This is a genomic window from Flavobacterium panici (assembly GCF_024499525.1).
Taxonomy (GTDB): Bacteria; Bacteroidota; Bacteroidia; order Flavobacteriales; family Flavobacteriaceae; genus Flavobacterium; species Flavobacterium panici.
Genome location: NZ_CP100437.1, coordinates 2306859 through 3229604, shown reverse-complemented (window position 1 = coordinate 3229604; position 922746 = coordinate 2306859). Strand labels below are relative to the sequence as shown.

Sequence of the window (922746 nt, the reverse complement as noted above, 5' to 3'; positions counted from 1 at the left end):
AAGTGCTATTCGTGCTTTTGACTATGCAACCCTAATCGACGATGAGTTTTTAGGTGCATTTATGGAAAAGGCAAAAGCTTACGAGCGTCTTAAAAAGTACAATGAAGCTATCGAAAGCTACAATCGTACAATTGAATTAGACGATGCGACTTCATATGCTTTACTTCGTATTGGTAAATGTTATGAAAAATTAGGAAATGCTGTAAAAGCGCTTCAATATTACAACCAGACTGTTCACGAAGATCCGCTTTTAGATAAAGGCTGGATTGCGATTACAGATTTTCATGTTCGCCAAAAGAATTTTCAAAAAGCCTTATTTTTTGTCAATAAAGCATTAGCAATCGACAATCAAAATCGTTTGTATTGGAAACGTTATGCAACGATCAATAAACAAATGAACTTTTTTGAAGAAGCTGAATTTGGATACAGAAAAGCAGTTGAATTTGGAGATTATGCTCTTGATACCTGGTTATATTGGGTTGATATTCTTCAATTTTTAGGAGAATTTGAAAGTGCTATTCAAACCTTGCTTCAGGCTTCAGAATATTTTCCGGAAGAAAACGAAATCGAATATCGTTTGGCAGGATTGTATTTTATGATTCAGGACAATACAAAAGCAAAATTCCATTTAAGTAATGGATTGCGTTTGAACTTTGATAATTATATTCTTATCGAAGATTTATTTCCGGTAGTTTGGACAAAAAAAACAGTTAGAAATTATATCGAAAAACACAGAAAATAATAATGATTGATATTTTAAAAAGGCGTTTTGGCTTATTGGGCCGTAATATTAGTTACTCATTTTCAAAAGGTTATTTTACAGAAAAATTTAATGATGAAATTTTCGTCGGCAACAGCTATGAAAACTTCGACATTTCTGAGATCAGCCATTTTACAGGATTATTAAAAAACAATCCGGATTTGAAAGGTTTAAACGTTACAATTCCTTATAAAGAACAGGTAATTCCTTTTTTAGATAAACTATCAAAAAAAGCAGCTTTAATTGGTGCTGTAAATACTATTAAGTTTACCAAAAACGGAAAGCTAAAAGGTTACAACACCGATTATTATGGCTTTAAAAAATCATTAAAACCTTTATTAGAACCGCATCATAAAAAGGCATTAATCCTTGGTACCGGCGGTGCTTCAAAAGGTGTAGCTTTTGCACTGGATGAACTGGGTATTCTTTATACTTTTGTTTCCAGAGAAGCAAAAGAAAATATCATTGATTACAACTTGATTAATGCTACTACTTTTGACAATTATCAAATTATAATCAATTGCACACCAGTTGGTACAAGTCCTAACATAGAAGCTTGTCCTGACCTTCCTTATGAGTTTTTTACAGAAAAACACATTGCATACGATTTGATTTATAATCCTGCCGAAACTCAATTTCTTAAAAATGCCAAAGAAAGAGGTGCCGTAATTAAAAACGGATATGATATGCTTATATTTCAGGCAGAGAAAGCCTGGAAAATCTGGAACAAATAAAAAAACTTGGAATGTAGGAAATTAAAGTAATTTTTGTAAATTAGTCTACTCATTTGTAGATAGTTATGAAAAAATCAATACTTTACTTCTGCATTTTATTTTTTATTTCACTTGCTTCTACAGCACAGGAATCTCAAAACACAAATGAGACCGCAAGTAGTGTATATACAGAAGCCCGATATCATTATTATTTAAAAACGATTTTACTTTTTAATGAATATTTAGATACTGATTCCGGTTCGTTTAATACAACACAGCTCCGATTTTTACATCCTATTGCCAATAAGGCCTGGAATTTAAGAGTTGATCTTCCATTGATTTCTACTAATACTTCTTCTATAAATAAAACCGGAATTGGAGATATAGGTGTCGGAATCAGCTATATTCCTTACTTAGAACATAAAAATGGCGGAGTTGCTTTTCGTGCTCGGGTTATATCAAACTCGGCCGTTGATCCTGCTTTGGGATCAGGAAAATGGGTTGTTGCTCCTGCTGTTTTCTATGGAAAATACCTGGTCATGAATAAATTTTTATGGATAAGTTCCTTAGAAAACCAATCCAGTTTTGCAGGATCAGACAACAGAAGCGATATCAATACGACATCTTTTGAAAATTACTTTATGTATATTTTTGGAAAAAACTGGTTTGCTGCCGATGCCGCTTTTAGATATAATAACACAAATAAAGGGTTTCCAAATAATGCTTTTGTAGAATTTGGCCGAAAAATAACGGCAAATGATATGACATATATCCATCCGAGCGTTGGTTTTGGAAATCATAAATCTTATAATTGGGGAATTGAAGTTGGAATGCTGATTTTATTTTAATCAGAAATCGACAAAAGTTTCTGTTTAAAATCATTAGTTTAACTTCAATCTTCTAAAAATAATGGGAAATTGAAATTTTTATTTCCTTCAAACAATTTATAAAAATTAACATATCAAAGGTGTAAATGATAGTAAAGAATAAGAATTTCATCGTAAAATACAGCATAAACAAACGATTTATTTTGTAGTTAGAAACACCTTTACTATCTTTCGCTCTGTTTAAAGTAAAAACCTTATACATTTAAAATGTTAGAAGAAAAGAATGATAACCTGCAAGATGCAGACGGAAAGTTAGGAATCGATATTAGTGATTCTACACAAGATGATACAGTTGAAGCTGCAGAACCTGAAACCGTAACTGATAATCCTGTTTCAAGCCCTGAAAATGAAGTTGAAGAAACAGCAGAAATTGAAGAAACTGATCATCAAAGTGCATTAGATGCCATAACAAATTCAAACGCCGAAGAAAGTGAAGATGAAACGCTAAAAGAGCGTCATGATATTCCTATGAAGGATTATGATACTTTTTCTTTGGATGCACTGGTAGACGAGCTTAAAAAATTGGTTAATATAGACAAAACAATGTCTGTAAAAGATCATATTGAGGAAATCAAAAAATCATTTTTACTGCAATACAACCATCTTATAGAAGAAAAAAGAGAAGAATTTAATGCTTCAAAAGAAGATCCAAATGAAGAATTTGAATATCATTCTCCTCTAAAATCTAAGTTTGATGAATATTATAATATTTTTAGAGAGAAAAGAAATGCTCACTTTAAACATTTACAAACTAATCTAAAATCTAATTTAGAAAACAGACTTGCAATAGTTGAGGAATTAAAGGAACTTATAAATCCGCAGGCCAATATAAAAGACACTCTTAAGCATTTTAATGATTTGAGAGAAAGATGGAAAAATGCCGGAGCAATTCCAAAAGACAAATACAATCACGTTTGGAACAATTACCACTTTCATGTAGAAAATTTTTATGATTATCTGCATTTAGATCGTGAAGCACGTGATTTAGATTTTAAACACAATTTAGAACAAAAACAAAAAATCATTGCAAGAGTTGAAGAGCTTGTAAATGAAACCGACATAAGTAAAGCGTTTCGTGAATTGCAGGATTTACACAGACTTTGGAAAGAAGATATTGGTCCTGTTTCTAAAGAACACCGTGATTCTATCTGGAATAAATTTAGCGAACTGACGAAAAAAATTCACGATAAAAGAGAAGTTTTATTCGAAAGCCAAAGAGCAAACGAACAGCAAAATCTTGAAGCTAAAAAAGAAATTATTTCTAAAATCGAGGTTTTAGGAACTGAAAAAGTAAACTCGCACTCGCAATGGCTTGTTCAGATTCAAAAAGTAGAAGCTTTAAGAAATGAGTTTTTCGCTGCAGGTAAAGTTCCTTCTGAAGTAAATGAAGAAACCTGGGCCGCATTTAAAATAGCTGTTAGAAATTTCAATGCCTTTAAAAATTCATTTTATAAGGACATCAAGAAAGATCAAAACGACAATTTAAATAAAAAAATGGCTCTTGTAGCTAAAGCCAAAGAATTGCAGGAAAGCACAGATTTTGGTTCTACTACTCCCATCATGAAGCAAATTCAGGAAGAATGGAAACAGATTGGTCATGTTCCTAAGAAATATTCAGATAAAATCTGGAAAGAATTTAAAGATGCGTGCAACCATTATTTTGATAAATTAAAAGAACACAAATCAGAAGAAAATGCTGATGAGGTTGCTGCATTTGACAACAAAAAAGCTTATTTGGATATTTTGAGAGCTTACCAGTTAACTGGTGATCACAAAACAGATCTTGATGCTATAAAACAACATATTGAAATCTGGAAAGGTTACGGAAAAGTACCTTTTTCAAGACGTCATATTGAAGGGAAATTCAATAAAATTTTAGATGCTCTTTTTGAGAAACTAAGTTTAAGCAAAAAAGAATCTGAAATGATGCGTTTCTCTAATAGAATTGATTCGTTATCAGACAGTAACGATACAAGAAAATTAGATAATGAAAAGATTTTCATTATGCGTAAAATTGAAGAAGTTCAAAATGAAATTTTCCAGTTAGAAAATAACATCCAGTTCTTTACCAATACTAAAAATGCTAAAAAAGAGAATTCAATTGTTACGGAAGTACGTAAAAACATTGCTATTCACAAAGAAAGCCTTGAAGTATGGAAAGATAAATTGAAACAATTAAGAAACTTAAATCAGCCGGAATAATTGTCAGGTTGAGCGAAGTCGAAACCATTTAAATATAAAAGGTGTAATGAAATTCATTGCACCTTTTTTTTGTGTTTATTTTTGCGCTCATTTTTTAACGCAAAGACCGCAAAGATTTTTTTTATTAAGGAATGTTTAAAAACATAAGTTCGCAAAGCTGTTGTCAAGACAAAGCTTTGCGAACTTTATACAATGGTGTAAAAACAAAAACTTTGCAAACTTTGCGCAAATCCTTAGCGTTATTTTTTTAACGCAAAGACCGCAAAGATTTTTTTATTAAGGAATGTTTGAAAACATAAGTTCGCAAAGCCGTTGTCAAGACAAAACTTTGCGAACTTTATACAATGGTGTAAAAACAAAAACTTTGCAAACTTTGCGCAAATCCTTAGCGTTCTTTGCGTTAAAACTCCACAATTCAACTTTCAACAAAACCTAAAACTTAACATTCTCATTAAATTTCGTAAAACTATTCTGCAAAATATTGATTATATTTGAGTTACCACTATTACTGGCAATCAAACAAATAACATTTAATACTAATTTTTAAATAAGAAGAACATGAAATTTACAAGAAAAGCAAATGCCAACTGGCAAGGAACCGGCATGGAAGGAAAAGGAACAATAAGTACACAAAGTACAACATTAGATAACGCACAATTGTCTTTTAAAACAAGATTTGCAGACGGAGTTGGAACAAACCCTGAAGAATTAGTTGCAGCGGCGCATTCTGGCTGTTTTACAATGCAGTTAAGCTTTTTACTTAACGAAGGCGGTTTCACTGCAGATGATTTGTCTACAGAAGCTACAGTAACTTTTGAAGACGGAACGATAACTTTAATTCATTTAGATTTAAAAGGAAAAGTGCCATCAATATCTGCAGAAGAGTTTGAAAAAACGGCTGCGAAAGCAAAAGAAATCTGCCCAATTTCAAAACTTTTAAATACGACTATAACTTTATCAGTAACATTGGTGAGTTAATTTATTTTCTAAGCATAAAAAAAACCATCCCGTTTTACAGGATGGTTTTTTTATATAATAAAATGACTAATATTAGTTCATTGTTGCTTTTAAAGCTTTTGCTTCAGCAGTCATTTCTAATGCTTTATAAACTCCTAATAATGTTTTAGCAACATCTTCGTTTTTAGGATCTAATTCATTTGCTTTTTTAAGGTAAGGAATTACACCTTTAAAAACGCCTTCTCTTTGTGCTTTTAAAACGTCGTAACGTTTCATATCTTTTGCAGAAGTACCCAATTTATTCATTTCGTCAATGATTGGTTTTTCAGCTTCTAATTTTAATGCAGCAAGGTTAAGGTATGCATTAGTATAGTTTGGATTGATTTCGATAGCTTTTAAATAGTATTTCTCAGCGTCAGCTTCATTCTTAGAATTTGCACTTAATACTCCTAAGTTAAATACTAAATCAGCATTGTTTGGATCTTTTTGCAAAGCTTCTCCAACTAATTTTTTATACTGATCGTAATCTTTTGTTTCAAGGTATAAGTTAGCTTCTGTAAGAATCAAAGAGCTGTCATCCGGATTTGTTTTTCTAGCGTCAGCAATTGCTTTTTTAGCATCTTCGATTTTTCCTTTTTGAACTAAAATCAATGCTAAGTTTTTGTAGATTTCTCCTCTTTTTGAAGGAATAGCTTCTGTTTTAGGTTTTTCGTGAGTTCCTAATTTTATAGCTAAATCTCTTTCTTTAGCATTAGCAAAGTTATCTTCATTGTTATTCGCTTTGTTTGTAGCTAAATATAAAGTTCCTTTACCAGAATAATTTAATTTTTTCAACTCTTCATACATTGGAAGCGCTGTATCAAAATCCTGTGCGTTTACTGCTGTAGATGCTGCATAGTAAAGATTGATAGTATCTTTTTTATCTAACTGGTAAGCATCATATAATTTTTTAGCACCGTCAGAATGTTTGTTTGCCTGAGTATCAGCGATCGCTGAGTTAATCAACAAACCTTTGATATTTGTAATCGAAGCCGCTGCCTGAGTTGAATATTTCTGTTTTCCAGATGTATTTTCAACATCAATCAATTTTTTATAGCTGTCAGCCGCTGCAGTTAAGTTTTTACTTTCTTCAACTTTTTTAGTTGCAAGGTCCAAATAAGCATTTCCTTGTACAAAATAATATTGAGCCTGCTCCGTATCTTTTGCATTTACTATAGAGTTTTCAGCATCTTTTAGCTGCGCAAGTGCTCCTTGTGCATCACCGCTTTTCAATGCTTTTTCAGCATTTTTAATCTGATCTTTTTGAGCAAATGTAGCTACAGAAATCAGTAATGCTGACGCTAGTATAACATATTTACTTTTCATAATGTTCAATTTGTATATTTAATTTAATTTTCTTGTGGTTTTATTTCTATTCTTCCGATTCTTCTTCTTCAGAGTCATCGTCGTCTTCCACTACATCATCAGCGTCATCGTCGTCGTCGTCAGCAGTTCCATCATCTTCAAGAACTTCATCCAGATCCGGCTTAACTCTTTCAATTGCAGATTCAACAACATTACCATCTTCATCTACAATAACTTCTTCTACATCATCTTTCATAACTTTTGTAACAGCAGCGATAGAATCTTTTCCTTTTAGGTTAATCAATCTAACACCTTGAGTAGCACGTCCCATAACACGTAAATCCTCAATTGCCATTCTAATTGTTAATCCGGACTTGTTGATGATCATTAAATCATCAGAATCTGTAACGGCATTAATCGAAATTAATTTTCCTGTTTTCTCCGTGATATTTAGCGTTTTCACCCCTTTACCTCCACGGTTTGTAATTCTGTACACATCTTCTCCATCGTCGTCAACTAATTTGGTACGTTTTCCGTATCCGTTTTCAGTTACCACTAATATTTGAGAATCAGCAACATCATTTTTAGCTACAGTAACCATACCAATTACTTCATCAGTATCATCTTTTAAAGAAATTCCACGAACTCCGGAAGCTGTTCTTCCCATCGGACGTGTTTTGGTTTCTTCAAAACGAACCAATTTACCAGACTTAACTGCCAGGATAATTTGGCTTTCACCGTCAGTTAATTTAGCTTCAAGTAATTCATCACCTTCCTTAATTGTAATAGCGGCAACTCCATTTACACGAGGCTTAGAATATTTCTCTAAAGAAGTTTTCTTAACCTGTCCTTGTTTCGTAACCATTACAAGGTTATGCGTATTGATATAATCTTTGTCTTTTAAGTCTTGTGTACAAATGAAAGCTTTTACTTTATCGTCGCTTTCAATATTCACTAAGTTTTGAATTGCTCTACCTTTAGCGGTTTTACTTCCTTCCGGAATTTCGTAAACACGCATCCAGAAACATTTTCCTTTTTGGGTAAAGAACATCATATATTGGTGGTTGGTTGCAACGAACATATGTTCAAGGAAATCCTGATCTCTTGTTCCTGCGCTTTTTTGACCAACTCCGCCTCTATTTTGAGTTTTATATTCTGTTAAGTTGGTACGTTTGATATAACCTGCATGCGAAATTGTAATAACCACATTTTCATCAGCAATCAAATCTTCGATACTTACATCTCCACCAGAATATTCAATAGTAGAACGACGTTCGTCTCCGTATTTCTCACGAATTTCTTCAAGTTCTTCCTTAATTAAGTTAGTTCTTAAATTAACATCTGCTAATAAAGCTTTTAAGTGCTCGATTAATTTCATTAATTCCTCAAACTCAGCTCTTAATTTATCTTGCTCCAGACCTGTTAACTGACGTAAACGCATCTCAACAATAGCTCGGGCCTGAATGTCTGACAAACTGAATCTTTCAATTAATTTTTCACGCGCTTCTTCTGTGTTTTTAGAACCTCTGATGATCGCAATTACTTCATCAATATTATCAGAAGCAATAATTAATCCTTCTAAGATATGTGCTCTTTCTTCAGCTTTACGTAATTCAAATTGAGTTCTACGAACTACAACATCATGACGGTGCTCAATAAAGTAGTGAATCATATCTTTTAGATTCAACATTTGAGGACGTCCTTTTACAAGTGCAATATTATTTACACTAAAAGAAGATTGTAATGATGTGAATTTATATAAGGTATTTAATACTACGTTTGGTGTAGCATCACGTTTCAGGATATAAACGATACGCATACCGTTTCTATCAGACTCGTCACGAATATTTGCAATACCTTCAATTTTTTTATCATTAACTAAATCAGCCGTACGTTTGATCATCTCGGCTTTGTTAACCTGATATGGAATTTCGGTAACAATAATACATTCTCTTCCATCAACTTCTTCAAAACCAACTTTGGCACGCATAACAATACGTCCTCTACCAGTTTTAAAAGCTTCGCGAACGCCTTCATAACCATATATTACACCACCGGTTGGAAAATCCGGAGCTTTAATATGTGTCATTAATTCGTCAACTTCGATATCATTATTATCAAGGTACGCTAATGTACCGTTAATAACTTCTGTTAAATTGTGCGGCGGCATATTAGTCGCCATACCTACTGCAATACCTGTTGCTCCATTTACTAATAAGGTAGGAACTCTTGTAGGCATTACTTTTGGCTCATATAAAGTATCGTCAAAGTTTAATTGAAAGTCAACTGTTTCTTTTTCGATGTCTGCCATAATATCCTCAGATATTTTACGCATTCTCGCCTCAGTATAACGCATTGCTGCCGGACTGTCACCATCAACAGAACCAAAGTTACCCTGACCGTCAACTAATAAATATCGCATACTCCATTCCTGAGCCATACGAACCATTGCATCATAAACAGAGGTATCACCGTGTGGGTGATACTTACCTAAAACCTCCCCTACAATTCTCGCAGATTTTTTGTGGGCAGATCTTGAAGTTACACCTAAATCATACATTCCGTAAAGAACTCTTCGATGCACTGGTTTCAAGCCATCTCTAACATCAGGAAGTGCTCTCGATACAATTACTGACATCGAATAATCGATGTAAGCTGATTTCATTTCATCTTCAATGTTAATAGGAATTAACTTTTCTCCTTCAGACATAAGTTGTTATGTTTTAATAATTACATTAGTTTCAAAGCGTGCCAAGATACGTTTTTTTAAAATTTTTTCAGCTATTTCCTTACACTTATTTAAATGATTTATTAACAACTTTATTTTAGGTTTTAGTTAATAAATTAAGCGTTTTTTAACGCTTTTATTGTTATTTTTTTTGTCAATTAGCTGACAGTAGTTCTCGATGGGTATGGTTTTTGTTTTTCAAACTGTAATTCATTAAATTTACAATACCAATTATATATTATGGATGATAATTTTTCACCAAGAGTAAAAGATGTTATTACATACAGTAAGGAAGAAGCCCTTCGTTTAGGACACGACTTTATTGGTACTGAGCATCTAATGCTGGGCATTTTAAGAGATGGTAACGGAAAAGCTATTCATATACTTAATAACCTAGCAGTCGATCTAGACCATTTACGCAGGAAGGTAGAAATACTGAGTCCAGCCAACCAGAGCGTTGAGATAAATGCCGAAAAGAAAAACCTTCATCTGACCCGACAGGCCGAAAGGGCATTGAAGACCACTTTTCTTGAAGCTAAAGTATTTCAAAGTTCGTCGATTAGCACAGCTCACTTGCTTTTATGCATCTTACGAAACGAAAACGATCCAACAACCAAGCTATTGAATAAGCTAAAAATAGATTATGACATAGCTAAAGAACAATATTTAAACATGACGCCAAACGAAGAAGAATTCTTAGAAAACTTGCCAAGAAACGAATCGTACAATGACGATTCAGGACAAGATGACAGTCTAAAGGAAAGTAGTTTTAATAATCCAGCCAATAAGTCAAACAAAAAATCTAAAACGCCTGTTTTAGATAATTTTGGGAGAGATTTAACAGAAATGGCTGAAGAAGGAAAACTAGATCCTGTTGTAGGACGCGAAAAAGAAATTGAACGTGTTTCACAAATTTTAAGCCGAAGAAAAAAGAACAATCCGCTTCTTATTGGAGAGCCCGGAGTTGGTAAATCTGCTATTGCAGAAGGACTTGCTTTGCGTATTATCCAGAAGAAAGTATCCCGTATTCTTTTTCACAAACGTGTTGTAACATTGGATTTGGCAAGTTTAGTTGCCGGAACAAAATACAGAGGCCAGTTTGAAGAAAGAATGAAAGCCGTAATGAACGAGCTGGAGAAAAACGATGACATTATTCTTTTTATTGATGAAATCCACACTATTGTAGGAGCTGGAGGAGCAACAGGCTCACTTGATGCTTCAAATATGTTCAAACCTGCATTAGCAAGAGGAGAAATACAATGTATTGGTGCTACAACTCTTGATGAGTACAGACAATATATTGAAAAAGATGGTGCTTTAGAAAGACGTTTCCAAAAAGTAATTGTTGAACCAACTTCTGTTGAAGAAACAATCGCGATTTTGAACAACGTAAAAGACAAATACGAAGACCACCACAACGTTACTTATACACAGGAAGCAATTGAAGCTTGTGTGAAATTAACAAACAGATATATGTCTGAGCGTTTCTTACCGGACAAAGCTATTGACGCTATGGACGAAGCCGGATCTCGTGTTCACATTACTAATATTGATGTTCCAAAACAAATTTTGGATTTAGAACGTCAGTTAGAAGAAGTTCGCGAAATGAAAAACATGGTAGTTAAGAAACAAAAATATGAAGAAGCTGCCAAACTTCGCGATGATGAAAAACGCATTGAAAAAGATCTAGCCGTTGCTCAGGAACAATGGGAAGAAGATTCTAAAAACAACAGAATTGAAGTTACAGAAGATAATGTAGCCGATGTTGTTTCTATGATGACCGGAATTCCTGTTAACAGAATCGCACAGACAGAAAGCAACAAATTAGCACAATTACCTCAATTAATTCAAAATAAAGTAATTGGTCAAAATGAAGCTGTTCTTAAAATTGCACGTTCTATTCAACGTAACAGAGCCGGACTTAAAGATCCTAATAAACCAATTGGTTCATTTATTTTCTTAGGTCAGACCGGAGTTGGTAAAACACAATTAGCAAAAGTTTTAGCAAAAGAATTATTCGATTCTGAAGATGCGTTAGTTCGTATTGACATGAGCGAATACATGGAAAAATTTGCAATTTCTCGTTTAGTTGGAGCGCCTCCGGGATACGTAGGTTACGAAGAAGGTGGACAATTAACGGAGAAAGTTCGTAGAAAACCATATTGCGTTGTACTTTTAGATGAGATCGAAAAAGCGCATCCAGATGTGTTTAATATGATGTTACAAGTTTTAGATGACGGATATTTAACAGATAGTTTAGGTCGTAAAATTGACTTTAAAAACACTATTATTATCATGACATCTAACGTTGGAGCCCGTCAGTTAAAAGACTTCGGACAAGGTGTTGGATTCGGAACTGCTGCAAAAGTAGCTCAGGCCGATGAAAACTCAAAAAGCATTATCGAAAATGCATTGAAAAAAACCTTTGCTCCTGAATTCTTAAACAGAATTGACGACGTAATTGTATTCAACAGTTTAGAAAAAGGAGATATCGATTTGATTATCGAAATCGAATTGAAAAAACTTTATTCTCGTATTGCTGAACTTGGTTACAAATTAAGCTTAACAGACAAAGCCAAAGCATTTATTGCTGAAAAAGGTTTTGATAAGCAATTTGGGGCAAGACCGCTTAAAAGAGCAATTCAAAAATATGTTGAAGATTTGTTAGCAGAAGAAATCATTACTTCGAAAATACATTCAGGCGATGAAATCATGATGGATTTGAAAGAAGATTCACAAGAACTTTCGGTAGAAATTCACAAAGCCGAAGAGCCGACAAATCAATAAATTACTTAAAATTCATAACAAAAATAATCCACCCGTTACGTTTTCATAACTTAACGGGTATTTTTTTTGGATAATTTACTATCTTTAGTAAAAGCAAATAGCTATTTTTGAATTTAAATTCTATAATTAAAAAACAAAGTATGCTTCAAAACAAAGTCATTTTAGGCAGCGAAGAATGGTGCGCATTTCCAGAACTTGGAATCCCGACAATTAAGGCTCGTGTCGATTCTGGTGCCAAAACTTCGGCAATGCACGCTATCAACATAGCTCCTTTTATAAAAAATGATGCTAATTGGGTTAAGTTTGACATTAATCCGATTCAAAATAATATTAAAACCATCATTCATTGCGAAGCTCCGCTTGTTGATAAAAGAATTGTAAAAAGTTCAAGCGGTTTTAGAGAACACCGTTATGTAATTCAGACCAATATTAGAATTGGCGATTCAAAATGGCCAATCGAAATGACTTTGACCAATCGTGATTCGATGGGTTTCCGTATGCTTTTAGGACGCGAAGCCATGAGCGGACGTGTATTGGTTGATCCGGAAGAAAAATACTTACTTGGTCAACCTACAAGTGAAGCTTTAAAAGAATTATATCAAAACTCAGAAAAAGCAAGTTCTGGTTTACGAATTGGTCTTTTAGCCAGTAATCCGGAATTATACAGTAATAAAAGAATCATGGAAGCGGGCGAAATGCGCGGCCATGAAATGCATTTTTTGAACATCAAAGAATGTTACATGAAACTCGATGCCAAAACTCCGGAGATTCATTACAGAGGCGGAAAAATCTTAAATCAGTTTGATGCCATAATTCCCCGAATTAGACCAAGTATAACTTTTTACGGCTGTGCCTTAACACGTCAGTTTGAAGCATTGAAAGTTTTCGTTTTAAATTCAGCTACAGCCATAACACAATCAAGAGATAAATTATATTCACTGCAATTGCTTTTAAACAGCGGTATTGATATCCCAACAACTGGTTTTGCCAATTCTCCGCTGGATACAGACGATTTAATTAAGATGGTTGGAGGTTCTCCTCTAATTGTCAAATTATTAGAAGGAACGCAGGGAAAAGGTGTTGTTTTAGCCGAAACCAAAAAAGCGGCAGAAAGTGTTATCAATGCTTTTAAAAGTTTAAATGCAAATATCTTAGTTCAGGAATTCATCAAAGAAGCAAACGGAAAAGATATTCGCTGTTTTGTAATTGACGGAAAGGTGGTTGCTGCGATTCAGCGTGAAGCAATGCCGGGCGAATTTAGAGCAAATATTCACCTTGGCGGAACAGCATCTGTAATCAAAGTAACTTCCGAAGAGAAAAAGATCGCGATTAAGGCCGCAAAAGCCATGGATTTAAAAGTAGCTGGTGTGGATATTATTCGTTCTTCAAAAGGGCCATTATTATTGGAGGTAAACTCTTCTCCAGGTCTTGAAGGAATCGAAGGCGCAACAAATAAAGATATTGCCGGAGAAATGATCAAAGCAATTGAAAAGAATTTTAAATTGAGTTAAGTTCATTTAAACTTAATTCCGAATAAATAATTTAGCAGCTTTGTCAAAGTTTTAAAACTTTGACAAAGTTTTTTTTTAACTTTAAAATAAAAAACATGCTTTTTCCCTATTTAGATATCATATTAAGAAGCGTTGCCGTCTATTTTTTCATGACAATTGCCTTACGCGTTTTTGGTAAAAAAGAACTTTCGCAATTAAATACGGCAGATATAATTCTGATTTTGCTAATTAGTAATTCCGTTCAAAATGCAATGGTTGGGCCAGACACAAGTCTTTCGGGAGGTTTAATTGCTGCATTAGTTTTATTTATAATCAATTTTATCATTAAAAAATTGACGCGCAAATACAAGGTTTTTGGCGAACTTTTATTAGACAAACCCGAAGTATTAATTCATGATGGAAAGCTCGATTTTAAAGCTTTAAGTAAATTAGATATTTCTGACGAAGAATTAAAGGAAGCCATGAGAGAACATGGAATCGAATTTTTTAAAAATGTAAAGCTTGCAATGTTAGAAATTGACGGAACGATCAGTATAATTTCTGAAGATCAGGAAAAATTAAAACAAACGCATTATAAACGTAAGCACAATCACAAAAGTCTTCAAAATTTTAATTAAAGAGAAACAAAAAACTTTATTTCTTATTTTTTAAAAGGGATTTTTGATTTACCATAAAATGATAAAAGTAAATCCTCATCCGCAAACCTCCCATCCAAATCATATCTCATAGGTGTTTTTACCAATAGTGTACTAAAGTTTCCTTCTACATCAATGTAAATCTTTTTCATATAATATCTTTCAGAAGAAATAAGACAGTCATTTATAGCAAATAACATTTTTTTTCGGGAAGACTTTTGAATCCCCATCATATCACTAACCTTAGCTATTACTAAAATAGTATCATTTCTTTCAACTGTATAATATTTTAATTTATCTGTATTTATGCCTTTCAAAGATTTACTGACCGACTCTTTTATAAAACAGGAAATTACATCCGATTCTTCATTTGGATTGCTTGTCACTTTCTTTTGATCTACTTTTAAGCGAATTCTTCTTATATCATCGTCGCCTTTACAAGAGAAAAGCAAAAAAAATACCAATAAGAAAAGCGGTGAAAGCTTATTGTTTTTAAAGATATGTATCAATTGGGATTAGCAGTTTTAAAAACTCATTTCAATCTATTTCAATACTTTAGAAAATGAGTTTACATGTTTAATAATCCTGCAAATATCAATTTACAAAATATTAAAAATGACTGCTAAAAATTATAAAAACACCATTTACAGACATATTTCCATTTACAATTAAACGAAACAAAAAAAGCCGATTTCAATTGAAATCGGCTTTTTTATTATGTAGACAAAATGCGATTTACATCTCACATTTTCGTTCAATCATTTTACGAAATAAACAAACTTAGTATAAAATAAACCAAACCTGCTAATATTGCTGAAATTGGAATTGTTAGAATCCAAGCCCAAACTAAACTTACGGTAACTCCCCAGCGAACTGCAGAAACACGTTTTGTTAATCCAACACCAATAATAGATCCTGTAATGGTATGTGTTGTACTTACCGGAATTTTTAAATGTTCTGTAAAATAAAGCGTTAAGGCTCCGGCAGTTTCAGCAGCAACTCCTTCAAATGAACTTACTTTTGTGATTTTAGAACCCATTGTTTTTACAATTTTCCATCCACCACTTAAAGTTCCCGCTGCAATTGCAGAATAACAAGCTAACGGAATCCATCCCGGCATTACTCCTTTTATTCCCAAATCATCATTTGGCAGTACAACTTTTAACCATGAATCCATATGAACTCCAGGATTTGTATTGATATAAACCGCTACAGCTGCAGCGATAATACCCATTACTTTTTGAGAATCATTTCCTCCGTGACCTAAACTAAAAGCAGCAGAAGATAATAACTGCATTTTTTTCAAACCAGCATCAGCCTGATGAAGATTTAAACTGCTAAATATCAAACAAAATGCACTTACAGTTAAAATAATAAAGGCTACTAAAAACCATTTAATATTATGAGGATCAAAAGCTACACTCCAAAAATGAGAATCAAAACGAGGTTTTCCGTGCTCTTTAATTTCTTCGTAAGGAACCATTTGTGTATAGACAAACCAAATAGTTGCAATCATTAAAACTACAGTAAATACTTTAGGCCAAATACTTTTACGAGAAGCATTTAATAACCAAATTGAAATTAAATACGATGCCAAAGCTCCTAATAAAGGCGCTAAAACAATAAAAGCAATAATAATAAGAACTCCAGAAGGCATTCCGCCATCTTTTCCGGCCTTATACCAGCTTACAATTTCATACCAGTAGTGTGTTGTTCCGTCCTCAACATAACCAGAAAAACCATGAACTGCAATAGCGTGCGCAACCGCTGCTCCTGCAAAACCTCCAATTAATGTATGAGAAGAACTTGAAGGAATCCCTAACCACCAAGTCAATAAATTCCAGCAAATTGCCGCAATAACCCCGGCAAGAATTACAACCAGGTTAATTTCCATTGTGTGCGCTGTTTTTGCAACAGTATCTGCAACACCAAATCCGAAAACCCAATAAGCTAAAAAGTTAAAAAATGCTGCCCAAAGAACGGCCTGAAAAGGCGTTAAAACCTTTGTAGCAACAACAGTCGCTATAGCATTTGCCGCATCATGAAAACCATTGATGTAATCAAAAATTAAGGCTAATACTATAATTAATATAAGTAGCGTCATAAAATTATAACTTCAGAATGAAAGATTGAATTAAGAATGTTTTACAGAAATAGATTCTAGTATGTTCGCAACACTCTTACATTTGTCTGTTGCTGATTCTAAAACAGATAACACCTCTTTATATTTAATGATATTTTTAGCGTCTGTTTCGTTTTCAAAAATTTCAAAAACTGCTTTGTTATATACATTATCAGATTTGTTTTCCAGTTTATTAATTCTGGCACAAGCATCTTTAATGATTTTAAAATTCTTTAAATTTCTTAACTCTTTTACAGCACTGTCAATGTTTTGACAAGCCTCAAGGTTAATTTCTGTCATTCTTCTGATAGATTTTGTAATCTTATCAACCTGATACAATCTCATACGGCTTGCTGCACCATGAAGGTAATCAGCAACGTTATCAATAGAAGTAATTAATGTATGGATATCCTCTCTGTCAAATGGAGTGATAAAGTTTCTGCTTAATTCCAAGTTGGTCTGACGTGTAATGTCCTCTCCTCTTTGTTCTAATTCGTCAATCTTTTGAAAAAGAATTTCTCTTTCTTTCAATGGAAGGTTTACCGCTTCGTGTAAATTAGAAGCTAATTCAATTAAATTGCTTGAAGCCTCTTCAAAAAGTGGAAAGAATTTTTTGTCTTTCGGCACTAAAAATTGGAAAATACTGTTTATTGACATTTTTATATTTTTGATAGTGCAAAATTACTTCAATAATATTTTACAATGTTAAGCCATTGTTAACAAATCGTTTTCTATTTGGAAACTCTCTAGGAACGAAACTGTGTTTTCAATATCATAATGTAAGATTCTATCTTCCTTAACCAACGGTACAACTTCTCTATAACTGCTTAAAAACATTTCGATGAAATCACTTGATTTTAAAGGTTCTCTATAAGCAACTGCCTGAGAAGCATTCAACAATTCAATCGCTAAAATACGCACTAAATTATCTAAAACCCGTAAGGCTTTCGTCGCTCCGTTTGCTCCCATGCTCACATGATCTTCTTGTCCGTTGCTCGAAACAATGCTGTCAACACTAGCCGGAGTCGCTAATTGTTTGTTTTGACTGGCAATACTTGCGGCAGTATATTGTGGAATCATGAAACCAGAATTTAATCCCGGATTGTCAACTAAAAATGCCGGAAGATTACGTAAACCGGAAATTAACTGATACGTTCTTCTTTCAGAAATACTTCCTAGTTCTGCCAAAGCAATTGCCATAAAATCTAAAGCTAATGCCAAAGGCTGTCCGTGGAAATTTCCTCCCGAAATAATCTGATCGGCTTCAATAAATATATTTGGATTATCAGTAACCGAATTTATTTCGGTCTTAAATACTTTTCTAACATAATCAATCGCATCTTTTGAAGCGCCGTGAACCTGTGGCATACAACGGAAAGAATACGGATCCTGAACGTGTTTCTTTTCCTGAGCGATAATTTCGCTTCCGTCTAAAAATTCAGTAATACGCTGAGCCGTTACAATTTGTCCTTTATGCGGACGTATATAATGTATCAATTCATTAAATGGTTCAATTCTACCATCAAAACCTTCTAAAGAAATAGTTCCAATTAAATCTGCCAAATAAGAATATTTATACGCTTTAATTAAAATATGAGCTCCATAAGCACTCATAAACTGCGTTCCGTTTAATAAAGCCAAACCTTCTTTTGACTGCAAAACAATTGGTTCCCAGTTAAAATGTTTTAAAACTTCGGCAGAAGCCACTTTTTTTCCTTCAAAATAAACTTCTCCTTCTCCTAATAAAGGTAAAGACAAATGTGCCAGCGGCGCTAAATCTCCAGAAGCTCCAAGTGAACCTTGCGTATAAATTACCGGTAAAATATCATTATTGTAAAAGTCAACCAAACGATTTAAAGTAATCAGTTGTACTCCAGAATGTCCATAGCTTAAAGATTGAATTTTAAGCAAAAGCATCATTTTTACAATTTCTGCCGGAACTTCCTCACCAGTTCCGCAAGCGTGAGATTTAACTAAGTTTTCCTGAAGTTTTGATAAATTTTCATTAGAGATTTTTACACTATATAAAGATCCAAAACCAGTATTGATTCCGTAAATTGGTGTCGTAAGTGATGCCATTTTTTTATCTAAATAATCACGGCATTTTTGAACATTTACTTTAGCTTCCTCAGATAACTCAAGCGCTTTATCATTTACTAAAATTTCCTGTAAAGTTTCAAGCGTAATAGTTTCAGTACTTATATAATGAATATCTCTCATGACATTTTTAAATTTAAGGTGTCAAAATTCAACAAATCAATATTAAAAAGCAACATTTTATCACAATAATTAAAATTTCGACAGAGCCCAATCTTTACTTTTATTTATTTAGCAATAGTAAAATGTAGATAATCATGGTCTTTTGCTCCTTTTTTCAGTAAAAATATCGTCGGGGAAGTATCTGTATTTCCATTTTAAATTATCAGAAATATATTAAAACGCTAACTTAACATCTTTAATTTTAACAAATGCTCAATATTGAAATCTAAGGATTTAAATTATTAAAATATTCGCAAAAAGGCTTTCAAAATTTTTAACTCGTATAAAAATCTGTACTTTTGAAAAATCAAAAATGAAAAGTAACAGCGCAAAATATCAATCTACAATGACAACTCAAACAGGAGTTGCAATTGCTGCTACAACAATTTCTACTACAACAACTACTACCCCTTAGGGGTATACATTTTTACATATAATCCAGATTATCTATACTTTTTTCGCAAAAGAAGAAAGGTATTGGATACATAAAAAACATTTACAAAAAAAATAGTCACAGTTTTCAGTTTCAGTTCACAGTTAATAACCTTTGAACCTTTGTTACTCAAAAGCTTTGCACCTTATTAAAAAATATCAAAATGAAAGTATTAAAATTTGGCGGAACTTCGGTTGCCAATGCTCAAAATATAAAACTCGTTCTCGAAATTGTTAACCAAAAAGCGAAGCAGGATAAATTAGTAGTTGTAGTTTCTGCACTTAGTAAAGTAACTGATTTATTGCAATTAGCAGCAGCAAAAGCAGCAGCAAACGACGAAAGCTTTAGAGATATCGTTGCCGAAATCGAGAAAAAACACCTTGACACACTTAAAGAACTTATTCCGGTAAGCGAGCAAAGCAGTTTGTTGAGCCATGTAAAAAGAATCATAAACCACTTAGAAACTTTATTAGACGGTTGTTTCCTTTTAGGCGAATTATCGCCAAGAACTGCAGATACTATTTTAAGTTTTGGAGAATTACTTTCGTCATATATCATCGCACAGGCTTTTCAGCAAGCAGAAAAAGATGCGGTTTACAAAGACAGCCGCGAGTTAATTAAAACAAATGCTGATTTTGGAAAAGCAGCCGTAAACTTCGAAATTTCAAATCAATTGATTCAGGAATATTTTGCTTCGAATCAATCAAAAATCAATATTCTTCCTGGATTTATTGCGCAGACTTTAGACGGAATTACTTCGACTTTAGGACGCGGCGGATCTGATTATACTGCGGCGATTATTGCCGGAGCAATCGATGCAGAACAACTGGAAATCTGGACTGACGTAAACGGAATGTTTACTGCAAACCCAAAGATCGTAAAACAAGCACAGCCAATTGCGAATATTTCGTATCAGGAAGCGATGGAATTGTCGCATTTTGGTGCCAAAGTTTTATATCCGCCAACAATTCAGCCCGTTTTAAGAAAAAACATTCCAATTCTGATCAAAAATACTTTTGAACCGGAAGCCGAAGGAACTTTAATTTCTGATCATGTTCAATCTAAAGACACAGTTGTAAAAGGAATCAGCCATATCGATAATATTTCACTGTTGACACTTGAAGGTCCGGGAATGATTGGAGTTGCAGGTTCATCAAGACGTTTGTTTGAAGTATTGTCTCAGGAAAAAATCAACGTAATTTTTATTACTCAGGCTTCTTCTGAACACTCTATTTGTATAGGAATTTTAAATTCTGATGCTGATAATGCCGAAGCTGCAATTAACAGAGCTTTTGAAATCGAAATTGCACAAAACAAAATCGATCCTTGTTATGTAGAAAAAGACCTTTGCATTATTGCTTTGGTTGGTGAAAACATGAAAAATCACCAAGGTTTAAGCGGAAGAATGTTTAGCACTTTAGGAAAAAACAACGTAAACATTCGTGCAATCGCGCAAGGTGCTTCTGAAAGAAATATCTCGACTGTAATTAACGAAAGAGACGTTAAAAAAGCACTGAATACTTTACACGAAAATTTCTTCGAAGAAAATACAAAACAGCTCAACCTGTTTGTAATGGGCGTTGGAAACGTGGGAGAAAAATTCATCGAACAAATTCACAATCAAAGAAAGTTTTTAAAAGACAATTTAAAGATTAATGTTCGCGTAATCGCTTTATCAAATTCAAGAAAAATGCTTTTTGATGAAGACGGAATTTCATTAAAAGACTGGAAATCGACTTTAGACAAAGCTGAAGCAGCTATTCCTACAGAATTCATCGCACGTGCCAGAGAATTGAATTTACGTAACAGTATTTTTGTTGATATTACAGCAAATGCAGGCGTTTCTGAAATGTATGAAAAGTTCTTAAAAGAAAGTATTGCGGTTGTAACTTGTAATAAAATTGCCTGTTCATCTGCATACGACAATTACAAAAAACTAAAAAGTTTATCTCGCCAATACAACGCTCCTTTCTTGTTTGAAACGAATGTTGGTGCGGGATTACCAATTATAGATACCGTAAAAAACCTTATAGCATCTGGTGATAAAGTGCATAAAATTCAGGCGGTTTTATCTGGAAGTCTGAACTTCATTTTCAACAATTTCGATAAAAACAATTCTTTCCATGATGTGGTTAAAGAAGCCGGAGTTCAGGGTTTCACAGAACCGGATCCAAAAATTGACTTAAGCGGAATCGACGTGGCGCGTAAAATCCTGATTCTAATTCGCGAAAGCGGTTACGAAATGGATATTGACGCCATTGCAAACGAATCATTTTTACCCGCAGAATGTTTAGCAACAACAAATAACGAAGACTTTTTTGCTTCGTTAATCAAACACGCTTCTCATTTTGAAGATCTTTACGAAGATGCTTTTATCAGAGATTCACGATTGAAATATGTAGCAAAATTCGAAAACGGAAAAGCAAGCGTTGGTCTGCAATTCATCCCAAAAGATCATCCTTTCTATAACTTAGAAGGAAAAGACAATATCGTATTGTTCTACACAGATCGTTACGTAGATCAGCCTTTATTGATCAAAGGCGCAGGTGCCGGAGCAGCTGTTACAGCATCAGGAATTTTTGCAGACGTTATTCGTATTGGAAATGTATAGTATTAGCCGCTAAGGCACTAAGACGCTAAGTTTTTAAGTTTTTATTCTTTGAGACTTAGCGCAAAAAATAAAAAATCTTTGCGTCTTTGCGCCTTCGTGGCAAAAACCAAAGCCTTAAAAATAAAACTTTGTGACTTTGTGCCTTCGTGGCAAAAACCAAAAAAATGAAAGAAATTAAACTATTTTGCCCGGCAACTATCGCAAACCTTTCGTGCGGATTTGACGTATTGGGACTTTGCTTAGACAATGCGGGCGATGAAATGATTGTTCGAAAAGTCGATCAAAAAGGAGTTCGAATCACTAAAATTGTGGGTGCCGATTTGCCTTTGGAAACCGAGAAAAACGTTTCCGGAGTTGCGGCTTTGGCAATGCTTGACACTTTAGACGAACTGGATTTTGGATTCGAAATCGAAATTTATAAAAACATAAAAGCCGGAAGCGGAATCGGAAGCAGTGCCGCAAGTTCTGCCGGAGCGGTTTTCGGAATAAATGAATTATTAGGAAGACCTTATTCTCGTAAAGATTTGGTTCAGTTTGCGATGCAGGGCGAGAAATTAGCCAGCGGAAACGCACATGCCGACAACGTTGCTCCTGCCCTTTTAGGCGGATTTACTTTGGTAAGAAGTTATGCTCCGCTTGATATTATCAGAATTGACAGCCCGGAAGAATTATTCGCAACGGTTGTTCACCCACAAATTGAATTAAAAACTTCTGATGCACGTTCGGTATTAAAACAAAATGTTTCCCTGAAAAGCGCCATTATGCAATGGGGAAATGTGGGCGGACTTATCGCGGGTCTTTACACAAAAGATTACGATTTAATTGGACGTTCACTTCATGATGAAATCGTAGAACCTTTAAGAAGCGTTTTGATTCCGGGATTTGATTTAATCAAACAAACCGCTCTTGAAAACGGTGCTTTAGGTTCTGGAATTTCAGGTTCTGGTCCATCAATTTTTGCTTTAAGCAGAGGAAAAAACACCGCCGACCAAATCGCAAAAGCCATGAGCGACGTTTACGAAAAAATGAATTTACCGTATGAAATTCACGTTTCGAAGATAAACCCTGATGGAGTTCGCATTTTGTAAAATGTGAAATGTATTTAGTAAAAAGTACAAAGCAAAAAGAATTAAATATTTAAGACAAAGTTTTGTCAGGCTGAGCGAAGTCGAAGCCCACGCAAAGTATAAACACAAAGCATAACCGTCCAGTTTGTCATTTCGACTGAAAGGAGAAATCGCACTACTATGTCGACAACGTATAGACACAAAACATAACCATAAAGTTTGTCATTTCGACTGAAAGGAGAAATCTCCACAAGAAGCTCGACAAAGATTTGACTCTCATTGCGGAGTTACTTGCGGAGATTTCTCCTCCGTCGAAATGACAAGAAAACCGAACATAACTATTGGAATTTGGAATTTAAAAATTGGAATTTACTCTCCAAATAATCTAAAATCTAAAATCTAAAATCTAAAATATCAAAATGAAATACTACAGTTTAAACCATAATGCCCCAAAAGTTTCTTTCCAAGAAGCTGTTATACAAGGATTAGCAACTGATAAAGGATTATATTTCCCAGAAAATATTACGGCTTTAGATCCGTCATTTTTTGATAAAATCGAAAGTTTAAGTAATGAAGAAATTGCTTTTGAAGCGATAAAACAATTTGTTGGCGATGAAATCCCAGCTTCAACATTAAAAGAAATTATTGCTGATACTTTAGTTTTTGATTTTCCGGTTGTGAAAGTCGAAAACGGAATCTATTCATTAGAATTATTTCACGGTCCTACAATGGCATTCAAAGACGTTGGAGCGCGTTTTATGTCACGTTGTCTGGGATATTTCAATAAAGACAAAAAAGACGCTAAAAACACTGTTTTAGTTGCCACTTCGGGAGATACAGGCGGAGCCGTTGCCAGCGGATTTTTAGGTGTTGACGGCGTTGATGTTGTCATTTTATATCCGTCAGGAAAAGTGAGCGATATTCAGGAAAAACAATTGACGACTTTAGGACAAAATATTAAAGCGCTTGAAGTTGACGGTGTTTTTGATGATTGCCAGGATATGGTAAAAAAAGCATTTTTAGATGAAACTTTAGCGCATAAAAACCTGACTTCGGCGAACTCAATTAATATTGCGCGCTGGTTACCGCAAATGTTTTATTTCTTCTTTGCTTACAAAGCTTTGAAAAGCCAAAATAAACCTTTAGTTTTCTCTTGCCCAAGCGGAAACTTCGGAAATATCTGCGCCGGAATTATGGCAAAGAAATTAGGTTTACCAATTGAACATTTTGTAGCGTCTACAAACGTAAACGACACGGTGCCAAGATTTTTAGAAAACGGAAAATACGACCCGAAACCATCTAAAGCAACAATTTCTAACGCAATGGATGTTGGAAACCCAAGTAACTTTATTAGAATTCAGGAATTGTACAATAATGACTTAAAAGCTTTCGAAAAAGATTTTTCTTCTTATAGTTATACTGATGAAGAAACGCTTGAAGCTCTAAAGAAAATTTATAACACAGATGGTTATATCGCAGAACCACACGGTGCTGTTGGTTATTTAGGTTTGAAAAAAGAACTGAAAAAACACCCTAACGCAATTGGTATTTTCTTAGAAACGGCGCATCCTATTAAGTTTTTAGATGTTGTTGAGCCTGCTTTAGGAATTACACTTCCGATTCCTGCTCAAATTGAGAGTGTTATTAATGAGGAGAAAGTTAGTGTGAAGATTAGGACTTATGAGGAGTTGAAGGCTTTTTTAGGGTAATCAATTTCTATCACCATAAAGAAAACGACTGGAATTTTATTTCAGTCGTTTTCTTTTTTAAGTCAATATTTATTATCCAAAACATTCTTTAGATTTGTTTTCTTCCAAAAAATAATTATTCAATATCAAGTTTAAAAATCTAGTAAGAAAAAACCATATATTTGAAAAGTAAGAAAACATAATAGACCTTCGATTATCTATCTATTTTAGGTTTATCTGCGAAAGTTTATTTTGCCTATAAATGAGTTATGTAATATTTTATGATAAGTAAGACTGTTGAAATTAATTCTGGAAAAAATATTATTGACATAGCATATGATGGTTTTGTATTATGTCTAAGAATTTCTAAAACTATTATTGCTGATTTTTATGATGACAGTTTAGGAACTATGGGGCGTTATTTTGTTCTAAATTCTGATTATGACAGAGATAAATACATTAAAAATCTAAATGATGTATTAATTGATGGAACTGATGAAATTATTCTAGAAAAAATTATTGACTTTTTAAATTTATTTAATTCAGGTATCTATTGTGTTTATACCGGTGAGTTGAACTTAGATTATTACAAAATTCGTTATGATTATTCTAATTTAGAAGGTGCTTTTTATAATTATAATTACACTGTTGATTTTCGCAATCTAATGTTTACACAACCTTCTACAAGCATTTCAAGAGAAAGAGTCGATTATTATAAGGGGCTAATTAAATCTGGTTACAAACCAAGAGTCCTAATTATTGGCCACAATAATTTAGAGGGTATTTCTGGTGATTATATTAATACTGAATTTATACTTGATGGACACCACAAACTATTAGCATATTCTGAATTACGTGTTCCCTGCAATTACGTTCGCATTGAAAAAGAAAGTATGGAAGATGAAATTTATAAAAAAAATCTTTTCAATTCATATTCATATTTTCTAAATGAAGAGCTAAAAGCTGAAATTATTGGTAATAATCCAAAAATGCACATTGAAAATTCTGAGGAATCTGTAAAATATAATATTGAGTTTGATAATTATTTAAGAACATTTCAAAAATACATTTCTGGAGATGTTTACAAATTAATATTTAAATCTATTAATTCACTTAATAATGAAGAGAAAAAATGGGGATTGAGTAAATTAAGAATTATTGAAAAAAAAGATTTTTCAAAAGAAAAATTAATACTATGGAATGTAATCAATGAACACCTTTCTCTTTCATATCGTGAAATAAAATCTAAAGAAGAATTTAATTATTTTGTTTTGGAAACTTTTGGAAGATCATTAGATGAAATTGAGAAAGACATCACATAACATCAACTACCCAACGCTAGCGCGAGCGTCTCGCTCATGAACAAGACCAATTGAAATGGACACAAGCGAGACGCCCCCTGCTAGCGCGAGCGTCTCGCTCGTGAACACAAAGAAATTCAAAAAACAATTGGAACGTTCACGAGCGAGACGCTCGCGCTAGCAAAGGAAGTATATTTAAATAGAGAAAAGCAAAATATAATACTTTTAAGTTATGGAAGTATTTTTTCACAAACATATGATTTATATAAACCAACAAATAAACGTGAAGCTCTTGAAACCGCAAAAAAAACATTAAAGAGAATTTTTAATTAATTTTCCCCCGCTAGTGCGAGCGTCCTACTCATACACACAAAAAAATTCAAAAACCAATTGGACGCTCACGAAAGGGACACTTGCGCTAGCAAGGTAAAAACAAGAAAAAGAAACGAATAATTGAATGACGAAAAATCCAAAATATTACTTATTAAAAAAGAATCTTTTCCTATTAGGGTTATTGACATTAGTATTAAATGACTTCTATCTTAAATATACTTTTTCAAATTTTGTAACGGGTAAATTATCTGACTTTGCTGGTCTTTTTATTTTTCCTTACTTCATTTCAATTTTTTTCGAAAAAAATGCGAGCAAAATTTATCTTCTAATTTCTGTAATTTTTACTTTATGGAAATTTGAAATATCGCAACCATTTATTGAGTGGATTTCGAATTTTACAAATTTAGCTTTTTACAGAACAGTTGATTTAACCGACTTAGTTGCATTAATAATTCTGCCATTTTCCTATCTTTATTTCAAAAGAAAAACAACCGAAATAGAAGAAAAAACCAATAATATTCTTAATTCTGTTATTGGATTTTTGTGTATGTTGATTTTTGTGGCTGATTCAAGTCCTAGACAATCCATTAATTTAAAAAACCTCTCAAGTAGAGAATATAAAATTTCTTTAAATAAAGATTCAATATTTCAACAATCCGATTTTAGAGGTGAATATGACATAAATCGGGATGATAGTTTATTTACATTTTGTTTTCAAATACCAGAATATAATGCACAAGTTACCGCAGTAACAACAATTCTAAAGACAAGCGACAATATGACGACGATTAAACTCGACACTATAACAGAAATTGAAGTCTATGGCAAATTATTTATTGGAATTAAACAAAGTGATATTAATAATTGTAAAAAATTAAAACCTGAAGATTTAGAAAAATACTTTCAATTAAATTGCATTAATCATTTAACTTCAAACAAGGAATCAATAGATAGACCATATTATGTTTATTATTCAAATGATTATAAATAAAGAATGATTAGTGTCAATAACCTGCTAGCGCGAGCGTCCCGCTCGTGAACACAAAGAAATTCAAAAACCAATTGGAATGGGCACGAGCGGGACGCTCGCGCTAGCGATGCAATAAATCTCTGAATCATTACTTTCAAGTACAAATTCAATTAATTATTTTAGGAATTATTTCTGATTTCCTTTACTAGTTTGATATGTAAAACTTTTTTCCTTAAACTCAGAAATTTCATCTTTTAATTTTTTACTGGCATTGTGAATTAATTCATTCTGCAATTTCATTATAGATAATAAATCGTTGATAGCGTTCAAATTTTCTAATTGCATCATGACTATCTGTTCAAGATTTGCTTTCGTGTATGCTTTCATAAATAATATATTAAATTTCAATACAAATTTATATCAAATTATAATATTTTACAATATATTTTTATATTATAATTTAACACCCTGAAATAAAACTATCAATAGGTAATAATTTTATATATTAAATAGTATTATAAAAAATTATTCATAGCTAATATTCAAATGAATAGAATCAAAGAAGTCTTAAAAGAACAAGGAAGAACACAAACTTGGCTAGCCGAAAAAATTGAAAAGAGTTATGTAGTAGTAACAAATTACTGCAATAATAATTCTCAGCCAAGTATTGAAATTCTAAGAAAAATTGCTGAAGTATTAGATGTGGATGTTAGAGAATTATTAGTTCCAACAAAATAAATTAAAATTACTTCTATAAAAAATCAATTGCCTCCAGCTTTAGCTGGAGGTTTTGTTTTACACAATAAAAGGCTTTAGCCAAAAAACACAAAAGATTAGGCTAAAGCCTTTTTCTAACATAACTTTGTTCCTACAGCTAAAGCTGTAAGCAATTCAATTTTTTTCCAGTTAAAACTGGAAACTATTTATATTTATAATACAATCCGCATAACATGATTACAAAAGCATTACTCGAAGACATTCCAGCATTAACAGCCTTAATAAATTCAGCATACAGAGGAGAAACTTCTAAAAAAGGCTGGACAACCGAAGCCCATTTACTAGAAGGAAAAAGAACCGATGAACAGGAAATGACACAAATTTTTCTTGATCCAAAAAATACAATTCTGAAATTTACGGAGAATGACAAAATTATTGGTTCGGTTTTATTGGTAGAAAAAGGGCATCAATTGTATTTAGGAATGTTGACCGTTTCGCCAGAACTTCAAAATAGCGGAATCGGGAAAAAGCTTTTGGCTGAAGCCGAAATTCATGCTAAAACTCTTGGCTTGTCTGGCATTATTATGACGGTTATTTCGGTTCGTGAAGAACTTATTGCGTGGTACAAACGTCACGGTTATGTTGATACAGGCGAAAGAGAACCATTCCCTCAAAGCGAAATTCATATTACAGTTTCAGAAGAACCTTTGGAGTTTATATTTTTAGAGAAAAAGATTTAAGTTTTTTTTTGCCACGAAGGCACAAAGACACTAAGTTTTTTCTTTTTTACCATATAAGTGATATAAGTTCATTTAAAAGAAGATTAAATATGAATCTTAGATACTTTGAAATCTTATAAAATATTCAATAAATGAAAATAAGTCTTTTCTCTAAAAAAGATAGTAAACCCTCTATTTGGAGTGGCGGATTGACATATGAATATATGATATATCCAAAAACAGCAAACTATACTGATAGAGATTTTGTATTCAGAATAAGCAGTGCTACAATAGAGAAAGTGCCTTCAGAGTTTACCAAATTTAAGGGCTATTACAGATATTTGGTTATGCTTGATAACTGCTTAGATATTGAGGTAAACAAAGAAAAGAAAGTGTATGAGAAGTATGAAATCATAGAATTTAATTCGGATGATGAAGTGACTTCTTATACAAATGGTATGGATTTTAACTGGATGATTTCTGAAAAAATTTCCCGTCATAAACTGGAAATAACAAATAGTAATCAAATTTGTAATGCTCAAGTAATTATTTTATTTACTTTACATACTACATCTATTAAAATTAATGAGAAGTCCTATTATCTGGAACCTTATGATTTATTAGTGATTGAAAATCAAGAAAAGGAAAATATATTGCTTCATTTTTCTAATGAATGCCTGCTTGGAATATTGGATTTTTAATAGAAGTTGTTTTGCCACGAAGGCACGAGGACAAAAAGTTTTTTTTTAAATCTTGTAAAGTCGCAAAGTTTCCATACAGTTTGTCATTTCGACGAAGGAGACCCGAGCGACAGCGAATAGGCGAAGCAAATCTCCGCGAGAAGCTCTACAAAGATTGGATTCTCGTTGTGGAGTTACTTACGAAGATTTCTCCTTCGTCGAAATGACAAGATTGGGGATTAATCTGCGTGAAACAAAAATCATTTTTAATCCTTTTATCCCGATAGCTATTGGGAGCAAAATCGAAGATTTTTAAGACAAAGTTTCCATACAGTTTGTCATTTCGACGAAGGAGAAATCTCCGCGAGAAGCTCTACAAAGATTGTATTCTCTTTACGGAGTTACTTACGAAGATTTCTCCTTCGTCGAAATGACAAGATTGGGGATTAATCTGCGTGAAAAAAAATCATTTTAATCCTTTTAATCTGTGGCTAAAAAACTTATGTTAGACGCACTGCAGTGCGTCTCTACGAAAACCTTTGAACCTTTGTCTCTCTGTACCTCTGCTTCTTAAACCTAAGAAACGCTCCTCTTAATCTTGGACAAAAATTCATGCGAAACCCCTAAATACGATGAAAGATTTTTGTTATTAATGGTCTGTACTTTTTGCGGATAACGATCTTTAAAATCTAAATAACGCTGTTTTGAAGTTTTATTTAAAACATCTAAAAGTCTTTGCTGAATAGCCACATTGGCGCGCTCAATCATTAAAACATGAAACTGAATAAGCTTGGGAACTTCTGCAAACAATTGCGCTTTTTGGACTTTATTTATGACCAAAATTTCGCTGTCTTCTATGGCTTTAATATTGTAAGTCGTTGGCTTTTGGTGATAGAAACTTTCCAGATCACACATCCATTCATTTTCGAAGGAAAAGAAAATTACGGTTTCCGTTCCGTTTTCGTTTAAGATGTAAGTTTTAAATGAACCTTTTAAAATAAACCCCTCATAACTATTATTCGAATCCTGGATTTGAAGAAACTGATTTTTTTTAAGTTTAATAAGTTCAGCTTTTGAAACAATAATATTCCATTCTTCATCTGTGAGCGGGATCTTTCGCTCAATGTTTTTTCTTAGTAGGTTGTACATGCTTGTGGTTTTTGTTGGAAATAAATTTGTTTTTTCAATCCATTCTTTATTAGGGGTTTAAAAAATGTAATCGATTACGTAAATGTACACTATTTATGCATTTTTGTAAATTAACAACTGTTAAAAAAACGAATTTCATAGATTTTTTTGTAAAAGTTTGAACTTGTTCAACTTTTTTCCTGCAAATTATAGTCAGATTTGTGCTGTTAAACTTTTATAAATAACCAAACTTAAATTATGAAATTACAATCAACACTCTCCATGTTTTTACTAACATTGGCTTTAGGATTTACGGCATGTAATTCTGAAGAAATTGCTTCACCAAACACAGAAGCAAGTATCGAAACAACAATTCAGTCAGGTACGACGAATTTAACCGCAAAAATTGGAAACTGTTCTGAAGTTCCGGGCTGGGCTTCTCAAAACGGAAATACAACAGGCGGCGGTTCTTCGGCTGAAACTACTGTTACAACTTACGCTCAATTAAAAGCCGCTATTGAGAACACTTCTGTAAAAGTGATCAAAGTTTCCGGAACAATTACAGTTACTACACGATTATCATTTCAGGATCAAACTGGTAAAACCATTTATGGTACGAGTGGTGCAAAACTGGTTTCGACAAATCAGACTAAAGATGCTTCTGGTATTATTAACATTAAAAGATGTAAAAATCTAATCATCAGAAATCTTATTTTTGAAGGCCCAGGAGCTTACGATACTGATGGCTGGGACAACGCAATTCTGGATGAATGTACCAATGTTTGGGTAGATCACTGCGAATTTAGAGATGGTGTTGATGGAAACTTCGACATTAAAAACAAATCCGATTATATTTCGGTTACGTATTCTAAATTCCATTATCTAAAACCGCCAAAAGCTGGAGGTTCCGGAGGATCAGATGATCATAGGTATTCAAACTTAATTGGTTCAAGCGATGGTGCTACTGCAGATCGCGGCAAATTGAGAATTACTTTTGCAAGATGCTGGTGGGCTCCAGGATGTAAAGAAAGAATGCCAAGAGTTCGTTTTGGAAAAGTGCATTTGGTAAACAATTTCTTTAACAGTACGGTAAGTAATAAATGCATCGCTGCAGGTTTTGAAGCTGATCTTCGTGTAGAAAGCAACGTTTTTGAAGGTGTAAAAACGCCTATCGATTTAATGAGCGGCTATACGGCTGTTACGGCAACTGATAACGTTTTTACCAATACAACCGGAAATCAAGCCGGAAGCGGTACTGCTTTTACTCCGCCATATTCTATTGTAAAACTTAATAAAACTGCTGTTAAAGCTGATATTTCGGCAAATGCAGGAGCAACTTTAGGCGGCAATATCTGCGGATCGTTTTAATTGAATTAGAATAAAAGTAAGTTAGTTTTTAGTTAGAACCACGGATTGCAGGGATGCAGTTCGTGGTTTTTTATTTTTTTTCTACCACGAAGGCGCAAAGGCGCAAAGATTAAATGTAGAGGCGCACAGCAGTGCGTCTAACACAAAGTATGGACAATTGGGGCGTAGACGCACTGCTGTGCGCCTCTACAGAAAACCTTTGTAACTTTGAACCTCTACACCTTTGATCCTTTCCTTAAAGCACCAACTCTTCAAACAATCTCTGAATCGTTTTCTCCAAATCCTGACACAAACCTGGATGCGGTCTTGAAGTTTGGATTGCTGAACTTCTAATTGCCGTTAACCAACGAAAACGTTCCGGAATCTCAAATTCAGCGATTGGACCGCCGTCTTTGGCTCCTTTTGCTATTTTTTCTAATGAAGTCAGATTGCATTCTAATTGTTCGATATCAAAATCGTTTGATAGTGCTTCAATTTTTTCTTTATTTAAATGAAAAAGTACTTTTATAAATTTGGCTTTTTTGCAAAACAAAATGATTCCGATATTCAGGAATTCTTCGCGTTCTACCCTTGGCACAACACGAATCACAGCATATTCGTATAAGTGATTATCTTGCATTTTGAGCCTGATTTACAAATATTTCTGAATTCTCTAATCTTGTCTTTAAAAACTGTAAATAAACATTTCGCAAGTTTTCCGGTGTTTCGTCTGCATCTTCCCACTGAAGCCAGTTTAACGGAATTGTATTTACAATTTCTTCTAAAATTTCAGGCGTTAAAATCGCTTTAAATTCAGCGTCAACTTCTTTTAAAAGAGAAGCTTGCGGCAGTAAAACGTGATCTTTTATCAATGCAAACGGACTTTTGGCATGCTGTTCCCAATTGTTCCAGGAATGATGAAAATACAAACATGCCCCGTGATCAATCAGCCATAATTCTTTATGCCAGATTAGCATATTGGTATTTTTGAAAGTTCGGTCTACGTTTGTAATATAAGCGTCAAGCCAGACAATCTGCGAAGCTAATTTCGCATCGACAGTCGTTACAACAGGATCAAAAGTAATCGCGCCTGATAAAAAATGAAGTGCCAGATTTAATCCTTGGCTTCCTTGCAGTAAATCCTGAATTTCTTCGTCGGCTTCGGTTCTTCCAAAGGCTTCGTCGAGATTTGCGAATACTAATTCTGGTAATTGTAGTTTTAAGGCTTTTGCTATTTGTCCGCCTACTAATTCGGCTATAAGGGCTTTTACGCCGTGTCCGGCACCCCTAAATTTTAATACGTATTTAAAATCGTCATCGGCTTCTGCCAAAGCGGGTAAAGATCCGCCTTCGCGCAGCGGCGTTATATAACGCATGACGTTTACCGTTCTGAGATCGAAGTTGTTTTTCATAGTTACAAACTTACTAAGGTTTTTGCCACGAAGACACAAAGACACAAAGTTTTTTAATCTCGCAAAGACGCAGAGTCGCAAAGTTTTTGTTCACGCTATATTCCCAATCTTGTCATTTCGAGGAACGAGAAATCTCCACAAGAAGCTCTACAAAGATTGGATTCTCGTTGAGGAGTTACTTGTGGAGATTTCTCGTTCCTCGAAATGACAAACTGTATGGAAACTTTACCTAAAAACTTTGCGACTTTGCAACCTTTAAAAAGCAAAGCACCTTAAAAAACTTAGCGCCCTTTGCGAAAAACCTTTGCGCCCTTTGCGTTAAAATTACTTTTCTAAACTCAAAAAAGCTTTCCCTAAATTCTTGATTATATCTGAGGCTATGAAAGATTCATAACCAGTTTTGGGTAAAGCAATATCTGCTGTTAATCCATGAAGATAGACTCCGAATTTTGAGGCGTATTTGGGTTCGTAGCCTTGTGTGAGAAGACTTGTGAGGATTCCGGTTAAGGTATCGCCGCTTCCTGCGGTTGCCAAGGCTGCGTTTCCGGTTGTGTTTTCGTAGACAGAATTTCTGTTTATAGTGAATGTTGGTGCGCCTTTCATGACTACGATAACTTTATACTTTTCTGAAAAGGCAATTGTTTTTTGAAATTTTTCAGATTCTGAATTCCATTTTCCAATCAAGCGTTCTAATTCTTTTGGATGCGGTGTTAGAATCGTGTCTTCGGGAACTAATTCCAGCCAGGATAAATTTTCAGAAATAATATTTAAAGCATCGGCATCTAGAACTAAAGGCGCTTTGTTGACTCTTAAAAATTCAAATAAGGCTTTTTGTGTTCCGAGTTCCTTCCCTATTCCGGGGCCAATTCCAACTGCTTGCGGAATTAATGGTAAATGAATATTGGTAATAAAATTGGTATTTTCATCAGTAACCGTCATTACTTCTGGAATGGAGATTTGCAGGATTTGATAACCGCATTTTGGTATAAAAGTCGTTACAAGTCCGCAGCCGGATTTTAAACATGCTTTTGAGGCTAAAACGCCTGCTCCTATTTTTCCGTAACTTCCGGCAATAATCACAGCGTGACCCTGAATTCCTTTGTGTGTATGAGGATTTACGGGTTTGTATATTTTTAAGATTTCTTCTTTTGTGATTAAATATGGAGATTTCATTTGATGGCTTTTGTTGGTGCATTTATTTTTAAACACATAGAATCATAGCTTTTCTTTGTGGTTAAAGGCGTTTCACTTGTTTTTAACAAACATAGCTGATTGTGAAGCTTGACTTTATAAAAGATGATTCGTTACTGTTTATTATGATTAAAGTTACATAAAAAATCGAAAACACGAATGTTTATTGTTTCCCTTAAGTCCTAGCCCTGATAGCAGCGGCATCTCCCGATTTAGAAAAACAAGGCTCTTTAGCCGTAGTTTTTGTTTATCGGGAATATAGCGGATAGCAGGAAATTGCTCCTAATTATTGCGAAATTTATAATTTAAGGCATTCAAATTAGATATTTTTTGAATAGATTTGCAGAACAATTTTATAAAACAACACAATGAAAAATACTGCGCTTACGCACATACATGAGAGTTTGGGAGCGAAAATGCTGCCTTTTGCGGGTTACAACATGCCTATTACATATGAAGGTGTAAATGCTGAACATGAAACGGTTCGCAATAGTGTGGGCGTTTTTGACGTTTCGCATATGGGTGAATTTTTGTTAACGGGACCAAATGCTTTGGCTTTGATTCAAAAAGTGACTTCAAATGATGCTTCGACTTTAACTATTGGTAGAGCGCAATATTCTTGTCTGCCAAATAACGAAGGCGGAATTGTAGACGATTTGATTGTTTATAAAATGAAAGAAGAAGAGTATTTACTTGTTGTAAATGCTTCGAATATTGAAAAAGACTGGAGCTGGATTTCATCTTACAATGATTTGGGAGTTGAAATGAAAAACCTTTCTGATGATTATTCATTATTGGCAATTCAGGGACCAAAAGCGGTTGAGGCTATGCAGGCTCTATCTTCTATAGATTTATCTGCCATTGCTTATTACCATTTTGAAGTAGCAGATTTTGCCGGTTTTAATGATGTAATTATTTCTGCAACTGGTTATACAGGTTCGGGAGGATTTGAAATTTACTGCAAAAATGCTGATGCTGAAGCTATTTGGAACAAGGTTTTTGAAGCTGGTGCAGCTTTTGGAATCAAACCTATTGGTCTTGCAGCTCGTGATACTTTACGTCTTGAAATGGGATTCTGCCTTTACGGAAATGATATTAATGATACTACTTCTCCGCTTGAAGCCGGTTTAGGATGGATCACAAAATTCAATAAAGATTTTACTAATTCTGAAGCTCTTAAAAAGCAAAAAGAAGCTGGTGTTACCAGAAAATTAGTTGCTTTTGAAATGCAGGAACGTGCGGTGCCAAGACATGATTACGAGATTGTAGATGATTCTGGAGCTGTAATTGGAATTGTAACTTCTGGAACAATGTCTCCTTCTATGAATAAAGGAATTGGTTTAGGATATGTTACGGTTTCAAACAGTGCTGTTGACAGTGATATTTTTATTAGAATTAGAAAAAATGATGTTCTTGCAAAAGTGGTAAAATTGCCTTTTTACAAGAAATAATTAAAGTTATAAATATTGTAAGATGCATTACTATAATGGTAATGCATTTTTTTTTGCCGCATATTAAATGATTGCTGGGATTAATCCTTTAGAATCATTTAATCTGCGGCATTTTATTTCTTATTTATATGTAAGATTTTTTAGAAAAAATGTAAACCGTTTTCGAAAAATTACCGTAACTTTAATATAGAATGTTGAGATTTCACCTATGAACAAAATTTTGCCGCTATTTTTACTGTTTACTTCTTTCCTATTTAGTCAAAATAGCGCCCAGACATGCGAAATACTGAACAAAATAAATGCTGTTATTCAAACAGAACATTTACGTCCAAAACCAGTCGATGACAGTTTATCTGTTTTTGTTTTTGATAATCTTATCAATGAATTAGATCCTTCCCGTAATATCTTCTTTAAAAGTGAATACGATCAAATGGCAGCAGAATATCGTTTAAATCTGGACGATTTAATTTTAAGCAATGATTGTACTTTTTTAACTGATATTACCGCCAAATATATTAATGGATTGATTAGAACTAAAGAGGTTCTTGAAAAAATTCAGACAACTGCATTTGATTACACTAAGAAAGATACCATTCGATTCTACAAAAAGTCATTTCCTTTTTATTTAAAAAAAGAGGATTTAGAGAAAGTATGGCGTAAAAAACTGCGTTATCAAATTCTGGATGATATTGCTGAAACCAGCGATAATCTGGATTCTATAAAAGCAAATTTTGCTTCTATTGAAGCTAAATCCAGAAATCTGATTGTGTCGAATGAAATTTGCCGTATCAGCACGCTTTTAGAAACTAAAACGAAACAAGACGAGAATCTTTATAATTTCTTCTGTACTTATTTTGATCCGCATACGGCTTATTTTAGCGACGATTCTAAATCTAGTTTTGTGGCTTCCTTATCAAAAGAGCATTTATCATTGGGAATGACGGTGAATCTTAATGAAAAAAATGAGATTATAGTTCACGAAATAGATCCAAATGGTCCGGCGTATCAAACGGGACAGATTAAAAAAGGCGATCAGATTATTTCGGTTTCCAATCATAAAGAAACACTTCAGGTTTCCTGTTCTTCGTTAGAATCTATTTCTACCATGATTTTATCTGAAGCGAATAAAACTCTTACGCTTACGCTGAAAAGAAACTCAGGCAAAAATTTTGATGTTTTTATCGAAAAACAAGTCATGAAAGACGAAGAAAATTCGGTTTTCAGCTTTATAATTGGTAAGGAAAGTAAAATTGGATATATAAAAATTCCAAGTTTTTATGCTGATTTAGACGGAAACAGCAGAAAAGGTTGTGCCGATGATGTGGCCAGAGAAGTTATTAAACTGGAAAGAGATAATATTAAAGGTTTAGTGATTGATTTGATTGATAATGGCGGCGGTTCTATGGAAGAAGCGATAAAACTAGCCGGAATGTTTATTGATTATGGACCAATTTCGGTCGTTATAGATCATACTAAAGAGAAATCAGTTATTAATGATCCTTATAAAGGCATGATTTACAGAGGTCCAATTGTGATTTTGGTGAATAGCAATACGGCTTCTGCAAGTGAATTTTTCTCTTCGATTATGCAGGATTACAATCGAGCGCTTTTGTTAGGAAGCAATACGCTTGGAAAAGCTACAATGCAGACGATTCTTTCGCTTGACGAAAATAAAAATACTGATTTTCTAAAAATTACAATTAATAAATTTTACAGGGTTACGGGAAAAAGCCATCAATATATTGGGGTTACGCCAGATGTTGTTCTTCCTGAATTTTATGAAGATGTTTATCAAAAAGAAAGTGATTTTCCTACTGCGATGAAAAACGATAGTATTGAACCGTTTTTAAAATTCAGACCGTATGTAAAACGTGCTTTAATTGATAAACTGGCCAAAAACAGTTCTTTAAGACTGGCCGATAATTTTTATTTTAATGATATTAAAAAAATCAATCTAAAAATAGATCAATTGATCAATACACCAAAAGCAGAAATCCCGATGACTTTGGATGCGGTTTTTAATCAAAAGAAAGTCGTAAATTCTCTTTGGACAGAGATCAATACTTTTAATGACGAAAATAATCCGCTGGATGTTTATAATTCTTCTGTAAATCAGTTTTTATTGGGCGCTTATCCTAATGATAAAACGATTAATCAATACCAGATGGATAATTTAAAAACAAATCCATACCTCAACGAAGCGGTGAATATTATTAATGACTTTAATTTTTCGAAATAGGGAGTTTTAGATTTTAGATTTTAGATTTTATCCCTTTGTCAAAGTTTTCAACTTTGACAAAGCTTACTCCGATAAAGCTTTGCGACCTTTATAAATTATTTATAAAAGACCTTTTTCTAAACTTTGCGTAAAACCTTTGCGAACTTTGCGTTAAATTTATCCACAAAAAAGAATAGAATTGATTTTGGATAAATAAGGAATAACCTTTATTTTTGCATCACAAAACTAAAAATTAGAAATGGGAAGAGCGTTCGAATTTAGAAAAGGAAGAAAAATGAAACGTTGGTCTGCAATGGCCAAAACATTTACCAGAATTGGTAAAGACATCGTTATGGCTGTTAAAGAAGGCGGTCCTAACCCTGACGCCAATTCTAGATTAAGAGCTGTTATACAAAACGCAAAAGCGGCCAACATGCCAAAAGATAATGTTGAGCGCGCGATTAAAAATGCCAGCAATAAAGATACTGCCAACTATAAAGAAATTTTATTTGAAGGATATGCTCCTCACGGAATTGCGATTTTGATTGAAACTGCATCTGATAACAATAACAGAACGGTAGCAAACATTAGAAGTTATTTCAACAAATGCAACGGTACAATGGGAACTCAGGGTTCTGTTGAGTTTATGTTTGATCATACTTGTAATTTCAGAATTGCAAATACTGGTCTTGATGCTGAGGAATTAGAGCTTGAATTAATTGATTTTGGTGCAGAGGAAGTTTTTGAAGATGAAGACGGAATCTTGATCTATGCTCCTTTTGGAAGTTTTGGTGCTTTACAAAAAGAATTAGAAAACAGAGGTTTAGAAATTTTATCTTCTGGTTTTGAACGTATTCCTCAAATCACAAAAGAATTAACTGAGGCTCAAATCGCTGACGTTGAAAAACTAATTGAAAAAATTGAAGAAGATGATGACGTAATGAACGTTTATCATACGATGAAAGAAGAATAATTTTTTCTTTTTATAAAATTTTTAAAAGCTCTGATTTTTTCAGGGCTTTTTTGTTTTTGTTAAAATTGATGCAGAAGAAAGCAAAATATTATAAAAAGTAAAATAAACTATTATATTTGTCGCAATCAGATCATAATTCCTTAAAACAAAAACAAACATGCAAACATCAAAATACACAAGATTTGCCGTAATTATTTTGGTAATCTTATTTGTAGTGCTTAGTGTAATAAGCTAATAAAAAATCAAAAAGCCTTCTGAAATTCAGAAGGCTTTCTTTTTTAGAAAAATATAAAATTACTTTTTTGGTGTGTTTGATACTTTGATTAAATATGTTCCTTCTGGCAAATCACCAATATTAGAAGCGTTTGCTCCTATTATTTTTTGTCCCTGAGAAAAAACCTCAACACTTTTACCACTTTTAGTAGTTTCGGCAGAAGCAGCCACAGCGGCAGCTGGAAGCTTTACAGGTGCAGGAGCCGCTTTTTTCTCTGTATTTGAAACTGGCACTGGCGGAGCCGCAACTGTTTTAGCCGGTTTTGAACTGTTATAGGATTCCATAACCTGCTCGTCTGTCATAGCAACTGTATACAATTTAATATCGTCGATATCGGCATTGATGCTTGTTGCTGTATTTAATTTTCCGATGTTCAAAATATAACCTTTGGTTGAACGCGCGATTCCCTCAGTATATTTTAGTAATTCACCATTACGATAAATTTTTGAACTATTACCATCATAAGTAATACTGTACATGTACCAGATATCTTTTAAAAGCGGTGCAGAAACAACCACATCATTTCCTGGTCCCCATCCCGCAAGATTTGTTTCAGAATTACCTCCGGCTGCCGCTTGCTGCGTTAATCCGAAATACTGACCATTTGCTGCAGTACCATAACCTAAAACATGATTAACGGCATTTATTGCATTAAATTTAACCCAAACCGATATTGTTCTTGGTTTATTTCCCTGCGGAAGATCGCCTACTACAGCCTGATAAGCTTTATTAGAAAGTCGCAAAGCTCCTTTAGGGGCACCCATTCTGTCATTTACAAAAACAGGAGTACCTAAAAAGGAAATGGTATTATCTGCGCTGCTTAAATTTCCACTGAAATTAAATTCCTGAACGGGATTTTGTGCATTAGAATTTAAAAAACTTACAAACATTAAAGTGAGTAATATTTTTTTCATAGGTATATACATTTTTTACTGGATGATATCTTTTTATAATGATTTATTTGACAGCAAATTTGATCATTCGAATTTTACAATTACAAATTTTTAAATATTTTATTTATAAATTTTGTTAAAACTATAATTTTAATTCAGCATAAACAAACAAATCCTACATACAGATACAGAATTCTCACAAAATATAAAAATTTATAGTTATAAAGGGCTAAAAAAAAGCCTTCTGAATCCAAAAGGCTGTTTCCTAATTCCAAAAAATCTAATTGCTACTAAACAATATTTAAAAACTAACTAACTATTTAAAAAAATTAATTGATGGCCTTATTTTGATGTTATTTTTTTTGACGGAGCATTTGAAATCTTTAATAAATAGGTTCCTTCTGGAAGATCATTTATAGTCATAGAATTATTTCCTACTACCTTTTGTCCTTGCGAATACACTTCAATATTTTTCCCTCCGACATTTACATCTTTACTCACAATTATATTACCTGAAGTAGTTTTTGCTGTTTTAGATTTTACAGTGCCTTTTGTTTTAGGAGCTGCTGCAGCTTCTGCGACTACGATTAAAGGTTTAGAGCTGTTATAAGATTCCGAAACCTGTTCATCTGTCAAAGCCACATCATAGATCTTTAAATCGTCTACATCTGCGTTTATTCCAACTGATGTGTTTATTTCGCCTAATCTAAAAATAGTTCCTTTTGTAGAGCGTTTTAAGCCGTTTATGTATTTTAGTAATTCTCCGTTGCGGTAAATTTTAGAAACCGTCCCATCAAAGGTTACGGTATATTGATACCAAACTCCTTTTGCTAATGGAGTTGAGACAATTACATCATTTGCTGCGCCCCAGCCCGCTAAACTTAAATCTGAATTAGAAGAAACTGTCGACTGCTGCAGTAAACCAAAATACTGAGCATTGTAAGCTGAACCATAACCCCAGATATAATTTGCTGATGCTATATCATTAAATTTAACCCAAATACTCACTGTTCTCGCTTTATTGCCTTGTGGCAGATCATCAACCACAGCTTCAAGCGCTTTATTATTTAATCTTTGAGCATTTCCTGCAATTCCTGATCTATCGGGTACAAACTCATCTGACCCCATGAAAGAAATTGTGTTAGATTCATTATTTAAAGTCCCATTGAAATTAAACTCCTGAATTGGAATTTGAGCAGTCGCATTCAAATAACTTACAAACATTACTGAGAGTAGAAATTTTTTCATAATAGCAGAATTTAGGGTTATAAATAAAGTGAGTCATTTATACACAGCTAAGCTATACTATTATGCTTTTCGTCGAAAATTTTTTCGTTAACCTACCTAAATAATCGTTAAAATAACCAAAACTGATGATTTTGTCGACAAAATTAGTTTTAATTATACTATTGAAGTAATTCTTAAAATTATAAATTAACCTCAATTTCAATTAAAATATCTTACGTATAAATACGGTTTTCTCAAACAAACCAAAATAATTAACATTTCTAAAAATTTAAGCTTTTAAAAACAATAGTAACCCTTTTATCGAATTTCTTAATTACTTAAAAGTCAGCATAAAAAAACTCCATTCGCAAAACGAATGGAGTTTAATATTTTTAGAAAAATAGTAATCTATTTTACGAATTCAATTTTTTGGGTTTCTTCTTCATTAACGCTGTCAAAGAATCCTTGTTCGTTCATCCAGTCATCGCTAAATACTTTACTCATATAACGTGAACCGTGGTCAGGGAAGATTGCAATAATATTGCTGTCTTTTGTAAATTCACCTTCTTCTGCATATTGTTTAATTGCCTGCATTACTGCTCCGGATGTATATCCAACAAATAAACCTTCTTTACGAGTGATTTCTCTTGCAGAGTGAGCACTTTCTTCATCGGTAACTTTCATGAATTTATCGATGATATCAAAATCTGTTGCCGAAGGAATTAAGTTTTTACCTAAACCTTCAATACGATACGGGTAAATTTCTTTGTTATCAAATTCTCTTGTTTCGTGGTATTTTTTCAATACTGATCCAAAAGCATCTACTCCTAAGATTCTAATATTCGGATTTTGCTCTTTTAAGAATTTTGCTGTTCCGGAAATTGTTCCTCCGGTTCCGCTGCAAGCAACAAGATGTGTGATTTGTCCTTTTGTTTGTTCCCAGATTTCGGGACCTGTAGTGTTGTAATGGGCATCAATATTTAGCTGATTGAAATATTGATTGATATAAACTGAACCCTTTGTTTCTTCGTGTAATCGTTTTGCTACATTGTAGTATGATCTTTCATCATCTGCAGATACGTGAGCCGGACAAACATAAACTTTTGCGCCTAAGCTTCTCAGCATGTCAATTTTATCTTTGGATGATTTTGAACTCACGGCCAAAATACAATTGTAGCCTTTTATAATGCTTACCATGGCTAAACTAAAACCTGTATTCCCTGATGTAGTTTCAATTATGGTATCGCCGGGTGATAATATTCCTTTTCTTTCGGCTTCTTCAATAATATATAACGCTATTCTATCTTTTGAGGAATGACCTGGATTAAAAGCTTCTACCTTTGCGTAGAAATTTCCTTCTAACTCTTCGGTGATTTTATTTAGTTTAATAAGCGGGGTATTACCTATTAACTCTAAAACATTATTATAAGCGTTTATTTCTTCTTTCATAAAAAAATAGTTAATCGAAAGTGTTTTTTAAGCACCTTGATAGGTTGCAAATTTAACAAAAAAAATCTAATTAGCTTTTAATTTTTTCTAAATCTAATAAAAAAGTAAATTCTTTTGCTAAGTCTTTTAAAGCCTCAAAACGTCCTGAAGCCCCGCCATGTCCCGCGTCCATATTAGTATCTAAAAACAATTGATTATCATTTGTTTTTAAAACTCTTAATTTAGCCACCCATTTCGCTGGCTCCCAATATTGTACCTGAGAATCATGCAATCCTGTCGATACATACATATTAGGATATTTTTGTGCTTTTACATTGTCATAAGGTGAATACGACAACATATAATCGTAATATTTTTTATTGTTTGGGTTTCCCCATTCGTCATATTCTCCTGTTGTAAGCGGAATGCTGTCATCCAGCATTGTTGTAACAACATCTACAAAAGGTACCTGCGCTATAACTCCGTTATATAATTCTGGTGCTTCATTTACGATTACACCCATTAAAAGTCCTCCTGCAGATCCACCTTCAGCATAAAGATGTTCTGGTGACGTATATTTCTCGTCTATTACAAATTTAGAGCAATCGATGAAATCTGTAAAGGTATTTTTCTTTTTTAACAGTTTTCCGTCCTCATACCATTGTCTTCCCAAGTCTTCTCCTCCTCTAATGTGTGCAATTGCATAAACAAAACCGCGATCTAATAACGAAAGTCTTGTTGAAGAAAAATAAGTATCCATCGTAATTCCGTATGAACCGTACGCATACAGCAATAACGGGTTTTTACCATTTTTATTCAATCCTTTTTTATAAATCATAGAAATTGGCACTTTTACACCATCTCTTGCTGTTGCCCAAACGCGTTCTTCGACATAATTTTCTTTGTCAAATTTTCCGCCTAAAACCTGTTGTTCTTTTAGAATTTCTTTGGTTTTAGTCTTCATATTAAAATCAATTACAGATGACGGCGTAGCAAGCGATTGATAGCTGTAACGCAGAATATCAGTATCAAAATCAATATTTGTTGTAGTAAAAGCATTGTAAGTTTCGCTTCCAAAAGGCAGGTAATAATCTGGTTCACCATTCCATGGCATAATTCGAATATGATTTAAACCATTCGAGCGTTCTTCTACAACTAAATAGTTTTTAAAGATCTCAATATCTTCTAATAAAACATCTTCTCTATGCGGAATTACATCAACCCAGTTTTTTTTGCCTGTTTTATTTTCAGGCGTTTTCATTAGCTTGAAATTCGTTGCTTTATCTTTATTTGTTAAGATATAAAATGAATCTTCATAATGAGAAATGCTGTATTCTAAACCACGAACACGAGGCTGAAATACTTCAAATTCTCCATCCGGATTATCTGAATTCAGTATTCTGTATTCTGTCGTTAAAGTACTCGATGAACCAATTACAATATATTTCCTTGATTTTTCTTTACTTACCGAAACATTAAAAGTATCATCTGTTTCATCATAAACTAAAACATCTTTTTTAGAATCTGTATTTAATTTATGTCTAAAGATCTTATCAGATCTTAAAGTAACTTCGTCTTGTTTGGTATAGAAAATGGTTTTATTATCATTTGCCCAAACAGAAGCTCCCGTTGCATTTTCGATTTTATCTGATAAAATTTCTCCTGTTTCAAGATTCTTGATCTGGATGGTATAAATTCTTCTTCCCACGATATCAGTTCCAAAACTGGCAAATTTATTATCAGGACTTATACTTAACCCCCCCAGTTTAAAATATGCGTGGCCTACAGCTAGTTCGTTACAGTTGAACAGAATTTCTTCTTCTGCCGAAAGGCTTCCTTTTTTTCGGGCAAAAATTGGATAATCTTTTCCTGTTTCAAAACGTGTAATATAAAAATATCCGTTATAGAAATAAGGAACTGATGAATCATCTTCTTTAATTCTGCCTTTCATTTCTTCATACAAAGATTCCTGAAAATCTTTAGTATGAGAGGTCACTTTCTGATAATATTCGTTTTCTTTATTCAGGTAATCAATAACTTCCGGATTTTCTCTGTCATTCAGCCAAAAATAATTATCGATTCGGGTTTCTTTGTGTTTTTTTAATGTTTTTGGAACTTCCTTGGCTTTTGGAGCCTGTATATTTTCTTGCATTGATTGAGCATTTGTTTTTAAATACGAAGGAGCAAAAGTAGTACAAACACAACAGAACAAAATTAATTTTTTCATAAAATATTCCATTGATTTAATACAGCAATATACTAATTTTGTATGAAATAATTTAAAAATCAACAAAAAATGGATTTAATGGGAATGATGGGTAAACTTAAAGAAACCCAGCAAAAAATTGAAGATACAAAAAAACGCCTTGATACTGTTTTAATTGACGAACAAAGCGCCGACGGATTATTAAAAATTACAATTACTGCCAATAGAAAAATAAAATCAATCTCTGTTGATGATTCTCTTTTAGAAGATAAAGAACAACTGGAAGATTATTTAATTGTAACACTAAATAAAGCTATCGAAAGAGCAACAAGCGTTAACGAAAGTGAACTTGACGCTGTCGCAAAAATGGATATGCCGATGATTCCGGGAATGGATAATTTGTTTAAATAAAGTGACAAAGGTTCAGAGTTGCAAAGGGACAAAGGTTTTTCTTATTGTAACTTTAAAAAAAACGCACTATAAAAATAGTGCGTCTTTTTTTAACCTTTGTCCCTCTGAACCTTTGCAACTTTGAACCTCTTTCCTAAATCTTCGAAAACATCTCCAAAACATACGTATGCATTACCTCCTTATAATCTAAATGAGTAACGATTCTTAGTTTGTTGCGTCCTAAGGAACTTATTAAAATATTCTTTTGTTTTAATTTTTCGATCAAAAGCTGGTCGCTGTAACCTTCAGCTAGTGAAAAAATCAAAATATTTGTTTCTACAGGTTCTACAGATGCAATCCAGGATTTTGTGCTTAAAATTGCTCCAATTTCTTTTGCTCTGCGGTGATCTTCTGCTAAACGTTCGATATTATTCGCCAATGCATATAATCCCGCTGCGGCTAAATAACCAACCTGACGCATTCCTCCGCCTAATATTTTTCTGATTCTTAATGCTCGGTGAATATCTGCTTTGGTTCCCAATAAAACAGAACCAATTGGTGCGCCTAAACCTTTTGATAAACAAACCGAAATAGTATCGAAAATAGCTCCAAATTCTTTCGGGTTTTGTCTTTTTGCAACCAATGCATTCCAAATTCTAGCTCCATCTAAATGGAATTTCAAATTATTAGCATCACAGACTTTTTTTATTTCTCTTAAATCTTCTAATTCGTAACAAGCTCCGCCGCCTTTATTCGTTGTGTTTTCAACACAAACTAAACTCGTTAACGGACTATGATAAAATTCGGGATCATTGATTGCGGCTGCCACTTGTGCCGCATTTATCATTCCGCGGTCTCCGTCTAATAAAGAGCAGGAAACTCCGCTGTTAAAAGAAACTCCGCCGCCTTCATAATTATAAACGTGAGCATATTTATCGGCAATTAATTGTTCTCCGGGTTGTGTATGCAGTTTAATTGCGGTTTGATTCGCCATAGTTCCCGACGGAAAAAAAAGTCCAGCTTCCATACCAAAAAATTCGGCTATTCTTGTCTCTAATTCGATAACCGTAGGATCTTGTTTGTATACGTCGTCGCCAACCTGAGCGTTAAACATATACTGCAGCATCTCATAAGAAGGCTTGGTAATGGTATCGCTAATTAAATTTATTTCCATATAAAAACTATATCTATTTTGGACAGCAAAATTACGTATTACTGTTTGTTATTAATCCCAAGTTTTAATAAATTTTAACTTGTGAATTACTTAGAACCAAATTAACGTAATATTTATAAAAAACATATAAAACTAGCATTAATAATTTCAAAAGCTGTTTACATATTTTATAGAATGCAAAAAGAGCTTTCCGATAAACCGAAAAACTCTTTCAAAATTATATTTGTAAAATTAATTTCTTCCTGCCATAACCCCTCCGTCAATATCCCACACGGCTCCGGTAACCCAGGAAGCTTCATCAGAAAGTAAAAAACTGATTGTTCTAGCAATATCCTCAGGTTTTCCAACACGTCCAATTGGATGAAAACTATTAAAACCCATTAATGTTTCTTCAATCTTGCTTTCTTCAATAAATGATCCATAAATTGGTGTAACTACAACTGCCGGAGAAACAGCGTTTACACGAATATTAAAATCAGCTAATTCCATTGCTAAATGCTGTGTCAAACTATGCAATCCAGCTTTTGCCATTGAATAAGCCGAAGACGGAGTCGCTTTTATAGCTTGTTTTGCCCACATTGATCCAATGTTTACAATTGATCCTCTGCCGTTTTCTTTCATTATATTAACTGCAGACTGCGTTATAAAGAAAAAGCTTTTATTGAAATTGTGGTAAATATCAAAATCCTGTTTCGTGTGCTCTAAAAATGGTTTCGGACTAAAATATCCTGCCGCGTTTACTAAGTATTTTAAATTCGGAATAAGCGTTTTTAGTGAAACTGAAAAATTTTCAACATCAGTTTCATTCAATAAATCGACACCAATTGTTTTTATATCTCCTAAAGATTGTAATTCCTGTCTTGTAGTTTCCAAATTTTTATCGGCTCTGCCTACAATTATTACTTCAATATTTTTTTGTAACAATAAGACTGCTGTGGCTTTTCCCATTCCGGTTGTTCCGCCTAATATTAATGCTTGTGATTTCATCATTTTGTAGTTTAAAATTAACAAGGCAAAATTCCTTCGAATTGTTTATTTAAAATGGTAAAATCGAGACAACAAATGGTATTTTACGGAAGTATAGAAGATTGAAATTCCTTTGGCGTAATTCCGGTCGCTTTTTTAAAGTATTTCGTAAAATAAGTAGGCTGATCGAATCCTAAATCATAAGCGATTTCCTGAATAGAGAATTTCCCGTTTGCCAATCTTCTTTTTGCTTCTAATATTTTAATTGAAATGATAATATTTGCTGGTGTATTACCTAAATACTGCTTTACAACACTCGTCAGTTTTTTGTTATTTGTATGCAGTAAATCACTGTAGAAATCAATATTAGAAAAAGATTGTTTGTTTTTATAGACTTCTTTTTTAAACAAATAAGCCAGTTTAAAATCAGAATTTAGATTAAAATCAATCTTTGTCTCTTTACTTTTCAGTCTTTCAATTAGAAAAAGTAAACTTGTAAAAACAGAATAAACTTCTTCTCTCATAAAAATATCATTTGCCTGTATTTCTTCTTCAATAACTTTGCTAAAAACAGAAAAACGTTCAGTTTCAGTTTCTGAAAGCTCTAAATAAGGCTTTCCAATTTCGTTAAAGACTGATAATGAAAAACGCTCCAGAAATTCAGGATTAAATTGAGAAATAAAATAATCATTAAAGTGAAACAGAATTCCTTCGTTTACAGAATCTGGACAGAAATAATGGATTTGATTGGTATTGATAAAGAAAATTGTATTTTCAGGATGATCGATAATTTCGTAATCAACATAATGTCTTCCCGGAGTTTTAAACCAAATAACTTGATAAAAACTATGTCTGTGCGGTATTGAAGCGTGATCCAGGTTTTTTAGTAAATATGGCTTTGCATCGTTTATTTCAAAATGCAATTTCGAAAAATCATTTTTATGCAGATCGTATTTACTTATATTATCCATAAACTATTTTCTGAAGCTATTATTTGCCCTTTTTATTACTGTTAAAATTAATGCTGTATTCTAAAAACTAAATCTTATTTTTGTATAACGAAATTACGCATTAGTTTTTTGAATAAACTAACGTAATATCGACAAAAAACAAATAAAACTACTTATTAATTTATGACAACAGCCGAACAAGTAAAAGGTATTGTGGAGCGCCTTGGTGCGTTGAGGAGGTATCTTTGACGTTGATGCCAAGCTAATCGAAATTGCAAACGAAGAAGAAAAAACTTTTGCGCCTGATTTTTGGAATAATGCCAAAGAAGCAGAAAACATCGTAAAAAATCTTCGAAACAAGAAAAAATGGATTGAGGATTATGACAAAGCTGTAACACTTACAGATGAATTACAGCTTGCTTATGATTTTTATAAAGAAGGAGAACTTTCTGCAGATGAATTAGACGAACAATATGATACTGCACAAAGTCATATAGAAAACATCGAATTCAAAAACATGCTTTCTGACGAGGGCGACAGTTTAAGTGCTGTTGTTCAAATTACTGCCGGTGCCGGCGGAACTGAAAGCTGCGACTGGGCAGGAATGCTTATGCGTATGTACATGATGTGGGGCGAAAGTTATGGCTATAAAATAAAAGAACTTAACTTTCAGGAAGGTGAGGTTGCCGGAATAAAAACGGTAACTTTAGAATTTGAAGGTGATTATTCTTTTGGATATTTAAAAGGAGAAAATGGTGTTCACCGTTTGGTTAGAATCTCTCCTTTTGATAGTAATGCCAAACGTCATACTTCGTTTGTATCTGTGTATGTTTATCCGCTTGTTGATGATAGTATCGAAATTGACATTAATCCTGCCGATATCGAAATTACAACATCGCGCTCAAGTGGTGCCGGAGGGCAGAACGTAAATAAGGTTGAAACGAAAGTACAATTAGTTCACAAACCAACCGGAATCCAGATTCAGTGTTCTGAAACAAGATCACAGCAAGATAACAGACAGCGTGCCATGCAAATGCTTCGTTCTCAATTGTATGAAATTGAGTTGAAAAAACAACAAGCACAGCGTGCTGATATTGAAGCCGGAAAAATGAAAATCGAATGGGGTTCGCAGATTCGTAATTACGTAATGCAGCCTTATAAATTAGTAAAAGACGTTCGTACAGGTTACGAAACCAGCGATGTCGACGGCGTAATGAATGGTAATATCGACCCTTTCCTAAAAGCATTTTTAATGATGATGGGACAGAAAGAAGAAGAATAGTATTCAGTGTTCAGATTTATAGTGTTCAGTCGCAGTTTGCAGTCACAGTAAACTTGAAACCTGAAACTTTAAACTTTAAAACTAAAAAAGTTATGATAAAATGGGCAGATGTAATTCATTTTACAAATAAAGGAAATCCGGCTCCGGAAAAAAGAGTGGAGAAAACGGAAGAAGAATGGAAACAGCTTTTATCTCCGGAAGAATATCAGGTAACGCGTTTAAAAGGAACTGAAAGATCTTTCAGCTCTGAATTATGCAGTTTATTTGATCCCGGAATTTACGAGTGTAAATGCTGCGGAACGGTTCTTTTTGATGCAAACGAAAAATTTGAGTCAGGAACTGGCTGGCCATCTTTCACTCAGCCAATTAAAGAAAATGCAATTGGGTATCATGCTGACAAATCATACGGAATGATTCGTGTTGAAGTTGTCTGCAATGTGTGCGATGCGCACTTAGGGCACGTTTTTCCAGACGGACCAGAACCAAGCGGTTTACGATACTGCATTAACGCAGTTTCACTCTCGAAAATTAAAGAATAAATCAAAAAAGCGATTCCTTTTAAGTGAATCGCTTTTTTTTTAATACCCACAAAGAGAAACAATTAACAAAAGAAATGTAGGCTGCTACTTACCAATTAAATAATTTATTTTTTATTGAAAAAAACTAAGATTATTCACCCAAAAACTGAACAGCGACAAACCCCGACATTAAAAAACTTGCAAAAAATTAATAGTTAAAATGTTAATTTTGTAATATTTAGACTTCTATTTTAAATAATTATTAAGAAACATAAAAATTTTATTAGGTAATTAAAATCTATTTTATTTTATTTGACGAAAATTAACCCTAAGTCGAATAAAATTTGTCAATGAGATCGTATTCAATTCAAGAAATTAATGAAGTAATTAATGGTGTAATTTACGGCACTACTTCACAGAGCGTTACCGCAACAGAGCAATTAGAAAAAGCTACAACTTCAGAAATTTCTTTTATAGGAAATAAAAAATATGAAAAGTACTGGTCGACCTCAAATGCTTCAATTGCTGTCGTAAACGAAGACATTTCTATTGAACCTGGAGAAAATCGCGCTTTTATTAAAGTAAAAAATGCAGATTTAGCCATGTCGCAGATTTTGGCCCTTTTTGCTCCGCCTACTCCAATTTTTCATAATAATATCCATAAAACAGCTACTATAGACGAAACAGCAATTATTGGCGAAGGTGCTAAAATTGGTGCTGGCTGTTATATTGGACCAAAAGTTGAAATTGGTGCCAATGCAGTAATTTATCCAAACGTTACTATTCTGGATGAATGTACTATTGGAAAAAACACTATTATTTGGTCTGGAACAGTTGTTCGTGAACGTTGTCACATCGGAAGCGATTGTATTATTCATCCAAATGCAACAATTGGTGCTGACGGTTTTGGATTTCGCCCTTGTTCTGAAAAAGGCTTGGTAAAAATCCCGCAAATTGGAAATGTAATCATTGGAAACGGTGTTGAAATTGGAGCAAATTCTTGCGTTGACCGCGGAAAATTCAGTTCAACAATTCTTGGAGACGGTTGTAAAATTGACAATTTAGTTCAAATTGGACATAACAGTAAATTAGGCCGATTCTGTATTATGGCTGGAAACAGCGGTTTAGCAGGTTCTGTAACTTTAGGAAATGGTGTTATTATTGGCGGAAGTGCTTCTATAAAAGACCATACCACTATTGGCGACGGAGCTGTAATTGGAGCCGGATCTGGTGTTACCGGAGACGTTCCTGCAGGAAAAACAATGTTAGGTTATCCGGCTGTTGAGGCTCGTGATGCCTTAAAACAATGGGCAATGCTAAAACGAATGGTTTGCGCTCCTAAAAAATAATTATACTTTGTTTTATATAAAAAAACATCCGCTGCAACGGATGTTTTTTGTTTTTATAAAGCTTCACATTCAAAGCCAATCACTTTCATTAAAAAAATCACCTTTTCGATAATATCATCTTTACATTCAAATCTTAGAATATTATCGCAATCCTCAAGATCAAAATTCCATTTTGAGTTAGGAAATAACTGATTTAGTTTTGGTGCAACCTTTTCCACTTTCGAAATATTATCAACATTTGTTTTGAATACAAAAATCATAACTAATGGTTTTGGATTTTACTTAAAATTTTAGAATCAATGTAAAAAGTACCAAACGGAATCACGCAGGCTAAAAGCACTTTCCATGTTGTGTCTTTAAATTTCCAGCTCTGCTCTACTCCAACGCTCAATGTATTAAAAATAAAAAGCAGAAATAAAGCACCATGAACTGTTCCCACTGGTCTTGTTAAAAATGGCATTTCAAAAATATATTTCATCGGCATTGCTATAAAAAGCAAAATCAAAAGCGAAGTTCCTTCCAGAAATCCTATAATTCGTAATCTTCCGGTATTTGTGTTCAGTAAATTTTTCATAATTATCTAAAATAAGGTCGGTTTGCAAGAGGTGAAAATGGCCACGGAATGGCAATAAAAATGATTAATAAAGCAATAGAAAACCACATTAGCATGGTTCTGAATTTTTGATCATCAGAAAGTTTTCTTTTGGCTAAAGCCGAACCAATTGTAATAAAAACTATTGCGATTAACATTAAAGCAATGTGAATAATTCCGAAGAACGAAGCATCTAAATTTTGAACCGCTTCTTTAAAATTCTTCCAGAAATATTTCACAATCGGGCTTTGCACATAAACTAATATTCCAAAAATAAGCTGAATATGAGCAATTGTAGCCGTCCAATGCCGGATGAGGTTATCTTTCCTGGTAAAAGGAAGTTTTTGAGAATAACCTTTGTAAGCTGTATAAATAGAATATAACAAGCTTACCAATACGAGCCATCTTATAAAGGAATGGCATACTAAAAGAGTTTGATACATTGTTTTTTGATTAAGACAATGCAAATATATTTAAAAACATACTAAGTAGTATGTTTTTGAAAAATAATTTTATTTCAGGCCGTTTAAATAAACTTTAAGTTCCTTTAAATAAACAAGATAGGAAGAATTATCATTTTGAAGTTTTCCGAAATTTCGTATTCCCCAATAGCCTGATAAGATAAAAAAAGCAACTTGTTCGCCCACTACATCTTTGCGAATCAAACCTGATTCTTTCCCTTTTTCTATTGAATTTATAATTTTCTTTTTCCATAAATCGACCAATTCGGCCAAAGCTTCACTAAATCTATTATTCCACGGCGTCATTTCCTGTGTAAGATTTCCAACCGGACAGCCATATTTTACCTGCAAAAAAGGATCTTCGAGCAATAAATACGAAATCATATTATAAAAATCCTCAACTGGATTTTGAGAAGCTTCAGTTGGTTTTATAAAATTTTCCTGCATAGTCGGTTTTAGAATTTCTTCTATAATCGCAATTCCCATTTCATCTTTAGTTTTAAAATGGTAATAAAAAGCGCCTTTTGTAACTTGAGTTGTAGCAATAATTTCATCAATACTTGTGGTTTGATAACCTTTGGTATAGATTAATTCAAATGCTTTATGGAGAATCGTAAGTCGGGTATTTGCAGCTTTAGACATAAAAAATACTAGTTAGTATGAAAAAGCAAATTAAAGAAAAATAATTGGTGTAATTAGTTTTAACACATAGAAACATAGATTAAGTTCGCTTAAAAAGGCGTTTCACTTGTTTAAACAAACATAGTATCAGCTATGTGTTAGAAACTAGTTTCTTTTTTACTTCCTTCTTTAAACTATAAATCCTATCTCTATGTGTTTAAATAAAAAAAAGGATAACATAAACTTTTTCTTAATTCACAAAGCAATCGGTTTATTTCAATGGATTTTGTAAATTAGCCAACACTATTTTGTAAAATCAATATTATATCATGGATTTAAACTTCAATAAAAACGAAGATCACAATAAACTATTACTTTCAGACTTAAAACAAAAATTTGCCAAAGTAAAACTAGGCGGAGGCGAAAAACGAATCGAAAAACTACATGCCGAAGGAAAAATGACGGCTCGTGAGCGTATCGCTTATTTATTAGATGAAAATTCAGAAAATATTGAAATTGGCGGTTTTGCCGGAGAAGGAATGTACGCTGAACACGGCGGATGCCCTTCTGGCGGAGTTGTTATTAAAATAGGATATATAAAAGGCAAACAATGTATTGTTGTTGCCAATGATGCGACGGTAAAAGCTGGTGCCTGGTTCCCTATTACAGGCAAAAAAAACCTCCGTGCACAGGAAATTGCAATGGAAAACAGACTTCCTATTATTTATTTAGTAGACAGCGCCGGAGTTTATCTGCCAATGCAGGATGAAATTTTTCCTGACAAAGAACATTTCGGACGTATTTTTAGAAACAACGCCCAAATGAGCAGTATGGGAATAACACAAATCGCTGCTGTTATGGGAAGCTGCGTTGCCGGAGGTGCTTATCTGCCAATTATGAGCGACGAAGCTTTAATTGTGGATAAAACAGGCAGTATTTTCCTTGCCGGAAGTTATTTGGTTAAAGCTGCAATTGGCGAAACTATTGATAATGAAACTTTAGGCGGAGCAACAACACATTGCGAAATTTCTGGAGTGACTGATTATAAAGCCAAAGATGATAAAGATGCTTTAGATAAAATCAAAAATATAGTCGATAAAATTGGTGATTTTGATAAAGCCGGATACAGCCGAATCAAAGCCGAAAAACCTGCTTTAGATCCAAAAGACATTTACGGAATTTTACCAAAAGCCCGAAACGAACAATACGATATGATGGAAATCATCAATCGTTTGGTCGATAATTCAGAATTTGAGGCTTATAAAGACGGTTACGGTCAATCGTTAATTACCGGTTATGCCAGAATCGATGGCTGGGCAGTTGGTATTGTAGCCAATCAACGTAAAGTAGTAAAAACCAAAAAAGGCGAAATGCAGTTTGGCGGTGTAATTTATTCTGACAGCGCCGATAAAGCAACCCGTTTTATTGCCAACTGTAATCAAAAGAAAATTCCGTTAGTATTTTTGCAAGACGTTACCGGATTTATGGTAGGTTCAAAATCAGAACATGGCGGAATTATTAAAGACGGCGCCAAAATGGTAAATGCTGTAAGTAATTCGGTTGTACCAAAATTTACTGTAATCGTAGGAAATTCTTATGGGGCAGGAAATTATGCTATGTGCGGAAAAGCCTATGACCCAAGATTAATATTTGCGTGGCCAAGTGCAGAACTTGCTGTTATGGGCGGAACGCAGGCTGCCAAAGTTTTAGCACAAATCGAAGCTTCTTCGCTTAAAGCAAAAGGAGAAGTTGTCGATGAAGCCAAAGAAACGGAACTTTTCAACAAAATAAAAGCACGTTACGACGAGCAGACTTCGCCTTATTATGCCGCATCAAGATTATGGACAGATGCAATTATCGATCCACTGGATACCCGCAAATGGATCTCAATGGGAATCGAAGCTGCCAACCACGCTCCTATTCAAAAACCATTTAATCTGGGCGTAATTCAGGTTTAATATTCCACAATTACAGATAACGTGTTAAATAAATAGTAAAAAACTTATTTTCAGATACTTAAATTAAATATATCATTAAAAATTAGTAACTTTATATATATAATTTTAATTACGTAGTATCATGGAAAATGTCAAAAGCTTAAATAAGTGGGCAAATGCCCATACTTATTTACCAGTAGATTTAGTACGTATAATATTGGGTGTTTTTTTATTTATGAAAGGCGTTTCTTTTGTAACAAACGTTCAGTATTTACATGATTTAATATCTCCAATTGATCGGTTCGGAGGCGGAATGTTTCTTCTGCATTATATCGCGCCGGCACACATGATTGGAGGTATAATGATTGTTTTTGGGCTACTTACCCGCTGGGCAATTGCAGCTCAATTACCAATACTATTTGGAGCCGTTCTCGTAAATTTTATGGGACACATGCATTCTGAAAGCTTAATTCTTGCAATTGTAGTTTTACTCATTTGCATCTTCTTCTTATTCTACGGAGGAGGAAAACACTCTGCCGACTATTATTTTAAAATGCAGCAATAAAAATATTTTATCCTCAACTATTAAAAGTTGAGGATAAAATAATAAAGCTATTTTTAAGAAGTAATTAGCACTTAAAATTTCATTTATTGTGTTTTATGAACTAAATTCGCCACCATGAATTGCATTCGTAAAACCATACTTTTTGTATCACTTTTGATCATAGGACTTTTTGCCGCTCAGGCAAACGAACTTCCTGTGCAAAAAGCGGAAACTCAAAAAACGGATACCAATTTCTCTAAAGAAACTGCAGATTCATCAGCATTTATTCAGCCTCAGGGAAGTTATCACTTTGCGGCAAATATTAAGACAGATCATCTCGCGTCAATTAAATGGTTTGATTCCTTACTTATAGTTGTTCCACAGCATAAAGTAATAAAATCAGCCTTTAACTTTACAAACCCATTTCCTGCACAGAGCAAAAAAATCTCATTAATGCTCTACGCCTTCCATTTTTTCTGGTAATTAAACTTTGAAATTTTAATCCGGAGAAGCAATTCTTCATCAGCAATTAAACCGTTTCTATCCCGAAACTGTTTACTATTTCATATTATTTACCAAATTTTAAAAAAGAAACATGGAAACAAGTGTAACCATAATTGGTATTGTGATTGCGGTCATAGTAGCCATTCCTATATATTTTTCAGCACGATCGAGCAAAGCAAACAAAACAAAAATTTTAGACATCAAGAAGAAATTCAATCCAAACAATCCTCAGGAATTTGATTTGACTGAATCTCAAAGCAATAAAACGTTAACGATCGATCAAAAAAACAGAAAATTTATTTTGATGAATTTCAATCCAAATCAACAAGAATCAACTTATGTCGATTTGAAAAGTGTTTCATCTTGCAAATTAGTTTTAACTACAGAAGGAAACTCAGATACAATTGTAAAAATTGATTATGAATTTCAGGATAGAGAAACTTCAAAAAAAATTACAATTCCATTCTATGATTTTGATGATGACCGCATCAAACAAATAAGCGCCTATCAGGATCATATGTTTGCGAAAAAATGGCTTAAAATCATTCAGGATTCTATTTAGTGTTAGTTATTTAATTCAGTAGAAAGAGGCTCTTTATGAGTCTCTTTTTTTTGTCTCATACATGATATTTGTCATTTTATGTCTGTGGTTCAAACAGTAATTTTGATATAAACTAAATCCGTCTTTATGAAAATTTCATTGACCCAGAAATACAATGTACCTGGCCCAAGATACACGAGTTATCCTACGGTTCCTTATTGGAATGAGACCGCTTTCACAGTCGAAGAATGGAAAACATCTTTTCAAAAAGCATTTGCCGAAAGCAATTCAAAAATTGGAATTAGTCTCTATATTCATCTTCCTTTTTGCGAAAGTATGTGCACCTTTTGCGGATGCAACAAACGAATTACTAAAAATCATTCTGTCGAAGAAAAATACATTCAGGCTCTTTTAAAAGAATGGAGTTTGTATTGTAAACAACTGCCCGAAAAACCTTTTATTAAAGAAATACATTTAGGCGGAGGAACGCCTACTTTTTTTTCAACCAACAATTTAGAACATCTTATTAATGGTATTTTTAGTTTTGCTAATAAAGCTGAAAATCATGAATTTAGTTTTGAAGGACATCCTAATAATACAACTTATGAACAGCTTAAAAAATTATATGATTTAGGCTTTCGCCGAGTGAGTTTTGGTGTTCAGGATTATTCCGAAAAAGTACAGAAAGCCATTAATCGAATTCAGCCTTTTCATAATGTGGCAAAAGTTACTTTTTGGGCAAAAGAAATTGGTTATAAATCTATCGGGCACGATATTATATTCGGTTTACCTTTTCAAACTTTAGATGATGTTGTTGATACGGTTGAGAAAACAAATTCCTTAAAACCAGACCGATTAGCATTTTACAGTTATGCTCACGTACCGTGGATTAAAGGAAATGGTCAACGCGGATTCAACGATGAAAATCTTCCAAAAGATGCCGAAAAGAGACAGCTTTATGAAACAGGTAAACAATTACTTTCTGTAAATGGTTATCATGAAATTGGTATGGATCATTTTGCTTTATCTTCAGACAGTCTATTTCATGCTGCCCACAACAAAAAAATGCATCGAAATTTTATGGGCTACAGTGCTTCAAAAACACAACTTATGATTGGTTTAGGTGTTTCTTCGATTAGTGACAGCTGGTACGGATTTGCTCAAAACACTAAAAATCTGGAAGATTATTATCAGTTATTAGAATGGGATCAGCTTCCGGTTGTAAAAGGTCATATTTTAACTGATGAAGACCTTATCATCAGAAAACATATTCTGAATTTAACCTGTGAACTTGAAACTTCCTGGAATAATGATTCATTATATTTTAAAGAATTGCCACAAGTTTTAATGGCTTTAAAAGAAATAGAAAACGATCAGTTAATTGTAATTGAAGAAAACAGAATCAAAATTACTGAAGTCGGAAGACCATTTGTTCGCAACATCTGTATGGCTTTTGATTTACATTTAAAAAGAAAGTCACCTGAAACGAACTTGTTTTCGATGACAATTTAATGACAATTAGGAGTTCCCTGAACAAACAAACTCATATTTGAAGGAGATAAATAGGGAATTCCTAAACCTAAACCTCTTAAAATAAATAATACTCCAATTATAACAGCAACATAAGGAATTGCTTTTTGAATTTTATTTCGAAACGGTAATTTTAATAATGAATTGACGTAAACTACAACTGTCATTAACGGAATTGTTCCTAGTCCGTACAATAACATATATAAAACTCCAAAACCGGCGCTCTGCATGGCAATTGCTCCAAACAGAGCCACATATACCATTCCGCATGGCAAGAATCCGTTTAACAAACCAATTGTAAAAAGAGATTTGTAGCTTTTCTTTTTAAACTGACTTCCTAAACTTGATTTTATATTGGAAATTACTCTATAAACGGGTTTTGAAAAATTGTATTTAGCGAATACTTTTTCGGGTATCAGAACAATTAAAATCATGGCAATCCCAATAAAGATTGACATTCTTTGCTGTATTCCTGCTAAAAAAAAACCTCTTCCCAGTAACCCGAAGATTAAACCAATTGTTGAGTAAGCGGTTAATCTTCCTAAATGATACGTGATGATCTGTGCTATTTTTTTAGCTTCATTTTGATGGTCAACAGGAAGCATCATAGCAATTGGCCCGCACATGCCAACGCAATGCAAGCTGCTGATAAGACCTAATATGAATGCTGAAAATAACATTTTTTATTTATTTTTTGTTGTCAAATTTTCGGTTATCATGTGTCCCTACGGGACACTTTTTTATGAAATTTTATATTTTTTCTACCAATCAGTTGTTCCTAACGGAACATATCTCGTAAAATTTTATATATGTAAAATACCTTTAGTCCCTACGGGACATTTACATATTATCGATATGTTTTTTTCTACCGATATGTTGCTCCTAACGGAGCAGATCTTATTGAAATTAATTATCAATAATTTCCTTTGGCAGCATATTATTGAAACATATCTCGTAGAGATAAAATATCGGTAAAAAAGAAATGCTCTATTATTCCTATTGTTCCGTAGGAACTAAACATTTTGCCCAAAAGCTAAATCAATATTAACTTATAGTCCCTACGGGACATTTTACATTATCTATATGCTTTATTTCTCCCCATATGTTGCTCCTAACGGAGCATGTTTTTTATTATATAACTAATAATCTATTTTATAAATCATTTATTATTACCGATGAGTTGTTCCTAACTGGAGATATCTCGTAGAGATAAAATATCGGTAGAAAAGAAATAGTCGAGTACTTCTATTGTCCCGTAGGGACTAAACTTTCTACAAAAAAGACTAAATCACTTTACGTAGATAACTTCTTTCGTCAGGTATTTTTCCCCTTCATACTGCCATTCCATATTAACATCCCAACGACCTTTGATTAGTTTTTTATGCGGAATTACTATTGAAGAATTAGTCAAAGCGATTTCAGTATTAAAATCAAACTTTTTGTTTGAAGGTCGGTACAATAAAATATTTCCTTTTATTTTATCACTTTCAAAAGTGGCAGGAAAAGTAACTTTTACACCATCTTCTTCAAACTTTACTGAAGGTTTATGCTGTAAATCGTGTGCATTTTGAATTCTTGCCATTTCTTCCTGAAAATGCGTGTCATGTTTGTAATATTCTTCTACAACCAAATCATTATCGTATTTACTATTTGATTGTACTTCAAAAACAAAATATAATATGAAAGTCATAAACAATGCAAATGCAATGACAATTCCGGTTCCCCAATTAATTTTCATGATAGTATATTTTTAATTAAAACTTCGCGGCCCTAAGAAATTTGTAGTGGTAGTTTCGAGCAGTTCCTTGCCGTTATACACACCAATTTTTACATTCGTCTTATCACTTTCCAGTAAAACTTCATCTATTTCGATAAATAAAGTTCCTTGCGAAATAGCTTCTTTTGCCACTTTAAAATGCTCTTTCCCTACATTGTTAATTTTACCTTTCTGATCGATTAATTCAAAATGAATATCATTGTAATCTTTCATGGTTTTATTGACAATTTTATAGGTATAAACATTACTTATTTTATCTCCTTTATGTTGAAAAAGCTGCCCGGGTAAACGTAGAATAACGGCCTGAACATCAGTTCTTAAAAATAACATTCCAACAAAAATACCCATCAAAATAAAAAGAACCGCACTGTAACCTTTCATTCTGGCAGTAAATTTAAAAGGTTCTTTTTTAACGATTTCATCTTCTGATGCGTAACGAATAAGACCTTTTGGCAATCCTACACTTTCCATTATATGATCGCATTCGTCAATACATGCGGTGCAGTTTGTACATTCTAACTGAGTTCCGTTTCTAATGTCAATTCCCATTGGGCATACATGAACACATTGAAGGCAGTCAATACAATCTCCTTTTCCGGTTAAAGCTCTGTCTTCTTTTTTATTGAACTTTGCCCTTCCTGCTTCTTTTTCTCCTCTCACAAAATCGTACGCAACGTTTATAGATTTATTATCTAAAAGAACGCCTTGCAGTCTTCCGTACGGACAGGCAATTATACAAACCTGTTCGCGGAACCAGACAAAAACAAAGTAAAAAACTCCGGTAAAAATAAGTAGTGCAATAAAATTACTCGCCTGCTGAATTGGGCCTTGCTCGACCATTAATAGTAAAGAGTCACTTCCCACTAAATAAGCCAGAAAAATATTTGCAATTCCAAAAGAGATTAAAAAGAAAATCGTCCATTTAGTCAATCTTTTTTTGATTTTTTCAGCATTCCATTCCTGTCTTGCCAAGCGGGATTGTGAACCGCGGTCGCCGTCAATCCAATATTCGATTCGTCGAAAAACCATTTCAAGAAAAATGGTCTGCGGACAAATCCATCCGCAAAATATTCGGCCAAAAACAACGGTAAATAAAAGTATAAAAACAACGCCAATAAGCATTGAAATTACAAAGAGGTAAAAATCCTGCGGCCAAAAAGGGAAGCCGAAGATATTAAAACGACGTTCAATGATATTGAACATCATAAACTGGTTTCCGTTTACTTTTATAAACGGATTTACTATCAAAATTGCCAATAAAACATAACTAACAATTTTACGGTAATCATAAAATTTACCAGACGGTTTCTTTGGAAAAATAAATTTCCTTTTACCACCTTCATCTATTGTTCCAATGGTATCTCTAAAAGCTTCGTCTGGTAAATTTGACATGATATTCTAATTATTTTTTAACTGCTGTGGTATCTTTTTTTGTAGCTGCTGCATCTGTTTTAGGAGCACTTTCGTCTACCCAAACATCTCCTTCCGGCGCTTTTGGATCTTTTGGATTTGATCCTTGCAGTGATAAAATATAACTCGCCACTTTTTGAATTTCTTTTGGTTTCATACCATTTGTTTTCCAGGAAACCATTCCTTTTCCATCACGTCCACCGTTGGTAATGGTATGAAATACATTTTTAATACCTCCACCTAAAATCCAATGATCATCTGTTAAGTTAGGTCCAATTTGTCCTCCTGCATCTGCTCTGTGACAAGCCGCACAATTCATTGCGAAAATTTCTTTTCCTGCAGCTAAACTTGCATCATCTGTCAACAGAACAACCGTTTTTTCATCCATTAAATCCGGAGCGGTTTTTAAGTATTCTTCGACATCAATTTTAGCTTGTGCCATTTCTTTTTTAAGTTCCATTTCCTGATCATCGGCTCCTAAAACATCGTAACGGACTACATAGATTACTCCAAAAATGATACAGATATAGAATAAGTAAACCCACCATGGCGGTAAATTATTATCAAGCTCTTTGATTCCGTCATAATCATGATCCATCAATAAATCAGCTTCTTTAGACATTGGTTCTGTCTTAGTAAGCTTATGCATTAATTCTTTGAACCAAGTACTTTCCTGAAGACTTAAACTATTTTCGTAATCTAATTTTGCTTTTTCTTCTGGCGACAATAGTTGATACATTACCTTATTTACAGCAGTAAGTGTAACTTCGATAGCAATTAAAATAAACAGAAAAACAAGTAAAAAGACAGATACCATTGGGTATTTTATAAAAGCAGGTCTGTCGCCTGAATCTATACAATATTCCATCAAAGCGAATACGATGAAGAAAATCATCGGTACTCTAACATATACTGGGAAAAACTTTTTCATTTTTATCTATCTTTTGAGATTATAACTTGCCCTTCTTCTAAAGGTATATTACTCATTTCCTGAATTTTATCTTTTTTATAAGAGAACACCCAAATGCCTAATCCTACGAAAAAGAAAAAGAAAATCAAGAGGGAAAGTATCGGGTAAATTTCTACACCCGATATCGTTTCCATATTGTGTTTTATTTGTTCAAACATAATGCTGTTATTTAGTTTCTTTTACTTTAATATCAGTACCAAGTCTTTGTATATAAGCAATCAAAGCGACAATTTCTCTTTCATTCATAGGAATGAATTTTTCACCTGTTGCAGCTGCTTTTTCACGGCTTTTTTCATAACTTTTTACAAAGTCAGGATCATTTTCTAAACTTTTCTCAATTTTAACCGCCTGATCTCTTAAAGTTTTTTGTGCGTTTGCAACTTCTTCTGCCGAATAAGGAACTCCAAGTGAAATCATGACGTTCATTTTCTTTTGAGTCAATGAAATATCTAAAGGTTTATTATCAAATAACCATTTATAACCCGGCATAATTGATCCTGCAGATGTACTTTGCGGATTCCACATGTGGTTAAAGTGCCAGTTATCATTGTATTTACCTCCTACTCTTAACAAATCCGGACCTGTACGTTTTGATCCCCATAAGAATGGATGATCGTAAACAAATTCTCCAGCTTTTGACTGAGGTCCATAACGTTCCACTTCACTTCTAAACGGACGAACTGATTGTGAGTGACAGCCTACGCAGCCTTCTCTGATGTATAAATCACGTCCTTCAAGTTCTAACGGTGTATATGGTTTTACACTTGAAATAGTTGGAATATTAGATTTCACCATAATTGTTGGTACGATCTGAATAACTCCTCCAATTAAAATAGCAATTGTAGCTAAAATGGTTAACTGAATTGGTTTTCTTTCTAACCATGAATGGAATCTTTCGCCACTTAATCTATTACTGCTGATTTTTTGTAACGCCGGAGCTTGTGCTAATTCATCTTCGATTGTTTCACCAGCTCTAACTGTCATGATAATGTTGTAAACCAATGTCAGCATTCCTATTAGGTACAAACTACCTCCAATTGCTCTCATCCAATACATTGGCATAATTGCAGTTACTGTTTCAAGGAAGTTACCGTAAGTTAAAGTTCCGTCTGGATTAAATTGTTTCCACATTGATGCTTGTTGAAAACCAGCCACATATAACGGAATTGTATATACAATAATACCAAGAGTACCAATCCAGAAATGGAAGTTTGCTAATTTCTTAGAGAATAATGCTGTTTTTGTCATTCGTGGAATCAACCAGTAAATAATAGCAAATGACATAAATCCGTTCCATGCTAAAGCACCTACGTGTACGTGTGCTACGATCCAGTCTGTATAATGCGCAATAGCATTTACATTTTTCAGCGATAACATTGGTCCTTCAAAAGTCGCCATTCCATAACCTGTAATGGCTACTACGAAGAATTTTAAAACTGGTTCTTCACGAACTTTATCCCACGCACCTCTTAATGTTAAAAGTCCGTTGATCATACCTCCCCAAGATGGAGCAATAAGCATTACAGAAAATGCAACACCTAAATTTTGGGCCCAGTTTGGTAATGCTGAATATAGTAAGTGGTGAGGCCCTGCCCAGATATAGATAAAAATTAATGACCAAAAGTGAATAATAGATAATCTATAAGAGTAAATAGGGCGATTTGCAATTTTAGGAACGAAGTAATACATCAATCCTAAAAATGGTGTGGTTAAGAAAAATGCAACCGCATTATGTCCGTACCACCATTGTACTAATGCATCCTGTACACCTGCGTATACAGAGTAACTTTTTAATCCTGAAACAGGAATTTCGATATTATTGAAAATATGCAATACAGCAACCGTTACAAATGTTGCCAGATAAAACCAAATTGCTACATATAAATGACGCTCTCTACGACGCAGCATGGTTCCTATCATGTTAATCCCCATTACAACCCAAATTAACGCTATAGCAATATCAATAGGCCATTCAAGTTCTGCATATTCCTTTGAAGAAGTATATCCTAATGGTAATGTTATGGCTGCGGCGACAATGATTAACTGCCAGCCCCAAAAATGCAGATTACTTAAAAAGTCACTAAACATTCTGGCTTTTAGCAATCTTTGCATTGAATAATACATACCTGCAAAAAAAGCATTCCCAACAAAGGCGAAAATAACGGCGTTTGTGTGTAAAGGCCTTAAACGACCATAACTAAGCCATGAAATCCCATCTGTAATATTGGGAAAAAGGTACATAACCGCTAAGGTCAGTCCCACTAACATACCCACAACTCCAAAAAGAATGGTGGCGTAAATGAATTTTTTTACAATTTTGTTGTCGTAATAAAACTGTTCCATTTCCATAATTTATACTTGTTTTTCTTCGATTGGTGAATTATTATTTGGGGAAATAATTTTGGTCTCGTCATCAAAAAGGATTCTGACCGAGGGCGTATAATCGTCATCATATTGTCCGGATTTGACAGCAACGATAAAGGCAATAAAGAAACAGACTGCCACGAAAATACTTACTGAAATTAAAAGATAAATAACACTCATACCGTAAATTTATGTTAACAAAATTACTAGGTCAGTGGCGTTTAAAATATGATAATTATCATGCTTATAGAAGAATGTTAAAATTAAGTAAAATAATCTTACAAATTACGTAAAATCAATTTAAATTCTTACAACTGAAGTAATTAGACATAAAAGTAACGAAGCTTACAATCGTAATTGTACTTAAAGGCATAATGATTGCCGCAACAATAGGAAGCAAATTTCCCGTAACAGCAAACGTAAGACCTACGATATTATATAGAAGTGACAGGCCAAAACTCATTTTAATAATCAGGATCGATTTATGAGAAAGTTTTAAGAAATAGTTTAATCTTGAAAATTCACCTGCATCGAGAATTGCATCGCAGGCCGGAGAAAATACATTTACGTTTTCGGATACAGAAACTCCAATATTACTTTGCGCCAAGGCTCCGGCATCATTTAAACCATCTCCAACCATCATAACATTCTTTCCTGTTTCCTGCAGTTTTTTAATAAAGTCTAATTTCTGTTCTGGTTTTTGATTAAAAACGAGTTCGGTATTTTTAGGTAAAATGGCTTCCAGATTTTCTCTTTCGCCATCATTATCTCCAGAAAGCACTTTTATATTATAGTCTTTACTAAGTGTTGCAAACAATTTTTCAAGTCCTTCACGATATTGATTTTGGAAAACAAATTTTCCGTAATAGATATTGTCTATTCTAATATGAAGCGAGGTTCTTTCTATTTCTGAGGATTCTAAAATTGAGCTTTCAACAAATGATGAAGACCCTATTTTCACTTCTTTTTCTTCGGCGAAAGCCAAAATTCCTTTCCCAGTAATTTCCTGAAAATCATCAATTTTAACTCTGTCATATTCTGGTAAAAAGTCATATAACATCCTGCTTAAAGGATGATTTGAACCTCGAAGCACATTTTTTATTAATTGTAAATTTTCATCAGAAAAATCAATTCCTTCGTATAGAATATTAGACTTTTTATTAGTCGTAATCGTTCCAGTTTTATCAAAAACAATAGTATCAACTTTAGCCAATTGTTCGATTACTAAGGCGTTTTTAAGATACATTTTTTGTTTACCCATTATTCTGAGAATGTTTCCAAAAGTAAACGGGGCCGTTAACGCAAGTGCACAAGGACATGCCACAATTAATACTGCGGTAAAAACATTAAAAGCAGTATTGGCATCGATAAATATCCAGTAACCAAATCCTGCAAAGGCAATTAACAATAAAATTGGCGTAAAATAACGGCTTAAAGCATCTGTAATCGTTTTGTGTTTTTGTTCTACTTTTTTCTGAAAAATTTCGTTACTCCATAATTGTGTCAGATAACTTTGTGAAACAGAATGCAGTACTTCCATTTCGATTACTTTTCCAATTTGTTTTCCGCCGGCGAATATTTTATCTCCTGATTTTTTTGTGATTGGAACAGCTTCTCCGGTTACGAAACTATAATCAATTTCGGCTTTTTCGCTCATTAAAATTCCATCGACGGGAATTAATTCCTGATTTCGAATCAATAATCTGTTTCCTTTTAAAACATCATAAATAGGAACACTTTCTTCTGAAAAATCAGCATTTATTCTGGTTACCGCAATTGGGAAATAAGATTTAAAATCTCTTTCGAAACTTAAAAAACTATAGGTTTTGGTTTGAAACATTTTACCCAACAGCATAAAGAAAACTAAACTGGCCAAACTGTCAAAAAATCCTGGTCCGTGATCCATCAACATATCATAACTGCTGCGAATGAACATTACAATAATTCCCAAAGCAATAGGAATATCAATGTTTAACATTCTGGTTCTTATACTATGATAAGCTGAAACGTAATAACCGCTTGCTGAATAGAAAAAACTTGGTAATGCTAAAAGAAAAATTAAAATCCTGAAAAACGGTTTATAGCTATCTAACCAGAATTCTTTGATTTCGAAATATTCAGGAAAGGAAAGCAGCATAATGTTTCCGAAGCAGAAAAAGGCAACGCCTACTTTATAAGTTAAACTTCTGTCTACTTTATTTTTGCCTGTTTCGTAATTTTCTAAGCTAATATAGGGTTCGTAACCTATTGAACTTAATAAGTATACAATTGATTTTAGGGAAACGGTTTCTGAATTGAAGGTGATCCGAACCTTTTTTTCTGGGAAATTAACTTGTGAAGCGCTGATTCCGGGTTGTAGACGATTTAGGTTTTCGAGAATCCAGATACAGGAACTGCAGTGAATATGAGGAATATTTAATGAAACTATTAAAGTATTTGCTTCCTGAAATTCGAGAACTTTAGCTAAAATTGCTTCGTTGTCTAAAAAGTCGTACTTGCCCTGAATGTCCTGTGGAGTAGCACCAGGTGATTTTTCGAAATCATAATAGCAGGTTAAATCATTTTGACTAAAAATTTCGTAAACTGTTTTACAACCAGTACAACAAAACTTTTTTTCATCAAAATTGATTTCTTCATTTTTAGGAATAGTCAGCCCGCAATGAAAACAACTCTGCTCGCTCATAATTTGTTTTTTAATTTGCAAAATTCAAAAAAGGCAGTGACTATAACTATGACATTTATCATGTTATAACGAAATCTAATCCTAAAGTAATGAAATAATTTGTCAAATTGAAATAATACCTTTTTCTACGCATTTTTAAACGTAAAAGTACTTTTAAACCGCAGGAATTGGTTAATTTTGCTCCAAATTACTCCTGCTATGAATAAATGTGATCAATGTATTGTTCGTCAGCTTTCTTCTCTAAAAGCCCTAAATAAAGATGAAGTTATAAAATTAGCTAATAGCAAAACTACTTATACGATTAAAAAAGGCGAAGCTATTTTTGAAGAGGGCGATGTTACAAATGGCGTTTTCTGCGTTAAGGACGGAGTTGGAAAGCTTTCAAAATTGAGTGCCAACGGAAAAGATCAAATTGTTAAGCTTGTAAAATCCGGAGAACTTTTAGGACAGCGTTCCATGATTAGCAATGAACCTGCAAATTTATCTGCAAAAGCTATTGCTGATATGGAAGTTTGTTTTATTCCGAAATCTGAAATTATACATTTCTTTAATAACAATAATCAGTTTTCTTTGAATTTGATGCAGTCTGTATGCGAGGATTTGAAAGAATCTGAAAATGATAAAATTGCTTTGGTTCAAAAAACGGTCAAACAGCGTTTGGCAGAAACTTTATTGCATTTACATAATGAGTTTGGAGAAAATGAAGATAAAACCCTAAAAGTACAGCTTACCAGAGAAGAACTTGCCGGAATAATAGGAACGGCAACTGAAAGCTGCATCCGCTTATTATCTGACTTTAATAAACTGGAATTAATTGAATTAGTAGGTAAAAAAATAATGCTTAAAAATGTAAAGGCATTAAAACGAATGGCCGAATAAATTACTGTTTTTTAGCTTCGTTCCAAAAAACATTCATTTCTGCCAGAGTCATATCCATTAAAGGTTTTCCTAATTCACCTGCTTTACTTTCCAGATATTGAAAACGCTTGATAAATTTTTTATTTGTGCGTTCTAAAGCATCTTCCGGGTTAACATTTAAAAATCTGGCATAGTTTATCATCGAGAATAAAACATCTCCAAATTCTGCTTCGATTTTATCCTGATCACCGGCTTGAACTTCAACCTGTAATTCGTCTAGTTCTTCCTGAACTTTATCCCAAACCTGGTGCGGTTCTTCCCAGTCAAAACCTACACCTTTTACTTTATCCTGAATTCGGCTTGCTTTTACTAATGCGGGCAAACTTCTTGGAACTCCTTCTAAAACAGATTTTTTGCCTTCTTTAAGCTTTAGTTTTTCCCAATTTTGTTTTACTTCTTCTTCATCTTTTACAACCGTATCAGAATAAATATGAGGATGACGATGAATTAATTTATCACAGATTTCGTTGCAGACATCTGCAATATCAAAATCATTGGTTTCTGAACCTATTTTAGCATAAAAAACAATATGCAGCAGTAAGTCTCCGAGTTCTTTTTTTACTTCGTTTAAATCGTTGTCTAAAATGGCATCGCCTAATTCGTAGGTTTCTTCAATCGTTAAATGTCTTAATGTCTGCAATGTCTGTTTTTTATCCCACGGACATTGTTCACGAAGTTGATCCATGATAATTAATAATCTTTCGAAGGCTTTGAGTTGAAGTTCTTTGCTCATTTTTTTATTTTAAGATACCAAAATTAAAACAATTTGCGAATTAAATGACTCTTTCATAAACTAAAAAGAAGGCAAAATACCTTCTTTTTATTTAGATTGACTCTTTAATTTTTCTGCCGTTTAATTCCTGAACGTTCCTAAAATTATTCAATGGCATTATCTTTTTTAAATCTGTTATCATTTTAATAGAAACTTCTATTGGAGTTTTAAAAATAAACCATTGTACACTTTCTGTACAAGGCGGTGTTGTCAATGAACCCGTATAAGTGTAAAAAGATCTATTTTGAGGAAGAACTTTATTGATATTAAAATCGTTGTTAACTTTTACAGTATCGTTGGCTTTTTTAGGCAGATACTTATCAAGAAATTCAAAAGTTTCATTGCTTTTCTTGTCTTCTTGTGCCATAATAGAAACTACGGCAAATTTTCCGTCTTTATTTTTATGAACCATGTGAATTTCTAACGGATATCGCACACCTTTTATAGTATGTTCTGCTGATTCATGAAAATGAAATTGTTTTAATTCGTATTGATCTCCATTGATTACAATATAATCTCCAGGTTCAAAATCAAATTGAATAGTATGCCCATTATTGACAACATCGTGAATTTTTCTTTTTTGATTGTAATGAAAATCAATAGGTTTTATTGTTTTATCTTTTTCTGTTTCTACAATATCAATTGGAGATTGTGTTTTTCCTCCGCAATCATTCTGATCGATTTCTGACCAATGATCTGGCCCTGCTTCACCTTCGTACTCCCAATGTTTCTTGTTGTGTTCGGTTTTTGTTGTATCTGATGAAGTTACAGATTGTTCTGTTTCTTTTGATTTGTTATTGCAGGCTGTCGCTAATACTAAAACTGCTATTACGGCAAAATTTTTCATTTCCTTTTTCATTTTTCCTATCATTTAAAATTTAGTTTCAAAGCCAAAAAAACAATTTCAAAACAACTGCGAGAACAATGCATTCATGTATAAACACACAAACAATCAAATGCAATTTACGTCATTATTGAATATTATTTTTCTTACAAAATTATGTTTTAAAACTTAAATAGCAACTAATTTTAAATAAAAAATCCCGTTAAGAAATATCTTAGCGGGATCAATGTATTTGAATTCAGAAAAAATTATTTTTCTTCTTTTTTAGCTTTTGGCTTTTTAGCAGCTGGTGCTTTTTTTGGTTTTTCTTCAACAGCCGGGGTTTCTTCCGGAGCTTCAGCAGCAGCTGGAGCTAAATCAGTAACTAAACCTTTAGCCTGAAGTGTGTTGTACCAGTTTAATACTTTTTTAATATCTGAAGGATAAACTCTTTCTTCATCATAATCCGGTAAAATTTCTTTAAAGTAAGCAGCTAAAGTTGCATTATCTTCTTTGTGAGAAATCGCCTGACCTTTGTTTTCTTTAGCAGCAATTTTTTGCATTACTTCAGTCAATGGTTTTTCTCCTTCGTGTGTATAAATTGAAATTTCTGATAGTAAGCTTACATTACTTTTTAAGTTTACTGTAATTTTTTTTCCGTCTAATAATGATTCTGCCACAAAACCTGTACGAGTCTGCACTTTCAATACATATAAACCTGGTTTCCCAGAAATGGCTAAAATTTTGTCTAAATTCATGTTTATTAAAATTAGTATTAAGAATTTTTGTCTTTTTATTAATGTTCTAAATTTTTAGAACTTTTTATCTTCCTTTCTTTGCCGCTGCAAATTTCATTCTGTACTCCTGAAAAGTCTTGCCTTCGGTGATGTTTTTTAATTTCTTTTGAATCAAACGCTTTTTTAAAGAAGATATTTTATCCGTAAATAAAATGCCTTCGATATGATCGTATTCGTGTTGAATAACTCTCGCAATTAAACCGTCAAAAACTTCTGTTTTCATTACGAAATCTTCTTCGCAATATTCAATCGTAACAGTTGGTTTTCTGTAAACATCCTCGCGAACATCCGGAATACTCAAACAGCCTTCATTAAAACTCCACTCTTCACCTTCTTCTTTAACGATTTTAGCATTGATAAAAGTTTTTTTGAAACCTTCTAAGTCTTTCTGTTCATTTTCTGGTAAATCCTCATCGTCGCTAAAAGGAGTTGTATCAATAACAAATATACGTATAGGAAGTCCAACCTGCGGTGCAGCAAGTCCCACTCCTAAAGCATTATACATGGTTTCATACATGTTTGCTATTGTCTCTTTTAAGTTTGGATAATCTGGCGTAACTGCCGTTCCTACTTTTCTTAAAACAGGATCACCATATCCTACAATTGGTAAAATCATTTGTAATTATTTAATGTTTTATCTAATGAAAACCCTATATTAAGGTTAACATATTTCAGCTGGCAAAAATAGTAAAAAATACTCAACGATTAGCTGTAAAGCCACATTATAACAATTTTTTATATGCTTTGGAAAACTCCGCTATAATTATGCCAAAATATTTCGTACAATTCTTAACTTTGCTAGTAAACCTCACGATATGTTTGATCGAATCTCGAAATTTACCAACAGTACTTCCTTTTTAAATGCATCAAAAGTTACTATTGCTTCGGTTGTACCTGTTGTAATTTTGAATTTTTTGGGGCATTTTGAAATAGGTTTTACTATCGCCCTTGGTGCTTTTTACACCTATCCAAGTGATATTCCGAGTTCATTAAGCCACAAAATCAAAGGTTTAATTGTTGCTTCTTTAATTGTTTCGGGTGTAAATTTATTAGTAAATCTTGCTTATCCCTTTCCTCTTTTATTTTATCCTTTTTTAGGATTTTTATTATTTTTATGTTCGATGATTTCGGTTTACGGACAGCGTGCTACTTTGGTTTCGTTTTCTGCTTTATTGTCGATTTCTTTATCATTTGGGCATTTGCATACGGGCTGGGAAGCTTTGCAATATTCAGGATTTATTTTTACAGGAGGAATTTTATATCTTATAGTTTCACTGGTTTTTCATTTTGTACAGCCTTATAAATATGTAGAATTACAAATTGCCGAGGGTATAAAACTGACTGCAAAGTATTTAAAATTAAGAGGTGATTTATGGAGCCCCGCTGCAGATCGTCAAAAGATCATAGAAAAACAATTAGCAATACAAGTTGATCTTAATTTGATTCATGAGGATTTACGTAAAATGCTGATTGGAAATCAAAATGCATCTGCAACTACAACGCAGAATCGAAAAATGCTTTTGGTGTTTATCACTTTGGTTGAAATTCAGGAATTGGCGCTTTACACGTCATTTGATCACAGTAAACTTCATGAAAAGTTTGCCAAACATCCTGAAGTGCTTCGTACGTATCAAAATGTTGCTTATAAACTGGCTTCTACTCTTAAAAAGCTTTCAAAAAACGTACATCATATTGCGGTTTATGTAGATAAAAATGATTTAAAAAACGAATTAGATGCGCTTGAATTTGCCATTTTTGATTACGAAAAAACTTTAGGCAAAGAAGAAGCTGCAGAAGGTGTCTTGATGCTGACCAATATGCTCAAGTATGCCAAAAATCAGGTTGGGAAAATTAAAATTATTCAGCGTGCTTTCTCGCTGGCAATGCAGTCTTACAAGTTGAAAGATAAGGACAAGGAATTAGAAAAATTCTTAACACCGCAATATTATCCTATAAGAACCCTTATTGAAAATTTCAGTTATTCTTCGTCCATATTCAGGCATTCGCTTCGATTAACGATTACGATTTTAATTGGTTTTATAATCGGGAAATTTCTGCCGTTTCAAAACGTATACTGGATTTTATTGACGATTGTAGTAATCATGCGTCCCGGTTATGGTTTAACAAAAGAGCGTTCTTATAACAGAATCTTCGGAACTATTTTAGGAGGTCTTCTCGCTTTTGGAATTGTTTCTGTAATTCAAAATCATGTTGCTTTGAGTATTTTCTCGATTGTGTGTATGCTTTTGGGAATTTCGTTTACACAGATCAATTATAAAATCAGCGCGACATTTGTAACGATGTATGTGGTTTTTATTTACGGAATTTTAACGCCGAATGTGGTTGAAGTTATTCAGTTTAGAATATTAGATTCACTTGCGGGAGCAACTTTAGCTTTTATTGCCAATCAGTTTTTATGGCCGGCGTGGGAATTTATTAATACGCCAATTCATATTGAAAATTCGATACGCGCAAATCGAAATTATCTTAAAGAAATTGCCGATTTCTATAATAAAAAAGGTGAAATACCAACGTCTTACAGATTGTCCAGAAAGAATGCCTTTGTTGAAATAGGAAATTTAATGACTTCTTTTCAACGTATGATGCAGGAACCAAAATCGAAGCAGAAAACAATGCCACTGGTTAATAAACTGGTGGTTTTAAATCATTCGCTTTTATCTGCTTTAGCTTCGTTATCGACTTATATTCAATCGCATCAAACAACATCGGCATCAGAATCTTTCAACTATATTATAAAAACCATTTTACAAAATCTGGAACATTCGATTTCTATTTTAAGAAACGAAACCATTATAACAGATACTTTTTTTGATAAAGAAGATGTGACTTTACAATTTGAAGAACTGAAACGTAAAAACTTTACCCGTCTTGCAACCGACGATGAACTGGATAAAGAAACACGTCAGGCTAAAATGCAGGAAGCTTCGATGGTTATTGAACAATTGATCTGGATGAGTAATCTTGCAGAGAAAATTTTAAAAATAACGAAAGAATTAAAAGCGGTAAACAACGATTAATTATAATTTATACCAATAAAAAATGAGGTTGTCTCTACTTTTGAGACAGCTTTTTTACTATAATTATTTTGTTTGTTTTTAATGACTTAATTGATCACTTTTTGATATCCTATTTATCATTCCATAGGAATGTTTCGTAGGTAGAAAAAGATAAAAATCAGTCACATTTGCATTCCGTAGGAACGTTTGATAGGTCAGGTTAAAAAAACAATTCAAAAATCAAACGTTTCTACGGAACGTAATGTATTAACAATATAATTTTCTACCAATGAAATGTTCCTACGGAACAAGGAAGTATGTAAAATAAAAAAGAAGCTGTCTCAAAAGTTGAGACAGCTTCTTTTTTATTTTAACCGAAGTTTTATTTAATTTTTAAAACTTCTGCTGTATGTTTTCTCATTTCTGCTAAAAGCTCTGGTTTATCATTCAGCGTTTTACCATAAGATGGAATCATTGTTTTCATTTTAGCTTCCCATTCCGGTGTTTTAATTTGGTTTGTAAAACATCTGCTGATTAAATCAACCATAATGGCAACTGCAGTTGATGCTCCCGGAGAAGCTCCTAATAATACTGCTAAAGTTCCGTCGTGTGTTGTAATAACTTCAGTTCCAAACTCCAAAACTCCACCGCCATTTTCACCTTTTTTAATTACCTGCACACGCTGGCCTGCTTTTTCTAATTTCCAGTCTTTAGAACGTGCACTTGGCAAATATTCACGTAGTGCTTTCATTCTGTCTTTTGGAGACTGACGAACCTGTTCGATTAGATATTTTGTTAGTGGAATATTATGAAATCCGGCAGAAAGCATCGGAATTAAATTGTTTGCTTTTATTGATAATGGTAAATCTAAATAAGATCCATTTTTAAGGAAACGTGTTGAGAATCCGGCAAATGGTCCAAAAAGAAGTGCTTTTTCGCCATCAATTACACGTGTATCAATATGCGGAACAGACATTGGAGGTGCACCTACGCTTGCTTTTCCGTACACTTTTGCCTGATGTTTTGCAATAACTTCCGGGTTTGTACATTTTAACCATTGACCACTTACAGGGAAACCTCCGTAACCATTACCTTCAGGAACATCTGCTTTTTCTAATAATGGTAATGAACCGCCGCCCGCTCCAATAAATACGAATTGGGTATAAGCTTTTCTTTTTTGACCTGTAGATAAATCTGTGATTTTAATTCTCCAAGATTTATCCTCACGCTGTCTTAGTTTTTTAACCTCGTGATTAAAATATAAAGTTACCCCGTCTAATTTTTCAAGATAATTAAACATGCTTCTGGTTAAGGCTCCGAAGTTAACATCGGTACCAATTTCCATGTGGGTTGCGGCTAATTTTTCTCCTTCTTCTCTGCCTTCCATTACAAGAGGCATCCATTCTTTCAACTGATTAAAATCAGTACTAAATGTCATTTCAGCAAAAATAGGATTGCTTTGAAGTGCTTCGAATCTCTTTTTAAGATATTCAACATTTTTATCTCCCCAAACAAAACTCATATGAGGAACACTTTTAATAAAATTTTCTGGAGAAGGAACTTTATTTTCCTGTACTAAATACGACCAGAACTGGCGTGAAATTTCAAAAGATTCTGCTATGCTGATTGCTTTTTTGGGATCGATACTTCCATCTGCTTTTTCTGGAGTATAATTTAATTCGCAAAAGGCAGAGTGTCCGGTTCCTGCATTATTCCAGGCATCCGAGCTTTCGGCAGCTGCCACATCTAATCTTTCGTAAATTTCAATTTTTATATCGGGCTGCAGCTCTTTTAAAATTAATCCAAGAGTTGCACTCATAATTCCAGCTCCAATAAGCACTACTTCACTATTGGAACGTATTGTATTGTCAGGCATAACAGTAATTTGTTTTAAAATGCAAAGGTACTTTTTTCAATCGCAAAAAAAAACTAATTTTTACATGATAAAAGTTAGGAAATTATAAATTTTTCTAAAAATGGAAATTTAATCAGAAATAAACTTAAAAACGCTTAGACGAAAGATAATCCTGAAGCATAATAGTTGCCGAAATTTCATCGATAAGGCCTTTATTTTGGCGTTGCTTTTTACTAAGTCCGCTGTCGATCATGGTTTGAAATGCCATTTTTGAAGTAAAACGTTCATCTCCACGAATGATTTTCATTTCCGGAAAAATATTCGAAAAATGGGTTACAAAACCATTAATAATAGATGCACTTTCTGATGGCTGACCGTTCATTTGTTTTGGTTCGCCAATTAAAACTGCTTCTACTTTTTCTTTAGCAAAATAATCTTTTAGAAAATCAACTAAAGTATGAGTAGGAATCGTAGTTAAACCCGATGCAATAATCTGCATTTCGTCTGTAACAGCAATTCCGGTGCGTTTTTGTCCGTAGTCTATGGAAAGGATTCTTGGCATTTTTTGAAATTTTTATAAAAGATAGAAAAATAAAATTTGGTGTTTAATTCACGCAAACATTTCAGTAATAAAAGACATTATTTTTCATATTTTGAAATCGTTTTTTCTAGTATTTCGTCCATTTCCTCAAATGTAACAAACTTCGCAGTCCCATTTTCTATCTTAGCAATTGTAGCTTCTAATTTTCTTTTATTTTTATGAAATTCCTCATCTTCAATAATTACATTTATTTCATCAGACGAAAAAGTTCTTAAAAATTGAAATAATTTTTCTTTAGCTTCTGGTTTTACTTGCAATCTTATTACTTCCATAAATATTTAAATCATTTTACAAAGATAATTTAATATCAATTATAAAAAGACATTATGTTTCTTCAAAACCAAAAGGCCCGCCTTGAAAACTCAAAACGGACCCGAACCTAAATATTTAAAACTAAAATTATTCTCTTTTATCGGTTAAATAATCTTCCAAAAAAACCTCTGTGCTCCTCTTCTTCTCCTTCTTGTTCTTCTTCATAATGAGCAAACTTTGCCTGATTTTTTTCGTGATCGTAAATTAACTCCTTTATATATTCAACATATGATTTCTTTTTTTCTTCTAAAAAACCTATCAAATATTTCTCGCTAAACTCTACGCCGCTTGCCGCTTCAATTTGAAGTAACTTTTTATACAATGGTTCAATATGCATCGCAATTACTTCTTGCGGAACAGCTTGTCTTCTTCCAAAATAATTTACAATAACTCCATTTTCATCTCTTGCAATATCAAAATCTGTAATAACCCAATAATACCTTCCTGATTTTGCTAAATTTTTTACGATTGCATGAAAGTTTTTTCCGTTTTTAAGATTTTCCCAAAGCACTTTAAAAATAACTTTTGGCATATCGGGATGGCGAATAATATTATGCGGCTGCCCCATTAATTCATAATCTTCGTAACCACAAACATCAACAAAAACTTCATTGGCATATTCAATAATACCAAAGGCATTTGTTTTGCTCATAATTACCTGCGTTTTATCCCATGTAACTTCTTTATCGATTACTGTGACTGGAGTTTTAAGTTGATTTTCCTGATTCATGTCTAGTAGATTTTTTATGTTTTGGATTGGATTTTTAATGCTGATTTCTCAGAATTAATCCGGCAAAAGTAGCTGGAAGAAAAAGCAAAGAATCTGACATTTGTCATATTTTGATATAAAAAAAACTTTTAAAGGCGAATTATTAAAATCGAAACTATATTGAGAAACGTAATTTATCAAATTAAAAACAAAAAGTTATATTTATAACACTTTCAACTCCGTTTACTTTTTTGCTTTTCCGTAAATACGTTATCTTTGCCAAAAATTTAAACTATGAATTCTTTACAGACTATAATTGAACAAGCTTGGGAAAACAGAGCTTTATTACAAGAACAAACTACAACTGACGCTATTAGAGAAGTTATCGAATTAGTTGATGCAGGAAAATTACGTGTTGCTGAACCTGTTGGTGACGCTTGGCAGGTAAACGAATGGGTTAAGAAAGCGGTTGTAATGTATTTCCCAATTCAAAAAATGGAAACATGGCAATCTGGTATTTTCGAATATCACGATAAAATGTTGCTGAAAAAAGGTTATGCTGAAAAAGGAATTCGTGTAGTACCAAATGCTGTAGCACGTTACGGAGCTTATATTTCAAGCGGAGTAATTTTAATGCCAAGTTATGTAAATATTGGTGCTTATGTAGACGAAGGAACTATGGTTGACACTTGGGCAACTGTTGGAAGCTGTGCGCAAATTGGTAAAAACGTTCACTTAAGCGGTGGTGTTGGTATTGGAGGCGTTTTAGAACCATTACAAGCTGCTCCGGTAATTATTGAAGACGGTGCTTTTATTGGTTCTCGTTGTATTGTTGTAGAAGGTGTTCACGTTGGTAAAGAAGCTGTTCTTGGTGCTAACGTTTGTTTGACTGCTTCAACAAAAATTATTGACGTTACAGGCGATGAACCAGTTGAAATGAAAGGTTTTGTTCCTGCACGTTCTGTTGTAATTCCTGGAAGTTATACTAAAAAATTCGCTGCTGGTGAATTTCAGGTTCCATGTGCTTTAATTATTGGTACTCGTAAACCATCTACAGATTTGAAAACTTCATTAAATAATGCACTTCGCGAATACGACGTTGCGGTATAATTTATAAAGAACAAATAAATTAAAAAATCCAAATTCCAATTGATTATGATTGGAATTTGGATTTTTTTTGCTTCAATTTGTAACCAATTAAAAGATTCCCTTTTTAGATGAAGATACTTGTTATTCAACAAAAAATGATTGGAGACGTTTTAGTCAGCAGTATTATTTGCAATAATCTGCGTACTGCTTATCCAGATGCTCAAATAGATTATTTGGTTTATGCTTCGACAACTCCGGTTTTAGAAGGCAATTCAAGTATTGACAACATCATTTTATTTGAAGAAAAACATCGAAAAAGTAAAAAAGAATTATTGAAACTTGGTTTTCAAATTCGAAATGAAAAATACGATCTGGTTATTGATGCCTATTCAAAATTAGAAAGCTGGATTTTAGTATTTTTAAGCAACGCCAAAAGAAAAATCTCTTATAAAAAACCCGGAAGAAATTTTCTTTATACCGATAATGTTCCTTTCGCCCCTTTTCCTAAAACTAATTTAGGTTTAGCAATTGAAAGAAGACTTTCATTAATAGGACCTTTAGATTTAAAAATTCACATAGATCCAATCCCGAAGTTATTTGTTTCTGAAAAAGAAAATCAGGAAGCTTTAGCCGTTTTTGAAAAACATAATGTTCGCAAAGACAGAAAAACGGTAATGATCAGTCTTTTAGGAAGCGAGAAATTAAAAACGTATCCGCTGGAATTCATGTCGAAAGTAGTGGATTATATTGCAGATAATGCTGATGTAAACATTCTTTTTAATTATTTCCCCAAGCAGATTGAAGATGCAAAAACGGTTTTTAACGCCTGTAAACCTTCGACTCAGGAAAAGATATATTTTGATTTATTAGGCGGCGACTTACGTTCGTTTATTGCGATTATGAATCAATGTGATTTGATTATAGGAAACGACGGCGGCGCCATAAATATGGCAAAAGCTTTGGAAAAACCTTCGTTCATCATTTTTTCTCCTTGGATTGAAAAGAAAATCTGGGCTACGTTTGAAGATGAAATTCACCATTTATCTGTGCATTTGAAAGATTATCGTTCTGATTTATTTGAGCAGAAATCTGAAAAAATGCTTAAAAAAGAAGCTTTGTCTTTGTATCAGGAATTTAAACCTGAATTTTTTAAAGACAAAATTGAATCATTTCTAGAAAAAAATATCCTCTAAAAATGATTTCGTCTCCAAAACAACTTTTATCGGCTTTATTGATAACTTATAATGAAGAATCCAACATACGTGAAGTTCTTGATAATTTGGCTTTTGCCGATGAAATAATTGTCGTTGATTCTTTTAGTACCGACAAAACTTTCGAAATTGCATCGACTTACAAAAATGTAAAAATTGTTCAGCGTGCTTTTGATAATTTTGCGATTCAGCGAAACTATACAATAGATTTAGCTACAAATTCATGGATTCTTTTTATCGATGCCGACGAGCGAATAAGTCCGGAATTGCAGCGAGAAATTATTAGTGAAATAAATCAGCCAAAAAGTGCTTCTGCTTATTTTTTTCGTAGAGATTTTATCTTCGAAAACAAGAAACTGTACTTTAGCGGCTGGCAGAATGATAAAATTATTCGTCTTTTTAGAAAAGAAGATGCACGTTATAATAACAATAAAATTGTGCACGAAAAACTAATTGTAAAAGGAGAAACTAAAAAATTAAAGCACAAACTAACACACCATTCTTATTCTAATTACGAAAATTATAAACAAAAAATGATTTTTTACGGGCAGTTAAAAGCGCAGGAAGAGTTAATAAAAAACACTAACCCTAACTTTTTTCATTTCTATATTAGACCTGTTTATCAGTTTTTAAACCAATACTTATTGAGACTCGGATTTTTGGACGGAAGAAAGGGAATTATTATCTGTTACTTAAATGCTTTGAGTGTTTCGGTACGTTTTCAGGAACTTAAAAAAATCCAGAAACAAATTAAGATTTCTTCCAGAATTTAAGTTTCTTTTTCAATCTTTTCTTTCTTGCAAATTCTTCCTGAAAAGTAGAAGTTGCCTGCCACATTTTTTCAAAAATTTCAGTTTCTGATTTATCCGTATAGAATTTAGAATATTCATTACTCATTACAGCAATCATTTCTTTTTTAGGCGTTAAACGGCTAAAATTGTTCATACGTTGTTCAAAGCTCATATTCTCGTGAAAATTCATTCGGTTTAAATCGACCAAAAAGAAACTATAAATGTTGTTTTCGTTTTTTCTAATTAATGTATTTCCCGGTGAATGATCCAGAAACTCTACTCCTTTTTCATGAAGATCAAAAGTGAATTTTGTAAACTGTCTTAAAATGTTATCATTATCAGGATATTCAGGAATTTCTACCAATTCTCTATAAGTCAGCTCTGTAATTAAATGTTCACTGGCATAGTAGCTGTCTTTTAAACCTACTAAATTAAAATTTTCAAGAAATGCAATTGGTTCTGGAGTTCCAATTCCTTTTTCTAATAAAATCGTAGCATATTCAAACGAACGTCTGGCTTTTGACTTTCTAAAATATCGGTAAGCAATTTTGTTAACTATATTCGGAATTTTAAATGATTTGATATTGATTTTTTTTCCCTCTAAATCAAACAATTTTATCTTATTACGATCTCCGTTTCCAAAAAGTTCGCCAGATGAGCCAAACGATTTGATGGTATTCAGAATTGCCGGAGTGTTATTTTCGAAAGAAGGATTTACTTTAAAATTCATCAGTAGTTTTTTATAAGGGGACAAAAATACGGATACGATTTAAGACTTCAAATTATTATTGTACTTTCGTAAAAAAGAAAATAATGTCCTCAAAAAGTATCTTTCTAGAAACGCACAATATCAACAACAGAGCATCGGGTTTAGGAACTTTTAATTATGAATTAATTAAAGGATTATCTACGTTAGATTTTAATAATTACGAACTAACGCTGAATAGTGCTAAACCTGAACTTTTAAAAGACGAATTTAAGGATAAATTTAAATACCATAAATACAGCAGTCTTTCAAGACATCCGTTGTTTAGAATTCGAAAAAAATACGATTTATGGCATTCTGTAAATCAAAACATTAAAGTTGAACCTTTTCACAAAATAAATTATCTGCTTACTGTTCACGATATTCATTTTGTTGAAGAAGTTTCAAACGATAAAAGCCCTAAATTAAAGAAGCTTTTTGCAGAAAAACTAGAAAGATCTACTGCGATTACTTATATCTCAGAATTTGCAAAGAAACATACACACGAACATTTTAATGTGCCAAATGTTCCTGAATATGTGATTTATAACGGAAACCCAATTTCAACACTTTTAGATACTTCTGCTTTTGTTTCAAATGTTCCTGTTGATAAGCCTTTCTTTTATTGCATTGGAGATTTTATTGAGCGAAAGAATTACAGTTCGATCATTAATATGATGAAATTCATAAAAGATTTTAATTTAATTATTTCAGGAAATAACGATAAAAAATACGGTGAAGAAATCAAAAAACTCATTTCTGATAATAATTTAGAAAATCAGGTTTTTTTAACCGGAAAAGTGTCTGATGAAGGAAAACAGTTTTATATGAAAAACTGTACGGCATTTCTTTTTCCGTCAATTCGCGAAGGTTTTGGACTTCCGCCAATTGAAGCGATGAGTTTTGGTAAACCGGTATTTTTATCTGATAAAACTTCGCTGCCTGAAATTGGAGGCGATGTCTCTAATTATTGGAACAATTTTGATCCTGAATACATGAAAGATATTCTTTTTAACGGATTAAACAATTTTGACAATAATAAAACCGAAATAGAAAATCAACTTAAAAAAAGAGCCGCAAGTTTCGATTGGAAAGTTGCAGCTTCTGAATATTTTAATGTTTATAAAGAGATTTTAAAATAAATTCTATTTATTTAAATGTTTAAACCACTGCCCGACGTTTTTTTTCCAAATGAAAAAATCTGAAGGCAGAACTTTAAAAAAGTCCAGGTTGTTTTTAATTTCATTAAAAGTTGAACCTTTAACAAATGCCAGTTTTTTCCATTTTTCCGGTTCCATATAAAAGAAGTTTCGCATGCTTTTATAGTTGCATTCGTTTACAGTTTCCCATTTATTTAGGAATTCTTCTTTATTGATATCCGTATCATGTCCCCAATTGTTAAACTTCATTTCCAGTTCTTCTTTTGTTCTGGATATGCATTCGTGTAAAATTGGGCCTTTAAAATAAATGATTCTTTTACGGGTTTGTCGTCCTATTTTATAACTAGGATAGTTTGTAGCCACCATAATTTTGGTCGGCTTTTTAACATACAATACTCCTTTATCCAATCTTTTATATAGGTTTATAAGGCATGGAGAAATCTGAACCTGATTTTTTTCTGGATTATCCAGAAAATGATTTTTTGACTTTAAAAATTTTACAAATCCTTTAAAATCTAAAAAATATTCATCAGCATCTAATTGAATGAGCCAGTTGCCTATACCCATTTTATCGGCAAGAATTTTTCGTTCCAAAACTTCACACTGCATGCTGGTAAGTTCCGGATGATAAAAATTATCTTCAAGTATTTCTATTTTAGAATCGACATCAATCGACCTTAACCATTGAAAAAAATCGTCTTCTATAACAAAAGATTCTCCTTTCCAGGTCTTTCTTTCCTTATCAATTGCTAAAAAAATTGAGTCAGATTCTTTATATACTTGTGGAATAGCAATTTTAAGCAATTCATAATCATACGACACTAAAAATCCGACCTGAATTTTTTTCATTTATTTAAATTTGTTAGGGGCAAAGATAAAAACATTCCGAAATTATCTACGAAATTTGCTTTCGAATTTTTAAGATAATTTTAACTTAAACATTATCTTTGCCTTATAAAACAAAAACCATGCAAATTCTTCAATTTCCTGAAATTTCTGTGATAATTCCTGTGTTTAATGCAGCTTCATTTTTGCACGAAAGCATTGAAAGTATCTTAAGTCAAACATTCTCAGATTTTGAACTTATCATATTAAACGATAAATCTACTGATGAAAGTTTAGAAATAATTAAAAAATTTCAAGCTAAAGATAATCGAATAATTATTATAGACAAAGAACAGAATGTTGGACCTGCAAACCTTAGGAATGAAGGTATTAACGCTGCAAAAGGTACTTATATTGCCTTAATGGATGCTGATGATATTGCTTTGCCAACCCGTTTTGAAAAACAAATTGAAGTATTAAAAAACAATCCGGAAATTGGAGTCTGCGGAACATGGTTTACTTTTTTTGGATCAAAAAAAGATAAAATCATAAAGCATAACACAAATCCAGATGCTATCAAAGTATCTTTTTTACACAGTTGTAACATTGGGAATCCAACTGTAATGTTTAAGAAAGAAGTTTTAGGAGATTTAAAATTCGATAATGATTATGTCCCTGTTGAGGATTATGATTTATGGAGTCGATTATTGGCTAAAACTAACTTTTATAATATTCCTGAATCTCTATTAAATTACAGACAGCACAATAATAACATCAGTAAAACAAAAATTGATAATGTAAACCGATCTGTAAAAAGAGTAAAAGTAAATCAATTGGCTTCGCTTGAAATTAATCCTGCCGATCCAAAAATTGATTTTTACCTAAATGCTGTTTCGTTTAAAAAAGGTCTTTCTCCAGAAGAAATTATACAAACTATTGATGCTTCAAAATTCCTGCTTTCGCAAAATGAAAAGTTAGGATATTTTAATCATGAGATTTTTCAAAAGCATATCACTAAAAATTTAATCCGCATTGTTCGAAATGCAGGTTCTTATAACCTTTCATTGTATAAACATTTGAAAAATAACGAAAGTTCATTATTCCAAAAAATAAACTTCGTTGATAAAGTACTTCTTTATTTTAAATCGTTAACCGGGAAGTAATAATTAAATGTTTGTTTTAATATATCGCCACAGATATTTCATTTTTAATGACAAGCTGGCTTTATCTAAAAATTCATTTATAGCATTTTGATGATCTTGGCTATTTTTAAATTCTTTGTTTTTACGCAATTTCAAAGCCTCAAAAGCCGAAGCTTTTAGCAAAGTTCCTAAAACTCTTTTAATGTTTTGTGTTCTGGATTGTGGAATATGGTCAAATATCTCTTTTAAATTCAGATAAGAGGAATAACGCTGTAGGAATGGCGTCTGCAAAGAATAAATTCCTCCTGAATGCCATCTGTAAACTGCGCCTTGAAAATTCAGAAAAGCTCCTTTTCCGTTACAAAGAGCCAAAGCATAAAGTGTATTATCTTTACTGTATTGGAACTTTTTATAATCTAAAGGATCAACCGCATCTTTTCTGAAAACGCTCGTTAAAGTATAAGTACAATACGGCTTAAAAATAGTATTAAAATCAATTGTATATACGGCTGGCAAAGTGTTGTTAAAATCGTTTGGTATTAATTCAGTTTCTTTTTTAGTATAAAAATCAGTCCAGGTAATTACATACTCTGAATTGTTTTCTAAAAAATCAACTTGTTTTTGCAGTTTTAATTCATCAATCCAATAATCGTCTCCTTCACACAATGCCATGTATTTTCCTTGTGCTTTTGGAAAGGTAAAATCACTCCAAATATTAACCTCTTTTTTAGAATACTGATTTTCTTTCTGTAAAATTGGTTTTATTATTAAAGGATATTTTGCAGCAAAATCATTAATTACAGATGCAGTATTATCTGTAGAAGCATCATCATGCACGATTATTTCAAATGGAAATGTAGTTTTTTGAATTAAAAAGCCATTTAGCGTTTCACCTATAAAACTTTCATGATTAAATGTGGTGCAAATAATGCTTACTAAAGGATTTGTATTATTATTCCAACTTGAAATGATATCATTTTGATCTCTCATATTTTAATTTATTCACTAAACAAAACCTAGTATTATAGCTATCATTGTTTTATGATTTACAAAAATCTAAGTCTTTAGTAAGGATTTTTAAAACTCCATTTTTTTAGCTGGAACACCAAAAACAGTAGTATTTTCTTTTACATTTTTAATAACAAGGCTGGCAGCGCCAACTGTTGCGCCTTTTCGAACGATTATATTAGGCAAAACTGTAGATCGTGTATTTAAGCATACTTCTTCTTCTAAAACAGTATAACCTCCGGTAAAACTATAGGCATTTATATGGCACCATTTACCAATTTTAGAATCATGCCCAATGGCTACAAATCCCTGAATTGTTACAAAATCATCAAGTACACAGTCATTGCTTATGTTAGAATACATGAATATAATTATACCGTTACCTAATTTTACGTTTGATGTAAAAACTACCGTTGGATGAATCAAATTAATAAACTGACCTCCTTTTGATAAAATTATTTCGACATAATGTTTTTTCCATTTCAGATCTCCAAGTGCGCAAACAAATACATCATTATCCTGAATTTCATAATTTTCTACTGATGAAATGATTGCAGGGTAATTTTCAAAACCGTCTAAAGCATCTAATTTATCATCTAAGAAACCTTTTATAGTATATTCAGTATTATAGCCCGAACATTGTCTTGCAAGCCCACATACCTCACGGCCGTATCCTCTTGCTCCTATTATGATTAAATTTTTCATCTTTAAATTATTAAGTTACAAGCAGCCCAGGAATATCCTACGCCAAATCCTGCCAATATTAAATTCTTGGATTGTATTAATTTCCCTTGCTTTTGAGCTTCATATAAAGCAATCGGAATTGTTGATGAAACTGTGTTTCCACACTCTTCCATAGCAATAAAGAACTTTTCTTCGGGAATTTTTATTTTCTTTCTCAGGTGATTAAGCATGTATTTATTTGCCTGATGAAAGATATATAAATCGATATCTTCTTTGGCTAAATTCGATTTCTCTAAAATAGCTTCCGTAAGTTTCGGAACAAATTCTCCTGTAAAATTGAAAATTTCTGCACCGTTCATGTACAGGTTTTTATCATTTCGAACGTTTCCATATTCATCGTGAATATCTTCATTTTCATTAGAAACCGGAAAACGCATTCCGCCTTGTTTTACAATTAAGTTTTCTGCCCCTTTTCCATCTGTTCCAAAAATAAATTTACCAAGAGAACAAAATCCTTCTTCGCTTGATATTAATGTTGCGGCAGCGGCGTCTCCAAAAATAGTTTTGTTACTTTTATCTTTATGATGAATAAATTTAGAATAGGTTTCGGAGGTAATCAGCAAAACATTTTTTGCCATTTCACCAGCTATTAAACCTTTTGCTAAGCTTAATCCATAAACAAATCCTGAACATCCAAGGTTAAAATCTAAAGCTCCTATTGAAGTATTTAGTCCTAATTTATCCTGAATAATACAAGCCGTTGTAGGCAAGAAATAGTCAGGACTTTGAGTACAAAACAATAAGTAATCAATAGTCGATTTGTCGATATTGTGTTCTGCAAATAATCGTTCTGCAGCTTTTACTGCCATATCAGATGAAAATTCATCTTTTGCGCTTATGTGTCTTGAATTGATTCCGGTTTTAGAACTGATTTTTTCAATATCCCATTCCGGAAATTCTTTATTTATTAAATCATTCGACAGAACTTCTTCTGGAAGATAATAAGATATGGCTTTTATATTAGCTTTCATTTTCCAGGAATTTTAAATATTGTTTTTGAAAATGATGTACTCGTTCTTCTTCATCAGATAGTTTTCCTGATAAATTGGTATGTCTTACGCCTTGCTGAACAAGCTGGCAAACCGTTTTATCTTCATCAAAAACTTCTCTGTTAAAACCAATTAAAGATTCTTCAAAAGCCTTAATTACAATCGGTGTTTTTTCAGAATCAGCTGTAGCGGTTGTAAAAACGTAACTTGTAAATTTTGTACTGTCTGGTGTAATTGGCTCGATTAAAGAATAATTAAACGAAATACCGTGTGTACTTGATATCAGCAAATTAGGAAAAATCAGTATATGTTTGTAACCTTCTATATCGTAGCTTCTTGGTGAATAATGGGTATTGATTTTTTTATATCCGCCTTTATCTTTTACGATATTTAAATCACTGGTCCAACTTGAATTATTTTTATCAAAAGCAAAATCTAATCCCGAAGGTTCTAATTTAGCAAGAGTTTCAGCATGAACTAAACCAACGTGATAACTTTCAAGCGTATTTTCGACAATCACTTTCCAGTTTGCATTTATTTCCATAGAATTAACATCAATTCTATTTCCTAAACTTAATGACATTGTCTTTAATTCATCATAAAATACGCCTATAAAATCTTCTAAAGGTGCAATGTCTTCATCTAAAGAAACAAAACATAAATCTCCGCAAAATGAAATTTTAAATTCCTTTAATTTCATTTCACAAAGTTCTTCTTTAGAAAATTTTTTAAATAAAGGCTTTTTCGGGATTCCGCTCGGAATTCCGTTTTTATCATACGCCCATCCATGATAAGGACAAACCAAAGGTCTATTTCCAGATGCTTCTTGCTGAATTATGGAAAAACGGTGCGAACAAACGTTTAAAAATGATTTAATTTCACCTCTCACATTTTGAACCACAACCGGTGTGCCTGCAATTTTTAAAGCAATGAAATCATTATCATTTAAAAAATCTGATCTGAATCCCACAAAATGCCACACTTTTTTAAAAAGCATATTGTTTTCTTGGCCAAAAACAGCGTCATCATAATAATGAAAAGCAGGTATGTTTGAATTCATAATTTTTATTTTAATGTGAATCCGCCATCAATAATTAAGTCAGAACCTGTCATCCATTTACTCACATCACTTAATAAATACATAACCAGTCCGGCAACATCTGATGGTTCTCCATATCCCAGCGGATATTCTAATTCAGCTTTTTTTAATTCTTCTTCAGAAGCTGCATCACTTGCCTGTTCTGTCATTGCTGTTTTAACAATTCCCGGACAAATGCTATTTGATCTAATTCCCTGCGGAGCCAGCTCTGTAGCCAATACTTTAGAAAAAGATATTAAGGCGGCTTTTGATGCTGCATACATAGCAGTTCCACCCACGCCTAGTTTTGATGAAATTGATGATATAAAAACAAGAGATGCTTTTTTATTCAGCAATTTCTTTTTGATTAATTTTTGACTTAGAATAACATTACTGTCAAAGTTTACAGAAAAAACAGCATCTATTTTACTTTCGTTCAAAAATTTAACTGGCAGATATTCTACAATACCAGCATTAAAAATAACGCCGTCATAAGGTAAACTTTGCGCAATTAATTCATCAATATCTGCAGCATTAGAAAGGTCAACAGCCTGCATTTTGTGTCCGCTTCCGCTTAACAATGAAATGGTTTCCTGCAGTTTTTCTACATTTCTTCCAACTATAGTAACAGTTGCTCCTAATTTTGAAGCCGAAATTGCAATTTCTCTTCCAATTCCCTGAGATGCGCCTGTAACTAATATATTTTTATCTTGTAATGTAATCATTCTATAATTCGATTAAATCCAGAACCTCTATTTTACAATTTTCAACAAACACAGTTCCCCATGATAATCCCACACCAAAACCGCACATTAATAAATTAGAAGACTTATTTTCTATTTTATCTTTTAATTCTGAAACTATGGTTAATGGAATTGTCGCTGAAGAAGTGTTTCCAAAATGCTGTAATGAATACGGAACTTTTTCAACTGGAAGTTTTAACTTTTTGGCAATCATTTTATTCATCATCAAATTTGCCTGATGAAAAATAAAATAATCTATTTTTTCTTTATCAATCGCGTATTTTTCCAATAACTTATTTACGGTTTTAGGCCCTTGCGAAATTCCAAAGCCAAAAACGTCCATACCATCAAGAACCAAATCGCATGAATTACGACTAATTCCTTCTTCAATAATTTTTATTTCTAAAGAATCAGCGTTTATTCTGTTTCTTGATCCTCCATCGGGTACAATTATGGTTTTATAACCTGAACCATCTGTTCCTAAATCAAAAAGGAAGTTTCCTGAATTTTCAAGTTCAAATGCAGTTGCGCTTCCGGCATCTCCAAAAAGCGGCAATGTACTTTTATCCTTATCTGAAACAATTTTACTAATTGTATCTCCCGCCAAAAGCAAACCTTTTTTTAAACCTGTTGCTTTCATCATTCCGGCAATAATAGACATACCATATACATATCCTGAACATCCTAGCGGAACATCAAAAGCAATACAATTGGTAGATAAACCTAATCTGTCCTGAAGAATAGCAGCAGAAACTGGCAAAATATAATCGCCTGTTTGTGAAACAAAAACCAGAATTTCGATTTCGTCTTTCTGCCAGTTTAAATCTTTAATTAATTTTTCAGCAGATTCACAGCATAAATCAGACGTACAAATTTCTTTTGCAGCAATGCGTCGTTCTTCAACTCCTGTTACATCTATAAATTTTTGAATTTCTTCCTTGGTCAATATATCCAAGTCAATATTGCGTTCCTTATTTTTAGGAACACAGCAAGAAATACCTTTTATTACAATATCATTTATTGAAAAAACGGCCATTTAATTATCCTTTATTTTTAATTATTTCGAAGATATCATTTAATGAATCTGAAGATTTAATATCATCTCCCGTTAACTTCACAGAATATTCCTCATCAGCCATTGCAATTAATGATAAAGCTGTCAATGAGTTCCACTCATCTAAATCTCTAAAAACAGTTTCCTGTGTAATTAAAGCCGCATCTGTATCATCTAAAATATCTGCAAAATTTTTCAAAAAAGCGTTGATTTCCATAGTAATCCTATAATTTATTTTTGTTTATTCTTTAATGTTGATTTTCGAAAACATCAAAAAGCATTCCTATAATTTCACAAAAACTATTTAAAACCTTGTTTGTCAAGCACGTTAATAACGTGTTTAACTACCGTCAATGTTATAATAGTTATTAATGTCAAAAATTAAGGTTTCTTTTCCTAATTTTACCCCGCAAATATAACAATAGTTTATCCGTAATGATAAATTAAACTCATTAAATCCATAATTAAATGATTCCTGTAACCAAAACTTTTTTGCCCCCGCAAGAAGAATATAATTCTTATGTAAAACGTGCATGGGATAAAGTTTGGCTAACAAATAGAGGCGAACTTACTTTAGAATTAGAAGATAAGCTTAAAAATCTTCTTGGCGTTTCTAATTTGATAATTACTAATAACGGTACAATTCCTATTCAAATTGCCTTAAAACTTTTTGGAGAAGGCGGTGAAATCATTACAACACCATTTTCATATGTTGCCACATCTGCGGCAATTGTATGGGAAAACTGCAAACCTGTATTTGTAGATATCAATCCGGATTATTTAACAATTGACGAAACCAAAATTGAAGCTGCAATAACAACAAAAACAACTGCCATATTAGCAACCCACGTTTTTGGAAATCCGTGTGATGTTATTGCCATCGAAAATATTGCAAAAAAACACAATCTAAAAGTTATTTATGATGCTGCACATTGTTTTGGAGTTAAATTCAACAATCAGTCTGTATTTAATTTTGGTGATGTAAGCACTTGTAGTTTTCACGCAACTAAATTATTTCACACAGGAGAAGGCGGTGCCATGTTTTGCAACGATCCAGCTCTTTTTTATCAGCTTTATTACAGTCATAATTTTGGTCATAATGGTCCTTTAGCTTTTCATGGTTTAGGAATAAATGCTAAAATTTCTGAACTGCAGTCAGCAATGGGTCTGGCGGTACTTCCATATATGGATCATATTATTTCTGAAAGAAAAAAAGTGGTTGATTTCTATAATAACAATTTAAATTTCAATACTGTAAAAACTTTAAAAATAAGAGAAAACACAGAATGGAATTATAGTTATTATCCTGTAATTTTAGATTCTGAAGAAACTTTATTAAGAGTTTTGGAAGCTTTAGCAAATGACAATATAATTCCCCGCCGTTATTTTTATCCTTCTTTGAATACTATAGAATATACAAAAGGACAAAAAATGCCTGTTTCTGAATCTATCGCATCAAGAATTTTATGTTTACCACTTTATGTGGGAATTTCTGAAGCAGATTTAAAAAATATAACTCAAATTATAAATACACAAACATCGTAATACAGAGCATTATTCTGTTATTATTAAAATATTTAGGTCATGAATCAAGATATAAATACTGAAGTTCACAATGCTTATGAAGTGATTAAAGAAGGCGGCATTATTCTTTACCCTACAGATACTGTTTGGGGAATAGGTTGTGATGCTACTAATCCTGAGGCTGTTACCAAAATCTACAAACTAAAACAACGTGCCGAAACACAAAGCATGATTGTTTTAATGAATGGAGAAAAAATGATTTACAACGTTTTTAAAAACGTTCCTGAAGTGGCCTGGCAGATTATGGATTTATCTGAAAAACCAACGACTTTAATTTTAGACGAAGCCAGAAACGTTGCCCACAATATTATTGCAGCCGATAAATCACTCGGAATAAGATTGGTAAAAGAACCTTTTTGTTTCAAATTAATGGAAAGAATGAAAAAACCATTGGTTTCGACTTCTGCAAATATTTCAGGACAGCCTACTCCTATCTCTTTTAAAGACATTAATCCCGAAATTATTAAAGGTGTTGATTATGTAGTAAAACTAAATCAGGATAAAATTGCCGGGAAACCATCGACAATTATCAAATTAACAAACGACTCGCAGGTAAAAGTTATTCGTAAGTAATTTTAGATTTTAGAGTAGATTTTAGATTTTAGATTTTTTGAATAAAGAACTCAGAACCTTAGCAACTAAGTAAAGGGCTTCGACTTCGCTCAGCCTGACAGGTCTATAATGTCATCTTGAGCGAAGTCGAAGGATATTTCAATTAGAACTTAGAATCTTAGTACCTCAGAGCCTTAGAAAACTTTGTCCCTTTGTAACTCTGAACCTTTGTAACTCTGAACCTTTGCACCTAAAAACTAAACAACTTTTAAACTCTCAATCAACCAATCAATATCTTCTTTTGTATTATAATGACTGAACGAAATTCGGAGATTTGGTAATTTTAAATCATCCTCCGAGAGCATTTCTTTTAAAACATGTGAAGGCTTTATACTTCCGGACTGGCAGGCACTTCCTCTTGAAACTGCAATTCCTTTCATATCTAAACTAAATAAAAGCATTGAAGTTTTATCTGAAGAAAAAGGTAACGTGATATTGATGATATTATAAAAATCATCTTTTTTTCCGTTAATTCTAAAACCAGGAAAATTAAGTTCCAATTCTTCTATAAGATATTTTTTAAGGTCATAAATATGATTTCTTTCTGCCTCTAAATTTTCATAAGAAAGAGACAAAGCCTTTGCCATTCCTGCAATTTGATGTACAGCTTCTGTTCCGGCACGAAGGCCTTTTTCTTGTTCTCCGCCAAAAATCAACGGCTGCAAACCAGAATTTTTTCGGATAAAAGCAAATCCAACGCCTTTTGGTCCATGGAATTTATGCGCACTTGCCAGAATAAAATCTACAGGAATTTTTTGAAGATCGATTTCTGTTTTTCCAACCGACTGAACGGTGTCTGAATGAAATAAAGCATTATATTGTTTGCAAATAACTCCCACTCTATCCAAATTTAAAACAGTTCCAGTTTCGTTGTTTACGTGCATTAAACTAACAATGGTTTTCTTTTCATCAGAAAGCAAATTAGAAAGATGCGTTAAATCAATACTTCCGTCTTGATTAACATTTACATAATCTACCTGAATATTGTAATCTGACTGCAATGCCAAAACGCTGTACAAAACAGCATGATGTTCAATTTTTGTAGTTATGATACGCTCTACTTTTAAATCTTCAACTGCCGATCTCAAAATCCAGTTATTTGCTTCTGTTCCGCCAGAAGTAAAAATAATTTCCTGCGCAGAACAGTTTAAATGTTTGGCAATACTTTTTCTTGAAAGTTCTAAAACTGTTTTAGCATTTCGTCCAAAACTATGCGTAGAAGACGGGTTACCAAAATCTTCTGCCATAATTTTAGTCATTTCCTGAATTACTTCAGGTCGCATAGCAGTTGTTGAGGCGTTATCGAGGTATACTTTTTTCATTGATGCAAAGTTATGAAATATCAATTGTCTAATCTAAAAGTTCATTTGCCAAATTTTTCACTATTTTTGACCCAAATAAAATTACGATGAAAAAATATGTAAGCCTTTTAATATTGGCTCTTTTGTTAAACGGATGCGACGACGGCGATTTAACTGTAGATACAATTAATTTTGAAGATATTCAGACTTCGGCAAAATGTCCTAATTCAAGTACTGACGAGACTGCGCCAACTCTAATTTATAAATTAAAAACTCAGGAAGCATTAATACTTCAGCTGCCGGCAAACAGTATTAAAAACGATGCTACACCAGATGGTGATCCGCTTATTTACGATATAAATAATTCAACTTATCGTGTACTTTACAGAGCTTATGACGGTAAAGTTGCAGTTGATAATATTTGCGGTACAATACCGCCAAGAACACCAAATGTAACAGAAGAATGGCAGGCTACAGCAGGTATAATTGAAATTACATCATCACAAGTTACAGGAGATAAAAGCCAAACTGACGGAAGTACAAGAATTACAGGTTACAATCATCAAATTGTTTTTAGAAATATTACTTTCTTAAAACCTGCAGGCCCTCAAACAGAAGAAGAATTTGTTTTTGGAAATTACACAACTTCACCAGATCCGCTATATTTGACTTTTACAACTCCGGCATTACAATGTACAGATAAGAAACAAGTTTATAATTTTAATCCAACTTCTTTTATGCAGGTTAATAATCTGGACCAGACACTTATTAAACAAGTAGTAGGTACAAGATCTGCAGCAATAACAGCAGCAGCAAACAATATAAATTATACTACTTTTAAATCTAATACAGGGACTTTAACCAGCTCGTACTTTTGTATAACCCCGGCACCTTCAGCACCAGCTATAAGCACAGTATGGAATAGCGTAGCAGATAACAAAGGTATTGTTGAAGTTACAACAACAGCAACAGGAACAACAAGTATTGTTTACAAGCATACTATTACCATAAAAAATGTTACTCTTAAAAAAGGAAACAGCAGCTTTTATTTAGCAGATAATTTTGTTCTTGGCACAATAACTGATCCTCCAGTAACAGCACCAACGTCCAAAAAATAGCAAAAAAATATTCTTACAAAAAACGTCTGTTTTTTAATCCGGTTTTTTATTAAATCAGATTCAAAAAACAGACGTTTTTTTATGCTTAAAAATAAAGAATTTTAAGTCTTAAAAATTCTTTTATTTATTGTTTTGGCGAATATAAACTTCAGTCGCACCTAAGCCATATTTTTGATAATTGGCATCCTGAAAATCAATTCCGTCATAACGGCCTAATAAAAAATCAAGTTCGGCTTTTAAAATTCCTTCACCGACACCGTGAATAAAAACGATTTTTGGAATGCGGTTTTTAATCGCAAATTCAATATGTCTTTTTGCCGTTTCTGTCTGAAGCGTCAGGATATCATAATTTGACATTCCACGTTTATTTGGAACCAGTTTTTCAATGTGCAAATCAAATTCTGGAGCCGCAATTTCGCGCTTATCTTTCTTTTCCTTAACAAAACTTCGTGGTTTTGGCTCAGCTTTTTCTTTTGAAACTTCTTCTAAATCAATTCTTTTAATAGAATTCATTAAATTACTGGAATCCTGAATTTTAAGCAATTCATTGACAAAAAATGTCATCATAAATCCATCCTCAGTTTCTATTAAAACTTCTTTATTTTTAACCGAAACCACTGTTCCGTTTATTGCTTCGTCTAATACCGAAACTTTATCTCCTTTAGTCAACATCCTGCTCCTCTTTTTCTTGATTTTTACTCGGCGTTTTTGCGCTTAACTGCATCATTCCATACATAAAAACAGCAATTGCAATTACCATTATATAGATATTTTTATCATCAGAAACCTGCTCATATAATGCAACTGAAATGGCAAGAATCATAATTAAAATTTTAAAAGCTTTCATTTTCTAAAGTTTAAGAATCCAAAAGTATAAAACTTTAAAATAGAAGTTTCTTTCTTCTGAAATGTTATCGAATATTTTTTTGTAAAATTGTAAAAAAATACGCTGTGAATTTAGAGAAATATATGATCCCCTGCCTCTTCAAAAAACTCTTTGGAGTTGAGTGCCTGGGCTGCGGTTTTCAGCGCTCTTTATTCTTACTTTTTCAAGGCGAGTTTTCGGCCGCTTTTAAGATGTATCCGGCCATCTACACTACCCTTTTATTTTTAATTTTACTGGCTTTATATTTTTTGGATAAATCCAGAAACTATCAAAAAATTATCTGGAAAGCTGCCGGAATAAATATCATTTTTATGTGTCTGGGTTATTACTACAAACACTTTTATCTTTGATATTTTAGGCCTGTTTTATTTCTTAACCTGATTTAAAATATCATTCATCATCTCGATTTGAACTTTCTGAATTTCGATTAATTCCTGTTGCTGGTGCATAATTAAATGATCAATTTTATCGTGAATCATTCTTATTTCTAATTCAGATTTCAGGTTAATCATATAATCTTTTTTGGCACGGTTTCTATCTTTTTCTTCCTGACGGTTTTGGCTCATCATAATTACCGGTGCCTGAAGTGCGGCTATACAGGATAAAATCAAATTCAATAAAATAAACGGATACGGATCAAAACCTTTATCCAGTAAAAAATAAACATTGGAACCAATCCAGATAACAATAAAAGCTATAAACGAAATAATAAAAGTCCAGCTTCCGCCAAAGTCTGCCACTTTATCGGCTATTTTTTGACCGAAACTTCTTTTTTCATCTTCATCTTCAACAATACTTACAATTGATTTATCTTCTTTTAAAGAAGAAATAACACTTTTTTCAAGATCTGAAAGTGTTCCAATTTCAGTCGATAAATAATTAGAAATATATTTTTGACGGTATTCATTCAATTCCTGAACCGAAATAGAGTCATCATCACAAAATGAAGGATGATCTTTTAAAATAAGGCCTAAAATGGGATCGTGGATAGAATTACCGGAAATTTTCTCACTTTCGGGAAAAGAAATATCAGAAATCGAACTTTTAAAAGTTGAATTATTTTTCATTTTTGTAGATTTTATCCGCTAATTTACACAATTAACTTCTTAAGAATCATATAAAACAGAAGCATTTATTAATCTTTTATTTATCACAAATACAATTCTGAAAGCAAAATTTCTTTCGTTAAATCGTATCCTTATTTACAAAAAACACCTTACTTTTAACGTTTTAAAATATCCACTCAATTTTACTATTGTGACTAAAGACAATATCATACAAAATATTAAGGCTTTAAAAAGCCATTCTAATATAAACTACGGTATCAAAACCAAAACTGAAGATTTTACCGAGAAGCTTTTTTACACTCTTTTTGATTCAAATGCTGCTCTTGACGAAAGTATCGATGAACTTGAAATCCGCTTTAAAGAAATAGCCGTTTTAGCCTGCAAAAAACCTCAAAATTTATGCGAATCAATCTGGGACAGATTTGTAGCAAAACTTCCGGGCGTTTTAGAAAAATTAAATCAGGATGCCGAATATATTCTTGAAAATGATCCCGCATCAAACAGCATCGATGAAGTTTATTTAGCCTATCCGGGATTTTATGCGATTGCAATTTACAGATTAAGCCATGAATTGTATCAGTTAGATTTATTGCTGTTTTCAAGATTAATGAGCGAATATGCGCATAGAATTACCGGAACTGATATTCACGCCGGTGCCGATATTGCTTCGCCATTTTTTATAGATCACGCCACAGGAATTGTTATTGGTGAAACCAGCGTTATTAAAAAACATGTTAAGATTTATCAGGGTGTTACTCTGGGAGCTTTGAGCGTAAGCAAAGACATGAAAAATGCAAAAAGACATCCAACCGTTGAAGCAAATGTGTGCATTTATGCCAATGCAACGATTTTGGGAGGCGAAACCATCATAGGGAAAAACAGTATTATTGGCGGTAATTCATGGATTACGAAATCAATTCCCGAAGATTCGATTGTACTGAATACCACCACAACAGAAGTTAAAATAAAAGAAAAAAAATAAAATGGGTCCACAGAAGTTACTAAACCTAATTGGAAATACTCCATTAATGGAAACCGTCAATTTGGTTAAGAATAAAAATGTTAAGCTTTTACTGAAACTGGAAGGAAATAATCCTGGCGGAAGTGTAAAAGACAGAGCAGCATATAACATGATTGCTGCAGCGCTTGAAAGAGGAGAAATTAAAAAAGGAGATAAATTAATTGAAGCAACAAGCGGCAATACCGGAATTGCTCTTGCAATGATTGCTCAATTGTTTCAAATAGAGATAGAATTAATTTTACCGGAAGATTCTACAAAAGAAAGAACCCAAACCATGCGTGCGTATGGCGCTACGGTTATTTTAACGCCTGCTGAAGAAGGAATTATTGGCTCAAGGGATTATGCCGACAAAAAAGTGGCTGAAGGCGGTTATATCATGCTAAATCAGTTTGCAAATGATGACAACTGGAAAGCGCATTATAAAACTACTGGTCCTGAAATCTGGAATGATACTGATGGAACTGTGACGCATTTTGTTTCGGCAATGGGAACTACAGGAACTATCATTGGAACTTCTACTTATTTAAAAGAAAAAAATCCTGCTGTTCAAATTATTGGTGCACAGCCAAGCGACGGTTCTCAAATTCCGGGAATTCGTAAATGGCCTCAGGAATATTTACCTAAAATTTTTGATGCTTCAAAAGTAGATACTGTTATAGATGTCAGCGAAGAAGAAGCACGAGAAATGACTAAAAGATTAGCGCTTGAAGAAGGTGTTTTCGCCGGAATGAGCAGCGGCGGCTCTGTTGCCGTAGCTTTAAAACTCGCAGAACAATTAGAATCTGGGGTTATAGTTGCCGTTATCTGCGATCGCGGTGATAGATATTTGTCTTCGGATTTATTTGATTAAAAAGAGGGACAAAGCGACAAAGGTTCAAAGGAACAAAGGCTCATCTGAGCTAGTTTTATAAACTTGTTACAAGCCTTTATAACTGCCCTAAAGACGCACTGCTGTGCGCCTCTACAGAAAACCTTTGTGCCTTTGTACCTATGAACCTTTGTAACTTAAAAAGAAAATGAACTACAGAAAACTAGGAAAAACAAACTTTAATATATCTGAAATCTCACTTGGAACCTGGCAGGTTGGAGGAAAATGGGGTTCAGGATTTAACGATAAAACTGCTGATGAACTGATCAACACAGCAATTGACAACGGCGTAAATTTTATTGATACTGCCGATGTTTATGAAAACGGATTAAGCGAAACTGCTGTTGGAAGAGTGGTTCGTTCGCGTTCTGAACGTATTTACGTAGCAACAAAATGCGGACGTCAGATTAATCCGCATGTGAATGATGGGTATCAGCCAAAAGTGCTTCAGAAATTTGTTGAAGACAGCCTTAAAAGAACCGGATTAGAAACTTTAGATTTGATTCAGCTGCATTGTCCGCCAACGGAAGTGTATTACCGACCTGAAATTTTCGAAATGTTTGATCGTTTGAAAGATCAGGGCAAAATTTTGAATTTAGGCGTGAGTGTAGAAAAAGTTGAAGAAGCTTTAAAAGCAATCGAATATTCGAATGTAACGACAGTTCAGATTATTTTCAATTTATTTCGTCAGCGTCCGTCACAATTATTTTTCTCCGAAGCTCAAAAGAAAGATATCGGGATCATTGCGAGAGTTCCTCTTGCAAGCGGACTTTTAACGGGTAAATTTGATGCAAAAACCACTTTTGACGCACAAGATCATAGGAATTTCAACAGAAACGGAGATGCATTTGATAAAGGCGAAACTTTTTCAGGAATCGATTATGATTTAGGTTTAAAAGCTGTTGAAGAATTAAAAGCCTTGTTTCCGGAAACAGCAAACCTTGCTCCTATTGCTTTGCAATGGATTTTGAGTTTTAACGAAATTAGCTGTATTATTCCCGGAGCTTCAAAAGAAAGTCATGTGCTGTCTAATTTATCAGTGTATGATTTACCAAAATTAAGTTCGGAGAAAATTTCGGAAATGAATAAAATTTACGAAAAGTATATAAAACAAGATGTACATCATCTTTGGTAGAAGATTCATCAACAATTCCCAAAAAAAACTAAAGCAGAAAAAGATTTACATTTAATTTTTTTCTACTTTAAGTTTAAATTTTGTCTTATTTTATTATTTTACAATCTTTTAGTAGCTGTGTTTTAAGCCTAAAACTTTCTTCTTTGCATGAAAATCAAAACCATGAAGAAAATTAGCTTAATTACCCTTATGATTTGTTTAAGTTTTACTGCATGTGATTCAGACAGTGAAATTAAACTTCAAGATTCTTTAAACACGCAAAAAAAAGAATCATTAAAAAATGAAGAATCTACACAAGATGAAGATTCTAAAAATTTAGAAAAATTGTATGATGAAATTATTGCACTTTCAGACAGCAATTCTGCTTGCTCTGGAGAGTGGGATTTTATTGCAATAGGGAAAAAACCTTGCGGAGGGCCGGAAAAATATATTCCTTATTCTCTAAAAATTGATAGGAGTGAATTTTTAGCAAAAGTCAATTCCTATGCTATACAACAAGAAATATTTAATACAAAATGGAATATTACTTCCACTTGTGATGTTGCACGCAGACCTTTAGCTGCCGCTTGTGTTGATGGAAAAGCAACATTACTTTATGAAGAAGATAGAAATATAGAAAAACAAGATTTACAAAAATTACATGATGAGATTATTGCACTTTCAACCAACAATGCATCATGTTTTGGAGATTGGGATTATACTGCAATAGGATCAAAACCTTGCGGAGGTCCAGAAAAATACATTCCTTATTATGTAAATATCGATAGAACTGATTTTTTTAATAAAGTCAATATCTATAAAGCAAAACAAATGGAATTTAACCATAAGTGGAAAGTTAATTCAACTTGTGACGTTGTTGCTGAACCAGTATCTGCCACTTGTATTAATGGAAAAGGAATTTTACTATATGAAGCTGAAAGAACTAAAGAAAAACAAGATTTAGAAAAATTGTATAATGAGATTATTGTGCTTTCTGACATCAATAAGCCATGTACAGGAGATTGGGATTTTACTGCAATAGGTTCAAAAGCTTGCGGAGGGCCTGAAAAATACATTCCTTATTCTTTAAAAATTAACACTACAGATTTTTTGGCTAAAGTGAATTACTATACTATAATGCAGGAATCATTTAACCATAAGTGGAAGGTTATTTCATTTTGCGATATTCCAAATAGACCAAAATCAGTTGAGTGTGTTAATGGAAAAGCAACATTAATGTATAATTAATTTAGAAATAAAACTTTAAGTTCTGGATTTTTTATAAAGTTCAGAGCTTAAGGTTTATTTTTCATATTTACGCAACCTTTTTAAAAAGTAAACATCTTCATAATAAAATTCACCAAACTCATAACCATGAAAAATATAAGTTTTTATCTAAAAGTTGTATGTCTATTAATTCTTTCCCGCGAAAGGGATGATGAAGAATTAATGGATGAACAAATAAAAAATTAAGTTCAAAGAAAAAACTCAAAACCTTAGAATCTCAGAAACTTAGAATCTTAGATCTCAAACTCAATCTTAAACTCAGCACCTTTATTTTTGCCTTCACTTATGGCAGTTAATCGGCCTTTATTTTTTTCGATAATTTTTTTGCATAAATAAAGTCCGATTCCGGTTGAGGATTCATTAGCAGTTCCTAAACGGCTCATTTTGGTGAATTTTTTAAATAATTCCTCCATCTGATGTTTATCAAAACCAATTCCTCTGTCTGCAACAGTAATAACAAGATTTGAGTTTTCTTTATAAATTCTGACTTTAATATCACTGTCAAAATACGAAAACTTAATAGCGTTACTAATTAAATTTACCAAAACCTGAACCAGCAAACCTTCATCAATCCAAAGTTTAGCTTCGTCAATTTCAACACTTAAGTTTAAGACTATATTTTTATCTATTAATCGCTGTTCAACCTGTTCATTGATAAAAGGAAGAATATTTTCAAAATAAATAGTTTTGGTTTCCTGATTTACTTTTAAAACCTGATCTTGTTCTTTTAATAATTTAATGAAGTTTTCGATGTATCGGAATTGCAAATTAGTCGACTCACAAATTAAATCTGCCAGATGTTTAACCGATTCAGAGGGATTTTCACTTAAGATTAATTTTGCCAGACCTTGAGGATTTCCTGCAAAGTTTTTTAAATCGTGTGAAAGCATGTAAATTAAATCCTGCTTTTCATTTATAAAACTTTCAGCCTCATAAATCGATTCCTGAATATTGCACATTAAAAGTCCGGCTTCATCAGTATATTCTGTCGGGAGAATGGATAATCTTCTTTTATTTCTATAATCATCTAATGATCGTGAAGCAATAGAAATAGGTCTTATTAGCTGTTTTAAGACTAAAAGAGTTACAACGGTTGCCAATAATGTCATTATTAATGAAAAAATCAGAATCGATGTGGGTGAAATAGTCTGTTCGAAAAAAAGAACAAAAAATAAAATTCCAATTAATGGAATATGTATTCCTATAAAAGCGACAAATAAAAATTTTAACGCATAACTTTTTTTCAAAAAGCTAATTTGTGAAAGATTATGATACAACTTCATAAAAACATAACAAAACTATTGATAATATATTGTAGCTTGGGGCTGAATATCAGGAACAAAGTTAACTTTTAAAGTTTATTAAACTAGTAAATTACACAATTTGATAAAATATTTTGAAAATAAAATTTGTAAAAGTTTACAAACCCTTATTTTTGCGCTATGGGAAGAAAAAATACAGACAAAGTTGTCTTTCATCAAATTCAGGTTCTTGATGCCGGAGCAAAGGGAGTCTCAGTAGCAAAAGCTCCTGACGGAAAAGTAATCTTTATTCCGAATGTCGTTCCTGGCGATGTTGTTGATGTACAAACATTCAAAAAAAGAAAAGCATACTACGAAGGAAAAGCCGTGAAATTTCACGAATTATCAGAACATCGTATTGATCCAATCTGTGATCATTTTGGTGTTTGCGGCGGATGTAAATGGCAAAACATGAAATACAGCCAGCAGTTGTATTACAAACAAAACGAGGTAAAAAATCATTTACAGCGTATTGGAAAAGTTGAATTACCGGAATTTGAAACTATTTTGGGTTCAGATAAACAGTTTTTCTACAGAAATAAAATGGAATTTTCGTTTTCTAACAGCCGTTGGTTAACTGAAAAAGAAATTGGAAGTACAGAAGATTTAGGAAACAGAAATGCTTTAGGATTTCATATTCCGAAAATGTGGGATAAAATTCTTGACATCGAAAAATGTCATTTACAAGAAGATCCTTCAAACGCTATCAGAAATGAAATCAGAGAATTTGCAAACGAGCATAATTTAGCCTTTTTTAATCCGAGAGAACATTCAGGGTTATTAAGAACTTTAATGATTCGTACCGCTTCAACTGGCGAAATCATGGTTTTGATTCAGTTTTTTGAAGATGATAAAGCAAACCGCGAATTGGTTTTAGATCATTTATACGAAAAATTCCCGCAGATTACCTCTTTACAATATGTGGTAAATGCGAAACAAAACGATACAATTTACGATCAGGATATTAAACTTTATAAAGGAAGAGATTATATCCTGGAAGAAATGGAAGGTTTAAAATTTAGCATCAACGCTAAATCTTTCTACCAGACTAACTCAGATCAGGCTTACGAATTATACAAAATAACGCGTGATTATGCCGGATTAACAGGAGAAGAAACTGTTTATGATTTATATACAGGAACAGGAACTATTGCCCAGTTCGTTTCTAAAAAAGCCAAAAAAGTAATTGGTGTAGAGAGTGTTCCAGAAGCAATTTTAGACGCTAAAGCAAATGCAGAACGCAATAATATTACGAATTGTGAGTTTTTTGTTGGAGACATGAAAGTGGTATTCAACGAAGCTTTTATTGCTCAGCACGGAAAACCTGATGTTATTATTACAGACCCGCCTAGAGATGGAATGCATGCTGCTGTAATTGATCAGATTTTAAAAATTGCTCCGAAAAAAGTAGTTTATGTAAGTTGTAACTCTGCAACACAAGCACGTGATTTAGCCTTAATGGACGAAAAATACAAAGTTACCCGCGTACGTCCGGTTGATATGTTCCCGCAGACGCATCATGTTGAAAATGTTGTACTTTTAGAACTTCGATAATTATAAAACGCTAGATGAAAAAAATAATTTCTCTTTTATTAGTCTTTACATTTGGTTTATCCAGCTGTGAAAAAGATGATATCTGCGACGCAAATACACCTACTACTCCAAGATTAGTAATTAAATTTTACAGCAGTGCAGATCCGTCTACACCAAGAAGTGTTACCAATTTAAGAGTTGTTGGTATTGGCCCGGGCGCTGATCCTAACGGAATTGTTTTTAATGAAAACGGTACATCTGCAACAAAATATCTGGCAAACGGAAATACGATTTCTATACCGCTAAAAATAGATGAAGATATCACTGGTTATAAATTTATATTAGATTCTGATGATCCAAATCCGGATGTCACAAACAGCGATATAATAACATTTAACTATACACGTCAAACTTCATATGTATCGAGAGCTTGTGGTTTTAAAACCATTTTTTTGCTTAACGAGCAAACTACTGAATTACCTAATAATTCTGGCTATATACGTACAGATGATCCTGATACTGGAGATGGCGTTTGGATGAAGACTTTAAATTTAAAAACCCGTAACATTGAACTGGAAAATGAAACACACCTTGAAATATTATTTTAGTCTTTGTTTCGTTTTTGTAATGCTTTTGGGACATGCTCAGGAAATAAAAGATTCGACAGCAACAAAACCAATAGTTACCGAAAAACCAAAACCAAAAACTAAAACAGCAAAACCTGTGGTTCAGGAAGTTAAGGCAGACACTATTCTTCCGCCCAAAACAGATCGTTACGGTTTGCGTGTGGGGGTTGATTTGTACAAATTAACCAGAGGTTTTTATGATAAGGATTATAAAGGTGTAGAATTTACCGGTGACTGGCGTTTAACAAAAAGATACTATCTAGCTGCCGAATTGGGTTTTGAAGACAAAACTACAGATGACGACAGATTAAACTCTACAGCGACAGGAACGTATATCAAAGGAGGTTTTGATTACAATTTGTATGACAACTGGCTTGATATGGAAAACCTTATTACTATTGGTTTACGAGGCGGTTTCAGCTCTTTCAGCCAAGACTTAAACAGTTATAAAATTTACAACTCAAATCCGTATTGGGGAGAAAAACCTTCAATTGAAGCAAATCAAAAAAACAGCGGTTTAAGTGCTGCTTGGCTTGAAGTTGCAGGAGGAATTAAAGCAGAAGTTTTCGATAATTTATTCGTAGGTTTTGGCGTTCAGTTAAAACTTTTAGTGATGAACAACAAACCTTCGGGCTTTGACAACCTTTATATTCCGGGTTTCAACAGAACTTATGACGGAAGTTTTGGTGTAGGTTTTAACTATACCGTTTCTTATTTCATTCCTATTTACAAGAAAAAGGTAATCGTGCCTGAAATTCAAAAACAAGCTCCTAAAAAGAAATAATTTCACAAAAAATAAAAGCCACGAATTCGTGGCTTTTTTTATATACTTATTTTAATCTAAGACAACTGAAATTCAACAGCCGCTTTTGCGTGTATCAATGTTGTATCAAAAATAGGAACCGATAAATCTCCTTCTTTTATTACCAAAGGAATTTCGGTACATCCTAAAATAATTCCTTCTGCACCGTTTTGAATCAGTTCGTTTGCAATTTCTATATAACGCTTTTTCATTTCATCGGTTACAATTCCTCTTCCTAGTTCTTCAAAAATAGTATAATGAATAAAATCTTTATCATTTTCGCTGGCAGGAATTATGGCTTCGATACCTTGAGCAGCCAGTTTATCTTTAAAAAAGTCCAGTTCCATTGTAAACTTAGTCCCCAATAAACCAACCTTTTTTAATTGTTGTTTTTGAATTTCAACCGCAGTTTCAACCGCAATATGAATAACAGGCAAATCGATCGCTTCCTGAAGTTTATCTGCAATTAAATGCATGGTATTGGCACATAAAATAATAGCTTCTGCCCCACCCGATTTTAAAAATTCACAGCCTTTAAAAAGCATCTTAAAAGTTGAATCCCAATCGTTATTGTCGTTATTTCTTTTTATATCAGCATAATTAAAAGAATAAACCAAACATTCAGAGAAGTTTAACCCTCCCAGCTTTTCGTTAATTCCCAGATTTATAAGTTTGTAATAATCTGTAGTCGAAACCCAGCTTATACCGCCAATAAGTCCAATTTTCCTCATATTGCTGATTTTAAAAATTTATCCAATAACTCTAATTCCTTTTATAAAAATCCATTTCATAAAAAGTTTTTCGCCGTCTTTAGTTTTCACAGCCTGAAATTTAGGCGCAATAATAGTTGCCGCAACAAACGATGTCATCGGAATCCAGATTCCGGTTAATCCCGTGTATTCTGCAATTATAAATCTTCCTAAAATAAACAGAATCGCGAAACTTCCTAATTGATATAGAAACGCTCTTACTTGTAGTTTTGTCATTTTTTTCTTTTTTGAGGTTCAGAGTTACAAAGGTTCAAAGGGACAAAGTTTTTAAACCTCTGCTCCTTTGAACCTTTGTCCCTTTGTTACTATTCAGAAACCTGAAATTTCGTTCTCTTACTTCCTTCGTACATTTCGTATTTTACTAAACGTGCTTCAAGGCTTCCGTTAAAAAGTTTGATTTTTCTTGATGGTTTTAATCCAACAAATTTTAAAGCTTCAAGATTTGCAGTAATAAACCAGGCATTTGTTCCCGGATAATTTTTCTTTAAAGTATCGCCTATGTTTTTGTAGAATTCTTCCATATGAATATCTAAACGCTCATCATACGGCGGATTAAATACAATATGAAGCTTTCCTTCAACCGCTTTTTCACTGTCAAAAAAGTTATTATCTTCAATCGTTACGTAATCTTCCAGATTTGCATTTCTGATGTTATCTTTAGCTTTGCTTACCGCACTTGGCGCTTTATCAAAACCTTTTATAGTGTAATGAAATTCTTTTGTTTTCTTCATCAAACTGTTTACAATCTGATCAAATAAATCATTGTCCCAATCTTTCCATTTTTCAAATGCAAACTCTTTACGATTAATATTTGCCGGAATATTACAGGCAATCATCGCCGCTTCGGCAAGAAAAGTTCCAGAACCGCACATTGGATCTAAAAAGTGACTTTGTCCTTCCCAGCCTGATAATAATAAAATTCCAGCTGCCAAAACCTCGTTTATAGGCGCAATATTCGTTGCCGTTCTATAACCACGCTGGTGCAGCGAATTCCCTGAAGTATCTAACGCAACCGAAACCTGATCTTTATCAATATGAACATTGATTCTCAAATCCGGATATTGTTTATCAATACTTGGTCTTTGTCCCGTTCTTTCTCTAAACTGATCAACAATTGCATCTTTACATTTTTGAGAAACAAACTCAGAATGGTTAAAATAAGTCGAATGCACCGTAGCATCAATCACAAAAGTTTGGTTGGCATTCAATAATTTAGACCAGTTTATTCCCGAAATTCCTTTATATAATGCCTGTTCATTATTAGCTCTAAAAGAGTAAATAGGTTTTAGAACTTTTAGTGCCGTTCTAAGCGATAAATTAGCTTTGTACATAAAACCTTTATCTCCTTTAAAACTCACCATTCGCACTCCTTTTTCAACATCCTGAGCCCCAAGCGTACGTAATTCCTGTTCTAATATCTCCTCAAAGCCAAAAAAACATTTGGCTATCATTCTAAAATTTTCTTCCATCTTTATTTTTGTATTAAAAAACAACTCCAATCGCAGACAGATGCCAACGTTTATTTAGGTATCCTCGCGAAATAGTTATTTTTCGGCAAAAATACACTAAATTTGCGGTACTTTATATTAATTGAAATAGAATAAATGTCTGACGCACCCAACTCATCAACACCAAATCAGGATAGAAATACCGAAAACTGGTTTACATCATGGTTTGATACTCCATATTATCACATCCTGTACAAGGATAGAAACTATAGAGAAGCTCAGATTTTTATGGACAATTTAACGCATTATCTAAATCTTCCCGAAAAAGCAAAAGTGCTTGATTTAGCCTGCGGAAAAGGACGTCATTCTATTTACCTGAATCAATTAGGGTTTAATGTTTTAGGTGCTGATTTATCTGAAAACAGCATTGCAGAGGCCAACAAAAACAGTAACGAACATCTTCATTTTAAAGTGCACGATATGCGCGAACCTTTTGAAGAAAAATTCGATGCTATTTTTAACCTTTTTACAAGTTTTGGTTACTTCGAAAGTGACGATGACAACTTAACAACGCTTAAAGCCATCAAAGAAAGTTTATCTGAATATGGATTTGCCGTTATAGATTTTATGAACGTAAATCAGGTAATTGAAACTTTGGTTCCTCAAGAAGTAAAAACCGTTGACGGAATAGATTTTCACATCAAAAGATATGTTGAAGACGGTCATATTTTTAAAGAAATTGATTTTGAAGACCAAGGCAGAAAATTTCATTTTACCGAAAAAGTAAAAGCCCTGACTTTAAAAGATTTTCAGGATTTAATGGATGAAGCCGGAATTTATCTTTTAGATATTTTTGGAGATTACAAACTCAAAAAATTCCATAAAACTGAAAGCGAAAGATTAATCATGATTTTTAAATAGCTTTAATCGTTTAACTGTTAATTTGTTTAATTGCCTGAACAAATTGACCAAAAAAAACCGATTAAACGATTAAACAAAAACCCGATTAAACAAAAATGAATTATCTACTACCCTTATTTTCTGTACTTTTAGGATATAGTGTGGCTTTGTTTTTAAAACCAACCAACAAAACCAATTTAAAACTACTGCTCGCATTTAGCGGTTCATTTTTGTTATCGTTAACCGTAATGCATCTGCTGCCAGAAGTTTACAGTTCTCACAATCATAAAATTGGTTTGTTTATAATGGTCGGGATTCTGTTTCAGATCGTTTTGGAATTTTTCTCCAAAGGAGCAGAACACGGACACGTTCACGGCCACGCAAAAATGTCTCAAATTCCCTGGCTTTTATTTATAAGCCTTTGTATTCATGCCTTTTTAGAAGGTTTTCCGGTAAGTCATCATCATGATTTAGCCGTAGGAATTGCGATTCATCATTTGCCAATTGCCGTGATTTTAACGACATTTTTCATCAATGCCGATTTAAACAAAAAAGCCATTTTTGCTTTCATGCTGACTTTTGCCATCATGACGCCGCTTGGAACCGTTGCATCTGAATATCTCCCAATATTAAACGATTATTATACCGAAATAACTGCAATTGTAATTGGTATTTTATTCCATATTTCGTCAACCATAATTTTTGAAAGCAGCGAAGGACATAAATTTAATGTTGCCAAAGTTTCCATGATTGTTTTGGGGATTTTATTGGCATTCTTTTTATAATCAGGGCGTGTCAGTATTTAAGAAAAGGCCCAATCAACTTTGCGTTCATTGGGCCTTTTCTTAAATACTGCCGGGCTATCCGCGCTACTTCGGTAGCCAGCTCCTATCCCTCACGCGAAATGAAGTTTCAAGTTTCAGGTTTCAAGTTTACAATATCAGAATTCACAATTAACCATTAACAATTCATAATTAATTTCCCGTTCTCTTTTTCTCATCCTGATTTCCAAAAGCGCGCTCTTTTATGTTGATTTTTTTGTTTCCAAAATTATAAACCACAGAAAAACGAACGAACCTGTTACTCTCATTTTGGCTATAAACTTGTTTTACACCATTTACAACCGAAGCAAAATCTTTTAAATAAGACGTATTAAAAATATCATTTGCCAAAAACGCAATCTGCATTGTTTTATTAAACAAATCTTGTTTAAAACCAATATCAAAACTCGATACATAACCAACTTTATACAAACCACTTTCAAAAAGCGAACTATAACTAAAATCAATTTGCAGTTTTGTTGTTTTACCTAAAATAAAAGTATTATTTGTCGAAAAATCAATTTGTAAACTATTTGACGGGGTGGCATTAATGTCTTTAATAAATTCTGTTTTTGCACCTAAAAAATACAATGAATTTTCACTTGACCACCATTCTGCAAAATTCGCCGAATAACTTTCTCCAATGCCATAATTTAAGTTCTTAAAATAATTCTCACGCGTTACAATTTGTGTATTTGTTTCGGGATTTGAAGTAAACAAAACTCCGTAACCATTTGTAATTACATTTACAAAAACACTTGTTCTTAAAACTTCTTTATACGAATGAGCAAATTCAAAATTATCACTAAATGAAGGTCTTAAAAACGGATTTCCTTCAGAATAACTATTACTGTTAATATAAACCTTAAACGGATTTAATAAATCAAAACGAGGTCTGTTGATTCTTTTTCCATAATTTAAACTAAAAGTATTGTTTTCATTTTTCTTGTACGAAGCGTAAACTGTTGGAAATAATTTCAAATAATTATTTACTGTTTCCTGATTCATGGTTTCAGAAAATCCGTTTGTCTGTGTATTTTCTAATCTTAAACCCATTTGAAAATTCCATTTTTCACCCATTTTCTTATCTCCATTAATATAAACTGCCTGATTATTTTCAGTATACTTAAATCGGTTGGATTGCGCTGGATCTAATTCTGGAGTTCCGGTAATTGTATTATAATAAAGCACATTACTTATACTATTTGTAAAACTCATTTTGGCACCGTAAGATAAATTTAAAGCCTGAAGCGGATGTTCCATATCGGCCTTAAAACTCCAGTTGTCAATATCCTGATTCGAGATATTTTGTCCCGATTGATTTACATCTACAAAAGTCATATCCGGTGTATAATTATTAGCAATAAAACTTCTGTCGAACTTTGAATTGTAATTGAAATAATCCACATCAAAAGATAACTTTCTATTCAAAGAATCTAATTTAGTGATCAAATGCGCATTATAAGTTTGATTTCCAGAACCTTTATCTGTATAACTATCATTCAGCGTAATATTGTCTAATTGATTTTGAGTATTATACTTTTCAATTCTAATATCCGATCCAAAATCCGGATTATTTCTATCATTCAAAAACTGAAAACCAACAGTTGTACGTTCTGAAAAATCATAGTCTAAAGCCAATTTTCCAGAAAGATTTTCATTTTTTACTTTCGTTTCACTTTTCATAACTGAAAGACCATCGGGAAAATACATTTCTAAAGATTCATCTGCATTTTTGTAACCTGTTTTTCCATTAACGCTCGCAGAAAATCTGAATTTATTTTTGTTGTAATAGAAATTATCCCTCAAAGTGTAAATTCCGTATTTATTTTGGTCGTAAGAAACTGTTGTTGTGTTTTTCCAGGAATCACGCATTCCTTTTTTCATAATAATATTGATTAATCCTCCAGCTCCTTCTGCTTCATATTTTGCCGGCGGGTTACTTATAATTTCAATATTTTTAATATCATTTGCCGAAATAGATTTCAAAAAATTATTCAATTCCTCGCCTGCCAATTCAATCATTCTTCCGTCAATCATAACTCTGGAAGTTCCTTTTCCTAAAATCGTAATCATGTCATTTTTTACCACAACTCCAGGGGCAGTGTTAATAGCACTTAAAGCGTCGCTGCCAACTGTTGTTACATTGTTTTCAAGATTGTAAACCAATCGATCTGTTTTTTGTTCCACAGTTTTCTTTTTCGATTGAATAACAACTTCTACTAAATTAGTGGTACTTTCTTTCAAAATAATTATTCCTAAATCAGTATCCTTTTCAATTACAATTTCTTTTTCATAATCTGTAAATCCCAAAAGATTGATTCCTATTTTATAAGATCCTTTTTTAAGATTGAACTCAAAATTTCCATCTTGTTTCGTTGTCGTTCCGTCAATAATTTTTCCTTCTGAATTTAAGATGGAAACATCTGCCCATTCTAATGAAGTTGTTTCGCTGCTTATGTTTCCTTTCAATTTAAATGATGCTTGTGCTAAACAAAATAAAGGCAATAGTAAAAAGATAAGGAGATTTGCTTTTTTCATGATTTCTAATTTTTAAACTTGTTTCGATTAATTTGAAGCAAAGTTGCCTTAGAAAATCTCCATACGCGACCGACAAAAAAAAGTCGAACCAATTTCTAATCCGGAAATTGGTTCGACTTTATTAAGTACGAAGTACGACTTTTTACAAACTACTTATTATGAAGCGTTTCGGTAAGCTGTAGGCGTTAAATTTGTATATTTTTTGAAAGAAGTATTAAACGAAGATTTAGAGTTAAAACCAACTTCGTATAGAATTTCCAGAACGGTAAGCTGACTTTTAGACTCATCTTTTAGTATCTGCATCGCTTTTTGAATGCGATATTCGTTCACAAAATCAAAAAAATGCTGATCCATTTGGTGATTAATCAAAATTGATAAATCCCGAACCGGAATATCAATTTGGTTTGCCAATTCCTGAATGGTAAGCGACGGATCAAGAAATGGTTCTTTCTCGGTCATATATTGTTTCAAAGTTCTTATTTGAGTGTTGATCAAATCGTTTTGAGCATTTATCAGTTCTGGTTTTTCCTCAACTTTTGGCAGAATGTCTTTGGTCAGTTTCAGTTTTGAATTAACACCTCTAAAAAGTTCAGGATGATTTAAAGCTTTCATTATAAACCAACAAGTGATGCATAAAGCTATCGTTCCAACAAGAACATTTGCCCACAGAAATATTTCACTGAAACCACTGTAACGCAATAAATTTTTTAATGCTACAATAATATGTGCCGTTAGAAATACGCATGTAATTTGAAAAAGCCATTTGTAAGTCGCTGTGCTTGCATTTGCATAATTTTCTAAATAGATTTCTCTGTACTTTTTCACAATCAAAAAGACAGATACAATATAAAATACATATTGACATTCTACTAAAATCTGAATAAAGTAAATCTCCGGCATTAAATTAAGTCCCGAAGCGAAAGTATCTTTGTCTACATCTACACTTAGATAAATTCTCGGAATAAAAACTAAATTGACAATTACAAAAGGTAATAAATGAACTAAATGTTTCCATTTTAACCTAAAATCTGAATAACAGACAGCCAACACAAAAAGATAAAATAAAGGCATTTCAAACAAACAGGTTGTCGATCTAAAAATCTCAAAATTTAGCTCTCTGCGAGTAGTCGTCTCAATAAAAAAGCCGCTAAGATCTACCGCAGAAAAAATAAAAAACCAGGCAAATAAGCGATTAGCCAATTTATTCTCGGTCTTGACCGTAAATAAAAAAAAGGCGAGCAGTAAAGACACAAAAACCGAGATTCTGCCAATCCCTTGTAATAAATCTAATTTATCCATTTAATTTTTCATTATTTAACAAATATAATATTTTAGTTCTTTTAACAAGTTTTATAAAGTGGTTTGATCTAAAACAAAATCACCTGAAAAAGTTTTTAAAACTTAGCGACTTTGCTTTCTAATTTTTCCCTATTTGCCATAAAAAAGTTTAATTTTGGAGGATAACTATTTCGACAAAAAATGACCTTTACAAAAACAACCGAACAATCTTCAAAATACGAACATTTAGAGAAAATGTCAGTTCACGAACTGCTGACTAACATTAATAACGAAGATAAAACTGTTCCTAATGCTGTAGAAAAAGCAATACCGCAAATTGAAGCTTTGGTAGCGCAAGTTGTTACTAAACTAAAATTAGGGGGTAAAATATTTTATATTGGCGCAGGAACATCTGGACGTTTAGGCGTTGTTGATGCTTCTGAATGTCCTCCTACTTTTGGAGTTCCGTTTGATTTGGTTAACGGAATTATTGCCGGCGGCGACACTGCAATTCGCCGTGCAGTAGAAAATGCCGAAGACAACGCTACACAAGCTTGGATTGATTTACAAGCACATAATATTGGTGCAAATGATGTCGTAATAGGAATTGCAGCTTCTGGAACTACTCCGTATGTAATTGGCGGTTTAGAAACTTGTAATCAAAATAATATTTTAACGGGCTGTATTACAAATAATGCAGGAAGTCCGTTAGCGCTGACAGCAAAATTCCCAGTTGAAGTTGTAGTTGGACCAGAATTTGTTACCGGAAGTTCGAGAATGAAAGCCGGAACTGCTCAGAAATTGGTTTTAAACATGATTTCGACAGCAGCGATGATCCAGCTTGGAAAAGTAAAGGGAAACAAAATGGTCGATATGCAGTTGAGTAACATTAAGCTAGTTGATCGAGGCGTAAAAATGATTATGGGAGAAATTCCGGTTTCGTATGAAGAGGCTTCTGAATTATTGAAGAAATATGGCAGCGTAAGGAATGCTGTTGATAATTATAAAGCTTAATTACTGTAGAATTTTAACGCAAAGATCGCAAAGGTTTTTTCGCAAAATTCGCGAAGTTTAAATAAATATAAAGAAGGCTGAGTTCGCAAAGATAAGATCTCAAAGTTTTTAACTTGAAACTAAAAAAACTTGAAACCTGAAACAAAAAAAAGATTGAAACAAAACAAATGAGTACAAACAAACAATTATTAGGAAAAGGAATTAAGTATTTAACAGGTGCTCTGCCTTTGATGTTTCTTGGGCCAACGTTGATTTATAATGCTTTTATGAATCAGCATACTAATTGGCATTATTTAGTTCTTGGAATTGGGATTGTGGCTTGTTTGAGTTCTATGCTTTTGATTTTTTTAGGACTGAGAATCATTATGAAAGCTTTGTTTAATGACTAAGTTTTCCATTCTAAATTCTTTTCAATGGATATAGAAAAAGATCTTCAATGGATACATCAAGAAATTGATAAAATAAAAAATCCTAAAACAATTAAGAAAATAAAGAGCCTTCTTGAATCGATTAATTATTCAATGGTGAGTTCTTCTGATTCTTACAATTTAGACATAGAAAATTCTCTTAGAAGTATTAAAGAAGGAAATATCTATACTGAAAATCAAGCTAAAGAAATAATATTTTCAAAGAATTATAATACAATATAAAAAAATGGAAGAAATAATCCACATTCAAAAAACATTCGAGAAAGTTATTTATATCGATAAAAAAATAAACAATCGGGAGTTTGAAGATTGTGTTTTTAAAAACTGCGATTTTTCGAACAGTAATTTTAATTCTAATAGTTTTTTAGATTGTGAATTTATTGATTGTAATCTGTCCATGACAAGTTTGGCAGGAACAAGTTTAAAAAATGTAACTTTCAAAAACTGTAAACTTCTGGGAATTGCTTTTCACGAATGTGATGATTTTTTATTTCAGGTTCATTTTGAAGAATGTACGCTGGATTATGCTATATTTTCAAACAAAAAAATGCCAAAAACTAAGTTTATAAATTCGTCTCTTCGTGAAGTAACTTTTGTTGGAACAAACCTAACAAGTTCTGTTTTTGATGATTGTAATTTAGATGGTGCCATTTTTAATGAAACACAATTGGCGGCAGTTGATTTTAGAACTGCTTACAATTATAAAATCGATCCTGAATTTAATGCGATGCGAAAAGCACAATTTTCGACTCAGGGAATTGTGGGGCTTTTAGATAAATATGATATTAAAATTGTATAATTTTTCGCCACAAATTCACAAATTATTTTGGCGTAAAAACTAAAATGATTCTTGAATTCGTCGCGAAAAAAACAAATAATTCCAGCTTATGAAAATTGATGAATCTTATTTAGAAAGCGTTAAAAAGCAGTTTTTGTATTATAAAATGCTTGGCGAAAAAGCAATTGAGCAATTAGAACAAGATCAGCTTTTTGTTTCTGTCAATGAAGATACCAACAGCATTGCAACAATTATAAAACATATTTCGGGCAATATGCTTTCGCGATGGACAGATTTTTTAACCTCTGATGGCGAAAAAGAATGGAGAAATCGTGACTCTGAATTTGAAAATGATTTACAGTCTAAAGAAGAAGTTCTGGAAATTTGGAACAAAGGTTGGAATTGTTTAGAAAATGCTTTGAACAGTTTAAAACCTGAGCAGCTTTCAGATATTATTTATATAAGAAACGAAGGTCACACTGTTATTGAAGCCATAAACCGACAACTGGCACATTATCCGTATCATGTTGGTCAGATTGTTTTTTATGCCAAACAATTAAAAAAGAGTTCTTGGGAAAGCCTATCAATTCCGAAGAATAAATCAGCAAATTATAATGCCGAAAAGTTTGCTAAAGAAAAAGAAATCAAGAACTTTACTGATGATGAATTAAAAAGATTGAAATGATCGAATATCATGCTAACATGGGAGGATTTTGGTACTGGATTTTAATTAAATTCGGCAGAACAAAATTATCTGATGAGCAAGCTGAAAAAAACAGAAGACGAAATTTATTTTTTCTTTTTTTCCTAAATATCATTTTTGTCTCGATTGGAATACTATTTTTAATTGATCCGAAATTTTTCTAGCCCTGATGGAAGCGGCATCCTTTTGTGGTCTCGTTTGTTTAACGAGACCACAAAAGATATAGCTGACAGCAGGATTAGCTCCTAAAAAAACAACTTATTTAAAATGAAAAAAATACTATTCTTATTTCCGGTACTGGCTTTGGTATCATGTTATAACGCCGAACACAATTGTAAAGATTTTAAAAACGGAAAATTCAAATTTGAGTTTGAAGTAAACGGTGTTAAAAAAACCACTTTTTTTGAACGTAAAGACAGCATCGAAATTGAAACTTTTGACGGAAAAACCGATACCGCTACAATACGCTGGGTAAGCGACTGCGAATATGTTTTGCAAAAGAAACATCCAAAAAATATGGCCGAGGAAAAGGCAATCAGTATGAAAATTCTAACGACTGCGAAAGATTCTTATACGTTTGAATTTGGAATGGTAGGTTCTGAAGAAAAACAACGCGGTAAGGTTTTCAAAGTTGAATAATAAAATTAAAGTCCCACAATTGGGGCTTTTTTTATGCCGCAAAGGCACTAACACGCAAAGTTTTTATTCTATTATGCAAAAAACTTTGTCCCTCTGTATCTTTTTCTCTTTGTAACTCAAAATTTAAAGGTGTTTCTTTTACATTTCTATTTTAAATAGTATTTTAGAACTCTAATCTAACCAAATGAAAAATACCATTTCGCAGAGAGTTGCTGACTTTCTAAAAAACTATCCGCCTTTTAATTTTCTACATTCGAAAGATCTGGAAAAACTTTCAGAACAGATTTCTATTGTCTATAAAGATAAAGACGCCGTTATTTTTGCGGAAAACGATCAAACACATGATTCTTTTTATGTGGTTCACAAAGGTGCAGTTGCGCTAAAGAAAAGTACAAAAAACACAGTTCTGGATATGTGTGACGAAGGTGATATATTTGGATTGCGTCCGCTTTTGGCACAGGAAAATTATATTATGGAAGCTGTGGCACATGAAGAAAGCATTTTATACGCTATTCCAATCGCTGTTTTTAAACCTTATGCATTAGAAAATAGAAATGTTGGTAATTTCCTGATCGAAAGTTATGCTTCGAATACCCGAAATCCGTATTCAGATATTCATAAAGATAAATTATACGGCGATGACGATTTATTAAATGAAAATCGCCATTCTAGCAATGATTCATTTGATTTAGCGCCAATTAAATATTCAAAAAAAATTGTGACCTGCAGTCCCTCAACAACAGTTAAGGAGATTGCCAGGATTATGAATAAGAAAAAAGTAGGCGCTATATTAATTGTAGATGAAATGCTCCCTATTGGTATTTTAACGGATAAAGATCTTCGAAATAAAATTGTTACAGGAGATTTTCCTATAACAACAACTGCCGAAACCATAATGACGAAACCCGTTATTACGTATCCTAAAAAAATGACCGTTACTGAGGCGCAAATGGCAATGATGAAAAGCAGTATCAGCCATTTATGTCTTACCAAAGATGGAACTGTTAATACCAAAGCAGTTGGGATTTTATCTAAACATGATGTAATGGTAGCTTTAGGAAATAATCCTGCCGTTTTAATTAAAGCTTTAAAAAGAGCTAAAAAAACGAAGGAAATAAAACCTATCAGAAACCGAATTATGCAATTGCTTCAGCGATATTTAGATCAAAACATTCCAATGACTTTGATTGCTAAAATCATAACAGAGCTAAATGAAGCCTGCACTACACGTGTTATCGAAATTTGTTTAGAAAAAATGAGCAGTCCGCCACCGGTTAAATTTGCATGGCTGGCGCTGGGAAGTCAGGGCCGAGGCGAACAAATGCTGCACACCGATCAGGATAATGCTATTGTTTATGAAAATGTAAATGACGTTTTTAGGGATGAAACACGAATCTATTTTTTAAAATTTGCTGGACTTGTCAATAAAGGACTTTTTGATATTGGCTACGATTACTGTCCTGCCGAAATGATGGCTTCAAATCCAAAATGGTGCATGAGTCTGGATGAATGGAAAAATCAGGTGCATCATTGGATTACTAATCCTGGGAAAAATGAAGTTTTACTTTCTTTTATTTTCTTTGATTACAGTAGAACTTATGGCGACGCTGAAATAGTAAGTCAACTGTCAGATTCCATTTTTGAAAATGTAAAAGCAAATCCTATTTTTTATATGCATTTGGTAAGCGGTGCTCTGCAAAGTCCATCTCCTACTGGTTTTTTTAGACAATTTTTAGTTGAACAAGACGGTGCAAACAAAGACAATTTTGACATTAAAAGAAGAGCATTAATGCCTCTAACTGATGCTGCGCGTGTTTTAATTTTATCTCATTCTGTGAAATCGATCAGTAATACTGCAGAACGTTTTGAGAAGTTAGCAGAATTGGAACCAAATAATAGAGAATTATATTTATCGTGTTCTTATTCGTTTAAAGCTTTATTGAAATTTAGAACGAAGCAAGGACTTTTACATCACGATTCGGGGCAGTTTATTGCTTTGGAATCTCTATCAAAAATGGAAAAGATTAAACTGAAACGTACTTTTAAAACGATTAAAGAACTTCAGGAACTTATTTCGGTACGTTTTAATATTTCAAATTTGGTATAGCGATGGGTTTATTTAATTTTTGGAAAAAGGAAGAAAATCTATTCGATGAAAGTATCACAATCGAAGAAACCCGTTTTGTTGTTCTGGATACTGAAACGACGGGATTCGATTATGAAAATGATCGTATTTTATGTATTGGCGCTCTGGTTCTTCAAAACGGAGTGATCTCGGTTCAAAATAGTTTTGAAATTTATCTTCAACAGGATCATTATGATAAATCCACAGCTCAAATTCATGGTATTTTAAAAGACTTACTTATTAAGCGTCCGTCTGAATTAGAAGCTTTAGAACAATTTTTATCTTTTCTTGGAGATTCAATTATCGTTGCGCATCATACCATTTTTGATGTTACAATGATTAATAAAGCGCTGGAAAGAAATAATTTACCTCAACTTACTAACAAAACTTTAGACACAGCTTATTTATACAAAAGAACTTTAATTAAATCGCATTTGTTTGAACGAAAAGATCATTACACTCTTGATGATCTTGCAGATAAGTTTGATATTTCGAAAAAAGATCGTCATACGGCTTTGGGCGATGCTTATATTACTGCTATTTCATTTTTAAAAATTGTAAAGAAATTGAGAGAGAAGAAAGAGGTTAATTTGAATTCTCTATTTAAATAGAAAAGGTTTGAATACATTTCAAACCTTTTCTATTTATTTGTCTATAAATAAACGATAGGGAAATACATTTGAAGATCTGTTTTTAAGATTTTTCATAAAACTGTCGCATAAATAATCCCATTCAATGGTGCACCTCCAGGCTATGTAGGTTATGAAGAAGGCGGATTATTGGTTAACAAAATAAGACAGAAACCATATTCTATTGTTTTATTTGATGAAATTGAAAAAGCACATCCTTCTGTTTTTGATGTTTTCCTGCAGATTATGGATGAAGGAAAACTACATGATCGTTTGGGAAAAGAAGGTGATTTCTCGAATGCTATTATTCTTTTTACTTCAAATATTGGTGCAGATCATATTGTGAGCACATTTAATAATGGTGAAATTCCAACGTCAACTTCCTTAATGGAAATTATGGGGAATTATTTCAGACCTGAATTTTTAGGAAGATTAACAGAGATTGTACCTTTTGCGCCTATCAGTAAAGAAAATGCATTAAAGATATTTGAAATTCATCTCAAAAAAGAGTTTATGGATTTATTGAAAAACATCAATATTCAAGTTGAAATTCCTATTGAAGCTAAACTTTATCTTGCCGAAAGCGGATATAATGCTAAATATGGAGCAAGACCAATAAAAAGCATTATTAGAAGTCATTTAAGAAGACCTTTGGCTAAAAAGATAATTTCCGGAGAAGTCAAAGATGGTGATACTATTTCTGTTAGCATTGAAAATAATGAAGTAAAATGGATTAAAAAAGAAGATCTTTATCCTCTTTAAAATTAGATTTACAAGCATAAAAAAACGCTAAGAAATCAAATTCTTAGCGTTTTCATTTTTTAGTCTAAAACCAAACCAATCTGACCATCGTCATCTAATTCTGTTTCTACAGGATCATCTTCTGATACTTCTGGTTTTTCAGGGATTTCTTCGACTGGCTCTTCGTAAGGAAGCGGGTCTAATAAATTAACCTGTTTTAGTTTATCTGTAGTTAATTGATTTCCTAAAGCTTTGAAACCTTTTACAGCTATAAAGTCTTCAACATCAATATGTAAATCTTCTTTTTGAACTCCTTTTACTTTCGCAAAAACCAATTGTGCCACCGGACGATAATCTGTTGAGACAATTTCTAATTGCGAATTTGGATGGTCTGTAATAAAGCTTTCTTCTTTACCTTCATTTTCAACAAGGAAACGTTTTAAGAAATAACGCTCTTTTTCTCCATCATAATAAATAGCAGAAATTGGTTTTTTAGGTTTCCATTTTTCCAAAATAATCATATCTTCCTCAAAATGAGTTGACAATTCCGGAATAATGACTTTTAGTTTACCTGTCTGGCTTATAACTAAAATTTTATCGCTTGGCTTAAATTCACCTAACAATTCACCTCTTGCATCAACATTTAAACGCTTTACAGTATCATCAAACCAAACTTTTCTTGGCAGTAAAGTCGAGATTCCTTTTTCTTTTAATTCGATTTTCTTGATTGGATATTTCGTAACCAAATTTCCTTTTGATGCACGGCCTTTAATCGCCAGTTTAGCAAAATCAATATCGAATTTTAGTTTTTTGATTGTTCCTACCTGACGCAATAATATCGTTACAACCTCAGCTTCTCCGTTTGGATTATGTGAAAAATAAACAACCTGAGATCCGTTTGTTCCGTTTGTTAAATCATAAGCTTTATCACGCGTTACTCCGCTAACGTTGAAACGTTTTATATATGAAGGTCCTGATTTACCGTCACGGTACATCATGTTATAAATAGTACGTTTATCACTCTTATCAAAAACGGCAACATGTATGATATCTTTTCCTATAAAGGTTTTGGCATCTACTTTTGTTATCATCAATGTTCCGTCTCGTAAAAACACAATTACATCATCAATATCAGAACAATCGCCAACATATTCGTCTTTCTTTAAGCTGGTTCCTACGAAACCTTCTTCGCGGTTTACGTACAATTTTGTATTACGTAAAACTACTTTTGTAGCCTCTACATTATCAAAAACACGAAGTTCTGTCTGACGTTCACGGCCTTTTCCGTATTTCTCTTTTAATTTGGTGAAATAGGCAATTGCAAAATCTGTTAAATGCTCCAGATTATGCTCTACTTCTTTCATTTCGTCTTCTAACTTCGCGATAAAATCATCGGCTTTGTCAGAGTCAAAACGAGTAATACGAATCATTGGAATTTGAGTCAGACGTTGTAAATCATCGTCGTTAATTTCTCTAACGAATGATTTTTTGAAAGGTTCAAATCGGTCGTATAAATATTTATAAAGTGATTCTCTGTCAGAATACAATTTGAAATCAATGTACATTTCTTCACGAATGAAGATTTTCTCCAAAGTAGAAAAATGCCATTTATTTTTTAATTCTTCTAACTGAATCTCTAATTCCTGACGAAGTAAATCAACTGTTCTGTGTGTTGAAATTTTCAACATTTCAGAAACTCCAATAAACAATGGTTTGTTGTCTTCAATAACGCATCCTAAAGGCGCAACAGAGGTTTCGCAGGCTGTAAAAGCAAACAAAGCATCGATTGTTTTATCTGGTGAAACACCCGGAAAAAGGTGAATTAAAATCTCAACATCCGCAGCGGTATTGTCTTCAATTTTCTTTATTTTGATTTTACCTTTATCATTGGCTTTCAAAATACTGTCAATTAAAGTCGATGTATTAGTAGAAAACGGAATCTGCGTAATCACCAAAGTATTTTTATCTAATTGCGAAATTTTAGCACGCACACGCACACGTCCGCCGCGAAGTCCATCATTATAATTGGAAACATCGGCAATACCTGCGGTCATAAAATCAGGATAGAGCGTAAAGGCTTTTCCTTTTAAAATTTTAATCGAAGCATCAATTAATTCATTGAAATTATGAGGCAAAACTTTTGTCGAAAGTCCAACTGCAATACCTTCTGCTCCCTGTGCTAAAAGCAATGGGAATTTTACCGGAAGATTATTTGGTTCAGCACGACGTCCGTCATACGAAACACCCCAATCTGTAATTTTAGGAGAATATAAAACTTCTAACGCAAATTTAGATAAACGTGCCTCAATATAACGCGAAGCTGCAGCTCCATCGCCCGTTAAAATATTTCCCCAGTTTCCCTGGCAGTCAATTAATAAATCTTTTTGACCAATTTGTACCATTGCGTCACCAATACTTGCATCTCCGTGTGGGTGATACTGCATCGTGTGTCCAACAACATTGGCAACTTTGTTATAACGACCATCATCCAGCTCTTTTAAAGAGTGCATAATACGACGCTGCACCGGTTTAAATCCGTCCTCGATAGCAGGAACTGCACGTTCCAGAATTACGTATGAAGCGTAATCCAGAAACCAGTCTTTGTACATTCCGGTTACTTTGGTAATAACGTCTTCTCCTTCTTCTTCCTGATTTTCGTAAAAATGCTGTCCTTCAAAATGTTTAGCATCTACGTTGATAATCTCATCGTCATCTCCATCCTGATTGTCATCTGTCAGGTTTTCATCTTGATTATTCTCGTCGTCGTTAGGAATTATGTTATCGTCTTCTTCGTCTTTCATTTATTTATATTCGAAATTATAAATTTGTATTTTTTTATTCTGAAAAATTTGATTGTCTAATTAAATCAAAATTAGCTTATTATTAATTTGAATAGTATTTATCCAGAATAGTATTTTTTAAAATATATGGTTTTAATTCTTCGTAGCTAAGAAAAATATGTGGTTCTCCACCCGCAAAACCTACTAATTCATATGGAGCATAAGAAAATGTAATTCCTGTTGGCAAAATATAAAAAGTATTAGCAAATGGTATTGTAGATGGCACCGCATCACCATAATCTGATCTTATTTTATTTTCATAAAACTCAATAAAATTTTCATCCTTTGTGTCCAGAATTTGAGTTATTTCTATTTTTTTTCCCGTACTTACTTCATAATTATCATATGATGTATGATATAAACCGTGTACTCCACCCATATAATGGTACCAGTAACCAGAAACTACATAAATATTTGAATCAATAAAAATGGGTGAACTAGTATATAGGGTTTCTGACTTATAATTATCATCATCACTTACTGACTTTTTAATGCCAAAATTATGTTTCCATTTTTTATGATCTTTTATAGTCAGTGAATCTGTATACAAATACTTTAAATTAGAACTCAAAGCTTCAAAACTCTTATCATTTGATAAAATTTCTCCAAAGAAAATATAATCCCTTGACGGCGTATAATCTCTTGCATTACCTTTTTTATAAGCTTCTCTAGTATCAAATAATGTATAATCTATTTTATCATAGCACTTATAAGATGGGAATTTTTTACTGGGATAAATTTTATACATTTTTTTGTTGTAGATACATTCTATAAACATTTCTTCAGTAGCTAAATTGTATAATTTAAGAGTGCAAATGGTTTTATCACTATCATTACTATCATAATATCCTTTTCCCGTATAGAAATTATCTTTGTTATTTTTTATAAGCCCGAAACCAAAAACTTGCTCTTCCCCATCAATATAAAGATCACCTGATTTCCAATATCCACCATATTCTTCAGTCAATTTATTAGAAATATGAATTTGAATTTTTTTATCACCATCAAGTGTTCCTTCAAAAGAATAAATAAAAGGAGCTTCTATTTTTAAAGTATCACCACCAATTACTATTGAATCTTCTGAAATTTTATAAATTAAACTATCATTACTTTCTTCAATTTCAACTTCATTAACTTTATTTGCAACAATGAGTTCTTTCTTATCTTCCTTTTTATTAGACTGGCACGAAACAAGTAATAAAATCAATAAAACAAAAAGATATTTTTTCATTAACGAAATTAAGTTAGTAATCATTAAAATTTATTTTAAACTTCCTCCAATTCATCAATCTCCACCTTCAAATTCTTGATAATAAACTCTTGTCTGTCTGGTGTATTTTTACCCATATAGAAAGATAACAACTGCTCAATCGAAGTGTGTTTATCCATCATAACCGGATCAAGGCGAATTGTATCTCCAATAAAGTTTTTAAACTCATCTGGTGAAATCTCTCCTAAACCTTTAAATCGGGTGATTTCTGGTTTTGGTTTTAGTTTTTCGATCGCATCTTTTCTTTCTTCTTCAGAATAACAATAAATCGTTTCTTTTTTGTTTCTAACCCTGAAAAGCGGTGTTTGTAAAATATACAAATGCCCTTCTTTTATTAACTCAGGAAAAAACTGCAAAAAGAATGTAATCAAAAGCAAGCGAATGTGCATTCCGTCGACATCGGCATCGGTTGCAATTACAATGTTGTTGTAACGTAATTTTTCTAATCCGTCTTCGATATCTAATGCTGCTTGCAATAAGTTGAATTCTTCGTTTTCATACACGATTTTTTTTGTCATTCCGTATGAATTCAAAGGCTTACCACGCAAACTGAAAACCGCTTGTGTATTTACGTCGCGTGACTTTGTAATCGATCCGGAAGCCGAATCTCCCTCGGTAATAAAAAGCGTACTTTCTAAGTTTCTTGGGTTTTTGGTATCTGGAAGATGCGCACGGCAGTCTCTTAATTTTTTATTGTGAAGATTGGCTTTTTTAGCACGATCTGTCGCCAATTTTCTAATTCCTGATAATTCTTTTCTTTCGCGTTCTGCCTGAAGAATTTTGCGCAACAAAGCTTCTGCAGTCGGCGGATTTTTATGCAGGTAATTATCTAATTTGGTTTTGATAAAATCGTTTACGAAAGTACGAACAGAAACTGCTGGTGTTCCATCATCAGAACCCATATCTGTAGAACCTAATTTTGTTTTTGTCTGAGACTCAAAAACCGGTTCCATTACTTTAATACTAATCGCACTTACAATCGATTTTCGAACATCTGATGCTTCGAAATTCTTGTTGTAAAACTCACGAATCGTTTTTACAACAGCTTCACGGTACGCCGCTAAGTGCGTTCCTCCCTGAGTTGTATTCTGACCGTTCACAAAAGAGTGATATTCTTCGCTGTACTGCGTTTTACTATGTGTTAACGCAACTTCGATATCATGATCTTTTAAGTGGATAATTGGATATTCTAAATCTTCTTCGCTGATTGTTTCTTCTAATAAATCACGAAGTCCGTTTTCTGAATAATATTTTTCTCCATTAAAAATAATAGTCAAACCATTGTTTAAGTAACAATAGTTTTTAACCATTTTGATAACGTATTCTAAACGGAATTTATAGTTTTTGAAAATCGTTTCGTCTGGTGTAAAAGTTACTTTGGTTCCTTTTCGCTTTGTGGTTTCGATTATGTCTTCTTCAAGAACTAAATTTCCGGCAGAAAACTCTGCTCCTTTTTGTTTATCATCACGAACAGATTCTACACGAAAATAATTAGAAAGCGCATTTACCGCTTTTGTTCCGACACCGTTCAAACCAACTGATTTCTGGAAAGCTTTAGAATCGTACTTTCCACCTGTATTCATTTTCGAAACTACATCGACAACTTTTCCTAACGGAATTCCACGTCCGTAATCACGAACTGAAACCGTTTTATCTTTTATCGTTACTTCAATAGTTTTTCCGGAGCCCATAACGAACTCATCGATACAGTTATCTAAAACCTCTTTTAAAAGAATATAAATACCATCATCTGGAGAAGAACCGTCTCCCAATTTTCCGATATACATTCCCGGACGCATACGGATATGTTCTTTCCAATCGAGTGATCGGATATTATCTTCGGTATATTGATTTTGCTCTAGCATAAGGTGAATTGGATTTTTGGCTAATGTACCATTTATCGGCAAAAAATGAAAGCGTATTTCTTTTTTGTTACGAATAATAACAGGTTTTAAATCTATTTAAATTGATTTTAAAAAAATATGACCGTTAAAAATATAAAAAATCAGCTATGAAACAAAAAAATACTATTTGATTCCGAGTACTTCCTTTGCCAAAGCAATCATTTCGGGCGTTCCGGTATTTTTGTTTTTTTCGTCAGAAAGTTTAACTACTCCCTGCCAATGTGTATTATCGGGTTTCGTTTCTGTTAATTTTATCACCATATTCATGGCTGGAAGTCCAACATCGTTAGTGAAATTTGTTCCAATTCCGAATGACATTTTGATTTTGTCCTGACAAAAGTCGACTATCGTTTTTACTTTTTCAAAATTTAAAGAATCTGAAAAAACAATGGCTTTCGATTTTGGATCAATTCCCATTTTGGTATAATGCGTAATTACTTTTTTGGCAAATTCAATTGGATCGCCGCTGTCATGTCGAACGCCGTCAAAAAGTTTGGAGTATTTTTTATCAAATTGATTGAAAAATATTTCTGTAGTATAAGTGTCTGTTAAGGCAATTCCGAGATCACCGCCGTAAACCTGTGTCCAATGTTCCAGACTTATAGAATTGGCCATTTTAAAGCCGTATTGTGCTGCATGAAACATAAACCATTCGTGTGCATGCGTGCCTAAAGGACGTTTGTTATTGACCATAGCAAAATGTACATTGCTGGTTCCTATAAAACTTTGCCCGCCAAAAGTTCGTAAAGTTTCATTTACCAAATTATGGACATCATAAGAATGGCGGCGTCTTGTGCCAAACTCTAAAATAGATACGCCCAGTTTATTGTAATTATCGATTTTATCTTTCGTGAGATTTTTAATAGCTTCATCATTTAAGCGGATTAAATGATTTGACTTATAAAAAAGTTCTGAAATTAAAGCCATTAATGGAACTTCCCATAAAATAGTCCGATACCAAAAACCTTCAACTGTAACTTTAATTTCTGATCCTTCCTGGCTAATCTGTACTTCTGACGGATCGAAACTATATCCCTGCAGAAAGTCTAAATAAGTGGGATCAAGATAAGGGCAGTAATGTGAGAGATAATTTTTTTCTTCTTTAGTTAAACGAAGATCTGCCAATGCATCTACAGAACGACGAAGTAAATCTGCAAAACCAGCCGGAAATTTATGTTTTCCTCTATTAATAAATCCGTATCGAACCTTTGCCTTTGGAAAAAGTCTTATTACAGCATGCTGCATTGTAAATTTATAGAAATCATTGTCTAAGATCGATTTCAAAAAAGTTGTCTCCATATCGCATTAATTCAATTCCTGAATTGCTAAGATACGGCAATTCAACAAAAGAAGAAAATCTGCCAATAAACAATGTTGACTTTATTTTGGAATAACTTTAAAAGAAACAATACTATTTGTGTTTACAAAAACTGTAACGTATTCACCAATATTATTGTCATAGGGAATTTGAAATTCTAAACCGCCTCTTTTTTCTTTTGCGTTTTTAATCAAAACGGGCTGATTCCTTTTATTTAAATAAAGAACCTGATCTGATTTTTTTACATTTTTAATTTCAACATCAATTTTATCTCCGTATTTAGCTTCGATAATTCCGGTAGTTGGAGATTTAATTTTAAAATCGTTCTCGATTGTTTTATTATAAATTAAAGGTCCGTTAAGAAATGCATCTTTATCTAATTTATCTCCCAAATAAGAACCGGAATCAGGGAAATGCTTAGCGAAGAAATAGTCCGGGTCTGTATCAAAGTAAACTGATGAAAAATCATTTACCATTCTGCCTTTGCTATTATCAAAATAACCTTGTCCCCAAGTCACATCGATCAAACGCCATTTTCTGTCAATTAAAACAATATTCCATGCATGATTTGAAGAAGTATTTTTTCGACCAATATCTCTTAATGAAATTTTAGAATCTCCTCTGATTATTTCAGATTTTAATCCTGTTAATTCTGCTAAATGCTGGTATAAAGCCGTAAACCCTTCGCAGACAGCTTTCTTCGAACTAAAGGCTTTTTGCCATAATCTGTCATTTAGTTCTTTAATTTTGCGTTGTTTTTCGGCTTCGGTAGAATAACTAAATCCCTGTGTTCTCGGCGGATTCAAAAAGGCATTGTAATCATATCTTATGTTGAAGGCAATCCAGCTGTAAATTGCTCGTGCCTTGTCATAATCAGAATTGAAGTCTTCTTCAATTCTTTCCGCTAATTTTTCTGTGGTTGCAAAACTTTTTGGATATTTTGCAACGATTTTATCTACTTCACTAATTTTTTGTGCGAAAGTATAATTCAAAAAAATACTATTCAACAAAAGGAATATAAGGGCAATCTTTTTTTGTGGCATTTAAAAATTTGATTTGATAATATCTTTCAATTCTTTATCTAACTCAACGTTAGAAATTTTATTTTCTTGTAAATCAAAATTCGCGCCAAATGCTGGTAATGAAAAAGTTCCTTTAATTTCAGCTCCGTATCTTGGCAAAGCATTTCGCGCAATTTCTAAAACGGAAGCGCCTCCTCTTGATCCAGGCGAAGTTGCTAGTAATAACATTGGTTTTTGCTGAAAAACTTCTTTCTTAATCCTGGAACTCCAATCGAATAAATTTTTGAATGCTGATGAATAATTATTATTATTCTCGGCAAGAGAAACTACTAAAATATCTGCGCTGGCAAGTTTCGCAAGAAATGCTTTTGCAAGTTCGTGCTGTCCTACTTCTTTTTCAAGATCAACACTAAATAATGGCATTGCGTAATCGTTTAAATCTAAAACTTCGACATCAGCATTTTCGAATAAACCTGCTGCGTAAGCGGCTAATTTTTTATTGATCGAATGCTGACTGTTACTTCCTCCAAAGGCGATAATTTTCATGGTTTTTCTTTTTGTAATTTTTCTTCTATTGGTTCTTTTTTTGTCTCGTCGATTTCGTAAATTTCTTTTGCTATTTCTACCGAGTACTCATTTGGATAAATTTTACCTCCGTAAGATTTTGCGTATACTTTGGTAAATTCTGCTCCAAAATACAGAATAATTGCCGAATAATAAACCCAAACTAAAATAATTATCACAGATCCTGCAGCACCGTAAACAGAGGCCACTGTTGAACTTCCTAAATAAAAACCGATGGCAAATTTACCAATCATAAAAAGTACAGCTGTAACTCCAGATCCTATAAAAGCATCTTTCCATTTGATTTTTCCGTCTGGTAATGTTCTAAAAATAATAGCAAAAAGAGTGGTAATACTTGCCAGTACAATAACTATATTCACTATATAAAATAAATAAACTGTACTCTCTGGAAAATAAACTTTTAAACGTGAACTAAGTAAGTCTAAAGTTGTACTTATAAAAAGACTGACCAGCATTAAAAAACCAACTGAGGCAATCATTGAGAATGACATTAAGCGGTTTTGAATAAATTTCTTAATTCCTTTATCTGGTTTTGCACGTAATCCCCAAATAAAATTAATCGAACTTTGTATTTCAGCAAAAACTCCTGACGCCCCAATTAATAGCATTATGATTCCAAATACAGTTGCAAAAACATTATCGCCAGATAATTGTACATTTTTAATAGCTTCCTGAATTTGACTTGCTGCGCCGTTACCTACCAAACCATTAATTTGTCCGTACAATTCTCCCGTTACAGCTTCTTCTCCAAAAAAGAAACCACAAATTGTAATAATAATAATTAATAAAGGCGGCAATGCAAATATGGTATAGTATGCAAGTGCCGCACTAAGTTTAATGGCATTATCATCGTTAAATTCTAAAAACGTGTTTTTTAATAGAAACCATGTCTTGGAGAATATATTTTTGATTTTCATTTTCTGATTTTTTGATATTCTCTCAAATTTACGCAATAATGAAAAATTTTTGATTCTTGATTTTTAACCAGATTTTATATTTTTTCCATGTTAATTATCTCGAATCTTATCATATTCCTGATCAGTTCCTATTTTTTTTATTTTCAGAATATTTTTAAATTCACGTCGTGTTGGTTTTATCAAATATGAAGTTGAATCTAACATTTTGCCTTTAATCAAAGTAACTGAATCAAGCTTAGTTAAATCGTCACGTAAATAAATATGCTTAATTTTCAGTATATTTTTTTCTAAAGCTATGGTTTTTATATCCCAAAATATCGAATCTCTTGTACTTAAAACTAACTGCCCATCAATGCGTTTTGCTTTTTGATTAAGCGAAAACCTAAAAATGGTATCAATACTTTTTTCTACCATTTCTATGGAATCTCCTTTAAAATAAAAATCAAATTTTTCCTTTGTTTCTTTATCTATCAATTGATCATTGACAACCTCATACTTCTGTTTTAAAGAGTCTAAAAAGTATTTATGAAATCTATATTTATAAAAATACTCCCTTAAAATTCTGTCTTCTTCAATTCTAATGTAAGTAGAATCGTTATTCATATATAATCCTTTAAATTTAGATGGAAATCCTCTTAATTCAGAATCATTAATAGGTTGTGGATTTTCAAAGTAAAAAGTCAAACAACCATCACAAACTTCTACTGCTTCCGCATCTGCTTTTTTACAAGAACTTAAAACAGTTATTAAAGCGAATATTAAAATTAGCTTTTTCATATCCAGTTTTATTTATAATGACAAAAAATCCCTTTATCATAAACTGTCCACAAACTTGCTTTTTGATTTGCCGCTTTTAAAGCATTATTTGCCCAGGTATTGCAAGTATAAAAAAGACTGTAACTTCCTTTTGCTTCATAAAAAGCATCTTTTTTTCCATAACTGTGACCTTCTATCCATTCTGGATGAATTGGATCGCTGAAACTATCCGAAATATAATTAACCAGACTTTGATAATTTTCTTTTGAAATCAAAATGCGTTTGCAATCCTCACCTTCTCTCAATTGTTTAAAAAATGTAGTATGCATTGCCGATGAACTGATTCCGAATGCGGCTTTGCAGGCTGTACTTGCTTTTAAATCTGACCACTCCGGCGTATCTAAATAAAAACCTTTGTCGCCCCAGCCAAAAGCAATAAAGTTCATTAATGAATCTTTTGATTGTGTTTGGTTAAACTGAATCTCGTTTCGCCAATCTTTGATTTCATTTTTTATGGGAACGACAATATCCGTATGAACTCCGTTTGAAAGAATGTAAATAGGAACGGCATTTTGCTCTTCGACCTGAGCGACATCTGAATTAACGGTAATTTTAGAAATCAGATAAACAGATAATACATAAAGGACAAGAAAACTAAAGATTCCGATAAATGTCCATTTTAAAATTTTGAAAGTTTTTTTTAGCATTTTGATTAGTTTATTTTAGATTAGTAATTGGTAATTTTTCTGTAACCAATTTTTGAGCCAAAAATTTTGTTTGCTGTAAATTGCTTGCGAAATGGCACGCGGATTTTACTGATTCGCTTTCGCGAAAGCGCGGATTTACACGGATTTTTTTATTCTCCTTTTTGTCAGGCTGAGCGAAGTCGAAGCCCGCAAAGATTGGCAATACTTTGTGGAGCTTCTTGCGTGGGCTTCGACTTCGCTCAGCCTGACACTAGAGAGTTCAAGTTTTAAAGCATAAAAAAACTGCTGAATTCCTCCAGCAGTTTTAGTCTATTCTCTATAATCTATTCTATCTTCTTTAAAAAAAATTAAACGTTAAAACGGAAATGCATTACATCACCATCTTTTACAACATATTCTTTTCCTTCAACTTTAAATTTCCCAGCTTCTTTTGCTTTTGCTTCAGAACCGTATTGAACGTAATCTTCGTATGAAATAACTTCGGCACGGATGAAACCTTTTTCGAAATCAGTATGGATAACTCCTGCTGCTTGCGGCGCAGTTGCTCCAATATTGATTGTCCAAGCACGAACTTCTTTTACACCAGCTGTAAAATAAGTCTGTTGTTTTAATAATTTGTAAGCCGCACGAATTAAAACTGACGCTCCCGGCTCTGTTAATCCCATATCTTCAAGGAAAACCTGACGCTCTTCGTAGCTTTCTAATTCTGTAATATCAGCTTCCGCTCCTACTGAAAGAATGATAACTTCTGCATCTTCATCTTTTACTAATTCACGAACCTGGTCAACATATTTATTTCCGTTTACAGCAGAACTTTCGTCAACATTACAAACATATAAAACTGGTTTTGCAGTAATTAATTGAAAAGATTCCATTAGAACTTCTTCGTCATTACCTTGAGGAGTAATTGTACGCGCAGATTTAGCTTGTAATAATGCTTCTCTAATTCTGTCTAAAAGTGCCTTTTCAGTTTGCGCTTCTTTATTTCCTGTTTTTGCAGCACGATTTACTTTTTCTAAACGTTTTTCAACTGTTTCTAAATCTTTTAACTGCAATTCGATATCGATCGTTTCTTTATCACGAATTGGATTTACGTTTCCGTCAACGTGAACAATATTGTCATTATCAAAACAACGTAAAACGTGAATGATAGCATTACACTCTCTAATGTTTCCTAAAAACTGGTTTCCAAGACCTTCACCTTTACTTGCTCCTTTTACCAAACCTGCAATATCTACGATATCTACAGTTGCCATTTGTACGCGTTCTGGTTTTACTAATTCTTCTAATTTGTTAATTCTCGGATCCGGAACGTTTACAACACCAATATTAGGTTCGATTGTACAAAACGGAAAGTTTGCACTCTGCGCTTTTGCATTAGATAAACAATTAAATAATGTTGATTTTCCAACATTTGGTAATCCTACAATTCCTGCTTTCATCTGTTGTTTCTATTTATTTTATTGGGCTTTGAATTTATCAAAGTCCCACCATTAACTCTCTATTTTAATGGATTATGATTTACGTGAGTTTTTTTGTTTCTGCCAAAATGATATTTTTTGGCTTTAAAATTTTGCAAATATAAGATTTAATACCTCGTAAGCGAAGTAAAAATGTGCATTAATATAATTTTAGGGTAATTCTTAAAAATTTTTAAACTTATTATTAAGTTTTTGTTAAAAAATATTACTTTTATAAAAGTAATCAACAAAAAACCAAACAAAAAACCAACAACATGAAAAAGATTGCATTATTTTTATTACTGCTGAATTCAGCGTTTCTTTTTGCTCAAAAAGAAGTCTCGGGCGTCGTTAAGGATAAAACCGGAACACCGCTTCCCGGTGTTAATATTGTAGAAAAAGGAACTTCGAATGGTGTTTCTACTGATTTTGAAGGTGGTTATAAAATCAAAGTTAAAGAAGGCGCTACTCTTGTTTTTAGCTATGTAGGCTTTGGAACAGTCGAAAAATCAGCTTCGGGCGATAAAGTAGATGTAACTTTAGACGAAAGCGGCGGACAGGTTTTGAGCGATGTAGTCGTAACAGGTTCCAGAAGTACTAAAAGAACTGTTGTAAATTCTGCCGTTCCTATTGATGTTATTAATGTAAAAGACGTTACAACCCAAAGTGGAAAAATTGAAATCAATCAGTTACTGCAATATGTTGCTCCATCTTTTAATGCCAATAAACAATCTGGATCTGATGGTGCCGACCACGTCGATCCGGCTTCTTTAAGAGGTATGGGACCAGACCAGACTTTGGTTTTAATTAACGGAAAAAGAAGACACCAATCGTCTTTAATCAATTTATTTGGAACAAGAGGACGTGGAAATACAGGAACTGACTTAAATGCAATTCCGGCTGCTTCTATTAAAAGAATTGAAATTTTGCGTGACGGTGCTTCTGCCCAATACGGTTCTGATGCCATTGCCGGAGTTATCAATATTATTACAAATGATAATGTAAATGAACTTACAGGATCTGTAACTTATGGTGTTTTTAATACGCATGCAAAAGGTGATTTCCTTCCTGGAACGCCAAACACAAAAGGATACCGATTAGATAAAGACGGAAACGGAAATTCATACGGAAAAGATCAGGATTTTGACGGAGGTTCTGTTAGAGTTGCGGCGAATTATGGTGTTGCATTAGGAACTAAAGGCGGATATGCAAACTTTACTGGTGAATTTATAAATAAAAATAAAACTTTAAGACCTGCTTATGATTTTAGAAAAGGTTTTGGTGATGCCGAAATGCAAGGGGTAAATTTGTTTGCCAATTTTGCTGTTCCAATTGCTGACAAAACGGAGTTTTATGCTTTTGGAGGAAGTAATTTTAGAAATACAGATGCGTATGCTTTTACCAGAAATGATGGAGAAAGAGTTGTAGAGTCTGTTTATCCGGGTGGTTATACGCCTAGAATTACATCAAAAATTAATGATAATTCAATCGCTGCAGGAATTAAGACTGAATCTGGCGGAGGATGGAAATTTGATTTGAGTAATACTTTCGGAAAAAATAAATTCCAGTATGACATTAAAGGAACTATAAATGCTTCTCTTGAAGAAAAATCTCCACACGAGTTTGACGCGGGAGGACATAGTTTGCTTCAAAACACTACCAATTTTGATATTTCTAAAAATTACGATAGTGTTCTTAGCGGTTTCAACATCGCTTTTGGAACTGAATTTAGAGTAGAGAAATTTGAAATTTTTGCTGGAGAAGAAGGTTCTTACACTACTTATGACACTAATGGAGTGCCAATTACAGATCCAACAACTCAAAGTGCCCCAATTGATCCTATTTCAGGGAATCCTAGACCGGGAAGTTCTCAAGGTTTTCCAGGTTACAGTCCTGCAAATGAAGTTAACGAAAGCCGCACGAACTTCTCTTTGTATGCTGATGGAGAGTTAGACGTAACTAAAGCTTTTATGGTAAACGCAGCGGTTCGTTTTGAAAATTACAGCGATTTTGGAAGTACTGTAAACGGAAAATTAGCCTCGAGATTAAAACTTGGTGATCATTTTAACTTAAGAGGTTCTGTGAGTACTGGTTTCCGTGCGCCTTCTTTAGCTCAAATTTATTATAACTTACGTTTTACCAACTTTAATGCAAGCGGAGCAACGGAGGTTTTACTGGCACCAAATGACAGTGAAATTACAAGAGCTTTTGGAATTGGTAAATTAAACGAAGAAAAAGCCGAAAATGCTTCTTTAGGTTTCACAGCTTCTTTTGGAGATTTTACTGCAACGGTTGATGGTTATTATATTAAAGTAAAAGATCGTATTGTGCTTACCGGATATTTTGACGCAAGTGCTTTAAATCTTGGAGTTTCTGAAGCGCAGTTTTTTGCTAACGGAGTTGATACAAGTACACACGGTCTGGATTTAGTTTTATCATGGAAAAAAACGTATGATTTTGGAACTTTTGGAGCAACATTAGTTGGAAACATCAACGATATGAAAATTGACAAAGTGAAAAATGGCGATTTAGATGAAGCTACTTTCTTCGGAAAACGCGAGAAAGCATTCTTATTAGCTTCTGCACCAGACAATAAATTTGGTTTAAACTTAAATTATTCAAAAAGTAAGTTTGATGCAGGTTTAGCTTTTACTCGTTTCAGCAAAGTGGTTTTGGTTGATTATGCTGATGAAGATGATGTTTACAACCCAAGATTAGTTACCGATTTAACGGTAGGATATCAAGTGACTAAAAGCTTAAAATTAAGCCTTGGAAGCAACAACTTGTTTAATGTTTATCCAACAAAACAAGACGAACAAGGAAATACTGAAGCTGGTGGATATTGGGATGCTGTACAAATGGGTTTCAGCGGAGCTTATTACTATGCAAGGCTTGGGTTTAATTTCTAAAAGAAAAAAGGGCTTCGACTTCGCTCAGCCTGACAATACTAAAAACAAAAAATCCTGAACAATAGTTCAGGATTTTTTTATACTAATAAAAATAAACTACTAACAGCTCACTCTTTACTCTTTACTCTTTACTCTTTACTCTTTACTCTCTCACAATTTATAATCCAAAGAAGTAATAATTGCCTTTTCTTCATCAGTTGCAACAAATCCTGAAATATCCCAGTAATTGGTCAATATTTTATTTCTTTTATTAAAAAGTGATTTCTCTTTAAAAACATCACTTTCTTTATACGTAAAATTTTGTCTGTTGAAATTTGTCGTAATAAAACTATTGCGAACCTGAATTTTCTTTACCTGGTCTTTCAAAATAAGATTATAAGCTATTTCTTCATTTGAACTCAATAAATAATAATTCTCCCCGTCTACCCTATAATCAACATTAATAAATGATCTTGTAATATTTTTAGAATTCACATCGGCCTTTTCTTCAAGTTTATCAAGATTCTGCGGTGTAATATCGATTTTAAACTCAATAATCAGCTTCTTTTCAGGATCATAAACAATCTCAAAGTTGTCAATAGCCTCTTTTGCTTTATCCAGAGGCGTAATATACATTACATAATAATCCTTATTTTTAGCATGACCTCGGATAATAAAATCATATTCTTTTTTCGCTTTTGGATCTAAAAGCGGATCAAAATATTTAAAATCATTATAATTTTTCATGATATTATTCAAATCATAACCTCTTAAATCTGCGCTTACATCTGTTTCCAGCAAGCCATAAGATCTGTTTTGCTCTACCAAAAGCGTTGTCGAAGGACTTCCTGAAAATTGAAAATTAACCAATCCGTCATTAAAATAAGAATATTTATTATCAAGCATAAAAAACTCTCTCACATACACTTTTAGTCTGTAAGATGATGCCAGTTTTTTTGATGAATTATCTACAAGTTTTTGAAGTACTTTTTGTGGAGACTGCTTAGAAAGAACAATTTCATCTAGTTTGTTGTTATTACTTTTTAGATAAACAATAAATTTTTGATCTCCGTTTAATGATGTCCAGCGTACCGTTAGAGTTTCATAATTGGTTTCTGATACCTGTACATTAGAACCGCCGGTAAGCATAAAAGTAACTTTACCTTCTTTATTGCTGGATAATATTTGTTTTGTTTTTAGAATAACAACTGTGGCATTTTCAATAGGAAGCTGTGTTTCTATATCTTTTACTACAATAGAATATTGTTCTTCCTGCGAAAAAACTGTCAAACTAAATAAAACAAAAAATAAAAGTATGATTTTCCTCATATGCTTATTAAATTTTCACCTAAAGTATTAAATTTTTATTAAAAAAATAAGCACTAAAATATAAAATATTATAAACCAACGCAATAACTTTTTAACATTCCGAATAAAGCAAAAAAAAATCCCGAGTTTGAGCTCGGGACTTTTAATATCTATATTACAAAGATTATTCATCTCCATGTAAAAACGCTTGTCTATTCAACAAGGTTTCTTCATCTTCTACGTGATTATCATCCGGCACACAACAGTCAACAGGACAAACAGCAGCGCATTGAGGTTCATCATGAAAACCTTTACATTCTGTACATTTTCCGGGAACGATATAATAAATCTCATCAGAAATAGGAGTTTGTGCATCATCAGCATCAACCTCAGTTCCATCAGGTAAAATAACAGTTCCTTTTAGACTTGTTCCGTCTTTATATCTCCAATCATCTGCTCCTTCATATATTGCTGTATTTGGGCATTCTGGTTCGCAAGCCCCACAGTTTATGCATTCGTCAGTTATAATAATTGCCATCTTTTTATTTTTCTTAAAGTTAAAATTCTAAAGTCTTAAAGTAAAATAAAGTACATCAAAGACATTTCTCCCTTTTGACTTTAAGACTTTTGACTTTCGACTTAATTATGCTTATTTTTGTGCAAAATTACAATCAAAACAATTCATAAACAAACATTATGACATTAGAAACAAAAAAAAGTGTTTTTGTTGAATTAGGAAAATTTCTAAGTCAGTTTTCAGAAGAACATTCTGTACAAAAATCTGACGTTTTATATAACGATATCTTTTTTGATGATTTCGAAAAACTAATCCATTTATCACAATCTCATAATGGCTGGTACACGCCTGAACAAGTATATTTTGCAATAAAATCCTGGGCAGATGCTTTGACAGAAGAAAACCTAAACAAATGGATTTCTCAATATTCTTCCGAATTTGCTCAAAATGACAAAAAAGAAAAAACAGTTGCTTTAATCTTGGCCGGAAATATTCCGCTTGTTGGTTTTCATGATTTTCTGTCTGTTTTAATTACCGGAAATAAAGCATTAGTAAAAACATCTTCAAACGATCAGCATTTATTGCCATTTTTAGCAAAGTATTTAATTGCTGTTGATGAAAATTTAAAAGATAAAATCACTTTCGTGGATGGAAAACTGGAAAATTTTGATACTGTAATTGCCACCGGAAGTAACAATACTGCCCGTTATTTTGAATATTATTTTAAAGATAAACCTTCCATCATTCGAAAAAACAGAAATTCGGCTGCTGTTTTAAACGGAAAAGAAACACACGAAGAATTAGAAGCTCTTGGTGAAGATATTTTTAGATATTTTGGTTTAGGATGCCGAAATGTATCTAAACTTTTTGTTCCGAAAGGGTATTCATTTGATGCTTTTTTTCAGGCTATTTTTAAATATCAGGATGTTATTCATTACGAGAAATACGCAAATAATTACGATTACAACAAAGCTGTTTTCTTAATGAGTAATTTCAAATTATTAGATAACGGATTTTTGACTTTAAAAGAAGATTCGAGCTACGCCTCGCCTATTTCGAGCGTTTTCTATGAATATTATGAAAATCTCGAAGATTTAAAATCGCGTCTGGAAACCGATGCAGAGCAAATTCAATGCATTGTAAGCAGCGATTTAACAGAAAATAGTGTTGCATTTGGTCAAACCCAAAATCCTCAATTGTGGGATTATGCAGATAACGTTGATACTATAACGTTTTTGTTAACAACAAAGTAAAAAAATGTTTAATTATTTCGAATTATTTATCGCTTTTTCAGCTCCTATTGCCGAAATTTGCGTTTTTAAAATTTCGACTATTAACAACAACCATGAAAAAACACAACTACAGCGCAGGACCAAGTATTTTACCTCAGGAAGTTTTTGAGAAGGCATCAAAAGCAATTTTAAATTTTAATGATTCAGGATTATCAATTCTTGAAATCTCGCACCGAAGCAAAGATTTTGTTGCTGTTATGGATGAAGCTCGTTCGCTGGCTTTAGAATTATTAGGACTTGAAGGAAAAGGATATCAGGCTTTGTTTTTACAAGGTGGTGCAAGTACTGCATTCTTGATGGCTCCTTATAACTTATTGAAAGAAAACGGAAAAGCAGCTTATTTAGATTCAGGAACGTGGGCAACTGCGGCTATTAAAGAAGCAAAACTTTTTGGAGAAACTATTGTTGTAGCTTCTTCAAAAGATGATAATTATACACATATTCCAAAAGGTTACGAAATACCAGCTGATGCAGATTATTTTCACTGTACAAGTAACAATACCATCTTTGGAACTCAAATGCAGGAATTCCCGTCGACTAATATTCCAGTAGTTTGCGATATGAGTTCTGATATTTTTTCTCGTCAATTAGACTACTCTAAGTTTGATTTAATTTATGCCGGAGCTCAAAAAAATATGGGACCTGCAGGAACTACTCTTGTTGTAGTTAAAGAAGAAATTTTAGGTAAAAATGGAAGAACAATTCCTAGTATGTTAGATTATGCTAAACATATCAAAGCAGAAAGTATGTACAATACACCACCTGTTTTTTCTGTATATGTTTCATTATTGACTTTACAATGGATTAAAGAAAAAGGCGGAATCGCTGCTGTTGAAAAATTAAACAACGCAAAAGCAGATTTACTTTATGCTGAAATCGACAGAAACCCATTATTTAAAGGTGCTGCTGCGGTAGAAGATCGTTCTAAAATGAATGTTACTTTCTTATTAAACAACCCGGATCATACAGAAACTTTTGATGCTTTATGGAAAGCTGCAAATATTTCTGGATTGCCAGGACACCGTTCTGTGGGTGGTTACAGAGCTTCTATTTACAACGCTATGCCTATCGAAAGTGTTCAGGTTTTAGTTGATGTAATGAAAGCTTTAGAGTCTAAAGTTTAGTTCTCAGTCCCAGTTTACAATACCAAAAAGAAAAACCCAATATACTTGGTTCATCGATTAGACAATTAAACGATGAACCAAATAAACAAAATATCACACAATGAAAGTATTAGCAAATGACGGAATTTCTAAAAGTGGAATTCTAGCCTTAGAAAAAGGTGGATTTGAAGTTATAACTACAAAAGTAGCTCAGGAACAAGTAGCTAACTTTATCAATGAAAATAATGTAGACGTAATTTTAGTGCGCAGTGCCACTAAAGTTCGTAAAGATATTATCGACGCTTGTCCTGGTATCAAAATCATCGGTCGCGGTGGTGTTGGTATGGATAATATCGATGTTGATTATGCTAAAAGCAAAGGAATTCATGTAATTAATACTCCGGCTTCATCTTCAGAATCTGTTGCTGAATTGGTATTTGGACACTTATTTTCTGGTGTTCGTTTTTTACATGACTCAAACAGAAATATGCCTCTTGAAGGAGATTCAAACTTTGACGGTTTGAAAAAAGCATACGCAAACGGAGTTGAATTAAGAGGGAAAACTTTAGGAATTGTTGGTATTGGTCGTATCGGACAAGCTACTGCAAAAATGGCTCTTGGTTTAGGAATGAAAGTTATCGCTGCAGATAGTTTTATTCCTCAGGTAGATGTAAAAGTGGAATTTTTCGACGGACAGTCTATTACAACTACAATTGTTTCTCAATCTTTAGAATCTTTATTTAAAGAGTCTGATTTTATTACATTACACGTTCCTGCTCAGGATGGTTACATCATTGGAGAAAAAGAATTTGAACTTTTGAAAGACGGAGTTGGAATCGTAAACTGTGCACGTGGAGGTGTTATTGATGAAGTAGCTTTAGTAAAAGCTTTAGATTCTGGAAAAGTTGCTTTTGCAGGTTTAGACGTTTTCGAAAGCGAACCAAAACCAGAAATGACAATTTTAATGCACCCAAAAATTTCATTGACGCCGCACATTGGAGCTGCAACTGGAGAAGCACAAGACAGAATTGGTACAGAATTAGCTTCACAAATTATTACTTTGTTAAGCTAGTAATTAAAAAATAAACTATCTTTAAAGGGATTTACTACTAATTTGTAGTAAATCCCTTTCTTTTTTATTAGTTTTGGCGTGTAATTTAAACTCTAAATATTATGTTTGAACAATTAACCCAATTAGTACAACAATACGGAGGCGATGCTGTTGTAAACAACAATGCTGTCCCAAATGAGCATAACGAAGCCGTAATAAACGAAACAAGCAATTCTATTTTTGAAGGCTTAAAAAAGATTGCTTCAGAAGGCGGAGGTGAACAATTAGCTAGTTTATTTAATGGAAACTCTCCTATCGATAATTCAAATCCTGTCGTACAGCAAATCTCGCAGCAATTGTCTGGAAGTTTGGGAGAAAAATTTGGCTTAAGCAGCGCTGATTCATCTGGTGTAGCTTCAAACTTAATTCCGCAGATTTTAGGTTCATTAGTAAATAAAGCAAAAGATCCAAACGACAGCAGTTTTCAAATTTCGGATATTATCAATTCAATCTCAGGAAACAGCGGACAAGCATCTGGAATCATGGATACCATTTCAAAATACGGAACTCAATTTGGCCTTGACCAAAACAACGACGGAAAACTAGACGTTCAAGATGTACTTGTAGTTACCAAAAGCAAAGGTGGTATCGCCGGGTTTATTGGGAAGTTGTTTGGAAGCAAATAGTAAGGCACAAAGGTTCAAAGTAACAAAGGTTCAAAGACCTTAAGAAAAATTCTAAAAACTGATTACAAAATTGTAATCAGTTTTTATTTTTTATAAGTAAGAAGTTAAACCTTTGTTACTTTGAACCTTTGCCTCTGTGAACCTTAAAAAAAATTCGTAACTTTAGGGTTATGAAAAAGTGTATTTCCATATTAATTATAGCACTAACAATAATTGCTTGTTCTACAACTTCAAAGAATATTGCAAGTGCAGACACTACTGCTTCAAACAAAAAAATAAGTGATACCGTTAGAATTGCAAACGATTCTCTGGAATATGAAGTAATCATTATCGATAATGGTTTTAGCACCTGGCTGGCGTCAAGAGCTTATCCTAGAAATTACCATTCATTAGCCTATCTTGAAAACAAAAATAATTTGTACGTAACCGAATGGAACAGCAGAGTTTTACAGCCGCAGCGTTATAGCCCTGACTTATATGAAATGTCGATTAATTACCGTCCTGACATTCATTACGGATACGAAGTAAACTATCTAATTTACAATTACATGATTTATTTTCAAAATACTTACAAACAAAAACTTTGGGGGTATGTTCCTTCAAGATAATTACTATATTTGTAATCATTACAAATAGCAATGAATAAATTAAAAGAACGCTGGGGAATCTCCTCAAATCTACAAGCCATTATAATACTTACCGTTTTTGCCATCACAGGATCGGCTTCTGCCTGGCTGTCTAAACCATTTTGCGTTTGGCTGGGAATAACCAAAGAAGATTTTGGAGGATGGTTTACCTTAATTCGACTGCTTATAATTTTCCCAATTTATCAGGTTTTACTAGTCGCAATAGGAACTGTGTTTGGGCAGTTTAGATTCTTTTGGAACTTCGAAAAGAAAATGCTCAAAAACATGGGATTAGGATTTTTATTCAAAAACTAAATTTATTCTCTTACTCTCTCACTCGAAAAGAAATAAGTATAAATCCAAGTCAATGTAAAAGAAGGAATGATATCCGTAAACGGAATTACTTCTTCAATAAAAGTTAAAACGCTGGCAAACTTTCCTACTCTGCCTTTATACATTCTGGTCATAATTATAGCCGCGATTGGCGCCCAAATTACATCTGAAAATTCACCAAGAAGCGGAATCGAAAAAGAAATCATACCAATTCCGTCCAAAATTAAACCAATAATTAATTTTGACATTCTATTGTCGTCTACAACTTTTAGGTCTTGCATTTTAAGTTTGATTTGAGTTTGTTCCGAAATTAAAAATAATTCATCAAATTCATTTTATTTGAATATTAAAATTTAATTTCAAAATTTCCACCTTTTAATTATTTCTAGTTACTGCAAATAACGCACCAAAATCTCCATCAGTTTGAATCCAGTTTTGTGATGGTAGATATGCACGGGATACAAATCCGTCAAGGTAAAGTGCATTTTTACAACCTAAAGTTTTAAAATAATTCGCAAAATCATAGAAATTGACCTCTTTCTTAGACAACACAAAAACTACATTTCCATTCGGCAAAATGCCTACTCCATTCCTAATATTTAGATTTTTTGATCCTTCTTTAAAAGCAGTATGAATCTGACCATCAATAACTAACATTGGACCAGATTGCGTAGCAAATTCTATTTCTTTATTATTTCTGAAATTTTCTGTCGTACAAATTACCGCCGTTTTTTTAGTCGTAATATAAAATACGCCATTCGGTTTTAAATAAAAATTTCCGTCAGCTTTTAGGGTATCCAAAGGAGATAACACTTTTTGCTTTTCAATATAAAGTCCTTGAGGAGAACGATCTGCCTTGTACATTCCTGCATTCATGGCAAAATCTAATTTAAGTTTTTTTGAAGCAGTATAGAGTTTAAGATTCTCGATACTTTCAAACCGTTTTCCTTTTTCGTCTTTCCAAAACAATCTTAAATACTGCTGTTTAACATCAACTTTATAAGTCAAAAATAAATCATCAGAATATTGCCCTGCACTAACAAAAACAGCAGCAAGTCCAAATATAAATACAAACAGAACTATTTTTAATCTCATTTTTCAAATATTGAATTATTAAAAGTAAACGTAAAATTACTTCATAAAATTCTGTTACAACACATTTTTATATCGATAGATTCTTCGTTTCTTTGTAAAAACAGTTTCACTAAATGATACACGCAAAAAACATACATAAATTCTACGACAAACTTGAAGTTTTAAAAGGAGTTGATTTACATATTAAGAAAGGCGAAATTGTTTCGATTGTTGGAGCTTCCGGTGCCGGAAAAACAACTTTACTTCAAATTCTGGGAACTTTAGACACACCCGAAAGAAACTCAGAATCATCATTAACCATTAATGGTGAAAATATTTTGAAACTGCAGGATATTGAAAATGATAATTCAAAAGAAGAAAAAACATTTAAAATAGTAACCTGGTCAGGCTCAATTTATATTATATTACTAGCAGTTTTTTTATTGTTTTTTAGGACTAAAATCTTAGATGAAACATTACGATCAGCAACAATTAGCATCTTGTGTTTACCAATACTTTTAATGTTTATTTACTACAACAGGTATTTTAAAAAGAAAAGCAAACAGGACAAAATACTATCTGAATTTAGAAATTTAAACTTGGGATTTATTTTCCAGTTTCACCAATTATTACCAGAGTTCACAGCTTTAGAAAACGTTTGTATTCCTGCATTCATGGCCAATAAACCAAAAGCACAAACCGAAAAAGAAGCTAAAAAAATATTGGAATATCTAGGTTTATCGCACAGAATTCATCACAAACCAAACGAACTTTCGGGCGGAGAACAACAGCGTGTTGCCGTTGCAAGAGCCTTAATCAACAAACCCGACGTGATTTTTGCCGATGAACCGTCAGGAAATCTCGATACACATTCTGCCGAAAATTTACATCAATTGTTTTTCAAGCTTCGCGATGAATTCGGACAGACTTTTGTAATTGTAACCCACAACGAAGAATTAGCCAATATGGCCGACAGAAAATTAGTTATGGTCGACGGTCAAATTAGTAATTAATATTTATAGGAGCTATTTCCTGCTGTCCGCTATATTCCCGATAAACAAAAACTACGGCTAAAAAGCCTTGTTTTTCTAAATCGGGAGATGCCGCTCCCATCAGGGCTAGGACACTCGAATAAACAAGAACATTTCATTTCAAATGAATCAAAAAGAACTCAAAGAATTTCTCGACGAAAAAGTCATTCAATATAACAATCAGGATTTTATCGAAAGTGATCCTGTGCAGATTCCGCATTTGTTTTCTCAAAAAGAAGATATCGAAATTGCAGGATTCTTAAGCGCATCAATCGCTTGGGGAAATCGTAAAATGATTATCAAGAATTCGCATAAAATGATGGAATTAATGGGCAATACGCCTTATGATTTCGTCATGTCGCATTCCGAAGATAATTTAGCTGACTTAGAAAACTTCGTTCACCGAACTTTCAACGGAAAAGATTTCGGCGGATTCATTAAAGGTTTACAGCACATTTACAAAAACCACAACGGACTAGAAGCTGTTTTTGCCAAAAATCAGGAAAAAGACAGTCTGCAGAAAAGCATAAGCGAGTTCAAAAAGATCTTTTTCGAAATCGATCATTTACCACGAACTCAAAAACATATTTCAGATCCGCTGAATAATTCTGCCGCAAAACGCATCAATATGTATTTACGCTGGATGGTTCGTCAAGATACAAAAGGCGTCGATTTAGGAATTTGGAAAACTATTTCTCCATCTGTATTATCTTGTCCGCTTGATGTACATTCCGGAAATGTTGCACGCAAACTTGGAATTCTTTCGCGAAAGCAAAATGATGCAAAAGCTCTATTAGAATTAGATACACAACTTCGTAAAATGGACGCTGCAGATCCTGTAAAATACGATTTTGCTTTATTTGGTTTAGGCGTTTTTGAAGGTTTTTAAGCTTTAAAGTTATACATTTTATTTAAGGTTTCCTGCTGTCAGGCTGAGCGAAGTCGAAGCCCTCATTCCAATTGGAACGCTCTTCGACTTCGCTCAGAGTGACAAACAAAGCAACAAAACGTTATCTAAAATTACAAAATCAACAAAAAACCATCATTTTAACGTACATTTGCACAAAATTTAATGCAAATGAGCACTTTCGAAAAATTCAATCTCCCAAAATCATTACAAAAAGCTGTTGACGAATTAGGCTTTGTTACGCCTACTCCTATTCAGGAAAAATCTTTCTCTGTAATCATGTCTGGACGCGATATGATGGGAATTGCGCAAACCGGAACCGGTAAAACATTTGCCTATTTACTGCCTCTTTTAAAGCTTTATAAATTCACCAATACCAATACTCCAAAAATTGTTGTACTTGTTCCAACCCGTGAATTAGTTGTTCAGGTTGTTGAAGAAGTGGAGAAATTAACCGCATATATGTCGGTTAAAACACTTGGTATTTATGGAGGAGTAAACATCAATACACAAAAAAAAGCCGTTTACGAAGGCGTCGATATTTTAGTTGGAACTCCGGGTCGTACAATGGATTTAGCGCTTGACGCTGTTGTTCGTTTTGATGAAACTCAAAAATTAGTAATTGACGAATTTGACGAAATGCTGAATCTTGGTTTCAGACCACAGCTGACTTCACTTTTAGCGATGATGAAAACCAAACGTCAAAATATATTATTCTCTGCAACAATGACAGATGAAGTTGATGATATATTAAATGATTATTTTGATTTTCCGGAAGAAGTAACGCTTGCAGCATCAGGAACACCGCTTGAAAAAATTACTCAGGTTACATACAACGTTCCAAACTTCAATACAAAAGTAAATCTGCTGAAACATTTATTGCAAAACGACGAAAGCATGGATCGTGTTTTGGTTTTCGTAAACAATAAAAAGATTTCGGATATGTTGCACACACGCATTGAAGAAGATTTTGAAGGACAATTTGGAGTAATTCACTCGAATAAATCTCAAAACTATCGTTTGAGCACAATGGCCGAATTTCAGGAAGGAAATCTTCGCGGATTAATTACAACTGATATTATGGCGAGAGGTTTGGATATTTCTAATATCTCGCACGTAATTAACTTTGAACTTCCGGAAGAACCAGAATTATACATGCACAGAATTGGTCGTACAGGACGTGCAGATGCAACTGGAACAGCGATTAGTTTTGTAACTCCAAGAGAAGAGGAATTTAAAATTGAAGTCGAAGTTTTAATGAATCAGGAACTTGATATCACTGATTTTCCTGAAGAAGTCGAAGTTTCAACAAAATTAATTGAGCCTGAAAAAGACAAACAGCCTATTAAGTTTTTAATGAAAAAAGTAAAACTTGAAGGAGAAGGAGCTTTTCATGAAAAATCTAAAAAGAACAAAAAAGTCAATTTAGGAGGCCCTTCAAAAACAAAAAAGAAAACCCACGGTTCTGTCAATCGAAATATGTTAAAAACGAGAGATAAGAAGAGGAAAGACAACAATAAATAAATTTTTAGATTCTAAGGTTCTAAGTTACTAAGATTCTAAGTTTTTTTTTTAAAATTAAAAAGGCTCAATAATACAAGTATTATTGAGCCTTTTATCTTAGTGTCTTAGCATCTTAGAACCTTAGCAACTTAGATTAAATTTTCGTAAAAACCAGCCCTACAGGCGAACACAATTGAATTCGTTTTCCTGTATCTGTAATTTTTCCTGTTGCGATATCTCTTTTAAAAATAACAATGTCATTTGTGTACTGATGACCAACTAAAAGGTAATTTCCTGTTGGGTCAATAGAAAAATCTCTTGGGCCTTTTCCTAAAGTACTTTGCTGTTCTACTAATTCAATACTTCCATTTTTAAGGATTTTATATACTGAAATTGCATTAGCATCTACACGATCAGAAACATATAAAAAGTTTCCGTCAGGTGAGATTTTTATGGCTGCTGCGCCAGTTCCGCCTTTAAAGCCTTTTGGTAAAATGCTGGTTTCGGCAATTACTTTTAAACTTCCTGCTTTATCGTAGCTAAAAGTTGTCAGCGTACCATCTAATTCCTGAACTAAATAAACAAATTTTCCATCTTTGCTAAAAGTCAAATGTCTTGGACCGCTTCCTGGTTTAACGTCAACACTTCCTTTTAAAGTCAGGATTTCATTTTTAGACGCAGAATTATATTTGTAAATAAATACTTTATCTAAACCTAAATCATTAGAAAGTACAAACTTTTTATCTGGAGAAAAAACCACCATGTGCACATGCGCTTTTTCCTGACGCGCCGCGTTTGGTCCTTTTCCTTCGTGCTGAATCAATTGCTGTACTTCAGAAATACTTCCATCTGTATTCTTTTTATAAACTACTATATTTCCGCCTGAATAATTGGCAACAATTACATTTTTATCATCATTTATCAAGTGGCAAGGATCTGCTCCCAACGCATCATTTTTATTCAAAAAATTAATTTTTCCAGATGCAGAATCATATCCAAATGCACTTACCGTACTTTGTGTCCCGTTCTCGTTTACTGCATAAATAAATTTATTATCTGCCGAAACCGATAAATAACTCGGACTCACTACATTTTCTGAAGAGCTTTTAAGTTTAAACTCGCCCGAATTTGCATCAAATTCATAAACATAAATTCCGTTACTCTGGCATGTATTCGTATAAGTTCCAACTAAAAGGTTAAATTTATTTTGAGCTTTTGCAGTGGTTAATGCGAAAGCTGAAAATAATATTAGAGATATTTTTTTCATAGTTTGTTTTTTTGAATACGCTAAAATACGCAATAATATCTTTCAGATCATTACAAATAAAACCAGAAAAGTTACATTTTTGAAAAAGGATTTTCACCATATAAGTGATATAAGTTCATTTTAGAACACTTAAATATTTTTTACTTATAATCTCTTACATGAACTTATATGGTTCAACCAAAAAATTTGTATTTTTGACCAGCATCTTCGTGAAAAATAAAAGTAGCGAAGTAAATCGAAGCCAGAATGCACTTTAAACATCCCGAAATTCTATACTTTCTTTTTTTATTGATTGTTCCAATTTTGGTTCACTTATTTCAATTACGAAGATTTAAAACTTCTTATTTTACCAATGTTCGTTTCCTAAAAGAACTGGCAATTCAGACTCGTAAAAGCTCGAAAATCAAAAAAAGATTATTGCTTGCCACTCGTCTTTTATTGCTTACGTGCGCTATTATTGCCTTTGCACAGCCTTTTTTTGAGGCTAAAGACAGTAAAAATGCTTCAAACGAAATGTATATTATTTTAGACAATTCGTTTAGTATGCAGGCAAAAGGCAAAAAAGGAGAATTGCTAAAACGTACCGTTCAGGAATTACTGGAAAATACGCCCGAAACGGCTCAATTTTCGTTGCTGACAAATACCGAAAATTACTGGAATACCGATATAAAATCATCCAAAACTGCTTTACAGAATTTAAAATACAGCGCAACACCTTTTGAACTTTCGTCGATTATGGCAAAAGTAAAAGCGCATAAATCGGCACATAAAAAAGATATTGTCATTATTTCTGATGCCGTTGGTTTAACTGAAAACGATATTAAAAACATTGATTCTAAAGAAAAACCTTATTTCATAATTCCGGAAGCCGAGCAAAAAAATAACGTTTCAATTGACAGCGTTTACATTAATCAGACTTTAGAGAATTTCTACGAAATAAGTGTAAATTTATCAGGTTACGGAGAAGATTTTAAACCAATTTCGACCGCTTTATACAATCAAAACAAACTGATTGCCAAAACAATTATCAATTTTGATGCGAAGAAAAAGAAAATCAACTTCACGATTCCAAAAGAAGCTTTTCACGGATATGTTTCTATAGAAGACAACGGTTTAACGTATGATAACAAATTGTTTTTCAGCATTTCTAAAAACAAAAAAACAAACGTAATTAGTATTGGCGAACCTGAAAAAAGTAATTTCTTATCGAGAATTTATACTTCTGCCGAATTCAATTATAATAATTACTCTATTAGTTCTTTAGATTATAATAGTTTAGAAAAACAAAATACAATAATCTTAAACGAATTAGTTGAAATTCCACAGGCTTTGCAAACGACTTTGAAAGCGTTTGTTTCTAAAGGCGGAAATTTAGTTGTGATTCCTTCTGAAAAAAGTTCGATTTCAAATTTAAATTCTTTTTTAGGGAATTTCGGAAAAGTGCAGTTTAACAATCTTAAAACAGAAAGTAAACTCATTACCAAAATTAATTTTGATCATCCTTTGTTTTCGGGAGTTTTTGAGAATAAAATCACAAATTTTCAATATCCAAAAACAAACAGTTCATTTGATATTTCAAGTCCATATCCTGCGGTTTTATCTTATGAAGATCAAAGTACATTTGTAACAGCAATTCAAAATCCTACGGCTGGAATTACAATATTTTCGGCACCAATAAATGCAGTAAATTCAAACTTTCAGCAATCACCTTTAATTGTTCCGTTGTTTTATAAAATGGCGCAGAACAATCAAAAAACGGGTGTAAATGCTTTAACAATTGGAAATAATCAACCTTATTTTGTTGATGTTTTATTGACAAAAGATGCAATTCTGGAAGTAAAAGGAACAGAAGATTCATTTATTCCGATTCAGCAGATTTTGAATAATAAAGTCAAACTAACTTTTAATGATTTCCCGGAAACAGCTGGAAATTACAGCATTTTTGACAAAAAAGAATGGGTTGAAAATTTGAGTTTCAATTACAAAAGAACCGAAAGTGATTTGAGTCAGGTAAATACAAATGTTGTTTCTGATTTTAAAACCGCCGATACGATTTCGACCATTTTTAACACCTTACAAACTGAGCGAACTGACAGCCAAATTTGGAAATGGTTTGTTATCTTTGCACTGTTATTTTTAGCATTAGAAATGGCGGTTATAAAATTTGTGAAGTAATTTTTTCACCATTAAGACATTAAGAATATTAAGTTTTTCCTTTATTAACTTCATTTCTTAATGGTTCAGAAAATTAAGTTTTAATGTTTTAAAATAATTTCATTCTTTCAATTAAAATAAATTTCTCTACATATGAAAATAATCATCAAAAGCGCCAAAATTATCGACTCAAAAAGTCCGTTTCATAACCAGACCGTTGATCTTTTAATTGCAGATGGTTTAATTGAAAAAATAGGAGTTTCTCTTCCAAATGATAATGCTGAAACAGTAAGATTCGACGATCTTCATGTTTCTCAAGGATGGTTTGACAGCAGCGTTTCTCTTGGAGAACCTGGCTACGAAGACAGAGAAACTATTGCAAACGGATTAAATGTTGCAGCAAAAAGCGGCTTTACAGCAATTGCGTTACAGCCAAACTCCTTCCCGATTATTGACAATCAGTCTCAAGTCAATTTTGTAAAAAATAAAGCAAATGGTTTTGCTACAGAAATTTTCCCAATTGGCGCTTTAACAAAAGCCAGCGAAGGAAAAGATATGGCCGAACTTTATGACATGAAAAAAGCCGGAGCAATAGCTTTTGGAGATTATAACAAAAGTATTGACAATGCTAATTTGTTAAAAATTGCTTTGCAATATGTTCAGGATTTTGATGGTTTGGTAATTACTTATTCGCAAGATCCAAACCTAAAAGGAAACGGCGTTGCCAATGAAGGAATCGTTTCGACAAGATTAGGTTTGAAAGGAATTCCAAATCTAGCCGAAGAACTTCAAATATCAAGAAACTTATTCTTATTGGAATATACTGGTGGAAAACTTCATATTCCGACGATTTCCACAGCGAAATCGGTTCAATTAATTAGAGAAGCTAAAGCAAAAGGTTTAAATGTTACGACAAGTGTTTCTGTACATCATTTGGTTTTAACAGATGAAAAACTAGACGATTTTGACACGCGTTTTAAAGTGACTCCGCCATTACGCACTGAAGTTGACAGACAGGCTTTACTAAACGGAATTGCCGACGGAACTATCGATACCATTACATCAGACCATAATCCGATTGATATTGAATTCAAGAAAATGGAATTTGATACGGCAAAAAACGGAACAATAGGGCTTGAAAGTGCTTTTGGCGCATTATTAACGGTTTTACCGCTAGAAACTGTGATTGCAAAACTAACTTCAGGAAGAACTGTTTTTGGTCTTGAAAACAACACAATCGAAGAAGGCGCAAAAGCAAACTTTACTTTCTTTACTCCGGAAGGAAAATCAACTTTTACGAAAGAAAATATTCTTTCAAAATCTAAAAATTCTGCTTTTTTAGGAACTGAACTTAAAGGTTCTGTGTACGGAATTTTAAATCAAAATCAACTTGTTACAAAATAATACAATGAACAATTCAATCGAAGAAGGAAAATCAATTGCCATTACCAGTTACATTTTAATTATTGGCGTTTTGATAGCAATGTCTATGAATTCTGAAAATAAAAATAGTTTTGCGTCTTTTCATATTCGTCAGGCTTTAGGTTTATCGCTGACATTTATTTCTTTTGGGGCTATAATCAGTAATTTTGACAGCTTTTTTATCACTTTCCCAATGTGGATTTGTATTTCAATTCTTTGGACATATGGAATCTTCACTGCTATTCAAGGCCAAATGAAACCGATTCCTTTAGTTGGAAATGTATTTCAAAAATGGTTTAAATCTATAGGTTAGGGAAATTCCGAATTTTTGAAATCCAAAAAAAAAATCCGTTGAAATCAGCGTTTTCGCTTTAGCGAATCTGTTTTATCAGCGTATAAATTTTGAACACGGATGACGCAGATTTGCAAGCAAAAACGCGGATAAAAAACAGATTTTTCATAATAACATCATCCACAAACTTTGCAAAAGTTAAAAACTGAAAACTGAGACTGCGACTGAAAACTAACAATTCACAATTAAAAAAATGAATCTATCTTTAGAATATAAAATACAAGAGCCAAAAGTAATTTTAGATAAAAATCCGTTATTGCTTTTATTACATGGATACGGCAGTAACGAAGCTGATTTATTTTCTTTTGCTTCTGAACTTCCTGATAATTATTACATTATTTCGGCCAGAGCACCTTATGATTTGCAATATGGCGCTTATGCTTGGTACGCCATCAATTTTGATGCAGATCAAAATAAATTTTCTGATAACGAACAAGCTAAAACTTCGAGAGACGTAATTGCTTCTTTTATTGATGAATTAGTTGCTAATTATCCAATAGATGCCAATAACGTAACTTTAATTGGATTTAGTCAGGGATCTATTTTGAGTTATTCTGCTGCACTTTCGTATCCTGAAAAAATTCAGAGAGTTGTGGCAATGAGTGGTTATTTTAATGAAGAAATCATTAAAGAAGGTTTTGAGAAAAACGACTTTAAAAACTTAAAAATATTCGCTTCACACGGAACTGTAGATCAGGTTATTCCAATTGAATGGGCGAGAAAAACCCCAGCAATTTTAGAAAAACTAAATATTCCGGTTACTTACAAAGAATATCCTGTTGGACACGGAGTTGCTCCTCAGAATTTCTTTGATTTTAAGAATTGGCTGGCTTTGTAAGTTTACAGTGTTCAGTCGCAGTTTTCAGTCTTGGTCTGTCAATTGCAATCTGAAAACTTTGTCAAAGTTTCAAACTTTGACAAAGTTCTAAGCTGTAAACTGCGACTGAAAACTGTAAACTTTATTCTCCTGTATAAATAATCTTCCCGGCTTTTTTCAAGACATATCCTTTCCACGGAATTAATTGATAATCATCTTTATTCCAAGAATCTCCTTCAGATTTTCTTTCTAAAATGATGGATTCTTTTTGAGTATCCAGAAAAAGCTCTGCTTTGTTTCCTTCAAAAATTACGTAGGCAGCGGTTGTATACGTTTTACCTGTTTCTTCTGTATGCGACAGTTTTGTTCCTTCAAAAACTCTAATACATTCTTTTTTAAGCGTTGACCAAGTATAGCCGGCTGAACCTTTACATCCGTGTTCATCAGAATCTCCTCCAACTAATTTCTTTTCCTGTGGTTCTTTTACAACAGTATTTTCCTGAGAAACTTTTTTAGCACAGGAAAATCCCGCAATTGCAATAATCGTTAACAAAAACATCTTTTTCATAATCCTATCTATTTTATTGGGTCAAAAAAAATAGGATTATAAAATCCTATTTTTGATATAACCAAGTTTGATTTACTTCAAAGGTAATATTATCATCGTTATCAACAAAGTATTTTAACAAGACTTCTCCCCATAATTCTCCATTACTGTAATCTGCAATGATCCAGCGATGGTTTAAAATTTTTACTTTATTGATGATAAATTTATTTGGACCTATTTGATCTTGTCCTGTGTATGGGTTTCCTTTTGGATTTGCATTGAAATCTAAAAGTTTTTCGGTTACAACCGGGATTAGTTTTTCAAATAAAATTACTTTTCCGCCAGAAGCACTATTGTCAAAATAGTTTTGTGCATTTTCGTTATGTTCTAAAGAAAAATAATCTGCATCGGCTAATTTAGCTGACACTAAATTAATACTGTCTCTTAGCTTTTTAGTTGTTTTCTCATATCTTTCTTCACCAAATTGCACTTCTCGGCTGTAAAACATATAAGTAAAAACATTCATTAATATCGCAAGGATAAAAAGGTAAAGCATTAAGGATTTTTTCATTTTGTGGTATAATTAAATTGTAATTTCTAAATTATCATAGGCCAGATAAACGTTTTCAGGAAGTTGTTTCTGTACTTCTTCGTGAAAGCCTAAAACGTGGCTAATGTGTGTTAAATAAGCTTTTTCAGGTTTTACCAAATTGATAAAATCAAGCGCTTCATGTAAGTTAAAATGAGTATCGTGAGGTTCAACACGCAAAGCATTTACAACCAAAACTTTTAAACCTTTAAGTTTATCAACTTCAGTTTGTTCGATTGTTTTGACATCAGTTAGGTAAGCAAAATCATCGATTCTATATCCAAAAACTTGTAAATCACCATGCATGGCATTTATTGGAATTGCAATTTTATCTCCAGCTGCAAAAGGTTCGTTGTTTTTGACTTCAATAGTTTTTACACTTGGAGCGCCCGGATATTTATTTACGGTTTCAAAAACATAATCAAAACGGCGTCTTAAATTATCAAGCACGCGTTTATGTCCGTAAATAGGAATTTCGCCTTGTCTGAAATTATACGGACGAATATCATCTAAACCGGCAGTATGATCTGCGTGTTCGTGCGTGAATAAAATAGCGTCGAGTTTACGACATCCACAGGAAAGCATCTGCTGTCTGAAATCAGGGCCGCAATCGATTACAAATGAATGCTCGTCCCATGTAATCCAGATGGATACACGGAGCCTTTTGTCCTTAGCATCAGTGCTTTTACAAACGGGATGATCGATTCCGATAATCGGAATACCTTGAGAAGTACCAGTACCTAAAAAATAGACCTTCAATTGAACTTAATTTTTTTACAAAAATAGGATTATTTCTCTTTCATTAGAACCCTAATTTACTAACTTTGTAACAAATCTATTTAAAATAAAATGGGTACAGAAATAAAACTCAAAGGTGACAAGGTCATCGAACAGATTCCTTCTATAAAAGACAAAGCTTTACGCATTAATTTAAACGAGAATATTTACGGAACATTTGCTGAAATTGGCGCTGGACAAGAAACAGTTAGACATTTTTTCAGATCCGGAGGTTCTTCTGGAACGATTGCAAAAGCGATGTCGGCTTATGATAAAGATTTTAGTGATGCTGTTTACGGGATTGAAAGTGACGGAAGATACGTTACCGAAAACAGACTTAAAAAAATGCTTACGTTTGAAGGAGAATTGATCGAAGAACGTTTGAGCAGAGAAAAACACCCCAATAAACTTTTCTTCAGCTACGCTAATACAGTAGCAACAATAGATTTTGCCAAACAGTTTAAAGGACACGGCTGGGTTGGAATTCGATACCAGATTGAACCAGACGAGGCATATAACGAAATTATTCTTCATATTCGTTTTAAAGAAACTGATGCCAGATTACAACAAGAAACACTCGGGATTTTAGGTGTAAATTTAATTTACGGTGCTTTCTATAAATATAATGACCCAAAACGTTTACTGCGCTATTTATACGATCACTTAGATAAAGATCAATTAGAAATCGATACAATCAATTTTTCGGGACCTCGTTTTGCTGATGTTGACAATCGTTTGATGAGTTTACAATTGGTTAAAAACGGAATGACGGATGCCGTAATGTTTAATCCGGAAGGAAAAAATGTTTTACCGGCTGCTGTTTTATACAAAAAAAATCTTCTTGCTTTTAGAGGAAGTTTCCGTCCGGTTACAAATGTGAATCTTGACATGTACGAGAAATCATTAAAAATGTTTCTCGGGGAAAATAAAGTAGATAAGGACAACACATTAGTGGTTTTTGAAATTACACTTTCGAATTTACGTTCGGATGGTGAGATTGATGAGCGTGATTTTATGGACAGAGCCGAATTACTTTGTTCGCTTGGTCAAACGGTTATGATTTCAAATTTCCAGGAGTATTATAAAGTTGTGGAGTATTTTTCTAATTATACCAAAGCCCGTATGGGATTAGCAATGGGTGTAAATAACCTTGTTGATATTTTTGATGAGAAATACTATCGTCATTTAAGTGGTGGAATTCTGGAAGCTTTCGGTAAATTATTCTACCGTGATATGAAAGTATTCTTGTACCCAATGTTAGGAGATAATGGTGAAGTTATTACTTCTGACAACCTAAAAGTTCATCCGAGAATGAAGGAATTGTACAAATTCTTTAAATTCAACGGTAAAGTTGTTGACATTAAAGATTACAACCCAAACATATTAAATGTGTTCTCTCGCGAAGTACTAAAAATGATTGGTCAAGGAAAAACCGGCTGGGAACCAATGCTTCCGTCTGGAGTTGCCGAAATTATAAAAGAACATCATCTTTTTGGATATCATCCACAGAAAGAACTAGAGCAAAAAGCTTAATATAAAAAGTCCCTTAATTTGGGACTTTTTTTGTCTACTGAATGTTTTTTTTAACGCAAAGTACGCTAAGGTTTTTTATATGATAGACTGCATTTTTGCATGCTCAAAGTTCGCAAAGCTTTGTACTGACCAAGCTTTGTGAACTTTGCTTTTTTATAAAACCTACATATAAATAAAACTTAGCGCACTTTGCGTAAAAACTTAGCGTGCTTTGCGTAAAATCTTAGCGTGCTTTGCGTTAAAATTACACACAAAACAACCTGAAACTTGAAACCTCAAACCTGAAACAAAAATTTACTTCAAAATCTGTGCTGCGTGTTCTTTTGTTTTTACATTTTCGATTACTTCTTCGATGATTCCTTTTTCGTTGATTACAAAAGTGGTTCTGTGAATTCCGTCATATTCTCTTCCCATGAACTTTTTTGGTCCCCAAACTCCAAAAGCATTTATTACTGATTTATCTTCATCGGCAATTAATGGAAATGGTAATTCGTATTTTTCTTTGAATTTGGTTTGTGCCTTTTGACTATCAGCACTTACTCCAAGAAGCTCATAATTATTTGCCTGAAAACGGTGAAAATTATCTCTTAAATCACAAGCTTCGGCTGTACAACCCGGCGTACTTGCTTTTGGATAAAAGAAAACTACTAATTTTTTTCCGGCATAATCTGCCAGCTTATGTGTTTTTCCGTCTTGGTCTGTTCCTGAAAAGTTTGGTGCTTTATCTCCGGCTTTTAATGTTGTCATATCTTTTTATTTTAGATTTCAGATTGTTGATTTTAGATTTTAAAACAAAGATAACTCATAAGTTATAATTCGCTATTTTTACACTTTAAAATTACGGAAATGAATAAAGAAGCTCGCGTACAATTTGTTATAAATACGTTAAAAGAACTCTACCCTACTATACCTGTCCCGCTTGATCACAAAGACCCTTATACTTTATTAATCGCTGTTTTACTTTCTGCTCAATGTACAGATGTTCGCGTAAATCAGATTACGCCGCTTTTGTTTGCAAAAGCAGATAATCCGTATGATATGGTGAAGATGTCTGTGGAAGAAATTAAGGAAATTATTCGTCCGTGTGGTTTATCACCAATGAAATCAAAGGGAATTCATGGTTTGTCTGAAATTTTGATTGAAAAATATAATGGTGAAGTTCCGCAGAGTTTTGAAGCGCTTGAATCTTTGCCGGCTGTTGGACATAAAACGGCAAGTGTTGTTATGTCTCAGGCTTTTGGAGTTCCGGCTTTTCCGGTTGACACACATATTCACAGACTAATGTACAGATGGAATCTTTCGAATGGAAAAAATGTGGCTCAGACTGAAAAGGATGCTAAAAGATTATTTCCGAGAGATACATGGAATGATCTGCATTTACAGATTATTTGGTACGGACGTGAATATTCGCCCGCTAGAGGCTGGAGTTTAGAGAAAGATATTATTACGAGAACAATTGGTAAAAAATCTATAATAGAAGAAGCTGCTAAAAAGAAAGTTTAGCAGCTTCTTTTTTATTTTACATACTGCTTTTTAGAGCATTGTATTCGTTTGTCATATCAAGCGATCGATATACTCCCAAAAGTGTTTTTGTAGCTTCTGGATTTTTTGGTTCGATAATAAGTGCTTGTTTTAGATACGGGATTGCACTGCGGGCAATATCATCTTTTTTAGCATTTAGCTTGTCATATTTTTGCATTTCAGACGGTGACGTTCCTAAAGAAGCTATTTCATCGGCTAAATCTTTTTTGACCTGCAGTTTCAAATACGCCATATTTATATAGGCATCCAGGTAATTAGGGTTAAGTTCCAATACATAATTATAAACTGCTTCGGCTTTAGGATAATCTTTTTTCTCCAAATAAGCATAAGCTAAATTACTGTTAACCTCTATTTTTTTTGAAGGAACTAACTCGTTTCTTGGTTTTTCATAAAACCCTTGTTCTATAGCTGATTCTCTGGCTTTTGTAGAAACAAAAAAATCTTCTTCTTTTGTTTTCTTGTTTGTAGCATAATACATCATCCTCTTTCCGGAAAAATTTATTTTCTTTAAGATTTCATAATATTTTACTGCCGACTCGTAATCTTTAGCATTTATAGAAGATGCTGCAGCGTTAAATAAGTTCAATGTGTCTTTTTTATCAAACAAATAAACTTTATAACTTTTCTCTGCACTTTCTTTGAATTTTCCAGCATTAAAATCGGTCATTGCACCATTAACAAGAGTAGATTTCATAGCTTTTAAAGCTGCATTTGCTTTAACTGTAAATTTAAACTTTCCTGATTCGTTTTCATACAAAAATACATCCTGATAAGCTTGTGAGGCCAATGTAAAATTATTAGCTGCATCTATATTTTTTCCAGCTAAATCCTTATATACATTTCCTTTTAAAAAATAATAATCAGATTTGGCTTCATCTGATGCGTTAAGAATAAGATATTCTGTTTTGTTTAAAATCGCCAATGCTTCCTCGCTTTTTCCTTTATCGTATAAAGACTGCGCTTCTTTTATTTGATCATTTTGAGCAAATGCTGCGACATTTATCAATAACAGGATTGATAACATCTTTAGGTTCGTTTTCATATTTCGGTTGGGTTTTGGTTGTTAAAATAGATTTAGTTTTTTGAATGAATTTTGCTGCAAAACTGATAGTAGAGCACTTCAGCCTGCGTTTAAATGAAAAAATAAGATTTAGAGATCAAAATTGCCATAAGTCTCTTAATTTAATTTCTCAAAAAAATCAAATTTCTTAGTAAAGAACTAAGGCGTATAACAAACAAAATGAAATAAGGGAGAGTAGTTTTTTTTCATAGGTTTTTGGTTATTGGTTGGACAAATTAGGGTGATTGAAATGTTTTAATACGAAAAATTCTTATGTTTTTATGAAATAATAATTATTTTTTAACTAAAATAAAATTAATTATTGAATAAAGAAATATTTTGACTAAAAATATTGAATTTTAACAAAAACATAATTTTAAATCAAAATCATATTTAAGGGTAAAAATGAAGAATTAATAAGTGATTGGAAAAATCTGTTCAGGAAAAACACGCAGTTGAATTTATCATAATAAAGTAAAATTCAGGATTTAAGACAAAAAAAAACTCACTATCTGTATTTGCATACAAATAGTGAGCTTTCAACCAAAACGACCATTTGGTTTTTCTTTCGAAATAAACATCCGACCAAAGCAGCGGGCTGTTTAATTAGCTATAATCTCAAAATTTTTATCTTCAATTTTCACAACCGTTAAGGCTTGTGAATAACTTAGTAAAAAAGAAATTACTTCTTTTTTAGGTTTCAAATCTTTAGAAGCTAACGCTTTTTTTGAGTAAATTTTCGCCATACTGTGTAAATGTTTTATAATAGTATAACGGGCTAATATTCAAAATAGTATTAGTTGGTTAAAATAATTTGATGTTTGTCAATTATTTTTCTCAAATTCATAAGCGCATAACGCATTCTTCCCAATGCAGTATTGATACTTACATCTGTTAATTCTGATATTTCTTTGAAACTCATATCCTGATACATTCTCATTACCAGTACTTCTTTCTGATCTTCAGGAAGTTCTTCGATTAACCTTTTTAAGTCAACCTCAACTTGATCTACAATCATTCTGCTTTCAACATTTAATGAATCGTCAGACATGATAGAGAAGATTGAGAACTCTTCGGTTTCTCTGTACATTGGCATTTTTTTGGTTTTGCGAAAGTGGTCCACAATTAAGTTATGTGAAATACGCATTACCCATGGAAGAAATTTACCTTCTTCGTTATAGGAATTACTTTTTAAGGTTTTGATTACTTTAATAAAAGTATCTTGAAAAATATCATTTGAAATGTCTCTATCAGCAATCTTAGAATATATAAATCCATATATTTTAGATTCGTGCCTTTTTATTAATGTTGCAAGAGCAGCTTCACTGCCTTCAACATAATTTTTTACTAATAGAGCGTCTGGAATTTGCAGATCAGCCATAATACTACTTTTTTAGTTTTAATAATTTGGAGTAATTTTTCTAAAAAGTAATTTTATTTTATAGGCGTGATCTTTTTGAGTTATGTTAATTATTGTGACCAAATTTAACAAATATTTATTTTAAAAAGCAAACAAAAACAATAATAATTAACATTAAATCGTTAAGTTTTTTGCTGCAGAGACCATTTTTGATAAAAATAGTTAAAAAAATGCGGTTCAAAACGATTTAAAAAACAAATGTAAATAACTTACAATTAAATATTTAAGCTATTTACACCTGCTTTTTGAGTAAAATTTAATTCTATATTTTTTTATTGATAAACACGTACGTAATCGACGTAATATTTTTGAGGAAGTACAGAATCATCCACTTCAGGACCTCCAAAATTGCCTCCAATGGCTAAATTTACAATAATATAAAATGGTTTATCAAAGGGCCATGTATCTTCATTTTTAACTTCAGGATTGAAAGTATAAACTAAAGTCGAATCCACAAAAAAGGCGATTTTATCTTTATCCCATTCAATGGCATATACATGATAACCTTCTTCAATATTTGGAAATTCAGTTCTTTTGGTATTAATCGTATTTCCGTGGCTGTCCTGCGTATGAAGGGTTGTATAAACCATATGCGGATCTCTTCCTATATATTCTAAAATATCAATTTCTCCTGTTTTAGGCCATTTAACTTCATCAATATTGGCGCCTAACATCCAGAAAGCAGGCCACAAACCGTGTCCAACAGGAAGTTTTGCCCTTGCTTCGATTCGGCCGTATTGAAATTGTTTTTTTCCTTTGGTTGTGATTTTTGTCGAGGTATATTTTTCTCCTTCTTTTCTGGCTTCAATAACTAAATTTCCATCTTTGAATTCGTGGTTGGTTTTAGTATAGATTTGTCTTTCATTGTTTCCGTAACCGCACAAATTCGGACAGCCGTCCCCAAGTTCGAAATTCCAGACTTTTTCATTTAATTTTTTAGTATTGAAATTTTCTTCCCAGACCAGTTTCCTCTTTGTTTCCTGCGCGTATGAAAAACTGCAGATTAACAATAGTAAAATTATTTTATTCATAGTATAATTTTAAAATTAAGAAGGCCAGCCGAAGCTGACCTTCTAGAATTACTAATTAATTAACTCATATTCTATTGATAAATTCTCACGTAATCAATCTCCATAGAAGACTGTGTGAAAGCACCATCAATATTACCGCCTAGATTACCTCCCATTGCTACATTTAATATTAAGAAAAAGTCGCTGTTAAAAGGTAATGAACCATCATTTGGAACTGAATGAAGTAAATCATCATCTACATAAGTTTTTACTGATGCAGGGCTCCATACTAATTTATAAACATGGAATTCTGTTGAAACGTTGGTGTATGTTTTTGATGCTGTATTACCATTTCCACCTGAATGTCCAGGATAATGAAGCGTACTCAAAATCACATTTTGATTGTTACCCACATGTTCCATAATGTCTATTTCTCCACAGGCCGGCCAAGGTTTTGTAGCATAATTTTGTCCAAGCATCCAGATTGCAGGCCAAGTTCCTGCTCCGCTTGGAAGTTTAGCTTTAACCTCAACTTTTCCGTATGTAAAAGCAAATTTAGCATCTGATTTTAATCTGGCTGATGAATAATCTGCACCTCCAGAAGCTTCTTTTTTAGCTGTAATAACTAAATTACCACCTTGTACTTTTACGTTTGTTGCTGCGTTGGTATAATTTTGTTTTTCATTATTTCCCCAGCCGTTATCTCCTCTTCCTAAATCATAATTCCATTTTGTTGCATCTGGCGCTCCATCAGTATTGAACTCGTCAGACCAAACCAGATTTGTATAATCTGTTGTTGGATTTTGATTAGGTTTTGTGGTAGTAAAAATATGATACCAAGCTAATGCAGGATTTCCTCCCATTACGGCTCTTACAACCATTCTGTTTGCTGTGATTGACAAGATTTCGTATGAACTCTGACCAATATAGTACCCCATAAATCCACCGTCAGAGAAGTTCAGCATTGTTCCTCTTGTTTGTGTTGCATGATTTGGATTTTTGGTCACTACAGATTCTGATGGGCTTAATGAAACTGTTTTAACACCACTTGTATTATAAGTTAAACAAGCATCATCTGGTCCACTTCCTCCTCCTACGCTTGCAAAAGCTGCGTTAAAGAATGTTGCTCCGCCGTTGTTTAATTCAAATTTCAATTGATCTCCGTCTTTTGAGAAAGTCAATTCGTTTTCGTATAAACAGCTGCTTGCCGGCGATGCTGCTTTTTCAAATGGTCCTGCCATATAGTAGTTTGCATAGTAGTTTTTAGTCGCATCGGCATCGTTTTGACCAACTCCTAAGTGTCCTGCTTCTGAAGCTGACCAGTACCATTTTTTAGATGAACCACCTGTTAAGAACGCTACGGCTTCATCATCACTAAAGTTACTTAATACTGTAACATCTAGTGTTGTGTTTGATGCTACACCGCCTCTTCCGTTTGCAATTACTGTAACAGTATAGGTATTTACGCCTGTTTTTGTAAAACGTTTTGTAAAAATACCACTTGGAGAAGTTTCAGATGTTCCATCGCTAAAAACATATTTAAACGAAACAGCATTATCTGCTTTTGCAGTCAATTTTACCGTTCCTGATCCGTCTCCGTTTGGAGCATCAGCAGTTTTTCCTATAATTTCAGCTGTTACCTGAATATTAGAGGGCGCCGCCAAATCGCCAAAAGCAAAATCATCTTTTTGACAACTTATTGCTAACAGCAGAGCAAAAAGTAATACGAAGTATTTATTATATTTTTTCATTTTGTTATTTTTTATAAAATGTAAATTCATTTTAATCGATTAATAAGGTTCATTTTTTATTTATGAAAATAAACGTTATCAATATATATGGTATGACTTCCGGTTGGTGTTCCAGAATAAATAAGCTGTGCAATATGAGCTCTGGTTGTTAATCCTGTAAAATCACTTAAAGGAATATCCAGACTTACCCATTGTCCTTGTGCCGGAGCGGTAAATTTAAGTTCGTGTTCTTTATCATCTCCTCCTCCATTGTAAACTCCATTAGCTCCAAAATCAACTAATTTGATTCTGAATTCTGTAAAATCTGAAGACCAAACATCTACGTGGAAATGTGTCATTCCGGTTGCATCAATTGTTGTAACTGGCTCGATACCCACAAAATTTAAATCTGAGTATTTTTTAACTGCATTTCCTGCAACAGCTGTTTCTTCTAATGTTGCTGCAGACCAATCTGTACGCCATGTTTGAATGGCAATATTTGAATATGCATCACTAAATAATGAAATAACATTTGCTGCCGGTACAGCTGGCGTTGGTGCTGCTGTGCTTAATGTTTCGACGTCTTTATAGAAATAAATATTATCTATAAATACAGTTCCTCCAGCCCAAGGGGTTCCCACAAATTTCAATTGGAAAATATCTGCTACTGTTAATCCCTGACTTGTAAATGCCGAAATTGGAATATCAATACTTGTCCACTGATTTGCAGTAAGATCTTTTACAACTGGTTTTTCTCCATTTGTTTTACTAATTAATGAAGTTTCGATTTTTTGTAAATCTGCTGTCCAAACATCCATGTGAATGTAATCCATTCCAGAAACATCAACTGTAACATTATCTGCTAAAGCAATTCCCTGGTAGCTTAATTTGATATAGTTCAACATTTTGTCGCCATTCAAATCAAATTCTGTCCAGCTGCTTCCTTGTCCTGCTTGTCCCCAATCTGGGAAATAGTTTGTTCCGGCAACATTAGTGTATTTAGAACCGTAAATAGAAATTACATTTCCTGCTGCTCTGTTTGGCGGCGTTGGTGCCGAAGTTGTTGGATTAAGAACTAATTTTGCTTCAAATTCCTGAGATTTTTCAGTTGTTTTAATTGCAGCACTTTTTGAAACTACACGAATTGTGTAAACTCCAGCTTGCTGATACGTATATGAAACTGATTCTCCGTTATTAGCCGAAATTGGATCTGGTTTTCCTGCTTCTCCAAAATAAACATCATAAAACAAGGCAAAATCTGCTGTTGCTTTTACGGTTACTTTTTTAGAAACTGATAAATCGTTTGTTATTACCACTACTAAATTTTCCGGAGCTTTAAACGAAACTAAAACCTCTTGTGTTACTTCAGTCTTTTTTCCTGTAATTCCCATTGCAATAATTTTGCTTTGGTAAGTTCCTTCTTTATAAACGTGTGTTACGGTTCCTCCAGAAGGAAAATAATCAGATTCTGGCGATCCGTCTCCGTAATTTATTTTGTATTGTGTTACTCCTTCTCCTTTTGGTAAAAAAGTTACTTTACCGGAGTTATCCTGAGTTACAGTGGTCAAAGCAGATATGTTTGAGGGTGCGCTTACACCTTCTAAATCAATATTGCTGTCATCGCTTGAACAGCTAAAGAATAGCGCTAAAACGACAAGACTTAATATATAATGTAATTTTTTCATAATAGTATTTTTTAATATCCAGGATTTTGCGACCAGTTACCGTTTGCGAATTGAATTTCTTCGATTGGAAGTGGAAATAATTCATTCTTATTAGCTTTAAATCCAGGAATTGTTCCAACAGCTTTGCCAGTTCTTACTAAATCAAAGAAACGATGTCCTTCTCCAAAAAGTTCTACTCTTCTTTCTGCCCAGATAAAATCTGTAAGAGCAGCTCCAGAAGCCGTTACGTTATGGTTATTATCTCCAAATGCACGCGCTCTAACAAGGTTTAAATATGTTCTTGCTTTTGCGTCATCAATTGCACCTCTGTTGTAAGCTTCTGCAGCCATTAAAAGAACGTCTGCATAACGAATTGATCTGTAATTATTTGGATTTGTTAAATTCAAATCTCCCTGTGCATTTGAGCTTCTTTTTCTTGGAATATATTTTCTGTTGAAGAAACCTGTATCTTCATTTCCTTTTCCATAGCTAACTCCTTTTCCGTTATCATAATTAGCATTTGCAGCAGCAAAAGCAGCGATGTCTAAAATAGCTACATCTTTACGTCTGTCTCCAACTTCAAATGCATCAGCGCTTTCCTGAGTTGGTATATTAAAACTAAATCCTGAAGAGAAAAGTGGTCCTGAAAAATTTCTTACACCGCTAAAACCTACAGCTACGTTACCTTCACTACATTGTAAACATCCAAATCCAGCTCCTTCAATGTCTGTATATTGTACTTCAAAAACAGATTCTGCTCCGTTTTCTCCGTCCATTTCAAATATTGAATTATAATCTGTTACTAAAGAATATTTTCCTGAAGTAATTACAGATTCAAGTACCGTTGCTGCCTGCGTAAATTTATTTTGATATAAATAAGCTTTTCCTAATAATGCCTGAGCAGCAGTTTTAGTGGCACGCCCTTTTTGAGAAGCATTTGGTGCTAAATTAGCCGATGCGAAAATTAAATCAGCTTCAATCGAAGCATACACTTCCTGAACTGATGAACGCGGTATCTTTTTTTCATCTCCAAGTTTAAATCTCGCATCGCCCTTCATTGGTATACCGCCAAACCATTTCACTAATTCAAACTGGTAATATGCTCTAAGAAAACGCGCTTCGGCAATAACTTGGGTTTTCTCGGGAAAATCGGTTTTATCTTGAAATTCAAGAATATAATTAGCTCTTTGAACTCCTGCAAACATCCAGTTCCAGATATCTCTTAAGTTACTGTTTACCGGCGTATGAATCATATCATCAATTTGCTGCCATCCAATAACATCTGTTGGACTTTCTCCTCCTGCTAATGTATTATCTGAAGCAATTTCTCCCAATATAACATTTGCATATGAAGATTGAAGCAAATCGTAAGTAGCAACCAAAGCCTGATCGTAATCTGATTTTGAATTAAAATAGTTTTCAGAATCGATAGAATATTCTGGTTTAGGGTCTACAAACTCATCCGAACAAGAAATACACAAGGTCGAAAACAGAGTAAGAGATATAACGGTTGTAAATAAATATTTTTTCATTTTAATTGAAATTAAAAATTAATGTTTAAACCCATTAAATAGGTTCTTGGAGTAGGATAAAATCCATAATCAATTCCACCTCCAATTGGCGCACCATTTGAAGCTCCCGGATCGTAACCTTGGTATTTAGTAAATGTGTATAAATTATTTACTCCTGCATAAAGTCTTAATTTTGTGATTCCTGCTTTTTGAGCAACACTTGGATTAAGAGAATATCCTAACTGAACATTTTGAATTCTAAGGTATGAAGCATCTTCTACAAAATAATTAGAAAAAACATTGTTTGATGTTGCACCTGTTGTAACTCTTGGTGTTGAATTTGTAGATCCTTCACCTGTCCATCTGTCTAAAACATAATCTATACGATTTGCATCAGAAAGTGTTCTTTCATAGTTACGAACCATATCATTTCCTACAGATGCAAAAGTGTAAACTGCAAAATCAACGTTTTTATAGTTTAATTGAAGATTGAATCCCATTGTTGCAGCAGGAATTGGATCACCAATATTGGTTTTATCTTTTGTATCAATTACACCGTCTCCATTTACATCAACAAAGCGAAGATCTCCCGGCGCTGCATTTGCTCCTAAAGCTAATTGTGATGGGTGAGCATCAACTTCTGCCTGATTTTGAAAAATACCATCGGTTTTATATCCATAGAAATATCCCATTGGTTTTCCTATTTCCATTCGTGCAGGTGCAGGCTGTCCAACACCAAATCCTCCGGCTTCCAAAAAGCCAGTTCCGTTATTTACTTCCAGAACTTTATTTTTAATAAACGTAACGTTATAAGCTACATTCATTGAAAAAGAATCTGAGAAATTTTCTTTGTAATCAATAGCAAATTCGAAACCTGAATTTTTTACTGATCCTGCGTTTATAGTTGGAGAACCAGATCCCGGAGCACCTGTACCATTAATACCTGAAACAGGAATATTTCCAATTAATAAATCTTTTCTTGTATCACTAAAATAATCTGCTACAATAGAAACTTTGTCATTTAATATTCTCATATCCAAACCAACATCAAGCTTTCTAGCTTCTTCCCATTTTACATCCGGATTTGGAACTGCCCCTGTGGCTACACCGTTTACAAGAGTGCCATCAAAAACATAAGTTGCTTCTCCGCTCAAAGTACCTAAATATCTATAATCTCCAATTTGGTCATTTCCTAAAGTTCCGTAGCTTCCTCTTAATTTTAAGAAATTAATGAATTTAGGAGTTCCAAAGAAATCTTCTTTAGAAACAATCCAACCTCCTGTAACTGATGGAAAATAACCTACTTTATTCCCTGGTCCAAATTTGGTAGAAGCATCACGTCTAATCATACCAGATACTAAGTATTTCTCTTTATAATCATACTGCAGCCTTGCAAAATAAGATAATCTGCGTTGATCATAAACATAAGAGCTGTTTGTTAAAGTTGCTGAAACTCCTTTTGTTAAAGAAATATCGGCAAATTCCCAAGAATTATTAGGAACATCAAAACCAGTAGCAGAAAGACCATTTCCCCATGTTTTGAAAATTGTTGTACCAATTGTTCCTGTTATATTATGAGCATCTGCGATTTTTGTAACATAAGTACCAAAAAGGTCAAAAGAGTAATCGTTGTCATTAACAGCACCTTGAGTTACAGAACTTCTTTGTACATCAAAAACTTTTCCTCCATAACTTATTAGCGGAGCAAATGTTTTTGATTCGCTGTTTGAAGTATTAAAACCAATTGAACCTGTCAATGTAAATCCTTTAAAAATTTTGTAGTCTAATCCAAAATTTCCGTTTAATTTTTTATAATTATAATCGTTGTATGTATTTGCAATTTGTGCAAGCGGGTTGATAATTTCATTACCTAATCCTGTTGTATTTGGCACAAGAGTAAAATTGCCGTTTGCATCTTTAGGACTCAATGTTGCAGGAACATTCAGTGCATTAAATAATACAGAACCAAGACCGTTTTCATTTAATGTTTTTCTTGTAAAATAAGTATATATAACGTTTGACTTAAGTTTAATTTTACTGCTAAGATCTGCTCCTAAAGCAAGTCTTGCCGTATTTTTCAAGAAACCAGATTTGTCTCCTCCCACAATTCCTTCCTGATCTAAATGTGATCCACTAATAGAATACGTGATTTTATCTGAACCTCCGGAAATACTCAAATCATTATTGACAATTGGAGCCATTTGAAAAACTTCATCCTGCCAGTCAGTACCTTTTCCTAATCCGCTTACGTTTGGATAAGGAAGCGGTTTACCTCCATTAGCATAACTTTCGTTTAATAAAAGTGCATACTCCGTAGCATTTAAAGTTGGAAGTTTTCTTGATGTTTCCTGAAATCCAACAGAGCTATTAAAAGATACTTTTGTTTGAGTATTCTTTTTACCTGTTTTGGTTGTAATTAAAATAATACCGTTTGCCCCAATTGTTCCATAAATAGCTGCCTGAGCATCTTTTAAAACTGTTATGGATTCAATATCATTAGGATTTAACAGACCAAAATCCCCAACATATCCGTCAATAATAGCAGTTGGCGCATTTTGTCCGTTTGTAGCAATACCACGAATACGAATATCCAATGGCGCTCCTGGTGCTCCAGACTGGGTTGTTACATTCACACCCGTAACGGTGCCTTGCAGAGCTTGTTCAATTCTCGTTGGTCGAATAAGATCAATTGTTTTACTGTCTACTACAGAAACTGATCCCGTAACCTCTCTCTTCTTTTGAGTACCATAACCAATGACAACTACTTCATCAAGTGATTTTGCATCCTCAATTAACTTTACAGTTATTTTAGTTCCAGAAACTGCAACTTCTTGCGTTTTGTAACCTATATAACTGAAAATAACTGCAGATCCTTTTGGAACTCCGGTTAATTTAAAAGATCCGTCAAAATCAGTGGTTGTGCTTTGAGACGAACTTTTAACTTTTACATTAACGCCAGGCAATGACAAACCTGAGCCATCTACTACCGTTCCGGTTACATCAATAGATTGCGCAAACGCAAATGATGTACACAGTGATAGTACAATTAGTAATAATTTAGATTTCATAATTAGTTAGTTTTTATTGAAAGCTAAATTTATCTGTTCCCTTTATGAAAACGATAAAATTAACCTCAACAAAAAACATACATCATAAAAAAATATAGTCTTAATTTAGGATATCACAAAATAAACCGCTCTGTAGCTATAATTTGTGAATGTTAATTTCTTTAACATTTGCATTGCGATTTCCCAACAAAAGCATAATGTTGTGGTAATGTATAGTTTTTTTAAGCCGATTTTTGAATTCCTATACAGCCAGAATATATTCAACTAAACCGATTTCGTGCTGCAAATCCATTTTCTTTCGCAAACGATACCTTTTTATTTCAACACTTCGAACCGAAATATTAAACATTGGAGCTATTTCTTTTGAGGAAAGATTCAATCGAAGATAAGCACATAAACGAAGGTCGTTTGGTGTTAAGGCCGGATGCATTTGTTTTATCCTTTTTAGGAAATCTTTATCGGCACTATCAAAGGCTTCTTTAAAAATTTTCCACGAATCTTCCTCTGTAATGTTTTTGTTTATCGTACTAATTACAGATTTGATATTTGAACTGTCATTTTGAGATGTTTTCTTTAAATCTTCTTTAATAAAAGCCAGCAATTCATTTTTACTGTTTAAACTCATCGTCGAAACCGCCAGTTCACGGTTTTTATTATCAACATCCTGCGAAAGCTGTTCGTTTCGAAGCTTCATTAATTGTTGTTCGTTTTCAAGCTCCTGAATCTCCAGTAAAAGATTATTTTCTTCAATAAGCTTTTCTTTTTGCTTTTGGTAGTAATTTCGGTACGCTTTATTGATAAAATAAGCCATTGCCAAAATCAAAAGAAAATAAACGAAACAGGCTAAATTGGTCAAATACCAAGGTTTTAAAACTACAAATGTGTATACCGCAGTATTCTGCAGAATTGTATTGGCATATTTTGCCCTAACTCTAAAAGTATACTTCCCTGGTGAAAGGTTTTTAAAATTCACGGTCGCCTTTGTACTCCACTCGCTCCAGTCATCCTGAAAACCTTCTAATAAATATTGATATTCAGAATTGATATATTTATTGTATTCCGGAACAGTATAATTAAGTGTAATGTTATTTTCATCAGAATCAAAACTACCTTCACTTTGAATACCTACATTTTTAAACGTTTCGTTTTGTTTGTTTATCAATATATCGGTAATAAAAACATCGTAGTTTTTAAAACTTAAATCATCGATATTTAAGGTATAATAACCATCTGTTGTACCTATTAAATACGTTGATTTTGAAATTTGAGTGATATTTTCATAACCCAGCATCGAATTGGTTAAAGAGGACGGAATAGGAATTATATTCTGCTTTAATTGATTGCTCAATTTACTGGCAGAGAAATAATGAATGTAGTTTTTAGAAAATAACCAGATTTTATTTGAATGGTCTACAATTAATTTGCCTGATGTATATTCGTCTTTTTCAAAAATCGAACTTAAAACGGTATCTTTTTCAAACTGTCTCGTTTGAGGGTTTAATTTGAAAATTCCGCCTTTGTAAGCATAATAAATCGAATTATTAAAAGTCGTTAAACTCGCATTTATTCCTTTTTGCGGAGACTTGTAAGTATAAAAATCATGCGTTTGCAAAAGAGATTTACCAAGTTTTAATCTAAAAATCCCTTTGTATTCATGACTTATGTAAACATCCAGATTTTTTGTAATTTCAAAATATCTGGATGAATAATCAAATCCCTGAATTTTGTTTTTAAAAATCCACTGATTATTTACTTTCTCTAAAACCGAAAGTCCGTAATAATTTCCCTGAATTAATTGGTTTCTATTTGCTGGAGAAGGCTCAAACTTCCAGGTTCCGGAACCCAAAAATATACTTCTCGCCGAGTCATTTGCAATTATAAAAGTCCCCGAATCGTGTCCGCAAAAAAGTGTATTATCATAAGTAAACAATGACCAAACCTGACCTTTTGTTCCGTTTATAAATTTAAATTCAGCATTACTCTGCGTTGGTTTGCAAAACAATCCCTGATTTGTTCCAATGTAAAGCATTCCGTTAAAAACCGCAGAGGCATAAACGGTTCCTAAAACCCCAGTATCATCAGTAAAACTGTGTACCGGCGACTGAATATTAATACAATTAATTCCGTTATCCAGTCCAACCCATAAATTTTGGTCTTTATCTTCAAAAAGTGACAAAGCCGTATTATTGCTTAAACCTTTACTTTGTGTAAGGTGATATTTTAATTTTCCGTTATTTGATAAAATAAAAACTCCATTTGAAACCGTTCCTAAAGCAAAACTCCCGTCCTGAAGACGCTGGCTGCTGTAAACGAAACTCGATTTTAATTCTGCATCGACATCTGTTGCAACTCTGGTTAGGGAATTCCCTGTCAGTTTATAAATTCCGTCGAGCTGCGTTTGAATCAACAAACCATCATCTGTCGTAAAAACATTCGCAATTGTAAATTTCTTTAAAATCGGATTATCTGAAACTAATTTTGCTCTTCCGCTTTCAATTTCAAAAAGCCCTTCTTTAATCGTTTGAAAATAAATAGCATTTTTTGCAGAAAATGACTTTATAACACCATTTTTTGGTGCGATAATATTAAAACTTCTGGTTTTAGTATCGTAAATATAAATTCGGTTTAAGGATTGAAACAGAATCCATTGATCGTATTTTAAGATATTCCAAAATTGTTCATCGTCTAAAATTTTAGTTTTAATTTTATCGCTGAGTGATGTGTATTTCAGTTTGCCATTTTCATTTCTGGTCCAATAACCAAAATTCATGTAACTGCCTGTATATATTTTATTTGCAATCACTTTTACAGATCGAATAATAGTTTCATTGGGTCCCGGATATAATTGCCAGCTGGTTCCGTTATATTCTAAAAGTCCATCATTATTAGCAAAATACAAATAATTTTCATCGTCCTGCGAAATCATCCAGCTCTGATTTCCAGCTCCGTAAACAGATGAAGAATATTTAACAATTGGCGGAAGTTCCTGCGCAAAAAGCAAGAAATTCAATAAAAATAATAAGGTAGTTAGTTTAGTTTTCAAATTTGGTCAGGATATTAAATAGTACTAAAACAGTTCTAAAATAGCACATTTTAGAGTGAAACAATAATTTTTAGTAAAATAAAATCTTTACAAATAATCCTCGGTTTTTACCAGAGGAAAACAATTGTTATAATACTTTGCGTCCCAGCGGTTGAAACCGCTGGCAATATTTCCAAACAATTTCTCAAACATATTCAAATATAGCCCGTGGTTTCAACCACGGGAAACGGATTGTGATGATATACTTTGCGTCCAGCGGTTGAAACCGCTGGTTATGTTTCAACAATTTCTCAAACATATTCAAATATAGCCCGTGGTTTCAACCACGGGAAACGGATTGTAACAAATACAAAATTTCCCAACTTCTCTATTACACAAATTCCTCAAAACAAACATGGTAATTCTGTTAAGATTTGGAACAATATCCTTAACAAAACTCTATTCAAAATTGATTACTTTTGTAAAAATTGACTTTTTTTATGCAAATTGATCTTTCTACACTCGACCCAAAGCAAAATATTATAATAAAAGGCGCACAAGTACATAACTTAAAAAATGTAGATGTTGCCATTCCGAGAAATAAACTTGTTGTAATTACAGGACTTTCAGGATCAGGGAAATCAAGTTTAGCTTTTGATACTTTATACGCCGAAGGACAGCGCCGTTATGTTGAGAGTTTATCATCATACGCACGTCAGTTTTTGGGACGTTTAGACAAACCAAAAGTAGAATACATAAAAGGGATTGCGCCTGCAATTGCCATTGAGCAGAAAGTAAATACAACAAATGCTCGTTCGACTGTTGGAACTTCTACAGAAATCTACGATTATATTAAACTTTTATTTGCCAGAATTGGAAGAACTTATTCTCCGGTTTCTGGTCAGGAAGTCAAAAAAAATACCGTTACAGATGTTGTTTCTGATGTAAAAACACTCGAAATCGACAGCCGCTGGCTTTTGCTTGCTCCTATTCATTTAGAAGAAGGCCGTTTACTTGAAGACAAACTTAAAGTACTTTTACAACAAGGTTTTGCCCGTATTTTAGTCGATAACGAAATGGTTCGTTTAGATGAATTTACACCAACAGAACTGCATAAACTGGACAATAAAGACATTTTATTAATTATTGACCGTATTGTAGTTAAGGAAGAGGAAGAATTTTATAATCGTCTTTCTGATGCCGTACAAACTGCATTTTTTGAAGGAAAAGGAATTTGCTACCTTCAAGAAGTTGGTTCAGAAAAAAGGTTTTCTTATTCTAACAATTTCGAATTAGACGGAATTACATTTTTAGAACCAAACGTACATTTATTCAGTTTTAATAATCCTTACGGAGCTTGTCCGGTTTGTGAAGGTTACGGAAATATTATTGGAATCGATGCTGATCTGGTTGTACCGAATACTTCTTTATCCGTTTTTCAAAGTGCCATTTATCCTTGGCGCGGCGAAAGCATGAGCTGGTATAAAGATGAATTGGTAAAACACGCTTATAAATTTGATTTCCCAATTCATAAACCTTATTTTGAACTTTCAGAAGATCAAAAAGATTTAATCTGGAAAGGAAATCAATATTTTCAGGGTCTGAATGATTTCTTTAAAGAACTTGAAGAAAAAAATTATAAAATACAAAACCGTGTTATGCTTTCGCGTTACCGCGGAAAAACAAAATGCCACGCCTGTCGTGGAAAACGCTTACGCGAAGAAGCTTCATACGTTAAAATCAACGGGAAAACGGTTTCAGATTTAGTCGATCTTCCAATTAAGCATTTAGTTACTTTCTTTAAAAATATTGAGCTGAATGTTTACGAACAGCAAATTGCCAAACGCTTGATGATTGAAATCAATAATCGTCTGTCATTTTTGACAGAAGTTGGTTTAGATTATCTAACATTAAACCGAAATTCGGCTACACTTTCCGGAGGAGAATCACAGCGTATAAATCTTGCTACTTCATTAGGGAGCAGTTTGGTTGGTTCAATGTATATTCTAGATGAGCCAAGTATTGGTCTGCATCCAAAAGATTCAGAGCGATTGATTAAGGTTTTGCTTTCTCTTCGTGATTTAGGAAATACTGTTATTGTAGTAGAACACGACGAAGATATCATGAAAGCTGCCGATATGATTATTGATATTGGCCCGGAAGCGGGAACTTTTGGAGGAAAACTAGTTGCACAGGGAACTTATGCAGAGATTTTAAAATCAGATTCGCTTACTTCGAAATACCTGAATGGCGATTTAGAAATTTCGGTTCCAAAGAAAAGACGAAAATTCAAAAATCATATTGATATTATTGGCGCCAGAGAAAATAACCTTAAAAACATTAATGTTACTTTTCCTTTGGATGTCTTAACGGTTGTAACAGGAGTTTCCGGAAGTGGAAAAAGTACGCTGATTAAGAAAATTTTATTTCCTGCCATGCAGAAAAAGCTGGAAAATGCTGCTGAAAAAGCGGGGCAATTCAGTGAAATTTCAGGTTCTTTTTCTCAGATTAAACATATTGAATATGTGGACCAAAACCCTATTGGAAGAAGTTCAAGATCAAACCCTGTAACGTATATAAAAGCATATGATGATATTCGTGATTTATATGCAAAAGAAAAATTATCGAAAATAAGAGGATATCAGGCCAAACATTTTTCTTTTAATGTTGATGGAGGCCGCTGTGAAACTTGTAAAGGAGAAGGCTCTATAAACGTTGAAATGGTCTTTATGGCCGATGTTTCGTTGCCTTGTGAAACCTGCGGTGGAAAACGATTTAAAAAAGAGATTCTTGAAGTTACTTTTGATAATCAAAACATCAACGATGTGCTTACTATGACGATTGATGATGCAATCGCTTTTTTCGAAAAAAACAAGCAGACTAAAATCACGCAAAAACTACAGCCGCTGCAAGATGTTGGTTTAGGATATGTTCAGTTAGGACAATCTTCTTCTACTCTTTCTGGTGGTGAAGCACAACGCATTAAGTTAGCTTCATTTTTAGTGAAAGGTGCAACAAAAGATAAAGCACTATTTGTTTTTGATGAACCTACAACAGGGCTTCATTTTCATGATATTAAAAAATTATTAGCTTCATTTGATGCTTTAATCGAAAAAGGACATTCGATAATTGTAATTGAACACAATTTAGATTTAATAAAGTGTGCCGACTGGATTATTGATTTAGGTCCTGAAGGCGGTGAAAATGGAGGACATTTATTAGCCACAGGAACACCCGAAGATGTTGTTAAAATAAAAGAATCAGTTACAGGAATTTATTTAAAAGATAAATTATAAACGGAACTATTATAAAAAAAGTTAGCCCTAAATTACAATCTTAATAAATGTAATTTAGGGCTAAACTATTTTAGACTGAAATATTTTATGCTACTAAGCATTTTTCTTCAAAAGGAAAACCATCTTCGTCAATGGCAACTAATACCTTTTTTTGTTTGGAAGCCTCTAATGTTAAATATAGCCAAGCAAATGACCATAATCCGAGGGTTAAACAAAAAATCATGAAATTTAAACTGTGGTTAACTACTTTTCCTCCTTTAGAAAGAACCGCAAAAAGTAATTCATCATTTCTCTCTTCTAGTGTAAATCCATTATGAACTTTGTTCGATATCATATTGGAAAACACCTGTACACTTTGTTCCTGACTTAGCTTATTGCTTTTCATAATCATTTGTTGGGTTTGTCTGCATGTGATACTTAAATTTAATAATTTTGGATAGCTATTTAATTTAAAAAAACATTAAGACACCACTTTTACTGGCCTTATGTAAATATTTCTCATACTGTCAATGAAAGAGATGTAATAAAAATCTACATAAAATTAATTGTAATAAATTGAAAAACAAAATAAATTGGGTGATTTTTTTAAGATTTCCTTCACAATTTCAAGATGTTATATAAAAAAGTATCTTTTATTTTCGATAATGAAAAAATAATACCCTTAAATAATGAAGTTAGGAATTAAGCTATATAAGAATAATGAAAGTTGTTAAATCTTTATCCCAATTTTTCTGAAAATATTATCAATAACCTTATTAATATCCGGAGAGATATTAAATTTATAATTTAGATAAACATATAGAATTGTTACCAAAATTGATTTTAAGGCAATGCTGATAAGCTGGTAAAATGGAAATTCCCAAAAATAGAAAACTAAAAACAATACAAACGTAAGCAGCATTGAAGAAAGCGTTTCTTTTGTAAAAGGATATAAATGAAGTTTCTTGACAACAAAAAGCAGTTTAGCCAAACTGTATAATGTGATGGACAATAAAGTGGCAAAAGCTGACCCAAAAATTCCAAAAATTGGAATGAAGATCATATTTAAAACTACAGTCAACACAACCAGCATTAATCCTAAATACAATACCATTCGGTAATATTTAGTATTAAAAATAATCGCATTGTTGTTTCCTAAAATCAAATCGAAATATTTAGACAAACCAATCATAAATACAACTGCAATTCCGCCGCTGTATTCTTTTGGAACTAATTCGTACAATTGATTAATATTTACAAATATGCAGAGCATTACAAAACCACCCACAATCTGCAGATTAATAGAAGTCTTTTTATAAAGATCATTCAATTCGTCATGCTTATTTTCATGCATTAATTTTGCCGTAATGGGATATACAATCTGGTGCATCGCACGACTCGGAACTGAAATTACCAAAGCAATATAAGTTGCTACAGAATAGAAGGCAATATTTTCAATCTGCATATATTGATTTAATATCATTTTATCTCCATCCAAAAGCAAATTTGCCACGCTTCCGGATAAAATAATATAAAAAGTATATACTAATATATCTTTTGTATTGGTTGGTATTGTAAATTGAAAAGTTGGTTTCTGAATACTAAATGCATATAACATGGTGATCAGGAACGCCAGAAAATATAAAATTGCTGTTGCGTACACAAAACCTTCTACACTAAGCCAATTATAATAAACACCTATTAATAGAAATAATGAAAATAATCGCAAGCCTACTTCCTTGACAAAGTTTCCAAAAACGGAATGCATATTTACTCTAAGCCAGGCATAAAAAATTTCAAAATAGGCCATGCACAATCCTATAAATGGAATTAACCAGATGTAACTTTTTACAATTGCATTCTTTTTTGAAACAAAAAATAAAATCTCATCATAAAAAACAAGTCCAATCAACAAAAGTGGAATTATTAATAGCAGAGGAAACAAAACTGTAAAGGATAAAAAACGGGATTTTTCTTCATCAGTTTGATATTGCGAATAAAATTTAACCAAGGTATTTTGCATCCCAATCGCAAACAAAGGCATAATCACATTGGCACAAGACGTTACATAATTAGTTAAACCATAAAAAGTCGCGCCCAGAAAAACAGGATATAAATAGAGTGTATTAATGGCTCCAATTCCAAAGCCAATGTATGTTATTATAGTGTTTTTAAAAGACTGGTTTAAGACAATACCCATTTTTTGATTGCAGAGTTTAGATTGTAGAGTTTAGATTTTTGATTTTCTGCTCTCCTTTTGTTTTTGAAATTGTTATTAATTGATCAATTGTACTAATTGCTTAGTAAGGTTTTTTCGTGAATATTGCTGTAAACCAACACCATTAGCTTGTAATTTTCCTTCTAAAAATTGATTATAAAAGTCCAAAATTACACTTTTTAGCTTCGCTTTTTCTGAATAATCAAAAAATACGCCTGTATTAGTTTCTTTTATAATATCTGCAAAATCAGAACCTTGCGGCCCAATAGCAATAATTGGACGATTGGAGACCATATATTCAAACAATTTCCCCGGAATAATACTTTTAGTATCTTCAGAATTTATTTCGATTAAAAGTAAAACCTGAGACTTTTTTTGATGGGCAATAGCTTCAATATGCGAAACATATCCTAATAGGTTCAAATAATCTTTTAACTTAAATTCTTGGACAGAATCTAAAACTTCCTGACTTACGGCACCAATTAATTTAATTTCTAAATGGGTTTTAAAATCCGGAATTTCCTGAAGTAATTCAACCAGACATTCCCATAAAAATTTTGGATTTCTGTCTGATAAAAATGATCCAATATGAGCAAGAGTAAACTTAGTATCTAATATTTGTTTTTCTACGTTCTCAATGTCGTAACCGTTTGTAATTACTGAAATTGGCTTATTCGTAATCGCCTGAAACTCGGCTTTTGTAGTTTTGCTTGTTACAATTATAGTATCAGCAGAGTTAAGAACTTTATGTTCTAAACTTTTATGTTTTTTTGCAGCATAACTGGATAAACGCAACGCTTTATGATAACCAATCGTTGTCCACGGATCACGAAAATCTGCAAACCATTTTACATTTAGTTTTTCTTTTAATTCTAAACCAATTAAATGCAAACTGTGCGGCGGTCCCGACGTTACGATTGTATCAATATTATTTTCTTTGATGTATTTTTCAAGATAAGAAACAGAAGGTTTTACCCAAAAAACTCTCGCATCCGGAATAAATAGATTGCCACGTACCCAAAGAAAAGCTTTATCTAAAAAGGTCTGCTTTTTTTTATGTGGAAAAATTCCTGAACTGATTTTCTTGGTTTTGTTCTTTGAGAAAACAGAAGCTAACTGATAAGGTTCCCAAATTTTATTTTTAAGAACAATTACTTTATCGGATATTTCGCTTACCAAGCCTTCGTCAACAATTGGATAAGTTGGATTTTCTGGAACGTAAACAATAGGCTGAACACCAAAGTCTGGCAGATATTTTACAAATTTCAGCCAGCGCTGTACTCCCGGTCCACCAGCTGGAGGAAAGTAATAGGTTATAATTAAGAGCTTTTTTTGTTCCAAGGAAAATCTTTTATTATTTTAAAGTGCAAAGTTAAAGTTTATTTCAAAGCTAATTTCTTGTATACTTTATATACAATATAAATTAAAAGTAAACAGTTTAAGAAAATCCAAAAATTATAAAAACCCCAGACAATTTTATATTCAGTTTTCATACTTGAAAAACTAAAATATTCTCCTTGACTTTCATTGTAAAAGTCATCATAACCCATCATATAAATTCCGCAAAAAATAAATACGAATAAATCAAAAACGGCAAAGACAACTATTTTTAGAATTTTTGAAATTAGCATCTAAAAATTAGACTTTAAATTCACTCTTATTTGTATTATGTTTTTTTCGCTCAAAATAAATCCCCCCAATTAAAAGTGCAAACATTGCAATTGAACTTATAAGGTTAATTGTACCACCTGTTTTAATAACCTGCGGTTCAAACTTAAATTCTATAGTATGTTTTCCGCCCGGAATTTCCATAGCTCTTAAAACATAATCAACTGGAAAATGATCTGTCAATTTTCCATCTATATATGCATTCCAGCCATTTTTATAATAGATTTCAGAGAAAACAGCTAAACCATCCTTTCCATTATCTGATTGATATTTAATATAGTTTGGCTTGTATTGAACTACTTTTATTGTTCCGGTTGTATCCCATTGTTTTTTCATTCGGGCATTTTGGAATTTACTTTCATGCTCATGAACGTTAAAAACAGCCACTTTTTTAGTATCGATATGATCTAATGCTTTCATTACATCATCTGGTTTATTTACAAGCTTAACAGTCTCTACAAACCAAGCATTTCCATTTGCATCAGGGTTAACTGCCGGTATAGGTGCACCTGTACTATCTGCCTGAATTACATACTTAACATTTAACATATTAAGCACTTCAAGATTCATGTTTTTTGATTTATTACCAATTTGGTAATCAAACAATTGCTGCATTCTTCTTGGTTTTGCAGCGTGATATCCTCCAATAGAATGGTGAAAATAAGAAGCTGTCGCGCTCGACATATTTCCATCTATATCAAAAACTCTGTAATGCGTTGTATCTTCTAAAATTTTAGCATCTGCGGCTGTTTCCTGAAAAGGAGCTGCAATTTGAACCGGGCTCACAAAATCTTTTGCCGAAACGTATTTTTTGTCAACAAAAAACAAATCAAAAATCATTAAAAGAGCAACGATAACTAGAGTTGTTGTCTGCGAAAATTTGTTTTTAATAAACAGCCATAAAGTTCCAAATGTTACTATGATAAAAAATCCTGAACGCAGCAAATCTGCAGAATATAAAGACTTTCTATCTTCTATTAAAACATCAACAAATTCTTGTCCGTACATCTGAAGGAAATAGTTGTCACTGCTTCCTGAAAAATGGAAGAAACCTTTAGCAATTACCAAAATTAAAATAACTCCCAATCCAAAAACTCCAGTTTGAACAAGCGCTTTTTGCTGTAATTTAGGTTCGTCTTTTGCTTTAAAAAAAGATTGGATTCCCATTACTGCTAAAACTGGCATACATAACTCTAAGATTACCTGAATAGATGATACAGCTCTAAACTTATCATACATTGGCACATAATCAATAAAGAAATCTGTTAATAGTGAGAAATTTTTTCCCCAGGAAAGTATCAATGAAAATAATGCTCCTGAAAGAAAAACATATTTAATTTTTCGGTCATCAATAAATAAAGCTAAGACTGCCAAAAAGAATACTACAATTCCAATATACGCCGGAGCAGCAACAATTGGCTGATCTCCCCAATAAGTTGGCATTGCTGATACAAAACCTTCTGCCTTAGAAGGTTCTACATTATGATCAGTCATAAAGGTATACATACTGCTGTCTTTACCTATATTTTCATGATTGGAACCTCCAAAAAGTCTTGGAGCAATTAAATTGAAACTTTCAGCAATTCCGTAACTGTATTCCGTAATATATTCGCGGCTTAAAGCGTTTTCATTTTCTTTTTTAGTTCCGTCAGGATTAAAAGTTAATTCGCTGTTGCTTCGTGTACTAAACTTAGCATATTCACTTGTCGCTAATAAATTTCCTGCATTAGCACCAATTGCAAAAATTCCGGCTACAGCCAAAGTTCCAATGGCAATTAAAAGCGGTTTATATTCTTTCTCTTTTATAAAAGTAAAAGCAAAATAACCTGAAAGTATCAATAAGAAAATCAATAAATAATAGGTCATCTGAAAGTGGTTCGCATTAACTTCTAATGCAACCGCAAACATGGTGAGTAATCCTCCCCAAATGTATTTTTTCTGAAAAACGAGTATAAATCCGGCAATAACCAATGGCATATAAGCAATTGCATGTGCTTTTGCATTATGTCCAACACCAAGAATGATAATTAAATAAGTAGAAAAACCAAACGCAATTGCGCCTATAAAAGCTTTTAAAGGATCTGTTTTTAAAACTAATAACAAACCGTAAAACCCTAAAAAGTATAGAAATAAATAATCAGCCGGACGTGGTAAAAAACGTAAAACATCATCTATTTTACCCACAAAATCATTAGGATAATTTGCACCTAACTGATAAGTCGGCATTCCGCCAAAAGCAGAGTTTGTCCAGTAAGGTTCTGTATGTTCTGCTGCTCTAAAATCATTTTGCTCTTTGGCCATTCCGGTGTATTGAGCAATATCTGACTGGAAAATTTGTTTTCCCTGCAGAACAGGATAAAAGTAAATTAAGGAAACAAGAATAAAGCCCAGGATTACAAGGGCGTGCGGATAGAATTTATTTACTATTTTCAATTTTGGCTGGTTTGGTTAAATGATGAATCCTAATACTACAAGGATACAAACTTAATCTATTTCTTCGTAATCAACATAATCGCCTACCTTTTTGGTTTCGCGAGGCTTTTTAGCATTAGCAGTATTAATGATTATTTCGTCATTATTGTTATTACGAGTTTGCTGCCAGGAATTATCCTGACTATATTGTTGTTGTCTCTGAAAATTTTCTCCTGCTTTCTCTACCGCTTTTTTAACCAATACCGGCAAAAAGATTCGGGCCAAAAATTTAAAAATATAATAAAACGCAATAATCCACATTATCGTTTTAAACAAATTTGTAAAAGATGCTTCTTGCATGATCATATAATTTTTTTCCAAAATTAGTAAATCCGTTGTTTAAAATTAAAATATCAATCTTAAATAAATAATAAAATATAGTACATTTGAAATGCGTTATAGCTTTTAATCAAAAAATACATTTATGTTGAAAATTAAAAACTTACTCTTTGCGTTTCTTTTTTTAGTACCACAATTTTTCTTCGCACAATATACTGATGTGATTAATTCGAACCGTCCGGGAGAAACAATGTCAGCTTATGCGGTTGGAAAATCAGTAATTCAGGGCGAGATTGGGGTTTATGGCATTAAAGAAAAACACGACTTATTAGATTATGACGCTACCGGTTTTGGTACCGATTTAACCGTTAGATATGGTGCTTTTTTAGAACAGCTTGAATTTATTTTAGATGTTCAGTATCAAATGGAAAACTTTGACACTCCGTACACCAGTTATAAAAAAAACAACTTCAGACAGACCGTTTTAGGAGCTAAATACCTGATTTACGATCCTTATAAAAACTATAAAAAAGAAGCTAATATTTATAGTTACAAAGCGAATCACAGTTTTCAATGGCGTGAATTAATTCCGGCTGTTTCTATTTTTGCCGGAGCGAATTTTGTTGGTGCTGATAATCCGTATTATTTTTCTCCAAATGGAGATATTTCTCCTAAAATTGCTTTAGTAACTCAAAACTTATTTGGCGGCGGAAGATGGGTTTTTGTAACCAATATTATTGCAGATTATATTGGAACAGATTATCCAAGTTATGGTTATGTTTTAACCTTAACACACGGATTTAATGACAAATGGTCTGGATTTGTTGAAAATCAAGGATATAAAAGTGATTTCTATAGCGATGCCATTGTGCGCGGTGGTGCTGCATACCTTTTATCTTCAAATATGCAGGTTGATGCTTCTATAAGTACTAATTTCAAAAACACGCCTTCAATTTTATATGGAGGAGTGGGTTTCTCCTGGAGATATGACGGATGGTACAAGGAAAAACAAATTGCCAATAAGAACAAAGAGAAAGCAAAGAAAAACTCTGATAATAAAGAAGAAAAAGTAGATTATCAGGAAAAAGAAAGAAAACGTAAAGCTAAATACGAATAAATTTAATAATCAAACCTTTAAAAAAGGAGTTAATACGACCTTAATGATTACAATCAAAGAAGCCAAAACTAAAAAAGAACTAACCGAATATATAAAATTTCCGTTCTCACTTTATAAAGATAATCCTTATTGGATTCCTCCTATTATTGCTGATGAATTAGAGTCTTTTGATAAAACTAAAAATCCTGCGTTTGATAATGCAGAAGCTTATTTTTATCTGGCTTACAAAGACAATGAAATTGTTGGACGAATTACGGCTATTATAAACTGGGCAGAAGTAAATAATCAGCATAAAAGAAAAGTTCGTTTTGGATGGTTTGATGTTATTGATGATATCGAGGTAACTAAAGCGCTTCTTGAAAAAGTTTATGAATTAGGCAGAAAACATAACTTAGAACATGCCGAAGGCCCAATGGGGTTTTCTAACCTGGATAAAGTTGGGGTTCTTACGGAAGGTTATGACCAAATGGGAACCATGATTACCTGGTACAATAACCCTTATTATGTTACTCATTTTGAACAATTAGGTTTTCAAATTGAGAAAGAATATATCGAAAGTATTTTCCCTTTTTCAAATGTAAAGCCTGAATTTTTCCTGAAAGCTCAGGAATTAATCAAAAAGCGTTACGGGCTTAGAGCATTAACTTTCACTAAAACAAAAGACATAATGCCGCACGTGGATAAAATGTTTGATTTGTTTAATGAATCTTATGCTAAACTGGCTTCTTTCGTGGCTATTTCAGATGTTCAAAAAGAATATTTTAAAAAGAAATACATTAGCTTTATCAATCCGGAGTACATCAAGTTTGTAGTAGATAAAGAGGATAATTTAATTGCTTTTAGTATTGTAATGCCAAGTTTTTCAGAAGCATTACAAAAAGCTAAAGGAAAACTTTTTCCGTTTGGTTTTCTCCATCTTTTAAAGGCAAGAAAGAAAAGTAAAGATGTTGTTTTTTATCTTATCGGAGTTCATCCTGATTACCAAAACAAAGGCGTTACAGCTATTATTTTTGATGAATATTTTAAAACTTTTTCTGAAAAAGGAATTCAAAATTGCATCAGAACTCCTGAATTAGCCGAAAATACAGCAATTCATTTACTTTGGAAAAACTTTGATCCGAAAATTCACTGTCAGAGAAAGACTTATTTGAAGTATTTATAAGTTTTCAGTCGCAGTTTTCAGTTTTCATAAATGAAAAAACTCAGTATAATATTGGCGTTATTAATTTCACTTTCATTTACAAAAGATGACAGCGATATTTTATATCAAAATTATGTTAGAGCAATAAATAACGGCGGTACTTTTCAATTTTTCTTGGTAGTTAAGATAAAAAATCTGAATACTAATAAAGTTAGAGAAATCTGCACTAAAGCCAATTTTCTGCAAGGAGCAATACATAGAGAATATAATATTGACTATGATGAAAGAGGAATAATTAAAGCCTATCAAACCGCTATAAAAAACAAGAATAGGTATTTTGAATTCAAGAATGACAGCGCAATAGCAAACCTTGGAATTGAAGATTATTCTGAAAATGATTTGAAGAAATTGCAATCAAGAATTAATTTTAATTTGCTAACTCAAAAAATTAAGAAGAATCAAAAATGGTCTTCATATCTTGATCATAAAGAATTAAAAATGTATGCACATGCTTTATTTAATCTGGGAATATTAACTGGCGAAAATAGTTGTTTTGGAGGTACGTTGATTTATGTAAGTCCAAAGAGCAATTAACTTTTTAAAATAAAACATAAAAAAAATCCATTCGCCCCCAAAACGAATGGATTTTTTACTTTAATAACAATTCATTAATCCACTTTGCAATCTATTTTTGTCAGCGTATTTTTCTGATCAAATTTTAGTTTTGTTTTATCTTTAAATGATACTTTGTCATTAGCTTGTACAACATCTCCGTACCCTTCAATAAGAGTTCCGTCTTTTTGTAAAAAAACAACTTCTCGTACTGATGAAGTCCCTTCAGAATTAAAAGTGTAATCGGCAACTATAGTGTCGCCTTTCATATTGCCAATCAGTGTTCCTTCATTTTTATCTTTTCCTACCAGGTTATAGCTTAATTTTCCATTTACTTCCTGATGTGAGTTTACATTAAAACTAAGTTCAATTACGCTTCCATTTGCTCTCCATGCATAACATTGATCTCCTGCTGGTTCTACAATTTCAGCCTCTTTTGGCGGGCTTGGTGTAATTTGTACTGGCTCTGTAGTAGTCGTTTCTTTTTTACAGGAAATAAGAACTGTCAAAATAAGGGTTGCTATTGCTAATACTTTTTTCATAATGCTGAGTTTTTTATTTTGTGATTTATGAATTAAAGTTACTTTAAATAAAAAAAATCCATTCGTATAACAAATGGATTTTTTTACATAATTTCCACTTAAGGAAATCTATTTTTAAATTAATTACGAAACGTCAACTGTTGTACGTTCTGCAATTTCTTTATAAGTTCCGTTAACTAATTTCTCACGAATCGCTTCAAAAGCAGTTAATGTTTCTTCAATATCAGATAAAGTATGAGAAGCTGTCGGGATCATTCTTAACAAAATAATTCCTTTTGGAATAACCGGATAAACAACAATAGAAAGGAAAATACCGTAGTTTTCTCTTAAATCGTTTACCATTACCATTGCTTCAGGAATACTTCCTTCTAAGTAAACCGGAGTAATACAAGTGTTAGTATCTCCAATATTGAATCCTTTTTCTTTAAGACCGCTTTGTAATGCATTTACATTTTCCCAAAGTTTATCTTTAATAGAAGATGAATTACGCAATAATTCTAAACGCTTCAAAGAACCAATTGTCTGGATCATTGGCAATGCTTTTGCAAACATTTGCGAACGTAAGTTGTATTTTAAGTAATCAATAACTGTTTTATCTGCAGCTACAAAAGCTCCAATATTTGCCATTGATTTTGCAAAAGTCGAGAAGTAAACATCAATATCGTCCTGAACTCCCTGCTCCTCACCTGCTCCGGCGCCTGTTTTACCAAGTGTACCAAAACCGTGTGCATCATCAACTAACAAACGGAAATTGTATTTTTGCTTCATAGCAACAATTTCTTTCAGTTTGCCCTGCTGTCCGCGCATTCCAAAAACACCTTCGGTAATAAATAAAATACCTCCGCCAGTTTCTTCGGCCATTTTAGTAGCACGCTGCAGGTTTTTCTCCATACTTTCAAGATCATTGTGTTTGTAAGTAAAACGTTTACCCATGTGCAAACGAACACCATCAATAATACAAGCATGTGAATCTACATCATAAACAATAATATCATTTTTTGTAACCAAGGCATCAATAATAGATACCATTCCCTGATAACCAAAATTCAATAAATAAGCAGATTCTTTCATAACGAAAGAAGCCAGTTCATTTTCTAATTGCTCATGATAAGTTGTGTGTCCAGACATCATACGAGCTCCCATAGGGTATGCAGCGCCATATTGAGCCGCAGCATCCGTATCTGCTTTACGAACTTCTGGATGATTAGCTAATCCTAAATAATCATTTAAACTCCAGTTTAAAATATTTTTTCCATGAAACGTCATTCTAGGACCCAACTCTCCTTCTAACTTTGGGAAAACGTAATAACCTTCTGCCTGAGAAGCCCATTTTCCTAAAGGTCCTTTATTGTCCTGAATTCTTTCGAATAAATCTTTTACCATAAATATATTTTGAAGTAATAATTTTATTTATACAGGTCGCAAAAATAATGATTATTATTCTAAAATGGAGTTGAGCATTTGTTTTTATTAAAAAAATATCAAAATATTAATTTACAAAAAATTTACACATACTTAAAGAATTGAATTTAAAACAGTTAACTGTAATAAAAGTGTACACAATAATTTAATATAAAGGTTTTATTAGTAAGTATTTCATGACTTTTATCATGATAAAAGACAAAATAGTCTTTTATTTTTACTCCTGATTTAAAACTAAATAAAACCAAAACCTTATGAAAAAGAAAAATGACATTTCGATTAAAATGAACATGTTGTTATGCTTACTTTTTACGATTTTATTAGGAAGTTGTAAAAAAGAAGAATCAGTAAATTATACTGATATAATGACCGAAGGAGAAATGAATGCTGAACTTACAGCCCCTCCAATGGTACCGAAACCTGTTGGAAACAGAACTGCCATGAAACTCAAATTAAACATGGAAATCAAAGAGCAGGAAGGCACAATGACTGATGGTGTAAAATATACGTATTGGACATTTGGAGGCTCTGTACCGGGAAGTTTCATTAGAACGCGTGTGGGTGATGAAGTAGAATTTCATTTAAAAAACCATCCGGATAATAAACTGCCGCATAATATTGATTTACATGCTGTAACCGGACCAGGCGGCGGAGCGACTTCTTCGCTTGTTGCTCCCGGACATGAAAAAGTGTTCAGCTTTAAGGTGATCAATCCGGGACTGTATGTATATCATTGTGCAACAGCTCCTGTTGGAATGCACATTGCAAATGGTATGTATGGTTTGATATTGGTTGAACCAGAAGGCGGACTCCCTCCTGTTGACAAGGAATATTATGTGATGCAGGGTGATTTTTATACGCAGGGCGAATATGGCGCAAAAGGCCTGCAGCCATTTGACATGAATAAAGCCGTAAAAGAAACACCTGATTATGTTGTATTTAATGGAAAAGTAGGTTCGCTTACAAACGGAAATGAGTTAACAGCAAAAGTGGGAGAAACGGTGCGCTTATTTGTGGGGAACGGCGGTCCAAACTTAGTATCGTCTTTTCACGTTATTGGAGAAATATTTGATCACGTTCATGTCGAAGGCGGGACTGTAATTAATAAAAACGTTCAAACAACTTTGATTCCGGCCGGAGGCGCTGCAATTGTCGATTTTAAGGTAGAAACTCCGGGAACTTTTATTCTGGTTGACCATTCTATTTTTAGAGCGTTTAATAAAGGAGCTTTAGGAATGTTGAAAGTAGAAGGAAAAGAGAATAAAAACATTTATTCTGGAACGATTCAGGAAGGAATTTATCTGCCAGAAGGCGGAACTATTCAAAAAATGCCTGAAAATGCAACTGCAAAAACTGCAACACCTAAACGAACTGCCGAAGAGAGAATAAAAATTGGAAAACAAATTTTTGGTACCACTTGTTTCGCTTGTCACCAATCTGAAGGGCAGGGAATTCCAAACACCTTTCCTCCTCTTGCAAAATCAGATTATTTAAATGCTGATTCTAAACGTGCAATTAAAACAATTTTACACGGTTTAACCGGAGAAGTAAGCGTAAACGGAAAAAAATACAACAATGTAATGCCGGCTCAAAATTTATCTGATGATGAAATAGCTAATGTGCTTACGTATATCTATAACAGCTGGGGAAATAATAAAACAGAAGTTACTCCGGAAATGGTAAAAGCACTGCGATAACAATCAAAAATAAAGCATGAAAAAATTTATTTTCATTCTTACCTTTTTCCTGATGTTTACAGGCGTAACAATAGCGCAGGAAATTGGAATGGCTCTGATAAAAGAGGGACGTTTTGTTCCTCTTTACGGAGCCTCATCTAAAAAACCCGTGTTTGTAAACTCTTTTTATTTAGACATTTATCCTGTTAGCAATGCCGATTTTTTGAATTTCATCAAAAAAAATCCAACATATAGTAAATCGAAAATCAAGGGAATTTTTGCCGATAAAACATATCTGTCTTACTGGAAAAATGATTTTGATTTTGGCAGTTCAAAACCAAATTCGCCAGTTACAGCCGTTTCTTGGTTTGCTGCAAAAAAATACTGTGAGTGTCAGGGAAAACGTTTACCCACAATGGATGAATGGGAATATGCAGCGATGGCCGATGCAAAAACAGTAGATGCCAGAACCAAAAAGGAATTCAACAATTACATTTTATCGTGGTATGAAAAGTCGAAAACGTATGAAAATGAAGTGGGAAAAACGTTTAAAAATTATTGGGGAGTTTACGATATGCATGGTTTGGTTTGGGAATGGACTTCTGACTTTAACAGCATTTTTTTATCCGGAGAATCTAGAAAAGATAAAAGCAGCGACAAGAATTTATTCTGCGGAAGCGCATCCGTAAACGCATCCGATTTAATGGATTATGCGGCATTTATGCGCTACGCTTTCAGAGGAAGTCTTAAAGTGCAATACTCAACCCGAAATCTTGGTTTTAGATGCGCCAGTTCAACAAAACAAAAAAGTCAATCTTTAAATTAATTTCAATGAAAAAAACAATAATTGCGGTTTTCATTCTTCTGTTTTCTTTGCAGAGCTGTAAAGAAAATAAAAAAGATACTGCAGTAACAAAAAAGGAAATAACTGATTTATCCATCTATAATCTTCCTTCAAAATGGACAACTCAAAACGGAAATGATATTGAATTAAAAAGCCTGAGAGGAAATGTGCTGGTTATGGTAATGATTTACACAAGCTGTAAAGCCGCCTGCCCCAGATTAGTTGCAGACATGCGAGATATTGAAGCAAAACTCAATAAAAACATCAAACAAAATGTAAAACTTATTTTAGTAAGTATTGATCCTAAAACAGATACGCCCGAAAGATTAAAAACTTTTGCAATTGCTAATAAAATGAATCAGGAACCGTGGCTTTTTCTTCGTTCATCTGAAGAAAACACACGCGAATTTGCAGCAGTTTTAGCTGTCAATTATAAACAAATATCTCCCGTAGATTTTTCGCATTCTAATATTATAAGCGTTTTTAATCCCGAAGGAGAATTAGTTTTTCAGCAGGAAGGTTTAGGTGTAAACAATGAAAAAACAATTGAAACTATAAATAAAGAAGCAGAGAAGATTTAAAATTTTGAATAGGTTGATTAGTGAAAAAACAAGGGAAGATTTTAGGAATGGATCGACTCTTGTTTTTTGTTTATAGCAGATGCCGTAATCAATATTAATCCTAAAACAAGCAACAAACTAAAACCAAATATACTTTGATAATAACCTAGAATTGTTCCTTTATTGAAAAGGAAAAATCCTCCTTGTAAAAACAATAAAACTTCTGTCCCAACATATCCAAAAATAAAACATTTCACTCCTCTTTTTAAAGATAAAGAATCACCTGAAAGCATTTTATTCTGAAGTAATATTCCAAATACAAATCCAGTAATAATTCCTAAACTGGTTAAATGAATAAATCCAATTACAAAATTCCTGACTTGGTGTGAAATTGTTTCAATATTTGGGAAGATAATCAGCAATTCAATTCCTATTTTAAAAAATAAAGAGCATAATGCTAAACCGTAAAACTTTTTAGCCTCTTTATTTAAATTAGCTTTAAAATCGCTTATTTGAGGTTGGAGCATTTTATAGAAATAAATAAAAGTCGTTAGCTGCAATACAACTCCAAAAGTATTTATCCAGCTTAAAACATTGCTCTCAACAAACCAGCGTATGGGAAATGAAACCGTTAAAATTGTTGAAACAATCAAAATAATATAGAATTTTCTAAAGGCGGTTTCTTCAATTTTATGCTGAAATTGTTTTAAAAACAAAGCTAAAACCGCCAATAAAAACCAACCGTTAAACTGAAAATGCAGAAAAAATTGAATCGCAATTTGATAAAAGGCGCTTTGTTTTCCTAATGTACTTACTGCCGGACCCAAACACCAAACTCCTAAAGTGGAAAAAACCATAAATAAAACAGAAGCACTTAAAAGTCTTTGTGAAGACGTTTTTTGTTTTGGAAGATCTTTCCAAATTAATCGGCAGAAAAGATAACTCAGCAAAATGTGCATTGTCGAAAATGCAATAGAAAACAGTCCATAACCCTGAAGAGGAAAAGCAAGCATCATTCCTGTTACAGAAAGTTCTGTTAACCAAAACAATCTGTTATATACAGGTTTCCGGCTTTTTTCTTTCGGAATAAAAAAATGAATTACCAAGACATAAATAATCATGTAAACCCAGCCCAGCATAGCAGCATGAGAATGCGCATGAAGTATAAAACTGTAGTTTATAAAATCTAAAGGAAAAAGAAACATAAACCGCATTAATAACCCAAATGCGCAGGCTATTAAAAAATTAAAGAAACAACAGATTATCCAGGTTTTTCGGAAATTCATAACGCATATTTTTTTAAACACATAGAAACATAGATTTTACAAGCTTAAAAAGGCATTTCATTTGCATAAACAAACATAGCTATGTGTAAAAATCTAGATTTTTTAAATTCTCTTTTTATAATTCTTCTAAAACCTATGTTTCTATGTGTTTAATATTTTTGAGCTCTAATAAAAAACACCGATAATGCTCCATAACTGGAATTTATCAGTGTTTTTCTCTAGTTAAAATTATAGTTAAGCAAATTCCTCTTCCAGCGCAACCGCTTTTGGAAACAAAATATTATTCTCTAAATGAATGTGTTTATGTAAATCTTCTTCAAACTCATTAAGCATTGCATAAGTCACTTTATAAGTTGTACATGCATCAGCCGGAGGTGTATAATTATTAGTCAGCTCAGCAATTTCTCTAAAACGATCGCCTTCATTTTCATGTTCATGCATCATCATGGCAATTGGATTTGAAACCGTTCCGAAAGAAGGCTGCGATAAAACTCCGTTAGCCTCTTTCGTTTTTACCATTCTTTTTACAAAAGGAAATAAAACCAGCTCTTCCTTTTTCATGTGCTGCGCTAATTCTCCTGCACATCCAATAAACAATTCATTTATTTTAAATAATTCAGGATGATTTGAACCATGAACACTGCATAATTTATCTAGAAAACTCAGCAAAACTTGTGTTTTATCTTCCACATAACGGTGATGCGTTTTTTCTATATAATCAACTAATAAATCTAAAGGCCAGGAATTAAAATCGATTCCGCTTTTATTTTCGGACTGCAAAACATCATAAATACTTTGAAGCAGCGCATCAGAATTAATTTCTTCCTTTTCACAAACTTCAGAAACGGTTCTGTTTCCTTTACAGCAAAAATCTATTTTATATTTAGAAAATACAGCCGCAGTTCTATAATCCTGAGCCACAAATGACCCGATTGTTTTGTTTTTTAAATTTTCCATTTTTCGTAAAAATTAATATTAATATATTTCTATTTTTAATAAAAGACAAAATTATCTTTTATTAGTTTTAAAAAAAACTCCAAACCAATCAGGCTTAGAGTTTTATGATTTATTCTACAATTAATACACCTTTCATCATAGCCACGTGACCAGGAAAAGTACATAAAAAGTTATATGTTCCTTTTTTATCAATTGTAAATTCGATAGTATCTTCTTCACCCCCGCCCAATAATTTTGTGTGGGCAACGATTGAAGCTTTTTCAGATGTCGGAATATAATCTGTAGCTTTTGCTTCGATCGCTTTTGCAGCAAAAGCACTTTCATCTGTTCCTTGCTGTAAAATTACCAAGTTATGTCCCATTGCTTCTTTTGGAATTTTACCAACGTGTTTTAAAGTAAGTTTAATAGGTTTTCCGGCAACTGCTTTTAGTTCGGTTTTATTGAACTGCATTTGGTCATTTCCTTCAATAACCAAAACGTTTTCAACACCTGCTTCGGGTTTTACACCTTCATCTGATGTTGTTTCATTTATTTCTGTAGATTCATCGGCAGGAGCTGCTTCTTTCTTTCCGCAAGAAGTTAGTGCTAAAAATCCCATTAGCATTACCATCGAAATTGTGACTTTTTTATTCATTACTGTATATTTAAATTATAATATTTATTCGGTTTTATTGAAGATTTTTAAATAATAATCTCCAGCATTTACACCAAGTGCCAGCTCCTCTAAAGTGGTATTAGTAAGCATTGCCAAAAGCAGTTCGCGTATTTTTTTAAATTGATTGTGTACCGGACAAGGATGAATTTCAGAACATTCTTTCAGGCCAATTCCGCAGCCTTTATAAATGGTATTTCCGTCAATCGCATCCACAATCTGAATTAATTTTATCGACTTTAATGCTTCTTTCGAAACCTCAAAACCTCCTCCTACTCCTTTTGCCGAATAAATGATTCCGTTTTTGGTTAAAATCTGCATAATCTTGGCAGTAAATGGTTCCGGCGAATCAATTTCTTTGGCAACATCTTTTATTCCAACCCTAATTCCTTCTGAAGATTTGGTTGCTATAAAAATAGAAGCCCTGATTCCGTACTCACACGCTTTTGAAAACATACACTGATTAATTAATTCCTTACAAATGTATTCAAATTCACTATAAAAGATAAATTTATCTTTAATTAATTTTTATAACAGAAACCTTATTTATAACCAAAATAATTAACACGGTCAAAAACACTTATTCACCAACAAATTCACCTAAAAACGAATTTTAATTTTAACTTTGATTGTACTTAATTTCTAATATCTAAAAAATGCCAGCAAGCAACGTAAGAGAATTAAAATTAGCTGTTCTTATTGACGCGGATAATGTGCCCTACAGTAATGTAAAAGGGATGATGGAAGAAATTGCAAAGTTTGGAACCCCTACAACGAAACGAATTTATGCGGACTGGACAAAGCCAAATGCAAACGGATGGAAAGCAGTTTTACTGGAGCATGCCATTACGCCTATTCAGCAATATAGTTATACGGTTGGGAAAAATTCTTCAGATTCGGCATTGATTATCGATGCAATGGATTTGCTTTATTCGGGAAAATTAGATGGTTTTTGTATTGTGTCCAGCGACAGCGATTTTACCCGTCTGGCGATTAGACTTCGAGAATCTGGCATGAAAGTAATTGGCATTGGTGAAAAGAAAACCCCAAGTTCTTTTATCGTTGCCTGCGACAGGTTTATTTATATTGAGGTTTTGGACGGCGCTATCCAAAAGAAAAAACCAAAAGCAACCGCAGCAGACACCAAAAAACCTGTAGAAAAACCTACCGAAAAAGCACTTCACAAAGTCGACAAACAAACCATTGATCTTATCGAAGCTACAATTGAAGATATTGAAGATGATGACGGCTGGGCATTTCTTGGTGATGTGGGCAATTTGATTGTAAAGAAAAAACCAGAATTTGACCCAAGGAATTATGGTTATTCTAAGCTTACGCCAATGTTGAAATCATTAACGGATATTTTGGAAATTGACGAAAGAGAATCGGATAAAAAAGGCATTAAACACGTCTATGTTCGATTACGGTACAACTAATTAAATTATTACCTTATTACTATTATTATTTAAACATGAGAAAAAAATTCTTTATTTACGGATTCTTATTGTTTCTAATTGTTATTGCAATTTATCATTACACGGGTCGAGGTTATCTACTCGTTTTTATTATCCCAATTTTATTAATTATTGGAGCTTATAATGCTTCTCAAAAAAAACATGCCATTTTAAGGAACTTTCCGGTTTTGGGTTATTTCAGGTATTTATTTGAAATGATTGCTCCGGAAATTCAGCAGTATTTCATCGAAAGATCTACAGATGGAAAACCTTTCTCCAGAAACCAGCGTTCTCTAGTTTATCAAAGAGCCAAAAATATTGATTCGAGTACGCCTTTTGGAACTCAGCAAAACTTAAATACGGAAACTTATGAAGGTATAAAACATTCTATTTTTCCGGCAAAAGTAAATGAAGAATTACCGCGTGTTTTAGTTGGCGGAAAAGATTGTAAACAACCTTATTTGGCTTCTTTATTTAATGTTTCGGCAATGAGTTTTGGTTCATTAAGCGAAAATGCCGTTCGTGCCATAAATATTGGTGCTAAAAAAGGAAACTTTTATCAAAATACAGGTGAAGGTGGTTTAACTGAATTTCATCTTGCAGGCGGCGGAGATATCACTTGGCAAATTGGAACCGGATATTTTGGATGCCGTGATGCTGAAGGAAATTTTAGCCCTGAAAAATTCTCGGAAAAAGCCAATCTCCCGAATGTAAAAATGATTGAAATTAAGCTTTCGCAAGGCGCAAAACCAGGACATGGAGGTGTGCTTCCGGCGGCAAAAAATACAGAGCAAATTGCTAAAATTAGAGGTGTTGAGCCGCATACTATGATTCTTTCTCCTCCGGGACACCATGCTTTCTCTGATTCTAAAGGGCTTTTGCATTTTGTGAAACAATTACGTGATTTATCAAATGGAAAACCTATTGGTTTTAAATTATGTATTGGAAACACGGCAGAATTTGAAGCAATATGTCACGAAATGATCGCCGAAGATATTTACCCTGATTTCATTACGGTTGATGGTGCCGAAGGTGGAACCGGAGCTGCTCCGTTAGAATTTGCAGATGGCGTAGGAATGCCTTTTGAACCGGCTTTGATTTTCGTAAACAAAACATTAATTGGTTTAAATATTCGCGACAAAATACGCATTATAGGAAGCGGAAAAATTATTTCTGGATATTCTATTTTGCACGCCGTTGCTTTAGGCGCAGATATGTGTAACAGTGCACGTGGTTTCATGTTCTCTTTGGGATGTATTCAGGCTTTACGCTGCCATAATAATGAATGCCCAACGGGAGTTGCGACTCAAAACAAAATGCTGATGAAAGGTTTGGTTGTAACCGATAAATCAGATCGTGTTTATCATTTTCATAAAAACACACTTCATTCTGCAAACGAGCTTTTGGCCGCGGCCGGAAAAACATCTTTTGCAGATGTAGATATCAATATCTTTATGCGTGGTGATGAATTTACAAATCTATCAGAATTGTATTTCCCTGATAATTTGACAAACGTTACGAAACGTAATTAAAACAAAAAGCCTCTTTGAGTTTTCAAAGAGGCTTTTTTAATTTTAAGAAGTTTATTTCTTCCCTTTCATATTTTGAGAAAAGAATTCAATAGCGCGTCCTTTTAATTTATCAAGAGGAAGTTTATTACTTTCGAATTCGTAGAAATTAAGATATCCGTCATTTTTAAAACATAAAGCATAACCATTATATCTTTTACTTTCTTTGGTTATTTTGTACGATATTGCCTTAACGTCTCCAATAGTATTTTCTACTTTAAACTTTTGCAGATTAGCGCTGTTTTTTAAGGTTTTAAAACTTGGTTCTATTTCTGCTTTAGATTCAAAATCGTGAATAAAAACATTGAGATTATCCGGCGATTTAAATGCCATTCGCAAGGAATCATCGTGTTTGTTTTGAAGATAAAAATCCTTTGGTATTTTTATCTGCGTATCTAATGCAATGTATATCAAGGAATCTTTTTGCATTTTTTGAAGACCATAATTATCTTTTTGCAAAGCCGATAAACTGTCTAAACTTTCATAACTAGAATACAATATCGCATTAGACATTTTCCTTTGCATTTCCTGGTGCTGTCTAAAATTCTCTTTCATCGCTTCCTGAGAATTTCGGAAACTTTCCATTACAGGATCATTTTCATAACGAGGCTTGTTCATATTGGAGCAAGTATACAAAAGCCTTCCGCCCAAAATTATAACCGATAAAACACTTAATACGGTTCGCCAGGTTGATCTGTCATCCATGATTATTTCAGGTCTTTTTCAGTCAAAATAATATCATTTACCAGATTTCCTTTAGCATCCTGATATAGATATTTTATTGTCGTAATGTTATAACGTTGTATAGAACCTAAAATAGTTTTTAAATCACTGCTTCTTAAAATACTTTCTTTCATTAAAACCTTTGCTCCTTCTCCTTTAAGCAATTCAGAATATTTTTTTGGCACTTCAATTTTATAAACCAGTTCATTTTTATCGCTAATTTCAATTTTTATGATTTTTGTTCCGTCTTCATTAACAATTGGCATATTTTGGTTCATTATGGCCAGCATTTGCTGCATTTCTGGATTCATGCCAGAACTTGAAAGTTCTTTTCTGTCTACAGCAGGAGTGTTATTTTTGCTTAAAATTTTATTTAACTCCTTTTCATCCACTTTCAATTCAGCAAGTATGGTACTGTTATTGGCCAAAAAGAACATTTCAAACGTTACTCCTTCTCTAATTAGTTCCATTGAGGCTCTATCACTTTTCAGCATTTCACCAAGTAAAGCCGGGAACATTTGATTGTAAATAGATTTACTGGATTCGTTTTGTTCCAGATTAGTATCAATTCTTATTTCAACTTTATTTTCATTTAAAAAAGCTTTTGCACTTGCGCTGCTGATAATATCATTATGAAAAAGTGCACTCGAATTATTAAACGTATTAACGTATTCCTGAATTTTTTGCTTGGTATTTTTACAGCTTACTAAAAACAAAGCAATAGCGATTGTGCATGAGATTTGGGTAATTTTTTTGATCATAGTTTTATAGGTTTTATTAGGTAGACTTTTAGACAAACATAATTTAATGTTAGAATTAATCCAACAAAAATTATTATTCTTAACGAAAAGAAAATAGCCTCTCTGATTTACAAAGAGGCTATTTTCAATACTTTAATTTTAACTTAAAGTTTGGCTGTTTCCTTATTTCCTTCTGCAGTTCCTTCTAAAACCGCTAATTCTTCTTTATCAACTGTTCTTTTAGCTAAAATAATATTATTATAGGCCAAAAAGTAAACATCAAATTTTACACCTTCGCCTATTAACTCTGTAGAGATTTGATCATTTTTAATCATTTCTTTTAGCAAATCCGGAAATGAATCGGCTGCAGCCTGCTTATTGGCTTCATCACCTTCTAAGTTGGTTTCAATTCTAATTTCAATTTTATTATCATTTAAAAATGCTTTCGCAGAAGTACTGGTAATCCCGTTACCTTTTATGGAAGATGAGTTGTTGTAGGTACTTACATGTTCCTGAATTTTTTGCTTGGTATTTTTACAACTTACCAGCAATAATGCAATTGCAAAAGCAAATGCGATTTGGGTAATTTTTTTCATAATTTTTTAGGTTTTTGGTTTATTTTTAACTCAAACATAATGAAATTATAACACAAAAACAAAACGAAGTCGCAAAACTTTAAAATGTAACTATTTAACTACAAATAGGTTATCGCGACGAAAGAATGAAAAGAATTAACTTAATAACTAAAAAAAATCCTCTTTAAAATTGTTTAAAGAGGATTTGATAAATGTTATAATCTGAATATTATTTTAGTAATTCAGCCAAAGATTCTTTGTTGATTATTTGTTTTACAAAAACGGTATTATCATCGGCTAAAAAATAAGCATCAAACTGAATACCTTCTTCAACCAGTTCTTTAGGAATTTGATCTTTATTGATCATTTCTTTCAACTGTTTTGGAAACGATGATTCTGCTTTTGTTTTATTCGCTGCGTTTTGCTCTAAATTAGTTTCAAACCGTAATTCGATTTTATCATCATTAATATAACCTCTTGCCGTTGTAAGCGTAACATCTTCAGCCTTAAAATTTGCGGCTGTACTGTTATAAGTCGTTACATATTCCTGAAGTTTTTGTTTTGCGTTTTTACAGCTTAGAAGCATAAAAACCATCATAACTGCACACAAAATCTGGCTTACTTTCCTAATCATAATCTAAAGTTTTTATTTCAATTTTTGAAGTCTTAAAAGTGCTTCAAGATAGTAATAATCTGCGTAATTTATAGAACAGTCAATTTCGCTTCCGGCAGGTTTATGACCTGTTGAGTGCAATAAAAATGCTGAATTAACATCGTGGCTTTGGTAATTATCTGAAAGCGACACAATCATTTTTTTAGATTTTGTCAAATATTCGTTTTTCAGCGTTTTATCTTTTGTATAAGAACTCAATTCTAAAAGTGCAGAAGAAACAATTGCTGCCGCCGATGCATCTCTTGGAGCATTTGGAATGTCCGGTGCATTAAAATCCCAATATGGGACTAAATCTTCTGTTGTTAATTTATCCAGATAAACACGAGCTAGTTTATGTGCAAAATCAAGGAATTTAGGATCTTTTGTTTCTCTGTAAGTCATTGTAAAACCATAAATTGCCCAAGCCTGACCACGTGCCCACATACTGTCATCACTGTATCCCTGAGCCGTTCTTCCTTTTATTTTCTTGCCGGTTTCATAATCATAAATAATAACGTGATAAGAAGTATTATCTGGTCTGAAATGATTTGCCATTGTTGTTTCGGCATGTTTTACTGCGATATCATACAGCTTTTTATTTCCGCCGTTTTTAGAAGCCCAAAACAACAATTCTAAATTCATCATATTATCGATGATGGTATTGTGTCCGCCCATTTTATTATGAGGCCAAGATTGAATTGTTCCTACTTTTGGATTAAAAAGTGTTGCCAGAGTATCGGCTGTCTTTAGAATGATTTCTTTGTATGCTGCGTTTTTAGTCAATCTGTATCCGTTCCCGAAACTATTAAAAATCTGAAAACCTAAATCGTGATCGGCAGCTTTACTAACCGACAAAGGCGTTAAAAAGCGACTAAATTTATCGGCTTCTTTTTCCCATTTCTTATCTTTTGTTGCTTCGTATAAAAACCACAATTCTCCAGGCCAGAATCCGCTTGTCCAGTCTTTGTAATTTACAAATTTCCAGTCTTTGCTCCCATTCGGAACCGTTCTTGGCGAAGTCCCGTCATCCGGAATCACTTTTAAAGTTTTTGAAGCCTGCTCTGCACAATACTCCAATTGTTTTTTAACGTTAAACGAATTGTCTTTTTGAGAATAACCCTGATTTCCAAGAAGAAATAAAGCTGTAATCAGAGCGAAAAATTTTGCATTCATGTGGTTATTTTTAAATAGATAGTTTTTAGAACTGATAAATTTATGAAATAAAGTAAACTTATTTTAGTCTTTGTATTTTTCGTTCCCTAAAAATGTACTTTTTTGTCATTGCGAGGAACGAAGCAATTGCACTAAGCTGGACGTAATGGCACGCAGATGACGCTGGTTTAAACAGATTTATTTTTGCTATATGATTGTCATTGCGAGGAACGAAGCAACCGCATTATCAAAAGCTGAAAACTGGACGTAATGGCACGCAGATGACGCAGATTTAAACAGATTTATTTATAATCTTGTCATTCCGAGGAACGAGGAATCGCACAAGAAACTCCACAACAGCAAGTCTCCAATCTTTGTCGATTCTCTAGTGCGATTCCTCGTTCCTCGGAATGACAAACTTCATGGTTACTGTACTTTTACGCATCGCAAGTCAATCAATAAAAATAAATCTGTTTAAATCTGCGTCATCTGCGTGCCATTAAATCCAGCTTTTTAAGATTTGATCTATATTTGCTCCCAACCAAAACCTGCCTAAACTTTGAAAAAATCCAGAATACAATATTTCATTTTATTTTTCTGCACTATTATTCTCGGAATCCTTTCAAGAAAAATCCACTTTATTCCTTTATGGATTGGCGATGCTCTTTATGCGGTTATGATTTATTTTTTGGTTAGAATATTTCTTCCGGCTAAAAGAGCTTTTATAGTTGCTTTATTTTCTTTTTTACTATGTTACTGCATTGAGTTTTTACAACTTTATCAGGCAGAATGGATTATTGAACTTCGAAAAACACTTTTTGGAAGATATGTTTTAGGACAAGGTTTTCTTTGGTCAGATATTTTAGCTTATACTTTCGGAATCACTGTCGTTTTTATTCTCGAAAAAATAACTCTGAATCGTATTAATCAAAAGTCTGTGTGATTTTTTCGATATTTAAACTGTTTGCCATTGCCATAAATATTTGATAATACGCTCCTTTATTATCGTACAATTCGTCGTGTGTTCCTTTTTCGACGCATCTTCCTTTTTCTAAAACAATAATATTTGAGGCGTCGATAATTTGAGAAATACTATGCGATATTATAATTACAGTTCTGTCTTTTTTAATGGCATCTAAAGACTTTTTAATTTGTTCTGTAGCAATTGCATCAAGACTCGCAGTTGGTTCATCCAGAAAAATTATAGGCGGGTTTTTCAGAAAAAGTCTTGCAATAGCAATTCGCTGCTGCTGTCCGCCGGAAAGCAAATGCGCATCAGAATCGTAGCCTTTTGGCAATTGAATAATTTGTTCGTGAATGTAGGCTTGCTTTGCCGCTTCGATAATTTCAGATTTCGAAGCTTCGGGATTTCCGTATAAAATATTCTCTCCAATTGTGCCTTTAAAAATGTGATTTTTTTGAAGAACCAAACCAATATTTTTACGCAGAAAATCGGTGTCATAATCCACTAAATCAATTCCGTCTAAAAAGATTTGTCCGGATGAAGGCAGATAAAATTTATCCAGTAAATTAATAATCGTGCTTTTTCCGGCTCCGCTTAATCCAACCAAAGCAGTCGTTTCATTCGGTTTAACCGTAAAATTAATATCGTAAAGTGCCTGAGTTCCGTTTGGATAAACAAAATCTACATTTTTTACTTCAATTAATCCGGTAATTTTTTCCGGCATATAAGTTCCACTGGTTTCTATTTCCTGTTCTGATTCTAAAATATCAAAAAATCCTTCGGAATAAATTAAAGCATCATTTACTTCATCATAAATTCGGTGCAATTGTCGAATTGGCGACGAAACATTATTAAATAACATAATGTGAAACATAATTGCACCAATTGTCATTTGATTATTTAAAACAAAATAAGCGGTTAAAATAATGATAATCACGACTCCTATTTGTTCAACGAAACTTTTAATACTTTCAAAAATAAAACTGGTTTTTCTGGTTGCCAGCTGGTTTTCGGTCATTTCATATTGAATTTTTTCATGACGATCAGCTTCAGTCGATTCGCGAACGAAAGATTTAATAACGGTTATGGATTCAATTAAACTAATGATTCCGTTGTTTTTGGTTTCTCGATAATTGCGCATTCTTCGTCTAAAACCACTCAACTTTGTGGCTTGCAATTGGCTGATATAAAAGTAAATCGGGATAATACATAAACTTACCAAACCCACATAAACATTGGCATAAAACATAATAACCAAGGCCACAAAAGCATTAGCAAACAGTGGCAAAATATCTATAAAAAAGTTTTGAACCAATCGTGTTAAACTGCTTATACCGAGATCAATTCTTGTTTGGAGTTTTCCGCTTTCATTTTCATCAGAAGTATAAAACTCCATTCTGTAACTTAGAATTTTTTCTACAATTGTCTGGGAAATATCGCGGGTTATAAAAATTCGGAGTTTTTCTCCGTAGAATTTTTGGCCGAATTGTACAATTGAGTTTACTAATTCTTTAGTAAGCAGCACGATACTTATTATCTCTAATAAATGAAATCCCTTTGATAAAGGTTCGTGCGCCACCATTAAATTATTGATGGCATCAACTGTATATTTTAATATTACAGCATTTACCTGTGCTGCAAACGAGCCTAAAAAGGTAAGCAGTAAAGTGGCAATTACCATTTTTTTGTACGGTTTTACAAATGGCATTATTTTTTTATACAGTACAGATAATTGCATTTATTTTTATTTTTAGGTAACTATCAAATATAAGAATTCTAAATTTGTGTTTAAAATAGTCTTACTTTTAAATATACAAAATATGAAACTGGTTTTCGCTTCCAATAATTTAAATAAAATCAAGGAAATTCAAAGTATTCTAAACGGATCTATTCAATTATTGAGCTTAGAAGATATTGGATGTCATGAAGAAATTCCTGAAACTGCTGATACTATTGAAGGCAATGCGATTTTAAAAGCCAATTATGTAACCGAAAAATATGGTTATGATTGTTTTGCTGATGATACAGGTTTAGAGGTGAAAGCTTTAAACGGTGAACCGGGCGTTTATTCTGCAAGATACGCGGGAGAACAAAAAAATGCCGATGATAATATGAATAAGCTTTTAGAGGCTTTAAAAAACGAAGAAAACCGCAGCGCACAGTTCAAGACCGTTATTGCTTTAAATTTAGAAGGAAAGCAGCATCTTTTTACGGGTTTGGCAAAAGGAAATATTACTTTGACCAAAGCCGGAAATCATGGTTTTGGATATGATCCGGTTTTTCAGCCGGAGAATTATAAGGAGACTTTTGCTGAATTATCTTCAGAAATTAAAAATAAAATCAGTCATCGCGCAAAGGCAACTGAGCAACTTATTGATTTCCTGAACTCAAGAAAATAATTGTTTGAAATACAACATTTTATTGGGCAAAATTGATATTTCACGACGTATTTTTTTTGGTTTCTTTGAAAAATGATTTTACCTCAAACATAACTTTTTGATAATCAAATCATAACAAATCTATAAATCTTAAAATAGCATTAGTTTATCTGAATAATTAACAGTAATTTTGCACCCTATTTTAAAAACACATATGAATAAATTTGAACAATTAGGATTGAATGAATCGTTACTGAAGGCGATTTTAGATCTAGGATTTGAAAATCCGTCAGAGGTACAGGAAAAGGCGATTCCCCTATTATTGGAAAAAGACACAGATATGGTTGCGTTGGCTCAGACAGGGACAGGGAAAACGGCAGCTTTCGGTTTTCCGCTAATTCAAAAAATTGATGCTGACAATAGAAACACACAAGCATTAGTTTTATCGCCAACACGAGAACTTTGTTTACAGATTACCAACGAACTTAAAAACTACTCAAAATACGAAAAAGGTATTAATGTGGTAGCAGTTTACGGCGGGGCTAGTATTACAGAGCAAGCCAGAGAGATTAAAAGAGGCGCACAAATTATTGTGGCTACTCCGGGGAGAATGCAAGACATGATTAACAGAGGTTTAGTAAACATTAAAAATATAGATTACTGTATTCTTGATGAAGCTGATGAGATGTTAAACATGGGATTCTATGAAGACATCGTATCTATTTTATCAGATACTCCAGATCAAAAAAGTACATGGTTGTTCTCTGCAACTATGCCGCAAGAGGTTGCCAGAATTGCAAAACAATTCATGAGCGAACCGGTTGAAATTACTGTTGGTACTAAGAACTCTGGTTCTGCAACAGTTTCTCACGAATTTTACTTAGTAAATGCACGTGACCGTTACGAAGCTTTAAAACGTTTAGCCGATGCAAATCCAGATATTTTTTCTGTAGTTTTCTGTCGTACTAAAAGAGATACACAAGCTGTAGCTGAAAAATTAATTGAAGATGGATATAGCGCTGCTGCGTTGCACGGAGATTTATCTCAGGCTCAACGTGATGGTGTAATGAAATCTTTCCGTGGAAGACAAATTCAGATGCTTGTTGCTACTGACGTTGCTGCACGTGGTATTGACGTTGATAACGTAACACACGTTGTAAACTACCAATTACCTGATGAAATCGAAACGTACAACCACCGTTCTGGTCGTACTGGTAGAGCTGGAAAATTAGGAACTTCAATTGTAATTGTTACAAAAAGTGAGTTGCGTAAAATTTCTTCTATCGAGAGAATCATCAAACAAAAATTCGAAGAAAAAACTATTCCGTCTGGAATCGAAATCTGCGAAATTCAATTATTACACTTAGCTAATAAAATTAAAGATACTGAGGTTGATCACGAAATTGACAACTATTTACCAGCTATTAACAATGTTCTTGAAGGTTTATCTAAAGAAGAATTGATTAAGAAAATGGTTTCGGTAGAATTTAACCGTTTCATTGCTTACTACAAAAAGAATAGAGATATCTCTACTCAATCTTCTGGAGAAAGACGCGAAAGAAACGATTCTGAGCCAAGAGAATTCAATAACAACGGAGCAGTTCGTTATTTTGTAAATATCGGTTCCAGAGATAATTTCGACTGGATGTCTCTTAAAGATTACTTGAAAGAAACATTAGACTTAGGTCGTGATGACGTTTTCAAAGTGGATGTAAAAGAAGGTTTCTCTTTCTTTAATACTGATCCTGAGCATACTGATAAAGTAATGGATATTTTAAACAACGTTCAGTTAGAAGGACGTCGTATTAATGTTGAAATTTCTAAAAATGACGGCGGAGGAAGACGTGACCACAACAACCGTGGCGGCGGACGTAGTTCTGGCGGACCAAGAAGAGAAGGATCTGGAGGTTTCGGCCCAAGACGTGAAGGTTCAGGCGGCGGCGGATTTAGAAGCGACAGAAACTCTGTTCCAAGAGAAGGTGGTTTCAGAAGCGACAGAAATTCATCTGCTCCAAAAAGAGAAGGTGGTTTTAGAAGTTCTGCTCCAAGAAACGAAGGTGGTTCTGACAGAGCTCCAAGACGTTCTGAAAGTTTTGGTGATTCACCAAGACCAAGAAGACCAAGAAGAGATTAATTCTTTTATATCTTAATAAAAAATCCCAAATTCCAGACATAATTGGAATTTGGGATTTTTTTTACATTAATAATATTAACCCGTTGGGCATAATTAATTTTAACACATAGAAACATAGATTTAGCATTCGCAAAAAAGGCGTTTCACTTATCTAAAACAAACATAGAGAGCTATGTGTTAGAAACAAGTTTCTTTTTATATTCTTTTACACACATAAAACCTATGTTTCTATGTGTTAAATGTTTTTACAGGTAAATCTTAATCTCTATAAATGAGTTTTGTAATTCAGAAACAATGTAATTTAATCTTCCTTTTCTCTTTTTATTTAAACACAAAAAAGCAGCACTGGCGACTTTGTTAATTTTCTGATAATTATATTCAAAGACTGCGAAATATTTAATCTCTATTTACTACTTTTAGTGCTTTAAATCAGGATATGAAATATTTCGCAGCTTTCTTTTTTTTACTATTCTCTGCCATAAGTTTTGCACAAGATGTCGAATCTACAACTCCGCAAAGAGTTTCAGGTTACATTATAAACGATGATAGTAAACAGCCTCTTTCAAATGTAAATATCATTAATACCAATAAAGTACGCGGCGCAAAATCTGATGCAAAAGGGTATTTTGAAATTGATGTACAGCCAAATGATACAATTCATTTCTCTCTTTTAGGATTTCAATCTCTTAGAATTAGAGTAACAAATGACTGGATAAAAAATAAAGTAACTCGAATTCAGCTTACTGAAAAAGCAATTGCTCTTGAAGAAGTTGTTATTGCTCCATTTAATTTGACTGGTTATCTTGAAATTGATTCGAAGTTAATACCAACCAAAGAAAATTACCGTTATAGTATTTCGGGCCTTACACAAGGTTATGAGGCGGGTGAATATTCTCCAAATGCTTTTGGAAAAGTATTGGGTTCTATTTTTAATCCGGCCGATATGCTTTATAATTTCTTCGGAAAAAACAGTCGGGAGCTTAAAAAACTCAAGGACATGAAAAAAGACGATACGATTAGAAATCTTTTAGAAACTAAATACGATCGTGAAACTATTGCCGTTTTATTAGGAATCAGCAAAGATGAAATTCCTGAAATCATGCATCGCTGCAACTATTCTGATGCTTTTATTCAGTCTGCAAATGACTTACAGATTTTAGATGCCATAAGCGGCTGCTACGAACAATATAAAGTATTAAAAAGGAATTAAAATTTCCCTTTTACAAAAACATACGAATCCTCAATTTTTAAAATTGGGGATTTTTTTATGCCCTATGATTTTTTAAAAAGCTATATTTACTATAACAAAACAGTAAAACAAATAAAATCAATACATTATGGCAAAAGGTCAAGATGCTAAAAAAACAGCAAAAAAAGAACCGTTAAAAACGGCTAAAGAAAAAAAAGAAGAAAAGAGAGAGAAGAAAAATTCTCCTAAAAGAGATTAATTAGTTTTCAGTCGCAGTCGCAGTTTTCAGTCTCTAAGGAAACTGAAAACTGTGACTAAAAACTGAGAACTTTATTTAACCGGAATATTTGAAAGAATTTCTAATACAAATTTCCAATATTTTTGAGCAGATGAAATACTGGCTCTTTCGTCTGGAGAGTGTGCTCCGTGAATTGTTGGTCCAAAAGAAATCATATCCATATCTGGATAATTTGTTCCTAAAATTCCACATTCTAAACCAGCGTGGCAAGCTACAACTTTAGGCTGTTCTCCATTTTGTTTTTCGTAGATCTCTTTTAAAACTTCTAATATTTCTGAATTTACGTTTGGAGTCCATCCTGGATAAGAACCAGAAAGTTCAACTTCACATCCCACTAATTCAAAAGCTGAACGTAGAGAATTAGCTAAATCAAATTTTGAAGATTCTACTGAAGAACGTGTTAAACATCCAACCAAAATTTCTCCGTCTTTTACAACAACGCGAGCAATATTGTTTGAAGTTTCAACCAAATCAGCCATATCAGCGCTCATTTTGTAAACCCCGTTTTGTGCTGCATAAATCGCTCTGACAATTCCTTCCTGAACACCTAAATCCATTATTTTTTCAGGCAAATCACCTTTTACAATTTCGATAGATAGGTTTGGTTCCGTTGTTTTGTATTCTGCTTTGATGTCAGCAATAATTTCCTGCATATCATAAACATACGCTTCATCAAACATTTGAGAAATAATTACTTTCGCAACACTTTCTCTCGGAATTGCATTTCTAAGACTTCCTCCGTTAATTTCAGAAACCTGTAATCCAAAGTTTTCAAAACCATCAAATAATAAACGGTTCATTATTTTATTGGCATTTCCTAAACCTTTATGAATATCCATTCCAGAATGACCTCCATTTAAGCCTTTTACGGTAATAGTATATCCAACAGAGCTTTCTGGAACTTCTTCTTCATTATAACCTCTTGTAGCCGTTACATCGATCCCGCCAGCGCATCCTATATCAATTTCGTCATCTTCTTCCGTATCCAGATTCAATAAAATCTGCCCTTGAAGAATTCCGCCTTTTAAATTTAAAGCACCAGTCATTCCGGTTTCTTCATCAATTGTAAACAGAGCTTCGATTGCAGGATGAGGAATATCTTTGCTTTCTAAAATTGCCATAATTGTAGCCACTCCTAACCCATTGTCTGCACCAAGCGTTGTACCGCGAGCGCGAACCCAGTCACCATCAACATACATATCAATTCCTTGCGTATCAAAATCAAAAACAGTGTCAGCATTTTTTTGGTGCACCATATCTAAGTGACCCTGCATTACAATGGCTTTGCGGTTTTCCATTCCCGGAGTTGCCGGTTTTCTGATGATTACATTTCTGATTTCGTCTTCAAAAGTTTCTAAACCTAAGCTGTTTCCAAAGTTTTTCATAAACTCGATTACACGCTCTTCTTTCTTTGACGGACGCGGAACGGCGTTTAAATCTGCAAATTTGTTCCAAAGTGCTTTTGGTTCCAGATTTCTTATTTCCTGACTCATTATATTTTGTTTGAAGTTTAACAATTAAGAGCTTCAAAGTTACAAAGTTTAAATGCTTTTTTCGCCACTAATTCCACGAATTAGCACAAATTATAATGGCTCTAAAGTTGAATAGTATGAATACTCTTTAAAGAGGATATTTCGAGGGATTTAATGAAGTATTAAAAACAGACATAACATATACTGTTTTCACATTCTCATCTATAAAATAAAAGATAATAAACGGGAATTTCTTAGTGGGAAGACCTCGATAATCTTTGTATCTGATTTCAAAAAAAGGATTTTCCGATAATGTATCTAAATGTTCATCAATCACTTGATAAAAATATTCACCTAAACCATTTTGCTTAGACTCATAATAATCAATAGCTTCTTGTATATCTACAAGTGCTCTTGGCTCAATAACAATATTAAAAATCATTTCTTTGATTTCAAACGTAATTGTTTTTTGGCTTCGTTCCAAGGAAGAAAATCATCTGCTTTTGAAGTTGATCTTCTTTCATCTAATAAATTTTTCATTTCTTCGGTTACAGAAAATTCATTAATTACGGTTTCATAATTGAATTTTTCTATCAACTGCATAAAGAATGACAATTCATTATCAGGAATATTTAAAGTGATTCGTGTCATTTTCCTTGTTATTGAGTAACAAATTTACAAAAAAGAAAACGAACTAGTATTTTAATTATTATTTTTAACCCAAAAGTAAAACCGTGACACGAAAATATATCCTTCCTCTATTTCTTTTAGTTCAGATTATCTTTTTAAAAATCCTTCCGTTTTATCCTGATTTTGTAGAAGGTCTTTACAGCAATAATTTATACATCAGAATTTCGCATTTCTCACGAATACTTTTGGGCAAAATTTCATTTTCTGTCGGTGATTGTATTTACGCAGTTTTAATTTTATCTATGATAAGCTGGTTTTGGAGAATACGAAAAACATGGAAAACAGACTGGAAAGATCATCTTTTAAAAATCACAGGTAAAATTTCTGTTTTTTACTTTTTCTTTCATCTTCTTTGGGCTTTCAATTATTATCGTAAACCTCTTTTCGAAAAAATGGAAATCAAAAGAGAATATACTGATGCTGATTTATTGGCCTTTACAAAAAGATTGATTGTTAAAACGAATGAAGTTCAGTTTAAAATCACAAAAAATAAAGATGAAAAAATCAATTTTCCCTATTCTCAGGAAGAGGTTTTTAAGATGAATCTTAACGGATATAATAATTTAGCCCTGGAACATCCTTATTTTAAATATGAGACTTTAAGCGTAAAAAAATCGTTGTTTAGTGTACCTTTAACTTATATGGGATTTGGCGGTTATTTGAATCCGTTTACAAATGAGGCGCAGGTGAATGATTTATTACCGATGTATTCTTTTCCGCTTACAGCTTCTCATGAAATGGCACATCAAATAGGTTTTGCAAGTGAAAACGAATGTAATTTTATAGGCGTTTTGGCAACTGTAAAAAATGGCAATTTATATTATCAATATTCAGGATATAGTTTTGCATTGCGTTATTGCCTTGGAATCTGGAAGTTTAAAAACGAGAAAATCTTTGAGATTTTAAAGAAACAAGTAAATCCGGGGATTTTAAAAAACTATCAGGAAAGTCAGGATTTTTGGAAACAATATGATACTTTTATTGATGAAGGTTTTCATTTTATATATGATAGTTTCTTAAAATCAAACAATCAAAAAGATGGAATAGAAAGCTATAGCAAGTTTATCGATTTGATGATTAATTATTATAAAGGAAAAGAATTTTAGTTTTTGCCACAGATTACACAGATTTAAAGGATTTTTATTTTAGATTAAAAATAAAATAGGATTATAAATCCTTTTTAATCCTTTAATCTGTGGCAAAAAAATAAAAATCATTGTAACAAAATAGATTTCAACACTACTAATACTTTTATGAGCGAAAATCTAGAACAGTCATTTGTTGCGCAATTGCAGGCAAATCAGAATATAATCCACAAAATTTGTAGATTGTATACTGCCGGCGAAGATGCTCATAAAGATTTGTTTCAGGAAATCACTATTCAGCTCTGGAAAGCGTATCCGAAATTTAGAGGCGACAGTAAATTTTCGACCTGGACGTATCGTGTCGCTTTAAATACAGCCATTACCTTATACCGCAAAACCAAAAGAACCATATCTACCGTAGATTATGAGAGTCATCAGCATTTTGTAAAAGATGTAGATTACAACTACGAAGAGGAAGAACAGATTAAATTGATGTATAAAGCTGTTTATCAGCTTAACGACATCGAAAAAGCATTAGTTTTTATGTATTTAGAAGACAAAGATTATCAGGAAATAGCCGAAACCTTAGGAATCAGCGAAGTGAATGCGCGCGTGAAAATGAACAGAATTAAAGGGAAACTTAAAAAAATACTAAATCCTTAAAAATTATTATGAAAGAACTGGATTTACTAAAAAAAGACTGGCAGAAGAACTCTGATTCTTTTGAACAAATTTCTGAAAAAGAAATCTATAAAATGATTCACAAAAAGTCATCTTCAATTGTGAAATGGATTTTGATTATCAGTATTTTGGAGATTTCGTTTTGGACTTTTTCAAACTTATTTATCAATACCGATGATGTTTTACGAAAAATAAACCATCCGGAAATTGTGGTTACGCTTGAATACTTAACTTATTTGAATTATTTAGTTGGATTGGTTTTTGTATTTATTTTCTATAAAAACTACACTACAATTTCTACAACTGTTGCCACAAAATCTTTAATGAGTGCCATTTTAAGAACCAGAAAAACGGTTCAGTATTATGTTTGGTATAACTTAGGAATGATTGTAATTACATCCATTTTAAGCTTCTTTATTGCTTTTGTTTACAATCCTGATATGGCTTTTTTAAGAGAAAAACTTGCCATAGATGGAAAAGCAATGTTTGCTACAATTGGAATATTAACCTTAGTAATATTAGGTTTCTTTGGATTGTTCTGGTGTTTTTACAGATTGCTATACGGAACTTTACTACGCAGATTGTATGTGAATTATAAGGAGCTGAAGAAAATTGATTTTTAAGATGCTAAGGTTTTAAGTTGCTATCCCGATAGCTATCGGGACTAAGTTTTTTTTAAAACTTGAAACCTGAAACCTGAAACTTGAAACAAAAAAATCTAAAATCTAAAATCAGAAATCTAAAATTCCTAATACTCCCACTGTCTCAATCTATTTAGTTCTTCCTGTGCTTTGATTTCTTCAGCTGGAATAACTTTTAGGAAAGATGGATGCTGCTCGATAGCATATTCTACTTTTTCTACGATTTCTTCGATTGTATCGTTTTCATAATCAATTTCAAGAGGTTCTTTGATGATGAAAGACTGAAGGATATTTTTCTTTTTCATACGAAGTCCTTTTTTATCAAAAGAACGACGGAAACCATCGATAACAATAGGAATTACGATAGGTTTATGCTGTTTGATTATGTGTGCTGTTCCTTTACGAACTGGTTTAAAAGATTTTGTTGTTCCTTGCGGAAAGGTAATAACCCAGCCGTCTTCAAGGGCAATACGGATATTTTCGGTATCGTTTGGATTTACGTCACGTTTTTCGGTTACGTCAACGCCTTTTGCACGCCAAGTTCTTTCTACGGTAATTGCGCCAACATAAGCTAAAATTCTTGGCAGTAATCCGGCCTGCATCGTTTCTTTTGCAGCCACGTAGTAAATATTCATTTTTGGCTGCCACAAATAACCTATGTTCTTAATAGTATCTTGACGTCCGCTTAAACTTGCGTTAAACACATGAAACATTGCCACAACATCGGCAAAATAAGTTTGGTGATTGGATATAAACAAAACGTTTCTGTCTGGAAGTGTTTTAATAATTTCAGATCCTTCAATCTGTAATTCATTAAAACCTCTATATCTTCTATGAGTCATGGCTCCCAAAATACGGATTAACCATTTCTTGATGAATAATATATGCCCAAAAGGATTTCGTTTAAACAATCCCATAACGTTGTTTTGTATTTTTTAGGTTAAGTCGCAAACATACAAAAATTATTCTTTTAGCAATACTAATATACAATTTACGAAATAAATCTATATACCTATGATTATCAAAACGTTAAATTAAAGTTATTATGATTTTTCTGAAAAAGTAAATTTTAGAACATCTCTCAATTCGCTTAAAATCATTGCGGTTGCCCCCCAAACAATATGATTTTGAATATTAAATGCCGGAACCAAAATATCATTTCCATAAGAAGTTGATAATTTGCTTTCGATTATAATTTCATCGTCTAAAAAAACAGATAACGGCAGTTCGAGAACATCGGCTACTTCTCGGGCATCTGGATAAAATACAAGTTCTTCTTTGGCAATTCCCAGATATGGATGCACCAAAAAGTTACTTGGCGGAATATACATAGGTGTAAAATGCTTTATGATTTCGATTTTCTCGGGATTGACACCAATTTCTTCACTGGTTTCTCGTAAGGCTGTTTCCTTATAATCGTGATCTGTAAGTTCATATTTTCCGCCTGGAAATGCGATTTGCGATGAATGAACACCATTGTATGCATTTCTAACAATTAAAATTAAATGTGTTTTTCCGTTTTTGGGATAAAACAACATCATAACTGCAGCAATTCTTGGATTTTTTGCGTCAATATCTAAATTTTTCAACGCCTGAATGCGCTCTAGAGGCGCCATTTTTGCGTGTGATGATTCTGCCGGAAGTTCAACTGGAATTAAATTAGGAACATATTGCAAAAAATCTTGAAAATCCATATTCAAAGTTTATTTTTGTACTTTCAAATTAAAATATAAATATACTCTAGAAAATGCGGTTCTACAAGTTTTCTAAAACAAAGCCATAAAAATGTACAGCAGAGAAGAATCACAAAGAATAAAAAGGGAATTTTGGGTTGCTTTTGCAGAAAAGTATCCAAGAAAATGGGTTCTTTATGATACCAAAATAAAAGATTTCTCTTTTAAATTTTATGTAGACAATAAAAAAGCGCAGGTTTTAATTGATATTGAACATCGCAGCGACGAAAAACGAAATGCGTATTTTGAAAAGATTGAAGCTTTAAAAAACATCCTTGAAGAGGAATTTATTAAAGACTTGGTTTTCGAAAAAAACTACACTTTAGAAAGTGGTAAAACGATTAGCAGAATTTGGGTTGAAAAACCTGGAGTAGGTTTTAGCAATCGCAATAACTGGGATGCTATTTTTGATTTCTTCAACGAAAACATGCATGCTCTGGAAATGTTTTATCTGGAATATGATGAGTTTATTAAGGATATTGAAGTTTAGAGGAAAGTTGCTAAGGTTCTGAGATACTAAGTTTTTTTATATAGCGAACCCGGCAGATTTTAAAATCTGCCGGGTTCGCTATATAGTACATTACTTAAAAATTTATACCGTAAAAATATTATAAACGATAATATGATCATCATAGTTTATATAAAGCTGTTTACGATTATCTTGTTTTTTACGTGTAATAATAGAAAGCTTGCATTCTCGTCCATCATTATCTTTACACATAAAAGAATACACAATATCGGTATCGTTTTCCTCTCGTTCGATGTAATCCAGAATACTAAAAAGCTGTATTTCCTGAGAATAAACTACAATCCTGTGTTTATCAGTATCTAAAACTACAGAGAGATTAACCAAATCAAGATCTGACCACTGTCCCCACTTTCCTTTTTCATTTTTTTCTAAAACACTAAATCCCGACGTTTTAAAATGATACGATTGACTCTGAACTTGTTGTAATCCAAAAGCCAGAAACAATGCTATTATATAAGTGCGAATAGAATTCATAAAATATTTCTTGCAGGTAATTAAAACTCAAATGTAGCTTTTTCTTCGCGAGCAGCTTTAAAATCGGCCATCATTTGTTGAACAATTTGTTCTACAGGCAAAATTTCATGAATAAGTCCGGCAATTTGTCCTATTTCAAGTTCACCTTCTTCCAGATCACCTTCAAACATTCCTTTTTTAGCTCTTGCTCTTCCTAAAAGTTCTATCAAATCTTCTTTTGAAGGGCATTTTTCATACAAAGCCTGAACATCATTATAAAATTTATTCTTAACCAATCGAACCGGAGCTAATTCTTTCAAAGTCAATTGAGTATCTCCTTCTTTTATATTAACTATCGTTTCTTTAAAATTATTGTGGGCAGAAGATTCTATCGATGCCGCAAAACGACTTCCAACCTGTACACCATCAGCACCTAAAATCATTGTCGCAAGCATTCCTCTTCCGGTTGCAATTCCGCCCGCGGCAATAAGAGGAATTTGTATTTTTTCTTTAACCATTGGTATCAAAGTTAAAGTAGTCGTTTCGTCACGTCCGTTATGTCCGCCAGCTTCAAAGCCTTCGGCAACAATGGCATCTACGCCTGCTTCTTGAGCTTTTAATGCAAAAACACTGCTGCTAACAACATGTACAACGGTTATTCCTTTTTCTTTTAAAAATGAAGTCCAGGTTTTAGGATTTCCTGCCGAGGTAAAAACGATTTTCACGTCTTCTTCAACCACGATATTCATGATCTCTTCAATATTAGGATATAACATCGGAATATTAACTCCAAACGGTTTATCAGTTGCTTTTTTGCATTTCTGAATATGTTCTCTTAAAACCTCAGGATACATTGAACCTGCTCCAATTAAACCTAAACCTCCGGCATTACTTACTGCCGATGCTAATTTATAACCACTGTTCCAAATCATTCCTCCTTGAATAATTGGGTATTTTATATTGAAAAGCTGTGTAATTCTGTTCATTAAAACTATTATTGTTTTATTATTTTTCCTGTTTTTTGTAAACCTCCAGATTTAAAAGTATAAAAATACAGTCCGCTGGTTAAGCTTTCTACAGAAAGAACCGGATTTTGATTTGTTATTTGTTTTTCAATCAGCTTTTGTCCCAAAATGGAATAAATAGACACAGAAGCCGTTTCATCTGCAAACAAAAAAGAAATATTAGATTTTGTCGGATTTGGATAAACTGAAAAATTTGATGAAGACTGAAAAACATCTACACTTAAAGTCGATCCAAAATTAGGGATTCCATAACCATAATTATTATCCGGAGTTGTATAGCGATCTGCAGATTCAATAATCATTTGTCTAATTTCCTGATTTGTTTTTGATGGAAATGCCTGCCAAAGACAAGCAACCATTCCTGCCATAATAGGACATGAAAAAGAAGTTCCATTTGCCGTACCAATCCCTCCAGTCGTGTTTGCAACAACAGCTGCAACACCTTGCGCCATTACATCTGGTTTTATACGATTGTCAAAACTTGGCCCGATAGAACTAGAAGCAGCTTTAACTTTTATAGAATTTACAGAACCAATTGTAAGAACAGAAATACCGTCTCCAGGCGATCCAACATGATTTTCAACTTGGTTTCCTTCATTTCCGGCAGATGCCAAAACGATAATTCCTTTACTAAAAGCAATTTCGGCGCCTTTTGTTATAAAGTTTGTCGTGCCATTCATATCGCTGTAAGTGTGGCTGTAATTGGCATTATCAAAACCAAAATACCCTAATGAAGTGGTAATAATATCAACTCCGTAAGCATCAGCTTGTTCTGCGGCTTCAACCCAATACGATTCTTCAACCGGATTTTCAGAAGCATCATTTTCTGTTATAAATAAATAATAAGAGGCATCTGGAGCTGTTCCTACCAAAGAATTCTCTTTGTAACCGCCCATTGTAGATAATACTAAAGTTCCGTGATCGTCGCCGGTATAAAAATTCGTACTTCTGTTGACATAATCATAACCTCCTAAAATTAAATTATTATCTCGTAATCGTTTAAAAGGTTCTGCTGTGTTTACACCAGGATATCCGGCATCCAGAACAGCAATTATTTTTCCGGAACCTGTATAATTTTGCTGATGCAAAACCTGACCGTTAAGCATTTGAATTTGATTTGCAGAATTTCCGTAAGCAAAATCAATCGTCGTTTCCAGCTTATTTTTTACCGCTGCAATATTATTTTGAGAAACTTTTTTCGAAGTTACATTTAATGTCTTATTGGCAAAAACTACTTTATCAACATACGAAAGCAGCTTTAAAGCCGTAATATTAGTTTGAGTTCCTCTAACATGAAGTGCATTTAACCATTTTGACTGTGCCAAAACTGTTATTCCTGTACTCGCTTTTATCTGATCTACGTAAGTAATTTCCAGAGGTGCATCTGTAATATTTAAAGCAATATTTTGTGTTGTACGACGATCTAATGATCTCTGCGAAAGAGTCAACGATGGATTATTGAAAAAATCCTGTGAATTTGGTTTTCCGTTAAAATATACCCAGGCATCTTCTTCCTGAGAAAACATTAAAGTCGAAAACAATAGTAAAAGAAAAGTAAAGTTCTGTTTCATATATACTCTTTTAAAAGGAAATCCTTCGTAAAAAAGTATAAAGCTAAGAAATTACTCCCGAACCAACTAATTCATTCTCTAAATACCAGGCAACAAACTGACCTTCTGTTATGGCAGATTGTGGTTCTTCAAAAGAAACATACATTCCGTCTTCAAATTGATGAAGTGTCGCTTTTTGCAAGGGCTGACGGTAACGAATTCTCGCCATAACTTCCATTGTTTCACCTGTTTTTAACTTCATATCTTCACGAACCCAGTGTACTTCAGATTCTCCAACAAACAAAGCTTTTTTAAACAATCCAGGATGATTGCTGGTTAAACCGGTATAAATGGTATTAGTTTCAACATCTGTAGCGATTACAAATAACGGATCTGTAGTCCCGCCAACATTTAATCCTTTTCTTTGACCAACAGTAAAATAATGTGCACCTTGGTGTTTACCCATAATTTTTCCCATTGTTGGAAGATAATCCAGTTTTTGAGCTTCAATTTTTAGATTTTCTTCTAAAGATAATGCAGCCGGTTTTTCAAAATTATAGATTGGATCATTTTTATCAATCTGAACAATTGTACCTTCTTTTGGCTGTAATTTTTGTTGTAAAAACTCCGGTAAACGAACTTTTCCAATAAAACAAAGTCCTTGCGAATCTTTCTTTTCAGCAGTCACTAATTCCATTTCAGCAGCAATTTCGCGAACTTCAGGTTTTGTCAGCGCACCAATTGGGAACAATGCTTTAGACAATTGATCTTGTGATAACTGACATAAAAAATAAGATTGATCTTTGTTCACATCATTTCCGGCAATCAATTGATAAACCGTTTTTCCGTCAACTTCAATTTCGCTTTTTTGGCAGTAATGTCCAGTCGCAACATAATCGGCACCAAGACTTAGTGCGATTTTCATAAAAACATCAAATTTGATTTCGCGGTTACAAAGCACGTCAGGATTTGGAGTTCGTCCTTTTTCGTATTCGTTGAACATATAATCAACGATTTTTTCTTTGTATTCCTCGCTTAAATCAACAGTTTGAAACGGTATTCCAAGTTTTTCAGCCACTAATAAAGCATCATTACTATCTTCTAACCAAGGACATTCGTTAGAAATAGTAACCGAGTCATCATGCCAATTTTTCATAAAAAGCCCAATAACTTCGTATCCTTGCTGCTGCAATAAATAAGCGGCAACACTAGAATCTACTCCACCAGAAAGACCAACAACTACACGTTTCATTTTAAAATCTTTAATTTTACAAGGGTGCAAAGATACGCCATATTTTATATAATCTGACTCCTTTCAATTAGTTTATATAATCCCGTGGTAGATAAAACTTATGGTTTAAATACTTACTTTTAATATTCAATACAATTGTCATGAAAAAATACATTTACAGCCTGTTTTTCTTATTCATTTTCATGTCTTTAAGTGCACAAAGATATTCTTCATCATTAGCTGATTATGAAGCATATAAAGCATTTAAAGGAAAACCTTTATCTGATAAATTCTCCAATATCGAATCGGTAAAAGTGGTTTATGATTTACGAAAACAAAAAATGTATTATTTCAACAGTACATTGATTCCGCTGCATTATGATTTTGTAACGAATTATCTGCATTACAATTATGATTTACAAATTTTTAATAATGAGAATTACAGCAACACTTTAAAAGACAGGGATTTTTTATTGGGAAATCTCAATCATATCAAAGGAACTGACAAATGGATTTTTGAACTCGCCGCTTCAGATCATATGCCAATTGAACAAATCGAACGTTTTTTCTATTTGGTTAAAAAGTCAACTTTTATTGGAGAAAATCTAAAATTCTATTTGAATAATCCTGAGCAAATGGAATGGTTTCGTTTAGAAAAATTTAAAATTCCGTGTGTAAAATCAGATTATATTTTTAATGAAATAAAATATCAGGAAGTCGTTTCAGGAAATAACATTGGCATTTTAAAACAATACAAAATCAAAGAGCTGGATAAAGTAAAACCAAATCCTGATGAAATTATAGTTTTAGACGGAACACCGGATATTTTACCTAATGTAAGAGGAATTATTGTGAACGAATTGCAGACGCCGCTAAGTCATTTAGTACTGCTGGGAAAAAACAGAAAGATTCCAATTATGGCCTACACATTGGCTTTAAAAGATGAAAACATTAAAAGATTACTTTCTAAAAAAGTAGAATTAAAAATTCAGGTTGATACTTTTTTTATAAAAGAGACTGATAAAAAAATTGTCATCAAAACGAATTCTAAAAAGAAAAAACTAATCATTGACAATAGCGTTACTGATTTAGTTGATTTGTCTAAAATCTCAAAAAAAGGAGTTAATTATATTGGTTCGAAAGCACAAAACATGTCGTATTTGATTGCAATTTCAAAAGAAATTCCATTTAAAGTTCCGGAAAATGCTCATGCCATTCCGTTTTATTTTTATACCAAACACATTCACAAAGAATCGATTTCTCCTTTAATACAAGAACTTTTGAATTCTACAAAGAAAGATTCAACGGTTTGGGTAAATCAGCAATTGAAAAAAATTCGTGATGCCATTAAAAAAGAACCTGTCGATCCTGAATTAATTTCGAAATTGAATCTGACTTTTAAAGATGCAAAATTTAAAAATTTCCGATTTCGTTCCTCAACAAATGCAGAAGATTTAGACGATTTTAACGGAGCAGGATTATATGATTCTAAAACCGGAATTCTTGGAGACAGCATTAAAACTTTCGAAAAAGCAATTAAGCAAGTTTGGGCAAGTGTATGGAATGAAGCTTCATACAACGAAAGAGAACTTTTTGGAATCGACCAACAGAATATTGCAATGGGTGTTTTAGTGCATCGTTCTTTTCCTGATGAATTGGCAAATGGAGTTGTAATTACGAAAAACATTTTCAGAGAAGATTTTCCCGGAATTACGGTAAATGTTCAAAAAGGAGAAAACTCGGTTGTAAAACCAGAAAAAGGAGAAATCTGCGAGCAGTTTGTAGCGTATCATTTAAACTCAGGAACTGACGATGAGGATTTTGACGTCGATTATACTTCAAACTCAAATCTCAACAATAACGAGCCTTTATTAAGCCGAAAAGAAATGAGCCGACTTTTTCTTGTGAGCAGTAAAATTGAAGAAAAAATGTATCGCTATTGGCGAAAAAACCTCTTTCATCCTGTAGATATAGAATTTAAAATCGTTGGCGAAAATCGGGATTTATATATTAAACAGGTTCGTCCATTTAATAATTAGTAGAATACTAAAAGATCAATTTCGTTAGTTACTGTATTGACCAAAACAATCTTGAAATCAAAATCCTGAATATTAATTTTTTCCTGAACTGCTTTACGGATAGTTCCATTTTCTAAAGAAAAATCACCAGCAAATGCAATTTTAACATCAACAGTATTCAGATATTTTGAAGCTTTTCTATTTACTATGATCGAAGCAACAACATAGAAACCAATGATTATGATTTGAAAAAACAAGAGTATTTCTATTTTTTCAAAAGGATACATAATATCTAAAATAGAAAGTGTGATCGTGGCAAAAAGAAAGATGATCGCGTTTACCGTAAACGATTGTGTCCTAAATCTTAGAATGGAAAAAATGGCAAATAAACCAAATCCAATTCCAACTCCTATTTCAATTTTCGTGAATAAATAGCAAAGCGAAAAAGTACACAAACCCACAATAACCATCAAAGGATTTATAGTTTCGTTATCTTTTCTATTGGAGAAAAAATACAAAACCAAAATCGAAAAAAACAATAAAAAGAATCTTCCAGCAAGTTCGTTTAAATCCATTGAATCAAAATATTAGCTCAATCAAATTTAAACATTTGAACAAAAAATCAGCCACGAATTCACGATTTTATTTTGAATAAAAAAGGTTTGCCACGAATTACACAAATTTCCACGAATTTTAATTTAACTAAGAAAGCAAAAAATTAATTCGTGAAAATTCGTGTAATTCGTGGCAAAAAAAATGCCCGCACAAGCGGGCCATTAATACTATTCGTTTTTAGGTTTTGAATTGGCTTTATAAGCACTTTTTGGATCGCTCATATTAACTTCTTTGGTCAATTTACCTTTCGTGTAAAACTGCCACATTCCGGCTTTTTTCCCTTTTACAAATTTTCCTTTAGAAGCTACAACTCCATCTGAATCATAAAAAACAGCATCGCCTTCATACTCATTATTTTTAAATACAGACTGTTCCTGAATGGTTCCGTTTTGCCCTATTTTTTTATAATTCCCTTCTTTTAAACCGTTCACATAAGTCATTTCTTCAGCAACTTGGGAATTCGGATAATAAACCGTTCTTAAACCGTGTAGTTTCCCTTTTTTATAGATTTCAGAAGTCATCAAAATCTTAGAAGCTTTGTGATAATATTTCCACTCACCTTCTCTATCCTTTCCAATTTCTTTTCCTTCACTTACTATATTTTTATTCTGATCATAAAAAATAGTATATGAGCTTCCATCATTAGCCGTAAAATCGCGTGTTGCAATTACATCGCCTTTTTTAGTATCATCAAAAAACTTAAAAATTCCGGTTTCTTTTCCGTGGTTGAAAGTTCCTTCATATCGCGGACGTTTTGATTCGTAAACACCTTTCCAAACACCATCTTTCTTTCCGTTAGCATCTAATTTATTAAACTCAGTCTGGGCATTTACAAAGAAAACATTTAGCAATAGCAGCCCAATTATTATTTTTTTAGAAATCATCTTGTATTCAATTTTTAACTTAAACGAAAATTAGTTTCATAAAGTATGTTTTGTCATTCTCAAAGTTAAAATTTTCATTTGTTATTTGAAAAGGAAACACACTCTTTAAAATAAAAAATCCCGATTAGATCGGGATTTTTAAAATTTATTTCTTTTTATTCTGAGTCTTTTTTGCTGCCTCTTGCTGCTCCATTACATCTTGAAGACGTTGTTGAAACTTGCTTGGCTTTTTAGGCTCTTTCAATTTATTTTCCTGAATTTGAGCGTGAATTTTCTCGCTGTCAACAATGTAATTTTTAATTACAAACATAATTCCAATAGTAATTAAGTTCGAGATAAAGTTGTATAAACTTAAACCTGCACCATAACTATTGAAGAAAATTAACATCATTAATGGCGAAACATAAATCATGATTTTCATCATTTTTGCCATATCCGGCATACCTTCTTGCTGAGGCGCAGCCATTTGCTGATCTCCAGAAGTCATTTTCATGTAGAAGAAAATTGCAATTGCTGCCAAAATTGGGAACAAACTGATATGGTCTCCGTATAATGGAATATGGAAAGGTAATTTTACAACCGAGTCAAAAGATGATAAATCGTCTGCCCAAAGGAAGCTTTTTTGTCTTAACTCAAAAGCTGATGGGAAGAATTGAAACGATGCATACATAAACGGAAGCTGAATCAATGCCGGAATACATCCTGCCATTGGGTTTACTCCTGCTTTGTTGTACAGTTTCATTGTTTCCTGTTGTTTCTTCATTGGGTCTTTTTTGTATTTTTCACCCAACTCATTAATATCCGGACGTAAAACTTTCATTTTAGCCTGTGATAAAAACGACTTATATGTAATTGGCGACATAGCCAATTTGATAATAATAGTAAAAATGATAATCGCAATTCCGTAAGCAATATAAGAGCTTAAGAATCCAAATAATGGCACAAAAATCCATTTATTGATCCATCCAAAAATTCCCCATCCTAACGGAATAATTTTTTGGAATTCTTTATCATAAGATTTCAATACTTTATAATCAGCCGGACCAAAGTATAAGTTCATCTTATAATCGATTTCTCCGTTAGAGAAAGCCAATGGAACTGTTGCTTTAAACTGTTTTGTAAAAAGAGTATCCACTTTTTCGTCCTTAACTAAATTCTCAGAAACTAAATCAGCTTTCTCAAAAGCAGTATTTGTTTGAAGAATTGTAGCAAAAAAGTGTTGTTTAAATGCAATATAATCTACTTTTTCAGGTGTTTCTTCTTTGTGATCTCCCTGACCTACATAACTTTCTTTTCCATCTGCATAGTTATAGTAAATTTCAGCATAACGATTCTCGTAAGAAACACTTTTTTCATTTCTGTATGTTTTTAAATCCCAAGCCAAGTTTAATGGTTTAGATGAATTTAAAACTCTGTTCAATCCTTGAGAACGAACATCAAAACCAATTAAATAATCGTTTGGTTTTAATACATATTTATACTCTAAAAATTCATTAGCTCCAGCTTTTAAACGCATTGTTAAAATTTGGTCTGCACCATTTTTTGTCAATGTTGGTTCAAAAAACAAATCTTTAGAATTTAAAGTTCTGTTATCTGTAGTTTGTAATTGAATATTTAAGTTAGAATTGTTATCCTTAATTAATTCAACTAATTGTCCTGAACCTTTTTTAAATTTTTCGAATTCTTTTAGCGTTGCTTCAACTATATAACCACCTTTATTAGCGATTTTAAGTTTAATCTTCTCGTTTTCGATAGTTGTAAAAGAGTCTTTTGCAGAAGGAAGCGTAGCAGAATATGCAAATCCGCCTAAAGTTTTTTGCAATTGTGCTAACTGAACTGTATCGCCTGGTGTAGCCGCAGCAACTGGTGCAGCAATAGTTTTAGCTTTATCGGCTTTTGCCTGAGCTTCTTGTTTAGCTACTAATTCTTTCTTGGCTTTTTCAGCAGCAATTTCTTTATCAGAAGGCTGATTTTGGTACATAATCCAAATCAGGATTCCGAATATCAATACAAAACCAATGATTGAATTAAGGTCAAATTTTTTTTCTTCCATTATTTATTTAAAAAAGTTATCCGTCAGAAGTTATTAGTTATGATTATAGCTTAAAAGTTACAACCTCTTAGAATATTAATTATTATTTTTTATGCGCATTTACCGCAGCAGCTACAAAATTCACAAAAATTGGGTGTGGGTTTGCTACTGTACTTTTGTATTCAGGGTGGTATTGTACACCAATAAAGAACGGGTGGTTTTCAAGTTCTACAATCTCTACTAATCCAGTATCAGGATTAACTCCAGAAGCTTTTAAACCCGCTTTTTGCAATTCATCTGCGTATTTATTATTGTACTCATAACGGTGGCGGTGACGCTCTGAAATGGTTGTTTCACCATAAATTCTGTGTGCCAGCGTATTTGGTTTAATATTACATTTCCAAGCTCCTAAACGCATCGTTCCACCTTTATCTGTAACATTTTTTTGCTCTTCCATTAAACTCACAACCGGATGAGGCGTTTTCTCGTTCATCTCAGTAGAATTGGCTTCCGTGTAACCTAAAATATTTCTAGAATATTCGATAACAGACATCTGCATTCCTAAACAAATTCCAAAAAACGGAATGTTATTTTCACGTGCATAACGAACTGCTTCAATTTTTCCTTCAATACCTCTTTCTCCAAATCCAGGAGCAACTAAAACTCCGTCAAGAACACTTAATTTCTCTGCAACATTATCAATATTGATGTGTTCTGAATGAATAGAAATTACATTTACTTTAGTTTCATTTGCAGCACCTGCATGAATAAATGCCTCTAAAATAGATTTGTAACAATCCTGCATTTCTACATATTTTCCAATCAAGCCAATATTTACGGTTTGTTTTGGATTTTTTAATCTGCGTAAAAAAGTATTCCATGTTTTTAAATCCGGAGATGCTTTTTTAGGCAAATCTAATTTTTTCAAAGCCACAACATCTAATCCTTCTTCAAGCATTAAATTTGGAACTTCGTATATCGTTGAAGCGTCGATTGACTGAATAACTGCTTCTTTTTTAACGTTACAAAACAAAGCCAGTTTTTGACGTAATTCCTGAGACAATTCGTGCTCAGTTCTACAAACTAAAATATCAGCTTTGATTCCGCTTTCCATCAAAGTTTTTACTGAGTGCTGTGTTGGTTTTGTTTTCAACTCACCCGCAGCAGCCAAATAAGGAACTAATGTTAAATGAATAACGATTCCGTTATTTTCTCCTAATTCCCAAACTAACTGACGAACAGACTCAATATAAGGTAATGATTCAATATCACCTACAGTTCCTCCAATTTCAGTAATTACAATATCATAATCGCCAGATTTACCCAGCAATTGCATTCTGTCTTTAATTTCGTTTGTAATATGAGGAACAACCTGAACTGTTTTTCCTAAAAATTCCCCTCTTCTTTCTTTTTCAATAACCGAAAGATAAACTCTTCCTGTTGTAACGTTATTTGCCTGAGAAGTAGGAACGTTCAAAAAACGCTCATAATGACCTAAATCTAAATCTGTTTCGGCACCATCATCTGTTACATAACATTCTCCGTGCTCATACGGGTTCAATGTTCCCGGATCCACATTAATATACGGATCAAATTTTTGAATAGTTGTACGGTATCCTCTTCCTTGTAACAATTTTGCTAAAGATGCTGCAATGATCCCTTTTCCTAATGAAGAAGTCACACCGCCTGTAACAAAAATATATTTTGTTTGATTCATTCTGTTGTTGTTTGTAAGTAGTTGTGTAAAAAACTTGGCAAAAGTACAAATTTAATTAGATAATTTATCAATTCCAGAATGAGATAATTTGCAAATTTTTAAACAGATTGATTACTTGGTTTTGTAATCGATAATTTTAAGCTTTTATTAGCAGTATTTTTAAGAAATATCTTTAAAATGGGTTTGATACTGTTACTCAATAATGTCAAAAATCAATTATTTTAAGTCTTTCACCTGAGCACTATCCTTAATTATTTTTTCAGATTTGATTACTGAATCACGATGGCGTTTTATATCTGCTCTAATAGCTTCTACCTGACTTTGAGATACTTTATCTTTCACATAATCAGATTTAACAGCAAAAAAGATAGAAAAATATATCATTAAAGGAATAAAAATCAATCCTATTCCTAACCCTAATCCTATTTTTGCAAGTTTGGCTGAAACATTTGCTCTTTTTGCTCGTGATAAACCAATCACTCCAAAAATTATTGCGAGAACAGCCAATACTATATAAGCTATTTTAAAAGCTAAATGTGGTACAAAAACAAAAATAAGTGCCAATACAGACAGTATTATCGCATATCTGCCGTGGCTTTCTCCCGGTTTTGATTGTTGGGAATTGTTTTCCATTACTAGGTCTTTAATATTTACTGTAAAAATATAAAAACACTAAAAAGAAGTTAACACACTGAAACAAAGTTACTAACAATTAAAACAGTCTTTTTTTGACTATTCCTTTTGGATAAAATCAATTAATCTGTTTAAAATTATTTTAATTTATATCTTAAATTATCAAAGAAACGCTCAATCAATCTTCGGTCTTCAGTAATAATTTCTGCCGTTCCTTTTGCTTCGGCATGGAAATTCAATTCTACACCATAATTTGTTTTTAACCCAAATGGCAAATCAATATCTACAAGATAGGAATTAATTTTATTTTGATTATCAGATAATGTCTGCTGATTTGTTGCAAGCGATATTCTTTTTACTTTTCCTTTTATCGATCCGTATTCATTATAAGGATAATTATTGAGTTTTATGATAACGCTTTGACCAATTTTAACTTTTCCAGAACCATTTTCAGGTAAGTTTACCTGACCAATAATTTGATTATTATCAGGTATTATTTTAAACAATTCTTGTCCTGATTGTATGTAATCGTTATTTTTAATGAAGTTTAAGAAATCAATTTTGCCATCTATTGGAGCAACAAAAACATACATTCGTTCCCACTTTTTTATATTATCAAGTAAATCATAATAATTATTAAACATATTGATTATTAATTCTCTTTCCTTCATAGCCTTTTCAATAGCAATAACTTCCGATTTATTCTGAGCTTCCTTTATTTGATAATTTGTATTATTAATTTCTTTATCAATAGCATTATAATCAAGTTCGCTATTTGCTTTTGCAATTATTGAATGCTCAATATCTGCTTTAGAAGTTACATTTTTAGAATATAATGTGGAATCCTTTTTAAAAAGGCTTTGAGAAGTTTGATACTTAATTTTTTGATTTTGAAAATCGTTTTTTAATTGAATAAATTTATTTGTATGTAATTCTAATAACTTCTCATTTATTTGTTTTTGAAATTCATACGGTTGTTGAACTGTGTAGTCAAGATACTGGTACAAAGAATTTAAGAAGTTAAAATACTTATTATTTATTTCTCCTAGTGATAAATTTTCTGGAAATAAATTACGGTTTTCTTTATAATTGACCTTATGTATATTTATTTTATGAAGAATAATGTTCAATAATTGAACGTCTTTTAAATTTGCTTCATTTTTTATATACGCAATATATTCGCCCGTTTTTACAACGGCATTAGATTTATCTTGTAATAAAATAATATTTCCGGCTGTTGAAGCTATTAATTTAACTGGTGCTTGTTTTGTATTTATAACGATCTGACCTGATAATATTGAAGGGTATTTTATGAGCCAGCCGAATAAAAGCAGCAACAAAACTAACCCAATAGCTACTGCAGTAATTATAGTACCAAATTTGGTTGGCATTTTTTCAATTATCGAAGCAACTTCTTCAGTTCTATTTTCATTAAGCGTTTTATGAAATCCCTTATTAGCCATTTACAGTATCTCCTATTTGTGTTTTTACTAATTGATAATAATGTCCGTTTTCTCTTGTCATCAGCATATCATGATTTCCAATTTCTGTAATAAAGCCATTTTTTAAAACTATAATTTGGTCTGCTTTACGAATTGTACTTAATCTGTGTGCTACTACAATTACCGTTTTATCTTTAAAAATTTCTTCAAGCGCCATTACAATTTTTTGTTCATTTATAACATCTAAAGAATTGGTTGCTTCATCAAAAAACAAATAATCCGGATCTTTATATAATGCTCTGGCAATTAAAACACGCTGTTTTTGTCCACCACTCAAACCTCTTCCGTTTTCTCCCATCATAGTTTGATACCCTTTTGGCATAGCTTCTATTTCAGAGGCAATATTAGCAGCAGTTACCGCTTTTTTTAATCTTTCATAATCAATATTTTCATCATCTAAGACAATGTTATTTTGAATTGTATCGCTAAAAATTTTACCATCCTGCATAACCGCACCACAGCTTTCACGCCATTGCTTTAAATTAATATTCTGAATATTTAAATTCCCCATAGCTAATTCCCCATGAGTAGGTGTATATAATCTTAAAATAAGTTTTAATAAAGTGGTCTTTCCACTTCCGCTATCACCAACGATTGCTGTAACTTTTCCTTCGGGAATCATTAATGAAATATTACTTAAAATATAATCCCCATTACGACTGTATCGAAAACTAACATTTCGCAAAAACAAACTTTTATTTTCGGGAAGTTTAATACTATTGTTAGTATCATTTTCTTCTTCATTTTCAAGTTCGTGTATTTCATTTAGTCTTAAAAAACTGATTTTAGCATATTGACCTGATTGTATGAAAGAAATAAACTGCATAATTGGACCATTTAACATTCCAATTATAAATTGAGTAGAGATCATAACTCCAAATGTTATATCTCCTTTTATAACTGCTTTTGCACAATAAAAAGTAATAATTAAATTAGTTAGCTGATTAATAAATTGAGCCCCTAGATTTAGTGTATTTGTAATACGCAATATTTTTTGATCAACTTTAAACAACTGAACTTGTAAAGCTTCCCATTTCCACCTTTTTTGCTTTTCATAATTATTGATTTTGATATCCTGAATACTTCCAATAGTTTCGACCCAATAGCTTTGATTTTTAGTATGTATATCAAAATATTCCCAATCTAATTTTTTTCTAAACTGTAGGAAAAATAAAACCCAGCCAATAAATAATATACTTCCTATTACATAAATCAAACATAAAATTGGACTATAAATAAAGAGGATAATTCCGAATATGAAAAAGGTAAGAATAGAGAACAAAAAATTAAGTGAATTGTTCATTATAAAATCACGAATACGTTCATGATCCTGCGCTCTTTGTAAAATATCTCCAATTAGTTTATTTTCAAAAAATGTGATTGGTAATTTCATTAATTTAATGAGATAGTCTGAAATTAATGAAATATTGATTCTTGAAGTAAGATGAAGCAAAATCCAATCGCGAATCATATTACTTAAAAGTATACTCACAATAATGGTAATATTCGCAATTAAAACAAGATCAATAAAATCTAAATCGTTGGTTTGAATCCCAACATCAATAACTGCTTTTGAGATAAATGGCAAAAATGCCTGCAAAAGTGTAACGATTAGCATTACTACAAACAGGTTTATAAAACTCTTTTTGTATGGTGTAAAATAACCTAAGAAATTTTCGAATGTTTTGCGACGTTCTAATTTATCATTTATCGAACGTTGTTTAAAATCAGCCATTGGCTCTATGGCTAAAACTGCTCCAGTTTTAGATTCTTTTAACAACTATCTTTAAAATTTTCATGAGAGTATTTTAATAAGCCTTTTGCGGGATCTGATACAAATACCTGCGTATGAGTTATTTTATAAACTACTATAAAATGATTATCCTGCCAATGTATAATACAAGGCAATGGAATAGTTTTTAAAGTATTAAAATCTATTTTAATACTTTTAGTTCTTAAACTAATAGCTTCACAAGCATCGCTAAGATCTAGAAAACTTACGCCTTCACGTGTAATACCGCATAAATCACGTAAAAAAGGCAGGCTATAAAACCTGCCATAATACTTTGCTATTATTTTTATACAAGAAGGGCCACAGTCTTTGGCATCGAGCTGATACTCGTGAGGAAAATTGAACATTATTTTTTTGTAGATTTCAATTAAATTTATTCTAAAATCATTTTTTATGTGAGGGATACATACTGTCCATAACCTTCTTAGGCATAACATCTTTTAGTCTTTTTCTATATAAAAATGTATTCGGATCTTCCCACCATCTCGTGAGATTAGCTCTTAAATGAAAATTATAAATAAGTAACTCTTCATATCTTCTCTTGTAGATCATTTGCTCAATTCGAAGAAAAGCTTTATCATCGATTCTATATTCTCTATAATTAACACCATAAGAGGCACTCCACATAAATTCAGAAGCACTTTGATCTAAAACATAACTTTCTTTTAATTGATTTATTCCTGATCTAGCATCATCTTTAAAATGATTTTCGAATCCTATAATATTTAACTCTTCATCCATCACTCTAAATAAACTATCAATTTTATTTTTATAATCTACTTTTAGAAATTTTTTATCATAATCAATTTCATCAGAAGATATAAGTGAAATTAAACTAAGAGTATCTGTAAATGACTCTGGTAAACCAATATCTTTTTTTAGTTCTGATATTTTATCTATTGATTTAATATCAGGATTTGTTTTTTTACAAGCCACAAAAAAAAACATTATCATAATTGTATAAAAATTCCTCATGTTTTACTATTTTAGACCTAACTTTTTCAATTCTTCTTTTGCTTGTTCTGGTGTTACAGTTCTTCCATAAATAAATGCTTGAGCTTCAAAATACCTTCTATCTTGGAGCCCTCCATCAACTTTATTAAGATAAGAGTTTTCCATAATTTTATTTGCAGCTGCAACACCTCCCGATTTCATTGCTTCAAGAACTTGATGTGTTAAAGTTCTGTTTTCATTACTCCCAGGACCACCATTATAAGTCATATCAACTAGAGCAAAATACTGGCTTCTGTTAAATTGCCCTGTTAAATCCATATTTTCCATTTTCTGATTTAAAGCATTTTCCGCTGATATAACATCTTGTGCCAAAAAAGTAACAGCTTGATCAAAAGTTATTGATTTTGGATCAGTCGATTTTATAGCTCCATCGTGCAATTTATGTCCAAACCCAATAGTAGTATGTTTGGCTTTATTACTATCTAAATCATAAACGTTCAAAGATAAATTCTCATATAAAGCTATTTCATACAAGCCCTCCGCATTCAATTTCATAGTTGGTTGAAACATATTACCGTAATTATGTTCTTTTTTTATTGGGTCATAATCAACAATAGATTTATGAACCATCTCAGAAAATTTAATTTTAGTAAGAGTGTCCAGAACTTCTGTTTTTGTAAAAGTTGTTAACACCGCTTTTGTACCATTTATAGCTCCTCCCTGCCCGCTACTAGTACTGTTAATATGAAGTATCCCATTATCATAAACTACTCCTTGTGGAATTGTACTTGGTCCTTTGTAATTATTAACTACAGGAACTTCATTTAAAACTATGCCTGGCAGGTTGTTATTATTTATTTCTCTTCCACCAGCACTAACTTCTCTATTGAGAAAATCATACATTTGATTATTTGTAACATTTCCATTGTTAGCATTTAAAAAACCTAAATAACGACTAATGGCAGTAGGATCGTTTGTTGTTCTACTTCCATCAGAATTTAATATCCATCCACCATTATTGTAATTATAGTTATAACTAGAATTAGAACTAAAATTAGATGTCGATGAATTTAAATTATTTATTCCTAAAGTATTACCGGTATAAAAAGGCGATCCCGGATAACTACTTTCTCCAGCACCTGTTATGGAACCACTACCATAAACACCGCCTCCTACAGCATTTGCTCCTCCAAACCCACCGTAATTACTTCCAGTAAAACTTGTGTTGAATGGATTTGTACTAAGAGCTGGACCAGCTCCCCCACCAAGACCAGAACCTGCTGTGCCTCCTCCGCCAGAACCTCCAATAATTTCTCTCATTCCATCTCTTTCCAACATTCCTGCGATATCAGAAAATTTAATTTTTTTAGTAGCTTTCATAAGTTTAAAAGTTTTATAGTAGTAAATTACATTTAAATAATATTTAATTAATATTATTTATATTGTTAAAAAAAATTATCAATCATAATTTAATTTTATTGTTTTAGCATGAAGACCCAGTTTTATTCTACCAAAAATCAGCTCTTCGAATTCCGAATAATTCTTGTGTAATTCATTAGCCTCAAAATTTTGTTTTAGTTCATCTAGTAGTTCTCTAATCGTTTTCGATATTTTTAGAATATCTAAAATGAGTATATCTAATAAATCAACATACAATAGTGAAAATCTATTTTGGTCACATTCTGGAACTATTAAAGTTGTAATAAACGCAGTCGATTCTTCAAGTTCAATAACTTCCCCTTCTTTTTTTACTTTTTGCTTTTCAATAAAAGAACTCCAATTATACTTGCTTTCAATTTTCTGATAATCATTATCTCTTATTACTTTTTTATTATAAATTCCAATAGTGTCTTGAAATAAATCTTGAAAATAAAAGCTAGCTTTACAATCACGTGCGTATAAATAATCCTTAGAAAGTAAAAGAAAATCTTTTTTAAGTATCGTATTTATTTTTGAATTAAATATTTCAAAATCTATAAATTGGCTTTTGCTTAAATTAAAATTTCCTAATTCTTTTTTGAGATCTCGTTTGAAATCGAAATTTAATGAGGTTATAGACTCTCTTTCAACTTTTATACTCTTATTTATTAGACAATTGTATCTTTTAACCAAACACACTTCATCTAAACCATCTAAATTATAATAGTTCTTAAAAAGCGGCAATTTGTTCTTTTTAAATAAATCAATTATTCTATAATAGTACTCAGGATAATCTTGTCGAAGTCGATTAGCCATTTGTTTACAAACAAAATCATTTCGCTTATAACTTCCCAATAAATGTAAATAATGCTTTTCATAAGGAACTCTTCCAAAATCACCAAAACCTTTATATTGATTGTCTCCAATTGTTTCCGGCAAAAGAACATTTACTTTTTTATTTTGTTTCTTTGCCAAACAGTAAAAAAGATATTGTTCAAAAAAAATATTGAAATTTGAAACATTTATTTTAGAAAGATGCAATATATTTTTTCCCACAAAATCAAAAGATTTTGATGCATATTCTTTAAAGAACGAAATATCATTACCTCCAAATATTCCTGCATTATAAGCTAAAATTGGGTTTTTAGATTTTCTCTCCTCTCGAATTTCATCTGGGAAGAAGTTTAATGCAGATTCTAAAGAGATCATTATTTTTTCATAATAATCTGTAGCTGCTTCCATATTTTGGGCAATTAAGTTTCCCGATAGTAAAGTATCTTCGAACTTTTTCCAAATAAATACATCTCCATCCACATGCAAAAAAGGTTTTTCTTGTTGTGAATAAGCCATTATTTTAGGTAAAGCCCAAAGCTGAGGATGATAAATGTTTAAAGAATCAAGATTACATTCAACATCAGTATAAGGAAGCTGCAAAGTATCAATCAACATCTTTGCAGAAACACTATCGCTATAGAGAATTAATTCTGGATAATATTGTTTTAATTGTAAACAACTCAACGACCAGGACATTAAGTTATATTCAGGAGAAAGCCAGCCCGAATTTGAGGTTAATAAGCTTGATTTATTACATGTCCATGCGCTTTGAATTATCCTCATGATTTATTACTTATGCTTATCGCAATGTAATAACATGTTTTTTAAAAAGAATCCACGATACGTCTAAAAAACAACAGAATAAGGTTTATTTGAAAAACAAAAAAATAAATACTTAAATTAAGGCTTTGAATATTGCTTTTTAATATTCCGAATCAACTCTTCCAGTCCATTTAATTTCAGCTCATAAATAAGCTGCAACTGCTGTCCTAATTCTCCTTTTGGAAAACCTTTATTATGATACCAAACCACATAATATTCAGGTAAATCAATTAAAAAACGTCCTTCGTATTTCCCGAAAGGCATTTTGGTATGCGCTAATTTTATAAGAAGTTTTTTGTCTTGTTCCATTTTTTTTAAAGAAAAAGAAGCAAGAGGAAAGAAAATATAGACTCATTCTTTCTTCTTGCTTCTAATTGCTTACAAAGCTATTATTATTTTTATTCTTTTGCCACAGATTAAAAGGATTAAAATGATTTTTTTTCGCCACGAATTACACGAATTATCACGAATTTAATTTGTGGAAATTTGTGTGATTGCTTCCTGTTCGCTATCGCTCGAGTCATGGCAAAAAACAGAATAATAAAATCTGTGAAAATCTTTTTAATCTGTGGCAAACTAATCTCATTTTATTAAACTTAGAACCTCAGCATCTTACCAACTTAGAATCTTAATAGTGCCATCTCACAAAAGCTTCCATTGCAGCATAAGTTGCTAAACCTAATTGCTGATATAAAGCTGCTGTTTCGCTGTTTCTGTCTTCGGCTCTCTGCCAGAACTCTCTGGCATCTGTTCCCTGAAAAACAACTCCATCTTTTTGAGACTGGTGTTTGAAGATTCCGTGGCGTTTTGCCAAAACCTGATCCGGGCTCATCGGTACTGCCATTTCAACTTCGTCAATTCCCCATTCCTGCCAAGCGCCTCTGTATAACCATAACCAGCAGTCGTTCATAAATGGTTTTGGTTTTAAAGCTTTTACAGCTTCAAAAATCGCATCCAGACAAACTTTATGCGTTCCGTGCGGATCTGCTAAATCTCCTGCAGCATATATTTGGTGTGGTTTGATTTTTTCGATCAAATCCATTGTCAATTGAATATCCTCTTGTCCAATTGGTTTCTTTTCAATAGTTCCGGTTTCATAGAACGGAAGTTCCATAAAATGAATCTGATCATCCGTTAATCCCACAAAATGACTTGTCGCTCTTGCTTCTCCTTTTCTGATTAAACCTTTAATATATCTTACCTCTGGAATATCAATTTCACTGTTCTTTTTATTTTCTAAAAACGTTTGTGCTTTTTTATAGATGTTGTCTGCTTCTTCGCTTTTAATGTTGAATTTTTCATTGTAATCAATCACGAATCTTGCAAAACGTAACGCTTCATCATCCGCGACAGCGATATTTCCTGACGTTTGGTAAGCAACATGTACCTCATGTCCCTGCTCCTGCAGACGCATAAAAGTTCCTCCCATACTGATAATGTCATCATCCGGATGCGGGCTGAAAATCAATACACGTTTTTTAGCCGGTTCTGCTCTTTCAGGTCGATTGGTGTCTTCCGCATTTGGTTTTCCTCCAGGCCAGCCTGTGATCGTATTTTGAAGTTTGTTGAATATTTTAATGTTGATATCGTAAGCTGGGCCTGAATCTGCCAATAAATCGCTCATTCCGTTTTCGATATAATCAGCATCGGTAAGCATTAAAATTGGTTTTTTAAGATCAAGTGCTAAACCTAAAACTGCTTTTCTGGTTAGTTTATCTGTCCAAACGATTTTTTCTACCAGCCACGGTTTGTTGATTCTTATTAATTTTGAAGAAGCTTCTTTATCTAAAATAAAAACTGCGTCGTCATGTTCCTGTAAAAATGAAGCCGGAACTCGGTTTGTAACTTCATCTTCAACAGATCTTTTTACGATGTTTGCTTTTCCTTCTCCCCAAGCCAGTAAAATAACTCTTTTGGCTTCCATGATTTTTTTAACTCCAAGTGTAATGGCTGTTCTTGGTGTATTGTTTAATCCGAAGAAATCTTTACTTGCGGCAACTCTTGTAATATGATCCAGTGCCACTAATCTTGTTTTTGAGTTTTGAAGTGAACCCGATTCGTTAAAACCAATATGTCCGTTTCCTCCAATTCCCAGAATCTGCAAATCGATTCCACCCAAAGCTTCAATTTTTGCTTCGTATTCGTGGCAGTAATCTGCGATTTGTTCTTTTGTTAAAAGTCCGTCTGGAACGTGGGCGTTTTCAGGTAAAATATCAACGTGGTCAAACAAAAGTTCTTTCATGAAACGAACGTAGCTGTTGATTGAGTTGGGTTCCATTGGATAATACTCATCCAGATTGAAACTGATTACGTTTTTAAAACTCAATCCTTCTTCTTTGTGTAGACGCACTAATTCAGCATAAAGTCCTTTTGGAGAAGAACCTGTCGCTAAACCTAAAATACAAGGCTTGTTTTCTTTTTGTTTTGACTGGATTAAAGCTGCAATTTCCTGTGCAACGGCTTTTGAAGCTTCACCTGAATTTTCAAAAACAACGGTGTTGATGTTTTCGAAGCGCTTTTCAAAACCGGTTGCTTTGTCTATTTTACTTTTTAACATGATATAGTTTTTTTTTATTCTTCGGATTTATGTATCGGCTTTAAGCCTGAAAATTTTATTTTACATCGCAAAAACGCAAGCCAAAACATTGCTAAAACAATAGCAATCAATACCATATAAAGATAAAACCTTTATAAATGGAATACAACAAAATTTAAATTATTGATATAGGGCAGAATTTGGAATATCATTTTTATCTCACTTAGAGATTCCAAATAATATTAAAAAGTGATTCTCGTTTTCACTTTTGACATTGCATTATTTTTGCATAAATATGCGTATTTTTTGCAAGACAAAGATACTTCATATTATATTTAAGAACCAATATTTGATATGAATATTTTGTTAATTTTTTTAATTATGAGAATTGCATAAAAAAAACCGTCAATATTGACGGCTTTTAGAATATATCGTAAAAAAAATTATTTCCAATTAAAGGTTACATTTTTTTCAATTTCGGAACTTAGGCTTAAAAACACCGGACAAGTCATTGCGGCACGTTCTAAGATGATTTTACTCTTATCATCGGCGTTGCTTTTTAGTTCAAAAACAACTTCGATTGCTCCAATTCTTCTTGGTTCTGCATTCATAATTTTAGTTACTTCGGCAGTTGAACCAGCTAAATCTACGTTTAAATCACGGGCTTTAATTCCCATAATGGTAAACATGCAGCTTGCTAAAGCATTTGCAACTGTATCTGTTGGAGAAAAAGCTTCGCCTTTTCCGTTATTATCCAGCGGTGCATCAGAAATGATTTCACTTCCAGATTGTATATGTATTGAACTTGTTCTTAAATCGCCTAAGTAGGTTACTTTTGATGTCATTAATTTGCTTCTTTTAAAGTTAAGTCTGAATCGTAATATAATATGTAGACACCTTTATTTGCGTGTCCGCCATCTTCTTTTTTATAAAATTGAAATTTATTATCCACTTGCTGTGTCGTCATTAAATCTGCCGTTTCCTGATAGGTTTTACCCTGAACCAAACGCATCATAGTATCAAAAGTCACATCAAAACCTCTGGTTGCATACGTATTAGGATAAACTTTATTTTTCAACTTGTAATCTTTCTTAAAGATTGAAACTGCCTGATCGTCGCTGTCACGTGTTACAGACGGATACATTAATTTCAGTTTTACCAGGTTATCAAAACTAATTTCGTCTGTATCAAGCGTACTGTTTGGCTCTAAAATTACCAATTGCACCTGACATGATTTTTGAGCATCAGTCAACGCTTTGATTACTGTTTTAATCATAGCAGTATTTCCCGTTTCCATTACAACATAGTTCATTCGGGTTGGCAGTAATAAGCTTTTTAAATTAGCAGCATCTAAACCTCCCGCTTCTGTTAAAGCCGCAAAAACAACTCCTTTTTGATTTTGTTTAATATAACTAATAACTGATTCTTTTTTCTTATCTACAACAGCTACAATGTTTCCGTTTTTAGCCCTCATATAATCGAAAATTGCACTTCGAACCACATCGTTTGATGGTATTGTCTGATACAAATTATCGATAGGATTTGCCACGTCTTTTGATAGTGGCGAAATAACAGGAACATTATATAAACGTAATGAATTTGCTGTAGACTCAGCATTGTTTTGGTAAAACGGCCCTACAACAGCATCTGCTTCCTGTAATTTATTTTGTGCAATTAAACTCGAAATATTCGATGTTGTTTTTGTTTCCTGCGAATCATAAATAGCAACATCAATTGGTAATTTCAATGTTCTGGCTGAATCTATCGCCATCATTGCTCCTGAATAAAAATCCAGTGTCATGTTTAAAAATTTATCTGTTTTTAAACGTGCTGCCGTTCCGGTTGTATCACTTTGTAATTTAGCCAGGTTAAAAGGAAGTAATAAAACTACTTTCTTGCGTTCGTTTTGACCTCTTTTTTTAGTTAGTTCTACAATTTCAGGATCTGCAGAAACGGTTTCAGATTTTACTTTATCTACAATCTTAATTCCGCCTCCAGTGCTTTCAACTGGTTTTTCAGCTGGTTTTTCGATCGCTTTTTCAACTGGTTTTTCTACAGAAGTTTGTACAGGTTTTTCAGCTGGCTGTACTTGTGCAACAATTGGAGCCGGAGCAACATATCCTGTTGGAACTTTTAAAACCATTCCTTCTTTTACACCTTCCGAAAGTGATGGATTTAAAGCTGTTAATTCTTCTTGGGTTAAGTGAAAAACTCTTCCTAAACTATAAAATGTTTCTTTTGGTTTTACCTGATATTCCATATAAGAAACTGCTTTTTTAGATTCTGCAGGTTTCTTCGTTTCTTCCGGTTTTGCAGCTGTAGCAACAGGCGCTGCAACTTCTGTTTTTGGCGCAGTTCCTTTAATTGTCAATCGATATCCAACTGGTAAACTTGTTACAATTTCAGGGTTTTTCTTTTCTAATTCTTCTATTGAAATTCCGTATTGTTTGGCAATTCCAAATTTAGTTTCTTTTGGCTGAACATCGTGATAAACATATTTTTCAGCTCCTTTTTGTTTTTTATCCGAAGTTGCTGCAGCTTTTGATGCAGAGCCTTTTCCAGGAATTGTCAATGTCTGTCCCGGCTGTAAACCATCGGTAATTAAAAAAGGATTTGCTGCTTTTAAAGCTTCATCACTAATGCCATATTTTTTTTCAAGACCAAACAGTGTTTCTTTCGGCTGTACTTCGTGCGTAGTCGCTTTTCCATTACTGCTAGATTTTACCGCAGCTGTTTCTTTTTTGTCTGCATTTTTATTTGACGCTGCCGGAATCAGCAAAACCGTATTTGGTTTCACGCCATTACGCGCATCCGGATTTAATTCATAAATATCAAAAGGCGTAACCTTAAATTTTTGAGCAATTTGGTTAACCGTTTCTCCACTTGAAACTGTGTATTTCACCACTTTTCCTTGTGAAAAAGCAGAACAGGTTACAAAAAAAACAAGTAAAAATAATGTTGAATAATATTTCATAATAAAGGCTAAAACAATTTAATTTTTAATTCAAAAACAAGATACTAATTTCTCGTATACAAGATTCACGCCACTTGTCGATTCTTCCAAAAAATTATCGAAGATCGATTTCTAACTTAGCAATAATAACGTTCTTATATAACTCATTTTCCTCTTTTTTCTTGCATTGGTACAGAAGTTCTTCCATGTTTTGGAACTTATCTGAATAAACATAATAAGAAAGGCTGTTTATATTAAAGAAAAAACTAGCGTTAAAATCGCCCGAATCAATAAGTTGCATAATTAGCTTATCTCGCTGCGGCGCGTCTGTAAATATACCCAAAACTAAGTAATAGCCGTTTGAAACTTCTTTAAGATTATCATAAACTTCAATCTTTATATTTTTTTCATTTTTAAACGGATTTTCTTTTAGTTCCCGTTTCATTTCTTCCAGCGAAACTGCTTTTGAAGTTTCTGCAGAACCTGATTTTTTAATCGCTTCATCCTGATATTTTTTCAGTTTAACCAAAGCCAGTTTGTCGTCAAATTTTCTGGCTTCCATACTGTAATAAGAAGCTTTGCTGATATGACGTTTTACCTCAATTTGTTTTTGAGTATCGAGCGAATCAATTTTAGAAATTAGCAATTGATTTTTCGCATCGCCCTGCTCCTGCTCAATTTTGTAACGTTTAATTTCCTCTAAAGAAAGTCTTTGCTGAATCGAAGTAACATTTTTATTTTTTTCGCTTTCGCGGATTTTCTTCTTGTATTCCTGATTTTCTTCAACGGCGATTTTCTCTACTTTATTCATTAAGCCGGCATATGCTTTTCGGTTTTCTGCCAGTTCTTTTTTTAATTGAGATGATAATTCGCTTGTTTTTCCGATGCTTTCATATGATTGTTTTTCCAGACGTTTTGATTCATCGACATTTAAAACATCCATTCGTTTTAATTCGACCAGATCATTGTTCATCGTGTTTACCAACGAATCTAACTTTGCCATTAAAATATCCTGAACATTTTTATTGGCTTCTAAAACCAAACGCAGTTTTTCAACTGAATTTTCTTTTGAACCGTTCATATCATTCAAATTAACTTTCAAATCGTTAATTTTTATAATCTTCTGATTCATTTCTTTTTGAATAACCAATCTGTCTTTTAAATCATCAATTTCAACGGTTTTGGCTTTCGTTTTTTCGACTACAACTTGTTTCTCGGCAAGAGCCAGCATTAATTCCTCGCTTTCGTTGGCTGGTTTTATTTCTTTTGTATTGATAGCTAATTTATTGCCAACAATTAATCCGTTTATGATTTCCGGATTTTGAGATTCCAGCTGATCGATTGTAATTCCGTATTTTTTAGAAATCGAAAATTTAGTTTCCTTTGGTTCAACCACATGGAAAACAGTTTCCTGATTAATCACGCGAACTTTTCCGTCTAAAGTTTTTCGTTTGTTTGGAATGGCAATTGTCTGTCCAATCTGCAATCCGTTTTGCAATAATTCTTTGTTTAGATTTTCTAAATCCTGAACCGAGACATTATACTGCCTGGCAATGCTGAATAAAGATTCTTTCGCCACAACAAGATGTGTTGTTTTTGAAGGAGCTGTAATTTCTGTTTTTGGAAGATTTGAAGCACTTTGCGGAATAATTAATTCCTGTCCAACCTGAAGTCCGCTTGCAAGAATTGGATTTGCATTTTGAATAGCTTCTACAGAAACATTGTATTTTTTAGATAAACCGTACAGTGTTTCTTTTTCGCCAACAACATGAGTAATTTGCTGTTCTTGATTTATTTTTTGTGGAGAATGAACGGGAATCTTAATAATTTGGTTGTCCTTGATTCCGTTTTGCGATTCGGGGTTGAGTTTATAAATCTCGTCTACAGAAACCTTATACTTTTGGGCAATGAAATAAGCAGTTTCCCCTTTTTGAATTTTGTGCTCAATAATTGAATCTTGCGCAGCTATTTTGTTAAAAGACAAAATAAACACAAGAGAAATCGTTAAAAGTTCTCTCATAAATAGTAGGTTATAAAAAATTAAGGCCTTACAAATGTAAGACCTTAATTTTAAAAACAATACTATTCCCACTCAATTGTTGCAGGTGGTTTTGAACTTATATCGTAAACTACACGATTCACGCCTTTTACCTTGTTGATAATGTCGTTTGACACTTTCATCAAGAAATCGTAAGGTAAATGAACCCAGTCAGCAGTCATACCGTCTGTTGATTCTACTGCTCTAAGCGCTACTACTTTTTCGTAAGTACGCTCATCGCCCATAACTCCAACACTGTTTACCGGAAGCAAAATTGCTCCAGCCTGCCAAACTTTGTCGTATAATCCCCAAGATTTTAATCCTTCAATAAAAACAGAATCAACATCTTGTAAAATTTGTACTTTTTCTGGAGTAATATCTCCTAAAATTCTAATTGACAATCCTGGACCTGGGAAAGGGTGTCTTCCTAATAATTCAGGATCTATTCCTAAAGTAGCTCCAACTCTTCTAACTTCATCTTTGAAAAGCATTCTAAGCGGTTCTACAATTTTTAATTTCATATAATCTGGTAATCCACCAACGTTGTGGTGCGATTTAATTGTTGCAGATGGTCCTTTTACCGAAACAGATTCAATCACGTCTGGGTAAATTGTTCCTTGTGCTAACCATTTTACGTCTTCTATTAAATGTGATTCATCATCAAAAACTTCGATAAATACACGTCCGATAGTTTTACGTTTGGTTTCAGGATCACTGATTCCGGCAAGTTCAGAAAGAAAACGATCTCCGGCGTCTACACCTTTTACGTTTAATCCCATTCCTTTGTATTGATCTAATACATTTTGGAATTCATTTTTACGAAGTAATCCGTTGTTTACGAAAATACAGTAAAGGTTTTTACCAATTGCCTGGTTTAATAAAACCGCAGCTACTGTAGAATCTACTCCGCCTGATAATCCTAAAACTACTTTATCATTTCCTAATTTCTCTTTTAATTCTCCCACCATTTCTTCTACGAAAGCATTTGGTGTAAAGTTTTGAGGAACTTCGGCAATTTTAACTAAAAAGTTCTCCAGCATTTTTGATCCGTCTGTAGAATGGAAAACTTCTGGATGATATTGAATTCCGTACGTTGTTTCGCCTTCAATTTTATAAGCGGCAAATTCTACGTCGTGTGTGCTTGCTAATTTCACAGCATTTGTTGGAAGTTTTTTTACGCTATCGCTGTGGCTCATCCAAACCTGACTGTTTTCTGAAACTCCTTCAAAGAAAACTTCATTATCTTTTATATAAGATAAATTCGCTCTACCGTATTCTCTAGTATTAGAAGCTGCAACTTCACCTCCACTAAAATGAGCTAAATATTGCGCTCCGTAACAAACGGCAAGCATTGGAAGTTTACCTCTAATTTGAGATAAATCAGGATGCGGGGCATCTTCTGCGCGAACAGAAAAAGGGCTTCCGCCTAAAATTACTGCTTTGTAAGCTGATAAATCACTAGGAAAGTGATTGTAAGGAAAAATTTCGCAGAATATATTTAATTCGCGAACTCTACGCGCAATAAGCTGTGTATATTGCGATCCGAAATCTAAAATAAGTACGTTGTGTTGCATGCGCAAAAATACTTTTTATATTCGAAATTGAAAAATCGGAACAATGAAAAAATTATATTTTTTTTATTGTTCCGATTTTTTAGGTGTAAAGGTTCAGAGATACAAAGGTTCAGAGGTTTCTCTAAGTTAATTCTAAAGTTTTTTTCTTTGTCCCTTTGAACCTTTGCAACTCTGAACCTCAAAAAAGAGAAATCCAACCCCAAAGAAATATCGTATCTACGATAAAAACCCATATTTATGAAATCAAAATCAATTGCTCTTATCCTTTTATTGTCTCTGTTTTTAACTTCTTGCAATGCTGTAGATGATTTATTAAGTTTTACTATTTCAAACGAAGCATCGATTAAAATTAAAAGTACATCGCCGCTTAATTTACCAACAGAAATTATTACTCCGGATGTTACAACTAATTCTTCGGCTGAATTTCAAAACAATAAAACCAAAGCTAGTTTGGTAAAAGATGTAAAAATCAGATCGCTTAAACTTTCTATTTCTGATCCTTCTGATAAAACTTTTACATTTTTAAAATCGATACACTTATATATTTCAACATCAAATTCTGAAGAAATAGAACTGGCGTATCAGGATAATATCAATTCATCAAGCAATACGATTGATTTAATTTGTACCGATAAAAGACTGGATCAATATATAAAAGCCGACACCTATAAAATTAGGACACAAGTTACACTTAAAGAAACGCTTACGAAAGATGTAACGGTGAAAGCGGATATGAAATTTAGAGTTACGGCAGATCCGTTTTAGCCTAAGATTCTGAGGTTCTAAGCTTTTTCTTAGAGTATTAATATAATGGCTTCATATTAAAAAAATAAGGTTCTAAAATGCTGATAAAAAACTTAGCATCTTAGAACCTTAGTATCTAAAAAAAATCACTCTTTCGTAACGATAATCGTTGCTCTAAATCCTGCTGCAAGATTGTTCCAATAATCATTTGTAACTAACTGGCCTTTGTCGTCGTAAACTCGGATTTCTGCTGTATTTCCGCCCAAAGAACCAATATTTAGAGCTTCAAAATCTAATTTATTAAAACCTTGGGTTAGGTTTATTTTTACATCTTTATAGCCAGAATCTAAAAGTATCTGGTCTTTAATCACTACATCATTTGATGAAACTCTGACCAAATCGCCGTCGATTGCACCAAAATCACGAAATTTAACAATAAAGTATTCCGATTTGGTTTTAAAATCTCCAAGGGAAATATTTGCTTTTACCAATGTACCGCGGCCTTCTAATAATCCTGCATCTTTTAAAGCTTTATTTAAATCTTTTTCCATCTTTGCCACATATTGATCGCCTGGATTCGCAAAATCATTTTCTGTTGACATGGTAAATTTACTTTTCTCTGCGCCAACCTGAAGCTGCGATTTTGGAGTTATACTTGTATTATCAAAAACATTTGGCGTTTTAATACTGGGCATATCGGCAGTTTCTGCTTGTGGATCTTTGACTTGCGGAATTGGTGTTTTTTTCTTTGCGCTAAACTTAGGTGCCGGAATTGGCTTGAATTTTGTTCCAAATTCAGTTTGTGCTGAAACAGTTACAGCAGTAAAAAACAGTATAAAAAATAAGATATGCTTCATTGAAAAGTGGTTATCGAATTGGCTTTATATTTTTTTATTAGCATTCAAGTCTAGCATCGCAAAAATAGCATAAATAAGTTTGGCGCGACAACTTTAAGACTATTATAACAATATATTAGGCTAATTTTTGGAATCAAAAAACCTGCCAAAAATTTTAAAATAAAATCTCAATTACAAAATTCCAAATTCCAAATGGATCTTGATTATGCGTTAATTTTTTCTTTAAACCTACACATCACTTTGATAGTTAACAACTTATTCTTAACTTCAAGATCTCATTTTATTTTATCTTAAAATTTTATAAAGATGGATTATATCGACTATTATAAAACCTTAGATGTTACAAAATCAGCAACTGAAGCTGAGATTAAAAAAGCATATCGAAAACTGGCCAGAAAATATCATCCTGATTTGAATCCGAATGATAAAGAAGCGGAGAAAAAATTCAAGGAAATCAACGAAGCTAATGAAGTTTTAAGCAATCCTGAAAATCGTAAAAAATACGATAAATACGGAAAAGACTGGAAACATGCCGACGAGTTTGAAAAAGCGGGTTACGATCCAAATCAACAGCAATATTCGAGACAACAACAGCAAGGTAATCAAGACTTTTCTGGTTTTGGCGGAGGTGATTTTTCGGGAAGTGATTTCTCAGATTTCTTTAATTCTATGTACGGTTCTGGGCGAAGCAGCCGAGGTCAGTCTAAATATAGAGGACAGGATTTTAATGCCGAACTGCAATTAGATTTGGCTTCTGCTTATACTACACACAAACAAAGTTTGACTGTAAATGGTAAAAATATCCGTATTACAATTCCGGCCGGAGTCGAAAATGGTCAGGTTATCAAAATTCCCGGACATGGCGGCGCGGGTGTAAATGGAGGACCAAACGGTGATTTGTATATTACCTTTATTATTGAAAACAATTCTGATTTTAAAAGAGAAGGAAATAATTTATATTCTAATGTTGATCTGGATCTTTATACTGCAATTTTAGGTGGAGAAATTAATATCAAGACTTTTGACGGAAAGGTAAAAATTAAAGTTCCTGCCGAAACTCAAACCGGAACAAAGGTCAAATTAAAAGGAAAAGGTTTTCCTGTTTATAAAAAGGAAAATCAATTTGGAGATTTATTTGTGACGTATAACTTAAAAGTTCCGACCCAATTATCTGAAAAAGAAAAAGAATTGTTTGCAGAATTATCTAAACTTAGAAATCATGAGTAACAAGAACTTAATCCAAATAAAACAGTTTTGTATTTATCACGAAATTGAAAATACTTTTATTACTGAGCTTCATAATTATGGTTTGGTAGAAATTATTATTGAAGAAAATGATGAATATCTGCAGCCGGAACAACTGCCTTCCATAGAAAAAATGATTCGCATGCATTATGATCTGAATATTAATTTGGAAGGAATTGATGCTATTTATCATTTGCTGAATAAAATTGAAACTTTACAGCAGCATTTGACAAATACACAGAACAAACTCCGAATTTACGAAGAAAATCAAGCAGAATAAACCGTAAATCTCTCTTTTTAAATATCACAAAAAAGAATGATTTTCGGTGTGATTTCAACTCAATATAATTCTTTTTGACGGTCATATTTCCTAAATTGCAACGCATTAATTAACCTGAATTTGTTTTTAAAACGAAACAAAACAATTCAAAAAACCTCATAAAATGAAAAGAGAAAATATCTTAACAGGATCGCCGTGGGAAGACAAAATGGGATACTGCCGCGCTGTAAGAATTGGCAATATCGTTGAAGTTTCGGGAACTGTGGCAATTGTTGACGGCGACAAAGTTAAAGCCGACGATGCTTATGCACAGACCTATAATATAATTGAACGTGTTGAAAAAGTTTTAGAAGACTTAAACGTTGGAATTAAAGACGTTATCAGAACTCGTATTTTCACTACTAATGTTGATACTTTTGAAGAAGTTGCCAGAGCACATTCTGCTTTTTTTAAAGATGTAAAACCAACAACAGGTTTTTATGAAATCAGTAAATTAGTTGCTCCTGAATATTTAGTTGAAATTGAATTTACAGCTGTTATACAGTAAATAGTTTTTTGCCACGAATTACACGAATTTCCACTAATTATTTTTGGTTTGTTTCAAATTAAAACATATTAATTCGTGAAAATTCGTGAAATTCGTGGCAACAAAAACATCACAAAAAATTAATGACTTCCCAACCTTCAAAACAAATCCTGCTTTCCATTCCTAAATGGATTATTATTTGTGCTTTAATTGGCATATTTTCGGGATCTGCATCTGCATTTTTTCTTGTTTCTTTAGAATGGGTTACACAATATAGAATTCAACACGAGTGGATTATCTGGCTTTTACCTTTAGGCGGATTTTTAGTTGGTTCGAGTTATTATTATTGGGGCGAATCTGTAGTAAAAGGCAATAATTTATTGCTTGAAGAATACGAAAAACCTAAAAAAGTCATTCCGTTTAAAATGGCACCTTTGGTTCTTTTAGGAACTTTATTGACCCATTTATTTGGAGGTTCAGCCGGACGTGAAGGCACAGCCGTACAAATGGGCGGCGCAATTGCCGATCAATTCACCAAAATTTTCAAACTCGATAACTCTGAGCGCAGGATTTTAATTATTCTGGGAATCAGTGCCGGTTTTGCTTCTGTTTTTGGAACTCCTTTGGCAGGTGCTATTTTTGCTTTAGAAGTTTTGTATTTCAGTAAAATCAATTTTAAAAGTATTGTACTTTCATTTTTAGTCGCTTATGCCGCTTATTTTACAGTAGAATTTTGGGAAATAAAACATACCCATTATAGCATTCCAATTGTTTCTGAACTTAGTTTTAGCACTATATTTTACACCATATTAGTGGGACTTCTTTCTGGCTTTGCTGCCTTATTATTTTCACGAAGCACACATTTTTGGGGTTCTCTATTTTCCAAAAACATAAAATATCCGCCGCTTCGGCCAGTTATTGGCGGAATTATTTTAGCAATCGCCATTGCAGGTTTAGGATTTACCAAATTCTCCGGACTTGGAGTTCCCGTAATTGTCGATTCATTTTCAAACCAGAGTGAATGGTATGATTTCCTTCTTAAAATTTTATTTACCGGATTTACTTTGGGCGCAGGTTTTAAAGGCGGAGAAGTAACGCCATTATTCTTCGTTGGTGCAACTTTAGGAAGCGCATTATCCTTATTTATCCCGATGCCAATTGCACTTTTAGCCGGAATTGGTTTCGTTGCCGTTTTCTCCGGCGCAACCCACACTCCTATCGCCTGCACCATTATGGGATTAGAATTATTCGGCATCGAATCCGGAATTTTTATTGCTATAGGATGTACAATAGCCTATTTTTCATCAGGTTCTGTTGGTATTTACAAATCACAAATTATAAAAGGTGCGAAGTATAAATTGTACCAAAGATTTAAAGCGAAAGAATTAGAGCATTTGTAAAATAAATTCCAATTTTTAAATTCCAAATTCCAATTAATACGAAACTCTCTTTCCAAAAATAAAAAATCCGCCTAAATCAGCGTTTTCGCGAAAGCGAATTCGTATCATCCGTGTGCCAATTCCACGCACAGAAAAATGAATATTTCCAACAAATTAAAATCCGCTAAAATCAGCGTTTTCGCGAAAGCGAATCCGTGCCATCTGTGTGCCAATTCTACACACAAAATTTAAATTCCAAAATATATAATCCGCAGCAAAAATATTTTCAGCATTACATTAAAAAAATGTAAATTCGCACACTATGAAAATACAAGATATTCAGGCAATTCAATTATTGCTTGCTGCTCCAAAGAAAATTGTAATAATTCCTCACAGAGGACCAGATGGCGACGCTATGGGTTCTACTCTAGCTTTATACCATTTTTTATTAAAAAACAATCACCAGCCAACCGTGATTGCACCAAACGATTTTCCTGATTTTCTTGCCTGGCTTCCGGGTTCAGAAACGGTAAAAATCTTTGAAAAAGATACTGAAAACTGTACCAAAATATTAGAAGAAGCCGAGCTGATTTTCACGCTCGATTTTAATGCTTTTCACCGCACTGGCGAAATGGAACATACTTTAGCCAAGCTGACTGCTCCGTTTATTATGATCGACCATCATGAAAAACCGCATGATTATGCTGCTTATATGTATTCTGATACTTCATACGGCTCAACTTGCGAAATGGTTTACAACTTTATTACCTTTTTAAACAAAAAAGAAGATATTGACAAAACCATTGCAACTTGTATTTATACCGGAATTTTAACTGATTCTGGTTCATTTCGTTTTCCGGGAACAACAGGAAACACACACCGAATTATTGCAGAATTAATAGATTTAGGTGTTGAAAACACTCAAATTCCGGTTTTACTATACGATAACAGTTCGTACAGCCGTTTGCAATTATTAGGACGTGCGCTTCAGAATATGAAAGTTTTTGAAGAACATAAAACTTCTTATACTACTCTTACTCAGGAAGAATTAGATTCTTTTCATTATGTAAAAGGCGATACTGAAGGAATTGTTAATTACGGATTAAGCATTAAAGGAATTGTTTTTACGGCTATCTTTATCGAAAATAGAGACGAAAAAATAATCAAAATCTCTTTCCGTTCACAAGGAGGATTTGATGTAAACCAGTTTGCCCGCGACCACTTTAACGGCGGAGGCCACGTAAACGCTGCCGGCGGAAGATCTGATGTTACAATGAAAGAAACCGTTAAAAAGTTTGAGGATTTAGTAACTAAACTAAAATTATAAACCAATATGAACTACTTAAAACTTAGCATTTACTCACTGCTTTTTGCAGTTTTATTGGTGGGATGTAAACACCATGAAGAAGCGCGAAGACCCATTTCGAGAGCTTCGGGTACTTTTATGAAAAAATCGGCTGACAGAAATAAAAAGTTAGTGGCAAGCGAAGAAGAAGTTATCAAGAAAATCATTAAAAGCAATCCGAAAGTAAAATATTACGCTACTAAAAAAGGATACTGGTTCTCTTATGATGAAAAAAGTGCTACCGAAACTGCAACTCCAAAAAAAGGAGATATCGCTTACTTCAATTTAGAAGTTAAAAATATCGATGGTACGCTTATTTATTCAGAATCTGATCTTGGCCCACAGACTTATTATGTAGACAAACAAGATATTATGATGGGATTACGTGATGGAATCAAATACATGAAAAAGAACGAAACAGTTACATTTTTGTTTCCATCTCATATAGCATACGGATACCACGGAGACAATAAAAAAATTGGACCTAATGAATCCCTAATTTGTACTGTTACGCTTCGTAATTTTGTTCCGGATCCGGCACAAGCCACTTCTGCTCCGGCGGCGGGTACAGGTGCTGCCACCGCACCAGTAAAAACCCCAAAACCTGCAGCTGTAAAACCAGCCGCAACAACTAAAAAAGATACAATAAACCCATAAAAAACATTTTAAAAAATGAAAAAAAGTATTTTATTATTACTATTAGCCGTAAGCTCATTGTATTCATGTAAAGACGACCACAGTAATTTACCAGATGGTTTATATGCTGATATCGAAACGAATAAAGGACATATCATTGTTGAATTAGATTACAAAAAAGCCCCAATAACGGTTGCAAACTTTGTAACATTGGCAGAAGGTAAAAATGAATTTGTAACAGATGAGAAATTAAAAAACAAACCATTTTTTGACGGTTTAAAATTCCACAGAGTTATTGAAGATTTCATGATTCAGTCTGGAGATCCGCTAGGAACAGGTTCTGGAGATACAGGGTATAAATTTAAGGATGAATTCTCAGATTTAAAATTCGACAAAGCCGGTGTTTTAGCAATGGCAAACAACGGACCTGGAACAAACAGCAGCCAGTTTTTTATTACGCATGTTGAAACGCCTTGGTTAGACAATAAACATACAATTTTTGGACACGTTGTTGAAAAAGGACAAGAAGTAGTAAATAAAGTAGTTCAGGGAGATAATATCGTTGCTGTAACTATTATCAGAAATGGTGAAGCAGCTAAGAAATTTGATGCTGTAAAAGTATTCCACGATTATTTTGCTAATATCGCTAAAGAACAAAGCAAATACGCTGGAGCTCAAAAAGAAAAAGTAGATTTTTATGCTTCTATAAGACCAAAAGCAACTAAAACTTCAACTGGTTTAGAATATGTTATTACTGAAAAAGGTTCAGGTAAAAAACCTGCAATTGGAACTCAGGTTTACATTCACTACGCTGGTTTCCTTGAAAACGGAACTTTATTTGATTCAAGTATTGAAGAAGTAAATAAAACTTTCGGAAAATTTGATGCGGCAAGAGCAGAACAACACGGATATCAGCCAATTCCTTTTCAGGCAGGAAAAAAAGATGGTTTAATTCCTGGATTTATTGAAGGAATCGAAAAACTTTCTTTTGGAGATAAAGCAGTTCTTTTTATTCCATCTCATTTAGCTTATGGAGCAACTGGAGCTGGAGGAGTTATTCCGCCAAATGCAAATATTATTTTTGAAGTTCAATTATTAGAAAAACCATAATTATTTTTATAATTAAATTCTTATAATTAGTTTTACAGACTTAAATTAAAAAACACAATGAAATTTAAATTTCTATTTTTATTCTGTCTGGCTGTATTAAACATTCAGGCACAAGCAAAAAAAACTACTACGAAAGCAAAACCAAAAACGGCTAAAACAGCTGTTGCGGCAAATCCAGCTGAAGGTATTTTTGCTACAATTTCAACAACAAAAGGAGATATTGTTCTTTCATTAGAATATGTAAAAGCTCCCGTTACAGTGGCTAACTTTATTTCTTTGGCAGAAGGAAAAAATCCTTTTGTAAAAGTAGAAAAGCTTAAAGGAAAGCCATTTTATGATGGTTTGAAATTCCACAGAGTTATTGCAGATTTTATGATTCAGGGTGGTGATCCGGACGGAAATGGTTCTGGAGGCCCGGGATACTCTTTTAAAGATGAATTTGTCAGCGATTTAAAATTTGAAAAAGGCGGTGTTTTAGCAATGGCCAATTCTGGTCCTGCAACAAACGGAAGCCAGTTTTTTATCACACATAAAGATACACCTTGGTTAAACGGAAAACATACTATTTTTGGTCATGTAGTTTCTGGAATGGACGTTGTAAATAAAATTGCTCAGAATGATGTGATGACAAAAATTACAATTACCCGCAAAGGTGCCGCAGCTAAAAAATTTGATGCTGTAAAAGTTTTTAGTGATAATGAAAAAAACCAAGAAGCTGATAAAGCGGAAGAAGCTAAAAAACTAGAAATCTTAAAAGCACAATCTCAAAAAGTTGCTGCCGAAAAAGCTGCTTATTTTACAGCTACAAAAGCTAAAGCAACTACAACTGCATCTGGTTTAAAATATGTAGTTACTAAAAACGGAACGGGTGTAAAAGGTGCTGAAGGTTCTAATATCTTTTTTCATTATGCAGGATATTTTGAAGACGGAAATCTTTTTGACAGCAGTATAACTGATGTAGCTAAAGCATACGGAAAATACGATGCAAACAGAGACGCTCAAGGCGGATATAAAGCTTTTCCTTTTACTGTTGGTAAAAAAGACGGTATGATTCCTGGTTTCATCGAAGCGCTTGATTTGATGACAGATGGAGAAAAAGCAATTTTCTTCCTTCCTGCAAATTTAGCTTACGGAGCGCAAGGTGCCGGAGGAGTTATTCCACCAAACGCTACTTTGGTTTTTGAAATTGAAACGTATCAAAATCAGCCTAAATAAGGATTTTAAATTCTTTTTAAAACATAATATAGCCATCAAAATTTAGTTTTTGGTGGCTTTTTCATTTTCTTAAATTCTGTCAAATCTTTAAAATTGAATTCAATAACACGTAATCAATATGCACATTGATAACGTTTGTATAGATTTTCTATTAATTCTTAAACAAAATAACTTACCTTTGCCAGCTTGAATTTTTTAAAATAAACGATCAAAATGTCACAAAATAACGTATTAAAGGGAGTATTTTTAGTTGCTTTAGGAGCTACAACTTACGGAATGTTAGCCACTTTTGTAAAAATGGCTTATTCTGAAGGATATACAACTGCCGAAGTAACAACCTCTCAATTTGTACTTGGAATAATTGGTATTTTGATTATCAACGCTCTTCAAAAAGTAAAAAATAAAGAAAAAGTAGTAAAAGCTACTTCAAAGAATATATTTCATTTAATGCTTGCCGGTACTTCTTTAGGAATGACAAGTTTGTTCTATTATCTGGCTGTTAAATTTATTCCCGTTTCTATTGGTATCGTTTTATTAATGCAGACCGTTTGGATGGGAGTTTTACTTGAAATGATTTTAGAAAAAAAATTACCCTCTAAACAAAAAGTTATAGCCGTTTTTATTGTCTTAATAGGAACCGTTTTGGCAACTAATATTATCCATAATGATATTGCTCTAGACTGGCGCGGAATTGTTTGGGGAGTTTTGGCCGCAGCTTCGTTTACAACCACAATGTTTACAGCAAATCGTGTAGCTACAGGAATTTCTTCTGCTCAGCGTAGTTTATATATGCTTCTTGGCGGTGCTGTAATTGTATTTACTTTTGGATTTTTTACCCAGGTTACCCCTTTCAATCTGGCAATTTTCCTGAAATGGGGAATTGTTTTATCATTATTCGGAACCATAATTCCGCCTCTTTTAATGAATTTAGGTTTTCCGTTAACCGGAATTGGTTTAGGAAGTATCGTTTCTGCATTAGAACTTCCGGTTTCAGTAATGATGGCTTATGTACTTTTAAATGAAAAAGTGATTTTTACACAATGGGTTGGAATTGTTCTTATCATTCTGGCAATCATTATTATGAATGTAAATTTCAAACGCAAAATATAAGGCTTTTTAACATCTTATTAAAAAAAGCTGTCTTGTAATGTAATAAGTGTTAATTTTTTTATAATTTCGTTATAAATAATTAATTATCATGAACTTACCCTGGCACTTATATTTAATGGCGATACTTTATATACTTGCCGGATTTAATCATTTTCGAAAACCCGGAATGTACATTAAAATCATTCCTCCATTTTTTAAAAACCCTCAAATACTCAATACTTTAAGCGGAATCGCAGAAATTTTATTGGGGATTTTATTAATGTTCTCTCTTACTACGCAATATGCTGCATGGGGAATTATTGCATTATTGATTGCAATATTCCCTGCCAATTTATATATGTTTCAAAATAAAAAAGCGAGTTTTGGTTTACCAAAATGGATTTTATTTGTACGTTTGTCCTTACAAATTGTTTTGATAGTTTGGGCATTCCAATATACCCTATAACAATCAAATCTATTAATCTTAAATTATTTTATTATGAAAAAATTGTTTGCAGAGTTTTTCGGAACTTATTGGCTGGTTTTTGGAGGTTGTGGAAGTGCCATTTTTGCTGCCGGTTATCCTGAATTAGGAATTGGGTTTGCAGGGGTTGCTTTAGCATTTGGTTTAACTGTTTTGACAATGGCTTACGCTGTTGGACATATTTCGGGCGGACATTTTAATCCGGCTGTTTCATTTGGTTTATGGGCTGGCGGAAGATTTCCTGCCAAAGATCTTATTCCTTACATAATTGCGCAATGTATTGGTGCAATTGCTGCTGCGGGAACATTATATACAATTGCATCAGGAAAAGCAGGATTTATAATCGATAATACTAAAGCCGGAGCTTTTGCATCAAATGGTTTTGGGGCATTTTCTCCAGATGGATATTCATTACAGGCTGCTTTTATTGCTGAATTTGTATTGACTTTATTTTTCTTATTGATCATTTTAGGAAGTACTGATAAATGTGCAAACACTAACTTCTGCGGAATTGCAATTGGTTTAGGATTAACTTTAATTCACTTAATAAGTATTCCAATTACAAATACTTCTGTAAATCCTGCAAGATCATTATCTCAGGCAATTTTTGCGGGCGGAGAACCGCTTTCGCAGGTCTGGCTGTTTTGGGTCGCGCCAATTTTAGGTGCTGTTGCAGCAGGATTTATTTATAAGCTCCTTTTACAGAAAAACGAAGAAGATCACACTAACTAACAATCAACTTATCCTAATCATGAGTTTTATATATTTTTTAATTATTGGTGCAATTTCAGGATGGCTTGCGGGTCAAATCTGGAAAGGTGCTGGTTTTGGTTTAATTGGTAATATCATTGTTGGAATCCTTGGCGGTATATTTGGAGGATGGCTTGCAGCTAAGCTTGGTATTGGCGGCGGCGGACTTTTATGGCAGATTTTAATTGCTGTTGGAGGTGCATGGATTTTACTATTTATTATTAGTTTGATTAAAAAAGCATAAAAATTTTAACCAATTATAAAATTTAAAGAGAAAATCAGATATATTTATATTTGGTTTTCTCTTTTTCTTTAGATAAAATCGAAAAAAGAAAGCTTCATTTCAACTCAAATCTAATTGGTTATGAACGAAATTATTTCTTATTTCAGCACTATTCCGTCTTCACACCGGAGTCTTATCTTAATTGGCGGGATTACACTTTTTTGGGTAATAGAAAATACTTTCCCTTTGTTTCAAATGCAATATAGAAAATGGCATCATGCGGGAATCAACATCTTTTTTACCATCACCACTATTATTGTCAACTTTATTCTGGCTTTTATTTTAATAAAAACGGCCAGCTGGACCACTGAAAATAATTTCGGGATTTTACAATGGCTTCCTCAAATCCCTATTTGGCTTTATACTATTATTGGTCTGCTTTTATTAGATTTAATTGGCGCTTATTTAGTTCATTTTGTAGAACATAAAATTAAGTTTTTATGGCGTTTTCATATAATTCACCATACCGATACCTGGATTGATACCACAACGGCAAACAGGCATCATCCGGGAGAGAGTATAATTCGTTTTGTGTTTACAACACTTGGTGTATTGATTGTAGGAAGCCCAATGTGGATGGTATTTTTATATCAGTCTTTATCTGTTATATTCTCACAATTTAATCATGCCAATATTTCGCTGCCAAATAAACTGGATTTATTCTTAAGTTATTTTATAGTTTCTCCCAATATGCATAAAGTGCATCATCATTATGTACTGCCTTATACTGATAGCAATTATGGAAATATTTTTTCTGTCTGGGACAGGCTTTTCGGTACTTATACCTATTTACCAAAAGATCAATTAATTTACGGCGTAGATACTCATATGCTTGCCGAAGAAAACAACCAATTGAAAAATTTATTGCAAATTCCGTTTCAGAAAACAAGATCTGCAAAAAACACTAAAAATCAATAAAAAAAATATACCTGGGCGTACCAACTAATTATTTTTTTTATTAATATTGATATATAAAATGAAAATCAATCTATTAATCATTAACCCTCTATTTTGAATTAATTTTCACGAGATGAAAAAGAGTAACCGCAAAGAATTGAATTGGGAACAAACGGAAAGACTTGTTTCGTTAGCCTTAGAAGAAAGAAATCCATTTGAAATCATAAAAAAAGAGTTTGGATTGGAAGAAAAAGAAGTTCTTGAAATAATGAAGAAGAAAATGCCTCTTGAAAAATTTGAGATGTGGAAAAAGAAGGCTATAGCGAATAAACCTAAACCAAAGCCTATTAAAATTGATGATTTTGACGAAGACTTGGATGGTAAATATTATATTAAAAATAAATTTGACTAAGATTTAAAACTCCTGTAAAAGCAGGAGTTTTTTTTTATTTATAACTTTTTACAATGATTTTGTAACTATTTTGTAATTTTCTAGTCTGATAGGTATAACTAAACATAAACAAATGAAAAAAATACTTTACACTTTAGCTCTTGCAGTAACGCTTTGGAGCTGTAAAACAGGAAGTTCTTCAGTTTCTGAAAAAAATGTCGTAGACGTTAACATCAATCTTGTTGATGTAAAAGACGATAAAGTTTTGGTAACTGTAACGCCTCCTGCAATTAAAACAGATGAAATTATCTACAGTATTCCAAAAACAGTTCCAGGAACTTATTCTACTGATAACTATGGAAAATACTCAGAAGATTTTAAAGCTTATGATGCTAAAGGAAATGCATTAACTGTAACCAGACTTGGCGATAATTCATGGTCGATTGCTAATGCTAAAACGCTTAAAAAAATTACTTATTTAGTTAATGATACTTTTGACACTGAAAAAGGTACCGGATTTGGTAATGATGATGTTTTCTCACCTGCAGGAACAAACATCAAAGCCGGAGAAAATTTCTTAGTAAATACACATGGTTTTGTTGGGTATTTCAAAGACAAACTAGAAATTCCGTACAAAGTTACCATTACACATCCTGAAACACTTTGGGGAGCAACTTCAATGACTGATGAAGATGCAAGCAAAACAAGCGATGTTTTTACAACGACTCGTTATGCTGTATTAGTTGAAAATCCAATTATGTATTCTAAACCAGATTACACTACTTTCAACGTTAACGGAATGGATATTTTAATTGCTGTTTATTCTCCAACTGGAAAATTTACTGCAGAAAGTATTACTCCTGAAATGAAAACAATGATGACAGCTCAGAAAAACTTTTTAGGTAAAGTAAATGCTAATAAAAAGTATACAGTATTATTGTATTTATCAAGCATGGCAAAAGACGATGCACACGGATTTGGAGCTTTAGAACACCCAACTGCTACTACAGTTGTACTTCCTGAATCTATGCCAAAAGAAAGATTGGTAGAATCAATGAAAGATGTTGTTTCTCATGAGTTTTTCCACATTGTAACTCCATTGACAGTTCACTCAAAAGAAATCCAATATTTTGATTATAATGACCCAAAAATGTCTGAGCATTTATGGATGTACGAAGGTGTAACAGAATATTTTGCAAATCTTTTCCAAATCAACCAGGGTTTAATTAACGAAGGAGAATTCTATACTAGAATTGCAGATAAAATTGAGCAGGCAAAAAAATTAGATGATACAATGTCATTTACTAAAATGAGTGCTAATGTTTTAGAACAACCCTATAAAGATCAATACTTAAACGTGTACCAAAAAGGGGCGCTGATTGGAATGTGTATTGATATTATCATTAGAGAAAAAAGCAACGGTGAAAGAGGAATTCTTGATTTAATGCATAAATTATCAACTGAATATGGTGTTGAAAAACCATTCAACGATAATGAATTATTTGCTAAAATCACACAATTGACTTATCCTGAAGTTGGGGATTTCTTAAACAAATATGTAGCGGGAACAACTCCAATTCCTTACGATTTTTATTTGGCTAAAGTTGGTGTAACAAAAGCAATGGAGAAAAAAACCGGAGCTGTTTTCTTAAAAGGACAAACACCTTATATCAAAATTGATAAGCAGACAAAAGAAATCGCAGTTCGTCCTGATGTTGAACTAAACGATTTCTTCAAAAACTTAAACTTAAAAGGTGGCGATATTATTTTAGCAGTAAATAACAAAGCTTATTCTTTAGAGAACATTTACGAACTTATTGGTGCAAGTGAAAACTGGAAAGAAAATGATCCAATTACTTTAAAAATAAAACGTGATGGTAAAGAAGAAACTATAAAGGGAACTGTAAAATTACCATTTGAAGAAACTGAAACTTTTAAAGCAACTGATGCTTCAAAAGAGAAACTTAAAAATGCATGGTTAAAAGGATAATTTCTTTTAAACCCATAAAAAAACCGACAATCGCTTGTCGGTTTTTTTTGTGATTATTTGTTCCGTTTGTCAGACTGAGCGAAGTCGAAGTCCCGCAAGTCAAATCTGCACTGTTGATGGGCTTCGACTTCGCTCAGCCTGACAATATTGTATCTCACCTTTGCCAAAGTTTAAAACTTTGGCAAAGGTTTTTAAAAGCCTAATTATTTCTTAACCGGAAACTTCCAGGCAAACTCATCTTTATCATTGATAATTGCACCAATTTCAAATTTTACAACCTCATCAAATTCCGTTTGAAGAATAAACCAATTGTCTTCGTTGAAGTAATTTTCGAAAGTATCAAAAGTTTCCTGAGTATATTTTGTAATTCCTTTTGCAGCAAAATCTTTCTTTACATCAGCAATTTTTCTTCCGATTATTTTAAATCCGAAAACTTCCAAATCATTGCTTGACGCTACTAAATAGCCTAATTTAAGTTCTTCTTCTTCATAAAATGTCAATCTGATTTTGTGTGCATTGTATACAAAAATCACATTGTCATCTTCATCTTTATAGTTTTTATCAGGTTTTCCTAAAACAGCTGTAACATCATTCTGCTTCATTCCAAAAAGCAGTTTATCAATTCCTGATTTTAAATTTATTTTCATATTGATTGTCTTTATTTGAAGTGCAAATTTCGTGAAGTTTTTTGTTGTTCTGCCACGAATTGCACAAATTTTCTTGAATTTAATTTTGTTCTCTTGTCTGGCTGAGCTATCCTTTCTGTCAGGCTGAGCGAAGTTGAAGCCCTTTTACGTTTATTTTTTTGCCACGAATTTCACAAATTTTCACGAATTAAATTTTATTCTCTAGTAAGTCTGAGTCCCCGTTTCTGTCAGGCTGAGCGAAGTCGAAGCCCTTTTTCGTCGTAAAAGCCCTTCGACTTCGCTCAGGGTGACATTAAATTAAATAAACATCAGTGTAAACCCGTTTCACCAGTAAAATCCGTGGCCCATCTTAATTTTGATAATTCTTTTTATTCGGTTTTGCACTCATGTAAAAAGTAACTTTACCACCATTAATAACATCTGCATGTTTCAGGAAAGGTCTTGAAATTTCTTTTCCATTCAGCAAAACTTTACTCACAAATACATTTTTATCCGATTGATTTACGGTTTCAACTTCAAAGTTTTTTCCGTTTTCTAAATTAAAAACAGCTTTTTTAACCAGCGGACTTCCCAATGCATATTCATCAGAACCCGGAGCAACTGGATAAAATCCTAAACTGCTGAAAATATACCAGGCACTCATTTGTCCAAAATCATCATTTCCTCCTAAACCATCTGCCCCGTTTCGGTACATTTTTTTAAGAATCATTCTGATTTTATCTTGTGATTTCCAAGGCGAATCTGTCCAGTTGTATAAATAAACTACGTGATGTGAAGGTTCGTTTCCGTGAACATAATTTCCAATAATTCCATCTCTTGTAATATCTTCTGTGTTTTCAAAATATTTATCCGGTAAATGCATATTAAACAATGAATCTAAACGAACTTTAAACTTTTCATTTCCACCCATCATTTTAATCATATCGGCAGGATCTTGCGGAACGTATAAACTATAATTCCATGAATTTCCTTCGATAAAACCCTGTCCGTGTGTATCAAGCGGATCAAATTCTTTTTTGAAAGTTCCGTCGTTTAATTTAGGACGCATAAAACCTGTTTTTTCATCATAAACATTTTTATAATTCTTCGATCTTTCGATGAATTCATTATAGATATCTGTTTTTCCTAATTTCTTCGCTGCCTGTGCAATCGCCCAGTCATCATAAGCATATTCTAAAGTTTTCGAAACCGAAGCACCATTTTTATCTTCAGGTACATAACCTTTTTTCATATAAAATTCTAAGCCATCATAGTAAGGCACTTTTGCAGTATTAACACAAGCCTGAAGCGCTTTTTCTGCATCAAAACTAGTATTCCCTTTTACAATTGCATCTGCCACAACAGAAACAGAATGATATCCAATCATGCACCAGTTTTCATTCGCATAATGCGACCATATCGGAAGCATTTTATGCACACTTTGGTCTGAATGCGCCAGCATTGAACTTACCATATCCGAGTTTCTTTTCGGCTGCACAATGTTGAATAACGGGTGCAAAGCTCTATACGTATCCCAAAGCGAATAACTGGTATAATTTGTAAAGTTTTCGGCTTTATGAACATTCATATCCAAACCTTTGTAATTTCGATCTAAGTCCATGTATTCTGTTGGTCCTAAAAAGGCGTGATACATTGCGGTATAAAAATTAACCAAATCTTCTTTTTGAATGGTTTCAACCTGAACTTTATTTAGTTCTTTATTCCAAACTTCCTGACTTTGTTTTTTAACACGTTCAAAATCCCAATCCGGAATTTCTTTCTTCATATTTTCTAATGCGCCTGCTGAACTTACAGGCGATAAAGCCATTTTAATTTTGATTTTTTCGCCTTCGTTTGTATCAAAATCAAAGAACAATTTCATGTTTTGTCCTGCCATTTCAGGGAAATTTTTCGTTTGATCGAATCTTCCCCAAAAACCTCTGTAAACACTTTTTTCCTGAGCGGCCTGTCCGTAACTTTTAATTGGTTTACTAAAAGACATAGCAAAATAAACAGTTCTTGTTCTCGCCCAGCCATTTGTCTGACGATATCCTGTAATTAAAGTATCGTTTTCTACTCGTACAAAAGTCCAGACATTCTTTTTATCGTAATTGTAAATTCCAGAAGTTAAATCAAGAATAATATGGGCTTCATCTGATTTTGGAAAAGTATATTGATGCATTCCTACTCTTGTTGTTGCAGTCAATTCGGCCTTAATATTATGATCTTCCAGAAGTACGCTGTAATAAGCAGGTTCTGCTTTTTCTGTTGAATGTGAAAATACCGATCTGTAGCCTGACAAAGGTTTTGAAGCAACGCCGGGATTCAATTGCAGTTTTCCTGTTGTTGGCATAATTAGAAAATCTCCTAAATCAGAATGACCTGTTCCACTAAAATGGGTGTGGCTGAAACCTACAATTGTTTTGTCTTCATATTGATATCCTGCGCAATATTTATAAACTTCACCATTATATTTTCCGTTTAAGCTGTACGCAATGGTATCGGTTTCCGGGCTTAACTGCACGCTTCCAAATGGTACTGTTGCTCCCGGATAGGTATGCCCCATTTTTGCTGTTCCAATCATTGGATCAACATATTGAATCAAATTTTTAAGGTTGTTTTCTTTTTTCTGAGCATTTGTATTTGCTGTAAAAGCAAACATAAAAGTTCCAAATGCAACAATAAAAGCAGGTTTTTGTAAAATATTCATTGGGTAATTTTCTGTAATTGTTTCGTTCAGAAAATTACGATAATTTATACTTTTAAAAAATTTAAATTTAAAATATAAATATAACAACCGAGCCTAGTGGCTGTTTTTATATTGTCCATTCTTTTAAACTGGATTAAAATCCAGCCCTACAATATGAATCGAGCCTAGCGGCTCTTTATAATGATTATGTTCAATTGGTTCGGTCTATGAAAATCCAATAGTTTTTTCCAAAAAAAATCTTTTTAAAACAATGGATTTCTAATTCATTTAAAATTATACCCAATAAACAAGAGTTCCGAAGGAACGGTTTATATTGTAGAGCCGGATTTTAATCCGGTTTAAAAATGAATCGAGCCTAGCGTTTTTTTTAAAGCTTACGCTTTAGACTTTCTTTTACCTCGTCAAACCATTCGTTTCTTAGAATGCTTAAAACGATAGAATCACGACGAACATTTCCGTCTCGTGTTGGCATGTTGCTTCTTAAAACACCTTCTACTTTACAGCCGATGCTTTTCATTGCGGCGATGCTTCTTTCGTTATTATTATCGGCACGAAATTCTACTCGCTCCATTCCAAGGGTTTCAAAAGCTAATTGAAGTAATAAAAATTTGCAGTGTTTGTTTAGTCCGGTTCCTCTAAAAGCTGATCCGTACCAAGTATAACCTAATTGTAAAGTTTTAAAATCAAGTTTGATATCATAAAAACGCGTTGAACCGGCGTATTTTTGAGATTTTTTATCAAAAACAATAAAAGGAAATTCTTTTTTATCTTCTCTTTCTTTTATTGCCAATTGTATGTAGTTGATCAAATTGTCTTTTCCTTCAGCACCAACTAAAGAATATTTCCAGGTTTCTGGTTCGTTGAGGGAAATTTCCAGTAAATTTTCTACATCTGATTCCTGAATAGGACGTAATAAAACGAAGTCGTCTTCTAAAATTATATTATCTGTGAAGCTGAAATTTGAAGTTTGGTTCATTGGTTTATTTCGATTAGTTAAATATTTCCAGACATTCTTTGAGTAAAAATGTAGTCCCTACGGGACAATGTGAAACCTGTAAATACGTCATATCTACCGATATTTAATCTCTACGAGATATTTACTTATAATATCTTACTCCGCTAGGAGTATAATATCGGTAGAAAAATAATACCTCCCAAGAAAAATGTTCCGTAGGAACTATACATTTACAATTATTTATGAAATATTCACAAAAAACTACTCACTCATTTCATCATAACGCTCCGGAACCTGCGGATCGTAAAGCGGACATTTGAATTCTGCCATCAAATCTACTAATTGATTCATGGTTTTTCCTTCGGTTCCATAACAATCAATTTTAATACTTTGCGGAGTGGTAATAACCTGAAACGCTCCTTTTCCTGCATTATTTTTCCAACTGTTTTCATCAACTCTTTCCCATTTTGAAAAAACAGAATTAATACGATTGATAATTACCTCAACAGGCAGTTTTTCAAGGCCGTCAACTTCTTCTTTTTCAACAAGAGCTTCGTAAACCTCATGATGGTTCAGGTAAATTTCGTCTAAGTATCTCCAAAAAAGCAGTTCGTACATAATACTGGCGTTTTATAAATTGTAGAGACGCACAGCAGTGCGTCTTTCGTAATGTTAGACGTACTGCTGTGCGTCTCTACTAAAATTCAGGTGCTAAAAAAACCTTTGCAACTCTGAACCTTTGATTCTTTGTATCTCAAAAAAAAATTAATATTCGAATGTTCCGTATTCGCTGGTGATCGTTAGTTTTTTAGCATCGGCTGCTTCTACTCTACCTACGATTTGCGCATAAACATTGAATGATTTTGAAATCTCGATAATATCCTGTGCAATGTTTTCAGGAACATAAAGTTCCATACGGTGACCGCAGTTGAAAACCTGATACATTTCTTTCCAATCCGTTTTTGATTGTTCCTGAATTAACCTGAACAATGGCGGAACCGGAAATAAATTATCTTTTATAATGTGTAAATTTTGAACGAAATGTAAAATTTTAGTCTGCGCGCCTCCGCTGCAATGCACCATTCCGTGAATTTCTTTTGGAGTGTATTTATCTAAAATTTTCTTGATAATTGGTGCGTAAGTTCTTGTTGGGGAAAGTACCAATTGACCTGCGTTTATTGGACTGTTTTCAACTTCATCAGTTAAATTAACCTGACCAGAATAAATTAATTCTTCCGGAACAGCAGCATCGTAACTTTCAGGATATTTTTTAGCCAGATATTTTCCGAAAACGTCATGACGTGCAGAAGTTAATCCGTTACTTCCCATTCCTCCGTTATATCCTTTTTCGTAAGTTGCCTGTCCAAAAGAAGCCAAACCAACAATTACGTCTCCAGCTTTAATTTTAGCATTGTCTACCACATCTGCACGTTTCATGCGAGCTGTAACAGTTGAGTCAACAATGATGGTACGAACAACATCTCCAACATCGGCAGTTTCGCCTCCAGTTGAATGAATCGTTACGCCAAAAGATTTTAGTTCGTTGATTAATTCTTCGGTTCCGTTGATGATTGCAGAAATAACATCAGCCGGTATTAAGTTTTTATTTCTTCCAATGGTTGAAGAAAGTAAAATATTATCGGTTGCCCCAACACATAATAAATCGTCAATATTCATGATTAAAGCATCCTGAGCAATTCCTTTCCAAACCGAAAGATCTCCGGTTTCTTTCCAATACATATAAGCCAAAGATGATTTTGTACCCGCTCCGTCGGCATGCATGATTAAGCAGTGGTCGTTGTCCTGAGTCAAATAATCTGGGACAATTTTACAGAATGCCTGCGGAAATAAACCTTTGTCAATATTTTTTATAGCGTTATGTACGTCTTCTTTTGATGCCGAAACACCTCTTTGTGCATATCTTTTGCTAGAATCTGAACTCATGAAAATTAGTTTGTGTTGATGTGGTGCAAAGATAATCCCTTTTTTTAATTCTTTAGGTATTCAGGTATATAGGATTCAAAAAAAGTTTTGCCACGAATTACACGAATTTTCACGAATCTTTTTTTCTTAAAAAACAAAAATCATCCTTGTAGGATGATTTTTGAAAAATAAAATTCGTGAAAATTCGTGTAATTCGTGGCGAAAAAAATTATTTAGTAAACAATAATTCTCTGTATTTTGTTAATGTCCAGCTTTCGTCATCAACTAATAATTCTAATTTATCACAGTGATTACGTATGTCTTCAAAATATGGTTTTACAGTATTGCAATATGCTTCGGCCATTTTTTGACCATCTGTTAACTGATTTGCTTTTTTTCTTTCATTGGTCATGGCCAAAACTTTAGAATTGATTCCTTCAATATGACCAGAAATTTCTTTGATCAAAGTGATTTGTTCTTTTGCAATAGTTTCAAATTCTTTCCCGAAGATTTCTTTTAAACCTTTTACATTTTCAATTAATGTATTTTGGTAACGAATTGCTGTTGGAATCACGTGATTTCTGGCAATATCTCCTAAAACCCTTCCTTCAATCTGGATTTTTTTAGTGTATTCTTCTAATTCAATTTCGTAACGTGCTTCGGCTTCAACGTGATTAAAGATTCCCAATTCAGCAAATAAATCTAAAGCTTGTTTAGAAACTTTAGCTTTTATCGCTTCCGGAGTTGTTTTAAAGTTGCTCAAACCTCTTTTTGCCGCTTCTTTTTCCCAAGCTTCGCTGTAACCGTCGCCTTCAAAAAGAATTTTTTTAGATTGTTTGATGTATTCTCTTAAAACATTAAAAATAGCATCGTCCTTTTTCATGTCTTTTGACTCGATCAGGTTCTCTACTTCATTTTTAAAATCTATTAATTGTTTTGCTACAATTGCATTTAAAGTTGTCATTGCGTTTGAACAGTTTGAATTTGAACCAACGGCTCTAAACTCAAATTTATTTCCTGTAAAGGCAAAAGGCGAAGTTCTGTTTCTGTCTGTATTATCTAATAATACATCTGGAATTTTACCAACTACGTTTAATTTTAAATCTGTTTTTTCCTCTGGAGAAAGTTTTCCTGTTGTTACGCTTTCTAATTCAGATAATACTTTTGTTAACTGCGCTCCAATAAAAACAGACATAATTGCCGGCGGTGCTTCGTTTGCTCCTAATCTATGATCGTTACTTGCTGTTGCAATTGATGCACGAAGCAAAGTTTCATTATCATTTACTGCTTTTATAGTATTAATGAAGAAAGTTAAAAACTGTAAATTGCTCATTGGCGTTTTACTCGGACTCAATAAGTTAACTCCGGTATCTGTTGCCAACGACCAGTTGTTGTGTTTTCCTGAACCGTTTACTCCTTTAAATGGTTTTTCGTGAAATAATACTTTAAAGTCATGACGCTCTGCTACTCTCTGCATTACATCCATTAATAAAGAGTTGTGGTCTACGGCAAGATTTGTTTCTTCAAAAATCGGTGCCAACTCAAACTGATTTGGTGCTACTTCGTTATGACGCGTTTTTACTGGAATTCCCAATAACATACATTCCTGCTCTAAATCTCTCATATAAGTAAGAGCACGAGTTGGAATAGACCCGAAATAATGATCATCTAACTGCTGTCCTTTTGCAGATGTATGTCCTAATAATGTTCTTCCCGTCATTACTAAGTCAGGGCGTGAGTTTGCCAAAGCTTTATCGATTAGGAAATATTCCTGCTCCCATCCTAAAGTTGCGGTTACTTTTTTTACGTTTTTATCAAAGTATTTACAAACTTCTGTAGCCGCTTCGTCAATTGCAGATAACGCTCTTAATAAAGGTATTTTATTATCTAAGGCTTCACCAGTATACGCGATAAAAACGGTTGGGATACATAAAGTTGTACCATATATAAAGGCTGGCGAAGTCGGGTCCCAGGCTGTATATCCTCTTGCTTCAAATGTGTTTCTGATTCCGCCGTTAGGAAAACTTGACGCATCTGGTTCTTGCTGTACTAATTGCGCTCCGCCAAATTTCTCTACAGGGTCACTTCCGTCATATGATGTTTCAAAAAAAGCATCATGTTTTTCTGCAGTAGTTCCCGTTAATGGCTGAAACCAGTGTGTATAATGTGTAACACCTTTTGCCAATGCCCATTCTTTCATTCCCATGGCGATATAATCTGCCAGTTTACGTTCTATTTTCGTTCCGTGTTGAATGGCATCTCTTACTCCTTTTAAAGCATCTGAAGTTAAAAACTGCTTCATTGCTTTCTCATTAAACACATTTGATCCAAAAAGATTCGATTTCTTATCAATTTCTTCAAAGTGTACCGGCTTTCTTGTAGAAGCTTCTTGTAAAGCTTGGAAACGTAATGTTGACATGTATATAATTTTAAAATTCGTAATAATTTTCACTAAAAAAATGAGCAACAAATATAAACAATAAAAGCCCCTTTTTTAAACTTATAATTGAGAATTTTATAAGCAGAATTTTCAACGTATGAAGCCTTTTTTAAAGAATAGTGATTATGTTGTAAAGAAATATAACAAAAAAGCTCAGTATTATTCATTAAATAAACATTTTTTCATAATTTCTTAACCCTAAAATTCAAAAAGTTACCCTTATTTTTACGAATTTATTTTTTTTAAGTATTTAAAATTGCTTTTTTTAGAATATACCCCTATCAAAATTGCGCTTCTCAAAAAAATTATACTTCGCCCAACAAAATAGCCCCCTAATTTTTAGGACTAAAAAAATAAATCTATATTTGACCCAGCGAAAAAACAAAAAAAATAAATTTATATTATTATGGCTAAAATTAAGTTAGAGTACATTTGGTTAGATGGATACGAACCAACTCAAAATCTTAGAAGTAAAACTAAAGTTGAAGAACACGAAAATTTCAAAGGAACATTAGAAGAACTTGGAAATTGGTCATTTGATGGTTCGTCAACAAAACAAGCTGAAGGTGGTTCATCTGACTGTTTGTTAGTTCCTGTTGCAATTTATCCAGATCCAACTCGTATTAACGGATATTTAGTAATGTCTGAAGTTATGTACGCTGATGGAACTCCACACCCTTCTAACGGTAGAGCTACTATTGATGATGAGGATGATGATTTCTGGTTTGGATTCGAACAAGAATATTTCATCATGGATACTAAAACTTTATTGCCATTAGGTTTCCCTGTTGGAGGTTATCCTGCTCCACAAGGTATGTACTACTGCTCTGTAGGTGGAAAAAACACTCACGGAAGAAAATTAGTAGAAGAACATGCTGATTTATGTATCGCTGCCGGAATTAACTTTGAAGGTATTAACCAAGAGGTTGCCTGCGGACAATGGGAATTCCAATTATTCGCTAAAGGTGCTAAAAAAGCCGGAGACGAAATTTGGGTTGCTCGTTACTTATTAGATCGTTTGACTGAGAAATATGGTTACTATATTGAGTATCACCCAAAACCTCTGGGAGATACTGACTGGAATGGTTCTGGAATGCACGCTAACTTCTCTAACGAGGTGTTAAGAACATGTGGAGACCAAGCTACTTACGAAAGAATTTGTGAGGCTTTCCGTCCTGTTACTGCTGAGCACATCGCGGTTTACGGAGCTTACAATGACCAACGTTTAACTGGTAAACACGAAACTGCTTCTATTCACGATTTCTCTTATGGAGTTTCAGACAGAGGATGTTCTATCAGAATTCCTTTAATGACTGTTCAAAAAGGATGGAAAGGTTGGTTAGAAGACAGAAGACCAGCTTCAAACGGAGATCCATACAAAATTGCTGCAAGAATTATCAAAACTGTTAAATCAGCGCTATAATTCAAAGCTTAGAATATATTCTAAAAGTGCCATCGTAATTGTTGGCACTTTTTTTTGTCATTGCGAGGAACGAAGCAGCCGCACTAAGAAAAAGTAAGCTTGTGTAATGGCACGCAGATGACGCTGGTTTAAACGGATTTTTTTATTATTTCTAAAAAACAACGTACAAACGCAATCTTGTCATTCCGAGGAACGAGGAATCTCCACAAGTAGCTCTACAAAGATTGGCGATTCTCAAGGCGGAGTTTCTTACGAAGATTCCTCGTTCATCGGAATGACAAGATTGCGCTAAACTTTGTCAAAGTTTAAAACTTTGACAAAGTTTTAACAAACCACAACTGTCAGTTCGAGCGAAGTCGAGAACCTTCTCACCTTTTACATCAAACATCTCACAAAATTGCTTAATTTTAAAAGTACCTTTCTTATAAATAATTTTTAATTTAAACTTCAAAACTTATCTTTGTAATTCATTTAAAAAAACCATCATGATAGTCTGGACTCTCTTTTTACTGGCCGTAATTTTTATTCTTGCTTTAGATTTAGGTGTATTCAATAAAACACCACATATTATCAGCACCAAAGAAGCCAGTAAATGGACCTTGATTTGGGTTACTTTATCTTTTTTATTTTCAGGTGTTATCTATTGGCTTTACACTACAGATTATATTGCAAATCCCGACGGTTTAAAGCCTGCCGTGGCTTCGATGAAGTTTATTACAGGTTATTTAATCGAATTATCTTTAAGTGTTGATAACATATTTGTAATTGCAATTATTTTTGCTTCATTTAAAATTCCGCAAAAGTACCAGCACCGCGTTTTATTCTGGGGAATTCTGGGCGCGATTATTTTCCGTGGTTTAATGATTTTCTTCGGCGTTATGCTGATTAATAAATTTACCTGGACAACTTATGTTTTTGGAGGATTCTTAGTATTTACTGCTATAAAAATGTTGTTTTCTGGAGAAGATGAAGATTTTAATCCTAAAGATTCTTTTGTATACAAAACTTTAGGAAAAATTATTCCGATTACGTCTCACATGGAGCATGAGAAATTTTTTATTTTAACCGAAAAAGGAAAAAAGGCTGCAACACCACTTTTCGTTGCTTTGATTGTAATTGAAGTTATGGACGTTTTATTTGCTGTTGACAGCGTTCCGGCGATTTTAGCCATTACTTCTGATCCGTTTTTAGTATTTAGTTCTAATATTTTTGCCATTTTAGGTTTACGTTCTATGTATTTCTTCCTGGCAAATATGCTGGCAAAATTCAGTTTCTTAGAATACAGCTTAGTTGCTATTTTAGCTTTCGTAGGTTTAAAAATGCTTCTTCACGAATGGATTCACGTTCCAGAATGGGCTTCATTAGGATTTATTGCGCTTTCACTTTTAGTTGGAATTTTGGTTTCACTTAAATTCGGAAAAGAAAAAGAACTTACTGATTCTGATTTGTAATATCATTTCAAAATATACTTATAAGAAGAGAAAATCGTAATGATTTTCTCTTTTATATTTTTAAAAGATAATTTATTTCACAAAAACAGTAAATTTTAATAATAATCTTATGTTTTTATTTATAATTATAAGAAAATAAACATAAACAAGTACATTTATAGAATTATTAATTTAATTCTAATTTATGAAACAAAATTATCTTTATTTATTTATTTTATTATTTTTCAGCTCAATAGCAATAGGACAAAAGGTCATACTTACACCACTTGTTGTCAATAATAAAAGTGTAATTAGTACAAGCCCTATAAATCTTGAATCAGTAGACAGATCTACTGTTTCATTATCAGTAAAAATAGAATCACCAGTACCTGTAGGCAGTGAAGGCACTCTAAGTATTTTATATACAAAAGATTCAGCAATCACACCAATTGTAACTGAAGGTGGCTTTGAAAGAGTAACAAACTTTATCGGAGGAAATACAGCCACAATAAGCTTTGTAATCAATTTAACTCTAAGTAATTTCAATACTACCGGAGGATACATATTAGCACAGTACAAAAGCAATTCAGGTATAGTTTATAAAAGCAACAATGTTTCTGTTATAAAAAATGGCAGTACTACAACGCCTCCAGTAACTCCTCCAGTAACACCACCTGATCCAAATTTCAAAAACACTATATGTTGTGATCAGGTAATTAGATACGGAGACAGACCTGCTCCAATATTAGGTTCTACTCTTGCCCCTAATAAAGTTTCTGTTTCATGGCTTAAAATTGACAATAGTCAGTTTCCTAACAAAACCTATACTGGTACTAACTATTCAAACGATAAAATTAATATCCTAATTCCTGATTATTTAACAGAAAACGCAACTTTCAAGAGAAGGCTTGGTAGTGACTTTCCTTTTAATGACAGTAACGCTATAAATATCAGAATTGTTCCTACGCCAATACTCAATGAAATTATAATTGATGGAGGTAAAGATGCAAATGGTTTTGTTGAAATCGTAGACTCAAACCCAAAACAAATATATAGTGACAGAGCATCTGCAAGGGTAAATCTAAATATTCTCGAAAATCCAAATCATATCCCACAATCTAGAGGAGATAGTTTTGATGCTATAGAACGTTATGAATGGCAATATGCAAAAACAAATCAAAATGATGATTTTACAAATAAAAATTGGATTACAATTGAAAACGGTAACTCTGCAACTTTAGAATATGCAGTTTTAAAAAACATCCCAAACCTAGAAGACAATTATCTAGTTATTAGAAGAATTGCTTTTTATAAAGGAATAAGCAATGCTAGTAATGTTATAAAAGTTATCCCTAGAACTCTAAAAAACAATAATGTAATATGTTGTGATCAGGTTTTAGCTATGGATACTACTTTAAAACAAATTGAGAATCCATCTACAATAAGCGGCTCGATAGCAGCTATTGAAAACATACCAAATGCTCAAATTATAAGCACTACTTACCAATGGCAGAGTCAGGCAATTAAAAATACAAGACCTAATCAATATAGCGCTTGGTCAAATATTGCCGGAGCAACATCAAAAGATTATCTTCCAGCACCATTACAATTTGTTATTGGAACCAGAGGAGACTTAGTTGTAGAAACTACTTATAACTACAGAAGGATCGCAACAATTAACTATACAATTAATAATACTGGAAATTACACCTCAAAGTCATATAGTAATGAAACTAATTTACAAGCAGGAAGAACATACGGCACTCCAACGTTAATTGCATATCCAAATCCGGCGTCTTCTGTTATATATGTAGAAAATAAGTCTACCGACTATCTTTTATCTAGTACAAAAATCTCTGTAGCAAATGTAACGGGAACAACTGTAAGTGTGAATTTTTCCGTTATAAATGAAAACCTAATAAGTATAGATGTTTCAAATTTAGTTATTGGAACCTATTTTATAAACATTGAAAATCCAACGGGAGGAGTAAGAGGTCGAGGTAATACCTCACAATTGACATTTATAAAAAGAAACTAATATATCTAACAATATAAAAAAAGGAAATCATTGCTGATTTCCTTTTTTTATATTGTTATTTTACTTTAATTCTTTAACATTCTTATCATTAATATTGTATTTCTTAATAACTGCATTGTAATCTGAATAATCTGCCTTATTTACGCTTTTATTTGTACCTAGGAAATCTCCTGGCACAATTACAATTCTAAATACTTGATTTAATCTATAACTACTGTTAACACCATCCAAATCATATCCATCCATAAATATATCAATATAATCTCGTGAAAACTGAAAAGTATAAGTAAAATCTAATCCTCTATCATCTGTGAAATATGTTTCTGGAAGTAATTTCCAAATTCTATTTCCATTTGTTTCCACTCCTGCTGATCTATAAACCAATATAACATCCGAAGCATACTGAGAAGGATTAGGAACTGATTTACTATAATCATTTTCCGAAGTAAAAGAAACATTTGGAACATCAAAAACTCCACTTATTGTATCATAATCTACATCATCATCATTGTTTGAACAACCCGTAAATGCAAACAACCCAACAACTGCGAATAACGTAAGTATCTTTTTCATAATATATATTTTTTTTAAAGTTTATAAAAGCATTCCAAAAACCAAACCAAAAATTTTGTTAAACCGGTTTTGAAATGAAATTTTATATTATTTTTTCACAACAACCTGATTCTTAAACAAGATCTTGCTAAAAAATAATACATGGTAAGGTAGTGAATTTTCCCAATATTCCCAAGTATGTGCACCCGGACGTTCGGTATAATCGTGTTCTACCTTATTATAAACTAATCGGCGGTGTAATTCTCTGTTTGGTTCGATGAGAAAATCATCAACTCCGCAGTCAATAATTAGAGGTAATTTGTTTGCTTTTATTTTATCCAGCATTCCCATAACGGCGTGCTGCGCGTATAATTCAGAATTATCACTTCTGTCTCCAAAAACAGGCTGCATTAATTTTATCACTTGCGCCGAAGATTCTCGGTTAAGCATTGTACTCATATCTACTGCTCCACTCATGCTTCCGGCAGCGCAAAATAAATCAGGATGTCTGGCAGAAAGATATAAAGCTCCGTGTCCGCCCATCGAAAGTCCGGTAATAACCCTTCCGGTTCTGTTGTTAATTGTTCGATAGGTATTATCTACTTTTTGAATTACTTCCTGTGTAATAAAAGTTTCAAACTGGCTTTCTTTATTTACGGGGCTGTCGAGATAAAAACTAAATGTTTCTCCTTCGGGCATTACGATGATTAAATTATATTGATCAGATAAACTCTGAACCAGTTTTTTATTTGGAGTATTTTTTAACCAGTCACTAAAATGTCCGTATGCTCCATGCAGTAAATACATTACCGGAAACGCGGTTTTACTTTTTGCATACGAATTTGGTAAAACTACAGCCGCCTTATAGGTTTTGCTCATAGCGGTACTTGCAATTTGTAAAGTATCTACTTTTGCTGCGTATGACATTGACGAAACACACAGAAAAACAAAGAATACTAAAATTTTAAGGTTTTTCATTTTGATAGTTTTTTTTGATTAAAGGAGTGTAAATATACCTTTTTTCTGAACAAACTAAATGAAAAATCCGACCAGCTTTTGACTAGTCGGATCTAATATTTTTGTCACTCCCGATAGCTATCGGGATAAAATGATTCTATGGATTATTTTCTTTGAAAAATTGGTTTGCCACGAATTGCACGAATTTCCACGAATTAAATTAATCTTATTTTTTTTGTAATTCACGGCAACTAAAAAAATCATTTTAATCTGTGTAATCTGTGGCAAGAAACATATAAAGATTGATTTGCCACTAATTACACGAATTTCCACGAATTTTATTTTTCAATTTGGCTTATAACGGATCCTAAAATCTTTTTAATCCTTTTAATCGGTGGCAAAAAATATCAAACATTCTTCACAAACTAATTCGTGGAAATTCGTGCAATTGCTTCGCCTGTTCGCTGTCGCTCGAGTCGTGGCTTAAAAAAAATCATTTTAATCTTTATAATCTGTGGCAAAAAACACAAAACTATTAACTAATAATAATCTTGTGTTCGTGACGGTATTGCGATGCGCTTTTACCTGTATATTGTTTAAATGATTTACTAAAGTGGCTGAAATTATTAAAACCGCTTTCGTAACAAACCTCATTTATACTTATTGGTTTTTCGGCCAAAAGTTTAGAGGCGTGCACCAATCTGTATTCGTTTACAAACTCTGTAAAAGTTTTGTTTGAAATCTTTTTAAAATATCTACAGAAAGAAGGAGTTGTCATGCTCACCAAATTCGAAACTTCGTCTATAGCGATAGACTGCTGAAAATTATCTTTAACAAAATTAAAAACCACATTCATACGATCATTATCCTGCGTTTGCAGTTCCATTGCAAAACCATCTGCGTTTAGCATTGTATATTCTTCAGACGAATCTAATTCATCCAGAATACTTAAAAGCGAAAGCAAACGTTCAAACGGAAGTTGGTCTTCCATTGCTTCGATTTTTTTTCCAATATGTTTTTTAGTTTCTCCGCCAAAAGCGATTCCGCCTTTAGACTGGCTTAAAACATTTTGAATTTTTCTCATTTCCGGTACTCCAAAAAAGCCATTTCCTAAAAATTCAGGTTTAATATGAATGACTGTTTCGTTTACGTTTCCCGTTTGTTCATTCGTAAAGCCGCAATGCGGCAAATTAGACCCTATCAAAATCAAACTACCATTTGTATAATAGGAAACATGGCTTCCTATTTGTCTTTTTCCTGCCCCGCCATTTATATAAACCAACTCAATCTCTGGATGATAATGCCATAAATGAGCTTTGCTATTGGTCTTTTCGGCGTGTTTAGTGTAGGTAAAAGAACTTCCGTATGAGTTAGTTATCACTTCAAGAGCTGGGGCAATTGTTTTCATGATAATTTCTTTAAAAAATAATAGCAAATTTAACAAAAACACCTAAAATAATTTAAATTTTAACCTATAACGGTTTCGTAAATGAGGATTTTTCATTAAAACAACAAAAAGATAATGTAACAAATTATCGCCAAAACGTCTTTTTTTAAACAACCCATATTTTTATTCCAGATTTTTTTAAGATTTCTTATTTATTCGACCTTTTTTATAGACATTCATAATTTATGTAAGAATATTGGAAGTTTTTCAAAACGTTAACATTTAGAAAACATTGAAAAATAACAACGTAATTAACTAAAACACCTAAAATAATTCAAATTTTAACCTATAACGGTTTCGTAAATGAGAATATAGCACATAAATTGGAAAATAGAGTTGATATTATTTTCGCATAGCTGGAGTAATTTTACATCAGAGAATTAGAGATAATAATTTTTAAAAACAAATACTATGAATAAGATAAAATTAAGTTTAGTGTGTGCGGTGCTTTTATCAGGAATTAGCACTTATGCGATTGATGGAAATGAGGACTTTAATCTTCATGTATTGAAAAACGGAAAAACGATCACTTTTGGTCTTAACCAAACTCAGAAAGCAAAATTAGCTATATACGATACAGATGGTACTTTATTGTATTCTGAAAATGCTTCTGGTAAAGACGGAATTTTAAGAACTTTTAGCTTACAAGATTTCCCTGACGGAGTTTACTTCTTAGAAGTTGAAGACAATGCAAAAAAAGTTAGATATGAAATTAATGTAAATAACGAAATCGCTACTTTATCTTCAAAAGCAATTTCATCTGTTTACAAAATAGTTTCAGACAAAAATACTAGCGTAGCAGTACGCTAAAAAACTTATACTTTTCTCATAAGTATAAACTAAGGTTAGATAGTTAGTAAAGTTAAAAACGTAAGTTTTAAAAACAGCTCTTTGTGGTTATTGGGCTGTTTTTTTTTGCTCTAAACTTTCGATATTAGATTTTAGATTGCAGATTTTAGAGTTTAGATTTTTATTGTGATTATATTGCGTTCCCCGTGGTTAAAATCACGGGCTATGTTTCCAATTCTTTCTGTACAAAAAATCTACATATTCACCACATCCTAAAAATTCATCGCAAATTTAAATATAGCGTGTGGTTTCAACCACGGGAACATATAGTTGATATTGTATTGTGGTTACATTACGTTAAACGTGGTTAAAACCACTGGCTATGTTTTCAATTGTTTCTGTACAAGAAATATACATATTCTCCACATCCTAAAAATTAATCCCAAATTTAAATATAGCCCGTGGTTTCAACCACGGGAACATATAGTTGATATTGTATTGTGGCTTCATTACGTTCCCCGTGGTTAAAACCACGGGATATGTTTCCAATTGTTTCTGTACAAGAAATATACATATTCTCCACATCCTAAAAATTAATCCCAAATTTAAATATAACCCGTGCTTTCAACCACGGGAACATACAGTTGATATTGTATTGTGGCTTCATTACGTTCCCCGTGGTTAAAACCACGGGCTATGTTTTCAATTGTTTCTGTACAAGAAATATACATATTCTCCACATCCTAAAAATTAATCCCAATTTAAATATAGCCCGTGGTTTCAACCACGGGAACATATAGTTGATATTGTATTGTGGTTACATTACGTTAAACGTGGTTAAAACCACGGGCTATGTTTCCAATTGTTTCTGTAAAAGAAATCTACATATTCTCCACATCCTAAAAATTAATCCCAAATTTAAAATATAGCCCGTGGTTTCAACCACGGGAACGCATAGTTGATATTGTATTGTGGCTTCATTACATTCCCCGTGGTTTCAGCCCCAGGAACACAAAATCCATAATGCAGATTTTAGAGTTTAGATTTTTTGCGCAAGTTTTGAAAAAAACTCAGAACCTTAGTATCTCAGAATCTCAGCATCTTTAAAAAAAACCTTTGTCTATTTGCCTCTTTGAACCTCTGCACCTTTTCCCAAAATCTTTGAAAAATAATAGCTGAATTAACGAAAACGATAAAAATAATTCAAATTTTAACCTATAACGGTTTCGTAAATGAGAATACAGCATCGAAATTGGAAAATAGAGTTGATATAAAACATATATATCTAAAGTAATTTTACATCAGAGAATTAGAGATAATAACATCAAAAACAAATACCATGAAAAAGAATTTAAAATTGAGTTTAGTATGTGCTGTACTTTTATCAGGATTAAGTACTTATGCAATTGACGGAAACAACGCTTTTAATCTACACGTATTAAGAGCTAACGGAAAACTAATCACTTTTGCTTTAAACCAAACTCAAAAAGCAAGTATTAGTATATATGACAAAAACAATAATTTAATTTATTCTGAAAACGCTTCTGGAAAAGACGGAATCCTGAGAACTTTTAGTTTAGAAGAATTTCCAACCGGAACTTACTTTTTAGAAATCGAAGACAACTTCAAGAAAGCAAGACACGAAATCACAGTTACAAGTGAAAAAACAGTTTTGTCTACAAAATCAATTAATTAAGCAGATTTCTGCAAAAAATATAGTGTGCCCCAAATACACTTAAAAATTTATACTCGCATACAGTATAAAAATGAGGTTAGATAGTTAGTAAAGTTAGAAAACGTAAGTTTTAAAACAGCTCTTTGTGGTTATTGAGCTGTTTTTTTTTGCTCTTTACTTTTTGGTAAAACCTACTTTTACAAATTCCCTTTTTAAGAGTTGGTTTATTATTAAAATGTAAGAAAAACGTAAAATCAAATATTTAGAAAAAAGTTGAAAAATAATAACCGAATTAACAAAAACGATATAAATAATTCAAACTTTAACCTATAACGGTTTCGTAAATGAGAATACAGCATCGAAATTGGAAAACAGAGTTGTTAAAAAAACTGGATTTCTGTAATACTTTTACATCAGAGAATTAAACTAATAATTTAAAACTAACAGTTATGAAAAAGATTTTAAAATTGAGTTTAGTATGTGCAGTACTTTTTACAGGAAGTACATATGCAATTGATGGAAATGAAGACTTTAATCTTCATGTAATAAAAGCTAACGGAAAGCTGATCACATTTGCGATCAACAAATTGCAAAAAGCAACCCTGGCAATTTATGACAAAGACGGAAATCTAATTTATTCTGAAACTGCTTCAGGTAAAGATGGAATATTAAGAACTTTTAGCTTAGAAGAATTTCCAGAAGGAACTTACTTTTTAGAAGCAGAAGACAATGTGAAAAAAGTTAGACACGAAATTACAATTACAGACGATACAACTGTATTATCTGCAAAAGCAGTTTCATCTGTTTATAAAACAGTTTCAGAAAAAAATACACGCGTAGCAGTGCGCTAAAAAAGGTATACTTATTGTAAGTATAAAAAATAGGTTAGATAGTTAGTAAAGTTAAAAAACGTAAGTTTTAGAAACAGCTCTTTGTGGTTATTGAGCTGTTTTTTTATGTTAAATTTTTCGGTTTTTGAAAAAATTGAAATTTTTTGAAAAATTATTCTTAATAATTGTATGTGTCTGGTTTTTATAGCATTAAAAAAATTCATTTTTTTAAAACCGCAAGCCCCCGTATTTACGTACATAGCGTAGACAAAACACAGAAATAGTTTTAATTCAGCATTTTAAGTATTAAAAAACATGATTTTTTTGCGGAAAATTAAATTTGTATTTGTAGTTTTGGACGTTCCACATTTAGTAATAAAACTTTAAAAAAACATGACAAAATTTACCAAAACCGGTCTTGTTGCAGCCTTCTTTTTTGCAACTCTTTTTTCTTACGCCATTGATGGAAAAGGCGATTACATTTTAAACATTCAAACTGGAAACGGAAAAGTAGTTAGCTTTACTTTAGACACCTTTGAAAAATCATCTTTTTCTATCTATGACGAAAATCACAATTTACTTTATGCGGGAGATTCTGCAGCAAACAAATTAGAAGTTTCGAAAACAATAAGTTTAGAAGGTTTACCAGCCGGAACTTATGTATTAGAAGTTAAAGCAAACGAAAAAGTTGCTAAACACGAAATTAAGGTTGTTGCAAAAAAGGCAAAAACTGTTAAGTTAGACGAATCTGTGAACCATAGTCCAGGATTTCGTCGTTAAACCACTTTTTTTGCCCCACAAAAAAAATGAAAGCAGCTCTATAAGATGGAGCTGCTTTTTTTTATTTATGTTTATAACGTTATGATGGATTAAAATCCATCCCTACAATATGTTTCGTTCCTTCGGAACTCTTTCTAAAACTCTATAAAAAATAACCCCAATATTGTCATTTCGACGAAGGAGAAATCTGCGCAAGTAACTCGACAATGTTAATCTTATGCTGGTAAAGACGGAATCTTAAGAACTTTTATAGAATTTTATTGTTCACTTTTTATGGGAACAATTATTTTAAAAATTGTACTTCCAGATATTTAGTACAACGATCCTTCATGTCATCGTAACAATCTATCAAAATTGCCGAGCCTCCATTTTCTACAATATCATGAATCATTTTAAACTTCATTTCGGTAACTTCTGCCCCAACTCCCATAAGATCAAATGCTATTATTTTTGACTTTGATAATGCAGCATATACATGCAAAAGTTTATTTTCTTTAAAAGGAAGGTTTTTGACTTTTGTTTTTTTAGTAACACCTTCAAATTCATAAATTTTTCTGGCAAATTGATTGTTTAAATCTGCATTTTTTTTGAGATATTCTCCAACAGTCGTTGGATAAAAATTATATCGAAAAAATGATTCCTGAAAATGTTCCATAAATAATATTTTTTCATGAACTATAACATTTTCATGGTCAGTCTTGCCACAAAATATATCTTTAATGACTTTCAATTTTTCCTGAAAATAAATGTAACTCAATAAGTTCACAAGTATCATTTCACCTTCATATAAAACAAAAGGCGGTATATAAAAAGTATCTGTTTTTATACCTTTATTTTCTAATATTACTTTCAACAATTAGATAGTTTTAAAATGAGAAAAGCACCTGCAGCGGCAGATGCTTTTTATTTCTGTTCAATTACTATTTCTCTTTTAGCAATTTCTCTAAATATTCTATTTTTGCTTTTTCTGACTGAAGCAAACGTTCGTAAAGATTTTTATTTTCTTCTACTGTTTCCATTAACTTATCTAACGGATTGAAAGTGCAATGATTATTATTTCCAAAGTGACTATTATGTACTGCTTCGTTAAAACTATTGAAATAATTAATTGCGGCTTCGTCTGAAAAATTCTTAATTGCTTCAACTGTTACACCAAGTGCTTTTGCAACTTCAATAAGTTTTTCTTCATCAATCGTTTCGCTATTTTCTATAGCCGAAATCGCTTGTTGGTTAGTTCCTAAAGCTTGCGCCAAAGCTTCCTGTTTCATATCACGAAGTTCACGAATACGGCTTATTTTTCGCCCTATATGATTTGGTTTTGTTAGTGTGCTCATAATTCAAAGATAATAATAAAGTGTCAAAATCGATAAAATGTAAAAAACAGATTTTCTTCTGTACAATACGGCAAAAAATGATTTGCTACAGAACAATCAATTTCTTTCTTCGCCGAATCAAACAAAAGTACAATTTTTCTTATAATAAATTATAAAAGCCAAATTGTATAATTATCTAACACAACTAAATATACGCCTTATGGAAACAAATGAAATTGAAATTGTAAAAAACCTAAAAAGATTAACTTCCCTGCATTTCCGAACTCTAAAACCTGCCAATAACGAATCTAAAACTTATATCGCTCAATTTGAAGTTTTAAATTATCTTGAATTAGGCTGCGTTATTACCGATATGCTAAAATTATGCATTCTCGCACTCGATCACGATATGCATAATGTTCCCGAAAAGAAAAATCAAGCTATTAATGTGAGTTTAATTTTAGAAACTGTTTTGCAAATGTTTCCTTTAAGTGAAATGGAGTTTTTGAGTTGTGTTGGGGAGATTGTTGGGGAATGATCTTCTGCTGATTTTTTCTAGCGCGGCAAATGGATTTTGATTATGGAATTTCTTTGTCATGATGGATTAAAATCCATCGTTACAATATGTTTCGTTCCTTCGGAACTTTTTATAGAAGTTCTTTAACCACAATATTGTTATTTCGACCGAAGGGAGAAATCGCACTAGTAATTCTGCAAAGATTGGCGATTTGCATTGTCGAGATTCTAGTGCGATTTCTCCCTTCGGTCGAAATGACAAACTTCATGGAATTTTATTGTTTTGCTGCTACAAGCAATATGGATTTTTATTACGGAATTTCTTTGTCATGATGGATTAAAATCCATCCCTACAATATGCTTCGTTCCTTCGGAACTCTTTATAGAATTTTATAAAAAATAACCCCAATATTGTCATTTCGACCGAAGGGAGAAATCGCACTAGTAATTCTGCAAAGATTAGCGACTTGCATTGTCGAGCTTCTAGTGCGATTTCTCCTCCGTCGAAATGACAAACGGTAAAGATTTACAAGATAAAAACAGAAAAATTATTATAAAAAATCCTATTATTGTAAATCAATAAATGAGAATAAAAGATGCTGAAAAGTTATAAAACAAGAAATTATAAAAATGAAAAATAAAATTTTAATTATTTTATTGCTTTGCTTTATCAGCTGTAAAATGGATAATCGTAAACCTGCAGAAGTAAGAAAAATAAAGAAATCAACAGACACCGTTTTTTTTAATGAACAAGGTGATACGATAGAAACACAAACTGCTTATCTTAAAAATAACTATAAATTAATTATTTTTCCAGCTATAGATAAAAATGAAAAAGTAATTAATTTTAGACTTATAAATGGTAAAAAAGATAATACCTATTTATTAGTTGATACTTTCATAGAAAATTATCGGCCTTATTATGAAGGAGTTGATTTTAAAAATTATTTTGCTTTACATAGCAACGGAGGCGGAACAAGCAATTTCTATTTCTGGTTGTATGATAAAGAAACCGGCAATGAGGTTTTAAATGGTATCACTGGGGATTTTGATTTAAAAAATGAACTGATTTTGTATACAGATGAAGATCATGAAGATAATATATTCATTTATGATGTAAATACGAAAGTAAAAACGTTGATAAATCTGCCATACGAACTTATGGATAAACAAAAATGTACAAAATACAACAATTCACCTAAAACCCTTTATATAAGACGAGTTACTAATGAGTATTACTATTTAGCATTCGAAATTTGTAAACCCTTATTAGTAGAATTTAAAGTTAAGAAATCGAAATAATAATTCTACTGCCTTGAGCTGAAGCCTTAACATAATTAATTCTACTTCATTCAAATATCTTCTGTTGATTTTCTTGCGTGGGCAAATGGATTTTGATTACGTAATTTCTTTTCATGATGGATTAAAATCCATCTCTACAATATGTTTCGTTCCTTCGGAACTTTTTTATAGAATTCTTTAAAAAATATCATTCATTAATTTAAACTCTTTTTTGATATTAGTTTTAATATTAAAATTAGTTTCAATTGAATCAATTTTAGTTTCCTTTAATTCATTATTCTTTAATTCATACTTTATCAAAACATACTTATATTTTTCTACAGAAATTCCATCATCACTTACTTTTGGTGTGCTTGAAACGATAAATTCAATTTTGTCAGCTTGTTCCTTAACCCAGACAAAAGTTAAAGAAGTTCGCAAATCATTTGTGATAACTTCCTTATTTTTTAAGTTTATTATACTGAGTGACAAACTATTATTATTAGCTAAAACAGGTAAAAACAGAATGCTGTCTTTTAATATTGTATGGCCGTATAATTTATATTTTTTTGATTTAATTACTGAAACTCCGTTTAATGGAAAAACATTATCATCATAATCAAAGTATCTGAATCTTAGTGTATCTTTTTTAAAATTGACTTTATTTAATTTGTAATCTAAAGTTATAAAACCATTAGTATCTTTTGTAATAGTCAAATAATCCTTTTCCTTTCTATTCAAATTATTTTTACCACAGGATATAAATAATAAACATACTATTACTATAATTAAATTTTTCATCATTATCAGGTAATTTTTACTTTGATTTTATATTTCCTTTTAATAATTTTTCTAAAGTTTCTAATAACCAATTCTCATCTGCTCTTTGAAGAGCTTTATTTCTTATAATCTGTTCTTTAATTAAGCTCACAAATTCTTTATCATTAAATTCTTCAATTGCTTCTAAAATTAAACTTCCAGATTCATCTATTTCTAGAAGTTCGCTTTTTAAAATTTCCCTAATATTTTCTTCTTTTCGTTTTGCTAATCCTACAATGGCTTCAAATCTCGTAATTTTATCTTCATCACTTACTCTTTCCCACAAAGCATCTCTAATTGTTGTGTTATTGGTTTCAATTTGAGTTCCAATTCCAAACGTTGCCCAATTTCTAATATCAGAATCTTTGTCTTTAGTCAATTCAATCAAAGTTTCAATAGGTTTCATTTTATCAATCGAAAGAAGCGCATAAACCAAACTATATCGCACATTTACACTTCTATGATTTTTATAATCACAAATTATATTGATTTGGTTCTCTGTAAGATTGTCATTATTATGTCCAATTCCATAAAGTATCGAACTAATAATATTTTTATCAGTTTCTGCTTTTAGCAAATCAAAATACCTTTTTAAAATTTCTTTTGAATGTAATCTCGGATATCCAAATTGAGCTAAGATATTTATACCAATTATTTTTTCTCTAACAATTTCTGATTTAGTAAGTTCAATACTTTTTTCAAAAACACCTCCTTGCTTTCGTTTTCTTAATTCACTAATAAATTTCCAATAATTTCTATTTGATTTATTATTCAAAAGTCGTTCAAATAGTTTTTCGGTAGAATAATTGATTAAGGTCATTCTAGTTCTTTTTATTCAATAAGCAATAAAAGTAACTACTATTAAATAAAAAACCGCATTAGTAAAGTAAACTAAATGCGGTTTTTTTATTTATCTGATTTTAAATTTTACATATTCCTTCTATATTGCCCACCCACTTCAAACAACGCCGAAGTAATCTGCCCTAAAGAACAAACCTTTGTAGCTTCCATTAAATGATCGAATAAATTTTCGTTTTTAATAGCCGCTTGCTGTAAATTATTTAAATGCTCATTAACTTTAGCTTCGTGAAATTGATGCAAGTTATCCAACATTGTAATTTGGTATTGTTTTTCTTCTTCGGTTGCACGAATGACTTCTGCCGGAATTACTGTTGGTGAACCTTTTGAACTCAGAAAAGTATTTACACCCACAATTGGGAAATCGCCGTTGTGTTTCAAAGTTTCGTAATACAAACTTTCTTCCTGAATTTTAGATCTTTGGTACATGGTTTCCATTGCGCCAAGAACTCCGCCGCGTTCTGTAATTCTGTCGAACTCTTGTAAAACTGCAGCTTCAACTAAATCAGTTAATTCTTCGATAATGAATGAACCCTGAATTGGGTTTTCGTTTTTTGCTAAACCTAATTCTTTATTAATAATCAACTGAATCGCCATTGCTCTACGAACTGATTCTTCTGTAGGCGTTGTAATCGCTTCGTCGTAAGCATTGGTGTGTAATGAATTACAGTTATCATAAATAGCGTACAAAGCCTGTAAAGTTGTTCTAATATCATTAAAATCAATTTCCTGTGCGTGTAACGAACGCCCCGAAGTCTGAATATGATATTTTAGCATTTGTGCTCTTTCGTTGGCTCCGTATTTGTTTTTCATGGCTTTTGCCCAAATCTTACGTGCCACACGACCAATAACCGAATATTCTGGATCAACTCCGTTGGAGAAGAAGAATGATAAATTTGGTCCAAAATCGTTGATGCTCATTCCGCGGCTCAAATAATATTCCACGTAAGTGAAACCATTTGAAAGCGTAAACGCCAATTGCGTAATTGGGTTTGCTCCCGCCTCGGCAATATGATATCCTGAAATCGAAACCGAATAGAAATTACGAACGTTTTTAGTAATAAAATATTCCTGAACGTCGCCCATTAATCGCAGAGCAAATTCGGTTGAAAAAATACACGTATTCTGCGCCTGATCTTCTTTTAAAATATCGGCCTGAACCGTTCCACGAACTTGTGATAAAGTTTTGACTTTTATTTCGTTATAAACATCCAAAGGTAAAACCTGATCTCCGGTAACGCCCAAAAGCATTAATCCTAAACCATTGTTTCCTTCTGGTAAATCGCCTTGGTATTTTGGTCTTTCAATACCTTTTCCAACATATATTTTGTTGATTTTAGCTTCAACTTCTTTTTCTAATTCATTGGCTTTAATGTACAATTCGCATTGCTGATCGATTGCCGCATTCATAAAAAAGCCTAAAAGCATTGGCGCAGGCCCATTTATAGTCATACTTACAGATGTCAAAGCATGAACCAAATCGAAACCTGAATAGAGTTTTTTTGCATCATCTAAACAGCAAATCGAAACTCCCGCATTTCCAATTTTTCCGTAAATATCCGGACGCAAATCTGGATCATTTCCGTATAAAGTTACACTGTCAAAAGCCGTCGAAAGTCGTTTTGCCGGCAATCCCGCACTTACATAATGAAAACGTTTATTGGTTCTTTCTGGTCCGCCCTCGCCCGCAAACATTCTCGACGGATCTTCGCCTTCACGTTTAAACGGATATAATCCAGAAGCAAAAGGAAATTCGCCAGGAACATTTTCCTGTAAATTCCAACGCAGGATATCGCCCCACGCTTCATATTTAGGTAAAGCAATTTTCGGGATTTGTAAATGCGATAAACTTTCAGAATGCGTTGCAATCTTGATTTCTTTATCACGAACTTTAAACGAGTAAACCGGATTTTTATATTTGGCTACTTTTTCATCCCAATTCAGAATAATTTCCCAATTGTACGGATCTAAATCCATTTTTACTTTATCAAACTGATTTAGTAAAAGATTTAAAAAGATTCTGTTTTCATCATGTTGCTGCGCTGCGCTTGGTAAAACAGTCGAATCATCGATTCCTGCTTTATTAATTTGAGGAACTTTTCCAGAAACCGATTCTATAGTTTTGAAAATTCCGTATAATTTCTGCGCTACTTTTTGCTGCGAAAGTGCGATTTCATCATAAGATCTGTTATTTTCTGCAATTTCAGATAAATAACGTGTTCTGTGAGGCGGAATCACGAAGATTTTTTCGCTCATTTCTTTAGTAATCTCAAAAGTCGATTTCAATTCAGAATTCGTTTTTTCGACCACTTTATCCATAATCGCTTTGTAAAGAGTGTTCATTCCCGGATCGTTAAACTGTGAAGCAATCGTTCCGAAAACTGGCATTTCATCAGGATTTTTATCCCATAAATTATGATTGCGCTGATATTGTTTTTTTACATCGCGTAAAGCATCAAGTGCACCTCTTTTATCAAATTTGTTTAAAGCCACTAAATCGGCAAAATCAAGCATGTCGATTTTTTCCAATTGTGTTGCCGCTCCAAATTCTGGTGTCATTACATATAAGGATACATCAGAATGATCCATAATCTCAGTATCAGACTGACCAATTCCCGAAGTTTCCAGAATGATCAAATCATATTTTGCGGCTTTCAAAACCTGAATCGCCTCGGCTACATATTTAGATAAGGCCAAATTCGACTGACGAGTCGCCAGCGAACGCATATATACACGAGGATTATTAATGGCATTCATGCGGATTCTGTCTCCTAAAAGTGCTCCTCCAGTTTTTCTCTTAGAAGGATCGACAGAAATTAACCCGATTGTTTTTTCAGGGAAATCAATTAAAAAACGACGAACTAATTCGTCAACCAAAGAAGATTTTCCGGCACCACCAGTTCCTGTAATTCCTAAAACCGGAATTATAGAATTGGTATTACTTTCGTGAATTTTATCAAAAACAGGTTTTGCTATTTCAGGGAAATTCTCGGCTGCAGAAATTAAACGTGCAATTGCCGTGGGAACTTTATTTTCGATATGATCGATTTCTCCGTTTAATTTATCTCCAATAGGAAAATCAGACTGCTGTACCAAATCATTAATCATTCCCTGAAGCCCTAACGAACGGCCGTCATCTGGCGCGTAAATTCGGGTAATTCCATATTCATGTAATTCAGAAATTTCACTTGGCAGGATCACTCCGCCTCCGCCGCCAAAAATTTTAATGTGCCCCGCTCCTTTTTCATGAAGCAAGTCATACATATATTTAAAGTATTCGTTGTGTCCGCCTTGGTAAGATGTCATCGCAATGGCATTGGCATCTTCCTGGATTGCTGTATTCACCACTTCCTCTACACTTCTGTCATGCCCAAGGTGAATTACCTCAACTCCTGTTGACTGAATTATACGACGCATTATGTTTATTGCTGCATCATGGCCGTCAAAAAGCGAAGCAGCGGTTACAATTCTTACTTTATTTTTAGGAATATATGGTATTTGTTGTTCCATTTTATGAATATGATAATTTAAAGGGAGCAATTTACAAAATATTTTAATATTTGATGGCGATCAAACCTTTATGTTTTTAAAAAATATATCGATTTCGTTAATAACTAGGGTAACAAACAGGCTAACCCGCTGATTTATACTATATAAACCTGTAACATGGCAATCTTGCAAAATCTAAATGTAATAAAGCAACTCATTATCAATAACCTAAAGTAATTTAGCAGTGTAGAAAAGGCCCCAAATTTTTACCCAGAACTTTCGAATCTAAGTAGTAACGTAAAAATTGAAATGAAAATGAAAACAACATATCCAGTAAGCATAATTTTAGCTCTTAGTTTCACTATATTATCTTTTGGAAAGCATAATAATAGTAATACCAGAGAAAACATAAGTTTGAATAAATCTTATCTAAATAACAATTCAGATACAAAAGTTGACAGTGAAGTATTGACTGATTTCTTTAAAAGGTATTCTGATCTAAAAAAATATCAAAACGAGGTGGTTTCCTTGTACAAAACAAGATCTTACGGATCAATTTGGTTTGAAGATGACAAAATCAACGAGTTTGGAAAAACCTTGTATGAGAAATTAAATGATACTTATGAGGAAGGTTTAATTTTTGAACTTCCTTATAAATATGAAATTGATCAAATTTTCAAAAAAGGATCAAACGATAAACCATCAAAAGCAGACTCTGATATGCTTTTAACTTCTTCATACATTATATATATGAACCGTGTGTATGTTGGTTTAGATGCCGAAACTGCTAAAAAAACAGGATGGCTTCTTCCAAAAAAAGAAATATCTTATGATACTTTGTTAGATTCTCTAATGACTCAACCTACTTTATTAGAGAAAAATGACGAACTTCTTTTTAACCAATATTATAAATTGCAAGATGCTCTTAAAAAATACAGAGAAATAGAAAAAGCCGGTGTGTGGAAACCTATTGTTGCCGAATCTCCTTATAAAGATCTTAGACCTGACGCCAATACACCTACAATTGGACAAGTAAGAACGAGATTATTTATTTTGGGTGATTTAGATCATGACTCTAAAAGTAATTTTTATGATCGTGAATTAATGGATGGTGTGATGAAATATAAACTTAGAAATGGGTTTAAACCAAATTACATTTTATCTGCAGATCATATTAAAGAAATGAACATTCCGTTAAAAGACAAGATTAATACCTTGATGGTCAATATGGAAAGATGCCGTTGGATTTCTCCAAAAATGCTAAAAGACAAAGAATATATTATTGTAAATATTCCTTCTTTTGAATTAGTATATGTGAAAAACGGAAAACCGGAACTTACTTCTAAAGTTTTTGTGGGATCTGCGGTAACTAAAACAACTATATTTAACGGAAATATTGATAAAATTGTTTTCAGCCCGTACTGGACAGTTCCTCAAAGTATTGTCGATAACGAATTGAAAATGAAAATGGCTGCCGATCCTAATTATCTAACGGAAAAAAATATGGAGATAGTTAATGGTCAGGTAAGACAAAAACCAGGTCCTAACAACTCTCTTGGATTAGTGAAATTTATTTTCCCAAATCCTGAAGATATTTACATGCACGATACTCCTGCAAAATCATTATTTGATTTTGAAAGAAGAACTTTCAGCCACGGTTGTATTAACGTAAACAAAGCAAAAGAGCTAGCTATTGCCATGCTTAAAGATTATCCGGAATGGACAACAGAAAAAATCAATAAAGCAATGGAAGGAAAAACGGAAAGTACATTTAAACTGCCAAATAAAGTGCCTATTTACATCACTTATTTTACTTCATGGGTACATGATTCCGGAGAAATAAGTTTTTATCAGGATGTTTATGAAAAAGATTCAGAATTAAATAATTTCTTATTTCCAGTTGATGGTGTAGCTTCAAACTAAATAGCAATTATAAATAAAATAAAATCGGGAATTCATTGAAGTGAATTCCCGATTTTCTATTTTTAAAAATAGCCTAACTTATTAATCTTAAAACTTTTAAGTCTAAAAATATTTTGATTTCTGTCGCAACTTTGCAGTGTAATATTACCACTAATATTAATTACAAAATCAATTTATCATGAAAACAGAAAATATCGATGGATTAACACTATTTGAAATAAATTTATTAATTCAGCAAGGAGCAAAATTTGTAATGTTTCCTAATATGATGAGCAAATCTAAAAGTTCAACTATTTATTTTGTTCGTCCTGAAGAAAAAACTTTTAAGTATGCCATAAAACATTTTTTTAAGAATATAGCAAATTGCTGGCATACAATACCTTTTAGACCACTTTATCTTTCTAAATCTTTATTTTATTTAGCAATTGGCGGTCAAAATTACACTCACGCAGTACTGGCAGATTTAAAAACTATTAATCCTGTCTACAACCCAAACCTATACTGCTTACAATACGTTTAAACTGCCTTTTTTGTCCCTAAAAAACTTAGTTATATAATTTGTAACGGTAAACCAAATCCTATCCAGACACTCAGGCAAACCCTACTAAGCTTGAAAAAAATGTCTTTTAGTAATTCGTTTATCAAAACAAAAATTAAATCATCTTATAAATTTTATGAGGTGATTTTTTTTAAAATAGAACCTTTGAAAATTTCCTGATTTTCTAAATAAATAAAACGATATATAGATTTTGTTTGAAATAATGCCTTCATTTTTGTCTTAATATACTATTTTAAAATCATCTTGAGGCTTATATCGTGATAGATTAAATAGAGATTTGCAGATTCCAAATCATCCATTTATAAATGAAAAAATACGTTTTAATTTTTAGTTTTATTATAGTAGCTTTACTTATTTCATGCAATAAATTCACAACTCAAGACGGGATTACATCTGATGGAATCAGCAATCCTAAACCACCAAAAGCTATAGGACCCCCACGTATATTATTTATAGGAAATAGCCAAATAGAATATTTTGTAAGTGCTCCTACGCTGTTTCAGGAATTGTGTAATTTTAATAATAAACATATAAATGTGCAGCAATTGGTAACAATGGGAGTTTCGCTAGATAAAGTTTATTATACTAATAAAACAGAAGCGAATCAAATTTTTTCTAATAGAGATAAGGATGGTAATTACTATGATTTTGTTGTGCTTCAGGAAGCGACACCAATTGCATTAACAGATCTTGAAAAGTATAGATCAAATTTAAAATTAATTGTAGAAAAAATACATAAAAATAGTCCGGATGTTGCCATATATGTCTATCAAAATATGTCTCCATTACCATATACAAATCCAGAATATGATGATTATTATAAAGAATTACAAAAAAATGCCGTTTTAGCTGCCGCTTATATTAAAAATGCAGGTTTATTGAGGGTTGGCGATGCTGTTAAAGATGCTTATGAAGGTAAAAGCGGTTATAAATATTTAAGTAATAATAAAGATAATCTTCGTTATGGTAAAAATATACTTCACTTTACAAACGATGGAGGATTTTTACAGGCAGTTTTACTATACTCTGCTATATTTAATAAAACACCAATTATTCCTAAAAAACTTATTTTAAGCACTGGAACTGGAGATAAGGACAATATGAGAAAACAAGAAGTAGATAAAGTAATCAGTAATCCAGAGGCCTTAGAAGAAATAGCTTTTAATAATCGTTAAATCTTAAAAACAAAAAATCATCTTATAGTTTATAAGGTGATTTTTTTATTTTGTTTCATCTGAAAATTAATATCTTTCAGAAAATTAACCTAATCAACAAATTATCCTTTATTACTATGAATGACGATTACCAACCTCAAAAAAATTGGTGGGACAGAAACTGGAAATGGTTTGTACCAACAGGATGTTTAGGTCTTTTAGTTCTTTTTGCTTTATTCATTGGCGGAATATTTTTTGGAGTAACATCGATGATGAAAGATTCTGATGCTTTTAAAGAATCGATGACTGCTGTACAGCACAATAAAATTGTAATCGAAAAATTAGGAAACCCAATTGAAACTGACGGAATGATGTCTGGAAGTATAAGCACAAGCAACGATACCGGAAATTGTGATTTACAAATCCCGATAAAAGGTCCAAAAGGAAAAGCTACTTTATTTGTTGTTGCTACAAAAAGAGGAAAATGGAAATACGATCAATTGTCTGTTTATATCGAAAAAACAAAAGAAGAGATTGATTTATTGAAGAAATAGATTTTTTAAGTTTCTAAGAATCTAAGTTGCTGAGATGCTAAGTTTTTTTACTATTTGATTTTGTATTAAATTAAAATATTACGAATGTTAATAATTAAACAAAATGTTACGTGCCGTTAAATAAATTGTGGCTTTATTTTTGAATATGTAGTATTTTTGAACCTTAATAAACCCCAATAAATGAAAAAGATTTTTTTATTAGTCGTTACATTTTCCCTAACGTCATGTGCGCAGGTACAGCAGACTCTAAATCAACTACCGCAAATATCTTCTCAGATTCCGGGAGTTGGCGGTGTTGATATCGCTTCTGGACTAAAAGAAGCCCTCAACAAAGGAATTACGCAACAAGTAAGTAAATTAACCGCAGTAGATGGTTTTTATAAAAATGAAGCCGTAAAAATTTTAATGCCCGAAGAATTACAAAAAATAGACGCTACATTACGTAAAATTGGTCTTGGCTCGCTGGCCGATGAAGGAATTAAAGTTTTAAACCGTGCAGCCGAAGATGCTGTAAAAGAAGCAACACCTATATTTGTTTCGGCAGTTAAAAATATGTCGTTTACCGATGCTAAAAATATCTTATTAGGAAACGATAGTGCCGCAACTAGTTATTTACAAGGAACTACAACAACAGCTTTATACGGAAAATTTAATCCGGTAATTAAAAGCTCTTTTGAAAAAGTAGGTGCCGATGTTGTCTGGACAAAAATCATCAACAAATACAATACTATTCCGTTAGTGAAAAAAGTAAATCCTGATTTAACTGACTATACAACTAATCAGGCACTGGCAGGAGTTTTTAAAATGATTGCTGTAGAAGAAAAAGATATCCGTAATAATATCAGTGCAAGAACAACACCTTTATTAAAAAGCGTTTTTGCAATGCAGGACGGAAAATAATTTTTTAAAGTTCAATCCCGATAGCTATCGGCACAAAGTTACAAAGGTACAAAGCAGCTTTTGTCACTTTGAACCTTTGCAACTTTGTTACTAACCAAAATAAACCAAATGCAAAAAATAACCATTCTGATTCATTGCAAAGACCAAAAAAACATCATTGCATCAGTAACTACTTTTATTGCAAAAGTGGAAGGAAATATTACTTACATCGACCAGCATGTTGATGTGGAACAAAATGTATTTTTTATGCGATTGGAATGTGAATTTACCAATCCGAAAGTTACAATTGAATCCTTAAAAGAAGAATTTAATAAAACTCTCGCTGTCGATTTTAAAATGTCATGGGATTTGTACAATCAGGAACAAAAACCAAAAATGGCATTGTTTGTTTCTAAATATGATCATTGTTTATTTGATATTTTAGGAAGATACAGCGCAGAAGAATTAAATATTGAAATTCCGGTTATTATAAGCAATCATAACGATTTACGATCTGTTGCAGAACGTTTTGATATTCCGTTTCACTGTGTTCCTTTTACAAAAGACAACAAAGAAGAAGGTGAAGCAAAACAAATTGAGCTTTTAAAAAGATATGATATCGATTTTATTGTTTTAGCGCGCTACATGCAGATTATTACTCCAAAATTAATTTCACTTTACGAAAATAGGATTATCAATATTCACCATTCATTTTTACCGGCTTTTCCGGGTGCAAAACCCTATCATTCGGCATTTAAACGCGGGGTAAAAATTATTGGTGCAACAAGCCATTATGTTACCGAAGAATTAGATGAAGGTCCAATTATCGAACAGGATATTGCCAGGGTTTCTCACATTCACTCTGTTGAAGATTTTATCATGAAAGGGCGAGACTTGGAACGTATTGTTTTGGCAAGAGCTATAAAGTTACATTCTGAACATAAAACAATGGTTTATAGTAACAAGACTGTGGTGTTTTCATAAGTTTTTTTAACGAAAAGAGCGCAAAGTTTTTTCGCAAAGAGCGCAAAAGATTTGTATTGAAGTTTTACAAATATATTTGGAGATCGCAAAGCCCACGGATTTAACGGATAAAACGGGTTTTCACTGGTTTGTTTTTTTAAACTTTGAACCAAATAATAACCCGATGGGATTTTAAAATCCCATCGGGTTATTTTGTACATATAAAACTGGACTAAAGTCCAGCCCTACAATATGGATCGAGCCAAAGGCTCTTTTTATAGTTCCGAAGGAACAAATTATATTGTAGAGCTGGACTTCAGTCCAGTTTACAAAGGTTTTGTGCATAGATTTTTGCCCACGGATTTAACGGATAAAACAGATTTTCACTGGTTTGTTTTATTAAATTTTTAAACCAAATAATAACCCGATGGGATTTTAAAATCCCATCGGGTTATTTTGTACATATAAAACTGGACTGAAGTCCAGCCCTACAATATGAATCGAGCCAAAGGCTATTTTTATAGTTCCGAAGGAACAAATTATATTGTAGAGCTGGACTTCAGCCCAGTTTACAAAGGTTTTGTGCATAGATTTTTGCTCACGGATTTAACATATGAGACAGGTTTTCGCGGGTTTGTTTTTTAACCTTTGAACCAAATAATAACGCGATGGGATTTTAAAATCCCATCGCGTTATTATGTACATATAAAACTGGACTAAAGTCCAGCCCTACAATATGGATCGAGCCAAAGGCTATTTTTATAGTTCCGAAGGAACAAATTATATTTTAGAGCTGGACTTCAGTCCAGTTTGAATAAAGAATATTTGAAATTATGGAAATCAAATTCATGTCGATATAAAATAAAAAACCCGACAGGTTTTTAAAACCTGTCGGGTTTACTTTTAAATTCTAATTAAGATTCAGAACCTTTGTCCCTTTGAACCTCTGATTGTTTTAACCTTATCTAACCACAATTGACAATCTCGGATCATCAAAAGTATTTACTTCATCCATTGTTAAACCTAGTGCGTTTGCAACACCTTCTCCGTATGCAGGATCAGCTTTGTAGCAGTTTCTGATGTGACGAATCTGGATAAATTTTTGAGCACCTCCAACTTGTGCAGCGGTATTTTTAAACAACAATTGTTTTTTCTCCGGAGTTAGTAAGTTGAATAATAATCCTGGCTGTGTGAAATAATCGTTATCGTCATCTCTAAAATTATGTGCCCATGCATCACCATGAAGTTTTAATGGTGGTTCTTTAAATTCTGGCTGTTCCTGCATTTCACCAAAACTATTTGGTTCATAATGTTTTTTAGATCCATTATTTCCGTCAACACGCATTGCTCCGTCTCTATGGAAAGTATTGTATGGGCATCTTGCTGAATTTACCGGAATTTGGAAGTTGTTTACTCCTAAACGGTATCTGTGTGCATCTCCGTAAGAAAACAAACGGGCTTGCAGCATTTTATCTGGTGAGAAGCTAATTCCCGGAACAACATGCGCCGGATTAAATGCAGCCTGTTCTACTTCTGCAAAATAATTTTCAGGGTTTTTGTTTAATTCGAATTCTCCAACTGGAATCAATGGGAAATCTTTTTTCAACCAAACTTTTGTCAAATCAAACGGATGAAAACGATAATTTTCAGCTTGTTCTTCGGTCATGATTTGAACGAATAATTTCCATTTTGGGAAGTTTCCTTCTTCAATAGCATCAAATAAATCTCTTTGGTGGCTTTCTCGGTCTCCTCCTACTAATTTAGCTGCTTCTTCATCAGAAAGGTTATCAATTCCCTGTTGTGTTACAAAATGAAATTTCACGTAATGTCTTTCATTTTGTTTGTTAATAAAACTAAATGTATGACTACCAAATCCGTGCATGTGTCTATAAGAGCTTGGAATTCCTCTGTCACTCATTACAATTGTAACTTGGTGTAAAGCTTCTGGCAATAATGTCCAAAAATCCCAATTGTTATCAGCACTTCTTAGGTTGGTTTTTGGGTCACGTTTTACGGCATGGTTTAGATCAGGAAATTTCATTGGATCTCTAAAAAAGAATACCGGAGTATTGTTTCCAACTAAATCCCAGTTTCCTTCATTTGTATAAAATTTCAAAGCAAAACCACGAATATCTCTTTCGGCATCAGCAGCACCTCTTTCCCCTGCAACAGTAGAAAAACGAGCAAACATTTCTGTTTTTTTACCAATTTCCGAAAACAAATCGGCTCTTGTGTATTTTGTAATATCGTGAGTTACCGTAAAAGTTCCGTAAGCGCCAGATCCTTTTGCATGCATACGACGTTCCGGGATTACCTCTCGATCAAAATGTGCCATTTTTTCTAAGAACCAAAAATCTTGTAATAAAACGGGGCCTCGCGGACCTGCTGTTTGGATATTTTGGTTGTCTGGAACTGGAGTTCCTGTAGCAGTTGTTAATTTTTTGTTTGATTCCATATCGCTGATTTTTAATATTTTATCAAATATACAAACTAATCCCTACGATATTCATAAACAAAATTGATTGTTATTATATTTTAATAATCAAAAATTATTTAACGCTGCAGAAAGCTCAAAAAAGGGTTTTGACAAATCTTAACTTATGGTCAACAAAGTAATAACAAAACCTTAACAGCATAAGATTGATATATGTCGGACATTTGTAATGTAATAAACTGGTTATTTATTATTTTGGTTTTGGTTAGTTAAATGATGCCGGCGTCTTCGAGATGCCGGCATTCTTTTTTTCATTAAATTCCAAAAAAAAATTCCAAATTCCAATTTAAGCTAGTTTGCATTTTGGAATTTGGAATTTGAAAAATATTGTAATTTTAAATTTAGACATTAACTTATATTCAACAAAGTAATAACAAGACCTTAACAGCATAATATTGATATATGTCGGATCTTTGTAATGTAATAAACTGGTTATTTATTATTTTGGTTTTGGTTAGTTAAATGATGCCGGCGTCTTGGAGATGCCGGCATTATTTTTTGTGTAAAGTTTGTTTCAGATTGTTTTGCTTTGAGTATAATTTTTAACGCAAAGAACGCTAAGTTTTTTTCGCAAAGTTTCGCAAAGGCTTGTATATTTCTTGAATTAAAGTTTTTTTTAAGTTCTCAAAGCTTTAAAAAAAAAAGAGAAAGGTATACTCTTTGAGAACTTAAAAAAAACTTTATAAAACTGCAGATAATTTCTTTGTGTACTTTGCGAAAAAAACTTAGCGTTCTTTGCGTTAAACCCCACGTTCCAACAACTTGAAACCTGAAACCTGAAACAAAAGAAAACTAATTCTTCAATCTTTCGTGTAGTAATTTAAAATAAGGGAAAGCCTTTAATAACCGGCTGCCGTGCCAGGAGAACATTTCGCCGTCGACGAAAATGTTTTTGGCGTGATGTGTAAACCTTCCTATTTCAAAGGCATCTTCTTCTTTAAAAGGGTACGGTTCTGAGGAAAGAAAAACGATATCAGGATCGCCTTCTAAACGCATTTTTTTAAGTTCGATTTCAGGATAACGTCCTTTATCTGCGTAAATGTTTTTAAAATGATTCAGTTTTAATAACTCATTTATATAAGTATCTTTTCCTGCCACCATATAAGGATTTTTCCAAATAAAATAAGCCGCTTTCTTTTCTGGAATATCCTGAATATATTTTTTGAAATCGCTCAAGGCGAAAGTCATTTTATCATTCCACTTTTGAGACTCAGTTCTACAGTTGAATAATTGTCCGAAATCTGAAATCATCTGGAAATTATCTTCTATAGAAACGATATTCGTAACCCAAACCGGACATATTTCCTTTAATTGTTTTACGATTTCTTCTGTGTTTTCTTCTTTATTACAAATAATAATATCAGGCTGTAATAATTTTATTTTTTCGAAATGGATTTTCTTCGTTCCGCCAACAATCTTCTTTGTAGATTTTAAATGATACGGATGCACACAAAACTTTGTTATCCCGATTATTTTATCTTCTAAACCTAAATCATAAAGCAATTCTGTTTGAGAAGGAACTAGCGAAATAATACGCTTTGGAGCTGTCTCAAAAAAATGTAAAGTGCCAAGCTGGTCTTTAATTTGTTTCATGTTTTTTTTGTTTCAGGTTTCAGGTTGTTGGTGTGTGTATTTTAACGCAAAGTGCGCTAAGTTTTTTTCGCAAAGGTTGCAAAGGTTTGTATTTTCGTTGAAGTAAGGTTTTTTTTAAGTTCTCAAAGCTTAAAGCAAAAAAACTTATACACTTTTGCTTAGAGAACTTAAAAAAACTTTTACAAAATCCAGCTAATTTCTTTGTGCACTTAGCGAAAAAAACTTAGCGCACTTTGCGTTAAAATTATGTTCAAACTAAACTTTAAACCTGAAACTTTAAACGAATAATTTCTGCCATTTCTTTTTGAACTGATAAAGCTTCTTCCCTAGCCTTTTCTGCAAAGTCTGTTCCTTTTGAGGCGTAGATAATCGCTCTTGCCGAGTTTACCAGTAATCCTATTTTATCGTTCATTCCGTATTTGCATACTTCAGATAAACTTCCGCCTTGAGCGCCAATTCCGGGAACTAGTAAAAAGCTGTCCGGAACAATTTTTCTGATATCGGCAAAATATTCGGCTTTTGTAGCGCCAACCACATACATTAAGTTATGGCTGTTTTTCCATGTTTTAGAAGTTTCTAAAACTTGTTTGTATAATTCTGTTCCGTTTGTGTTTAAAGTCTGAAAATCGAAAGCACCTTCGTTTGAAGTTAAGGCTAACATAATGGTATGTTTATTTTCGAAGGCAAGAAAAGGCTCAACAGAATCTTTTCCCATATAAGGTGCAACGGTTACACTGTCAAAATTTAAATCTTCAAAAAAAGCTTTGGCATACATACTCGACGTATTTCCAATATCGCCGCGTTTTGCATCGGCAATCGTAAAAATATCAGGATAATTTTCGTTGATATAATTGATTGTTTTTTGCAGGGACATCCATCCTTTTATTCCATATGCTTCAAAGAAAGCGGTATTTGGTTTGTAGCCAACAGTTAAATCGTGAGTTGCATCGATTATCGCTTTATTAAATTCAAAAATCGGATCTTCTGTTTCTAATAAATGTGATGGAATTTTAGCTAAATCAGGATCTAAGCCTACGCATAAAAATGATTTTTTTTGAAGAATTTGTTCGTGTAGTTGTTGTGTAGTCATATTGTTTTTTTAGTTCTTTTTCAAAGATTTTATTCTTTTTAGAAAGTATGCAAAAATAAAAAAAGCCACTCAATTAAGAATGGCTTTTTGGTTTTATATTCAATAGGGATTATAAATTACCTAAGTAAACAATTTCTGTTCTTCTGTTTTCGGCTCTTCCTAATGCGGTTTTATTTGTTTTAACCGGTTTTGAAGCTCCGTAACCTTTAGAAGTTAAATTAGCAGGATTCACTCCTTTTTCAATTAAAAGATCCATTACGGCTTTTGCTCTTGCTTCAGATAATTTCTGGTTTGCTTTTGCATTCCCTACATTATCTGTATGTCCGTTAATTGCAAATTTAGCATTTGGATAATTCTTCAAAATTTCTTTGATTGCATCAAGTCTTCCAGAAGTTTCTCCCATTTTAGCACCATCCAGAGTTGCTTTTCCAGTATTAAAGAAAATAGATTTCGCTTCCACTTTTAATTGTGCTAAAGTTTCTTTGGTTACTTTAGGACAACCTTTATTATCAGCTGGCCCGGCTACAAGCGGACAATCGTCTTCTTTGTCTAAAACACCGTCTTTATCAGCATCAAGATCTGGACAACCTTTGTTTACTGCTAATCCAGCAACATTTGGACACGCATCATCTTTATCTAAAACGCCGTCTCCATCTGTATCTGGCCATGGACATCCTTTGTTTTCTACCGGACCTGCAATTGCCGGACAGGCATCAACATTATCTAATAAAGTATCTCCATCAGAATCTTTCCACGGACATCCTTTGTTTTCTTTTGGACCTTTTACATCCGGGCAGGCATCGTCTTTATCAAAAACTTTATCGCCATCTGTATCTGGCCACGGGCATCCATTATTTTCTTTAGGGCCTGCTACTTTTTTACAGGCATCTTCTTTATCAATAATTCCGTCTCCGTCTGTATCTTTAAATTGTTTTTCGTAAACCGGAATTTTCATCCCAATATGAAAATCTGCTCCTTTTGATTCTTTTGAAACTAAATTGCTTAAAATAGAACCAGAACCTATAAAGAAAACTCCTGTACGCAAACCTGTACCAACCTGCATACCGCTATATTGCATATACGTTACCGGAACATAAAAACTAAACCATCTGCTTTCGTAACGAGGCGTTAATGTTACTCTGTCTGCAATTCCGTATGAATTTATTTTATTGGCAGAAACCATGCTGATATCTCCGTTAAGGTTCAAATAGAATTTATTGTACATGTTCCAGTCAGCATCAGCGTGAATAGCTGTTGGCAAATTTGTCTTTACTCCTTTTGAAGTTGAAACTTTAGTATAATGATCGTTTAAAAAATCGTATAAATTGTCTGCATCATCAATCATTTGCTGCGTTACAATACCATTTACATTATACGTATCCAGTTTAGAATTTTTGTAGTTGATTGATCCAATATCTGTAACCGATAATCCGAAACGTAATTTGTATTTATTTAAATCACGAAAATTATTATCTGCAGGTTTTGCGTTTCTTAAATCATATTGATCGTAATCTGGTCTCCATTCGTAAACCAATCCAAAATCAAAACCAAATCCGCGTGAGGCAGAATCAAAATCATAATCTTCGTTATTTTCCCAATCCTGGCTTCCTCCTACTGTAATTTCTCCGCTTGATTGTAATACTCCCAATTTCGGATTTGCTGTGTTCTCTACATACCTTACACTTACATCTTTTCCCTGAACATAAGCATTTGCTCCGCCTTGTAAATATTTAGCAGTTAAACCTCCTTTTAAAAAGTGTTGATTGTTTTGATATAAAACGGCCGCATATGAAATTCCTAATTCTCCCCATGCATTTGAAGATCCGTTAGGATTTCCTAAATTGAAATTAAAGTCGCTTGCTTCGTCTAAACCATCTTTTACCTGATCTACTAAATATCCGTTGATTTTCTTGGCATTTGTTATTGATCTTGCTCTTGTAAATACTGCAATTGTGTGTTTTGGAGCAATATTAAACATGAATGACGGTCCCATAACATCTACATTTACTAATGCATTATTGGCATTTTTTGGAAACATTTTAGACTCGCTGTCAAAATCATAACCTTTTTTATAAGTATCAAAAACTTTAACTCCGTACAAATCATTTTGCACAGATCCGCTAACAGAAAATATATTAATGTCTGTTTTAAAACGCGAATCGGCTATAGAAGCCGGATTAAAAAGAACACTTTGTACACCCGCATAATTATCCTGAAAATAACCTAAATAAGATTGTGCTTTTGCTGATACGGAAGTAATTAAAATAAATAAAATGAGTAACTGTTTTTTCATTAATCAGGGGTTTTAGTTTTAGTTGGCGGCAAAACTACAATTTTGAAATCATTAATATGTTATGAAAACATTGAATTCATGTAACATCTTTTGCTAATTATGTAAGATGCGCCAGACTCTTCCTTTTTATTTTTGAATTGAACCCAAAAAACAACAATTATGACTCCACATATCGGAATATCAAGTGCAAACTTAAAAAAGAGCTCTACTATATTAGCTACAATTTTATCAAACGAAATGACGCTTTACGTAAAAACGAGAAAGTTTCACTGGAATATTTCCGGAAATAGTTTTATGGAACTGCATAAGTTGTTTGAAGAGCAATACCGAATTTTAGAAGCGCAGATTGACGAGGTTGCAGAAAGAATCAGTCAGCTTGGCGAAAAAACAATTGGTACAATGAAGGAATTTATCGAAAATTCGACTCTTAAAGAATCTCCAAAAGAATATACTTCGCAAAAACATATGCTGGAAGAACTTTTAGAAAACCACGAACAATTGGTTACAGAATTTAGAGATTATATCCCGGTTTTTGAAAATGAAACAAAAGATGCCGGATCTGCTGATTTTGTTACGGGACTATTACAAGAACACGAAAAAATGGCTTGGGTTTTACGTCGTTATCAGGCGTAAATAAAGGCAAAATGTGAATTATGCAACGATCATCGAAATTCTTGTAACACAATTTTTATTGAGAAACTGCAATTTTACATTGTAATAATAAAAAACAAACACGATCATGAATACTACAGAAATAAAAGGAAATTGGAATGAGTTAAAAGGAAAACTAAAGCAAAAATATGCTGAGTTGACAGATGATGATTTAATTTATGCTGAGGGAAAAGAAGATGAATTGTATGGAAAACTTCAGCAAAAATTAGGTAAAACTAAAGAAGAATTTCATCAAATTCTGTCAGATTTGTAAACCTTCTGGCTCAATCAGGAAATACCGTCTAGTAATTAAATGTATTAGGCGGTATTTTTTTGAAACTTTTAGCGAGTATTATTACTGTTTATCGATTTTTAAAAAACATTAAACGCGGTAACCCCAAATAATTTATTTATCTTTAACCAAATTTTTTACAAAAATGAAGCTATTTATAAAGTTCGACATAAATACCATCTGTTCACTTTATCTAAAACAAAACCTGGAACAACAAAATATTAATTTTACCAGTTTAGGATTTGGCGAGATCGAGATTGACGACAATCTTGATGCTGATGCACTCGAAACTTTAAAAAATAATTTGACCCCGCACGGTTTTGAAGTTGTTGAAAATCAGAAAAGTGTTTTAGTACAGAAAATAAAAGATGCTATAATTGAACTTGTTTTTATGGAAGACAGTAACAATTATAAAAGTTCTGTATTTTTGGCAGAAAAACTAAACCATAGTTATGGTTATTTATCCAATGTTTTTTCAGAAGTTACTTATTCGTCTATCGAAAACTTCATCATTTTACAAAAAATTGAAAGAGCAAAACAATTGATTATTATTAATGAAATGAGTTTGACAGAAATTGCTTTTTTGTTAAATTACTCCAGCGTTGCGCATTTAAGCACGCAGTTTAAAAATACGACTGGAATTACACCATCGGCATTTCAAAGAATAATTAAAAAACGAAGAGAAAATTTAAAATAAAAAACCAAATACCATACTAAAATGCAAAAAAACGCATTAAATATTTTACTGGCGGATGATGACGAAGATGATCGTCTTTTTTTTAAGGATGCTTTTGAAGAAATCAAGATACAAACTAACGTAGAGTTTGTTCATGATGGAATGCAGTTAATGGAGCATTTAATGGACCAAGATAACAAACTGCCGGACATTTTGTTTCTGGATTTAAATATGCCAAAAAAAACTGGTAAAGAGTGTTTGATTGAAATTAAAAAAACAGAACATCTTAAAAATATAATTATTGCAATCTATTCGACTTCATCTTCTGAAGAAGATATAGAAGATACTTTTATTCAGGGTGCCAATATTTATATCAAAAAGCCAAGCGATTTTAATACGCTGAAAAAAATAATTAATGAAGTCGTGACCGTAAACTGGCACTATCATACCTCTGGGTTAAATCGTGATAATTTCTTGCTGCGACTAAAATAAAAGTATACCAATGAAATGGATACCAAATTTTAATTCTTCAAACTCTTTGAGAGTTATTTTTGTAATCGCAGTTTTCATTCTGTTATTTCTTTCTTCTATTGCTTATAAACATAATCAGGACTTGAACGAATCAAGTAAACTGGTTATGCATACCTACGAAATAAACATTCAGTTAGAAAGATTAATGTCGGCAATTAAGGACGCCGAAACCGGACAAAGAGGTTATATTATTACCCGAAATGCCCGTTTTTTAACTCCTTATATTTATTCTCGCGATAAGGTAAACACTTCATTTATTACTTTAAAAAAATTAACTGCTGATAATCCCGTTCAGCAGGCAAATCTTCGAAGGTTATTTAAACTCATTATTCAGCGTTTTGTTTCTTTCGAAAATTGTTTAAAATACAGCGATCCCAAAACATATGATAAACGAAGACTCGACAATCATATGTTTGGGGGACGAATCCTGATGGAAAACATTCGTTTTAAAGTAGACGAAATGAACGACATCGAGAAAACGTATTTAAAAAACAGACTTAAAATCTATGATGACGAAATTTCTTTAAGTCCTCTTTTCTCTATTTCCCTTTTTTTAACGGCTTTATTTTTTATCCTTTTGGCTTTTAGACAAATCAGCAAGGATTTCCAGCGTTTAAAAGTTTTCAATAAAAGACTTTTAATTTCAAACGGATTAATATCGGAGTCAGAAACTATTGGAAAATTCAGTACCTGGCAGTGGGATTTAGATAGTAATAAAATAGATTATTCAGACAATCAATATCGGTTATTGGGTTATGATCCGGGAGCATTTGTACCTGTAAAAGAAACTTTTTTAGATTTTGTACATCCTGATGACAAAGAAAATGTTTCGAATTCTATTGAAGGAATTTTAAAAAACAGACAGCTTCCGTTTGTGTATTATAAAGTACTGCTTCCAAGCCATGAAGTGAGATATTTTAAATCTACAGGAAAATTATTGACGGATCAGCAGGGAAGTAAAATTTTACTGGGAATTAATTTTGATATTACTGATGAGCATTTGCTAAACATCGAATTGCAGGAACGTAATAAAGAATTAGAAAAAAGTAATAAGGAACTTGCTTCATTTAACCACGTGGCGAGTCATGATTTACAGGAACCGCTGCGAAAAATCCAGACTTTTATTTCTAGGGTTTCTGATGCTGATAAAGCAGTAATGTCACAAAGTGCAAGAGATTATATTGAGAAAATTGAAGTTTCGGCAAAAAGAATGCGTGTTTTAATTGATGATTTACTTTTATTTTCAAGAACTAATACGACTAAAAAAGAATTTATAAAAACGAACTTAGAGGAATTACTTGAAAACGCCGAATCTGAACTAACAGAAATTATTGAAGAAAAAAGCGCGGTTATTGTTTCAAATAAACTTCCTAAACTTGCCGTGATTCCGTATCAAATAGAACAGCTTTTTATTAACCTTATTGGAAATTCTTTAAAATACAGCAGACCAAATGTTATACCTTCTATAACTATTGAAAGCTCCAGAGTAAATGCTGAAGATTATCCGAAACTGGATCAAAATATTAAAAAATTCCACAAAATAACTTTTACAGATAACGGAATGGGATTTGATCCTCAGTTTAAAGAAACGATCTTTATTTTGTTTCAGCGTTTACATTCAAAAACAGATTATCCCGGAACCGGAATTGGTTTGGCGATTTGTAAGAAAATCGTAGAGAACCATAAAGGATTTATTATGGCCGAAAGTGAGCCGAATAAAGGTTCTGTTTTTACCATATTTCTTCCTGACTAAGTCGTCAACACCCTAAAACACTACATATTAAACGTTATATAAATTCTTTATGGGAATTATATAACGTTTCTTTTTTATGCTGTAAAGCAAAACGTTGTATTCGTTAGCATCTTTGTAATGTAATACTTTAAGAAGTAATAATGAAAAAAATCCAAGTACTAAAAGCAGCATTTTTTACGGTACTAATTTTATTGATTATGATTTGTGCTTCATCATGCAAAAAAAATAATTCGATAGAAAATACATTAAAAAAAAATGAAGCTTTTACAAAAAACGAGGAGGAAGAAACAATAGCCTTTTTTTTTATTGAAACGGCAAATGTTGGAAAAACAATTATTTCAAAAAGTCAAATTGCACAACAAAAAAGTTCAGACAATTCAATAGTGGTTTTAGGTAAAAATATCGAAAGACATCAAAATCAACTGCTGCAGGAAATAACAGAATTAGCAAATAAAAAGCTCATTATAATTTCTGAAATAAATGCAACACACAGAAGAGATACTTATGAATTAATTACCGCAAATCCTAGGGATTTCAACAGAGTGTATTTAAACTCTATGAAAGAATGCCTGGAACAGCAAATTAAGTTATTAGAAACCGTTTCGAAAGAAACTAACGATAAAATAATTTTAAAATTAGTATTAAAGTATTTGCCTGAACAATTTGATCTCTTGAGGGAAACCGAAAGAATCAGCAACAAAAAAAATTAAAAGAGAATTATTTAAAAGCCCGGATTACTAACTAAATTATTTTATTATGAAAATGCAAACAAATTTTTTATGCGCCTTAACCCTTTTTATCTCAGCTTCATTTGGAATGCTGCACGCTCAGGACAATAATGTAAACACAGAGTTTGGTGTAAAAGGAGGATTCAACATGTCGAATTTAATATCTGATGGTGACAACGAACCTACTGATGAAAATGTTCTATACGGTTTTAATGCCGGTGTATATGCTACATTACCAATTTCAGATTTCGTAGCTATTCAGCCAGAGATTTTATTTACAACAAAGGGTTCTGAATTTGAATACAACAATGCTTTTGCATCAGGAAACGCTAAATTCAAATTAAACTATATCGAAGTTCCTCTTTTAGTAAGAGTTAACATTACTAAAAACTTTAATGTACATGCCGGTGGATATGCATCATATCTGGTAAGCTCTAAAGTTACAGGAAACGGAGATTTTGATTTTGACGAAGATGTAGACACAGACGATTTAAACAAATTTGATGCGGGTATCGCTGCAGGTGTTGGAGTAGATTTTAACCCAATAAGCATCGGATTACGTTACAATTATGGTCTTACAACTGTTGGAAAAGAAAGAACTGTTGCCGGAACAACGTATACGTTCCCAGACGCAAAAAACAGCAATTTAACCTTATACCTTTCATATAAGTTAAATTAAACAATTATTACTAACCCATTAAATAAACAACCATGTCAAATTTATTATATACCGTAGCAGTAATACTTATTATTCTGTGGGCTCTTGGGTTCTTTGTATACAGTTTTGGAAGTATCATCCATATTTTATTAGTAATCGCCATTATTGCCATTTTACTAAGACTTATCAAAGGCCGAGAGATTTAAAATTAATCAACATTAAATAAATATATTAATCTATTAAAATCAATATTATGAAAGCATCTAGCACAATTTTAGGAATCGTAGGAGCTGCAGCAGCAGGAGCATTATTAGGAGTATTATTTGCACCGGACAAAGGTTCAAATACCAGAAAAAAAATCAAAGATAAATCGAAAGATTACGGAGATAATATCAAAACTAAATTTGATGGTATTGTAAGCACAATCACTTCAAACGGTAAAGACATCATCGAGGAAGGAAAAGCAAAATTCAACCAGGTAAAAGATGATTTCAATACAGTTAAAGATGAAGCTAAAACTGTAAAATCAAACTATTAATATAAGTGATTTTTTCAAACCATAAATACCAACATCATGGAACCAAATGCAACAACAAACCAGGACTTTAATCTATATGAAAAAGCTGAAAATTATACAAAAACGAGTTTAGAATTATTAAAACTCAAAACAATAAATTCAGTCGCCGATGGTGTTTCATCATTAGCATCAAAGATAGCGGTAGGTGTTGTTGTTGCATTTTTTACGTTGTTCCTTAATGTTGGTTTAAGTTTATGGATTGGGAAAGAACTTGGGGAATATTATTTTGGCTTTTTTATCATGGCACTTTTCTATTTAATAGTGGCCATTGTACTGCACAAATCGCATCACAGACTGATAAAAACCCCAATTGGTAACTCGATTATTTCGAGTATTTTAAAAGAAAAATAAACTGATTTAAAACAATTAATATTAAAAAAGACTATTATGGAGCCTATTTACACTATTGATGAATTAAATCAGAGAATTAAATTATTAGAAGATCGTCAGGATACAGAATGGTGCGCCATTAAAGACCATATCGAAGATATTAAAGAGAATTTAAAACCTATTAACCTCATTCGAAATACGGTCGAGGAAATCAACGAAACTGTTGGTTTTAAAAGCCACCTGGCACAATCTGCCATAAGCATCGGAATTGGATATCTTGCTAAAAGATTTATTGTAGGCAAAGGCGATTCAGTTTTTAAAGGAATTTTGGGCTCAATCGTACAGCTTGTGGTAACTAATCTGGTTTCAAAACCAAGCGAATCTTCACATGATACTTCTGAAGATGAAGAAGAAGAATCATCACAATACGAACCATCTAGAGAGTAATTGTTAAACTTAAATTTTAAACATTATGGAAAAGTTAAGTCATATAGTATTAAAAAACGGTGTATACATGTACTCTAATCTATATAAATGTTTTGAATACACACGAGTATTTTTTGGTATATAACTCGTTTATACGTTTTTGCTATTACAAACGGTTAAACAGTTAGTACTTTATTATATTTTTAAGGTTCTGAAGTTCTAAGTTGCTAAGATTCTAAGATTTTAGTTTCTAAGTAATATAGTTCTCAACCAAACAAAAAGAGATTGTTTCACAATAGTGAAACAATCTCTTTTTCATTTAAAAAAAGCTTAGAAACTTAGCATCTCAGCAACTTAGTTATAATTTTGATAAATTGGCAGTTTCAAACCAACGTACACATTCGCAGCTTTAGAATTGTCCGAAAACAAATTCGAAATCAAAGATCCTGAACCAATAAATAACGGGCCGGCTCTAAAACCAGTTCCTATTTGCGTTCCGCTGTATTCCATGTAAGTTATTGGAATATAAAAACTGAATTGTCTGGTTTCGTATCTCGGTGTAAATGTAACCGAATTAGCAATGGCAGTTCCGTTGATTTTTTTAGCATCGACTAAGCTAAAATCGCTGCTTAAATTCAAATAAAACTTATTATCGATATTCCAGTCAAAGTTGGTGTGCAATGCCGTTGGTAAATTTGCTTTTACCCCTTTTCTCGATGAGATTTTGGTATAATAAGTATCAAAAAACTTGAAAACATCGTCTGCATTGTCAATGTCATCCTGAGTAACATTTCCGGTTAAATCATAAGTGTTTTCAATAAGATTTTTATAATTAAGTTTGCCAATATCTGTTACAGCTACAGCAGCTTTAAGCTTATATCTGTTTCCTATACAAGTATGGCAATTGGTGCGGTATTCATAAGTAAAACCCAAATCAAGCCCTACACCTGCCGAAGCCAAATCAAACTCAGGATCTTTTCCGTTTTCATAATCATAGCTTGCGGCCGTTTTCAAAGTTCCCGTTGAAGTATAGGAACTCAAAGCCGGATCTGCATCATTTTTATTAAAGCCAACACTCAAATTATTTCCGTTGATATAACCGTTCACTCCTGCCATTAAATATTTGATGGTAATCCCAGCTTTAAGAAAATGTACATCATGATCTAACAAAATTGTTCCGTAACTGGCTCCAATTTCTGCCCACGAATTATTGACACCATTAGGATTTCCTCCTGATATTAAAAAACTGTTTGACGCATCAATATCTTTATTTACCTCATCAACAAGCTGTCCGTTTACATCAACCAGATTGGTAATGCTTCGTACGCGCGTAAAAACGCCAATACTGTGCTGCTCATTAATATTCATCATAAAAGAAGGGCCTAGAATATCAACATTAAAATTCCCCCTGTTATTCGATTTGAATTTCTTTTTTGCATCTGTATCGAGATCGTAACCGCCGTCAAATATTTCGGCAAAATTAACCCCGTACAAATCATTTTGTGCCGTTGCACTTGCCGAAGCAATCGTAACATCGGCTTTGTATTTAGAATCTACAATTGCCGACGGATTAAATAATACTCCCTGAATTCCGGCATAATTATCGTCCCTAAATCCGAAATAGGATTGGCTCCGGGCATAAAAAAAGCTTCCAAAGAAGCAAAATAATAGTAAAGTTCTCTTCATAAATTGGTTATAATTGGTTGATTAGTAACGCAAATATGAAATAAAAAATGACAAAATAAAATTTTTTGGAAGTTTCTAAGGCTCTAAGATGCTAAGGTTCTAAGTTTCTCAGAAAACCTTTATAATTAGAGAAGATAGATTCGTAAAAAAGGGACAAAGATTAAAAGGTGCAGAGGGACAAAGTTTTTAAAAACAAAAAAGCCGAACAAATGTTCGGCTTAATATTTTACGTCAGAAAAAAACCTCTGAACCTTTGTAACTATGTATCTTTGAACCTAAGAAGTTTACGTTAGTAAACTTCTGAAGCTTCTTTCAATTTCTCCATATTGTTTACTAATTGTAACTCGGCAACAATTTTTTGGATATCACCATTCATGATGTTTCCTAGATCGTAAAGCGTTAAACCAACTCTATGATCGGTTACACGACCTTGAGCGTAGTTGTACGTACGAATCTTAGCCGAACGGTCACCAGAACTTACCTGAGAACTACGTTTTGTAGCATCTTCTTCTTGTTTTTTGGCTAATTCCATTTCGTATAAACGAGAACGTAATACAATTAAGGCTTTATCTTTATTTTTATGCTGCGATTTCTGATCCTGACATTGCGCCACTAATCCGGTTGGAATGTGCGTTAAACGTACAGCCGATTTCGTAGTATTTACAGATTGTCCTCCAGGTCCAGACGAACAGAAGAAATCTACACGAACATCGTTCATATCAATTTGAACATCAAACTCTTCTGCTTCCGGTAAAACCATAACAGTTGCTGCCGATGTATGCACACGACCTTGTGTTTCTGTCTGCGGAACACGCTGTACACGGTGAACACCAGCTTCAAACTTTAAAGTTCCGTAAACATCTTCTCCCGAAACCTCAAAAATAACCTCTTTGAAACCTCCAGAAGTTCCTTCGTTCATATCAACAACCGAAGTTCTCCAGCCCATGCCTTCGCAATATTTAGTATACATTCTAAATAAATCCCCTGCAAAAATACTAGCTTCGTCCCCACCCGTTCCGGCGCGAATCTCAACCATTACATTTTTAGCATCTTCAGGATCTTTAGGAATCAACATAAATTTGATTTCCTCCTCTAGCTGCGGCAAGCGCTCTTTTGCTTCGTCAAGTTGCATTTTGGCCATTTCAACCATATCAGCATCGCTTCCGTCAGCAATAATTTCGTTTGCTTCGTCAATATTTGCTAAAACAAGAATGTATTCTTCTCTCTTTTCAACCAGTGCTTTTATGCTTTTATATTCCTGGTTAAGCTGCACATAACGTTTTTGATCAGCAATAACATCCGGCTGAATAATCAAATCCGAAATCTCATCAAAACGCTGCTTTACATATTGAAGTCTATCTAACATTTTCTAATTCCTTTTATTGGACTGCAAAATTACAAAATTTTTGTGGAAAATTCTAGTGTTGATTTTTTGGGAATTTTGAGGGTGGTTTTGGGAGAAATTTTAGTAGAATTATGAGTTTTTTTGGAGCTGTTTCCTGCTATCCGTTACAATCTTTTGTGCCGAACCCCGGCACAAAAGGATTTTCACTTCTATCAGGGCTAAGAAAATTGGTTTTAAAAGAAGATTTACGGGTTTCCGTAAAATGATTGAATTTAAAGAGGTTACTTTTATCAAAAAAAATATCTAAAATTAAAAATTACATCATTATGAAATTACTCTTATACTTCCCGCTTCTTATTTTAATTTTTAGCTGTAATCAAAAAGAGCAAAATGGAACTAATTTAACAATAGAAACTAAAGCTGCAGAAATGACAGAAAAGAAAGAGATAACTTTAAAGAATTTCTCTTATGAAGATATTGCTCGATATACAATGGCTTCTATTATGGGACAACCATCGAAAATAATTAAAGTGAGAAAAAAGGACAAATTATATTTTGTGTCTTACATCAGAAAATCTGATCATCAGAAATTTGATTACAAGATAAAATTTGACGGAAACAAAATTCTTTGGGCAAATTTAGATGGAAGATGGAGAGATTCAAAATACGATGAAAAAATAACTTTTGTTGAAAAAGATAACAAAATTAATATAATTCAAACCTTTGATGATAATTCTCAAGATATTCAAGAATATGGAAAAGGAGACTAAATCAGGTGTTTTTACTTGATGATAAAATTAAATTTTATGCGATATTTGTTTTTAAAATATATTTAGTTTTTAATATCTTCATATTATTGAACACATCAAAAGAGGAAATTATATAGTACAAACTTTAAACAAATGTAATTATGGAAGAACAGTACATTATCCCAGGAAGTATTATTTTGGTTTCATTTTTAACTCTTTTGATATTCCTTGGAATCTGGCTTTTCGGTAAACTATTATATAAACGATATAGCATTGAAGATCTATACCTTCGTGAATTATTAAAAAGTCTTGATTATAGTTTAGCCAATAATAGAAATGATTGGAATAGACTTTTAAATACATTGTCAAATTATTTAGGAGACTTACTTGAAAAACGAAATAATTTTTGGAATAGTTATGGTCAAATGGCGATATGCATATTCATTATCGGTATAATTGCTATTTTACTTTTGACAAAAACTATAACTCCTGAAGCTGGTCTTCCAATTCTATCTGCAGTATCTGGTTTTGCAATTGCTAATAAAAATGGAGCAAACAACAATAAAACAAATGATAATTTCCCTAATGGTTAATTATTACTCTATTTTACCCTAAAATAGGTTTACATTTAATAAAAAATTACAGTAGATATATTTTCAATCCAATAATGAGAATATGATATTTATTCATATTGAAAAGTTCAATTATAAATTATGACTTCTACACAAATTCAATCAATTGGAAATTTCCTAGCGTATTACAAAACTGATTTGAATTATATTAAAAGGTTTCAATATTTTAAATTAAATCCAAATGTTGCTTCGGAATACATAAAAAAAGATATTGGAAGTTTTTATTCTTTTTTAATTGAATTTAGGGTTGTTAGAAATTTCAAAAGTGGAAGTGTGGATAAATTGCTTGAAGAAACATTGGTATGGATTAATTCAAAAAATTCAAATGATGTAGATTTATTTGCTGAAAGATTGGCACAAAGTAATTTAACTCGTGGAAAGGTAACGACATCAATGGCCTCAAAAATTTTATTTCTAAACAATCCGTGGGAAATTATCCCAATGGATAGATTAGCAAGAAAGACGCTAAATCAAAAGGAAAACAATTACTCAATTTACAACAAAAACCTTATTCAATTTCAAGAATATAACGAACATATTTTTGAAAAATGTTTAGATCATATCAGACCATTAATAACATTAATACATAATGATTTTAGTAATTTAGATAAACTGGATATCATTTGTAAAAACAGAATCACAGATAAATTATTATGGACAATGGGTAATAATAAGATTTTTTAATTTTTAAAACATATCACAACGTCGATTATGTTCACTGCTTTCCTAAGTGTTCCTCATAAAAGCTATACAAAGTAGGGAGACTTAAAATGCTTGAAAAGAATACAAAAAAGAAAAAGCAAATAAACTCAAAAAAAATTATGAAAAAAGGAACGCACGGAAAGGATGAGAAAACATTTGAAGAATTGAGTTATTCTGACCAAGCAAAGACTTTAAATGCACAAATTCAAATTATTGAAAAAGGTTTAAATGCACATTTTAGAAAAGGGAATGATCAAAATAAAAATATTGTTTCTTCTAAGGAAAAATATATTAAACAATTAATGAAATTAATTAACAATTTAGATAAACCTTTCTCTAAATAGAATTGAACTTTAAATCTACCTAAATTAAGAAATATAAAGAATGAGATTAGCAATTATTATTGAAGGAACGCAAAATTCAGGAAAAACTTCCACAATTAAAGAATTGATTAAACTATTTGGCTTTAAAAACTTAAAGCAAATGAAGGCTGGATGGCAACAAATATTTTTGAATCCAATTTTTAAAAGTTTGAGAATAGTTTTTTACTGTATACCAGCCTCTCCTTCAGAAACTGATATTCCTTTAAGCAAAAGATTTGAAGAATGGCAACACTTACCGGAAATGTTAATATTAGCAGAGCAAGTCGGTGGTCAACATCATGGAAGCACAATGGCTTTTCTAAATGCAAATCATTATCATATTAAAGTTTTTTCAATAAACAATTCCAATGGTGTTAATCATTGGGAAAGATTTGATAATTTAACTAAAAATGTCAAATTATCAAAAAGAGCATACGACATCACAGATTTTATAAAAAGTTTTCTAAAAACTAATTCGATTGTATAAAATTAGTAATTTAGTATAAAGTCAGAGACTTTGAGAAGTTTTCGTTTTCAAACAAATTATAGTAAAAATGGTGCAAAGCCTGAAACATTTGGAGTAACGAGATTTGCCATCTATTCTATACTTTTAAGACATTATGCAAATATCAAAAAAAAATGAAATCCGATAGCTCGGATTTACAATCCGTGCCCACAACAATAAGACACAACAAAAAACATCAAAAATAAAAGCTACAAAAATCATGTAGCTTTTTTTATTACAAAAGCACAAACTAACCCGATAGCGCGGATTTGCAATCCATGCCCACAACAATAAGACACAACAATAAGACACAACAAAAAACATCAAAAATAAAAGCTACAAAATCATGTAGCTTTTTTTATTACAAAAGCACAAACTAATCTTTGTGGGCACGGATTACAAATCCGCGCTATCGGATTGGCGATTTTGCATGTAGAATTTCTTGTGTGATTCTTCGTTCCTCAGAATGACAAAACTTTGCGTTTATTCACAACAGTAAGACACAATACAAATCAGCAAAAACAAAAAGCTACAAAATCATGTAGCTTTTTTATATTTACAAACAGAACAAACCAATCTTTGCGGGCACGGATTACAAATCCGCGCTAGTGGACATATACAAACCTTTACGAGAAAAAATCACTCCATATTCCCTAAAATTTAATTACAATTCATGCGAAATTCAACAAAAATCCTACTTGCTATTCTCCTTTTTATTATAGGAATCGGAACAAATATTGTTACCTCAGGAATGAACAATACAATAATTTCATTAATAAGCTTTATGACTTATGTTTTAAGTTTCAGTTATATCATTTATATAGCAACAAAAAAAAATAAATAATAACCTTAACCCGATCGCGCAGATATATCTCTACAATTCGTCCAGCCCCGATAGCGCGGATTTGTAATCCGTGCCCACAACAATAAGACACAACAAAAAACATCAAAAATAAAAGCTACAAAATCATGTAGCTTTTTTTATTACAAAAGCACAAACTAATCTTTGTGGGCACGGATTACAAATCCGCGCTATCGGACGGATTATAGAAAATTTATACTGTATCAGTCTGCAAATAAATCTTATGCAAATCATCTAATAACTCCATTTCTTCTTCTGGCAAAAGCTGTAATGCAATTTCAAGTAAAGTCAATACATTAATATCTGTTTCTTTATGAAAAACGGCTAAACTTCGGGCTTCTTTATTCATTAGAACAATACTGGCTTTAAGCAAATCTGAAACTATTAGATTTAATTCGTTATAAGAAGAAACTCTTAACGGTATTGTAAATGAACTGTCTTCTTTATACTCTTGTTTTAGTTTGGTGAAATAATTTCTTTTATTCATTAATTCCGATATTTTATCTTCACTTTGCGTTTTCATATATTATAAGATTTGATTTACAATTTTAAACAAATATATAAAAAATCAGCGACATACAACCGACTGTTTACATTCACTTAAAAACAATCGATTACTTGTAATTTCATTTCTATGAAAAGAGAAAGAAAAAGTGAAATTCCAGAAGTTGTAAAAGAACTGGGAATCAAGATAAAAGATGTAATTCAAGAAAAAAAATTCAAGCAAAGAGAGGTGGCTCATGATGCTGAAATGGATGTAGAAAGTTTAAGAAAATACATTAAAGGTTCTCAAGAAATGAAAATAAGCACTATGTTTAAAATAGCACAAGCTTTAAAAATTCATCCAAGCGAATTAATTAAGGATTTGTAATCTTATATTTATTTATATGAAGAATGTAGTTTACCTCATATTTTTTGTGATTTTTAGCGGCTGTAACAGTAACACTCCAAAGGATTTAACAAAAAAACCTGAACCAACAGAATTAATTGGAGAATGGAAGCTTGATTTAGCAAGTTACAATGCAATGATGCATTATGGTTATAAATGCAATGACGTTAGGTTAACATTAAATGAAGATGGAAGTTTTGAGACCGAAAATTTTCCTAATGTAATTAATAAAGTAACTAAGGAACAATATGCAGACTGTCAATCTATTGATGGAGAATGGAGTATCGAAAAAAGATTTTCTAAAGAGAAATGGGCTGTGCTTTTAAAATTTGATAAATATCAAATTTATGGAGGAAACAACTTAATTCTTTTTGAAGTATTAATGGAAAATAAAAAACTTATTTTAAGGCACTCCTTTTTAGATTACAAAGATTTAAATTCAGAGGAAAGACTGCAATTTTTTAAAATAGAAAATCAAAATTCATCACGCTAGCAGGTTAAAAACATTCCGTAAGAAAAATCTATATTTACAACGCAAATTTATAGGAAGATGAAAATACATACCACCAACTATTTTGATACTTTTATAGAAACAGCAGAAGACAGCAAAGTTTCTCACGGAACAAAACCACCAAGCAAAGACAAAAAAACAATTGCAGAAATGCAATACGAACTAATTAGCAAAAATCCGTATAAATACACCTCAGATGATGTTCTTTTTCAGGTATTTGCAGATCGGAATGATTTAACAAAAAGTGAATACGAAAAAGCCAGAGAAGATTTTTTTTCTAAGGGACAAGCTTGTTTTCGCGCTTCACCTCTCTCAAAAACATATGGTTTTGGAATTCATAATGACCATAATGGAAAAATAGCCATTTTTGGAATGGAAACAGATGAATACCTAAAGTTTTTAAAAGATCCCAAAATCAAAAAAGTAAAAGCCATGAAATCTGCTCGATGATTTCTCGCGCTGGGCGATCATTTTGTTCTAAACGCGATCTAAATACACAAAATAATTTACAAAGTGAGGCTTTTTTACACTTATTCAAGGATTCTAATTAGAATCCTTTTTTATTTTCCAAAAATTAAAAACGTCGTGCTGCCAGTAAACATTACGTTGTCTTATTTGTAATACAAACTTTACATAATTTTTTAAAAATATTTACAAAATATAGTTTTTTTCTTATTTTTTATTATTAAACTTGCAAATGTCTAATTCGCAAAAGTTTTAGATAAGTATTAACTAAATAACCAAAATATGAGAAAAAAAGCTAAGAATGCAGCAAGATTAATTGTCATTTTTATGATTTTGGCCACTTGCACAAAGTGTCAGAAAGATGATGATGTAGGACAGACAAATGATACGCTCTTTTGTCTGCAAAAAGATGGTTTAAAAACTATGAAGCCGAAGGAACTAATTACGAATTATTTCAAAATTTAGACTACGACTGGAATAATGCAGAAATTACAAAATCAGAAGACGGGACAAAAACAATTATAGTTCCCATTAACGAAATCAAAAAAGACCCGACAGAAAATTGGGAGCAAAAACTGTATATTTATAAGCTAGGCGAAAATAATTACCAAGCACTGCTCTTTGAAATTTATCCTGACAGCAAAAATACAGATCCTGAAAGTTCATCGATCGACAGCGGAATTTTTACAGGTTATATAGCCGCCTGGGATTTAAAAAAAGGTTTTGTAAAAGCCGCTTTGTTTGAAAATGGTAAAGTTGCACAAAATGGTAGTATAAAGGTATATTCTAAAAATAAGGCAATAACAGGTAAAGCACCATCGAACCAAGCTAATTGTCCCGCAGGAATAGAATGCGATACAGATGGCAGCGGTGACACAGGAACAGAATTAAAAGAAGTTGTTGTAAACAATAACTATCAAAACCCATCAGGATATGTTATAATATACAATAATGGAGGCGGAGGATATACTGGTGACACTAGTCCCGGTGGGTATACAAATCATGGAACTGGTACCAGTAGTGGAACTGAAAACACACAGGATACGAATAATGCCACGACTAACCCTTGTGATAAAATTAAAACACTAATGGCAAATCCTAATTTTATTGTCAAATTAGAAGAACTAGGTAAAAAAACAAATTTAAAAGTTGAATCAGGTTATTCACAAAGTAAAAACGGTCCTTTTACTCCGCTGATAGTTTTACTAAGTACTGATGGTGCTGACAAAATGAAATTAATTCCTACACCTGATATGGTTGGATATGTGCATACTCACCTTAATGATTACGATTCTGGACTAGTAAACGCAGATGGTGAACCTTTAATTAGAAAACCTCTAAGAATATTTTCACCTGTTGATATTGGAGCTTTTCTGCAATTAGTAAAAAATGCACAAAATAATAATATTCCAATAGACAATGTATATGGTGCAATGGTTTCTAGTGACGGTACTTATCAATTAAGATTTACCGGAGATCCGAATCAAATCAATATAAATTTTGATTGGGATGCAACAAGCATGGAAAAAGATTATATGACTTATCTAGAAAAAGGAAACAAAGAAGTAAATTTTTTAAGGTTTTTAAATGACAAATGTTATATAAAAGGTATTGAGTTATATAAGATTAATAAAGATAAAACAAGTACAAAAAAAACATTGGATACAAAAAAAACAGTAATAAACATAAATTGTTAAAATATGAAAACGATAATAATATTAAGCTTAATGATAGTATCATTATCATGTAAAGCACAACAAATTGTACCGTTAGAAAAGGCAATTGAATATAGAGATTCTGATATTGAAATCCCTGATGGAACTTACCTTAAGGATGTAAATGGTTTGCTTAATAAATACTTAGGAATTTGGAAAGGAACCTATAATAATAAAAATTACGTCTTTATAATAACGAAAACTAAAAAAGATTTTTTAGAAATTTCGAAAGATAAATTATTAGTTCGTTATTTAATAACTACACCAACAGGTTCAATTCTGGAAGATACAAGAAATTTACCTGATACGAATCCTTTAGTGATAGAAGGAGATTACATTAGTAAATCTAAAGGATATTATACATTAAATTATTTCGGTCAAAATTCAAAATGTGGTCAGTCTGGAGTTGTTTTTATCTCTACTGCCAAAGACAACAAACAAATGAAATTATCTTTATCTCCCAATCAGGGTTTTATTAATAACAAATGTTCTAAAATCGCAGACCAAATATTGCCTACTACATCAATGAATCTAACCAAACAGTAGTTTATTACAAAAATTCCTCAAGTTTAAAAACTTGAGGAATTTAAATATGATAAAAAATTCCACGAATTAATAATGCAAGAAAATGAAAAAAATATTTTTACTATTCCTTGTACTACTATGTCAAAATAATTTTTCACAAAATACCGATATAGAACGATTATATAAAATCTCAGTTTGTGGAAGACCTCAAACTATAACATTTATTGAATATAAAAACGGTATTGTAGAAGGCTTTCTGGAAACCACACTTTCAAGAAAGTTGTTTATAAAAGAAAAAGAAATTGTAAAAAAGAAAAGTTTTGATACTGCATTGGTAAAAAAAATAATGACCGATTTAAAAAACGCAGGAATTGAAACTTTAAAAAAATGCGATGACGATGAAGATTGTGCTTCTATAGGATTTCTTGACAGCGCTCATTTATACTTTACAATTCAAATAGATACAGTAAGTAAAGAATTTGGTTTTGATGCAATTTACCCAGCGTCTCAAACTAACGGAAAATTAGAAAAAATTGAATTAAGAAGAAAAGCCCAGTTTTTGGTAACAATTATTGACAAAGAAATAAACTTAGAAAAACAATTTTCAGATTTAATTGATAGTCTTCAAAGCGGGACGTATTGCTATTTTTCCAGAAATTCAATAATATGTATTAAACATCAATAAATCCCAATTCTTAGATAAGCTTTTATAAAAAAACTGCGTAAGTGTTTCTGATCTTGCGTAGTTTTCATTTATATAAATTGAGAATTTCCTGAATTACAAGATGAACTTATTCTTTCAAAATCACGCCACAACACATTCCATATTCTTTTCTTCCATTATCTGCATATCAATTATTTTTTGAGCGATAGTTCCTCTTTCAAATAAGCGAATAAATTTAAAAACGGCACTAACAAAATATCCGGGATTTGAAACTAATCGGGCGATTTCTGTTATTCTTTCATCTCTTAACTTTATACAGGCTTCTATTTCGTTTTCTGGAACGGCCACAAATTCATTGGCAAATTTCCATGCTCCGTTTCTTGCTTCTTCCATACTGAAATCAATAAAGAAATTATCTATTTTTCCTGTATATTTTAGTATCCAAGTAAGCGTTGGCCAAATTTTAATTAAACATTTTTCGACACCGCCAACTAAATTGCTAAGTATAAAGTTTATTTGGTCAAAATCATGTTTTAAATCTGCAATATCTTCTACTGTGCTGACTTGGGCTGAGGCAATTCCTAAATCAAGGTTTACGTGTGCATTGATTCCCAGTAATAAATGCTGCAGAACTATTGGCCAGAATTTTTCGGCTTGTTCAAAGGCAAATCCCCAGCATTCTGATGGTTTTTCTTTGGCCTGATATTGATAGTAAGCTTTCAAATATCGATTAGCAAAAATAACATCCAGTTTTTCCATTCGTTCGCCATTTTGAAAAGAACCTGTAGCGATGCCTTGTTTAACTCTTAGAGTAACTTCACGATACAGAATAGCAAATAAACCTATATTGCTTTGATCAATCTTTGATTTTTCTATTATTTCATCTAAAAACTGAATTACTTCGTCAATAGTATTTGCTTGTTTCATAATCGTTTAATGTTGGTTATTAGTCAAATTGAGAGCAACGAATATAATTATTTTAATCTTTCAATGCTTATTTTTTGAAGTAATTATCTTATTATTTTTAATGCAAAAAAATATCCCAAAAGAAAACTCTTTTGGGATGTTACTAACTTAAATGAAAACAATATTATGCCTCTACTTCTACCTTTAAAATTTCTAATTTTAAATTCCCTTTTTTAGCCGGCCATTCTATAAGATCTCCTACTTTGTAGCCAACCATTGCAATACCTTCATCAGAAAGAACTGAGATTTTGTTTTTACTTACTTTTACTTTTTCGGGACCAACCAGAAGAATTGTTTTTTCTTCATTATTGGTGTGGTCTTTATAAGTTATTTTTCGGTTTATGGAAACAATATCTTCCGGCAGATTTTTTCTCAATACCTGAGATGCATTTTTTAACTGTCCAAGTAACAACTCTTCTTCCTGAGGCGTTACTTTTTTTCGTCTTATGTGATCTTTAATTAAATCGTATGTTCCTGTGGTTAATATAATATTGTGTGACATGACTTTCTTGTTTGCTTCATTTCCATACAGTATGATATACAACTCTTCACTGAATATCATAAGGCTTTCAGTGATATCATATCCTAAAAAAATTGAAGATTAATAAATAAACTATAATATAGAAGTTCCCTGCCTAGAGTTGCGACAGGGCAAAATGAATAAACTCTTTTGAACTTTTTAAGAAAGTATCATCATGCAAATACAATAATGTGCACATCAGGCACATTAAACAGCTGTTTACTAAATATGAATTTGCAGTTATCATTTTATAATTATAATTGTTCTGCAAGATACATTTTATTTCTTACAAAAAACAATAAAAAAACAACACCAAATTACTTTTATAAAAAACATAAATTTCATAAAAAATGCTTTACGGTTTTTCCGTAAAACAATTGTAAATAAATAGGTTATTTTTAACAAATAGATTTATTATACATTTTAGCCTGTTACTATTTTATTTTAAAAAAACCTTAAAAACACAATTAAAACCACTTACATTTTTTATGGTTTAACAGCTAGATTTTATAATAAATACTTCAAAAAATTTCCTAAACAAATTAATTTGAAAAATTATGAAAAAAATGAAAAACCAATTATTTGGTAAATCAATGCTGTTTGCTTTTGCAATTTCAGCCCTGTTTTTATTTCAAAATTGTTCTGATGAAAATCCTGATTCGAACAGTACAGAAAGCGCATTAAAAGATTCCCCTGTTGTTGATAAACTTATTGAAATGGGGTTCGCAAAAGAAAGAATTACAGAATATGAAAATTTCTATTTGGTTGAGGGCGATTTAATGTTTTCTAAAGACATAAAATCTTATTCAAAAAGTATTACTGACAGACATGCACATACCAACAATTTGGTTTCACAAACCAATGTTACTTCTATGACAGTTTATGTAGCCCCATCAATTCCAACTGGCGGAGCCGACGACTGGAGAGCTGCCATTAACAATGCTATTAACGACTTGAATACTATTTCTGGATCTAAAGTTAATTTTGAAATTTCTACAAGTCCTTCATCTGATATAATTATTCAGAGTGACGGGAATCAATTGGCTGACAATGTTATAGCAAGTGCGGGTTTCCCAACAAATAACCAGCCTTATAATCAGGTTATTATAAATCTAGATTTTTTAAGCAATGTTACGGTTACCGAAAGTAGTAAACGCTACAATATTGTACACGAACTGGGTCATTGTATAGGTTTACGACACACAAACTGGGATATTAGAGGTGAAACGGCAGGAACTGTTGGTGCAAACCTGATACCGAATACGCCAAATCAGGATCCAAATTCTGTAATGAACGGCGGAACTGCCAATTACGAATGGAGCGGGTTTTCAACTTACGATTTAATAGCCATCAAATACTTGTACCCAGAGCCTGTAATTTTACCTCAAATAACGGCATCTGGTCCAAGTTATCTGTCATCTGGAATCAGTTTATTTACATGGACATATACAGGAAATTTAGCAAATGCCGATTTAGACAGTATTATTTGGTGGTACTCAAAAGTAAATGGCGCTGGAGCTCCTTATGGCATTGGCTGGGGTGCAACCGGCTATTTTATGGCTGTTGCCGATACTTTTTATTCTGACCCGGGATTACAAACTTCTAATTTTATAATCTATTATACCATACGAGATACAAGCGGCAATCTTTATAGAAGCCCTGACTACAACATTATGAAAAAAGGAAAATTTAAACTAGAAGGTTCACTATAATACAAAAGCGCAAATGTCTCTGACTTTGCGCTTTTTTGTTCTTTGGAATTTGATACTTTGTTGTGTGAATAAATATATTTAATAGATTTATAAACAAATTAAAGCAATCTAAATGAAGCCAAAACCGTTTTACATTTATAGAGCATTCTTTATCATTTTTATTTCAGCCTGCTTTTTGTGGATGATAAGAAAAGATGCATTCAAAGAAAGAGCCACTTATATTGGTTATCGTGACAAAGACTTAGAAAAACAAATAGGCACTTCTTTAGAAGAATATTTAAAAACCAAATCGATGATTACATTGCAGTTTAACGGAAGTGAAAAATACGATAATAGTATTTTGAATCGCTTTCAACTGGAAATTCAAAAAATAAAAAAAGCAGAAAATTCCAATAAAGGCATTCATTTAATATTTAGCAAAAAAACTACTTATGAAAATGTGATTCGTTCTTTTCAGATTTGTAAAATAGAAGATTGCCCAACATATATACCAGATGGATATGACTTTTGGGTTTTTCCATATTATAAAAAGATCAATTAAAAAACTAAATAAATCTTTCTATAATAATAGAAATTAATAAGTCTTCTTGGGTATAATAATGTATACTAAAAAAAACGTGTTAAGTTCTTTATATTCAAAAAACAATAAAATCAGCTTAAAATGGAAAATTTCGACTGGACATCCTTCACCAAAAAAATAGCAATTAAGGCTAAACTCAGCGACATTTATAATGCCTGGACAATTGCAGATGAATTAGAAAAATGGTTTCTCGAAAAAGTATCTTTCTTTGATGCAAACCAAGAACCAATCAGCAAAGATAAAAACGCTGCAGAAGGCACAACTTACGATTGGCTTTGGTATTTGTATAAAGATTCCATGAAAGGAAAAATTACTGCTGCCAATGGAAAAGACTATTTACAATTTACTTTTGAAGGAACTTGTCTCGTAGATATAAAACTAACCGAAACTGATGGTTATACAGTGGTTGAACTTCGTCAGCATAATATTGCTACAGATGATTATTCTAAACAATATATCAGACTTGGCTGTTCAAATGGCTGGGGTTTTTACTTGGTTAATCTTAAATCAGTTTACGAAGGCGGTTTAGATTTACGCAACAAAGATGAAAATTTGAATCCCATGATTAACAATTAGAAACAACAATCAGTATATCAAACATCTACCTAATAAAAACAACCTGAAATCTGGACTTTTAAAGACATAAAATTTGGACTTTACAGCAAAATAAGCTGTTCGTTTTAATCTGAACTTTGCAGTATTAAAACTTAAAAAAATGACAAATTCAGAAAAAGACAAAACAGTTTTGGTTACAGGCGGTTCAGGCTTTATTGCCGTTCATTGTATTTTAAAATTATTGAAAGAAGGCTATTCGGTAAAAACAACGCTTCGTTCCTTAAATAGACAAGACGAAGTAAAACAAATGCTTAAAGTGGGCGGTATTAGCACATTTGAGAATCTTTCATTTATTCAGGCTGATCTTTCAAGCGACAAAAATTGGAATGAAGCAGTAAAAGGCTGCGAGTTTGTACTACATGTTGCCTCTCCTACTCCGGCGATTCAGTTTACACACGAAGACGAATTAATTAATCCGGCCAAAGATGGTGTTGTAAGAGTCCTGAAAGCTTCAAGAGATGCCAATGTAAAACGAGTAGTTTTGACTTCTGCTTTCGGCGCAGTGGGCATGGGACATAAAAACCGTAAAACGCCATATACTGAAGAAGACTGGACAAACATTGACAGTAATATTCACGCTTATCAAAAATCAAAAACCATTGCAGAACAAACCGCTTGGGAGTTTATAAAAAATGAAGGCGGAAATCTGGAACTTTCGGCAGTAAATCCGGTTGGTGTCATGGGGCCATTATTAGGTACAGATTATTCGCATTCCCATCAAATGATTAAACAAATGCTGGAAGGCGACATTAAAGCCTGCCCAAAAATCAGTTCTTGTTACATCGATGTACGCGATGTTGCCGATTTGCATTTACTAGCAATGACAGATCCTAAAGCAAATGGCGAACGCTTTTTAGCCACTACAGGAAATGTTTTATCCATGCTTGATGTCGCTAAAATTCTTAAAAACAAATTAGGCAATGAAGCTGATAAAGTTCCAACAAAAGAGCTGCCTAACTGGGTTTTAAAAGCTAGCGCATTAAAAAAACCATCGTTAAAAATGCTGGTTACTTTACTGGGACAATACATGCAGGCCAGCGGAGAAAAAGCAAAAAAAACATTAAATTGGTCTCCTCGTTCGAATGAAGAAGCAATTTTGGCAACTGCCGAAAGTTTATTGAAATTAGGTCTAATCAAAAAATAAAAAGATGAAAGTAATCATAACAGGAGCCACAGGAATGGTTGGCGAAGGTGTTTTATTTGAGTGTTTAGAAAACGAAAATGTAAAAGAAGTACTGATCGTAAATAGAAAACATTACGATCTCGATCATTCTAAATTAAAAGAACTTCTTGTACCTGACTTTTACAATTAGAAAATTTCTCTGAACAATTAAAAGGTTATGACGCCTGTTTTTACTGTGCAGGAATTAGTTCTGTCGGCAAAAAAGAAGAAGAGTTTACCCGAATTACTTATGATACAACACTTGCTTTTACAGACCAATTATTACAGTTGAATCCTGATATGATTTTCATTTTTGTTTCCGGTAACAGAACAGACAGTTCTGAAAAAGGAAAAGTAATGTGGGCCAGAGTTAAAGGCAAAACAGAAAATGCCCTGATGAAATTATATGGCAAAAATCAATATAATTTTCGTCCGGCGATCATGAAAGGAACTAAAGGACAGGCAAATGTAAAAACAATCTACAAAATATTAGGGCCGATAATTGCACCATTTTTTCCGCAAAAAACATTGACACTTCAACAAGTAGGGCGCGCTATGATTCATGCGGTTTCTAAAGGATATCCAAAACAAATTCTAGAAGTAGATGATATTGATCAATTAGCAAAACAATAAAAATTCTGAAAAATGAAAGAAACTGCTATATCTGCCTGTTATGTAAGTCCTTCACTTAATAATGAGCAATTTGTTCCTGAGCATTGCTTTATGTATTTAGTTTCGGGTTCGATGCTGGCTTACGACGGAAGTAAAGAATACAAAATTAAACCCGGAGATTTTGGTATTGCAAGAAGAAATCATTTAGCAAAATATACCAAACAACCTGATAATGGTGAGTTTAAAAAAATCTACATTTTGTTTGAACAGGATTTTTTAAAAGAGTTTAATGAAAAATATCAATTTAAAGTCGAAAGTGAGAAACCGACAAATGGTATTATAGCATTAACTAAAAATGCATTAACTAAAAATTTCATTCAGTCGCTTACTCCTTATTTCAACGAAAAGGGCACAATTGATGATCAGTTTTTGAATGTAAAACGCACCGAATTACTGCTTGTACTATTAAAAGTTAATCCTGAACTGGCCAATATTTTGTTTGATTTTGGCAGTCCCGAAAAAATAGACCTTGAAGCTTTTATGATTCAAAATTTCAGGTTTAATGTAAGCATAGAACGCTTTGCTTACTTAACAGGACGCAGTTTGTCGGCTTTTAAAAGAGATTTCGAAAAAATATTTAATGCTACTCCAAGTCATTGGCTGGTTCAAAAACGACTTGAAGAAGCGTATCATTTAATTGATAAAAAGAACAAAAGGCCGTCTGACATTTATCTTGACTTAGGTTTTGAGAACTTTTCCCATTTTTCGTTTGCATTCAAAAAACTGTTTGGACATTCGCCAACACAGTTTATTGAAACGAAGAAGAATGGCAATTAAAATTGAAGATTTTATGTTTGTAAACGCACCATTTTATTTTGGTGCATAACGGTTGTGGTCGTACGATTTTCTCTCTGAGATATATTGTATAATAAGATTCTTTTTTTGATCGTCAGTTAAATTCTGAGTGTAATTTTTGGCCACAACAATCTCAAGTCTGTTTAATTCATCCGCAGATAAATTTTCAAAATAAGAAAGTACTTGTTCCTTGTTTTCAAGCTCGTTAATATCAATATACGGAACTAGCTCCGGCCCCGCAGCGACTGTTTCCTTTTTCTTGAAAAAATTTGTTTTTTCTACTTTTTCAGGTTCTTTTTGAGATGAAACTTTAGCTTTAGTAAGGTTCACATTTTCATTTATTTCAACTTTTAACGTCGAAGATAATTCAGCATAATTCATTTGAGAAGTCTCTTTCAAAATATAACCTAAAACTGCAGCCACAATTGCTTTTGGCAAAAATATAATGATGTCACTGTCGATGACAGAAACTGCCTGCAACGCAGAACCAACTCCAAGTATAATAAGCGAAAAACCTAAAATCATGAAAAGATCTTTCAGAATAACATCAATTTTTCTGATACGGTTTCCTAATAAAATAGTAACCACTATCATTACAATATTAGAGAGAATCAGCAATATTGCACTCGAAATAGAGGTCGAAGCAAAAGAAGCTAATGAATTAAAACCTTGTTCTTCTTGTGCGAAATATATCGGTATTGAACTGAATAAAACTGAACCTAAAGAATAAATAGGTATTGCCAGGAAAACTAAAGATATAATTATTAATGAATCGGCCTTGCCATACTTAAGCACTCTATTTAAAAAAAGTTTAAAAACCAGTAGTATTCCAAACCAAACCGCAGCACTAAAAACTGCAAAACCATTTGCTAAAAAACCATGAAACCAGGTTTTGTCTACATAAAAAAATTGTTTGTAAATGGCAAATACAATTATTAAGGCAGCATAGATATAGGCAATTAATGCGGTAGTGTTATAAATTTTTGGTAAACTGGTTTCTTGGGTAGAGTTACTCATAAAGTTGGCAGGTTTCTGAAGTGGTTATTTGGGAGTTAAATTTTATTTTGATCAAAAATATATAAATTTAATTAGAAATCATTAGAAGATTTTTTTCGGTTCACAGAAGCTTCTCTTTCGTAAATATAATCTGAATCTATTATATCAGATTAGCATTTTTAATCGTATTTTCGTTTAACTAAAAATACCATTTAACGTACTCCCAAATAAAAATGAAAACTTATTTTGTTGACTCTTTTACCAATGAAAAATTTAAAGGAAATCCAGCTGCGGTTTGTCTTCCCGATACAGAATTAGATGCAGAAAGTATGCAAAATATTGCAACCGAAATTGGTTTTTCGGAAACTGCTTTTATAAAACTAATAAAAGACAATACATATAGTATTAGATTTTTTAGTCCGAAAACAGAAATTCCGTTATGCGGACATGCAACATTGGCTTCGTCTAAAATTCTTTTCAGCACCACTGCATTAAACAGTATAAAATTTATCAACTGCGATAATGTTGAATTGAATATTGAAAAAGAAGCGAATAAAATCAAAATGCAATTTCCTGTTTATGACACAGAACAAACAGAAGTTCCTCAAAAACTTCTTGAAGCTCTTGGAATTTCTGAAACTGTCGAAAAAAGGTACAGCCCCAACAACAAAATAATTTTACTCGAGATTGAAAGCGCTAAAGAACTGGCAAATTTAAAACCAGATTTCTCAGCCCTGATAAACTCACATACCGGAATAAACGGTGTGCTTGTAACTGCTGTTTCAGACAACGAAAATTTTGATTTTCATTACCGATATTTTTGGCCTTGGGCTGGAACTAATGAAGATCCTGTAACTGGTGGAATTCAAACTTTTTTGACAAAATATTGGGCCATAAAACTCAATAAAACAAAATTGAACGCTTACCAGTCTTCTCAAAGAACCGGGACTATGAGTACAGAACTTTTACAAGACAAGGTTTATATTCTTGGAGAAGCGGTAATTGTTTTAGAAGGTGAATTTATTTTATAAATCTTAAAAAAACTATGAAAGCATTAATTATTACTTTATTTTTAATTTGCAGTATCACTTTATCTGCCCAATCAAATCAATTTGCGGGCGATTATTCCCGTTCACTTTCTGAAGAAGGAAAACATATAATTGAATATAAACTGACCTTAAATCAAGATGGTACATTTGTATTTCATTCGTATTCTAAACTTCAAGGCGGAACTCCGCCGGAGGAAAATAAATACGGGAAAGGAAAATGGAGCGTAAAGGACAATATGATTACTTTTTCTGCCAATAAAAAAGAAGACTTTGATGAAAAATATACTTTAGATTTTAATAATTCTACAGCCAGGTTTGTAGCTAAAAATCCCAGAGATAAAAGTGATAAAGTCGTGAAAACGAAACTTCAATTTTTAGAATCAGAAATTAATTGGATGAGAAGAATTGATGTTTTTAGAATTTAGATATTCTTAAAAATAGCCAGATGAGATTGCTTCGTTCCTCGCAATGACAAAACTCTGCGTCTTAGCGAGAACCACGTAACAGCACAAAAACTTAGGATCTTAATATCTTAGAACTTTAGTAACTCTTTTTGTTGGTTTTATACCTAAATATGACGGACTTACGACATTTTTTTTGTAGTTACTTTCTTAATTATCTACTTTCAGGTATTCAAAAGAAATAATTACAAAAATTAACTAAAGCTCCATATTATGAAAACTACAAAAATGGTATTACTTTTTATCATAATAATCTCATTTGGTGCCTGTAAAAAGGACGCAAAGGGAGAAAAAGATAATTATACAACTGTAAAGAAAAGTGCTGCAGATTCTGAGTGTTTAGCTCCTGCTAATTGGTTTACGATCGTAAACAATACGCGCCAAACTCCTCCACCAAATGAAGGACCAACAAGCGTATTTGCTAACAATGCAACAGTAACAAACTGCGACTTTCATCAATGGTCATGGCAAAAATTTCTTTGGCTGACTAATGAGGTTAACGGACAACCGCAATTCATTACTAATCTGATTCAGGTGAATGCCGCAGGTCAGAGATTAGATCCAAGTAACGGGATTGTTTTAACGGATACTGCTCAGGCAAGTGGTAGTACTGATATCTTAAAAACGCCAAATTATCCATCGGGTGTTCCTAAATCGACTACGGTGTATTATTCTATATTTATGGACAAACTTATGTATGGAACTATGCTAAAATATGGTCCAATAGCAAAAAGTGACCCAACTAAAGTAAAAGATATAGCTTTTCCTGTAGGTTCATTAGAACTTAAAACTTCTTGGATTGATGCAAGCGTTCTTAAAGATCCTTCTTCTTATTTTGTTACTCAAGGAGTAATAAATGGAGTAAAAACAAAAGTAGCTCTTTTGGGGATGCACGTAGTGGGAATTGTAGAAAATCATCCTGAATTTGTGTGGGCTACTTTTGAACACGAAAATCTTGCACCTGCTTACGATTGGTCAAAAGCTACGCCAACAACAGATGCGCCGGTGACGAGTACAGTTGATTACCCATTTTTTAATAAAGCGAGTACGGCAACGGTTACCAATATAACCTCAGGAAACGGAATTTATACGGATGTTTTTTCTGTTTACAAATATGGTGTTCCTGTAGAAAAAGCAATGAAAGGCACTCATAATGTTCAGCTTTTTATGCAAACCAGTCAAAATGGTTCACAAAACTTAAATAATATTCGTACTATTAATCAAAGCGTTAAAACACAGCTAAAAGGTATCTGGAACAATTATTTTTACAATGGTTCATTATGGATAAATACCGCAGGATACAATAGTACTCCGGCACAAGCGGCTTTATTAGATTCGTTGAGTTATGATCTTTCAAATTCTGCTCCTGGAAAATTAACCAGAGGTTCGGTTTCAGCTTACAATATTACTATGGAAACTTATGTTCAGGTAGGTTTTAATCCAACATCAATACACGGGAATTCGGTATCTAATCTTGTTAATTGTTTCTCTTGTCACAACACATATTATAAATCAAATGTTTCTCCTCTTTTTATAAGTCATGTATTTACAGGATATGTAGGGGATCTACAAGGGTTAAACAGAAAACAAATCAAAGACGAACATGTTAAAGACATTGTTAAACAATTCAATTTGCGTCTAAAATTAAGAACTAAACAATAAGCCGATTTACTTTTAAATCTAATCAATATAAAAACCACAAGCTTCTGTTTGTGGTTTTTATGCTTTATTGATGAATCATAATATTAAAAATTCTATTCGATTTTTTAAATTATAGTGTGCAGATTTTGCTCAAATCTCTTTTAAATCTGCGTGAAACAAAAAACCTTTGCGAGTTTGCAACTTTGTAACTTTGCCTCTTTAAATTTCAATACCACTTTTTAAATTCCTAATTTCGCTTTCGAATAAGAAAGAGAGAAATGAAGGTATGTATTGCTGAGAAACCAAGTGTAGCACGTGAAATCGCATCTGTTTTGGGCGCCAATACCAAACACGATGGATATTATGAAGGCAACGGTTATGCCGTAACCTACACTTTTGGGCATTTATGTACTTTAAAAGAACCTAACGATTACAAACCGCACTGGAAAAGCTGGGATTTAAATAACTTACCAATGCTTCCCGAAAAATTTGAAACCAAAGTTGTTCAGAATTCGGGAATTCAAAAGCAGTTTAAGATTATAAAATCACTTTTCGATAAAGCCGAATTAGTCATAAACTGCGGGGATGCCGGACAGGAAGGAGAATTAATCCAGCGCTGGGTGATGAACGAAGCGCATTATAAAGGCGAAATAAAACGCTTGTGGATTTCATCCCTAACAACCGAAGCTATAAAAGAAGGTTTTGACAACTTAAAACCATCTGAAAACTACGATAATTTATTCTACGCCGGATTTTCAAGAGCGATTGGCGACTGGCTTCTGGGAATGAATGCTACACGTTTGTATACCGTAAAACATGGCGGTTACAAACAAGTTTTGTCTATTGGACGTGTGCAAACGCCAACTTTGGCAATGGTGGTTGACCGATTTAAAGAAATCGAAAACTTTAAACCTCAGCCCTATTGGGAATTGCAAACTTTATACAGAGAAACTCTTTTTAGTTATGAAGAAGGACGTTTTCTGAAAAAAGAAGATGGAGAAATTCTGGCTGAAAAAGTCAAAGAAAGTGATTTCGAAATTGTTTCTGTCGATAAAAAAAACGGAAATGAATACGCACCAAAACTGTTTGACTTAACGGGTTTACAAGTTTATTGCAATCAAAAATTTGGATTTTCAGCAGAAGAAACGCTTAAAATCGCACAGACATTATACGAGCAAAAAGCGATTACATATCCCAGAGTTGATACCACTTTCCTTCCGGGCGATATTTATCCAAAAGTGCCGGGAATTCTGCAAAAACTAACGCATTATGCGCATTTAACAGAGCCACTTTTAGGAAAGAAAATTAAAAAATCGCCAAAGGTTTTCAACGATAAAAAAGTAACTGATCACCACGCTATTATTCCAACAGGAATCGAAATTAACCTGCCGTACAATCAGCAGCAGGTTTATGATATAATTGTAAAACGTTTTATTGCCGTTTTTTATGATGATTGTCTCGTTGCCAACACAACGGTTATTGGAAAAGCTGCCGATGTTACTTTTAAAGCTACAGGAAAAGAAATCCTGAAAAAGGGTTTCCGTGTTGTTTTTGAAGATCCAAATGCGAAAGAAAAAGAACCCGATTTATTACCGAGTTTTGTTGTGGGTGAAAAAGGTCCGCATGAACCTTCTTTCCTTCAAAAAGAAACCAAACCGCCCAATCATTTTACCGAGGCAACTTTACTGCGCGCCATGGAAACCGCAGGAAAACAAGTCGACGACGAAGATTTACGCGAATTGATGAAAGAAAACGGAATTGGCCGTCCGTCAACACGCGCAAATATTATCGAAACGCTTTTCAAACGTCAGTATATTGTCCGAAATAAAAAACAGGTTTTGCCTACAACAACCGGAATTCAGTTGATTGATACGATTCAGAATGAATTGATCAAATCGGCTGAGCTTACAGGTTCTTGGGAAAAACAGTTAAAAGATATTGAAAAAGGAACTTTTACCGCTGCTGCTTTTATTAGAAACATGAAACGTATGGTTGAAGCTTTGGTTACCGAAGTTCGAAGCGAAACAAGACACGCTAATATTTCGCATGCTGCAACGATTCAAAAACCAACTGCAAAACCAGAGAAAAAGAAAACCGACGGAATTTTGGCAGAAACTTGTCCGAAGTGTCAGAAAGGAAATCTAATAAAAGGGAAATCGGCTTTTGGATGCAGTGAATATAAAGCGGGCTGTGATTTTGTGCTGCCTTATGTTTTTTTAGATAAAAAAATTACCGAAAGTCAGTATCTAAGGTTGGTTCAAAAAGGTTCAACCGTAAACATAAAAGGTTTTAAAACCGAGTCTGGAACTGTTGAAGGTTTAATTCGTTTTGAAGAAAATTACAAGCTTAAATTAGAACCGAAAAAAACCGAAGCGAAAAAGACAAAACAAGAAACATCAGATTCTTTAATGTGTCCAAAATGTAAAAAAGGAACCATCTTAAAAGGAAAAACGGCTTACGGCTGCGCTGAATATAAATCGGGTTGTGATTTTAAAGTCACTTTTGATGAAGTCCGTGCCAAACTAAAAGATCAAAAACCAACGAAAGAACTGGTGTATTCGATTTTAGAAGAAAGCGTTTAGTTTTTTTTGCCACAGATTAAAGGGATTAAAAAGATTTTTTTTCTACTGTGTGTTTTTTTTGCCACTAATTACACGAATTTTCACGAATTTATTTTTCACGCAGATTCTGCAGATTAAGCAGATGAGCTCAGATTTATTTAATTCAGAATCAAAATTAAATCTGCCTAAATCTGCAGAATCTGCGTGAAAAAAAATCATTTTAATCCCTTTAATCTGTGGCAAAACATTTCCAGTTTTTTCAAAAATTAATTCGTGAAAATTAGTGAAATTCGTGGCAACAATTTTTTTCATACTTTAGTGCTTCCATTTAACATCAAAAATCATAAATATGTTTCAGAAAATTACTCTTTTAGCGCTTGTATTAGCTGTTGTTTCTTGCCAGAAAAAGGAATCAGTTGAAAAAGATAAAATCAAAATCGCCGACTGGCTTATCGGAAACTGGGAAAATACTTCTCCAGACGGTGTTTTAACGGAAAACTGGGAAAAACTAAACGACAGTACTTTCAACGCTTATTCTTATTATAAAAAAGGAAAAGATACTTTACATTTTGAAACTATTGTTTTGGCTCAAAAAGGTGAAACCCTAACCTATTTCGCAACCGTAAAAGGACAAAATGAAGATAAAGCCGTAGCTTTTCCATCAACTGCAGAATCTGATAAACAATTGGTTTTTGAAAACGCAAAACACGATTATCCTCAAAAAATCACGTATACAAAAGGTGCAAATAATACTTTAACTGCTGAGATTTCAGGAAAATTGAATGGAAAAGTGAGTTCTGAGAAGTTTGTAATGACGAAGAAATAATTTAATAAAACAGAAAATAAATTATATCCAGAATTTGTGCGAGAATTAAAAAACTTCCTCCAATAATTCTGAAACTATAAAGTCCTAAATGAAAAAATACTTTATTTTGTTTTTAGTTTTGTTTTTCATTCTCAGTTGCAGTAATAAAACTCAAAATACAATTGAAAATATTTTCGATAATTTTTCATTTAATACTACATTATCAAATAGTTCTGAAATAATTATCAAAGTTTATGACTCGACTATAACACACAATCGATCTGGAAATCTTGAATCTCTTGTTCCATTAAAAGAATGTAAAACAAAAACCAATCAGCAAATTCAAGATTTCAAAAATATTTTCGAAAATGCTGAAAAAACTGGTTATTGCTGCTGTCCAGTAAGTAGTTATTCTATTCTTTTTTTAAACAAAAAAGATACTCTTGATCTTTTCTATGTTGATACTCTTGAATTTAAAAATAAGGTAAGAATCTTTGAAGGAAGTTTTCAATATTCATACATCATTGAAAAACAAAAGTGGGAAAATTATCTTAGCGAGATAGAAAATTAAAATGTCTAATTTTAATTAACCAGATTTATAAAGTTGAAGTTTTTACTAATTTTAGATGCATTTTTCCTTGAAATTTTAATTCAAAAAAAGAACCGGAGGTTCGATAAATTTTGTAGAGCTGGACTTCAGTCCAGTTTACAAATCAACCAGCAAAAAAACCTACTCATTCTCCCCGATCTTATTCACCATAAAAATCATCAGAATACCTAAAAGCGCCATAATTAAAAACGCCCATTTCATACTCAGATATTCAGAGATAAAACCCACCATTGGCGGAACTAGTAAAAATCCAAGATAACCAATAGTAGATATAGAAGTTAAGGCAGAACCGCTGCTGAGTTTTGAAGATCTTCCCGCAATGCTAAACACTAGCGGAACCACGCAGGAAACCCCAAATCCTATTAAAACATAACCAAAAATAGTTGGGTAAGCATATGGCAGAATAAAACAAAGAGCAAAACCAACAGTGATTAAAATACCGCTGTAAAGCAGGATTTTTTTAGTTCCAAATTTCATTACACCATAATCGCCAAATATACGTCCTAAAGTTACCGCAGTCGCAAAAAATACAAATGCTGCACTGGTTAATTTTGGAGAAGCCTTTAGTATATTTTCAAAATAAATTCCGCTCCAGTCGTACATCGTATTTTCGCAAGCCATTGATACAAAACAAATTAAGGCAAACTTGACAAGATTTTTTTCCGGCATCGAAAAGAACTTCTTTTTAACCGGTACAGGCTCATTATGAATACTAAGAGGATAAAAACAAGCCGTAAGAGCGAGCATAAAAACACTTACTCCTAATAAATGATGTGATGGTGCAACATGCTGTGTAACCATCACATAACCCAAACCAGCTCCCGAAAAAACAGCAATACTCCAAACCGCATGAAAACGGGTTATGATCGATTTTGGATATAGTTTCTGCACTTCAAGAGATTGTGCATTAATCGATAAATTGAAAATATTACGGGAAGCTCCAAAAATTAAAAGTATAATAACCAGCTGCCATACAAAAGCGGCTAGACCCGGTAAAGACAGCACGATATTAAACATAATCGCTCCTAAAAGCATAATATAACGGCTGCTGTATTTATTTAATAACTTTCCTGTAAACGGCATTGTAAGCATTAATCCAATTGGAAACGCAAATAAAACAGCTCCAAACTCTGCTTCGCTTAAATGCAATTGCGCTTGTATGTGCGGAATTCTAGATACCCAGGAAGAATAGCCAAATCCGGAAAGGAAAAAAAACACTGTATTTGCTATACGGAATCCTCGAGGTGTATTTTGTATTTTTTTGAAGAAAGGTAAAATCATGAAGTCTGTTTTTCAGATTGCAAAAATAAAGCTTTTAAAGAGAATTATTGTTCATTTTACATTTAATAAAAGCCTGCAAATTTCACTTTTATTCCTTCCATTTTCTCTTATTCAATGTTTATATTTTTTTCAAAAATAGATTTCTAACATTAAATTTTAAATATATTTTCTTTAAAAGTCCCGTATTTGTTGGTAAAGAGATTAAAATTTCTAAATTTGTGTTGTTTTTATTTATTCTAAATAATAAAAAATATCCAAAAAAAGAAATCCAATGAATTATTCAAATGTCAGCTTTAAACAGATCCTTACCAAAATCTGTTTGTTGCTATTCTTCAGCTGTAATGTATTTGCACAGCAAAACTTAGGTAAAATTAAAGGAGTAATAACTACATCTGACGGAGAACTTGCCGTTGGGGTTAATATCATCCTTAAAAATTCAAAATATAGCACAATTACTAATGAAGATGGTGCTTTTGAATTTAACCGCATAAAACCAAATACTTACACACTGCAAGTTTCGCTGACTGGATATGAAACACTAGAAAAACAAATAAGTGTAACTGCTAATGAAACAACTTCTCTTAATTTAAAATTGACTGTTTCTAACAAACAATTAAAGGAAGTTATCATTACCGGTAACCGAGGAAAAGCTTTTCCTAAGCAAAGTACCTATGTATCGAAGCTTCCACTTAAAAACATTGAAAATCCGCAGGTTTACAACATCGTTTCATCTGAATTGATGAAAGAACAAGCGATTACCAATTATGAAGATGCTTTGAAAAACGTTCCCGGAATTCAAAAATTATGGGAATCTACAGGGCGTGGCGGCGATGGAGGTTCTTATTATTCGCTTCGTGGTTTTGAAGTTCAGGCTAATATCGTTAACGGATTACCGGGCTTAACAAGCGGAACATTAGATCCTGCCAATATTGAACGCATTGAAGTTATTAAAGGACCGTCTGGAACTTTATTCGGGAGTAGTTTGGTTAGTTACGGCGGACTTATTAATACGGTTACCAAAAAACCTTACGAAGGTTTTGGAGGTGAAGTTTCCTATCTTGTTGGAAACTTTGGTCTAAACAGAGCTACGGCAGATATCAATACACCGCTGGATGATAATAAAAACATTTTATTTAGAGTTAATTCTTCTTTTCAAACAGAAAACAGTTTTCAGGATGCCGGTTTTCGAACTTCTTATTTTATAGCTCCAACTTTATCTTATAAAGTAAATGAAAGACTTTCTTTTTTATTGAATACAGAATTTATGCAGGAAGAAAAAACAACGCCGTCAATGCTGTTTTTAGGAAGGGATGCCCCTCTGCAATTTGCTAATCTAGCCGACTTAAATTACAATACCAATTTATCATTTTACAGTGATGACTTATCAATAAAAAATCCAAGATTCAATTTGCAGGCTCATATGAATTATAAAATTTCATCTAAATGGAGCTCACAAACTGTATTTTCAAGAGGAAATTCTAAATCAAACGGCTATTACTCCTATATTTATGATAATGAAGATGGAAACAGGGATTTTGGCTTATGGATTACTAAAGAAAAATCACAGACCTCAACCACAGATATTCAGCAGAATTTTATAGGCGATTTTAAAATTGGCTCTATGAGAAACCGTATTGTAATTGGTTTTGATTATTTTAAAAGAGATGTAATTTTTGCAGGTACTGGTTATGCAAAACTTTATAATCTTACAGCACAAGGCGAAGTGAGACAATTTGATGATCTTAATCCAAATTACCTAACTGTAGAATCTGTAGATAAAGCTTTAGCTGCAGAAGCTGGACCTGATTATCACTCTAAAGACGCGACTTATAGTACTTACGTATCTGATGTATTAAACATCACTCCTACTTTACTGGCAATGGCAAGTTTAAGAGTTGATTATTTTGATACTGAAGGAAATGTTAAAACAGCCGATGACAATTATAATCAAACGGCTTTATCCCCAAAATTTGGACTTGTTTATCAGCCTATTAAAGATCATTTATCTGTATTTGCCAATTATATGAACGGTTTTAGAAATATCGCTCCGTCTGCAATATATGATAATGACGGCAATTTTATCAGATCTCAAACTTTTGAGCCTGAACACGCTAATCAATTAGAAACTGGAATAAAAACGGATTTATTTTCAGATAAATTAACTGCAACTGCAAGTTTTTATCTTATTAATGTTGCCAATTTAGTGACAAGTAACCCAATGTACAGCGCACAAGGCGGTGAAGCAAGAAGCAAAGGTTTTGAATTTGATTTGAACGCTGCACCTGTAAAAGGTTTAAGTATTATTGCCGGATACAGTTATAATGACAGTAAAATTACAAAAGGAGATCAAGGAAATGTTTGGTTGGATCAAGGGCAAAGACCTTTTTGGGCCGGACCAAAAAATTTAGTAAATCTTTGGGCAAGTTATAAATTTAATGAAGGTTTATTAGAAAATTTCGGTCTAGGTTTTGGTGGAAATTATGCCAGCGATAATGCTATTTTGGATAGTTCTGTAACTGGGAAATTTGTTTTACCGGCATATACAGTTATAAACGGATCTGTTTTTTACAATTCAAATAAATTTCGCGTAAGCTTCAATGTGAATAATATTGCAAACAAAGATTATTTCAACGGAGGCTGGTCAACATTGAACCCGCAAAAACCAAGAAATATTGTAGCGAGTTTTGCTTATAAATTCTAAAAGATTATCAAGTGCAGCTTAAGCTTTGTCGGGCTGAGCGAAGTCGAACCCCCTTGTGCTTTAAAGCCCTTCGACTTCGCTCAGGGTGACAGTTCAATTTCATTCTAGTTAAATATCAAAAAAGGGATTAATTTTTATTAGTCCCTTTTTCTTTATTTTAAAAACTTGCAGCATTATTTTACTATATTATTAATAATTAATCTAAATAAGCATTGTGTAACAAATATTAAACAGTACATTTGTGACACAAAATAATAACCCATAAATCCAAAATTCTGAGTGTTTATCAGGATTTTTTCAATATTAATTTTAAATCTTATTATCATGAAATCAAAAACTTTTAAATTTGCATTTTTAATGCTTTTTGCTGCGCCTCAACTTTTTGCTCACGCACTTTGGATCGAAACTAAAGCAACCGGAACTAAAGGAAAAGCACAGGAAATTTCAATTTATTTTGGAGAATTTTCAGAAAATGATATTACAAAAGCAGACAAATGGTTTTCTGATTTAAAAGATTTTACTTTGGTATTGGTTTCTCCGTCAAAAAAAGAAACAAAACTTACTTCAAAAGCTTTAGATAATAAATATCAGGCGTTTTTTACTCCAGATGAAGACGGAGTTTATACAATCGTAATGCAGCATACAGTAAAAGATGTTTACGGTACAATGAAATTAGATTACAACTCAAGCGCAACTGTAGTTGTTGGAAACAAAACTGCAGGAAACAGCATTGCATCTAACACAAATAAAATTGCTGTTTTCTCAGAAAATGCAGATGCTGCCAAAAAAGATACTAAAATTACCGGAGTTGCATCTTATGATGGGGCTATAGCTAAAGAAACTAAAATTAAAGTAATTGCTCCAAACGGATGGGAAAAAGAATTATGGACAAATGAAAAAGGTGAATTTTCTTTTACACCAATCTGGTCAGGAAATTACATGGTAGAATATGCCCATACTGAAAAAGCTGCCGGAGACCATAACGGTAAAAAATACGATGAAATCTGGAAAATGGCTACTTACCTAATTACAGTTAAATAATTTTCAAAACTTTTTTAGATTTTAATTTTCGATTAAACCTTGCTCTTTTGGGCAAGGTTTTTTTGTTTTATATAATATCGTATCATAAACAATTAAAGTTACAAAAGCAAAATCTTAAGGCAATCTTAAGATAAAACTAATACAACTTTAAGCAAGATAATCATCTCATAATTTTTTGTTAAGGTGTTGTCAGTTCTATATTTGCACTCGATAATTTTTATTGAATCTAAATAAATACCATGAAACATAATTTAATTACATTCTTAGCCTTACTATGCTTTGCTTCTTCTTATAGCCAAAACTATACAAGTACAGAAAACAGTACAGCAGCCGATACTGTAAAAAACAAAAAAGGAGAAATCCTTAATGAAGTATTAATCACGGCAAATAAACCTAAAAAGCCAGTTGAAGCAGCACGTTCAGGTATTAAAGTAATGGACTTGCCACAAAGCGTTCAGGTTATTGGCAGTGAAGTAATCGAACAACAACAAGCAATTAGATTAAGTGAAGTAGTAAAAAACCTTAATGGTGTTTATGTAGGATCTGCTCGTGGTGGTGCGCAGGAATCATTCTTTTCAAGAGGATATGATATGAGTGCTAACAATATGTTCAAAAATGGTTTTAGATATAATGCCGGTTCTATACCTGAAGTTTCTTCTTTAGAAAAAGTTGAATTTTTAAAAGGAGGTTCAGCCTTATTGTATGGAAATGTTGCTCCTGGCGGAATCATGAATTTAGTTACCAAAACGCCAAAATTTACAAGCGGTGGAGAAGTTTCTATGCAAATGGGGAGTTACTCTTATTATAAACCATCTGTTGACTTTTACGGACCTTTAAATAAATCTATTGCTTACAGATTTACAGGATCTTATGAAAATTCAGAAAGTTTTAGGGATTTTGTAAAGAACGAACGTATTTATATAAACCCTTCTTTCCTATTTCATCTTTCAGATAAAACCCAAATTACATTACAAGGAGATTATCTAAGTGCTGACTGGACTCCGGATTTTGGAACTGGAATTTACGGAAAAACAATTTTAGACTTACCTCGTAACGAATTCTTCGGAGCACTTTGGTCTACTGCAAATACTAAATCTTCCAGCGCTTCTTTATTATTTAATCATGATTTTAATAAAAATTGGAAATTAAATTTTAATTCTTCTTACCAATCTTACAGAAGAACACAAACTTCTACAGCCCAATTAAGTACAATTGATGCAAATGGAAACTGGAAACGTGGTTTAACAAAAGCGGATGCTGCCGAACAAATATTTGGAGACCAATTAAGTTTACAGGGAAATTTTAATACCGGAAGCATTAAACATCAAATATTTACAGGAGTGGATTATGAAAATTCTCTTGCACCTAGTTATACTTTTGGATTTTATGCTCCTGGAAAACCTGCAGACCTTTTAACAACAGAAGCTACGGCTATAAATTTATATACTTATGATTATAGCACCCAAAGTACTGTTATTCCTTATCCAACAAGAACTACACAATTAACCAATACAGAAACACAGCGTTTTGGAGCTTATTTTCAAGATTTAGTTTCGGTTAATCAATACATTAAAGTTCTGGCAGGATTACGTTGGTCGTGGCAGCAAAGTGAAGCTACCACTACAAAAGAAGTGATTGAGAAAAAGAATAATGTAAATGTCATTACAACTGCTTACGAAGATGCAATACCTGTAACTGGTGCAAAAACTATAAGCAAAGCTTTTTCGCCTAAAGCAGGATTGGTCGTACAGCCAACTAAAGATTTATCGTTGTTTGCGAGTTACTCAAACTCCTTTACTCCAAACACAGGAACTACAGTAGATGCAAAACCATTAGATCCATCTATTATAGATCAATATGAAGTTGGTGTGAAAAAAGATTTTTTTAGAGGTCTTTTGACTACTAACGTAACACTATATCAAATTAGCAATAATAATTTAGCACAAACAGCTCAATATTTATCAGACGGTGTTACACAAAACGTTAATACTAATCTAAAAGAATTAGTTGGAGCTACAAAAGGAAAAGGAGTCGAAATAGATATTACTGCGACACCTGTAGAAGGTTTGAACATTATGGCTGGTTATAGTTTTAACGAAACCAAAGTATCTAAATCATCTGGTACAAGCGGAAGCCTTGTTGTTGGAGATGTTTTAGCAAGAACTCCAAAAAACACTGCTAATTTGAGTTTTTTCTACAAATTGCCTAGCGGTTTATTAAAAGGAGTAACTTTTGGAGCGATTGGAAATTATGTTGGAGATCGTACAGGAGGCTGGAATGATGATTATTTATGGACAGAAAACACACCCTCAACCAATCCAAAAACATATACGGTAACAATTAGAGATCGTGATATTCCTTTGGAAGGTTATGTTACTGTAGATGCTTCTCTTGGGTATGAATGGAAAAAATTCTCCATCTTATGCAGATTATCAAATATAACAAACGAATTGAATTATACCGTTCACGAAAATTATAGTGTGAACCCTATCGCACCAAGACAAGTAATGACAAGTTTACGTTATAAATTCTAAAATTTTGAATTAGATTTTTCCCATTCAGCATTTTCTGATTATTAGAAATTAGAATGTTTTTGGAAACTTTAAACCTCATCTTGCAAAAGGTGAGGTTTTTTGTTTTGTTAAAAAATGTATCTCTTTTTATAAGTACTTTTGTTTGTATAAAACATAAAATCCAAATATGTCTGATTCTACAAAAAACCAATTAAAGAAAAGTTTAGGTCTAAGTTTTAATATTGCCGTTTTAATTGGAGGAACAATTGGAGTTGGGATTTTACGCACGCCAGGCTCGATTGCAGATTTATTAAATAATTACTGGCTTATTCTTGCATCTTGGCTTTTTGGCGGTTTGTATATTTTATTTGGCGCTAATTCGTATGCAGAACTTGCAACGATGTTACCAAAAGCCGGAGGATCTTATAATTATATCAAAAGAGCTTTTGGTGAATATGCAGGATTTTTATCAGGCTGGTTTGATTATATTACAAATGCTATTCCGCCTGCATTTTACTGTATTGTAATCAGCGAATATATGATTATTTTGTTTCCTGCTCTTGCTGATTATTCAACAGTAATGGCAATTTCCTTATTAGCTGCTTTTGTATTGATTCATTTGAGCGGTGTAAAAAACGGAAGCGTAATTCAGCAGATTACAAGTTTTGTGAAAGTAATTTGTTTTGTAGCTTTGGTTGTAGCATGTTTTATGTATTCCGGCGTTGAAATTGCTCCAATTAAAACAGATAATTCGTTTTTTCAAATCGGACTTTTATTCGGATTCTTTAAATCATTACAACTTATTATAGGAACTTATAATGGCTGGAATGCGGCTTGCTTTTTTGCGGAAGAAAATGACGATCCTGGTAAAAATATTCCGAAATCATTATACAGCGGTGTTTTACTTGTTGTTGCCATTTATGTTTTGGTAAATGCGGCCTTTTTTCATGTTTTACCAATTGAAACTTTAGCCAAATCAAATCTTGCTGCCGCCGATGTTGCTAAAATTCTATTTGGAGAAAACGGTGCTATTATCGTTACGGTAATTTCTATATTTTCTTTAATAAGTATTTTGAATGCTTTTATGATGATTCCGCCAAGAATTCTTTACGGATTAAGCCGTGACGGATTTTTTATCGAAAAGGGAACTACTGTAAATAAAGGCGGAACGCCAATTGTGGCGCTTTTAGTATCATCACTTTTCAGCTTATTGCTAATTATTTTTGTCGGTTCTTTTGAAGTTTTGTTCGGATTCGCCGCTTTTATCTCCATTATTGTTTGGGGATTGGCTTATTTTTCACTTTTAAAACTAAGAACTTCTGAGCCAGATTTACCAAGACCTTATCGTTCATTTTGGTATCCGTGGACTACAATAATTGCTATTATTGCTTCGATTGCTTTATTAATCGGATTTATTTACAGCGACCCAAAAAGCTTTATTGTTATTTTGGGAATTACTATAGTTTCTTATCCTTTGTTTTTGGTTATCAAGAAGAAAAAGTAAATATTGCGCATAAAAAAACCTAACAGGTTTTATCCCGAGTCTTCGGGACTGTTAGGTTTAATCATTTATCTTCTTGCCTTAAAATAGTCTTCAAAGGCATTACAACCAAAAGCTAACCTGTCATAATCATATTCATAATTTAATTCCAAATCCTTATAGTATCTATTTTTATTCCAAAGAAAAGTTTCATAATTTTTCTTTGGTTTATTATAATCATCCGGATATTTATGAGCTAATTTATTTGCCTCACACCTAGCCATCATACTTAGACACAAAGCTTTAAACTTAGCTGTTTTAGCATTTTTATACGCCTGTGTATAATATTTTTTTGCCAGATTGCATTCATAATATTCATTGTTATCTTCAATAGGAAAATCTCTAATATCTGTTGTTTCTCCTTGTCCGTAACGTCTCATTTGCCAAAGGCTTCCATAAATACTCATGTTATAGTAGCAGTTGGCAACCAAAAAATTATAATAGTCTTTATTTTTCTCTGCAGGACTTGAAGCTTGTTTTAAATACCAAATTAATTTTTGAGTTATTGCATATTTATCAAACCTAAATATTTTTTTTTGCACAACAAATTCTGGCGTGTATTTTAAAACAAGAAAAGGGTCTTTTAATCTATTGTCACAATTTTCTTTTTCCCACAAACAATCAGAATAATTAATTTCTCTATATGATTTGTTATCATTTTTTTCAAAATAAAACAAAGCCTGTTCTAATTTATTCTGACGAATGTATTTTGTGCCTATTAAATCGTAAAGTCTTGGAATTTCTTTTTTAATAAAACTATGTTTCCAAACAGAAAATTTATCTGAATCTTTTTCACTTTTTACAGTTTCATCAATTATGGTTTGAACTTGTTCCGGAGAATAAAAAACATTGATATAAGTAAAATAGTCCGAATAATAATCTGTGTAGTAACCAACTTTTGCCTTTGAGCTTTTCCAATAAGCGAAATTATAATAATTATAATTATCTGGATTTTCCTCTAATTTCGAATATAGAAATGAAGCATCAATTCGATTTCCTTTAAATTCTAATTCTCTTCCAATAGCAAATAAAAATTTCTTGTGGTTTTTATTTTTTAGCAAAATAGGTTTAACATCATTCAGAATAACTGCTTTTTCATTTTTTTGATTTGCTGTTAATGCCAAAGCTTTAATAATCTCAATCTGATTATAAAGTGAATCTTTTTTAGGTATGTTTTTCTCTAATTGTGAAATTTGATTTAAACAACCCTGATTATCCTTTGTTACAAATGACAAATAAGCTTTACAAGTTTCCCAAAAAATAGGATTTTGTACTTTTTTTAAATTAAGGTTCTTGATAAAATCCAATACTTCACCAGCATAAATTCGGTCGCTTTCTACACGTTTCATAATTTCCTTGACCGAATTCTTTTCATTTTCATCATAAGATACTATCGATGGGTTAAAAAGAGAATAATAAGGTGTAAAAACCCAGTCTTCAATTTTATTGACTTCTCTTAATAGCAAAAATGAAAGTCCATCCAATTCAGGATTGTATTTATAAACCTGTTTTAGATAATCAAGCGAACGGTCTGCTTTTTTTATTCCACCAAGTAAATAAACATTTGCTTTTTCCTTATTTGTTTTAGCGTATTTTAAAACTTCTTCAATGGGAATTTGTGAATTAAATGCAGATGAAACTACAAAACGCTTATCCGGTGCATTTGCAAAAACCTGCGAGGCATAAAAACTAGCAACAGCTTTGTCTGGTTCTGCAAATGTTCTGAAATACAAACTCCAATATTTTAATATATTATCTTGTTTTTGAGTTTCGAAAACCTTAGCATATAAAGTTCTGATTTTTGGAAAATCTCCATTGTAATATGCTAATCGTATGGCTAAAAAAGTATATCGTTGTTTAAGGTTTTTGTTTTTAATTGAATTTGAAACCAAAATTGCCTCATCAATACATTTTGTTCTGTTTTCAACCTTTAATGATGCAGGATTATGCTCCCAAAGATTCTCATTAAAAATATTAAAAACTTCGCATTTTTTGGCAAATTTCAAATAATTGACAGCGTCAATATCTTTGATTTTATAAAGGTAACGAAGCATTTCATTTGTACTTTTATCTGTAATATCTTCTAAAGTAAAATCAAACAAAACCTCTTTTATCGATTCCAGAGAAACTTTGTTTCTGCAATATTGCATCCAAAGTTTTTCATTTGCATCCATTTTTATTATTCCATCTGCAAACTTTTGATTTGGACCAAAAGAGTCTGAAGAATAATCAAAACCAGAATACCAGTAATAGTTGAAGTTTTCCGGATTAAAAAACGAAAAACGAACATCTTCGCCATAAGGATAAAATCCGCAGGCAAAAATAGCATTACTTGCTAAAATTAGTATAAAAACCAGAAAGTGCTTCATCGTTGTATTTGCTTAATTGTTCTTCGTCTAAATGAAATAATGTTACAGTTGTTTCAGGATCAAAAACAACATTTTTCTTGATAATTTCAATGGCTTGGTTTATTTGTTCGGGAGTCAATACTTCATATTTAATTTTATCCCCTATTCTCAAATAAAAATCGCCTGCAAGCTGATCTTTTGTCACTTCATACCACAATGGTTTTATTTTTTTTAATGATTCAAAAATTTCCTTTTGATTGTCATAAATTACTTTTGAGAATTTATTATTCTGATACACCTGCATCCAGGAATAATTGGGCAATGCAATATCGAGATGCAACGGATATTTTTTTTCTTTATTAAGGTAAAGACCTAATTCCTTAAGGTCCAGAATAGAATTTTTAGAATGATTTTCCAGCGGGTTTACTAAGTTATAACACATCAAAGTTGCTTTGTCGACCGGCGGAATTCCCATTTTTTCAGGATATTTATAAGGATACAATCGTAATGTACAACTTATTTGCTTTTTAGAAATCGCTTTTAATTTCTTCAAAAAATAGAAGTAATTGTCTTTTGTTTTTAAAGTCCAGTCGCAATCCATTTGAAATTCAGTAACAGTATTAGCCTTCTCAAAATTCTCTTTTGTGTATTTATTTATAAGAAAGTTTACATTATCTGCCAAAGTATCCATTCTTTTTTCATTGGTGTTTTTAAAGACTTCGTTTTTTATATATACAGTAGGAACAATAGTTAGTATTTGTTCTCCATAATAGCGTAAAGATGTTTTTGAAATAGGAAAATCTCCATAATTTTCATCATGATCTACTTCAAAAAATTTGACATATAGCTTATTAACTTGTAAATCGCGCATTCTTGCCTTTTCATTGTCGGATAACTGCCAAGAATTACTTTTCCAGTAATAAAAAGATTTTTCAACGTTTTCTACTTTATTAGAACAGCCCAAAAAAAGAGAGGAAATAAACACAAACAACACGATTTTTTTCATTCAGAAGAGAGATTTTATTTTAATAGAAATCGTATTAAAATTATATCATTTTTGAGATATAAAATTTAAAAAATAAAAATATTTTTTAGCTAAAAACAAAATATTTTACAAATAAGAAACCCGACAGATTTTAAAAAAATCTATCGGGTTTTTATAATAAGAAAGAAATTCTGGTTTTTATTTCAAACCAGCTAAACTCTGCTCGATTGTAGCAATTTTTGCTAAAGCATCGGCTTGTTTTTGTTTCTCTATATTTAAAACTTTTTCAGGAGCTCCGTTTACGAATTTTTCGTTTGAAAGTTTTGCTTCAACAGATTTCAGGAATCCTTTTGTATAATTCAATTCTTCTGTCAGTTTTGCGATTTCAGCTTCAACATCAATATTTCCGGTAATTGGAATGAAATACTCATTTGATTTTACACGGAAAGATAACGCACCGTCAACTTTCGCAGAAACATATTCGAAAGCAGAAACGTTTCCTAATTTTGTTACGATTGAATCAAAATGCGTCGTTAGATTTTCGCTGTTGATTGCTTTTAATTCGATCGTATCTTTAAATGGAATATTTTTGTCTTTTCTGATAGTTCTAATTCCAGAAATTACTTCTGTAATATTATCAAAATCAGAAATTAAATCAGCATTAAACGGTTTTAATTCTGGCCAAGTCGAAATAATTAAAGCTTCTTCCGGAGTTCTGTCAGCAATTAACTGCCAGATTTCTTCCGTTAAGAAAGGCATAAATGGGTGAAGTAATTTTAAATTACTTTCTAACATTTCGATTGCTTTATCAAACGTTGCTTTATCAATTGGCTGTTGATATGCTGGTTTGATCATTTCTAAGAACCAAGAACAGAAATCATCCCAAACTAATTTATAGATTGCCATAAGAGAATCTGAAATTCTGTATTTCTCAAAATTATCTTCAATGTCAACTAAAGTCTGCTGTAATTTCGCTTCGTACCATTCGATTGCTACTTTTGATGATTCCGGCTGCGGAATTGTTTCTGAAACTTCCCATCCTTTGATTAATTTGAAGGCATTCCAGATTTTATTTGTAAACGATTTTCCCTGAAGACATAATTCTTCATCAAACATAATGTCATTTCCTGCAGAAGCGCTTAAAAGCAATCCTACACGAACACCATCAGCTCCGAATTTATCGATCAAATCTAAAGGATCAGGAGAATTTCCTAATGATTTAGACATTTTACGACGTTGTTTATCACGTACTAAACCAGTCAAATATACATTTGTAAAAGGTTTTTCACCTGCATATTCGTAACCTGCAATAATCATTCTGGCAACCCAGAAAAATAAAATATCCGGACCTGTAACCAAGTCGTTTGTTGGGTAATAATATTTATAATCTGCACTTTCAGGATCCATTATTCCGCCAAAAACTGACATTGGCCATAACCAGGAAGAAAACCAAGTATCTAAGGCATCAACATCCTGTGTTAGGTTATTGATTGTTAATTGTTGATTGTTAGTTTTTTCTTGTGCTAATTTTAAAGCGTCTTCAATGTTTTCTGCAACTACGAAATCTTCTTTTCCGTCTCCGTAATAATAAGCGGGAATTTGTTGTCCCCACCACAATTGACGAGAAATATTCCAATCGCGAATGTTGTTTAACCAATGCGCATAAGTGTTTTCAAAACGTTTTGGATGTAATTTAATATCTCCTGTTTCTAAAACTGATTTAATGGCAGGTTTTACCAATTCTTCCATTTTCAAAAACCATTGATCTGATAATCTTGGTTCGATTACGGCTTTTGTTCTTTCAGATGTTCCTACTTTATTTAAGTGGATTTCGGTTTTTGCCAAAGCTCCAATTTCTTCCAGTTCTTTTGCAATTTCAGTACGAACTACAAAACGATCTTTTCCTTGATAATGTAATCCGAAGCTATTTAATGTAGCATCTTCATTAAAAATATCAACGATTTCAAGATTGTGTTTTTCACCTAATGTTTTATCGTTCATGTCGTGCGCAGGAGTTACTTTTAAACATCCTGTTCCAAATTCTACATCTACATACTCATCTTCAATAATTGGAATTACACGGCCGCAAATAGGAACGATGGCGCTTTTACCTTTTAAATGTGTAAAACGCTCGTCGTTTGGATTGATACAAATTGCAGTATCTCCAAAAATTGTTTCCGGACGAGTTGTGGCAATGGTCAAAAATTCCTCAGTTCCTTCGATTTTATATTTTAAGAAAAATAATTTTCCTTGTTGTTCTTCGTAAATAACTTCTTCATCAGATAAAGTCGTTTTTGCTTCCGGATCCCAGTTTACCATTCTATATCCTCTATAGATCAAACCTTTGTTGTATAAATCAACAAAAGAACGAATTACGGATGCAGACATATCTGGATCCATCGTAAATTTAGTACGTTCCCAATCGCATGAAGCTCCAAGTTTTTTAAGCTGATCTAAAATTACACCCCCATATTTATCTGTCCATTCCCAAGCATGTTTTAGGAATTCTTCACGAGTTAAATCATTTTTATTGATTCCTTCTGCTTTTAATTTAGCCACAACTTTTGCTTCAGTTGCAATAGAAGCGTGATCCGTTCCCGGAACCCAGCAGGCATTGAAACCTTTTAAACGTGCTCTACGAATTAAAACATCCTGAATAGTATTATTCAACATATGTCCCATATGCAAGACACCAGTGACGTTTGGAGGCGGAATTACAATAGTATACGGCGTTCTATGATCTGGTTCTGAATGAAAATAGTTGTTTTTCATCCAGTAATCATACCATTTGTTCTCAATCGTCTTAGCGTCAAATTGTGCTGGAATTGTCATTTAAATAGGTTGTTTTAATCGTTAATTCGTTTAATCGTCAATTTGTTTATTTATTCAATCTTTCCGAGTGGTTCGGTTAACCGATTAAACTGTTAAACAAATAAACTAAAAACTTTGGTTCAATTTTTGTAATTGTAATTGACAGCAAAAGTAAATAATTAAGTACACTATAAAAAGCGAATTAATAATTTGTGTGTTAATTAAAAGAATGTATATTTACTTACAACTTAAAAATAATTTCAAGATGAAAAATGTTGCCTCTTTTATTGCAGTCGTATTGTTTAGCGCAATAGGTTATGCACAAAATGGCCCAAAAATTGAATTTGCAGCCCCGGACAATACAATTGATTATGGAAAAATTTCTAAGACTGATAATGGAGTTCGCTCCTTTGAGTTTACTAACACCGGCGATGCACCGCTTTTAATTATTGGTGCAGAATCGACAGTTAGTTCTATAGTTGTTACAAAACCTGCAGCAGCTGTAATGCCTGGTAAAAAAGGAAAAATTGATGTTAAATATAACATGGCTGCTGGCCCAATTCGTAAAACAATTACGGTTGAAACCAATGCTGTAAACTATCCTGATGGCCGCGTTGCCTTAAAAATTAAAGGCGAAGTTTTATAACAAAAATAAAATCTAATAAATAGTAAAAGCCGTTTCTTAAATTTAGAAACGGCTTTTTTTATGATGAATTAAAGTCACTTTTTGATGATTTTGTCATTTCGACGAAGGAGAAATCTCCGCAAGTAACTCCGCAACGAGTATCCAATCTTTGTCGAGCTTCTCGTGGAGATTTCTCCTTCGTCGAAATGACAATATTGTGGCTATTTTTCTGTTTTCACAGCACATTCAGCTGCATCAAATTTATATTTTACACGATCAAAATCAATTGGCTGGTCTTTTACTAAGTAAGTAACTCCCATTGTAGTCTGCATTGTTCCGTTTCCTAAAATAAGCTGTTTGTCTTTCTTTAAAAAAGCCATTGGGTTTTTAAATGTTTTGTCTTTAGTTGCTAAATCCTTAAAAGTATAATCAGCAAATAAAGTATCTCCATGAAATTCTCCTTTAATTTCACCCGTTCTTACGGTTGAAGGCGCAACTTTCATAATCATATTTCCACTTAATTTTCCGCTTTTTAAAGTGTTAAGTTTTAGTTGAAGAGTATCTTTTTCATATATGGCCTGATAACACTCCGTTTTTACAACTATTTCAGATTCAGCTTTTGCTGCTTCAGCTTGTTTTTGTTTTTCTTCATTTTTACAGCTTTGAAATCCAATGCAGATAAATACCAGACAAGGTAAAACTAGGTTTTTCATATTTCAATATTTTGTTTCAAGGTTATTTTATAAAATTAAATAAAAAAGAAGCCAAAATAAAGGCTTCTCAATTAAATTATTTGTTTTCACAGAATTTATAAATTCTTAATCACAAATTCAGATCTTCTATTTAATTCATGTTCTTCTTCAGAGCATGCATCATCGGTTTTACATTTTATAATTGGCACCGATTCTCCGTAGCCTTTAGCAGAAACCCTTTTGGCATCAATTCCGGATTGTATGATAAATTCTCTGGTCGAATTGGCTCTCTTTTGAGATAAATTTTCATTGAATTTTGCATTTCCACGAGAATCTGTATGCGAACCAATTTCGATTACCATTCCCGGATATTTATTCATCAGTGCTACAACTCTTCCTAAAACAACTTTTGATTCTTTACGAATGTACCACATATTGTAATCGAAATAAATTGGATCTGTTTTAATAATTAAACGATCTTTATCTCTTACAACATCTTTTTCCTGCTCTAAAATTTGTTTTACTTTTTCGTTCTTTTTGATTTCTGCGGCAGCGATTTCAGCTTCTTTAGCTTTTTTCTCTTTCTGCTTTAATTCTACAGCGGCAAGAACTTCTTTTTTCTTGTTTTCTTCCTCTATAACAATTTCCTGCTGTCTTTTCTTTTCGGCATTTTCTTTTTCTTCGAGTTTGATTTTTTCCAAAGATTTTAATGCTAAAGAAGCGTCATTTTCTTTATCTCTGATATTATCTAAAGTTACCGTTTTAGATTCATTTGTATATTTTTCTTTAAAAGCCGAAACTTTATAAGAAGCTTCACATGGAGCTCTAAAACTAAACTTTCCATCTGCAGAAGTTGTTGCTGTATTCAGGGTTTTATTATTTGAATCCTGCAGTATTACGGTTGCATTTTCTAAAACCAATTTAGTGTCAATATCTGTAATAATACCTGTAATTAACTGATGACAATCTTCAACAATTAAATCTTTAGTTTCTTTAAATTGATAAATATCGTCACCGCCCTTTCCTCCTTCTCTATTTGATGCAAAATATCCTTCTTTGGTTTCCGAATCTATATTGAATGCAAAATCGTCTAAATTTGAGTTTAATGGAAGCCCGATATTTATTGGTTTTGAATATTCATTTCCGTTTATTTCAGAAACAAAAACATCCAAAGATCCGTAACCTAAATGCCCGTCAGAAGAAAAGTAAAGTTTATTATCTGCGGAAGCAAAAGGAAATTGTTCTCTTTTATTTGTATTAATTTCGGGACCTAAATTCTTTGGAGTATCAAATGCACCTTTGTTTATGTTTACCGAATAAATATCAAAAGAACCTATTGAACCCGGCATATCTGAAGCAAAATACAATACTTTTTCATCAGCACTAAGCGCAGGATGTTCTACTGAATAATTTGGACTATTAAAAGGTAACGATGTTATATTTGTCCATTTTCCTCCGACTAATTCTGCCTTGAAAATTTGAAGGTTTGAAATTTTCTTTTCGTCTTTCTTTTTCTTTCCGTTTTTAGAATTATTCCTTGTAAAGTAAATAGTTTTACCATCTTTTGTAAAAATGGCATTTGACTCATGCATTCCGGTTTTTAATTCCTTTGCAAAATAATGCGTAATAGAATCTGCTGCATTAATATTTTTTAGCGGAACTGTAACCAGATTTAAATAGGTTTCGCCATCCCATTTAAATTTTTTATCGAATATTCCCGGTTTTAACTTAACTCCTGCAAAAACTAGGTTGTCTTTATATTTAACTGCTCCAAACTCAGAATTTGGTGTATTTATTGGAAGATTTTTAATTTCAAATCTTTTTCCAATTGCCGAAACATTTTCTAGAGTTTTTACGTCTTTTTCGTAATTTACTGCATCTTCGGGATTTGATGATTTTGAATAATATTCTTTTAAAACAGTATTTGCATCATTGTATGCATTTGTAGCTTTTAGAGTTTGTGCGTATCTAAAATAATATTCCCTGTCTAAATTGTCATTATAATTTTGAATCAAAAGACGATAATAGCGCTGTGCTTTTACTAAATCATTTGTATAATAATAAGAATCGGCAAGGTTTTTTATTACTTCCTGAGATGGTTTTTCTTCGGCTAATTTTTCATATAAAACAATAGCTTCGCTGTAGTAAGTTCTATCAAAAAATTTCTTTGCTCTAATCAATTCCTGATCCTGAGCGTTTATAAACTGTATTGAAAATACGAATATAATAACGAGTAGTTTTTTCATATTTTTCATTTTAGAAGAATCTTGGTGATTTATCAAATCCTTTACCTAATAAATCCAAATCAAAAAGCAGCATAATTTCATGTGTTCCCGAATTAAACTGACCTAAATTGGTAAGTGTATAATCGTATGCATAACCAACTCTTAAAGTAGGGGTTACATTAAAATTAAACAAAGCACTTACCGAATCGTCAATTCTATAAGCCGCACCAAGTTCAAATTTTTCATTATACAAAACATTGGCTGTTAAATCTATTGAAATTGGTGCTCCTTTTACAAATTTTGTCATAAATGCAGGTTTCACTTTCCACATATCATTTACCTGGAAAACATATCCAGCGGTTAGGAAAGTGTGAATGTTTTCAGCTCCAAAAGCATTCACTCCCGATTTGTCTTCAATATATTTTGTCCTCAATAAGTTAGGAACCGAAAGTCCGACATATAGATTATCTCTAAAATAATAAGCTCCTACTCCAATGTTTGGTTTAGTAGCATTTATGTTTTCGGCGAAAGCCATATCTGTTGCAGGATCATTAAACTTAAATCCATTGAAATTGGTTTGCATTGATGATAGTCCAGCTTTAAGACCAAGAGAGAGCTTATTTTTTCCTCCTAACTTTAAAACGTATGCAAAATCAGCATAAATATTGTTTTCTTTTTTAGCACCATCACCAATATCATCTGATATAAAGGAGAGTCCGGCTTCGACTTTATCAGATATCGCCGTGTGACCAAAAAAGGTAAAAGTTTTTGGCGCGCCAACTGCGCCAACCCATTGTGTTCTGTACAATCCACCAAAATTCATCATAGCAGGAACTCCAGTTGCATATGCCGGATTCACCACACTCATGTTGTACATATAATGTGTGTATTCAGGATCCTGCTGCGCAGAAACTGATGTTATATAGAAGAAGAAAGTTATATAGAGTATTATTTTTTTCATTTGAAATTTATATTAAAAATTATCGATTTAAATAAAGACGCCCTTGTTGAGGAGGTCTATTGTCTTTATTAAAATAGAGAATGTAAAAATATACTCCGTTTGGTGCTATTCCGCCGCCAATTCCACTTTGTTCGTAATTTATTCCATCCCAAGCCGGCTTATTTTTAAAGCCTTTATACATTCCGTTTCCATATCTGTTAAAAATTTCCAGTGAATAATTTGGGTATAAAAAATCGATGTCCGGAATAGTGAAAGTGTCGTTAATTCCGTCTCCGTTTGGAGAAAATCCATCGGGAACAAAAAATGTATATTCTGGAGAATCACAAACTATTAATGAAACCGTAACGGCAATATTTTCTTGTGAAACACAATTTTGTGTCGGCGAAAAATCAAACCCATAATAAGTTGCTTTATCTACTAAAGGAGTTGAAGCCGAAAGCAAGTTTCCATTATTTGGTGCGTCATACCAAACAACAGTTGAAGGTGATCCAGTATTATTTGATAAATCAAGAATTGTTGGATTGTCTAAGCCACAAAAGTTTTGCCCGTCCTGGTTTAAAGTTGGCGCTGGTATATCATTTATTGTTACAGTAATTTGCGTTGCAGGAGATACACAACCAGCAGCAGAAGTTTCCTTAACAAAATAATCTTCAGATTTTAAAACATATGTATTTGGAAGAGGTGTAACTTCGGTCGCAGAAATATACCATTTATATTGAGCTCCCTGAGGCTGCAAATTTGCAATAGTGGCTTGATCTCTTTTACAAAATTCCTGATTGTTTACTGATGGCGCAGCCGGAATTGGATTTAATATAAAAGTACCTGATATTCCCGTTACGTCACTTTCACAAGTGGTGATATTGTTCTTTATTTTAATAATAGAAATTATTGTTGAACCAGAACTTACAAGCAAGCTTGACGGAATAATAAAACTAGCACTCCCGTCTACTGGATTTAAAACAATCGTTTCTACATTAGAAATATTACTTCCCGAAAGTTTATAAGACAAAGTAACGTCTGTCAAAGTCTGAAAACCAGAGACGTTTACTTTTACTTCTTCACCAAAACATACATTTTGAATCTGCAATCTTAAAAGTGATCCATTTGGCAGAGGATTAATGAGAATCTCACCTGATAAATTGGCTGCATTAACGCATTGTGAAACTACATGTGTAATTGCTGTAATGGTTACAATAGAGGTACCACTTCTTGAGTTAAATATTTCCGGTACAACGAAGGTTGCATTTCCTCCTGATACAGTAATTCTAGCAACTTGTGAAGATACATTTGTTGCTCCTGATAGTTTATACACTATATCATAATCTCCATCTGCCAGTTTAACAGCATTTGAAATCTGGATTACAGCATCTTGATTTTGGCAAGTTACTGCGGGGCTAATTACTGCTCCAGATAAATCTGGATTGGGATAAATAATTAAATCATCAAACAAATTATTTATAACGTTTTGACATGCTCGAGCGCTGTTAGTAGGATAAATTGCTAAAATAGTAATTCTAAAAGTTCCAACTTTTTTAAAATTTTCTGAGTCAATAGGAAACGTAAGAACTCCATTTACGAAATTTGCGGCAATCTTTACATATCCTAAACGACCAGAAATATTGTATTCAACAAAATAACTACCGTTAGGAATATTTGCAAGTCCTTTTGTTATTGTTCCATTATAAGTGGCTGTTGGGATTTCTGTTTCACATATATCCGAATTAACTTCTAGAATCGCTCCCGTAAAATCAAGCTTATTCTCAAGGCGTATAAGTACTGTAGTTTGATCATCTGCACATATTGGATTTGTTGATGGAACGACATAATTGAAACCATATGTTCCTTCTCCTAGTGTATTATAAATATTTTCAACATTAACGTTGTGGTCCCCTTTAAAAGTTAATTCATTAGTTCTTCCCTCTATCCAGTTTCCTCCAGTATCATACCCAGAAATCAGACTATATAAATCGAAATTTGTATAAGCAGATAAACCATCACTTGCACATAAAATTAAAGCCGACGTCGCTTGCCCAGAATCTGGTGCTCTAAAAACAGTTACTATAGCTGTTGATGACATTGCTGGACAAGTCCCTATTGCAGGCATTGTATATGTAAAATAAAAAGTTCCTTCTAGATTTTCAACATTTACAGAAGATCCAAAAACATTCTCATTTGTAGTATCGTTGTGCCACTGCCCATTAAACTGCGGACTTACATCAACTCCGTTAAACGCTTGAAAAAGATTAAAATTAACTACAGAACTACAGACAGAAACATTTGGTGAAGTAACCCCGGAATAACCTCCTATAGTTACTGTAACGGTTGCCGAATTATCAACACAACCAGTATTTCCTGTAACTGTATAAGTATAACGATATATACCACTTGCTCTAATCACCTGAGCATTTAAAATTCCCGTAACTAAATTTAATCCACCTGAAGAATTATCATCAGTCCAAACTCCTCCTGTAACAGGAGATCCGCCTAGTAGTGAGAATAAATTTATTGTTTTGCTGCTGGGATTGGGAATATCACAAACTGTTAAACTTGCGTCATTCCCTGCACATTGAGCATTTACTATTTGAGGTAAAAATGATAAAAAAACAAAAAATAAAATTATACGTAAGAAATCATTGTATTTTTTGGCCATAAACTGCTATTTTTTGATAAACTTAATAAATTATTAATGTTTGTTAAACAAAAAAGTAGTTTTAACACTTATTTTTTCACAAAATTCAAACAATTTTAAAAATCATTAATGAAACAAAACTTTTTAATCTAAAAAATTTAAAGAATCATAATCCATAATTTACAACTCATCTTCGAGTTTAAATCTAAACTTCAAAATCAAGCTGTTACGCTCTACTTCGAGATTAATCCATTTATCTTCTTCTGACTTTAAAAGCTGGTTAATTTGCTGCAACGAATATTTATAAGGCCGTTCACCATTTATGGAGGTTATAATATCTCCTTTTTGCAATCCGCATTTTTCTGCTGCAGATTGTTTTCTAATATTGACAATCTCATAAACGGGTTTCAAAGAAAATTTATATCTAAAATTTCCCCCGTTATTTTGGTTTGGTTCTCCTTCATTTAGTGATGCAGCAACCTTTACAGTTTCCAAATGAACAGTTTCCTGAACCCATTGCAGTCCATTGTGCTGGATTGTAATTCCACTTTTATTATAAGTAAAAGGATCTTTAAACTTGTGATTTTTTTTAAGGTACAACTTTTTATCTGCATAATCTAAAACTACTGTAAAACGCTTTAAGATTTCTCCGCCAACAGAACCAATACGGTCCGGAACCATCTTTACATTTTTAATAGATGTCGAATCTGGAAAAGCTACAATTGGTTTCTTAAATTCAAATTCATCAATTATAAATTTTTGAATTCTTGCACGATGCCCTTCAATATCTCCACTAAAACCTTTTCCCAGAAAATCAGGAAAATTTCTCTTCGGGAGTTTTATTATATTGTTTTCAAAAATCCAAAAAGCATCACTATTACCAATATCAATTAATAATTTTGCCGGAATTTCTTCATCGTCTACAACTGCAGTTGTGTAAATATAAGGCTTAGATTTTTCAATTGTAATAGGTATTGCTTTAAATTTTTTATCTAATTTTTTTCTAATAGATTCATTATTTGAATGCACAATAATTTTTCGCTTTTCATAATTGACTTCTACAATATTATTTTTAAAGAATTTATGACCAATAATTCCATTTACCGGAATACCAATATGTGACGAAAGATTAAAACTTTGATCTAAAATCACAAACAGCATATGATTATCAGATCTTAATCCGTGTGTTTCAAAAGTATTTTTTGTCGATTTAAGTCCTTCAATTTCACTCTCAGATCCTAATCCTCTAAGTCTGATTTTTTCGACGTTATTAAATTTAACCTCCTGCATTTCATCCATACTGAATAAAATAGTTTCTTCGACACCAGAATCTAACAAGAAATTCAGCTCGATTCCGTTTACTTTAATTGGAATAAAAATGAGGTTATTTATCAATTTAAAAGGAATTACAGCCTTTTGTTTGTTATTTTGGATAATAAAACTATCCTGAGATTTTACACAAAAAGGTAACAATAACCCAAAAAACAACACTATATATTTTTTCATTGACAATATTTTATTATAAAATTAGTAAATATATTTATTATTGTTAGATTTTTATAAGTCTATGCATTGTTTACGTTAAATTCGAAAAAAAAATGCATTTTTGCACTTCAATAAAAAATCTCATGCCAACAATTTCAAGCAAAGGCAGAAACATGCCCGAATCACCGATACGCAAGCTTGCTCCTTATGCAGATTTAGCAAAGCAAAAAGGACACAAAGTGTATCACTTAAACATTGGTCAACCGGATATCAAGACACCCGAAGTGGCCATCGAGGCGGTAAAAAATATTGATTTAAGTATTATAGAATACAGTCCGTCAGCCGGATATGAAAGCTACAGAAAAAAATTAGCAAAATTTTACCAACGCCAAAATGTAAATGTTAACTCAGAAGACATCATTGTTACAACTGGTGGCTCTGAAGCCCTTTTATTTGCACTGGCCACAATTACAGACCCTGGAGATGAAATCATTATTCCAGAGCCTTTTTATGCTAATTATCACGCGTTTGCCTCTTCTACAAGTGCAACGGTAATTCCTCTTGTTTCGACTATCGAAACGGCATTTGCTTTGCCAAGTATTGAAGAAGTCGAAAAGTTGATTACACCAAAAACAAAAGCAATTTTAATCTGTAATCCGGGTAATCCAACCGGATATTTATATTCAGAAACTGAAATTAAACAATTAGCAGGTTTAATTAAAAAATACGATTTATACTTAATTGCTGACGAAGTATATCGTGAGTTTTTGTATGATGGAGATGATGTACACTATTCAGTTATGAATTTAGAAGATGTACAACAAAACGTAATCATGGTCGATTCAGTTTCAAAACGCTACAGTATGTGCGGCGCGAGAATTGGATGTTTGATTACTAAAAATAAGGAAGTACTGGCAACAGTAATGAAATTTGCTCAGGCGCGTTTAAGTCCGCCAACAATTGAGCAGATTGCATGCGAAGCCGCAATTGATACGCCTCAAAGTTATTTTGACGAAGTAATTGGAGAATATAAAGAGCGTCGAGACACTTTAATTTCAGAATTAAATAAAATTAAAGGTGTAGTTGTAACTAAACCAAAAGGTGCCTTTTACTGTATTGCTGAGTTACCTATTGCAGATTCTGATGATTTTGCTCAATGGCTTCTAGAAAGTTATGACTTAAATGGCGAAACAGTTATGATTGCTCCTGCAAAAGGATTTTATTCAACTCCTGGAATGGGATTAAATCAGGTTCGTATTGCATATGTTTTGAATAAGAAAGACTTAGTAACTGCTGTAAATATTTTAAAAGAAGCACTTTTGGCATACAACAGCAAATAAAAGACAAACTAAACTTAAACTTTCAAAAGACAATATCCATTCGTGTTATTGTCTTTTGTATTTTAAGGAGTCACACAATTAGACCATTTTTAAATTATATCCAAAAAGGATCAATTAAATAGTAAAAACGATAGAAAAGGTTTCCCATTTATTAATTATCTTTACCCCCTTAAAAAGATATACCCATTATAATAGTAGTTTTTAATGATAAATAACGAAGATTTTTTAGACGAAATAGGTGACAGTCATTTCAGCAGTAATGCAAAAAACCCTTTAAGAGCGGACGCATTTGACATAACTGATGAAGAAAAAATAGAAAAAATTAAAAAAGATGTTGAAAACATTCTGCAAACGCTGGGAATGGATTTGACAGACGACAGCATAAAAGGTACTCCAAACCGAGTAGCCAAAATGTTTGTAAAAGAGATTTTTGGTGGTTTAAACCCTGCAAAACAGCCAAAAGCTTCAACTTTTGACAATAATTACAAATACGGTGAAATGTTAGTAGAAAAAAACATTACTGTTTATTCTACCTGCGAACACCATTTACTGCCAATTATAGGGCGTGCTCACGTTGCTTATATTTCAAGTGGAAGAGTTATTGGTTTATCAAAAATGAACCGTATTGTTGAATATTATGCTAAAAGACCTCAGGTTCAGGAGCGTTTAACAATGCAGATTGTTCAGGAACTTCAAAAAGCTTTAGGTACAGAAGATGTTGCGTGCGTTATTGATGCGAAACACCTTTGTGTGAACTCAAGAGGAATTAAAGATATTGAAAGCAGTACAGTAACTTCTGAATTTGGCGGAAAATTCAAAGATCCTCAAACTAAAAGAGAGTTTTTGGATTACATTAAATTAGATACTCAGTTCTAATTTTTTACGATATTTCTATTATATTTATGGTCTAGCCCTGATGGAAGCGGCATTGTTTTATGGTCTCGTCTTTACGAGATAAAAGATACAGCAGACAGCAGGAATAGCTCCTAAAAAATCAACTAAAAAAATATGCCACTATATAGCAGTCAACCCCTAAAAATATACAATTCCCTTTCGGGTGAAAAAGAAAATTTCAAACCAATCCATGAAGGAAATGTTGGAATGTATGTTTGCGGACCAACGGTTTATAGCAATGTGCATTTAGGAAACGTAAGGACTTTTATGTCTTTTGACGTGATTTTCAGGTACTTTTTACATCTGGATTACAAAGTTCGTTATGTTCGAAATATTACCGATGTTGGCCATATTGTAGATGATGTTGATGAAGGTGAAGATAAAATTGCTAAAAAAGCACGTTTAGAGCAGCTAGAGCCTATGGAAGTTGTTCAGCGTTATACGGTTGACTTTCATGACATTTTAAAAGCCTTCAACTTTTTACCGCCAAGTATTGAGCCAACTGCAACCGGACATATTATTGAGCAAATCGAAATTATCAAAAAAATAATTGATACCGGAATTGGTTATGTTGCCAATGGATCAGTTTATTTTGATGTTGTAAAATATAACGAAACCAATAATTACGGAGTTTTAAGCGGCAGAAATATCGAAGATATGCTTGCTAACACCCGTGATCTTGATGGACAATCGGACAAAAGAAATCCGCAGGATTTTGCACTTTGGAAAAAAGCTGAACCAGAACATATTATGAGATGGCCTTCTCCCTGGAGCGATGGTTTTCCAGGCTGGCACTTAGAATGTACTGCAATGAGTACTAAATATTTAGGGAATCATTTTGATATTCACGGCGGTGGAATGGATTTAAAATTCCCGCATCACGAATGTGAAATTGCTCAAAATGAAGCTTGCACAGGACAATCGCCGGTAAATTACTGGATGCACGCCAACATGCTTACTCTTAACGGAAAGAAAATGGCAAAATCTACCGGAAATAATATTTTACCGGGAGAGATTCTAAGCGGTGATAATACTATTTTAAGCAAAGCTTTTTCTGCTTCTGTAACTAGATTTTTTATGCTACAGGCACATTACAGAAGTATTTTAGATTTCTCTGATGACGCGATTACAGCTGCCGAAAAAGGATATAAAAGATTAATAGAAGCTCTTGAAGCATTACCGACAATAAAAACCAGTTCATCAAGTTCTATTGATTTTGCCGCATGGAAACATGCTTGTTATGACGCAATGAACGACGATTTTAACACGCCAATTTTAATTGCGCAGTTATTTGAAGGCGTTCGTTATATCAATTTATTGAAAGAAGGAAAAGAAACCATTTCTGCTGAAGATTTAAAATTATTTTCAACAGCAATTAATGCTTTTGTTTTTGATGTTTTAGGTTTAAGCGATGAGAAAGCAGCAGACAGCAATAACGATAAATTAGAAGGTGTTGTAAACATGCTTATCGGAATGAGAAATCAAGCGAGAGCCGATAAAAATTTCGCTCTTTCAGATCAAATTCGCGATCAGTTAATTGCTTTAGGAATTCAGCTAAAAGACGGTAAAGAAGGAACTTCTTTTAGTATTTAATAAAAAGAAGTATTCAGTGTTCAGTATTTAGTGTTCAGATTTGCACTTTACCTTAAACTGATCACTAAATACTGAACACTGATTACTAATAAAATATGTTTTCAAAAATTCTGATATATCCGTTTGTAATACTGGTGCGCTTTTATCAAACTGCGATTTCACCTTTTACACCCGCTTCATGCAGGTTTGAACCAACATGTTCGACTTATATGATTCAGGCATTGCAAATGCACGGATTATTTTACGGAGGATATTTAGGAATGAAACGAATTTTAAGCTGTCATCCTTGGGGAAGAACTGGTTATGATCCCGTTCCTGAGAAGAAATGTTCACATAAACATTAACTTTTTATAAAGACTTGCTCCACATTTAATATTTATTTTTACAACATATAAAAAAACATTACACTATATGACACAGCCTTTAAACATCGTTTGGAATCCTTCAGAAGGAATAGATTTAGGATTTTTTATGATTCGTTATTACAGTTTAATGTTCGTAATCGCTTTTGGTTTAGGATGGTTCCTAATGAAAAAGATTTTCGAACGCGAACATGAATCGTTAGACAAATTAGACTCATTATTTGTCTGGACTGTTTTAGCAACGTTAATTGGAGCTCGTTTAGGTCATGTTTTCTTTTATGATTGGGAATATTTTAGAAATCATTTACTTGAAATATTTTTACCAATTAAAGAAAATGAACATGAAACACTATTAGGTTTTATTAAAGGCTGGGAATTTACAGGTTTTCAAGGTTTAGCGAGCCATGGTGCTGCAATTGCTATTATTGTTGCCATGTATTATTACAGCAAAATGATTTTAAAACGTCCGTTATTATGGATTTTAGATCGAGTTGTAATTCCAGTTGCAAGCGGTGCTATTTTTGTTCGCTTAGGGAATTTTTTCAATTCTGAGATTATTGGACATGAAACTACATCGGCTTTTGGAATCCGTTTTTTACATGATAAATTCAGCAAGGCAGAAGCAGTAAATGCAACTCAAATCGCCAATCCAAAAGAAGCTTATAATGCAATAGCGACAGATCCCAAATTTGCTGATTTATTGGCGCAGGTTCCTGCAAAACATCCAACTCAATTATACGAAGGATTTTGCTACATTTTTGTATTTGCTGCTTTATATTTCTTGTATTGGAAAACCAATGCCAGACTTAAAACAGGATATTTATTTGGATTATTTTTAGTTCTTTTATTTGCTGTACGTTTTGTCGTTGAATTTGTAAAAGAAAGTCAGGGAGGTATCGAAAAAGAATTAGGTTTATTCTCAACCGGGCAATGGTTAAGTATTCCTTTTATTATAATTGGTCTTTTCTTTATTATTAGAGCGCAAAGAAATCCTTTAGCGACTTCTTAATAATTAAATAAGAACCTTAAAATATAAAAGTCCAGTATTTAGAAATACTGGACTTTTTTTTTATAGTGGATATGAAATTCCAAATTCTATATTTTTAGTATTGTAACCTGCATTCTTACTACTCAATCCTGCATTAGAAACGTGCCGTAATTCAGGACGAATATCAAATTGGATCTTCTGTATCCTAAAAGAAAAACCAAGTGCTAAAACATCTGCAAAAGCAAAACCTTTAGACATTCTTTCGGTTTCCGTATCTGTTATCATTGGACCTACACTTCCCAAAACATAAAAGGAGCAATTTTTATTGATTGGTTTCCGAATTAAAAAACCAAGATTCAGTACATACTCACGAACATCTTTTAACTGCGTATATCTATCTCTTTTCTCTTGATAATCCGGAGTTTCAGGCTTCACAAAATAAAAATTCAACAATTGATGTTTGGCATAATTTATTTCGGGCTGAACCAAAATTTCATATTGAAAATGTTTTGTCTCTTTCAATTTATAATATAACTGCGCTTTATAAAAGTGATTTTCAAAAGTGTAATCTTTATTATTGAATTCACTTCCAAAACCATAATTAAAACCAATTGAGAATCGCGAGTTATCTTCTTGCGCAGTAATTCTTAATACGCTAAAAAGCAATAAACATAAAAGTAATTTTCTACCCATAAATCATTTTAAAGTTCATTAAATATAATACAAAAAAAAGATCCAGCTTTCACCGGATCTTTTTAATATAGTTAAAGCAATTAATTATGCTTTGTTATGCTTGTCTTCGATTGTGTGTTTATCAGCAGAAGAAATCGAGTCAACCAATACTGGTGTAGCAATAAATAATGATGAATAAGTTCCCACAATAATACCAATTAACATGGCAAAGATAAACCCTCTGATTGATTCTCCACCAAAGATAAACATCGTTAATAATACAATGATCATCATTAATGAAGTATTCAATGTTCTAGATAATGTAGTGTTAATAGAAGCGTTTACGATATCTTCGAAAGTACCTTTACGGTTTCCGATGATAAATTCTCTAATTCTATCAAATACAATTACAGTATCGTTCATAGAGTAACCAATTACGGTAAGAATCGCAGCAATAAAGTGCTGGTCCATTTCCATGTGGAATGGCATGAATTTATAACATAAAGAGTAAATTCCTAATACGAAGATTACGTCATGCGCAACAGCTGCAATCGCACCTAATGAATACTGCCATTTACGGAAAGAGATCATTAAGTATAAGAAAATAACTGCCATTGCTCCAAGAACTGCCCAGTATGAGTTAGTTTTAATATCTTCAGAGATAGAAGCTCCAACTTTAGAAGCTTGTAATACTCCAACTTTTTTACCGTCAAAAGAGTTGATGAATTTATCGTAAGTTGTATTTGGGAAATATTTAATTAATCCTTTATATAACTTTTGGTTTACTTCTTCATCGATAGCAACACCATCTTCTTTAATTTTGTATTTAGTTGTGATTTTCAACTGATCATCATCACCTAAAATTTTAGCTTCAACCGGAGTTCCAAAAGCAGCAGATAATTCATCTGAAACTACTGTTGCATCAATTGGTTTTTCAAATTTAACCTGGAAAGTTCTTCCTCCAACAAAATCAACACCTTCATCTAATCCGTTAACGAAGAAGATAGAAATTAAACTTACAACTACTACAATTGAAGAGAAGATATAAGTGAATTTTTTGATTTTAATAAAGTCAAAGTGGAAATTAGTAAACCAGTTTTTAGTAATGTTTGTAGAGAAAGTTAAATCCCCTTTTCCAGCAATGTTTCTGTCAATGAAAATTCTAGCAATAAAGATAGAAGTAAACAATGAAGTTACGATACCAATAAGTAATGTTAAAGCAAAACCTTTGATTGGTCCTGTTCCAAAGATAAATAAGATCGCTCCAGTTAAAACGTGAGTAACGTTTGCATCAATAATAGAACGCATTGCACCGTGCCATCCGTAAGATGCAGCTACAGCTTCAGATAATGATTTACCTTCACGTAATTCCTCTTTTGCTCTTTCATATATAATAATGTTGGCATCTACCGCAGTACCTAATGTTAATACGATACCTGCAATACCTGGTAATGTTAATACAAAACCAAAACTTGCCATAATTCCGAATAAGAAAAGTAAGTTCAATAATAAAGCAAGGTTTGCATACCATCCAGCTTTACCATAATAGAATACCATCCAAACACAAACTAATAAGAATCCTAATACAGATGAAATTGTTCCTGCATCAATTGCAGCCTGACCTAAAGATGGTCCAACAACAGTAGATTGAATAATGTCTGCAGAAGCTGGTAATTTACCTGCATTTAATACGTTAGCTAAATCTTTAGTTTCAGCAACATCAAAAGAACCTGTAATTTCAGATCTTCCTCCAGCAATAGGACCACTTGTAACACCTGGTGCAGAATATACGATGTTATCTAATACAATAGCGATATAACCTTTTTGAGAGAAAGCTCTTCCTGTTAGTTCTTCCCAAACTTTAGCTCCCTGGCTGTTCATTTGCATAGAAACAGCTGGTTTACCCATTTGGTCAAAAGTATCTTTTGCATCAGTTACAACACCACCACTCATAGCTGGTACGTTATCTCTGTTACCTTTTAAAGCATATAATTCAACTGCTTCAATATCTTTAGCGCTTGCTAAATCTTTTGCTTTAGGATCTTTTACAGTTGTTGGTTTACTCCATACAAATTTTGCATAATGTTGGTCAGCAGCCAATAAAATTCTGATTTCTGGTCTTTTGAAATAAGCATTGATTGTTGCAGTATCTTTTGTAGCGAAGTATCCTAAAACCGGACCGCCGCCTTGAGTAATCATTTTGTCAAATAAAGGATTGTTTCCTTTTTTAGTATCAACTGAATCTTTAGCATCAGTTAATAAAGCATTCAATGAATCTTTAGCAACTGTTTTAGTTTCTACTTTTTTAACTTCAGTTTTCTTTAAAGCTTCGTTAGCAGCAACTAAGAAGTTACCAACTTCTTCAATTTTATAAGTTTCCCAAAACTCTAATTGAGCTTTCCCACCTAATAATTTTTTAATCCTGTCAACATCTTTAGCACCTGGAAGCTCCACTAAGATTCTTCCAGTTTCTCCTAATTTTTGGATGTTTGGTTGTGTTACACCAAATTTGTCGATACGCTCTCTTAATACTTTGTAAGCACTTTCGATAGACTCATCAACTTTTCTTTTGATTACTTTTTGAGCTTGTGCATCTGTCATTTGGAAATCAATTCCACCTTCACCTTGTAAACTTCTGTTTGCAAAGATATCTGGCGAAGCCAATTTTGTATTTCCGTTTGAGTTTGCTTCAAAAGCTTCAAAGAATTTATTTAAATAGGTCTTATTTCCTTCTAAATTTGCAGTTGCATCAGCTAATGATTTATTAAAAACCGGGTTTTTAGAATTGTTTGCTAATCCTTTTAAAACGTCTTTAACAGAGATTTGAAGAATTACGTTGATTCCTCCTTCTAAGTCAAGACCTTTATTTAATTGTTTGTTTTTTACTTCATTATAAGTGAAGTCAGTAAAACCAAGATTAAACACTTTTTCTTTACCAATAGAATCTAAATATTTTAGCTCTTTATCAGGATTATCTCCTGCAAAAGCTTTAGCCTCACTTTTGACATTATTTGCCACAAAAGTGAAAGATAATTGGTAAATACTTACCAATGCAAATAGAATTGCGAAAAATTTAATAAGTCCTTTATTCTGCATTATTACTAAAAATTAATTATGTTTTATGTTTGTTTTTGGTTTTAAATCCCCTAAAAATAAGCCCTGACATGAGTTTTTAAAACTAAAAAATCGAGATCACGAATTACTACATTTTTTTTAAATCGAGCAAATATATAATTAACGAAAACATTAACCAATTTATTTATTAATTAATCTCAAAAAAAAGACTGCAAAAGTGCAGCCTTTTTCTTTTTTTCCTGTTTTTATTATACTAAAATCGATTTTAGAGCATCATTCATGCCACGAACTGCATCTGCACTTTTGGCAAATAAAGCCTTTTCCTGGTCGTTTAAATGAATATCTACAATTTCTTCGATACCGTTTTTACCAATTATACACGGCACTCCTATACAAATATCATTTTGTCCATACTCTCCTTCTACGAAAACAGAGCATGCAATCATTTTCTTTTGATCGTTTAGGATACTATCTACTAAATAAGCCACAGAAGCTCCCGGAGCATACCATGCAGACGTTCCTAAAAGCCCTGTAAGTGTTGCACCACCTACCATTGTATCTGCAGCAACTTTTTGAAGTACTTCTTCTGAAAGGAATTGCGAAACCGGAATTCCGTTATAAGATGCTAAACGTGTTAACGGAATCATAGTAGTATCACCGTGACCTCCAATTACCATCGCCGAAATATCATTAGCAGGTTTATCTAAAGCAAGAGAAAGATACGTTCTAAAACGAGAACTATCTAAAGCTCCTCCCATACCTATAATTCTGTTTTTTGGCAATCCTGTAGCTTTCAAAGCTAAATAAGTCATAGTATCCATTGGGTTTGAAACTACAACTATTATAGTATCAGGAGAATATTTTAGTACATTTTCGGCAACTGTTTTTACAATCCCTGCATTTATACCAATTAATTCTTCCCTTGTCATTCCTGGTTTTCTCGGAATTCCTGATGTAATAACCACTACATCACTTCCGGCAGTTTTAGAATAATCGTTGGTTACACCAGATACTTTAGTATTAAAACCAGTATTTGTGGCGCATTGTGTGATATCCAACGCTTTCCCTTCGGCAAAACCTTCTTTAATATCCAACAACACTACTTCACTGGCAATTCCTCTATAAGAAATAACATCTGCACAAGTAGCTCCAACATTTCCTGCTCCTACAATGGTAACTTTCATATTTTATACTTTATCGGTTATTAATTTGTTTGTTTGTTTTATAAATGACAATTCGTTTAATCGTTTAAGTAAATTTAAACAATTAAACGAATTGAAAGTTAATTTTTATTAGGCATCGATATTTGCGTAAACTGCATTTTTCTCGATAAATTCTCTACGTGGCGGAACTTCGTCTCCCATTAACATAGAGAACACTCTATCTGCCTCTGCAAGACTATCAATCGTAACCTGACGTAATGTTCTGAAGTTTGGATCCATTGTGGTTTCCCATAATTGCTCCGCGTTCATCTCTCCAAGACCTTTATAACGCTGGATAGCTGCACTTCCTCCCATTCTGTCATTTGCCTGATCACGCTGAACATCGTTCCATGCGTATTCTTTTTTGTTTCCTTTTTTAACTAAGTATAAAGGTGGTGCTGCGATATAAACGTGACCTTCTTCAATTAGTTCTTTCATGAAACGGAAGAAGAACGTTAATATTAAGGTAGAAATGTGACTACCATCGACATCGGCATCACACATGATGATTACTTTATGATATCTTAATTTTTCAAGATTTAATGCTTTGCTGTCTTCTGCAGTTCCTACAGTAACTCCTAAAGCCGTAAATATGTTTCTAATTTCTTCGTTTTCAAATACTTTATGGTGCATCGCTTTCTCGACATTCAAAATCTTACCACGTAATGGTAAAATCGCCTGAAAGTTACGGTCACGCCCTTGTTTTGCTGTTCCACCAGCCGAATCTCCCTCGACAAGGTAAACCTCACATCTTGCAGGATCCTGCTCAGAACAATCTGAAAGTTTTCCTGGCAATCCACCGCCGCCCATAACGGTTTTACGCTGCACCATTTCACGTGCTTTTTTCGCTGCGTGACGTGCCTGAGCTGCTAAAATTACTTTTTGAATAATGATTCGGGCGTCATTTGGGTTTTCTTCCAAATAATTCTCTAACATTTCTCCAACTGCCTGAGATACCGGAGAAACTACTTCTCTGTTTCCAAGCTTTGTTTTTGTTTGTCCTTCGAATTGAGGTTCAGCAACTTTTACCGAAATAATAGCTGTTAATCCTTCACGGAAGTCATCTCCCGCAATTTCGAATTTCAATTTATCTAACATTCCAGATGCATCTGCATATTTTTTAAGGGTTCTTGTTAAACCACTTCTAAAACCTTGTAAATGCGTTCCCCCTTCGTGTGTATTAATATTATTTACATAAGAGAAAATATTCTCTGTGTAACTTGTATTATAAATTAAGGCAACCTCAACCGGGATTTCACCTTTTTCGTGATCCATGCTGATTACGTGAGAGATAATTGGCTCACGGTTTCCATCTAAATAACGAATGTATTCTTTAAGACCTTCATCAGAATGAAAAACTTCGCTTTTGAATTCGCCTTTTTCATCTACTTCTCTTTTATCCGTAAAAGTAATTGTGATTCCTTTGTTTAAGAAAGAAAGCTCACGCATACGTGCTGATAAGGTATCATAAGAGAACTCTGTAGTTTGTGTAAAGATTGTATTATCAGGATAAAAAGTCTGACGTGTACCTCTTTTTTCTGTTTCTCCGATTTGTTTTACCGGATATAATGATTTTCCTCTTTCATATTCCTGCTCGTAGATTTTTCCATCTCTAAAAACAGTCGATTTCATATGAACCGAAAGTGCGTTTACTACAGAAACCCCAACACCGTGAAGTCCTCCGGAAACTTTATAAGAATCTTTATCAAATTTACCTCCGGCACCAATTTTAGTCATTACAACCTCAAGTGCAGAAACTCCTTCTTTTTTATGTAAATCAACTGGAATACCACGTCCGTTATCCTCAACTGTAATAGAACCATCTTCATTAATTGCAACACCAATAGTATCACAATGTCCGCCCATCGCCTCATCAATAGAGTTATCAACAACTTCATAAACCAAATGATGCAGTCCTCGAACTCCTACATCTCCAATATACATGGATGGACGCATTCTTACGTGCTCCATTCCTTCTAATGCCTGAATACTATCTGCTGAATAATTGTTCTTCTTGATCTCTTCGCTCATATAATTTATTCTAAAAAATGTATTTACTGTCTAACACGCAAATATATAAAAACGCAAGGTATATACCCATAAAATTCCGACTTAAAGCACTTAAGTTATTAACACAATTGTCTTAAAAACCAAAAAATAAATCTAAAAGGCAAGTTTAAATTCCAATTTTCATAAATTCGAAATTCTAAAAATAGGAATAACATAAAAAATATCAATTTCTAAAAGTAAATAAATTCCAATTTTCTTAAATTCCAAATTCCAAACTTTACCAGCTGCATAAAAAAAACCGAAATACAAATGCATTTCGGTTTTAATGATTTAAAATTCCTTATTTAAAATTGGAATTTGGATTTTTTTTATTGGAATTTCACCTCAATTATTGTTTTTTATTAAAATCACCAGCGTAAACTGAAGTCATTTTATCTAAAGTCAGGTATTTTTTCAAAACTTTATTTACTTCATCCACTTTTAAAGCTTTTACTTTAGTTTCAAGCTGATCATAATCATCAAGAGCTATTCCGTATTGTAAATAAGTATTTACTAGCTCCATTAAGGTATTGTCTACCCCTAATCTTGTTTTTCTTTCATTTTGCCAGCTTACTAAATTTGATTTTAATTCTTCGGCTGTAAATCCATCTTTTAATGCTTTTGCAATTTCCTCTTTTGCAGCTGTTTCAACAGCATTCTTTTTAGTAGGGTTTAAAAAAGCATAATAAGTCCAGGCTGCTGCATCATTGGTAATTGGCACATCAATAAAAGAGCCCGCACCGTAACTAATACCTTCTTTTTCTCTTAACCTCATCGGAATTCTGGCGCTTAAAAAACCACCGCTTCCTAAAATTTCATTTGCCATAACAAATGCCGGATAATCTGGATTTTTTCTATCCATTTTAAAACTGATTCTGCCTAGCGCCACAGCATTTTCTTTATCTGGCGTAATAATATCTTTATCTAATTTTTGTGTTTCAAAATAAGCCGGCTGAGCAAGTTCGTATTTTGATTTAGAATTCCATTTTCCAAATGTATTTTCTAAAATCTCTCCTGTAGTTTTTGCATCTAAATCTCCTACTACACTTCCTATTCCATTATTTCCACCTAAAAAATTGGTATAGAAATCAACAATTTCAGCTTGTTTAATTTTTTTAAACGCATCAATTTGTTCCTGAATTGTTGGTGTATAAAAAATACTTCCTTTTGGATATTTAGTAGTTATTCTCGAAATTTCTGTAAAAGCAACAGCCTGCGGATCATTTAAACTAGACTCTAAATAGGTGTTATATTCGCTGATTGTTTTAGTTAATTCATTTTCGGGGAAAGTCGAATTCGCTAATAAATCTGCTAAAATTCCCATTACCTCTTTAAAGTGCTCTTTATAAGTATTAACGCTAACCGATAATGTTTGTCTAGAAAAATTAAAATTAATTGATGATTTCAATTGATCTAATTTATCCTGAATTTGCTCTTTTGTCTGCGTTTTAGTTCCTGTTTTTAGTAATTGAGCCAAGATTCCGGCAATATCACTTTTACCTGTTAAATCTTTTTCATTGCTAACCGGAAACTTAAAACTTGCCTGAACTTTTCCGCCTTTAATCTCTTTTTTGATTAATCCATATTTGATACCATTTGTCAATTTTCCTTCAACAAAATTCTGTTTTAGATTTTTAATTGATGCCTCAAAAGGCGCCGCTTCTTTCTCTAAAGCTTTTCCTTTATAATCTTTAGTAAGTGCTAACAATTGTTCATCAGTATATTCATTTGGCTTAACCCTTACCTCATCTTTAGAAGGAATAAATACGCCGACTGTTCTATTATTTGGTCTAAAATATTTCTCAGCAACTCTTTGAATATCTTCTTTTGTTAATTTCTCAACAGCATCTCTGTATAAATAACCAAGTCTGTAATCGCCTGCACCAATAATTTCGGTTAGGTTAATGGCATACGAAATCGTATTGTTTTTTACTGATTCTATTTGCTTGATAATTTTTGCCTTTGCTCTGCTTACATCCTGATCTGTGTATTTTGTAGTAGTTATTTTATCGAGCTCGCTTCTTACAATATCTTTTGTTGCATATACATCTTTATCATTAGGAACTGCAACTCCAAAATAGATAAAACTTGCGTCTCTTACCGATGGCTGCCAAAAATAAATATTGGATGCTTTTTGTGTTTCAACTAATGTTTTATACAAATAACCCGATGGATCCGCTGTTAAGATTTCTCCTAAAGCATCAATTGCGGCATAATCTTTATCTGCATAAGATACCGTATGATATAAAGCGCCAACATTTTTGCTGTCACCCGCTCTTTTAAGCTCTACATATTTTTCACCATCCTGAGCAGGCTCTATTGTGTAAGTTTTATCTAAAACTCTTTTTGGTCTCGGGATTGCTCCAAAATACTGCCCAACATATTGCAATGCTTTTTGTTCATCAAATTTACCTGCAATGATCAAGGTTGAATTATCTGGCTGATAATATTTTTCATAAAAAACGCGAAGTGTATTTGCTTTTACCCTTTCAATATCTTCTTTACTACCAATGGTGCTGTTTCCGTAATTATGCCACACATAAGCCGAAGAAAGAATTCTCTCTTGTAAAACGCCGTCAGGATTATTTTCTCCAATTTCAAACTCATTTCTAACTACAGAAAATTCTTTATCCAAATCAGTTTGTAAAATGGTAGAGTTAATCATTCTGTCAGCCTCCATTTCGATACTCCATTTCAGGTTTTCATCGCTTGACGGAAATATTTCATAATAGTTGGTTCTGTCCAACCAAGTGGTTCCATTGGCGTTTCCGCCTTTGTCTGAGAGCATCTTTTTAATATCTCCTAAATTCTTAGTGCTTTTAAAAAGCATATGCTCTAATAAATGCGCCATTCCTTTTTCGCCATAACCTTCATTTCTGGAACCAACATTGTAAACAATATTGACTACCATATTACTTTGAGAAGCATCTGGAATTAAAAGAACTTTTAATCCATTATTTAAAGAATATTCTTTGACACCTTCGACATTTGTGATATACTTGGGTGCCTCTGTTTTTTGTGCATAAACTGAGCCCAATGAAACTAATGAGCAGCATAAAATTCCACTTAGTAATAAGTTCTTCATAAATTGTGTTTAAGGGTTATTTAATTGTTCGTGGTAATCAAATATAGTATTTTTCTGAAATACGTTTTATTCTTATTAACTTACTTTTAGCAATTTACGGGAAACCACAAAAAAAAAGCCGAAACTACATCATGAATGCATTTCGGCTTTATATTTTAGTTCCAAATTGAAATTCAGAATTTGGAATTTGGATTTTTTTTATTGAAATTTTCTATATTAAACAGCAACTCCAGATTTTACACTTTCAAAATTTCCTTGTAAGTGGGCTGCATTTGCTCTTCCGCTTGGATCAAGATTTTCCTGCCATTTCGGAATCCATTTACGAACAGTTTGCGCCGCACTAACCTGCGGATAATATTTATGAAAAATAGATCTGTAATAATAGGCTTCTTTTGTTGTTGGCGTATTATACGGAAACTCTGCACTTGCACCCGCCAATTGTTCGTCTGTAACTTGTGTAGCACAATATTCAATTAATTCATCAACCCAGTTATATCCAACTCCGTCTGAAAACTGTTCTTTTTGTCTCCATAAAACTTCTTTTGGTAAATAAGGATCATTTGGAGTATCAAAAGCTTTTCTTAAAATGTATTTTTCAATTCCTTCATACGTTTTAGGCTGTTTTTCCTCGGTTTTAATTCGAATAGTAACGTCTAAAAAATCTGTATCTAAAAACGGAATTCTGGCTTCGATTCCGTTTGCCATTGTTGTTTTATCAACACGCAGTAAATCGGCCGTAAATAACTTCTGAACTCTTTCTATAGTTTCATCCTGAAATTCTTCTGTAGAAGGCGCATTTCTAAAATACAAATGCCCGCCGAAAATTTCATCGGCACCTTCACCAGAAAGAATCACTTTTACTCCTTTATCAATTATCGCTTTTGATAACAAATACATTGGAACTCCTGAACGAACCGAAATAATATCGTACGTTTCAATATGCGAAATCACTTTTTCTAAAATCGCAACACCTTCTTCAACTGTAAAATGTATTTCATGATGATCTGTTCCTAAAAATTCAGCAGCTTTTCTTGCCGAAACATTATCCGGAGCATCAGCATCTAATCCGATAGAAAAAGACGGAAGTTTTTTACCATTTTCTTTTAATAATCTAGATGCGATTGATGAAATTAAAGAGGTATCTAAACCTCCAGATAATACAACTCCAACAGGAACTTCGCTCATTAATCGTTTGCGGGTTGCTTCGATTAATGATTCACGAATTAAATCTAAATCAAGTGGCTGAGTAGCATTTTTATGATCTTCGTATTCTGGGTGATAATATTTTACAAAACCGCTTTTTGCTGTATAATAATGTCCCGGAGGAAAAGTCGAAAATGATTTACATTGATCTGCAATTGATTTCATTTCTGAAGAAAAATAAATCCTTCCTCTTTCATCTAAACCATAATACAAAGGTTTAACTCCAATTGGGTCTCTTCCTGCAATATATTTATCTCCGTCGATTATTACGAAAGCAAAATCTCCGTCTAGTTTATTACAAAAATCATATCCAAATTCTTCGTACAAATGCACAATTACTTCTGAGTCAGAATTTGTTCTAAAAGTATGATCTTTTAAAACGGTATTTTTTAATTCCTGATAATTATAAATTTCCCCGTCGTGAACCATCCAGGCTTTGTCTGTTCCCTGAATAGGCTGTTTCCCCGATTTTAAATCGATAATAGAAAGACTTTCATGACAAAGAATACTGCCATTTTCCATAATGTGCAAATCGCTTTCATCAGGACCGCGATGCGACATTCTTTCAGAAAGTGCTTTTACAAGCTGCGGGTCTTTTCCTTTACCAATAACGGCCAATAATCCAGACATACTATTCTATTTTTTTATTTTTATTCTTCTGTTTCAGACTTAAAATAAGCCGAACATTAAAAAATCATTAAAATTTCCTGTTGAAAGCAAAACTAAATATTATTTTTTGCTTTCTTACATTTTCAGTATTAAAATCTTAGGTATTTAACTTTTTTGGGGAATGCCAAATATAAAAAAAGTAAGTTAAATAATTGCCGAAATATTTTTATAAAGAACTGAAATATAGAATTTAACAATTTTAGACAAGAAAGACGTTCTTAAAGTAAGAACGTCTTTCTGCAATATATATACTAATTCTAATAATTAAACGTGTTTATGCTTTAACATAGGCATCGTCGTGAACGCTTGCCACAGCTCTACCTGAAGGATCGTTCATGTTTTTGAATGCTTCATCCCACTCTAAAGCGATTTTTGTACTACAAGCTACACTTGCTTCCTGAGGAACGCATAATGCTGCTGCATCGCTTGGGAAATGTTCTGTAAAGATGGAACGATAGTAATATTCTTCTTTTGAAGTTGGTGTTTGTAACGGGAATTTAAATCTCGCGTTTGCCAATTGTTCGTCAGAAACTTCTCTGGCTACCACTTCCTTCAAAGTATCAATCCAGCTGTATCCTACTCCATCAGAAAATTGTTCTTTTTGTCTCCATGCAACACTTTCAGGAAGCATATCTTCAAAAGCCTTACGAACAACCCATTTTTCCATTGGGTGTTCTTTGTTGATCATTTTATCTTGTGGGTTGATACGCATTGCAACATCCATAAATTCTTTATCTAAGAATGGCACACGACCTTCAATTCCCCAAGCAGCTAAACTTTTGTTAGCACGTAAACAGTCATACATATGAAGTTTACTTAATTTACGAACGTTTTCTTCGTGGAATTCTCTTGCGTTTGGCGCTTTGTGGAAATATAAATATCCTCCAAATAACTCATCTGCACCTTCACCTGAAAGCACCATTTTGATTCCCATTGATTTGATAACTCTTGCCATTAACCACATTGGAGTTGAAGCTCTTACTGTAGTTACATCATAAGTTTCTAAGTTGTAAATTACATCACGAACAGCATCTAAACCTTCCTGAATAGTGAATTTAATTTCATGGTGAATAGTTCCAATATGATCTGCTACTTTTCTTGCTGCTGCTAAATCTGGAGATCCTTCTAAACCAACAGAGAAAGAGTGTAATTGCGGATACCAGGCATCTGTAGTATCATCTGATTCAATACGTTTTTGCGCAAATTTTTTGGCTACAGCCGAAGTAATAGACGAATCTAAACCTCCTGAAAGTAAAACTCCATAAGGAACATCACTCATTAATTGTCTGTGAACTGCAGCTTCAAGCGCTTTTTTGATTTCAGGAATACTTGTTTCGTTGTCTTTAACCGCATCATAATCAACCCAGTCTCTTTTGTACCATTGTACAAATTCACCGTCTTTGCTTGATAAATAATGTCCCGGAGGAAATAATTCGATTTTTGTACAATATCCTTCTAATGCTTTTAACTCAGAAGCTACATAGAAAGTTCCGTGTTGATCCCAACCAATGTATAATGGAATAATTCCCATATGGTCACGAGCTACAAAATATTCATCTTTATCAACGTCATAAATTGCAAAACCAAAGATTCCGTTTAATTCATCAACAAAACTTACTCCTTTTTCTCTGTATAATGCTAAGATAACTTCGCAGTCACTTTCTGTTTGAAAGTTATATTTTCCTTCGAATTGTTTACGTAAATCTCTGTGATTGTAAATTTCACCATTTGCAGCCAAAACCAATTTTTTATCTTCTGTAAATAAAGGTTGTTTTCCTGAAGCTGGATCTACAATTGCCAAACGCTCATGAGAAAGAATTGCTTTATCATTACTGTAAATTCCGCTCCAGTCTGGTCCACGGTGACGAATGATTTTAGACATTTCTAATACTTGAGGTCTTAACGCTTCGGCTTTTTGCTTTAGATCAAAGGCACATACAATTCCACACATAATTTTATATTTTTAACTTTTAAATTTTATTTTGATAAGGCAAAGATGCGGTATTGGTTATAATTGAAAAACATAAATATTAATTTTAATTACAATTTAAAACCATAATTTAGTTTTTACATATAAAATGTAAAATTTTAGCATCAAAAAATACCCGAAACTTATAAATTTCAATTTTGAAGGTAAAATACGAGTAAAACGGAAGGTTTTGAAGAATTCTTTGAATTAAATTTTGAGATATTTCAGAATCGTTAAAGATATTTCAAAGCATGAACAAATTCTCGAATAGAAATATGATTTTTCACAATATTGTCATTTCGAGGAACGAGAAATCTTCGTAAGAAGCTCTACAAAGATTGACAACGTTATTATTCATATGTAGTCCCTACGGGACAATCTCAACTTATAGTTATTTTTTTCTACCGATATTTAATCTCTACGAGATATGCTCCTTTAGGAGCTAAATATCGGTAGGAAACAGAATAATTAAATGTTAAAAATTGTCCCGTAGGGACTAAACCTAAATGTCTAAATCTCAAAAACATATCTCGTAGAGATTAAATATCAGTAGAAAAAAATACACGCAAGATAAAATTGTCCCGTAGGGACTACACCCAAACGAATAAATCACAAAACACTTTCAATCGTATAATGCGTCTTATTTATTTCAAACTGAAAACCAGCCTTATTCCCCATTAAATGATTTCCTAAAGGCGATTGCGGAGAAAGCGCAATAACATTAATTCCGTCAATTGCGATTTTAGGAAGCGCCACGCTTACATATAAATAGATCCCGTTTGCTTTTACCAAACTGCCTGAAATAATGTTTTCTGTATTTTTAGAAGAATCAATTTTATCTAAAACTGCTTTTTGAGCAATAGATTCTTTAAGTTTATTGGTTAGTTTTTCCTGTTCGATATGCATCATCGACAAAGCTGTTTCGTGCTTATCGCCCGCCGAACCTTTGGCATCGTTTTTAGAATCTTCTGTCAATCCCGAAATCATGTCTTTAAAAACATCTATTCGGTCTTGGACCATTTGTAAATAATGAGAATGTATTTTTTGTTTGAAAGTCATTTTTTTAAAGGTACTGAGGTTCTGAGGTACAAAGGTGCAAAGGTTTTTCTGCTGTCGCAAAAAAATAGCCACGAATTCACGAATTTACTCCAAAAAATTCACGAACTCATGGCTAAAAAAAAGGCACTTTTTATATTTTATATACTTTTTGTCCCTTAGTGTCTTTGCATCAAATCTTCTTAAAAATCGAATTTATAATTTCCTCCCACTAAAACCTGGAAGCCCTGAACAGGATAATTCAGCCATCTTTCGTAAGCTTGGTTTCCAATATTATTTAATTTTAAGAAGAAAGTCAAACGCTCATTATATTTATATCCTAAATGCGCATTGGCATCAAAATAACTTTTTAAAGTGGTAATTACAGGATCAGTTCCAAAAGTCAGATTGGTCTGCATGTCTTTACGTTCTCCCACATAAAACACATTTAAACCTGCATACCATTGCTCTGTAATATTTACATCAAGATTTGAACTTAATTTCATTGAAGGTAAATTCCACGCTTCTAAACCATCTGTTTTATAACTGTTGAAAGTTCCGTTAATTCCAAAAGAAACACTCTTAGAAAAATCAGCTTTTAATTCTCCGTAGAAACGGAAAGTTCTGACATCATCATAAATTACACTAAACGAGTTTCCAAAACCATAATTCTGATTCGAAAAATCTTCTGTATAATCATTGCTTTTAAACAACGCTTTATCTTTTTCGTTTAAGTAAGAACCTGTTACGTTATAACTCACATTATTAGCCAGTTTTCCTTTTAAACCTGCAAAAACGGTATATTGATTACTGGTTGGTCTCATATTTAAAGTAGGAGACAAAAACGGATTTTCGGTTACAAAATCAGCATAAGAATTTTGGTTTAAACTCCCGTTAACTCCGGTATAGAAAATCATTAAATCTCCCACTAACTTATACGATGCATTTACTTTTGGATAAATATAAAATTTGTTTCCGCTGTTTTCAGAGTCCAAAGCATAAAACAAACCAGCACCTAATTCTAAAGTCCAGTCGTTTTCATTAACCACAAAACTCGGTTCAATCCCAAAGTTTGTCAAGCTGTATTTTAAAGGTTCAACATTGTCCCAGGCATAATTATGTTCGAAAGAACCGCTAACGTGATCTATAATAATATTAGTATTAATTGCCTGATCCATAACATCAACTTTAAAAGTCGGTTTTAGATAAAAACGATTTTCTGAAGAAGAAAAACTATCCGAAAAGTTCGTAAATCTAGTTGAAATTTTGCTAAAAATACCTTCCGTAAATTCAGCATTTCCGCCTATAGAAATTGTGTTATAAGAATGATTCGGATTAATTCCTCTAATCAAATCTTCCTGTGTTCCCGGCGGCAAAGTCATTCCAAAATCAGCTGGTAAACCATACCAGTTATATACTTGATTTTGATAACCTAAATCAACGCCCCAAGATACATCACGATCTTTTACACCGTAACCAATATTTAAACCTGTATCGTAAAATTCATCATTAAGGTTTACATCTTTAATTCCGCCTTGAGAAGAATGATGACGCAGCATTCCGGCTAAATAATCGTTGTTTCCTAAATCCTGAGTTACGAATAATTCAGCGTTTAATGTTCCATAATTTCCAACTCCAAGTGTTGCATAATTATTAAACAATCTCTCTTTTTTAGATTTATCCACAGCTTGCGCATTTCCTTTTGACGGCGTAAAAGTCGAAGCCACAGGAACAGACAAAATACTATATTTAATAGTTTCTTTTGGCTGATTTCCCGCATCGTCCAGCGAAGGTGTTTCTTTCACTTTAAAAGCGTCGGATATTGTTGGCGAATAAGGTTTTACTACGTTTACCGTTTCAGTTCCAATGCTTTCATTCTTCTTAACCTGCGAAAACGAAAGCTGGCAGACCAATAACACTAGTAAAACGATAATTTTATTTCGGCACTTAATTTTCATATTTATTTCTTTTAAGAGAATAGAGAAAAGAGTATAGAAAATAGACTTACACTATTTCTTAATTCTTAACCTCAATCTCTTTGTTCAGTTTCTATATTCTAAAATCTATATTCTTTGTTCTTTATTCTATTTTCTCGACCTAAGCTTCCCACTCCCCTTTAGCAACAAACTGAGCTTTTCCTCCAATATTAATATCAAACTGATTCTCAACTAATTTCCCTTTGAAGAAAATCTGAGACGGGCGCCCAATATAATCTCCCTGATAATTCGTTAATTCAAATTCAGGTTTATGGTATTTTAACAGAAAAGCCTCCAAACATGTACTTGCACTTCCTGTTGCGGCATCTTCTACCAATTGATTGTGTTCAATGCATAACATTCTGCTGAATAATTTTGAACCTTCCAGATAATAAAAATACAAGCCTCTATGATCTGTTTTACAATGATTTCTCATCCATTGATCTGCTTTATCTTTATCTAAAACTAAATTTTCTAAAGCTCTTTTACTGCTTAGTCCAACCATTACAAACGCGCTTCCGGTTGTCACTTCCTGAATTGGAAATTGATTTTCAAAATCTTCTTTTTTCAGATTACTGAATAATGTAAAATCTTCTTTAGAGAAAATATCCCAAAATTTTGGCTGTGCTGCTTTTAGCCAGATCAAATCTTCAGATTGCTGAATTTGAATAGGTCCAATCGGAACATTCAGTGTTATACTTTCAGGCGAATTATCAAATATCTTATTGATCAAAACCCACGAAGTTCCAATTATTGGATGTCCTGCAAACTGCATTTCATGAGCCGGTGTAAAAATTCTTATTTCTGCTTTATTATTTTCTCTGTCCAGTTTGGTTATAAATGTGCTTTCTGCGAAATTAATCTCGCGCGCCATTTGCTGCATTTCTTCTGAACTTAATTTCTCAGCTTCTAAAAAAACCGCCAATTGATTTCCTGCATATTTTTTATCAGCAAAAACATCAACTATATAAAAAGGTAAACTCATTGTTCTTATTTCTTTTTTGAGAAAATAGATTAAAGAATATAGAAAATAGACTTCAAATCTTTGCTTTCAATCTATTTTCTATCCTCTATATTCTATACTTCTTTTTTTCTTATTTATTAATCGACGAATTTGTTTTTGATTCTTCCGCCTTAATCGCACTTAATTCTTTTTTCGCTTCTTCAACAACATCCGGATAATCTGTAAAGTTGTTGATTACGTTATCTAAAATGTATGTTGCCTGATAGCTGTCTTTTAATCCGTAGAAGTTTTTCGCCATTAAAACCAAACCTTTTGCTCCGTAATATTTGTAAGCAGAATAGCTTTTTGCCAGTTTTTGAACCGCAGTATTCGACGCATCAAATTTTCCTTCTTTAGTTTTAAAGTAAGCATCATAATACAATGCTTCTGCCGCTAATTCTCCTTTTGAAGTTGTAGACAGTTTTGCATACGCTGCTTTCGCTTTGTCTTCATCTCCGGTTTGAATCGCCGCGCGCGCTACAATAATCTGTGCGTCGGCTTTTACGTTTGCATCAGCTTTTGGATTTGCTAAAACTTTATCTGCAGCAATAACCGAATTGTCATAATCTTTTTTGTCATAATAACATTTCATCAGGTTTGCCTGAGCAAAGTTTTTGTTCTGCGGATAATCGGCTTCACTTTCTAAACGAACTAAAACCGGAATCGCTTTATCACAATCTTTCGCTTTTAAGTAAATCTGAGCCAGTCTGTTTAACGCTTGTTCTGTAAATTCATTTCTTGGCTGGTCAATTACATATTGATAATTCTGAGTTGATTTTGTTTCAGAACCTTCCGCATAATATAATTGCGCTAAATTGAAATTAGCCTCTAAAGCGTGCAATCCAGAAGGAAATTTGCTTACATAACCCGCAAAACCTGTAATCGCTGCTTTGCTGTTATTTTGACTGTATTGTTTGTTTGCTGCATCGTAAGTATCGTTATCTAACTCAGCATCTGTAACCGAAACGAAATCTAAAGTTCGAACCCAAGTTGCGTATTCATCTACTTTTCCTGAGTCAACATAAATTAATCTTGCTGTCGAAACGGCTTCAAGTGCTTCCGGCGTTTTTGGAAATTCAGCGGCTACTTTTTTGAATTTTGCCAGCGCTTGTTCATCACGATCCGAATTGTAATAAATCAAACCTTGTTTCAAAATAGATTTTGAAGTAAAAGATCCGTTTTTGTATTCAGAAATCAACTGATCGTACGTTTTAATTGCCAAATCATTCTTTTTATCCGCCACATATGTATTTCCTAGTTCGAATAAAGCATCATCGCGATATTCTGATTTTTTATACATTTTTAGGAAGTTATTCAGTTCGTTGATTTTCTGATCATTTTTAGACATAAAACCATACGAAAGTGCTTTTTGAAACTGAGCATAATCGGCATCAACACTTTTTGCGTCCATTGCTTTTCCGTAAGCTTCATTTGCCTGAGCATATTTAGAATTTACAAAACGTGAATCTCCCAAACGTAAATACGAATCATTTAAACGTACTTTATCAGAAGGAGAATTATCGATCTGTGCCTGAAACGAGTTCGCCGCCTGATCGTATTCTTTCAGTTTAAAATACGTATAACCAATATTATAATTGATGTTTTTATATTCGTCTGTAGATTTTGCTGCGGCAAGTCCGGCAAATTGTTTGTATGTCAATAAAGCATTCTGAAAATCATCTGAAACATATTCTGTTTCTGCTTTCCAGAAAGTAGCACGTGCTGTAAATTCAGGTGTTTTTTGCTCGCTGATCGCACTTTTAAACATTTTTCCGGCTTCTGTATAATTCGATTCATTATACAATTCAACTCCTCTGTAAAAAAGTACTTTTTGGTATGCCGCTTTGTTTTCAGCACTTCTGTTTTTTTCTAATAAAGCCAAAGCTTCTTTGTAGTTTTTAGTCGAAATATAAGAGTCAACTAAAAGTTTTTCTATTTCTGCCCTGCTGGAATTGTTTGGATATTTTTTTAAGAAATCAAGTAAAATTCCCGGAACGGTTTGATAAGCGTTTCCAATATCATAACTTACTTTAGCATAATTTAAAGCGGCATCTTCCTGAATCTGTGCATTGAAATCCATTTCTGAAGCATTTTTAAACGCGTTCAAAGCTTCTTGTTTTTTACCTGTATTTAAATAACTTAAACCTAAATGGTAATAGGCATTTTGAGCTACGAAATCTTTTCCTTCAATAATTTTATTGAACTGAGAAATGGCTTTTTCGTAATTTTTCTGTTCGTAATACGCATAACCTAATTGGTAGAAATCGGTATTATTCCATTTTCCTTTTTTACCAGCGTATTGCTCTAAATACGGAATCGCTTTTTCATATTGTTTTAAGTTGAAATAACTTTCACCAATAATTTTATTCAGTTCCGATTTTTCCATTTCATTTGATTTCGCCATTGCTTTTTGGCCCAAATCAATTGCTTTTTGAAAATTTCCTAGTTTAAAATTCATATCAGCCTGATAATACGAAAGCTTTTCTTTGTATTTTTCTTCGCCCGAAACCTCATCAAAATATTTTGTTGCTTCTTTATAATCGTCGCCTTCATAGGCCATAAATCCTAAATAATATTTGGCTTGAGAACCAAATTCAGGAGAATTCACGACTTTATTAAAATACGTTGTAGATTCTTTTTTCTTTTTAGCTGTAAAATAGCTGTATCCTTTTTGGAAATTAAATTTATCCGATTCTGATTTGCTCATGTAACCTTCGTCCACTTTGTCAAACCATTGCAAAGCTTTTGGATAATTTCCCTGTTCGAAGAAATATTGTGCAACCTCGATATAAGCTTGATTTTGTTTGGTGCTTGTTGGATAATCTTCTACAAATTTTTCCATCAAAGCATCGGCATTGGGCTGATTGGTTCTAATGGCGCAATTGGCGATATAATAAGCGCAGTCTGATTTTACTTCTTCTGTTTGTGCCGTATTATTTTTTACATACTCAAAAATATGTTGTGCCGAAGCGTATTGTTTATCGTTATATAAAGCCTGTGCTTTGTCAAAATCCTTTAAATCGTAAGTATAAATAGCTGATTTTTGTGCCGAAACTATGGTCGAAGTAAGGATAATTTGGAATAAAAAGAACCAGGAAAGTCTATGCATTTTAGTTATATTTAGTATTCAAATTTATCATTTTATACCGTTTATAACGAAACGTTTCTTGAATTTATTATGAACAAACATGGAATAACAAACATTTTAGAGGTAGTTTAAAAAATTAAAATGAATCCTATAAGTTATATAAGTAATTATAAGCTAGTACCTTTTAGCAGATTAACTAAAATCAACTTATATAACTTATATGGTTTAAATTTTCATTCCTTTTTCTACAAATTTTCTTAAGAAATGATTGAAATTTATTTTGAATCCAAACGTTATCTTATTACTTTTACCATTCAAATCAATTTTATTATGTCAGAAACCGTACTATCTCTTAAAGAAGTCACTATATATCAAGAAGGAAGAAAAATTTTATCTCATATTAACTTAGATGTTCAGCATGGTGAATTCATCTACATCATTGGTAAAACAGGTTCCGGAAAAAGCAGCTTTTTAAAAACTTTGTACGCAGATTTACCTTTAACTGAAGGTGAAGCTCATATTGTTGACTTTGATTTGGCAACTTTAAAAGAAAAAGATATTCCGTATTTAAGACGTAAAATCGGGATTGTTTTCCAAGATTTTAAACTACTTCCAGACCGTTCTGTTCAGGACAACATGCTTTTTGTTCTTAAAGCAACTGGATGGACTGAAAAAGAAGCGATGGAATACAAAATCGACGAGGTTTTAGATAAAGTTGGAATGAAAGATTTCCTTAACAAAATGCCTCACCAGCTTTCTGGCGGTGAACAGCAGCGTGTTGCAATTGCAAGAGCTTTACTTAACGATCCTGAATTTATCCTTGCCGATGAACCTACAGGAAACCTTGATCCGCAGACAAGTTCTGAGGTTTTAGAAGTATTAAAAAACATTAACGCACTGGGTAAAACCGTTATCATGGCAACTCATGATTATGCTTTGTTGATGAAATTCCCTTCTAAAACATTAAAATGTGAAGACGAAAGAATCTTCGAAGTGGTTCAAAGAAGCGTATAAATCTTAAACTTTTTTTAGAATTAAAATATCCTGATAATCAAACAAGTCATTAACCGCTCTGTTTGACCAGGTTCCGTATATCTTATTTTCTAATTTTAATTGGCTTTTTTGAATCATCTCAAAAAGTAATTCTTCTTTAAAAGCAATGTTAGCAGAAGGAACTTTTTCATTCATTAATCTGTAATTTTCTTTTTGATAAGGAAAACAGAATCCTTTATTTTCATTTGAAATATAATCTTCATTTTGATCATCGTAAAGAAAGAAAGTTGAAAGACATTTTCCATCAGGCTTTAAAACTCTGTAAATTTCATTTAAATAGTTTTGAATTTCCTTTGGCTGCATATGAGTAAAAACCGAGAACAGAAAAACGGTATCAAATGAATTATCTTCATAAGGAAATTTAAAATTCTCTGCCTTTTGATTGGTTAGATTGTATAAGTCATTGTTTAAAGAAATGTGCTGAAAATTAAAATTAGAGAAATCTTTGCTGATGTTTTTTTGACACCAGTCAATTCCTTTTTTCACCACATCAAAACCTTCGTATTTTCCTTTTGTTGACAAATACTGCGTTAAGGGTACGGCAGCGCGGCCAATTCCGCAGCCAACATCTAATACAGAATGATCAGGATGAAGCGATGAGTATTCTTTTAAAAGTTCTAAATGATGTTTTCCTTGTGACAAAAAATCACCGGAACCAATAAAGATGTCTCCTTTTTTCGGCTCATATTTGTTTTTCTTTTTATTTAAAGAGTTCCAAAAATCAGCAGGGAAATAATAAATCTTACGAACAAGAAATCTTGACTTTGGAGAAATAGCATAATAAAGAGACCTTAAATTCATTTTTGATTTATTATTTTAATAAAAAACATTTCCTTTACAAATATATTTTAAAAAAGAGAATAATGCTTTCTATTTTAATTCCGGTTTATAATTACAATGTGTTTTCGCTTGTAGAAGAACTTGCTGAACAATGCCGTTTTATTGGAATTAATTTTGAAATTCTGTGTCAGGATGATGCTTCAAATTCTGTACTGAATAAAGAAAATGAGCGAATAAATGCTCTACAGCATTGTTCTTTTGTTTCTTTAGAAAAAAACATTGGATTAAGTTCTAACAGAAATCTTTTGGCATCAAAAGCACAATATCAAAATCTTCTTTTTATTGATGGCGATTCTATCGTAATCAACCCCAATTACATAGAAAACTATTTAGATAATATACCCGATTTTGATATTGTATACGGCGGCCGAATTCATCCTGAAAACATTTATTCTGAAAAACAAAAATTACGCTGGAAATACGGACGTTTAATTGAAGACAAAACCGTTTCTCAAAGAAATACTGCTTTGTATAAAACCCTCATGTTCAATAATACATTAATTAAAAAAGATTGTTTTATAAAGATAAAATTTGATTCTACTTTAATTAAATACGGACATGAAGATACACTTTTTGCTTATCAGGTAAGTCAGTCTCATTTTAAGGTAAAACATATCGAAAATGCGATTCAACATGGCGATATTGACGAGAATCTTATTTATATATCTAAAGTAAAAAACAGTTTAGAAAACCTGCTTATTCTTGATCGCAAAAAACAAATTGATTCTGATTTTTTAAAAATACTCAAGGCATATCATTTGTTGAAACGTTTTAAACTACGTTATACGGCAGGGTTATTTTTCACAACATTTAATACACTAATTTTAAAACAGCTAAACTCTAAAAGCCCTTCTTTAACGTTGCTTAATATTTACAAATTAACGTATTTGTGCAGTATAAAAACAAATTAGAAATTCTCTAATAAAGTTTTCCATTGTTTCATGACAAGATCAAGCTGATATTCTTTCATTTTTTCTTTTGATGCTGCGCCAAATTTCATTCTCAATTCTTCATTTTCCATTAAAACAGAAAGTTTTTCTACAAATAAATCTACATTCCCATCCGGGATTAAAAAGCCATTTTCATTATCTGCAATAATCGATCTCGGCCCCGAAGGACAATCATAAGAAACACTTGGTAAACCTAAAGACATTGCTTCTATCAAAACCATCGGAAATGCTTCAAATCGCGAAGTCATAACTAAAATAGAAGATTCAAGATATTTCTCTTTAATGTTTTTTACAAAACTAAAAATATTCATTGTGGAAGTTAATCCTAAATCAATGACAATGTTGTTTAAAGAATCAACTTCATCGGTATAAATATCTAAAGTCCAGTCTGGAAATTTTTGGCTTACTTTTTTCCAGATTAACAGTAATCTGTCTAAACCTTTTTCATACGAATTTCTTGCTACGGCAATAACTCGTTTGTTTTTTAAAGCTGCGAAATTTTCAGTTTTAATCCAGGAAGGATTTGGAATTATAACGGCGTTATTAATATGCCAGTGTTTTAGATTTTCGCGAGATAAAGCAACTACTATAGTATATTTTTTGGCACCAAAATCTTTGAATCGATATTTTAATTTTGAAAAGATATTTGTTTTGATTGATTGCTCTTCAATAAATTTAGAAGAATGAATCTCTAAAACAATTGGAATTTTCGTTTTAACAATCAGTGGTAAAATAAAAGCTTTCAAACCATTATCGGCAACAAGAATTACATCTGGTTTTATTGCTGTAATTTTTTGATTTAACTGCTTTTTATACGAGTTTAGAAAATGAAAAACATTTCCCTCCAAAATCATATTATGAAAGAAAATTTTAGAATTGAAATCGTAAAAAGGTGAATTTTCGTCTTCGTTTTGTGACAGAATATGAACTTCGTAACCAAAGTGTTCAATAAAATAATTGGCTTTAATGGACAAAACTCTGGCAACTCCTCCCGCATTTTTTATGTTGGGAACAATGTAAAGCAGTTTCATTTTTTAGAATTCAAGAAAGTTTCATAATCCCGAATATAATCCGTCTCTTCAAAAACATCTGAAGCCAAAACCAGGCAAACTGCGCCCGAAGAAAAGTTTTCTAACTCTCTCCAAATTCCTTTCGGGAGATACAATCCAACATTGGGTTTGTTGAGTAAATAGCTTTTTTTGTCTTTTCCGTCATTTACCGTTACTTCAAAACTTCCGCTTAAAGCAATCAAAACTTCATGCTGTTCAATATGCGAATGTCCGCCGCGAAAAGCACTGCTTGGAACATCAAAAAGATAATAAACACGTTTGAATTCAAAAGGAAGAACTCCGCTTTGAATGAATGCTAAATTTCCGCTCAAGTCTTCAACAACCGGAATTTTAAGTAATGAAATATCTTGAATTGTTGTCATATTTTTAGTGTTCCTCAAGCAAATTTAACCATTGCTGACCAATTTTTTCTAATAAAAAAGGTTCAATACTTTTTAATGCATTTTTTTTACAATGCTGATATAAACTTTCATCAACCGTAAATAAATTCATTGCTTCCGTTAGTTTGTCCCAATTTTGATTCTCGACTAAAATACCATTTTCAAAAGAAGTAATCATATCTCTTGGCCCGAAATCACAATCAAAAGAGACAACTGGAGTTTCGCAGGCTAAGGCTTCTAAAATCACATTTGGAAAACCTTCATTTTTACTGCATAAAACTAAAAATTTAGCTTTTTGTACATATTTAAACGGATTATTTTGATACCTTAAAAGATGAACATATTGGGAAACATTATTTGCTCCAATAGCTTTTTTTAGTTTTGTTTCGTCGCCATTTCCAATAATTACCAAATGAATCTGTTTTTGAGGCAGATTAGATTTGCTGTAACTTAAAATCAGTTTATCAAATTGTTTAATCTCGTTTTCATATTGGCCAATTGCGATTATGAAATCAAATTCCAGATGAATTTTTTCATCTTGCTTTTCCTTAATTTCTTCAAGATTTACCGGATTATGAATTGTAATTACATTTTGCAGTTTATGTGTACTTTCAATCAGCGTTTTCATTTCGTCTGTAATCGCCACATTCGCATAACAATGATTGTACATCAATCGTGTCAGCCATGAATTTTTTGGCATATAATGATCGATTAAAAAGCTGTGAACCGTAAAAATAGTTTTGGTATTGTATATAAATCGGGCTAAAATAAGTTCCTGTAATATTTTGGTGCGAAAGCGGAAATCTATAATAAAATCAAACTGATTTTGGTTTAAATAATCACTTAAAACCTTTAACCTTTTGACTTTATTAAAAAATCCGTTGCTTTTATTTTTAAGCAATCCTAAGTTTACCAATTTTCCGGAATAGGGAAAACTCACTTCATCTATAACAATAAGTATATCAACTTCAAATCCCTGCTTTTCAAAAAAAACAGACAAATTTGCCATTACTTTATCGCTTCCGCCTCCGCTTAAACGATAACCAATAAGAGCAATTTTCTTTTTTTTGTGAGATGATATCATTCTTGATTTCTTATTTTCGTATCAAATATATCTTTTTTAACACATAGAAACATAAAAAGTGAGTCCAATGTTTGCGGGATATTTTTTTAAGTCTTTTTTTCTTCAGCAACGAAAAATTGCTCGCAAAGACGCAAAGGCGCTAAGTTTTATAAAAAACAAAACTTAAAAATAAAAATCTTTGCGAGATTAAAAAAAAGTAAATACTCTAAAAACAATATGTACAATAATCCATTAGTAACTATTATATGCCTGTGCTATAACCATGAAAAATTTGTTTTGCAGAGTTTATTATCTGCTCTAAATCAGGATTATGCTTTTATTGAATTGATAATTGTTGATGATTTTAGTACTGATAATTCACGAGAAGTTATAAAAAACTGGATTGCAGCTTATCCTGAAATTCAATTTATTGAAAATGAAACTAATTTAGGAAGCACAAAATCCTTTAATAAAGCCCTAAAACTTGCTAAAGGCGAATATATTATTGATTTAGCGTGTGATGATATTTTATTGCCAAATTGTGTTTCGTTACAATTAAAAACTTTCGAAAAAAACAGGTTTGAAAATCTTGGGGTTGTTTACGGAAATGCTGAACTAATCAATGAAAAAGGCGATTCTTATTTTTATTTTTTCCCAGTTGATGAATCCAAAAAAACAATCGAAAAAAGAGAAACCGGAGATATTTATTTGAGTGTAATTTCGGGAGGAAATAGTATTTGCTCTGTTTCATCAATGGTTAAAAAATCGGTTTTTGATGATTTACAGGGTTATGATGAAAATCTGGCTTATGAAGATTTAGATTTATGGATTCGGGCATCACGTAAATATGATTTTGATTATATCGATGAAATTTTAATTAAAAAACGAATTACGACCACATCTTTAGGAACTCATTTTCATATCAAAAACGATTCAAGGTCCCGAAAAATCAATTATTCAACTTATTTGATTATCAAGAAAGCGATTCAATTAAACAGAACAAAACAAGAGCATAAAGCTATTTTAAAACGAATCCATTTTGAGATGTTTTTAAACTTTAAAACATCTAATTATAAGCTGCTGTCAAAATATATTCTTCTTGAAATAAAGCAGCGGTTTCGTATACTATTTAAAGGATAAAACGATGTCTAAAATAGAACGCGGATTCACACGGATTCGCTAAAGCGAAGACGCGGATTGACACGGATTTTATTTTTTAAACAGATAATAAAAAAATCGCTTTTAATCCGCGTCTTTACGAAGTAAATCCGTTTCATCCGCGTATAAAAAAGCATTTTTTAAATCGTCAAAAATTTATCTAATTCATCCTTTTCCCCTTCCCAATCTCTTGAAATGTTTTCACGAATCAGCTTTGCCGGAATTCCGCCAATTAAAATATTATTCCCCCATGAAATGTAATCTTTATTGCAAAAGGAATTGGTTGCAATAGTACAAAAATCTGGAGTTTTTGTATTTTTCATTATCGAAATTCGACTGCCGCTAAAATTATAATTCCCAATAAAAACAGGTCCCGTTTTTTTTCGTTTTTCTCCAGTATTTGTATCAATCATATCATGAAAGTTAGTATCTATGATTTGACTATCGGCGCCTAACTGCACATAATTTCCCAAGACAATTTTTTCAATGCAGATTAATTTAGCGTTTGAAGCCATTGCAGCCATATTTCCAAATTCACAATATCCGTTTTCTCCAATAAATACAAAATAATCTTTTCCAAATTGTGCATGGCCTTTAAAAACCATTTTTCCGGTAATATTTATTTCTGCTATGCCTTTGTGGCGCGTATTTATCTCATACGGCTGGCCAAAACCAATCATTCCTTTTTTGATTTTCCCTTCTATTATTATTTCACCTCGTATCGATGTAAACGTTACTTTATTATAAAAGAAAACCGGGAGCTTTTTAGCTATTTCAAAGGGAAATTTTTTAAAATTAAAGTATAGTGTTTTGGTCCAGTTTACCGAATAGTAAAACTTTAATTTATGATAAAAACTTCGGAGTTTTCTATAACTGCTTCGGATCATTTTTTACTTTTTTTTTGTTGATCAAATGACGTTAACATTTCGCTCAAATTTATCTTTTTATTTATCTTGTAAAAACTAAAACCAAAAGAAATTAAAATCATCAATGCAAACAAACCATTTTTTAAAACCTCATTTTCGATAAATCGGAATAAAAAAGAAATGATACAAATGATAAAACAAATAAAATATATTTGATAGAAATCTCTCTCGAAATAAAAATGGTACTGTTTTTGGGTTATAATTTTCAACCCAATGAAATGAAAGAAAAAATAAAGACAAAAACTTATTCCTAGACCTTCCAGTCCATAAAAATAATATCCTGAAACATTCATTAGTAAAGATAAAATATTAAAACCAACCTCTGTTTTTATAAGTATTTTAGAATCGCCTTTTGCAATTAAAATAAATCCCATTGCCCAGGAAACAGCGCGAAAAAGCATTCCTAAAATCCCAATGCAGATCATGGGTAAAATAGCTTCAAACTTTAAGGTATAAAGCAGCTTAACGATAATTGGACTGAAAGCAAGAAACAAAACAATAATAGGCGTTATAATCAAAACCGAAATAAAAGCCTGCTGCTGTACGCTTATTCTAACTTTATCATTATCAGAATTTATAGAAGCTAGTTTCGGGAAATAATCGGTACTCATAACCGTAAAAATAATTCCCACATAAGAGTTTAATAACGTAAATCCGGCGTTGTAAAATCCTACTTGTTCCAAGCCTCCGGTTTTTCCAATATAAATTTGAATTAGATAAGCTGTCAAAAGCGTTAAAACACTGCTTATGGTAAGCATAAAACCTAATTTTACAATTGATTTTCCTTCGGTTACAAAGACTTCTTTTGTAATTTCTCCTTTCTTACTTTCAACTCGTACTTTATTTGAATAATAAAAAGAAAAAATCAATGAAGTTACAGATGCAAGCAAAATGGTTGGAATTATAGCATCGATTTTAAAATAAATATAGAGCGGAATTGAAAACAATAATCCGAATAAATTTCCATAAAAATTGGCTTTCGCCAAAAACTTCAAATGTCTTAAACCTTGCAAAACAGCCAATTGTCCAGAAGATAATTGTTTGAATAAAATAGTAAGCGAAAGAAATACAAACGAATACGTTTGGCTGGAATCTCCAAAAGTCAGAATACTCAAAGCTTTTGAGAAAATTAAAGTCAGAACCATTCCTAATATTCCGGTAAAAAAAATAATTCTTTTTACAATCCGAATCGTTATCGAAACCATTCGAATATCGTCTTTATTGAAATTTTCTGAAATACTTTTGACAGCGCTGGTTTCGATTCCCAGTCCCGAAACACTGCTTAACACATTCAAAGTAGAATTTAGTAAAGCTATAATTCCCATTCCGGCCGGACCTATAAAAACGGCAATTAATTTGGTGCGGATTATTGAAATTAAAATCGAAAAAAACTGAACACCTCCAAAAAGTGAAGTTGTTTTTAAAATCTGTTGATATGATTTTTTGCTATCAGTCACGAATTAATACTGATTTAGAATTTCGATAATATAATTTACTTCCGTTTCTGTCAAAACGGGACTCATTGGCAGACTCAAAACTTCATTGTGAATCTTTTCTGTAATAGGAAATGATAAGTTGTTCCAGTCTTTAAATGCGTTTTGTTTATGCGGCGGAACCGGATAATGAATTACGGTTTGAATATTATTTTCGGTCAAATATTGCTGTAAATGCTCTCTGTTTTTAGTTCTTATAACAAATAAATGAAAAACATGATTATTCGAAGAATCCCAAAACGGCAATTTAATTTTATCATTTTTAATTTCTGCTAAATAACGTTTTGCAACTGTTCTTCGCTTTTCATTATCAGCATCTAAATTGGGTAGTTTTTCGTTTAAAAATGCAGCTTGCAATTCGTCTAATCTTGAATTTAAGCCGATATATTGATTATAATATTTTTTTTCGGAACCATAATTTCGAAGCGAAAACAGCACTTTTGCTAATTCAGGATCGTTGGTTGTAATTGCGCCGCCGTCGCCAAGACAACCTAAGTTTTTTCCTGGATAAAAGCTGTATGCTGACGCTCCTAAATGCTCTTCGACTTCGCTCAGAGTGACATCTTTATAATTTGGAATTTGGGTTTTAGAATTTTGGAATTTTGAAACTCCGTGTGATTGTGCTGCATCTTCTACAACAATAAGATTATGTTCTTCTGCAATTTCGTTTATTTTATCCATTTCGGCTAATTGTCCGTAAAGATGAACGGCTAAAATGGCTTTTGTTTTTGAAGTGATTTTTTCGGGAATTAGATCTGGATTGATGTTGTAGGTTTCTAATCTCGGTTCAACTAGAATCGGAATTAAATCTGCTTGTAAAATAGCCAAAATACTCGCAATATAAGTATTAGCAGGAACAATAACTTCATCACCTTTTTTGAGTTTTCCGAGTTCAATATAGCCTTTAAAAATCAAAACCAAAGCATCGAAACCATTGCCTACTCCAATGCAATATTTGGTTTGGCAATATTCGGCGAAAGCTTTTTCGAAGTTTTCAGTTTCTTTTCCTAAAATGTACCAGCCATTGTCTAAAACCAATTTCAGTTTCTCCTGAAAAGCGGTTTCATAAGGTTCATTAATTTTTTTTAGATCTAGAAACGGTATCATTTTATATCCAATTTATAAAAATCCTGATTGTAAACTGCACAGCCTAATTCTTCTTTCTGCTTTAAAAGACCAGAATGATAACCGGATTCATTTTGTTCATTTACAATTCCCATATCAAAAAAATGTTTTCCTTTTCGTTTGTATCGGTGGATCAAATTAATGAATAAAAAATCTAACGCCCGTGTTTCTTCTCCTTTTTTAGAAGTGGCGCCATATTGTGATTTTACTACATTTTGGGTTTCAAAAATGGTTATTCCGGCAATAATTTCATCATTTTGATAAACTGAAAATTGTTTGATGTTTTTGGGAAACCGTTCTTTTAAAAGTGCTATTTCTTCTTTTGAATGAACGGGTTTTTCATTAAACTTTTCTAATAATCTCGGTTCTAAAACTTGATTCCAAAACGATTTAAAATCTTCTTCTTCAATAATATCCAAATCTAGATTTTCAATTCTTCTAAAATGTTTTAATTTACTTTTTGAAATTTTTAGAGGTGAATTTAAATTGGCTGCCAAATTCATTTCTTTTCGTTCTAAAACTGCTCCTCTTTTAAATAAAAAAAAGTCAAGTTCCTGATTTCCTTCCGGAAAATAAAAAACGGGAATGGGTTTGTAATAAAAAGTTACAATCGCGTTTTCTTTCAAAAATAATAAAACCGAATCCAGAATTGACTCTGTTTTTTCGGCATTTAATTTAGACGAAAAAACCAATCCTCCATAAGTAAGTCCCTGATGTGAATAAATGGAGTTTTCTTTTTTATTGGCTGGCAGAATGGCTTTTAGCTTTTCTTCTTCAAAAATTAAAAGGGAAAAATCTTCAAAACGATCCTTGTGATATTCCATAAAATCACGATGAAATAAAAACGTTGCATTTTTGGCCTGAACAATAAAGTCATTCCACAATTTGTAATCGTTTTGATCGTATTTTTTTACGGTGTATTTATTCATTTTTTGGTGTGTGTTCTTTTGCCACGAATTTCACGAATTTGCACGAATTTTTCCATTGATGATTATAAAATTTGTAATGCGTAATTACTACATTCAACCAATTAATTAGTGAAAATTAGTGTAATTCGTGGCAAACAAAAAAATCTTTATTTATGTTCAAAAGCCGGAAGATACCATTTGTATTTTACCGCTAATAAACGAACTGAAATTATTACAACAGAAGTCACAAGGTACAAAACATCATCTTCTAAATTTAATTTCTTAAGTCCAAAGAATACGATACCGCCAAAAATACAGATTGTTGCATAGATTTCTCTTCTAAAAATTGTTGGAATTTCGGTACACAAAATATCCCGAATTACACCGCCAAAACAAGCTGTCATAGTTCCTAATGCCACACAAATTACTGGATGAAGACCCGTTAAAATTCCTCTCTCAAGGCCAATTAAAGTAAAAACTCCCAGACCAATGGTATCAAACAAAAACAGCGAAGTTCTAAGTTTATCAAACTTTTTTCTGAAGATGATAGCCAGAAAAAAACCTAAAATAATAACATAAACATATTGAAGATTCATCATCCAGCCCACTGGAGTTCTTCCAATTAAAACATCACGAAGCGTTCCGCCGCCTACAGCGGTGACAAAAGCAATGATAAAAACCCCAAACGGATCGAGTCTTTTATGCATTGCTGTTAATGCTCCGGACATTGCAAATGCCATTGTGCCAATAATATCTAGTAAGTGAAACATGCTTTAAGGTGCAAAAATTTAAAGGTGCAGAGATACAAAGATTAAATTAATTGCAGCTCCTCAATTTGTTATTTTTTTGTATAAATAGGGCTTCTTTTCAATAAATAGGTAATCGAATCCATCCAGCTGTCTTTTATTGCCAAAAACGGTTTACGAGTCTGCGAATATATTTTTGAAGCATTTTTATACATGTCAAAATAAACCGTGTAATAATAGTAAACCTGTGTGCTCGCCGTTGTTGTCGAAACATCGCTGGTTTTTACCTTCTTATTATTGTCGCTTACTTTTGCGTCTCCGCTGCTGTAAGTTGTGGCAGTTGTTCCAGAATTCATGGTATAGGAAACTTTTGCCGCTACAATATTATCGACTCCAAGAATTTTTTCAAGATCTTCAATTGGTGTTTCATCAATATTGTTGTGATCAATTCCAGCTTTGTGCAGTAAACTGTTTGTCGTTCTTAAATCCTGAACCGTCAGCGGAAAAATATTTGACGATTTATCAATCAGTTTATTATAAAGATCATTCTGGGCAAATTTTGCCATGTCTTCTGAGCTTTCCTGTGTATCTGAATTTAAATACGGAACCGGAAGTACTGCAATTGTATTGGGTTTTACCTCTGCAGCAGCTATAACTGCCGAATTTGAAGATGCATTATTTCCCTGACTTACATCAAAAGTCTGCGAACGGCCGCTTGCAAAATCGATTCTGGCAATTTGCGAAACATCGAGAGAAATGACCAGCGTTTCTCCGGGTAAAGAATATTCAACCGTTTTATCAGATATTTTGCTAATTGTACCTTCAATAATCTGATAATCTCTTTTAATAATTTTATCCAATTTTTTTCCGCCTTGAGCAAAACAAAAAACAGATACAAAAAACAGCAGTAATACGGCAGTTAATTTTTTAATCATCATATCATTTAGAATTTAATTTATAATCAGATTTTCCACGTCTGATAAATTTATAAAATTTAAACGGATAATTAACACTAAGAAAAACGATGAATTAACTCTTATTCAATTCATTACATATGCTGCGTATAGAAATTGTAATCTTTTAAAATTACCCTGATAAAATCGTTATTGTTTCCTGATTGATTTTTGATTCCGGTTACACCTTCAATTTTTGCAACCAGTTTATAGATAATTTCGTGATCATTTTTAGCCAGAGCACTTTGATACGTTTCCTTAATAATTCGCATATCATTATCAGATAATTTAATTACCAAAGGATAAGTCGGCACATAAGCCTCACCAATATCTTCCAGAATGGTATGGCTGATATTAATTTTATTCTTTAAAGTAATTACAGCTGTTCCGGCTGCCATATCTCCTAATCGCTGTGATTTTTTACTTGAAGCCACAGCAATTAAACCAATGATTCCGTTGAATAAACTAAAATCAATAATTCTAAAAAACCAACGAATTAGGTAATCGCCAAAACTTGCCTGATAACCATCTATTTTTACGACTTTTATTTTTACTAGTTTTTTCCCAAAGGATTGTCCTTCAAAAATACTTTCTAAAGTTAACGAGTAAATAATCAGTGGAAAAAACAACACCAAAAATATAGCTCCTCTGGACCATGAATCTAAATTTGTCATGAGCTTATCGATGTCCATCCAGTAAAAAAACACCCAAATAATAAAGAATATATAGGAAATTTTAATGCCTGCGTCAATGAAATAAGCACCTAATCGCTCGCCTACAGAGGCAGCAACAAAATTTATTTTGACATTTTGTGTTGTGTTAATAGATAATTCTGACATATTTTATATTTTAGCCCTCAATGAGAGAAGTTGCCTTTATAAAACAAAATAAAGAAAAATGGCTGGAATTTGAGCTAGCTATTTTCGGTAAAGCTAAGAAAAATCCTGACGAATTAGCTAATTTGTACATTCAATTAATGAATGATCTTTCCTATGCTCAAACTTATTACCCTAAAAGTAAGACAGTTATCTATTTAAATCATTTAGCTTCACAGATTTATCAAAAGATTTATAAAACGAAGCGAACGGAGAAAAACAGAATTGTAGAGTTTTTTAAAATAGAAGTCCCGCTTTTGCTTTTTGAATACAAAAGATATCTTTTATACGCTTTTGTACTCTTTTTTGCCACCGTTGCAATGGGAGTAGTTTCTGCACGCTATGATCCAAATTTTGTTCGGTTGATATTAGGCGACGATTATGTCAATATGACTTTAGAAAATATCAAGAAAGGAAACCCAATGGCGGTTTACGGCTCTGGATCTAACTGGGGAAGCTTTGTAGGTATTACTATGAACAATCTTTATGTTGGTGCAAAATGCTATATGTATGGAATTTTTGCAGGAATTGGAACCTTTTTTGTAGCAATGAACAATGGTATTATGCTTGGCTCATTTCAATATTTCTTTTACGAGCAAAATGTTTTCTGGAAAAGTGTACGCGGTATCTGGATTCATGGAGCAATGGAAATTTTTGGTATTGTAATTGAAACTGCTGCCGGATTTATTTTGGGTGCCTCTATCCTGTTCCCTAAAACCTATTCAAGAATAAATTCTTTTAAAATTGGTTTTAAAAACAGCTTTAAAATATTTTTAAGCACTTTCCCTTTTACCATTGGCGCAGGTTTTCTTGAAGGATTTATTACAAGATATTCTATTGATATGCCTAACTGGTTAAGCAGTTTTATAATATTATTTACTTTAGGAATAATTTCATTTTATTATTTGGTTTACCCTACTATTGTCTACAAAAAAGTGCATAAATTATCAGCCAAAACGAATTAATTAAACCAGTAATGAATAAAATTTTATTTATTTTATCTTTTTTCCTTTTCTGCAGTGTTTCGAATGCGCAGGATTCTTTGGTGACGGAAGATCCTCCAAAAATTGCTTCGATAAAATACACTGAAAAAGATATTCAAATTGATTCAGATTCAATTGAAAGCAGGACTTTTTCAAAAAATTATCAGAAAAAATATACCGATCCAGATTTTGTTTACGAACATAAAGCTCCCGAAAAAGGTCTTTGGGATCGTTTTAAAGACTGGCTTGCCAGTATTTTTAGAAGTCTGTTTTCGTTTAGCACAACCGAAGCTTCTTTAAACTTTGTAGGTATATTGATCAGGGTTATTTTGACGTTAGGAGTTATTTTGATGATTTATTTAATCGTTAAAGCAATTATCAATAAAGAAGGACAATGGATTTTTGGCAAAAATTCTAACAAAAGAACCGTTTATTACTCTGATATCGAGAAAAACATTCACCTTTTAGATTTCGAAAAACTAATCAAAGAAAGTCTAGAATCTGGCGAAAAACGTGCGGCAATTCGATACTATTATCTTTGGCTTTTAAAAATAATGGCCCAGAATAATTATATCGAATGGGATATCGAAAAAACAAATTCAGATTATTTATATGAGCTTCAAAGACCTGCTCATAGAGAAGAATTTACATACTTGTCATATCTGTACAATTACATTTGGTATGGCGAATTTGAAATTGATGAAACCACTTTCAACAAGGCACAGAGTAGATTTAAGAATGCAATAAAAACCTTTAGTTAATGAATAAGAATATAAAAATATACATTTCTGTTCTGGTTTTTATTTTTATCTTAATTCTGGTTTCAGATTATGACAAACCAAAACCTATCGACTGGCGTCCAACTTATTCTGTCAATGACAAAATCCCTTTTGGGTTATATGTTTTTGATAAAGAAATTGGCGGTATTTTAAAAAAACAAAAAATCCAAAGAATTTCAACTGTAACGCCTTATGAATTTTTAGATTCAAAATACGATGAAGATTCATTAGTGGAGACTTATTCTGTAAAAGGAACTTTTGTTAATATTTCTGTACAGAATAATATTGACGATCAGTCAATGAAAGAGATTATGTATTTCGTTTCACACGGAAACAATGCCTTTTTAAGTATGGCAAATTTCCCAAAACCTTTATTGGATAGTTTGAAGTTTGAATATACTTCAAATTTCCGTCCCACAGATAGTTCATTAGTCTGGATGGCAAATAAAAAACTGAGTCGAAAAGCATACAAATCAACAGGCGATATTGCAGATTATTTTTCTAAGATTGACACTTTAAACACCATTGTTTTAGGTTATCAGGGAAATCCAAAAAAGAAGAAAAACATCAATTTTATACAAATTCCTTATAAAAACGGAAATTTCTTTCTGCACATGCATCCTGTTGCTTTTACAAATTATAATCTGCTCAAAAAAGATCGCTATCAATATGCCGAAAATGTGCTTTCTTATATTCCAAAAGGAGACGTTTTTTGGTACACAAAATTGCAGACAGATGAAAATATTTCCGGGTCGCCCCTTCGATATATATATAGTCAGCCGGCCTTAGCATGGGCTTTTTATTTATTCCTGATTGGCATGTTGATTTTTATGATATTTAATGCCAAAAGAAAACAGAGAATTGTTCCTATTTTGCAGCCATTATCAAATTTGACAATTGATTTTACCAAAACAATTGGTAATTTGTACTATCAGGAAGGCGATCACAAGAATATAATTGATAAAAAAATCATTTATTTCTTAGAAAGAATCAGAACTGAATATTTAATCGATACCACAAAACTGGATGATGAGTTTGTTAAAAAACTGCATCATAAAACAGGTAAAGACGAAAAAGATATTCAGGAACTCGTATTTTTAATTAACGAACACCGAAATAGTTATCATGACAGCATTGAACAGGATTTAATCCGAATTAATAATGCAATCGAAAAAATTATACATTAAATAAAATACTTACAGCAGAGTTAAGATTACAATACATTTTCTAAAATCATTTTTAATCCTTTTAATCTGTTGCAAAAAAACAAAATAAACGAACTAAAAAAACACACCAAACATGGACGATATTAATACACCAGAAACAGAAATCACAAATGAAAATGTGAATTTTGAAACCAGAATAAATTTAGCACCGCTTTTAGATCACGTAAATGCGATTAAAAAAGAAATTGAAACCGTAATTGTGGGACAGCATAAAATGGTTGACCAGCTTTTGGTTGCTATTTTATCAAATGGTCACGTTTTATTAGAAGGTGTTCCCGGAGTTGCTAAAACAATTACAGCAAAATTATTGGCAAAAACATTAAACATTGGCTTTAGCCGAATTCAGTTTACACCGGATTTAATGCCATCTGATATTTTAGGAACTTCTATTTTCAATTTAAAAAGTTCTGAATTTGAATTCAAAAAAGGGCCAATCTTCTCTAATTTAATTTTAATTGACGAGATCAACCGTGCGCCGGCAAAAACTCAGGCCGCTCTTTTTGAAGTTATGGAAGAACGCCAAATTACAATTGACGGTTCCGGATATAAATTAGAAACTCCTTTTTTAGTAATTGCAACGCAAAACCCAATTGAGCAGGAAGGAACTTACCGTTTACCAGAAGCACAATTAGACCGTTTCTTGTTCAAAATCACGATCGATTATCCAAAATTAAACGAAGAAATCCTCATCATTCAGAGAGAGCATTTATTGCAGGATCACGGAAAATTAGAAGCTATCCAAACACTTCTTTCTTCTGCAGAAATAAACCAGTATCAGGCTTTAGTTAAACAAATTAGAGTAGAACAAAATCTATTGGAATATATCGCAAGAATCGTAGTAAACACACGTGAAAATGCGTTTTTATACTTAGGAGCTTCGCCTCGTGCTTCAATCGCAATTTTGAACGCTTCAAAAGGTTTCGCTGCTATTCGCGGACGCGATTTCGTTACTCCGGAAGATATTAAAGAAGCTGCAATTCCAGTTTTACAACACCGTGTTATTGTTGCTCCGGAACGTGAAATGGAAGGAATTACAAGTTCTGAAATTATCAAACAAATTATTGAAACCGTAGAGATTCCTAGATAGTTCTCTGTTCCTGCGAGGTTTTCAAAACCTCGTAGGTATTAATTATATTATTTATTCTAAGTCAAAAACACCTACAAGGTTTTGAAAACCTTGCAGGAGAACTTGAAACTTAAAACCTGAAACTATAAAAAACAGTGAAGTTTATAAAAAGTCTATATCTCAATAATTTCTTCTTCTATGTGCTTTTGGGCATTATAGCATTATTTGTCTGCGCTTTTATTTTTCCGAATTTGTACAACGCAGTTTGGTTTATTGTTTTGGTTTTGATCACTTTTTTAGGTTTGGATATTTTAATATTATATCTGGCCAAAACAGGAATTGAAGCCGAGAGAATTACACCCGAAAAGCTTTCAAACGGAGATTTAAACCCAATAAACATCAAAATCAGAAATCACTATACGTTTCCAATTTTGGTTAGGATAATTGATGAAATTCCGTTTCAATTTCAGGTTCGTAATTTTAAAATTGCAAAAAGAGTAAAAGCGTCTGAAGAAAAAGAAATTGGATATGATCTTCGTCCAACAGAACGCGGCGAATACCATTTTGGTTATTTAAATGTTTACGTTTCTTCGCCATTACGATTAATTTCAAGAAGGTTTTCTTTTGCAAAAGATCAAATGGTGCCGACTTATCCGTCTTATATTCAATTAAGAAAATACGATTTAATAGCATTTTCGAATAATTTGTATCAATACGGAATCAAGAAAATCCGCCGAATTGGTCATACCATGGAATTTGAACAAATCAAAGAATATGTTCAGGGTGATGATCTTAGAACTTTAAACTGGAAAGCCACAGCCAAGAAAAATGCGTTGATGGTGAATCAGTTTCAGGACGAAAAATCACAGTCTGTTTATTTGGCAATTGATAAAGGACGCGTTATGCAAATGCCTTTTGACGGTTTAAGTTTACTGGATTATGCAATAAATTCAACGTTAGTTTTATCAAATGTAATTCTGAAAAAACAAGATAAAGCCGGAATTTTTGCCTTTTCTAAAAAAGTAGAAAACAGAGTTTTTGCAGAAAGAAGAGGTTCGCAGATGCAAAAAATCCTTGAAACCTTATACAATATCAAAACCGACTTTTTTGAAAGCGATTACAGTCGATTGTATGTTGACATCAAGAAAAACATCAACCAAAGAAGTTTAATTATTCTTTACACAAACTTTGAAACTATGGACGGTTTACACCGCCAACTTCCCTATTTAAAAGGAATTGCGAAAAGTCATTTACTGGTTGTTGTCTTTTTTCAGAATACGGAACTAAACGCTATTATCAATAAAAAAACAGATACTATTCAGGAAGTTTACGATAAAGTAATTGCCGAAAAATTCATGTTTGAAAAACGTCTTATCGCAAACGAATTGAAGAAATACGGAATCCATTCGGTTTTAACACAGCCTGAAAATTTGACTTTAGATGCTATTAATAAGTATTTGGAGATTAAGGCTAGAGGGATTTTGTAGTTTTTGTGCTCTGTTAATTAATGGTTATATTTAAAAATATGAATTAAGTTGATTTGAATTATTGATTAGTTTTGGATATCAAATAACTTCTAAATCATTAAAAAATGAAAAAAGCAATCCTAATTGTATTCATTTTAACCAGCCTATTTTGTTCTGCACAAAAAACAGAAAACATTATCATTATAACTACTGACGGTTTTAGATGGCAGGAAGTTTTTAAAGGATTAGATTCGGCGATTGCCAATGATAAAAAATTCAATCAGGGAGACAGTACTTATATTTATAAAAAATATTCTGCTTCAGATTTTTCAGGATCACGTCAAAAAATCATGCCTTTTTTCTGGACAGAAATTGCTTCGAAAGGGCAAATTTATGGAAATCGCGATCTTGGAAGTAAAGTCGATGTTTCAAATCCGTATTGGTTTAGTTATCCTGGATATAGCGAAATCATGACTGGAAATGTTGATGTTCAGATAAATTCTAACGGTTACAAACCCAATCCAAACGTAAATGTTCTGGAATTCCTGAATAAACAATCTAAATTAAAAGCGAAAGTAGCAGCTTTTGGTGCGTGGGATGCTTTTGACCGAATTTTAAATGAGGAAAGAAGTGGTTTTCCTGTAATTTCTGCTTTTGATAATGTAGGCGGAAATAAACCTACAGCCTCTCAAAAACTACTAAACGAAATGCGAAATAATTCGTTTAAGCCTTTTCACGAAGATGAATGTCTTGATGTTTTTACGCATTATGAGGCAATGGACGAACTTAAAACCAAGAAACCAAAAGTATTATATATCTCTTACGGCGAAACCGACGAATGGGCGCATCATGGTCATTACAGATCGTATCTTGACGCAGTAAATCAGGTAGATAAATGGATTAAAGAAATCTGGGATTTTGTACAAAATGATCCACAATACAAAAACAAAACGACTATATTTATAACCGTTGATCACGGCCGCGGCGACAAAATAAAATCACAATGGACAGATCACGGAGCTGATGTTGCAGGTGCATCACAAATTTGGTTCGCCGCAATGGGACCTGAAATTGCCCCAAAAGGTGAAATCAAAACAGATTCGCAATTGTACCAAAAACAATTCGCCCAGACTTTTGCCAAAATCATGGGATACAATTTCACCACAGATCATCCTGTTGAAACTGAAGTTAAAGAACTTTTTGATAAATAGTTTTTTTTGCCACAAATTACACGAATTTTCACTAATTTATTTTGATTGAACTCAATTATAATTCGTGAAAATTCGTGTAATTCATGGCAAAAACTATAAATATTCAAAACCTTGCAGGAAGAAAAAAACTCTGTACCTTTGAGCCTTTGCAACTTTGAGACTCAAAAAAAATGAAACAAATAACTTCAGTTCAAAATCCGTTTATAAAATCGCTTGCTTTATTACAGGAAAAAGCAAAAGCCAGAAAACAAACCGGAAAATTTTTAATTGAAGGACAACGTGAAATTTCATTAGCCATAAAAGGCGGTTACGAAATTGAAACGGTTTTATTTTTACCCGATTTAGTGACCGAAAACCAAATCAATAAATTAGTTTCTTCATCGGTACAACTAATCGAAATCAACAAAGAAGTTTATCAAAAACTAGCTTATCGCGATACAACCGAAGGTATTTTGGCTGTAGCCAAAACCAAATCCTTAAAATTATCTGATTTAAAATTATCTGATAATCCATTAATTTTAGTCGCTGAATCTCTGGAAAAACCCGGAAATGTCGGCGCCGTTTTACGTACCGCGGATGCTGCAAATCTTGATGCTGTTTTAATTGCAGACCCAAAAAGCGATTTATACAACCCTAATATTGTGCGTTCCAGTGTTGGCTGTTTATTTACCAACCAAATCGCAACCGGAACAACCGAAGAAATTATTGCTTTTTTAAAAGAAAAAAAGATCAGTTTTTACTCGGCAACTTTACAAAATTCAACTTCCTATCATACCCAAAACTTCACTACTCCAACCGCTTTGGTTGTTGGTACAGAAGCGACAGGCTTAACGCAAAAATGGCGTGACGAAGCAACTCAAAACATTATTATCCCAATGCAGGGCGAAATCGACAGCATGAACGTTTCTGTAGCTGCAGCTATTTTAATTTTTGAAGCTAAAAGACAAAGAGGATTTTAGATTTTAGATTTTAGATTTTAGATTTTAGATTTTAGATTTTAGATTTTAGATTTATAAAAAATCGCTTTGCTCTTTTTTATTGGGATTTGGAATTTAAAAAATTGGAATTTATTTTCTGTCAGGCTGAGCGAAGTCGAAGCCCTTTTTTTATTCAAAAAATCTAAAATCTTAACTCTAAAATCAACAATCCATTCCCTTGCGTATGTTCTAAGTTATTCTTATTTTTAGTACTTGAACTATGCCGTTATGATAGAAATAGATATTGAAAAAGAAAACAAAGCAATTACGCACGAGTACAAGGAATTACTGCGAATTAGTTACCAGACTTTAACACCTGCCGACAAAAAATTAATTCGTAAAGCTTTTGATGTTGCTGTTGATGCTCACAAAGAACAAAGACGCAAATCTGGCGAAGCGTATATCTTTCATCCTATTGCAGTTGCGAAAATTGTTGCCTCAGAAATTGGTCTGGGAGCGACCTCTATTGCCGCGGCTTTATTACACGATGTTGTCGAAGATACTCCCATAACTGTTGAAGATATTGAGCGTTTATTTAACCCAAAAGTAGCGCAGCTTGTTGAAGGTTTAACTAAGATTTCATTAGTTCAAAAAGACTTAAATGCATCCATGCAGGCGGAGAATTTCCGCAAAATGATCCTGACCTTGAATGATGACGTGCGTGTAATTTTGATAAAATTAGCCGATCGTCTTCACAATATGCAGACTATGGATTCGATGGCAGAATATAAACAGACAAAAATTGCGTCTGAAACGCTTTATATCTACGCTCCTCTCGCCCATCGTTTAGGGCTTTATAATATCAAAACCAAATTAGAAGATTTGGGATTAAAATACACAGAACCTGCTGTATACGAAGATATTGTAAGCAAAATTAGAGAAACTAAGGAAGAACAAGATGCTTACATCAAAGATATCTCTGATGTTTTAAAGAAATCTCTTGATGCTGAAAATATAGATTATATTATAAAAGGCCGTCCGAAATCTATTTATTCGATTCGCCGTAAAATGCGCGCGCAAAACGTGAGTTTTGACGAAGTGTACGATAAATTTGCGCTTAGAATCGTTTATAAATCAGATCCGCACGATGAAAAATTCATCGCCTGGAAAATATATTCTATCGTAACCGATCATTACAGACCGAGCCCTAGCCGTTTACGTGACTGGATTTCATCTCCAAAATCTACTGGATATGAAGCACTTCACATTACTGTTATGGGGCCAAAAGGACGCTGGGTTGAAGTTCAGGTTCGAAGCGAACGTATGGATGAAATTGCCGAAAAAGGTTATGCAGCACATTACAAATATAAAAATGGCGCAAGTGAAGAAAGCGGTTTAGATGTCTGGCTGAATTTACTTCGCGAAGCTTTAGAAAATCCGGAAACAAATGCGGTAGATTTTGTAGAAGATTTTAAAATGAATTTATATTCAAAAGAAATTTTCATATTTACCCCAAAAGGAGAAATAAAATCATTGCCAAAAGGCGCAACTTCGCTGGATTTTGCTTTTAGTATTCACTCTGAAATTGGAATTAAAACAAGAGGAACCCGCGTAAACGGACGTCTTGTGCCTTTAAACCACGAATTAAAAAGCGGTGATCAGGTTGAAGTTATAACATCGGCAAACCAAAAACCTACGGTAAACTGGCTGGAATATGTAACGACTTCAAGAGCAAAAAATAAAATCAAAAACGTTCTTAACGAGAACACGAAAAAAATTGGCGAGGAAGGAAAAGAATTACTTACCCGAAAACTTAAACATTTAAAAATTACGCTTAACGAACAAGTTACAAACGAGTTAGTTAACTTTTTTAAATTAAAAACCAGTTTAGATTTATTTTATCGTGTTGGAATTGGCGCTATCGAAAATCAGCAGTTAAAAGATTACGCCGCACAAAAAGGAAATACGTTTATCAATTTCTTTAAAAATAAAATTAAAAGAAATAAAGACAACACCGCTGCCGAAGATATTCACAAACCAGTCATTAGCAGTAACTATGACATGCTGGTTTTTGGAACAGAACATGATAAACTGGATTATAAACTTTCGCAATGCTGTAACCCAATTCCGGGTGACGATGTTTTTGGTTTTGTAACGATAAACGAAGGAATTAAAGTGCATAAAAAAGATTGTCCAAACGCCATTGGAATGCAGTCTAATTACGCCTACAGAATCATGAGTGCCAAATGGATCGATTCTTCACAAGAAGAATTTAAAGCCATTATCAACATTACGGGAATGGACGTTTTAGGACTTACAAATCAATTAACGCGTGTAATTTCGAATAATATGAGCGTTAATATTCAAAGTATTTCTTTGAGTACTGATGCCGGAATTTTTCACGGTCAAATTGCTGTAATTGTTCAAAACAATACCATTTTGAAAAAAATGATCAATGCCATTAAGAAAATTGACGGCGTTGATAAAGTTACCAGAGAATATAGAACCTAGCTTTTAAAATATTTTACAAATTGAGTTATGAGTAATGAAACCCTAGAAATTCCAGAAGTTGTTTTTGATAAAAATGGAGAACTTTTAATTGTTGCTTCTCAATCTTCCTCAAAAGATGATTTCGATTTCTTTCAGGGAAAATCAGTTATTCATAACAAAAAATTAAAAACAAGATTTGCCAATTGTACAGAGTGGATTGAATTTCCATCAACTCAGGAAATGTACAAGATTTTAAACGGAATTGGCAATATTGATAATTTTCTTGCCACTTTTGACGGAGAACCTTTTGAAGGAATGACCGTTAGATTATTTAATCCGAAGACAAAATTGTGGAGCATTTACTGGGCCGATTCAAATTCGGGAACATTAGATAAACCCGTTGCAGGCTCTTTTGAAAATAAAATTGGACATTTTTTCTCTAAAGATATTTATGAAGGTAAAAATGTAATTCAGGTATTTAGATGGGATGCCCGTGACGAAAATAATCCGGTGTGGAGTCAGGCTATGTCTGATGATCAGGGAAAAACATGGGAATGGAACTGGTACATGTATATGTCAAAAACGAGCTGAAAATCTGTTATTTTTCTCCTAAATTAAAATAATTATGTTAATTAAGTCGTGTTGAACTTTGTAAAATATAATAGCGCAAAAGCCTGAATTTGGTACATTTTCTGTTATCAAATTCCAGTTTAAACGTTAAACTTTAAACCCGAAACTTTTATTCATTAAAAATAAAAAATTATCTTTGCAGGATATGACACTTATTTCAACTGACAACACTAAGAATCAAGAAATTGTAAAAAATGTTTTTACAATGTATCTTGAACAAAAAGGGCATCGCAAAACTCCTGAGCGTTATGCTATACTTCAGGAAATTTACGATAGCGAGGAACATTTTGACATAGAAAACCTATACATCAAAATGAAAAACAAAAACTACCGTGTGAGCAGGGCTACGCTTTACAACACGATCGAGTTATTGTTAGACTGCGCTTTGGTTAGAAAACATCAATTTGGACAAAATCAGGCTTACTACGAAAAATCATATTTTGATAAACAGCATGATCATATCATTATGACAGATTCTGGTGAGGTAATCGAATTTTGCGATCCAAGAATTCAAACCATCAAAAAAACTATCGAAGAGATATTTGATATTGAAATCACAAATCACTCACTTTATTTCTACGGAAACAAAAAACAGAGTTCACAGTCTTAAAATAAAGACTTTTTCAAAAAATTAAAAAAAAGAAAATTAACTACATAATCAGTAGGACAGCTTTTAATTGTCCTAACGCAAATTAAAAACAGAATGACGGTAGATTTATTACTAGGATTACAATGGGGAGATGAAGGTAAAGGAAAGATTGTTGACGTTCTTACCTCAAATTATGATATTATTGCACGTTTTCAAGGAGGACCAAATGCAGGACATACATTAGAATTTGACGGAATTAAGCACGTACTTAGAACTATTCCTTCTGGAATTTTCCATAAAGATTCAATAAATATTATCGGAAATGGTGTTGTAATTGATCCTGTAGTTTTTCAAAAAGAAATTGAAGGTTTAGAGAAATTTAACCTTGATATCAAAAAGAAATTAATCATTTCAAGAAAAGCACATTTAATTTTACCAACGCACCGTTTGCTTGACGCAGCTTCAGAAGCTTCAAAAGGAAAAGCAAAAATTGGTTCTACACTTAAAGGAATTGGCCCAACTTACATGGACAAAACAGGTAGAAACGGTTTACGTGTAGGTGATATCGAATTAGAAGATTTCAACGAACGTTACAGAGCATTGGCTGACAAGCACGAAGCTATGATTGCTTTCTATGATGTTGCGATTCAATACAATTTAGCTGAACTTGAAAAAGAGTTTTTTGAAGCTATCGAAGAATTAAAAAAATTAGATTTTATTGATAGTGAAGAATATATTCACCAGGCTCAAAAAGCAGGTAAATCTATTCTGTGCGAAGGAGCTCAGGGTTCTTTATTAGATGTTGATTTTGGAACTTATCCTTTTGTAACTTCATCAAATACTACTGCTGCCGGAGCTTGTACTGGTTTAGGAATTGCTCCTAACAAAATCAAAGAAGTTTACGGAATTTTCAAAGCTTACGTTACTCGTGTGGGCAGTGGACCTTTCCCAACTGAACTTTTTGATGAAGTTGGCGCAACAATGGCAAGAGTTGGTAACGAATTTGGATCTGTAACAGGAAGACAAAGACGCTGCGGATGGTTAGACCTTGTGGCTTTAAAATATGCTGTTCAGGTAAATGGAGTTACGCAGTTAATGATGATGAAAGGGGATGTTCTTTCTGGTTTTGAAACTTTAAAAGTTTGTACAGAATACAACTATAAAGGTCAAAACATTGCTCACTTCCCTTATAACATTGAACCAGAAAATGTTACTCCGATTTACAAAGAGTTTAAAGGATGGAAAGCAGATTTAACAGGATTGACAACTTATGATGCATTGCCAATCGAGCTAAAAGAATATATTGAGTTTATTGAGAAAGAAATCGAAGTGCCGATCAAAATTGTATCGGTTGGACCAGACAGAAAGCAAACAATAACAAAATAATACATTTAAACGCTCTGATAATCAGGGCGTTTTTTTTTATGAAACTATTTTCGAAATGAGAAAAAATCCAGAAATTGAAATTACAGAAACCAAATTATTATCTGATAATTGGTATGTATTAAACAAAGTTACTTTTAACTATAAAAAGGAAAACGAAAAAGTAGAATCGCATATTCGTGAAGTGTATGATCGCGGAAATGGTGCCGGAATATTATTATACAATAGTTCTAAAAAAACGGTTATTCTAACCAGACAATTTCGTTTACCAACTTTTCTTAACGGAAATAAAACCGGAATGATGATCGAGGTTTGCGCAGGACTTTTAGATAAAGATAATGCCGAACAAGCTATAATTCGAGAAACGGAAGAAGAAACAGGTTATCGCTTAAAAAAAGTTCAAAAAGTTATTGAAACCTACATGTCTCCAGGTTCTGTAACAGAGATTCTATATTTATTTGTGGGAGAATATGATGAAAACATGAAATTAAGCTCTGGCGGCGGACTTGATGCTGAACAGGAAAATATTGAAGTTCTGGAATATACTTTTGATGAAGCTTACGCCATGATTGAATCTGGAGAGATTACAGATGCCAAAACTATTTTATTGCTGCAGCACGCGAAGATTAAAAATTTAATTTAGATTTTTTGAGTATTTTTAAATTCTAAAAATACTCAAATGTCCAAATTCAAGATATTATTTTTTCTGTTTTTACCTTTTCTTATAATCGCACAAAATGAGAAACTGCCAGCCGAAAAATTAAAACAAGATCTTACTATTTTTAAAGATATTAGAGAAAAAGCCAATTCTGGTCTTTATAAATATCGAACAAAACAGCAAATTGACAGTATTTATTCCTGGGCATTTTCACAAATAGACAAACCTGCAACTCTGCTCGAATTTTACAAAATCATTTTAAAAATTACTGATTTTGAAGGCAGCGTACACAATGATACTACACTTCCTGATGAATTTCAGAATAAATTTTCATCAGGTAATGTATTCTTTCCATATCCTGTAAAACTCATTGAAGGAAAGTTAATCATCAATTTTCAAAACTCAGAAATTCCGTTAGGCTCAGAAATTTATAGTGTAAACAAAATTAAAGTCAATAAACTAATAAAAGACTTTTATAAATATTACACTACTGATGGCTACAATGTTTCAGGAAAATATATTGGATTAACAAGTTCGTTTGGAAAATATTTTGAAATGGAATACGGACCTCAAAAGAGTTTTTTGGTAGAATATTCGCTTCTTAACAACTCTAAAAAACTCACTAAAATAGTTTCTGCCGTATCTAATGATACCCGAAAAGAAAATTTCAAAAATCGGTTTTCACTTCCTATAGATAGTCTTCAGTTTAATAAAGCAAAAAACAAATATTCGTTTAAGATTATTTCTAAAAACACGGCCTTACTTTCTGTTCACACCTTTTCAATTGGTAAAAATGCAAAAGCGAAAGAACATTTAGCTTATAAAAAATATCTGGACAGCTGTTTTCAATATTTAAGCAAAAACAATCAAATAAATAACTTGATTGTAGATGTAAGGAACAATGGCGGCGGAAGCGACCCAAATGATATTTTGACTTTTTCTTATCTTACACAAAAGTCCTATCGCGAAAATGCTTCTGCATATGTTAGCTTTCAGGAAATTCCGTTTGCAGATTATTTCGTTTACGATGAAACCGAACCGCAAAAAAAGCTTGAAGAAAAAAATGATTTTGAAGCTGATTTAAAAGAAGAGTTTCCGAAATTAGAAAACGGAAAATACAATCAGGACGAGAAATTTAATCTTTTATTACAGCCTGATGTAAACAATTTTAAAGGACAAATTTACTTATTGATAAGTCCGAGAATTGCTTCTGCAGGATCGTTATTTGCTTCTTTGGTGACAGGAAATACAAATGCAATTGTTATTGGTGAAGAAACTATGGGCGGTTATTTTGGACATAACGGCCACACTCCTATTGAATATGAATTACCAAACACAAAGATTAAAACAAAATTTTCGATTGTAAATTTAGATCAGGATGTTCCTAAAAAAGCCAATCAGATTTTTGGAAGAGGAATTATTCCGGGTTATGAAGTCAAACAAACTTTAGAAGACTTTTTACAAAATAAGGATACACAGTTTGAATATACGTTGAAATTAATTGAATCGAAATAATATGAATATCTGGAAAGAATTTGCAAACCAAACTAATGGAATTTTTAAAGAAGGTTATTCCTGGCATTCAGATTCCGTTGAAATTGAATATGAAAACTGGAAAATTGTTTTTGATAATTATACCCTTTGGTCTGGAAAATACAGCACCGAAATGACTAGAGTAATTGTTCCGATTACTTTACAGGATAATTTTAGATTCGAAATTTATAAAGAAGGGTTTATTCGTAAAATTGAAAAATTCTTTGGGGCGCAAGACATAGAAATTGGTTATGCTGATTTTGATAAAGCCTTTACAATTAAAAGTAATAATGAATTTAAGATAAAAACATTATTAAAAAATAGTGATATAAGAAATAGTATCAGTAATCAGAAAGATGTAAACATTCAAATCTCAGATCAAAAAGGGATTTGGGAAGAGAAGCTTCCAAAAGACAAATTTGAATTATCTTATTTTAGTGATGGCGAAATTCTAGATTTAAATATCTTAAATGATTTGTTAGAACTTTTTAAACTTATCTTAAACGAAATGTTTGAAATAAATGTTATAGCTGTAAAATGAAAATCCAGCAAAGAATTTAAAGAATTGTGTAAGACATATTGACGGGTATAGTTATAATTTTATTTCTATAAAAATACGACCCTATGAAAAAGTTATATTATACAGCAAACGTACTACTTATATTAATGTTAGCCTTAGTGATTTCTTGTAAAAAAAGTGACACTGTAAAGCTGACAGATAATACAACTGATAAAAAACCTAAAAAAACAATTGAATATAAGAAACCAGAATCAGCAGTTTCTTATCAATTTAGCAATACTAAAGAATGGCTGAAAACAAATGAAGCTGACAGCAGTAAACTGGATATTGTTTATGCAGTAAACAGAACTGATAAAGCGAATTTAAAAAAGTTAGATTCAGTAGTTATTCCTGCAGATTTTAGTGGAGATTTAGTTTATTATTTACCGTTTCCACTGCATGTTGGGGCTTTAGAAGAAGTTTCGAAAATCATTATTTTCTCCTATCCTACTCAGACTTTTGCCGCTTACGAAAACGGTGAACTTGTTTATACTGGACCAACAAATATGGGAAGAAAAAAAGATCCAACACCAACCGGGTTATTTTTTACCAATTGGAAAGCAGAAAAAACAACGAGTACTTTTAATGACGAATGGGATTTAAAATGGAATTTTAATATCGAAAACAAACTTGGAGTTGGTTTTCACGAATATGAATTACCAGGTTATCCGGCATCACATTCTTGCTTGAGATTACTGGAAAAAGATGCTAAATATCTTTACAAATTTGCCGATGAATGGATTTTGAAAGACAAAGAAAATGTAAAAGTAAAAGGAACTCCGGTTGTAGTTTTTGGAAGTTATAATTTTGACGGTCCAAAACCGTGGCTGCAATTAGCCTCAGATCCAAAAGCTTTAAATATATCTGAATCTGATATTGAGAAAGAGGTAAAACCTTTTATTCAGAAGATTTTAGACAATCAAAAATTAAGAGAGGCGGAACAACAAACTACTGCTCTTTAATAAAATATTTTTTTCCTAAAAAAAAAGCAGCTTATAATTATCTATAAGCTGCTTTTTTGTTTTTAAACCAAAGGTAAAATTTTAGATAAAATAAAATTTTCATTGATGATAATTTGTCTATTTTCGTTTTATAAAATACCTAAAACAATTATCTCCCTAATTTTCACACATGAAAAAATCTTTTTTACTACTTTTTATTTTTACAACTTTTCAGAATTACTGCCAGTCAAATCAAATTTTAGACTTCAAACCGGGTTACTCACCTGAAAATATTTACAATCAAACAGTAACTAATTCTTCAGATTATGAAATGACATATTCAGGATCCGAAAAATTAATGGAAATATTAAAGAAAAACGGAACGGAAAATCCTGTCAAAATAAAGAGTTCATTTAATGTAGAAACTGTTTCTAAAACTGGTAAAATTGATAAAAACGGAAGCTTTCCTATTACCATAGAATACCTAAAATCTTCTGATAAAGATGGAAAAAGTGTAATTCCAAGTGGAACACTTTTATATGGTAATGCCACGCTTTCAAGCATGCCAAAATTGGATTCGATCGTAGGCACAGGAATGGAAGAAAATTTTAAAAAAACTATTTTTCAAATGGTTCAAAGTACTTTTAATCAATTAGCTCTGCCAGAGAAAAAATTAAAAGCAGGTGAATCTTTTTCTCAGGAAAGCCCACTTACACTTCCTATTGGCGGTATTAATATCGAAATGGTAATCACAACTACTTATAGTTTAAAAAATATTACTCCTAAATCTGCTTTTTTTGATATTGTCCAGACATATACAATGAAACTTGCTGATACTCGCTTTGAGTCGAGTGGTTCAGGAAATGGAACAGGAAAATTAGTTTATGATATACCTAATCATTTTGTAAGTGAAAATACTTTAAACATGGAATTAAATTTTAACTTAAAGCATACCGACTTTAATATCGATTTAAAATCAAAGAGCGATTACAGCCAACTTGCTAAAATCTCCAAAAAATAAACTAAAAAAGGCATAAGAATCAAACTCTTATGCCTTTTTTAATATTTGAAAAACTAAAAATTATCTAGAATAATTTGGAGCTTCTTTTGTAATTGTTACGTTATGTGGGTGGCTTTCAGTGATTCCGCTTGACGTGATTCTAACAAAACGTCCAGATTCCTGTAAAGTTGGAATATCTTTTGAACCACAGTATCCCATTCCGGCACGAAGACCTCCAATAAACTGAAGCATACTTTCGTTTAATTCACCTTTGTAAGGAACACGACCAACAATTCCTTCCGGAACTAATTTTTTAACGTCATCTTCAACATCTTGGAAATAACGATCTTTTGAACCTGTTTGCATTGCTTCAACAGAACCCATTCCACGGTATGATTTGAATTTTCTTCCTTCAAAAATAATAGTTTCACCCGGAGATTCTTTTGTTCCTGCTAATAATGAACCTAACATTACACAGTCAGCACCTGCAGCGATTGCTTTAGGAATATCTCCTGTATAACGAATTCCACCATCAGCAATTACCGGAACTCCAGTTCCTTTAATAGCAGCAGCAACTTCTAAAACTGCTGAAAATTGAGGAAAACCAACACCTGCAACGATACGTGTAGTACAGATAGAACCTGGACCAATTCCTACTTTTACACCGTCGGCACCATTTTCTACTAAATATTTAGCAGCTTCCGGCGTTGCAATGTTTCCAACCACTACATCTATTTGAGGAAATTTTGATTTAACTTCTTTCAATACATTTACAACACCTTCAGTATGTCCGTGTGCTGTATCGATAATAATTGCGTCTACTCCGGCAGCAACTAAAGCTTCAGCTCTTAGAACTGCATCTCCGGTAACGCCAATTGCAGCAGCAACTCTCAAACGACCAAAAGTATCTTTGTTTGCGATTGGTTTTTGAGTCAGTTTTGTAATATCTCTAAACGTAATTAAACCAACTAATTCGTTTTTAGCGTTTACAACTGGTAATTTTTCGATTTTATGGCCTTGTAAAACTACTTCGGCTTGTTCTAGTGAAGTTCCTTCGGCAACAGTAACTAGGTTTGTACTTGTCATTACCTCAACGATTGGTCTTGCTCCGTTTTTTTCGAAACGTAAGTCACGATTCGTAACAATTCCTTTAAGGATTCTGTTTTCGTCAACGATTGGAATACCGCCAATTCCGAATTCTCTCATGGCGTTTTTAGCGTCTGCAATAGTTGAATTCATTGGTAATGTTACCGGATCGATAATCATTCCTGCTTCAGCACGCTTTACTTTTCTAACTTTCGCAGCTTGCTGCTCGATTGTCATGTTTTTATGTAAAACTCCAATTCCGCCTTCTTGCGCCATAGCGATTGCCATTGCACTTTCGGTCACTGTATCCATAGCAGCAGATACGATTGGAACGTTTAATGTTATGTTTCTTGAAAATTTTGATTTGATACTCACTTCACGGGGAAGCACATTCGAGTAGTTAGGTACTAATAATACATCGTCGTAAGTTAAACCTTCGCCGATAATCTTGGAGTTGTGTGCTATCATGGTGCAATTTCTAGTTGAATTGCGTGCAAATATAGTGAATAAATTGCTAACTTAAATACTAACTTATTCATAAATTTATATTTACAGGAAACATCTTACGATTTAAATTCCAAATTTTTAAATTCCAAATTCCAATTAAAAACAGCGAAATAAAGGTTTCACATTCTCAGAAATTGGAATTTGGAATTTAAATAATTGGAATTTTATTTTTTATCCTGAAAAATGAAGTTGAAACCAAATTGAAACGCAAGACTATGCGCTTTTGTAACATCTTTATATTCTAAAACATTATCGAATAAAGCGTAAATATTAAATTTTCCGAGAGTTCCGGAAAGTCCTAAACCAATATTTTTATTCGAATACGGATCAAATGTATAAGTGACTTTTGCATTAAGTTTTTCAAAAATACTGCGTTGATAAAAAGCCGTTAGAGCAACGTATGGTGTTTCAGGCATTGTCATTAAAAACAATTGCGCACCAACAGCATTTAAATATCTTCTCTCGTTTTCAACTTTACAATTACACTCACCGTCGTATCTTGATTCCCCAAATGAATATTGAATGGAAGAATTAAATTTTACAGGTCGCCAAGTTGTGTATTTAGCATAAGATGTATCCCGCGGAATGGCGGCATCAAACTCATCAAAAATATTTTCCGGTTCATTTACAGCATCAAAATTTGGATTCACTCCGTCGTATCTGTAAGTTCCTTTATACCTTAAAGTCTCAATATCTTTAGTATGTTTTATAAAACCAACATCAAGAATACTGGCCGTAAGCTGCAGATTTTCCTTAATATTATAAGTGACACCGGCATCAAACCCCAAACCTAAACTTCCGTTGAGAAAAGTATTGTGTGCAATATCACTGGGAATACTTCCTTCATATTCATCTTTTGTAAATTTTCCTATGCCTGAAGTTTTAAGCTCTAAATTTGATTCGATTATTTGAGTATACAAATTTGTTCCCGTTCCTTGTCCAGTATAAATATATCCTGAGTTTTTAGTTGAAGTTGCATTGGCACCGCTTGAATAAATTTTAAATCGTCCGCCTAAAACCAGTTTTTTATTTATTTTTTTATGAAATCCGACATGAAAAACAGAAAGCACTTCGGCACGTAAATTTAAATCGGCTAAATTGAATGATTTTCCAATATGATTTTGATTTCCGTCTACGCCTAAAATGGCGAGGTCTTTTGGAAAATACATTAAAAAATCAAATTCCTGATAAGCACCAAATGAAATATACGATTGACTATCCTCGCCTCCTACTCTAAATCCGCCGGAAAAAATTTCAAGCTGTTGGTTTATCTGCGTTTTGTCATTTGCAGATGACTTATTGATAATATTTCGGACTTTGTCATTAAAATCTACGCCATTATCTGCAAATAAATCATAGGCAGAAAAACTGCTCGAACCAATATTTGCCGAAACTCCAGACAGAAGCGGCACGCCAAAATAGTATTTATAGGAAACATCGGCACCGGGATTTACAAGTAATGACTGCGGAATCGAAGTGAAATTGTACAACACTTGTTTATTTTGAGAATAACAAAAAAGCTGCAGCATCAGTATCAAAATTAAAAGTGCTTGTCTCATTTTATTTTCATATAAACGGTTGCACCTGATTTGAATTTTAAATTACCTGTAATATCTCCCGATCCAGATCCTGTTACGGTTGTTACTATAAAACCAATTTTCATGGTCTTTTTTAATAAATTCAACCGTTCTCCTTCAAAAACTTCTGTTGGATATTTTATGATATTGGAACCTCCAGTGTAGGTTGGAACAGCTAAATCAATAGTTTCTAATACTTGATTATTGGCATCTATAAACTGCAATTCAATTTCAAAAGCTCTGTTTATCGTATTTTCGATTTCGAAATTAAGTTCGGCTTTTGCTAAATTATCTGTTAAAAATTTCTTTTTAAAAATATCAAAATCTTCAACATCTGGAGGTATTTGCTGTCCCTGTCCATTATCTTCAATTTGGTCAGCAGAGACATCAAAGTAAGCGAGATTTGCTACAAAAACAGGTTCAAGTACAAAATCATCGATTTGGTCAAAGTCTAAATCACTTGAACAAGAGAGCAATAAAACTGCAGAAAAGAGTGTTATAGAGATTCTATATAAAAGATTTCGTTTCATTTTTTAATTTAATTAAAGATAAATAAAAACGCCTTTTCTTGTCAGATATTACTTATTTTACATTATTTTTTTAATGAAATTTTCCAAATAATTTAGATGCTTCATTATAAGCACTTTCAAAACTTAGAGAATTAATTGCAGATTATAATTTAATATTATTCTTTATTACTATACTTGAATTTAATACAACTTCCAGATTACCAATTTTTAATAAATCTTCAATTGTTTTTTCAATACAACTTCTAGTTAATTCCTTTACAAATAAATCTGGTGGAATTACATACAAACCTTCGAGATTATTTCCGTTCGTTTTATCATATTCTACAGTTGTTTTTAGAAATTCATAAGTCCAAACATTCATTCCATATTTCCTGCCATCAACTAACTCAACATTTATATTACAAAAATCATTATTTATCTGCCAATTATCTGGATCTACTTCTTCAAACTCTAACCAAAGTTTAAAATCACTCATAATTTCATTATTTTTTAATGAAACTTTCCAAACAATTTAGAAGCTTCATTATAAGCACTTTCAAAACTTAAAGAATTAAGTCCTGTTATTTTTTTATTGGCCGTAAAATACGAAATCAATTTTTCTGTTGGCATGTTTCCTGTCAATTTATCGGTCGCCATTGGGCAGCCTCCAAATCCCTGAATCGCACCGTCAAAACGTATGCATCCGGCTTTTGATGCCGCATCGATTTTTTCAAACCAGCTGTCTGGCGTAGTGTGCAGATGCGCTCCAAATTCGATTTCAGGATATTTCGGAATTAAATTCGAAAACAAATACGTAATAACATCTGGTGTAGAACTTCCAACTGTATCTGAAAGCGATAAAATTTTAACGCCCATTCCGGCCAGTTTTTCGGTCCATTCGGCCACAATTTCAACATTCCACGGATCTCCATAAGGATTTCCAAATCCCATGGAAAGATAGGTTACAACTTCTTTATTTTTTTTATCGGCGATTTCCAGAATTTCTTCTAAAGTAATTAAAGATTCGGCGATTGTTTTATGCGTATTACGCATCTGAAAATTTTCAGATATCGAGAAAGGAAATCCTAAATATTGAATGGCTTCATGTTCTGCAGCCTGAGCTGCGCCTTGTGTATTCGCAATTATCGAAAGTAATTTACTGGTTGTCTGCGACAAATCTAATTGTGCCAAAACTTCGGCAGTATCCTGCATTTGCGGAATTGCTTTTGGAGAAACAAAACTTCCAAAATCAATTGTATCAAACCCCACACGAAGCAACGCTTGTATATAAGTTACTTTATTTTTTGTTGGAATAAAGGTTTTGATACCCTGCATGGCATCTCGTGGACATTCGATAATCTTGATCTCTTTATTCAAAGCTTATTCTTTTGTAAAAGCTAAGTTAGGTTCTTTTTTAAAGAAATAAAAATTAACTCTTTGCGAATTATTTATTTTAATCTTATCGGGCTGTTTTTTTTACCATATAAGTTATATAAGGTCATTTAAATTTTAATGCTGGATAGTTTCTTATAAGTTAAATATAAGTGTAACTGTCTTTATTACGTTATATCGTAATAGATATTTTTATTACATAAAAACGTAATATTTTAAAATATTACCAAAAAATGTAATAATTAAATTTATTACTTATATTTGTAATAGAATTTTTATTATTTTTTAATTATATTTGATTATGACTAGTGTAATTACAGGTGACATAATTGGTTCAAGACAACAAGAATCGCAGCATTGGGTCGAAGATTTAAAAAAAATCCTGGCTCCGCTTGGTCAAACGCCCGGCGAATGGGAAGTGTACCGTGGTGACGAATTTCAAATTGAAGTTAAAAATCCGGAAGACGCTTTGTTGACTGCGATTTTGGTAAAAGCACATTTACGAACCATAAAATCTGATGCGCGAATGAGCATTGGTTTTGGAAATAAAACGCATAATGCTGCTAAAATTTCTGAAAGTAACGGAACGGCGTTTATCAATTCGGGAGAACTTTTTGAGACTTTAAAAAAGCAAAAAGTGACTTTAGCATTGCGAACAGGAGATACTGATTTTGATGAAAAAATGAACTTAATGATTCAGCTTGCTTTGACTTTTATGGATAACTGGCTGGTACAATCGTCAGAATTTGTTGCAAAAGCAATAGAAAATCCAAGCCTTTCGCAGGAAGAATTGGGACAAAAATTAGGCATTAATCAAGCTGCCGTAAGCCGAAGACAAAAGCGTGCTCAGTTTGATTTGGTTATGAATTTAGATCGTTATTTTAGAACACAAATAAAACAACTTACAGCCCCATGATTTTATTTATAAAACTGTTTCTGTCACATTTATTAGGCGATTTTATCTGGCAGCCCAATTCCTGGGTTATCGATAAAGAGAGTAAAAAACACAAAAGTATTTACTTATATATTCATGTTTTATTACATGGAGTTTTAGCCGCGATTTTGGCTTGGGAAATTAGTTTTATTCCGTATGCTGTTTTAATTGCGGTTACGCACGGTATTATCGATTTAATCAAACTCAATTTCCAGAAAGATAAAACAAAACGTACCTGGTTTATTGCAGATCAAATTGCACATATTTTGGTTTTAATAGGCGTGGTACTTTTATATCAAAACAAAGGCATTATTTATTTTTGGCAGGATAATGCATTCTGGATTTTAATTACAGGAATTTTACTGTTAACCAAACCCACTTCTATTTTAATCAAAACCATTATTTCGATCTGGGCACCCGAAAACGAAAACAGCCATCAGGATAATTCGCTGATAGCTGCCGGAAATTATATTGGTATTTTAGAACGCTTGTTTGTGTTCGGATTTATCTTAACCGGACATTTTGAAGCAATTGGATTTTTATTGGCTGCAAAATCTATTTTTAGGTTTGGAGATTTAAAAGAAGCCAAAGACCGAAAACTAACCGAATATGTTTTAATTGGTACATTAATTAGTTTCGGAATCGCCATTCTTGCCGGAATACTGGTTCAGGCACTTCTTTTACAACTGCCCTAAAACTTTTTTGTTGATTGCTTTTATTAACGCTGGCCCTTCATAAATAAAACCAGTGTATAACTGCACTAAACTTGCTCCTGCATTTAGTTTTTCGATGGCATCATCGGCAGAGTGAATTCCTCCTACTCCAATAATTGGAAATGCTTTATTGCTTTTTTCCGAAAGAAAACGAATTACTTCTGTAGAACGTTTTGTTAATGGTTTTCCAGATAAGCCTCCCATTTCTGATTGGTTTTGAGACTGAAGTCCGTCTCTGGAAATAGTTGTATTTGTTGCAATTACACCCGCAATCTGCGTAGTTTTTACAATATCAATAATATCTAATAACTGCTCATCTGTAAGGTCTGGAGCAATTTTTAATAAAATTGGTTTTACTTTTTGAGTGCTTGTTTTTTGTTTTTCGACATTTCTGTTTTGCAGCGTCTGTAATAAAGCGGTTAAAGGCTCTTTATCCTGAAGCGCTCTTAAATTTGGCGTATTTGGCGAACTTACATTTACTACAAAATAATCTACATGATCAAAAAGTGCATCAAAACAAATGATATAATCGTCAACCGCATTTTCGTTTGGTGTCACTTTATTTTTTCCGATGTTTCCGCCAATTAAAACGCCTTGATTCTTTTTCAAACGTTCAACAGCTTCCAGAACTCCGCCATTATTGAAACCCATTCTGTTAATAATCGCCTGATCTTCTTTTAAACGAAACAAACGTTTTTTAGGATTTCCTTCCTGACCAACCGGAGTTACAGTTCCAATTTCGATAAAACCAAAACCAAAATCAGAAAGTTCTTTGTACAACTTCGCATCTTTATCAAATCCCGCCGCAAGTCCCACCGGATTTTTGAATTTAATTCCAAAAACTTCTCTTTCTAAACGAGCGTCTTTTACTTCATAAATTGATCTTATAATTGCCGAAACTCCAGGTATTTTTGAAATGAATTTTACAAATGAAAAAGTAAAGTAATGCACTTCTTCCGGATCAAACCAAAAAAGTATTGGGCGAATTATCAATTTATACATAAGAGTTGTGTTGTTGTTATTTTGGCTGCAAATTTAAATATTATAGTTTAAAAAGGTACTGTTTTATAAAAAACAAATTAATAAGAGGTTGCAAGTTATAAAATGAAACAAGTTCAAGAGTTTCAATAACTATCTATGGATTATTTATTACCTAATTTTGAGATAGTTAAACAAAATATTTACTTAAGTTAAATATTGTCACCCTGAGCGTGACAAAACAGGATGTAATAAAGTGATATACGAATTATACCTATCAGCTTCGCCTATGCATCACACAAACAAAACAATTCGCATTTTAAAAATTTACTTTTTACTATTACTCTTATTTCTTGCCTTTAAATCAAAAGCGCAACAAGAAAAAGACACCACCAAACTGCTTAACTTTAGGTACGGCGATAAAGGAATTGAACTTCGTACCAATGACAATAAATTTCTTTTTCAATTGCAAAGCCGGCTTCAGTTTCGGTTTTCTACACCAAATGATACAGATCCTTTGACTTATGATGATTACAGTCAGGATAAAAAAACTACTTTCAAAATTAACCGTGCCAGATTAAAAGTGGGCGGTCATGCTTTTGAGCCTTGGTTAAATTATTATTGGGAATACGAACTCAGCCAGTCTAATTTATTAGATTTTAGAATTATGGTGGAGAAATGGAAATGGTTAAGCTTTAAAGCCGGACAATGGAAGGTTGAATTTACAAGAGAGCGTTTCATAAGCAGCGGTGAGCAGCAAACCGTTGATCGTTCTTTAATTAACCGCCCTTTTACTGTAGACAGACAAATGGGAGTTGAAGTTTACGGACATTTAAAAGGAAAAGGCATTGCCGATTTTAATTATTGGGCCGCAGCACTTACCGGAACTGGTCGGGGAAACACCTCTAACGATGATAATAATTTGATGTATTTCGGGCGGGCACAATGGAATTTTTTAGGACGATTTCTTGATTTTGAAGGAAGTGATCTGGAATTTCATGAAAAATTAACTCCAATTATTGCTTTTTCAGCTTTAACAAACCGAAGTCCTTACACCCGATTTTCACAATCTGGCGGAGGATATTTAGAAGAATATGAAGATGGTGCGCCGGGACAATACAGGGTAAATCAATGGAATTTTGAAACTGCATTTATGTATCGGGGTTTTTCCTGGCAAAGCGAAATGCATACTAAAAAAATTATCGACAAAATAAACAATGACGACGAAACCACATTAAAAGGCTACTATGTTCAGGCCGGATATTTTTTTCATAATGCTTTTGAATGGTGGCCCAAACATTTAGAAATGGCCGGACGCCATGCGGCATACAGACCTGACAATACTATTAGACAAAACCGACAAGATGAAACTACTATTGCTTTTAACTGGTTTTTTAAAGGACATAAAAACAAATTGACATCAGAAGTGACTTATTTCAGTTTTCAGGACAAAACACTTCCTCTTGAAGCAGGATGGAGATTTAGAATACAATGGGATATTTCATTGTAAAATTCTTACTTCTTTTTTAAATATAAATTTATTTTTTAATAACTTTATCTGACTTAAAATACTGAAAATGAAAAATATAAACAAAACAATAAGAAAAGCAGTAACAATATGTTTAGCCGGATCGTTTTTTTTGATTTCTATTGACAGCATAGCGCAACGTCGTGTGGGCGGTGGCGGTGGCGGCGTTCACAGACCTAGCGGAGGAACTCAAAGACCTGCTGTAAACAGACCAGCCAATCAGTCACGACCTACAGTAAACAGGCCTGCAACAACAAGACCTGGCTCTAATGGTTCAGGAACCAAAGTTACCAGACCTGCTAATACTTCAAACACAAATATTAACAGAAATAATTCTGTCAACAGAAATTCTGGTAATCGAAATTCTGGCAACATAAGCAATTCAGGTAATAGAAATACGAATATAAGCGGCAATACCCGAAACGTTGACAGAAGCAGGGACATCACAATAAATAATAACAGAAATACTGTTGTTAGACGAAATACCGTTGTGTACGCTCGTCCTCCTTATGTGTATGGCGGTTACAGATATCACGCTTACAATCCGTATTACTTTCATCCGTACAGACCATTTTATTATGGTCCGGTTTGGCATCCGTGGGGATTTTTTGTAGCGACTTTAGCAGTGACAGCAATAGTTGTAAGTGTCGAAAGTACGCAGTATCATTACGATCAGGGAGTTTGGTACGCACCTTCAAACGGAGGTTATACTGCGGTTCCTGCGCCAGTTGGAGGAACAGTAAACAATATTCCGAGTGGAGCGCAAACCATTAATACAGGAACCGTTAATAATTATTATTACGGAGGAACGTATTATGAAAAGGATGGCAATACCTATAAAGTAGTACCGCCAACAGCAGGAACGGTTGTTGACAATTTACCCGAAGGCGGTGAAGAAGTTACCATTGGCGATGTAAAATATGTTAAGTTTGGCGAAACCTACTATCAACCTGTAAAAGTTGATGGAAAAGACAAATACGAAGTAGTTTTGGTAGAAGAAGATAAATAACAAAATACAATTATTTTATTAATTCTATCAAACTAATATAACTTTAAAAGTTATTTTCATACTTTTGATTCAACTTATTGACAACCAATACAGCTCAAAAAACCATTACAATGAAAAATAAAACTTTTTGGATTTTCGCTATACTAACAATCTCCATAATTTCAATTACTTACGGTGTAACCAAATTAATTACGCCTAAACCAAAAGTAACCGAAGCGGCTTTAGATTGTCATGAAATTCCAAATACCTCAGAACCATCGGCATTTAAACCTACAATTGAAAATAAAAACAAACCCGCAGGAAAAGCTCCTGAAGGAATGGTTTGGATTCCGGGCGGCGAATTCTCCATGGGAAGTAATGTTGCAGATGAAAGTTTATGCAGTTTATCTGGCGTAACAAAAGATGCCGCTCCTATTCATCGTGTGTATGTTGACGGTTATTATATGGATAAAACCGAAGTAACAAACGAAGAATATGAAAAGTTTGTAAAAGCTACGGGATATATTACCGTTGCTGAACAAAAACCGACTAAAGAAGAATTTCCAACCGCTGCCGAAGAAGATTTAATTACTGGTTCTGTAATATTTACACCTACTCCATCAGCCGTAAATTTGAATAATTTTCTGCAATGGTGGTCTTACGTTGGCGGAACGGACTGGAAACATCCGCTTGGCCCTCAAAGTTCTATAAAAGGAAAAGAAAAATATCCTGTTGTGCATATTACTTATGAAGATGCTGCAGCCTACGCAAAATGGGCTGGAAAAAGACTTCCAACAGAAGCTGAATGGGAGTTTGCTGCCAGAGGGGGAAAAACAGGAGAAATCTACGCTTGGGGAAATACGTTGAAACCAAACGGAAAATTTCAGGCTAATATTTATCAAGGACATTTCCCGATTAAAGATGGTGATACGGGAGAAGATGGTTTTAAAGGAATTGCTCCTGTCGCACAATTTGCCCCAAATGCTTACGGATTGTATGATGTTGCAGGAAATGTATGGGAATGGACAAACGATTGGTACAGCGTTGATTATTATAAAACATTAAGCGAAAGCGGAAAAACAGCCAAAAATCCGCAAGGACCGGATGCTTATAATGATCCTAACGATCCAACTCAAATAAAAAGAGTGCACCGCGGTGGTTCTTTTTTATGTACAGATCAATATTGTACCAGATATATGGTGGGAACCAGAGGAAAGGGCGAAATTAGATCTGCTGCCAATCATCTTGGTTTTAGATGTGTAAAAAGTATTTAAAAGATAAAAACGGTTATCTCAAATACATTAGACTCAATAAATCAGGTGTCCTTACAGGACACAATCAAAATCTTAATATTCTTGCTACCAACCAAATATTCCTAACGGAATAATTTTTTTTAAATTGAAAAGGCTCATTCCGTTAGGAATGTCTGATTGGTAGAAATTCAATTTGTTGAAAGATATACGTTCCGTAGGAACGTTTGACTATTAGAACAGATAATTCAATAAAAAACAGGAGGCTGTCTACAAAAACGGTCTCTTTTTTTATTATTTTCGATACTAAAACCGCAAATTTACCTGCTAAAAAAAATGTCTATATTTGCTAAAAATAAAAAGAAATGCAACATATCATAGATCGTTTTATCAGTTATGTAACAATTGATACAGAATCAGATCCGAATTCAAAAACAACCCCAAGTACAGAAAAACAATGGAATCTTGCCAATAAATTAGTTGAAGAACTAAAAACAATTGGTTTAACAGATGTCACCATAGATGACAAGGCTTACATTATGGCAACTTTGCCAAGTAATGTGGATCATGAAGTCCCGACAATTGGGTTTGTTTCTCATTTTGATACTTCGCCAGACTTTAGCGGGGCAAATGTAAAACCACAGATTGTAGAGAATTACGACGGAAAAGATATTGTTTTGAATGCTGAAAAAAACATCGTTCTTTCTCCTAATTACTTTAAAGATTTATTACAATATAAAGGGCAGACAATCATTACAACCGACGGAACTACTTTGTTAGGCGCCGATGATAAAGCCGGAATTACCGAAATTGTTTCGGCAATGGAATACTTAATTCAGCATCCGGAAATTAAACACGGGAAAATCAGAATTGGTTTTACTCCCGACGAAGAAATTGGACGCGGTGCGCATCATTTTGATGTGGAAAAATTTGGCGCTCAATGGGCTTACACCATGGACGGAAGCCAGATTGGTGAATTAGAATATGAAAATTTTAATGCTGCCGGAGCTAAAATTACTTTTAAAGGAAAAAGCGTTCATCCTGGTTATGCAAAAGGAAAAATGATCAACTCGATGTTGATTGCAAATGAATTTATCAATGAACTTCCAAAAGGTGAAACGCCTCAGGAAACAAAAGGTTACGAAGGTTTTTTTCACGTTCATCATTTAACGGGAAGTATTGAAGAAACCGTTTTAGAATTAATTATCCGCGATCATAATAAAAGCAAATTTGAAAAACGTAAAGATTTAATTGGAAAAATTGCCAAAAAAATCAATAAGAAGTTTGCGAAACAATTTGGTGAAGATATTGTAACTACTGAAATTAGAGATCAGTATTACAATATGAAAGAAAAAGTGCTTCCGGTAAAACATATTGTTGATATTGCCGAAAAAGCAATGCGCGAATTAAACATCAAACCAATCATAAAACCTATTCGCGGCGGTACTGACGGATCTCAATTATCATATATGGGATTACCTTGTCCGAATATTTTTGCCGGCGGACATAACTTCCACGGAAAATACGAATATGTTCCAGCAGAAAGCATTCAAAAAGCAACTGATGTTATTGTAAAAATTGCTGAACTTACAGCAATTCCGGGAATTTTTGATTCAAAAGAAAAACCTAAAAGAACAAGATAATTTGGAACCAGCTTCTGAAAATAAAGGCATGTGGAAATATAGCGGTCAATGGGAAGAAGAATTACTTCTCCTTAAAGCTATTATTGACAAAACCGAACTAAAAGAAACCACAAAATGGGGTGGTCCGGTTTATGTTTATGAGAAAAAAAATGTCATTGGTTTAGGAGGTTTTAAAGATTATTTTGCGATTTGGTTTTTTAATGGTGTTTTCCTGAAAGATGAAAAAAAGAAACTTATCAATGCTCAGGAAGAGGTTACAAAATCCTTGCGTCAATGGCGTTTTGCTTCAAAAGAAGAAATAAACGAAAAAGATATTTTAGAATATATCTTAGAAGCGATTGAAAATGAAAAACAGGGAAAAATCATAAAACCTTCAAAAAAAGAAGCCATAGTTTCTGAACTTCTTAACGCAGAAATGATTAAAAACCCATCATTAAAAGAAGCGTTTGAGAAGTTTAGCCCTTATAAACAATATGAGTTTCTGGAATATATTGAAACTGCTAAACAGGAAAAAACAAAACTTTCGAGAATTGAAAAAGTGATTCCGATGATTTTGGCGAATGTTGGGTTGAATGATAAATACAGGTAATTAAATTCCAATTTTTTAAAATTCCAAATTCCAAGCTATATGAGACCTTTGTCAAAGTTTTAAACTTTGACAAAGGTTTTCGCATTTTTGTCATTGCGAGGAACGAAGCAACCACACTAACATCAACATGCGTGATAAGCATCGTGAGATTGCTTCGTTCCTCGCAATGACCACACGTTTAGCATAAACAAAAAAATCCCAAACTCCATTTGGAATTTGGGATTTAAAATATTGTAATTTAAAAAAGCTTAAGCTTTTTTATTCAAAGCAGCGCTTAATTCTAAAGAAATAGCTGAACGCTCTAATTTTAATTTTCCTGACATAGTTTCGATTACAACAGTAGTTTCTGCTAATTCAGCAATTTTACCGTGGAAACCACTTTTAGTAACTATTTTATCACCTACTTTTAGGCTGCTTTCAAATTCTTTTTCGTTTTTTGCTCTTTTTTGCTGTGGTCTGATCATGAAGAAATAGATTACCACAAACATTAATAGAAATGGCGCAAATTGAGTTAATTGTCCCATAATTTAAATTCTGTTTTTTGATTTATTATTAATATTTTATTTTTGGACTGGCTCTTCGACTTCGCTCAGAGTGACAGCTCAATTTCTTTTATTTTTACATTAACCCTCTACCAACTTTTACCATCTTTTTATTAGCGGTAAGTTCTTTTACAAGATTATCTAAAATTCCGTTGATAAAAATACTACTTTTTGGTGTAGAATACTCTTTTGCAATTTCTAAATATTCGTTAAGAGTTACTTTTACAGGAATTGAAGGGAATTTCAAAAATTCGCAAATTGCCATTTTCAAGATAATCGTATCGATTTCGGCAATCCTTTCGCTGTCCCAGTTTGGCGTTTTATCGTCGTATTCTTTTGCCAAAACAGCTTCGTTTAAAACTGTTCTTCTAAATAAATCTTTAGCAAAATCTTTATCCTCAACATCTTTATACAATTTAGGAACTCTAAAATCGTCCGGATCTTCGGTTTTAATTGCTTTTAATTGTTTAATGATATGCGTATTTACAACCGGAATATCATCAACCCAAGTCAATTTATCATCCTCTAAATACTCATATAATTTGTCATTTGGAACAATAACCTCAGCAAATAAATCAGCAATAAATTGTTTGTCCTCTTCAAAAGTATTGATATTATTGCTCATGTATTTTTTGTACAAATCGCTTGCTTTAATATCATTTAAAAGCAAAATAATATAATCGTCGTTTAATGACCAGTTGTTGATTTTACGATTTTCTAAAGCGATGCTAAGGGAATTACTTTCGGCAAGAAGCTGAAAGATTTTGTTTTTGATGAACTTTTCGTTCGGATTACGTTCTGCTGCAGTAGCAAGATGTTTTTTGCTTGACAGATGCAAGAATACTGATTCTTTTTTGCAAATTTCAATCAATGAAGAAAGCATTATAAGATATAAGTCCTGAATATTATCAATACTGTAAAAAAGAAATTTCTCTTCTTTTTCCATATTATCAGAACCGCTTTGGTGCATTGCATAAATGGATTGCATGACTTTAACGCGTATGTGTCTTCTATTTACCACCTTGTAAGAACATTTAAAAATTAGTCTGCAAAAGTATAACTTTTAAGGCATATTTTAAAATTAATTCGTAAAAAAGTCGCAGTTTTCAGTCGCAGTTTTCAGTTTAATTCAAAATTAATCTCAGTATTCAGTCTCAGTCTCAATATTCCTATAAAACTGGAAACTGCAACTGGATACTAAAAAAAATCCCAGTCTTCAGAGCAAACTGAAAACTGGGATTGAGACTGTAAACTAAAAAATTACTTCTTAGCAGCGTTTTCAATTTTTCTCGCATCAATACGATTTTGAGCAATTGTAAGTGCAGCTTTATGAGTTGTCATACCGTTTTTCACAGCATAATCGATAATTTCTAAAGTAGTATTGTAGATATTTTCGGTTTTAGCCATGATTTCAGCTTTACCATAATGCTCTAATTCAGCATAAACATTGATGATTCCACCAGCGTTGATCAAGAAATCAGGAGCATATAAAATTCCTCTTTCCTGTAATCTTGGACCGTGAACATTTTCATCAGCTAATTGGTTGTTTGCTGCTCCAGCAATAACTTTAGCTTTAATTTTGTTTACTGTATCGTCATTAATTGTTGCTCCCATTGCGCATGGCGCATAGATATCAACATCTGCTGTATATAAATCTTCACCAGTATAAATTGTCGCATTGTATTTTGAAGCAACCTGATATAATTTTTCTTCGTTAATATCAGTAATCGTTACCTGTGCTCCTTCTTTAGTTAAATACTCAACTAAAGTTTCACCCACGTGTCCAATTCCCTGAACCAAAACTTTTTTACCATCTAAAACATCAGAACCAAACTGACTTTTAGCAGCCGCTTTCATTCCTAAATAAACTCCGTAAGCTGTTACAGGAGAAGGATTTCCAGATCCCCCTCTTTCTTCAGAGATTCCAGTAACATAAGGCGTTACATCTCTTACAGTGTCCATGTCTTTAGTTTCCATTCCAACATCTTCAGCTGTAATATATCTTCCGCTTAAAGAGTGAACAAACTCACCAAACTTACGCATCAATTCAGGAGTTTTCTGCGTTTTAGCATCACCAATAATTACTGCTTTTCCACCACCAATATTCAAACCGGTAATTGCAGATTTATAAGTCATACCTCTTGAAAGACGCAAAACATCGTTTAATGCTTCCCATTCAGTATTGTAATTCCACATTCTAGTACCTCCTAAAGCTGGCCCCATAACTGAATTATGAATACCAATAATTGCTTTTAAACCTGTATCTTTGTCATTGCAAAATACAATTTGTTCGTGATCGTCAAAAGATAATTGACCAAAAACAGGATCCATTTTTTGAAGTTCCTTTCCAGTTGCGAAAGTTGCATCCATAGCGTTACTATTTAGTTGTTTAAAATTATGAATTTGTCAAAAAGACAACTCAAACATAAACAAAAAATATACATGTGCTAATTTTTTATCTTTAAAATAACAATTATACAAAATATTTATTTTGATTAGATTGCATTTTATTATACTTTTAATTAAGAATAATTCATAAAATTAAATCAAGTCAATATCGAATCTCTTAAAAAAATGAAAGAATTAAGCTATTTAAACAAATATTTCATTAAATATAAATTCAGTTTTTCCTTCGGAATTTTAATCACCATAATCGCACAAATATTCTTTTTATTTACTCCAAAGCTGGTTAGCCATTCTTTTGACGTTATCGAAAAGTTTTTAAAACTATCCGATGCCGATAAAAAATCCTCTATACTGGTTAACTTTTATCAGCAGGAATTAATTCATAACGTACTCTTAATCACGGGGAGTGCAATTGTTGGAGGATTCTTAACTTTTTTAATGCGTCAGACTTTAATCGTAATGTCGCGCCATATTGAGTTTGATTTAAAAAATGAGGTTTTTAGACAATACGAAAACCTTTCTCAAAATTTCTACAAACAAAACCGTACGGGAGATTTAATGAACAGAATTAGTGAAGACGTTTCTAAAGTTCGTATGTATGTAGGCCCGGCGGTAATGTATACTATAAACACGTTCATTCGTTTTGCCATCGTATTATTATATATGTATAATGTTTCGCCTTTGCTGACTTTATATACAATTTTACCATTGCCAATTTTGTCTTATTGTATTTTTAAACTAAGTTCAGAAATCAATAAACGAAGCACCACTTTTCAGCAGTATTTATCTAAAGTTTCGAGTTTTACTCAGGAAATATTTTCAGGAATTAGAGTTATTAAAGCTTATTCTTTAGAAAATCAGCATCAAAATAATATGGTAAATCTTTCGGATGAAAGTAAACGCAAGAGTTTAGATCTGGCTAAAGTTCAGTCGCTGTTTGGACCTTTGATGATTGCCCTTATCGGAATTAGTAATTTAGTTGTAATTTATTTTGGAGGCGTAATGTACATCAACGGCACGATTCCGAATATTGGCACAATTGCCGAATTTATTCTCTACGTAAACATGTTAACCTGGCCTGTTGCTTCTCTTGGTTGGGTTTCTTCTATGGTTCAGGAAGCAGAGGCTTCTCAAAAACGTTTAAATGAATTTTTGAAAATCGAGCCGGAAATTAAAAATAACAATCAAAATGCATCAGATATACAAGGTTCAATTGCTTTTGAAAATGTAAGCTATACGTATGAAGATACTAATATTGAAGCTTTAAAAAATGTAAGTTTCACAGTAAAAAAAGGAGAAACGCTGGCCATTTTAGGAAAAACAGGTTCTGGAAAATCTACTATTTTATCTCTAATTTCCCGTCTTTATGATGTTACCGATGGAAGAATTACAATTGATCAAAACGAAATCAGTTCTTTAAATTTAAACGATTTAAGAAACAGCATCGGAATTGTTCCTCAGGATGCTTTCTTGTTTTCGGATACCATAAAAAATAACATCAAATTCGGAAATCAAAATGCAACGGACGAAGAAGTTATTGAAGCTGCAAAAAATGCTGTAGTTCATGATAATATCATCGCATTTAACAAGCAATATGACACTATTTTAGGAGAAAGAGGAATTACGCTTTCCGGCGGACAAAAGCAGCGTGTATCGATCGCGAGGGCTATTATAAAAAATCCGGTGATTTTACTTTTTGATGATTGTTTGTCTGCAGTTGATACCGAAACTGAAGAAACAATCCTACATAATTTGTTTGAATTTTGTAAGGATAAAACTACCATAATTGTCAGTCACCGAGTGTCTTCTGCCAAAAACGCTGATAAAATCATTATTTTAGAAGATGGCGAAATCATTCAACAAGGCTCTCATAATCAATTAATAAATCAGGAAGGTTACTACGCATCGTTATATTTAAAACAACTTTCGGAAAAAGAATTACTTTAATTGTTGCGTAATAGATAAATTTTTATGATTTTTGAGTACTATTAATTACCAAAAATGATAGAACGTATTATGAGAGAAAATGACATGTTAGAAAAAGAAGAGATTTTTTCTAAAGTATTACGAGCAGGAAGAAGAACTTATTTCTTTGATGTGAGAGCTACTAAAGCTGACGATTATTATATTACGATTACCGAAAGCAAAAAGTTTACAGAAGAAGATGGTTCTTTTCACTTTAAAAAACACAAAATTTATTTATACAAAGAAGATTTTAGTGCTTTTGCCGAAATACTAGAAGAAATGACTTCATACGTTTTGAACCACAAAGGTGAAGAAGTAATCTCTGAAAGACATCAAAAAGATTTTAAAAAAGAATACGGTTCTGATAAAGCTGAAACACCAAGATCTAGCTTTACTGATATTGATTTTGACGATATTTAATCTTATATAACTTTTCTAAAAGTTCAAGTCCAATATGTGCAGCATTTTTGGACTTTTTTTATATATTTAAGTTCTCGATTTTAGATTGTAGACTGTAGATTTTAGATTTTTATATTTTGGAATTTGGAATTTAAAATTTGGAATTTAAGATTATTAAATGCAATTCAACTATTTCAAAATGAAAAAATTACTTTTCTTATTTAGTTTCATTTTTATTACGTTTTCAGCATCTGCTCAAAAAACAGAATATGAAACAAAATCAAACATTCAATATTATTCTTCAGAAATAAATAAATCCGACAGTTACATTAACGAAAGATGTGTTCTGGATATTTATTATCCAAAAAACACAAAAGGCTTTGCCACAATTGTCTGGTTTCATGGCGGAGGTTTAACGGGCGGAAATAAAGAAATTCCTGAAGCTTTAAAAAATAAAGGTTTTGCCATTATTGGTGTAAACTATAGATTATCTCCAAAAGCAAAAACGGTAAAAGCTATTGAAGATGCCGCAGCGGCTGTTGCCTGGGCATTTAATAATATCAGCAATTATGGCGGTGATTCTTCTTTAATATTTCTTTCTGGTCATTCTGCCGGAGGATATTTAGATATGATGATTGGTTTAGATAAAAAATATCTTCAGAAAGAAGGAATTGATGCGAACCGAATTGCGGGACTTATTCCGTTTAGCGGACAATGTATTACGCATTTTGAAGTTAGAAGAGAAAACGGAATCCCGGAAAAACAACCTACAATTGATGCTTTTGCGCCTTTGTATCACGTTCGCGCCGATGCTCCGCCGCTTTTATTAATTACAGGAGATCGTGAACTTGAAATGTTGGGCCGATATGAAGAAAATGCATACATGGCAAGAATGATGAAATTAGTTGGACACACGCAGACTAAACTTTACGAATTAGACGGCTACGGTCACGGAATGACTGAACCTGGTTTTCCGTTATTGGTAAACGAAGTCAACCGAATTTTAAAAGAAAAACAAACTAAGAAATAAACATATAATTCCACGGCAATGGAAACACAACTTTTAATTTTACCGGGATTAGGAAATTCCGGAGAGAAACACTGGCAGACCTTTTGGCATGAAAAATTTAAAAATTCAATTCGTTTGGTTCAGGACAATTGGGACGAACCTGTTCGCGAAGATTGGATTGCCCGTTTAAACGAAGCCGTTTCTAAATTAGAAAGTCCAACGATTTTAGTGGCGCATAGTTTGGCCGTTTCTTTAGTATTGCATTGGGCAGAAAACAATTCGAATAAAAATATTATTGGTGCTTTATTAGTCGCTCCCGCCGATGTAGATTCTCCAGAACATACTCCAGATATTATCAGGAATTTTTCTCCAATGCCGCTTTATAAATTGCCTTTTCCATCGATAGTTGTGGCAAGCGAAAATGATCCGTATGCCTTATTTGAAAGAAAACAATATTTTGCAGAAAAATGGGGAAGTGATTTTGTAAATGTTGGTGAACAAGGCCATATTAACTCTGACTCTGATTTAAGATATTGGGAAGAAGGACAAGTGATTTTAGAACAATTAATTACAAAAATAAACTCTTAATGCTTAACATTTAATATAAAATCACAGTTATGAAAATACTAGCATTATTATTTTTATCAATATTAATAGTCAGTTGCACAAATAAACCTAGAAATTTTGAAGGTATAGGAGAAATAAAATTAGGTCAAAAATTGAATTCATTAAAGCATTTCAAATCGTTTAAAAAATTAAATGAAAATGAATACCAAATTGATAGTTTTAAAATATCTCCTTCAGTTGGTTTTGTTAAAAATTTAATCATAAAAACGGAAAGCGGAGAAATTTTTGATGTAACTTTTGACAGCTCTGAATCAACAAACAATAAAGCTATAGATTCCTTAATGGAAATTTTTGGACAACATAGTATGATTCAAATTGCTGAGAACAAATCTGCTCCATTTCAAATAATTGAAAAAAGCGATGGAGATGTGGATTTTTCTAAAACAATAGACAAAAAAGATCCTAGACTTATTAATTATAGATATTTTGACATAAAAAAGTTGATCAACATTGTTGATAATGAAAGATAATATAAAAATTTAGTTATTTCTGTAAATTACCCAATCCTCAATCCATTTTCAATTTTAAAATCAGGAGCTAGTAAAATAACATCTCCCTCCTCGCCTACAGCTCCAAGAACCAGACATTCGCTCATAAATTTTCCTATTTGTTTTTTGGGGAAATTTACAACGGCCACGATTTGTCTGTTTAGTAAATCTTCTTTTTGATAGCGTTTTGTAATTTGTGCAGATGATTTTCTGATACCTATTTCGGCACCAAAATCTATTGTTAATTGAAAAGCAGGTTTTCTGGCTTCGGGAAAATCATTTACTTCGATGATAGTTCCTACACGCATATCTGTTCTTTCGAATTCGTTCCAGGTTAAATCCATTTGAAAATTGTTTTTTACAAACCTATAAATTTTGTAAGTAATACAACTAATTCTATAACCTATTTTTTTATACTAGGTTTAATTTTACTACACATGCATTAGTAACTAATTAGTAAAAATATAAAAATGGAAAATAGTGTAATAAATGCCAATCCAACTCTAAGGGATTTAGATTTTGATATTCATCAATTAAATACAGATAAATTCATTGAAACTGCAAAAAACGTAAAGCTTTATGTAAAAGATTACGGAAAAGGAAAACCAGTTATTTTAATTCACGGATGGCCGCTTTCTAACGAAATGTGGGAATATCAGGTTGAATATTTGGTTAAAAATAATTACCGAGTAATTGCTTATGACCGTCGTGGTTTTGGTAAATCGTCACAACCGTGGGAAGGATATGATTATGATACTTTAACGGATGATTTGAGCGAAATTATAAACCAGCTGGAATTAGAGAATGTAACTTTGGTTGGATTTTCTATGGGTGGCGGTGAAGTGGTTCGTTATTTTAGCAGATATCAGGGAAAAGGTGTTGCAAAAGCCGCTTTGATTTCTTCAATTATTCCTTTTTTACTAAAAACAGAAGATAATCCAGACGGACATCCAAGAGAAAAAAGTGAAACTACCGCAGCAGCAATCAAGGAAGACAGAATTGGATTTGTTGATAATTTCGGAAAGACATTTTTTGGTGTAAATATTATCAATAAACCTTTAAGTACGGCTTTATTAGAATATTACAGAATGCTTTGTTCATTCGCTTCTCCACACGCAACTTTAAAATGTGCCGAATCTTTTTCTTTTACTGATTTTAGAGACGAATTAAGTACAATAACAGTTCCAACTTTAATTATTCACGGAAATGACGATAAAATCGTTCCAATCGATTTAACGTCTAAAAAAGCTTCTGAAGCTATTGCAAATAATACATATATCGTTTACGAAGGCGCTCCGCATGGTTTGTTTTATACAGACAGAGACAAATTAAACGAAGATTTACTTGAATTTTTAAATTCATAAAAATAATATGGGCCACAGATTTCACGGATTAAACGGATTTTCACAGATTAAAATTAAATAATCAGTTTAATCCGTAAAATCTGTGGGCTAAATAAATACTGTTAAGTATACACAACAATTCTTCTTGTGCTCTTTTTTATACAGAATTTAAAGGCTATTTTTGAGTATTAATTTCTGTAAAAATGGCACGTACTCCTTCAAATATGATTCCGCTTGGGACAATTGCTCCAGAATTTTATCTAAAAGATACAAATTCGAATCACACTTATTCGTTTGAAGATTTAAAAGGTTCAAAAGGTACGCTTGTTATTTTTATGTGTAATCACTGCCCGTTTGTACTTCATGTTATTAATGAAATCGTGATGATCTCAAATGATTATCGTGTTCAGGGACTTGGTATTATTGCTATTTCAAGTAACGATATCGTGAAATATCCTCAGGATTCTCCAGAATTAATGACTGATTTTGCTTTACAGCATAAAATTGATTTCCCTTACTTATTTGATGAAACACAGGAAACAGCAAAAGCATACGATGCAGCCTGCACGCCCGATTTTTATTTATTCGATAATCAGGATAAATTGTTTTACAGAGGACAACTTGATGATTCAAGACCCGGAAACGGAATTCCGTTAAGCGGAACTGATTTAAGAAATGCAATTGATGCCTTAATTTACAACCGAACCTTGAATGAAATTCAGAAACCAAGCATTGGGTGTAATATCAAATGGAAATAAAATTTGTAAGAATCAAAAAACTTTACCTATCTTTGCAGATCATAATTAAAATCACTCATTGTGAACACTATAACAATATTTACAGTTTTTAGACCTGCGTTTTCTTGTAAGAGAAAATCGCTTTCGGCTGTATTTATTTCACATAGTAAGGCCTTTATTAATTAGGCCTCCGTCTATTTCAATTCTTCTTTCAGGCGGAGGATTTACATCGATTTAAACATTTACTTATTTGACAAAATTTAAGTTTTGGTCAGATACTTTTTTGTTTTTCAAACTAAATACTTTACACGCTTGTCTTTTTTTAAACAAGATGAGCGACAACTCGCTTTAGAAAGCATAAAAGAAGAAAAATCATTCAAATTCAATAACAATAAATTCAATATAGATATGAAACCAACACCCACTTTCTGTAAATCAGATTATCAATTTTTAAGGGAATTGATTTTAAAAAGTAAAAATTCAACAAATACTAAAGAAGCAAATCAGCTTTCGCAAGAATTAGACCGCGCTGTAATAAGCAAGGAAAGCGAACTCGACAACTCTGTTATCAGAATAAATTCTGTTGTAACAATTGAAGATGTAATAGCGAAGAAGCAAATGAAAGTTCAAATTGTTTTACCTTCATCCGCAGATATAAAGCAATCTAAAATTTCAATTCTGGCACCTTTAAGTGTTGCTATTATTGGTTTTAAAGAAAACGACGAAGTTGACTGGGAAATGCCGGCTGGTATCAAAACTTTAAAAATTATCGCGGTAGACAATACGGCTGTACATCATTCCTAACTTTTTAAACACCTCATTTTGTGAAGGTGTTTTTTTATATCTATTTGAAAACAAAAAACCTGTTCAAATTATTGAACAGGTTTTTTGTTTTTTTTCTAAATGCAAATTATAATTGCGAATGAATGTAATCTGTAATTGATGCCATTTGAGTTTCGTCCAGCTTCGCTTTTTTGCCCATTCTAACCAAAATTGGTCCCCATTCTTCTTTTGTATATTTCTTAGGATCTTTCAATTTGTGGCATTTTGCGCAATTGTTTTCATACAAATCTCTACCTGCTTCTAATTCAGGAGTTAATGCTACCGTTTTTGCAGGTTCGGGAGGAGCAGCTGCAACAGCTGGTGTTTTTTGAGTTCCGCAGGAAACTGCAAATAAAGCAAGTGCTGCAAGGATTAAAATATTTTTCATTGTCTCTGGTTTTTATAGTAAATATAAAAAAAATCCCATTCGGCTTGCGAATGGGATTGCTATTTAAAACAATACTAAATTGCTTGTAAATCCTTATTTTACGTCCATTAATTCAACGTCAAAAATCAAAGTTGCATTTGGCGGGATAACTCCTCCAGCTCCAGATGGACCGTAAGCTAAATCAGATGGAATTACAAAACGAGCTTTGTCTCCAACTTGTAATAAAGCAATACCTTCGTCCCATCCTTCGATAACTTGTCCAACTCCTAATTTAAATTCGATTGGTTTTTTACGTGGGTAAGATGAATCAAAAACTTTTCCGTTTTCTAAAGATCCTTCGTAGTGAACAGAAACTGTTTTTCCAGCTTCAGCTCTTTTACCTTCACCTTTTTGGATCATTTTATAACGTAAACCGCTTTCTGTTTTATCAAAACCAGCAGCAAGTTGTTCCATTTTTGCTTCAGATTCTGCTTTTAAAGCTGCTTCACGTTTAAGGCGAGCACCTTTTAAACCAATAAAAGCTTCAATAGCATTCCATTTTTGAGCTTCTTCTCCAACTCTGATGATTTCTAAAGTCTCTAAAGCATCACCTTGAGCAACAGCATCAACTACATCTTGTCCTTCTACAACGTGACCAAAAACACTGTGTTTTCCGTCTAACCAAGGAGTTGGAACGTGTGTGATAAAAAATTGAGAACCGTTACTTCCAGGTCCAGAATTTGCCATAGATAAAACTCCCGGACGATCGTGTTTTAAACTTGGATCAAATTCATCATCAAATTTATACCCAGGATCTCCAGTTCCAGTTCCTTTAGGACAACCACCCTGAATCATAAAATCAGGAATTACTCTGTGAAAGTTTAATCCATCATAGAATTTTTGTCCTTGAGGTTTTACTTTATTTTCCATATTTCCTTCTGCAAGAGCTACAAAATTCCCTACGGTTCCTGGTGTTAAGTCGTGTGTAAGTTTAACTAAAATCGAACCTTTGCTTGTGTTGAATTTAGCGTATATTCCGTTTTCCATGTTGTTATTTTTTAATTGAACGCAAATTTACAAATTAATTTCTTAATCAATTTGCGCTTTTTGTTTTTTAGATTTTGATTTATAAGTAAGTCCGTAAACGGTTAATGACAGTGCAGATAAAACCATACAGCCAATTGTTACAGCGTGCCATCCGCCCAGTTTCCACAATAATAATCCGTAGGCAGATCCCGCGGCAGTTCCTAAAAAGCTAAACGACATAAATACCGTATTTAGTCTGTTTCTTGCTTCTGGCAATAATGAATACACTCTGGTTTGGTTTGAAATATGAACGCCCTGGATTCCGATATCAATAAAGACAATTCCTATCGCAATTCCGATTACGCTTTCTATTGAAAAATAGAAAATCAAGAAGCTTATCAGGATTAATAAACAGCCGTAACCAACTGCAATTCTCGAATTTCCTTTATCACCGATTTTCCCAACCAAAGGTGCGGCCAAAGCTCCCGATGCACCAACAATCCCAAATAAACCAATTGTGGCACTGTTAAAATGAAACGGTTCTCCAGAAAGCAATAAAACCATTGTCGTCCAGAAAGCCCCAAACTGAGCAAAGCTGAAAACATTGATTGCTGTTGCTTCACGCAAAACCGGCTGTGTTTTTATAAGTGTAAATAAAGACTGGATTAATTGACCGTAAGTTCCCTGAAACTGAGGTTTGTTTACCGGGAATTTACTCTGAATGACAAAAAAGATTAAAAGACAAATTCCGGCTGCGATATAAAACATTGATCTCCAACCTAGAACTTCTCCAATAAAACCGCTTAAAGTTCTGGAAAGTAAAATCCCGACCAATAAACCGCTCATAATAGTTCCAATAACTTTTCCTCGCTGTTTAGGAGTGCTTAAGGAAGCTGCTAAAGGCAAAATAAGCTGCGGTACAATCGAAGTGATTCCGATTAATAAAGAAGCAATTTGTAAAATAAGAAAACTTTTTGCCGTTGCTGCAATAAGCAATGCGATTACAGAAGCAAAAGTGGTGATTAAAATCTGCTTTTTTCGTTCTAATTTATCACCAAGCGGCACCATAAAAAACAACCCAATAGCATAACCTGCTTGAGTTAAATACGTTATAGTTCCGGCGCTGGCTTCAGGAATTTTAAATTCGTTGGCAATTAAAACAATTAAAGGCTGGCAGTAATAAAGATTTGCAACTATAAGACCAGTGCAAACTGCCATAAACAGGACGTTGGTTTTAGATAAATTCATTTTGCAAAAATACCATCAATATTTATAATTAAAGTTATTTTTTTTATAAAATCTGCGTAAATCTGCGTCTTCGCGATAGCGAATCCGTTTAATCTGCGTCAATTTTTAGAACGCGGATGACGCAGATTCGCTATCGCAAAGACGCGTATATTTACTGATTTTCTTTATAATTTATTTTAAGAAATCTTCTCTTGCGGGGCTAAAAACGTCTGTAAGCATTCCGCTTTCTAAACAAACAACTCCATGAATTGCGTGAGGCGGAATATAAAAACTATCGCCTTCTTTTAATGTTTGTGTAACGCCGCTTATGGTTACATCAAATTTTCCGCTTGCGATATACGTTACCTGAGAATGATAATGTTCATGTAAAACGCCAATTCCTCCAGTTTCAAAATGAACATTTACAAGCATAACCTTATCATCAAAAGCCAGGATTTTACGCTTGATTCCTTCACCAACTACTTCCCACTCTATTTCTTCTCCTTTTATAAACTCTTTACTTGTTTTGATATTCTGCATGATTTTTAAATTTATTCTTACAAAAATAAGACTTTTTTATGATTGGATTTAAATCAATTCTTTTGAAATAAAATCAGAGCTTGTTTTAATGGACTGAAAAGAATCTCCAGCATAATTATTTTCCTGCTCAACAAAAAAGTGAATCATTCCGGATTGTTTTGCCTCTTTAAAGAAAGGTTTAAAATCAATTGATCCTGAACCAATTTCTGTATTTAAAGCCGGATTTGTTTTATCCATATCTTTTACATGCCACATTTTAAAACGGCCCGGATTTTCTTTAAATAATTTTAGCGGATCATTTCCTGAACGAACTACCCAATATAAATCTAGTTCAAAATAAACCAGGTTTTTATCGGTTTCATTTAATAAGATTTCGTAACCCGTAACGCCATCATGTTTTTGAAATTCGAAATCATGATTGTGATACGCTAATTTTAACCCTGCTTCTTTGCACATTTTTGCAGCCTGATTCAAACGCTGTGCGATCTTTTTATAATCATCGATACTTTTTCTAAAAGGTTCGTCGATCCACGGAACGGTTAAGAATTCGTTTTTTAAAATCTTTGCGGCTTCAATCGCAGCAATTAATTCCGCTGTATTTCCGTCATATAAATAACTTCCTAAATTATAATGTCCGCTAACCGCTTTTAGTTTATTATCGTCCAATATTTTTTTCAATTCAACTGGCGACAATCCCCAAAACTGATCTTTAATAGAAAAACCATACGTTTCTACATTTGTATATCCTGATGCAGCAACTTTTTCTAAAGTTTCTTTTACATTTTTCGGAAGTTCTTCACGCAATGTATACAACTGCAAACCAATTTCTTTTTTATTCATAGAAAATGCTAATGACGGTAAAGCCAAAACAGCCGTAGCAGCCAGGCTTGTGTTTATAATAAAGTTTCTTCTTGTTACCATTTTTGATCGAAATTTAGAAAAGTAAATCTACTATAAAAATTGATTCTCAAAATTATTTATAAAGTTTTGAAGTGCAATTTCTGTTTCTTCGTTTATAATTTTTCCTTCAGCATCAACTTTTCCTCGAATTCCCTGAATTAAAAGCTGTGTATTATCGTCAAATTTAGCTTCAAGGGTTTTCATAATTAATAAAAACTGTTCATGTCCCATTTCTCCAGAAGCAGAAGCGGTAATCAATCCAGCTTTTTTATCAGAAAAAATAGTAGTCGACACACACCATTCTAAAGCATTCTTTAAACTTCCGGGCAGGCTAAAAACATATTCAGGAGTACAGATTATAATTCCGTCGGCCTCCATTATTTTATTTCTGAATAAACTAATTTCTTCCGGCGGATTCTCTGTATCTAAATCTGGATTAAAATGCGGAATTTGATCTAAATCTTCAAAAATCTCAACTTCAAAATCTGATTTTATATGTTCTGAAATATATTTTAGAATTTTAAAATTGCTTGAGTTTTTTCTTGTACTGCCTGTTATGGCAACTATTTTAATTGTCTTCATTTTTATTGAATAACTGAGATATCTTTTTTCATTGAATCAGATTCCTCAGTCAGGTTATTTTTTTTAAAAAAATTGTCTAAGTCGGTTAATCTCTTTTTATTATCATATTGAATACATGAATTTAATTTTCTTTGGCAGACAGAGCACAATCGAATCGTACTTCTATCTGTTTCAGATAAACTGTTAGTACCATTCATAACACAATCAGCATTAATACAATGGTGCATTCCAAACATATGTCCAATTTCATGAGAACTCGTTTTGAGTAATCTTACTAAACATAAATCAAAATTTTCAGCAGTAAGTTTACCATCCTGAAATCTGTAAATAGAACTTACACCTACTTTATCTCTATAAGAAGCAAGTCCAAAAACATAATTCCATTCCGGTTTAGGGTATAAATCCAATTCTGAAAGTCCCATTAATGCAATTCTATTCTCCGGTTTTTCTTCTTTTAATACATCATTTAAAAGATATCCTGCTAATAATTGTTCATGACCTTCCGTAGACATTCTTCTTGCTGAATTTGGAACTATATCATTAGAAATCGGTTCTAATGTTTTTGTTTTTAATTGAAAAAAGAGTTCTAAATATTCATTAACAAGTTGAATCTGTTTCTTTTGCAGAGAATTAAAATTTCCAATCGGTTTTATGTAAATAATATTCTCCTCTTTAGTCGGAATAATATGCTTAGATCTAAAATATTGTTCAAAAGTCTGTCCATCTTCAGGATGAGAAAACAGCTAATCTCCATAAGTTGGTTTTGGTAATTTAACGTCATTAGTTTTGATATCCTTAAAATAGGACGCTTCTTCTGGAATTTGTTTTGGAGCTTCTTTTGTGGTTTCTTTAGCTTTTTCTTTGTTACAAGCGCATAATAATATAAGAATGAAGAAGGCTATTTTTTTCATTTACGTTTTGGATATAATTAAAAAACCAATTTTAAATTAATTCCTTAAAAATAAACTTTTCATCATAATCAACTTCAAATTTTTCGAGAAAATTGATGTATTCTTCTTTAAAGGTTTTCTTTTTATGATGCTCTTCTTGATTCTCTATATAGTCAGCAACTGCACTTAATTGAGATTTACTATATGAAAATGCTCCATATCCTTCCTGCCATTCAAAATGAATGTTGGTAAATTTATTTTCGTTTATCCATTTTGATGAATTTTGCTTTATGCTTTTCATCAATTCAGATATTGATTGTGCGGGTCTTATTCCGATTAAAATATGAACATGGTCTGAAACACCATTGATTGCTAAGATCTTATGATTATTGTTTTTAATAATTCCTGAAATGTATTTATATAAATCATTTTTCCAGTTTGTATGTATAGCCGCTTGTCTATATTTTACAGCAAAAACAAAATGAATGTGGATTTGGGTGTAAGTATTTGCCATGATTTTGTATAGTCCCTACGGGACATTTTTTCTTAATAATATTTTTTTCTACCAATATATTATTCCTAGCGGAATATTTTTTGATCGTTTTCAAATATATAAAAAAGAAGGAATATTCTTTCTTTTTATTTTAACAAAAATGTATAGTCCCTAACGGGACATTATGAATGTTGATCCATTTTTTTTCTACCGATATTTTATCCCTAATGGGATAATACTATTGATTTTAATTGGAATTTATTCAAATGGAATTACTCTAGAAAGTCCCGTTAGGAACATAATATCGGTAGCAATATTTTATCACACAGATTCTTTGTCCCGTAGGGACTATACATCTAGACAAAGAATAAAAATCGTTAAAAAAATTAAAACCTTATCCATAAATACTATACATCCAAAAAAAAAGTTTCGTTAAGAACAAAATATCGGTAGAAAAAATTTGCACCGACATGATTTTTTGTCCCGTAGGGACTATACCTATTACATCTTCATTTTTAACTTCGTATCTTTGCCCAAATTATTGAAGAAAAAATGAGAATTGACATTGTTACACTTTTACCTGAATTATTAAGAAGCCCTTTTGAGGCATCGATTATGAAACGTGCCATTGATAAAGGCTTGGTCGAAGTACATTTTCATAATCTTCGCGACTACAGCACTAATAAGCAAAAAAGTGTAGACGATTATCCTTTTGGCGGCGGCGCTGGAATGGTAATGACAATTCAGCCTATTGATGATTGTATTACGCATCTTAAAAGTCAGCGTGAATATGACGAAGTAATTTATATGTCTCCCGACGGTGAAACTTTAAACCAAAAAATGGCCAACAAAATGTCGATGTACGAAAACATTATCATTTTATGCGGACATTATAAAGGTGTTGACCAGCGCGTGAGAGATCATTTTATTACTAAGGAAATTTCGATTGGAGATTACGTTTTATCTGGCGGAGAATTGGGCGCATTAGTTTTGTCAGATGCATTAATTCGTTTAATCCCTGGTGTTTTAAGCGATGAAACCTCAGCGTTGACAGATAGTTTTCAGGACAATTTACTATCAGGACCAATATATACAAGACCTGCGGATTATAAAGGATGGAAAGTTCCGGAAGTTTTAATCAGCGGACATTTTGCCAAAATTGACAAATGGCGCGAAGATAAAGCCTACGAACATACAAAAAACAGACGTCCGGATTTACTTGAATAAATTCCAAATTTTTAAAATTCCAAATTCCAATTAATCAACTAGTTAAGAAATTGGAATTTGGAATTTATTTTATTTGGAATTTTATTTTTTTTAACTACATTTGCACCCGAATTAGACTAACCTCTGGCGAGATCCGTGAATGTTACTCTATTAAACTATAATAATAAAATTATCATGGCAGATTTATTAAAATTCGTTCAAACCGAATTCGTTGCTAAAAAAGATTTCCCTGAATTTGGAGCTGGAGATACTATCACAGTTTTCTACGAAATTAAAGAGGGTGAAAAAACAAGAACTCAGTTTTTTAAAGGAGTTGTTATTCAAAGAAGAGGTTCTGGTAACACAGAAACTTTCACGATTCGTAAAATGTCTGGAGCTATTGGAGTTGAGCGTATCTTCCCAGTAAACTTACCAGCTTTACAAAAAATCGAAATCAACAAAAAAGGTGCAGTTCGTAGAGCTAGAATTTTCTACTTCAGAGAACTTACTGGTAAAAAAGCTAAGATTAAAGATAAAAGAAGATAATCATTTATCAATCTGTTATAAAAAACTCGTTTCATGTTATTTGAAACGAGTTTTTTTTATGCCTTTATTTTAAGCAGTATCAAAACCGTAATTTTTTAATATCAAAATCATCGATTTAGCAATTTTACGAAATCGTATTAGCAATCTGATAATTTAAGCAATTATCAGGAAAACTAAACCGTTTTCGGACTGTTTTTATTATATTTGCTCCGCTCATTTTGAGCCAGCTCATACCTTTTACATCGCCATTCTTTGACGACACGATTATAAAAAAAAAAAAAATGACACAGAATTCAAAAATTTTTTACACCTTAACTGATGAGGCGCCTCTATTAGCGACTTATTCTTTATTACCTATTGTTCAGGCTTTTACTTCAACAGCTGGTATTGCTATTGAAACTAGAGACATCTCTTTGGCAGGAAGAATTTTATCTAATTTTCCTGAGTCTTTAACAGATGCTCAAAAAACAGTGGATGCTCTTGCTGAATTGGGTCAATTAGCAACAAAGCCAGAAGCTAACATCATCAAATTACCAAACATTTCAGCATCTGTACCACAATTAAAAGCGGCTATTGCTGAATTACAATCTCACGGTTACAACGTTCCAAATTTCCCGGAAGATCCGCAAAACGATGCTGAAAAGGAAATTAAAGCAAAATATGCAAAAGTATTAGGCTCTGCTGTAAACCCTGTTTTACGTGAAGGAAACTCTGATCGTAGAGCGCCAAGAGCCGTTAAAAACTTTGCAAAAGCAAATCCACACTCAATGGGTGCCTGGTCTGCTGATTCAAAAACTAAAGTGGCTTCTATGCCAAACGGTGATTTCTACGGAAGTGAGCAGTCACTTACTGTTGCAGAAGCAAATGATGTAAAAATCGAATTTGTTGCAAAAGACGGAACTACAACTGTTTTAAAAGCAAGCACACCGCTTAAAGCTGGAGAAATCATCGACAGTTCTGTTTTAAGTGTAAAAAAATTAAAAGCTTTTGCAGCTGATGCTATTGCAGAAGCTAAAAAAGAAGGTGTTTTACTTTCTGTGCATTTAAAAGCTACAATGATGAAAGTTTCAGATCCAATTATCTTTGGCGCTATCGTTGAAGTATATTTTGCTGATCTTTTCAAAAAATACGAAACTTTATTTGCAGAATTAAATATTGACACAAGAAATGGTTTAGGTGATATCTATGCAAAAATTGCAGGAAGACCTGAACAAGCTGAAGTTGAAGCTGACATTACGAAAGCGATCGAAAACGGACCAGCTTTAGCAATGGTTAATTCTGATAAAGGAATTACAAACTTACACGTTCCATCTGATGTTATTGTTGATGCTTCTATGCCGGCAATGATCCGTACTTCTGGACAAATGTGGAACAAAGATGGTAAGGCACAAGATACAATTGCAGTTATTCCAGACCGTTCTTATTCTGGTATTTATACAGCAACAATTGATTTCTGTAAAAAACATGGTGCTTTTGATCCTAAAACAATGGGAAGTGTTCCTAACGTTGGATTAATGGCTCAAAAAGCAGAAGAATACGGATCTCACGATAAAACTTTCCAAATACAAGGTGATGGTGTTGTTCGTGTTGTTGATGCAAACGGAACTGTTTTAATGGAACAAAACGTTGAAACAAACGATATTTTCAGAATGTGTCAGGCAAAAGATGCTCCTATTCAGGACTGGGTTAAACTAGCTGTAAACAGAGCTCGTTTATCTCACACTCCCGCTGTTTTCTGGTTAGACGAAAACAGAGCGCACGATAGAGAATTGATCGTAAAAGTTCAAAAATACCTTAAAGATTACGATACTACAAACTTAGATATCCGTATTTTAAATCCGGTTGCTGCAACTGAATTTACTTTAGACAGAATCATCAAAGGTTTAGATACTATTTCTGTAACAGGAAACGTTTTACGTGACTACCTTACAGATTTATTCCCAATTTTAGAATTAGGAACTTCTGCAAAAATGTTATCTATCGTTCCTTTAATGAACGGTGGTGGATTGTTCGAAACTGGCGCTGGAGGATCTGCTCCAAAACACGTTGAGCAATTTACAGAAGAAGGATATTTACGTTGGGATTCATTAGGAGAATTTTTAGCTCTTGGTGCTTCATTAGAGCATTTAGGACAAACTTTAAACAATTCTAAATCTATTGTTTTAGCTGAAACTCTTGACGAAGCAAACGATAAATTCTTAGCAAACGATAAATCTCCGGCTCGTAAAGTTGGACAAATTGATAACCGTGGTTCTCACTTTTACCTTGCATTTTACTGGGCTCAGGCTTTAGCTGCTCAAAATAAAGATGCAGAATTAAAAGCGATCTTTACTCCAATTGCTGCAGAATTTGAAGCAAACGAAGCTAAAATCGATGCAGAATTAATTGGTGCACAAGGAAAACCTCAAAACATTGGCGGATACTACCAGCCAACTCCTGAGTTAGTAAGCAAAGCAATGCGTCCTAGTGAAACATTCAATGCAATTATTGCAAAAATAAAATAAGAAATGCACGTTGTGTATTTTTAAAATATAGACAAAAAGGGCAGCTTTTACAGGCTGCCTTTTTTATTCTTAACTAATGTTTAACAATAGTTGGACTCTAATATTTAGTAAGAATTGCTAACTATGTAACTCAAAACCAAAACGATGATTACAAAAAAGATTAGTTTCCTTCTTATCATTATTTTTACCACACTTCATTCTTTCTCTCAGGATAAATTTACGCTAAGCGGTACAATTAAAGATTCAAAAAATAACGAAACATTAATTGGCGTCAATATTTATATTCCGGCTTTAAAAATAGGAACCACAACAAACGAATACGGATTTTATTCTATTACAGCTGCTCGCGGCGAACATCAAATCGAAATTAGCTATGTGGGTTATCAAACGATCCAGCAAACCATCACTTTAAATCAAAATACCAAAAACAATTTTTCCATCAGCGAAAGCGGCGAAGAACTTCAGGAAGTTGTCATTACAGATAATAAGAAGAAAATAAATATAAAATCTCCTGAAATGAGCGTTAACAAACTCTCCATTTCAACCATAAAAAAAATGCCTGTAGTTTTAGGTGAAGTCGATGTCTTAAAATCAATTTTATTACTTCCCGGAGTTACAAATGCAGGCGAAGGCGCTTCTGGATTTAATGTTCGCGGCGGCGGTGCAGATCAAAATTTAATTTTGCTGGATGAAGCAACAATTTTCAATTCCTCTCACGTTTTTGGTTTTTTCTCAGTTTTTAATCCCGATGCTATTAAAGATTTAAAATTGTATAAAGGCGGAATTCCGGCACGTTTTGGCGGAAGAGCTTCTTCTGTTTTAGATATTTATCAAAAAGACGGAAGCAGTAAAGATTTTCATATGAATGGTGGAATTGGTTTAGTTTCAAGCCGATTACTTTTAGAAGGTCCAATTGTAAAAGACAAAGGCTCTTTTTTAATTGGCGGAAGAGGATCTTACGCTCATTTATTTTTAAAACTTTCAGAAGACAATAAAGATAATTCTGCTTATTTCTACGACCTAAATGCGAAACTGAGTTATAAATTAAACGACAATAACAATTTATATTTATCGGGATATTTTGGCCGGGATGTTTTCAGCTTAAACAAAAGCTTTACTAATATTTACGGAAATTCAACTTTAAACCTGCGCTGGAATCATCTATATTCTGATAAATTATTCTCTAATTTATCTCTTATTTACAGCGATTATTATTACGGACTTGACTTGGATTATGTTGGCTTTAAATGGGATTCGGGAATTCAAAACTATAATATTAAATATGATTTCAAACATTATATTTCAGATAAATTCAAACTGAATTATGGTGTAAACGGTATTTACTATGAATTCAATCCGGGAACTATTATTCCAAGTAATACTTCTTCTGGAATTAATCCTGATCAATTAGATAAAAAATATGCATTTGAACCTTCGATTTATTTAGATGCCGAGAATCAGCTTTCAAAAAGAATAACGCTGGCGTATGGATTACGTTACAGTTTATTTTATCGTTTGGGTTCTTCAACCATAAATTATTACGACAATAATAGTCCGGTAGTTTTCAATTCAGATACAGAAGTTTATGAAAAAGGAGTTCCAACTTCAACAAAATATTTCGGTAAAAATAAAGTAATTCAGGATTATAATAATTTCGAACCAAGACTTTCGATATCGTATCAATTAAATGACGATCAGTCCATAAAAGCGAGTTATAATCGTATGGCGCAGTATCTTCAGTTAATTTCAAATACTTCATCTCCTACTCCGCTCGACGTCTGGATGCCAAGTGACAATTATATTAAACCGCAAATTGCAGATCAGGTTGCTTTAGGATATTTCCGAAACATTAAAGAAGGCGCTTATTCGCTGGAAGTTGAAACGTATTACAAAAAAATACAGAACAGATTGGATTATATTGACGGCGCCGATTTAATTGCCAATAATGCCATCGAACAAGTTATTCTAAACGGAAGAATGCGCGCTTATGGTTTAGAAATTATGGTTAAAAAGAATGAAGGCAAATTCAACGGCTGGGTTTCTTATACCTTATCAAAATCAGAACAGCAAACGCCTGGAAGAACTCCGGAAGAAATTGGAATCAACAATGGACAATGGTATAGTACTCCTTACGACAAAACACATAATTTGGCGATAACATCTGCTTATAATTTAAACGAAAAATGGTCTTTTGGTGCTAACTTCGCTTTGCAATCCGGGCAGCCGGTTACGTATCCAAACGCACAATATGAATATTTAGGAATTACAGTTCCAAGTTATGGCCTTCGAAATGAAAATCGTCTTCCGGCTTATCACCATTTAGATGTTTCAGCAACTTTAACACCGCGAACCAATAAAGGCCGAAACTGGAAAGGTGAATGGGTTTTCAGCATTTATAATTTATACAACCGAAGCAACGCAGCCTCAATCAACTTTAGACAAAATTCTGATACAGGTTTAAATGAAGCGGTACGATTATCAATCTTCGGAATTGTTCCGGCTGTTAGTTATAATTTCAAATTTTAAATTTCATTTCTGTAAAGAAAATAAAAAGATATAGTATGAAAAAAGCAATCGCATTAATCGTCTTATTTACATCGTTTTTCTTCACAAGCTGTGAAGATGTTGTAGATGTTGAGCTGGATACCGCGCCTCCAAAATTAGTTATCGAAGCAGCCATAAACTGGCAAAAAGGTACGACAGGAAAACAACAGGTTGTAAAATTAACAACAACTACTGGTTATTTTGAATCGGTAATTCCAACGGTTTCCGGAGCAACTATATATATTAGGAACAGTAAAAACGTGCAATTTAATTTTACCGAAGTTCCAAAAACAGGACGCTATCTCTGTAATAATTTTGCACCTGAAATTAACGAAACTTACACACTAACCATTATCAGCGGAGGGAATACCTATACAGCATCTGAAACTTTAAAATCTGTTGCACCAATAACACATATTGAACAAAATAACGAAGGCGGATTTACAGGAAAAGATATCGAAATAAGAGCTTATTTTAATGACCCCGCAGATGTAGACAATTTCTATTTATACAAATATGTGTACTCTAATAAAGTCACTTCTAATTTTTATGTTGATGAAGATAAGTTTTTTCAGGGTAATGAATTCTTTAGTGTTTCTGATGATGACGAACTCAAAGCTGGAGATGAATTAGAAATAACACATTTCGGCATTTCAAAACAATATTATAATTACATGAATATTTTGGTAAGTATTGCCGGTAGTAATGTTGGCGGGCCTTTTCAATCGCCGCCCGCAACCGTAAAAGGAAACATCATTAATACAACCGATAAAGCAAATTATCCTTTAGGCTATTTTTCGCTTAGCGAAAGTCAGACAAAAAAATTCAAAATAGAATAATAAAACATGAAAGCCAGAATTGAAACTTTAACCGAGAAAAAACTGATCGGACAACATATTGAAATGTCATTTATCGAAAACAAAACATTTCAATTGTGGAGTAATTTTATGCCAAAACGAAAGCAAATCAAAAATACCATTAACGAGAATTTATATTCACTTGAAGTGTTTTCTCACGGTCATTTTGATAACTTTGATCCAGGCAAAACATTTCAAAAATGGGCTGCTGTAGAAGTCGGAAATTATGACGAAGTTCCATTAGAAATGGAAACTTTAATTATTCCTGATGGTTTATATGCCGTTTTTATACATTACGGCCCTGCTTCAGAAGGACATAAAAGCTATCATACCATCTTTGCAGAATGGCTTCCGAATTCAAAATACACCGTTGACGACAGACCGCATTTTGCCGTTATGGACCATAAATACAAAAAAGAAGATCCAGAATCAGAAGAAGAAATCTGGATTCCCATAAAAAACAGAGATTAATCACTTGTCTATAAATTATTCTTTAAATTTTCAACTAAAAAAACATGTTAATCGAAACACTAAAAATACTTTTTAACAGGGATCTAAATAAACTCAAATTTGAAATTGAATCGTACGAATTCGAAAAACAAATTTGGGTAATTGATAAAAACATTTCTAATTCTGCCGGAAATCTAACACTTCATTTAATTGGAAACATCAATACTTATATTGGAGCCCAAATTGGAAAAACAGGATATATTCGAAATCGTCCTTTAGAGTTTTCCCTAAAAGATATTCCAAAATCAGAATTAATCGATAAAATCGAAAATACAATTATAGTTGTAAATGATGTACTGGATATTTTAACTGAAGAAGATTTAAATAAAATATATCCTGAAATCGTTTTTGAAAAAGAAATGACAACCGGATTTTTCTTAGTTCATCTTTCAACTCATTTAGCTTATCATGTTGGGCAAATAAATTATCATCGACGATTACTTGATTTCTGATTTTAGATTGCAGATTTTAGATTATTTCAAAGCTGGAAAAAATCTAAAATCTAAAATCTGCAATCTAAAATTCTAACCGTATCTTTGTAGCACATTCAAAAAAACTCACATGTCATCACATCATATAGTTCGCGACGATCAGGAACCAGCTTTAATAATTGCAAACGGAGCGGCCTGCGATCCTGAATTATTAGGACAATTGCTTGAATGGTCTCCGCTTGTTATCGTTTTAGATTCGGCAATAGAAAGAGTCATTGAACTAGGTATTAAAGTCGATGTACTTTTAGGAGATTTTGACAGAGGTTTTGATCCTGAAATTTATAAAACGTCACAATATCCACTAGAAATTGTTCACACTCCGGATCAGGATAAAACCGATTTAGAAAAAGCTTTTGATTATTTAGTTAAAAGAAAAATTCCTGCCGTAAACGTAGTTTGGGCAACCGGAAGACGTGCAGATCACACAATTACCAACTTAACGAATATTGTTCGTTACAGAGATTTACTTAAAATTGTAATTCTTGACGATCATTCAAAAATCTTTTTACTTCCAACAAAATTCGAAAAATGGTATACTGCCAAAACTCCAATTTCTTTGATTCCAATTGGTGTTGTAAATGGCATTTATTCTACCAATTTAGAATATCCTCTGCAAAATGACACCTTAACAATGGGTTACAGAACCGGAAGCAGCAATTCTGTAGCAAAAGACGGTTTGGTTACTATTAACCACACAAACGGTGATTTGTTATTAATGGAATGTTTTGATTAAAGAGCCGAAGGCTCGGTTTATATTGTAGGACCGGATTTCAATCCGGTTTACGCAAAGATGCACATTAAACAGATCATACCTACGGAATTTTTAATCCCAAAAAAGGAATGCGTACCTTTGCATCGAAATAAATCAAAATGAAAGCAGAAAACAATTCCCAAAAAGACAATTTACATCCAAGAAATCTTCATCGCTCCAGATATGATTTTGAACTTCTTATTTCAAATTGTCCCGAATTAAAAGCTTTTATTTCCATTAATAAATACGGAATTGAAACTATTGATTTCGCTAATCCAAATGCGGTAAAAACTTTAAACAAAGCTTTATTGCAAACTTATTACGATATTCAAAACTGGGATATTCCTAAAAATTATCTTTGTCCGCCAATTCCCGGCCGAGCCGATTATATTCATTACATAGCCGATTTATTAGCTGAAACAAACAACAATCAAATTACTGAAGGAAATTCTGTTTTAGGACTAGATATCGGATCGGGCTCAAATTTAATCTATCCGATATTAGGGCATTCTATTTACAACTGGAGTTTTGTTGCCACTGATATTGACAAAAAAGCAATCGAAAACTGCAGCAAAATTATCGAAGCTAATCCAAAATTAATTGACGCAATTAGCTTACAACAGCAAACTGAATCCCGATTTATCTTTAAAAACATTATAATTCCCGAAGACCGATTTACATTCACCATGTGTAATCCGCCTTTTCATGCATCGGCAGAAGAAGCCAATAAAAGTACTTCGAGAAAAGTTTCCAATCTAAATCCAAAAGAAAAAAGAAACACAAATCCAGTTTTAAATTTTGGAGGGCAAAATGCAGAATTGTGGTGCACCGGCGGTGAAATTGGTTTTGTAACACAAATGATTTACGAAAGCGCAAAATATGCTTCGCAATGTTTGTGGTTTACCACTTTGGTTTCTAAAAAAGAAAATCTTTCTTCGATTTATAAAACTTTGAAAAAAGTAAATGCTGTTGAAGTTAAAACAATTGAAATGTCGCAAGGGCAGAAAAATAGCCGTATTGTAGCGTGGAGTTTTTTGAATGATATAGAACAAAAATCTTGGAAACTTTAAGATTTTCAAAACTTAAATATTGATTTTGTTTTGTAACTTCGATGAAATTATATCATTATGAACACGCTTGAACTTAAAAATATTTTGATTTCAGAAATTGAAAAAATTGATGACGATATGTTTTTATCGGCATTAAAAACAATTTTAGATAGTCGCAAAAAATCTCCTATAAATTATTCTGAAAGATATAACGAAGATTTAAAAGTTGCTGAAGAAGATATTCAAAGTGGTAATTTTTATTCGCATAATGAAATCAAGGATAAAATTGAGCAATGGAAAAAGAAATAATTTGGTCAAAAACCGCTCAGAATCAACTTGAAAAAATTTACTTATACTTATTTAAAGAAACCAAAAACAAAAGCATTCCAAACAAAGTAATTGACGCCATATACAATTCTGTTACTATTTTAAACACAAATTGGGAAATCTATGAATTAGATGAAATGAAAATTTCTAATAATGGAAATTATCGTGCTTATGAAATTTATAGTTATAGAATAACTTACAAAATCACTCCAAAAGAAATTCACATTTTAAGAATTAGACATACAAGTCGAGATCCTAAAAAACTATAATCAAAAATTGTCTTTTTAGAATTCAAACAATTGATTTTCAGTCAAATTCTTGATTTTACATTACACTTTTGATAGTTTTGTTCTAAACTATTAAATATCAGAATCATGGCAGAATACATAGGTTATCTCGCTTCCTTTTTTATTGTTGGAGGATTTTTGCTAAAAGATCTTAAAACAATACGGCTCATAAATTTATTCGGCTGTATCTGTTTTGTAGTTTACGGTATCTTTTTAAAAGATTACAGGGATTTTAGCCAATGGCTTTTACCGATTATTATTCCAAATGCGATTTTATCATTTGTTCAAATCTATCATCTGACAGCTAAAAAAGTATAACAAGATTGTAATTATGATATTTTAAAACAAAATTCTGATACAATTCCTGTTTTCTATAATCGTAACTTTAAGTTCAAATTGAACTTATAACCATGTCAAAATTATACTCCAGATTAGCAATTCTCTTATTTTTAGTAACAAGCTGCGCTTCAACCAAAAAGGCAAAATTTGAGGATTATGTTTTTAAAACCAAAAGCGAAGAACAAAAATATGAAACCGCTTATAACAAGGCTTTAAAGCTTTGGGATATTCCGTATACCGAAGAAAATGTAAAAACAAGTTTTGGAAATGCGCATGTGATTATCGCCGGACCAAAAAACGGAAAAGATTTAGTTTTACTCCACGGAATGGATGCCAGTTCAACGATGTGGTATCCTAACATTAAATCTTTGGCTAAAAATCACCGCATTTATGCTATCGACTTTTTGATGGAACCCAACAAATCCAATTTAACCGCAAAACCACTTTCCTCAGAAGAAATTATCGTTTGGTACAACGAAATTTTCGATCATTTTAAATTAAAGAAATTCGACATCATTGGTGCTTCTCGCGGCGGTTGGATTGCAACATTATTGGCGACGCAAAAAAACAATTCTATAGATAAAATTGTACTGTTAAGTCCGGCGCAGACTTTTAAATTCATTGATAAGCCCAGAAAAACATCATCGGCTTTAATGTTAAAACTTTTTCCTAGTGAAAAGAAATTCAGCAAAACATTAAAAGCATTTTCTACACATCCAGAAAAAATTAGTCCTATCTATAACAGGCAATTTTATTTGGCTAATAAATACGCCAAATCAAATTCCAGTATGTTAAAAATGACACCATTTTCAGATAAAGAATTAGAATCAATCAATAATCCTGTTTTGGTTTTAATTGGCGATAAAGATGTTATTAATTCTGAAGAAAGTTTAGAGCGGGCTAAAAAATATCTACCTAAGAGCAAAACTACTATGGTAAAAGATGCGGGGCATTTTTTGACTATCGATCAGCCAAAAATTATTAATGATGCTGTTATTAACTTTTTAGAATAAGATTATTTGCCACGAATTGCACAAATTTCCACGAATTGATTTTGCATAATCCAATTAAATAAATTGGTAAAAATTCGTGAAATTCGTGGCAAACTTGTATCATAAAATGTAGCCCCTACGGGACAATTTGTACGGATGAATGTTTATTTTTCTACCGATATTTAATCTCTACGAGATATGTTTTAATGACAAGTTATTTATTGGAATTATCTTTTGGCTATTAAATTTGATTGAAAAAATCTCGCTTATATCTTAAAATTAATTCGAAAAAATTATCTCGTAGAGATTAAATATCGGTAGAAAAAATGATTATCATATTTTAAAATTGTCCCGTAGGGACTATACAAATCACCGGCTTTTTTATCTTTTTTATAGCATTCAAACTTTGTATCTTTACAAAACCAACTTTTCATCAGTAACAAATGAATTTCCAAGTATCTTCAGAATATAGTCCAAAAGGAGACCAGCCGCAAGCCATACAAAAACTCGCACAAGGTGTAGTTGATGGAGAAAAATACCAAACATTATTAGGAGTTACAGGATCTGGTAAAACATTTACAGTAGCAAATGTTATACAGGAAGTACAGCGTCCTACCATAGTTTTGGCACATAACAAAACTTTGGCCGCACAGCTGTATTCAGAATTCAAACAATTTTTCCCGAATAATGCGGTTGAATATTTCGTTTCTTACTACGACTATTATCAGCCAGAAGCTTTTATGCCAGTAACAGGCGTTTTTATTGAAAAAGATTTATCTATAAATGAAGAGCTTGAAAAGATGCGTTTAAGCACCACTTCTTCCCTGCTTTCAGGAAGACGCGATGTTTTGGTTGTAGCCTCAGTTTCGTGTCTATACGGTATTGGAAATCCTGTTGAATTTAAAAAGAACGTTATTGAGATCAGCAGAGATCAGGTTATTTCGAGAACTAAATTACTGCACAGTCTTGTACAAAGTTTATACGCCAGAACAGAAGCCGATTTTAATCCGGGAACTTTTAGGATTAAAGGCGATACGGTCGAAATTTATCCAAGTTATGCTGATGACGCTTACAGAGTTCATTTTTTTGGAGATGAAATTGAAGAAATAGAATCTTTTGATGCAAAGACTTCTCAGGTTATTGAAAAATTTAAAAGACTGACGATTTACCCTGCCAATATGTTTGTGACTTCGCCAGAAGTATTACAAGGTGCAATTTGGGAAATCCAGCAGGATTTGGTAAAACAAGTAGATTATTTTAAAGAAATAGGCAAGCATTTAGAAGCCAAACGATTAGAAGAAAGAACTAATTTCGATTTAGAAATGATTCGCGAATTAGGTTATTGCTCCGGAATTGAAAATTATTCGCGTTATCTTGACGGAAGACAAGCCGGAACAAGACCTTTCTGTTTATTAGATTATTTCCCAAGTGATTTTTTAATGGTTGTTGACGAAAGCCACGTTACGGTTTCACAAGTTCACGCCATGTACGGAGGCGACCGCAGCCGAAAAGAAAATCTGGTTGAATACGGTTTCCGTTTACCAGCTGCAATGGACAACAGACCTTTGAAATTTGAAGAGTTTGAAGCCTTGCAAAATCAGGTGATTTATGTGTCGGCAACTCCGGCCGATTACGAATTACAGAAATCGGACGGTATTTATGTGGAACAGATTATTCGTCCAACGGGATTATTAGATCCGGTTATTGAAGTGCGACCAAGTTTAAATCAAATTGATGATTTAATTGAAGAAATTCAGGTGCGCTGTGAATTAGACGAAAGAGTTCTGGTGACAACTTTGACTAAAAGAATGGCCGAAGAATTAGCAAAATATTTAACTAAAGTCAGCATTCGATGCCGTTACATTCATTCTGAAGTGGATACTTTAGAGCGTATCGAAATCATGCAAGATTTACGAAAAGGTATTTTTGATGTTTTAATTGGTGTAAACTTACTTCGTGAAGGTTTAGATTTACCCGAAGTTTCGCTTGTAGCAATTCTGGATGCTGATAAAGAAGGTTTTTTAAGAAATCATCGTTCTTTAACTCAAACAATTGGTCGCGCAGCAAGAAACTTAAATGGTAAAGCCATTATGTACGCCGATAAAATTACGGCGAGTATGCAAAGAACAATTGACGAAACCAATTATAGAAGAACAAAACAGATCAATTTTAATGTCGAAAATAATATAACGCCACAGGCATTAAACAAAAAAATAGAAAGTGCTTTTACCAAAAATCCTTTGGTAGAATACGAACTAGGTCATACTTTATCAGTTGCTGCAGAACCAGAAACGGCGTATATGTCTAAAGCTGATCTTGAAAAAATGATTCGCGAGAAACGAAAATCAATGGAAAAAGCAGCAAAGGAATTAGATTTTATGCAGGCCGCCAAACTGCGTGACGATATCAAAAAATTACAGGAACAATTACCTTAATTGTGTTGTTCCTGAAAAACTCTTAATAAAACTTTAGGCTCTATCATTGCATTTGGAGCCTTTTTCATTAAATCTAAAATGCGTTTTACTGCACTTGGATTTAATCCCATTTCAATTGCAATCTGCTGAATTCCTATTGCCTCTTTTTCATGTAAAATTCCATCGCAGTGCATAATCAAAGCCAATCTGTAAAACTGCTGAATGCGTTGAAATTCTGATTTTATAACTACAGGTTTTATTTCCTGATGAAATAAATCATGAAAAACATTCAAATCAATCTTTAATTCCTGAGCAACATGCCATATAAAATCATACTCTCTTTTATGCAATTGCCCGTCAACAGTAGAAAAGGCGATCAATTCTAAAAGTAAACTTTTCTTTTGTGCTTCGGTATTCATCAATTTGTTATTTTTAGCTAAAATATTGCTTTTAAATTAAAAATACAAAATCTAATGATGAGGGGATTTTTTATATTTATATTTCTTTGGATGATTTCCGGAAATGCACAAAGTACGGCTTCAAAAAACGTATCAACATTTACGATTGAAGCACCTCAGCTAAAAACTACTAAAAAAATCTGGATTTATCTTCCTGAAAATTATTCGGCTTCAGCCAAAAAATACAGCGTGATTTATATGCACGACGCTCAGAACTTATTTGATGCTAAAACCTCTTACGTAGGCGAATGGAATGTCGACGAGAAATTAGACAGTTTAAAAGCGCAGGTAATTGTTGTTGGAATTGAACACGGAAATGAAAAACGTATAGAAGAATTAACTCCTTTTAAAAACGAAAAATACGGCGGAGGAAATGCTGATAATTATTTAGAATTTATCGTAAAAACATTAAAACCGTATATTGATAAAAACTACAGAACCAAAACAAAAGCTAAGAATACAATCATTTTTGGAAGTTCACTGGGTGGTTTGGTTTCTTATTATGGAGCTTTAAAATATCCTGAAGTATTTGGCAAAGCCGGAGTTTTTTCACCTTCATTTTGGTACACAAACGACATTTTCACTTTTACTGAAAAGATACCCAAAATTAAAACAAAATTTTACTTTTTATGCGGCGATAAAGAAGATGAAAATATGGTGAAAGATATGACCAAAATGGAAAAATTATTGGACACAAAGCGTTGTTACTGTCTTCATCTGACCAAATCTAAAATTGTAAAAGGCGGCGAACATGATGAAAAATTGTGGCGGGACGGTTTTGTAAAAGCGGTTCTTTGGCTTAATTATTGAGAGAAAACATAAAAAAAATAGCACAAAAATCATGAAACTAATTTTAAGAGAATATAACCTAAAACTAAAACACACTTTCACGATTTCAAGAGAATCAATTGATTTTCAGCCTTCTTTAATTGTTGAATTGCAAAGTGATGGTTTTTCTGGTTTTGGAGAAGCAACTTCAAATCCGTATTACAAAACAACAGTTCCAATGATGATGCAGGATTTAGAAAAAATCAGAAGCATTATTGAAAGTACAAAAGATGAAACTCCAGATGTATTTTGGGCAAAAATTCATCCGTATTTAAAAGAGGATATGTTTGCACTTTGCGCTTTAGATTTGGCTTATAATGATTTGTATGCCCGTAAAAAAGGTAAAAAATTATATGAATTATGGAATTATACAACCGAAAGAAATCCGCTTACGGATTATACCATTGGAATTGCTTCAATTGAAAAAATGGTTTCAAAAATGCAGGAACTTCCCTGGCCTATTTATAAAATTAAATTAGGTACCAAAGAAGATATTGAAATCGTAAAAGAACTTAGAAAACATACCAATGCTATTTTTAGAATTGATGCCAATTGCGGCTGGGGCGTTGAGGAAACTATTAATAATGCGATTGAATTAAAAAAACTAGGTGTTGAATTTCTCGAACAGCCTATGAAAGCAGATAATTGGGAAGCGCACAAAGAAGTTTTTAAACATTCTGTTCTGCCAATTATTGCCGATGAAAGCTGTATTATTGAAGAAGATGTAGCCAAATGTCACAATCATTTTCATGGAGTAAATGTAAAATTGGTAAAATGCGGTGGATTAACTCCCGGCAAAAGAATGATTGAAGAAGCTAAAAAATTAGGACTAAAAACAATGGTGGGCTGCATGACGGAATCAACAGTTGGAATTTCTGCGATTGCTCATTTATTACCTCAGCTTGATTATGTTGATATGGATGGCGCGTTACTTTTAGCACAAGATATTGCAACTGGAGTAACCATAAAAAATGGCGCTGTGAGTTATTCTGAACTTAACGGAACTGGAGTTACACTTCTATAAAAATGATAGTAGAAAAATTTCCCGACCGTATTATTGAAATTGACCAAGAACAGTATTTGTATTTTGGCGGAACTGCTTATTTGGGATTACCAACAAACAAAAATTTTCAGGATTTGGTGGTTAAGAACATTCTTAATTGGGGAACTACTTACGGAAGTTCCAGAACGGCCAATATCAAATTAAAAGCGTACGATGAAGGAGAAAAGTTTCTGACTTCTCACATAGGTTCAGATAGTACTGTTACGGTTTCTTCAGGAATGCTGGCTGGAAAACTGGTTATAGATTTAATGAAAAAGCAGACAGATTGTTTTTTTCATTTTAATGATACGCACAATGCAATCAGCATTGAAAATAGTCTTCCTTTATTTGTTAATGACAAATTAAATGATCGTTTATTAGATTCAAAACGGGAGAAAATAACGATTCTTACTGACGGTGTTCCTACTTTTGAAACAAAGCCTGCTGATTTATCCTTTTTAAAACAAATTCCAAATCATAAAGAAGTTACTTTAATTTTGGATGAATCGCATTCTTTTGGGATTTTAGGCAAAAATGGTTCTGGAATTTATTCCTCAATTCAATATCCAGTTAAAAGAAAAATCATGGTTTCGTCTCTGGGAAAAGCTTTCGGATTAACCGGAGGAGTAATTGCCGGCGATTTTGGATTTATAAATGAAATAAAAGAAATGGAAACTTTTACAAGTGCGGCGGGAATGAACCCTGCTTTTGTACAAACCCTTTCTGATGCTGCAGAAATTTATACTTGGCAGCACATCAAACTGCTGGATAATTTAAAGTATGTGGATTCGATTTTAATCAAAAACAACAATATAAAGTTTGATAAAAATTATCCTTTGATTTATCTTTTATCAAAGGAATTAGTTGAAAAATTAAAAAACGAAAAAATTATTATTGCCAGTTTTAAATACACTAAAAATGCTGAACCGCTAAATCGAATTGTAATTACAGCCAACCATCTCAAAGAAGATTTAGATAAACTTGCTGTGGTTTTAAATTCTTAATATTATTTAAGGTTGCCACGAATTACACGAATTTACACGATTTTTTTTGCCACAGATTAAAAAAATTATGAGGATTCATAAATTGCTTAAAAAAATCATTAAAATCTTTTTAATCTGTGGCAAAACATAAAAATTAATTCGTGGCAAAAAAAAATAAATAGTCCGAATTGTTTTTAAACCGTACCTTTGCAAAAAATAAACGATGACAAATAACGATATACTTAAAAAACTTCGCGTGGCTTTGATGCTCCGTGATGACCAAATAGTTGAGATTTTAGAATTAGTAGATTTTAGAATTTCAAAATCAGAATTGGGTGCTTTTTTTAGAGCCGAAGATCATCCTAATTATATGGAATGCGGCGATCAGGTTTTAAGAAACTTCTTAAACGGATTGGTTATTCATTTAAGAGGAACGAAAGAAAATCCTAAAAACCCAACGGATGTTTTAGCAAAACATAAAGCAGAAATTCCGAAGAAAGAAACTTCTAAAGAAAGACCTGAGTTTAAAGCTGCTCCAAAAGATTCTGAAAGAGCAAGAGGCGATCAAAGTCCATCAAAGTCAGGTTCAGCAGCGGGAAAACCTAAGAAGAAAGCATTCCCAAAAGGAAATGGAAAATCATCTGTTGTAGAAAAAGTGGTTTACAAAAACGGTAAGAATAAGAAATAATCAATATTGAGATATCATTATTTCATAAAATCCCTTCAATATTCGAAGGGATTTTTTTATTACATATCATTTTATTGTAGAGACGCACAGCAGTGCGTCTACGTCTTGGGAATCCACAATGTTAAATACGTTGTGTAGACGCACTGCTGTGCGTCTCTACGATATACTTTGTCTTAAAAAATATTCTCAAAAGGAATGTTTTTGATATAATTACAAAAAAAACCTCCGAATATCTAAGGGATCTTTTATTACACATCATTGATCGTAGAGACGCACTGCTGTGCGTCTCTACGATATACTTTGTCTTAAAAAATATTCTCAAAAGGAATGTTTTTGGCATAATTTCAAAAAAAAATCCCTCCGAATATCGAAGGGATTTTCTATATAATTTGATTTCTTATTTAATTAAGAAAGAGCAGCTTTAACTTGGTCAGCAGCTTCTTGGAATTGAACAGCTGATAAAATTGGCATACCAGAATTATCAATTAATTCTTTTGCAATTTCAGCATTTGTTCCTTGTAAACGAACAATGATTGGAACTTTAATAGCGTCACCCATGTTTTTGTAAGCATCAACAACACCTTGAGCAACACGGTCACAACGAACGATTCCTCCAAAGATATTAATTAAAATAGCTTTTACGTTTGGATCTTTCAAGATAATTCTGAAAGCTGTTTCAACACGTTTTGCATCAGCAGTTCCTCCTACGTCAAGGAAGTTAGCAGGCTCAAAACCAGCATATTTAATTAAATCCATAGTTGCCATTGCAAGACCAGCTCCGTTTACCATACATCCTACAGTACCGTCAAGATCTACATAGTTCAAACCTACTTCTTTAGCTTCAACTTCGATTGGATTCTCCTCACGGATATCTCTCATTTCAGCATATTTAGCTTGTCTATATAAAGCGTTATCGTCGATATTCACTTTAGCATCAACAGCTAAGATTTTGTTATCAGATGTTTTTAAAACTGGGTTGATTTCAAACATAGAAGCATCAGAACCAATGTAAGCGTTGTATAATGCATCGATGAATTTCACCATTTCTTTAAAAGCATTTCCAGAAAGACCTAAGTTAAAGGCAATTCTTCTTGCTTGAAAACCTTGTAATCCAACAGAAGGATCGATTTCTTCAGTAAAGATTAAGTGAGGAGTGTGCTCAGCAACTTCTTCGATATCCATTCCACCTTCAGTAGAATACATGATCATGTTGCGTCCTGTACCTCTATTCAATAAAACAGAAACATAAAACTCAGAAGTTTCACTTTCACCAGGATAGTAAACATCTTCAGCAACTAAAATTTTGTTTACTTTTTTACCTTCAGGCGGAGTCTGAGGTGTGATCAATTGCATTCCGATGATTTGTTCTGCTAACTCTTCAACTTGCTGTAAGTTTTTTGCCAGCTTAACTCCACCACCTTTTCCACGACCACCTGCGTGAATTTGTGCTTTTATTACATGCCATCCTGTACCAGTTTCGGCAGTTAATTGTTTTGCAGCAGCTACAGCTTCAACCGCATTATTAGCCACAATTCCGCGTTGAGTGCGTACTCCGTAACTTGCTAAAATTTCTTTTCCTTGATATTCGTGTATGTTCATAATATAGAATTTGTCTGGTTCTGAATTTAGTTCAGAATAAAAGTCGGACAAAAGTAACAAAATACAACTTAATAGTAAAATCTTTTTCTATTAAAAAATGACACTTATAGGTATTAAACGTTTATTCTTTTTCAATGCAAAGAAATAGTTAACGAAACGATTTGTTAATATTAACTCAAAACCACTAAAACGTTTGATATTTAACAAAAACTTCACCGTATTTATTAGCCTTGAGACGATTTTTCTTAATATATTTTAATTCGGATTATCATTTTATCATTTCGCAATGGTTAATATAATAATATTATCAATTAAGAAGCCTTTTTCTAATATTACAACAAAAATGTAAGCTAAAGTATAATTTCACTACATTATGTTTAACGAAATCTTTATTTTTGTAGAAAAAATATCAAGAATGAAAGTTAAAGAACAAGGGCTTTATCTGCCTGAATTTGAACACGACAATTGTGGTGCAGGATTTATTTGTAATTTGAATGGTATTAAATCAAATGATATTATTCATAAAGCATTAGACATCTTAATTAAATTGGAACATCGTGGTGCCGTTAGTTCTGATGGAAGAACTGGAGACGGGGCGGGAATCTTATTTGATATCCCTCATGATTTTTTTAAGAAAGTTTGTGACTTTGAAATCCCGGAAACACGTGAGTATGCAGTAGGAATGGTTTTTTTACCAAAAAGCAAAAACCAGGTATCTTTTTGTATCAATGCATTTGAAGCAACTATTAAAGATCAAAACTTAAAGATCTTAGGTTGGAGAGATGTACCTGTTGACGTTGAAAATTTAGGGCAGATCGCCGCAGAAAAAGAACCAACAATTAAACAAGTTTTCGTTTCTAAAAACGGACAAGATTTAACTGAACAAGAATTTAATGCAAAACTTTTTGCAGCTAGAAAAATTGCTGAACATGCCGTAAGAGGATCAAAAACTTCTGAAAGCCACATGTTTTATTTTACTAGTTTATCGACAACTACTATAATATATAAAGGTTTATTGATGCCGGAAGACATCAGCCGTTATTATATAGATTTGAAAGATCCGGACTTGGTGACTCGTTTAGCGCTTGTACACCAGCGTTTCTCTACAAATACATTCCCATCATGGGACTTAGCTCAACCGTTTAGATACATGTGTCATAATGGTGAGATTAACACACTTCGTGGAAACGTAAGCCGTATGCGTGCTCGTGAAGAGCTTATGCAGAGCAAAGTTTTTGGCGATGATATCAAAAAATTATTCCCAATTATCTTAGAAGGAAAATCAGATTCTGCTTCTATGGATATGGTGGTAGAACTTTTATTAATGACAGGTCGTTCATTGCCAGAAGCGATGATGATGGTTGTTCCTGAAGCTTGGGAAAAACACCAGACAATGTCTCCTGAAAAAAGAGCATTCTACGAGTTTAACGCTTGTATTATGGAGCCTTGGGATGGTCCAGCTTCTATTCCGTTTACAGATGGAAATGTAATTGGAGCTTTATTAGACAGAAACGGATTGCGTCCTTCTCGTTATACATTAACACACAGTGGTTTCGTAATCATGTCATCAGAAATTGGTGTATTAGATATCGATCCGGAAGATGTAATTCAGCACGGTCGTTTAGAGCCAGGAAAAATGTTCCTGGTTGATATGAACGAAGGCCGTATTATTGAAGACGAAGAAGTTAAAAAAGCAATTGTTACAAAACGTCCGTACCAGGAATGGTTAGACGCTAACTTATTGCCTTTAGCAAAAGTTCCTTATACGAATAACCCAACTCCGGTTGAGAAATTAGATTTCCAGACAAGACAGCGTTTATTTGGTTATACAATTGAAGATTTAAAAACAATCATCAACCCAATGGGAGGACAAGGAGCTGAAGCAATCAGTTCTATGGGTAACGATACGCCTTTGGCAGTATTGTCAGAGCAGCCTCAATTGTTGTACAACTATTTCAAACAATTATTTGCTCAGGTTACTAATCCACCTTTGGATGGTATTCGTGAAGAAATCATTACAGATATTAGTTTAGCTGTTGGAGGAGATTTCAATATTTTTGAAATTGAATCTAAACAGTGTAAAAAATTAAAAATCCAAAATCCGGTTATCTCTAACGAGGATTTGGATAAAATTAGAAACATTGATCACGTAGATTTCAAATCGGCTACAATTTCTACTTTATATAAAATAGAAAAAGGAGTTAACGGTTTAGAGCGTGCACTTGAAAAATGTGTTCAGGCAACTTTCAAAGCTGTAAACGAAGGATGTAATATTATCATTCTTTCTGATAGAGGCGTAAGTGAAGAATTAGCTCCAATTCCTATGTTATTGGCTTGTTCTTACATTCACCACTCTTTGAATATTTTACAGGTTCGTTCTAAATTCGGAATCATCATTGAATCTGCAGAACCTCGTGAACCACATCATTTTGCATTATTGTTCGGATACGGTGCAAGTGCCATCAATCCTTACATGGTAAACGAAATCATTCACGATCAGGTAGCTCAAGGTTTCATTACCGGAGTAAAAGCTGATTATGCTGTTGTAAACTACAACAAAGCGATTGCAAAAGGTATCGTTAAAATCATGAACAAAATTGGTATCTCTACATTACATTCATACAGAGCTGCTCAGATTTTCGAGATTTTAGGTTTAAACAAAACATTTACTTCTAAATACTTCCCTTACACGCCATCAAGAATTGAAGGAATTGGTTTAATGGAAGTGGAAAAAGAAGTTAAAAAACGTTTCCAAAAAGCTTTCCCTAATTCAAAAGTGGCAAGTTTGCTTTCTCTTGAAATTGGAGGTATTTACAGATGGAGACGCGGTGGTGAAAAACACATGTTTAACCCAACTACTATTTCTAAATTACAACAAGCGGTTCGTTTAAACAGCCCTGAAAGTTATAAAGAATACTCAAATGCCGTTAACGAGCAAAGCTCAAACTTAATGACTATTAGAGGTTTATTTGAATTCAACAATTTGGATCCAATTTCTATTGATGAAGTAGAACCTTGGACAGAAATTGTAAAAAAATTCAAAACAGGCGCAATGTCTTATGGTTCTATCAGCCAGGAAGCACACGAGAATTTAGCGATTGCAATGAATAGAATTGGCGGAAAAAGTAATTCTGGAGAAGGTGGAGAAGATCCAAAACGTTTCCAGAAAGAAATTAATGGAGATTCCAGAAACAGTGCAATCAAACAAGTTGCTTCGGGACGTTTTGGTGTTTCGATCAACTATTTGACAAACGCTAAAGAAATCCAGATTAAAATGGCTCAGGGAGCGAAACCTGGTGAAGGTGGACAATTACCTGGAGAAAAAGTGGTGCCGTGGATTGCTGAAACCAGAAACTCTACGCCTTATGTAGGTTTGATTTCACCTCCTCCTCACCACGATATTTACTCAATTGAGGATTTATCTCAGTTGATTTACGATTTGAAAAATGCAAACCGTGAAGCGCGTGTAAACGTAAAATTAGTTTCTGAAGTTGGAGTTGGAACCATCGCTGCCGGTGTTGCCAAAGCTAAAGCTGACGTTATCTTAATTTCAGGTTATGACGGAGGAACTGGTGCTGCACCATTAACATCTTTACAACACACAGGTATTCCGTGGGAACTTGGTTTAGCTGAAGCACAGCAGACTTTGATCTTAAACGATTTAAGAAGCCGTGTAGTTTTAGAGTGTGACGGACAGTTAAAAACAGGTCGTGACGTTGCTATCGCAGCTTTATTAGGAGCTGAGGAATTTGGTTTTGCAACTGCACCGCTTGTAGCTTCTGGATGTATCATGATGAGAGCTTGTCACTTAAATACTTGCCCTGTTGGTATTGCAACTCAGGATCCTGAATTGAGAAAAAATTTCAAAGGAACTCCAGAGCACGTAATCAACTTTATGTATTTTATTGCTGAAGAGTTAAGAGAAATCATGGCGCAGTTAGGTTTCAGAACTTTAAAAGAAATGGTTGGTCAGTCACAAAAATTAAATGTGAACAAAGCGATCAAACATTACAAAGCAAATGGTTTAGATTTATCACCAATTCTATACAAACCGGAAAAAGCGAAAACACAGCCAAATCACAATACAACACAACAAGATCACCAACTTGAAAACGTATTAGATTTTGACATCATTAAAGAAGCGATTCCGTCTATTTATAGAAAAGAAAAAACAAGAGTAACATTTAAAATTAAAAATACAGACCGTTCTGTAGGCGCGATTTTGAGTAATGAAATCTCAAAAATTTATGGCGCACAAGGATTACCTGATGACACTATTTTAGTTGATTTTGAAGGTTCTGCCGGACAAAGTTTTGGAGCTTTTGCAACAAACGGATTGTCATTTAAAATTCACGGAAACTGTAATGATTACTTAGGAAAAGGTCTTTCTGGAGGAAAACTAATTGTAAAAGTCCCTCCTACTGCAACTTTCAAACCTGAAGAAAATATCATTATTGGAAACGTTGCCCTTTACGGAGCTATTACCGGAGAGGCTTATATTAATGGAATGGCCGGAGAGCGTTTCTGCGTTAGAAATTCTGGAGCAACAGCAGTTGTTGAAGGGATTGGAGATCACGGATGCGAATACATGACCGGTGGTACAGTAGTAGTTTTAGGAAAAACAGGAAGAAACTTCGCAGCTGGTATGAGCGGTGGTGTAGCTTATGTTTACGATCCAAATAAGAAATTCGACTCAACAGTTTGTAACATGGAAATGGTTGCATTCGACCCTATGGAAGAAGAAGATCTTACGAAACTAAGACGATTGATCAAAAATCATTCATTGTACACAAGCAGTCCATTAGCAAAAAGAATTTTAGCAGACTGGGAAAATCAACAAAAGCACTTCGTAAAAGTAATGCCAACTGATTACAAAAAAGCATTACAAAGAATTGCAGAAGAGAAAAAAATAGAAGAATTAATAGCTGGATAAATGATTTTAGAATTCAGATTTTAGATTTTAGATTTATTTACAATGTCTTCCTGAGCGAAGTCGAAGGATGAAATTGGAATTTGGAATTTTAAGAATTGGAATTTTTAAACATTTACATTTAATTAAAATGTCATGGGTAAAATAGGCGGATTTAAAGAATATAACAGAGCCGACGAAAGTAATTTAGCAGTAGCAGAACGTGTTTCAAACTACAACGAATTTACTATTCCGTTAGCAAAAGATAAAGTAAAAGAACAAGGTTCAAGATGTATGGATTGTGGTATTCCTTTTTGCCACAGTGGTTGTCCGTTAGGAAATTTAATTCCTGACTTCAACGACATGGTACATCAGGAAGAATGGCAGAGCGCATTAGAGATTTTACAATCAACTAATAACTTTCCGGAATTTACAGGACGCTTATGCCCTGCTCCATGCGAAAAAGCATGTGTATTAGGAATCATTAAAGATCCTGTATCAATCGAAAACATCGAGAAAAACATTGTTGAAATTGGTTTTTCAGAAGGTTGGATTAAACCTCAACCACCAAAAAAGAGAACAGGAAAAACAGTTGCTGTTATTGGTTCAGGGCCTGCGGGACTTGCAGCAGCTCAGCAATTAAACAGAGCTGGTCACACGGTTACTGTTTTTGAAAGAGACAATGCTATTGGAGGTTTATTACGTTACGGAATTCCAAATTTTAAATTAGAAAAAGGAATTATCGACAGACGTGTAGCAATTCTTGAAGCTGAAGGAATCACTTTTAAAACTGATGTAAACGTTGGTGTAAACTTTAGCGTAGCAGAATTAAACGCTTTCGATTCTATCGTTTTATGCGGAGGAGCAACAGAAAGAAGAAGTTTGCCAACTAAAGGAATCGAAAGCAAAGGCGTTGTTCAGGCAATGGATTTCCTTACACAACAAACTAAAGTTTTATACGGAGAATCAATTCCGTATCAAATTAAAGCAACTGGTAAAGATGTAATCGTTATTGGTGGTGGAGATACTGGTTCTGACTGTATTGGAACTTCAAACAGACACGGAGCAAAATCGGTAACTAACTTTGAGATTTTACCAAAACCTCCGGTTGGAAGAAGCGAGTCAACTCCTTGGCCTTTCTGGCCGTTGCAGTTAAAAACATCTTCTTCTCACGAAGAAGGATGCGACAGAAACTGGTTAATCAATACTAAAGAATTCATTTCTAACGATAAAGGTGAATTAACTGGATTAAAAACCGTTGAAGTGCAATGGAAAATGACTCCGGGTCAACGTCCAGAATTAATCGAAAAAGAAGGTTCTGAGAAAATATGGCCTTGCGATTTAGCTTTATTAGCTCTAGGATTTACAGGTCCTGAGAAAACATTAAGCGAGCAATTAGGAATTGAAACTGATTTTAGAAGCAATTACAAAGCGCATAATTATCAAACAAACGTTCCTCACATTTTCACTGCAGGTGATATGAGAAGAGGACAATCATTAATCGTGTGGGCTATTTCAGAAGGTCGAGAAGCAGCAAGAGAGGTAGATTTGTTCTTAATGGGCTCTACCAACCTGCCTACTAAAGGAAGAGGAGATTTACCGAGTTTATAAATTAAGACTCTAAGATGCTAAGGTTCTAAGATACTGAGTTTTTCTCTTAGAATTCTATTTACTCTTATTCCAATAAACAACATAACTACTAACAAACCCTTGAATTATATTCAGGGGTTTTGTTTTTTTTAGCCACAGATGCACAGATTAAAAGGATTTTTTGTTTGCCACGAATTACACGAATTTCCACAAATTTTTTATTTTCTTGCCGATTTCAATTTCAAACATAGCCCGTGGTTGAAACCACGTATTATATTTCGAGCATTTTGCGAAAAATCTACAATTAAAATTTGTGGAAATTCGTGTAATTCGTGGCAAAAAAACCTTTGTATCTTTGTATCTCTGCCCCTTTCAACCTCCTACAACGTTACAAAATTGGATAACAAACAACTTTTTGTTTAAAAACAAACAATTTGTTACAATTTGTTATTTTTCTACAAATAATTTGCAGTTAGTTAAAAGTGTAATAACTTTGCTCAAAATGATTTAAAAAATGCAAGCAAAAGATTTACTGCAGTTAGCAGACCAATTTGGAAGTCCATTATATGTTTATGATGCCGAAAAAATCCAATCTCAGTACAATAGATTAACTAAAGCTTTCTCTAAGGTAGAAAACTTAAGAGTTAATTACGCCATGAAGGCATTGTCAAACGTTGCGATTCTTCAGTTATTAAAGAACATGGGGTCTGGCTTAGACACTGTATCAATTCAGGAAGTTCAATTAGGACTTCATGCTGGCTATGAACCCGAAAGAATTTTCTTTACACCAAACGGAGTTTCTCTTGAAGAAATTGAAGAAGTTGCCGCAATGGGTGTACAAATCAATATCGATAATTTATCTATTTTAGAACAATTCGGAACAAAACATCCTCATATTCCGGTATGTATTCGTATTAATCCACACGTAATGGCGGGCGGAAATGCTAATATTTCAGTAGGACATATCGATAGTAAATTCGGGATTTCTGTTCACCAGATTCCGCATATATTGCGAATTGTTGAAAATACAAAAATGAGCATTGTTGGAATTCACATGCACACAGGATCTGATATTTTAGATATCGAAGTATTCTTGTATGCAGCTGAAATCTTGTTTGATACTGCAAAACACTTCAAAGATTTACAATTCTTAGATTTTGGAAGCGGATTCAAAGTGCCTTACAAAAAAGACGATATCGAAACCGACATCGAAGAATTAGGTAAAAAATTATCAAAAAGATTCAACTCTTTCTGTGCAGAATATGGTAGAGACTTAACCTTGATTTTCGAACCTGGAAAATTCCTTGTGAGCGAAGCAGGTTTCTTCTTAGCAAAAGTAAACGTAGTAAAACAAACAACTTCAACCGTTTTCGCCGGAATCGACAGCGGTTTCAACCACTTAATCCGTCCAATGTTTTACGGTTCACAACATTATATAGAAAACATCTCTAATCCAAAAGGAAAAGAGCGTTTTTACTCCGTTGTAGGATACATTTGCGAAACTGATACTTTTGCCAACAACCGCAGAATCTCAGAAATTACCGAAGGCGATATTCTTGCTTTCAGAAACGCCGGAGCATATTGTTTTTCAATGTCTTCAAACTACAATTCAAGATACAAACCAGCCGAAGTTCTATGGATGAACGGACAAGGAATCTTGATTCGTGCACACGAAACATTCGAAGATTTACTTAAAAATCAAATTCCGTTACCGCAAGAAGTTGCTGCAACAGTTTAAAATAAAAAAAAAGAGAATATCACCGAAGTCCCGTTTCTTATTTGAGGCGGGATTTTTTTTATTACATATTTTTATTAATTATTCCATACTGTTTTTTTAATATTCTCAAAAATGAGGTCTTAGAAAGGTAATCACATAAGAATCTAAAAATCTTCTATTTATAGAAAACATAATTTTAATTTTACAAGAAAAATATTATTTTTGAAACGACAATTTTGTAAAATAAAACTTAAATAAATTCTATGAAACAAATCTACTTATTCTATTTATTTCTTATTGCAAATGCAGTTTTGGCACAAAATACCTGGAAACCTAAATACACTTTTCAGGATAATTTTTCAACAAGCGAAGTGTTTTTCGTAACTTCAGAAAAAGGCTTTGTAGGCGGTTTTAGCAATGATGCAAAAGCTTCTCTTTATTATACTGCTGACGGAGGAACTACATGGACTGAAATCTTTAAAAAGAACAATGTAAAATTTCAATTAACAAGTCTTTTTTTCATTAACGAAAACCTCGGATGGGCAATTCAGGGTTCTGATCTGTACAAAACCGTAAACAATGGCGGCGTATGGTCAAAAATAACCATAAACTTCACCCAAAATGGGTCTTTAAAAAAACTATTCTTCAAAGACCAAAACAATGGTATATTAACAACTTCAAAAGGTATACTGGTTACTACAGATGGAGGAGCAACATGGTCATTAGAGCAATTTTTTGACAATAGCAATAATCTGTTAGTATTTGGCAATTATAGCATTGACCGTGCTACAGGTAAAGGATACGCTATTGTAAATGATAAATTCATTTATGAAACAGCAAATTACGGAATAAACTGGACTCAGGTATTTACGATGCCAGCAACAGCGATTACTCCAAAAGCATATAAGTTCACTAAAATTGACTACAGAGGTGTGGCTGTTGGTGACTATTTATACAATATTTTTGGTACAGATGAATATGACGGAACTACTTTTGTAAAAACAGATGACGTCTGGCAAAAAGTACCAAATAACTTCCTTCGTTTTAATCCGGCTGCATCATTTTCAAATGATTTATTCTTTGGTTATACCGAAGGTAAAATATATAATGCTGTAACAAAAGAGGTTTCTTATACTCTTCCTAGCGGTTTTATTTCAGATTTTAGTTTTATCGATAATGTTGGCTACGCTATTGGTGTACAGTCAATTTATAAATACGATGCAAGTGTTTTATCAACAGAAAAATTCGACTATAATAAAAACTTAATTATCAGAAATACGGATAACAAAGCAATAGTTTTTAATACTACTATTTCAGAACCGGTTTCCTATTCTATCTATGACATTTCAGGAAAATTAATCTCAAAAGAAAACAATATACTTCTGGATAATAAAACTGTAAATTTTAAAAATACCGGAGTTTATCTTGTAAAAATAACTCACAGCCAAAATGTTATAAATCGAAAAGTTTTGATAAAATAATCTATTCTTAATACGGATAATAATACCAAATCCTGTTTCTTAATTGAAGCAGGATTTTTTTATTGCAGATTTTAGAGTTTAGATTTTTAGATTTATAAACGCCTGTCAGGCTGAGCGAAGTCGAAGCCCGCACAAAGTTTATTCACAATTATACTTTTGAAAAGACTTTATTTCAAATATGAAAACCATTTATCTTCCATAGACTTTTCTAAATCAATATCATGATGATTGGCAAATAATAAAACCTGACCAAGAATATCAGCCAGTTCATTAGAGATGTTTTTTTTCAATTCCTCTTTTGTAAGGTTCCTATTCCTGCCTCTAAGCGTATATGAAAGATAATTTTGCGTTAACTCTCCTAATTCTTCTTGTAGCTTTAAAATATACCAGTCGTCGTCTCTTTTAATATTACAGTTTTTTTCATACTGATCAGATACCATTACAACTTTCTTTGTTAATTCATTTAAATCCATTCTTTTTTATTTGCATTTTATTATTAACTGATTTTCTTTTTATCTCTTCATATAAATAAAGATAATATGTTGTAAATATATGGATTCATTTTATTTATATAATTTTTTTCTTACTTTTTAAATTGTTTATTACAAATAAATTACTTAATTTTCTTACTTATTAATTTAACAGAACAATTATGAAAATAGCAGTTATTTATCCCGAAGTAATGGAGATCGCAAGATATAAAACAAAAAGAAAAGAATTTCCTCCCTTTGGAGCTCTATATATTGCGGCAGCATTAGAAGAACATCAATATAAGGTAGATATTATAAAACTTACTTCAGATAATTTAATTTATGACTTTTCAGATTATGATGCATTAGCTTTTAGTATATCATCTTCTGCAACTTTTAATATGTTTGTTGAATGTAGGTTTAAAAGCAAAATAAATAATAAAACCTTATTGATGGTTGGTGGAATACATGCAAATTTATTTCCTGAACAGACTTTAATAGATTTAAAACCTCATGTTGTAGGAATTGGAGAAGGAGAAATTACTATTATTGAAATACTAAAAGAAATTCATACCAAAAACTTTGATAAAATAGAAGGTGTATGTTTTATTAAAGATGGAAAACCGTTTAAAACGCCACCAAGAAAATTAAATAAAAATATTGATGGATTTCCTTTACCAGCTCGACATTTAATACCGCAAGACGATTTTATTATGAACAATAGAATGTCTAACACAGACATATTGATGACACATATAATGCCTGGAAGAGGATGTCCTTTTCCTTGCAGGTTTTGTGCTTCATCACAAACTCAAGTTCAATATAGGAGCGGCAACAACATAAGACACGAATTAATACATTTAATAGAAAATTATAAAATTGAAGGTTTTTCTGTAGTGGGAAATGATTTTATTTTGAATAAAGGAAATGTTCAAGACATCTGTGATTCAATAAAGGATTTAAATTTATCATGGTCTACTTTATCTAGAGTTGATAGAGTAGATCCAGACATCTTGCTCAGAATGAAAAATTCAGGTTGCTATGAATTAGACTTAGGAGTAGAAACAGGAAGTCAGAAAATTTTAGATGCAATGAAGAAAAAAATTGATGTTTCGCAAATAAAAGAATCTCTTAAAATGACTTACGAAACAGGTATAAAGAATAAAATATTTTTAATTCATGGTTTTCCTGGCGAAAATCATGAAACAACAATGGAGACTATAAATTTATTAGAAAATGTAGGACATTTAATTGATAGAATCTCTTTATTTCGTTTTGTTCCTCTTCCGGGCACTTATGTTTATAATAATCCTAATGAATATAATTTGAGAGGAACTTTAAATTCACCTAATTGGGATGGAGATTGGAGCAAATTTCATATACATCATAACCACTATCATTGGTGGGGAAGTGACAATGACTTTAAAGTGACTAACGATTCGTACGAAATGCTTAATAAGTATATTGAAAGCAAATGGCCGCCAAAATATGAAATTTAAATTCTAACCTCATGCTAAAAAAATCACTTTTATGATAAATTTAGAAAAGATCCAAACATACAATAACAACAAACATTGTTTAATAAAAACCGAGAATAATATTTTTAATGTTGTAAATAGTTTAATTGGATTGCATTCTGCAAGATTAATAACCCCATTTTCAACTTTAAACACCAGATTAGACGATTTCAATCCAGAAGAACTAATTTCTGAAACTTTCACTAAAAATAATCTAATCAAGTTACGTTGTATGAGAACTACTTTACATACAGTTAATCTTGATATGGCTCCAATTGTCCATCAATCAACAAAAAAAATAAGAAATACAATTTGTTTAGGGCTTTTAAAAAAATTGAATCTAACCAGCTCGACAGTATTATACACAGAAGAATTAATTAAGTCAATTTTACAAGAAAACGAACTGAGTTCAAAAGAAATAGAAAACCACCTCTTCATTAAAAAAAATATAAATATTAATGTTACAAGAGCTATTATTAAAAAACTTTGGGAAGATGGTATTATTTGTTATCTAAACAAAAGCACTTATTGGGGAACTGAAAAGCGCATTTATGCCTTAACCGAAAAAAGATATCCTACACTTTTTTTAGAAGGTATTTCAGAAACTGATTCTCTAAAAAAATTAATACGTATATACATAAAACAATATGGTCCGGTAACTGAACAAGATATTGTATGGTGGACAGGATTACCAGTCTCATTAATTAGAAAATCTTTAGAGCATCTAAAAAAAGAACTTTACATTATTCATATAAAAGAGATAAAATCTCCTTTTTTTTTACTAGATGAAGATTTAGAAACCCTGAAAGAAACTGAAAATCAATCGGATTTTACAAACATCAAACTATTAGCTTATGAGGATCCATTTTTAAAAGGTTATTTTGAGAGTAGGTTAAGATATGTATCCGAAAAAAATTATTCTGCATTATTTAATCCAATTGGAGAAGCAAGGTCAAGTATTATTAAAAACGGAATGATTGTTGGCTTATGGAAATGGAATAAAAAAAGTAATACTGTCGAAACAGAATTATTTGAAAAATTTTCAAAAAATGATTCCAAAATATTAGATATTGAAGTTGTTAAAACCATAAAATGTTTGTCAAAAAATGAAAAACATTAAAATAATTTCCGGCTTAAAAAAGCATCTCTCATTGCTCACACTAACGATGAAGATAAAATTTTGAAAAGCAGATACCAATTTCTATCAGAAAAAACATATTTTCATTTCATTCAAATAAAGAAAAAATTAAATACCTTTGAATTATGAGTACAGCGACAAAACCAAAACACATTGGCAGAACATTAGCCGAATCAGAGAACTTAAAGGTATGAAGCAGGAAGCGCTTGCTTATGCAATTGGATTAAGCCAGCAGACTATTTCAAGTATAGAAACAAGCGAAATTGTTGAAAAAGATAAGCTTGAAAAAATTGCAGAAGCACTTGGAGTCACTGTAGAAGCCATTGAAAATTTTTCAGAAGAAGCAGTTTTCAATTTTTTCAATAATTTTTACGACAATAGTTCCATTAGTGGTGCGCAAGGAATTAATAATTCTTGCACATTCAATCCGCTTGATAAAGTTGTTGAACTTTACGAACGTTTAGTTCAGGCTGAAAAAGACAAAAACGAATATTTAGAAAAATTACTAAAAGGAAAATAATTCCTCAACGATAAAAATTTCGAAAAAGCACAAGTATCACTACTTTGTGCTTTTTTTTAGCGTAAATAATAAACCATTATTTTAACAAGAATAAAAAAACCTACATTTCTATATGAAAAACCCATTTCTACTAATTTTAATTACTACCATCAGCTTTTATTCACAAACTAAAATCGAACTAAGAGATTTGACTTTTCAAGTTCCAAGTGAATTTACACAAGTAAAAAAAGAAAATGGAGGATTAAATTATAGTGGCTTTTATGAAAATGGAAAAATTTTTATTGATTCTACTAATGTAGAAGGATCAACGTTTATTGGATATCAGTATTATGAAAATTTGTATGCAGGTGAAGAAAGGTCAGAAAGTGTACTAAAAATGCTTAATAAAATAACTGCAGAAGACTATAAATGTGACACTTTAATAATTGAAGCCAATAAAAATTATTCACTTGCCAGATATAATGTATTCGGAAAAACATTATTTGAAGCAAAGAGCCTTGGAGAAAAAGGCTGGATTAATATTCAGCTTTTTTCGGATCCTAAAAATGACAAATCAAATTTTCAAAAAATGTTGTTCGTTCTAGGAGCTATAAAACATTCAGGTCCTTATGGTAAAGCACATCAAGAGCGAATGAATGAATCCGGAAATGCTTCAAAATTTGCAATTTTAGCACTTATCGTCTTTTTAATAATTCATTTTTTAAGAAAGCAAATAAATAAAAATAATGCATAACTAGTATTGGAAATTCTCTATATAAGAATTATATCACTGAAATTATTTACATAACTTGCATTAACAAAAACAAACAAAATGAAACCACAAATACGAATCCTACTTTATTCAATTCTATTCTTTTTATATCTTACTGCAACTTCCCCTTTATTGTTGCTGGGCGAAAAATTAAAAACAGATCCATATTTAACTTTAGGTTGTGGATTTGCCGTTCTTAATCTTATATATGCCTTTTTAGCCTTAAAATGGAAACCTTTACTAAATATATTCTTCGCTGTCGGGATTGCTGCTTTGGCTTTATTTCTGGCTCTGAAGTTTACAAACTTACATTTACTTTTAAATTACGATCCGTATCAGGTTAAAACAGCAATATTTGCTAATGCTGTATTTTCAATTATTTTTTGGGAAATTGTTTATCAGATAAAAATTAGAAGAGGATAAAAAAATATGAAAAAACTACTTTTCTTAGCACTCTTTTTATTCTTTTTCCAGACATCTTACTGCGATGTTGTTCCCGAAAACACACATTATTATGGAAAATGCGTCAAAATAATAAACATAGATGAGTTTCCGGATTATTCTTTTATTGGCTATATAAAGCAAGTATCAGGAGACCACTCTACTGAATCGTATATTATAAATTCTAAAGATTGTATTCACAAAGGATATAAATTCAACATGTTTTATATCGTGGCTGCCAAGAAAAGTTATCTTTTAAATAAAAATTTAGATACTCTGAATTGGTTAGAGGATAAAAATGTTCTGAAAGCTAATATTTCTATTGGCAGCGAGGGCGGATATACCGATAATGACGATCCTATGTCGTTTCTCGAAGAACAGTATAAAATTGTAAAACTTACCAAGACAAGAATTATATTATATAAATGCAAAGAATTATTTGAATATAGTAATGGAGAACCATTTTCGGTAAAAGAATATGCTTATGAAGAACAAAGCAAAAGCGATGTTTATCCTTTTAAAAATGATGACAGAGTAATTGAAATTTACCCAAACAGTAAAGTATTTCATTTTTTACTCGCATTGCTGGTTACAATTTTCATCGAAACTCTTGTTTTATTTCTTCTATTTAAAACCAAATACAAGAAACTAAACATAACAAATAAGCTGTTGTTAATTACAGGATTTATAACTTCATTTTCAACTTTGCCGTATGTTTGGTTTGTTTTTCCGGCCCTTATAGCATCTCGATTTCCTTATATCGCATTTAGCGAATGTTTTGCAATCATAATTGAATCAGTTATTATTTATAAGTTATTAAAAATAGATTATAAAAAAGCACTTTTAGTTTCTGTAATCTGTAATGTAATCTCATTTTCAATTGGACTGCTTATTAATTGGAATAGTGTCTATGATATTATTCTGAACTTTATAAACTCCTAAATCAATATCAAACTAAAACTATAAAAAAACTTAACCTAAATCAAAAACCTATGAAAATTACGATTCCCCTATCGGCATTATTCTTATTATTTACGGCAAATGTATTCAGCCAAACTCTAACAGATTTAAAACTAAAAGCCAAAGAAATTCCAAAAGGCTATGCACCTAACGACGGTCAGATTTGTGTTACTCCTCAGGCTTGTAATTTTTATACCGATATTGAAACCTACAGCAACATTGTTGGAACCGTAAAAAGCAAACAAATACAAAGTTTTAAAAACAGAGCAGACAGCGGTTCTATTATGTATTTTGAATTTGATCACGTATTTAAAGGCGACCGATTTCTGCAGGGTTTATTATGGGGAAAAGACGGTCAGCCAACAGATGAACATCCGGAAGAATATCTGGCAAAAGGAAAATTTCTAATCATCTGGAGTTTTCATCCTGACAGTCCCATTAAGGAAAAATCAGAAACCAAAATAGAAGCGATTTTGAATAAGATATAAAACCTAACCTGAGTTATTCTAAATGGGCAATTTTAATTGCTTTAGAGCCCGAAAATAAAAATTTATGATGCCCTAAATTTCGATTATTTTTTATCGGGAATACTTTTACAAAAAATCATTAGATTTACTTTTAAGTATTTAAAAATCAAAATCATGAAACGACATCCATCAATCGACATTGTTCGCGGAATTGTAATGATAATTATGGCTCTTGATCATGTGCGTGATTTGATGCATGTCAATTCGATCACACAAAGTCCCACCGATTTAGCGACTACTTCACCTTTATTATTTTTTACTCGTTTTATTACACATTTATGCGCACCCACTTTTGTTTTCCTGGCAGGAACTTCGGTTTATCTTTCACTTCAAAACACAAATAATTTTACCGAAACCAGACAGCTTTTATTAAAAAGAGGTCTTTGGCTCATTCTGCTTGAATTTACAATCGTCAATTTTGGATTGTTCTTCGATATTGGTTTTCACACACTTTTATTTGAAGTGATAGCTGCAATAGGTTTTGGGTTTATCGCTTTAAGTTTATTACTCAAAATCCGTTCTAAAACACTTGGAATAATAGGATTGCTGATTCTCGTCTTTCACAATCTTTTACCGCTTATTCCATTTGCAGAAAATTCAGTTATAAAAACTGTTTTAGCACCTTTTTTTAGTCCGGTTGTGTTTCCGTTTTCGGGAAGAGCTTTCATCATGGGATATCCGCCAATTCCTTGGCTTGGAATTATGCTTGTTGGTTTTGCAGCAGGAAAATTCTTTGAATTGGCAGAAGAGAAAAGGAAAAAACTATTCACAAAAATTGGTTTAAGTACTTTAGTCCTATTTACAATAATTCGCTTTATAAATATTTATGGCGACCCCGCTTTATGGACAATACAAAAAAATGCTGTTTTTACATTTTTGTCTTTTATTAATGTGACCAAATATCCGCCTTCACTCCTATTCTGTTTAGTTACTTTGGGCATTACTTTTTTACTTCTTGCTTTTGCAGATCAATTTCACAGCAAAGTTAAAAAGGTGACTTTAGTTTACGGAAAAGTACCTTTATTTTATTTTGTCATTCATTTTTATGTTATTCATATTTTAACCCTAGGCATGCTTATTATACAAGGGTTTGATTGGTCACAATTTGAATTTGCTTCTGGAACTTTCGGAAGACCTAAAAGCGTAGAAAGCGGGTTACCACTTTGGGCTATTTATTTGATTTGGATTTTTGTTGTTGGATTGCTTTACAAACCTAGTCAATGGTTTGGAAAATATAAGGCCGAAAATAATTTTTTGTGGCTGAAATATATTTAAATAATTAATGAAAAAATAATATCTTAAAGGACTTAAGAACTCAAAAAAACAACGGTAAATACGAATGGGTTCAGCAGGAATAAATCAATTCTTATTATAGATTCTAAAATATTGAAATATGAAAAACACTGTAGAAATTGCCAATCGTTTTAGAGAAACTATTTTAAACGGAACCTGGATTGCCAATACCAATTACAAACACCAGCTCGAAAATTTAGACTGGAAAATTGCTGTAACTCCAGTAAAAAACCTCAATACCATTTCAATTTTGGCGCAGCACATTCATTATTACATCAACGGAATTAATAATGTTTTTAAAGGCGGACCTCTGGATATAAAAGACAAATTTAGTTTTGACTTCCCTCCCATTACTTCGCAGGAAGACTGGCAGATTTTTTTAGATAAATTCTGGAATGCTGCCGAAGAATTTGCTTCTTTTATAGAACAAATGTCCGACGAAAAATTAGATCAGGTTTTTGTAGATGAAAAATATGGAACATATAAAAGAAATATCGAAGCCATGATTGAACATAGTTATTACCATTTAGGACAAATTGTTTTGATCAGGAAATTATTGACAGAATAAAATTAAAAAACATAAAAATGAAAACAAAACTACTAGTCTTAATAACCATTCTTTGTTTGGTAAGCTGTAAAGAATCAAATAAAATTGAAAGAGAAAATGAACCTGCAATTTATGGCGTCGAAAGTGAAGATAAAGAAATGAATGCTGCAATTGAAAAAGCCAACCAAACCTTGAATGATTTTAATATTGGATTATCAAATCCTAAAGCACAAAGTCAGGCTTTAAAAGTTGCGTTTACAGATTCAAACGGAACCGAACATATGTGGGTTGAGAATGTTGAATTTAATAATGGCAAGTATTCAGGAATTTTAAACAACGACCCGGAGTTCGTTACAGAATACAAAGCCGGTGACAAAATAGATATTGATTCTTCGAAAATTAGTGATTGGATGTATATCGAAAACGGAAAACTATTTGGTGGTTATACCATAAAAGTTTTACGAAATAGAATGACCTATGAAGAACGCAAACAATTTGATGCTGAAAGTGGTATGCAAATCGATTAAATTTAAGTAAGTATTTATTATCGATTAAAATACTTTACTTCATTTCTTATGAAAACTATTGTTCTTGCCTAGCCCCGATAGAGCCGATATCCTCGCAATGGAATGGAGAGATAAAGGCGAAAGCGGGACTAAAAGTAATTCTGAAAAACAGAGACCTCTGCTTCTAAAAAATTTAAAAAAGGCATAGTTGTTGAAAGTTAAAAAAGATATATTTACACCTTCAAAATGAATATCATGCAAAAAATTACTTTTTTATTTTCTATACTATTTTTAGCCTTTTCTTCATGCGGCGTTAAAACGACTCAAGCTTTAATAAGTGATGGTAATTACGACGGCGCAATTGATCGTGCTGTTGAAGCTTTGAGAACCAACAAAGATTCTAAAGGAAAACAAGATTATGTGTTTTTGCTTGAAGAAGCGTATGCAAAGGCAAAAGACAGAGATTTACGCGATCTTGATATGATGTCTAAAGAAGCCAATCCGGCAAATGCAGAACGTATTTACAATACTTATTTACAGCTCAATAACCGTCAGGAAAAAATTCGTCCTTTATTGCCTCTTCGTTTATTGAAACAAGGAAAAAATGCGAGTTTTCCGTTTGATAATTATTCAGATCAAATTGTGAGCAGTAGAAATGCACTTTCAAAATATTTATACGAAAATGCTTCGGCGCTTTTGAAATCAAAAAATAAACTGGATTTCAGAAAAGCATATGATGATTTTTTCTATTTGGAAAGCATAAATCCGAATTACAAAAACACCAAAAAACTGATGGACGACGCTCAGTTTAAAGGAACTGATTTTGTGGATGTTTATGCAAAAAACGAAACCAATATGGTGATTCCGAAACTGCTTCAGGACGATTTACTGGATTTTAAAACCTACGGACTCAACGATAAATGGACGGTTTATCACAATGCACGACAAAAAAATGTAAATTATGATTATAGTTTGATTATCAATTTCAAAAATATTCTTATTTCGCCAGAGCAGATTAAAGAGAAAGAATTCATTAAAGAAAGACAAATTAAGGACGGTGTAAAAACACTTCTTGACAGCCGCGGAAGACCTGTAAAAGACAGTTTAGGAAAGGAAATAAAAGTGGACAATTATAGAACGCTTCGTGCCAATATTTACGAGTTCAGACAGTTTAAATCTTGTCAGGTAACGGCAAAAGTAGATTATGTTGATTTAAAAACGAATCAGTTACTGCAGACTTTCCCCGTAAGCAGCGAGTTTATTTTTGAGAATATTTATTCGACTTATAAAGGTGATCGAAATGCCTGCGACGACAACTATATTTCATATTTTAATAAACGTGCCGTTCCGTTTCCAAACAACGAAAAAATGGTTTATGATACTGGCGAAGATCTAAAGGCAAGACTAAAAGATATTATTGTTCGAAATAAATTTAGAGGATAATTTAACATTACACAAAAGGCGCATTTTATGTGTCTTTTTTTCTTTTATAAATCTCTCACATAAAAAAAATACAAAAAAACAATTGCGCAACCAAAAAGTTGCCTATATTTGCAACTGATTAGTTGCGTAAATTATATTTAAAATGAAACGAGATATATTTCAGGCCATTGCCGATCCTACACGAAGAGCAATTTTAGTTTTGGTTTCTGCCAATGCATTAACACCAAATGCTATTGCAGATCAATTTAATACGACAAGACAGGCGGTTTCGAAACACATTAAAATTTTAAATGAATGTGAATTACTCGACGAAAAAAAAGTGGGCAGAGAAATTTATTATCAGCTCAAAATTGAAAAAATGAAAGAAGTTGATCAATGGCTGGAACAATTCAAAAAGATTTGGGAAAACCGATTTAGTCAATTAGATCAAGTATTAATTAATCTAAAATCTAAAAAAAATGAAATCTAATCTAGTAATGAATTTTGAAGTTGACAAAGAAAATAAAACCGTAAATATAAAACGTGAATTCGACGCATCGCTTTCAGATGTTTGGTCTGCCTGGACAGAAGCTGAAATTTTAGACCAATGGTGGGCGCCAGCTCCGTATAAATCTAAAACAACAATTATGGATTTTAAGGAAGGTGGAAAAAGATTATATGCCATGGTTGGCCCGGAAGGTGATGAACGCTGGAGTATTTTTGAATATAGTTCGATTTCTCCAAAAACAAACTTTAAACATGCTACCACTTTTTGCGATGCCGAAGGAAATCCAAATTCAGCTTTTGGAAGTTCTTATTGGGATTTAACGTTTTCTGAGCAAGGCGATTTGACAGTTGTTGATATTGCAATAAGACGAGACAGCTTTGAAGAATTGGAAAAAATAATCGAAATGGGTTTCAAAGAAGGTATTACAGCTACAATGCAAAGTCTGGATAAAATCTTTGAAGCACGAAAATAAAATAGTTTCAATAAGTAAGAATGAATTTAAAATCTAGAGAATTATGAAATCAAATCTTTTAATGAATTTTACTGTAGACAAAGAAAATAGTACCGTAAATGTAAAACGTGAGTTTGACGCATCATTAGCAAACGTTTGGTCTGCATGGACAGAACCTGAAATTTTAGATCAATGGTGGGCGCCGGCTCCGTGGAAATCCAAAACTAAAAGTATGGATTTTAAAGAAGGCGGTCGCAGAATATATGCTATGGTTGGCCCGCAAGGCGAAGAACATTGGGCAATTGCCGATTTTACATCGATTAGTCCGAAAACTAACTTTAAATATCTGGACGCTTTTAGCGACAGCGAAGGAAACTTGAATACTGATTTTCCGAGATCAAACTGGAATGTGAATTTTTCTGAAGAAGGAAATTCAACTATTGTTGATATTGCCATTAAACATGAAAATTTATCTGATTTGGAGAAAATCATCGAAATGGGTTTCAAAGAAGGATTTACAATTGCAATGGAAGGCTTAGACAAGATTTTTGCCGAGAAAGCAAAATAAATCCCTCCAAATGATATGAAAGACGAAAGCCGCAAAAAATAAAAATTGTAACTTTCGTCTTTTATAAATCATTTTTTACTTCCATAATGAACAAATTTTTTATCCTCACTTTTTTACTTCTTTCTTCAACTCTAATTTTAGGCCAAAACAGTAAATCTAAAACTACAGAAACGACTAAACCTTTTGTTTTAGGTGTTATAGATGAAATTCAATCTAAAGAATTAGGCGAAAATAGAATTCTAAACATTTATCTTCCTGAAGGTTATAATCCTAAAGATCAGGAAAAATATCCCGTAATTTATTTATTAGATGGTTCTGCCGATGAAGACTTTATTCATATTTCGGGTTTAGTGCAGTTTAATAGTTTTGAATGGATCAATCAGGTTCCAAAATCGATTGTTGTAGGTATTGCAACTGTCGACAGAAGAAGGGATTTTACTTTCCCAACAACTGTTGAAAAGGATAAAAGCCGATTTCCAACAACCGGACATTCAGATAAATTTATCGCTTTTATCGAAAAAGAATTACAGCCTTTTATTGATAAAAAATACAAAACAAACAATTCTAAAACAATTATCGGTCAATCTTTAGGTGGATTATTGGAAACCGAAATCTTATTTAAAAAACCTTCTCTTTTTAATAAATATGTAATTGTAAGCCCAAGTTTATGGTGGGACAATGGTTCTATTTTAAATCTGGATTCTGAAATTTTTCAGGAGAATTTCAAACAAAATGTTGAGATTTACATTGCTGTAGGCAAAGAAGGACTTGCGCCAACCCAAATGCCGAGAGTTATGGAAGTTGATGCTAATTTATTGGCCGAAAAAATAAAGGCATCAAAAAGCAAAAACATTAAAAGTTATTTTGATTATTTCCCTGCAGAGAATCACGGTACGATTTTACATCCGGCAGTTTCGAATTCTTTTAAATTCTTTTACCCGCAAAGCAAAGAATAAAATGAACAATACAGAAGAAAATAAATTAGATAATCCCGTTTGGAATTCGTTGTCTGAAAGCCATGCTAAATTTGCTTTTGACTATAACGGAACCAAATTTTATAATCCGGATTATTGTCCGTTTGGAGGATTTTTAAACCTTGATAGCACTTTAGAATCAGCAGAAAAATATGCTTCGTTATGTGAAAATTTCTTTATTGTTGGCGAAAAACCTAAAATAGCTGACACTTTAAAATTGGTAAAAGAACTAGTTTGTCTTCAAATGATTATCCATCAAAAAATTCAAATAACATTTGATAATGAAATCATTAAGCTGAATGAAGAGCATTCAGCAGAATTATTTGATTTAGTAAATTTAGTTCAGCCTGGATATTTTAAAACCAAAACATCTTTATTAGGTAATTATTACGGAATTTTCAATGATGGAAAATTAGTTGCAATTGCTGGTGAACGCATGAAAATGAATAATTTTACAGAAGTAAGCGCCATTATTACGCATCCGGATCACACCGGAAAAGGTTACGCTAAACAACTGACTTCGCACGTTGTAAATAATATTTTTGATGAAGGTAAAATTCCGTTTTTGCATGTTGTTGAAAGCAATATTGGAGCTATAAAACTCTATGAAAAATTAGGTTTTGTTACCCGAAGAAAAATGAGTTTTTGGAATATTTCTAAAAAAATCTAAAATTTACTTTCATTTAAGAACAGATTAAGGTCTAAAAAATAATAAGAAATTTCACTTGAAAAGAAATAGCAGATTATTAAAAAGTTCTATATTTATCCAAAATTAAACATTACCAAAAACCACAATTTTGAAACAAATGAAACTCCTTAAATTTTTATTTCTTGCATTGTTTATAATTTCTTGCTCTAATGATGATGAACCTGTAAATAATCCAGATAATGAATCTTTACTTAAAGAAATAAACCCAGATTTATTTTACTCTGACTTTGTACCTGTTAATCCGGGAGTAATGAAGTTTACTTTAGAATATGATTCAAACCAAAGGTTAACGAAAAAAAATGGTGGCTTTTTTGCTGTTGCAGGTTCAACTGGTTACAACAGAGTGTACACAAAAGATGTTTATACTTCTTTCGTTTATTCAAACAATACGGTAACTATCGAAGATTTTTCGAGTTCTCCAGATTTTGAAGTAGGGAAAAACACCAAACTAATTACTTTAAGTTCTGCAAATCAAATTATTGCGAAAGAAATTCCAAATACATCCAGTCCTTATTTGGCTAAAAAACAGATTTTTACATATAGCGAAAATAAGCTTGTAAAAATAACTACAACTTATCCTAATGTTCCTTATGATGCTTCAGATCCAAATGATTACGTTAGATCTTATGAGGAGAATTTTTATTATGATGCAAATGATAATTTGACAAAAACCGAATATCTTGAATTGCATAATGGAGTAAGTAAAGGCGAAAAAATCATCAGAACTTTTGAAGATTATGACAACTCAACAAACCCTTTCAAAAAATTACAATTATTAGAAGAATGTTTCTATCGTTCTCTTTCAAAAAATAATTACAGAAAATATACAGAAACCAAATACTATGATGACGCTTTGAGCTATGAAAGCAACAGAATCTGGGTTTTTACTTATGAATTAAACGGGCAAATAAAGATCAAATAATACGATTAAAAAATTATTAATTTAGTTTAAAATTTTAATCATGACACCAAATAAACAAACCGTAAACGAATACATGGCTGCTTTTATGGTAAGCGATCATGAAAGAATCCTTTCTTGCCTTACCGATGATGTAATTTGGGAAATGCCCGGAATTTATCAGCATGTGGGTAAAGAAGCATTTGATAAAGAAATTGAAAATGACAATTTTGTAGGCAGTCCAACAATTCAGATTATAAAATTAATTGAAGAAAATGATATCGTAATTGCCGAAGGCGCTGTTCAGGGAAACATGAAAAACGGAAATAAACTGGATGCCGTTTTTTGTGATGTTTTTGAAATGGAAAATGGAAAAATTAAAAAACTTACCTCCTATTTAATGTCAAAAAATGCCAGTTTAAAATTTGAATAATCTGCTATTCAAATCTTAAAAAATATTTTTTATATCTTTGCAAAACTAAATAAACCGCACAAACTCTATGTGAATAAAAATTTCTTTCGGACAATTTTAAGGTAAGCCACAATACGGCTTGCTAATTTGTTTATTCCTTAAAGAAAGAAATTATGGTTATTTTACAGAATATCTCATACCTGCATTCAAACAAAGATTTGTTGTTTGATACAATTACTTTTACAGTTAATCATCACGAAAAGATTGCTTTAATTGGCAATAACGGCGTTGGAAAATCAACATTATTAAAAATTATTGCGGGCGAATTACAGCCAGCCGACGGTTTATTAAAAAGTGATTCTAAACCCTATTATTTGCCACAGATATTTGGGCAATTTAATCATCTTACAATTGCACAAGCCTTGCAGGTTGAAGATAAGTTGAATGCGCTTCAGGAAATTCTTAACGGAAATGTTTCTGAAGAAAATCTCAACATTTTAAACGACGACTGGACAATTGAAGATCGCTGTAATGAAGCATTACAATATTGGCAATTACAAGATTTAAGTTTAGATCAGAAATTGGAAACATTAAGCGGCGGGCAAAAAACAAAAGTTTTCCTGGCCGGAATTTCAATTCATGTACCTGAACTTGTTTTGCTCGATGAACCGAGTAATCATTTGGATATTTCGGGAAGAGAATTATTGTATGGATTTATAAAAAACACTTCTTCAACTTTAATTATAGTAAGTCACGATAGAAAATTATTGAATTCACTAAATTCTGTTTACGAATTATCGAAACATGGAATTACGGTTTACGGCGGTAATTATGATTTTTATGCCGAACAAAAGCAGATTGAAAATAATGCTTTGAGCCAGGATATTCAGAGTAAAGAAAAAGCTTTACGCAAAGCAAAAGAAAAAGAACGTGAAACGCTGGAACGTCAAAACAAACTGGATTCCCGCGGTGAAAAAAAGCAGAAAAAAGCCGGAGTTTCGAGAATTATGATGAATACTTTACGCAACAATGCCGAAAACAGTACAGCAAAAACAAAAGGCGTTCATGCTGAAAAAATTGGCGGAATCTCAAAAGATTTACAAGATTTGCGTTCGGCTTTACCAGATATTGATCAAATGAAATTTGGCTTTGACAAAACCAATCTTCATAAAGGAAAAATACTTTTTAAAGCGACTGAAATTAATCATGGTTATGAAGATCAATTGTTATGGAAAAATCCACTTAGTTTTCAAATTCTAAGCGGACAGCGCATTGCCTTGAAAGGTTTAAATGGTTCCGGAAAAACGACTTTGATTAAAATAATCATGGGCGAATTACAACCCAAAACAGGAACTGTCTACAAAGCTAATTTTAAAATAATTTACATCGATCAGGATTATTCGCTTATTGAAAATGAAATTTCGGTTTACGAACAAGCTCAGAAATTTAATATTTCTGGTTTACAGGAACATGATATAAAAATGAAACTGAATAAATTTCTGTTTTCGCAAAATGACTGGAACAAACCTTGTTTCGCTTTAAGCGGAGGAGAAAAAATGCGCTTGATGCTTTGTTGTTTAACAATCAATAATCAAGCACCGGATATTATTATTCTGGATGAGCCAACAAATAATCTTGACATTCAGAATATCGAAATCCTGACGGCTGCAATTAATGAGTATAAAGGAACTTTAATTGTGGTTTCGCATGATGTTCATTTTTTGGAAGAAATACATATTGAGGATTTTATTGCGTTGAATTGAAATTAAGCGTATAATTTGTCATTCCTCTCTCGGAATGACATGATTGCGCAGAACTTTGTCAAAGTTTGAAACTTTGACAAAGTTTTCACCTCAAAGTATTACAATCTAAAATCTAAAACCATAAATCTAAAATCATCCAAGCCATCCCTCACGATCGAGACTTCTATATTGAATCGCTTCGGCGATATGCTGCGAAATTACAACCGGAGCATTATCTAAATCAGCAATTGTTCTGGCAACTTTCAAAATTCTGTCATACGCTCTTGCAGAAAGATTTAAACGTTCCATGGCATTTTTCAAAAGCTCTTTTGATTTTTCGTCTAAAGCGCAAAACTCACGAATTAATTTACTGCTCATTTGAGCATTGTAATGGATATTTTCTATGTCTGCAAAACGTATTGTCTGGATTTCGCGTGCGGCTGTAACCCGCTTACGAATTTCTACACTGCTTTCGGCCTTGCGGTCGTCTGCCAGTTTATCAAACGGAACCGGAGTAACTTCAATATGAATATCGATTCGGTCTAAAAGCGGACCAGAAATTTTACTCATATAACGCTGCATTTCGTGCGGTGAAGAAGTATTCGGCATACTTGGATCATTAAAAAATCCACTCGGACTTGGATTCATACTCGCCACAAGCATAAATGATGACGGATAAGTTACCGTAAATTTAGCACGCGAAATTGTAACTTCACGATCTTCAAGCGGCTGACGCATTACTTCTAAAACATCACGTTTAAATTCAGGCAATTCATCTAAAAACAAAACGCCGTTGTGCGCCATCGAGATTTCTCCAGGCTGCGGATAACTTCCACCACCAACCAAAGCCACATTCGAAATAGTATGATGCGGACTTCTAAACGGACGCTGATTCATTAACCCAACTTCTTTTAATTTTCCTGCAACACTATGAATTTTAGTGGTTTCGAGTGCTTCGCGCAAAGTCATTGGAGGCAAAATACTCGGAACACGTTTTGCCAACATTGTTTTTCCGGCTCCGGGCGGGCCAATTAAAATAATATTATGTCCTCCGGCAGCCGCAATTTCCATACAACGCTTTATACTTTCCTGTCCGCGAACGTCTGAGAAATCAAATTCAGGAAAATCCAGGGTTTTGTAAAATTCGGCTCTTGTATCAATTACGGTTGGTTCAAGAGTTCCTTTTCCTGCGAAAAAATCAATTACTTCTTGCAGATTCGAAACGCCGTAAACATCTAAACCGGCAACAATTGCAGCTTCTTTTACATTTTGAATAGGCAGAAAAAAACCTTTGTAACCTTCTTCTTTTGCTTTTATGGCAATGGGTAATGCGCCACGAATAGGCTGTAAACTTCCGTCAAGAGAAAGTTCACCCATAATAACATATTGTTCAATTTCCGGTGCTTTTATCTGATCTGAACCCACTAAAATTCCCATTGCAAGAGGCAAATCATAAGCAGAACCTTCTTTTCGAAGGTCGGCGGGCGCCATATTTATCGTGATTTTTTTCCCGGGAAAACTTAAATTATTATTTTTGAGGGCTGCCGCGATTCGGTAACTGCTTTCTTTTATGGCATTATCCGGAAGACCAACTAAATGATAACCAATTCCTTTATCCATATGAACCTCGATCGTAATCGTTGTTGCTTCAACTCCAAAAACGGCACTTCCGTAAACTTTTACTAACATAATATTCCTTTCATTAATTGTTTTTAAAACTAATGAAAAAAATATTAAAATGTAAATATTTTATTACAAATAAAGAATTTTAAAATGGAAGTCTAATCTGCGTTTTAATCTCCTCAACAATCTTACTCAAATCCAAACTATTCTGATGTGACCAAAGTTTACTTTCAATTTGATTATTTCTAACACAATTATTGCACTCAATTATTTCATGTGCATATCCTTTTCCTAAAGTTGGCAAATTATAAATAGATTCTTCTTCCTCTTTAAAAACAGAATATCCATCAGCCATAAACCACGGCGAATTTAATTCGATTCGGCCTTTTGTTCCGCTAATTAAAGCTTTCATATCAGATTCTGAAACTATAGAAGAATGTAAAATAGATTGTGCACTCTCATATTGTAATATCATGGAAGTCTGTAAATCAATTCCGTTTTTATGATAAACCGCTTTTGCAATTATCTCTTTCGGAATTCCGAATACTATATAGGAGAGAAATAATGGATAAACGCCAATATCAAATAATGCGCCGCCGCCTCGGTTTTTATCAAAAAGCCTGCTTCCTTCTATATCATTTCCTATAAAGGCAAAATCTGCTTTTATGTAATTTGCTTCGCCTATAATTCCACTTTCAACTTTTGCCAAAACATCCTGAACCGCCGGAATAAATCGTGTCCAAAAAGCTTCCATAAAAAACTTATTATGTTTTTTAGAAGCCTCGATCATACGTTCGGCATCTTTATACGAAAGTGCAATTGGTTTTTCGCATAAAACATGTTTACCACTTTCAAGTGCTTTTATAGATAATTCAGCGTGCGAATCGTGAGGTGTTGCGATATATACAATATCAATTTCTTTGTCCTCAAAAAGTAAATCATAAGAATTATACATTCTCATAGCATTGAATTTTGCTCCAAATTCTTCTGCTTTCAAAATATCCCGTGAAGCAACAGCAAGCAATTCTGCATCTTCAACCAATAATAAATCTGCTGCAAATTGATGTGCAATGTTTCCCAGACCAATTATTCCCCACTTTATTTTCTGATTTTTCATTCTTAAATTTTAATTACAAAAAGTGTTAAAAACATTAAATATAATTCAACAATAAATCTAATTAGATGTTTTTAGATAACAAACAACAAGTTTAACTCAAAAAAGTGTATTAAAAAAATAGGAAAAATATTCGATTTGATAACTAAGTAAAAAAAAACGCTGCTAAAATGTAAATTTTAAGTCTGTTTTAACAAATACATTCAAAATTGAAGGGGTTAAATTTAAAAATTAACAAAAATTAAACATTAGACTCTATTTTATTAGGGGGTATTAAATCATTTTATACTTTTATCAAAAATTTTAAAACTAAATAACTATGCGAAAAATTATTTTAAGTGTGATTCTTATCACTATTTTGGTACTAACCTTTATATCGAATTTCATCATCGCCGATAACCCAATTCCGGCAGAAGCTGTAAAGTTTGATACGGGAGATACGGCTTGGATGATCGTTGCAACTGCTTTTGTATTGTTAATGACTCCAGGATTAGGATTTTTCTACGGAGGTATGGTAGGTAAGAAAAACGTTATCAGTACTATGCTTCAAAGTTTTATGGCAATGGTAATTGTTACAATTTTATGGGTTGTTGTTGCTTTTGGATTGGCTTTTGGTCCTACAATTGGAGGAATCATCGGAAATCCATCTTCTAATTTATTCTTTGAAGGTGTTGGAACAAACACTGCATGGAGTCTTGCACCAACGATTCCGTTTATGTTATTCGCATTATTTCAGGCCAAATTTGCCATCATTACTCCTGCGTTAATTACAGGTGCTTTTGCAGAACGTGTACGTTTCTGGGCTTATTTGTTATTCATGGTTTTATTCATAATCGTTATATATGCTCCTTTAGCTCACATGACTTGGCATCCTGATGGAGTTTTCTTTAAAATGGGAGTTCTTGACTTCGCTGGTGGAACTGTAGTACACATGAGCGCTGGTTGGGCTGCATTAGCCGGAGCTATCTTTTTAGGAAAAAGAAAAATTCAAAAAGTTAATCCTGCGAGAATTACTTATGTATTATTAGGAACAGGTTTATTGTGGTTTGGATGGTTTGGTTTCAATGCAGGATCTGCATTAGGATCAAATGGTTTAGCTGTACAGGCTTTAGGAACAACTACTGTTGCTGCTGCCGCTGCTGCAATGGCTTGGGTTTTCCTTGATAAAATTTTAGGACACAAATTATCTGCACTTGGAGCTTGTATTGGAGCTGTTGTAGGTCTTGTTGCTATTACTCCTGCTGCTGGTTTCGTTAGTATTTCTCACGCAATCTTCATTGGTTTATTTGCTGCAATTGTAAGTAACCTTGTAGTAAGCAAATTCCCTAAAGGAAAAATCGACGATGCTCTTGATGTATTTGCTTGTCACGGTGTTGGTGGTATGGTAGGTATGTTATTAACTGGTGTTTTCGCTTCAAAAGCTATTAACCCTGTTGTTGGTGATAACCAAGGTTTGATCTTTGGAACTCCAACTTTGTTCATCAACCAGTTAACTGCTTTAGTTATCGTTTCAATCTTCGCTTTTGTAGGTTCTTATATTTTGTTCTTCATTGTAAATAAAATTACTCCTCTAAGAGTTACTGAAGAAAAAGAAGAATTAGGTTTAGATATCTCTCAACACGGAGAATTCTTATAGAAAATAATTTTTATATACTACTTGCTGATAAAAAAAGCACTCTATATTATTTAGAGTGCTTTTTTGTTTGAATTAACCTTTTATATTTTAGATTTTAGAGTGTAGATTTTAGATTAAAAACAGATCTAAAACATAAACTTCTTAAAACATAGCCCCCGGTTTCAACCGTGGGACGCATAGAATCGAGATTTGATATTGATTGTGTTCCCGCGGTTGAAACCGCGGGCTATATTTCTTAAGGTGCTAAGATTTTAAATCTTTAGACAGATTAAGAATTAGGATATCTCTTAATTCATAACTTATTTAAAGTTAGCAATTCCCTCTTTTAACCAATTTAAATATTCATCTGCACTTACATAGCTAATTGTTGGTTTAGAAGTATGTAAATTATTTCCTTCTAAGTCAGTAATAACATATAAAGGCTGTGTATTGGTTTTATATTTTGAGATCATAAAATCTGTCCATTTATCGCCAACTGTAATGATTTTGTCTCCGGCAGCGGTTACAAATTGTTCCTCTTTTGGCAATTCGCGTTTATCATCAACATAAAGAGAAATCAAAACAACATCATTTTTCAGGATTGGTAAAATCGTTGGTTCAGACCAAACGTTGTTTTCCATTTTTCTGCAGTTTACGCAAGCATAACCCGTAAAATCAAGCATAATTGGCTTATGGATTTCTTTTGCATACGCTAATCCATCTTCGTAGTCGTGGAAAACCATAATGCCGTGTGGCCCTAATTCTGCACCTTCAGGAAGTCCTTTTACATCGGTACTCAAACCTGAGTTACCAGATCCTCCTACTCCAAACGGACTTTCGCTGTATTGCGGCGGCGGCGGAAATGCACTGATTAACTTCAATGGCGCTCCCCAAAGTCCCGGAATTAAATACATTGTAAATACTAAAGTAAGTAATCCTAAATACAATCTTCCAACAGAAATATGCTGTAGCGGACTATCGTGAGGCAAGGTGATTTTTCCGAATAAATATAAAGTCAATGCAGCGAAAATAGCGATCCAAATGGCAATGAAAACTTCTCTTTCTAAGAAATGCAATTGTAAAACTAAATCGGCATTTGATAAAAATTTAAATGCTAAAGCCAATTCTAAAAATCCTAAAACCACTTTTACGGTGTTTAACCATCCGCCAGATTTTGGTAATGAATTTAACCAGCCCGGGAACATAGCAAACAACATAAATGGTAAGGCTAATGCTGATGAAAATCCTAACATTCCAACAACCGGAGCAATTCCCCCGTTTGAAGCTGCCTCGACCAATAAAGTTCCAACAATTGGCCCTGTACATGAAAATGATACAATTGCCAAAGCCAAAGCCATGAACAATATTCCAACTATTCCGCCTTTATCGGCTTGCTGATCTGCTTTATTTGCCCATGAATTTGGAAGCATAATTTCGAAAGCTCCCAAAAATGAAGTAGCAAAAATGATTAAGATCACGAAGAAAATCAAGTTAAACCAAACATCTGTAGACAAAGCATTTAAAGCATCGGCACCAAATATTTTAGTAACAATAAGACCTAAAATTACATAAATAGCAATAATAGAAAGTCCGTAAATAATCGCATTTCTAATTCCTTTTGCTCTGCTTTTACTTTGTTTGGTAAAGAAACTTACCGTCATAGGAATCATTGGGAAAACGCAAGGTGTTAACAAGGCTGCAAATCCTGATAAAAATGCAATAAAAAAGATGGACCATAAACTTCTGGCTGGTGCCGGAGCAGGAATTTCTTCTTTAGCCTGAGCTAATTTTTTATCTGTTTCTATTACTTGCTTTATCTCAGAAGCAGGAGCTTTTTCAACCGTATCTATTGCTAAACCAGCTCTTTTAGTTTCGTCTAATTGCGCTGGCGCTATAACTGGAACTTCATCCATTTTAAAGGTTGAAGGAACTGCAATAGAAAATTTCTTATTTGAATTGATACAAACTTCTTTACAAACCTGAAAATCAAAATCAACATCAACCGTTTTTAAATTTGGGTTGATGATTTTAATTTCTTGTTCAATATGCGCTTTTCTTTCAAAAAAAGTTTCATTTACACCAAAAACGTCATTAAAAGCAGTTCTGGTTTTACCTTCTTTTGCTTTTCCTACTAACTCGTAATTTCCTTTTTGGTTTTTAAAAGCGATTTCTAATGCAAGCGGTCCGCCTTCCGGAGTAAATTGCGAATACATATGCCAGTCTTTTTCAATCGTTCCGTCGAAAATTAAAACAGCATTATTTCCTTTTTTTTCGATTTTAGAAGTCCATTTTACCGGCTCTAAAATTTGGGCATTACTTGCCAAAGCAAAAAAGAAAAACAGAAAAAAGACAGTGATTTTATTCCAGATACTCCTAGAAAGTATCATTTTATGGTTTTGATTAAAGTTCATTATTGCAATTCTATTTTAAGTATTTTATTTGTGGTGTTTTTTATTTTAAAACGTTCATCCTGCCTGATTCCAATAACCCAGACTATCTGATTATCAGATGCTAAAATCCATGTTTTTTCCTTTTCGATCAGCGATAATTTTTCGTCTTTAAAAAGTTTGCTTACTTTTTTAGACTTTCCATGCATTCCAAAAGGCTGAAAAACATCTCCCTCATTCCATCTACGTAAAATCAAAGGAAACCGGATTTTTTCGGCGTCCACAAAGATAGCTTTATTTGAATCTATTGTAATGTCGTCTACCTGACAAAGCTTCAATTTTAAGGGAAAATTAACTTCTGTATCGTTTGCAGCAATTTCAAATTCTTCTTTTTCTGATATTTCTGAAACCGGACTTAAAATCAAAGTTTCTCTGTTTTTCAATAATCGAAATTCTCCAGAAAGAACTTGTTTTCCCGATTGCCCTTCAACTAAATCGTAAATATCATTCCAGGCCGAAAAACCAAATTCATTCAGCCATTGGTATAAATACGATTTATAATTGGGAAGTTTTTTCAATTGATTCAAATCGAAATGAATATCGTCGCCAGCTTCTTTTGCAACTTGCTGATAAATCATAATTGACGCATCTTCAACCATAATCTGCGATTCCTGCAAATACGATTGTGTTTTTTGAAATGCGTTTAAAAAATTGGGATTGATTTCTTTAAGAATGGGAACTAAATCGTGACGAATTTTATTTCGTAAATATTTATTAGAAGCATTACTGCTGTCTTCCCTCCATTCAATATTGTTTTCTTCGGCGTATTTCAGAATTTCTTCTCTTGAAAATGGCAGCAACGGACGTATTATTTTATCGTTTTGTTCCGGAATTCCGGTTAATCCTTCTAATCCTGTTCCGCGGGTTAAATTAATAATAAAGGTTTCCAGATTATCATCGGCATGATGCGCAGTTAAGATATAATCGAAGTTTTTTTCTTCCAAAAGTTCATAAAACCAACTGTAGCGAAGTTCTCGCGCCGCAACCTGAGTCGAAAGTTTATAATCTTTTGCAAATGCTTCGGTATCAAACTGTGTTATAAAAACGGGAATGTTATTTTGATCGCAATATTCCTGAATAAAATTCTGATCGCCGAAACTTTCCAAGCCGCGAAGCTGGAAATTGCAATGTAAAACGGCAATTTTATGTGGCAATTGTTTTAGTAAATGCAATAAAACCATACTGTCTAAGCCCCCGCTGACAGCGAGAAAGAGCTTTTTCCCGGCTAAAAATGGAAATCTGGATTTGATATGGTTTTGGAATTTTGAAAGCATTTGATAAAAGTAACAAATTAAATTTTATCTATTTTTAAATGAAATGTTAAGCAGTGATTTTTTTGTTTGCCACGAATTACACGAATTTCCACGAATTATTTTTTTGCCACAGATTAAAAAGATTTACACAGATTTTATTTATTTCTAAATGTTAAATTAAATCTGCAAAATCTGCGTGAAACAAAAAAATCTTTTTAATTCTTTAAATCTGTGGCTATATTTTTCACAAATTGAAGAAAAAAATTAGTGGAAATTCGTGCAATTCGTGACAAACCAACTTTACCGCAAAACTTCGTGCATTGCTTTAGCTTTTAGCAGGCATTCTTCGTATTCTTTTTCGGGAATTGAAAGGGATGTTATGGCGCTTCCTACTGAAAATGAGGCGTATTGTTTTTCCTGATTGTATAAAATACTACGAATAACAACATTGAAATCAAAATCACCTTCGGGTGTGAAATAACCAACGGCACCACTGTAAAGTCCGCGTTTGGTTTCTTCCAGATTTTCGATGATTTTCATAACCGAAATCTTTGGCGCTCCCGTCATACTTCCCATTGGGAAAGTTGTTTTCAAAACATCTAACGGAGAATATTGAGGATCTAATTTTGATGTTACGGTCGAAATCATTTGATGTACCTGCAGGAAAGAATATATTTTGCAAAGCTCTTCAACTTCAACAGAACCTTTTTGTGCCGTATGGGATAAATCATTGCGGACCAAATCTGTAATCATGATATTTTCGGCGCGTTCTTTTGCGTCAGATTCAAGGAATTCTTTTGATTTTTGATCTTCTGCCGAATCTGAAAATCGTTTTGAAGTTCCTTTTATAGGCTGAGAAATAATTTTATCTCCCACTTTTTTCAAATAACGTTCTGGCGAAGCAGAAAGTAAATATTGTTTGTGATTTTTGAAGAAAACTGAAAATGGTGCTTGTGAAATTTCATTCAGTTTCTCAAATTTTTCTAACGGATTAATTACAACATTTTCGGCAAAAAATTCCATACAAAAGTTTGCTTCATACATATCGCCTTTATGAATATGCTCAAGCATTTTAGTTACTTTTTCTACATATAATTCTTTTGAAATACGCTGCTTTACTTCTCCCGAAGCCTCGGGATCACTCAGTGTGACAAACGGCTTGAAATAGCTAGTTGTAATCTCATTAAAATCATCTTCGACCTCATCATCACAAAGCAGCAAATATTGAATTTCAAGCTGATTTCCTTTCAATACAAATATTTTTTTTGGTTGAAAAAAGAACAAATCCGGAAATTCTAACCCGTCAAAATTATTTGATTTTAAGTCTTCAATATCATTTTTTAAATCATAAGATAAATAGCCAAACAACCAGTCTTTTGTAGTCTGCTGGTATTGTTTTAAGTCATCAAAAGCGTTGTGAAAATCAGTTTTTAATGATGTAAAAGCATCGACAGCCAATAGACAATCAAAACTTGAATATTGCTGCGGATAAGAATTACTGTCTAAAAAAATGACTTCACGAAATTGCTGTGCCCAGGTTAAAAGCTGTTGTTTAAACTGCTCTGGGTTTGAAATAGGCTTGGTAATAGAAACTCTCAAAAATGAATGGATTTTTAAATTTCAAAATTACAACAAAAAAAGACCTTCGATAAAAGATTCCATAAAAATTATTGGCACACATTTTAGTACATCGCTTTTATATTAATTCTCAAACGTTTTTAACAAATCAACCGAATTAATATCAGCCAATTATTTTATTTATTAATCAAATTTTTAAACCTTTATGAAAACAACTGCAAAATTAGGTTTGACCGCCTTAACTATTATTACTTTATTATTTTCCTGCAAAAAAGCAGATTACGATTCTGGGGAATTGGCAGATGCTAAAATGGCCGCAGATACTACTGCAATTTCATCTTCTGATGCCGTCGAACAAAAAGACAGCAAACAGAAATTTATTAGAACTGCTGATATTAAATTCAAAGTTAAAAACGTCGTCAAATCTACTTATGCAATTGATAATGCTGTTCAAAAATTTGGTGGTTTTGTTACTTATACCAATTTACAAAGCAACATTCACGATCAGATTAAAACTAAAATCAGTCAGGACAGTACACTTGAAACCACTAAATATTCTGTAGAAAATAATATTACCATTCGCGTTCCTAATACAAAGCTTGATACTATTATTAAGACCATTGCCAAACAAATTGACTTTTTAGACTACAGAATCATAAAGGCCGATGATGTTTCTATAAAATTACTTGCCAATCAGCTTTCGCAAAAAAGAGGCGTTGTAAACGAAAAAAGAGTTGAAAAAGCAATTGATTCTAAAGGCAAAAAAATAAACGATGTAATAGATGCTGAAAACGCGCTGGCCAATCAAAAAGAAGAAAATGATAATCGAATTATTGAGAATTTATCGATGCAGGATCAAATTAATTTCAGCACGATTACTTTACAGCTTTATCAAAACGAAACCATCAAACAAGAAATAATGGCGGGTGAAAAAGATAGTGCTGCTTATAAGCCTAATTTAGGTATTCAAATTATTGATGCTTTAAAAAGCGGATGGTATATTTTACAGGCAATACTAGTTTTCTTTGTTAATCTTTGGCCAATTATATTACTGATAATCAGCGGATTCTTTCTTTACAAAAAATATTATAAAAAATAAGAAAAGTGTTAATAAAACAACAATTTCATAATAAAAAATTCGTTATATTTGATATAGCATTAAACTAATCCCAAAATAGAATATTATTGATTGTTAAATTCTCAATAAAACAAAGCTTAAAATAGATTTCAGCGTTTTATTTGAAGAATATTGATTTGAATTATCAGCACACTAATTATATCATTTTTAACCTATTCAAATTCTAAGTATTATGAAAATTGCTACTATTATTGTCCGCGTTTTAATCGGCCTTCTTTTGCTGTTTGCTTCTATTTCGTTCTTTTTTAAACTTGCACCGGAACCAGAAACAACAGGAAATTTTAAGGCTTTTAATATGGGTTTAGTTGCTTCAACTTATTTGCTTCCCCTTGCAAAAACAGTTGAATTGCTTTGTGGTCTTTCATTTGTAACAGGTCGTTTTGTGACCTTGGCAAATATTTTGATTTTACCAATTACGATCAACATCTTATTTATCAATTATTTTTTAGCTCCTGAAGGGCTGCCAATTGCTGCCTTGCTTTTTCTGGCTAATTTATTTTTGATTTACAGATATTGGGATAATTATAAAACTGTATTTACACCTTGATTTTGTAAAGTATAAAACAAATAAACCCCGACATTTAAAAATGCCGGGGTTTTTATTTAATTTGATTTATCGTGGTTTACCCAAACCAAGTCTGATATGTTATATCCTATTTCCTGAGCTTTGATTAAAAAATCTGCTTTAATGCTTTCTGGCATTGTAGTTTCTCTGGAAAGTATCCACATGTATTTTAGGCTTTCGCCCGCAACAAGTGCATATTTGTAATCGCTGTCTACCGCAATAACATTATACCCTGAATAAAAAGGACCAAAAAATGAGACCTTGAGCATACCAACATTGTCTTTTTTGACAAACTTGGCTTTCCCGATGCTCTCTTCCCATCTGTCTTTTTTGACATCATAGCCCTTATTATCGACTCTAATGGTACCGTTATCGTTAAGAGAATATTCGGCGGTAACATTATCTAAGTTTCTTTCCCATTTGTAATCTAATCGTGCAATTTCAAACCATTTCCCTAAATACTTTGCCTTATCAAAATTGGTAACAGCAGCCGCTTTTTTAGGAATAGTTGAACCACAAGAATAAAGAACGAATGCAATTCCTGCTCCTAATAGTACCGGAGCAATATATTTGTTTTTCATGATGTAATCTTTTTATTATCATAAAGATACCATCTGAACTACACATCTAATTTACAAAATTTTTCTTGAAGTTTATATTTTTTCAGGCTAAAATTTAAACCCAAATAAAAACCCGTCTCGTTAAAAAACGAGACGGGTTTAAAATATGATTTACGTAAAAAATTATACGTGTATAGCTCTATTTTCAGTAGCTGCCAATGCTGCTTCTTTTACCGCTTCCGCGAAAGTTGGATGCGCGTGGCTCATTCTTGAAATGTCTTCAGCAGAAGCTTTAAATTCCATTGCAGTAACCGCTTCAGCAATTAAATCAGCTGTACGCGCTCCAATCATGTGAACTCCCAAAACCTCATCTGTTTTTTCGTCAGCAAGGATTTTTACAAATCCGTCTAAGTCAGCACTTGCTCTTGCACGTCCTAACGCTTTGAAAGGGAAACTTCCAGATTTGTACGCCACTCCTGCAGCTTTCAATTGCTCTTCAGTTTGTCCAACTGCAGCAACCTCTGGCCAAGTGTAAACTACACCAGGAATTAAGTTATAATCGATATGTGGTTTTTGACCTGCTAAGATTTCAGCAACCATTGTTCCTTCCTCTTCCGCTTTGTGTGCCAACATTGCTCCACGAACAACATCACCAATTGCATAAATATTTGGAACATTAGTTTGTAAATGATCGTTTACTTCAACTTGTCCTCTGTCTGAAATTTTAACTCCGGCTTTGTCAGTGTTTAATCCGTCTGTGTAAGGACGACGACCAACAGAAACTAATGAATAATCTCCTTCAAGGGTAATTGTTTCTCCTTTTGCATTTTCAGCCTGAACGGTAACAGCGTCGCCGTTTCTTTCAACTGATTTTACTTTGTGAGAAACGTAGAATTTCATTCCTTGTTTCTTCAATACTTTAGTCAATTCTTTAGAAAGAGCTCCGTCCATTCCTGGAATGATTCTGTCCATAAATTCCACTACAGAAACCTGAGCTCCTAAACGAAGGTAAACTTGTCCAAGCTCGATTCCGATAACTCCTCCACCAATAATTACTAGGTGTTTTGGAACTTCTTTTAAAGCTAAAGCTTCAGTAGAAGTGATGATTCTTTCTTTATCAATTTTGATGAATGGTAAAGAAGATGGTTTTGATCCTGTAGCAATTACAGTATATTTTGCTTCAATAGTTTCTGATGTTCCGTCTGCTTTTGCAACTGCGATGTGTGTTGCGTCAACAAAAGAACCTAAACCATTGAAAACGGTAATTTTATTTTTTTCCATTAAGTAGTTGATTCCACCTACGGTTTGATCTACAACGGCTTGTTTGCGTGCGATCATTTTCTCTAAATTGATTTTTACATCACCAGAAACCTCGATTCCATGATCTGCGAAATGTGCAATTTCAGCATAATGATGAGAAGAAGATAATAATGCTTTTGAAGGAATACAACCTACGTTAAGGCAAGTTCCGCCTAATGAAGTGTATTTTTCTACAATTGCAGTTTTGAAACCTAATTGTGCGCAACGAATTGCTGATACATATCCGCCAGGACCTGAACCTATAATGACTACGTCAAATGAACTCATAGTATTTGTTTTTATTTTAGCGGTTACAAAATTAAGGAATAAAGTTCTGTTTGAAGTTTAATTTTCAATGTTTTTTGCGTGAAATTTTGGGTTGGGGTTTTCTGCCACAAAGGCTCAAAGACACAAAGTTTTTTGCTTTTTTTTAATCTCGCAAAGACGCAGAGGCACAAAGTTTTTTTACAAAGTTGTCATTTCGACTGAAAGGAGAAATCGCACTAGCGAGTCGACAAAGATTGGAAATATGCTTTGCGGAGTTTCGTGTGCGATTTCTCCTTTCAGTCGAAATGACAAACTAGGCGTTAGACGCACTGCTGTGCGTCTTTACAAAAAACCTTTGAACCTTTGTCACTCTGAACCTTTGTGCCTCTTAAAAAGAAATCACTGTCGAGTTTTTCACTTCACTAATCATAAACATACTTTGTGTACTTCCAATATGCTGCAAACTTGTGAGTTTCGTTACTAAAAACTCTCTATAAGCTTCCATATCTTTTACTAAGACTTTCAGAATATAATCGTAATCACCGCTTACGTGATGGCATTCTAAAACCTCATTTAGTTTGATCACTTCGCTTTCGAATTTGGTTAGAAATTCTTTAGTGTGTTGAATTAATTTTAAATGGCAGAAAACCACAAATCCTTTATCAATTTTAGATTTATCGACTAAAGCTGCATAGTTTTTAATTATGCCTTCTCTTTCTAATTTTTTGATTCTTTCATAAACCGCAGTTACCGAAAGATTAAGCTTTAAGGATAATTCTTTGTTCGTTTTTTTGCTGTCGGTTTGAAGTAAAACCAGAAGTTTTTTATCGATTTCGTCTAAAGTCATGTTTATGTCATTGCGAGGAACGAAGCAATCTCATCCTCTGATTAATATTTATTGCTTGTTTTAAAAAGAAAGAAAATCTAATGGATTACGCTTTTTATATCAAATTTAGATTAAAAATCATAACAAATACATTTTAATAGATTTAAAATCTAATTAATTACCACATACTTGATTAATTTTCTAATTACGATTTACTTTGAATAGAATTTCTTTTGAAAACGAGAGTCCTAGCCCAGATTGAAGTGGAAAGCCCGGAGGAAAAAAGGCATAAGTTTCTTGTTTTAAAAAAGCGACCAACGGAAGCTCTTTTTAGAACATTAGAAACTTTGACTTTTTTACGAGGACTTGAAACGTAAAGCTGGAATAGCTCCTAAAAAAAATGTTTCAGGTTTCAAGTTTCAGGTTGTTGGAACTTGAAACATGAAACTTTAAACAAAACAAACAAAAACTAACTATATGAAAAACTTTAACCCAGCAGACAAAATTCAGGATTTGCAGTACTTTGGTGAATTTGGCGGTGTGAATCCGTCGATTTCTGATTCTTCGACTTATACTTTTCTTTCGGCGAAAACTATGTTTGATACTTTCGAGGGAAATATGGAAGGCTGTTATTTGTATTCCCGCCATTCATCGCCAAGTAATTTGTATTTGGATCAGGCTTTGGCAGCAATGGAAGGAACAGAAACAGCAAATGTTTCGGCTTCGGGAATGGGAGCGATTACGCCTACTCTATTACAGCTTTGCGGTGCGGGCGATCACATTGTTTCAAGCCGAACTATTTATGGCGGAACTTACGCTTTCCTGAAAAACTTTACACCAAGATTCGGGATTGAAACGAGCTTTGTGGACATTACCAAACTAGATGTTGTAGAAGCTGCAATTACGCCAAATACAAAAGTTTTGTATTGCGAAACAGTTAGTAATCCGTTATTAGAAGTTGCTGATATTGCTGGTTTGGCTAAAATTGCTAAAAGACATAATTTGAAATTAGTTGTCGATAATACATTTTCACCTTTATCTGTTTCTCCTGCTAAATTGGGTGCCGATATTGTGATTCATAGTTTGACGAAATATATTAACGGAAGCAGCGATACGGTTGGCGGCGTAACTTGTGCTTCGAAAGAGTTTATTAATGCTTTGAAAAATGTAAACTCTGGCGCAAGTATGCTTTTGGGACCTACAATGGATAGTTTACGTTCGGCAAGTGTGATGAAAAATCTTCGTACACTTCATATTAGAATTAAACAACACAGTCATAACGCGCATTTTCTAGCGGATCAATTTGAAAAAGATGGTTTAAAAACGGTTTATCCGGGATTAAAAAGTCACCCGAGTCATGAATTGTACAAAACTATGATTAATCCGGAATATGGTTTTGGGGGAATGATGACAATTGATGTTGGTACTTTGGAGAAAGCGAATGAATTAATGGAATTGATGCAAGCCAGAAATTTGGGCTATTTGGCGGTAAGTTTAGGTTTTTATAAAACTTTATTCAGCGCGCCGGGAACTTCAACTTCTAGTGAAATTCCGTTAGAAGAACAATACGAAATGGGACTAACAGATGGTTTGATTCGTTTTTCTATTGGTTTAGATAATGATATTGATCGTACTTACGAAATGATGAAGCAATGTATGGTTGAGCTTGGGATTTTAGAATTGTCTAGCCAACGGGTTTTACAGGTTTAACAACTCTTGTTTGTCATTTCGACGAAGGAGAAATCTCCGCGAGAAGCTCTACAAAGATTGGATTCTCGTTAGGGAGTTACTTGCGGAGATTTCTCCTTCGTCGAAATGACAAAAAAACTCAAAAAAGCCGTTTTTAAATAATTTTAAAAACGGCTTTTCATTTATAATTTATAACTCTTAACTTATATCTTCACTACATTAAGTTTACTATTTTTTCTACTGTAAGTAAAGTAAATAAATAGTCCAATTAACAACCAAATTGTAAAGTAAATCCAGTTCCAAACGCTTAATTCGGCCATCATGTATAGACAGCAGATTAATCCTAAAAGTGGAATTAAAGACAAGTTTCTTCTGAAAGCCCAAACAGCTAATCCAACCAAAACGAATAAGAATATCCACATTGGAATTTTGTGTTTGAATAAACTAAATCCTGATTCATATTTAGCAGAATCTGCAATTGGTAAACCTTTTACAACCTCAGCATATTTTACTTCGTCGTCTTGATATTGTCCTAATAAATGTTCTAAATCTGAAGTTTCGGCAGTTTTATTGTTTACTTCGATGCTTTCTAAATATTTGAAAACTTTTTCAGATTCTGATTTATCTAAAGAAGTTACGATTGAAGTAGCATCATAAATCTGTGGCTCATTATTAATAAAAGCCATTGTCGCTTTATTATTGAAAGCAAAAGCGTAATACAATCCCGCAATCATTAAAATCGGTAAAATATATTTGGAATTCACATAAGGCGTTTTAAATTTTCCTCTTGGAATTTCAGGTTTGTTTTGCAATACTAAAACTCCCGCACAAACCAATACAAAAGCAAATAAAGTTCCGATACTGCATAAATCAGTTACCATTGTCAAATTCAAAAATAAAGCCGGAATCGCTACTACAAAACCTGTAACAATTGTAGCGAAAGATGGTGTTTTAAATCTTGGGTGAACGGTAGAAAACTTCTTTGGCAATAAACCGTCACGGCTCATACTCATCCAGATACGAGGCTGTCCCATTTGAAAAACCAATAAAACGCTCGCCATCGCTACTACTGCACTTACGGCAATAATTCCCGACATCCATTTTAAGTCTAATTTATCGAAAACAAATGCAAGAGGATCTCCAACATTTAATTCGTGATATTTTACCATTCCGGTTAAAACCAAGGCAATAGCAATATATAAAATCGTACAGATGATAATTGCCCACATCATTCCGCGTGGTAAATCGCGCTGCGGATTTTTACATTCTTCGGCAGTTGTCGAAATAGCGTCAAAACCAATATAAGCAAAGAAAACGGCAGAAACTCCTTTTAAAACTCCACTAACTCCATTTGGAGCAAACGGATCCCAGTTTGCTGTATCTACATAAAATACACCAACAGCAATTACTAAAAGAACCACACAAAGTTTTACCACAACCATTAAGTTACTTGCGTTACGAGATTCTTTCATTCCTCTGTAAACCAAAGCTGTAATTAAAATAATAATGAATAATGCAGGTATATCGGTAACGAAATGGAAAGATCCAATTGTTGGTGCTGTCATCCAAGCCTCTCTTGCCTGTTGTAGAGCTATACTTAAATTTTCAGGAGATTTTCCGGCACTTATTAAAGCTTCGGCATCTTTAAATCCGTTTGAAGCGGTTAAATAATCCATTTGAATCCATTGTGGTAAATGAATTCCCCCACTCTGGAGCAGTCCGGTAAAATAATCACTCCACGATATGGCGACTGTTATATTTCCTACGGCATATTCCATAATTAATGCCCAGCCAATAATCCAGGCAATAATTTCTCCAAAAGCTACATAAGAATAGGTATAAGCACTTCCTGAAACCGGAACCATCGAAGCAAATTCGGCGTAAGCAAAAGCAGCAAAACTACAAGCTAAAGCAGTAAATAAGAACAAGAAAATAACAGCTGGTCCGCCGTCTGCGCTGGCTTTTCCAATTGTACTAAAAATTCCCGCTCCAACAATAGCCGCTATTCCAAAAGCAGTTAAATCTTTGGTAGTCAAATGTTTTCCAAGCGCATTATGACCATCTGATTCATTCTGAGCAACTTGCTTCAGAATATCCTGTACTGTTTTCTTTCGGAATAAACTTGAAAATGCCATATATGTTTTGTATTATAAATTAATTTAATTCAGTTGTTATGGTTTTATTTTGCAAATAATGCAAAAATTATCCTTATTTCAAATATATAAAACGATTTTGTTTTTACTGAAGTTTTTTTTTGCCACGAAGGCGCCAAGTCACAAAGTTTTTTTCTGCCACAGATTAAAGGATTTTCACAGATTAAAAATTTTAAATTAAATCTGCTCAATCCGCCAAATCTGCGTGAAAAAATCTTTTTAATCCTTTTAATCTGTGGCAAAACTTAAGATAAAACAAAAAATCCGTGTTCATCCGCGTTTTCACGAAGTGAATCCGTATCATCCGCGTGCCATTTCTTAACGCAAACAATTCCTCAAAATACTAACCGGATGCTCTGCCTCACGTTTTGTTCCATCATAAATTTGATGACGGCAACTCGTTCCAGCAGCAGCGATTTTTACGTTTTCGGCAGTGTTTCGTACTTTTGGAAAAAGCGTGTCCTCTCCCATTTGCATGCTTACTTTATAATGTTCTTTTTCATAACCAAAAGAACCCGCCATTCCGCAGCAGCCCGAATTGTAAATCGTAACCGTATTATTTTTAGGAAGGTTCAGCATGGCGAAAGTCGCTTCAACAGAACTTAATGACTTTTGATGGCAATGTCCGTGAATTTTAATTTCTTTCGGTTCTTCAGAGAAAGAATCCGGCGTTATTTTTCCGTCAATGATTTCTTTTTTAAAGAATTCTTCGATTGTAAAGGCATTTTGCGAAATCTTCTCAGCGCTTTCTTTATCCGATGCCAATCGTAAATATTCATCTCTAAAAGTCAAAATCGCCGAAGGTTCAATTCCAATTAACGGCGCATTGCTTGAAATCAAATCTTTGAATATATTGACATTAATATCGGTAATCTTTTTAGCTTCTTCCAAAAATCCTTTTGAAAGATAGGTTCTTCCGCTTTCTTCGTGATTTACGATTAAAACTTCATAACCTAATTTCGTCAATAATTCAAAAGCATCGATTCCGATATTTACGTCATAATAGTTGGTAAATTCATCAACAAACAAATACAATTGTCCATTCGGAAAATCTGTGCTTTTAGGTTTATTATTTTCATACCATTTTCTGAAAGTCTTTTTCGCCAAAAGCGGAACTTGTCTTTCGGGCGCAATTCCCATTGACTTTTTAACAAGCGACTGATTCGAAATAAAATTCGTAATCGACGGAAACAAACTTCCCATTTTATTCAATTTTGCGTTGTTGGCAAAAATTTTACTTCGGGTCGAAAATCCGTTTGCTTTTTGATATTGGTATAAAAATTCCGCTTTTAGAGTCGCAACGTCAACATTACTCGGACATTCACTGGCGCAGGCTTTACAGCTTACACACAACTCAAAAACTTCGTATAATTCTTTCTGATCAAATTTGTTTTCTTTTTCAGAATACGTCAAATATTCACGTAACGCATTTGCTCTCGCACGAGTCGTTTCTTTCTCGTTTCGTGTCGCACGATAACTCGGACACATCGCTCCTCCCGCCGATGACATTTTTCTACAATCGCCAGAACCGTTACATTTTTCCGCAGCGCGCAAAATCCCTAAACTGTCTGAGAAATCCTGAAACGTTTTAATATCCGGTTCTACTCTGCCCGAAATTACACGATGGTTTTCGTCCATTTTCAAAGCGTTGACAATCTTACCGATATTTAAAACCGAATTCGGGTCAAACGCTAATTTAATTCTTTTCAGTAATTCGTAATTCTTATCGCCAATCATAAACGGAATAAACTCGCCGCGCACGATTCCGTCGCCGTGTTCACCGCTTAACGAACCTCTGTATTTTTTTACCAAATGCGCCACTTCCGTAGCAATGGTTCTGAATAATTTTAAATCTGATGTTTTCTTCAAATTCAAAACCGGACGCAAATGCAATTCTCCCGCTCCCGCATGCGCGTAGTAAATCGCTTCCTGACCGTGACTTAACATCATTGCCGAAAATTCTGCAATATAAGCTGGTAAATCACTTAATTCTACCGCTGTATCTTCAATAGAATCTGCTGCTTTATTGTCGCCTACAATACTTCCTAAAAGTCCAAGTCCGGCTTTTCTAAGTTCGTTTGCTTTATCAATATCGGCTCCGTAAATTTTTACGAGTGCGTAACCAAAATTGTTTTTCTCTAAATCAGCAATTAAAGCGTTTGCCTGATTTTCTGAATCTTCTAAAGTATGGGATGCTACTTCAAAAAGCATAATCGCTTTTGGTTCACCAACTAAGAAAAACCTATTTTTAATATGTTCACGATTCGTTTTGGTACAATCTAAAATCGTATCGTCAATCATTTCGCACGTATACAAATGATGTTTCATTGCCACGACAACAGATTCTAAAGATTCTTGAATCGTATGATAATGCGCCACCACCATAATATTATGTGCTGGAGGCAAATCGTCTACTTTTAAAGTAATTTCGGTTGTAAAGGCTAAAGTTCCTTCGCTTCCGCAAAGTAATTTCCCTAGATTTATTGTTGGTTCTGTTCCGCCAAATAATTCTGATCGTAACAGAATATCAACAGCATAACCAGTATTTCGTCTGTGAATTTCAGGTTTCGGAAACTCCTTTATAATTTCTTCCTGAATTGCTTTTACCGAAAGTTCGTCGTAAACACTTTTATAAATTTTATTTTCTAAAGAATCACCTTTGGTTTTCTCGATAAATTCTGCCGAAGTCAATTCGCCAAAAGCCACTTCTGTTCCATCGCTTAAAATCGCTTTTACCTCAGCAATTTTATCACGCGTAACACCATACCGAATCGAAGTGGTTCCAGATGAATTATTTCCCACCATTCCGCCAATCATCGCACGATTTGAAGTTGATGTAATTGGTGCGAAAAATACGCCGTGCGGTTTTAAAAATAAATTCAGTTCATCGCGAATAACGCCGGGCTGAACCGTAACCGTTTTTTTCTCGGCATCGTAACCTAATATTTTGGTAAAATGTTTCGAAACATCAATCACAAGTCCGTCGCCAACTGCTTGTCCGGCAAGTGAAGTTCCGGCCGTTCTTGGTGTAATCGAAATATTGTGCTGTGCCGCAAAACGAATTAATTTACTGATATCTGCTGTCGATTTAGGCAAAGCCACCGCATTTGGCCGAATCCGATACACTGATGCGTCTGTCGAATAAAGTGTTTTATGAAGATCATCGTATAAAAGTGTGCCTTCGAGTTCGCCGGCTAATTGCTCTAAATGAGATTGGGTCAACATGTAAATGGTGCTTTTCTTAAAAAATAATTGCTCAAAATTGAGACAACAAATATAAAAATATAGCTGCTTAAAATGTATAAAATGCCGATTTATCTTAACAGCCCGTCAACATTTTATAAAATTAAAGCCAAATTCTGTAAAGCACCAAAATTGTGAAATGGGTAACTTTAAGATTTTACTTTTTACGCCTTACAATTATGGAAAATTTCGTTCAGGACGTCTTCAAACATTTAGAAAACTATTATTACAGCATTGTCGATCTCACGCCAAAATTTATTCTCGCCATTGTTGTCATTCTCGTTTCGTGGTTTATTGCAACCCGAATTGGTATTTTTACAGGAAACCGACTCAAAGCGAGAATGCACGACCGACTTCTCGCCACTTTTATTGCCCGTTTAATTAAATCGGTTTTGATAATTATTGGGGTTTTGTTCATGTTCAAAATTATTGGTCTTGACGGAATCGCACAAAGTATGCTTGCCGGAGCCGGAATCTCGGCCTTTGTAATTGGTTTTGCCCTTAAAGATATTGGCGAAAATTTCCTTGCCGGAATTCTGCTCGCTTTCAAACGTCCGTTTTCTATTGGCGACATTATCGAAAGCAACGGCGTAAAAGGCGAAGTCATCAACCTCAACCTCCGCGATACCGAAGTAAAAAGCGACTCTAAAATCATTTATATTCCCAACGCACTTTTAATTAAAAACACGCTGATTAATTACAATAGCGAAGGTTATCTCCTGCAGACTTTTACCGTTGGTCTCGAATATGGTTCTGATTATGGAAAAGCAATAGAACTCGTAAAAGAAGTTCTAAAACGAAACGAAGAAGTAACCGAAAAAGATCATGAAGATGCAGCCGTAATTACTGATATTTCCGGAGCGATTATTCAATTAAACATTCGTTATTGGGTAAAAACCGGAACCAGCAGAAAAAGTGCCGAATGCCGTTCAAAAATCATTGCTGAAGTTTTGAATACTTTAAAGGAAAATGGGTTTGTGCTTAAGTAAGGCTCTAAGGTTTTTCTTTTTCCTTGCCTCTAAACCTTACTGTCATCCTGAGCGTAGTCGAAGGCTTATGGAAACGTAAATCCTATTTTTTGGAATTTGGAATTTAAAAATTGGAATTTTAATAAGGAGCAATTTCCTGCTGTCCGCTATATTCCCGATAAACAAAAACTACGGCTAAAAAGCCTTGTTTTTCTAAATCGGGAGATGCCGCTTCCATCAGGGCTAGGGCTCTCGGTTTCATAAGAAGATTTATTGAACAAAAAATGATTCCTGAACAATTCTATAACATTTAAAAACACATCCAAAAGACTTTCCTTCAATTCTTTCGTAAGTTAACCATTCTAAAATTCCTTTATTTATAAGTTGATAGAGTTCATATTCAATAAACTCAGCAGTATAATTTAATTTCTGATATTCAGGATGAGTTCTAATAAGTTCTGTTAAATCCCATTGTGTGAAAGTAATTTCATTTATTGAAATATCATAGGTATAGATAATTTCATCTTTTTTAGCAGTACAGCCACTTCCGTGAAAATGATATTCAATTCCATTAATTGATCCCAATCTTTCAAAGAAGGTTCGAGAAAATGAACATGGATTTATATCTTGTTTGTATTTATCTTTTAATAAAGCTTCAAAGCTTCTGATAAATGTGATGTAGTCGGTTAAGATTTTTTCTATCATAATTTGCAGTTCAAATCTAAATCTTAAAATGTTATTTTCAAAAGAGATTCTCCAATCTTGTCATTTCGACCGAAGGGAGAAATCGCACGAGAAATTACGCAAACATAATCGACAATCTTTGTGGTTACGAGTGAGATTTCTCCCTTCGGTCGAAATGACAAACTGCCTGGAAATTTATTTGAGTTTATCTTTTCTCAAAATAACGCTTTATATTTACCATGCATATATGATTTAGTTTTTCCTAATTCATCTTTTTAAACAATAAAAATATAATCTTTTTCTTACTTAAAATATTTTTTTGATATCTTTACAATCCTAAACACAAAGAAATATGATATCAAAAAAGCTTTTGCCCGTGCGGTATGGTGGCGGTATTGGAAACAACTGCAACGCACTTTGTGGCGTAGGACACCTTAGCTGTGCGGGTTCTTTTCCTAAACACAAAGATTATGATTACAAACACAGTTTCAAAAGAAACTCAAATCAGGCTTTTGAATTTTTTCAACGAAAGAATTGAACCTGTAGAAATGGCTAAAACACTAAGGCAGGTAAATTTCACACTCGCATTAGGTATTATGAGCGAACACGAAGAACTTCAAAACGAAATCACCAAATTAAGAGACAGTTTTTACTGGCTCAATGAATTAGCTGAAACTTTAAATCCTTATTTGGATTTGGAGTAAGAATTTTTAAATGAAAAACCTCGGTTTTAAAAATCGAGGTTTTATTTTCAGTTGCTAATGCTAGCGTTTTTTTCTCGTCATTAAAACACGTAAATATACTTAGTTATTTTTATTATTAAATTACTAATTTTCTCCTCGGTTTATTCTTACATAAGAAAAAGAAAAAAATTAAAACCATAGTTTAAATAACCCTTTTTAGGATGCTAAATTAACCACGAATTCGGAGAATATTTATTTGTAGCATTTTTTATTAAACCATATAAAAGAGATATATGAAAGCATTAGAAATTACGGGAATTTTAGAAAAATTAGATATTGTTGAAATTTTAAAAATAGGTTCAATCGGTTTAGGTTTTCTTTTGGCTTTAATGTCCTATCAATTAATTAAGAGAGAGCAAGTAAAAGAAGAACCAAATGCTTTATTTTTGAAAAGCGCACAAATATTTATGTTCTTTTCAATTATTATAATGGCATTGGGAATATTTTCTGAATTTATAAAAACTAAAACAAGCTTAAATATTAAACTTGGAAGCAATGTTGTAAGTATTAATGAGCTATCATATAGCTCATTATCATCATTAAACACAAATGAATATTTCATCAATTCGGAGTTTGGATTTGCATTTAAAACACCAAATAAGAATTGGTCAAATATTAAATCTGAAAAAGGTGTTGATGGATTATTAAAGATTATCAATACCAAAAGTGAATTAATAACCAAAGAAAATATTGAAACAGGGTTAAAACAAAATCGTATTGGTTCATTAATACTTAATGGCACATATTACTATTTTGAAAACACTGAATCAAAAACTATAGTCTCTGTTACTGATAAAACGGGGAATGACATGATAGATGATTTGATTAAGAAAGAGAGTAAAATACTTTTGGACACAACTTACTTTGGATATGATACAACCGACATTGGAGAAAAAAAGGAATACTTTGAAGAATTGTCAGATTACAGAAGAAAATTATTAGGATTCGATTCTTTTGAAGCAAAAGAATCGTTTGTAGTATCTGTTTTACCTAAGGATTCATTAACACCACCTCTAAAATTACCCAGTTTTTACACATCATATTCAATGGTTCTCGGGTTAAATGTTGATAAATTAGTTGCAAATGAAAAGCAAATTCTAGCAGGCACCGAAATAACTTTAAACAATATCAAGTTAAACAAACAAATCTCAAAATTTCAAAATAAAAAATGGATCATGTTTACAGAAAATGAGAAGTATTTTTTTATTGTTGAAATATCATATTCACCACAAATTAGTTCAAGTACGGACTTATGGGATAATCTCCAAGATACTTTAAATTCTTTTACCCTTTTAACGAATAAATGATCATCTTTCTCATAAACACAAAGTATTTTAACAATTTTTCAAATATAAATATATTGTGTCAATAGTAAAATCTTTAACTAACCACTGTTTCTCAGAAAAATAAAAAAAGTAATAATTAAAAGAACACAAAAAACCAGAGATCCTGATCTTAAAAACTTATTCATCTCGTTTGGAATCTCAAAAGTAATAGTAAATAAATACAGAAAAAGTCCAACAAAAAATAAAACAAAAGTTGAGACAGTCATAGAAACGATTCCTTCGCCAACCGGATTGAGCAAGTCTGAAAATCTCGCTTATTGTGTAGAAGAAAAAAAAATACAAACCAAATCCAATATAAAAATTGGAAAATATAAGCCAGTGTTGCTTTCATAAATGTTTGAATTAAAATTCTCTACTGCTTCCCCCAAATCCTAGTATTCAAATCCAGTTCATGAACAATATCATGCATGAATTTCACAATCGAAAGATCGCCGGAAAGTAAATCGGGATCTAAAAGCGAAGAATGAATAGGTGCTTCAAAATAATTTTCGGACAACGGAAAAGCAATATACATTTTAGAATGTATAAACGAAACCGAAATCGTTTCATCGCATTTGCCGTTTAAGTCCAGAATTCTTTCCATCATGGCAGGCGTTAAAATATATCGCGCTTCGATTTGGTTACTGGAATAGGTTACAAATTTATTGCTGAAATCGATGTTTTCTAATTCGATAATATCGGTATTTCCAAAACTAAAAACGTTTTTAGAAAACCAGGAACCAAAAGCTTCTCCAAAACCTTTTGGGCGAACAACTGTCGAAACATTGAAGTTTTTATTGAAATCGGCCACAAAAACAATTCCTTTAAAAATGGTATGCCATTGTGTACGGGTTCCGTTTTTTGTACTAGTTTCGGTTTTATATTCGGCGTGAACTTCGGCAAACCAAAAAGACGTTTTATCGTTTGTTCCGCTTATTAAATCCTGTGTTTTATAACGATCAGATTCGGTTGTAAAAAGTTCAGAACTTCTAAACTCATATTCAGGAAGTCCGCTTTGAGGCGTTATCGTCAAACTTTCGTTGATATTTTTTAATGCAGATCCTACAACATTGGTTTTATAAGCCATTTTGTATTTCTTAACATCGTCGCCAATTCTAAAATGCATTACGATGCCAGTAATGGCAGAAACGGCAAATCCCAGAAAACCTAAAGTCGGAAACCTGATCAATAAACCAATTATCATAAATACAATGGCGAGACCAAATAAAATGTAGGTGGTTTTATAGGTTTCGGCAATCTTTTTTCTCTCAACTTCTAATGTATTCAAAACCTCCTGCAAGGCTGAATTGTTGCTAATTCCTGAATCCATTAATTATTGAAAAGTTCTTTTGCACTAATATTTTTACGTTCTTCTTCTGGCGTTGCTAAAACATCAATTTTAGTATAATTCAGCATTCCTGCAAAAAGATTTCCTGGAAACATCATAATAGCATTATTGTAACTCGTAACCGAAGCATTATAAGTTCTTCTCGCAGCAGCGATTTGTTCTTCGCTTTCTGTCCAAGTGCTTTGTAGGTTTAAGAAATTGGTATTGGCTTTTAAGTCCGGATAATTTTCAACCGTAACCATTAAACCTTTTACAGCTGTGCTAAGTTCAGTATCTAAACTTGCTTTTTCGGCCTCGGTTAAAGAACCTGAAGTTGCTCTTGAACGAAGCTCTACGATTTTAGTTAAGGTACTTTGTTCGTAATTAGTATATTGTTTTACAATCTCAACTAAATTCGGAATCAAATCAAAACGTTTTTTCAACATTACATCAATAGAAGAAAAAGCATTCGTAACCTGATTTCTTTTTTCGATAAGAGAATTGTAAATGAACACTCCGATTATGATGAAAACAAAAAGGATAATAACTATAATCATGGTTTAAATTTTAATTAGTTTAGAAACAAATATATAAAAACGGGAATAAGTTTTGTTTAGCATTGTGTTTTTATTTAAACACATAGAAACATAGTTTTTTGGGAGTGAATAAAAGGATTAAATAAAATCAAGATTTTACACATAGTCGCATAATATTCTCATTCCTTTTAAAACATAGCCAGTGGTTTTAACCACTGGAAACGCATCGTGAATTATTCTGTGTCAAAGTGGTTGAAACCACTGGATATATTAAATACAAATGTTATTATATCCATTTTAAAACACCATTCTCTATGTTTGTTCAAAAAAAGTGAAACGCCTTTACCCACAAAGAAAAACTATGTCCCTATGTGTTTAAAAACAATTACCTGCAACGTTTAAAAAATAAATCTCAAAGTTTACTTATATTTATATGTAAAAAATCCCATTTTAGCGTTTCGAAATAAAATGCTTTTTTAAAACATCATTTTAATGAATAAAAATATAAGCGCTCTTTATGAAATTGCTCAAAAAGAGACCCGAAAAATACTAGGTTTAATGTCAGGAACTTCGCTCGACGGACTCGATTTGGCTCTTTGTGAAATTTCTGGCGAAGGCGAAAACACGGTTGTAAAAATCGAACAATTTGAAACTATTGATTACAGCGAAGATATTAAAACCGAAATTAGAAAAGTGTTTGCTAAAAAAACAATCGATTTTCAGCATTTGGTTTTATTAAACGAATGGATTGCTGACTTGCATGCCTTAATGATAAATGATTGTCTTTCAAAATGGAATATTTCCGCAAGCGAAGTGGATCTAATCGCATCGCACGGACAAACGGTTCTGCATGCGCCAAAGTTTTTGCATCAGCAGGAAAAATTTCCAAATGCAACTTTACAAATTGGAGACGGTGATCATATTGCGGTAAAAACCGGAATTATCACTTTATCTGATTTCAGGCAAAAACATGTTGCGGCGGGCGGTGAAGGCGCGCCTTTGGCAGTTTATGGCGATTATTTGTTATTCAGTAAAAAAGACGAAAATCGAATTATGCTCAATATGGGCGGAATAGCAAATTTCACTTATTTACCTGCTTCCCAAAACGCCGAAGAGGTTTTTGTAACCGATACCGGAACGGCAAATACTTTGATAGATATTTTTACCAAACAGTTTTTCCCTGAAAAAAGTTATGATAAAGATGCCGAAATCGCTAAAAGCGGAACTGTAAATCAGGAACTTTTAAGTGAATTAAAAAACAATGCATTTTTCCAAAAAAGCTTTCCTAAAACAATTGGTCAGGAATTATTCAACCATGATTTTGTGAACTCGGCTTTAGTAAAATTAGGATTAGAAAACATTTCGGCACCAGATTTGCTTGCGACTTTAACACGCCTAAGTGCCGAGACAATTGCCGAAGCGGTTTTGTTTGTAGTCGAAAATACTAAAACGCCAATCGAAGAGTTTACAGTTTATATGTCTGGCGGTGGCGCACGAAATCCGTTATTGGTAAGCTGGTTAAAGGAATTATTGCCATGTAAATTTGAGAAAAGCGATGTCGTGGGGATTTCAGGCGACGCAAAAGAAGCCGTTTTGTTTGCCGTTTTGGCGAATGAAACCGTAGCGGGAGGAAATTATAATTTTGGTTCAAAAAAAGGAATTCCATCCGTAACAATGGGGAAAATTTCTTTTCCAGACTAAATAAATAAGTTTGCCACAGATTAAAAAGATTAATCCAAATAATCCTTTTAATCTGTGGCTATAAAAAATGATTGTCACGAATTACACGAATTTTTACGAATTATTTTTTAATGCTTTGAGAATAAAAAATTGGTGGAAATTTGTGTAATTCGTGGCAAAAAAACATTTAAAATAAAATAAGCAGAATTCATTGAATTCCTAGCAAAACAAACTATTTTTGGTTCTTGTTAAAATTAAAGATTAAAATGCATAAAAATCAGCACTTACTATACTCAATCATTCTTATATTTTTCTTTGGATTAAAATCTAACGCACAAGAAAAAATAATGCATCCTAAAAATGAATTTAGAGGTGTTTGGATTGCGACTGTAGTAAATATTGACTGGCCAAAAACGGCGACAGATAATGTTGAAAAAGAAAAAGCTGATTATTTAGAAATTTTAGATACCTATAAAGAATTAAACTACAATGCTGTTATCGTTCAGATAAGAAGCGTTGGTGATGCTTTTTATCCATCTGAATTTGCGCCTTGGTCAAGATTCCTGACAGGAAAAGAAGGCGTAGCTCCAAGTCCATATTACGATACTTTGGCGTGGATGATTGAAGAAGCACACAATAGAGGTTTTGAATTTCATGCGTGGCTGAATCCGTATCGAGCGACTTTCGATTTAAATAAAAATCTTTTAAGTCCAAATCACGACGTTTTTAAACATCCGGAATGGATGATTGAATACGGAGGAAAATATTATTACGATCCTGCATTGCCTGAAGTTCAGTCACATTTAACAAAAGTCGTAAAAGAAGTCGTTGACAAATACGATATCGACGCGATTCATTTTGATGATTATTTTTATCCATACGCCGTTCCCGGAAAAGTTTTTAATGACTCGGCTTCGTACAAAAAATATGGTTCAGGTTTAAGTCTAGCAGATTGGCGTCGTGCCAATGTGAGCAACTTTGTACATACTATTTCAACAACTATAAAAGAAAGCAAGCCGTGGGTTCAGTTCGGAATTAGTCCTTTTGGGGTTTGGCGAAATAAATCTGTTGACCCAAAAGGTTCAGAAACGCAGTCAACTGCAAATTACGACGATTTATATGCAGATCCTCTTTTATGGATGGATCAAAAATGGATCGATTATATCTTGCCTCAATTGTATTGGAGCATGTATAATCCTAGAGCATCTTATTCGAAATTAGTAAAATGGTGGGCAGAAAACTCTAATAACACAGCTGTTTATATTGGTCACGCTTCTTATAAAATTAGAGCTGACGGAGATAAAAGCTGGAATTATATAAGCGAAATTCCAACCCAGATTGATTTTGCCAGAAGTACTAAAAATGTTTCCGGAAGTGCTTATTTCAGCGCAAAATGGTTCATGAACAAAAACTTGGATCTTGTTCGTCTTCTGGAAGACAATCAATATCGTTTTCCTGCGCTTCCTGCTGCGGTTCCAAATTTAAAACGTATTATTATCGATACGCCTGTTATTACAGATTTTGCAAAAGATACTATAAAATATTCTTTCAGCATCAAAAGTCCGCTGAATACAAAAGTGCGTTATATAGTAATTTATGGCGGAGAGCATATTTCAAAGATAAATACAAACGATGCTGAAAAAATAATTGATAAAGTAAGGGCTGTTGAAAAAGACGGCGTTATATCATTTTCTATTCCCGCAGAAAAAATCGATATGTATAAAGCTTGCGCTGTAACATTTATTGATTATTTTGCAAACGAAAGCACCCCAACTGCTGCCGACTTAAAAAAGAATTTTAAAATCTATTCACCTGCTCAGCCTAATGAAAACAGATAATAAACCCTGGTTCTGGATTCCACTTCTTAATTTTGCGTCTGGACTGCCTTACGCCGTAATTATCTCGGTTTCGGTAATTATGTATAAAAATTTAGGTATTTCAAATGAAGATATTGGCGTTTACACCAGTTTATTATACTTACCGTGGGTTATAAAACCACTTTGGAGTCCTTTTATTGAATTAAACGGAACCAAAAGAAAATGGTTTTTATCGATGCAGTTATTGATTTCGATTGCCTTCTTATTAGTCGGTTTTACGATTCCAACCAATGGCTTTTTCATGATGACATTGGCAATTTTCTGGGTTGCCGCTTTTGCTTCGGCTTCAAATGATATTGCGAGCGATGGTTTTTATTTATTGGTTTTACCTGAAAATCAACAGTCTTTTTTCCTCGGTATCAGAAGTACTTTCTACAGGCTTTCAATGCTTGCCGGCAACGGTTTAATTGTGCTTTTAGCCGGATATCTGGAACAAAAATATGGCGATAATACCAAAGCATGGTCGTATACAATGATTGGCGTTGGTTTATTAATGACTTTTATAACGATTTATAATTTTGTTTTTACTCCAAGAAATGAAATAAATGTTGTAGCAGATAATAAAGATCATCATCAAAATTTTGGTTCTATATTTGCCAGTTTCTTCAAGAAAAAACAAATTGGTTTAGTGTTAGCTTTTATTCTGGTTTTCAGATTAGGAGAATCACAATTGCTTAAAATGTTAAGTCCATTTTTATTAGACGGGAAAGAAGTTGGCGGGATGAGCTTAACTACTGAATCTGTTGGGATTATTTATGGAACTTTAGGGATTTTTACTTTAACAATTGGTGGCATTTTGGGCGGAATTGCCATTTCAAAACATGGTCTTACCAAATGGATGCTTCCTATGTTTTTGGCAATGCATCTGCCAATACTTGGTTTTATTGGACTTGCTCATTTTCAGCCGCAGGAACTTTTTCACCTTCATATAAATTTATACTTTTTTGAAATAAATTCTCCATTAAATCTGTATACTTGTATTACCGTAATTTTGGAACAATTTGGATATGGTTTTGGATTTACAGGTTTTATGATGTTTTTAATTCATGTTGCCGAAGGAGAATCAAAAACAGCGCACTATGCACTTGCAACCGGTTTTATGGCATTAGGAATGATGCTTCCGGGAATGTTGAGCGGTTTTATACAACAATTTTTAGGCTATCAAAACTTCTTTATCTGGGTTTTTATAGCGACAATTCCAGGTCTTATTTTATCACGTTTTTTAATTTTCCCGAAAGATTTTGGGAAAAAATCTGAAGAAGTTTAACCCCAAATCAAACTCTTACTTATGGAAATCAATGAAAATTTGCAGGCCGAACGCAACTTAAAAGGAGCTGAGTTCGAAAAAACCGGAAATCTTGAAAAAGCAATTGAATTATATGAGGAAAATGTCGCAGAAAGCTTTAAAGGAAATCATCCTTATGATAGATTAGCAACAATCTACAAAAACCAAAACGATCTCGACAATGAAATCAGGGTTTTAGAAAAAGCCATTATCGTTTATGAGGAAATTACAATCGAAGACAGATTAGAAGGCTTACCAAAACTCTTCCGTTTTAAAAACCGATTGGATAAAGCAATTGAAACCAAAAAGCAATTAGCAAAACAAAAGAAAGCAAAATTGAAATAAAAATACTTTTCAAAGCAGTGAATAATGCCTAATATAAAACGAACAAACTCAGACGATATCGATTTTATAAATCTGGTTGTTTTATTAGATCAGGATTTAGCAATTAGAGACGGAGAAGATCATGCGTTTTACAATCAGTTTAATAAAACCGATAAAATAAAACACACGATTGTTTATTACGAAAATGGCATTCCTGTTGGCTGCGGCGCTTTTCGCGAAAAAGAAAGCGACAAAACCGAAATCAAACGAATGTATGTTCATCCTGATTATCGCAAAAAAGGAATTGCTTCAAAAGTTTTAGCCGAATTAGAAATTTGGGCGAAAGAAGTTGGCTATACTTATACTATTCTCGAAACTGGGAAAAACCAGCCCGAAGCCATAAATTTGTATCAAAAATTAGGTTACACAATCATTCCAAATTATCCGCCTTACGAAAAGATGGATAACAGCGTCTGCATGAAAAAGACTTTATAATAATGAAAATTACAGCCGAAGCATTACGACAAAAAATAGGACAATTCTTTTTTCCTGCCGTTTTTATAAACGATACCGAAGAAAATATTCAGGAAACCGAACGTTTGATAAAAGAACACAATATTGGTGGACTGACCTTTTTTCACAGTCGTGCAAGCGCTGCAACAAATTACGAAAGCAAGAAAAAAGTTGTTTTTAATGATGACAGCTATCAAAAAATAAAAGAACTTATTGTTCGTTACCAAAAAGCCGCTTCTACTCCACTTTTAATCAGTATTGATGCCGAATGGGGCTTAGCAATGCGTATCGAAAAAACGCCACAATATCCTTATGCGATTACACTTGGCGCATTACCTGAAAACAAAGCCGATTTAGTTTACGAAGTTGGAAAACAAATTGGTTTAGATTTAAAAGCTGCCGGAATTCAGTATAATTTATCGCCTTTGGCCGATATCAACAATAATCCAAATAATCCTGTTATTGGATATCGTTCTTTTGGTGAAAACAAAGAAAAAGTAGCCAATTTTGCAGTTGAATATTTAAACGGAATGTCGGAAGTTGGCGTTTTAGGTTGTCTGAAACACTTTCCCGGACATGGAAATACTAATGTCGATTCGCATTTAGGATTACCGGTTTTAAAAGAAACGCTGGAAGAATTATTAGAAAACGAATTATATCCGTTCATCAAAGGAATTGGAAATAATGTCGATTCGATTATGATTGGACATTTAGCCGTTCCAAGTTTAAATGATGGAAAAGATACCTCGGCAACATTATCAAAAGCTGTGATTCAGGATCTTTTACGCGACAAATTAGGTTATGATGGGTTGGTGATTTCTGATGCTTTAAATATGCACAGTGTTTCAAAATTATACGAAACCAAAGGTCAGCTGGAATGGGAAGCTTTTAATGCCGGAAATGATATTTTATGCTTCGCCGAAAATGTTCCCGAAGGAATCGAAGCTATCTTTAGAAATGCATCTCCAGATCGCATTTTCAAAAGCCATAGCCGAATCATGAAAGCTAAAGAAAAAGCAGGAATTCTTTCTGGAAACACTGCTGCTTCGGGCGAATTAAATTTCGAAAAAGCATCTGAATTAAATCTGGAAATTGCTCAAAATGCGATTACAACTATCATAAATAATTCAAATTCAGAATTAGCATTTGAAGCTCAGAAAAACAACAAATTAGCTAAACTGAGTTTATATAAAAATACCGAAAACACATTCTTCAAAACTTTAAATTCAGAATTAGAATCTCCTGAATTTGCTTTTGAAAATTTAGAAGTTTCGGATATTTCTGCAATCAAAAAAGAATTAGAAAATTTCGAAACTATTATCATTTCATTATTTGTTCCAAAAGCAAAACCAGCAAATAATTTCGAAATTGATAATGCAGTTTTAGAGCTTCTTTCTGATTTAATTCAAACCAAAAAATGCATTGTTTACGTTTTCGGAAATCCGTATGTTTTACCCATAATTCCGAATCTGAAAAAGGCTTCAGGATTAGTTCAGGCGTATCAGGATTTTGAAGAATTTCAAAAAACGGCAGCAATTCAATTTTTAGATAAAATTTCTTCAGACGGAATTCTCCCAGTAAACATTGATATACAATAAGTTAAAAAGTTAAATAGTCAAAATTTATCAACTTATAAGTTTTTATAATCACATCTTATTGTAAGAATATGTGCTTATACCCTACTTTTGCATCAAATAAATTTTTAACGTAAAACGAAAAATATGTCTTTAGTAGGAAAAAAATTCCCAAGTATTGCAGTAGATGCTATCTCAGAAATGGGTGACAATTTAAAAATCAACATTTTTGAAGAAGCATTAAACAACAATAAAAAAGTACTTTTATTTTGGTACCCAAAAGATTTTACTTTTGTATGTCCAACTGAATTACACGCCTTTCAAGCTGCATTACCAGAATTTGAAAAAAGAAATACTATCGTAATTGGTGCTTCTTGTGACACAAACGAAGTTCACTTTGCTTGGTTAAATACTCCAAAAAACAATGGTGGAATCGAAGGTGTTACTTACCCAATCTTAGCTGATACAAACCGTAACTTAGCTAACATTTTAGGTATTCTTGATATCGAATCTACAAGCTACAGCGAAGATACTGATTCAGTTATCATCGAAGGTTCAAACGTAACTTACAGAGCTACTTACCTTATTGACGAAACTGGAAAAATCTTCCACGAAAGTGTAAACGATATGCCATTAGGACGTAACGTAAACGAATACTTAAGAATGGTTGACGCTTACACTCACATCCAGACTAAAGGTGAAGTTTGTCCTGCTAACTGGGAAGCTGGTAAAGAAGCTATGTCTGCAGACAGAGTTAGTACTGCTGAATACTTAAGCGCTAACTAAGAAATAAAATTTCCAAATTTTTAAAATTCCAAATTCCAATTGGGATTTGGAATTTTTCTCTCTCAAAAAATCAATAATATTTTCAAAATTTAGATTTTCTAAATTCAATCGTAAGATTTGGAATTTGGAATTTATAAACTTGGAATTTAAATACAGAAAATTATGTTAATCGACTTAAACGAAGATACGTTAGCAGATTTAGTTGCTAAAAACGAAAAAGTAGTAGTACAATATTCAGCATCATGGTGTGGAAACTGCCGTATTATGAAACCAAAATTCAAAAAATTAGCAACAGAAAATGAAGCTATCACTTTTGTTTTGGTTGATGCAGAAAATTCTCCTGAATCAAGAAAATTAGCTAATGTAAGCAACCTGCCAACATTTGCAACTTTCGTAAACGGACAATTAGTTGGTGAAACTCAAACTAATAAACAAGAAGTTTTAATCGACCTTGTAAACGCAATTGCTTAAATTTAGATTAGTTAGACTGGCTTAGATTTTTAGACTTCTTAGAAGTACTATAAACTTTAAAAAGGTCTAAAATCTAAGAATGTCTAAAAATCTAAGAAATCTAAACATGAAATTACCAGTAATAAAGCAATTAACGCAGTTCATCGAAGAAAACGATCAGGATTATATCATTGAAACGATTGAAGTTCTGGAAGCTATGACCGAAATTCCTTCTCTTAAAGACGAAGAATTAGATGTAATTGGCGAATTGATTTCGAATATGTACGGTGCTCTTGAAGTACACAAAATGGTTTCTCAGGGAACTGATAAAAAAGAAGCTTTAAACGCGTTCATGAAACGTGTTTTAGGTTCAATCGATAAATAATATCGGCCTCTTTTTCAAATAAAAAACAAAAAAACATGACTGAAAAAGCGTTTCTGAAAAGAGACGCTTTTTTTTGTTTTCAGTTTTTAGTCGCAGTTTTCAGTTTATCCAATCTTTGTCAGGCTGAGCGAAGTCGAAGCCCACGCAAAGTATATCGATTTAGATTATGGAGTTACTTTATGTGGGCTTCGACTTCGCTCAGCCTGACAAAAATCCGTTTAATCTGTGTCATCTGCGTGCCATTACACACAAACCAAATTATAGATCAAACCTTACTATTAATCTCACCTTAAACCCTTAACAAATACTTTTAGATTCAAATATTAATCCTTACTTTTGAACCTCATTAAAAAAAATTATCATGGCTTCAATAACATTAGGAGGAAATCCAGTTCATACTTCAGGCGAATTACCAGCAGTTGGCTCTAAACTTGCTGATTTTAAATTAGTGCAAAACGATTTATCAGTTGCTTCTTTGAGCAATTTCGCTGGTAAGAAATTAGTTTTAAACATTTTTCCAAGTGTTGATACAGGAACTTGCGCAGCATCTGTTAGAAAATTCAACCAAAGTGCAAGCGGATTAGAAAACACTACTGTTTTATGTATTTCAAGAGATTTACCTTTCGCTCAAAAACGTTTTTGTGGTGCTGAAGGTTTAGAAAATGTAGTTAATTTATCAGATTTTCAAACAGGAGCTTTTGGTAAAGCAAATGGTTTAGAAATCACTGACGGACCTTTAGCAGGTTTACACTCAAGAGTTATTATTGTTGTTGATGCAAACGGAACAATTACTCATACAGAACAAGTTGCTGAAATTGCAAACGAACCAAATTACGAAGCGGCTTTAGCAGCACTATAATATTTTCCACTAAATGGAGTTTCAAAAAGATAATACTTTTGTTACAGGTCGCTTAAAGAGTGTAACTTACGCCTTTAAAGGAGCTGTAAAACTGATAAGAACAGAACACAGCGTTATGGTTCAATTCTCACTGGGAATTATTATGACCATTGCCGGGTTCTATTTTCATATTTCTCAAACCGAATGGCTATGTCAAACCTTAGCCATTGGTTTGGTTTTAAGCATTGAAGGATTAAATACGGCTGTTGAAAAAATCGCCGATTTTATCCACCCCGATTACAGCAGACGAATTGGGTTTATTAAAGATATTGCTGCAGGAGCGGTATTTTTTGCCGCCATGACAGCAATAGCGATTGGTTTGATAATTTATATTCCAAAATTTATATAGGCGGAACGCAAGAATGGCAAAAACAAAAAAAGAAACTGTAGACAAAAAAACCGAATCAAAAGTCGCCAGCATTAGATCCTGGTCATTATCCAAACAACAAAAATTTGTTTTGGGCTGCCTTTTGGTACTCTTTTCTATTGCATTATTAGTTGCATTTATTTCGTTTTATGTCAACGGACAATGGCAGACAGACCAAAGTGCGGTTTCTCAATTGGGAGATCGTGATGAAGTGGTGCAAAACTGGCTCGGAAAATTCGGGGCTTTTCTTGCAGACTTAATTGTGTACCGAGGTTTCGGTCTTGCCTCTTTTATAATTGTTCGTTTATTCTTTTTAACCGGATTATTTCTGGCATTAGAACTTTCGACCAAAAAATTAAAAAACACTTGGTTCTGGGATTTATTTGCCATTATCGTTGTTTCTATTTTATTCGGTTTTTTTGCTACTTCGGCACCAGAATTAGGTGGAACAATTGGTTATGAATTAAATCTTTTCCTTCAGGATTATATCGGGAAAACCGGAACTTTATTAACCTTACTTTTTGGACTGATCGTTTATTTGATTTTCAAAATAAAAGTATCTCCGGAAAAAATCCAGTCTTATTTTGATTCTACTAAAAATGAATTGAAATCAGAATTAAATTCTATCAAAAAACCACAGCAGGATTTAGAACCTGAAAGTGCTTATAATTTAGAAGAATTTGCAATTGAAGAAGATCCTGAATTGGATAATATTCATTTAAAAACAGATGATTCTAAATTCGAAATCAACAAAGAAGCTTTAAAACCAACAATCAATCATTCGTCAGAAATTGAATTAAATCCGATTTTAAAACCAATTCAGCCAAAACAAGAACTTCCATTAGTTTCTCCTGATGAAGCATTTGTAATTGAAAAAGCGGAAGAAGAAGATATTATTGAAGAAAACCTTGCTTCTCGCCTTGTTGCTGATTTCGGGTTATTTGATCCAACTTTGGATTTATCTAATTATAAATTCCCAACTATCGATTTATTAAAAGAATATTCGACGGGTGGAATTACCATTAATCAGGAAGAATTAGAAGAAAACAAAAATAAAATTGTAGATACGCTTCGTAACTACAAAATTGAAATTGCACAAATTAAAGCAACCGTTGGTCCATCGGTAACTTTATACGAAATTGTACCGGAAGCGGGAATCAGAATTTCAAAAATTAAGAGTTTAGAAGATGATATTGCATTGTCATTATCGGCTTTAGGAATTCGTATAATTGCTCCAATTCCTGGAAAAGGAACAATTGGTATTGAGGTTCCAAATAAGACTCCAACTATGGTTTCGATGAAAAGCGTTATTGGTGCTGCTAAATTTCAAGAAGCTGAAATGGAACTTCCAATCGCTTTAGGAAAAACCATTTCAAACGAAACTTTTGTGGTCGATCTTGCTAAAATGCCTCACTTATTGATGGCGGGAGCAACAGGACAAGGAAAGTCGGTTGGATTAAATGCGGTTTTAACTTCGCTTTTATACAAAAAACATCCGGCAGAAGTAAAATTCGTTTTGGTCGATCCGAAAAAAGTAGAGCTTACACTTTTCAATAAAATTGAAAGACATTATTTAGCAAAACTTCCAGATACGGAAGACGCTATTATTACTGATAACGCAAAAGTGGTCAATACTTTGAACTCACTTTGTACTGAAATGGACAATCGCTATTCTTTATTAAAAGATGCGATGGTTCGTAATATTAAAGAGTACAATGAAAAATTCAAAGCAAGAAAATTAAATCCAGAAGCCGGACACCGATTTTTACCTTACATCGTTTTGGTTGTCGATGAGTTCGCCGATTTAATTATGACTGCAGGAAAAGAAGTCGAAGTTCCGATTGCTCGTTTGGCCCAGCTGGCGCGTGCTATTGGTATTCACTTAATTATTGCAACCCAAAGACCTTCGGTAAACGTTATTACAGGTTTAATTAAGGCCAATTTCCCTGCAAGAATTGCATTTAGGGTAACTTCAAAAATTGACTCAAGAACAATTTTAGATACTCAGGGAGCTGACCAGTTAATTGGTCGTGGAGATTTATTGTACACAAACGGAAATGACGTAACGCGTGTACAATGTGCATTTATTGACACGCCAGAGGTTGAAAAAATTACAGATTTTATTGGTTCACAAAAGGCTTATGCCACAGCATATTTGCTTCCAGAGTTTGTTGGAGAAGAAACTGGCATTAATCTTGATATGGATATTTCCGAAAGAGATACCTTATTTAGAGAAGCTGCCGAGATTATTGTTAATGCGCAGCAGGGTTCTGCTTCATTACTGCAAAGAAAATTAAAATTAGGTTACAACAGAGCCGGTCGTTTGATCGATCAGCTGGAAGCAGCAGGAATTGTTGGACCATTTGAAGGCAGTAAAGCAAGAAGTGTGAACATTTTAGACTTAAGTGCTCTTGATCAATTCTTTAATAATGAACAAAATTAATCCAATCATGAGAACAAACATTCAGGAAATCAAAAACAATTCTATCACTAACATGACTAAAAAGTGTTTTCAAATGGCAGTTATCTTGCTTTTGAGCTTCACTTCTATTCAAGCTCAGGATAAAAAAGCTAAAGATTTATTGAACGAAGTGACTGCTAAAATAAAAAGCTACGATAATATTGTTATTGATTTTAAATATTCTCTAAATAATGCAAAAGAGAATATTAACCAGGACAGTAAAGGAAATGTAACCATGAAAGGTAATCAATATGTATTGAATTTTATGGGCGTTACTAAAATTTTTGACGGACAAAAAACATACACAATTGTTCCTGAAGACGAAGAAGTTACGGTTTCTAAAGTAAATGAAAAGGATGATAATGCTATCACGCCTTCAAAAATGCTTACTTTCTTTAATTCTGGGTACAAATACAATATGGATATCGTACAAAATGTAAAAGGAAGAAAGATTCAATACATTAAATTAGTACCAACTACCGGAAAAGATCAAAGAAAAGAAATTCTTTTAGGTATTGATGTTCAGACAAAACACATCTATAATTTGATTGAAACTGGAAAAAATGGTACAAAAACAACTTTAACCGTTAATTCTTTTAAAACCAATCAGCCATTATCAAAAAATCAATTTACCTTTGTAGCGAGTAAATACCCGAAATACTACATCAACAAATTAGATTAATCAGAAGGTTGAAAATTCTAGACAAATACTTATTAAAAACATTCTTAGTTACATTTACCACGGTATTTGTAATCCTTTTTTTCATATTCATACTTCAAACGGTATGGCTATTTATATCAGAACTAGCAGGTAAAGATCTCGACTTAATATTGGTCGTGAAATTCCTGCTTTTTTCTATGCCGCGTATTATACCGCTGGTTTTACCGTTATCGGTTCTTTTGGCTTCTATCATGACTTTCGGAAATTTAGCCGAGAATTATGAATTTGCTGCCATGAAATCTTCCGGAATCTCACTTCAAAGAGCGATGCGGGTTTTAATTATTTTTATATTCGTTTTGAGTATTGTAGCATTTTGGTTTGCCAATAATGTTATTCCTTTTGCCGAATATAAGTTTGTAAACTTTCGTAAAAATATCGCACAGGCAAAACCAGCCATGGCAATTGCCGAAGGTCAGTTTAACGATGTTGGAACTTACAACATTAAAGTCAACAAAAAATCTGGCGAGAACGGAAATATTCTTACTGGTGTTACTATTCACGAAAAGGCTAACAATTTTGGGGAAAACAAAACGGTTATTAAAGCCAAAGATGGTGAATTGATCAGTAATGAAAAATCAAGTATCTTGAAACTTGTTTTAAATGATGGTTATTATTATCAGGATGTTACTCCAAAAAAATACGAAGACCGTGCTAAACTTCCTTTTATAAAAGGCGCTTTTAAAAAGCATATCATTAACATTGATCTATCTGAATTAAATAAGGTTGACGACAGTAAAGAAAGTATTGCAGGTACAAATGCAATGCTTAATGTTAATGAATTACGTTATACTTTAGATTCATTAAACAAGAATCTGGATAATGAAATTATTTCATTTTCTGAGAATATAAATCAACGTGTTGGATTTAGAAGATCAAGCACTCTGGTTACTGATAAAGCAAAAAAGAAAAAAACTTTACCAAGTGATCTTTTGTCTTTATACAACAACAAAGAAAAAGTTGATGTTCTAAAAATGGCAAGCAGCAATGTTACCAGCAACGTTTTCTCTATTGAATCAACCCAAAAAGATTTAAAAGATAAACAGCGAGAAATCAACAAACACTTAACGGCTTTGTATGAAAAGTTTGTTATTGCTTTTGCTTGTTTTTTAATGTTCTTTATTGGTGCGCCTCTTGGAGCTATTATTAGAAAAGGCGGACTTGGTTTACCAATTGTTTTTGCGGTTTTAATTTTCATTACTTTCCATTTCATCAATACTTTTGGAAAAAGATTATCGCAGGAAGGCGGAATGACTCCTTTTATGGGTTCATGGATGTCGTCGTTTATTCTTTCGCCATTAGCAGTATTATTAACCTATCGTGCTACAAATGATAACGGATTAATTAATTTTGATGCGATAACTACCCCAATCTCACAACTATTTCAAAAAATTTCCGAGCGGTTTTCACCAGCTCAAAACAAAGAATAATTATGTCAACAAAAATTCAACTGAATACCATTGAAGAAGCTATAGAAGATATTCGTCAAGGTAAAGTAATCATTGTAGTTGATGATGAAGATCGTGAAAATGAAGGTGACTTTTTAGCTGCTGCCGAAAAAGTTACTCCTGATATGATCAATTTCATGGCTACTCACGGACGTGGATTAATCTGTACACCACTTACAGAAAGCCGTTGCAAGGAGCTTGATTTACGCGCTATGGTTACTAATAATACAGATCATATGGAAACTGCCTTTACGGTTTCTGTTGATTTAAAAGGAAATGGTGTTACAACCGGAATTTCTGCTGCTGACAGATCTAAAACAGTACAATCATTAGTTGATCCAAATACAAAACCACATGATTTAGCGCGTCCTGGACATATTTTTCCTTTAATTGCTAAACAAGGTGGAGTTTTAAGAAGAACAGGGCACACAGAAGCCGCAATTGATTTTGCAAGGCTAGCAGGGTTTAAACCTGCAGGTGTTATCTGTGAAATTTTAAATGAAGACGGAACGATGTCTCGTTTGCCTGAACTTATTAAAGTGGCAAAGAAATTCGATTTAAAATTAGTTTCGATTGAAGATTTGGTTGCTTACAGAATGCAGCACGACAGTCTTATCATTAAAAAAGAAGATTTTGATATCGAAACCCGTTTTGGAACTTTTAGATTAAGAGCTTACGAGCAGACTACAAATAAACAAATTCATATTGCTTTAACGAAAGGAACATGGAATCTTGGAGAACCAATTTTGACGAGAATCCACTCTTCTCAGGTTAATAATGATTTATTAGGAACATTGACTAATAATGCAGAACAGCAGTTAGATGATATGTTTAAGGTTATTAATGAACATGGTAAAGGTGCGGTTATTTTTATTAACCAAGACATGACGGCTGTAAATTTATTAAACAGAATTTCTGAACTTAAAACTTTGCAGGCACAAGGAACATTAAAAGCACCAAAAGTTATCATAGATAGTAAAGATTACGGAATTGGGGCTCAAATCCTTCATGATATTGATATTTCTAAGATTAGATTAGTTTCGAACACGGAACAAACAAAACGTGTCGGAATGATTGGATATGGCCTTGAAATCACTGAATACGTAACTTACTAATCTTTATGGGTACATTAGAAGAAAGAATTTTAAAATCTGAAACACATATTTTCAAAGCGGTTTTCCCGAGTACAACGAATCATTATGATACTTTATTTGGAGGAACTGCGCTTCATTTAATGGACGAAGTGGCTTTTATTTGCGCTACTCGCTTCAGCCGTAAAAAAGTAGTTACAATATCTACAGGTCAAATTGACTTTAAAAAAGCAATTCCAGCTGGTACTTTAATCGAATTGGTTGCAAAAGTTGTTAGCGTGGGAAGAACAAGCTGTAAAATTCATGTTGATATTTTTATGGAACAAATGTATACTGAGCTTCGTGAAACAGTAGTTTCAGGAACTTTTTCGTTTGTTGCTGTTGATGAAAACAAGAAACCAACGCCAATTTTGGACAATTTGGATTAATTTTTTCAAAAATCTCTTTCTAGGAAATACTGATAATTAGACACTTGTAAATTATTTTAAAAAAGTTTCAAAAAAAGTTTTCAGAACCGAAAAACCGTCTTATATTTGCACCCGCAATCAGGCAATGATAGCAACATACTGGAGAAATGGCAGAGCGGTCGAATGCGGCAGTCTTGAAAACTGTTGACTGTAACAGGTCCGGGGGTTCGAATCCCTCTTTCTCCGCACAAATTCAAAACCCTTAACTTTTGTTAAGGGTTTTCTTTTTTATAATATTATTTTCTTTGTAAATAGTTTCAAAAAAGTTTTCTCAATTAAAAAAACACCTTATATTTGCACTCGCAATCACGAAACGATAGCGACATACTGGAGAAATGGCAGAGCGGTCGAATGCGGCAGTCTTGAAAACTGTTGACTGTAACAGGTCCGGGGGTTCGAATCCCTCTTTCTCCGCCAGTAGAAGTTTCAAAAGAAACTTTAAAATCAAAAACCTTTAAACATTACTGTTTAAAGGTTTTTTCTTTATTATCTATATCTTAAAAAGTGCATCTTCTATAAGCTTAACCATTAGTTATTCTATTTAAACTAATCTGTTTCTCCAAGCTTTACATATCCTTACATTGTTGAACATTACTTTTTTCATCTGCTGGTAAATTATCTAACTATGGTTCTCCATCTTTTTATTTATGCACAGAATAAACTCACACAGCAAACGTTTATACCTTAAATTACCGCTCTTTTTAATGTATATTTACATTTAAAATCCAAATAATTAATTCATGAAAAAAATATGGTTCAGGAGGTTTATATATGCCATTATAATATTGTTAGTCCTTATTATCTGCGTTTTTATCTGGTCAGATAATGAATTAAATAAAGTTTTAGGTAAATCAACTAAAGTCATTCCCATTTCTTCTTTTGTAAAGCCCTCCAAAACAATTCAAATAAAAAATGTCAATGTACTTTCAGAAGATTGTACTTCTTTTATTAAAAACCAGACAATAGTCATTGAAAATGGAAAGATAGTCAGCTTGGGAAAAAATCAACCTTTGGACAGCACAGCTATTATAATAGATGGAACAAATAAATTTTTAATTCCAGGTCTTATAGATTCACACGTTCATTTAAAAGAAAGTCAAAACGACCTATTTCTATATTTAACTAATGGTATCACTTATATTAGGGAAATGGCCGGAAGACCTGTAACTTTAGAATGGAGAAAGGAACAAAAGAAAAATGGCATTGGCCCCAGAATGTTTATTGCATCTCCTCCAATATATAGCGAAAGTGGATTAAGCGGTTATTATTTTAGCTGGACAAGACAGGCTATTAATTATTCAACTAAAGTGGATGCCCAAAAAGAAATTAAAAAGATAAAAGAACAAGGATACGATGCCGTTAAAATGTACGGTTTTGTTAATCCCGAAATGTATAAAACGACAATTGAGTTTGCCAAAGAAAACAACCTTCCTGTTATAGGACACATTCCTTTGGTTAACTTAGACACTTTGTACCATTCAGGTCAAAAAGAGGTTGCTCACGTTGAAGAATTAACCATCAAAAATATGGATGATTTTGGAAAATCAATTTCTAAAAATCCAAAAGAATATATTAATTTCTTAAAAATACAGTCAAAGCTAATAGCCAAAAAATTAAAGGAAAACAATATTTGTGTAACCTCAACTATTTCGTTAGTTGAAAGTTTTCCAAAACAGAGATTCGACTTAAAATCCAGACTCAGAGAAATAGAATTAAAATACGCTAATCCTAAAATTATTGAAGGCAGTCCAATATATAAGTTAGGCTGGTTACCTGGTAAAAATGGATACGAATATGATGGCGAGGATAATCCTGAAGCATTAAAATCGTCGTTAACTTTCTGGAACACGTATGTTGAAGCTATCCATATTATGACAAAAGCGTTAATTGAAAATAACGTTACAATTATGGCAGGGACAGATGCAAACGTTGCTACTATTGTTCCGGGTTTTTCGCTTCATAATGAGCTGCAATCTTTAGCTAAGGCAGGAATGACAAACTCACAAGTACTTTATTCTGCAACTGTTGAACCTAGCAATTGGCTAAAAAGCAAAACAGGAAAAATAAAAACAGGATATAATTCAGATTTAATTCTTCTTTCAAAGAATCCATTAGAAAATATTAAAAATACAAAAACTATAGAAAGTGTTTTCTTTGGAAAATATATGATGAATAAAAATCAAATCACAAGTATTTTGAAAGCTATAGAAAATGCAAATAATGAAAACAGGAGTATCAAAATTGACGAGTTTTTAAATTAATCAAAGTATAATTTTCCTGGATTAGATAAAAAAAAACCTGCAGATCTGCAGGTTTTTTTCACTCAATTATCTAAAAATTTTATTGTACAGCATCTTTTGCTTTCACTTGATGCAGTACTTTTTTATACTAAACTTTGAGCCACAGCTGCTGTTGCTAACGGAGATGTTTTTACTTCGCTCATTATTTGTCCATCGAATAGGTTAATTACTCTATGTGCATAATGAGAATCTCTATCTGAGTGGGTTACCATTACAATAGTAGCACCTTCCTTATTTAATTCAGTTAACAAATTCATCACTTCAATTCCATTTTTAGAATCCAGGTTACCTGTAGGCTCATCTGCTAAAATTAATTTAGGTCTTGTTATTACAGCTCTTGATATAGCTACACGCTGCTGCTGTCCTCCAGATAATTGTTTTGGAAAATGGCTTTCTCTGTGAGCAATTTTCATTCTTTTAAGAACTTCTAATACTCTTGCTTTTCGTTCACTTTTACTGATATTAAGATACATTAAGGGTAATTCTACGTTCTCAAAAACCGTTAATTCTTCAATTAGATTAAAACTTTGAAATACAAAACCTAAGTTTCCTTTTCGCAAAGTGGTAAGTTCTTGCTCTTTAAAACCTGCTACTTCAATATCATTAAATTTATAGCTTCCTTCTGAAGGATTATCCAGCATACCTACAATATTTAACAATGTTGATTTTCCACAGCCTGACGGTCCCATAATAGCAAGAAATTCTCCCTCTGCTACATTCAAATTGATATCATTCAACGCTAGAGTTTCAATATCTTCTGTTCTAAAACTCTTTTTTAAATTTTTAATTTTTATCATCTTTCTATATTTTTTAAGTATTTGTATGCAATTTATCTTGTTAATGTATTGTTTGCTAATTTAATATTATTTTGTCAACTTCCTTAAATCCTTCGTAACCAGAAATTATAACATTTTCTCCACCATTAAGACCTTCTAAAATTTCATAATATTTTGAATTTTGTCTTCCAATTCTAATTGGTCTTTTTAATGCCTGTTCTGTCTTATTATCTACAACAAAAACCCATTGTCCGCCCGTGCTGTTAAAGAAACTGCCTTTTGGTAACAAAATCCCTTTTTTAGATTCTCCCAGCTGTAATTTAATATTATAACTTTGACCGGTTCTTATATTTTCTGGTTTGCCACCTACAAAAACAAGATCAATTTTAAATTTTCCATCACGAACTTCCGGATAAACTTTTTGTATTCTTAAAGGATATTCTGTGTTGTTACGCTGTAAACTTGCTGATAAATCATTTTTTACACGATCAATATAATGTTCATCTATTGTGGCTTCAATTTTATAGTTGGTTAGTACATTTATTTGTCCTATACGGTCACCAGGGCTAATATTTTGTCCTACTTCTGCATTAAGAAGTCCAAGCTGCCCATCTGCAATAGCTTTCACATTTAAATGATCCAATCGTTGATACACCATATTTAATATTTTTTTCATGCGTACTAAATCGGCATCTAAACTTTTAAACGATGTGTTTCTTAGTTTACTGTCACTATCTGCTTGTGTTTTATTTATAACGTACTGTTCTTTGGTAAGGTTATACTTTTCTTTCGATAGTAAATATTCTTCTTTAGAAATAAGTTTTTCTTTATATAAAGATTCATTTTGCTCGTAATTTCTTTTAAGCTTTTGAAGATCATATTGAGAATTAACAAGATCTTTTTGATCTGTTAACTGTCTTGTATCAAAAGCCAGTTTTGTAGATCTTAAATCGTTTTGTTTTAGGGCAAGATTACTTTCGCTTGTTAGAATTTGCTCGTACAGGTCTAAGTTTTCCAGTTTTAAAATTACATCCCCTTTTTTAACCATATTTCCTTCTTCTACTAGTTTTTCTTTTACCCTTCCTCCTTCGTATGCATCCAGGTAGATTGTAGAAATTGGGGCAATATTACCATTGATTGTAATATAGTCATCAAACTTGCCCTGAGTAACCTGAGCGATTGATAATTTATTTTTTTCAATGTCATATGTGCCTAATGAGTCACTTAAAAATACTTTAAACACTACAGCAATCACTACGATTGTTAGTACCGCATAGCCCACATGCTTAAGTTTTAGGCCTTTTTTCTTTTCAATTCGAATGTCCATATTAATTAGTTCTTGATGTTAAAAATTGATAATCCTTTATAAAAATCCAATGTTTTTTTGTTGACTTTTAGTTTTATTTTTACCTGCAAATTTTCATTCTTGGAGTTAGCATACAGAGTTTTTGACTGATACAGGTCTATATCACTTATTAATCCTAATTCATACTTTCTCTGTTCTATCTTAAATGCAAGTTCTCTTGTTGCTATTTTTTGATTGCTTTGCTCGAATTCTTTTTCAAAAGCTTTTTGATTTTGCACTAATTCCTGAATCAGTCTATAGAGTTCTTGTTTTTGTAGATTCAGATTATTATTAGCCCTTTCAAATTCTATCTTTTTTTGTTTGATATTTGAGTGGGCAGACCAACCGTTAAAAATTGGGATCTTTAATGAAAAACCAACCTGCTGCGCTGCATTATTACTGAACTGGTTCTTGAATGGAATCGTTTTTCCGTTTTCATCAAAGGAAGTTTCATAATATCCTGTACCATACGCTCCAAATAATGTTAAAGTTGGATATAAGGCCCCTTTCGCTATCGAAACATCTTTCATCGCTGCCTGAGTTTTAAATTCTTCAGATTTTATCAGCGGAACAAAACTCTTTGCCGTCTTAAAAATTGATTCATAATCTTCTAAAGCAGGATCGCTATCAGGCATATCAAATTCATTTGATGGTTCTGCTAATGAAATCTTGCTTATATCCCCTAAATTCATTTCCTGAATAAGTTTTAATTGAGCAATTGCTAAGCTGTTCTCATGTTGAGTAAGCAGTAATTTATCTGAAACTAATGTAGATTCTGCTTCATACAAATCAGTACCAGCCTTTAAGCCCAAATCTATTTTTCTTTTAACAAGGTCATAATTAGTTTGTGAGATTTCTAATTGTTCTTTAGATATAACTACTAACCCCTGATAAAAATAAATATCATAAAAAGCGACCATTACTCTAAAAGCCAGCATATATTTTTCATGTAATAAATCCTGTTGTGCAGCATTTTGTAATAACTTTGTCAATCTAATTGTATTTATTTTTTGGAAGCCTTTAAATAAATCAACAGAAGACTGTAAAGTATATTCGTTTGTAAAAAAGCTTGTAGTTGTATAATTATTATTAATAGGGTCAATAGAACGCCCATATCGAGTACTATAACCTAAAACTCCCTCAATTGCGGGCAATAAGCTTCTAACAGATTGTTTATGAGTTTCTTTATTTGCTTGAAAATTATACTTGTACTCATTCAATTTAAGATTGTGCTCAACTGCATAGTCTATGCATTGATCTAATGTCCAAGATTGTTGAGCGATTGCTGATTTAGAAATCAAAAAGAGTATAATTACAGTTTTAATATTATTTTTAATATTCATATATTAGTTGTTTATAACGGAATTCAAATTATTCTTTTTCTACTGCTACCGTTTATCCAAGCGTCGTGCCAAAAAAATACACAATTCATTATCAAACACTTACAACAAATATTTAAAAAACACCTTTTTAAAAGTGTCAAATATTTTTACACTCAGTGTCGAATATCTTAACAATTAAAATCAGAATTCGCTTATTATTTTTATATTTGTTACAACGAACCACACTTTTTTAGTTCTGATTTTCTCCTAAAAACAACTTCTCAATAAGCCTTTTTTATGATTGACGGAAAAATTTTGATAATTGATGATAACAAAAGTGTATTGAGTGCTTTAGAAATTCTCTTGCAATTTGAATACAAGCACATTGAAACGTTATCTAATCCAAATCAAATTTCATCTTTTAAAAATTTAATTGATTTTGATATTGTCTTATTAGATATGAATTTTTTAGCCGGTGTTAATAACGGAAATGAAGGGCTGTATTGGCTAAAAGAGATAAAAAAGAAGGCTCCAGACATTTCGGTTATTATGATTACATCTTATGGAGCTATCGATTTAGCTGTAGATGCTTTGAAGGCCGGGGCTTCTGACTTTATACTTAAACCCTGGAATAACGATAAACTTTTATCCACCATAAAATCAGTTTATTTATTAAAAAAATCTTTAAAAGAAAGAAATAAACCAAAAACGAATGAAAAAGGTTTAAAAGAGATTAATGATCAGAATGAAAGCTCTATTATTGGTAATTCTAAAGAATTATTATCCCTTCTTCATCTAACTCAAAAAGTAGCAAAGACTGATGTTAGTGTTTTAATAACCGGTGAAAATGGTACCGGAAAAGAGGTAATTGCTCAAGAACTGCATAGACTTTCGAACAGAAAAAATGAAATATTTATCTCGGTAGATATGGGTTCTATTTCTGAGTCACTTTTTGAAAGTGAACTTTTTGGACATATGAAAGGGGCATTTACAGATGCCAAACAGGACAGAATTGGTAAATTTGAAGCTGCAAATGGAGGTACATTATTTTTAGATGAAATTGGAAACCTGTCACTTCAATTACAAGCTAAACTTCTTTCGGTACTACAAAACAGAATTATTGTTAGAGTGGGCTCTAATAAGCCTATTCCTGTTAACATTCGCTTAGTTTGTGCGACAAACTGCAATCTGCATCAAATGGTTGCCGACGGTGTTTTTAGAGAAGATTTACTTTATAGAATCAACACTATTCATCTTGAAGTTCCTTCATTGCGAGATCGTGATAAAGACATTTTACTTTTGGCAGATTTTTATTTAAAAAAAATGTCTTCTAAATACGACAGACCAGACATGAAAATTGATGTTGCAGCTCAGGAAAAATTAATGGCTTATTCCTGGCCAGGGAATGTCAGGGAATTACAGCATACCATTGAAAGAGCTATAATTTTATGCGAAAGCAATGTTTTAAAACCAGATGACTTTTTGTTAATCAATAAATCCTCGGCATCTCCAAACACTCAGCCAAATACTTTGGACGAAATGGAAGAGATAATGATAAACAGGGTTTTAAATGAAAACAATTCTAATTTAAGTGCTGCTGCCAACCAACTAGGTGTTTCAAGGCAAACCTTGTACAATAAAATAAAGAAAAGAAAAAGCAATGGTTAACATAAATTTTTATTTAAATATTGTATTACGGATTGTTTTTATTACGATATCTTCTCTTGGATTTGCATTCTGTTTTGATAGAGAATTTTATATATTTTCTTTTCTGTTTCTTTTTATTTTAATATTGCAAGTATTATTATTTATACGATACATCAATTATACAAACAGGAAATTATCCCATTTTTTAAATGGTATTGAAAATGAAGATTTTACACTGCACTTTCCTGAAAAAGATCTTATAAAACCTTTTAAAAACCTTAACCAGAGTCTTAATAAGGTTAATAGCTTAATCCATGAACTGCATTTAAAAAAACAAGCTCAGGAACAGTTTTATCATGAAATATTAAAACAAGCCAATATTGGAATTTTTGCTTTTAATGAAAATGGTCATATTATTTACTCAAACCCTACTGTAGAAAATTTACTTAACTACAGACCTCTAAATCATATTAAACAACTGAGGCAGGTTGATGAAAAATTATTTTCTTTTTTTGATAACTTAAAACCTTTTGAACAGAAACTTTTTCAGATAACAAATGAGAGAGAAAAAAAACAGCTTTCAATAAAATCCAGCACTATCAACATACATAAGGAAAATCTTTTTTTAGTTACTATACAGGATATTAATAAGGAATTAGAGGAGAAAGAAACAGATTCATGGATAAAACTTATTAAGGTTTTAACGCATGAAATTATGAATTCAATAGCACCAATTACATCAATTTCTGAATCTATTTTAAAGTATTATAAAGTCAATAATAAACTAATTCCAATTAGTGAGTTTGACGAAAAACATATAATAAATACTGCTAAAGGTTTAGAAATTATTAGTGAGCAGGGTGATAATTTGATGAGTTTTGTTAGATCTTACAGAACATTATTAAGTGTTCCTGTACCCGAAAAAGAAATGGTTCCCGCTAAAACATTATTAGACAATATATTTTTACTAATAAATCCAAATAATGATACTGTAAAAATAGATATTGAGATAGTTCCTGAAAATTTAGAATTGTATATAGATAAAAAACAAATTACTCAGGTATTGATAAATTTGGGTAAAAATGCGCTGCAGTCATTGAACGATCAGGAAAATGGTATTATAAAAATTTCTGCCGGTATAAAAAATCAGGATAAAAAATTCATCATGCTTTCTGATAATGGTCCGGGAATAACGGCAGAGTTAATGGAAGAAATTTTTGTTCCTTTCTTTACTACAAAAACTACAGGAACAGGTATAGGACTAAGTTTGTCTAAACAAATTATGCGTTTACACGATGGCACCATTAAAGTACATTCGATTCCAAATATAGAAACAAGGTTTGTTTTAAATTTTTAAATAACTATTTCCAGACAAAAGAGGGATTACTAAAAGTTTGACATCATAGATAATCTAACGAATCATATTGAAGTGCATATTCTTCTATTTTTTTTGAAGATGCCAAATGCATTGCATATTCTTTATCAATTGCAATTTCGAGTAAATAATAAAATTTATCCTCTACTTCTACCTTTATTTCTGTTGTATCAACATTCCTTAAAGGAATTTGTAATCCTCTGCCATCGGCTTTGATTACTGCTTCTTTACGTGTCCAGTATTTATAAAAATGTTTCTCGCTGGTAATATTATTTTTCTCCTTTGAAGTAAAAACAGAACTAAAATTTTCAATATCGATAGTTTTTATTTTTTCAATATCGATTCCTATATTCTCTTTTTCATCTGTACTTATTACGCATACAATATAATCCTCAGAGTGTGATATATTAAAACTAAAAGTGTCATAAGAAAAATAAGGTTTCCCATATTGGTTTTTCTTCATTATCGCTAAAGAATCCTGATATCCTAATTTAAGCATGCCTTGTTTTAACAGCAGCTTTCCATATAAAAAAGAATGTGCATCCTCCCAGCGTCTGAATTTCTCAATTTTATTTTGCATATCATCAGGAAGCAACGAAACTGCTTTTATATACTTTTCATCCGTTAATTGCTTGCAAAGCGTATAATAAACTATTGTCATAAAGGAAGGAAAAATTAATTCATTAAGAAAGGCAGAATCATATTCAAAATATGTCCTGCCTTTTATTCTTTAAAGCTAAAAAAATTGTAGTATTTTGTTTAAAAAACTCGTTTTTTTTTCAAAATCATATCAATACATTTATTGCATACACCATTCAAGAACTGCTTTTGCACTATGTGCTTTGTTTTCTGCCTGTTCAAAAACGATACTTCTATCTCCATCAATTACTTCTGCTTCAACCTCTTCTCCTCTGTGAGCTGGAAGGTCATGCATAAAAATTGCGTTAGGATATCTTGACATAAGTTTTTGTGTGATTGCAAAAGGTTCAAATATGTCTCTCCAGTTGACATCTAATTTTACAGTTCCTGTTGTTTGCCAGCGTGTAGTATAGATTACATCTGCATTTGCCGGCAGAAATTTTAGATCATGATATTCAGCGATAACTGTATTTCTTCCTGCTCCTTCTTTTTGTGCATAATGTAAAATTTGAGGATCAATTTGATAATTTGGCGGTGTAAAAAAGCTGATTTTTACATTTGAAAATTTGGCAAATGCTAAAGCTAATGCTGATGCTGTATTATTTCCTTCTCCCAGATAAATAATCTCAAGGCCTTTGATTTCTCCAAAATAGCGTTTCATTGTTGTTAAATCAGCTAAAGCCTGTGTTGGATGTTCATCTTCGGTCATGGCATTCACGATTGACATTCTTTGCTGATTTGCAAAAATTCTGAGCAAAGCTGGAGATTCTCCGGTTCTTACTACTAAACCATCCAGCATTTGAGAAAGTACCTGCAAAGTATCACTCAAATTTTCACCTGTATTTATCTGTAAATCATTTGGGCCATACGAAATAACTTGTGCCCCTAGTCTAAGCGCCGCCGTAGAAAAAGAGGTTCTTGTTCTTGTAGAAGTTTTTGTAAAATATATCCCTACTATTTTACCTTGTAATTGATGGCCAAGTTCGACCATACCATTTGCATATTCGATACCTCTATTAACTATATCAAGTGTTTCCTGTACTGACAAATCTACCAGAGAAATGACATGTTTATTTTCTTTTACTGTTGTAAGACTCATTTTATTTTGTTTTTAAATACAATAGTTACTCTTAAATTAAAAATTCTAAGTTTTGCTGCACTAAGCTGGCATTAATAATTTTAATAACCGCATCTTTTTCTTTTAAAAGGAAAAAATGTCCACCTTCAATATAATATATCGAGCATCTTTTTGTTGTATGTGCTTTCCATTTAACCGCTGTGTCGCGTGAAATCCCTTCACTTTCCCCTATTAATACTGAAATATTTACTTTCAAAGGGATTATTTCCGGTCTGTGAACCATTGTTTCAGCTATGGCAAAATCACTTCTCAGTAAAGGAATAAATATTTTACTTAACTCCGGATGTTGAAAAATTTCAGGAGGTGTTACTCCCAAAGCTAAGACTTTTTCCTGAAACTCTTGTGGCCCCATAAGTGACCACAATTCCCTTACTCTTTGTACATCTGGCGGATATCTTCCGGAAAAAAAAGCATGTATCGGCGGCCTCATGCCCAATGACATAATTTTTTGAAGGACTTCGTAACCTAACGAAGCCCCCATACTATGTCCAAAAATTGCATAATCAGATTTAGAAATATCATCGGATATCTGATTGAAAATATCCTCTACTGCTTCTTCTAAATTTGCATAACAATCTTCGGCTATTCGAATACCGCGCCCGGCTAGTTCAATAGGGCATAATTCGATACTATCTGCTAATCCTGTTCCCCAATTTCTGTAAATACTTGATGCTCCTCCGGCAAATGGCAAGCAAAAGAGTTTTATTTTTTCTGTCATTGCATATTAATTTTATAGGATTATTATCTAATTTACTTACGTCAACATTCACTTTAAAAAATATCTTTATTTAAATTAAATTTGATATTTCTGCAGCATCCTGTAAAAATTACAGTAATGCTTTTTTAATAAGTGATGCCAGTTCGTCTTTTTGTTCGTTGATTATTTCATAATGGGTCGTATTTAAGAAATGATGCTCAAAAGTACCGTTAGTATATCCTTGCCATCCTTTCATTTTAACTTTATCTGAATTTTTATTAGCTTCTACTGCAATGATTTCACTGCTTATTTTACCTTCAAGTTTATGAGAGGCTAATATTTTTATGTTATGAAAAACTAACTGTTTAATTCGATCAAAGTCCTCTTTTCTAATTTCTTTGCCCCAGTGCGCTAATTCATTATCAATTACATCATCTGATTTTTTCTGATCAAATAAAATTTCTTCCGTTTCGTATGCACCTCTATCAATTAATATTAATTTGACATCGACATTTTCTTCTTCCAAAATTTTTGCGACTTCAAAACCTATTGTTGCACCCATTGAGTACCCCACTAAAACAGTTGGCTGATTTACTGATTTTATGGTTTTTATTTCCTGAACAAATGATCTGGCCATAACTTTTATGCTTTCATCAAATGGCTCATTTTTATCAAAACCTCGATACTGCAGTCCATATGCATTAGCTAAATTATTCAAATCTGTAGCTAAATTTTTAAAGATTATTGAAGATCCTAAAACCGGAGGAATGAAGAAAACGTTAGGAACATGATCTACTATTTTATTAAGCTTTATAAGTAAACATTCGCTTGTAAAATTGTCATTGATTTTTCTTGCCAGCTCTAAAATTGTTGGGTTGTTATAGATATCTTTTAAAGGAACATATATTTCCAGTTCCTTCGATATCATTGCCATTATCTGCGTAGCTTTTATTGAATTTCCTCCTATTTCAAAAAAGTTGGTGTCGATACTTATTTTAGATAATTTCAAATTATCTTCCCATACTTTTTGAATTTTTTCCTCGGTTATATTTTGAGGAGCTACATATTTTTTATCCTCTCTTTTTTCGATTTTTTTATTCTCCAAAAATTTTCTGTCTATTTTCCCACTCACAGTCAATGGCAGCTTATCCATTAAAACAAATTGAGAAGGGATTAAATATGCAGGAAGGAATTGCTTCATAAAATCTTTTAGCTCAAGATAAAATAACTTATTATGCAAAAGACTGTTTGGAGTAGGTAACAGTTTTACATCAATTTTACCATTTGAAGTTATTGGAAATTCTTCTATTTTTACCAAATAATCAGGTACCATATAATGAGGCAGTTCATTTCGCAAAAATGCAATAACTTCCTTTTCCTCAACTTTATCAGATCCTTTGTAATAGGTTACTAAATGTTTGTCGTTATTATAATCTTTTTTAGCAACAGAAACACTATTTAGTATATCCGTAAATTTCTGAAGGGTATTATCTATTTCGATAGGCTCAACACGATATCCTTTAATTTTTACCTGACTGTCTTTTCTTCCACAAAATTCCAGTTCTCCATTTTCATTATATTTCGCTAAATCGCCTGTTTTATAGATTAGTCCTTCAACCGAAGGGTGAGATATAAAATGTGATTTAGTTTCATCAATTCTATTAAGATATCCTCTGGCCATACCTGATCCGGCAATAAAGATTTCACCAATTTCTCCAGTCTCAACCTCTTTTAAGTTATCATCAAATAAGTAAATTGTATGATTATTTATAGGTTTTCCTATTACATTACAATTTTCAACACTATCAATTTGAGCAAAAGATGAACATATAGTAAACTCTGTTGGTCCATATGTATTGAATAGAGCTGTTTTTTCTATTAACTTATCAATATAAGATTTTCGCAATTCATCTCCACCACTAATAATGGCTTTTGGAATATACTGTAATCTGTCTGAATTAATATTAAGTTCATTAATAACCAAAGGTGTTGTCGACAGGATTGTTACATTATGGTTATTTATCCCATCAATAATCCCTTCAATATCTCTTCCTCCTTCAGAAAGCACAACTAAAGTACCTCCTGTGGATAATATTGGGAATATTTCCTCGATAGATGTATCAAATGATATAGACGATTGCTGGATAACTGCATCTTTATTTGATAGTTCAAAATAATTAGAAAATGTTTCAACATAATCAATAACAGATCGTTGTTCAATCATTACTCCTTTTGGTTCTCCTGTTGAGCCAGAAGTATAACAAATATAACATAGGTCTGTTAAGTTTGCAGATGCATCATCTTTATGCAGATAATGATCTCCTGAATGGTGTTTTGAATAATCGTAAAATAAAACAGGAATAGTATCATTTTCTATTTTATAATCGACATCCTGATCTATTATAATTAAATCTGCAGCACTATCTTCTACAATATAATTTATTCTTGCTTCCGGATAATCGTGATCAACCGGGATATAAGCAGCACCAATTTTCATGATGGCTAGAATGGATATAATTGTTTTTTCAGATCTTCCGGCAATTAAAACTATATGGCTTCCAACACCCAGATTATAATCGATTCTTAATAAGGCGGCAAGCTTGTCAACTTCCAAATTTAGTTCTTTATAAGTCAAACTCTTATCCTTAAAAACAATTGCGGTATTATTTGCATTTTTATCAAATGAATCTTGAAATAATTGATATACATTCGTTTTGTTAGAGGATAATTTTTCATAATTAAAATTTTGATTTTTAACTATTGGAAAATCTTTTTCTACAGAATTTTTCTTTTTTACTTCAATAAGTTCTTCATTTTTAAGCGTATAATAAGCCATTAAGTGCCAGTTATTAAACTCATCTTTTTTAGGGACTACAGCTATATTATGAACTCTGGGATGTTTTGAAATAACACTTTCTATTTCTCCCGGTTCAATTCTGGAACCATTTATTGATATTTGATTGTCTTTTCTGCCTAAAAACTGTACCGTACCATCTTCTAACCACATTCCCAAATCTCCGGTTTTATAAACCCTTGTGCTCTCATTTAAATTGAATTCACATTCTATAAACTGAGTTTTAGTTTTTTCTGGTGAATTTAGATAACCTTCTGCAAGACATACTCCTCCTATTGCAATCTCGCCAACAAAACCAATAGGAACTATTTTACGATTAGGATCTAATACATAGATCTGTACGTTATTAATTGGTTTCCCGATAGGAATTCTTGAACTGTTATTTTGTACAAAAGCAGGAAATGCATCAAAATAAGTAACTTCAATAGAAGCTTCTGTAGGTCCATAAAGATTTGATAATGGAATTTGAAGATGCTTATAATACTTCGTTAATATAGTTTTTGTCAATTCTTCTCCGCTGCAGACAATCCTTCTTAAAGAAGTAATTTTTAAAAAATCATTATCTACAGCATCTAAATAGTTATTTAACTGAGTAGGTGAGAAATGTATATAAGTTAAATTGTATTTAATAATACTTTCTGTAATCTGAAGTGAATTTTCCTCGCCGGTAGCAAGCACTAATTTTGCTCCAAAACACAGCGGCATGAATATTTCTCCAATCGAAACATCAAAAACAAATGGTGTTTTTTGAAAAATAATATCGTTTTCAGTAAATTCATAATGATCCCAAAACCAATTTATTCTATTTATTAACCCTTCATTTTTAATTAATACGCCTTTTGGATTTCCGGTTGATCCTGAAGTATATAATATTGAAAACAGATCTTGTAAATCAACGTTGACTTTAATATTTTCTGATGAAAACTCATTTAAATCATTTTTTATCTGATCCACTTTTACAAAAGCAACATTGTATCGCGATTCTTCCTGAACTACCTTACAGAAGCTTTCGGTCATTAAAAGTTTAGCATTTGTATCATTTAGTATAAAAGATGTTCTTTCAAATGGATTTTCCTTATCAATAGGCACATACACTCCCCCAAGTTTGATAATACTTAAAAGAGTCACCATTCTATCGACTGTATTATCCATCATAACCCCTACGCAATCTCCTTTAGAAACTTTAAATGTATCTTTGAGATAATGAGATAAACGATTTGCTTTATTATTTAATTCCTCAAAAGTTACTTCTCCATTGTCAGTAATTATAGCTGTTGATGCAGGATTTGTTTCAACACGGGATTCAATAATATGCTTCATCCCTTTATTAAAGTGAAGTGTTTTAGCAGTATTATTAAATTCTGCTAAGGTTTTAATTTCCTCTTTCTCTAAATAAAAAATAGCAGCAATAGGTTCATTTGGATTATTTAATACTTCTTCCAGCAAATTTTTAAAATGATGAATCATTCTTGTAATTTTATTTTTGCCAAAAAGATTTGCATTAAATCCTAAAGTTCCCATTATTGTACCATCTGGTTTTCTTTGAAAAGTATAAGATAAATCAAATTTACTTGCAATGGTATTACAAAATTCAATCTCATCTCCTAAAGAGGTGTCTGTAATTTTATTTGACGGATCTATAGAATCATCAGAATCATGATAGGAAATTAATACATCAAATAATGGATTTTTTTCTGCATTAACTTCGCTTTCGATTTCATTTACTAATAAATCAAATGGATAAGACTGATGTTCAAAAGCGTCCAGCGTTGTCGTTTTTACATCTTGAAGAATCTGCTTAAACGAACTTGTACCCTTAACATTAGTTCTAAGAGCAATAGTGTTTACATAAAAACCAACCTGATCTTTTAAACTGGCATGATCTCGCCCGCTTACAACAGAACCTAAAATTATATCTTCTTCACCAGTATATCTATGAAATAAGGATTTTAAAACCCCTATAAATATCATATATAAAGAGACATTATGCTGTTTTGCAAATTCTATCAGCTGATTTGAAATTTTATTTGAAATTTCGAAATTAGCATTGTTCCCTTCATAGGTTTGAGTTTCATCAGATGAAAAATCTACCGGTAATTTTAATCTGGCTATTTTACCAGAAAACTTATCAATCCAATATTTTCTGGCACCATCAAAGTTTCCTGTTTCATGTAAGGTATTTTGCCATACAGCATAATCTTTATACTGAATTGTTAATTTAGGAGTATAGGCAAAAGATCCCGTAGCTTTAGATTTGTAAATATCGGTAAACTCGTTACTAAGTACATTTAATGACCAGGCATCAATAATAATATGATGAAAAATAAGAACAAGCAGCATTTTTCCATCGTAATTTTTAACTAAAGATGCTTTAATTGCTGACTTAGCTAAATCAAAAGGATAAAAAAGTTCTTTCTCTATTATTGTTCTATAATCAGCGGGAGTAAAAGCATCAAGATGATCAATATCTAACTTAAAATCTTTAAAATCTTTAACAAACTGGCGCGGCTGGCCGTCTACAATTTTTATAACTGTTCTAAGGATTTCATGACGTAAAATAAGGTCATTAAGCGTTTCCTTTACTATATTAACATCTAATTCCCCTATAGGATAAATTAAAGGTGAATTATATAATCCCTGAGTTTCTCCCAGCTCATTAAGAATCCAAAGACGAATTTGTCCGCGTGACAACGGATAATGCGGTTGTATTGGAGCCGGTTTAATTAACTCAAACTCTTTTTCTTCAATTATCGAATTAAAAAAATCAAGAATATCTCTTTTTTTTGATTTAAGGTCTTCTATAATATCAGGTGTTAATACTCCGTCCGGAGCTTTAACCTCTACTTGATTTTCCTGAATAGACACCATAATTCCTTTTCCTCTCAAATGAGTAATGTATTCGTCTGTTCTCATAGTATAAGTTTTATTTCTTCTTTATTTTCTTCTGTTGTATCTGTTATTTGTTTAATTGTAATGATATAGTTCGCTATTTCTCTAATACTTTGTTTCGTAAAAATCTCTTTCAATGTTATTTTTACAGATAACATTTTAGAAACAGTATTTACAAGAGCAATTGCTTTTAAAGAATTACCGCCCAGTTCAAAAAATCCGTCATTAACATTGATCTTTTCAATTTCTATTTGTAATAGTTCAGACCAGATTAATACCAATTGCGTTTCTATTTCGTTTGATGGAGCTTCATAAATCTTTTCTTTCTTTTCCACATCTGGTAACAATCTGCGATCTAGTTTACCAGTTGGACTTAATGGCAATTTATCTAGCTGCATATAATGACTTGGTATCATGCTAAATGGAAGTCGGTCGATTAAAAAATCTTTTAATTCAGATTTAATTATCATCTCCTCTGCTACATAATAAGCCACCAGCGTTTTATTATTTTCAATTTCACGAAGGCTGACAACTACATCCTTAATTCCTTTAAAAGATTTTAAATGGCTTTCTATTTCACCTAATTCAATTCTAACACCATTAAGTTTTATCTGCCCATCTAACCTTCCTAAATAGTCGATAGTTCCATCTGCAAGCCATCTGGCCAGATCTCCTGTTTTATATAAAAGCCCTGATCCAAATGGGTTCTTTACAAAACGTTCCTGGGTTAAATCCAAACGGTTCACATATCCTTTTGACAAACCTTTACCGCCTATATAAAGTTCCCCTTTTACCCCAACTGGCAGAAGGTTCATCTGTGCATCCAGAATATATACCTGAGTATTGGCTACAGGACGGCCTATAGAAACTTTATCTCCTTTTAATGTCTTCGGAGTTAATTTTTGGGAAATAGAGATAACCGTTGTTTCTGTTGGCCCGTATTCATTATAAAAATCATAATCTATATTATACCTTCTGGCCAGTCCTAATTTACATTCCTCTCCGGATACTACTATTCGTTTAAGGCTTGGTAAAACAGGAAGTGATAAGCTTTCTAAAAATGACGGTGTAACATTGAGGTGTGTAACCGAATGTACCTCTAAATATGCTGTAAACAAATCCTGATCTGTTAATACCACAGAATCAATTAACACCAGACTTGCTCCTGTGGTCAGGGATAACCAGATCTGTTCTACAGAAACATCAAAATAATAAGGCGAAAACTGCAGGATTTTATCACTGGATTCTATTGCTAAAAACTCACGTTCGTGATTGATCAGGTTGGTAACCGATTCATGCTCTACCATAACCCCTTTTGGATTTCCGGTAGAACCCGAAGTATAAATTACATAAGCAAGGCTCTGTGGATTTACTTTTGGAAGTGTCTTTTTTTCCAGGCTTCTAATGATCTGCTCACTATCCAGATCTTCTACAGACAGATAAGTATATCCCTGCAGGTCATCTGACTCTAAATTGCTGATCACAAACTCACAGCCGCATTCCTCCAGCATATGAGCTGTACGCGATACAGGCTGGGTCGGGTTAATCGGTACATAAGCTGCCCCAGCTTTCATAACAGTAAGGATAGCTGTTATCATTTCACTTGAACGGGTCATGATTAAACCAACTATTGAACCGGCAGTTACACCGCAGTCAATAAGATGGGATGCCCAAAGATCAGATCTGGTATCTAGATCACGATAGCTAAGACGTTCTTCTCCAAAAACAACTGCATCTGAATCTGGTGTTTCAGCACATTGCGAGATAAACATATCCAGAACTGTCTGCTGTAGGTCATAATCTGCAAAAGTATCATTGAAGTCAACCAGTAGCTGCGATTTCTCTGCTTCAGATAAAATTGTAATATCACTTATTAACTGGTTTTCATTTTCCAGTATTTCCTCAATGATTCTATGAAGGTAACTGCTGAAACGTGCAGCGCTTGAAGCCGTAAACAAATCTGTACGATAATTAAAAGAAATACCTATTTCTTCTGCATCAAGTACAGCAAGGCTCATATCAAATTTGGCAGTATTATACGCTACTTCATGATAACTGATTTTAAATTCCGGATCGTTAAAACTCGAATCATCAACCTTTTTTTGATACGTAAAAGAAACATCAAATAAAGAATTACGGCTCGCATCACGTGGAAGCTCCAGTGCATCAACCAGTTCTTCATACTGATACAGCTGATGATCAAAAGCAGATAATGCCGATTCGTGTACCGAAGCCAGAAAATCCTTGAATGAAATTCCCGAATCTACAGTATTACGAAGTGCAAGCGTGTTAACAAACATACCTACTATACCTTCAAGATCGGCATGGTGGCGTCCGGCTGTCGGAGTTCCTACAATAATATCGTCCTGATTAGAGATCTTGCTGAGCAGTACATTATAAACAGCCAGAAACAAGGTATAAACCGTTACACCGCTAGAAGCTGCCAGACTGCGAAGCTTAGTGGTTTTCTCTTTATCCAAATCCAGCGAATGACTGCTGCCCTGACCGCCTTTATAAAGCGGGCGCGGATAATCCAATGGCAGGTCTAAAGCATTGATTTCTTTTGAATACAGGTCAAGCCAGTACGATTTATGGGTCGATACTAAAGACTGATGTAAATCACTCTGCTGCCATACGGCATAATCTGTATATTGAATACGTAAAGCATCTAACTGCAGGCCTTTGTACAATGCCCAGAATTCACGCATTAAGATCTCATGCGAAACACCGTCATTGATAATATGGTGCATGTCAAACATTAAAAGGTAATCTTCTCCTGCAACCTCCATCAGCGAGATACGGATTGGAAACTCTGCTGACAGGTTAAAGGGACGGATAAAGGCGCTGATGTAGGTATTCATTTCTGAAACATCCCCGCTGTAATGTCCCATTTTAAAAGAATTCTCATTTAATATGCGCTGTACGGGAATACCATCCACTATTTCAAATACGGTACGAAGACTTTGATGGCGCGAAACTAATTTTGCAAAAGCGGTCTCTAAACGGGAAACATCAAGCGGTCTGCCAATCCTGAAAAATCCCGGCATATTGTATGCTGTGCTCTCTTTGTCAAACTCATATAGAAAATACATGCGTTTCTGTGCAGAAGATAACGGGTAATAATCCTGCGGCTGTGCCTGAGGAATTGATACAAAACCAACCTTCTCGGCACTTAAAATATATATTGATAATTCAGATATAGTACGGTGTTCAAATAAATCACGCAGTGAAATATTAACCGAGAATACTTTATTAATTTTATTACTCAGGGTAATAGCCATTAAAGAGTGCCCGCCCAGATTAAAAAAATCGGAGTGGATGCTGATTTTATCAGCCGCAATACCCAGAACATCAGACCATATCATGACCAGTTTCTCCTGATCTTCATTTTCAGCAGCAGCATATACCTCTCCGGCTGTAAAATCTGGATTAGGAAGTGCCCTTTTATCTACTTTACCATTAGCCGTAACCGGAAAACTATCCAGCCAGATATAGGCTGCAGGGATCATGTAATCAGGAAGTTTTGCCGATAATATGGATTTTATTTTAGCACTTTCCAGCTGTTCACTGCCGCTTAAATAAGCAATCAGCTGTTTGTTGTCGTCTGATCCGTGGGCAATTACTAAAACCTGGTTTACTGTATCAATTGCTTCTAATTGAGATTCAATTTCTCCCAGTTCGATACGATAACCGCGAAGTTTTATCTGGTTATCGTTACGCCCTAAATAATCGATGGTTCCATCAGAAAACCATCGAGCCAAATCTCCTGTTTTATACAAAAGCCCAGTTCCAAAAGGGTTCTCTACAAAACGTTCCTGGGTTAAATCCAAACGGTTCAAATAGCCTTTTGACAAACCTTTACCGCCTATGTAAAGCTCCCCTTTTACCCCAATTGGCAGAAGGTTCATCTGCGCATCCAGAACATATACCTGAGTATTGGCTACAGGACGGCCTATAGAAACTTTATCGCCTTTTAATGCCTCAGGAGTTAATTTTTGGGAAATAGAGATAACCGTTGTTTCTGTCGGTCCGTATTCATTATAAAAATCATAATCTTCGTTGTACCTGCGGGCAAGTCCTAATTTACACTCTTCTCCAGATACTACTATTCGTTTAAGGTTTGGTAAAGCAGGAAGCGATAAACTCTCTAAAAAGGACGGCGTAACATTAAGATGTGTAACCGAATGTGTTTCCAGATATGCTGCAAACAAATCCTGATCTGTTAATACCACAGAATCAATTAATACCAGACTCGCTCCCGTGGTCAGCGATAACCAGATCTGTTCTACAGAAACATCAAAATAATAAGGCGAAAACTGCAGGATTTTATCGCTGGCTTCTATCGCTAAGAATTCACGTTCGTGGTTGATTAAATTTGTAACCGATTCATGTTCAACCATAACCCCTTTTGGATTTCCGGTAGAACCTGAAGTATAAATAACATAAGCAAGGCTCTGTGAATTTACTTTTGGAAGTGTCTTTTTTTCCAGGCTTCTTATTATCTGCTCGCTGTCCAGATTTTCCACAGACAGATAAGTATAGCCATCCAATTCATCGGATTGTTTCTCTAAATTACTGATCACAAACACACAGCCGCATTCCTCCAACATATGAGCCGTACGCGATACAGGCTGGGTCGGGTTAATCGGTACATAAGCTGCCTCGGCTTTCATAACGGCAAGAATAGCTGTTATCATTTCGCTTGAACGGGTCATGATTAAACCAACTATTGAACCTGCAGCTACACCCGAATCAATAAGATGGGATGCCCAAAGATCAGATCGCTCGTCAAGATCACGATAACTAAGGCGCTCTTCTCCAAAAACAACTGCATCTGAATCTGGTGTTTCAGCACATTGCGAGATAAACATATCCAGAACTGTCTGCTGCAGGTCATAATCTGCAAAAGTGTCGTTAAACTCCACCAGCTGTTGTGATGTCTCTGCTTCAGATAAAATTGTAATATCACTTATTAACTGGTTTTCATTTTCCAGTATTTCCTCAATGATTCTATGAAGGTAACTGCTGAAACGTGCCAGGCTTGAAGCTGTAAACAAATCTGTACGATAACCAAAATCAAGGCTTATTTCTTCTGCATCCAGTATAGCAAGGCTCAGATCAAATTTGGCAATATTATACGATACTTCATGATAACTGATCTTAAGTTCCGGATCACTAAAACCGGAATCATCAACCTGTTTGTTGTAGGTGAATAAAACATCAAATAATGGGCTGCGGCTCGCATCACGAGGAAGGTCAAGTGCATCAACCAGTTCTTCATACTGATACAGCTGATGATCAAAAGCGGATAATGTCGATTCGTGTACCGAAGCCAGAAAATCTTTGAATGAAATCCCAGAATCTACATTATTACGAAGTGCAAGTGTATTGACAAACATCCCCACTATGCCTTCAAGATCAGCATGATGGCGTCCGGCTGTCGGCGTCCCCACAATAATATCGTCCTGATTGCAGAGCTTGCTGAGCAGTACATTATAAACAGCCAGAAACAAGGTGTAAACCGTTACACCGCTTGAAGCTGCCAGACTTCGAAGCTTGGCGGTTTTCTCTTTATCCAGATGCAGCGAATGACTGCTGCCCTGACCGCCTTTATAAAGCGGACGAGGATAATCCAACGGCAGGTCTAAAGCATTGATCTCTTTTGAATAAAGATCAAGCCAGTACGATTTATGGGTCGATACTAAAGACTGATGCGAATCACTCTGCTGCCATACGGCATAATCTGTATATTGAATACGCAGAGCATCTAACTGCAGTCCTTTGTACAATGCCCAGAATTCACGCATTAAAATCTCATGCGAAACACCGTCATTGATAATATGGTGCATATCAAACATTAAAAGGTAATCTTCTCCCGTTACTTCCATCAGCGAAATGCGGATTGGAAACTCTGCTGACAGGTTAAAGGGACGGATAAAGGCATTGATATAGCCATCTATCTCTGAAACATTACCGCTGTAATGTCCCATTTTAAAGGAATTCTCGTTTAGTATGCGCTGTACAGGAATACCATCCACTATTTCAAATACGGTACGAAGACTTTGATGGCGCGAAACCAATTTTGCAAAGGCGGTTTCTAAACGGGAAACATCAAGCGGTCTGCCAATCCTGAAAAAACCGGGCATATTATAAGCCGTGCTCTCTTTATCAAACTCGTATAAAAAATACATGCGTTTCTGTGCAGAAGATAATGGGTAATAATCTTCTTGCTGTGCCTGCGGAATCGATATAAAACTAACCTTCTCGGCACTTAAAATATATATTGATAATTCAGATATAGTACGGTGTTCAAATAAATCACGCAGTGAGATATTAACCGAGAATACTTTATTGATTTTATTACTCAGGGTAATGGCCATTAAAGAGTGTCCGCCCAGATTAAAAAAGTCGGAGTGGATACTAATTTTATCAGCCACAATACCCAAAACATCAGACCATATCATGACCAGTTTCTCCTGATCTTCATTTTCGGCAGCGACATATACCTCTCCGGCTGTAAAATCAGGATTAGGAAGTGTCCTTTTATCTACTTTACCATTAGCGGTAACCGGAAAACTATCCAGCCAGATAAAGGCTGAAGGGATCATGTAATCAGGAAGTTTTGATGATAATATGGATTTGATTTTAGCACTTTCCAGCTGCTCACTGCCGCTTAAATAAGCAATCAGCTGTTTGTTGTCGTCTGATCCGTGGGCAATTACTAAAACCTGATTTACTGTATCAATTGCTTCTAATTGAGATTCGATTTCTCCCAGTTCGATGCGGTAACCGCGAAGTTTTATCTGGTTATCGTTACGTCCTAAATAATCGATAGTTCCGTCAGCAAACCATCTGGCCAGATCTCCTGTTTTGTATAAAAGCCCCGTTCCAAAAGGGTTCTCTACAAAACGCTCCTGAGTTAAATCCAAACGGTTTAAATATCCTTTTGACAAACCTTTACCGCCGATATAAAGTTCCCCTTTTACCCCAATTGGAAGAAGGTTCATCTGCCCATCAAGAATATAAGCTTGAGCATTGGCTACAGGACGGCCGATAGAAACTTTACTTTGTATATTTTCTTTTACTATTTTATGAATTGTAAAAGTTACAGTGGTCTCTGTTGGACCATATTTATTATAAAACGAATATTTATTTGAAATTTTTTCTGCTAATTGAAGCTTACAAATTTCCCCTCCAGATATCACTCGGCGAAGAGTTGACACTCCTTCAAAATCAACTTTTTCCAGGAAAGATGGTGTACTATGGAAATGAGTTATCCCCTTTTCTATTAAATAGGAATTAAGAATACTACTTTCTAAAAGCGTTGCTTCATCAACAAGAACCAGAGCTGCACCTGTTGTTAGGGATAACCAAATCTGTTCTACAGAAGGGTCAAAATAGTAAGGTGAAAACTGCAGGATTCTATCACTTGATTCTATTGAAAAGAATTCACGCTCATAATTAATCAGGTTGGTAACCGATTCGTGATGAACCATAACCCCTTTTGGATTTCCGGTAGAACCCGAAGTATAAATTACATAAGCAAGGCTCTGTGAATTTACTTTTGGAAGTTTCTTTTTTTCCAGGCTTCTAATGATCTGCTCACTGTCCAGATCTTTCACAGACAAGTAAGTATATCCTAACAGTTCATTCGGCTGCTTCTCTAAGTTGCTGATCACAAACACGCTGCCGCATTCTTCCAGCATATGAGCTGTACGTGATACAGGCTGGATTGGGTTAATTGGCACATAAGCTGCCCCGGCTTTCATAACAGCAAGAATAGCCGTTATCATTTCGCTTGAACGGGTCATGATTAAACCAACTATTGAACCTGCAGCTACATCCGAATCAATAAGATGAGATGCCCAAAGATCAGATCGCTCGTCAAGATCACGATAACTAAGGCGTTCTTCTCCAAAAACAACTGCATCTGAATCTGGTGTTTCAGCACATTGCGAGATAAACATATCCAGAACTGTCTGCTTCAGGTCATAATCTGCAAAAGTATCATTGAAGTCAACCAGTAGCTGCGATTTCTCTGCTTCTGATAAAATTGTAATATCCCTTATTAATTGATTTTCATTTTCCAGAACTTCTTCGATAATTCTATGAAGATAGCTGCTGAAACGTGCCAGACTTAAAGCTGTAAACAAATCTGTACGGTAACCGAAGTTAAGGATGATTTCTTCTGCGTCCAGTACGGCAAGGCTCAGATCAAATTTGGCAATATCATAGGATACTTCATGATAGCTGATCTTAAGCTCCGGATCGTTAAACCCGGAATCATCAACCTGATTTTGATAAGAGAAAAAAACATCAAATAACGGGCTGCGGCTCGCATCACGCGGAAGCTCCAGTGCATCAACCAGTTCTTCATACTGATACAGCTGATGATCAAAAGCAGATAATGTCGATTCGTGTACCGAAGCCAGAAAATCTTTGAATGAAATTCCGGAATCTACATTATTACGAAGCGCAAGTGTGTTGACAAACATACCCACTATACCTTCAAGATCAGCATGGTGGCGTCCGGCTGTGGGAGTTCCTACAATAATATCATCCTGATTGCAGACCTTGCTGAGCAGTACATTATAAACAGCCAGAAACAAGGTGTAAACCGTTACACCACTAGAAGCTGCCAGACTGCGTAGTCTCGCACTCTGCTGTTTATTAAGATGCAGCGAATGGCTATTGCCCTGACCGCCTTTATAAAGCGGGCGCGGATAATCCAATGGCAGGTCTAAAGCACTGATCTCTTTTGAATAAAGATCAAGCCAGTACGATTTATGGGCCAATACTAAAGACTGATGCGAATCGCTTTGCTGCCATACGGCATAATCTGTATATTGAATGCGAAGTTCATCTAACTGCAGGCCTTTGTACAACGCCCAGAATTCACGCATTAAAATGTCATGTGAAACACCATCATTGACAATATGGTGCATGTCTAACATTAAAAGGTAATCTTCTCCTGCAACTTCCATAAGCGAGATGCGGATTGGAAACTCTGCAGACAGGTTAAAAGGACGGACAAAGGTATTGATGCAGTCATCTATCTCTGAAACATTACCGCTGTAATGCTCCATTTTAAAGAAATTATCATTTAATATGCGCTGTACAGGAACGCCGTCCACTATTTCAAATACGGTACGAAGGCTTTGATGGCGTGAAACCAATTTTGCAAAGGCGGTTTCTAAACGGGAAATATCAAGCGGTCTGCCAATCCTGAAAAAAACAGGTACATTGTAAGCGGTGCTTTTTTTGTCAAACTCGTATAGAAAATACATGCGCTTCTGCGCTGATGATAATGGGTAATAAGCGCTCTCAGGAGCTTTGGATATACCAATAAAAAGTTCTTTTTTACTTTTTATCAAATTAAAAAACTCTAAAATATCTGTTTTTCTAACTTTTAGTTCTTCAATTATTTCAGAAGTTAAAGCATCATTTGGATCCTCAACCGCAATTTTATTTTCTTGTGAAGTAACTATAATATTTAGGCTTCTTAAATAAGTAATGTATTCGTCTGTTGTCATAGTACAAGTTTTACTTCTCCATTAATATCTGCTTTAATATTTTTTATCTGATTAACTGTCACGATGTAATCAGCAATTTCTCTTATGGTTTGTTTTATAAAAATTTCTTTCAGGGTAATTTTTACAGACAATGTTTTAAAGATTGTATTTACAAGTGAAATTGCCTTTAAAGAATTGCCTCCCAATTCAAAAAATCCATCATCAACATTAATTTTTTCTATTTCTAGTTGTAATAGCTCTGACCAAATCAATACCAGCTGTTTTTCTATTTCATTTGACGGGGCTTTATAAATCCATTCTTTCTTTTGTGGGGCGGGCAGTGATCTACGATCCAGTTTGCCTGTTGGGCTTAATGGCAGTTTATCCAGCTGCATATAATAGCTTGGTATCATACTGAATGGCATTTGATCTATCAAGTGGCTTCTTAATTCCGAAGGAGATATAACATCATCAGAAACATAATATGCTATCAAAAATTTATTATTTTGGATTTCGCGAAGACTAACAACAGCGTCTTTAATGCCTTTAAATGTATTTAACTGGCTTTCGATTTCACCTAATTCTATCCTGACTCCATTAAGTTTTATCTGATCATCTAATCTTCCTAAAAATTCTATTGTACCATCTGGAAGCCATCTTGCTAAATCTCCCGTTTTATAAACTTTTCCTTCGCCAAATGGATTATTTATGAATTGGCTTTCTGTCAATTCAGGACGATTTAAGTATCCCTTTGACAAACCTTTACCAGCTATATAAAGCTGACCGGTAAATCCTATTGGAACTAAATTTAGATTAGTATCTAAAATGAACGCTTTTGCATTTGCTATTGGGCGGCCAATAGCAATGTTTTTTCTGCTAATCATTTCCTGAGTCACTTTACCAGAGATAGTGATAACGGTCGTTTCTGTTGGCCCATATTCATTATAAAAATCATATTCCTTATAATATTTCTCTGCCAAATTCACCTTACATTCTTCTCCGGAGGCAACAATTCGTTTAAGGTTGAATAATTTTGGAATGTCTAAACCGTTCAAAAAAGAAGGTGTTACATTTAGCATCGTGACACTTTCTTTTTCCAGATAGTGTATCAATTGTTTTCTGTCGCTCAATGTATTTTTATGCACTAAAACCAGTTTTGCTCCAGTTGTTAAAGCCAGCCAGATCTGTTTAACAGATGCATCAAAGTAATAGGGAGAGAATTGTAATATACTATCAAAGGCATCAATATTTAAAAAATTACGTTCATGATTAATGAAGTTTGATACATTTTTGTGCTGTGTCATTACCCCTTTTGGCTGTCCGGTAGATCCAGATGTATAAATAACATATGCCAAATCATCCGGAGAAGAAAATGTAGTTTGCCGGGCTTTATTTATTACAGTTTTATCCAATTTTTCTGTTCCTAAATAAAGGTAAGATTGTTTCAGCTCGTCAGGAACAATCTCTAGATTTCCAATAACAAAACTACTTCCGCTTTCTTTTAAAATATGAAGTGTGCGGGATAAAGGCTGCTCCGGATCGATAGGCAGATATGCTGCTCCTGCTTTCATTACTGCCAGGATTGCTGTAATCATTTCTGTTGATCTTGATATTATTAAACCTATTATTGAGCCGGAAATTATTCCTGATTCAATAAGGTTTGATGCCCAACGATCAGAACGGGTATTTAAATCATCGTAAGTAATACGTTCGTCTCCAAATACAATTGCTTCTGCATAGGGTGTTTTTAAGGATTGAGCCACAAACATGTCTAATACAGTCTCTTCTAAATCATAATCTACCGCAGTATCATTAAAGTCAATCAGTAATTGTGATTTTTCTTTTTTCGATAATATTTCAATGTTTTTTATTAGTTGATTCGGATCTTTGAGAACTGTTTCAATAATTCGAATCATGTAATTTGAAAAACGACTGATACTTGATTGCTTAAACAAATCTGTTCGATAGGTAAATGACAAACTGATTTCTTCGGAATCCAATACTGCTAAATTGAGGTCAAACTTGGCCGTAATTTTAGGAGATGCATCATAATGCTCTATTTTAATATTGGAATTGCTAAGCTTTAATCCTTCCATTTCCTGACGATAGGAGAAGAATACATCAAACAAGGGATTACGACCGGCAGTACGGGGTATGTCTAATGTTTCAACCAGTTCTTCGTATTGAAATGTGTGATGGTCAAAAGCTCTCATCGCGGATTCTTGTACCGAAAATAAAAAATCACTAAAACTCTTATCCGAATCAACACGATTGCGCAAGGCAAGTGTATTTACAAACATTCCTGCTATTTCTTCCAAATCAGAATGATGACGTCCAAGAGTAGAAGTCCCAACTATAACATCATCCTGATTTGACAGCCTGCTAAGCAAAATGTTATAAATCGCTAAAAAAAAGGTGTACGTAGTGATTCCTTCAGTACTTATAAAAGCACGTAACTTATCGCTCTGTGATTTATTAAAATGTACAGAATGAGTATCTCCCCGATCACTTTGTTCTAATGACCTGGAATAGTCTACAGGTAATTCCAAAGAGAAAAAATCCTCCGCAAAAGTATCTAACCAATACGATTTGTGACTGGAAACCAAAGTTTGGTGTACTTTGCTCTGCTGCCATACAGCATAATCTTTATATTGAACAGGCAAAACGTTTAAGGCTTCTCCACTATACAACGACCAAAAATCATGCATCAAAATCTCCATGGTTCTTCCATCGCTTACAATATGATGCAAATCGATACCTAAAATACAAGTGTGTTCTGACTCCTTTATTATTATTACTCTTATCGGCAATTGTTTTGAAAGGTCAAATGGGCGTATAAAATCTCTTATTACAGATGCTGTTGTTAAATTATCATTTGCTGCATATTCAATCGAAAATGAAACATCATGAGCTAATCGCTGAACAGGACTGCCGTCTTGCAATTCAAATATTGTTCGTAAGCTCTCATGGCGATCTACTAACTTTTTAAATGTTTTTTCCAGTTGATGAAAATCAATATTCCCTTCCAGCTTTAAAAACATTGGCATATTATACGTTGTTCCGCTTTTATCAAATTCGTACAAAAAATACATACGCTGTTGTGCTGAAGACAATGGATAATAATTGCTTACAGGAGCTTTAGAAATAGGTATAAAGGATTCTTTTTTAGTTTTAATCGAGCCGAAAAAGTCTAAAATTTCTAATCTTTTAGACTTAAGCTCGTCAATTATTTGAGAAGTTAAAACATCATCTGGATCTTCTACTGCAATTTTATCTTCTTTCACAGTAATAATGATGTTTTCGTCTCTCAAATGAGAAATATACTCATCTATTTTCATATGAATAATTTGATTTTTTGCTGATTTTTCTCTGTGTCCGATTCCATTTGTTTAACCGTAATAATGTAATCTGATATGCCTTTCACTGTTTGTTTTTCAAAAACCTGACTTAAGGCTATATCAACAGCAAAAACTTTAAAGATTGTATTAACAAGGGTAATTACTTTTAACGAATGACCTCCTATGTCAAAAAAGTTAGTTTCTACCCCTATTTTTTCTTTTTCAATACTTAAAATTTCAGACCATATCTCTACTAATTTTTCTTCGGTTTCGTTAGATGGTTTTACATATGTTTCTGCGCTTAATATCTCAGGATCAGGTAAAGCAGATCTGTTCAATTTCCCGTTTGAGGTTATTGGAAGTTCATTTAACTTAACAAAATAAGATGGAATCATATAAGCCGGTAAAGACTTTGCTAAATAATTTTTTAGCTTTTCCAGTTCTAATGTTTCGTTATTTTCAGCAACATAGTACGCTACAATACAATAGTCATTATTGTATTTTCTATAATCAACTGCGCCTGCAAGAATTTGCGGATAATCAATTAAATAGCTTTCTATTTCTCCTAGTTCGATTCGGTTTCCTCTCAATTTGATCTGACCGTCAATTCTGCCTAAGTATTCAATATTGCCATCAGGAAGCCATCTAGCCATATCACCGGTCTTATATAATTTATATTTGTCCTTTTTGTTAAATGGATTATTTATAAATTTTTGAGACGTTAATTCCGGTTTGTTTAAATATCCTTTTGCTACTTGTACGCCTCCAATAAGCAATTCGCCTTTTACACCTACCGACTGAATTTTGCATTCACTATCTACAATATAAAGCTGCGTATTTGCAATAGGCTTACCTATTGAAACTTTACCTTCTTTTTGATGGGTTAAATCTATGGCAGTAACATCGATTGCTGCTTCGGTTGGGCCGTACAAATTATGAATACTAACACCCGGAAGTCTGGTTTGAAAATCTTTTAATGTCGCAGATTTTAATTCTTCTCCGCTGCAAATTACACTTCTTAACTGGCCTCCATTAAAGTTTTCCAGATTTATTAAAAATGCAGATAACATTGAGGGTACAAAATGCATTAATGTAATATTCTCTTTCTCTAAAATTTCTTCGAGATAAGTAGTTTCTTTATGACCTTCTGGTTTTGCAAATACTAATTTTGCTCCGGTAATTAAAGGAAGTATTAATTCCCAAACGGATACATCAAAGCAAAAATTTGTTTTTTGTAAAATGTTGTCTTTAGATGTTACATTAAAATGATCGCGCATCCAGGCCAATCTGTTATAGATACCTTCATGAGAATTCATTACTCCTTTAGGTTTACCGCTCGTTCCTGATGTGTAAATAACATAGGCTAAAGAGGTTTCACTTATTTTAACTTCCGGAGCTGATTTTAACTGTTTATCATAAATGGTTTTATCATCTAAGATTAATTTTGGTATATCAAAGCTGTTTTCATATTTGGACTCGGTTAAAATAAATGAAGACTGAATATCTTCTAAAATATAATCAATTCTATTTTGCGGATATGTAGGGTCTATAGGAACATAGGCCCCTCCTGCTTTTAGAATGGCTAAAATTCCTATTATCATTTCTAATGAACGATCTAAAGATATAGGAACAAGAGTTTCAGAATTTACCCCAATCTGAATCAGCTTATGAGATAACTGGTTTGATAAAGTTTCCAGCTCACTATAGGAAATCGCTTTATTATCAATTACAGCAGCAATACTTTCTGGTGCTGATTTTACCTGCTCTTTAAACAAATCTAAAATTGTTTCGTTTTGAGGGTAACTGAACTCTGTGTTATTAAATTCCTTTGTAATTACGTTTTGTTCTTCTTCATTTAAAACACAAGTATCATCCAGCATCTTATCTGCATCATTTAATATTTGATCCAGTGTACTTTTAAAATAAGAAGATAGTTTACCAGATTGTTCTGCTTCGAAAAAAGAAGTAGAATAAACTATACGGAAAATAAAATCGTCATTATTAGCAATGATATGAAGGTTAAGCAGTGTATTTTCATTTAAATAACTGGTTCTTGCATTTGATGGTCCAAAATAATTTTCGTCATATCCTTGGAAATCATTGTATACTCTAAAATCTATATAATTTAACTTAACGTCAAAGATTGGATTTGCATTAAATGTTTTCTCATCAATAAATTCTAATATTTTATAAAAAGGTACTCGCTCATGATACTTTAATTCTGTGAATTTTTGTTCGATAAAATTTACATACTCTCCCCATGATAAATTTTCAGGTATTTGAACTCTAAGCGGAACTGTATTTAAGAAACAACCCAAAAGATACTCTCCATCTGGAATTAATGGTCGAATATTAGTCACAACTCCCATTGTTATGTCATTTTCAAAATTTATTCTTCTTAGAGCATAAATAATTGCCGAAAAGCATAAGTGTTTAAAATTCGTGTTTAATCTACTTGCCGCTGCTTCTAGTTTTTTTCTATATTCTCTTCCAAAATCATGGTCATCAGTAATAAATACATGAGGTTTACCTGTTGGGAATAATTCAAAACGATTGTAGCCGGATAACTCTTTCTGCCAGTAATTTTTACTGGATTCGCTATTAATTGCGGCCAATTCGCCAAGTATCTGATCTTTATAACTACCGGTTATTTGCTTTGGAAGATAATTTTGATCTTTTTTAAGTGCTATTGCCGTATTGTTTAGCTCTGTTAAAAAAGAAGCCAGACTCCACCCATCAAATAAGGAATGATTAAAATCAAATAAAAGATATTGAAACCCTTCACGAACTTTAATAATGTGCATTCTCCATATTAAGGAAAGCGACAATTCTGTTGTTCTAAGTTTTTCTTCTTCTAATTTATTTTCTATAAATTTATCCTGCTCTTCTTTACTTAAATGGCATATATCTATAAAATGAACATCAGGTTCAATTTTTTTCAATATAATGTGCGTTAGGTTTTTTAGATCGTATATCTTTCTTAACTCACTGTGTTTTTTAATCATCATATTCAGTGTGGTTTTGAAAATTTCAAAATCGAAATTTTCAAATGGCACGTCATACATATTTTGTTCGTGATACATGATGTTATGGATACTATCTGTATTACCTAATAAAGAATAATAAACCATTCCTTTCTCGATACCATTCATAGGATATACCTCTTCATAGTTATCTAAAAATTCGTTTTCTGCTCTATATGTTTCCTGAAATAACTTAAGTTCTTTTATTGCTTCTTTCTTTAAGAATGCTTGTTCTTCGCCTTTATTAGATTTTAAAGCCACTACAAGTTCCTTAATAGTTGGAAAAGAATATAAGTCTGCAATCATTAATGATGCTGATAATTTTTCGTTTATAGTCGATATTAATGCAATGGCTCTCAACGAATCTCCTCCCAGACTAAAGAAATTATCCATTATTCCCACTTGCTCTATATCCATATATTTCGCCCAAATCTCACACATGATTTGTTCTTCCTCATTAGTAGGGGCTATATAATTGCCTAAAAAACCAATTTTAGGTTCTGGTAATTTGGCGATATCGATTTTATTATTAGAAGTAAATGGCATTTCGTCAATCTTAACATAAAATGACGGGATCATATAATGAGGAAGAAGTTCTTCCAGATAAGATCTTAAATTATTTATATCCAGTTCTTCTTTACCTACGTAATATGCACATAAATAAGGTTCATCTTTTTTAGACACTCTCATAATCACAACTGCATTGTCGATTAGTTTGTGCTGATATAAATGATGCTCTATTTCTTTTAATTCAATTCTAAATCCTTTTAATTGTATTTGATTATCAGAACGTCTTTTATATTCTAAATCTCCATTTTCCAATAATACAGCCAAATCACCAGATCGATATAAGCGGTCTCCTTCTTTAAAAGGATTTTTTATAAATCTTGAATCTGTTAATTCCTTATTATTCATGTATCCGCGTGCAACTCCCTCGCCCCCAACGTAGATTTCACCAATAACCCCTACTGGTACCGGTTTCATATTGTTGTCTAATAAATAAATAGATCCGGTTGGTAAGGCTTTTCCAATGTTGCTTATACTGTGCTGTATTTCTGCGTCTCCAATTTCTTTATAAGTCATATGCACCGTTACTTCTGTAATACCGTACATATTGATCAATTTTGTATTTGGATATAAATCTCTCCAATGATTTAATTTAGATGGTGTTAAAGCTTCTCCTCCAAAAACCACATAACGCAAGGGATTAAGATTTGCGTTTTTCTCAATGCTTTCTCTAATTAAATTATAAAATGAAGTTGGGGTTTGATTTAAAACAGTTACTTTATTGTCTTCCATTATTTTTACAAATCTTGAAGGATCTCGTGCTTCCAGAGTTGTAATGATAACTAAAACTCCGCCATAAAGTAATGGCCCGTACATTTCCCAAACACTAAAATCAAAACAATGGCTGTGGAACATTGTCCATACATCTTTGTCTGTAAAATCAAATTGGAATCCTTTATTAAAAAGAAGACGTACCACATTTCTATGTTCTACCATAACTCCTTTTGGAACTCCGGTTGTTCCTGATGTATATATGATGTAACACATATCATTAGGAGAATTTACAATATCCAGATTTGATTTATCTTTAATTTCATCTGCTTCAGAGATAAATATATTAGATACGTCTTTTTTATCTACAATATTTTCAAATTCCGGTATTGTAAGGATCATTTTAAGACCACTGTTTTCAACAATGTAATCGATACGGTTTTGCGGATAATTTACATCAATTGGCACATACACTCCTCCAGCTTTAAGAATACCAAGCATTCCTATAACCACCTCAAAACTTTTCTCCATCAATATTCCAACCACGCCTTCTCGTTCTAATCCTTTGGCTCTTAGCAATCTTGCTACCTGATTGGCTCTTTCATTTAGTTCGTTGTATGATAAAGTCCCGTTTCCTAGAACTAAAGCTGTATTATCCTGACTTTTAACAACTTGTTCTTCAAATAGATCAATTATGGTCAGATTTTGGTTGTACGCTACATCTGTAAAATCATTTAGCTGCAATAATTCATTACTCGACTCTTGATTAAGAAGTGTTATTTTATCCAGAATAACAGACTCATTTTCTGCAACCTGATCTAATATATTGATAAAATAATCGAAAAATCTTTCAATAGTTTCTTTCTTAAATAATTGAGTACTGTATTCAAATGTGCAGGCAAGTTCATTTTCTTTCTCGCTAAAATGCATTATTAAATCAAACTTTGAAGTTGATTTATTTATCTCAAAAGGTTTTATTTCTAAATCATTTATAGCAACTACTGTCTGCTCAAAATTGTCTAATGTGATAAGCGTATTAAAAAATGGGTTCATTTCATTGCTTTGTCTTGAACCTAAATCATCTAATAATGCTTCAAATGGATATTCCTGATTATCAAAACAATGAACAATTTTTGAGCTAACTTCTTTTAAATAATCACTAAAGCTGATTTCATTTTTAAAGTTGATTCTGATTGCCAGGGTATTGACAAACATACCAATCATGTTCTCTAAACTCCAATGACGTCTTCCTGCTACCGGAGTACCAATTGCTAAATCGTCAATGCCTGTTAATTTGGCTTGTAAGATGCTGTACAAAGAAGTAAGTACACTAAACAAAGAAGTTTCAGAGTTTTTGGAAAGTTCTTCCAGTGCTTTTCTTCTTTTTCCTTTAATGGTGAAATTTGTGTAAGCTCCTTCAAACGAAATTTTGTTTGATTTTTTAAAATCAGCAGGCAAAATAGCCGTGTTTTTAAATCCATTTAACTCCTTAAGCCAGAATGCTTTTTGCAAAGAAAGATTCTTTTGATAATCTTCGCTAAAATACCAGTCTGCATAATCTTTGTATTGTAAAGTAAATTCCGGCAATTCTTGTTTACTGTAAAGTGAAACGAGATCACGCAAAAATACCTGTAATGAAATCCCATCAAAAATAATATGATGTACGTCCATTAATAAAATAAATCTATCTGCCTGAAGTTCTACCAGTTTTGCTCTAACCAATGGTGCTTTCTCCAGATTAAAAGAAAATGAAAAGTTTTCGACAATTTCTTTTAACCCTTTCTCGTCAGACTTAATATGTTCTAATTCAAAATCGAATTTTTCCAGTACCTTTTGTATTGGCTCGTAATTGTTATCGAGTAAAAAAGAAGTTCGTAAACTTTCATGTCTTTGAATCAATTCAATAAAAGCCTTTTGTAATTGCAAAATATCTACTGCTCCTATTAATTCTGAAGCAAAAGGAATGTTGTATACATTAGAATCTTTTCCCAGACCCTGCAGCACATATAAACGAGCCTGAGGAGGTGTTAATTTTGTAGAAACAGCATTTTTTTTCTTTGGAATTTCTAAAGAGTTTATATTCTTTGTTCTACTTTCATGGATGTAATCAATTAATTCAATTTTATTTTTTTTGATTTCATCAATTAAGTCGTTTTCTTCAAAGTCATCAGGTACACTTAATTTTAAGTTACCATCCTCAACACTTAAATGAACATCCAGATTTTTTAGTTTTAAAAATAATTCTTCCATGTTTTTTTTGTCTTCGATTTATAATACAATTTCTTTACGTGTACTTTTTTGGTCACTTTCGGTTTCCAGCCAAGCTTTCATTCCTATTAATTCTGATAATTCTCTAATAGTTTTTCCATTGAAAATATCATCTAGTTTTATTTGAACCCCAAATTCTTTATTGATCGTATTGGCCATTTGAATTACATTTAATGAATGACCACCTAGTGTTATAAAATTAGATTCGACACTTATCTCGTTTTCTTCTAAATCAAGAATTCCAGACCATATTTTTACTAATTTTTCTTCCACATAATTGGATGGTTTTACATAGACCGCTGTTATCTTTTCCTCATTATTTAAAAGTGCTTTGTGGTCTATTTTTCCATTTACAGTGTAAGGAAACTCGTCTAACCAAATAAATGAGGACGGAATCATATAGTTGGGAAGAATGTCTCTAAGGATTTCTTTTATTACTATTGTTTCTATATCACTGTTTCCTTTTATGTAGGCATACAGTTGTTTGTTTTCATCTATTCCTTTAACTGTTACAAAAGCCTGCTCTATGAACGGAAGATTTTCTAACACTAATTCTATTTCTCCGGGTTCTATTCTATAACCTCTTATTTTTATCTGATCATCAATTCTTCCTATATATTCAATTTTTCCTTCAGCATCCCATCGGGCTAAATCTCCTGTTTTATAACATGTTGTGTTTTCTATTGATACAAATCTTTCTGCTGTTAAAGCCCGATTGCCCATGTAGCCTTTAGATACGCCTGAACCTCCTATGTATAATTCTCCTATTACCCCAATTGGCACGGTTTTTTGATTCGCATCCAAAACATAGATTTTTGTGTTTGCAATAGGATATCCTACCGTTATAGGTTCGTCGGTTATGGAAACCTCAACCGATGTACATCCTACTGTAGTTTCAGTTGGCCCATATTCATTATAAATCCTGATGTTTTTATTTAAATCTTTCAGAATCTTTATATGACTTTTCTTTAGCTGCTCGCCTCCACAAATAATTATAGTCACATTTGTATTTTGAATATCCAGATCTTTTAATAGAGTAATGTGTGTTGGTGTAAGCTTCACAGTATCTATTTCAGGATTGTTAAAGCAATCTTCTAAAAGCTGATCCAGATTTTCTTTTTCATTTCCTATAAAGAGTTTTTTTCCTCTGGTCAAGCTGGTAAAAATTGCCGTTACAGATAAATCAAATGACATAGAACTTGTGATTCCCCAATTGCCTTCTTCACTATTTTTAAAGTAATAATTGTTGCTCCAAACGATATAATTAAATAGATTGGCATGCGAAATCATACATCCTTTTGGTCTGCCTGTAGATCCTGATGTGTAAAGCAGATAGGCCAGATTTTCTGTATTTATTTCAGGCAGTTTAATGGTTTGGTTTTCAATTTCATGATTGTTTAAGTCTTCTACTAACAAGAAATTATAAGCCTCTAAACCTTCTATTTGCTGCTCTATATTTGTAATGATAAGGAAAGCAGTACTTTCTTCCATCATATGGGCTGCACGGGAACCCGGTAAATTGGAGTCAATTATCATATAAGCAGCACCTGCTTTCATTATGGCAAGAAGTGTGGCTATCATTTCTATAGATCTGGTCATTCTAAGTGCCACTACAGATCCTGGTTTAATCCCCATATCAAGTAAGTTAGCGGCCCAAATACTAGATTTTGAATCTAATTCCTTATAGGTAACATGATCATCTTCAAAAATAAGTGCCTGTGCATTTGGGTGCAGTAAAACCTGTTCTGAAAACAAATCCAAAACTGTTTTGTCTGTTCCATAATCTTGTGCTGAATCGTTAAATTCAACTAACAGCTTATTTTGTTCTTCTTCAGATAAAATAGAAATATCTTTTAGTAGTTCATTTTTATTATTTATTATGGTATCTATAATTCGAACAAAATAAAAAGCAAAACGTTCTGCACTGGCTGATTCAAATAAATCTTTGCTGTAAGCCAGACTTAGGTTAAGGTTTTCTTCTGTTTCTAATACTGATAAATGCAGGTCAAATTTTGCAATTGGATAAGGTATATCTATGCTGCCAATTTTAAGTTCTGAATCCTTTAAATCTAGCTTTTCATTTTCAAATTCATAATTCAAAAACACATCAAACAATGGGCTTCTATTTCCATTTCTGTCTAAATCTAAAGCATCTATTAACTCATCATACGGATATAACTGATTTTCAAATGCTGTTGAATTGACTTCTTGTACCTTATGCAGAAATGCTGTAAAGCTTTGTGATCCGTCAAGGTGATTCCTGATAGGAAGCGTATTGATAAAAACTCCTGCAATTTTCTCTAAATCTGCATGTCTGCGGCCGGCAACCGGCGTTCCTACTACGATATCATTCTGGTTTGATAACTTGCTAAGGAATACATTGTAAACTGCCAAAATAAGACTGTACATGGTTACTCCTTCTGCACGGGCTATTTTCTTTAATTGCTCAATTTGATTTTTGCTTAAATTAAAAGCGTGCTTATCTCCATATTCACTTTGTTGTTTTGGTCTTGCATGATCATAAGGCAATTGCAGTGCAGGGACTTCATCTACAAATTGATTAAGCCAATACTCTTTTTGTTTTAAAATTTCTTTTTGCTGGTTCTCTTTTAAATTCCAGATAACATAATCCTGATATTGTATATGAAGTTCAGGAAGTGTTTCTCCTTTATATAAGGATATCAAATCTCTTAACAATAAACCATTGGTAACTTCATCAGAAATAATATGATGGGTATCAATTACCATAATATGTTCCTGATTTGATACGGACATAATTCCAACGCGCCAAAGCGGAGCCTGATGCAAATCAAAAGGTTTGATAAAGTTTTTAATTGCTTTATTTGTGTCTTCTCCTTTGGCAAGATCTGTTATTACAAAATCAACCTTAGGCAAAATTCTTTGTATTGGGTTTCCGTCTAAAAATTCAAATGAAGTTCGAAGACTATTGTGGCGTTGAATTAATTTTTGAAAAGCAGCCTCCAGTTTTTCTTTCTTCAAAATCCCGTTTAAAGTAACAACAGCCGGAAGATTGTAGGCTAAGGAACCTGTATTGTATTCATGCAAAAAGTACATTCTTTTTTGTGATGAAGACAAAGGATAATAGTCCTGTTTTTCTGCTGGTTGTATAGCTGAGTGATTAACTGCTGTAGATTTCAGCATAAATTTGCTTAAATCAGCTACTGTTGAATACCTCATCATTTCCTTTAATGGAATTTTCAAATTAAAGGCCTTCTCAATTTTATTATTTAAGAACATCATGGTTAGTGAATGTCCGCCCAGATCAAAGAAATTACTATTAATTCCAATAATACTGCTGTCAACCTTAAGAACCTCTGAATATATGGCTATAAGTTTTTGCTCTGTTTCATTACCAGCAGGAATAATCCCTTTTTCCGGACTGATTTCATATTTTGGCAAGCTCTTACGATCTATTTTTCCATTACTGGTAAAAAGAAAGTTCTCGATATGCATGAAAAAAGACGGAATCATATAATCTGGCAGGTAAGCTGCTAGATATCCTCTTAAATCTGAAGTACTTATTTTAGATTTTGCCTGATAATAAGCTATTAAAGTTTTCTCGTTTTCAAATTCCTGAACGACAATAATTGAGTTTTCAATTTTTGGATGAGCCGTTAAATATTGTTCAATTTCTGTAGGTTCTATTCTATATCCTCTTATTTTAAATTGATCATCTTTACGTCCGTGGTATTCCAGGTTACCGTCTGGCAGCCATTTTACCAAATCTCCTGTTTTGTAAACCCTGTCTTCCCAAGGAATCCATTCTGAATTAAATTTCTCTGAAGTAAGTGACTGATCTCCAATATATCTTTGAGCCAAACCATTTCCGGCTATACACAGTTCTCCAACTATTCCCTGCGGTACCAGGCTGCCATGATTATCTGTCACGTAAACGCGTTCATTAGGCATTGGTTTACCAATTGGAATGGTTGTATAATGATCTATTTTTTTAGGATCTACTTTATATGATGTAGAATCTACACAAGTTTCTGTAGGACCGTAAAAATTAAATAATTGTGTATTTAAGCCTAATTTTAAGTGAAATGTATTTACTAAATCTTTAGATAAAACCTCTCCTGCTAATATCCAGCTTGATAAACTATTCAACGTGGAATTTTCCTCTAAAGAGTTTACTAATAAACGAAGGTGAGTTGGTGTACCGTCTGATAAATCAATGCTGTTTTTGTTATAAAAAGACAATAATTTCACACCATCTTTTCTGCTTTCTTCATCTAATATATAGAGGCTGTGACCTTGTAATAAAGATCCGAATATTTGCTGTACAGAGGCATCAAATACATACGAGGCTAATAAGGCTACACGTAAAACTTTATCTTCATAAGGCTGGTAAACAAGCTCATTTAGGCCATTTACCAAATTAATTACGCTGCCGTGATTCATCATCACTCCTTTTGGCTTTCCTGTTGAACCTGAGGTGAAAATACAATAGGCCAAATCTGTGGCGAATGTTTTAACCGCTACATTTGAAGTTATTTGAGAGCTGATTTTTGGAGAATCCATAGCCTGAACCGGAAGATATGCTGCATATTCGTCCAGATACTGCTGCTGAGATAATAAAAATGTTGCTCTGCTTTGATCCAGCATATATTCAATGCGTTTTTCAGGCAAATTAGGATCTAGTGGTAAGTAACCGGCCCCTACTTTTAAAACTCCTAAAATTCCAACGATCATTTCCCAGGAACGATCAAACAATAAACCTACAATATTGCCGGGAATTACTCCTTGTGAAACTAAATATTGAGCTACTTGGTTAGAACGCATGTCTAACTCTTTATACGTTATTTCTTTTGATCCAAAAACTAAGGCTGTACGCTCTGGATGAAGTTCTGCTTGCTGCGAAAAAACATCAATAATTGACTGATCTTTAACATACTCTCTTTTTGTATTATTAAATCCAGCTACTAATTGTTTTTCTTCGTCTTTGGTAAGATAATTTAGGTCTTTTACCTGTTCAACATCCCTTAAAAAGCTTTCCAGTACTACTTCTAAGTGTCCTTTAATTTTAAGTATCATCTCATCCGAAACAAATTCATTGTTATATTTCAGCGTGATATTTAGTTTATCTAAGGATGAATAAACAATTAATGAAATGGTATAATTGGTACTTTCGATTCCTTCTATATTCTCTACCTGCAGTTTTTCTTTAAATTCTGATTGAGAAGCTGCTTCCGGATAATTTTGAAAAGAAATTATGGTGTCAAATAATGATCCTCTTAAATTACTTTGAGTTTCAATATCACTTAGAGCTAAATGTCCATACTCTTCCCTTCCTATTGTATGTTCTTTTTGTAATTCCTGTAACCAGTCTGATATTTTAATATCCCTCTTTAGGGTACTGCATACTGGAATTGTATTGATATACAATCCTATTTTTGTTTCTATATTTTCTTCTTTCGAATCTCTCCCTAAAACAGTTGCCCCAAAAACAACTGTTTCATTTCCTGTATATTTTGACAATAAATAAGCCCATGCTCCCTGCAATAAAGTATTTTCGGTAATGCGGTGTTTTTTTGTAAAAGCTTTTATTGATCCGCTAACCGTGAATTCTATTTTTTTGTTGCCAAATAATTTGTTTCGAAGTGTATTATCATTTACAAACGGAATATAACTTGGTAAGGTAAGATCTGAAAGATAGCTTTGCCAATAAGATAAACCTTTAGCCTCATTTACATTTGAAATATGATGAAGATGTGATCCAAAATCATCTAAAGCCAGTTCAGGAAGTGTTCCTTTTGTTTCTAATTGTATGTAAGCAGCATGGAAATTTCTCATTATGTTTTGAACAGACCATCCGTCTAGTATAATGTGATGATGCGTAAACACAAAACGGGTAAGATTCTCTCCAAGATGAATTAAAGTCATTCGAAATAATGGAGCTTCTTCAAAATCGAAGCCTGCTTCCTTATCTGCAGTTAAAAACTTATCAAATGCAGATTGAAATTCTTCTTTGGATAAGCTGCTATAATCAAGCTCATTAACTGGCAGCTTAACGTTATCATAAACGCATTGAACAGGAATATCCAGATCCTGACCAAAAATGGCTGTTCTTAAAACGGTATGCTGCTGTAGTAAATAGTTCCAGGTTTTATCAAAAGATTCTCTGGAAATTACTCCTTTTAAATCACAGTGAAACTGGCATATATAAGCTGCTTTATTATCATCGTATAAATTGTGAAACAAAAATCCTTTTTGTAAAGGTGTTAATGGATATATATTAGCGACCTTACTTTGATGTACAGGCAGTTCTAAAAAATCCTTTAATCTTTTATTTGATATAGTAGTCGGTAAACCATAGTCACTTACTGTTTTAATTTGATTAAGTGAATTGCTTTTTTGACTGTTTAAAAAAGTAATTAATTCCTCTTTATTTGATTTAATTATTGATAAAAGCTCTTCGGGCAGTTTGGTCGTTTTTTTGCTTTTAATGCCCAGCTGACTATCTTTTACAAACAAAGTAATGTCGTCACTTTTTAAAAATTCAATTATTTCGGGAATATTGTTACTTTTCATTTTATACTTCTTTAAATAAAATTTGACTTAAATAAATTGCGGTTTATAAGATGGAGATTTGATAATCATCTTCTTCAACTTCATCTTCTTCCTGATTAATAAATTGATTACTATGCGAGAGAATATCTTCTAATGCAGTTATATATGCATTGGCTAATTTTTGAACCGTTTCTTTTTTGTAACGTTTTGCATCGTAGTTCCAATCTACTTGTAAGCTTCCGTCTATAATGATGCTGTCTATAGAAATTTTATGCGGGTTTGCGTTTTGTTTGGCTACATTTAATCCTGTAGATTCAGAAGCTAAGTCAACCTTACTTTCCTTTTTTGCATCCAGAACATTTGTAAAACTTCCCAGATAGTTAAAAGTTAAATCCTCATAAAATATTGATAAGTCAGATTTAATTTTTTCAGATTTCGATTCAAATTGCAATACATTATATCCAATTCCTTTGTTAGGAACACCTCTTAGCATATCCTTTGTGTCTGCGATTAAAATACCTATATCATCTACTTCTCTTAAGTCTAAGCAAACAGGGTAAACACTGGTAAACCAGCCTGTTGTTCTATTAATATCTACATCTTCGAATAATTCTTCTCTACCGTGTCCTTCTAGAGCAATAACTACTTTAGGGGCATCTATCCATTCTGATAATGCTATTGTTAACGCACTAATTAAAATATCATTAATCTCTGTTCCGTACATAGTATGCATTTCATGTACAAGCAAATGAGTTAAAGCAGGTTCTAAAGAGATTCTGATATTTTCAGTCTCGTTATAAGTGATTTGTTTATCATAAGATGTATCTACCGGCAGTGGGGAATAATTAGATAATGCTTCTTTCCAATAGATATATTCGCTTTCAAGGTTCGCTGTACTTGCATAGCTATTAAGCTGTTCAACCCATTGACGGTATGAAGTTGCTTTTTCCGGTAAAGAAAGTTTACTTCCAGAGGAATGATTCTCGATAAGGTTTATAAGATCTTCTGTTAAAATTCTCCACGAAACCCCATCTACAGCTAAATGATGTATTGCGATAAACAAACGGTTCTCTTTTTCTTCCTCCGATGTTTCAAACAATACAAAACGAGCTAAATCGCCTTTAAAAATATCCAGATCAGCCTGATATTTTGTACCTGTTTCAGGAATATCTTTTAAGGAATCTACCTGCTCTATGTGTAATTTTGGAATATAGGATTCATATTTTTGTAAAGGATATATTGAGCCTTCATTTTGATAATAATTCATTCGCAAAACATCGTGGTGTTTTACTAGTTCTGATAGTGCAAAAACAAGAGTTTCGTTTGTAATTGTTTTTGAAACTTTAAGCAATACAGATTGATTACTGTGATTAACTGCTTCGTACCCTCTTTTAAAGAAAAGTTTTTGAATAGGATGTAATGGTACTTCTCCTTCTAAAAGTCCTGTCTCTTTTATTGCAGTATCTGCACTCTTTAAATGCAGGACAATCTCAGCAATAGTCTGGTAATTAAATACGTCTTTTACCTGAAAATGAATTCCAATTGATTTACTGCGGCTTGCCAGCTGAATGGCTTTAATAGAATCTCCTCCCAGTTCATAAAAATTATCATGAATACCTATTTTTTCTACGCCTAAAAGTTTCTGCCATATTACAACCAGCTGTTTTTCTAATTCTTCTACAGGTGCTGCATAGTTGTCATTAAATTCCGGAATTGGCAATGCATTTCTATTAATTTTACCTGCAGTAGTTGTAGGAAAAGCATCTAAACGAACATATACTCGAGGAACCATATACTCAGGCAGTTTGGTTTCCAGAAATTTTTGTACAGAAGCATTGCTAATTTCCTGACTTGAAACAATATAAGCAACAAGCTGCTTGCTTTTTGTATGGTCTTCTCTAATAATAACTGTAGATTCCTGAATTTCTTCTAAACTGTCCAGAACAGATTCAATTTCTTTTAACTGAATACGGTGTCCTCTTATTTTAACCTGATCGTCGATTCTTCCTGCATAATCAATTCTGCCTTGAGAATCCCATTTAGCCAAATCTCCTGTTTTGTAGCATATCGAATTGTTTATCGATACGAACTTCTCTGCTGTTAAAGATGGATTCCCTATATATCCTTTTGATACTCCACGTCCGCTTATATAAATTTCACCCACTACGCCTACTGGTACAGCTTTAGCATTAGCATCGAGAATGTATATTTTTGTGTTGGCGATAGGACGGCCTATTGAAATTTTTTCATCTTCTAATGAAACTTCAATTGCAGTACATCCTACAGTGGTTTCGGTAGGTCCGTATTCATTATAAATTTTACAGCTTTCATTGAGATTTTTTATAATTTCAATATGGCTTTTCTTTAATTCTTCTCCTCCGCAAATAAAGATTTCAATATTTGTTTTTTGAATGTCCAGATCTTTTATAATAGTAACGTGAGTTGGGGTCAACATTAAAGTATCAATTTCCGGATTGTTTAAACATTCCTCCAGTAATTGATCCATACTCTTTTTTTCACTGCCTATATAAAGTTTTTTTCCTCTGGTAAGACTTGTAAAAATTACGGTTACAGATAAATCAAATGACATTGAACTGATCAATCCCCAATTACCTTGTTCATTATTTTCGAAATAGTAATTATTTCCCCAGGAAATAAAGTTAAATAAGTTGCCGTGAGAAATCATACAGCCTTTAGGCTTGCCCGTAGAGCCAGATGTATAAAGTAAATAGGCTAAATCATTCGTCGTTACTTTAGGCAGTTCTACCTCATCGGCTTTTTTATTATGCAAGTCTAATTGTGCTATACTTATCCAAGTATAAGATTCTAATTCTGCCGGCTGATCCTCAATGTTGGTAATGATATTTGTACACAAACTTTCTTCCATCATATGGATTGTACGAGAATTTGGAAGCCCCTGATCAATTACCATATAAGAAGCTCCTGCTTTCATAACCGAAAGAATAGCCGTTATCATATCTGTAGATCTCGTCATTCTAAGTGCAACAACAGATCCTGATTTTACTCCCGAATCGATAAGATTTGCTGCCCAAAGTTTTGATCGTAAATCAAGTTCTTTATAAGTAAGATGTTCCTCTTCAAAAACAAGAGCCGTTGCTTCTGGATTTAGCAAAACCTGCTCTGCTATTAAGTCTAAAACGGTCTTTTCTTTATCGTAATCTGCTTCGGTATTATTAAATTCAATTAATAACTCTTCTTCCTTTTTAGTTAAATAGTTTAGCTCTTTTATATATTCAATATCATCTAAAAGGCTTTCAAAAAGTGTTTCAAAATGCCCTTTAATGTTTAATATACTTTCGTCTGAAATGAGTTCATTATTATATTGTAAAATAATTTTCAGCTGGTTTAAAGAAGCATAAACATCTAACGTAACTGCATAATTTGTATTTGTATCTCCTTTTAAATTTTGCATTCTTAATTCAGCATCTATACTTGGCGCATCCTCCTCATCAAGATAATTTTGAAAAGAAATTAAAGTATCAAACAAGGAACCTTTTATATTACTTTGAGATTCGATATCGTTTAGTGCTAAATCACCATATTCTTCCCTTGCAGTTGTATGCCCTTTTTGTAATTCCTGTAACCAATCTGCTATTTTAGCATCTTTATTCACGGTGCTGCATACAGGAATTGTATTCATGTACAATCCTATTTTTGCTTCTATATCTTCTTCTTTCGAATCTCTTCCTGATATTATCGCACCAAAAGTAACAGTCTCATTTCCTGTGTATTTCGATAATAAGTAAGCCCAAGCTCCCTGCAGTAAAGTATTTTCGGTAATGCGGTGTTTTTTTGTAAAAGCTTTTATCGATCCATTAATTGTGAATTCTATTTTTTTGTTGCCAAATAATTTGTTGCGTAAGGTATTATCCTTCACAAACGGAATATAACTTGGTATTGTAATATCTGAAAGATAGGTCTGCCAATAAGATAAACCTTTAGCCTCATTTACACTTGAAATATGACGAAGATGTGATCCAAAATCATCTAAGGCCAGTTCTGGAAGTGTTCCTTTTTTTTCTAATTGTATATAAATAGAATGGAAATTTCTCATTATGTTTTGAACAGACCATCCGTCTAGTATAATATGATGATGTGTAAATACAAAACGGGTATCATCCTCGCCAAACTTAATAAGGGTCATTCTGAACAACGGAGCTTCTTCTAAGTTGAAACCAGCTTCTTCATCTGCTTTTAAAAACTTGTCAAAGGCTGATTGAAACTCTTCTTTTGATAAGCTGCTATAATCCAACTCATTAATTGGTAATTGAACCTGATTATAAACCGTTTGAACAGGAATATCCAAATCCTGACCAAAAACTGCGGTTCTTAAAACGGTATGCTGCTGTAATAAATACATCCAGCTTTTATTAAAAGATTCTCTGGAAATTGCCCCTTTTAAATCGCAATGAAACTGGCATATGTAAGCCGATTTATCGTCATCGTATAAATTGTGAAATAAAAACCCTTTTTGCAAAGGTGTTAATGGATATACATTAGAAACCTTACTTTCATGTACAGGCATTTCTAAAAAATCCTTCAGTTTTTTATTGGTTATAGTAGTTGGCAAACCATAATCACTTACCGTTTTAACTTTATTAAGCGAGCTGTTTTTCTGGCTGTTTAAAAAAGTGATTAGCTCCTCTTTATTTGATTTGATTATTGACAAAATCTCTTCAGATAGTTTATTATCTGTTCTTTTCATCACCTTCAGTTCATTATCCTTCACAAATAATGAAATTCCATTACTTGTAAGAAGCTCAATGATTTTATAAATGTTTTTACTTTTCATTTTAATGATTTATAAAGAGATAATTTCAAAATCTTCGTCTTTGGTTTGATTTCCACCTTGATTAAAAATGTCATTACTATAAGAAAGAATATCCTCTAATGCAGCTATATAAGCATTGGCTAATTTTTGAATCGTTTCTTTTTTGTAACGTTTTGTATCGTATTTCCAATCCAGATATAAAGTCCCATCTACAATAATACTATCTACGGCTATCTTATACGGGTTTACGTTTTGTTTTGCAATATTTAACCCCGTAGGTTCTAAGGCTAAGCCAATACTGTTTTTCGTTTCTTTAGAAAAACTATTGTCAAAATCACCTAAATAGTTAAAAATTAAATCTTCGTAGAATATTGATAAGTCAGATTTGATTTTTTCAGATTTCGATTCGAATTGCAATACATTATACCCAATTCCCTTGTTAGGAATATTTCTTAGCATATCCTTTGTGTCTGCTATTAAAATACCTATGTCGTCTACGTCACTTAAGTCTAAACAAACCGGATAAACGCTGGTAAACCAACCTGTTGTTCTGTTAATATCTACATCTTCAAATAATTCTTCTCTTCCATGTCCTTCTAAAGCAATAACTACTTTAGGAACACCTGTCCATTCTGATAATGTCAAGGATAATGCACTGATCAAAATATCATTGATTTCTGTTCCGTACATACTATTTGTTTCATGTACAAGTAAATGGGTTAAAGGAGATGGTAATGAAACCTGAATCTTTTCTGTCTCTTCATAACTGATCCTTTTATCGTAAGATATATCTACAGGCAGTGGTGAATAATTAGATAATACTTCTTTCCAATAGATATATTCGTTTTCCAGTGTTGTTGTAGAGGCATAAACTCTTAAATGTTCCCCCCATTGACGGTACGAAGTTCCTTTAGCGGGCAGAGAAAATTTATTTCCAGATGAATGGTTCTCGACAAGGTTTATAAAATCTTCTGTTAGAATTCGTAAAGAAACCCCATCTACAGCTAAATGGTGTATTGCAATAAATAATCTATTTTCTTCTTCTTCCTGCGATGTTGCAAACAATACAAAGCGAGCTAAATCACCTTTAAAAATATCCAGATCAGCCTGATATTTTGTACCTATTTCAGGAATATCTTTTAAAGAAAGTACCTGCTCTACTTGTAGTTGCGGAATAGACGATTCATATTTTTGTGAAGGGTATATTGAGCCTTCATTTTTATAAAAATTCATTCGCAAAACATCATGATGTTTTACCAATTCTGATAAGCCAAAAACAAGGCTTTCATTTGTAATTGCTTTTGATACCTTAAGTAATATGGACTGGTTATTGTGACTGATTGCCTCGTACTCTCTTTTAAAGAAAAGTTTTTGAATTGGATGTAACGGTACATCTCCGGCCAAAAATCCTGTTTCTTTTATTGCTGTATCTGTACTCTTTAAATGCAGTGCAATCTCAGAAATAGTCTGATAATTAAATACATCCTTTACCTGAAAATGAATTCCTATTGCTTTACTTCGGCTTGCCAGCTGAATAGCCTTGATGGAATCTCCTCCCAGTTCATAAAAATTATCATGAATACCAACCTGATCGACTCCTAAAAGATCTTGCCAAAGCTCTACAAATTGTTTTTGTAATGTTTCTGTTGGTGCAACATAATTATTGGCAGTTTCCGGAGCTGGCAATGCTTTTTTATCAATCTTACCACCATCAGTCATTGAAAAAGCCGACAAGTGTACGTAAACTCTAGGCACCATATATTCAGGCAGGTGCTCCTCTAACAGCTCTTGAATTTCTTTGTTTTTAATTTCTTCCTCACAAACAACATAGGCAACTAATTGCTTACTATGGTTGGAATCTTCATTTACCATAACCACAGATTGTTGAATTTGAGGCAGACTGTTTAAAGCCAATTCAATTTCTCCCAAATGTATTCTGTATCCTCTTATTTTAACATGATCATCATTTCTTCCGTGGTATTCTATATTACCATCATTTAACCATTTTGCCATGTCTCCGGTTCGGTAAACTCTCTCTTTATTAAACATCCATTCAGAGTTGAATTTTTGAGAAGTAAGTTCCGGGTCCCCAACATAACCTACAGCTAATCCATCGCCGGCAATACATAATTCTCCTATAGTTCCTATTGGAGCTAAATTGCCATATTGATCTGTAATGTAAATTCTTTCGTTAGGCAGTGGTTTCCCAATTGGAATGTAATCATGAAGGTCTAATTGTTCCGTATCTATTTTATATCCTGTAGAGTCTACGCAGGCTTCAGTAGGACCATAAAAATTATACAATTGTACTCCTGTTCCCAGTTTTGAATAAAAAGTCCTAACCAATTCCTTTTGTAAAACTTCACCAGCCAATATCCAGCTGGATAAAGTATTTAATGTGCTGTTTTCTGTCAGTGCATCAACAAAAAAGCGAAGATGTGTTGGAGTACCATCTGACAGGTCTATTTTATTGTCATTATAAAAAGCTATCAATTTAACCCCATCTTTACGAGTTTCATCATCTGTTATATACAAACTATGTCCTTGTAATAATCCTCCAAATATTTGCTGTACAGATGCATCAAATGCATAGGATGCTAATAATGCTATATGTAAAGTTTTATCTCCATACGAATTATAAACACGGTTTTTTAACCCTTTTACCAAATTGATAACACTATTATGTTTTATCATTACGCCTTTAGGCTTTCCTGTAGATCCTGATGTAAAAATGATATACATCAAATCCTCAGCTGCTATTTTTGGTAATGCTGCTTTATAATCCGGTGTTATTAAATTATTTAGTTCTTCAACATTGATATAAGTATACGATTCCAACTCTATTGGTTTTTCTATACTATTTGAAATGACCACTTTTGCGTTACATTCTTCAAGCATAAAAACCACACGGGAAATACGCTGAGCAGGATCTATGGGCACATAAGATGCCCCTGTTTTCATTATAGCAAACATGGCCGTAATCATATCTACAGAACGCGTCATGATAAGACCTACAACGTCTCCTGGTTTTACATTGCATTCCATAAGATATCCAGCCCAGTTTGTTGACTGCTGGTCGAGTTCTTTATAAGAAATACTTTTTTCTCCAAAAACAACAGCAGCGGTTTCTGGTTTTAATGAAACCTGCTCCGAAAATATATCCAAAACCGTTTTCCCCTTTTCGTAAACTTCTTCGGTATTATTAAACTCTTCTAATAGTCGAGAAATCTCGTCATTAGATAAAATTTCGATTTCTTTAAGTGTACCATTTTTTCCATCTAAAACCCAGTCAATAATGTTGTTGTAATAAGAAGCAAAACGTTCTACAGTTTCTTTTTTAAATAAATTAGTTTGATAGTCCAGATTAAAAACACTGCTGTTTTCTTTTTCTACCACACGCAGTACCAAATCAAATTTTGAGAACATATTAGGATGATCTATTTTAGATAATCGCAAGTCTGGCTGTTCTACACCTGACCAATTGAAATTATGGTACTCAAAAGTGACATTAAATAGAGGATTATTGTTTGCATTGGGTTTTAATTCTAATTGATTTAATAGTCGGTCAAATGAATATTCTTCGTTAGCAAGACAATCTAAAACATGTGTTTTAACATTATCCAGAAACTCTAAAAATTCTAAATCCCCTTTTGCAGCGCAGCGCAGCGGTAATGTGTTAATAAATAAACCTATTAAATTTTTAAATTCACTATGCCAGCGGCCAATTGTAGAAGTACCAATTATGATATCTTCCTGATTGGTTAATTTTGATAGTAAAACGTAAAAAATTGTCAGGGTTAAGGTTGGCATTGTTACTACCTGCTGCTTACATATATCCTCTAATTTTTTTCTTTTATCTGCATTAATTTCAAAAGAAACCGTACTGCCATCAGCATTTTTTATATTAGATTTAAGAAAGTCAAAAGGCATGTTTAAAGTTTCTGGGACCACACTATATTCCTGTAACCAGAACTCTTTTTCGGCAGTTAATTCTTTCTCTCTCAGCTTTTTTTCCTGCCACTCCACAAAATCTTTATATTGAACACTTAATTCATCTAATTGTCCTTTTCCATACAAAGTTTGAAATTCCTCGATCAAAACCTCAAATGAAGCCGCATCTATAACAATATGATGAATGTCTAATATGATATTAGTAATTACATTGTTTTCTTTATTAATCAATACTCTAATTAAAGCAGGCTCGCTTAAATCAAAAGGTTTGATATGTTTTTTTAGTAATTCCTGAATATTTCCATCTTCATTCTCAATATATTGAATGCTGAAATCAACTTTATCGTGGATTTTTTGAATTGGTTCTCCATCTAAATCGTGGAAAGAAGTTCTTAAAATTTCATGTCGGCTGATTATTTTTTTGAAAACTTCCTCGCATAATTGAACATCTAAATCGCCTTCTACTTTTAATACTACCGGAGTATTATAAGAGATTGATTCTGTATCCATTTGATTCAGAATAAATAATCTTTTTTGAGTACTAAATAACGGATAATATGATTTTACTGGAGCAGACTCAATTGTAACAATTGATTTTCCCAGAGAATTTTTAATTATTTCTAATTGATCTTCAAAATTGGTGTTTCTAAATAATTGGCTGACATCTAAACTTATTCCAAATTCCTTTTGGATTTTTACTACCAAAATCCCTATTCCTAAAGAATTTCCACCTAGATGAAAAAAATTGTCTTTTGTTCCTACTCGTTCAATTCCAAAAAAGTCCTGCCAAACTTTAGCCAGCTGTTTTTCTAAATCAGTCACCGGAGCTACATAAGAATCGTCTTCTAAATGTTTCTTAGCTTTTTCAAATTCATCTAAAAATGCATCGTATTCTGCATTCAAATACTTATCACGCAGTACATAACGTTGGATTTTTCCGCTTGTTGTTTTGTGTATTTTTTCTACAGCAATTACTTTTTTTACAGTAACACCAATGCGTTCGCTTATTATCTTTTTTATAGCATCTGCCAAAACAACAAAATCCTTAACCTCACCTAAATAATGAACAAATACAAATAATTCGTCCTGATGGCTTTCTTCATTAAAAACATTACATGAAACTGCTTGCTGAAATTTTACTTCAGGCAATTCTTCTATTAGACTATCTAAATCATTAGGGAAATAATTTTGCCCATTAATGATAATCATTTCTTTTTTTCTGCCTGTTATAATCAATCGGCTGTTATGAATAAATCCTACATCGCCAGTATTGAACCATCCATCATTTGAAATTACTTCCTGAGTTGCTTCATTGTCATTATAGTAACCTGCGGTCATTGCGGGGCTTTTTAACTGAATAATGCCAAGTGTATCATCTAATAAAGTTTCACCTATTTCATTTGTGATTTTTATCTCTGTACGATTGTATGTCCCTAAATCTGCAAAAGAAGCAGTAGTATTAGAGCTTGTTTCCAGAAACTCAACCTCATCTCCAATGCTTAATTTATGGCGATTTAAAAAATATTCCTTAAAGCCATCTTCTTCATTATATAAAGACACTCCCAAAACAGCTTCGGCAAGACCATAACTTGGGCTTACAGCTTCTTTTTTAAAACCATAAGGTTTAAGTGTTTCTGCAAATTTTCTACAAGTTTCAATAGATACTGGTTCAGCACTATTAATCATTAGCCTTAATTTGTTAAAAGAAAAATCTTCCAATTTTGCTTTCTCAATATTTTCGAGAACGTGTACATAACCAAAATTTGGGGAACCCGAAATAGTGATTTCATTTTCAGATAAATTTTCCAGCCATAATTCAGGACTTGAAAGAAAGAACATTGGCGGCATTAAAAATTGATCAGCATTTGCCAGCAATGGCAAAATGTGAAAGAAAATTAATCCCATGTCATGAGTTAGGGGCATCCATCCCAGAAACTTGTCTGAATCCTGAATGCTGCATTTTTCTAATGACATATTAATATTGTATAAGATACTATCCTGCTGGTTCATTACTCCTTTAGGAGATCCTGTTGATCCCGAAGAAAATTGAATGAATACCAGATCTGAAGATGTACCAGGCACAGCTGTCGCTTTTTGAGTATAGGCTAACTCATCATAAAATATAATTTTTGATAAAAGTTGTTCTACTTCTCCATCATTCTCCAAATTAAAATCCTTTATAATGGAGGTTAAAAACGAAGCATCTGTTATTATAGATGGATTTTTAAGTTTTTGCCATACTTTATTAAGCTTTTGAACAATATCTGAAGTAGTTCCTAATACAATAGGAACTGGTATAAAGCCTCCTAAAACACAAGCCCAAAATGTAATTACAAAACTTTTATTAGACTGAAATTGAAATACTATTTCATCTCCGGGCTTTAGGCCTTTTTCTTGTAAAGCATATAGTTTATAACTGGCTTCGAGATATAATTTCTTATACGATAAATACTCAACTCCATTATTTCCTTCAATAAAAGTAATTCCAGATTCCTTTCCTGATTTAATGTTTTCAAGAAAGATGCTTTGTATCGTTTGTCCGTTCATTTCCATAAAATTTTGTTCGTTTTAAACTTGTACATTCAAATTCACTTGTTTCAAAATCATTTCAATTATTATGGCAGACAATCCATTTACAGAAGGCAGGGCAAGGATTTCCATAGAAGACATTTTTAATGCAAACTTATTGTTGATCACTCTTAGCAATTCAATTGATAAAATCGAATCGATTCCTAAAAAACCTATTCCTTTATCGGATTGGATTCTATCTTTTGGCATTTTTAATATCTTGGATAATTCTTCTTTTAAGAATGTCACAACAAATTCTTGCTGAGAAATCCTGTTTAAAGAAAGTAAATCACTTAAGCATGCATCTTGCTCCTGGCTTAATCCGTTAACAGATCCAAGATTGCTATCAATTAAATCTTTGAAAATAAATTGTCCACTTTCTTTTAAATTGACACTTAGGAGTTCCCAGTTCAAATCAAAAAAGCCTATTTGTGTTGGTTTTTCCTGAAGTATTTTTTCTAATCCGCTTAAAACCTGTTTGTTTGTAAAACTTCTAATTCCTACTCCCTGAAGAATCATTTCCAGGTTCTCGCTTCTAGATACTACACCAGATTCCGATAGAACGCCAAGATTAATTGTAGTTGCCGGTAAACCTTGACTTTTTCTTACGTGAGCAAATGAATCTAACAAGGCATTTGCAACAATATAATTGGCCTGCCCAACATTACCTATAAGTGAGGATATTGAAGAAAACAATACAAAATTGTCAAGCTTTAAGTTTTTAGTTAAGTGATGCAGGTTCATTGCGCCATCAACTTTTGGTTTTAACACTTTTCTAAATCTGTCCTCATTCATATCGATTAAGAATCCGTCGTCTAAAACCATAGCACAATGGAAAACACTTGAAATCTCCGGAAGATCACTTTGTATTTGAGAAAACACATTTGTTATTTGATCTATTTCAGCCACATCTGCTGCATAAACTTTCACATTGACACCTTTCTTTTCCATTTCGATAACTCCTTCTCTTTCTATTGAAGTGTTAAGACCGCTTCTGCTTAAAAGTGCTAAATTTTTAACGCCATTATCAACCAGCCATTTTCCTATTTCAAAACCTAAGCCTTTTGTCCCTCCGGTAATTACATAAGTTTTATCATCTTTAAAAATTGTATCTGTCTGTTTTTTGACGTCTACAGACTGTTCTTTAAAGTTTATAACTACTTTACCAATATGTTTTTCTTCATCTATAAGCTGAAATGCGTTTGATATAGTCTGAGGTGTAAACACTTTTACAGGTAAGGATTTTAATTCTCCAGCATTTATATAAGCTGAAATATCATCTAATAATGTCGAAATTTTCTCAGGCTTCTCCTTTATCATTTTATCCATATCTACAGCTATGTAAGAAATGTTTTTGTTGAAAAAATGCATTGAAAGGGAGAAGTCTACATTATCCTTTTTACCTATTTCTACATAAGTTCCATAAGAAGCTAAAATGGACAAACTCTGATAAAGCATTTCTTTTGGTAAAGCACTTAAAATAACATCCACACCTTTACCTTGAGTTTCTTCTAAAATTTCTTTAGCAAAATCAAGATTTTTTGAACTGTATACATGCTTAATTCCTATAGATCTCAGGTAATCAATTTTTTCTTCACTTCCGGCTGTAGCATAAATTTCAGCCCCTACCAAATTGGCATAATTAATAGCTGCTAATCCTACACCTCCGGCAGCATTATGTATAAGTACTCTGTGGCCTTTTCCCAGATTTGCCTTATCTCGTAAACAATACAGAGCAGTAAGATAACTTAAGCCAACATTTGATTCTGCTTCAATTAAATTTTCAGGACATTTTACGGCTAAATGTTCAGAGGTAGTGGTATAGGATTGAAACGTACCTGTAGCAAGGGCGATAACTTTATCTCCTACTTTAAACTTGGTTACTCCAGCACCAATCTGGGTAATAATTCCAGCACAGTCAATTCCTATGGCATTTTTACTATAAGTCCCCTCAAGTGCTTCCGGATAAATTTTACCAGATACTTTTAAATAATCTTTGAAATTAATAGAGGTATTTTCTATTAAAATTTCGATTTCGCCTGCCTTTGGTTCTGCTCTTTCAGTATTTTCAAAATATAAATCTTCTAACTGCTTAGATTTTGAACTCACTAGTTTTAATGATCTGTCCTTAAAGGATGCAGTTTCAATAGATAAAACTGAATCTTTTGCTTCTCTTTTTTTCGTTCCTTTTCTAAAAATTTTATCTTGTCTGATTGCAATTTCTTCAAAAGTTTTTGCAGAATAAATTCTATTAAGAGCAATCTTCCAGTCTTCTTTTGAAATAAGCAGACTATTTGTTCTTTGAAAATCTATCAATCGAACCTGCCATTTTGGTAATTCATTTACAATAAGTCTTCCTAAACCATGTGCAATTGTCGAGGTTATTGAGGTAATGTTGTCTTCTTCATTAACAACCTGACTTCCATAAGTTACTAGGTTTAAAGCAAGTTTGTTTTGTGATTTCTCTGAGAAAAAACGAACAATGTTTAAAAGAGGTTTTATTTCGTTTAAGCATTCCTCACTTACTGTTAAATTTTCATTAGTTTCCTGATTATCTGCAGGCAAATAAATTAATGTAATATCAGACTGGAAATCATTTTCTGCTATTTGGAGAATACTTTCCAAATCTTCAGGATTTACCATATAATAATTTTCGCCTAATTCTTTAAAACTAGTTCCTGCTTGTATTACTACAACACGACCTGCCAATTGTTTTAAAAGTGGCTCAAATAAAGAATAATCATCTGTAAAAACATAGGTTATACCAGAAGTATCCGGAATAGCATCAAAACCTGCTTTTTCTTCGATCCAATTGTTCTCAAACAAACAGTCATCGATGTATGTATCTTCTTCTTCGGTATTTATATTCAACTCCTGGCATTTGAAATCTTTTATTTCAATTGCTACGTTTCCTTTTTCATCACAAATTGACATATCAATTAGTACTGAATTATCTGAACGTGATATTAATCGTGAATAACAGAAAAACTCGGTTCCCGGAGAAAAATAACAGTGCATTTTTCCAATTGATACGGGTACAAATTCTGACTCATCAAATACAATTACAGATTGAAAACAGGCATCTAGTAAAGTTGGGTGAATAAAAAATTCATCCTGATTTTCAATCGCTGCGTGGCCTTTTATTTTTGCGATTGATTCTTCTTTTGCAGAATCAATATTTTTTATGGTTCTAAAATAAGGGCCGTAATCCAGTTTTGCCTTGCTCAGTCTTTCATATATCTGTTCTTCTGAATGTACTATATTCAAACGATCAGATATTGTTTTCAAATTTAACTGTGAAGCACTTTTTTCATAATCACCTAAAATAAATTTACCTGTAGCTCTTTGTATCCAAATACTTTCATCGCCCACCTCTTTACTGTCAATGCTAAAATTGGCATTTTTTGAATTATAGGAAGTATACAAGTCTTGTACCTTCAAATCATCCAGAACAAGCATTTGATGAAACTTTATATTTTCAAGACTAAAAGAATTTCCGTGACTTATTTCCTGTTGATAAAATGCTATTCCTGCAGCCACATAACCCGCACCTGGAAATACTACTCTATCCTGAACAACGTGATCATTTAAAAAAGGAAAAAAATATTTATTAAGCTCTACTTTATAGGTTAATTGCGGCGCATTTATTAGTTGGTTTAAAAAAACATTTCCTTTACGTCCTATTCTATTTTCAAGAGAAGTACTTGACTCCTGCCAAAAATATTCTTTTTGCCATGGGTATGATGGTAAAGAAAGGTGCGGCAATTTATTTACCCATCGCTCCCATTTTAAAGGAACTCCAAGAGTAAACAGGGCTGCAATATTTTCAAAGAAATTCAATTGCTCTGATTCTTTGCGATTAAGAGTTTGTAAAAAATGACATGTTTCATTGTTCTTCATGCAATCCATCATTGCATTTTTCAAAACCGGATGCGGTCCAACTTCGATAAATACATTGTACTTATCTTTCATTAAAGAATCCATTGTTTTAGCGAATAGAACGGGCTGGCGAACGTTTTTCCACCAGTAATCATTATTTATTTGATTTCCCGAAATTTTTTCTGCCGTTACTGTAGAATAAAGATCAATAACTGTTTCTTTTCCTTTAAGTTCTTTTAGGGATTCCAGAAGTTCATCCTCAATAAGATTCATTACAGGGCTGTGGTAAGGAACTTCAACATCCAGCAGACGGTGAAATATTCCTGACGATTCATATTTTTCAATTAATTTTTCAAGACTTTCCTGATTACCTGCTAATGTTACTGAATCAAGGCTGTTTATTGCGGCAATAGAAACATCGCTAAATTCTTTAAAAGTTTCATTGGCTTCTTTTTCAGACAGGCCAACTGCCAGCATAGTTCCTTTACCGGCTGTTTTATGCTGTAAACGGCTTCTGTTGTAGCTTACCAATAATGCATCTTGTAGCGAAAGTGCCCCAGAGATATAGGCAGATGTTACTTCACCTACACTATGTCCTACTACTGCATCTGCATTAATTCCATAATGCTCAAGTAATCTGGTTAATGCAACCTGAATTACAAAGTTTGCAGGCTGTGCAATGTATGTTTCTTTTATATTCGATGTTTCTTCTGGTTTTTGAAGTTCTTCTAAAATTGACCAGCCTGAAATGTTCTTAAAATAATCATCACATTCCTGAACTGCCTTATAAAAAACGGGTTCTTTTTCCATGAGTTCTCTACCCATTTTCCACCATTGCGGCCCCATTCCTGTATATACAAAAACTATATTTGGTTTCTTGTCCAGTATATTTCCTGCAGTTACTCCTTTTACTAAGATATCTTCTTCAAATGCTTCTATTTTTTCGATTAATTCTTCTTTTGAAGATGCAACAATTGCTAACCTATCTGAATGAAGTGATCTTCTGTAAATAGCGTTACTAAGTATTTGTGCAAAATTTTTGTCTTTATCTTCAATATGTGATTTGTATTTTGATACAAGTTCTTTTAATGCATTTTTACTTCTTGCGCAGATAGGAAATATAAAATGATCCTTTTTTTCTAAATCATATTGTACTTCTTCTTTAATAGAAGAAAATTGCTTTAAAACTGCATGGGCATTTGTACCTCCATAACCAAATGAATTTATTGAAGCATAAGAATCAACTCCTTCCGGAAGTTTTTCTAATAAAGTTGGTACTTTTAATATGCTGTTTTCATAATTTAAAGCTGGGTTTGGATTATTAAAATGCAAGTTTGCCGGAACTGCATTATTCTTAAGAGACAATGCTGTTTTAATTAATCCTGCTACACCAGAAGCGGCTTCTAAATGACCTATATTCGTTTTTACAGATCCTACCAAACATTTCTCTCTGTCATCAAATAAAGTCTCGTTTAGAGCGCTAAATTCAATAACATCGCCAACTGCTGTACCTGTTCCATGAGCTTCGACATAATGAATGTCTTTATTAGTTATACCGCTTTCTTCGTATACTTTTTGTATAAGTTTCATTTGAGAATTTTTATTCGGTACAGTTATACCATTTGTATTCCCATCTTGATTTACACCAGTTCCGTTTATTAAGGCATATATTTGATCGCCATCTTTTACAGCTTGTTCATAAGGTTTTAAAACAAGTACTCCGCCGCCTTCACCTCTTACATATCCGGCTGCATCGCTATCAAATGTTTTACAGCGGGAATGTTTAGAAAGAAACTGACCTTTGCTCATAACCATAGAAACTTCTGGTTTAAGCAATAGATTGACTCCTCCTACCAAAGCCATTGAAGATTCTCCTCTCCAAATACTCTGACAAGCATAATGTGTTGCTACTAAAGAAGATGAGCAAGCGGTATCGATAGTAATAGAAGGTCCTTTTAAATCCAGAAAATAGGACAATCTATTGGAAAGCATTGTTAATGAAATTCCTAATGCTGTGTGCGAGTTTATTAAATGCTTATTTTCAACAGCTGTTTTTAGCAAATAGTTATCAAATGTGAACCCTCCAACAAAAACTCCGGTATCTGAACCTCTCAATTGCTCAAGCGACATTCCTGCATCTTCAAGAGCCTCATACGCTACCTCAAGCAGTATTCTTTCCTGAGGATCTAATGATTCTGCTTCAACAGGCGAGATCCCAAAAAACATTGGATCAAAATACTCTATTTCCTCTTTTAAAAATCCGCCTTGTTTAGCTTTGATTTTACCAGATTTTTTTTCATTTTCGTCATAAAAGCGTCTGTTGTCCCATCTGTTTGACGGTACATCTATTACTGCATCTGTTTTGTTTAATAACATCTCCCAAAATTTTTCTGGAGAGGAACTTGACCCTGGAAATCGGCATCCAATACCAACAATTGCGATAGGTTTATTTTGATCTTTCATAATTTATTTTGAAAATGTTGCACATTTTTATATTGTAGTTTATGGATTTATCTTTGCTGAAATCAATTAATTACACAGTTAACAATCCACTTTTTTATTTTTTAAAAAAAGCAATTAAATACCTGTCCACTTAGGCATAGCTAGTGGTAAATACATAGGATACTTAATAGAAATTAATTATTGAATTCTATTTTTATGGAACATGAATTTTAAAAAATTCATGGTAAACTTTTAGGAACGACTAATAGAATTTAAAGGATGCTCTTTTGAGGTAGACCAAATTTTACCGCATATTGTAAAGAGTACAATAAACAGGGTCATTATAATTACGCTTAAAAAATTAATCCATTGGATACCTACACTGTACGCAAATACCTTTGAAACTTGTATCACTGTGAAATAAGTTAATACAAGACTGATTCCTAACGCTATACTGTATAAAATCATATACTCTTTTAATATAAGTAAGAAAAGGCTTTTAGTACTTGCGCCCAATACTTTTCGTATGGCAATCATTTTTTTCTGCATGGTTAATGAAAAAGCAATCAAACTATATAGACCAATGATTACCAACAAAATAGAAATGACTGAAAATAAAATGAATATCTTCATAACATTTTGTAATGCGGTCATAAAACCTTCATCAAACCCAACATCCAAGAATCTAAAATCAACAGGTACATCTATAAAATTTGTATTGAAAGTTTCATTAATAAACTTTTGAGTATCTGTTCTGTCACCTCCTCTTGTTTTTATACTCACAAGAGAATAAGCTAAATCCTCGATATTCATTGATAACATCATTGGTGGTATTTTTTGAAATAAAGAGAATTGGTTAAAATCTTTAACAACACCAATAACTTTTAATCGACCGTCATCTAACGTTTTTCCTATTGGATTGTCCCATCCTAAAAGTTTAGCTGCGGTTTCATTGATAACACAAGAATTTTGAGCATCGGTAGAAAAATCCTCAGAAAACCATCTTCCTTTAACCATTGCCAGCTTATAAGTACGCTGAAAATCATAATCAACAGAATAAGAAGACATTAATATTTTATCATTTGCTTCTGCACCTTCCCAATTTAATTTAATTTCATCTCCTGATGCAAAAAAGGGAGCGCCGGTTGAGATGGAATAATCAATAACATTTGGGTTTTGAAGTAATTTATCTTTTATAACTTTAAGCAATTCCCTGTCTTCAGGATTAGGAGTTTTAATCCAGGCTAGTAAAACATCTTGTTTGTCAAATCCGGTATCCTTGTTATTTAAGTAATTGATTTGTGATATAATAAATACTGAAAGAAATATTAAAGGAAAGGCGATTAATAATTGAAAAAGCACCAGACCTTTTCTTAAAAAAGTACGTCTTTTAATTGAAGTAATTCCTTGTAAAATAGAATTTATTTTTAATGACGAAAGGTATATTACTGGGTATAAACCACTCAAAAGACCTAATGATACAATAATAACAAATACCTTTAAAAAGAACAGCCAGTTGCCGCTAAATCCTAATGACAGTTTTCTGTCTACAACTAAACTAAAAAGAGGTAATATAGAACTTACTAATATTGATGAGACAATTATAACCCCAAATACCATTAATAATGATTCGATAATAAACTGATATCTCAATTGTCCTTTAGAAATACCCAAAACTTTTTTCATTCCTATTTCCAATTCTCTGTTTACTAATTGGGTAGTTGTAAGGTTTATATAATTTACAGTTGTTATAAAGCCTGTAAAAAAAGCCACTGCAATAAAAAGATAAATAACAATTACATTATTTCTTATACCTCCCATAGCATCACTTCGTACATCTAATGTTTTAAGGTAAATGTCTGTAATTGGTCTTAGACTTAACAGTTCAGTAGTGCCTTCTTGTTCTTCAACATGATTTGCTAATGTTTTTTCTATTTTTTTTGATAGTTCATCAACCTGATCTTTATGTTTTACCTGAATATATGTAGCTACATAACTTTCTGCCCATCCTTTTTCAGGTTTAATACCATAAACACCTTCATAAGAGCTGTACGAAATCATATACTCCATAGTCATATGAGAATCTTTTCGATAATCTGCAAAAACTCCGGTAACAGTAAAGTTGTGTTTCTTGTTTAAATAAACCGTTTTTCCAATGGCAGCTCCATTTGGGAATAGTTTATCTGCTAATGATTTTGAAAGCACAATACTCATGGGCTGACTTAAAGCAGTATTTTTATCGCCTTCTAAAAAATCAAAGCTAAACATAGACAGGAAATTGCTATCTGTAATAAGCCCTTCATTTCTTGGAAATATTTCATCCCTTACTGATAAATAGTTGCTTACAGTTCTGGCACCTACAGCATTGCCTATTTCAGGAAATGATGATTTTAATTCTTTAGCCAGTTCATAAGGTGTGGAGTCAAAAATTTGACTTTGGCTTTTATCATTAACGGTTCTTTCAACTCTAAACAAGTTTTCGCTGTTTTCATTAAATGCATCATAATTATTTTCATATGATATATATAATGACATTAAGATGATAGCCGTAAAACCAAAGGACGTTCCTAAAAGATTAATAAAAAATGTTTTTTTATCTTTCTTTAATTGTCTTAATACTAATAAAAAATTAAGTTTTAACATGTTTAATATATTTTAGTAATTTAAATGTGTTCTGATAGTTTAAAAGCTTCTTTATTGAGATGCACAATTTTGCCCATTTCCATTTTATAGATATTATCGGCTATGTCAAAATATTTATCGTCGTGGGTAATTATGATCAATATCTTTCCTTCATTTCTCATTTTTGTTAATAAGTCATTGTAAAAGAAATCTCTAAATTCCGGATCCAAATCAGCAGCAACCTCATCAAAGAAATAGACAGATCTGTCTTCTAAATATGATTTTAAAATGGCCAAACGCTTACATTGTCCTTTAGATAGATCTATGGTACTGAAAACGCCGTCTTCAATTTTAACTTTATCAGATAACTGAAGCACATCCAGCCATTCGTATACCTGATCTAAGCGATTTTCTTTTATATCATATATCTTTTTAAACAAATAAAAATCACTATAAATAACTGAAAAACACTCGCTTAATTCTTTTGAAGTCACCACTTTTCCATTAATCAGAATTTCTCCTGATTCCGGCTCATAAAGGCCGATAAGTAATTTTAGAAAAGTTGTTTTACCGCTTCCGTTTCCTCCAATTATGAAAACTAATTCCCCGCGATCTGCTTCAAAGTTTATTGGCCCAATTCCGTAGGTAATGTCTTGTTTATCATTTTCACCCTGATACTTGAAATAAACTTCGTTAACACTTATTTTTTCAACTTTTACTATTTCTACTTCTTCAGTAATGTCTCTGTAGGATACTTCATCGACATCTGCATTTTCAAGGAAATCATTAATCCTTTTCCATGAAACCTGTACATTTATTATTTGCGGAACTCCGCTTATTAAAGCTCCAACAGGTCCCCATAAATACAAAACAGCAATTACATAAGCAGTAACCAGTTCTTTATTAAAATCAAAAATTACCGGAAACACTAAACATGAAACTCCTACTGCAATGGTAAAAGAAAGCTCTGAAAATAAAGCAGCATCAATTCCTGCATTTATATTTTCCTGACTTGCATCATAATAATCTTTACTTACTACTTTTAGATCTGATTGAAATCTGTCTCTTTTTACTTTATGCAAAACCAGTTCCTTAAATCCGTTAAGCAAACCAGATAGTAAACTTGTATAGTTTTCTCTTTTTGATCTTGCTCTGTGTCCCGTTCTTTTAAGTCTGCCTGACATTAAAAATAAAAGTCCAAGTATTATTACAGTTACGCCAATTAGCATTAATGAACTAATTATGTTTAGAGTAAACATGTATATCAAAACCATGACAGTAGTGATAAAAGTGGTGTAAATATTAACTACATTTTGCGAAAACCCAAAAATTGCATTAATATCATCATTCAGGATTGTATAGATTTTTCCTTTGGCAAGTTTTTCATATTTTCTATATGGGATTTTAAAAATTTTGTTAGCTATAATTATATTAAACTTATGAGCTATTAAAATCCCAAGGCTTGCTGTTTTTCTTTTACTTAACCTAACAGTTACAATATAAATAAAGGTGGTTACGGCAAAAAAGAACAAAAGATATTTGGCTTCTATATCATCAGTAACAAACTTGCTGATAATCATAACATTTATAGCACTTGCAATTCCCGGAAATAAACTTAACAATAACAATTGCGAACCAATATCATAGTATTCGTTTTTATGAGGGAAAAAAGTTGAAATTCTTACTAAAGCATAAAATCCTAAAATAATTATGCCTAAAAACAGTACTGCGTTTTGTGCTTCTACATATTGATATTTGCTGTCTAACCAAAAATCTTTATTATAAAGAGCAATTGGTATATAGTAAAGCGCGACTAGAACTGGTAAAAGCACTAAAAAGCCTTTGAAATAACTGTAAACTTTTTTATATGAAAAATCTACTTCTCTCTTTTTATTTATTTTTTGAAATATTACCAGTCCAAAAAATACCAAACCTAAAAGAGCAATAATGCCATTAATTAAATACAATTTGTATATTATATTTTCCATATTATTCTATATTTACCTAAGATTTGATTGTTTATTAATTAAAGTTTTACGTATGCTTTTTTAGGAAAGAATAAATTAAAAGAACAAGATGCCCATATACTTGTTTAATAAGATTTTCTTTTTAATAATTCCTTATTTTGATATTATAGTTTCATGTTTTGCGGCTGTCCCATAGCTGTTAATATAGTACGCTCGCCTTTAAATGGTTTTCTGCCATGAGAAAACATTAAATTATCCAGTAACAGGAAATCATCTTTTTCCCAGGTATAAACGATGGAGTGCTCTTTATAAAAGTTTTTGAACTCCTCTATTATTTCTGTTCCTATTTCACTGCCATCACCATAATAGGTGGCAAATGGTAAATCTTCTTCGTCAAAATATTCTAAAACAGATGGATCGTAGAGGTCTTTATGTCCAAAAAACATATGGTTAAACCACATTTCCTCACCAGTAAGAGGGTGATCCTGAAAAGCAGGAAGAGTCCATTTAATTCTTAAGTGATCACTATTTACCCAAGTAAAATCATGTCCGTTGTTTTTAAGAATTTTAGCTACCTCTTCTTTATCCTCTGTTTGATAAATAGTCTGCCAGCTCAATCCTATACCAGGAATAGTATTTCTAACATACTGAATACCTTTTTTCTTAAATTCTTCTACTGTTTCTTTTCTTAAACTGGCTAAAAGTTTTCTTTCATCTGCAATTGGTGTTTCTCCACCTATTTGTGCCGGTAATAAACAATAAAATGCAATGATTCGATTATAAATATTTGAATATGAATTTTCAGTATGCATATGAATAGTTTCGCTCTTAGGATGACTTGTAGAAGTATAAACATTACTATATACCTGATCTCTAGGCGATGTTCTATTTTTATATTCTATTGCCTGACCGGAAATAGTTGAAAATAATTCATTAAAATTTTTTGGGCTGTCAATTTTAAATCCTCTTAAAAGTATTGCGCCGTGTTCAAGAAGCAGATTATTTATCTCGTCTTTATGCTCTTCGGCCCATTCTAAAGTATCTCTTTCTCTGTCAGAGATTATTGTAAAAGGATTGTCTTTTGAAGCTGTTTTTATAATAATTCCTTCACCAAATTGAAATTCTTGATTGGATTTTGGTCTAATAGAAGTCTCCATAGTTTAAAAATTATGTTGTTTTAATTCTGATTGTTTTAATAAAAAATTGCCTTATTTTAATTTAATTGCGGTACGCTGTCCTCTAGAAAAACGCCAACATTATTTTTCTTCGCTAGTTCTAAATAATGGTTTGCAATTGCTATATCAAAAACTGCCATACCCATTGGATTAAACATAATAGGCTGATCTTTATTTAAACTTGGCAGAAAATCATTCAAAACATCCTGAATAAGTTTAACTTCATTTTCCTGCAGCCCATTTACCTTATTGAAATTTTCAACATCGGTATTTTCTCTACAAACTTCTTCCCAGTCATCTACTATCATTCCTTTTTCGAACCAAGGAAAAACATCTGTTTTATAATCTCTTAGAGAAACATTTAAATGAAGAGATCCTAATTTTGGTTTTAAGTTTATGTAAGGCACTTTTGATACTGTACAGGTAATAAAAATATCTGTATCTAAATATGCCTCTTCCCAACTATTTACAACATTTACCTTATGTCTTATTGCATCAGGAATATTTTGGTTTGAAACACCATTTAAATCATACAGCAGTACTTCGTCTATAGTATTTCCAAGCAATTGACTGCACATGTTTAAATGATACTGCCCTATAGGTCCAAAACCTATAATGCCCACTTTTACATTTTTAAGTTTTTTTAATTCCATGTATTTTCTAACAATCAAGCCGCTTACTGAGGCCGTTCTGATTGCTGATATAGAACCACTATTTATTACACATACGGGCTGTCCGGTTTCTGCCTCATTTAAAATTATAACACCATGAGCACGCGGCATATTTTTTTTAATGTTATTAGGAAAACTAGCAATCCACTTGATACCAGATCTGTTTATATCGCCGCCAATAAAAGCCGGCATCGCAATAATTCTATTTTGAGGATTTCCATATCTCAAATATGGCTTTATGGGCTGCGCTATATCTTTTGATTTTATGCATTGGGTTGCTGCTGCTATAACATCAACATTTTGCTCCCAGTTAAGATCAATAAGTTTTACATCATTATCGCTTAAATATATCATTTTAAAACACTTAACATTAATTACTATTTTATTGAGCCACTGCTTCTAAAGAAGCACTTAAATTGTATTTTCGAATTCTGTCACACCAGTCATCATCATAGATTGTGGTGATATATCTCTCGCCTCTATCAGCAAATACACACATTACACTAACCTGGCTATCTATTTTATTTTCAGAAAAATACTTTTTTATTGCAGCATATACAGAACCAGAAGATCCTCCTGCATACAGATTATGTAATTCTAATAATTCTCTGCAGGAACTTATAGTTTCTTCTTCGTTTACATAAACCACGTCATCTATTTTTGCATCGTTTAAAATATCTGGTCTCATGCTGGAACCTATACCTGGTATAAATCTTTTGCGTGCTTTACCTCCAAATATTATTGACCCGTAAACATCTACGGCTATAATCTTTACATTTGGGTACATTTCTTTAACCTTTCTTGATACTCCGGTAATTGTTCCTCCAGAACTGATTCCCATAAATAAGTAATCCAGTTTCTGTCTTGGCGCTTCAAAACAAATTTCTTTTCCTAAAGAATTATAGTAAGCCTGAGCATTTAATGGATTTCCATATTGGTTAATCCAGTAAATATTATCTGTAGTACTTAATATTTCTTTGATCTTTTTAAGCCTGTTCATTAAATACCCTCCATGCTCATCCGGTTGTGTTATACAGATAACTTCAGCACCTTGCTGGCGGATTAGCATCTCGTTAACAGGCAAAGTTGTCTTGTCTATTACACAGATAAATTTTAAACCGTTAAGTTTTGCATATGCCGAAAGTGCAACTCCAAAATTTCCTGAAGAAGATTCAATAAGTGTAGTATCTTTATTTATTATACCTTCGTTTAACAAACGGCTTATAATATAGCATGCTGCTCTGTCTTTTACACTTCCCGTTGGGTTGTAAAATTCTAATTTGGCAAAAATATTTAGGTTTGGATTCTCATCCATCGGAATGGATATTAATGGTGTATTGCCTACCTTATTTAAAATGTTATTTATCATAATATTTAAAATCGTTTACTTAAAAAATCCTTCTTTTTTTATTTTTAATCTTATACTCGTAAAATCAAAAAATCTATTTTTTTTGTAATATAAATTTGGGCCGATGAGAAATAAACAGTGTAAGTATTTTTTGTAATTAATTTCTAATTCTCAACTTTCCGAAACCAAAACTAGACGAATACAACCTTCAATACAAATGAAGCTCGTCGAGATTTATAAATATCGAGTCGGGATTTATAAATCTCAAACAAATACATATATAATCAATTGACTACTAATCACTTAAATACAATATTAAATTAAAATTACCATGCAGATCTAGCAGATAAAAAAGGAATTTTATTAAAAAATGACTATAAAAATCAGGTAGTTTTTTTGCAAATGGCCTTTTTAATTTTTGAATATCTGTAAATTTCAAATTAGAAATAGCTCATAATTTTATTATGCCGGATATCGATGAATTTTAAATTTTACAAGCTATTTTGCTTGTAAGAATTAACTTTATATGTTTAGATGAAATTCGACCTCAACCTTTTTCAAACTAAACATTTCTAATGTCCTTATTTGAATAATAAAAAGTAACGTCTATTTTCCAGCTGATTTAAAATTTTCAGGGAATTTTATTGTCCTTTTACAAAAAGAAGTTTTAAGAATTTGTAAAATGAGATTAGGCCAATAATTAAAATAAGTGTAGAAAACAAGCCTTTAAACAAAAGTTCAATATTTGTAGAAATCAGATTCCAGAAACCATTATTTAATGTATAAAGTATAAATCTGGATATTGTAGTGGGTATAGTAAGCAAAAAATAACGACATAAAAAGAAAACAAATACATACTGACCAATACTAAAAGCTAATAAAAAATATTGCAGTTTTACTTTTCTTTTAATCAGGTCAAAAATATAGGTATAGGATTTTTTATTTAAGTTAATAATATTAAAATAATCAGAAACTATCCAATATCCATCATTTCTTATAAATGGAATTAAGGAATAAACCATTACAAAAAGATTTGTTTTTATTATAATGATTATCAGGTAAGTAAATAAATTAAAGTTTTTATTACATACCAAAAAGAGCAAGAAACAACAATTGATAAGACCTTGAAAATAAATTCCTCCCAGGTTAACAATAACCTTTTCATTTTTATTTAACCTCCAGATTCGGGTTACATTTGAATATAAAACCGGAAATATTATATAAAAACCAAAACCAATTTCTTTAGGCTCAACTTTAAAATATTTACTTGCAGCAGAATGTCCCAGTTCGTGAAAAATCATAACGGCCAGCAAAATAAAATAAACAAAAATATAATCTGGCCATGACATATCGAACAAAGAGTGTTTTCGATATTTAAAATTTAGAATAAATTGAGTAATTATTGCCGCTAAAACAACAATAATAAACAGTACATTAAAGATGTATTTTTGAAAAAAAAAAGACAAATATTGAGATATATCTATAACTTTTTTTTCTGACAATATATTTACAGATAGTTTAATGTAACTTTTATTTTTCTTTTTTTTGTTCACAATAAAATCCAGCTTACTTGATGCAATAACTGAAAGTTCATCATAATCTGCTGAGCTTATTTTATATGTTTCAATAAATTTTTCTTTTTGATGATTATTGTTTTTAAGCTCTTTCAATAATTCATAAAATAACCGGCTAATTGAAAAATAATTTTCCTGATATAATATTAAATAACTTTCATTGTTTTTTAATAATTGTATTTCATGTATTTTATTATTGTGTATCAAATTATTGCTTTTATGTTGAATAGCCTTTTTAAATTAAAATCTGATTTTGAATTAACGACTCAACAAAATTCTTGTCAGGAATAAATTCGATTAATTCGATTTTAGTAAGCTTTAAATTTTTACTATTCACTTTTTGCAAGAAGATATACAACCCTTTATTAATTTTTAATGAATTCATCGAAACGCTGTTAAACAAAAAGTAATCTGATCCATTTATATAAAAGTTATACAATTGAAAATTAAATTTATAACCATAATCAGCCTCTTTAAATTCTAATGCATTTGGTTTACTATCAGCATCATTTGAAATAAAAATATTTTTATTCAAAAACTCATATTGCTCTGTAAATTCAGTAAAAATATCTTCAAACATACTCCAGCATTGATTTAAAGATTCTTCACAAAATGCATCTTTATCCTCTATCGGATAAATGGCCTCTTTAATAATAACTTTAATAAGACCATCTTCTCTATAAGAAAAAATAGGAATTAAGGGAATTTTTAATAAATAGCATAAGTAGGGAATACCCTTTTGAGCACTCATTTCATGGTTCAGAAATTTTACGTTTAAAGAATGCTTTTGATCATTAACTGTCGTTGTGTTTCCATCCAGATAAGAAAAAAGGCTTTTATTTTCTTTAATATTTCTTATCATTTTAAAGATTGATCTCGTATCTTCTGCATTTAAAAAATCAGGGTTCAATTTTAAATTCAAATCAATTCCAGATGTAGCAGGATTAATATCAGGATTCTCATACTGCATTTTTCTTTGAAACGAATAATCATCCATCACTACAGAAAAAGTAATTTTTTTTAACGCCAATAGAATTGGAATAGTCATATAGGCCCCCATATGAAATGATGCATAAAAAGCAGGTCCATTTAAAATCAAATTTTCTTCGCCATAAATCTTAATTTTTCCTGCGTTGTATAATGTTGAAAAATTATTAATTTCATTTATGGTAAGTCTTTTTTGTATGGAATAGTTTTTAAAAAATAAATCTTCTTCTATATTTTTTATCTTTTTACCATTGGCAGATACTCTAAGAAACTCAATCCTGTTTTCTGAGGATTCATCTTTCCATTTTAATGAATTTACTTTTTGCTCAATTAAATTTAAGTAATCTTCCATATAGCATTTTATATTAATTAAAAAAACTAAACACCCTTGAAACAATTAAGCTTCGTAGGTGTTTAGATTAATTTCTAGTGGCCTGAACCAAAACAACAGCTAGAATTTCCATTTGGACTTTGTGGTCCATCTGCAGCATCTGCAGCAATTAACTGAACCATTTCAAGTCTTTCTTCCAGTTCGATTACTTCCAGCTCTTTTTTTAAATCTTCTAAATCACTCATGTTTTTTGATTTAAATGTATGTCTACTCTATATAGGTTTTTCGACTTCCACCTATTGTTTGGCCTAAACAATATTTTTAAGTTGTAAATACTCTTCTTTTCTTTTGCTAAATTCTAACAATAACCGGTCTTCAATATTATACTTAATAGCGGGACACGGCGATATACCTTCTTTCCATAATTTAGGACAGGCACCACCGCAAATAGGTAATATTCTGCAGGTTGTACACGGAACTTCTCCATTTAAAATATCATCGTTCCATAAAGAAAATGACCTTTCCGTATTAAGATATGATTCATTATTTAGTTTACCTAACTTAAATTCATTGATATCTTTATAAACATCTACCTGAGAGATTTCTGTACAGTTATAAACATTACCATCTGAATCAAATACTTCTGCATGTTCGTGCAGACTGGTGCATACTATATTGGTTTTCTTACCTGGCAGTATTGCAAAAGAATGCTGTTTTTTCATTAACAATAAATATTCATTTATTTGAAACTTAGAATAATTTTGGTGCGACAATGCATTTAAATGAGCATCATTGCCCCAGGAATGTATGGGTGCGGTATAAAATGATATTTTTTCCAGAATTCTTTCCTGATCGAGCAGTTCAATTAAATCAAAGGCACTCTTGTAATTTGATTCATCTACATTACAGCGAATTCTTATGGCACAGTTTAATTGATCAAATCTTGTATCATTTACTATATCCTTTAAATTTTTAAAGATTAAGGCAAATGTTTTATCTTTTAATTTAGTATGTCTTCTTGCATCATGATCTTCTTCTGTACCATCCAGAGTAATTTCAAAATTTTCAACTTTATAATTTTCTACCAAATCAAAAAAAATATCCTTTTTTAAACTTAATCCGTTCGTTATCATTTTAGCCGAATATCCACAATTATTTTTTGAGGCTAACTCCATTAACGCTGCAGATAATTTCTTTATGTTTAGCAAACCCATTAATGGCTCTGCACCAAACCATGAAATACCTAATTTTTTATATTTTTTGATTTTTAAATTATTCGAGATTCTTTCAATAATTTTTTTGTTCAAATTATCGGTCAATTTTTTCTTAGTATGTACCTGACCACAATATCCACAGCCTAACTGGCAATTTGCAGATGGAGAAATAACCTGATAAAGTAAGTCCTCATTTTTAATAGCCTCTTTATTTTCCTGAATTATAAAATCTAACTCATTAAAGTTGCTCGGAACCAGTATTTTATTTTTTAATAATTCATTTAATGAAGAATTGTTAATCTTGTCGAAGAATTTATTAATTAAGATATGATACAAATCCAGTTGAATTAATATCATTGTAGTTGAAATAGTAGAATAAACCAGAACGTATTTATTTGATATGATAGGCTGGGAAAAAACTAAATAATCTGATAATTTATATTTCATTCTTAAATATTTTTGATCTTAATGGTATTCCCATCTAATATTCAGGCTTTAAAAACAGCAGGGATGATTCACAGATTTGCATTTTAATTATAAAAGCAATTCATTCTTTTCTAAAAATTATTTGGATTTTTTAGCGTCTGCTAAGCAATTTGTAAACTGCAAACTCTATTTATGGATTTTTTTCTGTAGTAAAACTAGATGATGACAACAAACAAAACAAAAACTAGTGTACTGGATTTATAAATATAGAATCGATATTTATAAATTGCCTGATGACTCCGTTGTACAGCCTTTCTGTTACTATGCTTAATAACTTCAACTTTTTTTGGTTTTCAATCACAAATTATCATAATCAAGTAAAAATTGTTTAAAGAAATAGTAATTATATTCTTATAATCATTGATTAATTGATAAAATACTCTATTTTTGAAATCCGATTCTTATACTAAAATGTATGCTTAAATCAGAAATAGATTATAGTTTTTTTTCATCCATTATTGCCCGAATTCCTGTTCACCCAATTAGTTTCTATAAAAATCTTACAAATGGATTTATAATTGAGGAAGAGGATATAAAGGAATTGTTAAAGGATAATAAAATTAAGGAATCTCTATTTGTAGCATCACCAGAATTATATAAACAAGTGCAAAAATGGATTTCTTCAAAAAATTATCCAGCAGATAAAGGTCAAAAAATTAAAATTTCGTTATTAAAGTATTTTATTCGGATGTCAACCAGATGCACACCCTTTGGTCTTTTCTCAGCATGTGGCTCTGGAAAATTTGGTACTGAAACAAAAATTAATATTGATAATGCAAAATCCTTTTATAGAAAGACCCGTTTTGATATGCAATTCATCGCTAATTTAGGGAACGAACTTCAAAATAATTTACTGATTCAAAATGATTTACTTTATTATCCAAACAGTACTTTATACAAATTAGGTGATTATTACAGATATGTTCAATATATATTAAATCAAGACAGCCGTAATTATTCACTTGAAGCAGTAAAACGAAATGAGTATTTAGATTTTATATTGGAAAAATCAGTTTTAGGAATTTCTAAAATTGAATTAATTAATTTTTTAAAATCAGATGAAATAACTGAAGGTGAGGCAATCGACTTTATAGACGAATTAATAAGTAATCAAATACTAGTTTCAGAATTGGAACTGACACTTACCGGAGATGATTTTTTAAATAAATTACTTTATTTAACTGATTCGCTCGAAAATTCTATAGGTGGAAAGGAAGAACAACTGCCAAATGATATAACTACTAAAAGCAAGTTACTTCCGAATCTGAAAATTTTGTCAAAAAAACTAGCACAGATTGATGAAGCACAAACACATTCAATATCATCTTATGAAAAAATTATTCAAATCATAAAAGATAAAAATCTTTTGTTTAATGAAAAATATCTGTTTCAAACAGATTTATTTCTTAATTCGAATGAACTTCAGTTAGATGGAAAATACAAAGGTGAATTATTGAATGCCATAAAACTTTTAAATAAAATTTCTTCAATACCCAAAAAAACATTTCTAGAGAATTTTAAAACTGAATTTATTAAACGCTATGATGGCGAATCTATACCATTAGTAAAAGCTTTAGATTTTGAAGCAGGAATTGGATACGGATTAGACAATGGAAATTTTGATGTCTCACCTATATTAGATGGTTTAGGATTAAATGAATTGAATATTGATCATAAAACTATTTTAGGGCCGGTAGAAAAAATAATTCATTATAAATTTGAAAAAGCCATAATTAATAATGAAAAAAGTACTGAATTAACTTTTAATGATTTTAAAGATATTGATTTTTCTAATCAAAATCTGCCCGATACATTTTCCTGCCTTTTTGAAATTGTTAAAGAAGACGAAAAAGAATGGATTGTAATTCAAAACATAGGAGGATCTAGTGCTGCAAATTTATTTGCAAGATTTTGTTATGGCAATGATTTTATAAATGCTTTTGCAAGTGAAATTACAAAACATGAATCAGATAGTAATGCCAATGCAATTATTGCTGAAATTGTTCATTTACCAGAATCTAGAACTGGAAATGTGCTAAGAAGACCGACTTTCAGATCTTATGAAATTCCTTATTTAGGTCAGTCAAATTTAGATTTACTAAAGCAAATTCATATTACAGATATCCATTTAAAATTAAATTCCGGCCGTTTAATTTTATGGAGTAAAAAACATGGAAAGGAGATTATTCCAAAATTAACTAATGCCCATAATTTTTCTTATAAAGCTTTACCTATTTATCAATTTTTATGCGATATGCAATTTGAAAATTGTAAATCCGGTATAGGAATTAAAACAGATAATTTAGAAAATTTATTTAATTATTTCCCAAGAGTAACTATTGGAAATTGCATTATTTTAAAAGCCAAATGGATTTTCAGCCATGAAAAAAATCCTGTTTTTTTCATGAATTTAAGTTCAAAATATAAAATTTATGAGAAAAATATTTTTAGTTTAATTGCAGATATTTCTTCAGCAATATCTAAATCACTGCCTCAATATATTTCACTGGTAGATGGAGATAATACTTTAATTATAAATACACAAAATTCGACTTGTGTTGAAATGCTTTTATCAGTCATTAAAAATCGAACAAAATTTATATTAGAAGAATATTTATTTCCATCAGATAAAATAGTTAAAGGTAAAGATGATTATTATGCAAACGAATTTATAGCAAGCTTGAAATGGGAAAAACATGGATTTTAAAACAAAAAGATTTTTTATCATTGGCGAGGAATGGGTCTATTATAAAATTTATTGCGGAAGCTACTCTGCAGACCGAATTTTAATTAATGAAATTGTAATAATTGCAGATGTACTATTTGAAAAGAAACTCATTGATGAGTGGTTTTTTATAAGATATAAAGATCCTAATAATCATCTTAGAATACGTTTTCATCTAACTAATCTGGATGCATTTCAGGAAGTAATAAAATTTACAAACCTGTATCTGGCTAAATTAATTAAAGACCAGGTTGTTAATGATTTTTTTCTGGCTAATTACAAAAGAGAATTAGAAAGATATGGAGGAAGTACTATTGTTGAAGCAGAAAAATTATTTTATCACAATAGTAAAAAAGTAGTTGAATTAATTAGTTGTACAACACCTGAATATGATGAAATAGCCAGGATTTTTAGTTCACTGCAAATGATTAAAGATCTGTTGAAATATTTTGAAATACCAATAGACATTTGTCTGGAGTTTGTACAGCATGTCTCTATGAAATTTAAATCCGAGCATAATGTAAAAAAAGAAAATACAAACAATTTATCCCGTGTGTATTTAAAATACAAAACAGATATTTTGTCATTTCTTGACAATGAACAGGATCCGGAATATTTGGATGGACTTAGTGAAATAATAAAAATTAATCACGAAGAAATAAAAACTATAAAAACAATTTTGAGTAAAAGCGATCAAAATCAAAACATCAATTCTTTAGATTTAATTACTTCTTTTATTCATATGAATATTAATAGAACATTCAGATCAAAACAAAAAGAATATGAATTGTTATGTTACGATTTTATGAGCCGGTATTATAAATATGTTATACATAAAAAACAATGAAAAAAATTACTTTAATCTTATTGCTTGCTATTAATGGAGTGATTTTCTCACAACAGAATAACTTACAGAACATAAATTTAAAAAAATTAAGTTTCAAAGAGTTAGATGAAAAAATAGAAAATTCAGCGTCAGACTTAAATCGAAAAAAAGTTTACATTGATGTTTATTATAAAAAAGCCAAAGAATTCAATGACGTTTTTAGAATTGCAGACGCTATGTATTACAAAGCTTTAATTCACAGAGGTAAAGCAATTCAATTAAAATATGCAGATTCAATTATTTCATTGACAAATAATAAGTCTGATTATATTTATCCGGCAAAAGCTTATGTATTGAAAGCTAATTACTTTCAAATCAACCTTAATTTAAATCAGGCATTAAAATATATATTGATTGCTGAAAAGCTGTCTCAGAAAAGAGGCAATTTTGAGCAGAATTTAATCATTAAAAGATATATTGGATTAATAAAAATTGAATTAGGAAGACCTGAAGAGGCTTTGCCTTTATTTGTCGAGAACTTAAATTATTTTAAGAACAAGCCAAATAAAAAAATCGACGTTATTTTTATTAAATGGGTCCTTGCTGATATTTATATAAGATTAAATAAAGAGGATGTTGCATTAAATTATATAAATAATGAATTAAAAACACTTCCCGTTACTAATCCATATTACCCATACTATATAATGTATAAAGGAATATGTTTGAATCTTAAAAATGATTTTAATCAAAGTAAAACTTATCTGGAAAAAGCTATAAGCTTAATTAAGAATACTGATGATACTTCAAACTTAGCTATTTGTTATTATTATAAAGGAGAGAATATCTTTAAAAGCGAAAAAAACATTGATAAAGCAATGCTTTATTATGAAAAAGTCGATTCCATTTTAGTTAAAACAAAACAATACTCTTGTGATATAAAAGACAATTACATCCGTTTAATAGAAATTTCAAAGATTACTAATAATGATAAAAAACAATTATATTATTTAAACAGGCTGATAGAGATTGAGAGCTATTTTAAAGCAAATAATGTAATACTTTCAAATAAAATAAGTAAAAATTATGACACACCAAATCTTTTAATTGAGAAAGAAAACTTAATTAAAGAGATTAAAAATGAAAATATTTTTCACACTATTATTTCTATTTTATTAATGTTAGGACTTGTATTTTCTATTTATTACCTAATAAAAGTAAAAAACAAAAATAAACTCTTTGAACAACGTTTTAATGAATTAATGCAGGCTCCTTTACTGGAAAATTCAAACAATGAAGAACAAATTATTCAAATAAAAAACAATCAGGAAGAAAAAACAATTGACCTGCCTATTGAAATGATAAAAGACATATTAAAAAAACTGTCTGAATTTGAAAATAAGAAAGGATATTTAAGACTAAACTTGAAACAGACAGATCTTGCCAGAGAATTTTCCAGTAATAGCAGCTATTTATCTAAAATTATTAATTTTTACAAAGAGAAAAACTTTAGTCAATACATTAATGATATGCGTATTGATTATGCTATTACAAGATTGAAAAAAGATAAAAAATTTAGGAGATATACTATAAAAGCTATTTCAGAAGAGGTTGGCTTTAGTAATTCGGAATCTTTTGCAAAAGCATTTTACACAAAGACAGGACTACAACCTTCGTATTTCATTAAAAAAATAGAAGAGACAAAAAATAAATTATCCGCATAGTACTGATTATCAATACTTAACAACCTAAATCATCTACATTTATAAATGTAGACAAGTACTATTATTTTAAATTACTTCATCAATATACATTTGTATCAAACTAGTATCAACTATAAATACAAATCAAATGAAAAAAGTAAACAGAATTGAAGAAAAAAAACTTTCTTTGGAAAAATTTAGAATTGCAGAAATTAAAAATAAGAAAGTTATCGTAGGTGGCGGATCTGCGCTGGCAGATGAAGATCCACCAATTACTTCACCTACGATTAGAGGATAATCAATTTTAAGTTATCCAGGCAATTAAATAATGTTACATTAATGAAATCAATAATAATACAGCTTATTTTTATATTTTGTTTCTCAATTACCGGCTTATCTCAAGATGTGATAGTAAAAGAAAAAAATAATGACGATAAACATTCGAATACTACAATTATGGATAATTTTCAATATCTAGAAAATTTACAAAATGATTCAGTACAAAAATGGTTTAAACAACATAATGATCGAGCTAGAGATTTATTGAATAACATTTCGGGTAGAAATGAATTTGTTGAAAAATTCATTGAATTTGAACAACGGAAATCCTTTAATGTAACATTATTAACAATTACAGAAAATAATTCTTTTTATTATTTAAAAAGAACCTCTGCAGACAAGTATGACAAACTTTATTTAAAAGAAAAAGGAAAAAATGAAGTTTTAATTTTTGATGCTGCAAACTATAAAAAAGAAACAGGAAACACCTACACAATTTCTTATCTTAAACCATCGTGGGATGAAACCAAAATTGCACTTAGTTTTACCAAAAATGGAGAAGAAATTGCCGAAATAGGTTTTCTTGATATTAAAAGCAAAAAAATATTACCCACAATTATTTTAAATTGCTGGCCTGCAGAATTAGGCGGAATTAACTGGTTACCAGATGACAGCGGAATAATCTATGTTAACATACCTGTTATTGACACAAAATCACCCAATTATCTTTTAGATACTGAATCTGTTGCTTATAAAATTGGAGATGATTCATCAAAACATATTGTTCTATTCTCAAAAAAAAACAATCCCAATCTGCAGATTTCACGATCAGATTTCCCAATTATTAAAAAAATAAATTATAAGGATAAATATATTTTAGCTTCCTTGAGCGGGGCGGCAATATATTTAGACTATTATTATGCTGATATCAGCGAATTAAAAAATCTAAAAATAGATTGGAAATTACTCTATAAAAAAAGCGACGGGCTATTAAATCCTGTAATTTTAAATGACGAATTGTATTGTATTTCTTCAAATAAAACTTCAAACTTTAAAATCATTAAGTCCCAAATTTCTAATTTAAACCTTCAAAATCCTGAAATAATCGTAAAAGAAAATGTAAAAGAAACGATTGATGATTTTGTAGTAAATAATGATGGACTCTTTTATACGACTAAAAAAAATGGCGTTGAAGCCAAGTTATATCATATAAAAAATAAAAAAATAAAGGCTCTTAGTTTACCTGCCCAAGCGGGAAATATCTCCTTAACTTCAAACAACAAATATGGCAGTGATTTATCAATAAACATAAGCGGGTGGCTAAACCCAAATAGAAGATTTTGCTATAACTTTGCTAAGGATCAGTTTACTGAAGACACTACCAATCCTATTGTTTCATATCCTGAATTTAAAGATTTTGTTGTAAAGGAAATTGAAATTCCTTCGCACGACGGTGTTTTAGTCCCTGTTAGTTTAATTTACAATAAGAAATTAAAACGTGATAAAGAAAATTACGTCATGATGGATGGTTATGGATCTTATGGAATTTCAAGAAGTCCGCGATTTCAGCCTATCATTCTGTCATGGGTCATGAATGGCGGCATTTATGTTATACCACATGTAAGAGGAGGAGGAGAAAAAGGAGATAGCTGGCATGAAAGTGGTTTTAAGAAAAACAAACCCAATACATGGAAAGATTTTATTGCTGCTGCAGAATATTTAATTACTAATAATATAACTACAAAAGATAAAATAGGTATGTTAAGCGGAAGCGCTGGCGGTATCCTTGTAGGCAGGGCAATGACAGAACGTCCTGATTTATTCAAAGTAATGATTTGTTATGATGGCTACCTTAATCCACTTAGAATTGACAAGGCACCAAATGGCCCCAATAATATGAAGGAGTTAGGTGATCCAGCTATTAAAGAAGAACTCACTATGCTGGCAGAAATTGATTCTTTTAATCATATAAAACAAGGTGTTAACTATCCGGCCTGCCTTATTTCTGTAGGTATGAATGATGCCCGGGTTGCCCCTTGGATGTCTGCCAAATTTGTAGCTAAACTTGAAAGTATTACATCGACTACAAATGAAATCCTTTTTGCCGTAAATTATGATGCCGGACATGGGATAAACAGTTCAAATTTGCAATTATATAATGATTTTGCAGATGAATTTGCATTTGCTTTTTGGCAAATGGGACATCCAAAATTTAAATTATCTAAAGGCAACTATAAAATTAGGGAGTAAGGATTTTATTTTCTACATTTTTTTGAGAGAAGAAATAAGCTCTGAAGCTCTTCGGAAAAATTTTAATATTGGAAAAAAATACAAAAACCTTCAAAATCATTTCTAACTTTGAAGTTTTTTTTATCTAAAACTCGTTTTACTTATACTCCTCTTCTTTCTGCGCGTACCAATCTTTCATTACATAAAAAGCTTTCTTTTTAATTCCATTACTTGAAATTAAGCCTTTACGGTTAAAGAAATCCTGAATGTTTGTCAATTGTCTTCTTGGTGATCTAAAGTCCACCAAAATCCACGGAGACACTCCAGCTAAGCCTTCAATTCGATTAAACATTTGTGTATTTTGAATATACAGATCTTCCTGATATTCTTCGTTCCAGCGTTCTTTTTTATCGCCGTGTAATCCTTGCAAAGCTTCGCCCCCAAATTCACTAATGATAACCGGTTTATTATATGGAATTACCCACTGCATATCTTTACAGGATTCATTAGTTCCTCTATACCAGCCTAAATATTGATTAAAACTCACAATATCTACATATTCGTTCATATTATCCTGCAGCGTATTGATATTGTTGGAACTTTTGGTTACTTCCATCGCCATACTAATCAAACGAGAATTGTCCTGTGTGCGGGCATATTTTGCTAATTTGCTTAGAAAAAGATCTCTGTCGTCGCCATGAGGCGTTTCGTTTGCTATTGACCAAATTACGATTCCACAGCGATTTTTATCTCTATAGATCATATCATGCAGCTGACGTTCGGCATTTGCGTATGTATCAGGATTTGTCCATGAAATAGTCCAATATACCGGAACTTCAGACCAAATCATTAATCCCATTTTTTCGGCTTCTTTTACCATGTTTTCATTATGCGGATAATGCGCTAAACGAACATAATTACAACCTAATTCTTTTGCCCAGGTTAATAACGTAATCGCATCTTCCTGCGACCATGCCCTTCCAGATCTGAAAGGCGCTTCTTCATGAATACTGATTCCTCTTAAAAAGACTTTTTTTCCGTTTAACAGAATTTCTTTTCCTTTAGTTTCAATTGTTCTAAAACCAATTTTATCGTTTATATTTTCATCTGCTTTGCTTATAGCAACATCGTATAATTTTGGTTTTTCCGGCGTCCATAAAATCGGATTTGCTTTTATTTCAAAATAGGCAAAACCTTTTGAGTCGGTTGTAATAGTCTTTTTGATTTTTAATTCAGGAATAGAAACCGAAAGTGATTGATTGGCCGTTTCACTATTCAGCTTAATCCAGCCTGAAATTTTTCCTTTTTCTTTTTTATCTAGCTGAACCAGATAATCTTCAACATAAGTATTCGGAACCTGAGCCAAAGTAACATCTCTTGTGATTCCGCCGTAATTCCACCAATCCATATTTACGGTTGGGACATTATCTTTATGACGTTTGTTATCTACTTTTACCACAACAAAGTTATTTCCGTCAACCAGCAAATTTGTTACATCAAAATTAAAAGGCGTATAACCACCAACGTGAGTTCCAGCCAGTTTTCCGTTTACATAAACTTTTGCATCATAATTAACCGCTCCAAAATGAAGAATTCCTTTGGTTTGAGCATCTTTTTTATAATTAAAGTCTTTCTGAAACCAAACCGTTCCTTCATAAAAGAATAATCTTTGATCTTTTGAATTCCAATCAGACGGAATATCCATTGTGGCTGAAGTGGCAAAATTATATTCGGTTAAATCTGTAGTATTGAATTTTTTATTTTCGAAAAATCCATTGTCTTTTAAAGGCATTAAACGATAATCGTAATATCCGTTTTCGAGTGGATCTACAATATAACTCCATTTTCCATTTAGGTTGATGTTATTTCGAGATGAAATATTAGATAGTAACGGAATTTCCTGTGCCATCGTTTTCCCAAAAACCAGAAAAGCAAAACACAGCATTATTATTTTTCTCATAGCAATAATTATTTATTTAAAAATACAATTTTCTATTTTTATTAAAAGAACAAATTAACAATCAGCTTCTTATCAAAAAATCATCCTTCATAACTAACTAATCCATTTGCCGTTCCTAAATTACAATAGGTTTATCTACCTTAAACTTAGAAAAAACATATCAAATACACTACAAAATAAATCTAACGCAAGAAAATGAGCGTAGTTATTTTTTTCTTTTGAAGAGGATCTATTTGCATTTTATTGATGGAATAAAAAATGAAAGCCTCTTAAATACAATAATTTAAGAGGCTAACTTTTATAGTGATATGTAAATTTACATCATCGTATTAATACGAATACTAGCTTTTATAAGGGCCAGCGCAGATATTTTTGAAATATGTATATCTTTTGGCTGATGATGTGAATTCTGACTTACCAATTTTACAAACTCATCTCCTTGTTCTGATTTCTGAACATACTTTACTGTAATATATTCTTCCCAGTCATTCAACTTGACACTTAAAAGATACATTTCTCCGAAAAAAATATTATCAAATTCCGTTTCCTTATATAAAATTATATCTCCGGATTTTAAAAGCGGATACATACTATCTCCTGTAACAGAAATTGCTCCGTCACATTTAGGAAGATTTGGAATTTTTATAGTATCCAAAACTCTTTGCGGTTTTCCGCTGCTAAATAATTCCCTCAAACCTGCCACAGCTTCCAAATCATATAATGGGATTTCCTGACTCACGTGCAGCGAATCGATTGTTTTTCGGTCATTATTCATAATTACAATATTAGTGTTATCCTCTTTTATCATGGATCCATTTCCGGTTAAAAGCCATTCAGAGTTTATTTCCGGATAGTAGTGTAAAATTTTACACGCTTTATCAGTTCCCATATTACTGCTATTATCTAAAAACTTATTAGAAAAGCCTAAATCATTGCAGAACTTATATTTAGTAATCCCTTTATAATCAAGGTATTCTCTTATTCTTTCAGTCGACCCCATAAAAGATGTATTTTTTTTACGTTAAAAATTTGTTTTAATGTATTATTTTACATTATATTTGCAAAGTAAAGAAAAACAAATATCAAAAACAAGCTAAACACATACAAATTTATGCGGTATACAAATTACACTCAAAACAAAATACTTTAATAAATTATTGATATTAAATTAATTACAATACATTTAAGTTACTAAAAAATAAAAAACACAGCACTACACTAAATCAGAATAAAACTACGAATGACTTGTAATATTAATCATTAAAATTAAAAAATCCTTATTCATCATTACTTAAATCATAAAAATGGAAACAAATCAAATCAAGGAAAAAATTCAGGAACTGGAAAATTGGCTGATTGATAATCCAAACAGCCCCGAGAGAAACTTAATAGAATCTGACATCAAAAATTACGAACCTTATTAAATAAAAATCATGAGTAAAAATCAAATCGAAACAAGAATTGCACAATTGTATCTTGCACTTCAATATTGTTCTGAAAGATCGAAATCTTTTACGCCCGGAGAAAGAATCTGCATTAATCAGGAGCGTTTTCAATGGATGCATATTCTGGACGATGAGACCGCTTCTCCCCGTCCCATTTCACAAGCAATTGAAAACAAATTAAAAGAGGTATTAAGACTTGCTGATCACTATAATTTTAAGCCTTATTACGGTGATCCATTTAAAGAAGAAATATTATTGCATAACTAAAATTATTATAAAAACTAAAAGCCTATTATTATGAACACGCCATTAACAAACACAATGAACCCATCTTTGGACTTATCTCAATTTTCTGCACAGCAATTAAAAGAAGCTTTAAACCGAATTGAAAATAAAAAGAATGAAGAACGAGATGCTTATAAGAAACTGGTAGCCGAAACAATTCCAAAAGCACTTTCAAGATTACATGAAACTTCTGAAATGATGCGAAATGCAAAAACAGAAACTTTTCAATTATTTGAAACTATTCTGGATTTAAAGAATCAGGTTTATGGTTTTAAAGAAAAGCAAATGTCACATACTTTTTCTAATGATAAAGAAGAAATTACGATTGGATATCGTATTAACGAAGGCTGGGACGATACAGTAACAATTGGTATTGAAAAAGTGCAGAATTATATTTCGTCGCTTTCTACCAGTAAAGAAACAGCATCATTGGTAAAAATTGTTTTCAATTTATTAAAAAAAGATGCCAAAGGAAATTTAAAAGGTTCGCGCGTTTTGGAACTTCAAAAATTAACGAAAGAATTTAATAACGAAGAATTTACAGATGGTGTTGAAATTATTGCTTCTTCTTTTAAACCAATTCGCTCAAGCTGGTTTATCGAGGCGAACAGAATTGATGAAAATGGTGTAAAAACCAATATTCCGTTGTCAATGTCGTCTGTAGATTTTTTACAGGGATATGCTTTTAATTTCTTTAACCAGCAAAACGAACAAAGTCATGCAGCCTAATAATGATATTTACGCTTCGGCCCTTTTAGCTCTTCTGCTTATTGCAACGAACTTAAAGCCAATTCTTTTATTCCGTGAATGGTTTTATTTCAGAATCAAAATAATTTTTAAACAATATTTAAATGAGCGTAAAAATAAAGCCAATTACTGACCACGAAAGTTACAAGGTTAATGAACACATCATTTTTAAAGACGGACTTGGTAACTGGAACTGTAAAAATGATTTATCGAATAAAGAACGTCAGGCTTTTAATCAATATGAAAGCATCGTAATTAAAAATCCGAGATTTAAAAAACACACAACTGCCACTTACAAAGGCTGAATAAATCCCTCAAAATCTACATTATAAAAACTTAAGTAAATAAAAAAATGGTTCCTGTTGTTCACTTCTTTCTGAAGGAAAACAGGAACCGAAGATGGGCGGTTTTTACCCAAAAAAGCAGCCAAAAACCATTCTTTCTGTAGAGTTCCCAGTCTTTAGAGCTGCGGAACGAGATCATGATAGGAAGAGTACAGACCTCAATTGTTAAAAAATATTCTTTAACAAATAGCACCTCAGAACGAGGTTCAAAAAAATGGCATTTGAAGTAGAAAAACCATTACTTAAAAAGATTAAATGGTTTGGCTGCAGTAAATCTTTATGTCATTATAACGTATTCAAATAATTCTTAATCATGATTAAATCTTCATTTTAATAATTCTTCTCTTTTCAAAAAATCTTTCTTCATTTTCTATCACTCTATAAATATCATTATCATGCCTATATCCTCAAACAGAAGCCTCGGAATTCAAAAAAATAAATTATTGCGCTACAAACTTGTTAAAGAACTGTATCAAAAACACAAGACGGAAGATATTCCTACTACGGTAGTATGGCGTAAATATGTTTATCCTGTTTATCCCATTTCACGAACTACTTTGTATGAAATTCTTTGTACGCCTATTACTTCAGAATTGAAAAAAATTGAAGAACTTATGAGCAATCAGGAAAAGTCTTCTTAATACTTATAAAAGGAAAACGAAATCTTTTGAGCTCCTAAAAAAACATTGTTTTTATGGTGCAAAGATGAGCCATTTACTCTCGTAAAAATGAGCTTTGTTCGCTTTCTGTACAACTATGTAAAGCCCTAGAATACTAATGTTCGCACGCCTTGCATTTGTTTTTTTTAGGGCTTTTTTTACCCAATCTTTGCAATCACAAAAGGAAAAGACAGCAGGAATCTAACTGCAAAAAATTAAGATTGCACCTTCTCCAAAAAAAACAGCACGCTGTGTGTTTCCCCAAATCACTTTTATAAACATTCAACATTAACACATTCAATGGAACAGTTTCTATACCCCTCTCTTACGGCATTTTTTGCCGCTTTTATAACCTGGTTTTTCTCTATGCGAAAATCATTAGCAGAAGACCGCGCCGCCGAACTTGACAACGCAGTAAGCGCTGTAAAATATTACCGTGATCTTCTTGATGACATTACCGCTCGCCTAACCGCCGCCACAGATACCATAAAAAAAATGGAAGTACAACACAAAGAACTTATGCTTATCAACCAGCAGCTGGTTGATGAGTTACAAAAATTTAAACAGCTTAACGGAAAAAATTCATGACACTAACCCAAAAAACCCTAGAAATCGCCACGGCACAAATTGGTGTCGAAGAAATTCCCAGAAACAGTAACTCCGGCCCCGAAGTTGAAATTTATTTAAGAAGCGTCGGCCTATCAAAAGGATATGCCTGGTGCATGGCTTTTGTTTACTGGTGCACGCAAAAAGCAGCGCTTCAGATTAATGCCAAAAACCCTTTAAAGAAAACTGCCGGAGTTCTGGATCAATATAATTCGAGACCACTTTTAGTAAAAAAAACACCTCAGCCTGGAGATGTTTTCATTATGGATTTTAATAACGGTGCAGGCCATACGGGTTTCGTTGAAAAAGTGACAGGAACCACTATTTACACCATTGAAGGAAATACCAATGATGCCGGAGGCCGTGAAGGTTACAAAGTAGCCAGAAGAAAACGTGATATAAAAAGCGTAAAAGGCTTTTTACGTCTGCAAAACTAAATTTATAAACCAACCTTAATTATGACTAAAAAATTAAAATGCTTTGTTTTTTCTCTTTTGATTATTCTGATCGTGATTTCATGCCGAAGTCCGAAACCTGTTGAAAACGAAAACAAAGTTCAAACTATTACTATTACAGAAACGCTGCACGATACAGTTTTTAAAATAGCCAAAGACAGTAGTTCTTACAACGCATTACTTGATTGTATTAACGGAAAAGTAGTTCTCAAAAATGTTATTCAGGCCGAACCAGGGCGTACATTAAAAAGCCCAAGGGTTCGACTTGATAACAATAAACTCAGCGTTGACTGTGACTTAAAAGAACAGGAACTTTACGCGTTCTGGAAATCGAAACAGGTAAAAGATGTTCAGGAAAAAACAATTACGATTACCAAGTTTGTCAATTATTTAACTTTTTGGCAGAAGGTGCAGATTTGGCTGGGCAGAATTCTTCTTATTGCTCTGTTCTTTTTACTTCTAAGATTCATCTACAAAATCTATAAGCCTTTGATGGTTTAAAATTAACTTTTAAATAATTCATTTAAATATGTCTTCACAGTCTCATTTTTTCGTGGAGTCAGGAGGCTTTACGCAAAGCCGCGAGCAAGCTTTTGGTCCACAATCGAGTACCGAGTTTAACCTGACCTCCAAATTTTCATTAGCTTCTCCCAAAAAGGCTTATGCAATCTGCAAAGGAGTTGTTTTAGTGCAGCCTCAAACAGGCAGTACTGATAAAGTAAATCTTATTCTTCGTCCTTACAAACAGCCATTTCCGGGATTAAATATCAAATATTTCGTTTATAGAGGATTGCAAAGAAGTGACTTTTTCACGACAGGTTCAAATCCTACGATAATTCCGCAAACAGAACAAACGTCTGATTTTATCAATAAGATAAATGATGATTTTGATGATTTCTATGCTGGAAATACAGCTATTGAAAAACCTCTTTTCCTTGCCTCATATATTGGATATGATGAAGAAAAACCCTCAGCAACACCTCTATCTGATTTGTTTTTTAAAGAATCGAAATTCAAAACAACCGATAATGTTTTAAAAGAAGAAGATTCTTTCGAACTTCCTTTAATTGATAGTGGTAAAACGTTAGGAAATTTTGCGCAAGACGAATGTGGTATTGACGTTGTTCTAAACTATGGTGATTACAAACATAATTTTGATAATGGCGAATTTAAGTTTGATTTAGAATATGCTCGTAAAGCATTTGCTTCGATTTCAATTACAGAAGGTACTCCGTATCAACAAAAATTACTGCGCGAGCAAAGTGTTCAATTTATTGATATTGCTGCTTTTTATGGTTTGTTTGTTCCGCAAAATTCTGTAGATGTTGTCACCGCAGGAACTAAAACAACTAAAAAGGGTGTAGAAATTTTTAATAGTGTTGTCAATAATTTTTTCACTAAAAATAATTGGTATGTCTATATCCAGAGTGACCGTACACGCAGTTATGATTTTTATGGAAACTACAAAATTGACCATGGACCAGAAAATTTTAAAACAGGTTTATTAGCGAATTCAGAAGGAATTGTCCCAATGACAACCGTATCTTATGGTACGGAGGGCTGGCCGGTTTTAATTGATAAACAGGAACAAGCAAATACAGTTACGACAAATAACCTTTATCTGCAATTTCCAACCGACAACAATAACAATACTGCTTTTTACGGACAGATTGCCAAAGTTGCCAATGCACAAAAAGATAATTTCATAAATGCTGATGGTTTGCGATTACCGCCAGATGAAGAAGGAAATTATTCAGATTTAACGACAGCAATTCAGCTTACAACTCCTGCTTATCAAGGCAAAAATATTGCTGCGCTTAGTATTTTGTTATATCAGGGAAAAATTAATACTTATAAAGCAGATGAAGTACTTGATGAAAATGGAGATCCAGTTGTTGTAATTGGCCAGGCTAACTTTTTTGATGATGTGTTTAGTTTAATAAAGGCAGAACCTTTATTAAAATTAAACGGTGATGACAGTTACTCAAGAATGACTTCTGAAAAACTAAATCTTATCAATGAGTTTTATGATAAAAAACAGCAAGGCATTTCAATTGTACAAACTCTTACTGTAAACGATGTTATTGAAACCGGAATTGAAGGAAATACGGTTGAACGCGTTACCTATCTTACAGAAGCCGTAGATGTAATGAACAATGCCGTATCTGCAACCGGAAGTACTACTCCTGATACCAAAACAACAGCTTCTGCAAGCGGTGCCGTTACAAAAAGTAAAACCTATCAATTGCCAGATCCTTATTACTATAATTTGAAATTGTTTACAGACAGCGCTCAAACTATTACCGGACTGGAATTAAAAACCCTGGATGGCTCTGCTCCTAATAAAATCATTTTGGGATTAACTACAGCTGAAAATGATACTATTAAAGCATTAATTACGGATGATACAAAAAATCCTCGTTTGTTTTTGATTGATTTATTTGAAGATGAAAATGAATTCATTTCTCCAGAGGACATAAAATATCAAAAATACAAAGTCGCAATTGTAGCAGAAAATGCAAATGGTGAAACAGAATTATCTGAACCAGAAAATGATGTTTTTGTTTACTCCCTTGATCGAAAATATCATTTCAGCAAAGATTATAGCGAATATATGCCTGATTTAGATATTAACACACCTTATTTCACTATTAATACCGTTTTATAAAATGACAGATATTGCAATTTTAAGAGATGGAACTCCTGTTAGATTATCTTCATTCAAAGATCCAATTTTTGATGTTAGTGGTTTTCTTATTCAATTTACTTTTGATTCACTAATTCCAGAGACTTACAGATACCATCAACATTATGAATTTAAAAGAGAAGATCGAAAAAAGCCTAATTTATCGGGCTATTACAATGAAAAACTATTTTTAAACTATATCCAAAATATTGAACCCATTCCTACGCTTGATAAATTGGATAAATATAATTTTAAAAGAAATCTAGCTACAGAAGATGAAGAAATAACTGTTAGTACAATTGATTTTGATGAACCATATGATTATTTTTATAACGAAAAAAAATACACTTTTAAGTTAAAAAACACATTAGATAACAAAGGTGTCCGTAACTATTTGCAACCAATCGTCGAAAACTTTCGAACTGTTGATTCTAAAATTAATACTGATGGTGCAAATCCTGTTATAGTTCTTAATAATCAATCAGGATTACCTGGTGGTTATTTTTATAAAAAAAATTTAGGCGATTTTATAAACACATGGTCGATAAGTAATATCCAAAAAAGCTTGATTAAGAAAGCGATGGGTATGATTATTTTTAAAATTAGAGAAATTAATCGAGATATTATACCTCGAATTGCTTCCCATACACATTTTTTTGATAAAGAAGAGGATGTTGCAAATGGAATTATCGATTATAATGATCCTACACACGGTTTCACTGATCTAGAAAAATTACTTTTTGATTTAAAAAGAGGCTGGGGCTATTACTATAGAGAAACCAATCAAGATCTTACTCCTTTAAGAGCAAGTTTTGATGCTGTTTTTTCTTCTACTTCCACTTATGAGGATTATTTATCATACCTATCAAATTTGCATAATTTTTATGATAAATGCTACTCCACTAAAAGTCTTGAATATTATCGTACATCAGAGAAGCTTCAATTTCTATTAGAAATTTTATCTCCATCAGCATTAAGCATTTTGCCTTATGATCTTATAATTAGCACTATAAAAAAATATTTAAAAATTAATTTAGAACAAGAAGAACAGCAATTTCTCGTTCGACTTGTTATATCAGTTACTCCATCACATGCTAATGATTTTTTAGATTTTTTACTTGAAAAAGAAAATGGCGAAAAAACTAATTTTCAAGCGATATATGATTCTCTAACCGATGCTAGACTAGAAAGGTATCCTTTTGTAAACTGGTTTGTTGATGAACAGCCTAATAGAAAATATTTTGCATTTGCTATTTACGAATTATGGAAAATTTCTAAATATAATTTAGATTACATACGTCCAGGTATCGTTATTCCTAATCCTTGGCCAAATTTCAAAGGTATTGATCCTGAAAACTATTTTTATATTAATTCTCAGGAATTTAATAAAAAAAGTTGGCTAACATTTGTTTCTTCGTCAAACGATAATGACTTATTCACGTTTAAGGAACAATTTTTCGAATCTACAATAACTGATAAAAAAATAAAAATAAATAAAATAAATAAAAACCTTACTGTTGTAGATACTTGGAGTGTCAGAGATAAAGATAAAGAATCTTTCTTTGGTTCATTTCATCTATATCAACAAGTTACATTTTCGGGATACGAGGCTAATCTTGACTTATCGATTCCTACAACAGCAACAATGCCAGCTTTTCTTTTTCATTTTATTACAGAATATGATGAATTAGCTGATTTTGATGCCGGAGTTGCATTAGCTGCAAATTTAACCGTTGACGCTTTATTAATTTATTTTACTGGAGGATCAAATATTCTTAGCGATTTACAATATTTAAAACATACTACTAAAATAGGAAGAGCATTAGCTGGTGGAATTGAACCCACTGAAGCCATTGAAATTTGGCGAGGATTCAGAGGGGCATCCGACATTTTCACACTTACAGCTGGCTCTTTAACGCAAATTAACCAGTATCTAATAACTACCGAAAATAATGAGGCTAAAAGAAAAATTTTAGAAGGATGTCAAAAAATATTTATATCCTTAACTTTTTTGGGAGTTGGTTTATCTTTAACAGCACAGGCCCATGCTGTAAGTGAAGCAGAAAAAGTTTTAGATTTAATTAAAGCCTTACCCTCTGGTGTCGCTCATGGTCTTGCTCCAGAAATGATTAATTTATTGACAACACTAAAAGGTAATAAAGAAGTAACTTTAACCTTATTTGGAAACAAATTAAACACTTTAGATCTTGGGAATGCTACTAATTACATTCTTTTAAAATACAATTCTGTTTTTACTGATGCTCAAAGGTTAAAGTTCATGACAGATTTTCAACATATTGATGATCTTGCATTTTGGAGATTACTAAACAATGGTAGAAATGCAAGTGGCATTCGTGATGGAAGTTTTATAAATAATTGGGTGATCTTAAGTGAAAGAGAGTTACAGGAAGCAAAATTTACTGATTATATTTGTAATCAGAAGATGACAAATGCAAGAATAAGATTCAACAATCAACCTGCTTTAGAACCTATTATTAAAAATATTAATTATGAAAAAAGATATGCTTTTTTAAATAAATATGGATTACCTCAAGATTTTAGTGAAATAAAATTTAGTAAATGTATTCAACAACCAAAAAAACTAGAATTACTAATTGAATCGGGGAGCTATTTGAAGAGAGGACAATTAGATGAACTACTTGAAGAAGATATATTAAAAATCATTGATAGTAACCTGAGTAATGCTCATATTGATTTATTAAGAATAAAAAATAAAAACAACTTAGGGCAAATTGTTTTCAACTTTGAAGAACAAATTAAAAACATCAATTTGGATTTGAATAGACTCAGAGCTTTAAGAGATGGAACCGCTTTTTCTTTTATGCAAGATCTAATATTAAATCCAAAGCAGATTAAAAATTTTCAATCTATGAATAAATTATTTGTTGAGACAAAGATCTATAATAATACTAATTTAATTAATACTTTTGAAGAGACTTATTTAGCTGGATGGAAAAAATTTATTGAAGATGTTTTTAATAATAATATCCCAAATAGCATTACTGAACCTGGAAACAATGCAAGCTTTAATATTTTTAAGCAAAAAGCTATTGATATTATAAATAAGAGGAAAAGATATGATGATACTGAGCTAAAATATGTATTTAATTTTTTAGAAAAACATTGGAATAAAGGTAATCGTTTTGAAATAACAATGGAAAGCACCTATTATTCCTGTCAAAGTTGTCAAGGATATATGTTATATTTAAAACAATTAGCAAAGCAAGAAGGGAAAGTTTTAAACATTACTATAAAATCGAATAAAAAAGTGAAAGATTATAAAACATTGGAAGAAATTCTATTAAATAATTAAGCATTATGACTATAAAATATTTGCAACAATTAAAAGACAATCCTGTTGCATATCCAAATGATACAGAGTTCAAATTTGAAATAAAAGGTATCTCTGAACCCGAAATACAACAATTGGAATTAGTATGGAACAATAATCGTCCTTTTCCTAAAGTATTAAAAGAATTATTATTTTTAGCAGGTAATTTTTGTTATGTCTGTGATTATGGCCCTAATGATAGTCAACAAGAAATGCAGGAATGGGTAAGAGAACATATGGAAGATAATAATCGTATCTTAAATCGTCCTTTTTATGCTTTTGATGTATATGGAGGTGATACGTTTTTATTTGTTTATTTAGATGAGGGAGATAATCCTAATGTTTTTGAAGCTAAACCATATTCTGATGAGACTAATTGGATTGAGACATTGGCACCACAAACAATACAAAGTATTGTAAATACAGGAATCAATAGAGTTAAAATGGGTCAAAATCCATATTGAAAAATAGCCTCCACTGGCGTGAAACATCCCGCTCGTGAAAACAAAGTATAAAAAGCCCAAGGACAAAATGTCTTTGGGTAACTCTTAAAACATCATTTTCCTTCCCAGAAAATGATAATCTAACAAAATTCAAAATCACATTTTAAAAACCCAATCAGGAACTTAAATATTAAGTTTCCTAACCTTTTATTGTCTTTTCTGAAAGTCAATAATTACCTAAAATATTTTACAAACTCTGTAAAATAAAACTATTGTGACGCCACTAACACAATTTTTAAAACAATCCATTTTGGTTGAAAACATATTAAAAAGAGGGTAAAAAATAGCCTCCTAAAAGCAGAAATCAACCAAAATAAATTACGGTAACCCCCATAAGCCTTAATAAACGCCTATAAATTTTAAAACCCGTAATAATTAATTAAAAATGAGTACAAATCACAACAGAATCAAAGTGGCAGATTTAGAAACAAATAAGTCTAACAAAATTTTAATAACCAACGAAAAAGGTGAACTGGAGTTTAATGATGTAAACAATATTCAAACCGAAAAATACAACGCACTTGATTGCACAACTGAGGGAAAAGCATTAGATGCCAGACAAGGAAAAGTATTAAAAGATATGATTGATAATGTCTCTCAGGATGAGTTTATTACCAAAAGCTCAAAAAGCTTCTTCCATATGTTTTATATAGGCGACATTGACATGGTTGACGTTGATGATAAATCATACTTGAAATTCGAACTAGGAATGACAGGTTTAAAATCCTTAAATATTACAGATCCAAAAAATTTATATCATGGCCGTGACTTTATTTTAAAAAATGGAAGCTTAACAAATGTTACTATTTTTCATAACTTAGGATCTGGCAATTTTAAATTTAATATACCAGGAGCTAACAATCTAGTTTTAAAACCTGAAGAAAGCGCTCACTTTGTAATGCGTGCTATTAATAACACAAATAACGGAGGATTAATCGATTACATAGGTATCTCAGCAACAGTTGATGCGACTCCATCTGTAAAAGGAACTCTAAAATTAGCAGGAGATTTAGAAGGATCTGCCGATTTTCCTACTGTAAAAGGTTTGAGTGGAAAACTTACGGCTGTTATTGCTACAGATTCAGAAACTCAAATAACGCAAACTGTATCTGAAGATAATAAGATTGTTAGTCGCTCCAAATTATTCAACTGGTGGACATGGATTAAGTCTCAGGCTCAAACTATTTCCGGACCTTGGAATTTTACTAATAAAGTTACATTGGCAGCTGGTACTATAAATACCCCTCCTTTAATTATACCTAATGGTACTCTGACAAATACAGCTCAAAATGGGGCTATCGAACGTGACAGTTCTGGTAAATTATTCACAACTCGTAATAATGCACGTTACAGACTTCTTGAAGATGACGGAAGTATTATTTCTCTTTTAGTTAATTTACCACCAAATGTAAATACATATACGCCTTCAGCAATTACAAATACAACTACAACAGTAATTGGAAACATTCCATTGGGTACTATACCGAGTATTTTTGTTGGTCGAATAGGCATGTATTATAGTACTTATTGGACTGAATCTGGTAGTGGAAATATATTGCCAACATCAATTAAGGTTGAGTATTATTTAAGAGTTACAAACGGTAGTTTTGATGGATACATATGGGGTACTGTACCACAAGGTGTGGATTACCTTATTTATAGTAACGATTTTCTAAGCACTACAACTCATCTTTCAACTTTTACAAAAAACGCAAGCGCAACAATTTTTTCAAAACGCAACAATACTGGTCAAAATGGCAATTATAATGGAATCGGTATCCAGGAATCTTTTAAAAACACGAGAACTCAAGATAACTCTAACAATCAAGACGTGGGAAATTGTTCTTTTCAAATTGTCGAAAAAATTACGCACACATACGCAGATAGCACAAATTCAGCTGGAAAAAATGTAGCAGTAAATGTAAGTGTCTCAACAGATGCCTTTTTTATTGAAAAAATCAGATAAGATTAAAGAATACAACACGTAAACAAATACTTTAATTTACTTTCTGTTGATGCAGAATCTCATTTAAAAAATCAGTAAGTGAGATGCTTGCATCTTCAGTAAAAAGACATAAAGAAGAAATTTATAAAATTTTGAGCGTACGTTTTTTATCTCATTATTCCTGATCCTCTCCACTCTCTTTACAACTCTGTAAAGTCCCAGAACACCAATGTTCAACCACTAAGCAGCTGTTTTTTAAACCTCTTTTTTAGGCTGATCTTTACACTATCAAAAGGAAAATACTGCAAAAAAAATCAATTTTTCAGCTGCTTTTTTCGAGGCATTATCTAAATCAAAAAATACTGTAAACCTGGTCATCAAATAATCGATTCATTATTTGAATACCTCATTTGGTTTATCAAAACAAGAATTTAATCATGCAAAAACACGAACGAAAATTAAAGTCAAAAACAAATTAGAATATGCCAACTAATCCAATTCCAGCGACTCCAATTCCTACGGCAAGGTATTATCCTCGACTATCTGAGGTAATTACCGTAGATGACTTACCGGAGTTTTTATCCTTTGTAGAAAATGGCTTAAATGACATTTTCAATAAAATTCATTACAAAAACTTACAATATTCAAAAGGACATCGCGGCGACTCGGCTTTTTACAGTCTTGATATTGTAACAAGCGAAAAACTTGCTATTCCTTTACCGTTTGGTTTAGGTCTTGTCCTTAATCCAGATCTTGATGGCGATTCGTCTATTTCGTCATTCCCTATCACTTTAGAATATCAATGGGAAATTTTAGCTTTCTTAAAAACCTTCAGTTCAAGTAATTTTTCTTTTTCAGTAAAAGATTTTTATTCGGTAGGATTACAAGTTTTCCGCATCAGCGAAGAACAAGTTGTGGCTCACATGCTGAATATTTTTGTTGAAGCTGAAGAAGGAAAAACAAAATACGAACAGCTTTTAGCAGATATTAATGATATTGAGAATTTAACTGGAGTACAAAAATTAGAATTCCCAGAAGGAACTGAACAATCTATTAATGCTGTAATTACGCTTATTAAAAACAATCCGGCAATTACAGAATCTGTTTCGCTATTATTGTTTGCAACTTATATCTTAAAATCAGATTTAAGCGCAACAAAACAAAAACTACAGGAATTCTACAACATTATTGTTCCAGATGGTATCGAAGCTCATATTAAAAGAATTATTACACCAAAGGCAAAAGCAACTTTAGCCTTAAGTGCTGGTATCGAGTTTCCTCAAAACATTTTAAAACCTGTTACAGATAAAGGTGAGTCTCTTCCGGATCCAACGACAAAATCAATGTTTGTATTTGGTCAGGCACAATTATATGCTGATACTGAAGAAGGAATTGGTTATCAACTAGAATTAGGCGGATCATTAAAACCGGAATATGCCATGATTGGCAATACTGGTTTAATTCTTCAATTAGATACTTTAAAAGTAGATTTAAGCAAAAAAACAAATATTCCTGAAGCTGATGCAGACGGACGTCCAAACGATTTCGTTGGAGTTTATGCGCGTGCCGTTTCAGTTACCTTGCCTTCAACATGGTTTAACAAAATTGAAGAAAATCCATTAAGTACAACTCCAACATTAAAAATTGGTGCTTCTGATTTATTAATAGGTTCTGGTGGTCTTTCGGGGAATATTTATCTGGAAACAGTTCCAAGTGCAAATGGTGCATTCAATTATTTCAATAACAAATTCAATTTTAATTACCCCATCACGATGTTCGAAAAAGATCAAAGTGGTGTGGCAAATAAAAAAGAAATTGCTGATTATGCCTCTTTACTTGTTTTTTTACAGGAATTAAATACTAAAAAAACTCCTTATGCATTTGATTATCCTTTATCGTTAACAACACTTTCTTCGGTAGATTCACCAACTATTGAAGCTTCTACAACTTATATTTTTACAGAGGCTAAAGATTATCAGAACTTTTTATTGGAGTTATACGACAATACACTTTGGAAAACAATTGGCTCGTCAAACAAAGGCTTCAAAATTGGTTTCAATAAGTTTGATATTTCATTTAAACAAAACAAAGTAATTGGTTCAAATATCAAGGGTGCTTTAGAAATTGAAAAATTCAAAAAGGGCAACGATGCTTTTAAAATAGATCTTGAAGGTCACTTACAAGATGATGGCGACTTCAATCTTACCGCTTCTTTCCCTAAAGAAAATAAGCCGACAGCAAACTTATTCGATCTCGTACAATTTGATTTCAACAGTTTTGAACTAGGAAAACAAGACGATGACTTTTATATAGGAACTTCATGTCATATTTCTTTTCCTCAAGGTTCTTTAATTGGAAACCTTATGAAGGGTCAGGGCTTTGATGTTGAAAAACTTCGTATTTACAGTGATGGAAATATTGAAGTTGAAGGAGGATCAATTCCTATTCCTATCAGTCTTTCTGTAAATCTTGGACCAGTTCAAATGGCTGTTACCAACATCAGCTTTGGTTCAACCCAAATTAACGGCCGTAAATATAATTTCTGGGGCTTTGACGGTGCAATCAGCATCAACCCGCTTGGAGTTGACGCTCGTGGAGAAGGTGTGAAATTTTATTATCCTACGGATGGCAATGATGAAGACGATCGTAAAGCAAAATCTTTCCTAAGAATCCAGACTATTGAAGTTGACTTAATCATTCCGGGAACAGCTACGGAAGCTTCTGCAATGGCAATCATTAATGGTATGATTTCGCTTCCTGAACCTGGAAAATCACCGGAATTTATTGGTGAAGTTGGTTTAAAACTGCCAAAAGCAAAAATTTCTGGTGGTGTTGGAATGCGTTTTATGCCAAAATATCCAGCATTCTTAATTGATGCTCATATCGAACTGCCTACTCCTATTCCACTTGGATTTCTTGCTATTTCTGCTTTTAGAGGTTTGCTAGGTTTTAGATATGTGGCGACAAAAGAAGCAGCAGGATTGAAAAAAGATAATTCTTGGTATGAGTTTTACAAAGCTCCAAAACCAGGTATTAATATTAGAAAATTCAGCGGACCGCCAGATTCTATGCAATACAACTCTCCGTTCTCTATTGGAGCCGGAGCTACTTTTGGAACCGTTGCAGATGGCGGACATGTATTGTCTTTAAGAGCAATGCTTTTATTGTCTCTGCCTACGTTATTTTATATCGAAGCTGGATTAAATGTTGTTGCCGGACGATTAGGACTTATTGAAGATGATCCAAGTAATCCTCCATTCTTTGCAATGGTTGCATTTGGTGATGATTCATTAGAACTGGCAGCCGGAGCAGACTTTAGTATTCCAAAAGACAGCGGTGAAATCTTTAAACTTCATGCGTTATTAGAAGCCGGATTCTTCTTTAAAAATCAAAAGCCCTGGTATGTAAACATTGGAACAAAAGAGAATCCTATCCAAGCCGATATATTAACCTTATTTAGTGCTAAAGCCTTTATAATGCTTTCGGCTCAGGGAATTGAAGCCGGTGCCCGATTAGATTTCAATTTAGATAAAAGCTTTGGTCCTGCCAGAGTAAAACTGTGGGCATATCTGGAACTTGGTGGAAAAATTTCGTTTAAACGTCCGCAAATGGGTGGATATATTACGGCCGGCGGAGGTATTCAAATTAAACTTTGGATCATTAATGTCGAGATTGTTTTAGATACTATTTTCTCTGTAGAATCATTTAAACCATTCTTAATTTATGCTAAACTGGAGTTGAGTGTTCGCGTAAAAATTGGTTTTATAAGAGTCCGTAAAAACTTTGTAGTCGAAATTCAATGGGATATTAACAGAGTTGTTGATCGTACACCTTACAGCCCGCTGCCTAAAGGAACATTTGGTGATGGAGTTGACAACAGAACTTTAGAAAATGTAAAAGGAGTTCACATGCTTACCAATCAAGCTTTTGCACTTGATTATTTCAAATCAACAGATGATAATGACTATGATCCAAATAAGTTTCATAATGGAATGCCTAAAGCAGAACTTATTACACAAATCATTCCTTTAGATACATACATCGATATTAAAATGGCAAAAGGAGTATTACCAAATCCTGAATTGTCACACAAAATTGGAGGTTATACCGGCGATGCTAAAAACTATACCGATTTTATGCCTCCAAAAGACGATAATCCTAAAACAGCTAAGAAACCACGTCAGGTGAAACATCAATATGCAATTAAATCTATTGATATAAAATCATGGAATGGTTCAACATGGGAAGATTATTATCCATTTGAAGCTGTAAAAAATATTGATGCAGCAGAAGATTTAAGCAATTTACCTTGGGCACAATGGCAGAAGGCAATTGATCAATATGATAGTATTCGTGTATTAGGAACCAATCCATTTTCATTCTTAAGTGCAGCTGAACCTGGATGGCACGTTCCGGAACAATTCGGAATCACTTCATCTAAATTATTCTGTCCTTCTGTGGCAATTGAACCAAAACATACCGATTTCCTTAACAAAAAAATTGGTTTACGTTATTATGTTCCATCTCAACATGAAGCAGATAAAATCAATGGATTGTTTTTTAAATTAATTGGAGAACTTTCAGAAATCACTGAAGATAATACAATTGAAGGTTTAGATTTTATGAGTATTTCGGGACAATCAAACCCGCATGGTTACAATAAATCTTTGTCTTTCAAAAACAATAATCAGTTAGAAGTTATTTTTCCTGATTCAGCAATTGAACCGGTTTTCCAAATAACAACTCAGGCGAAAGAAGTTGTTATAAAAGCCTTTACTGCTGTTACAGAAGATAATGCAAAATCAGTTTCATATAAGCCAATTAAACTTAAAAAAACAGATACTGATACAGCCCAATATGATTTGACTTACACTAAAGCTGAATTGTTAAAATGTATAAAATTATTAAGTGAAGAAAATGAACCAATATCAAAAACCAAAATTGATAAAATTGTAATTATTCCTTTATCGCCTTATGCAAAACGTATTTATGAAATTAGAAATGAAATAGCCACTTTATTTAACGAGACATACAGCAGCGAAACGGGTGAAGTTTCTATCTCTTTACCTGGTAATATGACTAAATATAATGAGTTATTAGCTGAATTAGCATCATTAAAAATTAATGCCGGAAATGATAATCCATCTGTAGGTGCTCCAAATAAATTGACTTTTACAAATTATTATGGATATAAAGGAAAAAACACTTATGCTTTTGATAAAGTAATTAAATTCAATGACACCTACATTATTGCTTTTCATCCGAAAGTTGATACAACGGTTCTGTTACAAATTGATTCAAAAGGAGCTATTTTAAGAGAACGTTTATTAAACGGAGTTGTTACTTCTATGCAGGTTGTAAATGGTAATTTACTAATCACTCAGGCATTGAATGCGAAGCAATGTAAAGTAATTGGAGAAGCTATTGTTGATTTTGATCTTATTATTGGCTGTACATCCCCTATTGCAGCGATGACTATTACGGAGCTTGATGATGAACTGAATTTAAGTTCCGGAGTACAGTATTTAAACAGCTATTCTTTAGGATTTAACAAAGTATTATCTCTTGCAAATAACGAATTGCTTTGGGTTAATGCATTAGAAACCGAAACACAGATTAATTGGGTTAACGGAACCGATCGTGCTCTTATTAAGCGTGTGAAAGTAAATGGAACTGTCATTAAAGTGCTGCAGCATAATGCTGCTGAATTTAGTTTAGTTACTAAAGACAAAAAGATTATTCATTTTAATCTTAATACCAGTACAAATGCAATTGAGGTAATGGATACAAAAGTTATTTCTGATCCTTCGGTATCTGAAATTATTGATGCTGTTGTTGCAAACGGAAAAGTTTTAGTTACTATTAAGTTCTCAAATGAAAAATTTGGTTTAGCTCAAATTACAGGAAATTCATTAGATATTGTAAACCAAGATACGGTTTTTGATTCTCCAATTTATTTATCAAACAGTACTCTGGCAGATAATTCGATTGTTGCTTATAACACAAAGTATTTATTTGTATTTAGTTCAGCATTAGCACTTACAAGATTAATTAAAAGAGGAAGCAATGTAGAAAATGCGTCGATTATTCATCTTCAAAATGAACCTTCTCAAAATGAAATTCTGATGCTTTCATCTAAACCAAAAGAAAAAGGTGTTTATTTTTCATTGTTTACAGATCAGTTTAATAATTGTTCTTTATATCCTGAACAAACTGTTACCATAACTACTTCTGCATCAGCTTTAACAACTGAAATAACAAGTTTCACAACAATTTCATTAGTTGAAAAAGTAAATTATATGAGAGCTCCAAAAAACTCAAAATTAATTTCGATTAATGAGATCATTTGTTCTAACGGAAATGCTGAAGAAGATCCTGAATTGGATTATACAACTTCAATTCAAAGTGTTGAATGGCTGAGTAAAGAAAGTTATTTCCATAATACAACCATTCCTCAAATCGATGCTGTAGAAGACGATCGAGAAGCAATGAAAACTGCAGTAGAACATACTGTTCAGCCAATTTGGAGACCAAATACAACGTATTGTTTAGACTTCACTTTAACTGACACAGTAGATGACAAAGACACAAAAGATTTTAATTATTTCTATGGATTTAAAACTTTAGGACCAGTAGGTCATTATCCGGTTCCTGATAAACCAGTAAAGCCTAATGAACAGCCGCCAGTTAAAAACGAGTTGACTGAGTTGTCGAAATCGCCATTGACTTCATTAAGACAATATTTAGATTACAATCGTTCTTACCCAAATGCTGATGGAAGTTTATTACAATCGAAACCTGCTTTTTATGGAAATGAACAATGCAAAGTTTCTTTGTTTTTTACAAATCCTTATGCATATCACATGTTTAAAGATTGGGGACCATATAATGATGAAAACGTACCTAAAATAAAAGGAAAAATAAATCTTTTTATTAAAGATCCTCTGACTGATTTACTTATCGAATATCCGTTTAAAAATGAAGAAATAGCATATCCAAAACCAATTGAAACAATTAATGATTGGAAAGACGATAATGATCCTAGAATTCCATTAGGTATTCAATTGATAAACAACATTCTTACTGACAAATCAGCAATGAGATGTACTTTAGATTGGGGCCAGCCTTTAAAACCAAAATCATATAGATACGAAGTAAAATTAACTGATTTAAAACCTTCTAAACTTTATACAGTTTTAGTAAATAACTTTTTTGATGATGCACAAAATGGAACTACCAGCTTAAGCAAAAACGTATTGGTACACCAATTCGGCTTCCAGACCTCTCGTTACAAAGATTTCAAAGAACAAATTGAAAGTTATTATTTAAGTGAAGATCAATCACAAAGAGCATTGTATGATGTCAAACTGAATGTAGTTCAGGAACAAATTGACAGCCTATATCATTTGGTTTCTGTAGAAAATACTGCTAACACATTAAGTGATTCAATGGCATCAAAATACCAGCATTCATTTGACCGTGCCATTGAAGGAATCTTAAAAATGTCTCCTCTTGATCCGGCACAAAATACCGAGGTTAATAAAATTATCGACACAAATACCGGTAATATCATCGCTCTTTTAGTTCGTAATCCGGAGCCATTTAATATTCCAAAAATGCCTTTGGAAGAAATCAAGGATTCAATTGTAGTTGTTGATGAATCACTAAATCCTAAAACTGGATATAAAGTATTGCATTCTAAAGATTATTCACAGGCTTTAATTATGCTAAACAGCAAAATAATTCCAAAGGAAAACCTAAACATTCACTTTGATTACAGAATGTGGAAAAATGGAGGAACAGCATTAACAGAATCTATTGTCAAGCAAAACATAGAGGTACAACTATCAGAAAATACAAATCTTTAAAAACAAGAAAAAAATGAGTTCTATAAATCTTCAGGAAAGCCAACTCTCTGGCTGCGAAAAATATATAGCAATCGTTGTTGACGAATCGGGTTCGATTAGCTCCAATGAAGCACAGCAAATTAGAGGCGGGCTGACTTCATTTATCAATTCTCACTCCCAAAGCAACATCACACTTTCATTAATCGGAATGTCTAACAGCGATACTGCTGTTAGACCCGATAATGTTATCCAGAAAAAAATTGCCGATAACAAACAGGATTTTTTAGACTGGATCACTTTATTTGGTCAAGGCAGAGTTACTGTTCAGTCTGATTATTGGGCTTCTGGTTTAAATGAAGTCAGGAATCTGGCTGTTACTCCTGATATTGTTTTTGTTGTAACAGATGGTGTTCAGGTAAACAATTCTCAATTCTTAAAAGACATATTCACAGAGTTAAACTTAAAATCACAGATTTTTGTTTATGGTGTTACAAGTGAAATTGGAAGCGAAAATGAGTTAACAACTCCATTAAATACGTTTTTGGGCAGAACGCCAAAATTAAAATCAGATAAACTTACTGCTTTAGATTCAGATTATCTTAGGGTTACTGATTTCAGCACTTTAGAGACAGAATTAAATCAACTTATTACTGATTTAAATAATGCTCAAACGGGCTGTATTTCGAATGTAAGTATTATTGAAAATAAAATTACTTATCCTGTTTTAAAGAAAGGAAAAAAAGTAAAGGAAGCAGCCGGAAGTTTAACTCTTAGAAACAAAAGCCGTGTTTCGCTTACATTAAGTGCAGGAACAAGAATTCATCAAAAAAGCAGTTTAAATGGTTTGATTTTCAGGCTTCAAAATGCTGTTACAATTCCCGGATCGGCTCAGGTTGATGCTGCGATTCTAATTGAAGGAAAACCATTAACTCTTGGAAATTCTTCGGCTCCAATTTTTCTGGACAACGTTAAAAACAATGCCGGATTCAGCATTAACTTTAATGTTGGTAAAGGATCTGCTGTAATTAATATTGATCCGTCAAAAACAAACCTGCAGTCTACTTATTTGCAAATTGCAGCAGCTGGCTCACGAGGAGTTGACAGTACAAAGGGAATTCACCTTCGCTGGATACTTGCTGGCATATTAGGAAAAAATCATCTTCCTAAAGGAGATTTATACACTGATGAGGCATCTAATTTTAATAAACCAGATGACTTCGTAAAAGTTTACAGAGCTCCTTACATCAAAAAAACTCATGTTTTAGATTTAAGTCAAAAACCAAACGTTGTTGATAATCAAAAAGCATTATGGATTTATAAACCTGCCAATTCAACGAGATCAATTTATGTTACTTTTCATAACATAACAAAATATAAATCGGTTAAACTTGCTATAGATCCGCTGGTTAATCCTGCTGATTTTATTCAGGCTTATGGAAATAATTTGATCGAAATTGAAAATAAGTCTGAATTGTTTTTTGCTGCCGAATTAAACTTTTTATCTGTAAACACTTCAAGCAGAGTAAGATTAGAAACGCTATCTGTTGCCGAAAATAATTTTATTGCAGAAAAAAAAGTTTCAAATCGTAAAACGTATTCTTCATCTAAAATAGACAATATTCGTTTGGTCTCTGAAAACGGAAAAAGTATCCGATTGAAAGCTGATAAATGTCTTTTACATTCAATAAGTTTTGAGTTTTACTCAGATTTTATCACGCAGACAAATACAACGGGAGACTGGACTTTAAAAGGAAAATATGCACTAAGTGATGACGATACTAAAGTTTTTGAACAATTAGAACCAAAGCTAAATGCCGTTCATGGAAAATGGTTAAAGTATAATGAAGACGACTATGTAAATATTGCTAATTATAAAGATAAATGGAATAGGTTGACAATTCCAACTGATGAAAGTGATAAAAACATTAAACAAATTCTTAATCAATATCTTGAATTAAGTAAAAAAGCTGATAATCCAACTGCATCTGAAATAATCAATTTTGGCGATCTTGATGCGGGAAGACCTCTAACAGAAGAAGAAAAGTTAGATGAAGATAAATTCACGAGGATATCTTATCTGGAACTCTTAAACATTGCAGCAAATGATTATCATATTGCACGTATGTTAGGCTTGGGATGTATTGATATGGATGACGAAGTTTTATCTGGAGAATTTGTTTATCTAACAGAATATACCACTTTGGGTGATTTGGATGGTGCTGGAGCAAAAGAAAGACAGCATCTTTCTATGAGTATTCCAACATCATTAAATACAGAACGTCAGTCTCTTCCTGTCCAGTTAAATAAAATTGTTCCGGGATTAAATATGGATTCTGATGAAAGTCAGACTGCAAACATTACAGATCCGGAAGGGTACAGTTTTGATGGAAAGAAAAGATATGTAAGTTTATTTATGGATGATGTCATGGATTATGACGTTAGTAAAGATGATAAAGATTTCTTTAAATCTCCTGAAGAATATGACGGAAGCACTTTTACATTTCCTGTTTACGTAGGAGTTGATTATAAAGTTGAAGAGTTGGATGACAATTGGGTTAAACCGGAATTATCACATGATTTAGAATACAAGAATGTTAATAAAAATCTTGAAGAATCGAATTATGAGTCTGTTCCTATTATTATTCCTGAATCTGGAAAATCGATTATAAATATCCGTCAGAAAGAAGTAGGCGAAAAAAATTATATCTATCAGGGATATGGTATTAATATTTTCTCCAGAGCAACAACCGGAAGACAAATAAATATTAAATCAGATATTAAACCGGCAAACAATTTAATGCCGCCAAGTAACATCAACTCGCTTTTAATTACAGACGAAAGTCCGTTAATGTTTACTTCAGCTTCTGAACAAGAACGTCTAAGCAAAATTACAGCAACTGACAAAACATTGGTTAGAATATTGTTTGATTATTACTCAGCTCAGGAATTGACAAATTATACGCTTCCTGCAGATATGTCTGCTGAAACAGCAAAAAATGACAAAAACAGCATTTATCCTGATAGTGAAGAAATATTTGCAGATCATTTTAAACTGTATTACAAAGATGGACTACCAGAAGTTGAATATGGTGCTATTGATGACATTATTGATAATGGCACAGATAATTTGACTTCAATTGTTAAAATTAAAGAATACAAAGTCTTAAGCAGTGGTCAGGAAATAAAAATTTCATTAACAGAAGACAACAAAGAAAGATATGATGGAGGAATACTGACTATTGGAGATCAAAATTATGTTGTTAAAAATATTGAAGTTATTACCAAAACAGTAGGTACTGATGTGCTCTTTGATTACGCACTAATTGAAATCTTGAAAAAAGAAGTCAGTGATAGTGTTCACGCAGATGGAGATGCCACAATAGATTCTGATCAAATTAAATCAATTCAGATGCCTGAAAACAGATTGTGTACTCTTGTACAGAATATGCAGTCATCTTGTAACTGGCATAAACCGGGAATTGATTTTAAAGTTGAATATCCAGCTTATCTTAATGAGATTCATCGTGAAGTTATTCAGCCAAAAAGTGAAAATACAAAAGATTTACAACTGGAAAAAACAAGAGGAATCTTTAAACCTGCAGTAATTGAGAGGGTTTTAGAAAAATCTTATGAAATGAATGCAGATGGGTCATATAAATTAGATGTAAACGAGGATGTTATTCCATTAGCAGAAGATGATAAGAAGCACTTGGGATTATACAAAATCACTTTTCCTGGTTTTAATTTACCTCAACATCCTCAATATAAAGCTGGAAACGAAAACTCAGTAGAATGGTTTAATGGTATTGTCCGTTTGTTTAGAAAAAGTTCTGTAAAAGCTGGAAGTACAATTCACGTAGAATCACGAAAAGAATTTAAAGTTGTTCGTGTTGAAAAAGAAGATTTAACTGGAGATTTAGTTTTAACTATAAATGATACTGACTTTAAATTGGGTAATTTCATAGATCAGACAATACATCCTGATTATGATGAAATCATTGTTGGAAATCAAGATGTAAATTATTATCCAAGTTATAGAGTTTATTTATATGCTGACGCTGCTTCTGGAATTAATGAACAAAATATTCAGCCAAGAGCAAATGAAAGTACGCATTACTCTATTTTCGGAATCAGCACACGTGCAGTAAGACCAACTTTCAAATACAAATCAAAGATTAGTATTCCTAGTCCGATGTATGCTGTTAAAATTGAAAAACCAGAAAAACCAGAAGAGGTAGAATGCAAGAGTTATTATGCTACAAGACCTGATTTTTACAATCGTTCGACTTTCACTTTTACAACAAGATATAAAAAAGACCGTAAACCTTATGGCGCATTGCATTACAGAGCCAATGAAGAAAGCTTCTTAAATGTTCTGTATGAAAGAGAAACTATAAAAACGATTCGTGAAGAACTACAAAAACTTGGCGGAAACGATGAAGTTAATTTTAGAGACAGATGGAAAAACTTTTTAAATTTTAATGAACTTGAAACAGATGGTCACTATAAAACCTTTCCGCAAAATAGTCCTGAAGGCTTTGCTTTCCCATTACCGGATAATGAAGAATTAAAAAATCTAATTAACGATTTTATTAAATGGCATAATGAAACACTACCTGGAACAATAGACGATGAAGTAGAAATCACATCGATATCAGCATTAAATCAAGTTATAATCTCTAAAGGAGTTGAAAATCCTGTTTTGGCTGTCCATTTTATTGAAGAAGCTATTCAATCCGCTTTTGTTCCCTTAACGGAAGTGCCAGTTATTTATGAACACATTAAAGGAGCAGAATATACTCCAACTAATAAAAAGCAAACTATTAAAGATAAAAATGGTCATGCCTTAAAACCAACTGACACAGATTTTGATATTGCTCCAATGATGAAAATCGTAAACGAAACTGATAATATTACACAGTTTACAGATTTTAATCTTGATGGAAATTCGCAGAGCATTTATTTCTACGCTGTTCGTGAAATGGACATTAAAATGAATTTTAGCCAATTTAGTGATCTTTTAGGGCCTGTAAAATTGGTTTCTTCAACTCCGCCTAAAATGCCGGAAATCAAGAGAATTATGCCAGTTCTTGAAAATCAGGTTTTAGGAATTAAACCTGCTATTCAGTTTGAATTAAATGCTTATCTACCAACATCCAACATTAAGAAAATTAATATCTACCGTGCTAAATCAATGCAGGAAGCACAATCGATAAGAACAATGACTCCGGTTAAAGAAATTTTAATTGATGAAGAAACTTTGTCTAATGAATTTGATAATGTCTGGACGGTTTATGACGAATTTGAAGATTTGGAATCTGTTCCGTTTGGAGATGGTCTTTTCTACCGAGTTACAGTTTCAAGAGAAATCGAATATGAAGATTCTAGTTCGACTGAATTAAACCCAATCGTTAATATTGATTATGCTCCTTCGCAGCCATCAAAAATTACGGCTACTATAATTGCAGATAATGTTTCGCCAGAATCTCCAGTATTAGAAGCTTCGGGAATCGAAACCGGAGCAAACGGAGAAATCTTTAAACCCGTAATTTTTAGCTGGGAAAAAACAGTTCATAATGGTAAATATCATTTGTATAAAATGAATAATCAAGGCAACTGGGAGAAAATTCACGAGAAAGCATCTAATGAAATTATTGTGAATTTACCTCTGCAGGAAACTAAACTGGGAACAGATCAATTAGTAATTAAAAATGAAGATGGTGAAAGAATTTACCATCACTTCAAAGTAATTTCTGAAAACTCATCAGGTATGTTCAGCAGCGAAGAAAAAATTCTAACTCTTTAAACCAAGAAATACCAATGACTAACCTCATTGGTATTTAAATCAGGTTTTATTCAACAAACATTTAAAGCAAGAAATAAAATTAAATAACATGGCAACAAGCAGAAATGACTTTCACAGCAAATTCAATAATGGAGATATTCCGTCACATGCTGATTTCGTCGAAATTTTTGACAATTTCGTTCACAGGCAAGATGACAAAGCCGATTTTCAAATGGTTGAAACTGGTACATCTAACGAACATTATATTACTCCCGCACTTTTAAGATCAGTTTTTCAAAATTCAGGAATTATTTCCGGTAACTGTTACTTCCCTTTAAAAGAGTATCGAGATGATTATACCGGCTCATTAATCGAATTAGAATACACACCTATTGAAAACAGCGTTAAAGTATTCAAAAACGGACAATTATTAGCGGAAGATGAAGATTATGTATTAGACTATGATACTGCAAAAATTACTTTCCCTGAGGGAATTATCGGCAGAAATATCGAAATAAATTATTGGTATCAGAACATGAATCCAATATTGGAAGATTCTGACTCCATTTATGGGAAATCTTCCATTCCGTTTAAAGAAAATTTTAGTGCCGATGTTTTTAGCAGTGATACTATTACGCTGCAAAACAAACCTCTAAAATACAGTGTGAAAATTTACAAAAATGGGCAGTTACTTAGAGAAGATAAAGATTATTCAATTGTTGACGGCACCAATGTCATTACGTTTTCTGAAATAATAAGCAACCGTAATATTGAAGTAGATTATTGGTTTGCAAGTTCAATATCATTGAATGATCAACAATTAAAATCAAAATATGTTGATTTAAAAACAAATCAAACTATTGATGGAAATAAAACTTTTACCGGAGATACGCAAAGTAAAAGTTTCATTAAAACTGGCGGTGCTTCTAACGAATATCTTATGGCAGATGGCTCGGTTTCTACCTCTACAGCTTCTGATTATGATGCAGGACATTCTGGTTTTGATATGTTAACAACAAGCGGTTATCAAAAACTTAGTAACGGGTTAATATTACAATGGGCTTATTTAACATCGGGCAGTGTAAGCTACAGTTTTCCTCTTGCCTGGCCAGTGGGAGCTTTTAGTGTGGTCTTATCTACTATTAGAGATTCTTCTGGGAATAAAGGTTTTAATCATGTCGCTAATCTTTCAAAAACATCATATCAGGCGATTATTGACGGTAACTATGGTTACATGTTTGCAATTGGACGCTAATCTAAAATTTAAAATAAAAAAATTATGTATAAAGGAACATACAACGAAGATGGAGAATACACAGGCTTTTATGTTGAAGGGATTCATGAAAATATTCCACAGCCAAATATTGAATTAACTACAGAAGAATGGCAGCAAGCGTTATCTAAAAATTACAAGGTAATTGATGGAAAACATACCTTTTCTGCTTTCGTACAGAACGAGGATACTATTTTAGAAAATCTAAGAACAACCAGAGATACATTGTTAACTGATAGTGACTGGACTCAACTAGGTGATTCTCCTCTTTCAAAACAGAAAAAAACAGAATGGAAAAATTACAGACAGGCATTAAGGGATTTAACCAATCTCGATGACTTAACATCTATTGTCTGGCCTACACAACCATCATAATAAAAACAATTGTTCAATGACTTTCTAATGGTTTTTAGAAAACAAAAGACAACATTATTATTTATTAAAACATAATGTATGGAAGAAAATACAACATATAAACCTTTTAATTATTTAGATAATTACACTCCTATAGAAGGTGAGGTGGTTTTTTATAATACAGAAAAAACATTAGCGGTTAAAAAGAATGATTGTTCGAAAGAAACAGCTGGAAATCTTATGACTTTAACTGCTGGTGCAAATAAATTTGTATCTACTGAAAGTATAGCAGATGCAAATGAACAAGCTGAATCATGGCTTAGAGCGAATGTACAGGCTTATGCAAACAATGAAGGGATTTGCAGTATTAGAGAAACAGCTTGGCGTGGTGTGAATCCTTCGTGCGTAATTGAACCACCAACAACCTTACAGCCTTTCGACTACATGGTTATAAGATACAAATGGGCTTTAGGTGCAGGGAAAGATCTTGACACTTTTACCGGATTTGTTAACACAGGAACTCCTTGGGATAATAAATATATGGGATATGGTCATGGCCAAGGAACTGAGTTACCAAACTACAGCAATATCTCCCAATCTTATATTATGTATGCTGGAGACAATCAAGAAAACAACGGCGTTGAGGCCTGCTTAATTAATTTCGACAAATTGTCATCTGATAATATTTCTTTAAAATCGATTCCGGTTACAATGGCTGCTGCTTGGTTTGGTCAATTTGGGAGTGGAAATATAGATATTGAGATAACGACTTTTTCAGGAGGAACTATGGAAAAACTAGGATTTGATTTTATTAACATAGACGGCTCTCAAATACAACAGTTGAATTTTTCGAAAAAGATTCCTTATCCACCTAAGTGGGTAAACGATGTAAATGAAGTTACAAACATTGGATATATAACATATAATGTAGACTCTTCAACAGCAAAAGTCGTAATAACTTATTAAAATATGGCAAATACAGGATATAAATCTTTTACTTTATTAGAAAGATACTATAAAGACGATGGTTCTTCTACGGGAGATACAAAACCAAATGTGGTAACAGATCCGGATTATATTGCACCAATTTTTGACACAACAAGCTGTCCTCAAGATGTACGATATTATAATACAGAACAAACTAAAACTGTAACAAAAAATAATTGTTCAGCAGGTGAAGCCGGTACAGAAGTCACCCTTACCGCTTATGTTAATCAGTTCGTATCTGAGATTAGTATTACTGACGCAAATAATCAAGCCATTGCCTGGCTGGAAGAAAATGCACAAGTTTATGCCAATAATTTAGGGACGTGTATACTTAATATCCCGGTTATTTCCAGCACTCTTTCAAGTGACGGAATGACTATAAATTTATCATGGATTGTCCCACATGATGATGTAAGAATTACAGGATATCAATTATATAGAACTCTTGATTTAAATGGTGATTGGTTACCATACAGATCTATAAATATTCCAGATCTAAAATCATTTTCAGATACCTCATTAGCAGCCAATACTACTTATTATTATAAGGTTGCAACAAGAAGCGCAACTGGTTTATCAACCCCAAGTAATATAACTTCTCAAACTACAGGCGATAATTCTACAGGAGGACCAGGTGGCAGCGGCGGAAGCTGTTTCGTTGAAGGCACATTGATTACGCTTCCAGATGGTTCTAAAAAAGCTATTGAGGAATTGCATCTGGAACAACTGCTTCTTTCTGCCGAAATTGAAACATTAATTGATACCAATAATGCTAATGAGTTGTATAAATGGTCTTCTGTTTCCTTGTTGGAAAGAAGAATAACATCGCCAATTACTAAATTAACGCAGAAAGATGCTTATAAAACAATAATTGTAAACGACGGATTGTTAGAGGCTACTCCAACTCACTTACAACTTATTCAACGTGATGGTTTGTGGAGATTTATCTCTCTTGGAGATATTCAGGTTGGAGATAATCTTTACACTATCAATAATGAAATCATTCCGGTTACATCAGTTAGAATTAATTTAGAGAAAAGAAGAATTTTCCCTTTAACATTAAATCCATTTCATACCTATTTCGCAAATGGAATTTTAACTCATAATTATAAAGAGGGAGAAAATCCAAATCCATAAATTAAAATTGGATTTATAGAGTCTAAAAATAATTTACTTTTTTAAATCTCTGTGATTTAAATCAAATTTTGGCAACGGAAATATCAAACAAATCCAGCTTTAATCAATTTGGGTTCAAATTTTTTAAGCTGGATTCTAAAGAAATAATAAAAATTAATTCAATCAATCATAAAAGTGGATACAAATTATAACAGAATAAAAGTAGCTGATTTAGAAAAAAATGAACGTGACAAAATCTTAACAACAAATTCTAGTGGTGAATTAGAATTTAGCGATGTCAATAATATTAAAACTGATAGTTACAATGCGTTAGATTATGTTCAGGATGGTAAATCATTAGATGCCAGGCAAGGTAAAGTTTTGAAAGATTTGATAGATAATAAAGTTGATAAAATTACAGGTAAAAGTCTTGTTTCAGATACTGAAATTACCCGACTTGCAAGTATTTCTAATTATATACATCCGGCTAATCATCCACCGAGCATAATTTCTCAAGATACTAACAATAGGTTTGTAACTGATACAGAAAAAACAAACTGGAACTCTAAACAATCCTTGTTTACCGGTGTAACAAATTTTATAGCAAAATCACTAAATCCAATAACACTAATTTCCAGCAGATTATTTGATGATGGAACTTTTTTTGGGATTGGTACGATTAGTACTCCCAGTAAAGATATAACTTTAGGAAAGCAAATTAATAGAGAGATTGGTATTGAACAATCAGATTCATCTACAAAAGGTCGTGATCTAATTATAACTGCTGGCCGTACTATCAATTATAATGACAATCCAAATTTTAACACAATAACACAAAATATAGGAAATAATGCTTTCTCAATAACAGGGCTTCAAAATAATAGTGTTTATGCTTCAAGGTATGGAGGTGATATTTATAAACAAACTGATGGACTTGGACCCTTTTCATCTACTGGCTTAGGAGCTGCTTCTAAAAGATACTCCTCGTTAACTTCTTTATATAATAATGTGTACGACGCAAGATTTGAAGGTGATATTTATATGCAAACTAATGGAACAGGGCCATTTACATCTCTAAACCAAGGCAATAAAAATTGGTTTGCTATGGGAAGTTTACCTAATAATAATGTTTATGCTGCTGTTGTTAATGGAGATGTTTATATGCAAACTAACGGTACTGGTAATTTTTTACCATTGAATCAAACCTCTAGGGCTTGGAGTGGATTAGCCGGTTCACCAACAAATAATATGTATGCTATCGTACAGTCGTTGGATGACATTTATATTCAGCTCAATGGTATGGGGAATTTTATTCCATTAGGAGTCAATAAAAGAAACTATACTGCTATTACTGTTTCATCCAATAACAATATCTATGTTGCTGTACAAAATGGAGATATCTATATGCAAACAAATGGAATCGGACCTTTTGTCGCTACTGGACAAATAAGTAGAGATTGGACTGCGCTTGGTTCTGCTCCAAATGGAAATGTATATGCAATGACAAGAAATGGTGATATTTATATGTTAGCAAATTCTGGCTTAGGGGCTTCAAATTTAGACGGTGGAACTTTAAAGTTTAAAGCAGGAACTGCAAAAGGTAATGGAAAAAGTAGAATTGAATTCATTACTGGACAAAAAACCACATCTGGGACTAATATGCAAATTGAAACTTCAAGGGCTTATATTGATGAGAATGGTTATATGATCTGGTTAAACATGCCAACTTATGCAGATAATTCTACAGCTATTGCCGCAGGTCTTCCTGTAGGATGTGAATACAAAACGGCAACTGGAGATCGTAAAATTGTTTACTAACTGCTTACTAAAATGTAAGCCTTACGTATGACGCAAGATATAAATTCCCATCATCTTATTAAATCATAATAAGAGACAAAATGATGCGATAACAGTAATAAATGCAACATACACTTATAATACAATTATTCAGAGAAAACTTTTCTATTACAATTGAAAAAGCAAATTTACTTTTTACACAAGAACCAGTACTAAAACATTTTATACTTTTTATTTCATCATGGGATCTTTATTACAAAATACAATTTTTGGAAGAACTAAAAATTCTTTCATTTCTACTTGGCGAACTTCAAATACTTCTACAGGTTCAAGTACTTCAAATCAGATAAAGCTGCCTTTAGGGTCGCAAGGAGTCTATAATTTTACAGTAGATTGGGGAGACGGAACTACAAATAATATAACTACTTGGAATCAACCACAAGTCACTCATACGTACTTTTCTGCTGGCGACTATACAATTAAAATATCAGGAATTTGTACCGGATGGTTTTTTTCAGGAGCGAATACAGATGTATTAAAGTTAATCTCTATTACAAACTGGGGAAAATTTAAACTGGGAAATGGTAATTTCTTTGGATGCGCTAATCTTACATTAAATAATGTTAGAGATGTTCTGGATTTATCACAAACTACATCTCTTAGTAATAGTTTTAGAAATTGTACATCACTAACAACTATTAATAATATTAACAAATGGGATACTTCAAACATTTACTCATTAAATATGACTTTTTATGGATGTTCATTATTTAATGATAATATTGGAGCATGGAACGTTTCTAACGTTGTTGATTTTAGTGGAACTTTCTATTTAGCTGCTGTATTTAATAACGGCAATAGTGCTGACATAAACAATTGGACCATTAAAAACAGTGGATCAGTATTAATGTCGCAAACATTTGCAAATGCCACTGCATTTAATCAGCCTATAAACAATTGGAATGTTCAGGCAGTAACTACTTTGCTAAATTTTCTTAATGGGACATCTTTTAATAAACCGCTTAATCTTTGGAATACTTCAAATGTCACTATTACTTCAGGAATGTTTGCTGAGACACCATTTAATCAAGACATAAGTAATTTTAATATGTCAAAAGTAACTAATGCATCTGTAATGTTTCGAAACAGTAATTTTAATAATGGCGGAAATCCTGGAATAAATTTATGGAACCTCGACTCTGTTACAAATATTGGTGGAATGTTCCAAAATACACCATTCAATCAAAATATTGGGGCGTGGAACGTTAGTAGTGTAATTAATTTCGCTAACATGTTTCAATTGGCTTCTGCTTTCAATAACGGTGGAAGCTCGTCCATTGGAAACTGGAATACGAGTTCAGCAACGGCCATGAATAATATGTTTCAAAATGCAATTTCATTCAATCAAAACATAGGAACATGGAATGTTATTAATGTAACTAATTTTTCTTTGATGTTTTCAACCTTTACGACACATGCATTTAATAACGGTGGCAATGATACAATTAACAATTGGATATTAAAAAATTCACAGCCTATTGTAATGACTCAAATGTTTACTAACAATAATTCATTTAACCAACCTTTAAACAATTGGGATGTCTCGGCAGTAACAAGTATGTTTCAAATGTTTTCAGGTACAAAAGTATTTAATCAACCTTTGACCAATTGGAATGTTTCATCAGTAACAAATATGTCTCAAATGTTCCTTAATGCATTAGCATTTAATCAAAATATAGGATCCTGGAATATTGGCAATGTAACTGTATTCACAGGTTTTATGAATGGTAAAAATCCATCAAATTTTTCATCTTTAAACTTAGATGCAATTTATAACGGATGGAGTACCTTACCAACTGTAAAACCAAATCTTGCTTTAGAATTTGGAACAATAAAAAGAACATCAGCATCTACTGTTGGAAAAGCAATCTTAACAGGAACGCCAAACAATTGGACAATAACAGATGGTGGAATATAAATGATATGCAATTTATTTAAATATCATCCTTCATAAAAATTTCAAAAAACTTATCTAATCACAATAAATAAAAACAAAAAATGATCACAAAAAAATATAACAGAATTAAGGTAGCCGATTTAGAAATAAATGAGCCAAACAAAACTTTAATAACTAATGGATTTGGCGAATTAGAGTTTAGCGATGGAACTGTTGTCACGACTAATAATCTTAAAACGATCAACGGAGAATCCCTTGTAGGAAGCGGAAATATCGATTTATCAAACAAACAAGATATTGCTAATCAGGTTGAAATAGCTACAAGTCAAACTATTCCTTCGTCATGGCATGGAAAAACAATCCTTTTCACAACAAGTTGTACAATTACAGTTCCTGTTTCTTTGCCAGCAAGTTTCATTTTTAACGGTATTACGCTGCCCGGAGTAAGTGTAACCTGGGCAATTACAACACCTCATACCTGGTTATTTGGAACTCCTTCTGTAACAGCTGAAAAACAAATTTTTACTTTCACAAAAAGAGGTAGTACAAATAGTATTTTATTATTAGGAGTATAAGTTATGGGAAGCTTATTACAGAATACTATTTTTGGAAAAAAATATAAATTGTTAAATAACTTAGTCGCATATTATAAATTTAATGAAAATGTTGCTGAATCTACTGGTCTATCTCCAAGTGGAACAGCGACAAATACAAACTATGTTACAGGAAAAATAGGAAGTGCAATAAATTTTCCTCTATCAAATGTAGCTTATGTTGATATTCCAAATACAGCAAACTTGAGTTTTACAGCAGGAAACGGAGCGGATATTCCGTTTTCTATTTCTTTCTGGTTTTATACATCTAATTTTTCAACAACGGGCAACTGGATTATAAATAAAAGAAATAATTCCACAGATGTTGAATGGCAAATACATTTAACCCCTTATGGAGCTGCAACATTAACTAAATTTTCAGGTGGATCAAATGCAGTTTATCAAAGTGCAATAACCTCAAATGGAATTATTGCTTTAAATAATTGGTACCATATCGTAGTTACTGATAATGGTTCAAAAATAGTTTCAGGAACTAAAATATACATTAATTCAATAAGTCAAACAATAAACGATACAAGTATTGGTCAATATTTAGGGATGAATATAGGTAACAGTATAACCAGAATCGGTGCTGCTAACTGGACTTTAGCATCAACTTTAAGACATGTTGGATATGTTGAAGAACTTGGTATTTGGAAAAACAGGGTATTAAATCAAAATGACGTTAATAAATTGTATAATTCGGGGAATGGTATATCATTTCCCTTTTAGAACTGTAAATCATTCATTTTAAATAAATGTCCTTGAGTATCAAAACTGCTCAGGGACATTTTTATTATTCATAATGAATGTACTTCATTTTATGAATTTTATCTATTACATAAAGCCATCCTTCCTAAAAAACAATTAAATTTGGACACCTTAAATCACCAAATTAATTATGAATTCAAAAAGAAATTCTTATTTATCCGCCTTACTAATGATACTTTTTTTCGTATCATTTTCTTATTCACAGACTGCAGCTTCAAAAACAGAAAACAAATCAAAATTATTTGAAGAAACCGCAACAGACAGTGACTACTTAATGTCTATCGAAAAAGCCGGCGATGTTTTGCAATCGGCTGCAAATGATGCCGAATTCGAAGGAAACACTTTTCACTTGTTTGGAGAAATTAAACGAACAGAAAGTAAACTCGATTTAATATTAGCAAGTTTAAAAGGTGCAAACCCAAATGTGCGAAATCAGCAAATGTACCGCATTGTTTTAAAAGAAATCGAACAGGAATTAAACGATCAAAATAAAGCGATAGATCACCGAAATGCAAATCTTGAAAAAATTAAAAGTAAAATTCTTGATCTGCGTAAAGATAAAACTCTTTTTACACTCATAAAAGATACCATTCGCAGAAAACAATTCAAAACAGAATTAGCCAATCTTAAAAAAAGATATCTTAAAACGGACAGCCTGATGACGAAAAATCAGGAAGTTTTAAATCTCAAAAAAAGGCTGACTGTCGAACATAAAATAGCTGTTTCAAACGCTTTAACAACTGTAGAAACAAAACTCGAAAAATCTGGAATCAGTATTCTTAAAAAAGAATATCCATCATTATGGAGCACTGATACTACAGCAAAAAAAGTAGTATCGCACAACATTAAAGCAAAAGTTATAATTGAAGAAAATGTTGCCGCTTATTACTTAAGTTACAAAGCCGGCGGATTAATTACGTTATGTTTTTTCATGGGACTTTTGGCCTGGTATATTTCACGCAATTTGAAATATTTAAAATCTAACGGTCATGCAGAAAACCTTTCTCTTTTTAATTTTAAATATTTAAACAGAGGCGTTATTTTACCTGTAATTGTTATAGGCTTAAACATTGCTATAGTTACAAATTTATATGCTCCTGCCCTATTTTTAGAACTGCTTCAGTTAGGTTCTTTAGGTGTGCTTACAATTTTATTTAAGAATGACTGGTCTGGAAAATCAATGCGCAACTGGCTATTACTTTTCGGATTATTTTTTGCACTTTGCTTCCTTGACCTTTTTATTGAAGTTGGATTGTTTCAACGCTGTTCTTTTATCATCATAAATATTCTGGGAATACGATATGGTTTAGTTCAAATTAAAAGTTTAAAAGATCAATTGTATATCAAAGGATTCTTTAAATGGGCCAGCATTATTTTTATCGGATTAAATGGATTATCAATTCTTTATAATATTTTCGGAAGAGTTTCACTTTCAAATATGTTGAGTTTAACTGCTTTTATTTCGCTGACGCAGATTGTTGCTTTAAGTGTTCTCTTGAAAATAATTCTGGAAATAATCCTTTTACAGATTTACACCACACGTATAAAACGCGGAATCGAAAAAATATTTGATTTCGAGAATGTATCTGATACACTGAAAAAACCATTTATAATTATAATCAGCTATATGTGGCTGGTTGTAATCGCTTCTAATTTAAACATTTGGGAATCGTTACGTACTTCTCTTGGAAATTTACTAAGCCGTCCAAATACGATTGGAAGTATCACTTTCACTTTAGGGAATATTGTATTGTTTTTCATTATTGTCTGGGCGGCACATTTACTACAGAATTATGTGGCTTACTTTTTTGGAGAAATTGAAGATGAAAATGAAGAAAACATCAACAAAAGACAACATTCAAAATTATTAATTACCAGACTTATTGTTTTAATTGTAGGTTATCTTTTAGCCGTTGCAGCTTCTGGAATGCCTTTAGATAAATTGAGTATTCTTTTAGGAGCATTAGGTGTCGGTGTTGGACTTGGGCTTCAAAATGTGGTCAACAATTTTGTTTCGGGAATTATTTTGATTTTTGATAAACCAATTCAAATTGGAGATGTTATTGATATTAGTTCTGAATCTGGACGAGTAAAATCAATGGGATTAAGAACAACCAAAATCAATGCTCCAAATGGTGCCGAAATTATTATCCCAAATGGTAACTTATTATCTCAAAACATCACCAACTGGACGTATACCGATAATTTTAAACTCGTAGACATTGCTATTGAAATTAGCGGCGATGCAACTCCAGAAGATATAAATGCAACTATTTTAAGTTCTCTTGAAAGTCTTCCTTTAGTAAATAATACCAAACCATCTCAGATTTATTATAATTCTATTTCTGATGGAAAATTTAAAATACAAATTAAATTCTGGTGTAGTATTTACAGAACCGAAGAAACTATAAGTACAGCTAAACAAGTTTTGTTTAGTAACTTTAAAACAAAAGGGGTGACTTTTTCGACATAGAAATTAGAAAAAATGGTTTGAATTATGCTTAAGTTTTTCAAACCATTTTTTTATTGTAAAAATTTAATTTTCTTTATTATTCAAATTAAAAAAAGATAATGGATTTTCTAGAAATAATATCTGGCAGATATATAATCGAAGTTTTAGGCGCATTTGCGAGATATATTTATTTAAATACGGCAATCTTTTTAATGACAATGATTTTATTTCATTTTCACAAATATGGTCTCCAAAAGGAAATACCAATAAAAAAAATGGTAACAGTGATTTAAATCATATGATTGGCGTTATTGTACTTGGCTCTATGATACTTTTACTTATATTTTTTACGACATAAATATTCTCCTTTTTGTTCAATATGTTAACTTATAGAACAATATTGTACAGAGGCTTTCCATAAGTTATTTTTGTTAATTTTTTTTATTAATATTTGAAGTTTTAAATTAATCATCCCTAAAAAAGAAAAAGCTTAAAAAATAAACTTCTAATGAAAGTACTGTTAATTAGGTATAAATACGGTTTTATATCATTTATTTAATTGTACATTTGCACACCCCTAAAATAAATTTTGAGAGGAGTTAAATCATTTTTAACAGAAATATATGTATTTCATCGATTATTTATAATTGATACAAATAAGTATTTTGAAATACTTATTTTGACAACAATTCGTATATTTAAATATATTTACATTGGATTTGAAGTAATTAATTATAAGTTACATAAAATCAATTTATTATTATGACACATACAAAAAAAGGCACTACTGGACTTAATCTGTTTAATAGCTATTTAGAATCACATCAAAGTTATGCTAAGAGCGAAAAAGTTAGTGATTTATACTATCATGTTAATGTAGTTGCTGAAGCTTACGACAAAGGTTTGAGCGACGGAAAAAACATTGGTAGACAAGAATTTGTTGAAAAAATAATGAAGACTTCCGCTGAAAGATTTACGGAAAAAGCTAATAATGTTTACATTTTAACTAAAACAATTCTTAACTTTTTAAGCGACAATGGGTATACAGTTGATTCATTTCATATAAACATATTCCATAAAAATCCTAAAGTAATTTTTGCCGTTAAGAATGAAATTTTACTAGAAGATAAATTTATTGAACTTGCTTATACAAAAATTCATGAGGTTAAATGTACCTTTAAAAAAACCTTCGAAAGTACATTAGATATGGGACTTATTGATGGGGAAAGTTTAGATCTACAACTGTTAAGTCAAGATGGTTTTGAATATTCAGAAGGTATTTCTAATGAGTAAAAAGAAAGATCATGGCGACAGGAATAAGAGCTTAAGTGATAAATTATTGGAAGAAAAAGTCTATTACGATTGGGCTATTACGACTGCATTTTACTCCGTTATTCATTTTGTTGAGGATATTTTACTTCCAACGGAGATAGATGGACATGAATGTAAATGTATTGCAGATGTTCGTAAAGCGTATAAAATGAATGGCAGACACGAAGCAAGAAGTCATTTAGTTATGGAAACTTTAGGTCCTATTATTGGTACTAAATACAATTGGCTTGATGATAAATCGAGATATGCAAGATATCAAACTTTCAAACTCCAACCAGCTGATGCTTTGAAAGCACAAGAATTTTTAAATTTCATACATAAACATTGTTATGCCAAAGTTGAAACAAAATAAAAAAGAGCCCTTTGGGCTCTTTTTTATTTTATATATCACTCCTCCCTCAACAAGCTCTCTAAATAAATATTTTTCTCTTTCTCAGATTCTAACAAACGCTCATAAAATTTCTTGTTTTCTTCAAGCGCCTAACAGTTTGTCAAGATTGAATATACAATGATTATTTTCCTAATCCTGCTTTATAAAAACCAATTCCTCTTCATAATCAGCAATACTTACCAAAGCATTATAAATATACTTACTCACCAAAGCACCACCTTCAAAATTAATTAAATCAATATCATCCTCGGGAGTGTGGTATTGCGGATGTCCGCCTGTGTGGAAACCTACGGCAGAAATCGAAGCTTTATAAAAAGAAACATGATCAGATCCGCCAACATCGCCTGCGAAAACAACTGGATTTAGTCCGCTGTTTTGGCCTTGTTTTTTCATTAAGTCGACTCCGTTTGGGAAAGTCCCTGCACCTCCCATATAGATTTGTTTTTCGGCATTTAATCTTCCTACCATATCCATATTCAGCATTACTTTTACGGCTTCTTTTTTGATCGGTAAATGATTTATGAAATATTTCGAACCCAATAATCCTTCTTCTTCTCCGCTGAAAGAAATAAAAATAATACTTCTTTTAGGTTTGGTTTTCAGCTTCGAAACTTCTTCCAAAATACATAACAAAGCCGAAACTCCAGAGGCATTATCATCTGCACCGTTATGAATTGCAATGGTATCTTTCTTTTTGCTTCCGGAACCACTTCCGCCCCAGCCCCAATGATCATAATGTGCGCCAATAACGATAAATTCATTTTTAAGTTTTTCGTCAGATCCTTCAATATATCCTAAAACATTTTGGGTCGAAACACTGTCTGATTTTGCTTTGTTGATTCCTTCTTTTACAAATACTTTAAAAGGCTGATAATAATTTTTATTAAATTCCTTTAATCCATATTTTTTAAAATATTTTTTGATGTAAGATGCTGCATCGTTATTTCCTTTTGTTCCAACGAAACGACCTTCTAATTTATCTGACGAAAGATATTTATCGTGTTTGTAAAATGTCTGGGCTAAGTTATCTCTTTGAGCATTTGCAATAAAGCTGAAAAGTAACAAACCGCAAACAAAGTTTATCTTTTTAAAAAATCTCATAATTATAGTTATCTAAAATTGGCACACAGATGACACGGGTTCACTTCGTGAAAACGCTGATTAAAACGGATTTTTATTTATAGAATTTTATAAAAAAAATCTGTGCCCATCCGCGCCTTTGCGAAGCAAATCCGTGTCATCTGTGTGCCAACTTATTTAAGTTCAAAAATTTTATTCATTAAAATCCATTTTTCTCCGGATTTGGCTTGCGGTAAGGCTTTTTGGAATTTCCACATTAGCGTTTCCCATTCCTGGACTTTGGGATTTTCGGCATCTTGTTTTGCTTTTTCTGTAAATGAGAAATCGTCATTGGCTTCGATAATCATAAACAAACGATCGCCAATATTGTAAATCTCTAAATTGATAATTCCAGAATCTTTGATACTTTTTTGAATTTCAGGCCAAACGTTTTTATGGTAATCAATATATTCTGCAATTAAATCCGGGTGGTTATTTAAGTCTAAGGCAAGACAGTGTTTTTGCATAATTCTGTTTTTAAAATTTATTTCAAATCAAATGTTGTATGCTTGATAAATTTTCGATTATAAGTATACAAAATATGAATCTTTTTATCTGAAGTCTGAATAATGGCCGGATAACTGAATTCTCCTTCTGGCTGGTTTTCTAAATCAAATAACTTGTTCCAATTTACACCATCTTTCGAATATTCTACATCTAAAACATTTCTTCCGTTAAACCAGTCTTTTCCCATCTTAAGCGGATTATTCACCAGTAAAAAAGATTTATTTGATAAAGTTACAGCATCAACTCCAGAATTTGAATTTACAACATTAATACTGTCTGTTTTCTGCCATGTATTTCCGTTATCTTCAGACCAAGATGAAATCAATTTATTATGTCGGCTTCGGGATAAAATCTGGATTTCTTTATCAGAATGAACTAAAAATGTGGGCTGAATAATATCAAAATTCTTCTTGTCATTAATATCGGTAATTGTCCAGCTGTCTGTCGCTTCAGTATAAGTTTCTATAAAAACTCTCCATTTATTATCGTCAACACTTTCGGTACTGCTTCCGCATAAAATAATTCCGGGAGTTGTTTCGATGGGTTTGTTCCGAATTGGACCTAAAATTCCTTTTGGAAGATATTTTGGGTTACTCCAGCTCTTTCCATCATCTTTTGAAACAATCATAGCGCCAAACCATTCTCTCGGATTTTTCCCCACTTTATAAAATAAATATAAATTTTGGCTTTTACTTTTAAACAAAACCGGATTCCAGCAGGGGAGTGTATCACCATCTTTAACTAGAGGCTCAATCAGTTTTTTTGGTGCCGACCATTTTTGTTCTTTATAAGATGAAATATAAATACTGACATCTTTTGCGCCTTCATATTTTCCGCCAAACCAAGCTGCCAGAAGTGTATTATTTTCTAATTCGACCAATGTTGAAGCATGACTGGCCGCTGTAACCGGATTTGCTGCAATATAATTTTGGGTAATATTAACTGCTTTTGGTTCATTTTTAATTGATTTACAAGCAAGAAAAACAGAAACTAATAAAACAATTGAACCGTATTTTTTTAAATTCATAATCTGACTTTTATATAAAACAAAAGGAGAGTTTCCTCTCCTTTTGAATTTTTAAGTAAAGATTGTGTGGATCTTTACTCAACCAAATAATTATTTTGTATCCCACCAAAGTTTAGTTCCTCCAGAATCAGGACCTCCAAGTTTTGAGATTCCGTCTGTAACAGCGTCTTTGTTTGAAGAATATTCGTTTGTAACATAAATGATACGTTTCATTAAGCTTTTTCCAACTCCCGGATCATTATTGTCTGTATTCAACGGCGGATAAATAACTTTTGCATCACTTCTACGTAAATCTGCCCAAGCTTCCCAAGATTCTGGGAAAATTGCCAAATACTTTTGAACTGCAATTTGAGTTCTCTGATTTGCTTCTGTAGAAGACCATGCAACAGGTAATTTTACCGGAATATCTTGTAAATCTAAAGTTGGATAAACTGTAAGTACGTTTGGTAAAGTTGGTAAAGTTGAACCTGCAATATAGCTGTTGATATCAGCAGCGTTAGTGATTCCCCATTGTTGTAAAGACAATCTAATACCTGTTTCGTACAAACTTTGAGCTGTTCCGCCCATGTTCCATCCGTTTAAAGCACCTTCTGCTCTGCTTAAATAGTTTTCAGAAGCCATGAAGATTTCGATATTTTTAGATTCGCTTACGTTTCCTGCAGCTCCGTTACCCATAATATCATTGTTGAAAGCAGAGAATTTAGTTGTTCCAAACTGATCTTCTAAACCTCCTATTGGCTGTCCTCTATAAACAGGAGTCGGAGCTGAAGCGTCAAGCGGAGCAAACCATTTTGCTAAACGAGGGTCGTTGTATCCAACCAAAATACTTTCCATAGAAGCTGTCATAGTATAACCCCAGCTGTTTACAATCATATTTAAATTGTTTGGAGTAATATTGCTCGCTTTGAAAAAAGCACTTTGATCGTTTGTCTGCATTACACCTGCAGCTACAGCAGCTTCTGCTTCTGTTTTTGCTTTTGCAGGTTCTTTATCAGAAATTCTTAAAGCTAAACGAAGTCGTAAACTGTTTCCAAAAACTCTCCATTTTGCTACACTTCCTGCATACACTCTGTCGTTTGGCTGAAACGAAGCCACAGTTGTTACAGAAGTAGAACTTAATGTCGCATTTGCTTCATTCAATAATTTAAAAAAGTCTTCGTAGATAGACTCTACGCTGTCATAAGCTACTTTTTCTTTCCCGTTTCCTGCCTCAGTGTAAGGAATTGGTCCGTAAGCATCAACCATTTGATTGTACATGAAAACTTTCCAGATTTTAAGAACTGCCAAAGCTTCAGCGTTTCCTTCAGATGCTTTAATAGCATTATTTAAAGCCGGAACTGCAACAGTGTAAAATCTTGTCCATCCACGGCCTTCGTATCCGTTTACGAATGCATTTCTCTCAGTACCATATCCACAATTTAAATATTGAATAAAAGTAGAAGATAAAATACCCGTAGCAATACCCCAGGTTCCCTGATCATCAACACCTGGTGATGAGTAAGATCCGTTATGAATACCCGCATAAAGCGCAGATGCAAATGATGGCCCCGCTAACGTAGCATCTAACTGATCCTCAGTCAATGAATTAGGATCTTTGTTTATTTCGTCAAAGTCACCAGTGCAGCTTGACAAAATAGAAACTGCCATTAATGCAACTCCTAACGTTTTTATTTTAAAACTATATTTCATGATATCTCTCTTTATTTAATTAAAATCCAAATTTCACATTAACTCCATAATCTCTCGTTGAAGGAATGTTGAAAGATTCTATACCTTGCAGGTTTCCTGTTCCTGCTCCTGCCTCTGGATCAAAATATTTAGCTTTGTTCACGAAGAAGAATAAATTTCTTCCCACTAATGAAAAATCAATATTTGTAAATCCTGAATTACCTAATATACGTTTTGGTAATGAATAACCAAAAACAAGCTCTCTTAATCTGATGTTTGTTGCATCATAAATAAAAGGTTCTGCAATAGGAGTTCTTTGTCCAATAGCTGTCCAGTATTGCTCTGCCGTAATACTTGTAGTATTTGGAGAATAAGTACCATTTCCGTTAGAAACAACACCATCAACAACAATTCCGCCTTCTCTTCCTGCTAAAGTAACATCACTAACTCCTAAACCAGCTTGTCTAGCCTGAGTGTATGAAATAACTTCACCGCCAATTCTAAAATCAACTAAAAAGCTTAAAGAGAAATCTTTGTATTTAAAGTTATTTTTAAAACCTCCAGTCCAGTCCGGGTTAAAGTTTCCGGCACGTACATCAAAACCATTTGTTGCCAGCGGAATACCTGCACTATTTACAATAACGTTTCCGTTTGGATCTCTTTGGAAACCTTTAATATATAAATCTCCATATTCGCCGCCCTGAACAACTTTACTTCTTACTAAACGTCCTTCTCCAAGAACTAACTCATCTCTTCCATCATAAATCGATTTTACTTTTGATTTATAAGATGCGTAATTTGCTGTAATATCCCAGCTAAAGTTTTCTGTTTGAATAGGAGTTGCTGTAAGCGTAAGCTCGATACCTTTATTTTCAATATCACCACCATTTACAATCGCTCTTGAGAAAGAAGAAGATTCTGGAGTATTGATATAGAAAATTTGGTTATCAGTTAAAGTATTAAAGTAGGTAAAATCTAAACCTAAACGATTATTAAAGAATCTTACATCTGCACCAATCTCTGTAGAAGAAGAAATCTCCGGTTTTAAGTTTGGATTCGCTTTTGTGCTTTGTCCGTATAACATACCGCCGTTTCCACCAATGTATGAAAATCTTTGTTGTGTTTGATAAGGATCAGTATCGTTACCAACTTGTGCATAAGAAGCTCTTACTTTTGCAAAACTGATTACTTCCGGTAATTTAACCATGTCTGAAATCACAGCTGAAAGACCTACAGAAGGATAGAAATAATCTGTTGGTAAAGTTGAAGACCAGTCATTTCTTGCCGTTAAATCTAAGAACAAATAGTTTCTGAAACCAATTTGACCAAATCCATAAACAGAGTTAATTCTTTTTTCTGAAGCTGTAGAAGTTGATTGAATTGTTTGTACGTTAGACAATGCAAAATAGTTTCTTTTACTTAAAACTCCTCCTGAATTTAAAGCTGAATTACTTTGCTGTAGTGAACTCGCACCAGCATTAAGTCCCACAGAAAAATCTCCAAATTTTTCATTGTAAGAAAGTAAAGCATCAATATTCAATTCACTTACAGTTTCATAAGATTCGCTGTATGAACCTAAGTTATTATTGAATGCTACAGTTGCATATCTGTTTCTTACATTTTTGTTTGTCATTTGGTCTAAACCTGCTCTACCTTGTAAACTTAACGTTTTTGTAAATTCGTATTTAAGGGAAGCTAAACCAATAAATCTGTTTCTTTTATCTGAACGGGCATCGTCTCTTAAAGCAGACCAAAATGGGTTTCCTCCAGGAGATCCTGTTTCGTCGATAAAATAATTCATTTGTCTTTGTCCTGCAGCATCAAAATATTCGAAGTTTTTATAATCGTTATATGCGATACTACGAGGCAATAAATAAGCTGATGTTCCAATAGATTCTTCACCGGTTCTTAATAAGTTATCAATGTCCTGAACGATGTAGTTTGTTTTTACATCTAATGATAATTTATCAGAAATTTTACTAGTCAATCTTAAGTTAAGATTGTGTCTGTCTAATTGGTTTCCGCCAACAATACCTTCAGCGCGCGTGTTAGTGTAAGAGAAATAACCCTGCGCTTTTTCGTTACCTGCTGTAACTGTTAAAGTATTAGCTAAATTGTAACCTGTTTTGTAAAAATCAATAACATTGTTTGGCTGTGGAGAATAACTTTGTGTAGCCGGCCCAGCATAATTTGGGTTACGAACTAACTGCCAGTTAGAAACCTGACTTCCGTCTAATTTTCCTCCCCAGCTTGAACTTGAAGTCGGATTGTAAACTCCGTTTGCTCCCTGTCCATACTCATTTTGTAAATTCATCAGGTTATATGCAGATGAAGCCATGAAATTAGAAGATACCGAAACAGATGTTTTTCCTGATTTTCCTGATTTTGTTGTAATTACGATAACACCATTACTCGCTCTTGATCCGTAAAGAGCTGCTGCAGAAGGTCCTTTCAAAACAGTCATCGAAGCAATATCCTCCGGGTTGATGTTTGAAATACCGTCTGGCTGTGTAGTTCCTCCTGTATCAATATCAGGGTTTGTTGTTGTTGTACCGTTACTAATAGGCACACCATCTACTACATATAATGGCTGGTTGTTTCCGTTAAGAGATCTGTTACCTCTTAATGTAATTCTTGAAGAAGAACCAACACCATTTGAAGTTGTAGAGTAGTTAAGACCGGCAACTTTACCAGATAGTGAGTTAGCAACGTTTAATGACCTTGCTTCTGATAATTCGTCTACTCCAATGTTTTGAGCTGAATACGTAATTGCTTTTTTCTCTCTCTTGATACCAAGAGCAGTTACTACTACTTCTCCTAATTGTTGTGTCGAAGCTCCTAAAGCAGCATTAATGGTAGTTTGAGTTCCCACGGCCACTTCTTTTGAAGCTGAACCAACATAAGAGAAAACCAAAACTGCTGATTGATTTGGAACTGTAATAGAGTACTTACCATCAAAATCTGATGATGTACTTGTTTTTGTTCCCTTAACAACAACATTTGCCCCAGGGATCGGAATTCCGCTTTGGGCATCTGTTATCGTTCCTTTTACTGTTGTTTGTGCTTCCAGATTTTGAAATCCAAATAAGCATATCACAAACAGTAATTTTAGTACGTTCTTGATCATATTTAGTTGTTTTTTGAGTTAATAACATGTTAAACTTAAGAATACATTTTGTTAACAGGATATAATTTCGACAAATGACAAGTTTGAAAAGGTGTTGGGAATACATTTATCTTTTAAGGGTACGAAAACGTTTTAAATTGTAATCTTTATCCTCTTTATTTCCAACACCTTGTTCGCATTAATCGAAGTGTTTTACTCTTTTTGCAACTACATTCTTTTCTAAATGACTTAAACGTTAAATATATTATTCAATTTGTGCGAATTAGTTCAAAACTTTGAAATTTGTTTTGATCAAATCCGTAGAATTTCCTCCAACCATAACTTCAAAATCTCCCTGCTCTACAACACGTTTCATTTCTCTGTTCCAAATAGATAACTCATCTGGTGTAAGTATAAACTCAACCGTTTTGGTTTCGCCTTTCTTAATATTTAATCTTTTGAATCCTTTTAAGGTTTTTTCAGGAGTTGTCGTACTGCTGTAAACATCCTTAATATATAATTGTGCAACTTCGTCTCCGTCTCTGCTTCCAGTGTTTTTAACATCAACTGAAACTTTTAGCTCTCCGTCAGCTTTAATTTCTTTTGAACTGATTTTCAAATTTGAATATTCAAACTTGGTATAACTTAATCCGTAACCGAATGTATATAAAGGATGTTCGCTCTCTGCTACGTATCTATGAATCGCAGATCTTTTTTGGTTATAATATATAGGTAGCTGTCCAACTGATTTTGGAACTGTAATTGGCAATCTTCCACCCGGATTATAATCTCCAAATAAAACATCAGCCACAGCTCTTCCTCCTAACTCTCCCGGAAACCAGCCTTCAACGACTGCCGGAATATTTTCTGCAATCCAGTTTGTCGAAAGCGGACGACCGTTTAACAATACACAAACCACAGGAGTTCCGGTTTTTTGAATTTCTTCGATCAATTCCTGCTGCATCCCGAATAAATCTAAAGAAGCAACATCTCTGTTTTCTTCCACCAATTCGTTTGATTCTCCTAAAACTACAATAGCAACATCGGCTTTTTTAGCAGCATCGATTGCAGGTTGTAAGTTTACTTTTTCTAAGTTCCAGCGTAAGTGCGCTCTGGCTCCCCAGCCGCCTTCCCACATTTCAATGCGGACTTTGTATTTTTTTCCTGCTTCAATATTTTTTGGAGTGGTAACCATACTTGTCGCACCTTTTGTCCAGTTGTCGATTACCAATTGATCATCGATCCACATTCTGATTCCGTCATCAGAACTTAAACCTATCCAGCCGTCAAATGCTTTATCTGATTTTATGTAACCTGTCCAGCGAATAGAGAAATCATCATCTGTAACGCCATCGCCCGGAGACCAAGGCCAGTCAAACTCTAATTGATTATCAATACGAGTTAACGCCGGAGTTCCTTCTACATTTCTGTTATTGAAATATTCTCCTTTTAATCCGTTTTGAGCTTCATCTGGAGTAAATAAATATTTAGATGGAATAATTTGTCCTTTTACGATTAAAGGAACACCTTCTTCATAAACTACATTGGCCGTTTTTCCAACTAATTGTTGAATACCTTCATAAACTGTCGTTCCAACGCTGTTTTTTGGAGCATATCCTCCAAGTCTTGAAGCATTTGCATTTGGCCCAATAACAGCTACATTTTTTATTTCTTTACTTAAAGGAAGAATGTTGTTGTCATTTTTCAACAAAACCATAGATTTCTGAGCTGCTTCCAGAGCTACATTCTGATTTTCTTTAGTATGAAAACGCTCTTTAATTAAGTTTTTATCTGTGTATGGATTTTCAAATAATCCCAATAAGAATTTCAAACGTAAAACTCCTCCGGCAGCACGGTCAATCTGCGCCATTGTTAGTTTCTTTTCATTTACCAATTCTATAATACTTGTTTGCCAAAATTCATTTGTAAAATCATAAAACTGCATATCAACTCCCGCTGCAATAGCTTCTCTAATACTTTCTTTTGGAGAACTGGTAACAAAATGCGTTACCTGAAGGTATTTTATAGCACCTAAATCTGAAACTACAATTCCTTTAAAGCCCCATTCGTTTCTCAAAACATCAGTCAATAACCAATGATTGGCTGCACAAGGAATTCCGTCTAATTCAGAATACGCACACATCGTTCCTAATGCGCCGCCTTTTCTGAACGCTTTTTCAAATGAAGGCAAATGATCTTCTCTCGCCGAACGTTCTCCGACTAAAATTGGAGAAGAATTTCCTCCCGCCTGCGGAATACCGTGAACGGCAAAATGCTTAGGTTCTGCAATAATCGAACGATCTGATTTTAAATCATCGCCTTGCATTCCTTTAATCATCGCCAATCCAATTTCACTGTTTAAATAGGCATCTTCACCAAAAGTTTCGGCAACACGACCCCAGCGTGGTTCGCGGCCTAAATCTAAATTTGGACCTAAACCAAAATGAACTCCGTGCGATCTTGCTTCCATCGCAATTACTTTACCTACTTTGTCCATTACACTTGTATCCCAAGTTGCTCCAAGACCAATATTCATTGGGAAAGCTGTACTTCCTTCGTCTAAATAACCGTGAAGCATCTCGCACATAATCAAGGCTGGAATTCCCCATTTATTTTTTTTAATTATCTCACTTTGAAGATCATTAATCATTTTAGCCGAACGCGGATAAATATCATGAATCGCCCCAATTCCCAGATTTCCAATTTTAGCATCTGATTTTACTTTTGAGAAATCTTCTTTTTCTTTAAAAAATTCGCCTTTGTACATATCCATCTGGCGCACTTTTTCTTCAAGCGACATACGGCTTAACAAGTCTTTTACCCTATCTTCTGTCGGTAGTTTTGCGTCTTGGTACGGGTATTTTTTCTGCGCATAGGTTTGGTTAAAAAAACCTACAGCCATTACAAAAATAATGGCTGTTTTTTTGATTTTGAGTTGTAACATAGTTGTGAGAGTTTAATTTTGAATCACTTTGAGCGTTCCTCCATTCACAAAATCATCGTGTGAAATAAAATAACTGTTCAGTGGTTTTCCGTTTAATTCTATTGTTTTGATTTTTCCATCAGTATTGATTTCTTTTTCAATAACAATATTTTCTTTTTTATAATATCTTGAATCTAATTTGATCGTTACTTTATCAAACATTGGGGTTGTAATCGTATAAATTGGGTCGCCGGGAGATATTGGATAAAATCCCATCATGGAATATACTAACCAAGCCGACATTGTTCCGGTATCATCATTTCCGGGTAATCCTTTTGGTTTGTTTTGAAAATATTCCTGTACCAGTTTTTTAACCAGTTCCTGACTTCTCCATTCTTCGCCTTTTACATAATTGAATAAATATGGATAAGCAATATCCGGCTCGTTTGCCATATCAAATTTTTTGGTATCAAAAACTTTTTGCAATTGATCTGTGAAAGGTTTATCACCGCCCATTAATTTCATCAATCCTTTGATATCATGCGGAACCATAAAAGCATATTGCCATGCATTTCCTTCGATAAAACCAACATTTGCTTCAAAATTAGATCCTGCTTCAGGGTCAAAAGGTTCGTACCAATTTCCGTTAGCAATTCTTGGACGGAGTAATTTTAAATTTTTGTCAAATAATTTTTGGTAGGATAATGAACGTTTAGCAAAACGTTTATAATCTTCTTTTTCACCCAAAGCTTTTGCTAAAAGTGAAATCGCATAATCTGAAGTATTGTATTCCAGCGTTGTAGAAACAGGTCCGGGATAATTAGTCGATAAATATCCTTTTTCTATATATTCTTTAAGTCCCGGACGCAGTGGATTATTTTCAATTTGGTCTGCTCCTTTAAGCATGGCATAGTAAGCTTTGTAAACATCAAAATCCTGAATTCCTTTTAAACAGGCATCAACTATAACAATACTTGCCGGATCTCCTACCATTGTAAATGTTTCTGTCGAATTTAATTCCCATTTTGGCAACCAGCCGTTTTCATCATACATTTTCAACATACTTTTTATCATATCCGATTGCTGCTTAGGATAAACTAAAGAGGTTAAAGGATGCATGTTTCGATACGTGTCCCATAATGAAAATACGGTATAACGCGTGCCATCGGTTTTACCAATTTTGGTTCTTTTAATCTGCGGATATTCTCCGTTTACATCATTTAAAGTATTCGGATGAATTAACGTGTGGTACAAAGCCGTGTAAAAAATCGTTTTATCATCTTCGGAACCGCCTTCGACTAAAATTTTCGAAAGTTCGTCATTCCATTCTTTGTAAGTGTCTTTATAAACGGCGTCAAACGATTTATCTCCGGTTTCTTTTTCTAAATTTTCTCTGGCATTTTCGATGCTTACATACGAAATTCCAATTTTAACTTCAACCGTTTCTTGTTTGTCGAATTTGTAGCTGAAATAACTTCCAATACTATCGCCAACTACTGTTTTGATGGTATTTTTCATTATTCTTGCCTTGCCATTGTATCCTGACATCCATTGTGCTTCAACACCGTTGTATTTAGAAGGTTTTTTCCAAACACCGAATTTTTCAGCAGGTTTAGAAAACTTGGCTACAAAATAAACCGGATAAGCATCTTCCGGGCTATTATAACAAAATGAGCCAACGGAACGCATTCCTTCAATTTCTGTAGAAGAAACCACTTTAATCATCGAACCTTCTTCATTCGTTAATCCTAAACCAAGATTTATCAAAATGTTCGACTGCCCTTTCGGGAAAGAGAATCTGCTTACTCCAACTCGTTTTGAAGCTGTAAATTCTCCTTTAACTTTATATTTTTTGAGGTCAACGCTGTAATATCCGGCTTTTGCGACTTCATTAGAATATGTCGATCCATATTTTAAATGATCGATTTCTAAATTTCCGGTTGTTGGCATCAATAAAATAACACCCAATTCCGGACAACCTACACCGCTTAAATTCACCTGACTAAATCCGGTTAAAAAGGTATTTTCGTTTACATATGGATTCGAAAGCCACTGACTGTCTTTTTCCATTGGAGTATTTTTTACCCCCGCAACATTAAACGGACTTATACTTGCCATTCCGCGCGGCGCAATCGGTCCCGGAAAAGCAGCTCCAAAGTTGGAAGTTCCAATAAACGGATTCACATAATCTGCAGGTTGTTGTGCAAAACTTGTGATGCTAAAAAACAGCATGCAAAAGCTGCATGCTGTTTTTAAAATTAATTTTTTTGATATTGAAAACATATTCTTATCTGTTAATAGCTTCTATTTTTAAAGTCCATGCTTCTTTTGCAGGTAAATTATTTCTAAGACTTTCCGGAATTACAACTTTAAATCCATTTCCTTCTTTTGTCCATTTTAGAGAAGTTTTAGAACCTAACATGGTAATTTTTGTTCCCTTTTTAGGGCTGATAGATTTCACTGTAACGCTTGCAGGAATTTTATCTTCTCCGTCTTTTGCTAAATAAAAAGCAAATACATTTCCGGCTTTATTTTGTGTAAAGCAGATGTTATCTTCTTTAAAAGGTTCAATTGGTTTTGTATCATAAATCGCAACACTGTTTACTTTCATCCAGTCTGCATAAGCTTGCAATAAATCATAAGCACCTTGCTGCCATTCTCCTTCCGGACTTGGTGCAACGTTTAATAATAGGTTTCCGCCTTTTGCAACAATGTCAACCAACATGTGAATTCCTTGTCTTCCCGTCATGTATTTTGCATCTGGAGTATAAGACCATCCGCCGCCAGATGTGATACAAGATTCCCAAGGATAAGGTAATGTTTTTGCCGGAACACGACCTTCTGGAGTTAAATAATTTTGGTTTTTTCCGTGAACCGCTCTGTCAACCACAATTAATCCTGGTTGTTTTTGGCGTGCTTTCACCACCAATTCGTCCATTTTTGGATCCTGATCTACAACTCTGTGTTTGATGAAACCGTTTTTAGATTCGTTTTCAGCAAATTTCTCGTCGTAGTTTTCTTTTAAATTTTGCTGATCTCTTTTTCTAACCCAGCCTCCGTCAAGCCATAAAATATCTACTTTACCGTAATTAGTAAGGATTTCTAAAATTTGGTTGTGAGTGAAGTCAACATATTTTTGCCATTTTTCAGGATATAATGACGGATCGTAATTTACGTTTCTGTCGAAAGGTGGAAAATACGGATCCCAGTAATTTTCGTTATGCCAGTCTGGTTTTGAGAAATAAGCTCCAGTTGAAATATTCTCAGCTCTAAAAGCATTGAAAACTTCTTTCAAAACATCGGCTTTTGGATTTGTGCTGAAAGGACAATCCTTGTCTGTCACTTTATAATCAGAATATTTAGTGTCGTACATATTAAATCCGTCATGGTGTTTGGTGGTAAAAACCATGTATTTCATTCCCGCTGCTTTTGCTGCTTTTGCCCATTTTGTCGGATCAAATTTGGTTGGGTTGAAAGTCTTTTTCAAACCTTCATAATCTTTTACATATTGATTATAATTGGCAGGATTACTTCCTTTTTTACGTTCGCACCATCCATAATCTTCTGGGCATATTGACCATGATTCTACAATTCCCCATTGGCTGTATGTTCCCCAGTGCATTAATAATCCAAACTTTTTGCCTTGCCATACTTCTAAATTTTTCAACACCAACGGATCCGTTTCCGGTACATAACGCTCATCTTCATAAATGGCCTGCGAAAACATTTGAACGGAAAATAATAACGCGATTATGAATATTCCTCTTTTCATCTTTATTCTATTTATAGTTTTTTGTTTTTGTTTAATTGTAAAATTCACATTTCAACACATAGATACATAGCTCCCATAGTTTATAAAAAAGGTGTTTCACTTGCATTAACAAACATAGAAAGCTATGTGTGAGAAACTAGTTTCTTTTTATACCCTTTTTTTATTCATTCAAAAAATAAACCTATGTTTCTATGTGTTTAAAAATTATGCTCAAGCCTAACTTTGTCAAAGCTTCTGCGCATTTTTGTCATTTCGACGAAAGGAGAAATCGCACAAGAAATTCTTCAAAGCAAATCGTCAATCTTTGTCGATCAACTAGTGCGATTCCTCGTTCCTCGGAATGACAAAAAATGCGTTTATTAATTCACTAAAATCTCATCCACAAATAACCAAGAACTTTCCCCTTTCGGGCTTTTCTTAAGGTTATAAGCGATTACTTTTACAAATCGTGTATTGACTTTTCCAAAATTGATTTTAAAATCCTTCAATTCCGAAGTCACATTTGGAGCATACGGACGTGATACTTTACCAACTTCCTGATATTTGATTCCATCATTAGAAACCAAAACTTTAATCTTTACAGGAAAATTAACTCCGGCTCCCTGACTTTCTAAAGCTCCTACAATTACCTGCTCAACGCTTTCCTGTTTTTCAAAATCGATTACCAATTCCATATCATTAACAAGCCATGCCTGCCATTGTCCGTCGTGGAAGTTTTTGCTCCCTCTAATTGTATTGACCATCGTATTAGCATCACCTTTATAATTATCATTATAAGGCGTTAAATATTTTACTTTTTGTGCAAAAGCTTTATGGAAAATAATGGTATCTGTAAATGTTTTTCCAACTGGTTTTTCATCCTGAAATAAAGAAGCTTTTAAAACAGTAGTTTCTTTAAATTCAATTGGGTTTATATATTTTACCGCATGATGATCGATCGCTTTATCTCCTAAAACATATCGAATATCCGGATTTGGGAATTCATTTTTCAGTGTCACATTAATTTGTTTTTTAGCCAAATCTGCTGTTGAAGAAGCTGTTACCAAATAAGCACTTTTAGCATAATTGATTCCTAAATAATCATAGCGATTTAATAATGGTTTCAGTCTCGTTGTAAAATCAATCCAGTTACGGCTTTCTTTCGAACTCCATAAAACCTCAGCCATAGCTGCCAGTCTTGGAAAAATCATATATTCTGAATCCTTTGGTCCCGAAAGATATTCTGCCCATAAATTGGCTTGTCCGCCCAAAACATGATTCGCTTCAACAGGCGACATTGTTGGTACAATTGGCTCAAATTCGTACACTTTGTTTAAAGGATTATAAGCATCAAAAGCCAATGGTTCTTCATTTTGAGGACCTTGATAAAAATTAAAATAACAAGGAGATTCCGGCGTCATAATAACGTCGTGACCTTGATCTGCCGCTTCAATACCGCCTTTTGTTCCTCTCCAGCTCATTACAGTTGCTTCTGGAGCTAAACCGCCTTCTACAATTTCATCCCAGCCTATAACTTTTTTACCTTTAGAATTGATATATTTTTCAATACGTTTTACAAAATAACTTTGCAGTTCCGTTGAATTTTTCAGTCCTAAATCTTTCATTCTTTTTTGGCAGTTTGGACATTTATCCCAATTGGTTTTTGTCGCTTCATCGCCTCCAATATGAATGTATTTTGATGGAAAAATGGTCATTACTTCGTCTAATACATTTTGCAGGAATTCAAACGTAGATTCTTTTCCTGCACAATAAATATCTGTAATAGGCCAAACTCCGCCAGACGGAACACCAATACGCTGATCAAAACAAGCCAGTTCCGGATACGCTGCAATGGCAGAACTTACGTGCGCCGGCATTTCGATTTCAGGAATTACTTCGATATTTTTGGATGCTGCATATTTTACGATTTCTTTTAATTCTTCCTGCGTAAAAAATCCTCCGTAAGTTCCTTTTTCATCAGGGTTTGTGGCTAATCTGGCATTCCATGCAACATTTTCCTGATTCACTCTCCATGCCCCAACTTCGGTTAGTTTAGGATATTTCTTAATTTCAATTCTCCATCCCTGATCGTCTACTAAATGCAAATGTAAAACGTTCATTTTGTGCATTGCCAAACGATCGATGGTTGCCAGAATATAATTTTTATCGAAAAAATGACGTGATAAATCCAGCATTAAACCTCTCCATTGAAAACGCGGTTCGTCAGTAATCGTAACATTTGGAATCTGCCATTTTGCAGATGAAATTGCATAAGTGCTTTCAATAGCCGTTGGAAGTAATTGTCTAATCGTTTCTAATCCGTAGATAAAACCGGCATTTCCTTTTGCTGTAATTGTGATTATATTATTGTTTACCTCAACTTTATATGCTTCTTTATGAAGATTTGGATCTGTTTTAAACTGAACAAAATTGTTCTGCGGTGTTTTTACTCCCAAAATTGGTCGCCAGCCTGCAGCCACTTCAAATTTGTTGATTAAAGCGTTTGAAATATCTTTTTGAAAATCAGTATTGGCAACAAAAACGGTATTTTTAGAAAACTCAAAGCTTCCTGACTGAATCAAAACTTGATTTGGTTTCGGGATAATTTGAATGTCTTTCGCAGTAAAAACTTTTTTCTGACTGTAACCCAAACTTAAAACAGTTAAGAAGATTAAGACGAATAATGGTTTTAATGATCTCATAATTATTATTTTAAAGATGGTGTTATTTTAAATTGATACTGATAATTTTTTCCTCTTAAGAGATATTTTTCCATAGGCCAGGCCTGCCAGCTGTCGATTCCGCCAACTCCCATTTGTTTCGAATCGATTTTTAAACTCGTTAAATCCCTTTCCTTCAATTCGGCAGCGTGTCTTTGGTCTTTTTGCAATCCGTCGTCTAAATCTTCATTTAAAAAATGTAAAGCGGTTATGGCCAATAATTCGTCAGATGTTACGGTTAATTTCAATTTATCTCCTGATAATTCTAAGAAACGTACATCGGTTTTATTTCCTGTTTCCTGCGGACGGATATATGGATAATATTGCTCTGAAACGGTTTGTGTATACAATCCCACTTTTGAACTGTAATTTCTGTCGATGTAATTTTCGTGCGGACCTCTTCCATAATACGTCATATTACTGAAATCTCTCGGAACAATTACTTCCATTCCAAATCTTGGTAAAATTGGCTGTTCTTTGTTTTTATCAATATTTAAAACTTCTTTTAAGACTAATTCTCCGTTTCCATTTAATTCATAATTCAATTCTAAAATCGAAGAAACCTGTGGTAAACTATACGTTGCTTTTATCAGAATTTTATTGTCTTTTGATGGAGTAAATGTCCAGTTTACCAAAGTCGGATTTTCTGTTGCATCTTTCCAAGCCTTTAAGTTTACCTGAAAATTAGCGCCAAAATCATTATCATTTGGTGCTCTCCAAAGATTGGGACGCAATTGATATCCGTCTTTTATAATAGGCTGATTATTGAAGGAATAGCCATTGATAAATCCTGTTTTTTTGTCGAAAGAGATCTCAGCTTTATCACTTTTGAAAACCGTAGCATTTGCTTTTTTCTCCACCGTGATTTTTGATGCGCCTTCGATTTTAATATCGTTTTTCCAGGTTCCTTTATACGCCAGTTGTTCTGTCGCAATTTCGAAACCTTTTGGCAAAAATGGTTCTTCTTGTTTTAACTGATAGCTTATGTTTATAAAGGCTTCCTGAAATTTTTTATCGCCTAATTTAATAGGCAATGTATACGTTTTTGATTGTGTTGGATCGATTGCTAAATAATCGATAACGCCTGTCGTTTCTTTCACTCCGTCTAAAATTAAGGTCCAATGCAAAGTTACGTTGCTTAAATCTTTAAACGTAAATTCATTGTAAACTTTTATTGTAGCCGTTTCCTGATTTTCCCAGGAAGTCAGGATATTTTGATACACATTTCGCACTTCAAGGGCATGCGGATTTGGTTTTCTGTCTACCGTAAATACGCCGTTGTTCACAAAGTTGTTATCACTTTTTACATCTTTTGGTCCAAAATCTCCTCCGTAAGCTAAAATCGTAGTGCCGTTATCCAGTTTTTTATAAACCGATTGATCGATCATATCCCAAATAAATCCTCCCTGAAAGTTTGGATATTTACGAATAACATCCCAATAATCTTTAAAATTCCCCATCGAATTTCCCATTGCATGTGCATATTCGCACTGAATGTAAGGTCTCGACGGATTTGGATTTGCCAAAATATATTCTTCCATTTTATTTGGAGAACTGTACATTGGATCGATGATATCAGAATCCCATTCGAATTTTAAATCTTTTCCATCCCAAGCTCCCGCAGTTGCTCTTTCGTATTGAATTGGTCTTGATTTATCACGGTTTTTAATCCATAAATAACCTCTGTAAAAGTTGTAACCGTTTCCGGCTTCGTTCCCCATACTCCATATAATGATCGAAGTATGGTTTTTATCTCTTTCGATCATTCGCTGCATACGCTGAATATGCGCTAATTCCCAGTCTGGTTTATTACCTAAAGTTTTGGTAATATCGTATCCCATTCCGTGTGATTCTATGTTGGCTTCATCGACCACATAAATTCCGTATTTATCACATAATTCGTAAAAATATTCGTCGTTTGGATAATGCGACATTCTTACCGCATTGATATTAAATTCTTTCATCAATTTAATATCCTGCTCCATTCTTTCTCTTGAAATGGTTTGTCCCGTAATTGGGTCAACTTCATGACGGTTTACACCTTTTATGTAAATCGCTTTTCCGTTTACTAAAAGCTGTCCTCCTTTAATTTCTACTTTTCTAAATCCAACATTTTGATTGATAACTTCAATTACAGTTCCTTTTTTATCTTTTAAAATAAAACGCACCTGATATAAATTCGGGATTTCTGCGCTCCATTTCTTCGGATTTTCTACTGTAAAATCAAACGTTTGTTTTTCGCTTAAAGCGGAAATATTTTTTGACGTTATAATTTTGTCTCCGTCTTTTAACTGAACATCTAAAGTGTAGCTGTCTTTTTTATCTAGATCAGAGAATTGAGTTGTTATTTTTAAACTTCCGTTTACGTAATTGGCATCTAAATCAGGAATTATTTCGAAGTCATTTAAATGGGCTTTATTTCTGGCAACCAAATAAGAATCTCTTGTAATTCCGCTCATTCTCCACATGTCCTGACATTCTAAATACGAACCGTCATTCCATTTCATAACCTGAAGCACAATTGTGTTTTTTCCTGTTTTTACGTATTTGTTTAATTTGAATTCCGAAGGCAATTTTCCATCTTCACCATAACCTACATAAACACCGTTTACCCAAACGGTTAAGTTTGATTTTGCTGTTCCGATATGCAGAAAAATATCTTTTCCTTCCCAAGATTTATCGATTGTAATTTCTCTTCTGTAAACTCCTGTTGGGTTATATTTTGTGGGTACAAACGGCGGATTTGGTGCCATTAAATAATCAAAATCGTAAGTCGTATTTACATAAACCGGATATCCATAACCGTTTACATCCCAGCTTGCGGGAATTTTAAAATTATCCCAGCTTTTATCATTAAAATCAGTTTTCTCAAAGTCTTTTGGAAGCGCAGCCGGATTATCCACATATTTGAATTTCCAGGCTCCGTTAATGTCTAAGTAATTTTTAGATTGCCTCCATTCGTTTTTAGCAGCTAATGTTTCGTTTTCAAAAACATAATAGGCGGCGTGCATGGGCTCTCTATTATCTTCATTGATTTTTTCATTTTGCCAAAACGGAACTTTTTCCTGAGCGTTAACAGATAATACTGAAAGTAATAAGGTTAATATGGATATTGTTGTTTTCATTCTTTGTTGTTGTTTGAACACATAGCCCCGATTGTTATCGGGATAGATTGTGAGAGAAGAATCTATGTATCTATGTGTTTAAAATTTTTGTTTCTGTTTGTCATTTCGAGGAACGAGAAATCGCACTAGAAACTCCGTAATCTAAATCCTCAATCTTTGTCGAGTTACGTGTGCGATTTCTCCTCCGTCGAAATGACAAACTGGTCTATTTATCCCACGACATTTTAAATTTCGCATCTTCCATTCTATGCCCTTTTTCATCATCAGAAACCGCATAATTAAAACCAGATCTTAAACTATAACCTGCATGTTCGCCGTTTTTATTTAAGGCAATAAAACCAACTTGCAGATATTCCATGTCTTTGTGGTTTTTGTGTTTGTTGTAAATACGCTCTGTGATTTCTTTACACGCATCATAAGGCGATTTTCCCTGACGCATTAATTCGACAACCATCGCACTTCCTGCGGTTCTAATTACGGCTTCGCCCAAACCGGTTGCCGCTGCAGCTCCTACTTCGTTATCCAGAAAAAGACCCGCGCCGATTATTGGGGAGTCACCGACGCGGCCATGCATCTTCCAGGCAGCACCACTGGTGGTACACCCTCCCGAAAGATTTCCGTCTTGATCTAACATTAGCATGCTTATGGTATCGTGATTTTCTATATTAATAACTGGTTTGTATTTTGAATCTTCCAGCCATTTTTTCCAGTCTTTTTCAGATTCCGGAGTTAGTAAATTTTCTTCTTTAAATCCTTCTGATAATGCAAACTGCAATGCGCCTTGTCCTGCCAGCATTACGTGAGGCGTATTTTGTAATACTCTTTTTGCTACAGAAATAGGATGCATAATTCCCTGTAAAAAACAAACCGAACCGCAATTGCTGTTATGGTCCATAATACAGGCATCCAGCGTTACTTTTCCTTCGCGATCCGGATATCCTCCGTAACCTACGCTACGTACATTTGGATCTGCTTCTGGAATTTTCATTCCGGCTTCAATAGCATCTAAAGCTGGTTTTCCGGCTTTTAATTGTTCCCAGGTTTCTTTATTAGCAGGTAAACCATGATTCCAGGTTGAAATAACAACTGGCTTTTTTACTTTTTTTGAAGGAAATTCTAATGCGCCTTCTTTTTCATTTTCTTTCTCTTTTGCAAATCCGCTAAAGCCTACAGAACTCAAGGCTGCTGCGCCTAAAGCTGCTTTTTTGATAAAGTCTCTTCTATTTGACATGCTTTTTTACTTTTAGTTTTATTTAAACACATAGGAACATAGCTTTTAGAACCGAATAAAAGGCGTTTCACTTGCATTAACAAACATAGCTTTATCGCCTGAACTTTGTCAAAGTTTTAAACTTTGATAAAGTTGAATTATCTACATTATGTTTCTATGTGTTTAAAAATATTACTTTAAACTTGCTTTTGTTTCTTTGATTGTCTTTAAATTACTTTCAGACAATGCATTTCCGTCGAAAAATGAAACCCCAACTGCTCCATTTTCTTTTGCTTCTAAAATAGCTTGTTTTAGCTCTTTATCATTTTTCAATCCCGGAATATAAATTCCTGTATTGATTTTCGTTTTCTTATCTTCTAAATCGGCAACACCTTGTTTAGTGGCATAACCAACCCAGTCAATTTCTTCATTGTAAAAACTGTGGTAAATCATTGGATATACTTCGTCGATATTCCATTTGTCCCAACGCTGACGCACCATATGGTCTGCCATTTCTGGATAAGGAAATACGGCTGCCGTTAATTGTTTGTTGTGTTTGTGTGCAATTTTATACGCATCACCAACAACGGCTTTTATGGCATTTAAACGGAAGTTTTTCCACTCCATATCGATCGAAGTGTTGTGACTTTCTTTTGGGTTTTTATGGTGGATTTTTTCAAATGCTTTTACACATTCATCACAATAACAAAAATCGAATTGAGGTAATTCTACATCCTGAACCAAGTTGTATTTTGGCAATAAGCTGATTGGTAAAAAGATGTCCGGGAAACGAATATAATCTAAGTGAACACTTTCGATTCCTTCAACTTTTGCCAGTTCTTCAACTAAATGTAAAACATGTTCTCTGGATTCTTTTCTGGTTGGGCAAAGCCATTGGTAATAATCCACATACGGACGATTATCAAAACAAGATTTTCCTTCTTTACTTACCTGATACCAATCTGGATGTTGTAACGCAACTGAATCATTTGGACGGTTCATCGCCATAATCCAGGCGTGAACTTTTAGGCCTTCTTTTGTGGCAAGTGGCACTAATCTTTTTAAAAGTTTTGGGTCTGTTGTCGTATTGATTAATACTTCGTCGATTCCGCCGTCTTTGTATTTTTTGAATTCTTTGGTATAATCTGCGTCTGATTTTTTCGCATCTGCGGTTGTCCAGACTGCAAATTTAAATGAGGTGGTTTCTTCTTTTTTGGCACACGAAAAAATGCTGAATGCCAGTAAAAAAAGTAATAGTTTTGGTAGTTTCATAGTGGTTTTGTGGTTTATTTTGCTATTATTTTCCCGTCCTCTTTTATCACAAATGTTTGATTCGAAAAAGGACTTTTTACTGAAATATTATATCCGCTGGAATGATTTTCTAAGATAGGTTTTAAAATTTTATTATCAACACTGATGTTTTCTTTTGTGAGATTCGTCAGTGATTTTGCCCAAATTTTATTCTTTTGAAAATATTCTTTTTGGGCTCTGTATAAATTGTAAAGCTCCCATTTTACTTTTTCGTCCTGCGGAATTGTAAAGGTATCTTTTCCTTCTTTTGAAGAAAAATAAACATAGCCCCATTTTTCAGGTTCGTGCATATTGATGACACCCATTGGCGACCAAACCCAATTGTATTCTGGCAGAAATTTTCCGTCGGCATCTTTTTTGCGTTCGTATTTACCATCGACAATTGAATGCTGCCAGTTTACTCTTGAGAAATTGACTCTCCAGAATTTATCTACGGGTACGTTTTGATCAAAATAAGAGGTTTTGTAAGATGCCCACGGAATCGCCATTTCTAAAGTCCAGCCCTGATCAGTATCGTTTGGATTATTAAGCGTTCCCTGAACTTTAACTGCCGATTTTAAACCCGGAATATTCCAGTCGTTTAAAACTACAAGATCATTTTCTCTATAAGGTTTTGATAAAAATAGATCCCAAGCAGTGTTCAAGGCGTTTATTTCTAATTCGTAATAGTTAAAAGTGTCGCTGTCGGGATCTATAAAAACTTCGAAGTCATTGTTGTAAAAAATAATGGTGTCACGCTGTTTTAAATTGGCCCAAACGTGCGGTTCCTCCATCTTTGCTAAAATATAAAAATTGGTTTCGTCCCAGAGCATTTTGACTTTTGTTGCATACTTGGGTTTAATGCCGTTTTCTATATCTTCAAAAAGATCTGTCCAATCTGCTTTGCTCCATGAAGTATCAGATTCATCTCCGTCAATTGTAATTGGACTTGCCGTTTTTGCCGCGACGTATGTTTTAGGAATAATGGTATTTTTCTTCGATTGAGAAAAACCCACAACCGAAAAAGAAACTAAAACAACTGTTAACCATTGAAATTTTAAACGCATGCTTTTTCTATAAACTGTTATCTTTTGTAAACTGAATTACTTCACTTAATTTACCAAATGCAATGGCTACGGCAGTATCGGCAGCACCATAATAAACGGCTAATTTATCTTCTTCTGTATCGTGTAAAGCGGCACATGGGAAAACAACATTTGGCACATCTCCAACCATTTCATAAATCTCTGCCGGACCTAATAAATAAGGCTGTGTTCTGTATTTTACTTTGTCTGGTGAATCAACATCTAAAAGTGCTGAACCCATTGCATAACGGAAACCGTTGCAGGTATTGATAACGCCGTGATAGATCATCAGCCAGCCTTCGTTTGTTAAAATAGGAATTGGCCCTGCTCCTACTTTTGTACATTGCCATGCGCTGTCTTCAAACGGAGTTGGTTTCATTACTAATCTATGTTCTCCCCAATATTTCATATCCGGGCTGTAGCTGATCCAGATATCTCCAAATGGCGTATGTCCGTTATCACTTGGACGGCTTAACATGGCGTATTTTCCGTTTATTTTTTGAGGGAATAAAACACCATTTCTGTTGAATGGTAAAAAGGCATTTTCGCATTGAAAAAACTCTTTAAAGTCAAAAGTATATCCAATTCCAATAGTTGGTCCGTTGTAACCATTACACCATGTAATCCAATAACGATCTTCAATGAAAACCACACGCGGATCATATTTATAAGCAGATTCGATCATATCTGTATTACCAGACTGCATTACAATTGGTTCGTGGTTAATGTCCCAATCGATTCCGTTTTTACTAAAGCCGGCAAAAATATTCATTTGAACCGCTTTGTTATCACATCTGAAAACTCCCGCATAACCATCTCCAAAAGGAACTACAGCACTATTAAAAATACTGTTTGATGATGGTATTGCATATCTGTCGATAATTGGATTTTCAGAATATCTCCACATTACATCGTTACTGTTTTCGGGTCTGTCTTGCCAAGGAATACTGCTCATTTTTTTTGTTTTTTTATTGTTTTGTTTTTTTATTCTCTCACTTTTGTCATTTGTTTAAACACATAGAAACATAGTTTTTGAAAACCGCTTAAAGGCGTTTCACTTGCATCAACAAACATAGCTATGTGTTAGAAACTAGTTTCTTTTGTATTCTTTTTTATACACACTTAAACCTATGTTTCTATGTGTTTAATTTTTTTTCAGTTTTGTCATTTCGACGAAGGAGAAATCTCCGTAAGAAGCTCCTTCTCGTTAGTCGCCAATCTTTGTAGAGTTTCTCGTGGAGATTTCTCCTTCGTCGAAATGACAAATTGCTGTTTAATCTTCAATTTTTCTAACCTTATCCAACCACGTAAACTTCAATATCGTCGTCGTTACTAAAAACACAATCAAAGCCGTAATTGCTTTTGGATAATCTCTGATGATAAAAAATATCGGAAGCAAAATCATGCTCGACTGCCAAATAATTCCAATCGCACAATTCATCATATCTCTCCAAAAATCATTGTTTTTTTCGAAAGTAAAATCTTCTGACTTTAATACTTTATAAACCGGACCCCAGAATCCCCAAGGTCTTACGTTGGAATAGAATGATTTTAAAACTTCCATATCTGTTGGTTTGCTTAAGAACGTTCCTAAAACACATCCTAAAATTGAGAAACCAAATATTATTGGGAACAAGTAAATCGCTTGTACTTGTGCTAAATCGTATAAAAATGAGCCTTCGGTTAAACTTCCTTTGGCCTGACCTAAAGCAAATTGTAAAGAAGCTACAACTAATCCGGCGAACATTCCCCAGAAATAACCCCAGCCGTTAAAACGCCACCAAATCCATTTTAGGAAATTTGCTGCAACATAACCTCCGTATAAAGCACTTGTAATCCAAAGTGTTAAGGAATTGATCGAGTCTGCGAAGAATCCCATGAAAACTCCTAAACCAACTACAAGGAAAGAAGAAATCTGACTTACTTTAATATAATGCGCATTTGTCGCAACTGGTTTAAAGTATTTTTTATAAATATCATTTACAATATAGGCTGGCCCCGCATTTACGAAAGCTGAGAATCCCGACATAAAAGCAGCTAATAAACCTGCTAAAAGAATTCCTTTAATTCCAACCGGGATATATAAATTGACCACTTTTGGCATTAATAATTCTAAATCGGCTCCGGTTAAACCTGTGTTTGCATTTAATTCTGGTGCTAAATTTACCAATGCAATTACCACAATTCCAGTAATTAATAAATATCTTGGAATGAATAAAATTAAGTTCGTGAAACCACTCATATAAGCTGCTTCTTTTACAGATTTTGTAGAAAGAACACGTTGTAAATCGTAACTCGGTGTTGGTCCTGCGACACTTGCAAAGAAACCTTTGAATAACGTCATTCCTATAAAAGCACCAAACATTTTGTAACCTTCAGAATCAATTAAATTATTGAAGGTTTGGAATTTATCACTCCACTGGGTTTCAAACTGCCATCCGAAGAAAACATTTTTCCATTCTTCGGTAATAACTGAATTTATTTGAATATCAGTATAATTGACAAAAGCATATCCGGCAATTAAAACTCCGGCTACAATCATGATTAAATATTGTACAACCTCTGTTGCAACTACAGAAAACATTCCTCCTTTTACGGTATAAATTGTAGTTAAAAAGATGATAATTAAGGCATAAGAGCGCTCTGAAGTCAATAGAATTAAATCACCATAATGAAGCGTTAAATCCCACGGAAGAATAATGGTTACAAATTTTCCGATTCCTTCAAAGAAATAAGCGATAAAACCAATTGTTGAAATAATGGCAAAAATAGCCACAATAATATGCGATGCTTTTCCGGCTCTGTCGCTCCCAAAACGCGTTAAAATCCACTCAGAACCGGTCATTACTTTCGATCTTCTAATCCAGACTGCAAGGAACATCATTACGAAAATCTGGTTCCAAATTGGCCAAAGCCACATGAACATAAAACTTTTTACTCCATATAGAAAAAGTACCCCAATCATCCAGGAAGTTCCGGAAACATCAAACATTCCAGATCCGTTACTTAGACCTAAAAAATACCATTTGATTGTTTTTCCGCCAAGAAAATAATCATCCAATCCCTGTTTTGCTTTTCTTGAAATCCAAATTCCGATACTCACTGAGAGCAGAATGTAAGCTACGATTATCGATACGTCAATAATATCCATTAAATATATTTGTTAGTAGGTTAGTTACGTTTTTTGTTTTATTTTTTTGTTCCCCAGTTTTTATTTGGCTGAGGTCCCATTACAAAATGTAAAACCCCGCCTTTTAAAATCTGTTGATGTGTGATTGCTGTTTGATTGAATTCGACTCCGTTTAAAGTTGCCGACTGGATGTAAAAGTTTTTGTTTGAAACATTTTGAGCTTCAATTACAAACGTTTTTCCGCCTTCAAGATTGATGGTTGCTTTCTCGAAAATCGGACTTCCAATTTCGTATTCTCCCGAAGCCGGATTCATTGGGTATAATCCCATTGAACTGAAAACATACCAAGCCGACATTTGTCCGCAGTCTTCGTTACCGCTTAATCCGTTTGGTGTTGTATTGTATTGTGTATCTAAAATATGACGAACCCAATATTGCGTTCTCCAAGGCTGTCCTGCATGATTGAACATATACGCGATATGATGACTCGGTTCGTTTCCGTGTGCATATTGCCCAATTAATCCCGAAATATCTGCCGAAACATTGTTTCCTGTAATTTCTGAACTTTCGGTAAATAATTGTTCTAAACGTTTTGTAAAGGTTTCATTTCCACCGTGAATCGAAATTAAGTTATTGACATTTTGCGGTACAAACCAGCTGTGCTGCCAGGCATTCCCTTCTGTATAATCAGTATGTTCTCTGTGGTTAGAATGTTTCGGATCGAAAGGTTCGTTCCATGATTTTCCATCATCCGATTTTCCTCTCATGAATCCTGTTTTCGGATCAAATAAATATTGGTATGCCTGAGAACGTTTTAAGAAAAATTCGTAATCAGCATTTTTTCCTAAAGCTTTTGCCATTTGCGCTACGCACCAGTCGTCGTAAGCATATTCTAAAGTAATTGTAACCGATTCGTCTAATAAATTATAAGGGATATAACCGTATTTTTTGTAGAAGTTTAAACCGCGCTCGTCCTGCATCATGGTGGCTTTCATGGCTTCGAAAGCTTTTTCGGCATCAAAACCTTTTATACCTTTTAAATAGGCATCGACAATTACAGGAATCGAGTGATAACCTGTCATTGTGTTGGTTTCGTTGGCGTATAAAGTCCAAACCGGTAATATTTTTTTCGTATCGTAATACGCTAACATAGAGTTTACAATGTCTGAAGTTTTGTCTGGCGCCAATAAAGTCAATAAAGGATTTTCGGCTCTAAAAGTATCCCATAGTGATAAGGTCGAATATGCGGTATAATCTTTTGCTGTAACAATTTGATCATCCTCTTTTCTAAATTGACCGTTTTTATCACTATAGGTTACAGGGGCAACTTGTGCGTGATACATCGCAGTATAAAAAATCGTTTTTAACGAATCTACTGGTGTTTCAACTCTAATTTTGCTTAATGCGTTATTCCAAATCGAAGCAGCTTCTGATTTTGTATTGTAGAAATTTGCTTTTTCTGCGTCCAGATTATCTTTGGCATTAGCCACACTTACAGATGATAAGGCAACTTTTATAAATAGTTCCTCTGAGTTTTTCGGGTCAAAAAATAATTGTGCCGATGTATTTTCTGCATCTGCTTTTTTACCGGTAACAATCTGTTTATCAGCAGATAAAATTGACTCTGTAATAGGTTTCGAAAACCTGGCTACAAAAAATACTTTTTGATTTGCTGCCCAGCCTTTACTATATCGGTAACCGCTTATAGTATATTCGTCTTCAATTGTAATTCCGGTTTTTAAAGCTTTGTCCCAATTTATGGCAAATCCTAAATCGATAACTACAGATTGTTTATCGTTTTTGGTAAACGTATATTTATGATACGCTGTTCTTTGTGAAGAAGTTAATTCTACATTGATTTTAGGATCCTTAAGAAAAACTTGGTAAGAGCCCGGTGCTGCTTTTTCGTTAACATGACTGTAAAATGATTTATAAGGTAATTGATCGCGTGAAGTTGTTTTTAATGTTAAATCGACTTTTTTGTTGGTCGGCATAAATAAAATGTCGGCCAAATCGCCAATTCCTGTTCCGCTTAAGTGTAAATGACTAAAACCGGAAACGATAGAATCTGAATAATGATAGCCTGAACACCAGTCCCAGCTTGAGATTCCGTTATCTGGACTTACTTGCAACATCCCAAAAGGAACCGTAGCTCCAGGGTACGTATGGCCGTGTCCACCTGTTCCAATAAAAGGATCAACATGGTTAACAAAAATATTTTCCTGTTTATTATTTTTGTTTACATTTATTTTACAACTTGTAGCCAAAATTGCAAATAAAGCCGGCACGAGAATTTTCTTCATATAAAACAACCTTAATTTAACTTTAAATTTAAACAAACCGACTTTTTATTAAAACTTATTTAGACGGACAACACATAAACTTAGATAAACATCAAAAAAAGTCACAAAACATACTCATATTATGAATTTCAATTCTAACAAATTATACCGCGTACCTTTGTATTATCATGTGGTTTTTTGGCTGACTTATTTCTTATTTAATACTTTTCGATGGGGAAGTTATTTTAATGACTATCTATATTCGCTAAAAACCAATTTGCTGGGTTTTCCTATTCACATGACGTTGTGTTATTTGAATATTCTGGTTTTTATGCCGTATCTGGTTTACAGAAAAAAGTATGTGCTTTATGTTCTTGCCGTTTTGTCTGCCATCTTCCTTATGGTATTGGTAAAATTTAATCTTACCTATTTGTTAATCACACATAATGTATGGCCGGAAGGTCCGCAGACAATTGATAAACTGACACTTAATTATACCATTGATATGATGATGGGAGAATTATACGTAATCACATTTGTTACGGCAATCAAAATCACTTTGGACTTTTTAAAAGAGCAAAAAAGAGTAACTGATTTGGAGAAATCACAATTAGAAACCGAATTGCTTTTTTTGAAATCACAGATCTCTCCGCATTTTTTCTTCAATACTTTAAATAATATCTATTCTTTATCTGTAGAAAAATCGAATAAAACGCCAAAGATTGTTTTAAAACTTTCAGAATTAATGCGTTATATGCTTTATGATACAAGTGGTAAAAAGCAAAGTTTAGAAAACGAAATTTTATGTATTCAAAATTATCTGGATTTAGAAAGAATCAGAAACGATGAACGTCTGGAAGTGAACATGGAAGTTTCGGGAGATATTCACGATAAAGAGATTTCTCCGGTAATTTTATTGACTTTTGTTGAAAATGCCTTTAAGCACGGTGTAAACAAAAACACTGGAAAAGTAAGGATTAACATTGATTTTAAAGTAAAAGGGGATTTCCTGCATTTTACGATTTCAAATCCAACGCCAGAAATTACGCAGCATCAGGATAATTTTAACAAGTCAAGTGGTATAGGTATCGAAAATGTCAAAAAAAGACTGGAATTAGGATATAATAAAAATGACTATAAGCTTTCATTTAAAAATAAAAAGAATATTTTTGTCGTGAAGCTTGTGATTAAAGTAACCTAAATGCAGCTTTTTCTCGTATATAAGATTACCTGCTAAATTATTTCGCTCAAAAACATAAGATTATAGAAATGAAAATAAAATGTTTGATTATTGACGATGAGCCATTGGCAATCAATGTTATAAAAAACTATTTAGAGCCGATTGAGAATTTTGAGGTAATAGATACTTTTAGCAATCCAATTGAAGGCTTAAATTTTCTGAAAAATAATAGAGTTGATGTTATTTTTCTTGACATTAATATGCCTGTTCTTGACGGAATTAATTTTATAAAAAGTCTTGAAAATCCGCCATTATTAGTTATTACAAGTGCTTACAGTCAGTTTGCGATTGAAACTTACGAACTCGACGTTTTAGATTATCTGGTAAAACCAATCGAATTTCCGAGATTAATGAAAACGCTGAACAAAATCAGCAAAAGGCTTGAAAATAAAACCAATTCTCCACAAGAAAATACCACAGACAGCCCTTTTATTTTCGTAAAAATCGACAAAAAAAGAATGAAGAAGATTTTCTTCAACGAAATCTTAGTTATCGAAAGCCTAAAAGATTACTTAAAAATAAACACCTTAACTGGAAAATATATCATTCACAGCACTTTATCTGATTTTACAGATTTACTGCCGGAAAAAAACTTCCTGAGAATACATAGATCTTACACCATCGCAATCGACAAAATCGACGCCGTTGAAGGAAACAGTATTGAAATTGAAGGATTGAGATATGTGATTGGAAGATCGTATATTGATCATGTGAAACAGAGAATTTTGAATTCTTCGATATAGTATTTAATATTTAACCGCAAAGAGCGCAAAGGTTTACGCAAAGTTCGCAAAGATTTTTTTCTCATTTTTTGTCACCCTGAGCGAAGTCGAAGAGCACAAAGCTTTGCTAACTTTTTATATAACGAGACCTTTGTCAAAGTTTGAAACTTTGACAAAGGTCTTTTGCTTTAGTTGAGGTTTGTCTTTTCGAGGAACGAGAAATCGCACTAGAAACTCGATAACGATAATCGTCAATCTTTGTGGAGCTACTTACGAAGATTTCTCGTTCCTCGAAATGACAAGATTGTGTTTGATGTTTATTGAGGATATACTTTGTGGAGCTTCTTTGTGCCCTTCGACTTCGCTCAGGGTGACAAAAAATGACGAACAGCTTTGTGTCCTTCAGCTTCTTTTAATGATAAAGCTAAAAAAAAACTTTGCGAACTTTGCGTAAACCTTAGCGCTCTTTGCGGTAAAAAAATACGCAACGTATAAAAACAAAAAAAATGCAGCCAACCACGGCTGCATTTCAAAACTTGGTAACTAACCAAATAAACCACATGAAATAGTCTATTTTATTTTAAATATTTTCTTAGAAGAAATATCTCTTGAAAGCTTCAATTGCAGAATAATCTGCTAAACCTAAAGCGTGATATTTTTCTGCAGTTAATCTGTTTCTGTCTTCTGCCCTGATCCAGAATTCTCGACTGTCATCTCCCTGGAACATTACACCATCTTTTTGAGACTGGTGATAGAAAATTGCGTGACGTTTTTTTAACACCTGATCCGGACTCATTGGAACCGCCATTTCAATTTGGTACGTTTCCCATTCGTGCCAAGCACCTCGGTACAACCAAACCCAGCAGTCATCCATAAAACTTTTGTGTTTCAAACGTTTCAAAGCTTCAAATAAACTGTCCAGACAAACTTTGTGCGTTCCGTGCGGATCTGCTAAATCCCCTGCTGCGTAAATTTGATGAGGTTTTATTCTTTCGATGATATCGCACATAATTTCGATATCTGCCTCACCAAGATTATTTTTCTTTACCGTTCCCGTTTCATAAAAAGGAAGATCAAGGAAGTTTACATTAGAATCCGGCAAACCTAAATACCTTGTTGCTGCCAGAGATTCACTTCTTCTAATCAAACCTTTCAATTTTCTAACTTCTAATGAATCGATATCATTACTTTTTTTGTTTTTCAAAAAGTCAATAATCTTCTCCGCTTCAGCAGAATCAGAATTTAACGCTTTTGTAATCTCAGCAAATTTTAAAGCTTCCTGATTTGAAACTGCAATATTTCCAGAAGTCTGGTATGCAATATGAACATCATGCCCCTGCTCTACCAATCGGTCAAAAGTTCCTCCCATTGAAATAACATCATCATCAGGATGCGGACTAAAAATGATAATTCTTTTTCTTTCCGGAGTCGCGCGTTCAGGTCTGTACGTATCATCGGCATTTGGTTTTCCGCCTGGCCAGCCCGTAATAGTCTGCTGCATTTTGTTGAACATTTTAATATTCAAATTGTATGCAGTTCCTTCTTCGCTTAAAACACTTGACATTCCGTTATCATTATAATCTTTGTCAGTCAACTTTAAGAAAGGTTTTTTGGTCAATTCGCTTAACCAAGCCACCGCTTTCAATTTCAATTCGTCTGTCCAGATTACAGATTTTACTAACCAAGGTGTTTTTACTCTCGTTAATTCTGATGAAGCTTCGGTATCTAAAACAAAAGTTGTGTTGTTGTGCTGTTGTAAATACGTCGCCGGAACTCTAGATGAAATTTCACCTTCGATTGTTTTCTTTATAATTTCTGCTTTGCTGATTCCCCATCCAAGAAGTACAATTCTTTTGGCATTTTTTACTGTACCAATTCCCATTGTAATTGCTTTTTTAGGCACATTATCAATTCCTAAAAATGATGATGCCGCATCAACACGCGTTAAGTGATCCAATGTAATGCTTCTGGTTCCTGAATTAACGTGAGAACCTGGCTCGTTGAACCCGATATGTCCCGTTCTTCCAATTCCTAAAAGCTGAAAATCCAATCCGCCGTAAGCTTTAATTTTCATTTCATAATCGATGCAATATTGCTGAAGGTCTTCATTGCTGATGCTTCCGTCAGGAATATTAATATTTTGAGGCAGAATATTAACATGATTAAAAAGATGCTCGTGCATGAAATACCAGTAACTCTGAATATCTTTTTTATCCATTGGATAATATTCATCCAAATTGAAAGTCACTACATTTTCAAAACTTAAACCTTCTTCTTTATGAAGACGAACTAATTCTTCGTATACTTTTATAGGTGAAGATCCAGTTGCCAAACCTAAAACACAAGGTTCGTTTAATTCTTCTTTTCTTTGAATTATATTGGCGATTTCCTGAGCAACTAAAATCGAAGCTTCTTTTGATGAATCGAAAATTACATTGTGTATTTTTTCAAAACGCGTTTCTTCGAACTTTCCAGCCTCTTTGAAATTTATACTTTCTTTAATCATTTGCCTGTTGTTGTAATTATTTAGTATAAAATTAAATATTACATAATGTAAATAATCAAAATTTCGACTAATAACCTGTAAGCTTCGCTAAAAAACAAAATTGGAAACTTTAAGCAAAAAGATTACAAATCAAAAAGGAATTATAATGTTTCGATCACGTTTATTTCTGCAATAGAAACTGTTGAACCCTTCCCTACCGCTGACTTGGCAACAAAACGAACATATCTGGCTTTAGCTTTTTTGAAAGTCTTAACCTGTTCGATAGGATTATGTTTAATATTCGAGAATTCACCTTCAGACTGCAATGTCCAGTTAAGATTATCAGCACTGGTGTAGAACTCGTAATTGGAAATTAAATTAAGATTGTTGCCCACTTGCTGCGGTACATACGTAAAGCCGTTTAAGTTTAAAAGACTTCCCATATCAATAATTATTTCCTGCGGAAGTTTATTAGCGTCACCTCCAAAACTCCAATCCGTATTTGGATTTCCATCGATAACCCGGTCAGCTGATTTTAAATCTCCGCTTGAAGCCGAAACTATTTTCCAGTTTTCTTTTGATGCACCATATTTTGCCGTTTTTACAGCACTGCTGATATTTTCTGCAGCATCAATACCAACAGCTTTTATAGTAACCGCTTTATTAACTCGAAATACTCCTTTATATAAAGCACTTTTTTTCGTTGGATTTTTTCCGTCAAGCGAATAATAAACTGGATTTCCATCTTCAGATTTTATCGTCACATCGCCATTTCTATCACGCTGAATTTCCGGCATACACACAAAAGTCGGCGCGTTGTAAGCCTGAATATTTGAAATAACAATATTTGCTTTTGAATCCGTAATATTGATTCTTAATGCTGATGCTTTTACTCTGTCGATTCTTAAAATTCTTTTGTAACCAATAGTTGTTTCGTTTGCAACGGCTTTCCAGTTTCCATCAACTTTTGCTTCAACATTAAAAGCTTTTACGCGTTGTCCAAGCGCAATATATTCCTGAAGTAAAATTCGGTTTATATCTGTAGGTTTATCAAACTCAAAAGTTATCGAAGCAGTTTTGACATTATCGTCTGTTGCCCAATAGGTGTTTTTATTTCCGTCAGAAACATTTTTTGCAGAAAATTCTAAACTATTTCCTCTAACATTATCAGCCGTAATTTTTGTTTGGGATAATAATTCGGTTTTAAAATCAGCTTTTATGGTTGCAACTAATTCTTTTAATCTTGCTTCATCATTTTCGTGAACTAAACCTCTTTTGTCAACCGGAAGATTCAATAATAAAGTCGCATTTCGCCCAACTGATTCGTAATAAATATCGACCATTTCATCCAGCGGACGCACTTTATCATCTTCAACCGAATGATAAAACCATCCCGGCCTGATTGAAACATCGGCTTCGCCCGGAACCCATTTTTCACCGTCTTCATGCCCCGACATAAATTCGGTATAATGTACTTTTCCTGCTAATTCATCTTTTTGGCGCAAAAGCGACCAATTTGTTTTTCCGGCACGTCCATCTTCATTTCCAATCCATCGTGCTTCAGAAGGACCAACTCCCCAAACCAAAGTTTTAGGTGCAGTTTGGTAAATTAATTTATAAGTTTCATCCCAATTATAATATTTAAGCGTATTGATTTTTCGGGTTTCGTTTGCACCGCCGTAATAGCCGTCACCGCCATTTGCACCGTCAAACCACATTTCAAAAACATCACCGTAATTGGTCAATAATTCCTTTAGCTGATTTCTGAAATACGTAACATATTCCGGTTTGCCGTAATCGGCGCGGTTTCTGTCCCAAGGCGAAAGATATAATCCTAATTTTAAATTGTATTCTTTACAGGCAGCCGCCAATTCTTTAACCAAATCACCTTTTCCGTTTTTCCACGGAGAATTTTTCACAGAGCGTTCTGTATAAGCTGACGGCCATAAACAAAATCCATCGTGATGTTTGGCAACCAAAATAATTCCTTTCATTCCGGCCGCTTTCACAATGCGCGCCCATTGACGAACATCTAAATTGGTAGGATTAAATAATTCCGGAGATTCATCGCCGTAACCCCATTCTTTATTGGTAAAAGTATTTAATGAAAAATGTACAAAAGCATAAAATTCCATTTCCTGCCAGTCGATTTGTTTTTGCGTAGGAAGCGGTCCAAAAGGTTTTGGAGCATTCGCTAATTCCTGACTTAAACCGCTGGAAATTAAACCAAAAAAACATATGGAAAGGAAAATATTTTTCATTGCTGATTTACTTAAAATAATCTGTAAACATAAATGTACTATAAATTGAAATTTCGCAATGCAGAATTTCGACCAACAACGGATTTGAATTGTTGATTGTTGATTATTAATTGTAAAAAAATAAAAATCAACACAAAGCATATTGTAGAGACGCACAGCAGTGCGTCTTATGCGCAAAGTGATATTCGTTGGGGTTACGTTGCGTAGACGCACTGCTGTGCGTCTCTACAGAATAAAATGTGAATATTTAATTCTCTAAAAAAATAAAAATCAACACAAAGCATATCGTAGAGACGCACAGCAGTGCGTCTTGCGCAACGTAACCACAATGTTTGATATTCGAGACGTAGACGCACTGCTGTGCGTCTCTACGGAATAAAATGAGAATATTCAATTCTTTACAAAGATGAATTGCCTCCAGCTTTAGCTGGAGGTTTAAAATATGAAAACATGAAAGGCTTTAGCCCAATATTAAAGTTTTGGCTAAAGCCCTTTTCTAATAACTTTTTTACCTCCAGCTAAAGCTGGAGGCAATTCAAAAAAAACAAAAATCAACACAACGTATATCGTAGAGACGCACAGCAGTGCGTCTTATGCGCAAAGTGATATTCGTTGTGTAGACGCACTGCTGTGCGTCTCTACGGAATAAAATGAGAATATATATTGTGTTAAAAAATAATTTTGTCTCAACTTGAAACTTGAAACCTGAAACAAAAAAACTTCTTCCATTATGATTTGAATCATAAAATGGAGCAATACTGTGGGATTAAATTTGCGAATATAAGTTCTAAGGCCTTTTATTTCTTAGAATTTCAATTTTAAATCCTAATCAAATTATTCAAAATGAATCCACAACAATAAGAGCTTATTAAAGCTACGGTTCCAATTTTACGAGCGAGCGGCGAAGACCTTACCAATTATTTTTATGCCAGAATGTTTAAGCATCATCCTGAATTGCGAAATATGTTTAATATGGGAAATCAGGCAAACGGAAGACAAAAATCGGCGCTGGCAAATGCCGTTTTGGCTTACGCCGAAAATATAGAAGATCCGTCAGTTTTAATTGGCATATTAAAAGGAATTGGAACCAAACACCGAAGCCTTAATATTCAGCCGGAACAATATAAAATCGTAGGAACACATCTTATCGCTTCTATTGGAGAAGTGGTTGGAGAAGCCGCAACACTGCCAATTCTTGAAGCATGGACGGTTGCCTTTTACGAACTTGCCGATATTATGATTAATCTTGAAAAAGGTTTATACGAAGAAAATATCGCAAAACCTGGAAGCTGGAATGGCTGGAGAAAATTCGTTATTAAAAAAATTGTTGAAGAATCAGCCGAAATTAAATCCTTCTATCTTTATCCAGAAGATGAAAAAGCAATTGCCGATTTCCATCCAGGACAGTTTATCAGCGTTCAGGTTTTTGTTCCTGAATTGAATCTTTTACAGCCAAGACAATATAGTTTATCAAGCACTTTTAATCCTGAATATTACAGAATTTCTGTAAAAAAAGAAAGCGGAATTGCGCCAAATCCAAACGGATGGGTTTCGAATACTATGCACTCAAAATCTGAAGGCGATGTTATTTCGATTTCTTCTCCTGCAGGATTGTTTCATTTAGAAAAAGATTCTGAAAATCCGTTAGTATTAATAAGCGGCGGAGTTGGGCTTACGCCGATGTTAAGCATGCTGGAAACAAATTTAAATTCAATTCAGAATAAAAAAACAATCTGGATTCACGGTTGCAGAAACGAATCTGTGCACGCGTTTAAAGATCAGATTTCAGCCTTAAAAGAAGAAGCAAATCACTTGGAAACGTTTACTTTTTATGATGCTGTAACACCGGAAAATGTAATTTCAAACGAAGTAATTCAGGGTCGTGTTGACCTTCATAAATGTAAAGATTCTATTTTATTAGAAGAAGCCCGATATTATATCTGCGGACCTGAAATGTTTATCAAAACACAATATGAAGCGCTTATTAATTTAAATGTAAGTCAGGAAAATATTTTCTACGAAGAATTTGGACCTCAGCTTATCAATTTGAATTAAGATGAACATTGTCCGGTTTTATAATAGGAAATTATTAATTCAAGTACTTCAAAATCTGACAACAACGTTTTTTATAACTTTAACTCTCGCCAGTATTAACTGCTCAAATAAATCTATTTTTTTATTTTTTTGGATGCGTTCCTGGCTGGTTGCTGCTTTGATTTCAAACTTGTTTTCATTTTTTATATTTTCAAATAAAAAAGATTCCTAAAATAGGTTTCAACTCCTGCAAGGTTTTTAAAACCTTGCAGGCTTAAATTTTACGTCAAATAATTTATTGCTTTAACTTAAAATACAGAATACCTACAAGGTTTTGGAAACCTTGCAGGAAAACAAAAAAGGGCTGTCTCAAAAATCGAGACAGCCTCTTTTATTTTATATCTTTTTTGTTCCGTAGGAACATCTCATCGGTAGAAAATTATAATGTTATAATTGTTTACGTTCCGTAGGAACGTTTGATTTTGGCATCGTTTTTTAATAATCTTACATACCCAAACGTTCCTACGGAACGTAAATATGACTGAACTTTATTTTTTTCTACCGACGAAACATTCCTAAGGAATGATAACTGGATGTTATTAATTAACTTTTAGAAACTGAAAACTTGCAGGATCAGCTACTATTTTTCCATCTTTAAATTCAATTGAAATAATTCCGGCTTTTCTTGGCGAAACGGCACTTTCGCTATAATGAGTGTGCAAAACATAATGCATTTTATTGTCTTTATCCCAAAATACATCGCCGTGACCAATTCCGTTTTGTTTGGTGTTTTTTCTACTGATAATTGGGCTGTCTACAGCTTTTTCCCAAGGTCCAAGCGGACTTTTACTGGTTGCATAACCAACGGCATAATCTATATTTCTGAAATCATTTGCCGAATAAATCATATAATACAAACCGTTGTGTTTTAAAACGGTTGGTCCTTCTGTAACCGGCCAGCTTACGTTTTGTGTATTTTCCCAAAGCATAGTTCCAGAAATACATTCCGTTAAAGTTTCTGGTTTTATGCTTTTAAAATCGTCGTTTATTTCTGCCACGAAAATTCGGTTTCCGTTTGTTAAACGAACATGATACAAATATTTTTTTCCATCTTCATCAATAAAAATAAACGGATCGATTTGGTTTCCGGTTTTAATAATCGGTTCTTTTGAATCACTTTTAAATGGCCCAAGCGGACTGTCACTTGTAGCAACAGCAATATTTTCATTCGCCGTATAAATCATATAAAATTTATTTTGATACGAAAGAATCTGAGGTGCCCAAAATCCTTTGTCTCCAAAAGCATCTCCTTTTTTAAAAGCCAGACCATTCTGCGCTCCAACCGGGCCTTTCCAGTCTTTTAAATCCGAAGAAGTATAAACCTGAAATCCTTCTCCATTTGGAATATCTCCGCTTGTGGTTCCATATAAATAGTAGGTTCCATTATTGTAAAAAATGGTTGGATCGGCCAGTAAAATTGCTGGTGCTGGTTTTACTTCTATTGGTTTTGATTGGTTGGTGTCTTTTTCCTGCGAGCAGGCTGCGAAGACACAAAGTGATGTTATTAGGGATAAGATTTTTTTCATTTTTTATTGGTTTTAGGTTTTAACGCTAAGTTTTTTTAACCGAAGAGCGCTAAGAATTACGCAAAGGACACAAAGTTTTTTTCTCATTTTATGTCACCCTGAGCGAAGTCGAAGGGCGCAAAGTTTATCGTCATTTTTTGTCATTTCGAGGAACGAGAAATCGCACAAGTGATTCGACAAAGATTGGCGATTTTCTGTACGGAGTTTCGTGTGCGATTTCTCGTTCCTCGAAATGACAAACTTTGAACTCATAGCTTATAACTTATTTCACAGAAAACTGATAATAAGAAACCGTATGATATTTTTCTCCCACTTTCAAAACAATCGGAGCAAATTTTGGCTGATTTGGTGCGTCTGGGAAATGTTGTGTTTCTAGAGCAAAAGCTGTTCTGAAGTCATCTTTTGAACCAGATTTAAATGTGTTTTTTGACTGCATGAAATTACCGCTGTAAAACTGTAAACCAGGTTCTTCTGTAAAAATATCCATTGTAATTCCAGATTTATCTCCAGAAATTGTTGCAGCATGATTCAGTCCGTTTTTCTTGGTTCCATTTAAAACATAATTATGATCGTAACCTTTTCCAAATTTCAACTGCTCATCTTTCGCTTCGATTCTTTCGCCAATTGTATGTTTTGAAGTAAAATCAAAAACAGTATTTTTTACGGGTTTTAATTCTCCACTCGGAATCAAACCTTCATCAACCGGCGTGAATTCGTTAGCATAAATCTGTAATTCATGATTTAAGATTGTGCCGCTTCCTTCTCCGTTTAAATTAAAAAAGGCATGATTGGTTAAATTAACTAAAGTTGTTTTGTCTGTTGTCGCTTCGTATTCCATTTTTACTGAATTATCATCCGTAATCGTATACGTTACTTTTACGGTTAAATTTCCTGGAAAACCTTGTTCTCCATCTGGAGAAACGTAAGTAAAAACCAACGTGTTTTCGTTTGCTTTTTGGGCATTCCAAACTACATCCTGAAAACCTTTTATACCGCCGTGCAAAGCATTTTTTCCATTATTTAACGGAACTTGATATTGTTTTCCTTCTAAAGTAAATTTCCCTTTTCCAATTCGGTTTCCAACTCTTCCGATTGTTGCTCCAAAATAAGGTTCTGTTGAGGTTTTAAAGCCTTTTGCACTGTTCATTCCAACAACAACATCGGTTGGTTTTCCGTTTTTATCGTTAACCCAAAGTCCGATTAATCTTCCGCCGTAATTGGTAAAAGCGGCTTTGATTCCTTTGTTTTCTATCCAGTATAAATTGACTTTTTTACCTTCGATTATTGTAGCAAAATTTTTAGTTTCTAAAACGGTATTTACCGAATCTGATTTTATTTCGGTAGTTTTAGTTGAAGTTGTATTTTCTTTTTTATTGTCTTTGCAATTAAACTGAAAAAGTGCCAGTAAAACAACCGCAGCGATTTGAATATTTTTCATTTTTATGTCATTGCGAGGAAAAAGTAATATTATCCTCTGGTTAGTTTTTATAGTTTTATTTTGATGGAATTGCTAGTTTGGTTTCTTCACTAACAGGTTCTCCTAAAACCGGAAATCCGTTTGCATCCCAATCAATTTTTTGCATTCTTGGTGATCTTTTGTTTCCGCAGCCTTCACCCGGATTAGAGTTGGCGTGATATAAAATCCAGTCTTCTTTGCCATCAGGAGATTTAAAGAATGAATTATGTCCCGGTGCGTAAACCTTATTTTTATCGGATTGTTTAAAAATTGGTTGCGGAGATTTTTTCCATGCATTTGCATCTAATAAATTATCGCTTCCGTTAAAAGTTAATAATCCCAAAGAATAAAAATCTGTCCAGCATCCGCTTGCCGAAAACACAATGAAAATTTTACCATTTCTTTCTAAAAACTGCGGGCCTTCGTTTACATTTACTTGTGCAGGATTTACATCATCATGCAATGCTCCGTGCGTTTCCCAATCGTTTGTTGGTGCCGAAATCATTACGCGGTCGCCGTCAATTTCAAGTGGGTTTTTCATTTTAGCGATATAAATATTCTGCTGTCCGTTTGTGTCGCCTTCCCAGCCAGCCCAAATCATGTAGAGTTGTTTTTTATGTTCGAAAATATTTCCGTCAATTGCCCATTTATCGGTTTTCGCAGCAATTTTTCCTTTAAATTCAAAATTCCCTTTAAACGGATCTGATGATTTATTTTCTAAAACATACATTCTGTGGTTGTTGTTATCACCATTATCTGCAGCAAAATAACAGTACCATTTTCCGTTTATAATATGAAACTCCGGTGCCCAGATTTCTGCTGAATAATTAGTGTTTTTTGGCGGTGTCCAGATTACTTTGCTTTCCGCATTTTTGATGTCTGATAAATCTTTTGTTTTCCACAAAACCAAACGATTTCCAAGGGTATTGGTGTAGTAATAATAGCCTTTGTAATATGTGCTATACGGGTCTGCACCTGCTGGCAGAATGGGATTTGTGAATGTTTTTTGCTGGGCAAAACTTATGGTTGTGAACAGAAAAAGGAATAGGTATTTTTTCATTTTAGTTTTTTTATTGTTGGGCGTGTTTTTTAACGCAAAGACGCAAAGGTTTTCGCAAAGTTCACAAAGGTTTTTTCTCAGCTTTGTCACTTCAAAAGAAGTCGAAGTTCGCAAAGCTGTTTGTCATTTTGAGGAACTAAAAACTATGTTTCTATGTGTTTAAAAAAATCACTATTTAATGATTCAAAGCATTAATAACTTCAGTATTAATTTGATTTACAGCTTTAAAATTCATTTTGTCTACTTTTCTGTCGTAGGTCATAAAACCGTTTACTTCGCCTTCAACATCGGTTGTCTGCGTATAAACTGCTGCCGAAAATCCTGTTTTTACTAAGCTTTTAAGGATTTGAGCGTACTTTACATATTCGGCAGTAACTTCTGCTTCGTTTTTAAATTTCACATAACCCCAATTGTCATTTGCTCTCCATAAATGTCCTTCTAACGGAAGTCCGATTCCGCCATATTCGCCTAAAACAGTAACTCTTCTGGCATCATACAAATACAATTCTGGAGCTGGATATTTGTGTAAATCTAAAATATCACCCGTTTGAAAATGATTTCCTCCGCTTGAAGAATTAATTAAACGACTTGGATCATGATTTTTAGTCCATTCTGTAATTTCTACGGTTTTGAATTGCCCCCAGGCTTCATTAAAAGGAACCCAAACTACAATACTTGGATACGAATACAAATGATCCATTATCTCCTTCCATTCTTTTTTGTAGATTTCTTGTGATTTTGGAGTACGCTGTAATTCTGTACCTTCAAAATACTTTTTATCTTGCCAAACTAGTTGTTCATCACCGCTTGGCATATCTTGCCAAACTAAAATTCCTAACTGATCGCAATGCGTGTACCAGCGTTCTGGTTCTACTTTCACATGTTTACGAATCATATTAAAACCTAATTCTTTAGTTTTAATAATATCGTATTTTAAAGCTTCGTCAGTTGGTGCAGTATACAATCCTTCTGGCCACCAACCTTGATCTAAAGGCCCAAATTGAAAATAATCTTTATTATTTAACTGCATTCTCATGATTCCGTTTTCATCTCGTTTTGATGAAATTTTTCGCATCGCAAAATAACTTTTCACTTCATCGACGACTTTATTCTTAGTGATTAAACGGATTTTTGTCTGATATAAAAACGGATTTTCCGGCGACCATAACTTTGGAGCATTTAAAACAATATCATTGCTTTCGCCAACTACGGCTTTTTCTTTTGCAATTTCTTTTCCTCCGTCAAAAACAGCAATTTCAACTAAATCCCCTTTTTCTGCTCCGTTTACATCGGCTTTAATACTGATCGTATTTTGATCAATATTTGGTGTTGTTTTTAATTCTGAAATGTTTTTAGCATTTACAGGTTCAATCCAAACCGTTTGCCAGATTCCGGTAACAGGTGTGTACCAAATTCCTTCTGGATTTTTAACTTGTTTTCCTCTGGGCTGAGGGCCGTCGTTTGAAGGATCCCAAACTTTTACAACTAATTTTTGAGTTTTTCCTTTTTGGATAAAAGGTGTAATATCAAATGAAAAGGGTGTGTATCCGCCAGTATGTGAACCAACTTTTATATCATTAATAAAAACTTCTGTTTTCCAGTCTACAGCTCCAAAATGCAGCAGAATATTTTTTCCGCTCCAGTTTGATTCAATTGAAAAATTGGTTTCGTACCAAAGTTCATTTTTTGCCCCAACTTCTTTCATCACGCCAGACAAACTTGATTCAACCGCAAACGGAACCAAAATTTGCCCGTCATATTTTGAAGGCGCCGTTTTGCCAAATTCCTGAATGGCATAATTCCATAATCCATTCAGATTTTTCCATTGGCTACGCTCCATAATTGGACGGGGATATTCTGGTAAAGTTTTGTTCGGATCAACCTGTGCTGCCCATTTTGTTTTGATTTTATCGCCTTGCGGTTTCCATTGTGCATGAACTAGACAGCTTAAAAAAAGCGCCACCAGAACTGTAGTTTTCTTATTCATTTTATATTGTTTTACGCAATAATTTCCTCGATTATTACTGTTTCTTATTTACTAAATAAATTACCAGACCATATCCACATAGTCTGGTAATTTCAAACACTAACTTTACTAACCAATTTTTTATGTATTAAGATTTTAGTACTAAGTATTAAGACTTTTCTATAATCTTATTTCAGTTTATACTTAAACTAAAATCTTAATACTTAATACTTTCATCTTAATTCTTCTTTCCAAATTTCTTCACTAAACTGTCGTATTCATTTTTAGAGATTGTAACCATGCAGCCGTGTCGTACTTTTTCTGGGAAACTGTATTTATCCCAGTCTGAGAAAAAAGTATATCCTGAAGCCTGAAACCAAGGTCCATTTAGATTATCTGCGATGGATAATCCGTATGAAACGCCCGGATATTGTTCGTAATACATATACCATATTTTATCATCTGGAGAAGGAATTAACATTGGCGCTTCTCTAAAATTTGGACTAATCGATTGCTGAGGCAAAGAATAAGGTCCTAAAAGGGATTTTGATTTGGCAATTCGGATGGTTTTTCCGGTTGTCCAGTACAAAGTCGGATACGTTTCATCTTTAATTACGGCGTAATAAGAATCGCCGACTTTACGAATAAAAACATCAATAGTTCCCATATCCCAATCGAATAAACGTTTTGGTGTTCCTTCAAAAGTTTTTAAATCTTTAGACAAAACATACAACGTTCGCTGACTTGCCCAATAACGTTCACCATCTTCTTTTGTCCCTTCAAGATGCGGCGTGTGCCAAGTCATAATAAACTTTTCAGAATCTTTGTCGTAGTATAATTTTGGAGCGCCAATTCGCTGTAAAGCGTTTGAATAATCAGGCGTGCTTTTTAAATCAGGCGTATAGTCTGAATGTTTTTTCCATGTAATTAAATCATCCGAAACCCAGATGTTGATACTTTTTGCATCGTCGCCTGTATTTCCTGCGATGTAATATTTTCCGTCCGGGCCTTTGCAGATATCGGGATGTCCTTTGTATTCTTCAAAAACTCGTTTTCCGTTGTTGAGGTTTTCCCAATGCAAACCGTCCAAACTTACAGAATAGTATAACCTGCCGTAATCGTTGTGCGTCATGTGCGCAAAAAGATAGGCTTCGTTTTTGGGTTTTTCATTTCCTTTTACTTGCCCCGGCGGATCTGGCTGTTGTGCTTTCGCAGAAAATCCAACCAAAATTACCATTAGAAAAAGGAGCTGTTTTATTGTATTTTTTTTCATGTTGCTAAAAATTAAAATGTTTTTTGCCACGAATTCCACTAATTTTCACTAATTATTTTTTTGCCACAGATTAAAAGGATTAAAATGATTTATTTTTATTGCCCTCGGATTAATCGGATTTTCACTGATTTTAATTTTCTAAATTAATTTTAATAAAATTGACCAGTGAAAATCCGTTTAATCTGTGAAATCTGTGGCCAATAATTCTACTTCTTATTAGCCTCAGATGTTAGTTTTTTGATTAAATCTGTTTCGGCTTTTATGTATGGTGTTCCGTCTGTGTGTAATACTTCGTGAAACCATACTTTTGGTTCTGCGTTGTATGTTTTCGTCCAGCTGTCCCAAGCGTATTTCGTTTGTGTTTTTCCGTCAACAAATCCCCAGTTGATCATTCCAACATTGTATTTTCTTGCGATTGGTAAAAAGCCTTCGAAAGTACTTCCGTTTGGTCTTGCCATGTATTCTGTACATAATAAAGGTTTTCCGTAACGCTGTAATTGTTTGATAACTTTTTCGAAATCCTGAGGTGTGTTGTAATTGTGGAATGAAACAATATCAGATTGTTCGATCTGCATTTTGTGCATTGGTTTCATTTTGGCTTCGTCGCTCCAGTCTCCAACCCAAACTCCAGAAGTTAATGGCTGTGAAGGATTGCTTTCTCTTGCCCAAACGAAAACATTTTTTAAAAGAGGAAGGATTAAATCAACTTTATTTTTGATTTCGATTTTTTCGTAAGATGGACCTGTCATATTATCTGGTTCGTTCCAAACATCCCAGCCTAAAATACGTTTGTCATCTTTAAAATGTGCAACGGTTTCTTTTACATATTTCTCTAAACGAGGATATTGTGTTTTATCCTGCAATACTTTTTGCCCCGGACTCTGTACCCAGCCTGAGTTGTGCGTGTGCGGTTTTGGCGCGCGTTGTTTTCCTAAAGCAGGAAAGGGATCCCAGCAGGAATCAAATAAAACGAAAAGGGTTTTAATATGATGTTTATCTGCAATTTCTAAAAATTGATCCATGCGTTTGTAAAATCCTTCCGCATCTTGCTGGTGCAATAAATCGTGCAGGTAAACGCGCATTACATTCATGCCTAAATTTTCTGCCCAGCCCAATTCCTGATCAATTCTTTTTGGATCAAAAGTATCTTCCTGCCACATCTCTAATTGGTTTATAGCTGTGCTAGGATAATAATTTGAACCTACTAACCAAGGCTGTTCTGCATACCATTTATTGGCTTGATCTTTTGTCCAGATTTCTCTTTTTTCAACTGCAGCAGTTTCGTTTTTATTTTCTTCGGTAGTATTCTTTTTGTTGTTGCAGCTTAGCAATACTAATCCTGCCAACATAAATGTCAGACACAATTTTACTTTTCTCATTATAAATTTTGTTATTATGAACAATCGTTCTTTATGATAAGGGAATCAGACAAATGCATCTGATTCCCTTAAAAAAATTAGTTTTTAATATCCTGAATTTTGTTCCAGATTTGGATTATTATCTACATCACTTTGTGGAATTGGCATTCTATGATTTTTACCCACTTTGAAGTTTTTAAAATCCGGATCACGAAGCGCAATTTTATCAACAGCAGCCTGAGTATCTAAATCTCCCCAGCGTTTTAAGTCTTCCCAACGCACGCTTTCTCCTGCTAATTCTAAAACTCTCTCTGTTTTTAAACGTTCTAAGAATTTATCATGATCGTTTCCTATTTCAGGATGAGCAACTGCTAAAGTGTTCATGTTTACACGGGCTCTTACTAAATCAACATATTGATAGGCTTGTGCTGTATTTCCTGTTTCGTTCAAAACTTCGGCATAGCGCAGTAAAATATCAGCATAACGAACTAATCTGTAATTTACCTGGCTGTAATAATCTTCATTATTTCTGTAATAATCACGGCTTCCTTTTCTAAACCAGGCTTCATTATTGTTCCATTCCCAGTTTCTTCCGTAGGTTTTATCTCCAAAATCAGCTAATAATTCCGGATAATATAAAGTCCATCTTAAACGAGTATCAAGATTACCATCTTTATTTGGTTCGGCCTTGAAAGCATTTACCAGCCATAAACGTGCTTGTCCGTCAGACCATCCAATTCCTCTTGGAGCAAAAAACTGACCTCGGTTGCTGGAAACTGCAGCGTTTGGATCTTCACCAGTTCCTCCTTTTCTTTGATCTCCAAACTGAATTTCAAAAACAGATTCGCTGTTGTTTTCGTTTACATCTGTAAAATTATCTCTGTAATTAGTAACCAGTCCATATCTTGCACCTGGCCCTGTAATCAAATATTCTAGCGCCGTTTTGGCTTCTGGCCATTTGTGCTGCTGCATGTATAATTTTGCCAAAAATGCTTTGGCAGCTCCTTTATCAGGTCTTCCGGTTTGATCAGATGGCCATTGCGCTGGTAAATCCACAAAAGCTTCGTTTAAATCTTTCTCAATCTGAGCCCAAATTTCAGTTACCTTTTTTTGTTGTGGTAAATCTGCCGGTGTAGATGGATCTAAAACTAACGGAATATCTTCCCAGATTACGGCTGCATAGTAATAATGTAATGCTCTGAAAAATTTAGCCTGAGCAATAATTTTCTTTTTATCATCTTCATTTTGAAATGTGATATTCGGAACATTTGCTAAAACCTGATTACATCTAAAAATGGCTTTGTAGGTATCTCTCCATGTTACAGCATTTCCTTCCCAAAAATTATAATTGATATAATTGAATCGTGTCCAGTCTGCTAATTCTGTCCACGGGCTTACACTATATCCTTCATCAGAAGTCAAATCTAAACGGAAATACATCCATCTTGCCCAAAGACCATCTTTGTAAAACATAGCGTAAATTGAGTTTACACCAGCCTGAGCATCACTTTCAGTTTTCCAATATTGGTCTACTGTAATATCATTAGGGCTGTTCAGGTCTAATTCACTTTCACAAGCTGTAAAAACAAGACCCAGAAAAGCTGCGGTTATTATGATTATTTTTTTCATTATGCTATTTTTTTAAATTAAAAGCTAAAATCAACACCAAAAGAATACGTTTGAAGATTCGGGAAAGCACCATTATCAACGCCTCTTTCAAAAATATTACTGTTTGTAAATTCAGGATCTAAACCTTTATATTTAGTAATTGTAATAATATTTTGTGCTGATAATGTTAATCTTGCTCTCGAAATACCTGAATTTTTCAAGACACTTTGAGGCAGGTTATAACCAAATCCAATGTACTTAAGTCTGATAAAATCTCCATTTTCTAAGAAACGGTCGCTGTCTCCTCTTGAATTTAAAGTTGACCCTTTTGTTATTCTAGGAAAATCTGTATTTGGATTTTCTGGTGTCCAAGGCTGGATACCGGCTCTGTAATTACTATTATCATCGAATCTGTCTACAACACTTCTAAATCCGTTATAAACAGTTGCTCCGTGAGAAGCAATCCAGTTCATAGAAAAATCAAAACCTTTATATTCTGCTCCTGCATTTAAACCCATTTCGAATTCTGGCCATGGGCTTCCCACAATAGCTTTATCAGTACTTGTAATTTGCCCGTCCCCATTAACATCTTTAAAACGAATATCTCCAGGAACAGCATTTGGCATAATTACTTGTCCATTAGCATTTTTGTAGTTATCAATTTCCTGTTGATTTTGAAACAATCCATCTGTTTGTAAAACATACCACATTCCTACCGGCATACCAGCTCTTGTGATTGTATTTCCAGAAATGTTTTCGTTTTGTCCGTTACCTAATGAAACCAGTTTGTTGTTAACTTTTGTAAAGTTGATAGAAGCATTAAACGAGAATTCATTGATTTTTTTGCTGTAAGCTAATTCTAATTCAAAACCTTTATTTTCAACAGTTGCAGCATTAGAAATTGGATTTCCGCCGTCATTTCCTGTCGTTAATAAAATTGGGAAACCAAATAATACATCTTCTGTACGAGCGATAAAATAATCTGCTGTAAGACGTAAATCATTATTTAAAACGCCTAAGTCTAATCCAAAATTGGTTTGTTTTAATTTTTCCCAACGCAGTTCTGAATTTGATAATTTTACCTGAGTTGCTGAAGGATATAAATTTTGACCTAACACAATCTGTCCAAAATTATTAACGAAACTTTTGTATTCGTACTCTTTAATATTTCCAGAACCTAATTCTCCATAACTCGCTCTTAATTTTAAATCTTTAATAAACTCTGATTTAAAAAATGATTCGTTGCTTATTCTCCATCCTGCCGAAACAGAAGGGAAATTCCCCCATTTGTTTGCATCACTAAATCTTGATGATCCGTCGCGTCTTAAAACAGCATTTAATAAATAACGGTTATCATAATTGTATTCAATTCTTCCAAGATAAGATGCAAGAGCTGCTTCATTAATAAAACCACCAACTACCGGCGAATCTCCTTGGTTTAAAACCTCATAATATTGTCCAGTTCCGGAGTTTATTGGCAGGTTTCTTTTTGTACCATAAATTTGATCGTATTTGTCTTTTTGAAAAGTCTGACCAACTAGAACCGTTATATCATGTTTTCCAAATTCTTTTTTGAAAGTCAAAGTATTTTCGAACAATGTTGTTTGTGATCTTCCTTTATTTTGATCTGTCTGAGATGGATCTATCGGTTGATTTAACGTCCAGTTCCCTACTTTTCTCATGAATTTATAAGAGTCAAAACTAGTTTCATATCCAAAATTGAAACGATATTTCAACCATGGAGCAAATTTTAGTTCAGACCAGATATTTCCTCTAATTCTGAAATTTTCGTTGATCGTATTGGCAAAATCAGCAATTGCAAGAGGGTTTGTTCCAAAAGTATCTGCAACACCTTGCTTACCGTAACCGTATCCTCCAGGATTAGCTGCGTCGTAAAGCGGAATTGTCGGCGTCATTCTGTACACATCAATAATTGGATTTCCAGACATTTCATCTGTTTTAGAATTACTAATAGCTAAGTTTTCTCCAATACTGAAAATTCCTTTTGTTCCGCTTGAATTTACACGGAATGAAATTCTGTCAAAATCAGTTCCGATTACTGCTCCTTCATTTCCAAAATAATTCCCCGACATAAAGAAGGTAGAGTTTTCATTTCCGCCAGAGACGCTGGCATTATAATCCTGCATCATTCCTGTTCTAAAAACTGCATCCTGCCAGTCTGTATTAACTGCCATATTCAGGTTTTGTCTTGTCATTCCGGCATTATCATAAGCCATATTATTTAATCTGGCAAACTCTTCTGTTCCCGCTAAATCATAGCGTGGGATAGTTGTAAAACTGCTTTTTGCCGAAACATCAATTTGAAGCGGCCCTTTTTTACCTTTTTTTGTGGTAATAATAATCACACCATTTGCTGCTCTTGAACCATAGATTGCTGCCGCAGATGCATCTTTTAAAACCTGAATGCTTTCAATATCATTTGGGTTAAAATCTCTGTTTGCAGAAGTAACTAGTCCATCAATTACATATAATGGATTTGTATTTTGAAGATTTTTAAGACCCCGAATCTCTACACTGGCTTCCTGCCCCGGACGTCCGCCGCCGCGAACCTTAACTCCGGTAACTAAACCTTGTAATCCATCAGCAACAGTAGTTACCTGACGTTTTTGGATTTCTGTAGCTTTTACCAGCGAAACAGCTCCTGTAAGATCTTTTTTCTGCTGTGATCCGTAACCTACAACTACAATTTCATCCAATTTCATTGCATCTTCTTGTAAAGTAACATTGATAGACGTTTTGTTGTTGATTTCAATTTCTGTTGTTTTATAGCCTTGTGAACTAAAAACCAATGTTTGGTTTCCTGCTGCGGCTATTTTATAAGTACCGTCAAAATCGGTAACTGCACCATTTTTTGTGTTTTTTATGACAACGTTAGCAAACGGAATTGATTCTCCTGTTGCAGAAACTACTTTTCCCGTTATGGTTATTTGCTGTTGTGCATACGTTTGTTGTAATAATAAACTAAAGAAAAACAAGAGGTAATATCTCTGCTTTAAAATTTGAGTGATCTTTGTTTTCATTGATTTGTCATTTAGATAGTTTTCATTTCTTGGTTGGTTTTACAATTGTTTTTTAAAAATTCTAATCATCTCTGATGCGAGCAAAAAAATAATTAATATTGCTCAGTAATAATAATGTGTTCATTTTAATTCAAAATTATTAATGGTGTATTTTTTCAAACTTAATTTTATTGATGCTGTATTTTTTTAGCCTAAAAATTATCAATATGATTTGTTTGAAAATCCAAAGTAGATGATTTTAATTCAAAATAAAATGATTCATTTGTGTCAATTTCTATCTCAAATGATTCAAATTGTATAAAAAAGATCAGAAATATAGCGGCTTGCAACATTTTGTTGAATATTGACACGATTTGAATAAGTCCTTGTTTTATCCTAAAAAACACAACTATGCGTAAATTCTTTCTTTTATTATTTTTTTCGCTTTTTTCGATAAATTTTATTCAGGCACAGGAATATTATTTCAAACATTTTCAGGTTGAAGAAGGACTTTCTAACAACACTGTTTTAACTTCTTTACAGGATGAAGATGGCTTTATGTGGTTTGGAACAAAAGACGGTTTAAACCGATTTGACGGTTATCGTTTTAAAACTTACAGAAGCAATGCAGACCCAATTCATACTTTAGGAAGCAATTATATTCAGTCTTTACATGAATATAAAGGTGTAATTTGGGTAGGAACTGATAAAGGTTTGTATCAACACGATAAAAAAACAGATCAGTTTACGGTTTTAAACGAAGCGATTAACGATCGTATCAACGATATTAATCATGATAAAAACGGAAATATCTGGTTTATCTCTGGAAATATTCTCTATAAATATTCGACAACAAAAAAGGAAACTAAAACTTTTAACCCAAATAAATATTTCATTGCCACTTCGATTTCCAGAGATGCAAATGGGCAAATTTGGGCTTCTTCTTTAAATAAAATCTATCGTTATTCTGAAGAGAATCTTTCTTTTGAAAATATTCCAATTACTCCTCCTGCAAGTTCTTCCAATTTTAGAATTACCATTATTTATGCTTTAGACAAAAATAATATTGTAATTGGCACACAAGACGACGGCGTTTTACTTTATAACATTCACAATAAAACAACTTCGAGTTTAGAATTTTCGACTAAAAAACCGGTTTATGTGCGCCAGTTTAAAAAGAGAGGAAATGATGAACTTTGGATTGCCAGCGAATCTGGAGTTTATGTTTATAATCTGAAAACGAAATCGAACATTAATCTTAAAAAAAATTACAATGATCCGTATGCGATTTCAGATAATGCGGCTTATTCTATAACTATTGATAAAGAAAATGGAATTTGGGTTGGAACGTATTTTGGCGGCATCAATTACCATCAAAAACAATATACGCAGTTTAAGAAATATTTCCCGCAGAAAGGACAAAATTCTATTAGCGGAAGCGCCGTTAGGGAAATTCATAAAGATGATAAAGGCGATTTATGGATTGGAACCGAAGATGCCGGTTTAAACCGATTTAATCCAAAAACACAGCAGTTTACGTCGTATTTACCAAACGGAAGCAAAAGCAGTGTTTCCTATTATAATATTCATGCTTTAATGCCCAGAAAAGATAAAATCTGGGTAGGAACTTTTGAACATGGTTTAGATGTTTTAGACCGAAATTCGGGTAACGTTGTGCGACATTATAGTGCTAATAATCCAGCGTCGGGATTGCGTAGTAATTTCATTTTTTCTTTTTATGAAACCAAAAAGGATGAATTGATCGTGATTACAACAATGGGACTTTATTTATACAATGAACAAAACGACAATTTTGAAACCTTAAAAACTTTCCCAGAAACCACACATTATACGACTTATAAAGAAGACAGCGACGGAAATCTCTGGGCAGGAAGTTATCGTGATGGTTTGTTTTATTACAATCCGAAAACAAAAAAGAAAGAGGTTTTTATTTATGATTACAAAAACCCAAACGGAATCAGTAATAATTCGATCAATTATATTTTTGAAGACAGTTCTAAAAATTTATGGTTTGCAACCGAAAACGGCTTGGATTTATTTGATAAAAAAACAAGGACTTTTAAAAAATTCACCACCAAAAACGGATTTCCGAGTAATGTCGTTTATTCGATTTTAGAAGATGAAGCTAAAAATTTATGGTTGACGACTTCTAAAGGTTTGGTGAAATTTGGCCCGGATCATAAAAGCATTAAAATTTATACAACGGCAAATGGTTTATTGAGCGATCAGTTTAATTATGCGTCGGCTTTTAAGGATACAAACGGCGATATGTATTTCGGGAATTTAAACGGAATGATCAGTTTCAACCCTAAGAATTTTACCAAGAACAAATACACACCTTCGACTTTTATTACCAATCTGCAAATCAATAATAAGGATATTGACGCCAATGAAAATGATTCGCCCATAAAACAATCTATTGCGCATATTGACGAACTCGAACTCAACAACAGTCAATCGTCGTTTAATCTGGAATTTGCTTCGTTAAATTATACCGCGCCAGAACTTACGGAATATTGGTATAAACTTGAAAACGTCAATAATGACTGGGTTTATCTGGAACGCAACAATAAAGTTTTCTTTACGGAATTGGCGCCTGGCGATTATGTTTTTAAGGTAAAATCGCTGAATAGTTTTGGCGTTTGGAGTAAAGAAGTGGAATTGAAAATCAGGATTCTGCCGCCGTTTTGGGCGAGTTCTTATGCGTATTTTTTCTATTTTCTGCTGATATGCGGTTCGTTTTATTACATCATTCGTTATTCTCAAAATCTCACTCAGATTAAACACAATCGAAAAATAAAACATTTAAACGACGAAAAAGAGAAAGAAATCTATCAGGCCAAAATTGACTTTTTTACGAATGTAGCGCATGAAATCAGAACGCCTTTGACGTTGATAAAAGGCCCTTTGGAAAAACTTTTGGTTATGGATCACATATTGCCGGAAGTGCCTCAGAATCTTTCGATAATGAAGAAAAACACTTCTCGTTTATTAAAATTGGTGAATGAATTACTGGATTTTAGAAAGTCTGAAATTGGTGGATTGAAACTCACTTTCGTGGAAGCTAATATTTCGTCGATGGTTCGGAATTTACATTTGAGATTCAGTCAATTAATTGAAGAAAGAGGAATTGAATTTGAACTGGAATTAGGTGATAAAGATATTTTTGCTTTTGTGGATAAAGAGGCTTTCAAAAAAATCCTGAGCAACTTGATGAGCAACGCTATTAAATATTCTAAAGATAAAGCTTCGATCACGCTTTTTAGAGATGAAAAGAAACTGACTTTAATTGTAAAAAATGACGGAAATCTGATTCCGTTTCATTTAAAAGATAAAATTTTTGAACCGTTTTTCAGGGTTGATAATATGGATACAACTTCGGGAACGGGAATTGGGCTTTCGCTGGCGCATTCGTTAACGCAATTGCATAACGGAAATTTACAAGTAATTCCGGATTCAAAATTGAATATTTTTGAGCTTGTTGTTCCGCTTCGTCAGGAAGAAGAATTTATGTTTTATAATGAAACAGAGAAAGACGAAATTGAAGCAGAATCTGAAACTGTAGAAATCGAAAACAAACACGAGAAAACACAGCTTTTAGTGGTTGAAGACAATGAAGATTTATTGAATTTTATTACGGCTGAATTAACGCCGTTTTACACGATTTTAAAAGCGGATAATGGCGAAAATGCGTTAAAAATAATTCATAATGAGAATATTCAATTGGTTATAAGCGACGTTTCGATGCCAGTTATGGACGGAATTACGTTGTGTAAAGAGATTAAAACCAATTTAGAAACTAGTCATATTCCGGTTATTTTGCTTACTGCAAAAAACTCGCTGAAATCGCAGATTGACGGCCTTGAAGTTGGTGCCGATGCGTATATCGCTAAACCTTTTTCAATGGATTATTTAAAAGTTCAGGTGAATAATCTAATCGAAAACAGAAAACAGATTATGAATTATTATGCGAGTTCTCCGCTTTCGCACATTAAAAGTATTGCGCATAACAAAACCGATGAAAAGTTCCTAAAAAAACTGGACGAAGAAATCCTGAAAAACATCACGGATTCTGATTTAAGCGTTGAATCTTTGGCAGAAATCATGAACATGAGCCGCTCGACTTTATACCGAAAAATTAAAGATATTTCGAATTTGAGTCCGAATGAGTTGATTAATATCGTCCGCTTAAAGCGTGCTGCGGAATTGCTTTTAAATGAGAATTATAAAATGTATGAGATTGCTGAAATGGTGGGGTATAAATCACAGACTAGTTTTGGGCGTAATTTTCAGAAGCATTTTACGATGACGCCTTCGGAGTATATTGCGATGAATAAGTAATTTTTTAGTTTTCAGTCGCAGTCTCAGTTTTCAGATTGTTGTCGATATTCGTTGGGGTTACGTTGTGTTAGACGCACTGCTGTGCGTCTCTACAGATATGCTTTGTGTTGAATCATCATTTTATACCCATTTTATTTCGTAGAGACGCACAGCAGTGCGTCTTATGCGTAAAGTTATTCCTCTACCAATTGCTCAATCAACTGCAATCTTTTTACAATACTATTTTTATCTAAAATTGTCCCCGGCGATAAAACCGCATTTGCACCAACTTTAGAATTATCTCCTAACAACGATCCAAATTTATCTGAATGTGTATTGATAATGTCTTCTTTATATTTAACTGAAATGTTTTTGTTTTTTCTTTCGTTATAATGATTGGCACAAATTGAACCTGCTTCAAAATTTATGTTTTGACCAATCAGACTGTTTCCTATGTAATTAAAATGTGCTACTGCCGAATTATCAGAAATAAACGATTGCTTTATCTCTGAACCCGGGCCTATTTTTACAGATTTACCAAATAATATTGGGCCACGCAAATAAGCGTGCGCACCAACATAACAATTTTCTGAAATTATAATTGTTCCTTTTAAGGTTACGCCTTCTTCGATTACGGCTGTTTTGTGTATCGCAGTTGTTCCTTCTATTTTATAATCCGCTGAAAGAAGTTTTAATTTTTCTAAAAGTATTTTGTCCAGTTCGTTAACAATATTCCAAGGCGCAGTATTAATATAATCTGGATAATAAAAATCAAAGTTTTCTATAAAATCGATTGGTTTTATCATTATTGTATTGATTTAAAAATGCATTATTTAATTTTATAAAGATAAGATTTCGAAAATTCGAATTTTAGTATTTAATAAAATAAATCTAAGATCTTGAAATGCAAAAAATGACAATAATATCAACATAAAGTATATCTGTAGAGACGCACAGCAGTGCGTCTTATGCGTAAAGTGATATACGTTGTGGTTACGTTGCGTTAGACGCACTACTGTGCGTCTCTACAGTAAAAAATGGGTATAAAAAATGACGACAATATCAACACAAGGCATATCGTAGAGACACACAGCAGTGCGTCTTATGCGTAAAGTGATATACGTTGTGGTTACGTTGCGTTAGACGCACTACTGTGCGTCTCTACAGTAAAAAATGGGTATAAAAAATGACGACAATATCAACACAAGGCATATCGTAGAGACGCACAGCAGTGCGTCTTATGCGCAAAGTGATATACGTTGTGGTTACGTTGCGTTAGACGCACTACTGTGCGTCTCTACAGAATAAAATGGGTGCTAAAAATTATTTACTTAAATCTGCTTCAAAAGGCGAAGCCGGCAAATTTTCTTTATTGTATAAATTGGCTTCAGCCGGATTATCTGCCCAAGCATATCTTACTTTTACAGGGTCTGTAATTGAATCATTACTCACGATAACTTTATCGCCATCGATAACGGCTTTTGCCCAGACAAATTTTCCATCATTTCCGGCGATTGCGAATTCTTTTAATTCACTTCCGGTTTTGATTTGCAATCCGGTTCCAATATCTGAAAAACTTAGAATTAGCTTGTTTCCTTCTTTTTTTATTGATTTAAAAATTGGTCCCGAAGCGACTAAATTTTTCTCACCATAAACCAATTTTCTTGCCTGTAACGACAATCTTTTCCCGACATCGTATTTATTTAAAGGATGAATATCGTTCCACTCGCCTACATCGATTATTACGGCCATTCCTGTATTTGGAACTTTTAGCGTATTCAATTGCTGCTGTCTTAAAGTTGCCCAATTACTTTCGACTGGTTCCGGTTTTGTTTCCATATAATTGGCAAGCTGAACGAATAAAAAAGGCAGTTTTTCCTGTTTCCATTGGGCGCGCCAGTTCGCAATTAAAGTCTCCATTAAAGGAAGATATTCTTCTGGTTTTTTGGTGCTTGATTCGCCCTGATACCATAGCACGCCTCTTATACCATAATTTTTAAGAGGCGCAATCATGGCATTATAAAGTCCGACTGGTTTTAATCTAACGAAAGTCTGTGCCGGAAGCGGTAACATTTTTGCCCCTAATTTATATTTCCAGATTCCTTTTAAATCGATGGTTTGATCACCATTAATTAACTCATAAGGTTTATCCAATACAAATCCGCCTTTACCCGAATTACTGATAACTCTAACCGTAATTTCGTTTTTTCCTTCTTTCAAAATATTGGAATTGAAAGAATAAATTCTAGGCGGATATTGATAGGAAGTTGTGCCAACAAAATGTCCGTTTACAAAAACAGAATCAGCATCGACGATTCTTCCTAAAATAATCTTGGCCTGATTTTCTTTTATTTTTTCAAGCGTAAATTCTTTTTTAAACCAAACCGAACCATTTATATTTCCGAGTTCGCCATCTGCCCAATAACCGGGAACATTCATGACTTTCCAATCGGAATTATCGATTTTAGATGCCCATTTATTTTTTAGTCCGGGATCTGTTTCGTCTAGTAATTTATCCCAGTCTGAACTTACTTTATCGTCGTTTTCGTCGATTTGTTTTTCGAGACTTCCATCTTTAAACTTTAAATATTCCTGATAATAATCTGGGAATTTTTTAATGTTTTCTTCGCTGATCCATGCTTCTGCCGGAGAACCGCCTAAAGAGGAATTGATTATTCCAATCGGAATTTGGTATTTTTCATAGATTTCTAAAGCGAAAAAATAAGCAACTCCAGAGAATTTTAAAACGCTGTTTGGATTTGCTGCAATCCATTCTCCGGAAGAGAAATCGGTATTTTCTCTTTCAAAAAAATATTGATTCGGAACTAGAAATTGTCTGATGTTTGGATTCTCCGCTTTAGCGATATAATCCTGATATTTATATTTAAGTCGTTCCATTGACAGCTGCATATTTGATTGACCGGAACAAACCCAAACGTCACCAAAAAGTATGTTTTTCAGGGTGATTGTGTTGGATGCTTTTAAGGTCATTTCGTATGGCCCGCCTGCTTTTTGTGATGGAAGCTGAATTTGCCATTTTCCGTCTTCGGCTGTAATGGTTTTGTATGTTTTGTGGTTGAAATCGAGTTCGATTTTTTCTTTTGGTGACGCCCAGCCCCAGATATTGACTTTTGTATCGCGCTGCAATATCATTCCGTCGCTTATTAATCTTGGTAATTTTATTTGAGCATTGGCATTGAAAACTATAAGTATTGCTAGTATTATTTTTTTCATTTGATCTTGTTTGTTTTTGCCCACTGATGACACGGATTATACTGGTTAACGCTGATTTTTTTTTGCCACAGATTATAAGGATTAACACTGATTAATTTTAAAAAATCATTTTAATCTGTGGCTAAAAATTTTTCACGCAGATTATGCAGATTTTTTATTTGTATAAAGATAATTTGTGCAAATTCGTGCAATTAGTGTTGAATTAAATCATTCATAAATGTATAGTTTTATTTTTTGAATTTCGTAATCACCTACTGAAATTCTCAGATGCCTTCCTTGATGGGTTTGGTCTCCGTTGAAATGTCTGATGGTTCTCCAATTTTCGTTTTCAAATTTTCCTTGGTCTGTTTTTAATATTCCGGCGTTAGTTGTTTTATTTTTTAAAGGTTTAAAAGTCACGACAATTCCGGAACCTGAAATGTAAAATTCATTGGGTGTGATTTCTATAATTATGGCGCTTGATGTTGGCCAGGTTTCTGCTTTTGCACCTTCTGACCAATTTAGGGTATAATCGTGTTTAAAGGTAAATTCGTAGTTTCCTAGATTAATGATTTGTGTGTTATTTACTTTATCTAATAAAACTCCATCAATTTTTCCTTGGCCTTTATTAGCTTCAATAACTGGCGTTAACTGCTGCACTAAATCATAAATTTTTCCTAGTGGATCTTTTTTGGCATCGGTTACTGATTCTATGGAGAAAGGCGAAAAACCAATGGCTTCATAATGTCCTATTGCGTAAAAACCTTTAAAAGGTGCGGTTTCATCAAAACGATGTTCGGGAATAAATAACGGATCGCCTTGTCTTGTAAATAAATCATTCCATTGCTTGAATAACGGATTATAAAAATCTGGTGAAAGAAAATCTATCGCGTTTCCGGCTGCTTTCCAAACATCCATTACATGCGGCAAAGGCCCTGCGCTTGGATATTCTCCGGGTTTCTTTTCTGGAGCGTTTAAGGCTGCGTTTACAAACATCGGAATTGGATAAACTTCTTTTCCTGCTTTGGCAATTGTATTGGTGAATTTTGAGAAATACCAGGCCATAAAAATTTCATCGGTCTGGAGGTTTTTTCCGAAAATTCCTTCCCAGTTTCCGGTTGTTTTAAATCCGTTTTTCTGCCAGATTGCTGAGAATTCTGGAACTAGTTTTTCTTTATTTTTCTGTAAATATTGGATGAATTCTTTTGGAACTTCTTTTTTGAAAGCTTCATTTGCTAACGGATGATAATCGCGTGCCGTTGGCAGCATTCCGATTTCGTTTTCAACCTGAACCATAATTACGGTTTGTTCTTTTTGGTCAAAATCTTTAATATGAGACATTAGTTTTTGGAACGCTTTTAAATCGGCCTGCAGGTTTTCTTCGCTAAAAGGCGTTAGAATTTCATGGCTTTTATTTTTGTCGTCTTTTATTCTTGGATATTTTTTCTGATTCAGTTTTACCCATTCCGGTGCGTGACTTGACATGCTGTTTTTCCACGATCCAAACCAAAGAAATACGAGTTTTAGATTTTTTTTTCGGGCTCTTACAATCAAATCATCTACTAACGAAAAATCAAATTTGCCTTCCTCCTTTTCTATTAATTCCCAATAAATTGGAGTTAAAACGGTGTTGAGGTTCATGTCGGTCAATTTTTCCCAAATGGGTTCCATACTTTCCATAGTGGTTGCCGAAGAATTTCCTAATTCTCCACCGCGAATAATGAAAGGTTTGTTGTTGACAATGAGCTGCGTTTTATTTCCTTTTTTTTGAAGATGCGGTATTTTTTCCTGAGCATATGCGAATTGTAAAAAAGCAAAAAACAGTATAACAATTGTATTTTTTGGGAACGTAAACATTCTGATTCTTTTTAAATTAAAAACAAATAATCCATAATACAAATCCTTTCAGATTCATATTATGGATTAAGACTACACTTAACTTACTTAACCAACTCTCCTGAAAAGTCTTTACTTACATCTTTTCCTGCAAGACCATCAGCAGTTCCTTTATAGGCGTGTTTACGAACGTAATTTGCATCCCAAAGATTTGGTGCTTCGTCCGGAAGCCAGAATTCATGTTCTTTGGAGTTATCAGAAACTCCCCAAACTGTAATACCATATTGCTGCGCTGCCGGAATATGTTTTTTATACATATCTACCACATATTGATACATTTCGGCTTGTGAAGCCTGCTGCGCAACTGTTGGAGCATTTGTTCCTAATCTCACATCTAACTCCGAAATTTTAATCAATTTTCCTGTCGCTGCCAGTTTTTGGAACATTTGGGCAATTTTATCTTTATCTGTATTTAGACCTATGTGCATCTGCGTACCAATTCCGTCAACTTTTCCGCCTTGACTTTCGATATATTCCACATATTGAATCAATCCGTCGCATTTGTCTAATCTTGATTCTAAGTTATAATCGTTGATGAAAAGTTTGTCTGTTGCATTTCCGTATTGGCGTGCTAATTTGAATGCCGTTACAGCGTAATCTTTTCCAAGATATTTTATCCAAGAGAAAAAATCTGCTGCGGTATCACCTTCATTTCCTGTTCTTAATGTTCCATCTTCTTTCATTGGTTCGTTTACAACATCCCAAGCAAAAACACTTGTTTTGTAATGTGTCATCATTTTAGAAACCCAGTCAGCCATTGCATCGCCAATAATTTTTGTTTTCTCTGCATCGGTTTTCTCGATAGTTATTGGTGCTGTTGGGCCTCCGCCTGATGATCCATCGGTTACTAAAACATTATCTATGTAATATGTTCCGGCTGCTCCTCCTAAATCAAAGTTTAAACCTGTTTCGGTTCCATTTCCGGTAAATTTCCATTCTACTAATTTCCAACTTGGTGTTGTTGCCTGATCTCCCTGATAATGAGCCGTTGTTCCTGTTGTTGAACATCTTACAGAACCAGTTGCTTCAGAACGTATCATATACGAAATGGTATATTCTTTTCCAGAAGTGAAGGTTGAAGTAAAATCAGCATGAATTTGCGTTTTCCATTGATTTGCCGCATCCGAAGTTGCGTTTACCACTTTCATAGCTCCGTTTCCTTCATATGCATCAGACGCGCCTGCTGCGCTTAAAGCATCATTAGCTCCATTGTATTTTGACCATCCGCTAATACCTGCATTAAAATTACCATTGGCAACCAAATTTGTAACTGTTGCTGCGGCATCAAGATCTACAACTGCAATTGTATTTACATCAATTAAATACGTCACATTTGGCAGATATCCTAAATCAATATTGAATTTGAAATTGGTGCTTCCGCCAACAAAATCTCCGGGAGCTAATTTAATTTTAACCTGCTGCCAAGCTGATGTTGTTGCAAAAGCTTCTGTCCAGGATCCGCCTGTACTGAACCAGTCTTTGTACGGATATTGGTTGGTTAAGGAAGCGTTGAAAGAAATACGTCCTTTTCCGGTTACATCTGATTTAATGTAGAAAGAAATCTCATAATTGTGACCACTTACAATCGATACATCCGGAGAGGTTAATTGCAGATTATAAGGTGCAGAAGACGTTGCGCTTGATTCTAATTTAATAGCCTGCGAACCCGTTGCAAGTCCTTCATTTGCTGCAATAGCAATTCCTTTTCCGGGATTATTTCTGGCCCAGTTTGTAAATGTTCCGTTTTTTAAACCTGCTACATCTAGTGTATTGGTTCCGCTTGAACCGGGAATTACAGTTGGTGCAATAATGCTGTTTAAATAACTTGCATTTTGGTTGGAATGCCAAACCAAAGTATGGCCAAAAACTGTTAATCCTGCTTTTTTTGTTTCGGCAATAAAGGCATCTACTTTAGTAAAATTAATTTCCCCTTTTGAGTTTACCATTGCACCGTGTTTCATTTCATAACCCGGCGTAACCTCATCAAAGTTGTCGTTTACAATTTTACGGTACGTCGCGTCAGTTAGGTATAAATCGGCACCAATTCCGTTTCCTAAAACAAAATCTGTGTACGTTTTAAGGTTATCGTATCGGCTTATTTTTTCTACTAATTCTAACGGAAGTTCTGCCCCTGTAACCTCGCCATGCTCAGGATCTTTTTCCCATTCCATTAAATTATCATCACAAGATGCCAGAAGCATTAAGGATGAAGCAATTACTGGTATTATATATTTATATTTCATTTTGGTGTTTTTTTAGTTAGGAAAATCGTTGTAAACCGGAGTATCTAAGGATACTATTCTCCAGTTGTCTGTGTACACTTTTACTGAAGTTGGTTTTGAAGCAAATTCTACTTCACTTGCAGTTCCTGTAACGTCTTTTAGTTTTACATCAGAATTTTCAAAGAAAAAACCAAAGTTTTGATACGTTGCAGCTTCACGATATGCTAAAACGGTTTCAAAAGTGAACGGTTCTTTAGACCATGCATAAAATTTATTTAGCGGAATTGTAACCGTTGTCCATCCTGTGGTTTGAAAAGCAACTGATTTTCCGTCAACAATCCACGGAACATAATTATAAACAGCTCCTGTCCATTCTCCTCCGTTAAAATTATTGACCATGCATATTTTTAAGAATCCAGAATCTTTCCAAACATCCGGAACGTATACATCAAACTGTAATGCGACTTTGTCAAGCGGCGTGCTTGCCGGAATATAAGGTGTTAATTGTGTTCTCCAGTTATCGACGCCGTTTCCTGCTGTCCAAACTTCTGTACATCTGTTTTTGGCAGCATCAAAAGAAGCAATTCTTTCCGGACGGTGCGGTACATATTTGCCTTGCGAAACATTTCCTGTTCCTAAAGCAAGTGATTCTAAATCTTCTGGCTGAATCATACTGGTTGAAGTTCCCCAATAACCGTGTTGTCCTCTTCCGTCAAAATCTAATAAAACACCTTTTTTAAAGTTGAAATAAGCCGGAGAATAAACACCTCCGTTTGAAGTCTGAACGAATAATGAACCTCCATTGTCTGAAACGCCGTTTGGCACTGCAACTGTAAAAAATTCACCGTCTTCATCTGAAGTAATTCCTGTTGTTACTTCGATATTTCCAGGGAAAACAACTTTGCTTACTTCGGTTAAACCAGTTCCAGAAACGGTAATGGTTTCTCCTGCATTAGGCATTGTGTTAGAAATGTTTGTGATCGCTGGTTTTCCTGAACGAATTTCAAATGAAAATGTAGTTTCATTATTATCGTTTACAAATCGAATCGTGTTTCTTACGGATGGATCTGCTTCTAAAATTGGAGTATCGGCAGAAACATTGATCAGCATTGAATTATCGGATACAAAAACTACATTAAAATAAGTTTGATATCCGTTGATGTAGACTCTTTTTAAGCCTGTAAAACCAGAACCTTGTATACGTAAAGCTTGTCCTAAACGGGCAAAAGTAACTTCTCTATCCGGAACAGTTGAGTTTACATCTTCCAGAAAAACTTTTGATATGGTTATGGTTCCGCCTTCAGAATCGTTATTATCACAAGAAGTAAATAGCGTACTAAAGAACATTATTCCCAGCAGTGCGATGGGTGCCCAATATTTTTTATTTAAAATATATTTCATATTAATATTTTTTAGATTGTTGTTTTTCAAAATACTAGAACAAGTCTGTTATTTTTTCTTCTGTAAATTGATACGGAACCGGATTTTCTCTCAACAACGGATTCTGAACCAGTTCTGATTCCGGATAAGGAAGAAGGAAAATTGTAGCATCGATCACGCCAATTGAACGCGGACTGCTGCTTCTTGCCGGATCTATAGATAAGGTATTTGTTGCAGAATCGTAAAGAATTGGCTCAATTGTTCCACGGTTTTGTGCCGTTACGTAGTTGATAACTTCTTGCTGTTTGTAATAAGCGCGTCGTACTAAATCGTACCAATATTGTCCTTCCATCGCTAATTCAACTCTTCTTTCGTGAATAATATCGGCATAAGTCAAGGTTGTTTTTGGATCAAGACCTGCACGCACACGAAGTTTATTTACGCCATCTAAAGCAAGTGCATCTGCTGTTGAAGCGTTGTTTCCTAAAGCCGCTTCGGCATAATTTAAATAAACTTCTCCCAAACGCAGCATATAAGTATTTAAGGCTGAGTTCATACGGCTAATTTTAGAATTGTCTTTTGTAGAACCTACAACTCCTTTTTTTACCGTTAAAAATTCTTTTGCGTGATCGACTGTATAACCTCCGTTTGATTTATTGATTTCCGGATAAAAATCATCATCGCCCATCCAGGTTGCTTTACGTCGAAGGTCTTTTGATTCGTATTCTTTTAAAACATCATTTGAAGCTCTTGTCCAGTAACCCCAAGCTGCATCGTCTCCTGTAATATCAGAACCTAAAGCAAAATAAGCCTGATGTGTATTAATAACTCCGTAATCTCCGTTTGGAACCCATTGCAAGGCAAACATAGATTCAGTATTGTTGTTGTTATCAACCATAAATAAATCAGCGTAATTTGTCATTAAAGTATATGGACCTGAAGTGATTACTTTTTCGGCCGCTTTTTTGGCTAAATCTAAATACTGCTGGTTTCTTGTTCCGCTGTTTGGGTTGTCGCTTACTCCCGAATATGATAGGTAAACACGAGACAACATTCCGAATGCGCTGTATTTTGTTAAACGTCCGGCTTGTCCTGCCGTTTCTGGCAGATATTTTGCTGCAAATTCTAAATCGCGAATCGCAAATTCGTAAACATCTTTTAATGGATTTTTGTTTACAATTGGATTTTTAACCAATTCTCTTGGGTCTGTAGAAATAATTACATCTCCCCATAAAGAAGCTAAATACCAATAGGCGGTTCCTCTCATAAAACGTGCTTCGGCAATGTATTTGTTTTTAACGCTTTCGTCTACTTTACTTTCGGAAATACCGATAATAACATTATTCGATTGCTGTACAACATTGTATAAAGACCCCCAAGCCGAAACTAAAGGTCCGGTTAATCCTGTTTCAGATAAATCTGTAAACGGATAAACGTAATCAGAATAAGGTGCGTACAAATTATCTGAACGTCCGTCGCCTAAACCGTAATAGAATTTATCATTAAAATCAAACCAAACTCTGTTGTAAAGCGGACCTGTTGCCGACTGAAAATCCGATTCTGATTTATAAAAATTCTCTTTTGTGATTTGATCTTCTGGTTCAACATCTAAAAGATCACTACAACTAGTCCAAACAAATGGCAATGCGATCATAAGAACCGTGTAAAATATTTTTTTTGTTTTCATAGTTTGTAAATTTTAGAAATTAACATTCAATCCAAGCGTTGTAATAATTGGCGAAGGATAACGTCCATTATCAATACCACTTAAAAGTGCATCCTGATTAATTGATCCCACTTCTGGATCGTAACCTTTGTATTTTGTAAAGGTTAAAACGTTTTGAGCGTTAGAATATATCTTAATGTTTGAGATTCCGTATTTAGAATATAATTTCTTTGGAAGATTATATCCTATCGAAATATTCTTTACTCTTACATAAGAACCATCTTCTACAAAGCGGTTGCTAAAACGGTAGTTTGAAGCTGATGATGCAGACGACGCCGCAATTCTGGTCATATAAGGATCTCCACCCACAATTTGTACATTACGATAATCGTTTGGCCCATTTGGGTCGATTAATTCTAATTGTGCATATCCTAAAGAAGATTTCAATAAATTGGTGTTTTCACGAGGATTTTCTAACCAGCGTCTTTGGTAGTTTACGATATCATTTCCGTAAGAACTAGTCAGCAAAATGTTGATATCAAATCCCTGGAAAGAAAATGTGTTTCCGATACCGAAAGTGAAATCCGGAGCCGGATTTCCAATGTAATCGCGGTCTTTTTCATTGATGATTCCGTCTTTATTTACATCTTCAAAAATATAATCCCCAATCCAAACGCCGTTTTCACCAATCGCCATTCCTTCTGGCAAAGCAGTTGGTTTTACCACTCCGTCTTTATCTTTATAATAGAAATCTGTTGCTTTTTCAAATCGGCCAATCACCTTATATCCGTAAAATTGTCCAATTGCTTCTCCAACCGCCGTTCTGGTAACAGTCGTAACATCAGAACCTTGCTGAATGTTTTTATTTAATACACCAGATTCTGTATTAAGTGCCAGAACTTTGCTTCTGTTCATTGAGAAAACAATATTCGATTTCCATATAAAATCGTTTCTCTCCATGTTGATGGTATTCAAACTGAACTCAAATCCTTTATTTTCAAGAGATCCAATGTTTACTGTTGGCGGTCTTGTTGCTCCCTGCCCAGTTGTTCCTACATAAGCCGGAAGTGGAAGTTCAAGCAATAAGTCGTTTGTTTTTTTGTAATATACATCGGCAACCAGTTCTACTCTGTTATTAAAAAGTCCAAGGTCTAAACCTAGGTTGCTTGAATAAGTAGTTTCCCATTTAATGTCTGGGTTTGCGGTGTTTCCTGCCAATTGTCCTGTTCCCCAGTTTGTTGCCGAAGATCCGTAAATTGAAGTATAAGCGTAGTTTGGCGCACTTTGGTTACCAACTGCTCCCCATCCTAAACGTAATTTTAAATTGTTGATGGTTTTATTTTCTTTTAAGAAATTTTCGTTTGAGATTTTCCAGGCCAAAGCGGCTGACGGAAACCATCCCCAACGGTTTTCTTCTGCAAATTTTGAAGACCCGTCTCGTCTTAAAGTCGCAGTAAGTAAATATTTATCGTTGAAAGAATAAAACAATCTCCCAAAGTAAGAACTGATAGAACTTACACTGCTTGCATTAGAGTTTCTGGCTGTTGTGGCATCTCCGGCATTTAAATCTGTAGCACCGTTTGTGATGTATCCAGAACGGTATCCGTAAAGATTTTCCCAGCTTGATTCCTGCATTTCCTGACCTAACATGGCATTAATCGTGTGTACGCCAAAAGTTTTATTGTAAGTCAATAAATTGTTCCAGCTCCAGAATGCACTGTTTGATTTTGTTCTTGTTCCTTCGCGAACATCGTTTACCAAAGCTCCAAAAGTATACGATGGATTAAAAGTATAATTGTTTGCAAATCCGTAATCTAATGAATATTGCGTTTTGAATTTAAGGTCTTTTGTAAAACCAATTTCAGCATACGTATTAGCTCTAATAGCGTAATTTTTATTGTGATTGTCTTTTATAGAAGCTAAACCAATTGGGTTATTTTGAACGAATTCTGTAGTATCAGGACCATCAAAAGTTCCATCGGCATTACGAACCGCAACGTTTGGCGTTTGTTTTAAAGCCGTTATAATTAAAGCATCATCTGTAACCGTTGTTGTTTGATTGTATTGACTTAGGGCAAAGTTTACTCCCAATTTTAAAAAGCTTTTTACCTGAGAATCTACAACTCCTCTTAAATTGAAACGGTCAAATGAAGATCCAATTGCTATACCTTCCTGATCTAAATAACCAATTCCTAAAGAGTAAGTTGTACTTTCTGAGCCTCCTGAAGCTGATAAATTGTAACTCTGCATTAAAGCGGTGTTGAACAATTCTTTCTGCCAGTCTGTTCCTTCGCCTAATAAATCAGGGCGAATAAAGGTATTGTCACGTTGTACAATTCCTAAGTCCGAACGTGTGTTTTTTAATGTTCCGTATTCTCTAAGGTTTAATAAATCCAAATGTTTCGGAATTTCCTGCCATCCTACATAACTGTCAAAGTTTAAAGTAAGGTCGCCTTTTTTACCGCGTTTTGTGGTTACGATAATAACTCCGTTTGCTGCTCTGGAACCATAAATTGCAGTTGCTGAAGCATCTTTTAAAACGTCCATCGAAACAATGTCTGACGGATTAATCATAGAAAGCGGATTCGTGTTTACAGAACTTGTTGTATTGTCGATAATTACACCATCGATTACAAAAATGGGTTCATTTGATCCTGTTAGCGAACTGATACCACGAATACGAATAGAAGAACTTGCTCCCGGCGCACCGTTGTTTGCCTGTACGTTTACACCCGCCGCACGTCCTTGTAAAACCTGCTCGATTGATGTAGTTACAGATTGTGTAACTGCCTGACTGGTTACTGATGAAACAGAACCTGTTAAATCTGATCTTTTCATGGTGCCGTAACCTACAACTACAACTTCTTTTAAGCTGCTTACATCTTCTTCAAGTGTTACATCTATTTTGCTTTTGTTAGCAACCGCAACGTCTTTTGATTTGTAACCAATAAAGCTGAAAGATAAAATTGCATTTGCGGGAACCGGGCTGATGGTATACGTTCCGTCAAAATTTGAAACCGAACTGATTTTAGTTCCTTTTACAAAAATGTTTACTCCCGGTATTGGTCCGTTACTATCAGAAACTGTTCCTGACACAGTGGTTTGTGCATTTACCGCAGCAGAAAATACCAGCATCAGGATTAAGTATCCTAAGTTTTTAAAGTATTTTGATTTGCTTTTAGTAATTAAAAGGTTAGTCATAAATAATTAGTTTAATGAGTTAATAGTATGGTTTAGTTAGTTTTTTTTATGAAATGATTCAGGAACTGTTTTCAGAATAAAAACAACTCATAATCATTATTGAAACAAATATATATAAAAAACAACAACACACAATCGGTTGCGTTGATTTTATTTAAGAATTTTAAAAAAATAGTATCTTAAAAAAACATATAGTTTATTTATATTAATAAAAAATTAAATTATATTCATATTTACAAACCTGAACACTCAAAACATTATGAATAAAAAACTGTTTTCTTCAAAATATTAAAAAAAGCATAAAATGAAGAATTTAAGATATTTTCAATATATCTACATCGTTTTAGTAATATAAAAAGTACAGAATAATTGAAATTTTAACTTAATATTCTAAAGGAAAGCTGAATAGGAGCGCATCTCTAAAAATATTTGACTTAAAAACTATTTAAAAAGGCAATCGGTTGTTGAAAAGTTACAAAAAAAGCCCTTTTCCAGAAGAAAAGGGCTTAATCATTGCGTTGTGTATTTAGGGTTTAGAGATTCATTTTTTTAGCATCTTCAACAAACTGTTTTAAACCAATATCAGTAAGCGGATGTTTCAATAATCCTTTAATTGCCGAAAGCGGTCCGGTCATAACATCTGATCCAACTTTGGCACAATTTACAATATGCATGGTATGTCTTACCGAAGCAGAAAGGATTTGCGTTTGATAATCGTAATTATCATAAATTTCCCTGATTTCGGCAATTAAATGCATTCCATCAGTCGAAACATCATCTAATCGTCCTAAAAACGGAGAAACATAAGTCGCTCCGGCTTTCGCCGCCAATAAAGCCTGACCTGCTGAAAACACTAATGTTACATTGGTTTTGATTCCTTTGGAAGAAAAGTATTTACAAGCTTTTATTCCGTCGCCGATCATCGGTAATTTCACCACAATCTGCGGATGCAACGCTGCAAGCTCCTCTCCTTCTCTTATCATTCCGTCAAAATCAGTAGAAATTACCTCAGCAGAAACATCTCCGTCAACAATATTACAAATGTCAAGATAATGTTTTAAAATGTTGTCTTTTCCTGTAATGCCTTCTTTTGCCATTAAAGACGGATTGGTGGTTACGCCGTCGAGAACGCCTAGAGATTGTGCTTCTCGAATGTCTTCGAGGTTAGCGGTATCAATAAAAAATTTCATAAGTTTTTTTGGTTTAAGGTTGGTGGTTATTTTGTGGTCTGCAATTGTTTTTAATGAAGTAAATCGTGCAGTTTGTCATTTCGAGGAACGAGAAATCGCACTAGTAATTCGACATGCAAAATCGTCAATCTTTGTAGAGTTTCTTGTGCGATTTCTCCTTTCAGTCGAAATGACAAGATTATGTGTAATTTGTAGAGACGCACAGCAGTGCGTCTAACTTTTAGTGAGAAAAAAAATGTGCATTTCGACCGATTCTGCTCTTCAAAAAACCTTCAATAAAAAAATAACTCACTTAATAATTTTATCGAACTGACTTTATTTTTAAACTTCAATTTTCAAAAAATAGCAACTAAACCTTCAATCTATTTTCTTCAAATCTAAATCTCAAAACAAGTCATAATCTTAATACACATTCTCTCTATTTTCATCTAAAAAATCACTAGAAACAGCTGTTAAAAAATTACTACTTTCTACAGCTATCACATTAAAATTTAGTCGTATTTCTTTAGATAGTTTTCTCACTAATAAATTTTAAACACATAGATACATAGTTTTCTTTGTCGATAAAGGCGTTTCACTTGTTTAAACACAAATAGCACTGTGTAAAAATCTAGATTTTTTTCACCTCTTTTTATAAAAACTCAAATCTATGTTTCTATGTGTTTAAATAAATTATTAAATATATTGGTTAATGATATTTTCAAACAATTCCTGTTTACCGCTTTGAAGTGTTAACTCTCCGTTTTGGTTTGCGATATCATATAAATCTTTAAGGTTTAATTTTCCGTTTTCGAAATCTTTCCCTTTTCCGGCATCAAAAGAACTGTATCTTTCTGTTCTTAATTTTTCGTAAGGAGAAGAAGTAATGATTTTATCTGCAGTCAATAAAGCTCTTGCAAAAGTATCAGCTCCACCAATATGCGCTAAGAAAACATCTTCTAAATCTGTAGAATTTCTTCTAATTTTAGCATCAAAATTAACTCCACCGCCTTGCAATCCGCCAGCTTTTAAGAAAACCAACATCGCTTCAGTAGTTTCCTGAATGTTATTTGGAAACTGGTCAGTATCCCATCCGTTTTGGTAATCTCCTCTGTTTGCATCGATGCTTCCTAACATTCCTGCTTTTGCTGCAACTTCTAATTCATGTTGAAAAGTATGCTGTGCTAATGTAGCGTGGTTTACCTCAATATTAATTTTGAAATCTTTATCTAAACCATATTCTTTTAAGAATCCAATTGCCGTTGCCGAGTCAAAATCGTATTGGTGTTTTGACGGCTCCATTGGTTTTGGCTCAATAAAGAAAGTTCCTTTAAAACCTTGCGCTCTTGCGTAATCTCTAGACATTGCAAGGAATTGCGCCATGTGGTCTAATTCTCTACCCATATCTGTGTTTAGTAAAGACATATAACCTTCTCTACCGCCCCAAAATACGTAGTTTTCTCCGCCTAAAGCAATCGTTGCATCAAGCGCTAATTTCACTTGTCCTCCGGCTCTTGCTACTACATTAAAATCTGGATTTGTAGCCGCTCCGTTCATAAATCTTGGGTTTGAAAAACAGTTTGAAGTTCCCCAAAGTAATTTAATTCCAGACTCTGCTTTTTTCTGTTTTAAGTAATCCGTAATAAAAGCTAAACGCTTTTCTGATTCTGCGAAAGTTGCTCCTTCAGCAATTAAATCGTAATCGTGGAAACAGAAATAATCGAATCCCATTTTGCTGATAAATTCAAAAGCAGCATCTGCCTTATCTTTTGCAGCCTGATACGGATCTGATGATTGATCCCAAGCAAATTGCTGTGTTCCTGGTCCGAATGGATCGCTACCTTGTCCGCAGAATGTGTGCCAATACGCAATAGCAAATTTAAAGTGCTCACGCATTGTTTTTCCAGCTACAACTTGGTCTGGATTGTAATATTTAAATGCCAACGGATTATCAGATTCCTTTCCTTCAAATTTTATTTGGCCAATACCTTTGTAGTATTCTTTATCTCCTAAAACTATCATTTGTTCTTTTATTTAGTTGTTAATATTAATTCTAATTCTTGTTTCCATTTCTGGTAAGCCTTTTCATAAGGTGCTGCGTTGTGCAGCGGTAAAAACGTCATTACATGATCGTTGTCGCTAACATTCGCTCCAAATTTGCTGTAATCACCATCTTTTAAACCAACAGCTCTTGCTGCTCCAACTGCTCCGGTTGTGTTATAAATTTCAATTTCGTGACCAATTAAAGTCGCCACCGTATTTGAGAAAATCTCCGAACGGAAAAGATTATCATTTCCGGCTCTAATCACATTAATTGTCGCATTATCATCCTTTAAACATTCCATTCCGTATACAAACGAAAAAGCAATTCCTTCAAGAGAAGCTCTAAATAAATGCGCACTGTTGTGAATATTCAAGTTGAGGTTTAAAAAATGAGTTCCGATGTTTTTATTATTGAACATACGTTCAGCGCCATTTCCAAACGGAATCACAACAACTCCTTCTGAACCTACTTCTACATTTGAAGCTTTTTCATTCATAACTTCATAACTTTCGTTCCCCATATTATTACGAAGCCATCTGTATTGAATTCCTGCTCCGTTAATATTTAAAAGTTTACCAACTCTAGGCGTTTCCAATTCGTAGTTTACGTGAACGAAATTGTTTACTCTCGTACTTTTTCCAGACGACATTTCGCTTACCGCATAAAATACTCCCGAAGTTCCGCCCGTTGCCGCCACTTCTCCCGGATTCAAAACATTCAAAGCCAAAGCATTATTCGGCTGATCTCCGGCTCTGTAAACAATAGGAATTCCTGCCGGAAGACCAGATTCTGCAGAAGCTTTTTCAGTAACAACGCCTTGATTCGTAAAATTTTCTACAATTTTTGGAGTTAATGACTGATCGATTCCGTAATAATCCAAAAGCCAGTCGGCTACTTTATTTTCTTTATAATCCCAAAGCATTCCTTCAGACAAACCATTTTTAGTTGTCGTTACTTCGCCTGTTAATTTCAAAGCGATATAATCTCCCGGAAGCATGTATTTATCAATTTTATTGTAAACTTCAGGTTCGTTTTCCTTCACCCATTTTAGTTTCGAAGCCGTAAAATTTCCCGGAGAATTCAGTAAATGCTCCATACATTTTTGTTCTCCAATTTCGGCGAAAGCGGTATTACCAATTTCAACCGCACGGCTGTCACACCAAATAATTGAATTTCGAAGCGCATTTCCGCCTTTATCCACAATCACCAATCCGTGCATTTGATACGAAATTCCAATTCCCTGAATTTTCGATGCATCAATATTAGCTTCGCGAATCGCTCTTTTGGTTGCCGTACAAATGTGCTGCCACCAGATTTCAGGATCCTGTTCTGCCCAGTCCGGGTGAATCGACAAGATTTCCATTTCGTTCTGCGGTTCATTCAAAACGATTACTTTTTTACCCGTTTCAGCTTCAACCAAGGCTGCCTTGACCGAAGAACTTCCAATATCATATCCGATATAATACATACTACAATGATTCTCTTATTATTAATTTTGTCGGCACATAACATTTCGTTTCTTCGTCATGCGTAATAAATGCCGCTGCTTTGGTTCCTAATTCCTTAAAATCAGTTGACACAACTGAAATTCCTTTATAAATAAATTTCTTCATTGGCGTTTCGTTATACGACAAAAAACCAACGTCTTTTCCAGGCTCAAAATCTTTCTCTTTGCACTGCTCTAAAAAATATCCTAAAATCCTGTCACTTACACTTATATATGCGATTCCTTTTTCGATATTGAACTTTTTAGGATCTGTAATAATTTCATATTCAAAGCCGAAATCAGCACAGAATTTCTTAAAAAAATCAACCGTTTCCTTCGGGTGATTGGTGAAATCCGGATACACAAATTGTATCTTTTTATACTTTCTAAACAAATCAGCCGCCTCTGTCAATGACTCATAAAACGCTTTTCCAAAATCCTGAAAAACATAATTATTACTTTTATCAGCCTGAATATTCCAGTCTATCAAAAGCAATTTGTCTTTTGAAATCGCCGACAAAGCCGGAGCAATTTCCTTGTGATCGAAATTCATCACCACATATTTGTAATACTTCCCAATTCCGTTATTGATGATCGTTTTAAAAACATCAATATTATAATGATGAAACTGCACATCAGTAATCACATTATCCGGCAGATTATTCACAAATGAGTGGTACAAAACCTCTTTATACGCCTTAAAAGTGTCTAAAACCAAAAGCACTTTTCTCGTTTCTCCCGAAACATAATATCCTTTATTCGGCACAGACTCAATTGTATTTTGATCTTTTAAAATCGTATAAGCCTTAAAAACCGTGTCTCTCGAAAGCTGATATGTTTTGCAGATTACATTTACTGATGGAAGTAAATCTCCTTTTTGTAAAATGTTCTCGGCAATAGCATTTGTAATCCCGTCAACCAATTGCTGGTACTTCGGAATATCACTATCGTGATTAATTATAAACTCAAATTTTTCTTCTTCTTTTAGCATACCGTTCTGTTCCGTTCTGTTATGCTAAAGTAAATAATTGTATCTTATAAAAAAATACTTTTTGCATTTAAATTGTTAACTTTTAAATCTGTTTCGACTTATACTTTGGGCGTGCCCCTCCGGGTCGGGCTATCCGTTTCAAGTCCTCGCACTTCCTTCGTCAGGCTGCGGGCTTTCCACTGCTATCCCTCACGCAAACCAACCTCATCAGAAACAGCAAAACCAACACAACCGATTGTATTTTTTAAGAAATTTTTTTAATCTATCAATCTTCTTATTCCATACGGATCAATCGTAACAATCGAACCATCTTCCAGATAATCGATTTTAGTTACTTTCATACTTCTTAAATGCGTTACACCTTTTGACAAACTCGAATCGTGATAAAACAAATACCATTCGTTCTCCACCTCACAAATAGAATGATGCGAAGTCCATCCCACAACCGGATTCAAAATTCTTCCCTGATACGTAAACGGCCCATACGGATTGTCGCCAATTGCGTAACAAATAAAATGGGTATCTCCTGTTGAATACGAGAAATAATATTTTCCGTTGTATTTATGAACCCACGAAGCTTCAAAAAATCGGCGGTTATTATCTCCAGCCAGCAGAATTTCTCCATTTTCATCCAGAATTTTAATCTCTTTTGGTTCTTCTGCAAACTCCAGCATATCATCACGAAGTAAAGCTACAATTGGTCCTAAAGCAGGTTCGTTTCCAGAAGGTTCTTCATTGTCCTGATCGTATTTATTATTTCTGTATTTCTGAAGCTGTCCGCCCCAGATTCCGCCAAAATAAATATAATGTTTCCCATCTTCGTCTTCAAAAACGGCTGGATCAATACTGTAACTTCCTTTTATCGCATCCGGTTCTGACTTGAAAGGCCCCGCAGGAGAATCTCCAACTGCAACTCCAATCTGAAAAATTCCGTTAGCGCGTTTTGCAGGGAAATACAAATAATACTTTCCATTTTTCTGTGCTGCGTCTGGCGCCCACATTTGTTTTTCGGCCCAGGCAACATCTTTTACATGTAAGGCAACACCATTATCAACGGCCTTTGATGAAATACTTTCCATCGAAAAAACATGATAATCTTCCATCCCGAAGTGATCACCATTATCGTTAAACGGAATTCCCGCATCAATATCATGTGACGGATAAATATAAATTTTACCATTAAATACATGCGCCGACGGGTCGGCCGTATAAATGTGAGAGACTAAAGGCTTTGAAATCGCCAGTTCATTAATTTCCTCGAAATTAATTTGTTCAATGCTATCTTCAGGCATAGTAATATCTTGGTTTTAAATAATTAAGTTCTTCTTTCTTTTAATTCGCTTTCGATCTGCACTTCCATTTGTTTGTTGATTTTATAGAAAAACAATAATCCGGCTCCAATTAAAAATGGAATTGCAGGAAAAATGCTGACCAATAATTTGATTCCGTTTATTGCCGTTTCTGTCTGTACGGCAGAATTTGGTGCATAATGGAAATATCCTAAAAACAATGTTGTTAAAGCGCCACCAATACTTAATCCCGCTTTTAAACCTACCATCATGGCAGAGAAAATAATCGCTGTCGCACGGCGATTGTTCAGCCATTCTGAATAATCGGCAACATCGGCAATCATCGCCCAAAGAATCGGGATTGTAATTCCGTAGAAAAATCCGTGCAGAATTTGGGAGAAAAACATGAAGCTAATCGACGTTGACGGAAAGAAATAGAAAGCGATAATAAACAATGTCGAAATGAATAAAAACACCCCGAATATATTTCGCTTTCCGTATTTATCTGCCAGGTTTTTAGACAATGTAATCCCCACAATCATAAAGATAATGCCGCCGGCATTAAACAATCCAAATCCGGCTGAAACAGGATCATTTCCAAAATGATTCAAACCAATGTTCGATAAAGTATCTAAAATAGGCTGAATAAAAACGGCTAATTGCTCTTTATCGACATAGTTTTCAAAATAATACACATACGAACCGCCTTTCATTGCGAGTGTAATAAAAACCAAAGTCGTAAGCGAAAGCATAATTATCCACGGTCTGTTTTTGACCAAATCGCTTAAATCTTCTTTTATGCTTGATTTTTGTTCCGGCTTTGGAATGATTCTTTCTTTTGTCGTCAAAAATGTGATTAAAAGCATGATAGTTCCAATGATTGCCAAAACGGTCATTACTTTTTCGATACCAATTGCTTTGTCCCCGTTTCCGGCGCTTTTTATAATTCCGAGCATAAAAACCTGAACAAAAAACTGCGCAAACATAACCGCCACAAAACGGTACGATGACATACTGTTTCTTTCGGACATATCGCCTGTAATTACACCGCTTAAAGCAGAATACGGCAAGTTATTTCCGGCGTAAAAAAGCAATAATAAAGTATAGGTTACAACGGCATAAATTACTTTTCCTTTATAAGAGAAATCGGGAGTTGAAAATGCTAACAGCGCCACAATTCCAAGCGGAATTGCGGTTGCCAAAATCCACGGTCTGAATTTTCCCCATTTTGTACTGGTTCTATCTGCTAAAACGCCAATAATAGGATTAAAAATAAAAGCTGCCACTAAACCCACAATCAACATGATGATAGAAGAATCTGTTGGCGATAATCCGTAAATATCGGTGTAGAAATAAGCCAGATACGTCATCAAAGTTTGAAAAACTAAATTGGCGGCCAAGTCTCCTAAGCTATATCCAATTTTTTCTTTGATGGATAATTTTTGTGAAATGTTATTCATTTTGTGGTTTGTGGTTAGTTAGTTCTTATTCCTGCAAGGTTTTCAAAACCTTGTAGGTTTAAATTGTTTTATAATGCTTTCCCAAAATATACCTACAAGGTTTTGGAAACCTTGCAGGAAAGCGAATCATGATTAAAACAATCGGTTGTGTAAAATTATACAAAAAAACATATTACGCAAATTTACTTTACTTTATTTCAAGAATATTTTCAAAAACAACCGATTGTTAACAATGTTTTAATTGAAAGCCATTTTAACTCGTTATTCTTCCGTTTTATTCAACTTTAAAATACTATTGTAAGCTGGTTTATGTTTTAAAACTGCATCAAATGGAAGCGGATAATTCGTTCTTCCTTTTATCGGCCAGTCATTTAACCACGATTGTCCATCGTAAACACCCCAAAAAGTAACACGGCTGATTTTGTCTTTATGCTTTAAAAATAATTTAAAAATCGATGCGTAACGTTCTGCCAATTGCGTTTGAACTGAATCCGGCAATGTTTTAGGATACGGATTCATTTTCGCACTTCCCTCAAAATTCTGATTGACATCGGCACCTTTTAAATCCCACGGATTTGGCAGCACGGTAATATCCAATTCTGTAAAAGCAACTTTAATTCCCAATGCCGAATATTCTAAAATACTTTTTTCAATTTCTTCAATCGACGGACTCTGCAATCTCCAATGTCCCTGAATTCCAACTCCGTCAACCTTTCCTCCTGCTGCTTTTATCTTTTTGATTAAAGCTATTGCTCCTGCTCTTTTTGCGGGTTCTTCAATATTATAATCGTTGTAATATAAGTCTACTTTTGGATCTGCTTTTTCTGCCAGTTTAAAAGCATCAACAAGATATTTTTCGCCAAGTGTTTTGAAAAAAACAGATTGTCGCAATGTTCCATCATCGTTTAAAGCTTCATTTACAACATCCCACGAATTGATTCTACCTTTGTATCTGGAAACAATTGTTGTGATATGATCTTTCATGAAAGCCTTCATTTCGGTACTATCCGTTATTTTTTCCATCCAAGGCGCTAATTGACTGTGCCATATTAAAGTATGCCCGTGAATGAACATTTTGTTTTTTTCGCCATAAGCCACAAATTTATCCGATAAAGCAAAATCATATTTGTCTTTTTGCGGATGCGTAAACATCGATTTCATAATGTTTTCTGGCGTGATTGCATTAAATTCTTTTTTAATTAACGAATCAACTTTTTTGTCTTTTTCTTCAATTTGATCTGCACTTAAAGCTGTACCAATGTAGAAGTCGTTTTTATAAACATCTTTTAATGAAGCGGTTTCTTTTTGTGATGTACAACTTACGGTCAACAAGGTTGTGACGGCAAACAAATAAGGTTTAATAAATTTCATATATTTTTGGTTTAATAGTTAATAGATTTATTTTTTAACACATAGAGACATAATTTTTCTTTGTCTATAAAGGCGTTTCGCTTGTTTAAACAAACATAGTCTTTCTCAACGGAGACCTGACAGGTTTTTAAAACCTGTCAGGTCTAAATACGCTCACCGTTTTGTCATTTCGACGTAAGGAGAAATCGCACTCGGGATTCGACAAAGATTGGCGACATTCTGTACGGAGTTTCTAGTGCGATTCCTCGTTCCTCGGAATGACAAACAGAACGTAGTATTTTAAAATATCATTTCTTCCTAAAACTCTCCGACGGCCCCAAATACGACTCCAAGACTTTACCTTCTTCAGTTTCAATTACAATTTTCTGAAGCACTAAAGCCGGATCAATTCCGTAAAACTTTAAAACATGATTTCCAGCCTTTTCAATTGTATGCGATGATGTTATTATTTTGATATTATTCGCAACAGATTCAGCCCAGGCTTTCTCTGAATTATCTTGATTAAAATTGATTATTTGAGGCTTTTCATTATCAAAGGCAATTCCGTATTTCAAGCCGTCACGAATCGTAAAATTAATAGTTGGAGAAAAATAGGCATTTACTTTTATCTTTCCTTTACTAAAAAAATGAATGTCATATTCCAATCTTGGTGATTGCTCTGAGATTTGAATAGGTTTTATATTCGAAGGTTTTAAAGTAACGCCAGATTCTGTTTTACCTAGATTTGGAATTATAATCCATTTTACTAAATCCGAATTTATGGCTTTAGAATAATTTTTACTTTCTATTGAAATGTAACCGTTATTTTCAACAAAGCCCTGAACTTTACTCGAATCAATATTATTGGTATTTAACTCAACTTTATACTTTTTATCATCTGTTAAAATTGTAAACTCAGCTTTAGTTATTCCTTTTGCAACTTTTTTCCAGTCAATATTTATTAGAATTCTTTGTTGAGCATGAATTGTTCCTTTCATTAAAGAAAATAAAATCCAATTGTTTTTATTTTCAATATTAAGCTGAAAAGATTTTACTCCACGATTAAATAAATCAATATAAGACGACTTGTTTTCAAGAGAATTAAAAGTTGGCAGAACAATTGTTTTATTATTATTTGAATCATAAATCTCATCACTGCCTTCAACCGTAATTCCTGGATTTGATGCAGTATCGTAAAAAACAACTTTTGTATTTGGAATCACATTTTTATCGGGCTGCTGCCAATTATCATAACCAATATGTGTCTGCGACATCATATGATTCCATTTTCCCTTTGATAATTGAGTATGATAAAAATTCGTCAACTGAATGTCTTTCTCAAACAACTCTTTTACTTTTTTATCATATAAATTGGTAGAATCTCTGCCCTGACTTGCGTATAATTTATTTTTAGCCGCAGCAACATACAATTCATTTAAGTTAGCACTTGCCAAAACTGGAAATAAAACCAATTGATAAAAAGCATCTTTATATTCCAGCTGCAATTTTTCGTTGATTGAATTAGCTTTCTGAACTAGTTTTTGATAATCTTCTACAACCTTTTCTGCTTCATTATAATTTGTAATGCTGTACGTTTTTGAATCTAATAGTTCAGGTTTTCTGCGGGAATTGTATTTGGTGTATAATTTAAAAATTTCAGCAATGTCAGCTGTGTTTTGATCTCCAAAATTTTCTTTTGCCCAATTCACATAATATTGATCTAAATTTCCAGCATTAAATTTTTCAGGATTCCACGCCATATCTAAGAAAAATTCTATTGGAAATTCCATTGGTTTAATGTCACCCACATTTACAATCCAGATTTTATCAACCCCGTATTGATACGCCAAATCCATTTGTTCCCAAACTCTTTCAATTTGATTCGTGTTGATCCATTTGTAATTTCTTGGTCCGCCAACGTAATCGTAATGATAGTAAATTCCGTAACCGCCTTTTCTTGGCTTTGAATTGAGTTCTGGGAGTTTGCGGATATTTCCCCAATTGTCATCACACAACAAAAGCGTAATATCATCAGGAACTGTCATTCCTTTGTCGTAATAATCCTGAACTTCTTTGTAAAGTGCCCACATTTGAGGCGTTTCTTCGGCAGGTTTTTTCGTAACTTCTGCAATGATATTTCTTTGTGTTTTTACAATATTTTCTAATAAATCAATTGCAGTCCCTTCGGTCATTGGTTCGTCCCCGTCGCCACGCATTCCAACAGTTACAATGGTTTCGTTATTTTCCATTCTTTTAATTCCATCTTTCCAAAACTTAATTAAAGCTTCTGAATTGGTATTAAAATCCCATTTTCCGTTTGCTTTTCCCCATTCGGCGTGAGCTCTTGTTAACGGTTCGTGATGCGAAGTTCCCATTACAATTCCATATTCGTTGGCTAAAAAAGCGTTCTGCGGATCTTCTACATAAAACATTCTGCCCCACATTGCCGGCCATAAATAATTGCCTTTCATTCGCAGAATCAATTCAAAAACTTTATCGTAGAATTTCGAATTAAATCCGCCAAATTTTTCAAATGCCCAGCCAGATAAAGCCGGAGCTTCGTCGTTTATAAAAATTCCTCTGTATTTTACTTTTGGTTCTCCCTGCGAATGAATTCCGGGTAAAACATGTAATTCCGATTGTTTTTTGACCGGAACATCGGCCCAATAATACCAAGGTGAAACTCCAATTTGATTCGACAAATCGTAGATTCCGTAAATTGTTCCTCTTTTGTCTGAACCTGCAATTACTAAGGCTTTTTTAATTCCTTTAAACGGATTTTCTACAATTTGTGTGGTGAATTTTTCCCATTTTCCGAGAAGTTGGTTTGCATCAATTTTCCCCTTCTTAACTAATTGATTAATGATTTCGCTTTTTCCGAGTGTTCCTATAATCACCACAAAATCTTCCGCTTCTGTAATTTTATTGATTCGTTTTGGATGCAAATCTGAAACCTGAAAAATGTCATTTTCTAAATGTCCTGCCACTTTTAAAACGCCTGAGAAATCAGTTGCGCTTACTAAAATCGAAGCGGTTTTCCCTTTTGAAACCAAAGGAAAGTTTTCGGCGGAAGCCTGATTTACTATGTATTTCTCTGGGTTTATGGCATACGATTTTGTGCTTAATCCGATGAGGAAAAGCAGTAAAAACTTATATAGCAACTTAAAATTTAAACACATATAGACATAGTTTTTGTTTATCTGTAAAAAGGCGTTTCACTTGTTTAAACAAACATAGCTTTCGCCAGTTTTGTCATTTCGACGTAAGGAGAAATCGCACTCGGGATTCGACAAAGATTGGAGACATTCTGTGCGGAATTTCTCGTGCGATTCCTCGTTCCTCGGAATGACAAATAGAACTTATTATTTCAATTTATAAGCAATTCCCATTTCTAGTCCCCGTAACTCAGCAAGACCTTTTAATCTTCCTGTCAAAGAATATCCCGGATAAGTTTCTTTCGTTTCATCAACTAAATGCAGAAAACCATGGTCTGGGCGCATTGGCAGGCTTATTTTTGTCTTGTTCATTAACTGCAATAATTTCTCTACGATAATTTCCATATTGACATCGCCGTTTAAATGTTCTGATTCTCTAAAAATAGTTTCGCCTTCGCGGATGGTATTTCGAAGATGTAGAAAATGAATTCGGTCTCCAAAATCGTCTATTATTTTCTCCAGATTATTTTTTGGATCGGCACTTAATGAACCTGTGCAATAACACAATCCGTTTGCTGTTGATGGAACTGCATTGAAAATGGCTTTTAAATCAGCTTCTGTTGAAACAATCCTAGGAAGTCCTAAAACCGAAAACGGCGGATCGTCTGGATGAATGGCTAATTTTGATCCTGTTTCTTCTGCTATCGGAGTTACTTCTGATAAAAAATAAATCAGGTTTTCTCTTAGTTTTTGATTGTCGATATTCGCATAATTATCTAATAAAGACAAAATTTGTTCTGCTGTAAAATTGATTGTACTTCCCGGTAATCCTAACAGAACATTTTTAAACAATAATGCTTTTTCCGCTTCCGAAAGTTTATTGCCGAAATTCAAAGCATTTTGTTTTTGAATTTCCGTATAATCATTTTCGGTGTTTGGTCTTTTTAAAAGAAAAACATCAAAATAGGTAAACGCATCCTGATTGTACAACAGTGCTTTACTTCCATCTTCATTGATAAAATTATGATCCGTGCGTACCCAATCCAGAATGGGCATGAAATTATAGGTGATGATTTTGATCCCGCATTCTGCCAGATTTCGCAAACTGATTTTATAATTTTCAATGTATTGCAAATAATTTCCTGAGGCTCTTTTGATTTCTTCATGAATCGGAAGACTTTCAACTACAGTCCATTCCATTCCGTAATTTCGAATGATTTCCTGTCTTTCTTTTATATCAGCAATTGTCCATATATCGCCAACGGGAATTTGATGCAAAGCGGTTACAATTCCTGTTGCTCCGGCTTGTTTAATATCGATTAAACTTACGTTGTCGTTTGGTCCGAACCATCGCATGGTTTGCTGCATTTTTATCATACTACCTATTTTTTGCCACGAAGGCACTAAGTCACAAAGTTTTTCTCTTTAAAGTTTTTTAAAATAAAACTTTGTGACTTAGCGACTTTGTGGCATTTTCACAATTAAAACCCAATACTGTTTCCGCCATCAACTGGCAAGACAGTTCCCGTTGTATATTTTGATTCGCTTAAAGCGAAATAGTAAACTGCATCTGCAATGTCCGAAGGTTCTCCTAAAAAGCCCATTGGTGTTCTTCCCAATACTTTATTTTTTCTTTCCGGATCGTTATCCAAAGCTGTTGATGACATTTTGGTTTTTATAAATCCCGGTGCAATACAGTTTACACGAATACCAAACTGAGCCAATTCTACCGCCATTGCACGTGTCATCGATTCAATCGCGCCTTTACTTGATGAATAGGCAATTACTTTTGGGATTCCGTATTGCGAAGCCATTGAACTGATGTTGATAATGCTTCCACCGCCGTTTTCTTTCATGTTTTTTACGACTTCTCTACTTACAGCGAAAACGCTTAAAAGATTGGTATGGATTATCGTTAAGAAATCTTCATCGGTAACATCTGCAAATTCTTTTTTCATATTGATTCCTGCGTTGTTTACCAAAATATCAATTGACCCATTTTTTGCTATGTTTTCAATCATGGCTGGAATTCCTTTCAAGTCATTTAAATCGAATATTACCGGAATGGCATTTTCTCCAATTTCTTTGCAGGCTTCTTCTGTTTTTTCTTTTGTTCTTCCGATGATGTAAGTTGTGATTCCGTTGTCACATAATTTCTTTGCGGTTGCAAATCCTAAACCCGAGTTTCCTCCGGTTACTATTGCTGTTTTTTTATTCATATTTTTAAAATATATTTTTTGGTATTTGGTACGCGGATGGTACGGATTCGCTATCGCGAAAACGCTGATTTACACGGATTTTTTTTGTTCTTTTTTTATTGGAAAAAATCCGTTTTTTTCCGTGTCTTCGCGATAGCGAATCCGTTTAATCCGCGTTACATTTACTGAATTTATTATCCATTTCCTGGTGCAAACGGGAATTTTAATGATTTAAAATACTCTAAAGTTTGGGTTGGTTTTTCAACTCCGGCAGGAAGTTCTTTTCCTGAAAATTGCTGAAAATATAATAAGCAGGCATCTCGCCACCATTTTGCTTCTTTCTGCTGAATTTCGAGCAGCATTTTAACTTCATTGAAACGTTCGCTGTCAACATATTTTTCTGCTTGATTCCAAACGTTTTGCATCTCTTTGACTTGATTTACGCCTTCTTGATATTTCAATGCTAAACCATTCCAAAGCGTTTGGCCATTTGTTAATTTATAATCCCATGAAACGTGGTGGAACCATAATAAATCTTTTTCCGGACAAGTTTCTATGTTATCAAAAAGTTTCTCTATTTCTGGCGCATATTGCGAAGTAGCATTGGTTCCCGACTTTGATCTGTCAAAACCAATTCCGTTTTTATCTGCTTTATGGTAATAAGTCGGGTTCCATTCTGGACGTGATAAATTAGAAACCCACGGTCCTGGTCCGTAATGATGTCCGGTATCCATAATATGATGTAAACCAAGTGGTGTCATATAATTTACAACGGCTTCACGCGATTTCATCATCATAGCTGCAACTGGTTTTATGAAATTTTCATCGTTTGAAAAAGTACATCTTAACCATTCATCGGCAATGGTTTCCGAATCTAAATACGGATTCCAAGCTAATCTTCCGAAGCCGTACCAATTGGCTTGTGCAAACGGATGTCCAGTCCAGTTTAAATCGTTCCCGATGTTGGTAACGCCTGCAATTCCGGTAAGTTTGTTTTGATATAAAGTGCCGTCAATGACTTTGGCAACGGTTGAACCTTTTCCTTTTTGATAGGTATCTGATTCTAAAACTTCCTGAAATAATTTTGGCAGAAAAACCAAGTGTGTGCTAAAACCTAAGTATTCCTGCGTGATTTGAAATTCCATCATTAAAGGCGTTTTTGGCATGGCGCCAAATAACGGATGAAACGGTTCTCTGGGCTGAAAATCAATCGCCCCGTTTTTTACCTGGACGATTACATTTTCCTTGAATTTTCCGTCATATGGCTGAAATTCGGCGTAAGCTTGTTTTGCACGATCGTTTGCGTCGTGTTCGGAATATACAAAGGCTCTCCACATAATTATACCTCCAAACGGGGCAACGGCATCGGCAAGCATATTTGCGCCGTCAACATGATCTCTTCCGTAATTTTGAGGGCCGGGCTGACCTTCTGAATTGGCTTTTACTAAAAATCCGCCAAAATCAGGAATTCGTTTGTAAATTTCAGCTGCTTTATTTTTCCACCAATTCATCACTTCAGGATCTTTTGGGTCAGCAGTTTTAAGGTTTCCTATTTCAATTGGTGCTGAAAATCTTGCAGTTAAATAGACTTTTATTCCGTAAGGTCTAAAAACATTCGCTAAGGCTTCGACTTTTTCTAAATATTGCGACGTTAAGATTAAAGCATTTGCATTTACATTCGTCAAAACTGTTCCGTTGATTCCTATTGATGCATTTGCTCTGGCGTAATCAATATAGCGTTGATCGATAAAATCAGGCAATTTCTGCCAGTTCCATACAGAGAAACCTGCATAACCGCGTTCAACAGTTCGGTCGAGATTATCCCAATGATTTAGGATTCTGATATTTGTTTTTGGTGAATCGGTAATATTTAAGTTTTGAATTGATTTATTGGTTTGCATCAATCTTAAAAAATTAAAAACTCCGTATAAAACAGCTACATCATTTTTTCCTGAAATTATAAGCTGTTTTTTATTTTTAAAAGAAATTGTTTTAATCATAAAACCTTCGTTATTTATTTTGCCGAAATCTTCTTTTAAGGCTTTTTGTAAATCCGGATTTAAAGAATTTTGAGAAGCTATAATCAGATTGTTTTCTCCTTTTATTTCTGATTTTATTTCTAGTTTATTTCCCAACATATCGGCAATTCCGTTTTCTAATTCTTTTACGTAAATCTGAGAAGTTTGGGAATTTCTTAAAGAAACAATTCCCTGAATATTGTTTTTATATTCTAAAGCAATTTTTGAATTAGTTATTCTGTCATATTGAAGCCATAATTTATAATCCTTTTGAGCAAATGCCGAAAAGGAAATCGAAAGAAACAGAAATACAAATCTTACTGAAGTCATTTACTAATTAGTTTATTCTTAAAAACTTTCATTTTACAACATCAACATTTTGCATTTGAATCTTACTATTTGATAAAAATTTAATTTAAAAAATGTATTATTCTAACAAAACAACAATTGCAATCGGTTGCGTAAAAATATAGGATTGTTGTTTAAGAAAAAAATTTTAGTTCTCTTTTTTTCAAAAAATATATTTCTGTAACAAATAAAAGCAGGATAATTATAAAAACTATCCTGCTTTAGAGGGTTTGAATTCAGTGTTTGAATTCAGTGTTTAAATCCTAAATTTTATATTTTATTTTTGAGAAGATTCTCTTGCCAGTACTTCTGTATTTAAAAAGGTGATTTCTTTTGCATCATCATTTTTAGATGATTTCAAATTTTTGATAATAATTTCGGCTGCCGCTTTTCCCATTTTTTCGGCAGGATGCGTAATTGTCGACAAATTAGGATCTATAATCTGTGAAATTGGGTCGTTATTAAAACCAATTACTTTAAATTCTTCGGGCACTTTTATGCCTCTTTTTTTAGCGGTCTGCACGGCACTTACGGCTAAAATATCTCCGGGAGCAAATAGTCCGTCGGGCATTGGTTTTAAATCAAATAAAGCATTGCTGGCTTTTACTCCATCTTCGTAGGTAACTGAATTTAAATTAATTATCAATTCTTCTTCTACAGTAATATTATGATCTTTTAAGGCTTCTATATAACCCCTTTTTCTTTCATTATAAAGATTTCCTAATTCTGAACCAGCGGTTAAATGTGCAATTCGGATACAGCCTTGTTCTATAAGGTGTTTTGTGGCTTTGTAACCTGCTGTATAATTGTCGATAACGACTCTAAAAGTATTGTAATCTTTTGGAACCCTGTCGACAAATACTAACGGAATATTATTGTTTGAAAACTGATGGAAGTGTGCCGTATCTCTGGTTTCCATTGCAAGCGAACAAATTACACCGCTTACACGATTACTATACAGCGATTTAGCCATATTTACTTCTTCTTCGTAAGAGTCATGCGACTGCATAATAATTACGGTATAATCCGATTTTTGGGCTGTAATTTCGATTCCGCTGATTAATGATGATAAAAACGGCTGTGTAACGGTTGGAATTAAAACACCAATGGTTCTGGTTTTGTTTCCGCGTAAACCTGCCGCTAAAGTGTTGGGAACAAATCCCATTTCTTCGGCAGTTTTTTTCACTTTCTTTATCGTTTTGTCACTTATGGTGTGGTGGTCTTTTAAAGCGCGTGAAATAGTTGATGTTGCCAGGTTTAAACGCTCGGCAATATCGTAAATCGTTACATGTTTATTCTCTTCCATGAAATAAAAAATAGAAATGTAAATATAAACTATTTTCGTTCAAGATGTTCTTAACTATAAATTGGTGTTAAATAAAAAATTCCCGATTAAATCACAGGCTGATTTAATCGGGAATGTAAACCAATAAAAGATTTTTATTTGTCTTTTTCGTCTTTTAGAATTTTACCGTCTTTGGTAAATTCCAAATCGATTTTGTTTGTTAAATCAACATCTAAATCTTTGTGTCCATAGTCGATGTGCGTTATTTTTTCGTTCGGATGATTTTTGGCAACATACGCTTTGATATTATCCGGAATAAAATCGGTTGGAATTGGTTTGCCTTCTCCATCAACTTCACGATACGATCCGTCTTTCCAGAATTCTACTTCTGTTCCGTCTTTCAATATTACTTCAAAACCTTTTTCGCCGTGTTCTGCATCTTTTTTGGCGGTTACCACTGTGGTATGGCTAAAATGTTTCTTTAAAAATTCCTGTGCTGGTTTTGGAAGTTCTGTTACTTCGATTTTCTTCTGCGCACTGGCCGAGATTGTTAGGGTTAACAATACTATGGCTAAAAATATTCTATTTTTCATAATCGTTTATTTAAGTATAGTATTACTAATTTACTGCAAGAAAATCTGGCTTCAAATCTATTTAAGAAATTTTTAGTTTTTTTATACTTGTCAATTAACTGATTTACAAGCGTTTTTAATTTTGCTTTTTTAAAACAATTATATCACAACTTTGATTAAAAAATCTATTTTAAGAAACTGGTATTTAATTGTTTTGTGCTATTTTTACCTCTCTGTCAAAAATTGAACAGATTTCATAAACCCCAAGTTTACAAGGCTTTAAAAATTACTCTGATTCTGTTTTAGAGGACAAACCAAAAACGTATGGCAATCTGGTCTAAAAGACTTTTTTTATTGATTTTTCTCTTTTTATCATTCAGTCTGCAAGCGCAGATTGAAAATAAAAAGAAAACTTTTGTTTCCAGAAATTCTGTAGAGATTAAAGAGGATAAAAATACGCTGGCACTTTATGATTTATACAATAAAGGCGAAGAAAAAAAGGCGTATAAAAAAGCACATTCGATATTAAAATCGGGTGCGGCGGGAAATCGCTCCATAGCCAGAACCAATTTACTTCTTGCTTATTATTTTAATAAAAGGGCTATTATTGATTCTTCTATTTATTACACGAATCAAGCTTTAAAATTCAATACTGTCGTAAACGATTCTTTAAAAAACCGACTTTTTTCTCTTGGTTATAATTTACTGGCAATTAATTATAAAAAAAGAGGTTTGCTGAATGAAAGTAAAAAATGGCATTTAAAGGGTATTGAAGCTTCTCAGAAATACAATGAAAAAAATCTTTTTTATACGCATACACATGGTTTAGCGCAAACGTACAGCGAATTGGGCGATTATACCAATGCATTAAAATTGTTTAAACAATGCCTTGAATATAAAGATGATAATGAGATTATTCTGGGAAGTTATATTAATATTGGTGATATTTATTCGAAACTGAAGGATTATGAAAATGCGGGTATTTTTTATAAGAAGGGAAAGGTTCTTTGCGAAAAAACCAATAATAATCAGGGACGTGTTATTATTTTATTAGGCCTTGGCGAGAATTATCAACTACAAAATAAGCCTCAGGAAGCCTTAAAAATGTTTCAGGAAGGGCTTTTAATTGCTGATAAAAGTGAGCAGAACCAGTTGTCAATTGTATGCCGAAGCAGTATTGGCGATGCTTATATTTCGCTTAAAAAATATAATGATGCAAAATTGATCTTTTCTGAAGCGCTTCAGAAATCGGTTCATTTTGGACTGCTTCAAAATCAAAGTTATATTTATGATGAATTGCGAAAAATTGCGATTCAGCAGGATGATTATAAAAGTGCTTATTTGTTTTTTGAAAAATCAACTCACATTAAGGATTCTATTAATAAACTTCAGAAAATAAAAGAAATTAATGAATTGGAAATCAAATACAAAACAGCTCAAAAACAAAAGGAAATTGAGGTTTTGAAATTTGAAAATGAGACTAAAAAACTAACATTGGCAAATCAGGAAGAGGCGATAAAAAATATGCTGCTTCAGGAGGAAATTTCCAATAAAAATAATGAAAACACGATTTTGTCTTTTCAGAATTTATCAAATAAGAAACGAAACGAAATTTCGCTTTTAAAGAAGGATCAGCAATTAAAAGCTTTAGAAATCAATCAGCAGAAAAAAACAAAATTGTTTACTATAATTGCTTTTCTGATTTTATTATTACCTATTATTGGACTTTTATTTCAGTATTATAAACGTTTTAAGGTTCAGCATTTACTGAATATTAAGCAGGCCGAAATTAGTTCTCAAAAGATTGATGGAATCCTGAAAGATCAGGAATTAGAATTGATTAAGGCTTCGATTAGCGGACAGGATAAGGAAAGACAGCGTATTTCGCAGGAATTACATGATAGTATCGGCGGTAATCTGGCGGCGATAAAACTGCAGGTGAATCATTTAGATGTTTCTAATTTTTCGAATGTTCAGAAAATCAGCCTGCAATTGGATGAAACGTATCAGCAGGTTCGAAGTTTGTCACATACTTTGCTTCCGAAGAAATTCAGCCAAAATAAATTTTTAGAAGTTTTAGAATCTTATTTCAAAAATATCAGCGAGGCAAGCAAGATTAAAATTTCATTTATTCCGTATCCGAAAAAAGAGATTAATGATTTGGATGAAGATATTCAAATTGAAACGTTTAAAATTATTCAGGAACTTTTAACGAATACGATTAAACATGCAAAGGCTTCTGAAGTGGAAATTCAGCTGAATTATATTGAGAATATTCTAAATCTTTTATTTGAGGATAATGGTGTTGGTTTTGATACGGAAAAAAGTTCAAAAGGAATTGGCTTTATTAATTTAGAAACGCGAATTGATACCTTAAAGGGTTCGTTTGTAATTGATTCTAAATTGAAAAGAGGTACAATTGTTAATATTGAAATTCCGGTTTTAGAACCAAGATCAAAAAATAAAATTAAGGGAATTGATTTTAAAAATAAGCTTGACGAATTACAAAGTAACTAATATATTAGTTTGATGAATAAAATAAATTTACTTATTGCCGATGATCATACGATGTTCCTTCAGGGAATTATGTCTTTATTAGAAAAGGAACCGAATATTAGCACTGTTGATACGGCAATAAACGGGATCGAAGCATTGGAAATAATTAAAAAGGGTAATATTGATTTTATTATCCTGGATATCAGTATGCCGGAAATGGATGGTATTGAATTGAGTAAGATTCTGAAAAAAGAATATCCAGATGTAAAAATCCTAATTGTAAGCACGCACAGTAATGTGATGATGATTTCGAGGTTGATTAGAATTGGCGTAAATGGTTATTTACTGAAGAATGCTGAGAAGTCTGAACTTTTGAAAGCGATTAATACGATTGCTTCTGGAGAGAATTATTTTGCTGAGGAACTGGAAGAAAAACATCTTTCGAACAGTTCTAAAATTGAAAAACAGGTTTCGAATTTAACAGAACTGAGTTCACGTGAGAAGGAAATTTTGATTTTGATCGCTCATGAATATAATACGGCTGAAATTGCCGAAAAAACGTTTATCAGCTTAAATACGGTTAATACACACCGCCGTAATTTATTATCAAAACTGAATGCTAAAAATACGGCGGGATTAGTAAAATATGCGGTTGAAAATGGTTTGGTTGATTGATTTATTCGAATCCTTTACCCATTCGGTAATTTAAAACGAGCCCGAAAGTATCTGGAATTACTACATTATCAAAGGATTTATTATAGGTGCAGATTACTCTAAAATTATCTGAAACATGAAATCCTGCAAGAGCATTTATTGTATTTGAAGTTCGATAACCGCCTCCAAATTCGAATTTGTTTTTGTAGTTTGCTAATAAATTAAAATCGGCCTGAAAAGGTGATCCTTCCATATATTTTACTAAAACACTTGGGTTTAAAAGTAAATCTTCGCGACTGCTTGTAAAAAATCGATAGCCTAAATAACTGTAATATACATTTTTTAAATTGGTATTATTTTTTGAATTGAAGGCTTCATTTAACAAATTTGGTGCTGATAATCCTAAGTAAAATTTATTATAATTATATAAAAAACCTACGCCAACTGTTGGTGTAAAAGTGTGAATATTTTCTTGAAATTCCGGATCAAATTCTAATCCTAATTCGGTTAAATTTTCGTTATAAAGCATTGCTCCGGCTGTAACTCCAAACGAAATCATTTTTGAATTGGCTGATCTTTTCTCTCCTGCTTTATAATCTGAACCGTAATAAATTTTATACGAGTATGAAGTAAAAAAATTGGTTGTGTTTGTAACTCCAATCCCGTCGCGGGATATTCCGGCTGCTAATCCTAATCTGTCTGACCACGCTGATTTGTTTATGGAAAAATCAACATTTTTTGGACTTCCATCAAAAGAGTTGAAATATCCATTTGTGGTCATTGCAATATCTATATCTGAATAATATCCCGCATGTGCGGGATTTATTAAAACTGTATTGTAATTATAACTTGAAAAAACTGGTGTTTGTTGTGCGTAAGCCTTTTCTAAAAAAATGATTATGATGAGTAAGGCTACAATACTATTTATTATACTTTTCATGAATTAGCGTTTTAAAACAAGATATCCCTTGAGTTTTTTAAAGTGATGTGGTTGGTTGACACGGATTTCGAAGAAATAAGTTCCTTCTGGTAATTGATTGGCACCCCGATTTCGGCTTTTGTTGGCGATTCCGGTAAATACGTTTGATGTATTGTCGTAGTTTTCGGTTTGAAAAACTAAATCGCCCCAGCGGTTGTAAATCAAAACCTGATTGTTTGGATAATTTACAATATGATCGATTTGCCAATAATCATTTATTCCATCACCGTTTGGAGAAAAACCATATTTTGTTTCGTCTTTATCTTCTGGAACAACTGTTATTGTTACAAAATCTTCGGCTTCGCAATTGTATTCATTTTTAAAAACTACTTTATAGGTTGTGGTTGTTAAAGGTGCTGCAATTGGGTTTGCAATTGCATTATTGCTTAATCCATCTGAAGGGGACCATAAAAAAGTTCCATTTTCTGAAGTTACTGCTTCAAGGTTTACAGATTCTCCTTCTGTAATTTGCTGATCATTTCCTGCCTCAACTACAATTGGATTTGTAAATAGTTGAAAATAACAATCTTTTGAATTATTACTTTGATCTGAAACTGTTATTTTAACTGTCATTCCTGCTAAATAGTCACTTCCTGCTGCTGGATTTTGAACAATCGAAGGATTTGGATCCATGTTATCTGTTGCAGAAATCATTTTTGTATAATCTGGAATTACGGTTGTATTACATTCCACCATTTGATCTGTAAGACAGGTAAAAACAGGCACTTCATTATCTAATACAATATGTATCACAAAGGAACAACTGGTATCATTACCACTATTATCCGTAGTGTTCATAACTACATTCATTCCGTCAGAAATTGCAGATCCAGAATTTGGAGTTTGCGTTACCGTTAAATTTGAATCACAATTATCTGAAACTGTAACCATTGAACGATAATCTGGAAGTGACGTACCCACAAGCAGATTCTGATCTCCAATACAGGTTATAACTGGTGGAGTAGTATCTGCAGAGAGGCTGACAATAAAACTGCATTCTGAATATTGATTTGATGCATCTCTAGCGGTTACTGTAACGGTCATTCCGTCTGTAAAATCACTTCCCGCAGCTGGATCCTGAGTAATTACCGGCGATGGATCACATTCGTCTGTTGCTTTAACTAAAAGTGTATAGTCTGGAATTTTTGATCCACAAGCTAAAGTCTGGTTTCCGATACAGTTATAGATTAATGGCGGCGTAAAATCTTGTTCTGCCGAATGTACAACGAAGGTGCATTCGTCATAATTTCCTGATTCATCTGTGTATTTTATGTGTATTGAAATCCCATCATAGAAACGAGTTCCGGCTGGCGGTGTCATTTCTGCAGTAATATTATCACTACAATTATCTTGCAGATTCATTATAGGACTAAATGCGTAATTGGGGATAAATTCTCCACAATACAGTGTTACATTTGATGGTATTGTAAATGTTGGGGGTTTGGTATCCAGACCAGATGCATTGATAATTATACTGCAATTAGTGTAGTGTCCTGCATCATCATGTGCAGTAAAAACAATTTCCATTCCGTCATAAAAAGCAGTTCCTTCCGGCGGATTTTGCGTAAGCGTTACATTTGTATCAAGGTCATCTGTTACAGTTAGTAATGGAAGATAGTTAGGAACTTTTTCGCCACAAGCTAATAGTTGATTTCCCAGACAGGTTAAAACAGGTGCTTCATTGTCGATACCATCTGAAACAGTAAAAGTACAAGTTTGAAAATGACTGCTGGCATCGGTCACGGTTAAGGTTACGGTTTGTTTTCCTCCTGTAAAAATGGTTCCCGGAGCCGGATTTTGCTCGATTACAGGATATTCATCACAATCATCTGTAACTGTTATATTGTTTGTGTAATTTGGAATTTCGTCTCCTTCGGAAATAACTTCATTGGACGGGCAGTTAGCTATTACTGGTTTTTCGGTATCAGTTATATTTTTTCTTCCGTAAATAACATATACTCTTCCCGGATCCTCATTTATTTTTACAGAACCTGAAGAATTATACATAATACTGCTTCCAATAATATCATCAAAACCATCATTATTAATATCTCCGGTAAAATTAAATGATGTGTCATATCCTTTAGAAAATGTTAGTCTTAAACCGTCTTTAGCAGTAAAATTGAACATATTAATAGAACTTTTCCAGATCTCTCTACCGTAAATAATTACAGCACCTGAATTATTTACCGCAAAAAGGTAATCATCTATTCCATCTTTATTAAAATCACCAATGCTACCAGATTTACCTACTGAAGCGAATGAATTTTCTAATTTAAAACCGTTTGTACCGTCAAGATTGTTTAAATCTACTGAAGCCGGAAGACTGGCAGAACCAAAAAGGACAAAATCTTTATTGAATGCAATATCATTAAAGCCGTCATGATTAAGATCGCCTACTTTATTTATTCCTGAGTATTTTAAAGATGATGTTGAATGCTGTACAATAAAACCATTGCTGCCATTTAGGGTTGTTACATTAAATTCACTTGGAAAACCAGAGCTTCCGTAAATAATATATCTTTTCTCTCCATCATAAGTAGCCACAGCAATATCAGGAATGCCATCTCCATTAACATCTCCTAATCCTGTTAAAGAATTAGCAATTTTATCAACAGCAGGATCACCGGAAATTGAAAAACCATTGCTGCCATTTAACTCTGTCGATAATAATAAGGCTGGAAAAGGACCGCTTTTACCATAAATTATATGTCCTTTTTTTAATTGTCCGCTTCCAAAAACAGCGATATCATCAAAACCGTCATTATTAAAATCGCCAATAGGATCAATCCCTGCACCTATCGTTTCATAATATTCTGTCCCAGAAAATACAAATCCGTTATTTCCGTTTAAACCTGATAAAAAGAATTGAGCACCAAGACCTCCTGTTTTCCCAAAGATTATATAAACTGCACCTGCATCGTAATTAATATTTTGTTTGTGAGGTGCACTCAACATTATATCGTCTATTCCATCACCATTTATATCGCCTGCAGAAGCTACTACAGTCCCTGTTTTGTTATACCCGGTTAAATCTACATCATCACGAATAATAAACCCGTTCGTTCCATTTAAATCTTTTAAATGAACTGTAGGCGGAAATCCGGTGGTTTTACCATATACTATATATACACTTCCCTTTATTATTTCCTGTGTATTTTTAAAAGCTCCTGAAGAACTTCTTATATCTCCGACTGAGCTTAATATAAAATCTTGAATACCGTCATTGTTTATATCTCCTGCCTTATTTACACTAAATCCCGTTTGTATAAAACCTGTTTCTCCGTATACCACAAAACCATTTGTTCCATTTAATTCTTCCAACGAAAAATTTACTGTCTTACATGTTGGCGCTGAAGGAGGTGTTTTCAATTTTACTAAAAAACTACATGAATTTGTGTTTCCGGATAAATCAGTAACCGTAATCGTTACATTGGTATCTCCTTTGAATAAAGTCCCCTGAGGTGGGCTTTGAGTTATTACCAAATCATAATTACTGGTATACAGACAATTATCTGTTACATTAGGTAATAATGTAATATAATTAGGTAATGTTGAATTCACATAAAGTTCCTGATTGACAGGACACTCAATGATTGGCTTAACATTATCTATACGGTCTAAAGTTTCGCCGTAAAAAATATATGCGCTCCCTTTATCCCAATAATAATCTTCTTTTCTGGTAGATCCTAATATAAAATCATTTGTCCCATCATTATTAAAATCTCCGATTCCTGCTGCGTCACGTGCAAAAGTCTTATTAGAATAACCAACGAAATCATCAAAAATCTGGTATCCAACCGTATTTAAAATTTTATTTTCTTTTACAATTCCCGTAGCGGTATTTCCACCAAAAACAATATATAAGGCACCACTGTTTGAGATTCCTTCTTTAGAAGAAATTGCAATATCATCCTTTCCATCGTGATTAATATCTTTTACTCCAGCTACTGAAAATCCAAACTGATCATTGTATTTATTTCCTTGAAAAACTACACCTGTTGCTGGTGTTATACTTGTTATAGAAAATGAAGCCGGAAATGTATTCCTTCCAAAAACAACATAGGCTCCACCGACACCGCTAACTCCGTCAAGGTCTTTAAATGGAGCTCCTACTATAATATCATCAATACCATCATTATTAAAATCACCTGCTGATGCAACTGATTTTCCCATTCGGTTTTCCTTTATAGAATTGGTTATAATTGTTCCCTCTGATGCATTCAAAATATCCAAATCTATTATTGCAGGAAAACTTAAATTTTTACCGAATATCAGGACTACTCTTCCTGAATAAGGATTTGCTGGATCTTGAAAAGACGGAAATCCTAAAACTAAATCATCGATTCCATCATTATTTATATCTCCGGCATTGCGGCCAATACTGTCTCCATACCAAACTGCATATCCTGATATTTTAAAACCATTTGTACCATTTAATGATGAAGTGACTAAATCCGTAATACCTGCAGCTCCAAAAACAACATAATTATTAGTTCTTGCAGCGTAAAATTCAGTAATGATAATATCAGATATTCCATCGTGATTCACATCGCCAGCATAACTTACATCTATTATATATGTATTTGCTTCTCCATTACAGGTAATAGAAATTCCTTTTGTATTATCAATATCAGTTCTGTTGTAAAGTGGCTGAAACGTATTAGCTCCAAAAAATACTTGTGCGGTTGCCATCCCTTCCTCAGTATAATTTCCAATAATAATATCATCAATTCCATCATTATTAAAGTCACCAGCCGGGCTTAGCATAGTTCCTAATTTTTCCCCAGCGGCAACACCCCTAATTACAAAGCCATTAGTTCCGTTTAAGGCAGCAACATCAAAAGTTTTAAATGAAAATCCTGATCCGCCAAAAATGACATAAATCTCACCTACATCTTTCATTCCTCCAAAATCAATTCCCGGCGCTCCAATCATAATATCCGGTATACCATCATGATTGATATCTCCGGCACTTTTTGTTGTGTATCCCAGATCATCTTCATTAGCTTTACCTTCCAATAAAAATCCATACGATCCGTTTAAAACAGAAACCGGTATTTGAGCACAACCATTCTGACCGTTTGAAATCCATATTCCAGCGAAAAAAAACAGGAATAAGAAAATTTGAAACTTTGGTGTTATTTTTAAAATAGTTCTATTACTTTTCATTCTGCAGCTATATATTTTAACTTTTCACAAGTTGCAAAACTATAGCTCAACTGAATTTCATACATCACTATAAATAATGATTTTTCAATAATTTAAGTTAACACCATCATATTAATATTCATAAAGAATAATTTGTAATTTAGTCTAAACCCTTAAATTTTAAACATATGCGTTATACCGCAATCATTTCAATGATTATACTTTTAACATCTTGTAAAAATGAACCAAAATCTGATGTTCTTACCAATTATTTCACTTACAATCAAAATGATGTAGAATCAGCCGGTGTAAAAATGATTCCTATAAAAACACCTGTAGGTGAATTCAAAGTTTGGACAAAACGTTTTGGAAATAACCCTAAAATAAAAATCTTACTGCTTCATGGAGGCCCCGCAATGACACATGAATACATGGAATGTTTTGAAACATTTTTTCAACGTGAGGGATTTGAATTTTATGAATACGATCAATTAGGATCTTATTATAGTGATCAGCCTAAAGACAGCAGTCTATGGACAACTGACAGATTTGTAGATGAAGTCGAACAAGTTAGAAAAGCAATTAATGCAGATAAAGATAATTTTTATGTATTAGGAAATTCATGGGGAGGAATTCTTGCCATGGAATATGCATTAAAATATCAACAAAACATGAAAGGTTTATTGGTGTCAAATATGATGGCAAGTGCCCCCGAATATGGAAAATATGCTGATAATGTTTTAGCAAAGCAAATGAAACCCGAAATTTTAGCAGAAATAAGAGCTTTAGAAGCTAAAAAAGATTTTAGTAATCCGAGATACATGGAATTACTGCTTCCAAATTTTTATAAAGAACATTTATGCCGATTAAAAGAATGGCCAGACGGATTAAACCGAGCCAGCAAACATGTAAATGGAGAGATTTATACTATGATGCAGGGACCAAGTGAATTTGGTATTAGCGGAAGATTAGCAAAATGGGATATTAAAAATCGTTTACAAGAAATTACAATTCCAACACTTATGATTGGTGCCAAATATGACACAATGGATCCAAAAGCAATGGAAGAACAAAGCAAATTAGTCAAAAAAGGACGTTATTTATATTGTCCAAATGGAAGTCATTTAGCTATGTGGGATGATCAAAAAGTATTTATGAATGGTGTAATTCAATTTATTAATGATGTTGACAATAAAAAAATATAGTATGGGCATAAAATCCAATATACTGATTTACAAAACCTAAGTATCAATAGAATAATTATATAATTTCTCTTAGCGTAGCTGTCAGTTACTTTTTGCTTTTAGAATAAACAAAAATTTCGTTCTACGGCAGGAAATAATATCAATTTCGAATACTTCGACTTTAAATTACAAAATATTGCCTGCAGTTTCAAACGCAGGTAGTCTGGCACATATCTGTTAATATTAGTTTTTTAACCAAAAAAGAGTTTAGTTTCTAGAAGTATTATAAAACAAAAAATCCTCATCAAATACATGATGAGGATTCTTCAAAGAAAGGCGACGACATACTCTCCCACAATACTGCAGTACCATCTGCGCAGGCGGGCTTAACTACTCTGTTCGGGATGGGAAGAGGTGAGCCCCGCCGCAATAACCACCTTAAGGTTGTTAGTCTAAAGTCACAAGTCTTAAAGTTGTAAAGTCTTTCGACTTTTGACTTTAATCTTTCGACTTAAAGACTGCCCGCGACGGGCAAATATTTTAACATACTGAGATAAAGAAAAATAAGTTTTTGTTTAGAAAGTTTCCTCCCCTCTCGTCTGGGACGAGAGGGGAAAAGGTTGTACATAAGCTTACGGATTATTAGTACTACTCGACTATGACATTACTGCCTTTACATCTATAGCCTATCAACGTGGTCATCTTCCACGATCCTTAAAAGAAATCTCATCTTGTGGTGGGTTTCGCGCTTATATGCTTTCAGCGCTTATCCCTTCCAAACGTAGCTACTCTGCGGTGCCCCTGGCGGGACAACAGATACACTAGAGGTTTGTCCAATTCGGTCCTCTCGTACTAGAATCAGATCCACTCAAATTTCTAACGCCCACAGTAGATAGAGACCGAACTGTCTCACGACGTTCTGAACCCAGCTCGCGTGCCACTTTAATGGGCGAACAGCCCAACCCTTGGGACCTTCTCCAGCCCCAGGATGTGACGAGCCGACATCGAGGTGCCAAACCCCCCCGTCGATATGAGCTCTTGGGGGAGATCAGCCTGTTATCCCCGGCGTACCTTTTATCCTTTGAGCGATGGCCCTTCCATGCGGAACCACCGGATCACTATGCTCTACTTTCGTACCTGATCGACCTGTATGTCTCTCAGTCAAGCTCCCTTATGCCATTGCACTCTACGCACGGTTACCAAGCGTACTGAGGGAACCTTTAGAAGCCTCCGTTACTCTTTTGGAGGCGACCACCCCAGTCAAACTACCCACCAAGCAATGTCCCCCGCAGCGCGGGGTTAGGCCTCAGATAAACAAAGGGTTGTATTTCAACAATGACTCCACAACGCCTGGCGACGCCGCTTCACAGTCTCCAACCTATCCTACACATCATTTATCCAAGGTCAATACTAAGCTATAGTAAAGGTGCACAGGGTCTTTTCGTCCCACTGCGGGTAAACGGCATCTTCACCGTTACTACAATTTCACCGAGCTCATGGCTGAGACAGTGTCCAGATCGTTACACCATTCGTGCAGGTCGGAACTTACCCGACAAGGAATTTCGCTACCTTAGGACCGTTATAGTTACGGCCGCCGTTTACTGGGGCTTCAATTCAATGCTTCTCCGAAGATAACATCTCCTCTTAACCTTCCAGCACCGGGCAGGTGTCAGGCCCTATACTTCATCTTACGATTTTGCAGAGCCCTGTGTTTTTGATAAACAGTCGCCTGGACCTCTTCACTGCGGCCCCGATTGCTCGGGGCGACCTTTCTCCCGAAGTTACAGGTCTATTTTGCCTAATTCCTTAGCCATGAATCTCTCGAGCACCTTAGGATTCTCTCCTCAACTACCTGTGTCGGTTTACGGTACTGGTACTAATTACCTGAAGTTTAGAGGTTTTTCTTGGAAGCCCTTAGGCGCACTATCTCTTTGTCCGAAGACTCCGAGTACTATCGTATTTCACCAGTCTCTGCGGATTTGCCTGCAGAGCCTATAGCTAGGTACTTTAACGAACTATTCCGTCAGTTCGCGGCGCTTTCATCACTCCGTCACCCCATCACAGTAATTAGTAGTACGGGAATATTAACCCGTTAGCCATCGACTGTCCCTTTCGGGTTCGCCTTAGGACCAGACTAACCCACAGCTGATTAGCATAGCTGTGGAAACCTTAGTTTTTCGGTGTGCGGGTTTCTCGCCCGCATTATCGTTACTTATGCCTACATTTTCTTTTCTAACCAGTCCAGCATACCTGACGATACACCTTCAACCCTGTTAGAATGCTCCCCTACCACTTACAGTAAACTGTAAATCCATAGCTTCGGTAATACACTTATGCCCGATTATTATCCATGCTCGTCCGCTCGACTAGTGAGCTGTTACGCACTCTTTAAATGAATGGCTGCTTCCAAGCCAACATCCTAGCTGTCTGGGCAGACAAACCTCGTTCTTTCAACTTAGTGTATATTTGGGGACCTTAGCTGATGGTCTGGGTTCTTTCCCTCTCGGACTTGGACCTTAGCACCCAAGCCCTCACTGCTGAGAAACATTATATAGCATTCGGAGTTTGTCAGGAATTGGTAGGCGGTGAAGCCCCCGCATCCAATCAGTAGCTCTACCTCTATATAACTTAATTCAGCGCTGCACCTAAATGCATTTCGGGGAGTACGAGCTATTTCCGAGTTTGATTGGCCTTTCACCCCTACCCACAGGTCATCCGAAGACTTTTCAACGTCAACCGGTTCGGACCTCCACTGTGTGTTACCACAGCTTCATCCTGCCCATGGGTAGATCACACGGTTTCGCGTCTAACACTACTGACTAAAGCGCCCTATTCAGACTCGCTTTCGCTGCGGATCCGTGGCTTAACCACTTAACCTCGCCAGCAGCGTTAACTCGTAGGCTCATTATGCAAAAGGCACGCCGTCACCCCACGAAAGGGCTCCGACCGCTTGTAAGCGTATGGTTTCAGGATCTATTTCACTCCGTTATTCACGGTTCTTTTCACCTTTCCCTCACGGTACTGGTTCACTATCGGTCTCTCAGGAGTATTTAGCCTTAGCGGATGGTCCCGCCAAATTCAGACAGGGTTTCACGTGCCCCGCCCTACTCAGGATACCACTATCTATTACATTTATTACCCATACGGGACTATCACCCTCTATGGTGTCACTTTCCAGTAACTTCCGGTTCTGCATGCATAAAATCTCGTGGTCCTACAACCCCAGCATTGCCGTAACAACACTGGTTTGGGCTAATCCGCGTTCGCTCGCCACTACTTACGGAATCACTTTTGTTTTCTTCTCCTCCGCCTACTTAGATGTTTCAGTTCAGCGGGTTTGCCCACCTATCGGTGTACTATGTCTTCAACATAGTGGGTTGCCCCATTCGGGTATCTGCGGATCAATCAATGTGTGCTTGTCCCCGCAGCTTTTCGCAGCTTATCACGCCCTTCATCGCCTCTGAGAGCCTAGGCATCCCCCATACGCCCTTATTTTGCTTATTGTACCAATCTCGTTCTTAAAACGAGACCTTTTTTTTTGTTTTTTACAATAAATCGTAAAAAACGCTTTCTACTTTCTTATTATTTTCTTATCTCAATATGTCAATGAACTTTTATTATCTATCTTTACAGATAATCAGTGGAGAATAACGGAGTCGAACCGTTGACCTCCTGCGTGCAAGGCAGGCGCTCTAGCCAGCTGAGCTAATCCCCCATTTTTTAGTTGTCAGTTAACAGTTTTCAGTTAACAGTACTTAAAACGGTTACTCAACCTCTAAAATTTCCTTTTTTCTAAGTTTCAGTCTTTTTAATTTGTTCTTGTTTCTTATAATTTACAATTCATAATTTATAATTAACAATTCTTAAAAAGTAGTCCCGGGCAGACTCGAACTGCCGACCCCTACATTATCAGTGTAGTACTCTAACCAGCTGAGCTACGAGACTCTGTTTTACTTAAAAATTTATTATTTGAACTAACAGCAAGAGTAATATAATCCTCGATTCAAAACCAACAGGTTTCGCATCTTTTTTCCCCAGCGTGCATATAGCTAACACTAAGGCTCTAGAAAGGAGGTGTTCCAGCCGCACCTTCCGGTACGGCTACCTTGTTACGACTTAGCCCTAGTTACCAGTTTTACCCTAGGCAGCTCCTTGCGGTCACCGACTTCAGGCACCCCCAGCTTCCATGGCTTGACGGGCGGTGTGTACAAGGCCCGGGAACGTATTCACCGGATCATGGCTGATATCCGATTACTAGCGATTCCAGCTTCACGGAGTCGAGTTGCAGACTCCGATCCGAACTGTGACCGGTTTTATAGATTCGCTCCTGGTCACCCAGTGGCTGCTCTCTGTACCGGCCATTGTAGCACGTGTGTAGCCCAAGGCGTAAGGGCCGTGATGATTTGACGTCATCCCCACCTTCCTCACAGTTTGCACTGGCAGTCTTGTTAGAGTTCCCGACATGACTCGCTGGCAACTAACAACAGGGGTTGCGCTCGTTATAGGACTTAACCTGACACCTCACGGCACGAGCTGACGACAACCATGCAGCACCTTGTAAATTGTCTTGCGAAAGTTCTGTTTCCAAAACGGTCAATCTACATTTAAGCCTTGGTAAGGTTCCTCGCGTATCATCGAATTAAACCACATGCTCCACCGCTTGTGCGGGCCCCCGTCAATTCCTTTGAGTTTCATTCTTGCGAACGTACTCCCCAGGTGGGATACTTATCACTTTCGCTTAGCCACTGAGATTGCTCCCAACAGCTAGTATCCATCGTTTACGGCGTGGACTACCAGGGTATCTAATCCTGTTCGCTCCCCACGCTTTCGTCCATCAGCGTCAATCAACTGGTAGTAACCTGCCTTCGCAATTGGTATTCCATGTAATATCTAAGCATTTCACCGCTACACTACATATTCTAGTTACTTCCCAGTAATTCAAGTTCAGCAGTATCAATGGCCGTTCCACCGTTGAGCGATGGGCTTTCACCACTGACTTACTAAACCGCCTACGGACCCTTTAAACCCAATGATTCCGGATAACGCTTGGATCCTCCGTATTACCGCGGCTGCTGGCACGGAGTTAGCCGATCCTTATTCTTACGATACCGTCAAGTCCCGACACGTCGGGATGTTTCTTCTCGTACAAAAGCAGTTTACAATCCATAGGACCGTCATCCTGCACGCGGCATGGCTGGATCAGGCTTGCGCCCATTGTCCAATATTCCTCACTGCTGCCTCCCGTAGGAGTCTGGTCCGTGTCTCAGTACCAGTGTGGGGGATCTCCCTCTCAGGACCCCTACCCATCGTTGCCTTGGTAAGCCGTTACCTTACCAACTAGCTAATGGGACGCATGCTCATCTTTCACCGTTGTGACTTTAATTATAAAGTGATGCCACTCCATAATACTATGAGGTATTAATCCAAATTTCTCTGGGCTATCCCTCTGTGAAAGGCAGATTGCATACGCGTTACGCACCCGTGCGCCGGTCTCAAGCACCGAAGTGCTCTACCCCTCGACTTGCATGTGTTAAGCCTGCCGCTAGCGTTCATCCTGAGCCAGGATCAAACTCTTCATCGTATATTTTAATATTATTATTCGATGCTTACTCTAGTGGTTCTTTTCAAATCTTACGATTCTATTACTCTTATTCTTTTGTTCCGATTTGCATCGGAACGGCTGTCAATTCAATATGTCTACGAACGTGTCTTCTTTTTAACTTCGCTTGTGTTTCAAAGCGGGTGCAAAACTAAAACTTCTTTTTGTTTCTCGCAAGAAAAATTTAAAAAAAATTTGAAACTTTTTTTTCGTTTCCTTTTTCTTAATTTTTCTTCCAGTCTCTCAATGAACTTCCGTGTTTTGCGGGGTGCAAATGTAAAAGCATTTTTCAAATCTCACAAGCTTTTTCTAATCTTTTTTCTGAAAAATTTTTCAGTTTTGATTTCTTCTCTTGTCAGTCTTTCAGTGAACGTCTTTCGTTGTTGCGGGTGCAAAAGTAGAACCTTTATTTACATTTACAAGCCTTTTTTTTATATTTTTTCCATCTTTTTTATAAGTCGCTGGTATCTTGCTTTTTACAAGGTAAAGTTTTTTTCGTGGTTTTATCTTTATTGGGGATTTTGGCGGTTTGGCTTCGCTCTGCCTGATTCTGCCGCGAAGGCACTAAAACGCAAAGTCTGGTTTTTCGCTGTTCTTTTTAATCTCGCAGAAACGCAGAGGCGCAGAATTTCTTCTTTTTTTTCTTCTGGAAATGTCCTTTGCTTCGGAAATTTTATTCTGCAAACTCATGCCCTAGCCCCGATAGAAGTGGAAATCCTTTTATTTTGGGGTTCAAAATAAAAGATTGAAACGGATAGCGGGATTAAGCTCCTTATTATATTGTATAAAAGGACTTCGACTTCGCTCAGCATGACATTTACTATATATTATAGTATCTGAATTTCCTGTATAGATAAACTGCATTTTATATAGGACATAGACGCACTGCTGTGCGTCTCTACGGAAAATTGGGACGTAGTTATAATTTTGTACTTATATATATAAACAACAAACCCGACAGGTTTTTTAAACCTGTCGGGTTATGAGAATGAAACTACTCTTATATATACTTATATAAGTATACTTTCATTTAGGCTATCAATTGCTTCTTTTGTGATTTGAATGCTTTTTAGTTTTGCCTGATGATCGAAGATTGGACTTGTTACCATTAGTTCGTCGATTCTTGCGTAGTTGATGAACTTTTTCAAATCGGCTATTAATTGTTCTTTGTTTCCTGTGAAAGTTCCGGCTGCCATTTGATTGACATGGAAACGTTCTGCTTCATTCATAATATCATCTAGTGACGGAACTGGCGGCTGTAAACCTTTACGATCGTTTCTAATTAAGTTCAGAAACATTTGATACAAACTTGTAGACAATAATTCTGCTTCTTCGTTTGTATCTGCTGCGATTATATTCAGACAGGCCATTGTTTTTGGTTTGTCTAAATATTCTGAAGGCTGGAAATTTTCGCGGTAAAATTCAAATGCCTGAATCATCAGTTTTGGCGCAAAGTGTCCGGCAAAAGCATAAGGCAATCCGTAAGCTGCTGCTAAAGCCGCACTGTCCATGCTTGATCCTAAAATCCAGATAGGAACTTTTAGTCCTTCAGCTGGGAAAGCTCGAACCTTTCCTGTCGCATTTTCGCTTGAAAAATACTCTTGAAGCTTACTTACGTTTTGCGGGAAACGCTGTGCCTGCTCAAAAAAGTCTTTTCGAATTGCTTCGGCGGTTGGCTGATCTGTTCCGGGTGCTCTTCCTAAACCTAAATCAATTCGGTTTGGATAAAGTGTTTCGAGTGTTCCAAATTGTTCTGCAACTACTAAAGGAGAATGATTCGGCAACATGATACCACCAGAACCTACTCGGATATTTTTGGTCTGACTTGCCACATAACCAATTAAAACTACTGTTGCTGTACTTGCAACGTGTGCCATATTGTGATGTTCTGCAAGCCAAAATCGCTTGTATCCTAAATTGTCTGCTAATTGCGCTATATCTTTTGTTTTTTGAAATGTTTCTGTGGCATTGCTATCCTGAGTGATGATAGCGAGGTCTAATAATGAGACTGAAATTGGGTTTTTCATATAAAAAAATGCTAGTCTACAAAATTAACTCATTTATACGGATGCCTTTTGTTTTCTAATGTTAATAGATTTATAATATTTCTGAAACGCTTCAAAAATATAATTTTTAATAATTAATTATTGTTTTACGATAATTAATTATACATTTGCAATATCAATCTAACTTTTCTATATATGAAGACAACTCATATTGTATCCAAAATATTATTTTACTTTACCCGATTTTTGTCTGTGGTTTATTTCTTTTTGGCCGGATATTCTGTTTTTACATTAATTACAGGATTATTTTTGACATTTAAGGGCAGCGGAAAGTATTTTCAGGTTTGTTATCCTTTTACTTCTCATCCTTTAATGATTGGCGATTACAATATGCCTTATATTCTTTTTGATTTTTTGGCTCCACTGAGTTTGTATGGGCTTTTCTTTTTATTGAGCAGTAATGTTTTTAAAGTATTTTTTCAGCCTAAATTATTTACTGCAAACGGAATTTCTCATTTAAGGCGTTTCTATTTATCAAATTTATTAATTCCGGGTATTGTAATATTTGTGGCTTTCTTTTTTGTTCCGCTGGATAATGAAGTTTCGCTTTTTATTCTATTGCACGGAATGCTGGGTGTTTTCGCTTACTTTTTAGCAGCCATATTCAAACAAGGTTTAAACCTTCAGAACGAACAAGACTTATTTATATAACTATGCCAATAATTGTAAATGTTGATGTAATGCTTGCTAAACGTAAGATGCAGAGTAAAGAGTTGGCAGAAAAACTAGATATTACGCCTGCCAATTTATCGATCCTGAAAACTGGAAAAGCAAAAGGAATTCGGTTTGATACTCTCGAAGCTATTTGTAAAATATTGGATTGCCAGCCTGGCGATATTTTAGAATACGTGGCAGAATAGCTTTCTTTTAAATCTTATTCACTCTTAATAAATCGGTTTTTGAAGCCGACAGGCATTCTATTGCCTAAATTTTTCAAATCATAGTTTAATTCAATCATCTAAATCAATCAAAAAATGAACAGTTTATCAATCAAAAATCTCAGCAAAACGTATGAGAACGGCACAAAAGCGATTGACGATTTATCGCTTGAAATTACAAACGGAATGTTTGGTTTACTCGGCCCAAACGGCGCCGGAAAATCGACTTTAATGCGAACTATTGCCGCTTTGCAGGAACCTACTTCTGGAAGTATTGAATTTAACGGAATTAATATTCTGGAAAATCCAATGTTCATCAGGCAAAATCTGGGTTATCTTCCACAGGAATTTGGCGTTTATCCTAAAATTTCTGCTTATCGCCTGCTCGATCATCTGGCAGTTTTAAAAGGAATTATCGATAAAAAGGAACGACACGATCAAATTTTGTATTTGTTGCAGCAGACCAATTTACTCCAGCATAAAGACAAAGCGGTTCATTCTTTTTCCGGCGGTATGCGTCAGCGCTTTGGAATTGCTCAGGCTTTACTTGGAAATCCGAAGATAATTATTGTGGATGAACCTACTGCAGGACTTGATCCGGAGGAAAGAAACCGATTTAATAATTTATTGAGCGAAATTGGCGAAAGCATTATCGTGGTTTTATCGACTCATATTGTAGAAGACGTTCGTGATTTATGCCCCAAAATGGCGATTATCTCTAACGGAAAATTGATTTTGGAAGGAAAACCAAACGAAGCGATCGATTCTTTGAAAGATAAAATCTGGATGAAAGCCATTCAGAAAGCAAAACTGAAAGAGCATCAATCGAACTTTAATATCATTTCGTCCAACTTAAATTCAGGGAAAATCGATATTCATGTTTTTTCAGATGAAAGGCCAGATTCTGGGTTCGAATTGATATCGCCAGATTTAAGCGATGTTTATTTTAGTGTTTTGGCTCAAAATCAACTTAAAAATTAGTGTTATGCTTTCTAAATTAATTCAATTTGAATGGCATAACAATACCAGAAGCTGGACTTTTTATGCCACATTTATCATTTATTTGGTTTTAGGATTTTTTGTGAGTGCTTTTGCGAATTTTTCTTTTTCGGGCGCTTACAAAAATAGTCCGTATGTGCTTACGTATGCAATTGGCCTGATTTCGCTGATGACGATATTTTCGATTACACTTCAGGTGGCACAAAGTTTTTTAAAGGAATATGAAACGAAATTCGATTCGATAATTTTCTCTTCTCCTATTTCTAAGTTTTATTATTTGGCTCCAAAATTTATTACGGCATTTATAATCGCCGTAGTTTCTTTTGGAATGTTTATCCTTGGAATGATCGTTGGACATCAAATGTCGTGGCTTTCTAAAAGCGAGATTGGTCCTTTTGAAATTATAAATTATCTCTGGCCGTATTTTGTAATTGTGATTCCTAATATTTTTCTTTGTCTTTCTATATTGACGGCTTTGGCCTGGCTTACGAGAAGTAAACTTTTTATTTATGTTGGCGGTTTATTAATTTATATCTTATATATCGCGGGTTCGATTTTTTCTAATTCGCCAATATTTGCAAATGCTTCTCCATCTTCGGCGAAAGCCATGTCTTTGGCTGCAAAAATAGACCCGTTTGGTTTGGCTGCTTTTTTAGAACAAACAAGATATTGGACTTCAATTGAAAAAAATACCGAATTGGTTTCGCTTTCGGGGAACTTTTTATTCAACCGATTATTGTGGATTTTGGTTTCACTGTTTTTGCTTTTTATTTCGTATCGCTTGTTTTCCTTCCGAAAAACAAAAACTAAAAAGATAAAAACGTCAAAAATTATTTTAAAAGAAGTAAAAATCTTTTCTTCGGAAATTCTAAAACGCATCGAGTTTAAAACTTTCAGGCATAATTTTGCTGTTTTTAAAAGCAATATCAAACTGGATATTTTTTTAGTTCTAAAAGGAATTCCGTTTTTAGTGATTGTTCTTTTATTTTCGGGATTATTGGCAATCGAAATTTCGGATGAAATTGACGGCGGAATTCGATTAGCTGAAAAAATTACGGATACTGCTTTGATGATTTCCACCATAATGGATCGCCTTCCTTTTATTCTGATTTTAATTCTGCTTTTTTACAGCAGTGAATTATTAAACCGAAGCGAAAATTCGAGATTTGAAATGCTGGAAAATACAGCACCGTATTCTCAATTTATAGTTTTACTATCAAAACTAACGGCACTTTTTATTATCCCACTAATCATAATCAGCATTAGTATTTTAATTGGATGCGGTTTTCAGATTATGAATGCAAATGCTCCAATCGAAATTGGTCTTTATCTTTCTTTGTTTTATTATCTGGGATTTCCGTTGTTGTTGATCTCGATTTTGGTAATTGCGATTCAGACTTTTATTAAAAATAAATATATCGGACTTTCGGTTGCTACTTTTGTCTGTATTTTGTTTTGTACGGGAATTGGAGAACAATTGGGAATTTCGCATCCTTTACTGCGATTTGGAGATGCTTTTAAAAGAGAGTATTTTGATTTGAATGGTTTCGGAAAATACACTTTCCCGTTTCATATTTCGATGTTGTACAATTTCGGATTGGCTTTACTGCTTCTTACTTTGACTGGAATGTTGTGGAAAAGAAACGCTTCAATTGTAAAAACCTTCCGAAGAAATTCATTTAATGATATTCAGAAAGTAACTTTTGCATTGGGAATTATCCTTTTTATTGGTTTTGGAAGTTATCTTTTTTATAAAACGAATATCGAATATCCGTATTTAACCGAAGAAGATCAGAATAATTGGAGCGAGCAATATGAAAAGCAATTCAAAAAATATACAAATCTTGCGCAGCCCACGATTGTTTCTGTAGAAAGTAAAGTTGATTTATTTCCTGAGGAAAATCGTTATGAAGTAAAAGGCACTTATGAATTGATCAATAATACTGAAAAACCTATTGATAGTTTACTCCTATATATAGATCGAAATTCAAAACTGACTTCTATTAAAATTCTGAATTCGAAAAAACTAGATGATGTTTCGGCATTTCATCACTATTGGTATCGATTGGAAAAACCTTTACAGCCTAAACATAAAATGAAAATGAGTTTTTCTTTTGAGTCTTCGTGGTCGCCATTTAAAGGACATACTGCCTTTAATTCTATTATCGAAAATGGTTCGTTTATGCGAATAAGCCGTTATTTTCCGCTTTTTGGTTATCAGGAATCGAATGAAATCAGCAGTAAAAAAGAACGAGCAAAAAGGCATTTGAAACCGCAGACGCCACTTAAAAAACTAGAAGACAAATCGCAAATTAGATATGATTTTGTTGATTATGATGCTGTGGTTTCGACTTCTAAAAATCAAACGGCAATTGGTGTTGGAAATTTAATTGGGAATTGGAAAAAAGACAACCGTAATTATTTTCATTATAAATCTAATGACAAGATTCCGTTTCGATTCGCTTTTTCTTCTGCGGAATATGAAATCCAAAAAACGAATTATAAAGGCGTTTCTATTGAAGTTTTTTACGATAAAAGACATTCCAGAAACATCAAAAAACTAATTCAGGATGTAAAAAATACTTTAGATTATTGCCAGAATAACTTTGGAAAATATCCATACAAAACGATTCGTTATGCCGAAGTTTCTGCTTTCGCCGATGGATTTGCTGCGACTTCATATCCGTCGACGGTTTTTATGAAAGAGAATTTTGGGTTTTACAGCAACCTCAACAACAAGGATAAGGAAGATGTAATTAATCAGTTAACGGCTCATGAATTGTCACATGAATGGTGGGGAAATTCGCAGATAAGTCCGGAACAAAAAGAAGGAAGCTGGATTTTGACCGAAACTTTGGCGCAATACACTGAACTGATGCTTTATGAAAAAGAGCATGGTTTGGAAAAAGCACTAGAAACTTTAAAAATTCATCTGGATTTATATCTGAGCAGCCGAAGTTATGATCCTGAAACGCCTTTGTATAAAACGAATTACGACACACCGCATTTACCTTATGACAAAGGAATGCTGGTGATGCATCAGCTTCGGGTTTTAATTGGTGAAGAAAAAGTAAATCTGGCTTTGAAAAATTTTCTGAATCATTATAAATATCCAAATCCGTTTCCAGATTCTGAAAGTTTATTAAATGAAATTTATGCTGTAACAGATCAAAAACTGTATTCTAAATTAGATGAAATGTTTAAGCAGATTATCACATATTCTTCAAAAATAGAATCGGTTTCAAGTATTAAACGAAATGGTTTTTATGAGGTTTCTTTTAAAGCGATTTCTAAAAAGTATAAGGAAAATGCATCGGGAGAACGAAAACTAGTTGCAAACGACGCAACAATAGATATTGGAATTTACGATGAAAACGGGAAATTATTTCGTTATCCTTTTGCCATAAAAAACAATAAAATTGATGGAAAAATTCAGCTCAAAACGAAACCTCAACGTATTGTTATTGATCCGTATTTAATGAATATTGATACTTTTATAAAGGATAACGAGAAGGAAATTGATTAGTTTTTTTGCCACGACCCGAGCGATAGCGAACAGGCGAAGCAATTCCACGAATTTTCACTAATTATTTTTTTGCCACAGATTAAAAGGATTAAAATGATTTTTTGCTTACGCTAAAGTTTATCCTCAAAGTAAATAATCCAAATAATCTTTTTAATCTGTGGCAAAAAACTTTTACTTCAGCTGAATTAAAATCTGCTTGTGAGTTGTTTTTCCATCGTCTTTAATTTTTAAATCTTTGTTTGATTTGATTTCAAATTTTGAAGATGCATCAACTGCTAAAGAAATATCTTTATTTCTAAAAGTTTCTGGAATTTCAGGCAGTTCAATTTTAACTTCTATTTCTTTATTTTTTTGTTTGTAATCGACTTTGATTCTGTCTCTTAACCAAATGTATTCGTAAACTTCCTGCCACGGCGCCATCCAGATCGAATCGTTTCCTTTTGTGCCGTATTTATTGGCAAGCGTTGTCATATAGTATTTAAAATCAGGAAAACGCATGCTTAGATTCCACAAATTTGTATTTCCTGTTCCGTGTGTAAATTCGTTAAACCAAATTGTATTAGGTTGTTTTACAATTGAATCTATAGTTTTTAAATAACGATCCATCGTTTTAAAACTAGTCGTGTCTTTTGAACTCTGCACAAAAGTTCTGCCCGTAATCATTTTATCTAGATTTACTTTTGAATCGACATTAAAAACGGGTCCAACACCATAATAAGATGCTACAGAAAAATGTCCGTTATTAAGTGCCTCTTTTTCATATTCCAAATAATATTTCTCATCACCTTCTCCGCCCGGAACCACAAAATGAGACATAGTAAAATCAAGATTCTGCTTTATTGAAGTGGTGTTTTCGGTTACTTCTGTCAAATAATTTGTGCCGTGTTTTGTTGCGTGGTGAAAACCGTGATTCAAAATGTCCCAACCAGCATTGTACATTTCTTTAATTTCCGACCACGAAAGATGTCCGCGATTTGCCGGTAAATAACGAATTGCGCCGCCATTTACTGCCAAAGCCAATTTAAACGGAATTTTATTCCCGAATCCGTCTGAATAAAAAAGACCTTTTGAAATTGTTCCGTCTCCGCCCTGATCGATTTTCCATTCGTTTTTATCTGGGCTGCTTATTTTTCCTCCGTTTAATAACGGAAAAGCTGTTAAATAAGCGGATCGATATCCATCGTCAAGCGTAAAACTGTACGCGAAATGTTTGTTGAATTTTAAAGGAGCTGGTTTTATATTGACTTTATTGTCTGATTTTAATTTGATTTTAAAGGAAATGGTTTTAGCTTTTGAAGAATCTATTTTGGTATTAAAATCATTTGCAAAACAAAAAGAAATCGAATTAATTAGGAGAACGAAAGTGAATAAAAAGGATTTTATTCGGGAATGTGGTATTTTCATTTTAAAGTTAGAATTAGAGATTCTAAAGATACATATACTTTAAAATAAATTGATAATTGTTGAGTGTAATAATTGAACGCGGATAAAATGGATTCACTTCGTGAAAACGCTGATTGACACAGATTTGATTTTTAAAATAATAAACCAGAAATAAAAAATCCGTTTTATCCGCGTTTTCACGAAGTGAATCCGTAAAATCAGCGTCTAAATTTTATTACATCAAAAGTTGATATTTCAACACATTAAACATATTTAACGAAATATAATAGTTCTCCCTAATTCAATATCACAGGAAATCCTTTATAATCAATACTTCGTAAAAAGGCATGTAGATTGTATTTTAAAATACAACTAAAAAATCCTGCTATGTATCTATCTAATACAAAAACAATTGTGTTTATTTCGGGAGCTTTTGTGAGCCATTTTTATTGGGAAAAATGGATTGCTTTTTTTGAAAATAAAGGATACAAAGTTGTAGCTCCGCCCTGGCTTCATAAAAATGATTCGGCTGAAAATTTAAGGAAACAAAATCCGTGTGTAAAAATTGGATCGATCCGTTTATTTGATCTTTTGTGCTATTATACCGAAGTTATTGAAAAACTTCCTGAGAAACCTATTTTAGTGGGACATTCTTACGGCGGACTTTTAGTACAATTGCTGGTTCAGAAAAATTTAGCGGAAGCTGGAATTTGTATCAATTCCTTTCCGCCCAAAGGCTTTACATCTTTAAAATTATCCTTTTATAAAATCATTTTGGATTTTTCGTGCGACATTTTTTCTTCTAAAAAAACTTTCATCTTATCATTCGAAAATTGGAAAAATATATTCTTCAATATTACATCAATTCAAGAACAAAAAGCAGAATATGACAAATTCATTATTCCTGAATCTAAAAAAGCTTTGTGGAATTTATTTTCAAAAAATGCTAAAATCAATTTCAGAAAAAAACATGTTCCGCTCTTTTTTATTTCTTGTTCTGAAGACCAAATTATTTCACCAAAATTGGTTCATTGGAATTTTAGAAAACATAGAAATCTACATTCAATAACTTGTTATAAAGACTTCAAAAACAAAAATCATTTTGTCATACTTCATCCCGAATGGCAGGAAGTTGCAGAAAGTGTTACAAGATGGATTGAAAAGGTTACTTAAGTTAATTAATTTAAACACATAGAAACATAGGTTTTACTGGTTTGAAAAAGGCGTTTCACTTGCATTAACAAACATAGCTATGTGTTAGAAACTGGTTTCTTTTAATTTTCTTTTTATAGATAAAGAAAAACTATGTTTCTATGTGTTAAGTTTTTTATACGGTAGATTAACTTATTTCTCGCTTAATTTCTAATTTCTTAATTTTTGAATTTAAGGTTGAAGGATGAATGTCTAAAATTTCGGCAGCACCGCCAGCACCAGAAATCTTTCCGTTACATTTTTTAAGGATATATAAAATGTAATCCCGTTCATTTTCTAAAATGGTTTTAATTGAAAAGGAATCGGTATTTTGCTGTGCGTGCATTTTTGATGAAGGCGAAAATTCAATTGCTTTAATTGTATTTCCTTCTGTCAATAATAATGTACGCTGGATAAGATGTTCGAGTTCTCTAATATTTCCCGGCCAATCGTAATTTGTTATTTGCTGTAAGGCATTATCAGAAAGCATTGGCACTTTTCGATTCATTCTTTCGCTGTATATTTTTATAAAATGATCTGCTAATTCGGGAATATCTTCTTTTCGTTTTTTTAATGATGGAACTAGAATTGGAAAAACGTGTAAACGATAATATAGATCCATTCTAAAACGTCCGGCAGCGACTTCTTCTTCCAGATTTTTATTCGTTGCTGCAATTATGCGGACATCAATTTTTATTGGCATAAGTCCCCCAACACGTTCTATTTCACGTTCTATTTCACGTTCTTGTAAAACACGCAGTAATTTTACCTGAAGTTCTAAAGGCATCTCTCCTATTTCATCCAGAAAAATTGTTCCGCCGTTTGCTAATTCAAATTTTCCTATTCGTTTTTCTAAAGCTCCTGTAAAAGCTCCTTTTTCATGTCCGAAAAGTAACGATTCTGCAAGGTTTTCAGGAATGGCACCACAGTTTATAATAATTAATGGTTTGTCTTTTCTTGGCGATAAATCGTGAATGCTTTTGGCAATTTTTTCTTTTCCAGTTCCGCTTTCACCTAATATTAAAACGGAAGTATCTGATGGTGCTACTTTTTTAATGTAATTAAAAACCGTTATCATTTGTGAACTGTTGCCAATTATTCCTTCAAAACCAGATTTTGTATTTTCGGTTTTTTCTTTTTTCTGCGGAATTTCTTTTGTTTCTAAAATTGTTGCTGCAGGCGAATAAAAACGGGAAATAAATTGTGAAAATGTATTTTCAAGATTGGATAACAGTTTCAGATTTTCATCGGAATAAACATTAAAATTACGGCTGTAAAACGTAAAACAAAAACGCTGCGAAACTGCAATTGAAAGCGGAAAAACCAAATATGATTTGATTCCGAAATTATGCGAAATAATTCCTTTTATCGGCGCGGCCTGAAAATTATTAATCAGTGATTCTTCACTGTAAATAATTGGTTTTATGTCTATTTGAGATTTTACGTAGGTTTCGTTTAACTCTTTTATGGATATATCGGCAATTTGAGAAAACTTTTGTACGCTTATGATTTGGTACTGATCGATATTTTTTCGGATGATTCCGAGGTTCGAATATTGTTCTGCATTTACAAATCCAGCTTCTAAATAATCAAAGCAAATAAAAGTCTGAATGATTTTAGCAAAAGCCAATAAAGCTTCTTCGAGTTTTAGATTTGAATTGATTAATTCTGTAATCTCATTTTTCAATTCCAGTTGCTGCATTAACTGCGATTCGAGACTGTATTTTTGTCTGTAAAACGCGATTTCGAGCGTTGTTAGAATATCTTGTTCTCTAAAAGGTTTTACAATAAATCCGTATGGCTGTGTAGTTTTAGCCTGATCCAGGATTCTCTTGCTTGAATTTGCCGAAATAAAGATAAAACCGATATTTTTTTCCTTTAAAATATGTGCCAGATAAATTCCGTTTTTATCTCCTTTGAGCATAATATCCAAAAATACCAAATCTGGTTTTTGGGTCTGAATTACATCCAAAGCCTGATCGACAGAACGCACAATTCCTATAACATTATAATTTGCTTTTTCCAGAATTAACTGCAAATCATGTGCTTCAATAAATTGATCTTCAACAATTAATATTTCTTTTTTAAAGTCGGTTTCGTCAGATTGGGTGCTTTTATCAGACAAGGTTCCCATAAATGTAGTATTATTTATATTATAATTTTATAATTCACTGGCATAAAATTAGTTAAATATCGCCAGTAATTTCAGTGTTTTGGAAAAATTAAATTAAAAAAATCACATTTAATGTGAATTTTCTTGATATTTTTCAAAAAAACCACACTCCTTTATTTCTATATTTGTTTACTAAAACCAATCCAAAAAACTAATTTTTAAGAAATTATGAAACGACCGCTTACTTTCTATTTGATTTTCTTAATTACCAATTCATTATTTGCACAAATAGCCCCTGCTGTAGCTAAATATGATCTTGCTAAAAAGAGATTATTAATACAAAGCTGTTCTACCTATTTATTTAATGCCAATCAAGGTGCAATAGATGTTGATAGTGCTGTAGTTGTTGCTTGCAAAGCTTACAAATTGCCTGTTTCATTAAGTTATACTGAAGGTTTTAGTGATGATACAAAATTAATTGGAAGTGAGTTCATAGATAAAGGAAACATCACTTCTGTACTAAAGCTTTTGGCTAAATCAAAAGGTGAAGACCAAATTAAATTATTACTTCAATTAGGGAGTTTTTATCTTTTTAAACCGGGAACAAAACCGCAGGATTTACAAAACGCAAAACTTTATATTGATAAAGCAGTTTTGGCAAGTAATCAAAGTAAAATAAAAAGATTACAGCATCAAAGTTTATTGTTATTAGGCAAATATTATTATCAGGCTAATAATCAGCCGGAAGGCAAAAAAATATTTTTGCAGGTTATAGACGAATGCCGAAAACAAAATGACAAATTAGGTCTTGCCGAAGCTTTAGATGCTTACGGAACTCTTTTATTCAATCTTGATCCCGAAAAAGAAAAAATACTGCAAGAAGCTGTTTCACTTTATGCTTCTTTAGGTTTAGAAGAAAAGAGAATAGAGAATTACACCAAAATCACGACAATCTATTTTTGGACAAATAAAGTAAATGAAGCTAAAAAAAGATTGTATCAAAATTTAGCTGATTTACGAAAAATTGGTTTTACACATCAGCAATTTGCAGAAACTACAATTGTTTATATTGAACTGGCAATGCACAATATACCAAACGCATTATATTATGCCCTAAAAAGTGTAAAACGAATGGATGCCGAAAAGGATTATACTTTTGGTGACATTTTTTATATGCGTTTGGGAGATGTATACAATCATTATGGTCATCACGAAGAAGCCTTAGAATTGTATAAAAAGAGTATCGAAATAGGCCAGCATACTATTGATACCGGTACTTGGTACAAAAGTTTTTACAGCGCTGTAGCGGCTTTATCTTTAAAAGGAAAAACTAAAGAAGCGATTGTTTATATTAATTCAATGACAGAAAAGCATCCTCCTAAAAGTACTTTTGATAAAATGTCTGTTGCGTATGTTAAAGCCAATTCTTATGACGAAATAAAGGATTTTGTTAAAGCTGAAAAATACTTTAAAGAAACGGCTTATTATGCACAGCAGTTAAATGGTCCGGAAACTTTTAGAGAAGTTGTTCACGAATATATTATAATAGCTCTTTTTTATATCAAAATAAATAAGCCTCGAGAAGCTAAATTTTATTATGATAAAGCTGCTGTACTTTTAAAAACCAATGACAAATACAATTCGCACGCACTTCAGCTTTTATTGTATAAAACAGACTCGATCAATGGTAATTTTAAAGGTGCTCTGGAACGTTTTAAAGATTACAAAAAAATAATGGATTCAACTCATGGAGTGGATAAAAACAAACAAATTGACGAACTTAAAATTCAATATGAAACGGCTAATAAGGAACAAAAAATTAAACTTTTAAATAATCAGGATAAATTGCAAAAAAGTGAATTGCAAAAATCAAAACTTTTAAATAGTGTCTCTATATGGAGTTTAATATTGTTATTGCTTGTAATTGCATTATTATTTAACCGATACCGATTAAAACAACGAAATCATGCTAAACTTGAAATCAAAGAGAAAGAAATCAACCAGAAAAATATTAATCTTAAACATTTACTGGATGAGAAAGAATGGCTGTTGAAAGAAATTCATCATCGTGTAAAAAACAATCTTCAAACTGTAATTAGTCTGTTGAATTCGCAGTCTGCTTATTTAGAAAATGATATGGCATTGTCGGCGATAAAAAACAGCCAGCACAGGATTCATTCGATGTCTTTGATTCATCAGAAATTATACAATTCCGAGAATATTTCGACAATCAATATGCCAAATTATATTAAGGAATTGGTCGAATATTTACGAGATTCTTTTTCGCTTGGGCAGAGAATTCGCTTTGAAGTAAAAATCGATCCGCTGGAATTAGATGTTGCACACGCCGTTCCGCTTGGATTAATTTTGAATGAAGCGATTACGAATTCCATCAAATACGCTTTTCCCGAAGATCGAACCGGAATGATTTACATTACGCTCGAAACTATAGCCGAAAATGAATATCTCTTGACTATTTCTGATAACGGAATTGGTTTTGATTTGAACCTCAACAATACAAAAGCGAACTCATTTGGAATGAGCCTGATAAAAGGTTTAACGGATGATCTTGACGGAAAATTGACAATGGAAAATAATAACGGAACCATTTTGAAAATTGAATTTTCACAAGAATTTCCTCTGAATCAAAAAAGGAAAATGATTTAAAACCTACATTTGTACATCAAAATACCTACTTGGTTTTAGCTTATCTGCAAATGACACACAAAATTTTAATTATAGACGACGAAGAAAAACTGAGAAGTCTGCTGGCGCGTATTATAAAATCAGAAGGATTTGAAGTTATCGAAGCCAAAGATTTAAAATCAGGTTTTAAGAAACTGGAACAAACTGATATTGATGTTGTTTTATGTGATGTGAAACTTCCTGATGGAAATGGCGTTGATTTTCTTCAAAATATAAAAGGAAGTTTTCCTCTCATAGAAGTTATTCTTTTAACTGCTTTTGGAAATATTCCGGATGGCGTTCAGGCAATGAAAAACGGTGCTTTCGATTATATTGTAAAAGGCGATGATAATGATAAAATTATTCCGCTTCTTTATAAAGCCGTTGAAAAAGTGCATTTGCAAAAAAAAGTGCAACAACTTGAAAAACGTATCAACGATAAATATTCATTTAGTACTATTGTCGGAAAATCTAAAGGAATTGAACAGGTTATTGATCTTGCACAAAAAGTAGCCAAAACCGATTCGACTGTTTTATTGACAGGAGAAACCGGAACAGGAAAAGAAGTTTTTGCACAGGCTATTCATGAAAATAGTAATCGCGTCGGGAAATCATTTGTTGCACTAAACTGCAGTACTTTTACAAAAGAAATTTTAGAAAGTGAACTTTTCGGTCACAAACAAGGCGCTTTTACGGGAGCTGTAAAAGATAAAAAAGGTTTTATTGAAGAAGCCAATGGCGGTACTTTATTTCTGGATGAAATTGGTGAAATGCCAATTGATCTTCAGGCTAAATTATTACGTGTTTTAGAAACTTCCGAATATATCCCGGTTGGTGACACCACTCCAAAAAAATCAAACTTTAGATTAATTGCAGCTACAAACCGAGATTTAAAAACAGAAAGTGATGAACATCGTTTTCGTTCTGATTTATATTTCCGTTTGAATATCTTCGAAATAAAATTACCTTCTTTACGAGAAAGAATCAAAGATATTGGAGTTTTGACGCATCATTTCGTGAAACAGTTTTCTGAAAAAACGAATAAAAAAACATTACATATCTCAGATGATTTTCTGCAGAAATTAGAAAATTATTCCTGGCCGGGAAACATCCGCGAACTTAAAAATATTATCGAACGATCGGTTATTTTGAGTAATGGCGATACTTTAACTTCGGATGTTTTACCTTATGAAATGCAGCATCAAGCGGAGAAAAGCACAAAATCAATGTCGGCTTTTTCTATGCAGAGTGTTGAGAAACTTCATATTCAAAAGGTTTTAAATTATACGAAAGGGAATAAAGCTGAAACGGCACGATTATTAGAAATTGGAATTGCGACTTTGTATAGAAAGCTGGAAGAATATAATATACAGCCGTGATCCTGCAAGGTTTTCAAAATCTTGTAGGTTTAGATTTTAAATAATTCGAACTTTACACTTAAATATAATACCTACAAGATTTTGAAAACCTTGCAGGAATCGGTAATAATCAAAACAACCTTATCATTTCAATAAAAGCTTATCATTTTGATAGGCTTTTTTTATGCCTGACTTTTGGCACACAACTGCATTCCTTTTATTGACAGCACTTTAGCTATAACTTGACTTTTTCGGAACATATTTTGGCATAAGGAGGGAGAACATTAAAAATTCATTCCAAATGAAAAATCAAGTAACCTCAATCTACAAACAAGCCGAACGGTTTGCTGAGATAACCAAAAAATCTATTATTTCTGGAAACATCGTTCGAGCAAAAAAATGCTTGGCACTTGCTGAACGTCTATTTATAACCGGAAGCATCGAAACTAAAAATGCCATTTCTAATGTGTATGTTTTTTCGGTTTCTTCTTTTATGGAAGTGCGTCACTGCAATATTTCACATCTATTTCCTCAAACGCTTAAAGCTGAATATATCAAACAGGTTAATGCCTCTGGCGTTTAATTGGTTAACTGTTTAATCGTTTAATCGCTCCAAAACAATCTAAAATCTAAAATCTAAAATAAATCTTATGATCACTTTTCTCTTACTCGGACTGGCCGTTGTGCTGTTTGTAATTTGTTTTCTCTCTGTTGAATTTTTTGAAAAAATCTAAATCATGACTGCACTATTTATTATTTCAATCGCCGTTTTCGTGTATTTGGTTTATGTACTAATCAAACCCGAAAAATTTTAAAATATGAATTTTTAGAATTTAAGATTGTCTCAAAGAAATCTAAAATCAACAATCTAATATTAAATATATGAACACAGAATTATTAGGCGTCATTGGTATTTTTATCCTAACCATTGTTTTAGCAATTCCTTTAGGAAAATATATTGCTAAAGTTTATTTGGGAGACAAAACACTTCTTGACCCGATTTTCAATCCAATTGAAAAATTTATTTTTAAAATCAGCGGTATCAATTCCACTGAAGAAATGAACTGGAAACAACACTTAAAAGCACTTTTAAGTATTAATATGGTTTGGTTCTTTCTTTGCTTTTTTGTTTTATTGTTTCAAGGTTCTTTACCTCTTAATCCAGATAACAATCCATCGATGACGCCTGATTTAGCATTTAATACTGCTATTTCATTTTTAGTCAATTGTAACTTACAGCATTATTCAGGCGAAAGCGGGGTTTCTTACCTTTCGCAAATCGTCTTGATGTTCCTTCAATTTGTTTCTGCTGGTATCGGAATGGCTGCTGCTGCTATGATTTTTACGGCAATGAAGGAAAGAACGACAGAACAATTGGGTAATTTTTACAATTATTTCATCAAAAGCTGTACTCGTATTTTATTGCCGCTTTCAGCAATTGTAGCTATCGCATTAGTTTTCAGCGGTACTCCTATGACTTTTGAAGGAAAAGATGCTATTACAACGCTTCAAGGTGATCATGTAGAAGTCTCTCGCGGACCCGCTGCTGCCTTTATTGCTATTAAACATATAGGTACAAATGGAGGTGGATTTTTTGGAGCGAATTCAGCGCATCCATTAGAAAATCCGACTTATTTGACTAACCAAGTTGAACTTTGGGCACAGATGATTATTCCGTTTGCGATGATTTTTGCACTTGGATTTTACCTCAACAAAAGAAAATTATCAAATATCATATTTGGTGTAATGACGGTTGGATTTTTACTTCTGGTTGTTCCAACAGTTATAAGTGAAATCAACGGAAATCCTGCTATCGAAAAAATGGGTATTGCACAAGCAACCGGAGCGATGGAAGGAAAAGAAGTTCGGTTTGGTCCTGCAATGTCAGGTTTCTGGAGTATTGCCACAACGGTAATTTCTACAGGTTCTGTAAACAGTATGCACGATAGTTCAATGCCAATGTCTGGTACTATGCAGCTATTATCTATGATGGTGAATGCCTTTTACGGCGGATGTGGTGTGGGTATTTTAAACTACTATATTTTCATTATTCTGGCTGTATTTATCTCTGGATTAATGGTTGGTCGAACTCCTGAATTTTTAGGAAAGAAAATCGAAGCGCGGGAAGTAAAAATTGCTGCTTTTATCGCCATTCTTCATCCTTTATTAATATTAGCCGGAACTGCTTTAGCTTCTTATTTTGCTGCGCATGATACTGCAATGGGTTATTGGTTTAACGGAAACGCGACAGGCTGGTTAAACAATCCCGGCAACCACGGATTCTCAGAAATGTTATACGAATACACTTCTAGTGCTGCCAATAACGGTTCTGGTTTTGAAGGATTGGGAGATAATAATCCATTCTGGAATATCACTACAGGAATTGTTTTACTGTTAAGCCGTTTTATTCCAATCATTGGGCCATTGGCAATTGCAGGTTTACTGGCAGGTAAAAAATACATTCCAGAGAGTGCAGGAACTTTAAAAACAGATACCTCAATTTTCGGAATCATGACTTTTGCCGTAATCGCAATTATCGCAGCTTTATCATTCTTTCCAGCGTTGGCTTTAGGTCCATTGGCAGAATTCTTTACTTTAAAATAAAAATGCTGGATATTTTAAACACATAGAAATATAGAATTTAAATCTATAAAAAAGAATAAAAAGAAAACTCGTTTTCACACATAGTTCGAATAACGATTTTACCATTCGCATTTCAATATAGCCCGTGGTTTCAACCACGGGAAACGAATTGCAGGGACAAAGATTGTGATATACGTTGCGTCCCAACGGTTAAAACCGCTGGCTATGTTCTATAATCTATGTGTTTTTAGCGCATAACATTTAACAAATAACATTTAACTTTTTACAAGAAAATGACAACTAATAAATCCACATCATTGTTTGAAAGTAAACAGGTAAAAGAAGCCTTAGTGCAGTCTTTTGTCAAGCTGAACCCAAAAATGATGATCAAAAATCCGGTAATGTTTACCGTAGAAATTGGAACTGCCATTATGTTTGCCGTTTGTATTTCCATTTTAATGGGAGCAACTGACCAAGGTAGTTTTACTTATAATTTAATTGTGTTTTTAATTTTACTGGCAACACTTTTATTTGCCAATTTCGCCGAAGCAATTGCCGAAGCAAGAGGAAAAGCACAAGCCGACAGTTTACGAAAAACACGTGAAGAAACTCCTGCAAGACAAATTATGCCAAACGGAGAAATTAAAAACATTAGTTCTTCGGCATTGAAAAAAGACGATATTTTCGTTTGCGAAGCTGGTGATTTAATTGCTGCCGATGGTGAAATTATCGAAGGTCTGGCTACAATCGACGAAAGTGCTATCACTGGAGAAAGTGCTCCTGTAATTCGGGAAGCTGGTGGAGATAAATCTTCGGTTACCGGAGGGACAAAAGTATTATCTGATAAAATTAAAGTAAAAGTAACTTCTGAACCTGGCGAAAGCTTTTTAGATAAAATGATTGCTTTAGTTGAAGGTGCAAGCCGTCAGAAAACACCAAACGAAATCGCCTTAACCATTTTATTAGCCGCATTTACTTTAATTTTCGTGATTGTGTGCGTTACGCTAAAACCGTTTGCTGACTATGCCAACGCACCCATCACGATCGCGGCTTTCATTGCTTTGTTTGTTTGTTTAATTCCAACTACAATTGGAGGTTTACTTTCTGCGATTGGTATTGCGGGAATGGACAGAGCGTTGCGTGCTAACGTAATTACAAAATCGGGTAAAGCGGTTGAAACTGCTGGGGATATTGATGTTTTACTTTTGGATAAAACAGGAACCATCACCATTGGAAACAGAAAAGCAACTAATTTTTATCCAACAAAAGGAATCTCTTTAGATGATTTTATTAAATCTGCCGTATTAAGTTCGCTTGCAGATGATACTCCGGAAGGAAAAAGTATTATTGAGTTGAGCAAAACGATCAATTTAAACGGTAAAATGCAGGAAGACATTTCACATTTTACAGATAACATTTCACACACTATAAAATTTACTGCCGAAACCAGAACTTCTGGAGTAGTATTAAAAGACGGAACTAATATTAGAAAAGGTGCTCAGGATGCTGCAAAAAATATTGCGCAACAGGCAGGAAATTCTTTTCCAGAAGATACTGCTCAACAAGTTATCACAATTTCATCGAACGGAGGAACTCCATTGGTTGTGATTAAAAACAATGAAGTTCAAGGTGTTATCGAACTTCAGGATATTATCAAAACCGGAATGAAAGAACGTTTTGAGCGTTTACGCCGAATGGGAATCAAAACGGTAATGGTTACGGGTGATAATCCGCTTACAGCAAAATTTATTGCCGAAGCTGCCGGTGTTGATGATTTCATTGCCGAAGCGAAACCTGAGGATAAAATGAATTACATTAGAAAAGAACAAGCCGAAGGAAGATTGGTTGCCATGATGGGTGACGGAACAAATGATGCTCCTGCCCTTGCTCAGGCGAATGTTGGAGTTGCCATGAACAGCGGAACTCAAGCGGCAAAAGAAGCCGGAAACATGGTCGATCTTGACAATGACCCAACAAAACTAATTGAGATTGTTGAAATTGGAAAACAGCTTTTAATGACTCGAGGTACTTTAACTACTTTTTCTATTGCAAATGACGTTGCGAAATATTTTGCTATTGTTCCTGCTCTTTTTATTACTGCGATTCCTGCGCTTCAGGGTTTAAACATCATGCATTTGCACAGTCCGGAAAGCGCGATTTTATCAGCTGTAATTTTCAACGCGATTATCATTCCAATTTTGATTCCGCTTGCGCTGAAAGGTGTTGATTATCGACCAATTGGAGCTAGTGCCATCCTTAAAAGAAACCTGTTGATTTATGGTTTAGGTGGTCTAATTGTTCCTTTTATCGGAATTAAAGTAATTGATTTGCTAGTAGCTCTTTTTATGTAAAAATCAAACCTGACAGGTTTTAAAAACCTGTCAGGATCACAAAAACTCAATTAAAAACATAGACTTTAAACTATAAGCTTTTAAGAAAAAACTTAGAACCTTAGCATCTTAGAGTCTTAGAATCTCAAAAGAAATGAAAAATCTATTTTCACTATTAAAACTTACCGTATTTACTTTGATTTTGTTTGCGGTTATTTATCCTTTAGCGATTTATGGAATCGCACAATTCGCTTCAAATCAAGGAAAAGGAGAAACTATTTCGGTTAACGGAAAAGTTGTTGGTTATCAAAAAATTGGTCAAAAGTTCGATAAGTCAAATTATTTCTGGGGAAGACCTTCGGCTGTTGATTATAATGCTGCCGGAAGTGCCGGAAGCAACAAAGGCCCAAGCAATGCCGATTATTTGGCTTTGGTTCAAAAAAGAATTGATACGCTTTTATTGGTTCATCCGTACTTGAAAAAATCTGATATTCCCTCAGATATGGTTACGGCTTCAGGAAGTGGTTTAGATCCTAATATTTCTCCGCAAGGGGCGCTGATTCAGGTAAAACGTATTGCTAAAGAAAGAAAGCTGGATGAAACTAAAGTTAAAGCTTTGGTTTCATCTAAAATTAATACGGCTGTTGTTGGTCCTGAAACTGTGAATGTTTTGGAATTGAATGTTGCGCTTGATCAGTTGAAATAATACGCTTTATAAACCTGTCGGGTTTGACAACGGATATTCAGTAATTCTTGTCATTCCGAGGAACGAGGAATCTCCACGAGTAGCTCGACAAAGATTGGCGAATTTCTATACGGAGTTTCTTGCGCAGATTGCTTCGCCAGTTCGCTATCGCTCGTGTTCTCGTTCCTCGGAATGACAAACAGAACGTGAACTTAAAATTAAATACCTACAAGGTTTTAAAAACCTTGTAGGAAACAAAAACGCCTTTTTACCCCAAATGCCCTAGCCCCGATAGTAGTGGAAATCCTTTTGTACCGGGGTTCGGTACAAAAGATTGAAACGGATAGCGGGATTAGCTCCTAAAAAATCTACTTAATAAATAATTGAATACCACAAAAATGAAAAAAATAATACTTACTGCTTTAATCGCTTTTGGTTTTAGCAATTTACATGCACAAGAAGAATCAAAAAGTCCGTTTACGTTTTCAGGATATTTAGACGCTTATTATAGTTATGATTTTGCAAAACCGGAAGATCATACGCGCCCGGAATTTTTTTACAGTTATAATAAAAGTAACGAGGTAAACCTGAATTTAGGTATGGCAAAAGTGAATTATTCGAAAGAAAATATTCGAGGGAATTTTGCCTTAATGGCGGGAACTTATGCCGAATATAATATGGCTGCCGAACAAGGTTTATTAAAAAATGTTTACGAGGCGAATGTTGGTGTAAAGATTTCAAAAAAACATAATTTATGGATTGATGCCGGAATCATGCCGTCGCATATTGGTTTTGAAAGTGCGATTGGAAAAGACTGTCAGACTTTAACGAGAAGTATTCTGGCTGAGAATTCTCCTTATTATGAAACGGGAGTTAAAATTGGTTATACGTCTGAATCTGGAAAATGGTATTTGGCAGGAATGTATTTAAACGGCTGGCAGAGAATTGAGAAAGTTGAAGGAAACCAAACGCCTGCTTTTGGAACTCAGGTTACATACAAACCGTCTGATAAAGTGGTTTTAAACTGGAGTACTTATGTAGGAAATGAACAGCCGGATATTGACAAAAAATGGCGTTATTTTAATAATTTTTACGGACAATTTAAAGTAACAGAGAAAACAAACGTAACAGCTGGTTTTGATGTTGGATCTCAGCAATCGGCTAAAAATAGTAACAAATACGACACTTGGTTTTCGCCAGTTTTGATTCTGCAATACAAACTAGTTGATAAAATTCAGCTTGCAGTAAGAGGAGAATATTACAGTGATGAAAAAGGTGTAATTATCGCAACTGAAACGCCAAATGGTTTTAAAACTTATGGATTTTCAGCTAACTTTGATTACTTAGTTACTGATAATGTTATGTTTAGAATTGAAGCCAGAAATCTTTCAAGTAAAGACGAAATCTTCACAAATAAAGACAATCTTCCAACGGATACGAATACGTTTGTAACGACTTCGCTGGCGATTAGTTTTTAGAAGAGTATTTCTTGCCACAGATTACACAGATTAAAGGGATTTTTTTAATGTCTTTGTGTAGATTTATTTGCCACGAATTACACAAATTTTCACAAATTTTTTTTTAATATAATTCGTGCAAATTTGTGTAATTCGTGGCTAAAAAAAAATCCTTCTAATCTGTATAATCTGTGGCTTAAAAAAAAACTTTGTGACTTAGCGCCTTCGTGGCAAAAAATATGGAAAACGAAAATAATAATGCACAGCACTTTCTCGATTTAATTCAGAAATCACGAAAGGGAAAGTTCAAAATCTACATTGGAATGAGTGCCGGTGTGGGTAAAACTTTTCGTATGCTTCAGGAAGCGCATTCGTTATTGAAAAACGGAATTGATGTAAAAATTGGCTACATCGAAACGCACATGCGGAAGGAAACGCATGAATTATTAGCGGGTTTGCCTATAATTCCGAGACGGACTATTTTTTATAAAGGAAAAGAACTCGAAGAATTAGATGTTCAGGCGATTATCAACCTTCGTCCAGAAGTGGTTATTGTTGATGAATTAGCGCACACGAATGTTGAGGGAAGCAAAAATGAAAAACGCTGGCAGGATGTTTTAGAAATTCTGGAAGCTGGAATTAATGTCATTTCGGCGGTAAATATTCAGCATATTGAAAGTTTAAATGAAGATGTGAAACGCATTACCAATATCGATGTTCAGGAACGTATTCCGGATAATGTTTTACGATTGGCAGATGAAGTCGTGAATATCGATTTAACATCTGAAGATTTGATTGCGCGTTTGAAAGAAGGAAAAATTTATACTCCGGATAAAATTCAGACGGCTTTAACGAACTTTTTTAAATCGGAACAGATTTTACAACTTCGAGAACTAGCTTTGAAAGAAGTAGCGAGTCAGGTCGTTCGAAAAGTTGAAAATGAAGTTCCGAATCTTCATGCTTTACGACATGAAAAATTGCTGGCTTGCATTAGCAGTAATGATAAAACGGCTAAAATTGTGATTAGGAAAGCAGCCCGACTGGCAAGTTATTATAACGGATCTTGGTATGTTTTGTATGTGGAAACTCCGCAGGAAAGCAGTACAAAAATTGCTTTGGATAAACAGCGACATTTAATTAATAATTTTAAACTCGCTGTACAATTAGGCGCAGAAGTTATTAAACTGGAAAACAAAAATATTGCCGATGCAATTTTGATTACCGCAGAAGAAAAACAAATTACAACTGTCTGCATAGGAAAACCGCATTTGAATTTATTTAAAGTAATTTTGTCTACAACAATTTTTAGGCGTTTGCTAAATAAACTGTCTTTATCAAATGTAGATCTTGTTATCCTGTCATGAAAAAATATTAAACCATATAAGTAATATAAGTTCATTTAAAAAGAATGCTTAATCAGCTGTACTTACATTTTCTTATATTACTTATATGGTTCAAAAAAAATGTTTTATAAAATGAGAATTAAAACCAAATTGAATCTGGGAGTTGGATTATTATTTTTAATGATTATTATACTTTCGTTAGTGAGTGGTTATTCTGTTTTTTTGATAAAAGCAGACACAGAGAATATTCTGAAAGCAAATTATAATACGCTGGAATATTCTCGAAATATGATTTTGTCTTTGGATGAAATTAAAGCGAGCCCTGATAGTAAGATTCATGTTTTCAAGGAATATCTTGAAAAACAAACACAAAATGTTACCGAACCAGGAGAAAAAGAAGCAACTGCCAGTCTTGAAAAAAGTTTTGCTCTTTTAGAGAAAAACGGCTCTAATGAAGCTTTAAAAACACAAGTTAGACAGGACATTTTCACTATTATGAAATTGAATCTGGATGCCATAAAACAGAAAAGCGATATCGCCAAACATACCGCCGAAAATGCTAATTTATGGATTGCTATTGTAGGAACTTTATGTTTTTTAATTGCTTTTAATTTACTGATTAACCTGCCTAATAATATTGCCAATCCAATCAAGGAATTGACGCTGAGTATTAAGGAAATTGCCAATAAAAATTATTCAGAGCGTGTTCACTTTACAAGTCATAGCGAATTTGGAGATTTGGCTAAATCGTTTAATACGATGGCACAGAAACTTCAGGAATATAACGACAGTAATTTGTATAAACTCTTTTTCGAAAAGAAACGACTGGAAACTTTAATCAATAATATGAACGATCCTATTATTGGTCTGGATAATGAAGGAATTGTTTTGTTTGCCAATGATGAAGCGTTGAAAATTATCGGTTTGAAACTGGAAGACGTTATCGGAAAATTGGCTTCTACTCTAGCCTTGTCAAATGATTTGATTCGTTCTTTAATTTTAAAAGATGATGTAGATTCTCCTAAAAAGCAACCGCTTAAAATTTATGCGCACGGAAAAGAAAGTTATTTTGAAAAAGAAATCCTGAATATTACCATAATTCCAACCGGTGAAGAAAAAGAAATTAATATTGGCGATGTTATTATTCTGAGAAACATTACACTTTTTAAAGAACTTGATTTTGCCAAAACCAATTTTATTGCAACGGTTTCGCACGAATTAAAAACACCTATTGCGTCTATAAAATTAAGTCTTCAATTGCTTGAAAACAATAAAACAGGTGACATGAACGATGACCAAAAACAATTGGTAGAAAGTATAAAAGATGACAGTCAGCGCTTATTGAAAATCACGGGTGAATTACTTAATCTATCGCAATTAGAAACGGGAAATATTCAGCTGAATATCGAAAAAAGCAATCCGCATGAAATTGTAAATTATGCTGTTGAAGCCGTAAAAGTTCAGGCTGATCAAAAACAAATAAACCTTTTAATTGATGCTGATGAAAATCTGCAAGACGTAAAAGCAGACAGCGAAAAAACAGGCTGGGTTTTGATTAATTATTTGTCGAATGCGATTCGGTATTCTTCTGAAAAAAGCACAATTATCATCAAATTAAAAAAAGAAAATAATCAAATCGTATTTCAGGTTATCGACACCGGAAAAGGAATTGATACAAGATATAAAGACAAAGTTTTTGATAAGTATTTTCAAGTTCCGGGAAGTCAGAAATCCGGAACGGGATTGGGTTTAGCTATAAGTAAAGAATTTATTGAAGCTCAAAATGGAAGTGTTGGTGTAGAAAGTAATTTAGGATTGGGAAGTACGTTTTGGTTTTCGTTGAAGGTTTAGATTTTTTTTGCCACAGATTTCACAGATTAGAAGGATTTTTGAATGACTTTATATTGTTGGTTTGCCACGAATTGCACTAATTTTCACGAATTATATTAAAAAAGAGCCGTAGGCTCGGTTCATATTGTAGGGCTGGATTTCAATCCAGTCTATTAATAAGAATAGAGGCTACGGCTCTTTTGAATTGTGGATATTTTTTTAAACCGGATTGAAATCCAGCCCTACAATATGAACCGTCCCTTCGGGACTTAAAAATTGTGGAAAATTATTCCTTTGGAATTTTAGAAAACAGATTTAATGTTTTTTTTATCTAATTACGATTGTTAGTCTGAGCGAAGTTGAAGACCTTTTTTACGTATTTGATGTATTATTCTTAATCTCCCTAACCTCTCTTTTCAATTCTAAAAGCAAATCTTTCATTGCTCCCGTTTCTGTGATTTCTTGTTTTTTATCCGAACGGCCAATATTACATTCGTATTCCCAAATCTCCAAAATATCAGAAGCTTTCACTTCATAATTTGGATAAAAACTATTATCTGATTCTAAAACCAAGGCGTTCTTTTTGTTTTTATTGAGACGTTTATAAACCATTCCTTCATTCTTAGTGATAAGAATATAGGTTTTACCATCCATCACCTCTCCCAGCTTTTCCACATAACGGCCAATAATAATAGAACCATCTTCGTGTGGAGGCATTGAATCACCTTCAACAGGAAATCCGCGATGTTTTCCTGGTCCTAAAAAAGGAAGCGTAATCTGCTGTAAACTTTCAATATATTCCGGATCAGCATATCCGTTTAGATAACCTGCTTTTGCTTTTTGAGATACAATTTCAATAAAGTTTTCTCCAAAACTATCCACTTGAATAGGTAAAATAAGTCGATTTCCTTCCAGTTTTATCAAATTTTGCACATCAATTTTGCGTATATCGACAGATAATATCAAGTCAATACTCATATGAAAATATAAGGCAATTTTCTTTAAAATGTCATACGGTGCTTCCGAAGTTCCATCTTCGTATTTAACGTATCTTCCTCTGGTAATACTAAGGTTCTCAGCTAATTTCTCCTGCGATATTTTATGCTTAACCCTTAATGCTCTGATGTTGTCTGAAAATAAGGACATAATTAATTTGTTATAATTTGGAACAGCAAATATATAAAAAAATGTTATCAACTGTACTAATTTTGCTTTATACAAAAAAACATTTTTTTGAAGTGATTATGAAATTGAGCAATATAAATACCACAAAATCAATAGAATTGTACATTCCGGATGTAAGTTCAAAAGTAAAACTACCTTTTTTTGACGTTGGTATCAGCGCAGGTTTTCCTTCGCCTGCTGATGACTTTATCGAATTATCGATTGATCTCAACAAAGAATTCATCAAACATAAATACACTACTTATTTTGCACGGGTTAAAGGACATTCTATGAAAAATGTCGGTATCAATGATGGTGATTTATTGATTATTGATAAAAGTCTGGAGCCTCAAAATAATAAAATTGCCGTCTGCCAAATCGATGGTGAATTTACTGTAAAACGTATCAAAATAGAAAAAGACATTATTTGGCTTATTGCCGAAAATGAAGATTATCAGCCTATAAAAGTAACCCCGGAAAATAATTTTGTGATTTGGGGAATTGTGGTTCATTGTATTAAAACTTTTTAAGTTGAATGTCACGCTGAGCGAAGTCGATTGTCAGTCTGAGCGAAGTCGAAGACCTTTATACGATGAATCCCTTCGACTTCGCTCAGGGTGACAGAACAGAAATAGAAATAAAAAAAAAACACATTTAGAAAATGTTTGCTTTAGTCGATTGTAACAATTTTTATGCTTCTTGCCAAAGAGTATTTGAACCACATTTAAGAGGAAAACCTATTGTTATTCTTTCTAATAATGATGGTTGTGTTATTTCGCGTTCTGATGAAGCTAAAGCTCTGGGTATACCAATGGCTATCCCAGCTTTTAAGTATGAATCTGTTTTTAAAGAAAAAAACATTTTTGTTTATTCTTCAAATTATCCGTTGTACGGCGATATGAGCAATCGGGTAATGAACCTGCTTCAAACTTATACGCCCGAAATTGAGATTTACAGTATTGATGAAGCTTTCCTGAAATTTTCGGGTTACGATTTATTTGACCTGAATACACTGGGTTTAAAAATGCGTAAAGAAGTCACGCAAGGAACAGGAATTCCGGTTAGTATAGGTTTTGCACCTACGAAAGCTTTGGCTAAAGTAGCGAATAAAATTGCCCGAAAATTTGCAGATCGTACACAGGGTGTTTATTGTATTGATTCTGAAGAAAAAAGAATTAAAGCATTAAAATGGACAAAAATTGAAGACGTTTGGGGAATTGGAAGAAAACATGCTAAACGTCTTAAATTAAAAAAAATAATCACGGCCTATGATTTTACGCAGTTTCCAGACGCCTGGGTAAGAAAAGAAATGTCTGTAGTGGGACTTCGGCTAAAACATGAATTAGAAGGGAAATCAACTTTGGATTTAGAAGAGAGAGCAGACCGTAAAATGATTGCGACTACGAGATCTTTTGAAAAAAGGTATACTACTTTTGAAGAAATCTCGGAACGAATCAGCACATTTACAGCTTCTTGCGCTGAAAAATTAAGACGTCAGGAGTGTCATTGCAATATGGTAACTGTATTTATCCAGACGAGTTTTATAAAGAATGAAGAATCACAATATTCACGAAGTATTACCATCACTACTGATTTTCCAACTAATTCGACAATAGAACTTAATGAGGCTGCACAAAAAGGTTTTAAAGCTATTTTTAAAAAGGGTTATCGTTATAAAAAAGCGGGTGTAATTGTAATGGGGTTAACGCCAAATAGTGAAACGCAGCTTAATTTATTCGAAACTTCAAATCCTAAGCATCAGCCTTTAATGAGTGTAATTGATAAAATGAATCAGAGTTACGGTAATAATAAAATTAAATTCGGTGTACAGTCGTTGGGACGGCAATGGAAAATGAAGCAGAACAGATTATCTCCTAAGTTTTCTACTTCACTCAAGGATGCTATTACGGTTAAAGTTTAAATGTAAACAACAGAAAAACAATCGGTTTTACGTTATAAAAAAGATGAAAAATACGGAATATGCCATAGTCGATATTGAAACCACAGGCGGAAATGCCAGTGGCAGCCGCATTACAGAAATTGCCATTATTATTCATGATGGCAAAAATGTACTTGATCGTTATGAAACACTCGTTAATCCGGAACAGGACATTCCTCCTTCTATTTTTGGATTAACCGGTATTAATAACGAAATGGTGGCCAATGCGCCTATTTTCGATGATATTTCAGAGAAAGTATTAGAAATGCTTACTGATCGTGTTTTTGTTGCTCATAATGTCAACTTCGATTATTCATTTGTTCATCATCAACTTGAAAAAGCAGGTTTTAAATGGTCTGCAAAAAAACTTTGTACCGTTCGTGCAGCCCGAAAAATCAAACCGGGTTTAGGCTCTTACAGTTTAGGAAATCTATGCAATTCCTTAAACATAGGTTTAGAAAACAGGCACCGTGCGGGCGGAGATGCAGATGCAACAGCTATTTTATTTCAGCTTTTACTGGAATGGGACGATGCAGGAGAAATCGACAAAATGATCAAAAAAACGGCCCAGGATCAGCGTTTACCGCCAAATCTTCCGCCAGATGATTTCAATAATTTACCCGAAAAACCCGGCGTATATTATTTTTATAATCAGCAGAAAAAAGTGATTTATGTAGGGAAAGCTATCAACGTAAAAAAACGTGTCGCTTCTCATTTCAGCGGTAATAATATTAACCCGCAAAGGCAGCACTTTTTAAGGGATATTCACGGAATTTCCTTTGAAATCTGCGGTACTGAATTAATGGCGCTTTTATTAGAATGCACCGAAATCAAAAAACTCTGGCCAACTTACAACAGGGCCTTAAAACGCTTTGAAGCAAAATTTGGAATTTATCAGTATGAAGCCCGAAATGGTTATAAATATCTGGCCATTGGAAAAGTAAGCAAATTTCAGATCTGTATTCATGAATTTAACAGCCAATATGATGGAATTAATTTACTGCGAAGTCTGGCAGAACAGTTTGAAATCGATCATAGATTCTGCAAATATACAAGACCTGAAGAAGGAGAACTTTTTCAAAATAATGAAGTAAAAGATCTGCCTGATGTTGTACTTCATAACGAGCAAGTTGATAATGCTATTGATTTTTTATTGACCAACAGACCCACTTTTGCGATTATTGACAAAGGAAGATCTAAAGACGAAAGAAGTTGCATTTGGATTGAAAACGGACATTTTCATGGCATGGGATATATTCCGTCAGATGTCTCTATTCATGATCCGTTAGAAGTAAAAAACTATACGGAGCCTTATAAAAGCAATCAATATATTGAACATTTGATTTTTGCTTACGCAGAAAAATATCCGGGTAAAGTGTTCTTTAACAAGCAGTTCCTGAAATAAGAATATTAAATTAATCTCGATTAAATGCTTAATAATCAGTAAATTTAATAATACAACTAATTAAATGTACCATGAAAATAGCAACATATAACGTAAACGGAATCAACGGTCGCCTGCCTGTATTATTACGCTGGCTTGATGAAGCTGCTCCAGATATTGTCTGCCTGCAGGAATTAAAAGCACCGCAGGATAATTTTCCGCTTAAGGCGATTAATGATGCCGGTTACAACGCGATTTGGCACGGACAAAAACAATGGAACGGCGTTGCAATTCTTGCCCGAAATATGGAAATTGAAGAAGTAACACGCATTCTACCGGGAGATGATGAAGATGTTCAGAGCCGTTATATCGAAGCTTTGATTAATGGAATCGTGATCGCCTGCCTTTATCTTCCAAACGGAAATCCTTGGCCGGGACCCAAATTTGAATATAAGCTAAAATGGTTTGATCGTCTTGCTGATCGCGCAGCTACTTTACTTAGTTTAAAAGTTCCTGTAATAATCGTTGGTGATTTTAATGTTATGCCAACAGAACTGGATGTTTACAAACCTGAAAAATGGGTTAATGATGCTCTTTTCAGACCCGAAGTTCGAAAAGCTTTTGCGTCTATAGTTTCGCTAGGTTGGACAGATGCGATTCGGAAATTATATCCTGACGAGAAAATTTACACTTTTTGGGATTATTTTAGAAATGCTTACGAGCGGGATGCCGGTTTAAGGATTGATCATTTTTTACTGAGTCCGCAAATAACTTCAGCATTACGTTCGGGTGGTGTTGACCGTCATGTGCGAGGCTGGGAAAAAACAAGCGATCATGCTCCTGTTTGGATTGAAATTGACAAAAAATAAATGGAAAATGACATTATTTAACGACACCGAATTATTTACCGCAGGTTTGGCAGGAAAAAAAGTATTTGACATCCCTGATTCTGAATTGATTTTGATTGATAATTTCTTCACCAAAGAAGAATCTGATCGTTTTTATGAAAGACTGCTTCGCAAAACGAAATGGAGAGAATATGAAATGGAAATTTACGATAAAACCTATACAGTTCCCAGAATGATCGCCTGGTATGAGGACAAAGATAATCCCGGAGCAGACCCAAAAGGACCCGACTGGAATTATGAATTACTGACTATTAGAGGTCGTGTAGAAAAAGAAACACAGCTGGATTTTAATACCGTTTTACTTAATTTATACCGAGATGGAAATGACGGGGTGGGCTGGCACAGCGACAAAGAACACAATACGGGTCCAAATCCGGTTATTGCTTCGGTGACTTTTGGAGAGACCAGAATGTTCAGGCTTCGTCATAAATTCAACAAAGAAATTCCGCAGGTCGAAATTCCGCTGCATCATGGATCTTTTTTACTGATGGCGGGAACCACAAATAGTTTTTGGCAGCATCAGGTTCCTAAAACAGCTCGCAAAGTTTTACCAAGAATCAATCTTACTTTTAGGCAAACCAAACGTAGTGTATGATTTATAAACAATTCAAAATGAGTTTTTTCACCATTTAATAACGATGAGGAAAATTCTGTCGAAAAAAGTTAAAATACTGATTGTATGAAGGTTTTATTAGGCAGACCCTTTCTTTTTTACTAGTTTTGCAACCCTTTTTTAAAATATAATACCAAAATGGCTTATTCAAACAATGATTTATCGCGTTTCTTAGATGCGCAAAATAAACTTTATCTTACTGCCCTTGCTGAGATCAAAAAAGGGAAAAAAGAAACGCACTGGATGTGGTTTATTTTTCCTCAGATTAAGGGATTGGGCACGAGCGATACTGCAAATCTTTATGCGATTGCCGATCTAAAAGAAGCTTCAGAATTTTTGGAGCATCCTATTTTAGGAAAACATCTTATTGAAATTTCTGAAATTTTATTGACTTTTAAAAGAAAATCAGCTGACGGAATTTTGGGTGATTTAGATGCTAGAAAATTACGTTCTTCGATGACTCTTTTTTCAATGACCGAAAATACGAATCCAATATTTCAGGAAGTTTTAGATGCTTTTTTCTCCGGAGAATCAGACCCGCTTACAATATCTATTATTAATTCAACTATAAAATCATCTACTGAAGCTGTAACTATATAATTTATAACATTCATAGATTTTTTACGTATAAAGGCACTGCATAATGCAGCGCCTTTTTTGGTTTTTATTTATCACGGTTTTTCATCAAAACACGAAAAACATAAAGTTTTATATTTATATTCTATTTAGTTTTACCTTACATAAAAAACCAAATCATGACCGAAAAAATCAAAACCCTTCAAATTATTCACCTTGCCGTTTGTGCAGCAACAATTGTCGCTTATTTCTTTTTAGGTGAACTTTCTGTCGAAAAATTAAATATTCCTCATATTGATTCATCATCATTAGTTTATGTTTTTATTCCCGTTTTAGCTTTTGTTTTGAGTACTTTTTTATTTAAATCGCAATTAAAACAAATTGACCCAAAACTAAAAACCGAAGACAAATTACCCATTTATCAGACAGCATCAATAATGCGATGGGCAGTTTTAGAAGGTGCTGCTTTTTTAATCTTATTTCTAAAACCTGATTTCGTATTATTCGGAATCCTTATTATCATATATCTTATTTTCCTAAGACCAACAGAAGAAAGAATCAATAACGATTTAAAAGGACTTTAATTCTTAATTTTGCTCACGGATTTTACGGATTAAACAGGTTTTCACTGGTTATTATTTTTGAATCGGATAATAAAAAAAGACGGCGTGAACCCGTTTAATCCGTAAAATCCGTGGGCACATTCATCAAACTTTTTGAAGAATTTTATTTTTGATTATAAACTTGCTGTACAAAAAAGCGCCTTGATATTATCAAGGCGCTTTTATTATTTATAAAGTTTGAAACTTGAAACCTCAAACTTGAAACAAATTTTTTACTCTTTCGGTTTTGTTAAGTAATAAACTGGAATTCCTGTTACCAAAATTAAAACTCCCCAACCGCAGGTTGAGAATTTTGTGATTAATAATGAAACACAAATTGCCGCTGCGATAATGATGTATAACATTGGTAAAAATGGATATCCGAAAGCTTTATAAGGTCTTTCTGCGTCGGGCATTTTTTTACGCAAAATAAAGATTCCGTAGATTGTTAAAATGTAGAAAATCAAAACAATGATGATTACGAAATCTAATAAATCACCGTATTTTCCAGTCAAACACAAAGCCGAAGCCCAGATACATTGTGCCCAAAGCGCCCAAGCAGGAACACTTGATTCGTTTAAAACAGCAGCTTTTTTAAAGAATAAACCGTCTTTTGCCATTGTGTAATAAACTCTTGCACCAGCCATAATTAATCCGTTGTTGCAGGCAAAAGTCGAAATCATAATCATGATTGCAATAATCAACGTTCCAATATTTCCGAAAATATATTGTGAAGCGACAACTGCCACACGATCAGATTTTGCTGTTGCGATTTCGTCTAACGGAATTACAGCCAAATACATAATATTCGTTAAAACATAAATAATCGTTACAATAAAAGTTCCTAGAAATAAACTGAAACCTACATTACGTTTTGGGTTTTTAATTTCACCGGCAATAAAAGTAACACCGTTCCAGGCATCACTTGAAAATAAAGATCCAACCATCGCGGCAGAAATTCCTGTAATTAAAGCTGTTCCGCCTATTGGCAGCCAAGAACCTGTTTCTTTATTAAACGAACGTGTATTCCATGCATCAGCCCAGTTGGCATCCCAAACCGAAGCTTTTGCTGCAAGCGTTAATCCAAAAACAATTAATCCCAGCAATGATAAAATTTTGATAATCGTAAGAACGGTTTGAAGAATTTTTCCGTTTTTAACCCCGCGGCTATTAATATAAGTCAGTAAAATAATCGTGAAAATCGATACTAACTGCGCAGCATTGAGTTTGAATGAACCAATTTCATAAAGTATATTTTCATCACTCAATGGTTCGTATAAATAAGCAGCAAATTTTGAGAAAGCAACTCCAACCGCTGCAATTGTTCCGGTTTGAATTACGGCGAAAAAACTCCAGCCGTACAAAAAGGCAATTAATTTGTTGTAAGCTTCTTTTAAGTACACATATTGTCCTCCAGCTTTTGGGAACATGGCACTTAATTCGCCATAACTTACGGCCGCAATAATGGTAATTAATCCTGAAATCAGCCAAATTAAAGTAAGCCATCCGGCAGATCCTACTTGTCTGGCGATATCGGCACTTACAATAAATATTCCAGATCCAATCATAGAACCCACTACAAGCATGGTTCCGTCTAATAATCCTAGTTCTCTTTTAAAGTGTTCTTGGTTTTCTTCTTGCATTTTTTTGGTTTTTGGGTTGGTTAAAGATATACTTTTTTCTGAAATTTTAGATTTTCTGTTATAAATTTTAGGTTATTAAAAATATTTTGGGCATATCCCTCCGGGTCGGGCTATCCACTTTATCTTTTATGGTGAACCCCACCATAAAAGGATACCGTTTCTATCCCTTACGCAAACTTTTCCATAAGAACTTTTTCGAATAAAACTTCAATTACGGTTTTCCATAAAATATAACTTTTCGGACTATTTACATTTGAAAATCGAAAACTTAAAAAAATCAATAATAACATGGCTAGAATCATTTTACAAAACGACAATATAAATTTTAGCACAGATAAACAAACCATAACAAATGGCTTCATTAGCGATCGTGATCTTTTAAAAAAACGTTCAAAAAAATATCTTGATCTTATTGCCGGGTTAGATGCCAAAACATTGACTGAAACAAAAGGAATGGATGAGCTTATAAAAGCTATTCAGGAAGAATTTGGCACAGCTGAACTTTCTAATTTACCATTGGGAATTCTTTCTAAATGTTTCTTAGGACATCCGTATGAAGTACACACATTGGACTTAAGCGGAAGTCAAATCATCAGGCATTACAACATTACCGAAACAATGGAAGCTGAATTCGAAAAAGCACGATCTGTTGCGAAACATAATGCTTATGCTATGGTTGAAATTTATAAAGACAAAATCATTTTAATCCGAGAAGACGGAACAGCAACAAAACTATAACATCAATAAACAAATAACTATGTCTCAACAAGTAATCTCATATGCAGACCTTTCGATTATAAATAGTGCGTTAAGGTCAATTAGTTCAGATATGAAAGGAGTTCATTCTGAATTAGGAACATTAAATTTCAAACAAGATCAATTAGAAAGTGAGTTGGTAAAACTAGCTGATTCCTTTGCTGATTTTGTCGAAGCAGATATAAAACACAAATCATTACAGCTTGCAGAAACCCGCCAAGGAAATTTAAAACAAGACCTGCAAATCAAATTTGGTTATTATGCCGAAGTTCGAAGAATGGCAACAGGTATACTACAAGGTATTGATACAGGTGTAATAGGCGAAGATACTTTAAGATTTACAACCGAAGAAGTAATGATAAAAGCACCTGGATATTGGTTAGCACCTGCTTTAGTTTCTTTAACTGCCTGGATACGAAACGACAAAAGCATAACTGAAAAAGCTTTAAATGAAGCTTTAAAAAGAGATGATTACAAAACTACACTTTTCTTTATGATGGTCATGCGAAGATTGACAAGAAATGATGCAAGTTTGAAATGGCTTGAACGCTATTTTATGCATCAAAACCCACATAATCTTGATAGAGAATTTATCATCATTCTTGAAGCAGTTACTACAGGAGTATTCCCGCCAGCTGCAAGACAACTAATGATGGTGAACGTTAAAAACTGGCTTGACCAGCTTACACAAGGTGATCAATTTATAAATGAGCAAAAATCGCAATGGGTTAATTTTTTTGTTGCATTAGGTCCTTTATCTGAAGGCAAATATCCTTTATTAGAAAAATTTTCCAGCAATTGGAATTCACTTGAAAATTCCTTGAAAGAAGCCAAAACACATGATATTTTAAATACACATTTTAAAAATATCATTTCTTCTTCTGCTGATTTTTCAAAAGGGATTAAGGTACAATTAGATGAAATTTTATCTCTGCTTGTTACCAACTTTGATGATGAAGAGCTGCCATTACAAGAGCAAGTAAGGCTAAATCAACTTATTATTCAAATGGATGGAGACAAAAATGCTGCCCAATCTTTAATGGATGCTGAAAAACATATTTTTGATGAAAAGGTAGATTTTTTACAACTTTTGACAAATGCATCCTTTAATCCTGAATTGTCCGGAGCAACTAAAGTGACACAGGCTCTCGCAGTTTCAATAAGTCAGCCTTGGATATTAGAAGCATACGACACCTTTACTGCTCAAAGTAGAAATAACATTCCTCAGTACATTGAACTTTCAATTGATGATTTTAAAGCTTCTACAAAAGATGGAAGCGAAGAAAATGAACTTTTAAAAGAACAAGAATCTTATTATGATAAAATTTTAGAAACAGAATTAGGCAAAATCTCTTTTCCTTATGCGGCTGTAATCATTGGAATATTAATTTGTTTTCTTGGCTTATGGGCTTTTAGTCTTCATGTAATAGTTGGAATTCTAGGTTGTGGAATTGGCGGCGTTATAATCTGGAATTCGGTTTCCACATACAAGAAAGCCAAAAATAGAGTTATTGAAAACGTAGAAGAGCGAAAACAAAAAGCAAAAGAAGTTTTAAGAGGCTGTATTGCCGAAACGGTTGACTATAGAATAGAACACGCTTCAGAAGACAATAAGGCAGAACAAGTAAGAGATCTTATTTCATCCATTACTCCAGAAGATTTTTCAAGTATATCACACGAAACAGCAAGAAGCATTATTTAATTTCAAAAAAATCAATCATGACAAAAATAATTTTAGATAATCATTCAGAAGAATCTGAAGATAAAATGCAAGAATTGAAAAAAGAAATCAGCATTAAACCAAATCTTTTTCAAGGCAGAACGGAAGCCGAATTACAGAACGCAAAATTCCCAGAATGGGATATTACACCTCCAAATCAATTCATTAATCCCAGAATTAAAGCTCAATGATAAAGGGGCCGACAACATATTCTGAATGGGTAAATCTACTTAATCAATTCGCACATGGTGATGATTCGGTTTTAGATCAATTGAACAACGGAACATTTTTAATTGATGCCGGAACTGCAAATCGTTTCTATTCTAAAGTTGAAGAAGTATATAAAAAAAGAAAACAAAATTGGCTGGATAAATTTCAAAGATCTTTTCAATTACAAAATCTTAAAACAGAGAATGACTTTGAAATTGCCTTAAGAAACGGAAAACAAAACCTTATTTTGCTGAACCATTTTATTAGTATACAGGGCTTCCCTGAAGATTTAAGAAAAACATTAAAAAAAGATCTGGAGGATTTTATTACTGAAATTAGAACGTCATTAAAAAAGAATAATTCTAACACTTCAAAAAATGAAAAAATGCTAATGTTACTGAATTCTTTTCAATTCAATACAATCTCTAATGAAATCAAGTCAGATCAAAAAAATAATAGTGAAATAACCGCTTCAACGGGCAGAAAAATAATATTCTAGATGGCAAATAAATCAGAATTTAAAACTTCGCTTTTGCGAATGTTTAGAGCAAGAATACCTTTTATATCTATTAGAAGTATAGAGCGAGCAAGAGTGCTGGAAGTTATTCAACAATTAGCTGAAGAGATCAATATTCCCATTTACTACCATAATTTATCTCAGGGAACTATTGATATAAAAACAAAAAAAAGTGTCAACGATGATCGCTCAGTTGCCGGAGGTCTGGACTATGCCGTTCAAAATATTTCGCAAAGACAAAATTTGACATTTGTTTTTACTGAAGTAAGTGATATTGAAGATGATAATTTAGTTTCGAGACATCTTTATGATTGTGTAGTTCAAGCTATTGAAAGAGGCGGAAGTATTTGTTTAATTACCACCAAATCTATTTGGCCTCAATTACAGCGATTAGGAATGACCATTACACTGGATACGCCTAACGAAGATGAAATGTTAGAAGTTGTTAAAGAATGTGTTACTCCTTATAAAGGTTCTATTCCACTCGAATGGGATGAAACAGATTATAAAATGGCTGCAGCTATTTTAGCAAATATGACCAAAATAGAGGCCGAAAATGTTTTAGCTACTCAAATGGCCAAAGGTTCTTTAACCAAAGAAGATATTAAAGAATTAAGTAATGCCAAAGACAAATTATTTAGTGATATATCAGGTCTGGAAAAGGTGAAAATTGATTCTTCTACTCTATCTGTTGCAGGATTGACGGGATTACAACATTGGTTAGATAATCAAAAGCAACTTTTAACAGCTGACTTAAAAGCGAGAAAAATGCGGCCTCCAAGAGGAGTTTTACTTGTAGGAGTTCCTGGATGCGGTAAGTCTTTATCTGCCAAATTTATTGCTGCAAATTGGAACCTTCCATTATATCGTCTCGATCTTGCCGCTATTCACGGACAATATCTCGGACAATCTGAAAACCGACTAAAAGAAGCGTTAGCATCTGCAGATAATGCCGCGCCTTGCGTATTGTGGATTGACGAAATTGAAAAGGGTCTTTCTGGTGCAACTGGGTCAAGTGATGGCGGGACCTCAACAAGAATGGTTGGGCAGTTTTTGTTTTGGCTGCAGGAAAGTATGGCAAAAGTTTTTGTAGTATCTACAGCAAATGACGTTAGTAAGTTGCCTCCTGAACTATTACGAAGAGGGCGTTTTGATGAGTTATTTTTTGTTGACTTACCCGGAGATATGGAAAGGAAAGATATTATAAATCTTTATATAAATCGTAATTTATTAACCCAGCCTTCACCAGATACATTAAATCAGCTTGTTGAAATTTCAGATGGATTCGCTGGCTCAGATATAGAAGGTGCGGTAAGAGATGTTGCCATTCAGGCTGTAATTCATGGAGACAATCTTGTAGATGATAATCTTTTTGAAAAATGTTTTAAAAACATTGTTCCACTAAGTAAAACTGCGCCAGAAAAAATTGAAGCAATTAGAATCTGGGGGCGAGAAAGAGCAGTGCCTGCATCTGGAGTTTCCTGGGAAACTTCATCTAATGACAGGATCACAGGAAAACGTTCTATTATTATTTAAATTGATTAACTTTTACATCTAATACTAAGCGCATTAAAATTCATTAAACTGCAAATATTTTTGCAGTTTTTTTATTTTGCATTATTAAACAAAAAATCATACTTTACTATAACATTTTTCGTCAAATAAAGTAATAATCAAATAGTGGTTTTAAATTTACAATTATTTAAAACAAACATAATATTTTAATTATCAATTATTTAAATATTAAATACAAAAATTAACAAGAAAAAAACAACCGCTTGTAAAAAGATTCATATTTTTTACTAAATTTGGTTAAAGACTCCATAAGTCTTAAAATTTAAGTATTTTTATTAACAATTGTTCATTTTTAATCTTTAAAATAGTGAGCCTCAAAACTATTATAAAGAAAGAAATATACAAGCTTGATTTAGACCGGATATTAATATTAACCTACTAATATGAAAATCATACACAAGATTCGATCTTTAAAGAGCTTTCGCCTGCCTAATGTTTTTATTTTAATTTTGATCGTTTTTATTTCATGTGCATTGCTAATTTGCATCAACTTTTTTACGATTAAAATATTATCTGCTAACAGGGCATATGTAAACGGAGAATCTCATTACTCTAAAGGACAAAAAGATGCTTCGCTCCATCTTATTACTTATCTATATAATAAAGATCCCAATCAGTATAAATTATATTTAGAAGAACTAAAAGTACCTCAAGGCGACGGAATTGCGAGAAAAACACTTTTAAAGGCCGGCGACAATAAAGTAGCAAGGCAGGGTTTTACTATTGGCCGAAATCATAAGGATGATTTAGACGATCTTGTCTGGTTGTTTGTGAATTTTAAAAATGTTCCGTTTTTAGCGAAGGCTATTCATGAATGGGAAGAAGGAGATGCTTTAATCGAGAAACTATTTATCATTGGAACTCAGGTAAATGCTAAGATCCAGCATAACTCTTTAACTGTTGCTGATCAAATAAAATTTCTTCATCAAATAAGCAGTATTAGTGCCAAACTTACTATTAATGAACGAAATTTTTCGAGTACACTGGGAGAAGGAACCCGTAAAATCAAAAACCTGCTCATTATTACTAATATTATTTTCACTTTAATAATCATTTTAAGCGTTTGCTCTTATTATTCGATAATGGTAAAACGTTTAATTGTTTCAAAAAAAGAAATTGAGGTTAAAAATGAAAATCTAATTTTAGCCAATAACGAGTTAGACCGTTTTGTATACAGCGCTTCGCATGATTTAAGATCGCCCATAACTTCTTTAAAAGGTTTGATTGAAATTACGCAGCTCGAAGATGATATTGATCAAATAAAAGATTATCTGCGGTTAATGTATCAGAGTCTTGCGAAACAAGATCAATTTATCAGCGATATTATTGACTATTCTAAAAATAAACGGAAACAAATTATAATGGAGCCTGTAAGTCTGCAGGAAATCTTTAATGAAGCCATTTCGCAATTAATGCATATTGAAAATGCCAGTAAAATAACTTTTACACAGGAATTATTAGTAGATCAAATTGAAAGTGACGGTTTGCGTTTAAAAATCATTATCAGCAATTTACTTTCTAACGCTATCAAGTATGCTGATAATACTAAACAGGAAATGTTTATTTCGATTAAAACTTATATTCATGAAGGCTTTAACAAAATTGAAGTATCTGATAATGGAATTGGAATTAATGACGACTGCAAGGATTATATTTTTGAAATGTATTTTGGAACCAACAAAAATAAAGGTTCAGGATTAGGACTTTACATCGTTAAAGAAGCAGTAGAAAATATTAAAGGAAATATTTCGGTATTTTCTGAAAGCAATATTGGGAGCAAATTTATCGTAACAATACCAACTTCATATGGAGCTTAAACCTTCATTTCTATTAATTGAAGACAATTTAATTGATCAGCTTGTTACCAGAAAACTGCTGACAAAAGTTCTGGATATAGATCAGGTTTTTGTTGCCAATAATGGCCTTGAGGGCTTGCAGTGGATTATTAAAAATAAAAAAATCTGCCACTCTTTAATTATCTTATTAGATATCCAGATGCCAATAATGAATGGCTTTGAATTTCTGGATATATTCGAAACACTAAATGAAGAAATTAAAAACGAAATTCTGATTTTCGTAATGTCTTCCACTCTAGATCAGGAAGAAATTAAGCGTATAAAAGATAACATATATGTGAAGGATTTTTTAACTAAACCCTTTCCAATTGAAGAATTAAAAAAGCAGCTTACCAGCTATTTCTTATTCTAGAATACGGTTTATTTGTGAAAAGGCTCTTTGGTAATAAGCTTCTTTAGTTGAAGAAATCATAACACCTCCATGGGTCGAAGAATGCACAAATTTGATTTCACCATCAGTATTTTCAACTACCATTCCAACATGATTAATTTGGCGTCTTCCGTTAGTTTTAAAGAAAATTAAATCTCCTTTTTGTGCTTCTGTAGTAGCTACTTTTGTTCCGATGCGAGATTGCTCGATGGAACTTCTTGGTAGTTTTATATCAAAATTTCCGAAGGTGCAGAACATCAAACCAGAACAGTCAAAACCTGCTTTTGTAGTTCCGCCAGAACGGTAACGGGTACCTATATTTTCTGTTGCGTTTAGAATTAATTGATCAACTAAATCAGCGTGATTGCCGTTATAAACAAAAGTTGAATCTCTTTTAATTACTGTATTATCTGCAATTTGAGTTGTAGGCGCAGTCGTTTGGTTTTCTAATTGAGGTACAGGAGAACTTACTGAGCCAGCAGCATCTGCTTTTTCTTTGGTTGTCCTTATTTTTAAAACGTATCCAACTGGAAGTTTTCCTTTAATAAACGGATTTTGGCGTTCTAATTCTTTTACCGTTATTCCGTATTTTTTTGCTATTGCGTATTTTGTTTCTTTAGGCTGTACCTCAACGACAATATCAACATCTGTTACCGGAGTACTTTCAGGTTTTTCAGTAGTCTGAGTTTGAGACACAACAGGAGTATCTTTTATATTTTGATCTGTTTTTCCTCCAGAAGGACGAATTTTCAACATGTAACCCACTCCTAAATTCCCTTTAATAAAAGGGTTTTGGCGTTCTAATTCTTCAACCGTTATTCCGTATTTCTTGGCTATTGAAAATTTTGTTTCTTTGGGCTGCACTTCAACTACAATTTCTCCGTCTTCTGCCGGAATAATTTCTGGCTTTCCTTCATTGATTTTAACTGTATTTTCTAAAACTGCCTGAGCTTTTGACGGAATATTAAGCTGCTGTCCTATTTTTAAACCTTCTGTTTCTAACGTTGGATTTGCTTTTTTTAAATCTTCAACAGAAACATTGTATTTTTTAGCAATTCCCCAAAGTGTTTCTTTTTGTAAAACCTCATGTGAACCAGGAGTATTATTGGCAATTGTTTGGGGAGTATTTTGTGAAGACTTTGCGTTTTTATTCGGAATTAATAAAATCGAATTGAGTTTTAAAACTTTAGGTGCATCTGGATTTGCTTCTTTAATATCTTTAGCTTTTAATCCGTATTTTTTAGCAATTACAGTAAGGTTTTCTCCTTTTGAGATTTTATGTTTGATAAATTTTTCCTGAGAAAAAGCTCCAACACTGAAAAAAAACAATACTATAATTAATCTAAAAACCATATTTACCTATTAAAGTTTATTACTCCTTTTTTTAAGTTTAGATAATATTTTAAACTTAAAATGCGCGAATATATTACCTAAAAAGGCGAATTTAACTCATTCAAGCACAAAAACCATTTTTTTTAACAATTAATTTACTTCAAATTAACAAGAAAACCTCGGCTTTAACCTTAACTTCTAGTCTATCTGACAATTACATTTTTTCTCCTTAATTGTAATTTTTAATATAATTTTCATTTTAAAACCTGATGCGCTAGCCCAGATGGAAGCGGCATCCTTTTTATTTTTTCTTTAAAAATAAAAAGATATAGCGAATCCCGAAGTTTAGGGAGATTAGCTCCTAATAAAAAACGCCCTGTTTACACAGAGCGTTTTTGGTATATAATAAATCTTAAAGATTAAGCTTTTCCAGCTGCAATTAAGTTTAATGCAGAACCTGCAACGAACCATCCAATTTGTCCGGCGTTGTAAGTATGGTTTGCTAAGATTATATCTTTTGTACCATCTGCATGAACGAATTCTAATGTTAATGGTTTTCCCGGAGCGAACTCAGTTAAATCAGTAAAATTGATTGTATCATTTTCCTGAATTTTATCGTAATCTGCTTCGTTTGCAAAAGTTAATCCTAAAAGACCTTGTTTTTTAAGGTTTGTTTCGTGGATACGAGCAAAAGATTTCACTAATACTGCTTTAACACCTAAGAAACGAGGCTCCATAGCCGCATGCTCACGAGATGAACCTTCACCATAGTTATGATCTCCCACAACGATAGACGGAACTCCAGCGGCTTTGTAAGCACGTGCAACTGCAGGAACAGCATCGTATTCTCCTGTTAATTGATTTTTAACCGAGTTTGTTTTTTGGTTATAAGCATTTACAGCTCCAATTAACATATTATTAGAAATGTTATCTAAGTGTCCGCGGAAACGCAACCATGGTCCAGCCATAGAAATATGGTCTGTTGTACATTTTCCAAATGCTTTGATTAACAATTTAGCGCCTGTAATGTTTTTTCCATCCCAAGCATCAAACGGAGCCAATAATTGCAAACGCTCTGATGCAGGATTAACTACTACCTGAACGCCTGAACCGTCGGCAGCCGGAGCCTGAAATCCTGGATCTTCGGCATAGAAACCTTTAGAAGGCAACTCGTCTCCTGTTGGAGCATCAAGCATTACTTCTTCGCCGTCTTCGTTAATTAATGTATCTGTTAATGGATTAAATCCTAAATCACCAGCGATTGCCATTGCAGTTACTAATTCTGGAGAACCAACAAAAGCTAATGTATTAGGGTTACCGTCTGCACGTTTTGAGAAGTTACGATTGAAAGAATGAACGATTGTATTTCTTTCTTCTTTTTCTGCCCCTTCTCTATCCCACATACCAATACATGGTCCGCAGGCGTTGGCAAAAACAGTTGCTCCAATTTTATGGAATGTATCAATAAATCCGTCTCTTTCGATTGTAGAACGAACTACTTCAGAACCCGGAGTAATCGTAAACTCAGCTTTTGTTTTTAAGTTTTTATCTGCAACTTGTCTTGCTAAAGATGCTGCACGAGAAATATCTTCGTAAGATGAGTTTGTACAAGAACCAATTAAACCAACCTGAATTTGTAATGGCCAGTTATTTTTGATTGCTTCTTCTTTCATTTTAGAAATTGGAGTAGCCAAATCTGGCGTAAAAGGACCGTTTAAGTGCGGCTCTAATTGAGACAAATTGATTTCAATAACCTGATCAAAATATTTTTCCGGGTTTGCGTAAACTTCCGGATCTCCGGTTAAGTACGAAGCCACTTTATCTGCAGCCTCAGCAACATCAGCTCTGTTTGTAGAACGCAGGTAACGACTCATAGAATCATCATAACCAAAAGTTGAAGTTGTAGCTCCAATTTCAGCACCCATATTACAAATAGTTCCTTTACCAGTACATGACATAGAAGTTGCACCTTCTCCAAAATATTCAACGATTGCACCAGTTCCTCCTTTTACAGTAAGAATACCGGCAACTTTAAGGATAACATCTTTTGGAGCTGTCCATCCTGATAATTTACCAGTTAATTTAACTCCAATTAGTTTAGGAAATTTAAGTTCCCAAGCCATACCCGACATAACGTCTACGGCATCAGCTCCACCAACACCAATAGCTACCATTCCTAAACCACCTGCATTTACAGTGTGAGAATCGGTACCAATCATCATTCCTCCAGGGAAAGCGTAGTTTTCAAGTACTACTTGGTGAATAATTCCGGCTCCCGGTTTCCAGAAACCAATTCCATATTTATTAGAAACCGACGATAAGAAATCGAAAACTTCGTTACTTTGTGTTTTTGCTCTGGCCAAATCGGTTGCAGCGTCTACTTTTGCCTGAATCAAGTGATCGCAGTGAACTGTAGTAGGAACTGCTACTTTAGATTTTCCAGCGTGCATAAATTGCAATAATGCCATTTGAGCCGTTGCATCCTGACATGCTACACGATCTGGTGCAAAATCAACATAATCAACTCCTCTTCCAAATGCCTTTGTTGGATCTCCATCCCAAAGGTGATTGTATAAAATTTTCTCCGTTAAAGTAAGTGGACGACCAACAATCTCGCGTGCTTTGTCAACACGACCCGGCATGTTCTCATACACTTTTTTAATCATTTCAATATCAAAAGCCATAAGTTATAATTGTTTTTGTTTTTTTTATTTTGAACATGACAAGTTACAAAAAATAGAAGTGCCAGAAAAGAAAAAGCCCGAGTTTATCACTCGGGCTTTTAAAATATTAATAATCGTAAGATTACATTACTAACGATTTATTTGAAGGCGCAAATTTAGTTAAGTTGATACCGTCTACAGCCGTTGTATATTCAGCTAATGTTGGAGTTCTACCCAAAATTGTAGATAAAACTACAACCGGAGTTGAAGAAAGCAATGATTCTCCTTTTTTACCATCTGCATCTTCTACTACTCTTCCTTGGAAAAGACGAGTTGAAGTTGCCATTACTGTATCTCCTTTTGCTGCTTTTTCCTGGTTACCCATACAAAGGTTACATCCCGGACGCTCTAAGTATAACATGTTTTCATATTCTGTACGTGCTGCACCTTTTGGAGCATTATCGTCGAATTCGAAACCTGAGTATTTTTGTAAAACTTCCCAGTCACCTTCTGCTTTAAGCTCATCTACGATATTATAGGTAGGCGGCGCAACAACAAGTGGAGCGTTGAATTCAACTTTTCCATTTTGTGCTTCTACGTTTTTCAACATTTGAGCAAGGATTTTCATATCTCCTTTGTGAACCATACAAGATCCGATAAATCCAAGATCTACTTTTTTCACTCCACCGTAAAAAGATAAAGGTCTGATGGTATCGTGCGTATATCTTTTAGAAACGTCAACGTTGTTTACATCTGGATCAGCAATCATTGGTTCAGAAATTTGATCTAAATCAACCACAACTTCAGCATAATATTTAGCATTTGCATCTGGAGTTAAAGCTGGTTTCTCTGCTGATTTAATTTCTGAGATTCTCTTATCTGCTTTGTTAATTAACCCCTGAAGAACGTGTTTCTCATTATCCATACCTTTATCGATCATGATCTGGATTCTGCCTTTTGCAATTTCCAATGATTCTATTAAAGTATCATCTTCAGAAATACAAATAGAAGCTTTTGCTTTCATCTCTGCTGTCCAGTCTGTAAATGTAAAGGCCTGATCCGCAGTAAGCGTACCAATGTGAACCTCAATAATTCTACCTTGGAAAACATTTTCTCCACCAAATTGGTGAAGCATTTGCGCTTGTGTAGCATGAACCACATCACGGAAATCCATGTAGCCTTTCATATCTCCTTTAAATGTCACTTTTACAGATTCCGGAATTGGCATTGAAGCCTCTCCAGTAGCAAGAGCTAGAGCAACAGTTCCTGAGTCAGCACCAAAAGCAACACCTTTTGACATTCTTGTATGAGAGTCACCACCAATAATGATAGCCCACTCGTCAATAGTAATATCATTAAGTACTTTATGGATAACGTCTGTCATTGCATGATAAACACCTTTTGGGTCACGAGCTGTGATCAAACCAAAATCGTTCATGAATTTCATCAATTTTGGAATATTTGCCTGTGCTTTTTTATCCCAAACCGAAGCCGTGTGACAACCTGATTGGTATGCACCGTCAACGATTGGTGAAATTACTGTAGCAGCCATAGATTCTAATTCCTGAGCAGTCATAAGACCTGTAGTATCTTGCGAACCTACGATATTAACTTCTACACGAACATCAGAACCAGCGTGTAATACTTTACCTGCAGGCACACCAACAGCATTTCTGTTAAAGATTTTCTCTACAGCTGTAAGGCCTTGTCCTTCAATAGAAATTTCTTTTGATGGAGCAAAAACCAGAGGAGCTTCAACATCTAAAATTTTTGCTGCTAATGTTTGAAGTTTTTTACCAAACACGATAGCGTATGAACCACCAGCTTTAATGAATTCCATTTTTTGAGGCGTAAATGCCTTAGAAATATCAATTAATTCCTTATCGCCATTATAAAGTTTTTTCTCTTTAATATTGATTGTTAAAACTGTACCTGTTTCAACAGAATAGGTTTGCTCTAAAATTGGTTCGTCATTTTCATTACGTAAAACGTTACCATTTGCATCAACTTTTTTAACCCAGTTTTTAAGGTCTAAACCAATACCACCGGTAACATCTACAGTTGTTAGGAAAATTGGAGAAATTCCGTTTGTTCCACCAACAATTGGAGCGATATTAACGAATGGGATATATGGGCTTGCTTGTTTTCCTGTCCAAAGTGCCACGTTATTTACACCTGACATTCTAGAAGATCCTACTCCCATTGTTCCTTTTTCAGCGATCAACATTACGCTTTTATCAGGATGTTGTGCTTGTAAAGCTTTAATTTCTTGCTGTGCCTGAGGCGTAATCATACATTGGCCGTGAAGTTCACGATCTGAACGTGAGTGCGCCTGATTACCCGGAGAAAGCAAATCTGTTGAGATATCACCTTCACCTGCAATAAAAGTAACCACTTTAATTTCGTCAGCTACGTCTGGAAGTTTTGTAAAAAACTCAGCCTGAGCATAACTTTCAAGGATTTCTTTTGCAACGGCATTATTATTTTTGAATGCCTCTATTAAACGGTCTGTATCAGCCTCATAAAGGAAAACTTGTGTTTTAAGAACTTTAGCTGCTTCTTTTGCAATAGCAATGTCATTTCCTAAAGCTAAATCCAGCAAAACTTCTATAGAAGGTCCGCCTTTCATATGTGATAATAATTCAAAAGCAAAAGCTGGTGTAATTTCTTTAACTACAGCTTGCCCCAGAATAATTTCTTTTAAAAACTTGGCTTTTTCACCAGCAGCGCTTGTTGTTCCTGGTAAAGTATTGTAAATAAAAAACTTAAGAGAATCTTCTCTGTACTCGTTATCTAAATCTTTAATTTGTGCAATAATTTCGCTTAATAATTCAGCGCTATCGATTGGTTTTGGGTGAAGTCCCTGATTTTTACGTTCTTCAATCTCTTGGATATAATCCTTATAAATATTCATAATTAAGGCAGATTTATTTTTTTGTTCGCAAATTTAATCATTAATGCGGATAATTAAAAATAATATAATAGAAGTCGCCTTTTCAAAAATTATTATTGTTAAAAAACGATTTTCACTGCTTGTTTTTGTCAAAATATCAATTTTGTATTAAAAAAATGAATTATTGATATTTTAAAATCTTTTCTTTAACAAAGTCGAAATTTGGTGTTATAAAGTAAGTGAGATTTTACCTCTATTTTCATGAAGAATTGTTCTAAATAAACAATTATAACGTTATAGTTGCGATTTTTGACGTCTGTTTTCAGTCTTTTTCCCGAGTTAAAGTTTTATCAAATTTCACATTAAAAAAAAGCATCTAAAATATTTGTAATTCAATTTTTCTTTTAACTTTGCAATTCAAAGTTCTTTCAAAAACACAAAACTATGAAATACAAATTAGAAAATGCGAACGATTACATTAATCAAATTGGTGTTGGCTTTAGCATCTTCACCAGTTTATTCAGTGGCTTTTTTTTATTGATTTTATTATTAAATGAAAACACTAAATTTTTCGGTGCTGGAGCATTGGGCACTCTTACATTAATAATGGAGTTTATTTACGGAGTTACCGTTACATTTCTTATTCTTAGAAAAAGGGAAAAATATCTTCATTTAACTCCTTTTCTTATACTTAACTGGTTTATTGGATGTTTTTGCCTAAATACTTTCGTGCCTATATTTGAAGATCTTCCGTTCTGGGTTTATCTTATCTCTTTGCTCTTTTTTATTAGTAATTTTTTCATTTACCAAAAACCACAAGAAAATAATTTTACTCTTTCTGTCTTTTTTATAAATGGATTATCTTATAGTTTAATATTGTATTTCACATTCTTTCTATTACCCCTTACACCTTTTGCCTTCGTCGGAATTTTATTATTAGGAATTGGTTTTTATGCATTAGTCCCTTTACTAGTTTCCATTATTCACATAGCAACTATAGCTCGTTATTTTCAGGAAAACAGAAAACATTTGATTTCATTCATCGCAGGTTTTGGATTTATTTTAGTTCTCTTATTTTCTTTTGTTGTAATTCTTGACAGAGAAAGCAGGCTTATTAATGTTAGACGTCCCATCAGTTCCTTTACTTCAAATGAAGATTTACCTAATTATATTAAAATATCACAAAGTCTTGAGCCTAACTTTTTTAATGAAATTTTACTCAAAAAAGACATCGTTTATACTGGCCCTGAAAAGTACTTTGATTATGATCTTGGTTCTTTTGGAATTGAACAATTTAACGAAAGAAAAGTCCACAATCCTTTTATTACAATAGCTTACATTTTCTGTGAAGATCTTAATCTGAGTCAAGACGACCGAATTAATATTCTTAAATCTAATTTTGACAAACGATTAGAAACCGAAGAACATTTGTGGAGTGGTGAAGATTTGATTACCAAAGACATCAAAGAAGATGTGAAATTATATCCAGACAGCAGGCTTGCTTATACAGAAATCACCATGAATATTGCCTGTGAAAAAGATACATGGAGAGATCAGGAAGCTATTTATTCTTTCCAGCTTCCTGAAGGTTCTGTTGCAACATCACTTTCATTATGGGTAAACGGTATTGAAAGAAAAGGAGTTTTAACGACAAAAGAGAAAGCTGAAAAAGCATACAAACAAATTGTTGGTGCAGAAAGTCGCGATCCATCTTTAATGCAATGGCGAGAAGGAAACAAAGTTGTTGTGAGGGTTTTTCCTGTAAACTATAAAACACCAAGAACTTTTAAATGCGGCTTCACTACTCCTTTAAAAGTTGAAGATAATAAATTGAAATACGAAAGCCTTTCTATTAAAGGTCCAAATATTTCAAATGCATCTACAATTTCAAGAATCCAGATGACAGGAAAAAGTGATGTAGAGACAAGTAAGAATTTTAAACTGCAAAATAATTTCTATATCAATAAATCAAAAGGTCTTGATGACTGGGAGGCAATAATACCTTTAAGTAAAATATCGAAATTAAATTCTTTTGCCTGGAAGGATAAAATATATGAGGTAAAAGAAAGTCAAAAAATAAACATTCCTTTTAATGCTTCAGAAGTCATTTTAGATTTAAACAGCAGCTGGACTTTAAACGAAATAGAATCATTTGTAAACGTAAAAGGAAAACAATTTTATGTGTATGATGACAAGGAGAAAAAAGCAATAAACAAAGAAAACTTCGAAACTGTTTTTCTAGATTTCAAATACTTACATTATTCTTTATTACCCTTATATACAATCAAACAAAATAGTTTGATTATAACCAAATCCGGAAATTTTTCTGCAAATTTTGAAGAACTTAAGGAATCTGAATATTTAAAAAAGATTCGAAGTCAGACTAAATCACAAAATCTGAAAGTTATTAATATTTCCGGAGACATTAATCCGTTTTGGCAGACTGTAAAAGAGCAAAAATATGTAGATTTTTATCAGACAAATTTCAAAAATAGTTTAAAAATGCTGGAAGGAAATTATTTCATTAAGTATAAAACTGCTGATAATGTGGTTAATATTGAACCTTCAAACATTTCGATTCAGGAAAAACCAAAAGACAGTATTTCTAAAAGTAATGGACCAAATCATATTTACAGAATGTACGCTTTTGGGAAAGTTCTTGAGGAACAAATTAAAATTCAAAACGATACCTTAAGTGCTAATAAATATGTAACACTTGCAAAAGACGCTAATATTGTTACTCCAATTTCGTCTTTAATTGTTTTGGAAACTGATGCCGATTATGAAAATAACGGAATTGAGAAAAATGAGGATACTCTTGGAAACGCTTCGATTAAAAATGATGGTGCGGTTCCGGAACCTCATGAATGGATAATGATTATTATTGGGCTGACTACACTTTTATTTTACTATCAAAGAAACAAAAAACAAAAAGCTTAATGAAAGTTTTACTGCAGTCACACGCCAAATTAATTGCTATTCTTGCTATAATCATGCTCTTAGTTCTAAACTATAGTATTGTATCGACAGGATTAGACAATAATTTTTTTGGTGTTATATTTTCTATTTTCCTATTTCTTTACGCAGGAAGAAAAACTGCTTTAAGGATAAGTTATCCGCTGCTTGGATTAATTTTTTTATTAGAATTTATAAGCTTCAGACTGCATACAAAGTCATTGCATTTTCATGCTCTTTTGTTATTTGGATGTTTTGTTTATTACAGCTTTACCCAAAAATTTTCTTTTATTGCTTTTATCTGTCTCTTTTTGTTTTCGTCAATTTTTGATCAGTTATTCAATTATTTAACTGTCGAAATAAAACAGGCACTTTGTTACGGAGTATATTTAACATTAAAAAACTTCATTCCGATAACTAAAATTGAAGGCGTTAATTTTTATATCAATAATGCAAAAATTTCTATCGATACCGCTTGTATGGGTTTGTCGATGTTTAAAACGGGATTATTATTTGGAGCTTTTTTATTGACTCTAGAAGAACGTAAAAACCAAAAGTATTTCAACATACTGCAAATTTTATTGTTTTGCTGTATAATAGTAGTTCTGAATATTATCTCCAATTATTTCAGAATTATCACTTTAGTTTTATTCAATTGTACCGAAGAAAATATACTGCATCACACTATTGGAATTATGTGTTTTGTATTTTATCAAATTGTTCCTCTTTTATTTCTAATTCGTTTTTTTCATCCTAAAAAAGAAAGCATAACCAGCAATTCATTTTTGCCAAAACTTTTGCCAATGATAATTGCGACCGGAATATTGTTTATTACTAGTTTAGAGCTTAAAAAGGAACAAAACTATTCGCTGTTAGAAAATCTCAATCCTAATTATAATATTAAAAAAGGGGTTTGGATCAATAATGAAGTTTTTAAGATTGCATCTCCAGAAACTTTAACTTACATAAAAACACCAATTCACAAACCTTTAATTTGCTGGACAGGAAACGGATATAAAATCATTGAGTCTAAAGAAATCATGAGAAGCAATGAAAAAATATGGCTCACGAAATTAGAAAAGAATAATATTCGATATTTCTCTTATTGGTGGTACGAATATGACAATAAAAAATACACGTCGCTAACAGAAGTTTTACTGCTAAAACTTTTTCACAACAAAACGGTACGACTGATAAACGAAACAAGTATTAAAGAATTAAACTAAAAAAGAGCAGCCTTAAAAGTCGAGACAGCTCTTTTACTAAAATTATCTTGTTAGTTTTTAGCGACTTATTGTCCACTTTTTGATATCCTATTATCATTCCGTAGGAATGTTTCGTAGGTAGAAAAAAAATAAAGATCATACACATTTGCGTTCCGTAGGAACGCTTGATAGGTCTGATTATTAAAAAACAATGTCAATCAAACGTTCCTACGGAACGTAATCCATTATGCCAATATAATTTTCTACCAATGAAATGTTTCCTACAGAACAAGGAAATATGTAAAATAAAAAAAGGCTGTCTCAACTTTTGAAACAGCCTTTTTTTTAGATATATCTTACATCAGCTTTTTAATAATAACTTCTTCCGTTATTCCTTCAGCGTCTGCTTTGTAGTTTTTAATAATTCTGTGGCGTAAAATTCCGGTTGCCACGGCTTTAACATCTTCAATATCCGGCGAAAATTTACCATTGAAAGCTGCGTGGGCTTTTGCTGCTAAAATCAAGTTTTGCGAAGCTCTCGGCCCTGCTCCCCAATCCAGATAATTTTTAACAAAATCATTTGACAAAGCATTATCAGGACGTGTTTTACTTACCAGAGTTACCGCATATTCAATAACATTATCGGCAACAGGAATTCTTCTTATTAAATGTTGGAAATCAATAATTTCCTGCGCTGTAAATAATGGGTTTATTTCTACTTTATTATCAGATGTAGTTTGTTTTACAACTTTTACTTCTTCTTCAAAAGTTGGATATTCTAATTTAATCGCAAACATAAAACGGTCTAATTGTGCTTCCGGCAAAGGATAAGTTCCTTCCTGCTCAATTGGGTTTTGTGTTGCCAGTACAAAATAAGGTAAATCTAATTTATAGTTTTGTCCTGCAATTGTAACCGAACGTTCCTGCATTGCTTCCAATAAAGCTGCCTGCGTTTTTGGCGGCGTTCTGTTGATCTCGTCAGCCAAAATGATATTAGAAAAAATTGGCCCTTTTATGAATTTAAAATGTCTGTTTTCATCTAAAATTTCACTTCCTAAAATATCCGAAGGCATTAAATCCGGTGTGAACTGAATTCTTTTAAAATCTAAACCTAAAGCTTGAGATAAAGTATTAATCATTAAAGTTTTTGCCAAACCAGGAACTCCTATTAAAAGAGCGTGTCCTCCAGAAAATATACAAAGTAAAATTTGGTCAACAACGGCATCCTGCCCTACAATGATTTTTGCTATTTCGTTTTTTAATTCGTTGCGTTTCTGAACTAAGTTATGAATTGCTGTTACGTCAGACATTTATGAATGTATTTTAAATTAAAAAGAGTTAGTTGAATGAATTCATAAAACTAACTCTTTTTCTTTATTTAATAAAAATTATTTTTTCAACCAATTGTTAGCAAACGTACAATCTCTGTACTCTCCAATAATTTTGATATATGTATCTTTAATTTTAGTATCAAACCATTTTGCAATTGCGTTGATTTGTTTTTCTTTTAAAGCTAATTCTTTAATTTTTGTATAATCTTTAGCGTAGTCAGCAGTATGCTCGTCGATTCTGTTGGTAACAGTGATCAGTTTATACGTTTTTTTACCTTTATCATCCGTATTTAAAAGTGGCTGAGAAACTTCATCATCTTTTAAATTAGAAACCTGTCCGTATAAAGTTGGATCCATTTTAGTTAATTCAAAACGAGTATCCTGAGTGTTTGGATTTATTAAAGTTCCTCCGTTTGCTCTAGTTTCTTTTTCGTCAGATTCTGTTCTTGCAGCCTCAGCAAAAGTAATTTGCTTGCTTACGATTTTCTCTCTGATATTGGCAGCTCTTTCTTTAGCTTCTTTCAAAGCACTTTCAGAAACTACCGGAGCAATTAAAATATGTCTTAATTCAACTTCCTGTCCTTTTATTTTGTCAACCATTATAATATGGAAACCAAAAGTAGTTTCAAATGGCTGCGAAATTTCACCTTCCTGCAAACTAAATGCTACGTCTTTAAATTCTTTTACGAAAGGCGTTTTACGTGTCATTTTATAGTAACCTCCATTTGGTGCAGATCCCGGATCCTGAGAGTACAAAACTGCTTTTGTAGCAAAACTTGAACCTTCTAAAACATCTTGTCTAATAGCGTTTAATCTATCTTTAACTTTCTGTTTATCTTCATTAGAAACTTTAGGTTCAGTAACAATCTGCGCTACTTCCATTTCAGCTCCAAAAGTCGGCAATTCATCTTTAGGGATTTTTTTAAAGAAATTACGAACTTCTTCTGGAGTAATCTCTACATCTTTTACAATTTTATCTCTCATTTCTGAGGCTAATTTTTGCTCTTTTAAGATGTCAGCAAAATACGTTTTAAATTCTTCTACAGAACTCTTTTTATAGTATTCAACTACCTTATTGATATCTCCAACTTGCTGAATCATATAATTCAAACGCTCTTCCATCATTCCTCTAACTTCAGCATCACTTACAATAATACTATCCTGAATGGCCTGGTGCGCGTATAATTTATCTTCTAAAAGTTTACCAAGCATTTGGCATCTTGTAATATCTTTAGTATTGCCACCCTGGCTTGCAATCTCTAAATAACCTTTATCAATGTCAGAATCTAAAACAATATAATCTCCAACCGTAGCAATGATACCGTCAATTTTTTGTTTTCCGTGTACCGTTTCTACCGGTTTTTCGGCTACAACATCCTTAATAATTTCCTGTGCTGAAATTATTGAGTTGAAAAAAAATAAAAAACACATTGTTAAGACTACCTTATAATCAATTGTTTTTAGTTGCAATTTTTTTAATGACATTATTTTAAATTTAATTTTTGGATGTAAAGATCTGTATTCTAAAATTTAACTGGCTATTATTTATTTTCAAAAGCGATTCTGAAAAACTAAATAATGAACTTCTGTTTTCTTTTATAAAACGAACAAAAATAACAATTCAATTACATAATACAACTATCAGCCATAGTATTAACAAAAAATTATGTGGATCGTATTTAAATTCACGATAAGATGTTTAATTCTTCAATCTTTTTCTTTTTCAAAAAGCTTTTAACTCCAAAAGAGTCAAAACAATTCTAATTGATTTTCAAGCCTCTAAAAAAAAGTTTTAAACACTACAACGTTTTCGTTGTAAAACTATTTTCCTACAAAAACAAATCGAATCAAAAAACTCCTACTTTAGATGCGTTATTAATAATTTATAGCTGCAAAAAATAAGAATATCTTGTTTTTAAAGTCTTAAAATTAGCAATTTCAAACTTTATTAATTTAACCTTAACCACAATCTATTATGAAAAAACCTATTGTAAGATTATTTTTTCTTACTGCAATTACAACCTTTTTGTATTCTTGTACAAATGAAACGAATGATGTTGACGCTAAAGCAGAAAGTCAGCAATTTAAAATTATCAACGTGACTCACCACGATGGAAAACCTTTTAGTACCGGCGCTTCTTTATCTTCCCCTACAGGAAAATATGTAGATAATCCTGGTGGCGGCGTAATGATGCAGGCTTTTTATTGGGACGTTCCTGCTGGCGGAAACTGGTGGAATACCGTAAAAGGAAAAGTGACTGCCTGGGGAAATGCCGGAATTGGCTCTATCTGGCTTCCACCCGCTTCTAAAGCTCAAAATGGAGCATTTTCTATGGGATATGATCCAACGGATTATTTTGATTTTGGAGATTACAATCAAAATGGAAGTACCGAAACTCGTTTTGGTTCTAAAGCAGAATTAGTAAGCCTAATAACGTCTGCTCACACCGAAAACATAAAAGTATATGCCGATATCGTAATTAATCATAACAGCGGCGGGCAATCTGAAGCAAATCCATATACAGGCACTAGCACGTGGACAAATTTCAGCGGTGTTGCTTCTGGAAAATTTACACGTAATTATAATGACTTCTATAAAAACAGCTACGGAAATAATGATGAAGGCGCTTTTGGCGGTTTCCCTGATTTATGCCATGCAAATCCTCATGTTCAGGACTGGCTTTGGCTGAGAGCTGACGGAGTTGGTAAATATTACAAAAATACCATGAAGTTTGACGGATGGAGATTTGATTACGTAAAAGGATTTGGTGCGTGGGTTGTAAATTCATGGAATGCTAATGTAGGCGGATTTTCTGTTGGGGAATTATGGGATTCAAACGTAAATATATTAAATGACTGGGCAAATGCTGCAAACAGCTCTGTTTTTGACTTTGCATGTTATTATAAAATGAATGATGCTTTTGATGGCAATAATCTGGCACTTTTGAATGATGATATGATGTGGAAAAGAAATCCTTATAAAGCGGTGACTTTTGTAACGAATCATGATACAGATGAAATTTGGAGCAAAATGCTCGCGTATTCTTATATTTTAACTCACGAAGGTTATCCAACAATTTTCTACAGAGATTATGAAGAATGGCTGGATAAAGCGAAATTAAATAACTTGATCTGGATTCATAACAACAAAGCAACGGGTACAACTTCTATTTTATATTCTGATAATGATGAATATGTAGCAAGAAGAAACGGTTACAACGGAAATCCTGGATTAGTAGTTTACATCAATAATTCTGATGCTTGGCAGGAAAGATGGATTCAAACCAATTGGGCAAATACACAAATTAAAGATTTTACAGGAAATTCAACCTGGTATCCAACAACTCAGGCCGATAAATGGGTAAAAATTCAATGTCCGCCAAAAGGATATTCTGTTTGGTCAATTAACCAATAATTTATTTTTCAATATCAATGTAAGGCTGTTTTTAAAAACAGCCTTATTTTTTTATAAAAAGTACTGTTTTGAAAACTTATCGCTTTCAATTTAAGAACTGAATATTTTTATTAAGCCGTAATTAATAGTACTTTTGCAACCTATTTATACAAAATATGAGCTTTTTAAAAGAAATACAACGCAGAAGAACATTTGGAATTATATCGCATCCCGATGCCGGTAAAACAACATTAACGGAAAAATTATTGTTATTTGGAGGGGCGATTCAGGAAGCTGGAGCTGTAAAAAATAATAAAATTAAAAAAGGAGCAACGAGTGACTTTATGGAAATCGAACGCCAAAGAGGTATTTCGGTTTCGACTTCTGTACTTGCTTTTAATTATAAAGATAAAAAAATCAATATCCTTGATACTCCCGGACACAAGGATTTTGCCGAAGATACTTTTAGAACTTTAACCGCTGTTGATAGTGTAATTGTGGTTATTGACGTTGCAAAAGGGGTTGAGGAACAAACGGAAAAATTAGTTGCCGTTTGTAGAATGCGTAACATTCCTATGATTGTTTTCATCAATAAGTTAGACCGTGAAGGTAAAGATGCTTTTGATTTGATGGATGAAGTAGAACAAAAATTGGGATTAAAAGTTACCCCTTTAAGTTTCCCAATTGGAATGGGTTATGATTTTCAGGGTATTTATAATCTTTGGGAAGAAAACATCAATCTTTTCAGCGGAGACAGCCGTAAAAATATCGAAGAAACTATTGCTTTCTCTGATGTTCAAAACAATCCTGAACTAGATAAAATTGTTGGTCAAAAAGCAGCAGAAAAACTTCGTGAAGAATTAGAATTAATTGATGAAGTTTATCCAAAGTTTGAACGTCAGGATTATTTAGACGGAAAAATTCAGCCTGTATTTTTTGGTTCTGCCTTGAATAATTTTGGAGTTCGCGAATTGTTAGATTGTTTCGTGGCGATTGCTCCTTCTCCAAGACCAAAAGATTCTGAAACTCGTTTGGTTGATCCCGCAGAAGAAAAAATGTCTGGTTTTGTATTTAAAATTCACGCTAACATGGATCCGAAACACCGTGATCGTTTAGCTTTTATAAAAATTGTTTCCGGAACTTTTGAAAGAAACAAGCCTTATTACCACGTTCGCCAGAAGAAGAATTTAAAATTCTCAAGCCCAAATGCTTTTTTCGCAGAGAAAAAAGAAATCGTTGATATTTCTTATCCCGGAGATATTGTTGGTTTACACGATACCGGAAACTTTAAAATTGGAGATACTTTGACAGAAGGTGAAGTAATGAGCTTTAAAGGAATTCCGAGTTTCTCTCCGGAACACTTTAGATACATCAACAACGCCGATCCTATGAAAGCTAAGCAATTAGAAAAAGGTGTCGATCAGTTAATGGACGAAGGTGTGGCGCAGTTGTTTACTTTAGAAATGAATAATCGTAAAGTTATCGGAACTGTGGGAGCGCTTCAATATGAGGTAATTCAATATCGTTTAGAGCACGAATACGGTGCAAAATGTACTTATGAAAACTTCCCTGTTCACAAAGCTTGCTGGGTAAAACCTGATGATGCTAAAAATGAAGAGTTCAAAGAATTTAAACGTATCAAACAAAAATTCCTTGCGCATGATAAATACGGTCAGCTGGTTTTTTTAGCCGATTCTGATTTTACAATTCAAATGACACAAAGTAAATATCCAAGTGTGAAATTATACTTCACTTCTGAATTTGATTAATCACTTCTTTACAAAATACAAAAAGGCTGTCTACTATTAGACAGCCTTTTTCATTACAATCCCCAACATTTGTTTTATTGATCTGTATAATTAATTCCTAATCCGCCGGCAATAAAAATTTTAGTCAGCTCATCTGCATCAATAATTATATTTTGTGATAAAACATTATTTTTAACTGCTTTTATAGTAAAAGGTATTTCTTTTGAAAGATAATAATCACTTCCTGAAATCGTAACTATCAGCGTTTGGCTGTTTTTTGCAACTTGCGCTGCTATAGTAAATTCTCCCGTTTTTGGATTTATTTTCACAGGAGTTTCTGAACCATTAACAGATAACATTAAATCCGGATATGTTTCTTTATTAAAAGGTTTATGTGTTTTTGCTTCTAATAATTTTCCTTTTACTGTTATCGAAACTTCTTCATTTACAGTTTGATTAGAAACCACTTTGCCTAATCTATACATTGGTTCTGCACAGGCTTTTTCAATTTTAACAGGTTCTTTTTCTTGTGCGGTAAGATTTGAGGCAAGCAAAATAGTTGCTGCAACTGCCGCATATTTTAAAGTATTTATTTTAGAAGTCTCGCTGTATTCAAACTGTTCTTCAAGCTGTGTAGTTTTTAATCGTGCACAAATGTTTGCATCTTTATTTCCGGCAATGAACCTGGCAACTTCAGAATTCGTTTTTTTACTTAAATCAATCACATTTTTCATGCATGAATCACAAAATGAACCACCTGCATTAGGAATCATTTTATCAAAATTTTCAGAACAAGGATTTTTTATTTCTAAGGTGAATTTCTTTTTCATACTATACTTTATTTAAGTTAAAACCTTTTGTAATGGTTCTTATCTATATAGAGTATATTTTAAATTAAAAGGTTGGGAAGCGATCAAAATATTTTCAAATTATAAATTGATTTATTCATTATTAGGCATAAAAAAAGCGCTAATTTGATTAGCGCTTTTTTTTAATTTGAATTAAATCAACCTTACTAAGTCATTATATTTCAAAAATTAATCTTTCATAGGCACAGCCAAATTAGAACAATATAACCACGAAGGAAAATTTAGTCGATTAAAGTATATTAAATCAGATTAACTGCATTTATTGTAACTCTACAGCAAAAAAAAGCCCCATTAAAATGGGGCTTTAAAATTTATGCTTGTCCTGCCGGACCAAAATTAAGCGGTATTGGTGCTTGTTCCGTTTCTTTGATTTCGCCGTGAGCGGCCTCAAATCTATGGATATTTTCACCTATTGCTCTTAACAATCTTTTAGCATGTTGTGGTGTCAAGACAATTCTTGACTTTACCTTGGCTTTAGGAATACCCGGCATAATGCTGACAAAATCTAAAACAAACTCTGATGATGAGTGATTGATAATCGCAAGATTAGAATAAATTCCTTCTGCAATACTTTCGTCTAACTCAATGTTAATTTGCTCTTGTTGTTGTTTCGGATTACTCATAGTTTCCTAATTAATAAATGTATTCTTCTTTATTAGCCATCATTTCATTGTAATCGTCTTTAGATCCTACAATAGTGTTATCGTATTCTCTCATACCAGTTCCCGCAGGAATTCTGTGTCCAACAATTACATTTTCTTTTAATCCTTCTAGATCATCTACTTTACCAGCTACTGCAGCTTCGTTAAGTACTTTCGTTGTCTCCTGGAATGAAGCCGCAGAAATGAATGATTTAGTTTGTAACGAAGCTCTTGTAATACCTTGAAGAACTGGCGTTGCAGTTGCAGTAATTACGTCTCTTGCTACAACAAGATTTTTATCATTTCGTTTCAATAATGAATTCTCATCACGTAACTCACGAGGTGAAATAATCTGACCTGGTTTCAATACAGCAGAATCTCCAGCGTCTTCAACTACTTTCATACCGTATAATTTATCGTTTTGAACGATGAAATCTTTAGTGTGAATTAATTGATCTTCTAGGAATAATGTATCTCCTGGATCCTGAACTCTTACTTTACGCATCATTTGACGAATAACTACCTCAAAGTGCTTGTCATTAATTTTTACCCCTTGTAAACGGTAAACCTCTTGAATTTCATTTACCAAGTACTGTTGAACAGCAGCAGGTCCTTGAATTCTCAAGATATCATCTGGTGTAATTGCACCATCAGACAATGGAACTCCCGCTCTTACGAAGTCATTTTCTTGTACTAAGATCTGGCTAGAAAGTTTAACTAAATACTTTTTAATTTCACCAAATTTAGATTCGATAACGATCTCACGGTTACCTCTTTTGATTTTTCCAAAAGAAACAACACCATCAATTTCAGATACAACCGCTGGGTTTGAAGGGTTACGAGCCTCAAGCAACTCGGTAATTCTTGGTAAACCTCCCGTGATATCGCCTGCTTTAGAAGAACGACGTGGGATTTTTACTAATACTTTACCTGCTTTAATTTTCTCACCGTTTTCAACCATTAAGTGTGCACCTACTGGTAAGTTGTAAGAACGAATTAATTCACCTTCTTTACCATAAACTAATAACGTTGGGATTAATTTTTTATTTCTAGCCTCAGAAATTACTTTTTCCTGGAAACCAGTCTGCTCATCGATCTCTACCATGAATGATTGTCCTTGCTCTAAATCCTCGTAAGCAATCTTACCAGTAAACTCAGAAACAATTACACCATTATAAGGGTCCCACTTACAGATTACAGTTCCTTTAGCAACAGTTTCTCCATCTTTAACAAAGATACTAGAACCGTAAGGAATGTTATGTGTATTTAAGACGATTCCAGTTTTCTCATCAACTAATTTTAATTCAGTTGAACGTGATACTACGATATCTACCGCATTACCTTCGCTGTCTTCACCTTTAACAGTTTTTAAATCTTCAATCTCAAGTCTACCGTTGAATCTTGTAATAATACTAGATTCTTCAGAAATACCTCCAGCAACCCCTCCAACGTGGAACGTACGAAGTGTTAACTGTGTACCTGGCTCTCCAATAGACTGAGCTGCAATAACTCCGACAGCTTCACCTCTTTGTGTCATCTTACCAGTAGCTAAGTTTCTACCGTAACATTTAGCACAAATACCTTTTAAAGCCTCACAAGTTAATGGAGATCTAACCTCTACTTTTTCAATTGGAGAAGCTTCGATAGTTCTCATAATTGCTTCAGTAATTTGCTGTCCAGATTGAACCATTACTTCATTAGTAAGTGGGTTTATAACATCTTGCAATGCAACACGTCCTAAAATTCTTTCTCCTAATGATTCAACGATTTCCTCATTTTTCTTCAATGCAGAAACTTCAACACCTCTTAAAGTTCCACAATCTTCGATGTTAACAATAACATCTTGAGAAACGTCATGAAGCCTTCTTGTTAAGTATCCGGCATCGGCCGTTTTAAGAGCCGTATCCGCAAGTCCTTTACGAGCACCGTGAGTAGAAATAAAGTACTCAAGAATCGAAAGACCTTCCTTAAAGTTAGAAAGAATCGGGTTTTCAATAATCTCACCACCACCAGCAGTAGATTTTTTAGGCTTAGCCATCAAACCACGCATACCAGTTAACTGACGAATCTGTTCCTTAGAACCCCTCGCCCCAGAGTCAAGCATCATATATACAGAGTTGAAACCTTGTTGGTCTTCTCTAATATTTTTCATTGCTAATTCTGTTAACTGAGCATTTGCTGAAGTCCATACGTCAATAACTTGGTTGTAACGTTCGTTATTGGTAATAAGACCCATGTTATAATTCACAGAAATACCTTCAACTTGCTCTCTGGCATCTGCAATTAATTTTGTTTTTTGTTCTGGAATTCTAATATCACCTAAAGAGAATGATAAACCTCCTCTAAATGCGAATTTATAACCCATATCTTTCATATTATCCAAGAAAGCTGCCGTTGTAGGTACATCAGTCACACTTAAAATGTGTCCGATAATATCTCTAAGGTTTTTCTTAGTCAATACGTCATTGATATATCCAGCTGCTTCAGGTACTACTTCGTTAAATAATACACGTCCTGCAGTTGTTTGAATAATTTTGTACACTAATTCTCCAGCGTCATTAAAATCTTTTGCTCTAATTTTCACACGAGCATTCAATTCTAATCTTCCTTCGTTTAATGCAATGTTTACTTCTTCAGCAGAATAGAAAGTCAAATCCTGACCTAAAATAATGTGATCTTCTGTAGAAATACGTTCTTTGGTCATATAATATAGACCCAAAACCATGTCCTGAGATGGTACCGTAATAGGAGCTCCATTTGCAGGGTTCAAGATATTGTGAGAAGCCAACATTAATAATTGAGCCTCTAAAATAGCTTCTGGTCCTAAAGGTAAGTGAACCGCCATCTGATCCCCGTCGAAATCGGCGTTAAAAGCCGTACAAACTAATGGGTGTAACTGGATCGCTTTTCCTTCAATTAATTTTGGCTGGAAAGCCTGAATACCAAGTCTGTGCAAAGTAGGAGCACGGTTCAGTAATACTGGGTGTCCTTTAATTACATTTTCTAAAATATCCCAAACTACCGGCTCTTTTTTGTCTATGATTTTCTTAGCAGATTTTACTGTTTTTACAATACCTCTTTCAATCAATTTACGGATAACGAAAGGTTTGTATAATTCAGATGCCATATCTTTTGGCAATCCGCATTCGAATAATTTTAACTCAGGGCCAACAACAATTACCGAACGAGCAGAATAATCCACACGTTTTCCAAGTAAGTTTTGACGGAAACGTCCTTGCTTACCTTTTAACGAATCAGATAATGATTTTAATGGTCTGTTAGATTCTGTTTTAACAGCAGAAGCTTTACGAGTGTTATCAAATAATGAATCTACAGATTCTTGTAACATACGTTTCTCGTTTCTTAAGATAACTTCTGGAGCTTTAATTTCCATTAATCTTTTCAAACGGTTGTTACGGATGATTACACGACGATATAAGTCATTCAAATCTGAAGTTGCAAAACGACCTCCATCAAGCGGCACAAGCGGACGTAATTCTGGTGGGATAACTGGAACCACTTTCATAATCATCCATTCTGGACGGTTTTCGCGGTTTTCGTTAGACTCACGGAAAGACTCAACAACTTGTAATCTTTTTAATGCTTCAGTTTTACGTTGTTTAGATGTTTCGTTGTTAGCGCTGTGTCTTAATTCATAAGATAAAGCATCTAGGTCAATACGAGCCAATAAATCCATAATACACTCTGCTCCCATTTTGGCAACAAATTTATTTGGATCTAAATCATCTAAATATTGGTTTTCCTGTGGAAGAGTATCTAAAATATTCAAATATTCTTCTTCAGTTAAGAAATCTAGTCTTTGTAAAGATTCTCCATCTGCATTTTTAGCAATACCAGCTTGAATTACTACATATCTTTCGTAGTAAATGATCATATCTAATTTCTTAGATGGAAGACCAAGGATATAACCAATTTTGTTTGGAAGAGAACGGAAGTACCAGATATGAGCGATTGGCACAACAAGGTTGATATGTCCTACTCTATCACGACGTACTTTTTTCTCAGTAACTTCAACACCACAACGGTCACAGATGATACCTTTGTAACGAATTCTTTTATATTTACCACAAGCACATTCAAAATCCTTAACAGGTCCGAAGATTCTTTCGCAGAAAAGTCCGTCACGCTCTGGTTTGTGAGTTCTGTAGTTGATTGTTTCTGGCTTTAAAACCTCTCCTCTTGATTCTTTCAAGATAGATTCTGGTGAAGCCAATCCAATAGAGATTTTGTTAAATCTTTTAATTGGATTCTTATCTTTATTATTTCTATTATTCATCATAGTTTTTACTATTGATTTACTTGCTATTAAAAATTGATTTAGATTCACAATCTACATCTTTCGAAAAGTTCCCTTTTAAAAAGAGTTAAATCATTACGCTTACCACGAGTTACTTCTCTAAACTTCAAACCTAATTTGAAGCGCTAGTTATAAAATGTCTTGCATTATTATAAAAAATCGGAACGGGTTACGGGTATAAATCTTAAAAACTCTAATATTTAGTCACAGTTAGCAGTCTCAGTTTTCAGTACGGAACTGAATGCTGAGACTGCGACTGAAAACTTTTATTACTCTTCCAAACGAAGATCTAAACCTAGACCTTTCAATTCGTGCATTAATACATTGAATGATTCTGGTAAACCTGGTTCTGGCATAGTTTCTCCCTTAACGATAGCTTCGTAAGTTTTAGCTCTACCAATAACGTCATCAGACTTAACAGTTAAGATTTCACGTAGTGTACTAGAAGCTCCATAAGCTTCAAGTGCCCAAACCTCCATCTCTCCAAAACGCTGACCTCCAAATTGAGCTTTACCTCCAAGTGGCTGCTGCGTAATCAATGAGTATGGTCCAATAGAACGTGCGTGCATCTTATCATCAACCATGTGTCCTAATTTAAGCATGTAAATTACACCCACAGTTGCTTTTTGTGCAAAACGCTCTCCAGTTCCACCATCATAAAGATAGGTATGTCCGAAACGTGGTACGTTAGCTTCATCAGTCAAGGCATTGATTTCGTCAAGAGAAGCACCGTCAAAAATTGGAGTAGCAAATTTTCTACCCAAGTTCATACCAGCCCATCCAAGAACAGTCTCATAAATCTGACCAATGTTCATACGTGAAGGTACCCCAAGTGGATTCAATACGATATCTACCGGCGTTCCATCTTCTAAGAAAGGCATATCTTCATGACGAACGATTCTTGCAACAATACCTTTGTTACCGTGACGTCCTGCCATTTTATCACCAACTTTTAACTTACGTTTTTTAGCGATATAGATTTTAGCCAATTTCAAGATTCCAGATGGCAATTCATCTCCAACTGTAATAGTGAATTTTTCTCTTCTTAAAGATCCTTGTAAGTCGTTTAGCTTAATTTTATAGTTATGAATTAAATCATTAACCATTTTATTTGTAGCGTCATCAGCAACCCATTGACCTTTGCTTAAGTGAGCAAAATCTTCTACTGCGTAAAGCATTTTTTGAGTATATTTTTTACCTTTTGGTAAAACTTCTTCACCCAAATCATTCATTACACCCTGAGATGTTTTTCCGTTAACGATCAAGAATAATTTCTCAACTAATCTGTCTTTTAATTCAACAAATTTAGTTTCGAATTCCATTTCTAAAGCGCCTAAAGCATCTTTATCCTGAGTACGTTTACGTTTATCTTTTACGGCTCTTGCAAATAATTTTTTGTCAAGAACTACACCGTGTAAAGATGGAGAAGCTTTTAATGAAGCATCTTTTACATCACCTGCTTTATCCCCGAAGATTGCACGAAGCAATTTCTCCTCTGGAGTAGGATCTGATTCTCCTTTTGGTGTAATTTTTCCGATCAAAATGTCGCCAGGTTTAACCTCTGCTCCAATTCTAATCATACCGTTTTCATCTAAATCTTTAGTAGCTTCTTCAGAAACGTTAGGAATATCGTTTGTTAACTCTTCATTTCCTAACTTAGTATCTCTAACCTCTAATGAATAATCATCAACGTGGATAGATGTAAAAATATCATCACGAACTACTTTTTCAGAAATTACAATCGCATCCTCGAAGTTGTACCCTTTCCATGGCATGAACGCAACTTTTAAGTTTCTACCTAAAGCTAATTCACCATTTTGAGTAGCATATCCTTCTGATAATACTTGTCCAGGAATAACTCTGTCACCTTTTCTTACGATTGGTTTCAAGTTAATACTTGTACCTTGATTGGTTTTTCTAAATTTAATAAGGTTGTATGTTTTCTCATCAGCATCAAAACTAACCATTCTCTCGTCTTCTGTACGATCGTATTTAATAGTAATGATATTAGCATCAACATATTCAACAGTTCCATGCCCTTCAGCATTGATCAATACTCTTGAATCTGAAGCTACCTGACGCTCTAAACCTGTACCTACAATTGGTGCTTCAGGACGGATCAAAGGAACTGCCTGACGCATCATGTTTGATCCCATCAACGCACGGTTCGCATCATCATGCTCCAAGAAAGGAATCAATGACGCAGAAATCGATGCAATCTGGTTAGGAGCAACGTCTGTATAATGAACTACAGATGGTTCAACAACCGGGAAGTCACCTTCCTCACGAGCAATAACATTGCTAGCTGTAATTTTACCAGTTTCATCCATTTCAATGTTTGCCTGAGCAATCATTTTACCTTCTTCTTCTTCAGCACTTAAGTAAATTGGAGTACTTTCTAAATCAACTACACCATTAGTTACTTTACGGTATGGAGTTTCGATGAATCCCATTCCGTTTACTTTTGCATAAACACCAAGAGATGAAATCAAACCAATGTTTGGTCCCTCTGGAGTTTCAATCGGACATAAACGACCATAGTGTGTATAGTGAACGTCACGAACCTCGAAACCAGCTCTTTCTCTCGAAAGTCCACCTGGTCCAAGTGCAGAAAGTCTTCTTTTGTGTGTAATCTCAGCTAGTGGATTCGTTTGATCCATAAATTGAGATAACTGGTTAGTTCCAAAGAAAGAGTTGATAACTGATGATAATGTTTTAGCATTAATCAAATCAATTGGTGTAAACACCTCGTTATCTCTAACGTTCATTCTCTCACGAATAGTTCTAGCCATACGTGCTAAACCAACACCGAATTGTTGAGACAATTGTTCTCCAACTGTTCTAACACGACGGTTTGATAAGTGATCAATATCATCAATCTCTGCTTTAGAGTTGATCAATTCGATCAAATATTTTACGATTGTAATGATATCCTCTTTAGTAAGCACTTGCTTATCCATAGGGATATCTAAATCTAATTTTTTGTTCATTCTGTAACGACCAACTTCACCTAAGTTATAACGTTGATCAGAGAAGAACAATTTATCTATAATACCACGAGCAGTTTCCTCATCAGGCGGTTCAGCGTTACGCAGCTGACGGTAAATGTGCTCTACAGCTTCTTTTTCAGAGTTTGTTGGATCTTTTTGTAACGTGTTGTGGATAATAGCATAATCTGCTTGGTTATTATCCTCTTTGTGTAACAAGATAGATTTAACGTTAGAATCGATGATCTCCTCAACATTATCTTTGTCGATAATTGTATCACGATCAAGGATGATTTCGTTACGTTCGATAGAAACTACCTCACCAGTATCCTCATCAACGAAATCCTCGTGCCATGTGTTCAATACACGTGCAGCAAGTCTTCTTCCAATATATTTCTTAATACCAGTTTTAGAAACTTTAATTTCTTCTGCTAAGTCGAAAATTTCAAGGATATCCTTATCTCTTTCGAAACCAATAGCACGGAATAAAGTTGTTACAGGTAATTTTTTCTTTCTATCGATATAAGCGTACATTACGCTGTTAATATCTGTAGAGAATTCTATCCAAGATCCTTTAAAAGGAATTACTCTCGCAGAATAAAGTTTAGTTCCATTTGCGTGGAATGACTGTCCAAAGAAAACCCCAGGAGAACGGTGTAATTGCGATACTACTACACGCTCGGCACCATTGATTACAAAAGTACCACTAGGAGTCATATAAGGTATTGTTCCAAGATATACATCTTGTACAATTGTTTCAAAATCTTCGTGTTCTGGATCTGTACAGTATAGTTTTAACCTGGCTTTTAAAGGCACACTATAAGTAAGACCTCTCTCTATACATTCTTGAATTGTATAACGTGGCGGATCAACAAAATAATCTAGGAATTCCAATACAAAGTTGTTTCTTGTATCTGTAATTGGGAAGTTTTCCATGAAGGTATTGTATAACCCTTCGTTGCCTCTTTCGTCAGATTTCGTTTCTAATTGGAAGAAATCCTTAAAAGATTTAACCTGAACATCCAGGAAATCCGGATAGTCAGGAATGTTTTTTGTAGAGGCAAAATTCAATCTTTCAGTCTGATTTGTTATCATCAATGGACAAAATTTTGATTAAAAAAAAGTAATTTTTTTGTGTAAAAACACAGTGCTTAGTTTATACTTTCTTTTTAAAATCAATACATCTTTAAAAATAAACAGATAAAATCAGTTCTATTTTTTTTCTTCGTATTGATCAAAAACTTTTTCGTATTTTAAACTATTTGATAATAAAATTTAATGTATTTTATTATACGAAAAATGGTTTAGGCCTTTGAGTGTTAACTCAGGACCTAAACCTAGTTCTTAAAACTGAGTTGAATTATTTAAGCTCAACTACAGCTCCAGCTTCTTCTAATGATTTTTTAAGACCTTCAGCCTCTTCTTTAGAAACACCTTCTTTAACAGTACTTGGAGCACCGTCAACTACATCTTTAGCTTCTTTAAGACCTAAACCTGTAAGTTCTTTAACTAATTTTACAACTGCTAATTTAGAAGCACCAGCTTCTTTTAATACAACTGTAAATTCAGTTTGTGCTTCTTCAGCAGCACCTTCTCCACCACCAGCAGCAACTACTACAGCTGCAGCAGCAGGCTCGATACCATACTCGTCTTTTAATATTGTTGCTAATTCGTTAACTTCTTTAACTGTTAAGTTAACTAATTGTTCTGCGAATTGTTTCAAATCTGCCATTTTTTCTATCGTTTAAAATGATTTGTAAAAATATAATTTATTTATTGTGCGCTAATTAAGCAACAAGGAAGCAAGCTTCCCTGCTTTGATTATTATGCTTCAGTTTCTTCTTCGCTACCAGCGAATTTGTTTTGTAAAGCAGAAATAATTCTTTGAGCTGGAGATTGTAATAATCCAATGATTTCTCCAATTAACTCTTCTTTAGACTTGATAGTTGCTAGTGCATCTAATTGGTTATCTCCAATGTAAACTTCATTGTTAATGAAAGCACCTTTTAAAACTGGTTTATCAGATTTCTTACGGAAATCTTTAATGATTTTTCCAGGAGCATTAGCTACATCAGAAATGAAAATAGCACTATTACCAGTCAAAACTGAAGGTAAGTCACCATAATCAGTAGAAGAAGCTTCCATTGCTTTGGCAAGCAAAGTGTTCTTTACAACTTCTAATTTGATACCTGCTTTAAAGCAAGCTCTACGTAAGCTTGAAGTTGTTTCTGCGTTTAAACCAGAAATATCAGATACATAAATGATATTTGTACCAGCTAACTGCGCAGTTAAATTTTCAATCGCGATTGATTTTTCTTCTCTAGTCATACTAAAAATTTTTAACTACCAATTATACTGCTTTTGGGTCTAATGCAATAGCAGGACTCATTGTGCTTGTAAGGTGAATACCTTTAATGTATGTACCTTTAGCAGCAGTTGGTTTAAGTTTTATTAATGTTTGAATAATTTCGTGTGCGTTGTCAACAATTTGCTCAGCTCCAAAAGAAACTTTACCAATTCCTGCGTGAACGATACCAGTTTTATCAACTTTAAAGTCAATTTTTCCAGCTTTAACCTCTTGAACAGCTTTTGCAACATCCATAGTTACAGTACCTGTTTTAGGGTTTGGCATTAAACCTCTAGGTCCTAAAATACGACCTAATGGACCTAATTTACCCATAACAGCTGGCATAGTGATGATAACATCAACATCTGTCCAACCATCTTTAATCTTTTGTAAGTAATCATCAAGACCAACGTGATCTGCTCCAGCTTCTCTTGCTTCAGCCTCTTTATCTGGAGTAACCAATGCTAATACTTTAACATCCTTTCCTGTTCCGTGAGGTAAAGTTACTACACCTCTTACCATTTGATTCGCTTTTCTTGGATCAACACCCAAACGCACTGCGATATCAACAGACTCATCAAATTTTGCAGAAGCAACAACTTTCAATAATGCCGCAGCATCTTTTAGAGAGTATAATTTGTTCTTTTCAATTTTTGAAGCAGCCTCTTTTTGCTTTTTTGTTAATTTTGCCATGTCTTTTTCTTAATTAAAAAGGAGCATCTCCTGATACAGTTATACCCATAGATCTAGCTGTTCCAGCAACCATACTCATTGCTTTTTCTACTGTAAAAGCATTTAAGTCAGGCATTTTGTCTTCAGCAATAGCTCTAATTTGTTCCCAAGTAACACTAGCTACTTTTTTACGATTAGGCTCACCAGAACCAGATTTTAGCTTTGCAGCTTCCATTAACTGAACTGCTGCTGGAGGAGTCTTAACAACAAAATCGAATGATTTGTCTTTGTACACAGTGATTTGCACTGGACAAATTTTGCCAGGTTTATCCTGAGTTCTAGCATTAAATTGCTTACAGAACTCCATGATATTAACCCCAGCAGCTCCTAAAGCAGGTCCAACCGGTGGCGACGGGTTCGCAGCACCTCCCTTAACTTGTAGTTTAACTACCTTACTAATTTCTTTAGCCATTTTTAAAAAATTTAATACACAATCAATTGGAAGCGATTGTGATAGATATTATATGTAACAAAAAATTATACTTTTTCAACTTGCATAAAACTCAATTCTAATGGAGTTTTTCTTCCGAAAATCTTAACCATTACTTCAAGTTTACGCTTTTCTTCATTGATTTTTTCAACCGTACCATTGAAACCATTAAAAGGACCATCGATCACTTTTACCGTTTCACCTAAGCTGAAAGGAATAGCACGAGTATCTGTATTAACAGCTAGCTCATCTACTTTACCTAACATACGATTCACCTCAGATAATCTTAAAGGAACAGGTTCCCCACCTTTAATCTCACCTAAGAAACCAATTACACTTGTAATAGATTTAATAATATGAGGTATCTCACCAACCAAGTTAGCTTCAATCATAACGTATCCAGGAAAATATACTTTATCCTTAGACATCTTTTTTCCCTCTTTTACAGTAACTACTTTTTCAGTAGGCACTAAAACCTGGGAAACATAATCCTCCATCCCTAGTCTGGCAATCTCAGTTTCGATGTAAGCTTTAACCTTGTTTTCCTGGCCGCTTACTGCTCTAACCACATACCATTTTTTCACATTATTATCTGCCATCACAAAAAAATTATCCTTTTAACCAGTTAAAAAATCCAGCCAAAGCTTTTGCAAAAAATTCGTCTACTCCCCAAGTTGCCAAAGCGAACAGAATCGAAAATACAGCCACAACAATTGTCAATTTTTGAACTTCAGCCCAAGCTGGCCAAGTAACATTTGACTTTAATTCTTCGAAAGCCTCTGATAAATAATTAGTAACTTTTGTCATTTGATATAATTTTTATTGCACGGGCGGAGGGATTCGAACCCCCATCAACGGTTTTGGAGACCGCTATTCTACCCTTGAACTACGCCCGTAATTAAAAGCCAGTGATTTCGTTAAAAAAATCAACTGGCTTTTTATAATTTGTTATAGGATTATCCTATGATTTCAGTCACCTGACCTGCACCTACTGTTCTACCACCTTCACGGATAGCAAAACGTAAACCTACGCTCATTGCGATTGGGCTTAATAAAGCAACATTGATAGTCAAGTTATCTCCTGGCATTACCATCTCTACTCCTTCTGGTAGAGTAATAACTCCTGTTACGTCAGTTGTACGTACGTAGAACTGTGGACGGTAGTTATTATGGAATGGAGTATGACGTCCACCTTCTTCTTTTTTCAAGATATAAACCTCAGCTTTGAAAGTAGCGTGTGGTTTTACTGATCCTGGCTTAATGATAACCATTCCTCTTTTGATAGATTCTTTATCAATACCTCTTAACAATAAACCTACGTTATCTCCAGCTTCACCTCTATCAAGGATTTTACGGAACATCTCAACTCCTGTAATAGTAGAAGTTAATTTATCAGCTCCCATACCAATGATTTCAACAGCATCACCTGTATTAGCAATACCAGTTTCGATACGACCTGTAGCAACAGTTCCACGACCAGTAATTGTAAATACATCCTCAACCGGCATCAAGAATGGTTTAGCAACGTCACGCACTGGCTCTTCGATCCAAGCATCAACAGCTTCCATTAATTCAATGATTTTTGGTACCCAAGCAGGATCATTATTCAATCCTCCTAAAGCTGAACCTTGAACAACAGGACCATTATCTCCATCATATTCGTAGAAAGATAATAAATCTCTAATTTCCATTTCAACAAGCTCTAACAACTCAGCATCATCAACCATATCCACTTTGTTCATGAAAACAACGATTCTTGGAATACCAACCTGACGTCCTAAAAGGATGTGCTCACGAGTTTGTGGCATTGGACCATCTGTAGCAGCAACTACTAAGATAGCTCCGTCCATTTGAGCTGCTCCAGTAACCATGTTCTTTACGTAATCCGCGTGACCTGGACAGTCAACGTGAGCGTAGTGACGGTTAGCTGTTTCATACTCTACGTGAGATGTATTAATAGTAATACCTCTTTCTTTCTCCTCTGGAGCGTTATCGATTTGATCAAACGATTTTGCTTGACAGTAACCAGCATCTGACAATACTTTTGTAATTGCAGCAGTTAATGTAGTTTTTCCGTGATCCACGTGTCCAATTGTACCTATGTTTAAGTGCGGTTTGGAACGATTAAAATTCTCCTTTGCCATTTTACTTAATTTTTAATCTTAGTTATATATTAATTTTCAATTTCCTACTTACTTGAGCCAATGTCGGGATTTGAACCCGAGACCTCTTCCTTACCAAGGAAGCACTCTACCCCTGAGCTACACCGGCAGAGAGTTCTGATTTTAGATTCTTGAAATCAGATTTTAGATTTTGAAAATCTAAAATCTAAAATCCGAAATCTTAACTTCTTTTTTTTGTGGGGAGAGCAGGATTCGAACCTGCGAAGTTCACACAGCAGATTTACAGTCTGCCCTCGTTGGCCGCTTGAGTATCTCCCCGAATAATTTATGGATTTAATTTTTAGATTTTAGATTTCTCCAAATCATATTTTTTTTGCCCTAAATTTCTGTTTTACAATATTTTAAAAGAACCGATTTCAAATCGCATTTGAAATATTTTTGAGCCGATAGAGGGACTCGAACCCACGACCTGCTGATTACAAATCAGCTGCTCTAGCCAGCTGAGCTACATCGGCGAATACATTAAAAAAGTCCGCTATTTCTAACGGACTGCAAATGTAGCTATTTTATCTTTGAATCAAAACATTTTTTAAAAAAAATTTCAATTAAATATGTGCTCTTATTTTTTCTTTCCTTTTTACCAGTAAACGTTCTAAAGATTCTGCCGAAAGCTCAACTGCTTCTTCAAACGATTTGCATTGCTTTTTAACCAAAAATTCATCTCCCGGAACATTAATCTTAATCTCTACCGCCTTATTCTCCTTATCACTTGTTCTTTCAACTTTTAAAAAAACATCAGCCGAAACAACTCGGTCGTAATACTTTTCAAGCTTATCCATTCTCTCTTGAATAAAATCCACCAATTTTCTGTCGACAGTAAAGTTAACTGCATGAACATCTACCTTCATAATAATTATTTTAGGGTTAAACATTTCAGAGTTATTACTTATTTCTTGGATGAGCATCTGAATAAACTTTTTTAAGTTCTGCTAAACTATTATGAGTATAAACTTGCGTAGACGCCAAACTCGAATGCCCTAATAACTCCTTAACTGAATTTAAATCTGCTCCGTTATTTAATAAGTGAGTCGCAAAAGTATGCCGAAGCACGTGAGGACTTTTTTTTACCTTTTCAGAGACCCTACTAAAGTAACAATTTATTAATCGATACACAAACGATTCACTCAATTTTAACCCTTTTTTCGAAATAAAAAAATAATCAGAATCTATGATTTCTTCAACTTCCACTCTTTCTTTTAAATACAAATTAATCTGATCTGCAACTATGGGCAAAAGCGGAATAATTCGCTCTTTGTTTCTTTTCCCTAACACCTTAATAAGATTCGAAGACAAATCAACATTCTTCATCATTAAACCTATTAATTCTGCACGACGCATTCCCGTTGTATAAAAAAGGTCAACAATAAGCTTATCTCTAATATCCTCAAATCCGAACGGAGAATCTACTCCAAGCATTAAATCATTTACTTCTTTTTCTGAAAATGGAATCTGGACAATTTTAGGAGTTTTAAGCGCTTTATGTTTAAGCATTGGATTTACCTCAATTTGCTTAATCTTTAAAAGAAATTTATAAAAAGCTTTTAAGGAAGCCATTTTTCGATTTACGGAAACATTAGAAATTTCCTGATCGACTAAAGAAACAATCCAGCTTCTTATTTGACTATAATTAACCTTCTCTACATCATCCTGCTCGAAACGGGATTTATTAAATTCTTCAAAAAAACCAATATCATTCAAATAAGCATTAACCGTATGTGGAGAATATTTTTTTTCCAGCTGTAAATAATCACGAAAAGCTTCTTTGTTTGATTTCATAGGGAAATTTTTTTTTCGATTTATACCTATTATATATAAACCATCAGAAGATTTTAAAAATAAAAAAACCGTTAGCATCAAAGTTAAAACTTTTTGATGACTAACGGTAATTATTTTTGAAAAGCGAAATACTAACTTTCTAAACTATCTTTCAATGTTTGGATGTAAGCAGCTTTTTGAATTTGAGCTCTTTTTACAACAGAAGGCTTAATAAAAGCAGTACGTGCTCTTAATTGACGAACAGTTCCTGTTTTATCAAATTTTCTTTTATAGCGCTTTAATGCTCTATCGATATTTTCTCCGTCTTTAATTGGTATAATTAACATAATATAGACACCTCCTCTCGTTAAGGCTGCAAATGTAAAAATTAATTATTAATTATGAGTTATAAATTGTGAATTATTTTTTTCTGAGAGAATAGAGCATAGAAAATAGAGAATAGACGGAGCTTCTTTACTCTTTACTCTTTACTCTTTACTCTTTACTCTTTACTCTTTACTCTTTACTCTTTACTCTTTACTCTTTACTCTTTACTCTTTACTCTTTACTCTTTACTCTTTACTCTTTACTCTTTACTCTTTACTCTTTACTCTTTACTCTTTACTCTTTCAGCAAATTTCTAGAGATAACTAATTTTTGAATTTCAGTAGTTCCTTCTCCAATTGTACATAATTTAGAATCTCTGTAAAATTTCTCTACCGGGAAATCTTTTGTATAACCATAACCTCCGTGAATCTGCACTGCTTCATTTGCAATTTTAACGCACGCTTCTGAAGCATACATTTTTGCCATTGCACCCAATGTCGTGACTGGTTTATGCTGTTGTTTTAAGTATGCAGCTTTATGCAATAATAATTCTGAGGCTTCAATTTCTGTTGCCATATCAGCTAGTTTAAATGAAATTCCCTGAAAGCTGCTTATTGGCTGACCAAATTGATGTCTTTCTTTTGAATATTTTAATGCAGCTTCATAAGCGCCTTTTGAAATTCCTAATGATAAAGCCCCAATTGAAATTCGGCCTCCGTCTAGAATTTTCATTGCCTGAACAAATCCTTGTCCAACTTCACCCAATCTGTTTGCATCCGGAACACGGCAGCTGTCAAAAACTAATTCGGCAGTTTCACTTGCACGCATTCCTAATTTATTTTCTTTTTTACCAGATGAAAATCCCGCCATTCCTTTTTCTAAAACAAAAGCAGTCATTCCTTTAGAATCACCTTTTTCTCCTGTTCTAACAATTACAACCGCTATATCTCCGGAAATCGCATGTGTGATAAAGTTTTTAGCACCATTAATAACCCAAAAATCTCCGTCTTTAACAGCCGTTGTATTCATTCCTCCGGCATCAGATCCTGTATTGTGTTCTGTTAATCCCCACGCTCCTATATATTCGGCCGTAGCTAATTTTGGTAAATACTTTTTCTTTTGCTCTTCATTTCCAAAGGTCAAAATATGGTTGGTACAAAGCGAATTATGCGCTGCAACTGACAAACCAATTGAAGGATCTACTTTTGAAATCTCTTCAATAACTGTAATATATTCATGGTAACCTAATCCAGATCCTCCGTATTCTTCGGGCACTAAAACTCCCATAAATCCCATTTCGCCCAGTTTTTTAAACAAATCAACCGGAAAAATCTGGGCTTCATCCCACTCCATTATAAAGGGCTTAATATTTTTTTCTGCAAAGTCTTTTATAGATTGAGCAATCATCGACTGCATTTCGTTATAATCAAAATTCATTATGTACTATTTTTTTAGAACTCCAAATATAAACTAATTATTTTTGCTTTTTCAACAGGAAAACCTTTAATTTTTGACAAATCCTCAATATTATTAAAATTTCCGTTCATACTTCGATAAGTCACAATTTGTTTTGCAAGTGTATATTTAAAGTACGGAAACTGTAATAACTCTTTTAATGTCGCGTCGTTTATGGCTATCTTCTTAAAACCTGACGGCATAATTACTTTAAAATGGTTATTAAGCTGGGCAATAACTTCTGGCGAAAGTCCCCAAACTTCTTCAAGCTGTTCCATAGAAACAAAACCGCCTAAAATTTCTTTCTGCTTTAATATTCTTGATGACAAAGCTTCGCCAATACCATATATTGCAATTAAATCTTCCTGACTGGCTTGGTTTATATCTTTAATTATTATGGTTTCTTTTTTGAAAGATGCTTTTTGAACGTACTCTTTTTTCTCTGTTTTAAAATCATTTTTCTTTTGTGTCCAATCCGGGAATTTAAACAAGGGAGACATTACCTTTAATAATGAATCTGAAATTTGTGTTACTTTTTGAAATTCCTCAGCTGAGTTTACATATTTATCTTGTTTTCGGAAAGCCAATAAACGATCTATTTCTTCAACAGACATTCCGAGTTTGTATCCTTTATAATCCGAAATAAAATTTGGGTTGAAAGTATATACTTTTTGTTTGTCCTTATATTTTGTCTCTTTTGCAGCATCTATTTCTTTTTGTAAGGAGAGCCATTTCTTCTCTTCGGGAAAAGTTTTTTCATACTGGTTAAAATCTGCAAAAAAATAAATTAACTGCAGTGTGATGATAATTATAAAAAGTAAAAAAATACCGATTCTTTGCTTGCTTGTAAATTTAAAATATTGATTGAACATCTTGAAATTTGTGATTATTATAAATGTATTGCTATTATAAAAAGTATAAAATACGGGATAAATTTTATATTTATTAGGAAAAATACTAAAAATATTATTTCTGAATTTGATATTTCAAACTCAATCGATATAATAGAGATTAAAATAAACTCAGCTCTTACAGAAGATTGCAAACAGAATAAATCAAAAATTTAAATATTTTATAACTTAAAATATCATAATTGTTTTTATTTTTTACAAAAAACGATACATTTGGAGCTTAATAACAATAAACCAATAAAATAGTATGTCAATTTGGAGAGTTAAACCAATATCAGCCTTTGAGGCCGATATGAAAAAAAGTGATTTAAAAAGAGTTCTTACAAGATGGGGTTTAACTTCATTAGGAATTGGGGCAATCATAGGTGGAGGAATTTTCACTTTAACAGGAATCGCAGCTCATGATTATGCGGGTCCAGCTCTGGCTCTATCCTTTGTTATTGCAGGTATAGGCTGTTTATTTGCTTCTCTTTGTTATGCTGAATTTGCTTCAGTATTACCGGTAGAAGGTTCTGCATATGCTTATGCATACGGAACAATCGGCGAAATTTTTGCCTGGTTCATTGGATGGAACTTGATTCTTGAGTACATGATGGGTGCCACCACCGTCGCCGTCGCCTGGAGCGGATACTTTGTAAAACTTCTCCATTTATTTGGAATTAATATCCCAATCTGGCTCTGTAATGATTTTCATACTGCTACAGAAAAAATCATTGAACATAATAAAGAGTTTCCTCTCGATCATATTGATTTACCTACATTCGCATTTAACTTACCTGCTTTTTTAATTACATGGGTTGTAACTGCAATTCTTGTAAAAGGAATTAAAGAGGCTGCAAGTACAAATAATATTATTGTAATTGTAAAAATTGCTGTAGTTCTTTTTGTAATTGTTTGTGGTGCTTTCTACATTAATACTGATAACTGGCATCCATTTATTCCTACTGAAGTTCCTGCTCTTGATGCGTTAGGAAATGCAACTGGAAAGATGAATTTCGGATTTGGAGGAGTATTAACGGCTGCAACAATTGTATTCTTTGCTTATATTGGATTTGACGCTGTTTCGACTCAGGCCGGAGAAGCAATTAATCCTAAAAAAGATGTACCATTTGCTATTATCGCTTCTTTAATTATTTGTACAATTCTATATATTCTGGTTTCATTAGTATTAACTGGAATGGTTCATTACGATCAATTAGACAAAGCTGCTCCGGTTGCTTCTGCTTTTAGTGAAAACGGATTAACATGGGCTGTATTTATTATTACAATTGCTGCAACTGCAGGTTTAACATCTGTAATGCTTGTAATGATGCTTGGACAAACTCGTATTTTCTTAGGAATGTCAAGAGATGGTTTATTACCTCCATTTTTCAGCAAACTTCATACAACTTTCAAAACACCTTATAAAAGCACTTATTTAGTTGGAACAATTATTTCGATTGTTGCTGCGCTTACTCCAATTGAAAAAGTAAGTGAAATGTGTAGTATGGGAACATTATTAGCATTTGGAATGGTATGTGTTGCCGTTATGATCTTAAGATATAAAAAACCAGAATTAGAAAGACATTACAAAACTCCGGCAGTTTACTTAGTGGGAACTTTAGGGGTATCTTTCAATTTATTCTTAATGACTCAGGTAAGACATGATACCTGGATCGCATTTTTAAGCTGGGGAACTTTAGGTATTATTGTTTATTTTGCTTACAGTAAAAAACGAGCAAAACTTAACAATCCTCAAAACGAAACCGAAGAAATCTAAAAAAAGATTTATCATAAAAAAAACCTGTTCAATTGAACAGGTTTTTTTATTTTTTATATCGTCTACTTTTGATTTATAAATCGAAAACAGAAGTCCTTTTTGCTCGGATTAAATCTTTAAGGCGAATCCAGAAAGCCAATGTTAGGTAAACTCCAAAACCTAAACCTGCTGTTACAAACGAAATGTAAATAAAAAACAACCTTACGCTCGTTACACGCATTCCCAGTTTATCAGCCAGTCTGGATGATACATGAAAACCGTATTTTTCAAAAAAGAATTTAAGTTTTAAAATAGCTGACATCTTTAATTTTAGATTTTAGATTTTAGATTTTAGATTTTAGACTTAAGATTTTAGATTTCTTTGACTTCGCTTAAGGCAAAAGTACAAATTATCTCATTATCACATTTTCTAATTATCTAATTATTTTTAAGCAGCTCCATTCCTATTGCACATTTTAAACACGCTTTTTGATTGCAATATTCATTTTTAAGTTCTAATAAAGTTTGGGTTTCAAATGCATTTTTTGATTTTATTTTGAAGGAAGAAAACTTATCGATAATGGCGTTTTTTTCTGGTGCGACTTCATTCATAAAATCAATTAAATCTTCTGAAGCTGAATCTCCCATTATGTTAGAATAAGCAAACTGAATTGGGATTATGGTATTTATGATTACTAAATCAACAAATGATTTTGATAATGTTTTCGCTTTCTTCGGGCTTTCTTTATCGAATTGATAATGATTCTGCCAATAGGAACTTGCAGATACATTCAGCAATTCATAGACGTTTTTAGCTGATTTTTGCGCAATTATTTTCGAAAACAAGTTTTGATGTTTGTGATATAAATTAGCGAGCTGAGAAAGCCGAATTGTTGGGAAATTATCCGGTCGAAGTTTAAAAAACTGAACGGGATCTATAAATGTTTTTTCTAGCTGATATTTATGCAGCAAATAAAAATACCTAAACTTTAAATCTTTAAAATAAACATCTTCTTTTTCTCCATCTAATAAATTTAAAGTTCCTAAAAGCAATGATTCCAGATTTTCGACTTCAAAACTTTCTTTTCTGATGATTGAAAAAGGAATTGATTTTGACATTTGAAGAAAAGCCAAACCGTTTGTATTTAAACCAAAGTTCTTCGCTAAAAGGCAAAACAAAACCGCTTCCCAATCCTGATTGGTTTCTTCCAGTAATTCATAAACAAACTTTGATTTGCGTTCTAATCGCTCAAAAAATAATCTTTCCTGCCAGTTTTTAAAAACAAAAGCATCGATTTCATGTATTTGTTTTTCGCACGAAATCCAGGTTTTAGGAGAAACAAGTGCATTGTAATTATCTAAAACTTCTTTTTCGACATAATCTTTGAGTACCAAAACCGGAATTTCGGTATTGTTTTCTCTAAAAATTGCGGTGTCGTTTTCCCAGACTACATGAAGAATTACATTTTCGTAAGCGGCATCTTTTTCATGATTGTGCAGATACCAATCTGAGGATTTTACATGTATCTCTACATTTCCAGCCCATTTTTGACTGCCGATTTTAATATGGGCATTAAAAAAATCAGGCCCCGAAAGTTCTAAATAATCACCTGTTTTAATAATGGTAATAGATTCATTTTGAGCAGTTACAAGATTCAAAGTATCAAACTTTTTGAACCTCCAGAGATAATGAAGAAAGTCTTCTTTCATTTTTAGATTTTATATATTTCAAAAATCTAAAAATAGTAAAATTAATACTATTCTTACAAATAATAAAACTATTTATCGAAGCATATATAATTTAGCACAAGCCCTTGCGTCTGAAAGTGCTTCGTGGTGATTTAATTGTATTTTCATTTCGCGACAGCAATCACTTAATTTTGTTGGCTTTAAACCTTTTGCTTTATAAATTTTAACGGTACATTCCCATTTTGGGGCAATGTTTAAATCTTCATAATTTAAACCATGCAGTAACATTGACTTCATTAAAACATTTCGGTCAAAACTTTCGTTATGCGCCACCACAACCCTATTTTTTAATCTTTTCTCAATTTCAGGATATACCTGAAAAAAGGATTTTGCATTAATTGTATCTTTTGGATAAATACCATGAACACGAATCGTAAACGGATTGTATTCGTTATTTGGCGGTTTAATTAAAGTAACGAATTCATCTACTATAATTCCATTTTCAACAGTAACAATTCCCACAGAACATGGATGATGTCCAGTTGCTGTTTCAAAATCTATGGCCGTAAAATTCATTCTTTAATTATTTTTTAAAAAGATAAAATCCATAAATCTAACTGTTGAAAAGCTAGATTTATGGATGAAAATTATTTTGATAAAGTTCTTATTTAATAGAACCAATAATGTCATATTTAGTAATAATATGATGGTTTCCGTTTCCTAAATCAATTAAAACGGCATCATTTTCTTTGGTAAATAATTTCGAAACCTCTTCGATTGGAGTTCCTAATTTTACAATCGGGAAAGGTTTCCCCATTACTTCCTTAATTGGTTTTTCGGCTACGTTTTTATCGGCAACATAACTTCTAAACAAATCTGTTTCATCAACAGAACCCACAAATCCGTTGATATCAACAACCGGAATCTGCGAAATTTTATATTTACGCATACGTTCAATTGCGTGCGAAACCAATTCTTCTGTACGAACAACGATCAATTCTTTATCGATATGATCTTTAATAACATCTTCGGCCTTTGTTATGTTTTCTTCTAAGAATCCACGTTCGCGCATCCAGTCATCATTGAACATTTTACCCACATAACGGCTTCCTGAATCGTGAAATAATACCACAACAACATCATCTGGCTTAAAATGCTCTTTTAACTGCAATAAACCTTTGATACAAGCTCCGGCAGAATTCCCAACAAAAATAGCTTCTTCAAGTGCAATCTTTCTGGTATAAACCGCAGCATCTTTATCAGTTACTTTTGTAAAACCGTCAATTAGAGAAAAATCAACATTTTTTGGTAAAATGTCTTCCCCAATTCCTTCTGTTATATACGAGTAAATTTCGTTTTCGTCAAAAATTCCGGTTTCATGGTATTTTTTAAAAACAGAACCATACGTATCAATTCCCCAAATTTTAATGTTCGGGTTTTTCTCTTTTAAGTATTTTCCAACTCCTGAAATTGTTCCGCCAGTTCCAACCCCCACCACAAAATGCGTGATTTTACCATCTGTCTGTTTCCAGATTTCTGGTCCCGTCTGCTCGTAATGTGCCAATGAATTCGACAAGTTATCGTACTGGTTTACATACCATGAATTTGGTGTTTCTTCTGCCAGACGTTTTGAAACTGAATAATAAGAGCGAGGATCAGTAGGCTCGACATCTGTAGGGCAAACGACTACTTTTGCGCCAACAGCACGCAGAATATCCATTTTTTCTTTAGACTGTTTGTCTGAGATTACACAAATCAATTTGTAACCTTTTATAATCGCAACAAGAGCAAGTCCCATTCCGGTATTTCCAGAAGTTCCTTCAATAATAGTTCCGCCTGGTTTAAGTCGGCCGTCAGCTTCGGCATCTTCAATCATTTTCACAGCCATTCTGTCTTTAACAGAATTTCCAGGATTAAAAGTTTCGACTTTTGCTAGTACTAACGCATCAATTTCAGCAACAATTTTGTTGAGTTTTACCAATGGCGTATTACCAATTGTTTCTAAAATATTATTTGAAAAGTCCATTTTTATTTAAGTTTAATATTTGGTTTTTTTAAGTAAAGTTACGCTTCGTTTTTATTGGAAGAAATTCCAGACTAAACCAAATCTGATTACAAAATCACGATATGGATTATTAGGTGTTGAGTAATAATTAGTACTTGAAAATAAAGCATTTAAATGTTCTCCTTTTACATAAAAGCGTGTCTGGCGAATTCTTGCATTTATGAAAACATCAAAAGTGGCATAATTTCCAATTTCTTTTTTATCCTGCACAAAAAACTCTCCAATAACAGGGTTGTAATCGTTAGCATAATATTTAGTAAAGTAATTAAATACAACTCCTGCCTGAGCATATAATGCTTTTTTGAAATAATAATTTGAGTAATAAAGCGTGTTTCTGGTTACAAAATCAGGTACATTTAAAATCAAATCTGATTGATCTACTTTTTGATATAAAAGTGTATTGTCTAAAGCAAAATTTCCAAATTTAAATTCTCTATTTGCTTTTATCTCTAAATAATTAATTGCATTTCCGTATTGAGCTGGTTTTATGAGTTGAGTTCTAACCGCATCGTCATCAGCATCAGATACATCTTCAAAATACAAATGATCTTTTAAAATGGTATAATTAACTTCGGCATTTAACCAAGGCGTATTAATGCTGGCTCCTAATGAATTGATTTTTTCATTTTTAAAATCATTCGACCAGTTGTACGATACATAACTGCTTTGGTACAAATTATAATTGTTGTTTGGCAGTTTATTGATGTTTCTGTATCTAAAATCAAACTGAATTTTATCGTTTAATTTATAACGCAGTTTTGCATCAAGATCAGAAAGCGATTGATTGGTGATTGATCTTGTGTACAAAAATCTACCGTTCCATTTATTTTTTTGATATTCATACTGTCCGCCTACATTATTAATCTGTAGAAATAAATTATCCTGAATTGTTCTTCCGTCTTTAAAAATAATAATTTTATCATACTGATAATTAGACCTGTAATCATCAACAAAGAAATTAAATTTTCCTAAAAGAGAATTTTCATAAGCAACTCCAACTTTATTATAAAGTCTTTCAAAATGTGTTTGATCGTTTATATTACTTGTTACATACGATTCCCCGAAACGTTTTACCGGTTCATCGATTCCGTCGACTGCAGAAAGTACAGTTGGCTGATTATATTCGAAAAATTTGTTTTCGTAATTTAATTGATGGTTTATATATAAATTATTGTCTCCATGTGTAGGATTTATTCTAAAAGCGTGATCAAAAAATAAACGTCTTCCTTTTAAAAATGATTTAGCATCTGTTAAATAAACCTGCAGACGCTGACGATTTTTAAAATCGGGATCGTCGCTTTCAAAATCTTCCGGAGTTGTAATTCCACCGTTTTCTTCATTCGAATTATCCTGATATGTATAATGTGCATTCAACGCATATCTTCTGTTAGTAGTAGCGTAACTCGTTGTAAATCTAAAGTTTCCGGCACTTACTAATTGATTTATATAATCTCCTTCTGAACGTAAACCTCTGTATGCAATAGAAAAATTAAGGTTTTTAGACACATTCAGTGTGATGAACGAATCAACATTTTGTCCTTTATTAATCGTTGTATTAAAAAACAATTCTGTAAAAGGTGTCGCTGCAGAGTAATATCTCACTTCGTCTGCTTGTATATAATTCGAATGCATGGCGCTAAAACCAATTTCCGGATACGGCGAAAAACTCGTTAAACTATATTGTAATGTATTTAACGGCTGACCAATATTAGAGGATTCTAAAAGTCCAAAAAGGTCTTTTCGAAGATGATTTTGTTTGTAAGCACTTTTTATTGTCAGCGACGTATCTGCATAAATAGTATCGTGTTCCAGCGTAATAATTTGATATTGATCTATCGTTGCAATTTTTGCCTTCTTCTTTTTAACAGTATCTGTTATACTAGAATATTGCGTATTCATATCTAAATTATTTTTAGAAGCTGGTTTAGGTTTTTCCTGAGAAAACAATAATGCTGGTACAATTAATAGATATAGAAAAATGAATATTCTCATTTGATGGCTTTATATGTAATTATTTCGACAAAATTTGTTGAGCAAAGGTAAAAGATAAATATGTATAAATAAAAAAACACTTCAATTTATACAATTACCTTGGCAGACAGTATGAAAACGAATATTTTTGCATAAAATTTTATGATATTTGCCTTTTAAAATTTCAAAAAAATGCTTGCAAAAAATTTCTCGGGATTTGTTTTAGAAACTGGAACTGACGAGGCCGGCCGAGGCTGTCTTGCAGGTCCTGTAACTGCCGCAGCTATAATCCTGCCTGAAGATTTTGAACACGAAATTTTAAATGACAGTAAACAATTGTCTGAAAAAATGAGGTTTTTTTTAAAACCAATTATCGAACAGCATGCCGTATGTTTTGCTGTAACGCATTTATTTCCAGATGAAATTGACGAAATAAATATCCTCAATGCTTCGATGAAAGGAATGCAGGAATGTATTTTAAAATTAAAGCATGTTCCTGAATACATTATTGTGGATGGAAATCGTTCTATAAATGCAAAATTGGGTCTGAAAAACAGTTTTGGAAAACAATTTTCTCAGGAAGAAATTGCGTTACTAAAATCAATTCCCAATCAAAGCATTATAAAAGGCGATGCAAAATTCCTGAGTATTGCTGCAGCTTCTATTTTAGCAAAAACGTACCGCGATGAATATATGGATCAAATTCATGAGGAATTCCCCATGTACAACTGGAAACAAAATAAAGGTTATCCAACAAAAGAACATCGCGAAGCCATTAAAAAATATGGCCCAACAAAATATCACAGAATGAGTTTCAGGCTTTTGCCGGATCAATTAGAACTCAATTTCTTTGAAGAATAAAAAAAGAAGCTGTCTTAAAGTCGAGACAGCTCATATATTATATTTTAGTGACTTAATTGTTCGCTTTTTGATCTCAGATTTATCATTCCATAGGAATGTTTCGTCGGTAGAAAAAATAAAGATCAGTCATATTTGCGTTCCGTAAGAACGTTTGATAAGTCAGATTATTAAAAAACAATGTCAAAATCAAACGTTCCTACGGAACGTAATCCATTATAACAATATAATTTTTCTACCGATGAAATGTTCCTACAGAACAAGAAAACATGTAAAATAAAAAAAGGCTTATCTAAATTGATAAGCCTTTTTGGTTTTAAAAATCTGCCCCAACACATTCTTAACTAAAACTGAAATTTATATCCAAAATCTGGCGAAAAACCAATTTGGTCTTTTTGATTTACGCTGTTTGTTAATCTGTTATATTCTCTTGTAAATACGTTTGTATTATTGGTTACGTTTTGAAGATCGATATAAAACTGGTGAAACCTCTTTTTAGTTTTACTGTTTAATTTAATTCCGAATTTCACATCTAATCGCAAATACGCATCATATTGTTTGCTGAAAGCATTTGCATCGTCTCTAATTTCATAACCGGCGTTGTTTGAAGCGACTAAATCCACAGGCGTATAATAACGTCCGCCGGCAGTTGTAAATTTGGTATCGATCGAAAATACATTTCTTTTTGCTTTTCCAACTTTAAACTCTTTTCCGCCTAAAAGATTGATTACGTAACCATTATTGAAAGGAGAATTTCGCTCGATATTGTCACTTCCTTTATATTTACTTTCAAAAAGAGAAGTTGTAAATAAAGCATAATAACCTTCACTAAAGAATTTTTCAACCGTAAATTCAATTCCCTGATTAAATCCCGTTCCTTTGCTTACTAAAGAAGTTTTATCTATCGAATAACCAAAATCTGCGCCTTCTGTTAAAGAAGAATAACTGCTCGGAAAAGATTCAACCGCAGCTTTGCTAATATCCTGATAATACAATTCGACTTTTCCGCGCCATTTATTCGCCAAACGAACATCATAACCTAAAACATAATGCTGACTTTGAACAAAATCTAAATTTTTATTGGTTTGAACCTGAACTCCGTTTACAAATTCATTCAAAAATAAAATAGGAACGGGAACGCTTTGATGGTGAATTCCGAAACCAAAACTTACCGTGTTTTTAGGATTTATGGCGTACGCTAAAGCTGTTCTTGGTTCAAAAACAAACTGTTCATTTATCGAAAAATACTGCCCATGAATCCCTGCGTTAAAAGTTAATTTTTCCGTCAAGCGGAATTGCCCCTGCGCAAACGGCTGCACTACATTATAATTTCCGTTGTTGTTGATTAACGGAACAAAATCTGGAAAACCATCTCCGTCAGAATCCTGCTGTCTGTCTCTTGAAGACATTTTTGCATCGAGTGTATAATTTTCATACAATAATCCCGCTCTAAAAGTTATTTTTTTATTGATTTTAGAATTGAATAAAGTCGAAAACGTAAATCTGTTTTCATCATTTTTAATATCCGAAAATGGAAGTCTGTTTTCTGTTGGCGTACCATAATTGTAATAACGGAAATTTTTATACGAGTTATTGGCATTCGAATAACCAACAATGGTTTTTAAATACGATTTTGAACCAATCTCTAAATTGTGTTTTAATCCAAAAGAAGCAAATCCGGAAGTTACATAACTGTCTTCATCCTGCGCTGCAAAAGGATCTTCTTTGTCGATTTTATTACCAAGAAAATCAATATCAGAAACGCCGTAAATTCCGAAAACAGAAAAATTTCCTAATTTACTTTTTCCAAAATCGACATTAAAACTAATATCGCTGTAATTAGGCTGTGCATCAGTTCCAGCTAATCCGGTAATGCCCACAAAACCATATCTTGCCGCGGCAACAAACGAACCGCCTTTTTTACCCAGGGGTCCTTCTGCCATAAACTCTAATCCCGGATAAGCTCCGGCACTAATCATATATTCGTATTCGTCGGGATTTCCTTTTCTAAAACCTAAATCAAAAACACCCGCAATTGCGTTTCCATACTCTGCCGGAAAAGCCGAAGTAAGGAAATCAGAATTTGCTAAAAGATTTGGATTTAATGCCGAAACCGGACCGCCCGTTGTTCCTAAAGTTGAAAAGTGATTCGGACTTGGAACCGGCATTCCTTCAATTCTCCATAACATTCCAGACGGAGAATTCCCTCTCACAACAATATCATTTCGGCTGTCGTCTCCGGTCGAAACTCCGGCGAAATTAGAAACCAAGCGCGCCACATCACTTCGTCCGCCTGCAAATCTTGTAACTTCTTCTGTAGTAAATTGTTTTGTCGAAACCAATGCCATTTTGTTTAACGGCTTTGCTTTGTTTGTCCCGGAAGTTACGACGATTTCATCAAGTGTATTAAACTTTTCAATTAGCGAAACAGTCAGCAGGTTATCTTTTCCGGTGGTTACATCAAGATCTGAAACAGAAGTATTTTCATATCCTGTAAAACTTATATTGATACTCTGTCTCCCAAGCGGAATATTAATTAATCTAAAACTTCCTTCTGAATCTGATTCTGTTTGAATACTTTCATTTCCAGCTAAAGAAATAATGGCTCCGACGATAGGTTTTTCAGATTGCTTGTCTATTATTTTTCCCCTAACAACGCCCGTTTGAGCGTAGGAAATCAAGCCCAAAAGGCTTAAGACAATTGATAGTATATTCTTCATTTTATTTTTGCTTTATTGGTTATAAAAGCAAAAATAGAATGCTGAGATTTCTTAAAAATTGACTTCGGTTAAGATTTGCTGCTTAAAGTAATTCGGGTTCTGATTCGGCTTAAACTTTCCGGCTGAATTCCTAAATAACTGGCAATGTGTTTTAAGGAAACTCTTTCGACTACTTTTGGACAGTATTTTAAAAAACGTAAATAACGTTCTTCCGGAGATAATAATGACATGGCCATATTTCTTCCCGTTAAACCTTTAATCGTTCTTTCCATCATAATTCGCAGGAAGGAATTAAAAACAGGGTATTGTAAAACCAGTTTTTCAAAATCTTCTTTGTAAGCCAAATAAACTATCGAATCTTCGAGGGCTTCAATATTTAATAAAGAAGGTTTGCCGTATAAAAAACTTTCAAAGTCTGAATACCAATCGTTTTCAAAAAAGAAATTTCCGGTTGATTCTACACCGTCAACCAAATAATAATAACGAATACTGCCCTCAGCAATAAAAATTCCGAAATTACAAATATCTCCTTCTGCCAAAAGATGTTCGTTTTTTTTGACAGTTTTAAAGCGAAGTATGCTTTCAAAAGCCAAGCTTTCTTCTTCATTAAATTCTATCATTCGGGATAAATCTGTAATAACACATTCCATGATTATCAAGGTTTTAGAAATAAAATAGTTTTTAGTTGTTAAAATAAATAACTTAAACTATCGAAAAAAATTGCGCTAAAAACTTTAATAAACAGAAACATAACCTACTACATCGTTATTTAACTTCCCGTATATTATTTTCTGCTTTTTAAGAATTCAGCAAATTGTTTAGTATCAAAATAAAATGGTCGGATGGCTGTAATTTTTCCGTTTTTTAAATCAAAATGTTCTGAAATAGGCATTGAAAGATATTTACCAGATTTTTTTGATTTGCATTTTATGGTAAAATAAATAATAACTTCATTTTTAGTTGCATCGCTAAAATAAGTAGGTTCTTTTTCAATTTCTAAATCAAAAAACTCAGAAGATTTCGCATACATTTTAGTCCACTCGTTAAACCCAACATAAGTTCCACCATAAGGCAAACCTTCTGCCTGACTATAAACTGCACCATCTTCAATTATTGCTGCCATTTTTACAAAATCCCTTGTTTTAAAAAGGCATTCGTAATACTGCGCTACAACTTTATAATTATCAGCTTCAAGATTTTGTAAAACTTCAGCATCAGACAACGTAACATCTGTATTCCAAAAACCAATAATTTTACTTACCTGACCTTTTCCATTTAATCTGGCAAAATCGCGGCCTCCCATTATAGGTTCTTTTTTCTTTGCGTCAATAATTTTCCACTCCCAGGTTACATAATTGTCTTTTACAACTTTTGCACCCGATGTCAATACTGCATCAGGAAACTTTTTATAAAACTCATTTATTACATTATTTAAAGCTGCCTGACCTTTTATAGAAGCCGAAGGATCTTCAAAAGTACTGTCGTCCAGCCAGATTGATTTGATTAATTTTAATCTTGCATCACTATTTTTCTCCTGCCAAACTTTTTCGTAAATCGCAATTGGATTTAATTTATCTTTCTTTTGAGCAAAAAGGCCATTCAGCATAAAAAGGAAACATACAAAGTAGATTTTTCTCATAAGTTGTTAGATTAGATTTAGTTAAAAGCTTATATTTTAAGTAGAAAACCAAATTTACCATAAAAACATTAGAAAACCACGATATTGCTGCAATTTACCATCAATTCAAAATCCTGAGCGTTTACTGACCATTTTTAGATTTTTTGCAATAATTCTTTTGAAAAATAAATTTCTATTGAAAAACAGAAACTTCATCAGCTAGTTTAAAAGCATTTTTAAGTTCCTTTTCCCATTCTAAAACGCTTTCTGTCGAAGCTCTGTCTGCCTTGTCAAAATAAAAATGCTGTTTGATTTCAAATCCGCAATATTTAAAAACTCCAATATCCGAAGTTAATTCCAAAGCTTTATCCATTCCCATTGCTTCATATTCAGCATTTGATTTTCCGTGAGAATTTACAATAATGGCTTTTTTTCCTGTCAGCAGACCTTTTTGAACGCCCTGATCGTATCGATACGCAAATCCATAACTAAAAACGCGGTCAATGTAACCTTTCATAATGGCGGGCATTCCCGTCCACCAAATTGGGTAAACAAAAATAATCTGGTCTGCCCACGAAATAAATTCCTGTTCTGTTTTGATATCTTCGGCAACTTGTCCCATTCTTTGTCCCTGCATATCCTGCAAAGAGAGAACCGGATTAAAATTGATTTCATTTAAATCGCGAACCACAATTTCTTGTCCTGATTTTTCTAAAGATGCTACGATTGTATTTTTGAAGAAATGGTTTAAACTTGCTTCGTTTGGATGTGCGTAAATAATTAAATTTTTCATGTTTTCTAGTTTTAAAGATTGAACATGACAAATGTATAACGCAGGTTTGGGGAGTAATTGTAAGAAAACGAAATCGGCTTTACTGAGGTTTTGAACTGCAGATGTCGTTTTGAAATTTAAGAAATTTTGTTGGCGAAATATTCATATAATATTTAAAGTCGTGAATAAGCTGGCTTTGATCGTAATATCCGCATTCGTCAACAATCGTTAACCAGTCTATTTTTAATTCGTTTAGAATATTTTTCTGAATTTGATCAACAGCTTTTAAAAACCTTTCATACCGATTGGCTTCTTTAACGGAATAACCAAAAACTTTCTTTTGATTCAATTGAATATTTCTTTCGCTTTGGTTTATCTGCGAAGCAATCGCTTTTATCGGATTTAAATTTTCATTCTGAAAATCATTTAAAAGAGTCGTAATTGCAGTTTGTTCCCGTAAATAAGGTTTGCAGAAATCTAAAATATAATCGACACGTTCTTTTGGATCAGCAATATTCTGAAGTTCTTCCCATAAAACCGTAAAACAGTTTTCATTAATTAAATCATCGGGATGAATGGGCATTGAATCAAAAAGTGCGTTGCCAAAGAATCTGTAAAAAGCATCTTCTTTAAAATTGGCCACTAAAATCTGGGAACCGGGTTCCAGAGTATAATCAAAAGCTTGTTTGATTGGGCCTAAAACAATGCATTTTTCAACTTCCTGAAAAGTATTCTGCTGCGATTTTAAAGAGGATTTTGTTCCGAAGTTAAAAGCCATAATGCTTTGAAAACTTGGCAATAAAGTTTTGGTTATGGGAAATTCTGTTTTATTTTCGGCAAAGTAGAAATGCGAAAAAACAGTTTCAAATGCTGAAGGAACGGCAATTCTGTAATTGTTATTTTCTTCAGCATTTTTCATACTTTATCTTCTAACTTTTTTTAATCCGTTTCTGTATCTAAAAAAATTAAACACATAGAAACATAGCTTTTTAATGTGCTAAAAAGGGAATCAAGAGAAACTCATTTCTCACACATAGTATCTATGTATATTTAGAGTAAGTGAAACGCCTTTTTTAAAGTTACAAAATCTATGTTTCTATGTGTTTAAATTATATTTAACGCTTTTATTTAATAAACTCCGCTTCAAACAAATTAGCTACATGTTTGATAATTTTAGCCTTTACTTCTTCTTCGTCAACTTTTGCTACGCCAAGTTCTACGTTTAAAGAGGTAACGCCTTTTCCGCGAATTCCACACGGAATAATATTATCAAAATAACCTAAATCGACATTTACGTTTAAAGCAAATCCGTGCATGGTAACCCAACGCGAAGCGCGAACCCCCATTGCACAAATCTTACGCGCAAACGGAGTTCCAACGCCAAGCCAGACTCCGGTTTCACCTTCGCTTCTGCCCGACTCTAAACCGTATTCTGCTAAAGTTAGAATCATCGCTTCTTCCAGAAAACGTAGATACTTATGAATATCGGTGAAGAAATTTTCTAAGTCCAGAATTGGATATCCAACAATTTGTCCCGGTCCATGATACGTAATATCACCGCCGCGATTGATTTTATAAAAAGTAGCTCCTTTTGCTTCGAGCTGTTTTTCGTTTAATAATAAGTTTTCAAAATCGCCGCTTTTACCTAAAGTATAAACATGCGGATGTTCTACAAACAACAAATAATTTGGTGTTGGCAAGTCAAGTTCTTCTCTTCTGTTTTTGATTTTTAAGTCGACAATATCCTGAAAAAGTTCTTCCTGATATTCCCAAGTCGATTTATAATCCCGGTTTCCAAGATCTTGAAGTTGAATTTTTGTATTCATTTTAATTATTTTTCAAACTCAACATCAAAGTTAAGTTTGTCAGGATTCTCCATATAATCCGTGAAAGTGTATTGAATTGTAATTGATTTTCTATCGTCGCTGAATAAAGCATTCGGGTTTGATACTTTTTTTATTTTCTTCGGAAAGTGATATTTGATAATATAATTGGATGAAGCAAACATCATTTTAGACATATCTGGTGCCGAATCTTTTTTTACTTCTGCCAGTTTCTGTTTGTCAATTATGGCTTTTCTGGTAAATTTCTTTCCGTCGTAAGTATAACTTAGTTTACTGTTATTGTTTCCAAAATTACTTCCCATTGGATTTGCCGCAGCTGCCCCGCCTTCTAATTTTTGAAGTGTACTTGCCGTTTGCAAAATATCCTGAAGTTCGTTTACGCTTTTAAAATCAGTCTCAAAAGTCATTAAAAACTGTTTTTTCTCAGCGCTCATTTTAGTATGAACTACAAAATTTTCTAGTTTTTTAATTTCCTGCTGTGCTTCGGGAGACATTTTTGCGATGCTGTCTTTTTTATCTGCAAATAATTGTTTGAAGGTAAAAGTAGAATCAATGTCTTTTTTAGCGTCGGCTCCCATCTGACTGCCCACTTGGTCGCCCGCCATTTCCATCAATGCAGAACCATCCATGTCTACAGAGAATTTTCCGGTTCCGTTATCGTTAATATAAATATTTTCAGTGAAAGTACAGCTTGTTAATGTCGCTATTAAAAAAGAAAAACTAAGTAGTTTGTATAATTTCATCGTAGTATAATTTTTTATCAAATATACGAAGACTATTTTATTTAAAGATACTAAGATTCTGAGATTCTAAGGTACTGAGATTGGAGTGTGGTTTTTAATGTTTAACTGGAAAATTGACCACGGATTTTACGGATGAAACGGGTTTACACTGATTTCTTTTTTTACTATTGGCAACTTTGTCAAAGTTTAAAACTTTGACAAAGTTCAGGTTAAACAATAACCTGTGTAAACCCGTTTCATCCGTAAAATCTGCGGGCCATAAAAACTTACTCTAAAACCACTTCTAAATTTGTCATTTCGGGATCTCGTAAACAATCTGAAAACTGAAATTCTAAGGTTAAAGATTTTTTATCAGGGCTGATAATCGCTTTTTCATTTGAAACTGATTTTATCTTTTGAGGAAAACTATATTTTAAAGTGTAAGTCTGTGTTAATTTTAAGTTTCCGTATTTAGATTCATAGTTTTTATATCCGTCTTTTGCTTTTTGGAGTTCATCTGCATTGATAATTGAAACAGAACGTTTAAAAATTTTGCCGTTAAAATCATATGAAATCTTATAATAATGAGTTTCGGCAGTTAATGCGTAATTATTTTGAAGATCGTCTGCATAATCTTCTGTTTTATACAAATCCGGAATTTCTGAAACTTTATCAAAATGAAGCGAAAAAACGCTTCGAAATTCTTTCTCAAACGAACTCTTTTTGAGATGTACTTTTACATTGCTATATTTTTGAAACAGTTTTTGCTCTTCGGGCGTATATTTTAAAAATGTTTCCTTGTATTTTTCAATGTATTCCTTAAAAACATACGTAGTATCTTCAAATACATTTTCACGTCCATACGACTCTCCCGCCAATTGCATGTAGCTATTTTCTTCGCGAAGCTGCTCCATTTTAACATCTCCGCTTCCGTCAGAATTAATGGTTATGGTTTCGGTAATTTGACAGCTTGTTAATAGAATTAGAAATAGAAAGGCTGAGAGGTATTTCATTTTTTTGGGAAGGTTCTGAGGTTCTAAGTTGCTAAGATACTGAGTTTTTTTGTCATTGCGAGGAACGAAGCAATCTCACGATCAAAATCAATCAACGGTTTTCAATCCATCCATTTTTCATTCGTTTTTTATTAATCTTCTCACCCATTTTCCCATTCATTTTAAAGATTGAAATCCAATAAATTGCTATTACAAAAAATCTAAAACCTGCATTCTAAAATCTACATTCTTTTCGTTATCTTTGCACACTTAAAAAAAGAGCACAAAATGGCATTATCAGAACAAGAAATCATCAGAAGAGAAAAACTTCAAAACTTACGCAGTCTGGGAATCAATCCTTATCCAGCTAATCTTTTTCCTGTAAATCATACTTCTAAGCAAATAAAGGAGTCATTTGAAGAAGGTAAGAAGGTTATCGTTGCGGGTCGTTTGATGAGCGTGAGAGATCAGGGAAAAGCTTGTTTTGCTGAATTGCAGGATAGCGAAGGACGTATTCAATTGTACGTGAATCGTGATGTTTTGTGTGAAGGTGACGATAAAACTTTATACAACCAAGTATTTAAAAAATTAACTGATTTAGGTGACTTTATTGGTATTGAAGGAGAATTGTTTACTACACAAGTTGGTGCAAAATGTATTCGTGTAAGCGGATTTACTTTCTTGAGTAAAACATTACGTCCGCTTCCTTTACCAAAAGTGGATGAAGAAGGAAATGTACATGATGCATTTAATGATGCTGAGTTACGTTACAGAATGCGTTATGTAGATTTAACAGTGAATCAACATGTTAAAGAAACTTTCATCAAACGTACTAAGTTATTTAGCGCTATGCGCGGGTACTTTAACGATGCAGGATATCTTGAAGTTGAAACTCCGGTTTTACAGCCAATTCCGGGTGGAGCTGCAGCGCGTCCGTTTATTACACACCATAATTCGCTTGATATTCCGCTTTACATGCGTATTGCAAACGAATTGTACTTAAAAAGATTAATTGTTGGTGGATTTGAAGGTGTTTATGAGTTCTCTAAAAACTTCCGTAATGAAGGAATGGACAGAACACATAATCCTGAATTTACGGCAATGGAAATATATGTAGCTTACAAAGACTACAACTGGATGATGGAATTTGCTGAAGGATTGCTTGAACATTGTGCCATTGCGGTAAATGGAACAAGCGAAGTTACTTTTGGCGAGCACAAAATCAACTTTAAAGCGCCTTATGCACGCGTTACAATGACAGATTCTATCAAACATTTTACTGGATTTGATATCTCAGGAAAAACGGAAGAAGAATTGTTTGAAGCTGCAAGAGGAATGGGAATTGAAGTTGACAAAACAATGGGTAAAGGAAAATTAATTGATGAAATTTTTGGAGCAAAATGCGAAGGAAACTACATTCAGCCAACTTTCATTACTGATTATCCGAAAGAAATGTCGCCTCTTTGTAAAGAACACCGCGACAATCCTGAACTTACAGAGCGTTTTGAATTAATGGTTTGTGGTAAAGAAATCGCAAATGCTTATTCTGAATTAAACGACCCAATTGATCAGCGTGAGCGTTTTGAAGATCAAATGCGTTTATCTGAAAAAGGTGATGATGAAGCAAACGGTGTTATCGATGAAGATTTCTTAAGAGCGCTTGAATACGGTATGCCTCCTACTTCTGGAATGGGAATTGGAATGGACCGTTTGATTATGTATTTAACAAACAATGCTTCTATTCAGGAAGTATTATTGTTCCCGCAAATGCGTCCGGAGAAAAAACAAGCTCAAATTGAACTTTCTGATGAAGAAAAGGTAATCATTACTTTATTGAAAGGAAACGAAAATAAAATGGAATTAGGACAGCTAAAAGTTACGGCTAACTTAAGCGGTAAAAAATGGGATGCGTCTATGAAAAACTTATCGAAACATGGTTTGACTAAAGTTGTCGTTGACGGCGAGTTTAAAACTGTGGAATTGGTGGAGTAATCTTTGTCTTATTTTATTACAAATACAGCCCGATAGGTTTATAACTTATCGGGTTTTTTATTTAAAATTGTATAACCTTAAAAAATCGAATTATGAATACTTTAAAGGTTTATCAGTTTAACCAACTTGAATTAGATATGCTTAAAGAAAGCGAAGAAGATATAAAATATGGCAGAGTTATTTCTCAGGAAGATTTAGACAAAGAAGATCTTGAATGGCTTTCTCAAATATGATATTAACCTCGACAGGAAACCATCGGTTTTTTTTTTATGTCTTATTGTTGTCGAATTAGATTGCGTAGACGCACTGCTGTATGTCTTTACGGAATATCTTTATGTACATTTTTAACAATAATTAATATTCCGTTAGGAATATCTCATCGGTAGAAAAAAAATAATATTGTTTTGGATCGTGTCCCATCGGGACACCTGGTTTTACGAAAATAAAACATCTGCCTTGTTAATCAAATGTTCCTACGGAACATATAATCGCAATTCAAATTTAATTCTACCGATGAGACATTCCTACGGAATGAACTGCTTTTTCTAATAAATTTGACTAAAACGAATACTTCTCCAACTTCTTCTCATAAATATCCAAAACCTTTGTACTTTCTTTTGGAAGATCACCTTTCCATTTTTCCTCAATAGATGGATTTGCTGGATATTTTCCGTTTTTCATTTTTATATGATGAAACAAACCTCCGCTTTTCATTAAAAGATCATAAAAATTTTCTGTTGATGAAGTCGTTACATAAATTGGAAAATCGGTAACGGTGAAATGATTAATTACACTTCCGTCGTTATTTAAAATATAACCCGAACAGCCTCCGCTTCCGCAGAAATAGGAATTGGAGAAACCAACAAAATATTCATTTTTCTTATCGTTATTTAAATCAAAAGCTTCGTAATAAAAGAATCGATCTTCTTTTGTCACTTTGGGAATATCTTTCTTTAATAAAACATTCAATTGTTTTCGAATCAATTCAGCTGCTTTATCATCTTTTGCGGGAGCATTGCTTACATCCGCAGTCCCTCCAATTGTTTTATAAAGTGTATCCTGAACAATCGTTTTAATAATACTTTTTGATTCCGTTTTACTTTGACAAGAATACAATGCCAAAATTGCGATTAGAACTAAAATTTTATTTTTCATAATCTGATATTTTAAATCTACATCTTCCTTTACAACTAATTAAATTACGAAAAATATTCAACAAGCTCATTAAACCAGCTGCGCCGCTTTATTTTCAATATCATTTTGCGTCAATAATGATTTTATATTATTGAAAGTTACCAAAGCAATCTGCGTTAAAGCTTCGTTGGTAAAAAACGCCTGATGTGCCGTTACCAAAACATTCGGAAAGCTCATTAAACGCTGAATCGCATCATCCTGAATAATATCAGCAGAAAGATCTCTAAAGAATAATTTTTCTTCCTGCTCGTAAACATCGATTCCCAAATAACCAATTTTACCTTCTTTTAAGCCTTCAATAACACAGGCAGTTTCAATTAATCCGCCGCGGCTTGTATTGATAATCATAACGCTTTCTTTCATCAAAGCAATCGAATCTTTATTAATAACATGTTTGGTTTGATCGTTTAGCGGACAATGAAGTGAGATAATGTCACTCGATTTAAATATTTCTTCTAAACCAACAAACGAAACGCCATCTTTCACCATTTCCTCATTGGTAACAATATCATACGCCAAAACTTTACAGCCAAAGCCTAAAGCGATTTTCGCGAAAGCTTTTCCAATATTTCCCGTTCCGATAATCCCGATTGTTTTTCCGAATAAATCAAAACCTAACAATCCGTTTAAGGAAAAATTTTGCTCCCGAACTCTATTATAGGCTTTATGCGTTTTTCGGTTTAAAGTTAAAATCATCGCCATCGCATGTTCTGCAACTGCTTGTGGCGAATAAGCCGGAACGCGGCACACTTTTAAATTGTATTTTTTGGCAGCTTCTAAATCTACATTATTAAAACCTGCACAGCGTAGTGCAATGATTTTTACTTTTTTCTCTGCCAATTGTTTAATTACAGCTTCGTTGACAATGTCATTTACAAAGACGCAGACAATTTCTGCTTTTTCAATTAAAATTACCGTTTGTGGGTTTAATTGTGTTTCAAAAAAATCCAGTTCAAAACCAAAATCGGCATTGTATTTATTGAAGAAAGTTTTATCGTAAGGCTGCGTTGAAAAGAAAGCTATTTTATGGTTTGAAAAAGAAGAGTTCATGATAATTTGTTTTTGGATTGCATATATTGGTTTCCTAAAAATAAGAAAATATTTTCAATATACAGGAAAGCCTTGACCTTAAATATTTACATTTCAAAAAGTTAAATAAACAACAATTCAAACAATATTAATTAAACCTATTCAGTTTAATAAAGTCTAAACACTATAACCTTAAAAGAACAAATCATGAAAAAATTATTTATCGCAGCTATGCTATTGATCGGAATAGCAAGTTTTGCACAAGATGCCGACCAAAAACCGGCACGTGAACAAAGAGAAAGATTAACTCCTGAACAACGTAACGAAAAACAATTACAAAAGCTAACTACAGAATTGGGTTTAGATGCAAATCAACAAACGCAGGTAAAACAACTACTGGCTGAAAGAAGCGCTAAAGCAGAAAAATTGAGAGAAACAAGAGAAGCCAGAAAAGACAGCGATGTAAAACCAACTGATGCTGAAAGAGAAGCTTTTAAAAATGAATTAAAAGCAGAAAAAGAAGCAAACGAAGCCAAAATGAAAGCAATCTTAACTGCGGACCAATACACAAAATGGCAATCTTTAAGAGAAAAAAATAAAGAGAAAGCCAAAGACAAAATGAAAGATTACAAAAAAGAAAACAACTAAATATAGTTTACAAAAAGAGGCCATTGTGCCTCTTTTTTATTTTCAAAAATGATTTATGTTTTCCTTAATAGTTTCTGTTAAATAAAAGATAAATCTGACAATTCGATTAAACTTAATAAATCTGTTGATGTCCAATTGCTATAAACCTTTAAAAAAAAACGAAAATGAAAAAATTATTTATCACAGCTTTATTACTCGTTGGAATAGTAAGTTTTGCGCAAGACATCAATCAGAAACCAGCACGCGATCAAAGAGAACATTTAACTCCGGAACAGCGTAATGAAAAGCATTTACAAAAATTAACTTCTGATTTGAATTTAGATAAAAAGCAGCAGGAGCAGGTAAAACAACTTTTGGCTGAAAGAAGTGCTAAAGCAGAAAAATTTAGAGATGCCAGAAAAGACAGTAAAACAAAACCTACAGATGCAGAAAGAGAAGCTTTTAAAAAACAAATTACTGCCGAAAGAGAAGCAAACGATGCTAAAATGAAAGCAATTTTAAATGCGGACCAATACACGAAATGGACGGCTCTAAAAAAAGAGCATGAAGGCCACCGAGGAAAAGGAGATCATAAAGATCATAAAACGCCGCAAGAACGTAATCAGGCACATTTGCAAAAATTAACGACTGACTTAAACTTAAACGCTGATCAGCAAAAACAAGTAAGTGAACTTTTATCTGAAAGAAGTACCAAAATGGAAATGCTTAAAAAAAGCAGAAAAGATTCTGATGCAAAACCAACTGACGCTGAAAGAAAAGCCATGAAAAAACAAATGGAAGAAGATCACAAAGCTGCAGATGCAAAAATGAAATCTATTTTAAATGTAGATCAATACAAAAAATGGACTGCCATTAAAAAAGAGCATAAAGACAAAATGAAAGATCACCGAAAAGATAAAATGTAATTGAGATCAAAAAAAAAGAGGCTTTTTAAAGCCTCTTTTTTGTTTTTATAAACACGGATTTCACAAATTGACACCGATTAACTTGTTGTTGCAATAAATTCCACAAACTAGGCTAAATGAAAATTTGTGAAAATTCGTGAAATTCGTGTTATCCCGTGGGCTTTAAAAACCTCTTTTTTATTATTTAAAATGTTTTCGAAACCTTATCGATCGCATTAATAGTAAAGTCTAAATCTTCGTACGTTAAAGCATCAGTAATAAACCATGTTTCGTATGCAGATGGTGCGATGTAAATTCCTTCCTGCAATAATCCGTGGAAGAATTTTTTAAACGTTTCGTTATCTCCTTTTGCAGCCGTTTGAAAATCGGTAACCGGATTTGCATCAAAGTGAACAGAAATCATAGAACCTACTCTATTAATGGTAAAAACAACATTATTAGCTTTTAAAACTCTGTCGATTCCTGCTTCTAAATAAGCTGTTTTTTCTTCTAAACGCGTAAAAATTTCACGATCAGTATCTAACGCTTTCAACATCGCTAATCCAGCCGCCATTGCTAACGGATTTCCAGATAATGTTCCTGCCTGATAAACTGGGCCAAGCGGTGCTAAATAATTCATTATTTCTTCGCGCGCTGCAAAAGCTCCAACCGGAAGTCCACCACCAATTACTTTTCCGAAAGTTACGATATCAGCATTGATATTATACAATTCCTGAACTCCTCCGCGGGCTAAACGGAAACCTGTCATAACCTCATCAAAAATCAATAAGATTCCATTTGCTGTACACAATTCTCTTAAACCTTCAAGGAAACCTTTTGCTGGCGGAATACATCCCATATTTCCTGCAACCGCTTCAATAATAATCGCAGCAATTTCACCTTTATTAGCTTCGATTAAAGTTTTTACATTATCTAAATCATTGTATTTCGCTAACAAAGTATCTTTTGCAGTTCCTTCTGTAACTCCTGGGCTGTTTGGCGAACCAAAAGTTACAGCGCCGCTTCCCGCCTGAATCAAAAATGAATCAGAATGTCCGTGATAACAGCCTGCAAATTTTATTATTTTATCTCTTTTTGTAAATCCGCGAGCCAAGCGAATCGCGCTCATACAAGCTTCTGTACCAGAATTTACAAAACGGATTTTATCAATATTCGGAACCATAGAAACAGCCAAAGCTGCGATTTCTGTTTCCAGTTCTGTTGGCATTCCAAATGAAGTTCCCAGTTTTGCTTTTTCGATTACTGCATCAACAACCGGCTGATAAGCGTGTCCCAAAACCATTGGCCCCCAAGAGTTGATGTAATCTATTAATTTGTTTCCGTCTTCATCATACAAATAAGCACCTTTGGCACTTTTTACAAAAATTGGAGTTCCGCCAACCGCTTTAAACGCTCTTACTGGTGAATTTACTCCTCCCGGAATTACTTTTTCTGCTTCAGCAAAAAGCTGACTACTTCTTTTATATAACATTCTTATTTTAGATTTTAGAATTCAGATTTTAGATTTAAACTGAAAACTTATTTTTGGATTATTAGATTATTTCAAAACCAGACTGAAAACTGAGACTGCGACTGAAAACTTATTACTTAACCTTCAACCTCTGCCCTATTGAAATCGCATTATCGGTTAGATTATTTTTTTGTTTTAAATCATCAACTAATAAATTGAATTTTTTTGAAATTGAATATAACGTATCTCCTTGCTGTACTTCGTACAAATTAGGATCATTTGAATTTGAATTTGAATTTGTTTTAACCGGAGTTGGGCTTTTAGTTGGGCTTGAAGTTGTTTTACTAATTGGCGTATAATTTTTTCCGGTAACCTGACAATCGTATTGATGCAGATTATAGCGCTCAATATAACTTATTAATTTATCGGGATAATTAGGATCTGTTGCGTAACCTGCCGCTCGCAAACCTTTTGCCCACGATTTATAATCGTCTTTTTCGTAAGTAAATAAAGTCGCATATCTGTTTTTTCCAACTAAAAATAAAGCATGATCGCGGTAAGATTCTGCCGCTTCGGGATATTTTCTAAAACATTCCTGCGCCGAATCATCATCATGACGAACACTTTCTCCAAGCCAGTCTTTATGGCATTTAATTCCAAAATGATTGTTCGCTTCAAGCGCTAAATCTCCTTTACCAGCACCCGATTCCAAGATTCCCTGCGCCAAAATAATACTAGCAGGAATTCCGTACGTTTTCATGTTTCCCATTGCAATATCTTTGAACTGCAAAATGTAATTATTGATTAAATCGCTGGTTACAACTGTTTTTGAAGTAGATTGAATAACCTCAGTTGTATTATTTGTAGAAGGATAATTTTTAACTGCTGGTTTGCTGTAGACTGGTTTTTTCGTCGTCGCTACTCTTGGCTTTTGAACCGTCGTTTTTTTCGTTGCAGCGACAGCTGGTTTGCTTGACGAACAGCTTGCCAAAACTAGTATTGTAAAGAGCAGTACAATTTTTTTAATCATTTTTTTTAAGTATTGGTAATTTTTTCTGCTTCAACTTTATATTCATTCCTTCAATTCCCTGTAATCCGCCGGTGTGAATGAGTAGTATTTTTGAATGTGCAGGAAAATAATTTTTGTTGATTAAATCTATAACGCCAAAAACCATCTTTCCTGTATAAATTGGATCTAAGGGCACTTTTGTTTCTTCAAAAAAACCATTGATAAATTCGATTAATTCCAAATTTATCTTGCCATAACCTCCAAAATGATAGTCAGAAATTAAATTCCAGTTATCTTTTTTTGCAAAAATACGAATTTCATCGGTTAAAAAGTCACCTTTTAACGCCGGAAAACCCAAAATTTTCTGATTTTCCTTAGCACTATTTATTAATCCGGAAATTGTTCCGCAAGTTCCTACAGCGCAGCAAACGTAATTAAAAACCGAATCTTCATCGGTTAAAATCTCTTCGCAGCCTTTTACGGCGAGTTCGTTTGTTCCGCCTTCGGGAACTAAATAAAAATCGCCAAACTTATCTTTTAGCTTTTCTATATAGGAAGTTTCACTTTTTAAACGATATTCTTCGCGAGAAACAAATTCAAATTGCATTCCGTTTTCCTGAGCGAATTTTAACGTTGGATTTTCTTCTATTTTATCAAAAAGTTCATCGCCGCGAATAATACCGATAGTTTTAAAACCCTGCTCTTTTCCGGCAAAAGCTACTGCCGCAATATGATTAGAAAATGCCCCGCCAAAAGTCAACAAAGTTTCCTTATTTTCGGCTTTCGCCTGAAGTAAATTGTACTTTAATTTTCTGAATTTATTACCCGAAACAAACGGATGAATTAAATCTTCGCGCTTTATTGTCAAAGAAATATCATTGGGAAAATCAATAGAAATATGTTGATTGAAAACTGGGTTCATTTTAATAAAGTTCAAAGTCGAAAGTGATAATTCATATTTTAATATCTTTAAAGCTTAAAGCTTAAAGCCTATTGCTTATTGCTTACTTTAATGTAATGTAGAAACTGAAAAAAGGATCGGTTTTTTAAATATGTAAAATCGGCTTCTTTGGCGTAAGCTTCTCTTTCAAAACTGATATTTCGATAGGCCAATTCTGCATTTTTATATTGAAGTAAGCGAATTAAATATTCCAGAAAATACCAGACAAAAAACGGAATTACTAAAAGTTCTAACTGCTGTCGCAAATGTATTTTTTCATGATTAACAAAAACTGCATTTGCTTTATCAAAACCATATTTTACAATCACAAACGGAAATACAGCCATTCCGCGATATCCTTTCGGAATTAAATATTTGGCAACAATCAGAAACATTGGCTGTAAAATTTATAAATTTGTAGCTATAAAATTGTTCGATTTCAATAAAATCATAATCAAATATTTATATTTTTGATTTTTAAAGTTACCGAAACACGAACGCGAAGCAGATTTATGAAAGAGCAAAGTAATGAAAATAAATTAATCGAAGGCGAAGATTTTTACTATACACCCGAAGGTTACAAATGCTTTACTGAAAAACACCATTTAAAAAGAGGTTATTGCTGTAAAAGCGGCTGCCGTCATTGTCCGTACGGTTTTGATAAAAGAACGGGAGAAATCAGAAAATCAAATCCCAAATTTTAAATTCCAAATTCCAAATTCCAAATTCCAATCTAAAATCTAAAATCTAAAATCTAAAATCAACAATCTAAAATATCATATGGATATCCATTCAAGAAAATTCAGGATTAAAATCCACAAGTCTTATCACAGGTCGGATATCCGTTATCCCTAGTTTTTTAATTAGAAAATGTGCCAATTTGAAAATTAGATAATTTTAAAGAAATCCAAATTCCAATTGCACTCAATTGAGTGTTGGTGCATTTAAAGTTCCATTCGGACAACATAATTTAAAAAACAAAAAATTAATCTGTTGTTAATCTAACAAAACTAACTTAGCAACTCAGCATCTTAAAAAATGACTTTCAAAGAACAAATACAACAAGGAATTCCAAATATATTACCTCAAAAAGCAGTGTACGATCCGGCTATTAATCACGCTCCGAAAAGAAAAGAAATTCTTTCGGCAGAAGAAAAAAAGCTGGCTTTAAAAAATGCATTGCGTTATTTTGATCCAAAACATCACGCTGAATTAATTCCTGAATTTTCAGAAGAATTAGAAAAATACGGACGTATTTATATGTACCGTCTTCGTCCGAATTACAGAATGTATGCGCGTCCAATTGATGAATATCCGGGAAAATCATTGCAGGCAAAAGCGATTATGCACATGATTCAGAATAACTTGGATTATGCTGTGGCACAACATCCGCACGAATTGATTACGTATGGCGGAAACGGAGCTGTTTTTCAAAACTGGGCACAATATTTATTGACGATGCAGTATTTGTCTGAAATGACAGATGAGCAGACTTTAACGATGTATTCAGGACATCCGATGGGATTATTTCCTTCGCATAAAGAAGCACCGAGAGTTGTGGTTACAAACGGAATGGTGATCCCAAATTATTCTAAACCGGACGATTGGGAAAAAATGAATGCGCTAGGAGTTTCGCAATACGGACAAATGACAGCGGGAAGTTATATGTACATTGGCCCGCAGGGAATTGTACACGGAACTACGATTACTGTTTTAAATGGTTTTAGAAAAATAAAACAAAATCCGGAAGGAAGTTTATTTGTAACTTCTGGTCTTGGCGGAATGTCTGGCGCTCAGCCAAAAGCCGGAAATATTGCCGGATGTATTACGGTTTGTGCCGAAGTAAATCCGAAAATTACAAAAATCCGTCACGAACAAGGATGGATTAATGAAGTTGTGACTTCTACAGATGAATTAGTTGCCAGAGTAGCTTTGGCGAAAGCCAATAAAGAAACGGTTTCGATTGCTTATTTAGGAAATGTGGTCGACGTTTGGGAACGTTTTGATCAGGAAAACATCAAGATTGATTTAGGTTCAGATCAGACTTCACTTCATAATCCGTGGGCTGGAGGTTATTATCCGGTTGGGATTTCTTTTGAAGAAGCAAATGATTTGATGGCAAATAATCCGGATTTATTCAAAGAAAAAGTACAAGAAACGTTACGCCGTCACGCAGCTGCTATTAATAAACATACAGCAAAAGGAACTTACTTTTTTGATTACGGAAATGCATTTTTATTGGAAGCTTCTCGTGCCGGTGCAGATGTAATGGCCGAAAATAATATCGATTTTAAATATCCTAGTTATGTTCAGGATATTATGGGACCAATGTGTTTTGATTACGGATTTGGGCCTTTTAGATGGGTTTGTACTTCGGGAAAACCAGAAGATTTACAAAAAACAGATACCATTGCAAGTCAGGTTTTAGAAGAATTAGCGAAGACTTCTCCAAGTGAAATTCAGCAGCAAATGCAGGATAACATTAAATGGATTAAAGGTGCGCAGGAAAATAAACTGGTTGTAGGTTCTCAGGCAAGAATTCTTTATGCTGATGCTGAAGGAAGAATTAAAATTGCCGAAGCTTTTAACCAAGCGATTGCAAAAGGTGAAATTGGCGCTGTTGTTTTAGGACGCGATCATCATGACGTTTCCGGAACTGATTCGCCTTACAGAGAAACTTCAAACATTTACGACGGCTCTCGTTTTACGGCCGATATGGCGATTCAAAACGTAATTGGAGACAGTTTTAGAGGAGCAACCTGGGTATCAATTCACAACGGCGGAGGAGTTGGCTGGGGAGAGGTTATAAACGGCGGATTTGGTATGGTTCTTGATGGTTCTAAAGAGGCTTCAAAGCGTTTAGCATCAATGCTTTTTTGGGATGTGAACAACGGAATTTCAAGAAGAAGCTGGGCCCGAAATGACGAAGCTATTTTTGCTATAAAAAGAGCGATGCAAGTCGAGCCTTTATTAAAAGTAACTTTACCTAATATTGTTGACGAAAGTCTGCTTTAGTTAAAGATTTTATCATAAACGCAATGTCATCCTGAGCGAAGTCGAAGGCTTGTAAGCAAAAAAGGGGCTTCGACTTCGCTCAGCCTGACAAACGTAAAAGTTGCTTTTATGATAAAACAACCAGAACAAGAACATTTAATTCTAATAATATGAAAACATTCAAGTTAGTTCCGATTTTTCTGCTTTTGATACTTTCATCCTGCAGCAGTGTTACTGTTTATTCTGATTACGACAAAAATGTCGATTTTGCGCCTTATAAAACTTATGCTTTCTTTAAGCCCGGAATTGACAAAGTTGAGATTTCAGATTTGGATAAAAGACGTATTCTTCATGCCATTGATAATGAAATGGCGGCAAAAGGTTTCACAAAAAGTGATAATCCTGATTTATTAGTAAACATTTTTACTAAATCGAGAGAACAAGTAAATGTAAACCAATTTAGTGCTGGCTGGGGTTACGGCTGGGGCTGGGGTTGGAATCCTTATATGATGTACGGCGGTCAAACTACTGTTTCAACTTCTACAGAAGGAACTTTATACATTGATTTAATCGATGCTAAAAAGAAAGAAATGATTTGGCAAGGTGAAGGTTTAGGTACTTTGACTAAAAACGTTGATAAAAAAGACGAAAAAATTGCTGAGTTCGTAAACAAAATTTTAGCGCAATATCCGCCGGTTAAAAAGTAGTTTTCAGTCTCGGTTGTCAGTTTTCAGCATTTAGTTTTTTACAGAAAACTTCAAAACAGCTTTAACTACTTCGAAAAAAATAAGTACATTTGTTACTCTATCAGTTAAAAATGAAAAACTTTAATAACATTATTATCGCGATTATCAGCATTATTGCAATTCAGCAATGATGGAGAGGTGTTATATAAATAAGTAAAATATAATTTATAAAAACCTCCCACATCGGGAGGTTTTTTTATTTTAAAAAAGATTTTTAAAACCGAATATTTTTTTGCCACAGATTAAAGAGATTATAAGGATTTTTTAATCTGTGGAAATCCTTATAATCTGTGGCAAAAAAAATAAAAAACAAACATTATGAGTTTATTTAACGAAGTACTTAACGCAAAAAAGCAGCTTGAAAATGTAGTTGCCGCGACGCCTTTAACCCAAAATTTAAATCTTTCAGACGAGTTTAAATCGACTATTTTATTAAAAAGAGAAGATTTACAAATTGTTCGTTCGTATAAAATCAGAGGCGCTTATAACAAGATTTCTACGTTAAATGATAAAGAAAAAGCAAACGGAATTGTTTGTGCCAGTGCAGGAAATCATGCGCAGGGTGTTGCTTATTCCTGTAATCTGCTGCATATAAAAGGGAAAATTTACATGCCTAAAACAACTCCAAAACAAAAAGTAAAACAAGTACAATTGTTTGGAAAATCGTTTGTTGAAATTGTTTTAACCGGAGATACTTTTGATGATGCTTACGGATCGGCAACGGCAGATGCAATTAAAAACCATAAAACATTTATTCATCCTTTTGATGATGAAAAAGTAATTGCCGGACAAGGAACTGTTGGACTTGAAATTTTGGAAAGTTATACAAAACCAATCGATTATGTTTTTGTTCCGATTGGCGGCGGCGGACTGGCTTCTGGTTTATCTGAAGTTTTCAGGCATTTAAGCCCAAATACTAAAATTATCGGCGTTGAACCAAAAGGTGCCCCTTCGATGAAAACTTCCATTGAAGAAAATAAAAATACACCACTGAAAACGATCGACAAATTTGTAGATGGCGCGGCTGTAAAACAAGTTGGCGATAAAACTTTTGAAATCTGCCGTTATAATTTGGAAGATATTATTCTCGTTCCAGAAGGAAAAGTGTGCACGACCATTTTAAGATTGTACAATGAAGAAGCCATGGTTGTTGAACCTGCGGGCGCTTTGACCATTGCAGCTTTGGATTTTTACAAAGATAAAATTAAAGGTAAAAATGTAGTCTGCGTAGTGAGCGGAAGTAATAATGACATTGAAAGAACCGCCGAAATAAAAGAACGTTCTTTACTTTATGAAGGTTTAATGCATTATTTTATGATTCAGTTTCCGCAGCGTCCCGGAGCTTTAAAAGAATTTGTAAATAACATTTTAGGGCCGGATGATGATATTACTTATTTTCAGTTTGCTAAGAAAAACAGTCGCGAAGTTGGTTCTGTTATTGTTGGTTTAGAATTGAAAAAGAAAAAAGATATTCTGCCTATCAAAATGAAAATGACGCAATACGGATTTGAATTTCAATATTTAAACGATAATCAGGATTTGTTTACACAATTAATTGGATAAAAAATAAAAGGCTGCCTAAAAATTAGACAGCCTTTTAAACATCAATATAAAATTACTAATTGAATTCTCGATTTGTAATTATTGCTTTAATATTTTTTTAGAATAAGATCCCTGACTATCCGTTACTCTTACTACATAAACTCCTTTTGGAAGTCTTGAAATTTCGATTTCTGTTTGATTTCCTTTTACAAAGTTTATGTTCTTCTTCAAGATGTTTTGTCCCGCAATATTAAATATTGCTACATCTGCGCTTCCTTCATGATTGGTATCAATTTTTAAATAATCGTTTGCCGAATTAATGAAAATTGCCATATCGTTTGTGCTTTCACCATCTTCTGTTATTGTCAAAACTTTTTTTGCTGTCGATTCAACCTGAACAAACTGCCATTGCTGATTCAGTCCGCCCGTGTAATCCCAAACCTGAATGTTAGCTCCGTTTGCTGTAGAAACATTTTCGACATCAAGAGATTTGCCCGTATTTACATTGGTAACTTTATAATATCCACCGCCAAGACTTGCAACTGTCCATTTAAATTCATTAGAGCTAGAGAACGTTTTTTGCTGTACTTTCAATCCATTTGCAGTTCCGTTATTTTCAACTGCCAAATACATTCCGGTTGATTTTACAATAATGTAATAATTTCCTGCTCCGTCAGAAACAAATTTCCAGCGCTGATTATTTCCGCCGCCGCCTGTTACATCATATTGCTGTATTCTTCCGCCGCTTGCAGTTGAATTATCTGCTACATCCAGTCCTTTATTACTATTTCTTGAAATAATATTATAATACCCCGGAAAACCAGTTGGAGGTGGTGTTCCTGCTCCCCACGTAAATGTAACTGCTGATGATCCCGGAACTGTATAATTAAATGCAGATGATCCTGAAACTACTTTTATGGTATTTGATCCTCCGGAATTGTAAATTACAAGTGCAGTTGAGCCATCAGGGTTTTTGAATCCAACTGATAAAATGCTGCCGTTTGTACTTGAAGAACCAATTCTTACTGCACCCGGTTTTACATATTTAGAGATTTGACCAATAATATAAAAAGCCACATTTTTAGTATAACTTGTACTATTATTTACTGTAATAGCACCTAAACAAGTATTACATCCGCCCGGAGTTCTTGGCCCTAAGCTTGAGTTGTTAGCAGCGTTCCATTCTAAAACAGTTTTCGACCAGTTGTTTGTACTTCCAATAACAACGTTTTGCATGTGCCAGCCAAAATCTCCGCCAAAACTTCCGCCAGAACCTGTGTATTGTTCTGTGAAATAAACGTTTTTGTTTGTTTGCGTTTTTACAGTTGACATTGCTGAGATATTTCCTAAATACAAGTGAAATGCCGCTCCGTCAACATAACTGCTGTTGTTTAAAACATCAATTGGATATGCTGTATTATCGCAGTTGTGATCAAAAGCAATAATTTTGACACCTCCGTATCCAGCTGCAGCCAATTGAGGTCCAAGTTGTTGATTGATAAAATTCTTTTGTTCTGTAGAATTCATCAGCATACTTGGTTCGTTGTTTGGATTTTCTGGTTCGTTTTGCGGCGTGATTCCCCAAATCGGAATTCCCTGCGCCTGCATTGCTGCAATGTATTTTACAAAATATCTTGCATAAGCAGCATAATATTGTGTCTGCAGACTTCCGCCAATCCAGGAACCGTTGGTTTTCATCCATCGTGGCGCTGACCAAGGTGTTGCTAAAATTTTAATGTTTGGATTAATCAGCTGAATCTTTTTGATAATCGGAATCAGATATGTCAAATCCGGTCCGTTTAAACTAAAGTTATTCATATTAGTATCTCCGGAAGTTTCGTTATAACTATAAGAAGAATTACTTAAATCTGAAGCTGCAATACTAATACGAATTACACTTGCGTTTAATCCTGTATTAGGATTATACAAATCATTCAATAATTGGTTTTGCTGTGTTGCTGCCATTCCGCTGATTACTTCGGCACTTCCTTCGGTAAGAGTGTAACCAAAACCGTCCATTGTTTGGTACGTTATTCCTGCATTAACTGTAACTGTAGAAGGATTGGTTCCTGAGTTTGTTCCGAAACTTACAGTTGCCTGTTGTTGTAATAATCGCGTTTGATCACCTGATGTTATAAAAGGTGTAACCGTCTGTGCATTTGTTTTGGTAATAAATAAAAGCATTATAATAATGACTTGTGTCATAAAAGCTCTTACTCGGTTTGTAGGTTTTTGAGTAATTTTGTGCATCTTTTTTGTGGTTTTTGTGGTTTGTTGATAGTTAAATTTTTCTCATTTTATTATGATTATTTTTATTAAAACGATTCAAAAATATATCAATTTTCACGAAATCGTTATAATTACAACTTTACAAATACACATCATTTGTAAATATTACCTTAACAAAAACACATCTTTATTTTTTATAAATAATTAAAAATCAATTATTTAAAATATTAAAAACCATAAAAAACTTACATTTAAAATTCAGTATTTACAAAAATTTAAAAATGAGTAATTTAATTATGGTTTTTGATTCCAAAATACAACTTATAATTATTTCATAAATGACAAATATCATGGATCGAACCTGAAGTTATATCGTATTTTTGCATTTCAATTTTATTAGAAAACATGGAAACGCTTAAAGATATTTCGACCATAGAGGATATTAAACAAATGGTGAACAGCTTTTATGATAATGTTAGAAAAGACGATCTTATTGGTCCTATTTTCAATGATAAACTTCAAGATCGCTGGGAACCCCATTTGCAAAAAATGTATGGTTTTTGGCAGACTATTTTATTTGATGTTCGTGCTTATTCAGGAACGCCATTTCCTCCGCATAAACAATTACCGGTTGATAAAACTCATTTTGACCGCTGGATTCAGATTTTTAATACTACAATCGATGCGCAATTTGCAGGAGTAATTACGGAAGAAGCAAAAATGCGTGCTACAAATATGGCTTTTATGTTCAATCACAAAATTGAGTATTTTAGAAATGCCGAAAATGAGTTACGAAATTCATAGGGTAAATCTTAAAATAGCTGACAAATTAAATTTGAATACTATTTTAAATTAAATAAATTTGATTGACCCAAATACTAGAAAACCAATCAACTATTTAAAATGAAAAAACTTATCCTGTTCTTTATAATGTGTTTCTCTTTTTGTAATTTCTTAAACGCACAATCACAAGCTCCAGCTTTTAATTTATACAAAGGAACTGTCGACGGAAAAATAGCTGTAACCGTTTATATCAAAACAGAAGAAAATCCATGTACTGCCGATTTAATGTATACATCTATGTATCGATATGACAAATCAAAAAAATGGATTCAGCTTGATATTACTCAGAATAAAAAGAAAGAAAATGAATTTGTTTTAGTTGAACACGGTTTTAGCGGTGTATTAATTTTAAAGAAAACCGGAAACACTTTTACTGGTTTATGGATTAGTTCTGATGCTAAAAAACAATTACCAGTCGACTTGAAAGAAGCCGCAATGACGAAGAAAGAACTTGAAAACTTCGAGAAAACATTGGAAAAAGTTAATTATGAAAATAATGACTGCTAAAATCCTGCTTTTTTCAAGATCTCTTTAAAATCTATAAAAACGCAATAAAATCACTTTCAAAATAAATCCAAATATTAAAACCAATCCATTGTTAGAGTGATTGTATAAATATTTGAAAATAATAAACCTCAAATTTCGAGTTTAACTTTAAGTTTGAAATTGAGGTTTATTATTTATAATTACACCGCATCATAAACCTCAACTTTTGAATTTGGTATTTCAAACTCATTTGTTGGCGATTTCAAATAAACTTTACCGGAATAAATAGGCTTATTAATATTACTCTTCTTGATCTCTTTATCAAATTTTATATATAACTCTACATTTTGATTGTGCTCAAAAAAAGTTTTAAAACGATCCATTAACTGATTATTAAACGCGCGTTCTTCTATTGGATCTTGCAAATGATCATTTTCTTCTGTGGTTTTACCGTCTAATAAATCAACCCAAATTCGAACTTCGAGCTTGTGACGAAATCGATCTTCAATAAAAATTGCCATCATGTTTGGCACTCCTTTTCCGTTTACAGTATCGGTCAAAAACTCAAGTCCGGCATTACTCTTTTCCATTACTTCGCCATTAAGACAATAAATATGAAAATCGTGAATTTTAAAATCTGGATTGTTGGTCCCGATAGTATAATTGTAACGTTTAAGGCGATTTTTAAAATATGTATTGCTTACTTTATTATCGTCTATTTCCTTCTGAACAAAAGGCAGAAAATCATCATAATAAGATTTCATAACACCTTTACGGTCAGGGTTTTTACTAAAATCGTTCCAGTCTTCATCTAAAACTTCATTCGCCTGATAACTGCCTATTTCTCTAGGACCTACACTGCCTTGCATCCATAGTGTTATCATTCCTTTTGGTGCAATTCCTACCATTAGTGTATAATATGATTTTTTATATTCCTCTCCATCAGGATCAAAAGAAGTACCGTAATCTTTTTTAAAGAGATCATAGAGTTTTTTTTGCGGCAACTCAAAATCTCCTAAATAAAATTTATTCTCGGTATAAGAAAACCATCTTAATACCATCTTCTCCGGTACTTTTTTCCTTTCCTCCCCTACGGCATAAGAACTACTGCTAGAGCGCCAGTCTCCTTGAAGAAATTCTCCGCTAGGTATCCGGACGCTATTGCCATCTGAAAGTGCAAAACTCCCAAAAATTACTCTCATCGGGTAAGCAACATCAGCACTTACTTCTGGACTCCATTCAAATTTTTCTACTTTTACAATCATATCTTTTTCATTTTTTTTGCAGCTCAAAACAATTGTTAAGAGTACTAATACTATTTTACTGTATTTTTTCATATTTTTTAACCTTCTATTGATTTTCTATAAGGCTTGCCATCTAGATATCGCGCTCCTTTTCCTATAGCATTTGATGTTGAGCGATGCAGGTATTTATTACGAATCGGTTTCAAAAATTCCTCATGAATAGTTACTTTTAAGCTGCGCGCTCCATCATTTTTTAAAGCAAAACTCAATAAATTTTCTTTTGCGAAGTTTAAATCATCAGGAACTTTGTAAATAGCATCTTTACCTCCTTCTATGAATTTTTCATCAAACTTTAAACCATATTTCTCTGCCATTTTTACCATAACAGCCAACGCTATATATTGGTAGCTATTTGGAATTCCTTTTCGTGTTCCTCCATAAGGTTTTCCAGATTTTTCATTTCTCATTGGGTAATTAAGCTGTTCTGGTGTGTACCATCCTTGTTGGAGTAAAACTTGTTGGATGTTTTTAAAATCAGGTTCATCACTAAAATATCGTGTTTCATCCTCAATCTCACCATAGCCTCCGCCTACATCACTATGCGCGCCCGGAATTTCTAATTCAAAACCTACTCCTGCAGCAATAGAATGTTCTATGGTAGTAAGCGAAAAGTTTTCGCGATACTCATCGCCAGCGGTAAGATGAAATACTTTTTTTACACCTTCCATTTTTAATTTTAACTCATCTACATCATTATCAAAATCTTTATTCGTTGCTCCAGTTGACAAACTATGTGCATCATGATAAGAAGATACCGTATCAAAAAGACCCACAAATTTTATAGAAAACTTAGCCGATTCTATATTGTATTTATCCAGTACTTTATATTTAAGCGCGATAAAATGACGTGCAGCTGCGGCACCACGGCTAAAACCAAATACTGTTAATTCTATTTCGTTTATAAACTCTGTTTCATTAATCAACTTATCAAGCCTAAATTTTCTGATTTCACTAGTAATCTTACTAAAAGCTCTATTCACCTTAGCTGGAATACCCGTTCTACCACTGCCAAAAGCATAACCATACATACTGTCGCTCGAATAATCTTCTGTCCCTTCTCCTTCTATATATACTTTTATTTCTCTTTTTTTGTTATCAGCTAAATTCATTTGGTGCATAATAGCTATGTTCGAGTAATAATTTTCATAACTACTTCCATTTTCATGATTTTTTCTGTAGGCCTCAGCTGCTTTTGATTCATCAGGGTTCAATGCAAGTCCCTTTTTCTTTTTATTATAAGCTAATCTGGAATCTGTATTATTGCCATTATTTAATGTGCCATCAAAAAATAGATTTATGTTTACTTTTACGCCAGTTTTGTTTTCGGGCCTCTTTTGTTTGTCCGGAATTGATACTTTCAGAACACTATTACTCTTAGGCTGTTCTATTCTTTTTACTAAACTGTTAAAAACCTTAAGTTGTATTTTATCTTCGATAACATCTATTTTACCGATGTATTTTACTTCTGCATAAAACTCATGCATGTCTTCATTTATATAATCCTGATCATTAAGTATTTTTTGATATAGTTTTATATTGGTAAAATAGAGTTCTGCTTTTCCGTATTTGTCAACACGGGTTGTAGTATAGGTACCCATATTTCTGGATTTCTTGTCATGCCCGTCAAAACCTTCATCTTCCCAAATGGTTACTTGCAGTGTATCCCCAATAGGAATGTTAAGCGTATGAATAAACAAACGCACATTATCAAGATAAGCAATTGGTCTTCCGTTTAAATCTTCATAATATTGATCCTGCCATTTAAGGTTTTGAATACTTGGTTTTCCCGCGACAGGAATAATTTCGAGAGACGCACTGCCTGATACACCAAAAGCATCTGTAAAAATTACTTCAATTTTATACGCGACTCCTAAACTTGCCTGATTAAATGTGATACTTCCATCATTACCTAAATCTAAAAAACGTTTTCCTCTTTTATATAATGTCCAACGCTGTTTTACAATTTTTGAGGGATCTGCTTTTTGGGTTCTATCTGCATTGGGGGCAATTGCCGACATTAGTTTGTAAATATTTTTCCCAAGTAATGGTCTTGTTTCTCCTTTTATATAAAAACTCATAATTATTATTTTTCTACTTCTGGTATTCCGTTTAACTCGTTTTGAAATGCTCCTATATTCACTAATGGATTTATTTGATTCATTAGGAATGGATTAGTTTTCATAATATGAATTTTGGTAAGTTCTGCCTCTTGTCCATGTTTTACAATACTAATACAATCTGGCGCTCCCATTGGGCAAGTAGCTTTGCTATCTTCAAGTAACATTTTGCCTTTATTAGATAAAGTTACCTTTTCATAATAGTTAGTCCATTTTGTGATTTGTGCTGTACAAGGCAAATAATCATTTCCTGATGGTTGTTTTTTACATTTGCCAAATGTATTTTTCTCAAGAGTCTGACCTATTTCTTTAGTAGTAGCGATAAGTTTATTTTCGGCTTCATGATCATTCGCATAATGCTTTGAATTTGTAAAAACTTTTAGTATATCTGTTTTTGGTTCAACACTAAATTCACATTTTAAAGTTGCTCCCTGTACTACAACATGTTTATCAGCCATAATTATTTTCTTTTTTTTATAAGTTAATTCTTTCTTTAGATTAAAACAATATACAACTATATTTACAAAATATACTAAAAATCTTACTATAAATATTTGACTATAACTCCTTTCGACAAAACTATAAGCCAAAGGCTATTTAACAAAGAACAAAAACTCACGAAAAACGCAATAAAATACACTTTCGAATAAAAATTTTGTGATGAATAGCAAAAAATAGCGACCTAAATTCGTAATTTTACATTCTAATCTACAACGTTTTCGAAATGAATGCATCTATAGAAACCAATCCGTTATTAGAACGATTGCCAAAACATTTAAAGCAATTTATTAAGCCTCAGGATTATAGTGATTACACACCTATTAATCAGGCGGTTTGGCGATATGTTATGCGTAAAAATGTAGATTATCTTTCTAAGGTTGCACATCATTCGTATTTAGAAGGTTTACGTAAAACGGGAATCGAAATTGATTCTATTCCGAGTATGTACGGAATGAACCGTATTCTAACTGAAATTGGCTGGGCTGCAGTTGCTGTTGACGGATTTATTCCGCCAAATGCTTTTATGGAGTTTCAGGCTTATAATGTTTTGGTTATTGCTTCGGATATCAGACAATTAGAACATATTGAATATACACCCGCACCAGATATTATTCACGAAGGTGCCGGCCACGCTCCTATTATTGCAAATCCTGAATATGCGGAATATTTGAGACGTTTTGGTGAAATTGGCTGTAAAGCAATTTCATCTCACAAAGATTATCAAATGTATGAAGCGATTCGTTTGCTTTCAATTTTAAAAGAAGCCGAAGATACGCCGCAAGATAAAATCGACGAAGCCGAAAAAGCAGTTGCTGATTTACAAAACGATATGGGCGAATTGTCTGAAATGGCTCAAATTAGAAACCTGCATTGGTGGACGGTTGAATATGGCTTGATTGGAACGGTTGAAGATCCAAAAATTTACGGCGCAGGATTACTTTCTTCGATTGGAGAAAGTGCCTGGTGTATGACCGATAATGTAAAGAAAATCCCTTATGATATTTCGGCTGCAAATCAGAATTTTGACATTACGCAATTGCAGCCACAGCTTTATGTAACGCCTACTTTTTCTTATTTAAGTTTAGTTCTGGAAGAGTTTGCTAATAAAATGGCACTTCGCACCGGAGGACTTTCGGGAATTAAAAAATTAATTCAATCCAATGCTTTAGGTACAATTGAATTAAGTACGGGTTTACAAATTTCGGGAGTTTTTACAAATGTTATTGAAGAAGAAGGAAAACCGGTTTACATTCAAACAACCGGAAAAACAGCTTTATCCTATCGAGAAAAAGAATTAGTCGGTCACGGAACTCTAACGCATCCACACGGATTTGGAAGTCCGATTGGGAAGCTGAAAGGTTTTAATCTGGCAATTGAAGATATGAGTCCGAAGGATTTACAGGCTTACAGCATTGTGGAAAATGAAACTGTAAAACTGGAGTTTGAAGGTAATATTATTGTTGAAGGTGAAATTATTACAGGCTCCCGAAACTTACACGGAGAAATTATTTTAATCAGTTTTAGAAATTGTACTGTTACGCATGGCGAAACTATTTTGTTTCAGCCTGACTGGGGAAATTACGATATGGCGATTGGTAAAAAAGTGATTTCGGCATTTTCTGGCCCAGCTGATGTAAACAGTTTTGATTTAATAAATATTGTTCCGACAACTAAAACCATAAAAGCAAAACATACTGATAAACGTGATGAATTGGAAAATTTATATGCGTCAGTTAGAGATATCAGAAAAAATAAAACTTCTAAAACGGAGTTGAAATCTATTTTTGAAAACCTAAAAAATAGTCATTCAAACGATTGGTTATTATCTGTTGAAATTGCGGAACTTTTAAAAGATTCAGATGAAAAACAGCTTTTGCAGGAAGTATTGGTTTATTTGGATCAATTGAAAGAAAAACGTCCTGAAATTGCGCATTTAATTTCTGGGGGATTGGATTTGATTTTTGATAGTTCTTTGCCACAAAGGCACTAAGGCATGAAGTTTTTTTGCCCGCAGATTTTACTGATTTAAACTGATATACGCTGATTTATTTCTCATAAAGTTTTCCACAATCTTGTCATTTCGAGGAACGAGAAATCTTCGCAAGTAACTCCGCAACGAGAATCCAATCTTTGTCGAGTTTCTCGCGAAGATTTCTCGTTCCTCCTTTAGATTTGTTTTTTAAAATTTAAGTAGATTTATGATTGAGAAAGGAAGCAAAAGTAAACTATTCGTTCCTCTGAGTTTGTGGCTCATATCTTGATTAAGACTTTGGCTTCCCTTTCATCAAAGACTCAGATAGAAATTTGGGCTAGTGACCCGTTATTAAGGAGTTGAGCTTATGATGAATTTCTCAAATCATTGTTGAATCGTAAAAGCAAAGTTATGAAAAACATTATTATTGGCATTGATATCAGCAGCAAGACTTTAGATATTTGTGTAAAAGAAGAATCATTAAATTACTTTTCTATTGAGAATAACGTTCCGGCTATAAAGCGCTTTTTTAAAAAATATTCAGATGAGAATGTAATTTTAGCAATGGAAAATACAGGCAGATACAATTGGAATCTTTTTGAAGTATTGGAAAAATTCAACTTTAAAGTTTATGTAATATCGGCTCTGCATATCAAGAAAAGTATAGGTCTTGTCAGAGGTAAAAATGATAAAATTGATGCCCTGCGAATTTGTAGTTTTATTGAGAAAAATTATCAAGAAAATAGAGAATGGAAACCAAGTTCGTGCTCCATTAAAAAAATAAAAATACTATTGACCGAAAGAGCTTTAAGAATAAAAATCAAAAAGCAGCTTATGGTTCAGCAGCATGATTACAAATTAATGAAAGGCATTGGATTGGACAAAGAGCTAAAAAGTCTAAATGTAAAACTCATTAAAAATATTGAGGGACAAATTAAGGTTATTGAAAATGATATTGAAGAAGTAATCCATAATGATGAAAACCTAAGCTATCAGCAGAAACTGATAAAATCTGTTCCTGGAGTAGGTCAGGTTTTATCATGGACATTAATATCAAAAACAGAAGGTTTTACAGTGATAACTGATCCTAGAAAAATGGCATGTTACAGCGGAGTTGTACCTTTCGATTTTCAATCTGGAACCTCATTAAAAAGAAGACCTGGAGTGTCAATGCTTGCCGATAAAAACCTGAAAACTATTCTGCATCTGGCCGCAATGAGCGCTGTTCGATTAGACAATGATTTAAGAAAATACTACATCAGAAAAGTTGATGAAGGAAAGAATAAAATGAGCGTTTTAAACGCTGTGAGAAACAAAATAATACATCGGGTTTTTGCGGTAATAAAAAACCAAACCTTTTATGAAAAAGATTTGGTTTTATCATAGAAATCGAAATGACAAACATTAAGATTAATCATTACTTTAAATTTAGCGTCTTAGCGCCTTTGTGGCAAACCTCTACAGCTTCAAATCCTGATTCAACTCAGTCTCAGACTCAATTGTTTTTCCGTTGTATTGTAATTTCCAACCCATTGAATTTGTCATAATTAAGATTTTTGACAGCTCGCTTATTAATCTGTTTTGGGCGTTTGTTTTTAGGGTTGATTTTTCGATTTTTTTAGCCAGGTTGGCTTTTACCGATTTGTTGATTTTATTGTAATCGTCGCCCGTAAACGGGTTCAGTTTGCTTTGTTCGACATCATAAAACTGAATATCAGGATTAATTGTGATTTCTTCTTTTGGGATATTTAGAATTGTGATGGTTTTGTTTTTTTCGTCGATATCGTATTTCATTTTATGCAAATCGTAGGCAACGGTAACATTGGCATTGACCACAATAAGTGCCTTTTTTTCAAATGAAATCATATCCATCAAATACTTCTGCTGATTTTTATAAGTAATCACTTCAGAGAAATGTCCTTCGGTGACAACCAGTTTTCCAACATTTAAAATTTGCTGCTGAATTAAATTGGTATTATAATCAATTGTAGAGTCGTCATCTTTTTTAAACTGGCAGTATTTAAAAGCCAGAACAATGACTAAAATAGTAATACCGATACTAATAATTCTTTTGATCAAGTTTTGCATTCCTGTAAAATATTTAGACGAATTTACTTCTTTTTTTTGAAGGTGACTAAAGTTTTTTTGCCACGAATTTCACTAATTTTCACTAATTCTATGCCTTGTATTTATTGGTCAATTCATAAATTAAGCATCTTCAAAAAAATTCGTGAAATTCGTGAAATTCGTGGCAAAAAAAAATCGTGGCAAAACTTTTTCTAAAAAGGATATCCAATAGCGATATTCAAAATCAGGTTGTCTTTTCGCCATGGTCCGCTTCCAAAATTAATATCATCAATTACCCATCTTTGTCCGTCTGGAAGAGCTGGATTTCTAAGAGGGAAAGCCAAATCAGTTCTTAAAACAAGGAACGACAAATCGAAACGCAATCCTGCTCCTGCTCCAATGGCAAGCTCTTTCATAAAATCTTTTGAGATCTCAGCTCCGGGTTTATTAGGATCTGCATTTAAGAGCCAAATGTTTCCTGCATCTATAAATAAAGCGCCTCTTATAACACTAAATAATTTTGCACGATATTCTGTATTGAATTCCAGTTTTAAATCTGCCGATTGATCTGGCGTATAATTGTTATTTGTCGTTGGCGGAATCACATAACTTCCCGGCCCTAAAGTTCTGGCTCTAAAGGCTCGAATACTATTGGTTCCTCCTACTACAAATTGTTTTGATGTAGGTAATGTATTTGAATTTCCATAAGCAAATCCAGCACCAACGATTAATCGACTAGCTAATTCACTTTCTTTTCCTAATTTCAAATAATGCCTAAAATCTGATTTGATTTTCACATATTGGCTAAACGGAACATCAAATATGGTTTTTACTTTATTTGGATAATCTGCTCCTGTAACTAATCCCGTTATGTTTCCCGCCAAATCTAATTCTCCATTAAAATAGATCGTATTTTTTCGTCGTTTCTGCATCGTGTTTGTATACGTATAACTGTAAGTCGGGCCAAAAATTAATTGCTTTTCAATTACTTTCTCTAAAGCCGGATCATCCTGAATATCTTCTAAATATTCGGGCGTAACATGATTTGGACTTACATACGTAACATCGATCACATTTAACTGATGTTCTTTCCTTATATTTTCTTTCCATAAATATCCAAAAGAGGCATTAAAGGAATTCAACGCATACAATTGTGTTCTTTTTTGATATTCATATCGTAGTGTCGCTTTGGTTCTTGGCACATATTCACTGTTTCCCTGAATATTAAAAGGCGATATAAATCTCGGCCAGGTCAAACTAACTTCTCCTCCCAGTTTATAAATATTTTTCCCTTTGTTAACTCCACCAAGCTGGAAATCGGCACCGCCAAAAACAGAAGCTGTAAATAGTTCCGCCCCTTTAAAAAAGTTTCGGTTATTCCAGTTTAGATTAACTTCTGTCCCTGTATAACTGGCTGAATTAGTTTTTCCTAAAACCTCAACCCTAATAAACTTTTTAGGCAGAAGCGTTAAGTAATAATACGAATCTAAAGTCTTTGGAATACTGTCTGATGGTTTAAATTCATTTTTTACAAAGCTGAATGTTCCCAAATTTACAAAACGGTTTAAGGTTAAATTATGATCTTTTCTATTGTATAAATCTCCTTTTTTAAAATATATCGTTCGATCATAAATCCTTGGCTTAAAGGTTTCAGTTGTATCGATGATTGTAAAATCTTTGTATTTTGTAATATCTCTTTTTCTATAAACCACACTGTCATTCGAAAGTGAATAATTGGGATACACATAAATATTATTGATTTTATACGCTGTAAGGGCTTTTGGCGGCGTATCTGGCTTTATTACAATTCTCACTTTTACTTCGTGATCGCCTTTACTGCTGTCTACCTGAGCTAAAAGATAATCTGGGTTAAAATAGAAATAACCTTTCTCTTTAAGTCTGGCGTCAATTCGTTCTCTTTCGGCTTTTATAACGTCCAAATCATACGGTTTTCCAACTTTCAATAAACTTCTTCGGCTTGATCTTCCTATAATTCTGGACATTGCCAAAGAGTCATCAGGAAAAGTCACGCTTTTAATGATATATTGTTTTTTAGGAATAACGGTATATTCTGCCGTAACTCGTTTGTTTCGAACGGTTGAATCGGCGCTGACACGGGTTTTAAAGTAACCTCGGTTTTCGGTAAAATTTCTTAAAACAGAAGCATTATAATCTAAATCGACTTTACTGAAAAGTACAGGCGGTTCACCTACTTTATTTCGAAGCCAATATCTGGTTCCTTTTTGTTTTTTAGGCTCTCCGGCAAGATTGTATATCCATAATTTAGGACGTAATCCTAAAATTTGTTTGTTTGGTTTTGGACGTAATAAATCTTCTAATTCTTTTTCAAGTGCTTTTCTTTCTTTTTTCTTTATTAAAGAATCTTTGACTTTTACAGAACCGCCAACGTAAAGCAAATCGCCTTCTGGCAGATATTTAGTATTACTGCAGCCTAAAACAAAAAACAGGCAGAACAGTACAAAATACTTTATATATTGATTTTCTATATGATTATGTTTTTTGTTCATTTCCTTCAATTTGATTTTCCTGCTGCTCTTCTTCTAATTTTTCCTTTTCTTTTGCTTCTTTCTTTTTTTGTTTTTCTTTCTCTTTACGGACTTTTTCTTCACGTATCATTTGCTTTTCTTGTTCTGATCGATGAAAAAGCTCTCTGAATTTATTGTAACTCATCGTAATGATGAAAGCAACACCCGTTTCTACAACCTGACCTTCAACTGCTACCTGATATTGATTTTTTCTGTAAGCACGAACCATATAACGTCCGTCTTTTGTAAGCTGATAATCGAGTGCTACGTCTCCGGCAATATTCGTACTTTCTTCGTTCGCGCGTTCTGCACCTTCAACGCCAAAACTACTTCCAACAGTTACTTTTAATCTGTCATCAAGCAGTTTTTTAGAAACGGCAACATTCAAATCAGTTCTGTTTTGCATCGTTCCTGAAGTGTAATCTTCTGTTGATTCTAAATCAAAATTGACTTCAAATCCGTTAATTAATTCACCCGCCAGATTGTTTAATTGCTGCGAAAGAATTTTGCTCACACTTTGTCTTGCTAAAGATTCTGCATTTGTACCGCCGCTTTCACTAGCAAACGGATTTTCACCCACAAATCGGTTTAATAATAAAAGTGCAAAAACCTGTTTATTTAGTTCTGCCGGATCTTGTTCTAATTGTTTCAGCTTGGTTTGTGTAAGCTCAACCACATCTGAAGAAACATCGTAATTTCCTTCCGGAAGTACAATTCCAAAAGAAATTTCCGGCTTCATTAATTCTCCCTTCATTTTCAGTAAAGTCTGAAACGGAAGTTTTTGTTTGTATGTATTTCTTACAGCTGAATCATCGTTGCCAAGCTGATTTCCGAGTAAATCGATTGGCGCAGCATTTACTTTATAAATTGCCGTAATATTTAAATTTGCCATTGTAGGTTCACCGTTCCAGGTGATAAAACTTCCTTTTTGAATATCAAATTTTCTTCGGATTCCGTTAAAATTCATTTCATACGCACCATCTGTAAACTCGTATTTTCCGGTCAAAGTTGTTTTTCCAGATTTGTCGATTCCGCCAACTAATTCAGCTTCACCTTTCAGTTTCAAATAATCACCGTTTCCTTTATCAATAAGTAAAGTCAATTCTGCTTCTTTATCAATCGAAATGGCTACATTCACGTCCATTCCTTTTACATCAGACTGATTCAGTTCGTTTTGCAGCTCAACAGTTTGTTTCAGGTACATATTATCTTCATCAACAAACTCTACAATTCCTTCACGATCTGCAATAGATGGATCTGACTGCGGCATTACAACCGTAAACTTGGTTTCTTTATTGATTTTAATTGTTCCGTCGACAACCGGGCTGTCCAGATTTCCTGTAATATTTAGTTTGGTATCCAGGAACATATCACCATAAAACAAATCGTTATCAACTTCTTTAGAATGTATCGCTCTAAAATCATCTGCTGTAACAACTAAATCAAAATTATAGCTCTTGAAATCAGGGGACTGAACCGTTCCATCTACAGATAATTCGTTGTCGTTTTCATCATTAAGCGTGAATTTATCAAACGTAATTACATCATTATTAAAAGTGATTTTTTCATTATCTGTTTTAAAGAAGGAATTCAGCTGTGTGATTCTAAAACCGGCATCGTTAAAATTTAATTCACCCGCAATTTTTGGACTTGATGCGTTACCTGCAACTTTAAAATTTCCCGATAGATATCCCGTTCCGTCTGTTACGTTATCCATTGTAAAACCCTGAATACTTTTGATATACAATTTATTGATATCTAAATTTAAATCAAGGTTTCCATCGTCCATTTTATAATTTCCGGTCAGGTTTACTTCATTTCCTTCTCCGGTTAATGCCACATTTGCATTTAATAAATTATTGGTTTTATTATCTACTTTTATTTCAATGTCGCCAACTGCATCTCCTCTAAAAGCAAAATCATCAATTTTTAAATCAGAAGTAAAAGTTGGGTTTGTCATGACATTTTCAACAACAGCATTTCCGTTAATTAAACCCTGCATTAACAGTTTATTTTTTTTAACCATGTTCATAATGGTTTCGATTTTGAAGTTTACAAAATCGACTTGCAACGGTGCATTATCTTGCGTTCCCTGCGATTGAACTTTTAATTCGTTTCCGTTATTATTCAGGAAAAATTTATTGACGTATAATCGTTTGTCTCCAAATTCAATTGCATTTTCAGGATCAATATTCCATTTATCATAATTTAAAATGAAGTTTTCGGCATCGATTTTAAATATGTTTTTAGAATCTTCTGCTTTAAATTCTCCTGCTATAAAATATTGCTGTTTCTCTTTTGCATCCTGAACTTCAAGCGCATAAGTCAAAATATTATTTTCTACTTTTCCGGATAAACTGGTAAACGGAATTTTTAATGAACCGCTTTCAATAGTGGCAATAGAAACAGAATATTCTAAAGCATTTTCTTTGGCTTCAATATTAATTTTTCCGTCGGCAATTGTGCTTTCTGCATAAACGATTCTTGGAATTGTTCCTCTTATTTCTAAAGAATCGGTTACGTTATTGTATTTTCCGGTAATTTTAATTGGCTCTAAACCTGTCAGTTTCGGAATCAGTTTAAAAAGAATCGGATCGTTATCAACAGTTAATGTAAAAGCCAAACGCTGCTCGTCAGATTCTCCGTTTGCTTTTGGAGTTTTTAAATCGATATATTTTGACAATGATTTTTTTATCGCTGCTGTCAAAGTGGTCAATTTGTATTTTCCATCAACCTCAGCTTTTAAAAACTGAGAAGATATTTTAATATTGTTTCGGGTATTATCTGAAAAAGCAATCACACGAACGGAATCTAAAACGATTGGTTCTTTATCCTGTAAAATCTGAATGTTCGAAAGAAATACTTTTCCGTTCAAAAAATCCGGATTACTATTCGCAATATCCGCATCAACATTACCGCGAAGTTTCATTGGTCCGGCATGAAGATTTAGTTTTTCCAGATCGGCAATATCAAGGTTTAATTTTAATTTTATTGATGGATATTTTTCTTGTGTATTTCCGCTTGCAACTAAATCAAAGTTCAAATTCGGGTCTTGCATTCCGGATTTTACTGCGAATGAACCGTTTGCAATATTTCCTTTTAAAGCTAAATCTCTATATGTATATCTGTTGAAAACCGCTTTCTGTACAATTCCGTCCAATTCTGCTTTTGCCGTTTTCGGGTCTAAACCATTTCCTTTTACTTTCGCTTTAAGCGTAATTTTTCCAATTGAATCGTTTTTGATTAATCTTCCTAAATCAAAATCAAGTAAATAAACCGTTGCATCGTATTTCTCTTTTTTCTTAACACGCTGATCGAATAAAGCATCAACTTTTGCGTTTCCGAAACTGCTGTTTAAAGCCAGATTGGTTTTAAAATTCTGAACTGAACCTTTAAATTTTCCCTGCAGGTTTATTTGTGATGGAAGCTGAATATTTTTCTGAATAGTTCCGACTGGTACAAACGTATTTATGTCTTTAGAAGTCGTAGCAATTTTTTTGATATCTAAATCATAATATGCTTTTTGCGCATCAGGCAGTCCGGTTATTTTTCCCGAAAGGGAAACTTTTGTAGTTCCAATTCCGCTCATTTCGAATTTCGGAATATTCAAATCTTTTACTTTTCCGCTCACACGACTGTTTATGTATAAAACAGCATTTGGATTACTCTTAAAAGGATTTGTTTTCTGTAAATCGGGAGCAAATAACAAAATGTCTTTAAACCCTATTTTCGAATCTTTTAAATTAGCATCGACAGCAAGATTTGCAATATCTTTTTGAAGTGCTTCGAGTGATTTATATTCTACCTTAATTTTATCTTTTACAAGGGTTTGCGGTGTTTTTAAATACAGATTATTTAAATAGGCATTTTTTGGACCGTAGAAAAAATCTGTTTTTAAAGATTGAATGTTCAATCCGCTTTTTTCTGTTGCTGCCAGTGATTTTATATTGCCCGAAATAATATTGTTACCATAATATAATTTCTCGGCTTCAAGATTGAATTTACTTAGATTTAAATGGCTGTAATCGATTCCTATTGAAGTTGGTTTCGATTGCATATTATCAAATTTAAAAGCAATGTTTTGTATGTTGACTTTATTTAGTTTTGCTTTCCAGCCTGCTTGTTTTATCGCTGTTGTATCTAAATTTGGAGTTTGTATTTGTTTATCTTTTACTCCTAAACGCAGATTTCCGCTAAGATTTTTTAATTCGAAAGTATCGAAATCTAAAAGTTGTTTGTTTAAGTCGATTTCATTTACAGATAAATTCAGATTTCCGAGTTTTATTCCCGAATCTAATTTTGAATCTTTATTGTCATAAGCAACATCAATTTTTGACAAACTGATTTTTCCCAGTTTTAATTTGAAGTCTTTGCGTTTTGAAATTGTATCTACGGTTTTTACCGAAACAACTGCAATTTGTTCCACAACATCCTGATTTAAAACTAATTTTAATCCATTTAAATCGATATTCGGAATATCAAAATCCATTTTATCCAAATCGAACTTATTGAATTTAGTATCGAAATGCGTCAGTTTTACGGCAATGTCATTTTTAGAATAATCATCTTTAAAATTAAATTTGATATTATCCAGATTTACTTTTACAACTGATATTTTAAATGGTTTAGCATTTGGATCTTCAACTTTTGGTTCTTTTGATTCGAATGCTTTTATTATATAATCGAAATTGAAAACGCCGTCTTTATTTCGGTAAATATTGGCTTTTACATTTTCAAGCGAAACAGAATTGATTTCGAGTTCACTGCTTACGAGTTTAAAAAGGTCAACATCAACTTCTAAACGTTTACCTGCCAGCAAAGTATCTTTTTTTTGATCTTCAAAATAAAAACCTTCCAGAACTACATCTTTGGGGAATTTGATAGAAATATGATCTAATGAGACTTTGCTTTTTATCTTTTTATGGAGATACGAAATCGCTTTGTCTTTGGTGAAATTTTGAACAGAAGGAACCTGAATTAATATAATAAGAAGTAATAAAAGTGCAACTACAGAAACCACGCACCATAATAGTACACGAAGTGTTTTTTTTACGTAATAAATTGGTTTCTTATTCATAGATCAATAAAATACAGGATTTAATTGCTTCTGAAAAAAGCATGGTTATACATCTTACAAAAATGGAAAATTTAAACCTTTAACAATTTACATAATTATTGGGAATTATTCTAAAATTTCACTGTAAAATAGTTAATTTCTTACTTTTGAATTTTAGCCACGAAGGCGCTAAGACACAAAGTTTTTTTATGCTTAAATATTTTATAAGAACGTTTTGTGCTTAATGAAAATTAAAATTTAATATGGGAAATCTTTTCTTCTAAAAGATTCATTTTTTGCTGAAGTTTGGCAAGAAATTTTTGGTGCTGTTCTGATTCGGGATTGAAGCTTCTGTGACGCAGGCTTTTTTGAATTTCATCTACTTCCTGCATTGTTGAAATACTTTCTTGTGAAATATAATTTTCGCTGAAAAGTTTCCAGATATAATCTATTGCGATTTGGTTAGGATGCAGCATATCTTCGTTATAAAAACGATAATCGCGAAGTTCATCCATCATGATTTCATAGGACGGAAAGTATTCAGCGTTCAGTTTTAAGTGTTCCCTATTTAACGCAGAATACAGCGCTGAAAATAAATGTGATTTACTTAATTGATTTTCTACAAAACCATCTTTGATATGGCGTACTGGCGAAATCGTGAAAATCAAATTGATTTCTGGATTTAAAGTCTGAATTAAATCGACTGTGTTTTGAATGCTTTTTTGAATTACTTCAATTGATAATAATTCTTTTAAAAATTGTTTTTGAGGAACTTTATGACAATTGGCAGCGATTTCAGTGCTTTCGATATTTCTGTAGATCCAGGAAGTTCCAAATGTAATAATGATATGTGTGGCTTCTTTTAGTTTTTTGTTGGTTTCTGTAACGGCTTTGTTGAGTGTTTCTAATAATTCTTGTCGGTCAGCATTACTTACATCTGAATGAACTTCGAAACTATGCCAACGTTCGTTGTGAAAGAAAACATCTTTTTCTGTAAACAATTCTTCTTTACAAACCCGGCTAAACAATTTTTCAATTGAAACGGGATTGAATATAATTCCAAACGGATTTGTTTCGTTTTGAAACTTGAAATAATCAAATTTCTCGGCCATATTTTCTGCAAAACAAGAACCTACAGAAAGTATCTTCGAATTATAATCGATTGGATTGTTACTTTTTGAAATTGGAATTTGGGTTCTGAATTGCATGGCATATTATTTAAACACGAATTTCACCAATTTTTACCAATAAAAAAACCAAATACATGAAGTATTTGGTTTTTGTAAATTTTTCAAGTTTTAAAAACTAATAAGTATATTCGATTTCGTATTCTATTGCTGTGCCTCCTCCATCAAATGAAGTATGCTTTAAAGGATAATTGCTTTCATTATAAGTATAGGTTGTTAAATAAACCGCTGTATTAGAATTTTCAGATGACGTTCTGGTAGTTTTTACAATATTATTTTTCCCTAGATCACTAATTTCATTTAGTAATAAATTAAACCCAGTAATATTTTTAAGAGGATTATTTTTTGTATCGTAATCATAAACTCTTGTCGTTGTCACTGAATTAACTTTTCTCACTTCTTTTATAAGATTACCATCTTTATAAGTCAAATTACCTTCTCTGCTTTTAGTTTCGACTTTTGTATTTTTATCTACTGAATAATTTATATATGAAATTAGCTCGTTATTACTATGCGTATAAACTGTTTTTTCTATATATTGTCCATCAGGATATTCGGTAGTTATATCTTCTTTAAAGATTCTTGTCTTTAATTTTCCATTTTCATAAGCATATACAACTTCTTTGTCTTTGGTCTCTTTTCCTTGTTGATCTATATCAAACACTTCTTGTTTTGTTATTAAATCTCCACTGTAAGTATATACCGTTTTTGAAGCAGGTGTAATGCTGTTTACAATTTTATTTCCGTTAAACGCAAGGGTACTTTTTTTATTTGTTCCCAGTTGTATATTGGGATATATGTATGAAATTGTTTTTGGTAAAGTTGAATTATCTTCAGAGGAAGGTGAAGAATTATCATCACCAGAACATGATGCAAAAATTAATGCTAAAGCACTAAAAAATAGTATTTTTTTCATATGTATCGTATTTTAAAGTGGCAAATATAGAATAAATTATAAATAAATATTGACAAAAGTCAATTGTACAAATTCTTCTTTTCAGTACTGCTTTCAAAAACATTTTATATTAAAAAAACTTCGAGATTCATAATTCATTCATTTCTTCAATTATATTTTTAAGGAATAAAAATATTAATTAAAAATTTACATTTTTAATAACAAAAATCAACTCCATCAAGACAAACTATTGCTTACTTTTGCATCTTCCATTTTTTTATACTCTATATGAAATTATTATATTCTTATATAATCAAACACAAAATGCTTTTGCTTTTTGCTTTGATTATGGCCTCCATAAACATTTGTTTCAGTTTATCAGACTCTATTATTACCGGTAAATTAATGCAGGATTGCGGTGTTGGATTACACAAATACGAAGGAAATCCAACTGGTTTTATCAAATCTCTTTCTTTCTGGCTTGGACTTTCGCTTGGTGCTGCGATGATTTCCAGAATTACCAAAAACTTCCAGGATTATTTCACTAATGTTGTGATCCAGAGAACTGGTGCTCAAATGTATACCGACGGAATTAAAAAATCCCTCGATTTACCTTATGCCGAATTTGAAGATCAGCGAAGCGGTGAAACTTTGAGTAAGTTAACCAAAGTTCGATCTGATTCTGAAAAATTAATTACGCTTTCGATTTCTTTGATTTTTCAAACCGTTATCGGATTCATTTTTGTAATTCTTTATGTTGCCCGAATTGATTTTCGAATCTCACTTATCTTTTTAATTACAGCTCCAATTATTGCTTTGGTAAGTTCTTATTTAGGTAAAAAAATCAAAATTGTTTCTAAAAAAATTGTCAATCAAACGAATGCTTTGGCAGGTTCTACAACAGAGAGTTTACGAAACATCGAATTGGTAAAAAGTCTTGGTTTAACGTACCAAGAAGAGAAACGTTTGAACTTAAACACATTTAAAATTCTGCAATTAGAATTAGAAAAAATCAGATTTATTCGAAGTTTGAGTTTTATTCAGGGAACAACAGTTCACTTTTTAAGAACTTGCGTTGTTTTTACTTTGTATTATTTCTTATTTGGAGGAAAAATTATTGTGGGTGATTTGCTGACAATGGTATTCTTTACGTTTTTTATTTTTGGTCCGCTTCAGGAACTTGGAAATTTCATTATTGCTTTGAATGAAACTAAAGTCTCAATGGAAAACTTTAAAACACTATTAAGCGCTCCAAAAGAATTCCGTCCAAAAAATCCAAAACATGTTGGAGCAATTCAGTCTTTGTTATTTTCGAATGTAAGTTTTCAGCATAAAACAGCAAAATTCAAAGCGGTTGAAAATATCAATTTTGAAATCAAACAAGGCCAAACTGTTGCATTTGTCGGCCCGTCTGGTTCCGGAAAAACAACTTTGGTTAAATTATTAGTTGGATTGTATACTCCGGCTGAAGGTCAGGTTCTTTATAATGATATTGATTCTACAGAAATTGATTTACTAGACTTAAGAAAACAATTAGGTTTTGTAACGCAGGATGCACAATTATTCTCTGGAACAATCCGCGAAAACTTATTATTCGTTAAACCAAATGCAACTGACGAAGAGTTATACGACGCTTTAAAAAGAGCCAGCTGTGATAAACTTCTTAAACGTGCCGAAGATGGTTTAAACACTACAATTGGTGAAGGCGGAATCAAAGTTTCGGGTGGAGAAAAACAACGTTTATCTATTGCCAGAGCGATTCTTAGAAATCCGAATTTATTGATTTTTGATGAAGCAACTTCTGCTCTGGATTCTATTACCGAAGAAGAAATTAATGCGACAATTAGAAATATATCTGATAAAAACAGAATCACGGTTTTAATTGCTCACCGTTTATCAACTGTAATGCACGCTGATAGAATTTTTGTTCTGGAACAAGGTAAAATCATCGAGCAAGGTAAACATGATGATTTAATTGTTGAAAGAGGTTTGTATTATGCTATGTGGCGTCAGCAAATTGGGGAACGAAAATAGTTTTTGAGTTTCTAAGTTGCTGAGATACTAAGATTCTAAGTTTTCATTAAAACACTTGATTAAACGTACTATTTGTCATTTCGACTAAAGGAGAAATCGCACTAGTTTATCGACAAAGATTGGCGACTTACTTTGCGGATTTACGAGTGCGATTTCTCCTTCGTCGAAATGACATAAATGATAGAAAAATCCTTTTTAATCCTTTTAATCTGTGGCAAAAAAACAAAACCCGACAGGTTTTAAAACCTGTCGGGTTTACTATATGAATAAAAAACTTAGAATCTTAGTATCTCAGCAACTTAGAATCTTATTTCACAAACTCAACTGCCTTAGCCAAAGCTTCTACAACTCCAGCAGCATTTTTACCTTTTCCAGATGCGAAGAAAGGCTGTCCTCCTCCATTTCCGTCAATATATTTTCCTAATTCTTTGATTACTACATTAGCATTTAAGCCTTTACTTGCAACCAATTCTTTAGCGATATAACAGTGAATATTTGGTAAACCATCTTCAACAGAAGCTAAAAAAACAAATGAATCTGGTTTTGAACTTCCTAAAGCCGAAGCTAAATCTTTCGTAGAAGCCATGCTTAAGTCTACTTGTTTAGCAAGGAAATTTACTCCGTTTACCTCTTGGAAATCTTTCTCCAATTCTGATTTTAAAGCACCTACTTTTTCTTTAAGCAACTGCTCAATTTGTTTTTTCAACTTAGCATTATCATCCTGAAGTGAAGCAACAGATTTCAAAATATCCTGTGGATTTTTAAGCGTTTCTTTTATCTCTGCCAATGTATTTTCCTGGTTTAGATAGAAGTTTTTCACCGCATCGCCCGTAATTGCTTCAATACGACGAATTCCAGCCGCAACAGCACCTTCAGAAATAATTTTGAAATGCCAAATCTCTGCTGTATTTTTTACGTGAATACCACCACATAATTCTTTACTATCACCAAATTCAATCATACGAACATTATCGCCGTATTTCTCACCAAATAAAGCCATTGCGCCTTTATCCAATGCTTCCTGAATTGGAATATTTCTATGTTCAACCAACTGCAATTGCGCTTCAATCTGAGCATTTACAGAAGCTTCAACTTGTTTAATCTCTTCATCAGAAACTTTACTGAAATGTGAAAAGTCAAAACGTAAATAATTTGGATTTACCAACGATCCTTTTTGCTCAACATGTGTTCCTAAAATGCTTCTCAAAGCTAAATGCATTAAATGCGTAGCCGAGTGATTTTTTGAAGTTGAAGTTCTTAAATCTGTATTTACTTTTGCTACAAAACCTGCTTCTACATTTTCAGGAAGTTGTTTTGCAAAATGCAAAATCAAGTTGTTTTCTTTCTTGGTATCGATAATTTCGATTGTTTCGTTTGCCGAAACCAATGTTCCTTTATCCCCAACTTGTCCACCACCTTCTGGATAAAAAGGTGTATTATCTAAAACGATTTGGTACAAAATACCATCTTTTTTAGAATCAACTTTTCTGATACGAGTAATTTTTACTTCGTTTTCAATTTTATCATAACCTACAAATGTTTCTACATTTCCAGGAATCAAAACATTCCAGTCTTCTGTTGAAACTTCAGAAGCGGCACGAGAACGTGTTTTTTGTTTTTGCAATTCAACTTCAAATTCTGCTTCATTATAAGAGAAACCTTTTTCTTTTAGAATTAAAGCAGTCAAATCTTTTGGAAAACCAAACGTATCATACAACTCAAAAACCTTAGCGCCAGAAACTTCTTTTCCTGTAGTTTCTGTAACTACATTTTCCAACAATTGTAAACCTTGATCTAAAGTTCTTAAGAAAGAAGCTTCTTCTTCACGAATTACATTGGTAACTAATTGCTGCTGCGATTTAATTTCAGGGAAAAATTCTCCCATTTGGTTTGCAAGAACTTCTACCAATTTATTAATAAAAGGTTCTTTTGTGTTTAAGAATGTAAACCCGTAACGAATTGCACGACGCAAAATTCTACGAATCACATATCCAGCTCCCGTGTTTGATGGCAATTGTCCATCAGCAATTGCAAAAGCAACCGCACGAACGTGATCTACAATAACACGAATTGCAATGTTGGTCTTATTTTGTTCTTCGCTGATGTTTTTTACTTCATCAGATGTATATTTTAAACCTGTAATTTGTTCTACTTTTTCAATAAGCGGTGTAAAAACATCGGTATCATAATTTGATGTTTTTCCTTGCAAAGCCATACACAAACGCTCAAATCCCATTCCGGTATCAACGTGCTGTGCAGGAAGTTTTTCTAACGATCCGTCAGCTTTACGGTTGAATTCCATGAATACATTATTCCAGATTTCAACTACCTGCGGGTGATCGTTGTTTACCAAACTTTTTCCAGTAACTAAAGCTTTTTCAGCTTCCGGACGTAAATCAACGTGAATTTCAGAACAAGGTCCGCAAGGTCCCTGATCTCCCATTTCCCAGAAATTGTCTTTTTTATTTCCAAGAATAATTCGGTCTTCATCAATTAAAGTTTTCCAGATATCCCAAGCTTCCTGGTCAAAAGGAACATTGTCTTCTTTGCTTCCTTCAAAAACAGAAACATAAAGATTTTCTTTTGGGATTTTATAAACTTCTGTCAAAAGCTGCCAAGCCCAGTTGATAGCTTCTTTTTTGAAATAATCTCCAAAAGACCAGTTTCCTAACATCTCAAACATAGTATGATGATACGTATCAAAACCTACATCTTCAAGGTCATTATGCTTTCCTGAAACACGAAGACATTTTTGCGTATCGGCTATTCTTGGACTTTTTGGAGTTCCGTTCCCTAAGAAAAATTCTTTAAACTGGGCCATTCCCGAGTTATTGAACATTAAGGTTGGATCGTCTTTAAGAACGATTGGAGCCGATGGAACAATAAGGTGTCCATTGCTTTTAAAAAAGTCTAAAAATTGCTTACGTACGTCTTGTGATTTCATATTTAAATTAGAAAATGTATCTGTTTACAAATGTGTCAATTTGATAATGTGATAATTAGAAATAATCTCAAATTAATAATGCGTTAATTTTAAAATCGAAAATTAAAACTTATGCTTTTCAACAATAAATTCCCTATTTTGCGCATTATATAATTATGTAATTCCCCCAAATTATCAAATTATTTTGTTCTTGTAAAAAAGCCGTCAACAATTGAAACATTTAGCACTATTGTTCGACTAATTGATTTTACAAGCTGCAAAAATAGCGTATTTTAAAATATGGCGAAAGTAAAATATTATTACGACTCAGAAAATCTGGCTTATACAAAAATAAAAACCAGAAAAAGAATCAAAATCGGTTATGCTTTACTGTTTTTAGTGGCTTCGGCATTGTTTGGATTTTTAGTTTTTGTACTTTTAATTAACACTCCTTATTTTGAAACACCAAAAGATCGTTTACAGGCACGTGAAATTGAAAATTTAAAGCTGCAATATTCAATTTTGAATAAAAAACTGGACGAAATCGACGCTGCCGCAGAGGCTTTAGAAGAACGTGACAATAATATTTACAGAGTATATTTTAATAAAGCCGAAATTCCGGATTCTATTAGAAAAGCAGGTTTTAGAAATCCTGAAAGATATAAAACATTAGAAGGTTATAACAATTCGCAGCTGGTTTTGAATACGACAAAAAGAGTCGATAAACTTTCAAAAGAATTGGCGATTCAGTCGAAATCATTAGATGAAATATTGAAATTAGCCGGTGCAAAAGAAAGTTTATTGTTAGCGATTCCGGCAATTCAGCCCGTGCGAAATGAAAATTTGAAACGTGTTGCATCTGGTTTTGGATACAGGATCGATCCTTTCACGAAAGTGCGAAAAATGCACAACGGAATGGATTTTACTGCCAACACAGGAGCGCCTGTTTATGCCACCGGAGACGGCGTTGTGGCAAGGGCTGACAACACAGCTTCGGGCTTTGGGAACCATGTTGTGATCAGGCATGGTTTTGGATATGAGAGTTTGTACGCGCATTTAAGCAAATACAACTGCAGACCCGGACAACATGTCAAACGCGGCGATGTAATTGGGTATGTAGGAAGCACAGGAAGATCTGAAGGCCCGCATTGTCATTATGAAGTACATAAAGATGGTAATGTTGTCAACCCGCTGAACTTCTATTATGGTAATATTTCGGCGGCAGAATACGTGGCAATTTCGAAAATGGCAAACCAGGAAAATCAGTCATTAGATTAATACTACAAAAAGTATTATTTTTGAAATAAATTAGAAACAAAAAAACATGCATATTGAGCTTTCAAAAGATAAAAGATATTACAGCATTGGCGAAGTTGCCAAAGCTTTTAATGTCAATGCATCCTTGATACGATTTTGGGACAGCAAATTTGATATTCTGAAACCAAAAAAGAACGCCAAAGGCAACAGAATGTTTACTCCAGAGGATGTAACCAATCTGCAATTGATTTATCATTTAGTTAAAGAAAGAGGTTTTACTCTTGAAGGTGCCAAAACACATTTAAAAGAAGGTCAGAAGAAAACATTAGATAAATTCGAAATAATACGTAAATTAGAGACCATTAAAACACAATTGAACGACATCAAAAACGAATTGTAATTAAAAATAGAAATAAACTTAAATCAAAACAAATATGAAAAAGTGGTTAATCCCTGTAGGAATTATTATCGTATTTATTGCCATTATCGCATTTTGGTCGATTGGAATTAAAAATAGTGCTTTGCAATACAGCCAAGCTGTAAATAAAGAATGGGGTAACGTACAAACGGCTTACCAAAGAAGAAATGACCTTATTGGGAATTTAGTAAATACAGTTAAAGGTGCTGCCGATTTTGAAAAATCAACTTTAACAGCAGTAATCGAGGCTCGTGCAAAAGCGACTTCTGTAACTGTTGATCCAAGTAATGTAACTCCAGAGCAATTAAAAGAATTTAATCAGGCTCAAAGTGGTGTTTCTTCTTCTTTATCAAGATTATTGGTTTCTGTTGAACAATATCCAACATTGAAAGCAAACGAGAATTTCTTGAAATTACAAGACGAATTAGCAAGTACAGAAAACCAAATTTTAACGGCTAGAACTCGTTTTAACGAAGCGGTACAAGGTTATAATGGTTACATCTTAAAAATTCCAAACAACTGGTTCCTGAGCGAATACAAAGAAAAACCATACTTCGAGGCTTCTACCGGAGCAGACAAACCAGTTGAAGTAAAATTCTAAGAATTTAATATTTTTAGAAAATAATCTAAAATCACAAATCTAAACTCTAAAATATTTCACATGTCAAAAGTAGAAGATTTTTTAACCAAAGCAGAAGAGCAGGAAATTGTTGAAGCTATTCGCATGGCCGAAAATAATACTTCTGGCGAAATTAGGGTTCATATAGAAAAAACAACTTCTAAAGCTCATTATGATAGAGCTTTAGAAGTTTTTCATGAATTGCGAATGCATGAAACCAGACTAAAAAATGGTGTATTACTCTATTTTGCAGTTGAGGATAAAAACTTCGTGATTTGCGGAGACAAAGGAATCGATGATTTGGTTGCTGATGATTTTTGGGATTGTACCAAAGACATTATGACTAATCATTTTAAATCTGGTAACTTTAAACAGGGAATTGTTGACGGTATTTTGAATGCCGGAGAACAGCTAAAAAAGCATTTTCCTTCATTAGCAGACGATACAAACGAATTATCTAACGAAATCTCAAAAGGATAAATAATGAAAAATTCCAATAATAAAATTTTAAATTCCAACAGAATTTTTCAGTTTACTCTTTTGTTAATCACGCTTTTTATCAGCAATAGCATTTTTGCTCAATTCGATATTCCTAAAAAACCGGATTTTCAAACTTCTGTTTACGATTACGCCAATGTTTTAAGTGCTGCTGAAAAAACGCAGTTAGAAGAAAAATTAGTTCGTTATTCTGATTCAACTTCCACTCAAATTGTAGTCATTACTATTGAAAGCTTAAAAGGTGAAGATATTGGAATTCTTACTCCAAAATGGGCTCAGGAATGGGGAATTGGACAAGCAAAAGAAGACAACGGTGTTTTAATTTTATTGGCTAAAGCCGAAAAAAGAATCTGGATTTCGCCTGGTTATGGATTAGAAGATCGTTTAACCGCAGGAATTGGAGGAGAAATTACCCGAAACATTATTATTCCTGAATTTAAAGCCGGAAGTTATTATCGCGGACTTGATAAAGGTGCCGATGCACTTTTTGATGTTTTTAAAGGCAAATACAAAGGCGAACGCAAGCAGTCTAAAGGAAAAGACTTTCCTATACTTCCATTTATCGTTATTGTTGTAATTGTTTTAATTTTACTTTCCCGCGGCAAAAGAGGAGGTGGAAATTCTGGCAGCAGTGGCGGCGGTCCAAGCCTGATGGATGTAATCCTTTTAAGCAGTCTTGGCAGAAGCAGCGGCGGTGGATTTGGAGGTTTTGGCGGTGGTTCATCTGGCGGAGGCGGCGGTTTCGGCGGTGGATTTGGCGGAGGCGGATTCTCCGGAGGAGGTTCTGGCGGAAGCTGGTAGAAAAAGAAAAACAGTTTGCAGTCGCAGTTTTCAGTTTCAAGTTTAAATTCATACATTTACATTTTACAATTAATTATATAGATGTTATCACATAAAGCAAAATACGCCCTTAAGGCCTTACTTTATTTAGCAGAACAAGACGAAAATCACATTTCTAGAACTATAGAAATAGCTGATGGCGCTAACATTCCTAAAAAGTTTTTAGAACAGATTCTTTTAGATCTAAAACGAGGACGTTTTGTGAGCAGTAAGCAGGGAAAATTTGGCGGATATTACCTGATAAAATCAAAAAATGACATCACTTTGGCAGAAATTCACCGATTATTTGACGGTGCAATTGCACTTTTGCCATGCGCTTCTTTAAATTTTTACGAGCCTTGCTCTGATTGTAAAACCGAGTCTGAATGCAGTCTGCGTCACGGTTTAATGCTTATTAGAGATAAAACTTTAAAGGCTATGGAAGGTATCACAATAGCTTCACTGGTAAATAAATAAAAAAATATTTTCTAATTCCTAGTAAATCGATAGAATTAATATTTATATTTACACAAAATAATTAACTAACCATTTACAAAATTTTTAACATGAAAGTACATTTTAGTCCATCGGGTGTATCAAAATTTTTGCAAAATAAACAAACAGAGCTTTCTGCTCCTGTAAATAGAAATTCATCTATGATATGTATGTGCTGTTGATTTAAAAAAATTTTATTTTAAATTCTACTAATCATATATACTTACTATAAAACATGAAAAATTCTACTAAAAATATACTTACAATTTTATTCTTTTTAACCTTCTCTATTTCATTTGCACAAAACATTGAAGGTGTTGTTACAACAAGCGAAAATATCCCTTTAGAAGCCGTAAACGTGGTAATTAAAGGAACTACAACAAGTGCCGTTACAGATAACAGCGGTAAATTTACAATCGATTCAAAAGGAAGATTGCCATTAACACTTTTAATTCAGTATGTAGGTTATACAACATCTGAAATTGAAGTTACTTCAATCCCTGTAAATCCAATTCAGGTTTTGCTTAAAGAAGAAAACGAACTTATTGAAGTTGTCGTTTCTTCAAGAAGAAGAATTGAAAAAGTTCAGGATGTGCCAATTGCCATTTCTGTTATTACAGGAAAACAAGCAGAACAAACGGGAGCTTTTAACGTAAACCGTATTAAGGAATTAGTTCCTTCAGTTCAGCTTTATTCTTCAAACCCAAGAAATACTGGAATCAACATTAGAAGTTTAGGTTCTCCATTCGGATTAACAAATGACGGTATCGATCCGGGAGTTGGATTTTATGTTGACGGTGTTTATTATGCTCGTCCGGCTGCGACAACTCTTGACTTTATCGACGTAGAACAAATTGAGGTTTTACGTGGGCCACAAGGTTCTTTATTCGGAAAAAATACAACTTCCGGAGCATTCAATATTACAACTCGCAAACCAAGTTTTACTTCAGGCGCTGACTTTGAAGTGAGCTACGGAAATTATTCTTTCCTGCAGGCAAAAGCTTCTGTTACGGGTGCTTTAGGAAGCAAAGTTGCAGGTAGATTATCTTTCTCAGGTACATCACGTGATGGTTTAGTTGATAATGTTGCAACCGGAAGATCTACCAATACATTAAACAATCAAGGTATTAGAGGTCAGTTACTTTGGACTCCAACTGTAAATACTAACGTTATATTTGCTGCTGATATTACAACGCAGCGTCCTGATGGATATGCACAGGTTGTTGCTGGTGTTGCTCCAACTCAAAGAGCTGCTTACCGTCAGTTTGATGCTATTATTAAAGATTTAAATTATCAGCTTCCAAGCCAAAATGCATTTGATCGTAGAATTGATCAGGATACACCGTGGCGTTCAAATCAGGATATGGGAGGTTTATCTTTAAATGTTGATACAAAAATTGGAGGCGGAACTCTTACTTCTACAACTGCATGGCGTTTTTGGAACTGGGATCCATCAAATGACAGGGATTTTACAGGATTACAAGTATTGGCTAAATCTCAAAACCCAACAAGACAAACTCAAATTACACAAGAGGTTCGTTACGCAGGGCAGTTAACATCAAAAATTAGCGGTGTTGCCGGAGTATTCTTCATCGATCAAACATCTCAAACTGATGGAACAGAAGAATCTGGAAACGCACAATGGAGATTCTCTCAAAGTACTACCAGTGCATTATGGAAAACTCCGGGCCTTTTTGAAGGATACGGAATTAAAACTGATGCAAGAATCAGAGCTTCAAGTGCTGCAGTATTTGGACAAATTGACTGGGCAATTACAGATTGGTTACACGTTTTACCAGGTTTAAGATATAACTTTGATAAAAAAGACGCGCACTACGCTCGTACAACATACGGAGGTTTACAAACTACTGATCCGGCATTGTTAGCCTTGAAAAAATTAGTTTATTCTGATCAGGCATTTGATTCAAGTACTGATAACACTGACTTTTCTGGAAACATAACGGTTACTTTTAAAGCAAATGACAGAATCAATGCTTACGGAACTTTTGCAAAAAGCTACAAACCGGTTGGTGTAAACGTTGCGGGACTTCCAACAGATTCTAAAGGTGCTCCTTTATTAGATCTTGCGGTTATTAGACCTGAAAAAGTATATCATTATGAAGTTGGGGTAAAAACTTCTCCTTTCAAAAATTCAATCTTCAATATTGCTGCCTTTAAAACAGACATTAAAGATTTTCAAACTAACGTTCAGGCTGCTGAACTGGGTGTAAACCGTGGTTATCTTGCTAATGCAGATAAAGTGCGTGTACAAGGTGTTGAATTAGATGCAAGTTTTGTAGTAAGTTCTCATTTAACTATAAATGGTGCTGCAACTTATACAGATGCGATTTATGAAAAATTTACTAATGCGCCGCTTCCGTTAGAAGAAACCGGAGCTCCGGTATCTTTCAAAGATGTTTCAGGAACTAATCTTCCGGGTGCTTCAAGATGGGCAGGATCTTTAGGCGGTGAACTTTCTGATAGTGCAAGATTCTTTGGAAACGCAGGAAAAGTTTTCCTTGCTATTGATTCTTACGCTCGTTCTGAATTTTCTTCAAGCCCTTCGGCTTCAAAATATTTAGTTGTTCCGGGTTATGCGATTTTTAATGCTCGTTTAGGTTTCCGTGCATCTCAAGGTTTATCTGTTCACTTTTGGGGACGTAACCTTTTAAATAAAGATTATTATGAGCAGTTATTGCCTGCAGGAGGTAACGCAGGACAATATGCTGGTGTATTAGGTGATCAAAGAACTTACGGAATCACATTGAAATACAACTTGTAAGAATAAATAAAAATTAAAACTAAAAACTAATTAACGGGATACGGTAAAACGTATCTCGTTTTTTTTTGGCAAAATGTTCTTCAAAGTATAAATTACCTTAAATTATTATTTTAAAAACTTACAAAGGCTTCCTTTTTAGCCTCAAACAATGAATTTAGTATTTCGTAGCAATGATTTTTCTTCTAGCTAAAAGATAATCAGCAATATAAAGAGAATACTAAATGCAGAATTACTATAATTTCACAGTTTCATCGAGTCAAATGTCATATAGTCCTTATTGGTATGTAAAATCAAATATCATTTTAAAATGTATATCAGGAATTTTAGTTTTGGCTTCCGGATTTGTTTTATCACACTTAAGTGATTTCAAAATCGGATTTATTATCTCTATTTTTATAAGTGCTGTTTTAATTTTTAATGGCATTTATAAATTCATGATTAAAAATAAAAAGACATTTATTTTTGATAAAACCGAAAACGCTTTGTACAAAATTACGCTGCGGGGTAAAAAGAAAATTGCTTCATTAAACAATGTCATAGATATCATTTCAAAGTCCGGAGCAATGAGTTATCATTATGTTCTTACTTCTAAGGACAGTACTAAAATTAAAAAGATCAAATTAACAGCCCGCATCAAAAACGAAAATAAATCCAATCCCGAAGTCCGTTTTTTAGAAATGGAAATCATACCGCAGCTGGAATCTTTTTTAAACTTAAATAGTAAAGTCATCGTTTTCGACTCCAAATATTGTTCTACGATTTAGATTTTAGATTTTAGATTTTAGATTTTAGATTTTAGATTTTAGATTTTAGATTTTAGATTTTAGATTTTAGATTTTAGATTTTAGATTTTAGATTTTAGATTTTAGATTTTAGATTTTAGATTTTAGATTTTAGATTTTAGATTTTAGATTTTAGATTTTAGATTTTAGATTTTAGATTTTAGATTTTACGAAAAAATCCTAAATCAAATAAATTTGATTTAGGATTTTTTCTATTCTATGTTCCTTTGAACCTTTGTCTATTTGAGCCTCTGAACCTCAAAAAAACCTACTCTCTCTGTCTTCTCTTTCCTCCTTTTTCAGATCCTGTAAAGTTTCCGATTTTATAAGCCAGGGAAAACATTACATAACGTCTTAAAACAGTATTTTCTTCATCGCGAATTGCGGTTGCAGAAATGGTTCGTGTAGCACTTAAATTTTGATTTAAAACATCATACACTTTTACTTTTGCATACAGTTTTTTATCAAAGAATCCGTAAGATAAACTAGTGTTCCATAGATAAAAATCTTTTTTGAAATCACCAGAAATATTCGAATTATAAGTATATCCAAAATCATTTCCGAAGATTAAATTCTCCGGCCAGTAGGTTGTCGTTTGCAAATTGATTCGGTGAACCACATTTGAGGTCGCATCTCTTGAATAATTTTCATATTTCGACTGATTGTATGATAAATTATAAGATGGCGCAATAGTCAATATTTCTCCATAATCGTATGACATATAAACTTTTGGAGTAATCGAAGTTGATTTTGCATTGTATAAAACAGCATTTGTAAATCCTTTGTCAAAAGAATAACCTGCGTTTAATCCTAAACCGTATCTTAAAGTATGCGCTCCGCTTTTTACGGACTGATTCCAGTTTGCTCCAATAGAGGCATTGTAAACGCCGGAAATATTTACATACGTTGTATTTCTTTTTCCACTTTCGTCATAAATAGAAGTCGACACGATATCATTATCATAATAATCTCCTTTTAAATATAAACTATAACCGGAACGTGAACGGAAATCGTAATTTTTGAAATTGAAGTTTACACTGCTTTTTTCAACCGGATGCAAATTAGGATTTCCCACAATTGTATTCAGCGGATTGTTAAGATTCACCACGGGCATTAACTGCGTTGCAGACGGCAGCGCGTTTGAATAATCATATTTAAGGGATAAATTTTTAGAACGCGTAAACTTGTATCTAAAAATGGCTGTCGCAAATGGCAATGCATATTTTTTATTTAAATCTGTCGCATTATTTAAATACAACGAATGATTATCAAAATTTACGATTGAAGTTCGGCTGTCAAGATTTAATGTAAACTTGTTTTTTTGCAGCGTAATTCCAACTTTTGGCGTAACTGAATTTTGTACAGAACTTGTATAATTACTCAAAGACAAATTCAAGTCACTATATTCTTGTGTATCAGGATTGAAATTAAAAGTCTTTTCATCATTTACGCTAGTATTCCAATCAAAATCAGATCCAAATCTCACTCTTAAAGAATCGGTTATGGGTTCTGTATACTCGATATCTGCAGAATAAGCATCACTGCTGTTTTTCTTTTTTGTAGTCTGATTTCTTTCATCATTTGGCTGATTGTCCTGATAGAAAATTGTTTCAGAAAGATTCAAACCATTAGAATCCGTACTTGTATTATTATTAGTAAATACAAAACTTAGATTTCGGGATTTCTTTTCAAAAGTTTTATTAAAATTGATTGTGTTACCAAAATTAAAGTTATCACTTTCAGAATATGACTTAGAATTGCTTTCGTTTAATGCATTTCCGTTTTCATCTTCAGAAGAACTTGATGAAGTCGAATTACTGTTTGTGCGCGATTGATTCAGCTTCGGTGCCACCACAATTCGCATACTTGGATTAATTTTATATTCTAATTCAAAATTGACATTATTCCCGGTACTTTCGTTTCTTGTTTTAGACTCGGCTTCTGTAATAATATTTCCGGTTGGCAAAAAACTAAGCTGGTTTGATTTGCTGTCGTTATTATTAATGGTATTCGAAAAATTATAGCTTCCCATTGCCAGCAGATTTTTCGTCCAGTCATCAGAATAATTAAGTCCCACTAAATTTGACTGTGTAATTCCCTTCCCACTTCCGCCAGAATTAGTACTTCCACCTCTTCCGCTGCTGTTTCTCCCGCCCGACATATTATCAAAAACATCATCCATAGAAAATCCGGTTGCGTTGATATTATTGGAAGAAGCCAGCAAGCTTATTTTTTGTTTATTATTAAAATAATTCAGGTTGACATTGGCTTCATAACGATCATCTGTACCGTAACCTCCCATTATTTTTCCAAAATATCCTTTGTTTTTCTTTTCATCAATAGTAATATTAATACTCGAAAAATCTGAAGTAGATTCTTGTTTTGCCAGCTCTTCTTTCTTGGTTTTAAAATCAGAAACCTGAATCTTTTTTATAATATCTGCCGGTAAATTTTTAATAGCAATGGCTCCATCTTTATCAAAAAAGGTCTTTCCGTTTACTAAAACCTGGTTAACCTCTCGCCCATTTACAGTAATTTTTCCATCATTATCGACATCAAATCCGGGCAATTGCTTTAGTAAAGTTTCGACATTAGAATCCGGACGGACTTTATATGACGCCGCATTAAATTCTAAAGTATCTTTTTTGATTGTTATGGGCGCTGCTTCTGTTTTAATAACAATATCATTTAAGGCGTTTACATTTTCAAGCATGTATATTTTACCGAAATCTTTGCTTTCTGTAAGTCCTTTATATTCTTCAAAATAGGTTTGATATCCCATATAACTTACCTTCAAAAATACAGGTTTGTCATATTTTTTAATATCCATTCTAAAAGCACCATTTTTATCTGTGGTGGCATATTCAATAACAGTAGAATCTTTAATTGTGGTAAAATAAACGGTTGCCATTTCCAGCGGCAATTGAGTATTGACATCTAAAATTGCCCCTCTAATAGTAATATCATTCTGCGAATGGGCTGTAAAGACAAAAAGGAAGAAAAACGAAAGAAATGAATAAATCTTAGTCATAAAAAATTTGGTTAGTTAGATGTTTAGACTGCAAAAAACCAAAAAGGTTTAATTGTAGTTTTTACATTTATTCAAATAGTATGCCATTTTAGCCTTCATTAAGATAACAAAAAATATTCACAACTTGTTATTTAAAAACATAATTTACTGATTTTCAAAAATTTAAACCCTTTAAAAAAGGGTAAAACTGCCCTTTTAAAAACAGTAATTAGCCTAACTCCTATTTCATCAAAATACAAAAACTTTGCAGCAACAACCAAAAGGAGAATTCAGAAAATCCTAAAATAGAGTATGACAGAAAAGTCGAAAACTGATAAGAGTAGGCAACTTAAAAACCAATTACCATGAGAAATATTTTTAAAGGTTCCTTAAGAGGATATGTATGTGAAGATTGTCTTGAAGCCGTATCTGAAGTAGAAATTTTAATTTATCATCCATACAGAAATGCTAATTCTACTGCCAATGCGGCCTCAAATGTAAAAGAAACATTTCGTTTTGTTTCAAAAGAGGAAGCGAAACAAAGATCAGAATTACTTGTGTATAAAGCAAAAACAGATGCAGAAGGTAATTTTCAAATTGAAATTAGTGAAAACCATCTTGATGCAAGCTTCGATATTGATTTTGTGTGCGGGACTGTGCCGCCAAAACATCCAAAACCAAAAAGAGATGAAATAGTACAGCTGCATATTACAACTTTCTCAATGCGTTTAGAGCTTGAAAAACAAGCAAAAGATGAAAAATACAGATGGGAATATGCTATTGCTTATAAATGGTGGTGCTATATTCGCGGACATTTTTTTGATGCGTGGGTTATCTGCGGACATTTAATGAACTGTCAGACTAATAAACCAATTGCTAATGCAAAAGTTACGGCAATGGATGCTGATTTTTTTACCGATGATAATTTAGGAACAGCAACAACAGATTCAAACGGGCATTTTAGAATTGATTATACTTCGGCCGATTTTAAAAAGACATTTTTATCGCCTTGGATTAACATAGAAACTGATCCAAGTTTTCTTTCTTTCCAGAGCGGGCCAGATGTTTATTTTAAAGCGGAATTAGGCGGTACAAAATTAATTAACGAAACCAAAGCAGACGCACGCAAAAATGTTGGTTTTTGTTTATGTGTAAATTTATGTTCTGATGTAAATGTTGTAGATCCAAATGATCCAAATTTCCCTAGTGCGTGGACAGGAATTGGAGCTGCTTTTAGTTCTTCATACGGATCAAGCTCTTATGATTTTGATGCTGATGGTTTTGCCGGATCTGGTAAAAACGTTTTATACTCTGTTATACGATTAACGGGACAAGCTGCGCTGAGATCAGGCTCAGGAAACCCAATCGAATATCGTTTTAGAGTAAGCGATACAACGGCACCAAATAATACGGTTAGTTTACCAGAGTCTAATTTTACCAAAATTGTTGGTGTAACTCCCGGATTATTTACTTCAAGCATAGTTTCTAAACTAACCCGTAAAGTTTTTTCTTTTATTCTTAACGATATTTTTGTTTGGAGTGACCAAAGTGATTTTGATGCCGAAGGCTGGTTTGATGTTAATCATGCTATTGAAAGAACTTTAATTGCCGTGGGATTAACTCCTGCCGATTTAGCGCTTTATAATATTATTGAAGAAGATACGCTGATTTCGCTAAATACTACAGCACTTACAACAGCTCCGAGTATTCCGGCAAACAGTATTAATGCTGGACAAAATATTCCTGCGGGAAGTAAAATTCCGCTAGAAAAATTTGCTATTAGATTTGAAATTAGAGAAGTGATCGACAAGCCTTCTAATAATTTTGGTGTTATTGGCGGAAACGGAAAAACATTGAATTCTGTCTTGATGAATAATAATCCTATTTATAGAAAATTATCTATAAAAGAATTAGATGAAAGCAGTCTTTGCAGCCCTATAAGTGGCACAATTCATGGACGATATACGGTTTATCATCCGTATTTGGCTGGCTGTAGTCTTCATTTAAACAACAATAGTCATACGGTTGAAAGAGATATTCTGGATGGCGTAATCAATGCGCTTCCGGCTGTTGATGAAAGAACCAACAATAGTTCGCAATTGAACAATCCTCCTGCAGATATGACGCGTTGTACGTATACATTAAAACTGTATTCATCAACTAGAAAACATAATGGTGATTATGGCGATTCTGATGGCGGAACACCATTGGAACAATTATTCTTTTATGATGTTTAAAATCATTTTGTAAATCAAAAAAGCAGTATTTCGAATTGAAATACTGCTTTTTTGATTTACAAAATGATTTTTGAAAATCTATTTCTCTCTGATATAAATATCGATTGGAACTCCTGAAAAATCCCAGTTATCACGAATTTTATTTTCCAGATATCTTTTGTATGGTTCCTTAACGTATTGCGGCATATTGGCAAAAAACACAAATTGAGGTGTTTGCGTTGGCAATTGCATGCAATATTTAATCTTTACATATTTTCCTTTTGTCGCCGGCGGCGGATAAGCTTCAATTACTTTCAACATATATTCGTTGAATTTTGAAGTTGCAATTCTTTGTTTTCTGCTTTCAAAAACCTGAACTGTAGCTTCTAAAGCTTTCAATAAACGTTGTTTTGTTAAAGCCGAAACGAATAAAATTGGCACATCAGTAAAAGGCATTAATTCTTTACGAATTTTCTCTTCGTAATCGCGGCTTGACATGGTATCTTTTTCAACTAAATCCCATTTGTTTACTAAGATTACAACACCTTTACGGTTTTTCTCTGCCAGCCAAAAAATACTTTGATCCTGTCCTTCAAAACCACGAGTTGCGTCGATTACTAATATACAAACGTCAGCATGCTCAATTGCTCTTACAGAACGCATTACAGAGTAAAACTCTAAATCTTCCTTAACTTTTGCTTTACGACGAATTCCCGCAGTATCAACCAAGTTAAATTCGAAACCAAAACGGTCAAATTTTGTATCAATTGCATCACGTGTTGTTCCTGCAATATCAGTTACAATATAACGATCCTGACCAATTAAGGCATTGATAAAACTAGATTTTCCAGCATTAGGACGTCCTACAACTGCAAAACGGGGTAATTCTTCTGTAACCTCAACAGGTTCTTTTTCTGGAAAAGCATCAATTAAAGCATCTAATAAATCTCCTGTTCCGCTTCCTGAAATACTTGCGAAAGTAAAATAATCTCCTAAACCAAGATTATAAAACTCAATCGCATCTTTTTCACGCATTGCGTTATCTACTTTGTTTACAGCCAATAAAACTGGTTTTGTTACTTTACGAAGCAACTTTGCAACTGTTTCATCCATTGGTGTAATACCTTCTTCTACATCAACAACAAAAATAATAACATCGGCTTCGTCGATAGCAAGTTCTACTTGTTTACGGATTTCACCTTCAAATACGTCATCAGATCCGCGAACGTATCCACCCGTATCAATTACAGAAAACTCTTTTCCGTTCCACTCGCTTTTACCATAGTTTCTATCACGGGTAACCCCAGATACTGAATCTACAATAGCTTCTCTTCTTTGTATCAGCCTATTAAAAAGGGTTGATTTCCCTACATTAGGTCTTCCTACTATCGCAACAATGTTATTCATTTTTTTGAATTTTAGACTTTAGATTTTAGATTTCAGACTTTTAGCTTCCTAAAAACCCAATCACTAATAACCCTAAATGCCTTATTTAAATTTTTTGCAAAGGTAGTTAAAAAAGTGACTAAGTCGCTAAGTTTCTAAGTACCTAAGTTTTTATATTCTTTTTGGGAGCTATTTCCTGCTATCCGTTCCAATCTTTTGTTCCGCTAAAGAAGCGTCACAAAAGGATTTCCACTTCTATCAGGGCTAGGGTTTCAGTTTTCAGTATCCGTTTTCAGTTTACAATAAAATTTTCATTTTCAAAACTGAGACTGAATACTGCGACTGTAAACTCTTTTATTGATTATAACCAAATCGTTTCAGCATATTAGCATTACTTCTCCAGTCTTTGTTCACTTTTACGTAAAGTTCAATGTGAATTTGTTTTCCGAAGAATTTCTCTAAATCAACGCGAGCATCCATTCCAACTTTCTTTAGTGCTGCACCTTTATGACCAATGATGATTCCTTTTTGTGTATCGCGTTCGACCATAATTACAGAACGAATTCTAATAATTTTCTCGTCTTCATGAAATTCTTCTGTTACAATTTCTACGGCATACGGAATTTCTTTACTATAATTCAATAAGATTTTTTCACGAATGGTTTCGTTTACAAAGAAACGTTCCGGTTTGTCTGTTAATTGATCTTTTGGATAATAAGGTGGAGATTCTGGAAGCAATTCGATAATTCGTCCAAAAACTTCCGGAACATTAAAATTCTGTAAAGCCGAGATTGGGAAAATTTCTGCGTTTGGCAGTTTCTCTTTCCAAAAACCAACCTGTTCTTCTAATTGTTCCTGATTTGAGTTGTCGATTTTATTCAGTAATAGTAAAACCGGGATTTTAGCATAAAAGATTTTATTAAAGAAATCTTCATCTTTTAAGTTCTGCTCCCCTATTTCAACCATGTAAATTAAAACATCAGCATCTTCAAAAGCCGACTTTACGAAGTTCATCATCGACTCCTGCATTTCATAAGCCGGTTTTATAATTCCGGGAGTATCTGAAAGTACCATTTGAAAATCTTCGCCATTTACGATTCCTAGAATTCTATGACGTGTTGTTTGTGCTTTTGATGTTATGATGGATAATCTTTCTCCAACAAAGGCATTCATTAGTGTCGATTTTCCAACATTTGGATTCCCGATTATGTTTACAAAACCTGCTTTATGTGACATTTGCGTATTATTTATTTTGCAAAGGTAGTCATATCAAGTTAATACAGAAAATAAAACATTTTTTAAAATTTTCGTTGGAATTCTCAAAAATCGGCGTATCTTTGCACCCGAAACATCGCGGGATAGAGCAGTAGGCAGCTCGTCGGGCTCATAACCCGAAGGTCACAGGTTCGAGTCCTGTTCCCGCTACTAAAAGAAAAGCTTCGGAGAAATCTGAAGCTTTTTTTGTTTTTACCCTTTTCCTGATTCTCTTTATGGGCACAGATTGAAAATCTGCGCTATCGTTGTCTACACATCGGAGTGATCGAATTTTATTTCGTCCGTTTTGCTTCTATCTTTTTTCCATTCTGTAATAAAAATAAATTTGAAATTTCTCCTTTTTCGTTCTTTTCAAACTGAATTTGTGCATCTACTACTTTGTAGAAAAATAACATTTCACTTTCTACAAATATTCGGAACGCATCTTGTCCTGTCAATTGTGAAAATAGTTGGTCTTTATCTAATGAAATTTTGATTTCAAAATCTTTTTCAACTTCATAAGTCCCAACAAACTTTTGAAGTTCTTCAGGTGTAATACTAATTTCCTTTCTGATTTTTTGCACAGGCAATGGTTTATTATATAGAATATTTCTAATTGCTTTAGAAGGAATTGAAACGTTGCTGTGATTTTGAAGTATTATAATTGTTTTATCATTTGTAATATGTCTATCGATAAAAGTTACATAACCTGGCCAACCCCCATCATGGTTTGCAATTTTTCCAAAATCAGCATTTTCTTCAATTCCCCAACCAAAACCATAATTCCTTTTAGCTCCGTCTTTCAAAGTTGCTAATTCAAAAACTGTTTTCATTCCCTCTTTTGTGAGTAATTTATTGTCATATAATGCTCTATCCCAAATCAATAAATCCTTTACAGTTGAATTAACTGTTCCGTCTCCAACAATACCATCAAGCCAAATAACCATTTTAGTTTCTTCCAATTCGTCTGGTAAAACATATTTTTTCAAACTATCTGAGTAAACATAACCAAAAGCATAATTGTCAATTTTCTTTGGCGATAATCTACGATTGTAAACAAAGGTATTTTTCATTTTCAACGGTTGGAAAATAGCTGTTTCTAAATAGTCAGCGTATGTCATACCCGATGCTTTCTCAATTATTGATGCCAATAGAACATAACCCGTGTTGCTATATTCCCATTTAGTATTTGGCTCAAATAATATTTTTGGTTGATGTTTACTAAATATATTAATTACGTCTTTGTTAGTGGCAATTTTAGATTTGTCAAATAAACTATCCATAAGCTGCATATAGTCTGGCAGACCTCCAGTATGATTCAATAAGTTTCTTATAGTTACACCTTTATAAAAAGAAAGTTCGGGTAAATATTTGTTGATGTCATCGTCCAAATTCAACTTCCCTTCTTTTTTAAGTATCATTATCCCCATAGCTGTGAACTGCTTTGAACAAGATGCCAATTCAAAAATCGAATTTTCGTTCAATTTTTCTTTTGTTGTTTCGTTCGCAAGTCCAAAACTATGTTTATAAATAACTTTCCCTTTTTCTGCAATTAGAAAATTTCCATTGATTTTCTCTTTTGAATAAAGAGAATTGAGTAAACTGTCAATTTTTTGAATTCTGTCTTGTCCAAATGTAAGATGTGCAATTAAAAGAAGTCCGATTGTAATTGTTAATTTCATTTTTTATTTCTGGTTAATTAATGTAGATGAGATGTCTCGCAAAATTGCCATCAACTTATTTATATTTGTGACAAAACCATACAAAGTCATTCAAATTTGGTTAGATATCTGTGATAAATTTCACACATGATTTATTTTCAAATATATAATTTTTACACTACAAACTGTTAAAACGGCTTTAAATTTGATTGATGCTTTTTGGCACTTATATGAGTGGCTATGCAAACAAAAAGTAGAGAAAAATTAAGATGCACATGCTAAAACATTTTAATAATTTAAGATAATCTAGTTAGATATTTGAATGCTTCCGCTGCTAAGACCAAAAGCTTCAGGGAAATCTGGAAGTTTTATAAACTTGATAAGTGAAAAATAAAAAACCACATTTTCAAACGAATGAAAATGTGGTTTTTAACTTATATATGCTTTCTAATTTACTTAACTATTATTTTTCTAACAATAGTAGATCCTTCACTTTCTAAATACACATAATAAATTCCTTTTGGGAATCCTGATAAATTGATGCTATTAGTGTTTGAACCATTAGTAAATTTCGTAGTTGTCACCAACTTTCCTAATACATCGTACACGCTTGCTTTTTCTAACACAATGTTATCAATGTGTAATTCTCCTTTGGTAGGATTAGGGTAAACGGCGAGTTTTTCAAAAACCAGATCTTCGATCCCTAAAGTACAAGCTGTTTTCGAATAAATTGCTGTTGCATCTTTAGCTGTTGACCAATTGGCATTAGCATAAGCAACATCATCTACCTGAATACAGGATTGTGAAGCATTCGTTTTGAAATTAACGTTGACCAGTTTGCTATTGTTTCCATTATTTAAATTCAAAGAAGTCAATTTATTATTTGAACAATTTACATCTGTAAGCAGCGTATTCTTAGAAAGGTCTAAACTTACTATTAAATTGTTAGAACAACTCAATTTAGTCAACAATACATTTTTAGAAACATCTAAGACCGTTAGTTGATTAGCAGCGCTGGTTTTGGCATTGATTTTTTTACTAGTTGTTACGATACCATCACAATACAATTCTGTAAGCTGGGTGTTTTTAGAAACATCTAAAGTCGATAGTAGATTTTTTGAACAATCTAAATATTTCAGTGCCAAGTTAGAAGACACATTTATTGAAGTCAATAAATTTCCTTGACATTTTAAGGTTTCTAGTTTTGAAAAATATTCGATTCCTGACAAACTGGTAATATCAGAATTGGATACATCTAAACTAGTTATATTTGTTATACTCGCCAGCAAAACAGAACCGTTTTTGCCATCTGTATCAACTCCTAAAGCGATTAATTGGTCTTCAAACGCACTACTAACTGCAACAGCACCAGAACAATTATCAGAATAACTTGCCGTAGCATCTTTCTTTGCAGCCCAATTGGCATTAGAATAAGCAACATTATCTACCTGAATACAACTTAAATTAGGATTGTTTGTAAAGTTATTACCGCTCATTTTAACATTATTTCCGTTCTTTAAATTTAAACTTGTCAATAAGTTATAACTACAATTTAAGTATGTCAAAGCTTTATTATTGGAAACATTTAAATTAATTAATTGATTTTGAGCACAACTTAAAATATCTAAAGCAGTATTGTTGGAAACATCTAAATTCGCTAATTGGTTTGTATCACATCTCAAATCTAGTAAAGTAAGATTCTTAGAAACATCCAAATTAGTTAATGAATTTGAATAACAATAAAAAGCTGATAAAACTGTATTCTTAGAAACATCCAAATTAGATAATAAATTTGAACTACAATCCAAATATCTTAAATCAGTATTTTTAGAAACATCCAAATTTGTTAGTTGACTATTATAAAAAGATATAGCTCGTAAAGCTGTATTGTTAGAAACATCTAAAGCTGTTAATTGATTTTTTCCACAAAATAAAGATTCTAGAGCAACATTCTTAGAAACATCTAAAGCCGTTAATTGATTTTCGGAACAATATAATTCTTCCAGTACATTATTTTTAGAAACATCTAAACTCGTTAATTGATTCTCAAAACATTTTAAAATCTTTAAAGCCGCAAAGTCTTGAATTCCGGTTAAATCAGTAATTTTACTATATGTGACATCCAAAGAAGTCAATGACGAAATACTCGCTGTTGACACTTTTCCGTTTGTACCATCGGTATCAATACCAAGAGCGATTAGTTTCTTTTCAAAATTCGCATCAGGAATAAGCGTGTATTGAACAACAGCTGAGCAATCTGTACTAAATCCTGCAACAGGATCTTTTGAACTAGCCCAGTTAGCAGCAGAATAAGCAACATTATCTACCTGAATACAAGTTAAATCAGGGTTGTTTTTAAAGTTTCTGATGCTTAAATAAGTATTAGTTCCAGTCTTTAAATTTAAACTGGTTAATTGATTTGAACTACAGTTTAAAGAATTTACAAGCTTATTCTTAGAAAGATCTAATGCCGTTAACTGATTACCGCTGCAATTCAATGTATTTAACTCCGTAAAATCCTGAATACCAGTTAAATTAATAATAGAACTATTAGAAATATCCAAAGAAGTTAATCTGTTTATTTTATAAGTTGGCACTTGTCCATCAACCGTTCCGGTATCAATTCCTAAAGAGATTAACTTTTTTTCAAAATTCACATCAGGAATAAGGGTGGAAGCTAGGCAGTCTTTACTATAACTTGCCGTAGCGTCTTTATATGACTTCCAACTGTTACTAGAATAATAATCATTATCTACCTGAATACAACTTAAATTAGGGTTGTTTGTAAAATTGTAGGAACTAACATTAGTATTGTTTCCATTTTTCAAATTTAAACTCGTTAATTGATTTGAACTACAGTCTATATATCTTAAAACAGTATTCTTAGAAGTATCTAAAGCCGTTAATTGATTCTCATTACAATATAAATATATTAGAGCAGTATTCTTAGAAACATCTAAAGCTGTTAATTGATTAGAATAACAATATAATTTTGTTAAAGCAATACTCTTCGAAATATCGAAACTTGTTAATTTATTAGAATAACAATGTAATTCTTTCAAAGCAGCATTTTGAGAAACATTTAAGCTTGTTAATTGATTTGAATAACAATTTAAATTTGTTAAAGCAGTACTCTTAGAAACATCTAAAGCCGTTAATTGGTTCTCATAACAATATAAATATATTAGAGCAGTATTATTTGAAACATCTAAAGTTGTTAATTTATTAGAATAACAATATAAATAGGTTAGAGCAACATTCTTAGAAACATCTAAAGTTGTTAATTTATTAGAATTGCAACTTAAATTTGTTAAAGCAATATTCTTAGAAAAATCTAAAGCCGTTAATTGATTATTGCTGCAATCTAATTGCTGTAAAGCCGCAAAATCTTGAATTCCTGTTAAATTAGTAATAGAACTACCGGAAATATTTAAAGTCGTTACTCCGGAAATCTTAGATGTTGGAACTTTTCCGTCAGGAGTTCCAAAATCATAACCAAGTTGAATTAACTTTTTTTCGAAATTAACATCAGGAGTAAGAGTGTATTGAACAACAATTGAGCAATCTAAACTATAACTTGCCTGAGGATCTTTGGCTGAAGCCCAATTTGCATTAGCATAAGCCACATTATCTACCTGAATGCAACTTAAATTATTAGCATTAAAGGAACTATTTGTCGATAATTTAGAATTATTTCCATTTTTCAAATTCAGTCCCGTTAATTCATTGTCAGAACAATCTAAGTATGTTAAAGCCGGATTCTTAGAAACATCTAAAGCCTTTAATTGATTCTCATAACAATGTAAAATTGTTAAAGCCGGATTCTTAGAAACATCTAAAGTTGTTAATAGATTATGATAACAACGTAACTCTGTTAAAGCAGTATTCTTAGAAACGTCTATAGTCGTTAAGTAATTGTCTCCAAAACTCAAGTATGTTAAAGCGGTATTCTTAGAAACATCTAAAGACGTTAATTGATTTGTATCACAAAGCAAAGATTTCAAAGCAGTAAAATCCTGAATTCCGGTTAAATCGGTAATGAGACTTACTCCCCTAACATTCAAAGTAGTCCGGGTGTTTATATTTGAAGTCAAAACTTTACCATCCGGTACGCCGGAATCAATTCCCTGACGGATTAGCTCTGCTTCAAAATACAAATCGGGGATCAAGGTGTATTGGGCAAAGGAAGATACGCTAGCCAAAAATAGTATAAAGAGTAGCTTTAGTTTCATAGGCAAAATTTTTGTTAAATTAATGCATCAAATGTATAGAATATTAACTAATATCTTACGTAAACTGTTAAAGAAATAAAAAGAGAGGAAACAAATTCCTCTCTTCTTAAAAAAATATAAATATTGAAGATAGTATATCATTATACAATCAACAAAGTAAGAGCATTAGTTTAAGTTTTTTGTTTGAATATTTAACTGCCTTTGTATGGGGTAGCTTAAGCTCTTAAATTTTCCATGTCTTACAATCAATATTTTATTGCAAATTAATTATTAATCTGCGAAGCAGCATCCTCCACCCTCTAGAGGATAATTTGGAGGACATGGTCCAGTTTTTAAAATGGCCAGTCCGCTTGCAATCCCTTTAACGCAAATTTCTGTTATTCCGCCATTTACCGCTTTTAGCTCATCTTTAGATAATTCTTGAGCTCCGTTTAATTTTAAAATTTTTTTTAACATAATCTAAGGTTTTAAAAATTTAGTTAATACCCCAATCATTTAAAGACACTTGGGATTTTTGTCTATCCTCGCGCAAGAATTTTTTCTATATTTTATAAATTGAATTAAATCTCTTCTCAAATGCTTCTTCTTCTGAAAAATCATTTAGAAAATATTTTAATTCAGTTATGGTTATTTCTTAGGGGAAACTTACATTGTACGAATATATCTTATCTAAATATTGATTTTTTACGGACTTACCTCATTTTGCAGCTTTTGTTCAATTATTTAAATCAAAATACCTTCTAAGAATACATTCTTTTCAAATGAATAAAATATTACAGATTTGGTTATAATATCTGACAAAAGAAATATTTACGGGATATTTTTTTATCTTTGAAACTCAGGATTTTTAATCTGAAACGGCTTTGTCTTTGAGCCTTTAGAAAAATTGACACTCATTATGGAACAGAAAATACATCAGGGAAGAAACGTAAAACGTTTCAGAGAAATGCTTAACATAAAACAGGAAGGATTGGCTTATGATTTGGGCGAAGAATGGAACCAAAAGAAAATTTCTTTACTGGAGCAGAAAGATGTAATTGAAGAAAATCTGCTGAAACAAATCTCGGCAGTTTTAAAAATTCCTGTTGAAGCTTTTCAGAATTTTGATGAAGAACAGGCGATTAATATTATTTCAAATACATTTTCAGATTTTAAAGATGGAGCTTCCGCAATTAATTTACATCCAGTATTTAACCCTATCCAAGAGGTTTTAAAACTTCACGAAGAAAAAATTGCGTTATACGAACGTATGCTTAAAGAAAAAGATGAAATGATGACAAAGCTTGAAAAACTAATTAATAAGTAATCATTTTATAAAGATATTAATTCAAGTAAAATTTGAGTTTAGTATCACACATAGAATAAATAAAAAAAGCTTCAGATTCCTCTGAAGCTTTTTTGTTTTAAGAACGTGGTTTTGACAAATTTCTGTCATACATAATAATAGTTCCTGCCACGGCCACGTTTAGACTTTTTTCTGATTTAAATTTTACCAAATGATGACATTTATCCATTGCTTTTTTAGACAATCCATGATCTTCTGCTCCTAATAAATAGACACATCTTCTTGGATGTTCAAAAGTTTCTAAATCAGAAGATTTTTCTGCTAATTCTACACCAACCAATCTGGCTCCTTTAGGTAAATTTTCAAAGAAAGCCTCAAAAGTTTCATAATGAAAATAAGGAATTGCTTTTACTGCATCATGAGTATCACATGCTTGTTTTGCATATCGATTACCAATGGTAAATATAAAAGTAGCACCCATATTTTGAGCCGATCGCCATAAAACTCCCAAATTTTCAGGTGTTTTCCCATTTTGAATTCCTATGCCAAAGTATTCATTTATAAAGTTATCATTCATAATGGCAAAAGTACAAACTTTAAATATTTCCAGAAACGAGATTATTACCAAATCGTTATTCTGTCTTTCTCTGCCAAAAACATTTTATCTCCGGGTTTTACATTAAATGCGTTGTAAAAAGGTGTAGTATTCATTAGAGGACCATTAACACGCCAGTTTGGCGGCGAATGTGGGTTATTGTTAATCCACAAACGCAGGAATTCGTCTTTCATTTTTACTCTCCATATTTTAGCTATAGAAATAAAGAAGCGCTGGTCTGGCGTAAAACCATCAATTTTTATGTTTCCTTTTGCTTGTTCGGTCATTTTAAAAGCATCATAGGCAACTGCTATTCCGGCAATATCTGCCGTATTTTCGCCAACTGTCATTGCGCCATTAATGTGTAAATCTCCTAAAACAGTATAGGTATTATACAAATTAATAACCTGTTGTATTCTTGACTTAAACTGTGCATAATCCTCTTTTGTCCACCAGTTTTTCAGGTTTCCATTTTTATCATATTGAGCACCCTGATCATCAAAAGTATGTGTTATTTCATGACCTATAACCATTCCAATTCCTCCATAATTAAGTGCGTCATCTGCATTATTATCAAAATATGGGGCTTGTAAAATACCTGCAGGAAAAACAATTTCATTTGCAGTAGGATTATTATATGCTGTAACTGTTGGAGTTGTAGTATACCATTCTGACTTATCGACTGGTTTGCCCAATTTTGCCAATTGAAATTGATATGCAGCTTTAGAGGCCGAAACCATATTTTCAAAATAAGTATCCCTGCCTATTTGTACATTACTATAGTCTCTCCATTTATCTGGATATCCTATTTTTTTAGTAATGGCAAACAATTTTTCTTTAGCCTTTTGTTTTGTAGCAGGGCTCATCCATTCTAATTTATCAATTCTTTTGGCATAGGCTTTTTGCAAATTATTCACGAGAACCAACATTCGTTTTTTGGCATCTTCAGAAAAATATTTCTTCACATACAATTCACCAAGCGCTTCGCCTAAATAATTGTCAATAACATTAGCCATTTTTTCACCACGTGATTTTTGAACAGCCTGACCAGAAAGCACTTTGGTGTACTCAAATAAAGCATCTACAAAAGGTTTGCTTAAATCATCTGCATATCTTTCCAGAGAATTTGCTTTCAGATAAATTTTCCAATTATCAATGGGAATGGTTTTTAAAAGTTTATTTAGGACATCATAATAAGCAGGCTGGCCTACATTAATAGAATCGGTTTTAGCACCTAAATTATTTAAAAAAGCAGTCCAGTTTATGTTGGGATGTTTTTTTACAAGATCTGTCACAGCCATTTTATTATAATTTGCCTGCACATCTCTAAGTTCAACTTTTGTTTTATGCGAAACTGCAAGTTTTTTATCAATATCATAAACTAAATCAGCATTCTTTTTAGCTTCTTGTGCATTGCTTCCTGTTTGTTGAAATAAGGCTGTAAGGTATTTTTTGTATGATTCCTGTATGGCAACAGTTGATGAATCTGACTTGAAATAATAATCCCTGTCTGGCAATCCAATACCCGTTTGATAAAGTTGAGCAATGTTCATTTTACTATTTTTATCATCGGGTGTCACTGTAAAACCTATAATAGAAGAATTGCCCACTTTTACTTCATTAACTACAAAGTTCATTAATGACGGCAAATCGTTAATTGCTTCAATTTTTGCAAGTAGAGGCTTGACAGGTTCATAACCGCGTTTGTTAATGGTTAAAGTATCCATACCAGATGCATAAAAGTCTCCTACCTTTTGTGCTATACTTCCTGTTGCATTTTTGCTTTTCGAAACACTATCCAGTATTCCCTGCAGGCGCATTCGTTGTGGAAAATTCATAAACATGTAAGCACCAACTCCGGCTTGAGATGCAGGTATTGATACAGAATCATACCATTTGCCATTTACATATTTAAAAAAGTCATTACCAGGCCGCAATGTAGAATCTATTCCGGTGATAGCAACATTTTTCTTTTCTTGATGTTTTGAACACGCTGTAAAAGCTAAGATTGCAATAAAGAGCATTAATGTTTTTTTCATA

At 33.2% G+C, this 922746-nt stretch carries 716 protein-coding genes, 9 tRNA genes, 3 rRNA genes and 4 pseudogenes (1 of these 732 cut by a window edge); 367 read left to right on the top strand and 365 right to left on the bottom strand.

All coding sequences use genetic code 11. From position 1 onward, the window contains the following. The 5 genes from NLJ00_RS13845 to NLJ00_RS13825 form a co-directional block, all read left to right on the top strand. On the top strand, positions 1-742 hold the 3' portion of the coding sequence (locus tag NLJ00_RS13845; RefSeq protein WP_053473553.1) for a tetratricopeptide repeat protein. The gene continues 653 nt to the left of window position 1, outside the view; only the last 742 of its 1395 coding nucleotides appear in the window; its start codon lies off the left edge, out of view; the stop codon is at positions 740-742. A gap of 2 nt (positions 743-744) precedes the next feature. After that, entirely contained in the window at positions 745-1494 is a 750-nt protein-coding gene (locus tag NLJ00_RS13840; protein ID WP_256634168.1) for a shikimate dehydrogenase family protein, read from the top strand. 65 nt (positions 1495-1559) lie between these two features. Further along, positions 1560-2321 (top strand): lipid A phosphoethanolamine transferase, encoded by a 762-nt coding sequence (locus NLJ00_RS13835; protein WP_256634167.1) that lies wholly within the window; start codon positions 1560-1562, stop codon positions 2319-2321. A gap of 246 nt (positions 2322-2567) precedes the next feature. Further along, on the top strand, positions 2568-4562 hold the full coding sequence (locus NLJ00_RS13830; protein WP_256634166.1) for a DUF349 domain-containing protein: 1995 nt from the start codon (positions 2568-2570) through the stop codon (positions 4560-4562). Between the two features lie 558 nt (positions 4563-5120). Next, a complete protein-coding gene (locus NLJ00_RS13825; RefSeq protein WP_256634165.1) occupies positions 5121-5540 on the top strand; it encodes an OsmC family protein in 420 nt (139 codons plus the stop codon). A 72-nt stretch (positions 5541-5612) separates the two neighbouring features. On the opposite strand, the gene NLJ00_RS13820 is transcribed toward NLJ00_RS13825, so the two are convergent. Together NLJ00_RS13820 and gyrA are read right to left on the bottom strand one after the other, a co-directional pair. Further along, positions 5613-6884 carry a tetratricopeptide repeat protein gene (locus NLJ00_RS13820; RefSeq protein WP_180857703.1) on the bottom strand — a complete coding sequence of 424 codons (1272 nt, stop codon included), beginning with the start codon at positions 6882-6884 and terminating at the stop codon, positions 5613-5615. Between the two features lie 46 nt (positions 6885-6930). Continuing rightward, positions 6931-9573 (bottom strand): DNA gyrase subunit A, encoded by a 2643-nt coding sequence (gyrA, locus tag NLJ00_RS13815; protein WP_180857702.1) that lies wholly within the window; start codon positions 9571-9573, stop codon positions 6931-6933. A 258-nt stretch (positions 9574-9831) separates the two neighbouring features. Here gyrA and NLJ00_RS13810 point away from each other — a divergent pair, with 258 nt between their 5' ends. From NLJ00_RS13810 to NLJ00_RS13800, 3 genes are all read left to right on the top strand, one after another. Continuing rightward, complete coding sequence (locus tag NLJ00_RS13810; RefSeq protein WP_053473561.1) at positions 9832-12378, top strand: ATP-dependent Clp protease ATP-binding subunit; 2547 nt, start codon at positions 9832-9834, stop codon at positions 12376-12378. 140 nt (positions 12379-12518) lie between these two features. Then, positions 12519-13889: a 30S ribosomal protein S6--L-glutamate ligase gene (rimK, locus tag NLJ00_RS13805; protein WP_256634164.1), complete on the top strand. Its 1371-nt coding sequence runs from the start codon at positions 12519-12521 to the stop codon at positions 13887-13889. 95 nt (positions 13890-13984) lie between these two features. Continuing rightward, positions 13985-14506: a DUF421 domain-containing protein gene (locus NLJ00_RS13800; protein WP_053473564.1), complete on the top strand. Its 522-nt coding sequence runs from the start codon at positions 13985-13987 to the stop codon at positions 14504-14506. Between the two features lie 23 nt (positions 14507-14529). On the opposite strand, the gene NLJ00_RS13795 is transcribed toward NLJ00_RS13800, so the two are convergent. The 4 genes from NLJ00_RS13795 to hutH form a co-directional block, all read right to left on the bottom strand. After that, entirely contained in the window at positions 14530-15033 is a 504-nt protein-coding gene (locus tag NLJ00_RS13795; protein ID WP_256634163.1) for a hypothetical protein, read from the bottom strand. A 254-nt stretch (positions 15034-15287) separates the two neighbouring features. Continuing rightward, positions 15288-16628 (bottom strand): inorganic phosphate transporter, encoded by a 1341-nt coding sequence (locus tag NLJ00_RS13790; RefSeq protein WP_256634162.1) that lies wholly within the window; start codon positions 16626-16628, stop codon positions 15288-15290. Between the two features lie 30 nt (positions 16629-16658). Further along, on the bottom strand, positions 16659-17303 hold the full coding sequence (locus NLJ00_RS13785) for a DUF47 domain-containing protein (RefSeq protein ID WP_053473567.1): 645 nt from the start codon (positions 17301-17303) through the stop codon (positions 16659-16661). A 48-nt stretch (positions 17304-17351) separates the two neighbouring features. Beyond that, positions 17352-18866, bottom strand: coding sequence for a histidine ammonia-lyase (gene hutH / locus NLJ00_RS13780; protein ID WP_256634161.1), 1515 nt, complete (start codon positions 18864-18866; stop codon positions 17352-17354). A gap of 635 nt (positions 18867-19501) precedes the next feature. Between hutH and thrA the strand changes: the two genes are divergently transcribed. From thrA to NLJ00_RS13755, 5 genes are all read left to right on the top strand, one after another. Continuing rightward, positions 19502-21949, top strand: a complete 2448-nt coding sequence (gene thrA, locus NLJ00_RS13775; protein ID WP_256634160.1) for a bifunctional aspartate kinase/homoserine dehydrogenase I — start codon at positions 19502-19504, stop codon at positions 21947-21949. Positions 21950-22113: 164 nt separating this feature from the next. Next, positions 22114-23037, top strand: coding sequence for a homoserine kinase (locus tag NLJ00_RS13770; RefSeq protein ID WP_256634159.1), 924 nt, complete (start codon positions 22114-22116; stop codon positions 23035-23037). A 398-nt stretch (positions 23038-23435) separates the two neighbouring features. Continuing rightward, on the top strand, positions 23436-24725 hold the full coding sequence (gene thrC, locus NLJ00_RS13765; RefSeq protein WP_256634158.1) for a threonine synthase: 1290 nt from the start codon (positions 23436-23438) through the stop codon (positions 24723-24725). A gap of 260 nt (positions 24726-24985) precedes the next feature. Further along, the gene (locus NLJ00_RS13760) at positions 24986-26026 is read left to right on the top strand and encodes a hypothetical protein (RefSeq protein WP_256634157.1); all 1041 of its coding nucleotides are present in this window, start codon (positions 24986-24988) and stop codon (positions 26024-26026) included. 436 nt (positions 26027-26462) lie between these two features. Next, a complete protein-coding gene (locus NLJ00_RS13755; RefSeq protein WP_256634156.1) occupies positions 26463-27329 on the top strand; it encodes a hypothetical protein in 867 nt (288 codons plus the stop codon). A gap of 165 nt (positions 27330-27494) precedes the next feature. On the opposite strand, the gene NLJ00_RS13750 is transcribed toward NLJ00_RS13755, so the two are convergent. Further along, positions 27495-27695, bottom strand: coding sequence for a hypothetical protein (locus NLJ00_RS13750; protein ID WP_256634155.1), 201 nt, complete (start codon positions 27693-27695; stop codon positions 27495-27497). Between the two features lie 159 nt (positions 27696-27854). Here NLJ00_RS13750 and NLJ00_RS13745 point away from each other — a divergent pair, with 159 nt between their 5' ends. From NLJ00_RS13745 to NLJ00_RS13735, 3 genes are all read left to right on the top strand, one after another. Then, complete coding sequence (locus NLJ00_RS13745) at positions 27855-28046, top strand: helix-turn-helix transcriptional regulator (RefSeq protein WP_180861931.1); 192 nt, start codon at positions 27855-27857, stop codon at positions 28044-28046. Between the two features lie 212 nt (positions 28047-28258). After that, positions 28259-28765 (top strand): GNAT family N-acetyltransferase, encoded by a 507-nt coding sequence (locus NLJ00_RS13740; RefSeq protein ID WP_256634154.1) that lies wholly within the window; start codon positions 28259-28261, stop codon positions 28763-28765. A gap of 131 nt (positions 28766-28896) precedes the next feature. Beyond that, on the top strand, positions 28897-29445 hold the full coding sequence (locus NLJ00_RS13735; RefSeq protein ID WP_256634153.1) for a HutD family protein: 549 nt from the start codon (positions 28897-28899) through the stop codon (positions 29443-29445). Between the two features lie 555 nt (positions 29446-30000). On the opposite strand, the gene NLJ00_RS13730 is transcribed toward NLJ00_RS13735, so the two are convergent. Further along, on the bottom strand, positions 30001-30573 hold the full coding sequence (locus NLJ00_RS13730) for a Crp/Fnr family transcriptional regulator (protein ID WP_256634152.1): 573 nt from the start codon (positions 30571-30573) through the stop codon (positions 30001-30003). A 237-nt stretch (positions 30574-30810) separates the two neighbouring features. On the opposite strand from NLJ00_RS13730, the gene NLJ00_RS13725 reads away from it, so the two are divergent. Further along, complete coding sequence (locus NLJ00_RS13725) at positions 30811-31920, top strand: pectate lyase family protein (RefSeq protein WP_256634151.1); 1110 nt, start codon at positions 30811-30813, stop codon at positions 31918-31920. A 235-nt stretch (positions 31921-32155) separates the two neighbouring features. Here the strand turns inward: NLJ00_RS13725 and NLJ00_RS13720 are convergent, their stop codons facing one another. From NLJ00_RS13720 to NLJ00_RS13710, 3 genes are all read right to left on the bottom strand, one after another. Beyond that, entirely contained in the window at positions 32156-32539 is a 384-nt protein-coding gene (locus NLJ00_RS13720; protein WP_053473580.1) for a DUF3037 domain-containing protein, read from the bottom strand. Continuing rightward, a complete protein-coding gene (locus tag NLJ00_RS13715) occupies positions 32529-33311 on the bottom strand; it encodes a HipA family kinase (protein WP_053473581.1) in 783 nt (260 codons plus the stop codon). The genes NLJ00_RS13720 and NLJ00_RS13715 overlap by 11 nt, the downstream gene beginning before the upstream one ends. Positions 33312-33635: 324 nt before the next feature. After that, positions 33636-34484, bottom strand: coding sequence for an NAD(P)H-hydrate dehydratase (locus NLJ00_RS13710; protein WP_256634150.1), 849 nt, complete (start codon positions 34482-34484; stop codon positions 33636-33638). A 386-nt stretch (positions 34485-34870) separates the two neighbouring features. On the opposite strand from NLJ00_RS13710, the gene gcvT reads away from it, so the two are divergent. From gcvT to NLJ00_RS13695, 3 genes are all read left to right on the top strand, one after another. Beyond that, complete coding sequence (gene gcvT / locus NLJ00_RS13705) at positions 34871-35953, top strand: glycine cleavage system aminomethyltransferase GcvT (RefSeq protein ID WP_256634149.1); 1083 nt, start codon at positions 34871-34873, stop codon at positions 35951-35953. Positions 35954-36161: 208 nt separating this feature from the next. Further along, a complete protein-coding gene (locus NLJ00_RS13700; protein WP_256634148.1) occupies positions 36162-38192 on the top strand; it encodes a S41 family peptidase in 2031 nt (676 codons plus the stop codon). 238 nt (positions 38193-38430) lie between these two features. Further along, entirely contained in the window at positions 38431-39144 is a 714-nt protein-coding gene (locus NLJ00_RS13695) for a YebC/PmpR family DNA-binding transcriptional regulator (protein WP_256634147.1), read from the top strand. Positions 39145-39438: 294 nt separating this feature from the next. Here the strand turns inward: NLJ00_RS13695 and NLJ00_RS13690 are convergent, their stop codons facing one another. The 4 genes from NLJ00_RS13690 to NLJ00_RS13675 form a co-directional block, all read right to left on the bottom strand. After that, the gene (locus NLJ00_RS13690; protein WP_256634146.1) at positions 39439-40332 is read right to left on the bottom strand and encodes a LamG domain-containing protein; all 894 of its coding nucleotides are present in this window, start codon (positions 40330-40332) and stop codon (positions 39439-39441) included. 321 nt (positions 40333-40653) lie between these two features. Beyond that, positions 40654-41559, bottom strand: coding sequence for a LamG domain-containing protein (locus tag NLJ00_RS13685; RefSeq protein WP_256634145.1), 906 nt, complete (start codon positions 41557-41559; stop codon positions 40654-40656). A 387-nt stretch (positions 41560-41946) separates the two neighbouring features. After that, positions 41947-42987: a PLP-dependent cysteine synthase family protein gene (locus tag NLJ00_RS13680; RefSeq protein ID WP_053473587.1), complete on the bottom strand. Its 1041-nt coding sequence runs from the start codon at positions 42985-42987 to the stop codon at positions 41947-41949. Positions 42988-43057: 70 nt separating this feature from the next. Further along, positions 43058-45193, bottom strand: coding sequence for a S9 family peptidase (locus NLJ00_RS13675; protein WP_256634144.1), 2136 nt, complete (start codon positions 45191-45193; stop codon positions 43058-43060). A 69-nt stretch (positions 45194-45262) separates the two neighbouring features. Here NLJ00_RS13675 and NLJ00_RS13670 point away from each other — a divergent pair, with 69 nt between their 5' ends. Next, entirely contained in the window at positions 45263-45583 is a 321-nt protein-coding gene (locus tag NLJ00_RS13670) for a YbaB/EbfC family nucleoid-associated protein (protein ID WP_053473588.1), read from the top strand. A gap of 133 nt (positions 45584-45716) precedes the next feature. Here the strand turns inward: NLJ00_RS13670 and NLJ00_RS13665 are convergent, their stop codons facing one another. The 3 genes from NLJ00_RS13665 to NLJ00_RS13655 all read right to left on the bottom strand — a co-directional run bounded on the left by NLJ00_RS13665 (position 45717) and on the right by NLJ00_RS13655 (position 48673). Next, positions 45717-46736 (bottom strand): threonine aldolase family protein, encoded by a 1020-nt coding sequence (locus NLJ00_RS13665; RefSeq protein WP_256634143.1) that lies wholly within the window; start codon positions 46734-46736, stop codon positions 45717-45719. 231 nt (positions 46737-46967) lie between these two features. Next, positions 46968-47726, bottom strand: a complete 759-nt coding sequence (locus NLJ00_RS13660; protein WP_256634142.1) for an SDR family NAD(P)-dependent oxidoreductase — start codon at positions 47724-47726, stop codon at positions 46968-46970. Positions 47727-47806: 80 nt separating this feature from the next. Continuing rightward, on the bottom strand, positions 47807-48673 hold the full coding sequence (locus NLJ00_RS13655) for a helix-turn-helix domain-containing protein (protein WP_256634141.1): 867 nt from the start codon (positions 48671-48673) through the stop codon (positions 47807-47809). 162 nt (positions 48674-48835) lie between these two features. Between NLJ00_RS13655 and prfB the strand changes: the two genes are divergently transcribed. The 3 genes from prfB (at position 48836) to lpxD (ending at position 51801) form a co-directional block, all read left to right on the top strand. After that, positions 48836-49934 (top strand): peptide chain release factor 2 gene (gene prfB / locus NLJ00_RS13650; protein ID WP_256634140.1). Its coding sequence is split into 2 segments (ribosomal slippage): positions 48836-48898 and positions 48900-49934, totalling 1098 coding nucleotides; the frame shifts between segments, so codons are not numbered across the junction. Between the two features lie 92 nt (positions 49935-50026). After that, a complete protein-coding gene (gene msrB, locus NLJ00_RS13645) occupies positions 50027-50473 on the top strand; it encodes a peptide-methionine (R)-S-oxide reductase MsrB (protein WP_256634139.1) in 447 nt (148 codons plus the stop codon). A gap of 329 nt (positions 50474-50802) precedes the next feature. Next, complete coding sequence (gene lpxD, locus NLJ00_RS13640; RefSeq protein WP_053473592.1) at positions 50803-51801, top strand: UDP-3-O-(3-hydroxymyristoyl)glucosamine N-acyltransferase; 999 nt, start codon at positions 50803-50805, stop codon at positions 51799-51801. A gap of 53 nt (positions 51802-51854) precedes the next feature. Here the strand turns inward: lpxD and NLJ00_RS13635 are convergent, their stop codons facing one another. The 4 genes from NLJ00_RS13635 to NLJ00_RS13620 form a co-directional block, all read right to left on the bottom strand. Next, positions 51855-52061 carry a hypothetical protein gene (locus tag NLJ00_RS13635; RefSeq protein ID WP_256634138.1) on the bottom strand — a complete coding sequence of 69 codons (207 nt, stop codon included), beginning with the start codon at positions 52059-52061 and terminating at the stop codon, positions 51855-51857. A 2-nt stretch (positions 52062-52063) separates the two neighbouring features. Continuing rightward, the gene (locus NLJ00_RS13630) at positions 52064-52375 is read right to left on the bottom strand and encodes a DUF3817 domain-containing protein (protein ID WP_256634137.1); all 312 of its coding nucleotides are present in this window, start codon (positions 52373-52375) and stop codon (positions 52064-52066) included. 2 nt (positions 52376-52377) lie between these two features. Beyond that, on the bottom strand, positions 52378-52836 hold the full coding sequence (locus NLJ00_RS13625) for a hypothetical protein (RefSeq protein ID WP_256634136.1): 459 nt from the start codon (positions 52834-52836) through the stop codon (positions 52378-52380). A 69-nt stretch (positions 52837-52905) separates the two neighbouring features. Beyond that, positions 52906-53496, bottom strand: a complete 591-nt coding sequence (locus NLJ00_RS13620; protein WP_180859701.1) for a TetR/AcrR family transcriptional regulator — start codon at positions 53494-53496, stop codon at positions 52906-52908. A gap of 308 nt (positions 53497-53804) precedes the next feature. Between NLJ00_RS13620 and NLJ00_RS13615 the strand changes: the two genes are divergently transcribed. The 5 genes from NLJ00_RS13615 to hemN all read left to right on the top strand — a co-directional run bounded on the left by NLJ00_RS13615 (position 53805) and on the right by hemN (position 58513). Next, on the top strand, positions 53805-55433 hold the full coding sequence (locus tag NLJ00_RS13615; RefSeq protein WP_256634135.1) for an acyl-CoA carboxylase subunit beta: 1629 nt from the start codon (positions 53805-53807) through the stop codon (positions 55431-55433). A 121-nt stretch (positions 55434-55554) separates the two neighbouring features. After that, complete coding sequence (locus tag NLJ00_RS13610) at positions 55555-55977, top strand: DoxX family protein (protein ID WP_053473598.1); 423 nt, start codon at positions 55555-55557, stop codon at positions 55975-55977. A gap of 114 nt (positions 55978-56091) precedes the next feature. Continuing rightward, positions 56092-56439 carry a hypothetical protein gene (locus tag NLJ00_RS13605; RefSeq protein WP_256634134.1) on the top strand — a complete coding sequence of 116 codons (348 nt, stop codon included), beginning with the start codon at positions 56092-56094 and terminating at the stop codon, positions 56437-56439. A 112-nt stretch (positions 56440-56551) separates the two neighbouring features. Continuing rightward, positions 56552-57022: a hypothetical protein gene (locus tag NLJ00_RS13600; protein ID WP_053473600.1), complete on the top strand. Its 471-nt coding sequence runs from the start codon at positions 56552-56554 to the stop codon at positions 57020-57022. Positions 57023-57148: 126 nt separating this feature from the next. Further along, positions 57149-58513 (top strand): oxygen-independent coproporphyrinogen III oxidase, encoded by a 1365-nt coding sequence (gene hemN / locus NLJ00_RS13595; protein ID WP_256634133.1) that lies wholly within the window; start codon positions 57149-57151, stop codon positions 58511-58513. Here the strand turns inward: hemN and NLJ00_RS13590 are convergent. The 8 genes from NLJ00_RS13590 to NLJ00_RS13555 form a co-directional block, all read right to left on the bottom strand. Further along, positions 58510-59211: a sulfite exporter TauE/SafE family protein gene (locus tag NLJ00_RS13590; RefSeq protein ID WP_256634132.1), complete on the bottom strand. Its 702-nt coding sequence runs from the start codon at positions 59209-59211 to the stop codon at positions 58510-58512. The two genes, hemN and NLJ00_RS13590, sit on opposite strands and share 4 nt — an antisense overlap. 608 nt (positions 59212-59819) lie before the next feature. Beyond that, positions 59820-60269 carry a FixH family protein gene (locus NLJ00_RS13585; protein WP_256634131.1) on the bottom strand — a complete coding sequence of 150 codons (450 nt, stop codon included), beginning with the start codon at positions 60267-60269 and terminating at the stop codon, positions 59820-59822. Between the two features lie 12 nt (positions 60270-60281). Then, complete coding sequence (ccoG, locus tag NLJ00_RS13580) at positions 60282-61700, bottom strand: cytochrome c oxidase accessory protein CcoG (protein WP_256634130.1); 1419 nt, start codon at positions 61698-61700, stop codon at positions 60282-60284. Between the two features lie 10 nt (positions 61701-61710). Beyond that, entirely contained in the window at positions 61711-62649 is a 939-nt protein-coding gene (locus NLJ00_RS13575) for a cbb3-type cytochrome c oxidase N-terminal domain-containing protein (RefSeq protein ID WP_256634129.1), read from the bottom strand. Between the two features lie 2 nt (positions 62650-62651). Beyond that, positions 62652-62846 (bottom strand): CcoQ/FixQ family Cbb3-type cytochrome c oxidase assembly chaperone, encoded by a 195-nt coding sequence (locus NLJ00_RS13570; RefSeq protein WP_053473606.1) that lies wholly within the window; start codon positions 62844-62846, stop codon positions 62652-62654. Positions 62847-62853: 7 nt separating this feature from the next. Beyond that, positions 62854-65037 (bottom strand): cytochrome-c oxidase, cbb3-type subunit I, encoded by a 2184-nt coding sequence (ccoN, locus tag NLJ00_RS13565; RefSeq protein ID WP_256634128.1) that lies wholly within the window; start codon positions 65035-65037, stop codon positions 62854-62856. Between the two features lie 3 nt (positions 65038-65040). Next, complete coding sequence (ccoS, locus tag NLJ00_RS13560; protein WP_053473608.1) at positions 65041-65232, bottom strand: cbb3-type cytochrome oxidase assembly protein CcoS; 192 nt, start codon at positions 65230-65232, stop codon at positions 65041-65043. A gap of 115 nt (positions 65233-65347) precedes the next feature. Further along, positions 65348-67735, bottom strand: coding sequence for a heavy metal translocating P-type ATPase (locus NLJ00_RS13555; protein ID WP_256634127.1), 2388 nt, complete (start codon positions 67733-67735; stop codon positions 65348-65350). Between the two features lie 198 nt (positions 67736-67933). On the opposite strand from NLJ00_RS13555, the gene NLJ00_RS13550 reads away from it, so the two are divergent. Beyond that, positions 67934-68614: a Crp/Fnr family transcriptional regulator gene (locus NLJ00_RS13550; protein ID WP_180861224.1), complete on the top strand. Its 681-nt coding sequence runs from the start codon at positions 67934-67936 to the stop codon at positions 68612-68614. Position 68615: 1 nt separating this feature from the next. Here the strand turns inward: NLJ00_RS13550 and mazG are convergent, their stop codons facing one another. The 4 genes from mazG to def form a co-directional block, all read right to left on the bottom strand. Further along, positions 68616-69386, bottom strand: coding sequence for a nucleoside triphosphate pyrophosphohydrolase (gene mazG / locus NLJ00_RS13545; protein WP_256634126.1), 771 nt, complete (start codon positions 69384-69386; stop codon positions 68616-68618). Positions 69387-69477: 91 nt separating this feature from the next. Next, a complete protein-coding gene (locus NLJ00_RS13540) occupies positions 69478-70284 on the bottom strand; it encodes a carbonic anhydrase (RefSeq protein ID WP_256634125.1) in 807 nt (268 codons plus the stop codon). 233 nt (positions 70285-70517) lie between these two features. After that, positions 70518-71006 carry a DUF5606 family protein gene (locus NLJ00_RS13535; protein WP_056206213.1) on the bottom strand — a complete coding sequence of 163 codons (489 nt, stop codon included), beginning with the start codon at positions 71004-71006 and terminating at the stop codon, positions 70518-70520. 64 nt (positions 71007-71070) lie between these two features. Further along, positions 71071-71661, bottom strand: a complete 591-nt coding sequence (gene def, locus NLJ00_RS13530) for a peptide deformylase (protein ID WP_256634124.1) — start codon at positions 71659-71661, stop codon at positions 71071-71073. A 199-nt stretch (positions 71662-71860) separates the two neighbouring features. Here def and NLJ00_RS13525 point away from each other — a divergent pair, with 199 nt between their 5' ends. Next, the gene (locus NLJ00_RS13525; RefSeq protein ID WP_053473615.1) at positions 71861-74083 is read left to right on the top strand and encodes an FUSC family protein; all 2223 of its coding nucleotides are present in this window, start codon (positions 71861-71863) and stop codon (positions 74081-74083) included. Between the two features lie 361 nt (positions 74084-74444). Here the strand turns inward: NLJ00_RS13525 and NLJ00_RS13520 are convergent, their stop codons facing one another. From NLJ00_RS13520 to NLJ00_RS13505, 4 genes are all read right to left on the bottom strand, one after another. Further along, positions 74445-75938, bottom strand: a complete 1494-nt coding sequence (locus NLJ00_RS13520; RefSeq protein ID WP_256634123.1) for a malate:quinone oxidoreductase — start codon at positions 75936-75938, stop codon at positions 74445-74447. 124 nt (positions 75939-76062) lie between these two features. Beyond that, the gene (ruvX, locus tag NLJ00_RS13515; RefSeq protein WP_256634122.1) at positions 76063-76479 is read right to left on the bottom strand and encodes a Holliday junction resolvase RuvX; all 417 of its coding nucleotides are present in this window, start codon (positions 76477-76479) and stop codon (positions 76063-76065) included. A gap of 77 nt (positions 76480-76556) precedes the next feature. Continuing rightward, positions 76557-76790 carry a hypothetical protein gene (locus NLJ00_RS13510; protein ID WP_256634121.1) on the bottom strand — a complete coding sequence of 78 codons (234 nt, stop codon included), beginning with the start codon at positions 76788-76790 and terminating at the stop codon, positions 76557-76559. Between the two features lie 137 nt (positions 76791-76927). After that, a complete protein-coding gene (locus NLJ00_RS13505; RefSeq protein WP_256634120.1) occupies positions 76928-77560 on the bottom strand; it encodes a PAS domain-containing protein in 633 nt (210 codons plus the stop codon). 273 nt (positions 77561-77833) lie between these two features. Between NLJ00_RS13505 and NLJ00_RS13500 the strand changes: the two genes are divergently transcribed. The 3 genes from NLJ00_RS13500 to NLJ00_RS13490 all read left to right on the top strand — a co-directional run bounded on the left by NLJ00_RS13500 (position 77834) and on the right by NLJ00_RS13490 (position 80612). Then, entirely contained in the window at positions 77834-78649 is an 816-nt protein-coding gene (locus tag NLJ00_RS13500) for a 2,3,4,5-tetrahydropyridine-2,6-dicarboxylate N-succinyltransferase (RefSeq protein WP_053473621.1), read from the top strand. Positions 78650-78756: 107 nt separating this feature from the next. Continuing rightward, positions 78757-79821 carry a glycosyltransferase family 9 protein gene (locus NLJ00_RS13495; protein WP_256634119.1) on the top strand — a complete coding sequence of 355 codons (1065 nt, stop codon included), beginning with the start codon at positions 78757-78759 and terminating at the stop codon, positions 79819-79821. A gap of 2 nt (positions 79822-79823) precedes the next feature. Further along, positions 79824-80612, top strand: a complete 789-nt coding sequence (locus tag NLJ00_RS13490) for a glycosyltransferase family 2 protein (protein WP_256634118.1) — start codon at positions 79824-79826, stop codon at positions 80610-80612. On the opposite strand, the gene NLJ00_RS13485 is transcribed toward NLJ00_RS13490, so the two are convergent. Beyond that, the gene (locus NLJ00_RS13485) at positions 80590-81360 is read right to left on the bottom strand and encodes a Kdo domain containing protein (RefSeq protein ID WP_256634117.1); all 771 of its coding nucleotides are present in this window, start codon (positions 81358-81360) and stop codon (positions 80590-80592) included. The two genes, NLJ00_RS13490 and NLJ00_RS13485, sit on opposite strands and share 23 nt — an antisense overlap. An 83-nt stretch (positions 81361-81443) precedes the next feature. On the opposite strand from NLJ00_RS13485, the gene NLJ00_RS13480 reads away from it, so the two are divergent. Continuing rightward, positions 81444-82517: a glycosyltransferase family 4 protein gene (locus NLJ00_RS13480; RefSeq protein WP_256634116.1), complete on the top strand. Its 1074-nt coding sequence runs from the start codon at positions 81444-81446 to the stop codon at positions 82515-82517. 3 nt (positions 82518-82520) lie between these two features. Here the strand turns inward: NLJ00_RS13480 and NLJ00_RS13475 are convergent, their stop codons facing one another. Further along, positions 82521-83384, bottom strand: coding sequence for a hypothetical protein (locus tag NLJ00_RS13475; protein ID WP_256634115.1), 864 nt, complete (start codon positions 83382-83384; stop codon positions 82521-82523). A 119-nt stretch (positions 83385-83503) separates the two neighbouring features. Between NLJ00_RS13475 and NLJ00_RS13470 the strand changes: the two genes are divergently transcribed. Further along, on the top strand, positions 83504-84523 hold the full coding sequence (locus NLJ00_RS13470; protein ID WP_256634114.1) for a glycosyltransferase family 2 protein: 1020 nt from the start codon (positions 83504-83506) through the stop codon (positions 84521-84523). A 3-nt stretch (positions 84524-84526) separates the two neighbouring features. Here NLJ00_RS13470 and NLJ00_RS13465 read toward each other — a convergent pair whose 3' ends face one another. From NLJ00_RS13465 to NLJ00_RS13435, 7 genes are all read right to left on the bottom strand, one after another. Beyond that, on the bottom strand, positions 84527-85492 hold the full coding sequence (locus NLJ00_RS13465; protein WP_256634113.1) for a glycosyltransferase family 2 protein: 966 nt from the start codon (positions 85490-85492) through the stop codon (positions 84527-84529). 87 nt (positions 85493-85579) lie between these two features. Continuing rightward, on the bottom strand, positions 85580-86215 hold the full coding sequence (locus NLJ00_RS13460) for a PglD-related sugar-binding protein (RefSeq protein ID WP_256634112.1): 636 nt from the start codon (positions 86213-86215) through the stop codon (positions 85580-85582). Positions 86216-86217: 2 nt separating this feature from the next. Further along, positions 86218-87225, bottom strand: a complete 1008-nt coding sequence (locus NLJ00_RS13455; RefSeq protein WP_256634111.1) for a 3-oxoacyl-ACP synthase III family protein — start codon at positions 87223-87225, stop codon at positions 86218-86220. Further along, positions 87215-88303 carry an aromatic ring-hydroxylating oxygenase subunit alpha gene (locus NLJ00_RS13450; protein WP_256634110.1) on the bottom strand — a complete coding sequence of 363 codons (1089 nt, stop codon included), beginning with the start codon at positions 88301-88303 and terminating at the stop codon, positions 87215-87217. Before NLJ00_RS13450 ends, NLJ00_RS13455 begins: the two co-directional genes overlap by 11 nt. A 5-nt stretch (positions 88304-88308) precedes the next feature. Continuing rightward, entirely contained in the window at positions 88309-89046 is a 738-nt protein-coding gene (locus NLJ00_RS13445) for an SDR family NAD(P)-dependent oxidoreductase (RefSeq protein WP_256634109.1), read from the bottom strand. Between the two features lies 1 nt (position 89047). Beyond that, positions 89048-90100: a ketoacyl-ACP synthase III gene (locus NLJ00_RS13440; RefSeq protein WP_256634108.1), complete on the bottom strand. Its 1053-nt coding sequence runs from the start codon at positions 90098-90100 to the stop codon at positions 89048-89050. A 4-nt stretch (positions 90101-90104) separates the two neighbouring features. Beyond that, complete coding sequence (locus tag NLJ00_RS13435) at positions 90105-90335, bottom strand: phosphopantetheine-binding protein (protein ID WP_056206255.1); 231 nt, start codon at positions 90333-90335, stop codon at positions 90105-90107. Positions 90336-90586: 251 nt separating this feature from the next. On the opposite strand from NLJ00_RS13435, the gene NLJ00_RS13430 reads away from it, so the two are divergent. Both NLJ00_RS13430 and NLJ00_RS13425 read left to right on the top strand, forming a co-directional pair. Continuing rightward, positions 90587-91663, top strand: a complete 1077-nt coding sequence (locus NLJ00_RS13430) for a DegT/DnrJ/EryC1/StrS family aminotransferase (RefSeq protein ID WP_256634107.1) — start codon at positions 90587-90589, stop codon at positions 91661-91663. 39 nt (positions 91664-91702) lie between these two features. Further along, positions 91703-92275 carry an L-threonylcarbamoyladenylate synthase gene (locus NLJ00_RS13425; protein ID WP_256634106.1) on the top strand — a complete coding sequence of 191 codons (573 nt, stop codon included), beginning with the start codon at positions 91703-91705 and terminating at the stop codon, positions 92273-92275. 236 nt (positions 92276-92511) lie between these two features. On the opposite strand, the gene NLJ00_RS13420 is transcribed toward NLJ00_RS13425, so the two are convergent. Further along, positions 92512-93636, bottom strand: a complete 1125-nt coding sequence (locus NLJ00_RS13420) for a cysteine desulfurase family protein (RefSeq protein WP_180861264.1) — start codon at positions 93634-93636, stop codon at positions 92512-92514. 86 nt (positions 93637-93722) lie between these two features. Between NLJ00_RS13420 and NLJ00_RS13415 the strand changes: the two genes are divergently transcribed. After that, positions 93723-94733 (top strand): hypothetical protein, encoded by a 1011-nt coding sequence (locus tag NLJ00_RS13415; RefSeq protein WP_256634105.1) that lies wholly within the window; start codon positions 93723-93725, stop codon positions 94731-94733. Between the two features lie 120 nt (positions 94734-94853). On the opposite strand, the gene NLJ00_RS13410 is transcribed toward NLJ00_RS13415, so the two are convergent. Further along, positions 94854-95405, bottom strand: coding sequence for a Smr/MutS family protein (locus NLJ00_RS13410; RefSeq protein WP_053473639.1), 552 nt, complete (start codon positions 95403-95405; stop codon positions 94854-94856). Then, entirely contained in the window at positions 95395-95580 is a 186-nt protein-coding gene (locus tag NLJ00_RS13405) for a hypothetical protein (RefSeq protein WP_053473640.1), read from the bottom strand. The genes NLJ00_RS13410 and NLJ00_RS13405 overlap by 11 nt, the downstream gene beginning before the upstream one ends. A 122-nt stretch (positions 95581-95702) precedes the next feature. Here NLJ00_RS13405 and NLJ00_RS13400 point away from each other — a divergent pair, with 122 nt between their 5' ends. Beyond that, a complete protein-coding gene (locus tag NLJ00_RS13400) occupies positions 95703-95969 on the top strand; it encodes a DUF2752 domain-containing protein (protein ID WP_319800435.1) in 267 nt (88 codons plus the stop codon). 15 nt (positions 95970-95984) lie between these two features. On the opposite strand, the gene NLJ00_RS13395 is transcribed toward NLJ00_RS13400, so the two are convergent. Next, complete coding sequence (locus tag NLJ00_RS13395; RefSeq protein ID WP_053473642.1) at positions 95985-96686, bottom strand: DUF1003 domain-containing protein; 702 nt, start codon at positions 96684-96686, stop codon at positions 95985-95987. A gap of 190 nt (positions 96687-96876) precedes the next feature. Here NLJ00_RS13395 and epsC point away from each other — a divergent pair, with 190 nt between their 5' ends. The 4 genes from epsC to NLJ00_RS13375 all read left to right on the top strand — a co-directional run bounded on the left by epsC (position 96877) and on the right by NLJ00_RS13375 (position 100937). Further along, the gene (gene epsC / locus NLJ00_RS13390; protein ID WP_053473643.1) at positions 96877-97668 is read left to right on the top strand and encodes a serine O-acetyltransferase EpsC; all 792 of its coding nucleotides are present in this window, start codon (positions 96877-96879) and stop codon (positions 97666-97668) included. A gap of 1 nt (position 97669) precedes the next feature. Continuing rightward, positions 97670-98557, top strand: a complete 888-nt coding sequence (gene cysM, locus NLJ00_RS13385) for a cysteine synthase CysM (RefSeq protein ID WP_053473644.1) — start codon at positions 97670-97672, stop codon at positions 98555-98557. A 166-nt stretch (positions 98558-98723) separates the two neighbouring features. Beyond that, entirely contained in the window at positions 98724-99710 is a 987-nt protein-coding gene (locus NLJ00_RS13380; protein WP_256634103.1) for an aldo/keto reductase, read from the top strand. A 147-nt stretch (positions 99711-99857) separates the two neighbouring features. Further along, positions 99858-100937, top strand: coding sequence for a hypothetical protein (locus tag NLJ00_RS13375; RefSeq protein ID WP_256634102.1), 1080 nt, complete (start codon positions 99858-99860; stop codon positions 100935-100937). A gap of 272 nt (positions 100938-101209) precedes the next feature. On the opposite strand, the gene NLJ00_RS13370 is transcribed toward NLJ00_RS13375, so the two are convergent. Then, the gene (locus tag NLJ00_RS13370; RefSeq protein ID WP_256634101.1) at positions 101210-102085 is read right to left on the bottom strand and encodes a sensor histidine kinase; all 876 of its coding nucleotides are present in this window, start codon (positions 102083-102085) and stop codon (positions 101210-101212) included. A 333-nt stretch (positions 102086-102418) separates the two neighbouring features. On the opposite strand from NLJ00_RS13370, the gene rlmD reads away from it, so the two are divergent. Genes rlmD through NLJ00_RS13355 form a run of 3 tightly spaced genes read left to right on the top strand, consistent with a single transcriptional unit; the run spans position 102419 to position 105220 of the window. Beyond that, a complete protein-coding gene (gene rlmD, locus NLJ00_RS13365; RefSeq protein ID WP_256634100.1) occupies positions 102419-103831 on the top strand; it encodes a 23S rRNA (uracil(1939)-C(5))-methyltransferase RlmD in 1413 nt (470 codons plus the stop codon). A gap of 14 nt (positions 103832-103845) precedes the next feature. Continuing rightward, complete coding sequence (locus NLJ00_RS13360; protein WP_256634099.1) at positions 103846-104418, top strand: DUF6452 family protein; 573 nt, start codon at positions 103846-103848, stop codon at positions 104416-104418. Beyond that, positions 104390-105220 carry a DUF6048 family protein gene (locus tag NLJ00_RS13355; RefSeq protein WP_256634098.1) on the top strand — a complete coding sequence of 277 codons (831 nt, stop codon included), beginning with the start codon at positions 104390-104392 and terminating at the stop codon, positions 105218-105220. The genes NLJ00_RS13360 and NLJ00_RS13355 overlap by 29 nt, the downstream gene beginning before the upstream one ends. A 56-nt stretch (positions 105221-105276) precedes the next feature. Here NLJ00_RS13355 and NLJ00_RS13350 read toward each other — a convergent pair whose 3' ends face one another. The 3 genes from NLJ00_RS13350 to NLJ00_RS13340 form a co-directional block, all read right to left on the bottom strand. Further along, entirely contained in the window at positions 105277-105969 is a 693-nt protein-coding gene (locus NLJ00_RS13350; protein ID WP_256634097.1) for an aspartate/glutamate racemase family protein, read from the bottom strand. Between the two features lie 18 nt (positions 105970-105987). Then, the gene (locus tag NLJ00_RS13345) at positions 105988-106224 is read right to left on the bottom strand and encodes a hypothetical protein (protein WP_053473652.1); all 237 of its coding nucleotides are present in this window, start codon (positions 106222-106224) and stop codon (positions 105988-105990) included. A gap of 89 nt (positions 106225-106313) precedes the next feature. Then, positions 106314-107477 carry a THUMP domain-containing class I SAM-dependent RNA methyltransferase gene (locus tag NLJ00_RS13340; RefSeq protein WP_256634096.1) on the bottom strand — a complete coding sequence of 388 codons (1164 nt, stop codon included), beginning with the start codon at positions 107475-107477 and terminating at the stop codon, positions 106314-106316. A gap of 135 nt (positions 107478-107612) precedes the next feature. On the opposite strand from NLJ00_RS13340, the gene NLJ00_RS13335 reads away from it, so the two are divergent. Together NLJ00_RS13335 and NLJ00_RS13330 are read left to right on the top strand one after the other, a co-directional pair. Continuing rightward, positions 107613-108377 (top strand): class I SAM-dependent methyltransferase, encoded by a 765-nt coding sequence (locus tag NLJ00_RS13335; RefSeq protein ID WP_053473654.1) that lies wholly within the window; start codon positions 107613-107615, stop codon positions 108375-108377. A 95-nt stretch (positions 108378-108472) separates the two neighbouring features. Then, positions 108473-109141, top strand: coding sequence for a ZIP family metal transporter (locus NLJ00_RS13330; protein ID WP_053473655.1), 669 nt, complete (start codon positions 108473-108475; stop codon positions 109139-109141). Between the two features lie 189 nt (positions 109142-109330). Here the strand turns inward: NLJ00_RS13330 and NLJ00_RS13325 are convergent, their stop codons facing one another. After that, positions 109331-111718, bottom strand: coding sequence for an outer membrane beta-barrel family protein (locus tag NLJ00_RS13325; protein WP_256634095.1), 2388 nt, complete (start codon positions 111716-111718; stop codon positions 109331-109333). A 156-nt stretch (positions 111719-111874) separates the two neighbouring features. Then, positions 111875-113017, bottom strand: coding sequence for a helix-turn-helix domain-containing protein (locus tag NLJ00_RS13320; RefSeq protein ID WP_256634094.1), 1143 nt, complete (start codon positions 113015-113017; stop codon positions 111875-111877). A 180-nt stretch (positions 113018-113197) separates the two neighbouring features. Between NLJ00_RS13320 and murQ the strand changes: the two genes are divergently transcribed. From murQ to NLJ00_RS13275, 9 genes and pseudogenes are all read left to right on the top strand, one after another. Then, positions 113198-114010: an N-acetylmuramic acid 6-phosphate etherase gene (gene murQ, locus NLJ00_RS13315; RefSeq protein WP_256634093.1), complete on the top strand. Its 813-nt coding sequence runs from the start codon at positions 113198-113200 to the stop codon at positions 114008-114010. A 167-nt stretch (positions 114011-114177) separates the two neighbouring features. Beyond that, positions 114178-114399 carry a DUF6095 family protein gene (locus tag NLJ00_RS13310; RefSeq protein ID WP_256634092.1) on the top strand — a complete coding sequence of 74 codons (222 nt, stop codon included), beginning with the start codon at positions 114178-114180 and terminating at the stop codon, positions 114397-114399. 24 nt (positions 114400-114423) lie between these two features. Beyond that, complete coding sequence (locus NLJ00_RS13305) at positions 114424-114660, top strand: hypothetical protein (protein WP_256634091.1); 237 nt, start codon at positions 114424-114426, stop codon at positions 114658-114660. A 4-nt stretch (positions 114661-114664) separates the two neighbouring features. After that, entirely contained in the window at positions 114665-115237 is a 573-nt protein-coding gene (locus tag NLJ00_RS13300; protein ID WP_073482523.1) for a pentapeptide repeat-containing protein, read from the top strand. Between the two features lie 88 nt (positions 115238-115325). Continuing rightward, positions 115326-115901 carry a DUF1572 family protein gene (locus tag NLJ00_RS13295; RefSeq protein WP_256634090.1) on the top strand — a complete coding sequence of 192 codons (576 nt, stop codon included), beginning with the start codon at positions 115326-115328 and terminating at the stop codon, positions 115899-115901. 285 nt (positions 115902-116186) lie between these two features. Then, positions 116187-116558, top strand: a complete 372-nt coding sequence (locus tag NLJ00_RS13290) for a DNA topoisomerase IV (protein WP_256634089.1) — start codon at positions 116187-116189, stop codon at positions 116556-116558. Positions 116559-116742: 184 nt separating this feature from the next. After that, positions 116743-118665 carry a DUF294 nucleotidyltransferase-like domain-containing protein gene (locus NLJ00_RS13285; RefSeq protein ID WP_256634088.1) on the top strand — a complete coding sequence of 641 codons (1923 nt, stop codon included), beginning with the start codon at positions 116743-116745 and terminating at the stop codon, positions 118663-118665. A gap of 2 nt (positions 118666-118667) precedes the next feature. Next, a complete protein-coding gene (locus NLJ00_RS13280; RefSeq protein ID WP_256634087.1) occupies positions 118668-119294 on the top strand; it encodes a 3'-5' exonuclease in 627 nt (208 codons plus the stop codon). Between the two features lie 126 nt (positions 119295-119420). Beyond that, positions 119421-120074: pseudogene (locus NLJ00_RS13275) on the top strand (AAA family ATPase); the annotation flags it as partial. A gap of 59 nt (positions 120075-120133) precedes the next feature. Here NLJ00_RS13275 and NLJ00_RS13270 read toward each other — a convergent pair. From NLJ00_RS13270 to ychF, 10 genes are all read right to left on the bottom strand, one after another. Continuing rightward, complete coding sequence (locus NLJ00_RS13270; protein ID WP_180861304.1) at positions 120134-122854, bottom strand: DNA gyrase/topoisomerase IV subunit A; 2721 nt, start codon at positions 122852-122854, stop codon at positions 120134-120136. An 82-nt stretch (positions 122855-122936) separates the two neighbouring features. Then, complete coding sequence (locus NLJ00_RS13265; RefSeq protein WP_256634086.1) at positions 122937-124148, bottom strand: hypothetical protein; 1212 nt, start codon at positions 124146-124148, stop codon at positions 122937-122939. Positions 124149-124159: 11 nt separating this feature from the next. After that, the gene (locus NLJ00_RS13260; RefSeq protein ID WP_053473766.1) at positions 124160-126028 is read right to left on the bottom strand and encodes a DNA topoisomerase IV subunit B; all 1869 of its coding nucleotides are present in this window, start codon (positions 126026-126028) and stop codon (positions 124160-124162) included. Between the two features lie 162 nt (positions 126029-126190). Next, complete coding sequence (gene pncB / locus NLJ00_RS13255) at positions 126191-127366, bottom strand: nicotinate phosphoribosyltransferase (RefSeq protein WP_256634085.1); 1176 nt, start codon at positions 127364-127366, stop codon at positions 126191-126193. Between the two features lie 81 nt (positions 127367-127447). Next, complete coding sequence (locus NLJ00_RS13250; RefSeq protein WP_256634084.1) at positions 127448-128428, bottom strand: transglutaminase domain-containing protein; 981 nt, start codon at positions 128426-128428, stop codon at positions 127448-127450. Beyond that, positions 128429-128953, bottom strand: a complete 525-nt coding sequence (locus NLJ00_RS13245) for an NADPH-dependent FMN reductase (RefSeq protein WP_256634083.1) — start codon at positions 128951-128953, stop codon at positions 128429-128431. It abuts the gene before it with no gap. Beyond that, positions 128950-129909 (bottom strand): YihY/virulence factor BrkB family protein, encoded by a 960-nt coding sequence (locus tag NLJ00_RS13240; RefSeq protein WP_053473681.1) that lies wholly within the window; start codon positions 129907-129909, stop codon positions 128950-128952. The genes NLJ00_RS13245 and NLJ00_RS13240 overlap by 4 nt, the downstream gene beginning before the upstream one ends. A gap of 90 nt (positions 129910-129999) precedes the next feature. Beyond that, positions 130000-130686 carry a hypothetical protein gene (locus tag NLJ00_RS13235; protein WP_256634082.1) on the bottom strand — a complete coding sequence of 229 codons (687 nt, stop codon included), beginning with the start codon at positions 130684-130686 and terminating at the stop codon, positions 130000-130002. 8 nt (positions 130687-130694) lie between these two features. Continuing rightward, the gene (locus tag NLJ00_RS13230) at positions 130695-131372 is read right to left on the bottom strand and encodes a TIGR02117 family protein (protein WP_180861316.1); all 678 of its coding nucleotides are present in this window, start codon (positions 131370-131372) and stop codon (positions 130695-130697) included. 347 nt (positions 131373-131719) lie between these two features. Continuing rightward, positions 131720-132814, bottom strand: a complete 1095-nt coding sequence (gene ychF, locus NLJ00_RS13225; RefSeq protein WP_180861318.1) for a redox-regulated ATPase YchF — start codon at positions 132812-132814, stop codon at positions 131720-131722. Between the two features lie 293 nt (positions 132815-133107). On the opposite strand from ychF, the gene NLJ00_RS13220 reads away from it, so the two are divergent. After that, positions 133108-135741, top strand: coding sequence for a TonB-dependent receptor (locus NLJ00_RS13220; protein ID WP_256634081.1), 2634 nt, complete (start codon positions 133108-133110; stop codon positions 135739-135741). 150 nt (positions 135742-135891) lie between these two features. On the opposite strand, the gene NLJ00_RS13215 is transcribed toward NLJ00_RS13220, so the two are convergent. After that, positions 135892-137049 (bottom strand): carboxypeptidase-like regulatory domain-containing protein, encoded by a 1158-nt coding sequence (locus NLJ00_RS13215; RefSeq protein ID WP_256634080.1) that lies wholly within the window; start codon positions 137047-137049, stop codon positions 135892-135894. Positions 137050-137212: 163 nt separating this feature from the next. Further along, on the bottom strand, positions 137213-137566 hold the full coding sequence (locus NLJ00_RS13210) for a 4Fe-4S dicluster domain-containing protein (RefSeq protein WP_056206329.1): 354 nt from the start codon (positions 137564-137566) through the stop codon (positions 137213-137215). A 158-nt stretch (positions 137567-137724) separates the two neighbouring features. Here NLJ00_RS13210 and NLJ00_RS13205 point away from each other — a divergent pair, with 158 nt between their 5' ends. From NLJ00_RS13205 to NLJ00_RS13180, 6 genes are all read left to right on the top strand, one after another. Next, on the top strand, positions 137725-138798 hold the full coding sequence (locus tag NLJ00_RS13205; RefSeq protein ID WP_256634079.1) for an acyl-CoA reductase: 1074 nt from the start codon (positions 137725-137727) through the stop codon (positions 138796-138798). Positions 138799-138890: 92 nt separating this feature from the next. Continuing rightward, positions 138891-139961 carry a 3-phosphoserine/phosphohydroxythreonine transaminase gene (gene serC, locus NLJ00_RS13200; RefSeq protein WP_180861327.1) on the top strand — a complete coding sequence of 357 codons (1071 nt, stop codon included), beginning with the start codon at positions 138891-138893 and terminating at the stop codon, positions 139959-139961. Between the two features lie 100 nt (positions 139962-140061). Continuing rightward, positions 140062-141012 (top strand): D-2-hydroxyacid dehydrogenase, encoded by a 951-nt coding sequence (locus NLJ00_RS13195; protein ID WP_053473689.1) that lies wholly within the window; start codon positions 140062-140064, stop codon positions 141010-141012. A 101-nt stretch (positions 141013-141113) separates the two neighbouring features. After that, complete coding sequence (locus tag NLJ00_RS13190; protein ID WP_256634078.1) at positions 141114-141677, top strand: DUF937 domain-containing protein; 564 nt, start codon at positions 141114-141116, stop codon at positions 141675-141677. A gap of 170 nt (positions 141678-141847) precedes the next feature. Beyond that, entirely contained in the window at positions 141848-142285 is a 438-nt protein-coding gene (locus NLJ00_RS13185) for a DUF6146 family protein (RefSeq protein ID WP_180861330.1), read from the top strand. 30 nt (positions 142286-142315) lie between these two features. Continuing rightward, entirely contained in the window at positions 142316-142618 is a 303-nt protein-coding gene (locus NLJ00_RS13180) for a DUF6787 family protein (protein ID WP_256634077.1), read from the top strand. Between the two features lie 2 nt (positions 142619-142620). On the opposite strand, the gene NLJ00_RS13175 is transcribed toward NLJ00_RS13180, so the two are convergent. Together NLJ00_RS13175 and NLJ00_RS13170 are read right to left on the bottom strand one after the other, a co-directional pair. Next, the gene (locus NLJ00_RS13175) at positions 142621-142917 is read right to left on the bottom strand and encodes a hypothetical protein (RefSeq protein WP_256634076.1); all 297 of its coding nucleotides are present in this window, start codon (positions 142915-142917) and stop codon (positions 142621-142623) included. A 94-nt stretch (positions 142918-143011) separates the two neighbouring features. Beyond that, positions 143012-143731, bottom strand: a complete 720-nt coding sequence (locus tag NLJ00_RS13170; RefSeq protein ID WP_256634075.1) for a phosphodiester glycosidase family protein — start codon at positions 143729-143731, stop codon at positions 143012-143014. A gap of 113 nt (positions 143732-143844) precedes the next feature. Here NLJ00_RS13170 and NLJ00_RS25100 point away from each other — a divergent pair. The 4 genes and pseudogenes from NLJ00_RS25100 to NLJ00_RS13155 form a co-directional block, all read left to right on the top strand. Beyond that, positions 143845-144069: pseudogene (locus NLJ00_RS25100) on the top strand (ATP-binding cassette domain-containing protein); the annotation flags it as partial. A 204-nt stretch (positions 144070-144273) separates the two neighbouring features. Beyond that, a pseudogene (locus tag NLJ00_RS25095) lies at positions 144274-144723 on the top strand (ABC transporter ATP-binding protein); the annotation flags it as partial. 142 nt (positions 144724-144865) lie between these two features. Continuing rightward, positions 144866-145630 carry a TIGR02757 family protein gene (locus NLJ00_RS13160; protein ID WP_256634073.1) on the top strand — a complete coding sequence of 255 codons (765 nt, stop codon included), beginning with the start codon at positions 144866-144868 and terminating at the stop codon, positions 145628-145630. A 189-nt stretch (positions 145631-145819) separates the two neighbouring features. Then, positions 145820-147172, top strand: a complete 1353-nt coding sequence (locus tag NLJ00_RS13155; protein WP_256634072.1) for a DEAD/DEAH box helicase — start codon at positions 145820-145822, stop codon at positions 147170-147172. A gap of 133 nt (positions 147173-147305) precedes the next feature. On the opposite strand, the gene NLJ00_RS13150 is transcribed toward NLJ00_RS13155, so the two are convergent. Then, on the bottom strand, positions 147306-148418 hold the full coding sequence (locus NLJ00_RS13150) for a lactonase family protein (RefSeq protein WP_256634071.1): 1113 nt from the start codon (positions 148416-148418) through the stop codon (positions 147306-147308). 246 nt (positions 148419-148664) lie between these two features. On the opposite strand from NLJ00_RS13150, the gene NLJ00_RS13145 reads away from it, so the two are divergent. The 4 genes from NLJ00_RS13145 to NLJ00_RS13130 all read left to right on the top strand — a co-directional run bounded on the left by NLJ00_RS13145 (position 148665) and on the right by NLJ00_RS13130 (position 153184). Continuing rightward, a complete protein-coding gene (locus NLJ00_RS13145) occupies positions 148665-150593 on the top strand; it encodes a BatA domain-containing protein (RefSeq protein WP_256634070.1) in 1929 nt (642 codons plus the stop codon). A 132-nt stretch (positions 150594-150725) separates the two neighbouring features. Next, entirely contained in the window at positions 150726-151976 is a 1251-nt protein-coding gene (locus NLJ00_RS13140) for a dihydroorotase (protein ID WP_256634069.1), read from the top strand. A 4-nt stretch (positions 151977-151980) separates the two neighbouring features. Continuing rightward, a complete protein-coding gene (locus NLJ00_RS13135) occupies positions 151981-152307 on the top strand; it encodes a hypothetical protein (protein ID WP_256634068.1) in 327 nt (108 codons plus the stop codon). A 232-nt stretch (positions 152308-152539) separates the two neighbouring features. Beyond that, positions 152540-153184: an alpha/beta hydrolase gene (locus NLJ00_RS13130; protein ID WP_256634067.1), complete on the top strand. Its 645-nt coding sequence runs from the start codon at positions 152540-152542 to the stop codon at positions 153182-153184. Positions 153185-153305: 121 nt separating this feature from the next. Here the strand turns inward: NLJ00_RS13130 and NLJ00_RS13125 are convergent, their stop codons facing one another. Genes NLJ00_RS13125 through NLJ00_RS13115 form a run of 3 tightly spaced genes read right to left on the bottom strand, consistent with a single transcriptional unit; the run spans position 153306 to position 155058 of the window. Next, complete coding sequence (locus NLJ00_RS13125; protein WP_256634066.1) at positions 153306-153731, bottom strand: hypothetical protein; 426 nt, start codon at positions 153729-153731, stop codon at positions 153306-153308. Between the two features lie 46 nt (positions 153732-153777). Continuing rightward, positions 153778-154281, bottom strand: coding sequence for a hypothetical protein (locus NLJ00_RS13120; RefSeq protein ID WP_256634065.1), 504 nt, complete (start codon positions 154279-154281; stop codon positions 153778-153780). A gap of 12 nt (positions 154282-154293) precedes the next feature. Then, positions 154294-155058 (bottom strand): MBL fold metallo-hydrolase, encoded by a 765-nt coding sequence (locus tag NLJ00_RS13115; RefSeq protein ID WP_256634064.1) that lies wholly within the window; start codon positions 155056-155058, stop codon positions 154294-154296. A gap of 90 nt (positions 155059-155148) precedes the next feature. Here NLJ00_RS13115 and NLJ00_RS13110 point away from each other — a divergent pair, with 90 nt between their 5' ends. After that, positions 155149-156609, top strand: a complete 1461-nt coding sequence (locus NLJ00_RS13110; RefSeq protein ID WP_053473701.1) for a nicotinate-nucleotide adenylyltransferase — start codon at positions 155149-155151, stop codon at positions 156607-156609. A gap of 294 nt (positions 156610-156903) precedes the next feature. Here the strand turns inward: NLJ00_RS13110 and bcp are convergent, their stop codons facing one another. Then, a complete protein-coding gene (bcp, locus tag NLJ00_RS13105) occupies positions 156904-157356 on the bottom strand; it encodes a thioredoxin-dependent thiol peroxidase (protein ID WP_256634063.1) in 453 nt (150 codons plus the stop codon). 99 nt (positions 157357-157455) lie between these two features. Between bcp and NLJ00_RS13100 the strand changes: the two genes are divergently transcribed. Next, positions 157456-158112 carry an endonuclease III domain-containing protein gene (locus tag NLJ00_RS13100; RefSeq protein WP_053473703.1) on the top strand — a complete coding sequence of 219 codons (657 nt, stop codon included), beginning with the start codon at positions 157456-157458 and terminating at the stop codon, positions 158110-158112. A 16-nt stretch (positions 158113-158128) separates the two neighbouring features. On the opposite strand, the gene NLJ00_RS13095 is transcribed toward NLJ00_RS13100, so the two are convergent. The 9 genes from NLJ00_RS13095 to NLJ00_RS13055 all read right to left on the bottom strand — a co-directional run bounded on the left by NLJ00_RS13095 (position 158129) and on the right by NLJ00_RS13055 (position 172657). Further along, positions 158129-159193: a tetratricopeptide repeat protein gene (locus NLJ00_RS13095; RefSeq protein WP_053473704.1), complete on the bottom strand. Its 1065-nt coding sequence runs from the start codon at positions 159191-159193 to the stop codon at positions 158129-158131. A 620-nt stretch (positions 159194-159813) separates the two neighbouring features. Next, positions 159814-159957 carry a hypothetical protein gene (locus NLJ00_RS13090; protein WP_165590706.1) on the bottom strand — a complete coding sequence of 48 codons (144 nt, stop codon included), beginning with the start codon at positions 159955-159957 and terminating at the stop codon, positions 159814-159816. 50 nt (positions 159958-160007) lie between these two features. Beyond that, positions 160008-160592: an RNA polymerase sigma factor gene (locus NLJ00_RS13085; protein ID WP_053473705.1), complete on the bottom strand. Its 585-nt coding sequence runs from the start codon at positions 160590-160592 to the stop codon at positions 160008-160010. Positions 160593-160903: 311 nt separating this feature from the next. Continuing rightward, positions 160904-161662, bottom strand: coding sequence for a glycoside hydrolase family 16 protein (locus NLJ00_RS13080; protein ID WP_256634062.1), 759 nt, complete (start codon positions 161660-161662; stop codon positions 160904-160906). A 71-nt stretch (positions 161663-161733) separates the two neighbouring features. Further along, on the bottom strand, positions 161734-163392 hold the full coding sequence (locus NLJ00_RS13075) for a family 16 glycosylhydrolase (protein WP_256634061.1): 1659 nt from the start codon (positions 163390-163392) through the stop codon (positions 161734-161736). Positions 163393-163448: 56 nt separating this feature from the next. Continuing rightward, entirely contained in the window at positions 163449-165056 is a 1608-nt protein-coding gene (locus NLJ00_RS13070; protein ID WP_235992136.1) for a hypothetical protein, read from the bottom strand. 11 nt (positions 165057-165067) lie between these two features. Next, a complete protein-coding gene (locus tag NLJ00_RS13065) occupies positions 165068-166567 on the bottom strand; it encodes a RagB/SusD family nutrient uptake outer membrane protein (protein WP_256634060.1) in 1500 nt (499 codons plus the stop codon). Between the two features lie 11 nt (positions 166568-166578). After that, positions 166579-169614, bottom strand: a complete 3036-nt coding sequence (locus NLJ00_RS13060; protein ID WP_256634059.1) for a SusC/RagA family TonB-linked outer membrane protein — start codon at positions 169612-169614, stop codon at positions 166579-166581. Between the two features lie 241 nt (positions 169615-169855). Continuing rightward, positions 169856-172657 (bottom strand): triple tyrosine motif-containing protein, encoded by a 2802-nt coding sequence (locus NLJ00_RS13055; protein WP_269468162.1) that lies wholly within the window; start codon positions 172655-172657, stop codon positions 169856-169858. 479 nt (positions 172658-173136) lie between these two features. Here NLJ00_RS13055 and uvrA point away from each other — a divergent pair, with 479 nt between their 5' ends. After that, positions 173137-175932: an excinuclease ABC subunit UvrA gene (gene uvrA / locus NLJ00_RS13050; protein ID WP_256634058.1), complete on the top strand. Its 2796-nt coding sequence runs from the start codon at positions 173137-173139 to the stop codon at positions 175930-175932. Between the two features lie 85 nt (positions 175933-176017). Here uvrA and NLJ00_RS13045 read toward each other — a convergent pair whose 3' ends face one another. The 5 genes from NLJ00_RS13045 to NLJ00_RS13025 form a co-directional block, all read right to left on the bottom strand. After that, positions 176018-176317 carry a hypothetical protein gene (locus tag NLJ00_RS13045; protein ID WP_053473773.1) on the bottom strand — a complete coding sequence of 100 codons (300 nt, stop codon included), beginning with the start codon at positions 176315-176317 and terminating at the stop codon, positions 176018-176020. Positions 176318-176641: 324 nt separating this feature from the next. Beyond that, the gene (locus NLJ00_RS13040; protein WP_053473711.1) at positions 176642-178111 is read right to left on the bottom strand and encodes an oligosaccharide flippase family protein; all 1470 of its coding nucleotides are present in this window, start codon (positions 178109-178111) and stop codon (positions 176642-176644) included. Between the two features lie 75 nt (positions 178112-178186). Further along, positions 178187-179470, bottom strand: a complete 1284-nt coding sequence (locus NLJ00_RS13035) for a glycosyltransferase family 4 protein (RefSeq protein WP_256634057.1) — start codon at positions 179468-179470, stop codon at positions 178187-178189. Between the two features lie 297 nt (positions 179471-179767). Beyond that, entirely contained in the window at positions 179768-182230 is a 2463-nt protein-coding gene (locus tag NLJ00_RS13030) for a YfhO family protein (RefSeq protein ID WP_256634056.1), read from the bottom strand. 51 nt (positions 182231-182281) lie between these two features. Further along, positions 182282-182569: a DUF4834 family protein gene (locus NLJ00_RS13025; RefSeq protein ID WP_044048302.1), complete on the bottom strand. Its 288-nt coding sequence runs from the start codon at positions 182567-182569 to the stop codon at positions 182282-182284. A 124-nt stretch (positions 182570-182693) separates the two neighbouring features. On the opposite strand from NLJ00_RS13025, the gene NLJ00_RS13020 reads away from it, so the two are divergent. The 3 genes from NLJ00_RS13020 to NLJ00_RS13010 are packed head-to-tail and all read left to right on the top strand — an operon-like array spanning position 182694 to position 185400. Then, a complete protein-coding gene (locus NLJ00_RS13020; RefSeq protein ID WP_256634055.1) occupies positions 182694-183665 on the top strand; it encodes a transporter in 972 nt (323 codons plus the stop codon). Between the two features lie 43 nt (positions 183666-183708). Further along, the gene (locus tag NLJ00_RS13015) at positions 183709-184827 is read left to right on the top strand and encodes a GTP cyclohydrolase (protein ID WP_256634054.1); all 1119 of its coding nucleotides are present in this window, start codon (positions 183709-183711) and stop codon (positions 184825-184827) included. Positions 184828-184857: 30 nt separating this feature from the next. Continuing rightward, positions 184858-185400: a hypothetical protein gene (locus tag NLJ00_RS13010; RefSeq protein ID WP_180861368.1), complete on the top strand. Its 543-nt coding sequence runs from the start codon at positions 184858-184860 to the stop codon at positions 185398-185400. Between the two features lie 74 nt (positions 185401-185474). On the opposite strand, the gene NLJ00_RS13005 is transcribed toward NLJ00_RS13010, so the two are convergent. Both NLJ00_RS13005 and NLJ00_RS13000 read right to left on the bottom strand, forming a co-directional pair. Then, positions 185475-185960: a hypothetical protein gene (locus NLJ00_RS13005; RefSeq protein WP_256634053.1), complete on the bottom strand. Its 486-nt coding sequence runs from the start codon at positions 185958-185960 to the stop codon at positions 185475-185477. A gap of 123 nt (positions 185961-186083) precedes the next feature. Continuing rightward, a complete protein-coding gene (locus NLJ00_RS13000; protein WP_053473718.1) occupies positions 186084-187343 on the bottom strand; it encodes an aminotransferase class I/II-fold pyridoxal phosphate-dependent enzyme in 1260 nt (419 codons plus the stop codon). 293 nt (positions 187344-187636) lie between these two features. Here NLJ00_RS13000 and nirK point away from each other — a divergent pair, with 293 nt between their 5' ends. The 3 genes from nirK to NLJ00_RS12985 are packed head-to-tail and all read left to right on the top strand — an operon-like array spanning position 187637 to position 190483. Further along, the gene (gene nirK / locus NLJ00_RS12995; RefSeq protein ID WP_256634052.1) at positions 187637-189079 is read left to right on the top strand and encodes a copper-containing nitrite reductase; all 1443 of its coding nucleotides are present in this window, start codon (positions 187637-187639) and stop codon (positions 189077-189079) included. A gap of 16 nt (positions 189080-189095) precedes the next feature. Continuing rightward, positions 189096-189884, top strand: a complete 789-nt coding sequence (locus tag NLJ00_RS12990; protein WP_408611576.1) for a formylglycine-generating enzyme family protein — start codon at positions 189096-189098, stop codon at positions 189882-189884. A gap of 5 nt (positions 189885-189889) precedes the next feature. Further along, complete coding sequence (locus NLJ00_RS12985; protein WP_256634051.1) at positions 189890-190483, top strand: SCO family protein; 594 nt, start codon at positions 189890-189892, stop codon at positions 190481-190483. 41 nt (positions 190484-190524) lie between these two features. Here the strand turns inward: NLJ00_RS12985 and NLJ00_RS12980 are convergent, their stop codons facing one another. From NLJ00_RS12980 to NLJ00_RS12965, 4 genes are all read right to left on the bottom strand, one after another. Continuing rightward, complete coding sequence (locus tag NLJ00_RS12980; protein ID WP_256634050.1) at positions 190525-191667, bottom strand: hypothetical protein; 1143 nt, start codon at positions 191665-191667, stop codon at positions 190525-190527. Positions 191668-191982: 315 nt separating this feature from the next. Then, a complete protein-coding gene (gene ric / locus NLJ00_RS12975) occupies positions 191983-192705 on the bottom strand; it encodes an iron-sulfur cluster repair di-iron protein (protein ID WP_256634049.1) in 723 nt (240 codons plus the stop codon). A gap of 109 nt (positions 192706-192814) precedes the next feature. Beyond that, positions 192815-193339 (bottom strand): azurin, encoded by a 525-nt coding sequence (azu, locus tag NLJ00_RS12970; RefSeq protein ID WP_256634048.1) that lies wholly within the window; start codon positions 193337-193339, stop codon positions 192815-192817. A 24-nt stretch (positions 193340-193363) separates the two neighbouring features. Next, on the bottom strand, positions 193364-193813 hold the full coding sequence (locus tag NLJ00_RS12965) for an RrF2 family transcriptional regulator (protein ID WP_073482666.1): 450 nt from the start codon (positions 193811-193813) through the stop codon (positions 193364-193366). A 200-nt stretch (positions 193814-194013) separates the two neighbouring features. On the opposite strand from NLJ00_RS12965, the gene NLJ00_RS12960 reads away from it, so the two are divergent. Together NLJ00_RS12960 and NLJ00_RS12955 are read left to right on the top strand one after the other, a co-directional pair. Next, positions 194014-194793: an NYN domain-containing protein gene (locus tag NLJ00_RS12960; protein ID WP_256634047.1), complete on the top strand. Its 780-nt coding sequence runs from the start codon at positions 194014-194016 to the stop codon at positions 194791-194793. 35 nt (positions 194794-194828) lie between these two features. Then, positions 194829-196343, top strand: a complete 1515-nt coding sequence (locus NLJ00_RS12955) for an FMN-binding glutamate synthase family protein (protein ID WP_256634046.1) — start codon at positions 194829-194831, stop codon at positions 196341-196343. Between the two features lie 51 nt (positions 196344-196394). Here the strand turns inward: NLJ00_RS12955 and NLJ00_RS12950 are convergent, their stop codons facing one another. The 5 genes from NLJ00_RS12950 to NLJ00_RS12930 form a co-directional block, all read right to left on the bottom strand. Beyond that, on the bottom strand, positions 196395-197084 hold the full coding sequence (locus NLJ00_RS12950; RefSeq protein ID WP_256634045.1) for a hypothetical protein: 690 nt from the start codon (positions 197082-197084) through the stop codon (positions 196395-196397). Between the two features lie 2 nt (positions 197085-197086). Then, entirely contained in the window at positions 197087-197863 is a 777-nt protein-coding gene (locus tag NLJ00_RS12945; protein WP_180861388.1) for a hypothetical protein, read from the bottom strand. Between the two features lie 143 nt (positions 197864-198006). After that, entirely contained in the window at positions 198007-198438 is a 432-nt protein-coding gene (locus tag NLJ00_RS12940; RefSeq protein ID WP_053473729.1) for a hypothetical protein, read from the bottom strand. A gap of 208 nt (positions 198439-198646) precedes the next feature. After that, positions 198647-199051, bottom strand: a complete 405-nt coding sequence (locus NLJ00_RS12935) for a hypothetical protein (RefSeq protein ID WP_256634044.1) — start codon at positions 199049-199051, stop codon at positions 198647-198649. A 12-nt stretch (positions 199052-199063) separates the two neighbouring features. Further along, on the bottom strand, positions 199064-200242 hold the full coding sequence (locus NLJ00_RS12930) for a glycoside hydrolase family 88 protein (RefSeq protein WP_256634043.1): 1179 nt from the start codon (positions 200240-200242) through the stop codon (positions 199064-199066). Positions 200243-200780: 538 nt separating this feature from the next. Here NLJ00_RS12930 and NLJ00_RS12925 point away from each other — a divergent pair. Next, a complete protein-coding gene (locus NLJ00_RS12925; RefSeq protein WP_256634042.1) occupies positions 200781-201164 on the top strand; it encodes a ribosomal maturation YjgA family protein in 384 nt (127 codons plus the stop codon). Here the strand turns inward: NLJ00_RS12925 and NLJ00_RS12920 are convergent. Beyond that, positions 201145-202923 (bottom strand): ABC transporter ATP-binding protein, encoded by a 1779-nt coding sequence (locus NLJ00_RS12920; protein ID WP_256634041.1) that lies wholly within the window; start codon positions 202921-202923, stop codon positions 201145-201147. The two genes, NLJ00_RS12925 and NLJ00_RS12920, sit on opposite strands and share 20 nt — an antisense overlap. An 82-nt stretch (positions 202924-203005) precedes the next feature. On the opposite strand from NLJ00_RS12920, the gene NLJ00_RS12915 reads away from it, so the two are divergent. The 3 genes from NLJ00_RS12915 (at position 203006) to NLJ00_RS12905 (ending at position 206907) form a co-directional block, all read left to right on the top strand. Further along, positions 203006-203584 carry a non-canonical purine NTP diphosphatase gene (locus NLJ00_RS12915; protein WP_256634040.1) on the top strand — a complete coding sequence of 193 codons (579 nt, stop codon included), beginning with the start codon at positions 203006-203008 and terminating at the stop codon, positions 203582-203584. Between the two features lie 193 nt (positions 203585-203777). Further along, positions 203778-205697, top strand: a complete 1920-nt coding sequence (locus NLJ00_RS12910; protein ID WP_256634039.1) for a DEAD/DEAH box helicase — start codon at positions 203778-203780, stop codon at positions 205695-205697. 436 nt (positions 205698-206133) lie between these two features. Next, the gene (locus tag NLJ00_RS12905) at positions 206134-206907 is read left to right on the top strand and encodes a carboxypeptidase-like regulatory domain-containing protein (RefSeq protein WP_256634038.1); all 774 of its coding nucleotides are present in this window, start codon (positions 206134-206136) and stop codon (positions 206905-206907) included. 309 nt (positions 206908-207216) lie between these two features. Here NLJ00_RS12905 and NLJ00_RS12900 read toward each other — a convergent pair whose 3' ends face one another. The 3 genes from NLJ00_RS12900 to NLJ00_RS12890 form a co-directional block, all read right to left on the bottom strand. After that, on the bottom strand, positions 207217-208677 hold the full coding sequence (locus tag NLJ00_RS12900; RefSeq protein ID WP_256634037.1) for an aminoacyl-histidine dipeptidase: 1461 nt from the start codon (positions 208675-208677) through the stop codon (positions 207217-207219). A gap of 127 nt (positions 208678-208804) precedes the next feature. Next, on the bottom strand, positions 208805-209098 hold the full coding sequence (locus NLJ00_RS12895) for a type II toxin-antitoxin system RelE/ParE family toxin (protein ID WP_256634036.1): 294 nt from the start codon (positions 209096-209098) through the stop codon (positions 208805-208807). Beyond that, positions 209095-209307, bottom strand: coding sequence for a hypothetical protein (locus NLJ00_RS12890; protein ID WP_180861403.1), 213 nt, complete (start codon positions 209305-209307; stop codon positions 209095-209097). Before NLJ00_RS12890 ends, NLJ00_RS12895 begins: the two co-directional genes overlap by 4 nt. Before the next feature lie 83 nt (positions 209308-209390). Between NLJ00_RS12890 and NLJ00_RS12885 the strand changes: the two genes are divergently transcribed. The 3 genes from NLJ00_RS12885 to NLJ00_RS12875 all read left to right on the top strand — a co-directional run bounded on the left by NLJ00_RS12885 (position 209391) and on the right by NLJ00_RS12875 (position 211735). After that, a complete protein-coding gene (locus NLJ00_RS12885; RefSeq protein WP_256634035.1) occupies positions 209391-210452 on the top strand; it encodes a DUF3810 domain-containing protein in 1062 nt (353 codons plus the stop codon). Between the two features lie 147 nt (positions 210453-210599). Next, the gene (locus NLJ00_RS12880) at positions 210600-211094 is read left to right on the top strand and encodes an RNA polymerase sigma factor (protein ID WP_007810116.1); all 495 of its coding nucleotides are present in this window, start codon (positions 210600-210602) and stop codon (positions 211092-211094) included. An 8-nt stretch (positions 211095-211102) separates the two neighbouring features. Next, entirely contained in the window at positions 211103-211735 is a 633-nt protein-coding gene (locus NLJ00_RS12875; RefSeq protein ID WP_053473741.1) for a hypothetical protein, read from the top strand. A 125-nt stretch (positions 211736-211860) separates the two neighbouring features. Here NLJ00_RS12875 and NLJ00_RS12870 read toward each other — a convergent pair whose 3' ends face one another. Further along, the gene (locus NLJ00_RS12870; RefSeq protein WP_180861407.1) at positions 211861-212670 is read right to left on the bottom strand and encodes a lysophospholipid acyltransferase family protein; all 810 of its coding nucleotides are present in this window, start codon (positions 212668-212670) and stop codon (positions 211861-211863) included. 126 nt (positions 212671-212796) lie between these two features. Next, a complete protein-coding gene (locus NLJ00_RS12865) occupies positions 212797-213447 on the bottom strand; it encodes an NUDIX hydrolase (RefSeq protein WP_256634034.1) in 651 nt (216 codons plus the stop codon). A 91-nt stretch (positions 213448-213538) separates the two neighbouring features. On the opposite strand from NLJ00_RS12865, the gene NLJ00_RS12860 reads away from it, so the two are divergent. Then, positions 213539-213976, top strand: a complete 438-nt coding sequence (locus NLJ00_RS12860) for a DUF4268 domain-containing protein (RefSeq protein WP_053473744.1) — start codon at positions 213539-213541, stop codon at positions 213974-213976. A 102-nt stretch (positions 213977-214078) separates the two neighbouring features. Here NLJ00_RS12860 and NLJ00_RS12855 read toward each other — a convergent pair whose 3' ends face one another. The 4 genes from NLJ00_RS12855 to mnmA are packed head-to-tail and all read right to left on the bottom strand — an operon-like array spanning position 214079 to position 218295. Next, a complete protein-coding gene (locus tag NLJ00_RS12855; protein WP_053473745.1) occupies positions 214079-214489 on the bottom strand; it encodes a hypothetical protein in 411 nt (136 codons plus the stop codon). A 20-nt stretch (positions 214490-214509) separates the two neighbouring features. Beyond that, the gene (locus tag NLJ00_RS12850) at positions 214510-215454 is read right to left on the bottom strand and encodes an NAD(P)H-dependent flavin oxidoreductase (RefSeq protein ID WP_256634033.1); all 945 of its coding nucleotides are present in this window, start codon (positions 215452-215454) and stop codon (positions 214510-214512) included. A gap of 8 nt (positions 215455-215462) precedes the next feature. Further along, positions 215463-217064 (bottom strand): S8 family serine peptidase, encoded by a 1602-nt coding sequence (locus NLJ00_RS12845; protein WP_256634032.1) that lies wholly within the window; start codon positions 217062-217064, stop codon positions 215463-215465. A gap of 43 nt (positions 217065-217107) precedes the next feature. Beyond that, a complete protein-coding gene (gene mnmA, locus NLJ00_RS12840) occupies positions 217108-218295 on the bottom strand; it encodes a tRNA 2-thiouridine(34) synthase MnmA (protein WP_256634031.1) in 1188 nt (395 codons plus the stop codon). Positions 218296-218435: 140 nt separating this feature from the next. On the opposite strand from mnmA, the gene NLJ00_RS12835 reads away from it, so the two are divergent. Then, entirely contained in the window at positions 218436-220313 is a 1878-nt protein-coding gene (locus tag NLJ00_RS12835) for a PEP/pyruvate-binding domain-containing protein (RefSeq protein ID WP_256634030.1), read from the top strand. Here NLJ00_RS12835 and NLJ00_RS12830 read toward each other — a convergent pair. From NLJ00_RS12830 to guaA, 17 genes are all read right to left on the bottom strand, one after another. Next, positions 220310-220867 (bottom strand): DUF4956 domain-containing protein, encoded by a 558-nt coding sequence (locus NLJ00_RS12830; protein ID WP_053473750.1) that lies wholly within the window; start codon positions 220865-220867, stop codon positions 220310-220312. The genes NLJ00_RS12835 and NLJ00_RS12830 overlap by 4 nt on opposite strands. Before the next feature lie 207 nt (positions 220868-221074). Then, positions 221075-221791 carry a toxin-antitoxin system YwqK family antitoxin gene (locus NLJ00_RS12825; RefSeq protein ID WP_256634029.1) on the bottom strand — a complete coding sequence of 239 codons (717 nt, stop codon included), beginning with the start codon at positions 221789-221791 and terminating at the stop codon, positions 221075-221077. A gap of 145 nt (positions 221792-221936) precedes the next feature. After that, entirely contained in the window at positions 221937-223844 is a 1908-nt protein-coding gene (yidC, locus tag NLJ00_RS12820) for a membrane protein insertase YidC (protein WP_053473752.1), read from the bottom strand. Between the two features lie 82 nt (positions 223845-223926). Further along, positions 223927-225540 carry a CTP synthase gene (locus NLJ00_RS12815; protein ID WP_053473753.1) on the bottom strand — a complete coding sequence of 538 codons (1614 nt, stop codon included), beginning with the start codon at positions 225538-225540 and terminating at the stop codon, positions 223927-223929. Positions 225541-225756: 216 nt separating this feature from the next. Further along, positions 225757-226173 carry a hypothetical protein gene (locus tag NLJ00_RS12810; protein WP_256634028.1) on the bottom strand — a complete coding sequence of 139 codons (417 nt, stop codon included), beginning with the start codon at positions 226171-226173 and terminating at the stop codon, positions 225757-225759. A 137-nt stretch (positions 226174-226310) separates the two neighbouring features. After that, a complete protein-coding gene (locus NLJ00_RS12805; protein WP_256634027.1) occupies positions 226311-227636 on the bottom strand; it encodes an HlyD family secretion protein in 1326 nt (441 codons plus the stop codon). Further along, entirely contained in the window at positions 227629-229455 is a 1827-nt protein-coding gene (locus NLJ00_RS12800) for a peptidase domain-containing ABC transporter (RefSeq protein ID WP_256634026.1), read from the bottom strand. The genes NLJ00_RS12805 and NLJ00_RS12800 overlap by 8 nt, the downstream gene beginning before the upstream one ends. Beyond that, positions 229449-229814: a cysteine peptidase family C39 domain-containing protein gene (locus NLJ00_RS12795; protein WP_256634025.1), complete on the bottom strand. Its 366-nt coding sequence runs from the start codon at positions 229812-229814 to the stop codon at positions 229449-229451. The genes NLJ00_RS12800 and NLJ00_RS12795 overlap by 7 nt, the downstream gene beginning before the upstream one ends. A gap of 37 nt (positions 229815-229851) precedes the next feature. Beyond that, complete coding sequence (locus NLJ00_RS12790; RefSeq protein ID WP_180861438.1) at positions 229852-230442, bottom strand: hypothetical protein; 591 nt, start codon at positions 230440-230442, stop codon at positions 229852-229854. 6 nt (positions 230443-230448) lie between these two features. Continuing rightward, the gene (locus NLJ00_RS12785; protein ID WP_256634024.1) at positions 230449-231801 is read right to left on the bottom strand and encodes a glycoside hydrolase family protein; all 1353 of its coding nucleotides are present in this window, start codon (positions 231799-231801) and stop codon (positions 230449-230451) included. A 78-nt stretch (positions 231802-231879) separates the two neighbouring features. Then, entirely contained in the window at positions 231880-233457 is a 1578-nt protein-coding gene (locus tag NLJ00_RS12780; RefSeq protein ID WP_256634023.1) for a DUF6734 family protein, read from the bottom strand. A gap of 117 nt (positions 233458-233574) precedes the next feature. After that, positions 233575-233805 carry a DUF3820 family protein gene (locus tag NLJ00_RS12775; RefSeq protein ID WP_256634022.1) on the bottom strand — a complete coding sequence of 77 codons (231 nt, stop codon included), beginning with the start codon at positions 233803-233805 and terminating at the stop codon, positions 233575-233577. A gap of 319 nt (positions 233806-234124) precedes the next feature. Beyond that, on the bottom strand, positions 234125-236053 hold the full coding sequence (gene nagB / locus NLJ00_RS12770; RefSeq protein WP_256634021.1) for a glucosamine-6-phosphate deaminase: 1929 nt from the start codon (positions 236051-236053) through the stop codon (positions 234125-234127). A 422-nt stretch (positions 236054-236475) separates the two neighbouring features. Next, complete coding sequence (locus tag NLJ00_RS12765; protein ID WP_256634020.1) at positions 236476-236877, bottom strand: OsmC family protein; 402 nt, start codon at positions 236875-236877, stop codon at positions 236476-236478. Continuing rightward, a complete protein-coding gene (locus tag NLJ00_RS12760; RefSeq protein WP_256634019.1) occupies positions 236877-239006 on the bottom strand; it encodes a LysM peptidoglycan-binding domain-containing protein in 2130 nt (709 codons plus the stop codon). The genes NLJ00_RS12765 and NLJ00_RS12760 overlap by 1 nt, the downstream gene beginning before the upstream one ends. 94 nt (positions 239007-239100) lie before the next feature. Next, positions 239101-241005 (bottom strand): muramidase family protein, encoded by a 1905-nt coding sequence (locus NLJ00_RS12755; RefSeq protein WP_256634018.1) that lies wholly within the window; start codon positions 241003-241005, stop codon positions 239101-239103. 62 nt (positions 241006-241067) lie between these two features. Next, entirely contained in the window at positions 241068-242597 is a 1530-nt protein-coding gene (gene guaA / locus NLJ00_RS12750; protein WP_256634017.1) for a glutamine-hydrolyzing GMP synthase, read from the bottom strand. Between the two features lie 237 nt (positions 242598-242834). Here guaA and NLJ00_RS12745 point away from each other — a divergent pair, with 237 nt between their 5' ends. Beyond that, positions 242835-243362, top strand: coding sequence for a hypothetical protein (locus tag NLJ00_RS12745; RefSeq protein ID WP_256637450.1), 528 nt, complete (start codon positions 242835-242837; stop codon positions 243360-243362). A gap of 125 nt (positions 243363-243487) precedes the next feature. Here the strand turns inward: NLJ00_RS12745 and NLJ00_RS12740 are convergent, their stop codons facing one another. Further along, positions 243488-244198: a hypothetical protein gene (locus tag NLJ00_RS12740; protein ID WP_256637449.1), complete on the bottom strand. Its 711-nt coding sequence runs from the start codon at positions 244196-244198 to the stop codon at positions 243488-243490. 306 nt (positions 244199-244504) lie between these two features. Here NLJ00_RS12740 and NLJ00_RS12735 point away from each other — a divergent pair, with 306 nt between their 5' ends. The 15 genes from NLJ00_RS12735 to NLJ00_RS12665 all read left to right on the top strand — a co-directional run bounded on the left by NLJ00_RS12735 (position 244505) and on the right by NLJ00_RS12665 (position 257818). After that, on the top strand, positions 244505-245425 hold the full coding sequence (locus NLJ00_RS12735) for a DnaJ C-terminal domain-containing protein (protein ID WP_256637448.1): 921 nt from the start codon (positions 244505-244507) through the stop codon (positions 245423-245425). Further along, the gene (locus NLJ00_RS12730; protein WP_256637447.1) at positions 245418-245723 is read left to right on the top strand and encodes a chaperone modulator CbpM; all 306 of its coding nucleotides are present in this window, start codon (positions 245418-245420) and stop codon (positions 245721-245723) included. Before NLJ00_RS12735 ends, NLJ00_RS12730 begins: the two co-directional genes overlap by 8 nt. A 163-nt stretch (positions 245724-245886) precedes the next feature. Further along, the gene (locus NLJ00_RS12725) at positions 245887-246270 is read left to right on the top strand and encodes a RidA family protein (protein ID WP_256637446.1); all 384 of its coding nucleotides are present in this window, start codon (positions 245887-245889) and stop codon (positions 246268-246270) included. A gap of 122 nt (positions 246271-246392) precedes the next feature. Further along, on the top strand, positions 246393-247649 hold the full coding sequence (locus NLJ00_RS12720; RefSeq protein ID WP_256637445.1) for a voltage-gated chloride channel family protein: 1257 nt from the start codon (positions 246393-246395) through the stop codon (positions 247647-247649). A gap of 301 nt (positions 247650-247950) precedes the next feature. After that, entirely contained in the window at positions 247951-248955 is a 1005-nt protein-coding gene (locus NLJ00_RS12715) for a DHH family phosphoesterase (protein WP_256637444.1), read from the top strand. A gap of 6 nt (positions 248956-248961) precedes the next feature. Continuing rightward, a complete protein-coding gene (gene gldI, locus NLJ00_RS12710) occupies positions 248962-249630 on the top strand; it encodes a gliding motility-associated peptidyl-prolyl isomerase GldI (RefSeq protein WP_256637443.1) in 669 nt (222 codons plus the stop codon). Between the two features lie 15 nt (positions 249631-249645). Then, on the top strand, positions 249646-250719 hold the full coding sequence (locus NLJ00_RS12705; protein ID WP_053474093.1) for a peptidylprolyl isomerase: 1074 nt from the start codon (positions 249646-249648) through the stop codon (positions 250717-250719). A gap of 57 nt (positions 250720-250776) precedes the next feature. Next, the gene (locus tag NLJ00_RS12700) at positions 250777-251934 is read left to right on the top strand and encodes a peptidylprolyl isomerase (protein WP_256637442.1); all 1158 of its coding nucleotides are present in this window, start codon (positions 250777-250779) and stop codon (positions 251932-251934) included. 213 nt (positions 251935-252147) lie between these two features. Then, the gene (locus NLJ00_RS12695) at positions 252148-253044 is read left to right on the top strand and encodes an EamA family transporter (RefSeq protein ID WP_256637441.1); all 897 of its coding nucleotides are present in this window, start codon (positions 252148-252150) and stop codon (positions 253042-253044) included. A gap of 88 nt (positions 253045-253132) precedes the next feature. Next, positions 253133-253489, top strand: coding sequence for a DoxX family protein (locus NLJ00_RS12690; protein ID WP_256637440.1), 357 nt, complete (start codon positions 253133-253135; stop codon positions 253487-253489). A gap of 33 nt (positions 253490-253522) precedes the next feature. After that, entirely contained in the window at positions 253523-254239 is a 717-nt protein-coding gene (gene aqpZ, locus NLJ00_RS12685) for an aquaporin Z (protein WP_053474097.1), read from the top strand. Positions 254240-254258: 19 nt separating this feature from the next. Continuing rightward, positions 254259-254501: a GlsB/YeaQ/YmgE family stress response membrane protein gene (locus NLJ00_RS12680; RefSeq protein WP_053474098.1), complete on the top strand. Its 243-nt coding sequence runs from the start codon at positions 254259-254261 to the stop codon at positions 254499-254501. A 120-nt stretch (positions 254502-254621) separates the two neighbouring features. Further along, entirely contained in the window at positions 254622-255458 is an 837-nt protein-coding gene (locus tag NLJ00_RS12675) for a sterol desaturase family protein (RefSeq protein ID WP_256637439.1), read from the top strand. A 112-nt stretch (positions 255459-255570) separates the two neighbouring features. Beyond that, entirely contained in the window at positions 255571-255849 is a 279-nt protein-coding gene (locus NLJ00_RS12670; RefSeq protein WP_053474100.1) for a DUF2805 domain-containing protein, read from the top strand. A 112-nt stretch (positions 255850-255961) separates the two neighbouring features. Then, positions 255962-257818: a M61 family metallopeptidase gene (locus tag NLJ00_RS12665; protein WP_180861472.1), complete on the top strand. Its 1857-nt coding sequence runs from the start codon at positions 255962-255964 to the stop codon at positions 257816-257818. Positions 257819-258021: 203 nt separating this feature from the next. Here the strand turns inward: NLJ00_RS12665 and NLJ00_RS12660 are convergent, their stop codons facing one another. From NLJ00_RS12660 to NLJ00_RS12635, 6 genes are all read right to left on the bottom strand, one after another. After that, positions 258022-258465, bottom strand: a complete 444-nt coding sequence (locus tag NLJ00_RS12660) for a hypothetical protein (protein WP_180861473.1) — start codon at positions 258463-258465, stop codon at positions 258022-258024. Positions 258466-258814: 349 nt separating this feature from the next. After that, positions 258815-261154, bottom strand: coding sequence for a GH92 family glycosyl hydrolase (locus NLJ00_RS12655; RefSeq protein ID WP_408611645.1), 2340 nt, complete (start codon positions 261152-261154; stop codon positions 258815-258817). A 367-nt stretch (positions 261155-261521) separates the two neighbouring features. Continuing rightward, positions 261522-262130: a GNAT family N-acetyltransferase gene (locus NLJ00_RS12650; RefSeq protein WP_256637438.1), complete on the bottom strand. Its 609-nt coding sequence runs from the start codon at positions 262128-262130 to the stop codon at positions 261522-261524. Between the two features lie 240 nt (positions 262131-262370). After that, positions 262371-262727, bottom strand: coding sequence for a hypothetical protein (locus NLJ00_RS12645; protein ID WP_053474104.1), 357 nt, complete (start codon positions 262725-262727; stop codon positions 262371-262373). Positions 262728-262874: 147 nt separating this feature from the next. Continuing rightward, a complete protein-coding gene (locus NLJ00_RS12640; protein ID WP_256637437.1) occupies positions 262875-264053 on the bottom strand; it encodes an AIR synthase related protein in 1179 nt (392 codons plus the stop codon). 208 nt (positions 264054-264261) lie between these two features. Continuing rightward, the gene (locus tag NLJ00_RS12635; protein WP_053474106.1) at positions 264262-266451 is read right to left on the bottom strand and encodes a glutamine synthetase III family protein; all 2190 of its coding nucleotides are present in this window, start codon (positions 266449-266451) and stop codon (positions 264262-264264) included. A 427-nt stretch (positions 266452-266878) separates the two neighbouring features. Between NLJ00_RS12635 and NLJ00_RS12630 the strand changes: the two genes are divergently transcribed. The 3 genes from NLJ00_RS12630 to NLJ00_RS12620 all read left to right on the top strand — a co-directional run bounded on the left by NLJ00_RS12630 (position 266879) and on the right by NLJ00_RS12620 (position 271363). Continuing rightward, a complete protein-coding gene (locus NLJ00_RS12630) occupies positions 266879-267895 on the top strand; it encodes a glutamine synthetase beta-grasp domain-containing protein (RefSeq protein ID WP_053474107.1) in 1017 nt (338 codons plus the stop codon). A gap of 485 nt (positions 267896-268380) precedes the next feature. Continuing rightward, positions 268381-269346 carry a TerC family protein gene (locus tag NLJ00_RS12625; RefSeq protein ID WP_256637436.1) on the top strand — a complete coding sequence of 322 codons (966 nt, stop codon included), beginning with the start codon at positions 268381-268383 and terminating at the stop codon, positions 269344-269346. Positions 269347-269530: 184 nt separating this feature from the next. Further along, entirely contained in the window at positions 269531-271363 is a 1833-nt protein-coding gene (locus tag NLJ00_RS12620) for a T9SS type A sorting domain-containing protein (protein WP_256637435.1), read from the top strand. Between the two features lie 60 nt (positions 271364-271423). On the opposite strand, the gene NLJ00_RS12615 is transcribed toward NLJ00_RS12620, so the two are convergent. The 3 genes from NLJ00_RS12615 to NLJ00_RS12605 form a co-directional block, all read right to left on the bottom strand. Beyond that, the gene (locus NLJ00_RS12615; RefSeq protein WP_180861741.1) at positions 271424-271936 is read right to left on the bottom strand and encodes a hypothetical protein; all 513 of its coding nucleotides are present in this window, start codon (positions 271934-271936) and stop codon (positions 271424-271426) included. Between the two features lie 87 nt (positions 271937-272023). Next, a complete protein-coding gene (locus NLJ00_RS12610) occupies positions 272024-272893 on the bottom strand; it encodes an alpha/beta hydrolase (RefSeq protein ID WP_256637434.1) in 870 nt (289 codons plus the stop codon). A 514-nt stretch (positions 272894-273407) separates the two neighbouring features. After that, the gene (locus NLJ00_RS12605) at positions 273408-274280 is read right to left on the bottom strand and encodes an AraC family transcriptional regulator (protein WP_053474112.1); all 873 of its coding nucleotides are present in this window, start codon (positions 274278-274280) and stop codon (positions 273408-273410) included. A gap of 450 nt (positions 274281-274730) precedes the next feature. Between NLJ00_RS12605 and NLJ00_RS12600 the strand changes: the two genes are divergently transcribed. The 4 genes from NLJ00_RS12600 (at position 274731) to NLJ00_RS12585 (ending at position 278393) form a co-directional block, all read left to right on the top strand. Continuing rightward, entirely contained in the window at positions 274731-275129 is a 399-nt protein-coding gene (locus tag NLJ00_RS12600) for a T9SS type A sorting domain-containing protein (RefSeq protein WP_256637433.1), read from the top strand. A 1318-nt stretch (positions 275130-276447) separates the two neighbouring features. Continuing rightward, entirely contained in the window at positions 276448-276804 is a 357-nt protein-coding gene (locus NLJ00_RS12595) for a DUF3244 domain-containing protein (RefSeq protein WP_053474114.1), read from the top strand. A 428-nt stretch (positions 276805-277232) separates the two neighbouring features. After that, positions 277233-277634: a secretion protein gene (locus tag NLJ00_RS12590; RefSeq protein WP_053474115.1), complete on the top strand. Its 402-nt coding sequence runs from the start codon at positions 277233-277235 to the stop codon at positions 277632-277634. Positions 277635-278006: 372 nt separating this feature from the next. Further along, positions 278007-278393: a hypothetical protein gene (locus NLJ00_RS12585; RefSeq protein WP_053474117.1), complete on the top strand. Its 387-nt coding sequence runs from the start codon at positions 278007-278009 to the stop codon at positions 278391-278393. Between the two features lie 283 nt (positions 278394-278676). Here the strand turns inward: NLJ00_RS12585 and NLJ00_RS12580 are convergent, their stop codons facing one another. Both NLJ00_RS12580 and NLJ00_RS12575 read right to left on the bottom strand, forming a co-directional pair. Then, positions 278677-279246, bottom strand: coding sequence for a hypothetical protein (locus NLJ00_RS12580; RefSeq protein ID WP_256637432.1), 570 nt, complete (start codon positions 279244-279246; stop codon positions 278677-278679). Positions 279247-279313: 67 nt separating this feature from the next. Further along, on the bottom strand, positions 279314-279727 hold the full coding sequence (locus NLJ00_RS12575; protein WP_256637431.1) for a helix-turn-helix domain-containing protein: 414 nt from the start codon (positions 279725-279727) through the stop codon (positions 279314-279316). Positions 279728-279926: 199 nt separating this feature from the next. Here NLJ00_RS12575 and NLJ00_RS12570 point away from each other — a divergent pair, with 199 nt between their 5' ends. After that, positions 279927-280244, top strand: coding sequence for a hypothetical protein (locus tag NLJ00_RS12570; protein WP_256637430.1), 318 nt, complete (start codon positions 279927-279929; stop codon positions 280242-280244). A 608-nt stretch (positions 280245-280852) separates the two neighbouring features. Next, positions 280853-281524 carry a hypothetical protein gene (locus NLJ00_RS12565; protein ID WP_256637429.1) on the top strand — a complete coding sequence of 224 codons (672 nt, stop codon included), beginning with the start codon at positions 280853-280855 and terminating at the stop codon, positions 281522-281524. 177 nt (positions 281525-281701) lie between these two features. On the opposite strand, the gene NLJ00_RS12560 is transcribed toward NLJ00_RS12565, so the two are convergent. From NLJ00_RS12560 to NLJ00_RS12550, 3 genes are all read right to left on the bottom strand, one after another. Then, positions 281702-282307 carry a hypothetical protein gene (locus tag NLJ00_RS12560; RefSeq protein ID WP_256637428.1) on the bottom strand — a complete coding sequence of 202 codons (606 nt, stop codon included), beginning with the start codon at positions 282305-282307 and terminating at the stop codon, positions 281702-281704. 13 nt (positions 282308-282320) lie between these two features. Continuing rightward, on the bottom strand, positions 282321-283142 hold the full coding sequence (locus NLJ00_RS12555; protein ID WP_256637427.1) for a HEAT repeat domain-containing protein: 822 nt from the start codon (positions 283140-283142) through the stop codon (positions 282321-282323). A gap of 107 nt (positions 283143-283249) precedes the next feature. Continuing rightward, complete coding sequence (locus NLJ00_RS12550) at positions 283250-286690, bottom strand: methylmalonyl-CoA mutase family protein (RefSeq protein ID WP_256637426.1); 3441 nt, start codon at positions 286688-286690, stop codon at positions 283250-283252. Between the two features lie 294 nt (positions 286691-286984). Between NLJ00_RS12550 and NLJ00_RS12545 the strand changes: the two genes are divergently transcribed. The 6 genes from NLJ00_RS12545 to purU all read left to right on the top strand — a co-directional run bounded on the left by NLJ00_RS12545 (position 286985) and on the right by purU (position 292722). Beyond that, complete coding sequence (locus tag NLJ00_RS12545) at positions 286985-288592, top strand: L,D-transpeptidase family protein (RefSeq protein WP_256637425.1); 1608 nt, start codon at positions 286985-286987, stop codon at positions 288590-288592. Between the two features lie 178 nt (positions 288593-288770). Then, on the top strand, positions 288771-289112 hold the full coding sequence (locus tag NLJ00_RS12540) for a hypothetical protein (RefSeq protein WP_053474127.1): 342 nt from the start codon (positions 288771-288773) through the stop codon (positions 289110-289112). A 344-nt stretch (positions 289113-289456) separates the two neighbouring features. Then, complete coding sequence (locus tag NLJ00_RS12535; protein WP_256637424.1) at positions 289457-290326, top strand: hypothetical protein; 870 nt, start codon at positions 289457-289459, stop codon at positions 290324-290326. Between the two features lie 116 nt (positions 290327-290442). Continuing rightward, positions 290443-290859 (top strand): cytochrome c oxidase assembly factor Coa1 family protein, encoded by a 417-nt coding sequence (locus tag NLJ00_RS12530; protein WP_256637423.1) that lies wholly within the window; start codon positions 290443-290445, stop codon positions 290857-290859. A 180-nt stretch (positions 290860-291039) separates the two neighbouring features. Further along, positions 291040-291759 (top strand): DUF4197 domain-containing protein, encoded by a 720-nt coding sequence (locus tag NLJ00_RS12525; protein WP_256637422.1) that lies wholly within the window; start codon positions 291040-291042, stop codon positions 291757-291759. Between the two features lie 108 nt (positions 291760-291867). Beyond that, a complete protein-coding gene (purU, locus tag NLJ00_RS12520) occupies positions 291868-292722 on the top strand; it encodes a formyltetrahydrofolate deformylase (protein WP_256637421.1) in 855 nt (284 codons plus the stop codon). A 940-nt stretch (positions 292723-293662) separates the two neighbouring features. Here the strand turns inward: purU and NLJ00_RS12515 are convergent. The 4 genes from NLJ00_RS12515 to NLJ00_RS12500 all read right to left on the bottom strand — a co-directional run bounded on the left by NLJ00_RS12515 (position 293663) and on the right by NLJ00_RS12500 (position 300171). Beyond that, complete coding sequence (locus NLJ00_RS12515) at positions 293663-295156, bottom strand: catalase (protein WP_053474133.1); 1494 nt, start codon at positions 295154-295156, stop codon at positions 293663-293665. An 831-nt stretch (positions 295157-295987) separates the two neighbouring features. Beyond that, positions 295988-296788: an ABC transporter substrate-binding protein gene (locus NLJ00_RS12510; RefSeq protein WP_256637420.1), complete on the bottom strand. Its 801-nt coding sequence runs from the start codon at positions 296786-296788 to the stop codon at positions 295988-295990. Positions 296789-297050: 262 nt separating this feature from the next. Further along, entirely contained in the window at positions 297051-297878 is an 828-nt protein-coding gene (gene pyrF / locus NLJ00_RS12505; protein ID WP_256637419.1) for an orotidine-5'-phosphate decarboxylase, read from the bottom strand. 109 nt (positions 297879-297987) lie between these two features. Further along, on the bottom strand, positions 297988-300171 hold the full coding sequence (locus NLJ00_RS12500; RefSeq protein ID WP_256637418.1) for a DUF5723 family protein: 2184 nt from the start codon (positions 300169-300171) through the stop codon (positions 297988-297990). Between the two features lie 159 nt (positions 300172-300330). Between NLJ00_RS12500 and NLJ00_RS12495 the strand changes: the two genes are divergently transcribed. From NLJ00_RS12495 to NLJ00_RS12445, 11 genes are all read left to right on the top strand, one after another. Further along, positions 300331-300804, top strand: coding sequence for a Dps family protein (locus NLJ00_RS12495; RefSeq protein ID WP_053474137.1), 474 nt, complete (start codon positions 300331-300333; stop codon positions 300802-300804). Positions 300805-300910: 106 nt separating this feature from the next. Beyond that, complete coding sequence (locus NLJ00_RS12490; protein WP_053474138.1) at positions 300911-301096, top strand: CsbD family protein; 186 nt, start codon at positions 300911-300913, stop codon at positions 301094-301096. A gap of 163 nt (positions 301097-301259) precedes the next feature. Next, on the top strand, positions 301260-301811 hold the full coding sequence (locus tag NLJ00_RS12485) for a helix-turn-helix domain-containing protein (RefSeq protein ID WP_053474139.1): 552 nt from the start codon (positions 301260-301262) through the stop codon (positions 301809-301811). Positions 301812-301832: 21 nt separating this feature from the next. Further along, the gene (locus NLJ00_RS12480; protein ID WP_053474140.1) at positions 301833-302282 is read left to right on the top strand and encodes a response regulator; all 450 of its coding nucleotides are present in this window, start codon (positions 301833-301835) and stop codon (positions 302280-302282) included. Positions 302283-302292: 10 nt separating this feature from the next. After that, on the top strand, positions 302293-304074 hold the full coding sequence (locus NLJ00_RS12475; RefSeq protein WP_256637417.1) for a sensor histidine kinase: 1782 nt from the start codon (positions 302293-302295) through the stop codon (positions 304072-304074). 140 nt (positions 304075-304214) lie between these two features. Continuing rightward, a complete protein-coding gene (locus tag NLJ00_RS12470; RefSeq protein ID WP_256637416.1) occupies positions 304215-304784 on the top strand; it encodes a DUF4142 domain-containing protein in 570 nt (189 codons plus the stop codon). 46 nt (positions 304785-304830) lie between these two features. Continuing rightward, positions 304831-305481, top strand: a complete 651-nt coding sequence (locus NLJ00_RS12465; protein WP_053474143.1) for a porin family protein — start codon at positions 304831-304833, stop codon at positions 305479-305481. A gap of 32 nt (positions 305482-305513) precedes the next feature. Next, positions 305514-305666: a lmo0937 family membrane protein gene (locus tag NLJ00_RS12460; RefSeq protein ID WP_108422304.1), complete on the top strand. Its 153-nt coding sequence runs from the start codon at positions 305514-305516 to the stop codon at positions 305664-305666. A gap of 47 nt (positions 305667-305713) precedes the next feature. Beyond that, positions 305714-305998, top strand: coding sequence for a YtxH domain-containing protein (locus tag NLJ00_RS12455; RefSeq protein ID WP_053474144.1), 285 nt, complete (start codon positions 305714-305716; stop codon positions 305996-305998). A gap of 36 nt (positions 305999-306034) precedes the next feature. Then, on the top strand, positions 306035-306388 hold the full coding sequence (locus NLJ00_RS12450; protein ID WP_053474145.1) for a hypothetical protein: 354 nt from the start codon (positions 306035-306037) through the stop codon (positions 306386-306388). 36 nt (positions 306389-306424) lie between these two features. Continuing rightward, entirely contained in the window at positions 306425-306814 is a 390-nt protein-coding gene (locus tag NLJ00_RS12445) for a hypothetical protein (protein ID WP_256637415.1), read from the top strand. A 333-nt stretch (positions 306815-307147) separates the two neighbouring features. Here the strand turns inward: NLJ00_RS12445 and NLJ00_RS12440 are convergent, their stop codons facing one another. Together NLJ00_RS12440 and prfA are read right to left on the bottom strand one after the other, a co-directional pair. Further along, positions 307148-308479 (bottom strand): DUF5723 family protein, encoded by a 1332-nt coding sequence (locus NLJ00_RS12440; RefSeq protein ID WP_256637414.1) that lies wholly within the window; start codon positions 308477-308479, stop codon positions 307148-307150. Between the two features lie 289 nt (positions 308480-308768). Beyond that, positions 308769-309845, bottom strand: a complete 1077-nt coding sequence (gene prfA / locus NLJ00_RS12435) for a peptide chain release factor 1 (RefSeq protein WP_180861522.1) — start codon at positions 309843-309845, stop codon at positions 308769-308771. Between the two features lie 305 nt (positions 309846-310150). Between prfA and NLJ00_RS12430 the strand changes: the two genes are divergently transcribed. The 5 genes from NLJ00_RS12430 (at position 310151) to NLJ00_RS12410 (ending at position 312756) form a co-directional block, all read left to right on the top strand. Next, positions 310151-310594, top strand: coding sequence for a hypothetical protein (locus tag NLJ00_RS12430; RefSeq protein ID WP_256637413.1), 444 nt, complete (start codon positions 310151-310153; stop codon positions 310592-310594). A gap of 140 nt (positions 310595-310734) precedes the next feature. After that, positions 310735-311166 carry a hypothetical protein gene (locus tag NLJ00_RS12425; RefSeq protein ID WP_256637412.1) on the top strand — a complete coding sequence of 144 codons (432 nt, stop codon included), beginning with the start codon at positions 310735-310737 and terminating at the stop codon, positions 311164-311166. A gap of 120 nt (positions 311167-311286) precedes the next feature. After that, a complete protein-coding gene (locus NLJ00_RS12420) occupies positions 311287-311889 on the top strand; it encodes a hypothetical protein (RefSeq protein ID WP_256637411.1) in 603 nt (200 codons plus the stop codon). Positions 311890-312026: 137 nt separating this feature from the next. Beyond that, positions 312027-312251: a hypothetical protein gene (locus tag NLJ00_RS12415; RefSeq protein WP_256637410.1), complete on the top strand. Its 225-nt coding sequence runs from the start codon at positions 312027-312029 to the stop codon at positions 312249-312251. Positions 312252-312291: 40 nt separating this feature from the next. Further along, positions 312292-312756, top strand: coding sequence for a hypothetical protein (locus NLJ00_RS12410; protein WP_056204182.1), 465 nt, complete (start codon positions 312292-312294; stop codon positions 312754-312756). A gap of 1073 nt (positions 312757-313829) precedes the next feature. Here NLJ00_RS12410 and NLJ00_RS12405 read toward each other — a convergent pair. Beyond that, the gene (locus NLJ00_RS12405) at positions 313830-314159 is read right to left on the bottom strand and encodes a hypothetical protein (protein WP_256637409.1); all 330 of its coding nucleotides are present in this window, start codon (positions 314157-314159) and stop codon (positions 313830-313832) included. Between the two features lie 111 nt (positions 314160-314270). Between NLJ00_RS12405 and NLJ00_RS12400 the strand changes: the two genes are divergently transcribed. From NLJ00_RS12400 to NLJ00_RS12375, 6 genes are all read left to right on the top strand, one after another. Continuing rightward, positions 314271-314507 (top strand): helix-turn-helix domain-containing protein, encoded by a 237-nt coding sequence (locus NLJ00_RS12400; protein WP_053470943.1) that lies wholly within the window; start codon positions 314271-314273, stop codon positions 314505-314507. A gap of 16 nt (positions 314508-314523) precedes the next feature. Continuing rightward, positions 314524-315018, top strand: coding sequence for a hypothetical protein (locus tag NLJ00_RS12395; protein WP_256637408.1), 495 nt, complete (start codon positions 314524-314526; stop codon positions 315016-315018). Between the two features lie 57 nt (positions 315019-315075). Further along, on the top strand, positions 315076-315486 hold the full coding sequence (locus tag NLJ00_RS12390) for a DUF6157 family protein (RefSeq protein WP_256637407.1): 411 nt from the start codon (positions 315076-315078) through the stop codon (positions 315484-315486). Between the two features lie 410 nt (positions 315487-315896). Beyond that, entirely contained in the window at positions 315897-317198 is a 1302-nt protein-coding gene (locus NLJ00_RS12385; protein ID WP_256637406.1) for a hypothetical protein, read from the top strand. Between the two features lie 3 nt (positions 317199-317201). Then, positions 317202-317762, top strand: a complete 561-nt coding sequence (locus NLJ00_RS12380; protein ID WP_256637405.1) for a DUF6705 family protein — start codon at positions 317202-317204, stop codon at positions 317760-317762. An 82-nt stretch (positions 317763-317844) separates the two neighbouring features. Further along, the gene (locus NLJ00_RS12375) at positions 317845-318426 is read left to right on the top strand and encodes a hypothetical protein (RefSeq protein WP_256637404.1); all 582 of its coding nucleotides are present in this window, start codon (positions 317845-317847) and stop codon (positions 318424-318426) included. Between the two features lie 120 nt (positions 318427-318546). Here the strand turns inward: NLJ00_RS12375 and NLJ00_RS12370 are convergent, their stop codons facing one another. Continuing rightward, positions 318547-319332 carry a DUF5995 family protein gene (locus NLJ00_RS12370; protein ID WP_256637403.1) on the bottom strand — a complete coding sequence of 262 codons (786 nt, stop codon included), beginning with the start codon at positions 319330-319332 and terminating at the stop codon, positions 318547-318549. Positions 319333-319495: 163 nt separating this feature from the next. Further along, positions 319496-319873 carry a GreA/GreB family elongation factor gene (locus tag NLJ00_RS12365; protein ID WP_256637402.1) on the bottom strand — a complete coding sequence of 126 codons (378 nt, stop codon included), beginning with the start codon at positions 319871-319873 and terminating at the stop codon, positions 319496-319498. 584 nt (positions 319874-320457) lie between these two features. Between NLJ00_RS12365 and NLJ00_RS12360 the strand changes: the two genes are divergently transcribed. From NLJ00_RS12360 to NLJ00_RS12335, 7 genes are all read left to right on the top strand, one after another. Next, positions 320458-321603 carry a M57 family metalloprotease gene (locus NLJ00_RS12360; RefSeq protein ID WP_165590677.1) on the top strand — a complete coding sequence of 382 codons (1146 nt, stop codon included), beginning with the start codon at positions 320458-320460 and terminating at the stop codon, positions 321601-321603. Between the two features lie 112 nt (positions 321604-321715). Further along, positions 321716-322144 (top strand): hypothetical protein, encoded by a 429-nt coding sequence (locus NLJ00_RS12355; RefSeq protein ID WP_256637401.1) that lies wholly within the window; start codon positions 321716-321718, stop codon positions 322142-322144. 120 nt (positions 322145-322264) lie between these two features. Beyond that, positions 322265-322759, top strand: a complete 495-nt coding sequence (locus tag NLJ00_RS12350; RefSeq protein ID WP_256637400.1) for an SRPBCC family protein — start codon at positions 322265-322267, stop codon at positions 322757-322759. Positions 322760-322898: 139 nt separating this feature from the next. Next, positions 322899-323942, top strand: a complete 1044-nt coding sequence (locus tag NLJ00_RS12345; RefSeq protein ID WP_180861550.1) for an SDR family oxidoreductase — start codon at positions 322899-322901, stop codon at positions 323940-323942. A 4-nt stretch (positions 323943-323946) separates the two neighbouring features. Next, positions 323947-324111 (top strand): Rossmann-fold NAD(P)-binding domain-containing protein, encoded by a 165-nt coding sequence (locus NLJ00_RS25075; RefSeq protein WP_319800429.1) that lies wholly within the window; start codon positions 323947-323949, stop codon positions 324109-324111. Positions 324112-324260: 149 nt separating this feature from the next. Beyond that, on the top strand, positions 324261-324593 hold the full coding sequence (locus NLJ00_RS25070) for a Rossmann-fold NAD(P)-binding domain-containing protein (RefSeq protein WP_319800430.1): 333 nt from the start codon (positions 324261-324263) through the stop codon (positions 324591-324593). A 12-nt stretch (positions 324594-324605) separates the two neighbouring features. After that, positions 324606-325409 (top strand): helix-turn-helix domain-containing protein, encoded by an 804-nt coding sequence (locus tag NLJ00_RS12335; protein ID WP_256637399.1) that lies wholly within the window; start codon positions 324606-324608, stop codon positions 325407-325409. A 33-nt stretch (positions 325410-325442) separates the two neighbouring features. Here the strand turns inward: NLJ00_RS12335 and NLJ00_RS12330 are convergent, their stop codons facing one another. After that, entirely contained in the window at positions 325443-326444 is a 1002-nt protein-coding gene (locus tag NLJ00_RS12330) for a hypothetical protein (protein WP_256637398.1), read from the bottom strand. Positions 326445-326656: 212 nt separating this feature from the next. Here NLJ00_RS12330 and NLJ00_RS12325 point away from each other — a divergent pair, with 212 nt between their 5' ends. The 6 genes from NLJ00_RS12325 to NLJ00_RS12300 all read left to right on the top strand — a co-directional run bounded on the left by NLJ00_RS12325 (position 326657) and on the right by NLJ00_RS12300 (position 333511). Beyond that, the gene (locus NLJ00_RS12325) at positions 326657-327454 is read left to right on the top strand and encodes a PhzF family phenazine biosynthesis protein (RefSeq protein WP_256637397.1); all 798 of its coding nucleotides are present in this window, start codon (positions 326657-326659) and stop codon (positions 327452-327454) included. 14 nt (positions 327455-327468) lie between these two features. Next, positions 327469-327897, top strand: a complete 429-nt coding sequence (locus NLJ00_RS12320; protein ID WP_256637396.1) for a copper resistance protein NlpE N-terminal domain-containing protein — start codon at positions 327469-327471, stop codon at positions 327895-327897. A 249-nt stretch (positions 327898-328146) separates the two neighbouring features. Beyond that, positions 328147-329595, top strand: a complete 1449-nt coding sequence (locus NLJ00_RS12315) for a hypothetical protein (RefSeq protein WP_256637395.1) — start codon at positions 328147-328149, stop codon at positions 329593-329595. A gap of 257 nt (positions 329596-329852) precedes the next feature. After that, the gene (locus NLJ00_RS12310; protein WP_256637394.1) at positions 329853-332156 is read left to right on the top strand and encodes a type IA DNA topoisomerase; all 2304 of its coding nucleotides are present in this window, start codon (positions 329853-329855) and stop codon (positions 332154-332156) included. Between the two features lie 328 nt (positions 332157-332484). Further along, positions 332485-332961, top strand: a complete 477-nt coding sequence (locus NLJ00_RS12305; protein ID WP_256637393.1) for a DUF6265 family protein — start codon at positions 332485-332487, stop codon at positions 332959-332961. A gap of 88 nt (positions 332962-333049) precedes the next feature. Next, entirely contained in the window at positions 333050-333511 is a 462-nt protein-coding gene (locus NLJ00_RS12300) for a hypothetical protein (protein ID WP_256637392.1), read from the top strand. 159 nt (positions 333512-333670) lie between these two features. Here the strand turns inward: NLJ00_RS12300 and NLJ00_RS12295 are convergent, their stop codons facing one another. After that, positions 333671-334831: an MFS transporter gene (locus NLJ00_RS12295; RefSeq protein WP_053470964.1), complete on the bottom strand. Its 1161-nt coding sequence runs from the start codon at positions 334829-334831 to the stop codon at positions 333671-333673. 271 nt (positions 334832-335102) lie between these two features. Here NLJ00_RS12295 and NLJ00_RS12290 point away from each other — a divergent pair, with 271 nt between their 5' ends. From NLJ00_RS12290 to NLJ00_RS12275, 4 genes are all read left to right on the top strand, one after another. Beyond that, complete coding sequence (locus NLJ00_RS12290; protein WP_256637391.1) at positions 335103-337532, top strand: TonB-dependent receptor; 2430 nt, start codon at positions 335103-335105, stop codon at positions 337530-337532. 324 nt (positions 337533-337856) lie between these two features. Further along, positions 337857-338573 (top strand): DUF4198 domain-containing protein, encoded by a 717-nt coding sequence (locus NLJ00_RS12285; RefSeq protein WP_256637390.1) that lies wholly within the window; start codon positions 337857-337859, stop codon positions 338571-338573. 239 nt (positions 338574-338812) lie between these two features. After that, positions 338813-341107, top strand: coding sequence for a TonB-dependent siderophore receptor (locus NLJ00_RS12280; RefSeq protein ID WP_256637389.1), 2295 nt, complete (start codon positions 338813-338815; stop codon positions 341105-341107). Positions 341108-341273: 166 nt separating this feature from the next. After that, entirely contained in the window at positions 341274-342590 is a 1317-nt protein-coding gene (locus NLJ00_RS12275; RefSeq protein ID WP_256637388.1) for an APC family permease, read from the top strand. 65 nt (positions 342591-342655) lie between these two features. Here NLJ00_RS12275 and NLJ00_RS12270 read toward each other — a convergent pair whose 3' ends face one another. The 3 genes from NLJ00_RS12270 to NLJ00_RS12260 form a co-directional block, all read right to left on the bottom strand. Beyond that, positions 342656-344995: a hypothetical protein gene (locus NLJ00_RS12270; RefSeq protein WP_256637387.1), complete on the bottom strand. Its 2340-nt coding sequence runs from the start codon at positions 344993-344995 to the stop codon at positions 342656-342658. Next, a complete protein-coding gene (locus tag NLJ00_RS12265; RefSeq protein ID WP_256637386.1) occupies positions 344955-345980 on the bottom strand; it encodes a hypothetical protein in 1026 nt (341 codons plus the stop codon). Before NLJ00_RS12265 ends, NLJ00_RS12270 begins: the two co-directional genes overlap by 41 nt. 177 nt (positions 345981-346157) lie before the next feature. Next, complete coding sequence (locus NLJ00_RS12260) at positions 346158-348791, bottom strand: valine--tRNA ligase (protein WP_256637385.1); 2634 nt, start codon at positions 348789-348791, stop codon at positions 346158-346160. A gap of 244 nt (positions 348792-349035) precedes the next feature. On the opposite strand from NLJ00_RS12260, the gene NLJ00_RS12255 reads away from it, so the two are divergent. Then, positions 349036-349416 carry a DUF1573 domain-containing protein gene (locus NLJ00_RS12255; protein WP_053471178.1) on the top strand — a complete coding sequence of 127 codons (381 nt, stop codon included), beginning with the start codon at positions 349036-349038 and terminating at the stop codon, positions 349414-349416. 200 nt (positions 349417-349616) lie between these two features. Here the strand turns inward: NLJ00_RS12255 and NLJ00_RS12250 are convergent, their stop codons facing one another. The 5 genes from NLJ00_RS12250 to NLJ00_RS12230 form a co-directional block, all read right to left on the bottom strand. Continuing rightward, on the bottom strand, positions 349617-350108 hold the full coding sequence (locus tag NLJ00_RS12250) for a hypothetical protein (protein WP_256637384.1): 492 nt from the start codon (positions 350106-350108) through the stop codon (positions 349617-349619). A gap of 95 nt (positions 350109-350203) precedes the next feature. Beyond that, positions 350204-352333, bottom strand: a complete 2130-nt coding sequence (locus tag NLJ00_RS12245; RefSeq protein WP_256637383.1) for an OmpA family protein — start codon at positions 352331-352333, stop codon at positions 350204-350206. A 10-nt stretch (positions 352334-352343) separates the two neighbouring features. Next, on the bottom strand, positions 352344-353273 hold the full coding sequence (locus NLJ00_RS12240; protein ID WP_256637382.1) for a PorP/SprF family type IX secretion system membrane protein: 930 nt from the start codon (positions 353271-353273) through the stop codon (positions 352344-352346). A 19-nt stretch (positions 353274-353292) separates the two neighbouring features. Continuing rightward, on the bottom strand, positions 353293-355923 hold the full coding sequence (locus NLJ00_RS12235) for a gliding motility-associated C-terminal domain-containing protein (RefSeq protein ID WP_256637381.1): 2631 nt from the start codon (positions 355921-355923) through the stop codon (positions 353293-353295). A 159-nt stretch (positions 355924-356082) separates the two neighbouring features. After that, positions 356083-357408: a PDZ domain-containing protein gene (locus NLJ00_RS12230; RefSeq protein WP_256637380.1), complete on the bottom strand. Its 1326-nt coding sequence runs from the start codon at positions 357406-357408 to the stop codon at positions 356083-356085. Between the two features lie 122 nt (positions 357409-357530). Here NLJ00_RS12230 and NLJ00_RS12225 point away from each other — a divergent pair, with 122 nt between their 5' ends. The 5 genes from NLJ00_RS12225 to lgt all read left to right on the top strand — a co-directional run bounded on the left by NLJ00_RS12225 (position 357531) and on the right by lgt (position 362585). Further along, positions 357531-358727, top strand: coding sequence for a pyridoxal phosphate-dependent aminotransferase (locus NLJ00_RS12225; RefSeq protein ID WP_256637379.1), 1197 nt, complete (start codon positions 357531-357533; stop codon positions 358725-358727). 204 nt (positions 358728-358931) lie between these two features. Continuing rightward, the gene (folE, locus tag NLJ00_RS12220; RefSeq protein ID WP_091495932.1) at positions 358932-359603 is read left to right on the top strand and encodes a GTP cyclohydrolase I FolE; all 672 of its coding nucleotides are present in this window, start codon (positions 358932-358934) and stop codon (positions 359601-359603) included. 132 nt (positions 359604-359735) lie between these two features. Next, positions 359736-361214, top strand: coding sequence for a cysteine--tRNA ligase (gene cysS, locus NLJ00_RS12215; protein WP_256637378.1), 1479 nt, complete (start codon positions 359736-359738; stop codon positions 361212-361214). Between the two features lie 95 nt (positions 361215-361309). Next, positions 361310-361558 (top strand): membrane protein insertion efficiency factor YidD, encoded by a 249-nt coding sequence (yidD, locus tag NLJ00_RS12210; protein ID WP_053470979.1) that lies wholly within the window; start codon positions 361310-361312, stop codon positions 361556-361558. A gap of 67 nt (positions 361559-361625) precedes the next feature. Then, positions 361626-362585, top strand: coding sequence for a prolipoprotein diacylglyceryl transferase (gene lgt / locus NLJ00_RS12205; RefSeq protein WP_256637377.1), 960 nt, complete (start codon positions 361626-361628; stop codon positions 362583-362585). A gap of 60 nt (positions 362586-362645) precedes the next feature. Here lgt and NLJ00_RS12200 read toward each other — a convergent pair whose 3' ends face one another. From NLJ00_RS12200 to NLJ00_RS12150, 11 genes are all read right to left on the bottom strand, one after another. After that, on the bottom strand, positions 362646-363257 hold the full coding sequence (locus NLJ00_RS12200) for an acyloxyacyl hydrolase (protein WP_256637376.1): 612 nt from the start codon (positions 363255-363257) through the stop codon (positions 362646-362648). Positions 363258-363341: 84 nt separating this feature from the next. Beyond that, the gene (gene secDF / locus NLJ00_RS12195) at positions 363342-366332 is read right to left on the bottom strand and encodes a protein translocase subunit SecDF (protein ID WP_256637375.1); all 2991 of its coding nucleotides are present in this window, start codon (positions 366330-366332) and stop codon (positions 363342-363344) included. 227 nt (positions 366333-366559) lie between these two features. Beyond that, positions 366560-367495, bottom strand: a complete 936-nt coding sequence (gene mdh / locus NLJ00_RS12190; protein WP_053470983.1) for a malate dehydrogenase — start codon at positions 367493-367495, stop codon at positions 366560-366562. Between the two features lie 108 nt (positions 367496-367603). Next, a complete protein-coding gene (gene gyrB / locus NLJ00_RS12185) occupies positions 367604-369544 on the bottom strand; it encodes a DNA topoisomerase (ATP-hydrolyzing) subunit B (protein ID WP_256637374.1) in 1941 nt (646 codons plus the stop codon). 367 nt (positions 369545-369911) lie between these two features. After that, entirely contained in the window at positions 369912-372647 is a 2736-nt protein-coding gene (locus tag NLJ00_RS12180; RefSeq protein WP_256637373.1) for a M16 family metallopeptidase, read from the bottom strand. Positions 372648-372863: 216 nt separating this feature from the next. Then, positions 372864-374480 (bottom strand): asparagine synthase B, encoded by a 1617-nt coding sequence (asnB, locus tag NLJ00_RS12175; protein WP_256637372.1) that lies wholly within the window; start codon positions 374478-374480, stop codon positions 372864-372866. Positions 374481-374793: 313 nt separating this feature from the next. Continuing rightward, on the bottom strand, positions 374794-376470 hold the full coding sequence (gene asnB / locus NLJ00_RS12170) for an asparagine synthase B (RefSeq protein ID WP_053470987.1): 1677 nt from the start codon (positions 376468-376470) through the stop codon (positions 374794-374796). Positions 376471-377097: 627 nt separating this feature from the next. After that, positions 377098-377547 carry a hypothetical protein gene (locus tag NLJ00_RS12165; protein ID WP_256637371.1) on the bottom strand — a complete coding sequence of 150 codons (450 nt, stop codon included), beginning with the start codon at positions 377545-377547 and terminating at the stop codon, positions 377098-377100. A 179-nt stretch (positions 377548-377726) separates the two neighbouring features. Then, positions 377727-379481, bottom strand: a complete 1755-nt coding sequence (locus NLJ00_RS12160; RefSeq protein ID WP_256637370.1) for a TonB-dependent receptor — start codon at positions 379479-379481, stop codon at positions 377727-377729. A 139-nt stretch (positions 379482-379620) separates the two neighbouring features. Further along, positions 379621-380484, bottom strand: a complete 864-nt coding sequence (locus NLJ00_RS12155) for a PhzF family phenazine biosynthesis protein (protein WP_256637369.1) — start codon at positions 380482-380484, stop codon at positions 379621-379623. 109 nt (positions 380485-380593) lie between these two features. Then, the gene (locus tag NLJ00_RS12150; RefSeq protein ID WP_256637368.1) at positions 380594-383611 is read right to left on the bottom strand and encodes a tetratricopeptide repeat protein; all 3018 of its coding nucleotides are present in this window, start codon (positions 383609-383611) and stop codon (positions 380594-380596) included. A gap of 309 nt (positions 383612-383920) precedes the next feature. Between NLJ00_RS12150 and NLJ00_RS12145 the strand changes: the two genes are divergently transcribed. Next, the gene (locus tag NLJ00_RS12145) at positions 383921-384604 is read left to right on the top strand and encodes a cell division ATP-binding protein FtsE (RefSeq protein ID WP_053471180.1); all 684 of its coding nucleotides are present in this window, start codon (positions 383921-383923) and stop codon (positions 384602-384604) included. A gap of 3 nt (positions 384605-384607) precedes the next feature. Here the strand turns inward: NLJ00_RS12145 and NLJ00_RS12140 are convergent, their stop codons facing one another. Then, positions 384608-385444, bottom strand: a complete 837-nt coding sequence (locus tag NLJ00_RS12140) for a class I SAM-dependent methyltransferase (protein WP_180861591.1) — start codon at positions 385442-385444, stop codon at positions 384608-384610. A gap of 62 nt (positions 385445-385506) precedes the next feature. Between NLJ00_RS12140 and NLJ00_RS12135 the strand changes: the two genes are divergently transcribed. Beyond that, entirely contained in the window at positions 385507-386394 is an 888-nt protein-coding gene (locus NLJ00_RS12135; RefSeq protein ID WP_180861593.1) for a glycosyltransferase family 2 protein, read from the top strand. On the opposite strand, the gene NLJ00_RS12130 is transcribed toward NLJ00_RS12135, so the two are convergent. The 3 genes from NLJ00_RS12130 to NLJ00_RS12120 are packed head-to-tail and all read right to left on the bottom strand — an operon-like array spanning position 386391 to position 388967. Then, positions 386391-387464: a glycosyltransferase family 4 protein gene (locus tag NLJ00_RS12130; protein ID WP_180861595.1), complete on the bottom strand. Its 1074-nt coding sequence runs from the start codon at positions 387462-387464 to the stop codon at positions 386391-386393. The genes NLJ00_RS12135 and NLJ00_RS12130 overlap by 4 nt on opposite strands. Then, positions 387461-387865: a sugar 3,4-ketoisomerase gene (locus tag NLJ00_RS12125; protein WP_180861597.1), complete on the bottom strand. Its 405-nt coding sequence runs from the start codon at positions 387863-387865 to the stop codon at positions 387461-387463. Before NLJ00_RS12125 ends, NLJ00_RS12130 begins: the two co-directional genes overlap by 4 nt. A 4-nt stretch (positions 387866-387869) precedes the next feature. After that, complete coding sequence (locus tag NLJ00_RS12120) at positions 387870-388967, bottom strand: glycosyltransferase (protein WP_256637367.1); 1098 nt, start codon at positions 388965-388967, stop codon at positions 387870-387872. Between the two features lie 216 nt (positions 388968-389183). On the opposite strand from NLJ00_RS12120, the gene NLJ00_RS12115 reads away from it, so the two are divergent. Next, positions 389184-390086, top strand: a complete 903-nt coding sequence (locus NLJ00_RS12115) for a glycosyltransferase family 2 protein (RefSeq protein WP_180861601.1) — start codon at positions 389184-389186, stop codon at positions 390084-390086. Positions 390087-390244: 158 nt separating this feature from the next. On the opposite strand, the gene NLJ00_RS12110 is transcribed toward NLJ00_RS12115, so the two are convergent. The 7 genes from NLJ00_RS12110 to NLJ00_RS12080 form a co-directional block, all read right to left on the bottom strand. Next, positions 390245-390991 (bottom strand): acyltransferase, encoded by a 747-nt coding sequence (locus NLJ00_RS12110; RefSeq protein WP_235992147.1) that lies wholly within the window; start codon positions 390989-390991, stop codon positions 390245-390247. Next, the gene (locus NLJ00_RS12105) at positions 390988-392487 is read right to left on the bottom strand and encodes an O-antigen translocase (RefSeq protein ID WP_180861603.1); all 1500 of its coding nucleotides are present in this window, start codon (positions 392485-392487) and stop codon (positions 390988-390990) included. Before NLJ00_RS12105 ends, NLJ00_RS12110 begins: the two co-directional genes overlap by 4 nt. 3 nt (positions 392488-392490) lie before the next feature. Next, positions 392491-393630 (bottom strand): DegT/DnrJ/EryC1/StrS family aminotransferase, encoded by a 1140-nt coding sequence (locus tag NLJ00_RS12100; protein WP_256637366.1) that lies wholly within the window; start codon positions 393628-393630, stop codon positions 392491-392493. Further along, a complete protein-coding gene (locus NLJ00_RS12095; protein WP_180861607.1) occupies positions 393627-394577 on the bottom strand; it encodes a FemAB family protein in 951 nt (316 codons plus the stop codon). The genes NLJ00_RS12100 and NLJ00_RS12095 overlap by 4 nt, the downstream gene beginning before the upstream one ends. A gap of 146 nt (positions 394578-394723) precedes the next feature. Then, positions 394724-395326, bottom strand: a complete 603-nt coding sequence (locus NLJ00_RS12090) for a trimeric intracellular cation channel family protein (protein WP_053471006.1) — start codon at positions 395324-395326, stop codon at positions 394724-394726. A gap of 68 nt (positions 395327-395394) precedes the next feature. Then, on the bottom strand, positions 395395-396240 hold the full coding sequence (locus NLJ00_RS12085; RefSeq protein WP_256637365.1) for a hypothetical protein: 846 nt from the start codon (positions 396238-396240) through the stop codon (positions 395395-395397). A gap of 110 nt (positions 396241-396350) precedes the next feature. After that, positions 396351-397094: an RDD family protein gene (locus tag NLJ00_RS12080; RefSeq protein WP_180861613.1), complete on the bottom strand. Its 744-nt coding sequence runs from the start codon at positions 397092-397094 to the stop codon at positions 396351-396353. Positions 397095-397114: 20 nt separating this feature from the next. Here NLJ00_RS12080 and NLJ00_RS12075 point away from each other — a divergent pair, with 20 nt between their 5' ends. From NLJ00_RS12075 to NLJ00_RS12000, 16 genes are all read left to right on the top strand, one after another. Beyond that, a complete protein-coding gene (locus tag NLJ00_RS12075; protein ID WP_256637364.1) occupies positions 397115-398095 on the top strand; it encodes a stage II sporulation protein M in 981 nt (326 codons plus the stop codon). Positions 398096-398106: 11 nt separating this feature from the next. Further along, entirely contained in the window at positions 398107-398874 is a 768-nt protein-coding gene (locus tag NLJ00_RS12070) for a DUF4129 domain-containing protein (protein ID WP_256637363.1), read from the top strand. After that, complete coding sequence (locus tag NLJ00_RS12065; RefSeq protein ID WP_256637362.1) at positions 398874-400079, top strand: DUF4350 domain-containing protein; 1206 nt, start codon at positions 398874-398876, stop codon at positions 400077-400079. The genes NLJ00_RS12070 and NLJ00_RS12065 overlap by 1 nt, the downstream gene beginning before the upstream one ends. A 112-nt stretch (positions 400080-400191) precedes the next feature. Next, positions 400192-401205 (top strand): AAA family ATPase, encoded by a 1014-nt coding sequence (locus NLJ00_RS12060; protein WP_073482939.1) that lies wholly within the window; start codon positions 400192-400194, stop codon positions 401203-401205. Between the two features lie 134 nt (positions 401206-401339). Then, on the top strand, positions 401340-402671 hold the full coding sequence (locus tag NLJ00_RS12055; protein ID WP_256637361.1) for a DUF58 domain-containing protein: 1332 nt from the start codon (positions 401340-401342) through the stop codon (positions 402669-402671). A gap of 104 nt (positions 402672-402775) precedes the next feature. Next, positions 402776-403861: an alkaline phosphatase family protein gene (locus tag NLJ00_RS12050; RefSeq protein ID WP_256637360.1), complete on the top strand. Its 1086-nt coding sequence runs from the start codon at positions 402776-402778 to the stop codon at positions 403859-403861. Positions 403862-404031: 170 nt separating this feature from the next. Further along, entirely contained in the window at positions 404032-404820 is a 789-nt protein-coding gene (locus tag NLJ00_RS12045) for a TrmH family RNA methyltransferase (RefSeq protein ID WP_256637359.1), read from the top strand. Positions 404821-405066: 246 nt separating this feature from the next. Then, complete coding sequence (locus tag NLJ00_RS12040) at positions 405067-407289, top strand: RelA/SpoT family protein (RefSeq protein WP_053471017.1); 2223 nt, start codon at positions 405067-405069, stop codon at positions 407287-407289. 27 nt (positions 407290-407316) lie between these two features. Next, positions 407317-407859, top strand: a complete 543-nt coding sequence (locus NLJ00_RS12035) for a hypothetical protein (protein WP_256637358.1) — start codon at positions 407317-407319, stop codon at positions 407857-407859. A gap of 184 nt (positions 407860-408043) precedes the next feature. Then, the gene (locus tag NLJ00_RS12030; RefSeq protein WP_053471018.1) at positions 408044-408508 is read left to right on the top strand and encodes a Fur family transcriptional regulator; all 465 of its coding nucleotides are present in this window, start codon (positions 408044-408046) and stop codon (positions 408506-408508) included. 93 nt (positions 408509-408601) lie between these two features. Next, complete coding sequence (locus NLJ00_RS12025; RefSeq protein WP_056204000.1) at positions 408602-409873, top strand: adenylosuccinate synthase; 1272 nt, start codon at positions 408602-408604, stop codon at positions 409871-409873. Between the two features lie 55 nt (positions 409874-409928). Next, entirely contained in the window at positions 409929-410513 is a 585-nt protein-coding gene (locus NLJ00_RS12020; protein ID WP_256637357.1) for an NUDIX domain-containing protein, read from the top strand. A gap of 36 nt (positions 410514-410549) precedes the next feature. Beyond that, positions 410550-412043 (top strand): S41 family peptidase, encoded by a 1494-nt coding sequence (locus tag NLJ00_RS12015; RefSeq protein WP_256637355.1) that lies wholly within the window; start codon positions 410550-410552, stop codon positions 412041-412043. Position 412044: 1 nt separating this feature from the next. Then, positions 412045-412602: a hypothetical protein gene (locus NLJ00_RS12010; RefSeq protein WP_256637354.1), complete on the top strand. Its 558-nt coding sequence runs from the start codon at positions 412045-412047 to the stop codon at positions 412600-412602. 83 nt (positions 412603-412685) lie between these two features. Then, positions 412686-413582 carry a L,D-transpeptidase gene (locus tag NLJ00_RS12005; RefSeq protein ID WP_256637353.1) on the top strand — a complete coding sequence of 299 codons (897 nt, stop codon included), beginning with the start codon at positions 412686-412688 and terminating at the stop codon, positions 413580-413582. A gap of 169 nt (positions 413583-413751) precedes the next feature. Next, positions 413752-414582 carry a hypothetical protein gene (locus tag NLJ00_RS12000; RefSeq protein ID WP_256637352.1) on the top strand — a complete coding sequence of 277 codons (831 nt, stop codon included), beginning with the start codon at positions 413752-413754 and terminating at the stop codon, positions 414580-414582. A gap of 60 nt (positions 414583-414642) precedes the next feature. Here the strand turns inward: NLJ00_RS12000 and guaB are convergent, their stop codons facing one another. The 5 genes from guaB to NLJ00_RS11975 all read right to left on the bottom strand — a co-directional run bounded on the left by guaB (position 414643) and on the right by NLJ00_RS11975 (position 419617). Further along, positions 414643-416115, bottom strand: a complete 1473-nt coding sequence (gene guaB, locus NLJ00_RS11995) for an IMP dehydrogenase (RefSeq protein WP_256637351.1) — start codon at positions 416113-416115, stop codon at positions 414643-414645. Between the two features lie 203 nt (positions 416116-416318). Beyond that, the gene (locus NLJ00_RS11990) at positions 416319-417713 is read right to left on the bottom strand and encodes a DUF5723 family protein (protein ID WP_256637350.1); all 1395 of its coding nucleotides are present in this window, start codon (positions 417711-417713) and stop codon (positions 416319-416321) included. After that, entirely contained in the window at positions 417710-418261 is a 552-nt protein-coding gene (locus NLJ00_RS11985; protein ID WP_256637349.1) for a hypothetical protein, read from the bottom strand. Before NLJ00_RS11985 ends, NLJ00_RS11990 begins: the two co-directional genes overlap by 4 nt. Before the next feature lie 142 nt (positions 418262-418403). After that, positions 418404-418736, bottom strand: a complete 333-nt coding sequence (locus NLJ00_RS11980; RefSeq protein ID WP_256637348.1) for a hypothetical protein — start codon at positions 418734-418736, stop codon at positions 418404-418406. A gap of 14 nt (positions 418737-418750) precedes the next feature. After that, complete coding sequence (locus NLJ00_RS11975; protein ID WP_053471029.1) at positions 418751-419617, bottom strand: hydroxymethylglutaryl-CoA lyase; 867 nt, start codon at positions 419615-419617, stop codon at positions 418751-418753. 316 nt (positions 419618-419933) lie between these two features. Between NLJ00_RS11975 and NLJ00_RS11970 the strand changes: the two genes are divergently transcribed. After that, a complete protein-coding gene (locus NLJ00_RS11970) occupies positions 419934-420548 on the top strand; it encodes a SatD family protein (protein ID WP_256637347.1) in 615 nt (204 codons plus the stop codon). Next, complete coding sequence (locus NLJ00_RS11965) at positions 420545-421261, top strand: DUF3307 domain-containing protein (protein ID WP_256637346.1); 717 nt, start codon at positions 420545-420547, stop codon at positions 421259-421261. Before NLJ00_RS11970 ends, NLJ00_RS11965 begins: the two co-directional genes overlap by 4 nt. Here the strand turns inward: NLJ00_RS11965 and NLJ00_RS11960 are convergent. After that, positions 421247-422281 (bottom strand): quinone-dependent dihydroorotate dehydrogenase, encoded by a 1035-nt coding sequence (locus NLJ00_RS11960; RefSeq protein WP_256637345.1) that lies wholly within the window; start codon positions 422279-422281, stop codon positions 421247-421249. The genes NLJ00_RS11965 and NLJ00_RS11960 overlap by 15 nt on opposite strands. A gap of 232 nt (positions 422282-422513) precedes the next feature. Here NLJ00_RS11960 and NLJ00_RS11955 point away from each other — a divergent pair, with 232 nt between their 5' ends. The 5 genes from NLJ00_RS11955 to NLJ00_RS11935 all read left to right on the top strand — a co-directional run bounded on the left by NLJ00_RS11955 (position 422514) and on the right by NLJ00_RS11935 (position 428255). Beyond that, a complete protein-coding gene (locus NLJ00_RS11955) occupies positions 422514-423767 on the top strand; it encodes an OprO/OprP family phosphate-selective porin (protein ID WP_319800431.1) in 1254 nt (417 codons plus the stop codon). Between the two features lie 67 nt (positions 423768-423834). Continuing rightward, a complete protein-coding gene (locus NLJ00_RS11950; RefSeq protein ID WP_256637344.1) occupies positions 423835-424794 on the top strand; it encodes a DUF6515 family protein in 960 nt (319 codons plus the stop codon). 110 nt (positions 424795-424904) lie between these two features. Next, a complete protein-coding gene (locus tag NLJ00_RS11945; RefSeq protein ID WP_256637343.1) occupies positions 424905-426047 on the top strand; it encodes a formylglycine-generating enzyme family protein in 1143 nt (380 codons plus the stop codon). A 341-nt stretch (positions 426048-426388) separates the two neighbouring features. Further along, the gene (pepT, locus tag NLJ00_RS11940) at positions 426389-427666 is read left to right on the top strand and encodes a peptidase T (protein WP_256637342.1); all 1278 of its coding nucleotides are present in this window, start codon (positions 426389-426391) and stop codon (positions 427664-427666) included. Position 427667: 1 nt separating this feature from the next. Next, the gene (locus NLJ00_RS11935; protein WP_256637341.1) at positions 427668-428255 is read left to right on the top strand and encodes a YdeI/OmpD-associated family protein; all 588 of its coding nucleotides are present in this window, start codon (positions 427668-427670) and stop codon (positions 428253-428255) included. Positions 428256-428503: 248 nt separating this feature from the next. Here the strand turns inward: NLJ00_RS11935 and yajC are convergent, their stop codons facing one another. The 3 genes from yajC to NLJ00_RS11920 all read right to left on the bottom strand — a co-directional run bounded on the left by yajC (position 428504) and on the right by NLJ00_RS11920 (position 431167). Then, positions 428504-428779: a preprotein translocase subunit YajC gene (gene yajC / locus NLJ00_RS11930; protein WP_053471036.1), complete on the bottom strand. Its 276-nt coding sequence runs from the start codon at positions 428777-428779 to the stop codon at positions 428504-428506. A gap of 94 nt (positions 428780-428873) precedes the next feature. Next, positions 428874-429785, bottom strand: coding sequence for a transcription antitermination factor NusB (nusB, locus tag NLJ00_RS11925; protein ID WP_256637340.1), 912 nt, complete (start codon positions 429783-429785; stop codon positions 428874-428876). A 272-nt stretch (positions 429786-430057) separates the two neighbouring features. Further along, on the bottom strand, positions 430058-431167 hold the full coding sequence (locus NLJ00_RS11920) for a Glu/Leu/Phe/Val family dehydrogenase (protein WP_256637339.1): 1110 nt from the start codon (positions 431165-431167) through the stop codon (positions 430058-430060). 204 nt (positions 431168-431371) lie between these two features. Between NLJ00_RS11920 and NLJ00_RS11915 the strand changes: the two genes are divergently transcribed. The 5 genes from NLJ00_RS11915 (at position 431372) to NLJ00_RS11895 (ending at position 435673) form a co-directional block, all read left to right on the top strand. After that, on the top strand, positions 431372-433150 hold the full coding sequence (locus NLJ00_RS11915) for an ABC transporter ATP-binding protein (RefSeq protein ID WP_256637338.1): 1779 nt from the start codon (positions 431372-431374) through the stop codon (positions 433148-433150). Between the two features lie 69 nt (positions 433151-433219). Next, the gene (locus NLJ00_RS11910) at positions 433220-433588 is read left to right on the top strand and encodes a PUR family DNA/RNA-binding protein (protein WP_053471040.1); all 369 of its coding nucleotides are present in this window, start codon (positions 433220-433222) and stop codon (positions 433586-433588) included. Positions 433589-433766: 178 nt separating this feature from the next. Continuing rightward, positions 433767-434597, top strand: coding sequence for an alpha/beta hydrolase (locus NLJ00_RS11905; RefSeq protein WP_256637337.1), 831 nt, complete (start codon positions 433767-433769; stop codon positions 434595-434597). 18 nt (positions 434598-434615) lie between these two features. Beyond that, positions 434616-435164, top strand: a complete 549-nt coding sequence (locus NLJ00_RS11900; protein ID WP_256637336.1) for an RBBP9/YdeN family alpha/beta hydrolase — start codon at positions 434616-434618, stop codon at positions 435162-435164. A gap of 29 nt (positions 435165-435193) precedes the next feature. Further along, positions 435194-435673, top strand: a complete 480-nt coding sequence (locus NLJ00_RS11895) for a hypothetical protein (RefSeq protein ID WP_256637335.1) — start codon at positions 435194-435196, stop codon at positions 435671-435673. 26 nt (positions 435674-435699) lie between these two features. On the opposite strand, the gene NLJ00_RS11890 is transcribed toward NLJ00_RS11895, so the two are convergent. Beyond that, the gene (locus NLJ00_RS11890; protein ID WP_256637334.1) at positions 435700-436035 is read right to left on the bottom strand and encodes a tRNA-binding protein; all 336 of its coding nucleotides are present in this window, start codon (positions 436033-436035) and stop codon (positions 435700-435702) included. A 126-nt stretch (positions 436036-436161) separates the two neighbouring features. Here NLJ00_RS11890 and NLJ00_RS11885 point away from each other — a divergent pair, with 126 nt between their 5' ends. From NLJ00_RS11885 to NLJ00_RS11875, 3 genes are all read left to right on the top strand, one after another. After that, a complete protein-coding gene (locus NLJ00_RS11885) occupies positions 436162-437055 on the top strand; it encodes an alpha/beta fold hydrolase (protein WP_180861670.1) in 894 nt (297 codons plus the stop codon). 182 nt (positions 437056-437237) lie between these two features. Continuing rightward, entirely contained in the window at positions 437238-437792 is a 555-nt protein-coding gene (locus NLJ00_RS11880) for a thioredoxin family protein (protein WP_256637333.1), read from the top strand. Positions 437793-438179: 387 nt separating this feature from the next. Further along, on the top strand, positions 438180-438575 hold the full coding sequence (locus NLJ00_RS11875) for a GreA/GreB family elongation factor (RefSeq protein WP_180861674.1): 396 nt from the start codon (positions 438180-438182) through the stop codon (positions 438573-438575). Positions 438576-438681: 106 nt separating this feature from the next. Here NLJ00_RS11875 and NLJ00_RS11870 read toward each other — a convergent pair whose 3' ends face one another. The 9 genes from NLJ00_RS11870 to tnpA all read right to left on the bottom strand — a co-directional run bounded on the left by NLJ00_RS11870 (position 438682) and on the right by tnpA (position 444639). Then, positions 438682-438981, bottom strand: a complete 300-nt coding sequence (locus NLJ00_RS11870; protein WP_256637332.1) for a c-type cytochrome — start codon at positions 438979-438981, stop codon at positions 438682-438684. Positions 438982-439074: 93 nt separating this feature from the next. Then, positions 439075-440007: a peptidylprolyl isomerase gene (locus NLJ00_RS11865; protein ID WP_053471046.1), complete on the bottom strand. Its 933-nt coding sequence runs from the start codon at positions 440005-440007 to the stop codon at positions 439075-439077. 42 nt (positions 440008-440049) lie between these two features. Then, positions 440050-441204 (bottom strand): MFS transporter, encoded by a 1155-nt coding sequence (locus NLJ00_RS11860; protein WP_256637331.1) that lies wholly within the window; start codon positions 441202-441204, stop codon positions 440050-440052. Positions 441205-441405: 201 nt separating this feature from the next. Beyond that, on the bottom strand, positions 441406-441753 hold the full coding sequence (locus tag NLJ00_RS11855; RefSeq protein ID WP_256637330.1) for a cupin domain-containing protein: 348 nt from the start codon (positions 441751-441753) through the stop codon (positions 441406-441408). A 48-nt stretch (positions 441754-441801) separates the two neighbouring features. Further along, positions 441802-442674, bottom strand: coding sequence for a sugar phosphate isomerase/epimerase family protein (locus NLJ00_RS11850; RefSeq protein ID WP_256637329.1), 873 nt, complete (start codon positions 442672-442674; stop codon positions 441802-441804). Positions 442675-442704: 30 nt separating this feature from the next. Next, positions 442705-443235 (bottom strand): NADPH-dependent FMN reductase, encoded by a 531-nt coding sequence (locus tag NLJ00_RS11845; RefSeq protein WP_256637328.1) that lies wholly within the window; start codon positions 443233-443235, stop codon positions 442705-442707. 2 nt (positions 443236-443237) lie between these two features. Next, positions 443238-443747, bottom strand: coding sequence for an archaemetzincin (locus NLJ00_RS11840; protein WP_256637327.1), 510 nt, complete (start codon positions 443745-443747; stop codon positions 443238-443240). A 231-nt stretch (positions 443748-443978) separates the two neighbouring features. Next, positions 443979-444146, bottom strand: a complete 168-nt coding sequence (locus NLJ00_RS11835; RefSeq protein WP_256637326.1) for a hypothetical protein — start codon at positions 444144-444146, stop codon at positions 443979-443981. 31 nt (positions 444147-444177) lie between these two features. After that, positions 444178-444639 (bottom strand): IS200/IS605 family transposase, encoded by a 462-nt coding sequence (tnpA, locus tag NLJ00_RS11830; RefSeq protein ID WP_256637325.1) that lies wholly within the window; start codon positions 444637-444639, stop codon positions 444178-444180. A gap of 531 nt (positions 444640-445170) precedes the next feature. On the opposite strand from tnpA, the gene trmD reads away from it, so the two are divergent. The 14 genes from trmD to uvrB all read left to right on the top strand — a co-directional run bounded on the left by trmD (position 445171) and on the right by uvrB (position 459456). Further along, positions 445171-445845 (top strand): tRNA (guanosine(37)-N1)-methyltransferase TrmD, encoded by a 675-nt coding sequence (trmD, locus tag NLJ00_RS11825; RefSeq protein WP_256637324.1) that lies wholly within the window; start codon positions 445171-445173, stop codon positions 445843-445845. Positions 445846-446019: 174 nt separating this feature from the next. After that, positions 446020-446370 carry a 50S ribosomal protein L19 gene (rplS, locus tag NLJ00_RS11820; protein ID WP_053471187.1) on the top strand — a complete coding sequence of 117 codons (351 nt, stop codon included), beginning with the start codon at positions 446020-446022 and terminating at the stop codon, positions 446368-446370. A gap of 281 nt (positions 446371-446651) precedes the next feature. Next, on the top strand, positions 446652-448874 hold the full coding sequence (locus NLJ00_RS11815) for an NADP-dependent isocitrate dehydrogenase (protein WP_256637323.1): 2223 nt from the start codon (positions 446652-446654) through the stop codon (positions 448872-448874). Positions 448875-449018: 144 nt separating this feature from the next. Next, complete coding sequence (locus NLJ00_RS11810) at positions 449019-451400, top strand: TonB-dependent receptor (RefSeq protein WP_256637322.1); 2382 nt, start codon at positions 449019-449021, stop codon at positions 451398-451400. A 35-nt stretch (positions 451401-451435) separates the two neighbouring features. Continuing rightward, the gene (locus NLJ00_RS11805; protein WP_256637321.1) at positions 451436-452257 is read left to right on the top strand and encodes a DUF4249 domain-containing protein; all 822 of its coding nucleotides are present in this window, start codon (positions 451436-451438) and stop codon (positions 452255-452257) included. A 6-nt stretch (positions 452258-452263) separates the two neighbouring features. Beyond that, positions 452264-452746 (top strand): GyrI-like domain-containing protein, encoded by a 483-nt coding sequence (locus NLJ00_RS11800; RefSeq protein WP_256637320.1) that lies wholly within the window; start codon positions 452264-452266, stop codon positions 452744-452746. Between the two features lie 44 nt (positions 452747-452790). Continuing rightward, positions 452791-453237 (top strand): DinB family protein, encoded by a 447-nt coding sequence (locus NLJ00_RS11795; protein ID WP_256637319.1) that lies wholly within the window; start codon positions 452791-452793, stop codon positions 453235-453237. 109 nt (positions 453238-453346) lie between these two features. Next, on the top strand, positions 453347-454009 hold the full coding sequence (locus NLJ00_RS11790; RefSeq protein WP_073487316.1) for a thiamine diphosphokinase: 663 nt from the start codon (positions 453347-453349) through the stop codon (positions 454007-454009). A 137-nt stretch (positions 454010-454146) separates the two neighbouring features. Then, positions 454147-455097, top strand: coding sequence for a 23S rRNA (adenine(1618)-N(6))-methyltransferase RlmF (gene rlmF / locus NLJ00_RS11785; protein WP_256637318.1), 951 nt, complete (start codon positions 454147-454149; stop codon positions 455095-455097). Between the two features lie 57 nt (positions 455098-455154). Continuing rightward, positions 455155-455385, top strand: coding sequence for a hypothetical protein (locus tag NLJ00_RS11780; RefSeq protein WP_256637317.1), 231 nt, complete (start codon positions 455155-455157; stop codon positions 455383-455385). Next, positions 455370-455672, top strand: coding sequence for a type II toxin-antitoxin system RelE/ParE family toxin (locus NLJ00_RS11775; protein ID WP_256637316.1), 303 nt, complete (start codon positions 455370-455372; stop codon positions 455670-455672). The genes NLJ00_RS11780 and NLJ00_RS11775 overlap by 16 nt, the downstream gene beginning before the upstream one ends. Before the next feature lie 105 nt (positions 455673-455777). Next, on the top strand, positions 455778-456008 hold the full coding sequence (locus tag NLJ00_RS11770) for a hypothetical protein (RefSeq protein ID WP_053471060.1): 231 nt from the start codon (positions 455778-455780) through the stop codon (positions 456006-456008). A 92-nt stretch (positions 456009-456100) separates the two neighbouring features. Then, positions 456101-457042: an alpha/beta fold hydrolase gene (locus tag NLJ00_RS11765; RefSeq protein WP_256637315.1), complete on the top strand. Its 942-nt coding sequence runs from the start codon at positions 456101-456103 to the stop codon at positions 457040-457042. A 422-nt stretch (positions 457043-457464) separates the two neighbouring features. Further along, the gene (gene uvrB / locus NLJ00_RS11760; protein WP_053471062.1) at positions 457465-459456 is read left to right on the top strand and encodes an excinuclease ABC subunit UvrB; all 1992 of its coding nucleotides are present in this window, start codon (positions 457465-457467) and stop codon (positions 459454-459456) included. Here uvrB and NLJ00_RS11755 read toward each other — a convergent pair. Next, positions 459453-459854 (bottom strand): hypothetical protein, encoded by a 402-nt coding sequence (locus tag NLJ00_RS11755; protein WP_053471063.1) that lies wholly within the window; start codon positions 459852-459854, stop codon positions 459453-459455. The two genes, uvrB and NLJ00_RS11755, sit on opposite strands and share 4 nt — an antisense overlap. 57 nt (positions 459855-459911) lie before the next feature. On the opposite strand from NLJ00_RS11755, the gene NLJ00_RS11750 reads away from it, so the two are divergent. The 4 genes from NLJ00_RS11750 to NLJ00_RS11735 all read left to right on the top strand — a co-directional run bounded on the left by NLJ00_RS11750 (position 459912) and on the right by NLJ00_RS11735 (position 463434). Beyond that, positions 459912-460703 (top strand): alpha/beta hydrolase, encoded by a 792-nt coding sequence (locus NLJ00_RS11750; protein ID WP_408611648.1) that lies wholly within the window; start codon positions 459912-459914, stop codon positions 460701-460703. 31 nt (positions 460704-460734) lie between these two features. Continuing rightward, a complete protein-coding gene (locus NLJ00_RS11745) occupies positions 460735-461745 on the top strand; it encodes a dipeptide epimerase (RefSeq protein WP_256637313.1) in 1011 nt (336 codons plus the stop codon). A 2-nt stretch (positions 461746-461747) separates the two neighbouring features. Then, positions 461748-462767, top strand: coding sequence for an aminotransferase class I/II-fold pyridoxal phosphate-dependent enzyme (locus tag NLJ00_RS11740; protein WP_256637312.1), 1020 nt, complete (start codon positions 461748-461750; stop codon positions 462765-462767). A 202-nt stretch (positions 462768-462969) separates the two neighbouring features. After that, positions 462970-463434: a DUF1456 family protein gene (locus NLJ00_RS11735; RefSeq protein WP_256637311.1), complete on the top strand. Its 465-nt coding sequence runs from the start codon at positions 462970-462972 to the stop codon at positions 463432-463434. Positions 463435-463839: 405 nt separating this feature from the next. Here the strand turns inward: NLJ00_RS11735 and sucC are convergent, their stop codons facing one another. After that, on the bottom strand, positions 463840-465033 hold the full coding sequence (sucC, locus tag NLJ00_RS11730; RefSeq protein WP_053471068.1) for an ADP-forming succinate--CoA ligase subunit beta: 1194 nt from the start codon (positions 465031-465033) through the stop codon (positions 463840-463842). A 415-nt stretch (positions 465034-465448) separates the two neighbouring features. Between sucC and gltB the strand changes: the two genes are divergently transcribed. The 4 genes from gltB to NLJ00_RS11710 all read left to right on the top strand — a co-directional run bounded on the left by gltB (position 465449) and on the right by NLJ00_RS11710 (position 474730). Then, entirely contained in the window at positions 465449-469966 is a 4518-nt protein-coding gene (gene gltB / locus NLJ00_RS11725; RefSeq protein ID WP_053471069.1) for a glutamate synthase large subunit, read from the top strand. A gap of 132 nt (positions 469967-470098) precedes the next feature. Continuing rightward, positions 470099-471553 (top strand): glutamate synthase subunit beta, encoded by a 1455-nt coding sequence (locus NLJ00_RS11720; protein WP_256637310.1) that lies wholly within the window; start codon positions 470099-470101, stop codon positions 471551-471553. A gap of 493 nt (positions 471554-472046) precedes the next feature. Next, positions 472047-473270 (top strand): diaminopimelate decarboxylase, encoded by a 1224-nt coding sequence (gene lysA, locus NLJ00_RS11715; protein ID WP_053471072.1) that lies wholly within the window; start codon positions 472047-472049, stop codon positions 473268-473270. A gap of 242 nt (positions 473271-473512) precedes the next feature. Beyond that, the gene (locus NLJ00_RS11710) at positions 473513-474730 is read left to right on the top strand and encodes a T9SS type A sorting domain-containing protein (RefSeq protein WP_256637309.1); all 1218 of its coding nucleotides are present in this window, start codon (positions 473513-473515) and stop codon (positions 474728-474730) included. Positions 474731-474897: 167 nt separating this feature from the next. On the opposite strand, the gene NLJ00_RS11705 is transcribed toward NLJ00_RS11710, so the two are convergent. Further along, positions 474898-475203: a nucleoside triphosphate pyrophosphohydrolase family protein gene (locus NLJ00_RS11705; protein WP_256637308.1), complete on the bottom strand. Its 306-nt coding sequence runs from the start codon at positions 475201-475203 to the stop codon at positions 474898-474900. A 179-nt stretch (positions 475204-475382) separates the two neighbouring features. Between NLJ00_RS11705 and NLJ00_RS11700 the strand changes: the two genes are divergently transcribed. The 19 genes and pseudogenes from NLJ00_RS11700 to abc-f all read left to right on the top strand — a co-directional run bounded on the left by NLJ00_RS11700 (position 475383) and on the right by abc-f (position 491105). After that, positions 475383-476699, top strand: a complete 1317-nt coding sequence (locus NLJ00_RS11700; RefSeq protein ID WP_256637307.1) for a B12-binding domain-containing radical SAM protein — start codon at positions 475383-475385, stop codon at positions 476697-476699. A gap of 31 nt (positions 476700-476730) precedes the next feature. Further along, entirely contained in the window at positions 476731-477837 is a 1107-nt protein-coding gene (locus NLJ00_RS11695; protein WP_256637306.1) for a DNA glycosylase AlkZ-like family protein, read from the top strand. Positions 477838-477980: 143 nt separating this feature from the next. Further along, positions 477981-478375 (top strand): annotated as a pseudogene (locus NLJ00_RS11690) (helix-turn-helix transcriptional regulator). A 112-nt stretch (positions 478376-478487) separates the two neighbouring features. Further along, the gene (locus NLJ00_RS11685) at positions 478488-479108 is read left to right on the top strand and encodes a hypothetical protein (protein WP_256637305.1); all 621 of its coding nucleotides are present in this window, start codon (positions 478488-478490) and stop codon (positions 479106-479108) included. Between the two features lie 78 nt (positions 479109-479186). Continuing rightward, the gene (locus NLJ00_RS11680; RefSeq protein ID WP_256637304.1) at positions 479187-479549 is read left to right on the top strand and encodes a hypothetical protein; all 363 of its coding nucleotides are present in this window, start codon (positions 479187-479189) and stop codon (positions 479547-479549) included. Between the two features lie 6 nt (positions 479550-479555). Continuing rightward, positions 479556-480509, top strand: a complete 954-nt coding sequence (locus tag NLJ00_RS11675) for a hypothetical protein (RefSeq protein ID WP_256637303.1) — start codon at positions 479556-479558, stop codon at positions 480507-480509. Between the two features lie 50 nt (positions 480510-480559). Then, on the top strand, positions 480560-481015 hold the full coding sequence (locus NLJ00_RS11670; protein WP_256637302.1) for a hypothetical protein: 456 nt from the start codon (positions 480560-480562) through the stop codon (positions 481013-481015). Between the two features lie 153 nt (positions 481016-481168). Continuing rightward, a complete protein-coding gene (locus NLJ00_RS11665) occupies positions 481169-482329 on the top strand; it encodes a DUF1624 domain-containing protein (protein WP_256637301.1) in 1161 nt (386 codons plus the stop codon). Positions 482330-482447: 118 nt separating this feature from the next. Beyond that, positions 482448-482915 (top strand): DinB family protein, encoded by a 468-nt coding sequence (locus tag NLJ00_RS11660; RefSeq protein ID WP_256637300.1) that lies wholly within the window; start codon positions 482448-482450, stop codon positions 482913-482915. A gap of 17 nt (positions 482916-482932) precedes the next feature. After that, on the top strand, positions 482933-483421 hold the full coding sequence (locus NLJ00_RS11655) for a YegJ family protein (RefSeq protein ID WP_256637299.1): 489 nt from the start codon (positions 482933-482935) through the stop codon (positions 483419-483421). Between the two features lie 234 nt (positions 483422-483655). Further along, complete coding sequence (locus NLJ00_RS11650; RefSeq protein WP_256637298.1) at positions 483656-484843, top strand: hypothetical protein; 1188 nt, start codon at positions 483656-483658, stop codon at positions 484841-484843. 142 nt (positions 484844-484985) lie between these two features. After that, positions 484986-485312 carry an ArsR/SmtB family transcription factor gene (locus tag NLJ00_RS11645; RefSeq protein ID WP_256637297.1) on the top strand — a complete coding sequence of 109 codons (327 nt, stop codon included), beginning with the start codon at positions 484986-484988 and terminating at the stop codon, positions 485310-485312. Further along, on the top strand, positions 485302-485802 hold the full coding sequence (locus NLJ00_RS11640) for an SRPBCC family protein (protein WP_256637296.1): 501 nt from the start codon (positions 485302-485304) through the stop codon (positions 485800-485802). The genes NLJ00_RS11645 and NLJ00_RS11640 overlap by 11 nt, the downstream gene beginning before the upstream one ends. Before the next feature lie 43 nt (positions 485803-485845). Continuing rightward, complete coding sequence (locus tag NLJ00_RS11635; protein ID WP_053471087.1) at positions 485846-486349, top strand: SRPBCC family protein; 504 nt, start codon at positions 485846-485848, stop codon at positions 486347-486349. Between the two features lie 86 nt (positions 486350-486435). Beyond that, positions 486436-487305 carry an alpha/beta hydrolase gene (locus NLJ00_RS11630; protein WP_256637295.1) on the top strand — a complete coding sequence of 290 codons (870 nt, stop codon included), beginning with the start codon at positions 486436-486438 and terminating at the stop codon, positions 487303-487305. Position 487306: 1 nt separating this feature from the next. Further along, a complete protein-coding gene (locus NLJ00_RS11625) occupies positions 487307-487993 on the top strand; it encodes a GNAT family N-acetyltransferase (protein WP_256637294.1) in 687 nt (228 codons plus the stop codon). A gap of 136 nt (positions 487994-488129) precedes the next feature. Next, entirely contained in the window at positions 488130-488954 is an 825-nt protein-coding gene (locus NLJ00_RS11620; RefSeq protein WP_256637293.1) for a hypothetical protein, read from the top strand. A gap of 40 nt (positions 488955-488994) precedes the next feature. After that, positions 488995-489363 (top strand): nuclear transport factor 2 family protein, encoded by a 369-nt coding sequence (locus tag NLJ00_RS11615; protein WP_256637292.1) that lies wholly within the window; start codon positions 488995-488997, stop codon positions 489361-489363. 152 nt (positions 489364-489515) lie between these two features. Continuing rightward, the gene (gene abc-f, locus NLJ00_RS11610) at positions 489516-491105 is read left to right on the top strand and encodes a ribosomal protection-like ABC-F family protein (protein ID WP_256637291.1); all 1590 of its coding nucleotides are present in this window, start codon (positions 489516-489518) and stop codon (positions 491103-491105) included. A gap of 132 nt (positions 491106-491237) precedes the next feature. On the opposite strand, the gene NLJ00_RS11605 is transcribed toward abc-f, so the two are convergent. Further along, a complete protein-coding gene (locus NLJ00_RS11605) occupies positions 491238-492773 on the bottom strand; it encodes a YifB family Mg chelatase-like AAA ATPase (protein ID WP_256637290.1) in 1536 nt (511 codons plus the stop codon). Positions 492774-492852: 79 nt separating this feature from the next. After that, a complete protein-coding gene (locus NLJ00_RS11600) occupies positions 492853-493824 on the bottom strand; it encodes a Gfo/Idh/MocA family protein (protein WP_256637289.1) in 972 nt (323 codons plus the stop codon). Between the two features lie 316 nt (positions 493825-494140). Here NLJ00_RS11600 and NLJ00_RS11595 point away from each other — a divergent pair, with 316 nt between their 5' ends. Further along, positions 494141-495457 carry an ammonium transporter gene (locus tag NLJ00_RS11595; RefSeq protein ID WP_053471095.1) on the top strand — a complete coding sequence of 439 codons (1317 nt, stop codon included), beginning with the start codon at positions 494141-494143 and terminating at the stop codon, positions 495455-495457. 299 nt (positions 495458-495756) lie between these two features. Here NLJ00_RS11595 and NLJ00_RS11590 read toward each other — a convergent pair whose 3' ends face one another. The 3 genes from NLJ00_RS11590 to NLJ00_RS11580 all read right to left on the bottom strand — a co-directional run bounded on the left by NLJ00_RS11590 (position 495757) and on the right by NLJ00_RS11580 (position 500735). Then, positions 495757-497823, bottom strand: coding sequence for a protein-disulfide reductase DsbD family protein (locus tag NLJ00_RS11590; protein ID WP_408611640.1), 2067 nt, complete (start codon positions 497821-497823; stop codon positions 495757-495759). Positions 497824-497846: 23 nt separating this feature from the next. Then, the gene (gene tilS / locus NLJ00_RS11585; RefSeq protein WP_256637287.1) at positions 497847-499157 is read right to left on the bottom strand and encodes a tRNA lysidine(34) synthetase TilS; all 1311 of its coding nucleotides are present in this window, start codon (positions 499155-499157) and stop codon (positions 497847-497849) included. A 279-nt stretch (positions 499158-499436) separates the two neighbouring features. After that, positions 499437-500735: an anthranilate synthase component I family protein gene (locus NLJ00_RS11580; protein ID WP_256637286.1), complete on the bottom strand. Its 1299-nt coding sequence runs from the start codon at positions 500733-500735 to the stop codon at positions 499437-499439. Positions 500736-500919: 184 nt separating this feature from the next. Here NLJ00_RS11580 and NLJ00_RS11575 point away from each other — a divergent pair, with 184 nt between their 5' ends. Then, complete coding sequence (locus NLJ00_RS11575) at positions 500920-501813, top strand: DUF4349 domain-containing protein (protein ID WP_256637285.1); 894 nt, start codon at positions 500920-500922, stop codon at positions 501811-501813. Positions 501814-502024: 211 nt separating this feature from the next. Next, positions 502025-502399: a DoxX family membrane protein gene (locus NLJ00_RS11570; protein WP_053471099.1), complete on the top strand. Its 375-nt coding sequence runs from the start codon at positions 502025-502027 to the stop codon at positions 502397-502399. Positions 502400-502455: 56 nt separating this feature from the next. On the opposite strand, the gene NLJ00_RS11565 is transcribed toward NLJ00_RS11570, so the two are convergent. The 3 genes from NLJ00_RS11565 to NLJ00_RS11555 all read right to left on the bottom strand — a co-directional run bounded on the left by NLJ00_RS11565 (position 502456) and on the right by NLJ00_RS11555 (position 505390). Further along, positions 502456-502998 carry a lipocalin family protein gene (locus tag NLJ00_RS11565; RefSeq protein WP_053471100.1) on the bottom strand — a complete coding sequence of 181 codons (543 nt, stop codon included), beginning with the start codon at positions 502996-502998 and terminating at the stop codon, positions 502456-502458. A gap of 162 nt (positions 502999-503160) precedes the next feature. Further along, positions 503161-504564 carry a dihydrolipoyl dehydrogenase gene (gene lpdA, locus NLJ00_RS11560; protein ID WP_256637284.1) on the bottom strand — a complete coding sequence of 468 codons (1404 nt, stop codon included), beginning with the start codon at positions 504562-504564 and terminating at the stop codon, positions 503161-503163. Between the two features lie 367 nt (positions 504565-504931). Further along, entirely contained in the window at positions 504932-505390 is a 459-nt protein-coding gene (locus NLJ00_RS11555) for an Lrp/AsnC family transcriptional regulator (protein WP_256637283.1), read from the bottom strand. Positions 505391-505846: 456 nt separating this feature from the next. Here NLJ00_RS11555 and NLJ00_RS11550 point away from each other — a divergent pair, with 456 nt between their 5' ends. Next, entirely contained in the window at positions 505847-507079 is a 1233-nt protein-coding gene (locus NLJ00_RS11550; protein WP_256637282.1) for an aminotransferase class I/II-fold pyridoxal phosphate-dependent enzyme, read from the top strand. A 182-nt stretch (positions 507080-507261) separates the two neighbouring features. Here the strand turns inward: NLJ00_RS11550 and NLJ00_RS11545 are convergent, their stop codons facing one another. Both NLJ00_RS11545 and NLJ00_RS11540 read right to left on the bottom strand, forming a co-directional pair. Further along, the gene (locus tag NLJ00_RS11545; RefSeq protein ID WP_256637281.1) at positions 507262-509193 is read right to left on the bottom strand and encodes an amino acid permease; all 1932 of its coding nucleotides are present in this window, start codon (positions 509191-509193) and stop codon (positions 507262-507264) included. A 336-nt stretch (positions 509194-509529) separates the two neighbouring features. Next, on the bottom strand, positions 509530-512436 hold the full coding sequence (locus NLJ00_RS11540; RefSeq protein ID WP_256637280.1) for an FAD-binding and (Fe-S)-binding domain-containing protein: 2907 nt from the start codon (positions 512434-512436) through the stop codon (positions 509530-509532). A gap of 197 nt (positions 512437-512633) precedes the next feature. On the opposite strand from NLJ00_RS11540, the gene NLJ00_RS11535 reads away from it, so the two are divergent. Beyond that, complete coding sequence (locus tag NLJ00_RS11535; protein ID WP_256637279.1) at positions 512634-513443, top strand: mechanosensitive ion channel family protein; 810 nt, start codon at positions 512634-512636, stop codon at positions 513441-513443. A gap of 118 nt (positions 513444-513561) precedes the next feature. Here NLJ00_RS11535 and NLJ00_RS11530 read toward each other — a convergent pair whose 3' ends face one another. Both NLJ00_RS11530 and NLJ00_RS11525 read right to left on the bottom strand, forming a co-directional pair. Beyond that, on the bottom strand, positions 513562-513684 hold the full coding sequence (locus NLJ00_RS11530; protein ID WP_256637278.1) for a hypothetical protein: 123 nt from the start codon (positions 513682-513684) through the stop codon (positions 513562-513564). Between the two features lie 8 nt (positions 513685-513692). Next, positions 513693-514127, bottom strand: a complete 435-nt coding sequence (locus NLJ00_RS11525) for a DUF6896 domain-containing protein (protein WP_256637277.1) — start codon at positions 514125-514127, stop codon at positions 513693-513695. 449 nt (positions 514128-514576) lie between these two features. Between NLJ00_RS11525 and NLJ00_RS11520 the strand changes: the two genes are divergently transcribed. Together NLJ00_RS11520 and NLJ00_RS11515 are read left to right on the top strand one after the other, a co-directional pair. Then, positions 514577-514810 carry a hypothetical protein gene (locus NLJ00_RS11520; RefSeq protein ID WP_256637276.1) on the top strand — a complete coding sequence of 78 codons (234 nt, stop codon included), beginning with the start codon at positions 514577-514579 and terminating at the stop codon, positions 514808-514810. A 272-nt stretch (positions 514811-515082) separates the two neighbouring features. Then, positions 515083-516156, top strand: coding sequence for a hypothetical protein (locus tag NLJ00_RS11515; RefSeq protein WP_256637275.1), 1074 nt, complete (start codon positions 515083-515085; stop codon positions 516154-516156). 391 nt (positions 516157-516547) lie between these two features. On the opposite strand, the gene NLJ00_RS11510 is transcribed toward NLJ00_RS11515, so the two are convergent. Beyond that, a complete protein-coding gene (locus NLJ00_RS11510) occupies positions 516548-517504 on the bottom strand; it encodes a DUF3137 domain-containing protein (protein ID WP_256637274.1) in 957 nt (318 codons plus the stop codon). Next, positions 517504-518058 (bottom strand): LemA family protein, encoded by a 555-nt coding sequence (locus NLJ00_RS11505; protein WP_256637273.1) that lies wholly within the window; start codon positions 518056-518058, stop codon positions 517504-517506. Before NLJ00_RS11505 ends, NLJ00_RS11510 begins: the two co-directional genes overlap by 1 nt. 471 nt (positions 518059-518529) lie before the next feature. Here NLJ00_RS11505 and NLJ00_RS11500 point away from each other — a divergent pair, with 471 nt between their 5' ends. The 19 genes from NLJ00_RS11500 to NLJ00_RS11410 all read left to right on the top strand — a co-directional run bounded on the left by NLJ00_RS11500 (position 518530) and on the right by NLJ00_RS11410 (position 536622). After that, on the top strand, positions 518530-519738 hold the full coding sequence (locus NLJ00_RS11500) for an anhydro-N-acetylmuramic acid kinase (RefSeq protein ID WP_256637272.1): 1209 nt from the start codon (positions 518530-518532) through the stop codon (positions 519736-519738). Between the two features lie 245 nt (positions 519739-519983). Beyond that, on the top strand, positions 519984-521555 hold the full coding sequence (locus tag NLJ00_RS11495; protein WP_256637271.1) for a glycoside hydrolase family 10 protein: 1572 nt from the start codon (positions 519984-519986) through the stop codon (positions 521553-521555). Then, a complete protein-coding gene (locus tag NLJ00_RS11490) occupies positions 521542-522861 on the top strand; it encodes an MFS transporter (protein ID WP_256637270.1) in 1320 nt (439 codons plus the stop codon). Before NLJ00_RS11495 ends, NLJ00_RS11490 begins: the two co-directional genes overlap by 14 nt. Positions 522862-522882: 21 nt before the next feature. Continuing rightward, the gene (locus tag NLJ00_RS11485; protein ID WP_073487205.1) at positions 522883-523224 is read left to right on the top strand and encodes a hypothetical protein; all 342 of its coding nucleotides are present in this window, start codon (positions 522883-522885) and stop codon (positions 523222-523224) included. A 24-nt stretch (positions 523225-523248) separates the two neighbouring features. Further along, positions 523249-523698 (top strand): GNAT family N-acetyltransferase, encoded by a 450-nt coding sequence (locus tag NLJ00_RS11480; RefSeq protein WP_256637269.1) that lies wholly within the window; start codon positions 523249-523251, stop codon positions 523696-523698. 2 nt (positions 523699-523700) lie between these two features. Further along, positions 523701-525314: a glycoside hydrolase family 3 protein gene (locus tag NLJ00_RS11475; RefSeq protein WP_256637268.1), complete on the top strand. Its 1614-nt coding sequence runs from the start codon at positions 523701-523703 to the stop codon at positions 525312-525314. Positions 525315-525437: 123 nt separating this feature from the next. After that, positions 525438-526076 (top strand): peroxiredoxin, encoded by a 639-nt coding sequence (locus tag NLJ00_RS11470; protein WP_256637267.1) that lies wholly within the window; start codon positions 525438-525440, stop codon positions 526074-526076. Positions 526077-526238: 162 nt separating this feature from the next. Continuing rightward, on the top strand, positions 526239-526547 hold the full coding sequence (locus tag NLJ00_RS11465) for a thioredoxin family protein (protein WP_007805605.1): 309 nt from the start codon (positions 526239-526241) through the stop codon (positions 526545-526547). Between the two features lie 106 nt (positions 526548-526653). Next, positions 526654-526911, top strand: coding sequence for a DUF6952 family protein (locus NLJ00_RS11460; protein ID WP_042566605.1), 258 nt, complete (start codon positions 526654-526656; stop codon positions 526909-526911). Between the two features lie 361 nt (positions 526912-527272). Further along, positions 527273-527770: a thiol peroxidase gene (tpx, locus tag NLJ00_RS11455; protein WP_053471126.1), complete on the top strand. Its 498-nt coding sequence runs from the start codon at positions 527273-527275 to the stop codon at positions 527768-527770. 13 nt (positions 527771-527783) lie between these two features. Beyond that, positions 527784-528158: a diacylglycerol kinase gene (locus NLJ00_RS11450; protein ID WP_053471127.1), complete on the top strand. Its 375-nt coding sequence runs from the start codon at positions 527784-527786 to the stop codon at positions 528156-528158. A gap of 13 nt (positions 528159-528171) precedes the next feature. Next, on the top strand, positions 528172-530619 hold the full coding sequence (locus NLJ00_RS11445; protein WP_256637266.1) for a DNA translocase FtsK: 2448 nt from the start codon (positions 528172-528174) through the stop codon (positions 530617-530619). Positions 530620-530626: 7 nt separating this feature from the next. Further along, positions 530627-531319 carry a LolA family protein gene (locus NLJ00_RS11440; protein WP_082356391.1) on the top strand — a complete coding sequence of 231 codons (693 nt, stop codon included), beginning with the start codon at positions 530627-530629 and terminating at the stop codon, positions 531317-531319. Between the two features lie 8 nt (positions 531320-531327). After that, positions 531328-532785, top strand: coding sequence for an LptF/LptG family permease (locus NLJ00_RS11435; RefSeq protein ID WP_256637265.1), 1458 nt, complete (start codon positions 531328-531330; stop codon positions 532783-532785). A 2-nt stretch (positions 532786-532787) separates the two neighbouring features. Further along, the gene (ribB, locus tag NLJ00_RS11430) at positions 532788-533918 is read left to right on the top strand and encodes a 3,4-dihydroxy-2-butanone-4-phosphate synthase (protein WP_053471130.1); all 1131 of its coding nucleotides are present in this window, start codon (positions 532788-532790) and stop codon (positions 533916-533918) included. A 5-nt stretch (positions 533919-533923) separates the two neighbouring features. After that, positions 533924-534322, top strand: coding sequence for an acyl-CoA thioesterase (locus NLJ00_RS11425; protein WP_053471131.1), 399 nt, complete (start codon positions 533924-533926; stop codon positions 534320-534322). Positions 534323-534462: 140 nt separating this feature from the next. After that, a tRNA-Ser gene (locus NLJ00_RS11420) sits at positions 534463-534547 on the top strand. Positions 534548-534690: 143 nt separating this feature from the next. Then, positions 534691-534778, top strand: a tRNA-Ser gene (locus NLJ00_RS11415). 323 nt (positions 534779-535101) lie between these two features. Further along, the gene (locus NLJ00_RS11410) at positions 535102-536622 is read left to right on the top strand and encodes an amidohydrolase family protein (RefSeq protein WP_256637264.1); all 1521 of its coding nucleotides are present in this window, start codon (positions 535102-535104) and stop codon (positions 536620-536622) included. 122 nt (positions 536623-536744) lie between these two features. Here the strand turns inward: NLJ00_RS11410 and NLJ00_RS11405 are convergent, their stop codons facing one another. Genes NLJ00_RS11405 through NLJ00_RS11395 form a run of 3 tightly spaced genes read right to left on the bottom strand, consistent with a single transcriptional unit; the run spans position 536745 to position 540125 of the window. After that, entirely contained in the window at positions 536745-537458 is a 714-nt protein-coding gene (locus NLJ00_RS11405; RefSeq protein WP_180859373.1) for an ABC transporter ATP-binding protein, read from the bottom strand. A 55-nt stretch (positions 537459-537513) separates the two neighbouring features. Next, positions 537514-538764, bottom strand: coding sequence for an efflux RND transporter periplasmic adaptor subunit (locus NLJ00_RS11400; RefSeq protein ID WP_180859375.1), 1251 nt, complete (start codon positions 538762-538764; stop codon positions 537514-537516). 5 nt (positions 538765-538769) lie between these two features. Further along, the gene (locus tag NLJ00_RS11395) at positions 538770-540125 is read right to left on the bottom strand and encodes a TolC family protein (protein WP_256637263.1); all 1356 of its coding nucleotides are present in this window, start codon (positions 540123-540125) and stop codon (positions 538770-538772) included. A gap of 276 nt (positions 540126-540401) precedes the next feature. Here NLJ00_RS11395 and NLJ00_RS11390 point away from each other — a divergent pair, with 276 nt between their 5' ends. Both NLJ00_RS11390 and NLJ00_RS11385 read left to right on the top strand, forming a co-directional pair. Continuing rightward, a complete protein-coding gene (locus tag NLJ00_RS11390; RefSeq protein ID WP_180859379.1) occupies positions 540402-541772 on the top strand; it encodes a sigma-54-dependent transcriptional regulator in 1371 nt (456 codons plus the stop codon). A 124-nt stretch (positions 541773-541896) separates the two neighbouring features. Beyond that, positions 541897-543108 carry a sensor histidine kinase gene (locus NLJ00_RS11385; protein WP_256637262.1) on the top strand — a complete coding sequence of 404 codons (1212 nt, stop codon included), beginning with the start codon at positions 541897-541899 and terminating at the stop codon, positions 543106-543108. A gap of 43 nt (positions 543109-543151) precedes the next feature. Here NLJ00_RS11385 and NLJ00_RS11380 read toward each other — a convergent pair whose 3' ends face one another. The 20 genes from NLJ00_RS11380 to NLJ00_RS11285 all read right to left on the bottom strand — a co-directional run bounded on the left by NLJ00_RS11380 (position 543152) and on the right by NLJ00_RS11285 (position 607261). Next, a complete protein-coding gene (locus tag NLJ00_RS11380) occupies positions 543152-543787 on the bottom strand; it encodes a 4'-phosphopantetheinyl transferase family protein (protein WP_180859383.1) in 636 nt (211 codons plus the stop codon). 138 nt (positions 543788-543925) lie between these two features. After that, entirely contained in the window at positions 543926-544864 is a 939-nt protein-coding gene (locus tag NLJ00_RS11375) for an ornithine carbamoyltransferase (RefSeq protein WP_180859385.1), read from the bottom strand. A 31-nt stretch (positions 544865-544895) separates the two neighbouring features. Further along, on the bottom strand, positions 544896-545621 hold the full coding sequence (locus NLJ00_RS11370) for a thioesterase II family protein (protein WP_256637261.1): 726 nt from the start codon (positions 545619-545621) through the stop codon (positions 544896-544898). A gap of 109 nt (positions 545622-545730) precedes the next feature. Further along, on the bottom strand, positions 545731-551367 hold the full coding sequence (locus tag NLJ00_RS11365; protein WP_256637260.1) for a non-ribosomal peptide synthetase: 5637 nt from the start codon (positions 551365-551367) through the stop codon (positions 545731-545733). Further along, entirely contained in the window at positions 551364-560876 is a 9513-nt protein-coding gene (locus tag NLJ00_RS11360) for a non-ribosomal peptide synthetase (protein ID WP_256637259.1), read from the bottom strand. The genes NLJ00_RS11365 and NLJ00_RS11360 overlap by 4 nt, the downstream gene beginning before the upstream one ends. Then, entirely contained in the window at positions 560873-564193 is a 3321-nt protein-coding gene (locus tag NLJ00_RS11355; RefSeq protein ID WP_256637258.1) for a non-ribosomal peptide synthetase, read from the bottom strand. The genes NLJ00_RS11360 and NLJ00_RS11355 overlap by 4 nt, the downstream gene beginning before the upstream one ends. Next, on the bottom strand, positions 564190-570744 hold the full coding sequence (locus NLJ00_RS11350) for a non-ribosomal peptide synthetase (RefSeq protein WP_256637257.1): 6555 nt from the start codon (positions 570742-570744) through the stop codon (positions 564190-564192). The genes NLJ00_RS11355 and NLJ00_RS11350 overlap by 4 nt, the downstream gene beginning before the upstream one ends. An 18-nt stretch (positions 570745-570762) precedes the next feature. Continuing rightward, positions 570763-577314 carry a non-ribosomal peptide synthetase gene (locus NLJ00_RS11345; protein WP_256637256.1) on the bottom strand — a complete coding sequence of 2184 codons (6552 nt, stop codon included), beginning with the start codon at positions 577312-577314 and terminating at the stop codon, positions 570763-570765. A 43-nt stretch (positions 577315-577357) separates the two neighbouring features. Further along, positions 577358-582106 (bottom strand): non-ribosomal peptide synthetase, encoded by a 4749-nt coding sequence (locus NLJ00_RS11340; protein WP_256637255.1) that lies wholly within the window; start codon positions 582104-582106, stop codon positions 577358-577360. A 9-nt stretch (positions 582107-582115) separates the two neighbouring features. Beyond that, a complete protein-coding gene (locus NLJ00_RS11335) occupies positions 582116-588589 on the bottom strand; it encodes a non-ribosomal peptide synthetase (RefSeq protein WP_256637254.1) in 6474 nt (2157 codons plus the stop codon). Positions 588590-588604: 15 nt separating this feature from the next. After that, positions 588605-594946, bottom strand: a complete 6342-nt coding sequence (locus tag NLJ00_RS11330; RefSeq protein ID WP_256637253.1) for a type I polyketide synthase — start codon at positions 594944-594946, stop codon at positions 588605-588607. A gap of 231 nt (positions 594947-595177) precedes the next feature. Further along, on the bottom strand, positions 595178-597568 hold the full coding sequence (locus NLJ00_RS11325; RefSeq protein WP_256637252.1) for an ABC transporter permease: 2391 nt from the start codon (positions 597566-597568) through the stop codon (positions 595178-595180). Positions 597569-597588: 20 nt separating this feature from the next. Then, positions 597589-599535 carry a cyclic peptide export ABC transporter gene (locus tag NLJ00_RS11320; RefSeq protein WP_256637251.1) on the bottom strand — a complete coding sequence of 649 codons (1947 nt, stop codon included), beginning with the start codon at positions 599533-599535 and terminating at the stop codon, positions 597589-597591. A 143-nt stretch (positions 599536-599678) separates the two neighbouring features. Then, positions 599679-600671, bottom strand: a complete 993-nt coding sequence (locus tag NLJ00_RS11315; RefSeq protein WP_256637250.1) for a TauD/TfdA family dioxygenase — start codon at positions 600669-600671, stop codon at positions 599679-599681. Between the two features lie 56 nt (positions 600672-600727). Next, complete coding sequence (locus tag NLJ00_RS11310; RefSeq protein WP_256637249.1) at positions 600728-601714, bottom strand: 2,3-diaminopropionate biosynthesis protein SbnB; 987 nt, start codon at positions 601712-601714, stop codon at positions 600728-600730. 28 nt (positions 601715-601742) lie between these two features. Further along, positions 601743-602729 carry a 2,3-diaminopropionate biosynthesis protein SbnA gene (gene sbnA, locus NLJ00_RS11305; protein ID WP_256637248.1) on the bottom strand — a complete coding sequence of 329 codons (987 nt, stop codon included), beginning with the start codon at positions 602727-602729 and terminating at the stop codon, positions 601743-601745. Between the two features lie 620 nt (positions 602730-603349). Then, positions 603350-604489: a zinc metalloprotease gene (locus tag NLJ00_RS11300; RefSeq protein WP_256637247.1), complete on the bottom strand. Its 1140-nt coding sequence runs from the start codon at positions 604487-604489 to the stop codon at positions 603350-603352. 28 nt (positions 604490-604517) lie between these two features. Next, complete coding sequence (locus NLJ00_RS11295; protein ID WP_256637245.1) at positions 604518-605621, bottom strand: lysophospholipid acyltransferase family protein; 1104 nt, start codon at positions 605619-605621, stop codon at positions 604518-604520. Between the two features lie 74 nt (positions 605622-605695). After that, complete coding sequence (locus NLJ00_RS11290; RefSeq protein WP_180859413.1) at positions 605696-605845, bottom strand: hypothetical protein; 150 nt, start codon at positions 605843-605845, stop codon at positions 605696-605698. A gap of 63 nt (positions 605846-605908) precedes the next feature. Further along, complete coding sequence (locus NLJ00_RS11285; protein ID WP_256637243.1) at positions 605909-607261, bottom strand: radical SAM/SPASM domain-containing protein; 1353 nt, start codon at positions 607259-607261, stop codon at positions 605909-605911. Positions 607262-607715: 454 nt separating this feature from the next. Here NLJ00_RS11285 and NLJ00_RS11280 point away from each other — a divergent pair, with 454 nt between their 5' ends. From NLJ00_RS11280 to NLJ00_RS11260, 5 genes are all read left to right on the top strand, one after another. After that, a complete protein-coding gene (locus NLJ00_RS11280) occupies positions 607716-610007 on the top strand; it encodes a lantibiotic dehydratase family protein (protein ID WP_256637242.1) in 2292 nt (763 codons plus the stop codon). Beyond that, complete coding sequence (locus NLJ00_RS11275) at positions 609997-610872, top strand: thiopeptide-type bacteriocin biosynthesis protein (protein ID WP_256637241.1); 876 nt, start codon at positions 609997-609999, stop codon at positions 610870-610872. Before NLJ00_RS11280 ends, NLJ00_RS11275 begins: the two co-directional genes overlap by 11 nt. Then, positions 610869-612575, top strand: a complete 1707-nt coding sequence (locus NLJ00_RS11270; protein WP_256637240.1) for a helix-turn-helix domain-containing protein — start codon at positions 610869-610871, stop codon at positions 612573-612575. The genes NLJ00_RS11275 and NLJ00_RS11270 overlap by 4 nt, the downstream gene beginning before the upstream one ends. Before the next feature lie 127 nt (positions 612576-612702). Further along, on the top strand, positions 612703-612852 hold the full coding sequence (locus tag NLJ00_RS11265; protein WP_180859429.1) for a hypothetical protein: 150 nt from the start codon (positions 612703-612705) through the stop codon (positions 612850-612852). 41 nt (positions 612853-612893) lie between these two features. Then, positions 612894-615083: a prolyl oligopeptidase family serine peptidase gene (locus tag NLJ00_RS11260; protein WP_256637239.1), complete on the top strand. Its 2190-nt coding sequence runs from the start codon at positions 612894-612896 to the stop codon at positions 615081-615083. 136 nt (positions 615084-615219) lie between these two features. On the opposite strand, the gene NLJ00_RS11255 is transcribed toward NLJ00_RS11260, so the two are convergent. Next, on the bottom strand, positions 615220-617022 hold the full coding sequence (locus tag NLJ00_RS11255; protein ID WP_256637238.1) for a glycoside hydrolase family 2 protein: 1803 nt from the start codon (positions 617020-617022) through the stop codon (positions 615220-615222). Between the two features lie 316 nt (positions 617023-617338). After that, positions 617339-618022 (bottom strand): S24 family peptidase, encoded by a 684-nt coding sequence (locus tag NLJ00_RS11250; RefSeq protein WP_256637237.1) that lies wholly within the window; start codon positions 618020-618022, stop codon positions 617339-617341. Positions 618023-618455: 433 nt separating this feature from the next. Here NLJ00_RS11250 and NLJ00_RS11245 point away from each other — a divergent pair, with 433 nt between their 5' ends. The 24 genes from NLJ00_RS11245 (at position 618456) to NLJ00_RS11130 (ending at position 656665) form a co-directional block, all read left to right on the top strand. Continuing rightward, the gene (locus NLJ00_RS11245) at positions 618456-618734 is read left to right on the top strand and encodes a hypothetical protein (RefSeq protein ID WP_256637236.1); all 279 of its coding nucleotides are present in this window, start codon (positions 618456-618458) and stop codon (positions 618732-618734) included. Positions 618735-618764: 30 nt separating this feature from the next. Then, positions 618765-619481, top strand: a complete 717-nt coding sequence (locus NLJ00_RS11240) for a DUF3164 family protein (protein WP_256637235.1) — start codon at positions 618765-618767, stop codon at positions 619479-619481. 122 nt (positions 619482-619603) lie between these two features. Then, entirely contained in the window at positions 619604-619804 is a 201-nt protein-coding gene (locus NLJ00_RS11235) for a hypothetical protein (RefSeq protein WP_044047667.1), read from the top strand. Positions 619805-620238: 434 nt separating this feature from the next. Next, entirely contained in the window at positions 620239-620484 is a 246-nt protein-coding gene (locus NLJ00_RS11230; RefSeq protein WP_053471137.1) for a hypothetical protein, read from the top strand. A 318-nt stretch (positions 620485-620802) separates the two neighbouring features. Continuing rightward, positions 620803-621090: a methyl-accepting chemotaxis protein gene (locus NLJ00_RS11225; protein WP_091290755.1), complete on the top strand. Its 288-nt coding sequence runs from the start codon at positions 620803-620805 to the stop codon at positions 621088-621090. After that, the gene (locus tag NLJ00_RS11220; protein ID WP_053471139.1) at positions 621087-621545 is read left to right on the top strand and encodes a CHAP domain-containing protein; all 459 of its coding nucleotides are present in this window, start codon (positions 621087-621089) and stop codon (positions 621543-621545) included. The genes NLJ00_RS11225 and NLJ00_RS11220 overlap by 4 nt, the downstream gene beginning before the upstream one ends. Before the next feature lie 21 nt (positions 621546-621566). Beyond that, positions 621567-622064 carry a hypothetical protein gene (locus tag NLJ00_RS11215; RefSeq protein WP_256637234.1) on the top strand — a complete coding sequence of 166 codons (498 nt, stop codon included), beginning with the start codon at positions 621567-621569 and terminating at the stop codon, positions 622062-622064. 28 nt (positions 622065-622092) lie between these two features. Then, on the top strand, positions 622093-624231 hold the full coding sequence (locus tag NLJ00_RS11210; protein ID WP_256637233.1) for a hypothetical protein: 2139 nt from the start codon (positions 622093-622095) through the stop codon (positions 624229-624231). Between the two features lies 1 nt (position 624232). Beyond that, on the top strand, positions 624233-627583 hold the full coding sequence (locus NLJ00_RS11205) for a hypothetical protein (protein ID WP_256637232.1): 3351 nt from the start codon (positions 624233-624235) through the stop codon (positions 627581-627583). Between the two features lie 5 nt (positions 627584-627588). Continuing rightward, positions 627589-628065, top strand: a complete 477-nt coding sequence (locus tag NLJ00_RS11200; protein ID WP_256637231.1) for a hypothetical protein — start codon at positions 627589-627591, stop codon at positions 628063-628065. Between the two features lie 424 nt (positions 628066-628489). Beyond that, positions 628490-630070, top strand: coding sequence for a hypothetical protein (locus tag NLJ00_RS11195; RefSeq protein ID WP_256637230.1), 1581 nt, complete (start codon positions 628490-628492; stop codon positions 630068-630070). Between the two features lie 461 nt (positions 630071-630531). Then, positions 630532-637917 carry a hypothetical protein gene (locus NLJ00_RS11190; protein WP_256637229.1) on the top strand — a complete coding sequence of 2462 codons (7386 nt, stop codon included), beginning with the start codon at positions 630532-630534 and terminating at the stop codon, positions 637915-637917. 13 nt (positions 637918-637930) lie between these two features. Further along, positions 637931-643702 carry a vWA domain-containing protein gene (locus NLJ00_RS11185; protein ID WP_256637228.1) on the top strand — a complete coding sequence of 1924 codons (5772 nt, stop codon included), beginning with the start codon at positions 637931-637933 and terminating at the stop codon, positions 643700-643702. An 88-nt stretch (positions 643703-643790) separates the two neighbouring features. Then, positions 643791-644936 (top strand): gp53-like domain-containing protein, encoded by a 1146-nt coding sequence (locus NLJ00_RS11180; RefSeq protein ID WP_256637227.1) that lies wholly within the window; start codon positions 643791-643793, stop codon positions 644934-644936. A 24-nt stretch (positions 644937-644960) separates the two neighbouring features. Further along, positions 644961-645329: a tail fiber assembly protein gene (locus NLJ00_RS11175; RefSeq protein WP_256637226.1), complete on the top strand. Its 369-nt coding sequence runs from the start codon at positions 644961-644963 to the stop codon at positions 645327-645329. 78 nt (positions 645330-645407) lie between these two features. Continuing rightward, complete coding sequence (locus tag NLJ00_RS11170; RefSeq protein ID WP_256637225.1) at positions 645408-646274, top strand: DUF5977 domain-containing protein; 867 nt, start codon at positions 645408-645410, stop codon at positions 646272-646274. A 3-nt stretch (positions 646275-646277) separates the two neighbouring features. Beyond that, positions 646278-647432, top strand: coding sequence for a DUF5977 domain-containing protein (locus tag NLJ00_RS11165; RefSeq protein WP_180859457.1), 1155 nt, complete (start codon positions 646278-646280; stop codon positions 647430-647432). A gap of 174 nt (positions 647433-647606) precedes the next feature. Further along, positions 647607-649229, top strand: a complete 1623-nt coding sequence (locus tag NLJ00_RS11160; protein WP_256637224.1) for a beta propeller repeat protein — start codon at positions 647607-647609, stop codon at positions 649227-649229. Positions 649230-649449: 220 nt separating this feature from the next. Then, positions 649450-651186 (top strand): BspA family leucine-rich repeat surface protein, encoded by a 1737-nt coding sequence (locus NLJ00_RS11155; protein ID WP_180859459.1) that lies wholly within the window; start codon positions 649450-649452, stop codon positions 651184-651186. An 80-nt stretch (positions 651187-651266) separates the two neighbouring features. Next, the gene (locus NLJ00_RS11150) at positions 651267-651740 is read left to right on the top strand and encodes a hypothetical protein (RefSeq protein WP_256637223.1); all 474 of its coding nucleotides are present in this window, start codon (positions 651267-651269) and stop codon (positions 651738-651740) included. A gap of 3 nt (positions 651741-651743) precedes the next feature. Further along, on the top strand, positions 651744-652490 hold the full coding sequence (locus NLJ00_RS11145) for a LamG domain-containing protein (protein ID WP_256637222.1): 747 nt from the start codon (positions 651744-651746) through the stop codon (positions 652488-652490). 208 nt (positions 652491-652698) lie between these two features. Further along, positions 652699-655002: a mechanosensitive ion channel family protein gene (locus NLJ00_RS11140; RefSeq protein ID WP_256637221.1), complete on the top strand. Its 2304-nt coding sequence runs from the start codon at positions 652699-652701 to the stop codon at positions 655000-655002. A 741-nt stretch (positions 655003-655743) separates the two neighbouring features. Next, positions 655744-656274 carry a hypothetical protein gene (locus NLJ00_RS11135; protein WP_256637220.1) on the top strand — a complete coding sequence of 177 codons (531 nt, stop codon included), beginning with the start codon at positions 655744-655746 and terminating at the stop codon, positions 656272-656274. Continuing rightward, positions 656267-656665 (top strand): hypothetical protein, encoded by a 399-nt coding sequence (locus NLJ00_RS11130; protein ID WP_256637219.1) that lies wholly within the window; start codon positions 656267-656269, stop codon positions 656663-656665. Before NLJ00_RS11135 ends, NLJ00_RS11130 begins: the two co-directional genes overlap by 8 nt. Positions 656666-656833: 168 nt before the next feature. On the opposite strand, the gene NLJ00_RS11120 is transcribed toward NLJ00_RS11130, so the two are convergent. From NLJ00_RS11120 to NLJ00_RS11045, 16 genes are all read right to left on the bottom strand, one after another. Continuing rightward, a complete protein-coding gene (locus tag NLJ00_RS11120) occupies positions 656834-657805 on the bottom strand; it encodes a M20/M25/M40 family metallo-hydrolase (protein ID WP_256637218.1) in 972 nt (323 codons plus the stop codon). Positions 657806-657957: 152 nt separating this feature from the next. Further along, positions 657958-658290 carry an L-rhamnose mutarotase gene (locus NLJ00_RS11115; RefSeq protein ID WP_180859468.1) on the bottom strand — a complete coding sequence of 111 codons (333 nt, stop codon included), beginning with the start codon at positions 658288-658290 and terminating at the stop codon, positions 657958-657960. Positions 658291-658307: 17 nt separating this feature from the next. Then, positions 658308-659357, bottom strand: a complete 1050-nt coding sequence (locus NLJ00_RS11110) for a sialidase family protein (RefSeq protein WP_256637217.1) — start codon at positions 659355-659357, stop codon at positions 658308-658310. Positions 659358-659447: 90 nt separating this feature from the next. Beyond that, positions 659448-661046, bottom strand: coding sequence for a SusD/RagB family nutrient-binding outer membrane lipoprotein (locus tag NLJ00_RS11105; protein ID WP_180859472.1), 1599 nt, complete (start codon positions 661044-661046; stop codon positions 659448-659450). Positions 661047-661065: 19 nt separating this feature from the next. Beyond that, positions 661066-664152 (bottom strand): SusC/RagA family TonB-linked outer membrane protein, encoded by a 3087-nt coding sequence (locus NLJ00_RS11100; RefSeq protein ID WP_256637216.1) that lies wholly within the window; start codon positions 664150-664152, stop codon positions 661066-661068. 262 nt (positions 664153-664414) lie between these two features. Beyond that, positions 664415-667075, bottom strand: coding sequence for a glycoside hydrolase family 3 N-terminal domain-containing protein (locus NLJ00_RS11095; RefSeq protein ID WP_256637215.1), 2661 nt, complete (start codon positions 667073-667075; stop codon positions 664415-664417). 12 nt (positions 667076-667087) lie between these two features. After that, on the bottom strand, positions 667088-669337 hold the full coding sequence (locus NLJ00_RS11090) for a GH92 family glycosyl hydrolase (protein WP_256637214.1): 2250 nt from the start codon (positions 669335-669337) through the stop codon (positions 667088-667090). 4 nt (positions 669338-669341) lie between these two features. Further along, complete coding sequence (locus tag NLJ00_RS11085; protein ID WP_256637213.1) at positions 669342-670826, bottom strand: alpha-L-fucosidase; 1485 nt, start codon at positions 670824-670826, stop codon at positions 669342-669344. A gap of 359 nt (positions 670827-671185) precedes the next feature. Then, a complete protein-coding gene (locus tag NLJ00_RS11080; protein ID WP_256637212.1) occupies positions 671186-673507 on the bottom strand; it encodes a glycoside hydrolase family 20 protein in 2322 nt (773 codons plus the stop codon). Between the two features lie 5 nt (positions 673508-673512). Then, a complete protein-coding gene (locus NLJ00_RS11075; protein WP_256637211.1) occupies positions 673513-676650 on the bottom strand; it encodes a glycoside hydrolase family 2 TIM barrel-domain containing protein in 3138 nt (1045 codons plus the stop codon). Between the two features lie 205 nt (positions 676651-676855). Next, complete coding sequence (locus NLJ00_RS11070; RefSeq protein ID WP_256637210.1) at positions 676856-677881, bottom strand: isoaspartyl peptidase/L-asparaginase family protein; 1026 nt, start codon at positions 677879-677881, stop codon at positions 676856-676858. Between the two features lie 171 nt (positions 677882-678052). Further along, the gene (locus tag NLJ00_RS11065) at positions 678053-679132 is read right to left on the bottom strand and encodes a putative glycoside hydrolase (RefSeq protein ID WP_256637209.1); all 1080 of its coding nucleotides are present in this window, start codon (positions 679130-679132) and stop codon (positions 678053-678055) included. 14 nt (positions 679133-679146) lie between these two features. After that, positions 679147-680217: a carbohydrate-binding family 9-like protein gene (locus tag NLJ00_RS11060; RefSeq protein WP_256637208.1), complete on the bottom strand. Its 1071-nt coding sequence runs from the start codon at positions 680215-680217 to the stop codon at positions 679147-679149. A 7-nt stretch (positions 680218-680224) separates the two neighbouring features. Further along, on the bottom strand, positions 680225-681190 hold the full coding sequence (locus NLJ00_RS11055; protein WP_180859492.1) for a glycoside hydrolase family 130 protein: 966 nt from the start codon (positions 681188-681190) through the stop codon (positions 680225-680227). 318 nt (positions 681191-681508) lie between these two features. Further along, positions 681509-683386 (bottom strand): sodium:solute symporter family protein, encoded by a 1878-nt coding sequence (locus NLJ00_RS11050; protein ID WP_256637207.1) that lies wholly within the window; start codon positions 683384-683386, stop codon positions 681509-681511. Between the two features lie 38 nt (positions 683387-683424). Continuing rightward, positions 683425-685668, bottom strand: coding sequence for a GH92 family glycosyl hydrolase (locus tag NLJ00_RS11045; protein WP_256637206.1), 2244 nt, complete (start codon positions 685666-685668; stop codon positions 683425-683427). A gap of 121 nt (positions 685669-685789) precedes the next feature. Here NLJ00_RS11045 and NLJ00_RS11040 point away from each other — a divergent pair, with 121 nt between their 5' ends. Together NLJ00_RS11040 and NLJ00_RS11035 are read left to right on the top strand one after the other, a co-directional pair. Next, positions 685790-686848: a sensor histidine kinase gene (locus NLJ00_RS11040; RefSeq protein WP_256637205.1), complete on the top strand. Its 1059-nt coding sequence runs from the start codon at positions 685790-685792 to the stop codon at positions 686846-686848. A 68-nt stretch (positions 686849-686916) separates the two neighbouring features. Beyond that, positions 686917-687630 (top strand): LytR/AlgR family response regulator transcription factor, encoded by a 714-nt coding sequence (locus NLJ00_RS11035; RefSeq protein WP_073486976.1) that lies wholly within the window; start codon positions 686917-686919, stop codon positions 687628-687630. Positions 687631-688201: 571 nt separating this feature from the next. On the opposite strand, the gene nagB (NLJ00_RS11030) is transcribed toward NLJ00_RS11035, so the two are convergent. Continuing rightward, positions 688202-690115 (bottom strand): glucosamine-6-phosphate deaminase, encoded by a 1914-nt coding sequence (gene nagB, locus NLJ00_RS11030; RefSeq protein ID WP_256637204.1) that lies wholly within the window; start codon positions 690113-690115, stop codon positions 688202-688204. 140 nt (positions 690116-690255) lie between these two features. After that, positions 690256-692355, bottom strand: coding sequence for an alpha-L-fucosidase (locus NLJ00_RS11025; RefSeq protein WP_256637203.1), 2100 nt, complete (start codon positions 692353-692355; stop codon positions 690256-690258). 867 nt (positions 692356-693222) lie between these two features. Here NLJ00_RS11025 and hmpA point away from each other — a divergent pair. Then, positions 693223-694410, top strand: a complete 1188-nt coding sequence (hmpA, locus tag NLJ00_RS11020) for an NO-inducible flavohemoprotein (protein WP_256637472.1) — start codon at positions 693223-693225, stop codon at positions 694408-694410. A gap of 578 nt (positions 694411-694988) precedes the next feature. On the opposite strand, the gene NLJ00_RS11015 is transcribed toward hmpA, so the two are convergent. From NLJ00_RS11015 to NLJ00_RS10980, 8 genes are all read right to left on the bottom strand, one after another. Continuing rightward, complete coding sequence (locus NLJ00_RS11015) at positions 694989-695975, bottom strand: glycoside hydrolase family 43 protein (protein WP_256637202.1); 987 nt, start codon at positions 695973-695975, stop codon at positions 694989-694991. Positions 695976-696237: 262 nt separating this feature from the next. Continuing rightward, complete coding sequence (locus tag NLJ00_RS11010) at positions 696238-697413, bottom strand: aldose epimerase family protein (RefSeq protein WP_256637201.1); 1176 nt, start codon at positions 697411-697413, stop codon at positions 696238-696240. 55 nt (positions 697414-697468) lie between these two features. Continuing rightward, positions 697469-698491, bottom strand: coding sequence for a glycoside hydrolase family 43 protein (locus NLJ00_RS11005; RefSeq protein ID WP_256637200.1), 1023 nt, complete (start codon positions 698489-698491; stop codon positions 697469-697471). Between the two features lie 175 nt (positions 698492-698666). After that, positions 698667-700478, bottom strand: a complete 1812-nt coding sequence (locus tag NLJ00_RS11000; protein WP_256637199.1) for a glycoside hydrolase family 2 protein — start codon at positions 700476-700478, stop codon at positions 698667-698669. Between the two features lie 217 nt (positions 700479-700695). Beyond that, positions 700696-701730 (bottom strand): glycoside hydrolase family 43 protein, encoded by a 1035-nt coding sequence (locus NLJ00_RS10995; protein ID WP_256637198.1) that lies wholly within the window; start codon positions 701728-701730, stop codon positions 700696-700698. A 206-nt stretch (positions 701731-701936) separates the two neighbouring features. Then, entirely contained in the window at positions 701937-703109 is a 1173-nt protein-coding gene (locus tag NLJ00_RS10990; protein ID WP_256637197.1) for a glycoside hydrolase 5 family protein, read from the bottom strand. An 84-nt stretch (positions 703110-703193) separates the two neighbouring features. Beyond that, positions 703194-704717 carry a RagB/SusD family nutrient uptake outer membrane protein gene (locus NLJ00_RS10985; protein WP_256637196.1) on the bottom strand — a complete coding sequence of 508 codons (1524 nt, stop codon included), beginning with the start codon at positions 704715-704717 and terminating at the stop codon, positions 703194-703196. Between the two features lie 17 nt (positions 704718-704734). Further along, the gene (locus tag NLJ00_RS10980) at positions 704735-707737 is read right to left on the bottom strand and encodes a SusC/RagA family TonB-linked outer membrane protein (protein ID WP_053473050.1); all 3003 of its coding nucleotides are present in this window, start codon (positions 707735-707737) and stop codon (positions 704735-704737) included. A 390-nt stretch (positions 707738-708127) separates the two neighbouring features. On the opposite strand from NLJ00_RS10980, the gene NLJ00_RS10975 reads away from it, so the two are divergent. Next, a complete protein-coding gene (locus tag NLJ00_RS10975) occupies positions 708128-712078 on the top strand; it encodes a hybrid sensor histidine kinase/response regulator transcription factor (protein WP_256637195.1) in 3951 nt (1316 codons plus the stop codon). A 173-nt stretch (positions 712079-712251) separates the two neighbouring features. Here the strand turns inward: NLJ00_RS10975 and NLJ00_RS10970 are convergent, their stop codons facing one another. The 20 genes from NLJ00_RS10970 to NLJ00_RS10875 form a co-directional block, all read right to left on the bottom strand. Then, positions 712252-712863 (bottom strand): LbetaH domain-containing protein, encoded by a 612-nt coding sequence (locus NLJ00_RS10970; RefSeq protein WP_256637194.1) that lies wholly within the window; start codon positions 712861-712863, stop codon positions 712252-712254. Between the two features lie 517 nt (positions 712864-713380). Next, the gene (locus NLJ00_RS10965) at positions 713381-715291 is read right to left on the bottom strand and encodes a sialate O-acetylesterase (protein WP_256637193.1); all 1911 of its coding nucleotides are present in this window, start codon (positions 715289-715291) and stop codon (positions 713381-713383) included. 207 nt (positions 715292-715498) lie between these two features. Then, on the bottom strand, positions 715499-717127 hold the full coding sequence (locus tag NLJ00_RS10960) for a GH35 family beta-galactosidase (RefSeq protein ID WP_256637192.1): 1629 nt from the start codon (positions 717125-717127) through the stop codon (positions 715499-715501). 83 nt (positions 717128-717210) lie between these two features. After that, complete coding sequence (locus NLJ00_RS10955) at positions 717211-719409, bottom strand: endo-1,4-beta-xylanase (RefSeq protein ID WP_256637191.1); 2199 nt, start codon at positions 719407-719409, stop codon at positions 717211-717213. 12 nt (positions 719410-719421) lie between these two features. Further along, on the bottom strand, positions 719422-720789 hold the full coding sequence (locus tag NLJ00_RS10950; RefSeq protein ID WP_256637190.1) for a glycan-binding surface protein: 1368 nt from the start codon (positions 720787-720789) through the stop codon (positions 719422-719424). Between the two features lie 34 nt (positions 720790-720823). Then, complete coding sequence (locus NLJ00_RS10945) at positions 720824-722455, bottom strand: RagB/SusD family nutrient uptake outer membrane protein (protein WP_053473043.1); 1632 nt, start codon at positions 722453-722455, stop codon at positions 720824-720826. Positions 722456-722467: 12 nt separating this feature from the next. Beyond that, positions 722468-725635, bottom strand: coding sequence for a SusC/RagA family TonB-linked outer membrane protein (locus NLJ00_RS10940; RefSeq protein ID WP_256637189.1), 3168 nt, complete (start codon positions 725633-725635; stop codon positions 722468-722470). 533 nt (positions 725636-726168) lie between these two features. Next, positions 726169-726825 (bottom strand): fructose-6-phosphate aldolase, encoded by a 657-nt coding sequence (gene fsa / locus NLJ00_RS10935; protein ID WP_180856806.1) that lies wholly within the window; start codon positions 726823-726825, stop codon positions 726169-726171. Positions 726826-727500: 675 nt separating this feature from the next. Next, positions 727501-728826, bottom strand: coding sequence for a xylose isomerase (xylA, locus tag NLJ00_RS10930; protein WP_256637188.1), 1326 nt, complete (start codon positions 728824-728826; stop codon positions 727501-727503). Between the two features lie 8 nt (positions 728827-728834). Continuing rightward, the gene (locus NLJ00_RS10925; protein ID WP_256637187.1) at positions 728835-730316 is read right to left on the bottom strand and encodes a xylulokinase; all 1482 of its coding nucleotides are present in this window, start codon (positions 730314-730316) and stop codon (positions 728835-728837) included. A gap of 1 nt (position 730317) precedes the next feature. Continuing rightward, a complete protein-coding gene (locus tag NLJ00_RS10920) occupies positions 730318-731325 on the bottom strand; it encodes a GntR family transcriptional regulator (protein ID WP_256637186.1) in 1008 nt (335 codons plus the stop codon). Between the two features lie 257 nt (positions 731326-731582). Next, complete coding sequence (locus tag NLJ00_RS10915) at positions 731583-732617, bottom strand: glycoside hydrolase family 43 protein (RefSeq protein ID WP_256637185.1); 1035 nt, start codon at positions 732615-732617, stop codon at positions 731583-731585. A gap of 23 nt (positions 732618-732640) precedes the next feature. Beyond that, on the bottom strand, positions 732641-734074 hold the full coding sequence (locus NLJ00_RS10910) for an MFS transporter (protein WP_256637184.1): 1434 nt from the start codon (positions 734072-734074) through the stop codon (positions 732641-732643). Positions 734075-734335: 261 nt separating this feature from the next. Then, positions 734336-735445, bottom strand: a complete 1110-nt coding sequence (locus NLJ00_RS10905; protein ID WP_256637183.1) for an endo-1,4-beta-xylanase — start codon at positions 735443-735445, stop codon at positions 734336-734338. Between the two features lie 287 nt (positions 735446-735732). Continuing rightward, complete coding sequence (locus NLJ00_RS10900) at positions 735733-738603, bottom strand: glycosyl hydrolase 115 family protein (protein ID WP_256637182.1); 2871 nt, start codon at positions 738601-738603, stop codon at positions 735733-735735. A 183-nt stretch (positions 738604-738786) separates the two neighbouring features. Further along, entirely contained in the window at positions 738787-739947 is a 1161-nt protein-coding gene (uxuA, locus tag NLJ00_RS10895; RefSeq protein ID WP_256637471.1) for a mannonate dehydratase, read from the bottom strand. Between the two features lie 113 nt (positions 739948-740060). Beyond that, positions 740061-740798, bottom strand: coding sequence for an SDR family NAD(P)-dependent oxidoreductase (locus NLJ00_RS10890; RefSeq protein ID WP_256637181.1), 738 nt, complete (start codon positions 740796-740798; stop codon positions 740061-740063). Between the two features lie 173 nt (positions 740799-740971). After that, positions 740972-743125, bottom strand: coding sequence for an alpha-glucuronidase family glycosyl hydrolase (locus NLJ00_RS10885; RefSeq protein WP_256637180.1), 2154 nt, complete (start codon positions 743123-743125; stop codon positions 740972-740974). 295 nt (positions 743126-743420) lie between these two features. Further along, complete coding sequence (locus NLJ00_RS10880; protein WP_180856796.1) at positions 743421-744449, bottom strand: LacI family DNA-binding transcriptional regulator; 1029 nt, start codon at positions 744447-744449, stop codon at positions 743421-743423. Between the two features lie 134 nt (positions 744450-744583). After that, positions 744584-745021, bottom strand: a complete 438-nt coding sequence (locus NLJ00_RS10875) for a PepSY-like domain-containing protein (protein ID WP_256637179.1) — start codon at positions 745019-745021, stop codon at positions 744584-744586. Between the two features lie 303 nt (positions 745022-745324). Here NLJ00_RS10875 and NLJ00_RS10870 point away from each other — a divergent pair, with 303 nt between their 5' ends. After that, positions 745325-747517 carry a tetratricopeptide repeat-containing sensor histidine kinase gene (locus tag NLJ00_RS10870; protein ID WP_256637178.1) on the top strand — a complete coding sequence of 731 codons (2193 nt, stop codon included), beginning with the start codon at positions 745325-745327 and terminating at the stop codon, positions 747515-747517. 12 nt (positions 747518-747529) lie between these two features. Next, positions 747530-748171: a response regulator gene (locus tag NLJ00_RS10865; RefSeq protein ID WP_256637177.1), complete on the top strand. Its 642-nt coding sequence runs from the start codon at positions 747530-747532 to the stop codon at positions 748169-748171. Between the two features lies 1 nt (position 748172). Here NLJ00_RS10865 and NLJ00_RS10860 read toward each other — a convergent pair whose 3' ends face one another. Both NLJ00_RS10860 and NLJ00_RS10855 read right to left on the bottom strand, forming a co-directional pair. After that, positions 748173-749090 (bottom strand): PorP/SprF family type IX secretion system membrane protein, encoded by a 918-nt coding sequence (locus tag NLJ00_RS10860; RefSeq protein WP_256637176.1) that lies wholly within the window; start codon positions 749088-749090, stop codon positions 748173-748175. 3 nt (positions 749091-749093) lie between these two features. Beyond that, complete coding sequence (locus NLJ00_RS10855) at positions 749094-754301, bottom strand: HYR domain-containing protein (protein WP_256637175.1); 5208 nt, start codon at positions 754299-754301, stop codon at positions 749094-749096. 167 nt (positions 754302-754468) lie between these two features. On the opposite strand from NLJ00_RS10855, the gene NLJ00_RS10850 reads away from it, so the two are divergent. Beyond that, positions 754469-755485 (top strand): proline-specific peptidase family protein, encoded by a 1017-nt coding sequence (locus tag NLJ00_RS10850; protein ID WP_256637174.1) that lies wholly within the window; start codon positions 754469-754471, stop codon positions 755483-755485. A 310-nt stretch (positions 755486-755795) separates the two neighbouring features. On the opposite strand, the gene rrf is transcribed toward NLJ00_RS10850, so the two are convergent. The 6 genes from rrf to NLJ00_RS10820 all read right to left on the bottom strand — a co-directional run bounded on the left by rrf (position 755796) and on the right by NLJ00_RS10820 (position 763090). After that, positions 755796-755905 (bottom strand): 5S ribosomal RNA (gene rrf, locus NLJ00_RS10845). 181 nt (positions 755906-756086) lie between these two features. Continuing rightward, a 23S ribosomal RNA gene (locus tag NLJ00_RS10840) occupies positions 756087-758968 on the bottom strand. Positions 758969-759105: 137 nt separating this feature from the next. Continuing rightward, a tRNA-Ala gene (locus NLJ00_RS10835) sits at positions 759106-759179 on the bottom strand. Positions 759180-759335: 156 nt separating this feature from the next. Then, positions 759336-759409, bottom strand: a tRNA-Ile gene (locus NLJ00_RS10830). 122 nt (positions 759410-759531) lie between these two features. Continuing rightward, a 16S ribosomal RNA gene (locus NLJ00_RS10825) occupies positions 759532-761045 on the bottom strand. Together the 16S, 23S and 5S rRNA genes with 2 tRNA genes alongside form the textbook arrangement of a ribosomal RNA operon. A 1028-nt stretch (positions 761046-762073) precedes the next feature. Next, positions 762074-763090, bottom strand: coding sequence for an LLM class flavin-dependent oxidoreductase (locus NLJ00_RS10820; RefSeq protein ID WP_256637173.1), 1017 nt, complete (start codon positions 763088-763090; stop codon positions 762074-762076). A gap of 174 nt (positions 763091-763264) precedes the next feature. Here NLJ00_RS10820 and NLJ00_RS10815 point away from each other — a divergent pair, with 174 nt between their 5' ends. The 4 genes from NLJ00_RS10815 (at position 763265) to NLJ00_RS10800 (ending at position 768532) form a co-directional block, all read left to right on the top strand. Further along, positions 763265-763780, top strand: a complete 516-nt coding sequence (locus tag NLJ00_RS10815) for a DUF2975 domain-containing protein (RefSeq protein WP_256637172.1) — start codon at positions 763265-763267, stop codon at positions 763778-763780. A gap of 2 nt (positions 763781-763782) precedes the next feature. Continuing rightward, positions 763783-763989 carry a helix-turn-helix domain-containing protein gene (locus NLJ00_RS10810; protein ID WP_012024053.1) on the top strand — a complete coding sequence of 69 codons (207 nt, stop codon included), beginning with the start codon at positions 763783-763785 and terminating at the stop codon, positions 763987-763989. 114 nt (positions 763990-764103) lie between these two features. Continuing rightward, on the top strand, positions 764104-764988 hold the full coding sequence (locus tag NLJ00_RS10805) for an ABC transporter ATP-binding protein (protein ID WP_256637171.1): 885 nt from the start codon (positions 764104-764106) through the stop codon (positions 764986-764988). Positions 764989-764992: 4 nt separating this feature from the next. Then, entirely contained in the window at positions 764993-768532 is a 3540-nt protein-coding gene (locus NLJ00_RS10800; protein ID WP_256637170.1) for an ABC transporter permease/M1 family aminopeptidase, read from the top strand. A gap of 171 nt (positions 768533-768703) precedes the next feature. On the opposite strand, the gene NLJ00_RS10795 is transcribed toward NLJ00_RS10800, so the two are convergent. Further along, a complete protein-coding gene (locus NLJ00_RS10795) occupies positions 768704-769936 on the bottom strand; it encodes a polysaccharide deacetylase family protein (RefSeq protein ID WP_256637169.1) in 1233 nt (410 codons plus the stop codon). Between the two features lie 366 nt (positions 769937-770302). Here NLJ00_RS10795 and NLJ00_RS10790 point away from each other — a divergent pair, with 366 nt between their 5' ends. Beyond that, positions 770303-771088 carry an alpha/beta fold hydrolase gene (locus NLJ00_RS10790; protein WP_256637168.1) on the top strand — a complete coding sequence of 262 codons (786 nt, stop codon included), beginning with the start codon at positions 770303-770305 and terminating at the stop codon, positions 771086-771088. Between the two features lie 166 nt (positions 771089-771254). Here the strand turns inward: NLJ00_RS10790 and NLJ00_RS10785 are convergent, their stop codons facing one another. Then, complete coding sequence (locus NLJ00_RS10785; protein ID WP_256637167.1) at positions 771255-773240, bottom strand: sigma 54-interacting response regulator; 1986 nt, start codon at positions 773238-773240, stop codon at positions 771255-771257. Between the two features lie 207 nt (positions 773241-773447). Here NLJ00_RS10785 and NLJ00_RS10780 point away from each other — a divergent pair, with 207 nt between their 5' ends. The 10 genes from NLJ00_RS10780 to NLJ00_RS10735 all read left to right on the top strand — a co-directional run bounded on the left by NLJ00_RS10780 (position 773448) and on the right by NLJ00_RS10735 (position 787511). Then, on the top strand, positions 773448-775886 hold the full coding sequence (locus NLJ00_RS10780) for a sensor histidine kinase (RefSeq protein WP_256637166.1): 2439 nt from the start codon (positions 773448-773450) through the stop codon (positions 775884-775886). A 50-nt stretch (positions 775887-775936) separates the two neighbouring features. Further along, on the top strand, positions 775937-777283 hold the full coding sequence (locus NLJ00_RS10775; protein WP_256637165.1) for a sigma-54-dependent transcriptional regulator: 1347 nt from the start codon (positions 775937-775939) through the stop codon (positions 777281-777283). 280 nt (positions 777284-777563) lie between these two features. Then, positions 777564-777845 carry a DUF7674 family protein gene (locus NLJ00_RS10770; RefSeq protein WP_026730398.1) on the top strand — a complete coding sequence of 94 codons (282 nt, stop codon included), beginning with the start codon at positions 777564-777566 and terminating at the stop codon, positions 777843-777845. A gap of 154 nt (positions 777846-777999) precedes the next feature. Further along, on the top strand, positions 778000-778077 hold the full coding sequence (kdpF, locus tag NLJ00_RS10765; protein WP_081909388.1) for a K(+)-transporting ATPase subunit F: 78 nt from the start codon (positions 778000-778002) through the stop codon (positions 778075-778077). A 67-nt stretch (positions 778078-778144) separates the two neighbouring features. Further along, positions 778145-779866, top strand: coding sequence for a potassium-transporting ATPase subunit KdpA (gene kdpA / locus NLJ00_RS10760; protein ID WP_256637164.1), 1722 nt, complete (start codon positions 778145-778147; stop codon positions 779864-779866). 272 nt (positions 779867-780138) lie between these two features. Beyond that, complete coding sequence (gene kdpB, locus NLJ00_RS10755; RefSeq protein ID WP_256637163.1) at positions 780139-782196, top strand: potassium-transporting ATPase subunit KdpB; 2058 nt, start codon at positions 780139-780141, stop codon at positions 782194-782196. A gap of 133 nt (positions 782197-782329) precedes the next feature. Continuing rightward, positions 782330-782881: a K(+)-transporting ATPase subunit C gene (locus tag NLJ00_RS10750; protein ID WP_256637162.1), complete on the top strand. Its 552-nt coding sequence runs from the start codon at positions 782330-782332 to the stop codon at positions 782879-782881. A 377-nt stretch (positions 782882-783258) separates the two neighbouring features. Next, positions 783259-784338, top strand: a complete 1080-nt coding sequence (locus NLJ00_RS10745) for a porin (protein ID WP_256637161.1) — start codon at positions 783259-783261, stop codon at positions 784336-784338. A gap of 218 nt (positions 784339-784556) precedes the next feature. Continuing rightward, the gene (locus NLJ00_RS10740; RefSeq protein ID WP_053472276.1) at positions 784557-785681 is read left to right on the top strand and encodes a universal stress protein; all 1125 of its coding nucleotides are present in this window, start codon (positions 784557-784559) and stop codon (positions 785679-785681) included. 111 nt (positions 785682-785792) lie between these two features. After that, positions 785793-787511 (top strand): ATP-binding protein, encoded by a 1719-nt coding sequence (locus NLJ00_RS10735; protein ID WP_256637160.1) that lies wholly within the window; start codon positions 785793-785795, stop codon positions 787509-787511. A gap of 351 nt (positions 787512-787862) precedes the next feature. On the opposite strand, the gene NLJ00_RS10730 is transcribed toward NLJ00_RS10735, so the two are convergent. Beyond that, the gene (locus tag NLJ00_RS10730; protein ID WP_053472327.1) at positions 787863-788636 is read right to left on the bottom strand and encodes an XRE family transcriptional regulator; all 774 of its coding nucleotides are present in this window, start codon (positions 788634-788636) and stop codon (positions 787863-787865) included. Positions 788637-788734: 98 nt separating this feature from the next. Here NLJ00_RS10730 and NLJ00_RS10725 point away from each other — a divergent pair, with 98 nt between their 5' ends. From NLJ00_RS10725 to NLJ00_RS10695, 7 genes are all read left to right on the top strand, one after another. Further along, positions 788735-789184, top strand: a complete 450-nt coding sequence (locus NLJ00_RS10725; protein ID WP_256637470.1) for a LexA family protein — start codon at positions 788735-788737, stop codon at positions 789182-789184. A gap of 131 nt (positions 789185-789315) precedes the next feature. Then, a complete protein-coding gene (locus NLJ00_RS10720; protein ID WP_256637159.1) occupies positions 789316-790575 on the top strand; it encodes a Y-family DNA polymerase in 1260 nt (419 codons plus the stop codon). Between the two features lie 43 nt (positions 790576-790618). Continuing rightward, a complete protein-coding gene (locus tag NLJ00_RS10715) occupies positions 790619-791998 on the top strand; it encodes an exonuclease domain-containing protein (protein ID WP_256637158.1) in 1380 nt (459 codons plus the stop codon). Between the two features lie 71 nt (positions 791999-792069). Then, a complete protein-coding gene (gene xth / locus NLJ00_RS10710) occupies positions 792070-792846 on the top strand; it encodes an exodeoxyribonuclease III (protein WP_256637157.1) in 777 nt (258 codons plus the stop codon). A gap of 7 nt (positions 792847-792853) precedes the next feature. Next, on the top strand, positions 792854-793480 hold the full coding sequence (locus NLJ00_RS10705) for an alpha-ketoglutarate-dependent dioxygenase AlkB family protein (RefSeq protein ID WP_256637156.1): 627 nt from the start codon (positions 792854-792856) through the stop codon (positions 793478-793480). 156 nt (positions 793481-793636) lie between these two features. Continuing rightward, positions 793637-794098, top strand: coding sequence for a DUF1810 domain-containing protein (locus tag NLJ00_RS10700; protein ID WP_256637155.1), 462 nt, complete (start codon positions 793637-793639; stop codon positions 794096-794098). A gap of 155 nt (positions 794099-794253) precedes the next feature. Then, a complete protein-coding gene (locus NLJ00_RS10695) occupies positions 794254-794658 on the top strand; it encodes an MFS transporter (RefSeq protein WP_256637154.1) in 405 nt (134 codons plus the stop codon). Between the two features lie 251 nt (positions 794659-794909). Here NLJ00_RS10695 and NLJ00_RS10690 read toward each other — a convergent pair whose 3' ends face one another. Beyond that, on the bottom strand, positions 794910-796319 hold the full coding sequence (locus NLJ00_RS10690; RefSeq protein WP_256637153.1) for an APC family permease: 1410 nt from the start codon (positions 796317-796319) through the stop codon (positions 794910-794912). A 288-nt stretch (positions 796320-796607) separates the two neighbouring features. Here NLJ00_RS10690 and NLJ00_RS10685 point away from each other — a divergent pair, with 288 nt between their 5' ends. The 7 genes from NLJ00_RS10685 to NLJ00_RS10655 all read left to right on the top strand — a co-directional run bounded on the left by NLJ00_RS10685 (position 796608) and on the right by NLJ00_RS10655 (position 803305). Further along, entirely contained in the window at positions 796608-797057 is a 450-nt protein-coding gene (locus NLJ00_RS10685; RefSeq protein WP_256637152.1) for a hypothetical protein, read from the top strand. Between the two features lie 19 nt (positions 797058-797076). Continuing rightward, a complete protein-coding gene (locus tag NLJ00_RS10680) occupies positions 797077-798777 on the top strand; it encodes a hypothetical protein (RefSeq protein WP_256637151.1) in 1701 nt (566 codons plus the stop codon). Between the two features lie 17 nt (positions 798778-798794). Then, positions 798795-798986 carry a hypothetical protein gene (locus NLJ00_RS10675; protein ID WP_256637150.1) on the top strand — a complete coding sequence of 64 codons (192 nt, stop codon included), beginning with the start codon at positions 798795-798797 and terminating at the stop codon, positions 798984-798986. Further along, positions 798983-799504, top strand: a complete 522-nt coding sequence (locus tag NLJ00_RS10670) for a hypothetical protein (RefSeq protein ID WP_180857744.1) — start codon at positions 798983-798985, stop codon at positions 799502-799504. Before NLJ00_RS10675 ends, NLJ00_RS10670 begins: the two co-directional genes overlap by 4 nt. Beyond that, positions 799505-801058 (top strand): ATP-binding protein, encoded by a 1554-nt coding sequence (locus tag NLJ00_RS10665; RefSeq protein WP_256637149.1) that lies wholly within the window; start codon positions 799505-799507, stop codon positions 801056-801058. It abuts the gene before it with no gap. 422 nt (positions 801059-801480) lie between these two features. Beyond that, positions 801481-802914: a sensor histidine kinase gene (locus NLJ00_RS10660; RefSeq protein WP_256637148.1), complete on the top strand. Its 1434-nt coding sequence runs from the start codon at positions 801481-801483 to the stop codon at positions 802912-802914. Beyond that, complete coding sequence (locus NLJ00_RS10655; protein WP_180858484.1) at positions 802904-803305, top strand: response regulator; 402 nt, start codon at positions 802904-802906, stop codon at positions 803303-803305. Before NLJ00_RS10660 ends, NLJ00_RS10655 begins: the two co-directional genes overlap by 11 nt. On the opposite strand, the gene NLJ00_RS10650 is transcribed toward NLJ00_RS10655, so the two are convergent. From NLJ00_RS10650 to NLJ00_RS10640, 3 genes are all read right to left on the bottom strand, one after another. Beyond that, a complete protein-coding gene (locus NLJ00_RS10650; RefSeq protein WP_256637147.1) occupies positions 803297-804676 on the bottom strand; it encodes a C40 family peptidase in 1380 nt (459 codons plus the stop codon). The genes NLJ00_RS10655 and NLJ00_RS10650 overlap by 9 nt on opposite strands. 398 nt (positions 804677-805074) lie before the next feature. Further along, entirely contained in the window at positions 805075-807339 is a 2265-nt protein-coding gene (locus NLJ00_RS10645) for an aconitate hydratase (protein WP_053472293.1), read from the bottom strand. Between the two features lie 121 nt (positions 807340-807460). Beyond that, complete coding sequence (locus NLJ00_RS10640; protein WP_256637146.1) at positions 807461-810232, bottom strand: bifunctional aconitate hydratase 2/2-methylisocitrate dehydratase; 2772 nt, start codon at positions 810230-810232, stop codon at positions 807461-807463. 423 nt (positions 810233-810655) lie between these two features. Between NLJ00_RS10640 and NLJ00_RS10635 the strand changes: the two genes are divergently transcribed. Next, positions 810656-813151 carry an XrtN system VIT domain-containing protein gene (locus tag NLJ00_RS10635; RefSeq protein ID WP_256637145.1) on the top strand — a complete coding sequence of 832 codons (2496 nt, stop codon included), beginning with the start codon at positions 810656-810658 and terminating at the stop codon, positions 813149-813151. After that, positions 813151-814392, top strand: coding sequence for an exosortase N (gene xrtN, locus NLJ00_RS10630; protein WP_256637144.1), 1242 nt, complete (start codon positions 813151-813153; stop codon positions 814390-814392). Before NLJ00_RS10635 ends, xrtN begins: the two co-directional genes overlap by 1 nt. Before the next feature lie 335 nt (positions 814393-814727). Here the strand turns inward: xrtN and NLJ00_RS10625 are convergent, their stop codons facing one another. Both NLJ00_RS10625 and NLJ00_RS10620 read right to left on the bottom strand, forming a co-directional pair. Beyond that, on the bottom strand, positions 814728-815681 hold the full coding sequence (locus tag NLJ00_RS10625) for an AAA family ATPase (RefSeq protein ID WP_180858494.1): 954 nt from the start codon (positions 815679-815681) through the stop codon (positions 814728-814730). Between the two features lie 78 nt (positions 815682-815759). Then, positions 815760-817187 carry a peptidylprolyl isomerase gene (locus NLJ00_RS10620; protein WP_053472298.1) on the bottom strand — a complete coding sequence of 476 codons (1428 nt, stop codon included), beginning with the start codon at positions 817185-817187 and terminating at the stop codon, positions 815760-815762. A 490-nt stretch (positions 817188-817677) separates the two neighbouring features. On the opposite strand from NLJ00_RS10620, the gene NLJ00_RS10615 reads away from it, so the two are divergent. Further along, complete coding sequence (locus tag NLJ00_RS10615; protein ID WP_256637143.1) at positions 817678-819117, top strand: alpha-amylase; 1440 nt, start codon at positions 817678-817680, stop codon at positions 819115-819117. A 155-nt stretch (positions 819118-819272) separates the two neighbouring features. Beyond that, positions 819273-820865 (top strand): peptide chain release factor 3, encoded by a 1593-nt coding sequence (locus NLJ00_RS10610; RefSeq protein ID WP_053472300.1) that lies wholly within the window; start codon positions 819273-819275, stop codon positions 820863-820865. Between the two features lie 74 nt (positions 820866-820939). Here the strand turns inward: NLJ00_RS10610 and NLJ00_RS10605 are convergent, their stop codons facing one another. The 20 genes from NLJ00_RS10605 to NLJ00_RS10510 all read right to left on the bottom strand — a co-directional run bounded on the left by NLJ00_RS10605 (position 820940) and on the right by NLJ00_RS10510 (position 839760). After that, positions 820940-821674 (bottom strand): hypothetical protein, encoded by a 735-nt coding sequence (locus NLJ00_RS10605; protein ID WP_256637142.1) that lies wholly within the window; start codon positions 821672-821674, stop codon positions 820940-820942. Between the two features lie 350 nt (positions 821675-822024). Continuing rightward, positions 822025-822336, bottom strand: a complete 312-nt coding sequence (locus NLJ00_RS10600; protein ID WP_053472302.1) for a DUF3467 domain-containing protein — start codon at positions 822334-822336, stop codon at positions 822025-822027. 10 nt (positions 822337-822346) lie between these two features. Beyond that, a complete protein-coding gene (gene rpoC, locus NLJ00_RS10595) occupies positions 822347-826654 on the bottom strand; it encodes a DNA-directed RNA polymerase subunit beta' (protein WP_053472303.1) in 4308 nt (1435 codons plus the stop codon). Positions 826655-826941: 287 nt separating this feature from the next. Beyond that, on the bottom strand, positions 826942-830754 hold the full coding sequence (gene rpoB, locus NLJ00_RS10590; protein ID WP_053472304.1) for a DNA-directed RNA polymerase subunit beta: 3813 nt from the start codon (positions 830752-830754) through the stop codon (positions 826942-826944). Between the two features lie 265 nt (positions 830755-831019). Next, entirely contained in the window at positions 831020-831391 is a 372-nt protein-coding gene (rplL, locus tag NLJ00_RS10585) for a 50S ribosomal protein L7/L12 (protein WP_025572412.1), read from the bottom strand. A gap of 92 nt (positions 831392-831483) precedes the next feature. Beyond that, positions 831484-831987 (bottom strand): 50S ribosomal protein L10, encoded by a 504-nt coding sequence (gene rplJ / locus NLJ00_RS10580; protein WP_053472305.1) that lies wholly within the window; start codon positions 831985-831987, stop codon positions 831484-831486. 22 nt (positions 831988-832009) lie between these two features. Continuing rightward, the gene (rplA, locus tag NLJ00_RS10575) at positions 832010-832699 is read right to left on the bottom strand and encodes a 50S ribosomal protein L1 (protein ID WP_012024013.1); all 690 of its coding nucleotides are present in this window, start codon (positions 832697-832699) and stop codon (positions 832010-832012) included. Between the two features lie 13 nt (positions 832700-832712). Beyond that, positions 832713-833150: a 50S ribosomal protein L11 gene (rplK, locus tag NLJ00_RS10570; RefSeq protein WP_026713295.1), complete on the bottom strand. Its 438-nt coding sequence runs from the start codon at positions 833148-833150 to the stop codon at positions 832713-832715. Between the two features lie 65 nt (positions 833151-833215). Continuing rightward, entirely contained in the window at positions 833216-833767 is a 552-nt protein-coding gene (gene nusG, locus NLJ00_RS10565) for a transcription termination/antitermination protein NusG (RefSeq protein ID WP_031456759.1), read from the bottom strand. Positions 833768-833777: 10 nt separating this feature from the next. Beyond that, positions 833778-833975: a preprotein translocase subunit SecE gene (secE, locus tag NLJ00_RS10560; protein WP_008466927.1), complete on the bottom strand. Its 198-nt coding sequence runs from the start codon at positions 833973-833975 to the stop codon at positions 833778-833780. An 18-nt stretch (positions 833976-833993) separates the two neighbouring features. Beyond that, positions 833994-834064: transfer RNA gene (locus NLJ00_RS10555), tRNA-Trp, on the bottom strand. A 60-nt stretch (positions 834065-834124) separates the two neighbouring features. Further along, the gene (tuf, locus tag NLJ00_RS10550; RefSeq protein ID WP_053472306.1) at positions 834125-835312 is read right to left on the bottom strand and encodes an elongation factor Tu; all 1188 of its coding nucleotides are present in this window, start codon (positions 835310-835312) and stop codon (positions 834125-834127) included. Positions 835313-835367: 55 nt separating this feature from the next. Further along, a tRNA-Thr gene (locus NLJ00_RS10545) sits at positions 835368-835439 on the bottom strand. 89 nt (positions 835440-835528) lie between these two features. Continuing rightward, positions 835529-835609, bottom strand: a tRNA-Tyr gene (locus NLJ00_RS10540). Between the two features lie 123 nt (positions 835610-835732). Then, positions 835733-835806 (bottom strand) — tRNA-Thr (locus tag NLJ00_RS10535). 90 nt (positions 835807-835896) lie between these two features. Next, positions 835897-836199, bottom strand: a complete 303-nt coding sequence (gene hpf / locus NLJ00_RS10530) for a ribosome hibernation-promoting factor, HPF/YfiA family (RefSeq protein WP_053472330.1) — start codon at positions 836197-836199, stop codon at positions 835897-835899. 34 nt (positions 836200-836233) lie between these two features. Beyond that, positions 836234-837127 (bottom strand): tyrosine-type recombinase/integrase, encoded by an 894-nt coding sequence (locus NLJ00_RS10525; RefSeq protein ID WP_256637141.1) that lies wholly within the window; start codon positions 837125-837127, stop codon positions 836234-836236. Positions 837128-837258: 131 nt separating this feature from the next. Further along, positions 837259-837453, bottom strand: coding sequence for a 30S ribosomal protein S21 (rpsU, locus tag NLJ00_RS10520; protein WP_012024008.1), 195 nt, complete (start codon positions 837451-837453; stop codon positions 837259-837261). A gap of 274 nt (positions 837454-837727) precedes the next feature. Then, the gene (locus NLJ00_RS10515) at positions 837728-838870 is read right to left on the bottom strand and encodes an acyl-CoA dehydrogenase family protein (protein ID WP_256637140.1); all 1143 of its coding nucleotides are present in this window, start codon (positions 838868-838870) and stop codon (positions 837728-837730) included. 14 nt (positions 838871-838884) lie between these two features. Next, positions 838885-839760: a ComEA family DNA-binding protein gene (locus NLJ00_RS10510; protein WP_256637139.1), complete on the bottom strand. Its 876-nt coding sequence runs from the start codon at positions 839758-839760 to the stop codon at positions 838885-838887. A gap of 286 nt (positions 839761-840046) precedes the next feature. On the opposite strand from NLJ00_RS10510, the gene NLJ00_RS10505 reads away from it, so the two are divergent. After that, positions 840047-841558: an amino acid permease gene (locus tag NLJ00_RS10505; protein ID WP_180858505.1), complete on the top strand. Its 1512-nt coding sequence runs from the start codon at positions 840047-840049 to the stop codon at positions 841556-841558. A gap of 73 nt (positions 841559-841631) precedes the next feature. Here the strand turns inward: NLJ00_RS10505 and NLJ00_RS10500 are convergent, their stop codons facing one another. The 5 genes from NLJ00_RS10500 to NLJ00_RS10480 form a co-directional block, all read right to left on the bottom strand. Continuing rightward, complete coding sequence (locus NLJ00_RS10500; protein WP_007810860.1) at positions 841632-841859, bottom strand: PspC family transcriptional regulator; 228 nt, start codon at positions 841857-841859, stop codon at positions 841632-841634. A 116-nt stretch (positions 841860-841975) separates the two neighbouring features. After that, on the bottom strand, positions 841976-843247 hold the full coding sequence (locus NLJ00_RS10495; protein WP_256637138.1) for a DUF2851 family protein: 1272 nt from the start codon (positions 843245-843247) through the stop codon (positions 841976-841978). A gap of 72 nt (positions 843248-843319) precedes the next feature. Then, positions 843320-843802 carry a 3'-5' exonuclease gene (locus NLJ00_RS10490; RefSeq protein WP_073489442.1) on the bottom strand — a complete coding sequence of 161 codons (483 nt, stop codon included), beginning with the start codon at positions 843800-843802 and terminating at the stop codon, positions 843320-843322. 88 nt (positions 843803-843890) lie between these two features. Continuing rightward, entirely contained in the window at positions 843891-845252 is a 1362-nt protein-coding gene (locus tag NLJ00_RS10485) for a pyridoxal-phosphate dependent enzyme (protein ID WP_180858511.1), read from the bottom strand. Positions 845253-845303: 51 nt separating this feature from the next. Beyond that, complete coding sequence (locus NLJ00_RS10480; protein ID WP_256637137.1) at positions 845304-847283, bottom strand: putative porin; 1980 nt, start codon at positions 847281-847283, stop codon at positions 845304-845306. A 171-nt stretch (positions 847284-847454) separates the two neighbouring features. On the opposite strand from NLJ00_RS10480, the gene NLJ00_RS10475 reads away from it, so the two are divergent. After that, positions 847455-848123, top strand: coding sequence for a ribonuclease HII (locus NLJ00_RS10475; protein WP_180858515.1), 669 nt, complete (start codon positions 847455-847457; stop codon positions 848121-848123). Positions 848124-848464: 341 nt separating this feature from the next. Here NLJ00_RS10475 and NLJ00_RS10470 read toward each other — a convergent pair whose 3' ends face one another. From NLJ00_RS10470 to NLJ00_RS10435, 8 genes are all read right to left on the bottom strand, one after another. Then, on the bottom strand, positions 848465-850840 hold the full coding sequence (locus NLJ00_RS10470; RefSeq protein WP_256637136.1) for a TonB-dependent receptor: 2376 nt from the start codon (positions 850838-850840) through the stop codon (positions 848465-848467). A gap of 68 nt (positions 850841-850908) precedes the next feature. Then, the gene (locus NLJ00_RS10465; RefSeq protein WP_256637135.1) at positions 850909-851490 is read right to left on the bottom strand and encodes a Crp/Fnr family transcriptional regulator; all 582 of its coding nucleotides are present in this window, start codon (positions 851488-851490) and stop codon (positions 850909-850911) included. A gap of 134 nt (positions 851491-851624) precedes the next feature. Further along, positions 851625-852479: a nuclear transport factor 2 family protein gene (locus tag NLJ00_RS10460; protein WP_256637134.1), complete on the bottom strand. Its 855-nt coding sequence runs from the start codon at positions 852477-852479 to the stop codon at positions 851625-851627. Between the two features lie 172 nt (positions 852480-852651). Then, complete coding sequence (locus NLJ00_RS10455) at positions 852652-853251, bottom strand: NAD(P)H-dependent oxidoreductase (RefSeq protein WP_256637133.1); 600 nt, start codon at positions 853249-853251, stop codon at positions 852652-852654. Between the two features lie 79 nt (positions 853252-853330). Further along, positions 853331-854149: a helix-turn-helix domain-containing protein gene (locus NLJ00_RS10450; protein WP_256637132.1), complete on the bottom strand. Its 819-nt coding sequence runs from the start codon at positions 854147-854149 to the stop codon at positions 853331-853333. Positions 854150-854354: 205 nt separating this feature from the next. Then, positions 854355-855056, bottom strand: coding sequence for a lipoyl(octanoyl) transferase LipB (gene lipB, locus NLJ00_RS10445; protein ID WP_256637131.1), 702 nt, complete (start codon positions 855054-855056; stop codon positions 854355-854357). Positions 855057-855061: 5 nt separating this feature from the next. Continuing rightward, positions 855062-855817: a hypothetical protein gene (locus tag NLJ00_RS10440; RefSeq protein ID WP_053472323.1), complete on the bottom strand. Its 756-nt coding sequence runs from the start codon at positions 855815-855817 to the stop codon at positions 855062-855064. A 266-nt stretch (positions 855818-856083) separates the two neighbouring features. Beyond that, complete coding sequence (locus NLJ00_RS10435) at positions 856084-856809, bottom strand: hypothetical protein (RefSeq protein WP_256637130.1); 726 nt, start codon at positions 856807-856809, stop codon at positions 856084-856086. 267 nt (positions 856810-857076) lie between these two features. On the opposite strand from NLJ00_RS10435, the gene lysS reads away from it, so the two are divergent. Continuing rightward, a complete protein-coding gene (gene lysS, locus NLJ00_RS10430; protein ID WP_256637129.1) occupies positions 857077-858780 on the top strand; it encodes a lysine--tRNA ligase in 1704 nt (567 codons plus the stop codon). A 92-nt stretch (positions 858781-858872) separates the two neighbouring features. Further along, positions 858873-859013 (top strand): hypothetical protein, encoded by a 141-nt coding sequence (locus NLJ00_RS10425; RefSeq protein ID WP_180858536.1) that lies wholly within the window; start codon positions 858873-858875, stop codon positions 859011-859013. Positions 859014-859338: 325 nt separating this feature from the next. On the opposite strand, the gene NLJ00_RS10420 is transcribed toward NLJ00_RS10425, so the two are convergent. Then, complete coding sequence (locus NLJ00_RS10420) at positions 859339-859935, bottom strand: hypothetical protein (RefSeq protein WP_180858538.1); 597 nt, start codon at positions 859933-859935, stop codon at positions 859339-859341. A 69-nt stretch (positions 859936-860004) separates the two neighbouring features. After that, entirely contained in the window at positions 860005-861024 is a 1020-nt protein-coding gene (locus NLJ00_RS10415) for a 2-hydroxyacid dehydrogenase (RefSeq protein WP_256637128.1), read from the bottom strand. A 186-nt stretch (positions 861025-861210) separates the two neighbouring features. Here NLJ00_RS10415 and NLJ00_RS10410 point away from each other — a divergent pair, with 186 nt between their 5' ends. Together NLJ00_RS10410 and NLJ00_RS10405 are read left to right on the top strand one after the other, a co-directional pair. Then, a complete protein-coding gene (locus tag NLJ00_RS10410) occupies positions 861211-861651 on the top strand; it encodes an SPFH domain-containing protein (protein WP_256637127.1) in 441 nt (146 codons plus the stop codon). Between the two features lie 164 nt (positions 861652-861815). Beyond that, a complete protein-coding gene (locus tag NLJ00_RS10405) occupies positions 861816-862556 on the top strand; it encodes a hypothetical protein (RefSeq protein WP_256637126.1) in 741 nt (246 codons plus the stop codon). A 184-nt stretch (positions 862557-862740) separates the two neighbouring features. On the opposite strand, the gene hemL is transcribed toward NLJ00_RS10405, so the two are convergent. The 4 genes from hemL to NLJ00_RS10385 form a co-directional block, all read right to left on the bottom strand. Further along, positions 862741-864027 carry a glutamate-1-semialdehyde 2,1-aminomutase gene (gene hemL / locus NLJ00_RS10400; RefSeq protein ID WP_256637125.1) on the bottom strand — a complete coding sequence of 429 codons (1287 nt, stop codon included), beginning with the start codon at positions 864025-864027 and terminating at the stop codon, positions 862741-862743. A 112-nt stretch (positions 864028-864139) separates the two neighbouring features. Next, a complete protein-coding gene (locus NLJ00_RS10395) occupies positions 864140-865036 on the bottom strand; it encodes a glucosaminidase domain-containing protein (RefSeq protein WP_180858546.1) in 897 nt (298 codons plus the stop codon). Further along, the gene (locus NLJ00_RS10390; RefSeq protein ID WP_256637124.1) at positions 865029-865937 is read right to left on the bottom strand and encodes a 1-aminocyclopropane-1-carboxylate deaminase/D-cysteine desulfhydrase; all 909 of its coding nucleotides are present in this window, start codon (positions 865935-865937) and stop codon (positions 865029-865031) included. Before NLJ00_RS10390 ends, NLJ00_RS10395 begins: the two co-directional genes overlap by 8 nt. A 68-nt stretch (positions 865938-866005) precedes the next feature. Further along, positions 866006-866350 (bottom strand): hypothetical protein, encoded by a 345-nt coding sequence (locus NLJ00_RS10385; RefSeq protein ID WP_180858550.1) that lies wholly within the window; start codon positions 866348-866350, stop codon positions 866006-866008. A 117-nt stretch (positions 866351-866467) separates the two neighbouring features. Between NLJ00_RS10385 and NLJ00_RS10380 the strand changes: the two genes are divergently transcribed. From NLJ00_RS10380 to ilvA, 4 genes are all read left to right on the top strand, one after another. Continuing rightward, positions 866468-866659, top strand: coding sequence for a DUF5522 domain-containing protein (locus tag NLJ00_RS10380; RefSeq protein ID WP_053470521.1), 192 nt, complete (start codon positions 866468-866470; stop codon positions 866657-866659). Between the two features lie 334 nt (positions 866660-866993). Then, complete coding sequence (locus tag NLJ00_RS10375; protein WP_256637123.1) at positions 866994-868970, top strand: urocanate hydratase; 1977 nt, start codon at positions 866994-866996, stop codon at positions 868968-868970. 149 nt (positions 868971-869119) lie between these two features. Then, positions 869120-869656 carry a DUF4136 domain-containing protein gene (locus NLJ00_RS10370; protein ID WP_053470523.1) on the top strand — a complete coding sequence of 179 codons (537 nt, stop codon included), beginning with the start codon at positions 869120-869122 and terminating at the stop codon, positions 869654-869656. 357 nt (positions 869657-870013) lie between these two features. After that, positions 870014-871258: a threonine ammonia-lyase IlvA gene (ilvA, locus tag NLJ00_RS10365; RefSeq protein ID WP_180858554.1), complete on the top strand. Its 1245-nt coding sequence runs from the start codon at positions 870014-870016 to the stop codon at positions 871256-871258. Between the two features lie 78 nt (positions 871259-871336). Here the strand turns inward: ilvA and NLJ00_RS10360 are convergent, their stop codons facing one another. Beyond that, a complete protein-coding gene (locus NLJ00_RS10360; protein WP_256637122.1) occupies positions 871337-873487 on the bottom strand; it encodes an RICIN domain-containing protein in 2151 nt (716 codons plus the stop codon). Between the two features lie 384 nt (positions 873488-873871). On the opposite strand from NLJ00_RS10360, the gene NLJ00_RS10355 reads away from it, so the two are divergent. Both NLJ00_RS10355 and NLJ00_RS10350 read left to right on the top strand, forming a co-directional pair. Continuing rightward, complete coding sequence (locus tag NLJ00_RS10355) at positions 873872-874270, top strand: group III truncated hemoglobin (RefSeq protein ID WP_256637121.1); 399 nt, start codon at positions 873872-873874, stop codon at positions 874268-874270. Positions 874271-874369: 99 nt separating this feature from the next. Beyond that, positions 874370-874816 carry a hypothetical protein gene (locus tag NLJ00_RS10350; RefSeq protein ID WP_256637120.1) on the top strand — a complete coding sequence of 149 codons (447 nt, stop codon included), beginning with the start codon at positions 874370-874372 and terminating at the stop codon, positions 874814-874816. Positions 874817-874995: 179 nt separating this feature from the next. Here the strand turns inward: NLJ00_RS10350 and NLJ00_RS10345 are convergent, their stop codons facing one another. The 3 genes from NLJ00_RS10345 to NLJ00_RS10335 are packed head-to-tail and all read right to left on the bottom strand — an operon-like array spanning position 874996 to position 878674. Then, complete coding sequence (locus tag NLJ00_RS10345) at positions 874996-876132, bottom strand: DUF2931 family protein (RefSeq protein ID WP_256637119.1); 1137 nt, start codon at positions 876130-876132, stop codon at positions 874996-874998. Positions 876133-876137: 5 nt separating this feature from the next. Further along, positions 876138-878177 (bottom strand): phospholipase effector Tle1 domain-containing protein, encoded by a 2040-nt coding sequence (locus tag NLJ00_RS10340; protein ID WP_256637118.1) that lies wholly within the window; start codon positions 878175-878177, stop codon positions 876138-876140. A 5-nt stretch (positions 878178-878182) separates the two neighbouring features. Then, the gene (locus tag NLJ00_RS10335; protein ID WP_256637117.1) at positions 878183-878674 is read right to left on the bottom strand and encodes a DUF4280 domain-containing protein; all 492 of its coding nucleotides are present in this window, start codon (positions 878672-878674) and stop codon (positions 878183-878185) included. A gap of 266 nt (positions 878675-878940) precedes the next feature. Here NLJ00_RS10335 and NLJ00_RS10330 point away from each other — a divergent pair, with 266 nt between their 5' ends. After that, on the top strand, positions 878941-880707 hold the full coding sequence (locus tag NLJ00_RS10330; RefSeq protein WP_256637116.1) for an aromatic amino acid hydroxylase: 1767 nt from the start codon (positions 878941-878943) through the stop codon (positions 880705-880707). A gap of 393 nt (positions 880708-881100) precedes the next feature. Next, positions 881101-882075, top strand: a complete 975-nt coding sequence (locus tag NLJ00_RS10325; protein ID WP_256635548.1) for an IS110 family RNA-guided transposase — start codon at positions 881101-881103, stop codon at positions 882073-882075. Positions 882076-882147: 72 nt separating this feature from the next. Here NLJ00_RS10325 and NLJ00_RS10320 read toward each other — a convergent pair whose 3' ends face one another. The 5 genes from NLJ00_RS10320 to NLJ00_RS10300 all read right to left on the bottom strand — a co-directional run bounded on the left by NLJ00_RS10320 (position 882148) and on the right by NLJ00_RS10300 (position 892461). Continuing rightward, positions 882148-882777: a DUF4230 domain-containing protein gene (locus tag NLJ00_RS10320; protein WP_180858564.1), complete on the bottom strand. Its 630-nt coding sequence runs from the start codon at positions 882775-882777 to the stop codon at positions 882148-882150. Positions 882778-882968: 191 nt separating this feature from the next. Then, positions 882969-885284: a translocation and assembly module lipoprotein TamL gene (gene tamL / locus NLJ00_RS10315; RefSeq protein WP_256637115.1), complete on the bottom strand. Its 2316-nt coding sequence runs from the start codon at positions 885282-885284 to the stop codon at positions 882969-882971. Next, complete coding sequence (locus tag NLJ00_RS10310) at positions 885268-890379, bottom strand: translocation/assembly module TamB domain-containing protein (protein ID WP_256637114.1); 5112 nt, start codon at positions 890377-890379, stop codon at positions 885268-885270. The genes tamL and NLJ00_RS10310 overlap by 17 nt, the downstream gene beginning before the upstream one ends. A 230-nt stretch (positions 890380-890609) precedes the next feature. Further along, a complete protein-coding gene (locus tag NLJ00_RS10305; protein WP_256637113.1) occupies positions 890610-891566 on the bottom strand; it encodes a GSCFA domain-containing protein in 957 nt (318 codons plus the stop codon). A 97-nt stretch (positions 891567-891663) separates the two neighbouring features. Then, entirely contained in the window at positions 891664-892461 is a 798-nt protein-coding gene (locus NLJ00_RS10300) for a hypothetical protein (RefSeq protein ID WP_256637112.1), read from the bottom strand. A gap of 267 nt (positions 892462-892728) precedes the next feature. Here NLJ00_RS10300 and NLJ00_RS10295 point away from each other — a divergent pair, with 267 nt between their 5' ends. Further along, entirely contained in the window at positions 892729-894474 is a 1746-nt protein-coding gene (locus tag NLJ00_RS10295) for an ABC transporter ATP-binding protein (RefSeq protein ID WP_053470533.1), read from the top strand. 307 nt (positions 894475-894781) lie between these two features. Here NLJ00_RS10295 and alaS read toward each other — a convergent pair whose 3' ends face one another. Next, complete coding sequence (gene alaS / locus NLJ00_RS10290; RefSeq protein WP_256637111.1) at positions 894782-897418, bottom strand: alanine--tRNA ligase; 2637 nt, start codon at positions 897416-897418, stop codon at positions 894782-894784. 279 nt (positions 897419-897697) lie between these two features. Between alaS and NLJ00_RS10285 the strand changes: the two genes are divergently transcribed. From NLJ00_RS10285 to NLJ00_RS10250, 8 genes are all read left to right on the top strand, one after another. Beyond that, positions 897698-898675 carry a peptidoglycan DD-metalloendopeptidase family protein gene (locus NLJ00_RS10285; RefSeq protein ID WP_256637110.1) on the top strand — a complete coding sequence of 326 codons (978 nt, stop codon included), beginning with the start codon at positions 897698-897700 and terminating at the stop codon, positions 898673-898675. A 46-nt stretch (positions 898676-898721) separates the two neighbouring features. Next, the gene (locus tag NLJ00_RS10280; RefSeq protein ID WP_256637109.1) at positions 898722-899054 is read left to right on the top strand and encodes a MerR family transcriptional regulator; all 333 of its coding nucleotides are present in this window, start codon (positions 898722-898724) and stop codon (positions 899052-899054) included. A 34-nt stretch (positions 899055-899088) separates the two neighbouring features. Further along, positions 899089-899673: a LemA family protein gene (locus NLJ00_RS10275; protein WP_256637108.1), complete on the top strand. Its 585-nt coding sequence runs from the start codon at positions 899089-899091 to the stop codon at positions 899671-899673. A gap of 60 nt (positions 899674-899733) precedes the next feature. Continuing rightward, a complete protein-coding gene (locus tag NLJ00_RS10270) occupies positions 899734-900171 on the top strand; it encodes a TPM domain-containing protein (RefSeq protein WP_053470539.1) in 438 nt (145 codons plus the stop codon). A gap of 3 nt (positions 900172-900174) precedes the next feature. After that, the gene (locus tag NLJ00_RS10265) at positions 900175-900990 is read left to right on the top strand and encodes a TPM domain-containing protein (protein ID WP_053470540.1); all 816 of its coding nucleotides are present in this window, start codon (positions 900175-900177) and stop codon (positions 900988-900990) included. An 81-nt stretch (positions 900991-901071) separates the two neighbouring features. After that, the gene (locus NLJ00_RS10260; protein WP_053470541.1) at positions 901072-901485 is read left to right on the top strand and encodes an RrF2 family transcriptional regulator; all 414 of its coding nucleotides are present in this window, start codon (positions 901072-901074) and stop codon (positions 901483-901485) included. 253 nt (positions 901486-901738) lie between these two features. After that, the gene (locus tag NLJ00_RS10255; protein WP_053470542.1) at positions 901739-904285 is read left to right on the top strand and encodes a TonB-dependent receptor; all 2547 of its coding nucleotides are present in this window, start codon (positions 901739-901741) and stop codon (positions 904283-904285) included. Between the two features lie 221 nt (positions 904286-904506). Then, positions 904507-905049: a hypothetical protein gene (locus tag NLJ00_RS10250; RefSeq protein WP_256637107.1), complete on the top strand. Its 543-nt coding sequence runs from the start codon at positions 904507-904509 to the stop codon at positions 905047-905049. Positions 905050-905335: 286 nt separating this feature from the next. Here the strand turns inward: NLJ00_RS10250 and NLJ00_RS10245 are convergent, their stop codons facing one another. After that, positions 905336-908098, bottom strand: a complete 2763-nt coding sequence (locus tag NLJ00_RS10245; protein WP_256637106.1) for an outer membrane beta-barrel protein — start codon at positions 908096-908098, stop codon at positions 905336-905338. A 344-nt stretch (positions 908099-908442) separates the two neighbouring features. Here NLJ00_RS10245 and NLJ00_RS10240 point away from each other — a divergent pair, with 344 nt between their 5' ends. Beyond that, complete coding sequence (locus tag NLJ00_RS10240) at positions 908443-910314, top strand: transthyretin-like family protein (protein ID WP_256637105.1); 1872 nt, start codon at positions 908443-908445, stop codon at positions 910312-910314. A gap of 78 nt (positions 910315-910392) precedes the next feature. Here the strand turns inward: NLJ00_RS10240 and der are convergent, their stop codons facing one another. Both der and era read right to left on the bottom strand, forming a co-directional pair. After that, complete coding sequence (gene der, locus NLJ00_RS10235; protein ID WP_053470548.1) at positions 910393-911700, bottom strand: ribosome biogenesis GTPase Der; 1308 nt, start codon at positions 911698-911700, stop codon at positions 910393-910395. Positions 911701-912033: 333 nt separating this feature from the next. Further along, positions 912034-912915, bottom strand: coding sequence for a GTPase Era (era, locus tag NLJ00_RS10230; protein WP_256637104.1), 882 nt, complete (start codon positions 912913-912915; stop codon positions 912034-912036). A gap of 116 nt (positions 912916-913031) precedes the next feature. Here era and NLJ00_RS10225 point away from each other — a divergent pair. Continuing rightward, positions 913032-913104, top strand: a tRNA-Met gene (locus NLJ00_RS10225). Between the two features lie 122 nt (positions 913105-913226). On the opposite strand, the gene NLJ00_RS10220 is transcribed toward NLJ00_RS10225, so the two are convergent. The 3 genes from NLJ00_RS10220 to NLJ00_RS10210 all read right to left on the bottom strand — a co-directional run bounded on the left by NLJ00_RS10220 (position 913227) and on the right by NLJ00_RS10210 (position 919282). Further along, positions 913227-914615, bottom strand: coding sequence for a serine hydrolase (locus tag NLJ00_RS10220; protein ID WP_256637103.1), 1389 nt, complete (start codon positions 914613-914615; stop codon positions 913227-913229). 431 nt (positions 914616-915046) lie between these two features. Beyond that, positions 915047-918826, bottom strand: coding sequence for a T9SS type A sorting domain-containing protein (locus tag NLJ00_RS10215; RefSeq protein WP_256637102.1), 3780 nt, complete (start codon positions 918824-918826; stop codon positions 915047-915049). 270 nt (positions 918827-919096) lie between these two features. Then, the gene (locus NLJ00_RS10210) at positions 919097-919282 is read right to left on the bottom strand and encodes a class IIb bacteriocin, lactobin A/cerein 7B family (protein WP_053470560.1); all 186 of its coding nucleotides are present in this window, start codon (positions 919280-919282) and stop codon (positions 919097-919099) included. Positions 919283-919724: 442 nt separating this feature from the next. Here NLJ00_RS10210 and NLJ00_RS10205 point away from each other — a divergent pair, with 442 nt between their 5' ends. After that, positions 919725-920132: an XRE family transcriptional regulator gene (locus NLJ00_RS10205; RefSeq protein ID WP_256637101.1), complete on the top strand. Its 408-nt coding sequence runs from the start codon at positions 919725-919727 to the stop codon at positions 920130-920132. A 97-nt stretch (positions 920133-920229) separates the two neighbouring features. Here NLJ00_RS10205 and NLJ00_RS10200 read toward each other — a convergent pair whose 3' ends face one another. Both NLJ00_RS10200 and NLJ00_RS10195 read right to left on the bottom strand, forming a co-directional pair. Then, positions 920230-920688, bottom strand: a complete 459-nt coding sequence (locus tag NLJ00_RS10200; protein WP_053470562.1) for an RNA methyltransferase — start codon at positions 920686-920688, stop codon at positions 920230-920232. Positions 920689-920732: 44 nt separating this feature from the next. Then, complete coding sequence (locus NLJ00_RS10195; RefSeq protein ID WP_256637100.1) at positions 920733-922745, bottom strand: M13 family metallopeptidase; 2013 nt, start codon at positions 922743-922745, stop codon at positions 920733-920735. Position 922746: the final 1 nt, after the last annotated feature.

Excerpts from the sequence above, each read along its gene's own strand:
- NLJ00_RS13840 (WP_256634168.1), top strand. The coding sequence starts at position 745 with ATGATTGATATTTTAAAAAGGCGTTTTGGCTTATTGGGCCGTAATATT.
- NLJ00_RS13835 (WP_256634167.1), top strand. The coding sequence starts at position 1,560 with ATGAAAAAATCAATACTTTACTTCTGCATTTTATTTTTTATTTCACTT.
- NLJ00_RS13830 (WP_256634166.1), top strand. The coding sequence starts at position 2,568 with ATGTTAGAAGAAAAGAATGATAACCTGCAAGATGCAGACGGAAAGTTA.
- NLJ00_RS13825 (WP_256634165.1), top strand. The coding sequence starts at position 5,121 with ATGAAATTTACAAGAAAAGCAAATGCCAACTGGCAAGGAACCGGCATG.
- NLJ00_RS13820 (WP_180857703.1), bottom strand. The coding sequence starts at position 6,884 with ATGAAAAGTAAATATGTTATACTAGCGTCAGCATTACTGATTTCTGTA.
- gyrA (WP_180857702.1), bottom strand. The coding sequence starts at position 9,573 with ATGTCTGAAGGAGAAAAGTTAATTCCTATTAACATTGAAGATGAAATG.
- NLJ00_RS13810 (WP_053473561.1), top strand. The coding sequence starts at position 9,832 with ATGGATGATAATTTTTCACCAAGAGTAAAAGATGTTATTACATACAGT.
- rimK (WP_256634164.1), top strand. The coding sequence starts at position 12,519 with ATGCTTCAAAACAAAGTCATTTTAGGCAGCGAAGAATGGTGCGCATTT.
- NLJ00_RS13800 (WP_053473564.1), top strand. The coding sequence starts at position 13,985 with ATGCTTTTTCCCTATTTAGATATCATATTAAGAAGCGTTGCCGTCTAT.
- NLJ00_RS13790 (WP_256634162.1), bottom strand. The coding sequence starts at position 16,628 with ATGACGCTACTTATATTAATTATAGTATTAGCCTTAATTTTTGATTAC.
- NLJ00_RS13785 (WP_053473567.1), bottom strand. The coding sequence starts at position 17,303 with ATGTCAATAAACAGTATTTTCCAATTTTTAGTGCCGAAAGACAAAAAA.
- hutH (WP_256634161.1), bottom strand. The coding sequence starts at position 18,866 with ATGAGAGATATTCATTATATAAGTACTGAAACTATTACGCTTGAAACT.
- thrA (WP_256634160.1), top strand. The coding sequence starts at position 19,502 with ATGAAAGTATTAAAATTTGGCGGAACTTCGGTTGCCAATGCTCAAAAT.
- NLJ00_RS13770 (WP_256634159.1), top strand. The coding sequence starts at position 22,114 with ATGAAAGAAATTAAACTATTTTGCCCGGCAACTATCGCAAACCTTTCG.
- thrC (WP_256634158.1), top strand. The coding sequence starts at position 23,436 with ATGAAATACTACAGTTTAAACCATAATGCCCCAAAAGTTTCTTTCCAA.
- NLJ00_RS13760 (WP_256634157.1), top strand. The coding sequence starts at position 24,986 with ATGATAAGTAAGACTGTTGAAATTAATTCTGGAAAAAATATTATTGAC.
- NLJ00_RS13755 (WP_256634156.1), top strand. The coding sequence starts at position 26,463 with ATGACGAAAAATCCAAAATATTACTTATTAAAAAAGAATCTTTTCCTA.
- NLJ00_RS13750 (WP_256634155.1), bottom strand. The coding sequence starts at position 27,695 with ATGAAAGCATACACGAAAGCAAATCTTGAACAGATAGTCATGATGCAA.
- NLJ00_RS13745 (WP_180861931.1), top strand. The coding sequence starts at position 27,855 with ATGAATAGAATCAAAGAAGTCTTAAAAGAACAAGGAAGAACACAAACT.
- NLJ00_RS13740 (WP_256634154.1), top strand. The coding sequence starts at position 28,259 with ATGATTACAAAAGCATTACTCGAAGACATTCCAGCATTAACAGCCTTA.
- NLJ00_RS13735 (WP_256634153.1), top strand. The coding sequence starts at position 28,897 with ATGAAAATAAGTCTTTTCTCTAAAAAAGATAGTAAACCCTCTATTTGG.
- NLJ00_RS13730 (WP_256634152.1), bottom strand. The coding sequence starts at position 30,573 with ATGTACAACCTACTAAGAAAAAACATTGAGCGAAAGATCCCGCTCACA.
- NLJ00_RS13725 (WP_256634151.1), top strand. The coding sequence starts at position 30,811 with ATGAAATTACAATCAACACTCTCCATGTTTTTACTAACATTGGCTTTA.
- NLJ00_RS13720 (WP_053473580.1), bottom strand. The coding sequence starts at position 32,539 with ATGCAAGATAATCACTTATACGAATATGCTGTGATTCGTGTTGTGCCA.
- NLJ00_RS13715 (WP_053473581.1), bottom strand. The coding sequence starts at position 33,311 with ATGAAAAACAACTTCGATCTCAGAACGGTAAACGTCATGCGTTATATA.
- NLJ00_RS13710 (WP_256634150.1), bottom strand. The coding sequence starts at position 34,484 with ATGAAATCTCCATATTTAATCACAAAAGAAGAAATCTTAAAAATATAC.
- gcvT (WP_256634149.1), top strand. The coding sequence starts at position 34,871 with ATGAAAAATACTGCGCTTACGCACATACATGAGAGTTTGGGAGCGAAA.
- NLJ00_RS13700 (WP_256634148.1), top strand. The coding sequence starts at position 36,162 with ATGAACAAAATTTTGCCGCTATTTTTACTGTTTACTTCTTTCCTATTT.
- NLJ00_RS13695 (WP_256634147.1), top strand. The coding sequence starts at position 38,431 with ATGGGAAGAGCGTTCGAATTTAGAAAAGGAAGAAAAATGAAACGTTGG.
- NLJ00_RS13690 (WP_256634146.1), bottom strand. The coding sequence starts at position 40,332 with ATGAAAAAAATATTACTCACTTTAATGTTTGTAAGTTTTTTAAATTCT.
- NLJ00_RS13685 (WP_256634145.1), bottom strand. The coding sequence starts at position 41,559 with ATGAAAAAATTTCTACTCTCAGTAATGTTTGTAAGTTATTTGAATGCG.
- NLJ00_RS13680 (WP_053473587.1), bottom strand. The coding sequence starts at position 42,987 with ATGAAAGAAGAAATAAACGCTTATAATAATGTTTTAGAGTTAATAGGT.
- NLJ00_RS13675 (WP_256634144.1), bottom strand. The coding sequence starts at position 45,193 with ATGAAAAAATTAATTTTGTTCTGTTGTGTTTGTACTACTTTTGCTCCT.
- NLJ00_RS13670 (WP_053473588.1), top strand. The coding sequence starts at position 45,263 with ATGGATTTAATGGGAATGATGGGTAAACTTAAAGAAACCCAGCAAAAA.
- NLJ00_RS13665 (WP_256634143.1), bottom strand. The coding sequence starts at position 46,736 with ATGGAAATAAATTTAATTAGCGATACCATTACCAAGCCTTCTTATGAG.
- NLJ00_RS13660 (WP_256634142.1), bottom strand. The coding sequence starts at position 47,726 with ATGATGAAATCACAAGCATTAATATTAGGCGGAACAACCGGAATGGGA.
- NLJ00_RS13655 (WP_256634141.1), bottom strand. The coding sequence starts at position 48,673 with ATGGATAATATAAGTAAATACGATCTGCATAAAAATGATTTTTCGAAA.
- msrB (WP_256634139.1), top strand. The coding sequence starts at position 50,027 with ATGATAAAATGGGCAGATGTAATTCATTTTACAAATAAAGGAAATCCG.
- lpxD (WP_053473592.1), top strand. The coding sequence starts at position 50,803 with ATGAGATCGTATTCAATTCAAGAAATTAATGAAGTAATTAATGGTGTA.
- NLJ00_RS13635 (WP_256634138.1), bottom strand. The coding sequence starts at position 52,061 with ATGATTTTTGTATTCAAAACAAATGTTGATAATATTTCGAAAGTGGAA.
- NLJ00_RS13630 (WP_256634137.1), bottom strand. The coding sequence starts at position 52,375 with ATGAAAAATTTACTGAACACAAATACCGGAAGATTACGAATTATAGGA.
- NLJ00_RS13625 (WP_256634136.1), bottom strand. The coding sequence starts at position 52,836 with ATGTATCAAACTCTTTTAGTATGCCATTCCTTTATAAGATGGCTCGTA.
- NLJ00_RS13620 (WP_180859701.1), bottom strand. The coding sequence starts at position 53,496 with ATGTCTAAAGCTGCAAATACCCGACTTACGATTCTCCATAAAGCATTT.
- NLJ00_RS13615 (WP_256634135.1), top strand. The coding sequence starts at position 53,805 with ATGGATTTAAACTTCAATAAAAACGAAGATCACAATAAACTATTACTT.
- NLJ00_RS13610 (WP_053473598.1), top strand. The coding sequence starts at position 55,555 with ATGGAAAATGTCAAAAGCTTAAATAAGTGGGCAAATGCCCATACTTAT.
- NLJ00_RS13605 (WP_256634134.1), top strand. The coding sequence starts at position 56,092 with ATGAATTGCATTCGTAAAACCATACTTTTTGTATCACTTTTGATCATA.
- NLJ00_RS13600 (WP_053473600.1), top strand. The coding sequence starts at position 56,552 with ATGGAAACAAGTGTAACCATAATTGGTATTGTGATTGCGGTCATAGTA.
- hemN (WP_256634133.1), top strand. The coding sequence starts at position 57,149 with ATGAAAATTTCATTGACCCAGAAATACAATGTACCTGGCCCAAGATAC.
- NLJ00_RS13590 (WP_256634132.1), bottom strand. The coding sequence starts at position 59,211 with ATGTTATTTTCAGCATTCATATTAGGTCTTATCAGCAGCTTGCATTGC.
- NLJ00_RS13585 (WP_256634131.1), bottom strand. The coding sequence starts at position 60,269 with ATGAAAATTAATTGGGGAACCGGAATTGTCATTGCATTTGCATTGTTT.
- ccoG (WP_256634130.1), bottom strand. The coding sequence starts at position 61,700 with ATGTCAAATTTACCAGACGAAGCTTTTAGAGATACCATTGGAACAATA.
- NLJ00_RS13575 (WP_256634129.1), bottom strand. The coding sequence starts at position 62,649 with ATGAAAAAGTTTTTCCCAGTATATGTTAGAGTACCGATGATTTTCTTC.
- NLJ00_RS13570 (WP_053473606.1), bottom strand. The coding sequence starts at position 62,846 with ATGTTTGAACAAATAAAACACAATATGGAAACGATATCGGGTGTAGAA.
- ccoN (WP_256634128.1), bottom strand. The coding sequence starts at position 65,037 with ATGGAAATGGAACAGTTTTATTACGACAACAAAATTGTAAAAAAATTC.
- ccoS (WP_053473608.1), bottom strand. The coding sequence starts at position 65,232 with ATGAGTGTTATTTATCTTTTAATTTCAGTAAGTATTTTCGTGGCAGTC.
- NLJ00_RS13555 (WP_256634127.1), bottom strand. The coding sequence starts at position 67,735 with ATGAGCGAGCAGAGTTGTTTTCATTGCGGGCTGACTATTCCTAAAAAT.
- NLJ00_RS13550 (WP_180861224.1), top strand. The coding sequence starts at position 67,934 with ATGAATAAATGTGATCAATGTATTGTTCGTCAGCTTTCTTCTCTAAAA.
- mazG (WP_256634126.1), bottom strand. The coding sequence starts at position 69,386 with ATGAGCAAAGAACTTCAACTCAAAGCCTTCGAAAGATTATTAATTATC.
- NLJ00_RS13540 (WP_256634125.1), bottom strand. The coding sequence starts at position 70,284 with ATGAAAAAGGAAATGAAAAATTTTGCCGTAATAGCAGTTTTAGTATTA.
- NLJ00_RS13535 (WP_056206213.1), bottom strand. The coding sequence starts at position 71,006 with ATGAATTTAGACAAAATTTTAGCCATTTCTGGGAAACCAGGTTTATAT.
- def (WP_256634124.1), bottom strand. The coding sequence starts at position 71,661 with ATGATTTTACCAATTGTAGGATATGGTGATCCTGTTTTAAGAAAAGTA.
- NLJ00_RS13525 (WP_053473615.1), top strand. The coding sequence starts at position 71,861 with ATGTTTGATCGAATCTCGAAATTTACCAACAGTACTTCCTTTTTAAAT.
- NLJ00_RS13520 (WP_256634123.1), bottom strand. The coding sequence starts at position 75,938 with ATGCCTGACAATACAATACGTTCCAATAGTGAAGTAGTGCTTATTGGA.
- ruvX (WP_256634122.1), bottom strand. The coding sequence starts at position 76,479 with ATGCCAAGAATCCTTTCCATAGACTACGGACAAAAACGCACCGGAATT.
- NLJ00_RS13510 (WP_256634121.1), bottom strand. The coding sequence starts at position 76,790 with ATGGAAGTAATAAGATTGCAAGTAAAACCAGAAGCTAAAGAAAAATTA.
- NLJ00_RS13505 (WP_256634120.1), bottom strand. The coding sequence starts at position 77,560 with ATGAATCAGGAAAATCAACTTAAAACTCCAGTCACAGTAATCGATAAA.
- NLJ00_RS13500 (WP_053473621.1), top strand. The coding sequence starts at position 77,834 with ATGAATTCTTTACAGACTATAATTGAACAAGCTTGGGAAAACAGAGCT.
- NLJ00_RS13495 (WP_256634119.1), top strand. The coding sequence starts at position 78,757 with ATGAAGATACTTGTTATTCAACAAAAAATGATTGGAGACGTTTTAGTC.
- NLJ00_RS13490 (WP_256634118.1), top strand. The coding sequence starts at position 79,824 with ATGATTTCGTCTCCAAAACAACTTTTATCGGCTTTATTGATAACTTAT.
- NLJ00_RS13485 (WP_256634117.1), bottom strand. The coding sequence starts at position 81,360 with ATGAATTTTAAAGTAAATCCTTCTTTCGAAAATAACACTCCGGCAATT.
- NLJ00_RS13480 (WP_256634116.1), top strand. The coding sequence starts at position 81,444 with ATGTCCTCAAAAAGTATCTTTCTAGAAACGCACAATATCAACAACAGA.
- NLJ00_RS13475 (WP_256634115.1), bottom strand. The coding sequence starts at position 83,384 with ATGAAAAAAATTCAGGTCGGATTTTTAGTGTCGTATGATTATGAATTG.
- NLJ00_RS13470 (WP_256634114.1), top strand. The coding sequence starts at position 83,504 with ATGCAAATTCTTCAATTTCCTGAAATTTCTGTGATAATTCCTGTGTTT.
- NLJ00_RS13465 (WP_256634113.1), bottom strand. The coding sequence starts at position 85,492 with ATGAGAGATCAAAATGATATCATTTCAAGTTGGAATAATAATACAAAT.
- NLJ00_RS13460 (WP_256634112.1), bottom strand. The coding sequence starts at position 86,215 with ATGAAAAATTTAATCATAATAGGAGCAAGAGGATACGGCCGTGAGGTA.
- NLJ00_RS13455 (WP_256634111.1), bottom strand. The coding sequence starts at position 87,225 with ATGAAAGCTAATATAAAAGCCATATCTTATTATCTTCCAGAAGAAGTT.
- NLJ00_RS13450 (WP_256634110.1), bottom strand. The coding sequence starts at position 88,303 with ATGAATTCAAACATACCTGCTTTTCATTATTATGATGACGCTGTTTTT.
- NLJ00_RS13445 (WP_256634109.1), bottom strand. The coding sequence starts at position 89,046 with ATGATTACATTACAAGATAAAAATATATTAGTTACAGGCGCATCTCAG.
- NLJ00_RS13440 (WP_256634108.1), bottom strand. The coding sequence starts at position 90,100 with ATGGCCGTTTTTTCAATAAATGATATTGTAATAAAAGGTATTTCTTGC.
- NLJ00_RS13435 (WP_056206255.1), bottom strand. The coding sequence starts at position 90,335 with ATGGAAATCAACGCTTTTTTGAAAAATTTTGCAGATATTTTAGATGAT.
- NLJ00_RS13430 (WP_256634107.1), top strand. The coding sequence starts at position 90,587 with ATGATTCCTGTAACCAAAACTTTTTTGCCCCCGCAAGAAGAATATAAT.
- NLJ00_RS13425 (WP_256634106.1), top strand. The coding sequence starts at position 91,703 with ATGAATCAAGATATAAATACTGAAGTTCACAATGCTTATGAAGTGATT.
- NLJ00_RS13420 (WP_180861264.1), bottom strand. The coding sequence starts at position 93,636 with ATGAAAAAAGTATACCTCGATAACGCCTCAACAACTGCTATGCGACCT.
- NLJ00_RS13415 (WP_256634105.1), top strand. The coding sequence starts at position 93,723 with ATGAAAAAATATGTAAGCCTTTTAATATTGGCTCTTTTGTTAAACGGA.
- NLJ00_RS13410 (WP_053473639.1), bottom strand. The coding sequence starts at position 95,405 with ATGTTGACTAAAGGAGATAAAGTTTCGGTATTAGACGAAGCAATAAAC.
- NLJ00_RS13405 (WP_053473640.1), bottom strand. The coding sequence starts at position 95,580 with ATGAAAGCTTTTAAAATTTTAATTATGATTCTTGCCATTTCAGTTGCA.
- NLJ00_RS13400 (WP_319800435.1), top strand. The coding sequence starts at position 95,703 with ATGATCCCCTGCCTCTTCAAAAAACTCTTTGGAGTTGAGTGCCTGGGC.
- NLJ00_RS13395 (WP_053473642.1), bottom strand. The coding sequence starts at position 96,686 with ATGAAAAATAATTCAACTTTTAAAAGTTCGATTTCTGATATTTCTTTT.
- cysM (WP_053473644.1), top strand. The coding sequence starts at position 97,670 with ATGGGTCCACAGAAGTTACTAAACCTAATTGGAAATACTCCATTAATG.
- NLJ00_RS13380 (WP_256634103.1), top strand. The coding sequence starts at position 98,724 with ATGAACTACAGAAAACTAGGAAAAACAAACTTTAATATATCTGAAATC.
- NLJ00_RS13375 (WP_256634102.1), top strand. The coding sequence starts at position 99,858 with ATGAAAATCAAAACCATGAAGAAAATTAGCTTAATTACCCTTATGATT.
- NLJ00_RS13370 (WP_256634101.1), bottom strand. The coding sequence starts at position 102,085 with ATGACATTATTGGCAACCGTTGTAACTCTTTTAGTCTTAAAACAGCTA.
- rlmD (WP_256634100.1), top strand. The coding sequence starts at position 102,419 with ATGGGAAGAAAAAATACAGACAAAGTTGTCTTTCATCAAATTCAGGTT.
- NLJ00_RS13360 (WP_256634099.1), top strand. The coding sequence starts at position 103,846 with ATGAAAAAAATAATTTCTCTTTTATTAGTCTTTACATTTGGTTTATCC.
- NLJ00_RS13355 (WP_256634098.1), top strand. The coding sequence starts at position 104,390 with ATGAAACACACCTTGAAATATTATTTTAGTCTTTGTTTCGTTTTTGTA.
- NLJ00_RS13350 (WP_256634097.1), bottom strand. The coding sequence starts at position 105,969 with ATGAGGAAAATTGGACTTATTGGCGGTATAAGCTGGGTTTCGACTACA.
- NLJ00_RS13345 (WP_053473652.1), bottom strand. The coding sequence starts at position 106,224 with ATGACAAAACTACAAGTAAGAGCGTTTCTATATCAATTAGGAAGTTTC.
- NLJ00_RS13340 (WP_256634096.1), bottom strand. The coding sequence starts at position 107,477 with ATGGAAGAAAATTTTAGAATGATAGCCAAATGTTTTTTTGGCTTTGAG.
- NLJ00_RS13335 (WP_053473654.1), top strand. The coding sequence starts at position 107,613 with ATGTCTGACGCACCCAACTCATCAACACCAAATCAGGATAGAAATACC.
- NLJ00_RS13330 (WP_053473655.1), top strand. The coding sequence starts at position 108,473 with ATGAATTATCTACTACCCTTATTTTCTGTACTTTTAGGATATAGTGTG.
- NLJ00_RS13325 (WP_256634095.1), bottom strand. The coding sequence starts at position 111,718 with ATGAAAAAAGCAAATCTCCTTATCTTTTTACTATTGCCTTTATTTTGT.
- NLJ00_RS13320 (WP_256634094.1), bottom strand. The coding sequence starts at position 113,017 with ATGGATAAATTAGATTTATTACAAGGGATTGGCAGAATCTCGGTTTTT.
- murQ (WP_256634093.1), top strand. The coding sequence starts at position 113,198 with ATGACCTTTACAAAAACAACCGAACAATCTTCAAAATACGAACATTTA.
- NLJ00_RS13310 (WP_256634092.1), top strand. The coding sequence starts at position 114,178 with ATGAGTACAAACAAACAATTATTAGGAAAAGGAATTAAGTATTTAACA.
- NLJ00_RS13305 (WP_256634091.1), top strand. The coding sequence starts at position 114,424 with ATGGATATAGAAAAAGATCTTCAATGGATACATCAAGAAATTGATAAA.
- NLJ00_RS13300 (WP_073482523.1), top strand. The coding sequence starts at position 114,665 with ATGGAAGAAATAATCCACATTCAAAAAACATTCGAGAAAGTTATTTAT.
- NLJ00_RS13295 (WP_256634090.1), top strand. The coding sequence starts at position 115,326 with ATGAAAATTGATGAATCTTATTTAGAAAGCGTTAAAAAGCAGTTTTTG.
- NLJ00_RS13290 (WP_256634089.1), top strand. The coding sequence starts at position 116,187 with ATGAAAAAAATACTATTCTTATTTCCGGTACTGGCTTTGGTATCATGT.
- NLJ00_RS13285 (WP_256634088.1), top strand. The coding sequence starts at position 116,743 with ATGAAAAATACCATTTCGCAGAGAGTTGCTGACTTTCTAAAAAACTAT.
- NLJ00_RS13280 (WP_256634087.1), top strand. The coding sequence starts at position 118,668 with ATGGGTTTATTTAATTTTTGGAAAAAGGAAGAAAATCTATTCGATGAA.
- NLJ00_RS13270 (WP_180861304.1), bottom strand. The coding sequence starts at position 122,854 with ATGAAAGACGAAGAAGACGATAACATAATTCCTAACGACGACGAGAAT.
- NLJ00_RS13265 (WP_256634086.1), bottom strand. The coding sequence starts at position 124,148 with ATGATTACTAACTTAATTTCGTTAATGAAAAAATATCTTTTTGTTTTA.
- NLJ00_RS13260 (WP_053473766.1), bottom strand. The coding sequence starts at position 126,028 with ATGCTAGAGCAAAATCAATATACCGAAGATAATATCCGATCACTCGAT.
- pncB (WP_256634085.1), bottom strand. The coding sequence starts at position 127,366 with ATGGAGACAACTTTTTTGAAATCGATCTTAGACAATGATTTCTATAAA.
- NLJ00_RS13250 (WP_256634084.1), bottom strand. The coding sequence starts at position 128,428 with ATGCCACAAAAAAAGATTGCCCTTATATTCCTTTTGTTGAATAGTATT.
- NLJ00_RS13245 (WP_256634083.1), bottom strand. The coding sequence starts at position 128,953 with ATGAAAATTATCGCCTTTGGAGGAAGTAACAGTCAGCATTCGATCAAT.
- NLJ00_RS13240 (WP_053473681.1), bottom strand. The coding sequence starts at position 129,909 with ATGAAAATCAAAAATATATTCTCCAAGACATGGTTTCTATTAAAAAAC.
- NLJ00_RS13235 (WP_256634082.1), bottom strand. The coding sequence starts at position 130,686 with ATGAAAAAGCTAATTTTAATATTCGCTTTAATAACTGTTTTAAGTTCT.
- NLJ00_RS13230 (WP_180861316.1), bottom strand. The coding sequence starts at position 131,372 with ATGCTAAAAAAAACTTTCAAAATTTTAAAATGGACATTTATCGGAATC.
- ychF (WP_180861318.1), bottom strand. The coding sequence starts at position 132,814 with ATGAAAGCAGGAATTGTAGGATTACCAAATGTTGGAAAATCAACATTA.
- NLJ00_RS13220 (WP_256634081.1), top strand. The coding sequence starts at position 133,108 with ATGAAAAAGATTGCATTATTTTTATTACTGCTGAATTCAGCGTTTCTT.
- NLJ00_RS13215 (WP_256634080.1), bottom strand. The coding sequence starts at position 137,049 with ATGAGGAAAATCATACTTTTATTTTTTGTTTTATTTAGTTTGACAGTT.
- NLJ00_RS13210 (WP_056206329.1), bottom strand. The coding sequence starts at position 137,566 with ATGGCAATTATTATAACTGACGAATGCATAAACTGTGGGGCTTGCGAA.
- NLJ00_RS13205 (WP_256634079.1), top strand. The coding sequence starts at position 137,725 with ATGACATTAGAAACAAAAAAAAGTGTTTTTGTTGAATTAGGAAAATTT.
- serC (WP_180861327.1), top strand. The coding sequence starts at position 138,891 with ATGAAAAAACACAACTACAGCGCAGGACCAAGTATTTTACCTCAGGAA.
- NLJ00_RS13195 (WP_053473689.1), top strand. The coding sequence starts at position 140,062 with ATGAAAGTATTAGCAAATGACGGAATTTCTAAAAGTGGAATTCTAGCC.
- NLJ00_RS13190 (WP_256634078.1), top strand. The coding sequence starts at position 141,114 with ATGTTTGAACAATTAACCCAATTAGTACAACAATACGGAGGCGATGCT.
- NLJ00_RS13185 (WP_180861330.1), top strand. The coding sequence starts at position 141,848 with ATGAAAAAGTGTATTTCCATATTAATTATAGCACTAACAATAATTGCT.
- NLJ00_RS13180 (WP_256634077.1), top strand. The coding sequence starts at position 142,316 with ATGAATAAATTAAAAGAACGCTGGGGAATCTCCTCAAATCTACAAGCC.
- NLJ00_RS13175 (WP_256634076.1), bottom strand. The coding sequence starts at position 142,917 with ATGCAAGACCTAAAAGTTGTAGACGACAATAGAATGTCAAAATTAATT.
- NLJ00_RS13170 (WP_256634075.1), bottom strand. The coding sequence starts at position 143,731 with ATGAGATTAAAAATAGTTCTGTTTGTATTTATATTTGGACTTGCTGCT.
- NLJ00_RS13160 (WP_256634073.1), top strand. The coding sequence starts at position 144,866 with ATGAATCAAAAAGAACTCAAAGAATTTCTCGACGAAAAAGTCATTCAA.
- NLJ00_RS13155 (WP_256634072.1), top strand. The coding sequence starts at position 145,820 with ATGAGCACTTTCGAAAAATTCAATCTCCCAAAATCATTACAAAAAGCT.
- NLJ00_RS13150 (WP_256634071.1), bottom strand. The coding sequence starts at position 148,418 with ATGAAAAAAATATCTCTAATATTATTTTCAGCTTTCGCATTAACCACT.
- NLJ00_RS13145 (WP_256634070.1), top strand. The coding sequence starts at position 148,665 with ATGCACTTTAAACATCCCGAAATTCTATACTTTCTTTTTTTATTGATT.
- NLJ00_RS13140 (WP_256634069.1), top strand. The coding sequence starts at position 150,726 with ATGAAAATAATCATCAAAAGCGCCAAAATTATCGACTCAAAAAGTCCG.
- NLJ00_RS13135 (WP_256634068.1), top strand. The coding sequence starts at position 151,981 with ATGAACAATTCAATCGAAGAAGGAAAATCAATTGCCATTACCAGTTAC.
- NLJ00_RS13130 (WP_256634067.1), top strand. The coding sequence starts at position 152,540 with ATGAATCTATCTTTAGAATATAAAATACAAGAGCCAAAAGTAATTTTA.
- NLJ00_RS13125 (WP_256634066.1), bottom strand. The coding sequence starts at position 153,731 with ATGAAAAAGATGTTTTTGTTAACGATTATTGCAATTGCGGGATTTTCC.
- NLJ00_RS13120 (WP_256634065.1), bottom strand. The coding sequence starts at position 154,281 with ATGAAAAAATCCTTAATGCTTTACCTTTTTATCCTTGCGATATTAATG.
- NLJ00_RS13110 (WP_053473701.1), top strand. The coding sequence starts at position 155,149 with ATGGGTACAGAAATAAAACTCAAAGGTGACAAGGTCATCGAACAGATT.
- bcp (WP_256634063.1), bottom strand. The coding sequence starts at position 157,356 with ATGACAACATTAAAAGCCGGAGATAAAGCACCAAACTTTTCAGGAACA.
- NLJ00_RS13100 (WP_053473703.1), top strand. The coding sequence starts at position 157,456 with ATGAATAAAGAAGCTCGCGTACAATTTGTTATAAATACGTTAAAAGAA.
- NLJ00_RS13095 (WP_053473704.1), bottom strand. The coding sequence starts at position 159,193 with ATGAAAACGAACCTAAAGATGTTATCAATCCTGTTATTGATAAATGTC.
- NLJ00_RS13090 (WP_165590706.1), bottom strand. The coding sequence starts at position 159,957 with ATGGCGAAAATTTACTCAAAAAAAGCGTTAGCTTCTAAAGATTTGAAA.
- NLJ00_RS13085 (WP_053473705.1), bottom strand. The coding sequence starts at position 160,592 with ATGGCTGATCTGCAAATTCCAGACGCTCTATTAGTAAAAAATTATGTT.
- NLJ00_RS13080 (WP_256634062.1), bottom strand. The coding sequence starts at position 161,662 with ATGAATAAAATAATTTTACTATTGTTAATCTGCAGTTTTTCATACGCG.
- NLJ00_RS13075 (WP_256634061.1), bottom strand. The coding sequence starts at position 163,392 with ATGAAAAAATATAATAAATACTTCGTATTACTTTTTGCTCTGCTGTTA.
- NLJ00_RS13070 (WP_235992136.1), bottom strand. The coding sequence starts at position 165,056 with ATGAAAAAATTACATTATATATTAAGTCTTGTCGTTTTAGCGCTATTC.
- NLJ00_RS13065 (WP_256634060.1), bottom strand. The coding sequence starts at position 166,567 with ATGAAAAAATATTTATTTACAACCGTTATATCTCTTACTCTGTTTTCG.
- NLJ00_RS13060 (WP_256634059.1), bottom strand. The coding sequence starts at position 169,614 with ATGAAATCTAAATTATTACTAATTGTACTATCACTGTGTACATCATTT.
- uvrA (WP_256634058.1), top strand. The coding sequence starts at position 173,137 with ATGCAAATTGATCTTTCTACACTCGACCCAAAGCAAAATATTATAATA.
- NLJ00_RS13045 (WP_053473773.1), bottom strand. The coding sequence starts at position 176,317 with ATGAAAAGCAATAAGCTAAGTCAGGAACAAAGTGTACAGGTGTTTTCC.
- NLJ00_RS13040 (WP_053473711.1), bottom strand. The coding sequence starts at position 178,111 with ATGGGTATTGTCTTAAACCAGTCTTTTAAAAACACTATAATAACATAC.
- NLJ00_RS13025 (WP_044048302.1), bottom strand. The coding sequence starts at position 182,569 with ATGCAAGAAGCATCTTTTACAAATTTGTTTAAAACGATAATGTGGATT.
- NLJ00_RS13020 (WP_256634055.1), top strand. The coding sequence starts at position 182,694 with ATGTTGAAAATTAAAAACTTACTCTTTGCGTTTCTTTTTTTAGTACCA.
- NLJ00_RS13015 (WP_256634054.1), top strand. The coding sequence starts at position 183,709 with ATGATTACAATCAAAGAAGCCAAAACTAAAAAAGAACTAACCGAATAT.
- NLJ00_RS13010 (WP_180861368.1), top strand. The coding sequence starts at position 184,858 with ATGAAAAAACTCAGTATAATATTGGCGTTATTAATTTCACTTTCATTT.
- NLJ00_RS13005 (WP_256634053.1), bottom strand. The coding sequence starts at position 185,960 with ATGAAAAAAGTATTAGCAATAGCAACCCTTATTTTGACAGTTCTTATT.
- NLJ00_RS13000 (WP_053473718.1), bottom strand. The coding sequence starts at position 187,343 with ATGGTAAAAGATTTATTCGAAAGAATTCAGGACAATAAAGGACCTTTA.
- nirK (WP_256634052.1), top strand. The coding sequence starts at position 187,637 with ATGAAAAAGAAAAATGACATTTCGATTAAAATGAACATGTTGTTATGC.
- NLJ00_RS12990 (WP_408611576.1), top strand. The coding sequence starts at position 189,096 with ATGAAAAAATTTATTTTCATTCTTACCTTTTTCCTGATGTTTACAGGC.
- NLJ00_RS12985 (WP_256634051.1), top strand. The coding sequence starts at position 189,890 with ATGAAAAAAACAATAATTGCGGTTTTCATTCTTCTGTTTTCTTTGCAG.
- NLJ00_RS12980 (WP_256634050.1), bottom strand. The coding sequence starts at position 191,667 with ATGTTTCTTTTTCCTTTAGATTTTATAAACTACAGTTTTATACTTCAT.
- ric (WP_256634049.1), bottom strand. The coding sequence starts at position 192,705 with ATGGAAAATTTAAAAAACAAAACAATCGGGTCATTTGTGGCTCAGGAT.
- azu (WP_256634048.1), bottom strand. The coding sequence starts at position 193,339 with ATGAATAAAAAAGTCACAATTTCGATGGTAATGCTAATGGGATTTTTA.
- NLJ00_RS12965 (WP_073482666.1), bottom strand. The coding sequence starts at position 193,813 with ATGTTTTCAAAAGCGTGTGAGTACGGAATCAGGGCTTCTATTTTTATA.
- NLJ00_RS12960 (WP_256634047.1), top strand. The coding sequence starts at position 194,014 with ATGCCAGCAAGCAACGTAAGAGAATTAAAATTAGCTGTTCTTATTGAC.
- NLJ00_RS12955 (WP_256634046.1), top strand. The coding sequence starts at position 194,829 with ATGAGAAAAAAATTCTTTATTTACGGATTCTTATTGTTTCTAATTGTT.
- NLJ00_RS12950 (WP_256634045.1), bottom strand. The coding sequence starts at position 197,084 with ATGGATGACAGATCAACCTGGCGAACCGTATTAAGTGTTTTATCGGTT.
- NLJ00_RS12945 (WP_180861388.1), bottom strand. The coding sequence starts at position 197,863 with ATGATCAAAAAAATTACCCAAATCTCATGCACAATCGCTATTGCTTTG.
- NLJ00_RS12940 (WP_053473729.1), bottom strand. The coding sequence starts at position 198,438 with ATGAAAAAAATTACCCAAATCGCATTTGCTTTTGCAATTGCATTATTG.
- NLJ00_RS12935 (WP_256634044.1), bottom strand. The coding sequence starts at position 199,051 with ATGATTAGGAAAGTAAGCCAGATTTTGTGTGCAGTTATGATGGTTTTT.
- NLJ00_RS12930 (WP_256634043.1), bottom strand. The coding sequence starts at position 200,242 with ATGAATGCAAAATTTTTCGCTCTGATTACAGCTTTATTTCTTCTTGGA.
- NLJ00_RS12920 (WP_256634041.1), bottom strand. The coding sequence starts at position 202,923 with ATGCAATTATCTGTACTGTATAAAAAAATAATGCCATTTGTAAAACCG.
- NLJ00_RS12915 (WP_256634040.1), top strand. The coding sequence starts at position 203,006 with ATGAAACTGGTTTTCGCTTCCAATAATTTAAATAAAATCAAGGAAATT.
- NLJ00_RS12910 (WP_256634039.1), top strand. The coding sequence starts at position 203,778 with ATGAATAAATTTGAACAATTAGGATTGAATGAATCGTTACTGAAGGCG.
- NLJ00_RS12905 (WP_256634038.1), top strand. The coding sequence starts at position 206,134 with ATGAAATATTTCGCAGCTTTCTTTTTTTTACTATTCTCTGCCATAAGT.
- NLJ00_RS12900 (WP_256634037.1), bottom strand. The coding sequence starts at position 208,677 with ATGAGTCAGGAAATAAGAAATCTGGAACCAAAAGCACTTTGGAACAAA.
- NLJ00_RS12895 (WP_256634036.1), bottom strand. The coding sequence starts at position 209,098 with ATGATTTTTAATATTGTTATTGAGCCAAGAGCACTTGTAGATATACAA.
- NLJ00_RS12890 (WP_180861403.1), bottom strand. The coding sequence starts at position 209,307 with ATGACACGAATCACTTTAAATATTCCTGATAATGAATTGTCATTCTTT.
- NLJ00_RS12880 (WP_007810116.1), top strand. The coding sequence starts at position 210,600 with ATGAGCGAAAATCTAGAACAGTCATTTGTTGCGCAATTGCAGGCAAAT.
- NLJ00_RS12875 (WP_053473741.1), top strand. The coding sequence starts at position 211,103 with ATGAAAGAACTGGATTTACTAAAAAAAGACTGGCAGAAGAACTCTGAT.
- NLJ00_RS12870 (WP_180861407.1), bottom strand. The coding sequence starts at position 212,670 with ATGGGATTGTTTAAACGAAATCCTTTTGGGCATATATTATTCATCAAG.
- NLJ00_RS12865 (WP_256634034.1), bottom strand. The coding sequence starts at position 213,447 with ATGGATTTTCAAGATTTTTTGCAATATGTTCCTAATTTAATTCCAGTT.
- NLJ00_RS12860 (WP_053473744.1), top strand. The coding sequence starts at position 213,539 with ATGTACAGCAGAGAAGAATCACAAAGAATAAAAAGGGAATTTTGGGTT.
- NLJ00_RS12855 (WP_053473745.1), bottom strand. The coding sequence starts at position 214,489 with ATGAATTCTATTCGCACTTATATAATAGCATTGTTTCTGGCTTTTGGA.
- NLJ00_RS12850 (WP_256634033.1), bottom strand. The coding sequence starts at position 215,454 with ATGAACAGAATTACACAGCTTTTCAATATAAAATACCCAATTATTCAA.
- NLJ00_RS12845 (WP_256634032.1), bottom strand. The coding sequence starts at position 217,064 with ATGAAACAGAACTTTACTTTTCTTTTACTATTGTTTTCGACTTTAATG.
- mnmA (WP_256634031.1), bottom strand. The coding sequence starts at position 218,295 with ATGAAACGTGTAGTTGTTGGTCTTTCTGGTGGAGTAGATTCTAGTGTT.
- NLJ00_RS12835 (WP_256634030.1), top strand. The coding sequence starts at position 218,436 with ATGAAAAAATACATTTACAGCCTGTTTTTCTTATTCATTTTCATGTCT.
- NLJ00_RS12830 (WP_053473750.1), bottom strand. The coding sequence starts at position 220,867 with ATGGATTTAAACGAACTTGCTGGAAGATTCTTTTTATTGTTTTTTTCG.
- NLJ00_RS12825 (WP_256634029.1), bottom strand. The coding sequence starts at position 221,791 with ATGATTTCTAAAAAAATAATAATTGGGCTGCTATTGCTAAATGTTTTC.
- yidC (WP_053473752.1), bottom strand. The coding sequence starts at position 223,844 with ATGGAAGAAAAAAAATTTGACCTTAATTCAATCATTGGTTTTGTATTG.
- NLJ00_RS12815 (WP_053473753.1), bottom strand. The coding sequence starts at position 225,540 with ATGAATCAAACAAAATATATTTTTGTTACAGGCGGTGTGACTTCTTCA.
- NLJ00_RS12810 (WP_256634028.1), bottom strand. The coding sequence starts at position 226,173 with ATGGAAAACAATTCCCAACAATCAAAACCGGGAGAAAGCCACGGCAGA.
- NLJ00_RS12805 (WP_256634027.1), bottom strand. The coding sequence starts at position 227,636 with ATGGCTAATAAGGGATTTCATAAAACGCTTAATGAAAATAGAACTGAA.
- NLJ00_RS12795 (WP_256634025.1), bottom strand. The coding sequence starts at position 229,814 with ATGTTCAATTTTCCTCACGAGTATCAGCTCGATGCCAAAGACTGTGGC.
- NLJ00_RS12790 (WP_180861438.1), bottom strand. The coding sequence starts at position 230,442 with ATGAGGAATTTTTATACAATTATGATAATGTTTTTTTTTGTGGCTTGT.
- NLJ00_RS12785 (WP_256634024.1), bottom strand. The coding sequence starts at position 231,801 with ATGAAAGCTACTAAAAAAATTAAATTTTCTGATATCGCAGGAATGTTG.
- NLJ00_RS12780 (WP_256634023.1), bottom strand. The coding sequence starts at position 233,457 with ATGAGGATAATTCAAAGCGCATGGACATGTAATAAATCAAGCTTATTA.
- NLJ00_RS12775 (WP_256634022.1), bottom strand. The coding sequence starts at position 233,805 with ATGGAACAAGACAAAAAACTTCTTATAAAATTAGCGCATACCAAAATG.
- nagB (WP_256634021.1), bottom strand. The coding sequence starts at position 236,053 with ATGTTAAAAAGTAAAATAGACAAAGCAACCGGTTTTGAAAAGCGCTTC.
- NLJ00_RS12765 (WP_256634020.1), bottom strand. The coding sequence starts at position 236,877 with ATGACATCAAAAGTAACCTACTTAGGCGATTTAAGAACAAGTTCAATA.
- NLJ00_RS12760 (WP_256634019.1), bottom strand. The coding sequence starts at position 239,006 with ATGAAATATTATTCAACATTATTTTTACTTGTTTTTTTTGTAACCTGT.
- NLJ00_RS12755 (WP_256634018.1), bottom strand. The coding sequence starts at position 241,005 with ATGAGAGAACTTTTAACGATTTCTCTTGTGTTTATTTTGTCTTTTAAC.
- guaA (WP_256634017.1), bottom strand. The coding sequence starts at position 242,597 with ATGCAACACAACGTACTTATTTTAGATTTCGGATCGCAATATACACAG.
- NLJ00_RS12745 (WP_256637450.1), top strand. The coding sequence starts at position 242,835 with ATGAAATCAAAATCAATTGCTCTTATCCTTTTATTGTCTCTGTTTTTA.
- NLJ00_RS12740 (WP_256637449.1), bottom strand. The coding sequence starts at position 244,198 with ATGAAGCATATCTTATTTTTTATACTGTTTTTTACTGCTGTAACTGTT.
- NLJ00_RS12735 (WP_256637448.1), top strand. The coding sequence starts at position 244,505 with ATGGATTATATCGACTATTATAAAACCTTAGATGTTACAAAATCAGCA.
- NLJ00_RS12730 (WP_256637447.1), top strand. The coding sequence starts at position 245,418 with ATGAGTAACAAGAACTTAATCCAAATAAAACAGTTTTGTATTTATCAC.
- NLJ00_RS12725 (WP_256637446.1), top strand. The coding sequence starts at position 245,887 with ATGAAAAGAGAAAATATCTTAACAGGATCGCCGTGGGAAGACAAAATG.
- NLJ00_RS12720 (WP_256637445.1), top strand. The coding sequence starts at position 246,393 with ATGACTTCCCAACCTTCAAAACAAATCCTGCTTTCCATTCCTAAATGG.
- NLJ00_RS12715 (WP_256637444.1), top strand. The coding sequence starts at position 247,951 with ATGAAAATACAAGATATTCAGGCAATTCAATTATTGCTTGCTGCTCCA.
- gldI (WP_256637443.1), top strand. The coding sequence starts at position 248,962 with ATGAACTACTTAAAACTTAGCATTTACTCACTGCTTTTTGCAGTTTTA.
- NLJ00_RS12705 (WP_053474093.1), top strand. The coding sequence starts at position 249,646 with ATGAAAAAAAGTATTTTATTATTACTATTAGCCGTAAGCTCATTGTAT.
- NLJ00_RS12700 (WP_256637442.1), top strand. The coding sequence starts at position 250,777 with ATGAAATTTAAATTTCTATTTTTATTCTGTCTGGCTGTATTAAACATT.
- NLJ00_RS12695 (WP_256637441.1), top strand. The coding sequence starts at position 252,148 with ATGTCACAAAATAACGTATTAAAGGGAGTATTTTTAGTTGCTTTAGGA.
- NLJ00_RS12690 (WP_256637440.1), top strand. The coding sequence starts at position 253,133 with ATGAACTTACCCTGGCACTTATATTTAATGGCGATACTTTATATACTT.
- aqpZ (WP_053474097.1), top strand. The coding sequence starts at position 253,523 with ATGAAAAAATTGTTTGCAGAGTTTTTCGGAACTTATTGGCTGGTTTTT.
- NLJ00_RS12680 (WP_053474098.1), top strand. The coding sequence starts at position 254,259 with ATGAGTTTTATATATTTTTTAATTATTGGTGCAATTTCAGGATGGCTT.
- NLJ00_RS12675 (WP_256637439.1), top strand. The coding sequence starts at position 254,622 with ATGAACGAAATTATTTCTTATTTCAGCACTATTCCGTCTTCACACCGG.
- NLJ00_RS12670 (WP_053474100.1), top strand. The coding sequence starts at position 255,571 with ATGAAAAAGAGTAACCGCAAAGAATTGAATTGGGAACAAACGGAAAGA.
- NLJ00_RS12665 (WP_180861472.1), top strand. The coding sequence starts at position 255,962 with ATGAAAAAAATACTTTACACTTTAGCTCTTGCAGTAACGCTTTGGAGC.
- NLJ00_RS12660 (WP_180861473.1), bottom strand. The coding sequence starts at position 258,465 with ATGAAAATAAATTTAAAATCAGGAATTGATAAACTGCTTTTTGGAATG.
- NLJ00_RS12655 (WP_408611645.1), bottom strand. The coding sequence starts at position 261,154 with ATGAATATTTTACAAAAACCTGCTTTTATTGTTGCATTTGGAACTTTT.
- NLJ00_RS12650 (WP_256637438.1), bottom strand. The coding sequence starts at position 262,130 with ATGAACCAAACTTCAAATTTCAGCTTCACAGATAATATAATTTTAGAA.
- NLJ00_RS12645 (WP_053474104.1), bottom strand. The coding sequence starts at position 262,727 with ATGTACGAACTGCTTTTTTGGAGATACTTAGACGAAATTTACCTGAAC.
- NLJ00_RS12640 (WP_256637437.1), bottom strand. The coding sequence starts at position 264,053 with ATGAGTTCAGATTCTAGCAAAAGATATGCACAAAGAGGTGTTTCGGCA.
- NLJ00_RS12635 (WP_053474106.1), bottom strand. The coding sequence starts at position 266,451 with ATGTCAACATTACGTTTCCAAGCTTTACAAGAAGCTTCTACAAGAAAG.
- NLJ00_RS12630 (WP_053474107.1), top strand. The coding sequence starts at position 266,879 with ATGGCTAAAATTAAGTTAGAGTACATTTGGTTAGATGGATACGAACCA.
- NLJ00_RS12625 (WP_256637436.1), top strand. The coding sequence starts at position 268,381 with ATGATAGTCTGGACTCTCTTTTTACTGGCCGTAATTTTTATTCTTGCT.
- NLJ00_RS12620 (WP_256637435.1), top strand. The coding sequence starts at position 269,531 with ATGAAACAAAATTATCTTTATTTATTTATTTTATTATTTTTCAGCTCA.
- NLJ00_RS12615 (WP_180861741.1), bottom strand. The coding sequence starts at position 271,936 with ATGAAAAAGATACTTACGTTATTCGCAGTTGTTGGGTTGTTTGCATTT.
- NLJ00_RS12610 (WP_256637434.1), bottom strand. The coding sequence starts at position 272,893 with ATGAAAAACCTTAAAATTTTAGTATTCTTTGTTTTTCTGTGTGTTTCG.
- NLJ00_RS12605 (WP_053474112.1), bottom strand. The coding sequence starts at position 274,280 with ATGAAAACAATTGCCCCAGCTCTTGAAGTGATAACTAACTCATACGGA.
- NLJ00_RS12600 (WP_256637433.1), top strand. The coding sequence starts at position 274,731 with ATGAATAAGATAAAATTAAGTTTAGTGTGTGCGGTGCTTTTATCAGGA.
- NLJ00_RS12595 (WP_053474114.1), top strand. The coding sequence starts at position 276,448 with ATGAAAAAGAATTTAAAATTGAGTTTAGTATGTGCTGTACTTTTATCA.
- NLJ00_RS12590 (WP_053474115.1), top strand. The coding sequence starts at position 277,233 with ATGAAAAAGATTTTAAAATTGAGTTTAGTATGTGCAGTACTTTTTACA.
- NLJ00_RS12585 (WP_053474117.1), top strand. The coding sequence starts at position 278,007 with ATGACAAAATTTACCAAAACCGGTCTTGTTGCAGCCTTCTTTTTTGCA.
- NLJ00_RS12575 (WP_256637431.1), bottom strand. The coding sequence starts at position 279,727 with ATGAGCACACTAACAAAACCAAATCATATAGGGCGAAAAATAAGCCGT.
- NLJ00_RS12570 (WP_256637430.1), top strand. The coding sequence starts at position 279,927 with ATGGAAACAAATGAAATTGAAATTGTAAAAAACCTAAAAAGATTAACT.
- NLJ00_RS12565 (WP_256637429.1), top strand. The coding sequence starts at position 280,853 with ATGAAAAATAAAATTTTAATTATTTTATTGCTTTGCTTTATCAGCTGT.
- NLJ00_RS12560 (WP_256637428.1), bottom strand. The coding sequence starts at position 282,307 with ATGATGAAAAATTTAATTATAGTAATAGTATGTTTATTATTTATATCC.
- NLJ00_RS12555 (WP_256637427.1), bottom strand. The coding sequence starts at position 283,142 with ATGACCTTAATCAATTATTCTACCGAAAAACTATTTGAACGACTTTTG.
- NLJ00_RS12550 (WP_256637426.1), bottom strand. The coding sequence starts at position 286,690 with ATGGAACAACAAATACCATATATTCCTAAAAATAAAGTAAGAATTGTA.
- NLJ00_RS12545 (WP_256637425.1), top strand. The coding sequence starts at position 286,985 with ATGAAAACAACATATCCAGTAAGCATAATTTTAGCTCTTAGTTTCACT.
- NLJ00_RS12540 (WP_053474127.1), top strand. The coding sequence starts at position 288,771 with ATGAAAACAGAAAATATCGATGGATTAACACTATTTGAAATAAATTTA.
- NLJ00_RS12535 (WP_256637424.1), top strand. The coding sequence starts at position 289,457 with ATGAAAAAATACGTTTTAATTTTTAGTTTTATTATAGTAGCTTTACTT.
- NLJ00_RS12530 (WP_256637423.1), top strand. The coding sequence starts at position 290,443 with ATGAATGACGATTACCAACCTCAAAAAAATTGGTGGGACAGAAACTGG.
- NLJ00_RS12525 (WP_256637422.1), top strand. The coding sequence starts at position 291,040 with ATGAAAAAGATTTTTTTATTAGTCGTTACATTTTCCCTAACGTCATGT.
- purU (WP_256637421.1), top strand. The coding sequence starts at position 291,868 with ATGCAAAAAATAACCATTCTGATTCATTGCAAAGACCAAAAAAACATC.
- NLJ00_RS12515 (WP_053474133.1), bottom strand. The coding sequence starts at position 295,156 with ATGGAATCAAACAAAAAATTAACAACTGCTACAGGAACTCCAGTTCCA.
- NLJ00_RS12510 (WP_256637420.1), bottom strand. The coding sequence starts at position 296,788 with ATGAAACAAATTAAAGACCAGCTTGGCACTTTACATTTTTTTGAGACA.
- pyrF (WP_256637419.1), bottom strand. The coding sequence starts at position 297,878 with ATGACTACACAACAACTACACGAACAAATTCTTCAAAAAAAATCATTT.
- NLJ00_RS12500 (WP_256637418.1), bottom strand. The coding sequence starts at position 300,171 with ATGAAAAAACAGTTACTCATTTTATTTATTTTAATTACTTCCGTATCA.
- NLJ00_RS12495 (WP_053474137.1), top strand. The coding sequence starts at position 300,331 with ATGACTCCACATATCGGAATATCAAGTGCAAACTTAAAAAAGAGCTCT.
- NLJ00_RS12490 (WP_053474138.1), top strand. The coding sequence starts at position 300,911 with ATGAATACTACAGAAATAAAAGGAAATTGGAATGAGTTAAAAGGAAAA.
- NLJ00_RS12485 (WP_053474139.1), top strand. The coding sequence starts at position 301,260 with ATGAAGCTATTTATAAAGTTCGACATAAATACCATCTGTTCACTTTAT.
- NLJ00_RS12480 (WP_053474140.1), top strand. The coding sequence starts at position 301,833 with ATGCAAAAAAACGCATTAAATATTTTACTGGCGGATGATGACGAAGAT.
- NLJ00_RS12475 (WP_256637417.1), top strand. The coding sequence starts at position 302,293 with ATGAAATGGATACCAAATTTTAATTCTTCAAACTCTTTGAGAGTTATT.
- NLJ00_RS12470 (WP_256637416.1), top strand. The coding sequence starts at position 304,215 with ATGAAAAAAATCCAAGTACTAAAAGCAGCATTTTTTACGGTACTAATT.
- NLJ00_RS12465 (WP_053474143.1), top strand. The coding sequence starts at position 304,831 with ATGAAAATGCAAACAAATTTTTTATGCGCCTTAACCCTTTTTATCTCA.
- NLJ00_RS12460 (WP_108422304.1), top strand. The coding sequence starts at position 305,514 with ATGTCAAATTTATTATATACCGTAGCAGTAATACTTATTATTCTGTGG.
- NLJ00_RS12455 (WP_053474144.1), top strand. The coding sequence starts at position 305,714 with ATGAAAGCATCTAGCACAATTTTAGGAATCGTAGGAGCTGCAGCAGCA.
- NLJ00_RS12450 (WP_053474145.1), top strand. The coding sequence starts at position 306,035 with ATGGAACCAAATGCAACAACAAACCAGGACTTTAATCTATATGAAAAA.
- NLJ00_RS12445 (WP_256637415.1), top strand. The coding sequence starts at position 306,425 with ATGGAGCCTATTTACACTATTGATGAATTAAATCAGAGAATTAAATTA.
- NLJ00_RS12440 (WP_256637414.1), bottom strand. The coding sequence starts at position 308,479 with ATGAAGAGAACTTTACTATTATTTTGCTTCTTTGGAAGCTTTTTTTAT.
- prfA (WP_180861522.1), bottom strand. The coding sequence starts at position 309,845 with ATGTTAGATAGACTTCAATATGTAAAGCAGCGTTTTGATGAGATTTCG.
- NLJ00_RS12430 (WP_256637413.1), top strand. The coding sequence starts at position 310,151 with ATGAAATTACTCTTATACTTCCCGCTTCTTATTTTAATTTTTAGCTGT.
- NLJ00_RS12425 (WP_256637412.1), top strand. The coding sequence starts at position 310,735 with ATGGAAGAACAGTACATTATCCCAGGAAGTATTATTTTGGTTTCATTT.
- NLJ00_RS12420 (WP_256637411.1), top strand. The coding sequence starts at position 311,287 with ATGACTTCTACACAAATTCAATCAATTGGAAATTTCCTAGCGTATTAC.
- NLJ00_RS12415 (WP_256637410.1), top strand. The coding sequence starts at position 312,027 with ATGAAAAAAGGAACGCACGGAAAGGATGAGAAAACATTTGAAGAATTG.
- NLJ00_RS12410 (WP_056204182.1), top strand. The coding sequence starts at position 312,292 with ATGAGATTAGCAATTATTATTGAAGGAACGCAAAATTCAGGAAAAACT.
- NLJ00_RS12405 (WP_256637409.1), bottom strand. The coding sequence starts at position 314,159 with ATGAAAACGCAAAGTGAAGATAAAATATCGGAATTAATGAATAAAAGA.
- NLJ00_RS12400 (WP_053470943.1), top strand. The coding sequence starts at position 314,271 with ATGAAAAGAGAAAGAAAAAGTGAAATTCCAGAAGTTGTAAAAGAACTG.
- NLJ00_RS12395 (WP_256637408.1), top strand. The coding sequence starts at position 314,524 with ATGAAGAATGTAGTTTACCTCATATTTTTTGTGATTTTTAGCGGCTGT.
- NLJ00_RS12390 (WP_256637407.1), top strand. The coding sequence starts at position 315,076 with ATGAAAATACATACCACCAACTATTTTGATACTTTTATAGAAACAGCA.
- NLJ00_RS12380 (WP_256637405.1), top strand. The coding sequence starts at position 317,202 with ATGAAAACGATAATAATATTAAGCTTAATGATAGTATCATTATCATGT.
- NLJ00_RS12375 (WP_256637404.1), top strand. The coding sequence starts at position 317,845 with ATGAAAAAAATATTTTTACTATTCCTTGTACTACTATGTCAAAATAAT.
- NLJ00_RS12370 (WP_256637403.1), bottom strand. The coding sequence starts at position 319,332 with ATGAAACAAGCAAATACTATTGACGAAGTAATTCAGTTTTTAGATGAA.
- NLJ00_RS12365 (WP_256637402.1), bottom strand. The coding sequence starts at position 319,873 with ATGTCACACAATATTATATTAACCACAGGAACATACGATTTAATTAAA.
- NLJ00_RS12360 (WP_165590677.1), top strand. The coding sequence starts at position 320,458 with ATGAAAAACCAATTATTTGGTAAATCAATGCTGTTTGCTTTTGCAATT.
- NLJ00_RS12355 (WP_256637401.1), top strand. The coding sequence starts at position 321,716 with ATGAAGCCAAAACCGTTTTACATTTATAGAGCATTCTTTATCATTTTT.
- NLJ00_RS12350 (WP_256637400.1), top strand. The coding sequence starts at position 322,265 with ATGGAAAATTTCGACTGGACATCCTTCACCAAAAAAATAGCAATTAAG.
- NLJ00_RS12345 (WP_180861550.1), top strand. The coding sequence starts at position 322,899 with ATGACAAATTCAGAAAAAGACAAAACAGTTTTGGTTACAGGCGGTTCA.
- NLJ00_RS25075 (WP_319800429.1), top strand. The coding sequence starts at position 323,947 with ATGAAAGTAATCATAACAGGAGCCACAGGAATGGTTGGCGAAGGTGTT.
- NLJ00_RS25070 (WP_319800430.1), top strand. The coding sequence starts at position 324,261 with ATGATTTTCATTTTTGTTTCCGGTAACAGAACAGACAGTTCTGAAAAA.
- NLJ00_RS12335 (WP_256637399.1), top strand. The coding sequence starts at position 324,606 with ATGAAAGAAACTGCTATATCTGCCTGTTATGTAAGTCCTTCACTTAAT.
- NLJ00_RS12330 (WP_256637398.1), bottom strand. The coding sequence starts at position 326,444 with ATGAGTAACTCTACCCAAGAAACCAGTTTACCAAAAATTTATAACACT.
- NLJ00_RS12325 (WP_256637397.1), top strand. The coding sequence starts at position 326,657 with ATGAAAACTTATTTTGTTGACTCTTTTACCAATGAAAAATTTAAAGGA.
- NLJ00_RS12320 (WP_256637396.1), top strand. The coding sequence starts at position 327,469 with ATGAAAGCATTAATTATTACTTTATTTTTAATTTGCAGTATCACTTTA.
- NLJ00_RS12315 (WP_256637395.1), top strand. The coding sequence starts at position 328,147 with ATGAAAACTACAAAAATGGTATTACTTTTTATCATAATAATCTCATTT.
- NLJ00_RS12310 (WP_256637394.1), top strand. The coding sequence starts at position 329,853 with ATGAAGGTATGTATTGCTGAGAAACCAAGTGTAGCACGTGAAATCGCA.
- NLJ00_RS12305 (WP_256637393.1), top strand. The coding sequence starts at position 332,485 with ATGTTTCAGAAAATTACTCTTTTAGCGCTTGTATTAGCTGTTGTTTCT.
- NLJ00_RS12300 (WP_256637392.1), top strand. The coding sequence starts at position 333,050 with ATGAAAAAATACTTTATTTTGTTTTTAGTTTTGTTTTTCATTCTCAGT.
- NLJ00_RS12295 (WP_053470964.1), bottom strand. The coding sequence starts at position 334,831 with ATGATTTTACCTTTCTTCAAAAAAATACAAAATACACCTCGAGGATTC.
- NLJ00_RS12290 (WP_256637391.1), top strand. The coding sequence starts at position 335,103 with ATGAATTATTCAAATGTCAGCTTTAAACAGATCCTTACCAAAATCTGT.
- NLJ00_RS12285 (WP_256637390.1), top strand. The coding sequence starts at position 337,857 with ATGAAATCAAAAACTTTTAAATTTGCATTTTTAATGCTTTTTGCTGCG.
- NLJ00_RS12280 (WP_256637389.1), top strand. The coding sequence starts at position 338,813 with ATGAAACATAATTTAATTACATTCTTAGCCTTACTATGCTTTGCTTCT.
- NLJ00_RS12275 (WP_256637388.1), top strand. The coding sequence starts at position 341,274 with ATGTCTGATTCTACAAAAAACCAATTAAAGAAAAGTTTAGGTCTAAGT.
- NLJ00_RS12270 (WP_256637387.1), bottom strand. The coding sequence starts at position 344,995 with ATGAAGCACTTTCTGGTTTTTATACTAATTTTAGCAAGTAATGCTATT.
- NLJ00_RS12265 (WP_256637386.1), bottom strand. The coding sequence starts at position 345,980 with ATGAAAAAAATCGTGTTGTTTGTGTTTATTTCCTCTCTTTTTTTGGGC.
- NLJ00_RS12260 (WP_256637385.1), bottom strand. The coding sequence starts at position 348,791 with ATGACAATTCCAGCACAATTTGACGCTAAGACGATTGAGAACAAATGG.
- NLJ00_RS12255 (WP_053471178.1), top strand. The coding sequence starts at position 349,036 with ATGAAAAATGTTGCCTCTTTTATTGCAGTCGTATTGTTTAGCGCAATA.
- NLJ00_RS12250 (WP_256637384.1), bottom strand. The coding sequence starts at position 350,108 with ATGAAAAACCTAGTTTTACCTTGTCTGGTATTTATCTGCATTGGATTT.
- NLJ00_RS12245 (WP_256637383.1), bottom strand. The coding sequence starts at position 352,333 with ATGAAAAAACTACTCGTTATTATATTCGTATTTTCAATACAGTTTATA.
- NLJ00_RS12240 (WP_256637382.1), bottom strand. The coding sequence starts at position 353,273 with ATGAAAAAAATAATACTCTATATAACTTTCTTCTTCTATATAACATCA.
- NLJ00_RS12235 (WP_256637381.1), bottom strand. The coding sequence starts at position 355,923 with ATGGCCAAAAAATACAATGATTTCTTACGTATAATTTTATTTTTTGTT.
- NLJ00_RS12230 (WP_256637380.1), bottom strand. The coding sequence starts at position 357,408 with ATGAAAAAATATATAGTGTTGTTTTTTGGGTTATTGTTACCTTTTTGT.
- NLJ00_RS12225 (WP_256637379.1), top strand. The coding sequence starts at position 357,531 with ATGCCAACAATTTCAAGCAAAGGCAGAAACATGCCCGAATCACCGATA.
- folE (WP_091495932.1), top strand. The coding sequence starts at position 358,932 with ATGATAAATAACGAAGATTTTTTAGACGAAATAGGTGACAGTCATTTC.
- cysS (WP_256637378.1), top strand. The coding sequence starts at position 359,736 with ATGCCACTATATAGCAGTCAACCCCTAAAAATATACAATTCCCTTTCG.
- yidD (WP_053470979.1), top strand. The coding sequence starts at position 361,310 with ATGTTTTCAAAAATTCTGATATATCCGTTTGTAATACTGGTGCGCTTT.
- lgt (WP_256637377.1), top strand. The coding sequence starts at position 361,626 with ATGACACAGCCTTTAAACATCGTTTGGAATCCTTCAGAAGGAATAGAT.
- NLJ00_RS12200 (WP_256637376.1), bottom strand. The coding sequence starts at position 363,257 with ATGGGTAGAAAATTACTTTTATGTTTATTGCTTTTTAGCGTATTAAGA.
- secDF (WP_256637375.1), bottom strand. The coding sequence starts at position 366,332 with ATGCAGAATAAAGGACTTATTAAATTTTTCGCAATTCTATTTGCATTG.
- mdh (WP_053470983.1), bottom strand. The coding sequence starts at position 367,495 with ATGAAAGTTACCATTGTAGGAGCAGGAAATGTTGGAGCTACTTGTGCA.
- gyrB (WP_256637374.1), bottom strand. The coding sequence starts at position 369,544 with ATGAGCGAAGAGATCAAGAAGAACAATTATTCAGCAGATAGTATTCAG.
- NLJ00_RS12180 (WP_256637373.1), bottom strand. The coding sequence starts at position 372,647 with ATGAAGAACTTATTACTAAGTGGAATTTTATGCTGCTCATTAGTTTCA.
- asnB (WP_256637372.1), bottom strand. The coding sequence starts at position 374,480 with ATGTCTGGATTATTGGCCGTTATTGGTAAAGGAAAAGACCCGCAGCTT.
- asnB (WP_053470987.1), bottom strand. The coding sequence starts at position 376,470 with ATGTGTGGAATTGTATGTGCCTTTGATCTAAAGCAAAAAGCCGAAGCG.
- NLJ00_RS12165 (WP_256637371.1), bottom strand. The coding sequence starts at position 377,547 with ATGACTTTCAAACAAAAAATACATTCTCATTATTTACAAATGGTCCAA.
- NLJ00_RS12160 (WP_256637370.1), bottom strand. The coding sequence starts at position 379,481 with ATGAAAATTAAGTGCCGAAATAAAATTATCGTTTTACTAGTGTTATTG.
- NLJ00_RS12155 (WP_256637369.1), bottom strand. The coding sequence starts at position 380,484 with ATGAGTTTACCTTTTTATATAGTTGATGTTTTTGCTGATAAAAAATAT.
- NLJ00_RS12150 (WP_256637368.1), bottom strand. The coding sequence starts at position 383,611 with ATGCATAGACTTTCCTGGTTCTTTTTATTCCAAATTATCCTTACTTCG.
- NLJ00_RS12145 (WP_053471180.1), top strand. The coding sequence starts at position 383,921 with ATGTCAGAAACCGTACTATCTCTTAAAGAAGTCACTATATATCAAGAA.
- NLJ00_RS12140 (WP_180861591.1), bottom strand. The coding sequence starts at position 385,444 with ATGAATTTAAGGTCTCTTTATTATGCTATTTCTCCAAAGTCAAGATTT.
- NLJ00_RS12135 (WP_180861593.1), top strand. The coding sequence starts at position 385,507 with ATGCTTTCTATTTTAATTCCGGTTTATAATTACAATGTGTTTTCGCTT.
- NLJ00_RS12130 (WP_180861595.1), bottom strand. The coding sequence starts at position 387,464 with ATGAAACTGCTTTACATTGTTCCCAACATAAAAAATGCGGGAGGAGTT.
- NLJ00_RS12125 (WP_180861597.1), bottom strand. The coding sequence starts at position 387,865 with ATGACAACAATTCAAGATATTTCATTACTTAAAATTCCGGTTGTTGAA.
- NLJ00_RS12120 (WP_256637367.1), bottom strand. The coding sequence starts at position 388,967 with ATGATATCATCTCACAAAAAAAAGAAAATTGCTCTTATTGGTTATCGT.
- NLJ00_RS12115 (WP_180861601.1), top strand. The coding sequence starts at position 389,184 with ATGTACAATAATCCATTAGTAACTATTATATGCCTGTGCTATAACCAT.
- NLJ00_RS12110 (WP_235992147.1), bottom strand. The coding sequence starts at position 390,991 with ATGATCCGAAGCAGTTATAGAAAACTCCGAAGTTTTTATCATAAATTA.
- NLJ00_RS12100 (WP_256637366.1), bottom strand. The coding sequence starts at position 393,630 with ATGATACCGTTTCTAGATCTAAAAAAAATTAATGAACCTTATGAAACC.
- NLJ00_RS12095 (WP_180861607.1), bottom strand. The coding sequence starts at position 394,577 with ATGAATAAATACACCGTAAAAAAATACGATCAAAACGATTACAAATTG.
- NLJ00_RS12090 (WP_053471006.1), bottom strand. The coding sequence starts at position 395,326 with ATGTTTCACTTACTAGATATTATTGGCACAATGGCATTTGCAATGTCC.
- NLJ00_RS12085 (WP_256637365.1), bottom strand. The coding sequence starts at position 396,240 with ATGATGATTAAAAAATTAACTGCCGTATTACTGCTGTTTTTTGTATCT.
- NLJ00_RS12080 (WP_180861613.1), bottom strand. The coding sequence starts at position 397,094 with ATGTCAGAATTATCTATTAACACAACACAAAATGTCAAAATAAATTTT.
- NLJ00_RS12075 (WP_256637364.1), top strand. The coding sequence starts at position 397,115 with ATGAGAGAAGTTGCCTTTATAAAACAAAATAAAGAAAAATGGCTGGAA.
- NLJ00_RS12070 (WP_256637363.1), top strand. The coding sequence starts at position 398,107 with ATGAATAAAATTTTATTTATTTTATCTTTTTTCCTTTTCTGCAGTGTT.
- NLJ00_RS12065 (WP_256637362.1), top strand. The coding sequence starts at position 398,874 with ATGAATAAGAATATAAAAATATACATTTCTGTTCTGGTTTTTATTTTT.
- NLJ00_RS12060 (WP_073482939.1), top strand. The coding sequence starts at position 400,192 with ATGGACGATATTAATACACCAGAAACAGAAATCACAAATGAAAATGTG.
- NLJ00_RS12050 (WP_256637360.1), top strand. The coding sequence starts at position 402,776 with ATGAAAAAAGCAATCCTAATTGTATTCATTTTAACCAGCCTATTTTGT.
- NLJ00_RS12045 (WP_256637359.1), top strand. The coding sequence starts at position 404,032 with ATGAAACAAATAACTTCAGTTCAAAATCCGTTTATAAAATCGCTTGCT.
- NLJ00_RS12040 (WP_053471017.1), top strand. The coding sequence starts at position 405,067 with ATGATAGAAATAGATATTGAAAAAGAAAACAAAGCAATTACGCACGAG.
- NLJ00_RS12035 (WP_256637358.1), top strand. The coding sequence starts at position 407,317 with ATGAGTAATGAAACCCTAGAAATTCCAGAAGTTGTTTTTGATAAAAAT.
- NLJ00_RS12030 (WP_053471018.1), top strand. The coding sequence starts at position 408,044 with ATGACACTTATTTCAACTGACAACACTAAGAATCAAGAAATTGTAAAA.
- NLJ00_RS12025 (WP_056204000.1), top strand. The coding sequence starts at position 408,602 with ATGACGGTAGATTTATTACTAGGATTACAATGGGGAGATGAAGGTAAA.
- NLJ00_RS12020 (WP_256637357.1), top strand. The coding sequence starts at position 409,929 with ATGAGAAAAAATCCAGAAATTGAAATTACAGAAACCAAATTATTATCT.
- NLJ00_RS12015 (WP_256637355.1), top strand. The coding sequence starts at position 410,550 with ATGTCCAAATTCAAGATATTATTTTTTCTGTTTTTACCTTTTCTTATA.
- NLJ00_RS12010 (WP_256637354.1), top strand. The coding sequence starts at position 412,045 with ATGAATATCTGGAAAGAATTTGCAAACCAAACTAATGGAATTTTTAAA.
- NLJ00_RS12005 (WP_256637353.1), top strand. The coding sequence starts at position 412,686 with ATGAAAAAGTTATATTATACAGCAAACGTACTACTTATATTAATGTTA.
- NLJ00_RS12000 (WP_256637352.1), top strand. The coding sequence starts at position 413,752 with ATGAAAAAATCTTTTTTACTACTTTTTATTTTTACAACTTTTCAGAAT.
- guaB (WP_256637351.1), bottom strand. The coding sequence starts at position 416,115 with ATGATAGCACACAACTCCAAGATTATCGGCGAAGGTTTAACTTACGAC.
- NLJ00_RS11990 (WP_256637350.1), bottom strand. The coding sequence starts at position 417,713 with ATGAGACAAGCACTTTTAATTTTGATACTGATGCTGCAGCTTTTTTGT.
- NLJ00_RS11985 (WP_256637349.1), bottom strand. The coding sequence starts at position 418,261 with ATGAAACGAAATCTTTTATATAGAATCTCTATAACACTCTTTTCTGCA.
- NLJ00_RS11980 (WP_256637348.1), bottom strand. The coding sequence starts at position 418,736 with ATGAGTGATTTTAAACTTTGGTTAGAGTTTGAAGAAGTAGATCCAGAT.
- NLJ00_RS11970 (WP_256637347.1), top strand. The coding sequence starts at position 419,934 with ATGACTAGTGTAATTACAGGTGACATAATTGGTTCAAGACAACAAGAA.
- NLJ00_RS11965 (WP_256637346.1), top strand. The coding sequence starts at position 420,545 with ATGATTTTATTTATAAAACTGTTTCTGTCACATTTATTAGGCGATTTT.
- NLJ00_RS11960 (WP_256637345.1), bottom strand. The coding sequence starts at position 422,281 with ATGTATAAATTGATAATTCGCCCAATACTTTTTTGGTTTGATCCGGAA.
- NLJ00_RS11950 (WP_256637344.1), top strand. The coding sequence starts at position 423,835 with ATGAAAAATATAAACAAAACAATAAGAAAAGCAGTAACAATATGTTTA.
- NLJ00_RS11945 (WP_256637343.1), top strand. The coding sequence starts at position 424,905 with ATGAAAAATAAAACTTTTTGGATTTTCGCTATACTAACAATCTCCATA.
- pepT (WP_256637342.1), top strand. The coding sequence starts at position 426,389 with ATGCAACATATCATAGATCGTTTTATCAGTTATGTAACAATTGATACA.
- yajC (WP_053471036.1), bottom strand. The coding sequence starts at position 428,779 with ATGGGACAATTAACTCAATTTGCGCCATTTCTATTAATGTTTGTGGTA.
- nusB (WP_256637340.1), bottom strand. The coding sequence starts at position 429,785 with ATGCAATCCATTTATGCAATGCACCAAAGCGGTTCTGATAATATGGAA.
- NLJ00_RS11920 (WP_256637339.1), bottom strand. The coding sequence starts at position 431,167 with ATGGATGCAACTTTCGCAACTGGAAAGGAACTTCAAAAAATGGATCCT.
- NLJ00_RS11915 (WP_256637338.1), top strand. The coding sequence starts at position 431,372 with ATGAAAGAATTAAGCTATTTAAACAAATATTTCATTAAATATAAATTC.
- NLJ00_RS11910 (WP_053471040.1), top strand. The coding sequence starts at position 433,220 with ATGAGAGAAAATGACATGTTAGAAAAAGAAGAGATTTTTTCTAAAGTA.
- NLJ00_RS11905 (WP_256637337.1), top strand. The coding sequence starts at position 433,767 with ATGAAAAAATTACTTTTCTTATTTAGTTTCATTTTTATTACGTTTTCA.
- NLJ00_RS11900 (WP_256637336.1), top strand. The coding sequence starts at position 434,616 with ATGGAAACACAACTTTTAATTTTACCGGGATTAGGAAATTCCGGAGAG.
- NLJ00_RS11895 (WP_256637335.1), top strand. The coding sequence starts at position 435,194 with ATGAAAATACTAGCATTATTATTTTTATCAATATTAATAGTCAGTTGC.
- NLJ00_RS11890 (WP_256637334.1), bottom strand. The coding sequence starts at position 436,035 with ATGGATTTAACCTGGAACGAATTCGAAAGAACAGATATGCGTGTAGGA.
- NLJ00_RS11885 (WP_180861670.1), top strand. The coding sequence starts at position 436,162 with ATGGAAAATAGTGTAATAAATGCCAATCCAACTCTAAGGGATTTAGAT.
- NLJ00_RS11880 (WP_256637333.1), top strand. The coding sequence starts at position 437,238 with ATGGCACGTACTCCTTCAAATATGATTCCGCTTGGGACAATTGCTCCA.
- NLJ00_RS11875 (WP_180861674.1), top strand. The coding sequence starts at position 438,180 with ATGAAACCAACACCCACTTTCTGTAAATCAGATTATCAATTTTTAAGG.
- NLJ00_RS11870 (WP_256637332.1), bottom strand. The coding sequence starts at position 438,981 with ATGAAAAATATTTTAATCCTTGCAGCACTTGCTTTATTTGCAGTTTCC.
- NLJ00_RS11865 (WP_053471046.1), bottom strand. The coding sequence starts at position 440,007 with ATGGAAAACGGAATATACGCTAAATTCAACACAAGCAAAGGTTCGATT.
- NLJ00_RS11860 (WP_256637331.1), bottom strand. The coding sequence starts at position 441,204 with ATGGCAGTTTGCACTGGTCTTATAGTTGCAAATCTTTATTACTGCCAG.
- NLJ00_RS11855 (WP_256637330.1), bottom strand. The coding sequence starts at position 441,753 with ATGCAGAATATCAAAACAAGTAAAGAGTTTATAAAAGGAGAAGAAATA.
- NLJ00_RS11850 (WP_256637329.1), bottom strand. The coding sequence starts at position 442,674 with ATGGTAACAAGAAGAAACTTTATTATAAACACAAGCCTGGCTGCTACG.
- NLJ00_RS11845 (WP_256637328.1), bottom strand. The coding sequence starts at position 443,235 with ATGAAGACAATTAAAATAGTTGCCATAACAGGCAGTACAAGAAAAAAC.
- NLJ00_RS11840 (WP_256637327.1), bottom strand. The coding sequence starts at position 443,747 with ATGTCTACGGAAGGTCATGAACAATTATTAGCAGGATATCTTTTAAAT.
- NLJ00_RS11835 (WP_256637326.1), bottom strand. The coding sequence starts at position 444,146 with ATGAAAAAAATAGCCTTCTTCATTCTTATATTATTATGCGCTTGTAAC.
- tnpA (WP_256637325.1), bottom strand. The coding sequence starts at position 444,639 with ATGGCAAATACTTACACCCAAATCCACATTCATTTTGTTTTTGCTGTA.
- trmD (WP_256637324.1), top strand. The coding sequence starts at position 445,171 with ATGAGAATTGACATTGTTACACTTTTACCTGAATTATTAAGAAGCCCT.
- rplS (WP_053471187.1), top strand. The coding sequence starts at position 446,020 with ATGGCAGATTTATTAAAATTCGTTCAAACCGAATTCGTTGCTAAAAAA.
- NLJ00_RS11815 (WP_256637323.1), top strand. The coding sequence starts at position 446,652 with ATGACACAGAATTCAAAAATTTTTTACACCTTAACTGATGAGGCGCCT.
- NLJ00_RS11810 (WP_256637322.1), top strand. The coding sequence starts at position 449,019 with ATGATTACAAAAAAGATTAGTTTCCTTCTTATCATTATTTTTACCACA.
- NLJ00_RS11805 (WP_256637321.1), top strand. The coding sequence starts at position 451,436 with ATGAAAAAAGCAATCGCATTAATCGTCTTATTTACATCGTTTTTCTTC.
- NLJ00_RS11800 (WP_256637320.1), top strand. The coding sequence starts at position 452,264 with ATGAAAGCCAGAATTGAAACTTTAACCGAGAAAAAACTGATCGGACAA.
- NLJ00_RS11795 (WP_256637319.1), top strand. The coding sequence starts at position 452,791 with ATGTTAATCGAAACACTAAAAATACTTTTTAACAGGGATCTAAATAAA.
- NLJ00_RS11790 (WP_073487316.1), top strand. The coding sequence starts at position 453,347 with ATGTCATCACATCATATAGTTCGCGACGATCAGGAACCAGCTTTAATA.
- rlmF (WP_256637318.1), top strand. The coding sequence starts at position 454,147 with ATGAAAGCAGAAAACAATTCCCAAAAAGACAATTTACATCCAAGAAAT.
- NLJ00_RS11780 (WP_256637317.1), top strand. The coding sequence starts at position 455,155 with ATGAACACGCTTGAACTTAAAAATATTTTGATTTCAGAAATTGAAAAA.
- NLJ00_RS11775 (WP_256637316.1), top strand. The coding sequence starts at position 455,370 with ATGGAAAAAGAAATAATTTGGTCAAAAACCGCTCAGAATCAACTTGAA.
- NLJ00_RS11770 (WP_053471060.1), top strand. The coding sequence starts at position 455,778 with ATGGCAGAATACATAGGTTATCTCGCTTCCTTTTTTATTGTTGGAGGA.
- NLJ00_RS11765 (WP_256637315.1), top strand. The coding sequence starts at position 456,101 with ATGTCAAAATTATACTCCAGATTAGCAATTCTCTTATTTTTAGTAACA.
- uvrB (WP_053471062.1), top strand. The coding sequence starts at position 457,465 with ATGAATTTCCAAGTATCTTCAGAATATAGTCCAAAAGGAGACCAGCCG.
- NLJ00_RS11755 (WP_053471063.1), bottom strand. The coding sequence starts at position 459,854 with ATGAATACCGAAGCACAAAAGAAAAGTTTACTTTTAGAATTGATCGCC.
- NLJ00_RS11750 (WP_408611648.1), top strand. The coding sequence starts at position 459,912 with ATGAGGGGATTTTTTATATTTATATTTCTTTGGATGATTTCCGGAAAT.
- NLJ00_RS11745 (WP_256637313.1), top strand. The coding sequence starts at position 460,735 with ATGAAACTAATTTTAAGAGAATATAACCTAAAACTAAAACACACTTTC.
- NLJ00_RS11740 (WP_256637312.1), top strand. The coding sequence starts at position 461,748 with ATGATAGTAGAAAAATTTCCCGACCGTATTATTGAAATTGACCAAGAA.
- NLJ00_RS11735 (WP_256637311.1), top strand. The coding sequence starts at position 462,970 with ATGACAAATAACGATATACTTAAAAAACTTCGCGTGGCTTTGATGCTC.
- sucC (WP_053471068.1), bottom strand. The coding sequence starts at position 465,033 with ATGAACATACACGAATATCAAGGAAAAGAAATTTTAGCAAGTTACGGA.
- gltB (WP_053471069.1), top strand. The coding sequence starts at position 465,449 with ATGAAAGTTAAAGAACAAGGGCTTTATCTGCCTGAATTTGAACACGAC.
- NLJ00_RS11720 (WP_256637310.1), top strand. The coding sequence starts at position 470,099 with ATGGGTAAAATAGGCGGATTTAAAGAATATAACAGAGCCGACGAAAGT.
- lysA (WP_053471072.1), top strand. The coding sequence starts at position 472,047 with ATGCAAGCAAAAGATTTACTGCAGTTAGCAGACCAATTTGGAAGTCCA.
- NLJ00_RS11710 (WP_256637309.1), top strand. The coding sequence starts at position 473,513 with ATGAAACAAATCTACTTATTCTATTTATTTCTTATTGCAAATGCAGTT.
- NLJ00_RS11705 (WP_256637308.1), bottom strand. The coding sequence starts at position 475,203 with ATGGATTTAAATGAATTAACAAAGAAAGTTGTAATGGTATCTGATCAG.
- NLJ00_RS11700 (WP_256637307.1), top strand. The coding sequence starts at position 475,383 with ATGAAAATAGCAGTTATTTATCCCGAAGTAATGGAGATCGCAAGATAT.
- NLJ00_RS11695 (WP_256637306.1), top strand. The coding sequence starts at position 476,731 with ATGATAAATTTAGAAAAGATCCAAACATACAATAACAACAAACATTGT.
- NLJ00_RS11685 (WP_256637305.1), top strand. The coding sequence starts at position 478,488 with ATGAAAAACCCATTTCTACTAATTTTAATTACTACCATCAGCTTTTAT.
- NLJ00_RS11680 (WP_256637304.1), top strand. The coding sequence starts at position 479,187 with ATGAAACCACAAATACGAATCCTACTTTATTCAATTCTATTCTTTTTA.
- NLJ00_RS11675 (WP_256637303.1), top strand. The coding sequence starts at position 479,556 with ATGAAAAAACTACTTTTCTTAGCACTCTTTTTATTCTTTTTCCAGACA.
- NLJ00_RS11670 (WP_256637302.1), top strand. The coding sequence starts at position 480,560 with ATGAAAATTACGATTCCCCTATCGGCATTATTCTTATTATTTACGGCA.
- NLJ00_RS11665 (WP_256637301.1), top strand. The coding sequence starts at position 481,169 with ATGAAACGACATCCATCAATCGACATTGTTCGCGGAATTGTAATGATA.
- NLJ00_RS11660 (WP_256637300.1), top strand. The coding sequence starts at position 482,448 with ATGAAAAACACTGTAGAAATTGCCAATCGTTTTAGAGAAACTATTTTA.
- NLJ00_RS11655 (WP_256637299.1), top strand. The coding sequence starts at position 482,933 with ATGAAAACAAAACTACTAGTCTTAATAACCATTCTTTGTTTGGTAAGC.
- NLJ00_RS11650 (WP_256637298.1), top strand. The coding sequence starts at position 483,656 with ATGCAAAAAATTACTTTTTTATTTTCTATACTATTTTTAGCCTTTTCT.
- NLJ00_RS11645 (WP_256637297.1), top strand. The coding sequence starts at position 484,986 with ATGAAACGAGATATATTTCAGGCCATTGCCGATCCTACACGAAGAGCA.
- NLJ00_RS11640 (WP_256637296.1), top strand. The coding sequence starts at position 485,302 with ATGAAATCTAATCTAGTAATGAATTTTGAAGTTGACAAAGAAAATAAA.
- NLJ00_RS11635 (WP_053471087.1), top strand. The coding sequence starts at position 485,846 with ATGAAATCAAATCTTTTAATGAATTTTACTGTAGACAAAGAAAATAGT.
- NLJ00_RS11630 (WP_256637295.1), top strand. The coding sequence starts at position 486,436 with ATGAACAAATTTTTTATCCTCACTTTTTTACTTCTTTCTTCAACTCTA.
- NLJ00_RS11625 (WP_256637294.1), top strand. The coding sequence starts at position 487,307 with ATGAACAATACAGAAGAAAATAAATTAGATAATCCCGTTTGGAATTCG.
- NLJ00_RS11620 (WP_256637293.1), top strand. The coding sequence starts at position 488,130 with ATGAAACTCCTTAAATTTTTATTTCTTGCATTGTTTATAATTTCTTGC.
- NLJ00_RS11615 (WP_256637292.1), top strand. The coding sequence starts at position 488,995 with ATGACACCAAATAAACAAACCGTAAACGAATACATGGCTGCTTTTATG.
- abc-f (WP_256637291.1), top strand. The coding sequence starts at position 489,516 with ATGGTTATTTTACAGAATATCTCATACCTGCATTCAAACAAAGATTTG.
- NLJ00_RS11605 (WP_256637290.1), bottom strand. The coding sequence starts at position 492,773 with ATGTTAGTAAAAGTTTACGGAAGTGCCGTTTTTGGAGTTGAAGCAACA.
- NLJ00_RS11600 (WP_256637289.1), bottom strand. The coding sequence starts at position 493,824 with ATGAAAAATCAGAAAATAAAGTGGGGAATAATTGGTCTGGGAAACATT.
- NLJ00_RS11595 (WP_053471095.1), top strand. The coding sequence starts at position 494,141 with ATGCGAAAAATTATTTTAAGTGTGATTCTTATCACTATTTTGGTACTA.
- NLJ00_RS11590 (WP_408611640.1), bottom strand. The coding sequence starts at position 497,823 with ATGATACTTTCTAGGAGTATCTGGAATAAAATCACTGTCTTTTTTCTG.
- tilS (WP_256637287.1), bottom strand. The coding sequence starts at position 499,157 with ATGCTTTCAAAATTCCAAAACCATATCAAATCCAGATTTCCATTTTTA.
- NLJ00_RS11575 (WP_256637285.1), top strand. The coding sequence starts at position 500,920 with ATGAAAACAACTGCAAAATTAGGTTTGACCGCCTTAACTATTATTACT.
- NLJ00_RS11570 (WP_053471099.1), top strand. The coding sequence starts at position 502,025 with ATGAAAATTGCTACTATTATTGTCCGCGTTTTAATCGGCCTTCTTTTG.
- NLJ00_RS11565 (WP_053471100.1), bottom strand. The coding sequence starts at position 502,998 with ATGAAAAACAAATATATTGCTCCGGTACTATTAGGAGCAGGAATTGCA.
- lpdA (WP_256637284.1), bottom strand. The coding sequence starts at position 504,564 with ATGAGTTCATTTGACGTAGTCATTATAGGTTCAGGTCCTGGCGGATAT.
- NLJ00_RS11555 (WP_256637283.1), bottom strand. The coding sequence starts at position 505,390 with ATGACTTTAGACGAAATCGATAAAAAACTTCTGGTTTTACTTCAAACC.
- NLJ00_RS11550 (WP_256637282.1), top strand. The coding sequence starts at position 505,847 with ATGAAAAACTTTAACCCAGCAGACAAAATTCAGGATTTGCAGTACTTT.
- NLJ00_RS11545 (WP_256637281.1), bottom strand. The coding sequence starts at position 509,193 with ATGGCATTTTCAAGTTTATTCCGAAAGAAAACAGTACAGGATATTCTG.
- NLJ00_RS11540 (WP_256637280.1), bottom strand. The coding sequence starts at position 512,436 with ATGTTGACCCAATCTCATTTAGAGCAATTAGCCGGCGAACTCGAAGGC.
- NLJ00_RS11535 (WP_256637279.1), top strand. The coding sequence starts at position 512,634 with ATGGAAAATTTCGTTCAGGACGTCTTCAAACATTTAGAAAACTATTAT.
- NLJ00_RS11530 (WP_256637278.1), bottom strand. The coding sequence starts at position 513,684 with ATGAAACCGAGAGCCCTAGCCCTGATGGAAGCGGCATCTCCCGATTTA.
- NLJ00_RS11525 (WP_256637277.1), bottom strand. The coding sequence starts at position 514,127 with ATGATAGAAAAAATCTTAACCGACTACATCACATTTATCAGAAGCTTT.
- NLJ00_RS11520 (WP_256637276.1), top strand. The coding sequence starts at position 514,577 with ATGATTACAAACACAGTTTCAAAAGAAACTCAAATCAGGCTTTTGAAT.
- NLJ00_RS11515 (WP_256637275.1), top strand. The coding sequence starts at position 515,083 with ATGAAAGCATTAGAAATTACGGGAATTTTAGAAAAATTAGATATTGTT.
- NLJ00_RS11510 (WP_256637274.1), bottom strand. The coding sequence starts at position 517,504 with ATGGATTCAGGAATTAGCAACAATTCAGCCTTGCAGGAGGTTTTGAAT.
- NLJ00_RS11505 (WP_256637273.1), bottom strand. The coding sequence starts at position 518,058 with ATGATTATAGTTATTATCCTTTTTGTTTTCATCATAATCGGAGTGTTC.
- NLJ00_RS11500 (WP_256637272.1), top strand. The coding sequence starts at position 518,530 with ATGAATAAAAATATAAGCGCTCTTTATGAAATTGCTCAAAAAGAGACC.
- NLJ00_RS11495 (WP_256637271.1), top strand. The coding sequence starts at position 519,984 with ATGCATAAAAATCAGCACTTACTATACTCAATCATTCTTATATTTTTC.
- NLJ00_RS11490 (WP_256637270.1), top strand. The coding sequence starts at position 521,542 with ATGAAAACAGATAATAAACCCTGGTTCTGGATTCCACTTCTTAATTTT.
- NLJ00_RS11485 (WP_073487205.1), top strand. The coding sequence starts at position 522,883 with ATGGAAATCAATGAAAATTTGCAGGCCGAACGCAACTTAAAAGGAGCT.
- NLJ00_RS11480 (WP_256637269.1), top strand. The coding sequence starts at position 523,249 with ATGCCTAATATAAAACGAACAAACTCAGACGATATCGATTTTATAAAT.
- NLJ00_RS11475 (WP_256637268.1), top strand. The coding sequence starts at position 523,701 with ATGAAAATTACAGCCGAAGCATTACGACAAAAAATAGGACAATTCTTT.
- NLJ00_RS11470 (WP_256637267.1), top strand. The coding sequence starts at position 525,438 with ATGTCTTTAGTAGGAAAAAAATTCCCAAGTATTGCAGTAGATGCTATC.
- NLJ00_RS11465 (WP_007805605.1), top strand. The coding sequence starts at position 526,239 with ATGTTAATCGACTTAAACGAAGATACGTTAGCAGATTTAGTTGCTAAA.
- NLJ00_RS11460 (WP_042566605.1), top strand. The coding sequence starts at position 526,654 with ATGAAATTACCAGTAATAAAGCAATTAACGCAGTTCATCGAAGAAAAC.
- tpx (WP_053471126.1), top strand. The coding sequence starts at position 527,273 with ATGGCTTCAATAACATTAGGAGGAAATCCAGTTCATACTTCAGGCGAA.
- NLJ00_RS11450 (WP_053471127.1), top strand. The coding sequence starts at position 527,784 with ATGGAGTTTCAAAAAGATAATACTTTTGTTACAGGTCGCTTAAAGAGT.
- NLJ00_RS11445 (WP_256637266.1), top strand. The coding sequence starts at position 528,172 with ATGGCAAAAACAAAAAAAGAAACTGTAGACAAAAAAACCGAATCAAAA.
- NLJ00_RS11440 (WP_082356391.1), top strand. The coding sequence starts at position 530,627 with ATGAGAACAAACATTCAGGAAATCAAAAACAATTCTATCACTAACATG.
- ribB (WP_053471130.1), top strand. The coding sequence starts at position 532,788 with ATGTCAACAAAAATTCAACTGAATACCATTGAAGAAGCTATAGAAGAT.
- NLJ00_RS11425 (WP_053471131.1), top strand. The coding sequence starts at position 533,924 with ATGGGTACATTAGAAGAAAGAATTTTAAAATCTGAAACACATATTTTC.
- NLJ00_RS11410 (WP_256637264.1), top strand. The coding sequence starts at position 535,102 with ATGAAAAAAATATGGTTCAGGAGGTTTATATATGCCATTATAATATTG.
- NLJ00_RS11405 (WP_180859373.1), bottom strand. The coding sequence starts at position 537,458 with ATGATAAAAATTAAAAATTTAAAAAAGAGTTTTAGAACAGAAGATATT.
- NLJ00_RS11400 (WP_180859375.1), bottom strand. The coding sequence starts at position 538,764 with ATGGACATTCGAATTGAAAAGAAAAAAGGCCTAAAACTTAAGCATGTG.
- NLJ00_RS11395 (WP_256637263.1), bottom strand. The coding sequence starts at position 540,125 with ATGAATATTAAAAATAATATTAAAACTGTAATTATACTCTTTTTGATT.
- NLJ00_RS11390 (WP_180859379.1), top strand. The coding sequence starts at position 540,402 with ATGATTGACGGAAAAATTTTGATAATTGATGATAACAAAAGTGTATTG.
- NLJ00_RS11380 (WP_180859383.1), bottom strand. The coding sequence starts at position 543,787 with ATGACAATAGTTTATTATACGCTTTGCAAGCAATTAACGGATGAAAAG.
- NLJ00_RS11375 (WP_180859385.1), bottom strand. The coding sequence starts at position 544,864 with ATGAGTCTTACAACAGTAAAAGAAAATAAACATGTCATTTCTCTGGTA.
- NLJ00_RS11370 (WP_256637261.1), bottom strand. The coding sequence starts at position 545,621 with ATGACAGAAAAAATAAAACTCTTTTGCTTGCCATTTGCCGGAGGAGCA.
- NLJ00_RS11365 (WP_256637260.1), bottom strand. The coding sequence starts at position 551,367 with ATGAGAACAGACGAATACATTACTCATTTGAGAGGAAAAGGAATTATG.
- NLJ00_RS11360 (WP_256637259.1), bottom strand. The coding sequence starts at position 560,876 with ATGACAACAGACGAATACATTACTTATTTAAGAAGCCTAAATATTATA.
- NLJ00_RS11355 (WP_256637258.1), bottom strand. The coding sequence starts at position 564,193 with ATGAAAATAGATGAGTATATTTCTCATTTGAGAGACGAAAACATCATT.
- NLJ00_RS11350 (WP_256637257.1), bottom strand. The coding sequence starts at position 570,744 with ATGGAAGAATTATTTTTAAAACTAAAAAATCTGGATGTTCATTTAAGT.
- NLJ00_RS11345 (WP_256637256.1), bottom strand. The coding sequence starts at position 577,314 with ATGAAAAGTAACAATATTCCCGAAATAATTGAATTTTTAAAAAGTGAC.
- NLJ00_RS11340 (WP_256637255.1), bottom strand. The coding sequence starts at position 582,106 with ATGAAAAGTAAAAACATTTATAAAATCATTGAGCTTCTTACAAGTAAT.
- NLJ00_RS11335 (WP_256637254.1), bottom strand. The coding sequence starts at position 588,589 with ATGGAAATGAACGGACAAACGATACAAAGCATCTTTCTTGAAAACATT.
- NLJ00_RS11330 (WP_256637253.1), bottom strand. The coding sequence starts at position 594,946 with ATGAAAGATCAAAATAAACCTATCGCAATTGTTGGTATTGGATGCCGA.
- NLJ00_RS11325 (WP_256637252.1), bottom strand. The coding sequence starts at position 597,568 with ATGTTAAAACTTAATTTTTTATTAGTATTAAGACAATTAAAGAAAGAT.
- NLJ00_RS11320 (WP_256637251.1), bottom strand. The coding sequence starts at position 599,535 with ATGGAAAATATAATATACAAATTGTATTTAATTAATGGCATTATTGCT.
- NLJ00_RS11315 (WP_256637250.1), bottom strand. The coding sequence starts at position 600,671 with ATGGAGACTTCTATTAGACCAAAATCCAATCAAGAATTTCAATTTGGT.
- NLJ00_RS11310 (WP_256637249.1), bottom strand. The coding sequence starts at position 601,714 with ATGATATATTTAAGCGATAATGATGTAAAACTTATTGATCTTAACTGG.
- sbnA (WP_256637248.1), bottom strand. The coding sequence starts at position 602,729 with ATGATAAATAACATTTTAAATAAGGTAGGCAATACACCATTAATATCC.
- NLJ00_RS11295 (WP_256637245.1), bottom strand. The coding sequence starts at position 605,621 with ATGGAAGATTACTTAAATTTAATTGAGCAAAAAGTAAATTCATTAAAA.
- NLJ00_RS11290 (WP_180859413.1), bottom strand. The coding sequence starts at position 605,845 with ATGAGTGATTTAGAAGATTTAAAAAAAGAGCTGGAAGTAATCGAACTG.
- NLJ00_RS11285 (WP_256637243.1), bottom strand. The coding sequence starts at position 607,261 with ATGAAATATAAATTATCAGATTATTTAGTTTTTTCCCAGCCTATCATA.
- NLJ00_RS11280 (WP_256637242.1), top strand. The coding sequence starts at position 607,716 with ATGCTTAAATCAGAAATAGATTATAGTTTTTTTTCATCCATTATTGCC.
- NLJ00_RS11275 (WP_256637241.1), top strand. The coding sequence starts at position 609,997 with ATGGATTTTAAAACAAAAAGATTTTTTATCATTGGCGAGGAATGGGTC.
- NLJ00_RS11270 (WP_256637240.1), top strand. The coding sequence starts at position 610,869 with ATGAAAAAAATTACTTTAATCTTATTGCTTGCTATTAATGGAGTGATT.
- NLJ00_RS11265 (WP_180859429.1), top strand. The coding sequence starts at position 612,703 with ATGAAAAAAGTAAACAGAATTGAAGAAAAAAAACTTTCTTTGGAAAAA.
- NLJ00_RS11260 (WP_256637239.1), top strand. The coding sequence starts at position 612,894 with ATGAAATCAATAATAATACAGCTTATTTTTATATTTTGTTTCTCAATT.
- NLJ00_RS11255 (WP_256637238.1), bottom strand. The coding sequence starts at position 617,022 with ATGAGAAAAATAATAATGCTGTGTTTTGCTTTTCTGGTTTTTGGGAAA.
- NLJ00_RS11250 (WP_256637237.1), bottom strand. The coding sequence starts at position 618,022 with ATGGGGTCGACTGAAAGAATAAGAGAATACCTTGATTATAAAGGGATT.
- NLJ00_RS11245 (WP_256637236.1), top strand. The coding sequence starts at position 618,456 with ATGAGTAAAAATCAAATCGAAACAAGAATTGCACAATTGTATCTTGCA.
- NLJ00_RS11240 (WP_256637235.1), top strand. The coding sequence starts at position 618,765 with ATGAACACGCCATTAACAAACACAATGAACCCATCTTTGGACTTATCT.
- NLJ00_RS11235 (WP_044047667.1), top strand. The coding sequence starts at position 619,604 with ATGAGCGTAAAAATAAAGCCAATTACTGACCACGAAAGTTACAAGGTT.
- NLJ00_RS11230 (WP_053471137.1), top strand. The coding sequence starts at position 620,239 with ATGCCTATATCCTCAAACAGAAGCCTCGGAATTCAAAAAAATAAATTA.
- NLJ00_RS11225 (WP_091290755.1), top strand. The coding sequence starts at position 620,803 with ATGGAACAGTTTCTATACCCCTCTCTTACGGCATTTTTTGCCGCTTTT.
- NLJ00_RS11220 (WP_053471139.1), top strand. The coding sequence starts at position 621,087 with ATGACACTAACCCAAAAAACCCTAGAAATCGCCACGGCACAAATTGGT.
- NLJ00_RS11215 (WP_256637234.1), top strand. The coding sequence starts at position 621,567 with ATGACTAAAAAATTAAAATGCTTTGTTTTTTCTCTTTTGATTATTCTG.
- NLJ00_RS11210 (WP_256637233.1), top strand. The coding sequence starts at position 622,093 with ATGTCTTCACAGTCTCATTTTTTCGTGGAGTCAGGAGGCTTTACGCAA.
- NLJ00_RS11205 (WP_256637232.1), top strand. The coding sequence starts at position 624,233 with ATGACAGATATTGCAATTTTAAGAGATGGAACTCCTGTTAGATTATCT.
- NLJ00_RS11200 (WP_256637231.1), top strand. The coding sequence starts at position 627,589 with ATGACTATAAAATATTTGCAACAATTAAAAGACAATCCTGTTGCATAT.
- NLJ00_RS11195 (WP_256637230.1), top strand. The coding sequence starts at position 628,490 with ATGAGTACAAATCACAACAGAATCAAAGTGGCAGATTTAGAAACAAAT.
- NLJ00_RS11190 (WP_256637229.1), top strand. The coding sequence starts at position 630,532 with ATGCCAACTAATCCAATTCCAGCGACTCCAATTCCTACGGCAAGGTAT.
- NLJ00_RS11185 (WP_256637228.1), top strand. The coding sequence starts at position 637,931 with ATGAGTTCTATAAATCTTCAGGAAAGCCAACTCTCTGGCTGCGAAAAA.
- NLJ00_RS11180 (WP_256637227.1), top strand. The coding sequence starts at position 643,791 with ATGGCAACAAGCAGAAATGACTTTCACAGCAAATTCAATAATGGAGAT.
- NLJ00_RS11175 (WP_256637226.1), top strand. The coding sequence starts at position 644,961 with ATGTATAAAGGAACATACAACGAAGATGGAGAATACACAGGCTTTTAT.
- NLJ00_RS11170 (WP_256637225.1), top strand. The coding sequence starts at position 645,408 with ATGGAAGAAAATACAACATATAAACCTTTTAATTATTTAGATAATTAC.
- NLJ00_RS11165 (WP_180859457.1), top strand. The coding sequence starts at position 646,278 with ATGGCAAATACAGGATATAAATCTTTTACTTTATTAGAAAGATACTAT.
- NLJ00_RS11155 (WP_180859459.1), top strand. The coding sequence starts at position 649,450 with ATGGGATCTTTATTACAAAATACAATTTTTGGAAGAACTAAAAATTCT.
- NLJ00_RS11150 (WP_256637223.1), top strand. The coding sequence starts at position 651,267 with ATGATCACAAAAAAATATAACAGAATTAAGGTAGCCGATTTAGAAATA.
- NLJ00_RS11145 (WP_256637222.1), top strand. The coding sequence starts at position 651,744 with ATGGGAAGCTTATTACAGAATACTATTTTTGGAAAAAAATATAAATTG.
- NLJ00_RS11140 (WP_256637221.1), top strand. The coding sequence starts at position 652,699 with ATGATACTTTTTTTCGTATCATTTTCTTATTCACAGACTGCAGCTTCA.
- NLJ00_RS11135 (WP_256637220.1), top strand. The coding sequence starts at position 655,744 with ATGACACATACAAAAAAAGGCACTACTGGACTTAATCTGTTTAATAGC.
- NLJ00_RS11130 (WP_256637219.1), top strand. The coding sequence starts at position 656,267 with ATGAGTAAAAAGAAAGATCATGGCGACAGGAATAAGAGCTTAAGTGAT.
- NLJ00_RS11120 (WP_256637218.1), bottom strand. The coding sequence starts at position 657,805 with ATGAGATTTTTTAAAAAGATAAACTTTGTTTGCGGTTTGTTACTTTTC.
- NLJ00_RS11115 (WP_180859468.1), bottom strand. The coding sequence starts at position 658,290 with ATGCAAAAACACTGTCTTGCCTTAGACTTAAATAACCACCCGGATTTA.
- NLJ00_RS11110 (WP_256637217.1), bottom strand. The coding sequence starts at position 659,357 with ATGAATTTAAAAAAATACGGTTCAATTGTTTTATTAGTTTCTGTTTTT.
- NLJ00_RS11105 (WP_180859472.1), bottom strand. The coding sequence starts at position 661,046 with ATGAAATATAGTTTTAAAATAAAAACGTTAGGAGTTGCATTAATGGCA.
- NLJ00_RS11100 (WP_256637216.1), bottom strand. The coding sequence starts at position 664,152 with ATGATCAAGAACGTACTAAAATTACTGTTTGTGATATGCTTATTTGGA.
- NLJ00_RS11095 (WP_256637215.1), bottom strand. The coding sequence starts at position 667,075 with ATGTTACAACTCAAAATCAAAAAAACAGCCATTATTTTTGTAATGGCT.
- NLJ00_RS11090 (WP_256637214.1), bottom strand. The coding sequence starts at position 669,337 with ATGTTTTCAATATCAAAAAAATTAATTTTAAAAACAGCATGCAGCTTT.
- NLJ00_RS11085 (WP_256637213.1), bottom strand. The coding sequence starts at position 670,826 with ATGAAAAGAGGAATATTCATAATCGCGTTATTATTTTCCGTTCAAATG.
- NLJ00_RS11080 (WP_256637212.1), bottom strand. The coding sequence starts at position 673,507 with ATGAGATCATTAAAACCATTATTCGTCTTAATCTTCTTAACTGTTTTA.
- NLJ00_RS11075 (WP_256637211.1), bottom strand. The coding sequence starts at position 676,650 with ATGAAAACAACAATATCCATATTAACCTTATTACTTTCAGTATTATCT.
- NLJ00_RS11070 (WP_256637210.1), bottom strand. The coding sequence starts at position 677,881 with ATGTCAAATAGAAGAGACTTTATCAAAAAAGCAGCTTTAGGCGCAGCA.
- NLJ00_RS11065 (WP_256637209.1), bottom strand. The coding sequence starts at position 679,132 with ATGAAACTACCAAAACTATTACTTTTTTTACTGGCATTCAGCATTTTT.
- NLJ00_RS11060 (WP_256637208.1), bottom strand. The coding sequence starts at position 680,217 with ATGCGTTTAAAATTTCAATGGTTAACAGTTGTTTTAGTTTCTTTTTCG.
- NLJ00_RS11055 (WP_180859492.1), bottom strand. The coding sequence starts at position 681,190 with ATGAGCAGTATTCCTTGGCAAGACAGACCCGAAAACAGTAACGATGTA.
- NLJ00_RS11050 (WP_256637207.1), bottom strand. The coding sequence starts at position 683,386 with ATGGATATTATTGACGTATCGATAATCGTAGCTTACATTCTGCTCTCA.
- NLJ00_RS11045 (WP_256637206.1), bottom strand. The coding sequence starts at position 685,668 with ATGAAGAAAATTCTCGTGCCGGCTTTATTTGCAATTTTGGCTACAAGT.
- NLJ00_RS11040 (WP_256637205.1), top strand. The coding sequence starts at position 685,790 with ATGAATTTCAATTCTAACAAATTATACCGCGTACCTTTGTATTATCAT.
- NLJ00_RS11035 (WP_073486976.1), top strand. The coding sequence starts at position 686,917 with ATGAAAATAAAATGTTTGATTATTGACGATGAGCCATTGGCAATCAAT.
- nagB (WP_256637204.1), bottom strand. The coding sequence starts at position 690,115 with ATGATTAAAGAAAGTATAAATTTCAAAGAGGCTGGAAAGTTCGAAGAA.
- NLJ00_RS11025 (WP_256637203.1), bottom strand. The coding sequence starts at position 692,355 with ATGAAAAATATTTTCCTTTCCATATGTTTTTTTGGTTTAATTTCCAGC.
- NLJ00_RS11015 (WP_256637202.1), bottom strand. The coding sequence starts at position 695,975 with ATGAAAAAAATCTTATCCCTAATAACATCACTTTGTGTCTTCGCAGCC.
- NLJ00_RS11010 (WP_256637201.1), bottom strand. The coding sequence starts at position 697,413 with ATGAAAAATATTCAAATCGCTGCGGTTGTTTTACTGGCACTTTTTCAG.
- NLJ00_RS11005 (WP_256637200.1), bottom strand. The coding sequence starts at position 698,491 with ATGAAAAAATACCTATTCCTTTTTCTGTTCACAACCATAAGTTTTGCC.
- NLJ00_RS11000 (WP_256637199.1), bottom strand. The coding sequence starts at position 700,478 with ATGAATAAGAAAACTACAGTTCTGGTGGCGCTTTTTTTAAGCTGTCTA.
- NLJ00_RS10995 (WP_256637198.1), bottom strand. The coding sequence starts at position 701,730 with ATGAAAAAAAATACAATAAAACAGCTCCTTTTTCTAATGGTAATTTTG.
- NLJ00_RS10990 (WP_256637197.1), bottom strand. The coding sequence starts at position 703,109 with ATGAGAAAAGTAAAATTGTGTCTGACATTTATGTTGGCAGGATTAGTA.
- NLJ00_RS10985 (WP_256637196.1), bottom strand. The coding sequence starts at position 704,717 with ATGAAAAAAATAATCATAATAACCGCAGCTTTTCTGGGTCTTGTTTTT.
- NLJ00_RS10980 (WP_053473050.1), bottom strand. The coding sequence starts at position 707,737 with ATGAAAACAAAGATCACTCAAATTTTAAAGCAGAGATATTACCTCTTG.
- NLJ00_RS10975 (WP_256637195.1), top strand. The coding sequence starts at position 708,128 with ATGCGTAAATTCTTTCTTTTATTATTTTTTTCGCTTTTTTCGATAAAT.
- NLJ00_RS10970 (WP_256637194.1), bottom strand. The coding sequence starts at position 712,863 with ATGATAAAACCAATCGATTTTATAGAAAACTTTGATTTTTATTATCCA.
- NLJ00_RS10965 (WP_256637193.1), bottom strand. The coding sequence starts at position 715,291 with ATGAAAAAAATAATACTAGCAATACTTATAGTTTTCAATGCCAATGCT.
- NLJ00_RS10960 (WP_256637192.1), bottom strand. The coding sequence starts at position 717,127 with ATGTTTACGTTCCCAAAAAATACAATTGTTATACTGTTTTTTGCTTTT.
- NLJ00_RS10955 (WP_256637191.1), bottom strand. The coding sequence starts at position 719,409 with ATGAAATATAAATATATAATACCAGTAATTGCTTCATCCTTAATGCTT.
- NLJ00_RS10950 (WP_256637190.1), bottom strand. The coding sequence starts at position 720,789 with ATGAAATATATTTTAAATAAAAAATATTGGGCACCCATCGCACTGCTG.
- NLJ00_RS10945 (WP_053473043.1), bottom strand. The coding sequence starts at position 722,455 with ATGAAAACAAAAAAAATATTTTACACGGTTCTTATGATCGCATTGCCA.
- NLJ00_RS10940 (WP_256637189.1), bottom strand. The coding sequence starts at position 725,635 with ATGACTAACCTTTTAATTACTAAAAGCAAATCAAAATACTTTAAAAAC.
- fsa (WP_180856806.1), bottom strand. The coding sequence starts at position 726,825 with ATGAAATTTTTTATTGATACCGCTAACCTCGAAGACATTCGAGAAGCA.
- xylA (WP_256637188.1), bottom strand. The coding sequence starts at position 728,826 with ATGATAGTTTTAGGAGATAAAGAATACTACAAAGGTATTGGCCAAATA.
- NLJ00_RS10925 (WP_256637187.1), bottom strand. The coding sequence starts at position 730,316 with ATGTATTATATCGGATATGATATTGGAAGTTCTTCGGTCAAGGCAGCC.
- NLJ00_RS10920 (WP_256637186.1), bottom strand. The coding sequence starts at position 731,325 with ATGCTAAAAGAAGAAGAAAAATTTGAGTTTATAATTAATCACGATAGT.
- NLJ00_RS10915 (WP_256637185.1), bottom strand. The coding sequence starts at position 732,617 with ATGCCTGAAGATAGCATTGAACAAATTAATTTCGAGGAAATTAATGAA.
- NLJ00_RS10910 (WP_256637184.1), bottom strand. The coding sequence starts at position 734,074 with ATGAATAACATTTCACAAAAATTATCCATCAAAGAAAAAATTGGATAT.
- NLJ00_RS10905 (WP_256637183.1), bottom strand. The coding sequence starts at position 735,445 with ATGAAATTTATTAAACCTTATTTGTTTGCCGTCACAACCTTGTTGACC.
- NLJ00_RS10900 (WP_256637182.1), bottom strand. The coding sequence starts at position 738,603 with ATGTGTTTAAATTTTAAGTTGCTATATAAGTTTTTACTGCTTTTCCTC.
- uxuA (WP_256637471.1), bottom strand. The coding sequence starts at position 739,947 with ATGCAGCAAACCATGCGATGGTTCGGACCAAACGACAACGTAAGTTTA.
- NLJ00_RS10890 (WP_256637181.1), bottom strand. The coding sequence starts at position 740,798 with ATGAATAAAAAAACAGCAATAGTAACCGGAGGAAACTCGGGTTTAGGA.
- NLJ00_RS10885 (WP_256637180.1), bottom strand. The coding sequence starts at position 743,125 with ATGACTTCAGTAAGATTTGTATTTCTGTTTCTTTCGATTTCCTTTTCG.
- NLJ00_RS10880 (WP_180856796.1), bottom strand. The coding sequence starts at position 744,449 with ATGGAAGAGAATAAACATGTAACGATTTACGATATTGCCGAGCGTTTA.
- NLJ00_RS10875 (WP_256637179.1), bottom strand. The coding sequence starts at position 745,021 with ATGAAAAATAGAATATTTTTAGCCATAGTATTGTTAACCCTAACAATC.
- NLJ00_RS10870 (WP_256637178.1), top strand. The coding sequence starts at position 745,325 with ATGGCAATCTGGTCTAAAAGACTTTTTTTATTGATTTTTCTCTTTTTA.
- NLJ00_RS10865 (WP_256637177.1), top strand. The coding sequence starts at position 747,530 with ATGAATAAAATAAATTTACTTATTGCCGATGATCATACGATGTTCCTT.
- NLJ00_RS10860 (WP_256637176.1), bottom strand. The coding sequence starts at position 749,090 with ATGAAAAGTATAATAAATAGTATTGTAGCCTTACTCATCATAATCATT.
- NLJ00_RS10855 (WP_256637175.1), bottom strand. The coding sequence starts at position 754,301 with ATGAAAAGTAATAGAACTATTTTAAAAATAACACCAAAGTTTCAAATT.
- NLJ00_RS10850 (WP_256637174.1), top strand. The coding sequence starts at position 754,469 with ATGCGTTATACCGCAATCATTTCAATGATTATACTTTTAACATCTTGT.
- NLJ00_RS10820 (WP_256637173.1), bottom strand. The coding sequence starts at position 763,090 with ATGAAAAACCCAATTTCAGTCTCATTATTAGACCTCGCTATCATCACT.
- NLJ00_RS10815 (WP_256637172.1), top strand. The coding sequence starts at position 763,265 with ATGAAGACAACTCATATTGTATCCAAAATATTATTTTACTTTACCCGA.
- NLJ00_RS10810 (WP_012024053.1), top strand. The coding sequence starts at position 763,783 with ATGCCAATAATTGTAAATGTTGATGTAATGCTTGCTAAACGTAAGATG.
- NLJ00_RS10805 (WP_256637171.1), top strand. The coding sequence starts at position 764,104 with ATGAACAGTTTATCAATCAAAAATCTCAGCAAAACGTATGAGAACGGC.
- NLJ00_RS10800 (WP_256637170.1), top strand. The coding sequence starts at position 764,993 with ATGCTTTCTAAATTAATTCAATTTGAATGGCATAACAATACCAGAAGC.
- NLJ00_RS10795 (WP_256637169.1), bottom strand. The coding sequence starts at position 769,936 with ATGAAAATACCACATTCCCGAATAAAATCCTTTTTATTCACTTTCGTT.
- NLJ00_RS10790 (WP_256637168.1), top strand. The coding sequence starts at position 770,303 with ATGTATCTATCTAATACAAAAACAATTGTGTTTATTTCGGGAGCTTTT.
- NLJ00_RS10785 (WP_256637167.1), bottom strand. The coding sequence starts at position 773,240 with ATGGGAACCTTGTCTGATAAAAGCACCCAATCTGACGAAACCGACTTT.
- NLJ00_RS10780 (WP_256637166.1), top strand. The coding sequence starts at position 773,448 with ATGAAACGACCGCTTACTTTCTATTTGATTTTCTTAATTACCAATTCA.
- NLJ00_RS10775 (WP_256637165.1), top strand. The coding sequence starts at position 775,937 with ATGACACACAAAATTTTAATTATAGACGACGAAGAAAAACTGAGAAGT.
- NLJ00_RS10770 (WP_026730398.1), top strand. The coding sequence starts at position 777,564 with ATGAAAAATCAAGTAACCTCAATCTACAAACAAGCCGAACGGTTTGCT.
- kdpF (WP_081909388.1), top strand. The coding sequence starts at position 778,000 with ATGACTGCACTATTTATTATTTCAATCGCCGTTTTCGTGTATTTGGTT.
- kdpA (WP_256637164.1), top strand. The coding sequence starts at position 778,145 with ATGAACACAGAATTATTAGGCGTCATTGGTATTTTTATCCTAACCATT.
- kdpB (WP_256637163.1), top strand. The coding sequence starts at position 780,139 with ATGACAACTAATAAATCCACATCATTGTTTGAAAGTAAACAGGTAAAA.
- NLJ00_RS10750 (WP_256637162.1), top strand. The coding sequence starts at position 782,330 with ATGAAAAATCTATTTTCACTATTAAAACTTACCGTATTTACTTTGATT.
- NLJ00_RS10745 (WP_256637161.1), top strand. The coding sequence starts at position 783,259 with ATGAAAAAAATAATACTTACTGCTTTAATCGCTTTTGGTTTTAGCAAT.
- NLJ00_RS10740 (WP_053472276.1), top strand. The coding sequence starts at position 784,557 with ATGGAAAACGAAAATAATAATGCACAGCACTTTCTCGATTTAATTCAG.
- NLJ00_RS10735 (WP_256637160.1), top strand. The coding sequence starts at position 785,793 with ATGAGAATTAAAACCAAATTGAATCTGGGAGTTGGATTATTATTTTTA.
- NLJ00_RS10730 (WP_053472327.1), bottom strand. The coding sequence starts at position 788,636 with ATGTCCTTATTTTCAGACAACATCAGAGCATTAAGGGTTAAGCATAAA.
- NLJ00_RS10725 (WP_256637470.1), top strand. The coding sequence starts at position 788,735 with ATGAAATTGAGCAATATAAATACCACAAAATCAATAGAATTGTACATT.
- NLJ00_RS10720 (WP_256637159.1), top strand. The coding sequence starts at position 789,316 with ATGTTTGCTTTAGTCGATTGTAACAATTTTTATGCTTCTTGCCAAAGA.
- NLJ00_RS10715 (WP_256637158.1), top strand. The coding sequence starts at position 790,619 with ATGAAAAATACGGAATATGCCATAGTCGATATTGAAACCACAGGCGGA.
- xth (WP_256637157.1), top strand. The coding sequence starts at position 792,070 with ATGAAAATAGCAACATATAACGTAAACGGAATCAACGGTCGCCTGCCT.
- NLJ00_RS10705 (WP_256637156.1), top strand. The coding sequence starts at position 792,854 with ATGACATTATTTAACGACACCGAATTATTTACCGCAGGTTTGGCAGGA.
- NLJ00_RS10700 (WP_256637155.1), top strand. The coding sequence starts at position 793,637 with ATGGCTTATTCAAACAATGATTTATCGCGTTTCTTAGATGCGCAAAAT.
- NLJ00_RS10695 (WP_256637154.1), top strand. The coding sequence starts at position 794,254 with ATGACCGAAAAAATCAAAACCCTTCAAATTATTCACCTTGCCGTTTGT.
- NLJ00_RS10690 (WP_256637153.1), bottom strand. The coding sequence starts at position 796,319 with ATGCAAGAAGAAAACCAAGAACACTTTAAAAGAGAACTAGGATTATTA.
- NLJ00_RS10685 (WP_256637152.1), top strand. The coding sequence starts at position 796,608 with ATGGCTAGAATCATTTTACAAAACGACAATATAAATTTTAGCACAGAT.
- NLJ00_RS10680 (WP_256637151.1), top strand. The coding sequence starts at position 797,077 with ATGTCTCAACAAGTAATCTCATATGCAGACCTTTCGATTATAAATAGT.
- NLJ00_RS10675 (WP_256637150.1), top strand. The coding sequence starts at position 798,795 with ATGACAAAAATAATTTTAGATAATCATTCAGAAGAATCTGAAGATAAA.
- NLJ00_RS10670 (WP_180857744.1), top strand. The coding sequence starts at position 798,983 with ATGATAAAGGGGCCGACAACATATTCTGAATGGGTAAATCTACTTAAT.
- NLJ00_RS10665 (WP_256637149.1), top strand. The coding sequence starts at position 799,505 with ATGGCAAATAAATCAGAATTTAAAACTTCGCTTTTGCGAATGTTTAGA.
- NLJ00_RS10660 (WP_256637148.1), top strand. The coding sequence starts at position 801,481 with ATGAAAATCATACACAAGATTCGATCTTTAAAGAGCTTTCGCCTGCCT.
- NLJ00_RS10655 (WP_180858484.1), top strand. The coding sequence starts at position 802,904 with ATGGAGCTTAAACCTTCATTTCTATTAATTGAAGACAATTTAATTGAT.
- NLJ00_RS10650 (WP_256637147.1), bottom strand. The coding sequence starts at position 804,676 with ATGGTTTTTAGATTAATTATAGTATTGTTTTTTTTCAGTGTTGGAGCT.
- NLJ00_RS10645 (WP_053472293.1), bottom strand. The coding sequence starts at position 807,339 with ATGGCTTTTGATATTGAAATGATTAAAAAAGTGTATGAGAACATGCCG.
- NLJ00_RS10640 (WP_256637146.1), bottom strand. The coding sequence starts at position 810,232 with ATGAATATTTATAAGGATTATATCCAAGAGATTGAAGAACGTAAAAAT.
- NLJ00_RS10635 (WP_256637145.1), top strand. The coding sequence starts at position 810,656 with ATGAAATACAAATTAGAAAATGCGAACGATTACATTAATCAAATTGGT.
- xrtN (WP_256637144.1), top strand. The coding sequence starts at position 813,151 with ATGAAAGTTTTACTGCAGTCACACGCCAAATTAATTGCTATTCTTGCT.
- NLJ00_RS10625 (WP_180858494.1), bottom strand. The coding sequence starts at position 815,681 with ATGTCTGACGTAACAGCAATTCATAACTTAGTTCAGAAACGCAACGAA.
- NLJ00_RS10620 (WP_053472298.1), bottom strand. The coding sequence starts at position 817,187 with ATGTCATTAAAAAAATTGCAACTAAAAACAATTGATTATAAGGTAGTC.
- NLJ00_RS10615 (WP_256637143.1), top strand. The coding sequence starts at position 817,678 with ATGAAAAAACCTATTGTAAGATTATTTTTTCTTACTGCAATTACAACC.
- NLJ00_RS10610 (WP_053472300.1), top strand. The coding sequence starts at position 819,273 with ATGAGCTTTTTAAAAGAAATACAACGCAGAAGAACATTTGGAATTATA.
- NLJ00_RS10605 (WP_256637142.1), bottom strand. The coding sequence starts at position 821,674 with ATGAAAAAGAAATTCACCTTAGAAATAAAAAATCCTTGTTCTGAAAAT.
- NLJ00_RS10600 (WP_053472302.1), bottom strand. The coding sequence starts at position 822,336 with ATGAGTAATCCGAAACAACAACAAGAGCAAATTAACATTGAGTTAGAC.
- rpoC (WP_053472303.1), bottom strand. The coding sequence starts at position 826,654 with ATGATGAATAATAGAAATAATAAAGATAAGAATCCAATTAAAAGATTT.
- rpoB (WP_053472304.1), bottom strand. The coding sequence starts at position 830,754 with ATGATAACAAATCAGACTGAAAGATTGAATTTTGCCTCTACAAAAAAC.
- rplL (WP_025572412.1), bottom strand. The coding sequence starts at position 831,391 with ATGGCAGATTTGAAACAATTCGCAGAACAATTAGTTAACTTAACAGTT.
- rplJ (WP_053472305.1), bottom strand. The coding sequence starts at position 831,987 with ATGACTAGAGAAGAAAAATCAATCGCGATTGAAAATTTAACTGCGCAG.
- rplA (WP_012024013.1), bottom strand. The coding sequence starts at position 832,699 with ATGGCAAAATTAACAAAAAAGCAAAAAGAGGCTGCTTCAAAAATTGAA.
- rplK (WP_026713295.1), bottom strand. The coding sequence starts at position 833,150 with ATGGCTAAAGAAATTAGTAAGGTAGTTAAACTACAAGTTAAGGGAGGT.
- nusG (WP_031456759.1), bottom strand. The coding sequence starts at position 833,767 with ATGGCAGATAATAATGTGAAAAAATGGTATGTGGTTAGAGCAGTAAGC.
- secE (WP_008466927.1), bottom strand. The coding sequence starts at position 833,975 with ATGACAAAAGTTACTAATTATTTATCAGAGGCTTTCGAAGAATTAAAG.
- tuf (WP_053472306.1), bottom strand. The coding sequence starts at position 835,312 with ATGGCAAAGGAGAATTTTAATCGTTCCAAACCGCACTTAAACATAGGT.
- hpf (WP_053472330.1), bottom strand. The coding sequence starts at position 836,199 with ATGAAGGTAGATGTTCATGCAGTTAACTTTACTGTCGACAGAAAATTG.
- NLJ00_RS10525 (WP_256637141.1), bottom strand. The coding sequence starts at position 837,127 with ATGAAATCAAACAAAGAAGCTTTTCGTGATTATTTACAGCTGGAAAAA.
- rpsU (WP_012024008.1), bottom strand. The coding sequence starts at position 837,453 with ATGTTAATTATACCAATTAAAGACGGAGAAAATATCGATAGAGCATTA.
- NLJ00_RS10515 (WP_256637140.1), bottom strand. The coding sequence starts at position 838,870 with ATGAATTTTGATTATAACGAAATGCAGTCGATGATTGCTCAATCTATA.
- NLJ00_RS10510 (WP_256637139.1), bottom strand. The coding sequence starts at position 839,760 with ATGTTCAATCAATATTTTAAATTTACAAGCAAGCAAAGAATCGGTATT.
- NLJ00_RS10505 (WP_180858505.1), top strand. The coding sequence starts at position 840,047 with ATGTCAATTTGGAGAGTTAAACCAATATCAGCCTTTGAGGCCGATATG.
- NLJ00_RS10500 (WP_007810860.1), bottom strand. The coding sequence starts at position 841,859 with ATGTCAGCTATTTTAAAACTTAAATTCTTTTTTGAAAAATACGGTTTT.
- NLJ00_RS10495 (WP_256637138.1), bottom strand. The coding sequence starts at position 843,247 with ATGAAAGAAGACTTTCTTCATTATCTCTGGAGGTTCAAAAAGTTTGAT.
- NLJ00_RS10490 (WP_073489442.1), bottom strand. The coding sequence starts at position 843,802 with ATGAATTTTACGGCCATAGATTTTGAAACAGCAACTGGACATCATCCA.
- NLJ00_RS10485 (WP_180858511.1), bottom strand. The coding sequence starts at position 845,252 with ATGGACTTTTCAAATAATATTTTAGAAACAATTGGTAATACGCCATTG.
- NLJ00_RS10480 (WP_256637137.1), bottom strand. The coding sequence starts at position 847,283 with ATGAGAATATTCATTTTTCTATATCTATTAATTGTACCAGCATTATTG.
- NLJ00_RS10475 (WP_180858515.1), top strand. The coding sequence starts at position 847,455 with ATGCTTGCAAAAAATTTCTCGGGATTTGTTTTAGAAACTGGAACTGAC.
- NLJ00_RS10470 (WP_256637136.1), bottom strand. The coding sequence starts at position 850,840 with ATGAAGAATATACTATCAATTGTCTTAAGCCTTTTGGGCTTGATTTCC.
- NLJ00_RS10465 (WP_256637135.1), bottom strand. The coding sequence starts at position 851,490 with ATGGAATGTGTTATTACAGATTTATCCCGAATGATAGAATTTAATGAA.
- NLJ00_RS10460 (WP_256637134.1), bottom strand. The coding sequence starts at position 852,479 with ATGAGAAAAATCTACTTTGTATGTTTCCTTTTTATGCTGAATGGCCTT.
- NLJ00_RS10455 (WP_256637133.1), bottom strand. The coding sequence starts at position 853,251 with ATGAAAAATTTAATTATTTACGCACATCCAAACGAAGCAAGTTTAAAC.
- NLJ00_RS10450 (WP_256637132.1), bottom strand. The coding sequence starts at position 854,149 with ATGAAAAATGCTGAAGAAAATAACAATTACAGAATTGCCGTTCCTTCA.
- lipB (WP_256637131.1), bottom strand. The coding sequence starts at position 855,056 with ATGAATACAAAAATTCAACTTCAAGATCTTGGAAACCGGGATTATAAA.
- NLJ00_RS10440 (WP_053472323.1), bottom strand. The coding sequence starts at position 855,817 with ATGAAATTATACAAACTACTTAGTTTTTCTTTTTTAATAGCGACATTA.
- NLJ00_RS10435 (WP_256637130.1), bottom strand. The coding sequence starts at position 856,809 with ATGAAATACCTCTCAGCCTTTCTATTTCTAATTCTATTAACAAGCTGT.
- lysS (WP_256637129.1), top strand. The coding sequence starts at position 857,077 with ATGGCATTATCAGAACAAGAAATCATCAGAAGAGAAAAACTTCAAAAC.
- NLJ00_RS10425 (WP_180858536.1), top strand. The coding sequence starts at position 858,873 with ATGAATACTTTAAAGGTTTATCAGTTTAACCAACTTGAATTAGATATG.
- NLJ00_RS10420 (WP_180858538.1), bottom strand. The coding sequence starts at position 859,935 with ATGAAAAATAAAATTTTAGTTCTAATCGCAATTTTGGCATTGTATTCT.
- NLJ00_RS10415 (WP_256637128.1), bottom strand. The coding sequence starts at position 861,024 with ATGAACTCTTCTTTTTCAAACCATAAAATAGCTTTCTTTTCAACGCAG.
- NLJ00_RS10410 (WP_256637127.1), top strand. The coding sequence starts at position 861,211 with ATGAAAAAATTATTTATCGCAGCTATGCTATTGATCGGAATAGCAAGT.
- NLJ00_RS10405 (WP_256637126.1), top strand. The coding sequence starts at position 861,816 with ATGAAAAAATTATTTATCACAGCTTTATTACTCGTTGGAATAGTAAGT.
- hemL (WP_256637125.1), bottom strand. The coding sequence starts at position 864,027 with ATGTTATATAAAAGAAGTAGTCAGCTTTTTGCTGAAGCAGAAAAAGTA.
- NLJ00_RS10395 (WP_180858546.1), bottom strand. The coding sequence starts at position 865,036 with ATGATTAAAAAAATTGTACTGCTCTTTACAATACTAGTTTTGGCAAGC.
- NLJ00_RS10390 (WP_256637124.1), bottom strand. The coding sequence starts at position 865,937 with ATGAACCCAGTTTTCAATCAACATATTTCTATTGATTTTCCCAATGAT.
- NLJ00_RS10385 (WP_180858550.1), bottom strand. The coding sequence starts at position 866,350 with ATGTTTCTGATTGTTGCCAAATATTTAATTCCGAAAGGATATCGCGGA.
- NLJ00_RS10380 (WP_053470521.1), top strand. The coding sequence starts at position 866,468 with ATGAAAGAGCAAAGTAATGAAAATAAATTAATCGAAGGCGAAGATTTT.
- NLJ00_RS10375 (WP_256637123.1), top strand. The coding sequence starts at position 866,994 with ATGACTTTCAAAGAACAAATACAACAAGGAATTCCAAATATATTACCT.
- NLJ00_RS10370 (WP_053470523.1), top strand. The coding sequence starts at position 869,120 with ATGAAAACATTCAAGTTAGTTCCGATTTTTCTGCTTTTGATACTTTCA.
- ilvA (WP_180858554.1), top strand. The coding sequence starts at position 870,014 with ATGAGTTTATTTAACGAAGTACTTAACGCAAAAAAGCAGCTTGAAAAT.
- NLJ00_RS10360 (WP_256637122.1), bottom strand. The coding sequence starts at position 873,487 with ATGCACAAAATTACTCAAAAACCTACAAACCGAGTAAGAGCTTTTATG.
- NLJ00_RS10355 (WP_256637121.1), top strand. The coding sequence starts at position 873,872 with ATGGAAACGCTTAAAGATATTTCGACCATAGAGGATATTAAACAAATG.
- NLJ00_RS10350 (WP_256637120.1), top strand. The coding sequence starts at position 874,370 with ATGAAAAAACTTATCCTGTTCTTTATAATGTGTTTCTCTTTTTGTAAT.
- NLJ00_RS10345 (WP_256637119.1), bottom strand. The coding sequence starts at position 876,132 with ATGAAAAAATACAGTAAAATAGTATTAGTACTCTTAACAATTGTTTTG.
- NLJ00_RS10340 (WP_256637118.1), bottom strand. The coding sequence starts at position 878,177 with ATGAGTTTTTATATAAAAGGAGAAACAAGACCATTACTTGGGAAAAAT.
- NLJ00_RS10335 (WP_256637117.1), bottom strand. The coding sequence starts at position 878,674 with ATGGCTGATAAACATGTTGTAGTACAGGGAGCAACTTTAAAATGTGAA.
- NLJ00_RS10330 (WP_256637116.1), top strand. The coding sequence starts at position 878,941 with ATGAATGCATCTATAGAAACCAATCCGTTATTAGAACGATTGCCAAAA.
- NLJ00_RS10325 (WP_256635548.1), top strand. The coding sequence starts at position 881,101 with ATGAAAAACATTATTATTGGCATTGATATCAGCAGCAAGACTTTAGAT.
- NLJ00_RS10320 (WP_180858564.1), bottom strand. The coding sequence starts at position 882,777 with ATGCAAAACTTGATCAAAAGAATTATTAGTATCGGTATTACTATTTTA.
- tamL (WP_256637115.1), bottom strand. The coding sequence starts at position 885,284 with ATGAACAAAAAACATAATCATATAGAAAATCAATATATAAAGTATTTT.
- NLJ00_RS10310 (WP_256637114.1), bottom strand. The coding sequence starts at position 890,379 with ATGAATAAGAAACCAATTTATTACGTAAAAAAAACACTTCGTGTACTA.
- NLJ00_RS10305 (WP_256637113.1), bottom strand. The coding sequence starts at position 891,566 with ATGCAATTCAGAACCCAAATTCCAATTTCAAAAAGTAACAATCCAATC.
- NLJ00_RS10300 (WP_256637112.1), bottom strand. The coding sequence starts at position 892,461 with ATGAAAAAAATACTATTTTTTAGTGCTTTAGCATTAATTTTTGCATCA.
- NLJ00_RS10295 (WP_053470533.1), top strand. The coding sequence starts at position 892,729 with ATGAAATTATTATATTCTTATATAATCAAACACAAAATGCTTTTGCTT.
- alaS (WP_256637111.1), bottom strand. The coding sequence starts at position 897,418 with ATGAAATCACAAGACGTACGTAAGCAATTTTTAGACTTTTTTAAAAGC.
- NLJ00_RS10285 (WP_256637110.1), top strand. The coding sequence starts at position 897,698 with ATGGCGAAAGTAAAATATTATTACGACTCAGAAAATCTGGCTTATACA.
- NLJ00_RS10280 (WP_256637109.1), top strand. The coding sequence starts at position 898,722 with ATGCATATTGAGCTTTCAAAAGATAAAAGATATTACAGCATTGGCGAA.
- NLJ00_RS10275 (WP_256637108.1), top strand. The coding sequence starts at position 899,089 with ATGAAAAAGTGGTTAATCCCTGTAGGAATTATTATCGTATTTATTGCC.
- NLJ00_RS10270 (WP_053470539.1), top strand. The coding sequence starts at position 899,734 with ATGTCAAAAGTAGAAGATTTTTTAACCAAAGCAGAAGAGCAGGAAATT.
- NLJ00_RS10265 (WP_053470540.1), top strand. The coding sequence starts at position 900,175 with ATGAAAAATTCCAATAATAAAATTTTAAATTCCAACAGAATTTTTCAG.
- NLJ00_RS10260 (WP_053470541.1), top strand. The coding sequence starts at position 901,072 with ATGTTATCACATAAAGCAAAATACGCCCTTAAGGCCTTACTTTATTTA.
- NLJ00_RS10255 (WP_053470542.1), top strand. The coding sequence starts at position 901,739 with ATGAAAAATTCTACTAAAAATATACTTACAATTTTATTCTTTTTAACC.
- NLJ00_RS10250 (WP_256637107.1), top strand. The coding sequence starts at position 904,507 with ATGCAGAATTACTATAATTTCACAGTTTCATCGAGTCAAATGTCATAT.
- NLJ00_RS10245 (WP_256637106.1), bottom strand. The coding sequence starts at position 908,098 with ATGACTAAGATTTATTCATTTCTTTCGTTTTTCTTCCTTTTTGTCTTT.
- NLJ00_RS10240 (WP_256637105.1), top strand. The coding sequence starts at position 908,443 with ATGAGAAATATTTTTAAAGGTTCCTTAAGAGGATATGTATGTGAAGAT.
- der (WP_053470548.1), bottom strand. The coding sequence starts at position 911,700 with ATGAATAACATTGTTGCGATAGTAGGAAGACCTAATGTAGGGAAATCA.
- era (WP_256637104.1), bottom strand. The coding sequence starts at position 912,915 with ATGTCACATAAAGCAGGTTTTGTAAACATAATCGGGAATCCAAATGTT.
- NLJ00_RS10220 (WP_256637103.1), bottom strand. The coding sequence starts at position 914,615 with ATGAAATTAACAATTACAATCGGACTTCTTTTAATTGCACATCTTACA.
- NLJ00_RS10215 (WP_256637102.1), bottom strand. The coding sequence starts at position 918,826 with ATGAAACTAAAGCTACTCTTTATACTATTTTTGGCTAGCGTATCTTCC.
- NLJ00_RS10210 (WP_053470560.1), bottom strand. The coding sequence starts at position 919,282 with ATGTTAAAAAAAATTTTAAAATTAAACGGAGCTCAAGAATTATCTAAA.
- NLJ00_RS10205 (WP_256637101.1), top strand. The coding sequence starts at position 919,725 with ATGGAACAGAAAATACATCAGGGAAGAAACGTAAAACGTTTCAGAGAA.
- NLJ00_RS10200 (WP_053470562.1), bottom strand. The coding sequence starts at position 920,688 with ATGAATGATAACTTTATAAATGAATACTTTGGCATAGGAATTCAAAAT.
- NLJ00_RS10195 (WP_256637100.1), bottom strand. The coding sequence starts at position 922,745 with ATGAAAAAAACATTAATGCTCTTTATTGCAATCTTAGCTTTTACAGCG.